Source organism: Pseudomonas sp. NGC7 (assembly GCF_047159675.1).
Classification (GTDB): Bacteria; Pseudomonadota; Gammaproteobacteria; order Pseudomonadales; family Pseudomonadaceae; genus Aquipseudomonas; species Aquipseudomonas kermanshahensis.
The window spans coordinates 2,831,774-3,754,519 of record NZ_BAAFZY010000001.1; the positions used below are offsets into that span (position 1 = coordinate 2,831,774).

General features: G+C 61.1%; 795 protein-coding genes, 19 pseudogenes and 2 riboswitches (2 of these 816 only partly in view). Of the genes and pseudogenes, 417 read left to right on the top strand and 397 right to left on the bottom strand.

Going from position 1 to position 922,746, the window contains the following annotated elements; translation table 11 throughout:
- Positions 1–765 carry the 3' portion of a histidine kinase gene (locus ACMCNM_RS12735; protein WP_412764491.1) on the top strand. The gene continues 510 nt to the left of window position 1, outside the view, so only the last 765 of its 1,275 coding nucleotides appear in the window; the start codon falls outside the window, past its left edge; the stop codon is at positions 763–765.
- Positions 765–1,403, top strand: a complete 639-nt coding sequence (locus tag ACMCNM_RS12740; RefSeq protein ID WP_099453851.1) for a response regulator transcription factor — start codon at positions 765–767, stop codon at positions 1,401–1,403. The genes ACMCNM_RS12735 and ACMCNM_RS12740 overlap by 1 nt, the downstream gene beginning before the upstream one ends.
- A gap of 177 nt (positions 1,404–1,580) precedes the next feature.
- Here the strand turns inward: ACMCNM_RS12740 and ACMCNM_RS12745 are convergent, their stop codons facing one another.
- Positions 1,581–2,237 (bottom strand): pentapeptide repeat-containing protein, encoded by a 657-nt coding sequence (locus ACMCNM_RS12745; RefSeq protein ID WP_412764492.1) that lies wholly within the window; start codon positions 2,235–2,237, stop codon positions 1,581–1,583.
- A 65-nt stretch (positions 2,238–2,302) separates the two neighbouring features.
- The gene (gene exaA / locus ACMCNM_RS12750; RefSeq protein ID WP_033694345.1) at positions 2,303–4,198 is read right to left on the bottom strand and encodes a quinoprotein ethanol dehydrogenase; all 1,896 of its coding nucleotides are present in this window, start codon (positions 4,196–4,198) and stop codon (positions 2,303–2,305) included.
- Between the two features lie 254 nt (positions 4,199–4,452).
- On the opposite strand from exaA, the gene pedF reads away from it, so the two are divergent.
- The 13 genes from pedF to ACMCNM_RS12815 all read left to right on the top strand — a co-directional run bounded on the left by pedF (position 4,453) and on the right by ACMCNM_RS12815 (position 17,692).
- A complete protein-coding gene (gene pedF / locus ACMCNM_RS12755; RefSeq protein WP_027596444.1) occupies positions 4,453–4,914 on the top strand; it encodes a cytochrome c-550 PedF in 462 nt (153 codons plus the stop codon).
- Positions 4,915–4,919: 5 nt separating this feature from the next.
- Positions 4,920–5,795 carry a substrate-binding periplasmic protein gene (locus tag ACMCNM_RS12760; RefSeq protein ID WP_027596445.1) on the top strand — a complete coding sequence of 292 codons (876 nt, stop codon included), beginning with the start codon at positions 4,920–4,922 and terminating at the stop codon, positions 5,793–5,795.
- Positions 5,792–6,553: a quinoprotein dehydrogenase-associated SoxYZ-like carrier gene (locus ACMCNM_RS12765; RefSeq protein WP_186676239.1), complete on the top strand. Its 762-nt coding sequence runs from the start codon at positions 5,792–5,794 to the stop codon at positions 6,551–6,553. Before ACMCNM_RS12760 ends, ACMCNM_RS12765 begins: the two co-directional genes overlap by 4 nt.
- A 41-nt stretch (positions 6,554–6,594) precedes the next feature.
- Complete coding sequence (locus ACMCNM_RS12770; protein WP_412764493.1) at positions 6,595–7,533, top strand: quinoprotein relay system zinc metallohydrolase 1; 939 nt, start codon at positions 6,595–6,597, stop codon at positions 7,531–7,533.
- A 282-nt stretch (positions 7,534–7,815) separates the two neighbouring features.
- Positions 7,816–9,630, top strand: a complete 1,815-nt coding sequence (gene pedH / locus ACMCNM_RS12775; protein WP_027596448.1) for a PQQ-dependent alcohol dehydrogenase PedH — start codon at positions 7,816–7,818, stop codon at positions 9,628–9,630.
- A gap of 135 nt (positions 9,631–9,765) precedes the next feature.
- The gene (locus ACMCNM_RS12780; protein ID WP_412764494.1) at positions 9,766–11,286 is read left to right on the top strand and encodes an aldehyde dehydrogenase family protein; all 1,521 of its coding nucleotides are present in this window, start codon (positions 9,766–9,768) and stop codon (positions 11,284–11,286) included.
- Between the two features lie 229 nt (positions 11,287–11,515).
- On the top strand, positions 11,516–11,587 hold the full coding sequence (pqqA, locus tag ACMCNM_RS12785) for a pyrroloquinoline quinone precursor peptide PqqA (protein ID WP_003253598.1): 72 nt from the start codon (positions 11,516–11,518) through the stop codon (positions 11,585–11,587).
- 53 nt (positions 11,588–11,640) lie between these two features.
- Positions 11,641–12,555: a pyrroloquinoline quinone biosynthesis protein PqqB gene (pqqB, locus tag ACMCNM_RS12790; RefSeq protein ID WP_412764495.1), complete on the top strand. Its 915-nt coding sequence runs from the start codon at positions 11,641–11,643 to the stop codon at positions 12,553–12,555.
- Positions 12,556–12,586: 31 nt separating this feature from the next.
- Complete coding sequence (gene pqqC / locus ACMCNM_RS12795) at positions 12,587–13,339, top strand: pyrroloquinoline-quinone synthase PqqC (RefSeq protein ID WP_099453859.1); 753 nt, start codon at positions 12,587–12,589, stop codon at positions 13,337–13,339.
- Positions 13,336–13,608: a pyrroloquinoline quinone biosynthesis peptide chaperone PqqD gene (pqqD, locus tag ACMCNM_RS12800; RefSeq protein WP_027596452.1), complete on the top strand. Its 273-nt coding sequence runs from the start codon at positions 13,336–13,338 to the stop codon at positions 13,606–13,608. The genes pqqC and pqqD overlap by 4 nt, the downstream gene beginning before the upstream one ends.
- Positions 13,559–14,728, top strand: a complete 1,170-nt coding sequence (gene pqqE / locus ACMCNM_RS12805) for a pyrroloquinoline quinone biosynthesis protein PqqE (RefSeq protein WP_412764496.1) — start codon at positions 13,559–13,561, stop codon at positions 14,726–14,728. Before pqqD ends, pqqE begins: the two co-directional genes overlap by 50 nt.
- A gap of 89 nt (positions 14,729–14,817) precedes the next feature.
- Positions 14,818–15,981 carry an alcohol dehydrogenase-like regulatory protein ErcA gene (gene ercA / locus ACMCNM_RS12810; protein ID WP_186676248.1) on the top strand — a complete coding sequence of 388 codons (1,164 nt, stop codon included), beginning with the start codon at positions 14,818–14,820 and terminating at the stop codon, positions 15,979–15,981.
- Entirely contained in the window at positions 15,965–17,692 is a 1,728-nt protein-coding gene (locus tag ACMCNM_RS12815; RefSeq protein WP_412764497.1) for a NahK/ErcS family hybrid sensor histidine kinase/response regulator, read from the top strand. The genes ercA and ACMCNM_RS12815 overlap by 17 nt, the downstream gene beginning before the upstream one ends.
- 61 nt (positions 17,693–17,753) lie before the next feature.
- On the opposite strand, the gene ACMCNM_RS12820 is transcribed toward ACMCNM_RS12815, so the two are convergent.
- The 6 genes from ACMCNM_RS12820 to ACMCNM_RS12845 form a co-directional block, all read right to left on the bottom strand.
- Positions 17,754–18,929 carry a M20 aminoacylase family protein gene (locus ACMCNM_RS12820; RefSeq protein WP_186676250.1) on the bottom strand — a complete coding sequence of 392 codons (1,176 nt, stop codon included), beginning with the start codon at positions 18,927–18,929 and terminating at the stop codon, positions 17,754–17,756.
- A gap of 4 nt (positions 18,930–18,933) precedes the next feature.
- Positions 18,934–20,220, bottom strand: a complete 1,287-nt coding sequence (locus ACMCNM_RS12825) for an MFS transporter (protein WP_412764498.1) — start codon at positions 20,218–20,220, stop codon at positions 18,934–18,936.
- Between the two features lie 320 nt (positions 20,221–20,540).
- Complete coding sequence (locus ACMCNM_RS12830; RefSeq protein WP_186676252.1) at positions 20,541–21,458, bottom strand: LysR family transcriptional regulator; 918 nt, start codon at positions 21,456–21,458, stop codon at positions 20,541–20,543.
- Between the two features lie 131 nt (positions 21,459–21,589).
- A complete protein-coding gene (locus ACMCNM_RS12835) occupies positions 21,590–22,732 on the bottom strand; it encodes a porin (protein ID WP_412764499.1) in 1,143 nt (380 codons plus the stop codon).
- 379 nt (positions 22,733–23,111) lie between these two features.
- Positions 23,112–23,777 carry an RraA family protein gene (locus ACMCNM_RS12840; protein ID WP_186676270.1) on the bottom strand — a complete coding sequence of 222 codons (666 nt, stop codon included), beginning with the start codon at positions 23,775–23,777 and terminating at the stop codon, positions 23,112–23,114.
- A gap of 99 nt (positions 23,778–23,876) precedes the next feature.
- The gene (locus tag ACMCNM_RS12845) at positions 23,877–24,776 is read right to left on the bottom strand and encodes a LysR family transcriptional regulator (RefSeq protein WP_099453863.1); all 900 of its coding nucleotides are present in this window, start codon (positions 24,774–24,776) and stop codon (positions 23,877–23,879) included.
- A gap of 176 nt (positions 24,777–24,952) precedes the next feature.
- Here ACMCNM_RS12845 and ACMCNM_RS12850 point away from each other — a divergent pair, with 176 nt between their 5' ends.
- The 4 genes from ACMCNM_RS12850 to ACMCNM_RS12865 all read left to right on the top strand — a co-directional run bounded on the left by ACMCNM_RS12850 (position 24,953) and on the right by ACMCNM_RS12865 (position 29,020).
- Positions 24,953–26,302: an MFS transporter gene (locus tag ACMCNM_RS12850; RefSeq protein WP_412764500.1), complete on the top strand. Its 1,350-nt coding sequence runs from the start codon at positions 24,953–24,955 to the stop codon at positions 26,300–26,302.
- Positions 26,303–26,361: 59 nt separating this feature from the next.
- Positions 26,362–27,024, top strand: a complete 663-nt coding sequence (locus ACMCNM_RS12855) for an RraA family protein (protein WP_186676274.1) — start codon at positions 26,362–26,364, stop codon at positions 27,022–27,024.
- 189 nt (positions 27,025–27,213) lie between these two features.
- The gene (locus tag ACMCNM_RS12860; RefSeq protein ID WP_186702734.1) at positions 27,214–28,389 is read left to right on the top strand and encodes an MFS transporter; all 1,176 of its coding nucleotides are present in this window, start codon (positions 27,214–27,216) and stop codon (positions 28,387–28,389) included.
- Positions 28,379–29,020, top strand: a complete 642-nt coding sequence (locus tag ACMCNM_RS12865; protein ID WP_412764501.1) for an alpha/beta hydrolase — start codon at positions 28,379–28,381, stop codon at positions 29,018–29,020. Before ACMCNM_RS12860 ends, ACMCNM_RS12865 begins: the two co-directional genes overlap by 11 nt.
- Before the next feature lie 36 nt (positions 29,021–29,056).
- Here the strand turns inward: ACMCNM_RS12865 and ACMCNM_RS12870 are convergent.
- Positions 29,057–29,305 (bottom strand): annotated as a pseudogene (locus ACMCNM_RS12870) (hypothetical protein); the annotation flags it as partial.
- Between the two features lie 158 nt (positions 29,306–29,463).
- On the opposite strand from ACMCNM_RS12870, the gene ACMCNM_RS12875 reads away from it, so the two are divergent.
- From ACMCNM_RS12875 to ACMCNM_RS12885, 3 genes are all read left to right on the top strand, one after another.
- The gene (locus ACMCNM_RS12875; RefSeq protein WP_412764502.1) at positions 29,464–31,977 is read left to right on the top strand and encodes a hypothetical protein; all 2,514 of its coding nucleotides are present in this window, start codon (positions 29,464–29,466) and stop codon (positions 31,975–31,977) included.
- A gap of 483 nt (positions 31,978–32,460) precedes the next feature.
- On the top strand, positions 32,461–40,668 hold the full coding sequence (locus ACMCNM_RS12880) for an RHS repeat-associated core domain-containing protein (RefSeq protein ID WP_412764503.1): 8,208 nt from the start codon (positions 32,461–32,463) through the stop codon (positions 40,666–40,668).
- A 140-nt stretch (positions 40,669–40,808) separates the two neighbouring features.
- Complete coding sequence (locus ACMCNM_RS12885) at positions 40,809–41,024, top strand: hypothetical protein (protein WP_412764504.1); 216 nt, start codon at positions 40,809–40,811, stop codon at positions 41,022–41,024.
- A gap of 237 nt (positions 41,025–41,261) precedes the next feature.
- On the opposite strand, the gene ACMCNM_RS12890 is transcribed toward ACMCNM_RS12885, so the two are convergent.
- The 10 genes from ACMCNM_RS12890 to ACMCNM_RS12935 all read right to left on the bottom strand — a co-directional run bounded on the left by ACMCNM_RS12890 (position 41,262) and on the right by ACMCNM_RS12935 (position 50,995).
- Positions 41,262–41,873: an HAD family hydrolase gene (locus ACMCNM_RS12890; protein ID WP_412764505.1), complete on the bottom strand. Its 612-nt coding sequence runs from the start codon at positions 41,871–41,873 to the stop codon at positions 41,262–41,264.
- A complete protein-coding gene (locus ACMCNM_RS12895; protein WP_085273773.1) occupies positions 41,870–42,658 on the bottom strand; it encodes a GntR family transcriptional regulator in 789 nt (262 codons plus the stop codon). Before ACMCNM_RS12895 ends, ACMCNM_RS12890 begins: the two co-directional genes overlap by 4 nt.
- The gene (pnuC, locus tag ACMCNM_RS12900) at positions 42,655–43,251 is read right to left on the bottom strand and encodes a nicotinamide riboside transporter PnuC (RefSeq protein WP_412764506.1); all 597 of its coding nucleotides are present in this window, start codon (positions 43,249–43,251) and stop codon (positions 42,655–42,657) included. The genes ACMCNM_RS12895 and pnuC (ACMCNM_RS12900) overlap by 4 nt, the downstream gene beginning before the upstream one ends.
- A gap of 19 nt (positions 43,252–43,270) precedes the next feature.
- Positions 43,271–44,104 carry a 5'-nucleotidase, lipoprotein e(P4) family gene (locus tag ACMCNM_RS12905; RefSeq protein ID WP_412764507.1) on the bottom strand — a complete coding sequence of 278 codons (834 nt, stop codon included), beginning with the start codon at positions 44,102–44,104 and terminating at the stop codon, positions 43,271–43,273.
- A gap of 9 nt (positions 44,105–44,113) precedes the next feature.
- Complete coding sequence (locus tag ACMCNM_RS12910; protein ID WP_412764508.1) at positions 44,114–46,279, bottom strand: TonB-dependent siderophore receptor; 2,166 nt, start codon at positions 46,277–46,279, stop codon at positions 44,114–44,116.
- A gap of 120 nt (positions 46,280–46,399) precedes the next feature.
- Positions 46,400–47,278: a sulfurtransferase gene (locus ACMCNM_RS12915; protein WP_412764509.1), complete on the bottom strand. Its 879-nt coding sequence runs from the start codon at positions 47,276–47,278 to the stop codon at positions 46,400–46,402.
- A gap of 11 nt (positions 47,279–47,289) precedes the next feature.
- A complete protein-coding gene (locus ACMCNM_RS12920; RefSeq protein WP_412764510.1) occupies positions 47,290–48,438 on the bottom strand; it encodes a phosphotransferase enzyme family protein in 1,149 nt (382 codons plus the stop codon).
- Complete coding sequence (locus ACMCNM_RS12925; protein ID WP_027596484.1) at positions 48,435–49,355, bottom strand: ABC transporter substrate-binding protein; 921 nt, start codon at positions 49,353–49,355, stop codon at positions 48,435–48,437. The genes ACMCNM_RS12920 and ACMCNM_RS12925 overlap by 4 nt, the downstream gene beginning before the upstream one ends.
- Positions 49,356–49,505: 150 nt before the next feature.
- The gene (locus tag ACMCNM_RS12930) at positions 49,506–49,970 is read right to left on the bottom strand and encodes a hemerythrin domain-containing protein (protein WP_186676313.1); all 465 of its coding nucleotides are present in this window, start codon (positions 49,968–49,970) and stop codon (positions 49,506–49,508) included.
- Positions 49,971–50,137: 167 nt separating this feature from the next.
- Positions 50,138–50,995, bottom strand: coding sequence for an SDR family oxidoreductase (locus ACMCNM_RS12935; protein ID WP_412764511.1), 858 nt, complete (start codon positions 50,993–50,995; stop codon positions 50,138–50,140).
- Between the two features lie 185 nt (positions 50,996–51,180).
- On the opposite strand from ACMCNM_RS12935, the gene ACMCNM_RS12940 reads away from it, so the two are divergent.
- On the top strand, positions 51,181–51,705 hold the full coding sequence (locus ACMCNM_RS12940; RefSeq protein WP_186676316.1) for a hypothetical protein: 525 nt from the start codon (positions 51,181–51,183) through the stop codon (positions 51,703–51,705).
- A gap of 38 nt (positions 51,706–51,743) precedes the next feature.
- On the opposite strand, the gene ACMCNM_RS12945 is transcribed toward ACMCNM_RS12940, so the two are convergent.
- Positions 51,744–53,072 carry an SDR family oxidoreductase gene (locus ACMCNM_RS12945; protein ID WP_412764512.1) on the bottom strand — a complete coding sequence of 443 codons (1,329 nt, stop codon included), beginning with the start codon at positions 53,070–53,072 and terminating at the stop codon, positions 51,744–51,746.
- A 201-nt stretch (positions 53,073–53,273) separates the two neighbouring features.
- Here ACMCNM_RS12945 and ACMCNM_RS12950 point away from each other — a divergent pair, with 201 nt between their 5' ends.
- From ACMCNM_RS12950 to ACMCNM_RS12970, 5 genes are read left to right on the top strand one after another with little or no spacing between them, the layout of a single operon-like run.
- The gene (locus ACMCNM_RS12950) at positions 53,274–53,810 is read left to right on the top strand and encodes a chalcone isomerase family protein (RefSeq protein ID WP_412765920.1); all 537 of its coding nucleotides are present in this window, start codon (positions 53,274–53,276) and stop codon (positions 53,808–53,810) included.
- 2 nt (positions 53,811–53,812) lie between these two features.
- Complete coding sequence (locus ACMCNM_RS12955; RefSeq protein ID WP_027596490.1) at positions 53,813–54,349, top strand: DUF3833 domain-containing protein; 537 nt, start codon at positions 53,813–53,815, stop codon at positions 54,347–54,349.
- On the top strand, positions 54,346–54,651 hold the full coding sequence (locus ACMCNM_RS12960; RefSeq protein ID WP_412764513.1) for a DUF6482 family protein: 306 nt from the start codon (positions 54,346–54,348) through the stop codon (positions 54,649–54,651). The genes ACMCNM_RS12955 and ACMCNM_RS12960 overlap by 4 nt, the downstream gene beginning before the upstream one ends.
- Entirely contained in the window at positions 54,645–56,186 is a 1,542-nt protein-coding gene (locus tag ACMCNM_RS12965; RefSeq protein ID WP_412764514.1) for a cryptochrome/photolyase family protein, read from the top strand. The genes ACMCNM_RS12960 and ACMCNM_RS12965 overlap by 7 nt, the downstream gene beginning before the upstream one ends.
- Positions 56,183–56,332 (top strand): DUF2256 domain-containing protein, encoded by a 150-nt coding sequence (locus tag ACMCNM_RS12970; RefSeq protein WP_099453884.1) that lies wholly within the window; start codon positions 56,183–56,185, stop codon positions 56,330–56,332. Before ACMCNM_RS12965 ends, ACMCNM_RS12970 begins: the two co-directional genes overlap by 4 nt.
- Here ACMCNM_RS12970 and ACMCNM_RS12975 read toward each other — a convergent pair.
- The gene (locus ACMCNM_RS12975) at positions 56,303–56,791 is read right to left on the bottom strand and encodes a DUF2878 domain-containing protein (protein WP_412765921.1); all 489 of its coding nucleotides are present in this window, start codon (positions 56,789–56,791) and stop codon (positions 56,303–56,305) included. The genes ACMCNM_RS12970 and ACMCNM_RS12975 overlap by 30 nt on opposite strands.
- 568 nt (positions 56,792–57,359) lie before the next feature.
- Here ACMCNM_RS12975 and ACMCNM_RS12980 point away from each other — a divergent pair.
- The 4 genes from ACMCNM_RS12980 to tcuB all read left to right on the top strand — a co-directional run bounded on the left by ACMCNM_RS12980 (position 57,360) and on the right by tcuB (position 61,960).
- A complete protein-coding gene (locus tag ACMCNM_RS12980) occupies positions 57,360–58,154 on the top strand; it encodes a substrate-binding domain-containing protein (protein WP_186676320.1) in 795 nt (264 codons plus the stop codon).
- A 120-nt stretch (positions 58,155–58,274) separates the two neighbouring features.
- Positions 58,275–59,195: a LysR family transcriptional regulator gene (locus ACMCNM_RS12985; protein WP_099453886.1), complete on the top strand. Its 921-nt coding sequence runs from the start codon at positions 58,275–58,277 to the stop codon at positions 59,193–59,195.
- Positions 59,196–59,343: 148 nt separating this feature from the next.
- Positions 59,344–60,798 carry an FAD-dependent tricarballylate dehydrogenase TcuA gene (tcuA, locus tag ACMCNM_RS12990; RefSeq protein ID WP_027596496.1) on the top strand — a complete coding sequence of 485 codons (1,455 nt, stop codon included), beginning with the start codon at positions 59,344–59,346 and terminating at the stop codon, positions 60,796–60,798.
- Entirely contained in the window at positions 60,779–61,960 is a 1,182-nt protein-coding gene (gene tcuB / locus ACMCNM_RS12995) for a tricarballylate utilization 4Fe-4S protein TcuB (RefSeq protein ID WP_412764515.1), read from the top strand. Before tcuA ends, tcuB begins: the two co-directional genes overlap by 20 nt.
- A 60-nt stretch (positions 61,961–62,020) precedes the next feature.
- Here tcuB and ACMCNM_RS13000 read toward each other — a convergent pair whose 3' ends face one another.
- Positions 62,021–62,914, bottom strand: coding sequence for a LysR family transcriptional regulator (locus ACMCNM_RS13000; protein ID WP_085273766.1), 894 nt, complete (start codon positions 62,912–62,914; stop codon positions 62,021–62,023).
- A 147-nt stretch (positions 62,915–63,061) separates the two neighbouring features.
- On the opposite strand from ACMCNM_RS13000, the gene ACMCNM_RS13005 reads away from it, so the two are divergent.
- The 4 genes from ACMCNM_RS13005 (at position 63,062) to ACMCNM_RS13020 (ending at position 68,256) form a co-directional block, all read left to right on the top strand.
- Positions 63,062–64,141, top strand: coding sequence for a 4-oxalomesaconate tautomerase (locus ACMCNM_RS13005; protein ID WP_186676329.1), 1,080 nt, complete (start codon positions 63,062–63,064; stop codon positions 64,139–64,141).
- Positions 64,142–64,203: 62 nt separating this feature from the next.
- Positions 64,204–65,517, top strand: a complete 1,314-nt coding sequence (gene dctA, locus ACMCNM_RS13010) for a C4-dicarboxylate transporter DctA (protein ID WP_099429565.1) — start codon at positions 64,204–64,206, stop codon at positions 65,515–65,517.
- A gap of 122 nt (positions 65,518–65,639) precedes the next feature.
- Positions 65,640–66,944 carry a CitMHS family transporter gene (locus tag ACMCNM_RS13015; protein WP_027596501.1) on the top strand — a complete coding sequence of 435 codons (1,305 nt, stop codon included), beginning with the start codon at positions 65,640–65,642 and terminating at the stop codon, positions 66,942–66,944.
- A 58-nt stretch (positions 66,945–67,002) separates the two neighbouring features.
- Positions 67,003–68,256, top strand: coding sequence for an OprD family porin (locus tag ACMCNM_RS13020; RefSeq protein WP_412764516.1), 1,254 nt, complete (start codon positions 67,003–67,005; stop codon positions 68,254–68,256).
- Between the two features lie 124 nt (positions 68,257–68,380).
- Here the strand turns inward: ACMCNM_RS13020 and ACMCNM_RS13025 are convergent, their stop codons facing one another.
- The 4 genes from ACMCNM_RS13025 to ACMCNM_RS13040 all read right to left on the bottom strand — a co-directional run bounded on the left by ACMCNM_RS13025 (position 68,381) and on the right by ACMCNM_RS13040 (position 73,987).
- Positions 68,381–70,579 carry a xanthine dehydrogenase family protein molybdopterin-binding subunit gene (locus ACMCNM_RS13025; protein WP_412764517.1) on the bottom strand — a complete coding sequence of 733 codons (2,199 nt, stop codon included), beginning with the start codon at positions 70,577–70,579 and terminating at the stop codon, positions 68,381–68,383.
- Positions 70,576–71,577 carry an FAD binding domain-containing protein gene (locus ACMCNM_RS13030; RefSeq protein ID WP_412764518.1) on the bottom strand — a complete coding sequence of 334 codons (1,002 nt, stop codon included), beginning with the start codon at positions 71,575–71,577 and terminating at the stop codon, positions 70,576–70,578. The genes ACMCNM_RS13025 and ACMCNM_RS13030 overlap by 4 nt, the downstream gene beginning before the upstream one ends.
- The gene (locus ACMCNM_RS13035) at positions 71,574–72,101 is read right to left on the bottom strand and encodes a (2Fe-2S)-binding protein (protein ID WP_412764519.1); all 528 of its coding nucleotides are present in this window, start codon (positions 72,099–72,101) and stop codon (positions 71,574–71,576) included. The genes ACMCNM_RS13030 and ACMCNM_RS13035 overlap by 4 nt, the downstream gene beginning before the upstream one ends.
- Positions 72,102–72,199: 98 nt before the next feature.
- Positions 72,200–73,987 carry a thiamine pyrophosphate-requiring protein gene (locus tag ACMCNM_RS13040; RefSeq protein ID WP_412764520.1) on the bottom strand — a complete coding sequence of 596 codons (1,788 nt, stop codon included), beginning with the start codon at positions 73,985–73,987 and terminating at the stop codon, positions 72,200–72,202.
- Between the two features lie 157 nt (positions 73,988–74,144).
- Between ACMCNM_RS13040 and ACMCNM_RS13045 the strand changes: the two genes are divergently transcribed.
- Positions 74,145–74,672, top strand: a complete 528-nt coding sequence (locus tag ACMCNM_RS13045; protein ID WP_412764521.1) for a cupin — start codon at positions 74,145–74,147, stop codon at positions 74,670–74,672.
- A 203-nt stretch (positions 74,673–74,875) separates the two neighbouring features.
- Here ACMCNM_RS13045 and ACMCNM_RS13050 read toward each other — a convergent pair whose 3' ends face one another.
- A complete protein-coding gene (locus ACMCNM_RS13050; RefSeq protein WP_412764522.1) occupies positions 74,876–75,010 on the bottom strand; it encodes a hypothetical protein in 135 nt (44 codons plus the stop codon).
- A 175-nt stretch (positions 75,011–75,185) separates the two neighbouring features.
- On the opposite strand from ACMCNM_RS13050, the gene ACMCNM_RS13055 reads away from it, so the two are divergent.
- The 11 genes from ACMCNM_RS13055 to ACMCNM_RS13105 all read left to right on the top strand — a co-directional run bounded on the left by ACMCNM_RS13055 (position 75,186) and on the right by ACMCNM_RS13105 (position 89,861).
- Entirely contained in the window at positions 75,186–75,755 is a 570-nt protein-coding gene (locus tag ACMCNM_RS13055) for an acyl carrier protein (protein ID WP_412764523.1), read from the top strand.
- Positions 75,756–75,766: 11 nt separating this feature from the next.
- Complete coding sequence (locus tag ACMCNM_RS13060) at positions 75,767–77,041, top strand: beta-ketoacyl-[acyl-carrier-protein] synthase family protein (protein ID WP_412764524.1); 1,275 nt, start codon at positions 75,767–75,769, stop codon at positions 77,039–77,041.
- Between the two features lie 157 nt (positions 77,042–77,198).
- On the top strand, positions 77,199–78,125 hold the full coding sequence (locus ACMCNM_RS13065; protein ID WP_412765922.1) for a beta-ketoacyl synthase: 927 nt from the start codon (positions 77,199–77,201) through the stop codon (positions 78,123–78,125).
- On the top strand, positions 78,122–79,420 hold the full coding sequence (locus ACMCNM_RS13070) for a beta-ketoacyl-[acyl-carrier-protein] synthase family protein (RefSeq protein WP_186702726.1): 1,299 nt from the start codon (positions 78,122–78,124) through the stop codon (positions 79,418–79,420). Before ACMCNM_RS13065 ends, ACMCNM_RS13070 begins: the two co-directional genes overlap by 4 nt.
- On the top strand, positions 79,417–80,622 hold the full coding sequence (locus tag ACMCNM_RS13075) for a beta-ketoacyl synthase N-terminal-like domain-containing protein (RefSeq protein ID WP_186676353.1): 1,206 nt from the start codon (positions 79,417–79,419) through the stop codon (positions 80,620–80,622). The genes ACMCNM_RS13070 and ACMCNM_RS13075 overlap by 4 nt, the downstream gene beginning before the upstream one ends.
- Positions 80,623–80,666: 44 nt before the next feature.
- The gene (locus ACMCNM_RS13080) at positions 80,667–83,537 is read left to right on the top strand and encodes an aminotransferase class III-fold pyridoxal phosphate-dependent enzyme (RefSeq protein ID WP_412764525.1); all 2,871 of its coding nucleotides are present in this window, start codon (positions 80,667–80,669) and stop codon (positions 83,535–83,537) included.
- Between the two features lie 9 nt (positions 83,538–83,546).
- Entirely contained in the window at positions 83,547–84,284 is a 738-nt protein-coding gene (locus ACMCNM_RS13085) for an SDR family NAD(P)-dependent oxidoreductase (RefSeq protein ID WP_412764526.1), read from the top strand.
- A complete protein-coding gene (locus tag ACMCNM_RS13090) occupies positions 84,281–85,045 on the top strand; it encodes an SDR family NAD(P)-dependent oxidoreductase (RefSeq protein ID WP_186676361.1) in 765 nt (254 codons plus the stop codon). Before ACMCNM_RS13085 ends, ACMCNM_RS13090 begins: the two co-directional genes overlap by 4 nt.
- A gap of 2 nt (positions 85,046–85,047) precedes the next feature.
- Positions 85,048–86,331 carry a hypothetical protein gene (locus tag ACMCNM_RS13095; protein ID WP_412764527.1) on the top strand — a complete coding sequence of 428 codons (1,284 nt, stop codon included), beginning with the start codon at positions 85,048–85,050 and terminating at the stop codon, positions 86,329–86,331.
- Positions 86,332–86,381: 50 nt separating this feature from the next.
- Entirely contained in the window at positions 86,382–87,218 is an 837-nt protein-coding gene (locus ACMCNM_RS13100) for an outer membrane lipoprotein-sorting protein (RefSeq protein WP_412764528.1), read from the top strand.
- Positions 87,219–87,251: 33 nt separating this feature from the next.
- On the top strand, positions 87,252–89,861 hold the full coding sequence (locus ACMCNM_RS13105) for an efflux RND transporter permease subunit (protein ID WP_412764529.1): 2,610 nt from the start codon (positions 87,252–87,254) through the stop codon (positions 89,859–89,861).
- 69 nt (positions 89,862–89,930) lie between these two features.
- Here ACMCNM_RS13105 and ACMCNM_RS13110 read toward each other — a convergent pair whose 3' ends face one another.
- From ACMCNM_RS13110 to leuS, 3 genes are all read right to left on the bottom strand, one after another.
- Complete coding sequence (locus ACMCNM_RS13110; RefSeq protein ID WP_186676940.1) at positions 89,931–90,314, bottom strand: MerR family transcriptional regulator; 384 nt, start codon at positions 90,312–90,314, stop codon at positions 89,931–89,933.
- A gap of 165 nt (positions 90,315–90,479) precedes the next feature.
- A complete protein-coding gene (locus tag ACMCNM_RS13115) occupies positions 90,480–91,058 on the bottom strand; it encodes an NAD(P)H-dependent oxidoreductase (RefSeq protein ID WP_186676384.1) in 579 nt (192 codons plus the stop codon).
- A 551-nt stretch (positions 91,059–91,609) separates the two neighbouring features.
- On the bottom strand, positions 91,610–94,204 hold the full coding sequence (leuS, locus tag ACMCNM_RS13120; protein WP_186676398.1) for a leucine--tRNA ligase: 2,595 nt from the start codon (positions 94,202–94,204) through the stop codon (positions 91,610–91,612).
- A gap of 2,214 nt (positions 94,205–96,418) precedes the next feature.
- Here leuS and ACMCNM_RS13125 point away from each other — a divergent pair.
- The 3 genes from ACMCNM_RS13125 to ACMCNM_RS13135 are packed head-to-tail and all read left to right on the top strand — an operon-like array spanning position 96,419 to position 102,114.
- Complete coding sequence (locus ACMCNM_RS13125; RefSeq protein WP_412764530.1) at positions 96,419–98,803, top strand: ABC-three component system protein; 2,385 nt, start codon at positions 96,419–96,421, stop codon at positions 98,801–98,803.
- On the top strand, positions 98,793–99,362 hold the full coding sequence (locus ACMCNM_RS13130) for a hypothetical protein (RefSeq protein ID WP_412764531.1): 570 nt from the start codon (positions 98,793–98,795) through the stop codon (positions 99,360–99,362). The genes ACMCNM_RS13125 and ACMCNM_RS13130 overlap by 11 nt, the downstream gene beginning before the upstream one ends.
- Positions 99,355–102,114: an AAA family ATPase gene (locus ACMCNM_RS13135; protein ID WP_412764532.1), complete on the top strand. Its 2,760-nt coding sequence runs from the start codon at positions 99,355–99,357 to the stop codon at positions 102,112–102,114. Before ACMCNM_RS13130 ends, ACMCNM_RS13135 begins: the two co-directional genes overlap by 8 nt.
- Positions 102,115–102,232: 118 nt before the next feature.
- On the opposite strand, the gene mobH is transcribed toward ACMCNM_RS13135, so the two are convergent.
- Positions 102,233–103,945 (bottom strand): MobH family relaxase, encoded by a 1,713-nt coding sequence (gene mobH / locus ACMCNM_RS13140; RefSeq protein WP_412764533.1) that lies wholly within the window; start codon positions 103,943–103,945, stop codon positions 102,233–102,235.
- A gap of 223 nt (positions 103,946–104,168) precedes the next feature.
- On the opposite strand from mobH, the gene ACMCNM_RS13145 reads away from it, so the two are divergent.
- Both ACMCNM_RS13145 and ACMCNM_RS13150 read left to right on the top strand, forming a co-directional pair.
- A complete protein-coding gene (locus ACMCNM_RS13145; RefSeq protein ID WP_412764534.1) occupies positions 104,169–104,363 on the top strand; it encodes a hypothetical protein in 195 nt (64 codons plus the stop codon).
- 123 nt (positions 104,364–104,486) lie between these two features.
- Positions 104,487–104,852 (top strand): histone-like nucleoid-structuring protein, MvaT/MvaU family, encoded by a 366-nt coding sequence (locus ACMCNM_RS13150; protein ID WP_412764535.1) that lies wholly within the window; start codon positions 104,487–104,489, stop codon positions 104,850–104,852.
- Positions 104,853–104,934: 82 nt separating this feature from the next.
- Here ACMCNM_RS13150 and ACMCNM_RS13155 read toward each other — a convergent pair whose 3' ends face one another.
- The 3 genes from ACMCNM_RS13155 to ACMCNM_RS13165 all read right to left on the bottom strand — a co-directional run bounded on the left by ACMCNM_RS13155 (position 104,935) and on the right by ACMCNM_RS13165 (position 106,947).
- The gene (locus ACMCNM_RS13155; protein WP_412764536.1) at positions 104,935–105,873 is read right to left on the bottom strand and encodes an ArdC family protein; all 939 of its coding nucleotides are present in this window, start codon (positions 105,871–105,873) and stop codon (positions 104,935–104,937) included.
- Between the two features lie 85 nt (positions 105,874–105,958).
- Positions 105,959–106,282: a hypothetical protein gene (locus ACMCNM_RS13160; protein WP_412764537.1), complete on the bottom strand. Its 324-nt coding sequence runs from the start codon at positions 106,280–106,282 to the stop codon at positions 105,959–105,961.
- Between the two features lie 299 nt (positions 106,283–106,581).
- The gene (locus ACMCNM_RS13165) at positions 106,582–106,947 is read right to left on the bottom strand and encodes a DUF3085 domain-containing protein (protein WP_400561688.1); all 366 of its coding nucleotides are present in this window, start codon (positions 106,945–106,947) and stop codon (positions 106,582–106,584) included.
- Positions 106,948–107,386: 439 nt separating this feature from the next.
- Here ACMCNM_RS13165 and ACMCNM_RS13170 point away from each other — a divergent pair, with 439 nt between their 5' ends.
- The gene (locus ACMCNM_RS13170; protein WP_412764538.1) at positions 107,387–107,749 is read left to right on the top strand and encodes a hypothetical protein; all 363 of its coding nucleotides are present in this window, start codon (positions 107,387–107,389) and stop codon (positions 107,747–107,749) included.
- Here the strand turns inward: ACMCNM_RS13170 and ACMCNM_RS13175 are convergent.
- The 30 genes from ACMCNM_RS13175 to ACMCNM_RS13320 all read right to left on the bottom strand — a co-directional run bounded on the left by ACMCNM_RS13175 (position 107,738) and on the right by ACMCNM_RS13320 (position 135,350).
- Positions 107,738–109,279, bottom strand: a complete 1,542-nt coding sequence (locus tag ACMCNM_RS13175) for a conjugal transfer protein TraG N-terminal domain-containing protein (protein WP_412764539.1) — start codon at positions 109,277–109,279, stop codon at positions 107,738–107,740. The two genes, ACMCNM_RS13170 and ACMCNM_RS13175, sit on opposite strands and share 12 nt — an antisense overlap.
- Positions 109,280–109,288: 9 nt before the next feature.
- On the bottom strand, positions 109,289–109,594 hold the full coding sequence (locus ACMCNM_RS13180) for a hypothetical protein (RefSeq protein WP_412764540.1): 306 nt from the start codon (positions 109,592–109,594) through the stop codon (positions 109,289–109,291).
- Positions 109,591–110,946 (bottom strand): integrating conjugative element protein, encoded by a 1,356-nt coding sequence (locus ACMCNM_RS13185; RefSeq protein ID WP_412764541.1) that lies wholly within the window; start codon positions 110,944–110,946, stop codon positions 109,591–109,593. Before ACMCNM_RS13185 ends, ACMCNM_RS13180 begins: the two co-directional genes overlap by 4 nt.
- Complete coding sequence (locus tag ACMCNM_RS13190; protein WP_412764542.1) at positions 110,946–111,923, bottom strand: TIGR03756 family integrating conjugative element protein; 978 nt, start codon at positions 111,921–111,923, stop codon at positions 110,946–110,948. The genes ACMCNM_RS13185 and ACMCNM_RS13190 overlap by 1 nt, the downstream gene beginning before the upstream one ends.
- A gap of 220 nt (positions 111,924–112,143) precedes the next feature.
- Positions 112,144–114,882, bottom strand: a complete 2,739-nt coding sequence (locus tag ACMCNM_RS13195) for a conjugative transfer ATPase (RefSeq protein WP_412764543.1) — start codon at positions 114,880–114,882, stop codon at positions 112,144–112,146.
- Positions 114,882–115,301 (bottom strand): TIGR03751 family conjugal transfer lipoprotein, encoded by a 420-nt coding sequence (locus ACMCNM_RS13200; protein WP_412764544.1) that lies wholly within the window; start codon positions 115,299–115,301, stop codon positions 114,882–114,884. Before ACMCNM_RS13200 ends, ACMCNM_RS13195 begins: the two co-directional genes overlap by 1 nt.
- The gene (locus tag ACMCNM_RS13205; protein ID WP_412764545.1) at positions 115,264–116,772 is read right to left on the bottom strand and encodes a TIGR03752 family integrating conjugative element protein; all 1,509 of its coding nucleotides are present in this window, start codon (positions 116,770–116,772) and stop codon (positions 115,264–115,266) included. The genes ACMCNM_RS13200 and ACMCNM_RS13205 overlap by 38 nt, the downstream gene beginning before the upstream one ends.
- Complete coding sequence (locus ACMCNM_RS13210; protein WP_412764546.1) at positions 116,762–117,568, bottom strand: TIGR03749 family integrating conjugative element protein; 807 nt, start codon at positions 117,566–117,568, stop codon at positions 116,762–116,764. Before ACMCNM_RS13210 ends, ACMCNM_RS13205 begins: the two co-directional genes overlap by 11 nt.
- On the bottom strand, positions 117,565–118,206 hold the full coding sequence (locus tag ACMCNM_RS13215) for a PFL_4703 family integrating conjugative element protein (protein WP_412764547.1): 642 nt from the start codon (positions 118,204–118,206) through the stop codon (positions 117,565–117,567). The genes ACMCNM_RS13210 and ACMCNM_RS13215 overlap by 4 nt, the downstream gene beginning before the upstream one ends.
- Positions 118,203–118,604, bottom strand: a complete 402-nt coding sequence (locus tag ACMCNM_RS13220; RefSeq protein ID WP_412764548.1) for a TIGR03750 family conjugal transfer protein — start codon at positions 118,602–118,604, stop codon at positions 118,203–118,205. Before ACMCNM_RS13220 ends, ACMCNM_RS13215 begins: the two co-directional genes overlap by 4 nt.
- A gap of 7 nt (positions 118,605–118,611) precedes the next feature.
- Positions 118,612–118,989, bottom strand: a complete 378-nt coding sequence (locus tag ACMCNM_RS13225) for a TIGR03745 family integrating conjugative element membrane protein (protein WP_412764549.1) — start codon at positions 118,987–118,989, stop codon at positions 118,612–118,614.
- Positions 118,990–119,004: 15 nt separating this feature from the next.
- Positions 119,005–119,244, bottom strand: a complete 240-nt coding sequence (locus tag ACMCNM_RS13230; protein WP_412764550.1) for a TIGR03758 family integrating conjugative element protein — start codon at positions 119,242–119,244, stop codon at positions 119,005–119,007.
- Positions 119,231–119,563, bottom strand: coding sequence for an RAQPRD family integrative conjugative element protein (locus ACMCNM_RS13235; protein ID WP_412764551.1), 333 nt, complete (start codon positions 119,561–119,563; stop codon positions 119,231–119,233). The genes ACMCNM_RS13230 and ACMCNM_RS13235 overlap by 14 nt, the downstream gene beginning before the upstream one ends.
- 209 nt (positions 119,564–119,772) lie before the next feature.
- Positions 119,773–121,092, bottom strand: a complete 1,320-nt coding sequence (locus ACMCNM_RS13240) for a hypothetical protein (protein WP_412764552.1) — start codon at positions 121,090–121,092, stop codon at positions 119,773–119,775.
- Between the two features lie 170 nt (positions 121,093–121,262).
- The gene (locus ACMCNM_RS13245; protein ID WP_412764553.1) at positions 121,263–122,393 is read right to left on the bottom strand and encodes a beta family protein; all 1,131 of its coding nucleotides are present in this window, start codon (positions 122,391–122,393) and stop codon (positions 121,263–121,265) included.
- Between the two features lie 10 nt (positions 122,394–122,403).
- The gene (locus ACMCNM_RS13250; protein ID WP_412764554.1) at positions 122,404–123,615 is read right to left on the bottom strand and encodes an ImmA/IrrE family metallo-endopeptidase; all 1,212 of its coding nucleotides are present in this window, start codon (positions 123,613–123,615) and stop codon (positions 122,404–122,406) included.
- A complete protein-coding gene (locus ACMCNM_RS13255; protein ID WP_102689195.1) occupies positions 123,612–123,875 on the bottom strand; it encodes a hypothetical protein in 264 nt (87 codons plus the stop codon). Before ACMCNM_RS13255 ends, ACMCNM_RS13250 begins: the two co-directional genes overlap by 4 nt.
- A 196-nt stretch (positions 123,876–124,071) precedes the next feature.
- The gene (locus tag ACMCNM_RS13260; RefSeq protein WP_412764555.1) at positions 124,072–124,800 is read right to left on the bottom strand and encodes a TIGR03747 family integrating conjugative element membrane protein; all 729 of its coding nucleotides are present in this window, start codon (positions 124,798–124,800) and stop codon (positions 124,072–124,074) included.
- A gap of 38 nt (positions 124,801–124,838) precedes the next feature.
- On the bottom strand, positions 124,839–126,962 hold the full coding sequence (gene traD / locus ACMCNM_RS13265) for a type IV conjugative transfer system coupling protein TraD (RefSeq protein ID WP_412764556.1): 2,124 nt from the start codon (positions 126,960–126,962) through the stop codon (positions 124,839–124,841).
- A gap of 9 nt (positions 126,963–126,971) precedes the next feature.
- Positions 126,972–127,391 (bottom strand): integrating conjugative element protein, encoded by a 420-nt coding sequence (locus tag ACMCNM_RS13270; RefSeq protein ID WP_412764557.1) that lies wholly within the window; start codon positions 127,389–127,391, stop codon positions 126,972–126,974.
- On the bottom strand, positions 127,388–127,942 hold the full coding sequence (locus ACMCNM_RS13275; protein ID WP_412764558.1) for a transglycosylase: 555 nt from the start codon (positions 127,940–127,942) through the stop codon (positions 127,388–127,390). Before ACMCNM_RS13275 ends, ACMCNM_RS13270 begins: the two co-directional genes overlap by 4 nt.
- Positions 127,924–128,643 (bottom strand): TIGR03759 family integrating conjugative element protein, encoded by a 720-nt coding sequence (locus tag ACMCNM_RS13280; protein WP_412764559.1) that lies wholly within the window; start codon positions 128,641–128,643, stop codon positions 127,924–127,926. Before ACMCNM_RS13280 ends, ACMCNM_RS13275 begins: the two co-directional genes overlap by 19 nt.
- Before the next feature lie 10 nt (positions 128,644–128,653).
- Complete coding sequence (locus ACMCNM_RS13285) at positions 128,654–129,325, bottom strand: hypothetical protein (RefSeq protein WP_412764560.1); 672 nt, start codon at positions 129,323–129,325, stop codon at positions 128,654–128,656.
- On the bottom strand, positions 129,322–129,831 hold the full coding sequence (locus tag ACMCNM_RS13290; RefSeq protein WP_412764561.1) for a PilL N-terminal domain-containing protein: 510 nt from the start codon (positions 129,829–129,831) through the stop codon (positions 129,322–129,324). The genes ACMCNM_RS13285 and ACMCNM_RS13290 overlap by 4 nt, the downstream gene beginning before the upstream one ends.
- Before the next feature lie 130 nt (positions 129,832–129,961).
- Positions 129,962–130,717 (bottom strand): hypothetical protein, encoded by a 756-nt coding sequence (locus ACMCNM_RS13295; protein WP_412764562.1) that lies wholly within the window; start codon positions 130,715–130,717, stop codon positions 129,962–129,964.
- A 64-nt stretch (positions 130,718–130,781) separates the two neighbouring features.
- A complete protein-coding gene (locus ACMCNM_RS13300; RefSeq protein ID WP_412764563.1) occupies positions 130,782–131,276 on the bottom strand; it encodes a JAB domain-containing protein in 495 nt (164 codons plus the stop codon).
- A 66-nt stretch (positions 131,277–131,342) separates the two neighbouring features.
- Complete coding sequence (locus ACMCNM_RS13305; RefSeq protein WP_014753670.1) at positions 131,343–131,600, bottom strand: hypothetical protein; 258 nt, start codon at positions 131,598–131,600, stop codon at positions 131,343–131,345.
- 67 nt (positions 131,601–131,667) lie between these two features.
- Positions 131,668–132,198 (bottom strand): STY4534 family ICE replication protein, encoded by a 531-nt coding sequence (locus ACMCNM_RS13310; RefSeq protein ID WP_412764564.1) that lies wholly within the window; start codon positions 132,196–132,198, stop codon positions 131,668–131,670.
- Between the two features lie 742 nt (positions 132,199–132,940).
- On the bottom strand, positions 132,941–134,908 hold the full coding sequence (locus ACMCNM_RS13315; RefSeq protein WP_412764565.1) for a DNA topoisomerase III: 1,968 nt from the start codon (positions 134,906–134,908) through the stop codon (positions 132,941–132,943).
- A 97-nt stretch (positions 134,909–135,005) separates the two neighbouring features.
- Positions 135,006–135,350: a helix-turn-helix domain-containing protein gene (locus ACMCNM_RS13320; protein ID WP_412764566.1), complete on the bottom strand. Its 345-nt coding sequence runs from the start codon at positions 135,348–135,350 to the stop codon at positions 135,006–135,008.
- 141 nt (positions 135,351–135,491) lie between these two features.
- On the opposite strand from ACMCNM_RS13320, the gene ACMCNM_RS13325 reads away from it, so the two are divergent.
- The gene (locus ACMCNM_RS13325) at positions 135,492–135,719 is read left to right on the top strand and encodes a hypothetical protein (protein WP_412765923.1); all 228 of its coding nucleotides are present in this window, start codon (positions 135,492–135,494) and stop codon (positions 135,717–135,719) included.
- Between the two features lie 93 nt (positions 135,720–135,812).
- Here the strand turns inward: ACMCNM_RS13325 and ACMCNM_RS13330 are convergent, their stop codons facing one another.
- The 23 genes from ACMCNM_RS13330 to ACMCNM_RS13440 form a co-directional block, all read right to left on the bottom strand.
- A complete protein-coding gene (locus tag ACMCNM_RS13330; protein ID WP_412764567.1) occupies positions 135,813–136,241 on the bottom strand; it encodes a single-stranded DNA-binding protein in 429 nt (142 codons plus the stop codon).
- Positions 136,242–136,246: 5 nt separating this feature from the next.
- Complete coding sequence (locus ACMCNM_RS13335) at positions 136,247–136,741, bottom strand: DUF3158 family protein (protein WP_412764568.1); 495 nt, start codon at positions 136,739–136,741, stop codon at positions 136,247–136,249.
- Complete coding sequence (locus tag ACMCNM_RS13340) at positions 136,738–137,493, bottom strand: PFL_4669 family integrating conjugative element protein (RefSeq protein ID WP_412764569.1); 756 nt, start codon at positions 137,491–137,493, stop codon at positions 136,738–136,740. The genes ACMCNM_RS13335 and ACMCNM_RS13340 overlap by 4 nt, the downstream gene beginning before the upstream one ends.
- A 151-nt stretch (positions 137,494–137,644) precedes the next feature.
- The gene (locus ACMCNM_RS13345) at positions 137,645–138,862 is read right to left on the bottom strand and encodes an STY4528 family pathogenicity island replication protein (RefSeq protein ID WP_412764570.1); all 1,218 of its coding nucleotides are present in this window, start codon (positions 138,860–138,862) and stop codon (positions 137,645–137,647) included.
- Entirely contained in the window at positions 138,856–139,407 is a 552-nt protein-coding gene (locus tag ACMCNM_RS13350) for a DUF2857 domain-containing protein (protein ID WP_412764571.1), read from the bottom strand. The genes ACMCNM_RS13345 and ACMCNM_RS13350 overlap by 7 nt, the downstream gene beginning before the upstream one ends.
- 16 nt (positions 139,408–139,423) lie before the next feature.
- Complete coding sequence (locus tag ACMCNM_RS13355; protein WP_412764572.1) at positions 139,424–140,962, bottom strand: ParB family protein; 1,539 nt, start codon at positions 140,960–140,962, stop codon at positions 139,424–139,426.
- Between the two features lie 3 nt (positions 140,963–140,965).
- Positions 140,966–141,820, bottom strand: coding sequence for a ParA family protein (locus ACMCNM_RS13360; RefSeq protein WP_412764573.1), 855 nt, complete (start codon positions 141,818–141,820; stop codon positions 140,966–140,968).
- Positions 141,821–141,822: 2 nt separating this feature from the next.
- Positions 141,823–142,038, bottom strand: coding sequence for an AlpA family transcriptional regulator (locus ACMCNM_RS13365; protein WP_412764574.1), 216 nt, complete (start codon positions 142,036–142,038; stop codon positions 141,823–141,825).
- Between the two features lie 113 nt (positions 142,039–142,151).
- Entirely contained in the window at positions 142,152–142,889 is a 738-nt protein-coding gene (locus ACMCNM_RS13370; protein ID WP_412764575.1) for a hypothetical protein, read from the bottom strand.
- A 197-nt stretch (positions 142,890–143,086) separates the two neighbouring features.
- Entirely contained in the window at positions 143,087–144,253 is a 1,167-nt protein-coding gene (locus ACMCNM_RS13375; RefSeq protein WP_412764576.1) for an OmpP1/FadL family transporter, read from the bottom strand.
- Positions 144,254–144,328: 75 nt separating this feature from the next.
- Entirely contained in the window at positions 144,329–145,735 is a 1,407-nt protein-coding gene (locus ACMCNM_RS13380; RefSeq protein ID WP_412764577.1) for an aldehyde dehydrogenase family protein, read from the bottom strand.
- A 116-nt stretch (positions 145,736–145,851) separates the two neighbouring features.
- Positions 145,852–147,288, bottom strand: coding sequence for a carotenoid oxygenase family protein (locus ACMCNM_RS13385; protein WP_412764578.1), 1,437 nt, complete (start codon positions 147,286–147,288; stop codon positions 145,852–145,854).
- 247 nt (positions 147,289–147,535) lie between these two features.
- The gene (locus ACMCNM_RS13390; RefSeq protein ID WP_412764579.1) at positions 147,536–148,561 is read right to left on the bottom strand and encodes an AraC family transcriptional regulator; all 1,026 of its coding nucleotides are present in this window, start codon (positions 148,559–148,561) and stop codon (positions 147,536–147,538) included.
- A gap of 51 nt (positions 148,562–148,612) precedes the next feature.
- Complete coding sequence (locus ACMCNM_RS13395) at positions 148,613–149,050, bottom strand: nuclear transport factor 2 family protein (RefSeq protein ID WP_412764580.1); 438 nt, start codon at positions 149,048–149,050, stop codon at positions 148,613–148,615.
- 18 nt (positions 149,051–149,068) lie between these two features.
- Entirely contained in the window at positions 149,069–149,974 is a 906-nt protein-coding gene (locus ACMCNM_RS13400; RefSeq protein ID WP_412764581.1) for a transporter, read from the bottom strand.
- Between the two features lie 65 nt (positions 149,975–150,039).
- Positions 150,040–150,759 (bottom strand): alpha/beta fold hydrolase, encoded by a 720-nt coding sequence (locus ACMCNM_RS13405; protein WP_412764582.1) that lies wholly within the window; start codon positions 150,757–150,759, stop codon positions 150,040–150,042.
- Between the two features lie 18 nt (positions 150,760–150,777).
- On the bottom strand, positions 150,778–152,160 hold the full coding sequence (locus ACMCNM_RS13410; protein WP_412764583.1) for an MFS transporter: 1,383 nt from the start codon (positions 152,158–152,160) through the stop codon (positions 150,778–150,780).
- 135 nt (positions 152,161–152,295) lie between these two features.
- Positions 152,296–153,279: a PDR/VanB family oxidoreductase gene (locus ACMCNM_RS13415; protein ID WP_412764584.1), complete on the bottom strand. Its 984-nt coding sequence runs from the start codon at positions 153,277–153,279 to the stop codon at positions 152,296–152,298.
- A 10-nt stretch (positions 153,280–153,289) separates the two neighbouring features.
- Complete coding sequence (locus ACMCNM_RS13420; protein WP_412764585.1) at positions 153,290–154,357, bottom strand: Rieske 2Fe-2S domain-containing protein; 1,068 nt, start codon at positions 154,355–154,357, stop codon at positions 153,290–153,292.
- 18 nt (positions 154,358–154,375) lie between these two features.
- Positions 154,376–154,735, bottom strand: a complete 360-nt coding sequence (locus ACMCNM_RS13425) for a protocatechuate 3,4-dioxygenase (protein WP_412764586.1) — start codon at positions 154,733–154,735, stop codon at positions 154,376–154,378.
- 9 nt (positions 154,736–154,744) lie between these two features.
- Positions 154,745–155,611, bottom strand: a complete 867-nt coding sequence (locus ACMCNM_RS13430) for a gallate dioxygenase (RefSeq protein ID WP_412764587.1) — start codon at positions 155,609–155,611, stop codon at positions 154,745–154,747.
- Position 155,612: 1 nt separating this feature from the next.
- Entirely contained in the window at positions 155,613–156,734 is a 1,122-nt protein-coding gene (locus ACMCNM_RS13435; protein ID WP_412764588.1) for a Rieske 2Fe-2S domain-containing protein, read from the bottom strand.
- An 18-nt stretch (positions 156,735–156,752) separates the two neighbouring features.
- The gene (locus tag ACMCNM_RS13440) at positions 156,753–157,736 is read right to left on the bottom strand and encodes a PDR/VanB family oxidoreductase (protein ID WP_412764589.1); all 984 of its coding nucleotides are present in this window, start codon (positions 157,734–157,736) and stop codon (positions 156,753–156,755) included.
- A 220-nt stretch (positions 157,737–157,956) separates the two neighbouring features.
- Here ACMCNM_RS13440 and ACMCNM_RS13445 point away from each other — a divergent pair, with 220 nt between their 5' ends.
- Positions 157,957–158,649, top strand: coding sequence for a GntR family transcriptional regulator (locus ACMCNM_RS13445; RefSeq protein ID WP_412764590.1), 693 nt, complete (start codon positions 157,957–157,959; stop codon positions 158,647–158,649).
- Between the two features lie 301 nt (positions 158,650–158,950).
- On the opposite strand, the pseudogene ACMCNM_RS13450 reads toward ACMCNM_RS13445, so the two are convergent.
- The 6 genes and pseudogenes from ACMCNM_RS13450 to galB form a co-directional block, all read right to left on the bottom strand.
- Positions 158,951–159,253, bottom strand: a pseudogene (locus ACMCNM_RS13450) (methyl-accepting chemotaxis protein); the annotation flags it as partial.
- Positions 159,242–160,243 (bottom strand): annotated as a pseudogene (locus tag ACMCNM_RS13455) (PAS domain-containing protein); the annotation flags it as partial. The pseudogenes ACMCNM_RS13455 and ACMCNM_RS13450, both read right to left, overlap by 12 nt.
- Positions 160,244–160,495: 252 nt before the next feature.
- A complete protein-coding gene (gene fdhA, locus ACMCNM_RS13460; protein WP_412764591.1) occupies positions 160,496–161,695 on the bottom strand; it encodes a formaldehyde dehydrogenase, glutathione-independent in 1,200 nt (399 codons plus the stop codon).
- A 61-nt stretch (positions 161,696–161,756) separates the two neighbouring features.
- Positions 161,757–162,830, bottom strand: coding sequence for a 4-oxalomesaconate tautomerase (locus tag ACMCNM_RS13465; protein WP_412764592.1), 1,074 nt, complete (start codon positions 162,828–162,830; stop codon positions 161,757–161,759).
- A gap of 1 nt (position 162,831) precedes the next feature.
- On the bottom strand, positions 162,832–163,545 hold the full coding sequence (locus tag ACMCNM_RS13470) for a 4-carboxy-4-hydroxy-2-oxoadipate aldolase/oxaloacetate decarboxylase (RefSeq protein ID WP_412764593.1): 714 nt from the start codon (positions 163,543–163,545) through the stop codon (positions 162,832–162,834).
- Positions 163,542–164,279, bottom strand: coding sequence for a 4-oxalmesaconate hydratase (galB, locus tag ACMCNM_RS13475; RefSeq protein WP_412764594.1), 738 nt, complete (start codon positions 164,277–164,279; stop codon positions 163,542–163,544). Before galB ends, ACMCNM_RS13470 begins: the two co-directional genes overlap by 4 nt.
- 126 nt (positions 164,280–164,405) lie before the next feature.
- On the opposite strand from galB, the gene ACMCNM_RS13480 reads away from it, so the two are divergent.
- Positions 164,406–165,632, top strand: a complete 1,227-nt coding sequence (locus ACMCNM_RS13480) for a LysR family transcriptional regulator (RefSeq protein ID WP_412764595.1) — start codon at positions 164,406–164,408, stop codon at positions 165,630–165,632.
- A gap of 6 nt (positions 165,633–165,638) precedes the next feature.
- On the opposite strand, the gene ACMCNM_RS13485 is transcribed toward ACMCNM_RS13480, so the two are convergent.
- Genes ACMCNM_RS13485 through ACMCNM_RS13510 form a run of 6 tightly spaced genes read right to left on the bottom strand, consistent with a single transcriptional unit; the run spans position 165,639 to position 172,812 of the window.
- Positions 165,639–166,025: a Zn-ribbon domain-containing OB-fold protein gene (locus tag ACMCNM_RS13485; RefSeq protein ID WP_412764596.1), complete on the bottom strand. Its 387-nt coding sequence runs from the start codon at positions 166,023–166,025 to the stop codon at positions 165,639–165,641.
- Between the two features lie 2 nt (positions 166,026–166,027).
- On the bottom strand, positions 166,028–167,215 hold the full coding sequence (locus tag ACMCNM_RS13490) for a thiolase domain-containing protein (RefSeq protein WP_412764597.1): 1,188 nt from the start codon (positions 167,213–167,215) through the stop codon (positions 166,028–166,030).
- Between the two features lie 11 nt (positions 167,216–167,226).
- Positions 167,227–168,987, bottom strand: coding sequence for an acyl-CoA dehydrogenase (locus tag ACMCNM_RS13495; RefSeq protein ID WP_412764598.1), 1,761 nt, complete (start codon positions 168,985–168,987; stop codon positions 167,227–167,229).
- A 9-nt stretch (positions 168,988–168,996) separates the two neighbouring features.
- Complete coding sequence (locus ACMCNM_RS13500) at positions 168,997–169,758, bottom strand: SDR family NAD(P)-dependent oxidoreductase (RefSeq protein WP_412764599.1); 762 nt, start codon at positions 169,756–169,758, stop codon at positions 168,997–168,999.
- A gap of 38 nt (positions 169,759–169,796) precedes the next feature.
- The gene (locus ACMCNM_RS13505) at positions 169,797–171,962 is read right to left on the bottom strand and encodes an acetate--CoA ligase family protein (protein WP_412764600.1); all 2,166 of its coding nucleotides are present in this window, start codon (positions 171,960–171,962) and stop codon (positions 169,797–169,799) included.
- 58 nt (positions 171,963–172,020) lie between these two features.
- Positions 172,021–172,812 carry a crotonase/enoyl-CoA hydratase family protein gene (locus tag ACMCNM_RS13510; RefSeq protein WP_412764601.1) on the bottom strand — a complete coding sequence of 264 codons (792 nt, stop codon included), beginning with the start codon at positions 172,810–172,812 and terminating at the stop codon, positions 172,021–172,023.
- Between the two features lie 186 nt (positions 172,813–172,998).
- Here ACMCNM_RS13510 and ACMCNM_RS13515 point away from each other — a divergent pair, with 186 nt between their 5' ends.
- Complete coding sequence (locus tag ACMCNM_RS13515; RefSeq protein ID WP_412764602.1) at positions 172,999–173,559, top strand: MarR family winged helix-turn-helix transcriptional regulator; 561 nt, start codon at positions 172,999–173,001, stop codon at positions 173,557–173,559.
- A 74-nt stretch (positions 173,560–173,633) separates the two neighbouring features.
- Here ACMCNM_RS13515 and ACMCNM_RS13520 read toward each other — a convergent pair whose 3' ends face one another.
- Together ACMCNM_RS13520 and ACMCNM_RS13525 are read right to left on the bottom strand one after the other, a co-directional pair.
- Complete coding sequence (locus tag ACMCNM_RS13520) at positions 173,634–174,983, bottom strand: MFS transporter (protein WP_412764603.1); 1,350 nt, start codon at positions 174,981–174,983, stop codon at positions 173,634–173,636.
- 12 nt (positions 174,984–174,995) lie between these two features.
- A complete protein-coding gene (locus ACMCNM_RS13525; RefSeq protein WP_412764604.1) occupies positions 174,996–175,901 on the bottom strand; it encodes a transporter in 906 nt (301 codons plus the stop codon).
- Between the two features lie 563 nt (positions 175,902–176,464).
- Between ACMCNM_RS13525 and ACMCNM_RS13530 the strand changes: the two are divergent.
- Together ACMCNM_RS13530 and ACMCNM_RS13535 are read left to right on the top strand one after the other, a co-directional pair.
- A pseudogene (locus ACMCNM_RS13530) lies at positions 176,465–177,545 on the top strand (IS3 family transposase).
- An 18-nt stretch (positions 177,546–177,563) separates the two neighbouring features.
- Positions 177,564–177,902 (top strand): annotated as a pseudogene (locus ACMCNM_RS13535) (aromatic ring-hydroxylating dioxygenase subunit alpha); the annotation flags it as partial.
- On the opposite strand, the gene ACMCNM_RS13540 reads toward ACMCNM_RS13535, so the two are convergent.
- Positions 177,825–178,811 (bottom strand): amidohydrolase, encoded by a 987-nt coding sequence (locus tag ACMCNM_RS13540; protein WP_412764605.1) that lies wholly within the window; start codon positions 178,809–178,811, stop codon positions 177,825–177,827. The pseudogene ACMCNM_RS13535 and the gene ACMCNM_RS13540 overlap by 78 nt on opposite strands.
- Before the next feature lie 28 nt (positions 178,812–178,839).
- Positions 178,840–180,138, bottom strand: a complete 1,299-nt coding sequence (locus ACMCNM_RS13545; protein ID WP_412764606.1) for an MFS transporter — start codon at positions 180,136–180,138, stop codon at positions 178,840–178,842.
- 514 nt (positions 180,139–180,652) lie between these two features.
- Here ACMCNM_RS13545 and ACMCNM_RS13550 point away from each other — a divergent pair.
- A complete protein-coding gene (locus ACMCNM_RS13550; protein ID WP_412764607.1) occupies positions 180,653–181,642 on the top strand; it encodes a porin in 990 nt (329 codons plus the stop codon).
- Here ACMCNM_RS13550 and ACMCNM_RS13555 read toward each other — a convergent pair.
- Entirely contained in the window at positions 181,639–182,535 is an 897-nt protein-coding gene (locus ACMCNM_RS13555) for a LysR substrate-binding domain-containing protein (RefSeq protein ID WP_412764608.1), read from the bottom strand. The genes ACMCNM_RS13550 and ACMCNM_RS13555 overlap by 4 nt on opposite strands.
- 578 nt (positions 182,536–183,113) lie before the next feature.
- On the opposite strand from ACMCNM_RS13555, the gene ACMCNM_RS13560 reads away from it, so the two are divergent.
- The 3 genes and pseudogenes from ACMCNM_RS13560 to ACMCNM_RS13570 all read left to right on the top strand — a co-directional run.
- Entirely contained in the window at positions 183,114–184,313 is a 1,200-nt protein-coding gene (locus ACMCNM_RS13560; protein WP_412764609.1) for a tyrosine-type recombinase/integrase, read from the top strand.
- Positions 184,310–184,543, top strand: a pseudogene (locus tag ACMCNM_RS13565) (DUF1016 N-terminal domain-containing protein); the annotation flags it as partial. The gene ACMCNM_RS13560 and the pseudogene ACMCNM_RS13565, both read left to right, overlap by 4 nt.
- Positions 184,531–185,739: pseudogene (locus tag ACMCNM_RS13570) on the top strand (DUF3363 domain-containing protein); the annotation flags it as partial. The pseudogenes ACMCNM_RS13565 and ACMCNM_RS13570, both read left to right, overlap by 13 nt.
- 10 nt (positions 185,740–185,749) lie before the next feature.
- Here the strand turns inward: ACMCNM_RS13570 and ACMCNM_RS13575 are convergent.
- Complete coding sequence (locus ACMCNM_RS13575; RefSeq protein ID WP_412764610.1) at positions 185,750–186,556, bottom strand: AraC family transcriptional regulator; 807 nt, start codon at positions 186,554–186,556, stop codon at positions 185,750–185,752.
- Positions 186,557–186,833: 277 nt separating this feature from the next.
- Here ACMCNM_RS13575 and ACMCNM_RS13580 point away from each other — a divergent pair, with 277 nt between their 5' ends.
- From ACMCNM_RS13580 to ACMCNM_RS13595, 4 genes are all read left to right on the top strand, one after another.
- On the top strand, positions 186,834–188,510 hold the full coding sequence (locus ACMCNM_RS13580; RefSeq protein WP_412764611.1) for a 2-isopropylmalate synthase: 1,677 nt from the start codon (positions 186,834–186,836) through the stop codon (positions 188,508–188,510).
- A gap of 90 nt (positions 188,511–188,600) precedes the next feature.
- Entirely contained in the window at positions 188,601–189,068 is a 468-nt protein-coding gene (locus ACMCNM_RS13585; protein WP_213605742.1) for a YbaK/EbsC family protein, read from the top strand.
- A gap of 140 nt (positions 189,069–189,208) precedes the next feature.
- Entirely contained in the window at positions 189,209–190,153 is a 945-nt protein-coding gene (locus ACMCNM_RS13590) for a LysR family transcriptional regulator (RefSeq protein WP_213605741.1), read from the top strand.
- 2 nt (positions 190,154–190,155) lie between these two features.
- Positions 190,156–190,422, top strand: a complete 267-nt coding sequence (locus ACMCNM_RS13595; RefSeq protein ID WP_213607535.1) for an EexN family lipoprotein — start codon at positions 190,156–190,158, stop codon at positions 190,420–190,422.
- On the opposite strand, the gene ACMCNM_RS13600 is transcribed toward ACMCNM_RS13595, so the two are convergent.
- A complete protein-coding gene (locus tag ACMCNM_RS13600) occupies positions 190,389–190,568 on the bottom strand; it encodes a hypothetical protein (RefSeq protein WP_412764612.1) in 180 nt (59 codons plus the stop codon). The genes ACMCNM_RS13595 and ACMCNM_RS13600 overlap by 34 nt on opposite strands.
- 88 nt (positions 190,569–190,656) lie before the next feature.
- On the opposite strand from ACMCNM_RS13600, the gene ACMCNM_RS13605 reads away from it, so the two are divergent.
- The 14 genes from ACMCNM_RS13605 (at position 190,657) to ACMCNM_RS13670 (ending at position 203,738) form a co-directional block, all read left to right on the top strand.
- Positions 190,657–192,663: a conjugal transfer protein TraG gene (locus tag ACMCNM_RS13605; RefSeq protein ID WP_412764613.1), complete on the top strand. Its 2,007-nt coding sequence runs from the start codon at positions 190,657–190,659 to the stop codon at positions 192,661–192,663.
- Positions 192,660–193,124, top strand: coding sequence for a ribbon-helix-helix protein, CopG family (locus ACMCNM_RS13610; RefSeq protein ID WP_213605739.1), 465 nt, complete (start codon positions 192,660–192,662; stop codon positions 193,122–193,124). The genes ACMCNM_RS13605 and ACMCNM_RS13610 overlap by 4 nt, the downstream gene beginning before the upstream one ends.
- Positions 193,121–194,185, top strand: coding sequence for a P-type conjugative transfer ATPase TrbB (trbB, locus tag ACMCNM_RS13615; protein WP_213605738.1), 1,065 nt, complete (start codon positions 193,121–193,123; stop codon positions 194,183–194,185). The genes ACMCNM_RS13610 and trbB overlap by 4 nt, the downstream gene beginning before the upstream one ends.
- Positions 194,182–194,565 (top strand): TrbC/VirB2 family protein, encoded by a 384-nt coding sequence (locus tag ACMCNM_RS13620; protein ID WP_213605737.1) that lies wholly within the window; start codon positions 194,182–194,184, stop codon positions 194,563–194,565. Before trbB ends, ACMCNM_RS13620 begins: the two co-directional genes overlap by 4 nt.
- Entirely contained in the window at positions 194,562–194,834 is a 273-nt protein-coding gene (locus tag ACMCNM_RS13625) for a VirB3 family type IV secretion system protein (RefSeq protein ID WP_412764614.1), read from the top strand. The genes ACMCNM_RS13620 and ACMCNM_RS13625 overlap by 4 nt, the downstream gene beginning before the upstream one ends.
- Before the next feature lie 15 nt (positions 194,835–194,849).
- Complete coding sequence (trbE, locus tag ACMCNM_RS13630) at positions 194,850–197,309, top strand: conjugal transfer protein TrbE (RefSeq protein WP_412764615.1); 2,460 nt, start codon at positions 194,850–194,852, stop codon at positions 197,307–197,309.
- Positions 197,306–198,061: a P-type conjugative transfer protein TrbJ gene (gene trbJ / locus ACMCNM_RS13635; RefSeq protein ID WP_412764616.1), complete on the top strand. Its 756-nt coding sequence runs from the start codon at positions 197,306–197,308 to the stop codon at positions 198,059–198,061. Before trbE ends, trbJ begins: the two co-directional genes overlap by 4 nt.
- A 12-nt stretch (positions 198,062–198,073) precedes the next feature.
- Positions 198,074–198,406, top strand: coding sequence for a hypothetical protein (locus tag ACMCNM_RS13640; protein ID WP_213605734.1), 333 nt, complete (start codon positions 198,074–198,076; stop codon positions 198,404–198,406).
- Positions 198,403–199,782, top strand: a complete 1,380-nt coding sequence (trbL, locus tag ACMCNM_RS13645) for a P-type conjugative transfer protein TrbL (RefSeq protein WP_213605733.1) — start codon at positions 198,403–198,405, stop codon at positions 199,780–199,782. Before ACMCNM_RS13640 ends, trbL begins: the two co-directional genes overlap by 4 nt.
- 24 nt (positions 199,783–199,806) lie before the next feature.
- The gene (trbF, locus tag ACMCNM_RS13650) at positions 199,807–200,511 is read left to right on the top strand and encodes a conjugal transfer protein TrbF (RefSeq protein ID WP_213605732.1); all 705 of its coding nucleotides are present in this window, start codon (positions 199,807–199,809) and stop codon (positions 200,509–200,511) included.
- Entirely contained in the window at positions 200,508–201,512 is a 1,005-nt protein-coding gene (gene trbG, locus ACMCNM_RS13655; RefSeq protein ID WP_213605731.1) for a P-type conjugative transfer protein TrbG, read from the top strand. The genes trbF and trbG overlap by 4 nt, the downstream gene beginning before the upstream one ends.
- A gap of 2 nt (positions 201,513–201,514) precedes the next feature.
- Positions 201,515–202,801, top strand: a complete 1,287-nt coding sequence (locus tag ACMCNM_RS13660) for a TrbI/VirB10 family protein (RefSeq protein WP_412764617.1) — start codon at positions 201,515–201,517, stop codon at positions 202,799–202,801.
- Positions 202,798–203,043 carry a DUF2274 domain-containing protein gene (locus ACMCNM_RS13665; protein ID WP_213605729.1) on the top strand — a complete coding sequence of 82 codons (246 nt, stop codon included), beginning with the start codon at positions 202,798–202,800 and terminating at the stop codon, positions 203,041–203,043. Before ACMCNM_RS13660 ends, ACMCNM_RS13665 begins: the two co-directional genes overlap by 4 nt.
- A 365-nt stretch (positions 203,044–203,408) precedes the next feature.
- Positions 203,409–203,738: a MarR family winged helix-turn-helix transcriptional regulator gene (locus ACMCNM_RS13670; RefSeq protein WP_412765924.1), complete on the top strand. Its 330-nt coding sequence runs from the start codon at positions 203,409–203,411 to the stop codon at positions 203,736–203,738.
- A gap of 311 nt (positions 203,739–204,049) precedes the next feature.
- Here ACMCNM_RS13670 and ACMCNM_RS13675 read toward each other — a convergent pair whose 3' ends face one another.
- Together ACMCNM_RS13675 and ACMCNM_RS13680 are read right to left on the bottom strand one after the other, a co-directional pair.
- The gene (locus ACMCNM_RS13675) at positions 204,050–205,321 is read right to left on the bottom strand and encodes a tyrosine-type recombinase/integrase (protein WP_412764618.1); all 1,272 of its coding nucleotides are present in this window, start codon (positions 205,319–205,321) and stop codon (positions 204,050–204,052) included.
- 151 nt (positions 205,322–205,472) lie between these two features.
- On the bottom strand, positions 205,473–206,387 hold the full coding sequence (locus tag ACMCNM_RS13680; RefSeq protein ID WP_412764619.1) for a LysR family transcriptional regulator: 915 nt from the start codon (positions 206,385–206,387) through the stop codon (positions 205,473–205,475).
- 204 nt (positions 206,388–206,591) lie between these two features.
- On the opposite strand from ACMCNM_RS13680, the gene ACMCNM_RS13685 reads away from it, so the two are divergent.
- The 3 genes from ACMCNM_RS13685 to ACMCNM_RS13695 all read left to right on the top strand — a co-directional run bounded on the left by ACMCNM_RS13685 (position 206,592) and on the right by ACMCNM_RS13695 (position 210,889).
- Entirely contained in the window at positions 206,592–207,617 is a 1,026-nt protein-coding gene (locus tag ACMCNM_RS13685; RefSeq protein ID WP_027594744.1) for a zinc-dependent alcohol dehydrogenase family protein, read from the top strand.
- Positions 207,618–208,133: 516 nt separating this feature from the next.
- The gene (locus tag ACMCNM_RS13690; RefSeq protein ID WP_412764620.1) at positions 208,134–209,516 is read left to right on the top strand and encodes a hypothetical protein; all 1,383 of its coding nucleotides are present in this window, start codon (positions 208,134–208,136) and stop codon (positions 209,514–209,516) included.
- A complete protein-coding gene (locus ACMCNM_RS13695) occupies positions 209,516–210,889 on the top strand; it encodes a GntR family transcriptional regulator (RefSeq protein ID WP_412764621.1) in 1,374 nt (457 codons plus the stop codon). The genes ACMCNM_RS13690 and ACMCNM_RS13695 overlap by 1 nt, the downstream gene beginning before the upstream one ends.
- Before the next feature lie 7 nt (positions 210,890–210,896).
- On the opposite strand, the gene ACMCNM_RS13700 is transcribed toward ACMCNM_RS13695, so the two are convergent.
- Both ACMCNM_RS13700 and ACMCNM_RS13705 read right to left on the bottom strand, forming a co-directional pair.
- Complete coding sequence (locus ACMCNM_RS13700) at positions 210,897–212,198, bottom strand: MFS transporter (RefSeq protein WP_186676413.1); 1,302 nt, start codon at positions 212,196–212,198, stop codon at positions 210,897–210,899.
- Positions 212,199–212,265: 67 nt separating this feature from the next.
- Positions 212,266–213,579, bottom strand: coding sequence for an L-fuconate dehydratase (locus ACMCNM_RS13705; RefSeq protein WP_186702717.1), 1,314 nt, complete (start codon positions 213,577–213,579; stop codon positions 212,266–212,268).
- Positions 213,580–213,680: 101 nt separating this feature from the next.
- On the opposite strand from ACMCNM_RS13705, the gene ACMCNM_RS13710 reads away from it, so the two are divergent.
- The 18 genes from ACMCNM_RS13710 to ureG all read left to right on the top strand — a co-directional run bounded on the left by ACMCNM_RS13710 (position 213,681) and on the right by ureG (position 233,793).
- Positions 213,681–214,628, top strand: a complete 948-nt coding sequence (locus tag ACMCNM_RS13710; RefSeq protein WP_099429552.1) for a LysR family transcriptional regulator — start codon at positions 213,681–213,683, stop codon at positions 214,626–214,628.
- A gap of 34 nt (positions 214,629–214,662) precedes the next feature.
- Entirely contained in the window at positions 214,663–215,628 is a 966-nt protein-coding gene (locus tag ACMCNM_RS13715; RefSeq protein ID WP_027594750.1) for a LysR family transcriptional regulator, read from the top strand.
- A 164-nt stretch (positions 215,629–215,792) separates the two neighbouring features.
- On the top strand, positions 215,793–217,334 hold the full coding sequence (locus ACMCNM_RS13720) for a UxaA family hydrolase (protein ID WP_099429550.1): 1,542 nt from the start codon (positions 215,793–215,795) through the stop codon (positions 217,332–217,334).
- A 35-nt stretch (positions 217,335–217,369) separates the two neighbouring features.
- On the top strand, positions 217,370–218,950 hold the full coding sequence (locus tag ACMCNM_RS13725; protein ID WP_412764622.1) for an aldehyde dehydrogenase (NADP(+)): 1,581 nt from the start codon (positions 217,370–217,372) through the stop codon (positions 218,948–218,950).
- A gap of 16 nt (positions 218,951–218,966) precedes the next feature.
- Positions 218,967–220,037 carry an Ldh family oxidoreductase gene (locus ACMCNM_RS13730; RefSeq protein WP_412764623.1) on the top strand — a complete coding sequence of 357 codons (1,071 nt, stop codon included), beginning with the start codon at positions 218,967–218,969 and terminating at the stop codon, positions 220,035–220,037.
- 26 nt (positions 220,038–220,063) lie between these two features.
- Positions 220,064–221,281 (top strand): fumarylacetoacetate hydrolase family protein, encoded by a 1,218-nt coding sequence (locus ACMCNM_RS13735; protein WP_027594754.1) that lies wholly within the window; start codon positions 220,064–220,066, stop codon positions 221,279–221,281.
- A gap of 97 nt (positions 221,282–221,378) precedes the next feature.
- Positions 221,379–222,686 (top strand): MFS transporter, encoded by a 1,308-nt coding sequence (locus ACMCNM_RS13740; RefSeq protein WP_225876729.1) that lies wholly within the window; start codon positions 221,379–221,381, stop codon positions 222,684–222,686.
- Positions 222,687–222,779: 93 nt separating this feature from the next.
- Positions 222,780–224,429: a VRR-NUC domain-containing protein gene (locus tag ACMCNM_RS13745; protein WP_412764624.1), complete on the top strand. Its 1,650-nt coding sequence runs from the start codon at positions 222,780–222,782 to the stop codon at positions 224,427–224,429.
- Positions 224,426–226,687 (top strand): ATP-dependent DNA helicase, encoded by a 2,262-nt coding sequence (locus ACMCNM_RS13750; RefSeq protein WP_412764625.1) that lies wholly within the window; start codon positions 224,426–224,428, stop codon positions 226,685–226,687. The genes ACMCNM_RS13745 and ACMCNM_RS13750 overlap by 4 nt, the downstream gene beginning before the upstream one ends.
- 261 nt (positions 226,688–226,948) lie before the next feature.
- On the top strand, positions 226,949–227,863 hold the full coding sequence (xerC, locus tag ACMCNM_RS13755) for a tyrosine recombinase XerC (RefSeq protein ID WP_027594757.1): 915 nt from the start codon (positions 226,949–226,951) through the stop codon (positions 227,861–227,863).
- Between the two features lie 365 nt (positions 227,864–228,228).
- Positions 228,229–229,062 carry an urease accessory protein UreD gene (locus tag ACMCNM_RS13760; protein WP_027594758.1) on the top strand — a complete coding sequence of 278 codons (834 nt, stop codon included), beginning with the start codon at positions 228,229–228,231 and terminating at the stop codon, positions 229,060–229,062.
- 10 nt (positions 229,063–229,072) lie between these two features.
- Positions 229,073–229,375, top strand: coding sequence for an urease subunit gamma (locus ACMCNM_RS13765; RefSeq protein ID WP_412764626.1), 303 nt, complete (start codon positions 229,073–229,075; stop codon positions 229,373–229,375).
- Positions 229,376–229,394: 19 nt separating this feature from the next.
- Positions 229,395–229,712, top strand: coding sequence for an urease subunit beta (locus ACMCNM_RS13770; protein ID WP_085273499.1), 318 nt, complete (start codon positions 229,395–229,397; stop codon positions 229,710–229,712).
- Entirely contained in the window at positions 229,709–231,412 is a 1,704-nt protein-coding gene (gene ureC, locus ACMCNM_RS13775) for an urease subunit alpha (protein ID WP_412764627.1), read from the top strand. The genes ACMCNM_RS13770 and ureC overlap by 4 nt, the downstream gene beginning before the upstream one ends.
- 10 nt (positions 231,413–231,422) lie before the next feature.
- A complete protein-coding gene (gene ureE, locus ACMCNM_RS13780; protein ID WP_186702711.1) occupies positions 231,423–231,920 on the top strand; it encodes an urease accessory protein UreE in 498 nt (165 codons plus the stop codon).
- An 18-nt stretch (positions 231,921–231,938) separates the two neighbouring features.
- Complete coding sequence (locus tag ACMCNM_RS13785) at positions 231,939–232,484, top strand: HupE/UreJ family protein (protein WP_099429542.1); 546 nt, start codon at positions 231,939–231,941, stop codon at positions 232,482–232,484.
- Positions 232,484–233,158 carry an urease accessory protein UreF gene (locus ACMCNM_RS13790; RefSeq protein ID WP_412764628.1) on the top strand — a complete coding sequence of 225 codons (675 nt, stop codon included), beginning with the start codon at positions 232,484–232,486 and terminating at the stop codon, positions 233,156–233,158. Before ACMCNM_RS13785 ends, ACMCNM_RS13790 begins: the two co-directional genes overlap by 1 nt.
- A gap of 11 nt (positions 233,159–233,169) precedes the next feature.
- Positions 233,170–233,793: an urease accessory protein UreG gene (gene ureG, locus ACMCNM_RS13795; protein WP_010953755.1), complete on the top strand. Its 624-nt coding sequence runs from the start codon at positions 233,170–233,172 to the stop codon at positions 233,791–233,793.
- A 137-nt stretch (positions 233,794–233,930) separates the two neighbouring features.
- Here the strand turns inward: ureG and ACMCNM_RS13800 are convergent, their stop codons facing one another.
- The 11 genes from ACMCNM_RS13800 to mcpP all read right to left on the bottom strand — a co-directional run bounded on the left by ACMCNM_RS13800 (position 233,931) and on the right by mcpP (position 245,677).
- Entirely contained in the window at positions 233,931–234,656 is a 726-nt protein-coding gene (locus ACMCNM_RS13800; protein WP_412764629.1) for a DUF899 domain-containing protein, read from the bottom strand.
- A gap of 96 nt (positions 234,657–234,752) precedes the next feature.
- Positions 234,753–236,954 (bottom strand): LTA synthase family protein, encoded by a 2,202-nt coding sequence (locus ACMCNM_RS13805; protein ID WP_412764630.1) that lies wholly within the window; start codon positions 236,952–236,954, stop codon positions 234,753–234,755.
- 138 nt (positions 236,955–237,092) lie between these two features.
- Positions 237,093–238,373: a hypothetical protein gene (locus ACMCNM_RS13810; RefSeq protein WP_027594767.1), complete on the bottom strand. Its 1,281-nt coding sequence runs from the start codon at positions 238,371–238,373 to the stop codon at positions 237,093–237,095.
- 46 nt (positions 238,374–238,419) lie between these two features.
- Positions 238,420–239,178, bottom strand: coding sequence for a hypothetical protein (locus ACMCNM_RS13815; protein WP_412764631.1), 759 nt, complete (start codon positions 239,176–239,178; stop codon positions 238,420–238,422).
- Between the two features lie 44 nt (positions 239,179–239,222).
- Complete coding sequence (locus tag ACMCNM_RS13820) at positions 239,223–239,903, bottom strand: C39 family peptidase (protein WP_027594769.1); 681 nt, start codon at positions 239,901–239,903, stop codon at positions 239,223–239,225.
- Positions 239,904–239,967: 64 nt separating this feature from the next.
- On the bottom strand, positions 239,968–241,467 hold the full coding sequence (locus ACMCNM_RS13825; RefSeq protein ID WP_099429537.1) for a heme utilization protein: 1,500 nt from the start codon (positions 241,465–241,467) through the stop codon (positions 239,968–239,970).
- Positions 241,468–241,518: 51 nt separating this feature from the next.
- On the bottom strand, positions 241,519–242,091 hold the full coding sequence (locus ACMCNM_RS13830; protein ID WP_412764632.1) for an adhesin: 573 nt from the start codon (positions 242,089–242,091) through the stop codon (positions 241,519–241,521).
- 1 nt (position 242,092) lies between these two features.
- Positions 242,093–242,530 carry a hypothetical protein gene (locus tag ACMCNM_RS13835; RefSeq protein ID WP_099453929.1) on the bottom strand — a complete coding sequence of 146 codons (438 nt, stop codon included), beginning with the start codon at positions 242,528–242,530 and terminating at the stop codon, positions 242,093–242,095.
- A gap of 298 nt (positions 242,531–242,828) precedes the next feature.
- Positions 242,829–243,380 (bottom strand): AAA family ATPase, encoded by a 552-nt coding sequence (locus ACMCNM_RS13840; protein WP_275751382.1) that lies wholly within the window; start codon positions 243,378–243,380, stop codon positions 242,829–242,831.
- Positions 243,377–243,943, bottom strand: a complete 567-nt coding sequence (pnuC, locus tag ACMCNM_RS13845) for a nicotinamide riboside transporter PnuC (RefSeq protein ID WP_412764633.1) — start codon at positions 243,941–243,943, stop codon at positions 243,377–243,379. The genes ACMCNM_RS13840 and pnuC (ACMCNM_RS13845) overlap by 4 nt, the downstream gene beginning before the upstream one ends.
- 99 nt (positions 243,944–244,042) lie before the next feature.
- Complete coding sequence (mcpP, locus tag ACMCNM_RS13850) at positions 244,043–245,677, bottom strand: methyl-accepting chemotaxis protein McpP (RefSeq protein ID WP_412764634.1); 1,635 nt, start codon at positions 245,675–245,677, stop codon at positions 244,043–244,045.
- A 296-nt stretch (positions 245,678–245,973) separates the two neighbouring features.
- On the opposite strand from mcpP, the gene ACMCNM_RS13855 reads away from it, so the two are divergent.
- On the top strand, positions 245,974–246,804 hold the full coding sequence (locus tag ACMCNM_RS13855) for an undecaprenyl-diphosphate phosphatase (protein ID WP_099455835.1): 831 nt from the start codon (positions 245,974–245,976) through the stop codon (positions 246,802–246,804).
- 1 nt (position 246,805) lies between these two features.
- Positions 246,806–247,210, top strand: coding sequence for a DUF1294 domain-containing protein (locus tag ACMCNM_RS13860; RefSeq protein WP_412764635.1), 405 nt, complete (start codon positions 246,806–246,808; stop codon positions 247,208–247,210).
- Between the two features lie 3 nt (positions 247,211–247,213).
- Here the strand turns inward: ACMCNM_RS13860 and ACMCNM_RS13865 are convergent, their stop codons facing one another.
- Positions 247,214–247,573, bottom strand: a complete 360-nt coding sequence (locus ACMCNM_RS13865) for an MmcQ/YjbR family DNA-binding protein (protein WP_027594778.1) — start codon at positions 247,571–247,573, stop codon at positions 247,214–247,216.
- The gene (locus ACMCNM_RS13870; protein WP_412764636.1) at positions 247,566–248,468 is read right to left on the bottom strand and encodes a LysR substrate-binding domain-containing protein; all 903 of its coding nucleotides are present in this window, start codon (positions 248,466–248,468) and stop codon (positions 247,566–247,568) included. Before ACMCNM_RS13870 ends, ACMCNM_RS13865 begins: the two co-directional genes overlap by 8 nt.
- A 132-nt stretch (positions 248,469–248,600) precedes the next feature.
- Here ACMCNM_RS13870 and ACMCNM_RS13875 point away from each other — a divergent pair, with 132 nt between their 5' ends.
- Complete coding sequence (locus tag ACMCNM_RS13875; RefSeq protein ID WP_412764637.1) at positions 248,601–249,212, top strand: FMN-dependent NADH-azoreductase; 612 nt, start codon at positions 248,601–248,603, stop codon at positions 249,210–249,212.
- Positions 249,213–249,332: 120 nt separating this feature from the next.
- Here the strand turns inward: ACMCNM_RS13875 and ACMCNM_RS13880 are convergent, their stop codons facing one another.
- The 4 genes from ACMCNM_RS13880 to ACMCNM_RS13895 all read right to left on the bottom strand — a co-directional run bounded on the left by ACMCNM_RS13880 (position 249,333) and on the right by ACMCNM_RS13895 (position 254,307).
- On the bottom strand, positions 249,333–250,538 hold the full coding sequence (locus ACMCNM_RS13880; RefSeq protein ID WP_412764638.1) for an NAD(P)/FAD-dependent oxidoreductase: 1,206 nt from the start codon (positions 250,536–250,538) through the stop codon (positions 249,333–249,335).
- Between the two features lie 81 nt (positions 250,539–250,619).
- Positions 250,620–251,675, bottom strand: coding sequence for a GlxA family transcriptional regulator (locus ACMCNM_RS13885; RefSeq protein WP_412764639.1), 1,056 nt, complete (start codon positions 251,673–251,675; stop codon positions 250,620–250,622).
- 38 nt (positions 251,676–251,713) lie between these two features.
- A complete protein-coding gene (locus tag ACMCNM_RS13890; RefSeq protein WP_412764640.1) occupies positions 251,714–252,316 on the bottom strand; it encodes a cupin domain-containing protein in 603 nt (200 codons plus the stop codon).
- A gap of 38 nt (positions 252,317–252,354) precedes the next feature.
- On the bottom strand, positions 252,355–254,307 hold the full coding sequence (locus tag ACMCNM_RS13895) for an FAD-dependent oxidoreductase (RefSeq protein ID WP_412764641.1): 1,953 nt from the start codon (positions 254,305–254,307) through the stop codon (positions 252,355–252,357).
- A 177-nt stretch (positions 254,308–254,484) separates the two neighbouring features.
- On the opposite strand from ACMCNM_RS13895, the gene ACMCNM_RS13900 reads away from it, so the two are divergent.
- The 6 genes from ACMCNM_RS13900 to ACMCNM_RS13925 all read left to right on the top strand — a co-directional run bounded on the left by ACMCNM_RS13900 (position 254,485) and on the right by ACMCNM_RS13925 (position 258,514).
- Complete coding sequence (locus ACMCNM_RS13900) at positions 254,485–255,528, top strand: ABC transporter substrate-binding protein (RefSeq protein WP_412764642.1); 1,044 nt, start codon at positions 254,485–254,487, stop codon at positions 255,526–255,528.
- A gap of 41 nt (positions 255,529–255,569) precedes the next feature.
- Positions 255,570–256,325, top strand: coding sequence for a class II aldolase/adducin family protein (locus ACMCNM_RS13905; RefSeq protein WP_186676467.1), 756 nt, complete (start codon positions 255,570–255,572; stop codon positions 256,323–256,325).
- A gap of 141 nt (positions 256,326–256,466) precedes the next feature.
- A complete protein-coding gene (locus ACMCNM_RS13910) occupies positions 256,467–257,354 on the top strand; it encodes an EamA family transporter (protein ID WP_099429526.1) in 888 nt (295 codons plus the stop codon).
- 61 nt (positions 257,355–257,415) lie between these two features.
- A complete protein-coding gene (locus tag ACMCNM_RS13915; RefSeq protein ID WP_027594788.1) occupies positions 257,416–257,736 on the top strand; it encodes a YbjQ family protein in 321 nt (106 codons plus the stop codon).
- Positions 257,737–257,875: 139 nt separating this feature from the next.
- Positions 257,876–258,064: a hypothetical protein gene (locus ACMCNM_RS13920; protein ID WP_027594789.1), complete on the top strand. Its 189-nt coding sequence runs from the start codon at positions 257,876–257,878 to the stop codon at positions 258,062–258,064.
- Positions 258,065–258,208: 144 nt separating this feature from the next.
- Positions 258,209–258,514 (top strand): hypothetical protein, encoded by a 306-nt coding sequence (locus ACMCNM_RS13925; protein ID WP_186676470.1) that lies wholly within the window; start codon positions 258,209–258,211, stop codon positions 258,512–258,514.
- 46 nt (positions 258,515–258,560) lie between these two features.
- Here the strand turns inward: ACMCNM_RS13925 and ACMCNM_RS13930 are convergent, their stop codons facing one another.
- Positions 258,561–258,893: a hypothetical protein gene (locus ACMCNM_RS13930; protein WP_027594791.1), complete on the bottom strand. Its 333-nt coding sequence runs from the start codon at positions 258,891–258,893 to the stop codon at positions 258,561–258,563.
- A 324-nt stretch (positions 258,894–259,217) separates the two neighbouring features.
- Complete coding sequence (gene ampC, locus ACMCNM_RS13935; RefSeq protein ID WP_412764643.1) at positions 259,218–260,360, bottom strand: class C beta-lactamase; 1,143 nt, start codon at positions 260,358–260,360, stop codon at positions 259,218–259,220.
- A 119-nt stretch (positions 260,361–260,479) separates the two neighbouring features.
- Between ampC and ACMCNM_RS13940 the strand changes: the two genes are divergently transcribed.
- Positions 260,480–261,472 (top strand): bile acid:sodium symporter family protein, encoded by a 993-nt coding sequence (locus tag ACMCNM_RS13940; RefSeq protein WP_099429524.1) that lies wholly within the window; start codon positions 260,480–260,482, stop codon positions 261,470–261,472.
- Between the two features lie 195 nt (positions 261,473–261,667).
- Here the strand turns inward: ACMCNM_RS13940 and ACMCNM_RS13945 are convergent, their stop codons facing one another.
- Together ACMCNM_RS13945 and ACMCNM_RS13950 are read right to left on the bottom strand one after the other, a co-directional pair.
- Positions 261,668–262,261, bottom strand: coding sequence for a DUF4157 domain-containing protein (locus ACMCNM_RS13945; RefSeq protein WP_027594794.1), 594 nt, complete (start codon positions 262,259–262,261; stop codon positions 261,668–261,670).
- A complete protein-coding gene (locus ACMCNM_RS13950; protein WP_412764644.1) occupies positions 262,248–262,811 on the bottom strand; it encodes a TetR/AcrR family transcriptional regulator in 564 nt (187 codons plus the stop codon). The genes ACMCNM_RS13945 and ACMCNM_RS13950 overlap by 14 nt, the downstream gene beginning before the upstream one ends.
- Before the next feature lie 89 nt (positions 262,812–262,900).
- Between ACMCNM_RS13950 and ACMCNM_RS13955 the strand changes: the two genes are divergently transcribed.
- Positions 262,901–263,632, top strand: a complete 732-nt coding sequence (locus ACMCNM_RS13955; RefSeq protein ID WP_412764645.1) for an SDR family oxidoreductase — start codon at positions 262,901–262,903, stop codon at positions 263,630–263,632.
- Between the two features lie 29 nt (positions 263,633–263,661).
- Positions 263,662–264,276: a 2-hydroxychromene-2-carboxylate isomerase gene (locus ACMCNM_RS13960; protein WP_339549111.1), complete on the top strand. Its 615-nt coding sequence runs from the start codon at positions 263,662–263,664 to the stop codon at positions 264,274–264,276.
- Here ACMCNM_RS13960 and ACMCNM_RS13965 read toward each other — a convergent pair.
- The 5 genes from ACMCNM_RS13965 to ACMCNM_RS13985 form a co-directional block, all read right to left on the bottom strand.
- Entirely contained in the window at positions 264,249–264,548 is a 300-nt protein-coding gene (locus ACMCNM_RS13965; protein WP_027594798.1) for a hypothetical protein, read from the bottom strand. The two genes, ACMCNM_RS13960 and ACMCNM_RS13965, sit on opposite strands and share 28 nt — an antisense overlap.
- Positions 264,549–264,550: 2 nt before the next feature.
- On the bottom strand, positions 264,551–265,096 hold the full coding sequence (locus ACMCNM_RS13970; protein ID WP_027594799.1) for a cupin domain-containing protein: 546 nt from the start codon (positions 265,094–265,096) through the stop codon (positions 264,551–264,553).
- 78 nt (positions 265,097–265,174) lie between these two features.
- The gene (locus ACMCNM_RS13975) at positions 265,175–266,380 is read right to left on the bottom strand and encodes an MFS transporter (RefSeq protein ID WP_412764646.1); all 1,206 of its coding nucleotides are present in this window, start codon (positions 266,378–266,380) and stop codon (positions 265,175–265,177) included.
- 85 nt (positions 266,381–266,465) lie between these two features.
- Entirely contained in the window at positions 266,466–266,999 is a 534-nt protein-coding gene (locus ACMCNM_RS13980) for a cytochrome b (protein ID WP_252824420.1), read from the bottom strand.
- Positions 266,996–268,048, bottom strand: coding sequence for a catalase family peroxidase (locus ACMCNM_RS13985; RefSeq protein WP_412764647.1), 1,053 nt, complete (start codon positions 268,046–268,048; stop codon positions 266,996–266,998). The genes ACMCNM_RS13980 and ACMCNM_RS13985 overlap by 4 nt, the downstream gene beginning before the upstream one ends.
- Positions 268,049–268,172: 124 nt before the next feature.
- Between ACMCNM_RS13985 and ACMCNM_RS13990 the strand changes: the two genes are divergently transcribed.
- Both ACMCNM_RS13990 and ACMCNM_RS13995 read left to right on the top strand, forming a co-directional pair.
- Positions 268,173–268,694 carry a sigma-70 family RNA polymerase sigma factor gene (locus ACMCNM_RS13990; protein ID WP_412764648.1) on the top strand — a complete coding sequence of 174 codons (522 nt, stop codon included), beginning with the start codon at positions 268,173–268,175 and terminating at the stop codon, positions 268,692–268,694.
- A complete protein-coding gene (locus ACMCNM_RS13995) occupies positions 268,691–269,443 on the top strand; it encodes an anti-sigma factor family protein (protein ID WP_186676506.1) in 753 nt (250 codons plus the stop codon). Before ACMCNM_RS13990 ends, ACMCNM_RS13995 begins: the two co-directional genes overlap by 4 nt.
- A 143-nt stretch (positions 269,444–269,586) precedes the next feature.
- Here ACMCNM_RS13995 and xthA read toward each other — a convergent pair whose 3' ends face one another.
- Positions 269,587–270,399 (bottom strand): exodeoxyribonuclease III, encoded by an 813-nt coding sequence (gene xthA / locus ACMCNM_RS14000; protein ID WP_027594805.1) that lies wholly within the window; start codon positions 270,397–270,399, stop codon positions 269,587–269,589.
- A gap of 163 nt (positions 270,400–270,562) precedes the next feature.
- Here xthA and ACMCNM_RS14005 point away from each other — a divergent pair, with 163 nt between their 5' ends.
- From ACMCNM_RS14005 to ACMCNM_RS14015, 3 genes are read left to right on the top strand one after another with little or no spacing between them, the layout of a single operon-like run.
- Positions 270,563–271,213, top strand: a complete 651-nt coding sequence (locus tag ACMCNM_RS14005; RefSeq protein WP_027594806.1) for a GNAT family N-acetyltransferase — start codon at positions 270,563–270,565, stop codon at positions 271,211–271,213.
- Between the two features lie 51 nt (positions 271,214–271,264).
- Positions 271,265–273,007 (top strand): autotransporter assembly complex protein TamA, encoded by a 1,743-nt coding sequence (locus ACMCNM_RS14010; protein ID WP_027594807.1) that lies wholly within the window; start codon positions 271,265–271,267, stop codon positions 273,005–273,007.
- Entirely contained in the window at positions 273,004–276,678 is a 3,675-nt protein-coding gene (locus ACMCNM_RS14015) for a translocation/assembly module TamB domain-containing protein (protein ID WP_412764649.1), read from the top strand. Before ACMCNM_RS14010 ends, ACMCNM_RS14015 begins: the two co-directional genes overlap by 4 nt.
- Before the next feature lie 9 nt (positions 276,679–276,687).
- On the opposite strand, the gene ACMCNM_RS14020 is transcribed toward ACMCNM_RS14015, so the two are convergent.
- The 4 genes from ACMCNM_RS14020 to ACMCNM_RS14035 form a co-directional block, all read right to left on the bottom strand.
- Positions 276,688–277,248 (bottom strand): DUF2589 domain-containing protein, encoded by a 561-nt coding sequence (locus tag ACMCNM_RS14020; protein WP_186676512.1) that lies wholly within the window; start codon positions 277,246–277,248, stop codon positions 276,688–276,690.
- 60 nt (positions 277,249–277,308) lie between these two features.
- Positions 277,309–278,007, bottom strand: a complete 699-nt coding sequence (locus tag ACMCNM_RS14025) for a DUF2589 domain-containing protein (protein WP_412764650.1) — start codon at positions 278,005–278,007, stop codon at positions 277,309–277,311.
- 40 nt (positions 278,008–278,047) lie between these two features.
- Positions 278,048–278,455 (bottom strand): Mor transcription activator family protein, encoded by a 408-nt coding sequence (locus tag ACMCNM_RS14030; protein ID WP_186676518.1) that lies wholly within the window; start codon positions 278,453–278,455, stop codon positions 278,048–278,050.
- Positions 278,456–278,705: 250 nt separating this feature from the next.
- Positions 278,706–279,164 (bottom strand): hypothetical protein, encoded by a 459-nt coding sequence (locus ACMCNM_RS14035; RefSeq protein ID WP_186676520.1) that lies wholly within the window; start codon positions 279,162–279,164, stop codon positions 278,706–278,708.
- 149 nt (positions 279,165–279,313) lie between these two features.
- On the opposite strand from ACMCNM_RS14035, the gene ACMCNM_RS14040 reads away from it, so the two are divergent.
- Positions 279,314–279,502, top strand: coding sequence for a hypothetical protein (locus tag ACMCNM_RS14040; RefSeq protein ID WP_027594812.1), 189 nt, complete (start codon positions 279,314–279,316; stop codon positions 279,500–279,502).
- A 36-nt stretch (positions 279,503–279,538) separates the two neighbouring features.
- Here the strand turns inward: ACMCNM_RS14040 and ACMCNM_RS14045 are convergent, their stop codons facing one another.
- Complete coding sequence (locus tag ACMCNM_RS14045; protein WP_186702693.1) at positions 279,539–279,913, bottom strand: fe2+ zn2+ uptake regulation protein; 375 nt, start codon at positions 279,911–279,913, stop codon at positions 279,539–279,541.
- A gap of 197 nt (positions 279,914–280,110) precedes the next feature.
- On the opposite strand from ACMCNM_RS14045, the gene ACMCNM_RS14050 reads away from it, so the two are divergent.
- Positions 280,111–282,429: an acylase gene (locus ACMCNM_RS14050; RefSeq protein ID WP_412764651.1), complete on the top strand. Its 2,319-nt coding sequence runs from the start codon at positions 280,111–280,113 to the stop codon at positions 282,427–282,429.
- Between the two features lie 127 nt (positions 282,430–282,556).
- On the opposite strand, the gene ACMCNM_RS14055 is transcribed toward ACMCNM_RS14050, so the two are convergent.
- Together ACMCNM_RS14055 and ACMCNM_RS14060 are read right to left on the bottom strand one after the other, a co-directional pair.
- The gene (locus tag ACMCNM_RS14055; protein ID WP_412764652.1) at positions 282,557–283,279 is read right to left on the bottom strand and encodes a UDP-2,3-diacylglucosamine diphosphatase; all 723 of its coding nucleotides are present in this window, start codon (positions 283,277–283,279) and stop codon (positions 282,557–282,559) included.
- Positions 283,276–283,779, bottom strand: coding sequence for a peptidylprolyl isomerase (locus tag ACMCNM_RS14060; protein ID WP_186676526.1), 504 nt, complete (start codon positions 283,777–283,779; stop codon positions 283,276–283,278). Before ACMCNM_RS14060 ends, ACMCNM_RS14055 begins: the two co-directional genes overlap by 4 nt.
- A 249-nt stretch (positions 283,780–284,028) precedes the next feature.
- Between ACMCNM_RS14060 and ACMCNM_RS14065 the strand changes: the two genes are divergently transcribed.
- Positions 284,029–285,732: a glutamine--tRNA ligase/YqeY domain fusion protein gene (locus ACMCNM_RS14065; protein WP_027594817.1), complete on the top strand. Its 1,704-nt coding sequence runs from the start codon at positions 284,029–284,031 to the stop codon at positions 285,730–285,732.
- A gap of 9 nt (positions 285,733–285,741) precedes the next feature.
- Entirely contained in the window at positions 285,742–287,124 is a 1,383-nt protein-coding gene (gene cysS / locus ACMCNM_RS14070; RefSeq protein WP_186702691.1) for a cysteine--tRNA ligase, read from the top strand.
- A 45-nt stretch (positions 287,125–287,169) separates the two neighbouring features.
- On the opposite strand, the gene ACMCNM_RS14075 is transcribed toward cysS, so the two are convergent.
- Positions 287,170–288,057, bottom strand: a complete 888-nt coding sequence (locus ACMCNM_RS14075; RefSeq protein WP_412764653.1) for an EamA family transporter — start codon at positions 288,055–288,057, stop codon at positions 287,170–287,172.
- A gap of 113 nt (positions 288,058–288,170) precedes the next feature.
- On the opposite strand from ACMCNM_RS14075, the gene ACMCNM_RS14080 reads away from it, so the two are divergent.
- Positions 288,171–289,016, top strand: a complete 846-nt coding sequence (locus tag ACMCNM_RS14080; protein WP_412764654.1) for an AraC family transcriptional regulator — start codon at positions 288,171–288,173, stop codon at positions 289,014–289,016.
- On the opposite strand, the gene ACMCNM_RS14085 is transcribed toward ACMCNM_RS14080, so the two are convergent.
- The 5 genes from ACMCNM_RS14085 to ACMCNM_RS14105 all read right to left on the bottom strand — a co-directional run bounded on the left by ACMCNM_RS14085 (position 288,929) and on the right by ACMCNM_RS14105 (position 293,132).
- Positions 288,929–290,320 (bottom strand): sensor histidine kinase, encoded by a 1,392-nt coding sequence (locus ACMCNM_RS14085; protein ID WP_412764655.1) that lies wholly within the window; start codon positions 290,318–290,320, stop codon positions 288,929–288,931. The two genes, ACMCNM_RS14080 and ACMCNM_RS14085, sit on opposite strands and share 88 nt — an antisense overlap.
- Entirely contained in the window at positions 290,298–290,978 is a 681-nt protein-coding gene (locus ACMCNM_RS14090; RefSeq protein WP_027594822.1) for a response regulator transcription factor, read from the bottom strand. Before ACMCNM_RS14090 ends, ACMCNM_RS14085 begins: the two co-directional genes overlap by 23 nt.
- A gap of 158 nt (positions 290,979–291,136) precedes the next feature.
- The gene (locus ACMCNM_RS14095) at positions 291,137–292,156 is read right to left on the bottom strand and encodes a branched-chain amino acid aminotransferase (RefSeq protein WP_186676535.1); all 1,020 of its coding nucleotides are present in this window, start codon (positions 292,154–292,156) and stop codon (positions 291,137–291,139) included.
- A 242-nt stretch (positions 292,157–292,398) separates the two neighbouring features.
- The gene (locus tag ACMCNM_RS14100) at positions 292,399–292,758 is read right to left on the bottom strand and encodes a hypothetical protein (RefSeq protein WP_085273476.1); all 360 of its coding nucleotides are present in this window, start codon (positions 292,756–292,758) and stop codon (positions 292,399–292,401) included.
- Positions 292,755–293,132, bottom strand: coding sequence for a glyoxalase superfamily protein (locus ACMCNM_RS14105; RefSeq protein ID WP_412764656.1), 378 nt, complete (start codon positions 293,130–293,132; stop codon positions 292,755–292,757). The genes ACMCNM_RS14100 and ACMCNM_RS14105 overlap by 4 nt, the downstream gene beginning before the upstream one ends.
- Before the next feature lie 111 nt (positions 293,133–293,243).
- Positions 293,244–293,457, top strand: a riboswitch (cobalamin riboswitch).
- Between the two features lie 99 nt (positions 293,458–293,556).
- Here ACMCNM_RS14105 and cobW point away from each other — a divergent pair.
- From cobW to ACMCNM_RS14125, 4 genes are read left to right on the top strand one after another with little or no spacing between them, the layout of a single operon-like run.
- On the top strand, positions 293,557–294,624 hold the full coding sequence (gene cobW / locus ACMCNM_RS14110; RefSeq protein ID WP_099429505.1) for a cobalamin biosynthesis protein CobW: 1,068 nt from the start codon (positions 293,557–293,559) through the stop codon (positions 294,622–294,624).
- A 3-nt stretch (positions 294,625–294,627) separates the two neighbouring features.
- Positions 294,628–298,389 (top strand): cobaltochelatase subunit CobN, encoded by a 3,762-nt coding sequence (cobN, locus tag ACMCNM_RS14115; RefSeq protein WP_412764657.1) that lies wholly within the window; start codon positions 294,628–294,630, stop codon positions 298,387–298,389.
- 1 nt (position 298,390) lies between these two features.
- Positions 298,391–299,401, top strand: coding sequence for an ATP-binding protein (locus ACMCNM_RS14120; protein ID WP_412764658.1), 1,011 nt, complete (start codon positions 298,391–298,393; stop codon positions 299,399–299,401).
- 53 nt (positions 299,402–299,454) lie between these two features.
- The gene (locus tag ACMCNM_RS14125; RefSeq protein WP_412764659.1) at positions 299,455–300,069 is read left to right on the top strand and encodes a vWA domain-containing protein; all 615 of its coding nucleotides are present in this window, start codon (positions 299,455–299,457) and stop codon (positions 300,067–300,069) included.
- 129 nt (positions 300,070–300,198) lie between these two features.
- On the opposite strand, the gene ACMCNM_RS14130 is transcribed toward ACMCNM_RS14125, so the two are convergent.
- A complete protein-coding gene (locus tag ACMCNM_RS14130) occupies positions 300,199–300,465 on the bottom strand; it encodes a hypothetical protein (RefSeq protein WP_013972506.1) in 267 nt (88 codons plus the stop codon).
- A 342-nt stretch (positions 300,466–300,807) separates the two neighbouring features.
- Here ACMCNM_RS14130 and ACMCNM_RS14135 point away from each other — a divergent pair, with 342 nt between their 5' ends.
- Positions 300,808–302,130, top strand: a complete 1,323-nt coding sequence (locus tag ACMCNM_RS14135; RefSeq protein WP_412764660.1) for a sigma 54-interacting transcriptional regulator — start codon at positions 300,808–300,810, stop codon at positions 302,128–302,130.
- 115 nt (positions 302,131–302,245) lie between these two features.
- On the opposite strand, the gene ACMCNM_RS14140 is transcribed toward ACMCNM_RS14135, so the two are convergent.
- From ACMCNM_RS14140 to yghU, 8 genes are all read right to left on the bottom strand, one after another.
- Positions 302,246–304,246 carry a peptidase U32 family protein gene (locus ACMCNM_RS14140; RefSeq protein WP_412764661.1) on the bottom strand — a complete coding sequence of 667 codons (2,001 nt, stop codon included), beginning with the start codon at positions 304,244–304,246 and terminating at the stop codon, positions 302,246–302,248.
- A gap of 239 nt (positions 304,247–304,485) precedes the next feature.
- On the bottom strand, positions 304,486–304,866 hold the full coding sequence (locus ACMCNM_RS14145) for a RidA family protein (protein ID WP_099429500.1): 381 nt from the start codon (positions 304,864–304,866) through the stop codon (positions 304,486–304,488).
- 144 nt (positions 304,867–305,010) lie between these two features.
- Positions 305,011–306,255, bottom strand: coding sequence for a saccharopine dehydrogenase family protein (locus ACMCNM_RS14150; RefSeq protein WP_027594833.1), 1,245 nt, complete (start codon positions 306,253–306,255; stop codon positions 305,011–305,013).
- Positions 306,256–306,286: 31 nt separating this feature from the next.
- Positions 306,287–307,384 carry a carboxynorspermidine decarboxylase gene (locus ACMCNM_RS14155; RefSeq protein WP_186676554.1) on the bottom strand — a complete coding sequence of 366 codons (1,098 nt, stop codon included), beginning with the start codon at positions 307,382–307,384 and terminating at the stop codon, positions 306,287–306,289.
- A gap of 282 nt (positions 307,385–307,666) precedes the next feature.
- Positions 307,667–308,584: a pyridoxal-phosphate dependent enzyme gene (locus ACMCNM_RS14160; RefSeq protein WP_412764662.1), complete on the bottom strand. Its 918-nt coding sequence runs from the start codon at positions 308,582–308,584 to the stop codon at positions 307,667–307,669.
- Positions 308,585–308,599: 15 nt separating this feature from the next.
- The gene (locus tag ACMCNM_RS14165; protein ID WP_412764663.1) at positions 308,600–309,292 is read right to left on the bottom strand and encodes a transcriptional regulator; all 693 of its coding nucleotides are present in this window, start codon (positions 309,290–309,292) and stop codon (positions 308,600–308,602) included.
- A 73-nt stretch (positions 309,293–309,365) separates the two neighbouring features.
- The gene (locus ACMCNM_RS14170; RefSeq protein WP_412764664.1) at positions 309,366–311,072 is read right to left on the bottom strand and encodes an amidase; all 1,707 of its coding nucleotides are present in this window, start codon (positions 311,070–311,072) and stop codon (positions 309,366–309,368) included.
- Positions 311,073–311,209: 137 nt separating this feature from the next.
- On the bottom strand, positions 311,210–312,049 hold the full coding sequence (gene yghU / locus ACMCNM_RS14175; protein ID WP_099429495.1) for a glutathione-dependent disulfide-bond oxidoreductase: 840 nt from the start codon (positions 312,047–312,049) through the stop codon (positions 311,210–311,212).
- Between the two features lie 197 nt (positions 312,050–312,246).
- On the opposite strand from yghU, the gene ACMCNM_RS14180 reads away from it, so the two are divergent.
- Positions 312,247–313,293, top strand: coding sequence for an alpha/beta hydrolase family protein (locus tag ACMCNM_RS14180; protein WP_412764665.1), 1,047 nt, complete (start codon positions 312,247–312,249; stop codon positions 313,291–313,293).
- On the opposite strand, the gene ACMCNM_RS14185 is transcribed toward ACMCNM_RS14180, so the two are convergent.
- From ACMCNM_RS14185 to ACMCNM_RS14200, 4 genes are all read right to left on the bottom strand, one after another.
- Entirely contained in the window at positions 313,255–314,448 is a 1,194-nt protein-coding gene (locus tag ACMCNM_RS14185) for an MFS transporter (RefSeq protein WP_412764666.1), read from the bottom strand. The two genes, ACMCNM_RS14180 and ACMCNM_RS14185, sit on opposite strands and share 39 nt — an antisense overlap.
- Positions 314,449–314,598: 150 nt before the next feature.
- On the bottom strand, positions 314,599–316,185 hold the full coding sequence (locus ACMCNM_RS14190) for an ABC-F family ATPase (RefSeq protein WP_027594842.1): 1,587 nt from the start codon (positions 316,183–316,185) through the stop codon (positions 314,599–314,601).
- 20 nt (positions 316,186–316,205) lie between these two features.
- Positions 316,206–317,399, bottom strand: a complete 1,194-nt coding sequence (locus ACMCNM_RS14195) for a tyrosine-type recombinase/integrase (protein WP_412764667.1) — start codon at positions 317,397–317,399, stop codon at positions 316,206–316,208.
- A 212-nt stretch (positions 317,400–317,611) separates the two neighbouring features.
- Entirely contained in the window at positions 317,612–318,109 is a 498-nt protein-coding gene (locus tag ACMCNM_RS14200; protein ID WP_275751517.1) for a hypothetical protein, read from the bottom strand.
- A gap of 68 nt (positions 318,110–318,177) precedes the next feature.
- Between ACMCNM_RS14200 and ACMCNM_RS14205 the strand changes: the two genes are divergently transcribed.
- A complete protein-coding gene (locus ACMCNM_RS14205; RefSeq protein ID WP_275751519.1) occupies positions 318,178–318,363 on the top strand; it encodes a hypothetical protein in 186 nt (61 codons plus the stop codon).
- Positions 318,364–318,645: 282 nt separating this feature from the next.
- Here ACMCNM_RS14205 and ACMCNM_RS14210 read toward each other — a convergent pair whose 3' ends face one another.
- Genes ACMCNM_RS14210 through ACMCNM_RS14225 form a run of 4 tightly spaced genes read right to left on the bottom strand, consistent with a single transcriptional unit; the run spans position 318,646 to position 320,256 of the window.
- Positions 318,646–319,056 carry a phage protein NinX family protein gene (locus tag ACMCNM_RS14210; RefSeq protein ID WP_186702674.1) on the bottom strand — a complete coding sequence of 137 codons (411 nt, stop codon included), beginning with the start codon at positions 319,054–319,056 and terminating at the stop codon, positions 318,646–318,648.
- Entirely contained in the window at positions 319,053–319,361 is a 309-nt protein-coding gene (locus ACMCNM_RS14215) for a hypothetical protein (protein ID WP_412764668.1), read from the bottom strand. The genes ACMCNM_RS14210 and ACMCNM_RS14215 overlap by 4 nt, the downstream gene beginning before the upstream one ends.
- A complete protein-coding gene (locus tag ACMCNM_RS14220) occupies positions 319,358–319,609 on the bottom strand; it encodes a hypothetical protein (protein WP_014591205.1) in 252 nt (83 codons plus the stop codon). Before ACMCNM_RS14220 ends, ACMCNM_RS14215 begins: the two co-directional genes overlap by 4 nt.
- Entirely contained in the window at positions 319,606–320,256 is a 651-nt protein-coding gene (locus tag ACMCNM_RS14225) for a hypothetical protein (RefSeq protein ID WP_412764669.1), read from the bottom strand. The genes ACMCNM_RS14220 and ACMCNM_RS14225 overlap by 4 nt, the downstream gene beginning before the upstream one ends.
- Positions 320,257–320,436: 180 nt before the next feature.
- Between ACMCNM_RS14225 and ACMCNM_RS14230 the strand changes: the two genes are divergently transcribed.
- On the top strand, positions 320,437–320,739 hold the full coding sequence (locus ACMCNM_RS14230) for a hypothetical protein (RefSeq protein ID WP_412764670.1): 303 nt from the start codon (positions 320,437–320,439) through the stop codon (positions 320,737–320,739).
- A 50-nt stretch (positions 320,740–320,789) separates the two neighbouring features.
- Here ACMCNM_RS14230 and ACMCNM_RS14235 read toward each other — a convergent pair whose 3' ends face one another.
- Both ACMCNM_RS14235 and ACMCNM_RS14240 read right to left on the bottom strand, forming a co-directional pair.
- On the bottom strand, positions 320,790–321,014 hold the full coding sequence (locus ACMCNM_RS14235) for a hypothetical protein (RefSeq protein WP_412764671.1): 225 nt from the start codon (positions 321,012–321,014) through the stop codon (positions 320,790–320,792).
- Between the two features lie 125 nt (positions 321,015–321,139).
- On the bottom strand, positions 321,140–321,655 hold the full coding sequence (locus tag ACMCNM_RS14240; protein WP_412764672.1) for a hypothetical protein: 516 nt from the start codon (positions 321,653–321,655) through the stop codon (positions 321,140–321,142).
- A 309-nt stretch (positions 321,656–321,964) separates the two neighbouring features.
- On the opposite strand from ACMCNM_RS14240, the gene ACMCNM_RS14245 reads away from it, so the two are divergent.
- Positions 321,965–323,041, top strand: coding sequence for a hypothetical protein (locus ACMCNM_RS14245; RefSeq protein ID WP_412764673.1), 1,077 nt, complete (start codon positions 321,965–321,967; stop codon positions 323,039–323,041).
- Positions 323,042–323,282: 241 nt separating this feature from the next.
- Here ACMCNM_RS14245 and ACMCNM_RS14250 read toward each other — a convergent pair.
- Together ACMCNM_RS14250 and ACMCNM_RS14255 are read right to left on the bottom strand one after the other, a co-directional pair.
- Positions 323,283–323,501: pseudogene (locus tag ACMCNM_RS14250) on the bottom strand (DNA cytosine methyltransferase); the annotation flags it as partial.
- A 361-nt stretch (positions 323,502–323,862) separates the two neighbouring features.
- On the bottom strand, positions 323,863–324,732 hold the full coding sequence (locus ACMCNM_RS14255) for a hypothetical protein (protein WP_412764674.1): 870 nt from the start codon (positions 324,730–324,732) through the stop codon (positions 323,863–323,865).
- Between the two features lie 111 nt (positions 324,733–324,843).
- Here ACMCNM_RS14255 and ACMCNM_RS14260 point away from each other — a divergent pair, with 111 nt between their 5' ends.
- Positions 324,844–325,587, top strand: coding sequence for a hypothetical protein (locus ACMCNM_RS14260; RefSeq protein WP_412764675.1), 744 nt, complete (start codon positions 324,844–324,846; stop codon positions 325,585–325,587).
- A gap of 56 nt (positions 325,588–325,643) precedes the next feature.
- On the opposite strand, the gene ACMCNM_RS14265 is transcribed toward ACMCNM_RS14260, so the two are convergent.
- Positions 325,644–326,567 carry a DNA cytosine methyltransferase gene (locus tag ACMCNM_RS14265; RefSeq protein ID WP_412764676.1) on the bottom strand — a complete coding sequence of 308 codons (924 nt, stop codon included), beginning with the start codon at positions 326,565–326,567 and terminating at the stop codon, positions 325,644–325,646.
- On the opposite strand from ACMCNM_RS14265, the gene ACMCNM_RS14270 reads away from it, so the two are divergent.
- On the top strand, positions 326,566–327,078 hold the full coding sequence (locus ACMCNM_RS14270; protein ID WP_275751530.1) for a hypothetical protein: 513 nt from the start codon (positions 326,566–326,568) through the stop codon (positions 327,076–327,078). The two genes, ACMCNM_RS14265 and ACMCNM_RS14270, sit on opposite strands and share 2 nt — an antisense overlap.
- 76 nt (positions 327,079–327,154) lie before the next feature.
- Here ACMCNM_RS14270 and ACMCNM_RS14275 read toward each other — a convergent pair whose 3' ends face one another.
- On the bottom strand, positions 327,155–327,700 hold the full coding sequence (locus tag ACMCNM_RS14275; RefSeq protein WP_412764677.1) for a hypothetical protein: 546 nt from the start codon (positions 327,698–327,700) through the stop codon (positions 327,155–327,157).
- 258 nt (positions 327,701–327,958) lie between these two features.
- Between ACMCNM_RS14275 and ACMCNM_RS14280 the strand changes: the two genes are divergently transcribed.
- A complete protein-coding gene (locus tag ACMCNM_RS14280) occupies positions 327,959–328,381 on the top strand; it encodes a hypothetical protein (RefSeq protein WP_412764678.1) in 423 nt (140 codons plus the stop codon).
- 105 nt (positions 328,382–328,486) lie between these two features.
- Here the strand turns inward: ACMCNM_RS14280 and ACMCNM_RS14285 are convergent, their stop codons facing one another.
- The 5 genes from ACMCNM_RS14285 to ACMCNM_RS14305 all read right to left on the bottom strand — a co-directional run bounded on the left by ACMCNM_RS14285 (position 328,487) and on the right by ACMCNM_RS14305 (position 330,979).
- Complete coding sequence (locus ACMCNM_RS14285; protein ID WP_412764679.1) at positions 328,487–329,302, bottom strand: DUF2303 family protein; 816 nt, start codon at positions 329,300–329,302, stop codon at positions 328,487–328,489.
- A gap of 26 nt (positions 329,303–329,328) precedes the next feature.
- Positions 329,329–329,676 (bottom strand): hypothetical protein, encoded by a 348-nt coding sequence (locus ACMCNM_RS14290; protein ID WP_014756073.1) that lies wholly within the window; start codon positions 329,674–329,676, stop codon positions 329,329–329,331.
- Between the two features lie 88 nt (positions 329,677–329,764).
- Positions 329,765–330,274 carry a hypothetical protein gene (locus ACMCNM_RS14295; protein ID WP_412764680.1) on the bottom strand — a complete coding sequence of 170 codons (510 nt, stop codon included), beginning with the start codon at positions 330,272–330,274 and terminating at the stop codon, positions 329,765–329,767.
- Between the two features lie 32 nt (positions 330,275–330,306).
- On the bottom strand, positions 330,307–330,576 hold the full coding sequence (locus ACMCNM_RS14300) for a hypothetical protein (RefSeq protein WP_085273453.1): 270 nt from the start codon (positions 330,574–330,576) through the stop codon (positions 330,307–330,309).
- 19 nt (positions 330,577–330,595) lie between these two features.
- Positions 330,596–330,979, bottom strand: coding sequence for a response regulator transcription factor (locus ACMCNM_RS14305; RefSeq protein ID WP_412764681.1), 384 nt, complete (start codon positions 330,977–330,979; stop codon positions 330,596–330,598).
- 248 nt (positions 330,980–331,227) lie between these two features.
- Between ACMCNM_RS14305 and ACMCNM_RS14310 the strand changes: the two genes are divergently transcribed.
- The gene (locus ACMCNM_RS14310) at positions 331,228–331,581 is read left to right on the top strand and encodes a hypothetical protein (protein WP_186702663.1); all 354 of its coding nucleotides are present in this window, start codon (positions 331,228–331,230) and stop codon (positions 331,579–331,581) included.
- A gap of 473 nt (positions 331,582–332,054) precedes the next feature.
- Positions 332,055–332,381 carry a DUF1654 domain-containing protein gene (locus ACMCNM_RS14315; protein ID WP_412764682.1) on the top strand — a complete coding sequence of 109 codons (327 nt, stop codon included), beginning with the start codon at positions 332,055–332,057 and terminating at the stop codon, positions 332,379–332,381.
- Between the two features lie 38 nt (positions 332,382–332,419).
- On the opposite strand, the gene ACMCNM_RS14320 is transcribed toward ACMCNM_RS14315, so the two are convergent.
- The 3 genes from ACMCNM_RS14320 to ACMCNM_RS14330 form a co-directional block, all read right to left on the bottom strand.
- Positions 332,420–332,962, bottom strand: a complete 543-nt coding sequence (locus ACMCNM_RS14320) for a hypothetical protein (RefSeq protein ID WP_412764683.1) — start codon at positions 332,960–332,962, stop codon at positions 332,420–332,422.
- A gap of 8 nt (positions 332,963–332,970) precedes the next feature.
- Positions 332,971–333,303 (bottom strand): hypothetical protein, encoded by a 333-nt coding sequence (locus ACMCNM_RS14325; RefSeq protein ID WP_412764684.1) that lies wholly within the window; start codon positions 333,301–333,303, stop codon positions 332,971–332,973.
- A 101-nt stretch (positions 333,304–333,404) separates the two neighbouring features.
- Complete coding sequence (locus ACMCNM_RS14330) at positions 333,405–334,211, bottom strand: XRE family transcriptional regulator (protein ID WP_412764685.1); 807 nt, start codon at positions 334,209–334,211, stop codon at positions 333,405–333,407.
- A gap of 104 nt (positions 334,212–334,315) precedes the next feature.
- Between ACMCNM_RS14330 and ACMCNM_RS14335 the strand changes: the two genes are divergently transcribed.
- Positions 334,316–334,540 (top strand): helix-turn-helix transcriptional regulator, encoded by a 225-nt coding sequence (locus ACMCNM_RS14335; RefSeq protein ID WP_412764686.1) that lies wholly within the window; start codon positions 334,316–334,318, stop codon positions 334,538–334,540.
- On the opposite strand, the gene ACMCNM_RS14340 is transcribed toward ACMCNM_RS14335, so the two are convergent.
- Positions 334,475–334,714, bottom strand: a complete 240-nt coding sequence (locus tag ACMCNM_RS14340) for a hypothetical protein (RefSeq protein ID WP_412765977.1) — start codon at positions 334,712–334,714, stop codon at positions 334,475–334,477. The genes ACMCNM_RS14335 and ACMCNM_RS14340 overlap by 66 nt on opposite strands.
- Positions 334,715–334,782: 68 nt before the next feature.
- Here ACMCNM_RS14340 and ACMCNM_RS14345 point away from each other — a divergent pair, with 68 nt between their 5' ends.
- The 38 genes from ACMCNM_RS14345 to ACMCNM_RS14530 all read left to right on the top strand — a co-directional run bounded on the left by ACMCNM_RS14345 (position 334,783) and on the right by ACMCNM_RS14530 (position 364,781).
- Positions 334,783–335,511: a DnaT-like ssDNA-binding domain-containing protein gene (locus tag ACMCNM_RS14345; protein WP_412764687.1), complete on the top strand. Its 729-nt coding sequence runs from the start codon at positions 334,783–334,785 to the stop codon at positions 335,509–335,511.
- Complete coding sequence (locus ACMCNM_RS14350; protein ID WP_412764688.1) at positions 335,508–336,191, top strand: replication protein P; 684 nt, start codon at positions 335,508–335,510, stop codon at positions 336,189–336,191. The genes ACMCNM_RS14345 and ACMCNM_RS14350 overlap by 4 nt, the downstream gene beginning before the upstream one ends.
- 26 nt (positions 336,192–336,217) lie before the next feature.
- Positions 336,218–336,514, top strand: a complete 297-nt coding sequence (locus ACMCNM_RS14355; protein WP_412764689.1) for a DUF1364 domain-containing protein — start codon at positions 336,218–336,220, stop codon at positions 336,512–336,514.
- Complete coding sequence (locus ACMCNM_RS14360) at positions 336,511–336,948, top strand: VRR-NUC domain-containing protein (RefSeq protein WP_412764690.1); 438 nt, start codon at positions 336,511–336,513, stop codon at positions 336,946–336,948. The genes ACMCNM_RS14355 and ACMCNM_RS14360 overlap by 4 nt, the downstream gene beginning before the upstream one ends.
- Positions 336,945–338,234: a tyrosine-type recombinase/integrase gene (locus tag ACMCNM_RS14365; protein WP_412764691.1), complete on the top strand. Its 1,290-nt coding sequence runs from the start codon at positions 336,945–336,947 to the stop codon at positions 338,232–338,234. The genes ACMCNM_RS14360 and ACMCNM_RS14365 overlap by 4 nt, the downstream gene beginning before the upstream one ends.
- Complete coding sequence (locus ACMCNM_RS14370) at positions 338,231–338,551, top strand: hypothetical protein (RefSeq protein WP_412764692.1); 321 nt, start codon at positions 338,231–338,233, stop codon at positions 338,549–338,551. Before ACMCNM_RS14365 ends, ACMCNM_RS14370 begins: the two co-directional genes overlap by 4 nt.
- Before the next feature lie 10 nt (positions 338,552–338,561).
- Positions 338,562–339,140, top strand: a complete 579-nt coding sequence (locus tag ACMCNM_RS14375; protein ID WP_412764693.1) for a hypothetical protein — start codon at positions 338,562–338,564, stop codon at positions 339,138–339,140.
- A 154-nt stretch (positions 339,141–339,294) separates the two neighbouring features.
- A complete protein-coding gene (locus tag ACMCNM_RS14380) occupies positions 339,295–339,495 on the top strand; it encodes a hypothetical protein (RefSeq protein ID WP_412764694.1) in 201 nt (66 codons plus the stop codon).
- Complete coding sequence (locus tag ACMCNM_RS14385; protein ID WP_412764695.1) at positions 339,492–340,010, top strand: hypothetical protein; 519 nt, start codon at positions 339,492–339,494, stop codon at positions 340,008–340,010. The genes ACMCNM_RS14380 and ACMCNM_RS14385 overlap by 4 nt, the downstream gene beginning before the upstream one ends.
- 76 nt (positions 340,011–340,086) lie before the next feature.
- On the top strand, positions 340,087–340,410 hold the full coding sequence (locus ACMCNM_RS14390; protein ID WP_412764696.1) for a phage holin, lambda family: 324 nt from the start codon (positions 340,087–340,089) through the stop codon (positions 340,408–340,410).
- 3 nt (positions 340,411–340,413) lie between these two features.
- Positions 340,414–340,734, top strand: coding sequence for an HNH endonuclease (locus ACMCNM_RS14395; RefSeq protein WP_412764697.1), 321 nt, complete (start codon positions 340,414–340,416; stop codon positions 340,732–340,734).
- 293 nt (positions 340,735–341,027) lie between these two features.
- Positions 341,028–341,336, top strand: a complete 309-nt coding sequence (locus ACMCNM_RS14400; RefSeq protein WP_275751573.1) for a phage terminase small subunit P27 family — start codon at positions 341,028–341,030, stop codon at positions 341,334–341,336.
- A complete protein-coding gene (locus ACMCNM_RS14405; protein ID WP_412764698.1) occupies positions 341,296–343,104 on the top strand; it encodes a terminase large subunit in 1,809 nt (602 codons plus the stop codon). Before ACMCNM_RS14400 ends, ACMCNM_RS14405 begins: the two co-directional genes overlap by 41 nt.
- Entirely contained in the window at positions 343,101–343,289 is a 189-nt protein-coding gene (locus tag ACMCNM_RS14410) for a hypothetical protein (protein ID WP_275751577.1), read from the top strand. Before ACMCNM_RS14405 ends, ACMCNM_RS14410 begins: the two co-directional genes overlap by 4 nt.
- Before the next feature lie 2 nt (positions 343,290–343,291).
- Positions 343,292–344,563 carry a phage portal protein gene (locus tag ACMCNM_RS14415; RefSeq protein ID WP_275751580.1) on the top strand — a complete coding sequence of 424 codons (1,272 nt, stop codon included), beginning with the start codon at positions 343,292–343,294 and terminating at the stop codon, positions 344,561–344,563.
- Positions 344,560–345,531: a S49 family peptidase gene (locus ACMCNM_RS14420; protein ID WP_412764699.1), complete on the top strand. Its 972-nt coding sequence runs from the start codon at positions 344,560–344,562 to the stop codon at positions 345,529–345,531. Before ACMCNM_RS14415 ends, ACMCNM_RS14420 begins: the two co-directional genes overlap by 4 nt.
- A gap of 61 nt (positions 345,532–345,592) precedes the next feature.
- Positions 345,593–346,906 (top strand): phage major capsid protein, encoded by a 1,314-nt coding sequence (locus tag ACMCNM_RS14425; protein ID WP_412764700.1) that lies wholly within the window; start codon positions 345,593–345,595, stop codon positions 346,904–346,906.
- A gap of 52 nt (positions 346,907–346,958) precedes the next feature.
- On the top strand, positions 346,959–347,207 hold the full coding sequence (locus ACMCNM_RS14430) for a hypothetical protein (RefSeq protein ID WP_189674502.1): 249 nt from the start codon (positions 346,959–346,961) through the stop codon (positions 347,205–347,207).
- 2 nt (positions 347,208–347,209) lie between these two features.
- A complete protein-coding gene (locus tag ACMCNM_RS14435) occupies positions 347,210–347,761 on the top strand; it encodes a hypothetical protein (RefSeq protein ID WP_186680402.1) in 552 nt (183 codons plus the stop codon).
- A gap of 208 nt (positions 347,762–347,969) precedes the next feature.
- Complete coding sequence (locus ACMCNM_RS14440; protein ID WP_412764701.1) at positions 347,970–348,137, top strand: hypothetical protein; 168 nt, start codon at positions 347,970–347,972, stop codon at positions 348,135–348,137.
- Complete coding sequence (locus tag ACMCNM_RS14445) at positions 348,130–348,633, top strand: hypothetical protein (RefSeq protein ID WP_412764702.1); 504 nt, start codon at positions 348,130–348,132, stop codon at positions 348,631–348,633. The genes ACMCNM_RS14440 and ACMCNM_RS14445 overlap by 8 nt, the downstream gene beginning before the upstream one ends.
- A gap of 29 nt (positions 348,634–348,662) precedes the next feature.
- Positions 348,663–349,256, top strand: coding sequence for a hypothetical protein (locus tag ACMCNM_RS14450; RefSeq protein WP_186680411.1), 594 nt, complete (start codon positions 348,663–348,665; stop codon positions 349,254–349,256).
- Between the two features lie 4 nt (positions 349,257–349,260).
- Positions 349,261–349,452: a DUF2635 domain-containing protein gene (locus tag ACMCNM_RS14455; RefSeq protein ID WP_412764703.1), complete on the top strand. Its 192-nt coding sequence runs from the start codon at positions 349,261–349,263 to the stop codon at positions 349,450–349,452.
- Positions 349,452–350,936 carry a phage tail sheath subtilisin-like domain-containing protein gene (locus ACMCNM_RS14460; protein ID WP_412764704.1) on the top strand — a complete coding sequence of 495 codons (1,485 nt, stop codon included), beginning with the start codon at positions 349,452–349,454 and terminating at the stop codon, positions 350,934–350,936. The genes ACMCNM_RS14455 and ACMCNM_RS14460 overlap by 1 nt, the downstream gene beginning before the upstream one ends.
- Before the next feature lie 56 nt (positions 350,937–350,992).
- Positions 350,993–351,340, top strand: coding sequence for a phage tail tube protein (locus tag ACMCNM_RS14465; RefSeq protein WP_186680421.1), 348 nt, complete (start codon positions 350,993–350,995; stop codon positions 351,338–351,340).
- Positions 351,337–351,633, top strand: coding sequence for a phage tail assembly protein (locus tag ACMCNM_RS14470; RefSeq protein ID WP_412764705.1), 297 nt, complete (start codon positions 351,337–351,339; stop codon positions 351,631–351,633). The genes ACMCNM_RS14465 and ACMCNM_RS14470 overlap by 4 nt, the downstream gene beginning before the upstream one ends.
- Before the next feature lie 129 nt (positions 351,634–351,762).
- Entirely contained in the window at positions 351,763–353,685 is a 1,923-nt protein-coding gene (locus tag ACMCNM_RS14475; RefSeq protein WP_412764706.1) for a phage tail tape measure protein, read from the top strand.
- Positions 353,682–354,941, top strand: a complete 1,260-nt coding sequence (locus ACMCNM_RS14480; protein WP_412764707.1) for a DNA circularization protein — start codon at positions 353,682–353,684, stop codon at positions 354,939–354,941. The genes ACMCNM_RS14475 and ACMCNM_RS14480 overlap by 4 nt, the downstream gene beginning before the upstream one ends.
- A 3-nt stretch (positions 354,942–354,944) precedes the next feature.
- The gene (locus ACMCNM_RS14485; RefSeq protein ID WP_412764708.1) at positions 354,945–356,054 is read left to right on the top strand and encodes a phage baseplate assembly protein; all 1,110 of its coding nucleotides are present in this window, start codon (positions 354,945–354,947) and stop codon (positions 356,052–356,054) included.
- Positions 356,051–356,563: a phage baseplate assembly protein V gene (locus ACMCNM_RS14490; protein ID WP_412764709.1), complete on the top strand. Its 513-nt coding sequence runs from the start codon at positions 356,051–356,053 to the stop codon at positions 356,561–356,563. The genes ACMCNM_RS14485 and ACMCNM_RS14490 overlap by 4 nt, the downstream gene beginning before the upstream one ends.
- Complete coding sequence (locus tag ACMCNM_RS14495) at positions 356,560–356,946, top strand: phage GP46 family protein (RefSeq protein ID WP_085273421.1); 387 nt, start codon at positions 356,560–356,562, stop codon at positions 356,944–356,946. The genes ACMCNM_RS14490 and ACMCNM_RS14495 overlap by 4 nt, the downstream gene beginning before the upstream one ends.
- Positions 356,936–358,045: a baseplate J/gp47 family protein gene (locus tag ACMCNM_RS14500; protein ID WP_085273420.1), complete on the top strand. Its 1,110-nt coding sequence runs from the start codon at positions 356,936–356,938 to the stop codon at positions 358,043–358,045. Before ACMCNM_RS14495 ends, ACMCNM_RS14500 begins: the two co-directional genes overlap by 11 nt.
- A gap of 2 nt (positions 358,046–358,047) precedes the next feature.
- The gene (locus ACMCNM_RS14505) at positions 358,048–360,945 is read left to right on the top strand and encodes a hypothetical protein (protein ID WP_412764710.1); all 2,898 of its coding nucleotides are present in this window, start codon (positions 358,048–358,050) and stop codon (positions 360,943–360,945) included.
- Positions 360,946–360,947: 2 nt separating this feature from the next.
- Positions 360,948–361,358, top strand: a complete 411-nt coding sequence (locus tag ACMCNM_RS14510; protein ID WP_412764711.1) for a hypothetical protein — start codon at positions 360,948–360,950, stop codon at positions 361,356–361,358.
- 5 nt (positions 361,359–361,363) lie between these two features.
- A complete protein-coding gene (locus tag ACMCNM_RS14515; RefSeq protein ID WP_412764712.1) occupies positions 361,364–362,011 on the top strand; it encodes a putative phage tail protein in 648 nt (215 codons plus the stop codon).
- Between the two features lies 1 nt (position 362,012).
- On the top strand, positions 362,013–362,921 hold the full coding sequence (locus ACMCNM_RS14520; protein ID WP_412764713.1) for a phage tail protein: 909 nt from the start codon (positions 362,013–362,015) through the stop codon (positions 362,919–362,921).
- Between the two features lie 55 nt (positions 362,922–362,976).
- On the top strand, positions 362,977–364,017 hold the full coding sequence (locus tag ACMCNM_RS14525) for a glycerophosphodiester phosphodiesterase (RefSeq protein ID WP_412764714.1): 1,041 nt from the start codon (positions 362,977–362,979) through the stop codon (positions 364,015–364,017).
- The gene (locus ACMCNM_RS14530) at positions 364,014–364,781 is read left to right on the top strand and encodes a hypothetical protein (protein WP_412764715.1); all 768 of its coding nucleotides are present in this window, start codon (positions 364,014–364,016) and stop codon (positions 364,779–364,781) included. The genes ACMCNM_RS14525 and ACMCNM_RS14530 overlap by 4 nt, the downstream gene beginning before the upstream one ends.
- Here ACMCNM_RS14530 and ACMCNM_RS14535 read toward each other — a convergent pair.
- The gene (locus tag ACMCNM_RS14535; RefSeq protein ID WP_186680453.1) at positions 364,765–365,457 is read right to left on the bottom strand and encodes an acyltransferase; all 693 of its coding nucleotides are present in this window, start codon (positions 365,455–365,457) and stop codon (positions 364,765–364,767) included. The genes ACMCNM_RS14530 and ACMCNM_RS14535 overlap by 17 nt on opposite strands.
- 123 nt (positions 365,458–365,580) lie before the next feature.
- On the opposite strand from ACMCNM_RS14535, the gene ACMCNM_RS14540 reads away from it, so the two are divergent.
- The 7 genes and pseudogenes from ACMCNM_RS14540 (at position 365,581) to ACMCNM_RS14570 (ending at position 368,834) form a co-directional block, all read left to right on the top strand.
- Positions 365,581–366,069 carry a glycoside hydrolase family protein gene (locus ACMCNM_RS14540; protein ID WP_085273413.1) on the top strand — a complete coding sequence of 163 codons (489 nt, stop codon included), beginning with the start codon at positions 365,581–365,583 and terminating at the stop codon, positions 366,067–366,069.
- Positions 366,066–366,599, top strand: a complete 534-nt coding sequence (locus ACMCNM_RS14545; RefSeq protein ID WP_412764716.1) for a DUF2514 family protein — start codon at positions 366,066–366,068, stop codon at positions 366,597–366,599. Before ACMCNM_RS14540 ends, ACMCNM_RS14545 begins: the two co-directional genes overlap by 4 nt.
- A 41-nt stretch (positions 366,600–366,640) precedes the next feature.
- Positions 366,641–366,865: a hypothetical protein gene (locus tag ACMCNM_RS14550; RefSeq protein ID WP_412764717.1), complete on the top strand. Its 225-nt coding sequence runs from the start codon at positions 366,641–366,643 to the stop codon at positions 366,863–366,865.
- Positions 366,866–366,903: 38 nt separating this feature from the next.
- A pseudogene (locus tag ACMCNM_RS14555) lies at positions 366,904–367,071 on the top strand (DUF2514 family protein); the annotation flags it as partial.
- Between the two features lie 530 nt (positions 367,072–367,601).
- A complete protein-coding gene (locus ACMCNM_RS14560; protein WP_412764718.1) occupies positions 367,602–367,826 on the top strand; it encodes a hypothetical protein in 225 nt (74 codons plus the stop codon).
- A 455-nt stretch (positions 367,827–368,281) separates the two neighbouring features.
- Complete coding sequence (locus tag ACMCNM_RS14565; protein WP_412764719.1) at positions 368,282–368,590, top strand: hypothetical protein; 309 nt, start codon at positions 368,282–368,284, stop codon at positions 368,588–368,590.
- Positions 368,580–368,834 carry a hypothetical protein gene (locus tag ACMCNM_RS14570; RefSeq protein WP_412764720.1) on the top strand — a complete coding sequence of 85 codons (255 nt, stop codon included), beginning with the start codon at positions 368,580–368,582 and terminating at the stop codon, positions 368,832–368,834. Before ACMCNM_RS14565 ends, ACMCNM_RS14570 begins: the two co-directional genes overlap by 11 nt.
- 185 nt (positions 368,835–369,019) lie before the next feature.
- On the opposite strand, the gene ACMCNM_RS14575 is transcribed toward ACMCNM_RS14570, so the two are convergent.
- The 4 genes and pseudogenes from ACMCNM_RS14575 to ACMCNM_RS14590 form a co-directional block, all read right to left on the bottom strand.
- A complete protein-coding gene (locus tag ACMCNM_RS14575) occupies positions 369,020–369,655 on the bottom strand; it encodes a hypothetical protein (protein WP_412764721.1) in 636 nt (211 codons plus the stop codon).
- A gap of 516 nt (positions 369,656–370,171) precedes the next feature.
- Positions 370,172–370,518 (bottom strand): annotated as a pseudogene (locus ACMCNM_RS14580) (hypothetical protein); the annotation flags it as partial.
- Between the two features lie 106 nt (positions 370,519–370,624).
- The gene (locus ACMCNM_RS14585) at positions 370,625–370,879 is read right to left on the bottom strand and encodes a hypothetical protein (RefSeq protein WP_027594844.1); all 255 of its coding nucleotides are present in this window, start codon (positions 370,877–370,879) and stop codon (positions 370,625–370,627) included.
- A 145-nt stretch (positions 370,880–371,024) separates the two neighbouring features.
- Positions 371,025–371,855, bottom strand: coding sequence for a hypothetical protein (locus ACMCNM_RS14590; protein ID WP_412764722.1), 831 nt, complete (start codon positions 371,853–371,855; stop codon positions 371,025–371,027).
- A 157-nt stretch (positions 371,856–372,012) separates the two neighbouring features.
- On the opposite strand from ACMCNM_RS14590, the gene ACMCNM_RS14595 reads away from it, so the two are divergent.
- The gene (locus tag ACMCNM_RS14595) at positions 372,013–372,312 is read left to right on the top strand and encodes a hypothetical protein (protein WP_027594846.1); all 300 of its coding nucleotides are present in this window, start codon (positions 372,013–372,015) and stop codon (positions 372,310–372,312) included.
- Between the two features lie 34 nt (positions 372,313–372,346).
- On the opposite strand, the gene ACMCNM_RS14600 is transcribed toward ACMCNM_RS14595, so the two are convergent.
- From ACMCNM_RS14600 to ACMCNM_RS14610, 3 genes are all read right to left on the bottom strand, one after another.
- Positions 372,347–372,556, bottom strand: a complete 210-nt coding sequence (locus tag ACMCNM_RS14600) for a hypothetical protein (protein WP_412764723.1) — start codon at positions 372,554–372,556, stop codon at positions 372,347–372,349.
- 50 nt (positions 372,557–372,606) lie between these two features.
- On the bottom strand, positions 372,607–373,068 hold the full coding sequence (locus ACMCNM_RS14605; protein ID WP_412764724.1) for a GNAT family N-acetyltransferase: 462 nt from the start codon (positions 373,066–373,068) through the stop codon (positions 372,607–372,609).
- A gap of 78 nt (positions 373,069–373,146) precedes the next feature.
- Entirely contained in the window at positions 373,147–373,368 is a 222-nt protein-coding gene (locus ACMCNM_RS14610; RefSeq protein ID WP_412764725.1) for a hypothetical protein, read from the bottom strand.
- A gap of 189 nt (positions 373,369–373,557) precedes the next feature.
- On the opposite strand from ACMCNM_RS14610, the gene ACMCNM_RS14615 reads away from it, so the two are divergent.
- Positions 373,558–373,917, top strand: coding sequence for a hypothetical protein (locus ACMCNM_RS14615; RefSeq protein ID WP_412764726.1), 360 nt, complete (start codon positions 373,558–373,560; stop codon positions 373,915–373,917).
- Between the two features lie 120 nt (positions 373,918–374,037).
- On the opposite strand, the gene ACMCNM_RS14620 is transcribed toward ACMCNM_RS14615, so the two are convergent.
- On the bottom strand, positions 374,038–374,244 hold the full coding sequence (locus ACMCNM_RS14620; RefSeq protein ID WP_412764727.1) for a hypothetical protein: 207 nt from the start codon (positions 374,242–374,244) through the stop codon (positions 374,038–374,040).
- Positions 374,245–374,597: 353 nt separating this feature from the next.
- Here ACMCNM_RS14620 and ACMCNM_RS14625 point away from each other — a divergent pair, with 353 nt between their 5' ends.
- Positions 374,598–375,398 (top strand): lipopolysaccharide biosynthesis protein, encoded by an 801-nt coding sequence (locus ACMCNM_RS14625; RefSeq protein WP_099429482.1) that lies wholly within the window; start codon positions 374,598–374,600, stop codon positions 375,396–375,398.
- Positions 375,399–375,473: 75 nt separating this feature from the next.
- On the top strand, positions 375,474–375,974 hold the full coding sequence (locus ACMCNM_RS14630) for a methylated-DNA--[protein]-cysteine S-methyltransferase (protein ID WP_412764728.1): 501 nt from the start codon (positions 375,474–375,476) through the stop codon (positions 375,972–375,974).
- Between the two features lie 11 nt (positions 375,975–375,985).
- On the opposite strand, the gene ACMCNM_RS14635 is transcribed toward ACMCNM_RS14630, so the two are convergent.
- The 3 genes from ACMCNM_RS14635 to ACMCNM_RS14645 form a co-directional block, all read right to left on the bottom strand.
- Entirely contained in the window at positions 375,986–376,228 is a 243-nt protein-coding gene (locus tag ACMCNM_RS14635) for a hypothetical protein (RefSeq protein ID WP_186676753.1), read from the bottom strand.
- Positions 376,225–376,968: a carbon-nitrogen hydrolase family protein gene (locus ACMCNM_RS14640; RefSeq protein WP_412764729.1), complete on the bottom strand. Its 744-nt coding sequence runs from the start codon at positions 376,966–376,968 to the stop codon at positions 376,225–376,227. Before ACMCNM_RS14640 ends, ACMCNM_RS14635 begins: the two co-directional genes overlap by 4 nt.
- Before the next feature lie 76 nt (positions 376,969–377,044).
- Complete coding sequence (locus ACMCNM_RS14645; RefSeq protein WP_412764730.1) at positions 377,045–377,560, bottom strand: DUF3016 domain-containing protein; 516 nt, start codon at positions 377,558–377,560, stop codon at positions 377,045–377,047.
- 75 nt (positions 377,561–377,635) lie between these two features.
- On the opposite strand from ACMCNM_RS14645, the gene ACMCNM_RS14650 reads away from it, so the two are divergent.
- A complete protein-coding gene (locus ACMCNM_RS14650; RefSeq protein ID WP_412764731.1) occupies positions 377,636–378,361 on the top strand; it encodes a metallophosphoesterase in 726 nt (241 codons plus the stop codon).
- On the opposite strand, the gene ACMCNM_RS14655 is transcribed toward ACMCNM_RS14650, so the two are convergent.
- Entirely contained in the window at positions 378,309–378,923 is a 615-nt protein-coding gene (locus ACMCNM_RS14655; protein ID WP_412764732.1) for a LysE family translocator, read from the bottom strand. The two genes, ACMCNM_RS14650 and ACMCNM_RS14655, sit on opposite strands and share 53 nt — an antisense overlap.
- Before the next feature lie 80 nt (positions 378,924–379,003).
- Positions 379,004–379,813 carry an AraC family transcriptional regulator gene (locus ACMCNM_RS14660; RefSeq protein ID WP_412764733.1) on the bottom strand — a complete coding sequence of 270 codons (810 nt, stop codon included), beginning with the start codon at positions 379,811–379,813 and terminating at the stop codon, positions 379,004–379,006.
- Between the two features lie 130 nt (positions 379,814–379,943).
- On the opposite strand from ACMCNM_RS14660, the gene ACMCNM_RS14665 reads away from it, so the two are divergent.
- Positions 379,944–380,567: a LysE family translocator gene (locus ACMCNM_RS14665; protein WP_027594859.1), complete on the top strand. Its 624-nt coding sequence runs from the start codon at positions 379,944–379,946 to the stop codon at positions 380,565–380,567.
- Here the strand turns inward: ACMCNM_RS14665 and ACMCNM_RS14670 are convergent.
- The 13 genes from ACMCNM_RS14670 to ACMCNM_RS14730 form a co-directional block, all read right to left on the bottom strand.
- Complete coding sequence (locus ACMCNM_RS14670; RefSeq protein ID WP_412764734.1) at positions 380,564–382,897, bottom strand: autotransporter outer membrane beta-barrel domain-containing protein; 2,334 nt, start codon at positions 382,895–382,897, stop codon at positions 380,564–380,566. The two genes, ACMCNM_RS14665 and ACMCNM_RS14670, sit on opposite strands and share 4 nt — an antisense overlap.
- 146 nt (positions 382,898–383,043) lie before the next feature.
- Positions 383,044–383,319 carry a peptidylprolyl isomerase gene (locus ACMCNM_RS14675; RefSeq protein WP_009686637.1) on the bottom strand — a complete coding sequence of 92 codons (276 nt, stop codon included), beginning with the start codon at positions 383,317–383,319 and terminating at the stop codon, positions 383,044–383,046.
- Positions 383,320–383,356: 37 nt separating this feature from the next.
- On the bottom strand, positions 383,357–385,315 hold the full coding sequence (locus ACMCNM_RS14680) for an acetoacetate--CoA ligase (RefSeq protein WP_412764735.1): 1,959 nt from the start codon (positions 385,313–385,315) through the stop codon (positions 383,357–383,359).
- A 145-nt stretch (positions 385,316–385,460) separates the two neighbouring features.
- Complete coding sequence (eco, locus tag ACMCNM_RS14685) at positions 385,461–385,940, bottom strand: serine protease inhibitor ecotin (RefSeq protein WP_412764736.1); 480 nt, start codon at positions 385,938–385,940, stop codon at positions 385,461–385,463.
- Positions 385,941–385,997: 57 nt separating this feature from the next.
- Positions 385,998–386,768 carry a 3-hydroxybutyrate dehydrogenase gene (gene hbdH / locus ACMCNM_RS14690; RefSeq protein ID WP_099429474.1) on the bottom strand — a complete coding sequence of 257 codons (771 nt, stop codon included), beginning with the start codon at positions 386,766–386,768 and terminating at the stop codon, positions 385,998–386,000.
- 140 nt (positions 386,769–386,908) lie between these two features.
- Positions 386,909–387,925 (bottom strand): ABC transporter permease, encoded by a 1,017-nt coding sequence (locus tag ACMCNM_RS14695; RefSeq protein WP_412764737.1) that lies wholly within the window; start codon positions 387,923–387,925, stop codon positions 386,909–386,911.
- A complete protein-coding gene (locus tag ACMCNM_RS14700) occupies positions 387,925–388,983 on the bottom strand; it encodes a microcin C ABC transporter permease YejB (RefSeq protein WP_027594865.1) in 1,059 nt (352 codons plus the stop codon). The genes ACMCNM_RS14695 and ACMCNM_RS14700 overlap by 1 nt, the downstream gene beginning before the upstream one ends.
- Complete coding sequence (locus ACMCNM_RS14705; protein WP_225935723.1) at positions 388,980–390,815, bottom strand: extracellular solute-binding protein; 1,836 nt, start codon at positions 390,813–390,815, stop codon at positions 388,980–388,982. Before ACMCNM_RS14705 ends, ACMCNM_RS14700 begins: the two co-directional genes overlap by 4 nt.
- A gap of 127 nt (positions 390,816–390,942) precedes the next feature.
- Positions 390,943–391,224: a peptidylprolyl isomerase gene (locus tag ACMCNM_RS14710; RefSeq protein WP_027594867.1), complete on the bottom strand. Its 282-nt coding sequence runs from the start codon at positions 391,222–391,224 to the stop codon at positions 390,943–390,945.
- Positions 391,225–391,303: 79 nt separating this feature from the next.
- Entirely contained in the window at positions 391,304–392,365 is a 1,062-nt protein-coding gene (locus ACMCNM_RS14715; protein WP_412764738.1) for a 3-deoxy-7-phosphoheptulonate synthase, read from the bottom strand.
- A gap of 563 nt (positions 392,366–392,928) precedes the next feature.
- Positions 392,929–393,480 carry a YbhB/YbcL family Raf kinase inhibitor-like protein gene (locus ACMCNM_RS14720; protein WP_339549150.1) on the bottom strand — a complete coding sequence of 184 codons (552 nt, stop codon included), beginning with the start codon at positions 393,478–393,480 and terminating at the stop codon, positions 392,929–392,931.
- Between the two features lie 48 nt (positions 393,481–393,528).
- Entirely contained in the window at positions 393,529–393,834 is a 306-nt protein-coding gene (locus ACMCNM_RS14725; RefSeq protein WP_412764739.1) for a hypothetical protein, read from the bottom strand.
- A 212-nt stretch (positions 393,835–394,046) separates the two neighbouring features.
- Complete coding sequence (locus ACMCNM_RS14730) at positions 394,047–395,342, bottom strand: MFS transporter (RefSeq protein WP_027596740.1); 1,296 nt, start codon at positions 395,340–395,342, stop codon at positions 394,047–394,049.
- Between the two features lie 755 nt (positions 395,343–396,097).
- Between ACMCNM_RS14730 and fdnG the strand changes: the two genes are divergently transcribed.
- The 5 genes from fdnG to ACMCNM_RS14755 are packed head-to-tail and all read left to right on the top strand — an operon-like array spanning position 396,098 to position 402,509.
- Positions 396,098–399,148 carry a formate dehydrogenase-N subunit alpha gene (gene fdnG, locus ACMCNM_RS14735; protein ID WP_412764740.1) on the top strand — a complete coding sequence of 1,017 codons (3,051 nt, stop codon included), beginning with the start codon at positions 396,098–396,100 and terminating at the stop codon, positions 399,146–399,148.
- Positions 399,149–399,161: 13 nt separating this feature from the next.
- Positions 399,162–400,046: a formate dehydrogenase subunit beta gene (gene fdxH / locus ACMCNM_RS14740; RefSeq protein ID WP_027596742.1), complete on the top strand. Its 885-nt coding sequence runs from the start codon at positions 399,162–399,164 to the stop codon at positions 400,044–400,046.
- On the top strand, positions 400,043–400,678 hold the full coding sequence (locus tag ACMCNM_RS14745) for a formate dehydrogenase subunit gamma (RefSeq protein ID WP_238211801.1): 636 nt from the start codon (positions 400,043–400,045) through the stop codon (positions 400,676–400,678). Before fdxH ends, ACMCNM_RS14745 begins: the two co-directional genes overlap by 4 nt.
- The gene (fdhE, locus tag ACMCNM_RS14750) at positions 400,675–401,577 is read left to right on the top strand and encodes a formate dehydrogenase accessory protein FdhE (RefSeq protein WP_412764741.1); all 903 of its coding nucleotides are present in this window, start codon (positions 400,675–400,677) and stop codon (positions 401,575–401,577) included. The genes ACMCNM_RS14745 and fdhE overlap by 4 nt, the downstream gene beginning before the upstream one ends.
- Positions 401,578–401,633: 56 nt before the next feature.
- Positions 401,634–402,509: an AEC family transporter gene (locus ACMCNM_RS14755; RefSeq protein ID WP_412764742.1), complete on the top strand. Its 876-nt coding sequence runs from the start codon at positions 401,634–401,636 to the stop codon at positions 402,507–402,509.
- A 146-nt stretch (positions 402,510–402,655) separates the two neighbouring features.
- Here the strand turns inward: ACMCNM_RS14755 and ACMCNM_RS14760 are convergent, their stop codons facing one another.
- The 5 genes from ACMCNM_RS14760 to ACMCNM_RS14780 form a co-directional block, all read right to left on the bottom strand.
- The gene (locus tag ACMCNM_RS14760) at positions 402,656–403,789 is read right to left on the bottom strand and encodes an HlyD family secretion protein (RefSeq protein ID WP_412764743.1); all 1,134 of its coding nucleotides are present in this window, start codon (positions 403,787–403,789) and stop codon (positions 402,656–402,658) included.
- Entirely contained in the window at positions 403,789–405,435 is a 1,647-nt protein-coding gene (locus tag ACMCNM_RS14765) for an MFS transporter (RefSeq protein WP_412764744.1), read from the bottom strand. Before ACMCNM_RS14765 ends, ACMCNM_RS14760 begins: the two co-directional genes overlap by 1 nt.
- Positions 405,436–405,503: 68 nt before the next feature.
- Entirely contained in the window at positions 405,504–406,079 is a 576-nt protein-coding gene (mobA, locus tag ACMCNM_RS14770) for a molybdenum cofactor guanylyltransferase MobA (RefSeq protein WP_412764745.1), read from the bottom strand.
- 61 nt (positions 406,080–406,140) lie between these two features.
- Complete coding sequence (locus ACMCNM_RS14775; protein WP_412764746.1) at positions 406,141–409,269, bottom strand: multidrug efflux RND transporter permease subunit; 3,129 nt, start codon at positions 409,267–409,269, stop codon at positions 406,141–406,143.
- An 11-nt stretch (positions 409,270–409,280) separates the two neighbouring features.
- On the bottom strand, positions 409,281–410,468 hold the full coding sequence (locus ACMCNM_RS14780) for an efflux RND transporter periplasmic adaptor subunit (RefSeq protein WP_099429461.1): 1,188 nt from the start codon (positions 410,466–410,468) through the stop codon (positions 409,281–409,283).
- Positions 410,469–410,625: 157 nt separating this feature from the next.
- Here ACMCNM_RS14780 and ACMCNM_RS14785 point away from each other — a divergent pair, with 157 nt between their 5' ends.
- Positions 410,626–411,327, top strand: coding sequence for a response regulator transcription factor (locus ACMCNM_RS14785; RefSeq protein ID WP_027596751.1), 702 nt, complete (start codon positions 410,626–410,628; stop codon positions 411,325–411,327).
- Positions 411,328–411,333: 6 nt separating this feature from the next.
- Positions 411,334–412,635 carry an ATP-binding protein gene (locus ACMCNM_RS14790; RefSeq protein WP_412764747.1) on the top strand — a complete coding sequence of 434 codons (1,302 nt, stop codon included), beginning with the start codon at positions 411,334–411,336 and terminating at the stop codon, positions 412,633–412,635.
- Positions 412,636–412,734: 99 nt separating this feature from the next.
- Here the strand turns inward: ACMCNM_RS14790 and ACMCNM_RS14795 are convergent, their stop codons facing one another.
- Entirely contained in the window at positions 412,735–414,450 is a 1,716-nt protein-coding gene (locus ACMCNM_RS14795; RefSeq protein WP_412764748.1) for a M12 family metallo-peptidase, read from the bottom strand.
- Positions 414,451–414,786: 336 nt separating this feature from the next.
- Between ACMCNM_RS14795 and ACMCNM_RS14800 the strand changes: the two genes are divergently transcribed.
- Both ACMCNM_RS14800 and ilvA read left to right on the top strand, forming a co-directional pair.
- Positions 414,787–415,218, top strand: a complete 432-nt coding sequence (locus ACMCNM_RS14800) for a PACE efflux transporter (protein ID WP_412764749.1) — start codon at positions 414,787–414,789, stop codon at positions 415,216–415,218.
- A 181-nt stretch (positions 415,219–415,399) separates the two neighbouring features.
- On the top strand, positions 415,400–416,962 hold the full coding sequence (gene ilvA / locus ACMCNM_RS14805) for a threonine ammonia-lyase, biosynthetic (protein WP_412764750.1): 1,563 nt from the start codon (positions 415,400–415,402) through the stop codon (positions 416,960–416,962).
- 121 nt (positions 416,963–417,083) lie between these two features.
- On the opposite strand, the gene ACMCNM_RS14810 is transcribed toward ilvA, so the two are convergent.
- From ACMCNM_RS14810 to ACMCNM_RS14825, 4 genes are all read right to left on the bottom strand, one after another.
- Positions 417,084–418,265 (bottom strand): hypothetical protein, encoded by a 1,182-nt coding sequence (locus ACMCNM_RS14810; protein ID WP_412764751.1) that lies wholly within the window; start codon positions 418,263–418,265, stop codon positions 417,084–417,086.
- Between the two features lie 652 nt (positions 418,266–418,917).
- A complete protein-coding gene (locus ACMCNM_RS14815; RefSeq protein WP_099429457.1) occupies positions 418,918–419,385 on the bottom strand; it encodes a VOC family protein in 468 nt (155 codons plus the stop codon).
- A gap of 109 nt (positions 419,386–419,494) precedes the next feature.
- On the bottom strand, positions 419,495–421,114 hold the full coding sequence (locus ACMCNM_RS14820) for an NADP-dependent glyceraldehyde-3-phosphate dehydrogenase (RefSeq protein ID WP_027596757.1): 1,620 nt from the start codon (positions 421,112–421,114) through the stop codon (positions 419,495–419,497).
- Positions 421,115–421,338: 224 nt separating this feature from the next.
- Complete coding sequence (locus tag ACMCNM_RS14825) at positions 421,339–424,995, bottom strand: dermonecrotic toxin domain-containing protein (RefSeq protein ID WP_412764752.1); 3,657 nt, start codon at positions 424,993–424,995, stop codon at positions 421,339–421,341.
- Between the two features lie 503 nt (positions 424,996–425,498).
- On the opposite strand from ACMCNM_RS14825, the gene ACMCNM_RS14830 reads away from it, so the two are divergent.
- The 7 genes from ACMCNM_RS14830 (at position 425,499) to ACMCNM_RS14860 (ending at position 432,843) form a co-directional block, all read left to right on the top strand.
- Positions 425,499–426,653: a hypothetical protein gene (locus tag ACMCNM_RS14830; RefSeq protein WP_339549159.1), complete on the top strand. Its 1,155-nt coding sequence runs from the start codon at positions 425,499–425,501 to the stop codon at positions 426,651–426,653.
- A 43-nt stretch (positions 426,654–426,696) separates the two neighbouring features.
- Entirely contained in the window at positions 426,697–427,815 is a 1,119-nt protein-coding gene (locus tag ACMCNM_RS14835; protein WP_186676817.1) for a glycosyltransferase 61 family protein, read from the top strand.
- Between the two features lie 409 nt (positions 427,816–428,224).
- Complete coding sequence (gene eppA / locus ACMCNM_RS14840; protein WP_077068395.1) at positions 428,225–428,401, top strand: EPS-associated small membrane protein EppA; 177 nt, start codon at positions 428,225–428,227, stop codon at positions 428,399–428,401.
- A gap of 347 nt (positions 428,402–428,748) precedes the next feature.
- A complete protein-coding gene (locus tag ACMCNM_RS14845; RefSeq protein ID WP_027596761.1) occupies positions 428,749–429,306 on the top strand; it encodes a polysaccharide biosynthesis/export family protein in 558 nt (185 codons plus the stop codon).
- 23 nt (positions 429,307–429,329) lie between these two features.
- Positions 429,330–430,445: a hypothetical protein gene (locus ACMCNM_RS14850; protein ID WP_085273383.1), complete on the top strand. Its 1,116-nt coding sequence runs from the start codon at positions 429,330–429,332 to the stop codon at positions 430,443–430,445.
- A 20-nt stretch (positions 430,446–430,465) separates the two neighbouring features.
- Entirely contained in the window at positions 430,466–432,025 is a 1,560-nt protein-coding gene (locus ACMCNM_RS14855) for a GumC family protein (protein ID WP_099454019.1), read from the top strand.
- An 11-nt stretch (positions 432,026–432,036) separates the two neighbouring features.
- On the top strand, positions 432,037–432,843 hold the full coding sequence (locus tag ACMCNM_RS14860) for a CpsD/CapB family tyrosine-protein kinase (RefSeq protein ID WP_186676819.1): 807 nt from the start codon (positions 432,037–432,039) through the stop codon (positions 432,841–432,843).
- Positions 432,844–432,978: 135 nt separating this feature from the next.
- Here ACMCNM_RS14860 and galE read toward each other — a convergent pair whose 3' ends face one another.
- The 3 genes from galE to ACMCNM_RS14875 all read right to left on the bottom strand — a co-directional run bounded on the left by galE (position 432,979) and on the right by ACMCNM_RS14875 (position 438,188).
- The gene (gene galE / locus ACMCNM_RS14865) at positions 432,979–433,947 is read right to left on the bottom strand and encodes a UDP-glucose 4-epimerase GalE (RefSeq protein ID WP_412764753.1); all 969 of its coding nucleotides are present in this window, start codon (positions 433,945–433,947) and stop codon (positions 432,979–432,981) included.
- A gap of 108 nt (positions 433,948–434,055) precedes the next feature.
- A complete protein-coding gene (locus ACMCNM_RS14870; protein ID WP_412764754.1) occupies positions 434,056–436,662 on the bottom strand; it encodes a cellulase family glycosylhydrolase in 2,607 nt (868 codons plus the stop codon).
- Entirely contained in the window at positions 436,662–438,188 is a 1,527-nt protein-coding gene (locus ACMCNM_RS14875) for an O-antigen ligase family protein (RefSeq protein WP_186676824.1), read from the bottom strand. The genes ACMCNM_RS14870 and ACMCNM_RS14875 overlap by 1 nt, the downstream gene beginning before the upstream one ends.
- Positions 438,189–438,282: 94 nt before the next feature.
- Here ACMCNM_RS14875 and ACMCNM_RS14880 point away from each other — a divergent pair, with 94 nt between their 5' ends.
- The 11 genes from ACMCNM_RS14880 (at position 438,283) to ACMCNM_RS14930 (ending at position 450,433) form a co-directional block, all read left to right on the top strand.
- On the top strand, positions 438,283–439,659 hold the full coding sequence (locus tag ACMCNM_RS14880) for an oligosaccharide flippase family protein (RefSeq protein ID WP_412764755.1): 1,377 nt from the start codon (positions 438,283–438,285) through the stop codon (positions 439,657–439,659).
- A gap of 275 nt (positions 439,660–439,934) precedes the next feature.
- Positions 439,935–441,401: an FAD-dependent oxidoreductase gene (locus tag ACMCNM_RS14885; RefSeq protein ID WP_186676828.1), complete on the top strand. Its 1,467-nt coding sequence runs from the start codon at positions 439,935–439,937 to the stop codon at positions 441,399–441,401.
- A gap of 106 nt (positions 441,402–441,507) precedes the next feature.
- Positions 441,508–442,125 (top strand): acyltransferase, encoded by a 618-nt coding sequence (locus ACMCNM_RS14890; RefSeq protein ID WP_027596770.1) that lies wholly within the window; start codon positions 441,508–441,510, stop codon positions 442,123–442,125.
- A complete protein-coding gene (locus ACMCNM_RS14895) occupies positions 442,118–443,074 on the top strand; it encodes a glycosyltransferase family 2 protein (RefSeq protein ID WP_186676831.1) in 957 nt (318 codons plus the stop codon). The genes ACMCNM_RS14890 and ACMCNM_RS14895 overlap by 8 nt, the downstream gene beginning before the upstream one ends.
- Before the next feature lie 8 nt (positions 443,075–443,082).
- Complete coding sequence (locus ACMCNM_RS14900; RefSeq protein WP_099454027.1) at positions 443,083–443,613, top strand: serine O-acetyltransferase; 531 nt, start codon at positions 443,083–443,085, stop codon at positions 443,611–443,613.
- A 5-nt stretch (positions 443,614–443,618) separates the two neighbouring features.
- A complete protein-coding gene (locus ACMCNM_RS14905; RefSeq protein WP_186676834.1) occupies positions 443,619–444,596 on the top strand; it encodes a glycosyltransferase family 2 protein in 978 nt (325 codons plus the stop codon).
- A gap of 7 nt (positions 444,597–444,603) precedes the next feature.
- Positions 444,604–445,605, top strand: coding sequence for a VirK/YbjX family protein (locus ACMCNM_RS14910; RefSeq protein ID WP_412764756.1), 1,002 nt, complete (start codon positions 444,604–444,606; stop codon positions 445,603–445,605).
- 49 nt (positions 445,606–445,654) lie between these two features.
- The gene (locus ACMCNM_RS14915) at positions 445,655–446,857 is read left to right on the top strand and encodes a glycosyltransferase (RefSeq protein ID WP_412764757.1); all 1,203 of its coding nucleotides are present in this window, start codon (positions 445,655–445,657) and stop codon (positions 446,855–446,857) included.
- Entirely contained in the window at positions 446,854–448,041 is a 1,188-nt protein-coding gene (locus ACMCNM_RS14920) for a glycosyltransferase family 2 protein (RefSeq protein ID WP_412764758.1), read from the top strand. Before ACMCNM_RS14915 ends, ACMCNM_RS14920 begins: the two co-directional genes overlap by 4 nt.
- Complete coding sequence (locus tag ACMCNM_RS14925; protein ID WP_412764759.1) at positions 448,041–448,805, top strand: WecB/TagA/CpsF family glycosyltransferase; 765 nt, start codon at positions 448,041–448,043, stop codon at positions 448,803–448,805. The genes ACMCNM_RS14920 and ACMCNM_RS14925 overlap by 1 nt, the downstream gene beginning before the upstream one ends.
- Positions 448,806–449,017: 212 nt before the next feature.
- The gene (locus tag ACMCNM_RS14930) at positions 449,018–450,433 is read left to right on the top strand and encodes an undecaprenyl-phosphate glucose phosphotransferase (protein ID WP_085273370.1); all 1,416 of its coding nucleotides are present in this window, start codon (positions 449,018–449,020) and stop codon (positions 450,431–450,433) included.
- Between the two features lie 32 nt (positions 450,434–450,465).
- On the opposite strand, the gene ACMCNM_RS14935 is transcribed toward ACMCNM_RS14930, so the two are convergent.
- Positions 450,466–451,401, bottom strand: coding sequence for a LysR substrate-binding domain-containing protein (locus tag ACMCNM_RS14935; protein ID WP_099454034.1), 936 nt, complete (start codon positions 451,399–451,401; stop codon positions 450,466–450,468).
- A gap of 146 nt (positions 451,402–451,547) precedes the next feature.
- Here ACMCNM_RS14935 and ACMCNM_RS14940 point away from each other — a divergent pair, with 146 nt between their 5' ends.
- Positions 451,548–452,924, top strand: a complete 1,377-nt coding sequence (locus ACMCNM_RS14940; RefSeq protein WP_412764760.1) for an L-serine ammonia-lyase — start codon at positions 451,548–451,550, stop codon at positions 452,922–452,924.
- Between the two features lie 141 nt (positions 452,925–453,065).
- Here the strand turns inward: ACMCNM_RS14940 and ACMCNM_RS14945 are convergent, their stop codons facing one another.
- The 4 genes from ACMCNM_RS14945 to ACMCNM_RS14960 all read right to left on the bottom strand — a co-directional run bounded on the left by ACMCNM_RS14945 (position 453,066) and on the right by ACMCNM_RS14960 (position 458,020).
- Positions 453,066–453,743, bottom strand: coding sequence for a DUF3313 domain-containing protein (locus ACMCNM_RS14945; protein WP_099454036.1), 678 nt, complete (start codon positions 453,741–453,743; stop codon positions 453,066–453,068).
- Between the two features lie 390 nt (positions 453,744–454,133).
- Complete coding sequence (locus ACMCNM_RS14950; RefSeq protein WP_186676875.1) at positions 454,134–455,429, bottom strand: NAD(P)/FAD-dependent oxidoreductase; 1,296 nt, start codon at positions 455,427–455,429, stop codon at positions 454,134–454,136.
- 14 nt (positions 455,430–455,443) lie between these two features.
- A complete protein-coding gene (locus ACMCNM_RS14955) occupies positions 455,444–456,532 on the bottom strand; it encodes a polyamine ABC transporter substrate-binding protein (RefSeq protein WP_412764761.1) in 1,089 nt (362 codons plus the stop codon).
- A 129-nt stretch (positions 456,533–456,661) separates the two neighbouring features.
- Positions 456,662–458,020 carry a glutamine synthetase family protein gene (locus ACMCNM_RS14960; protein WP_027596784.1) on the bottom strand — a complete coding sequence of 453 codons (1,359 nt, stop codon included), beginning with the start codon at positions 458,018–458,020 and terminating at the stop codon, positions 456,662–456,664.
- Positions 458,021–458,172: 152 nt separating this feature from the next.
- Here ACMCNM_RS14960 and ACMCNM_RS14965 point away from each other — a divergent pair, with 152 nt between their 5' ends.
- Positions 458,173–459,072, top strand: a complete 900-nt coding sequence (locus tag ACMCNM_RS14965; RefSeq protein WP_412764762.1) for a helix-turn-helix domain-containing protein — start codon at positions 458,173–458,175, stop codon at positions 459,070–459,072.
- Between the two features lie 81 nt (positions 459,073–459,153).
- Positions 459,154–461,067: a hypothetical protein gene (locus ACMCNM_RS14970; protein ID WP_412764763.1), complete on the top strand. Its 1,914-nt coding sequence runs from the start codon at positions 459,154–459,156 to the stop codon at positions 461,065–461,067.
- A 36-nt stretch (positions 461,068–461,103) separates the two neighbouring features.
- Here ACMCNM_RS14970 and ACMCNM_RS14975 read toward each other — a convergent pair whose 3' ends face one another.
- Positions 461,104–462,489, bottom strand: a complete 1,386-nt coding sequence (locus ACMCNM_RS14975; protein ID WP_412764764.1) for an aldehyde dehydrogenase family protein — start codon at positions 462,487–462,489, stop codon at positions 461,104–461,106.
- Positions 462,490–462,595: 106 nt separating this feature from the next.
- On the opposite strand from ACMCNM_RS14975, the gene ptrR reads away from it, so the two are divergent.
- Positions 462,596–463,486, top strand: a complete 891-nt coding sequence (gene ptrR / locus ACMCNM_RS14980) for a putrescine utilization regulator PtrR (RefSeq protein WP_099430907.1) — start codon at positions 462,596–462,598, stop codon at positions 463,484–463,486.
- An 874-nt stretch (positions 463,487–464,360) separates the two neighbouring features.
- On the opposite strand, the gene ACMCNM_RS14985 is transcribed toward ptrR, so the two are convergent.
- The 6 genes from ACMCNM_RS14985 to tssF form a co-directional block, all read right to left on the bottom strand.
- On the bottom strand, positions 464,361–464,555 hold the full coding sequence (locus ACMCNM_RS14985) for an RHS domain-containing protein (RefSeq protein WP_412765925.1): 195 nt from the start codon (positions 464,553–464,555) through the stop codon (positions 464,361–464,363).
- Positions 464,556–464,886: 331 nt separating this feature from the next.
- Positions 464,887–465,438 (bottom strand): DUF6756 family protein, encoded by a 552-nt coding sequence (locus tag ACMCNM_RS14990; RefSeq protein ID WP_412764765.1) that lies wholly within the window; start codon positions 465,436–465,438, stop codon positions 464,887–464,889.
- Positions 465,320–469,873, bottom strand: coding sequence for a polymorphic toxin type 47 domain-containing protein (locus tag ACMCNM_RS14995; RefSeq protein WP_412764766.1), 4,554 nt, complete (start codon positions 469,871–469,873; stop codon positions 465,320–465,322). Before ACMCNM_RS14995 ends, ACMCNM_RS14990 begins: the two co-directional genes overlap by 119 nt.
- Positions 469,870–472,611: a type VI secretion system Vgr family protein gene (locus ACMCNM_RS15000; protein WP_412764767.1), complete on the bottom strand. Its 2,742-nt coding sequence runs from the start codon at positions 472,609–472,611 to the stop codon at positions 469,870–469,872. The genes ACMCNM_RS14995 and ACMCNM_RS15000 overlap by 4 nt, the downstream gene beginning before the upstream one ends.
- A 243-nt stretch (positions 472,612–472,854) precedes the next feature.
- Entirely contained in the window at positions 472,855–473,658 is an 804-nt protein-coding gene (icmH, locus tag ACMCNM_RS15005; RefSeq protein ID WP_412764768.1) for a type IVB secretion system protein IcmH/DotU, read from the bottom strand.
- Positions 473,659–473,674: 16 nt separating this feature from the next.
- Complete coding sequence (gene tssF, locus ACMCNM_RS15010) at positions 473,675–475,438, bottom strand: type VI secretion system baseplate subunit TssF (RefSeq protein WP_412764769.1); 1,764 nt, start codon at positions 475,436–475,438, stop codon at positions 473,675–473,677.
- Between the two features lie 286 nt (positions 475,439–475,724).
- Between tssF and tssM the strand changes: the two genes are divergently transcribed.
- Positions 475,725–479,393 (top strand): type VI secretion system membrane subunit TssM, encoded by a 3,669-nt coding sequence (tssM, locus tag ACMCNM_RS15015; protein ID WP_412765926.1) that lies wholly within the window; start codon positions 475,725–475,727, stop codon positions 479,391–479,393.
- Between the two features lie 66 nt (positions 479,394–479,459).
- On the opposite strand, the gene tssK is transcribed toward tssM, so the two are convergent.
- From tssK to tssG, 4 genes are read right to left on the bottom strand one after another with little or no spacing between them, the layout of a single operon-like run.
- On the bottom strand, positions 479,460–480,794 hold the full coding sequence (tssK, locus tag ACMCNM_RS15020; protein ID WP_412764770.1) for a type VI secretion system baseplate subunit TssK: 1,335 nt from the start codon (positions 480,792–480,794) through the stop codon (positions 479,460–479,462).
- A 30-nt stretch (positions 480,795–480,824) separates the two neighbouring features.
- Positions 480,825–481,607 carry a type VI secretion system lipoprotein TssJ gene (tssJ, locus tag ACMCNM_RS15025; RefSeq protein ID WP_412764771.1) on the bottom strand — a complete coding sequence of 261 codons (783 nt, stop codon included), beginning with the start codon at positions 481,605–481,607 and terminating at the stop codon, positions 480,825–480,827.
- Entirely contained in the window at positions 481,604–482,173 is a 570-nt protein-coding gene (locus ACMCNM_RS15030; protein WP_412764772.1) for an FHA domain-containing protein, read from the bottom strand. Before ACMCNM_RS15030 ends, tssJ begins: the two co-directional genes overlap by 4 nt.
- A complete protein-coding gene (tssG, locus tag ACMCNM_RS15035) occupies positions 482,170–483,180 on the bottom strand; it encodes a type VI secretion system baseplate subunit TssG (RefSeq protein WP_412764773.1) in 1,011 nt (336 codons plus the stop codon). Before tssG ends, ACMCNM_RS15030 begins: the two co-directional genes overlap by 4 nt.
- 432 nt (positions 483,181–483,612) lie before the next feature.
- On the opposite strand from tssG, the gene ACMCNM_RS15040 reads away from it, so the two are divergent.
- The 3 genes from ACMCNM_RS15040 (at position 483,613) to ACMCNM_RS15050 (ending at position 485,583) form a co-directional block, all read left to right on the top strand.
- Positions 483,613–484,056 carry a hypothetical protein gene (locus ACMCNM_RS15040; RefSeq protein ID WP_099454046.1) on the top strand — a complete coding sequence of 148 codons (444 nt, stop codon included), beginning with the start codon at positions 483,613–483,615 and terminating at the stop codon, positions 484,054–484,056.
- Positions 484,057–484,113: 57 nt separating this feature from the next.
- Positions 484,114–484,860 carry a phytanoyl-CoA dioxygenase family protein gene (locus ACMCNM_RS15045; RefSeq protein ID WP_085273518.1) on the top strand — a complete coding sequence of 249 codons (747 nt, stop codon included), beginning with the start codon at positions 484,114–484,116 and terminating at the stop codon, positions 484,858–484,860.
- Positions 484,861–485,061: 201 nt separating this feature from the next.
- The gene (locus ACMCNM_RS15050; RefSeq protein WP_027596791.1) at positions 485,062–485,583 is read left to right on the top strand and encodes an acyloxyacyl hydrolase; all 522 of its coding nucleotides are present in this window, start codon (positions 485,062–485,064) and stop codon (positions 485,581–485,583) included.
- A gap of 114 nt (positions 485,584–485,697) precedes the next feature.
- Here ACMCNM_RS15050 and ACMCNM_RS15055 read toward each other — a convergent pair whose 3' ends face one another.
- The 4 genes from ACMCNM_RS15055 to ACMCNM_RS15070 all read right to left on the bottom strand — a co-directional run bounded on the left by ACMCNM_RS15055 (position 485,698) and on the right by ACMCNM_RS15070 (position 491,340).
- Positions 485,698–487,833: a TonB-dependent siderophore receptor gene (locus ACMCNM_RS15055; protein ID WP_412764774.1), complete on the bottom strand. Its 2,136-nt coding sequence runs from the start codon at positions 487,831–487,833 to the stop codon at positions 485,698–485,700.
- Positions 487,834–488,127: 294 nt separating this feature from the next.
- The gene (locus ACMCNM_RS15060; protein ID WP_412764775.1) at positions 488,128–489,018 is read right to left on the bottom strand and encodes a universal stress protein; all 891 of its coding nucleotides are present in this window, start codon (positions 489,016–489,018) and stop codon (positions 488,128–488,130) included.
- A gap of 55 nt (positions 489,019–489,073) precedes the next feature.
- Positions 489,074–490,540, bottom strand: a complete 1,467-nt coding sequence (locus ACMCNM_RS15065) for an efflux transporter outer membrane subunit (RefSeq protein WP_412764776.1) — start codon at positions 490,538–490,540, stop codon at positions 489,074–489,076.
- A gap of 17 nt (positions 490,541–490,557) precedes the next feature.
- Positions 490,558–491,340 carry a helix-turn-helix transcriptional regulator gene (locus ACMCNM_RS15070; RefSeq protein ID WP_186676902.1) on the bottom strand — a complete coding sequence of 261 codons (783 nt, stop codon included), beginning with the start codon at positions 491,338–491,340 and terminating at the stop codon, positions 490,558–490,560.
- Positions 491,341–491,755: 415 nt separating this feature from the next.
- On the opposite strand from ACMCNM_RS15070, the gene ACMCNM_RS15075 reads away from it, so the two are divergent.
- From ACMCNM_RS15075 to ACMCNM_RS15095, 5 genes are all read left to right on the top strand, one after another.
- On the top strand, positions 491,756–498,124 hold the full coding sequence (locus tag ACMCNM_RS15075; RefSeq protein WP_412764777.1) for an amino acid adenylation domain-containing protein: 6,369 nt from the start codon (positions 491,756–491,758) through the stop codon (positions 498,122–498,124).
- Positions 498,125–498,331: 207 nt separating this feature from the next.
- The gene (locus ACMCNM_RS15080; RefSeq protein WP_412764778.1) at positions 498,332–520,663 is read left to right on the top strand and encodes a non-ribosomal peptide synthase/polyketide synthase; all 22,332 of its coding nucleotides are present in this window, start codon (positions 498,332–498,334) and stop codon (positions 520,661–520,663) included.
- Positions 520,660–531,984, top strand: a complete 11,325-nt coding sequence (locus ACMCNM_RS15085; protein ID WP_412764779.1) for an amino acid adenylation domain-containing protein — start codon at positions 520,660–520,662, stop codon at positions 531,982–531,984. The genes ACMCNM_RS15080 and ACMCNM_RS15085 overlap by 4 nt, the downstream gene beginning before the upstream one ends.
- Positions 531,985–532,047: 63 nt before the next feature.
- Positions 532,048–533,205 (top strand): macrolide transporter subunit MacA, encoded by a 1,158-nt coding sequence (gene macA, locus ACMCNM_RS15090; protein ID WP_186702583.1) that lies wholly within the window; start codon positions 532,048–532,050, stop codon positions 533,203–533,205.
- A 2-nt stretch (positions 533,206–533,207) separates the two neighbouring features.
- On the top strand, positions 533,208–535,211 hold the full coding sequence (locus tag ACMCNM_RS15095; protein WP_412764780.1) for a MacB family efflux pump subunit: 2,004 nt from the start codon (positions 533,208–533,210) through the stop codon (positions 535,209–535,211).
- A 149-nt stretch (positions 535,212–535,360) separates the two neighbouring features.
- Here the strand turns inward: ACMCNM_RS15095 and ACMCNM_RS15100 are convergent, their stop codons facing one another.
- Positions 535,361–536,005 carry a helix-turn-helix transcriptional regulator gene (locus tag ACMCNM_RS15100; RefSeq protein ID WP_412764781.1) on the bottom strand — a complete coding sequence of 215 codons (645 nt, stop codon included), beginning with the start codon at positions 536,003–536,005 and terminating at the stop codon, positions 535,361–535,363.
- Between the two features lie 220 nt (positions 536,006–536,225).
- Here ACMCNM_RS15100 and hisN point away from each other — a divergent pair, with 220 nt between their 5' ends.
- Together hisN and ACMCNM_RS15110 are read left to right on the top strand one after the other, a co-directional pair.
- Positions 536,226–537,017 (top strand): histidinol-phosphatase, encoded by a 792-nt coding sequence (gene hisN / locus ACMCNM_RS15105; RefSeq protein ID WP_085273361.1) that lies wholly within the window; start codon positions 536,226–536,228, stop codon positions 537,015–537,017.
- Between the two features lie 87 nt (positions 537,018–537,104).
- Positions 537,105–537,836, top strand: coding sequence for a hypothetical protein (locus ACMCNM_RS15110; RefSeq protein ID WP_027596802.1), 732 nt, complete (start codon positions 537,105–537,107; stop codon positions 537,834–537,836).
- An 8-nt stretch (positions 537,837–537,844) separates the two neighbouring features.
- Here ACMCNM_RS15110 and ACMCNM_RS15115 read toward each other — a convergent pair whose 3' ends face one another.
- Positions 537,845–538,819, bottom strand: a complete 975-nt coding sequence (locus ACMCNM_RS15115; protein ID WP_186676930.1) for a LysR family transcriptional regulator — start codon at positions 538,817–538,819, stop codon at positions 537,845–537,847.
- A 397-nt stretch (positions 538,820–539,216) separates the two neighbouring features.
- Here ACMCNM_RS15115 and ACMCNM_RS15120 point away from each other — a divergent pair, with 397 nt between their 5' ends.
- The 15 genes from ACMCNM_RS15120 to ACMCNM_RS15190 all read left to right on the top strand — a co-directional run bounded on the left by ACMCNM_RS15120 (position 539,217) and on the right by ACMCNM_RS15190 (position 554,932).
- A complete protein-coding gene (locus ACMCNM_RS15120) occupies positions 539,217–540,095 on the top strand; it encodes a quaternary amine ABC transporter ATP-binding protein (protein ID WP_412764782.1) in 879 nt (292 codons plus the stop codon).
- Between the two features lie 19 nt (positions 540,096–540,114).
- Positions 540,115–541,068 (top strand): glycine betaine/L-proline ABC transporter permease ProW, encoded by a 954-nt coding sequence (gene proW, locus ACMCNM_RS15125; protein WP_099429412.1) that lies wholly within the window; start codon positions 540,115–540,117, stop codon positions 541,066–541,068.
- Between the two features lie 57 nt (positions 541,069–541,125).
- The gene (gene proX / locus ACMCNM_RS15130) at positions 541,126–542,154 is read left to right on the top strand and encodes a glycine betaine/L-proline ABC transporter substrate-binding protein ProX (RefSeq protein ID WP_412764783.1); all 1,029 of its coding nucleotides are present in this window, start codon (positions 541,126–541,128) and stop codon (positions 542,152–542,154) included.
- A 137-nt stretch (positions 542,155–542,291) separates the two neighbouring features.
- Positions 542,292–543,347 carry a GlxA family transcriptional regulator gene (locus ACMCNM_RS15135; RefSeq protein WP_412764784.1) on the top strand — a complete coding sequence of 352 codons (1,056 nt, stop codon included), beginning with the start codon at positions 542,292–542,294 and terminating at the stop codon, positions 543,345–543,347.
- 246 nt (positions 543,348–543,593) lie between these two features.
- A complete protein-coding gene (gene benR, locus ACMCNM_RS15140; protein WP_412764785.1) occupies positions 543,594–544,550 on the top strand; it encodes a benABC operon transcriptional activator BenR in 957 nt (318 codons plus the stop codon).
- A gap of 93 nt (positions 544,551–544,643) precedes the next feature.
- The gene (locus ACMCNM_RS15145) at positions 544,644–545,552 is read left to right on the top strand and encodes an RHS repeat-associated core domain-containing protein (protein WP_412764786.1); all 909 of its coding nucleotides are present in this window, start codon (positions 544,644–544,646) and stop codon (positions 545,550–545,552) included.
- Between the two features lie 83 nt (positions 545,553–545,635).
- Entirely contained in the window at positions 545,636–546,994 is a 1,359-nt protein-coding gene (benA, locus tag ACMCNM_RS15150) for a benzoate 1,2-dioxygenase large subunit (RefSeq protein WP_085274399.1), read from the top strand.
- Positions 546,991–547,476, top strand: a complete 486-nt coding sequence (gene benB, locus ACMCNM_RS15155) for a benzoate 1,2-dioxygenase small subunit (RefSeq protein ID WP_027595427.1) — start codon at positions 546,991–546,993, stop codon at positions 547,474–547,476. Before benA ends, benB begins: the two co-directional genes overlap by 4 nt.
- Before the next feature lie 70 nt (positions 547,477–547,546).
- Positions 547,547–548,557 carry a benzoate 1,2-dioxygenase electron transfer component BenC gene (benC, locus tag ACMCNM_RS15160; protein WP_412764787.1) on the top strand — a complete coding sequence of 337 codons (1,011 nt, stop codon included), beginning with the start codon at positions 547,547–547,549 and terminating at the stop codon, positions 548,555–548,557.
- Between the two features lie 133 nt (positions 548,558–548,690).
- Positions 548,691–549,452: a 1,6-dihydroxycyclohexa-2,4-diene-1-carboxylate dehydrogenase gene (locus tag ACMCNM_RS15165; RefSeq protein WP_412764788.1), complete on the top strand. Its 762-nt coding sequence runs from the start codon at positions 548,691–548,693 to the stop codon at positions 549,450–549,452.
- A 55-nt stretch (positions 549,453–549,507) separates the two neighbouring features.
- Positions 549,508–550,836, top strand: a complete 1,329-nt coding sequence (locus tag ACMCNM_RS15170) for an MFS transporter (RefSeq protein WP_412764789.1) — start codon at positions 549,508–549,510, stop codon at positions 550,834–550,836.
- Complete coding sequence (locus tag ACMCNM_RS15175) at positions 550,836–552,035, top strand: benzoate/H(+) symporter BenE family transporter (protein WP_186681652.1); 1,200 nt, start codon at positions 550,836–550,838, stop codon at positions 552,033–552,035. Before ACMCNM_RS15170 ends, ACMCNM_RS15175 begins: the two co-directional genes overlap by 1 nt.
- Positions 552,036–552,089: 54 nt before the next feature.
- Positions 552,090–553,340, top strand: coding sequence for an OprD family porin (locus ACMCNM_RS15180; RefSeq protein WP_099429408.1), 1,251 nt, complete (start codon positions 552,090–552,092; stop codon positions 553,338–553,340).
- A 95-nt stretch (positions 553,341–553,435) separates the two neighbouring features.
- Positions 553,436–554,515, top strand: coding sequence for a metal-dependent hydrolase (locus ACMCNM_RS15185; RefSeq protein ID WP_412764790.1), 1,080 nt, complete (start codon positions 553,436–553,438; stop codon positions 554,513–554,515).
- Positions 554,516–554,719: 204 nt separating this feature from the next.
- Positions 554,720–554,932 (top strand): cold-shock protein, encoded by a 213-nt coding sequence (locus ACMCNM_RS15190; RefSeq protein ID WP_027595420.1) that lies wholly within the window; start codon positions 554,720–554,722, stop codon positions 554,930–554,932.
- A 213-nt stretch (positions 554,933–555,145) separates the two neighbouring features.
- On the opposite strand, the gene ACMCNM_RS15195 is transcribed toward ACMCNM_RS15190, so the two are convergent.
- Positions 555,146–556,156 (bottom strand): aldo/keto reductase, encoded by a 1,011-nt coding sequence (locus ACMCNM_RS15195; protein ID WP_186681646.1) that lies wholly within the window; start codon positions 556,154–556,156, stop codon positions 555,146–555,148.
- Positions 556,157–556,432: 276 nt separating this feature from the next.
- Here ACMCNM_RS15195 and ACMCNM_RS15200 point away from each other — a divergent pair, with 276 nt between their 5' ends.
- On the top strand, positions 556,433–558,613 hold the full coding sequence (locus ACMCNM_RS15200; RefSeq protein ID WP_412764791.1) for a PQQ-dependent dehydrogenase, methanol/ethanol family: 2,181 nt from the start codon (positions 556,433–556,435) through the stop codon (positions 558,611–558,613).
- Between the two features lie 7 nt (positions 558,614–558,620).
- Complete coding sequence (gene aldA / locus ACMCNM_RS15205; protein ID WP_027595417.1) at positions 558,621–560,054, top strand: aldehyde dehydrogenase; 1,434 nt, start codon at positions 558,621–558,623, stop codon at positions 560,052–560,054.
- 115 nt (positions 560,055–560,169) lie between these two features.
- Here aldA and ACMCNM_RS15210 read toward each other — a convergent pair whose 3' ends face one another.
- The 3 genes from ACMCNM_RS15210 to ACMCNM_RS15220 form a co-directional block, all read right to left on the bottom strand.
- Positions 560,170–562,083, bottom strand: coding sequence for a sigma-54-dependent Fis family transcriptional regulator (locus ACMCNM_RS15210; protein ID WP_412764792.1), 1,914 nt, complete (start codon positions 562,081–562,083; stop codon positions 560,170–560,172).
- A gap of 65 nt (positions 562,084–562,148) precedes the next feature.
- Positions 562,149–563,669 carry an FAD-dependent oxidoreductase gene (locus ACMCNM_RS15215; protein WP_412764793.1) on the bottom strand — a complete coding sequence of 507 codons (1,521 nt, stop codon included), beginning with the start codon at positions 563,667–563,669 and terminating at the stop codon, positions 562,149–562,151.
- Between the two features lie 190 nt (positions 563,670–563,859).
- Positions 563,860–565,188: an MFS transporter gene (locus tag ACMCNM_RS15220; RefSeq protein ID WP_412764794.1), complete on the bottom strand. Its 1,329-nt coding sequence runs from the start codon at positions 565,186–565,188 to the stop codon at positions 563,860–563,862.
- Positions 565,189–565,350: 162 nt separating this feature from the next.
- On the opposite strand from ACMCNM_RS15220, the gene ACMCNM_RS15225 reads away from it, so the two are divergent.
- The 9 genes from ACMCNM_RS15225 to asnB all read left to right on the top strand — a co-directional run bounded on the left by ACMCNM_RS15225 (position 565,351) and on the right by asnB (position 575,955).
- Positions 565,351–566,448: a sugar diacid recognition domain-containing protein gene (locus ACMCNM_RS15225; protein WP_412764795.1), complete on the top strand. Its 1,098-nt coding sequence runs from the start codon at positions 565,351–565,353 to the stop codon at positions 566,446–566,448.
- 114 nt (positions 566,449–566,562) lie between these two features.
- The gene (locus tag ACMCNM_RS15230; protein ID WP_412764796.1) at positions 566,563–567,696 is read left to right on the top strand and encodes a glycerate kinase; all 1,134 of its coding nucleotides are present in this window, start codon (positions 566,563–566,565) and stop codon (positions 567,694–567,696) included.
- 352 nt (positions 567,697–568,048) lie between these two features.
- Positions 568,049–569,335 (top strand): phenylacetate--CoA ligase family protein, encoded by a 1,287-nt coding sequence (locus ACMCNM_RS15235; protein WP_412764797.1) that lies wholly within the window; start codon positions 568,049–568,051, stop codon positions 569,333–569,335.
- The gene (locus tag ACMCNM_RS15240; RefSeq protein ID WP_412764798.1) at positions 569,332–571,047 is read left to right on the top strand and encodes a prenyltransferase/squalene oxidase repeat-containing protein; all 1,716 of its coding nucleotides are present in this window, start codon (positions 569,332–569,334) and stop codon (positions 571,045–571,047) included. The genes ACMCNM_RS15235 and ACMCNM_RS15240 overlap by 4 nt, the downstream gene beginning before the upstream one ends.
- A 9-nt stretch (positions 571,048–571,056) precedes the next feature.
- Positions 571,057–571,464: a hypothetical protein gene (locus ACMCNM_RS15245; protein ID WP_412764799.1), complete on the top strand. Its 408-nt coding sequence runs from the start codon at positions 571,057–571,059 to the stop codon at positions 571,462–571,464.
- Positions 571,461–571,745, top strand: a complete 285-nt coding sequence (locus ACMCNM_RS15250) for an acyl carrier protein (protein ID WP_027595408.1) — start codon at positions 571,461–571,463, stop codon at positions 571,743–571,745. The genes ACMCNM_RS15245 and ACMCNM_RS15250 overlap by 4 nt, the downstream gene beginning before the upstream one ends.
- Positions 571,742–572,737 carry an AMP-binding protein gene (locus tag ACMCNM_RS15255; RefSeq protein ID WP_186681626.1) on the top strand — a complete coding sequence of 332 codons (996 nt, stop codon included), beginning with the start codon at positions 571,742–571,744 and terminating at the stop codon, positions 572,735–572,737. Before ACMCNM_RS15250 ends, ACMCNM_RS15255 begins: the two co-directional genes overlap by 4 nt.
- On the top strand, positions 572,724–574,109 hold the full coding sequence (locus ACMCNM_RS15260; protein ID WP_412764800.1) for an amidase: 1,386 nt from the start codon (positions 572,724–572,726) through the stop codon (positions 574,107–574,109). Before ACMCNM_RS15255 ends, ACMCNM_RS15260 begins: the two co-directional genes overlap by 14 nt.
- Before the next feature lie 10 nt (positions 574,110–574,119).
- Entirely contained in the window at positions 574,120–575,955 is a 1,836-nt protein-coding gene (asnB, locus tag ACMCNM_RS15265; RefSeq protein ID WP_412764801.1) for an asparagine synthase (glutamine-hydrolyzing), read from the top strand.
- Between the two features lie 2 nt (positions 575,956–575,957).
- Here the strand turns inward: asnB and ACMCNM_RS15270 are convergent, their stop codons facing one another.
- Entirely contained in the window at positions 575,958–576,899 is a 942-nt protein-coding gene (locus tag ACMCNM_RS15270) for a LysR family transcriptional regulator (protein WP_412764802.1), read from the bottom strand.
- 192 nt (positions 576,900–577,091) lie between these two features.
- Between ACMCNM_RS15270 and ACMCNM_RS15275 the strand changes: the two are divergent.
- Together ACMCNM_RS15275 and ACMCNM_RS15280 are read left to right on the top strand one after the other, a co-directional pair.
- Positions 577,092–577,736 (top strand): annotated as a pseudogene (locus ACMCNM_RS15275) (SDR family NAD(P)-dependent oxidoreductase); the annotation flags it as partial.
- 27 nt (positions 577,737–577,763) lie between these two features.
- A complete protein-coding gene (locus ACMCNM_RS15280; RefSeq protein WP_412765927.1) occupies positions 577,764–578,816 on the top strand; it encodes an SMP-30/gluconolactonase/LRE family protein in 1,053 nt (350 codons plus the stop codon).
- Here the strand turns inward: ACMCNM_RS15280 and ACMCNM_RS15285 are convergent.
- The 4 genes from ACMCNM_RS15285 to ACMCNM_RS15300 form a co-directional block, all read right to left on the bottom strand.
- On the bottom strand, positions 578,806–579,786 hold the full coding sequence (locus ACMCNM_RS15285) for a site-specific integrase (RefSeq protein ID WP_218186931.1): 981 nt from the start codon (positions 579,784–579,786) through the stop codon (positions 578,806–578,808). The two genes, ACMCNM_RS15280 and ACMCNM_RS15285, sit on opposite strands and share 11 nt — an antisense overlap.
- A gap of 42 nt (positions 579,787–579,828) precedes the next feature.
- Positions 579,829–582,156, bottom strand: coding sequence for a putative bifunctional diguanylate cyclase/phosphodiesterase (locus ACMCNM_RS15290; RefSeq protein ID WP_412764803.1), 2,328 nt, complete (start codon positions 582,154–582,156; stop codon positions 579,829–579,831).
- Positions 582,157–582,236: 80 nt separating this feature from the next.
- Complete coding sequence (locus ACMCNM_RS15295; RefSeq protein WP_186702897.1) at positions 582,237–583,223, bottom strand: SCO family protein; 987 nt, start codon at positions 583,221–583,223, stop codon at positions 582,237–582,239.
- A gap of 142 nt (positions 583,224–583,365) precedes the next feature.
- Entirely contained in the window at positions 583,366–586,758 is a 3,393-nt protein-coding gene (locus ACMCNM_RS15300; RefSeq protein ID WP_412764804.1) for an Ig-like domain-containing protein, read from the bottom strand.
- Positions 586,759–587,000: 242 nt separating this feature from the next.
- Positions 587,001–587,115: riboswitch (TPP riboswitch) on the top strand.
- A gap of 79 nt (positions 587,116–587,194) precedes the next feature.
- Here ACMCNM_RS15300 and ACMCNM_RS15305 point away from each other — a divergent pair.
- Both ACMCNM_RS15305 and tenA read left to right on the top strand, forming a co-directional pair.
- Positions 587,195–587,842, top strand: coding sequence for a TenA family protein (locus ACMCNM_RS15305; RefSeq protein WP_027595398.1), 648 nt, complete (start codon positions 587,195–587,197; stop codon positions 587,840–587,842).
- Positions 587,843–587,844: 2 nt separating this feature from the next.
- Positions 587,845–588,504 carry a thiaminase II gene (gene tenA, locus ACMCNM_RS15310; protein ID WP_186702895.1) on the top strand — a complete coding sequence of 220 codons (660 nt, stop codon included), beginning with the start codon at positions 587,845–587,847 and terminating at the stop codon, positions 588,502–588,504.
- A gap of 126 nt (positions 588,505–588,630) precedes the next feature.
- Here the strand turns inward: tenA and ACMCNM_RS15315 are convergent, their stop codons facing one another.
- The 8 genes from ACMCNM_RS15315 to ACMCNM_RS15350 form a co-directional block, all read right to left on the bottom strand.
- Positions 588,631–590,256, bottom strand: coding sequence for a dipeptide ABC transporter ATP-binding protein (locus ACMCNM_RS15315; protein ID WP_412764805.1), 1,626 nt, complete (start codon positions 590,254–590,256; stop codon positions 588,631–588,633).
- A complete protein-coding gene (locus ACMCNM_RS15320) occupies positions 590,256–591,095 on the bottom strand; it encodes an ABC transporter permease (protein ID WP_412764806.1) in 840 nt (279 codons plus the stop codon). The genes ACMCNM_RS15315 and ACMCNM_RS15320 overlap by 1 nt, the downstream gene beginning before the upstream one ends.
- Positions 591,092–592,051 carry an ABC transporter permease gene (locus ACMCNM_RS15325; RefSeq protein WP_412764807.1) on the bottom strand — a complete coding sequence of 320 codons (960 nt, stop codon included), beginning with the start codon at positions 592,049–592,051 and terminating at the stop codon, positions 591,092–591,094. The genes ACMCNM_RS15320 and ACMCNM_RS15325 overlap by 4 nt, the downstream gene beginning before the upstream one ends.
- A 3-nt stretch (positions 592,052–592,054) precedes the next feature.
- The gene (locus ACMCNM_RS15330; RefSeq protein WP_412764808.1) at positions 592,055–593,656 is read right to left on the bottom strand and encodes an ABC transporter substrate-binding protein; all 1,602 of its coding nucleotides are present in this window, start codon (positions 593,654–593,656) and stop codon (positions 592,055–592,057) included.
- A gap of 9 nt (positions 593,657–593,665) precedes the next feature.
- Positions 593,666–594,985 (bottom strand): LLM class flavin-dependent oxidoreductase, encoded by a 1,320-nt coding sequence (locus tag ACMCNM_RS15335; RefSeq protein ID WP_412764809.1) that lies wholly within the window; start codon positions 594,983–594,985, stop codon positions 593,666–593,668.
- A 50-nt stretch (positions 594,986–595,035) separates the two neighbouring features.
- A complete protein-coding gene (locus ACMCNM_RS15340; protein ID WP_412764810.1) occupies positions 595,036–597,474 on the bottom strand; it encodes a TonB-dependent receptor plug domain-containing protein in 2,439 nt (812 codons plus the stop codon).
- 177 nt (positions 597,475–597,651) lie between these two features.
- A complete protein-coding gene (locus ACMCNM_RS15345; RefSeq protein WP_412764811.1) occupies positions 597,652–598,620 on the bottom strand; it encodes an ABC transporter substrate-binding protein in 969 nt (322 codons plus the stop codon).
- Positions 598,621–598,630: 10 nt separating this feature from the next.
- Positions 598,631–599,455 (bottom strand): class II aldolase/adducin family protein, encoded by an 825-nt coding sequence (locus tag ACMCNM_RS15350; RefSeq protein WP_412764812.1) that lies wholly within the window; start codon positions 599,453–599,455, stop codon positions 598,631–598,633.
- A 501-nt stretch (positions 599,456–599,956) separates the two neighbouring features.
- Here ACMCNM_RS15350 and codB point away from each other — a divergent pair.
- The 5 genes from codB to ACMCNM_RS15375 all read left to right on the top strand — a co-directional run bounded on the left by codB (position 599,957) and on the right by ACMCNM_RS15375 (position 605,145).
- Complete coding sequence (gene codB / locus ACMCNM_RS15355) at positions 599,957–601,222, top strand: cytosine permease (protein WP_186681598.1); 1,266 nt, start codon at positions 599,957–599,959, stop codon at positions 601,220–601,222.
- On the top strand, positions 601,219–602,436 hold the full coding sequence (locus ACMCNM_RS15360; protein ID WP_275744335.1) for a PucR family transcriptional regulator: 1,218 nt from the start codon (positions 601,219–601,221) through the stop codon (positions 602,434–602,436). The genes codB and ACMCNM_RS15360 overlap by 4 nt, the downstream gene beginning before the upstream one ends.
- A gap of 4 nt (positions 602,437–602,440) precedes the next feature.
- A complete protein-coding gene (codA, locus tag ACMCNM_RS15365) occupies positions 602,441–603,682 on the top strand; it encodes a cytosine deaminase (protein WP_027593188.1) in 1,242 nt (413 codons plus the stop codon).
- A 232-nt stretch (positions 603,683–603,914) separates the two neighbouring features.
- A complete protein-coding gene (locus ACMCNM_RS15370; RefSeq protein ID WP_412764813.1) occupies positions 603,915–604,907 on the top strand; it encodes a DNA-binding protein in 993 nt (330 codons plus the stop codon).
- 67 nt (positions 604,908–604,974) lie between these two features.
- Positions 604,975–605,145 (top strand): DUF6021 family protein, encoded by a 171-nt coding sequence (locus ACMCNM_RS15375; RefSeq protein WP_172961362.1) that lies wholly within the window; start codon positions 604,975–604,977, stop codon positions 605,143–605,145.
- Between the two features lie 37 nt (positions 605,146–605,182).
- On the opposite strand, the gene ACMCNM_RS15380 is transcribed toward ACMCNM_RS15375, so the two are convergent.
- Complete coding sequence (locus tag ACMCNM_RS15380; protein WP_099454096.1) at positions 605,183–605,434, bottom strand: hypothetical protein; 252 nt, start codon at positions 605,432–605,434, stop codon at positions 605,183–605,185.
- Between the two features lie 8 nt (positions 605,435–605,442).
- Positions 605,443–605,943: a DUF4142 domain-containing protein gene (locus tag ACMCNM_RS15385; RefSeq protein ID WP_099454097.1), complete on the bottom strand. Its 501-nt coding sequence runs from the start codon at positions 605,941–605,943 to the stop codon at positions 605,443–605,445.
- Positions 605,944–606,110: 167 nt separating this feature from the next.
- On the opposite strand from ACMCNM_RS15385, the gene ACMCNM_RS15390 reads away from it, so the two are divergent.
- From ACMCNM_RS15390 to ACMCNM_RS15400, 3 genes are read left to right on the top strand one after another with little or no spacing between them, the layout of a single operon-like run.
- The gene (locus tag ACMCNM_RS15390) at positions 606,111–606,353 is read left to right on the top strand and encodes a hypothetical protein (RefSeq protein ID WP_099454098.1); all 243 of its coding nucleotides are present in this window, start codon (positions 606,111–606,113) and stop codon (positions 606,351–606,353) included.
- Entirely contained in the window at positions 606,350–607,144 is a 795-nt protein-coding gene (gene xth, locus ACMCNM_RS15395; protein WP_412764814.1) for an exodeoxyribonuclease III, read from the top strand. The genes ACMCNM_RS15390 and xth overlap by 4 nt, the downstream gene beginning before the upstream one ends.
- 43 nt (positions 607,145–607,187) lie before the next feature.
- Positions 607,188–608,756, top strand: coding sequence for a sensor domain-containing diguanylate cyclase (locus ACMCNM_RS15400; RefSeq protein WP_339548132.1), 1,569 nt, complete (start codon positions 607,188–607,190; stop codon positions 608,754–608,756).
- Positions 608,757–608,789: 33 nt separating this feature from the next.
- Here ACMCNM_RS15400 and ACMCNM_RS15405 read toward each other — a convergent pair whose 3' ends face one another.
- Both ACMCNM_RS15405 and ACMCNM_RS15410 read right to left on the bottom strand, forming a co-directional pair.
- Entirely contained in the window at positions 608,790–609,296 is a 507-nt protein-coding gene (locus tag ACMCNM_RS15405) for a GNAT family N-acetyltransferase (protein WP_412764815.1), read from the bottom strand.
- Between the two features lie 34 nt (positions 609,297–609,330).
- The gene (locus ACMCNM_RS15410; RefSeq protein ID WP_099429372.1) at positions 609,331–610,044 is read right to left on the bottom strand and encodes an MgtC/SapB family protein; all 714 of its coding nucleotides are present in this window, start codon (positions 610,042–610,044) and stop codon (positions 609,331–609,333) included.
- A 414-nt stretch (positions 610,045–610,458) separates the two neighbouring features.
- On the opposite strand from ACMCNM_RS15410, the gene ACMCNM_RS15415 reads away from it, so the two are divergent.
- Positions 610,459–610,926 (top strand): sterol desaturase family protein, encoded by a 468-nt coding sequence (locus tag ACMCNM_RS15415; RefSeq protein ID WP_186681583.1) that lies wholly within the window; start codon positions 610,459–610,461, stop codon positions 610,924–610,926.
- Between the two features lie 12 nt (positions 610,927–610,938).
- Here ACMCNM_RS15415 and ACMCNM_RS15420 read toward each other — a convergent pair whose 3' ends face one another.
- Positions 610,939–611,838: a bile acid:sodium symporter family protein gene (locus tag ACMCNM_RS15420; protein WP_027593198.1), complete on the bottom strand. Its 900-nt coding sequence runs from the start codon at positions 611,836–611,838 to the stop codon at positions 610,939–610,941.
- Positions 611,839–612,035: 197 nt separating this feature from the next.
- Here ACMCNM_RS15420 and ACMCNM_RS15425 point away from each other — a divergent pair, with 197 nt between their 5' ends.
- The 9 genes from ACMCNM_RS15425 (at position 612,036) to ACMCNM_RS15465 (ending at position 620,627) form a co-directional block, all read left to right on the top strand.
- Entirely contained in the window at positions 612,036–612,917 is an 882-nt protein-coding gene (locus tag ACMCNM_RS15425) for a Dyp-type peroxidase (protein WP_085272827.1), read from the top strand.
- 88 nt (positions 612,918–613,005) lie between these two features.
- Positions 613,006–613,914, top strand: a complete 909-nt coding sequence (locus tag ACMCNM_RS15430; protein WP_412764816.1) for an aldo/keto reductase — start codon at positions 613,006–613,008, stop codon at positions 613,912–613,914.
- Positions 613,915–613,918: 4 nt separating this feature from the next.
- A complete protein-coding gene (locus tag ACMCNM_RS15435; RefSeq protein WP_412764817.1) occupies positions 613,919–615,202 on the top strand; it encodes an NTP/NDP exchange transporter in 1,284 nt (427 codons plus the stop codon).
- 160 nt (positions 615,203–615,362) lie between these two features.
- Positions 615,363–615,545 (top strand): general stress protein, encoded by a 183-nt coding sequence (locus ACMCNM_RS15440; RefSeq protein ID WP_099454107.1) that lies wholly within the window; start codon positions 615,363–615,365, stop codon positions 615,543–615,545.
- Between the two features lie 54 nt (positions 615,546–615,599).
- Complete coding sequence (locus tag ACMCNM_RS15445) at positions 615,600–616,934, top strand: iron-containing redox enzyme family protein (RefSeq protein ID WP_412764818.1); 1,335 nt, start codon at positions 615,600–615,602, stop codon at positions 616,932–616,934.
- Positions 616,934–617,887: a methyltransferase gene (locus tag ACMCNM_RS15450; protein ID WP_412764819.1), complete on the top strand. Its 954-nt coding sequence runs from the start codon at positions 616,934–616,936 to the stop codon at positions 617,885–617,887. Before ACMCNM_RS15445 ends, ACMCNM_RS15450 begins: the two co-directional genes overlap by 1 nt.
- 6 nt (positions 617,888–617,893) lie before the next feature.
- Entirely contained in the window at positions 617,894–619,045 is a 1,152-nt protein-coding gene (locus ACMCNM_RS15455) for a carboxylate-amine ligase (protein ID WP_412764820.1), read from the top strand.
- A 46-nt stretch (positions 619,046–619,091) separates the two neighbouring features.
- On the top strand, positions 619,092–619,673 hold the full coding sequence (locus ACMCNM_RS15460) for a nucleosidase (RefSeq protein ID WP_027593205.1): 582 nt from the start codon (positions 619,092–619,094) through the stop codon (positions 619,671–619,673).
- Positions 619,674–619,784: 111 nt separating this feature from the next.
- Entirely contained in the window at positions 619,785–620,627 is an 843-nt protein-coding gene (locus ACMCNM_RS15465; RefSeq protein ID WP_099429364.1) for a Ku protein, read from the top strand.
- Between the two features lie 56 nt (positions 620,628–620,683).
- Here the strand turns inward: ACMCNM_RS15465 and ACMCNM_RS15470 are convergent, their stop codons facing one another.
- The 9 genes from ACMCNM_RS15470 to araD1 form a co-directional block, all read right to left on the bottom strand.
- Complete coding sequence (locus ACMCNM_RS15470) at positions 620,684–621,346, bottom strand: glycosyltransferase (protein WP_412764821.1); 663 nt, start codon at positions 621,344–621,346, stop codon at positions 620,684–620,686.
- Complete coding sequence (locus ACMCNM_RS15475) at positions 621,343–621,942, bottom strand: class I SAM-dependent methyltransferase (protein WP_085272833.1); 600 nt, start codon at positions 621,940–621,942, stop codon at positions 621,343–621,345. The genes ACMCNM_RS15470 and ACMCNM_RS15475 overlap by 4 nt, the downstream gene beginning before the upstream one ends.
- A gap of 11 nt (positions 621,943–621,953) precedes the next feature.
- On the bottom strand, positions 621,954–622,703 hold the full coding sequence (locus ACMCNM_RS15480; protein ID WP_412764822.1) for a PIG-L deacetylase family protein: 750 nt from the start codon (positions 622,701–622,703) through the stop codon (positions 621,954–621,956).
- Positions 622,700–623,743 (bottom strand): acyl-CoA dehydrogenase, encoded by a 1,044-nt coding sequence (locus tag ACMCNM_RS15485; protein WP_412764823.1) that lies wholly within the window; start codon positions 623,741–623,743, stop codon positions 622,700–622,702. Before ACMCNM_RS15485 ends, ACMCNM_RS15480 begins: the two co-directional genes overlap by 4 nt.
- A complete protein-coding gene (gene ligD / locus ACMCNM_RS15490; RefSeq protein WP_412764824.1) occupies positions 623,743–626,235 on the bottom strand; it encodes a DNA ligase D in 2,493 nt (830 codons plus the stop codon). The genes ACMCNM_RS15485 and ligD overlap by 1 nt, the downstream gene beginning before the upstream one ends.
- A gap of 113 nt (positions 626,236–626,348) precedes the next feature.
- Positions 626,349–627,929, bottom strand: coding sequence for an aldehyde dehydrogenase (NADP(+)) (locus ACMCNM_RS15495; protein WP_412764825.1), 1,581 nt, complete (start codon positions 627,927–627,929; stop codon positions 626,349–626,351).
- Positions 627,930–627,973: 44 nt separating this feature from the next.
- A complete protein-coding gene (locus ACMCNM_RS15500) occupies positions 627,974–629,527 on the bottom strand; it encodes a UxaA family hydrolase (protein WP_027593213.1) in 1,554 nt (517 codons plus the stop codon).
- Positions 629,528–629,554: 27 nt separating this feature from the next.
- A complete protein-coding gene (locus ACMCNM_RS15505) occupies positions 629,555–630,871 on the bottom strand; it encodes an MFS transporter (protein ID WP_172960359.1) in 1,317 nt (438 codons plus the stop codon).
- Positions 630,872–630,935: 64 nt separating this feature from the next.
- Positions 630,936–631,934: an AraD1 family protein gene (gene araD1 / locus ACMCNM_RS15510; protein ID WP_339548104.1), complete on the bottom strand. Its 999-nt coding sequence runs from the start codon at positions 631,932–631,934 to the stop codon at positions 630,936–630,938.
- Positions 631,935–632,041: 107 nt separating this feature from the next.
- Between araD1 and ACMCNM_RS15515 the strand changes: the two genes are divergently transcribed.
- Entirely contained in the window at positions 632,042–632,959 is a 918-nt protein-coding gene (locus tag ACMCNM_RS15515) for a LysR family transcriptional regulator (RefSeq protein ID WP_099429358.1), read from the top strand.
- A gap of 53 nt (positions 632,960–633,012) precedes the next feature.
- On the opposite strand, the gene ACMCNM_RS15520 is transcribed toward ACMCNM_RS15515, so the two are convergent.
- Complete coding sequence (locus ACMCNM_RS15520; RefSeq protein WP_412764826.1) at positions 633,013–633,843, bottom strand: NAD-dependent epimerase/dehydratase family protein; 831 nt, start codon at positions 633,841–633,843, stop codon at positions 633,013–633,015.
- A gap of 84 nt (positions 633,844–633,927) precedes the next feature.
- A complete protein-coding gene (locus ACMCNM_RS15525; RefSeq protein WP_027593218.1) occupies positions 633,928–634,653 on the bottom strand; it encodes an oligogalacturonate-specific porin KdgM family protein in 726 nt (241 codons plus the stop codon).
- A gap of 360 nt (positions 634,654–635,013) precedes the next feature.
- Between ACMCNM_RS15525 and ACMCNM_RS15530 the strand changes: the two genes are divergently transcribed.
- The 8 genes from ACMCNM_RS15530 (at position 635,014) to ACMCNM_RS15565 (ending at position 645,195) form a co-directional block, all read left to right on the top strand.
- Entirely contained in the window at positions 635,014–636,168 is a 1,155-nt protein-coding gene (locus ACMCNM_RS15530; protein ID WP_085272840.1) for a mandelate racemase family protein, read from the top strand.
- A gap of 69 nt (positions 636,169–636,237) precedes the next feature.
- Positions 636,238–637,848 carry an ABC transporter substrate-binding protein gene (locus ACMCNM_RS15535; RefSeq protein ID WP_027593220.1) on the top strand — a complete coding sequence of 537 codons (1,611 nt, stop codon included), beginning with the start codon at positions 636,238–636,240 and terminating at the stop codon, positions 637,846–637,848.
- A 66-nt stretch (positions 637,849–637,914) separates the two neighbouring features.
- Positions 637,915–638,952: an ABC transporter permease gene (locus ACMCNM_RS15540; protein WP_027593221.1), complete on the top strand. Its 1,038-nt coding sequence runs from the start codon at positions 637,915–637,917 to the stop codon at positions 638,950–638,952.
- 54 nt (positions 638,953–639,006) lie between these two features.
- Complete coding sequence (locus ACMCNM_RS15545; protein ID WP_412764827.1) at positions 639,007–640,617, top strand: ABC transporter substrate-binding protein; 1,611 nt, start codon at positions 639,007–639,009, stop codon at positions 640,615–640,617.
- Positions 640,618–640,679: 62 nt separating this feature from the next.
- Positions 640,680–641,597 carry an ABC transporter permease gene (locus ACMCNM_RS15550; RefSeq protein WP_033694009.1) on the top strand — a complete coding sequence of 306 codons (918 nt, stop codon included), beginning with the start codon at positions 640,680–640,682 and terminating at the stop codon, positions 641,595–641,597.
- An 11-nt stretch (positions 641,598–641,608) separates the two neighbouring features.
- On the top strand, positions 641,609–642,448 hold the full coding sequence (locus ACMCNM_RS15555; protein WP_099429354.1) for an ABC transporter ATP-binding protein: 840 nt from the start codon (positions 641,609–641,611) through the stop codon (positions 642,446–642,448).
- A 10-nt stretch (positions 642,449–642,458) separates the two neighbouring features.
- Complete coding sequence (locus tag ACMCNM_RS15560; RefSeq protein WP_099454125.1) at positions 642,459–643,235, top strand: ABC transporter ATP-binding protein; 777 nt, start codon at positions 642,459–642,461, stop codon at positions 643,233–643,235.
- Between the two features lie 148 nt (positions 643,236–643,383).
- Complete coding sequence (locus ACMCNM_RS15565; protein WP_412764828.1) at positions 643,384–645,195, top strand: glycosyl hydrolase family 28 protein; 1,812 nt, start codon at positions 643,384–643,386, stop codon at positions 645,193–645,195.
- On the opposite strand, the gene ACMCNM_RS15570 is transcribed toward ACMCNM_RS15565, so the two are convergent.
- Entirely contained in the window at positions 645,183–645,926 is a 744-nt protein-coding gene (locus tag ACMCNM_RS15570) for a FadR/GntR family transcriptional regulator (protein ID WP_027593227.1), read from the bottom strand. The two genes, ACMCNM_RS15565 and ACMCNM_RS15570, sit on opposite strands and share 13 nt — an antisense overlap.
- A 97-nt stretch (positions 645,927–646,023) precedes the next feature.
- On the opposite strand from ACMCNM_RS15570, the gene ACMCNM_RS15575 reads away from it, so the two are divergent.
- Positions 646,024–646,725, top strand: a complete 702-nt coding sequence (locus tag ACMCNM_RS15575; protein WP_412764829.1) for a FadR/GntR family transcriptional regulator — start codon at positions 646,024–646,026, stop codon at positions 646,723–646,725.
- A gap of 64 nt (positions 646,726–646,789) precedes the next feature.
- Positions 646,790–647,251, top strand: a complete 462-nt coding sequence (locus tag ACMCNM_RS15580; RefSeq protein WP_412764830.1) for a phosphotransferase system, HPr-related protein — start codon at positions 646,790–646,792, stop codon at positions 647,249–647,251.
- A 151-nt stretch (positions 647,252–647,402) separates the two neighbouring features.
- Here the strand turns inward: ACMCNM_RS15580 and ACMCNM_RS15585 are convergent, their stop codons facing one another.
- Genes ACMCNM_RS15585 through ACMCNM_RS15600 form a run of 4 tightly spaced genes read right to left on the bottom strand, consistent with a single transcriptional unit; the run spans position 647,403 to position 651,248 of the window.
- Positions 647,403–648,350, bottom strand: a complete 948-nt coding sequence (locus tag ACMCNM_RS15585) for a lysylphosphatidylglycerol synthase domain-containing protein (RefSeq protein WP_412764831.1) — start codon at positions 648,348–648,350, stop codon at positions 647,403–647,405.
- The gene (clsB, locus tag ACMCNM_RS15590) at positions 648,350–649,552 is read right to left on the bottom strand and encodes a cardiolipin synthase ClsB (protein ID WP_186681542.1); all 1,203 of its coding nucleotides are present in this window, start codon (positions 649,550–649,552) and stop codon (positions 648,350–648,352) included. Before clsB ends, ACMCNM_RS15585 begins: the two co-directional genes overlap by 1 nt.
- Positions 649,549–650,334, bottom strand: a complete 786-nt coding sequence (locus ACMCNM_RS15595) for an endonuclease/exonuclease/phosphatase family protein (RefSeq protein ID WP_186681540.1) — start codon at positions 650,332–650,334, stop codon at positions 649,549–649,551. The genes clsB and ACMCNM_RS15595 overlap by 4 nt, the downstream gene beginning before the upstream one ends.
- Positions 650,331–651,248 (bottom strand): DUF72 domain-containing protein, encoded by a 918-nt coding sequence (locus ACMCNM_RS15600; RefSeq protein ID WP_412764832.1) that lies wholly within the window; start codon positions 651,246–651,248, stop codon positions 650,331–650,333. Before ACMCNM_RS15600 ends, ACMCNM_RS15595 begins: the two co-directional genes overlap by 4 nt.
- A gap of 215 nt (positions 651,249–651,463) precedes the next feature.
- On the opposite strand from ACMCNM_RS15600, the gene ACMCNM_RS15605 reads away from it, so the two are divergent.
- The 3 genes and pseudogenes from ACMCNM_RS15605 to ACMCNM_RS15615 all read left to right on the top strand — a co-directional run bounded on the left by ACMCNM_RS15605 (position 651,464) and on the right by ACMCNM_RS15615 (position 652,725).
- Positions 651,464–652,015 (top strand): ATP-dependent Clp protease proteolytic subunit, encoded by a 552-nt coding sequence (locus tag ACMCNM_RS15605; protein ID WP_412764833.1) that lies wholly within the window; start codon positions 651,464–651,466, stop codon positions 652,013–652,015.
- A gap of 193 nt (positions 652,016–652,208) precedes the next feature.
- Positions 652,209–652,364, top strand: a pseudogene (locus tag ACMCNM_RS15610) (general stress protein); the annotation flags it as partial.
- A gap of 91 nt (positions 652,365–652,455) precedes the next feature.
- Complete coding sequence (locus ACMCNM_RS15615; RefSeq protein ID WP_027593236.1) at positions 652,456–652,725, top strand: DUF6555 family protein; 270 nt, start codon at positions 652,456–652,458, stop codon at positions 652,723–652,725.
- Between the two features lie 50 nt (positions 652,726–652,775).
- On the opposite strand, the gene paaZ is transcribed toward ACMCNM_RS15615, so the two are convergent.
- The 15 genes and pseudogenes from paaZ to paaF all read right to left on the bottom strand — a co-directional run bounded on the left by paaZ (position 652,776) and on the right by paaF (position 668,188).
- A complete protein-coding gene (gene paaZ / locus ACMCNM_RS15620) occupies positions 652,776–654,830 on the bottom strand; it encodes a phenylacetic acid degradation bifunctional protein PaaZ (protein WP_412764834.1) in 2,055 nt (684 codons plus the stop codon).
- Between the two features lie 38 nt (positions 654,831–654,868).
- Positions 654,869–656,101: an OprD family porin gene (locus tag ACMCNM_RS15625; protein ID WP_186681532.1), complete on the bottom strand. Its 1,233-nt coding sequence runs from the start codon at positions 656,099–656,101 to the stop codon at positions 654,869–654,871.
- Positions 656,102–656,133: 32 nt separating this feature from the next.
- A pseudogene (locus tag ACMCNM_RS15630) lies at positions 656,134–657,702 on the bottom strand (cation acetate symporter); the annotation flags it as partial.
- The gene (locus ACMCNM_RS15635) at positions 657,693–658,001 is read right to left on the bottom strand and encodes a DUF485 domain-containing protein (protein ID WP_412764835.1); all 309 of its coding nucleotides are present in this window, start codon (positions 657,999–658,001) and stop codon (positions 657,693–657,695) included. The gene ACMCNM_RS15635 and the pseudogene ACMCNM_RS15630, both read right to left, overlap by 10 nt.
- Positions 658,002–658,086: 85 nt before the next feature.
- Complete coding sequence (gene paaE, locus ACMCNM_RS15640) at positions 658,087–659,163, bottom strand: 1,2-phenylacetyl-CoA epoxidase subunit PaaE (RefSeq protein ID WP_027593241.1); 1,077 nt, start codon at positions 659,161–659,163, stop codon at positions 658,087–658,089.
- Positions 659,164–659,178: 15 nt separating this feature from the next.
- A complete protein-coding gene (gene paaD, locus ACMCNM_RS15645; protein WP_186681526.1) occupies positions 659,179–659,712 on the bottom strand; it encodes a 1,2-phenylacetyl-CoA epoxidase subunit PaaD in 534 nt (177 codons plus the stop codon).
- Positions 659,699–660,457 (bottom strand): 1,2-phenylacetyl-CoA epoxidase subunit PaaC, encoded by a 759-nt coding sequence (gene paaC, locus ACMCNM_RS15650; protein ID WP_412764836.1) that lies wholly within the window; start codon positions 660,455–660,457, stop codon positions 659,699–659,701. Before paaC ends, paaD begins: the two co-directional genes overlap by 14 nt.
- Positions 660,458–660,465: 8 nt before the next feature.
- Positions 660,466–660,747, bottom strand: a complete 282-nt coding sequence (paaB, locus tag ACMCNM_RS15655; RefSeq protein ID WP_004374528.1) for a 1,2-phenylacetyl-CoA epoxidase subunit PaaB — start codon at positions 660,745–660,747, stop codon at positions 660,466–660,468.
- A gap of 25 nt (positions 660,748–660,772) precedes the next feature.
- Positions 660,773–661,762 carry a 1,2-phenylacetyl-CoA epoxidase subunit PaaA gene (gene paaA / locus ACMCNM_RS15660; RefSeq protein WP_099429341.1) on the bottom strand — a complete coding sequence of 330 codons (990 nt, stop codon included), beginning with the start codon at positions 661,760–661,762 and terminating at the stop codon, positions 660,773–660,775.
- Positions 661,763–661,990: 228 nt separating this feature from the next.
- Positions 661,991–663,310 carry a phenylacetate--CoA ligase PaaK gene (gene paaK, locus ACMCNM_RS15665; protein WP_027593245.1) on the bottom strand — a complete coding sequence of 440 codons (1,320 nt, stop codon included), beginning with the start codon at positions 663,308–663,310 and terminating at the stop codon, positions 661,991–661,993.
- 111 nt (positions 663,311–663,421) lie between these two features.
- Positions 663,422–664,642, bottom strand: coding sequence for a 3-oxoadipyl-CoA thiolase (pcaF, locus tag ACMCNM_RS15670; RefSeq protein WP_412764837.1), 1,221 nt, complete (start codon positions 664,640–664,642; stop codon positions 663,422–663,424).
- Positions 664,635–665,075 (bottom strand): hydroxyphenylacetyl-CoA thioesterase PaaI, encoded by a 441-nt coding sequence (paaI, locus tag ACMCNM_RS15675; RefSeq protein ID WP_027593247.1) that lies wholly within the window; start codon positions 665,073–665,075, stop codon positions 664,635–664,637. Before paaI ends, pcaF begins: the two co-directional genes overlap by 8 nt.
- Positions 665,068–666,585 carry a 3-hydroxyacyl-CoA dehydrogenase PaaH gene (gene paaH / locus ACMCNM_RS15680; protein ID WP_412764838.1) on the bottom strand — a complete coding sequence of 506 codons (1,518 nt, stop codon included), beginning with the start codon at positions 666,583–666,585 and terminating at the stop codon, positions 665,068–665,070. The genes paaI and paaH overlap by 8 nt, the downstream gene beginning before the upstream one ends.
- Before the next feature lie 2 nt (positions 666,586–666,587).
- Positions 666,588–667,379 carry a 2-(1,2-epoxy-1,2-dihydrophenyl)acetyl-CoA isomerase PaaG gene (gene paaG / locus ACMCNM_RS15685; protein ID WP_412764839.1) on the bottom strand — a complete coding sequence of 264 codons (792 nt, stop codon included), beginning with the start codon at positions 667,377–667,379 and terminating at the stop codon, positions 666,588–666,590.
- Between the two features lie 35 nt (positions 667,380–667,414).
- Positions 667,415–668,188, bottom strand: coding sequence for a 2,3-dehydroadipyl-CoA hydratase PaaF (gene paaF, locus ACMCNM_RS15690; RefSeq protein WP_412764840.1), 774 nt, complete (start codon positions 668,186–668,188; stop codon positions 667,415–667,417).
- 354 nt (positions 668,189–668,542) lie between these two features.
- Between paaF and paaY the strand changes: the two genes are divergently transcribed.
- The 7 genes from paaY (at position 668,543) to ACMCNM_RS15725 (ending at position 675,798) form a co-directional block, all read left to right on the top strand.
- On the top strand, positions 668,543–669,142 hold the full coding sequence (paaY, locus tag ACMCNM_RS15695) for a phenylacetic acid degradation protein PaaY (protein ID WP_099429337.1): 600 nt from the start codon (positions 668,543–668,545) through the stop codon (positions 669,140–669,142).
- 77 nt (positions 669,143–669,219) lie between these two features.
- A complete protein-coding gene (gene paaX / locus ACMCNM_RS15700) occupies positions 669,220–670,143 on the top strand; it encodes a phenylacetic acid degradation operon negative regulatory protein PaaX (protein ID WP_186681513.1) in 924 nt (307 codons plus the stop codon).
- Between the two features lie 135 nt (positions 670,144–670,278).
- Entirely contained in the window at positions 670,279–670,623 is a 345-nt protein-coding gene (locus ACMCNM_RS15705; RefSeq protein WP_412764841.1) for a transcriptional regulator, read from the top strand.
- Positions 670,623–671,837 (top strand): type II toxin-antitoxin system HipA family toxin, encoded by a 1,215-nt coding sequence (locus ACMCNM_RS15710; RefSeq protein WP_412764842.1) that lies wholly within the window; start codon positions 670,623–670,625, stop codon positions 671,835–671,837. The genes ACMCNM_RS15705 and ACMCNM_RS15710 overlap by 1 nt, the downstream gene beginning before the upstream one ends.
- A gap of 88 nt (positions 671,838–671,925) precedes the next feature.
- Positions 671,926–672,447 carry an RNA polymerase sigma factor gene (locus ACMCNM_RS15715; protein WP_412764843.1) on the top strand — a complete coding sequence of 174 codons (522 nt, stop codon included), beginning with the start codon at positions 671,926–671,928 and terminating at the stop codon, positions 672,445–672,447.
- A complete protein-coding gene (locus tag ACMCNM_RS15720) occupies positions 672,444–673,292 on the top strand; it encodes a FecR family protein (RefSeq protein ID WP_412764844.1) in 849 nt (282 codons plus the stop codon). Before ACMCNM_RS15715 ends, ACMCNM_RS15720 begins: the two co-directional genes overlap by 4 nt.
- A gap of 115 nt (positions 673,293–673,407) precedes the next feature.
- Positions 673,408–675,798: a TonB-dependent siderophore receptor gene (locus ACMCNM_RS15725; protein ID WP_412765928.1), complete on the top strand. Its 2,391-nt coding sequence runs from the start codon at positions 673,408–673,410 to the stop codon at positions 675,796–675,798.
- Between the two features lie 82 nt (positions 675,799–675,880).
- Here ACMCNM_RS15725 and rfaD read toward each other — a convergent pair whose 3' ends face one another.
- On the bottom strand, positions 675,881–676,921 hold the full coding sequence (rfaD, locus tag ACMCNM_RS15730; RefSeq protein ID WP_412764845.1) for an ADP-glyceromanno-heptose 6-epimerase: 1,041 nt from the start codon (positions 676,919–676,921) through the stop codon (positions 675,881–675,883).
- Between the two features lie 805 nt (positions 676,922–677,726).
- Here rfaD and ACMCNM_RS15735 point away from each other — a divergent pair.
- The gene (locus tag ACMCNM_RS15735) at positions 677,727–679,217 is read left to right on the top strand and encodes a hypothetical protein (protein WP_412764846.1); all 1,491 of its coding nucleotides are present in this window, start codon (positions 677,727–677,729) and stop codon (positions 679,215–679,217) included.
- Between the two features lie 395 nt (positions 679,218–679,612).
- Here ACMCNM_RS15735 and ACMCNM_RS15740 read toward each other — a convergent pair whose 3' ends face one another.
- Positions 679,613–680,254, bottom strand: coding sequence for a hypothetical protein (locus tag ACMCNM_RS15740; RefSeq protein WP_412764847.1), 642 nt, complete (start codon positions 680,252–680,254; stop codon positions 679,613–679,615).
- 640 nt (positions 680,255–680,894) lie between these two features.
- Here ACMCNM_RS15740 and ACMCNM_RS15745 point away from each other — a divergent pair.
- On the top strand, positions 680,895–681,437 hold the full coding sequence (locus ACMCNM_RS15745) for a hypothetical protein (protein WP_412764848.1): 543 nt from the start codon (positions 680,895–680,897) through the stop codon (positions 681,435–681,437).
- Positions 681,438–681,782: 345 nt separating this feature from the next.
- Here the strand turns inward: ACMCNM_RS15745 and ACMCNM_RS15750 are convergent, their stop codons facing one another.
- The 6 genes from ACMCNM_RS15750 to ACMCNM_RS15775 form a co-directional block, all read right to left on the bottom strand.
- Positions 681,783–683,576: a UvrD-helicase domain-containing protein gene (locus ACMCNM_RS15750; RefSeq protein ID WP_412764849.1), complete on the bottom strand. Its 1,794-nt coding sequence runs from the start codon at positions 683,574–683,576 to the stop codon at positions 681,783–681,785.
- Entirely contained in the window at positions 683,576–685,477 is a 1,902-nt protein-coding gene (locus tag ACMCNM_RS15755; RefSeq protein ID WP_412765929.1) for an ATP-dependent nuclease, read from the bottom strand. Before ACMCNM_RS15755 ends, ACMCNM_RS15750 begins: the two co-directional genes overlap by 1 nt.
- A gap of 102 nt (positions 685,478–685,579) precedes the next feature.
- Positions 685,580–686,254, bottom strand: coding sequence for a hypothetical protein (locus ACMCNM_RS15760; RefSeq protein ID WP_412764850.1), 675 nt, complete (start codon positions 686,252–686,254; stop codon positions 685,580–685,582).
- Positions 686,241–687,200 (bottom strand): hypothetical protein, encoded by a 960-nt coding sequence (locus ACMCNM_RS15765; protein WP_412764851.1) that lies wholly within the window; start codon positions 687,198–687,200, stop codon positions 686,241–686,243. The genes ACMCNM_RS15760 and ACMCNM_RS15765 overlap by 14 nt, the downstream gene beginning before the upstream one ends.
- Positions 687,201–687,211: 11 nt before the next feature.
- The gene (locus ACMCNM_RS15770; RefSeq protein WP_412764852.1) at positions 687,212–687,679 is read right to left on the bottom strand and encodes a hypothetical protein; all 468 of its coding nucleotides are present in this window, start codon (positions 687,677–687,679) and stop codon (positions 687,212–687,214) included.
- 213 nt (positions 687,680–687,892) lie between these two features.
- Positions 687,893–688,714, bottom strand: a complete 822-nt coding sequence (locus tag ACMCNM_RS15775) for an NADPH-dependent oxidoreductase (RefSeq protein WP_412764853.1) — start codon at positions 688,712–688,714, stop codon at positions 687,893–687,895.
- Between the two features lie 137 nt (positions 688,715–688,851).
- Between ACMCNM_RS15775 and ACMCNM_RS15780 the strand changes: the two genes are divergently transcribed.
- Positions 688,852–689,166: a hypothetical protein gene (locus ACMCNM_RS15780; protein WP_412764854.1), complete on the top strand. Its 315-nt coding sequence runs from the start codon at positions 688,852–688,854 to the stop codon at positions 689,164–689,166.
- A gap of 132 nt (positions 689,167–689,298) precedes the next feature.
- On the opposite strand, the gene ACMCNM_RS15785 is transcribed toward ACMCNM_RS15780, so the two are convergent.
- The 4 genes from ACMCNM_RS15785 to ACMCNM_RS15800 form a co-directional block, all read right to left on the bottom strand.
- Positions 689,299–689,517 carry an antitoxin Xre/MbcA/ParS toxin-binding domain-containing protein gene (locus ACMCNM_RS15785; RefSeq protein ID WP_412764855.1) on the bottom strand — a complete coding sequence of 73 codons (219 nt, stop codon included), beginning with the start codon at positions 689,515–689,517 and terminating at the stop codon, positions 689,299–689,301.
- A gap of 1,010 nt (positions 689,518–690,527) precedes the next feature.
- Entirely contained in the window at positions 690,528–691,145 is a 618-nt protein-coding gene (locus tag ACMCNM_RS15790) for a hypothetical protein (RefSeq protein WP_412764856.1), read from the bottom strand.
- A 36-nt stretch (positions 691,146–691,181) separates the two neighbouring features.
- Complete coding sequence (locus ACMCNM_RS15795) at positions 691,182–691,547, bottom strand: hypothetical protein (protein ID WP_412764857.1); 366 nt, start codon at positions 691,545–691,547, stop codon at positions 691,182–691,184.
- A gap of 181 nt (positions 691,548–691,728) precedes the next feature.
- The gene (locus ACMCNM_RS15800) at positions 691,729–692,859 is read right to left on the bottom strand and encodes a hypothetical protein (protein ID WP_412764858.1); all 1,131 of its coding nucleotides are present in this window, start codon (positions 692,857–692,859) and stop codon (positions 691,729–691,731) included.
- A 260-nt stretch (positions 692,860–693,119) separates the two neighbouring features.
- On the opposite strand from ACMCNM_RS15800, the gene ACMCNM_RS15805 reads away from it, so the two are divergent.
- The 4 genes from ACMCNM_RS15805 (at position 693,120) to ACMCNM_RS15820 (ending at position 699,423) form a co-directional block, all read left to right on the top strand.
- Positions 693,120–694,718, top strand: coding sequence for an LA2681 family HEPN domain-containing protein (locus ACMCNM_RS15805; protein WP_412764859.1), 1,599 nt, complete (start codon positions 693,120–693,122; stop codon positions 694,716–694,718).
- A gap of 484 nt (positions 694,719–695,202) precedes the next feature.
- On the top strand, positions 695,203–695,571 hold the full coding sequence (locus ACMCNM_RS15810) for a histone-like nucleoid-structuring protein, MvaT/MvaU family (protein WP_412764860.1): 369 nt from the start codon (positions 695,203–695,205) through the stop codon (positions 695,569–695,571).
- Between the two features lie 256 nt (positions 695,572–695,827).
- Positions 695,828–697,759 carry an ATP-dependent nuclease gene (locus ACMCNM_RS15815; protein WP_412764861.1) on the top strand — a complete coding sequence of 644 codons (1,932 nt, stop codon included), beginning with the start codon at positions 695,828–695,830 and terminating at the stop codon, positions 697,757–697,759.
- Positions 697,756–699,423, top strand: a complete 1,668-nt coding sequence (locus tag ACMCNM_RS15820; RefSeq protein ID WP_412764862.1) for a UvrD-helicase domain-containing protein — start codon at positions 697,756–697,758, stop codon at positions 699,421–699,423. Before ACMCNM_RS15815 ends, ACMCNM_RS15820 begins: the two co-directional genes overlap by 4 nt.
- A gap of 242 nt (positions 699,424–699,665) precedes the next feature.
- Here ACMCNM_RS15820 and ACMCNM_RS15825 read toward each other — a convergent pair whose 3' ends face one another.
- Both ACMCNM_RS15825 and ACMCNM_RS15830 read right to left on the bottom strand, forming a co-directional pair.
- Complete coding sequence (locus tag ACMCNM_RS15825; protein ID WP_412764863.1) at positions 699,666–700,883, bottom strand: hypothetical protein; 1,218 nt, start codon at positions 700,881–700,883, stop codon at positions 699,666–699,668.
- Between the two features lie 39 nt (positions 700,884–700,922).
- A complete protein-coding gene (locus tag ACMCNM_RS15830) occupies positions 700,923–702,659 on the bottom strand; it encodes an RNA-directed DNA polymerase (RefSeq protein ID WP_412764864.1) in 1,737 nt (578 codons plus the stop codon).
- Positions 702,660–703,016: 357 nt separating this feature from the next.
- Here ACMCNM_RS15830 and ACMCNM_RS15835 point away from each other — a divergent pair, with 357 nt between their 5' ends.
- Genes ACMCNM_RS15835 through ACMCNM_RS15845 form a run of 3 tightly spaced genes read left to right on the top strand, consistent with a single transcriptional unit; the run spans position 703,017 to position 709,523 of the window.
- Positions 703,017–704,051, top strand: coding sequence for a hypothetical protein (locus ACMCNM_RS15835; protein ID WP_412764865.1), 1,035 nt, complete (start codon positions 703,017–703,019; stop codon positions 704,049–704,051).
- Positions 704,039–707,179: a hypothetical protein gene (locus ACMCNM_RS15840; RefSeq protein WP_412764866.1), complete on the top strand. Its 3,141-nt coding sequence runs from the start codon at positions 704,039–704,041 to the stop codon at positions 707,177–707,179. The genes ACMCNM_RS15835 and ACMCNM_RS15840 overlap by 13 nt, the downstream gene beginning before the upstream one ends.
- Positions 707,157–709,523, top strand: a complete 2,367-nt coding sequence (locus ACMCNM_RS15845) for an RNaseH domain-containing protein (RefSeq protein ID WP_412764867.1) — start codon at positions 707,157–707,159, stop codon at positions 709,521–709,523. The genes ACMCNM_RS15840 and ACMCNM_RS15845 overlap by 23 nt, the downstream gene beginning before the upstream one ends.
- Positions 709,524–709,646: 123 nt before the next feature.
- On the opposite strand, the gene ACMCNM_RS15850 is transcribed toward ACMCNM_RS15845, so the two are convergent.
- From ACMCNM_RS15850 to ACMCNM_RS15870, 5 genes are all read right to left on the bottom strand, one after another.
- The gene (locus tag ACMCNM_RS15850; RefSeq protein WP_412764868.1) at positions 709,647–710,927 is read right to left on the bottom strand and encodes a hypothetical protein; all 1,281 of its coding nucleotides are present in this window, start codon (positions 710,925–710,927) and stop codon (positions 709,647–709,649) included.
- Between the two features lie 478 nt (positions 710,928–711,405).
- Positions 711,406–712,785, bottom strand: a complete 1,380-nt coding sequence (locus ACMCNM_RS15855; RefSeq protein WP_412764869.1) for a DUF6035 family protein — start codon at positions 712,783–712,785, stop codon at positions 711,406–711,408.
- A 123-nt stretch (positions 712,786–712,908) separates the two neighbouring features.
- Positions 712,909–713,934: a hypothetical protein gene (locus tag ACMCNM_RS15860; protein WP_412764870.1), complete on the bottom strand. Its 1,026-nt coding sequence runs from the start codon at positions 713,932–713,934 to the stop codon at positions 712,909–712,911.
- Between the two features lie 103 nt (positions 713,935–714,037).
- Complete coding sequence (locus ACMCNM_RS15865; RefSeq protein ID WP_412764871.1) at positions 714,038–714,868, bottom strand: hypothetical protein; 831 nt, start codon at positions 714,866–714,868, stop codon at positions 714,038–714,040.
- 160 nt (positions 714,869–715,028) lie between these two features.
- The gene (locus ACMCNM_RS15870; protein ID WP_412764872.1) at positions 715,029–715,376 is read right to left on the bottom strand and encodes a hypothetical protein; all 348 of its coding nucleotides are present in this window, start codon (positions 715,374–715,376) and stop codon (positions 715,029–715,031) included.
- Between the two features lie 108 nt (positions 715,377–715,484).
- Between ACMCNM_RS15870 and ACMCNM_RS15875 the strand changes: the two genes are divergently transcribed.
- Together ACMCNM_RS15875 and ACMCNM_RS15880 are read left to right on the top strand one after the other, a co-directional pair.
- Complete coding sequence (locus tag ACMCNM_RS15875; protein WP_412764873.1) at positions 715,485–715,652, top strand: hypothetical protein; 168 nt, start codon at positions 715,485–715,487, stop codon at positions 715,650–715,652.
- A 104-nt stretch (positions 715,653–715,756) separates the two neighbouring features.
- The gene (locus tag ACMCNM_RS15880) at positions 715,757–717,160 is read left to right on the top strand and encodes a hypothetical protein (protein ID WP_412764874.1); all 1,404 of its coding nucleotides are present in this window, start codon (positions 715,757–715,759) and stop codon (positions 717,158–717,160) included.
- A 137-nt stretch (positions 717,161–717,297) separates the two neighbouring features.
- Here ACMCNM_RS15880 and ACMCNM_RS15885 read toward each other — a convergent pair whose 3' ends face one another.
- The 3 genes from ACMCNM_RS15885 to ACMCNM_RS15895 form a co-directional block, all read right to left on the bottom strand.
- Positions 717,298–717,654, bottom strand: coding sequence for a hypothetical protein (locus ACMCNM_RS15885; protein ID WP_412764875.1), 357 nt, complete (start codon positions 717,652–717,654; stop codon positions 717,298–717,300).
- Positions 717,655–718,255: 601 nt separating this feature from the next.
- The gene (locus ACMCNM_RS15890) at positions 718,256–718,735 is read right to left on the bottom strand and encodes a hypothetical protein (RefSeq protein ID WP_412764876.1); all 480 of its coding nucleotides are present in this window, start codon (positions 718,733–718,735) and stop codon (positions 718,256–718,258) included.
- 163 nt (positions 718,736–718,898) lie between these two features.
- Positions 718,899–719,918, bottom strand: coding sequence for a DNA-binding protein (locus ACMCNM_RS15895; protein ID WP_412764877.1), 1,020 nt, complete (start codon positions 719,916–719,918; stop codon positions 718,899–718,901).
- Between the two features lie 179 nt (positions 719,919–720,097).
- On the opposite strand from ACMCNM_RS15895, the gene ACMCNM_RS15900 reads away from it, so the two are divergent.
- Positions 720,098–721,045, top strand: a complete 948-nt coding sequence (locus ACMCNM_RS15900; protein WP_412764878.1) for a tyrosine-type recombinase/integrase — start codon at positions 720,098–720,100, stop codon at positions 721,043–721,045.
- Positions 721,046–721,392: 347 nt separating this feature from the next.
- Here ACMCNM_RS15900 and ACMCNM_RS15905 read toward each other — a convergent pair whose 3' ends face one another.
- The 4 genes and pseudogenes from ACMCNM_RS15905 to ACMCNM_RS15920 all read right to left on the bottom strand — a co-directional run bounded on the left by ACMCNM_RS15905 (position 721,393) and on the right by ACMCNM_RS15920 (position 723,574).
- Positions 721,393–721,641, bottom strand: coding sequence for a hypothetical protein (locus tag ACMCNM_RS15905; RefSeq protein ID WP_412765978.1), 249 nt, complete (start codon positions 721,639–721,641; stop codon positions 721,393–721,395).
- Positions 721,611–722,182, bottom strand: a pseudogene (locus tag ACMCNM_RS15910) (IS66 family transposase); the annotation flags it as partial. The gene ACMCNM_RS15905 and the pseudogene ACMCNM_RS15910, both read right to left, overlap by 31 nt.
- Positions 722,183–722,328: 146 nt before the next feature.
- Positions 722,329–722,475: a hypothetical protein gene (locus ACMCNM_RS15915; protein WP_412764879.1), complete on the bottom strand. Its 147-nt coding sequence runs from the start codon at positions 722,473–722,475 to the stop codon at positions 722,329–722,331.
- An 877-nt stretch (positions 722,476–723,352) separates the two neighbouring features.
- Positions 723,353–723,574: a hypothetical protein gene (locus tag ACMCNM_RS15920; protein WP_412764880.1), complete on the bottom strand. Its 222-nt coding sequence runs from the start codon at positions 723,572–723,574 to the stop codon at positions 723,353–723,355.
- A gap of 270 nt (positions 723,575–723,844) precedes the next feature.
- Between ACMCNM_RS15920 and ACMCNM_RS15925 the strand changes: the two genes are divergently transcribed.
- The 7 genes and pseudogenes from ACMCNM_RS15925 (at position 723,845) to ACMCNM_RS15955 (ending at position 732,765) form a co-directional block, all read left to right on the top strand.
- Complete coding sequence (locus ACMCNM_RS15925; RefSeq protein ID WP_412765930.1) at positions 723,845–724,153, top strand: helix-turn-helix domain-containing protein; 309 nt, start codon at positions 723,845–723,847, stop codon at positions 724,151–724,153.
- Positions 724,154–724,591: 438 nt separating this feature from the next.
- Positions 724,592–725,196, top strand: a pseudogene (locus ACMCNM_RS15930) (DUF1264 domain-containing protein); the annotation flags it as partial.
- A gap of 166 nt (positions 725,197–725,362) precedes the next feature.
- Entirely contained in the window at positions 725,363–726,214 is an 852-nt protein-coding gene (locus tag ACMCNM_RS15935) for an AraC family transcriptional regulator (protein WP_412764881.1), read from the top strand.
- Positions 726,215–726,666: 452 nt separating this feature from the next.
- On the top strand, positions 726,667–728,913 hold the full coding sequence (locus tag ACMCNM_RS15940) for a TonB-dependent siderophore receptor (RefSeq protein WP_412764882.1): 2,247 nt from the start codon (positions 726,667–726,669) through the stop codon (positions 728,911–728,913).
- Between the two features lie 168 nt (positions 728,914–729,081).
- Positions 729,082–729,618, top strand: coding sequence for a DUF2867 domain-containing protein (locus tag ACMCNM_RS15945; RefSeq protein WP_412765931.1), 537 nt, complete (start codon positions 729,082–729,084; stop codon positions 729,616–729,618).
- Between the two features lie 530 nt (positions 729,619–730,148).
- Positions 730,149–731,792, top strand: coding sequence for a CocE/NonD family hydrolase (locus ACMCNM_RS15950; protein WP_412764883.1), 1,644 nt, complete (start codon positions 730,149–730,151; stop codon positions 731,790–731,792).
- Between the two features lie 61 nt (positions 731,793–731,853).
- Entirely contained in the window at positions 731,854–732,765 is a 912-nt protein-coding gene (locus ACMCNM_RS15955) for a transporter (RefSeq protein WP_412764884.1), read from the top strand.
- A 192-nt stretch (positions 732,766–732,957) separates the two neighbouring features.
- On the opposite strand, the gene ACMCNM_RS15960 is transcribed toward ACMCNM_RS15955, so the two are convergent.
- Together ACMCNM_RS15960 and ACMCNM_RS15965 are read right to left on the bottom strand one after the other, a co-directional pair.
- On the bottom strand, positions 732,958–734,187 hold the full coding sequence (locus ACMCNM_RS15960; RefSeq protein WP_412764885.1) for a pyridoxal phosphate-dependent aminotransferase: 1,230 nt from the start codon (positions 734,185–734,187) through the stop codon (positions 732,958–732,960).
- A complete protein-coding gene (locus ACMCNM_RS15965) occupies positions 734,184–734,852 on the bottom strand; it encodes an RraA family protein (protein ID WP_099429268.1) in 669 nt (222 codons plus the stop codon). The genes ACMCNM_RS15960 and ACMCNM_RS15965 overlap by 4 nt, the downstream gene beginning before the upstream one ends.
- 104 nt (positions 734,853–734,956) lie before the next feature.
- Here ACMCNM_RS15965 and ACMCNM_RS15970 point away from each other — a divergent pair, with 104 nt between their 5' ends.
- The 3 genes from ACMCNM_RS15970 to ACMCNM_RS15980 all read left to right on the top strand — a co-directional run bounded on the left by ACMCNM_RS15970 (position 734,957) and on the right by ACMCNM_RS15980 (position 738,337).
- Positions 734,957–735,853, top strand: a complete 897-nt coding sequence (locus ACMCNM_RS15970; RefSeq protein ID WP_412764886.1) for a LysR family transcriptional regulator — start codon at positions 734,957–734,959, stop codon at positions 735,851–735,853.
- A gap of 93 nt (positions 735,854–735,946) precedes the next feature.
- A complete protein-coding gene (locus ACMCNM_RS15975; RefSeq protein ID WP_412764887.1) occupies positions 735,947–736,762 on the top strand; it encodes an alpha/beta fold hydrolase in 816 nt (271 codons plus the stop codon).
- Between the two features lie 132 nt (positions 736,763–736,894).
- Positions 736,895–738,337: an alanine/glycine:cation symporter family protein gene (locus ACMCNM_RS15980; RefSeq protein WP_412764888.1), complete on the top strand. Its 1,443-nt coding sequence runs from the start codon at positions 736,895–736,897 to the stop codon at positions 738,335–738,337.
- 278 nt (positions 738,338–738,615) lie between these two features.
- Here ACMCNM_RS15980 and ACMCNM_RS15985 read toward each other — a convergent pair whose 3' ends face one another.
- The 10 genes from ACMCNM_RS15985 to ACMCNM_RS16030 all read right to left on the bottom strand — a co-directional run bounded on the left by ACMCNM_RS15985 (position 738,616) and on the right by ACMCNM_RS16030 (position 748,126).
- Positions 738,616–739,611, bottom strand: a complete 996-nt coding sequence (locus ACMCNM_RS15985; protein ID WP_412764889.1) for an aldo/keto reductase — start codon at positions 739,609–739,611, stop codon at positions 738,616–738,618.
- Positions 739,612–739,727: 116 nt separating this feature from the next.
- Positions 739,728–740,579, bottom strand: a complete 852-nt coding sequence (locus ACMCNM_RS15990) for a LysR family transcriptional regulator (RefSeq protein ID WP_412764890.1) — start codon at positions 740,577–740,579, stop codon at positions 739,728–739,730.
- Positions 740,580–740,625: 46 nt separating this feature from the next.
- The gene (locus ACMCNM_RS15995; protein WP_412764891.1) at positions 740,626–741,237 is read right to left on the bottom strand and encodes a TetR/AcrR family transcriptional regulator; all 612 of its coding nucleotides are present in this window, start codon (positions 741,235–741,237) and stop codon (positions 740,626–740,628) included.
- Between the two features lie 2 nt (positions 741,238–741,239).
- Positions 741,240–742,064 (bottom strand): HpcH/HpaI aldolase/citrate lyase family protein, encoded by an 825-nt coding sequence (locus tag ACMCNM_RS16000; RefSeq protein ID WP_412764892.1) that lies wholly within the window; start codon positions 742,062–742,064, stop codon positions 741,240–741,242.
- Positions 742,061–742,903: a MaoC family dehydratase N-terminal domain-containing protein gene (locus ACMCNM_RS16005; protein WP_412764893.1), complete on the bottom strand. Its 843-nt coding sequence runs from the start codon at positions 742,901–742,903 to the stop codon at positions 742,061–742,063. Before ACMCNM_RS16005 ends, ACMCNM_RS16000 begins: the two co-directional genes overlap by 4 nt.
- A gap of 40 nt (positions 742,904–742,943) precedes the next feature.
- The gene (locus ACMCNM_RS16010; protein ID WP_412764894.1) at positions 742,944–744,146 is read right to left on the bottom strand and encodes a CaiB/BaiF CoA transferase family protein; all 1,203 of its coding nucleotides are present in this window, start codon (positions 744,144–744,146) and stop codon (positions 742,944–742,946) included.
- 63 nt (positions 744,147–744,209) lie between these two features.
- Complete coding sequence (locus ACMCNM_RS16015) at positions 744,210–745,373, bottom strand: acyl-CoA dehydrogenase family protein (protein ID WP_186702761.1); 1,164 nt, start codon at positions 745,371–745,373, stop codon at positions 744,210–744,212.
- A gap of 69 nt (positions 745,374–745,442) precedes the next feature.
- The gene (locus ACMCNM_RS16020; RefSeq protein ID WP_252824058.1) at positions 745,443–746,039 is read right to left on the bottom strand and encodes a thiamine pyrophosphate-dependent enzyme; all 597 of its coding nucleotides are present in this window, start codon (positions 746,037–746,039) and stop codon (positions 745,443–745,445) included.
- Positions 746,027–746,557, bottom strand: a complete 531-nt coding sequence (locus ACMCNM_RS16025; protein ID WP_412764895.1) for a thiamine pyrophosphate-binding protein — start codon at positions 746,555–746,557, stop codon at positions 746,027–746,029. The genes ACMCNM_RS16020 and ACMCNM_RS16025 overlap by 13 nt, the downstream gene beginning before the upstream one ends.
- 201 nt (positions 746,558–746,758) lie before the next feature.
- Positions 746,759–748,126, bottom strand: coding sequence for an MFS family transporter (locus ACMCNM_RS16030; RefSeq protein ID WP_099454219.1), 1,368 nt, complete (start codon positions 748,124–748,126; stop codon positions 746,759–746,761).
- Positions 748,127–748,316: 190 nt separating this feature from the next.
- Here ACMCNM_RS16030 and ACMCNM_RS16035 point away from each other — a divergent pair, with 190 nt between their 5' ends.
- A complete protein-coding gene (locus tag ACMCNM_RS16035) occupies positions 748,317–749,240 on the top strand; it encodes a LysR family transcriptional regulator (RefSeq protein WP_027593329.1) in 924 nt (307 codons plus the stop codon).
- On the opposite strand, the gene ACMCNM_RS16040 is transcribed toward ACMCNM_RS16035, so the two are convergent.
- Both ACMCNM_RS16040 and ACMCNM_RS16045 read right to left on the bottom strand, forming a co-directional pair.
- Positions 749,237–750,436 carry an MFS transporter gene (locus ACMCNM_RS16040; RefSeq protein ID WP_412764896.1) on the bottom strand — a complete coding sequence of 400 codons (1,200 nt, stop codon included), beginning with the start codon at positions 750,434–750,436 and terminating at the stop codon, positions 749,237–749,239. The two genes, ACMCNM_RS16035 and ACMCNM_RS16040, sit on opposite strands and share 4 nt — an antisense overlap.
- A gap of 92 nt (positions 750,437–750,528) precedes the next feature.
- A complete protein-coding gene (locus ACMCNM_RS16045; protein WP_412764897.1) occupies positions 750,529–751,464 on the bottom strand; it encodes a LysR family transcriptional regulator in 936 nt (311 codons plus the stop codon).
- 106 nt (positions 751,465–751,570) lie between these two features.
- Between ACMCNM_RS16045 and ACMCNM_RS16050 the strand changes: the two genes are divergently transcribed.
- Positions 751,571–751,843 (top strand): PepSY domain-containing protein, encoded by a 273-nt coding sequence (locus tag ACMCNM_RS16050; protein ID WP_027593326.1) that lies wholly within the window; start codon positions 751,571–751,573, stop codon positions 751,841–751,843.
- Between the two features lie 7 nt (positions 751,844–751,850).
- Here the strand turns inward: ACMCNM_RS16050 and ACMCNM_RS16055 are convergent, their stop codons facing one another.
- Positions 751,851–752,774: a LysR family transcriptional regulator gene (locus ACMCNM_RS16055; RefSeq protein ID WP_412764898.1), complete on the bottom strand. Its 924-nt coding sequence runs from the start codon at positions 752,772–752,774 to the stop codon at positions 751,851–751,853.
- Positions 752,775–752,876: 102 nt separating this feature from the next.
- On the opposite strand from ACMCNM_RS16055, the gene ACMCNM_RS16060 reads away from it, so the two are divergent.
- The gene (locus ACMCNM_RS16060) at positions 752,877–753,629 is read left to right on the top strand and encodes an SDR family NAD(P)-dependent oxidoreductase (RefSeq protein ID WP_412764899.1); all 753 of its coding nucleotides are present in this window, start codon (positions 752,877–752,879) and stop codon (positions 753,627–753,629) included.
- A 51-nt stretch (positions 753,630–753,680) separates the two neighbouring features.
- Here the strand turns inward: ACMCNM_RS16060 and ACMCNM_RS16065 are convergent, their stop codons facing one another.
- Together ACMCNM_RS16065 and ACMCNM_RS16070 are read right to left on the bottom strand one after the other, a co-directional pair.
- The gene (locus ACMCNM_RS16065) at positions 753,681–756,227 is read right to left on the bottom strand and encodes an HWE histidine kinase domain-containing protein (protein WP_412764900.1); all 2,547 of its coding nucleotides are present in this window, start codon (positions 756,225–756,227) and stop codon (positions 753,681–753,683) included.
- 186 nt (positions 756,228–756,413) lie between these two features.
- A complete protein-coding gene (locus tag ACMCNM_RS16070) occupies positions 756,414–757,421 on the bottom strand; it encodes a zinc-binding alcohol dehydrogenase family protein (protein WP_412764901.1) in 1,008 nt (335 codons plus the stop codon).
- Positions 757,422–757,655: 234 nt separating this feature from the next.
- Here ACMCNM_RS16070 and ACMCNM_RS16075 point away from each other — a divergent pair, with 234 nt between their 5' ends.
- Positions 757,656–758,600, top strand: coding sequence for a GlxA family transcriptional regulator (locus ACMCNM_RS16075; RefSeq protein ID WP_412764902.1), 945 nt, complete (start codon positions 757,656–757,658; stop codon positions 758,598–758,600).
- A gap of 39 nt (positions 758,601–758,639) precedes the next feature.
- Here the strand turns inward: ACMCNM_RS16075 and ACMCNM_RS16080 are convergent, their stop codons facing one another.
- The 4 genes from ACMCNM_RS16080 to ACMCNM_RS16095 all read right to left on the bottom strand — a co-directional run bounded on the left by ACMCNM_RS16080 (position 758,640) and on the right by ACMCNM_RS16095 (position 763,639).
- Positions 758,640–760,016, bottom strand: coding sequence for an amino acid permease (locus ACMCNM_RS16080; RefSeq protein ID WP_186678400.1), 1,377 nt, complete (start codon positions 760,014–760,016; stop codon positions 758,640–758,642).
- A 331-nt stretch (positions 760,017–760,347) separates the two neighbouring features.
- On the bottom strand, positions 760,348–761,736 hold the full coding sequence (locus tag ACMCNM_RS16085; protein ID WP_412764903.1) for a tripartite tricarboxylate transporter permease: 1,389 nt from the start codon (positions 761,734–761,736) through the stop codon (positions 760,348–760,350).
- Positions 761,733–762,209, bottom strand: coding sequence for a hypothetical protein (locus ACMCNM_RS16090; protein ID WP_412764904.1), 477 nt, complete (start codon positions 762,207–762,209; stop codon positions 761,733–761,735). Before ACMCNM_RS16090 ends, ACMCNM_RS16085 begins: the two co-directional genes overlap by 4 nt.
- Positions 762,210–762,352: 143 nt before the next feature.
- On the bottom strand, positions 762,353–763,639 hold the full coding sequence (locus tag ACMCNM_RS16095) for a hydroxymethylglutaryl-CoA reductase, degradative (RefSeq protein WP_412764905.1): 1,287 nt from the start codon (positions 763,637–763,639) through the stop codon (positions 762,353–762,355).
- A gap of 138 nt (positions 763,640–763,777) precedes the next feature.
- Between ACMCNM_RS16095 and ACMCNM_RS16100 the strand changes: the two genes are divergently transcribed.
- From ACMCNM_RS16100 to ACMCNM_RS16135, 8 genes are all read left to right on the top strand, one after another.
- On the top strand, positions 763,778–765,157 hold the full coding sequence (locus tag ACMCNM_RS16100) for a PLP-dependent aminotransferase family protein (protein ID WP_412764906.1): 1,380 nt from the start codon (positions 763,778–763,780) through the stop codon (positions 765,155–765,157).
- Positions 765,158–765,279: 122 nt separating this feature from the next.
- Entirely contained in the window at positions 765,280–766,980 is a 1,701-nt protein-coding gene (locus ACMCNM_RS16105; protein ID WP_412764907.1) for an FAD-dependent monooxygenase, read from the top strand.
- A 7-nt stretch (positions 766,981–766,987) separates the two neighbouring features.
- Positions 766,988–767,176 carry a DUF2783 domain-containing protein gene (locus ACMCNM_RS16110; RefSeq protein WP_339547778.1) on the top strand — a complete coding sequence of 63 codons (189 nt, stop codon included), beginning with the start codon at positions 766,988–766,990 and terminating at the stop codon, positions 767,174–767,176.
- Between the two features lie 86 nt (positions 767,177–767,262).
- Complete coding sequence (locus tag ACMCNM_RS16115) at positions 767,263–768,600, top strand: MFS transporter (RefSeq protein ID WP_412764908.1); 1,338 nt, start codon at positions 767,263–767,265, stop codon at positions 768,598–768,600.
- A 67-nt stretch (positions 768,601–768,667) separates the two neighbouring features.
- Positions 768,668–769,477, top strand: coding sequence for a response regulator transcription factor (locus tag ACMCNM_RS16120; RefSeq protein WP_412764909.1), 810 nt, complete (start codon positions 768,668–768,670; stop codon positions 769,475–769,477).
- 35 nt (positions 769,478–769,512) lie between these two features.
- The gene (locus ACMCNM_RS16125) at positions 769,513–769,935 is read left to right on the top strand and encodes a hypothetical protein (protein WP_099454204.1); all 423 of its coding nucleotides are present in this window, start codon (positions 769,513–769,515) and stop codon (positions 769,933–769,935) included.
- Positions 769,936–769,949: 14 nt separating this feature from the next.
- On the top strand, positions 769,950–770,567 hold the full coding sequence (locus tag ACMCNM_RS16130) for a dTMP kinase (RefSeq protein ID WP_085272881.1): 618 nt from the start codon (positions 769,950–769,952) through the stop codon (positions 770,565–770,567).
- A gap of 319 nt (positions 770,568–770,886) precedes the next feature.
- Positions 770,887–773,736 (top strand): HD domain-containing phosphohydrolase, encoded by a 2,850-nt coding sequence (locus ACMCNM_RS16135; RefSeq protein WP_412764910.1) that lies wholly within the window; start codon positions 770,887–770,889, stop codon positions 773,734–773,736.
- A 109-nt stretch (positions 773,737–773,845) separates the two neighbouring features.
- On the opposite strand, the gene ACMCNM_RS16140 is transcribed toward ACMCNM_RS16135, so the two are convergent.
- The 3 genes from ACMCNM_RS16140 to ACMCNM_RS16150 form a co-directional block, all read right to left on the bottom strand.
- Positions 773,846–774,487 (bottom strand): 3-oxoacid CoA-transferase subunit B, encoded by a 642-nt coding sequence (locus tag ACMCNM_RS16140; protein WP_099429294.1) that lies wholly within the window; start codon positions 774,485–774,487, stop codon positions 773,846–773,848.
- 8 nt (positions 774,488–774,495) lie between these two features.
- Complete coding sequence (locus ACMCNM_RS16145) at positions 774,496–775,191, bottom strand: 3-oxoacid CoA-transferase subunit A (RefSeq protein WP_027593311.1); 696 nt, start codon at positions 775,189–775,191, stop codon at positions 774,496–774,498.
- 245 nt (positions 775,192–775,436) lie between these two features.
- Positions 775,437–776,342 carry a LysR family transcriptional regulator gene (locus tag ACMCNM_RS16150; RefSeq protein ID WP_412764911.1) on the bottom strand — a complete coding sequence of 302 codons (906 nt, stop codon included), beginning with the start codon at positions 776,340–776,342 and terminating at the stop codon, positions 775,437–775,439.
- A gap of 114 nt (positions 776,343–776,456) precedes the next feature.
- Between ACMCNM_RS16150 and ACMCNM_RS16155 the strand changes: the two genes are divergently transcribed.
- The 6 genes from ACMCNM_RS16155 to ACMCNM_RS16180 all read left to right on the top strand — a co-directional run bounded on the left by ACMCNM_RS16155 (position 776,457) and on the right by ACMCNM_RS16180 (position 783,646).
- On the top strand, positions 776,457–777,647 hold the full coding sequence (locus ACMCNM_RS16155; protein ID WP_412764912.1) for a CaiB/BaiF CoA transferase family protein: 1,191 nt from the start codon (positions 776,457–776,459) through the stop codon (positions 777,645–777,647).
- A gap of 16 nt (positions 777,648–777,663) precedes the next feature.
- Entirely contained in the window at positions 777,664–778,629 is a 966-nt protein-coding gene (locus tag ACMCNM_RS16160; protein ID WP_186678437.1) for a hydroxymethylglutaryl-CoA lyase, read from the top strand.
- Positions 778,626–779,003 (top strand): VOC family protein, encoded by a 378-nt coding sequence (locus ACMCNM_RS16165; RefSeq protein WP_186678439.1) that lies wholly within the window; start codon positions 778,626–778,628, stop codon positions 779,001–779,003. The genes ACMCNM_RS16160 and ACMCNM_RS16165 overlap by 4 nt, the downstream gene beginning before the upstream one ends.
- 38 nt (positions 779,004–779,041) lie before the next feature.
- Entirely contained in the window at positions 779,042–779,983 is a 942-nt protein-coding gene (locus ACMCNM_RS16170) for a D-2-hydroxyacid dehydrogenase (RefSeq protein ID WP_412764913.1), read from the top strand.
- A 37-nt stretch (positions 779,984–780,020) separates the two neighbouring features.
- Complete coding sequence (dctA, locus tag ACMCNM_RS16175; RefSeq protein WP_412764914.1) at positions 780,021–781,319, top strand: C4-dicarboxylate transporter DctA; 1,299 nt, start codon at positions 780,021–780,023, stop codon at positions 781,317–781,319.
- Between the two features lie 257 nt (positions 781,320–781,576).
- On the top strand, positions 781,577–783,646 hold the full coding sequence (locus ACMCNM_RS16180; protein ID WP_412764915.1) for a PAS domain-containing protein: 2,070 nt from the start codon (positions 781,577–781,579) through the stop codon (positions 783,644–783,646).
- Positions 783,647–783,694: 48 nt separating this feature from the next.
- On the opposite strand, the gene ACMCNM_RS16185 is transcribed toward ACMCNM_RS16180, so the two are convergent.
- Positions 783,695–784,642, bottom strand: a complete 948-nt coding sequence (locus ACMCNM_RS16185) for an AraC family transcriptional regulator (protein WP_216642515.1) — start codon at positions 784,640–784,642, stop codon at positions 783,695–783,697.
- 192 nt (positions 784,643–784,834) lie between these two features.
- Between ACMCNM_RS16185 and ACMCNM_RS16190 the strand changes: the two genes are divergently transcribed.
- Complete coding sequence (locus ACMCNM_RS16190) at positions 784,835–786,028, top strand: MFS transporter (RefSeq protein WP_099454195.1); 1,194 nt, start codon at positions 784,835–784,837, stop codon at positions 786,026–786,028.
- A 27-nt stretch (positions 786,029–786,055) separates the two neighbouring features.
- A complete protein-coding gene (gene arfB / locus ACMCNM_RS16195) occupies positions 786,056–786,469 on the top strand; it encodes an alternative ribosome rescue aminoacyl-tRNA hydrolase ArfB (RefSeq protein ID WP_085272877.1) in 414 nt (137 codons plus the stop codon).
- 24 nt (positions 786,470–786,493) lie between these two features.
- Here the strand turns inward: arfB and ACMCNM_RS16200 are convergent, their stop codons facing one another.
- Genes ACMCNM_RS16200 through ACMCNM_RS16210 form a run of 3 tightly spaced genes read right to left on the bottom strand, consistent with a single transcriptional unit; the run spans position 786,494 to position 789,511 of the window.
- On the bottom strand, positions 786,494–787,804 hold the full coding sequence (locus tag ACMCNM_RS16200) for an MFS transporter (RefSeq protein ID WP_172961363.1): 1,311 nt from the start codon (positions 787,802–787,804) through the stop codon (positions 786,494–786,496).
- Between the two features lie 37 nt (positions 787,805–787,841).
- Positions 787,842–788,621 (bottom strand): SDR family NAD(P)-dependent oxidoreductase, encoded by a 780-nt coding sequence (locus ACMCNM_RS16205; protein ID WP_412764916.1) that lies wholly within the window; start codon positions 788,619–788,621, stop codon positions 787,842–787,844.
- The gene (locus ACMCNM_RS16210; protein WP_225874370.1) at positions 788,618–789,511 is read right to left on the bottom strand and encodes a sugar phosphate isomerase/epimerase family protein; all 894 of its coding nucleotides are present in this window, start codon (positions 789,509–789,511) and stop codon (positions 788,618–788,620) included. The genes ACMCNM_RS16205 and ACMCNM_RS16210 overlap by 4 nt, the downstream gene beginning before the upstream one ends.
- 125 nt (positions 789,512–789,636) lie before the next feature.
- Between ACMCNM_RS16210 and ACMCNM_RS16215 the strand changes: the two genes are divergently transcribed.
- On the top strand, positions 789,637–790,557 hold the full coding sequence (locus ACMCNM_RS16215) for a LysR substrate-binding domain-containing protein (RefSeq protein ID WP_186678466.1): 921 nt from the start codon (positions 789,637–789,639) through the stop codon (positions 790,555–790,557).
- 108 nt (positions 790,558–790,665) lie between these two features.
- Here ACMCNM_RS16215 and ACMCNM_RS16220 read toward each other — a convergent pair whose 3' ends face one another.
- Both ACMCNM_RS16220 and ACMCNM_RS16225 read right to left on the bottom strand, forming a co-directional pair.
- Positions 790,666–791,742 carry a Rieske 2Fe-2S domain-containing protein gene (locus ACMCNM_RS16220; RefSeq protein ID WP_412764917.1) on the bottom strand — a complete coding sequence of 359 codons (1,077 nt, stop codon included), beginning with the start codon at positions 791,740–791,742 and terminating at the stop codon, positions 790,666–790,668.
- Between the two features lie 36 nt (positions 791,743–791,778).
- Positions 791,779–792,732, bottom strand: a complete 954-nt coding sequence (locus ACMCNM_RS16225) for a PDR/VanB family oxidoreductase (RefSeq protein ID WP_412764918.1) — start codon at positions 792,730–792,732, stop codon at positions 791,779–791,781.
- Between the two features lie 285 nt (positions 792,733–793,017).
- On the opposite strand from ACMCNM_RS16225, the gene ACMCNM_RS16230 reads away from it, so the two are divergent.
- The 12 genes from ACMCNM_RS16230 to ACMCNM_RS16285 all read left to right on the top strand — a co-directional run bounded on the left by ACMCNM_RS16230 (position 793,018) and on the right by ACMCNM_RS16285 (position 807,888).
- Positions 793,018–793,488, top strand: coding sequence for a MarR family winged helix-turn-helix transcriptional regulator (locus ACMCNM_RS16230; RefSeq protein WP_099454190.1), 471 nt, complete (start codon positions 793,018–793,020; stop codon positions 793,486–793,488).
- Positions 793,489–793,857: 369 nt separating this feature from the next.
- On the top strand, positions 793,858–795,537 hold the full coding sequence (locus ACMCNM_RS16235; RefSeq protein WP_412764919.1) for a DUF1302 domain-containing protein: 1,680 nt from the start codon (positions 793,858–793,860) through the stop codon (positions 795,535–795,537).
- Between the two features lie 12 nt (positions 795,538–795,549).
- Positions 795,550–796,914, top strand: a complete 1,365-nt coding sequence (locus tag ACMCNM_RS16240) for a DUF1329 domain-containing protein (RefSeq protein ID WP_412764920.1) — start codon at positions 795,550–795,552, stop codon at positions 796,912–796,914.
- Between the two features lie 58 nt (positions 796,915–796,972).
- On the top strand, positions 796,973–798,061 hold the full coding sequence (locus ACMCNM_RS16245) for a WD40/YVTN/BNR-like repeat-containing protein (RefSeq protein WP_412764921.1): 1,089 nt from the start codon (positions 796,973–796,975) through the stop codon (positions 798,059–798,061).
- Positions 798,062–798,065: 4 nt separating this feature from the next.
- Positions 798,066–800,531, top strand: a complete 2,466-nt coding sequence (locus tag ACMCNM_RS16250) for an efflux RND transporter permease subunit (protein WP_412764922.1) — start codon at positions 798,066–798,068, stop codon at positions 800,529–800,531.
- 112 nt (positions 800,532–800,643) lie between these two features.
- Positions 800,644–801,849: an MFS transporter gene (locus ACMCNM_RS16255; RefSeq protein WP_412764923.1), complete on the top strand. Its 1,206-nt coding sequence runs from the start codon at positions 800,644–800,646 to the stop codon at positions 801,847–801,849.
- A 46-nt stretch (positions 801,850–801,895) separates the two neighbouring features.
- The gene (locus ACMCNM_RS16260; RefSeq protein WP_099454184.1) at positions 801,896–802,468 is read left to right on the top strand and encodes a cupin domain-containing protein; all 573 of its coding nucleotides are present in this window, start codon (positions 801,896–801,898) and stop codon (positions 802,466–802,468) included.
- Positions 802,465–803,457 carry a fumarylacetoacetate hydrolase family protein gene (locus tag ACMCNM_RS16265; RefSeq protein WP_412764924.1) on the top strand — a complete coding sequence of 331 codons (993 nt, stop codon included), beginning with the start codon at positions 802,465–802,467 and terminating at the stop codon, positions 803,455–803,457. Before ACMCNM_RS16260 ends, ACMCNM_RS16265 begins: the two co-directional genes overlap by 4 nt.
- On the top strand, positions 803,448–804,428 hold the full coding sequence (locus tag ACMCNM_RS16270; RefSeq protein WP_412764925.1) for an NAD-dependent epimerase/dehydratase family protein: 981 nt from the start codon (positions 803,448–803,450) through the stop codon (positions 804,426–804,428). The genes ACMCNM_RS16265 and ACMCNM_RS16270 overlap by 10 nt, the downstream gene beginning before the upstream one ends.
- A gap of 11 nt (positions 804,429–804,439) precedes the next feature.
- The gene (locus ACMCNM_RS16275) at positions 804,440–805,228 is read left to right on the top strand and encodes a cyclase family protein (RefSeq protein WP_099429316.1); all 789 of its coding nucleotides are present in this window, start codon (positions 804,440–804,442) and stop codon (positions 805,226–805,228) included.
- An 18-nt stretch (positions 805,229–805,246) separates the two neighbouring features.
- On the top strand, positions 805,247–806,884 hold the full coding sequence (locus tag ACMCNM_RS16280) for an arylsulfatase (RefSeq protein WP_412764926.1): 1,638 nt from the start codon (positions 805,247–805,249) through the stop codon (positions 806,882–806,884).
- Positions 806,881–807,888 carry a formylglycine-generating enzyme family protein gene (locus ACMCNM_RS16285; RefSeq protein WP_412764927.1) on the top strand — a complete coding sequence of 336 codons (1,008 nt, stop codon included), beginning with the start codon at positions 806,881–806,883 and terminating at the stop codon, positions 807,886–807,888. The genes ACMCNM_RS16280 and ACMCNM_RS16285 overlap by 4 nt, the downstream gene beginning before the upstream one ends.
- 124 nt (positions 807,889–808,012) lie before the next feature.
- On the opposite strand, the gene ACMCNM_RS16290 is transcribed toward ACMCNM_RS16285, so the two are convergent.
- The 3 genes from ACMCNM_RS16290 to ACMCNM_RS16300 form a co-directional block, all read right to left on the bottom strand.
- Positions 808,013–808,948, bottom strand: a complete 936-nt coding sequence (locus ACMCNM_RS16290) for a VOC family protein (protein WP_412764928.1) — start codon at positions 808,946–808,948, stop codon at positions 808,013–808,015.
- A gap of 22 nt (positions 808,949–808,970) precedes the next feature.
- On the bottom strand, positions 808,971–810,128 hold the full coding sequence (locus ACMCNM_RS16295) for an alpha/beta hydrolase family protein (protein WP_412764929.1): 1,158 nt from the start codon (positions 810,126–810,128) through the stop codon (positions 808,971–808,973).
- A gap of 353 nt (positions 810,129–810,481) precedes the next feature.
- Complete coding sequence (locus tag ACMCNM_RS16300) at positions 810,482–811,405, bottom strand: LysR family transcriptional regulator (protein ID WP_027593285.1); 924 nt, start codon at positions 811,403–811,405, stop codon at positions 810,482–810,484.
- 219 nt (positions 811,406–811,624) lie between these two features.
- On the opposite strand from ACMCNM_RS16300, the gene ACMCNM_RS16305 reads away from it, so the two are divergent.
- From ACMCNM_RS16305 to ACMCNM_RS16325, 5 genes are all read left to right on the top strand, one after another.
- Positions 811,625–812,752, top strand: coding sequence for an FAD-dependent oxidoreductase (locus tag ACMCNM_RS16305; RefSeq protein WP_412764930.1), 1,128 nt, complete (start codon positions 811,625–811,627; stop codon positions 812,750–812,752).
- A gap of 64 nt (positions 812,753–812,816) precedes the next feature.
- Complete coding sequence (locus ACMCNM_RS16310; protein ID WP_412764931.1) at positions 812,817–813,206, top strand: Rieske (2Fe-2S) protein; 390 nt, start codon at positions 812,817–812,819, stop codon at positions 813,204–813,206.
- Positions 813,188–814,111, top strand: coding sequence for a LysR family transcriptional regulator (locus tag ACMCNM_RS16315; RefSeq protein WP_412764932.1), 924 nt, complete (start codon positions 813,188–813,190; stop codon positions 814,109–814,111). The genes ACMCNM_RS16310 and ACMCNM_RS16315 overlap by 19 nt, the downstream gene beginning before the upstream one ends.
- A gap of 108 nt (positions 814,112–814,219) precedes the next feature.
- On the top strand, positions 814,220–815,602 hold the full coding sequence (locus ACMCNM_RS16320) for an amidohydrolase family protein (protein WP_412764933.1): 1,383 nt from the start codon (positions 814,220–814,222) through the stop codon (positions 815,600–815,602).
- The gene (locus ACMCNM_RS16325) at positions 815,595–816,032 is read left to right on the top strand and encodes a GlcG/HbpS family heme-binding protein (protein ID WP_412764934.1); all 438 of its coding nucleotides are present in this window, start codon (positions 815,595–815,597) and stop codon (positions 816,030–816,032) included. Before ACMCNM_RS16320 ends, ACMCNM_RS16325 begins: the two co-directional genes overlap by 8 nt.
- A 101-nt stretch (positions 816,033–816,133) precedes the next feature.
- Here ACMCNM_RS16325 and ACMCNM_RS16330 read toward each other — a convergent pair whose 3' ends face one another.
- The 3 genes from ACMCNM_RS16330 to ACMCNM_RS16340 all read right to left on the bottom strand — a co-directional run bounded on the left by ACMCNM_RS16330 (position 816,134) and on the right by ACMCNM_RS16340 (position 817,755).
- Complete coding sequence (locus tag ACMCNM_RS16330) at positions 816,134–816,514, bottom strand: substrate-binding domain-containing protein (protein WP_412764935.1); 381 nt, start codon at positions 816,512–816,514, stop codon at positions 816,134–816,136.
- Positions 816,511–816,756 (bottom strand): hypothetical protein, encoded by a 246-nt coding sequence (locus ACMCNM_RS16335; RefSeq protein WP_050580728.1) that lies wholly within the window; start codon positions 816,754–816,756, stop codon positions 816,511–816,513. Before ACMCNM_RS16335 ends, ACMCNM_RS16330 begins: the two co-directional genes overlap by 4 nt.
- A 444-nt stretch (positions 816,757–817,200) precedes the next feature.
- Entirely contained in the window at positions 817,201–817,755 is a 555-nt protein-coding gene (locus ACMCNM_RS16340) for a TetR/AcrR family transcriptional regulator (protein WP_027593280.1), read from the bottom strand.
- Between the two features lie 129 nt (positions 817,756–817,884).
- Here ACMCNM_RS16340 and ACMCNM_RS16345 point away from each other — a divergent pair, with 129 nt between their 5' ends.
- The 5 genes from ACMCNM_RS16345 (at position 817,885) to ACMCNM_RS16365 (ending at position 822,590) form a co-directional block, all read left to right on the top strand.
- Complete coding sequence (locus ACMCNM_RS16345) at positions 817,885–818,724, top strand: alpha/beta fold hydrolase (protein WP_099455847.1); 840 nt, start codon at positions 817,885–817,887, stop codon at positions 818,722–818,724.
- An 89-nt stretch (positions 818,725–818,813) separates the two neighbouring features.
- Positions 818,814–819,896, top strand: a complete 1,083-nt coding sequence (locus tag ACMCNM_RS16350; RefSeq protein WP_412764936.1) for an alkene reductase — start codon at positions 818,814–818,816, stop codon at positions 819,894–819,896.
- Between the two features lie 36 nt (positions 819,897–819,932).
- Positions 819,933–820,766, top strand: a complete 834-nt coding sequence (locus ACMCNM_RS16355; RefSeq protein ID WP_412764937.1) for an alpha/beta fold hydrolase — start codon at positions 819,933–819,935, stop codon at positions 820,764–820,766.
- A 26-nt stretch (positions 820,767–820,792) separates the two neighbouring features.
- Positions 820,793–821,536, top strand: coding sequence for an SDR family NAD(P)-dependent oxidoreductase (locus ACMCNM_RS16360; protein WP_412764938.1), 744 nt, complete (start codon positions 820,793–820,795; stop codon positions 821,534–821,536).
- Positions 821,537–821,588: 52 nt separating this feature from the next.
- On the top strand, positions 821,589–822,590 hold the full coding sequence (locus ACMCNM_RS16365; RefSeq protein ID WP_412764939.1) for an NADP-dependent oxidoreductase: 1,002 nt from the start codon (positions 821,589–821,591) through the stop codon (positions 822,588–822,590).
- A gap of 112 nt (positions 822,591–822,702) precedes the next feature.
- Here ACMCNM_RS16365 and ACMCNM_RS16370 read toward each other — a convergent pair whose 3' ends face one another.
- The 8 genes from ACMCNM_RS16370 to ACMCNM_RS16405 all read right to left on the bottom strand — a co-directional run bounded on the left by ACMCNM_RS16370 (position 822,703) and on the right by ACMCNM_RS16405 (position 830,377).
- Positions 822,703–823,122 (bottom strand): winged helix-turn-helix domain-containing protein, encoded by a 420-nt coding sequence (locus ACMCNM_RS16370; protein ID WP_412764940.1) that lies wholly within the window; start codon positions 823,120–823,122, stop codon positions 822,703–822,705.
- 11 nt (positions 823,123–823,133) lie between these two features.
- Positions 823,134–823,769, bottom strand: a complete 636-nt coding sequence (grxB, locus tag ACMCNM_RS16375; protein ID WP_412764941.1) for a glutaredoxin 2 — start codon at positions 823,767–823,769, stop codon at positions 823,134–823,136.
- A gap of 38 nt (positions 823,770–823,807) precedes the next feature.
- On the bottom strand, positions 823,808–824,560 hold the full coding sequence (locus ACMCNM_RS16380; protein WP_099454167.1) for an SDR family NAD(P)-dependent oxidoreductase: 753 nt from the start codon (positions 824,558–824,560) through the stop codon (positions 823,808–823,810).
- Between the two features lie 59 nt (positions 824,561–824,619).
- A complete protein-coding gene (locus ACMCNM_RS16385; RefSeq protein ID WP_238214223.1) occupies positions 824,620–826,650 on the bottom strand; it encodes a pyrroloquinoline quinone-dependent dehydrogenase in 2,031 nt (676 codons plus the stop codon).
- Positions 826,651–826,661: 11 nt separating this feature from the next.
- The gene (locus tag ACMCNM_RS16390; protein WP_027593271.1) at positions 826,662–827,060 is read right to left on the bottom strand and encodes a glucose dehydrogenase; all 399 of its coding nucleotides are present in this window, start codon (positions 827,058–827,060) and stop codon (positions 826,662–826,664) included.
- A gap of 31 nt (positions 827,061–827,091) precedes the next feature.
- On the bottom strand, positions 827,092–828,393 hold the full coding sequence (locus tag ACMCNM_RS16395) for an MFS transporter (protein WP_274885321.1): 1,302 nt from the start codon (positions 828,391–828,393) through the stop codon (positions 827,092–827,094).
- Positions 828,394–828,521: 128 nt separating this feature from the next.
- Positions 828,522–829,523, bottom strand: a complete 1,002-nt coding sequence (locus ACMCNM_RS16400) for a transketolase family protein (protein WP_027593269.1) — start codon at positions 829,521–829,523, stop codon at positions 828,522–828,524.
- Positions 829,520–830,377 carry a transketolase gene (locus ACMCNM_RS16405; protein WP_412764942.1) on the bottom strand — a complete coding sequence of 286 codons (858 nt, stop codon included), beginning with the start codon at positions 830,375–830,377 and terminating at the stop codon, positions 829,520–829,522. Before ACMCNM_RS16405 ends, ACMCNM_RS16400 begins: the two co-directional genes overlap by 4 nt.
- A gap of 150 nt (positions 830,378–830,527) precedes the next feature.
- On the opposite strand from ACMCNM_RS16405, the gene ACMCNM_RS16410 reads away from it, so the two are divergent.
- The 12 genes and pseudogenes from ACMCNM_RS16410 to ACMCNM_RS16465 all read left to right on the top strand — a co-directional run.
- Positions 830,528–831,418 carry a LysR substrate-binding domain-containing protein gene (locus ACMCNM_RS16410; RefSeq protein WP_412764943.1) on the top strand — a complete coding sequence of 297 codons (891 nt, stop codon included), beginning with the start codon at positions 830,528–830,530 and terminating at the stop codon, positions 831,416–831,418.
- Between the two features lie 164 nt (positions 831,419–831,582).
- Positions 831,583–832,494, top strand: coding sequence for a LysR family transcriptional regulator (locus ACMCNM_RS16415; RefSeq protein WP_085272853.1), 912 nt, complete (start codon positions 831,583–831,585; stop codon positions 832,492–832,494).
- Between the two features lie 98 nt (positions 832,495–832,592).
- On the top strand, positions 832,593–833,513 hold the full coding sequence (locus tag ACMCNM_RS16420) for a hydroxymethylglutaryl-CoA lyase (RefSeq protein WP_027593265.1): 921 nt from the start codon (positions 832,593–832,595) through the stop codon (positions 833,511–833,513).
- On the top strand, positions 833,513–834,715 hold the full coding sequence (locus ACMCNM_RS16425; protein WP_412764944.1) for a CaiB/BaiF CoA transferase family protein: 1,203 nt from the start codon (positions 833,513–833,515) through the stop codon (positions 834,713–834,715). The genes ACMCNM_RS16420 and ACMCNM_RS16425 overlap by 1 nt, the downstream gene beginning before the upstream one ends.
- Positions 834,716–835,240: a gamma carbonic anhydrase family protein gene (locus tag ACMCNM_RS16430; protein ID WP_238214229.1), complete on the top strand. Its 525-nt coding sequence runs from the start codon at positions 834,716–834,718 to the stop codon at positions 835,238–835,240. It begins immediately after the preceding gene.
- A 67-nt stretch (positions 835,241–835,307) separates the two neighbouring features.
- Positions 835,308–836,624, top strand: coding sequence for an MFS transporter (locus ACMCNM_RS16435; RefSeq protein WP_186678541.1), 1,317 nt, complete (start codon positions 835,308–835,310; stop codon positions 836,622–836,624).
- Between the two features lie 2 nt (positions 836,625–836,626).
- A pseudogene (locus ACMCNM_RS16440) lies at positions 836,627–836,944 on the top strand (OprD family outer membrane porin); the annotation flags it as partial.
- A 208-nt stretch (positions 836,945–837,152) separates the two neighbouring features.
- Positions 837,153–837,461: an amino acid permease gene (locus tag ACMCNM_RS16445; RefSeq protein WP_412764945.1), complete on the top strand. Its 309-nt coding sequence runs from the start codon at positions 837,153–837,155 to the stop codon at positions 837,459–837,461.
- Between the two features lie 197 nt (positions 837,462–837,658).
- Positions 837,659–838,165, top strand: a complete 507-nt coding sequence (locus ACMCNM_RS16450; protein ID WP_412764946.1) for a hypothetical protein — start codon at positions 837,659–837,661, stop codon at positions 838,163–838,165.
- Positions 838,166–838,167: 2 nt separating this feature from the next.
- On the top strand, positions 838,168–840,006 hold the full coding sequence (locus ACMCNM_RS16455; protein WP_412764947.1) for an integrase: 1,839 nt from the start codon (positions 838,168–838,170) through the stop codon (positions 840,004–840,006).
- Positions 840,003–840,662 carry a TniB family NTP-binding protein gene (locus tag ACMCNM_RS16460; RefSeq protein ID WP_412764948.1) on the top strand — a complete coding sequence of 220 codons (660 nt, stop codon included), beginning with the start codon at positions 840,003–840,005 and terminating at the stop codon, positions 840,660–840,662. The genes ACMCNM_RS16455 and ACMCNM_RS16460 overlap by 4 nt, the downstream gene beginning before the upstream one ends.
- A 60-nt stretch (positions 840,663–840,722) precedes the next feature.
- Positions 840,723–841,588: pseudogene (locus ACMCNM_RS16465) on the top strand (IS3 family transposase); the annotation flags it as partial.
- A gap of 246 nt (positions 841,589–841,834) precedes the next feature.
- Here ACMCNM_RS16465 and ACMCNM_RS16470 read toward each other — a convergent pair.
- The 9 genes from ACMCNM_RS16470 to ACMCNM_RS16510 form a co-directional block, all read right to left on the bottom strand.
- Complete coding sequence (locus ACMCNM_RS16470) at positions 841,835–842,080, bottom strand: hypothetical protein (RefSeq protein WP_027596371.1); 246 nt, start codon at positions 842,078–842,080, stop codon at positions 841,835–841,837.
- Positions 842,081–842,542: 462 nt separating this feature from the next.
- A complete protein-coding gene (locus tag ACMCNM_RS16475) occupies positions 842,543–844,291 on the bottom strand; it encodes an acyl-CoA dehydrogenase family protein (protein ID WP_412764949.1) in 1,749 nt (582 codons plus the stop codon).
- Positions 844,292–844,304: 13 nt separating this feature from the next.
- The gene (locus ACMCNM_RS16480) at positions 844,305–845,552 is read right to left on the bottom strand and encodes a thiolase family protein (protein WP_412764950.1); all 1,248 of its coding nucleotides are present in this window, start codon (positions 845,550–845,552) and stop codon (positions 844,305–844,307) included.
- A complete protein-coding gene (locus ACMCNM_RS16485; protein WP_412764951.1) occupies positions 845,549–847,408 on the bottom strand; it encodes a feruloyl-CoA synthase in 1,860 nt (619 codons plus the stop codon). The genes ACMCNM_RS16480 and ACMCNM_RS16485 overlap by 4 nt, the downstream gene beginning before the upstream one ends.
- Before the next feature lie 80 nt (positions 847,409–847,488).
- Positions 847,489–848,937, bottom strand: coding sequence for an aldehyde dehydrogenase (locus ACMCNM_RS16490; RefSeq protein WP_412764952.1), 1,449 nt, complete (start codon positions 848,935–848,937; stop codon positions 847,489–847,491).
- Between the two features lie 47 nt (positions 848,938–848,984).
- On the bottom strand, positions 848,985–849,815 hold the full coding sequence (locus tag ACMCNM_RS16495; protein ID WP_027596364.1) for a p-hydroxycinnamoyl CoA hydratase/lyase: 831 nt from the start codon (positions 849,813–849,815) through the stop codon (positions 848,985–848,987).
- A gap of 89 nt (positions 849,816–849,904) precedes the next feature.
- A complete protein-coding gene (locus ACMCNM_RS16500; protein WP_033694340.1) occupies positions 849,905–850,444 on the bottom strand; it encodes a DUF3237 domain-containing protein in 540 nt (179 codons plus the stop codon).
- Positions 850,441–851,673 carry a 3-(3-hydroxy-phenyl)propionate transporter MhpT gene (mhpT, locus tag ACMCNM_RS16505; RefSeq protein WP_186682418.1) on the bottom strand — a complete coding sequence of 411 codons (1,233 nt, stop codon included), beginning with the start codon at positions 851,671–851,673 and terminating at the stop codon, positions 850,441–850,443. The genes ACMCNM_RS16500 and mhpT overlap by 4 nt, the downstream gene beginning before the upstream one ends.
- Before the next feature lie 32 nt (positions 851,674–851,705).
- Positions 851,706–853,097 carry an alginate export family protein gene (locus ACMCNM_RS16510; RefSeq protein WP_412764953.1) on the bottom strand — a complete coding sequence of 464 codons (1,392 nt, stop codon included), beginning with the start codon at positions 853,095–853,097 and terminating at the stop codon, positions 851,706–851,708.
- A 283-nt stretch (positions 853,098–853,380) separates the two neighbouring features.
- Here ACMCNM_RS16510 and ACMCNM_RS16515 point away from each other — a divergent pair, with 283 nt between their 5' ends.
- Positions 853,381–855,045: an arylsulfatase gene (locus tag ACMCNM_RS16515; RefSeq protein ID WP_027596360.1), complete on the top strand. Its 1,665-nt coding sequence runs from the start codon at positions 853,381–853,383 to the stop codon at positions 855,043–855,045.
- Entirely contained in the window at positions 855,042–856,079 is a 1,038-nt protein-coding gene (locus ACMCNM_RS16520) for a formylglycine-generating enzyme family protein (RefSeq protein ID WP_412764954.1), read from the top strand. Before ACMCNM_RS16515 ends, ACMCNM_RS16520 begins: the two co-directional genes overlap by 4 nt.
- A 6-nt stretch (positions 856,080–856,085) precedes the next feature.
- On the opposite strand, the gene ACMCNM_RS16525 is transcribed toward ACMCNM_RS16520, so the two are convergent.
- Positions 856,086–857,567 carry a PLP-dependent aminotransferase family protein gene (locus ACMCNM_RS16525; protein WP_412764955.1) on the bottom strand — a complete coding sequence of 494 codons (1,482 nt, stop codon included), beginning with the start codon at positions 857,565–857,567 and terminating at the stop codon, positions 856,086–856,088.
- 91 nt (positions 857,568–857,658) lie between these two features.
- Between ACMCNM_RS16525 and ACMCNM_RS16530 the strand changes: the two genes are divergently transcribed.
- Positions 857,659–859,317: a M24 family metallopeptidase gene (locus tag ACMCNM_RS16530; protein ID WP_412764956.1), complete on the top strand. Its 1,659-nt coding sequence runs from the start codon at positions 857,659–857,661 to the stop codon at positions 859,315–859,317.
- Between the two features lie 68 nt (positions 859,318–859,385).
- Here the strand turns inward: ACMCNM_RS16530 and ACMCNM_RS16535 are convergent, their stop codons facing one another.
- Both ACMCNM_RS16535 and ACMCNM_RS16540 read right to left on the bottom strand, forming a co-directional pair.
- The gene (locus ACMCNM_RS16535; RefSeq protein ID WP_033694339.1) at positions 859,386–859,883 is read right to left on the bottom strand and encodes a RidA family protein; all 498 of its coding nucleotides are present in this window, start codon (positions 859,881–859,883) and stop codon (positions 859,386–859,388) included.
- A gap of 81 nt (positions 859,884–859,964) precedes the next feature.
- Positions 859,965–861,356, bottom strand: coding sequence for an NAD(P)/FAD-dependent oxidoreductase (locus ACMCNM_RS16540; RefSeq protein ID WP_202883856.1), 1,392 nt, complete (start codon positions 861,354–861,356; stop codon positions 859,965–859,967).
- A gap of 393 nt (positions 861,357–861,749) precedes the next feature.
- On the opposite strand from ACMCNM_RS16540, the gene ACMCNM_RS16545 reads away from it, so the two are divergent.
- Together ACMCNM_RS16545 and ACMCNM_RS16550 are read left to right on the top strand one after the other, a co-directional pair.
- Positions 861,750–861,998 (top strand): CsbD family protein, encoded by a 249-nt coding sequence (locus ACMCNM_RS16545; RefSeq protein ID WP_412764957.1) that lies wholly within the window; start codon positions 861,750–861,752, stop codon positions 861,996–861,998.
- Positions 861,999–862,252: 254 nt separating this feature from the next.
- Positions 862,253–862,537, top strand: a pseudogene (locus tag ACMCNM_RS16550) (c-type cytochrome); the annotation flags it as partial.
- Here ACMCNM_RS16550 and ACMCNM_RS16555 read toward each other — a convergent pair.
- Together ACMCNM_RS16555 and solA are read right to left on the bottom strand one after the other, a co-directional pair.
- Entirely contained in the window at positions 862,537–863,316 is a 780-nt protein-coding gene (locus ACMCNM_RS16555) for a MetQ/NlpA family ABC transporter substrate-binding protein (protein WP_186682440.1), read from the bottom strand. The pseudogene ACMCNM_RS16550 and the gene ACMCNM_RS16555 sit on opposite strands and share 1 nt — an antisense overlap.
- The gene (gene solA / locus ACMCNM_RS16560) at positions 863,313–864,488 is read right to left on the bottom strand and encodes an N-methyl-L-tryptophan oxidase (protein WP_412764958.1); all 1,176 of its coding nucleotides are present in this window, start codon (positions 864,486–864,488) and stop codon (positions 863,313–863,315) included. Before solA ends, ACMCNM_RS16555 begins: the two co-directional genes overlap by 4 nt.
- Positions 864,489–865,048: 560 nt before the next feature.
- Between solA and ACMCNM_RS16565 the strand changes: the two genes are divergently transcribed.
- The 5 genes from ACMCNM_RS16565 to ACMCNM_RS16585 all read left to right on the top strand — a co-directional run bounded on the left by ACMCNM_RS16565 (position 865,049) and on the right by ACMCNM_RS16585 (position 871,766).
- Positions 865,049–866,236: an MFS transporter gene (locus ACMCNM_RS16565; RefSeq protein WP_412764959.1), complete on the top strand. Its 1,188-nt coding sequence runs from the start codon at positions 865,049–865,051 to the stop codon at positions 866,234–866,236.
- A 320-nt stretch (positions 866,237–866,556) separates the two neighbouring features.
- Positions 866,557–867,750, top strand: coding sequence for an aromatic ring-hydroxylating oxygenase subunit alpha (locus tag ACMCNM_RS16570; RefSeq protein WP_412764960.1), 1,194 nt, complete (start codon positions 866,557–866,559; stop codon positions 867,748–867,750).
- A 5-nt stretch (positions 867,751–867,755) separates the two neighbouring features.
- Complete coding sequence (locus ACMCNM_RS16575) at positions 867,756–868,892, top strand: FAD-binding oxidoreductase (RefSeq protein WP_412764961.1); 1,137 nt, start codon at positions 867,756–867,758, stop codon at positions 868,890–868,892.
- A gap of 72 nt (positions 868,893–868,964) precedes the next feature.
- Positions 868,965–870,602 (top strand): BCCT family transporter, encoded by a 1,638-nt coding sequence (locus ACMCNM_RS16580; RefSeq protein WP_186702756.1) that lies wholly within the window; start codon positions 868,965–868,967, stop codon positions 870,600–870,602.
- 198 nt (positions 870,603–870,800) lie between these two features.
- Complete coding sequence (locus ACMCNM_RS16585) at positions 870,801–871,766, top strand: endonuclease (RefSeq protein ID WP_412764962.1); 966 nt, start codon at positions 870,801–870,803, stop codon at positions 871,764–871,766.
- 18 nt (positions 871,767–871,784) lie between these two features.
- Here ACMCNM_RS16585 and ACMCNM_RS16590 read toward each other — a convergent pair whose 3' ends face one another.
- The 8 genes and pseudogenes from ACMCNM_RS16590 to ACMCNM_RS16625 form a co-directional block, all read right to left on the bottom strand.
- Positions 871,785–872,759, bottom strand: coding sequence for a 2-hydroxyacid dehydrogenase (locus ACMCNM_RS16590; RefSeq protein ID WP_186678346.1), 975 nt, complete (start codon positions 872,757–872,759; stop codon positions 871,785–871,787).
- Positions 872,760–872,796: 37 nt separating this feature from the next.
- Positions 872,797–874,063, bottom strand: a pseudogene (locus ACMCNM_RS16595) (MFS transporter); the annotation flags it as partial.
- A 53-nt stretch (positions 874,064–874,116) separates the two neighbouring features.
- Complete coding sequence (locus tag ACMCNM_RS16600; protein ID WP_412764963.1) at positions 874,117–875,067, bottom strand: sugar kinase; 951 nt, start codon at positions 875,065–875,067, stop codon at positions 874,117–874,119.
- Entirely contained in the window at positions 875,060–875,839 is a 780-nt protein-coding gene (locus ACMCNM_RS16605; protein WP_412764964.1) for a sugar phosphate isomerase/epimerase family protein, read from the bottom strand. The genes ACMCNM_RS16600 and ACMCNM_RS16605 overlap by 8 nt, the downstream gene beginning before the upstream one ends.
- A 63-nt stretch (positions 875,840–875,902) precedes the next feature.
- A complete protein-coding gene (locus ACMCNM_RS16610; protein ID WP_412764965.1) occupies positions 875,903–876,925 on the bottom strand; it encodes a LacI family DNA-binding transcriptional regulator in 1,023 nt (340 codons plus the stop codon).
- 233 nt (positions 876,926–877,158) lie between these two features.
- Positions 877,159–878,451 carry a c-type cytochrome gene (locus ACMCNM_RS16615; RefSeq protein WP_412764966.1) on the bottom strand — a complete coding sequence of 431 codons (1,293 nt, stop codon included), beginning with the start codon at positions 878,449–878,451 and terminating at the stop codon, positions 877,159–877,161.
- A 12-nt stretch (positions 878,452–878,463) separates the two neighbouring features.
- Positions 878,464–880,248 (bottom strand): GMC family oxidoreductase, encoded by a 1,785-nt coding sequence (locus tag ACMCNM_RS16620; RefSeq protein ID WP_412764967.1) that lies wholly within the window; start codon positions 880,246–880,248, stop codon positions 878,464–878,466.
- Positions 880,249–880,251: 3 nt separating this feature from the next.
- Entirely contained in the window at positions 880,252–880,992 is a 741-nt protein-coding gene (locus ACMCNM_RS16625; RefSeq protein ID WP_412764968.1) for a gluconate 2-dehydrogenase subunit 3 family protein, read from the bottom strand.
- 303 nt (positions 880,993–881,295) lie between these two features.
- On the opposite strand from ACMCNM_RS16625, the gene ACMCNM_RS16630 reads away from it, so the two are divergent.
- The 15 genes from ACMCNM_RS16630 (at position 881,296) to ACMCNM_RS16700 (ending at position 900,463) form a co-directional block, all read left to right on the top strand.
- Complete coding sequence (locus ACMCNM_RS16630; protein WP_186678330.1) at positions 881,296–881,985, top strand: histidine phosphatase family protein; 690 nt, start codon at positions 881,296–881,298, stop codon at positions 881,983–881,985.
- 2 nt (positions 881,986–881,987) lie between these two features.
- A complete protein-coding gene (locus ACMCNM_RS16635) occupies positions 881,988–882,866 on the top strand; it encodes a phosphatase PAP2 family protein (protein ID WP_412764969.1) in 879 nt (292 codons plus the stop codon).
- Between the two features lie 470 nt (positions 882,867–883,336).
- Positions 883,337–885,517 (top strand): type VI secretion system Vgr family protein, encoded by a 2,181-nt coding sequence (locus tag ACMCNM_RS16640; RefSeq protein WP_412764970.1) that lies wholly within the window; start codon positions 883,337–883,339, stop codon positions 885,515–885,517.
- Complete coding sequence (locus ACMCNM_RS16645) at positions 885,517–886,395, top strand: DUF4123 domain-containing protein (RefSeq protein WP_412764971.1); 879 nt, start codon at positions 885,517–885,519, stop codon at positions 886,393–886,395. Before ACMCNM_RS16640 ends, ACMCNM_RS16645 begins: the two co-directional genes overlap by 1 nt.
- Before the next feature lie 11 nt (positions 886,396–886,406).
- A complete protein-coding gene (locus ACMCNM_RS16650) occupies positions 886,407–889,079 on the top strand; it encodes a T6SS effector BTH_I2691 family protein (RefSeq protein ID WP_412764972.1) in 2,673 nt (890 codons plus the stop codon).
- Positions 889,079–890,215 (top strand): DUF6708 domain-containing protein, encoded by a 1,137-nt coding sequence (locus tag ACMCNM_RS16655; RefSeq protein WP_412764973.1) that lies wholly within the window; start codon positions 889,079–889,081, stop codon positions 890,213–890,215. The genes ACMCNM_RS16650 and ACMCNM_RS16655 overlap by 1 nt, the downstream gene beginning before the upstream one ends.
- Before the next feature lie 124 nt (positions 890,216–890,339).
- Entirely contained in the window at positions 890,340–891,476 is a 1,137-nt protein-coding gene (locus ACMCNM_RS16660; protein WP_412764974.1) for a DUF6708 domain-containing protein, read from the top strand.
- 133 nt (positions 891,477–891,609) lie between these two features.
- The gene (locus ACMCNM_RS16665; protein ID WP_412764975.1) at positions 891,610–892,746 is read left to right on the top strand and encodes a DUF6708 domain-containing protein; all 1,137 of its coding nucleotides are present in this window, start codon (positions 891,610–891,612) and stop codon (positions 892,744–892,746) included.
- A 224-nt stretch (positions 892,747–892,970) separates the two neighbouring features.
- Positions 892,971–894,299, top strand: a complete 1,329-nt coding sequence (locus ACMCNM_RS16670) for a hypothetical protein (RefSeq protein ID WP_186704251.1) — start codon at positions 892,971–892,973, stop codon at positions 894,297–894,299.
- 32 nt (positions 894,300–894,331) lie between these two features.
- Positions 894,332–896,563, top strand: coding sequence for an Ig-like domain-containing protein (locus ACMCNM_RS16675; RefSeq protein WP_027593361.1), 2,232 nt, complete (start codon positions 894,332–894,334; stop codon positions 896,561–896,563).
- Positions 896,564–896,579: 16 nt separating this feature from the next.
- Positions 896,580–897,053: a curlin gene (locus ACMCNM_RS16680; protein WP_027593362.1), complete on the top strand. Its 474-nt coding sequence runs from the start codon at positions 896,580–896,582 to the stop codon at positions 897,051–897,053.
- Positions 897,054–897,069: 16 nt separating this feature from the next.
- Positions 897,070–898,515 carry a curlin gene (locus ACMCNM_RS16685; protein WP_027593363.1) on the top strand — a complete coding sequence of 482 codons (1,446 nt, stop codon included), beginning with the start codon at positions 897,070–897,072 and terminating at the stop codon, positions 898,513–898,515.
- 235 nt (positions 898,516–898,750) lie between these two features.
- A complete protein-coding gene (gene alkB / locus ACMCNM_RS16690) occupies positions 898,751–899,395 on the top strand; it encodes a DNA oxidative demethylase AlkB (RefSeq protein ID WP_238213876.1) in 645 nt (214 codons plus the stop codon).
- 80 nt (positions 899,396–899,475) lie between these two features.
- On the top strand, positions 899,476–899,763 hold the full coding sequence (locus tag ACMCNM_RS16695) for a hypothetical protein (protein WP_027593365.1): 288 nt from the start codon (positions 899,476–899,478) through the stop codon (positions 899,761–899,763).
- 85 nt (positions 899,764–899,848) lie between these two features.
- Complete coding sequence (locus ACMCNM_RS16700; protein ID WP_027593366.1) at positions 899,849–900,463, top strand: Yip1 family protein; 615 nt, start codon at positions 899,849–899,851, stop codon at positions 900,461–900,463.
- Positions 900,464–900,483: 20 nt separating this feature from the next.
- On the opposite strand, the gene ACMCNM_RS16705 is transcribed toward ACMCNM_RS16700, so the two are convergent.
- The 4 genes from ACMCNM_RS16705 to ACMCNM_RS16720 form a co-directional block, all read right to left on the bottom strand.
- Positions 900,484–900,744 carry a DUF1652 domain-containing protein gene (locus tag ACMCNM_RS16705; protein WP_027593367.1) on the bottom strand — a complete coding sequence of 87 codons (261 nt, stop codon included), beginning with the start codon at positions 900,742–900,744 and terminating at the stop codon, positions 900,484–900,486.
- Positions 900,745–900,946: 202 nt separating this feature from the next.
- Positions 900,947–901,822 carry a pirin family protein gene (locus ACMCNM_RS16710; protein WP_099429242.1) on the bottom strand — a complete coding sequence of 292 codons (876 nt, stop codon included), beginning with the start codon at positions 901,820–901,822 and terminating at the stop codon, positions 900,947–900,949.
- 101 nt (positions 901,823–901,923) lie between these two features.
- Entirely contained in the window at positions 901,924–902,796 is an 873-nt protein-coding gene (locus tag ACMCNM_RS16715; RefSeq protein WP_027593369.1) for an alpha/beta fold hydrolase, read from the bottom strand.
- A gap of 21 nt (positions 902,797–902,817) precedes the next feature.
- Complete coding sequence (locus ACMCNM_RS16720) at positions 902,818–903,447, bottom strand: LysE family translocator (protein WP_027593370.1); 630 nt, start codon at positions 903,445–903,447, stop codon at positions 902,818–902,820.
- 125 nt (positions 903,448–903,572) lie between these two features.
- On the opposite strand from ACMCNM_RS16720, the gene ACMCNM_RS16725 reads away from it, so the two are divergent.
- A complete protein-coding gene (locus ACMCNM_RS16725) occupies positions 903,573–904,052 on the top strand; it encodes an N-acetyltransferase family protein (protein WP_412764976.1) in 480 nt (159 codons plus the stop codon).
- 149 nt (positions 904,053–904,201) lie between these two features.
- Here the strand turns inward: ACMCNM_RS16725 and ACMCNM_RS16730 are convergent, their stop codons facing one another.
- From ACMCNM_RS16730 to ACMCNM_RS16745, 4 genes are all read right to left on the bottom strand, one after another.
- Positions 904,202–905,131 carry an aliphatic sulfonate ABC transporter substrate-binding protein gene (locus tag ACMCNM_RS16730; protein ID WP_412764977.1) on the bottom strand — a complete coding sequence of 310 codons (930 nt, stop codon included), beginning with the start codon at positions 905,129–905,131 and terminating at the stop codon, positions 904,202–904,204.
- A gap of 3 nt (positions 905,132–905,134) precedes the next feature.
- On the bottom strand, positions 905,135–906,178 hold the full coding sequence (mgrA, locus tag ACMCNM_RS16735) for an L-glyceraldehyde 3-phosphate reductase (protein WP_412764978.1): 1,044 nt from the start codon (positions 906,176–906,178) through the stop codon (positions 905,135–905,137).
- On the bottom strand, positions 906,175–907,509 hold the full coding sequence (locus ACMCNM_RS16740; RefSeq protein WP_412764979.1) for an LLM class flavin-dependent oxidoreductase: 1,335 nt from the start codon (positions 907,507–907,509) through the stop codon (positions 906,175–906,177). Before ACMCNM_RS16740 ends, mgrA begins: the two co-directional genes overlap by 4 nt.
- Before the next feature lie 187 nt (positions 907,510–907,696).
- The gene (locus tag ACMCNM_RS16745) at positions 907,697–909,904 is read right to left on the bottom strand and encodes a TonB-dependent receptor (RefSeq protein ID WP_412764980.1); all 2,208 of its coding nucleotides are present in this window, start codon (positions 909,902–909,904) and stop codon (positions 907,697–907,699) included.
- 260 nt (positions 909,905–910,164) lie between these two features.
- Here ACMCNM_RS16745 and ACMCNM_RS16750 point away from each other — a divergent pair, with 260 nt between their 5' ends.
- The 11 genes from ACMCNM_RS16750 to ACMCNM_RS16800 form a co-directional block, all read left to right on the top strand.
- Positions 910,165–911,211, top strand: a complete 1,047-nt coding sequence (locus tag ACMCNM_RS16750; protein WP_186703748.1) for a substrate-binding domain-containing protein — start codon at positions 910,165–910,167, stop codon at positions 911,209–911,211.
- 97 nt (positions 911,212–911,308) lie between these two features.
- Positions 911,309–912,223, top strand: a complete 915-nt coding sequence (locus tag ACMCNM_RS16755; RefSeq protein WP_027593377.1) for a LysR family transcriptional regulator — start codon at positions 911,309–911,311, stop codon at positions 912,221–912,223.
- Positions 912,224–912,357: 134 nt separating this feature from the next.
- A complete protein-coding gene (locus tag ACMCNM_RS16760) occupies positions 912,358–913,494 on the top strand; it encodes an acyl-CoA dehydrogenase family protein (RefSeq protein ID WP_085272920.1) in 1,137 nt (378 codons plus the stop codon).
- Complete coding sequence (locus ACMCNM_RS16765; RefSeq protein WP_412764981.1) at positions 913,491–914,435, top strand: D-isomer specific 2-hydroxyacid dehydrogenase family protein; 945 nt, start codon at positions 913,491–913,493, stop codon at positions 914,433–914,435. Before ACMCNM_RS16760 ends, ACMCNM_RS16765 begins: the two co-directional genes overlap by 4 nt.
- Positions 914,436–914,456: 21 nt before the next feature.
- Positions 914,457–915,251 (top strand): class II aldolase/adducin family protein, encoded by a 795-nt coding sequence (locus tag ACMCNM_RS16770; RefSeq protein ID WP_412764982.1) that lies wholly within the window; start codon positions 914,457–914,459, stop codon positions 915,249–915,251.
- 145 nt (positions 915,252–915,396) lie between these two features.
- Complete coding sequence (locus ACMCNM_RS16775; RefSeq protein ID WP_412764983.1) at positions 915,397–917,022, top strand: ABC transporter substrate-binding protein; 1,626 nt, start codon at positions 915,397–915,399, stop codon at positions 917,020–917,022.
- Entirely contained in the window at positions 917,019–917,969 is a 951-nt protein-coding gene (locus ACMCNM_RS16780) for an ABC transporter permease (protein WP_027593382.1), read from the top strand. Before ACMCNM_RS16775 ends, ACMCNM_RS16780 begins: the two co-directional genes overlap by 4 nt.
- Before the next feature lie 2 nt (positions 917,970–917,971).
- Positions 917,972–918,862 carry an ABC transporter permease gene (locus ACMCNM_RS16785; RefSeq protein ID WP_186678249.1) on the top strand — a complete coding sequence of 297 codons (891 nt, stop codon included), beginning with the start codon at positions 917,972–917,974 and terminating at the stop codon, positions 918,860–918,862.
- Positions 918,859–920,475 (top strand): dipeptide ABC transporter ATP-binding protein, encoded by a 1,617-nt coding sequence (locus tag ACMCNM_RS16790; protein WP_412764984.1) that lies wholly within the window; start codon positions 918,859–918,861, stop codon positions 920,473–920,475. The genes ACMCNM_RS16785 and ACMCNM_RS16790 overlap by 4 nt, the downstream gene beginning before the upstream one ends.
- Positions 920,476–920,756: 281 nt before the next feature.
- Positions 920,757–922,091 (top strand): LLM class flavin-dependent oxidoreductase, encoded by a 1,335-nt coding sequence (locus tag ACMCNM_RS16795; RefSeq protein WP_412764985.1) that lies wholly within the window; start codon positions 920,757–920,759, stop codon positions 922,089–922,091.
- A gap of 27 nt (positions 922,092–922,118) precedes the next feature.
- Positions 922,119–922,746 carry the 5' portion of an LLM class flavin-dependent oxidoreductase gene (locus ACMCNM_RS16800; RefSeq protein ID WP_412764986.1) on the top strand. It continues 473 nt past the right edge of the window, so the window shows 628 of its 1,101 coding nt (coding positions 1–628); the start codon lies at positions 922,119–922,121; its stop codon lies beyond the right edge, outside the window.

The window sequence follows — 922,746 nt, forward strand, 5'->3', positions numbered from 1 at the left end:
CTGCGTGCGTTGCGCCAGGTCTCGGGTGGGCAGTTGACCACTCGCCTGCGCGAATCCGGCCTGCCGGAGGCACGCCAGTTGGCGGCGCATTTCAACCGCATGACCGCGACCTTGGAGCAGACCCGGGCTGATAATGCCCAGCTGACCCAAACCCTGTTGGCGGTACAGGAACAGGAACGCACCCACCTGGCGCAGGCCCTGCACGATGACCTCGGGCAGTACCTGGCGGGTATCCGCGCCCAGGTCTGCCTGTTACGCATGGTGGCAGGCCAGCCGACGGTGGTGGAGCAGACCGCGCAAGCCTTGGAGCTTAACTGCGAACGCCTGCAGCAGGGCTTTCGTGCCTTGGTACACGACTTGTATCCGGTGGCGTTGCAACACGTGCCATTGGCCGAAGCCTTTGGTGTGCTGGTGAGCCAATGGCAGGCCAGCCAAGGCATCGATTGCCGTTTGCGGGTCGGTGAGCGCCTGCCGGTGCTGCCTGGGCCCAGTAGAACGCATTTGTATCGCCTGCTGCAGGAGGCGTTGACCAACGTTGCCCGGCATGCCGGCGCCAGCCAGGTGCGGGTGCGTCTGCAACGCAGTGCCAAGGGCTTGCGCCTGTTGGTGCGTGACAACGGCTGCGGCGCGAGCCAGCCCCAGCGGCCCGGCGTTGGCCTGCATTCGATGGCCGAGCGCGCGCGCAGCCTGGGCGGCGAATTACGCATCCTGAGTCGCCCGGGTGCCGGCTGGGCGTTGGCCCTGAACATTCCCATGGAGGCCTGATGAATATCGTATTGGTGGATGACCACGCCGTGGTGCGCCAGGGTTATGCCAGCCTGTTGCGGGCGGTGCTGCCGGCGATGGAAGTGCGCGAGGCCGCCAGTGGCGAAGAGGCGCTGGTGCGGGTTCAGGAGCAAGTGCCGAACCTGGTGATCATGGACTTCGGCCTGCCCGGCATCAGCGGCCTGGAGACCACCCGCCGGCTGCGTCAGCGCCTGCCGCAGCTGCGGGTGCTGTTTTTCAGCATGCATGATGAGCTGCCCCTGGTGCGCCAGGCCCTGGAGGCGGGGGCTTCGGGCTACCTGACCAAGAATTCGGCGCCCCAGGTGTTGATCGAGGCGGTGCAACGGGTGTTGGCCGGGCATGCCTATATCGAGCAGCCTTTAGCTACACAGCTGGCCTGCACACCGCAACAGAACGCCAGCGACCCGCGGTTGCAGCGCATGACCCAGCGCGAGTTGGAGATTTTCGTGATGCTGGCCAAGGGCACCCCGGTGCGGGTGATTGCCGAACAGCTGTGCATCAGTGCCAAGACCGTTTCCAATCACCTGACCTTGCTCAAGAGCAAGTTGCAGGTGAGTTCCCACGCTGAGCTGGTGCACCTGGGGATCGATCTGGGGGTGGTACGGGTGGCGGGGTGAGGTTTTGTGGTGGTTGTCCGGGCCTCAGACAAACACATGACTCATGGATTTAGCAGGGCCCCTGTGGGAGCGGGCTTGCCCGCGAACACCGGCGAAGCCGGTGCCAGGCACCGAGTCGCCTTCTTCGCGGGCAAGCCCGCTCCCACAGGTGACCGAGTCGCTGCAGACTGGCTGCGCTCACTTGTCCCAGGTTTCAGGGCATCCCGCACACCCTTCCATATTTGCCTCCTGAAAATTCCCATAATGCTGCCGCGCCCCACGCAGATCGGCTTGCGCCAAGTTGCTCTGGCCAAATTTGGCTTCCTGCAGGTTGGCATCGCCGAGGTTGGCCCCTTGCAGGTCGGTTTTACTCAGCCAGGCCATCTCCAGGTCCGCCGCCCGCAGGTTGGCCTGGTGCATGTTCGCCCCGGAAAGCCTGGCGAACTGCAGGTACGCCGCACTGAGGTCCGCCTTCTCGAACTGCGCCCCCTGTGCAAACAGCCCCCAGCCTTGAATGGCAATCAGCGTGCTATGGCTCAGGTCTGCCAACCGCAGGTTGCTCTGCTGCAGGCTGGCGCGGGTCAGGTTGGCGCCCTGCAAGCGGGCCTTTTCCAGGTTGGCCAGGTCCAGGCGGGCATGGCGCAGGTCGGCATCGCGCAGGTCAGCGCCGGCCAGGTTCATCTTGCGCAAGTCCTGGTTGGCCAGGTTGGCGCCACGCAAATTGGCGCCCGGGCACTGGCTGCCTTCGGCAATTACGCAGCCGTTGACGGTCAAGGGGGCATCGTTGTCGTCGTCGGCATTCACCGCCAGGGCAGGGGCAAGGAGCAACAGCAGGGCAAAGGGCAGGTAATTCATGTGCGAAGACTCTCGGTGAAAGGAGGGCAGGTGCGGGGAGCGCGCTGGGCGCTCCCCGCAGGCGATCACCGCTGCGCGGTCTTGTTGTCCCAGCTTGGGATCTTGAACACCCAGAACGAGCCGCCCTGGGCCACCGGCTTGGTCAGTTCGGCCATGTCGCCGCCCCACAGCGGCACCGCGCCGCCATAGCCCACGGTCACGCCGATGTACTGCTCGCCGTCCTGTTCCCAGGTGATGGGTGGCGAGACGATGCCGCTGCCGGTCTGGAACTTCCACAGCTCCTTGCCCGTCTTGGCGTCGAAGGCCTTGAAGAAGCCGTCGCCAGTGCCGGTGAACACCAGGTTGCCCTTGGTCGCCAGTACGCCGGCCCACAGTGGCAGGTGCTCTTTGTGCTCCCAGACCAGCTTGCCGGTGGCCGGGTCCATGGCGCGCAAGGTGCCGACGTGGTCGTCATACATACGCTTGATGCGAAAGCCCATGCCCAGATAGGCCGAGCCTTTCTTGTAGTTCACTTCTTCGGTCCAGTACTCCTCCTTCCACTGGTTGCCGGGGATGTAGAACAGGCCGGTGTCCTGGCTGTAGGCCATGGGGTTCCAGTTCTTGCCTCCCAAGAATGGCGGCGAAACTTCCACCGGCTTGCCCTTGGTTTCACCCGGCAGCGGCTTGGCTGGCCGCTGGCCGGGGTTTTCCACCGGGCGGCCGGTCTTGAGGTCGATATGGCTGGCCCAGGTGATGTTGTCGACGAAGGGGAAGGCGTTCTGCAATTTGCCGTTGTTGCGGTCCACCACGTAGAAGAAGCCGTTGCGGTCGGCGTGGCCGGTGGCCTTGACCACCTTGCCGTCCTTGTCTTTGTAATCGAACAGCACCAGCTCGTTGTTGCCGGAGAAGTCCCAGGCATCGTTCGGCGTGTGTTGGTAGAACCACTTCACCTCGCCGGTGCTTGGGTCGACGCCGACCTGGCCCGAGGTGTAGAGGCTGTCGTAGTCGTGGGGGTTGCCGTCCTTGGACGTGCGCGCCCAGGTGTTCCAAGGGCCAGGGTTGCCAGCACCGACGATGATGGTGTTGCTCTCGGGGTCGAAGCTGGCGCTCTGCCAGGGTGCGCCGCCGCCGTGGCTCCAGGCCTCGACCTTGCCGGTCTCGGTGGTCGGGTCGTCTGGCCAGGACGGCGCCTTGACGTCGCCGGTCGGGGTGCTGTCCTTGCCGTTCAGGCGGCCCATGTGGCCTTCGACGAAGGGCCGCATCCACACTTCTTCGCCGGTGTCCGGGTCGCGGGCGAACAACTGGCCGACCACACCGAACTCATCGCCAGAGCTGCCGTGGATCAGCAACACCTTGCCGCTGGTCTTGTCTTTGATCAGCACTGGGGCGCCGGTCATGGTGTAGCCGGCGCTGTGGTCGCCGAACTTCTTGTTCCACACCACCTTGCCGGTGCGCTTGTCGAGGGCGATGAGGCGGGCGTCGAGGGTGCCGAAGTAGATCTTGTCGCCGAAGATGGCCGCCCCGCGGTTGACCACGTCGCAGCACGGGCGAATGTTGTCTGGCAGGCGGTGGTTGTAGGTCCACAGTCGTTTGCCGGTCTTGGCATCGAGGGCGAATACCCGCGAGTAGGAGCCGGTGACGTAGACCACGCCGTCGCTGACGATGGCCTGGGATTCCTGGCCGCGCTGTTTTTCGTCGCCGAAGGAATAGGACCAGGCTGGGGTCAGCTTGAACACGTTCTGGTCGTTGACCTGGGCCAGCGGGCTCCAGCGCTGGGCATTGGTGCCCATGCCGTATTGCAGCACGTCCTGGGTGGTCAGGTGGTCGTTGGCGATGTCTTCCCAGGTCACGTTCTTGCTGGCAGGTGCCGCGGGGGCGGTGGCCGCGGTGGCCGCCGTGCAGAGGGCCAGGCTACCGGCCAGCAGCAGGGCCCGCACACTGAGGGCCAGAGGGGAAAGGGCGGGTAGCGATCTTATTGTCATGGTTGCAGTTCCCTGTGGAGGTTTTGGCCTGCACAGGGTGGCGGCGGGACGGCGGCTGGGGATACGGAAAAAGTCCCGCCCTTGCCGGGAATAGTTCCCGGGCGGCACCTCATTTGGCCCTTCGCCACAAGCCCTACTACCAAGGGAGTAAGGCCCGGCCACCAAAGCAGCATACGGCCGCGCGCGGGCTGTTTCTAAGATGGCGGCACGGCCTCTGTGGTTGAGGCCTTGCGTGCAATCTTGAGGGCATAACAATGACAAAAAAACGCAACGTCTTGCTCGCTACAGGCCTGCTGGCCGGTGCTTTGCTGACGGGCACGGTGTGGGCTCATGGCAATGTGGTGCCCCAGGCGGTGGAAACCCAGGGCCTGACCCCGATCAAAGACGCTGGGGTAAGCCTGGACGGCGACGGCTGGGCCGCGGTCAACCCTTACCGCACCTCCCCCGAGCACGACAAAGCCGTGGAAATCGGCGCCTCGGCCTACAACCAGAACTGCGCCGCCTGCCATGGCCTGGAAGCCAAGTCTGGCGGTATCGCCCCGGATTTGCGCCTGCTCGATGTGGGCGAGGCCGGGGATGAGTGGTTCGTCGAGCGGGTGCGCCACGGCGCGGTGCGTGACGGGCGGGTGTACATGCCGAAGATGGCCGATTACTTGAGCCAGGAAGCCCTGTGGGCGGTACGCACCTACCTGGACAGCGTGCACGTCGAGGAGTGATCGCCATGCGTCTGTCGGCCGTGCTGTTGAGTGGCCTGCTGCTGTGCTGTGCGGCAGTGCAGGCTCAGGTGCGCAACTACGACGCGATCATCGCTGCCGGTGAATTGAAGGTGGCGGTGTACAAGGATTTCGCGCCCTACAGCTTCGAGGACCACGGCCAGCCGCGTGGCGTCGATGTGGAGCTGGCGCAAGCGCTGGCCACGGCCTTGGGGGTGCACCTGCAATTGATCTGGGCGCCGCCAGGGGAAAAGCTCGACGACGACCTGCGCGACTACATCTGGCGCGGCAGCCCGCTGCGCCACCAGCAGTTGGCCGACCTGATGATGCGGGTGCCCTACGACCACGCCTACGCGCAGAAGCGCAACGAGCTGGGCGAGCTGGAAAACGCCCAGGTGGTGATGTTCGGCCCCTATCAGGAGGAGCGCTGGCAGGTGGCCTATGACCGCCGCCGCCTGCCCTCGGTGGCCAGTGTCGCGGTGTTCCAGCAGCACCCCATCGGGGTCGAGGTGGACAGTGTGCCGTCGTTCTACCTGACCTCGGTGTTCAACGGCATGCTCAGCGCCAACACCCATCATTACCCCAGCGTGCAACAGGCGTTCGGCGCGCTACAGGCCGGCCAGGTGGACGCGGTGATGGCGATGCGCGGCGAGGTTGACTGGCAGTTGCATCAGGCCGCCGACCCGCAACTCGCCCTGGCGGAAAACGCCTACCCGAACTTGGGCAAGCAGGCATGGGACATCGGCATGGCCGTGCATGAAAGCAACCGGCAGTTGGCCTATGCGGTGGAGGAAGCCCTCGAGGCGATGATCCGCGATGGCCGGCTGAAGGCGCTGTACGCCACCTACGGCCTGCGCTACGAGGTCCCGGAGATGTACCAATGAACTGGCGGGCGACCTTACTGCTGGCCTGCTGGATGCCTTGGGCAGCCCAGGCCGGTGAACCGAGCAGCAAGACCGACCCAGTGCCCTCGGTGATGTGGGATTTCTACCACAAGCAACTGCTGGGGCAGGCGCCGTTCGTTTTCGATGAGCGAGTGAAACTGCTGGCGCCGCCCTTTGCCGAGGACGCCCGGCAAGTGCCACTGGAGATCGACGCTCGCGCATTCGCGGGCGACGTGGTTCGGATTCTTGCCTGGGCCGAACTCAACCCTCTGCCGCGTATTGTCGACTTCGAGCCTGGCGAACGTGTGCTGCCGTGGCTGTCGATCCGCATCCGCATCGAACAGGCCACACCGCTGCGCGCTGCGGTGCTGACGCGTGACGGCCTGTGGCATGTCGGCTCGACCCTGATCGATGCAGCTGGCGGTGGTTGTACCGCGCCCAGCGTGGTGCGTACCCAACCTGGCTGGGAGGAGCATGTCGGTGAGGTGCTAGGCGGGCGCTACCCGCGCGGTGATGGCAGCCGCTTGCGCCTGCAGGTGTCTCACCCGATGGACAACGGCCTGGTCAGCGGCATCCCTGAGTTCTTCCTCGAACATGCCGAATTGCAAGGCGCGGATGGCCAGCGCCTGGCCAGCCTCGCGCTGTATCCGGCAGTCAGTGAGAACCCCAACCTGGGGTTCGATATCCAGGGCCCCGGGCTTACCCGGCTGCTGTTGCGGGACAACAGCGGTAACCAGTTCGAAGCGGCGGTGCCCTGAGCGCGTTGCTCGCCTTCACCCCCTGACCAGAGGCGCCTGTCATGCGTTGGATGCTGCTGTTGTTGCTGTGCCTGGGCCTGCCGGCCTGGGCGGACCTGGACTATCGACTCACGCCCCGGCAAATCGCGGAAGGCACTTGGCTGCTGGAGGGCAGCACCGACAATTTCGCCAAGGCCAACGGCGGCAATATCGTCAATACCGCGTTCATCGTCACCGACAGCGGCGTGGTGGTGATCGACAGCGGGCCGTCCAAGCGCTACGGCGAGGCCCTGCGCCAGGCTATTGCCGCCACCACCAACAAGCCGGTGGTCGAAGTGCTGCTGACCCACCATCACCCCGACCATGTGCTGGGCAACCAGGCCTTTACCGATGTGCCCATCGGTGCCCTGGCTGGCACAGGCGACCTGTTACGCCAGCAGGGCGAGGTGATGGCCGAGAACATGTACCGCCTGGTCGGTGACTGGATGCGCGGCACCGAGGTGGTGCTGCCGACCCGGGTGCTGGAACCGGGTGTGCATGAGGTGGGTGGGCACCGGTTGCGGCTGTTGGCGCTGGGCGGGCATACCGGCGCCGACCTGGCGATTCTCGATGAGAAGACTGGCGTGCTGTTTGCCGGCGATTTGGTGTTTTACGAGCGCGCCTTGACCACCCCCAACAGCCCAGGGCTGGACGTTTGGCTCAAGGACCTGGACACCTTGCAGGCCTTGCCCTGGAAGCAGCTCGTGCCGGGGCATGGGCCGGTGGCCAGCGATGCTAAGCCTTTTGCGCAGATGCGTGATTACCTGGGCTGGCTGGATGGCCTGATGCGCGAGGGGGCAGCGCGTGGGGATGACATGGTCGAGATGATCCGCAGCCCGATCCCTGAGCGGTTTGCCGGTATCAGCCTGACCCGTTATGAGTTGATTCGCAGCGTCAGTCACCTGTACCCGCGGTATGAGCGTTTGCGGTTGCAGCGTATCGACGGCAAGCCGCCTCTCTGATGAGTTAACTCGGCCTATTTGTAGGAGCGGCCTTGCGTCGCGAAAGGGCTGCGAAGCGGCCCCCGGGATTTCTGCATCACCGCTGAAATTGCTGGGGCTGCTTCGCAGCCCTTTCGCGACGCAAGGCCGCTCCTACACCGGGCCGCGTGAGGGCAGGCCCTGTACCAAGGAACTAGAAAACTCCACATTGCGGGCAATTGTTGGCAAGCAGGTCGGGCACAAGAATTCTCGGCACACCGGGAAAATTTCCCGGGCACAACAAAAAAACCAAAGGTAGCCGTCATGACCCGATCCCCACGTCGTCCCTTGTTCGCCGTGAGCCTGGTGCTCAGCGCCATGCTGCTGTCCGGCGCGGCACAGGCCGCAGTCAGCGATGAAGAAATCCTCCAGGACCCGAAAAACCCGCAGCAGATCGTGACCAATGGCCTGGGGGTCCAGGGCCAGCGCTACAGCCCGCTGGACCTGCTCAATGTCGGCAACGTCAAGGAACTGCGGCCAGTCTGGGCCTTTTCGTTCGGCGGTGAGAAGCAGCGCGGCCAGCAAGCCCAGCCGCTGATCAAGGACGGCGTGATGTACATGACCGGCTCCTACTCGCGGGTGTTCGCCGTCGACGCCCGTACCGGCAAAAAACTCTGGCAATACGATGCGCGCCTGCCAGATGACATCCGCCCTTGCTGTGACGTGATCAACCGCGGCGTGGCGCTGTACGGCGACCTGGTGTTCTTCGGCACCCTGGATGCCAAGCTGGTGGCCCTGAACAAAGACACCGGCAAGGTGGTTTGGAGCAAGAAGGTCGCCGACCACAAGGAAGGCTATTCCATCAGCGCCGCGCCGATGATCGTCAACGGCAAGCTGATCACCGGTGTGGCCGGGGGCGAGTTCGGAGTGGTGGGCAAGATCCAGGCGTACAACCCGGAAAACGGCGAGCTGCTGTGGATGCGCCCGACCGTGGAAGGGCACATGGGCTACGTCTACAAAGACGGCAAGGCCATCGAGAACGGTATCTCGGGCGGCGAGGCGGGCAAGACCTGGCCCGGCGACCTGTGGAAGACCGGTGGTGCAGCGCCGTGGCTGGGCGGTTACTACGACCCTGAAACCAATCTGTTGCTGTTCGGCACTGGCAACCCGGCGCCGTGGAACTCCCACCTGCGCCCAGGCGACAACCTGTATTCCTCGTCGCGCCTGGCCCTGAACCCGGATGATGGCACCATCAAATGGCACTTCCAGAGCACGCCCCATGACGGCTGGGATTTCGACGGCGTCAACGAGCTGATCTCGTTCAACTACAAGGACGGCGGCAAGGAGGTCAAGGCCGCCGCAACCGCTGACCGCAACGGCTTCTTCTACGTGCTGGACCGTACCAACGGCAAATTCATCCGCGGCTTCCCCTTCGTCGACAAGATCACCTGGGCGACCGGCCTGGACAAGAATGGCCGCCCGATCTACAACGAGGCCAGCCGGCCAGGGGCACCGGGCACTGAGGCCAAGGGCAGTTCCGTGTTCGTCGCACCGGCCTTCCTCGGCGCCAAGAACTGGATGCCCATGGCCTACAACAGGGACACCGGGCTGTTCTACGTGCCGTCCAACGAATGGGGCATGGACATCTGGAACGAAGGGATCGCCTACAAGAAGGGCGCGGCGTTCCTCGGGGCCGGTTTCACCATCAAACCGCTCAACGAAGACTACATCGGCGTGCTGCGCGCCATCGACCCCGTCAGCGGCAAGGAAGTGTGGCGCCACAAGAACTTCGCGCCCTTGTGGGGCGGGGTGCTGACCACCAAAGGCAACCTGGTGTTCACCGGCACGCCGGAAGGTTTCCTGCAGGCGTTCAATGCCAAGACCGGCGAGAAAGTCTGGGAGTTCCAGACGGGCTCCGGCGTACTTGGCTCGCCCGTGACCTGGGAAATGGACGGCGAGCAGTACGTCTCGGTGCTGTCTGGTTGGGGCGGCGCGGTGCCGCTGTGGGGCGGCGAAGTGGCCAAGCGGGTGAAGGACTTCAACCAGGGCGGCATGCTCTGGACCTTCAAGTTGCCTAAACAGCTGCAGCAAGCGGCCAGTGCCGAGGCGCCAGCACCCAGCGCCAAGCCGCAAAGCTGACACCGGGCCGCTTGCGGCCCTACTACCAAATGACGAGAGCTCCGCTGCCAACGATGCATACGTCTGGCACGCGGGGCTTTTTACCATCGGTCCATCGCCTGTCGTTGGACAGGCATCGACCCGCAGAGGCTCAGCATGATCTACGCACAACCCGGAACCCCAGGCGCCATCGTGTCGTTCAAACCCCGCTACGGCAATTTCATCGGCGGCGAGTTCGTGCCGCCGTCCGGTGGCCAGTACTTCACCAACAGCTCGCCGGTCAATGGCCAGCCGATTGCCGAATTCCCACGCTCCACCGCCGCAGACATCGACCACGCCCTGGACGCCGCGCATGCCGCTGCCGACGCCTGGGGCAAAACCTCGGTGCAAGACCGCGCCCTGGTGCTGCTTAAGATCGCCGACCGCATCGAGCAAAACCTGGAAGTGCTGGCCGTCAGCGAAAGCTGGGACAACGGCAAGGCCGTCCGCGAAACCCTCAATGCCGACGTGCCGCTGGCGGCGGACCACTTCCGTTACTTTGCCGGCTGCATCCGTGCCCAGGAAGGTGGGGCGGCAGAGATCAACGAGTTGACCACGGCCTACCATTTCCACGAACCCCTGGGTGTGGTCGGGCAGATCATCCCGTGGAACTTCCCGCTGCTGATGGCCGCCTGGAAGCTCGCCCCGGCCCTGGCCGCCGGTAACTGCGTGGTGCTAAAACCCGCTGAACAGACCCCGTTGTCGATCACTATTTTCGCCGAGCTGATCGCCGACCTGCTGCCAGCAGGTGTGTTGAACATTGTCCAGGGCTTTGGCCGTGAAGCCGGTGAGGCCCTGGCCACCAGCAAGCGCATTGCCAAGATCGCCTTTACTGGCTCCACCCCGGTGGGCTCGCACATCATGAAATGCGCGGCCGAGAACATCATCCCGTCTACCGTCGAGCTGGGCGGCAAATCGCCGAACATCTTCTTTGAAGACATCATGCAGGCCGAGCCTGCGTTCATCGAAAAGGCCGCCGAAGGCCTGGTGCTGGCGTTCTTCAACCAGGGCGAGGTGTGCACCTGCCCGTCGCGGGCGCTGATCCAGGAATCGATCTACGAGCCGTTCATGGCCGAGGTGATGAAGAAGATCGCCAAGATCACCCGTGGCAACCCGCTGGACACCGACACCATGGTGGGTGCACAGGCCTCCGAGCAGCAATACGACAAAATCCTCTCCTACCTGCAGATTGCCAAGGAGGAGGGCGCGCAGTTGCTCACCGGCGGCGCTGCCGAGCGGCTCGACGGTGACCTGGCCACCGGGTACTACATTCAGCCGACCCTGCTCAAGGGCCACAACAAGATGCGCGTGTTCCAGGAGGAGATCTTCGGCCCGGTGGTGGGCGTGACCACCTTCAAGGACGAAGCCGAAGCGCTGGCCATCGCCAACGACAGCGAGTTTGGCCTGGGCGCAGGCCTGTGGACCCGTGACATCAACCGCGCCTATCGCATGGGCCGGGCGATCAAAGCTGGCCGCGTGTGGACCAACTGCTACCACCTGTACCCGGCGCATGCTGCGTTTGGCGGTTACAAGAAATCCGGCGTGGGCCGCGAGACCCACAAGATGATGCTCGACCACTACCAGCAGACCAAGAACCTGCTGGTGAGCTATGACATCAATCCGCTGGGCTTCTTCTAAGGGCACACAGGCCCGGCGGTAGGGTGCCGCCAGGCCTGGATGCAACGACGCACGTGGGGAGGGCTCTGGGTGGGCGCCTCCCCGCGTGCGTCACCCGTGTGGGTAAAAGCCCGCGTCACCCCCTACCAACGCACGCGGCAAGTTCGTTCCAAAGTAGCATTCGGCCCCGCCGCCCCCCGTGCATTAATGCCTCTACCGGAATTGCCCGGCACAAGAAGAGGACTGCCCCATGTGGACTAAACCCGCCTTTACCGACCTGCGCATTGGCTTCGAAGTGACGATGTATTTCGCCAATCGTTGATGGCTCTGCGGCCATCGTAGCGATGGCCGTTCCTTCTCTGGGGATCGTTGTCCATGCACATTCGTGTTCTCGGCTCCGCCGCTGGCGGAGGTTTTCCGCAGTGGAACTGCAACTGTCGCCAATGCACCGGTGTGCGTAATGGCAGCCTGAGGGCGCAGCGGCGCACGCAGTCTTCGATCGCGGTGAGCGATGATGGCGAGCAGTGGATCCTGTGCAACGCTTCACCCGACATCCGCGTCCAGCTCGAAAGCTTCCCCGCTTTGCAACCGGCGCGCCGCCTGCGCGACACGGCAATTGGCGCGGTGGTGCTGCTGGACAGCCAGATCGACCATTGCACGGGCCTGCTCAGCCTGCGCGAAGGCTGCCCGCACACGGTGTGGTGCACCGAGCGGGTGCGTGAAGACCTGAGTAGCGGTTTCCCGCTGTTCACCCTGCTCAAGCACTGGAACGGTGGCCTGCAGTGGCAATGCATCGGCCTGGACCGCGAACCGTTTCGCATCGCTGCCTGCCCAAACCTGCAATTTCGCGCGATCCCGTTGGTGAGCAACGCGCCGCCGTATTCGCCCAACCGCGGCAACCCGCAGCCGGGCGACACCATTGGCCTGCTCATCGAGGACCGGCGCACCGGTGCCTCGGTGTTCTACGCACCGGGCCTGGGGCAGGTCGATGCCGAGGTGGCGAGCTGGATGCGCCATGCCGACTGCCTGCTTCTGGACGGCACGCTGTGGCGCGACGACGAGATGCGTGTGTGCGAAGTCGGCCAAAGCCTGGGCAGCGAAATGGGCCACCTGGCGCAGAGTGGCCCCGGTGGCATGCTCGAGGTGCTGGAGGGCTTCAGCCGCCAGCGCAAGATCCTCATCCACATCAACAACACCAACCCGATCCTCGATGAAGACTCGGCCGAACGGGCCTTGCTGGATCGCCGGGGGATTGAAGTGGCGTACGACGGCTTGTCTATCACGCTGTAAGGGCTGGCACCGCGTGCCCTGGAGAACCGCAATGACCGACACCCCCATGACACCCCCTGAATTCGAAGCGGCCTTGCGTGCCAAGGGCGCCTATTACCATATCCACCATCCCTTCCATCAGGCGATGTATGCCGGGCGTGCGACCCGTGAGCAGATTCAGGGCTGGGTTGCCAACCGCTTCTACTACCAGGTCAACATCCCGCTCAAGGACGCGGCAATCCTCGCCAACTGCCCGGACCGCGAAGTGCGCCGGCAATGGTTGCAACGGGTGCTCGACCACGATGGCGCGCCGGGCAGCGAAGGCGGTATCGAAGCCTGGTTGCGCCTGGGGGAGGCGGTCGGACTGACGCGTGAGCGCATCCTCTCCCAGGAGATGGTCCTGCCTGGGGTGCGTTTTGCCGTGGACGCCTACGTCAATTTCGCCCGCCGCGCAGGCTGGCAGGAGGCTGCCAGCAGCTCGCTGACCGAACTGTTCGCGCCGCAGATCCATCAGTCGCGCCTGGACAGCTGGCCCCAGCACTACCCGTGGATCGATGCCGCCGGCTACGACTACTTCCGCACACGCCTGGGCCAGGCGCGGCGCGATGTCGAACATGGCCTGCGTATCACCTTGGCGTATTACGTCACGCGTGCCGGCCAGCAGCGGATGCTGGAGATTCTGCAGTTCAAGCTCGACGTGCTCTGGAGCATGCTCGATGCCATGAGCATGGCGTATGAGCTGGAGCGGCCGCCTTATCACAGCGTGACCCAGCAAAACGTCTGGCATCGGGGGATCGCCCTGTGAAACTGATCGACGGCGAACAGGTGCTGGGTTTGCGCCGCGGCTACCGCCTGCAATGGGAGCCGCGCCAGGATTGCCATGTGCTGCTGTACCCCGAGGGCATGATCAAGCTCAATGCCAGCGCCGGTTGGGTGTTGGAGTTGCTGGACGGCCAACGGTGCGTAGCGGCGATCATCGACGGCTTGGCGCAGCGCTTCCCCGATGTACAGGGGCTGGACGAGGATGTGCTGGCGTTTCTGGAGGTGGCCCGTGGCAAGCACTGGATCGAATGACACCCGCCCGGGGCCGCCGCTGTGGTTGCTGGCGGAGCTGACGTACCGCTGCCCGTTGCAATGCCCGTATTGTTCCAACCCGTTGGACTTTGCCCAACATGGCCAGGAGCTGACCACTGAGGAGTGGATCCGCGTGTTCCGCGAAGCGCGGGCGATGGGCGCCGCGCAGTTGGGCTTTTCAGGCGGCGAACCGCTGGTGCGTCAGGACCTGGCGCAGCTGATCAAGGCCGCGCGGGACATGGGCTACTACACCAACCTGATTACCTCGGGTATTGGCCTGACCGAGCAGAAAGTCCGCGACTTCAAGGTCGCCGGGCTCGACCATATCCAGATCAGCTTCCAGGCCGCAGATGAGGCGGTCAACAACATGCTGGCCGGCTCGCGCAAAGCGTTCGCCCAGAAGCTGGCGATGGCCAAGGCAGTCAAGGCCCAGGGTTACCCGATGGTGCTGAACTTCGTGACCCATCGGCACAATATCGACCAGATTGCCGACATCATTGAGCTGTGCCTGGCGTTGCAGGCGGACTTCGTAGAACTGGCGACCTGCCAGTTCTACGGTTGGGCCGAGCTCAACCGTGCCGGCCTGCTGCCGACCCGCGAGCAATTGCAGCGGGCCGAAGCCATTACCCAAGGGTATCGCCAGCGGCTGGAGGCGGAGGGGCATCCGTGCAAGCTGATTTTCGTCACGCCGGACTACTACGAAGAACGCCCCAAGGCCTGCATGAACGGCTGGGCCAACCTGTTTCTCGATATCACCCCAGACGGCACTGCGCTGCCGTGCCACAGCGCCCGCCAGTTGCCGGTGGCCTTCCCCAACGTGCGCGAGCACAGCATCGAGCACATCTGGAACGATTCTTTTGGCTTCAACCGCTACCGTGGTAATGATTGGATGAAGGAGCCCTGTCGCTCGTGCGATGAAAAGCACCAGGACTTGGGTGGCTGCCGCTGCCAGGCGTACATGCTCACCGGCGATGCCGCCAATGCCGACCCGGTGTGCAGCAAGTCGCCGCACCACGGGGTGATCCTCAAGGCCCGGGAGCAAGCGCAAACAGCGGGGCAGGGCATAGCGCAGCTGACCCTGCGCAACGAGCAGGCGTCGCGGCTGATTTTTCGTGGCTAAGCCGGGCCCCCGCTTTGGTCTGGTTGCTTTCGCTGCGGGATGCTTTACGCTGGCGATTACCTTCCAGAACAATAAGAACAGGCTTTCCAATGAGCCAGAGTTTCAGCCCGCTTCGCAAGTTCGTTTCGCCTGAAATCATCTTTGGTGCCGGCTGCCGGCACAACGTCGCCAATTACGCCAAGACCTTCGGTGCGCGCAAGGTGTTGGTGGTCAGCGACCCCGGCGTAATTGCTGCGGGTTGGGTGGCAGATGTCGAGGCCAGCCTGCAGGCCCAAGGCATCGACTACTGCCTGTACACGGCCGTGTCGCCCAACCCGCGAGTCGAAGAGGTCATGCTCGGCGCCGAGATCTACCGGGAAAACCACTGTGACGTGATCGTCGCCGTCGGCGGCGGTAGCCCGATGGATTGCGGCAAGGCAATCGGCATCGTGGTCGCCCACGGGCGCAGTATTCTCGAGTTCGAAGGGGTGGACATGATCCGCGTGCCCAGCCCGCCGCTGATCCTCATCCCCACCACGGCCGGCACCTCGGCGGACGTGTCGCAGTTCGTGATCATTTCCAACCAGCAGGAGCGCATGAAGTTCTCCATCGTCAGCAAGGCGGTGGTGCCCGACGTCTCGCTGATCGACCCGCAAACCACCCTGAGCATGGACCCGTTCCTGTCTGCCTGCACCGGCATCGATGCGCTCGTGCATGCCATCGAGGCGTTTGTGTCCACCGGCCACGGGCCGTTGACCGACCCGCATGCGCTGGAAGCCATGCGCTTGATCAATGGCAATTTGGTGCAGATGATCGCCAACCCGACCGATATCGCCCTGCGCGAGAAGATCATGCTGGGCAGCATGCAGGCGGGGCTGGCGTTTTCCAATGCGATTCTGGGTGCGGTCCACGCCATGTCCCACAGCCTGGGCGGCTTCCTCGACTTGCCCCACGGCTTGTGCAACGCGGTGTTGGTGGAGCACGTGGTGGCGTTCAACTACAGCTCGGCACCCGAGCGTTTCAAGGTGATTGCCGAGGTGTTCGGCATCGACTGCCGCGGCCTTAACCACCGGCAGATCTGCGGGCGCCTGGTGGACCACCTGATCGCCCTGAAGCACGCGATCGGCTTCCACGAAACCCTGGGCCTGCATGGGGTGCGTACGTCCGACATCCCGTTCCTGTCGCAACATGCGATGGATGACCCGTGCATCCTCACCAACCCCCGCGCGTCGAGCCAGCGTGATGTCGAGGTCGTTTATGGCGAGGCCCTCTGACGAGCAGCAGCGGGCGCTCGCCGGGCTGTTGGGGCTGGGCGACCACTCGGCACGCAAGAGCCATTACCCGGAGCTGGCAGCCCGCCTGGACGAGCTGGAGGCCGAACGCAACCGCTACAAATGGCTGTTCGAAAATGCCGTCCACGGGATTTTCCAGGCCAGCCTGCAAGAAGGCATGCGCGCCGCCAACCCCGCGCTGGCGCGCATGCTTGGCTACGACAGCCCGCAGGCGGTGCTGTTTTCCCTGACGGACCTGGCCGCCAACCTGTTTGTTGGCGGCGCCGAAGAGCTGCATGCGATCACTGCGACGCTCGCGCGCGAACACAGCCTGCACGGCTACGAAACCCGCTTGCGGCGCCGCGACGGCAGCCACCTCGATGTGCTGATGAACCTGCTGCTAAAGCCTGGCCACGAAGGGCTGGTCGAAGGCTTTGTCGCCGACATTACCGAACGTAAGCAGGCCCAGCAGCACCTGCAGCAACTCAATGACGAACTCGAACAACGGGTCGCCGCGCGGACCGATGAACTGCTCGAGGCCAACCGCAACCTGCAGCAGCAAATCACCGAGCGTAAAGCGATTGCCCGCGCCCTGCGCGATGCCCGCGACGCCGCCGAAACCGCCAACCGCAGCAAGGACAAATACCTGGCTGCTGCCAGCCATGACCTGCTGCAACCGCTCAATGCCGCCCGCCTGTTGATTTCGACCTTGCGCGAACGGCAGTTGCCGGAGGCGGAGCAGGTGCTGGTGGAGCGCGCCCACCAGGCCCTGGAGGGCGCCGAAGACTTGCTGACCGACCTGTTGGACATCTCCCGGCTCGATCAGGCGGCGGTCAAGCCCGACGTGGCCTTGTACCGCCTCGACGAACTGTTTGGCCCGCTGGTCTCGGAGTTCAGTTCGGTGGCGGACGCTGAAGGGCTGAAGCTGCGGGCGCACATTGGCGACTATGCCATCAACACCGACCTGCGGCTGATGACACGGATTTTGCGCAACTTTCTCAGCAACGCCTGCCGCTACACCGACGACGGCAAGATCTTGCTTGGGGCCAGGCGTCGCGGCAGCCACTTGCGCCTGGAGGTCTGGGACACCGGGCGGGGCATCGCCGAAGATCGGTTGGAAGCTGTTTTCCTTGAGTTCAACCAACTGGACGTCGGCCGTGCTGCCGATCGCAAAGGCGTGGGCCTGGGGTTGGCTATCGTCGAGCGGATCGCCAAGATTCTCGGTTACCGCGTCCAGGTACGGTCGTGGCCGGGGCGTGGCTCGATGTTCAGCATCGAGGTACCGATCGGCACAGAAGTGCCGCTGCCTGCTCACCCGGCGATGCCGCAAGCCAGCGCCGGAAACCCGTTACCCGGCCGCCGGCTGCTGGTGTTGGACAACGAAGTGAGCATCCTCGAAAGCATGGGTGCGCTGCTTGGGCAGTGGGGCTGTGAGGTGGTGACTGCAACCGATCAGGCCGGTGCCCTGTTGGCCTTGCGGGGGCAGGCGCCGGAGCTGATCCTGGCGGATTATCACCTGGACCACGGCGTTGTGGGTTGCGAGGTGGTCAGGCACTTGCGCGAGCATTTTGCCGTCGCCATTCCAGCGGTGATCATTACCGCGGACCGCAGCGATCAGTGCCGGCGCGCCTTGCAGAAGCTTGGCGCGCCGCTGCTGAACAAGCCCGTCAAACCGGGGAAGTTGCGGGCGGTGTTGAGCCAGTTGTTGGGGTAGGGCGGTTAGGGCAAAAGGGTCCGCTGCGATGGGCTGCGCAGCAGCCCCAATAACAGCCCACTCAGTCGCCCAGGCAATCCTGCACGATCCTCACCCAACAATCCGAACCCAAGCCAATCAACTCATCATTGAAATCATAATGTGGGTTGTGCACCGAGCAACCATGGAACTCGCCTTCTCCATTCCCCAAGAAGAAGTAGCACCCCGGGACCTCTGTGAGCATCCAGGCGAAATCCTCAGTGGCCATCAGCTTTTTGCCCCGTGAGAGCAGTGCCTGCGGCGCGAACAAGGGCGCCAAGCTTTGCCGCACCTGGCGCGTTTGCTGCTCGCTGTTAACCAGCGCAGGCGCCAGTTGAACTGTTTCAAGGGTGATCGTCACGCCATACACCTGTTCATGCCCACGCACAATCTCTTCCAACCGACGGTTGATCTTCTGCTCGGTTGCTGGGGTATCGGTGCGCACGCTCAGCAGCATCGAGGCAGTGTCTGGAATGATGTTGTAGACCGTGCCGGCCTTGACCATGCCAATGCTGATCACGGCATGCTCATCGACCCCCAGGTTGCGCGACTTGATGGTCTGGATGGCATTGATCAGGCTGGCTATTACCGGGAACGGGTCGACGCTGCGTTCGGGCATGGCACCATGCCCGCCGCGCCCTTGAATCTGGATGCTGACTTGCTGCGAAGCGGCCATCGTCGGTCCGGCTTGCACGATTGCAGTGCCTACGGGCACGCCGGGGAGGTTGTGCAGTGCAAAAATGGCGTCGCACGGGAAACGGCTGAACAACCCGTCATCCATCATCGCTTTGGCGCCGCACAACCCTTCTTCATCCGGTTGGAAAATCAGGTTGAGCGTGCCATCGAATTCGACTGACTGCGCGATGCGCCAGGCCGCGGCAAGCAGAATCGCGGTATGCCCGTCATGGCCACAGGCATGCATGCGCCCGTCAATGCGGCTGGCGTGGGCAAAGGGGTTTGCTTCCTGCATGGGCAGTGCGTCCATGTCGGCACGTAAGCCGATGCTGCGGGTGCTGGTGCCTTTGCGCAGTACCCCGACTAGCCCATGGCCGCCGATACCGCAGTGCACCTCATAGCCCCAGGAGGCCAGTTTGTCTGCCACCAACTGCGCAGTGACAGGCGTGTCGCCACCCAGCTCGGGGAGGCTATGAATTTCGCGTCGCAGGCGGACGAAGGCTTCGAGTTCTGCCAGCGAAGCGGCAGCGGTGAGGGTATTCATAGGGTCATTCCCGTCCAGGGTTTTCAGGGTATAGCGCCAGGCAGATCAGGCTGATCACACCGCCGACGAACAGATAGAGGGCGGGCGCTAGGGGGCTTTCGAGTGAACCGGTCAGCCAGGTGGCAATCAAGGGCGAAAAGCCGCCGAACAGCGTCACGCCGAAGCTGTAGCTCACTGCCGTACCCAGCGCGCGCGAGCGTTTCGGGAAGGCTTCCATGATCAGCGCGAAGAACGCCCCGGAGCCTATGCAGCCAGGCAGTACCAAGACTGCGATAACCAGCATGGCCAGCATCAGGTTGTTGCTCAGACTCAGTACATACAGGGCAGGGCCTGCAAGTACGACCGGCAAGGCAATGGTCCAGACCAGCAGTTTTTTGCGCAGGACATGGCGATCGGCAAAGCGTCCGGCCAAGGGCGTGATGATGGCCAGGCAGGCGCTGGCGACACAGGCCACTGCAAGGGCGCTACGTTGCGGGTAGCCGAGCGAAGACGTGAGGTACGCAGGCATGTAGAAAATGAACAGATAGATACTGATGGTCGCACTGGCCATCAGGCCAATGGCAAGCAGCGTATGGCGCATGTCGAAATGGTCACGCCAGTGCCCCTGGTTTGTGGATTCTGCTTCATGGGTTTCCGGCAGGCAGCGGCGGATGTACCAACCCACCGGTCCTATCAGCAAACCCAGCATAAAGGGAATGCGCCAGCCCCAGTGCTCCAGCGCATCGGCCGTGAGGCAACTGCTCAACAACAGCCCGATGCCAGCACCAACCAACGCGGCATATCCTTGGCTGGCCGCTTGCCAACTCACGTTGTGGCAGCGGTTGGCTGTGGTGCTGGACTCCATGAGGAACACCGACGCGGTGCCGATCTCGCCACCTGCCGAGAACCCTTGGGTCAGGCGGCCTACGATCAAAATGACTGTCCCCAGCACGCCGATCTGGTGGTACGTGGGCGCGAACGCGATCATCGCCGTGCCCAAGGTCATCAAGCCGATGGTCAACCCCAGTGCTGCCTTGCGACCCTGCCGGTCGGCAAAACGGCCAATCACCACAGCGCCCACAGGCCGCATCAAAAAGCCCACGCCAAAGGTGGTCAGGGATAACAGCAACGAGGCCATTGCTGATTGGGCGGGGAAGAAGTTTTTAGCGATCACCACGGCAAAAAAGCTATAGATGGTGAAGTCGTACATCTCCAGGGCGTTGCCCAGCGCGCAAGCTACAGTGGCCTTTCTTGACGCAGGCCGTGTGCTGTTGGAGGCGCAGGTGAGGGAGGGCGCGTGTGCAGTGGACATCGAGGTGGTCCTGTCTTGTTATGGTGTCCACCGACTATCAGTTATTTTGTTGTCCCTGGCGCTTACGCTTTTGGGCGCCACTTAACCATTGGTTAATTCATTACGGATTGCTGGGTGGGTAGCGCACTCAAACCGAGCCGTTGCCGTCGTTTTATCGAGCGCCTGCACCTTCACTGCACAGCAAGGCACCTGAACATTGGGCCAAGGTTCGATCACAACAGGGGATACGCGCCTGATACTGCAGGGCAGGCGGGGTACTTAACCAAACGGCAAAGCGTTGCGTTAATTCGATATCAAATGGGCCCACATGCTGCCGCGGGTCATGCGCGCAGCGGCTCGCTGGTGCTCAGCGTCGCACGAATCTCGTAGTACAAGTCGCGTGCAGACGTCGTCATGCTGTGCCGGTCTGTGCAGACTTGATAGATGGGGTACTCAGGAATGCTCTCTTCGACCCGCACCTGGACCAGGTCCTCGCTCAAACCGTGGGTCAGCATGTTGTCCAGGGCGGCTTCGCTCAGTGTCATGATGGCGTCGGAGTGGTGCAGCAGGTGCAGGGCCAAGTGTACGGACGAGCATTCGGTGATCCGCGAAGGGAGTTGAATCTGATTGTCCTCGAACATCTGGTAGAACTGCGAGGAGTGATCATCCATCGCATCAAGGCTCACCCAACTGGCCTGCAACAAGTGGCGCAGTGAGCGCGCATTTCTGAGGGGATGGGTTTTGCGGCAAACGACAAGCCCGGGCATGCGGGTTAGCGCTTCCCAGTCGAGGTTGAGGCGTTGCGTGTGCTGCTGCGAGGTCACTGCAAAATCCAGTGTGCCGTCGCGTATCTGCTGGATGATCTGGTAGGGGCGCAGTTCGATCAACCGGATCCGCACACGCGGGCTACGCGCCTGAAAAGCGGTAATGCTGGTCCCCAGGCCTTTCAACACCGCGGTCAACGAGGTCACGCCGACGGTGACCTCGCCAATCTGCATGTCCTTGATGTTTTCGGCTTCTAGTTGCAGACGTCGCAGGCTTTCCATCGAAGACTGCGCGTGACGGATCAGGCGCCGCCCTTCTTCTGTAAGGGTCATGCCTTTGTGCGAGCGCTGCATGAGCGACAGGCCAAGTTCACTCTCCAGTTCCTTGATCGATCGGCTCAATGCAGGTTGAGTGACATGCAGCGCTTGAGAGGCCTCGCTGAGGCTACCGGTCTGATGTACTGCGACCAATGCTCTGATTTGGTGAAATTTCACGTGCAGTCAGGTCCTTGCTCTGGCGTGGGGAAGCGAGCCTGTACCGGGGTTTACAGGGGCTGACATGCTCAATGATTTGACTTCACCTATCAAGATGGGGCGTCAAGACTTCAGCGGCACAGGCGCTCAATCTAGAAGTGGTAATACATGCCGACAGCCAGGTTGCGGGGATCATCGCCCGTTTCTTCGAGCGGGATGCCCGCGTAACTCAGTGACGATTTGGCGCTGTTATGGATCATCGCTACCCGTCCATAAACCGCCCAGTTGGGCTTCAGAAAGTGGTCGTAGCCAATCATCACGCCTGTGGCGTCTTTGCCACCTGTTTCGACATTACGCTGCACCACCAGCAAACGCGCAACGTCGGTTTTACCGACCGGTGCCATGAGGCCGAGCGTCCAGGCCGTCATGCTAGGGGTGTTGTGCTGGTCCACCTCCTGGCGTTGCCACGTCAGGCTGGATGAGAAGGGGCCGAAATCGTAGAACGCAGAGGCGCTTGTAAAATGGTTGTGTGTTTGGCGCTGCTGGCCATTGTCCTGCCAAGGGTCGCTGAGGTAGTCGTTGAATGACCCCAGCAGCATCATCCTGGCGTTGGCGTACTGGAGCTTCACGCCTTTCCCCCGAACAGTTTTGCCCGCACTTGCGGTGTCATCAAAGCCGAACGTGACTGCCGTGCCTACGCTGAGCCCGCCTAGCGTTGGCGTGGTGTAAGCCAAGGTATGCTTGGGGCGCATGTCCAGATAGTAGGCACCTTTGCCTGATGGCGGCAGGGTTAGGAAGGTGTAGGGCGACCCATATACAGCGAGAAACGGATCGGCGTAGCTGGGTGTACTCATGTTGTACGTTTTACCAAACTCCAGCTTGCCATAGCGCTTTGAGCGCAGCGCGGCTACCGCCAGGCGTAGCGAGCCCACTTGCTTCCAGTGATGCTCAAGTGCTTCGCCATTGAGGTTGAAACCCTCTTCGATATCCAGTTCCAGTGCCGTGTCATCCGCGACCGCCTTACGCAGGTAAAGGCCCAGTTTATTAGTCCATGCGCCACCCCCCTCGACCCGCAGGCCTTCGTGGTGTTGCGCGTCATGGTAAGAGGCAAAGGCGTCGACGGTTCCGTACAGCTTGAGGGTGTCGTCATAGCCTTTATCCACGTTGTAGTACCCGAACCCTGGGGCGATCCTTGCCAATGCAGGAAATCCTTCGGCATTTGCCTGCTGCACACTGCCCAGGCTCACCACCATGATCGCCAGTAACGCGTGTTGCTGATGAAAAGAAATGCACATGCCCGAGACTCCTTGCGCCTCAATGAACCCTGTGCGCAGCCTCCATCAAGTTTGCTCAGACCAACATTAACTGTTTGGGCAGCCTATGTTTCTTGGCTAACGTGCGGCGCAAAGGGCCTGAATAGACAGGCAGACATGTACGCGTTGAATGGTAGGGGGCGTGCGGGTAGGCATGGGGCGTGTGCTGGAAACGCTGGAAACGGGTGCACACGGCCACTGCGAGGGCGATAGGCGCACCTGAATTAGGCATTTCAGTGAGCCTGTTTAGGCACGCTTTACCTAAATGGTTAAGCCCTTGCACAAAGGGCAAGGCTTGCATTGAGCCCTTGCCGACGCTGGATGGCGCGCCGGCTAGCCTCGAATGGCAATTCAGTTCACTTCAGTTCGACAAGCCTGCCTTATCCAGCACCTTGTCGAGCCACGACTGGTCCAGTTTACCCGTGGCAATCTCTGCCTTGACGGCCTCTTCGTGAGCCTCATGTTCGCGCGCTTTGCCTAGCACGAGTTCAGCCAGGTTCTGGGGGAACGCGACGATGCCGTCTTCGTCAGCGACGATGATGTCACCGGGTGAGACGAGCATGCCACCAATCGAAACCGGCACGTTGATTTCGCCCGGCCCGCTCTTGTAAGGGCCGCAGTGCACGACAGCCCGTGCATAGCAAGGGCTGGTCTTGAAGCTATCAACGTCGCGAATCGCCCCGTCGACGATGAAACCAACGCAGCCACGCTGCTCTGCGTAGAGCTTGATCAACTCGCCGATGACCGCATTGTTGGTGTCACCCTGGGCATCGATGACCAGTACGTGACCGGGTTCGAGCAGTGTCAGTGCCTTGTAGATGAACAGGTTGTCGCCGGGGCGTGTTTTGACGGTCAGCGCAGTGCCGACCAGCTTGCCCGAGGTGTTGTAGCGGTTAAGCCCTCGCGCGCCAATGTGTCGACCCAGGTTGTCGCTGATGTGCGGCGTGACGACCGATCGGAACGATTCGATCACATGCGCAGGGGCGAGTGTTGGCGACGGCAGGATACGAGACCCGGGTAACAGCATGACAATCTCCTGAATGGCTTGACCCAGTGGGGTATGGGTCGATGGTAGGAGAGAACTGCCGTTACTTTTAGCGATATTTTTTGATTAAAAAACATCGCCTCAGGTGATGATAAGCCGGGTGAAGTCGCAGGCCTGTTGCGCCAACCGCGCCACTTCATTGCTGAGCCCTTGGTAGCGGTCAGCCCGGTGCACGCAGACATAGCTGATCGGCGGCAGTGGCAAGTCGGTTTGTATGACCTTCAATCGGCCCTGCTCGATCATCGAGCTCATGCATTGCCTGGGCAGGTAGCTGAGCCCGACACCCGAAATAGCCAACCCGACTTGTGCGACCAGGTAGTTGCTGGTGAGTGTCTTGGTCAGCCGCACGTCATGTTCCGCCAGCCAGCGTTCGTAGGTTTTCCCGGTGCCTGAGCTGCCTCCCTGGGTGAGTACCGTAAACGACGACAGCGATTGCAAGTCCATGGGCGCGTCACTCGGGTACAGCGAGGGTGAGCACATCCACGCGTTTTCGACAGAGGCGAGCGGGGTACTGATGAAGCGGGCATCGCGGAAGATGTCAGGCACGATGATCAGGTCAAGCTCGTCAGCCTCGAGCCGGCGCAACAGGTCGGTGCTCAACTCGATCGAGGGTTCCAGATCGACCTTGGGGTAGGTCTGGTGAATTTGATCGACCAGGTTCGGCAACCACGTGAGCGCCGTGAGTTCCGTTACGCCGAGCCTGAAGCGTCGGACCAGCGTTTCTTTCGAGCTGATGCGCTCCAGCAGGTTATCCCGCTGGCGCAACATTTCAACGGCGCAGCCATGTAGCTCTAAGCCCTTTTGGGTCAGCCGGGCGCTGCGTTTCGAGCGGTCGAAGATGGCTACGCCAAAGGCATCCTCGAGCTCTTGCACGCGTTTGGAGATCGCCGATTGAGACATGTTGAGTTTGGCGGCAGCCGCTTCAAAGCTGCCCAGCTCGACAATCCAGTAGATGGCCTCGATTTGCTTCAGCGTGATCATCGCGTGCTCCAGGTATGAAAAGCCCGTTTCAGAGCGGCCCCGAAGTGATTTCAAGGCAGGTGAGTGAAAGCGATTGTCCACTAAAATTGATGATAAGTGGTGAGTATTTGTCGCTTTTTTTCTACCTTTGCGGCGCCTAGATTACCGCCGAATTACAAAAACAAAGGTATGTACCTATGTCGATCGCTGAAGTTGCCTATGCCAAAGGGCGCAGCAGTTACCGGTGGATCGTGGCTGGCATGATCTTCTCGATCTACACCATCGCTGCCGCCGACCGCGCCAATCTCGGCGTGGCGCTGCCTTTTATTCGCAAAGAGTTCGAGATGAGCAACGCCGAAGCGGGTGGGCTGATGAGCCTGTTCCTGCTGGCTTATGCCTTGGCGCAAATCCCGGCAGGCCTGGCCTTCAGCCGCCTGGGCGTGAGCCGGATCTTGCCGACCGCCATGGTCATGACGTCGGTGCTGACCGGGTTGGTGGGTACCGCAGGCTCACTGCTGGCGTTGAAAATCTATCGGTTCGGCCTGGGCCTTGCCGAAGGGCCGTTGCCGATCAGCATGACCACCACCATCAACAACTGGTTTCCGCCGAGAGAAAAGGGCATTGCTTCAGGCATTTTTCTGTCTGCGGTCAAGTTCGGCCCGGTCATCGTACCGCCGCTGTGTGCCGTGATCATCGCGGTGTGGGGCTGGCGCGAGGTGTTCTATTTCTTCGCCGTGCCGGGCATTTTGCTGTCGATCGCTTGGTACTTTCTGATTGCCGACCACCCTTCGAAAAGCCGCTTCGTCAATCAGGCGGAGCTTGATTACATCACTGACGAAACGCCGCGCGACAACGTCGCCAGCAATGAACCCGCCGTGCAGAAGGCCCCAGGGCGAGGCTTCGAACGCCTGGACTTCTTCATTCGTCGGCGCGAGGTATCGGCGCTGGAGACCAAGCGCCAGGTCTTCGGCTCGTGGTTGATCTGGGGGAGTGCGCTGGCGTACTGCTTCCAGCTGGGTGTTTCCAGCGTACTGTTGTCCTGGATCCCCACCTACCTGATCACTGTCAAAGGCTTCTCATTGATGAACATGGGGTTGGTCTCGGCTGCGCCTTGGGTTGGGGCCGTGCTGGGCAACTTGTTGGGCGGCTATTGCTCGGACCGTTGGTTGGGCGGTCGGCGCAAGCCTGGGATGCTGCTTTCAGCGCTGGGTACCTCGGTGATGATGTACCTGTTGATTCATTCACCTGCCGACCCGTTTTCGTACGGCCTGTTGCTGATGGCGACCGGCATCGTGTTGAGCTTCGGGTTCTCTTCTTACATGGTTTACCCCATGGCACTGGCGACCAAGCAGACGTTCCCCGTCGCCAACGCCATCGTCAACATGGTCGGGCAGCTAGGGGCCGCAGCGACGCCGTTTTTGACCGGCTTGTTGCTTGACAGTTATGGCTGGAACTACGTGTTCTCTTACCTTGCGATTGGTTCGTTCGCCAGCTTTGTGCTGTTGCTGACGATTCTGGAGCCGGTGCCGAAGACCCAAAAGGCGTGACCTCACGGCCTGTGGTGTCACCCGTTGTGATCAATCCGTCTGTTTGAAAGGAGCTAATGATGCACGCAGAAGATAAAGCGCTGGTCGCACTGTTCGAAGGCCTGGATACGCCCGGCGTCTCGGATGCCTTGGACAAGCTCGGCCTGCCTGGCCATTGCTTTGGTGTGATGCCGCTGGACAACTACAAGCAGGTGGTCGTGGGGCCGGCGTTCACGGTGAAGTACGTGTCGGCGAGCGTGCCACCGGGCACCGTTGGTGATTTCATCGAAGAGGTCGCTGAGGGCGATATCGTGGTGATCGACAATGATGGCCGCACGGACTGCACCGTGTGGGGCGATATCATGACCCAGTATGCTGGGGCCCGGAAGATTGCTGGCACGGTGATCGACGGTGTCTGTCGCGATGTGAACAAGGCCTTGGGCGATGGCTATCCGCTGTTTACCCAGGGGCGCTTCATGCGCACAGGCAAAGACCGTGTCCAGGTCGAATCGGTCAACCAGCCGGTTTCCATCGGCCAGGCCCGTGTCTGCTCCCGTGACATCATCGTTGCCGATGCCAACGGCGTTGTTGTAGTGCCGCGTGAGCGGGCGCAAGAGGTTGCCCAGGTTGCCCGTCAGATCGAAGCAGTCGAAGCGGATATCCGTGCGTTGATCAGCGAAGGGCGCACCCTCAAGCAAGCGCGCGATGCGCTGAATTACCACACCTTGCAACGCAAGTCCTAAGTGGCATTGTGCTGACCCTTGCAGGTGCAGGGGTCAATAGCTGTTATGCCCAGAGGGTTTAGCACCGCTCGCAGCATCGCCTTAAACTAGGCGCGTGCGTCCCGCGCACTGATTCGTTCGTCTTGTTGAAGGTTTACCGTGCACGCCGAAGCTCGTCTACCCGGGGCCCCTGGCATTTTATGCCTGGGCATGCTGCAAATTCTGGTCTGGGGCGGCTCGTTCTTCTTGCTGGCGGTCATGGGCGAGCCGATAACGCGCGAGACCGGTTGGGGCAGCCAATGGGTGTACGGTGCGTTGTCGCTGAGCTTGATGGTCTCGGCCCTGCTTGCGCCGCTGTCGAGCCGTCTGGTTGCCCGTTACGGTGGCCGGACACAACTGGCCAGCAGTGGCGTGATCGTTGCTCTCGGGTTGTTGATCATCGCGGCTAGCCAGACGTTGCCGACGTTTTTGCTCGCGTGGGTGATCATCGGTGTTGGCATGGCCGCCGGGCTCTACGAAGCGCTGTTCGCGACATTGGGTGCGCTGTATGCCGAGCGTGCGGGTAAAGCCATCACCGGCATCACCCTGATTACAGGGTTTGCCACAACGCTGTGCTGGCCGCTGGTGGCATTTGCCATCGAGCATGTGGGCTGGCGCTACGCATGTGTCGGCTATGCCGCAGTGCTTCTGGTGACCACGCCGTTTTACCTCAAAGTACTGCCGAGCGCTGTCCGGTCAGCGCCGCGCAAGCGCCTCATCGAGCAGAGCAGTGCGGGCGTTAACCGACGCGTGTACCTGCAACTGACGTGGATCTTCGCGCTGGGTGCGGTCATCATGACCGCCATTTCGGTGCAACTGGTCGCCGTTCTGCAAGGGCTGGGCTATTCGCTGGCTGCAGCCATCGCGCTTTCAGCGTTGTTGGGGCCGAGCCAGGTCGCCTCGCGGGTGTTGCAGATGCTTGCAGGCAAGCGTCACCCCATTTGGACTGCATTGGTGTCAGTCGTGCTGGTTGCGGTAGGCGTATTGCTAGTCGCGTTTGTGCCAGGCGCGACAGCGGCAGGCTTGTTACTCTACGGCCTGGGCAACGGGCTGCGAGCGATCGTGCGCGGCCTGCTACCGCTGGCGTTGATGCCACCGTCGCAGTACGTGGTGTTGATGGGCAAGATGTCGCGGCCTTCACTGATCGGCCAGGCACTGACACCGTTAGTTGGCGGCTACCTGCTGCAGCACTTCGGTGCCATGGGGGTGCTCATGGCGTTGGGCTGTCTGGCCGCGATCAATGTCGGGCTGGTAGTGATGGTGTTGCGCGCGTTGCCAGCAGCCAAGTCGGCACCGAATGAAACGGACGAAACGATAGCGGTCGATGGAGATAGCGATGCACGATGATGCACGAAGCGAACAGCTGATCACGGGCCCGGCCGGGCTGATCGAATTGATTGTCGATGAACCGGTGTTGCCCGTCAGGGGCATTGCGGTGGTCAGCCATCCGCAACCCTTGCTGGGCGGCAGCCCGCACCACGTGGTACCGCTGACCTTGGCCCGCAAGCTGTGCGCTGCAGGCTGGCGCGTAGTGCGCCCGAGCTTTCGCGGAGTGGGGCAAACCGCTGGCACACATGCCGAGGGAGTAGGTGAGGCCGAAGACAGCATTGTCGTCGTCAGGCACCTGCAGGAACGTTACCCCGAGCTGCCCATCGCACTCGTCGGCTTCTCGTTTGGTGCGCACGTGTTTGCCCGGGTCGCGGTCACGCTGGAAAGCTCGCTGCATGCTGTCGCGTTGTTGGGGCTGCCGGTGGGAGAGGTGCCTGGCGGGCGGTTCTATCCAGCGCTGCCGTTACCCTCCCGCTGCCTGTTGCTGCATGGTGAGCACGACGAGATGGCACCGCTGGCCAACCTGCTTGATTGGGCACGGCCAGAGCACCGCCCGGTCATTGTCTATAGCGCGGCCAATCACTTCTTCAAAGGCTGCCTGGCGCAGGTAGCGGACCAGGTGGTCAGGCATTTGAACGAGAGAAGCTGAAAGCCAGGCAGGATTGATGTATAGCTGCCTGGTATCTCAGGCATTCGCGGGAAACACAGCTTTCCCTAGGGATGCTCCGATCAACTGTTGTCGAGCCATCCACAGGTTCGACAGGGCGAACAGCGTGGTCAACTGAGCGGTGTTTTACATCAGCCCACGAAAGCGCACTTTCACGTAGCCAAACTGACGCCTGATCACCCGAAACCGATGCTCGACCTTGGCGCCGATATGCACCTTCATGCCGAAGAAGTATTGGTTACCTTTCTTCGTCTGATGCATCTCGGGGGTTGGTAATGTAGTGGTCATGCAGTGTCCGGCACTCTCAAAACTATCACTTTTACCAGGTGTTGAAGTGTTCCCGTGTGTGTAACGTTGCTGAACGCACCTGCGCGTTTGTTTTCCTTACCTTGGACGGCTCCAACTGCATCGAAGGATTGAAAAAAATGAGCTCAACAGTGATAGCCCCCCCCGTTAATCCGAATAGCATTGTGCCAGGTAGTTCTGCTGGCATTGACGATCTGCGCATCGAGTTTGATCTTCACTTGAAGAACCGCTATCCGAAAGAGGCGATTTCAGATTATCCAAGGCCTATGGTCATCGGTGCCACCTGGCCTGTCTCAATCGCGGATGTGGGTATCAACCACGAGGAAGTCTGGGACCCTGACGACGGCGTGGTGGTCGTCATCCCTGCCTTCAAGGGCATGGCCGTGGATGATTGGATCATCGCAGACTGGAGCGGCAAGAGAGTACCCGCGAAGGTCGTAGCGGACGACGTGAGCAACCAGTATCTGACAGTGATCGTGCCCAGTGCCTTCATCAAGGAAAAAGATGACGCGCAAGTAAAGTATTCCGTTACACGCAAAAACAGCGCTGGCGCCTATGGCACCGTGGGCACTTCACAGGTGTTGATTGTTAAGGTGCGATTCGGCCAACCGGGGCATGTGGGTAACGCAGCGCCTATGCCGTTGAATGCACCCACCCTGACAACGCCGGCCACGGGGCCGGTAGGCGAAAGCGACGCCAAGAGCGGCGTGCAAGTGACGATTGCGGCTTACACGGGCATGGCGCCCTTCGATACGGTCGTACTGTATTGGGGCCATGAAACCGTTGAGCATAGCGTGGAGGCGGCGCACGTGGGCAAGCCGATTGTCGTCACCGTGCCGGAGGCTACAGTACTGGCAGCGGGAGACAGCAAAGACCTTGAAGTGGATTACTACGTCGTTGATGAGGTTGGCAACGAGTCCGAATGGTCGGTAACCACCCGTGTACAGGTCGCCGTATCGAAGCTTAAGTTTACTGCACCCACCCTCAGCGATCTGGAAGACCTGAAACGCACTATTGTCCAACCTTTCAACTTGGACATTTATGGCAGCAGGGGGCTGGAAATTAAAGCTGACCCCGGCAATTTCCAGCCAGGCGATAGTGTAACCGTCAAATGGAAAGCCACTACCGAAGCAGGCCTTGCTCAAGCATCCGATCTGGGAACTGTGGATATAACAGCTGCTGGCGAAGTGCTTACCTTTACACTGCCCCACACGGAGTTATGGGGCCTCGCCAATGGTTCAGGCAGCGCTTATTACGAAGTAAAACGCAATAATACGGTCACGCTGTCACAGTCAGCCACCCTTGATTTCATCGGCACGCGTGCATCCAACGCATTGCCCGCAGTGTCGATAGACGGCGCCGCAAGTGTGGATAATGGCTGGTGGATCGACTCTGATCTGGCGGTGGCAGACCTGGTCATTCCTCAACTGGCCAATCTGATGACGGGTGATGTTGTTGACGTCGTGATGCGCGGGGTTGCTGCCGACGGTCGTAGCCTGGTATTCAAACCCAGAAAGCATCGTGTCACCGCAGTCCAGGTCGGCAGTGAATTGCGGTTACGCTTGGACGGGCCTAAGTTCCTGCTGCCCCTGGAGGGTGGCTATGTGGATATCTACTACACCGTGAAGCGGGGCAAGAACAAGGTCAAGTCGTTATACCAGCGATTCTACGTTGGTTATCTTGCCGAGACGCTGCCGGCGCCCACCACTGAAACCGATCTTTCCGGTTCCAATAATGTATTGGACCCCGGCCGGCAGGAGTTTGCACACGGTGTTTATATCGCGCTGCCGGATCTAAGCGCGGTGAAGGGGGATTATACGCTTCAAATGATCTGGGAAACCTCGGAAGGGGGGTACCATGAGCAGTCGCAAGACATAGACGCAGGCGATACCCCGACCTCGTTCCAGGTGCCTGCCGCTGAACTGACGCTCAATGGAAACCCGATTGATGTTGTTGTTTACTACATTGTGTCCCAGGCCAACACACCTGATCGTGCGTCTGCGGACCTGGAATTTACAATCGCAACGCCTGCGATGCTGGTTGCCCCGTTGGATGTCAGCCAAGCCCCGATGGTGCTGCGCGGAGGGGCCATCGAGATGTGTCAAATGGTGGCCAATGCCTGGGCCGTTATCCCGCCCAAAGTCAATGGCAATATCGCAAGGTCCCAACAGCGATTGCCCACCGGCGGCACCCCTCCGTATACCTATGCTTCAAGTACCCCAGCCATTGCTCGGGTAGATGCCGACGGTCGTGTCTGGCCATTACGCAATGGCGACGTAACCATCACGATCACCGATGTGGCGAACAAAACCATCAGCTATCCGGTGCAGGTGAGTTATTGCTTCAGGGTGCTGATCGGCCCAGGCAGCTACAATTTGGTCAGTGCCGAGAGTTTTGTCAGAGCGGAGTCGGCCCTGCCTGTGAACGACGACTTGATCCCGGATCTGCGTGTATTATACGGGGCACAGTTGCCATTAAATCGTCATACTTGGACAGGCCATAGGCTTTTTCATGAAGGGTTCAACAATGGCCCAGGCTCCGGGTCTTTCTATCACGTGGCAACAAAGACAATTCACTTTGCGAATTCTTATAACACGAATGTCACAGGCGCCATGGCAATGAAACCTGTCTAGGTTTTGTACGAAAAGTATGGTCATCCATCGTTGTGGGAGCGGGCTTGCCCCGCGATCTGCCGCAACGCGGCAGCAAAGCCTGAATTCACGGCGACTTTGACGCTAGTCGATATCGGGTATGGGAGCGCTTCGCACTCCATCGCAGGCAAGCCAGCTCCTACAGAAATAGCGTATTTCTTGTGATTTTCGCTCACCTGTAGGAGTTGGCTTGCCTGCGATGGGCTGCACAGCAGCCCCAATTACAGCCGATGACGCTTAACTGACTGGCATTAGGGTAAAGCCCTGGTTATCAGGTCTTACCGGCGCACCCTCCGCAGATTTCACCGCGCAAACTGCGTGATCATTTGCGGCGCTCTTTCAGCACGGGTCAAGCGGACTGCGCTGGCTATATGGGCGTTTACCTAGCATTTTTGTCAGTTGTGGGCACTCAGTGAACGGTTCAAGAATGGCGCCATGATCCTGATCGGCATGGAGCTCTGCGTAATGTCAAACAACATTTCCGAAAGCAGTATCGACGCCAAACAGACCTTCCAGGTGCCCTACCTGATCACCAACCAACCCGACGGCTACCTGCCCGACATGCAGGACTTCGGCCTAGAGCGGGCGGGTACTGCTGAAGGTGGCTGGTACAGCCTCTGTCCGCTCAAGGCCGAGCGCGCCTTAGTCGAGGACGAAGTTGTCAGTGCCTGCCTGGTGCACCGTCGCACCGGCGAGCTGACCCGTATCGACTACACCGCGCAGGCCGGCAAGTTGCGGGACACGCAGTGGCTTCAGGACTTTGCCCAGAAGGTCGCCGAGGCCGGCATGCCCATCGCGGTCAACGGCCTTGGCGGCAGCAACGATTTTCCCAGCAGCCACGCGCTGCCGCGCCTGTGGTGCCAAGCCGACTACCGGGCGTTCAGCACCGCGCCGTTCAGCAGCAACCTGGTCCAGGTGCTGGCCTGTAACCATAACTTCCTGCTGGCTCAAGGGCAGACCCTGAGCCTGCAGGTACGCGACCTCAAGACCCAGGCCCTGCACGAGCAGCACCTGTTCACCGCCGAGGCGGACAGCGGCTGGGTGCAGGCCCTGTGCGCGCAGGTCAACCGTGACAGCCGTCTGCTGCGAGCTGGGGTGCCGGGCGCCGACTGCTCGGTGACGCCGGGCGCGGTGAACAACGCGTTCTGGGGCCCGCAGCACGCCGAGCTGTGCGTGACCCTGGCCGAGGTCAACTGGTGGGCCAGTCGCACCCTCGATGACGCGGCGCTGCCTAGCGATAGCACGCTGCAGGCCTGGGTCTATGATGCGTTCTCTCAGCGCCTGCTCGGCCACTTTGCCTGGAGCCCGAGCGACGAGGCGCAACGTGCCAAGGACAAATGGCCGAAGGACTGGGCCGAAGCGCTGGCAAAATCGGATGTGGCGCCCTACTTGCGCGTCAACACGACCAGGTCGATGCTCGAACAGCGCGGCGACGGCCTGCGCATCGTCGTTACCCTGCCGGGTGACGATTATACGGTCGAAGGCCCGCTGCTGGCGTCGGCGTTCAAGGCGCCCGAAGATGCCGTGCTGGTGACCGTGCGCCACCCCGGCAACGGGGCCTTGCTGCACCACGCGCTGTTTAGGCCCCAGGATTGTGCTGACGATGAAATGCCCAGCAAGCAGGAAACCTGGATACAGGCGCTGGCCAGCTTCATCGAAGCGCAGCAGTGGCCAGAGTTGTGCGTCAAGGACGGCGAGCAGCTGTGGCTACCGCGGCACGCCGAACTGCGGGTCGCGCTGGATAACGTTGGCGACGGGAACGGCTGGAAAGCCGAGGACTATGGGCTGGAACTGCTGAACGCCGATGAATGGCCAAGCGAGGAGGCTGCCGAACCGGCGCAGGTCACCCTCGAGCCGGACGAGGGGCGGACGGGGGTGACCATCAGCTCGCAGGGCGCAGAGCTGGAGTTTCGCTTGGACAAGGCGGCACGCGATAAAGGCTACCGGGTGATGGCGTGTGTGCCGAGGCAGGCAGCGGCCAAGCAACTAAGAGAGGCGTACATCAGCTATGTGGAGGCTTGTGTCAAGGCTCGTATCCCTGTCGCCATCTCGTTTGCCGAAGTCGGTACGTTAACGGCCCTCGCCGCCGCTGCTGCCGTCGTCATCGCCATGGAGTCGACCCCCCATGATTGCCCCGGCGCCATGGGCTTGGCCATCATCGGCACCGCAGCCGTCCTTACCGGAGGCACCGACTTCGTAGACACCGTTGCCGCCCGTGTCGTCGCCATTCGCGCGGATTTCCTCCGCGCGAATGGCGACGTCGCGAATTCCCTCCGCAAGGGCGTCCTCCGCGCGGCCGCCGCCGCCGACGACGCCCGCGACCGGGCCGGCAAAGACGCCTGTGCCGGAAAAACCTACAACACCGACGCCCAGGGAGCCTACGCCACCGCCTACACCGCCGCCAACGCCGAAGCCGTCGCCGCTACTTACACCAGCGCCAAAGCCGAAACCAAAGCAGACGTTGCCGCTTACGCCACCGCCTACGCCGACGCCTACGCCGCTGCCTACGCCGTCGACGTCGCCGTCGTTAAGCTCGTATGCACCGCCGCCGACGCCTACACCGCTGCCTACGCCGACGCCAACGCCTACGCATACGCAGCCGCCGGTGCCGCCTACGTCGCCGCCGACGACCACGCCTACGACAACTACGCCGCCGCCGAAGACGACGCCGCCTACGCCGCCGCCGCCGTTAAGCTCGTCTACGCCATTGTCGTCGCCCACAAGGAACCCCCTGCAGTGTGGCCAGCCTCGGTCACCGGCGACACCATCACCTGGCAAGGCCCACTGACCGACCAGGCGTATGACCTCTACCTGGACGTCCCCGCGTCCGAGCGCGGCAAGCCCGCCCTGACCGTGGGCCATATCGGCGCCTTGCACGCCACCCGGTTCTGGCACGCCTCGCAGCCGGTCAGCTTCACCCCGCCGAAAGTCCTCAAGGCATGCGATGAAATCAGCTTCCTCTGCGAGGACTACGGCAACACCAGCCGCTCCGAACTGTTCGACACCACCGGCCACAGCGAATCCGGCGTGGACCCACGCACGGGGCTGTTCCATGCCCATTACCCGGTGGCCAGCCTGCAGGGCCTGCAAGGCCAGGGGCCGGCGGTTGACCTGACCTTGCACTACTCGGCGCTGCGCGCCAACGAGGCGGGGCTCGGCGATGGCTGGGCCTGGCGCTTTGCCAGCGTGCAGCTGCGCGACAAGCTGCTGACCCTGGCCGATGGTGCCCAGGTCCAGTTCACCGACGCGCAATGGACCCAGCTGGGCAAGGGCAAGTCGATCAAGCTGCCCTCATGCGTGGTGAGCAGCAACGCGGATTACAGTCAGTTCATCCTCGACCTGCCCAGCGGCCGTCAGGAGGTTCTGGAAAAACCTTCAGCCAAGGGCAGCGACGATGAGGAGCCGAACAAGAAGTTTCACGATCAGGTCGTGAAAGCGTTGGAAAAAATCAGGGACCAGTCCCACCCGGACCTTTCTTTACTACCAGAAGACGTGTTGGGAAAGGTGAAGGGAGTGCTAGTACTGATAACTCCGGGGGTCCAGACTTTCTATGGCCAGGCAGCGACATGGGATTTCAACGATGCGGTCAAGAAGTGGCGCTCCGACGAGTACATCATCAAACTGAAAAAGATTATTGCCGATTACCAGAAGCCCTTCGTATTGCTACTGCCATCGACTATCGAGTCGCCCTACGGTGAGCAGGTGACGTTGGAGTGGAAGCGTCAGAAAGGCCAGTTCCTGCTGTTGCAGATAAAGAGTGGCGATGAACCCTTGTTCAAGGCGGACTACGTCACGCCGCAGGAGAAGACCGCGCAGGTAAACATGCAGGTCTGGCCGCAGAGCAAGACCGAGCAGTACGAGGTCAAGCTGGAGCTCAAAGACTATCTGCTGCGCACGCTCAGGCGCGAGCAAAACGGCAGAGAGCTGCAGCAGGTCGACTGCGATTACGACGACGACCCGACCCTGGACCGGGTGCTGTGCAGCCTGCGCGAGCTGGACGGCTCGGTGGAGTGCGTGAAGTACCAGCCGTGGCAGGCAAAGTACGCCACACAGAAAGACCAGCGCCCGGGCCTGCCTCGGGTTGCGCTGCACACCCTGGTGCCAGGCGATGGGCAAGAGAACCAGGTGGCGACCTACCGTTACGACGGGGACTTCCTGGCGCCCGACCAGCGGGTCGTCAGCGTCGAGTACGAGAGCGGTGTGCATGCGGCCCGGGAGCATCACCTGCTGGTGCACGGCAATGTCATGCACAGCGATCGCCTTGTGCGTTTCGAACTGTTGCGCGGGGTTGCCTCGGGGCAAGACCACTGGCTGGCCTTCTCCACACAAGAGACCGAAGAGGAGAACGACCAACGCAGGGTGACCAAGGGCTACCGCTACACGGGGGTGGGCGATGAGTTCGCCGAACTGCTCCACGGCCTTGAGGCCGGCGCCAACAAAGGCACTGTCAAGCTGAAGCTCGAACGGCAGAAGGCGCTGCGCAAATGGTTCTTTAGACATTCCCAAAGAGCCCACCGACCGAAACTGGCTGCGTGCATCACCCGGATGGTGGCCCATATCCCCCCTGCAGAGCGCGACGCGCTGGGGCGTACGGTGGAGGTGGCGACGCATGGTGAGGACAAGGCTGGCAACGTGCTGTGGCTGCACAAGAGCGACGAGCACCGGCTGTACCGCTGCTATTACACCGAGGCCGGCGGCAACCTGTTCACGCCCAAGGATGTCACGGGGCTGAAGGGTGTGGAGGGCCTCGGCAACCTGCCGGCCCTGAACTGCCCGTTCATCCCGGCGCATGCCTCGTTGCCCGTCATGGCTGAATACCAGTGTGACCCCTTCGGCAATCCCCAGGGCCTGCGCTTGTTCGGTTATAACAAAGTGACGCGTGGCAGTCGGGAGCTGCTGGAGCTGAGCGAGGTGGTGACGGTCGAGGGGGTCAAGGGCACGCTCACTAACGACCGGCTTGACGCCACAGCCACCTGGGCGCTGGCCGACTCGCCTGCCAGGTTGCTGTGGCGCCAGCGCAGCATCGAGATCACCGTGGTCACGCCCAAGGCTACACCGAGCGGGGAAAGCAAGGTCAAGCAGTGGTCGGTCAAGGATACCCAGCGCAGCTACCTGGGCGCGCAGATGTTCAAACTGGAGAGCGTCCAGCATTTCGAAGACAACCCGACCAATGACGGCATCGTGGTACGCGTCACCAGCAGCACCGAGCACGGTAGCGAACTGGTCAGCAATGTGCAGCGCTCACGGCATGGCTGGCGCTGCCTGGGTCGGCTAGAGCCAGGGACGCAAGTGCACTGGCAGTACGATGCGCTGGGGCGGGTGACCCAAGAGAAGCGCTACCGGCTCAAGAAGGACGCCACCGGCCAGTACCTGAACAAGGACAAGGACCAGCAACCTGACGAGCAGATCGACACCGTGTATTCGCTTGATGGCAAGGTCGCGATGCACACCCATGCGAACCAGGACATAAGCCGCAGCTACCTGGACGGCTTGCAACGGGCCTGGGGGCACGAGTGGCGCAAGCACGGCACCCCGCACTATGTGCCGGTGGCTCAATACAGCCTGCAAGGGCTGGATACGTCGCAGCGAGTGGCCAGTTGCGAGTGGGACTACTTGCCGGGCGGGCAGGCCGTGGTGGCGATGGCCCCGCAGGTGTCGGCCGTGGGGCCGCAAACCTGGGTTAGGGAGCAAGGGGGCCTGGATGGGCCGGGTACACGAGCCCGGCTCGAAGAAGAAAAAGAAGAAGAAGAGGCTGCCAACGCGCAAGTCCCGGCGCCCGATGTGTTCTCGCTTGAACCCTTTGCGGATCAAGACATCTTGAGCAAACGCATCGTCGAAGAGGGCTTCGACGACCACTCCCTGTACCAGCGCACCCTCGATTACATCTACTGCAAGGACGGTACCTTCGAGCAGGTGGAACACGTGACCGACGGTGCTGGGCAAGCGCAGTTGCAGGTGCGCCAACGCTTCGACGACTCGGGGGCCGTCATCGCTTATGGCCGCACCGTGGGCGGGAAAACCCGCGTGTATAACCTGGAACGCGACGCCGTGGGCCGGGTAACCAAGGTCACGCGCCCCGACCGCTCTACCGTCGAGTACCGCTACCATGGCCTGAGCAACCATGCCACCGAGCTCAAGGTGGACGGCAGGGTGGTGGCGACACAGACGGTGAATAACCCCAGCACCTTGACCTCGCGCACGGTAGGCGGGCGCGCGTACAGCTTCATGGACGATAGCGTGACCTTGCCCGACAAGACCACCCTCACCACCCCGCGCAATGCCGAGGGCCTGCGTTTCAAGGTGGATGATCGCACCCTCTCCAGCCATACCGAGAACGACGACACACTGACCCTGGCCTCGGCCGCCAGTGACGCCGCGCTGAAGACCGACTGGGCACAGACCTACCGGAGCGCGAGCCTGCCCGGCCGGCAGTGGGTTGCGCAAACCTCGCCGCGCGCCAAGCGCCAGGGCTGCCGCTGGTTGAGCCTGCATGGCCGGCCGCTGGCCTCGCTGCGCGCCGACGGCCACTGGCAGCGCGTGTTCAGCGACGAGCAGGGCCGTGTGCTGCGCACCTGCCAGGACCACGAAGAGGTGGTGTACCGTTACGACGCCCAGGGCCGGCTGCAGTCACGCCAGGCCCAGGCGCTCAAGGCCGGTGGGCAGTGGCAGGTGCTCAGCGCGCATGACGGCTTTGGCCAGGAAGTCACCCGGCGGTTCCTGCACAACGGCAACGAATGCTTCAAGCAGTGCCTGACCTGGCGCGGCGACGGCCGTCTGACCAGCAAGGCGAGCTACGAAAGAGGCACGCTACTGCGCGCCGAGCGCTTCACCTACGATGTGCTCGACCGCCTGCAGCGTTATGAGTGCGAGGCGGACAAGGCCGAGCATTGCCCGCAGGACGCCCACGGCACGGCGGTCAAGGCCCAGGACTTCAGCTGGGACGCGCTGAGCAACCTGACCCGCTGCGTCACCACCGGCTTCGATGGCACGACGCAGACCGAGGAGCTGGCCTATGCGACCAGCGACCCGACCCGGCTGACGCGGATCACCCGCGGCCAGGACCAGCGCGCGCTGGCCTGGAACAGCAATGGCTACCTGACCGACGACGCTGACCACGGCAGGGAACACCGCTTTAGCTATAACGCCGCCGGCCAGCTCGACAAGGTCAGCGACAGCGCCGGCCAGTTGCTGGCCCGCTACGAGTACGACGGCAGCCAGCGCCTGGTGGCGCAGTACCTCAAGGGCGACGAAAGCACCCGTGAGCTGCGCTACAACGGCGATGAACTGATCGGCGAAATCCGCTATGACAAGGCCGGCAAGGTCAGCCAGACCACCAGCCTGTCCAGTGGGCTGGCCCAGTACGATGATAACGAGGTGCGTTGGCTGATCAACGACGCGAACGCGGGCGTCGCCGGGCAATTCAAGGACGGCGCGCTGGAGCTGGCACCGCTGCTGCCGTTCGGCGATGGCAAGGCGCTGGAAGGGCTGGTCGCCGGCTACAACGGCATGCGCCGCGACCCGCTTACCGGGCACTACCACGCCGGCAATGGCTACCGCAGTTATGACCCGACGCTGCGCCGTTATGCCCAGCCGGACTGGCTCAGCCCGTTCGGTGAAGGTGGGCTCAACGACTACGCCCACTGCCCGGACCCGATCAACCTACACGACCCCAGCGGGGCGATCATGCTCAGCCGCTGGGACCAGAATCACCAGCTGGCCACTTACGAACAGGCGCTGCAGGACACGCAGAAGATGAAGGTTGGCAGCCGCTGGCGGGACCTGGCGTTTTCGCTGACGTTGGCCGTGGCGGGCGGCGCGCTGACCGTTTTCAACGGGGGGCTGACGATGGCCATGCTGGCGTTCGTCACGGCGATGAGTGTGGCGTCGTTCGCTTTCGAAGTGGCGTCGGTATTGACGGAGGAATCCAACCCTGGATTGTCCAAGGCGCTGGGCATCGTCTCGGTTGTCACGGGGGCATTGAGTTGTCTGGGCTTCGCCGGGGTGATGAAGTCTGGCTTCAAAGGGCTACAGTTCGCGCACAAGGGGGCCAAGTTGATCGGAAACGGTGCCAAAGTGGGGAGCGCTGCATCGCGTGTTGGAAGTGCAGGCTCACGCGTGGGAAGTGCAGGCTCTCGCGTTGGAAGCGCAGGTTCACGCGCTGGACGTGCAGGGCAGATTGCCGATAACGCGCTGGGGAGTCTTTATGTCCCTCGCACGGTGAGTGGTTTTATTGGCCCTCAAAACGTGGGCGCCCTGAGCCGCTTTAAGTACAACTACTTGGACCCCGCGGCGCAGTGGTTGGCTCGGAACGGCCTGAATGGCGCTCGGAAGCGGGCTTGGAGCTACCTCACAGCCCCCGTTGAAATTGCTGAACAACCCACGTCCACCTCGGGTTGGCTAGGGGGAATTGGCAATTATTTTCGCTCGTCGCTCGCGACACCCGGCACGTCGCGGCTCGGCTCGCTCGCAATTTACGTTACCAGCACGACGATTGAGTCCTACATTCTGTATTCGACGATCGACTCCAGCATAAGCCTGGCGCAGAAAAAAGAGGCTACGGTCAGTGCGAGGGGCGGGGGCGGTCATGAACCTGTCAAAGTGCCCAAGCTTCCGTCTTTGAGCATCGTGCAACACGACTTGCCAGTGGCCACGCACGGCGTGCGGTTCTGGTAGTGAGTGTGCCGAGGCCTGGCCATGGGGTACCTGACAAAAGTGCCAGTATCCGGGCGGTGGCAGGCGCAGTAGGCTTTTCCCGTACCCGCGTTTGGGCGCGGGGATAGCATCCACAGACAATGACATTGAGGATCGAAATCATGAGCACAGAAAAAACGGGCAAGCAAGGTACAGTGTGTCAACTCCATGCCACCCAGAAGTTCGGTTTCATCGAAGTCGAGGGCGATGAAGAGGGTGATCAGGTGTACCTGCCGCCCGCGGAGGCTGGGGACCTGAAGCTAAAGTCCAAGGTCAGGTTCAATATCAAGTTGGTGAATGGAGAATATCACGCCACTGATGTGGAGGAGATCAAGTAGGCCGAAGCGTACGCGACCGCGCCCAGCGCCAAGCAGCGAGGGTGCGGTCATTTGGCGGAGTGGCGCAACGCTGGCTGGCTTCGAACAGTACCTGGCACCCTCAATGCTTGTATATGAAGAAATTCCCCTGCTCGAGGCGGCGCTACGCAATTTCACCGCCGATCAAAGCGTGGCGGGCGGACAGCCGAAGGGCAGACGCCGCTGGAGCCTTACAGCGAGTGGCGTTGACAGGCGCATCTAACGCGCGCTCAGCCGCCTTACGTCCACCACCGGCAGCCCACCGCGCTGCGCTGCCTCCAGGCCTTGCTCGCTGTCCTCGAACACCAGGCAGCGAGCAGGCGGCAGCCCCAGTCGCCGGGCGGCCTCTAGAGGGATAGCAGGATCAGGCTTGGCCTTGCCGACATCGTCGATGGTCACAATGGCGTCGAACAGCTCGGCCAAACCCAGGGCGGCCAGTGAGTTCAAGACAATCTCGCGCGATCCACTGGACGCCACCGCCATGGGCTTCACCCCGGCAAACCGCCTGGCGATGGCAGTTACCTGGGTGATCTCACGCACATGCCGGGAAAGGTTGGCCAGGTAGTGCTGGCGCATCGTCGCCACCACCCTCGGGCGATCCAGCGTGACTTGGTGGCTCTGTTCGAAATGCGTCATCAATTGCGTCTCGCAGAGCCCGCAGCGGGCGGTGTGCCATGCGCTGTCCATGCCCTTGCCAGACGCAGCGAAGCCCGCGCGCCAGGCGCTGGCGTAGGCGGGCAGGCTGTCGATCAGGGTGCCGTCGCAGTCGAAAATCAGGCCTTCGGCGGCCAGCAAGCGTGTTTCCAGTGGGGTGTCGAGTGGGTGTTTCATAGCGCTTCAACCTGGCCGGGGTAGCGGGTTTGCAGCACCACGGCGAGGGCATCCGGGCGCCAGAATTCCTGGTCGAACTCCACGGGCTGACCGCGCTCGCCGAAGCTCAGGCGTTCCAGGTAGAAACTGCTCGAGCCTGGGGAGACTTGCAGCAGATCGGCCTGAAAGTCGTTCATCGTCTCAGGGTGCATGCACAACTCGCTGCGCGACTGCACGCGGCCGAAACGTTCGCGCAGCAGGGCGGTCAGCGAGGTGTTGAGGTCGGCGTCGAGCAACGCAGGGCACCAGTCGGCGACCAGCACATTGCACTCGAGCAGCACCGGGCGCTGGTCCACGTAGCGACGGCGCTGCAGGTAGAACACCGGCTCCTCCGCATGCTCCAGGCCCATGCGCTTGGCCAGCCAGGCCCCGGCCGGGCGGCGCTCAGCGTGCAGGCACTCGGTGCGTGGCGTGCGGCCCTGGGTGGCGACGTACTCCATGAAGCCTGTGATGCCGGTTGGGTCGTAGCGGATGCGTGGGGGGCTGACGTACCAGCCGCGGCGGTCCTGGCGGTAGATGACGCCGTCGGTTTCCAGCAATTGCAGTGCCTGGCGCAGGGTCACCCGTGTGCAGCCGAAACGCTCGGCCAGGTCGCGCTCTGCGGGCAGCTTGCTGTCGGCGGGCAGGCAGCCCTTGGCCAGGTCACTGGCCAGTTGATCGCGGATACGCAGGTAATGGGGCTGGCTGGCGCGCCAAGTGGCCTGTGGCTGCGACTCGCTGACGAACGAGGTGCGAAACGGGTTCATGGCACTACCTCAGCGCCTGCAGGCAGGGGCTGTTGCTGGGCCAGCAGTTCGTTGCGCCAGGCCAGCAGGCCGTAGGCGGCCAGTACCACGAAGCCTGCGTACAGGGCCGCCGTGAGTTGCAGGTCTTTGAATAGAAACAGCCCGACGTAGGCGCTGTCGAGCACGATCCACAGCCCCCAGCTGGCGACGTATTTGCGTGCCGCCCAGAAGCTGGCCACCAGGCTGAGCGAACTCAGCAGCGCGTCGATCCACGGCGCCGAGGCATCGGTGTAGCGCTGCATGACGGCGCCAAGTAGTACTGCGCCAGCAAGCCCCGCCGCCAGGCTGACGATGGCCTCGCGGCGCGGCAGGCGTTGCACGCCGACCTTGCCGGCGACGCTGTAACCCTGGCTCCAGCGCCACCAGCCGTAACCTTGCAGCACGGCGAAGACCAGTTGCAGCAGCATGTCGCAATACAGCTTCACGTCGAAGAATATCCAGGCGTAGAGCAGCACGGCGACCACGCTTACCGGCCAGCACCAGCGAATACGTTGTGTGGTCAGCCACACGCCGAGGATATTGAACAGCACGGCGATGATTTCTAACGTTGACATGGGCGCCTCCTCGGCAGCGTCAGTACTGGGGCTTCAAGACCTTGTGCTTGAAGGCGCGCTTCTGTTGTTCCGACAACCCTTCGCGCCCCTGATACGGCGCGCTGTACCAGCCGCCATAGGTGGGGTTGGGCAGCAGGAACCAGCGTTCACCCAGCCAGGCGAAGTAGGAGCGGGCCGCGTCGAGCTGGGCCTGCTGGCTGCCGCGGGTGGCCATGAAATCACCGAAACTGTCGCCCAGCTGCATCAGCACCCGCGCCTGGGTCCCCACCCAATGACGGCGGCAGGTCTTGTCCGAACCGCTGGCCTGGCAACCGCCAATGGCGGTGCCGGCGGTGAGAATCTGGGCGCTGCTGTCGATGGGGAAACCGGCGCGGCGCAGGTTTTCCAGGGTTGCCTGCTCCTGGCCTGGCGCTCGGTTGGTCAGGTAGTACGGCGTGATACCACGGCGCGCGGCGGCCTGCAGAAAGTCCACCGCGCCCGGCAGGGCAAGGGCCTTGGCGCGATCGACCCACTGGTACCAAGCGTCGTAGTCATAGGGGCGGTCATTGATGATCGAACGGGCGTTGAGCGGGACGTTATCCAGCAGGGTTTCGTCGATGTCGATGATCAGCGCCGGTGGCAAGCCGTGTAGCGCGCGCGGTGCGTGTGCCAGCGCATCCCAGGTGGGGTCGGCCAAGGCCCTATCGAGGTGCTGGGTGGCACTGGCATACACCTGGCGGAACAGCAGGTCGTGTTCCACCGACGTCTGGGTCCAGAGCACTGCATCGAGCTGGTCGTTAGCGGGCGGGTGCTGCTGGCAACCGGTGAGCAGCGTTGCCAGCAGGGCGGCGATCAGCGAGACGGACAGGGTCATGGCGATTCCTCAGAAATTCACGGTGGCGGACAGGCGAGCGGTGCGCGGCGCACCCTGGAACAGGTAGCCATCCCCCATGTATTCGCCCACATCACGCCAGTAGCGTTTGTCGAAGAGGTTGTCCACGGTCAGGCGCACTACGGTTTCGTAGCCTTCCAGGTCCAGGGTGTAGCGCGCCCCGGCATCGAACACCGTGTACCCGTCGACCTTCACGTTGCCGGCCTGGCTTGCATACTTGCTGGCGCTGTAGCGCAGGCCGCCGAGCAGGGCCAGGCCCTTGATGCTGGCGACACTGTAGTCGGCGTGCAGGCTGGCGCGCACGTTTGGCACGTTGATCGCCTGGTGCCCTTCGTAGCTGTCAGTGCCGCTGTCCTCGACCCGGGCGCGGATGGCCGCGGCACTGGCCGACACCTGCAACTGCTCGGTCAGGTGCCCGCTGGCGGACAGTTCGAGGCCGATGTTTTCCTGGTCGCCTTGCTGCACGTAGGTGAAGCTGCCGTCGCCATTGGGGCGTGAATACTGGTAGGCCTTGCTGATGCGAAACAGCGCGGCGCCGAGGCTCAAGCCCTGCCAGTCACGCTTGGCACCTACCTCCAGTTGCCGTGAAACCGTGGGCGGCAGGATCTCGTCGGCATTGGTGGTGAACCACGCCGCTTCGCCGCCCAGTGACAGGCCTTTGCTGTAGCTGGTGTACAGCGAGATGTCCGGGCGCGGTTTGTAGATCAATGCCACGTTGGGCAGGAACTCCGAGCGTTGGGTATGGCGCGTGGTGTTGCCGTCGATATCGAAGGTTTTTTCGTCCAGGCGCACCTGGCGGCCACCCAGAATGGCCTGCCAGTGTTCGCCGTAGCTCAGCCGGTCGCTGAAGAACAGCCCGTACTGGCGGCTGTCCAGGCGCCGATAGGTGTGGCCCAGCGGTTCGCTGGTCGGCGCAAAGTCGGGTACCGGCTGGTAGATGTTGGCGGTGCCCACCCATTCGTTGACCGAGTCGCGGCGGTCGACGATACGGCGCAGGGCGCTGCTGCCGACGGTCAGCTCATGCTGCAAAGGGCCGCTGTCGAAGCGCCCGCTCAGTGCCGCCTGAAGCTCGTCGTTGCGGCGGGTATCGTCGGGGTTGCGGAAGTCGTAGACATCGTAGTCGCCCTCGGGGCTGAAGTAGTTGGGCACGGCGGAGCTGGCGCAGCTCGGGGCGCCATAGCAGCCCCAGGCGAAGGCGCTGTAGTCGTCGATCACCACCCGGCTGCGCGAAGCGCTCAAGTTGGCGCTCCAGTTGTCGTCGAAGCGGTACTCGAAGCGGCTGCCAAGGTTGAGCGAATCGATACCCACCGGTTTCGACCAGCGCTGGTCGGCCAGGCGGTCCTTGGGGTCGATGCCGCTGGGCACCACGCTACCGCCGAGTAGCTGATAGCCCGGCACCGAGCGCTGTTCGCGGGTCTGGTACTCGGCATCCAGCTGCAGCAGGGCGGCATCGCTGAGGTTCCAGTCCACGGCCAGGGAGGCGAAATCGCGTTTGCCGTCCGAGTTGTCCACGTAGGAGCGGATGTCTTCGTGGGCGAAGTTGGCGCGCACGCCCAGGCGCTGCTCGCTGTCCAGCCAGCCGCCAAGGTCGGTGGCCACATAGCGCTCGCCTGATTCGTTGCTCGCGACGGTGACTGAACGTACGTTCTGCGGGCGCTTGGTGACGTAGTTGACCAGCCCGCCCGGCTCGGAAACGCCACTTTGCAACCCGGAAAGGCCTTTGAGCAGCTCGACCTGCTGTTTGTTTTCCAGCGCGACGTTCTGCTCGCCGGTGATGGTGCTGCCGTTGATCTTGTAGCTGTTGGCGGCGCTGAGGGAAAACCCGCGAACCACGAAGTTTTCGTAGTAACCGATCGGCGCATAGCTTTCGCCGGTCGAGGCGTCGTTGCTGAGCACGTCGCTGAGCAGCCTTGCCTGGCGGTCCTTGAGCAGTTGCTCGGTGAACACCGCAACCGAGGCTGGCGTATCGAGCAGTGGCGCTTCGCCCAGCCCCCCCACCGAGGCTGAGGTGGCTTGGTAGCTGTTGGTCTGTGCGCCCGTCACGGTGATGGCCTCCAGCAGGGTGCTGTCTGCCCAGGCCAGGGCCGGGTTCAATGACAGGCTCAGCAGCCCCAGCGCAAGGCCGTGGCGGTGATGAAAAGACAAGGATGAAGCCATGAACGAACTCCTGGGTGACCAGCGGTGTGGCACCGAAAATCGGGTAAACCTGTGCTCGCGATGCCGCGCCTATGCAGCGGCGACAGCATCGTTGAGCGGGCGCTTGAAGGGGGTGTAACTTCAGGCCGGCGTTGCTCCGGTGGTCATTGGTAATGCAGGGTCAGCTGCCCATTCCTGCAGCGAGCCGTCATAGATCGAAACGCCCTGGCGCCCCAGGCGCGTCAGGGCCAGGGCAGTGGCGGCTGCGGAAATACCGCCGCCACAGTAGAGGACCAGTGGCTGCGTGCCTTCGACCAATGCTGGGCCGAGTGCGCGGGCCAATGCGTCGGGCGCCAGGTAGCGGCCCTGCTCGTCGAACAGTTGCCGCGCCGGTCGGTTGAGGCTGCCGGGGATATGGCCGCGTCGGGCATAGCGGGTCACCGCGCTGCCCTCGAACAGCCCCTTGGACAGCGCACACACCAGCGTGCCTGGCGCTTGTCCATCGAGTACGGCCAGCACGTCTTCGCGGTTTGCCCAATACCCTGGATGGACGGTGAACGACACTGGCGAACCCGGTACACCAGCCAGAGCTTGTTCACCGCGAGCCAAGGGCAGGTTGGCCTGGCGCCAGGCCTTCAGGCCGCCGTCGAGCACCGACGCGGCCACGCCCAGGCTACGCAGCATCCACCACAGGCGTGCAGCCCAAAAACCCTCATGCCGGTCGTAGACCACGATGTGCCGTGCCTCGGCGATGCCCAGGCGTGCCAGCGCTGCGGCTGCCTCCTTCGGCGAGGGCAGGGCGAAGCTGTAGCTCGCTGCGGTGTCGGCCAGCTCGCGCGTCAGGTCGGCATGCCGCGCCGTAGGGATATGTTCGGCCAGCCAGGCCGCATGGCCACTGGCGACGCGGTAGTCGCCATCGAACTGGGCGGCGGCCAGTTCCACACTGGCGTCGAGCACCACCAGGCCCGGCTGTTGCAGGGCGTGGTGCAAGGCGTTGGGTGAAATGAGGATGTCGGGCATAAGGGCTCCTGTCAGCGCGCGCGTGCGATGCGGTGCAGATGATCGAGCAGGCGGGTGCCTTCGCTGTCGCCAAACCATTGGCCATGGCCGATCAAGAAATTGTGGTAGGCGATGTCGGCGTTGCTCCGGGACCCGACGATGCCTTGGAAGTAGTCGATTTCGGCGAGGGCGAAATCCACATGGACCAATGGCAGCAGCGCTTTGAGCGTGAGCAGGTCGGCCTGTGTCAGGGGCCGCTGGCTGTGGTAACCGGCCAGCAGTGCATCGACGGCGTCGAGGTCGGCGGCGGCGCGCCCGCCTGCATCGAGTTCAAGCCAGGGAATGCAATTGCGTTCTACCGCAGTGGCCAGGTCGAACACGGCGAAAGTCCGGTCACTCAAGCCGAAATCAAGGACGCTGCGCACCTGCGTGGCGTCAGCCGATTCGTCCCACAGCAGGTTAGAGGCGTGCCAGTCGTTGTGGGTCCACAGCGCCGGCTGGTGCTGCAGCAGCGGCAGCAGGGCGCGGTGATGGGGCAGGTAGAGTTCGCTCAGGGCCTGCTGCCAGTGTTTGTCTGCGAGGTAGTGAGCCAGTGCGGGCTGCTGCGCCAAGGCCGTTTCGATGGACGACAGCGGCGCGTGGTGGCTGAAGAACCGCAGGTTGGCAATCAATACGGGCGTGCGTCGGGCGCCCGCAGTGAAGCCTTCGGCGGCCAGGTGCAGGCGAGCAAGGGCAACGCCCGCCGCATGGGCGTGCGGCAGGCTGAGGAAGGGGGTCCACGACAGCGCGTCACGGTACAGGTCGTGGCCCTGCGCGCAGGGCAGCACCTCGTAAGTCCATTCACCCAGGGCCACCACGCTGTCGCCGTTGCGGTCGAGCAACGGGGTGACAACGGGCGCGCCACGCTGTTCAAGGTGCTGAACGAAGCGGTGTTCCTCCAGCAGCCAGGCGGGCTGGCGGACACTGCGGTGGTGGCGTTTGACGAACAGCTCGCCCTGGTCTGTGCGCACCTGCGCGGCAGCCGAGAAGGGGCGGGGGCTGTGCCAGTGCAGCGGGCCCACGGTGCCAAGCCGCGGGAAATGGCTCAGTACCGCTTCCACATCCACCTGAGTCAGTGCGGGCCAGTCGGCTTCTACTGGCTGCACGCCCATGCCATGGGCCATGCGCAAGGGCTTGTTCATGCCTGTGGCTCCGGCAGGTAACGGTTACTGGTGGCACCACGCCAAGCGTCGGCGTCGGCCAGTACGCCGTGGTGGTGCAGCCACTGGGCGTAGGGCGCGATCAATTCTTCGCGTTGCTGGCCCCAGCGCTGCTCATGCAGCCAAGTGGGTGCGATGTGCTGTAGCGATTGGCTGAGCAGCGCCCTCGGAAAGTAAGGGGTGGCGGCCTCATAGGCGCCCAACGCGCTTTGCGGGTCAGCGGCCGCCGCGCGAAAGCCACGCTCGGTGGCGGCGAGAAAGGCGCGGGCGATCTCGGGGTTTTCCTCGAACCAGCGTTGCTGCCCGCCAAGCAGGTAGCTGTGATAACGCGGTGCGCCAATGTCATCGACTGGCCAGACCACACGTCGCTCGGCCGCAACCGGGCTGTCCATCAAGGCTTCCCAGGCCCAGTAGCCGCCAAAGCTGGCGTCGGCAATGCCTGCCGCCAGGTCTTCCGGGCGCAGTTCGCGCACTTTGCTGTCGACGATGATCACGGCATCCGGGTCGCCGCCATCGGCGGCCACCAGATGGCGCACCATGGCCAGGCCACGGGGCGTGGGGTTGAGCGCCAGGCGTTTGCCTGCGAGGTCCCTGGGGCGGCGAATGCCGAAGTCGGTGAGGGTCTGGATCGATTCAAGGCCCCGATGGTTGATGGCCGCGACACCCAGCAGCGGCTGGCCGAGGCTGCGCCTGACCAGCAAGCGATTGCTGGGAAACACACCGACATCCGCATCGCCGTTGAGCAGGTGCTCCAACGTGTCGCCATGGAAGGGGTCGGGCACTACCAGTTGCACCGACAAGCCGGCGTCCTGATACCACCCGCGCTCCCTTGCGACGTAGAACCCTGCCGAATTTGGCCATGGGTGGAAATATTCCAGCATTACCCGTACCGCGTTCATCCTTTCGTGCTCCTTGGTGCCCTCAGGGCTCAGGGAGCAGATTTAACGGGTAGACATCTGGTATATACCAATATCGTTCGGTGCTATTTTTATTCCTTCAGGTAATAAATTGGCCTGCTTTAATTTCTTTTTGGCTGTGGCGCATTCGGTTCATGCAGCCCTTCGTTCGCCCTTGAGCATTTTCCTGTGCGCCTCCATGGCAATGCCCATCTCTTCCAGCTGATCTTTGCCCAGCAGTTTTTTCGCCGTGGGGAACAGCTCGCCTTCCTCTTCTTCGATGTGATGTTCAAGCAGCTCTTTCATCACCTTCACCCGCCCGGCAAATTCCAGGGTGCCGGTTTCGGTATGAAGCAGATCAGGAAGCACCAGCGAATCGACAGTACGGTGTTCTTCCTTGGCTTCGTAATACATCTTCGCCTCTTCCTTGCCGCCGGCTTTCTTGATGGCCGGGTAGAGGATGTCCTCCTCCAGTGCAGTGTGGACTTGCAGCTCCTGCTCGATCCGGTGCAGCAGTTCGGCGCGCTTTTTCACCGCTCGCTCGGTGGTTGAAGACAATTCAGCCAGCAGCTTCTTCACCAATTTATGGTCTTGAATCAACAGGTCGATAGCGTTCATGCAGGCACCTCATGGCGGTCAGGGGAAACACGGATTGCTGGGTACAAACTCATCGCTACTGTTGCGGTGGACGTGATGGGCGTGCGAATGGTTCAAGTCTTTACCGCATGGCTCGCAGCACGCAGATGAAGCGTCGAGGCCTGCGACAGCAAGCCTTGTCATGGTCGTCAGAGGATCGGTTTGCCGCCCGTGACGCCGTAGCGTGAACCCGAGATATAACTGGCTTCATCAGAGCCCAGCAAAACGTAGATCGGCGCGACCTCGACCGGTTGCCCTGGCCGCCCCATGGGGTAGCCCGAGCCAAAGTTTCTGACGGCCTCATCCGGCATGGTGGCGGGGATCAACGGCGTCCAGATCGGGCCTGGCGCCACGCTGTTGACCCGGATGCCTTGCTTCGCCAGCAACTGCGCGAGGCCTGCGGTGAAGTTGGCAATGGCGCCTTTGGTGGCGGCGTAGGGCAACAGGCTGGGTGACGGGTCATCGGAATTGACCGAGCTGGTGTTGATGATCGATCCGCCCTTCGGCATTGACGGCAATGCCCGTTGGCAGATGCGGAAGATGGCGGTGATGTTGGTGTCGAACGTCTTCACCCATTCCTCATCGTCAATGTCGTCCAGGCTTTCATGGGCCATCTGGAATGCGGCGTTGTTGACCAGGATGTCGATGCGACCGAACTGTTCCACGGTCTTGTCGACAATGGCGTAACAGTGCTGTTTGTGCGCCAGGTCACCGGGTAGCAGGAGGCACTGGCGGCCCGCGGCTTCGACCCAACGCGCGGTTTCTTGCGCATCTTCGTGCTCATCCAGGTAGGCGATGGCAACGTCTGCACCTTCACGCGCATAGGCAATCGCAACGGCCCGACCGATGCCGCTGTCGGCGCCGGTGATCAAGGCGATTTTGCCTTCGAGCCGGTTGTGGCCTGTATAGGTCTGCTCACCACAGTCCGGGTACGGCTCCATCTTGCGCTGCGAACCGGGGACGCTTTGCGGTTGCGAGGGGAATGGCGGAGTAGGGTAGTCGCTCATGGTCGAAGCTCCTGCAGTTGAGAACGGTCATTACTGTTCGAGCGGTGCGAGCAGCCAGCGTTGAAGTGGATGCTGGATTTGAACGACGGACGGCCAGTAAGCCACTTGCAATGAATTTTCGTTGAAGGGATCGCTCTATCGCTGATCAGCAATGCGCTGTACTCACGATTTTCAGGAGCGTCCCAGTGCCTCGAATCATTACGCCCACCACCTCTGAGCATGAAATCGATCAGCAGAATGCGCGGATGTTCGGTACGCCCAAGGAACGCCTGGATTTCTATCGACGCGAAATCCAGTACGAGACCACTATTCTGGCCAACCGTACCGATGCGTATCTGGCCGCTCAGTCGTTCCTGGTCATTGCCTTCGTGTCTTCGATGAGCAACCTGAACCACAGCTGGGGGGAAATGTTCACGTTGATCGTGCCAGCGTTTCTTGCCCTGCTCGGCGTGTTGAGCTCGTTGAACGCCTGGCCGGGCATCCGCGCAGCGTTCCGGATCATCGAGCACTGGCAGCTGAAGCAGAGCCACTTGCTGCGCAGTGAACCGATGATGGGGCTGGCCTATGACGAATCGCCGTTGTTTTGCGAGGCTGAAACGTCCCGGGCCGGGCACCGGAAATCGCTGCTGTTCTCCCTTCGCACGCCTTGGATTTTTCTCGGGTTCTGGGTTTTGCTGGGCAGCTACTCGGTGTATATCCAGCTCGCGTGACGGGCACGCTGCTTTAAGCAAATGACTGCCAGCAAGCCCTAGCGGCGCCTGCGTTGCGAACGGGTGAAGACAAACCCGGCAATGACACCCAGCAGCGCCGCACCCACCCATAAAGAGGTTTTATCTTTCTGAGTTCTCCAGCCACCGTCCACACTTCGCCGGTCATCGGGTGGCTCGAACAGATTCCCGGAAGATATCGCCGCGCTGGGGCTGCGGTTCAAGCCCCAGCGCGTGAGCCACCCTGACAACTGAGGGAGCCCCGGTACCAGGTAGCTGGCCAGATGGGCGAGGCGAGCGGCAGCGCCGACAGTGGTGCGCGCGCTCGGGGAAATGGCGCAGGCTACCATGGCGTTTGCCACCCGTTCCGGGTCGTAGATCGGCCCTGGGGGTGTCAGCGCGTGGCCGGTGTAGTTGCCTGCGTCTCGCAAGCCTGGCGTGTCCATGACAGCCGGATAAAGATCACACACATGAATGCCGGGGAACGCCGTCAGCTCACCGCGCAGCGCTTCGGTCAGGCCTCGCAGGCCGAACTTGCTCGCCGAGTAGGCTGCCGCATAGGGTTGGGCGATCCAGCTGCCAAGCGACAAGGTGTTGATCAGTATGCCGCTGCGCTGTGCCTTGAAGTAGGGAAGCACCACGTAAGCGCCGCGCAGATAACCGACCAGGTCGGTTTGAATCACCTGCTCATGCGCCTCAAGCGGTGTTTCGTCGAAGTTGCCTAACGCGCCAACCCCGGCGTTGTTGATCCAGATATCGATACGTCCATGGCCAAACTCGGCAGCTTGGGTGGCCAGGGCTGCCACCTGATCGCTGTGGGTGACGTCGGTGGTGATGGCGACAGCGTCCGTGCCGCAGTCGGTGCATTCATCCAGCACGTCGAACAACGCTTCCTCATCGCGTGCCGCGAGCACCAGTCGGGCACCTTTGCAGGCAAACGCATGCGCAGCCGCCCGGCCTATGCCGCTGGAGGCGCCGGTGATGACCACGACCTTTCCGCGCAATGGGCCTTTGATCGGCGTCGGGCTCATTGGCATGGCGTGCTCTGGGGCTGGTCTGTCTTCACGGTCGATAGACCCGAGGGTCGCACTGGCCTCTATGGGGGTGAGATCAAGGGTGGTTCCGTCGGCCATTACCAGCTTCAAGCCCTCGATGGTGCCCGCTACCCGATCCGGGAAGACGGGTTCGCCTTCTGCATCCAGGCTGTCGTAGATGAACTGCGTGCCTTCGAGCCAGCCGACCGCAGTCAGCAGTTCGGGGCCGAGGTAATACTTGCCGTCTTGAAAGTACCCCGGGAACTGATGGGCGCGCTCGACGTTCTCCACGCAATAGCGCTCGCCTGGTTTCATACCTGTCGCTTGATCGATCATGGTGAAAACCCCTTTTCTGAAAGCCGGCTGTGCAGCAGATATTGCAGTGAGTAAGCAGGGGAATCCGTTGGGCAGGACAAAGTTCAGAGCAAGCGTTTCAGCGGTTTTTTTTTAGCGGCGGATGGCCAGTGCTTATCGTTTGTTGAAACCTATACAAAAAGCTATTCTTGTACAGGATTTTCCCAATTGTTCGAGGTAAGCATGGTGCCTCCTGCGCGTTGGGCCAGCCTGTGCTTGCTGATGGTTGCGCTGTCGACCGTAGCCGCGGACTGGCGAGCCGAATTGCCAACGGCGCAACCGTTGGGTGCTGGCGATTTCACGTGGTTCGGCGTGCGCCTTTACAGCGCCCGGCTGTGGACAGTGGGCCCGGTTCAGGACTGGAACCAGCCCTTTGCCCTGGAACTGCGCTACCACCGATCGCTGTCCAAGGAGACGCTGGTCGACGCGAGCCTTGCGGAGATACGCCGCCTTAACGCCAACATCACGCCGCAGCAACGCGCAGCGTGGAGCAAGGCGCTTGAAGCGGCATTCGTGGATGTGCGCCCGGGTATGCGTATCACGGGTGTGTACCTGCCAGGGCAAGGGGCTCGCTTCTATGTCGATGGCACACTCAGCCAGGTAATCGCCGACCCGGAATTTTCCCGAGCATTCTTCGCCATCTGGCTCGACCCACGGGCCAGGGACCCACAGCTGCGCCAGCGCCTGCTCGGGCGGGCGGGCAACGACCGAGGGACGTAAACATGTACAGAGCACTGTTACTGGTTGGCTGCCTGCTCCTCGGCAGTTGTGGCAACGTCGGTGTCGAGCACTATGCCAAGGAGCAACCAAAACTCGACCTGGCGGCATTCTTCTCACGACCGGTGCAAGCCTGGGGGATGTTCCAGAAGCGTTCCGGCGAGGTGGTGAAGCGCTTTCACGTGCGTATCGACAGCCGCCGCGACGGTGAGCGGCTGATCCTCGATGAGCATTTTCTGTACAGCGATGGCACGCGTCAGCAGCGAACCTGGACGCTGGTGCCGGAAGGTGCGGGCCGCTGGCGAGGAACAGCGGGTGACGTGATCGGTGAGGCCCGTGGCGAATCGGCCGGTAATGCGCTGCGCTGGCGCTATCGGCTGGACCTGCCGGTAGACGGGGAGCATTGGCAGGTGGACCTGGACGACTGGATGTACCTGATGGATGAAGACACCCTGATCAACCGCTCGAGCATGAGCAAACTGGGCGTGGAGATTGGGCAGATCACGCTGTTCTTCCGCCGCTTGCCGGAGGGCACACCATGAACCTGAATGCGCTTACTCAACGGGTTACGGCCGGTGAAGTCAAGGAGCTTGAACTGCTGTCGCTCGAAGGTGGCTTCTACATCCTCCGCGCACTGACCGGTGCCGGCCCGGTCACGTTGATTGATGATCATGGTCAGCCCGTTCGCCTGCGCTCCACCACCGAGCTGCGCCACTTGTTGGCCGAGCTGCCACCGGTGCCGTGCATGCTGGTGCAGCAGGTGGTGCATGATGAAATGTGTGGGCAGCGTGACGGGCCTATCGCGCCGCTGCGGGTGCCCGTGACGCTGACGACCCAATGGTAGCCCGGCCCCCGCGGCTGGGGTTGGTGCTCGGTGACCAACTGTCGTTCGACCTGGCAAGCCTGGCGGCCCTGGACCCTACCCGCGACGCTATTCTGATGGCGGAAGTGGAGGGTGAGGCCCGCTACGTGCCGCATCATCCGCTGAAGATCATCCTCATCTTCAGTGCCATGCGCCATTTCGCAAAGGCGCTGCGGGAGCGGGGTTGGCAGGTGCACTATGTCGAGCTTAACGCTGCCGGCAACAGCGGTAGCATTGCCGGCGAGCTGCGTCGCTGGCAGCAGGCACTGGGCGCCACGCACATTCACCTGACAGAGTGCGGTGAGTGGCGCCTGGAGCAGGCGCTGCGCGATGCGCAGCTACCGCTTGTGTGGCATCGCGATACGCGCTTTTTGTGCTCGCGTGAAGCCTTCGCGCGGTGGGCGCAGGGGCGTAAGCAACTGCGCATGGAGCATTTCTACCGCGGCATGCGCAAGCGTTGCGGGTTGCTGTTGGAGGCCGATGGCAGCCCGGCAGGCGGTGCCTGGAATTTTGATGGGGATAACCGCAAGCCGTTGCCGCGCCAGTTGCGAGGGCCGTTCGCTGCGCATTTTGAGCCAGACGCGATCACGACAGCGGTAGTGGCCCTGGTTCGCCAGCGTTTCAGTGACCATTACGGGGCCGTGGACGGGTTCAACTACCCCGTGACCCATGAGCAGGCCCATCAGCTCTGGCAGCATTTTCTCGATTTCGGCCTGGCGGCGTTCGGTGACTACCAGGACGCCATGGCGGAAGGCGAACCGTACCTGTTCCATGCGCGCATCAGCGCGGCACTCAACATTGGCCTTCTGGATGTGCGTTGCCTGTGCGACGACGTCGACAAGGCGTGGCGTGAGGGGCGGGTGCCGCTGAATGCCGCCGAAGGCTTCATCCGCCAGTTGATTGGCTGGCGCGAGTATGTGCACGGCATCTACTGGCTGCGCATGCCTGAGTATGCAGGGCTCAATCATCTGGGTAACCAGCGTGCCTTACCGGAATTCTACTGGACGGGCGCCACCCGCATGCGCTGCATGGCGCAAACCATCGGGCAGACGTTGCGCTTGGGTTACGCCCACCATATCCAGCGGCTGATGGTTACCGGTAATTTCGCCCTGTTGGCCGGCATCGTGCCAGACGCCATTTGCGAGTGGTACTTGGCCGTGTACATGGATGCCTTCGACTGGGTCGAACTGCCCAACACGCTGGGCATGGTCATGCATGCCGACGGTGGGTACCTGGGGTCGAAACCGTACTGTGCCAGTGGTCGTTACATTCAGCGGATGTCCGACCATTGCAAGGCGTGCAGCTACAAGGTCGACCATGTGATCGAGGAGGATGCCTGCCCATTCAATGCCTTGTACTGGCATTTTCTGATACGTCACCGCGCTCAGCTGTCGGCCAATCCACGCCTGGCCATGGTCTACCGTAACCTGGACGGCATGCCGCTTGGCCATCGCGAAGCGGTGTGGCAGCGTGGCCAGTCACTGCTGGCGCGGCTGGATGCTGGCGAGGTGGTATGAAAAAGAGCCTGCTGCCCAGCAAAACCTGCGTGGTATGTGGCCGACCCTTCAATTGGCGCAAGCGCTGGGCACGCTGCTGGGCCGAGGTGCGCTATTGCTCCGAACGCTGCCGCCGGTCAGCGCCGCGCCGCGATGTGCAGCAGTAATGGCAGGGCCAGGGCCCACACCGGCATAAGCAACAAGCCGGTTTCAATCACACCCAGCGGCAGGCCGACCCCCGCCAACCTGGCGCCACCGACGTAGGCCAGTGGGGCGCCAAGGGCGCCCAGCAACGCGCCGCGCCAGTAGGGCCGGCCCGCCCAGGCCAGGCTATGGCGAAGGCCGCTGGCCAGCACCCACCACAGCAACACCAGCCACAAGGGCAGGGGCCATGTATCGAAGCTGAACACGCCCAGTGCCCCCAGCACGCTATCCAGCATGCAGCCGGCCAATGCGACACGCAACAATGCCTTGATTTCTACCTTGTAGTCCGGGCACAGCCACAGGTGTATGGCCAGGCCGAGTGGTACCAGCAGCAATAAGCCAGGGTACTGAGCGCCCAGCACGCAAGCCCACCAACCAGCCTGCAACCAGAGTGCATTGGCGACCAGCCAGCTGCTGGGCATCATTGACCGGCCGGACAAAAATGGGCGTCGAGATTGCCCCTTGTAAGATTATGGAAGGGCCTGGCGAATGGCTGAAAAACGGACATGTTTGGCTCCAGATGCTCCTCAAGCAACAGTGAACTGTTGAAGGGATATAGTTGAAGCCTATGACTAAATTTGTACAAGTCAACGAAGTTGTACAGCTTTTATCCAGTCCTGGGCTCACTCAACGGGTACGTAAGTGAACGATTTCCGCTTACAGTTCGCGAACCCGCTGTTCGGTTTTCATTTTGATACTGAATGACCGGATGAGTGCTACGAAGGAACCTATTCCACTTTTCAGTCAAGCTGCTCAAGGCCGTCACACATGCGGGCCAGTGCTGACCTTGTAACGTCGCTAGCGCAGTGCGTCGGATCCACAGACGGTGTCGCGCATGGACTGGCACCGTTGGGTATAGGACTGTGCAAACAGCCTGTACCTCGATGGCTTCCTTTTGAAAGTGTGAAACATTCTTAAGGATTGATTAACCATGGACACGCCCTTCGCCTCGGTAACATGCCGTTCTTTTTTCCTGCGGAGAACGTTCCAATGCGTCGAATGCTGCCCTTTACTGCCCTGCTGATTACGTCAATCGCCTGCTCGGCTGCTGACGCCGCGCAAGCAGGGGCTCAAACGCTGACCGTACTGAGTTCAGGCGGCATCATGGGCGCTATCCGGGAAGTGGCCCCAATCTATCAGAAGAAGTTCGGTGTGAAGCTGGAAGTACTTGCCGCGCCCTCTATGGGGGAGACCCCACAGGCTGTCCCGAATAGGCTCGCCCGCGGTGAGCAGGCGGATGTTGTCCTGATGGTGGGCTCGGCGCTAGACAACCTGGTGGCCGACGGCCAAGCGGACAAAACCAGCCGCGTCGATCTTGGGAAATCGTTCATCGCCATGGCCGTACGCAAGGGCGAACCGAAGCCGGATATCAGCACCATGCAGGGATTGCGCACGGTGCTGCAAAACAGCAGCGCTGTCGCCTACTCTGACAGCGCGAGCGGGGTATACCTCTCCAAGACCCTGTTTCCTCGCATGCAACTCGGTGAACAGTTCGAGGCTAAGGCTCACATGATACCGGCTGAACCCGTCGGTGCAGTGGTCGCGCGCGGCCAGGCACAGATCGGCTTTCAACAGCTAAGCGAGCTCAAGCCGGTAAAGGGCATCGACATCGTTGGTTTGATCCCGGCCGAAGCGCAGAAAATGACAATGTACTCGGGCGCGGTCGTCAGTAAGAGCCAACATCATGCCGCAGCCCAGGCGCTACTCGACTACCTTGCCTCGCCACAAGCCGACGCCGCGATCGAAGACAGTGGTCTGACGCCACTGCCTCATACCGCCAGCTAACCATACATGCGGGCGCCGATACCGAGGCTGTAGCGTACTTACGACCAGCTGAACCGCCCAGGCTCTGCAAATACCTTTAACATGGCTCAGCACTTGGGCCGGTCGTTGAAAGAGACTTGTATGGAGCTGCGTCAACTTCGCTATTTTCTGGGTGTATTGGAGTACGGCAGCCTGGGCAGGGCTGCGGTCGAGCTTGGGGTTGGCGCCTCTGCATTGAGCCAGCAACTGTCGAAGCTGGAGGGTGAATTAAGTACCCGGCTTTTGACACGTTCGAGTACCGGCGTCTCCCCGACGGCAGCGGGCCTGGCCTTCGAATACCATGCTCGCCTGGCGCTGCGCCAGGCAGAACATGCCGTCCTGGCGGCACAAAGCGGGCGCATGAGCGGCTATGCCAGCGTGGGGCTGGCACCGACCACGGCGTCGATTCTAGGCCTGGCATTGATCGACAGGATGCGCGAACGCTATCCCAACATTCGTCTGCACCTGGTGGAAATGCTATCTGGCTATCTGACCAACCAACTCAATACCAGGCACCTTGACCTGGCGGTGTTGTTTCAGACGGAAACAGGGCCGCGATTAGAGGTGCGGGCGCTTTTGACAGAGCGACTGTTCGTGCTGGTTCCTGCGCCGCTGGTCAACGCTGAGTGGGGCGAGTCGTTAACACTGGAGCAGATCGCGACGCTACCCTTGGTGATGCCCAGTACACAGCATGGTTTGCGCACGACAATGCGCGCGATTTTCGAACGGGCGGGGCTTGAGACCCGCATCGTCATGGAAGTTGATGGCCTGTCGTTATTGATGGATTGCGTCTGTGCCGGTCATGCCGCCACCATTCAGCCCGGCGCGACGGTGGCCCGGGCGCATCAGGCTGGCTTGCGCGTGTTCGCTATCGATGAAGCACAGGCGCAGCGTCGCAATGTGATTGTCAGCCTGACCGATGACGAACTTTCGCCGGCCGCGTTGGCGACACGGATCGTATTGCAGGAGGTCGCCCGGGACTTGGTGGAACAGGGCCGATGGCCTGGGGCCCGGTTGCTTTGACCCAGGCTCGGGGGCCTCTCACCCAACCCCTTTAGTAAAACTGAATGCCTCCCCTCGGCGATCGCGTTTCGCACCCTCCGGGCACTGATTAAAGTCCGTGGCCACGAAGAGCCCCCGAACATTTGGCTCTTCGCGACCTGGAGGCGAAATGATCGATGTGTTAGTCATCGGAGGGGGCAATGCCGCCCTCTGTGCCGCGCTGATGGCGCGCGAGGCCGGAGCCAGCGTGCTGCTGCTCGAGGCTGCACCCCGCGCCTGGCGGGGTGGCAATTCGCAACATACGCGTAACTTGCGGTGCATGCATGATGCCCCGCAGGACGTGCTGGTGGAGGCGTACCCGGAAGAAGAGTTCTGGCAGGATCTGCTGAAGGTAACCGGTGGCCAGACTGACGAGAAGCTCGCGCGCCTGGTGATTCGCGCGTCCTCTAATTGCCGCGGGTGGATGCGCCGTCATGGCGTACATTTTCAGCCGTCGTTGTCTGGTGCGCTGCACACCGCACGGACCAATGCCTTTTTCATGGGCGGCGGCAAGGCGCTGGTCAATGCCTACTACCGTAGCGCCGAAAACCTCGGGGTACAGATTCGCTACGACTCACCGGTGGCCGACATCGAACTGCAGGGCGGTCGCTTCGTTGCGGCCCATGTGCCAGCGCGTGAGTCCCACGGGCGACAGCTGCCTGCCGAGCGCATCGAAGCGCGCAGTTGCGTCCTCGCCGCCGGCGGCTTCGAGTCCAATCGCCAATGGTTGCGTGAGGCCTGGGGGCAGAACGAGCGAGGGGAGTGGCCTTCGGACAATTTCCTGATTCGCGGTACGCGTTTCAATGACGGCGTGCTGTTGCGCCGCATGATCGAAAAGGGCGCTGACAAGATTGGCGACCCGACACAGGCGCACATGGTGGCGATCGATGCCCGTGCCCCCCTGTACGACGGGGGTATCTGCACCCGTATCGATTGCGTGTCGCTGGGCGTGGTGGTCAACCGCGACGGTGAACGCTTCTACGATGAGGGCGAGGATTTTTGGCCCAAGCGCTATGCCATCTGGGGGCGCTTGGTGGCACATCAGCCGGGGCAGGTTGGTTTTTCGATCATCGACCAGAAAGCGCTCGGTCGGTTCATGCCGCCGGTTTTCCCAGGCACTGCCGCCGACAGCCTGGAGGCGTTGGCCGGCTTGCTGGGTTTGCCTGTGCAGGCCTTCGTTGAAACCGTGCGTGCCTACAACCGTGCCTGCCAGGTGGGAACCTTCGATCACACGCGCCTTGACGACTGCCACACCGTGGGCCTCGAACCGGCTAAAAGCCACTGGGCGCGCCCGCTCGATACCCCGCCTTACTACGGGTACCCCCTGCGTCCTGGCGTGACCTTTACCTACTTGGGGCTGCGCACCGACGAAACCGCCGCAGTTCACTTCGATGGGCGCCCCAGCCCGAACCTTTTCGTCGCCGGCGAGATGATGGCGGGCAACGTGTTGGGCAAGGGTTACACCGCAGGTGTCGGCATGTCCATCGGCACCGCTTTCGGCCGCATCGCCGGGACCAGCGCCGCGGCAGCGGCAGGACACGTTTATCCAGAACAAGAGAATCGCCATGACCGCACAACTGCCTGAACCACGCCAACCGGATGCCGCCCAGCCGGGCCTCGCACTGATCCCGGTACTGAACCTGGAAGAGCAGGAGGTCGATCGGCAAATGCGGATCTGTAACGCCTGCCGATACTGCGAAGGTTTCTGCGCTGTGTTCCCGGCGATGACCCGCAGGCTGGAGTTCGGCAAGGCCGATATCCATTACCTGGCCAACCTTTGCCACAACTGTGGCGCCTGCCTGCACGCCTGCCAGTATGCTCAGCCCCACGAATTTGCCGTGAACGTGCCACAGGCGATGGCCAGAGTGCGCGGGCAGACATATGCCGAGTACGCCTGGCCGCCCCTCTTTGGTCGACTGTATCGGCACAACGGCACCTTTGTCGCCGGTGCTTTGGTAATCGCGTTGTCACTGTTCTTGCTGCTGACGTTGTACGTCAACGGCACGTTGCTGCCGGGGCGGTTGGCGGGGAACTTCTATGCTGTCTTCCCGCACAACACCTTGGCCTTGATGTTCGGCGGTGTCTTTGCCGCGGCAGCGGTGGCGCTGACGGTGGCGATACGGCGTTTCTGGCGCTCGGTCTCGCCTGCCGAGGCCCTGGCGCAACCGGCCAAGGGGGCAGTGTTCGAGGCCTCGAGCGCGGCGTTGACCCTGAAGTACCTGGACGGTGGGCATGGCCAAGGCTGCACTGATGTCGATGATCGATACACGCTCTGGCGCCGTCGTTTCCATCATTTCACCTTCTACGGCTTCCTGTTGTGCTTCGCTGCCACTGTGGTCGCTACCGGGTACCACTACCTATTGGGCCAGCAGGCGCCGTATCCATTGCTGAGTGCACCGGTGCTGCTGGGAACCTTGGGTGGTGTTGGCCTGATCATCGGGCCGGCCGGGCTTCTGATGCTCAACCTTCGCAGGGCTCCGGAGCAGGGCGATGTTGCCCAGCGCCCCATGGACCGGGCTTTCATCCTGCTTCTGCTGCTGGTCAGCGCTACTGGCCTTGCCTTGCTGGGCCTGCGTGATACTGCAGCGATGGCAATTGCGCTGGCGATTCACTTGGGTGCGGTGATGGCGCTATTCATCACGCTGCCATACGGCAAGTTCGCCCATGGCCTGTTCCGCAGCGCCGCACTGCTCAAATTTGCAATCGAAAAGCGCCGGCCCAACCCACTGGGTTTGGGGGAGGAATGAGCCATGAACGCAGCCCGTAATTACCCTGCGTCGCGTCAGGCCGCAAGACGCGCATTGCTTTCAACGGTTCGGCCATTTGTCCAACAAGATCGACACGAACTTCTCCGCTGCGGGCGACAGAGACGCCCCTCGGCGATAGACCAATCCCAGTGTACGGGTTACCTGCGGTTCGATCAGCGGCACGCTGACCAGCGTCGGGTGGTCGGCGCTTGGCATGGCCAGGCTAGGCATGGCCGACACGCCCAGCCCGGCCTCGACCATGCCCAGCGAGGTGGACAGGTGCTGAACCTCATAGAACCACTTCGGCCGCAGGTTGAGCCCGGACAGCGCATGGTCCAGCAGCATCCGGTTGCCGCTCAGGCGGCCTACGCCGATCAGCCGGTAGTCGGCCAGCTCTGTCCAGGTGACGGAGTCACGGTTCGCCAACGGGTGGTCTCTTCTGCAGGCCAGGACGAAATGCTCCTGCACCAGGGAGACGAACTCGATGTCAGGGTGCTGGCCGCTCATCATGTTGATGCCGAAGTCCGCTTCACCCCGCAGCACGGCTTCGAGCCCGTCATTGGCGCTGAGGTCCAGCAGGCGAATACGGATCTTCGGGTACTGCTCGTTGTAGTCGCGGATGACCGACGGCAGAAAATAGAACGCTGCCGTCGGGATACAGGCAAGGGTGACCTGGCCGCTCTGTCGTTCGGCGAGTTCGCGAATGCTCAGGATCGAATCTTCGAAGTCATCGAGCAAGCGCCTGGCCTTGGGCAAAAAGTCCCGCCCGACGCTTGTGAGGCTAACGCGCCGGGTGGTGCGTTCCAGCAATGAGGTGCCTAGTCCTTCCTCGAGCTTCTTTATCCGCCGGCTGAGTGCCGGTTGGGACAGGTGCAAGGCTTCTGCAGCTTCATGGAAACTGCCCAGTTCGGCGATTTTAACGAAAGATCGAATGTCTTGAAGCTCATATTCCATCTGAGTTGACTCCCCAACCTTGGCCGTAAATTGATGTGTGAATCGCAATAATGCCTACGATATTTGCATTGGAATGATTTATACAGAGCTGTCAGTCTTGTGCCCACAACATCAATGATGTCCATTGATCAACAAGAGTGCAAAATCATGCAACGAATTCCCTGCGTGCTCATGCGCGGTGGCACCTCTAAGGGGCCCTTTTTCCATGCATGGGATCTTCCTGCCAATGTGGTCGAACGCGACGAACTGCTGATCAACCTGATGGGTTCCGGGCATGAACTGGAAATCGACGGTATCGGCGGTGGTAGCCCTCAAACCAGCAAGGTCGCGATCGTCAGCCCTTCGCTGCATGCCGACGCCGACGTCGATTACCTCTTCGTCCAGGTCATGGTTGCCCAGCGCCGGGTCGATACTGCGCCCAACTGCGGCAACATGCTGTGCGCCGTTGGCCCGTTCGCCATTGAGCAAGGGCTGGTCAAGCCCCAGGATGGCAAGACCCTGGTACGCATCCGTAACTTGAACACCAACACCTTCGTCAACTCGCTGGTGGAAACACCTGGCGGGATCGTGCGTTATGAAGGCCGTACGGCGATCGACGGGGTACCCGGCACTGCCGCCCCGGTGCACCTGACCTTCCTCGATGCGGTAGGCAGCAAGACTGGTAAGCTGTTCCCGACTGGCCAGGCCCAGGATGTGATCGACGGTGTGCCAGTCACGTGCATCGACATGGCCATGCCGATGATGATCGTCGATGCCAGCCAGTTGGGTGTCACGGGCTCCGAGACCCCGGCGCAGTTGGATGCGGACACGCGCCTGCTACAGCGTCTGGAGGCGTTGCGCCTGAAAGCAGGCAAGGCGATGGGGCTGGGCGATGTCAGCGGCATGGTGATTCCAAAGCCAGTGTTGGTTTCTCCGGCGCGCTATGACGGCACGCTGCAGGTCCGCTACTTCATGCCCCATAACTGCCACCGCGCCCTGGCCATTACCGGTGCCATTGGCCTGGCGACTGCCTGCGTCAGCCCTGGCACGGTGATCTTGGACATGCTTGGGGATCAAGCCCAGCAATTGAAAGAGGTTCGTCTGGAGCACCCGAGCGGCGGTATCGACGTGGCGCTTTCACGCAGCGGTGCCGATGGCAAGACACTTCAGGCCTCCGTGGTGAGAACCGCACGCCGACTCTTTTCAGGCTTCGTCTACGCCCCGACCTTGCGCAGGATGGCAGGGTAGGAAGGGGCGGATCACGTTGGCAACCATCGCATCCGCACAATTTCAACAATGGGTGATGCCTCATGAAACTCGCGAAGTCACTGTATTTCCAGATCCTCTGCGCTGTCCTGCTGGGCGTGGTGGTTGGTCACTTCTGGGCGCAACAGGCCGTTGCGCTGAAGCCATTGGGTGATGCGTTCATCAAGCTGATCAAGATGATGATCGCCCCCGTGGTGTTCTGCACCATCGTCACCGGCATCGCCGGCATGACCGACAAGCGCTCCCTTGGGCGGTTGATGAGCAAGACCTTGCTGCTGTTCCTGGTACTGACGGTGGTCAGCCTGATCATTGGCCTGGGGGCGGTGTACCTGTTCCGTCCGGGTGTTGGCATGAACATCGATCCGGCTACGCTCAGCACTGTAGGCCTCAGCCAGTACACCGCCTCTGCGGCCAAGCTCAGTGTGGTCGATTTCTTCATGCACATCATTCCGGACACCTTCATGGGGGCGTTCAACAAGGGTGAAGTGCTGCCGGTGTTGTTCATCGCTGTACTGAGCGGGTTTGCTCTGTCGTCAATGGGCGAGAAGGGCAAACCGGTACTCGATGTACTGGAGTCGGCCTCTACCATGGTGTTTCGTATCTTCGGCTACCTGATGCGCTTCGCCCCAATCGGCGCCTTCGGTGCACTGGCCTTCACTGTCGGGCAGTACGGCGTGACGTCCCTGGGCGCATTGGCCAAGTTGGTAGGTACACTCTATATCGCCTGCGCATTCTTCGTGCTGGTCGTGCTGGGGGGTATCTGCCGGGCGCACGGCTTCAGCCTGTGGAAGCTGCTGCGGTATTTTCGCGAGGAGTTTCTGGTGGTGCTCGGCACATCGTCGACCGAGCCCGTTCTGCCGCGCATGTTGGAAAAACTCGAGAAGCTTGGCTGCAAGAAAGGTGTGGTGGGGCTGGTGCTGCCAACCGGCTATTCCTTCAACCTCGACGGTACCGCCATCTACCTGTCACTGGCGGCGGTGTTCATCGCCCAGGCTTGCAACATCGATCTGACGTTGGGCCAAACGTTGACAATGCTGGCGATCATGCTGTTGTCGTCCAAAGGCGCTGCGGGCGTCACCGGCAGTGGCTTCGTGGCGCTGGCCTCGACGTTGACGGTTATTCATGACATCCCGTTGGCAGGGCTTGCCTTGCTGATCGGCATTGATCGCTTCATGTCCGAAGCGCGTGCACTGACCAGCCTGGCCAGCAATGCCGTGGCCACGGTTGTCATTTCACTGTCGGAGAACGCCTGTGATCGGGAAACCTTGCTGCGTCGCCTGAACGGCACCCCGGCAGCACCGGACGAAGCGGATACGGCGCAGGCCAGCTGGTCAGCCGAACCTCGCCATCACGGCTAATAGCCGCTTCCACCTCCCATTGTTGACTTAAAATCCCACTCAACATCCCAGTGATGTCGAGTGGGGTAGGGGGCCGTCTGCCCTATAGACGGCCGCACACAATAAAAACAAGAGAAAAGACCATGCTCGCACTTCTGGGCCTGATTATGGTGGTGACCTTCACCTACCTGATCATGAGTAAACGCCTGTCTCCTATCGTTGCCCTGACCGTCGTTCCGATTGTTTTCGCTGTGATTGGCGGCTTTGCGCCTGACCTTGGCAAGATGATGCTCGATGGGCTGAAAATGGTCGCACCGTCTGCGGCGCTGCTATTGTTCGCCATCCTGTTTTTCGGCCTGATGATCGACGCCGGTCTGTTTGATCCGCTGATCCGCAAGATTCTCAAGCGGGTGAATGGCGACCCGATCAAGATCGCCATCGGCACCGCCTTGCTGTCGCTGCTGGTGGCGCTGGACGGTGATGGCACTACGACCTACATGATTACCTGTGCGGCCATGCTGCCGCTGTACAAGCGTATCGGCATGAACCCGATGATCCTGGCTACCGTATCGATGCTGTCGTTGAGCATCATGAGCGGCATGAGCCCATGGGGCGGGCCTGCCACCCGTGCCATTGCGGCGCTGGGCCTGGATGCGACGGAGTACTTCATCCCGATGCTGCCGACCGTCATCGGTGGGGCAGCGTGGGTAGTGTTCACAGCCTACTTGCTTGGCCGCGCCGAGCGCCGACGCATCGGCAACATCGCGCTGGAGTCCGGCGGTGGTAACTGCTACATCAAGGAAATCCTCGGCGATAACCCGCACAAGCGACCACGGCTGGCCTATGTGAACCTGTTGCTGGTCATCGCTGTCATGACTGCGCTGGTGCTGGGGGTTATGCACGCCGCCATCTTGTTCATGATCGGTTTTGTCGCCGCATTGATGATCAACTACCCGCAACTGGACTTGCAGAAAGAACGCATTCTCGCCCATTCAGGCAACGCCATGACCGTGGTGCTCCTGGTGTTCGCCGCAGGCATCTTCGCCGGTATTTTCTCGGGTACGAAGATGGTCGATGCGCTGGCGCAGACCCTCGTGGACTGGATTCCGGAAGCCTGGAGCCACTGGTTCCCGCTGGTGGTGGCGCTGACCAGCATGCCGCTGACCTTCGTACTTTCGAACGACGCCTACTACTTCGGCGTTGTGCCGATCCTGGCCAATGCGGCTGCCGCGTATGGTATCGACCCTGTAGAAATTGCCCGCGCCTCGGTGCTGGGCCAGCCTGTACACCTGATGAGCCCGCTGGTGGCTTCGACCCTGCTGCTGGTGGGCATGGTCGATCGAGATATCGGCGACTTCCAGAAGGCAACCGTGAAGTGGGCGGTTTTGACATCGCTGGTCATCACTGCGCTGGCTTTGCTCACGGGTGCCTTGTCCTTCTTCGTCTGATCTAAATAGGGCGCAGCGTGCGCCCGCCTCATCCAATAACAACAACAGAGTATCGAACATGTCCCGAGCTGTTTTCCGTGGGGCCACCTGTGGCCTGCTCTGCGGCTGGTTGCCTGTGGCCGGCGCTGCCGGATTCATCGACGACAGCAAGCTCAAACTGCAGCTGCGCAACGTCTATTTCAACGAAAACTTCCGCGACGAACAGGGCATGAGCGCCCGCGCTGCTGCGACCGCCAAGAGTGAGCGAGTGGAATGGGCGCAGGGCTTCTTGCTCGACTATCAATCAGGGTTTACCCAAGGCCCGCTGGGCCTGGGGGTCGACGCCCTAGGGCTTGTAGGCGTGCGCCTCGACTCGGGGCGCGGCCGCAGCGGTACCGGCCTGCTGCCGGTTCATGACGATGGCCGCGCCGCAAGCGAGTTTGCCAGTGCCGGCGTGACTGCCAAGGCGCGGGTGGGGCAGACCGTGGTCAAGCACGGTACCTTGCTGCCCAAGACACCGGTGCTTGTTTATAACGACGCCCGGCTTCTGCCGCAGACCTACCAGGGCACGCAGTTGACCAGTACGGATGTCGATGGCCTGACGCTGACCGCCGGCCACTTGGATCGGTTCAAGCAGCGCGACTCGTCCAACAGCACGGGCCTGTACCTGGATGGTTACGGCGGCGATGAGTCTGGCGACTTCAGCTTTGCGGGTGCTGACTTTGCCATCAGCAAGCAACTGCGTGTGAGCTACTTCCACGGCCAGCTCGAGCACTTCTACCGCCAGGACTATGCGGGGCTGGTGCACGATCTATCCTTGGCCGGCGGAGTGTTCACCACCGACCTGCGCTACTTCAAGAGCCGTGACAGCGGAGCTGCTTATGGCGGCAAGATCGACAACGACATGTTCAGCGGGCAGGTGTCGTATACCCACTCCGGGCACACCGTCGGTGCCGGTTACCAGATGCTAGACGGCGATGCCGGGCTGCCCTACATCAGCGGTGCGACGGTCTACTCGTTCAGCAACGTCGGCATCGGCAAGTTCATCGAGGAGGAAGAGAAAACCTGGATGGCAAGCTATGCCTACAATTTTGCAGCAGCCGGTGTCCCTGGGCTCACGTTCATGGCGCGATACCTGAGCGGGGACAACGGTCGTTCCGCTGAAGCTGAACTCAACGAATGGGAACGTGACATGGAACTGGCCTACGTTGTGCAGTCAGGGCCCGTCAAAGGGCTGGGTGTAAAACTACGCAACTATGTCTACCGTTCTGATTTTTCCCGCGGGCGCGACAGTAATCGCATCTACCTGACCTACGACATTGCGATTTGGTAATGCGGCACCCTTGCAAGTACAGGTGGTGGCCTTTGAGATAGCCAAGCACGGCCAATATGGGATCATTTGCTATCGTGGTGTCGACTCGTAGGAGGTTTGCGCCGTGTGATGTTGGCTGGCTCAATCACAGCACCTTGTCGAGCGTGATGGGAAAGTCCCTTACACGCTTGCCCGTGGCATGGTAGACCGCGTTGGCCACCGCGGCGGCTACCCCGACGATTCCGATTTCGCCGACACCCTTGGACCCCAGCTCGTTGACAATATCGTCGTGCTCTTCAACGAAGATCACGTCGATATTCCCGCTGTCTGCGTTGACCGGGATGTGGTACTCCGCCAGGTTGTGGTTGACGATGCGGCCCAACCGATGGTCAGTCAACGCTGCTTCGTGCAGGGCCATGCCCACCCCCCACACCACGCCTCCCAGAATCTGACTGCGCGCGGTTTTCGGATTGACCACCCGTCCTGCCGCGACCGCGCTCACCACTCGGGTTACTTTGATCATGCCAAGGTCCTCGTCGACGTGGACTTCCACGAAGACCGCCGAATGGGTGGCAGTAGAGAACGGTTGGCGCCTGGCGCCGGGTTCGGCGTCGATCTGCACGGCAAACTCCCCGCCGGGGGCGCTGGCAACGATGTCCGCCAAGGCCAGCCGATGGCTGCCCGCGTGCAGGTAGCCCTCGGCGAAAACGATCTGCTCCCGGGGCGTGCTGGCCACTTGGGGGTACATTTTGCGCGCATGTTCCAGCACTTTGGTGCGCAGTACCTGGCAGGCCTGGCGCACGGCCGAGCCCACCGACGACACCGTGAACGATCCGCCCTGAAGCGGGGCGGTGGGCAGTGAGGAGTCACCCAGCATGAAGGTGACATCCTGCACCCTGACGCCAGCGGCGTCGGCGGCAATCTGAGTCATGACGGTGTAGGTGCCGGTCCCGATGTCGGTGGTGGCACTGCTGACGGTGAGGTGGCCTTGGGCATCGATATGGGCCTTGGCGCTGGCCTTCATCTGCATGGCTTCCCAAACGCCACCGGCCATACCCCAGCCTACTAACTGGCTGCCATTGCGCATGCTGCGCGGTTGGGGGTTGCGGTTACGCCAGCCAAAACGTTCGGCGCCTTGCTGGTAACACGCCAGTAGCTCTTTGCTGGAGTAGGGTTTGCCTTCGTTGGCATTGTTGGCGGCAAAATTACGCTGGCGCAGGTCAACCGGGTCGATCTGCGCCGCACAGGCCAGCTCATCCATGGCGCATTCCAAGGCAATCATCCCGGACGCGGCCCCAGGCGCACGCATGTCCAGCGGGGTGTACACATCGAGCGATGCCAGGCGGTAGCTAAGCGCAATGTTGTCGCACTGGTAGAGCATGCCGCTCCACTCCACCAGGTGCTCGGTGAAGTCCTCAAAGCGGGAGGTCTGGCCAAGCGCATCGTGGGCGATCGCCAGCAAGCGCCCGTTTGCATCTGCACCCAGGCGCAGGCGCTGCTCGGTGCGGGGCCGGTAGCCAAAGGTGAACATCTGCTGGCGCGTTAGCGTGACGCGCACCGAGCGCTGCAGGTGCAACGCTGCCATCACTGCCAGCGGCAACTGGTACTGCGGGCGCAAGCCCGAGCCGAAGGCACCGCCGACGAACGCCGCGCGCACATGGATGTTTGCCTTGGGCAGGCCGAACACCTTGTGCAGGTAGTCCTGGCAGTTCTGGGTGCCTTGGGTCTTGTCGTGGATTTCCAGGGTGCCATCGGCTTTGTACAGTACGGTCGAGGCATGGGGCTCCATCGGGTTGTGGTGCTCGTTGGCCGTCAGGTAGGTGGCATCCACCTTCACCGCGGCCCCGGCAAACTGCCCGGCGAAGTCGCCACGCGGCGCCGGTGTTTGCGCAGGTGCCGCATGTGACTGTTGGCATGCGCCGAGGTCTGTCTGGTGGGCTTCCTCGGCATAGTCGATCCTGATCAGCGAACCTGCATAGCGGGCCAGTTCGAGGGTTTCGGCGACCACTAGCGCCAACGGTTGGCCGCTGTAGAGCACGCGATCATTGAACAAGGGCCGAAACGGCGCCCCCTGCGCAGCATCGGCGTCGCTGTAGTCGTCGTCGTAACTGGAGATGCGCGGACGATGGCCATGGTCGAGCACGGCGATGACCCCGGGCACTCGCATGGCCTGCGAACTGTCGATGTCGAGCACCCGACCGCAGGCGATGGTACTGGATACCACGCTGCCATGAAGCAACCCCGCCTCGGGGTATTCGCCTGCATAGCGTGCCTGCCCGGTGACCTTCGCCACGCCGTCCACGCGGTCCAGGGGCGTGCCAACTACCGGTATGGGTGTGATCATGGTCGTGTTCCCCAGTCCGCGGCGCCGCGCGCCGCATCATTCAATGCCCGCACGATTGCCCGCTGGGCGAGCGATACCTTGAAGCCGTTGTGGCTCAGGGGCTGTGCACCTTGCAGCAACGCTTGCGCGGCGCGGGTGAAGAGCGCTTCGCAAGGCACTTGGCCGGCCAGCATGCGCTCCACAATCGGGTCCCGCCACGGCTTGTGGGCAACGCCGCCCAGCGCTAGGCGAGCCTGCTGGATCAGCTTGCCATCGAAGCTCAAGGCGGCGGCGACCGACACTAGCGCGAACGCGTAAGAGGCGCGGTCGCGTATTTTCAGGTAACGGTAATGGTGGTCGAACGCCGGGGGCGGCAGCTCGATGGCAACCACCAATTCATTGCCTGCCAGGTGATTGTCGCGCTCCGGGGTGCCCTCGGGGAGCCGATGGAACGCCGCAAAGGGTATCTGCCGTTCACCGCCCGGCCCGTGTACATGCACCACGGCTTCGAGCGCTGCCAATGCCACGCACATGTCCGAGGGATGGGTCGCGACACAGGCATCACTGGCGCCGAGAATGGCATGGATGCGGTTCATACCTGTACGCGCAGGGCATCCGCTGCCTGGTTCGCGCTTGTTGCAGGGTGTGCCGGTGTCATAGAAGTAGTAGCAACGGGTACGTTGCAGCAGGTTGCCACCGGTGCTGGCCATGTTCCTCAACTGCGGTGATGCCCCCGCGAGGATGGCATGCGATAACAGCGGGTAGTGCTGTTCGATCGTCGGGTGCCAGGCCAAGTCGGCATTGCTCACCAATGCGCCGATCCGCACGCCGCCGTTTGAGGTGGGGTGGATGCCGTTCAGCCCAAGGCCGGAAATATCGATAAGGCGCTTGGGGCGAACCACGTTTTCCTTCATCAGATCGACAAGGTTGGTGCCCCCGGCAATGAAGTGCGAGCACGCGTCAGCCAGGCTGACGGCTTCACTGACCGATGCGGGCTTGTGGTAGCTGAAGGGCGTCATGGGTTCGGCCCTCGTTGTGGTTGGGCCTCGGCCCTCATCAACGGCAGGGCTTCTTCCACCGCAGCGACGATGTTGCTGTAGGCACCACAGCGGCAAAGGTTGCCGCTCATCTGTTCGCGGATCGCTTCGCGGGTGTCGGCATGCCCTTCATGGGCAAGCCCGACGGCGGAGCAGATCTGGCCTGGCGTGCAATACCCGCATTGAAAAGCATCGTGAGTGATGAATGCGCGCTGCATGGGGTGCAGAACGTCGCCGTTGGCCAGCCCTTCGATGGTTACCAACTCGGCCCCATCGCACATGATGGCCAACGTCAGGCAAGCATTGACACGCTTGCCATCGCGCAGCACGGTGCAGGCCCCGCACTGGCCATGGTCACAGCCCTTCTTGGTGCCGACCAGGTCCAACTGCTCACGCAGCAGGTCGAGCAAGGTGGTCCAGGGGTGCACCTGCAGTGTTCGGGGTTGACCATTGAGGGTCAGGCGGAGGGGGTGTTCTTCAGCCCCATTGGGAGAGATCGCGCTCATGGTAGGTCCTCACGGTCAGGGTTCGCGCAGTCCGCTGCGTCTTTGTTGTGCGACCTGGCCGGCTGAGCAAACGTTCAGCCGGTTAGCCGACGTGCCCATCACTTTTTGCCTGGTAGCACCGAGCCGAGCACCTGCTTGGCTGTCTGGACGATGATGCCCGCCTGGTCGGGGTCGCCCTTGAGCAAGGTACTGGCAAACTTCTTCGCTTGCTCCAGCTTGATGTGCGGTGGCAGGGGCGGCACGTTCGGGTCGGTCTTGAACTCGATCAGTACCGGCCGATCCGCAGCCAGCGCGCGCTCCCACGCAGCGGCAACGTCCTCTTCGCGGTCTACGTAGATACCTTGCAGGCCAATGGAAATAGCGAACAAATGGTAGGGCACGTCAGGGATCGACTGCGACGCTTCGAACTTGGGGTCGCCCTCCATGACCCGTTGCTCCCACGTCACCTGATTGAGGTCCTCATTGTTGAACACAGCACAAATCCATTGTGGGGTGTCCCACTGTTGCCAGTACTTGGCCACGGTGATCAGTTCGGCGAGGTTGTTCATCTGCATCGCCCCATCGCCCACCAGGGCAACCACAGCCCGTTGCGGGTGGGCGAACTTGGCAGCAATCGCATAAGGCACGGCTGCGCCCATGCAAGCCAGGCCGCCGGACAGCGAGCACTGCATACCCTGGCGAATCTGCAGGTCGCGGGCAAACCAGTTGGCACAGGAGCCGGAATCGCTGGTGATGATGGCGTGGTCGGGCAGGCGAGGGGACAGCTCATGCACTACACGTTGCGGGTTGATCGGGTCAGCCTTGACCAGGGCGCGCTTGGCCACGGTCTTGTCCCACTGCGCACGCCAGGTCTGCACCTTGTCGCGCCAGCGCCGTTCGGTCTTGTATTCAAGTAACGGCAACAGTGCGCGCAGTGTTTCGCTGGCATCGCCGACCAGGTTGACCTCCATCGGGTAGCGCAGGCTGAGCATGTCGGGTTGCAGGTCGATCTGCACGCCCCGTGCCTGGCCTTCCTTGGGCAGAAACTCGGAATAGGGGAAGCCGGAGCCGATCATTAGCAGGGTGTCGCATTCGCTCATCAGCTGATAACTGGGTTCGGTGCCGAGCAAGCCGATCGACCCGGTGACCCACGGCAGATCATCCGGTAGCACAGCCTTGCCCAGCAGCGCTTTGGCCACGCCAGCGCCGAGTTGTTCGGCGACCGCCATTACTTGCTCAGTCGCCTGCAGGGCGCCGGCACCCACCAGTATCGCCACTTTGCGCCCGGTGTTGAGTACAGCGGCGGCGCGCTGCAGGTCTTCGTCGAACGGCAATACCCTCGGCTTGCTGTAGCCGATGCCTGAATGCACCGTACCGTGAGCCCGCGGGGGCTCGTTGTAGGGCAGGTCCTGCAAGTCGTTGGGCAGAATAACAGCGGTGACCCGGCGTTCGCCGACGGCCGTACGCACTGCACAGTCGAGCAGGTGGCGCACCTGCTCTGGCGTAGAGGCCTGCTGGACGAAGGCACCGGCGACATCCTTGAACATCGACAGCAGGTCCAACTCCTGCTGGTAGTGCCCGCCCAGTGCTGCACGGGCCTGTTGACCGACGATGGCCAGCACTGGCTGATGGTCCATGCGTGCATCGTACAGCCCGGTCAGTAAGTGCGAGGCGCCCGGGCCGGAGGTCGCGATGCAAACACCGAGCTCGCCGGTGAACTTGGCATGGGCGCTGGCCATGAAGGCGGCCATTTCCTCATGCCGGGCCTGGATGAATTCAATCTTGCCGTTGGCCCGGCTCAGCGCGCCGAACACGCCATTGATGCCGTCGCCGGGGTACCCGAAGATGCGCCGCACGCCCCATTGATACAAACGCTCCACCAGAAAGTCGCCTACCGTGCCGGTCATTACCTGCTCCCGTTTAGTGATCGATAGGGGTCTGGACTTGGCAGGTGTCGGGAAAGTTTCAACGGTATGCGCACCCGTCTGCCGGCTGGAACTTGGCAACAGCGGGTGGGTTCGAACCTGAACCCATCAACCGATCAGGATGCGCATCGTGACGCTCATGAACACAGCAGATGCCGCCGTGCAGGCGTTGTATTTCGAGGACGACGGCGCTACGCCGAACAGCCGTTTTCCCGTGCTGTTCTATCGGCTGAAGCTTGATCCGTCGGTGGATAATGCCCGTGCCTTCGAAGCACTGTTTGCGGCTCACCAATGGACCCCGCTGTGGCGCGACGGGATCTTCGATTATCACCACTTTCACCCTAACGCTCATGAGGCGCTGGGCATTGCTTGCGGGCAGGCCCGATTGACGCTTGGCGGAGCCTCTGGGCAAAGCGTCAGCGTAGAGTGCGGCGATGTGCTGGTGCTGCCGGCAGGCACGGGTCATCGCTGCATCCAATGCAGCGATGACTTTCTGGTGGTCGGCGCCTATCCACACGGGCAGGAAGACTACGACATCCAGCAGCCCGACAGCGCCGCCCACCCGCGCGCGCTGGCGCGCATCGCCATGGTGCCGCGCCCTGAGCAAGACCCAGTCAGTGGCCTGCGCGGTGCATTGATGACGCATTGGCGTTACGTGCGCGGCTAACGGGGCTTGCGCTGAAACGCTCTCAGGGCCGCCAGATAGGCGATGAACGAGTCACCCATCGCCATCGGCTATTTCAGTTAACGGCCGGAACCTGAGCCTGATCCACTACCGGCCGAGCCGCTGCTTCCACTGCCCGAGCCTGTGCCGCTATCACCAGAGCCATTACCGCCGGTTTCCGAGCCACTGTTGGTACCGTCACCAATCTACGGCGTTTGGTCCAGTAACTTGGCATAGGCCACCAGGCGTAGGTAGCGGTCTTCGTCGATGGTCAGCGAGGTGTGCTCGAACCGCTCGATCTTGCTGTTTACGATCCCTCTCCAAGCACCATTGAGCTGCATGAATCAAAGGTTTCAGGGCGCGTCGGGATTTCTCACAAAAAGCAATGATGGCACGTTGACTCTCCCCTTAGGGGGAGACTTTAGACTCCCGGCCCTCGATAGATCTGGCCTGAAAACAGCTTTTTTGGCCCGATGACTTTATTCATTCAATGCGGCTTTTGTAGGGAAGCAATCAATGAACAATCCATTGGAATTGGACAGCGTTATCAGCAGTACACAGGAGATTCTTGCGCAGTTGCTGGTGTTGGATAAGGGCGACGTGGCAGAGCACAGCAGTCTCGTTGACGACCTCAGCGCCGACTCGCTGGACATCGTCGACCTGAGCTTCCAGCTGGGCCGTCAGTACGGTTGCACCTTGCCGAAAACCAGCGTGCTGGATCACGCGGTAGCGGTGTTCGGCGACGCCACCCGGTTTGTCGAAAAAGGCCGAATCACGCAGGACGGCGTGGCCTTGCTGGAGCAGAGCCTCAGCGCTTATGCGCCGGGCCAGTTGCACGCGGGCATGCAGCCGGGCGATGTCTTCTCGGCCACCACCGTGCGTAACTGGGCGCAGCAATGCCATAACGTTTTCAACTACCTCCCCGAGACCTGCCCTGAGTGTGGCGCGGTTCATGCCCAACTCAATGAACGCAAACACGTGGTGTGTGGCGGTTGCAGTGCTCGCCTGACCCCTCTGGACGGTGACTCGATCTCGCGTCTGTTGGTCGAGCAGTACGCGGCCACCCAGTTGAAGGCTTCGGCGTAGGGGTTGCCTTGATGCAGGTCCGAGAGGTTCTGGTCACCGGCTATGGCCTGGTGGCTCCCACGGCACTGGATGCTGCCTCGCTGTTCACGACGATCAGCGAAAACCGTTCCTGCATTCGCCAGCACCCGGCGTTTGTCGAACTGGGGTTTGCAAACCCGGCGGCCGGATTTATCGATGAGCAACAATGGCAGGTCATCGCGGCGGCCTTTCCGGGCGACCTGCAGACCACCTCCCGCCAGGAATGGCTGGCGCATTACGTGGCCCATCAGGCGCTGGCCCATGCCGAGTTGGCCGACGGCGCATTTGCCCGAGTCGCCAGCGGTATTTTCGTCGGGGCCAACAAACACTGCGTGAGCGGTGATTTGCGGGACGCCAGCCGTTACATGGACGATCAGGGGCGGGTCGATCTCGACCAGTACCTGGATAACCACACCCTCAGCGGTGGGGCGTTTGCCCGGCGGGTTGATCAGCAAACCCGCCATCTCGCCGAATGGCTGGGTATACGTGACCATATCTCCACACATTCCGATGCCTGTGCCGCCGGCACCATGGCCATCGGCAGCGCCTATCGAGCGATCGCCCGTGGCGAGATCGACCTGGCGTTGTGTGGCGCAGTGGAGTTGATGGCCCATGAGTTGTCCTACTACAGCTTTGATGGGCTGGGTGCACTCTGCCAGCGAACGGACTTTTCCCCACAAGAACAGAGCCGGCCGTTCATGCCGGACCGCTGCGGTTTTGTGCTGAGTGAAGGGGCGGCGCTGTTGGTGCTGGAATCCCGCGAGCATGCCGAGCGTCGTCAGGCCTGTTCGCTGGGCCGGGTGCTGGGTTACGCGAATCAGTGCGAGGCAGAGAAAATCACCTCCAGCAGCCGCGACGGCAGCAAGTATGCCGCCTGCATGACGGCGGCCCTGGCCGATGCCGAACTGACCAGCGCGGCGGTGGACCATGTGAATGTTCACGGTACGTCGACACAGGCCAATGACCGTTGTGAGGCCCTGGGCCTGGCGCAGGTCTTCGGCGAAACCCTGGAGCAGATGACGTTCACCGCTAACAAATCTGCCGTAGGGCATTCGTTGGCCAGCAGTGGTGCCATTGAGGCGGTGCTGTCGTTGATGAGTATCCAGTTGGGCGTGGCCTTGCCGACCCTCAATTTTCAGCCGGAAAAAACCGAATTTCCGGAGTTGAAATTCCTTTGCGAACCGTTGCAGCAACCGATCAATGTCGTGCTTTCCAACTCCTTCGGGTTTGGTGGCGTGAACAGTTCGTTGGTGCTGGGCAGGGCATGACATGACCAGATCCAATTCAACCGCTGTTTATATCACCGCTGCGTCGGTACTCAACGCCGCCGGTACTGAATGTGCGTCTCGTGACAGTCAACCTCAGGCCGCGCAACCGCTGGATTTCGACCCGGCACGCCTGGCCCATTGTGTCTCAGCGCCCGCCTTGCCGGCGGGTGTGTACGACCGCAAATTGTCCCGCAGCCTCGAGCCTCAGGGCGCGCGCCTGCTGTATTGCGCCGGCCGTCTCGCCGAAGCCTTGCGTGGGCTGGACTTGCCCGACGAGCGGATTGCATTGACCGCTGCCATTCCGGAAGTGGATGGGCCCAGCTCGTGCTGGGATGCAGTGCAGGCCATTGGCGCACAACCGGCAGATCTGTTGGCGCAATTCTTTGCCCACACACCGCCCCTGCATGCGCTGATGATGCTCAACAGCAGCGTCATGGCCCACGTGGCTGAGGCCTTGGGTTGCAAGGGGCCCATGGGCGGGTTTTGCTCCCAGGGCAATGCGGGGCTGGATGCCTTGATGGAGGCCGCCGCCCATCTGAGCGAAGGCCGCGCCGATGCTGCCGTCGTCGTCAGTAGCAGTCCGAACATCACCCCGGCGTTGTACCTGCGTGAAGCTACTCACCCACCTGTGAACCCCAGCCCGTGGGTTTTCGGCGAAGGTGCTGCGGCACTGTTGCTGACGACCCACTCGGGCAGCGGTGCTCAATCTGTGTTGCGTATTGCCGGGTTTGCCCGTGGTTACAGCGCGCAACCCGTGCGTGGACTGGCGGTTGGTCGCGACGTCATTGAGCGTGCTTTGAGGAACGAAAAACTGTGTCTCAGCGATGTCGGGCAAGTCGTCGCCGATGCACAGGATCCGCAGATTGCGGCGTTGTTTGCCCTATCGGGGCACACCCTCGAACACTCCAAGGCGTTGCTAGGTGACTTGGGCGCCAGCGCCTTGCTCAGCGAAATCGCTGTGACCTGGGCACTGGACTGCAGCCGTTACACGCTGTTGCTCGAACATAGCCGAGGCGGGCATTGGGGCGCGGTGCTGCTGGCCAGAACGTCGTCGGACACAGAGACAATGGAGCGTTACCCATGAGCCCCACACGGATCGTGATCACGGGCATGGGCGCCGTCACCGGCTTCGGTTTCGAGTGGCAGTCCATGTGGCAAAGAATGTTGGCCGGCGAACATTGCATTCGGCCATGGCAACCGGAAGGCGTAGAGGCGGGTGCGTTCCCTGTGCGTTACGCAGCGCCCGTGGATATGGGCTTGATGCCGGCACACTTGAAAGACCATCCGGCCTGGGGGTTGTCGCTGGAAAAACGCACCCGCTTTGGTTGGGTCGCGGCCACCCAAGCCATTGCTGACAGTGGCCTGAGCCCCGAACAGCTGCGTGGCGCGGCGGTATTGTCAGCGTCCGGCGCACCTGCTCATCGTTTGCAGGACATGCTGCTCAGCCTGGCGGATGACCCGGCGCAGGCGCCGTCCTGGGCTCAATTGATGGCGCGACAGGCGCAGGTCGATCCTGACAGTTCACTGTGTCAGAGCAACGACCGCCTTGCGCGGGTGATTGCCGATGGCATCGGCAGTGAAGGCCCGGTGATCAATATCAGCAGCGCCTGCGCGGGCGCTTCCCAGGCCATCGGCAATGCATTCCAGATGATCCGTCGCGGCGAGGTCGAGCTGGCCATTGCCGGGGGCGCCGATTCGGTGCTGAGCCTGGACACCATGACCGCGCTGTATCTGCTCGGCGCCGCCAGCAGCGAACAGCGTTGGGGCACCGAACTGTGTCGGCCGTTCGACCGCCATCGCAGTGGCTTGATTGCGGGTGAAGGCGGTGGTTTTGTCGTGCTCGAAACCCTCGAACGGGCGCTGGCCCGAGGGGCAACGCCGTACGCCGAAGTGCTGGGTTTCGGCAGCAGCTTGGATGCCTACAAAATCACCGCACCCGACCCGCAGGGCCGGGGAGCGGTGCTGGCGATGCAGGCGGCCCTGACAGATGCCGGGCTGGAGCCGCAACAGATCGATCTGATCAATGCCCACGGTACGTCGACACCCCTCAACGATGCCGCCGAAACCCTGGCGATCAAAACCCTGTTCGCCGAGCGCGAACATTATCGGCGGTTGCTGGTGACGGCCAACAAGTCCCAGTTCGGCCACTTGATTGCGGCCGCCGGAGCACCGGAGTTCATGCTCACGGCCCTGGCCTGCCGGGATGATCGGGTCACGCCGACCCTGAACCTGCATGATGCCGACGAACAGTGCGACCTCGACTACTGCGCCCATCAAGCGGTCAAGCGCAAGGTCGACGTTGCCTTGAGCAACTCCTTCGGTTTCGGCGGCCTCAACACTTCACTGGCGCTGGGCAAGTACCGGGAGGCGCCGCGATGAAACAGGCGGTCGCGATTGCCGGTGCGGGTTGCGTGTTGCCCAGCGGCTGGGGTGTCGAGTCTTTCTGGGCGGCCGCGAACGAAGGGCGCAGTGCAATTACGGCGCTGAACGCCCGACGGTTCAGCAGCGAACGGGTGGTGGCGTTCGGCCAAATTCAGGATCAGGACCACCAACGCAGCCGACAAGACCTTGCGCAAAACCTTCAGCGTTACTGCACGCCGGCAGTGATCTGGGGTGTCAGCGCGGTACGTCAGGCGTTGGAAGAAGCAGGCCTGGCCAATGAACAGCCGGATGTCCGTTTCGGTTTGTATTGCTGTCAGGGCGGCTACACCCATCCGTCTCTGGAATCCTATGCCGAGTTGTTGCTCGGCTGTCGGCAAGACGGCGTCGCTGACATGGCGGCGTTCGCCAAACGGATCCTGCAAGACCGTGCCCAGGACCCTTTTCTGGTGCTCAAAGGCTTGAGCAACTGCTTGCTGGGTGTTACCAGCCTGGCGCTGAAACTGGTGGGGGAGTGCAACGCCTATATGCAAGGTGTCGCCGGCAACCTGGCAGCCTTGCGTGAGGCTACGGCCGCTTTGCAGGATGGCCGAATTGACGCGGCAATCGTTGTCGGTGCGGGCAGCGAGCTGGATGCCCTGGCGCTGTCCGGGTTGGTCCAGGCGGGGGTGATCAGCGCCAACGGCTCGAACACTCTGCTGCCGTTTGACCTTCGGGGCACCGGCGGCATTGCCGGGGAGGGCGCTGCAGCATTGGTGCTGCGCCGGCGCGAAGACCTGCCAGCCGGTCCTCAGGCGTGCCTCGCCGACATGACGGCCCATGCCACCCTCGGTCGCTTGAGCCTGCCCGACAGCGCAACCGATGTGTTGGTGTGCAGCGGCACCGGCGATGCGCACAAAGACCGCGTGTTGTGCCAGACGCTGGCCCTTGCGCGCGCCTCCCACATCACCAGCGGGTTGGCGATCAACGGCATTCTCAGCGCGGCGCCGAGCCTGGTGGATCTGATACTTGCGCGTTGCGCATTGCAGGCCCAAAGCGTGCCGCCGATCGCCGGTTTGCAGCAGCCAGTGGCGAACCTGCCGTTTATTCGGGGTGCGCCCCATGCCGCGAGCCTTGCGCATTGCCTGGTGCTGAACCGTGACGACAACGGATTCAGCGCCGCCTATCAAGTGCTCTACAGCGCACAGGTCACTCAAGACTGACGCTGACTACCGCCTCTTTTTTATCGTCAAGGGATATGACTGTCATGGATTATCGCGATTTCGTTCGGCCCAAATTCGTCGGCCTGCTCCAGGCACTGGGCCTGGAGTGTGAGTTTCAGCGCGCCCTCGGTAGCCAGTTGTTCTACCGCAACCCCAAGGGCGACATGGTCACGGTCACCGACTTTCTCGGCGGTTACGGTGCGGCACTGTTTGGCCACAACGACCCACAATTCGTCGATCAGCTATGTGCGCTGCTGCGCAGCGACGTGCCATTCAACGCACAAATGTCGATCCGCGGTGCGGCCGGGCAATTGGGGCGAGAGCTCAGCGACGCCTTCAATCGCGAACTGAAGAACACCGAACGTTATATTTCGACTTTCTCCAACAGTGGCGCGGAGGCGGTGGAAATTGCCGTCAAGCACGCGGAGTTCCGTCGCCAGAAGAGCCTGCAAAAGCAGTTCGACGACATCGATTTCACCCTGGCCAGCCTGACCGCCAGCGAACGCGCTTACCGCGAGCTGGATGTGGCCGACCTCGACCTGCCTGCGGGTGTCCTGCCGGCCACCCTGAACAGCGTGACCTTGCGTCAGGTGGTTGAAGCCGTTCGCCAACACAACCTGGCGCAGTTGCACATCGAACCGGTATTCGTCGCCCTACGCGGCAGCTTCCACGGCAAATTGGTCAATACCGTGCAACTGACCTATGGCCGTCAGTACCGCGCGCCGTTTGCCCGTTTTGGTCTGAACGTCGAGTTCATCGACCCACAGCAGCCCCATCAGTTGCAGGAATTGCCGGCCCGGCACACGCACCATTGGTTGAGTCTGCAATGGGACGGCGAACACCTGAACGTGCTGCAACTGCCGTTCAGTGCGATTACCGCCGTGTTGATGGAACCGATTCAGGGCGAAGGCGGTATCAACGAGTTCGCGGCCGAGTTCTACCTGGGGCTGCGCAGGCTGTGTAACGAGCAACAATGCCCGCTGGTGGTCGATGAAGTGCAGTCGGGTTTTGGTCGCGCCGGGACGTTTCTTGCCAGCAGCCAGTTCAACCTGCAAGGCGACTATTACTGCCTGTCCAAGGCCCTTGGCGGCGGCTTGATGAAGATCGCCGCGACGGTGATCCGCAGCAGCCACTACGAAGGCGAGTTCAGCTACATCCACAGCTCGACCTTCGCCGAGGACGATCCGTCCTGCCATATCGCGCTGTCGGCATTGCGCCGGTTGTTCGCCAATGATGACGCGATGCTCAAAGACGTACGTACCAAGGGCGCCTACCTCAAAGCCTCGCTCAATGAACTGAAGATGGCCTATCCGGATGTGATCGCCGATGTGCGCGGGCGTGGCTTGCTGGTGGGTTTGGAATTGCACGACTTGAGTGTCAGCAGCTCGCTGGTACAGGCGTCGGCCCAGTACAACGATGCCTTGGGTTACTTGATCGCCGGTTACCTGTTGCAATTCGAAGCGTTGCGGGTAGCACCGTCAGGCAGCAATTCCAACGTGATTCGCCTGGAGCCGCCAGCCTGTATCACCTTGAGCGAAATCGACGGGCTGATCGGTGCCCTGCAACGGGTCTGCGACATGCTGCGCCGTGGCGATGCGTTGCCGTTGGCGGCGGGTATCTGCGCGGACTCGATTCACGCCGCGCCAGCCCGTCAGGACGATTTTCGGGTGGCCGAGCCCGTTGAAAACATCGATGCCAAGGTCGAAGTCGTCGCTCGGGTAGCGTTCATCAACCACCTGATCGATGCCGATATCCTCGGTGACGTCGATCCCTCGCTGGCAGCCCTGAGCCCGGAACAAAAACGCACGTTCATCAACCGCACCAAGCCTGAACGCCGCGCTGTGCCAGTCGGCCCGGTGATCATTCGGTCGCGCCTCGGCATGGCGGTGGAGTTCACCTTGTACCCGCTGTGCATGGATTCGGATGCCATGGCCGAGTACATCCTCAGCGGTGACCTGGACAGCATCCGCGAAGAAGTCGGCAGACGTGTCACCGATGCCCGCGCCGATGGCTGCAACATCGCCGGCCTCGGGATGTACACCTCGATCGTCACCCACAATTGTCAAGCGCTGAAGATTGCCGACATGGCGTTGACGTCCGGCAATGCCCTGACCATCGGCATGGGGCTCGAAGCCATCGAGCAAGGCTGTGTACAGCAAGGTCTGGCACTGCGCGAGCAAACTGCTGCCGTTGTCGGTGCCGCCGGTAACGTTGCGTCGACCTATGCTTCGGTGCTGTCCGCCACCGTCGATCACCTGATTCTAATTGGCAGCGGTCGTGACGGCTCGGTTCGGCGCCTGGAGAAAACTGCGCAACAGATTTACGCCGACGCGGCCCGTTCGATCCTCAAAGGCACGGCCGAACACGACCGGTTGGCGCAGCGACTGCTGACCCTTGAAGGTTTTCGTGGCTTGTTGCACTCACATGGACAAAAAGCCGACCTCGGTTTGCACATCGCCCGTCTGGTGGATGAGCGCCTTGGCGCGAACGCCTTCATCACAGTCACCAACGATCTCGACGCCCTCAAGGGCGCACGGATCGTCCTGTGCGCTGCCAATGCGCCTCAGCCGTTCCTCGGTGCCGAACATTTCGCCGAGCGCAGCGTGATTTGCGATATCGCCGTGCCGCTGAACGTCCATCAAGGCCTGCCGAGCCAACGCGAAGACGTGCTCTACATGCACGGCGGCATCGTCCAGACGCCGTTCGACGACGGCCTGGCGCCCAACGTGCGGGCCTACCTGAAAAAAGGCCAGCTGTATGCGTGCATGGCCGAGTCGGTGTTGATGGGCTTGTCTGGCATGAGCCAGCACGGTTCCTACGGCGATATCAGCCGTGAGCAAGTTCAGCAGGTCCGCGCACTCGCCGCGACCCACGGCTTCACCCTCGCGCAATTCAAAACTCAAAACTCACTTTAAGGAGCGGTCATGGTTCAGAAAATAGCTGTCGTGACCGGCGGCAGCCGCGGCATTGGCAAGTCCATCGTGCTGGCCCTGGCCGGCGCGGGTTATCAGGTTGCCTTCAGTTATGTCCGTGACGAGGCGTCGGCCGCTGCCTTGCAAGCGCAGGTCGAAGGGCTCGGCCGGGAGTGCCTGGCCGTGCAGTGTGATGTCAAGGATGCGCAGAGCATTCAGGCGTTTTTTGAACGGGTCGAGCAACGTTTCGAGCGTATCGACTTGTTGGTCAACAACGCCGGTGTCACCCGTGACGGTTTGCTCGCCACGCAATCGTTGAGCGACATCACCGAGGTCATCCAGACCAACCTGGTCGGCACGTTGTTGTGCTGTCAGCAGGTGCTGCCCTGCATGATGCGCCAACGCAGCGGGTGCATCGTCAACCTCAGTTCGGTGGCCGCGCAAAAGCCCGGTAAGGGCCAGAGCAACTACGCCGCCGCCAAAGGTGGTGTAGACGCATTGACACGCGCACTGGCGGTGGAGTTGGCGCCGCGCAACATCCGGGTCAACGCGGTGGCGCCCGGCATCGTCAGCACCGACATGAGCGAAGCCCTGGTCGGCGCCCATGAGCAGGAAATCCAGTCGCGGCTGTTGATCAAACGGTTCGCCCGGCCTGAAGAAATTGCCGACGCGGTGCTGTATCTGGCCGAGCGCGGCCTGTACGTCACGGGCGAAGTCTTGTCCGTCAACGGCGGATTGAAAATGCTATGAGCGAGGCACGCACGATTGTGATTACCGGCGCGGCCAATGGTATTGGCCGCGCCGTCGCGGAAAATTTTGCAGCCCAGGCCGAGCACCTTTTGATCTTGCTTGATCGGGATCTGGCAACCTTGCAGAGGTGGGTCACCGAGGGCGAATTTGCCGCTCGCATCGAAACCCATCAAGCGAACATCGCCGATCTCGCCAGCCTGCAACTGCTGTTCAAGGGCCTGGCCAACCGGGTCGGCTTTGTCGATGTGCTGGTCAACAGCGCCGGGGTCTGCGACGAGAACGAACCCGAAGACCTCGACAACTGGCACAAGGTAATTTCGATCAACCTCAACGGCACCTTTTACGTCACCTCGTTGTGCCTGCCACTGATGGCGGATGGTGGGCGGATCGTCAACATGTCGTCGATCCTCGGCCGAGCGGGCAAGGTCCGCAACACCGCTTACTGCGCCTCCAAGCACGGCATCATCGGCATGACCAAAGCCTTGGCGCTGGACCTGGCGCCACGGCGAATCACCGTCAATGCCATCCTGCCCGCCTGGATCGATACACCGATGCTGCAAGGCGAATTGGCGGCTCAAGCGCGCATCGCCGGGATCACCCCCGAGCAAATCCTGCGCAATGCCAAGAAGAAGTTGCCCCTGCGGCGCTTCATTCAGGGCGACGAAGTGGCGGCCATGGTCCGTTATCTGGCGAGCCCGCAAGCGAGTGGTGTCACGGCGCAAAGCCTGATGATCGACGGCGGTGCCGGGTTGGGAATGTAGCCATGGCTCGACTGGAATTGAACCGCGGCCTTTTGGCCGCGCTGGTCAGCCTCGGCTCGCCAGTGGCGATCGCCGAGTGGTTGCCGGAGCATCATGAAGCGGAGATCGGCGTTGCCACGGCCGTGCGTCTGCACGGTGACGACCAGGTCACGCAAAAGGCCGTGTACCTCAAGTTCAGCCTGGAGGATGCCTGGGACAGCGGCTACTACAAGGCCAAGGGCCGAGCCCGTTACGACTTCCGTTATGACGGCAACAACCCATACAGCGCGCAAGCCCGGGACGATTACCGGGCAACTGCCGATTGGCGGCACCTTTACTGGGGGCTCTACGTTGGTGACGGCGAGCTGACGGTGGGCTGGCAGCAAGTGGTGTGGGGGCGTGCAGATGAATTACGGGTGCTCGATCAGATCAACCCGCTGGATTATCGCGAGGGTGTGATCGGTCTGTTGGAAGACAGCCGCATCGCCGTGCCGATGATTCGCCTAGTGCAGCCGGTCGCCGAGTGGGAGCTGGAAGCGCTGGTGATCACTGATTTTGTGAAAAACCAGGCGCCGGCCGTCGGCAGCGAGTTCGATGCACCGATCTTTGCCACGCCCGATCCGCAGATGTTTGTGGTCGATTCGCGGCCCGGTTATGACGGTCACAGTGGCTTCGGTTACGGCGCCAGTGCCAACGGCCGGATCGGCACGGTGGATGTCAGCTTCGTTGCCCTCAACGCCCGCCAACAGGACCCGGTTTACGCCGTCGAAGGCCAGACCGAAGAGGGCCTGATTCGCCTCGAACGGCAATTCCCGCGCTATTCCATGGGCGGCGCCGGTGTGGCCATCGATGCCGGCCACAGCATCGTGGTACGCAGTGAAGTCGCCTACTTCGACAATTGGCGCGTCACCGATCCTTACCGCGCTTACGGCAGCGACCAGACGGCGATGACCAAGTCGCTGCTGGGCGTCGATTACCTATTGCGGGACTGGCTGATCTCGACGCAGTGGCAACATCAGCGGCTGCTCGACTGGCAGCCCGGTATGGTCCAGGACAAACGCGACGACCTGTTCACCGTGTCTGCCGAAGGCTCGCAGTTCCAGGATCGCCTCAAGACCCGTCTGGTTTTCGGCATGTCGCCGCCAGCGCAGGACGACAGTTTCGTTCAGGGGATCTTCACCTACAAACCGGTGGACTGGCTCAAGTTGGGGCTCGAAGTCGATGTGTTCTTCGGCAAGCCCGACCGCCAGTTCGGTGCGTACGCCAACCGCGACCAGGTGCGCTTGTCCGCCGGTTATCTGTTCTGACCACACCGGTGCGGTGTACGAACCACTCAAACAATGAAAAGGAAATCGCGATGTTGCCCATCTTCAAGACCCTGACGGTAAGCGCACTGCTGCTGAGCGCCGCTGCCACCCTGGCAGCTGAAACACGCACGGCCGACGACATCATTCGCCAGGCCCGGGACCGCGATGACGGCAAGAGCTTCATGTCCCAGGTGTCCCTGATCCTGATCGACAAGCAAGGTAACAGCCGCATCCGCGAGTTCAGCTACCTGCAAAAGGATTACCCGGAGAGCGACAAATTCACCATGTATTTCTCCGCGCCGAGTGATGTGCGTGACGTCGCCTTCCACATCGAAAACCCGCGCGAGGCCCTGGGCCTCGAAGACAGCCAATGGATGTATTTGCCGGTCAGCCGACAGACCCGAAGGATTTCCACCACCGACAAACGCGGGGCGTTCATGGGTAGCGACTACTCCTATGCCGACCTCGACAAGATTCGCGCCGAAGACTATCGCCAAACGCTGGTTGGCGAAGAGCAGTTGCAGGGCCGCGATTGCTACGTGATCGAGCGTGAGCCGGCGACGCCTGCCGTTCTGGCCAAGACCGGCTACAACAAGCTCAAGGTCTGGGTTGATAAGAAGAACTCACTGGTATTACGCCAGGACTTCTTCGATGTAAAAGGTGTGATGTTCAAGCAGATGCGCACCCTTAAGACTGAAACCATCGACCAGATCGACAGCATTACCCTCAGCGAAACCGAGGACTTCATCGCCGGTACGCGCTCTCAGCTGCGCTTCAACCAGTTGCAGTACAACGTCGCGTTGGACGACCGCCTGTTCACGCAGACCGCGATCAAGCGGGGGCTGAAAGCCGGCGACTTGCCGGAATACGCCGTGTCTGCCCGCTAAGCGCCGCTCTCGATTCATCTGGAACCTTCATTCATGGAAAGATACCTGAACTTCGTCGAGCGCTATGCGCGGGCAATTGTGTTCGTACTGGTGGCGATCACCGCCTACTTCACCTACACCCTCGGCGCGCTGATGTCGGACACCAATCCGTATCTGCTCAAGGACACTCACCCGGCGCGCAAGACGATCATTGATTTGCAGCGTGAGTTCACCGGCACGTATGACTCGGTCATGGTGGCGCTGAGCAACCCGGAGAGTGTCTTCAACACCACGTCGCTGAACGCCCAGTTCGAGCTGTCCCAGGCCATACGCCGGTTGATGCTGGCGAACGATGAGGACCGTGTCGAACTGCAGCGCATCGTCGGCCTCCACAGTGGCGACCCTGATGCCCAGGGTTTGCTGGTGCAGATCCTCGCCGAGGGTTTTTCGCAGAACGATTACGCTGCCGCCAAAGCGCTGCGCGACCATGGGATTGCCCGGCACTGGGACAGCCATGACCTGCAGTTCCTGAGCTTTCTTGCCGAGCGGCTCAACCCGATCCAGGAAATGGCCTCGATGGCTGACTTGGAAAACATCAGCTTGAGTGCCGATGGCGAGTTGTGGATCCACAAGACCCTGCACGCGCTGGATATGGACCCGATCAAGGTTGAAGCGCAGATCATGGGCAATGAGCAGATGGTCGGTGGCGTCGTCTCGGCGGACAAGAAAGTCGCCATGGTCGTCGCCGAACTGGGCACCAAACAGGACGACGCTCAGGCCCAGTTGCGTGCCTATCACCAGGTCCGTGAGATCATCGCGAAGTACCAGGCCGCTCACCCGGAGTTCACCGATGAGGTGTTTATCGCCGGCATGCCGATCTTCATCGCGGCCCAGCAGGAAATCATCGATCACGACCTGGCGATGCTGTTCCCGATCGTGTTCCTGTTGGTGACCTCTCTGCTGGTTTTCTTCTTTCGCAAACCACTTGGCGTGGTGCTGCCGCTGTTCAATATCCTGTTCTGCACCATCTGGACCCTTGGCCTGATGGCGTTGCTGCGTGTGCCGATGGACTTGCTCACCAGTGTCTTGCCGGTGTTCCTGTTCACCATCTGTTGTGCCGACGCGATCCACGTCATGGCCGAGTATTACGAACAGCTCAATTCGGGTAAGTCGTTCCGCGAAGCCAACCGTGAAACCCAGCGCCTGATGGTCACGCCCGTGGTTCTGACAACGGTCACGACTATTGCGACGTTCTTGATTTCCACCACCAACAACATTGTCAGCATCCGCAACTTTGGCGTGTTCATGTCCATCGGCCTGACCGCGGCGCTGATCATCTCGTTGCTACTGATTCCGGCGTGGATTTCGATCTGGGGCAAAGATGCCGTACCGCGCAAAGTGCAACTCAAAGAGTCGCTGATCTCCCACTATCTGGTGGTGTTCTGTGCCTGGCTGATTCGCTGGCGCAAGCCTGTATTGCTGGTGACCCTGCCGTTGTTGGCGATGATGACGGTGTTCACGTTCAAGGTAGATATCGAAGACTCGGGCATTGCCTACTTCAAGAAGGACAGCCCGGTGCGGATGTCCGACGAGTTCATCAACCGGGCCGGAGTCGCGGGTACATCCCCGGGCTGGATCGCTTTCGACACCAAGACTCCGCGTGGCGCGCTGACCACTGAAACCGTGCAGTTCCTCGAGCGTCTGGACCAGTTCATCAAGGCCCAGCCGAACGTGAGTTACACCTATTCGGTGGCGACCTACATCAAGCGCATGAACCTCGTGCTCAACGACATGAACCCTGCTTTCCTGCGGGTGCCGCAGGCAGTGGAGCAGGTGACGGTGGTCGATGATGACGGGAACCCGGAGACCTTCGATGTCGACGGCAACTCGCTCATCGAGCAACACATCATGATGTTCGAGAACGGTGGCGGCACCGACTTGCAGAACGTGCTCAATGCCGATTACTCGAAGGCGGTGACGCTGTTTACCATGACCTCCTCTGTGGCGGGCGATTACCAGGCGATGCTCGATAAACTGGACGCCTGGCTGGTCATCAACAAACCGGCCAACCTGCACGTCACCCATGCCGGTACGCCGTACATATGGACCGGGGTGTTGCAGGAAATCACCCAAGGTCAGGTGCTGAGCTTCTCGCTGGCGTTGCTGGCCGTGACCTTGATGATGATGTTCTGGCTCAAGTCAGTACGCCTGGGTATCCTCGGCATGCTGACGTTGCTCACCACGTCGGTGACGGTGTACGGCAGCATGTACCTGTTGGATATCGAGTTGAACATCGGTACCACACTGGTGACGTTCCTGGTGGTGGGCGTCGTGGATTACGCCGTTCACCTGCTGTCACGGATCAAGATGCTGGTGCACAAGGGCATCGAGATCGACGAGGCCATCCTGGCGGCCATGCAGGGCGTCGGGCGCTCGACGGTGGTCAACGTCGTGATCTTCTCGATGGGCTTTGTCGCGCTGCTGTTCTCCGCCTACAAACCCGTCATTGACTTGGGTGTATTGGTAATACTGGCGCTGTCATCCAGCGGCTTCATGACCATTTTGTTGGTCACGCTGATTTCGCCGTGGTTCTTTGCCTCGATTGTGCCGCAGCCAGCCGTGCAAGAGGGCGAGCAGCCGGGGGGTGAGACGGTGCCAGGGTAAATCGCCGGGGCGCCTGCGTGCTGAAAACGGCGCGGGGCGCCATGGCCGTTCAGGGGCGGCGGTGCGGATTCAGCGGGCTTTTGCCAAGTGTTCGAACTGGCATTGCATCTGAGCATCTTTGAGGCTCAGCTCAAACTCAACCAAGCCGTCATGCACTTGCTGCAAGGCCTGGATCTGCCCCATCAATTCCTGCTTTTTGTTATCGATGGCCTGCATGGCCAGATCCCAGGGCAGCTCCTGGCCGCGATGATCCTGCAGAATGGCCTGCATTTCCTTGAGCTTGAAACCGAGTTGCTGAGCGCATTTGATGAAGGTCAGCAGCTCTACGCTTTGCTGGCTGTAGATGCGGTACTTGCCTTCGCGTTGCGGAGGGGGCAACAGGCCGATTTCTTCGTAATGTCGAATGCTTTTGACGGTGGTGCCCGACAGCTGGGCGGCTTTGCCGATGTACATGAAAATCCCTTTTTTTGACGCATCAGAAGCGAAAAGATGTCGCGCGCTCGTGCAGGCGCGCGACATCTTTGCACAAGCGTCAAGGGGGGGGAAGCCAAGTTGAACAAGGTGTCACAGCAGGGAGGCTCGGTTGCGCAGCGCAGGGGCACGGCCCGACCGGGCCGATCAGCGGCTGGCGACTGCCTGGACTTGTTTGAGCCAGGCTTCACGCTGTTCCGGCTTGGAGCCCAATACCGGACCGAAGGTCAGGGTTTTCAGGGGTTTTATGCCGCAGAACTCTAGGGTGGTCTTGCGCATTTGGTGCAGGCCCGGCATGCGATACACCCACCGGTAGTACCACGGCGGCGTGTCCATGGTCACCAGAAGGTGAGCCGTGCGGCCCTTGAGCAGCTTATCCGGGAAGGGCGAGCCCTTGCGGTACTTGAAGGCAAAACCTGGCAGAAACACGCGGTCGAAAAACCCCTTGAGCAACGCCGGAATGCCGCCCCACCAGATCGGGTACACCAATGTCAGGTGTTCGGCCCAGGTAATGTCGTTCTGTGCGTCGATCAAATCGGGCTCAAGCAACTGGATCTGGTTATAGCCATCGTGCAAGACTGGATCGAAATCCAGGGTGTCCAGGCGCAGCAGGCGCACCTCATGGCCTGCTTGCGTGGCGGCCTCGACATATCGTTCGGACACAGCGCCGCAAAAGCTGTCGTTCGAAGGGTGGCCGAGGATTACGAGCATGCGTTTGCTCTTCATGACGAACTCCACATAATGAAGTGCCAAGGGTAAAGTCTGCCCCTAACGGTAGAGTCAAGCCTTGCCGGTTAGCGGTAGAGGCAAACAGTCCAGCAGCGCTCGGGTGTAACCCGGCAAACCGTCGAATCAGCGGGCGCAGATCACCACACTAACGGGTGGCGATCGCGCAGCGGGAAAGCCCAGAAGTCAGCCGTTGCCGGGTGCTGGGTGACTTGTTTGGAGTTTCCCTAAAGAATGTCAGGGTCGCCAAAAAAAATTTGGACATCCATATAAATCAAAAGGTTATGAATGGGGAGTTGGTTTTGTATCCCCAGATGTACGCTTTTTTACAGCAGCTACGAGTGGATTACAGTGGACGCACCGAGGGGGGGCGCTGTCAAACGTGCAATCCCTCACCCAGTCGCGCAGCCTATGCTTTGGGCTCATCCCAGTCGCTACGCGTCGCAGCAGTCAGTGGGTGGGATGCACACGTTTTCCACTGAGGCCTGAACCAGAAAGCCGACATTTCCTGAGAAAGCCGGCTTTCTGGTTTCAGGGGACAACCTGAATGGTCAGACGATGAAGTTCACCAATCGGTTAGGCACTACGATCATCCTTCCTGCGCTTTCCAGATATTTGCTCAACACAGGATCGGACAGCGCCTGGTCACGGATTGTGTCATGGTCGGCATCGGCCTGGACCAGAATCTCCCCCCGTAGCTTGCCATTGACCTGTACCATCAACTTCACTTCGTCCTGCCTTAAGGCGTCGCTGTCCGGGGTCGGCCAGGCACTGTCGTAGATCGCGCCGGGGAATCCTAATGCCTCCCAGAGAACCTGGGAGATATGTGGCGTCACAGGTTGCAGCACCTGCAAGAGAATGGCCATGGTTTCCCGGCAGACCTGGTGACCAACGCTGCGGGCACTCTCCAGTACCTTGAGCATCTTCATTGCACCCGATACGACGGTATTGTATTGCAGACGCTCATAATCGTTATTGATTTGCTTCAACAAGTCATGGGTCATGAAGCGCACACGGCTGGCTTCTGTGGCGTCTGCCGCCTGGCCGTCACTTTCGCTCCAGCGTGCCTGCTCATCAACGGCAAAGCTCCAGAGACGGCGCAGGAAGCGATAAGCCCCTTCGACACCGGTGTCGCTCCAGATCGTGCTTTGATCAGGGGGGCCGGCGAAGATGGTGAACAACCGGGCGGTGTCCGCACCAAACCGGTCGATGATGTCCTTGGGCTCGACCACGTTGTTCTTCGACTTGGACATCTTCTCCACGCCACCCAGGGTGACAGGCAAGCCATCTTCGATCGCTGTCGCGCTGACCGGACGGCCTTTTTCATCGTATTGAACCGATACTTCGCAGGGGTAGAACCATCGTCGGCTACCGTCCTGCGCCTTGCGGTAATAACTTTCCCGCAGCAGCATGCCCTGAGTGAACAGATTCTTGAATGGTTCACTGAAGTCCACCAATCCCTCGTCGCGCATCGCCCTTGTCCAGAACCTGGCGTAGAGTAAGTGCAGCACCGCATGCTCGATGCCGCCGATGTACTGGTCGATGGGCATCCAGTATCGGTTGCCAGGCCCTACCATCGAAGTGTGGCAGTCGGGATCGCAGTAGCGCATGAAATACCAGCTCGAGTCGACGAAGGTGTCCATTGTGTCCGTTTCCCGTTGCGCGGGTGCTGCACAACGAGGGCACGCGACGAGGCGGAACGATTCACGCCGCAGCAACGGATTGCCGCTTCCGTCGGGAATGCAATCGGTCGGCAATATTACCGGCAGGTCTGCGTAAGGTACTGGTACATCGCCACAGTATTCGCAATGAATGATCGGAATCGGAGTTCCCCAGTATCGTTGCCGGGAGATTCCCCAGTCACGCAGGCGCCACGTGGTGGCTTGCTCGCCACGCCCACGTTCGGCCAGGGCGTCGACGATTGCCAGGGCAGCTTGCTCCACCGTGAGACCATCATAGACGCCAGAGTTGATCAGGCGACCTTCCTGGCTGCCGTAGCGATCCGACCAGGCTGCAGGGTCATAAGGAGCCCCGTCGAGCGCGATGACGGGGTGTACGGGCAAGCCATACTGACGGGCAAAATCGAAATCGCGCTCATCATGGGCCGGCACCCCCATCAAGGCGCCTTCCCCATACTCACCAACCACATAATTGGTGATCCACACGGCGACCGGTTCGCCGGTCAATGGATGCTCGACGTGCAAGCCGCTCGGGATACCGAGCTTCGCCTGCGCGCCGGCGGCGGGGCTGGTCTGTGCCGCCTGTCGACACGCCTGCACCTGCGGCTCGAGCCCTGGATCGAGCGCCGTGGCACGCTTGGCCAGCGGATGATCAGGGGAAACGGCACAAAACGTCACACCCATCAGCGTATCGACGCGCGTCGTGAACACCCACAGCTTGCCTGCGTCGATCAACTGCCCGTTTGCGTCTTCGACAGTGTGGACAAAGGCCAGGCGGACTCCACTGGCCTTGCCAATCCAGTTGCGCTGCATGCTGCGGACCATGTCCGGCCAACCCTCCAGGGTATCGATGGCCGACAGCAGTTCCTCTCCATACTGCGTGATGCGCAGGTAGTAGCCGGGAATCTCGCGTTTCTCGACGAGCGCTCCGGATCGCCAACCCCGGCCATCCACCACTTGCTCGTTGGCCAGCACGGTTTGGTCGACGGGGTCCCAGTTGACGATCTGGGTCTTCTTGTAGGCCACGCCCTTTTCCAGCAACTTCAAGAAAAACCACTGGTTCCATTTGTAGTATTCGGGATCGCAGGTGGCGATTTCTCGTGACCAGTCGAAAGCCAGTCCTAGCGGCTGCATCTGCGACTTCATGTCGGCGATGTTCATCCGTGTCCACTGAGCGGGTGATACGCCCGACTGCATCGCGGCGTTTTCTGCCGGTAGGCCGAACGCATCCCATCCCATCGGCATCAGGACGTTGTAGCCCTTCATCCGCATGTGACGGGCCAACATGTCATTGATCGTGTAGTTGCGCACATGCCCCATGTGCAACTTTCCGGAAGGGTAGGGCAGCATGGAACAGGCATAGAACTTTGGCCGGCTTTCGTCCTGGACAGCCTTGAATACTTCATCGCGAAGCCATTTGGCCTGAGCCGTGCTTTCAACCCAGGCAGGATCATACTGCTGTCGCATAGGGGGTCCTCGATATTGTTGGAGCTGGACGACGATAAATCGCCCGGCTCATATGTTCTTGTAAGATATCGCTCGGCCTGTTGAACATCGCTTGCCGCAAGTGTAAGCGCTTACGGTAATCTGGCAGGGATTAGGTTTGAAAAGTTTTTTCCTTTTTGCGCCCTCCCGCCAACCAGCCACGGGGCCACACGCTGAAAGTCCGAGGCGGCTTGTATTTGGCTTTAAGCGACCGTAACAGATTGCCGTGAGTAATCAAGCAGAAATCGGGTTGGAAGTGCTGCATATACTGTGGGAGTGCTGGCGGCTTCAGCGCCTAAGCGTCTCGCCTCGAACCGAAATCCGATTCATAGTTTCGCTCATTGGAGGCGGTGATCGATCTGTTTAAAGGTGGCGACTGAGTTGTAGGAGAAATCGTCGGAGTGCATTGGGTTTCGTTACAAAATGTTCCTCGAGCATCCTTTTGCACCGCACCCTTGTATCGCACATCTTCAAGATGTCAAAAGTAGAGGACTCATTATTCCGAGTAGCCATGAAAACAACTTCCGTCAGCCTCTGCGTATAGCGCAGTAATAGGTGTCATTGGCGTGTACCATAGTCGGAGATGACAAGTCTTGCGGTTGCCGTTATTGACTTTCCAACTTCAATCTGGAGCGGCCACCTACGCCGCAATGTTGTCCGGGCATGTCGCTGGGCATGATTTGTACTGTGTCCCGTGACACCGTCAGGGCACTGGCTGACGATGTGGGGGGGGTGGCGAAAGCATGGGCAGAGATGGACATCAGTCCAACCAAGAAGGTCCCACTCCATGCGCTGTGGTAGGGCGTGGTGCTGTGTCACGGCCGTTCGCTGTGTTCGCTGTCTCGACTTATCGGGTCGGCGAGTGCCATGGCAGTTGTCCGGCCGGACTGTTGCCTTCATGGCGTTCTGATCAAAGACTGTCCGGGTCGCCGAAAAACATCTGGATTAGCTTCTAGGACGGTGTTTTCAGCTAAAAAAACTAGAAATATACCCGCGAAAATACCCTCGATACCCTCACATGGATCCGCGATCTAGAACGGCGATTTCTGACGGCTGCCGAGATGGAACCAGATGGAGCTAAGTGTACGTCCGTGGCGAGGGCGGCCGAACTGAGATGGATCCTGTTCCCATGCGATCGCTTGGCGGGGGCAAGCTACCATCGCTGGCAAAGTGTTCCGTGCGGGGGGACAGAAGCTGCCAACGGATGTGTGATGGTTTATGGGTTCGAATCCCTACGCTTCCGCCACTGATTTTCATTAAAGCCCTGATTTTTCAGGGCTTTTTTGTGCCTGGTCGGTTTCAGCCCATACCTTAGCCCATACTTTGGCCGCTGGCTTTCATTGGGCTTTCCCGGAATTTTCTGCCCAACGGTCAAGTACCTTTGTTGCGCCGTGCGTTCCTTCCCGAGGAAATGAGCCGACGAACATCAATGGTTAAGCTTTGGCATCGGGTGCAGGAGGGGAGTGTGCGATCACGCAGTCCTGTCAAAAATCGCAGAACCGATCACATAACGGTCGCTGGTTTTTTTGCGACGATTTAGTCCTCGGTACTCTTTATCCAGTGGATTAAGCCGCACGTTTCAGGCTACTGGGCTCATGAGATCAGTAGGTTGGGAGCAGCATTCCAATTCGCGCGTAGTACTGTTGCTCTCTGAGGCCCCCTTGCTTCTGCTCTTGATAGGCTCCCCATAGGTCTACTGTGCAGTTGTCCTGCTGAACTCATACAGCGGGGCGGCACAGTCTTCCTATGAGCCGAGTCGGTATAGGCCTATTTGAAGTCACGCCGCCTACTTGGCAGCCGTTGAACGCCCGCACGCAAATCGCGCTTGGTTGATCATTAGCTAGCCAGGGATGTTGAATGCGGTGGTACTCGCCATCCTCTTGCACATAACGCTGGCGAAGGCGTGGTGCTTGGCGGCTTTCCGCAGATCGCATGGACTTTAGTGGTTGGCAGTGGACAGGAGGTCCCTTTAATATGATGTTTTTTTGCTATCAGTGAGATGTGCCGGGTTGCGCTATCGCAGGAGGCCACGCTTTAAGCATACCTGCGCCGCAGGATTTCGTGGAGAAGCGATTAGCCAGCCCTAGCCCTATAGAAAACGGGCTTACCTTTCGCTAATGAGTTGCTTGCGAAAGCATTGCTACGTCTCTCCGGCATCTGCTTCCGTGTGGTCGAGTCATTCCTAGGAGCAAGAGTTTGACGACTATTGATGTCCAATTTCGTAGCGATGAAGAAGATCGCAAGCTGCGGGAAGAGAACCCAAATACCCCTGAACTCTTCGCGTTTGACTGCGGCCAGCTGCCTTTCGAGCGAATGGGGGACGCTCATTTTGAGCTTCTCCTGGCAGACCTCTACGCTGCTCGAGCAGTAGATGGTTCAGAGGACTGGTATGACACTGCCCGCCGACTAAATGACGGGGCCGATCAGGGGCGCGATGTCATCCTGCTTGAGGATGGCCGTCCGGTTGGCGTCATTCAGTGCAAGCGCTACAACGGCATCGTCTCTCTTCCCATGGTCATTCAGGAAATTTGCAAATTCTTCCTTTATGCGACCATCAAGCCTGGCATCGCCTCCGCTCCAGGTGAGCCATTTCGTTATTACGTTGCAGTATCTGATCGAGCGGCTGGTAAGCTTTTAGAATTCCTGCAAGGGAGCGGTAGGCAACGTTTCGTAAACCTCAGAGCAGAATTCGAAGAAAAGGCGCTAGCCGCTCGCAAAGGATCCGCTACCCTTAGAAAGCATCCTGACCTGAAAGATCTGACACAGGAGCAGCTGTGTGATTTGGTCTGGGCCAGGATCGACAACCTGCAAACCAACCTGCACAAAAAAGACGACCTCTCCCGGCTGGTGGGCGCCTATCCGCACATCAAGTCGACCTACTTCAAGTTTGAGTGCGATTCGGCACAGATTGTAGGTGAGCTGAAAGCGTTTCTCCAATCACGAAATCTGATGGTGAGTCAGGAGGACGAGGAGCTCATTTCCGGAATCCGGACTGAATACATCAAGTTAAAGCTGGGTCGCAATCAGCGTTTCAATCTAGGGCTGTTGCAAGGCGCAGAGCTTCTGCCGTTCATGCGAACCATGCTCCTGCCCAAGACAGGCACGCTGTTCAATAACTTTGGCTCGCTTCCCGTGATTTTTACCGGGGGCGCCGAGGCGGCAGATCCTGGCGATTGGGCAGAACTTCAGCAGCTTGTCGAAAGGTACGATAGCCAAGCAGTCGTGTTCGTAGGTTGCGGTGGCGTGACTGGGGTTCAGCTTGCTGCCTGGAAAAATTCAGATGACATGATTTGGATTGATCCAGAGTGGGATCCGGCTCCGCTCCAGAACTACAGGGCCGGTTGGTGTTGGGTCAAAGATCCTACACAGGGCATTTTCAACTGCTATGTGCTCGTGGAAAACGAGACAGGCCAGGCTGAGTACGGGCACGGTAAGGTGTCGCTCCGTCTAGCATTTGAAGATGTTGTCGTCTGGCCAACCTTGGGTAACGATTTTACGAACCCGATATCCAATGCCAGGTCTCAGTTGCGTCGGATAATGGCTAGCCAAAAAGAGGACAATTCGAAGCGGCCCAATCTTGTCCTTGCATCCGTTAGTGTCACCAGCCTCGAAAAAGTATTGACCTCGGCCTCAGATCACTATGGCCAGCGCATACACTCGACGATTGCCACGGCGATTGCCAACAGTAACCGTGTCGGAGCGTGTCCTACCGAGCTGTACAGTGCCACCGGTATCTTTCCAGCGATCGACGTCGAGTGCGCGACCCGACCAACTCCAGCTACCGTTAATCCCTCTGGACGTGTTATGCGTCGGAGCACCAGTGGTGCTCTTACGTTTACCCTCGACTGGAATGCAGATTTGACCCTGGCTGCTGTAAAGGCGCATCGCTTGGTTGCGGGGGCCGTTACAGACGATATGCATCCGATGTCGCTTGAATTTCATGAGCTCTTCAATCGGTATCCTCCATACCCAGGCTATCTGCCTGCAGTGAAAGCAGAGCTGGATCTGCTCGATACGTTGGTGCAAGGAACAGGCCTGCCTGACTACTCGGGCTTCACCTACAGAACGTGGTTTGGTGTCAAAGCGGGGGAGGATTTTCCACTGGAGACGCTCTGCACATCTGGAGAGTGCGTCATGAGAACTGTCCAGGCGCTGAGCTACCTCAATGTACCGCCCGCAAGCCAGTGGATCTGTTTGCCCGACCTGCAGGGGCATATCCGGCACGACGACCCTGTGCATGGCGAAGTCAACCTCATGGCCTGGGCAAACAGGAACTATCACGTCAGACAGATGGAAGGTGACCTGTTCGACTGGGCTCGACAGCCGATTGTGCATCCGAGCCTCATCGTCTTCGCGCAGGGGAGGGGGAACGTCACGGACAAAAAACCCAGCGATGGGCGATACGACTACACGAGCCCACCTGCCCCAAAGGGATCAATTACTGAACCCGCGATTGCAAGAAACGTTTATATCTTCAGTTTGGGCGATATTGAATCGGTGTATGACGACCCGTCAGCTCCTTCACCTAATCAGTTCATGCAAGATATTTTTGTTCGGAAGGGGAAGCTAGATGCTCAATGAATTGACTGAAATCATAGGGCGTCGAGCTGAGGATGCCGGCTTCTCCAGAACCTCCAGTCAGCAGTACTTATCGGGTACTAATCAGAATTGGCAGGATGGCGCGATAGGGAATGAGCTCGGGTATTGGGAGTCGTCCTTCGCCTCTATTTTACTGGTCAACATCACCACTGATTCTGGTGTCGACGCAATGCGCCAGGCCAAAATTGCAGAGACGTTCTTGGATGCCGCCATTGTCCAGCGCGAGCGCTCAGGCCTCGTCATTGACGGTTACCTGGTAATCGCCGCTACCCAGGTCAATGATCAGTTCAAGGCGTTTATCCTTGATATCGAGAGAGATATCAGATTTGTCAGAAAGCATGTTGTTACCCGGGGTGATAAAGGTTGGGAACGCTATGAACGAATCACTCCGTTAGGCCTGGAACGTATTGAAGATCAAGGGGATGCGGTAGTCTTTTCTTCCGAGAATACCGACTACCTCCAGCTTGTAGAGTTACTGGCGGAGGTGGACAGTCAAGAGCTAGCCCAAATTCATGGTAAAGAATGGAATCTCAATGAATAACCTGCCCATCAAATTCCTCGCCGTTACCATTCAGAATTTTCGGGGTATTCCAGATGAGTTGGTGGTTCCGTTGGATGCACCTTTAACAGTCATCCATGCGGCCAATGGCACAGGTAAAAGCACCATCTGTTATGCCTTGGAGTGGTTGATTACCGGCAAGGTCGATGATCTGAACGGGGCGGCACTGGAATGCCAATGGGGTAGGGGGGCTACTACAGTCTCGGCAAAGTGTTTGATTGACGGAAAGCTTCACGTACTTACCCGAACCAATACCTCGCTGTGGATAACCCCCGACGGCGAGAAAAAGAAAAAAATTAACGATGAGTTTCTTTTGGGGATGCTCACGCCGACGTCGGTTTCGGGAAAAAGTACCATCGCATTGCGAAAGGCCAAGCGGGGATGGTTGCGCAATAGCCGGTGGCTTTACTCCAACTCGCTAGCATTGTTGATTGATAATAATAAGGCCGACGAGCGTCAGCAAATTTTCGCTGACATACTTGGTTTTGGTCATCTCACCAGTACCTTGCGAAATTTGCGGGATTACAGGAAGGCACTTCCCAGTACGAAAGGGCTAGCGGACAAAGTTTCGGGCGTGAATGCTGAAATTGAAACGCTTAAAGCATCTCTGGCCATGAGCTCTCCGGCCAAGGAGGCCGCGCTAGGTAGCCTTGAAGCTATTTTTACGGTGTTTCCACCAGCAGTCGAGGGAACCATTCCTGAGCGGCTAGAGGCAGCTCAGCTGCGTGTTAACTCGTTCAGCCAGAAGCAGCAGCGAGAGATGGCAGTGCTGAACACCGTGTATCAGCAATGGACGCCGTACCACGCTTCTTTGCAGCAAACCGAAACTCTTCGTCAGTCAGTTGATGCCCTGACGCAGGAGCAGAAAAAGGCGAGCGAAGATCACAGTGTTCGAGCATCAGAGTTGTCCGACGCCCAACAGAAAGTGTCTGACGCTCAACGGTCGTTAAAATGGGCTGATGACACCCTGCTAACCTTCCAGAGGTGGCAAACAGCCACTAGCGCTCAGGGTGTGGCAGGGTATTTCGAGCAGGTTGACCGAAGCCAGGCGGAACTTGTGGCGGCGGGTTTTGTAGAGCTGGGGTGGAGTTCTGATCGGCAAACGAAGTGGAAAGAGGCAATTGCTCTTTTGTCCGCTAACTTCCAAAAAATCATGGAGCTTGAGCGTCAGAAAAATGACCTGATGGCGAATCCTGTAGCACCTGCAATCGACTACGACGAAAAGGCACGCCTGGCTGATGCGGCAAAGAATATACGAATCCGAGCAGAAGCAGACTTTGACGCGTACAATAACGTTTTGGGTAAGTTAAAAGTTATGGGTAGTGAATTCGCCCGTACTCATGATGACCCTCACTGTCCGCTCTGTAATTATAATTGGCCCACCACTGCTAGACTTCGGGAAGAAATATTCTCAAATATGGAAGTGCTTGCGCCGGCTCTTGAAGCTGCCTCAAATGCACTGGCGTTAGCTCGTAATGATGAGCAAGATGCCATTAAAGTCCTGGCGTTAGCTACGTCGCAGAAATCCGCCCATGAAACTTATTTGGCTCGATCTAATTCTGTGCACCAAGAACTGCAGTCGTTTGCAATCAGGAGTGCGTACTTCGAAACGATGGGCGTTCAAGATTTCTCCGGAATGCATATGGATGGCCTTGCGAATATGAATCGCAGAGTGACTTCTGCAATTCAAATCAGCGGGATTTTCGCAAAGCTTTCCGAAGTGGAGAAGTTTTTCGCCATTACTCCCGCGAGCGGTGCGGCAACAAGGGTATCGAGCGCCGTCGCAAGCTTGGGAAGCTACAAGAAACATTTTCAGGATCAATTCGACCAATACGAGCCGGTGAGGGCTCGCCTCGTTCTGGCTGTACAAGGGCTTTTACAAGCCGTTCAGTCCAAGGCGGGCGAGATCGCTGGTCTCAACGCGAACATCGCTGCAGCAGTAGAAATCACCAGCAGCTTCGATTCCCATTGGCGTGAGCTTTTTGGTGATCAACCCGTGTCAGTAGAGACTTATGACATCATGCGTCAACAGCTGGGTCAGCGAGGAATTGATGCAACGACATACACCAGCATGCTTGATCAATGCAAAGCTGTGGTGAGTGTTGATATCGACTCAGCTAAGCTAAAAAAACTTGAGCAGGAACTGGTTGAGTTGACCAGCAAGCTAAGAATCGGCACTGGCTACATCGCTGATGCTGACCTGGCGATTGAGCAGTATGCCTTGCATGTGAAGGACTTCACCGCCTCAAGCCTAAAGCCCCTGCTAAGTCCTGCTGCTGAGCTGTTTTCCAGAATGCATGCCAACGAAGTGTACAAAGGCTTGGGCGTTTCAGAAGGCGAAGATGCATTGAAATGGACAGTCTTCGCCGAGGGCCACGAGCCTGCATTGGACGCAGAAGGGAAGCTTAGCCAAGGCCAGCGCCAGGATCTGGCATTGTCGCTATACTTAGCCAGGGCTCGGAATACCGGGGGAAGCTTCTTCCTCGACGAGCCAATCGCGCATTTGGATGACCTGAATCGAGTGGCAATGTTGGACATTTTCCGGCTGGTGGCCACCTCGATGCCGGATATGAACTTGATATTGACCACTGCCAGTGATTCGCTGGCCCGGCACATGGCTCAGAAATTTTCAAGTATCACCGACAGGCACCTCTTGAACATGATTCATTTGGAGGGCAACCCCCGCACCGGAGTTAAAATGACAGTTCAGGGCAATGCGGCGGTGCCAAAATAACTCCGGTCAAACCGAGAGCTTGAGCGAGTAGCCTTAGCGTATCCAAGCCGATGAAGCCTGGTGATTTTTAGGTTTTCCTCATCATAGAGTAGGTCAGCCCTAGCCACGCTGGCAATCTTCAAGACTGTAACTTTAGGAAGGGGTTATCTGGAGGTGGCGTCACACCAATGAGATTGACGTTTCGCAGGATGTAGCCGTTAAGGGATGCGGTGTTCCGCGGGCCTCGTACAGTGCAAGTCCAAATGTTCTGGCTATTGGGCTTTCTCAGATGAGCATCCAGCTTTTCAAATTGACGTTGGATTCGTCGCCAGGCGTCGCTTTGAGGTTCTGCTTCTGCCAATTCGGGGTGTTCGGCGGCGTAGCGTTGGAAAATGCCTGGGGTGACCAGGAAAAAAGTGCCATCTACGGTATGGACCTTGGCCTTGCGGTCGTTGACCACCAAGCGATGATTGAGAACTCCTTTGCGCAGCCATTCGAGGAAGGCCAGCCCCTCGGCATCCTTGGGTGGCGTAATGGCAGACTGCAGGCTTTCCGCGCTCGGTCCATTGTCGACCTCGCTCGGTTCTTGCAACATGTCCATCAAATCGTCGAGATAGTCAAAATCCTGCCTCGGGTGCTCGGGTTCAGGCTGTTCTTCTTCCGACGTTGGTTGCGGTCGATCCGAAGCCGACTCGCAGGTATCACCGGCTGGCATAGGATGTTCCACCATCGGCTCAACCGTTCCTTTAAAGCAGTCTGGCCGGGGTTTATCGGCCCAAATCAGGCTCGGTTGCACGCGGAGAAAGGTAAAGCGATGTTGCCAGTCATTGTCTGTTACGTTGGCACTCCATACCGCTTTGCCCTCAGGTGTCGAGTCCACTAATCCGTGTGATTGCAGTTCATCGAACAATGCGATGTTGGAGGAGGGAATACCGTCCACCGATTGAGCCAGCAGGTAGGCACGCAGCCTGTCGGTCGCGGTTTTGCTGACCAACCACAGGTGGTCAGCAGTGAGCCAGCCGGCAGCGCCAGGCTGGTTGAGCTTGAACTCCCGTTTGACCAGGTGACTGAGGCCCGCAAGCAGGTGATGCTGCAGCGAGTGCTTGGGAGCTTGCAGTGCTTTTGTCGGGTTGGCGCCGATGTTTTGCGCCGTGGAAACCCGGTCTGCTTGCAGCACCAACTCTCCGAGGGTACCGGCGTGTTCGTAGTGGTCAGCCAGCAAGTACAGCAATTGCCCCCACAAGGCAGGGTAGCTGCTGAGCCAGTCGAGTAGGGCGGGGGGCAGAATCTGAGTATACAGCAGTCCTGTGGCTGCGCCGTGTAGCTGGTAATCCCTATCGGGGTGATAGCGGCAGCGGTAGGGTTGGTTCAGAGGGCCGTGCCAGGGGTGCCATCGTTCACCATTCTGATACTCCACCTGGAGATCAACGGCGATTTTACCAACGTCGTGGAGCAGGGCACCGTATGCAATGGCGGCGCTCCAGGCATCAGCCTGCGCGGCCTGGTCTTCCGGTGCGGCACCGCTGGGGAGCAGGTAGGACTGGCGTAACTTCAGGCTGCACGCCACCAGCTCCAAACCGTGGTCGAGCATGCCGCCTGGATAGGCATGGTGATGGCTCTCACTGGCCGGTAGTTGCTGTACATAGGTGGCGTAGCGACGAATAGGTTCGAGGTAGAGTTGTTCCAACTGTAGCGGGGAGAGGGCCGTGTATTGCCAGATGCGCTCGAGCAGCCTTTTTCGGTGGCTGGCAGAGAGCAGTGATTCTGCCGACAGTGGTTGATGAAAGCCCACGGCGGCGGGAGTACTCTCTTCGGAAAGGCCTTTTTGCGGTTTGAACCACCAGCGTTTCATCGCAGTACCTGCCTTGCGTTCAAAAGGTCCTTTTGCCTTTTCGGATAAGCCTCTTACCCTTGCGCCCCCTTCCATTGACGCCATTACCCTTTACCGCCTTGGCCTTTTTCGCGAGTGGGATAATCCGAAATCTGGCGCGTCGGGTTAGCTGGCCGATCGGCATAGCCGACCCTTTCGAGTGGGGGTAGACTGCCCGGCATCATGTTTATGACCTGGGGCGCTGATGACGCTGAGTGATGCTCTATTGATCGTGTTGCTGGCGGATCGAATTCACGGCACAGATGCTGCTATTCGGTCTGCCGCCAAGCGCTGTGCGAAAAAGATGCCGCGCAGCCAGCGCGACATCTTGTTCAAGATTGGCAACAGCGCGGCGCCTCGCGAAGTGGTGGCGCATCTGTGTCAGAACTTGGCTGACTGATCTGTCACAGAGTTCTGCAATTAATGAGCATGAAATGACTCTTAGATTGGAATTAAGACTCGGATATTGAGTTCGTCTCAGCTACTATGCCTTCACATGTCTCATAACTAGGAAAGATTTCTCATGTCCAAACTTGCCGAATTCAAAGCGCTGGAAGCGCAGCTGGCCGCACAACTTCAACAGCTGGATGCGATGAAAAACGATTCTGGCCTGAAGCAGGAAATCGAGTTTGAACAGAAGCTGAAGGCCTTGCTGGAAGAGTACGGCATGAGCCTGCGTCAGGTGATCACCATTCTGGATCCGTCCAAGGGCGTGAGCGTGAGTGCCGCTAGCGCGTCGAGCGGCGCTCAGCGCAAGCCGCGTGAAGTTAAGCGCTACAAGAACCCGCACAGTGGCGAGGTCGTTGAAACAAAAGGTGGCAATCATAAGATCCTCAAGCAGTGGAAGCAGGAACACGGCTCGGACGCCGTCGAGAGCTGGCTGGAGTAATCGACTCCGCATAAGCGGTCGATGCTGACCCTGCAGAAAAACAAAGGCCCCGAATTGGGGCCTTTTTGCTGGTTGAGGGAAATCACGCAGTGAGTCGCTCCGGCGCTTCTGTGGTGCGGTCGGCCTGCAGTGCCAGCAGGAACTCCGAGGCCTCACGGGCCTGGCCACTGGCGCGGAAAATCGCACGCTTGTCTTCCTTGAGGATCTTCAGCCAGGAGGCCAGGTACTCCTCGTGGCGCAATTCTCCCTGAGTGGCGGTCAGTGCGCAGAGAAACGCTGCCCCCATTTCCGCGACCAGTTCTTCGAAGGCATAGGCTGCGGAGCCGAATGCGTGTCCGCCGGTGATGCCCTCGCGATTCAGGCGCGATCGATGACCCGACCAGTGAGTCAGCTCATGCAGGGCCGTCGCGTAGTAGCTGCCGACGTCCTCGAATTGGGCCTTGGTGGGCAGCTGGATGCGATCGCGCAGCGGCTGATAGAACGCGCTGTCGCCGTAGCAATGCTCGATCTGCGCTCCGCTGGCTAGCAGCAACTGCTCGGCCGGGGCATGGTCGATAAAAGCGGGCGGCTCGGTGTGCTCAGCGGGTTCTGGCTCCTCGGCAGGCAAGCCTTCGGTCTGCTCGATGTTGAACAGGTAGTGCGTGCGCAGGAGGGCGAACTGCACCATCTTGATATTGCCCTGCTCATCGCGAACGACCTGGCCGTCCTCGTCGTGCGCCTCCTTGCTCATCGGTTTGTACAGCACCGCGAGGGTGGATTGCTCGCCCTTGCGTACATGGCCACCCGCTTTGCGTGCCTGGTTGAAGGTCAGCCAGCGATCCTGGGTGAAACCTCGCAGGCGCGCCTCGGCCCACAGCAGTGGAATGTTGATGCCGGCGTAGGGCCGCCGGGTGATGGCGTTGATGGGAAAAGGGGAGTCAGCATTTGAACCGGTGGTGGCCCAGGGTTTGATCCAGGGGATCACGCCTTGGCTCAAGGCGCTGACGATCTTGTTGGTGACATCCAGATAGACATCTGACATGGCGTTCTCCGTGCGTGTAGGGGGAACGCTGCCCAGCCGGGAAGGGTTCCCGGTGGGGTAGTCAGGCAGTAGCGGTGCTGCAGGGTTAGAGGGCGGCGATATCGACTACGATCTCGCCGGGTAGCCGGATGAGCAGAAAAGCCGGGCCCCTGTGTGGCGTGACGCGAGCCAGCTGAAGCTGCGGCAGGTGAGCAGAGACTGAAGTGCTGTTGTGCCGTAAGCGGTCGTGTTGCAGCTCGATGGGGCAGTGTGAAGCACGCGGTGCCGACGTCAGCACGCTGTTGAGCAGGTCTGCCAAGCGCAGGCCTGACTGTCCAATCGGTTCCTCGCCTGTGGCAGGTTCAATGAACTGCTGCCAAACGCCTGGGCTCAGCACCACCGCATCGGAAAAGCGCTTCATCCTGGACATTGGGACCTCCGCGTAGCTGATCCCGCGACACCCCATGTGAGGTTCGTGCGTGGACCTGCTCAATCTGAACAAGGCATTGAGCAGGATGCGTCCATGTATTAAACCGCGCTTGGATGTGAGGTCAATCTCCGACCTACACCTCATATGGAGGGTTCTATCCAGGGAGTTCCAGCGGGGATTTCCGCCGCTGGGTTCCTGACAAACGGCGATCTTCAACCGACTGAAGATGGATGCGAGAGGCGCCCAGAGAGGCCCGGTTAAGGTGCCGCTCTGGGTACGCGTGGAGCTCGCTTCTGCGTTCAAGATTTGCTTGCCGGATCAACCTCGGCGGCCAGGTACAGGTGGGTGGAGGTGGCCTCTACCACCAGCGATCCTGCAGTGCCGCGAAGGCTGGCGAGGACAGGATCATCGATGTCGAAGTACTCGGCAAAATCATCGCCGCCGAATTCATCGAGGGCGCGATTCCACCAGGTGTCGAAGTCGTCGACGTTGGGGTTGCAGCCAGTGGCATAGGCCACGCGTTTGCGGCCACCGCCATCCGGTTTGCTTTCGCCGATCTCGGACATGAGGTAAACACCGTGGTCCTTGACCAGTATCAGTCTGCAACCATTGATACCGGCTTCGGCCAACACGGCGTGAAGTTCAGTGCCTGTGAAACGCAGCATGATGAGATCCTCCAGAGGGTGCGGAGGAACGCCACCCCGTGTGGGAGAGTTCCCAGCACTGGAATGGATGTGAGCAGGGTGCAACGAAGACGCAGGTTCAGTGAACCCGGGGGAGTAGAAAGCGTTCATCACCAGGGAACGGTGACCATGCGAGCTGCCGAACGCGAATCGCATTTCGGGGTAACCATCACATGCGTGACGTAGCCTCTAAGGTTATGGCTACCTGGGGTGCTGGAAAACCAGCGATTGCACTTACTCAATACCAAGCAGGATGGCTGCGGTCAACGGCAGGAACCGTGCACAATCAGGCTGCGAGTCCACAACGTTCCAAGGCGATGTTTCAGCCTGCTGCTGAACGATGAGCGGTGCTGTTCGTAGTTCGGAAAGGAGTAGACTTTAATCTTGGATCCAACGGGCTGTTCGCCTGTGGAGGTGCAAGATGACAAGTCAAATCCGTCCTTCATTTTCGGGCCGCCTGGGTTCTAGCCTTGGAAGAGCTTGGCAAAATTTGGTCTCCAAACTATCTGGCTCTCGTCGTCTGACTCAAAGTCCGCGTAGACAACTGTTGGTGACAGCAGCTAGCAAATTGCTTTGCTTGTTTGGTCTTGTTGCTGTAGCTCTCGCTTTTGCTTTGCTGATCATCACCAATCTGATAGTTGCGCTGCTTCGTCGCTGGTGGGGGAACACTGGGTTCCCGGATAGCCGAGCAGAACCAGCCCCGGACTATTTGGGCGCTGATTTTTATATTGGCGATTACGATAGCAACGGCTACTACATAGGTGATTGCAAGTCACCTGATTGATTTCCTGCCAGCGCTCGTCAATTGGGCTGTGCCTTTGCTGGCGGCGTCCGCCCCAGTTTTGCCACCGTATGCCAACATGCTTTGGATCCCGTTGCCTACGGCATAGCCAGCCCAGCTCATAGTGCCCACGAACAGAGCTGGTAAGACAATGAACATTGCCCCCATGACGTACTCGATCACCTGAGCGGTGACCGTTCCATCCATGAACCCTGCTGTCGGCAACGACAACAGTGCCTGGTCAGAGGCAGAAACTTGGTTGTACAGCGTTTCCAGCATGCTCGAGTCGATCCAGCGCGCGAGCTCCCACCAGAACGTCAGCATGTGCAGCGTGAACAGCGCGAATGTGATCGTCATGAGCGCCTTGAGCTGGTACGTGCTGATCAGCAGCACCAGTGGCAGACTGATGATCGTGCCCATGATCAGAAAGGCCTGGACCATCGGCAAGGCCGCGCGCAGCGCATTCATCGCCGGGAGGTTGCTGAACGAGCCCAGGGCCAGGCCGGTATTGGTGGCCAGGTTGTTCAGCCCTTGCGTCAATGAGCCGCCCCGCGCGCTGCTGCCGTAGTCCTGAAACACCTGCCCAGGCGCCATGCTCAGTGACTGCTGCCGTGGGCTTACCAGCTCGCGCAAGGTGGCGTCTTCGACCTCCGTAGAGGTGCGCCCCGTCAGCCATCCCCGCAGCTGCGATAGCAGCGATGGATCAACCTCGGCCACCAAGCGATCGCGCAGTCCGATTGTGTCGTCGCTCCACCACTGTTTACAGGTGGGGTAGCCGGCGCCGCTGTCGAGCTTGGGCAGGGAGGTGTCTCGGGTCTCGTCGTACGGCCAATCGGCCCTGGGCATTCGCGAGCGATCGATATCGTAGTAGCCCGGTGTGGTGAGCAGGTAGGTCGAGCCTATCCAGGACGCATCGTAGCTTTGCGACTCGTCCAGCTCGGGCCGATTGGTGAACAGCCGCGAGCGCGAAAAACCGTAGCAGTCACGGGTGAAGTCGGCGACTTCCTGCAGCAGTACTTGGTCGTTGATCCGCGAACTGTCGATCTCCATGCGCATCGCACGGATGTCGGGTGCACAGGGAATCGACGCGGTGGCGGCGGCGGTGATGCCTTTGCTCATGGCATGCACGAGGAACCACCACACCGGCACGTTCGCTGACTTCTCGCCGATGGTGTTGAAAGTCGTGCCCCAGGCCGTGTCGGCGGGTCTGGCCATGGACACCCCACAGCGCTGGCTCGCGGCATCGTCGAAGGTCACGGATGAAAGGTTCAGCGGGAAGAACGGCATACAGCCGAACAGAATGACCACGTAGCTCATCCACAGCCGGTTCTCGACGCGAGGGATCGACAGCAGTCCCTTGTTGCCCTCATCGGCGCCCTCTTGGCGGGCCGACAGCCACTCCTGCAGGATGATCGCACCGAAGGGAGCGGCGAACAGCCCGGTGTCCGCCAGCGTATTCCAGATGCCGTTGTTGATGATCCAGGCCAACAGTGACAGGTAGTACTCGAGGTAGCTGTTGGTGCTCATGTTCATGGCTGCACCTCACACGCGAGACAGTTCGACCAGGATGATCGAGCTGAAGCCGATCAATCCCAGACGCTTCAGCCGTTGCTGGTCCACAGGCGCTTGCCGTATGCGCAACGCTGCGGCCCAACCGGTGAAGATCAGGGTGTACAGCAGGACGCGCCACCACGCGTAGTAGGTGGCAGTTGCCCGCGTTGGTGCGAGCCAATCCAAGTGGTTGGCGGGCAGTCGCAGCGCCATCCATGCAATCAGCAACATGGCCAGCATGGCGCCGAGGGTCAGCAGCATGCGGACGATCAGTGAATTCATAGATGACGTGATCATGGCGTGCTCCTCTCCTGTTCAGCCCGGCGCAGTCGATCCGGTACCGGGTCGCGCTGATCAATGCTGCGCGAGGCGTCGGCGCCGCCGGCGTGACGATCGAGGACCAGGCTGGCGGTATTGGTGGTCAGCGACTGGCGTACCTGCAGCTCGGTTTGCAGCAGGCGGATCTCCCGTTCCAGGGTTTCGACGTTACTGTTGAGGGCGGTGGTGGCGGGCTGCGCCGATGCCACGTTCGGTTCGTGGCTGCCGGCGAACAGCGTGCGCTGCAGAAGCATCGCCTTGTAGATCACGCTGGACAGCGCGGTCTCACTGGCCAGGCGCCGGGCCAGCAAGTTCTGGTCGGGGTCATCGCGCAGCCCCTCGATGACGCCGCGGGAGACCTGCAACAAGGGGCTGGAGACCTTGCTGAGGTTCTCTGGGGTAGGCTGGTCGGCGCTCGAGACCATGTGCTGCAGGCCTTCCAGGTGTTCCGTGTAGGTTTCCTGAATCAGCGGCGACAGGCCCGTACCGGCGGTTACACGCAGCGTCTCGCAGTCATCGCAGGTTTCCACCTCGGTTTCACCGAGCACCCGTGTCGCCCATTCCGAGGCTTCCTCGGGACTCGACCAAGCTTGGCAGATGGCGCCGTTCTGGCAAGCCGAACCGACGGCGGAGGTGTCCTCGACGGCCCGGTTGTGCAGCAGGTTATAGCCAGCCTTGACCACATCCGAAGTCACCCGGATAGGCTGCTGGCCGTTGCCACCGGCTTTCTGCCCACCGACCCAGCTGACGCCGTTGTTGCCGTTGTTCGATTCGGTGTCCTTCACCGCCATCACGGCATCACCGCCGGATTGCTCCAGGTTGTGCTGCATTTCCTGATTCTGGGCCAGCGCGCCCCAGCCGGCTTGGTCGACCTTGTCGGCCATTTTCGCGGCCATTGCCTGGCAGGTGAGCTTGGAACGATCGAAGTCGATGCGCCCCTGCAGCACGCCATTGCTTAGCAGCTCATACAGCCCGGGATTGGCGCGTTGGATGATCATCGCTGGCAGCGACATGACCGCCTGTGTGGCGTTCTGGATGACATTGCCCATGATCTGCTGGAAGCCCTGGGTGGCGCCATTGAGTTGGTTCTGCAGCGTATTCGAGAGGTTCATGTTTCCGCACATCATGTTGGCCCGCCACGACATGCCCACGCCGAGGCCATTGGGACGGTAGAGCGAGGAGGGCGCTCCCGCCGCCGAACCGCCGCCAATGGTGTACATCACGCGGTCATCCAGGACTGGGGCCTGGTCACCGAGGTGGTAGCCGTTCTCTGCGGCATGGCCTGCGGCACATATGAGTAAGCACACCAATCCGAGCGCGAGGTTGTTCATCACTGACCTCCATCAAAGTCGATGCTGAACAGGAAGGTCTGGCCCATACGCTGGCAGCAGCGGTAGGGCCGCCACAGCGACCAGGCATAGGCGCCGTCGGCGCTCTGGACGGCTGGACTGGGAAAGATGGCGCAGGTGTTCTGGATCACCGGGACCAGCAACTGCCAGCGGTGATTGTTGACGTTGTTTTCCATCACTGGCTGCGGCGGCCAATAGCCGGGAGCGGGCATCGGCTGCAGCGGTAGATAAACGTGCGGCTGGCCGACGCGGGTGATGAAGTCGCTGGCGCGCTGGGCCATCACGGCAGCGGCCTTGAAATCGTCGGGCTGCACCAGAAAACCGTGGCGCGGATACACATTGCCCCACATGTCCCCAAGAGCCTGGTTGCCGATTTCACGCATACCCGGGATCAGCGCCTGTGGATAGAAGGACTCGGGTACGGCCTGGCGCCAAGCCAGCGGGTCGAGGGTGCTGAAGTAGTAGGGCGAAAAGGGTACGGCTCCGCTTGGGCACGCATAACCGAATGTATGCGCGAGAGCTGTGAGGGCAGCCCCGCCGGGATGGCCAATGCCGTCGACATTCTTGAACCTGGGCAGGTTATCGCGCTGCGGCGAAGGCGTGATCAGGTTGCCACCCCCTTGCGACGCCGGCGTCGGCGCCGACAGCGCCGACATTTCGCTCCAGGGATTGGCCCCGGTATCGGCATAGCTCGATACCACCAACTCGGGAATGAAGTGACGGATCTTCGGTGAGGTCCGTACCGTGCAGCCGAACGGTGTGCAGAGCAGCCAGTAGCAGATGCCGACGACCCGATACTCCAGGCACTGCAGCGAAGAGACGGAGGCGATAAGGGTAGGCGTGGTCAATGCCAGGCACTGCTCGGCGGCGACCAGCAGAGCTGCTGCGGTGAAGTCTCGGCCACGGCGAGCCGTTCTGGGTTTCGGCGCTTTGCTTCGGGTGAAGGCAGTCACGTTCATGGGCAATGCTCGGCAAGTGGCAGCGGTGAGCATCCGTGCGCCAAGTTTCAGCATCCCGGATCTGGTACTGGAGGAGGGCGGACAAACCGAGTCCGGAGTGATCGATTTTGTCGGGCGCTCGATTTAGCGGCGCGAGATGAGTAAAATGCCAGATGAGTACAAATGTGCTCTTTCCGATTTTTACTAAGCAGAAGGGCTCAGATCGCCCTGGCGGTGTCGTTCACGAGATGCCGCGCAGGCGATCAATCTCCGCCGCGACCTGCAGGGCGGCCTCCAGCTCGGACTGCTGGTGCTCTTCCATCAATCGCCAGCGCTGAGCTTTTTCCTCGGGCTCGGTCATGGCCAACGCGAGGTACAGGCTCGGTGGTACCGCGCGGAACAGCGTCTCCAGGTTCTTCGACAGGACCACGCCCTCGGTGTACTTGCCCGAGGCCTTGCTCGCGGAAAGCAGCAGTGCCTTCTGCGCTGGCGTGAGTTTCTTGAAACGAGCAATTTCCTCGATCTCCGCTGGCGGCATGTTCAAGCAGATCCACCACTCGATCATGTTGAGCATGGTCTGCGCCGCGTCGGGCAAGTCGGCCATGTTCTGCGTGGCCAGCCAGAACCAGGCACCGAGCTTGCGCCACATCTTCGTGCCCTTGACCACAAAGGGGGCCAACAGCGGATTCTTGGTGATGATGTGGCCTTCATCGGTGACCATGATGATCGGTCGCCCTAGGTACTGATCGCGCTCGGCGATGTTGTTCACCGTGTTCATCAGGCTGATGTAGCTGATCGACATCTGCGCCTCGTAACCCTCACGGGCGTACGTGGCGAGGTCGACGATCGTCACGTCGCTCTCCGGCCACGGTGTGCCTGGCCGGTCGAACAGTGCGCCCTCAAAACCCTGACAGAACAGGTCGATGGACTCGGCCATTTCCTGTGCGCGCTCGCGGCGTTTGTCGGGCAGGTGGGTGTCGCTGGCGACCTTACGCAGGGCATCGCGGACGTGGCGGGTCAGAACCTGTTGTTCAGTCGTCGCGCAGTACCGGGCGGCATCGAGGATGCACTCGCGGATCAGGCTGCGGTCTGCCCTGGTCAGGCGCGCCTCTTCCTTGGCTTCGCCGCCGGTGATCATCAGCCGCGCGGTGATCTCTAACTCGCCCAACACATCGCGCTGCTCATCACTGTCCGGCGTGGACTCATCCAGGTCTTCGGTCGACAAGCTGGCGACCTGGTCCGGATGCTCGATCAGGCGCCGGGCATGGGCGAATGGCGCCAGGCTCACATCACTGCCCGGTTTGAGCTGAACCTTATTGACGGTTAGGCCGAGGGTGGCGAAATAGTCGCCCTGCAGGCCGAAGGAGTTGCCCGCTTCGACGATGAACAGCCGCGGCCGGTACACGGTCATGATCTGCATGAGGATCGAGACCAGGGTGGCCGACTTGCCGGCACCGGTTGGGCCAAACAACAGCAAATGGCCGTTCATTGAACGATCGAAGCGCGACAACGGGTCGAATGACAGCGGCGCACCACCGCGGTTGAAGAAGGTAATACCCGGGTTGCCGGTGCCGATGCTACGTCCCCAGAGGGGCAGCAGGTTGGCGACGTGCTGAGCAAACAGCAGCCGGGTGTACCAGTTGCGTGTGTCCCGCGCCGGGTTGTAGACCATCGGCAACCAGCGCAGATAGCTGTTGCACGCGGCCACTTCATCGCCCTCGCGCACCGGTTGCAGGCCAGCGCCGAGCAGCACATTGGCGGCCTGAATCGAACGCTGGCGCAGCTGCTGCTCATCGGCACCGCGCAGGTACAGCGCCAAGGTTCCGCGGTACAGCTTGTGCTGGCGGCCAATCAGCGCGCGGGCTTCTTCCACGTCCTGACGGGTCTGGGTCGAGGCGAGGTTCTCGCCGATGGCTTTTCGCGCCAGGCGATTGAGTTGCTCCTCGAGTACATCCTGAGGCGTGATCACCAAGGTCAGGCTCATGATCGCCTGCTCGGGCAACTGATCGAATAGGGCGTTCAAGGCTTCGCCCTTGCGTGTTTCGCCGGTCAGTTGGCCGATATGCGGTGGCCTGCGTAGCTTGTCGACCACCATCACGGCGTGGGGCTGTTGATCGAAGTACCACAGACCCTGCTCGCTATCGGAGCGCGGTTCCTGAAAGAACAGCCGCTCGGCGAAATCGTGGTCGAACGGCAGCGGTAGCTCTTCGCCGTCATCCCCTTCCGGATAAGGCACGCGCCGATAGAACGCGGCAGGGGATTCGCCGGTGATTGCAGGAGCGGGATTGAACCAGGGCAGCAACCAAGCGTAGAAATCGCGCCCGGTCAGCCGCCGAGGGCTGACCCCGCAGGCCTGCAGCGAGGCCACCAAGCGGTCGCAGGTGCGGTTCAGCTGAACCGGGCTCTGCCCATCCTCGTCGGCCTGCTCTCCGAGCCAGCGGTAAACCACCAGGCGAATCCGCCGGTTGCTGCCGCGCCACGGCAGGTGAGACACCACATGGTCGTCGAACAGCCCACCCGGTTTGCCGACGGCGTCGAGGTGACGTTGCATCGACGCGAGGAAGGCCTCGGTGAACGGCGTACCTCGCGCGCGCGGCGCGATATAGCGCTCCAGGCGTTCGAGGTATGGGGCAAAGTCGCTGTCGTCCTGGCAGAAGAACTGCACCACCCAGGGCGCCTGATCGAGCTCGTTGAAGCTGTCCTGCAGCGCATCTTCCAGGGCGTCGCGTGCGGCCATCAGCCATTCGGGCTCGCGACCCTCCGTGCCGATCGGTTGCAGCTCGAATACGGCACCCACGGAACGGTTGTCATCGAGCATAAAGCACTGCTCATCTTCGAGGTATTCGACCCAGGGCAGGTAGTCGGCGAAGCTGGGGTTGTGCGCATACTGGGCGGCTTCGTCGGCCAGGGTGGCGCGCCGGCGCTGTGCCGCGCGCCAGGGCTTCCAGCGGGACGGATCGCGACTGGCGTCATCAGCCATCACAGATCGTCCAGGCGCTCGCCGGGCAGCGCGTACTGGACCTTCTCGTACAACGGGAACACGGTCGAGTAGCCAGGCACCGGCGTTTGTTGGGTACCTGCCAGATGCGGGTAAACGTACATGACCAGGTCTGGATTGGGCAGGCGTGGGAACTGGGCACGGATCTCGTTGGCGGCGGTGCGCGTGTAGGCGCTCTGGGCGTTGATCAGGCGCTCGGGATCCAGCACCGGGCGACGCAGTTCGCCACGCGCCTCCTGTAGCTGTTGCTGGCTGACCACCGAGCCACTGCCGTTCCAAATGTCCAACATGGTGTGATCGCCGTGGGGCAGCATTTCCTCCTTGCTGGTGGAGCAGCCGGCCAGGTGCAGGCCGAGCAGCAAGCTAATCCAGATCCAGTACCGAGACGGATGGGCTTTCATGGTTCACTCTCCGGCCTTTGGGTTCGTAGTCGATGCTGATTTCGTGGTCCAGGTGCAGGGCCACTTTGGCCCCAGGCGGCACGTAGATGGCGGCGAAGGCTTCACCGTAGAGCTTGTTGATCCACTCACGGATGTCGCCAATGCCACCGCTGATCACCGAGTTCAGCGCGCTGTTACCGCTGTTCTGGGACATGCCCAGACTGCCGCTGGCCGAATTGATGAACGAGGTGTTGGTATGCTCGCTGCCCAAGGCCGCGGCGAAGCCGGCGCCGGCCGCAGTGATCAAGCTCTGGCTGCCCAGGTACTGTTGGGCGTTGGAGCGGCGTTCGCCGGAAATGCAGGGGATGCCGTAAGGGTCGGAGATGTAGCCCAGGCCGCCGCGGATCTTCTCGGTGTCCGAGGTCTGCGTACTGCTGCGATTACGGCTGACGACCTTCTGCGGCTGCGGCACCGTGCGGACAGTACCGTCGCTGAAGACTAAAGTGATCGACTCGACCTGGCCGCGCACGCAGGACAACGTCCAGTCACCGGCGGCGGTGCCGCTCATGACTGCGCCGACCACGTCCGGCAGGTCGATGCCGTTGGCAGTGAGGTTGTCTGGCCCCACCAGCACCTTGAACGGATAGGGATCGTTCACCGTGCCGTCCACCGGCACCCGGCCAATCAGCGCGGTCATCGCTATCGAGCCCATCAGCGTCGAATTCTCGGGGATGGTGTAGACGGGGCGGGCACCTTCGGTACGGTCCTGGGTGCTCTCCAGGTCACGCTCGCCTTTGGCGACGGCACGCAAGCGGTCCTGGCCACGATCGATGGCGTTGTTATCCAGGGCGTGCAGGTCCTTGAACTTAGAGGTCAACGACGACAGCGGACCATCAGCTTTGCCGGTATCCTCTTGCCCGGCGCGTGCATTCGACGGTTCGATCCACTGCACCGCATCTGCCGGCGCTTGAGCCCCTGCAAATTGCTGCTCGTCGCCCGGTTCAAGACCGAAGCCTGCGGGAACATCTGCCTTCGCGGCTGGCTTGCCGGTGAGCTGGTCCTTGAGCCTGGAGAGCAGCCCCTGGGTCTCGCGGTGCTGCTGCTCGGCTTTCTGCCGAGCATCGTTGGCCTGCTGGCGCTGTTCGGTGACCTGTTGGGTGACGCTGCTCAGCGTGCTCTGGATGCGCGTGTCGATGTTGCCTTCGCGCGTGCGCAGTCGGTTGTTCTCGGTCTGCAGCGCATCGTTGCCTTTCTTCAGCGTCTGCATCTCGCTGCGCATCGCCTTGACCTGTCCGATCAGCGTGGCCACGGTGTCGCGGGGGGTGTCGCCGGCGATGCCCAAGGCCTTGGCCTGTTCCGCGCTGAGTGAGGCGTTTTCCGGATCGTGAGTGGGCTGGCCATCTGGAGCGGCCATCCAGGACTTGATGATGATCAGCACGATGCCCAGTAGGACTACGGGCACCAACCATTTCAGCAGGCCGTTAGCTTTCATGATCTACAGCCTCCGGTTTTGGCGGAGGCAACAGCAGCGCATGCTTCAAGTCGCCGCCACGGGTGACGAGATACGCCACGGTAGTGTCTTCAGGCGTCCCGGCGAGACCGAGGTCGGCGTGCTGGAATGTCGCGGCGTACAGCGTGGCCTGCAGGTGTCGCGGGTCCAGCGCCACCTTGCCAGGACCGCGATTCACGATCTTCACCGCGGTCACCCAGTAGTCGCCCAGCCGCCAGGCCGCGAGGGCCTTGATCGAAACCCGTTCGGTGGGCAGCAAGGTGCTGAACGCGGTGGAGTCGCTCAGCGGCACCCGCCGCACACCGGGTAGCGGTGCCACGGTACGCAGGGGCGCATAAAGGTTCTGCGCCGCATAGCGGGTGAGCACCACCGGTACCGGGGTCTCTGCAAGTGACGTGTCCTTCGCAGCTTCCACGTCCGGTGCCTGAGCCTGGGCCACGATCTTGACCGGTTCCAGTGCCTCGCTGCCCTCGAGCGCCTCGATGTCGATCAGGATGATGTCGCCTGATTTCACCGACTGCAGTTGCAACCGGGTAGGGGGAAGGGTGTCAGCCGCGCGCAGATACACCGTACCGCCGACGGACTGCACACGCAGCTTACCGGCGATCGTGCCCGGCACCCCCACGCGAACATCCTCATCCAGCATCAGGACGCGCTCCTGGCCCACTGTAAGTGGAACGGCCAGCGGCAGGCGATCCCAGTATTTGACCTCGACCGCACCGACTGCAGAAGACCAGCCTGCGGCTATCGCCAGCATCATGATCAAGACTCGCATCATCCCGCACCTCCAGGCAGCGTCAGCTTCTGCGGTGTGCCTTCGTAGCAGTCCAGGGCCAGGCCCCACTTGTTGTGCTCGGGGTCGACGTCGAAGCGCACCACCCGTAGCGGATAGCGCACCACCACACGTTTCACTGGCTCTGCGGCGTAGTACTCGTCGGCGTTGAGGTCGAGCTTCACCAGCCAGCTGTGCTTGTCCAACTGTTTCACTCGAAGGTCGGGGTCGTCGCTGTAGCCGCGGCCCAGTACCTCGTATACGCCGCGCACCCGGCCGCGCAGTTCGCTGGCGGCCTTGCGGTACTCGAAGTCACCGTCGAAGAAGGTCTTGCACGCCGGGGTCAGGTAGGGTTGCAGGGCAAAGATGGCGCGGTGATAGTCGACTTCGCCGTCGGTGGGCCAGCGGTTGAGCTGGCCGAAGATATAAAGCGCGAAGGCATAGATGTTTTCCGGGGGTACATCCCACCATTTGCGTGTGCTGCCGGAGCGCAGGTCGGGCGGCACGTGAATGGTCAGCTCGGAGGGCGAGGACTGCCAGCCGTACCACAGCCCGCAGCACAGCAGTGCCAGGATCGAAACGGCCAGACGCAGGCTGAAGATATGCGCCTGCTGCGCGTCGACTTTGTTGCGGAAGCGGCTCATGCAACGGCCCTCATATGTCGACATGAACGGCGGACGGTCCAGGGCCCCGAATGCAGGATCAGTTGGTGGGTACCTATGCCCCAGTGCACCGCCAGGTGCCACTGTAGACGTCGGTACAACCAGGTTTCCGGGCGGGCGCGCTTGGCTCGGCGCATCAGCTTGCCGCCACCGAGCAGCACCAGCGCCATGCAGATGAACATGCAGGTGGGGAGGGTAGCGATGGAGGCAGTGGCCACCGCCAGCGGCGCGCCGAGAATCACACCTAACCCTGCGCCGAGGATCAGCGCGACCCACATCTCGTCGTTGGTGAGCCCGCGCAAAACAGCCGGGTCACGGTTGAGGCGCTCGGGGAGGAAGGTCAGAGTGCCGTCAGGCAAAGTGGCTGGGGCGTCGGACATGGTGACCTCACAGGATCGTCGCGGCTTTGGTGAGGAACCACAGGATCACCACCACCAACAGGGCGCCGACGCCGACCACGGCACCGAGGTCCTTCCAGGTCTTGCGCTGGTTTTGCACGTCGGCGTAGACGGTGAGCGAGTGCCAGGCCACGCCAAGGAAGGCGAGGGTGGCGATCAACAGACCGAGCAGGATGCCGCCGTCGTAGGCGTAGTTCTTGATGGTGTCGATCAGTCCAGAGCCTTCGCCGCGGGAAGGCGCCTCCATGGTTGGCAGGTCAGCCCAGGCCAGCGTCGAACTCAGCAGCACCAGGCCCCCGAACAGGACTTGAGAATAGGATTTCCGCAACAGAACGAGCGGGCGATGGCAACGACGGGAGAGGTTCATGGCAATGTCTCCTGATTAAGACAGCATGAAAAACATCAACACGATTAGGGCGAAGGCTAGGCGTAGGGTGCTGCCGCCGAGCGCACCGAAATTGAGGTTGCCGGCCGCCCAGCCGCGGTAGCCGGTCCATAGGACCCAGGTGCACCAGAGCAACGCCAGCACCAGCACTGCTGAGCGCCACAACACCGAGCTGAGCTGCGGGGTAAACCCGGCCACGGCAGTGAATGCGCTAAGTTGTGCATCAGTCATGCTCATCGGATGGCCTCAGGAGGGACGCTTCAGCGCGGTAATCACCGGTGAGCTCGACCATGTCGGCTGGCTGCGCGCGGGAAGGGAAAAGGTATTTGTGGATGCCTAGATGCATACGCTCGAGGTCCGCAGCGAACCTTGCATAATCAAAGCGGTAGCGAGCTCCTGCGGCGTCGATTGAGCTGCTACTTGCGCGGTGGGCCAACTGTTCGATGTAGAAAATCTGCCGCTCCACCAGTTTCAGGTCCGAGCGCTCGCGAATGTCAGCAGCAACGGAAAGCGATACTAGGTAGGCAAGCAGCAGCAGGTAGGAAAAAATAGTCATGGCGAAATCCAGCGAGGAGTCTTTCTTTCACCCTAATGGCACAATCTGGCTTTGGCATGAGTTAAAGGGATGTGCAGATAATCGCTTATGCACGAGAGACTCTGATCTGCATTTTTTATGGTATCGATCTCAAAATTTGTTAGAAAAGATCGATTCAAAGATCGGTCTAGCTCCTGATTTGTTTCAAGCGAGTGCGCAGCATCAATAATTCAATATTTGGCGAATTCAGGGTAGGAGAAAAGCTGGCCGCTTCTCGCTTTTTCAATCCAGTGTAGAGAGGTGTCAAGGGTGTGTTTTCTAATAATGGTCTCAGCGAGATCCTTGTGGCCTAGGGCAAATAGAGAAATAAGGATGTTGGAGGCTGCGTTTGTTTTGTTGTGTATGTGCATGAAGCTATCTCTAACTGCGGCAGGTCCACATTTGAATTCATGAGCTATTTCTTTGGATGCTAGCTCATATGCTGTGTCGTAGTACTCCGTGTATGTTTTGTCGCGTGCGAAATAATATAGCGCATGTAGTCCTGCCAGAAAGTCGGGGGTCATTAGTTTTTCAAATTTGCTCCAGGTGGCCTGTTGTGATTCGGCTTGTTTTTTTATGTCATCAATAATGGATTCTTTTCTTTCCCAGTTGTCGATGCCGAGGCTTGGTTTTGATTTTTCTTCAGTATCACTATTTTGACTTGTCCAGTTTTCAAAGAAACTTAAGATTTGGTCTTCGGAAATCCCTTTGATTGGTAGTGGTGCGCCGATCAGGTATGATAAGAAGTAGTGATTTTTAATTTTATCAATGGCTTTTGTAAGGTCTCGGCTTCCGAGGTTGTATGTCTTCATCAGTTCTTTTTTTGTAACGGTGAACTGAGGGTGAGACCACTCGGACTTTGGAGGTAGAGCACGAGCTAACTCATAGATTTTTGGGCGAGACAGTTTGCTTGTAAAGGTCCCTTGTTGGTACTCCTGTTTAAGCCAGAGGTTGAGAGAGTGAAGGGTGTCGAGGTTTTTTTCTAGCTCGCAAAATTTATTTTTTAGAAGGATGAAATTTATTAGCGCAATTTCAGTTAGGTGCTTTTGGCTTTCGTTGCTCACAGGGTAGCGGAATGTTTGGCCTGTGGCATCTACCGCTGCGATGTCAGATATTGTTGAGTTGATCGATTTGTTGACTTCGATATAGCGCTCGTCAAGAAGCTCCGATTGAGATTTAAAGAAGTTCCAAATGTTTCCAATGTCGTGAGATCCTGATAGGTCGAAAACGAAAGGCTGGCTTTGGATTTCAGCTATGTCAGCCAACTCTTGGATTGCACCCTTAAGTCTAAGTTCGACGGAGTGGCGCATGTTGAAACAAACTGGGTATACAAGGTCGTCCACTGGTAAAATTAACCCGCGGCCCGCCAGGACTTGCTCAATCAAAATATTAGCGGCAGCAGAGAAGCCTTTGGAATACTCTATATATCCAGGGTTGCCATTATTTCCGACGCAGGCATTTGCCCAAGAGGGGGCCGCGCCGCTAAAAGTAGCGTTATTAGATGTTGTCATTGTTAATGCTCTATCAGTTGATGGGGGCGAGTTGCGGGTGTGGCATGCTCATTTGTCTAACTAAGGTGGGTAGTGTGTAGTGGCGGAAATTTGTTGTCGATGACGTCTGCATACATTGTTTGTGTTCCGCCAGTTTGGTTGCATGAAAACTGGCGGGTACCAATGTTGCGTCATGCGCGCTCTGTAATCGCAGCGAGTTGTAAAGCAAATTCGTAAATTTCGCTGGTTACGGACTTCAAGTGGTGGTTGGTGTCGTAGGCTATCCAGTTTGTAGAACTGCCGACAATTTTCCCAAGGCTGCATTGCATGATCTTGTTGTCGCCCCAGCTGAATTCGGGTTGACGGTAGTGAATTGAGTTAACAATTATCTTTGAGAGTTTCTGGCTTTGGGCATAGCCATCCTCACCTTTTACGGAGTGGCCGCGAGCAACGAAGTAAGCATTGTTTACCGTGTATCTTATCTTGACGTTCATGTTTGGGGCGATGTTGTCTGAAGCCCTTGGGTTTCTTACGCCGTAATCGCCGAAGTAAAGTTTTGCAGTGGGGTTCGCAGAAAGAAAGCCTTTCCAAGCAATCATTTCTTTTCGTTGCACCAAGCCAGTCGAGTCGCGGTCTTTTACGGCTTTCTCAATAGAGTCAGGGATGGAGCTCCCGCTCATGATTATGTCCTGGAATCCCAAAGTCTTCATCTGGCCATACGCAGTCTCAAGGAGCTCCATGACTTCCTGAATAGAAAATTTGGTAACATCGCCCATGTCAATAAGGACGGGTGTGGTTGATTCGATCAGTCCAGTACTGGCAACCATGTCCTCAATAACTTCTGCTAAGTGGTCTGGGTCTCCAAGATCTTCAATGGCCAAGCTGTCCAAACGAATACAAAAGAATGAACGATCAGGCAAAGTCATGGAGGTAATCGTTTCTCGATATTCGACTACCTCCCATCGGTCATAGCCGATTATAGGACAAACCAATACACCCAATTCGTTCAGTCGATTGCAGATGAAGCTCAGTACCTGCTCCCCACCCTCCGTTGTGAAATCAAGAGGCCATTGAGAAACGTCAACAATTACGTGCTTGCCTCTGAATATCTGCGCAATTTTATGCGCACGTTCATCAAGGTATTTTTCGAAAGGGGTATCGCTCCTCTTTCTGGCCGTCTCGAGAGCTTTTCCGTCTAGCTTTGTTATCTCGAAAATTGGTGTGCAGCGAGCCAGCGATGCTTTATCCAGCTTGCTCAGAAATGTTAAGGCTTCCAGCTCACCGGATTTGGCTCGAATGATAGGAAAATACTGGGTGTTCATATTTAACGCCTCATAGATTTTCGAGTTGAGCTCTTACCATTCCTTGGCCGATGAGATCAGTGAATTGGTTGTAATTACCAGCTTCTTTTCTAAGTCGGCCAGCAACTATTGCTGGATGTATATTGAGTTCCTTTGCCAATGCGTTGATGGTCTCTTTGCTTGGCTTCAAGTACGCATCGGTTCGCTTCCATAATGACCTCGGAATGAATGCGTCACGTGCGATACGATTGGCCTCTGACTCTCTTTTGTCGGTACTTGCGTGTTCTAAGTCGTCCAGGATTGCTTCGTTTGTGTCGTCAATGTGCTTCCAGACGTGGACTAGTTCATGCACTAGGGTAAACCAGAAGTTGTCAATCCGGTCGTACCTGAGGGTAAGTGCGATTATCGGAGTTCCGTCGATCTCTTTAAGGGCCGCGCCGTCCAGCATAGTGCCCTTTAACTGTGGTTCAATAATCACAGCTATGCCATGATCCTTAAGTAGCGATACTGCCATTTTAGGGCCGTCCTCAAAACGACTGAGGTGCACGATTTGCTTGATTAAAGAATCGCCAATCTTAGCTCTGTCATATGGTGGCAGCTCGCTTTTTATTTCGCGCGTTTTTTGGATTACTCTAGCAAGCCAGGCGTATAAGGCATAAGTTGTGGTGGGCGTAGGCGAGTCTCCGGCAAGTGTGCGGCGAAAAGAGGCCCCGCTTTCTTGTAGTCCCATGTCGGAAATGAAACCTTGGACTATTTCCTCTACAGTCTTCTTAGCCTTGCTGGTTATGTTGTCAATCCAGCCCCTAGCGACCATTTCTTTGATCGGAAATTTTGACCAGTCTACATTTTGTTTTTTATTATTGCCTTCGACTTCGTCAAGACCAATCAATGTGTCAGCGGAGATGCCGAGACCGACAGCAAGAGCTCGTATCATAGGGACTGTAAGTGGGCGCTTCCTAGCCAAGACCTCTGAAACTCGGCTCCTAGTGCCGAAGTAGGGTACTAAATCGGCTTGCTTAAGCCCCTTCTCGGTCATGCGAAACAAAATTGCATCAATAGGGTCTGGAGCCTCGACCGGATATTTTTGCTTCTCGTAATCTTCGATCAGCATCGAAAGTAATTCGAGCCTATCACTCTCCTCAGAGCCTAGTTTTGGAGAGGAAATTATCAGCGAATGCACTTCATTGAAGTATTCGAGGTACTGTTCCTCTGTTTTGATAATTTTCGGGCTCAACGTAATCATATTTTTTTCACTATAGCAGTGATGATTGCAATTCCTTGGGCAAAAGCAACCTTCAACTCTAAAAACTTGCCCGAGTCGCAGACAGAGAACAGAAAAGTATCTTCGGTAGTAGCAAGAGCACTCGGGAACTGCTCCAGCAGTTCCGATGGGATTTTCCAGCTTGCATGGTCGATTTCGCTCACCCACACGCCAATCCACTTGCGGATGTGCTCGCTCTCTCCCAGCAGAATGGGTAATTTTTCTCTACCAAGCAATCTCATGATCGTAGCTTTGTTCCCAATTTGGGAACAAGGTATCTGAGCATTGGTTATACGTCAATGGGGTGTTCCCAAATCGTGAACACCTCGTTTGGTAGCAGGAAGGTGTCGATGCCGAGAACCCGTTCCTGACTCACAGAACTCGCGGTGTTCAGCCCCATTCGGCGGAGATGCCTAGATCTGTGCATCAGGTGCATCCTCAAAGGTATTTTTTGAATGTCGCTGAGGTGAGGGCGACCATACAGCCCAGAAGAGTGGCGCATGGCAGTAACACCCAGTTGGGATTCAGCGAGCATGGTAGGGATAGGTAGATCACCCAAGGGCTGACTATAAGCGGCAAGAGTGTCCGCTTCGCTCGGTGGTACACGAAGCTGCTTTCGCGGCCTGCTCCGAACTTGCGCAGGTCACGGCGCATCAATCCATCGACCGCACCGGTGATTACAGCCAGCAAAAACAGCGGGGTGGCCAGGGTCAAAACGGCTAGCCTCACCACGAAAGTAAATACCGTGAACAGAGCCGCCAACAGGTAGTCCTGCATCACAACGTAGACCTGCGCGAACTGCCCCTGCATTGACGCTTCTCGACTGAGCAGTTTCAGCTGTGCGTCGGAATGCGCCCATCCAGAGCGCACTACGACCCAGTTGTTGAGGTGTTCGAGGACCTTGGCGGTCGCTTGCGCCGGTTCTTGCACGAGCAGTGAATTCTTGAAGTGATTGCTTAGCCAGCCGAGCTCACTCAGCCACATGGCGTGGCTGTGATGCCAGCCCTGCTCGGGCCAGAACCAGAGCATGCCCACGAACTCCAGCACGATGGAGAAGATCAGCGAAGCGAAGAGCAGGCCGAGTAGCCGCAGACACAGCTCGAGCATGCCGAAGATGAGCCCCGGACTTCGCTGCGGGGGAGTTGGGTTGGCTGGGGTGGTCGACATATAGGCTCCAGAGTATCCGGTTGCACAAGGCGTGCTCATCAGGAGTGCCTGCGCCCTGGTGGAGGCATCTCGGGATCAAAATCGACTGTCGGCGCACCGCCAGCGCTGCTCCACCAACTCCCCGTATTGGCGTTGTAGGACTCGCGCATGCGCGCAGCCAGGGTCTGCAGGTTCGCTGGCATTTGGTCGTCACTGGCGGGTTTGGGCAGTGGCATACGCACTTTCCATAGCTGCCCGCCTTCCTGGAACGAGAACATCTGCCCCTTGGGCAAGGCGATGATGTGCGCCGGCTCGATCAGTGGTACGGCGGCGGTGGTAACCCGGTCCTGCGAGGACGAGGTGAAGTCAGTGTGGGCATCAGGATCGGCGGTGTCCGTCGCGCCGGAGACCAGGGTGCGGGTCTGCACGTTGACCTTGGGCAGTTGGTTGGTCAGCAGTTCTGCGGTGGCGGTCTCCCGTACCCGCAGCATCTGCAGGGTGTTGAAGTTGCCAATGACCTGGCCGGCCTTGGCCCGGTTGCCGATCCGAGCCTCGATGTCGCTCAAGGTCTGGGTGTAGGCAGTGACCTGGATACCGGCGCCACCACCCTTATTGATCAGCGGAATGAACTCGTCGCCCATCAGTTCGTTGAATTCGTCGGCGTGCAAGTTGATCGGCACCTTGTCCGTGGCACTGGAGGAGCCTGGCAGCCCGTGGTCAATACCGTGCTTGTAGATATGGCCGGCGACGGAGACCAGATCGGCAAACATCGAGTTGCCGACGGCACCGGCAACTTCAGCATCGGACAGCGCATCCAGACCGACGTAGACAATGCCGCGTTTGCGGATGACCTGCAGCCAATCGAAGATCGGCCTCGGATCGTCAAGGTCGGAGTAGTTGGGGGCGAGCAGCTGCGCTATCTTGCCGCTGGTGAGCTTTTCCAGCAGCGGCAACAGCGAGGCTACGATCTTGTCGAAGTAGGTGCGGTCGTAGCGCACCGCCGAGCGCAGGCCGTCCATCACCGGATCGAAGATGCGCTTGGCGGTCAGGTACTGCTCGATGGCGACCACGCGCTTTTCTCGGCCGATCATGTGCCGCGGGATATTCTTTTCGTTCAGGCGACCTTCGATCTGCACGATTGCTTCCCAGGCCTGCGGATCATGGCGGGCGAAGAAGTGCTGAGCGTACTCAATGAACAGCGCATCGATGTTCACCACGTGCCGCTGGATCTGCAGGTAGTCAGGGCGCCGGCCGAGCTCGATCAACGCTCGGGCGATGATGTTGACGAAGCGCCAGGCGAACTCGCGAAACGCAGCTGAGTTGCCTTCGCCGCTCAGCTGGCCGGCAATACGGGTGGCGACTTCGGAAATGCGGCCGAAGCGGCCGATGGCGTTGTAGCGGGCGGAGATCTCCGGCCAGCCCAGGTGAAACACGTAGAACTCGTGCTCACGGCCGGCGCGCCGCGCTTCCACGTACATGCGCTTGAGTAGGTCGGCATCGCCCTTGGGGTCGAAGACGATCACCACTTCCTGGCTGGGTCGGTGGATGTCCTGGGTGATGTACACCTCGGCCAGGCGCGTCTTGCCGACTCGCGTGGTCCCCAGCACTAGGGTGTGGCCGACGCGCTCGCCCAGCGGCAAACTGGCTTCCTGTTCCTTTGGCTCGACGCCGTGCAGCAGTGGCAAGCCGCCCACCGGCGGCAGTGGCCGCACCGGGTTGAATGGGCTGTCCCAGGCGGTCAATCGGGGCAGCATTGACAGGCCAGTTGGGGCCCTCTCCAGCAATTGTTCCATTCGTCGCGCCCACTGGTGAGCGGCCGATTGGTTGATATAGCGGGCCAGCGCCGGGTCCTGCGCCTCGAGCAGGCGCTGGGTGTGCAGGCGAGTCCAGCGAAAGCCACGGCCCATGAACAGGCGCTTGCCGCTTACCGGAATCTGCGGACTGGTCAGCGAGTAGCGCGGCAGGCGGCGGATATTGCGCCGATAGCGCAGGACGATCCGCGCCTCGTTGAGCCGCTTCAGGCCGAATGCGGTATAGGCCAGGGCCATGCCTGCCCCTACCTCGGGCGACAGGGCTACCGCCCAGGGCGAATGCAGGCACAGGGCGCCGGCGCCGGCGCAGATGCCCACGGTGTACAGCTCCACCGCAGGGCGCAGCAATGACTCCATCGCATGTTCGCCCATGAGCCACCCTCACTGTTCCAGGCCGGTGGGCGTGATCAGCACCGGGTAGTGCTGCAGTTCCAGGCGCTCGGCGATGTCGTCGCCACTCACCGGCCAGATGTCCACGCCCGGGGCTGCCGCTTGGATGCGGCGCAACGCCGGGGTGTTGGCTACTTCAACAGCCAGGCCGCTGGCGCCCAACTCCTGCAGCTTCTGTGCATGCTGGGCCAACCATTCCAGAGAGGCGGCGTCGTGCCCGACCAGGAACAGCGGCGTGAACCCTGGCAGCTTCAATGTCCTTGGCGACACGGCACCGGGTGACAGGCGTGTGCTGTGTACGGGCAGGGCCCACGTCAGCGCGCGGGGATCGGGCAACTGGCTGGGGGCCGCGAGCGCGCCAACCGTCCACCAGAGACAAATACACAGCGTTACCCAGCACCGACGGCTCATGGCTGCGGCCCTCTCGGAGACGCCACGACCGCTTGTACACGCTGCCAGTGCTGGCTGAACTGTCGGCGGTAGCGCGCTGCAGGTTTACCGCCGGCAGGGCGGTGATAGCGGCCCGCCGCCACGACCCAGTCATCGCTGTCGGCGTAGTGGGTGCGGAGCAGCTCTGCCGTCACGGCCAGGTTGGCGCGAGGATCGAGAGCCTCGCAGGCGCTGTGGTAGCGGTCCGGGTGGTAGCCGAGATTTGTCTGGCCCAGCCCGACATCGATGCGCTTGGGATCGTGACGGATCAGCGCCTGTTTGAGTGCGGCACACGCCTCATCACGGCGGGCGAAACGCTGCGGCGTACCAGCAACATTCAGGGTCCAAGGCCAAGGCATGAGGTGACCTCGCAGCGGCGTGCCGCTCTCTTGGAGGGCGATGGCGAACAGCACGGAGGCGGGGATGCCGGCGCGTGCGGCAGCCAGTTGATACGCCGGCGGCGGCAGCGCGTCGGCGTGAACGGCAGTGGCGCAGGTCAAGGCCAGCGCGAGGATCAGTCGATGCGCTGCCATTTCCCGTCCACCTGCTGGTAGCGTGCCGGTAAGGGGCGGCTGGCGCCCAGGGCGAACCAGCGGCCACGGTCATGCTTGAGAGTGACCTGGCCACTGCTGACCTGGGCGGGGGTAATGCCCGCGCCCCGAGCCCACCGGCGTAGACGCGTATCGTCACCTTGGCTGCCGACCAGGTACACATCGAGGTGCGCGCCGCCACGAAGCCATTGCTGAGTGTTGGCGACACAGGGCGGGCAGCGTTCCTCCACAAACAGGGCAAAGCGGCCAGCGGGGGTAGCCGCTGGATCGTCGGCCATGCCCTGCACGGGCAGCATGCCCGGGAACAGTCGTGCCCAGGCGGCGGTGTAGGCCTTCTGGTAGGCCAACTCGCGCTCGGCGCGCTTGGCCTCGAGACGGACCTGTAGCTCGGCGTAGCGTTGCCGTTCCTGGTCCGAGTCGGTTTCCACGCCGAGGGTGGTGAGCGGGTCGAGCTGCGGCGACCAGTAGTGGCGGGGCCCAGCCTGCAAGCGCTCGAACTCGGCCCACTCATCCTCCGTCAGCCCCCAGGCCTTGGCCCGAGCCGCGTCGGATGCCTGCCGACCCAGTGGCATCTGTTCGCTGAACTGCGAAGCCGAGTCGTTCAGTTTTGGCGCGGTCCACGCCAGTCCTGCGAATAGACAGGCGGGGAGCAGGATGAGCGAAAGGCGGGAGAACCTAGCCATAAGCACCTCGTCACGGCAGGGGCAGTGTGTGGTCGCCCTGTCCGGGAACATGGAACACCACCTGGTTCGTGCGGATCGCGCGCAGCTGCCAGCTGTTCAAGCTGTCGCCAGGCTGTAGCAAGTGCACGGTCGTCAGCGAATGCGCACCTTTGGGCAGGGCTGCCACGAACCTGACGTCACCTCGGGTCTCGATACCCAGCAGGGTGAAGGGCGGGGCCAGAGGCTTGGCCTTGGCTTTTGCACTGGTGAAGGACTTTACCTTCGCGTTGGTGGCCGCGGGCACAGAAGGGAGGGTCGACAGTTTCTCGAGCTTGGCTTCTGCCGTGGCCAGCCGATGTTCCAGTGCCGTCAGATCGCTGCTGCTCGGACCTGGCGGTGCTGCCTGGAGCGTCTTGAGCGAGGTGGCCAGTTCATCCTGCTGCTGACCGAGGGCGACCTGCGCCGCGGTGTGTCGACTTTGCGCCTCGCTCAGCGCGACTACCTGCGGCTGCAGCGTCCTGAGCTTGGAGGACAAAGCATCGATATCGCGGCGCAGGGCTGGCGCTGGATCCGCCGGGGCATTACGGGCCGTGGCTTGAAGTTCGGCCAACTGCTGGTGATGGTTGTACGTTTCGGCGGCGAGCACGGCGGCGCCCAGGCACAGGGCACCGACCACCAAGGCCTGAAAATGGAGGACCTTCATTGCGTGAGCTCCAGGGTCGAAAAGGGGGCAGCGGGCGATGGCACGCGCAGGGCGTAGCACACGGTCCGATCAACTGGATCGATGTCGAGTTGCCAGGCCGGGCCGCCGATGATGGTCAGGGCGTCCAGCAGCGAGATAGGTCCGAGCTGGTGCTGTACCGCGGGCAGAGGGCGACGGAACAAGCGATCCACCGCTGGGCTGTCGGCACACAGCGCGAAGCCCGAGCGGTGCAGCACGTGACGCAGGGCTTCACCGACGGTGGCATGCAGGGCTGGCGCGATCTGCACGTTGACCAGTTGATACAGCGGTTGGCGCTGCTCCAGCGTGGGCCGGGTGGTGACGAGTGTGTAGCGGTCCTGGCGGACCCAGGCCGGAAGCGGGGTTTTGGGCTGCGGCGATACCGCCGGCAAGGCGGGTGGTGCCGTGGGGGCCGGGGCCGGCGGCGGTGTGCTACAGCCGGCCAGGACGACCATCAGGCCGATAGTGGGAAGTAGGGATGTTTGCATGACTGGGTCTCGACGAATGTTGCCGATACCATGGCGAAGACACGAGGCGAGTCCCCACTGGAAAACCGAATCCGGCGAGCCAGCTTTTCTGTCGGGCATCATAAAAAAGGCGCCCGGGAGGGCGCCTTGGTCATTCTTCGGTGAATAGCGGTAGTTCCGAGAGAGGTGTCGCGTCAGGATCAAAGATCAACAGGCGGATGTCCGCCTGGCCTGCCAGTAGGAGCAGCTTGAGTAACACCGGAGGGACACGGTCAGCGAGCATCCGCGCACTGACCTCGTCGGCGCTGCTGCTGCTGCTGCTGCTGCTGCTGCTGCTGCTGCTGCCGCTGCCGCTGCCGCCGGCTTTAATGTCTGCGACCCAAGGCGTCGAATACAGCTTGCAGCCGACGGCATGGCTGACGTTGAGTTCGAAGCACTCGAAGAAGCTCGCCGGTGAATTGCACCAAGCGCGCACCTGCAGGTACTCGAGGTCGTCTGCGGGCAGGTGGGCGCTGCTGATTTCCCAGCTGCGGCTGTAGTGCCCGGTGGCAAAGGACAGTTGTTCTATCAGGTTTTGCGCAGCTTCCACGTTGCCGAGGTCGCCGATATGCATCGAGCGTCCGAGCTGACTACCCAGGATCTGGTAGAGCACGGTATTCACCAGGCCGTCGGCCGGGCAGCGCATGCGCAGAAACTCGGGTACGCATACACCGTCGGTGATCACCGCGAACTCGTCATCGAACAGGCACGGCTGCAGGTTGATGGCTTCATTGGGCAGCTCGTTCTGAGCCGGGTGCAGCGCGCGGTAGCATGGAGGGCAATCGTCGGCATAGTTGATCTGCAGGACACGCTCGTATCGCAAGTCATGGAAACCGCGAAGAAATGGATTGGTAAGGGAAGGATGCATGATGGTTCTCCGAAAGTGCCGAGGCCACCCCGAGCGGGCGGTGACCTCATGGGCAAAGTGGCTGTCACATCCAGCCGTACTCGGCCAACGAAAGCGGAGTGCCTTCGCCGACGATGATGTGGTCCAGGACGCGCACCTCGACCAAGGCCAAAGCCTCGGTCAGGCGGGTGGTGAGTACCCGATCGGCGCCGCTCGGTTCCGAGCAGCCGGAGGGGTGGTTGTGGCTGAAGATCACGGCGGCGGCATTGTGTTCGAGTGCCTTGATGACCACCTGGCGGGGATACACGGAGGCGCCGTCAATGCTGCCGGTGAAGAGGATGTCGAAGCTCAACATACGGTGGCGCGAGTCGAGGCAGAGCAAGGCAAACACCTCGTGATGGTAAGGGGCGAGTTGCAGTTTCAAGTAGGCTGCGGCATCGGCGGGGGTTATCAGCACCTCGCCGCGCTGGAAGTGACGTTGGTCCAGCAGCTGCAGGGCCTCGGTGATCAGCGCATCCTCACGGGCGCGTTGGGCCAGTACCGAATCGAGCGGGTCAACCAGGTTCAAGGCGGTGTTCATGGGCAATTCCTCGTGGCAGATGGAGCGCCCCGTGGGGGAGTGCCCCAGGCTGGTTTAAGTGCGTGATCAAAGGCGCGTGAAGCGATGTCGCGTGCCATGCAGCGGGCTTTGGCAGCCCTCGCACGGTTGCATCGAGAAGGCCTCGATACCGGCGCCGGTATGGGGATCGAAATCGGCGCTCAGCGGTAGCAGGGCTTGCAGTTGGGCGCGCATGTGAGCGATGCGGTGTTCGACTTCAGCCTCGCTGTAGTACAGCGACAGCGCGCTGAAGTCGTCGTAGGCGACCGCCTGCAGGCAGTCTTCGCAGAGCCAGAAGCTTTCCATGGCAACCTCCGACGTGAATGAACAACAGGCGCTCATAAGAGCGCCTGCTGCGTGCGGTCAACCTGCCTCAAGCAGACTGGCGTGCGGCGGTGGATTTGCGTGCAGCGGGTGGAGTTGGCTGGCCTTGGTCATCGTCACCGTCCACCTGTTCCGACTCTGCTGATTCAGCTGCCTCAGGGGCGGCGGCGTCGGTGCGCGCTGGCGCACGGTAGCTGAATTGGCCATCGACTTTGATCCACTCGATGAAGATCAGTCGGCCTTTGAGGCTGGCGCCGGGTTGCCCCTTGCGTTCGCCTTTCTCGTACATGAACGGATCGACCCAGATGTCGCCGATGCGAAACGCGATAAGGACCTTGCGTTCAGCGCGGACGTCTTCCAGGTGTTCACGGATCAGCCGGTCGGCTTCACCGCTGGCGACCTTGCAGTCGAAGCGGGTGTACTCGACGTCGTCCGAGGCACCGTGCAAGGCAGCGATGTCACAGGCCATGAACGCTTGGCCGCGGCGAACCGGGACTTCGCGAACACGGTTCAGGTAACCGATGCCTTGGGTGTGCAGGTTGAAGTAGGTGGTGGGGGCGTTATTGCTTGCAGTCGTCATGATGGAGCTCCTGTTCAGCAGAAACGCGGACATCCACCGGCCCTGGCGGCTGGTGAGTTCCGCAAGGGGAGGTGCAAACACATGATCGGTCGAGAAGACGCTCATCACCGATGGGACGGTGACCGTGCGAGCTGCCGAGCGCGAGTCGCACTTTGGGTAAGAACCACCCGATATGGGCGTAGCCTTGAAGGTCCTGGCTACCTGGGTGCTGCCAACGACAGCGAGGTGCAGCTCATCTATAAAACGCTGCAAAAGGCCCGTCAACCGTGGTCTGCAGGCGGTCTGGGCGGGCGGAATCGGGTGGCTTTCGGTGGATTCTCGGCGGCGAAAAAATAGCCCGACGGTCATCGGGCTAGGAAGAGTTGGACCACCCTTGACCCGGCGATGTGGCACCGGAGTTCGTCGCAGACCTCCACTGCCGATCCATCTGGATCAACCGACCCTTGTCGTGGCCTGGGTCGGAATCAACTGGCACGCATCCGCGCACAAAAGGTGCCCAGTGTTTCGCCGGCGGGCACCGGAGCTGAGCATCGTCGCCGAAGCGGATGACCCCTATGGCCTGGTACAAGCCGCACGGGTCATCCACCTGGGAGACTCGGAACGCTGAGAAGTCATCCGCGGATGCGCTGAAGTGTGGCTCCGAACTCTAGGAGTCTGACCGAGCTGCCCGGAGCGAATCGGTCTAGGTCGCCAAGCGGCGAGGGGCCAGATCACTACACCAGCGCTGTGGTGTGCCGTCAAGTCATGTGTTTTTCGCCCGCTTGGTCTTGGCCACCGGTTTGGTGCCCTTGCATTCGGGGTAGCGGATACACGACCAGAAGCTGCCGGTGCGACCTTTGCGCTGGTGCATGGCGCTGCGGCACACCGGGCAGAACGGCCCCTTGCTGGGGGGCGGGCGCAGGGTGAGTGTGGCGTTACTGCGCACCAGTCGGGTCAGCCACTCCGCCTGCTTGGCGAGAAAGGCCTCGACGCTCAGCTGGCCCGATTCGATGCGGTCCAGCGCCTGCTCCCACAGCGCGGTCATGACCGGATCGGCCACCTCCGGCGGCACCGCTTCGATCAAGGTATGCGCCGCAGCTGAGGCAGCTAGGCTGCGTTTCTTCTTGGTCAGGTAACCGTGATCGATCAGCCCCTGGATGATGGCCGCGCGAGTGGCCTCGGTACCGAGCCCGCAGCTGTCCTTGAGCTTCTGTTTGAGCCGCGGATCGGCCACCTGGTTGGCAATGGTTTTCATCGCTTTGACCAGCGTGCCCTCGGTGTAGGCCTTGGGCGGTTGCGTGCGCTGTGCGTTGAGCGTGGCGTCGATCAGCGCCACCGTCGCGGATTCACGCAACGTCGGCAAGCGCTGGGCCTGTTCGGCCGGCTCGGTGCCGTCGGCCTCGTTGATCACTACCTTCCAGCCGCGGACCAGGATCTGTTTGCCGCGCGCCACCAGCTGATCTGCCTGGCTGTGCAGCAGCGCCTGGGTTTTCAGGTACTCGTGCTCGGGCATGAACTGCGCGAGGTAGCGTGCGCGAATCAGCGTGTAAACCGCCCGCTCGCGCTCGGAGAGCTGCGCCAAATCCAGCGTGACGGCGGTGGGAATGATGCCGTGGTGCGCGGTGATCCTGCTGCTGTTCCAGGCACGGGAGCGGCGGCTGGGGTCGACTTCCTTGAGCACTGCCCCCAGCGAGGGTGCGGAGGCGGCCAGGGCGTGAAGCACGCGCGGCACCTCATCGAGCATGCTCTCCGGCAAGTAACCGCAATCCGTCCTCGGGTAGGTCGTTGCCTTGTGGGTCTCATACAGGGCCTGGGCGGTGGCCAAGGTCTCCTGTGCACCCAGTCCGAGCTTGGCCGAGCAGATCTCCTGCAACGTGCCCAGGTCGAACGGCAGCGGCGGGCCTTCGCGCACCCGCTCGACCTCGACGCTGTCGATCTGCGCGGTGCCAGCTTGAGTGAGGCGCCTGAGCGCCTGCTGCGCGGCGGTTTCGTCGATACAGCGTCCAGCCGCATCGCTGACTGCGGTCGGGGCCTGCCAGCGCGCGTGAAAACGGACCCTGTCCTGCTCCAGGTGTGCATCGACGGTCCAGAATGGCTGCGGCACAAAGCTGGCGATCGCCCGGTCGCGCTCGACGACTAGGCGCAAGGTGGGGGTTTGCACGCGCCCCACCGGCAGCAGGCCATCGAAACCGGCGCGGCGGCCGAGCAGGGTGAACAGCCGGCTCAGGTTGATGCCCACGAGCCAGTCGGCACGAGAGCGGGCCAGCGCACAGTGGTACAGCGGCAAGGTCTGCTCCCCCGGACGCAAGGCGCCCAGGGCTTGGCGGATCGACGCCTCATCCAGCGCGGATAGCCACAGGCGCAAAATCGGCCCTTGGTACCGACAACGCTCGATAATTTCCCGTGCGATCATCTCGCCTTCGCGGTCGGCGTCGGTGGCAATCACTACTTCGCTGCAGGCGCGCAGCAGCTGGCTGATCACCTTGAGCTGACTGGCGACATTGGGCTTGGCTACCAGTTGCCAGCGGCCGGGAATGATCGGCAGGTCGTCCAGCGACCAGCGTTTGTAATCGCCATAGGCTTCAGGCGGAGCGGTCTCCAGCAGATGGCCGACGCACCAGGTGACGGTGACGTTCCGACCCTTCAGGCAGCCATCACCGCGATTGCTGGCCTGCAGCACCCGGGCGATGTCCCGGGCTTGGGATGGTTTTTCGCAGATGAACAGGCGCATACACGGACCCTCTCGGTGGGTACCGACAGGGTGGAGGTGCGGTTGCGAAGCGCCAGGGTAAATCCGAAGGTGCCGCGCTCATATCGGCGGGTGGGTGTTACTTGCGTTGCGCAAGGTGGCTGGCCAGCGTTTTCAGAGAGTCCAGGGCGAACTGCTTATCCGCCTCATTGAGCTCCTTGATGATCGCGTTGATCTGCACGCCCAAGTCTTGCGGGCGAGGGCTGATTGCCAGGAGTAGCTCATCGGCGGGGCAGCCATACAAGTCGGCCAATTGCAGCAGTTTGGATACCGAGAGCTCAACGAAACCTCGCTCCAACCGCGATACCGCTTCGCCGGAGATCTGCAGGTGCTCGCCTACCTGCGCCTGGGTCAAATGCCGGGCACGACGATACTTCGCCAGCTGGCGACCAATGTGATGTGGACTAGGCTCTTTCACGGGCAATGGGGGCGCTCTCCAATTCGACTTATATGGTCGAACAGCACCCCAAAGATATGAACGACTCTAAAGGTTGACTAACAACTCATCGAGGCGTATCACCGATAAAAAATGGATGACTCGACCGTCACCACGGAGGCAACAAACTTGCACGAAACCCACCAGAGTGAGGCAGATGCGTTAGCGATCAAGGCCTACGAGCTGTTCATGGCCACCCATCTGGAACCGGACAAGGAGCAGGCTCGGGCCCGGCTAGTCGCCTGGGTTCAGGAGAGTCCGCTGCACTGGCGGGCATTCCTTGCCCTGGACCAGTACTTGGCGGAAGTGAAGCAAATGCTGGAACATAAGCGGCGCAAGAGCGTCCGGCGAGAGTGAACCAATGGCAGCACTGAGTGTTGCCCGCCGAACTGCCTGCATGGTTACAGTGATATCGCGCTGCGGGCGGTGACTCCACTGAGTACCACGCACTTATCCGGACTTGCGTGGCGCTTTCTTGCCTCCCCCCTTGCGCGAGGTGCTGACGTTGTCGCTGGCTTTCTCGCGCATGGTCACCGAGGCCAGGCGGTGCGGCAGAATACCAATGCGCCGCGCCTCTACCTTGAACGTCACGCGGGCGTTGTCCTCGCTGTCCTCCCATTCCTCCTTGACCGTGCGGCCCTCGACCAGGACGCGCATGCCTTTCTGGTACAACGTGGCCCAGTGTTCAGCGTCACGGTTCCAGAGCTCGACGGGCGCCCAATAGCCGCCGCGATCCTCGTAGCCGCCTTCGCGCGGTACCGGGTTGTCGAAATACACATTCAGCCGAAGCAGGCGCCGCGGCTCATCCGGGTTGGTATTGAACTCCTGGTACTCCGGCACGCTGCCGATGTTACCTTCACCAACAAACAAAGTACTCATGCGGGTTACTCCTCGGTGGGGGAACGGGTAAGAGCGAGCTCGGCGGCCTCGAGCTTGCTGGCACCAGTGATAGCCTGGCGATACAACGACTGCAGGCTGCTCATCTGCAGGTTCAGCACCACGCGGTTGGTCTCCAGCTGGTACAACGCCTGCCGCAGTTCCGGGTGTAGGTGCGGTTGAACCATCGCCTCCTGCCACACCTGCACGCCCATGCGCTGAAAATCCGGGCTGCGCCAGCGCAGGAAATCGGTGCCCGTCGCGCTGTGCTGGACGACCAGGCGCAGGTCCAGCAACGAGAAGGGTGGCTGGGCGATGATCGCCAGCATCACCGCCATCAACTCGGCGACCTGGGTGCGCAAGCGCAGGATCGTCTCGGCGAACTGCTGCAGCTCCCCCTTACCCTTAAAAGGCTTTAAAAGGCCTTTTAGGGAGGCACCGTGTGCGAACTGGCGATAGGCATCGGCTGACAGACGCCGGGCAATGGCTTCGGCCAAGGTCATGCCTCACCTCCTTCAACGGTGACGTCCGGGGTGGGTTGCTCCTCGGCCTCCGGCTGATTCGGGCCTTCGATCTCCGACGGCGCATTGCTGCGGGCGATCGGCGGAGCGAACTGGGAGCGGCGCGTCCCTTCGAGAACGTCTTGCGGCAGGATGCCGAACTTGTCGATGGCTTCGCGGGCGCGGGCGTTGTTGGCGGCCATGTCGTCGCGACTCACCCCGGCCAGACGGTAGCGCTGCGCCAAGCCAAACAGGCTGCGCAGCAGATGGGCGCCGCCATCGATCCAGGACTCCATGTCGCCCCGGCCGATCAGCGCCGTGTGGTGGGCGAGCAGCACCCGCCGGACCAGGGTGTCGTAGTCGGTGAGCAGGTAGATCGCGAGAAAGCCCAGCTGGCTGCCGATGAACAGCGGCAGGGTGACGGGGTGGATGTTGAGGTTGTCACCGACATCGACTTGCGTGGGCAGGGCCCGTTCCACGCGGCTCATTTGCTGCGTCAGCGTGGCCATGTCCAACCTGGCCTGCAGCAGCTTTTCCTCCAGTTGCAGCATGAACCAATCCGCGTACGGATCACCCTGGCTACTGGCGTGCTTGAGCAGGTTGGTGACGCTGATGTAACCGGGCATGCCCAGGATCGGGTGCACGCCGTCGCGGCCGCTGCGCCCCTGCCACAACCGCGCCGCATGATGGGTGTGCAGGGTCAGGGTGATGCTGCTGCGCAGGGAGCCCAGGTTGAGTTGGTAGTGATCGACCATCGCCAGTACCTCGCCGTGGGAGTGACGCCGACGATGGGCCTAACTCTGACCGGCGACGCGAATCATCGCGAAGGTGGTGCGGTCACATTTCCAGAAGGGTGGACGTTGTTGGATTCTATGGCATCGGCATTATGTCCACCGAGTTCCAGCTCTATGTCGCCGCAGTGATCCCTCGGCAACGTTGTTTCAGTTCCTCCAGGCAGGAGAGGGCAAGTGGCGAGACGGTGCGCTGACCGCCGCGTTTCGGTCGTTCGCGGAGAGGTTCCTCTGACGCAGGCTTGGTTGGGCGCGCAGGAGGGGTCGAGAATTTCTCTTCCTCGCTACGTGCAGCCCACAGGGTGAACTCGCCCTGGCAGGCGCGCTTGATCAAGCCCATCAGGTAGGCGACCGGTTTTCGGATCTCACCGCGGGCGCAGCGCACCGCCGCTTCATTGATCACCGCTTGTTGCTGTTCCGGCTCGAGCTGACGCATTGCCTGGGAGGCCATGCGCCGCTCGTTCGGGTTCAGCGGTAAATCCTCGGGCCAACACGCACGACCAAATTCTACCTGCGCCAGTACCGTACTTTTTTTGCTTTGATCTTTCTGTACTGTACGGCCAGCGTCGGCATTCCGAATGGCAGGCAAATCCGGTGCCTTGCCGCAGGGTTCGGGATTTATTGCCGGAACCTGCGAATTCCGAACGGGGTCGGCTGCGCCTGGTTCGGAATTCTTTGGGGCTGCTTCTGCGCTCATCAGCGGCAGCGTTTGCTGTTGAACCGGCGACAGCGAGCCGAGCCTGTCCTTGTCGAGTTGAGCGACTTGCGGGTCGGCCTGGATTTCCGCGATCACATGCTGCGCGACGTCTCGAACCCCTTTTGTGGCATGGGAGAGGTTCTGTTGCAGCAGCGCGGCATAGCCGCTGTCCAGTTCTAGCTGCTCGGCTGCGGTCAGCGGATCGCCGTGCAGTACGTAGACGCAACCACGCAGGCAGCCGTTGGCATCCCGTGCGCGCTCCACCAGACTGAGCCAGCGAGTAGTGCGTAAGACGTTGAGTGCGCGGGCGATGGTTTCGCGCGAGGCCTGGGTGCCGCAGGGACTGGTCGCCAGGTAAGGTTGCAGGTCCTGGTAGCGTGGTGTCTTGACCTTGCGTTCAGTGATCAGCCAGCGCAGCACCTGCCAGGTGTTACGCTCCAGGGGCGTCAGCCGGCGGTCCAGCAACAAGGTCTGCGGCAGCGGGTTGTTGTCGCCGTAGTAGATCGTCCGCACGTCCCGCTCCTCGGTGGCAACAGCCAGTTTGCCATGCGCCGCGTACCACTCGTTTCGCCGCCGAAGGGCGTCGTAGCACTGGCGCACCACGTCCTGCCAGTCGACCTCGTAAAAGCTCAGCATGGAGTGCCTCCGTACAGTTCGACCTGTTGCCAGACCAGGGTCAGACTGATCTGTTGTTCCTCGGCCAGCATCATCATCGTGTCCAACGGATCGTTGTCCGGATCCTTCGTGCGCAACTGGCTCCAGCGATTCCACACCGCATGCTCCTGCGCTTCACTGAGCTGGACCGGCCGACCGCGGTGCGTCTCGATCTTTAGCACACGGCGGCGCAGCGCGGTTTCCGAATGGTCCAGGCCGAAGCAGCGGTACATGATGTTGGAGCTCGCGCCCAATTTGAGTGCACGATTGATCAATCGCTCGTTCTGTTCGTCGCGTTCGGCCTGCACGATCAGCCGTCGTAACACGGTGATGTCGACCTTCACTTCGACCCAGGCGATCGACGAGTGCGCAAGGTGGGACAAGGTGGTCGGCGGCAGCGACTGCAGCACCTCGATGTCTTCATCGGCCAGGCCCAGGGCCTTACAACGCTGCAGACGGCCATGGCGCAGCTCATGCAGCACCTGATTCAACATGGCATGGTTCAACAGATTGAAAGTCGTGCTCATGAGGTGGCTCCTCACGTTATCGAGTGGACGACAGCGTTAGTTCGATCAACTGCCGGGCGTGACGGATCAGCGTGAACAGCTGTTCCAGCTGGGTATCAGGTAGTCGTTCAAGACCCACCGTCAGGGCTGGGCGGTCGGTGAAGGGCAGGTCGTAGACGCCGATCAGCAGCTGACCAAACAGCGCTGCGGGCAACTGCTTGCGTTCCTTCCAGGTCACGTCGTCCTGTAGGCGTAGCAGGGCCGAGAGCAGCAGCTGGATACCAGTGTGCCGGGGGCTTAGACGCTCGCCATGCCCCGGTGAAAGGGTGAAGCCCAAGTCGTCCTCGAGCGGACTGATCATATCGCCAGCGTCTGCATAGGCGGCAAGTTCGGCGGCAAGGGCGGCGCAGCTCGCGCGTAAGGTGCTGCTGGTATCCAGTGACGCTGGGGCTGATGGAGCCGCGCCGACCAGAACCGGAGCATCCTTGAGCTCTTCCAGAGGCTTGTTTGGCAACGGCTCGTCACCCAGCGCCTGGCGTATTCCAGGTAAGCGTGGAGCTTGCTGCGGCAGTTGAGTTTCACCAGCTTGCTCGGGCTCAGGCTTTGACCCTGCAGTCGACGTCTCCGGTGGATGTTCCAGTATCGACGGCGGTATTGGAGGCTCGCCAGCTCGATTATTTGGAGGGACATGGGGGCTGTCCGCTGGAGGCCGTGAAGGACGATGCTCTTGGTGCAGCTCCAGAGCCAGTAGCCGAGGTGTCTGCTCCAGGCTCACTGCCATCCTGGCAATCAATTCGTCCTGCAGCTCATTAGTATCCAGCTCGGGCTTCTCACCGTCGAACGCTGACAGCACTTCAAACCACAGCGGCGAGAACTGGTCGGGGCTGCCGAAGTACTGATTCCAGATCGACTCAGCCCGCCGCCTTAAGCTGATCAGGCGTCCGACGGCAGGTTTGCCCAGGCCCGCATACAGCACCTGCGGAATCACGGGGAGCAGGTGCTCGAGCGCGTCGAACATGCGGCTGATGTGTGACTGCGAAATGGGATAGCCACCCTCGCTCAGGCGCGTCGCGAGCTCGCGTTGGGTGAGGCGGGTGTCGCGGTGCTGAAACATCTCCTTGAGCTTCGCCACCGCGAGGGCCCGCTCGATAAACGTCAACTGGCCGTGCAGGTCACTCTCGGCCAAATGCCCGAGCAAGGCATGCGCTTCCGATTGCCAAGGGCGGAACAGACAATGGATACGGAAAAAACGCTCTTCGCGCGTTTCCTGCCACAGCTCGCCAAGAATGCTCAGACGGGTGTTACCGCCGTTGCGAATGATGAAGTGCGCTTCATTGGGACGGCGGGTAATGGAGGGTGGTTGATCGAGCCCGCGCTCGCGGATAGAGGCCTTGATGTCGTCATACAGCGGGTTGCGAACCACACGCGGGTTTAGCTCGTATGGCCGCAGTTGCTCAAGGCTGACCACCATCGGTGTGTCACCGGCGGGGGCCGCTGCGAGGTCACGGCTATAGGTCTGCGGAAAGTGCGCTTGCTGCAGTTGACGGGAAATGTCTTCGGAGGTCGGCGGCTTCATCACTCATCCTCCGATCCGCCGCGAGGGATCCTGCGCTCGGCAGTGGCCGATCTGCTCAGCCCATTGGGGAAACAACTCGCGGGCCAAGCCGCGCATCACCTCAGCGGCGCAGAGGCTACTGCTGCCGTGCGGAGCAGAGGCCTCCACGCGGTGCACAGGGAGACCGAGCGAGGCAGCATTGGGATAGGCCACCCGGTCGGGGATCACCGTGTTGCATACTGTGACATGAGGATCAGCCTGAAAGGAGCCTTGCAGGCTATGCATGATCAAGCGCGTATCGCGGCGATTGGCGTTGACCTGGTTGAGCAGCAACTTCACCATCGGCAGTGCGACGCCTAAGTAACGGTAGGGTTCCAACTCTACAAACAAGCCCAGCGTGCCACGACGCAGCTCGCGCGCGGCGAGCATTTCCGGTGGCACCGGACACAGCGCGCAGTCGGAGGCGAGGATGACCATCTCAACAACCACGCTGCGCGCGCCCTGGGTATCGATGATCAGCACATCGTAGTGATCCTCGAAGGCCGGCAGCAAGTTGCGCAGACGTAGACGGCCGTCGGCCGCGTGCAGCAGCAGAGTGCTGATGTGGCCGGCACGGTCGTTGGAGACGATAAGGTCCAGGTGCTGGATGACGGTGGTAGAGATCACCAGTTCGGGGGCCGTCACTCGCTGGGCAACCAGTTCGTAGCTGCCGGCATCCCGGGACTCGGCGAGGGCGTAGTAGCTGGACAGGGTAGGTTGGCTGTCCAGGTCCAGCAGCAAGACACGTAGGCCGGCATCGGCGAGCAGACCGCCCAAGTTGGCGGCGACAGTAGTCTTGCCCGCGCCGCCCTTGGTCGAGATCAGCGAGAGGACGTTCATGGTCAGTCCCTCTTGGACAGTCGGTCCCGGACCCACTGTTCGATTTCCAATGAGTCCCAGCCGACGGCACGTGTGCCGATGCGCCGGCATTGAGGGAACTGGCCGGCCTTCATCAGGTTGTAGATGTGCGAGCGTTTGAAGCCAGTTTTCTGCTCCACTTCATCGCGGCGCATGATGTGGCGGTTGGCTGGCAGAGGGGCAGGGCTGATCGTTTGCATGATGTCACTCCGTAGCGCCGAGTGGCGCGTGGTGGGAAGTGACAGTCAGTGAAGGTCGGGACAGGACGAAAAACATTGTCAGGCAATGCTGGACATTGCCTGACAATGTCGCGTCAGCCCCGTTTTACCTGGGCTATAAGACGGCGCGCGTCGGCAAATCGCCGATCAATGGTACTTTTGCTCAGACCATCCACACCGGGAAAACGCAGCAAAATAGCCTGGACCAACGCTGCCTGGCTAGAATAGATTGACTGCTGCTTGCCGTTTTGATTCTTCCCGAGCGTGGTTTCGAGCATGGCGCCGATCAGCCTGTTTTGCATGGCTTCGGAGGTTTCGGACGGGACGCCGAGCGACTCGAGTCGTGCTTTCAGCTTGTCATTAAGCGTGGAGAGGGCTGCCATTTCATCGGCGGTGGAGGCAAAGGTTTGTTGCAGCCGTTCAAGCGAGCGCAAGGCATAGTCGAGTTCGGCTTGCTTGGCTAAATGCGCATTCAGGCTGACGCATCCCGAGTGATCAGCGTTTTGAGCAAAGAGAAAGGCAGGCCTTTGATCAGGCAGGCTACGTACGAACCAGATCAGGAGGTCTGTGCGCCGAATGGAGTAGTACACTCGATGTAGGTGACTGTCCGACGTAATGGGCTGCCCTAGGTAGGTTGCCGGCAATTCGCCGCTAAGAATCGCGTCGTAGATGCATTCGACATAGTTGTGCAGATTAGGCCACTGCGGAAAATGTTTTCGCAGGCTGCCTGGTTGTAACAAGTCGACCTGGAGTATTTCGTCTTCGTGCTCTGAGAGATCACACCACAAGATCGCGACGTCGATGGGATGGTAGGAGCTTCTTATCGTGATCATGGCACACAGCCTCCTGCTGCGTTCGTCCTAGAATCGCTGGCAGGGGCTGTAGTTGGGCCCTCTGTCGAGCGAGCCGCTTTGCGAAAGATCTTTAAGGATCAAAAGTGTGTGACCGCGAATCGTGGGAATGCTTAGGTGGCGAAGCCTCCTCTCGTGACGCAGTCATTCCGACCGACAACTGCAAAGCTTCGAGCTTATTAGAAATGCAGGGTGTAACCTACACTATAAACTTGAAAGTTTGTATGTATGTTAGTTCCCGTACTTGCACCTTTTCCGTCGATGGTGCGCGGTATATTGTACTCAAAAGCAAAGTTTACGGAATTCCCGTTGTCCGTGAGATAGCTTGCCCCAGCGGTAAAAGCTTCGCTGTTGATTCCAGGGGCGTAGAAGTTCGCTAGCGTGTGCTCAGAATCCAAATGGGCGTTAGCGTACATATAGCCTCCGCGAACTGTCCAGCGTGACGAAGCTTGATACGAGACACCGAAGCGAACGACGTCCTGATCACGCCAGTTGAATGAGTTGGGTATGTTGAACCCATCAGCCTCCGACCAAAGTATGCGCTCGTAATCTAACGCAATCTTCCAATCCGGGTTGGGCTTGTAAGCGACACCAACAGCATATCGAGAGGGCGCGTTCAGGTGACCGTCACTTTCAGTCAGTAGATCGTTTTTGTAATTGTTGAGTTTTGAGAATTTAGTTTCAGTGAAGTAGGATGCTCCAGCCGAAAATTGCGAGTTGATCTGCCAAAGTGCGCCGAGGCCTAATCCCCAGCCAGTCGCGTAGGAATTGCCGTGATTCTCTAGCGGTACTACATCCCCAGTAGGCATAACAGCTGCAATGCCGCCAGCTCGAAACTGCTCGACACCAAAGATTATTGAAGCACCAAGAGCCAGATTTTCGGTGGGCTTATAAGTTATAGTTGGAGCTGTGTTGACAACAGTCAAGCTAGCTCGTGCATCACCGATTCCAGGAATAGGTGCTACTTTTTTCCCGTAGTCAGAAGAAATGCCAGCGCCATACACTGAGAGTCCTACACTCCATTGTGGAGCGAATTCGTAGTTTATACCAAATCCAGGGGCGGGTACGGTTGCGTCTGACTTGAACTTGTTGCTTTCTGAGCCAAACGTCGCTTTGGTCTCAGTGCGGATGACAATCCCATACAAATCCATGCGATTACCGAGAAACGCCATGCCCGCGGGGTTGTTGGCCGCGACTGTGGTATCCTGTGGCAAGGCAACCGATGCGCCTCCCATCCCTGAGGCGATTGGACCGTTGCCAGTGAGGAGGTTCCCATTAGTCGCATGCGCGTTAACGGCCACAGACATAAGTAAACAGGCTGGTACGACTGAATAGAGTGCACGCATTTTTTTGCCTCCATATTATTTTTGTTATGGCATTTGTATTTTGATTTACTGCGCATATCAAAGCTATGCGAGAAATTATGCTTGTAGTTTCATGTTGATGATTTTGAGCTGGGTGAACTCCTCCAGGCCTTTAATACCCTGCTGCACGCCCAGGCCAGATTGTTTTGCCCCACCCACTGGGATGTCGAACGGCATTGCCAAGTGTTGGTTCACCCAGACCGTCCCAGCTGTGAGCTGGCAGGCGACGTCGTATGCTTTATCGATATTAGTAGACCAGACTGTAGCGCCCAGACCGAATTCGCTGTTGTTCGCTCTTTCGATCACAGTTTCCAAGGCATCGTAGGAAAGCACTGGGATGATTGGTCCGAATTGTTCCTCATGTACTACTGCGGCATCATCTTCAATGTCACGTACCACAGTAGGCTGGATAAAGTAACCTGGACGATCTATCACATTTCCGCCAGCGATTACCACGCCGTAATCGTGAGCATTTCGCAAATAGGTTTTCAGTTTCTCAAATTGTTGTGCGTTCTGGATTGGACCGAAGTGAACGCCTTTTTCCAGCCCGTTACCGACTACTGCGTTCTCAGCGAGTTTGGCGAGAGCTGCGCAAACAGGTTCATAGATCGAAGCTGGAACGTATATGCGCTTGGCTGCTAGGCAAACCTGACCGTTGTTGATCATGGCCGCAGCAAATACTTTTGGTATGACTTCATCGATGTCGATATCTTCGAGCAAAATTGCAGGGTCGTTGCCCCCAAGCTCCAGCGTCACCCGCTTTATCGTTCCAGCAGCCGTCGCCATTACCTTTCTTCCGGTAGCTGTGGACCCTGTGAAAGATACCATCGCAATATCTGGGTGAGCCGATAAAGCGGAACCCAGGTCGTTGTCATCGACAATGGTGTTGAAAACACCAGCAGGGAGAATGTCTACCGCGATCTCGCCGAGAAGAAGCGTACTCAGTGGAGTAGTCGGGGCCGGTTTGGAAACCACAGTATTACCGGCCAGAAGGGCAGGGGCCAGTTTCATCACCAGAAGAATGAGCGGCACGTTCCACGGGGTAATGGTGGCAACGACGCCATGCGGGACTCGTTGTTCGACGATTCTCTCATTCTCGGAGGTCCGCAGAGTGCGCAGAGGGAGATCCAGTGTCGCAGTGTACCTGAGGCAAGCTACGGAGCCTGCAACCTCCCAGACGGCGTCACTCAGGGGTTTACCCTGCTCTAGTGTAATCAGGGTGGCCATTTCATCTTGGCGTGCCTCAAGTGCATCCGCGAGTTTCAGCAGAAACGAGGCTCTTTCATCAGTGGTTCTTCGGGACCATGTGGGAAACGCGAAATGAGCAGTGCTCACAGCATCTTCCAATTGCTGCATGTCAGCCCTTGCGCATTGCTCAAATACCTGACCTGTTGCTGGATTGATCACATCAAGCGATCTTGCTCCTCGTACAAGGTTTCCGCCGATAAGCAGCTTGAACTTCATGTAGTAATTCCTAATAAAAGATGCCGGCCTGACAGTGAGCGTATCGCTCCGCTATGAGTGCGAACCTATCGTCATCTACCTGGCCAGCAAGTGGCTTATTTAGCTATCGCGATTACTTACAGGGGGCGCCAACTGCCATGGAAGCCATATGGAACCCGAGTCGGGAGTTCAACCCTGGCAATTGGACCTTTCGTAATATCTACGGTATCGAACACCACGAAGTCGCTCAGATTACGCTTCGCGTTATAAGCTACTGTTACTAACCAACCGTCTCCTTCAGGCGCTGACTTCGAGCGGGGGACAAAGATTGGTTCGAGATAGTACTCACCTTCTCCAGGATAGTAATCGCGCCGCACGCCGGTTTCCAAGTCGAGATGGCAGACTGTGTCAAAGAATGCGCCTTCCACCAGCGGCCCTTGTTGGCCCAGGAAGAAGCCATGGCGATATTTATGGCCGACGTAACGATCGTCCACCACAGGGAAATCGCCGCGCATATCCGTGAGAACGGTTTCGCTGTAGGAGTCCTTGTCGTCGCTAAGGTCGAAGGTCCAGCGGACCAGAAGGCCATTGGTTTTCTCACCTTGAAGCCAAGGTGCTATCTCCCCAGAGAGGAATGGGAAAAGTGGCACGGCTTGTGTCTTCAGCATATCTAGGTGAACTAAGGTGCGCCCACCTACATGCTCCGTGAAGCTGTTCATGGTGTGATACGCGTAGGTGGCATCCCCCTTGAACCAGCGCATGGTATCGATGCTTGCATTCCTAGCCAGAATACCGAAATGGGTACCCAACTCAGGATTATAGGCGCAGAGGGGGCCCCCTTTTGCTGCTCGATCTACGCTAATGTCCGCGGAGAAAATTGGGAAAATCACATGCTCGTGAGTGATCCCGAAATCATGCATGATTGGGCAAAAGGGAGCTTTGAAGCGGTCGTGACGAATTAGCTGTCCGCTCGCGTCCACCACGCTGAAGGTAATGTCGTTAGAACCGAACCCTGTTGCCTGATAACCATAACCCAACATTTCGCCGGATTTTGGATCGACTTTAGGGTGGGCGGTAAATGCTCCTTGGTGTTTACCCTCAAACGTCCAGTCAGCATGGGTAGTTTCAAGAGTGTCACCGTCCAGAGCCGCAGGGCCGCACCATTCATCAAGCGCAAGCAGCTTTTCACCATGATAAAGAACGTGGGTTGCTGCGAAATGCGGTGCTACGACTGCATTTTCCTCAGGGGTAGGTTCGTTCATCGACGTTGAGATAAGGCGTCGACCAGCTTCGCGCTGTGCTTTGTATTGCTCGGTTTTGACCCAGCGATTTCGATAGGACGCTTGACCTTTTTCGATACGAATGGCGTGAATCATGCCTTCAGCCAAGTACCAGTGATGGTCATCACCCAAGGGTGGGAACATTGCCGAAGTACCGTTACGGTAGAGAGTACCGTTAAGACCTTCGGGGATTTCACCCTCACGCACGATCAGCGCCGGCGCATCGCACTCAGCAGTAATTGGGCGAAAGTTTCCTTTCAGAAATGGATGGTCTGGATATTTGTTATTAGACATGCTACCTCCAATTATTTTTTTTGTTGGAGAATCGGTATTTAAATCATCAGCGCTAGGCGGTCATAGCTCTACTAGCGTAGGTGTGTCTTTACTATGAGTAGAGTTAATACTGACCTTGGCTGATTAAACGGTAAGGCACAAACGTGTCGGACCGTTAGTCTAGGAGTGCATTGTGTTTTGGCTGACAGTGCGCTGTTTGGCCAGCTTTCCGGCAGCGTTGCGAGCCGACTCCACGAGCTGGAGAATGTCACCTGCGAACTGCTGAAGCGGTTTGGAGGTAGCGCTCCTTAAATCGCTTCGCGAAATGAGCCTGATCCAGGAAGCCGCATCGGGAGGCGATGTCACCGATGCTCAGCCTAGAGAAGCTGGTATCCACCAAAAGGCTATAAGCCTTTTCCAATCGTACTTCGAGCAGCTCTCGACCAAAACTGGTGCTCTGTTTTGCGAAGAGATGATGCAGATATCGCTTTGAAACGCCCAAGCTGAACGCAAGCTTTTCCGGAGAGAACTCAGGATCAAACGCCATGTTACGAAGCGAACGCATCACTCGCGAATATAAATCATTAGCATCAATAGGATCGATATGATGCTGCTCAGTCACGGCCAATGAAAGCAGTGCGGCGAAATGTTCAGCCATGACCGATCCCAAATTCTGTCGATCGCCAGGGGGAGTCGCAGCGATCTGCGCGAGTAGGGTAGTCAGCACTTTACCCCAACCGATGCTCCCGCGTATTGGCCTACCAACTACGGTCTTGGAGTCTGGAATCCACACGTCCAGCCAGTTACAGGGGATCGCCAGGTGGACGCCCCGCATTTCATCGTTAGCAATTTGAAATGGCTTACGGCGATCGAGAATAATACAATCCCCCTCATCCAGCCTGCCTTCATGGTAAATTTGCGCGAATGTGGCACTTCCTGATAAGGGTAGGAATAGATCGAAATACGCCACATTGGAATCAGCAGGTGAGCCGGGCGCCCATATCACTTTCTGTTCGCCAGTGGTCAAGCGACTGACAAGAGCAGGGCCAAGATAAGACTGCTCCAATTTGCCGTAGAAATGCTTGTCCTTGCTGGAAATATCCACGCCATACATCGCTTGGCCGACAGCTTGGCACCAATATTCAAGCGCATGATTGGGGCGGACTGCTTCAGTGCTCCAAACGCTCTTCGATTCATTAGTCACAATCATGTCGACACCTTCAGCAATGTGCACGATGTGCTCAGTACGCTGGTGATCGCCCCCCAAAGGGAGGCGATTACGTGAGTCAAGCATACCACGATCGAGGCCACAGCCGATCAGGAGCGTTCCTACACAACCCCTGAGCTAGCCAGGCATCTGCAACTGTAAAGATCCCCGTCGCTCGCTAAAGTGCCAGACCCCTTCTAGGAGTTTGAGGCGATCTTTGAACTGTCCGATCAGATGAGGGGCGACCGCTATGGCTGGCTCCTCCAGCCCAGGCGCCGCCACTAGCAGAATGTAACTCGTCGCAGTGGCTTCGCTTGCCGATTCCAATGTCACTTGGGTATTGCACACAAAATGACGACTCAGCCGGGGCGGCCGACTGCGGAAGGCGTCCAGAATCGCCGCTTTGCCTTTGAGTTCCACGTCCGGAGTACTAGGTCGGCAGAATACACCGTCTTCAGTGAAGAGTTCAGCGATCCTTTCATAATCACCAGCGTCGTTCAGCATTGCAAATTGCGTGATGAGGCGTTCGCATTCGCGCTCCGCCAGTAGTGCTTCAATTCTTTCAGAAGTGATCATGCTTAATTACCTGAATGATTAGAAAACTTGAGTGAGCCTGATAAAACCAGTTTGATCAAATTTATATCCACCCGTGACCTCAACGTCACGAGCGAACTCCCCATATAATTGAGTTGTAGGTCGAACCCAGTAACCGACACCCAAGCGAGCCCGCAGCGAATTGGTTCGCCGCCCAGTGTCAAGTCCGTTCAGTTCTGAGGCACCGCCCCAAGTCTTTGTCACACCAACTGAAGTGGTGAGTTTGTTAGGAAAGGTGTAGCTGAGCCAAGGCTGCAAGACGTAGGTTGGATCTTGCTTTAGTGTATGACGATTTACTGTAGACTTATCGTTGTCTGAGTAGATGGTCACATCGGCGTTGATATCTGCGCGCCACGATCCCCAGGTCTCTGAGTAGCCGACTTGAGCAGCCGTGGCGTAACGGTTGCTGCCCATATTAAGCGAATGATCGTTATCATAGGATCCTAGCGGCAAATACAAATATCCGGTGACACCCACATAGCGCTTCTTTTCGGGATCATTGATAGGCCAAGCGGTTACGGCAACGAATGGGTCAGCAAAGCCCGTAGCATCTCCAATTTTGCGGCCATTGAGCTTCAAGTCTTGCGAACCATATGGAATACCGACTTGCAGTTGTACTCGTGTCTCACTGACGTCCAGCATATAAAAAAGGCGAAGTAAGGATGATTCAGTTTTTAGGCGAGTGTCATGATCAATTTTAGAGCCGTGAGCAGGATCGTACTCTGATGCTTCTCCAGCCCCTAGATAAAACATGGCTATAGTTTTCCCTGCTGGTGCTGGGATGTAGGCTCCTGGAGAAACGTCGATTGCAAAACTTGGCAGCGAGCTAAAGGCTGCGACAGTGAAAGCCAAGGAGTTTAAAAGTGCACGATTAAGCGAGGTATTAGGTGTTGGCTTGAAATTCATTGTCGGTACTCGATTATTGTTTTTATTTGAGCGGCAGAGTATTGGCTCTGCCTTTACACGGTTGATTAGCTGCTATACGTATAGTTAGGATTAAAGAGCATCCACCTGCGAAGCGACTCTGTTACTACTATGGGCGCTTCAAACGGAGCCATGTGGCCGGCGCCTGGATAAACTTCAAAGGCTGCATGCTTGACGCTATCGGCAAGTTGCTCGTGCTGCGCCACAGTACTCCAGCGATCCTCTGCCCCGACTCCAATGAGGACTGGGCAACGAAGCTGCGCAAGGACTTCGCTCGCATCGGGGCGGTTCAGCAACGCATTGATTTGCCCCTTGAAGGTAGCAGGGCTCATTCTGCAAACCATTTCTCGCAATGGTTCCCAAAGCTCTGCACGTGCCGCGTTTGTAAGGCTCATCATTGGCGGCAGCCATTGATTTGCCAAGGCGGGCATTCCTTGCTCTTGCGCGAGGTCCAACAGTTGTTGACGAGATTGCGCTTCGCCACTTCTTACCGAATGAGTGCCAGTGTCTAGCAACGCGAGCCTTTCGACTCGGTCCGGGGCTATGCGCATGATCTCCAAGGCGACACGAGCCCCCATGGAGTGCCCTGCCAGAGCAAAACGCTCAGGGGCTCGGCCCAGAACGTGTTCAGCCATCAGGGGAATGCTGTCGAAGCCCTGGAAGTCGATCGCTTCCACGTCGCAGATATTCGCCAGGCCATCGAGTTGAGCCTGCCAAACCGTGCTGTCGCACAGTAGTCCAGACAAAAGATATAACTTGGTTTTCATTAGTTTCTCCGCACTATTTTATTTCACGGTTTCAGTGCCAGCAGTATTCAAATTCGACACTATGGAGTCGGTGTCTGAATGCGGACGCTCTACGCTTGGGCGCAGAAACGAAAGGCAAGCGGCTGCGAGAAGCATCGGAACGGCCAGGGCAAATATGTAGCTTGGACGTGACCATCCGGCGGACATGAGGACGCCCGCGATGTAAGGGCCAGTAACTGCACCTAACCGTCCTACAGTCATTGCGAGGCCGGTGCCGGTGCTACGAAGCGTGATCGGAAAAACCTGAGGTACTAGTACATAAAGGGTGTTGATTGACGTGTACAAGCAAAAGCCAACGGCAAGTGCAGCAAATAACAAGGCTGAGGCAGTCGCAGGCACGGCTGCAAAAATCACCGCTGTACCAAACAGTCCGATCATAAAGGCTGCGGCTAATTTTCGAGAGCCCATCCGTGATGCGAACACTCCGAAAAGCAGACAGCCGCAGACTCCCGCCAGGTTCATGAGTAATGATCCCGATATACCCACTGAGCCGCTTAAACCGGACTCGGTGAGCATTTTGGGCATCCAACTCAGCAGGAAATAAGCCGTGAGCATAACGCAGAAATAGACTGCACAAGCCGCAAGTGTGCCTGGAGCATATTGGTTTTTTATTAAAGCAGAGTAACCGTTAATATTACTTTCTTTGGTATGAGTATCATGTTCTGGAAGCTCATCCAGTGGAGGCAGTTGCAGTCGCCGTAGAATGGCGTTGCTCTTTGCGAGCGCATCGGCAGGGCGACGAGCCCACAGATAGTCTAAGGATTCAGGTATCAACCAGAGCACGGCAGGTAATAGGGTAGCAGCAGCGACTCCTCCGAAAACATATACCGACCGCCAGCCGTGGTGCTCGATCAGAAACACGGCGAGTAGCCCGCCCAAGGTCGCTCCGATCGGATAGCCCAAGGCCATCAGCGAAATGCAGAGTGGTCGCCGTTTATCAGATGAATATTCGCTGACTAGGATGTTGATATTAGCCAAAATACCGCCGATCCCTAGTCCTGTAATTACGCGCATCAACGCCAACTCGGCGGTGGATTGAGTCAGTGATGAAACCAGCATGCCAAGACAGAGTATGATCATGCAGATAATTACTGCTGGTCGCCGACCCAGTTTATCACCTAAAGGTGCCACAAAAAGCGAGCCCAAGCCCATGCCCGCCAATCCCGAACTGAGCAGCAGCCCGATTTCGGTCGGTCCCAAATTCCAGTCGGAGGAAATAGCGGGAGCAGTATAGGCAACAACTAATACGTCAAAACCATCAAGGCCAGCGATGAGCATGCATATGGCGACAATTCCCATCTGGAAACGCCGCATCGGACCATTTTTTAATTGTTGATAACTAGCAGTAGTAGTATTCGTCATTATTATCTACTCAAGCGCACGTAAGGTTTTAGCTGAATCAGGCCGAAGTAATACTCTCCTCAGAACTTTGGCCTGAAGGGCTAGTTACGGTGTAACCCGCAAATCTTTTACTTTTATGTGTGGTGCCAATTACCGTTAACGCAAAACTGGGTCGCCACGCCATGCAGGGTCAATGGTGACGCAGCCGCCGGCAACCCTAGACACGCAAGCGCACATCCTTTTGCTCTCAGCATGTTGTTCTTCGCTGAAGAACACATCTCGGTGGTCTATTTCGCCAGCTACTGCGTTGATGTCCAGGGCACACAGGCCACATTCTCCGCGACGGCAGTCGGAGAGCACCTCTACGCCGACTTCGTTCAATACATCAAGCATTGAGCGATCTTTGGGGACTACCACCTCAACGCCAAGGCGAGGTACGCGAACGGTGAATTCCTGTGCTGGATGGCGACCGCTTGAGCCGAAAGTCTCGTAATGAATGTTGGCCTGATTGCGACCGTGCTCGGTCCATGCTTTGCGTACCACATCCATCAAGCCTAATGGCCCACAGATATACAGTTCACCGTTCTGTTCGAGCTTGCCAATCTCTTCCGTGGCATTTAGGAATACACCCTCATCTGCTACGCAGATGATAAGCGCAGCCCCAAGCAGCTCCTTGAGTGGCTCCAGGTAGGCGAGTTCTTCACGGCTGCGAGTCGCATAGATCATACGAAGGCGGTGGCCTCGCGCTACCAGGACCTCAGCCATGCGTATGATAGGAGTGATGCCGATTCCACCGGCAACAAGCAAGTAGTCGGGAGCACCGAGGGACAGCTCGAAGTCACAAGCTGGAGGGGTGATCTTCACGCGAGCCCCGGCTTCCAGGCCCCACATGTACGCTGAACCGCCGCGACTGTCTGGTACGCGTTTGACTGCAATTACGACGCCACCGCTATCAAGCGGACGTACTACCGAATAGGAGCGGTGATCTGGTCGACCATTAATCAGCACCTGAATGTTCACATGCGCGCCAGGAGCACTGGCACCCAGGTCTGGTGCCGCAATTTGGATTTCCCGAACGGTGGGGGTCAGGTTCTTCACCGCCGTTATTTGGGCGTCTACCCAAGTCGTCAAATTTCTCATGGTCAGCCCCTCACGCGACGGATACGACGGGAATGCGAGTGTTGTTTTCGCTTTGGATCATGTCGTCGATTCGCCGACGAGCCCACAACGAACCAGCATCAATGTTGAGGTTATTGAAGTCGCGATCAGGGTTTTTATTCAGAGCCCGTTGCTGGGCTTCAATGATGTCTTCATCTTCGCGCAAGATCCCACCAGCGGCGTCCATGATGCGTCGAGTGAGACCTTGCTCATGGATTCGATAGTTGCGCAGATGGCACCAGAAGTAGTAACAGGTCTTCTCCGTAGACGGAGTTGGAATGTGCACAACCCACATGCTGACACCTTGGCTACGATCACCCTGTGGTGCGCCGGTACCGGCTGGGGCAACACCTACATCGAGTACTACTATGGCCGGCGCCAGGAAATGGATGTACTGCCAACGGTCAACAGGACCAGGCTTGCCCAGTTGAGCGGCCCAGAAGGGTGGTGCCTCTTCATTCAGAACCCAGCGGGTAATGCTTGCGGTTTTAGCGCCATGGCTGGGTTCGAAAGGCGCTTCGGCCAGTGCTTCGTTGCCAATGGACGACGCATGAACATACGTTTCGTGCGTCAAGTCCATCAGATTATCAATGACCAATCGGTAGTCAGCTTCAACCGCAGTCATACGTCCGTCCCCAGCCCAAGCTGGATCATCGAACCAACCCAGATCAGGGATCAGGTCTGGATCCGCAAGGGTAGGTTCGCCAGGCCAAATCCAAACGAAGCGGTGACGCTCTTGGATTGGGTACGAGCGTACGCATGCTGCGGGGTTCACAGTTTCCTGGGACGGCATGTGGGTGCAACGTCCAGTAGCATTGAAGCGAAGCCCATGGTAGCCGCAGACCACGTCGTCTCCGACCAGGTTGCCAACAGACAGTGGGACCAGTCGGTGCCAGCAGGCATCCGCCAAGGCCGCCGCAGTGCCATCCAGCTTCCGGTACAGGACGATGTCCTGACCGCAGATGGTTCGCGGGAGCAAATGCCGGCCAATTTCAGCGTCCCAGGCGGCGACGTACCAAGCGTTAAGCGGGAACGTCTGTGGAGTATTTTTATTGTTCATGATCAGGCCTCGTTCTTGTCAGCGCATTTCTGGAACACGGCGCGTTTTAAGGAAGTCTTCCAACGATTCCCCGCGCATGATGGCGTATACCTGCATGTTGGTGAGTTTTACAACGCGTGCGAATTTTTCGACCACGAAGAAGTTCGCCCCGTATTGAACAAGCCCAAGCCAGTCGCGAGCACGAACTAGAACCTTCTCTGCCTCTGTCAATTCGGCGTCGGTCATCAGTTGCTCCTCGTCTTCGAGGAAGCGCTCTCGCCATTGAGGTGTAATCATGTTCCAAAAGAAGCGATTGAGTTCTAGAGCCTTATTGCTGACTCGAAGATCAAAGACGTAGGTGCCGCCTAAGTCCTGCATGCCAATAACTTGCGGGTTCATTATGACTCCTTAGGCTATAGCCTGCGCGTCTGCGGTCTCAGTTACAGTTTCATAAAGTACGACCGTCATGGCAGTGGTCGTAGCTAGATAGTAATTTTGATGAATTTTATTCAGTGGGCCTTCTACAGCTCCACGCATAGCTAACCACATGATCTGCTCTACGCTCTCAGCGCCGCCCAGACGTACGTAATCGGCATGGGTCATCTGAGTCAGCTTTTCTGGCGCATGCTGAAGCAGTTCAAGGAACTCCATATCCCATTCGGTATTATTGAAACCGGTGCGCTCTCCGTGAATCTGATGCGATAGACCGCCAGTACCAACGACGACAACGTTCAGGTCTTCCGGGTAGCTTTCGACCGCTTTACGGATTGCTTGCCCTAGTCGATAGCAGCGCTGAGCGGTTGGGAGCGGGTATTGCAGGACGTTGATTGCGATAGGTACAACCACGCCTGGCCAGTCAGGCTCATGTGGCCAGAGCAACGGCAAAGGCGCTGCACAGCCGTGGTCGATTGGCTTGTTCTGGAAAATTGTGATGTCAAATTCATCGTTTGCCAGTGATTCAGCAATATGCGCTTGTAGGGCCACATCGCCTCGAATAGGCGGCAGCGGACGCAGGCCAGCTCCCTCATCAGCTACCTGGAAACGTTCGCCAACCCCCAGCGCAAACATGGGATACATGTCAAAAAAGAAAGTGGTGCAGTGATCATTGTAGAAAAATACGAGTACATCGACTTTTTTGTCTTTGAGCCAAGAGGCAACCGGTTTGTAGCCGTCGAACAAGGGGGCCCATGCCGGATCCTGTTGCTTACCCTTGTCATAAGCGACACCGATTGTTGGCACATGCGAGGTACCAATGGCTCCAACGATTTTCGCCATCTCACTGCTCTCCGGCTTTCTTGTTATGGGAATAAAGGTTTTGTGACTCTTTTACAGCCAGACGATGGAGCGTACGGCGCATCAAAAGCCCAGGTTTGTCTGGAGCGAAGTTAAGGTCGAACTGTGGCTCGGCGTCTTTTTGCACTACCTCGGAAATCCACTCCAATGCATCAACGTCTTCCAAATACGCTTGCTCTGATGCTTGGGTCATAAAAGCGTCAACTTCCGCATCATCATGCTTGAAGTCACGAGAGTTGAACCACCAGTAGTGAATCGTATTATTTGTTTCAGGTGTGATGATGTGGGTAATGTTAAACCTGTATTGACTAGGAGCCCCTTCGTCGGGTGCATGGTCGAGTATTCGTGCAAATGCCACATGCATTGCCGGTGAGACGAAACGAGCCTCTGAGAGTCGATCGACTGGCTTGTGCATGATTCCTGCTGGGACACCGTAGATACCCGGAGGCGGCGAGTTTCTGAGTGCCCGGTCAATGATTACTTGAAGACCCTCCTCCCTCACATCCAGCTTGGAGCGCGCATATGCAGGAGTACCTACGGTGCCGGGATGCAGAAATGGGAAATGGGTCTGATCCAGTAGATTCTCATGCATAGCGACGTAGTCAGACTTCATGTAGAAGCTTCCCGTGACGCTTTTGAACGAAGGGTCGCTCAGCCAATGAGTATCTGGGATCAGGTCCTCTTGGGCCAGATCCGGGTCGCCCATCCAAATCCATACAAGTGGAGCCTTCTCCACCATAGGATAGGAGCGGACGTTGGCGTTACTAGGTACCAGGGGCATTGATGGCATGTTCACGCAGCGGCCTGATGAATCGAACTGCATGCCGTGGTAGCCGCACACCAACACATCGCCTTCCAGCTTGCCTTTTGCGAGGGGGAAAGAGCGGTGCGGGCAACGGTTGCGTACGGCTACGGGCATGCCAGCCAGGGTGCGGTACATTGCGACATCGACGCCCAGAATGCGGCGGTGGATAAGGTCTCGGGAGACTTCCGAGCTTCGCGCTGCCACATACCAGCAGTTGTGGATCAAAGGTGTATTCTGATCTGCGTAACCAGAAGTGGCGATCAAATCGTCATTGCATTGAAGTGCATGAATGTTGCTCATTTGGCTCTCCCAAGGATGTCATGCATCGAGTACAAGCGTGCCGCCGCTGATGCGGGAGACACAGAGACACAAGGTCTTGCCTTCGTCTTTTTCTGCTTGCGAAAGGTACCGATCACGATGGCTGATCGTAGATTCCGAACTGATGACACTGAGTGGGCAAAGTCCACATTCACCGCGCCGGCAGTCAGATAAGAGATCAACGCCCGCAGCGGTGAGCGCGTCCAGAATTGACGTATCCCGACCCACGGTGACTGTTTTGCCTGAGCGATTGAGGACGACGTCAAATGCACAGTCGTCAGCGCTGCTGGCTACGCCGAATTGTTCGCTTCGGATCCTTTCTGGTGCCCAGCCCAATTGCTCTCCAGCACGGTATGCCGCATCCAGCATTGGCTTGGGACCACAGATGTAGATAACGGTGTCTTCAGGCTGCTCTCGGAGGAGGGCAACGAAGTCCAGGTGATCAGTGGCGGGCTCACCACTGAAGTGGAGGGTTCCGTTATTGCCCGCGATGGACATGACATCATCGCGATAGGCGAGGGCCGTCTCGGTGCGTCCACTGTAGAGGAAGCTATAACTGCGATTGCGCCGAGCGAGGCTTCGCAGCATGGCGTAGATCGGAGTAATGCCGATGCCACCGGCGATCAGCAGCACATGAGGGTCATTTCGACCGAGTACAAAATTATTTTTCGGCCAGGAAATGCGCAGTTCGGAGCCGCTGACCAGATTGTCGTGAATGAACGCAGATCCCCGCAGATGGGGTTCGCGCTGGACGGCGATCCGATACTGGCACGCGGGATCATTATTCATTCCTGTGCCGCCAATCAATGAGTAATGGCGCACAAAATCACCGTTTACAGGCGACTTCAGATGCAGCTCGATGTGAGCACCTGGCTCATAGCGTGGCAACGGGCTGCCATCAAGCGAGGTCAGCAGGTATTCGTTAATGCGATCAGTCAGGCGGCGAACGCCAGCGACCTTCACGTTGAGGATCGGACTCTGCACGGGACAGCTCCTGAGTATTTTGTTCTTGTTGGGATCCCCAGTCAGGGTATCCGTAGCGTAAATTTCAGGTTTTTGCCGCTATTGGGATCCCATGTTATGGTTGGCCCTATCCGAAGTCAATCGGGTAATCATGCTTTTTTGGCATTTGGGATCCCGTAGGGCAGAATCTTCCTAAACGGGGCTAAAAGTCCTGGCTATCACCGAACAAAGGCACCCGCTGATGAATCAACCCGCAGAAATCGGATCCGCATTACAAAAGCAGCACGCCCTCGCAGCCCATAAGATCCGTGAGCTGATTCTCAGGGGGACATTGGCACCAGGAGAGCGCTTGACCGAAGCAGGGTTGGCAGAGTTACTGGGGCTTTCCCGAACGCCGGTGCGGCAAGCTCTTCCTACGTTGGCGCAGGATGGCTTGCTGGTTCCGGTCGGCAAGCGTGGTTATGCGGTCAAAGTTTTCACTCATGACGAAAGCTTGGTGGCGTTAGAAGCACGTGCAGTCTTGGAGGGGATGGCCGCCAGGCTAGCGGCGGATAAAGGGCTAGCCCCGGAAATCGCACGCGCATTCGAGGAGTGCCTCGAAGAGGGAGACCGTATAGTTAACTCACCTTCGATTGGCGAGGAGGAAGAGACGGCTTACGGAGTGATGAACCAGCGCTTTCATGGACTGATCCTTACAGCAGCAGGAAAACCTTTGCTTGAAGAATTGGTTGCCCGGTGCCACACGGTGCCATTTGTATCCCCGCTGCTAATGGCATTCAGCGATCCGAATACCGCATTGATCAGGGAAGATATGATGTACGCGCATCGACAACATCACGCCATTTTTGAGGCGCTATCTCGTCGCGAAACGCTGCGATTGGAGATGCTGGTTCGGGAGCACGCTACTAGTCAGCGGCACAGTATGGCCCTGTAGCAAGGGGATTTTTTGCTATGGTAACTCTACGCGAGCTGGGCTAGCCAGCGGGGGGTCTACCTCGATTCCTACTGCTCATCAAAAGCGAGGAGAATCTGGAGTGGCCCCGTTGATGCCCCACCCAGCCCTGGAGTCCCAATCTTGCCGACGAACCAGACTACATGCTTCGTCAATTAGTGGTCGGGACCACGGCTAAGCGCTAATCTCTTAATACAATAGAACTGTTTGTAGAATTTGGCGACTTTCCGAGTAGTCTGCGCGGCAGTTGAATGGCAGGTCCTGGCCGCAGAGTTCACTATTTTTGACTAACCAAGGAAACTGCCCTCTGTGTTGCCTCGCTCGTTAGAGCTGAGAGCTTGCGCACCTCGTCAGCAACAACCGCGAACCCTCGCCCAGCTTCCCCAGCCCTAGCCGCCTCAATGGCTGCATTGAGGGCAAGCAAATTAGTCTGATTTGCAATATTTCGGATTGTGCTCACAATGGCTGCGAGTTCAGCAAGTTTGGCCTCAAGCTCTAGACGCTGAGCATTTTGTAGGGCTTGCTGTTGCTCCTGTTGATGCTGATCGTGAATATCTTCCAGAGAGCCGACAATTCGCAGAGGCATTCCTTGAGCGTTACGAAGGGTTTTTGCTCTTGCCCTGAACCAACGATATTCTCCGGTTTTCAGTCGAAGGCGGTAAATGCAATCGAGTGGTTTGTTTCCAGCTCGATCGTTGAGATGCTCGTTAAATTGCCTAAGAGTACCTTCAATTTCGTCCGGATGCATTTGTCCAACCAAGCTATCTAAACGCTCTGGAAACTCATCTGTTTCTTGAAAGCCAAGTAAGCTTCGAAACTGTTTTGACCACCACGAACGATTGTGCGGATGGGATGCATCACCTCCCACGATCTCTATGTCCCAAATACCATCACTGAGTAGTTCTCGTGATAGTTCGAAACGGATCAACGTTTTTTGAATCTCGTCATCCCTCGTGCGATCTACAGACGCATTCTGAAGTGCGCACAGTAAACGCCTATTTCCCGTTGAAGAATCGACAAAAGCCAGTAGTGAACATTTGTATAATGTCTTCTGATCAATGGGTGTTGAAACGAAAAGTTCAAGCTCGCTAGATCCTCGCTTGCTAAGGGCTAAATTCATAGATGTAAGTAAATTTTCGCGGCTTTCTATTTCAACACTGGCTAGAAATACCTTGAATTTATCAGTCTCGGGAAGACCAATTTCGCCCAGAAGCGATGATGAACACCAGAACTGATTTTTTTCATCTAAGATATTGGTGCTAAATAACGTAATATCCCATAAGTTTAATTTAAGAAAGTCGGCGATTCTGTTTGATCTTGCAAGCGCCGCCTGGAGTTGGCTATTTAGTTTTTCGACTGTATCTTTTGCTTCTTCAAGCTGAATATTTATTTTTAGCAGCGAATTATCGACTGCGCTCTGTTTTTCTCGAAGTTTCGAAATGGCTGTGATGGCCCTTGCGGCTAATGGGTATTGTGGATTGTTAAACTTTTCAATTGACAGGCTTTCTGATTCAAGTGTTGAAAGCACCTGTTCCAGTATGCTCGTTGCAAAAGTTGATGATTTCCAACGGAACATTCTAACCTCTTATTATCATTCACTAGCCGAGGGTCTACGCCGGCATTGGATAATCTTCCGGGTTTAGCATCCTGTCTTCACTCGAGAAAGTTCGAGTCAGGGCGAGTCCAAATAATACGCGTGTATTGGTAGTGACAAGCGCCCACAAGTTGCCGAGCTTTTTATAAGCAGAAAATATACGATGCAACTACATCTGCTGCGCCATCATCCTGATGGCAGGCTCGTTAGCGAGCTTGCCATCAGGATGTAGCGTTAAGAGGCGCTGAACGTCTTGTGCGGATCAATCACAAATTTCTTTGGTACCCCAGCGTCGAACTCACCGTAGCCTTCCGGTGCCTGGTCGAGGCTGATCACCTGGACACCTACAATTTCAGCGATGTTGATCCGATCCCACATGATCGCTTGCATCAGCTGGCGGTTGTATTTCATGGTCGGCGTCTGGCCGGTGTGGAAACTGTGCGACTTGGCCCAGCCCAGACCGAAGCGAATGCTCAAAGCACCGATCTTGGCGGCGGCATCCACTGCCCCTGGATCTTCAGTCACGTACAGCCCAGGGATCCCAATGTTGCCGGCCACGCGGGTCACTTGCATGAGCGAGTTCAGCACGGTAGCCGGTGCTTCGTGCTTGGCCCCTTCGTGACCATGGCCACGGGCCTCGAAGCCGACCGCGTCCACGGCGCAGTCCACCTCTGGCTCACCGAGGATATCGACGATCTGCTCGTGCAGCGGGGTATCCCTGGACAAGTCGACCACCTCGAACCCTTGCGCCTTTGCATGGGCCAGACGGGCCGGATTGAGGTCGCCAACGATGACACAGGCGGCGCCCAGGAGGCGCGCAGATGCAGCAGCTGCGAGGCCAACAGGGCCGGCACCGGCGACGTATACGGTGCTGCCCGGGCCTACGCCGGCAGTGACGGCGCCGTGGTAGCCGGTTGGCAGAATGTCGGACAAGCAGGTCAGGTCACGGATCTTCTCCATGGCCTTGTCACGCTCGGGTAGTTTCAGCAGGTTGAAGTCCGCATACGGAACTAGTACATATTCAGCCTGGCCGCCGGTCCAGTCACCCATGTCGACGTAGCCATAAGCACCACCGGCGCGGGCCGGGTTAACGGTCAGGCAGACGCCGGTGTGCATTTCCTTGCAGGATCGGCAGCGACCACAGGCGACATTGAAAGGCACTGAGACCAAATCACCGATTTGCATGCGCTCAACGTCGCGGCCTTTCTCTACGATCTCACCAGTGATCTCATGGCCGAGTACCAGGCCCACTTGAGCTGTAGTACGGCCACGTACCATGTGCTGGTCGGAGCCGCAGATGTTGGTGGAGACCACCTTGAGGATCACGCCATGTTCGATCTTATTGCCCCGAGGATCCTGCATCTTCGGATAGTCGATTTTTTGAACTTCGACCTTACCGGCGCCGAGATAGACAACTCCACGATTACCTGACATCTGATGTTCCCTTCTGGTTGTTAGAATGTAATGAGTGCTCTGATAATTATTTGATGGGCGGCTATTTCCACACGGCAGCAGGGATATAGACTTGCCCGCGACTGATCAGTCGTGCGGTTCGAAGCAGTCCAGAGCGTTGCAGCGCACCATTCTTGAAGTCAGCGGTTACGGTGAACTCGCCTGTAGGGTGCTCAACGGAAATTTGAGAGAACTCGTCGTTACTACTTTGGGCAACTTGATACGCAGTGCTACCTTCGAGCCTGCACGCAGTGGCTACGCTCACCGCGCCAAAAACGCCGATCGCGGTGTGGCACTTGTGCGGGATGAAACTTCTACTGGAAATGGTGCCTGACTGAGCTGGCGTTGCGACGATGCACATTTTAGGTATGGTGCGATTCGTCACGTCACCTAGATTCATTGATCTGCCTGCTTGGAGGCGGATCGATTCAAGACGCTGCTTGAGAGTGCCGTTGCTATCCAGCTCAGCAGGGGATTCGTAGCCGGTAACATCGAGATCAGAAGCCTTGATGATTACTACCGGCATGCCGTTGTCGATGCACGTCACCTCGACGCCATCAAATAGATCAATGACGTTGCCTGTCGGCAAAAGGGCCCCGCAGCTGGAGCCTGCAATGTCCGCAAATTCAATCAGGATCGGCGCGGCTGTGCCAGGTACACCGTCGATGCGTGCCGTTCCTTCGTAGATGACGGCTCCGGAAGGTGTCTGGATGGTGGCGTTCGCAATCTGACCAGTGTTCTCCATGAAAATACTGACTGAGGTCTCCGCACCTTTTGGAGAAACGAGACCCAGCTCAATAGCGGCAGGGCCTACGCCTGCGAGGATGTTCCCGCAGTTCTGACCGTAATCGACGCGCGCCTCAGACACCAAAACCTGCGCGAAGAGATAGTCGACGTCCACGCCTTCGCGAGAGGAGGGGGCAATAATCGCCACTTTGCTGGTGAGCGAATCTCCTCCGCCCAAGCCGTCGATTTGCCGGCTGTCTGGCGAGCCCATTACAGCCAACAGCACCTGGTCACGAAGAATGCTGTCCTGCGGAAGGTCCTCGCGAAGGAAGAACACTCCCTTCGAGGTGCCACCCCGGACGATTAGACATGGGATCGCCAGTTGGGACATGTCAGGCTCCTACGTCATCGGCTGATTTGTAGTACTTCAAGCCCTTTTCGAGCAGGCGGGGACGCATATTGTAGATGTCGAGGCCGAGTTCGCCGGCGGCGAGGCGTTGGCGTTTTTGTTCCTCGATTTCCGCCCGTTGACGGCTCGCAATCAACACCGTTTCAAGCTCTTCGCGACGTACGACCACCACACCGTCATCATCGGCCAGGACTATGTCACCCGGATTGACCAATTGGCCTGCACAGGACACGGGAATATTTACGGAACCAAGGGTTTCTTTGATGGTACCCTGAGCGTTGACCGACTTTGACCACACTGGGAAACCCATTTCCCGGAGAGTCTTGGTGTCCCGTACGCCAGCTTCGACGATCAAGCCTTTAACGCCGCAAGCTTGAAGAGAGGTAGCCAGTAAGTCCCCGAAATAGCCATCGTCGCAGCTTGAACTTGGCGCAACTACGAGAATGTCCCCCGGTTGGCACTGCTCAACCGCTACGTGGAACATCCAGTTATCACCTGGTGAGACGAGTACCGTAACGGCAGATCCCGCAATGGTCTTGTCCTGCTGAATGGGGCGCATGTAGGGGGCGAGCAGGCCCTTACGGCCCTGGGCTTCATGCACGGTTGCAACGCCATAAGCGACCAGCTCTTCAATCGCGGCTTTCGATGAGCGCTCGACATGCTCTATCACAATGCCGGTTCGGCCCAGCAAATTCATGACAGATTCTCCGTCACACGCGGGAAGATGCTCTGATAGCCTTCGGCATAGATGATATTTTTGCTGGAAGTGATACCGATGTTACGCTTGGCTTGCACGCCGCGCTGTAGAGCTACTCGGGTGTAGTATTCCCAAAGATGTTCTTGACCAGCCATGCATTGAATAGCGGCATATTTCTTGTCCCATACTTCCGTGATATCCAGAAGCACATCGGGGCGCCATTCACACTGCTCGGGTTGATGTGGTTCGAAACTGTAAACCGGCGGAGCGCCTACGATTTTTTCACCCGGCCGGTACCCTTCTGCTTGAGCAATAATCCGCGCCTCCTGAGCTAGGTTTACTGCCATCGGGTGGTCGTAGTTGTACGGATCTTTGAGAGAATGGCTCAGGACGAACTCCGGCTGAATCCGACGATAGACGTCAGCCAAGCGGAAAAGAGTTTCTTTGTCGGCGCGCATCGGATAGTCACCGATATCAAAGAATTCGACGGTGGCGCCCAAGATTTCAGCGGCTTTTTGAGCTTCTTCTTGGCGAGAAGCTTTGACGATCGATTCTGTCATCTCCCCTTTACGCCACAGCTTTGCGGACTCGCCTCGCTCACCGAACGACAAGCACACGATGTGCACGTTGTAGCCCTGGCTGGCATGGAGAGCAATTGCACCGCCCGCGCGCCATACGAAATCCGCAGAATGTGCGCTAACCACCAGTGCACTTTTTGCCTCAGCGATCGACATGACCTGAACCTCCTTTGTATTGTTGTTGATAAGATCCTGTCATGCCGATCGATCGCTCAGGAAATGCCGATGGCTAGCGATGGGCATACTTTTTACTTATGTCGATTTGATCGGCTGGAGCTTTTGATGGATACCCTGCCTCTACCTAACCTCGCTCAGCTTTGGAAATTTCTGCATGTGGTGGAGCAGGGCAGTATCACCAGAGCAGCAGCAGCGCTGCTGACGTCACAGCCGGCAGTAACCAGGGCCATCCACGATCTTGAAGATCAGCTGCAAGTGACCGTTTTCGAGAGGGGCCCCAATGGCATTCTGCTCACAGATGCCGGTCAGGTTGTGCACTCCCGCACTCGTAGGGTATTCGCGGAACTCATGGTGGCGGCGCAGGCTTCCGGTGCGGGTGGGCACTCTGGTCCAGATGTCCGTCACTTGCTGAATAACAGGCGGTTGCAGATTTTCGTCGCCTTGCGCAAGTCACACCAGATGCAGGTGGTAGGTAGGCAGTTCAACCTGACCCAACCGGCCATTAGCCTCGCGATCAAAAGTATCGAAGCGGGGAGCGGCGTTACCTTATTCGAGCGCACTTCCCGAGGAATGCAGCCCACACGCGCTGCGGTGGAGATGGGCTACCCATTACAGCGGGCACTCACGGAGCTTAGGCACATCAGAGCAGACATCGACTACATGAAGGGGATGTTGGGCGGCGTTGTGCATATTGGCGCACTTCCACTGGGGCGTACGCGGATTCTTCCAGAGGCTGTGGTTAGGGTTGTGACCAAGCATCCATCTATCCAAGTGGTCACGAGCGAAAGCGACTTTCCGACATTGGCCAACGGTATGCGAGCTGGAGAAATCGATATGATTTTTGGTGCGCTGCGAGAAGAGGCTGACGAACCGGAATGTCTTGGTGAGCCCTTACTTGTCGAAAAAATGGCGGTCTTGGCCAGACGTGATCATCCGTTGGTTGGGGCATCGCCGCGTTTGGAGCAGTTGCTTGACTACGAGTGGGTCCTTCCTCGGCGCGACTCACCCGCGCGGCACCTTTTAGATAGCCAGTTTGCAGCGGCCAACCTGTTCTCGCCGAGGCCCATCGTAGAAACGGGGGATCTGGCAATGATCAGGGGCTTGTTGTTGCGCTCAGACATGATTGCAGCAGTGTCAGAGCATCAGCTAGAACACGAGATTGTTTCCGGTGAGTTGGTGCCATTAGCGGTTGAGCTGGATGGCACCTACCGTACCTTAGGACTGACTTACCGGCGAAATTGGTTGCCCTCACCGGCAGCCCAAGCATTAGCTGAATCCATCCGCGCGGTCATTGCCGAGCGAGGCGGAGAGGGCGGCACCGGAAGCGGTTGATGGTCTTTAGTTGTCAGGTACGAACATCGGGATACGCTGGCCAGAAGTGCTTGCCACGAACTCGACATGAACCGGTAAGCCAATTCGTAGATTTTCGACCTGGTCAGTCAGTATGTTGGTCAGAATTGTAGGCCCTTCTGCCAGTGTGACGTAGGCAATGCAGTATGGGGGCTGGGCTCGCGGCAGGACGCTAAATGTGTAAATCGTTCCTTTACCGCAGGCCTCCATCCACTCGGTTTCCCCACCGGTAAAAGGACTATGTTCCCGTGGATAGAAAAACGCTTTCCCGGTTTCCGCACACTTTTTCAGGAGTAGGTGACCTTCATTGGCCGCGCTCCAGAAGGCTTCGGTTTCAGGCCAAGCTTGGGGCGCTGTAGGTGTACGCTGATCCATGATTACGCCTCTCTTTCCAGAATGATCGTGGCACTACCGTGTCGAGCGCCGAGTTGACCGCCGGTACCGTGAGCCAGCGCAAGCGAGCAGTTCGGCACCTGCACTTCCGGATGCGCTTCATTCCTAAGCTGGCGGATAGCCTCGATCATCTTGGTCATTCCGCCACGATTTCCGGGGTGGTTGTTGCAAAGACCACCGCCGTCCGTGTTGACGGCTAACTTCCCGACGCCCGAGATCAGTCCCCCATCCGCTACGAACCGTCCGCCTGCTCCAGGAGCGCAAAATCCGAGATTCTCCAGCTGGATCAAGACAGTGATCGTGAAGCTGTCGTATAGAGATGCGTATTGGATGTCACTGGGAGTGACCTGAGCCTGTGCGAAAGCTTCCGCCCCGGTCTGTACCCCGCCTGACGCCAAGATATCGAAGTAGCCACCATTGAGATGTTTTACGGTGAACCCAGAACCTATCGGTTTTATCAGAGGGCGCTTGAGTTCTTTGGCAACATCCGGATGAGCGATAACCAGAGCACCACCGCCATCGCTGATGACACAACAATCCAGACGGTGTAGTGGGGACGCCACAATTGGAGAGTTCAGTACATCCTCTACGGTCACTACTCTGGGTAGCATCGCGTTGGGGTTGTGCTGAGCATGATGAGAAGCGGCTACCTTGATCCAGGCTAGCTGGTCGGTTGTCGTGCCATGCTCGTACATATGGCGCATGGCGCACATGCCGTACACGTTTGTGACTACGGGTCCGTAAGGAAGCTCAAATTGCGACTCAGCCGTAGTCTGAGCTTGAAGCAGATGGCTGGCTTCAGGCGAGAATTTCTCTGCCCGAGGTCGACCAGCTTGGGTGATCAACGCAACTCGGCATTTGCCGGCGGCGATTGCCTGCACCGCATGTTCAACGTGGTTGATATAGGCTGACCCCCAGGTCTCACTGGTATCGAGATGCCGCAGCTTGAGACCTAGATACTCAACTACCGAGAGCGGTCCAATGCCAGGCGATTCCCATCCTGCAACATCGCCGGCACAAAAGTATCCGTCCACATCCTGGATAGTAAGACCAGCATCCGCCAATGCACCCAATGCGACTTCGGCGTGTAGCTGCCCCAAGGATTTTCCAACAGCGTTCCGCGTTGGATGTTCATAGGCGCCCACGATGTAGGCTTTAGCATTTTTTGGCATTCAACTCACCATCAGTTTTCAGTGGCCAGCGTTAATAGATCGCGCGCGTCAGCTGTTTCGGCCAAAATCGATTGCTCAAGGGCCAGCGTTTCAGGCATCAGCTGAGAGAAATAAAATCGTGCGGTTTCGAGCTTCAATGCGTACCAACCATCGGTAGGCGATGCACGTGTGAGCACGGTATGTGCGATTCTCGTCCAGGTGAAAGCGAGGGCCAGGTGCCCTATCAGGCGCAGGTAATTGGTGCATCCCCCCAAGACGCGCCGGTGTTGCATGGGCGCCTGTGAAATCAATTCGCAGGTTACGGCCTTGGTCCGTTCGAGCAGCGATCGCAGTGGCTGCGCGAACTGCTGTAGCTGCGGAAGATCTTGGGTCTTTTCAAGCCATCGAAGGATGTACCGCTCGAAAGTCTGAAAGCGTCCACCTTCGGATTTGATTATTTTACGAATGAGCAAATCCTGAGCCTGGATGCCGGTTGTGCCTTCGTAAATCGTCGTGATGCGGACATCGCGAACCAGCTGTTCGATTCCGGTCTCTCTGACGTATCCATGCCCCCCAAAAACCTGCAACGCAAGACTGGTTGAGAATTGTGCGTTCTCGGTTAAAAAGCCCTTGGCGATGGGCGTCAGCAACTCAAGCAGCTCAGATGCCTCACTGCGAACCGCGTGATCCGGATGACATTCAAGATCATCAATCAATGTGGCCGTCCAGTGCGTCAGGGCACGACCACCTTCAGTCCAAGCGCGCTGGGCTAGTAGCATTCGCTCTACATCGGGATGATCGACCAATCGACAGGGAGCTACACCTTCGGCTGAGCGTCCTTGGCGACGTTCCAACGCATAGTTGTGAGATTTCTGTAGTGCTTTTTCGCTGATCCCGATGGCCTGAAGCGCGGAGAGTAAGCGCGCCTCGTTCATCATAGGGAAGAGTGCGAGTAGCCCTTCGTGAGGAGCACCGACCAACCACCCTTGAGCTTGATCAAATCGTAGTGAGCAGGTAGGGCTGCCATGCAACCCCATCTTGTGCTCCAAGCCATCGCAGTGGACACCGTTCGGAGCGCCTTGATCAGTGAGCTTGGGTACAAGGAAAAGGCTTAGCCCTCGCGTACCACCTGGGCTGTCCGGAAGGCGAGCCAACACTAGATGGAGAATACTGGGCGTAAGGTCATGCTCAGCGCCGCTGGCAAAAATCTTACTGCCGTTGATCCTATACGTACCGTCTGTATCGAGCGTGGCGCGAGACTGAATCAGTCCGAGGTCTGATCCAGCCGCAGGTTCGGACATGCACATCGATGACAACACTTCACCAGAGGCCAATGCAGGTAGCCATCGATCTCTCAAGGGTTTAGACGCTGACTTTCTCAAGCATGCCGCAGCGCAATGGTTGACGGCAGCAATCATCACAAAGGCATGGCTGGCAAAGGCGGTGAACTCGCTCGTCATACTGAAAAGCAGGCGAGGAAGTTGGTGGCCACCTATTTCCATATCCGCACAGAGCAGCGGCCAGCCAAGCTCTTTGTAGGCTTGCCAGGCCGCTTTGAATCCGGGAGGAGTAGTTACTTCCCCGCCCGCCCAAGTACAACCAACCTGGTCCGCCAGCGCATCCAGTGGTGCTAGGGTCTCACCGGCGAATTGGCTGAACTCTGTAAGGGCTGCATCCAGAATCTGCGCATCTAACTGCTCGTAGCGCGGCAGTGCCTTCAACATGGCATCTGCCTGAAGCAACTCATGCAAGATGAAGCGCAGCTCGCGAAGCGGAGGAGATGGATAGGACATGGCATTCACTCACCGAGGTGCGAGTCGAACAGCCCCGTCCAGGCGAATTACCTCGCCGTTCAGGTAGCGGTTAATCGCGATATGTTGAACCAACTCTGCAAATTCAGAGGGGTGTCCGAGCCGGCGAGGAAAAGGAATCGAGTCCGCCAGAGCTTGCTGTGCTTCAGGACTGGCATTTTGCAGAAGAGGGGTTTCAAAGATACCCGGCGCGATGCCCATCGCCCTCACGCCAAATTGCGCGAACTCGCGTGCGAGCTGAATGACCAATGCCGACAACCCACCTTTGGCTGCTGCGTAGGCTGCTTGGCCGATCTGGCCTTCATAGGCGGCAACGGAAGTCGTGAACATGATCACGCCTCGTTCGCCTTGAGGATCAGGTTCCGTGGCAATCATCTCGGCAGCAACCAATCTGGTCATGTTGAAACTGCCAACCAGGTTAAGGTTGAGGACTTTGGAGAACTCCTCAAGTGGCATCGGTCCCTGTTTGCCTACGACGCGCTTAGCGCCGCCTCCGCCGGCGCAGTTAACCAGCAGCTGCGGCACACCGAGCACTTCCTTGACCTGGGCAATCGCGCTGGCCGCGCCCAGCGGGTCTGTTACATCGCAGTACACTGCAATGCCATCAATCTGTCGAGCCACGGCTTCGGCGCGCTCACGCTGGATGTCCAGAACCGCCACGCGCGCACCTTGTGCACCCAAGTGAAGTGCAGTTGCTTCGCCAAGTCCTGAAGCGCCACCAGTTACAATTACAGTCGAGCCTTCGATCTTCATAATCTAATCCTGATGAATTGAGCCAAATGGGCCCCATCTCACTGAGTCACGAATAGAGCGTCCAGAGCGACTACGCCTTGTCCTTCGCCGTATGCGACCAGTGGATTGATGTCAATTTCGAGAATTTCAGGACGGTCGAGCATCAACTGCCCTACAGTGGCGACCACCTCGGCTACGGCATCCATATCGATAGGGACACTGCCTCGGAAGCCTGTGAGCAGCTTGGCGGCATTAAGCCCCAAGAGTTCTGTCTTGATTGCGGAGTGCGGTAGATCAGGTGGAAGCAGCTTCACATCACCCAGCGCCTCAACCCATACGCCGCCCAAGCCCACCATGACGATCGGGCCCCACTGAGGGTCGCGGCTCGCGCCGACAACAAGTTCAAGACCACGATTGCCCATCGCCTCAACCAGAACACCGTCGAGCTGAATGGTCGGAGCGGCACGCTGAATGTTGCCGTGCAGCTTCTGCCAAGCTGCCTTGAGTTCATCGTCGTTGCCAATGTTGAGTAGTACACCACCTACTTCGCTTTTGTGGGCGAGCGTGGCGGCTTGAGCTTTGATGACCACGGGATATCCAACCTGGCCTGCGATATCCACGGCTTGCTCGTAGCTAGTAGCCAGAGTGCCGGCAGGGACTGGAATGCCCAAAGCTCGAAGCGCCTGCTTACCAACCCATTCCGCCTGCGTGCCACTGCCCAAAGTGATACTTGCAGAAACTGACTTTTGATGGCCTGCACTTTGAGCATGGGCCGCTGTCAGGTTACGGCCAAATCTGGTGATTTTTGCCAAGGCACGAAGTGCGCGTTCAGGTGAACGCATTACAATTGCTCGATGTCGTTTAGCGTGCGCCATGAATTCTGGCGACAGGGGCACATCTTCGTTGTGCATTACGTAAATAGCGGGTTTTCGGCTATCTGATACGCCGTCGAGGAAATGCTGAAGCCACAAAACAGAAGCTTCGGGGCCTGGCATTGCCATAGAAACCAGCACGCTGCCGATACCAGGATCGGCAAGAATCGCGGCTGTCCCGCGCGCAATCAGCTCTGGTTTGTAGGCTGACAAAGTACCCAGATCAAGTGGGTTGCGAGGCGGCAGAAATACTGGGAGATGTTCGCGCAGGAGATCTGCGTATTGAGGGGCGAGTGCTGGCAGATCTAGTCCCAACGGCTCAACGTAATCTTGAGTCAGGCCACAAATGGCACCGGATGCGGTGACCAAGCCCAGTCCACCCACAGGCGGCACCGGATAACGCAGCAGCAATTCACTGACATCGATAACTTCTTCCAGGGAATCTACAACCACAACACCCGCATGCCCAGCCATCAGTTGCATCGCGGCGTGATTACCTGCGAGGGCACCTGTATGGGATTTGGCAGCTTCCTGGGACTGAGCGCTTCGTCCCGGATGAAGCAGTATCACAGCCTTGTTGTTGGATCTCGCAAGGCTCACTGCCTCAATGAACTCGGACGCGCTGCGGATTTGTTCGGCGTAGACAGCGATTGCGCCAGTATGGGGATCGCTTGCAAAGAAACGGATCATCTCGGCGAGGCCGATTTGCGCTTCATTGCCAGTTGTCATCATGTAGGAGAGGGGAACACCTCGGGCCTGTAACGAGGCAGCGATATGAGCCCCGATCCCACCGCTTTGCGCAACCACGGCAACCGCTGGGCCATCGTCAGCTATGAGGCGTGGTGGCAGGGTCAACTCAACCATCATCAGATAGAACGCGTCGACATAGTTGAAGTAGCCGACAGTATTAGGGCCGAGCAGTGCCATACCTCCCGCTCTTGCGGTTTGAGCGATCCTCAACTGCTGTTCCCGACCTTGCTCGCCCATTTCTGCAAAGCCAGAAGCGAAACACACAGCACTTTTTACTTGGCGAGCGATGCATGCCTCGACGGTGTTCTCAACAGCTTCGGATGGGACCATCAAAATGGCCAAGTCCACAGCCTCCGGAAGCTCGGCAATATTGGTCAAAATTTGGCGGCCTTGGAATTCGCCACCGCTTCGTCCGACCAAGTGAATTTCTGCTTCATATCCACCAGCGAGGATGTTGTTCAGAACTACACTGCCGGCAGATCCTGGCTTTGTCGACATACCGATGATGGCAATCGAGCGCGGCCTCAAAATAGGATTAATATTTACATCGCTGTTATCCACGGACGCAGGGCTGGAGAAGTTTTTTGCATTAATGTCGCCCATAACTACCTCATTGTTTTTGTTTGAAGTTGAACGGCGTTGCAAGTCGTGAGTTTTTGAGTCAGGTCAACTCAATTTTCTTAGCTCTTTTTTGCAGGAACGCATTGACCCGCTCCTTAGCTTCAGATGAGCCCTGCGTAACTGCTGCCATCAACGATTCTGTAAGCAAACCGTGCGACATGGGTTGTTCTGCGATGAGGGGGAGGGCGTTGAGGATGGCGAAGTTAGACAGCGCCGTGTTGGATGCAATGCGCATTGCCAGCTCCAGAGCCTTCTGCATGCCCTCTCCGGGCGCAGTGACGTAGTGAGCCAACCCAATTTGATGGCCTTCAACTGCATTCACGACATGCCCTGTGAGCATCATTTCGGAGACCCGTGAGAATCCAATCAGCTTGGTGATACGGACTGAACCACCTCCGCCGAGGAAAATCCCGCGCTGTCCTTCAGGCAAGCCGAAGTAGGCGGTCTCTTCAGCTACACGGACATGAAACGCAGAGGCCAATTCGAGCCCGCCCCCTACGACAGCACCGTGCAGAACAGCGATCACCGGAACGCGCCCAAATTGAATCTTGGAAAACGCGTTGTACCATGCGAACGATTGTTGAATGCCTTCGGCAGAGCTTGATTCGGAGATTTCCGAGAGATCCAGCCCCGCGCTGAAGTGATCGCCTGAACCATTGACGATTGCTACCTTGACTGTGGACGGGAGCCCGTCGAAGGTCTCGCGTAGCTGGTTGATCAAGGCCATACTGAGCGCGTTTCGCTTCTCGGGACGGTTCAATGTGATCGTGGCGATCTCTCCATTAACCGTGAGTGTCACCAGAGATTCTGCAAGCGTATTGTGTTCGTTCATTTCTCTCTCCACAGGAGCGTGGCGTTCTCCTGATGCTTGGCGGAGCTGCTGGCCGCGATGCCGCGGATTTTGAGGCAAGCCCAGTAGAGCAAGAAGCCTTCTGGGTTAATTGTATGCCCGGCAAACAGTATTCCATGGCATCATACGGTTTTACAAGTGGATTCGAGGATTTAGATGACGTCAAAAATGTACAGCCCATCCCAAACTGGCGCTTCTGGCATAGGCGGTAACAGCGAGATGGCGAATGGAAGAGAAGATGCGGCGACCAGCTGTGGGCAGCGAGGCGGGCACGATCTAGATCTCACGGCTGATTCTCTCGGCTACTGCCTAAAACGTGCCCAAGTACGAGCCTATGAGGTTTTGGCGAGCTATGTAGACCAGGAATCGATCTCGCCGGCACGAATGACGGCGCTTTCGATGATCGCGGTGCATTCAGGAGTGAGTCAGTCAGCTTTGGGCAAGGCGCTAGGCATCAATCGAGCCAGTGTTGTTAAGGTCATCGATGCGCTTGAGTCGAAGAACCTAGTCGAGCGTCGGGCGACTGAAGGCGATCGTCGAAGTTATTCTCTCGCTCTCACCGCTAGCGGGCTTAGTGAACTGCGATCTCTGCAAGAAAAGGTGCGACAGTATGAACAGGCGATCGCGACAAATCTCAGCGCGGATGAGCGTCGTCAGCTGATGGATTTGCTGGAAAAGGTCGCTACCAATAGGGTTGAAAAAGGTGATGATGAGGCTGAACTCGATTGATCGGGAGGCCTTTCCATGAGGCCTAGAAGCAGCCTCGCTGATCGGATTGCAGACCGAAAAGCGAGGCGGAGCAATCATTCTGCGGGAGCAGCTACGGTGCTTGAAGCGGGAGTCGCTTGCACTCTTATCAGAGGCATCAGCAATATCGCCGCCAGAATCGGCAGGCTCAGCACCAAGCAATAGCTGGCGCGGCTCCAGTTATCATCAATCAAAACGCCAGCTAGATAGGGGCCCAGTACCCCTCCGATCCGGCCGAACGCCAAGCACGCTCCCATAGCGGTTAAGCGCACTTCTGTGGGGAATACATTCGGAACGAGTGCATACGAGACAGCCATGCTTGAAAAGAGGAAAAAGCCAACCGCTGCAACTGCAAGCATGAGTGATGCATTGGTGCTGGGGGCGAGGCCAAACCAGATCACAGATAGGCCCATGCCGGCGAATACGAAGCTTGCCATACGGCGCAGCCCGAGCTTGTTTGCATAAACGCCCATCAACAGACAGGCAGCTGCCCCGCTGCAATTCATAATTAGCGATGCTGAGATGCCTCCAGTATCGCTGAATCCAAGCGAGGTGAGAATTTTTGGTGTCCAATTTAGGGCGAAGTAAACGGTAAACATCACCCCTGTGTAGATCAGCCCCATCAAAATAGTCTTCATGGCATAGGGGCCTCTCAGAATGTTTACCAGCCCTGGCTTTGCGAGTGGTTCAGCAGTGCTTAGGGAGGGGGGGGCCGTTAGCACAGGCTGTTTCATTCTTTGAAGGAGGTGATTAATTTTTTTGAGCGAAGCAGATCGCTTTCCCAGCATCAAAAAAGACATTGACTCTGGGAGCAAGATGAGTGTGAGAGCCGCAGACAATAGCGATGCAGAGGCTCCGAGCCAGTATACTGAACGCCATCCCATGGACTGAATCAAATAAATAGATATCAACCCACCTACCGCTGCTCCAATTGGATAGCCAAGCGACATCATTCCGATACATAGCGTGCGGCGTTGATTAGATGAGTATTCAGCTACCATTATATTAATGCTTGCCAGTAGGCCCCCAATAGCGATGCCGGTGCAAACCCGAAGGTAAGCGAAATCCCATAGTCGATGGGTGTACGCCGTAGCGAACATGCTGGCACAAATTACAAATTGACATGCAATGATTAGTGGGCGCCGACCGTACTTATCGCCTAATGGCGCAATAAATACAGCGCCTAGCGCCATTCCTATTAAGCCGGAGCTGAACAAGATCCCCACGTCAGTTGCTGATAGACCCCATTCTCGACTGATGGGTGCGGCGGTAAATGCCACAACCATAACGTCAAAACCGTCCAAAGCATTAATAAAAACGCATAAGCTAACTGCAACGATCTGTAGCAAACTCATTGGCGAGTTTTGCAAGAGTTGAACAGGGCTTTGGGTATTGGTGGATGACATAAGATCACCTGATTAGAAAGCATAGCCAAGGCGGATGAAGCCAGAATAGTCAAAGGAATACCCCCCTTTAACTTCAATGTCGCGGGTAACTTCGGTGTAGACTTGAAATTTCGGTGAGAGCCAGGTGCTAATACCAAAACGGCCACGCAGTGAATCAGTACGTCGGCCTGTATCAACCCCATCCAGTTGGGATTCGCCATTGAAATACTTGGTTAGGCCTACAGAAATTTTCGTTCTGTTTTTATCCCCGAAGTTGTAGCCGATCCAAGGTTGCAACGTGTAGGAGGGGGACTGTTCAAGCCGGCTCTTATAATGCCCTGACTCATCATTATCGGTATAAACCGTGACGTCCCCTACAAGGTCATATTGCCAAGCTCCAACCGTCCGCGAATAACCGGCTTGGAGAATGCCTTGATATCGATTTCCTCCCATGTTTACCGATTTATCATGATCATATGAACCCAGGGGGAGTACAACTTGTCCAGTGATACCGAAATACTCTTTCTTCTCGGGGTTGTTCACTGGCCAAAAAGTGATGCCTACAAACGGGTCCGCTAAACCGCTGTCAGAACCAATCTTGCGATGGTTTACCTTAAGTTCCTGCCTGCCAAACGGCAGTCCGAGCTGCAACTGAACCGGTGCACCGGCCACGTCGAGCACATGGAATAGTCGAATCAGGCCTGTACGAAGCTTGAGCTGCGTTCCGGAGTCGATCTTCGATCCATGCTCAGGTACGTACTCTTTCGCTTCACCTCCACCTAGGTAGAGCAGAGCTAGATTAGCCCCCACTGGCATTGGAACATAGGTCCCAATGGATACGTCGGCAGCGAATGCTGAACCTGACCCAATAGGTAGGATCAGTAGCAAAATTGTGGACTGTATGGTGCGATGCGCAGGTCGTGTGAGCTTCTGGTTCATATGCGAGATGCCTATTGTTTTTGTGAGTGCATTACGGCGCAGCTTTAGGAGCATGACAGTGGACCAAATTCCACGACGGGTGCGGGACGCACCCTTAGCGAGTAGCCTTCTAGGTAGGCCTAGCCAGAAGAGGCAGGCACCAAAAATCAGAGGGACAATGTAGCTCTTGGTGAACTGTATGCCTGGCTAACAGTATTCCAATGTTTGATGGTTTTCAACTGATGGACACAAATTTTCTCCAAGCGAAAAGCTGGCCCGCTGCCGTACTCTCAGCCCTCAATCGCATTCGTTCCGCTGCGATTCGTGATGCAGAGATGGCAGGGTGAGCAGAGAGAGGGGCACGGGTCACAGGTCGTTTACTGGCAGGAAGCGATTACCAGCCGAAGATCTGCGTTTTCACGCAGCTATAAAATAGGGCTTGGCAGGGCGGTCACTCGCAGATCAGCGGCGCTGGACAGCTTTTTTTGGGATTTTGGGATGGTTAAATCCCCTTCTAACACTGAATCGCCCCTGGTTTCGTAGACACCTCCAAGCCTCATAATGAGGCCCAAATAGGAGGTGCCATGAGTCGTCAGCGTTACCCCGAAGAATTCAAGATCGAAGCGGTCAAGCAAGTGACCGAAAAAGGCAAACCTGTCGCCGAGGTCGCCCAACGGCTGGGGATGTCCGCGCACAGCCTTTACGCCTGGATGAAGGTCTACAGCAAGCCCCAAGAGCAGCGTCAGCAAGACAGTGATCAGCAGGCCGAACTGCGCAGGCTGCGCGCCGAGCTCAAACGCGTGACGGAAGAGCGAGACATCTTAAAGAAGACCGCCGCGTACTTTGCCAAGGCGTGCGGCTGAAGTACGCCTTCATCAAGACGCACTCGACGAATTACCCGGTGCGGCGCCTTTGCCAAACCCTCAAGGTGCATCCCAGCAGCTACTACGTTTGGTTGGCCAAGCCTCAATCTGTCCGAGCAAAAGAAGATCACCGTCTGCTTGGCTTGATCAAACATGCTTGGCTCGAAAGCGGAGGTGTGTACGGCTACCGCAAGATTCACGATGACCTGCGTGAGCTGGGAGAGACATGCGGGCGAAATCGAGTCGGTCGTTTGATGCAGGCAGAGGGGGTACGTTCGCAAACGGGCTATCGCCGTCGTCCTGGGTTTTATGGCGGAAAGCCAACAGTGGCATCCCAACCACCTTGCGCGGCAGTTCAAGGTCAGCGAGCCGAACAAGGTCTGGGTGACAGATATCACTTATATCCGCACCTATGAAGGATGGCTTTATCTAGCGGTAGTGCTGGATCTCTTCTCACGCCAAGTCATTGGTTGGTCAATGAAGTCAAGGATGTGCAGCGACCTTGCTATCGACGCGAGGCAGTAGCTCAGATTGGCAAAGCTTCCTGAAGGCCAACAATGTGATCAACAGCATGAGCCGACGGGGAAACTGCCACGAGAATGCCGTAGCCGAGAGCTTTTTCCAGCTTTTGAAGCGGGAGCGAATCCGACGAAAGATCTACGCAACGCGTGACGAAGCCCGAAGTGATATTTTCGATTACATCGAGATGTTCTATAACCCCAAGCGTCGACACAGCAGTGCTATGCAGCTGTCTCCAGTAGAGTATGAGAAACGCTATTTCCTGAGCTTAGAGAGTGTCTAGGAAACCAGGGGCGATTCAGAGGGGGGAATTCGGTGTGGCTACCATGGCCTTCTATTTGACGGCGCCGGTCGCTGCATCGATATTCCAGGTCAAACCAAAATTCCGGGCAAAGCCATAGTCCCGGCATACCATATCCGCGAGCAGGATCAGATTCTGTGGATCTGGTTTGGCAGCTCCAGCGATAGCGAGCCTAGCTTCGAACCTCCTCAATATGATGTGCACAGCAGCGGTCGCTACCTGTTCGATGGTGATGTATATCACTACGACGCTCCTTGGCAGCTAGTTCACGATAACTTGATGGACTTGAGCCATCTGGGTTATGTGCACCTGCGCACCATTGGTGGGAACGCCAAAGTTCTTCGTATTTTCCAGCACTGGTGCCAGCAGGGTGTATTCGATATCGGCGTCGATGTTGAATGCAGCAGCCTGGCCGTGGACAATCTCACGAATCCGTTTTTCAACCCGGTCACGAACGGTCGTATCAAGTGTTCGCACTCCAAGTTCGATAGTTGCCAGTTCTGGGATGATATTGTAGGACGACCCTGTATGTACTTGGCCGATGCTGATGACGGCGGGATTATCTGAGTCTAGGTTACGCGAAACGATAGTCTGGAGGGCTGTGATGATGCAGGCCATCGCTGGTATTGGGTCGATAGCTTGAGAGGGGAGAGCGCCATGACCTCCTTTGCCCCTCAGTTGAATTCTCACCCGCTCAGATGACGCCGCTGCACCACCTTCAATAACTACCGCTCGGCCTACATCAAGCCCTGGCATATTGTGGAAGGCGAATACAGCATCGCAGGGAAATCTGTGGAACAAATCATCTTCTATCATAGCGAGCGCTCCCCTCAACCCCTCTTCATCAGGTTGAAAAATCAGGTTCACCGTGCCGTTGAAGTCGCAGTGCAATGCCAGTTGCTCGGCTGCGGCGAGCAGGGTCGCGGTATGGCCATCGTTCCCGCAAGCATGCTTTCGACCTTCATGCTTGCTTGCCCAAGGAAGGCCATTGCGTTCAAAAATAGGTAAAGCGTCCATGTCAGCGCGCAGGCCAATGGATTTTTCGCCGGTTCCTTTGCGTAGAACGCCAACAACTCCGTATCCACCTACCTTTCGGTGAACAGCGTAACCCCAGCCCTCTAACAGGCGCGCGACGATTTCGGCAGTGTTGGGGGTTTCCATTCCCAGTTCAGGATGTTGATGAATTTGGCGCCGCAGGTCGGTAAAAAAGGGGGCGCGATCATACAGATTAGAATTCATTTTAAGCATGGAGGCATATCCTTGAGAGGGCTAGTGATCAGTCACGTCCTGGATGTTCTGGATACTTGCGCAGGGCACAAATGCTGAGTAGTAGGGCAGCAATAAGATACAAAGCAGGGGTTAGCGGGTTGGCAGTGGCACCAATAAGCCACGTAACGATCAATGGTGAAAAGCCGCCAAAGCACGTAACACCAATGCTGTAGACGAATGACAGACATGTTGCGCGCTCGCTCTTGTCGAAGGCTTCCATCAAGAGGGTAAAGCTAGGCCCCGCAGCGATGGCCATTGGGAGCACAAGCACGACAATCGAGACGACGCACAGGAGGGGACTCTGTTGTCCGAGAAGCCAAAAAGCCGGCCAGGCTGCGATAGCGGTTGCGCCCAGAGTCGCATAGAGAACAGGTTTGCGTCGCGGAAGCCTATCTGCCAAACGGGCTGCGAAAGGGGGAACCACCGCCAAGATTGCACAGGCAATTCCTACAAGGGCAAATGAGAATTGGCTAGGGTAGCCAAGCGTGCGGGTTAGATAAGTGGGCATGTAATAGATGACCAAGTACATGGTTACGGTTGATCCTCCCATGCTCAGAATGCCGAGCAGCAAGGGAGACCATCGCAACTTTAATACTGCGGCTAGCGGCAGAGACTTGGCCTGAGTGTCGTGGGTCTCATCAAGATGCTGACGGATGTACCAGCCAACTGGGCCGATGAGAAGACCGATGACAAAAGGCAAGCGCCATCCCCAGCTCTCCACCTGCTCTGTGCTCAGCGTCGACGTCAGCATCAGGCCTGTTAGTGCTCCTGCCAAGGCAGCAGCTCCTTGACTTGCGCACTGCCAGCTCACCATGTAGCAGCGATTCTTTTTGCTGCCTGACTCCATTAGGAATGTCGTGGCGGTACCGACTTCACCTCCAGCAGATATCCCCTGTAGTAGTCGCCCCAATACCAAGAGGATCGTCGCCCATATGCCGATGGTGGCGTAAACCGGGGTGAAGGCGATGAAGGCCGTACCTACTGTCATGCAGGCAATGGTTAGCGAGAGCGCATTCTTGCGTCCGTACCTATCTGCAACCCTACCAATCACCAAGGCACCCACAGGCCTAGCGAGGAAGCCGCCGGCGAAAGTTAGTAGCGACATAAGCAGCGATGCCTCGGGTGATGCTGCTGGAAAGAAAAGCTTCCCAATAATCGCTGCGAAGAAGCTGTAAACCGTAAAGTCAAAAATCTCCAGCCCGTTTCCGAGTGAAGAAGCAACGATCACGCGCCGGGTCTTTGGTGTTTGGAGTCCACTCCTTGCGCTGCTGCGGTGTGGAACAGAAGTTGAAAGTGGCTGATTCATGAGCTGATTAGATCCAGATGAAAAGGCGAGTTCAGTGTTCCACTATGCTGTGAATGCCGCACATGATGTTTTCGCATGGCCTTGCCGTAAGTTCTATGCAAGCGAAGTTGGGGCGATTTCTGCTGTGCTCCGAGAGAGCACACGTGATGACAGATTGCATTGTTATGGTGCTTTTCGTTCCTAAAAAACGAGCGCTAGAGTCGTGGAGGTCTCGTTTTAGAGCTGTCGCTAATCTGTAATCCTCAAGCCTTCGTTTAATGCTCGGATGCTCAAGGGGTTGAAAAAATCGGAATATCCTTGAAGGAGTGGGATGTGGATGCTTGGGGCCCCCACTAACGTTTGAGGTTCACTGTCGTGTACAAACAACGTCCCATCCTGTTTGTCGCCGTCGCAGCGTGTATCCCTGTTTTAACGCTGAAAGCCAATGCTGCTGGCTTTCCCGGAGTCCAAATGACGGCCCCAGGATGGGGGCCTTTATCTACAGATACGACCTATGAGTCGGCAGTAAAAGTTTATGGCATCGTTGGATGCCTATGTAGATAATTACGATTCGGGAGGTCGGTCTGGCACTCGGCTTGCCGGAGGTGGTGCGTGGACTAACAAGGTTGGAGTGTTTGCGAAAGTCCGGATCAGTGATGATCTCCTGGCTGTCGCAGACGTTGAGGAGGGATTTAATTTTGATGGTGATGCACTGTCGCGTAATAACTCTACCTGGCAAGACATTGGTCGCTTACGATTAGCAATGGTTGGCTTGCGATCTAAAGCATTTGGCAAATTAGATGTTGGTAAGACTTATGGTGTCACTGCGCCCACTATGCTGGATCCTTTCTATGCACCAGCTAAACTTTCACCATATTCTTCGTTGAGTGCACCTGTAGCTACGCCTGGCTCCTATTACGTCGATGTAAGGCCCAAACACACGTTAGTTTATACCACTCCTCGTTGGCAGGGATGGAGTCTGGCAAGCGCTCTAACCTTTAATTATGACTCTGCATCAAGCAGCGGTCGCGAAATACGTGGTAAAGGTGTTCGTCTAGACTATATGAGTCCAACAGTGGTCGCGTTAGCGGGGTTTAGTCGTTATTGGAGTAATCCATATTTCGACTCTGATAATCATGAAGTCCAGACTGCAAATGATTACATATTTGCTAGTGCCGCCTATGATTTAGGGCCGGCGAGTCTTAGCCTCGCATGGCAGCGGCAAACGGTTGATACCAATATTGCTCCAGATTTGAACGTCATAACAGCAGGGGTAATGATACCTCATGGTAATAACCTAATAAGAGGAGTGGTGGTTAGACGGATGGTGGATGGGAAAGACAAGAACGCCTGGGGGGCCATGGTTGGTTACGACTATTTCATTTCCAAGCGCTCTGCAGTGTACGTTCGAGCAGGTCTAGTGGTAAATGAGGCAGACGCCAATCAAACCATGGCTGCAATACCCCTTGAAAATGCCGATGATACGCCACAAATTTTTGCCTTAGGCGTTTATCATCACTTTTAGTTTCTGGTTTCCCGTAGCATATTAAAGAATACTGCTGAGTTTCGGGCTAGGTGGTTACTGCTCAGGCAAACTAGGTTGATAGGGAAATCAGGGATCGGCTCATTCACTTCGATCTCTCTGACATCCAAGTGTGGCATTGTCGTTTCCAAGCTATGGCCGTTAACTCGGCATGTTATCATGAGTGCGTCAGTTTGCGATACTTGTTGAAAAGCTAAATGGAGTGCTGTGCACTCCATTAAGTTTGCCGGAAGTTGCAGTCCATTGCCCTCAAAAAGCTGATTGATTTGCGACTGGCTATCTGAGATTGGGTCAACACTTATCCATCTGGAATTTTGGAGTAGCCGGAGTGAGCGAACATTTCGAAGTGGGTGGTTACGGCGGCCAATTAGGGCGCTGCGAACTTGGCTGAGGCCATACCACTCGAATCCGACGGTGCTTTGAGGCAGTTGAGATGTTAGTGCAAAGTCAAGTAAGCCATCCCTCAATCTTTGCAATAAATTGGCAGGTCGCATCTCCTGGACTTTTATCTTGGTATGCGGAAACTCAGCCTGGTACTTCACTAATATTTCGTGTAGAGCAGGGTAGAGGGCCGTGACAGGCGTTACTCCAATGCTAATTTCACCTGCAATCGATCCTTTGAAGTCCTCTATTTCTTGTTGGGCGCGTCGCAGAGTTTCTACTGCCTGTCTCGCATGTGTAAGTAGTCGCAAACCACCTTCAGTCAGCGTCGCGCCTTTGTTTGAACGTACTAAGAGAGTGATGCCTATTTCATTCTCGAACTCTTTAATGGTCTTGCTCAGGGCTGACTGGGATACGTGCATTCGAGTCGACGCGTCCTGCAGGCTGCCACTTTCATAAATTTCTACCAGGGCGCGCAGTTGGCGCAAATTCATGGTTATCCCCTCTGGCTATGGTTTTTCTGCTGCTCAAATCTTCACTGTTTTTGCTACCAGTGGTGCAGCCGCTTCTTCTCTCGGTACTATCAGTTCGAATCTATAAGGTTTCGTCGTCAGCCCCGCCGACTGTCTGATGCCCTTGGCGCAGCGATGGGAACCGGTGGCTCGGCCATCACAAGGGTTTCAATCGCCTGATCGGTTCCCGCTGGGCACCAGACGGGTCAGCACTCAAAACTAGATGACATCTCATCTATTTGTCCGCATACTAGGAAATTAGCTTGATATGTCAACTATAAAATGGCCCGAGTAGGTTGGCGAGGCGAGGTCAGGCTAGTGAGGCTCCCTTGAATGATCGATTTTACGAAACGGACGCCTGATCGGTTAGGCCCACTTTTTTTTGTTTCACGATGACTCCAGTACCGCAATTCGCTGGACTACGCCAAGGCTCGATACAGCAGGTTTATCAATCACTTAGGCGAGTTCAACATATGCCGGTGCTTTCCGAAACTTGACCCGGCTTCCCCTCGCGTGGCTCCCATGCGGCTCTTGGAAACCGGGCTGTCCGAGGAGTCATCATGTCGAAGATCAAGCTCACCAAGTCCGCAGTCGATGCGGCACACCCCCAAGACAAGGCCATCGAACTGCGGGATACCGTGGTGCCTGGCTTCCTGTGCAAGATCACCCCGGCGGGCCGCAAGGTGTTCATGCTCCAGTACCGCACGAACGCTGGCGAGCGCCGCAAACCCGCTTTGGGCCAGTACGGGGAACTGACGGTCGATCAGGCACGCACGATGGCGCAGGAGTGGCTGGCCGAGGTGCGCAAGGGGGGCGACCCCAGCGCGGCCAAGAATGCCGCCCGCAAGGCACCGACCATGAAGGAGTTTTGCCACACCTTCATGGAGGACTACTCCAAGCAGCGCAACAAGCCCAGCACGCAGCGTGGCTATCAGGGCGTCATTGACCGTTGCATCGTCCCGATCATGGGCCGGATGAAGGTGCAGGACGTGAAGCGCCCGGACGTGGCCGCGCTGATGAAGAAGCTGGCCTACAAGCAGGCCGAGGCGAACCGCACCTTCGGCGTGCTGCGCAAGATGTTCAACCTGGCTGAAGTGTGGGGGCTGCGCCCTGACGGCACGAATCCGTGCCGTCACGTCCCGATGTACCCGCCCGGCAAGGAAACCCGGCTCATCGTGGACGAGGAACTGGTGCGGATCTTCCGCCACCTGGAGCATCTGGAGTCCGAAGGACTGGAAAACTACGTCATCCCACTGGCGATCCGTCTGCAATTCGAGTTTGCCGCTCGCCGCTCCGAAATCTGCCCGCTCGAATGGGATTGGATTGATCTAGAAAACCGCCGCGTCGTCTGGCCAGACAGCAAGACTGGCGGCATCTCAAAGCCCATGAGTGAGGAAGCCTATCGGCTGCTGTCCACCGCGCCGCGCCGGGAAGGCTGCCCCTACGTCCTGCCGTCGCCGAACGACCCGACCCGGCACATGACCCACGGCGAGCACTACGGCGGTTGGACGCGCGTGCTTAAGGCCGCTGGCGTGCCGCACGTTGGCACACACGGTATCCGTCACCGGGCGACGACCGACATTGCCAACTCGGGCGTGCCGACCAAGGTCGGCATGAAGCTCACAGGCCACAAGACCGTGGCGATGTTTATGCACTATGTTCATACCGAGGACAAGCCGGTGCGGGATGCGGCCGAACTGGTGGCGAATCGGCGGCTGGCGATCACCGGGGCATCCCGCTCTATGGAGGCAACAGCATGACAAGGAAGACGCCTGCGGCAGTGGGAAAACCTGCTGCCTCACCGGCTGGCTATGCGGGCATCCACGGCGGCATCGTGGAACTGCTGGATGCGGCACGCCAGGCAGCAGCGCGCAGTGTCAATGCGCTGATGACGGCCAGCTATTGGGAGATTGGCCGCCGGATCGTCGAAGCCGAGCAGAAAGGCAGGCGGCGGGCCGGTTACGGCGAGCAGTTGATGGAACGCTTGGCCGGGTGCAGATCGAACGCTTCAACGAACCCCGGCTGCAACGCCAGCGGCTGCTGCTGATCGGGCGTCTGCAACGCTTGCAGCGCCTGGGCCTGGCCGACGAGGTGCAGCCCGGCACCTGGGCCGTCCATGCGGACGCGGAGAAGACCTTGCGCGCCCTGGGCGAGCGTGGCGACATCATCCGCACCATGCAGCGGGCCATGAGCGGCCAGCCGCGCGAGCTGGCGGTGTTCGAGCCGGGACAGGACGCCGATGAACGCGGCCGCACCATCGTAGGCCGCGTCGCGGCCAAGGGGCTGGCCGACGAACTGCACGACCGCGGCTATCTGGTCATCGACGGCACAGACGGCAAGGCTCACTACGTCGCGCTCAATGCCCGCGACGAACTGGCGAACTATCCCACTGGCGCGGTAGTGGAAGTGAAGGGTTCGGCCGACGTGCGCGCGGCCGACAAGAACATCGCCGCGCTGGCGAGCGGTGGCCTGTACCGCACGCATCATCACCTGGCGATCGAGCAAGGCCGAGCCAAGCCCGGCCGCGACCCGCAGGAAGTCGTCGCGGCCCACGTCCGCCGGCTGGAAGCCCTGCGCCGGGCCGGCATCGTGGTACGCGTGGCAGAGGGGGTATGGAAGGTGCCGGACGACCTGGCCGAGCGTGGCCGCCAGTACGACGCGCAACGGCTGGGCGGCGTGGCTGTGGAGCTGAAATCGCATCTACCGATTGAGCGGCAGGCCCGGGTCATCGGCGCGACCTGGCTGGATCAGCAGTTGATCGGCGGCGGCAAGGGGCTGGGCAACCTGGGCTTTGGTGCCGAGGTCAAAGAAGCCTTGCAGCAGCGTGCGGACTTTCTCGCCGAGCAAGGGCTGGCCGAGTGGCGCGGGCAGCGTGTGATCCTCGCCCGCAACCTGCTGGGCACGCTGCGCAATCGGGAACTGGCGCACGCGGCAAAGGGCATTGCCGCCGAAACTGGCCTAGAGCATCGGCCTGTGGGTGACGGACAGCGCGTGACTGGTATCTACCGACGCTCGATCATGCTTGCCAGTGGACGTTACGCGATGCTCGATGACCGCATGGAATTCAGCCTGGTGCCGTGGCGGCCGGTGATCGAAAAGCGGTTAGGCCAGCAGCTTGCCGCGACGTTGCGCGGCGGTGGTGTGTCGTGGGAGATTGGACGGCAGCGTGGGCGTGGGCTTGGATGAGCTTCGCCCGTTATGAATTTGCTGCAAATGTGGAGGGCGGTTGTCCGAACTGCTTACTGAACGCCGTGGTATAGGCGCTGTGACTATCGTAGCCGCTCGCCAGCGCCACCTGCGTAATTGGTATTCCCTGCATCAATGGTGTCAGCGACGACATGAGCCGAAGTTGCTGACGCCATTTGCCGAAGGTCATACCGGTCGATTGTAGAAAACGCCGATGGAAGGTCTTTTCTCCCATGGCCAACCTGTCGGCCCATTCGGAGGCGGTGGACCCATCGCCAGGGTCATCCAGCAGCGTTTGGCAGACGTGCTGCATCTGACTTTCAGCACCGCCCGTCGGCCAAGGCAGATGAAGCGGAAGAACCGGCTGGGCGAGCACCTCTTCGATCAAGAGTGCGCCGAGTAAACGCATGCGTTTGGTCGATTGAGTCTGGTTGCCAGCTCGGGCCAGCGCCATGATCAGCTCTCGCAATAGAGCAGAAACATGTACGACGCAATCGGCCGTTGGAAAGTGGGAGCAAATATCTTCGCGCACGAAGAGACCGTGCGCTTGCAGCCCCACAGGTGCAACCAGCCGGTGCGCTACACCAGACCGCAACCAGACTGCTGCCGTGGGCGGCACCAGCCACTGACCGCTTTCGGCTTCCACACGTAACAGACCGCGATCCGCATGGATCAGATGCCCATACGGATGCTTGTGTTGGGGCACCACATGGCCAGCAGGGTAGCGCACGGCCACACCAAATACCGGTAGATCGCAGGCTTCTCCTGCACACAGGTCAAGTGCATGACCGCCATCTTCGGGAGCGAGAAATCCCATGTAGGTGAAAATTGTCCAAATCAATAAAGAATTTGTCTATTTTTATGTAGATGGACGAACCATGCAAGTCTAACATCGAAACAAACGCAATTACTGAATCTATTCACTCATGTCCACACTTGGTCTTTCGCAACGGCTACTACCGCTGACTCCCGGTCGGGGTCTGCGCGCGACCATCCGTGCCATGACCCATTCTGATTCCCCCTGGCCCCGACCATAGTCAGCTTGTTCCAAGCTAGGGGGGTCGGATTTCAACGATTCTCCTGGAGTGTGCTTCATGCTGACTAATCCTTCCCAGAAATACCCCCCCGTCTCCTCGGTCGATCTCGACGATCGACAATGGCCGTCACGTACCCTGACGAAGGCCCCAATTTGGCTGTCCACCGACTTGCGTGATGGTAATCAGGCGTTATTCGAGCCGATGAACCGCGAGCGCAAGCTGCGCTTGTTTCATGAGTTGGTACGCATTGGTTTTAAGGAGATCGAAGTAGGCTTTCCCGCAGCGTCGCGTACTGATTTCGAGATCGTGCGCCACCTCATTGATGCGGGCCAGATTCCCGAAGACGTCACCCCTATGGTGATGACGCAATTGCGCGATGACCTGATCACAGAAACGGTGCGCAGCGTGGCAGGCGCGCGGCGCGTAATCGTGCATTTTTATAACGCCATTGCGCCTGCCTGGCGGGAGATCGTCTTCGGCATGAGCGTTCCGCAGATCATCGAAATGGTGGAACGCTACATTGCACTTTTCAGGCGGTTGACGGCTGCTCATCCGGAAACAGAATGGATATTGCAATACTCGCCCGAGACGTTTTGCATGGCCGAACTGGAGGTTTCACTGGCTGTTTGCAACGCCGCCATTCGCGCCTGGGATGCCGGGCCGCAACGACCAATGATCATCAATCTGCCAACCACAGTGGAGGTCTCCACCCCCAATGTGTTTGCTGACCAGATCGAATGGATGGATCGACGTTTGGAGCGGCGCGAGCACATCGTGCTGTCCGTGCATCCACACAATGACCGGGGCACGGGCGTGGCCTGCGCTGAACAAGCCATGCTGGCTGGTGCGCAGCGGGTCGAAGGTTGCTTGTTTGGCAACGGCGAGCGCAGTGGCAATGTCGATGTGGTGACGCTGGCGTTGAACCTCTATACGCAGGGCATTGCGCCGAAGCTGGACTTTTCCGACATTGCAGCGGTCGCCCGCGTGGCTGAGGAATGTACCGCACTGCCCATACACCCACGCCATCCGTATGTGGGCGATCTCGTGTTCACGGCGTTCTCTGGCTCGCACCAGGACGCCATCGCTAAGGGCTTTGCCGCGCAAAAGGCTGATGCGCCTTGGCGCGTGCCTTACCTGCCTATTGACCCGAAGGATCTGGGTCGTACTTATGACAGCATCGTGCGCGTCAACAGCCAGTCAGGCAAGGGAGGCATTGCTTTCCTGCTGCAACGAGACCACGGCATTATCATGCCGCGCCGCATGCAGGTTGAGTTCAGCGCTATCGTCCAGGCGCTGGCCGACTCCAGCGAAACGGAACTGAGCAGCGAAGAAATCTGGGCAGTGTTCGAGCGCACCTACCTTGCCCCGGTGCGGGAACAGCCAGGCCTCATCTATCGTAGCCACCGCCTTTTCGAGCACGCCGATGGGCAAGGGATCATGTTGGAATTAGCGGATTCGGACGGCAACGTCAGGATCTTAGAGGGCACAGGGAACGGCCCGATTGCTGCGACGATTGCGGCGCTGGACCAGCCGCTGCGCATCGACAGCTATGAAGAGCGCAGCCTGGGAACTGGTTCCGATGCGGCGGCACTGGCCATCGTTGAGGCCGCCATACCCGGTGTGCTCGGCTCGCGCTTTGGGGTAGGCCGACATGCAAACATCACTACAGCGTCGGTTCTGTCGGTGCTGAGTGCTGCGGCTCGATTCTCTATGGAGATTACGGCAGTTGGCTGATCACTAATGCAAGACGACCGCATATAGAAAACCACATATGCGGTCTTTAAGTTTTCTAAACATTCATGGTTGGGGAAAAGAGGAGTACTTATGAGTTTGCAGTCAGTCCGCGCTTTCTTGTCAGAACATGCGCCTGACCTCGAAATTCTTGAGAAAGATACGAGCACCGCAACCGTTGCCGAAGCAGCGGTTGCGCATGGCGTAGAGTCGGGGCAAATCGCAAAAACGCTCTCACTATGGCTGAAAGATGAAGTTGTCATCTTGGTAATGGGCGGCAATGCAAAAATCGACAACCAGAAATTCAAGGCCCAATTCAAGACCAAGGCCAAGATGCTCAGCGCTGACGAGGTTGTTATGTGGACGAGCCATCCTGTTGGCGGTGTGTGCCCGTTTGGCTTGCCGCATCCCTTGCGTGTCTTCGCAGATGTGACATTGAAAAAATTTGACGTTGTCTTGCCAGCGGCAGGCGCAAGCAATGCCGCGTTGCGCATTGCTCCCGAGAGGCTGGCTCAGTTAGTTCAGGCGACTTGGGTCGACATCGCGCAAGATCCTTCCTAGGGAATAGATTGGAATGGCATATGCACGATGGTCAAAAGCGGACTGCTCAGCTTTACAGCCCATGACAGGAATGTCGGAATTGCCTCTTTCTACTACTTGCGCAGTCCCCGACAACGCTTTGTAGTGATTCAGGAGGTGCGATGGAGTTGCGACACTTGCGTTGTTTCCTGGCCGTTGCCGAAGAGCTCCACTTCGCTCGTGCAGCCGAGCGGTTGCACATCGAGCAATCGCCGCTGTCGCGCACCATCAAGGAACTGGAAGAAGACCTGGGCGAGCAGTTGTTCATCCGCACCAGCCGAAGCACACGCCTGACGCGGGCGGGCAGGCTGTTCCTTGGGCATGTGCCACGCATCTTCACCGCCTTGCAGCAGGCGCGCGATAGCGTGAAAGCAGCGGCCAATGGCTTTCATGGCCAGTTGCGCATTGCGCTGTCTGACGGCATCACGCCGTCGCGCCTGCCGACCTTGTTGGCGCTGTGCCGCCAAGAGGAACCCGAAGTCGAGCTCCGATTGTTCGAGGTGCCGCTGTCGCAACAGATCAAGGGGTTGCAGGACGATCTGTACGACGTGGGCTTTGCGCAGTCCGACGAAGTGGGCGACGGCCTCGTAGCTAAGATGGTGTGGAGCGATGCGCTGATGGTGGCGGTTCCCGCGCGTCACCCGTTGCTCAGGCACAAGCGTATCCCATTGGAAGAGGTGCTTCGTCATCCTTTGGTGTTATGCGATCCCCAAATCTGCGAGGGCCATGCCCGCCAGGTGGATCGGGTGCTTCGCCGGATAGACATGGAGCCGTTGATTACTGAGCGAGTCGCGTCGTTCGACTTGATGATGGCGCTGGTTGCGGCGGGTTTCGCCTTGGGCCTTGCTGGAGCACCGCATATCGCGGGTAGTCGCGAGCCTGGTGTGGTCGCCCGTCCGCTGGCGGGCCGTTCCCCCATGCTGACCACCTATGTGCTGCACCGCGAAGGTGAATCATCGGACGTGCTGGCGCGCTTCATCGAGCGCGTGCAGACCATCGAATCTCCGGAAGGCCGCAGATCCCCACTACCTGTTGAGCCTGATCTTCAAGAGGAAATCGAACCATGAGCCTGAAGCTGATTGTTCTGTTTTTGTCGGTCGCTGTACTGTCCGCCTGCGGCCCATCAGAGCCATCGAAGCAGGCAGCCAATGTGCCGACCGTGGAAGAACTGGCGGCCAATCCTGAGCAGTTGAAGGAGCTGCGCCGCCGGTGCAAGACCGAGCGCCCCACAATGGGCGACGTGCTTTGCAACCGGGTGGCCGAAGCGACGAACAAGCGTTTCTTTGGCGACGGCAAGGTGGCTTATACGCCATCGGAAACGCCGCCGAAGTTCTGACCGTTGGCGGTTAGCCGCAAATCCTCGCTTTCTTTCTCGACACGCCGCAGCGCGCTCATGCCTGCGGCGTTTTTATTGGCTTTTTCCCTGCATGAAACCATGCTTTTTGCATCACCTTGCTGCCGATAACGGTCTTTGACCGGCACTGAGCCGGCACCGATCCTGACGCTTGCGGCACGCCTTTGTGCCGCGTCTGATTGAGGAATCAGCGCAGGATAAATCGGAGGCCAGGGTATGCAAGCTCAAGGTGTGTTGTTCGGGCAGATCGCCGCCGTGTTCGGCATCGTGATCGCCGGTGTGTGGGGTGCCACGCAATGGACAGCCGCCGCCTTGGGCTACCAGCTACGCCTGGGCTCGCCTTGGTTCGACTTCCACGGCACGCCGGTCTATTACCCGTGGAAGCTGTTCGAGTGGTGGTTCTTCTTCGACGCCTACGCGCCGCAGGTCTTCGACACCGGCGGCATGATCGCGGCAGGCAGCGGCCTGCTGGCCGTGGCGGTCGCCATCGCCATGTCGGTGTGGCGCTCGCGCCAGGCGCGCAAGGTGACGACCTACGGCTCGGCGCGTTGGGCCGATGCCGCCGACATCCGCAAAGCTGGGCTGACGCAGCCCGCCGGTGTCTTTGTCGGCCAACATGACGGCCACTACCTGCGCCACGAAGGGCCGGAACACGTTCTGACCTTTGCGCCTACCCGCTCGGGCAAGGGCGTGGGCCTGGTGGTGCCGACGCTGCTGTCCTGGCCGGCATCCGCCGTCATCCACGACATCAAGGGCGAGAACTGGCAGATCACCGCTGGCTGGCGCGGTCGATTCAGTCACTGCCTGCTGTTCAACCCGACCGATGCCAGTTCGGCGGCCTACAACCCGCTGCTGGAGGTTCGACGCGGCGCGCATGAAGTGCGCGACGTGCAGAACATCGCCGACATCCTGGTCGATCCCGAAGGCGCGCTGGAGAAGCGCAACCATTGGGAGAAGACCAGTCACGCGCTGCTGGTCGGAGCTATCCTGCATGTGCTCTATGCGGGCGAGGACAAGACGCTGCGTGGCGTCGCCAATTTCCTGTCCGACCCGGCCAGCCCGTTCGAGCTGACCTTGCACCGGATGATGACGACGAAGCACCTGGGCGATGCACCGCACCCGGTTGTCGCGTCCGCTGCGCGTGAAGTCCTGAACAAATCGGATAACGAACGCTCCGGCGTGTTGAGCACCGCCATGTCGTTCCTCGGCCTGTACCGCGACCCCACGGTGGCCGAAGTCACTTCGCGCTGCGACTGGCGCATCGCCGACCTGATCGCATCCGAGCATCCGGTGTCGCTGTATCTGGTGGTGCCGCCTTCGGACATTTCGCGCACGAAGCCGCTCATCCGCCTGATCCTCAACCAGATCGGGCGGCGGCTTACCGAATCGCTGGATGGCAGCGACGGCATCGTGCGCCGCCACAAGCTGTTGCTGATGCTCGATGAGTTCCCCGCGCTGGGCCGCCTGGACTTCTTCGAGACGACGCTGGCCTTCATGGCCGGCTACGGCATCCGCAGCTTCCTCATCGCGCAGTCGCTCAACCAGATCGACAAGGCGTATGGGCAAAACCACTCCATTCTCGACAACTGCCATGTGCGCGTGACGTTCGCTACGAACGACGAGCGCACCGCCAAACGGATCTCCGAGACGCTGGGCACAGCTACCGAGCTGCGCGCCCAGCGCAACTACGCTGGCCACCGGCTCGCGCCGTGGCTCGGGCACCTGATGGTGTCGCGCCAAGAAACCGCGCGCCCGTTGCTGACGCCGGGCGAAGTCATGCAGCTTCCGCCTGACGAGGCCGTGGTGATGGTGTCCAGCGTGGCACCGATCAAGGCGAAGAAGCTGCGCTACTACGCGGACGCCAATTTCAAGCGTCGCGTGCTGCCACCGCCCACGTTAGCGGACGGGCGGTACGCAGACGCGCCGCCGTCGCGGCCCGACGACTGGAGCGGGCTGGCGATTCCGCCCGTGCCCACCGCACTGGCCGCCGCGTCCGCCGATGCCTTGGAGAACTTGGGTTCGGCCGACGACGGCGGCCCGCGCCGTCAGCCCGAGCTTTCCGAAACCGTTGCCTACGACCCCGAGCTGGTCGCGCCTGCGGCCGACCTCGGGTTGCTCGATGACGACGACCTGCCGCTTCCCCTTCCTCGCCAGTTCGATCCGGCCATGCAGCGCACGGCCCGGCTGGCTTCCCTCGACCCCAACGACGGAATCGAGCTATGAGCCAATACCGCCTGAATCTCTTTATCCAGCCGGAGCACGCCAAGCGCCTGGACGAACTGGCCGCCAAGAAAGGCGTGTCCAAGTCGTCCATCGTCGCGGCGGCGCTCGCATCGTGGCTGTCGCCCGATGCCGCCGACCAGCGCGAGGCGGCCATTGCCAAGCGGCTGGATCGCCTTTCGCGCCAAGCCGAGCGCATGGGGCGCGACCAGAACATCGCCATCGAAACGCTGGCGCTGTTCATCCGCTACTACCTGACCGTGAGCACGCCGGTTCCAGAGGCTCACCAAGACGCGGCACGCGCGCAGGGCAAAGCGCGCTTCGAGCAGTTCACCGAGCAGCTTGGCCGCCACCTGCTGCGGGGCCGCAGCCTGGTGCGCGACGTGGTGGAGGAACTGCATCCCGACCCGATGCGGATGGAAGACGCGGCGGCAACCGCGCAAGCGCAGGAGCGTGCGTCATGAGCGCCCGCATTCCCATTGACGGGCAGTCCATGACCGCCACGTCGCTCCACCGCCGCATCCAGATGCTGCGCACGGCAATGGGGCCACTGATCGCCGCCGCGCTCGAAGACCCGGACGTGGTGGAAGTGATGCTGAATCCTGATCGCACCCTTTGGGTGGATCGGCTTTCCAGCGGGCGCGCGCCGATGGGCGTGGAAATGCCCGAAGCGGACGGCGAACGCATCATCCGGCTCGTCGCGGCCCATGTGGGCGCGGAAGTCCATCGCGGCCAGCCGCTGCTATCCGCCGAACTGCCCGAAACCGGCGAACGCTTCGAGGGCATCTTGCCACCCGCTGCGCCAGGGCCGGCCTTCGCGCTGCGCAAGCGCGCCATCGGCGTGATCCCGCTGGAGCGGTACGTCATCGACCAGATGATGACCGCCGCCCAGGCGGGCTTTCTCGTTCGCGCCGTGCGGGAGCGCCAGAACATCCTGATCGCCGGCGCCACCAGCAGCGGCAAGACGACCTTGGCCAATGCGCTGCTGGCCGAGATTGCCGCCACGGGGGACCGCGTGCTGGTGCTCGAAGACACGGTGGAGCTGCAATGCGCGGCCCACGACCACGTTCCGCTGCGCACCCGCGCAGGCGTGGTGTCGATGACCGAGCTGGTGCGCTCGTCCATGCGTCTGCGGCCTGATCGCGTCGTCGTTGGCGAGGTGCGCGGTGCCGAGGCGCTGGATCTCATCAAGGTGTGGGGCACGGGCCACCCCGGCGGCATCGCCACGATCCATGCCGGCTCCGCGCTCGGCGCACTGCTGCGCCTGGAGCAACTGATTCTCGAAGTGGCGGTGAATCCGCCCCGTGCGCTGATCGCCGAGGCGGTCAACGTGGTGATCCACATCGCCGGACGCGGGCGCAAGCGCCGCATCGAGAGCATCGCCCGCGTCGTCGGCTTCGACGGCGTGGGCTACCAACTGGCGGACGCGCTGGAAACGCCGTTTCCCGAGCTGCCGCCACTTCCCGATGCCGCTCCCGCTGCGGCGACTTCCCCATCCCCTGACTCACTTGGAGAACTGCCATGACGCAGATGATCGTTCCTGTTTTCCGTTTTTCTGCAAATCCGGCTTTGCGTCTTGCGCGGCTGCGCTGCCTGGCCCGCCCTGCGGGGCAAGGGCTGCTGCTGGCCGCGCTGCTGTTGTTCCTGGCCGGAACCGCGCAGGCCGCCGGTTCCTCGATGCCGTGGGAAGGCCCGCTGCAATCCATCCTCGAATCCATCCAGGGGCCGGTGGCGCGCATCGTCGCGGTCATCATCATCATCGCCACGGGCCTCGCGCTCGCGTTCGGCGACACGTCCGGCGGATTCCGCAAGCTGATCCAGATCGTCTTCGGGTTGAGCATCGCCTTTGCGGCGTCCTCGTTCTTCCTGTCGTTCTTCAGTTTCTCCGGCGGGGCCGTCGTATGAGTGCCCCGGACACCTTCGCGGCCGGCTTCGAGGTGCCGCTGCATCGCTCGCTGACCGAGCCGATTCTGCTGGGCGGTGCGCCGCGCACCGTGGCGATCGCCAACGGCACGCTGGCCGCCGCTGTCGGCCTGGGCCTGCAACTGTGGATTCCCGGTGTCGTGCTCTGGATCGTCGGCCATTCGCTGGCGGTGTGGGGTGCGCGCGTCGATCCGCAGTTCATGCTGGTCTTCGCCCGGCACATCAAGCACCGCCCGCTGCTGGACGTGTGAGGGGAGGACGCCGCGATGCTGAACCTCGCCGAATACCGCCAGCGCCCGGCCTTGCTTGCCGACTGGCTGCCCTGGGCCGGGCTGGTCGCACCGGGCGTCGTCTTGAACAAGGACGGCAGTTTCCAGCGCACGGCCCGGTTTCGCGGGCCTGACCTCGACAGCGCGACGCAAGGCGAATTGATCGCCACGTCGGCACGCCTGAACAACGCACTGCGCCGGCTCGGCTCGGGCTGGGCGCTGTTCATCGAGGCCGAGCGCCACGCCGCTGCCGACTATCCGCGTTCGGAGTTTTCCGAGCCGCTGTCGTGGCTGGTGGAAGAAGAACGTCGGGCCGCTTTCGAGGAGTCGCGCAATCACTTCGAGAGCGGCCATCACCTGACGCTGGTGTACCTGCCGCCGGAGGAGTCCCGTGCCCGTGCAGCCAAGATGCTCTACGAGAACACGCCGACGAACGGCGTGGACTGGCGAGAGCGGCTGCAAGCCTTCGTCGCGGAAACGGATCGCGTCTTTGACCTGCTCGACGGCGTGATGCCGGAGATCGCCTGGCTTGATGACAGCCAGACGCTGACCTACCTGCACGCGACCATCTCGACGCGGCGCTATCGCGTGGGCGTGCCCGAAGTGCCGTTCCACATCGACGCGCTGCTGACCGACTCCGCGCTGGTCGGCGGCCTGGCGCCCATGCTGGGCGATCAGCACCTGCGGGTAGTGTCGGTGCGGGGCTTCCCGACCTCGACCTGGCCGGGGATTCTGGACGACCTCAACCGCTTGGGCTTTGCGTACCGCTGGAGCACGCGCTTTCTCTGCCTCGACAAAACCGAGGCGGAAAAAGAACTTTCCCGCCTGCGCCGCCAGTGGTTCGCCAAGCGCAAGAACGTCATCGCGCTGCTGCGCGAAACGATCTTCCAGCAGGAAAGCCCGCTGGTCGATACCGACGCCAACAACAAGGCCGCCGACGCCGACGCCGCCTTGCAGGAACTGGGCAGCGATCAAGTCGCCTTCGGCTATCTGACGGTGACGGTCGCCGTCATGGACGAGGACGCCGCCGTGGCCGACGAGAAGCTGCGCATGGTGGAGCGCGTCATCCAGGGCCGGGGCTTCGTGACCATCCCCGAAACGCTCAACGCGGTGGATGCGTGGCTTTCGTCCATTCCGGGCAACGCCTACGCCAACGTGCGTCAGCCCATCGTCTCGACGCTGAACCTGGCGCACATGATGCCGTTGTCAGCGGTATGGGCCGGGCCGGAGAAGAACGACCACCTCGACGGCCCCCCGCTGATCGTCACGCGCACCGACGGCGCTACGCCGTTCCGGCTGGTAACGCACATCGGTGACGTAGGCCACACGCTGGTCGCGGGGCCGACCGGCATGGGCAAGTCGGTCTTGCTCGCCACGCTGGCGATGCAGTTCCGCCGCTATCGCGGCTCGCGCATCTTCGCCTTCGACATGGGCCGCTCCATGCGGGCCACGATCCTCGGGTTGGGCGGCGAGCACTACGACCTCGGGATGGATGGCGAAATCGCCTTTCAGCCATTGGCCCGCATCGACCGCGAGAGCTACCGCGCCTGGGCCGCCGAATGGATCGAAGGCCGCTTGCTGCACGAAGGCGTAGCAGTCGGACCCGACGAGAAGACGGCCATCTGGTCGGCGCTGGGCAGTCTCTCCGGTGCTCCGGTGGAGCAGCGCACGATGACGGGGCTTTCCGTGCTGCTGCAATCGAACACGCTGCGGCAGGCGCTGTCGCCTTATGTGCTGGGTGGCGCCCACGGCAAGCTGCTGGACTCCGACCATGACCGGCTGGGCATGGCCGACGTGCAGTGCTTCGAAATGGAGGAACTGATGCATAGCAAGGCCGCCGTCATGGCCGTGCTGCATTACCTCTTTGCGCGCTTCGATGAACGCTTCGACGGTGCGCCCACGCTGCTGATCCTCGATGAAGCGTGGCTGTTCCTCGATGACCCGGTGTTTGCCGCGCGTATCCGCCAGTGGCTCAAGACACTGCGCAAGAAGAACGTCAGCGTCATCTTCGCCACGCAGAGCCTTGCCGACATCAAGGATTCGAGCATCGCGCCCGCGATCATCGAGAGCTGCGCGAGTCGGATTTTCTTGCCCAACCCGCAGGCCACCGAGCCGCAGATTCGCACGATCTACGAGGGCTTCGGCCTCAACCGGCGGCAGATCGAAATCGTCGCCACCGCGCAGCCCAAGCGCGACTACTACTACCAATCCCGCCTCGGCAACCGCCTGTTCGACCTCGACCTGGGGCAGGCGGCGCTGGCGTTTGCGGGCGCGTCCACGCCGCAGGACCAGCGGGACATAGACCGCGTACTGCTGGACGCCGGCGTGCCCGGCTTCGCGGGCGCCTGGCTGCGTCATTGCGGCCTCGATTGGGCGGCCGACCTGCTGCCCTCGTTCCCCGGCCTTGGGCCGGGTTCCTTCCGTACTGCTGACTACTCACAGGAGAACAAGCTATGAAATCGCATAGTCCCAAGCTCGCCGCGCTGACCGCTGCATGTGTGCTCGCCTTCGGCATCGCACAGCCCGCTCACGCGCTGTTCGGCGTCGGTGACATCGTGCTCGACCCGACCAACCTGGTGCAGAACACGCTGACGGCCGTTCGTACCCTGGAGCAGATCAACAACCAGATCCAGCAGCTCCAAAACGAAGCCCAGATGCTCATCAACCAGGCACGCAACCTAGCCAGCCTGCCGTCCAACGTGGTGGGCCAGTTGCGAGCGAACCTAGCGACCACCCAGCGGCTGATCGCGCAGGCCAAGGGCTTGGCCTACGACGTGACAAGCATCGACCGAGAGTTCGCGCGTCTATATCCCGAGAAGTACGCCACCACGGTGAGCGGCAATCAGATGTACCTCGATGCGCAGGAGCATTGGAGGAACACGCTCAACGGCTTGCAGACCAGCATGCAGATGCAGGCCCAGGTGTCGCAGAACCTGGGCGAAGACGAAAGCGTGCTGGCCGATCTTGTGGGCAAGAGCCAGTCGGCCCAGGGCGCGTTACAGGCGATGCAGGCCATGAACCAGTTGCTGGCCTTGCAGGCCAAGCAGTCGATCCAGTCGCAGCGGCTCCAGATCACGCAAGACCGTGCGGCGTCACTGGAGCTGGCGCGGCAGGCCGCAGCCACGGAGCGCGCCCGCGAAGTTCGGCGGCGTTTCATGGGCGATGGCACGCCGTACACGCCGCAGCGCGTGGATTTCTACGGCAACTGACGGGAGGCCGCCATGCGATGCGTCCTCGTCCTGTGTGCCGCGCTGCTGGCCGCTTGCGGCGAGCAGCCGGCCGACAACCTTGCCGATGCCCTGGCCGCCGATCCCGTGCGGCTGAAGGCATTGCGCGCGCAATGCGCGGCCCATCCACAACAGGTCATGCAGGCCACGGGCGAGGAAGCTTGCCGCGCCGCCGCCGAAGCCTTCCGGCGGCGCTTCTTTTCCGGCGAGGCCGGGCCGGATGAATACCAGACGCTGGCCGACCTACCGCCGATCCCGCCCAGCTTCGAGGAACCGGCCGATGGCATCGCGCCGGCCTTGCCTGCCGCACCGGAGAACACGCCATGAATGACGTGACCATCATCGACCAGTTCCTCAACACCTTCGCCACCTACATCGACTCGGGTTTCGGGCTGCTGCGCGTCGAAGTGGCGTTCCTCACGGCCACGCTGATCGTCATCGACATGACGATCGCCGGGCTGTATTGGGCCATGAGCCACGCGACCGGCCAGGGCGAGGACGTGATCGCCAAGCTGCTGCGCAAGGTGCTCTACGTCGGCGCCTTCGCCTACATCCTCAACAACTTCAACTGGCTGGCCAGCATCGTGTTCCGCTCGTTCGCGGGGCTGGGCATCACCGCCACCGGCTCGGCCATCACGATGGAGAACTTCTTGCAGCCGGGCCGGCTGGCGAAAACCGGCATCGACGCCGGGGCGCCGATTCTGGAGCAGATCGGCGAGATGGCGGGCTTTCCCGAAGTGTTCGTGAACCTCGATCCCATCGTGGTGATGTTCCTCGCGTGGCTGGTCGTGGTCTTGTGCTTCTTCGTGCTGGCGATCCAACTGTTCATCACGCTGATCGAGTTCAAGCTGACCACGCTCGCCGGATTCGTGCTGGTGCCGTTCGCGCTCTGGAACAAGACCGCGTTCCTCGCCGAAAAGGTCTTGGGCAACGTGGTGGCCTCCGGCGTCAAGGTGCTGGTGCTGGCCGTGATCGTCGGTATCGGCTCGGGCTTGTTCGCTCAGTTCCAAGTCCATCCCGCCGAGCCGTCCATCGACCACGCGCTGGTCATCATGCTGGCCTCGCTCACTTTGCTGGCGCTCGGGATCTTCGGCCCCAGCATCGCCACGGGCCTCGTGTCCGGTGCGCCGCAGCTCGGAGCGGGCGCAATGGCTGGTGCTGCTGTCGGCGCTGCCGGCACGGCCGTCGCCGTCGGCGCTGCCGCGACGGGCGTGGGTGGCGCCGTGGCTGCTGGTGCGCGCATGGCCCCGGCTGCCGCCAAGCTGGCCGGTAGCGGTGCGCGCGCCGCCGCCTCGACGGCCAGCAGCGCACGGTCGGCGTTCCAGGCCGGGTCCTCTGCCGCAGGCGGTGGCGCAAAGGGCGCGATGGCGGGCCTGGGCAACGTCGCCAAGACCGGCGCGCAGTCCGCCGGACGCGCGGCTGCATCCCGTGCATCCGCTGCCGGGCAGCGGATGGCCGCTCCGTTCCGTGCTGGCTGGAATGGCTCGACGGCCGGCGCTGGCGCGTCAACCGGCCAAGCCTCCGCAGGAGAAGCCCCCGCAGGCGGCGCCGCTGCACAGAAGCCGGAACAACCCGCCTGGGCCAAGCGGCTGCATCGCCGCCAGCAGCTCACCCACGCCGCGACCACCACCGCGCACACGTTGCGCGGCGGTGACGGTGGCGGCTCGGGACAAGGCCCGAGTCTGCGCGGCTCCGACGACTAAAGCGATCCATAAGGAGAACTGACCATGCGATTCAGAAAACCGCAGGTGCGCTATGCCGACACGCCGCAGCCTGCCACGCCATACCACGCCGCTGGCCAGGTGTGGGACGACCGTATCGGCTCGCCGCGCGTGCAGGCGAAGAACTGGCGCCTGATGGCCTTCGGCTGCCTGACGCTCGCGCTGTTGATTGCCGGCGGCCTGGTGTGGCGCTCGGCGCAGTCCTTCGTGACGCCCTACGTTGTGGAGGTGGACAACGCAGGCCAGGTGCGCGCCGTGGGCGAGGCCGCCACGCCGTACCGGCCCAACGATGCACAGACGGCGCACCACATCGCGCGCTTCGTGACGCTGGTGCGCTCGCTGTCCATCGACCCCATCGTCGTTCGCCAGAACTGGCTCGACGCCTACGACTACACGACCGACAAGGGTGCGGCCGTGCTCAACGACTACGCACGGGTCAACGATCCGTTCGCGCGCATCGGTAAGGAGTCGGTGACGGTGCAGATCACCAGCGTCGTGCGCGCCAGCGACACGTCTTTCAACGTGCGCTGGACGGAGCGCCGCTACGTCAACGGCGCCGCGACGGGCCTGGAGAGGTGGACGGCCGTGGTGTCCATCGTGCTCCAGCCGCCACGCACCGAAGAACGCCTGCGCAAGAACCCCTTGGGCATCTACGTCAACGGCCTGTCGTGGAGCCGCGAACTGGATTCTTCCGAAGGAGCCAAGCCATGAGTGATCTTTTCCGTAAAGCCGCTTTGCCGGTGATCTTGCTTGCATCGACTGTTCTGTCCACGGGCTGCGCCACGCAGGGCAAACCACCGCCAACCATCTCGCTCGATGAGCCGGTGCAGGCCCAGCCGCTGCCAGAGCCGCCGGTGCCGGTGGAGGTGGTGGCCGTGCCCGAGGTGCTGCCGTTGCCGGCGCAGTTGAAGCCGTTGCCCGAAGCCGAGGACGCCAAGCCCACGCCGGAGCCAGCCGACGAGAAGGTGCGCGTCTCACGGGCCAATGCCGATGCGCGCGTCGCACCCACGCGCGAGGGCTACGTCAACGCAATTCAGGTGTGGCCCTTCACCGATGGCGCGCTGTATCAGGTCTATGCGGCCGTGGGCCGCGTGACCGTGGTTTCGCTCCAGCTGGGCGAGGAACTGGTGACGGTCGCCGCCGGCGATACCGTGCGCTGGATCGTGGGCGACACGTCCAGCGGCAGCGGTGCCGAGTTGCGCGTGAACGTGCTCGTTAAGCCGATCCGCTCGGGCCTCAAGACCAATCTTGTCATCACCACCAGCCGCAGGACGTACCTGTTGGAGCTGGCCTCGACGGAAAAGACGTGGATGGCGTCGGTGTCCTGGGAGTATCCGCGCGACCGGATGCTGGCCTTGCAGCGCCAGGCGCAGGCGGCCAGCGCAGCCGCGCCGGTGGATTCCGGCTTGTCGTTGGAAAACCTGCGTTTCCGCTACGCGATCAGCGGCAGCAATCCTTCGTGGAAGCCGCTGCGTGCATTCGACGACGGGCAGAAGGTCTATATCCAATTCCCCGCCGGCATCGCGCAAGGCGAGCTGCCGCCGCTGTTCGTGATCGGGCCGGAAGGCGGCGGGCAACTGGTCAATTACCGCTTCCGCTCGCCGTACTACATCGTGGATCGGCTGTTCGGCGCCGCCGAACTGCGCCTGGGCGGTGACAAGGGCGATGTAGTGCGGATCGAGCGCACGGATGGCTTGGCACGGAGGAACTGACCATGAGCCAGGACGACACCCTTGACCGTGCCACGCCTTCGACGGGCAAGGTCGCGCCCGAGGCGGTGGCACTGCGCGCCCAGCCGCGCCCGGTCACTCGCCTGAACCGGCGCACGCTGGCCATCCTCGTCGGCGGCTTGTCGGTCGCCATGCTCGGAGCCACGATCTGGTCGCTGCAACCGCAGCGGCGGGGGGCCAACGAGCAGACCGAGCTTTACAACGTCGATCGCGTCTCGAAGTCCGAAGGGCTGGATGGCCTGCCGGCCGACTACTCGAAACTGCCGCCGAAGGTGCCCGAGCTGGGGCCGCCACTACCGGGCGATCTTGGCCCGGCCATCGTGAACTCGCAGCAGCCGGTGACGCCGGCCTATACGCCGCCGGGTCACGATCCCGAGGATGCCTTGCGCAAGGAGGCTGATGCGGCGGCGGCTTCGTCGGTGTTCTTCCGCTCGGGCGGCCAGGGCCAGGCCGCCGCCACGGTGGCGCAGGCGGCGCCGGGGGCGCCTGGCGCTGCCAGCGCGCTCGCGGCCTTCGACCCACTCGCTGCCGGGCCGGCCTCGGTGGCTGCGCAGCCAGCCGACCCGACCGCCGTGCAGAACCGGCAAGACCAGAAAGAGGCATTCCTGAAAAGCGGCGCTACGGAAACCCGCAATTCCGGCAACCTGGCGCTGCCGGCATCGCCTTATCAGGTGATGGCGGGCACGGTGATCGCCGGCGCGCTGGTGACAGGTATCAAGTCGGACTTACCCGGCGACGTGATCGCCACGGTGACGGAGCCGGTCTTTGACACGGCCACGGGCAAGTTCCTGCTGATCCCGCAGGGATCGCGCATCCTCGGCCGTTACAACAGCCAGGTCAGCTACGGGCAGAGCCGCGTGCAGGTGGTATGGAACCGGGTCATCCTGCCCGACACGTCCTCGCTGACGCTCGACAACCTCGTGGGCACCGACCCGGCCGGCTACGCCGGCCTGGAAGACGACGTGGACTGGCATTGGGATCGCATCGTCGCGGGCGCTGTGCTGACGACGCTGCTGGGCGTGGGCGCCGAGCTGGCCGCGCCGGAGAACCGCCAGGACGGCAACCGCATCGTCATCGCCGGGCGTGACAGCGCCCAAGACAGCATCAATCAGGTCGGCCAGGAGATCACCCGACGCAACATGAACATCCAGCCGACGCTGACCGAGCGGCCGGGCCTGCCGGTGCGGATCATCGTCAACCGGGATCTGGTGCTGCGGCCGTACCAGCCCTTGTTCTTCAACCGGGGATTCAACCGGGGAGCTTCGCAATGAGCACGACCAAGAAGCTGCGGCTCGGGCCGCTTCCCAAGACCGAGAGCGTCAAGCTGACCTTCACGTGCCCGGCCAGCCTGAAAGCCGACCTCGACCGCTACGCCGCGCTGCACGCGCAGGCATATGGCGAGGCCGTAGATGCAACGACGTTGATCCCGCACATGCTGGAGGCGTTCATGGCGGGGGATCGGGGATTCAGGAAGGGCACGGCGACCCGGAGCGCGCCATCGAAGCCGACATGATCGCTTCGCAATCCAACGGCACCCATTGAACGCGCAGCCCCAGGCTGCGCGTTCTTCATTCTGGATGCCGCCAAGCCCCTTGGGCTATGATGATGCGACAGGCCCGCCGTTACTCGGCAATCCAGCACGACGCAGTGCGATGCGGCTTTCTCCCTCGACGCTCTTATGTGGCTCCTAGCCGACGAAGCCGTGGTTCTGCAACGCGGCCCCGAAAAGAGCTAACCTACTGTCCCATATACGGTTCAAGCCCTACGTGCTTTGCGCGCAAGGCTTGACACCGGCACTTTTTTGCCACCGGGCAGGCTTGGCGCCGCGTACTCGGCCAACGACTAACCGATGCTGGTCTGTCAGAGAGCGGTGCGTTGTTGATTTTAGACCTCATTAGGGCCGGGGATAAGCTATTGCGGCAACGGGAGCTAGCAAGGCGCTTGGGGGGCGAGACCTCGTCCGTAGTACGCGTTTTGGACATGTTGGAGGAAAGCGGGCATGTTGAGCGCCTGCCAGATCCAGCGGATCGTCGTGCCAAGCAACTCAGGCTAACGGTCGAAGGGCGACGGATTGGGCATACGGCGGAGCGCATCGTGACCTCACTTAGGTATCAATTATCTAGCGGAGTATCCCGAGGAGAGCTCGAATCCATGCATCGCGTTCTTTTGAAATTCCCTACCACACTGCATCGCTTGGTAAGACCATGAAATATACTCCCGCGGAGTTTTCGCTGCCGCTTGATGACGTCGTGTTCTCTTTGAAGACATTCGCAGCTGCGATGTTAGCATATTGGATTTGTCTGTATTTTGGGTTCAAAAATTCTTTTCTGGCGGTATAGGCTGTATATATAATTGCTCATTTATCCGGTGCCATAACATCTAAAGCAAGATATCGCTTGTTGGGAACTCTCTTGGGGCTGCGGCTATCATAGTCATAGTTCCAAATCTGTTCGCAACTCTTGAGCTTTTCATTAGTGTGCTAGATCGCTCGCCTCGTAGCTATGCTTGATGCTGGATGGCTATTCCGCTGTTGTATGTTTGGAATTTTTTCGAAGCCGATCGAGGTAGTCCGCCCAATGCTGCGCCGCTTCTCGTCGCTGCGGCAGCAACTGTGCGCGCGCATAAACTGCGCCCAGAGCACCTGGCATACGGTGAGAAAGCGACAACTCCAGCACAATTGGATCGATGCCCAAATGCTCGTGAGCGATAGTGCGGTAGGTGGCGCGGAAACCGTGCGCAGTGATGCGGTATTCCGGCCAGATCCGCTGGTAGGCCTTGGCCAGGGATGTGGCGTCAACTGGATAGCCTGGGTAGACCGGCGATACAAAGACCCAGCCATTGCCCGCTTCATCCACCACCCGCCGTTCATGTAGTTCACGCAACAGCACAAGGGCTTGCTCCGGCAGCGGCACGATGTGTTTGCTCTTGTCCAGATGGCGTGTTTTCCCTACTACATAGCGCCAGTCGGCGCTGACCAGATCGATGTCTTCCCAGCGCATTTTCACCAGCTCGCCGGGGCGAACCGGCAGCATGACCAGCAAGCGCATCGCAGTGCTCACGCTGCTCGGGCTGAGCTCATCCAGACGAAGCAGAAGGTGACCCAAATCGGCTGGTCGTTCGATCGCTGGATTACTGGTCACCACATGACGAACCTTGAGCTCTTCGGTGTTGCTAAGGGCCACGTTACGCTCCACCCAGCCACGACCCTCAGCGAAACCGAGCACGGCACGGATGATGGTACGCACGCGCTTGGCCATGGCCAGTGTGCGTGCTCGGCGCAGGGTAGCGATGATCTCGATGATGTGGTCCAGTTTGATCTCGCTGACGGGAATGTTGCCGATCGTGGGCAGGATGTGATTGTTCAAAGCGCCGCGAAAGCCCGCGAGGGATTTGCTTACGAGGTCGTGCGACTTGAAGGCCAGCCACTGTTCGGCGACGTAACTGAATGTGCGTTCCTCATTAAGTAGCTGATCGGCAATTTTCTTGCGTTTGGCCTTCAGCGGGGCGACGTGATGAGCTACGTTCTGGCGCGCGGCTCTAGCCAAGTCGCGGGCGTCTTTCAAGCCAATGTCGGGATAACGGCCGATCGCGTACACGTTCTCCTTGCCGTGCAGGCGATACCTCATCCGCCAGTATTTTGCGGCAGGCTTGGTCGACTTCTGCGAGGCCTGAACATGCAGGTAAAGACCGGGTACCTCGCCGTCGGCGTACTTGCCGGGTTCAGCAATGGCACGCAAGAAGGCATCGCTGAGTTTACGCCGCAATGCAGGCGTGGGAAGGGTGGTCGTCATGTGCGGGTACTTTTTTTCGAAACGGAAAAAGTACCCCAAAATATACCCGCAAGCGTTTTGGAAATGAGCGGAATGCGACGGACGGCCTTGGACGTAAAATCAGATTAAGAGCCTGATTTTATTGGTATTTGCGGATCTCGATGGAAGTCAGTCACAAGCTATCGGGATCCCCAAAGAACATCTGAATCCGCGACCGCAACCAGCGCTCCGCCGGATCGTTATCCTGCGCCCCCCGCCACGCCATGTGCAGTTCGAAACTGCGCACCTCGATCGGCAGGTCCTCAGCCCGCAACCCCCCGGCAGCCGTCAACGCGTCCGCCGTGTAATCCGGCACCGTGGCAACGATGTCGGTACCCGCCAGCAAACTCCCCAGCCCATTGAACTGCGGCACCGCGAGCACCACATGGCGCTTGCGGCCTATCTCGTCCAGGGCTTCGTCGATGAAACCGGACAGGTCACCGGCAAACGACACCAGGGCGTGCGGCCGGCCGCAGAAGTCGTCCAGGGTGATGCTGCCGGGCACACTGTCGGCGCGCAGCAGTTTCGGCTTGCTGCGGCGCAGCACCTTGCGCTTGGCATTGGCTGGCAGCTCGCTGGTGTAGCTCACGCCCACCGAGATTTCCCCCGAGGCCAGCAGCGTTGGCATCAGCAGGTAGTTGACCCGGCGTACCACCAGCACAATACCCGGTGCTTCGGCACGGATGCGTTTAAGCAGTTGCGGCAGCAAGGCGAATTCGGCGTCGTCCGACAGGCCGATGCGGAACACCGCGTTGCTGGTGGCGGGGTCGAACTCGGCCGCGCGGCTGACAGCGGTAGAGATCGAGTCCAGCGCCGGGGAGAGCAGGGCGAAGATTTCATGTGCCCGCGCCGAGGGCTCCATGCTGCGGCCGGTGCGCACGAACAGGGGGTCGTCGAACAGGTTGCGCAGGCGCGACAGGGCCGCGCTGATGGCCGGCTGGCCGAGGAACAGTTTCTCGGCAGCACGGGTCACGCTACGCTCGTGCATCAGCGTTTCGAACACGATCAGCAGGTTGAGGTCTACACGACGCAGGTCGTTTCGATTCATCGGTGCGCTTCGCCTAAAGTGGGGCAGGGGTGAATCTTAAGGCCAAAGGCTGTTACCCTGCACCGATTTCCGGGGGCCAATTCAGATGAATGTCAGGTGCCCAATCGATGACAAGCATGTCGACTATTAATGACCACTGATGGTCTAACGGCCAAAGCCCGGATAAAGTCCGTGGTAATAGAGGTTCACAAGGCGAGGTATGCGATGTCCCGCATGATCCGTTTCCACAAGTTCGGTGCAGCCGATGTGCTCCGTTGCGAAGAGCAGGCCGAACCGTCGCCCGCCGCCGACGAGGTGCAGGTCCGCGTCGAGGCGATCGGCGTCAGCTGGTATGACGTGCTCTGGCGTCAGAACCTGGCACCGTCCCAAGCCCGCCTGCCGGCGGGAATCGGCCATGAGATGGCGGGTGTGGTGACGGCTGTCGGTGAAGGGGTCGAGGATATTGCGGTCGGTGACCGGGTCGCCAGCTTTCCGGCCACCAGCGCCAATGATCACCCGGTCTATGGCGACGTGATCGTGTTGCCGCGTACAGCCATCACCCGCTACCCGGCTATCCTCACGCCGATCGAAGCCAGCGTGCATTACACGCCGCTGTTGATTGCCTACTTCGCGTATGTCGACCTGGCCCGCGCCAAGGCAGGGCAAACCGCGTTGGTGACCGATGCCAGCCACTGCGCCGGGCCTGCGTTCGTGCAGCTGGGCAAGGCGCTGGGGTTGAAGGTGTTTGCGGCCACCAAGGAGCCTGAACAGCGCGACTACCTGTTGGGCTTGGGGGCGGACAAGGTGATTGTCACCGAAGAGCAGGACCTGCTGCTGCAGGTTGGCAAATACACCGACGGGCGTGGCGTGGACATGGTCCTCGATGGCATGGGGGGGCCGCAGATGTCGCTGCTCGGCGATGTGCTCGCCCCCCGTGGCAGCCTGGTGCTGTACGGCCTGCAAGGCGGCAACCAGACACCGTTCCCGGCCTGTGCGGCGTTTCAGAAGAACATCCAGTTCTATGTGCACTGTATCGGCAACTTTACCGGCAAGCCGGAGCTGGGTATCAGCCAGGACCAGGTCGCGCTGCAGCGGGCGCTGCGGGATATCAACCAGTTCACCGCCGATCAGTTGCTGACCCCGCAGATCATCAAGGTGTATCCGTTCGATCAGGTGGTCGAGGCGCATCGGTACATGGATGAATGCCCGTGTGGCGGGCGGGTGGTACTGGACATGGCACAGCCTTCCTGAAGGGGGCGTTGAAGACCACAAGAACCCGGGCAACGTCCCGGGTTTTTTGTGCGTGGGCGGGTGCAATGCCCAAATGCTATATGCATAAAAAATCAGACGCATCCTACAATTAAAAAGTACGGAGACTACATATTTTAAGTGTTTGCTTTTAATTGTCGTAATATCTTGGAAGGAAATTCAAGTTGAATACTTGCGGCCCCCGGAGCATTGTGTATTCCCATGCTTGCTGAATGGTTTTTTTACGCTGATCTGTATCTTCTATTCGATATCCAACGCTCGATAATGGCCCAGTGATAGTTTGCGCAAGGAGCGTGGAATGAGCATGGCTATGCCCGAGTTAGGGCAGCGTATGGCAGCAGCCGGTCATCGGTGCGGCGCATTTTTTTCGATGGCTTGGCGACAGAGCAGTTCACGTCATTATTTCCCGTAGTTTGTAGGAAATTTCTTCAGGAAGGACGCATTGCACTGTTTGCAGTTGCCGGTGTGATGGATACATGAAGTTGATGAGGTGATTACGTGGGCGCTATACACGATCAGGCGATGCACTATATCTACCAGCAAGTGCTCGAGCGCTTGTTGAGCCATATGTCCCAGGCGCAACGTGCCTCCTTACAGTTGCTGATTCAGCGATTGCTGGTGGCTGCCGGTGGGCCCGAATACATTGGCACGTTCCGTTTGCTGGTGCTGCAAGGGGCTGATCGGCGCAGTGCCCACCTGTTGGCCACCTTGCGTGCCGCCCAGTTGAGTATCGCCTTGCGTGCACCTGTGACGTTTCAGTTGCGGGTACTGGTGGTCAACCTGCCTGCTGCCGGCAGTACCGTGCTGGAAAACCATGAACGCAGCTTCAATGCCTTGTTCATGCAGGATGACCCGCGGGTGCAACTGCAGATGACCGAAGGCTGCGAAGTCGTGCCTTTCAGCCGGCGGCTGTCGGCTACGCCGGAGCGCTGGGCACTGGCGCGCAATGCCATGCTGATGTTCGGCCACGGGGTCGATGCCAGGCCCGAAGCCCTGCTGGGCAGCCGGCTGCACCTGGAGCTGGCGGGCGCAGTGGGCCTTGCGCTGCAGGCGCAGCCGCGGGCCGATGTGCTGATTACTGCCGTACCTGCACGCCAGCGCCGCCGCTACCTGGCCTGGGCGCGGCGGAGCCTGCGCCTTGCAGGGGAGCGTGGCCCCCACGTCGTGCACCAGTGCCTGTCGGCATTGGCCAATGGGCTGGGCAGGTTACATGGGGTTGCCGGCTCACCCCTGGAGCGCGCAGACGCTTCAAGCAGCATGGCAACCGAGGAGGCGCCCTTGCGTGTAATCGCCATCGACGACCTGCTGCCACACCTGCTTGAGGACGAGCAGTTCGATCACATGTTGGGCTGCTGCTTCGATGCGGCCCAGGACGCTTGGCCCTTGGCGGCCTTTGTCGATTCGCGGGCCGTGGCGCAACTGCACGATTTGCGCGCGCGCAGCCTCGAGCCGCTGGTCCATCGGCCGGCATTGCGGTTGGCAAGCCCCAGCAGCGACGGCGGGCAGCGCGAGCCAACCTCCGCGCACCTGGGCAAACCCTATGGCATCAGCCAGACCCAACTGGTGTGCCTGCTGTTCAGCCCTTTCGCCCGGCAGGGAAAAGGCCTTGAGCGTTTTTTAAGATGCCGTCATCCCGACATGTTGGTGGCGTTGCCCTACCTGCACCGGGCCTTGCAGGGTAAGCCGTGCCCCGAGGCGGTGAAGGACTGGCTGGTGAACACCAGCGGCCTGGCGCTGGTACCGTTGCGGGCGATCTATGAGGGGGGCCTGCAACCGTCGTCGAGGCGCTTGATGGCCAACCTGGCTCGCCGCGATGTGCACCTGAAGTGGCTGCCGCGCCCGCCCGCTGCAGGAAGGCCCGCCTTTGAGGGCTTGCCCTGATGGGCCGATCGGTACCGGGCGACTACGCCTATCGGAAGGTGTATCACTACCTTGAAGCGCTGATCGATGAGGCACAAGGCCGTGAGCCATGGCGCTTGCCGTCGTTACGCACGCTTTCGCGGCGCTTGCGCGTATCGCTGGCCACTGTGCAGAGCGCCTACAGCTTGCTGGAGGATGAGGGCCGTGTGCATTGCGTGCCGCGGTCCGGTTACTTCGTGCGCGCCCACGCTGGCGGCTCGCCGGTGCAAGCGGTGGCTGGGCCATGGCATGTGCCGGCTCACTCGATGCTGGAGCGGTCGCTGTTTACCCATGAGCGGCGCCTGGCACGTCAGCGTGCGCGTGGCACCGCCCCGGTGGAAGAGGTCGGCGGTGCTCGTCTGCGCAATGCGTTGGCCGAGCGCTATACCCGTTCCTCCACCCATTACTGGCGTGCCGAAGAGGTGCACCTTGCCCCTGACGTGCAGGCATTGGTGGAAGTGCTGCTGGCGGCGTTGGCCTTGCGTGGCGCCACCGTGCTGGTGCAATCGCCGTGCTGCTGGCCGGTGCTGCGCGCCTTGCAGCGCTGCGGCATGCGTGTGCTGGAGGTACCGTTGAGCAACAGCGGCACGGCGGATTTGCAGGCGTTGGCACGGCTGCTCAGTGCCGAGCCGGTGGGCATGCTGATCATGCCATCGTGCCTCAGCCTGCCGCAGGGCAGGCTGATGTCGCAGCATGACCAGCAGCAGATTGGCCAACTGCTTGGCGACCACCCGGTGTGGTTGCTGGAAAGCGACCTGGACAGCGAGCTGTGTTACAGCGGGCCACCGAATGCGCGCCTGCGCGACTGGGTCGACCCGCGCTGGCTGTTGGTGATGGGGTCGTTCGAGGCCGCAGTGGGGGGCGAAGCGCCTTATGCCTATGTGATGGGGCGTCATGCCGGCTTGGCCGAGGCGTTCGCCCAGCGTGCGTTTCAGCTGGCGCCGTTGCGGCTGCAGGCACTTGCTCACCTGCTTGGCAAAGGTGAAATCGAGACCCAGCTGGCGCGGCTGCGGGCAGAACTGCAACGGCGCATGGCGTGCTTTAGCCGGCAACTCAAGATTGAGCTGGGCGAACACGTGACGTTCGACATGCCCGAGGGCGGCTGGACCCTGTGGTTGCGCTCCCGCTGGCCGCTGCGACTGGATGACGTGGTAGCGGCGTTGTCAGGTACCGACCTGCGCGCGGTCCCTGGCGGGCAGCACAGCGCGGAGGTACGTCATCAGCAATACCTGGCACTGACCTGGGTGGGCGAGGATCCTGATGCATTGCAGCATGCTCTGGAAAAGCTGGCTCAAGCGCTGGAGCTGCGCTGCGGCCGGCCAATAGGGCAGCGCGGCTCGCAGCACTTGAGATGAGGGCGAGCTACTGCTCCTGCCCCTGACGCAAACGGGTGCTGATCAGTGCCGCCACCACCAGCATCGAAGCAATGATCCACAAGCCGTTGCGGGTGCTGCCGGTGGCCTGTTCGATCAGGCCCATCACCGACGGCCCTACAAACCCACCAAACAGGCCGCAGGTGGTGACAAAGGCCAGGCCCGCCGCCAGTGCGTTACCGCTCAGGCGGCTGGACGGGAAGACGAAGATGATCGACTGCACCACGAACAGCATCAAGGCGGTCAACGAAAAGCCAATCAAGCCAATGAAGGAGTTGGACAGCGAAGCAAGCAGCAACCCGGCCGACATGGTCAGCAGGCCAAAGAACAGTAGGGTACGGCAACGGCTGGGCGAGGTCGCCAGGCGTGGGAATGTAGCGGCGCCGATGGCGGCGGCGATCCAGGGTACCGAGGTCAGCAACCCGACCTGGAAGGGCGACAGCGCGGCATAGGTGCCGATGATGCCTGGCAAGAAGAAGATCACGGTGTAGATGGTGATCTGGTGCACAAAATACACCGCAATCGCCAACCAGATCTGCTTGTCGCGAAACATTTGCCCCAGCTTGCTCTGTTGTGGCGCTGCAGCCCGTTCGGCACTCAGGCGACGCTCGATGTCCTGGGCATCGGCAGCGGACAGCCAAGGCGCCGACGCGGGGCCATCGGGCAGCTTCTTCCACACCACATAGGCCAGCGCCACTGCAGGCAGGCCTTCAAGCACGAACAGCCATTGCCAGCCGTGCCAGCCCAGCACGCCGTCCATTTCCAGCAGCGCGCCGCCCAGCGGCCCACTGAGGATGTTCGCCAGGCACACACCCAGCAGGAAGTAGCCGGTGGCGCGCGCACGCTGTTCGCGGTCGAACCAGTACGTCAGGTACAGCATGACGCCGGGGAACAGGCCGGCCTCGGCCACCCCGAGCAGCAGGCGCATGATGTAGAACGAGGTTTCCCCCTGGACGAACGCCATGCCCGCTGACAGCAGGCCCCAGGTGATCATGATGCGGGTGATCCAAAAGCGTGCGCCCACCCGGTGCATGATCAGGTTGCTCGGCACTTCGGCCAGGGCATAGGTGAGGAAAAACAGGCCGGCACCCAGGCCGTAGGCCGCCGCCGACAGGCCCAGGTCGATGCCCATGCTGGCCTTGGCCAAGGCGATGTTAGTGCGGTCGAGGAAGCTCATCACGTAGACGACGATGAGCAGTGGCATCAATTTGCGCAGCAACAGGCCGTTCAGGCGCTGTTCGGTAGCGACGGCAGGCGCGGTGGCCGCTGTCGTGCCGGTGAGGATTGTCATTGTTTTTTTCCCCGTGATAAGTGCTGGTGGTGTGCCGCGCTTGCGGCGGCACACCCAGGTCGGTAGGTCAGGAACGGTTGATGTCGAGCCACGCCGCGCCGTTGGGGTACTGGTAGCGTTCCAGGGTGTCAGCGTGCATTTCAATGCTGTAACCCGGGCGCTGTGGCGGCATGTAGCGGCCGCGACGGATCACCACCGGGTCGAGGAAGTGTTCGTGCAGGTGGTCGACGTATTCCAGCACCCGGTTGTGCAGCGATGCCGAAACGGCGATGTAGTCGAACAAGGCGATGTTCTGCACATATTCGCACAGCCCGACCCCGCCACCATGCGGGCAGACCGGCACATCGTACTTGGCCGCCATCAACAGCACGATCAGCACCTCGTTCAAGCCACCCAGGCGGGCCGCGTCCAGCTGGCAGAAGTCCAGTGCGCCGGCCTGGAACATCTGCTTGAACATCACCCGGTTGTGGCAGTGCTCGCCGGTGGCCACGCCGATGGGCGCGATGCGCTGGCGGATGGCTGCGTGGCCGAGGATGTCGTCGGGGCTGGTGGGTTCTTCGATCCACAAGGGTTCGAAGGCGGCCAGGCGGCGCATGTTGGCCACCGATTCATCGACGCTCCAGACTTGGTTGGCGTCCATCATCAGGGTGCGTTCCCAGCCGATTTCGTCCCGCAGGATGCTGGCGCGGCGAATGTCTTCTTCCAGGTCGGCGCCGATTTTCTGCTTGATGTGGGTCCAGCCGTCGGCGACCGCTTCGCGGGCCAAGTGGCGCATTTTTTCTTCGCTGTAGCCGAGCCAGCCGGGGGCGGTGGTGTAGCCGGGGTAGCCTTCGCGCAGCATTTGCGCTTCGCGCTGGGCCTTGCCTGGCACCTGACGGCGGAGCAGGGCGATGGCCTCCTCGGGGGTCAGCACGTCGGTGACGTAGCTGAAGTCCAGGCAGCGCACCAGTTGCTCTGGGGTCATGTCGGCCAGCAGCTTCCACACCGGCTTGCCTTCGTGCTTGGCCCACAGGTCCCACACGGCGTTGATGATGGCGGCGGTGGCCAGGTGGATCACGCCTTTCTCGGGGCCAAGCCAGCGCAACTGGCTGTCACCCACCGTGAAACGGTGCCAGAACGCGCCCATGTCGGCGGTGATTTCTTGCAGGGTCAGGCCGACGATCATCGGTGCCAGCGACTGCACCGCCGCCGCGCAGATCTCGTTGCCGCGGCCGATGGTGAAGGTCAGGCCATGGCCTTCGAGGGCGTCGGCGTCGGTGTGCAGCACGACGTAGGCGGCCGAGTAGTCAGGGGCGCTGTTCATGGCGTCGGAGCCGTCCAGCGACAGCGAAGTCGGGAAGCGGATGTCGCGGACGCTCAGGTGGGTAATGCGTATGCTCATGGCGGACTCTTGTTCTGGTCAGGCAGTGGGAGACTCGACTGTAGGTTGTCGAGCGATATAGGCATAATTGCCAATTCCTAAGTAGGGATATCGGAATTGATATGTCTCAAATGCCCGCAGACAGCCCAGCGCTGCCGCAAAACCTTGGCACATTGAAGATCTCCAGCCGCCAGATCACCTTGCTCAACGCCCTGGGCGAGTTCGGCAACCTGCGCCGTGCCGCCACGGCGATGCACACCACGCAACCGGCGGCCAGCCTGCTGCTGCAGCAACTGGAAGAACGCCTGGGCGTGCGCCTGTTCGAGCGCCTGCCGCGTGGCATGCAGCCGACGCTGTATGGCGAGGTAATGATCCGCTACGCGCAGAACGCGCTGCACGAGTTCGAACATGCCCAGGCACAGATCGCCGAACTGGCGCGCGGTGCCTTGGGCCTGGTGCGGGTGGGCAGTGTGATGGGGCCGGTGCCCGGTTTGCTGACCAAGGCGGTGCTGGCCTACAAGCGCGATCACCCCAAGGTGCGTATCTCGCTCGAAGTCGGCACCAGCGATACCTTGTTGCCGGCGCTGCTGCGCGGTGATTTCGACATGGTGGTCGGGCGCCTGCCCGACCAGAGCGACAGCCAGGACCTGAACATCGAACTGTTCGAGGGCGGTGAGCAAATGCGCGTCATCGCCCGCGCCGGCCACCCCTTGGCCGACGCCAAGGCGTTGCAACTGGCCGACCTGGTGGCCCTGACCTGGATCCTGCACCCCATCGGCAGCCCCATGCGCCGCCGGGTCGAAAGTGCCTTGCAGGCGGGCGGCATGGTGCAGTCGCTGGACATTGTCGAAACCGCCTCGATCCTGGCCACCACCGCGATGTTGGAGGCGTCCGAGATGATTGCGGTGGTGCCCAACGATGTGGCCGAGCATTATGCGCGCTACGGCATGGTCGCCATCCTGCCGGTAGAGCTGCCGATCTCGATGGCCAACCTGGGCTTGCTGACCCTGCGCTCGCGGCCCAACTCTGTGGCCTTGGACAGGTTGCTGCAGTACCTGCGCACGCAATAGCCCTGCCTTTACACCTTTTCGAGGTTGCCCTCTGATGCCGTCGGACATTACCCACTCCAGCTTTTGCAACTGGGTCCGCTACAAGCACCTGGTGCTGATCGACACCCTGGCACGCACCCGCAACATGCACGCCACCGCCACGCGGATGAACCTCAGCCAGCCGGCGCTGAGCAAAATGCTGCGTGACCTGGAGGAGCAGTTTGGCTTCGCCTTGTTCGAGCGCCTGCCACGCAGCATGCCGCCCACCGAGCTTGGCGAGTATGTGGTGCGCTACGCCCAAGGGGTGCTGGGCGACTCGCAGCAGTTTGTCGACCAGGTCAACCGGCTGCGCAAGGGCGGGCACGGGTTCATCCGGGTGGGTGGCATTTTTGCGGCCACCCCCGTGGTGCTGCCTCAAGCCATTGCCGCCATCAAGGCACGCAGCCCGTTGCTCTCGATCGAAGTGGTCGAGCACTCCAGTGACCACCTGTTGGCCATGCTGGAGCAGAACAAACTCGACATCATGATCGGCCGCTTCACGGAAGAACGCTTCAGTCAGCTGTTCGACTACCAGCCCCTGGAGCCCGAGCCCTTCAGCCTGGTGGTCAACAGCCGCCACCCCCTCAATGCGCTGGCCAGCACCCCGGTGGAGGCACTGGGTGAGTGGCCCTGGGTGCTTTACCCCGTGGGCACGCCAATTCGCAATCGCCTGGAGCAGGCCTTCAGGGTGGCCGGAATTGCCACACCGGCGGACAGCGTCGAGACCATCTCGATGCCGATGTTCCTGCAGTTGCTGCAATCGGGCCCGATGATCGCGATGCTGCCTAGGTCGATGGTCGCCGCACAGCTGAGCAGCGGCCAGTTCAAGGAACTGCAGAGCCCCTTGCACCTGCCCGCGCTGGAGTACGGCATCGTTACCCGCAAGGACGAGCCGCTGACCCCGTCGGCCCACGCGTTCGTCGAGATTCTGCTCGACTTCGCGCAGCAACGACGTACCGCGCAGGGCACAACAAGCGATTGATAAATCGCCACCGATAGATGGTATTGATAACCCTGGGTTATCGCGTGATCGGATCATCTCATTGGGAATGTTGCGCAAGGCTTCTTACAGTGGTTGCAGATTCGCCCGGTATCGAACGGGCGACGCCATAACAAGAAGTCAGCCGCACCGCCTTGAGAGGTCTCATGCAACTGATTGCCCGCTCTGGTGACCTTGCCGTCATCCGCCTCAACCCGCTGGACAACGTTCTCATCGCCCGCCAGGCCTTGCCTGAAGGTTTGCACCTCGACGCAGAAGGGATCATCGTCCGCCAGGCGATCCCCTCAGGCCATAAAGTCGCCACCCAGCGCGTGGAGCAGGGCCAGCCCCTGCGCCGCTACGGCCAGATCATCGGTTTTGCTTCACAGGCCATCGACGCCGGCGACCATGTTCACGTGCACAACGTGCAGATGGGTGATTTTGCCCGCGACTATGCCTTTGGCGTGGATGCCCGCAGCACGCCGGTCGCTGAGGCGGTGTTCCAGGGCATTGTGCGTGCCGATGGCCGGGTAGCCACCCGCAACTACATTGGCATTCTCACCTCGGTGAACTGTTCGGCGACCGTGGCCCGGGCCGTGGCCGACCATTTCCGCCGCGACATCCACCCCGAAGCGCTGGCCGACTACCCGAATATCGACGGTGTAGTGGCCTTGACCCACGGTGCCGGCTGCGCAGTAGACCCTTCCGGTGAAGCCTTGGGCCTGTTGCGTCGGACCTTGGCTGGCTATGCCGTACACCCCAATTTCGCGGCCGTGCTGATCATCGGCCTGGGTTGTGAAACCAACCAGATCGAAAGCCTGCTGGAGACCCAAGGGCTTACCACCAGCACGCAACTGCGCGCCTTCACCATCCAAGGCATTGGCGGCACCTCGAAGACCATCGCTGCTGGCATTGAGCAGGTCAAGGCGCTGTTGGCCCAGGCCAACCAGGTAGAACGCGAGCCGGTCAGCGCCCGCCACTTGATCGTTGGCCTGCAGTGCGGCGGCTCGGATGGCTACTCGGGGATCACCGCCAACCCCGCGTTGGGCAATGCCGTCGACCGCCTGGTGGCGGCCGGTGGCACCGCGATTCTGTCTGAAACACCGGAAATTTATGGCGCCGAGCACCTGCTGACCCGTCGCGCCGTAAGCCGCGAAGTCGGCGAGAAGCTGGTGGCACGCATCCACTGGTGGGAAGACTACTGCCAGCGCATGAACGCTGAACTGAACAACAACCCGTCGGCCGGCAACAAGGCGGGCGGCCTGACCACCATCCTCGAGAAGTCGCTGGGTGCGGTGGCCAAGGCCGGCTCCAGCAACCTGGTCGACGTCTACCAGTACGCCGAAGCGGTACGCGCCCATGGGCTGGTGTTCATGGACACGCCGGGCTACGACCCGGTCTCGGCCACCGGCCAAGTCGCAGGCGGCGCCAACCTGATTGCCTTCACCACCGGCCGCGGTTCGGCCTACGGCTGCGCCCCGGCGCCGTCGATCAAGCTGGCGACCAACAACCGGGTGTTCGAGCACCAGGAAGAGGACATGGACGTCAACTGCGGTGGCATCGCTGATGGCTCCACCAGCATCGAAGAGCGTGGCGCGTACATCTTCGAACAGATGCTGCGCATCGCCTCCGGCGCGCGCAGCAAAAGCGAACAGCACGGCTATGGGCAGAACGAGTTCGTGCCCTGGCAGATCGGCGCCGTGACCTGATCGACAGCCCACTCCCGAATTTGAGGCAACCTTTTATGCACGTTAGCGGACACAACTTCATTGCCGGCCAGCGCAGCGCGCTGGGCCAAACCCTGGTCTACAGCGTGGACGCCTACACCGGCGAGCGCCTGCCCGGCGGTTTCTATCAGGCCACCTTGGCCGAAGTCGACAACGCCGTGGGCGCGGCCTCGGCGGCTTTCCCGCTGTTTCGTAACCTGCCAGCGGTGCGCCGCGCCGAGTTCCTGGAGGCCATTGCCGACGAACTCGACGCCCTCGGCGAAGACTTCATTGCCTTGACCTGCCAGGAAACGGCCTTGCCTACTGCGCGAATCCTGGGCGAGCGGGGGCGTACCAGCGGGCAGATGCGCCTGTTCGCCCAGGTGCTGCGCCGTGGCGACTTCTATGGCGCCCGCATCGACCAGGCCCTGCCTGAGCGCACGCCGTTGCCACGCCCGGACTTGCGCCAGTACCGCATCGGTGTGGGCCCGGTGGCGGTGTTCGGCGCCAGCAATTTCCCGCTGGCGTTCTCCACAGCGGGTGGCGATACCGCAGCAGCCCTGGCGGCCGGTTGCCCGGTCGTCTTCAAGGCCCACAGCGGCCATATGGCCACTGCCGAACGCGTAGCTGAAGCGTTGATTCGTGCCGCTGAACGGACGGGCATGCCAGCCGGTGTGTTCAACATGATCTTCGGCGGCGGGGTTGGCGAGGCCTTGGTCAAGCACCCCGGCATCCAGGCAGTCGGGTTTACCGGGTCGCTCAAGGGCGGGCGTGCGCTGTGCGACATGGCGGCGGCACGGCCGCAGCCGATTCCGGTGTTCGCCGAAATGTCGAGCATCAACCCGGTGCTGGTGCTGCCCCAGGCCTTGGCCTCGCGCGGTGCGCAACTGGCCAAGGACCTCACCGCGTCGGTGGTGCAGGGCTGTGGTCAGTTCTGCACCAACCCGGGCTTGGTCCTGGGCATTCGCTCCCCAGCGTTCAGTGCCTTTGTCGAGCAGTTGGCCGGGCACATGGCAGAGCAAGCGCCGCAGACCATGCTCAACGCTGGCACCCTGGGCAGCTATGGCAAGGGCTTGCAGGCCTTGATTGCCCACCCTGGGGTCAAGCGGTTGAGTGGCCAGGCGCAACACGGTAACCAGGCTCAACCGCACCTGTTCGAGGCTGATGTCAGCCTGCTGCTGGAGCAGGACGAGCTGCTTCAGGAAGAAGTGTTCGGCCCGTGCACAGTGGTGGTTCAGGTTGCCGATGAAGCCGAGCTGACGCGCGCGGTGGCAGCCTTGCGCGGCCAACTGACCGCCACGTTGCTGGCGGACGATGCCGACCTGGCGGCCTACGGCTACTTGCTGGGTGCGTTGGAAGTGAAGGTGGGTCGCGTGCTGCTCAATGGCTACCCCACCGGGGTCGAGGTGTGCGATGCCATGGTCCACGGCGGCCCATACCCGGCCACTTCGGACGCCCGCGGCACCTCGGTCGGCACCCTGGCCATCGACCGCTTCCTGCGCCCGGTGTGCTACCAGAACGTGCCTGACGCCTTGCTGCCCGCCGCCCTGCAGAACGCCAACCCGTTGGGCATCCAGCGCCTGGTGGACGGCGAGCCCAGCACCGCAGCCCTGAACTGACCGTGGAGTGACAGGCATGACGCAAACCAAACGGTATGACGTGCAGGCGCTAACCCGGTTCGTCGAGCAACTGTTTGAAAAAGCCGGTGCCGATGCCGAGGTCGCCCAAGTGGTGACCCAGGTATTGCTCGAAGGCGAACTGCTAGGCCATCGCACCCACGGCCTCAACCTGGTCAGCCGCTATATCGGCGGCATGCTCAGCGGGCAGGTCAAGGCGCAGGCCCAGGCGCTGGAGCAGGTGTCGGACAGCGGCATTTCCAGTCTTTTCGACGGCCATTACGTACTTGGCCCGTACTGTGTCAGCCGGGCCCTCGACTGCGCGGCCAAAGGTGCCAGCGCACAGGGCATCGGCATTGCCGTGGTGCGCCGGGCCGCGCACATCGGCTGCCTGGCGGCTTACCTCAAGCCTTATACCGACCGTGGCCTGGTGGCCATGGTGTATTCCTCGGACCCGTCCGTGGGGCTGGTCTGTGCCCATGGCGGGGTCGACCCGGTGTTCACGCCCAACCCGATTGCCGCCGGTATACCGACCCAGGGTGAGCCGATCCTGCTGGACGTGAGCATGTCTACGGTAACCCTCGGCCTGGTCGGGCAGTGCCGTGATGCCGGCAGCCGGCTGCCGCACCCGGTGCTGATGAGCAACGATGGCCACCTGAGCGATGACCCGCGTGACTTCTTCACCACGCCTCAGGGCAGCATCCTGCCACTGGGTGGTCAGGCCTTTGGCCACAAGGGCTTTGCCCTGGCAATCCTGGTCGAGGCACTGACCTCGGCATTGGCCGGCCATGGCCGCAAAGACGCCCCGGACCAGTGGGGCGCGTCCGCCACCGCCGTGGTCATCGACCCGCGCTATTTCGGCGGCTTGCAAGCGTTTACCGACGAAACCAGCTTCCTCGGGCGGTTGATCATGGCCAGCCGACCGGTAGACCCCGAGCGCCCGGTGCGCCTGCCTGGGCAAGCCGGCCTGGCGTTGCGCCGGCAAGCCTTGGTGCAGGGCCTGAGCCTGTCGCAGCCAGTGCTCGACGACCTCGACCGGCTGGCCGAGCAGCTGCAGTTGGCGACCCGATCGCAGGCGCTTTCCCAATGAATGACAATGACAACAAGGGTGCACCCATGACAGACCAATCGAATGCCAACCAGCCACTGCCGCTAAGCCACGACCTTGCCGTGTTCGACACCGGCAGCTGGGTGGGGCGCGTCTGGCTGCCGGATCAAGGCCCCGCCGTGGTGCTTGTCAAGGCCGGCGCCGTGCACGATATCAGCGCCCATGTGGCGACGGTTTCGGCCCTGCTGGAAGTGGCCGACCCGGTGGCCTACCTACGTGCGTTGCCTTTGGCCGACGCGTTGATCGAGTTGCCGGCGCTGCTGGCCAACAGCGACCCTGGCCAGCGTGACGCGCGCTTGCCTTGGCTGTTGGCACCGATCGACCTGCAAGCGGTGAAGGCCGCCGGTGTCACCTTCGCCGCCAGCTTGCTGGAGCGAGTAGTGGAGGAGCAAGCCAAGGGCGACCCGGCCAAGGCCGATGCCATCCGCGATACGCTGGCCAGCCGCATCGGTGCAGACCTCTCCCAGATCATCCCGGGCTCTGCCCAGGCCGAAGCGCTGCGCAAGGTCCTGGTGGAGCAGGGCCTGTGGTCGCAATACCTGGAGGTGGGCATCGGCCCGGATGCCGAAGTCTTCACCAAGGCGCAGCCACTGTCGGCGGTCGGGCATGGTGCCGACATCGGCATCCACCCCAAGTCGAGCTGGAACAACCCGGAGCCGGAAGTGGTACTGGCGGTGTCGAGCGACGGCAGCATCAAGGGCGCCATGCTCGGCAACGATGTCAACCTGCGCGACTTCGAGGGGCGCAGTGCCTTGCTGCTGTCCAAGGCCAAGGACAACAACGCCTCCACCTCGCTGGGGCCATTGCTGCGCCTGTTCGACGAGAGCTTCAGCCTGGACGATGTGCGTAACGCCGAAGTGGACTTGCGTGTCGAGGGCCAGGACGGCTTCATCCTGTCCGGCCGCAGCTCCATGCGCCAGATCAGCCGCGACCCCCAGGACCTGGTGCAGCAGACCCTCAACGAAAACCACCAGTATCCCGACGGTCTGGTGCTGTTTCTCGGTACCCTGTTCGCGCCCAAGCAGGACCGCGACCAGCCAGGCAACGGTTTTACCCACAAGCCCGGCGACTTGGTCGCCATCAGCAACGCGCAACTGGGCACCCTGTGCAACCGCGTCACCACCAGCGACCTCGCGCCGCAGTGGGGCTTCGGCCTGCGTGCGCTGATCGACAGCCTGAGCCGGCGCGGCCTGCTCGAGGCGGCGGTAACTGCGCGTCAACCTTGAGGGTTGCCGCACCAAGGATGAACGCAACAGGACCGACGGATCGCCAAGGCGCTGAAGGCGCCGCAACAATAATAATAAAGGCCACCCAATGAACCCTATGAAGAAGTATCAGCGCCTCACCGTTGTCTTCCTGCTGTTGATTGGCATCGTCAACTATCTGGACCGTAGCGCGCTGTCGATCGCCAACACCTCGATCCAGAAAGACATGATGATCAGCCCCTCGCAGATGGGCATTCTGTTGTCGGCCTTCTCCATTGCTTATGCCTTTGCCCAGTTGCCGATGGGTATGATCATCGACCGCCTGGGCAGCAAGATCGCCCTCGGCGCCTCGTTGCTGGCCTGGTCGGTGGCCCAGGCCACCTTTGGCATGGTCAGCAGCTTTGCCGGTTTCATGGGCTTGCGCGTGTTGCTGGGGATTGGCGAGGCGCCGATGTTCCCTTCGGCGGCCAAGGCCTTGTCGGAATGGTTCGATGCCAACGAACGCGGCACCCCGACCGGTATCGTCTGGTCCTCGACCTGCCTTGGCCCATGCCTGGCGCCACCCTTGCTGACGCTGTTCATGGTCAATTTCGGCTGGCGCGGCATGTTCATCATCACCGGGTTGATCGGTGTGGTGCTGGCGGTGTGCTGGTTGAGCTTCTACAAGAGCAAGGCGCAGTACCTGGCCGAGCTCGCTGCGCAAGGTAAACCGTTGCCTACCGAGTCCAAGCAGCCGCTGCCTGCGGCCAATCCACAGGCGCCGAAGGTGTCGTACTTTGCGGGTTGGCTCGACTTGTTCAAGCACCGCAGCACCTGGGGGGCGGTACTGGGCTTCATGGGCGTGATCTACATGCTCTGGCTGCACCTGACCTGGCTGCCCGGCTACTTTGAACGTGAGCACGGCCTGGACCTGTACAAGACTGCTTGGGTGGTTTCGCTGGCCTATGGCTTCGGTGCGGCGGGCACGATCGTCGCGGGGCGCTTCTGTGACTTGCTGGTCAAACGCGGCATGAGCATCCTTGGCAGCCGCAAATTCAGCGTGATCACCGGCCTGGTGCTGGCGGCGCTGTTCACCTTGCCGCTGTCCTTCGTCAGTGGCCTGACCGGCTGTGTGGTACTGCTGTGCCTGGCGCTGTTCAGCATCAACATGGCCAGTGCCACCGCGTGGATGATCGTCAACACCATCGTCGACAGCCCGCGGGTGGCGTCGTTTGGCTCGATCCAGAACTTCGGCGGCTACATTGCGGGCTCCGTGGCACCGATCGTCACCGGCTTCAGCATCCAGTACTCGGGTTCGTTCAACACGGCATTCATGATCAGCGCGATCGTGGCACTGTGCTCGGCGGTGGCTTACTTCCTGCTGCTGAAGGCACCGATCGGCAGTGCCAAGGCCGAGGCGGGGCCGATGGTTGGGGTGACCGAGTAACAGCCCTACTGCGCCACTGGACCTACGGCACTTGTCAGGTGTGGGTATCTGTATGTATAACCAGTGCCCACATTCACTGCCCGACCTTGCCCCGTGATCGCCCATTCTGTCGACGACCCGTTCTATTACCTGCATAACTTCCGCCAGGTGCTGCTATGGGTCGAGCAGCGCTATGAAGACCTGCTCGATGACCAGGAGCTGGCGTTCATCCAGGCGTTTGCGCAATTGGAGGCGCCGGCGCAGGCCTTGATGGTGCGTATGGTCATGCGCAAGGGCGAGCTGTTTCGCAGTGACAAGCTGACCTATGCCGAGATCGGCGACACCGCGCTGGCCTTGCAGCCGTTGCAGGCGTTGGGTTGGGTTCGGGAGCCTGCGCATCTGGAGCTGGAGCAGCTGTTCAGCTTGCTGCGCAAGGACGAACTGGCTTCGTGCTTCGCCGCCCAATTGAGCCGGCCGCGCGCCGCCAAGCACGACTTGCTCGCACAGCTTCAACCCCTGGGGCTAACGGCCAGGCCATTGCAGGCGTGGTTCCCCGGCAGTGACGTGCGCATTTTCCAGTGGTGCCTGCAGCCGCTGTGTGACCGCATGCGCCTGTTGTTCTTCGGCAACCTTTACCAGGACTGGTCGGACTTCGTGCTCGCCGACCTGGGCTTGCTGCGCTACGAGCACGTGCCTTTCAGCACCGATTCGCGCGCCTTGCGCCATCGCGCCGAGGTCGATCTGGCCATGGCCTTGCACCAGTGCGCCGAGCGGCTGGAGCAGGGCGATGATCCGCTGTCGATTCTGGGGGCGATGGCAGGGCTGCACAGTGACAACCCTTGGTTGGCCCGGCGCCATGCGCGCCTGCTGTTTGCCCTGGGCCAGCAATGCGAGCGCCAGGGCGACTGGGACCAGGCCATGGCTGTCTACGGCCAGTGCAGCCATGCGCAAGCGCGAATCCGTCAGGTGCGTGTACTGGAACGTAGCGAACAATGGCCGCAGGCCCATGCGCTGGCACAGCAGCTGGCCGCGGCCCCGGCCAATGCGCTGGAGGTGCAGGCGCTCGAACGCATGCTGCCGCGCCTGGCCCGCAAACTTGGCGGCCCGCCACAACGTCGCCAGCGTGCTGCGCCGCTGCATTTGATCGAACTTGAGCTGCCGCGTGAACACGCAGCCCTGGGTGTGGAGGAGGCTGTGCGCCAGCACTTGGCCGAGGCCGGCGGGCAGGTTCATTACGTGGAAAACACACTGTTCAACAGCTTGTTCGGCCTGTTGTGCTGGGAGGCTATTTTCGCGCCGGTACCGGGTGCCTTTTTCAACCCGTTCCAGGCCGCGCCACAAGACCTGCACGACAGCGACTTCCAGCAACGGCGCAGTGCGTTGTTCGACCGCTGCCTGGGGCGGCTCGACGAGGGTAGCCACCGCCAGGCCATTCTCGATTGCTACGCCGCCAAGCACGGCCTGCAGTCGCCGTTCGTGTTCTGGCCGATGCTCAGCGAAGCCTTGCTCGAACAGGCACTGGCCTGCCTGCCGGCCGCGCACCTGAAGCAGTGCTTTCTGCGCCTGTTGCAGGACATCCGCAACAACCGCGCCGGGATGCCTGATCTGATCCAGTTCTGGCCCGAGCAAGGCGGCTACCGCATGGTCGAGGTCAAGGGGCCGGGCGACCGCCTGCAAGACAACCAATTACGTTGGCTAGAGTTCTGCCGTGCCCAAGGTTTGCCCGTTGCAGTGTGCCATGTGCGCTGGAGCGAGGCGGCGTGAGCTACAGCGTGGCGGTGCGTGCCCTGTGCGAGTTCAGTGCCAAGGTTGGCGACCTGGACCTGCGCTTCACCCCGTCGCCCACGGCCCAGGAAGGCATCGAGGGGCACCGTCGGGTAGTGGCGCGGCGTGCGGCCGATTACGAGTCGGAGGTGGCCCTTGAGGGGCAGTTTGAAAGCCTGCGGGTGCGAGGCCGAGCCGACGGTTACGACCCTAGTTGCAACCGCTTGGAAGAGATAAAGACCTACCGCGGCGACCTTGCGCGCCAGCCGGCCAACCATCGCCAACTGCACTGGGCCCAGGCCAAGGTCTACGCCTGGTTGATGTGCCAAGCGCGGCAATTGCCGGCCATCGAAGTGGCCCTGGTCTACCTGGACGTGGACAGCGACGGCCAGACGCTGATCAGCGAGCACCACACGGCTGCCGCGCTGCAAGCGTTCTTCGATACCCAGTGCCGCTGCTTTCTGGCTTGGGCGCAGCGTCAGCAAGGCCGACTGGCCGAGCGTGACCGCGATCTGCAGGCGCTGGGGTTCCCCTATGCGCAATTCCGCCAGGGCCAGCGGCAATTGGCCGAGACCCTGTACAAGGCCGTCAGCACCGGCCGCTGCCTGATGGCCCAGGCCAGTACCGGTATCGGCAAGACCCTGGGCACCTTGTTCCCGTTGCTCAAGGCGATGGTGCCGCAGCAGCTCGACAAAGTGTTCTTTCTGACGGCCAAGACGCCGGGCCGTGCGCTGGCCCTCGATGCCATGCGCCAGATCACCGATGCCACGCCGCAACCGGCCTTGCGCACCTTGGAGCTGATCGCCCGCGACAAGGCCTGCGAGTACCCCGACAAAGCCTGTCATGGCGAGTCCTGCCCGTTGGCGCAAGGCTTCTACGACCGCCTGCCCGCCGCGCGCGAGGCTGCAGCAGGGGTGCCGTTGCTGGACCGTGCCAGCCTGCGCGAGGTGGCCTTGGCGCATCAGGTTTGCCCTTATTACCTGGGCCAGGAAATGGCCCGCTGGGTCGACCTGGTGGTGGCCGACTACAACTATTACTTCGATGCCCATGCCTTGCTGTTCGGCTTGGCCCAGGCTAACCAATGGCGGGTGGCGGTGCTGGTGGACGAAGCGCACAACTTGGTCGAGCGCGGTCGCGGCATGTACAGCGCCAGCCTCGATCAAAGCCAGTTGCTCGCCTTGCGCCAGAGCAAACCGCAAGGGCTGACCCGTGCGCTGGACCGCCTCAACCGGAAGTGGAACGCGTTGTACAAAGAGCAGCGTGCACCGTATCAGGCCAGCGAGCAGTTGCCGGAGGCCTTCATACGCGCCCTGCAGCAGTGCATCGGGCTGATCCAGGAGCGCATGAATCAGGCACCAGCCGAGGTAGATGCGCAGGTGCTGCAGTTCTTCTACCAGGCGTTGCAGTTCAGCCGGGTGGCTGAATTGTTCGACGAGCATTTCATCTTCGACATCAGCCAGCGCGAAGGCCAGCGCAAGCGGCGCCTGGCCACCCTGTGCCTGCGCAATGTCACCCCGGCGCGGCTGCTGGCCCCACGCATGCAGGCGGCGCGCAGTGTGACGCTGTTTTCCGCCACGCTGAGCCCTAGGCATTTCTACAGCGACTTGCTCGGCATGCCGGCCGACACGGCCTGGTTGGAGGTGGCAGCGCCGTTTCGCGCCGAACAACTCGAAGTACGCATCGCCAGCCAGGTCTCGACCCGTTACCGAGAACGCCAGGCTTCGCTGGCGCCAATCGTCGCGCTGATCGCCGAGCAGTACCAGCGCATGCCCGGTAACTACCTGGCCTTTTTCAGCAGCTTCGAATACCTGCAGCAGGTGGCCGGCTTGCTGGCAGAGCGGCATGCCGACATTCCCCTGTGGGCGCAGGCGGCAGGCATGGATGAAGAGGCGCGTCAGGCATTTCTCGACCGCTTCGTAGCGGATGGCTGCGGGGTGGGTTTTGCGGTGCTGGGGGGCGCGTTCGGGGAAGGGGTCGATTTACCCGGCACGCGCTTGATCGGGGCGTTTGTCGCGACCCTCGGGCTGCCCCAGGTCAACCCTGTCAACGAGCAGTTCAAGCAGCGCCTGGGGCGCCAGTTTGGCGCAGGCTTTGATTACGCCTACCTCTACCCAGGCGTGCGCAAGGTCATTCAGGCGGCGGGCAGGGTCATTCGGGGGGACCAGGACCAAGGCGTGCTGGTGTTGATCGACGAACGCTTTGCCGAACCGCGGGTTCAGCAGATGTTTCCCAGTTGGTGGCGGTCGGGCGGTGCGTGACGCTTGCCGCTGCCCTTGGCGCCGTTCACCGCTGGTCAAGCTGTGGACGGGTAGGCGGGCTTGGGTTCGTTATGCGGGCGTCAGTTGGGGTAACATTACCCTCCGCGCCGTCTTCAAACCCCTTGAATATCAGGGTGATGGCACTGCTCCAAGCCCGAATGGCCATGCGTTGTCATTTGGGCTTGCTTTCATGTCGAATAGACTCGCTTCACGCTTTGGCTGCCCCCGTACCGGTCCAAGCGTCGCTACAGGATTCACGTTGTGACCGATCTCTCGAAAAACCCGCTGCTGCAGTACATGGCCCGCCTGGCGCCGTCGAGCCAGCAAACCATGCGCTACATCCTTCAGGACGCGGCCGACCGGCTGGGTTTCGTCGACTGCAACCTTGTCGATGTACCGTGGCACTTGCTCGAACCTGGGCATGTGATCGGCTTGGTAGCGGCATTGCGCGAGGATGGGTACGCCCCTAACAGTTCGTCGCTTTATGTGAATGCGGTGCGTGGGGTGATGAACGAGGCGTGGCGCCAGGGCCTGATCGACCATGAGCAGCTGTTGAGGATCCGCGAGGTCAAGCCGGCGACCGGTAGCCGCCTGCCACCGGGGCGCAACCTGCGGCGCAGCCTGATCCGTGAGTTGATGGACGTGTGCGCGGCCGACCCTCGGCCGCAAGGTGTGCGCGACGCAGCGATCATTGCCTTGCTGTACGGCACCGGCATGCGCAAGTCGGAGTCGGTCGACATCGACCTGGACCAGGTCGACTTCGATGCTCGCAGCCTGCAGGTACTGGGCAAGGGCAACCGGCAGTTGATCAAGTATGCGCCGCCTTGGGCGTTCGAAAAGCTGCAGGCGTGGCTCGACCTGCGTCGCAACGATTTGCCGGAGGGGGCAGCGGACGACCCGTTCCTGTTCAACCGTATTCGCCGGGGTAACCACATTACCCGCGCCCGCATCACCAAGCATGCGATCTACTACATTGCGCGCCAGCGCGGTGCCCAGGTGGGTGTGAAGATCATGCCCCATGATTTTCGCCGTGCATTCATCACCCGGGTTATTGAAGAGCACGACCTGTCGATTGCCCAGAAACTCGCGCACCATGCCAATATCCAGACCACGGCCAGTTACGATCGCCGGGATGACAACGAACGGCGGCGGGCGGTAGACCGCTTCGATTACTGAAGCCTCACTGCATAGCTGTCTGAGCAGCCTTGTGCTGCGAAGAGGCCGGTGTAAGCAGTGGAGATTGCAGGTGCTTACACCGGCCTCTTCGCAGCACAAGGCTGCTCCTACAAAAAACAAAGCTGATTACATTCCGGCACCGAAACAGGGCCTTCGTGCGCCCTCGCTTTGTGCGCGCCACCCCTGTGTGCCCGATGCCAGAGCGGTCGCGCTGACGATTTCATTTTTGTTCACCTGCGTAGTTGGCCCGCAACCTGCTATATCCAGCCTGAGAATTTGATCGAGTGGTCAGGCTGGCAGCCCTCAAGCGCCGCCTGCCGGGCCCTCTAAACGGCCACCAGGCCACGGATATCAGGGGCCGCAGGATGTCGCTCGCGGAGCAGATCGAACAACAACAAGACGACGCAGGCTGGAGCGCCTTCCTGCAGTTGCGCTTTACCCAACGCGACGGTGTGACCCGCCTTGGTGCGCGGCGGCATTTTGGACCTCTTTTGGTGCAGCGGCCTTTCTATCCCGAGGGCGCGCCGTGCCATGTCTATGTGCTGCATCCGCCCGGCGGCATCGTTGCCGGTGACCGGCTGGAACTCGACATCCACCTTGAACCTGGCAGCCACGCCTTGCTGACCATGCCCGGCGCGAGCAAGTTCTACCGCAGCATTGGCCCGACCGCACGGCTGGCCCAGCGTTTTCACCTGGCCGCCGACAGCACCCTGGAATGGCTGCCTCAAGACAGCATTTTCTTCGCCGGTGCCCGTGCCAGCCTCGACAGCCGCTTCACCCTGGCGCCAGGCGCCCGGTTGCTGGCCTGGGAAACCCTGTGCCTGGGCCGCCCGGTGATGAATGAACGCTTCGACCACGGCGCCCTCGACAGCCGCTTGCACATCGAAATGCCCGATGACCCAGGCCTGTACGAGCGCCTGCGCATCGAAGGCGGGCAATTAGGCAAGCTCGGTGGGCATCCCTTGGTCGCCACCTTTTGCGCCGCCCCGGCGGACCCTGCGCTGCTGGACCACGTCCGGGCCTTGCTCGATGAGCTGGACAACCCCGCTGGCGCCACCCTGATCGGCTCGCTGCTGGTCATCCGCCTGCTCGACCACGACAACCAACACCTGCAACACACCTTGCAACGCCTCTGGCATGCCTTGCGCCCGGCCGTCCTCGGCCTGCCAGCATGCCCGCCGCGTATCTGGGCTACCTGAGAGAAGCGCCATGGAGCTGACCCCAAGAGAGAAAGACAAACTGCTGCTGTTCACCGCCGCGTTGCTGGCGGAGCGGCGCCTGGACCGCGGCCTGAAACTCAACTACCCGGAAGCGGTGGCGCTGATCAGTGCCGCCGTGCTCGAGGGCGCCCGGGATGGCCGCACGGTGGCCGAGCTGATGAGCCTGGGCCGTGAAGTGTTGAGCCATGAGCAAGTTATGCCTGGCGTCGCTGAAATGATCCACGACGTACAGGTCGAGGCGACCTTCCCCGATGGCACCAAGCTGGTGACCGTGCATGACCCCATCGTCTGATACAGCCCAGGAGCCCAGCATGATCCCAGGTGAAATCCAGGTCGCCGCCGGCGACATCGAGCTTAATAGCGGCCGCGCGACGGTGAGCGTCAGCGTGGCCAACCACGGCGACCGGCCCGTGCAGGTCGGCTCGCACTACCACTTCTACGAGGTCAACGACGCACTGGTGTTCGAGCGTGCGCCTACCCTGGGCTTTCGCCTGGACATTCCAGCCGGCACCGCCGTGCGCTTCGAACCGGGCCAGGCCCGCACCGTGCAACTGGTTGCCTATGCTGGCAAGCGCGAGGTCTATGGCTTCCAGGGCAAGGTGATGGGCGCACTGGAGGGCAGGGCATGAGCCGTATTTCCCGCCAGGCCTATGCCGACATGTTCGGCCCCACCGTGGGCGACCGCGTGCGCCTGGCCGATACCGCGCTGTGGGTGGAGGTCGAGAAAGACTTCACCGTGTATGGAGAAGAGGTCAAGTTCGGCGGTGGCAAGGTCATCCGCGATGGCATGGGGCAAGGCCAGATGCTGGCGGCCGAAGCCATGGACCTGGTGCTGACCAACGCGTTGATCATCGATCACTGGGGTATCGTCAAGGCAGACATCGGCGTCAAGCACGGCCGCATCGCTGCCATTGGCAAGGCCGGCAACCCCGATGTGCAACCAGGGGTCACCGTGCCAGTCGGCCCAGGCACCGAGGTGATCGCTGCCGAAGGCAAGATCGTCACCGCTGGCGGCATCGACTCGCACATCCACTTCATCTGCCCGCAGCAGGTGGAGGAGGCCCTTACCAGCGGCGTCACCACCTTCATCGGTGGCGGCACGGGGCCGGCCACCGGTACCAACGCCACCACCTGCACCCCTGGCCCATGGTACCTGGCGCGCATGCTCCAGGCCGCCGACAGCCTGCCCATCAATATTGGCCTGCTGGGCAAAGGCAATGCGTCGCGCCCCGAGGCATTGCGCGAGCAGATCGCGGCGGGCGCCGTCGGCCTGAAACTGCACGAGGACTGGGGCTCGACCCCGGCAGCCATCGACTGTTGCCTGGGCGTGGCCGAGGAAATGGACATCCAGGTGGCGATCCACACCGACACCCTCAACGAGTCCGGTTGCATCGAAGACACCCTGGCGGCCATTGGTGACCGCACCATCCACACCTTCCATACCGAGGGCGCAGGCGGTGGCCATGCGCCAGACATCATCCGCGCTGCAGGGCAGGCCAACGTGCTGCCGTCCTCGACCAACCCGACCTTGCCGTACACCGTCAACACTGTCGACGAGCACCTGGACATGCTCATGGTCTGCCACCACCTGGACCCGAGCATCGCCGAGGACGTGGCGTTCGCCGAGTCACGCATCCGCCGCGAGACCATCGCTGCCGAGGACATCCTGCATGACATGGGTGCGTTCGCCATGACCTCGTCCGACTCCCAGGCCATGGGCCGCGTGGGGGAAGTGGTGCTGCGCACCTGGCAGGTGGCGCACCAGATGAAGCTGCGCCGTGGGCCTTTGGCGCCGGACAACAGCTACAGCGACAACTTCCGAGTCAAGCGCTACATCGCCAAGTACACCCTCAACCCAGCGTTGACCCACGGCATTGCCCATGAAGTGGGCTCAGTGGAGGTGGGCAAGCTGGCTGACCTGGTGCTGTGGGCCCCGGCCTTTTTTGCGGTCAAGCCCGCCTTGGTGATCAAGGGCGGGATGATCGTCACCGCGCCCATGGGTGATATCAATGGCTCGATCCCGACGCCGCAACCCGTGCACTACCGGCCGATGTTCGGCGCCTTGGGCGCGGCGCGGCACGCCACGCGGATGACCTTTCTGTCGCAGGCCGCCATGGACAGCGGCGTGGCCGAAGCACTCAACCTGCGCAGCCTGATCGGTGTGGCCCACGGCTGCCGACGGGTGCGCAAGGCCGACATGGTCCACAACACCTTGCAGCCGGTCATCGAAGTCGATGCGCAGACCTACCAGGTGCGTGCCGACGGCGAGTTGCTGGTGTGCGAACCGGCCAGCGAACTGCCGCTGGCCCAGCGTTACTTCCTGTTCTGAAGGAGCACAGATGATAGTCCTGACTCGCCGGGTCACCGAACCCGGCTCGCTTGCCGAAACCGGCACCGTCACCCTGGATGTGGACAGCCGCATCAAGAGCCGCCTGCGGGTAACCCTCGACGACGGCCGCGACGCCGGGCTGATGCTCGCACGCGGCCACCTGCTGCGCGGCGGTGAACTGCTGGCCGATGCCGATGGCAGCCAGGTCATTCGCGTGCTGGCCGCACCAGAAACGGTGTCGACGGTACGTTGCGCCGACCCGCACTTGCTGGCACGGGCCGCCTACCACTTAGGCAACCGTCATGTGCCGCTGCAGATCGAACCTGGCCTGCTGCGCTACCAGCACGACTATGTGCTGGACGACATGCTGCGTGGCCTGGGCCTGACGGTGGAAACCGAACTGGCACCGTTCGAACCCGAGGCGGGCGCCTACCAGAGCGCGCCGCACAGCCATAGCCACAGCCATGGCAACGACCACCCATTCGTGCGCCTGCCTGCCCATTCCTGAACTGCCCTGGAGCTACTGATGAAAAAGACGTTCGCCCTGTTTCTGCTGATGCTGGCGGTGCCGGCCTTCGCCCACCCCGGCCACGACAGTAACCCGTTGCAGGACGGCCTGCTGCACCCGCTGACCGGCCTGGACCACTTGCTGATGCTGCTGGGTACTGGCGTGCTCGCTGCGCTGACCCGACGCAACCTGACCTTGCCCTTGGCAACCCTGGCGGCGATGTTTGGTGGCGCGGTGTGCGGCCATCTGTTTGGGGATGTGTTGGGCATGGAAACGATGATCAGCGTGTCGTTGCTGGTCGCCGCCGGGGCCCTGTTGCTGCCTAGCCGCCAGCTGTTGCTGGCGCTGGCCATGCCGGTGTTCGCCCTGTTTCACGGCTGGGCGCATGGCGTTGAAGCCACGCCCAGCGCGTTCTGGCAGTTCAGTGCTGGCTTCGTGACCGTCAGCGGCCTGCTGCTGGTGGCCGGGTTCGCGGTGGGTTGCTTGCTGCGCCGCCACAGCGGCCTGCAAAAAGCCTTCGGTGGTGGCCTGCTGGCCGGCGCCGCACTGGTACTGGCCGGTTGATGGACAGCGACCTGGCGCTGTTGCGCTTGCTGCAACTGGCCAGCCCGGGTTTGCCAGTGGGTGGGTTCACCTACTCGCAAGGCCTGGAGTGGGCCGTCGAAGCGGGTTGGGTGCAGGATATCGCCAGCTTCAGTGCCTGGCAGCGCGAGCAGTTGCACGACACCCTGGGCTGCGTCGACTGGCCCGTGCTGACACGCCTGTATCAGGCCTGCCTGGCCACGGATGCCCAAGCATTCAGCCAATGGAGCCGCTTTCTGCTGGCCAACCGGGAAACCGCGGAGTTGCGCCTGGAAGAACAACAGCGTGGCTCGGCGCTGGCACGCCTGCTCGATGGCTGGCAATTGGGGCAGGACCCCGCCTGGCGGGCCAGCCTTGAACTCAGCCAACTGGGCGGTATGGCCTGGCTCGGCGCCTACTGGTCGATCCCGCTGCGTCAGTTGGCGCTGGGCATTGGCTTCGCCTGGCTCGAAGGCGCAGTGATGGCCGGGGTCAAGCTGGTGCCGTTCGGCCAGCAGGCGGCGCAAACCTTGCTGCGCGACCTGGGCCAGGACTTACCCGCCGTACTCGACCAGGCGCTGGCCCTGGGCGATGACCAGCTCGGTGGCGGCCTGCCATTGCTGGCGATTGCTTCATCGCGACATGAAACCCAATACACCCGTTTGTTCCGCTCCTGAGGACTGCCTTCATGCAAAGCTATCAACAACCCCTGCGCGTCGGTGTCGGCGGCCCGGTCGGTTCTGGCAAGACCGCGCTGCTCGAAGCCTTGTGCAAGGCCATGCGCGATCATTATCAGATCGCCGTGGTGACCAACGACATCTACACCAAAGAGGACCAACGCATCCTCACCGAGGCCGGTGCACTGGAGCCTGAGCGCATTGTCGGCGTGGAAACCGGCGGCTGCCCACACACGGCGATCCGCGAAGACGCCTCGATGAACCTGGCGGCGGTGGAGGCCTTGGCGCGCAAGTTCGGTAACCTTGAAGTGATCTTCGTGGAGAGCGGGGGCGACAACCTCAGCGCCACGTTCAGCCCGGAGCTGGCCGACCTGACCATCTACGTCATAGATGTTGCCGAGGGTGAGAAGATCCCGCGCAAGGGCGGACCGGGGATTACCAAGTCTGACTTCCTGGTGATCAACAAGACTGACCTTGCGCCTTACGTCGGTGCATCGCTGGAGGTGATGGAGCGCGACACCCAGCGCATGCGCCCGCAGCGGCCATGGACATTCAGTAACCTGAAAAAGGGCGAAGGGCTGCAGGCGGTGATCGATTTCATCGTTGAGCGCGGGATGCTTGGTGTGCGCGGCTAGCCGGCATGCAATACGCGTGTAGGCGCAGCGTTGTGCTGCGAAGAGGCCGGAAGCTACACAGTGAACGTCGCTGCTTTCACCGGCCTCTTCGCAGCACAAGGCTGCGCCTACAGGGCAACATTCAGGGCAGGCTTGCATCAGTCATGGCAACAATGCGCCTTGCCGGTCTGCCCTTCATAGCGGTCATGGTGCCGCACCCAGTCCATGGTTCCGGCCTCGTTACGCCCCAACGGCGCAATGTCGAGGAAGTTGTAGGTATTGACCAGAATGTCCAGCCCGCGGGCATAGGTTGAGTACGTGTGGTACACGCTGCCGTCCGCGTCAAGGTAGAACGCACTCAGCCCCGGCAACTCGCTTTCGCTGCCTTCATAAGGCTCATAGTTGTACTGCCGAGGCGCGTCGCTGCCCACGCTGACGCCAAAGTCTTCATTGAACCCGCTACCTGCGGACGAGTACCACGAAAACTGCCAGCCCATGCGCTGGCGAAATGCCTGGAACTCGGCGTAGGGCGCCCGGGAGACGGCCACCAGCGATACATCGTGGTGCGCCAGGTGCAGGTTCGCGCCGTCAAAATGGTCGGCCAGGAAAGAGCAGCCTGGGCAACCTTCACGCCAGCCCTCGGCGAACATGAAGTGATAGAGCAACAGCTGGCTGCGCCCGGCGAACATTTGGGCCAGGCTCAGTTCGCCCTCCGGCCCCTGGAATCGATAGGGTTGTTCGACCTTCACCCAGGGCAAAGCGCGACGTGCTGCAGCCAGCTCGTCGCGTTGATGCGTGAAGGCTTTTTCGTGCAGCCATAGCTGTCGGCGTGCTGCCAGCCACTGGCTGCGGGAGACCACCTCATGCCTGTTTTCACTGCTCATGGTGCTGACTCCAGGGTAGGGATTCAGCACTGGTCGAGCGGGGCAGGGCCAGATCGACAGGCATCGAAGGCGGTGCGATGAACGGTGGGCTTGGCGTCAGCCCGAATGGGCGATAGGGTCGTCGGTCAGTTCATCCGACGCGTCGCTTTCCCCAGGTAATGCGGTAATCACACTGAAGTCGCTGACTTCGACCGCACCGCCGCCATACCCCAGCAGGTGGAAGGAAAACGCCTTGCGCTCGGTCGGGTTGTCAAAGCTGAACTCCATTTCCAGTGGCTGATCCGCCGTCACGCGGATTTCTTCTGGCAGCCCCAATGGCACATCTTGCTCCAGTTGCTTGGCCTTGAGCTGAATGTAGGCCGCACGACGTGGGTCCAGCGAGCGCACCTTGACCCGTACACGGGTGTGCGAGCCGCCGGGCATCTCCAGGTACTGCGCACCGATCAGGTTGTCGGCCCAGTCATCGTGAATGCGCTTGCGCAACTTTATCGGTGATGGGCCGCCGAACTGGTAGCGCAGGTTGAGCGGCGTTTGCAGCAGCGACTGGTCGAGGGTGCCGGCCAGGGTAACGACCTGCTGGCCGAGCATGTCGTCACCGGTGCCGAGGTAGCGCGCCTGGTCGGCGATGAAACCTTCGCTGGCGTAGCGTCGGCAGCGCTGCTGGAAGTCGCATTCGGTGAACACGCCTTGGCCGTTGTGGTAACGCAGCATGCCGTTGGTGTAGGCGATCATCTCGCGGCCAGTGTCGTAATCGCGGTACAGCGAGCGGCCACCCAGTGCGACGGGGATCGGCAAGGCGAAGTAGTCGAGCAGCGACGTGGTCAGGTCGATATGGCCATAGGTGCCGCGCTTGATAGTGGGTAGCTCCGCCTGCTCCGGCGCCAGGGTGAGGTTGAAACCCCACGAGGATGCCAGGCGCACGCCGTCTATGCCGTGGGACTCGTCGGAAGTGACTACCACCAGGGTGTCCTTGAGCACACCCTGGCGTTCGAGGTTATCGAGAAACGCGCCGATTGCATCGTCCAGGTAGGCGACGGCAGCCTGCTTGGGCGTGTCGTAGCGCTCGAGGTAAGCCGCCGGTGCCGAATAAGGCTGGTGAGTGCCCACGGTCAGGAGGGTCAGCATCCAGGGTTTGTCTTGTTTCCTCAGCTGGCCGACATAGTCCAGGGCACCTTCGAAGAAAGCGCGGTCGTCCTTGCCCCAAGGGAATTCCAGGTAGTTCTTGTTGCGGAACCACTCCAGGCCATGCACCGAATCGAAACCGATGTGCGGCATGATGCGGTCCTTGGCCATGAAGCGCAGCCCAGCACCCTGTAGGTAGTGGGTGGTGAACCCGGCCTGGCGCAACTGTGCCGGTAGGCAGGCCTGATTACGGTCGTTCTGGGTCAGCAGTTCGACGCCCTTAGGCGTGCCGTTGGCCAGCTTGTCGTAATCACCGCACAGCATCGCGTACAGGCCACGGATGGTCTGGTGGGTGTGCAGCACATAATCCGGAGTGTTCATGCCGCGTTCGGCCCAACGGCTGAGCTTTGGCATCAGGTCTTCGTCGAAGCGGCTGTGCAGGGCCTGGCGGTTGGCGCGAATGTAGGCCCCGGGGATGCCTTCGACGGTGATGACCAACAGGTTGCGTGCACTGCCTGGTGCCTTGAGCAGCTTCTGGCCATGCAGGTCGGACTGGGTCAGGCCACTGCTTGGCAAGGGCGTGACCACCTGTTCCTGGCCGGCCCAGCCCAGGGCCTGGCGCTGCAGGCTACCGACGCCGGCCGACAGCACCTGATGCGAGAGGTTGTACTGCCGCCACTGCTCGGCATCGGAAGGCGCCAGGTGTTGGCTGCCCCAGTGCGCGCCAAACAGCAGCAGCGTAACTGCCCAGGCCTTGCGGGGCAGGGGGGCGACACGTTGGCCGCGGCTGCTCCAGACGCTGAGCAACCAGCCCAGCACGCCGGCCGCCAAGAGCCAGGGCAACCAGGCATGCGCGAGGCCGCCGCCGGTTGAGTTCTCCATGAATTGGGAGTCGGTCAGGTAGCCGAGGTCGGCGCTGGTGGGCAGCCTGCCCACCGCGCTCACCAGCTCGGCCGACGCCACCCAGAGCGCCGCCCAGGCCAGCAAAACCGGCAACGCCAGCCACCACGGCCGGCGGTGCAGCAGCAAGACCAGCAGGCTGCCGAGGGCCAGGTCGGACAGATAACCGAGCGGGTTGGACCAACCCAGCATGGCGCGCGTACCCAGTGGGATCACCAGCACCAGGCTCGCCAAAGCGACGAGCCGGGTGCGTGGGTGGTCGAACAGGTTCTTCACAGAAAACTTCCCTTTTGCCATTAAATCGTCATGCAACTGTGCTGAATGATAACAGGCTGGGCCAGGGAAAACGGCGGGCTACAAGGCTGGTAACCAAAAGCCGGGCTGGCTTGCGCAGGCCCGGCAGGTGGCTGGGGGTCAGAAGTAGTAGGGGAATTTGAGGCTGAAGGAGAAGTCTGGCGCATCGTCGGTCAGGCCAATCGAGAGGTTGGGCACGATGGTCAGGTTGTCGCTGGCCGCAAAGGTCATGCCGATGTTGAAGTTGGCTGAGTTGTAATCGCTGTTGCTGATCGATTGCCAGTCGCCGCCATCCGGCTTGATCTTGCTCTTGCGGGCAAACTGGTCGGAAACCGAGAACGACATGCTCATCTTCTCGTTCAAGGCAAAGGCGATACCGGCCCCGACTTGCCAGGAGTCGCCGAGTTTCACGTCACCCGGCACCTTGCTGTTGACCTGGGGGCTGATGTCGCTGAACGAGTCTTCCATGTTGTAGGTGTAGGACAGGCTGCCGAACAGCACGGCGGGGTCGAAGGTCTTGACCAGCGAGATGCCCGGTGTAATCGCCCATACGCCGTTGCCGGTCGGCAGGCTTTCCGGCACCGACAGGTTGTCGTTGCCTGGTACCTCGCGCAGCTTGATGCCGTACGGGTCCTTGCCGGTGGGCGCTTTGACCCGCAGTGTCGCCACCGCATCGGGCCAGTTTTCGGACTCGTCCATGAACTTGTAGGCAACGCCGACGTTGATATCGCCGATTTCCGGGTCGCGGGTGACGGTTTCATCACTGGTGACCGGGGCTGCACCACCGGCGCCGCCAGACGAGTAGGTCGATTCGCGGTAGACCACTGGAACGTTAATGTCGAACTGCCAGCGCTGCGCCAGGTTGTAGCGGGCGGTCATGTCCAGGGTCCAGTTGTCTGCCTTGATGCGGTCCAGGTTGATGTTGCCGAGGAAAATCGAGTCCAGCGCAAGGAAGCCGTTGAGCACCAGTGCGCGGGTGTCGTAATGGGTGTAGGTCACGCCGGTTTCGAAGCTGAACTTGCCGCCACCGAAGAAGCCGCTGGCCTCGTCGTACAGGTTGGACACACTTTGCGCAGGTTCGGAATCGTCCTTGAGCGATTGGCCATAGGAGCTGCCGGTGGTGCCTGGCGCCCCGGCGGCGACAGTCTGGCCGCCTTTGACCGTTTCGGCCGGGGATTTGGTCAACCGTTTAGGCTGCGGCGCCGCCGGGGTCTCCTCCACCTGGCGAACCCGTTGTTCAAGGACCATCAACGCTTGCTGCTGCGCTTCGTAGCGCTGTTTCAACGCCATCAGTTCTTGTTTCAGGGCCTCAACCTGTGGGTCGACTGCTGCATAAAGGGCGGTGGATGGGGCCAGGGTAGTCAAACAGACAAAAGCTCTGAACGTTAACGATCGGTGCATGGATATGCCGTCCCTTCCGACTACTTTTGATGAGACTGAGCGTAGATCAGTATCCGAGAGTGCGAAGACCTTTGAGCTGGTCGAGGCTACCGTTCAGCGAAGCGGCCGTGGGTACGTTCTCGCGCATGACGACGTTGAGGGAGGTGAGGTTGCTGACCTGGTTGCCGTTGCCAAGCAACGTCGTGTTCTGCGTCAGGCCCCCTTGGGCCAGGCGTTGCACAGTGCTGCCCTGGTTGTTGGCGGCATTGATATTGAGCTGCACGCCCACGCCGGTGGACGAAACGCTCAGCGCGCCTGCGCCGTTTTCGCCGACCAGGGTCGAGCCTGCGTTCAGTGCCTGGCCCTGCGGTTGGGCCACGGGCGCCTGGTTGGCCTTGGTGACGTTGATGTCGACATTGTTATAGGCGGTGTTGTTGTCGCCCGCCGCACGCACCACCTGGGTCACCCCTTCGGTGGTGGTCAGCCCGCTGCCGCCGCTGACCGCACCGGTGCCGGGCGCAGGGCTGGCACTTTGCGAATGGGCCGCACTGGTGCCTTTTTCGTCGATCATCGACACATAGAACTGCGGTTTGATGGTGTTTTGCTGCACTTGCAGCGTCGACGATGCCCCGATCACGTCGCCCTTAGCGTTCTGCCAGGTGCTGGTCATGACGATGCCGAAGCTGACGATCCGCCCCGGCATCACATAGCGCCCGCGCAGGTTCGCCAACTCCTGATCCTTCAGTTCGATGGGGGTGAGCGGCTGTGCGTGGGTCGGAAGGCTGGCGGCCAGGCATGCCACGGCTAGCCAGAATGGAATCTTCATTGGATGCTCCCGGAGCGTCGTGCTCCCAATCGTTAGAAGAACCGTTAGAAAAAGTCGCTTTTGATGAAACCGAAATCCAGCAGCTCTGCGTCCTGTACCGGGGTGAAGTTATTGACGCGGCCCTTGGCAGTAAGTGGCAGAGGCGGGTCGAGCAGGGCATTGCCCTTGTCATAACCCTGGCCGATCACGGCGAAGATGATGCCGTTCCAGCCTTTGAGGAAGTCCTCGACCTTGAAGCGTTTGTGGCCCAGCACAGGGTCACCGATGTACACCCAGCCGTTGTCGACCTTTTGCATGACCACAAAGTGCTTGTAGCCACGGATGTCCATCAGCACCACGACCGGGATACGCACGCTGGTCAGGGTTTCGGGTGCTACCCGGTACCCACGGGCGCGCATGCCCAGGCTTTCTACGTAGCGTTTCATGTCGAGCATGGAGAAGCCCTGCGTGCGCACCAGGTCTTGATCGGCGTGCGCCAGCATGCCTTCGATGATGTGTTGTTCGTCCACGTCGAGCCAGTAGGCCTGGCGCAGGATGGTGGCCAGCGCCGCGGCGCCGCAACTGAAGTCGGTTTTTTGTTGCACCAGGTCGGCGAACTTGCGCTCGCGCACACTCTGGATGGGTTTGAACACCACCGCGCCACCGGGCAGCACGGACAACGGCATTTGTGCAGCTTCGCTCACGCTGGCCAGGCACAGCAAAAACGCCAAGGCGAAAATACGCATGATCGGGTGCCTTCTTGTTCTGGTTGAAAAAGGCCCCCCGTAGGGGGCCTCGAGGCTACAGCTGTTAGAACGAGGTGTTGGAGATGGCCAGCGAGTTGCTTTGCTGGTTGCCCACACCGGCTGCCACGTTGACGCCCAGGTTGCCGCTGCCGCCATTCACCGAACCGCTCAGGGTTGCAGTGTTGGTCACAGGGTTGGCCCAGCCGGTTGGGGTCAGCACTTGGAAGGACACGGTGTTGCTCAGGTCATACGAGCTGCTTTCGCTGAAGCTTTTCGACACGTCGTTAGACGATTGATTGGCTTTTTCGCCCGATTTTTCGTACGCAGACTCCGAAGCGTTTGCGTAGGAAGAATCGTGGGCTTTCTCATACGAAGAGTCGCGGGACTTCTCGTACGAAGAGTCGCGAGACTTGTCGTACGAAGAGTTGCGGGTCTTGTCGTAGGAGGAGTCGAACGCTTTTTCGAACGACGAGTCATAGGCGCTTTCATGCGACTTGTCGATCGAAGCATCGAGCGACGCATTGAGCGAAGCATCGAAGCTGTCGGTACGGGTGCGTTCACGACGGCCATCGTCGGTGGTCACAGTGCGCGTCGCATCGGCGGCCGCTGCCAGGGTAGCGTTCAGGCTGGCACTGCTGGACGAGCTGGCGTTAGCGCTGGCAGAGCCGCTGGCGTTCCAGCTATTGGAGCCGCTGGCAGTGGCGCTGTTCGACCCGCTGGCGTTGGAGCTGTTGGAGCCGCTGGCGTTCGAACTGGCCGAGCCACTGGAGTTCCAGGAGCTGGAGCCATTGTTGCTGGCGCTTTGGGCGCCCGCCACGCTGAAGCTCGAGGACGAGCTGCGGTCATCGCTGGAGGTGAACGAGCCATCGCGAGAGCTCGAACCGCTGGCCGACGTGGTGAAGGTCAGCGTGTCCACACGGTAAGTGCGGTCGGCGTTGTTGTGCACGGTCAGGCCTGGGCCGTTCTGGTCGGCAGAGGCGGTTGCGGTGGCATTACCCAATGGCGCATTGGTGTTGGCGATCGCCATGGTGTTTTTCTGTTGGTTGAGGTCGCCGCCCGCAATGTTGACGCCCACGTTACCGGAGGAGCCGTCACCCGAACCGCTCATCACCGCAGACGATTGGGTAGACCAGTTGTCGACCCGGTTGTTGTTGCTGAACTGGCGAACGTCCGCAGTGGCTTCGGCGGTGCCGAACACGAAGCTATTGTCCAGGCTCGAGTCGGACGCTGCGTTGGCGATGGCGGCGGCGTTGTCTTGTTGGTTGCCGTTACCGGCCGCCACGTTGACCCCGACGTTGCCGCTGGCACCGGTGGCCGAGCTGCTCATCTCGGCTTCGTTGATGGTGCCTTGGTTGGTGACGGTATTGCCGGTGCTGCGCTGGCTATCTATGGCGTTGGCGGTGGCGTACACCGGGATCTTGGTGGGTGGAGGCGTGTGCTGACCATTGTTGTGGTGGCCATTGTGATGGTCATTACGCCGATCGTTTTGCCCAGCTTGTACAGCAACAGCCATGACCGCAGCAATTGCGAAAACCAGAGGCTTGATTGCCATCGAGGGTTTCATGGTGATTCTCCGTACTTTATTTAGGTTAAGTGTTGTTCTTAACTGTTTGGGTCAATCCGCGACCCGTATGCTCAAGGTGTTGGCCATTCGGTTTCCCACCCCGGCACTCTGATTCACCTGAATCACCCCACGGCTACCGGTGAATGCCTGGTCACTGGTCGTGACCTGGCGATGGCCGGGTGCGGTGTCAGCTGGATCGGAGTTGTTGAGCAGCGCCACGTTCTGTTGCATGAGGACGCTGTCGTCGATGCTTTGCGGTTGAGTACTGAGGCTGATGCGCAGTGCGTTGGCTTGCTGGGTGCTGGCACCGGCGCTCTGGTTGACGCCCAGGGCGCCGCTGCCTTGGCTGAAAGCATTGCCCTGGATGCTGGCGGTGGCATCCATGTTGCGGTCGACTGCGGTGCCGAGCCGCTGGCGTATCTGGGTGGTGGCGCTGGCCTCATGGCCCACGGCGATGGCGCGGGCGTTAGCCTGCTGCTGCAGGTCGCCGGCTGCCTGGTTGACCGTGAGGTTGCCTTGGTATTGGCTGCCCGAATCGTCGATGTTGGCGGTGTTGATCACGGGGGATTGGGCAAAGGCCGGCGCACTGCAGAGCGTGGCCAAAATCAGCAGCGTATGCCTCATCTCACTTGCCTCCCGTCAGGATTTGCAAGGGGGCCAGGCCGCGTTGCACGCTTGAGTTGACCATGTTGGAGATGCCGTTGCCTGATCCTGAGCCGCGCCCAGCGGCGAGGTTGGGCAGTTGCGTCTGGTTGGTGACGTTGCCGCCAATGTTGTTGGTCTGTTGCGTGACCAGGGCGCTGATGCCGGCACCGCTGCTGATGTTGGCAAAGTCGCCATCGCTCAGTTCATGGGTCTGCTTGAGAATCTGCGCCGACGGGTTAGCGTTGACTGTGGTCGGGCTGGGGTCGGGAATCAGCGGCGGGATGGTCGCGTTGCGCGTCTGCACATCGCGGGTAATGGTGATGATCCCATTCTCGGCCTGGGCAGGCAGGCTCAAACCCGATCCGACGATGCTACTGACCAGCAGGAGCCGATAAATGCCTTTATCAAGATTCCCCACGATGGCAATTCCTTCTTTTGAGCGCTGGCCCTATTCAGCGTTGCGAATAAGAGAGCAGAAGGTGTGCCGCTTTCAGTTAATGCTGTGCAATCAATATGTTGGGAAGAAAAGCTGAAGAAGAGCGGCTTTTTTTGTATCACCGCTGAAACAGAGCATTTGGCCAGCCACTGGCAAAGCCAGCACAGGCCTTGCCTGGAGGGGTTTTTGCAGGGGTGTATCACGGGGTTGACACTGCCCCCGGAACAGGGGCAACCCCCGCATTTGCGGGGACTATCACCCACGAGGGTGTGTCAGTGGCTTAACACTCGGTGGGGCAGGCTGGCGCATCGCTATCAAGCAGCGTAGCGACTGCTTGCAAGGCTCGCAACTGGCGTTGCGGCCAATTGCCATCAATCACCAACAGTGCTTGTTGATGGCGTTGCAGCCACTGCAGGCTATCGTCGAAAAAGCGCTGACGGTCGTTCAGGTCGGGGTGGCAACGCTGGCCATCGGCAACCCAGTCCACGCCTTGAGGGCTCAGTAACAGGTGCAGGTCGTAGTGCCGAGCAAGCAAGGCCTGTTCCAGCCAGGCCGGGCAGTCGTTGAACAGTGCCCGGCTCCAGAGCATGTTGCTGAGCAAGTGGGTGTCGAGGATTAACAGTTCGGGCGCTTGCACGCGGGCGCGGTCTTCCCACTCGAGCTGGCCCTGGGCGATGGTGGGGATGTCGGCGTAGCAGGTGTCGCGGCATTCCTGGTCGATGAAGTGGCGCACGTATTCAGCGACCACCACGCCACCGAAATGCGCCTGCAGCACGCCACTTAGCCAGCTCTTGCCGCTGGATTCCGGCCCGCACAGCACCAGCACCTTCATGCTTGCACCAGCGCGGGGTCACGGCGCCATTCCAGCCAGCCACGTACGGCGATCAGCGTGAGCACCGCGAAGAAGCCTGCGGTGAAATACAGTTGTTGGTGCAGGTACTGGCCGACATAGACAATGTCCACCACAAACCACAATGGCCAGCATTGCAGGCGTTTCTGTGCCATCCACAGTTGCGCGACCAGGCTGAAGCCGGTCAGCGTGGCGTCCAGCCAGGGCAGGGCGGCATCGGTCCAGTTGGCCATGGCCGCGCCGAGGGCTGTGCTGAGCAGTGCGCCGAGTGCGAGCCCGGTGCACAGCGCGCGCGTGTGCAGGCGCGTCACCTGGCGGGCATCGTGCGCACGGCCCGGGCGCTTCCATTGCCACCAGCCGTACAGCTGCAACAGGGCGTAGGCCACTTGCAGCAACATACCCGAGTACAGCTTCACCTCGAAGAACAGCCAGCCATAGATCAACACCATGACCAGCCCGATCGGCCAGCACCAGGCGTTCTGCTTGACGGTGAGCCAGACAGCGGTGACGCCGAGTACGGCGGCGATGAGTTCAAGGCCGGACATCGGCGATCCTTGGAGAGGCGATAAGAGGGGCGCGATTGTAGCTTGTCGATAATGGAAGGAGTAGTGCAGGAGCGCCCGGCAAGGCCGCTCCCACAGGGGCTATACGCGGAACTGACGCAGTAGCTGCTCCAGTTCCTCACTCAACCGCCCCAGCGCCACGCCTGCATCACTCGACTGGCGCGCCGCCTCGGCGGTCTGCTGGGACAAGCCGGCGGTATCCAGCACGTTGCGGTTGATCTCCTCGACCACATGCGATTGCTGCAAGGTGGCACTGGCGATGGACGCGTTGAGCGCGGTCAGGTTATGCAGCACCTGGCTGATGGCATCCAGGCTGGCACCGGCCTCGCGGGCCTGCTCGATGGTCTGGCGCGAAGCCTCGCTGCTGGTGTCGATAGCCCGTACTGCCGCGTCCGACTGGCCTTGCAGGTGCTCGATCATGGTATGGATTTCGGCCGTCGACTGAGCGGTGCGCTGGGCCAGCAGGCGAACCTCGTCGGCGACCACCGCAAAGCCACGGCCCTGTTCACCGGCGCGTGCCGCTTCGATGGCCGCGTTGAGGGCGAGCAGGTTGGTCTGCTCGGCGATGGAGCGGATCACGTCCAGTACACCCCCAATGCGCGTGCTGTGCCCGGCCAGGTCGCGAATCACCTGGACGGCCTGGTCAATGGTCGCCGACAGCCGATCGATTTGCTCCAGGCTGCCATGAATGGCCTGCTGGCCATGCTGCACTTGTTGCTGCGCCGCGCGCATTTCCCCGGCGGCCTGCTCGGCCGTCTTGGCCACATCCTGCACGGCGTAGGTGACTTCGTTGACGGCCGTGGCCACCTGCTCCATCTGTTGGGATTGCTGGGCACTGTGCTGTTGCGCTGCCCCGGCGTTGTCACCGACATGGCCGGCGGACCTGGCCAGGTCATGGGCGGCGCCCTGTAGCTGGCCGACCACGCCCTGAAGCTTGCCGTTGAAGCGGTTGAAGTGTTCACCCAGGTGCGTGATTTCATCACGGCCGTGAGTGTCCAGGCGTCGGGTCAGATCGCTTTCGCCACTGGCGATAGTGCCCATGGCCTGCACGGCCTCCTGTAAGGGGCGGGCGATACTGCGGGCGATCAGCATGACCACCAGCGCCATCAGCAGGGCAATGCCTAGGCCGACCAGCGAGGCGTCGCGCAATTGCCGGGCAAATTCGGCCTGCACGTCATCGATGTACACGCCTGAGCCGATGACCCAGCCCCACGGCTTGAACAGCTGTATATAGGAGGTTTTCGCCACCGGTTCACTGGCGCCGGGTTTGGGCCAGCGATAGTTGACCGGGCCGGCACCCTGGCTGCGGGCGAGGTTGACCATTTCGTTGAACACGGCAAAGCCGTCGGGGTCGCGAATGGCAGACAGGTCTTGGCCGTCGAGCTTGGGGTTGGCCGGATGCATGATCATCTTCGGCCCCAGGTCGTTGATCCAGAAGTAATCGTCGTGGTCATAACGCAGCGCGCGCACCACCTGCAACGCCTGTTGCTGGGCGGCTTCGCGGCTCAGCGTACCGGCCGCCTCCAGGCCTTGGTAATAGGCCAGCACACCGGCTGCAGTCTGCACCACGTGGCGGGTCTTTTCCGCCTTGGCGTGGTACAGGTCGCCATGGATCTGGCGCAGCATCAGCAGGCCGAGTACTACCAGCATCGCCACTGCCACCAGCAGAATCAGCCACAGACGACGGCTGATCGACATCGATCTCAGGGTTTTCATCCAGGCACTCCCGCCTTGTTCTTGTTATTCAGGTGCATCCAAGCATGCTTTGCGACAAGCCCCCACTCGACTAATGGCTAAGTGCTAGTCTGGTCGTAGTCTGCAGCAACGGAGCAAGCCATTGCAAAGCGGCTTTGATAGGATTTCGGCCGCGCAAGATGAAACCTTTAGGGGGCGTGAACTTTTCCACTGGCGTTACGCCCAACAGTCGCTGTAAAACAGCCGGGCCGTGTGCGGCAATTTCAAGTAAATCAAGAACAAGGGGCCTGCAGCAGCAGCGCTCCATCGGGGGAATGATGGATTTTTGGACTGCCTTTCAGGCAATCATCTTAGGCGTGGTCGAAGGGTTGACGGAGTTCTTGCCGATCTCCAGCACCGGGCACCAGATCATCGTCGCCGACCTCATCGGCTTTGGTGGCGAACGGGCCATGGCGTTCAACATCATCATTCAGCTTGCCGCCATCCTGGCGGTGGTGTGGGAATTCCGACGCAAGATACTCGACGTGGTCTTTGGGCTCACCACCCAGCCTACGGCGCGGCGCTTTACGGGTAACCTGTTGCTGGCGTTCATGCCAGCGGTGGTGTTGGGCGTGCTGTTCGCCGACCTGATTCACGAATACCTGTTCAACCCGATCACCGTGGCTGCGGCCCTGGTGGTGGGCGGCGTGATCATGCTCTGGGCCGAGCGCCGTGAGCACCGCGTGGAGGTCGACCACGTTGACGAGATGCGCTGGAGCCATGCCTTGAAAATTGGTTTCGTCCAGTGCCTGGCCATGATCCCGGGCACCTCGCGTTCCGGCTCGACCATCATTGGTGGCCTGCTGTTCGGGCTGTCGCGCAAGGCCGCGACCGAGTTCTCGTTCTTCCTGGCGATGCCGACCATGGTCGGTGCAGCGGTGTACTCCGGCTACAAGTACCGTGACTTGTTCCAGCCAAGCGACTTGCCGGTGTTCGCCATTGGCTTCGTGACCTCGTTCATCTTTGCCATGATCGCTGTGCGCGCCCTGCTCAAGTTCATCGCCAACCATAGCTACGCGGCCTTCGCCTGGTACCGTATCGCCTTTGGCCTGTTTATCCTGGCCACTTGGCAGTTCGGTTGGGTGGATTGGTCGACGGCGCACGGCTGATATGGGCAGAGAGCAACGCGAGGAGGGCGTACGTAATGTACGCCTGAAACTACTGGTTTTGGGCGCGCTGTGCCTGCTACCGGGCCTGGGCGCGGCGCAGATGGCCTGGCGCGATCAGTCCTGGTTGCCGTTGGCGCTCTACCCGGCGGTGAGCCTGGTCAGCCTGCTGCTGTACTGGCAAGACAAACACCAGGCACGCAGCCAGGCCTGGCGCACGCCAGAAAAAGTGCTGCATGCCAGCGAGCTGTTTGGCGGCTGGCCGGGGGCGCTGGTTGCCCAGCAGATGTTCCGGCACAAGACGCGCAAGCTGTCGTATCAGCTGGTGTTCTGGGGGATTGTGTTGCTGCATCAGGTGTTTTGGGTGGACTACCTGTTTTTGGGGCGCCACCTGCTCTGGGTGTCCTGACGCTCAGATCAACAAGCCCACCTGCAACCGCTTCGCCAGCTTTCGCACCACCAATTGGTGCGAACGCTGCAGCAAGTCACACAGCTCGTCGCGCCCCATGGGGTAAGGCGGCGCCATGCTGACCCACCGCGCCCGCGCAAGGTAGGGCGCGGGCCGCACGCCGGGGCGGTCGCAGTAGCCCAGAAACAGCTCATCGGCGACCTTGAACGATAACCCTGCGCCCGCCAGGTCGAGCACCGCGAACATCTTGTTGCCCGCGACCGAAAACACCCGGATACCGCCCCACTTATAGTCCTCCCGCGCACCGGGCAGGCTCAGGCAAAAGTCCGCCACTTGGGCTTCGGTCATTTTCTGCTTAGACATAACGCTCCCCACAGGCCTCGAACGACGCTGCCAGATGATCAATCCATACCCGTACGGCCGGCAACATACCGCGCCGGTGAGGGTACACCGCCTGCAGATACCCACCCGGCAATGACCAGTCCGGCAGCAGCCGCACCAGCTCGCCACGTTCCAGTTCCTCTTCGCAGAACATACTGGGCAGCGCAGTGAAGCCCAACCCGGCACGGACCGCCGCATTACGCACCACGAAATCATCGATGGCCAAGCGTGGCTCCAGGGCGATGTCCTGTTGGCGTCCATTCGGGCCGAGCAGGCGAAAGTGTACCAGCCGGTCAGCTTCGGCCGCGCCCAGCACCGGCAATGAGGCCAGCTCGGCGGGCTCTCGAATGTGGTCAGCAAAGCCTGGAGCGGCGACCAGTTGCATTTGCGCCTGGCGCAGCCGGCGGGTAACCAGGGCCGGGTCCTCGTCGCCCAGGTCACGCACGCGCAGGGCTACGTCGATGCCTTCGGAAATCAGGTCGACACGGCGGTTGAGCAGGACCATGTCCAGTTGCACCAGTGGGTACTGTGCGAGAAAACGGCTGATCACGTCCGGCAGAAACGCATGTGCCAGTGCTACTGGGCAGGACACCCGCAGCCGCCCGCGTGGTTCGCTGCTCATGCTGGCGACGGCCTCGTCGGCGGCTTCTGCCTCCAGCAGCATGGCCTGGCAGTGGTGCAAATAGCGCTCGCCCACGGCAGTCAGCTTGAGTTGCCGCGTGGTGCGCTGCAACAGGCGTGTGCCCAGGCGCTCTTCCAGCTCGGCGATGCGCCGTGACAGGCGTGATTTAGGGATGCCCAGCTGGCGTCCGGCAGCGGCGAAACCGCCGGCTTCGACCACGCGTGCGAAGTAGAAGAGGTCGTTGAGGTCTTGCATGGGAATGTCTCACTGTTCCATCTGTGGGACAAACTAACGCATTTTTGCCTGCTTATCAGCTATTCGTCATCCCGGTAGGATTCTCCCCATCGTGATCGCCCAATGCCGCGGTCTTCATTACAGGAGAGTCCCATGAAACTGTTGCACATCGATTCGAGCATCCTGGGCGACAATTCCGCCTCCCGCCAGCTGAGCCGCGAAGTGGTCGAAGCCTGGCAAGCCACCGACCCAAGCCTGGAAGTGGTCTACCGCGACCTGGCTGCCGACGCCATCGCCCACTTCTCCGCTGCTACCTTGGTGGCCGCCGGTACCGCTGAAGACATGCGCGACGCGGCCCAGGCCTTCGAAGCCAAGCTGAGCGCCGAAACCCTGGAAGAATTCCTCGCCGCCGACGCCGTTGTGATCGGTGCGCCGATGTACAACTTCACCGTGCCGACCCAGCTCAAGGCCTGGATTGACCGCGTAGCCGTTGCCGGCAAGACCTTCCGCTACACCGAAGCCGGCCCTGAAGGCCTGTGCGGTAACAAGAAGGTGATCCTGGTATCCACCGCCGGTGGCCTGCACGCTGGCCAGCCGACGGGTGCCGGCCATGAAGACTTCCTCAAGGTGTTCCTGGGCTTTATCGGTGTCACCGACCTGGAAATCGTACGCGCCCATGGTCTGGCCTACGGCCCAGAGCACCGCAGCCAGGCCATCGACGCCGCACAGGCCCAGATCGCCAACGAACTGTTCGCTGCTGCCTGATTGCAGTAAAAGGGGGCGCCTTGCGCCCCATCGCCGGCAAGCCGGCTCCCACAGAGGTAGCGCCAACCTCAGTTCTGGCGCTGTACCTGTGGGAGCCGGCTTGCCGGCGATTCGGCTGTGTCAGGCGACCGGTATCGTCGGGTCAGCCGCGGCCAGCGCCGCCGCACGATCGTTCGCGGCCGGTGGGTAGATCCAGACCGTGTTGATCTGCGATTTGAGCACCTTCGCCTCTGCCTTGTCTTCCGGTGGCGACACCTTGCGCTCCCAACCTTCGGTATACACTGCGCCCCAGGCGCCCAGGTCGAGGCAGGTGACGTACTTGGGCTGGCTGTAGGTCATCGGTGCCACGCCGATCAATTCGGCCACGGCATTGTTGCCGGCGTAGCGGCCCAGCGGGATCGCATGCTGGCAAGACATCACCGCATAGTTGCCAACCTCGTCGCAGGCGGCATATGCAACGTCACCTGCCGCGTAGACCGCATCGTTACCCTTGACCTTGAGGTTGCCGTCCACGTGCAGCCGGCCTTGGCGGTCCCGGTCACCGCTGATCTGCTCGGTCAATGGGTTGGCCTTGAACCCCACCGTCCAGATCACGGTATTGGCATCAATGCGCTGGCCGTTATCCAGCAGGACGCCGTCGGGGTCCACCGAGGCCACGGTTGCGCCGCAGATCCATTCCACCCCCAAAGCCTCGGATGCCTGCTCGATCGCGGGGCGGATGCCATCACCCAAGGCTGCGCCGATCCTGGCGCCACGGTCGATGACCACCACACGCAGTGTGGCCTGCTCACCGAGGATGTTGCGCAAGCGCGCTGGCAACTCGGTGGCAGTCTCGATGCCGGTGAAGCCCCCCCCGGCCACCACCACGGTGTTGCGGGCAGGTGTGTCCGGCAGGCTAGCCAGGGACTTGAGGTGCGCCTCCAGGCGCGCCGCGCTGTCGATCTTGTCGACATCGAAAACATGCTCGATGCCGACCATGTCCGGCCGGTTGAGCACACTGCCGCAGGCCATTATCAGGCGGTCATAACCCAGCTCGCACTCGGTACCGCTTTGCGTGCGATAGCGTACGCGCCTGGCAGCTTCATCGATGTGGAAGGCCGTGCCTTGCACAAAGCGCACGTTCACCGCCTCAAACAGCGCCTCCAGCGGCGCGGCCATGGTGTGTACATCGGGCTCGTAGAAGCGCGGGCGTACATGCAGTTCGGCCTGGGGCGCGAGCAGCGTCACCTCGACATCATTGCGACCGTTCAAGTCCAGCTGGCGAACAGCGCTCAGGGCGCTCCAGAGGCCGGCAAAGCCCGCGCCAATGATCAGGATATTCTTCATCGTTGTGCTCCTGGAATGTCCGGGTACTCAAGGTAGCCCGTGTTTGAGGAGACCGATGTTACGAGCGACGAGCGTCACACCCTAGGCCAAAGAACCCTGAATTTCGGCCAACGAAACAGGCCGTGCAAAGCGGGCGCGGTAGTCACGCGGCGTTACTGCCAGATGACGCTGGAATGCCAGGCGCATGCGTTCTTCGTTGCCGAAACCGCACTGGCGCGCGACCTGCTCGATAGGGCTTTCGACGCTTTCCAGCAGGCGCCGCGCGGCTTCCAGGCGGAACACTTCGATAGCTTTGGCCGGTGTGCGGCCGGTCTTGAGCTTGTACACCCGGGTGAAGTTACGCAGGCTCATGTGCGCCTGTTCGGCCAGGTGTTCGACGCTCAGCCGCGGGTCGCCAAGGTGTTCGTTGAGCCACAGGTGCAGGGCTTCGAACTCGCTGCAATCGCGCCCCTGCAGCTTGAGCAGTTCACTGAATTGCGCCTGGCCGCCGGGCCGCTTGAGAAAGACCACCAACTCGCGTGCCACCTGCATCGCCACTTCACGGCCGCAGTCCAGTTCGACCAGGGCGAGGGCCATGTCGATGCCGGCGCTGACCCCGGCCGAGGTCCACACCGCGCCTTGCTGAACGAAGATCGACTCGTGGTCTACCTGCACCGCTGGGAAGTCGCGGCGCAGTACCTCGCACATGGCCCAGTGGGTGGCGGCGCGGCGCCCATCGAGCAAACCGGCGCTGGCCAGCAGAAATGTGCCGCTGCACACCGAGGCTGTGCGCCTGGCCTGCACGGCGGCGCGGCGCAGCCAGGACACCAGCGGCGCGTGGTCGGGGAGGGTGCGGATGATGTCCGGGGCGCCGGGTACGATCAGCGTGTCGACAACCTGTGCCATCACGGTGTCCAAGGTTTCTGTCGCCACCACCAGGCCTTCAGCGGTTTGCTGCAGGCCGCCGTCAAGGCTGGCGGTGTGTACCCGATAGCCTGGTCGGCCGCGTTCGGCCATGGCCTTGGTGGCGGCCCAGAACACCGTCTGGGCGCCCGTGAGGTCGAGCAGGCCCATGTGCGGATAGGCGACGAAGACCACGACGCGAGGGTGGTCGACCGGTTGCAGCGCAGGCTCAAGCTGGTGGGCGTGTTCAGTCATTGGCGGATGGCCTGATCAAAAGTGACCGCTTGGCGGGCTCAAAAGGTCGGTGGCGTGATCACCCAGATCACCACGGCATCCACATCCCCAGGGTTGCCATAGCGATGCGGCTCCTGGCTGGAATAGCTGAAACTATCGCCTTCGCCCAGCTGAAAGTAGCGCTCGCCCACCCACAGTTCAAAACTGCCGCTGAGAATATACCCTGCCTCTTCGCCGTCATGGCTGTAGCTCTGCTGGCTGTAGGTGCCCGGTGGAAAGCGCGAGTGAAGCATTTCCAGCTGGCGGTTGGGCTGGGGTGTAAGCAGTTGGTCGACGATGCCGTCCTCATAATGCACGCTGAGGCGGCTTTTACGGCGTACCACGTAGCCCTGGTCCTCCGGTGCAGTGCTGGCCTCGCTGGCAAAGAACCACTGGATGGTCACACCCAGGCTGCGGGCAATGTTGAACAGTGCCGGGATCGACGGGTAAGAGAGGTTGCGCTCCAACTGGCTAATGTAGCCGGCCGTCAGCTCGCTCTGTGTGGCCAACTCCGCCAGGGTCATGCCGCGGCGCTTACGCAGGCCGCGGATGCGGGTTCCCAGAAACTGCGGCGCGGCGTTGCCGTCGTCGGTGGCGGAGGGGGGCTGCGGGAGTTGGCTCATGCACGTCGGTCCGTCGGAAAACGGCAGTATGTACAGCCTCAGAGTGCCCAGGCAACCGTCAGCCCATCGTGAATCGCCTCCTCGGCGGTACGCGGTGCCAGGCAGTCGCCGATGCGCCGAACTTCGACCAGGCCGGCCAGCTCCGTCGCCAAGGTGTCGTTTGGCTGGTGGCCCAGGCACAGCACCAAGGTGTCGATGCCTTCGAAGATCATCGGTTCGCCGCTGGCCGTGTGCTGCAAGTACACGCTGTTGTCATCGCAGCCATAGAGGCGGGCGTAGGGCGTGATGGGAATACGCAGGCGGTGCAGCTCGCCAGCCAGTTGATCGCGCACGTACAGCGGCAGGTTCTCGCCGCAATGGGTGCCGTTCACCGCCAATTGCACCTGATGCCCTTCGCGCGTCAGTCGCTCGGCGATACCCGGGCCGATCCAGTCGCAACGCCAGTCGATGACCAAGACCGAGCGCCCTGGGGTGACCTCGTTGCGCAGGATTTGCCAGGCATCCACTACCTGCAGTTCGCCGGCGCGTTCGAATGCCGGCCAGTAGGGCGTGGCGCCGGTGGCGGCAATCACCAGGTCGGGCCGCTCGCGCTCGACCAGTGCGCGGTCGACCCGCGTGTTGCGCACCACCTCTACGCCGGCCAAGGCCATTTCCCGTTGCAGGTTGGTGCTGGCGCCGCCGAATTCGCTGCGCCGGGGCAGCAGTTGTGCCAGCAGCACCTGGCCACCCAGTTGCGGGCCGGCCTCATACAGGGTGACGTGGTGGCCGCGCGCGGCGGCGACGGCGGCCGCCTTCATGCCTGCGGGGCCGCCGCCTGCAACCAGGATGCGCTTGGGGGCTGGGGTGGGGGTCATCTGGCCGTACTGCAGTTCGCGGCCGGTTTCTGGGCGCTGAATGCAGGAAATCGCCAGGCCGCGGTGAAAATGCCCGATGCATGCCTGGTTACAGGCAATGCAGGCGCGCACGTCCTCAACCCGGCCATGCTCGGTCTTGGTCGGCATCAGCGGGTCGCAGATCAGTGCGCGGGTCATGCCACACACGTCGGCCTGGCCACGCGCCAGGATCAGCTCGGCCTCTTGGGGTTGGTTGATGCGCCCAGTAACGAACAACGGAATGGCCAGGCGCTGCTTGAACGTGCCGGCTTCGCGCGCCAGGTAGGCTGGCTCGATGGCCATGGGCGGGACGATATGCACCGCGCCCCCTAGGGACGCCGAGGTGCCGGCGACGATGTGCAGGTAGTCGAGCTGGCCTTGCAACGCTTCGGCGGCCGCCAGCGACTCGTCTTCGCTCAGGCCTTCACTGTCACGCTCGTCGGCGCTGATGCGCAGGCCGACGATGAAGTGTTCGTCGGTGGCGGCGCGCACCGCCGCCAACACTTCGCGCAGAAACCTCAGGCGCTGCTCCAGGCCGCCGTTGTAACCATCGGTGCGCAGGTTGACCCGCGGATTGAGAAACTGCGCAGGCAGGTAGCCATGGCTGGCGACCACTTCGACGCCATCCAGCCCCGCCTGGTGCAGGCGGCGGGCGGCGCTGGCATAGCCCTGGATGATTTCATCGATCATCGGCTGGTCCAGCGCGCGCGGCATCACCCGGAAGCGCTCGTTGGGCACCGACGAGGCCGAATAGGCCACTGCCAGCAAGCCGTCGGCGGATTCCATGATCTCCCGCCCCGGGTGAAACAGCTGCGACAGCACCACGGTGCCGTGTTCATGGCAGGCTTCGGCCAGGCGCCGGTAACCGTCGATGCAAGCATCGTCGGTGGCCATCAGCACGTGGGAGGTGTAGCGGGCGCTGTCATGCACACCGGCCACCTGCAGCACAATCAGGCCGACCCCACCGGCGGCGCGGTCACGCTGGTAAGCGATGAGCTTGTCGTTGACCAGGTTGTTGGTGGGCAGGCACGTGTCGTGGCCCGTGGACATGATGCGGTTCTTCAACCGTTTGCCGCGAATCTGCAAGGCTTCGAACAGGTGGGGAAAGGCAGTTTGCATACGGGCGGCTCCGGTGCGGTGTTGTTCTTGTTTTGTTTATGAAAGTGTACCGCCAGTAAAAAATCAACTTGTTTTTTTACTGGTGCGCGGCTAGGTTTTCTTCACCCTCACTGGTGAGGGCGTGACCTCACAACAACAAGAAATCGGGCCCTTGGGCACCGGCAGGAGGAAACCTCGATGCATGCATTCCCTCGCAGAACCTACCTTTGCGCAGCGCTTCTGGCCCTTGGCTTGGGCAGTGCGCACGCTGCGCCGCAGATGGTCGTGGTCGGCTATGGCGGCGCTGGTCAGAAAGCCCAGGACGAGGCGATCTTCAAGCCTTTCAGTGCCCAGGACGGCAGCAGGTTGATCCAGAGCGAATACAACGGCGAAATGGCCCGCATCCAGGTCATGGCCGATACCGGCAACGTCGATTGGGACGTGGTGCAGATCGAGGGGCCAGACCTGATGCGCGGCTGTGAGGAGGGCATTTATGAACGGCTGGACTGGCAGCGCCTGGGCCATGCCGCCGAGCTGATTCCGGATGCCGCGCAGGATTGCGGTTCTGCCGCACTGGTGTGGAGCGTGGCGATTGCCTACGACCGCAACAAGCTGGCGCAGGCGCCTGCTTCATGGGCTGACTTCTGGGACGTCAGCAAGTACCCAGGCAAACGTGGCCTGCGCAAGCGTGCGGTGTACAACCTGGAGTTCGCCTTGCTGGCTGATGGGGTCAAGGTCGAGGACGTGTACACGGTACTGTCAACGCCCGCCGGGGTTGACCGCGCGTTTGCCAAACTCACTGAGCTCAAGCCCTACATCCAGTGGTGGGACGCGGGTGCCCAGCCGGCCCAGTGGCTGACCGCCGGCGATGTGGTGATGACGTCTACCTACAGTGGCCGCATCGCGGTGGCGGCGCAGCAGGGCAGCCCGCTGGCATTGGTCTGGCCGGGCAGCCTGTATGGCATGGACTATTGGGCGATCATCAAGGGCTCGCGGCATGTCGACCAGGCCAAGCGGCTGATCGCCTACGCCAACCAGCCTGATACCCAGGTGCGTTACGTCGAACAGATCCCCTATGGGCCGACCAACACCCAGGCAGCGACCAGGCTCGCGCCGGCGCTGGCCGGCTGGGTGCCGACCTCGCCACAGAACCTGCAGGGGGCGCTGGCGATGAACGTGGAGTTCTGGGTCGACCATGGCGAAGAGCTGGAGCAGCGATTCAATGCTTGGGCTACCAAATAGCCTAGTGTTCACAGCTGCCTTTCTAACAGGACGAACGTGAAATGACCCTTACCGAACAGACCCTGCGTCAGGAGCTGGCGGCCTGCTACCGCCTGGTCGCACACTTTCGCATGAGCGACCTGATCTTCACGCACATCTCGCTGCGCGTGCCTGGGCCGGAGCACCACTTTCTGATCAACCCCTACGGCTTGCTGTTCGACGAGATCACAGCCTCCAGCCTGGTGAAGATCGACTTGCATGGGCAGCCAGTCGAAGCGACCCCACACCCGGTCAACCCGGCCGGGTTCGTCATCCACAGTGCTATTCATGCGGCTCGCGAAGACGCCCACTGCGTGCTGCACACCCACACCCGGGCCGGGTGTGCGGTGGCGGCACTGGAATGTGGCCTGCTGCCGGTCAACCAGATGTCCATGGAGTTTCATGGCAAGGTTGCCTACCACGATTACGAAGGCATCGCCCTGGACCTGGATGAGCAACAGCGCTTGGTGGCCGACTTGGGTGACCGGCCGGTGATGATCCTGCGTAACCATGGGTTGCTGACCACCGGGCGTTCTGTGGCCGAAGCCTTCCTGCGCATGTACTACCTGGAAAAAGCCTGCGAGATCCAGTTGGCGGCGCAGAGTGCCGGGCAATTGATACTGCCGCCGGCCGCCGTGTGTGAGCGTACCGAGCAGCAGTTCAATGCGCCACTGAAGGGCTTGAAGCAGGGCGAACTGTCGGACCCGGATGCAGTGGGGCTGGCGTGGGGCGCGCTACTGCGGATGCTGGAGCGGGTGGCGCCGGGTTACCGCGACTGATGGTTGAATGCCACGGCGTATGAAGACTGCAACAGTGACACTGTTGCGCAACCCTGCGCCCTAACTGTGCTGGTCCCTGGAAAAGGAATAGCCTTATGCTGTAACGAAATATGTCTAGAAAGCCTGAAGAAGGATGTCGCAATGCCGCTCAAGGACCTGCTGATCGCCCTGGTGGTGATTGTTGCGTGGGGAGTCAACTTCGTGGTCATCAAGGTCGGCCTGGATGGCCTGCCGCCGATGCTGCTGGGGGCGTTGCGCTTCTTGTTGGTGGCCTTCCCGGCGGTGTTGCTGGTGAAGCGGCCCAAGCTGCCCTGGCGCTGGCTGATCGCTTATGGCGCGACGATCTCCTTGGGGCAGTTCGCCTTCTTGTTCCAGGCCATGTACAGCGGTATGCCGCCGGGGTTGGCGTCGTTGATTCTGCAATCCCAGGCATTCTTCACCTTGGGTTTCGCTGCGTTGTTCCTGGGTGAGCGGTTGCGCCTTGCCAGCCTGCTGGGGCTGCTGGTGGCGGCCAGCGGGTTGGCGTTGATCGGCAGTGAAGACGGCGGCCATGTGCCGATGTTTGCGCTGTTGCTGACCCTGTGTGCGGGCGCGATGTGGGGCGTGGGCAACATCATCACGCGGCGTTTCGGGTCGGTCGACCTGGTGGCGCTGGTGATTTGGGGCGGGCTGATTCCACCGTTGCCATTCTTGGCTTTGTCGTGGTGGCTGGAAGGGCCTGAGCGCATCGGCCACGCCTTGGCCAACATCGGTTGGAACTCGGTACTGGCGTTGGCGTACCTGGCATTCGTCGCCACCATGCTCGGCTACAGCCTGTGGAGCAAGCTGTTGTCGCGTCACCCGGCGGGCAAGGTCGCGCCATTCTCGCTGCTGGTACCCGTGATTGGCTTGAGCTCCTCGGCCTGGTTGCTGGGGGAACGCCTGACCGTGTTGCAGGGGTGGGGCGCGTTGCTGGTGATGGTCGGGCTGCTGGTGAATGTGTTTGGCGCGAAGATCGGCCAGCGGTTACGTGCGGCCAGCGTCTCCTGACGCCGGGCTGCCAGTGCTCTGTTAGAATTGGCGCTTTTCGCCAGGCCAACGGAGCACTTTCATGATCATCTCCACCACCAGCCAGCTCGAAGGCCGTCCGATTGCCGACTACCTGGGCGTCGTCAGTTCTGAGTCCGTGCAGGGCATCAACTTTGTGCGGGATTTCTTCGCGCGTTTCCGCGACTTCTTCGGTGGCCGTTCACAAACCCTGGAGAGCGCACTGCGCGAGGCCCGCGAACAGGCTACCGAAGAGTTGAAAGCGCGCGCACGGCAGTTGAATGCTGATGCCGTAGTCGGTGTGGATTTCGAAATCAGCATGCCATCGGTGCAGGGTGGCATGGTCGTGGTTTTCGCCACCGGCACGGCAGTCCGCCTGAAGTAAGGCCATGTGCCACTGGTCGGGCGTAAAGCGTTTGGCCAGGCAGTCTGCAAATGACCAGCTAGTCTCACTTTTACCGGCCGCGTTCACCTAGGCAATCCATCTGCTTGCCGGCGCGACCACCACTGGAGGGAGACTGGGCATGAGCGAATCCTTTTTTGAAGACCTGAACGACGCATTCCCGATCAACAGCCAGGTGCGTTGCGGCCAGTCGGCATTCCGTCTGGGCTTCGCCAACATGACGCTGGATGATTCGGAACAGCTTCAGCCTGCACATCTGCAGCGCACCAAGAAGGGCCGCTTCATGCCGCGGGTTCCGCTGAAAAAGTGATCCCGCTCCAGCAACCCCGCCAAACGGCGGGGTTTTTATTGCCATTCGTTGACGCTGCTCATGGCATCGCTGGGTTGCGCTCGCAGGGCTTGCGAAGATGTGGTTTTCTGGCGCGGCATTTCAGCAAACGGAGATTGAACGCTCATGCGAGTCAGGGAAGAGACCTATTGGCAGTGGGCCGACGCTCAACTGCACAGCCGCAGCCACGATGAAGCACTCAGTGACGGCACCACGCTGGACGTGCAGGTGCGGTTGTCGCGCCTCGGCGCCACCCAGTTGTTCCTCGGTGTGTACGCCGGCAATGGCCGGGCAGTGCTGGAAGAGTATTACCCCTCGCGCCCTGGCGAGACCATGACCCGCGCGCTGGTCTGGGGCGTCGAGCGGGCCCGGGCACTGGCTACCGGCGCCTTGCCGCTGCCAACCGTGGCGCAACCGCGCAAGCGCGCATGAAAAAGCCCGGCCTTTTGGGGCCGGGCTTGAGGGTGCGGGTAGCCACTCAGTTGAGCGGTTCGATCACCTTGACTGCCTGCCGCTCACGGGCGGCGGGCCATTCTTGTTGCAGGGTCTGCAGCACGCGGCCAACGAACTCGGTGTCGGCAGCGGCCTTCTTGCCGACGTAGCCTTGACCACGGCGGTAGACCTTGAAGCGTGCACGCATGCTGGGCAGGTGCTCTTCGAATTCAGCTTCGATGGTGTTCGGTGGCAGGCGGTCGAGACGCACCTCACCGGTCTGGCTGACCCACAGCAGATGGTCGTCGAGGCTGTCTTTGCGCACGGCGAACAGCTGGGCCAATTGGTCGATTGTGGGATTGTTGTTCAAGTTCATCATAAAGCCCCCATTACCCATTCGTAGGTGATTTTCACAGTTGGCGCTACCACGGTGTAGCGCACTACCAAGGCTGCTACAGCAGCATCGCAACAGGGGCTTTCACACGCTGCCTTTTGGACAGTTCCCTCTCCACGGACGGCCTGCGTTACCGCGCAGGCCGTCTGGAACACCCTTGCCACCGCTCCCGATCGGGGAGACGACTCAATCATGCCCAAGCGCGATGAACGGCGTCAACAGTTTTGTAGTGAATATTTTTACTCACTACATTTTTGTCATGTTGTTCGACAATCCAAGCGCTGGCCGGCGTAAAACCGGCCGCAGCCTTCAAAGCCCCTTAAGAATCTGGAAGGCCGCACGCACGCGGGCTTCGTTCGGATAATTACGGTTGGCCAGCAACACCACGGCCATGTTTTTGGCAGGAATAAAAGCGGCGTACGCGCCAAAACCGCTGGTTGCGCCGGTCTTGTTGTACCAGGCCTCACGCGGGGCAGGGCTGGCAGGGACGAGGCGGGTGGTGGCCTGAGGTTCACGGATCAGGCGAGGGCTGTTGCCATCGATCAGGGTGCCTAGCGCAACCGGATAAGGGTAATGCTCCCAGCCAAGGCCTTGGGTCATGGCGCCGACCTGGAAGTAGCCCTTATGGGTGATTGCGATGGCGTTTTGCAGTGCAGCGGGCAGGCCGTCTGGCTGCATCTGCAGGCGCACGTAGCGCAGCATGTCGCTGGCGCTGGTCTTGATGCCATAGGCTTCATCGGCATAAGGGCCTGGGCTGACGCGTACCGGGCGGTCTTGTGCGTCGTAGCCTTGGGCATAGAGCCCTTGGGCGCTGGCGGGCACTTGCAGGTAGGTGTGTTTCAGGCCCAGTTGCACCAGCAGGCCCTGGCTCATCAGCTCCGCGAAGGGGCGCTGTTGCGCGCGTGCCGCCAAATCGCCGAACAGGCCCAGGCTCGGGTTGGAATAGCAGCGCTGGGTGCCCGGCGCGGCGCGAGGCTTCCAGTGGCGGAAGAAGTCCACGACCTGTTGCGGCGTCTGCACTTCATCGGGGAACTGCAACGGTAGGCAATCGGCGCTGTAGGCCCCCAGTTCCAGCACGCTGGCGTCCCCCAGTGGCACCCCAGCCAGTGCGGGCTGATAGCGTTTTGCCGGGGCCTGAAGGTCCAGTTTGCCTTCGGCGCTGGCCAGGGCAGCGAGGGTAGCCGTGTAGGTTTTGCTCAACGAGCCGACCTCGAACAGGGTGTCTTGGGTAACCGGCGTGCCCTCGGCCTTGCTGGCCACGCCATAGTTGAAATAGTGCGCCTGGCCGTGGGCGTACACCGCCACGGCCATGCCGGCGATGCCTTGCTCCTGCATCAGTGTGCGAATGAGGGGGTCGACGCGTGCTTGCAGCGTGTCGTCAGCCTGAGCGGCTGCGTGGCCCATGGCGAATGTGATGACAGCAGCCAGTGCGGCCAGGCGAGGGAGCAACATGGGCAGGTCCTTTGTGGGGTTGTGTCCGTTCATCGACACCTGTGGGGGTTCCGGCGTTAGCGAAGAAAAGCCGCAGACCTTATCGTCTGCCCTTGCACAATGACAAGACGGAACCTGTGATGAAGTATTTGCGGATGTTATTCGACAATTTCACCCTGGCGCTGCTCGGGGTGGTGCTGATCGCCACCGTGCTGCCCTGCTCAGGTGACGGTGCAGTGTATTTTGGCTGGCTGACCAACCTGGCCATCGGCCTGCTGTTCTTCCTGCACGGCGCCAAGTTGTCGCGCGAAGCGATCATCGCCGGGGCCGGGCACTGGCGCCTGCACGCGTTGGTGTTCTCCTGCACCTTTGTACTGTTCCCCTTGCTGGGGTTGGCGTTCAAGCCCCTGTTCGTGCCATTGGTTGGCAATGAGCTGTACCTAGGCGTGCTGTACCTGTGTGCACTGCCGGCCACTGTGCAGTCAGCCATCGCGTTCACCTCCCTGGCCCGCGGTAACGTGCCGGCCGCCATTTGCAGCGCTGCCGCTTCGAGCCTGCTGGGCATCTTCCTCACGCCGCTGCTGGTGATGATGTTGCTCGGCGCCAGCGGTGACACCGGGTCGGGGTTGGATGCCGTACTGAAAATCACCCTGCAGCTGCTGGTGCCCTTCGTGGCCGGGCAGATCGCACGCCGCTGGATCGGTGCATGGGTCAAGCGCAACGCACGCTGGCTCAAGGTCGTGGACCAGGGGTCGATCCTGTTGGTGGTGTACACCGCGTTCAGTGAAGCGGTGGTGACGGGCCTGTGGCACACGGTTTCGCCACAGCACCTGGCGGGGCTGTTCGTGGTCTGCGGGATTTTGTTGGCGGTGGTGCTGTATGGCACCCGTTTCCTTGGCAAGGTGCTGGGCTTTGACCTTGAAGACCGCATCACCATTCTGTTCGCCGGTTCGAAGAAGAGCCTGGCGACCGGCGTGCCGATGGCTCAGGTGCTGTTTGTGGGCAGTGGCATTGGCGCGATGATTTTGCCGCTGATGCTGTTCCATCAGATCCAGTTGATGGTGTGCGCGGTGCTGGCGCAGCGCTATGCCAGCCGTGAGGATGTGGGTGAGAAGGCCCCTGTATCGTCTTGATAGACAAGGGGTATAGGTAATGCTGACTGTGTGAGAGCAACTGTCTTATGGTGCTTGTGCCGGCCTCTTCGCGGGCAAGTCGGACCGCCGCACCGCCGCTCCCACAGGTAATTGCGCAGGCTCAAACCTTGTGATCTCCAACAAATACCCACTGAGTCAAGTAGTTATGTGCTGTTATTGAAGTGCTTTATCACTTCACCGGGCCTGGCCGGAGCTGCGCGCTCTTAACGCCTTGGCAACCTCCGCCTCTATCTTGTAGGCCGGGCCTTCCAGCTCATTGAAGTCACGCGTGTAGCGCCGGGCGAACTCATCGACGCCTAATGCCTGGTACTGCTGCACGTGCTTGAGCTCGTGCGCCCACAGCGCCACATTGTCTTCAGCATCGCTGGCATGGCGGAAGATGATCGTGTCGATCAGTGTCACGGCATTCACATCGGGGTTTTGCAGCATCGCGTTGGCTGCGCTCATCTGCTGTTCATCGCCAACCCTGAAGCGCGCGGCATCGAGCACGGCAAAGTCATACCAGGGTTCGAGCTGGGCGCGGATGTGTAGCGGGATCGGCTCACTGCCGCTGGCGCTGGCTTCGTCACGGGCCTGGCGCAACGCGTAGGCCAGGCTGGTTGAGGCCATGGTTTCGACGTCCTTGAGGATCTGCCCGGCCTGGCCTGGGTCGACCGGCGCACAGAAACAGCCCATCAGGCAGACTTGGTACTGGCCCGGAGGGCAGGTCTGTTCAGCAAACACGGGCACGCTCAAAAACAAGCCAAGCAACAGGTTAACGGCTTTCATTCAAGGCCTTTTCGACGAAGCTGCGGCTGGCATCGAGTACTTCGGACTGCACGGCTTCGCTGGCGAGCATGCGCCCGATCAGCAACGCACCGACGCATTGGCTGATCAATACCCAGGCCAGTTGTTCATCCTCCAGTGTTGTGCTCCAGGCTTTGTGCAGCTCGACCAGCCAATGTTCGGCCACCTCACGCACCGGTTGATCTGCCCGGGCGATTTCCACCCCAAGCGGCGGCAAGGGGCAGCCCCCTTCGGCATTGTGCAGGTGGACCAGGCTCAGGTACTGCTGTAGGCAACGGCCAAGCCGCTCGCGGCTGGCACCTTGGCTGGCCAGGCGCGCCAGCGGGCTGTTGCAAAGTTCCTGGCGAACGACTTCGGTGAACAGGTCATCTTTGGAAGGGAAGTGATTGTAAAAGGCACCGCCGGTCAGCCCGATGGCTTTCATCAACCCGGCTACGCCAGTGCTGGTGAAACCGCCGCGTTTGGCCAGCGCACCGCTGGTGGCCAGCAGCTTTTCGCGGGTTTGTTGCTTGTGGTCGCTGGTATAGCGCATTCAATAGCCTCTGTGCGCTTGGCTTGACGATGGGGGCGATCATAACATAGCGTTCGTTTACTAAACGATCATTCACCAAAGGGGCGCACATGACTCAACCACAAAAAGTAGTGCTGGTGATCGGCGCGGGGGATGCCACGGGGGGCGAGATCGCCAAGCGCTTCGCGCGGGAAGGCTACGTGGCCTGCGTCACTCGCCGTCAGGCGGACAAGCTGCAACCGCTGCTGGACGAGATCCGCGCCGAAGGTGGCCAGGCCCATGGCTTTGGCTCCGATGCGCGTAAGGAGGAAGAGGTGGCCGCGCTGGTTGAGACCATCGAGCATGATATTGGCCCGATTGAGGCGTTTGTCTTCAATATCGGCGCCAATGTGCCTTGCAGCATTCTCGACGAAACGCCGCGCAAATACTTCAAGATTTGGGAGATGGCCTGTTTTGCCGGGTTTCTGACAGCGCAGGCGGTGGCACGGCGCATGGTGGTGCGTGAGCGCGGCACGATTATGTTCACAGGCGCTACTGCAGGTACCCGTGGCGCTGCTGGCTTTGCCGCATTCGCCGGTGCCAAGCATGGCCTGCGGGCATTGGCCCAGAGCATGGCGCGTGAGCTGGGGGCGCGCAATATCCATGTCGCCCATGTAGTGGTGGATGGGGCAATCGATACCGCGTTCATCCGCGACAGTTTCCCCGAGCGCTACGCCCTCAAGGACCAGGATGGCATCCTCGACCCGGCCCATATTGCCGACAGCTACTGGTTCCTCCACGCCCAACCGCGAGATGCCTGGACATTCGAACTGGACCTGCGCCCCTGGATGGAACGCTGGTAAGCCCCCCTCATCGACCAAGGACCGAACCCATGACCAAGACCGTCGAATTCTTCTTTGACCTCGGCAGCCCCGCCAGTTACCTGGCGTGGACCCAGCTGCCGGGTATCTGTGACCGCCATGGCGCGGCGCTGCATTATCGGCCCATGCTGTTGGGTGGGGTATTCCAGGCCACCGGCAATGCCTCGCCGGCAATGATCCCAGCCAAGGGCCGCTACATGTTTACCGACCTTGCACGCTTCGCAGCGCGCTATGGTGTGCCGTTTGGGCTTCCACCGGGCTTCCCGATGAATACCCTGATGCTGATGCGCGGTGTAATCGGCACACAGTTGCAAGCACCGGAGCGCTTCGAGGCACTGTTGCGGGCATTGTTCAACGGCCTGTGGGCCGAGCGACGCAACCTGGGGGACGCGGCTGTGTTGCAGCAGACGCTGGAACAGGCCGGCTTTGACCTTGCCGCGCTCACTGCCCTGGCGGGCGACGCGCAGGTGAAGGCGGCCCTGAAGCAGGCCACCGAGGAAGCCGTTGCGCGCGGTGTATTTGGTGCGCCGACCTGCTTTGTCGGTGATGAGATGTTCTTTGGGCAAGACCGCCTGGATTTTGTCGAGGACGCGGTGCGTCAACCGGCCAGGCGTGTTTCCAGCTGAGTGCGTTCCCACAGGCTGAGCAGGTCGGTGGGGTTGGTGCCGTAGCGGTGCCAGTCTTCAAGGCCGGCCTGATCACCGTTGGGGGCCACGCACTGGACGCATTGAGCAAGGCCTTCGGCATCCACGGCCAGGGTCAACTGCCAGCCTTCGATCAGCACATCGACCAGCCCTTCGGCCCGCTGGGCGGTGATGTGCAAGGGGTGGACGCCCAGGGCTGCGTCACGCAAGCGCTGATACGCGGCCCGTGTGTTCACGGTGCCTGGGCGGTTCACGGTCAGAAGTTCGCCGGGGTGTTGGCGCTGATGATTTCGGCCTCATCCTGGCCAATGTTCTTGAAGCTGTGCGGCAGGGTAGTGGGGATGTAGTAGCCGTCACCCGAATTGAGCACGCTGACCTGGCCATCGACCCACAGCTCGACGGTACCGCGAGTGACCAGGCCGCACTCTTCGCCTTCTGCATGCACGATCGGCTCGCCCGAATCGGCGCCGGGTGCGTACAGTTCACGCAGCATGCGCATCTGACGGGCCTCGACACTGGCACCTACCAATAGCATGCGCAGGCCGTTACGGCCCAAGTCTGGCTGCTCGCTGGCGCGGAACACGAAGCGCTCTTCCCGCACCGGCTCGTCGAAGCTGAAAAACTCCGCCAAGCTCATCGGGATCCCTTCGAGCAGTTTTTTCAGGGAGCTGACCGAAGGGCTGACGCGATTCTGTTCGATCTGCGAGATCGTCGAGTTGGTCAGCCCGCTGCGGCGGGCCAGTTCCCGTTGGGAGAGGTTGTTGCGTTCACGCACCAGTTTGAGTCGCGTCCCCGTGTCCATAGCCGCCTTTAATCAGAGGTGTCAAAAATAATGAGCGACGCATTAAAACACACTCTGCACGCTTGCGCGCTGTGCTTATCAGGCGCGCGGTTCGCGTGGCATCGGCCATAGCCCGACCAGCAGCAACAGCGCGGCTACCGCCATGAACGGCAAGCGCGGGTCAAGGGCATACACCAGGGTGCCGGCCAGTGGCCCGATCACCGCGCCCATGCCCTGGGCGGCGCCGATCGAGCCCGCTGTCGCGCCTTGTTCCGAGGCCTGCATGGCGTTGGCTGCCAGCGCCGAAAACGCCGGGAACACAAAGCCCATGCCGGCCGCAGCGACGAAAAAGCACGCCCACAGCCAGGGCGCGGTGGTCGCCAGCGCACCGCAGGCAAAGCCCACGGCCGACACGCTGGCGCCCACCCGGATCATCTTCAGCGGCGGCCATTCCAGCTGACGCAGCACAACTTGGGCCAGGATCAGCGCCACACCGACCGTGGTCAGGGCAATGCCGGCGACCTGAGCCGCGTCAGCCGGGCCCAACTGCAAGCGGTCCAGGGCGAAGAAACCGACGATGATCTGTGACACGGTGACGCTGAGCATGGCACTGAAGGCCACCAGCAAAGGCCGGCGCAGCCGCGGGTCGCTCAGTTGCACCGGGCTGGGCGCATGGGTGTGCGCCAGCGCTTGTGGCTTGAGTGTGAACAGCAACGCGAAGAACGCGGCGGCCGGCAGCAGCGACATGAGGTGGAACGGCAGGCTCAGGCTGTACCGCGCGAGCAGGGCGGCCAGCGCCGGGCCCAGCACGAGGCCGACCGCGTTTGCCGCGCCCAGTGAGGCCATGGCGCGGGCTCGGCGCTGCGGTTCGACATGGTCGGCGATCAGTGCATTGCAAGCCACTGGGATGGCGGCGTAGAAGGCGCCGATGCAGCCGCGTGCGAGCATGAGGCCGATAAAGGCCAGGGTTGCGCCCGGCATCCAGCGCAGCGCGCCTTCGACGAACACGCACAACAGCCAGTAGGCCACGGTAAAGCCTGCGCTGCCGAGCAGCAGCACGCGGCGGCGGCCGAGCCGGTCAGCCGCGCGGCCCCACGGGCGTGCCAGCAACACCCAGACCACCCCGGCGACGGTAACAGCGGCACCGGCCTGCCAGGTGGCCATGCCGAGTTGACGGGCAATTGGGCCTATCAGGGCAACGAAGGCCATCATCGACATGGTGCAAGCCATGTTGGCCAGCAGCAATGGGCGTAAGTCGAGCGTGCTGGCAGGCACGAGAGTGGCAGGATCCTTTGCGACGTTCATGGGCAGTCCAGAGAAGTTCAGCGATAAGTGCGCCGATGGTAATAAGCATTATTATCGATTGTCGACCGCCCTGAACCGCACCGGCTTATTCGCTGCGACGCAGAGGGCCAGGCCACATGCTACGCAAGACGCCGTCGCGGCGCACCAAAGCGTGCATCAGCGCTGCGCCTAGGTGCACCAGGATCGTCGCGAACAGCAGGTAGCCAGCCCAACCGTGGGCTTGTCGCAGCACGGCATACAGCTGCAGGTCGTGGGGGGCGATTGCCGGTAATTGCAGGGGCCGCGGGTAGCCACCGGCCGACAGCATGGCCCACCCCAGCAGCGGCATGGCCAGCATCAGGCCATAGAGCAGTACATGCGAGGCCCCGGCGGCGAACCGCTGCAGCGGTGGCAGGTCGCGTGGCAGCGGTGGGTGTGGCAAGGCCAGACGCAGGCCGATACGCAACACCACCAGTACCAGCAAAGCCAGGCCCGTGGCCTTGTGCAGGCTGATCAATACGGGGTGGCGCAGTGACAGGTCGCTGACCATGCTCACACCAATGAACAGCATGGCCACAATCAACACCGCCATCAGCCAGTGCAGCAGGCGGGCGAGGGGGTGGAAGGCTTCAGGTTTCATGGGCGGGCTCCAGTGCCGAGCGATTCACGGCTGCGGCGGTTGAACGATTCCGAATAGGCGGCGGATCGGGCGGCCAGAATCGGGTCGGCAGAGGCTTCGATGCCGTGGGGCAGGATCAGTGGGTCGAAATTAATGTCGCGACAAGCACCTTGCTCAGGCGCGTCGACCTGTTCGAGCACAAGCGTGCCGGCGTCTACACTGCGCCGTTGCGCAGGCCATGGGCTTGCCGGGTTGTCCACGGCGTCGCCAGGCTCGGCCAGGACCAGGCGCAGGGTCCAGCGCAGCGGCCCTTGAGCCAGGCGCTGTTGCAGGTCGTGCTGCAGGTATTGTTTGTCGTCCACCTGGCCTGGCAGGGCGGTAAACGGGGTTTGCGGCTCCAGTTGCCAACGTACCGGCTGTGCCGCCCCAGCGGCGTCGATGAGGCGGAAGGCATTGATGCTGTGATACTGGGTACTGGCGAAGCTGTTGCTTGGCTTGTAGCTCGCCGCCCATTGGCGGAACGCCGCGCTTTCGGGGTGGGCGGCAAAAAACGCTTGTTGCCTGGCCGGGTTTGGTTTGCCGGTGGCCGGGTCTGGCGTACTGGCCAGGACCTGTTCATAGAAAGCCTGCGGCGTACCCACCGCCAGCACCGGCGGGTTGTTCATGCCGGTACGCCAGACTTGCCCGTCGTCAGTGCTGAGCTGAAGCGCCAGGCTGCGCACCGGGATTGCGGTGTCCGGCGCGAACGGGTTGGCGCCGCCAATGGCAAAACGGCCGATAACCGGCACGCGTGCCTGGCTGAACACTCGGGCCGTGGACAGGCTGGCAGCCTGGCCGCTGGCCTGGAAGTAGCCTGAGATACAGAGGCCTTTTGCGTGGTTTTTGCGGTAGCCTGGGTAGTGCCCTGCCTGGGCCTCGAAGGTGTCGATGATGCGCTTTGGCGTCAGTTCAGGTGCGCCGATCCAGCCGGCGGCATAGGCAAAGCCTGCGCCGGCAGCCAGCATGACAGCGCCGATGGCCGCCAGGCGCAGGGCCTTGGCGGGGCCGTGCAAAGGTGAGTTCATGATCATCGTCCGGTTCTGTGAAGGTGCCGGTACGACGCTGCAGGGAAAAACTTATTCCCTCGGCGGGAATAGATTTTGTTACCGGGCGTCTGCCTCTTACACTGACAACCCCAGAGGCCGGGACATAGCCATGCACGATCTGGACGAACACCAGTGGCGCGAGCTGCTGGCACGTTTGCGTCGCTTTGCCTTGTGGTTGACGCGCGAACCGGGCAGCGCCGACGACCTGGTGCAGGCCACCGTCGAGCGAGCCTTGAGCCGCCAGGGCCAGCAACGTGAAGCTGAGGCGCTGCGCGCCTGGCTGTTCACCATCCTTTATCGGCTGTTTCTTGACGGCAAACGCCGCGACCGCCTGCATGCCCGTTGGCTGTCCTGGTTCGGCCGCGCCGAGGTAGAAAACGAGCCCGTTGGCGGCAATATCGAAGACATCGTGCTGGCCCAGGCCGACCTGCGTGCCTTTGCTCGGCTGACGGCGGAGCAGCGTGCTTTGCTGCTGCTGGTGAGCATCGAAGGTTTGAGTTACAAAGAGGCCGCCCAGGCCTTGGGCATCCCTATCGGTACCGTGATGTCGCGCTTGTCGCGCGCCCGCAATGCCTTGCGCGAACTGACCGAGGGCAACCCTCAACCCCCGGCCTTGCGGAGACTGAAATGACACGCCTGATCCCCACTGAAGATGAGTTGCATGCCTATATCGATGAGCGCTTGGCGCCTGCTCGCCGGGCAGAGGTAAAGGCCTGGCTGGCGGCCAACCCGCAGGAGGCGGCGCGGGTCGAGGGCTGGCGCAGCGATGCGCGGCGGCTGCGTGTGGCACTTGCCGGCCTGGGTGAACAGCCGGGGGCTGCGCAGCTGGATCTGGGCCAATTAAAACAGCGGCTGCGCCAGCGACGTCAACGGCGTTGGGCATCGGCGGCAGTGCTCGTGCTGGCGATTGGTGTGGGTGGTTTGGGCGGTTGGCAGGCACGGGATGCGATGTTGGCCCGGGTCGATCTGCCCATGGCCGATGCGGTCCAGGCTCATCGGCTGTTTGCCGGTAGCGAGGCGCTGGATATCCAAGCCAGCGACCCCACTCAATTGCGTGACTGGTTGGGGCGTCATTTCAGCCGGGTAGGCCAGCTGCCGGACCTGGCGGGTTACGGTTTCAGGCCGGTGGGCGCGCGGTTGCTCAGCAACGAACAAGGGCCTGCGGCGCTCCTGGTGTTTCAGGATGGCAAGGGGGAACGCATCAGCCTGTTTCTGCGCTCGCCGGGTGAGCGTTATGAACGCATGCCCGAGGGGCAGCGGGTTGATGGGCAACTGGAGGCACGGTACTGGTCGCATGGGGCGTATAACTTTGCGTTGGTCAGTGCGGCGGACGATACGCGTGGGGCGGGGGTAGGGGAGGCGTTGCGGTTGGGGTTGTAGAGTGATGGTGATGATTTGGTTGAGTGGGTGTGGGCAGCCAGGTGTAGGGCATTGGATTTTTATCGCCCGTGAGATCGAGCGCCGCGCGGGCGGCGCTCGATCTCACGGGCGCTGCAACTCAAATGCCTTACACCAGACCCGCGTCAGCTCAACTCCAGCCAGATCGGTGCATGGTCCGACGGCTTTTCCATCCCGCGCAACTCATAATCCACACCCGCCGCCTTGATCCGTGGCACCAGGTGCTGCGACGCCATGATCAGGTCGATGCGCAGGCCACGCTTGGGTTCGTCCTCGAAACCGCGGCTGCGGTAGTCGAACCAGCTGAAGCGGTCGGCCACGTCCGGGTGCAGGTGGCGGAAACTGTCGACCAGGCCCCAGCCTTTAAGGCGCTCCATCCATTCGCGCTCTTCCGGCAGGAAGCTGCATTTACCGGTCTTGAGCCAACGTTTGGCGTTGTCCGGGCCGATGCCGATGTCACAGTCCTGGGGCGAGATGTTCATATCGCCCATCACCAGCACCGGCTGGTCGTTGCGGAACTGGTTTTCGAGCAGGGCTTGCAGGTCGCTGTAGAAGCGCTGCTTGGCCGGGAATTTGGTGGGGTGGTCGCGGCTTTCACCCTGGGGGAAGTAGCCGTTCATGATGGTGATCGGGTTGCCGTCGGCATCGGCGAAGGTGCCCCAGATGAAGCGGCGCTGGGCGTCTTCCTCATCGGTGGCAAAACCCTTGTGCAGGCTCAGCGGTGCCTGGCGCGACAGCAAGGCGACGCCATAGTGGCCTTTCTGGCCGTGGTAATGCACGTGGTAGCCCAGTGCCTGGACATCGGCCAGAGGGAACTGATCGTCGCTGACCTTGGTTTCCTGCAGGCCGATCACGTCAGGCTGATGCTTGTCGATCAGCGCCGCCAGCTGATGCGGGCGCGCTCGCAGGCCGTTGATGTTGAAACAGACGATCTTCATGGAAAGACAATCCCGGTAAAAGCCGCGATGCTAGCCGACATCGCGCGGCATCACCAGCATGGCGGGTTCGGGGTGCTGCTGCTAACGTGCTGTAGGGGCTGAACGATGCGCGGTGGAGCACACTCCAAGGCATTGCAAGCCCATTCCAGGAGGACTGCCCGCAATGCCCGAAACCACTGCCACGCCGGCGCGTATCTGCCAGCTCGACGACGGCTACAGCCGTGAGGCGCGTTCGCTGCTGTACAACGCCTACCGCCATGAACCTACCTTTGCTTACATTTTCGAGGCGCAGCGCCCAGGCTATGAGCGCCGCCTGCGCGTGATGGTGCGTGAATGGGTGCGCCAGCACTTTTACCTGCAACTGCCGGCCATTGGCCTGTTGCTGGATGACCGCTTGATTGCCCTGGCCCTGATCGTGCCGCCGCTGCGCAGGCTGGGGGTGGCCGACAGCTGGGCCTGGCGTTTGCGCATGATGCTGGGTACCGGCCTGCGCTGCACGCGACGCTACATGGATTACCAGGCGGCATTGGCCAGTTGCTTGCCTACAGACCAGGTACACGTCCTGCCTCTACTGGGCGTGCACCCGCAATTTCAGGGGCGCCAGTACGGTGAGCAATTGTTACAAGCTGTGCATGACTGGTGCGCGGAAGACCCCAGCACTCAGGGCGTCGTGCTGGACACCGGCAATGAACACTACCTGGCGTTCTACCAGCGTCAGGGCTATGAGGAAATTGGCGAGGTTGCCGTAGGGCCGATCCGAGAAAGGGTGTTCTTCCATCCCAACCCCGTGTCTTCAACGTCCGCTTTTGCCTGACAAGCCGCCAGACGGCTCCCTTGAGCGCCCGGCTCTGGTAGCATGCCCCGCATGACGTATTCAGGAAGATTAACCTGGGGCCTGGTTTTCTGGGTCGCCAGTTTCGCAGCATGGGGCCAGAGCGAGTTGCTGGTGAAGGTAAAGCCAGCCAACAAAGCGCTCAAGGCCAATGTCGAAGGCTATATCGGCAACTTGGGTGACCGCGATGAAGAAGCGCTGCTGCGCTTCAGTCGCGGGGCTCAGGAGCAGGCGCGCAAAGCCGCGCAGGCACTTGGCTACTATCAAGCCCAGATCGATACCGAGGTCAAGCCTCCCGCCAAAGCCGACCAAGCCCCGCAATTGATAATCCAGATCGCCCCCGGTGAGCCTGTGCGCCTGCGCAACGTGACGGTGCGCATCGAAGGGCCTGCCAGTGAGATGAAGGCGTTTCGAGTGCCCGACAGCAAGGCACTGCGCGCTGGCGAGCAGCTTAACCATGGGCTTTACGAAGATGCCAAACGGCTGATCCAGAACCAGGCTTCACGCTATGGCTTTTTCGCCGGCCGCTTCAGCCGCCAACGTCTGGCAGTCGACCCCCAGGCCGGCGTGGCCGACATCGAACTGGTCTACCAAAGCGGCCCTCGCTACCGCCTGGGCGCGGTCAAGTTTGGCGGTGACACACCGCTGGATGAAGACCTGCTGCAACGCATGGTCTCGTTCAAGCCAGGCACGCCCTATGACTCCGAGCTGATTGCCGAACTCAACAACGACCTGCAATCGAGTGGCTACTTTGAAGGTGTGCGGGTAGATGCTGCGCCGACTGCCGCCGTGGGCGAGGACATCCCGGTGGAAGTCCGCCTGGAAACCCGCAAACCACGCACCATGGGCCTGGGCCTGGGCTTCTCGACTGACGTCGGCCCCCGTGGCAAGGCCAACTGGACGCGACACTGGGTCAACCCTCAGGGCCACAGCTACGGCTGGGAAACCGAACTGTCGGCACCTCGGCAGAACGTCGGCCTGTGGTATGACGTGCCGCTCGACCCGCCGCTGACCGACAAACTGCGCTTTGCCGGTGGTTACCAGAACGAGGAACTCGCCGGTACCGACACCCTCAGCAAGCTGCTCACCGTCGGGCCAGAATGGCACAGCAAGTTGCCCAGTGGCTGGCAGCGGGTCATCTCGCTCAAGTACCAGCGTGAAGAGTACCGCCTGGGCGATGACTCGGGGCTGAGCAACTTGCTGATGCCGGGCGTCAGCTTCTCGTACCTGCGCAGCGACAACCGCATTGACCCGCACAATGGCTACCGCCTGCAGTTCGATACCCAGGTGGCGAAGGAAGGCCTGGTCTCCGACACCAACCTGCTGCACGGCAACGTGCTGCTCAAGGGCCTGACCACGCTTGGCCATAACCATCGCTTCCTCGGCCGGGTGCAATTCGGCGGCAGCGCCACCAACGGCTACAAGAACAACATCCCGCCATCGCTGCGCTTCTTCGCCGGTGGCGACCAGAGCGTGCGTGGCTATGACTACCAGACCTTGTCGCCGAAAAACAGCGACGGCGACCGCATCGGTGGCCGCTACCTGGTGGCTGGCAGCGTCGAGTACCAGTACTCACTGACTGAAAAGTGGCGCGTGGCAACCTTTGTCGATCAGGGCAACTCGTTCAACACCTTCGAGCTGCCAAGCCTCAAGACCGGGGTGGGCATTGGTGTGCGTTGGGTTTCACCGGTTGGGCCATTGCGCCTGGACCTGGCCAAGGCCCTCGATGACGAGGGCGGTATTCGCCTGCACTTCTCCATGGGGCCTGAGCTGTGACACGTGTGTTCAAATTCGTACTGCTGGGCGTGCTCGGCGGGGTGGTGGCCGTGGGCCTGGCGCTGGGCGTGCTGGTGGGGACCGAAAGCGGCAGCCGCTGGGCACTGGCCAGGGTGCCGGGGTTGCAGGTCGCTGACTTCCAAGGGCGCCTGGCGGGCAGTTGGCAAGCCAGCCAGCTGAGCTGGGTCGAGGGCGGTAACCGGGTCGAGGTGCAGGCCCCGCTGTTGACGTGGTCGCCCGCGTGCCTGCTGCGTGCCACCTTGTGTATCGATCAACTGCAGGCGCAGCGCATCGACATGGCGTTTGCACCCAGCGATGCACCGGCTGAAAGCGGCCCGCTGCAACTCCCGGCCCTGCGTTTGCCGGTCGCCATCGAGCTGGGTGAGGTCAAGATCGGCCAACTGCGACTCGACGGCAGCGACCTGCTGGGTGATGTGCAACTGGCCGCCCACTGGACCCAAACGGGCATGCGCATCGACCGCCTGCATCTGCAGCGCGATGACCTGCGCCTGGACCTGCAAGGCGACCTGCAACCTGAGGGCGATTGGCCGCTGCAGTTGCAAGGGCAAGTTGAGCTGCCTTCGGTAGAGGGTGAAAGCTGGCAACTGGCGTTGACCGCGCACGGCGAGTTGCAGAAAACCCTCACACTCGAAGGCACCAGCTCGGGTTACCTCGATGCACGGCTGAACGGTGAGCTACAAGCGCTGGCTGAAAACCTGCCAGCAACGCTGCAGATCCGTTCCGACGCTTTCAAACCAACCGGGTCGCTGCCGGACACCTTGCAGTTCAATCAGCTTGAGCTCAATGCCAAAGGTGATTTGCTCAAAGGCTATAAATTATCGGGCTCAGCCAGTTTGCCGGCTGAGCAGTCGCCGATTGCCTTGGTCCTGTCTGGGCGGGTGGATAGCAAAGGGGCCAAGGTCGATGCCCTGGACCTCAACGCCAGCGATAACCAGCGGCTGAAGCTGCAGGCCAGTGCCGACTGGCAACAGGGCCTGACTGCCGATGCCCAGCTCGATTGGCTGGACTTCCCATGGTTGCGCCTGTACCCGCTGGAGACGCCGCCTGACGTCACGCTCAAGCAATTCAATGCCCAGGTGCACTACCGCGATGGCAATTATCAAGGCACCTTCAAGGGTGATCTTGACGGCCCGGCGGGGGCGTTTTCCCTGGCCAGCCCGTTCGAAGGTGATTTGAACCAGGTGAAACTGCCGCAGCTGGCGCTCAGCGCTGGGCAAGGCAAGGCCGAAGGCAGCGTCGCGGTGCGCTTCGCCGATACGCTGGCGTGGGATGTCGACCTGCAGCTCTCGGCGCTCGACCCCGCGTATTGGCTTGCCGAACTGCCCGGCACCCTGGCCGGGCCGCTGCGCAGCAAAGGTGAAATGAAGGGGGATGCACTCAAGCTCGATGCCCAGCTAGACCTTAAAGGCCGCCTCCGCGGGCAGCCGGCAGTGCTCAAGGTCGAAGCCCAAGGGGCAGGGGAAAGTTGGACACTCGGAGCCCTGGCTATCCAGCTGGGTGACAACCGCATCAATGGCAGTGGCAGCCTGCAACAGCGGCTGGCCGGGCGCGTGGATCTCGACTTGCCGCGTTTGGGGCAGCTATGGCCGAGGCTGCAAGGGCAGGTCAAGGGCCGGCTGGACGTCGCCGGGACCTTGAAGGCGCCCCAAGGTACGCTCACTTTGCAGGGCCAACAGCTGGCGCAGGCCGAAAACCGTATTCAGCGCCTGGACCTGGACGCACGCCTGGACAGCGCCCAGCGTGGTGTGATCGACCTCAAGGCCGGCGGCATTCACCTCGGTGACACGGCACTGGGCACCTTGCAGGCCAATGGCAAAGGCGACATTCGCCAGCAAGCCCTGGCCCTGGCGCTCGACGGCCCGCAGCTCAAGCTGGACCTGGGTCTGGACGGCCAGTTGAACAAAGGCGACTGGCGTGGTCGCCTGGCCAGTGGCCGAATCCAGGCCGGAGGCCAGGATTGGCAGTTGCAGGCGCCGGCACGCCTGCAGCGGGTAGCCAGTGGCCAGCTGGATTTTGGCGCCCATTGCTGGCGTTCCGGCCAGGCCAGCCTGTGTGGTGATGACCAGCGCCTGGCACCTGAGCCGCGCTTGCGCTACCACCTTAAACAGTTCCCGCTGGACAGCCTGGCCCAGTGGCTGCCGAAGGATTTTGCCTGGCAGGGCCTGCTGAATGCCGACGTCAACTTGGATATCCCGGCCAGCGGCCCCAAGGGCAGCATTGTTGTGGACGCCAGTGGCGGCACCTTGCGCGTGCGCGACAAGGGGCGTTGGATCGATTTCCCTTATCAAGCGCTGCGCCTGGACAGCACCCTGGCACCTCGGCGCATCGACACCCGCTTGAATTTCCGGGGTGAGCGCCTGGGCGAACTGAGCCTGAATGCCCGCCTCGACCCCTTGGGCAAGAACAAGCCATTGTCGGGCGATTTCCGCCTGGCGGGCCTGGACCTTTCCGTCGCCCGACCGTTCGTGCCCATGGTCGAACGCCTGGCCGGGCAGTTGAATGGCAGCGGAAATTTATCGGGTACGCTGCTTGCACCGCAGGTCAACGGCAACCTGGTACTGAGCCAGGGCGAGGTCAGTGGTGCCGAGCTGCCGGTGAGCCTGCAAGACCTGTCGTTGCAGGCTACGATCGCCGGTGAACAGGTCCAGCTCAACGGCGGTTGGCGCAGTGGCGAAGCGGGGCGCGGCCAACTGTCCGGTAACCTGACCTGGGGGCAGGCCTTAGGCATGGACCTGCGTTTGCAGGGGCAACAATTGCCGGTGACGGTCGAGCCCTATGCGACGCTGGAAGTCGCACCGGACCTGAACCTGCGCCTGGTCGACGACAAGCTGGCGATAACCGGCAAGGTGCAGGTGCCAAAAGGCAAGATCACGGTACGCGAGCTGCCGCCCTCCACGGTGAAGGTGTCTGATGATACCGTTATCGTTGGCCATCAGACCGAAGAGGGCAAGCCGCCCATGGCGATGGCCATGGACATCGATGTCGATGTCGGGCGCGAAAAGCTGTCGTTCAAAGGCTTTGGCCTCACGGCCAACCTGTTGGGCCACGTGCATATCGGTGACAACCTCGATACCCGCGGTGAGCTGAGCCTGGCCGATGGTCGTTACCGCGCCTACGGGCAGCGCCTGACCATACGCCGGGCGCGCTTGCTGTTCGCCGGCCCGCTCGACCAGCCGTACCTGGACATCGAAGCGATTCGCAAAGTCGATGACGTGATTGCCGGTATTCGCTTGAGCGGCAGTGCCGAGCAGCCCACCACGCAGGTGTTCTCCGAACCTGCCATGAGCCAGGAACAGGCGCTGTCGTACCTGGTGCTGGGTCGCCCTTTGGGGACGTCGGGTGAGGACAACAACATGCTCGCCGAGGCCGCGTTGGGCTTGGGCTTGGCAGGCAGTGCCGGCATTACCGGAAGCCTGGCATCGAGCTTGGGTATCGATGACTTCCAGTTGGATACCGAGGGTTCGGGTAACACCACGAGCGTGGTCGCCAGCGGCAACCTGACCGAGAAGCTGAGCTTGCGCTACGGGGTTGGAGTGTTCGAACCGGCCAACACCATCGCGTTGCGCTACAAGTTGAGCCGGATGGTGTACCTGGAGGCGGCCAGCGGGTTGGCGAGCTCGCTGGATATCTTCTACAAACGGGACTTCTGATCGCCGCGGTCAACGGACCGTGGCAGCCTCGACGAACTCATTGGTATCGGGTGTGGGCGGGGGTGTGGGTTTGGCTATGCGCACCGGTGTGATCAGGCTGGTGTACTCCTCGATCAGCCGGTTAAGCGCTTCAGGCGGCTCACTGGCCTGGAACTGCATGCGGATCTGCACCTCGTCAGGGTCACGACTGTCGCCCTGGCGGCCCTGGCCACCAATGGTCACCTTGAAACTGGCGGCGTTCGTCTCGCTGGCCGCCAGCAGTGCTTGCTGCGCCTCGGTGCCCTTCACGCGGACCGACAGGTCAACCTGCATGCGCTCAAGTGCCAGGCCCTTGGGCGACACTAGCGCAAACAAGGGCACGCGCATGATGTGCTGCTCATCCATGGCAATTTCGACCATCTTGGCCTTCATGGGCGCACCCAGTGCTTCGGTGTCGCAGTCGAAGAATTGATCGAACAGATTGATGTACTGCTGAGCTATCAGGCTGTTGGTGGCGCTGGCGGCTTCTTGCAGGCCGCGTGTGATCTCGCGCAGGTCGATGGATGTCATGGGGGCGGGGGACTTGTCCAAACGTTCGGCTCCTGGGTCCAGGGGGTGCCCCCTGTTGCGAGGGGGCGATCATTACCGACTTCAGTTGGCAGCAAGTGCCCCAGGCGTTGCTTTACTGCCCGGCGCATTCTGAGCAGCGGGCGCTGGTTTGCTGCCGTTCGCGAGGCCGTTGAGCGTGTCGGCTTGCGAGATCATGTCCGGGCTATTCAGCTTTGCGGACTTGACGACAGTGGGTTTGGTGGCGGCCTCGGTCAGGAAATCGATGACCCTCATCATCGCTTCAGGCGGGTCTTGGCGCTTCAGGGTCGTGCTGAAAGCGTAGCGGGCGCGGGTATCGGTCTTGCGGGTTTGCGTGGACTTGTGGCTGATGCTGCCCTTGACGTTGAGCTTGAACGGCCCCCAACCCAGCGACCCGGTTGCAGATGCGGCCAGGTTCTTGTCGGTCACGTCTTCCGACATCTGGTTGATGGTCAGTTCGAACTCGACATTACCTTCCTCGATGGCGATGTTCGGGTGGGTGATCGCCGCTACCAGCGGCACTTTCATGGTTTTGCTGACGACGCCTTGGTATTCACCCTGTTCATCGACGATGGTTTCGTCGTAGTCGAACTGGATGGCGACGGCCTTGCCTTCCTGAACGCACACTTGCATCAGAAAGTCGGCGTACGACTTGCTAGCGGTAACTTGTGCCTGAACCATGGCTTGCAGGGGGCCTGCGATCATGCGATCCATCGGCAAGGCATTGATGACGGACCCGATGAGGCTGTTGTCTAGGGACATAGCTGGATTCTCTTTTTAATGGGTGCAGCAAACGTGGCCGTCAGTGGCGACCATTAGGGTTATCGCCTAGCGAACATAGGGGGTCCTGTCGGCGGATATTGCCGATCTGCCGCAGGCTCAGGCCGTATTTGTCGGCCAGCAGGCTGCGTGACAAGCCCTCGGCGCTTTCCTGCTGGATCTGTAGGTTGCGCAACTGGCGCATGAAGTGGTCGGCTTTGGGGATTTCCAGGGCCACACCAGCGAAGCGCTTGATCAGCGCATCGAGCGCCTCGGCCGGGAGCACATTCGCGAGTTTGGTGCGCTCGCGGTGCTTGGGGATGTATTTGGGTCTGCCGCCATAGGCGCAGGTGAGCTGGAATGCATTGTCGATACCGATGCAGTCGATCAGCGCTTGCAGTGAGTGGGGTAACTGGCTGATGTCTATCCGGGTAAGGTCTGGTAACTCCATGCGACGCTCCATCGTTCGGTGTAGATGTGGTAAGCGATCACCTGCGGCGTTGTGTCGAAGGTGTGACCGAATTCTCAGGTAGAGCCAAGGTGCGTCGCTAGGCGCCATATAGGCTTGGGTTTGTAGCCTCGTTGAACAGTGTTTGCAGGCAGTGATTTCCCTTCTTGTAGGACATGCCTTCAACAATTCGCTGCAGCCGTTGAATTCCCGCTGTGACACGCCATGACTCACTTGCTGGGGCCAGTGACCTTCAATCGCACGGATAGATGCTCAACAGGCTTGCGCTTCTCAGGTATGCCTTGGGGGTCGTGCTCATGTCTTGGGGCAGGGCGCGCCAGTCGACCAGCAGGCACAGCGCGCGGAACGCATGCTCGGCGCGTTTTCCTATAATGCGATCGGGAAAATCTCGGCGATAAAGTGCCCGAGTCTGCTTCACTGCGTGCACTTGGTCGGCCTGTGCCAGTGTTTGTCGGGCCAACTCCGGTAACAGGGTTGCCGGCACGGTGAAGTGCACCTGGGTGGCATGAGCCTGCAGGTAACCCGCTTCGCGAACGCTGTACCAGAGTTGTTGCCATTGACTGGATCCGGCGCTGGCCCCCAGTTCATTGCCTAGCTTGAGCAACTGTTCGGTGGGCGCCTGGCGCGTGTCCAGTGCGTAAAGAGGGAGGGGCGTCACAGCAAGGGATGCGAACAGCAGGGATTTGTACATGGTGCCTCCGGCACGGGCGATGAGGGCCCATGCTTTCAGGCGAGTGGCACCACACTAAGCAGGAAATGCAGCGCCAGTGCGGGTGGGCGTTGTATCATTGCCGCGGCTCGTTGCGAGCCTTTTGCCCCTGATGTTGCAAGGAACTTTCAATGACACACGTGCAGCGCCTCAAATATTCACTTCTGATCATCCTGGTGGTACTGGGCCTCATGGTTGGCCTGTCCCACCTGCAAAAGCAGGGCACGATCAGTGAGCAGACCTTCCAGTTGCTGGCGATCGCCATTGCGGTGGTCGTGGTGGTCATCAACGGCATTCTGCGGCGCAAGGTCAAGCCCTGACCTGTGCGGGCCGGCCAGGTGTGGCCGGCCGTACGCTCAGCGTGGGGACGCTTGATCCAGCACGGCGCGGGCCTGGGGGTTGAGGCTGTAACATTTGTCGCTGCCCAGGTTGATGACGCCTTCGGCGCACAGCCGCTTGAGCACTTCGCGTACGCTCAGGAACGACAGCGGAATGTCCAGTTGTTCCAGTTGCGCGTGCACGCCACGCACGCCAATGCTGCGGCCATGGCGGTCGGCCGCATGCAGCGCATCGATCACCTTCAAGCGGATCAGGCTGGTGCGCAAGCCAAAGGTGCGTAAAAGTTCGCGAATCTGTTCGTTACCGACACGTTCTTCGGCGAAAACGTCCTGTCCCTTGGGCGCTTTGCCGGGTACACGTGCAGCCTGCATTGAGGGTTGCGGGTTGTACATGTGAATGCTCCTTTTCGTGGACTAACCCGAAATGTGGTTGCCTCACTTATTAGGACGAATGAGAACGGAAAATCTGCAGCCCGCTCGAAAAAAAATCTGCCTGTACCTGTTCAAGACGTTCTATCGCCTTGTAATACGTAAAATTTTCATTCAGCCATTCGTCTGATCGGGATGACCCCCCGATCCGAGGTGTGCCCGTGTTTTCGATTTCTCGTCCCATAAACAGCGCTGGCCTGGCGGCTGCGCTGGTCGCCTTCAGCACTGCTGCGCTGGCGCAGCCCGCCAGCACTGCTGCGCTGGCGCAGCCCGCCAGCACGGATGCCAGTGCGCAGATCCGGCGTACCAGCTACGGAGTACCGCACATCGTGGCCAAGGATGAGCGTGGCCTTGGGTATGGCATCGGCTATGCCTACGCACAGGACAACCTGTGCCTGCTGGCCAACGAAGTGCTGACGGTCAGCGGCGAGCGATCGCGGCACTTCGGTGCCAAGGCCAAGACCGTCGAGCAACGGGACAACCTTGCCAGCGACCTGTTCTTCACCTGGCTCAATACGCCGAGCGCCGTAGGGGCATTTCTGCAGGCACAACCGGCACCGGTGCGTGACCTGCTCGATGGCTATGCGCGCGGCTTCAACCGTGCCCTCGCCGAGCGTCGCAGCCAAGGCCTGCCGGCAGAGTGCGGGCAGGGTGACTGGGTGCGGCCGATCACCCGCGAAGACTTGGTCAAGTTGACCCGTCGCCTGTTAGCTGAAGGGGGCGTTGGGCAGTTCGCCGAGGCGCTGGCAGGGGCGCAGCCGCCCTCATTGACGAGCCAGCGCGAGGCCACAGGCTTTGCCACGGCGTTGGCTCGGCAGGAGCGTTTTGCCTCGGAGCGTGGCAGCAACGCTGTGGCCGTCGGTTCGCAGCGCTCGGCCAATGGCCGTGGCCTGCTGCTGGCCAATCCGCACTTTCCCTGGATGGGCGGCATGCGCTTCTACCAGATGCAACTGACCATACCGGGCCAGCTGAATGTGATGGGGGCGGCACTGCCGGGCTTACCTGTGGTGAATATCGGCTTCAATCGGCATCTGGCTTGGACACATACGGTCGACACGTCAAACCATTTCACCCTTTACCGCCTTCAGCTAGACCCGAAGGATCCGACCCGCTACCTGCTCGATGGCAAGTCTGTCCCGTTGATGCGGCAGGTCGTCAGTGTCACGGTCAAGGCCGAAGATGGCACCTTGAGCCAAGTATCACGCCAAGTTTACAGCTCGGAATTCGGGCCAGTGGTGCAATGGCCGGGGCGCCTGGATTGGGACGCGCGTGCGGCCTACAGCCTGCGCGACGCCAACCTGGACAATACGCGAGTGTTGCAGCAGTGGTACCGCATCAACCGCGCCGACAGCCTGGACGCGTTGAAGGGCTCGGTGCAGCAGTTGCAGGGCATTCCCTGGGTCAACACGCTTGCTGTCGATGAGGGGGGCGGGGCGCTGTACCTGAACCAGTCGGTGGTGCCGTACGTCGACCAGCAACTGCTGAGTGAGTGCGGCGACCCCAAGGCGCAAGGGCGCATGGTGGTGCTCGATGGTTCGCGCAGTGCCTGCCAGTGGAAGGTCGACGCGCAGGCCGCGCAGCCCGGCATCTTCCCCGCACGATTGCTGCCGAGCCTCGCGCGCAAGGACTTCGTGCAGAACTCCAACGACCCTGCCTGGATGGCCAACCCGGCTCAGCCGTTGACCGGGTTTTCGCCGCTAGTCAGCCGTGATGACCAGCCCCTCGGCATGCGTGGGCGTTTTGCCCTGCAGCGCCTGCAAGGCACGGCCAAGCTGGGTGTAGACGACCTGCAGCGCATGGTGATGGATGATGAAGTCTACCTCGCGAGCCTGCTGCTGCCGGACCTGCTGGCGTGGTGCAAGGGTGCCGAGGCAGATGTGCAGCCTGTGTGTGCCAGCCTGGTCGCCTGGAATGGCAAGGCAGACCTGGACAGCGGCGTTGGCCTGGTGCATTTCGAAAACATGCTCGAGGCCCTGGCGGCTCACGCTGAAAGCTGGCGGGTAGCGTTCAACCCGGCCGACCCGCAGCATACGCCGCGTGGCCTGGCGGTCGAGCAGGCGGCAGTGCGCAAACTGCTGCACGAGGCGGCGCTGGCGTCCCAGCAGCAAGTGGCAAAAAGCGGGGTCGGGGGCGACAGCCGTTGGGGGCAGGTGCAGCAGGCTATCGATGGTACGCCGGTGCCTGGCGGGCCGCAGGGGCTTGGGGTGTACAACGCGATCCACAGTGTGCCGCATGGGCCGGGCAAGCGCCTGGTGGTCAGTGGTACCAGCTACCTGCAACTGGTCAGCTTTACCGAACAAGGGCCGCAGGCGCGTGGGCTGCTGGCGTTTTCACAGTCAAGCGAGGTGGGCTCGGCGCATGCGCATGACCAGACCAAGGCGTTCTCGGCCAAGCAGCTGGCAGTGATGCCGTTTACCGAGGCGCAGATAAAGGCAGATCCGGCGTATCGCGAGACAGTAATCAGCGAAGGGGATAGATAAGTGAATCTGGGGCTGCTTTGCAGCTCATCGCAGGTACAGGTATGTGCGAATCCCTGGGAATACGCTGTACCTGTAGGAGCTGGCTTGCCTGCGATGGGCTGCGAAGCGGCCCCAGATTTCCGGGTAGTCAGGAAAACTCGAACGGCGTTAACTGAAAGCCCTGTTCATCGACCTGCAGGGTCCAGCCCCGGCGGTCCCAGTCCCCTAGCACAATGCGCCGTGCCGGTTGCCCGTCCACCACCAGCTTGTGAATCGCCGGCCGGTGGGTGTGACCGTGAACCAGCGTCCTGACACCGTGCGCCGCCATCACCTTGGGCACTTCCTCCGGCGTGACGTCGACGATTTCCGTGGCCTTCATGCGCGTTTGCGTGCGGCTTTCACTGCGTAGCTTGCGCGCCAGCTTGTGCCGCGTGGACAGCGGCAGGTGCCGCAGAATCCAAAGGCTCAACGGATTGCGCAGGTAACGACGCAGCTTCATGTAGGCCACGTCCCGCGTGCACAGCGTGTCACCATGCATCAGCAGCACCTGCTCACCGCCCAGTTCGACAACGCTTGGGTCGGCCAGCAAGGTGCAGCCCGCGGCATCGCAAAAGTCCTGACCAATCAGGAAATCACGGTTGCCGTGCATCAGGTAGACCGCCGTACCGCTGTCGCTCAACTGGCGCATGGCCTGGCAGATCGCCTGCTGGAACGGCGTCATGGCATCGTCGCCGATCCACGCTTCGAAGAAGTCGCCCAGGATGTAGAGCGCTTTGGCATGCCGCGCACGGCCATCGAGCAGATCAAGAAACGCCCGGGTGATATCCGGGCGTTCTTCTTGCAGGTGCAGATCGGAGATCAGCAGTATCACCCAATGATCTCGGCTTTCTCGATGATCACGTCTTCTTTCGGTACGTCTTGGTGGCCCGCTTTCGAACCGGTGGCGACTTTTTCGATGGCGTCGACGATTTCACGGCCTTCGATCACTTCGCCGAATACCGCGTAGCCCCAACCCTGCACGTTCTTGCCACTGTGGTTGAGGAAGTCGTTGTTGGAGGCGTTGATGAAGAACTGCGCCGAGGCCGAGTGCGGCTCCATGGTGCGGGCCATGGCGATGGTGTACTTGTCGTTCTTCAGGCCGTTGTCGGCTTCGTTCTGGATGCTGGCACGCTTGTCACGCTTTTCGTTCATGCCTGGCTCGAAACCGCCGCCCTGGATCATGAAGCCCTTGATCACCCGGTGGAACACGGTGTTCGAGTAGTGACCGGCTTCAACGTATGCCAGGAAGTTGGCAACGGTCAGCGGGGCTTTTTCGGCGTTCAGTTGCAGGACGATGTCGCCGTGGTTGGTGCTCAGTTTGACTTTGGACATGCTGAAATTCGCTCTTTCAAGGCATTAAGGAATTAGGGTGCGCAGTACGCGGGTTATCACCTGACGCAGTATCAGGCGATCGCGACACAATGGCGCGCACAGGCCATTTTGCCAGCCTGCGGCAAAAAGCCGTGATAAATCACGCCAGTTTGTCCGAGCCCGGCTGTCAGCAGCTTGACTGCTTCGGCTATGATAGGCCCTTTGATTCAATCGGCCTACCCAGGCCGGACACGTGCATTCAAGGATCCTATGAGCAAGCCCACTGCCGACAACGCGCCCAACGCCGCTGCCAAAGGCGCCCCCGCTGTCCCTGCGAACTTCCTGCGGCCGATCATCCAGGCCGACCTGGACTCGGGCAAGCACAGCAGCATCGTCACCCGCTTCCCGCCGGAGCCCAACGGTTATCTGCACATTGGTCACGCCAAGTCGATCTGCGTGAACTTTGGCCTGGCCAAGGAATTCGGTGGCGTCTGCCACCTGCGTTTCGACGATACCAACCCGGCCAAGGAAGACCAGGAATACATCGACGCCATCCAGAGCGACGTCAAGTGGCTGGGCTTCGACTGGGCCGGCGACGTGCGCTATGCCTCCAACTACTTCGACCAGTTGCACGATTGGGCGGTCGAGCTGATCAAGCGTGGCAAGGCCTATGTCTGCGACCTGACCCCTGATCAGGCCAAGGAATACCGCGGCAACCTCAAGGAGCCTGGCAAGAACAGCCCGTTCCGCGAGCGCAGCGTCGAAGAAAACCTCGACCTGTTCGCACGCATGAAGGCCGGCGAGTTCAAGGACGGCGAGCGCGTGCTGCGGGCCAAGATCGACATGGCGTCGCCGAACATGAACCTGCGCGACCCGATTCTTTACCGCATCCGTCATGCCCACCATCACCAGACCGGTGACAAGTGGTGCATCTACCCCAACTACGACTTCACCCACGGCCAGTCGGACGCCATCGAGGGCATTACCCACTCGATCTGCACCCTGGAGTTCGAAGGCCACCGTCCGCTGTACGACTGGTTCCTCGACAACCTGCCGGTGCCGGCGCACCCACGTCAGTACGAGTTCAGCCGCCTGAACCTGAACTACACCATCACCTCCAAGCGCAAGCTCAAGCAGTTGGTCGATGAGAAACACGTCGACGCCTGGGATGACCCGCGCATGTCGACCCTGTCCGGCTTCCGCCGCCGCGGTTACACGCCGGCGTCGATCCGCAATTTCTGCGAGATGATCGGTACCAACCGTTCCGACGGCGTGGTCGACATGTCGATGCTTGAGTTCAGCATCCGTGACGACCTCGACCGCACCGCGCCACGTGCCATGTGCGTACTGCGCCCGCTGAAAGTGGTCATCACCAACTACCCGGAAGGCCAGGTCGAGCAGCTCGAACTGCCGCGCCACCCGAAGGAAGACATGGGGGTACGTGTCCTACCGTTCGCCCGCGAGCTGTACATCGACCGCGACGACTTCATGGAAGAACCGCCGAAGGGCTACAAGCGCCTGGAACCGGCCGGTGAAGTGCGCCTGCGTGGCAGCTACGTGATCCGCGCTGATGAAGCCATCAAGGATGCCGACGGCAACATCGTCGAACTGCGTTGCTCGTACGATCCGGACACCCTGGGCAAAAACCCGGAAGGCCGCAAGGTCAAGGGTGTGATCCACTGGGTGCCGGCCGCAGGCAGCGTCGAGTGTGAAGTGCGCCTGTACGACCGCCTGTTCCGTTCGCCAAACCCGGAAAAGACCGAGGACGGCGGCAGCTTCCTGGACAACATCAACCCAGATTCGCTGCAAGTGCTGACCGGCTGCCGCGCCGAACCGTCGCTGGGCCAGGCGCAGCCTGAAGACCGCTTCCAGTTCGAGCGCGAAGGCTACTTCTGCGCCGACCTCAAGGACAGCCAGCCGGGTCGCCCGGTGTTCAACCGCACTGTCACCCTGCGTGACTCCTGGGGCAGCTAAGGAACCGTCGTGCTTAACATCTACAACACGCTGAGCAAAACCAAGGAAGCCTTCAAGCCGCTGGATGGCAACAAGGTGCGCATGTACGTGTGCGGCATGACCGTGTACGACTACTGCCACCTTGGCCACGGCCGCAGCATGGTGGCCTTCGACCTGGTCACCCGTTGGCTGCGCAAGAGCGGCTACGAGCTGACCTATGTGCGCAACATCACCGACATCGACGACAAGATCATCAACCGGGCCAACGAGAACGGCGAGACCTTCGACGCGCTGACCGCCCGCATGATCGACGCGATGCACGAAGACGAGCGCCGCCTCAACATCCTGCCGCCGGACCAGGAGCCACGTGCCACCGATCACATCGCGGGCATGCACGCCATGATCCAGACGCTGATCGACAAGGGCTACGCCTACGCGCCGGGTAACGGCGACGTGTACTACCGGGTAGGCAAGTTCGTCGGGTACGGCAAACTGTCGCGCAAGAAGATCGAAGACCTGCGCATCGGTGCCCGCATCGAGGTCGACGAGGCCAAGCAGGACCCGCTCGACTTCGTGCTGTGGAAGGGCGTCAAGCCGGGCGAGCCGAGCTGGGAATCGCCGTGGGGCCCGGGCCGTCCTGGCTGGCACATCGAGTGCTCGGTGATGTCCACCTGCTGCCTGGGCGAGAGCTTCGACATCCACGGTGGTGGCAGCGACCTGGAGTTCCCGCACCACGAGAATGAGATCGCCCAGAGCGAGGCGGCCACCGGCAAGCAGTACGCCAATGCCTGGATGCACTGCGGCATGATCCGTATCAACGGCGAGAAGATGTCCAAGTCGTTGAACAACTTCTTCACCATCCGTGACGTGCTCGAGAAGTATCACCCGGAGGTCGTGCGCTACCTGCTGGTGGCCAGCCACTACCGCAGTGCCATCAACTACTCCGAAGACAGCCTGCGCGATGCAAAAGGCGCGTTGGAGCGCTTCTACCACGCCCTGCGCGGCTTGCCACGAGTGCCGGCCAAGGGCGGCGAGGCGTTTGTCGAGCGCTTCAGCATGGCGATGAACGACGACTTCGGCACCCCGGAAGCCTGCGCCGTGCTGTTTGACCTGGTGCGCGAGATCAATCGCCTGCGCGACAGCGATCCGGACGCGGCAGCGGGCCTTGCCGGTCGCCTGCGTGAGCTGGGCGATGTGCTGGGTGTGCTGCAACTGGAGGCCGACGACTTCCTGCGTGCAGGCGCAGAAGGCAAGGTCGATGCGGCTGAAGTGGAAGCGTTGATCCAGGCGCGCCTGCAGGCGCGTGCAGACAAGAACTGGGCGGAATCCGACCGTGTCCGTGACCAGCTGACCGCCATGGGCGTGGTGCTGGAAGACGGCAAGGGCGGGACTACCTGGCGCTTGGCAGACTGATCAATGGCGCGAGGGGCTGCCACGCAGCCCTTTCGCGACACGCCACTAAACAGCAGGCAGCGGTTTTCTCCTCAGCACCACTCGCCCTTTCTTCATGCCGACCGCCAGCGCTGACAAAATCAGGGCAATACACAGCCACTCCCAGCCGCTAGGCACCTCATCCACGATCAAGGCTGAGCTGACGATGCCGAATACCGGAATCAGCAGCGACAGCGGCGCTACCGTGGACACCGGGTATTCGCGCAACAGGTAATTCCATCCCCAATAGCAGAAGTGCGTCGCGGCATACACCTGGAAGACCAGGGAAAAGACCACGACAGCATTCGTGTGCGCTGCCAGTGCCACGAACGGGGTTGCGCCATGCAGCCACCACGTGAGCGACAGCAAGGGTATTGGCGCAAATAGGCTGGCCCATACCACGAAGGCAAAGATTTCCTTCACCTTTGACAGCTTGATGATGACGTTGCCGATGCTCCAGGCCAGTGCGCTGATCAAGACCAGCAGCAACCCTGTTGTCGTGGTTTTGCCCGGGCTTGCTGCGAGGATGCCAACCAAGCCGGTCGCCGCCAGCCCGATGCCGACCAGTTGCGGGCCGGTCAGGGGCTCGCGAAACAGCAAGCAGCCCCACGCCAGGGTAAAGAATGCACTGAACTGAATCAGCAGCGAGGCGCTGCCCGGTGGCACACCCATGGCGATGCCGAGATTGATCAATGCCCACATGGCTACGCCGAAGATCAGGCCATAGGCACCTAACCAGCGGACGGCAACCTTGGGGCGCTTGACGAAAAACACCCACGGCAATGCGCACAGCGCGAAGCGTAAGCCGGTGAGCAGCAGGGGGTCGACGTGGGCCAAGCCCAGTTTGGTGATCGGGAAGTTGAGGCCCCATAGGGCTGTGACCAGGACGGCAAGGGTCAGGTGTTTTCTGTGCATGGTTTGGCAATCTTCTGAGGTCGCGGCAGTGCGCCTTGACGCTTCAGTCACTATGCCGCGGTAACGGTTTGGCCCGCTTTCAATTCAGGGTCGGATCTAATTAAAATCAGGCCATGACCTACGTTGAAGATACGCTGTACGACGACACGCCTTGTGATGTGGTGGTGACGAGAAAGGCCTTTGCGGACGGCGAACTGTTCCCGATGCATCGCCATGGTCGCGGCCAGTTTGCCTTTGCCGCTTGCGGCGTGATCACGGTTGCAACCGAATCAGGTAATTGGGCCGTGCCGCCGTTACGGGCCATCTGGGTGCCTGCACAAGTGGCCCATGCCATGCAGATGCGCGGCCCGGTGACCATGCTCAATGCCTATATTTGCCCGCAGGCCGCCGAGCGGGTTGGGTTGCCTGGGCATTGTCATGTGTTTGCGGTTTCCCCTTTGGTGCAGCAGTTGCTTGAAAAGGCGATCGAAGTGCCTGTGCAGTACCCCCTGCAGGGGCGTGATGCCTGCTTGATGGGCTTGCTGCTGCATGAGATTGCCGACATGCCGGCGCTGTCGCTGAATGCGCCGATCCCCAAGGAGCCGCGCCTTGCGCGGGCATGCAGAGCGTTTCTGGCGGCGCCTTCGCTGCAAACAGGCATCGATGGCATGGCGGACTGGGCCTGCATGAGCCGGCGTACGTTCACGCGCCAGTTTCGCGTGTACACCGGGATCAGCTTTATTGAATGGCGCCAGCAGGCATGCTTGCTGGACGCCGTGGTGCGGCTTGGCAATGGAGAGCCGGTCACCCGTGTCGCACTGGCGCTTGGCTACAGCAGCCCGAGCGCCTTTGCGACCGTGTTCAAGCGCTTGCTGGGCGATGCGCCCAGCCGCTATTTCGATGCCCCCATCAATGGGCAATGCAGTACCAGCCTGGCGCCGCCCAGTTCGCTGGCGCCTACCTCCAGCGCAAACCCATGAAGGTCGACGATCGCGGCAACGATCGACAGGCCCAGCCCGAAACCTGGGTGCCGGTGACCTTCCTCGCTGCGATAGAACCGCTTGAGTACCGCCGTACGTTCCTCTTCAGGAATTCCCGGGCCGCTGTCCTCAATGGCGATGTGCAGGCCTTGGTCGTCCTGCGTCGCCAGCACGCGCACGCGGCCACCCTCTGGGGTGAACTTGATAGCGTTGCCCACTAGATTGGCCAATGCCTCGAACAGCAGTTCGCGGTCACCGTGCAGCGCCGGTAGCTGCGCGGGCTGCGCAAGTTCCAGGCGGATACCGCCATCCTCCGCCAGCGGCAGGTAGAAGTCGTGCAGCTCTACCAGCAGATCATGCGGGTCGAGTTGTACAAAACCTGCACGCCGCTGACGGTCCTCCAGTTCACTGATGCGCAACAAGCCGCGAAAGCGCGCCATCAAGGTATCGGTTTCGCCAATCGCCTGGTCGAGTGCCTCGGCCTGCGCCGAGTCGGTAGCACTCTGCTGGCGGATTCGGTACAGCTGCGCGCGCAGGCGGGTCAGCGGCGTGCGCAGGTCGTGGGCAATGTTGTCGCACACCCCCTTGACCTCGTGCATCAACCGCTCGATGCGGTCGAGCATGGCATTGACGATGGCGGCAAGCATGTCCAGCTCGTCGCGACGGGCTGACAGCGGCAGCCGGTGGGTGAGGTCGCCGGCGACGATCAACTCGGCCTGGGCCTGAATCGCGCGAATGCGCTTGAGCGGCCTGCGCCGCAGCAGGTACCAGCCGGCAAACCCGGGGATCAAGGTCAGGGAAATACCCCAGAGCAGGGCATGCAAGATGATCCGCGTGACCACGAACAACGAGCCATTGTCCCGTACCAGCACCAGCCAACGGCCATCCTGCACTTTGATGGCCACGGCGTCGCAGCTGTCGCGTGGCATGTGCGGGTCATCGGCGTCCAGGCAGCGTTTGAGCTCATGCACCTTGCCGTCCAAACCTAGCTCCGAAGGCAGCGTGCGCAGGCGGCCGCCAAGCGGGTTGAGCTGGGCATCGAACAGGCCGTAGGCATCGAAGCTGCGCTCCTCGAAGGCCTGGCTGGCAATCAAGGCGTCGTCCAGTTGCTTGCCGCTCATGTGTGCGAACAGGTGCTGGCGCTGCAGCATGGAATGGCGAGTCAGTTTGTTCAGGTAGCTGGAGACCTCGAAGTACAGCACCCCCATCAGGATGCTGCTCCAAGCCACGAACAGAAAGCTGTACAGCGCCAGCAAGCGGCTGGTTGACGAGCTCCAGCCCTTAGACGGGTTCAGCAATGGCATAGCCGGAGCCCCGTACCGTACGGATCAGCGGCGATTGGCCGGGCGAGTCGATCTTCTTGCGCAAGCGGCCGATGTGGACGTCGATGAGGTTGGTGCCCGGGTCGAAGTGATAGCCCCAGACTTCTTCGAAGATCATCATCCGCGTGATCACCTGGCCGCTGTGGCGCATCAGGTATTCGAGCAGTTTGTACTCGGTCGGCAGCAGGTTGAGGGTGTGCTCGCCGCGGCGGGCTTCGTGGCTGATCAGGTCCAGCTGCAGGTCGGCGACTTGCAGGCGGGTCTGGGTCATCGGCACGCTGTTGCGGCGCAGCAGCACCTCGACACGGGCGGCCATTTCGTCCGAGGCGAACGGCTTGGTCAAGTAGTCATCCCCCCCGGCACGCAGGCCACGCACGCGTTCGTCAACGTCGGACAGGGCGCTGATCATCAGGATCGGCGTGGCGATTTTCAGGTTGCGCAAGGTCGTGACGATGGTCAGGCCATCGACTTCGGGCAGCATACGGTCCAGGGTAATCAGGTCGTAGCCACCGGCAATCGCCTTGGCGAGGCCTTCCCGGCCATTGTCGGCCCAATCCACGTCCAGGCCGTGGCTGGAGAGTTCGGCGACGATTTCCTGGCCGGTGACGGCGTCGTCTTCGATGGTCAGTACGCGTGGCATGCTGGTTCCTGGGCGGCGAATAGAGGCTTGATTGTGCCAAAGAATAGACAAACGGCGATTTAAGAAAAATTCATCTGGCGCTTCGGGCCCGACCCAGCAGCCAAAAAAAAGGGCATGCCATCATCTGGCATGCCCCTTTGTCAGGCTTGCAAAGCGCCTCAGGCGACCTTGACGATCCAGCCTGCCGGTGCTTCGACGTCACCGCTCTGGATGCCAGTCAGCTCGTTGTAGAGCTTTTGGGTTACCGGGCCGACTTTTTCCAGGTCATGGAAGACGTGCAGCTTGCCGTTGTACTCGATGCCACCGATCGGGGTGATTACCGCAGCGGTACCGCAAGCGCCTGCTTCGATGAAGCGGTCGAGGTTGTTGATCTCGACATCGCCTTCGATCACTTTCAGGCCCAGGCGCGAGGACGCCAGTTCCATCAGCGACAGGCGGGTGATGCCTGGCAGCACGGAGGCCGACTTCGGAGTCACGAACTCATTGTTGGCGGTGATGCCGAAGAAGTTGGCCGAACCGACTTCCTCGATCTTGGTGTGAGTCAGCGGATCGAGGTAGATGGCGTCGGCGAAGTTGGCTTTCTTGGCTTCAGCACCTGGCTGCAGGCTGGCAGCGTAGTTGCCACCGACTTTGGCCGCGCCGGTGCCTTGCGGGGCGGCACGGTCGAAGCTGGAGATCTGGAAGTTGTGCGGCTTCATGCCGCCTTTGAAGTACGAGCCAACCGGGATGGCGAAGACCGAGAAGATGAACTCGGGGGCGGTGCGCACGCCGATGTTGTCGCCGGTGCCGATCACGAACGGGCGCAGGTACAGGGCGCCTTTGCCATGGGGCGGCACGAAACGCTCGTTGGCCTTGACCACTTGCTTGCACGCTTCGATGAACACATCGGTCGGCACCTGTGGCATCAGCAGGCGGGCGCAGCTGCGCTGCATGCGTGCGGCGTTCTGGTCCGGGCGGAACAGGTTGATCGAGCCGTCCTTGCAACGGTAGGCCTTCAGGCCCTCGAAGCACTGTTGGCCGTAGTGCAGGGCAGTGGAGCCTTCACTGATGTGCAGTACGTTGTCTTCGGTCAGGGTGCCCTTGTCCCACTCGCCATTGCGCCATACGGACAGGTAGCGTTTATCGGTCTTGATGTAGTCGAAACCCAGCTTGTCCCAGTTAATGCTCTCGTTACTCATGACACCCTCGATTGTCTTGCAGATGCCCGATCGCTCGGGCTGCTGTTATATGCGCACCACGCCACGATAATACATCCGTCGCGGATCGGGAACGGCCAGTCACGAAACAGCGTGCGATTGGGTGGGGGGAGGGCGTATGTCTGGGGTTTTGCGCCGCCCTTGAGATCGAGCGCCGCCCGCGCGGCGCTCGATCTCATAGGCGGCGAAGATCTACCGTCATTCATATGAAGGCCCACACCCCCTCAGCGCCCCCGCAACCGCTTACCCCAATCCCCGCCGTGGCTCCGACTACAAGCCTCTTCACTGTCAAACCGCACATGCCAAGCCGGGTGATCCAGCCGTATCCCCACTTCATCAAGCGCCTGACAGGTCAACGCCAGCATCCGCGCTTTAGCCACCCCAGCCAGCGCTGCAGCCTTGTCTGCCTCGCGCTCGAATACCCAGGTAATGCGCAGGCTGGCAGGAAAACTGTCGGGGTCAAGGTGATGGGTAAGCCAGGTGAACCCGACAATCTCTGCCTTGGCCGTTTCGCAGGCCTCCGTCAGGCAAACCACCAGCTCACGCTCCACGCGGGCCATTTCGCGCTTGCCCATGGCCTTCATTGCGTGGCCTCATCATCGATTTGCTGGCAGAAGCGCAGGCGGTTGCCAAACGGGTCATGGACCTGCATCTGCAGGCCCCAGTCCAGGCGTTCGGCTTCGGGCCGGGCGTAGCCGTAGCGTTTGGCCTGCAGTTCGCGCTCGAGGGCGCGCAGGTCGTCGAGGCGGGCGAACACGGTCGAACCCGGGGTGGCATCGCCGTGGTGTTCGCTTAGGTGCAGGATCAACCCGTCGCGGTGGATTTGCGCGTACAGGGGCAGGTCCGGGCTGAAGCGGTGTTCCCAGTCCAGGCTGAAGCCGAGGAAGTCGAGGTAAAACTCTTTGGCTTTTTCGACCGAGAAAATACGCAGTACCGGGATGGCGGGGGCGAGCGGCATAGGGCGTCCTTGGCCGTTGATGAAGGTGCAACTGTAGCGCAGATGCGCCGATGCTTGTGCGTGTGTCGCGCAATGGCCGACGGCAATGGTTGACCACCTGCCAGCCACTGCGTAGCCTTGCCACTTCGAGGTTCTTCGCCAAGCCGAAGCTAAGACGGGAACGCGGTATAAGCCGCGGCTGCCCCCGCAACTGTAAGCACCGACAACGGGTCGACACAGCCACTGCGCAAGCGCGCGGGAAGGCGTCGCGCCCTCCAGCCCTGCTATTCAAAGCACGGCAGGTACGGTGCGAGCCAGGAGACCTGCCTCGAGGCGATTTCGACTTTCAACCGGGCGGGGTGATCCGGTGGCGAACAAGCCCGGCCGACCTGGCCCGTGGCTTTCGTCCTGCATGCCCGCGCCATCTTGCCAAGGGCATCGCGACATGAAAACACTGGCCAAACTCCCCGTCACCATCGTTACCGGCTTCCTCGGTTCGGGCAAGACCACCTTGCTTCGCCACATGCTCGACAACGCCCAAGGCCGCCGTATCGCGGTGATCGTCAATGAATTTGGCGAACTGGGCATCGATGGCGAGATTCTCAAACAGTGCAGCATCGGTTGCACCGAAGAAGAGGCCAGCGGCCGCGTGTACGAGCTGGCCAATGGCTGCCTGTGCTGCACCGTGCAGGAAGAGTTCTTCCCAGTCATGCGCGAGTTGGTCGCACGCCGTGGCGACCTTGACCACATCCTCATCGAAACCAGTGGCCTGGCGCTGCCAAAGCCGTTGGTACAGGCCTTCCAGTGGCCAGAAATCCGTAACGCCTGCACCGTCGATGCGGTCATTACCGTGGTCGACAGCCCGGCTGTGGCGGCCGGCACCTTTGCCGCCTACCCAGACCAGGTGGACGCACAGCGCAAGCTGGACCCGAACCTGGACCACGAGTCGCCGCTGCACGAACTGTTCGCTGACCAGTTGGCCAGTGCCGACCTGGTGGTGCTGAACAAGGCCGACCTGATCGACGCCGAAGGCCTGGCCAAGGTCCGCGCCGAGGTGGCCGAGGAGCTGCCGCCCGCCGTCAAGGTGATCGAGGCCAGCAGCGGCCGTCTGCCACTGGACGTACTGCTGGGCGTGGGCGCCGAGTCCGAGGTGCACATCGATGGCCGCCGTACCCACCACGATTCGCACCACGATGGCGATGATCACGACGATCATGACCACGACGCCTTCGATTCGATCTCCATCGACCTGCCAGAAGCCGACGAAAGCCTGTTGCTCGATGCCCTGACCCAGTTGGTGGTCGAGTTCGGCATCCTGCGCGCCAAAGGTTTCGCCGCCATCCCGGGCAAGCCGATGCGCCTGCTGGTGCAAGGCGTGGGTACCCGCTTCGACAAGCACTTCGACCGCGCCTGGCGTGCCGACGAGCCGCGTATCACGCGCCTGGTGCTGATCGGTCAGGACCTGGATGCCGTGCAGCTCGAAGCGCGTCTGCGCCAGGCCTTGGGCGCCTGACCCATGCACCTGCTGCGGACCCAGCCCGGCGGCTTCGTGCCGGATGACAGCATTGCCGACCTCGGCCAGACACCCGCCGAACTGGTGATCCTCTGCAGCGGCGATTCACACCTGGCATTGCTTGCCGATACCGCCGAGCAATTGCCCGAGGACTACCCCAGCCTGCGCCTGGCCAACCCGATGCAGGTACAGAACCACGCCTCGGTCGACCTGTATGTCGACGAGGTGCTGCGCCATGCCAAGGTCATTGTGGTGTCGCTGCACGGGGGCGTTGGCTACTGGCGCTATGGCGTCGAGCAACTGGTCGCCCTGGCGGCCCGCGGCGTGCAGCTGGTCCTGGTGCCGGGCGATGATCGGCCGGACCCTGAGCTGACCGGCCTAGGCACCGTGACCGGCGATCAGGCCGAACGCCTCTGGCACTACCTGCGCCAGGGCGGCAAGGCCAACGCCCTCAACCTGTTCAACTGCCTGGCCAACCAATGGCTGGGCCGTGACTATGCGTGGGACGAGCCGCAGCCATTACCACGCACCTCGGTGTATCACCCGGCCAAAGGCAGTGCGCTGCTTGAGGACTGGTACGCGCAGTGGCACCCGGAGCATCCGGTGGCACCGTTGCTGTTCTACCGGTCACACCTGCAAGCGGCCAACACCGCGTTCATCGACGTCTTTTGCGAGCGTTTGCTGGCGGCGGGGCTCAACCCCTTGCCGATTGCCGTGGCCAGCCTCAAGGAAAGCGCCTGCTTCGAACAGGTCGAAGCCTGGCTGGATGAAGTCGGCGCCGAGGTGTTGATCAACACCACGGGGTTTGCCTTGTCCAGCCCCGAACGCCCCAACCTGCGCCCGTTCCGCCGCGACATCCCGGTGTTGCAGGCCATTTGCGCGCAGGACAACCAACCGGCGTGGGAAGCCAGCGAGCAGGGCCTGGGCGCGCGTGACCTGGCCATGCACATCGTTTTGCCGGAGCTGGACGGGCGAATCATCACCCGCCCGGTCAGTTTCAAGGACATGGCCTGGCGCAGTGAGCGCAGCCAGTCCGACGTAGTCTGTTACCGCGCCCACCCCGAGCGCATGGATTTTGTCGCCGAGCTCGCTCGGCGCTGGGTAGAGCTGGCCCGGTTAGCCAATGGCCAGAAGCGCGTAGCCTTGGTGTTGGCCAACTACCCGACCCGTGACGGCCGGATTGGCAACGGGGTGGGGCTGGATACGCCGGCAGCGGCCTTGAATATCCTCAAGGCACTGCAGGCCGAAGGGTATCCGTTGGCGGGCCTGCCAGGCACTGGCACGCAGTTGATCCAGCAGTTGCTGGGCGGTGTGACCAATGACCTCGATCACCTGGACCAACGCCCGTGCGCGCAAAGCCTGAGCCTGGATGACTACCAGGCTGCGTTTTCCCGCCTGCCTGAAGCCAACCGCCAGGCAGTGCTGGAGCGCTGGGGGCCGCCGGAGCAAGACCCGATGTACCGCAGTGGCCGCTTGATGGTTGCGGGCTTGCGCTACGGCCTGACCTTCGTCGGCATCCAGCCGGCGCGGGGCTATCAGGTCGATCAGAGTGCGGTGTATCACGACCCTGACCTGGTGCCGCCACACGCGTACTTGGCGTTTCATTTCTGGCTGCGCCATGCCTTTGCCGCCGACGCGGTGATCCACGTCGGCAAGCACGGCAACCTGGAGTGGCTGCCTGGCAAGGGGGTAGGGTTGTCTGCGCAATGCTGGCCCGACGCGCTGCTGGGCCCGCTGCCGAACATCTACCCGTTCATCGTCAACGACCCAGGTGAAGGCGCCCAGGCCAAGCGCCGAACTCAGGCGGTGATCATCGACCACCTGATGCCGCCGCTGACCCGCGCCGAAACCTATGGCCCGCTGCGTCACCTGGAACAACTGGCGGACGAATTCTACGAGGCGCAGCTGCTCGACCCGCGGCGTGCTCGCGAGCTGCAGCGCGACATTCTTGAGCTGGTCAAGGCCAACCACATCGACCGGGAACTGCAACTGGAAGGGCAGCTGGACGATGCCGCTGTGTGGCTGCCGCGTCTGGACACCTACCTGTGTGACCTCAAGGAATCGCAGATTCGCGATGGCTTGCACGTGTTTGGCCAGTCGCCCGAGGGCCGGCTGCGTTTGGACACCCTGTTGGCCTTGCTGCGTGTGGAGCGCGGTGACGGCCGGGGTGGCAATGCCAGCCTGTTGCGTGCGCTGGCCAAGGCCCTGGTGCCGGGCTTCGCCCCGCTCGATTGCGACCTTGGGCAGCCGTGGCTGGGGCTGCGGCCCGGGCCTTTGCAGGCGATCAGCGACGCGCCATGGCGCACCTGTGGTGATACCCGCGAGCGCCTAGAGCTGCTGGCCTTGCAGGTGATAGAGCAGGCGCTTGGCGGCACGCTGGTGCTGCCCGCCTTGAGCGAATGGCAACCGGTACGTGATGTGGTGCAGGCATTGTGTGACGCGGTGGCGCCGAGCCTGGATGCTTGTGGTGCGGCCGAGATCAACGGCCTGCTGGCGGCCCTGGCCGGCCGTTTCGTGCCGGCCGGCCCGAGTGGCGCCCCAAGCCGCGGTCGCCTGGATGTACTGCCAACCGGGCGCAACTTCTATACCGTGGATGTACGCAACCTGCCCACCACCACGGCCTGGCGCCTGGGTTTTGCCTCGGCGAGCCTGATTCTCGAGCGCCATCTACAAGACCATGGCGACCACCTGCGCCAGTTGGGCCTATCGGTATGGGGCACCGCGACCATGCGCACCGGCGGCGACGATATCGCCCAGGCCATGGCCCTGATGGGGGTACGCCCGGTGTGGGCTACCGGTAGCCAGCGGGTCGACGATTTCGAAATCTTGCCGCTGAGCCTGCTAGACCGCCCGCGGGTGGACGTTACCTTGCGGGTGTCGGGGTTCTTCCGCGACGCGTTCGGCAACTTGATCCGCCTGTTCGATGCTGCAGTTCAAGCGGTGGCGGCGCTGGATGAGCCTGATGACCTCAACCCGCTGGCAGCGCGTGTGCGCAGCGAGCGTGAGGCTCTGCAGGCGCAGGGCGTGGAAGCCGAGCAAGCGGCGCGCCAGGCGGGCTGGCGGGTATTCGGGGCCAAACCCGGTGCCTACGGTGCCGGTGTGCAGAATGCAATCGATGGCCGCTTGTGGCACAGCCGTGACGACTTGGCTGAGGTCTACCTCAACCATGGCGGGTACGCCTATGGCGGCAGTGATGAAGGCACCCCGGCCCGTGAACAGTTCGCCCGCCGCCTGGGGCAGGTCCAGGCGGTACTGCAGAACCAGGATAACCACGAGCATGACCTGCTCGATTCCAACGACTACTACCAGTTCCAGGGTGGCATGCTGGCCGCCTCGGAAACCTTGTCTGGCGCGTCGGTGGCCAGCTACCACGGCGACCACAGCCAGGTCGATCGGCCGCGCATCCGCACCCTCAAGGAGGAGCTCAACCGGGTCATTCGTGCCCGTGCGCTCAACCCCAAGTGGATCGACGGGGTAAAGCGCCATGGCTACAAGGGTGCCTTCGAGATGGCGGCAACGGTCGACAACCTGTTCGCCTTCGATGCCACCACGCACCTGATCGACGACCATCATTATCAGTCGCTGGCCGATGCCTACGTGCTCGACCCTGCGACCCGCGATTTCATGCGTGAGCACAACCCCGAGGCGCTACGCGACCTCACCGAACGCCTGCTGGAGGCCCAGCAACGCGGCCTGTGGGAGGCGCCCGGCGATTACCGCGAAGCCCTTGAGGCGCAACTGCTCGACGGCGAGGAACAGGCTTGAAATGAGTGAACCCGTACAATTTCCGCTGGCCGCCGTGGTCGGTGCCGACGCGCTGAAACTGGCCCTGTGCCTGACCGCCATCGACCCGAAGATCGGGGGCGTGCTGATTGAAGGCCCGCGCGGCATGGCCAAGAGTACCTTGGCCCGTGGCCTCGCCGACCTGCTCGGCGAGGGGCCGTTCGTCACGCTGCCGTTGGGCGCCAGTGAAGAGCGCTTGGTCGGCACCCTCGACCTGGACGCTGCGTTGGGGCAGGGCAAGGCCCAGTTTTCACCCGGTGTGCTGGCCCAGGCCGATGGCGGCGTGCTGTACGTGGACGAGGTCAACCTGTTGCCCGATACCCTCGTCGACCTGTTGCTCGACGTGGCCGCCAGCGGCACCAACCGCATCGAACGTGATGGCATCTCGCACCGGCACAGCGCGCGTTTTGTGCTGATTGGCACCATGAACCCAGAAGAAGGCGAGTTGCGACCGCAGCTGCTTGACCGTTTTGGCTTGAATGTGGCCCTCGAAGGCTTGCCGGAGCCCCTGGCGCGCCAGCAGATCATCCGCCGCCGCCTTGCGTTCGACAGCGACCCCCAGGCCTTCTGCGCGCAATGGGCAACTGCCCAGGCGCAACTGCGCGAGCGCTGCCAGCAGGCGCGCCACGACCTCGCCCAGATTGCCCTGGACGACCAGGCCCTGGCCTGGATCACCGAGCGCTGCTACGCCGCCGGGGTCGATGGCCTGCGGGCGGACCTGGTCTGGCTGCGCGCAGCACGCGCGCACTGTGCCTGGCGCGGCGGCGAGGCCATTGATGAAGCCGATGTCGAGGCGGTGGCCGAGTTCGCTTTGCGCCATCGTCGCCGTGTATCGCCCCAGCAGCAGCCGCCTTCGACACCGCCCGAGACGGGCCAGCAGAGCGCAAGCAGCCAGGGCAGCCAAGGCGGGCAGGGCGACTGGGGCGCGCTGCCACCACAGCCAGTGACCAGTGGTGCGCGCCGTGAGGTGCCGAACTGGGCAAAAAAGCCCTGAGCATCCGCCAGCGAAAAGCCCAAGGGACGGATGCCAGGCCACGTGCAGGGCAGTTGAAAGGCGCCAGCCGTGGCCGTGTACACAGCACCACTTCGGGCCGAGTAGCCTGGCTGCCGACTTTGCTCAAGGGGCGGCCACGGCTGCGTGAAGACCTCTGCTGGCAACAGCGCAACGCTCAGCCTGGCGAACTGTGGCTGGTGATCGTCGACGCCTCGGCCTCAACCCGCCGCCACCAGGCGCTGGCGCAGACCAAAGGTTTGCTGGCGGCGTTGTTCGACCAGGCATACCGTCAGCGGGCCCGGTTGGCCCTGCTGACAGCGAGCGGGCAGACGCCGCAGTGGCAGCGACACGGCCTGAAGGCCTCGGCGGCCTTGCAGCCCTGGTTGCAAGCACTGGGGGCAGGGGGCGGCACACCGTTGATCGCCGCGTTGGAGCAAGCGCGGCAGTGGCTGCAGGCGCGGCAGCAGGCTCACCCTCATGAAGCTGTGCGCTGCCTGGTATTTACCGACGGTCGGCTGCAGCACTCGGATAAGGTGCAACCGATGGGCTGTGCCACGCTACTGGTCGACATGGAGCTGGCGCCCGTTCGTCTGGGCCGTGCGCAACAATTGGCTGCGCAACTGCAGGCCGATTATCAGCACCTGGAGCACTTCAAGGTCGTGGATTGAATAACAGTGCGGCGTGATACTGCGACACAATGTCGCAATAAGATGTCGCAATAAGAAAAGTTGCAGCGGCAGCAACTGAGAAGTTGCACAAGTGCGTGGCAGGGCACGCACTTGGAGGGGCAATCACAATTACTTCGGCATCGACCACGGTTGCAGGTCATAACCTTTTTCGCACAGCTCGGCGCGCACTTCCTCGATCAGGCTGGCCCATTGCGCAGGGTCGGAATAAATGCGCGAGGACACTTGCTTGCTGCCGATGCGGGTGCTGGTCCGGTCGATCACTGCCAGGCTCAATTCACCAGTACCATTGGGCGCATCCCAGGCTACGCACTGGAAAGGTTCGAAGGCGTGGTCGGCAATCAGCAGTGCTTCGTTGACACGGAGCGGGGCATTCATGGTTCGGTCTCTCTATGGTCCCAAACATCGAAGTGAAGTCCGCGTTGCTTTAAATTCGCCTCAATCATCGCGATATGCAGCGCGGGGTTATGTGTACTGATGCTCGTTGTCCGGGGGCGAGTCACACATTGGGTGTAAAAATTTGTGTCAGGGTTGAATCCGTTCTTGCCTGCGCCGCCATGGGATGTCGATAAAGTGCGAAAATTCCCGTCAGGGTTTGTAAAAAAATGATTCGGCAGACAGACGGTACTGGGCACCGTCAAGTTCGTTGCTACTGTTAATTGGGCGCCACAACTTGCTGTTTTACTTCACAAAACCAAACTCTGGCGCCAAGGAACGGTCATGCAGCAACCCGCTTCCCAACGCCGTTTGCTCATCGTCGACCCCTGCGACGACTGCCACCGTTTATTGCCAGGCCTGCGCAGTGCCGGCTGGGATGTGGACAGTTGTATGCTCGGCGCTGCCCTGGACCACGCCTGCGATGTTGGCCTGCTGCGGCTGCAGGCGTCGCACCTGCGCCATCCCGACGCGGTCAAGGACATGATCAAGCGCAGCAATACCGAGTGGATCGCCGTGCTCAGCGCCGAGCAGTTGCGCATGCAGAACGTCGGTGATTTTGTCTGCGAGTGGTTTTTCGACTTCCACACCTTGCCGTTCGACGTTTCCCGCGTTCAGGTTACCCTCGGGCGTGCCTTCGGCATGGCGCGGCTGCGTGGCAAGGGTGCGGTGCGGGTGGACGACTCGGTTCACGAGTTGCTGGGTGAGAGCCGGCCGATCCGCGAGTTGCGCAAGCTGTTGGGGAAACTGGCGCCCACCGAGTCGCCGGTTTTGATCCGTGGCGAGAGTGGCACAGGCAAGGAGCTGGTGGCGCGCACCCTGCATCGGCAGTCGCAGCGGCACGATCAGCCGTTCATCGCGATCAACTGCGGGGCGATACCCGAGCACCTGATCCAGTCCGAGCTGTTTGGGCACGAGAAGGGTGCCTTTACCGGTGCGCATCAACGCAAGGCCGGGCGAATAGAGGCGGCGCATGGCGGTACCTTGTTCCTGGACGAGGTGGGTGACTTGCCGTTGGAACTGCAAGCCAACCTGCTGCGCTTTCTGCAGGAAAAACACATTGAACGGGTCGGTGGCAGCCAGCCTATCCCCGTGGATGTGCGGGTGTTGGCGGCGACTCACGTGGACCTTGAAAAAGCCATCGAACAGGGCCGCTTTCGCGAGGACCTGTATTACCGGCTGAATGTGTTGCAGGTGGTGACGGCGCCACTGCGAGACAGGCATGGTGACCTGTCGATGCTGGCCAGCCATTTTGCCCATTTCTACAGCCTAGAGACCGGGCGCAGGCCGCGCTCGTTCAGTGATCATGCGTTAGCGGCCATGGGCCGGCATGACTGGCCGGGCAATGTGCGTGAGCTCGCCAACCGAGTGCGGCGCGGGCTGGTGTTGGCAGAAGGGCGGCAGATCGAGGCGCAGGACCTGGGCTTGCAGATCGAGCAAGAGCAGTCGCCGCTGGGTACCCTGGAGCAGTACAAGCACCGGGCAGAGCGCCAGGCTTTGTGTGATGTGCTTAACCGGCACAGCGACAACTTGAGCATCGCTGCGAAAGTACTCGGGATCTCGCGGCCGACATTCTATCGGCTGCTGCACAAGCACCAGATTCGTTGACGCCTGCCTGTGTAGGAGCAGCCTTGAGCTGCGAAGAGGCCGGTGGCAGCACTTAAGATCTCGGATGCTGCCGCCGGCCTCTTCGCAGCACAAGGCTGCTCCTACAAGGGGGCGATCAATGCGGTGCGCGCGGGATGGTCTTGAGCAGGTCTTCCGGGCTGATGTGCCCAACCACCTGGGCCACCGCGCTGCCTGGGGTCGGCAGGTCGATGATGTGGCTTTTCATCTTGCCGACCACATGCATTTCACACGGTTTGCAGTCGAATTTCAGGGTCAGCACTTCGTCGCCCTGAATCAGCTGCATCGGCGCCACCTTGGTGCGCACGCCGGTCACGCCCTTGGCCTGCTTGGGGCACAGGTTGAACGAGAAGCGCAGGCAGTGCTTGGTGATCATCACCGGCACTTCGCCGTGCTCTTCATGGGCCTCGTAGGCCGCGTCGATCAGCTGCACGCCGTGACGGTGGTAGAAATCGCGCGCTTTCTGGTTGTAAACGTTGGCCAGGAACGACAGGTGCGACTCCGGGTACACCGGAGGTGGCGTGGTTTCAGCTTTACGACCGCCGCGGGGATGCGCCTTGACCCGAGCAGCGGTCAGCGCCTCGATGGCTTCACGGCGCAGGGCCTTGAGCTGGGAGTTAGGGATGAAATACGCCTGTGGGGCATCCAGTTCGATGGCGTTGGCGTGGTACTGGGTGGTACCCAGTTGGCCCAACAGGTCGTGCAGTTGGTCCAGCGCCTGTTGCGGCTTGTTGGCCGCGCCGAACGGGCCGTCCAGGGCCACTTGCACGCTGACGCCTTCCTCGCTGCTGACGGTGAGCATCAGCCGCTGCTCGCGCAGCACCGCGTGCCATTCCACACCCACTCGGCGTTCGGCCGACGTGCGCTGCAAGGCCTGTTGCCAGTTGTGGTCGAGGTTGCGTGACAGCGGGTGATTTGGCCGCAGTTTGTACAGGCCGTCAGGCATTTCGTTGGGTTCGACGCGGTAGCGATAGCGCTTCTGGCCGTCTTCCTCGAACTCGCCACGGGGTTCGGCAATGTTGGCGCGGAACCCCACCACCTCGCGCTTGACCAGCACGTTCAGGCCGTCGCCGTTGGTCAGCGGCACGTCAGTGGTGACCAGCATGTCGCGTTTGTTGACCTTTTCCACTACGCCCACCGGCAAGCCGGTGAACGTTGGCGAGTCGAACGCGCCGATGTCGATCTTGCGGTCGCTGACGAAGTAGTCGGTGCTACCGCGGTGGAAGGTCTTGTCCGGGTCTGGGACGAAGAAGTGCTCGGTGCGGCCACTTGACGCGCGGGCCAGGTCCGGGCGGTCTTCGAGGATGGCGTCGAGCTCTTTGCGGTAGTGGGCCGTGATGTTCTTCACATAGCCCATGTCCTTGTAGCGGCCCTCGATCTTGAACGAGCGCACGCCAGCGTCGACCAGGTCGCGCAGGTTGGCGGTCTGGTTGTTGTCCTTCATCGACAACAGGTGCTTCTCGAAGGCCACCACGCGGCCCTGGTCATCCTTCAGGGTGTAGGGCAGGCGGCAGGCTTGTGAGCAGTCGCCACGGTTGGCGCTGCGCCCAGTCTGGGCGTGGGAGATGTTGCACTGGCCGGAAAAGGCCACGCACAGCGCACCGTGAATGAAGAACTCGATGGCGGCGTCGGTTTCGGCGGCAATGGCGCGGATCTGCTGCAGGTTCAGCTCACGGGCCAGTACCAGCTGCGAGAAGCCCGCCTGATCGAGGAACTGGGCGCGCTCCAGGGTACGGATGTCGGTCTGGGTGCTGGCGTGCAGCTCGATCGGTGGGATGTCCAGCTCCATCACCCCCAGGTCCTGCACGATCAAGGCGTCGACGCCCGCGTCGTAGAGCTGATGGATCAGCTTGCGCGCCGGCTCCAGCTCGTTGTCGTGGAGGATGGTGTTGATGGTGGTGAACACGCGTGCATGGTAGCGACGGGCGAACTCGACCAGTTCGGCGATTTCGCTGACTTCGTTGCAGGCGTTATGGCGCGCGCCGAAGCTCGGGCCGCCGATATAGATGGCATCAGCGCCGTGCAGGATCGCTTCGCGAGCGATGGCCACGTCACGGGCAGGGCTGAGCAGTTCCAGGTGATTCTTTGGAAGGGACATGTCGTTATAGTTTCGGGCGGTCACGGTTTAGGCGGGCATTGTAGCGGTGAAACGGGCTGGTGGCATCCCTACGCTGCCCAGAGGCGGCGCGACTTGGAGGTGTAGGAGCGGCCTTGCGTCGCGAAAGGGTCGCGGAGCGGCCCCAGCTGTCTTTGTGAGTGCACCGAATCTGGGGCCGCTTCGCAGCCCTTTCGCGACGCAAGGCCGCTCCTACATGAGGCATGCATGAGCTGGCGTAATCAGCGTTTGGCAGCCATCGCGGTGACTTCCACGCGCATGCCTTCGACCGCCAGCGAGGCCACGCCAACGGCGGCGCGCACGGGCCATGGCTTGCTGAAGAAGCGCTGGTACACCTCGTTGAACGCTGCACGTTCAGCCATGTCGGTGAGGTAGATGGTCAGGTGCAGCACGCGGTCCATGCCGCTGCCGGCTTTTTCCAGGGCTACTTTCAGCGCCTGCAGGGTGCATTCGCTCTGCGCAACGATGTCGCCCAGCTCGAGGCTGCCATCGGCGCGGGTGGGGATCTGGGTGGAGACCAGCACACCGTTGTATTCGGCGACGTCGGACGAAATGGAATCGGCGTCCGGATCGGGGGTGTAGATGATATCTGTGTTTGCCATGGGCGCGTTTGCCTTGCTACGGAAGGAAAGCGGCAAGCGTACGCGAGCAGGCGGCAGGGGTCGAGTCGTTAGGGCGCTGCCGCAGGTACCACTGGCACATGCCAAAAAAACAGGGCGCCTGATAGGCGCCCTGTTTTGTGTTGCTTAGGCTTCGGCGTCCCAAGGACGATCGCCTTTCTCATCTTTGACGCGGGTCGGCAGGCCCATCACGTCCAGCGCCTTGAGGAACGGCTCGGCTGGCAGTTCTTCGACGTTGACCATGCGCTTGGCATCCCACTCGCCACGGGCGACCAGCAGGGCGGCAGCCACTGGCGGTACACCGGCGGTGTAGGAAATACCTTGGCTGTCGGTCTCGGCGAAAGCTTCTTCGTGATCCGCCACGTTATAGATGAACACTTCGCGCGGCTGGCCGTCCTTGGTGCCCTTGACCAGGTCACCGATGCAGGTCTTGCCGGTGTAGCCCGGGGCCAGGGAGGCTGGGTCTGGCAGCACGGCCTTGACCACTTTCAACGGCACCACTTCCAGGCCTTCGGCGGTCTTGACCGGTTGCTCGGAGAGCAGGCCGAGGTTTTTCAGCACGGTGAACACATTGATGTAGTGCTCGCCGAAGCTCATCCAGAAGCGCACGTTCGGCACGTTGAGGTTCTTCGAAATCGAGTGAACTTCATCGTGGCCGGTCAGGTACAGGTTTTGCGAACCTACTACGGGCAGGTCGTCGGTACGCTTGACCTCGAACATGGTGTTGCTGGTCCACTGGCTGTTCTGCCAGCTCCATACTTGCCCGGTGAACTCGCGGAAGTTGATTTCCGGGTCGAAGTTGGTGGCGAAGTACTTGCCATGCGAACCGGCATTGACGTCGAGGATGTCGATCGAATCAATGCTGTCGAAGTATTGCTGCTGCGCAAGTTTTGCGTAGCTGTTCACCACACCCGGGTCGAAACCGACGCCGAGAATGGCGGTAATGTTCTTTTCTTGGCACTCTTCGAGGTGTTTCCACTCGTAGTTGCCGTACCAGGGCGGCGTCTCGCAGATTTTGCCCGGTTCTTCGTGAATCGCGGTGTCCAGATAGGCGACACCGGTATCGATGCAGGCACGCAGCACCGACATGTTGAGGAAGGCAGAGCCCACGTTGATCACGATCTGCGATTCGGTCTCGCGGATCAGTGCTTTGGTCGCCTCGACATCGAGGGCGTTGAGCGAGAAGGCCTGGATGTCGGCGGGTACCTTGAGGCTACCCTTGGCCTTGACGCTGTCGATGATGGCCTGGCATTTGGAGATGTTCCGCGACGCAATGGCAATACGACCGAGTTCGTCGTTATGCTGCGCGCACTTGTGGGCCACCACCTTGGCGACACCTCCTGCACCAATGATAAGAACGTTCTTCTTCAATTTATCCCTTGCTCCTTACTGAAAGCCGGTCTTACGACAGGCTGGAAACGTAGTCTTCGAAACCGAACTCGCGCACCACCTCGACACTGCCGTCGAGTTGCTTGACCACGATGGATGGCATTTTTAGACCGTTGAACCAGTTTTTCTTGACCATGGTGTAGCCGGCCGTGTCGATGAACGACAGGCGGTCGCCAATGGCCAACGGACGATCGAATTGGTACTCGCCGAAGATGTCACCGGCCAGGCACGATTTGCCGCAGACCATGTAGGTGTGCTCGCCATCGTTGGGGGCCATCTTGGCGTTGAGGCGGTAGATCAGCAGGTCGAGCAGGTGCGCTTCGATCGAGCTGTCGACCACGGCCAGGTGCTTGCCGTTGTACAGGGTGTCGAGCACGGTCACTTCCAGCGAGGCGCTGTTGGTGATGGCGGCTTCGCCCGGTTCCAGGTACACCTGCACGCCGTAGGTTTGCGAGAAGGCTTTAAGGCGCGCGCAAAACGCATCGACTGCATAGTCTTCACCGGTGAAGTGGATGCCGCCACCGAGGCTGACCCACTCGACCTTGTGCAGCAGGTGGCCGAAGCGCTCTTCGATGTGCGTGAGCATCTTGTCGAACAGGCTGAAGTCACCGTTCTCACAGTTGTTGTGGAACATGAAGCCGGAGATCTGCTCGATGACCTTCTCGATCTTCTCCGGGTCCCACTCACCGAGGCGGCTGAACGGGCGTGCCGGGTCGGCGAGCAGGTAGTCGGAGCTGCTGACTTGCGGGTTGACGCGCAGGCCGCGAACCTTGCCTTCGGACTGTTCGGCGAAGCGTTGCAGCTGGCCGATCGAGTTGAAGATGATCTTGTCGCAGTTCTCGAGCATTTCCTCGACTTCGTCGTCGGCCCAGGCAACGCTGTAGGCGTGGGTTTCGCCTGCGAATTTCTGGCGGCCGAGCTTGAGCTCGAACAGCGACGAAGAGGTGGTGCCGTCCATGTATTGCTGCATCAGGTCGAACACCGACCAGGTCGCGAAACACTTGAGGGCGAGCAGCGCCTTGGCACCGGACTTCTCGCGCACGTACGCGATCTTCTCCATGTTGCCCAGCAGCTTGGTTTTATCGATGAGGTAGTACGGCGTCTTGATCATTTAAAGGCCCCCGGCAAGGCCGGCCAAAAAAAGGACACGCATTGTGCCTTCACTCGCTACAGATCGAAAGGGCGAGATGCGCTTTTCGTCAGGCCCGCTGGAATTTTCCCAGGTGCGTGAGGCTCATTAGAACAGGCCTGTGTGACTATCCTGATCTCACGGGGTTTTTTCTATCCACCACAGGCCCCTTCGCGGGCAAGCCCGCACCTACACGCTAACCTTAAGAACAGTAGGGTACCGGTGGGAGCGGGCTTGCCCGCGAAAGGGCCGGAACAGGCAACCTCAATCGACCTGCTTCAACCAATCCTGAATCTGCGCCAGTGTCGCCGTGGCACCTCCGCAAACCACTATCAGCACATTGTTGTACTCGGCCAATTTCTTGGCTTCGTAAGCTACCGCCAATGCAGCCCCACACGCGGGCTCCACCAATACCCGATGATCGAGCAAGAATCGCTCGCAGGCTTCCAGCGCGGCACGGTCGCTGACCAGATGGTTGTGCAGCGGATGGTTACGCGCGCATTCCAATGCCTGATCAGCAACGCGCTTCGCACCCAGGGAGGTGGCCACCGAGGCGAGGCGCTCCAGTTCAACCGGGTGGCCTGCTTGCACCGCTGCGTGCAGCGAGGCGGCACCGGTGGTTTCCACCGCCAGCACGGGTACATCATCCCAGCCATTGCGTGTTAGCCCTTCGACTACGCCACTGAGCAATCCGCCTCCGCCGACCGACAGCACCACCGCATCGGGTTTATGCCCGGTGGCGGCAACTTCGTCGATCAGGCTGGCATGTCCGGCCCAGAGCAATGGGTCGTCGAAAGGGTGAATGAACGCATCGCCGCTGCCGAGTAGGGTCTGGGCCAGCTCGTTGGCCTCCTGCCAGGAGCTGCCATGCACCACCACCTTGGCGCCTTCAAGGCGCAACAGTTGCTTGGCGCGCTCGGTGGTAGTCTCGGGTACCACCACGGTCACCGGTACCCCTAGTTTGCGGCCGGCATACGCCACCGCCAGCCCGGCGTTACCCCCGGACGACGACACAAAATGGCGCGCGCCCCTGGCATGGTGGACTTCGCAGGCATGGCCCACGCCACGCAGCTTGAACGAGCCACAAGGCTGCACAGCCTCGAGCTTGAGCCAGACGGTACAGCCTGACGCCAGCGAAAGCGGGCGGGATTCGATCAGCGGCGTCTGTATATGCAAAGTCATCGTTAGCTCCAAGCTTCAGTCTTCACGAGCCGCTGCCGGCTGTTCGCCACGCAACTGCTCCAGGTAGTTGTAAACGGTGTAGCGGGTCACCCCAAGGGCGCTGGCAGCCTTTTCCACGCCGCCTTTGACGATGAACACGCCACGCTCCTGCATGACCCGCACCGCGTCGACCTTGGCCTGCTTGGTCATCCGGCCTTGGCCGCTGCGTTGCAGCGCGCCCTGGATGATTTCGCTCATCAATAGCGCCATGTCGGCGGGTTCGCTGACCGCTGGCGAGTCGCTCAGGGGCTGTAGCTGCTGCAGAAAATTCATCGCAGCGTCCAGCCCCGTAACGTCGGTATTGATGCAGAGGCTGGCGAACGGGTGGCCGGTGCTGTCGCGGAAAATGGCCGTGGCGCTGCGCAGGGTGCGGCCCTTGAGCGTGGTCGGGTAATCCGGCAAGACCACAGGCGCACAGCCGCGCTGTTCCACGGAGGCCCGCATCAGGGCCTTGAAGCCTAGGTCCTGTTCCGGCGCGGCGAGGATTGGGCTGCCGACCACACGGCCAGAAAGGTGGCCGTTGACGATTGCCACCACGGAGTGTTCCGGGTGGTCAAGGTCGTGCAGGAGGATTTCCATGTTGCGCGCGGCAACGCTGCCCAAAGCCTGGATAGCGGCCTTGAGAACGGTGAGGGTGAGCTGACGTTCTTCAGGGGGAGAGAGCGGCATGAATGCATCGCCAAATTCAACGGTTTGTGCATTTTTACACAATACGTTGAAAATGGCGATGTGAGGGGCGCGTTTACTTGCCCAGTGCTGGCGTACGCGGTGGAATCATGCGGCGCGAGCCAGTGGCCTCGAAGGCCGCGGCGAAGCTCAACAGGTGATTGTCGGTATAGGCGCGGCCGGCGAACGTCAGCCCCACCGGCATGCCGATGTCAGCCATTACGCCCATGGGCACGGTGACGGTCGGTACGCCCAGGTGGCGGATCGCAAGGTTGCCATTGGCCACCCAGATGCCGTTGCTCCAGGCAATGTCGGCCGAAGCTGGGTTGACGTCAGCATCCGCTGGCCCTACGTCGGCCACAGTCGGGAACAGCACCGCGTCCAGGCCCAGGCTGTCCATCCAGTCTTCCAGGTCCAGCTTGCGGGTTTTCTCCAGGCCGCGCAGGCCGTCGGGCAGGGTTTCGATCTGGTCCCAAGTCTTCAGGCCGCGCTTGGCCATGTTGACGTATTCGTCCATGCCTGCGGCCAGGTCGTCCTCACGGTTGGGTAGGGTGCCGGGGTCGTGCGGGAAGATCTTCGGCCCATCGACATCGGCCAGGCGGTTGAGCTTGGGGTCGTCGTTGGCCCGCAGGAAGTCGTCAAAGGCCCACCCCGACAGCTCCCACAGTTCGTCATGGAGGAATGCCTTGCTGACGATGCCGCGGTTGTACACGGTCGGGGCGCCAGGGCGGTCGCCTTCGCAGTTGGAGACCAGAGGGAAGTCCACTTCGAGCACTTCGGCACCTGCCGCTTCCAACGCCTGGCGCGCTTGTTGCCACAGGTCGATGACGCTGTCGCGGGTGTTGATGCGCTGGCCGGTTGGGCCACCGATACCCGGCTTCTCGGAGGTGCCAGCTTCTGGGTCGGCATTGATGTACATGCGTGGCACGCCAAAGCGTTTGCCCTTGAGCGCGCTGGCATCCACAGCCAGGTCCAGGTACGACGCCGGGCGCACCGAAGAGGCGGCCGGGATCGGTACCCAAGGTTGCAGGCGCCACAAGTCGCCGCGCTTGTCGGCGTCGTCGGCAACCACCACGTCGAGGATTTCCAGCAGGTCGGCCATGGTGCGGGCATAAGGCACCACCACGTCCATGGTCGGGGTCAGCGGCCAGTTGCCACGCACCGAGATCACCCCGCGCGAAGGGGTGTAGGCGCACAGGCCGTTGTTCGATGCAGGGCCACGGCCACTGGACCAGGTTTCCTCGGCCAGGCCAAAGGCACTGAAGCTGGCGGCCGTCGCGGTGCCGGCACCGTTGGACGAGCCAGAGGCGAAGGGCGCAGTCAGGTAGGCAGCGTTGTATGGGCTTTCGGCGCGGCCATAGACGCCCCGCTGCATGCCACCGTTGGCCATGGGCGGCATGTTGGTCTTGCCCAGGCACACGGCACCGGCGGCGCGCAGGCGCTCGATGGTGAAGGCGTCGCGCTGGGCGACCAAGTCTTTGAAGGCCGGGCTGCCGGAAGCCGCAGTCAGGCCTTTGACCAGGTAGCTGTCCTTGGCTGTGTAGGGGATGCCGTCCAGCGGGCTCAGGGGCTGGCCCTTGGCGCGGCGGGCGTCGGAGGCTTCAGCCTCCTTCAGTGCGTCTGGGTTGCGTACCACCACGGCGTTCAGTGCGGTAGCGGTGTCGGCGCCATCGTAGGCGTCGATGCGCGCCTGGTAGGCCTTGACCAGCTCGACCGCCGTCGTGCGGCCCGACTCGAGTGCGTCGCGCAGCTCGGCAATGGAAACCTCGGTTACCTCGATCATGCGTTCACCAAAAAGTTTTGCAGGTGGGGGCTAGTGCGAGGAGTGTACAAGAAGGCATTGCCGGACGCAGGTTTGCGCAGGGGCAAATGGTTTTATGCAGGCGAGCATTGTCGGGGCCGCGAGGCGGCCCCGAACGGTCAATCCAGGTCGGCCGCCGAGTGCCGTTCTGGTACTTGGCTGGCTTCATCGCCCCAGGTGCGATTGACCCGTGACCCACGTTGCACGGCGGGCCGCTGGGCGATCTCTTCGGCCCAACGCTGCACGTGGGTGTATTCGTGCACCGCCAGAAACGTTGCTGCGCCATAAAGATTGCCGCGCACCAGCTCGCCATACCAAGGCCACACGGCGATATCGGCGATGCTGTATTCATCGCCGCCCAAATAACGGCTTTCGGCCAGGCGGCGGTCGAGCACATCCAGTTGGCGCTTGGCTTCCATGGTGAAGCGGTTGATGGCGTATTCGAACTTTTCCGGGGCGTACACGTAGAAGTGGCCAAAGCCGCCGCCCAGGTAAGGCGCCGCGCCCATCTGCCAGAACAGCCAGTTCAGGCTTTCGGTACGTGCAGCGGCAGACGTGGGCAATAGCGCACCGAACTTTTCCGCCAGGTACAACAGGATCGAGCCCGACTCGAATACCCGTACCGGTGGCTCGACACTGCGGTCGAGCAGGGCAGGGATCTTCGAGTTGGGGTTGACCTGCACGAAGCCGCTGGAAAACTGGTCACCCTCGCCGATGCGGATCAACCAGGCGTCGTATTCAGCGCCGCTGTGGCCCAGGGCGAGCAGCTCTTCAAGGGCTATGTTCACCTTCACGCCATTGGGCGTGGCCAGCGAATACAACTGCAAGGGGTGCTTGCCCACTGGCAGCGCCTTGTCATGGGTCGGGCCGGCTACCGGGCGGTTGATGCTGGCGAACTGGCCACCGGAGGCTGCGTCATTGCGCCAGACCTTGGGTGGGGCGTAAGGGTGCTTGCTCATGCAGGGTGCTCCTTCAAGGTCGCGAAAGGGTCAGGTAAAGCGATTGACCTGCATCTATGCCATGGGTTCTCGGAAAAGCGCAATTGCATTGGGCGCGGGCGTTGCGTGCATGCAGGGTTTCATCCAGTTTTCATCTGCCCTTGGCGTCGGCGGCTCTATGCTGGCGCTACCTCTGACCCTGCACGGAACGGCTGGCGATGAACATCCCTCGCAGCGTGTTGGCGCTGGTCCTGCTCGGCGGCCTGTTGGCCCACGCCCAGGCCGCGCCTTGGGTCGCCGGCCTGCACCACATGACCCTGGCCGACCCTGTCGATGATCGCCCGATGCAAGCGCTGGCGTTTTACCCGGCGACGGGTGTGCCCCATAACATGCGCATCGACGGCTATCCGCTCGACGTCGCCGAAGAGGCCCCGGTGGCCTTGGGGCAGTTCCCTTTGCTGGTACTCTCCCACGGCAATACCGGCAGCCCGCTGGCCTTGCATTACCTGGCCACCGCGCTGGCACGGCAGGGTTTTGTGGTCGTGGCGGTGGTGCACCCGGGGGACAACGCCCGCGATCACAGTCGCCTGGGTACCTTGAGCAACCTGTATGGCCGGCCGCTGCAAGTCAGCGCCGCGATCACGGCTGCCCGTAACGACGCGCTGCTTGGGCCCTACCTGAATGATGGCAAGGTAGGTGTCATCGGCTATTCGGCCGGGGGCGAAACGGCGCTGATCGTCTCGGGTGCGCAACCCGACCTGGACCGCCTGCGCCAGTACTGCCTTGAGCGCCCCAGCGATGGCGACGCCTGCAAGACTCATGGCGTGCTGATTGCCGACCGCAGCGAGCTGGCACCGAAGGCCGATTCACGGGTGGGCGCGGCGATGCTGATGGCGCCGCTGAGCCTGCTGTTTGGCCGCCATGCGCTGGCCAGTGTGCGCATCCCGGTGCTGATCTACAGCGGCGACAGCGACCAACTGGTGGCCGTGGACCGCAATGCCGAAGCGTTGTCGCGCAAACTGCCCGTCACGCCGGATTACCGTCTGCTGGCCGGCGCAGGGCATTTTGTGTTCATGGCGCGTTGCGACGAAGAACAACACGCCCGCATGCCGGCGCTGTGCAAGGATGCCGAAGGCGTTGACCGCCGCCATATTCATCACTCGCTGCAACGCGACACCGCAGCGTTCTTCAGCCAGGCCCTCAGCGCACCGCTACTGGATGAGCGCTCAGCTGCGTCGGCTGCGCCGCGCCAGAAGCAGCGTTAAGCCAACGCCTGCCAAGGCGAGCAGGGCGGCAACGCAGAAGATAGAGGCATAGCCCAGGAGCACTGCCACCGCGCCCATCACCGGGCCGGCGATGGCCAAGGCCATGTCGAAAAACACTGCGTAAGCCCCCAGCCCAGCGCCGCGGCTGCTGCTAGGCACCTGCTTGATGGCTTCTACGCCCAGTGCCGGGTACACCAGCGACAAGCCAAACCCTGTGAGCCCGGCACCCGCCAAGGCCCAAGGCGGCGAGGGTGCCAGCCACAGCAGTCCCAGGCCGATCACTTCGGTGGCCATGCACACCACTGCCACGTTGTAGCCGCCAAACCGGTTGACCGCATTGACGAACAACAGCCGCGAAATGATAAAGCACACGCCGAAGGCGCTCAGGCACCAGGCTGCACCGGCCCAGCCACGTTCCAGGTAATAAAGGGTGACGAACGTGGTCAGCGTGCCATAGCCGATCGACGCCAGTGTCAGCCCCAGGCCACAGGGCGCAACGCGGCCGAACGCAGACCAGAAGGGCAGCCGCTCGCCCCGTACCACCACCACGTCCGGGCGTTTGCGCAGCACCAGCATGGCCAGCAGCGCCAGCACCAGCAAGGTTGGCCCCAGCACGCTGAAGTCCAGGCCATCCACGGCCAGCACGCCGACCGGTGCACCAATGGCGATGGCGCCGTAAGACGCGATGCCGTTCCACGAGATCACCCGGGCGGTGTGCTCCGGCCCAACCTGGCTGATGCCCCAGCTCAAGGTGGCCACGCCGATCAGCCCTTGGGCGATGCCCAGCAGCAGGCGCCCTCCCAGCAATAGCGCCAGGCTCAGTAACGGCACGCTCAGGGTCCAGGCCGACAACAGCGTCAGCACCCCGCAACTGGCAATGCCGAGCAAGCCGAAACGAATCGCCTGCTTGCCGCCCAGCGTGTCCGCCACCCGCCCGGCAAAGGGGCGGCTCAGCAGGGTGGCCAGGTACTGCAGGCCAATCGTTATCCCGGCGACAACCGCGCCGAAGCCCAACTGGTCATGCACATAGCTGGGCAACACCGCAATCGGCAGGCCGATGCAGAGGAAGGCAATGAACGTGTAGAAGACGATCGACAGGATCTGCAGGGTGACGTTGGAGGTATTGCTGGCGGGGGCGGGCTGTTGCGCGGTCATGGGCTCTTTCGCGGGCGGGCGGTTGGGCGTTGTTTCATCATGGCCGTTGCGCGAAGGAAATGAAAGCAGGCTAACGAATTATTCCGGGTGAATGACCCATCCATGGGATCCGCCTGGTCAACTCAACGCGACCAGGCGGAGCGCACTACATCAGACCACGACGCCCTGGCTACGCAGGTAGTCGTCATAGGTGCCGCTGAAGTCCACGACACCGTCCGGCGACAGCTCGATGATGCGGGTGGCCAGCGAGGACACGAACTCGCGGTCATGGCTGACGAACAGCAGCGTGCCTGGGTAGTTTTCCAGCGCCAGGTTCAGTGCTTCGATCGATTCCATGTCCAGGTGGTTGGTCGGTTCGTCCATCACCAGTACGTTCGGTTTTTGCAGGATCAGCTTGCCGAACAGCATGCGGCCTTGCTCACCACCGGAAATCACCTTCACCGACTTGAGGATCTCGTCGTTGGAGAACAGCATGCGCCCGAGGGTGCCGCGAATCACCTGCTCACCGGAGGTCCACTGGCCCATCCAGTCGAACAGGCTCAGGTCGTCCTCGAAGTCGTGGGCGTGGTCCTGGGCGTAGTAGCCTACTTCCGCGCTGTCGGTCCACTTCACCGAGCCCGCATCCGGTGTCATTTCGCCAACCAGGGTGCGCAGCAGGGTGGTCTTGCCGATACCGTTGGGGCCGATGATCGCAACGCGCTCGCCAGCTTCGACAGTGATGTCGAAGTTCTTGAACAGAACCTTGTCGTCGAAGGCTTTGGCCATTTTTTCGACCACGACGGCCTGGCGGTGCAGCTTCTTGGTCTGCTCGAAGCGGATGAACGGGCTGACCCGGCTCGAGGGTTTGACCTCGGCCAGCTGGATCTTGTCGATCTGCTTGGCGCGCGAGGTGGCCTGCTTGGCCTTGGAGGCGTTGGCCGAGAAGCGGCTGACGAAGGTCTGCAGCTCGGCGATCTGGGCTTTTTTCTTGGCGTTGTCCGACAGCAACTGCTCGCGCGACTGGGTCGCGGCGGTCATGTACTCATCGTAGTTGCCTGGGAACAGGCGCAGCTCACCGTAGTCCAGGTCGGCCATGTGAGTGCAGACGCTGTTCAGGAAGTGCCGGTCGTGGGAAATGATGATCATGGTGCTGTTGCGCGCCGTGAGGATCGTTTCCAGCCAGCGGATGGTGTTGATGTCCAGGTGGTTGGTCGGTTCGTCGAGCAGCAGCACGTCCGGGTCCGAGAACAGCGCCTGGGCCAGCAGCACACGCAGCTTCCAGCCCGGCGCCACTTCGCTCATCGGGCCGAAGTGCTGGTCCAGCGGAATCCCCAGGCCCAGCAGCAGTTCACCGGCGCGCGATTCGGCGGTGTAACCGTCCATCTCGGCGAATTCGGTTTCCAGCTCGGCGACGGCCATGCCGTCTTCCTCGGTCATTTCTGGCAGCGAGTAGATACGATCGCGCTCGGCTTTGACCTTCCACAGCTGGCCGTGGCCCATGATCACCGTATCGATCACGGTGAATTCCTCGTAGGCGAACTGGTCCTGGCGCAGCTTGCCGAGGCGGGTGTTCGGCTCGAGCATGACCTGGCCACCGGACGGCTCAAGGTCGCCGCCGAGGATCTTCATGAAGGTCGACTTACCGCAACCGTTGGCGCCGATGAGGCCGTAGCGGTTGCCGTTGTTGAATTTGACGGAAACGTTTTCAAACAGCGGCTTGGAGCCGAACTGCATGGTGATGTTGGCGGTGGAGATCAAAGGGCTTACCTATCAGTAACTTACGACGCTGGGCTTTCAGCTGATACCGATTTGATACCAATCTTGAGTTTTTCCAGCTCGCTCCAGTCAGAGCTTGAGTTAAGCCAACGGGCATACGTCGACAGCAGCATCTGCACGCTGTGACCCAGCTGTTGGGCGATAAATGCGGGGTTGAGGCCGGACATTAAGCATATTGTCGCATAGGTGTGACGGCAGTTGTATGGGGGACGACGCCTGATCCCCAATTCATTGAGCACAGGCACCCACTGCTTGTGGAGGTCGGACGTCTGTTTCACGTACTCGGCGTTCTTCGATGGCGGGAACAGGAACGGCGTTTCGGTCACCGCCCCCTTACCATCTCTGCGGCGATCCGCGTATTGCCTGGCGAACTGGATAGCCCGTAAGGCCCTATCGTTCAGCAGCACGAAACGGTCCCGACCGGTTTTCGTCCTTTCCTCCACCTCGCCCAGGGCGACAGTCCTCTTGACGTGCACCGTCTTTCTTCCCATATCGATCACATCCCACCGTACCGCCAATGCCTCCGACAGGCGGAGGCCGGTGAAGAACATGAACTCGAACAGAGCGGCATAGATCAGGCTAGGCCAGTGCTTGTGCTGATACAGCTTGTTGATGATGCTATTGGCTTCCGCCAGGCTGAATGGGTCGATCTCCTTCTTCGACCGCTTCGGCAGTTCGATCAGCTCGGCGGGGTTCTTGACTAGCAGGCCCTCCCGAGTCGCTGCCGCAAGGATCGTCGACAATCGGGTGATCGCATTGCGCTTCACATTTGCCGAGGTCCATTCGGTTTCAATGATGACGCGGCGGAGGAGATTGGTCGTGATCAGGTCGACACGGACCATGGCAAGTCGCGGTACCCAGTAGAGGTTCAGGGCGCTTTTGTAGTTGTTGTGCGTACCTTGGGTGATTTCGCGGCTGTCTAGCCAGAGCTGAGCATATTCGCCAAAAGTCGGCTTACCGCCGACCGCAGCTTGCGAGCTGGGGAACAGTTCGGCGTATTTGTCTGGATCAAGCAGGCCGAGCTTGTTGAGGCTGGTTACCTGATCGCGAAGGCTGGATGCAGCCTTGATCCCTTTTTGTGTCGGGGGATAGGGGAGCGTTTCGCATCGACGGATACCGTCCCATGTGAAACGAATGCGGAGGGAGTTGCGGAAGATTTCGACCCCACGGGGTAAACCCATTGGCTTTCCAGCCATTCGTCATACCTCTTTTTGCTGTAAATGATCCGGCCGCCGTGCTTCATCCAGACGCCCGCGGGAATCTTCCCATCCAGGCGTCGGTGTTCTAGGGAGCGTTTAGTGCAGCCGATGAGTTCGGCCATTCGCTGCTCGGTGACCTTGTCTACGTCACTGGTGCTCTCGATATCCATGGGATGGTCTCCACGCCGCCGGTGGCGGCAGGTTGGTGGTCAGGCGGGGATATTCGCTAGCGCCCCATCAGCGATGCTGATGGCTGCCTGGGCGCCGCTGACGTAGGCCGGGTCGAAGCCGCCGGCGTAGTGAATCACTCGCTGGCAAGAATCCAGCTCTTTGCGAACTAGGCGCAGCGCGTGCACCAGCTCTTCCTGCAGGGCGCCCTCGGCTCGGCCGATGTCCCAGAACTCCTGACCCCAATGCCCAGCAGGCGGAGGGTTGCTGTTCTGCTTGCCGAAAGCCATGGCTCCGAGGATTGCGTCACAGAGCAGGCGCTTGTAGATGTTCTCGCCATCGAGGCCGAGGCCACCGCGACGACGCAGAGTGCTCACGACCTCGTCGACGTTGAGGCCGCTGTCCTTGAGCACAATGTCGAGCTGTGGCTTGCCGGGGGTGTAGATCACCAGTGCCAACTTGGCATCAGGCCAGAGGTCGGCGGCCAAGCGCTCCAGGCAGTCGTTCGCGGTGTGGTGGAAGCGTTCTGTTGCGGACATAGGTCATCCTCGCCCGCGCATGTCGGCGGGCTCATGTGATTAAATTGGAGCTCTAAAGGAGAGGTGATATGGGCAAGGAAACCAGGAAGCCGTTCGGCTACGTAGCGGTCACACTGATACCCACTGGTATCGGGTTTGTAATGGGCGGTCTGCTGTCAAAACAGCCTGCATTCATATACAGCGGCCTTGGCTTGGCTATACCGGGGGTGTTGCTGGCTGCGACGCACTTCTTGGCGGTGCGTCGGCGGGCTTGAGTTTTAGGGGATGCGGCTTTGCTTTTGGCTGCAATAGCGCTTTTAATCCACCCCTCACCATAACTAGAGGGATCTTGAAGTGAATGATTGGGTGGACTTTTTCGAGGATTTTCCGGAATACGACGATTCCGATCCTAGTAGCAAAAAAAAGGGGCCGGCTTTGGATAGGGAGCAGGTCCAGCACAGGAAGAACGAGAGGGACGAAGTTCAAGCAATGCTTGATGCCGCTCTTCTTCAGAATCCTCTGAAGAAAGTAAGGTAGTTCGAGCTTGGGCGTCCGCATTAATGGGTTGCGGACGCGACCAGTTCCTTCGGCACCTGGACGGTATCGCCGAGCTTGGCTTTGACCAGGCTTCGACAGAAGGCAATTAGCGCAGTTGGGCCGTAGCACCAGAACCCGGTCCTGCCTGGCCCAGAGCTGTAGCGGAAGTTCGCGTCGGCGAGGTGGGCCTCGTAGTGCAGCCCGCCGTTGTGCTTGTCGATCAGCGGGCCGCCCTGGTCCCAGTTAGTGGATGGTCGAAACCCGAAGCCTTCGGAGGCGCCGCGAATGCTCACGCTGGTGAAGACGCCCCGGGGACTGATAATCGTCAGGTGGTTTTCGGTGTCCTGCTTGTAGCCTTCGGCCATGGCCACTGCCCAGTCCAGCGGCGCACCGATTAGGTTCGATACCCTCACTTCGATCAGGTCGGTCATGGCGCCACCTGCTTGGCCTTGGCCGCTTTGGCGCGCTCGATGTTGCCGAACTTGCTCTTGCGCTGGATATCCTTGAAGGTGCGGCAACCGGACATGAACAGGGTTGAGTTCAGGTCTTTACGGCTCCGACCAACTTCCATTATCCCTTTCACACCGTGGCGGCAGAGCACGTATGCACTCTTGTAATCGCCACTGCGCAGCATCGTTGTGTAGAACGCTAGGCGCATTGCCAGGCGCCAACTGTCGCTGTCGTCGGACGGGCGCATGCGACGGGTGTAAAGCTGACCTTTACGATACTTGCTCACAGCTGATACCTCTCATCAATCCAGCGCCCAGGCGCCAGAGCGGGTGTAGGTTCGGGTTGGGTTTCGTGCGGGGAGAGCTGGCGCTGGTTGCCGGCCTGCAGCTGGCTGTCGGGGATGCAGCTGATGCCGACCCCATTCAACAAGTAGCAGGTGACGCCGCGCTGGCTGTCGTGCTGCACGTCGATGACGTTCTCGGTTGCGCTGGCGCCGGTGGCCAGCAGCAGGAGGCAGAGGGCGAGGCGGGTCATGGCTCGATCCTCTTGAATTCGACGACCCAGACCCAGGGGTTGCCATTCCATGATTCGTCGCCGTTGATGCTGCTCCAGATACACTCGAATAACTGCGAAGCGGTGAGCGTCTCGTCTGCGTCTGGTACGTGCCGAAGGAAATTCACACCTTCTGCTTCGGCTTGCTCCTCGGTGATGTCCTGCAGCAGCTCGACGCGCACCGCGGTGATTTCCAGCAGGATGCGGCTAGCCCAGCGCGGCATGTGGATCGATGGGCGCCCTCGGCCCTGCGAAACCATTGCGCATCCCGTCTGCCGGACGCTGCCATCTGCCGGATACAAAATTGGCTCGCCCTGGCTCAGATCGCGCGGTGCGATCGTGTCGAGTTGAGCATCTGCCAGCCAGGCCTCGCGCACCCACAGGCGGTCACCTGGCTGGCCGTACGGGCAGACAATTGGATGCTCGGTGCCGTTGGCATCCATGCAGCTCTCGTCAAAAGTGTGCATGGGGCGCCAAGACTCGTCTTCCTGCAGGTGAAGCTCGAAGCTGCTATCAGCGCTCCGCATGCTGGGCTTGATCTCGCGCCGGGTGACAGTCTTCTGGCCGTTTAGGATGGCGCGGACCATATGCCCGCTGAACAGGATCGGACGTTCCTTTGCTTGAGACATAGCTTCGCCTTGGCCGCCATATCGCGGCAGTAAGTTGTACAAAAAAATGAATGAGTAGAGGTTTTTAGCCCGGTGGTCCGATTCAGCTCACAGTTCGGCCTTTACCGGTTGTGCACTGGTACCGCTTCGCTATGGTGGTCTTTGGCCCTAAACAAAAAGACATCAGTCCTAGGAGGCGGCATGCGCATGCGCGGCGACGTTTATTGGCAGTGGTCGGACCCAACCCTGCACCACCGGGACCATGACGAAACTCTCGATGACGGTGCGTTTATCGATGTGCAGGTCCGGCTGTCTCGCACGGGCAACACGCAGATGTTCATCGGCGTCTATGCGGCCTCTGGCGTTGCGCTTCACGAGGAAGCTTTCGACTCCAGGCCAGGCGAATCGATGACCAGGGCATTGGCCTGGGGTGTAGGGCGTGCCCGCCGGATTGCCACCGAAGGCCTGTCTGCAACGGACAAGATTGCGGCCTGCTCGAAATAGAGGGGAGAGGGGTTACAGCTGGGTGGAGTACAAATGTGCTCCGGGGCGGTCTAGCCTTGTGCGCGCATGAATGCTGCCATGTCGCCCATTTGCTCGACGATGAAGCGCTCTTCATCAGCTGCGGCAGCGATGATCCTTTCTCGGCGCTTCTTGCAGAGTCGGCAGTCGACCATGGCCCAGTCGCCTGACAGCTCGGAGGACTCCCCTAGCCAGGTGCCGCAGGGGGCTTGCTCAATGTCATCCAGGTCGGTGAATGGTGCGAAGTGCGTCTTCACGACTTCACCTGCGGCTCTGCGCTGGCGAATAGCGTGGCGTCTATGCTAGATCCCCAGTCGTGTAGCAACTGTTCAGTAGGCATGACGCACCCATTGCAATGGTCGGCTATTTCACGCAGCAACTCCTAATGCTTGGCCAGCTGGGCGCGCAGCTCAGCTATAACTGCGGCCTTCGTGTCGCGATCAGCCTCTGCGTCACGCCTCAAGCGCCACTGCTCGGCACGCTCGTTTTCGATACGCTCAACCTCGCCAGGATCGGCGTGCCGGAATACTGGGAAAGGCCCCTCATACAGATCAGGGTTCAGCCTCGCATCTCTTCGCGCAAGGCCGAGAGTGCCGGCAAGACTGCCCCTCAGGGTCTTGGCCATCCACGCCACCGGCTCGCCCTGGTGCTGCTCGTCAGGCTCGATGCCGGACATCGGCCTCAGGCCAATCATAGGCAACCCAGTCGCCGCCGAATCCCGCTCCGCCTCTTCTTTGGTCCACCAGATGGCAGTACCAACCATCCAGGCTATAGGCTCAGGGTGAGGCTGCGAGGCTGGTGCAGCGGCGACCATCGCACACCATGTCGGGAAGATCCCGTTCACCTCCCGTGCTGCAGCCAGCATTTTGCGCGTGGGCTCGCGCGGCACGCTGACCATCTCGGTGTTCCTGGATCGGTTTTTTGTGGGCATAGGGGGACCTCGAATGTATATTCCCTTACTTGGATTAGACGGAGTGTTGCAGCGTGCACTCGATTACTCGTTGAGTTTCAAGAATTACGCGTCGAAAACTGACAGCGATAGATGTTGTATGGCAGATGTGATGGAGCATTTTTTGGTTGCCAAGGTGCAGTGTGCATTAGGATAGATTTGCATGCTCGTGTATTGGCTAGATCTGTAGTTGATTGTGGGGGCGTTTTTAGTGGTTAGTTCAAGTCGAGGTGTGTGGTGACTGTTGCGGAAAATGAAATGGAGAAGCATTCCGTTAATGTTTTTTTTGCAGATGCATCAATTAATCGTTTGCTAGAGAACGCATACTTAAGGTTGAGCGATAAAGATATTGAAGGTGATACAGATGATCTGGAATTGTTTATTGGTTCATTTGCGGCAAAGTTTTTAAGGTATCTTTATACCAGGCCAGAAGATTTTGATGAGCACTGCACTTATAATATTCAGGTTCTTGGTGATCAGCTTATTCGTAGTGCCAAAAAAATCGCAGCTGGAGATATGAGTGAGCTCGGCTCGGTGTTTGCTATCGCTTATAGATTTTTCGTCGAGTTTCAGCTGCGGTTTACGGGGCATTTGAATGACGAGATAGCTAGCTACCTAAGTAGGGTCGATGATTTTAATTACCCAAAAAATATCGAAAGCCAAATAAGGTACGCTCAGCATCGCATGTTGATCGGAGTTGCAAAGAGTTTTATATCGCATCCTAGAATTGGGGATGTGCGAAGTCTGGAAGCTCTTCTAGAACGCGCTAAAGAAGAAAGAGAGGCTGGCCAGGAGAAGCTTGAAAAAAGTCAGAATAAGGTTTCAGAGCTTGCTGCAACTCTTGAGAAGTATACGACAGCATTTAATTTTGTCGGCCTATATGATGCGTTCAGAGGTTTGCGAGAGCAGAAGCGTATCGAGGCTCGTAATGGGAGAATTTGGCTAGCTATTCTGGGGGCTTTTATGGTGATGCCTTTTGGCTTAAAGTTTTATGCAGTCATTTACCCTGGCCTTGGTTGGGGGCTTGATACCGCAGCTTACGTATCTTTTGTTGGTTTTGAATTGATCTTGACATATTTCTTTCGTGTTGGTCTTCATGGGTATCGAACCGTCCAGGCTCAGCTTATTCAAATAGATCTGCGCATGGCGTTGTGCCAATTTGTGCAAGAGTATGCCAACTATGCGAAGGATATGCAAAAGACCAGCCCTGGCACACTTGATAAATTTGATCAGCTAATTTTCAGCGGGATAGTCAATGATGAGCGTGCGATACCCTCAACTTTTGATGGAGTAGATCATCTGGCTAATCTCATTAGTAAAGTTAAATCTAAGTAGAAAATGACGTGCTCGAGGCGTTGCATGTTTTTCATGGGGCAACTTTCTTTGTGTCGGTAGATGACTTGATGCTGATTTGCTGTTACTTGGTGTTGAATACTCGGACCGGTAAAAATTTGGGACACTTTTAAGCACTTCCGCCGCCGGCTGCTGGATCCGAGGATCCCATGTTTTCGGTTAGGCCTAAGTTCTCGGCCAGCGAATCCCCGGAATGCCTGATTTGCTGCCAAGCCTATCGCGTGCAGCAGGGTGAGGCGATAAGGGTGTTTTGTGCCGGCACTTGGTCCCAACGTGCCTGATGCAGGTTCTGGCAAACGTGCTGCGTGTCGGGGTGGTTGGAGCTCTGCCATTCAAGAGTCACAGGCCAGTCGTTTTCCGCCCAGAGAACTTGGACGCCTGCGGCGCATGCGCCGGTGCTTCATCCGCCGAGGCCGGCGAACAGGTCGATTGCTGTGGTCATGAGGTATTCTTCACAGGTTCGCAGTGCGACGACTCGTCGTGCGGTTACCTAGGCTTGATGGGAGGCAGCGAATGCTGCAAGTTTTGAAAGTGGCTGCACCGGGTATCTCTTGTCTTTTCGCGCTCGTTTCCTGCTTCTGCTGGATGAGGTCCGCTACAGTGAAGGTCCGTTACTCGCCTGAGTATTACGCAGACAGGCTCGATACTCAGACTAAAATCGACAATACCGGTAAATACAGGGTTGATCTCAGAAGAACTGCCGAGGTCCGCGGGAAGTGGAATTCGGTTGCGGCTGCGGCTGCGTCCTTAGCAGCATTTTTCCAGGCGATAACTCTGGGCGTGGGCGACTGACCCTTGGCCCCTCAGTCACCACAGAAGCAGTCGATGTCTGTGTCCAGGTAGTCAAACTCGAAGTCGCCTTGCCGGGCGCGCTGATCAGCTGACCAGGCAAGGGACTTGTAGTTAGGGCGGTCCTGACGGAACACCTGTCTGAACCGTTCCTCCGTGCCAGACCACCAGATCACCTTGGACGGGTCTTCCTGAATGATCCTGATCAGCTTGGCCTCGTTCTTCTTCCAACACAGGTCGCAGTTGCCGAAATCCGAATCCATGCCCAGGTCGAAAGGCTGTTCGGCCCAGAAAGCCGCCACATCCTCCTTGATGATGCCGGCAACGTAGGAAGGGCAGACGCTATCCCAGCGCGCGTTGCCGCGCTCATTGGCAGTCATCATGCGGCTGTAGCGTCGCGGCTCGTCGTAGCGAATGCCGACGATGCAATCCCACTCGTCGTAGCCCAAGGCGCGCATGCGCTTCTCGCCGATCCTGACCTTCAGGTAGGCGGTGCACATGTTGTTGCTGAAGTTCGGCAGCACCGCGGGCAGGTTCTTCTCCGCTTTCCGATATGCCTGGTAGTACTCGAGCATCATGGTGAAGGGCTCTCCGTTGCGGCTGGCCGTCTCGAAGTCGACGATCTTGTACCAGGGCGCGTCGTCCGGCTGCCCGTACACCCGACACCACTCCATCCAGACGATGTTGACGCCCCAGTGCTTGGCCATGGCGTCGATAAAGACCAGCGTTTCCTCGCGCTCCTTGCCGGTGTTCTGGAAGAATGCGTGCACGTCTGCCGGTAGCTTGCCGCCGTGGGTCTCCAGAATTTTCCAGAGCATGTGCCCGCTGGTGCGGCCACCACTGACGCCGATCTGCGCCGGCCCAGTGATCTGGTAGGGGTTCATGGCGATCTCCGGTTGTCGTCTATCTCGGTGTTGCTGGATCGGTTTTCTGTGGGCATGGGGATACCTCGCGGGGTACATTTCGACTCCGCATGGATTGGGTTAGGTGTGAAAATGGGTGAAAAAAATCGATTTGGTCTAGATCGCTACGTCCCACAGGAAGTTCGTCGAGAAATTCGCTCTCGCTGTGGATTCGGATGTGTAATTTGCGGTTTGGCTTATTATGATTATGAGCATTTCGATCCGGCTTTTGCAGACGCTAAAGAGCATAATCCTAATGGGATGACGCTACTTTGCATGCAGTGCAACCAGAAGCGTGCCCGGGGAACTCTTTCTGTGGATACAGTGGCACGGGCAAATGCCTCTCCTAGATGTAAGCAGCAAGGGTATGCGTCAGAGTCTTTTGATTTTGGGCCTGATCCTATTAAGGTTATTCTTGGTGGAATAAATTTCACGGGGTGCGAGACTCTTATTAGAGTCGCAGGTGCAGATCTTTTAGCAATCCGGCCGCCGCTTGAGAGCGGTTCACCATTTCGTATGTCAGGGACGTTTTCCAACGAAAAAGGTGAGATAACCCTGCGTATTGATGACAACGTCTTCAGTGTCCATGAAGAAAATTGGGATGTAGAAGTTTCTGGCACTAAAATAACATTCCGCCGAGCCCTGGGTGATGTTGCGCTTCGTATTAGGCTGATGCCACCTTCGGCAATAGCGATTGAAAGGATGGATATGAAAATGGGGGGGTACCATTTTAAAGCTACGGAGTATGACTTCAAGTATTCGGGTGATGGCGTTTTCTGGAGCGACTTGAGTTTGATGGATGTTGAGTTTTGCGAGGTCGGTATGGAGTTTGATTGAAGGTTCCAACCCTCATCAAAGTTGAATCAAATTCAATTATGGGCAGCACAGCAGGGTCAGGCTGCTTTCATCAGGGCCTCAATGACGCGCTGTCCCGCGAGGGGCGGTACCGCGTTTCCGGCCATGTGCATGGTCAGCCGGTGGTTGTCCGGCCGTAGGGTGTCAGTCGGGAAGGACATTGCCGCCAGGGCCTCGCTTGCGCTGAGCATCCGCATGCGGTTGCCGTCAACAAGGGCCCATCGGTCCAGGGTGGTGATGGTGCCAATCGGCCGGTTGATGTCGCGGCCGGTGGTGCCGGAGCCTTTGCCGTAATAGGGCATGATGAAGCGGTCGCCGAAGCGCTGGCGGCCGTTGCGCACCCGGTCGAGCGTGGCCTGGGCCCGGCCTGGCTTCTCGATGGGCGACCAGCGGCCAGCATCGAAGTCGAGGAAGCTGGCGGCCGGCACGTGCCGCTCGCGGGGCAGTTGCAACATCAGCGGGGCCTTGCTGCGCGTCAGCACGATGAACAGGCGCACTCTGTGTTGCGGTACGCCCAGGTCGGCGCAGTCGACGATGTGCGGCGCGGCCTGATAGCCCAGCGCCTGGACGGCCTGTAGCCAGGCGGGATAGAGAACCCAGTCGGTGAACTCTGGCACGTTCTCGATCACTGCCGCCTGCGGCCGGTGGAACTCAAGAGCCGATACCGGCGCCCAGGCCGTCGAGCGTGATGCGTCGTGTTCTGGGTTTCCTGACTTCTTGCCGCGGGCCTTGGCGTGGCCCTGGCAGCAAGGCGAAGCCAGCATGATGTCGTGTGCCGGCACCTGCTCCCAGCGGGCCTGGTGCAAGTCTTGGCAGACGTGCTGCGTGTCGGGGTGGTTGGCGCTATGCCATTCAACGGCTACCGGCCAGTGGTTTGCCGCCCAGAGAACCTGGACGCCTGCGGCGCGCGCGCCGGTGCTCCATCCGCCCAGGCCGGCGAACAGGTCGATTGCTGTGGTCATGGAATTCCTCTTCGAGGGGTTGTTTGATATCGTGCGGTCCATTTTTCAGCTGATGGACCTGCAAATGGGCGAAATGTCGTTTTTCGGAGACCCGGTGTGGTGGGTCTCGGTAGTGGTAGTTGGGATCCTGATTAACTTCTTTTCCGCGTATGCCAAAGGGTGGCTGGATAGCGGTATGAGCAAGGTTTCAGAAAAATGGCGGCGATCTTCCGATAAGAGGAAAAACGCACAGCTGAAGAAGGTCGAAGAATTGGCTGCAAGTGAATATGCGCGGCTTAAGGCGATGGGCGTTGTAACTCATTCGCTGATTAGAGCTGTCAGTTTTCAAGTTTTAGCGTTCATTGGAATGTATTTGACCGTTGTGACAGAAAAAACCTTCACGAATTTGATATCCATCGGGATTGGAGCTGGCGCTATATTCTGTCTTGCAATGTCAATGGCTACCCTAATGATGGCCACGGGTGTAAAGAAAAACGTCGATGCGGCTGACAAGCTGAATGCTTCAAAGTAGGCCAAGCGGAGTTTTAGCTGTTTCGCTTTAGCTGATTGTTGAGTAGGGGAAGGCGCTGGCGGGCAGCGCAGGAGGTTCAGGCGGTTTTGCGCTGGTTGAGTACACGTTGGCGAGCGGCCTCGTACTCGCTGCTGACGATCTCGACCAAGCCGTCAACCTCGGTTTCGGCACATCCAAGGTTCAGGTAGGTAGCTCCGTCATGTTCGAAACACACGCCGCCGGCGAGCCAGATACCGCCGGTGTTCACTCCGATCGCGGTCCACATCTCGTCCTGATCTATGCTCGGCGGGCAGTGCTCTTTCCAGAGGTCGAGTAATCGTTGGTGCTCAGCCTTCTCGCTGGCGCGCACTTCCTTGTCGGTGCCCTCGGCGTGCTTCGCAGAGGTTCGTAGCGCGCGGTAGCCATACTGATCTGGTCGGCACCAATGAACGTCCAGCGAGGTGCTGGCGCTGAGCTTGATGCCGCCAACGTAGCTGCGCGTGCTGCTGAACATCGGCGAGGCGGCGCCGCCGAAGATCTGGCCCAGCTTCTCGCGCTGAGTAGTCCAGTCGCCCTTCTTGGCGTCCCAGGCGCGTACGGCGGCCAGGACTTTCGGGGATTTGGTCTTGTAGAAGTAGCTCATGGCTTTCTCCATGCATGCGCCGCCCTCCGTGGCCGGATGCGGCATGGGTGAGTTGGAATAGGAATTGCTCGGAGTGGACAAAGCACATCGAACGGGTATCACGACATGCTCCCGGAAGACCACTGGTTCATGTTTTTCGTAATCGCAGTCGTGGCGGCAGTTGATCTGGTAGCTGCCATGCTCTACCTGCGGTTTAAACCATGACACCCAACAGCGGGTACACAGGCACCCTCATGCGGGCATTGTCATGGTGGCAATTTGATTGGGAATGATGTTTCATTCGCCTCAATTTCATTTGAGGCCTGTTCAATGCGCTACGCGATAGCTGCTGCATGGATTGCACTGACATTCGTCACTTCGGTGAGTGCAACTGAAAGCAACAAAGCGCAGCGAGAAAAGATTGATCGCTGCTCAAACGCGGCCTTTCTCGCAGTTTCTGTGATTGAAAGGAATGCTGATGCCAGCAAGCAGCCAGATCTCCTACTTGAGGCATTCAAGGCGCTAAAGGCAAACCCAGCTCTCGGAGAGACAATGCCCTACGAGGGGGAGGTACTAGGGGCTTACACGGTTGCACTAAAAGTCGCCGAGGGCATGCAGAGACCATTCGATGCCCGCAAGCATGATTGGCTGATTGCACAATCGGCGTCAGCCTGCACCTTGTGGGTTCCTTACCCGAAATAAGGTTAAATCAGCTGTCCCCTGGATCCTGCGGAATCATCAGCATGCTCCTTTGGCTGAACTCCAGCGCCACTGATCACATTTCGCGGTCTGCGGCGCTGAGCTTGTTCACTTCGCGTCGAAGGTGCCTAGGGACAGCTTCGCGGCGGTGCCTACCTTGGTGTCGAGAACGGCTTTGAACTCCTGCGCAATGGCCTCGCGCTGCGCTTCTTCGCCGATCCAGCGCAGCTTCAGCACCGGTTGCGAGCCGCCGGTGATGACCGACACGCGCAGGCGGATCACTTGCTCGCCCAGCCCTTCGAACGGGATGACCTTGAAGTCCAGCCAGGCCGGCAGGGTTTCTTTGCTGCTGGCCTCGATCTGGTCCATGGTGCTGCGGCTGGCGCGAGTTTCACCGACTGCGTGATCGCTCTCCGACGAGGCCTTCACGGTGATGGTTCGAACCGCGGCGATCGCTTTGGCGATGCTCATGCTCTGGCCATTCTCATCGGTAGCGGACAGGTGCTGGTTCCAGTCTTCGATCCAGTCGCTCATGGACTTTTGCACCAGGCTCTGGCCGCACACCGCCTGAACGGCGGCGAAAGCAGCGGAAGCTTTGAGGCGCAGCACGGCGCGATCATCGGCATGGCCTGGCTCGTCGGCAGTACCGATGTTGAACAGCACGATGCAGCTCATGTTGTCTTGATCGATGAAGCCGCGCGCCGCTGGCGCCGAGCGCTCGACAACGTAGGCGCTGTAGTCAGCCAGCGAATGGGTGGCGTAGGTGCCACGGAAGCGATTTCGGCCCGCCTGGAAGCGCTCCAGGTCAACCACGTTGAAGTTCTGCGGGACGACGGCAACCTCTCCGAGGGCTGGCAGCGTGATGCCAGCTGCAGCGACGGCGTTTTCTTGGATCAGTTCGAGAGCTTCTTTGCTGAGGGACATGCGCTTTTCCTTGTAGGTGCTGAGAGTTACGAGCGTGGGTGTACAGGTGCTTCGTCACGAGTGAAGAGCTGGTCGTGCTTTTCCGGGAACAGAGAGATGTTGCCGCCGGTACCGACGTACATCGGCGTATCGAGGCTGGTGTTTTCGCTGCGTGTGCCGCGCTTGGTCGGCACTTTGTAGTCGAGCTTGTGCTTGATCTTTACCTGGTGGGAGTCGCCGATTTGGCTGAAGTCCAAGGTGATGGTGATCTTGCCAGCCTTGCCATGGTCGACGACGCCCGCGGCTACTTCCGACAGGGCGTGGCCAATCTGGCTGGCGAAGGCGCCGCCGTTGAGCTCCTGCAGGAATTCGGTTGTGTCAGTGGGCTTGGACATTGCTGCGTCTCCTGATGGACGATGCCGCTGGGCGGCAGATTGATGTGCTGCTGGCGCCGGCCGTGCCGGACGCGCGCGTTGATGCGTTTCATGCTGTGTTGGCTTCTCGCTTTTCGGCGGTGGTCGGGAAGTTGATCTCGAACTCCCGCAGCAGACGCTTTAGCTGCTTGTCGGAGATCTTCATCAGCCGAACCACCTGATATCTGGTCATGCAGAGGTTGCGGTAGGCGATGATCTGATCCGCTTTGTCCCTGTCGGCCGCCGGGTCGCTGAGCTTCTTGCCCAGGTTGCCCTTGCCGCGCCTTGGATCTCGCTTGAATTTGAATTGGCCGTCCAAGGCGTAACGGCTCAGGCAGCTCAATGACAGGCCGGTGTATGCAGCGGCTTCGGCATAAGTCATGAGCTTCGCCAGCTCACGCACCTCTTCAATGCGCATCTGGCGTCTTTCAGTGCGGGCATTCAGCGGAGCGGCTTGCGCTCGTGCCGGCTCAAGATCACGGTGCGCGCGACGCGGCACATAGCCTTTGGTCGGCAGGCTTTGCACCTGGCCGCCGTCGAGAAAGAAGCTGTCGATGCTCGCATTGAGCTGGGCTAGCACGGCACTGCGCTGGTCTTGATTTGGGCTGTCGATCATTGAAGTCCGCCTCCCTTGCTCGCCGCACCTGCCTCCATCGCGTTAACAAAGCGCATGACGGCCCGATAGGTGAAGGCGTAGCCCTGAACGGCGCCAGTGGAGATCTCCACCACATCCCATTTTCCGTCCTTGCCCGATGCCTGGTACCGCGGTGCGGGCTGGTTGACCTTGGCGTGCGCCTCGGCCCTCACTGACTTACTGCGCTCGAGCAAGGCCGCGAGCACGGCAAGCTTCTGCTCGAAAGCAGGGTGCATTGCTGTCTGCATGGGGTGATCCTCGGTAGGGTCAGGCGTGGTACTCGAAGGCCTCGGCCTTGCGAACGATTCGAACTTGGGCGGTGCGGCGCTCCGGCGCGCGACGGTCGCGGCGCATGGGGTCGCTCTCGTCGATCACCGCGTGCATGGTGATGAGCGCGGCCAGGGCGATGCAGATCGGGCTGATGATCTGTTGGCGCATGGCCTTGGTGACTGCTTCGATGCGGCGGCCGGCCTCCAGCTTGAACAGCGCGGCCTCGATTCGGTTGGCCACGGTGCCTGGGCTGACCGCCATCTGGCGGGCGATTTCTTTGGTGGTGAGGCCTTGGGCCACCCACAGCAATGCTTCGAGCTCACGGGGAGCCAGCGCCTTGCCGAGCTGGCCAATCCATGACCCGCAAGTGATCGTTTCCATGAAGTGTCCTCGGTGGGCTGCATTGGTCGTGACGCTCGCTGCCGTGTACCTCCCGGACCAGGGGAGGGCGAACGTCACGACCGATGCAGCCTGATGATGGGGAACCAGGTGGATCGGGCAGTTATCGTCAGGCTGACGTGCTACTGGTTGTCTAGTGGCCGGCGGCCAGCTCACCACTGCCCAGGTGACGGGCTTTGCGCTAGGCTGAGCGCTCTCACACAACACAGCCAGCAAAGGAGGGCGCAACCTTGGCAGTTTCCGTGGTTGCAAAATTCGTCGCAGACGAGTGGTTCAAAATCATGGCGATTCTTTGTTTCGTGATTTTCGTGGTGTCACTGACAGTAGAGCTGAGGGTCGACAACGTTCTAGTAGGCTTTTTCTCTCTGTCTGGATTGCTGTGGGGTATCGGTGAAATGGCATGTCGGCCATACCGAGAAATCTTGGTAGAGGACTTCGCCGGCCCGGGGTGGGGGAAGCTGTCGGGCAGACCGCGACGCCTCAATGCCCCAGGTTTGATCCTGTTCGTCCTATCAGTCGCAGTTGCTGCACTCGGATGTTTGCGAGGTTGGCCGATGGTATCGGCAATGATCTCGGCTGTTTGATTGGTGATTTCCTGTCTGGCCCTGTCGCCAAGGCCAGCCAGTGAAATCTGTTCTCTCCACCACTCACCGCTACCGAGTCGTCTCTCACCGGCGCCGCACATTTCATGTTCGATGCATTGCCAGTTTGTGTGAGTGGTTTCGCGTGCTTGCATGTGGAAGCACGGCAGCTATCCAGAGGCTGCGTGGTCGACGACTTAGCTTGTCCCGACCCAGGTAATGGCCTGGGTGCGTCGAGGTGGTCACGTCTGGTTGTATAAAGAGCGGTGGCCGGTGAGAGCCTCGGCAGTCCCTGGTGAGTGACTGCGTGTTGGTGTAAATATCACGCATCGTGTTTTCTAAGTCAACACAATGTGTGATTTATTTTGCCTGATGGTGTGTTGAGGATTTTCCCTGCGAGGCGAGTTCACGTTTCACGAGGCGTGATGTATGCTCATTGCAATAGCTGGATGGATATACAGTAAAGGAGATGGCTTATGTCCAAGCAGAAGAAGACGGCACCACAAGGACGCCAAGAGATGACCGGGGTAGAGCGGCTCGGGCTGCGGGTTTCGTCGATGATCAATCACCCCATTGCACAGTCTCAGCGCTGGGTGACGATCCATCGCCTGGACACGGATGGAGACATGGAGTGGGAGGAGGTGATGGGGCTGCTGTCCGAAACGCAGGAATTGGACCTGACGTTCAACGACGACGAAAGCGTGACGGTGAGGTGGGAGGCGCCGAGCGCCGAGGATCGTGACGACCTGGTCGTGGAGAGTGATTGGGAGGAGGAAAAGCTGGAGGAGGAGGCGCCTTTCTGACGGGTAAGAAAAAGCCCGCACTAGCGGGCCTTTTAGGATCAGCGAAGATGCTTCAGTGCTTCGTTCGTAGCAGCTTGCCCTGCTCGCAGCTCTTGGAGAAGATCGCTCATTTTTTCCATGTCAACTTTGGTCTGTTGACGGTCAGCTTCACGGTCTTCTTTAGCTTGCCTTTGCATTGATCGAATCTCATCAATCAAGGCTTTGGTTTGCTTGGTGTTTTCGGTTAGCGCAGCAGTTGTGCTTTCCAGTGGGCCAACAGCATCATCAAGCCTAGTGTAGCTCGACCATGTGTAGGCAAAAGATGCGCCAACCACGGCGAGCACCGCTGCTCCCATCCCGAGGAGAGGGAGGGTTACCGTAACGAATAGGTCTTTGCGGAACGCGGCCATGAGACTTAATGCTTCCTCGCTTTGAGCATCAGTATACACCCCAATTTTGATGCGAATCGCTTCATCCGAAATGGGGGCATTCACAGACGTATCAAAATTTTCTGTCACAAAAAAGGCGCCGCAGCGTGTGGCAACCTGTCGTACCAGTTGCGGAGCCTCTTCCAGTACCTCATAAACGGAGCGCGAAGTCATCGCTACGTTCATTTTTTGCGCTTATCCATCAGATTTCGCAGGAAGTGGGCGTTAAAAAGCGCTGCATGCCCGCATGTCATGCACGTGGCCACGTAGAACCACACCCCGATTTTCTGCATGTTAGGCACCGAGGCTGCGACTACGCCGCAGAGATTGTCGTCACTTGGCGCTGGCACTATCGAGTACTCCCCCTGATGACAAAAGCTGCACTTGCTGTCGGGGGCGATTTCATTGAGCAGCTCCGAGAGCTCAAATCCATCCGTGGTCAGTACCCGGTGCCTCTCGCTGCCAGGCTCTGCGTCTTGTGGCAGGCTGCCAACATCTTCGTCGTTGTCGCTCAAAACAAAGTCCTTGATTCCGAGGGGAGGCAAACGCAGGCGCGATGATGCCATAGTGATGCCTCAGGCGCATCATGTAAGATAAAGACAGGGCGCAGCAATACTTAGACTAAATGGGCATTCCACACCAATAACACCCGCGCCTGGATGTAAGTCTCGTCAACCCGGATGTCTTCAGGCGGATGATTGGTGTTGTCCGAGATCATCTTGAAATGCTCTCGACCCTTCTTCTGCAGGCGCTTGATGTACTGATGACCCTGGTGGGAGAAGTAGTAGATCCCGTCGCCAACGAATTCACGGATGCTGATGTCAACGACCAACGGGTCGCGGCTCTTGATGGTCGGTGCCATGGACTGACCGACACCTGTTATGAGCTTCAGATGGAAATGCTCTTTGAACTCGACCCCCATCTCTCGCAGGTGAGTAGGGCTGACCCGGATGTCCTGCAGCATTTCAGGGAAGTCGTGCGCTACTTCACCATCGCCCATTGCTCCGCGCACGTCGTAGTGAGCAATCCACACCTCATCGCCCACGAGGCCTGGCCGAACGAAGCCAGCCGCGACGACACTGCTGGCGCTCGGCTCCTCAGCCGCAGCAAGGAGGCGCTGACGGGCCTCTTCCGGAATGCCTTTGCCGCTCTTTGCGAGCATCTGCCTGACAAGATCAGTCGTACTCCGGACTGGCGCCGAAACCTCGGTCACTGCCGCAGAGCTCAGGAGTAGCTCGGATTGGTCGACTCCAAGGGCCGCTGCCATAGCGGCAATATCCGCCAGCGTTGGCTCTCGCGTACCGGCTTCATAGTTTCCGACGCGTGACTGCGATTTCCAGCCGCAAGCATCTGCCAGCTGGGCCTGGGACATTCCCGTCGCTTTTCTCAAGCGCTTAATGCGCTGGCTCAGTGATTCATTCATGCGCGGGATTTCATCACGAAATGAAATACACGGCTTTCACTTATTGTGATTGATATTAACACGATGCGTGTTTATCCTGAGTGCTAGTCATTGAGGAACCCCGAATGAACAACGTTCGCAAGATCCGGGTAGCTGCGGGGATTAGCCAAGCCCGTCTATGCCGGGAGCTCCGCTGGAACCAGTCGCGCCTGGCCAACTACGAGGCCGGGCGCCGGTGTGTCGGCCTGGATGCGGCCCGGAGGATTGTCGCTGCGCTGAACGGGCTAGGCGCCGAGTGCAGCCTTGACGATGTCTTCCCGCCAACGGCTCGCGACCCAGAAGCAGCCTGACATTTGAATCATTACTGATCTGGCACTGAGCCAGTAGATGGCCGAAACACCTGCTGATCCATCCAGTACCTGAATCGCAGGCATAAAAAAACCGGGTGGCAGCCCGGCTTCTTCAACAGCAGTTAATCGAGGTCGATTATGCACCGCATGGCCGATGCAGGCAATACCACGCATTCCACGTCACTTTTTGGCATTTCGCCAAATCTGACGCGTCAGGCTGTCAGTCATGGAGGGCGTTCGTAATGGCACGTATCCGCACCATAAAGCCTGAGTTCTGGACCAGTGAGCAGGTCATGGAGTGCTCGGCGATGGCTCGACTCCTGTTCATCGGGATCTGGAACTTCTGCGACGACGCAGGCAACCATCCGATGTCCCCCAAGACTATCAAGGCGCTCGTTTTCCCGGGAGACGACATCACTGCGTTAGCGGTGGAAGGGCTGCTCGCTGAGCTGGTATCGAACCGACTAATCACCATCTACGAGGCGGCATCGAAGCAGTACCTGCACGTCAACGGATGGCACCACCAGAAGATCGATAGACCCACTGTAAAGCACCCTGAATTCGTTGAACCTTCGCCGAGTGCTCGCCGAGAAGTCGGTGAAGGCTCGTCTAGCGGTGATCGAGGCCTCACCCCCGGAAGGGAAGGGAAGGGAAGTAATACACACTCTCCGCGTGAGCCGTTCGCGATGTTCCTGGATTGGATCCCTGACCAGGCTCAGCTTGAGGCTTACGCCAAGCGCTCAGGGGTAGCCATCGAGGAATTCTCGGAAAAGGCCATTTCGGGCTTTGTCGTCCATCACGACGCGAAGGGGCTGGCCAAAACCGAGAGCCAGTGGATCGCCGACTTGGTCGGCTGGAGAAAGCGCGACCTTGCGAATGCGGCGAAGGTCGTCCCTCTGAGGGCGGGACCTGGCGGCCTGCAGCTCGACGACAGTGACACGTCGTGGATTGAGCAGGGAAGCGCCCAATGAACCCAGTCGCAGTTGTGACTCATGGCCTGTGGGCCAAGGTTCAGTCCGGCCAGCACGTCTCTGCTGGATACGAGCTGCCAGATGACGTGAAGGCAGAACTCAACCAGAAGACAGCGAAGGTGATCAACGATCTGTTCCGTGATCTGCGATCGATCTGCACCGCCTGGAAGCAGGCTTGGCCAGACCAGGCCACATACGACGCGTCCAAGCAGCAATGGCTGACCGCTTTTCTTGAGGCCGGCATCTGCAATCCCGAGCAGTTGCAGTTTGGGCTGATGCGCTGCCGCCAGTCGGGTGCAGCGTTTATTCCGCCGCCCGGCGAGTTCATTCAGTGGTGTCAGCCGTCTCCAGAAATGCTCGGCCTTCCAGCCTTGGCGGCCGCTTTCCGCGAAGCGACTCGCAATGCACATCCTGCGACGGCTGGCAGGGGGAAGTGGAGTCATGACGCGGTCTGGCACGCGGCCAAGGAGTGCGGCTTTGAGAACCTCAACAAGCTGCCATCCGATGTCAACTCGAAGCTGTTCGAGCGCAACTACGCCATCGCGGTTCGTCGGCTTATGGCTGGTGAGCCGTTGCAGAAGATGCCCCTGGCACTTCCCGCCGAGGTTGCCGCCCGCCGTACCCCGCAAGTCGGAAATTCTGCCCTGGCAGCCATGCGTGCCCGTTTGGCGGGGCGCTGATCAATCAACCTGCAAGGAGGCGTCCCGTGCGCCAAACAAAACTGACCAAGGCCGCTCGCGGCCGGGAATGCCAGGTGCGCATTCCGGGCGTGTGCAACGGCAACCCCGAGACCACCGTCCTTGCGCACTACCGCCTGGCCGGTACCTGCGGCGTCGGCAAGAAACCGCACGACCTGCAAGGCGCCTGGTCCTGCAGCGCCTGCCACGATGCCTGTGATGGGCGCAGCCGGTCCGTGGACCGCGACACCGCCCGCCAGTACCACGCTGAAGGTGTTATGCGCACCCAGGCACTGCTGCTCCACGAAGGGGTGCTGATCGCATGAATAGCCAAATTCCCCCATTCCGCCATCCGGCCCGACCCAAGTCCGTCCGCGCCAAGCCCGTCGACCGGGAAGGGCAGGAGCAGGCCGCCCTGCTCGAAGAGATCCAGCTGCGCTATCCCGAGGTGTTCGAGCTGATCTATCACGTCCCGAACGGCGGTCACCGGCACAAGGGCGTGGCGCTGAAGCTCAAGGCTCAGGGCGTGAAGGCCGGCATCCCCGACCTGGTGCTGACCATGGCCCGCGGCGGGTACTTCGGTTTGTACATCGAATTCAAGGCGACCGTTGACCCGGCGCCTGTCTCGTCCAGCCAGCAAGCGTGCATTCGCCGGCTGAACGACCAAGGCTACCTGGCCGTTGTGTGTCAGGGGCATTTCGACGCCATGGAGTGCCTGAGGGCGTACCTGGCCCTGCCTAAAACGGAGGTTGCAGCATGACCAACACCGCCGCTGTGAAAATCAGCGATGCAGAGATTCGCCGGCAGGCCGCCGGCCAGGTGCGCGACCTGCGTGCCCTGGGCAATCACGGCCTGTATTTTCGGTTCCACCGTTCCCGTGAGCGCGGGTCCTGGTACCTGATCCACAAGGGTAAGTGGAACCTGATCGGCTCGTACCCAGAACTGAGCGCCGCCAAGGTGGCCGCGGCGCTGCCGGATATCCGTCTGCGACTGGAGGCTGGTGAAGGGTCGAGCTTATCGAGCTGGGTGCTGACTGGTGAGCTGCTGTCCTGGTTCGCTGAGCGCATGTCCCGTGACCGCAACCTGTCGGGCAAGCGCAAGAGCACGGCGGCGTCGGCTATCAAGCAGCACCTGGTGCCTCGCTTGGGCGAAATCCCGCTGGCCCAAATCGACAAGGCGCTGCTCGATCGCGAACTGATGTGGCCACTGCAAGAGTCGCTGTCGATCGATTACGTGCGCCTGGTGTTCCAGCTGCTGGCACTGGCCTTCCGGCAGGCCACCAAGCTGGGCCTGCTCAGCTCCAATCCCATGGCCGGCATTCGCTTTGGCGACTTCTCGAAGGCCAAGGTCACGGTCAAGCCGTCGCGGCTGCGCGGTGTGCACCTGGAAGACCTGATGTCGCGCATGAAGAGCACCCTGGCGAACCTCCCGCAGCATGGCGTACTGGCCCTGATGATGCTGTGCCACGGTACCCGGCTGGGTGAAACCCGACTGGCCCGCTGGAACCACATCAGCCTGGCCGAGCGGGAGTGGTTCATTCCTGCCGAGCACACCAAGACCGGCGTGCAGCACCGACTGCCACTGACCGACCAGGTGCGCTTCCTGTTGATGGCTTACCGCGAGATCCAGCGCAACCAGGGCTATGACGGCCAGTTCCTGTTCCCGGGCCGGCAGGGCAAGCCTTTGAGTGAAGCGAAGGCCTCTGCTGTGTTCACGGTCATGGGGCAAGGCGAATGGACCAGCCACGACCTACGCAAGCTGGCCCGTACCGGTTGGGCTGACCTGGGTGTTGACCACCTGGTGGGCGAGCTGCTGATCAACCATGCCATGGGCCACAACGTGAAGGTGTACATCCAGTCCGACGTGATGGCCCGCAAGCGTGAGGCGCTGGAGAAGTGGCACGCACACCTTGATCAGAAGGGTTTTGAGTCGGTTCACGGCTTGACCGGTGATAGATCAATGGATTCATGGACTCTCTCGCGGGCCGCAAAGCGTGCGGGTTTCGACGGACTTCCGGTATCCACCATAAGCGAGGATTCGAAATGACAGGGAAGCGCCACGGGCCATCCTTCAAGAAGCACATGATCAAGCTTGCCGAGTGCCCAGATTGCCAAGGTCGCGGGGTAGTACAGGGCGTTTTCCATGAGCTTGGCTGTGACACCTGCAGCGCCACGGGCTGGATTGATCGATGGACGAACCGGCCTATGCCACTGGAGGAGTTGGCAATCCAGTTGGGTATGAACCTGCGGGCAGTGCTCCGGCAGGTCGAGCAGTTGAAGAACCCTCAGGCATCCGGGCCTGAGGCCACATATCAGGGAAGCAACCGGCGCGGCGCCGGTGGCACCAACTACTCCGGGGATTGAGGGGAAGGACATGATTTACAGCAGCGTACTCGCGGCGGTCGTCTCGGCCCTAGCTGCAGAAGCGATCGACAACACCAGCAAGCAGGCTTGGCAGAAGCTATATGATCCAGGCAGTGAAGATGGCCACGACATGGCCATCCTGAGCCGATCGGTAGAGCGCGGCAAAATCAGTCGCTTGGATGCGGACTGCTGGGTGTTCGCCCGGCTGCACAGCCAGTTGAAGCCGAGGCACTGGGATGTACTTGTGGCAAAGTACAGCACGCATAAAGGGCGCAAGGTCCAATCGCTAGGTAGGCTCTGGCCCATAGTCGCCTCTCACGCTCCCAAGCTTTTCATCATCAGTGCTGTGACGGCTTGGGCTATTCCCAAGATGAAGGGGGCCGATGGAAAGCGCTCGAGCGATATCATCGTTCTGCCAGCCCAGTTCTACGACATGAACCGGTGGGACCCGGATGCTAGTCCTGAGCGCACCCGTCGCCGGTGGAGGGCGGGAATCGAAGTTGTTCTTGATGGGATGGTCGTTGAGGCCTTGGCTGAGGCGGGCGCGATTCTCACCCATGAGGGGCTATCCCTAGAAAATGCCGCTTGACATCAAATGGCCCCATGGCCGATCATTTATCCATCATGCGGTATCTGCGCTTTTTTAGGATAGAGTTGATGCTAGCCTCTGCCTTGTCGACACTCCTATCCGCCCCTCATGCTCTTCCAGCTGCGCTGTAAGTTCTTGGACCACAAGGATGTAAATGGATAACAAAACCATTCGGTGGCTCACGAGTCTATTGATAGGCTTGGCTACAGGCTTCATGGTCACTGGTGTAGCAACGCTTTCACTACTTGACAATACGAAACCTATGGTAATTGTCGCTGCTGCTACAATGTCAGTATCAAGTGTTTTCCTCATTGCGATCTCCTATGTGATCGCAGTTCAGGAGGTGGAAAAATGACGATTTGGATCATCCTGTTCTGGATTATAGGAGTGGGACTGATTATCGGCGTTGCCATTTACCGGGGCATCAAAAATGGTCCTACCAAATTCCCTGTATCTCCTATCGAGGAAATGCAGCGCGCTCAGGCACAAGCGAGTGCGGAGTCTGCCTCCGCATCCATACGTGAGATGCGTGCCGATATTGAGCGGTTGAATCGCAAGATTGAGGCGCTTCACCGCGATCTGGGTGACGTAGCCTCAAAGAAGGCTGAAAGCACGGTTGGACAGTTAACTGCTGAACAGATTAGGGAGATCCAGGAGCGGTTTACCTATCCGCCTGAAGTGGACAGCGTTCTGCATACTCACAAGCCCTATGCTTCGTTTTCAGCGGCGGGACCATGGGCCGAAGTCGCTATGGCAGGCTTGATCAGCCATTCAGAGTTAGTCCATTCCACGTCCTTCCAGTACCATGAACGCAGTGACAGTGAAAGGAAGAGTGACGACGAGCCCATCGTTCGGATAGCCAGAGAATAGACGCCCAATCATACAGTCATAAAGCCCGCCATTGAGCGGGCTTTTTTGTTTCAGCTTCCCGAAAGGGAGAATTGAGATGCCAAAAATGCCCGAGAAGGATCCTGGCCTGTGGGCCGCCGTGCTCGCCTGGGTGCTGGCTCACCAGCCTCAGCTGTATGCCGCTGGCCTGTCAGTCGCGATCGCTGCCCTTCGGGTGGTGTATGGCGGAGGCACCCGTCGGCAGATGATCTTGGAGGGCGCGCTCTGCGGCCTCATCACCTTAGCCCTAGTGCCACTGCTTGAATGGATGGGGTTGCCGCAGGGCATGGCCACCTTCGCAGGCGGCGCTGTTGGCTTCATGGGTGTTGAGAAGCTGCGCGGATACTCAGATCTGTTTATTTCCCGCAAGGCGCAGGGGTGACACATGTCGCTACTCGAGGCAGGCAAAAAGCCGAGCCCATACGGCTATCGATGGCAGCAGGCCCGCGAGGGGTGGTTGCGCAAGAACCCCCTCTGCGTTCGGTGCGAAAAGACGAGCCTGAACAGGGCAGCCACAGTCGTCGACCACATCACGCCACACCGAGGTGACATGACCCTTTTCTGGGATAGGGCGAACTGGCAGTCGCTTTGCACTAACTGCCACAGCTCCTACAAGCAGCGCCTGGAGAAGTCAGGGCGCGAGGCAGGGTGCGACGTCAGCGGGAGGCCGCTGGACCCCAGGCATCACTGGAATCGGCCCTCCTGAGGGCTTCCGGGCGGCGCGGGGCTCCATCCCAGGGCAGGGGGGGTGAAAAAGTTTTTTCGGAGGCCTTTCCTGACCGTTCGCCCCCCTCCGCGTGCAAAGCCGCGAAATGAAATGATTTTTTTTGAGAGCAGAAAATGGCCGGGAGACGACCTACACCGACGGAGCTGAAGCTTGTCAGAGGGAATCCCGGTAAGCGCCCGATCAACAAAAATGAGCCTCAGCCAGCTAAGCGCATTCCCAGTGCCCCAGATCACCTGAGCTCGGATGGCCAGGTGGCGTGGGGGCGGCTCACTGTGTTGCTGGACCGCATGGGGGTGCTTACCGAAGCCGATGGCTTTGCGCTTGAGCGCCTCTGCGATTGCTACTCCGAAATCCTTGCCCTGCGTGATGTGATTGATGCGCAGGGGCGGACTTACGAAACCACCAGCACCCAGGGCGAACTGGTGCTCAAGGCGAACCCGGCGGTGGCCATGTTGGCCGACGTAGACCGCCGCTTCAAAAGCTACCTGGTCGAATTCGGCCTGACACCGGCTGCGCGATCCAAGGTGCAAGTAAAAGACGATGAGCCAAAAGAAGACCAGTTCGCGGAGTTCTTCGGTTGACGACCCGGCAACGCAGTACGCCAAGGAAGTTCATTCCGGTGAGCGTGTCGCGGGGCCAGACATTCGAAATGCGTGTGCGCGCCATCTGCATGACCTGGAGGAGGGGCCGAAGCGCGGGCTGACCTGGGATTTGGCTGCGGCCAACAAAGCTATTCGCTTCTATCGCACAGTCCTCAAGTTGAACGGTGGGGAGTTTGAAGGGCTGCCGTTCGAGCTGTTGCCCTGGCAAAAATTCATTGTGGGCAGCATCTTCGGATGGAAGTCCAGTGACGGGTATCGCCGCTTCCGGGTCGTTTACGTCGAGAGCGGTAAGGGTTCGGGAAAATCGCCCTTGGCCGCCGGGGTGGGGCTGACCGGACTGATCGCGGACAACGAAGCACGCGCCGAGATCTACGCTGCCGCGACCAAAAAAGATCAGGCCATGATCCTGTTCCGGGATGCTGTGGCGATGGTGCAGCAATCTCCGGAGTTGACCAAGCGCCTGGTTTGCAGCGGCACCGGCCAGAACATTTGGAACCTGGCCTACCTCAAGTCAGGATCGTTTTTCAGACCGATCAGTTCGGATGATGGTCAGTCTGGTCCGCGGCCACACATGGCGCTCATCGACGAAGTGCACGAGCACAAGACCAACATGGTCGTGGAGATGATGCGAGCCGGCACCAAGAGCCGTAAACAGGCGCTCATTTTCATGATCACCAACAGCGGCTCGAACAAGCGCGGCCCTTGCTGGGAGTACCACGAGTATGGCTCTCGGGTTGCATCTGGGGCACTCACTGATGACGGATTCTTTGCCTACATCTGTTCGCTGGACGAGGGCGATGATCCTATTCAGGACGAAAGCTGCTGGTTCAAGTCCAACCCTTCGCTTCAGGATGCTGATCTTCCGGGCATGAAGTACTTGCGCGAACAGGTGACCGAAGCCCGGGGGATGCCGAGCAAGGAAGCCATGGTGCGGCGCCTCAACTTCTGCGAATGGACCGGCGCAGAGTCGCCATGGATCTCTTGGGATGTCTGGAGCCAGGCTGAAGAGCGCGTACCCATGTCGCTGTTGCGCAATCGCCCCAGCGTTGGCGGACTGGACCTATCCAGCACGACGGACCTGACATCATTTGTCCTGCTGTTCTATCCGACCTACGAGGATCCGCACTGGCGGCTGTTGCCGTATTTTTGGATTCCCGATCACGAACTCGACAAGCGCGAAGCCCGCGACAAAGTGCCTTATGCGGCATGGATTAAATCGCGGGATCTAGAAACGACGCCAGGGCGTGCCATCAGCAAGCTGCATGTGTTGCGTCGGCTGCAGACCATCTGTGACTTCTTCCAGGTGGACAAGATCGCGTTTGACCGCTGGCGGATCGAGGATATGCGGCAGCTGATGAGCGAGTACGACATCACATTGCCTGAGCTCGTGGAGTTCGGGCAGGGCTTCAAGGATATGGGGCCGGCGGTGGATGAGTTTGAGCGGCGGCTGCTCGGCATGATCGAGCCGCAACCAGAGGAAGAGGGTGGCGCGGCAGAGTTCTTCGATGATGCGCTGCCGGCCGAGGCGGTGGAGTCTCTGCGGCACGATGGCAATCCAGTAATGACCTGGTGTGCCGGTAACGCCGTGATTGTTTCCGATCCGGCAAACAACCGAAAGGCCGACAAGGCTAAAGCAACGGGCCGAATTGACGGAATCATTGCCGCGATCATGGCGACAGGTATTAGCGGGGCAGTGTCTTCCGGCAGCAGCGGCAGTTCCATTTACGACGAAGGAGTTGGGGTTTGAACACCATTGCAATTGCTGCGTGGGTCGCTGGACTGCTTGGCTTCGGCCTACTGGTCGCCGGCATCGCCCTGATCCATGTGCCCGCTGCGCTCATTTCTGCTGGACTGGGCCTGATCGGTTGGGCCTGGCTGGCGGACAAAGCTGCAGCTCGAGTACCCCTCAAACCCAGTCCAGAAGGAGGCTGATCATGTTCTTCAGCAATCTTCTCGGCGGCAGTGAAGGGCTGGTTTCGGATAGCGGCGGGGGCTTTTGGCGAGGCTTGATCGGCTCTAGTCGTTCGGCCGCGGGGGTGACGGTTACGCCGGATACGGCGCTAGCCATTACCGTCTTGCAAACTTGCGTCACCTTGCTGGCGGAGAGCGTGGGTCAGTTGCCGCTTGAGTTGTATCGCCGACTGGGTGATGGCAAGCGTGAGTCGGCTACGTCCCATCCGCTCTATGATGTTCTCCGTTATCAGCCAAACCCTTGGCAAACTCCTTATGAGTACCGAGAATCCGGCCAGCTCGCCCTGGGGCTGCGAGGGAACTGCTACAGCTTCATCGAACGCAACGACGACGGTTCGGTGAAGGCCCTGTATCCGCTGCGAAACGACAAGGTGGTGGTGCTCAAGGGCGGCGACCTACGTCCTGTCTACCGTATTGGCGGGCACGATCCGTTGCCCATGCGACTGATTCATCATGTGCGCTGGCACACAAAAAATCATTACACCGGCCTGTCTCCCGTTGAGCTGCATGCCGATGCCGTCGGCCTGGCGCAGGCGGTAAGACAGTACGCGGGCAAGTCATTTGCCAACGGCACTGCGGTGAGTGGTGTCATTGAGCGCCCGAAAGAGGCGCCGCCGATCAAGGAACAGTCCAGTATTGACCGCATCCTTGATCAGTGGGGCAATAAGTTCTCAGGTATCGACAACGCGAAAAAGGTCGCGATGCTGCAGGAAGGCATGACCTTCAAGGCCGTGTCGATGAACAACGTTGACGCCGAGCTGCTCGGCATTCTCAAGGCCACCGGACTCGACATCGCTCGGATCTACAAGATTCCGCCGCACATGATCAACGAGCTGGAGAAGGCCAGTTACAACAGCCTTGAACAGCTGCTGATCCAGTACGTGATCTTCGCCCTGATGCCCTGGGTGAAGCGCCACGAGCAGGCCATGATGCGCGACTTCCTGTTGCCGTCGGAGAGGCGGGATTACTTCATCGAGTTCAACCTGTCCGGCCTGCTGCGTGGCGACCAGAAAAGCCGCTACGACGCCTATGCAATTGGCAGGCAGTGGGGGTGGCTGTCGATCAACGACATCCGGCGCCTGGAAAACATGCCGCCCGTTGCCAACGGCGACAGCTATCTGCAGCCGCTCAACATGACCGACGTGGCCAACGGCCTGCCCGATATGAATAACCCAAACGTCCGCGCCCAGCTGGAACAGCAGCGTGACGACATCCTGAGGATGCTTGCCGCATGAAACGACATTTGCGCGCTGCCAGCTTGCTGTTCAATCAGCCGCTACTGACGACACCCGACATGCTGGACCTGGCAGTGCGCTGGGCCAATCAGACGATGAGCCTGAACATCGTCAACCTTAACATGGGCGGGGCTGCAGCCAACCCATCGATGTTCTATGACGACGATGACTACCAGGCCGAGCAGGGCCGCCGTGAAGAGCAACGGCGCGCCGCCATTGCCCAGACAGGTATCGAAGTGATCCCCGTTCATGGCGTGCTTGTTAGCCGCGGTAGCCACTTGAACGCCTGCGAGACCATGACCAGCTACGAAGGTCTGCGAGCAGCCCTGAACAAGGCGATTGCTGACCCCATGGTCGAGCACATTGTGCTCGACATTGACAGCCCAGGCGGCAGCGCGGTCGGCGCCTTCGAACTGGCGGCCGACATTCGCGCGGCAACCAAGATCAAGCCAATCACCGGCCTGGTCAACTTCATGGCGTACTCCGGGGGCTACCTGATTGCGTCTGCTTGCACCGAGGTCGTGGTCAGCATGACCTCCGGCGTGGGCTCCATCGGAGTAGTGGCCAGCCACATGGACCGCTCGAAGATGATCGAAGGCATGGGGGTAAAGGTCACGACAGTCTTTGCCGGCGCGCACAAGAATGACCTGAGCCCGAACGAACCTATTACCGAGCAATCTTTGCAGGTGCTGAACGAAGTCGTGCAGGAGAGCTATCAGCTGTTCACGACCCACGTTGCCGAATACCGAGGCCGCGACGTCGGCGACATCATCGCCACTGAGGCTGCCTGCTATCGCGGTTCATCCGCCATCGCGATTGGCTTGGCAGATCGCCTGGAGTCGCCGCAGCTTGCGGTAGACAACCTCTCGCGTGCGGTCGCCCTTAGTCGCGCGCAGCGCCAAGGCGCACAGCCACAACAGCGCATCAGCGTGAGGGCTACGGCCTTCGCCATTCAGTCTCAACTCTGACCGCGTTCGCGGCAGTGACCACGACCGCCTAACGGCGGTTTTTTTATGCCCAGGAGGCAGTATGTCCCTCGTAACTCAACTGCGTAGCGAACGCGCCACCATCAATGGTCAGATCCAGGCCCTGGCCCAGCTGGAGGGGGCCGGTACCGCACTGAGCGCAGAACAGCTCTCCCAGTTCGAGCAGCTCAGCACCCAGTTCAATCAGCTGACGGAGAAGCTTGCGCGCGCTGAGGCGGCCGAGCGTATGGCGACCGCGAGTGCGGTCCCCGTGAACGAAGGCGCTCAAGGGCTGAACGGCCCGCCCGGCAGTATCAGCGGTCCATTTGCAGCGAAGCCGGTGCCGGGTGCCAACATGGCGCAGATGGTCCGCGTGCTGGCCGCTTCCCGCGGCGATCAACAGGCAGCCGCGAAGTTGGCCGCCGACTCGGGCTACAACCCTGAAATCGCCATGGCGCTTAGCACCGTGACGCCGGGCGCCGGCGGGGTGCTGGTGCCGCAGAGTTTCTCCAGCGAAGTCATCGAGCTGCTCCGGCCAAAGTCGGTGGTTCGCAAGCTCGGGTCGGTTTCGCTGCCACTAGAAAATGGCAACCTCACTGTTCCGCGCATCAAGGGCGGTGCGGTGGTGGGGTACATCGGTACTGAGGAGGATATGCCTGCCACCGATATGCAGTTCGATGACCTCAAGTTGTCGTCGAAGAAGCTGGCGGCTCTTGTTCCGATCAGCAATGACCTGCTGGGGTACTCGGGTACCAACCCGAACGTGGATCGCCTGGTAGTGAATGATCTCACCGCCTCGGTAGCCCTGGCAGAAGACCTGTCCTTCCTGCGCGGTGCTGGTACCGGCAACCTGCCCAAGGGCCTGCGTTTTTGGGCGCCGGCCTTCAACGTGTTCGCAGCGCCGGCAGCTGTAACCCTGGAAGCAGTTGAGTTGGCGCTGTCCGCCCTGATTCTGCGCTTGGAGAACGCCAACTCCAACATGACCTCACCGGGGTTTGTCATGGCGCCCCGGACTAAGCGCTGGCTGGCTGCGCTGCGTGATGGCAACGGGAACAAGGCTTACCCGGAGCTGGATCAGAACATGCTGAAGGGCTTCCCAGTCGGCTCGACTACTCAGATCCCCATCAACCTGGGGGCCGAGGGCGATGCTTCGGAGATCCACTTCGCGGACTTTGCCGACTGCTTCATCGGTGAAGACGATGCCATGGTCATCGATTTCAGCAAGGAAGCCACCTACAAAGACGGCAGCGGCAACGTGATCAGTGCATTCCAACGCGATCAGACCCTCGTCCGCGTAATCGCCAAGCACGACTTCGGGCCGCGCCACGTTGAATCGGTCGCAGTGATGACCGGTGTCAAATGGGGTAGCACCCTGTAACGCAGTACGCCCGGTCCGCCGGGCACTCCTTTCCAAATTCCAGGAGCACCTCATGACCAAAGTAATTGTTACTTTTGACAAAAACTGGCGCGGCTATGCCGCTGGTGAAACTGCTGGCTTCGAATCAAATGTGGCCGAAGGGCTCATTGAGGCGGGCTATGCCAGCGAAGCGGGCAAGCAGGCGAAGAAAGCCAAACCTAACACTGGCTCCGCTGCCGCGCCAGGCAAAGATAATGGTGGCGACGCTACCGGCGCTGCGGGTAAGTCTGATGACTCAGCGGACTCTGACGGCAAGCCTTAATCATGGCACGCCGCATCGCTTACACGGGGGCGCCCGTGCTGACATTGGAGCAGGTGGCCTTTCAGTGCCGCGCTGAGCCAGAAGATCTGCAGCCCGAGCTGATCAATCAGATCATCATCCCAGGCGTTACAGCACAGGGGGAGTCGAGGACGGGCGCGGCAATACGAGAGGCGCTCTACGAAGAAGAATGGCCGGCGCACTATCCGTCAGGTCACTTTCTGGATGTCGGCCAGGCGGTCGCTGTCGAATCCGTCTTGCTCCTCGGCGCTATCGGCGCACCGGTGGAGTTCACAGGTGCAGTTGAGCTCATTCACGGTGGCAAGGAAAGCTACCTGGCATTTCCCGGCGGCCGACCTGAGGGCCGTCTGCGCATCCGCTACCGTGCAGGCGTTGACCTGCAGGCGCATCCTGGGGTTGTGAGCTGGCTGCTGATGGCTGCCGAAACGGCATTCGCCCAACGCGGGCTGTTGATTGTTGGCCAAACGCTGACCGAGGTTCCTTCGGGGTTTGTCGACCACTTACTGGCGGATATCACTGTTCCGCCGAGGTTCTGAGCATGGCTAGCTCGATAGGCACACGCGAGCCGGAATCCGGCGAGTTGGACCGGCGCATCACTATTCGGCTGCGCGAAGACCTGCCTGTTGAGGACGCAGATCTGGATGCGGTATTCACTCAGCCTCGTCACCGCTGGGCCAAGATCCGCGCCGTCGGCACAGCGGTCTACACCGACAGTGTCCAAACGGACGACACATCACACATCGGATGTGGGTTCGACTGCTGGGCGGCGTCACGACCTCGCATGAGGTGGTGGCGGGCGGCGTGATCTACCGCGTCAAGCGCTGCGCCCCCTGGGGGGCAGGGAAGCGCTTCACCCTGATCGAAGTTGAAGAACTCGGCCAGCAGCAGGCAGGAGGAGGGATCTATGGCTAACTCGGCTTCCGTCGACGGCTACTTGCACATCGAGGGCTTCGACCAGTTCGGGCGTGAGATCTTTGACAAGAAACAGATCAGGAAAGGGATGCGCAAGGCTGGTCGCCTGGTCAGCCGCCGTGCCCAGCTGAACCTGGCCTTGGCCCGTGGACAAGACAACTACCCGGTCAGCCGAACCGGCAGGACCGTCGAGTCGATCACGTTCAAGGTCTCCCGGGCTGGTTTCCTGGTGAAGATTGCGCCGCGAAAGACCTCGTCCATGAAGGACTACTACCCGACCTACCTGCATTACGGCGTGAAGCAAGGGTCTCGCGTTCGTGGGCTCACATCCGGCAAGCGCCGCGGTAAGGGCGAACGTGCCGCAGCTCTCGCAGAGCGGGCTGCAAGCGGATGGCGCATCGCGCCACGGGCGAACTACATGGAAGACGCCCTGCAGGACGAAAAAGAGCAGGTCCAGTCGATCCTCAAAGCAGCCTTCGCCGCCGCGTTGCGCTGACCATCAGGCCTTTCGGGCCGGTAATCAGTATGAAAATCTCCCCCGTGATCGCGCATTTGCGCGAGTACTGCCCGAGCCTGGCTGACAGGATTTCGGGCGGCATCGACCTCGATGCCGTTAGCTCGTCCACGCTGCTGAAGAACCCCTCGGCCTATGTGATCGCCGCTGATGACAAAGCCGGCGAGAACAAGGCGCAGAACGCGGTCACTCAGGATATCGAGGATCGCTTTGAGGTGGTGTTCGCCATGGACACCAAGGACGAGCGCGGCCAGCAGGCCGCCGACTTGCTGCATGACTTTCGCAAAGAGCTGTGGCGGGCCTTGGTCGGCTGGCGACCTGGTGACGAGTACGACCCCATCGTCTACGACGGCGGCGGATTGGTGCTGATCAACCGTGCGCGGGTGGTCTACCGCTTCAGCTTCTCGGCTGGCTTCCAGCTGGGCCGCAACCGCGGCAGTGAGCCCGCTGAAACCTGGCACGAGTTCGAGCTTGATGGCCTCCCGCCGCTGAAGGGCATCGACTTCAGCCTGGACAGCCTGGATCCGAAAGACCCCAACCACACCTCGCCTGGGCCAGATGGTCGAGTCGACGTGCGCTTTTCCACCGAACTACCACAAGGGTAACCCCATGACTCTAATCACCGTGTATCCGGTAGACGGGCGCGTCACGCCCGACCCGGCCATGGGCGATGCGGTGCCGGCCGAAGGGCGCACCGTGGAACTCGATATCTACTGGCAGCGCCGCCTGAACGATGGCGACGTGACCGACGAAAAACCCGCCAAGGCGAAGGCCAAGGCCGCCATCGGGAGCGCTGAATAATGGCCGTCAGTTTCAACAGCATTCCCAGCGACCTCAAGGTGCCGCTGTTCTATGCCGAGGTCGACAACAGCCAGGCCAACACGGCCACCGGCGCAATGCCGCGGCTGATCGTCGGTCAGGTCAACGATGACGCCGTGGCCGCCGAAATCGGCAAGCTGACGCTGGTCCCCAGCCTGAGCTTGGCCAAGAGCATCGGCGGCGTCGGCTCGATGCTGGCCGAGATGTACGACACCTGGCGTGCCATCGACCCGGCCGGGGAGGTGTGGTGCCTGCCGGTGAAGGTCACCGGCACCAAGGCGACCGGCAAGGTGGCCGTCACGGGCACCGCCACTGCCGGCGGGCAGATCAACCTGTATGTAGCCGGGCAGCTTGTGCGAGCCACCATCGCCAATGGCGCCACGGCAGCGGCGACCGCCACGGCCATCGCTGCAGCGGTCAACGCGGCCGGCCTGTCGGTGTCGGCGGTGGCGGCGGCCGGTGAAGTCACCCTGACTTGCCGCTGGGCGGGCCTGAGCGGTAACGACATTCAGCTGCAGCTGAACCGGCAGGGACGCGCCAATGGCGAAATCACCCCGGCTGGGCTGACCGTTACCATCACGGCGCTGGCCGGCGGCGTGGGTACACCTGATCTGGCGGCCGCCATCGCGCTGCTGGGGGATGAGCCTTTCGAATTCCTGTGCGGGCCGTGGGCCGATGCCACCTCGCTGGATGCCTGGAAGTCGCTGATGAACGACAGCAGCGGCCGCTGGAGCTGGTCGCGGCAGCTGTATGGCCACGTCTACACGGGCGTGCGCGGCACGCTGGGCGAGCTGGTTGCCTTGGGCGACACCCGCAACGACGCGCACGTCACCGTGTACGGCTTTGAAAAGTCATGCCCGGACCCGGTATGGCGGCAGGTGGCCGCGTACGCGGCGCGGCAAGCCGTTTATATCTCGGCCGACCCGGCGCGGCCGACGCAAACCGGTGAGCTGAACGGCATCACCCCGGCGCCGGCGGGCGAGCGCTTCATGCTGACCGAACGCCAATCGCTGTTGAGCCACGGCATTGCCACGGCCTTCGCGCAAAGTGGTGCCCAGCGCATCGAGCGCGCCGTGACCACCTACCAGAAAAACGAGTACGGGCAGACCGACAACTCGTATCTGGACAGCGAAACGCTGCACCAGTCGGCCTACATCATCCGTTCCCTCAAGGGCCGGATTACCAGCAAGTACGGCCGGCACAAGCTGGCCAACGACGGTACGCGCTTCGGCGCCGGTCAGGCCATCGTCACCCCGGCGGTGATCCGCGCGGAACTGATCGCCGGCTACTTCATCCTTGAGCAGATGGGCATCGCGGAGAACTCCGACGCCTTCGCCAAGTACTTGGTGGTGGAGCGCTCCACCACCGATCCGACCCGCGTGAACGTGCTGTACCCGCCGGACCTGGTGAACCAGCTGCGGGTGTTCGCCCTGCAGTACCAGTTCCGCCTGCAGTATCAGGTGTAAGTCAAACCGATCCACCAAAGCCCGCCAATGTGCGGGCGTTTTTGTAGGAGACGCCCATGGGCAAGAAAGTCGCGGGCACCGTTTACATCAAGGTAGACGGAACCCAGTTCACCGTGACGGGTGGGGTCGAGGCCCCGCTGAGTGACAAAAAGCGCGAAACCGTCGCGCCGGGCTTCTTCAAGGAAGAAGACCTGCCGGGCTACGTGGTGGCCACTGTGGTCGCTGACCCTGACCTGCCAATCGCGCAGCTGATGGCGGCCACTGACGCCACCGTCACCGCCGAGCTTGGCAATGGCTGGGTCTACGTACTGTCCGGCGCGTACATCGTGGAAGAGCCGGCCGCCAAGGGCGATGACGGCACCATTGATTTCCGTTGGGAAGGCACCAAGGGGGTGTGGCAATGAAAGAAGTGATCAAGCTGTCCGCGCCTATTACGGCGCACGGTGTGGAAGTGACCCAGTTGGAGCTGCGCCGGCCCACCGTTGTAGAGGTGCGTCAGCTCAAAGTGTTGCCCTACAAGATTGACGGCGACGACTCGGTCTCCTTGGACATGGACGTGGCGGCCAAGTACATCGCTGTGTGCGGCCATATCCCGCCGTCGTCGGTCAACCAGCTGGATATTTCCGACCTGAACACCGCCGCCTGGGTGGTGGCTCGTTTTTTCTTGACGCCGGCGTCAGCGACGTTGACGGCCTGATTGCGGTTGCCTACGACCTCGCATGGGTCTGGAAATCAGACCCTGAGCAGGTGATGGGCCGGACGTTGGACGTGGTTCTGGAGGCCGTCATGCACAGCCAGCGCATAGCGGAAACGCTGAGGGGGGAGGATGGCTGACAAGTTCCAGCTCAAGGCGCTTATTACAGGCGTCGACAAGCTGTCACCGACCCTGGCGGGCGTGCGCAAAAACATTTCCGCGTTCCGCAAGAACCTGGAAAGCACCGGCCTCGGCAAGATCGGTTGGAGCGATATTGTTACCGGTGGGGCCATGGCGGCCCCGTTCATTGCCGGTGCGCGCGCGGCCATCGACTTTGAGTCGCAGATGGCCGATGTGCGCAAGGTGGTCGACTTCGATACGCCTGACCAGTTCAAGAAGATGGGCGACGACATCGGCCGGATGTCCGAGCGCTTACCCATGGCCGCGACAGATATTGCCAAGATCGTCGCGGCCGGCGGTCAATCGGGAATTGCCCGTGATGAGCTGCTGGGCTTTGCTGAAGCGGCGGTCAAGATGGGCATTGCCTTTGATCAGACCGCCGATGAAAGTGGCGACATGATGGCCAAGTGGCGGACCAGTTTCAAACTGACGCAAGGGGATGTTGAAACCCTGGCCGACAAGATCAACTACTTGGGTAACACCGGCCCGGCCAACACCAAACAGATTTCCGACATCGTCACCCGCATCGGTCCACTGGGCGAGATTGCCGGTCTGGCGTCGGGGCAGATTGCCGCGCTGGGCGCGACTATGGCTGGGGTGGGCGTTGAGCAGGACGTGGCCGCTACCGGTATCAAGAACTTCATGCTGGCCATGACCAAGGGATCGGCGGCCACCAAGGCCCAGGCCAACGCTTTCAAGGCGCTGCGGCTGGACTCGAAGATGGTATCCAAAGCCATGCAGGACGATGCCCAAGGCGCGGTGCTGGATATCCTCGATCGGATCAAAACCATCGACAAGGACAAGCAGGCGGGAATTCTATCCGAATTGTTCGGTACCGAGTCCATCACCGCGATTGCGCCGCTGCTGACCAACTTGGATCTGCTCAAGGGCAACTTGGCCAAGGTCGGGGACGCCTCTAAATACGCGGGCTCCATGGAGGGCGAATATTCCTCGCGGGCGGCTACCACGGCCAACAACATGCAACTGTTGCGTGGCAGTGTGATGAGTGTCGCCCGGGAGGTCGGCAATGCTTTGCTGCCGGGTATCAATGCGGTGGTTGACCAGCTACGCCCCTGGATATCGCAGGTAGCGGATTTGGTGCGCAATAACCCGCAACTGGTGCGTGGCATCGTCATTGCCGGGGCAGCGTTCACCGCACTGAGGGCAGCGGTGTTTGCTGCAATGGTGGTCACTCGCTTGTTAGGCGTGGCCTTTGCGGCAACGCCAATCGGCCTCATCGCCGTGGGCATCGCGGCAGCGGCCGGTCTGATCGTCGCCAACTGGGAGAAGGTCGGGCCGTTCTTCACTGCGCTGTGGGATTTGATCCGGGCGGCGGCGGTGCCAGTGATGGACATGATGAAGACCTTTTTCGAATGGACGCCATTAGGTCAGATCATCAAGTACTGGGGGCCAATCAGTGCCTGGTTCAAGAAGCTGTGGGTGGGCATAAAGCCTTACATTGAGCCGCTGCTGAAGTTCATGGGCATGGAGGATGGCGGGCCAGGCATCACCGCCAAGGTGACGCAAATGGCCGAAGCGCAGAGGCGCCGTAATGCGGGTGAAGGTGGTGGCACGGGTGATTTCCTGGTGGCTAATGCCGGCGTGAAGGTCAAGGCCGCCCAGGAGCAACGCGCCCAGCAATTCGGCATCACCCCCGGTGCGCTGCTGAAAGCGCCGGGTCAACTGCCCGATCCGGGCTCGCTGCTGCGGCAGTCTTCGGCGGCAGCCGGCAAGACCCAGTTGAACGGTGAGTTGCGTGTGCTGTTTGAGGGCGCACCGCCGGGCACGCGGCTGGAGGGGGCAAAGAGCAGTCAACCTGGCGTGACCGTAACGCCGCAGAACGTCGGCCGCCGAACCATGGGAGGTTCGCAATGAGTGAATGGCGTGATTTGCGCCGCGAGGCCTCGTTTCGCGGCGTGCCTTTTCTGGTCGACAGCGACAGTGTGCCGGTCGGCCGGCGTACCCAGTTGCATGAGTACCCGAAGCGCGATCAGCCCATGGTCGAGGACATGGGCCGGCAAACGCGGGAATACAAGTTTGAAGGCTTCGTGGCTGGCAGCGACTTCATCGCCCAGCGTGACCGCCTGCTGGACGCGCTGGACAAGCCCGGGCCGGGTGAGCTGATACACCCCTGGTTTGGGCGGCTGACCGTCACGGCCGGCAAGTGTGAAATCTCCCATGCGCGCAATGAGCTGGGCATGGTGCGGTTCAACTTGTCGTTCATCGACGGCATGTTGACCTTCCCGGTGCAGACGGTGAATACCCGCCGTCAGCTGATTGCCCATGTGCCGAGCTTGCTGGAGAGGATCAAGGCGCGCTTTGACGCGGTAATGGCCAAGGTCAATTGGGCGCGACAGCAAGTCAACAAGGTGCGCCGGGCCATTTCCAGCGCCTATGCCTTCGCTATCAACTTCCTCAAGCCGCTGACGTCCCTGGTGGCCGATGTGGGAGCGTTCGTGCAGTCGGTCATCAATGCCCCCGACGCCTTGGCAGCCAGCCTGCTGAGCGATCTGGCGAGCGTTGAACGCTGGTTCAGTGGGTACGGGTCAAGTGGTTCGCTGCATGCGTCCAAGAGCAAGGCGCAGGCCATCGTGGCGCTGTCTGCCGAGCGGCCCGCGACCGATGATCCTGACATTGCCCTGATCCAGTCCGCAGTCATTGGCCTGGTGCAGGACGCGGCCGTGGTCGACCTGCTGTTGAACATGGCCGAAGTTCCGGTGGCCAGCGTCCAGACCGTCGCGCAGCCGGCGGCGTTGAGCGTTCAGCTTGAGCAGCAAGGGGCGACAGTCGACGCCGCCGGCGCGATGGTCGCAGGGGTTCCGATAGCGGATGACATTATCGCGGCCAGGGACGCCATCAGTGAGGCGATGTGGGTTGTTGCGGGGGAAAGTACCCCGGAGCACTTCGGCGCGTTCAGTGACGCTCGTTTGGCCTTGGATCGGCATTTGACCCAAGTGGCCCGCAGCGGGGTTTGGCTGCGCCCGTATCAGCCGCGGCTAACGGTGTCGTCGCTGGTCCTGGCCCACCGCCTGTACGGCGATGCCCTGCGCAGCGCCGAAATCGTCTCGCGCAATGCGATTCGCCACCCGGGCTTTGTGCCTGCCGTAGAACTGCAAGTCGCCAAGAGTTAAGCCATGGAGCCAGATAACACCGTCACCCTGAGCGTTGGCGGGCACGACTACGCCGGTTGGAAAGACGTCAGCATCAGTGCCGGGCTGGAGCGCCAAGCGCGTGACTTCACGGTGTCGGTCACCTGGAAGTGGCCCGGCGGTAACGATGAGCCGGTGCGCATCCGCCAGGGTGAAGAGGTCGAGGTACGCATTGGCCAGGACCTGCTGCTGACAGGCTATGTGTTCAGCACGCCGATTAGCTATGACGCGGCCACCATCACCCTGAGCATTGCCGGGCGCTCGAAAACCGCCGACCTGGTGGACTGCGCGGCGATCAACTCGCCGGGCCAGTGGCGCGGGCAGAGCGTGCAGAAAATCGTGGAAGCCTTGGCCGGTGAATACGGCATCAAGGTTATCAACGAGGCCACGGTCACGCTGGGCCTGGATGATCACACCATCGAGCCCGGCGAAACCGCGTTCGAGAGTATCGACCGCTTGCTGACGCTCTCCCGACTGTTCAGCACGGACGATGGCCGGGGCCGGCTGGTAATTGCCTCCCCGGGCACCGCCGGCCTTGCGGTCGACGCGTTGGAACTGGGCAAGAACATTCTCACTGGTGACACCGCCCTGGACTTCTCCAACGTGTTTTCCGAGTACATCAGTCGCGGCCAGCGCAGCGGTACCGACGACTCGTTCGGGGTGGCGGCCTCTGAGGTCGAGGCGCGGTTAGACGATGACCGGGTGACCCGCCGGCGGGTGAAGGTGATCAGCCAGTCGGGGCAGCTGACCGACAAGATGGCTCGCGACCGCGTGCAGTGGGAGCGGGCCAACGCCCTGAGCAAGGCCATGACGCTCAACTACACCGTGCAGGGTTGGCGGCAGAGCACCGGCGAGCTGTGGCGGCACAACATGATTGTGCGGGTGATCGACCCGATGATTGGACTGGAGCGCGACATGCTCATCAGCGAAATCAGTTACGAGCTGGGCGAGTCGGGCACCCTCACGAAAATGACCGTGGCCCCGCCTGATGGCTTCCTGCCTGAGCCGAACGATGCCTACGAGAGCCGCAAGCTCAAGAAGGGCAAGAAAACCGACAACTTTGAATACCTCATTCCGGCGGACTACAAGCCATGAGAAACCCCTTAGCGAGCGTGCTGGCTCGCGGCGTGGTCGTGCTGGCCAACTCGGCGCGCAAGCTGCAGGCCCTGCAGCTGCGCATCACGGCCGGCGAGGTGAAAGACGACGTCGAGCACTTGGAACCCTACGGCCTAACTTCCTGCCCCTTGCCTGGAGCCGAAGCCCTGGTGGGCTTCATCAGTGATCGCAGTCACGGCGTGGTGATCATGGTGTCAGACCGGCGCTTTCGCCTGCAGGGCCTGCAACCCGGCGAAGTGGCGTTGTACACCGACCAAGGTGACAGCCTGGTGTTCAGGCGCGGCCGCGTGATCGAGGTCGACACCATGACGCTCAAGGTCAAGGCCGGCGAGTCGGTCGATTTTGACACGCCGGTCATCCGTACTACCGGCCGCATCGAGTCGGCCGGGGATCAGGTGGCCGGCGGCATCAGCCAGATTGAGCACGTCCATGACAACGTGCTCAACGGCCAAGGCAGCACCAATAAGCCGGTAGGGGGTGCGCCATGACGCGCGAAGACCTGCTGCGGCGCTCGGTGACCATCAGCCTATTCACCTGGCGTCGGGCCGCTGCAGACGACCCCGTGGATGACGCTGACCTGCAGGGCTGGTGGGGCGACTGCGCGCCTACGGTGGTGGGCGATCAGATCGGATCCCGGCTGTGGCTGTTGCGCCGCCGCACCATTACCCCGGACACCCTCAAGGACGCCCGCGACTACGCCGAAGAAGCGCTGCGCTGGATGACCGACGATGGAATCGTGACGGCCGTTACGGTCACGGTCGAGCGGCAAGGCATCGAGCGGGTCAACCTGCAGGTGGTGCTGACCGAGGCCAACGGCGAAACCTTGAAGCTGGCTTTTGAGGACACTTGGAGCTTGATCAATGCCGTATGAAATCCCCACGTTACCCGCGCTGATCGCCCGCACCGAAGCCGATTTTGAGCGTAACGCCCCGGATGCCCTGCGCCGGTCTGATGCCAAGGTGGCGGCCCGTGCGCTGAGTGGTACGGCGTTTGAGCTGTATGGGTACCTGCGCTGGATTGCCCTGCAGTCGAGCCCGGCCACCTGTGGCGATGAGATGCTGCGGCGCTGGGCGCAGTGGCGTCTGGAAGGCGGCCCCAACGATGCCACGGCCGCCAAAGGCAGCGCGGTGGTCACCGGCTCCAACGGCGCGCTGGTGGACGTCGGGGTGGTGTACCAGTCCAGCGATGGGCGCCGGTATGCGGTGACTGAAACCGCCGTGATCGTCGGCGGGTCCGCCACCCTCAAGCTGGCAGCAGAGGCTGTTGGGGCCTCGGGCAACATCGAGGCCGGCAGCCTCACGGCCACCCGGCCGGTGCTGGGGGTCAACTCGACGGCCGTTATCAGTAACGGCGGCATTGTCGGCGGTACCGATCAGGAAGAAACCGAGCCGCTGCGCGCGCGGGTCCAAGCGGCCTTCAAGAACCCCAGCAAGGTCGGCAACGGTGACGACTTTGTGGAATGGGCCTTGGAGATTCCAGGTGTTACCCGGGCCTGGGCGCTGCCCCGCTGGATGGGGCCGGGCACCTTTGGCCTGGCCTTCGTGCGTGACGGCGATCCCGACTTCATCCCCACGCAAGCCCAGGTGGATGAAATGCAGGCGCATCTTGAGAAGAAGCGCCCTGTCACGGCCGAGGTGTACGCACTGGCGCCGGCCCGTCGCCCGATCAACTTCAACATGCGTCTGGTGCCGGACAGCACCGCCCTGCGCGAATCGGTCAGCGCGGCGCTGGCTGACCTGATTCTGGAAGAGGGCGGCCCCGGGCAGGTGCTGCGGATTTCCCACATCCGCGCGGCCATCAGCAACACCCCCGCCGAAGAAGACTACGTGATGAGCCAGCCGGCCAGCGATGTGATGTTGGCGGCCAATGAAGTCGGGGTGCTGGGGACGATGAGCTGGCTTAACACCCTTCTGCTGGAAGACGGCAAACAACTTGCGACCGAAGACGGCTTCGCTCTGCTCACGGAGTAACCATGGAAAACTACAAGCCGATCTCCGCATTGGACCCTGCCAATGAAAGTTCGGAGGATGACCTGTATCCGACGGTACAGGGCGCAGGCACCAAGAAGCAGACCTTGCGAGGGATGCGCCAAGCGATCATTTCGGCCTGGAGCACACCTATCCGGTCGCTGCTCGGCGCTCAATCTGAAAGCCAGATCAAGGGCTCGCTGGGCCTTTCCAAGATCGACAACACCTCGGACGCGGAAAAGCCGGTCAGCACCGCGCAGCGGCAAGCCCTGGATGCCAAGGCCAGCGCGGAGGACATGACCAAGGCCCAACAGGCGGTGGATGTGCTGGGCCGCACCCGCGACGCGGTGTTTCGCAAATCGGTGTTCTTGGCGTTGCCGCAGCTGTTCCCCGACTACGTGTCGGCGTTCCAGTCGGTTGGCAGTCCCAGCCAGGGCAATATCTACCCTCAAGGCCATTGCTACGACGAACAAGGCCGGATCTACATCAAGTATGCCAACGGCAGCCGAGCGGTCATTGCCTGGTACGAGGCCAACGGCGCGTACGGTGGTTGGTTTCTGATCGCCCCAGGCGGTGAAAGCCTGGTGATCATTGCCGAAAACGGCGTTCGCCGGCTGTACAACAAGGCCGGCACGGATGGGCTGCATGCCTACGACATCAGCGTGCTGCCCACCAACGGCGCCACCGTGGCGGGGGTCAGCACCGGCCTTACCGGGGTTGGCCTGCAGTACGCCTATGACCGTGGCCGCTGGATCATCGAGCAGCTGCAGGTCGACATGGGCACGGAAGGTTCCCGCACCCGCTGGCTGGTGTACGACAAGAACTTTGTTCGTTGCAGTGAATTCTACGTTGCCAAGAACATTGTCGGCTGGCAGCTGCCGACCAACGCCCATTACAACTACGTGCCGAAATCTCAGGGCGTGGTGCTGCAGGGCGGCCGCGTGATATTCGGCCTGGGTGGCTCCTACATCCCTGAAACAGACGGGCCGGTGTCCATGCCGGTGGCTGCCGTGGGGGTGGCCGCCTGTGGGCTGGATGGCTCACTGCTGGAGTACGGCACGGTACGCGCTGATCAGCTGGTCGACCGACTGGCGGCCGAGGGTCATTACTGTGTGCGAATGGAATCGGAAGGCCTGAGCCTGCGGCCGGACGGCACTATCAGCCACCTTTTGCTGACGGCGCGCCCGAGCAGCCCCGGCGCGGACACTGGCGGCATTTTGCTGGTCACCGAGTACGACCCGCAGGGTGCCAGCTATGCCGACATTAGCGAACCCTACACGCCGTTCAGCATGGACCGGGCACTGACGGGCATCTTCCCGCGCGGCCCTGACGGGCGGATGTACGACCCGTTCACCGGGGCGGTGTTTTCCACCCTGCAGCAAATCCTGCGTTACATGGCCGACCTGCAGATGCCACGGTTCACCTGGTACTCGTCGGCGGTCAGCATCGCGCCGATGGGGGTGATTGAGTTCCCAACGTCAAGTCGGGTCGAGGTGTTCAACCAGAACAACGAAGCCTTTCTGGTGGTGGTGTGGACGTCGGCCAAAGAATTCGCGCCGTACTGGGTGAACCTTAAGGTCAACTCCACCGAGCTGCTGGGCACCCGCAGCGCTTACCTGCGCAATGGCTTTGTGGCGAATGGCGATGTGTTCGGCCGTATCCTGACGCCGCACCGCGACAGCAGCCAGGCCGATATCCTGGTGCTGCAGCAGACCAGCACACAGGAGGCCAACCTGGTAATCGTCGGCGGGGGTAGCACGGCGTTCACCGCCGCGACCCGCATCTGGTTCTACGCCGCGCTCAATGCCACGTCCAAAGTGGGCTTGAAGGTGGCCGAGATTTTCACCAACGGGCTCAACCCGGGCGAAGACAACGGCTTTGACCTGGGCGCCTTGCTCAAGCGCTGGCGAGAGGCGTTCATCACCAAGCTGACGCTGTTCGGCCCCATGCGTTTGGGCCAGTACACGGTGGACACACTGCCGGACCCCAGCCTGACCCCGAACTACATCCTTGATGCGGATGACGGGTATACCGGGATTCGCTCCTATCGTTCTACCGGCACGGCGTGGGAGCTGATCAACGCCCCCGACGCGCAGTTGCGCGACCGGGCCACGCACACCGGGTCTCAAGCGATCAGCACGGTAAGTGGCCTGCAGGGAGCTTTGGACGGCAAGCTGGCCAGCACCCAGCGCGGCGCGGCTAATGGCGTCGCCGCGCTGGATGCCATGGGCAAAGTGCCGGTAGCGCAGATGCCGCTGGATAACCTCACGCTTGGGGGCAGCCTGGGCGTCGGCGCCGCCCCGGTGGACCGCTTCTTGGTCAACCTGCGCGGCACCCCGACTGCGTTGCCCGCCGCAGGTAGTCAGTATGGCATGTTCTCGGCGGGTACTTACGGGGTCGTGTCGTTCTGTAGCGCCTATGGTGGAGTGGTGAACTTGGCCGCCCAGGCAGCGCCCGCCGTTGTCGCACTGACGGCGAACTTCACGTCAATCGCGCCCGGGCTGGGGGCCAATGTGACGGTAACGGAGCACGACGGGTTCCGCATGGACTCGGTGACCAGCACGGCCGTCACCATGGCCTGTGCTGCGCGCCTAAACCAAACCCTGCAGTCCGGCTATGAGCGTTGGAACGTGTACGCCGCCGGCAACGCGCCGAACTACATGAACGGCGATCTGCGGATCGGCACCACCACACAAAGCGGCTCGGACAAGCTGACCGTTTCGGGGCCTGCGCGCCTGAGCGGGGCTTTGCGCATCGGCCAGTACACCACCGCAACGATGCCTGATCCCGCGCTCTATCCTGGCTATCTGATCGAAGTGACAGACGCCCCCGGTGGCACCAAAACCTGCAAGTCGCACACGACGGCTTGGAAAATTCTCAACACCGATACAGTAGTGAGCTAACTATGGCTGAATTCAGCGAACAAACTTCCCTGTACGAAATCGTCGTGCGCGTCCAAGAGGACGGCAGCTATGGCGCCCATTACATGACTATTACCCGCTTCCGCCGTGACGGTGAAGTCTTCGGCGCCAAGGAAGGGTTACCAACGCCTTTGGTCGCCGGCAATGCCGAGGCGCTTGCACTGCTGGGCCAATACGTCGAATCGGCAGCCCTTGATACGTTGGCGGTCAATCAAGTGCTGCAGGCCCGCGTGATCGAGCTGGAGCAACAACAACAGGCCACCAGCGCCGAGCTGCAGCAAGCGCTGGAAGCCAACCAGGCACTGCAGGCCCGCGTGGCTGAGTTGGAACAGGCGCCGGTCGAAACGCCGCAGCCGGAGACTGACCCAGCGGAAGTGCTAGACGGCACGGTGTGACCGCCATGACGGTCGCACGCGAAGCGGACTACCTGCAGACGCTGCAGCAACTGCTGCCCCCCGGCCCGGCGTTCGACCTGGAGCAGCAGCCGGACTGGGCGCAGCTGCTGGCCGCGCTGGCCCCCGAGCTGGCCCGGGTCGACGCCGATGCCGAAGCCCTGCTGCTGGAATTCAACCCGGCCACCGCCACCGTGCTGCTGCCGGACTGGGAGGCCTACTTGGGCCTTCCCGATGCTTGCACGGTGTCGGGGTCGCAGACCCTGGAAGAGCGCCGGCAAACGGTCATCGACAAGCTGACCGCGAGCGGCGCGCCGCAGTTGAGCTATTACCGGCGCTTGGCCACCCGACTCGGCTTGACCATCGAAATCGAAGAGTATCGCCCGGCCCGGGTCGGGGTGGCGGCCACGGGCGATTTCCTCTACGGCGACGGCTGGCCGTGGTCGTGGGTCGCGTCGGCGCCGCTCGCGGCCTATGGCACCGCCAAGGCGGCTTCCCTGGACTGCCGGCTGCAGCTGGAGGCGCCCGAGTACACCGACGTGGTGATTGGCTACGGGCACGCCCAGGTCAAGGCGATTACCGCCCAGGTCGATGAGCTTTTCCACGCCATTCATTACGCGTTACCGGCCGCCGTGGCTGGGTTCGAGGGGATGTAGCATGCACAGGATTTCAAGTTGGACAGACCTGGTGTCGGCGGCCGGCGGGTTCCGTTACGGCAGCTTAGCCGCTGGGGCAGCACCCACGCCGCTCAAGGCGGAGTGGCTGAACATGGTGCAGGAGGAAATCGCCGGCGTGGTGCTCGGCGCCGGCATCGCCCTAGACAAGACCAAAACCGACCAGCTCAAGCAGGCAATCCAGAAGATGGTAGGCGACTACCTGCCGCTGTCGGGCGGCACCCTGGCGGGGTTGCTCAAGGCCACCAAAGGCGTGCGCACGGCCAAGGGATTGCCAGGCGATAATGCCAGCGAGGTCGGCTATGCCTTTGACGATGATGGCGATACCGGTCTGTTTGCCACGGGCGGCACCGCTGAGAACGGCTCAGATGTGGTGCTGCTGGTCGACCGCCGCGAGGTGGCCCGCTTCACCGGCAATGGCCGCATGACCTTTGACGGGGGCAACGAGCCGTACCACACCGGCAACAAGCCGACGATGCTGGACGTGGTGTATCCGGTGGGGTCGGTCTACCTGAACGCGAGCGTGGCCACCAGTCCCGCCATGCTGTTCGGCTTCGGTACTTGGTTGGCCTTGGCGCCCGGCCGCATGCTGATAGGTGCAGGCACCGGCACCGACGCCCGGGGCGATGTGCGGGCCTTCTCGGTTGGTGGTTCGGGCGGCGAGTACAGCCATGTACTGAGCAGCGCCGAAATGCCGGTCCACGCCCATGCCATGCCGCAGGGCTCGGACGTTCCGTCCGGCACCACCGGCCCGGTATACGCCTCGGGTGATGACGGCACGCGTGCGACCAAGCCGAACGACATACCCAACACCGGCGATGCCGGCGGCGGCCAGGCGCACAACAACTTGCCGCCTTACCTGACCGTGTACATGTGGAAACGAACCGCGTAGAGCCGGTTCGGCAAACAACCCGCTGAGGCGGGTTTTTTATTGCCTGGAGAAAAATATGACCGATGTTTCAGCGCTGGAAGCCTATGCCGGCCAGATGGCCGAAGCCGCTTCCCGCTCCAGGGCGGCGTCGCTCAAGCAACACACCTACGTGCACGGCAACGACCAGACCGACGTGGCCACCGAAAGCGGCCCGGTACCGAGTCTGGCCAAGCAGGCGCGGCTGTCGGCCGAGGGCACTGCCGCCTTGCGCGGAGACTTGAAGGCACCCACCGGCGCCGGTGAAGTCGGCAGCGAATCCGGCTTGGGCGTTCAGGGTGATATCAAGCTGCTGCAGACCCTCAACATGCATTCAATGCAGCAGAAGAATAGCCGGCCCATGGAGCTGGTCGCGCACCGTGGCTTCATGACTCAGGCCCCGCAGAATACCGCGTTGGCCTTCTCGTCAGCGCTGAGCAGCGGCGCCGACGCGCTGGAGTGTGACGTGGCGGTCAGCGCCGACGGTGAGTACTACCTGTTCCACGACACCACCGTGGACAACCTGACCACGGGCACCGGCACGTTTACCACACTGACGTCGGCCTACCTCGACAGCCTGGAAATGAAGGACGGGCAGGGCACCCGCTTCGCGCCCGTGCGGTTGTCGCGCTTCTCCGAGTACCTGGAGATTGCCCGCACGGCCGGCACGTTCATCTACCCGGAGTTCAAGCGTTACCGTAACACCGCCGACCTGGTGGGCATGGTGGCCATGATCGTGTACGCGCAGATGGACAGTGCCTGCTGCATGTCCTCGTTCAACATGAACATTCTGCGGCAGACCCGCGCACTCAACCCCAACATGGAGCTGGGCCTGCTCGGCGTGTCCACCAACGTCGACGAGGTGAAAGGCTACATCGACCAGATGGTTGACCTGGGCAAACTGGTGTTGATTTGGGACTACGACGCCACGCTGGCCATCCCCGAGGCCGTCGCTTACGCCTTTTCCAAGGGCGTGGACTGGGGCGTGTACACCGTCGACCGGCAGAGCCAGCTGCCCGCCATCCGCAAACTCGGCATCCGCCGCATCATTTCCAACGTCTCGCTCAAGGTCCCCCAATGAACATTCCAAGCGATCTGAATACCTTCATCCCGTCGATGGTCGGGGTGGGTGGCACCTACTCGATCACGGACGGTGTCGGCCGGATCTACTCGCCGGCGAGCGTGTCGACCAAGTACGAAAAGAGCGTGTTGGTCGGGCCGGGCGTTAAGGTTGAAATGAAGCTGTTTGCGCGGGCGATCAGCGGTGTCGGCGGCGCGGTGGCCATCGACTACCTGCCGCTGGGGCGCGGTGGCGGCAGCGTTGACATTACTTCGCCCGAGTGGCGTGAATACGTGGTGAGCTTCACCACGCCGCTGAGTTCGCCGGAAAACCTGCGCGTGACGTTTGCCATCGGCAACTTTGCCGCCATGGGCGCCGGCACCTTTGAGTTCCACACCCCCCGTATCCGTATTGGCGACACCGACCTGGGCGCGCCCCGCATCTTGGCGCGTGGCCTGATCCTGATCGATTCCGGGGTGCCCTCGCTTAATACCAACTATCAGGCCGACGGCATCAAGGGGTTGAGCTATGACGCCGCCACGGCCTCGCTGACCGTGAAGATGCGCGGCAACGACGGCGCCGGTATGCGCTTGCACCCACTGATGATCGCGCAGCTGACGGACGACAACACCACGCTCATTGGGCGCCGTCTGCATGCCTTGTGCGGCCGCTACAACCGCGACGACGGTACCGCCAAGGTGACCTTCGTGGACGGCGGCACCGGACAGCTCCAAGACATCAGCGGGCTTGGAAATATATACATGACATTTAGGGCTGAGATTTAGCCACTGTTGCGTTCCAGTACTGAGACTTTGTGATGCTGTCAGAGTTTGGCTTGTAGTAGGGCTCATTAAGAGTTAGATGTGGTCTTTCCCAAGCGACATCCTTTCGTACAACTCTTGCAGGTGTTCCAACTATAACGCAGTTATTAGGGAAGTCGCCTTTTACGATGCTGCCGAATCCAACCACTGAGCCTTCACCAATTTCTGTTCCGCCTAGGATCGCCGCCCGAGCGCCTAACCACACATGGTTTCCAATGATGATTGGTTCGGGAAGGTTTATCCGATCTCCAGTTTTAACGCAGAAGATAGGATGGGCGTCATCACAGCGCACCTGCACGGATGATGCGATCATGCAGTCATTTCCAATAATTACAGAAGAATGCTCTGCAGTAGAAATGTAGGTGTTGTCTGTGCAAGTTACACCTTGTCCAATTGAAATCGTGCAGCTTTCGCCGATTCTGATGAACCCCCTGAAAGTGCTCTTTCCTATGAAGCAAGTGGCGTTATTGCAGTCAAAAGTAATAGTGAGGCTAGCGGTTCTGAAGCCTTCTTCCACTACTAGTTTGTTGTTTTGGCCCCGAAACGTGATGCTTACATTGCTTTCGATTGTTCCGGGAAATTCGATTTTGTTTCCGTTGCTGTCTTCGTAATTGCTGAGCTTCTTAATGCTAACTGCCACTTAAACCGCTCCATGGATTTGATCGTAAATCGTAAATTGTAGCGATTTACCAAGAAAAATGAAATGCCTCGCTAGCTGCATCAGCTGATGCGGACATCTGAATATGGGTATAGGTATGAAACAATGGCTAAAATCTCTGCTTCCGATGTAGGCGGCTCCAGCGTCCTGCGCTTTCTGGATCTCATAGCCTTTTCTGAAGGCACCTCGACCATCAAAGGGAGCGATGACGGCTATAACGTGCTGTATGGCGGAGCCCTGTTTAGTGGATACACCGACCATCCGCGGCGCAAGCTGACCTTCCCAATCAACGGCAAGCAGGTAACCAGCACAGCCGCCGGCCGGTATCAGTTGCTTGAGCGCTACTGGGACGCGTACCGAGTCAGCCTTCGCCTGGCTGGCGGGTTCACGCCAGAGAATCAGGATCGCATAGCGCTGCAGCAGATCCGGGAGCGCCGGGCGCTGGACGACATAAAGGCTGGACGCATCCAGCAGGCGATCGCCAAGTGCTCGAACATCTGGGCCAGCTTCCCGGGCAATACCTACGGCCAGAACCCGCATCGCCTGGACAAGCTGATCAATCACTGGGTTGAACTAGGCGCGAAACTAGCGTGAGCTGGCTTGGCGCTGTGCCGGCCTGGTGCTGCTGGCTGATCGCCTTGATACTGGTCGCTGGCGGCCAGCAGTACCGGGTGGTGGTGGCCGATGGCGCGACTGCCAACGCCATGGTGGAGGTTGCCAAGTCGGCCCAGGCCTTGGCCGACTACCGCCTTCAAGTTGCCGACCGCGATCGGCGCGCCGCGGCCCAGGCTAGAACAGAAGAGCAGCGCCGCCAATCCCTGGCGGACGAGGAGGGTGAGAGTGCACGACAGAAACTGGAACTGGCCCAGGGCCGCGCCGCTGTTGCTGAGTCTGCTGCTGGTGGGCTGCGCGGTGAAATCGCCCGACTGCGCGCTGGCCGATCAGCAACCTGCGACACCATCGCTGCCCAGCAGCGCAAGGCAGGAGCCTCTGCCGTCGTGGTGCTTGGGGGATTGCTTGAAGAGGCTGACCGAATGGCGGGAGACCTCGCGGCAGCGCTTGAGCGAAGTCGAATAGCTGGGCAGGCCTGTGAAGCAGTTTCCGACGGGATGAAGCCGCCGTAACCAGTGCCTATACTTTGCTTTCACCGACATGGAGCGCGGCAGTGGACAAGAGAACCTTCATTGGGATGGTCGAGGCCGGCGAGCCACTGATCCAACAGGCTATGGATGCCCTGCGTGAGTATCATCAAGCCCAGGACCGGGGTGCACCGCCAGAAGAAGTGGAACGCCTACATCAGCTTGCTGAGTCTCTGTTCCAGGTGGTATCCGACTATCAGTTTCGGGTAATCGCCAAGGCGCGCGGCAAGGATTTGCCGCCGCTGCACTAGACCACCCGTTGCCGGGTAACTGTTGTAGGTAGTGTATGGCAGCCACCCGCGCCGCCATGGTGCTCTCCGACTTGCTCGCACGGGCTGACGAACGAGCGGGAGAGCTGGCGCAGGCTTATGACCGCGCCCAAATAGCAGGTCAAACTTGCGAGGCGTTTTACGACGCGTTGAAAGATGCTAAACGGGGTAAGGAAGAAGATCTCTAATCATCTTGGCGTACTGATGGAGACCGCGCTTCTCAAGCTCACGGATAAAAATAGGCCATGGTGGGATGTTGCTCATGTAGGGCTCAGCTCCCATAGACAAGCCGCCTCCTGATGCCATGCTCAGGCCGCCACCGGGACTCATCGATAGGCCACCTCCTGGCCCCATTGATAGCCCCCCGCGGGGCCCCATCGAAAGCCCTCCGCCAGGCCCCATTGAAAGTCCTCCACCAGGACCAATCGATAATCCTCCCCCTGGCCCCATTGACATGCCCCCACCAGGACCGGAGTACGCTCCACCTCCAGGGCCCGTATACATGCCCCCGCCAGGCCCGGTGTAACGTCCACCGCCAGGCGCCATCGACTGATTTCGATTCCACATATGCATTCCCTCGTTATGTGATAGACAGCACATATCGTTCCTACATTAATCGACTAGGTGTGTGGAGCGAAAGTCTCTGACTGATCGAGGATTTCTGACCAAGCCCACGAGCCGTCTTATACTGCGTACGTGAACTGACAGAGGTAGGGATGTGGACAAGCGCACCTTCATTGGCATGGTAGAGGCCGGCGAGCCACTGATCCAACAGGCTATGGATGCCCTGCGTGAGTATCATCAAGCCCAGGAGCGGGGTGCGCCGCCAGAAGAAGTGGAACGCCTACATCAGCTTGCTGAGTCTCTGTTCCAGGTGGTATCCGACTATCAGTTTCGGGTAATTGCCAAGGCGCGCGGCAAGGATTTGCCGCCCCTGCATTGAAGCCTGGATTTGTAGGCTGTCGAACCACATGAGTGGCTGTATTCAATGCTTGCAGGCAATGAGCATGTTGCGAGTCTGGGTAGTGCTGCCATACATCCCGTACTGCCCAGCCCCTACCATCGCCCCTTGATCGCCAGATCGCTCAAGCACGTCATACCCACGCGCGCCGCATAGGTCTCCTGCTTTCTCTAGGCACATACCCCAGTTCCGTGCTGTGCCAGAGCAATCGAGGCTATAGCCTTCCCGGCCGTCGGCCGTGTAGGTTTTTGACGACGAAGCACAGCCACCAAGGGCCACTACAGCACTTAGCAGCAGAACGCGAATTTCCATGGATATCTCATCCGGTGTTTAGGGCGGGCAAGGATAGCTGGAGCGAATGCCACCTATCCAGTACGGATTGCCCAGGTCTTTCCTGCAATATACGATACTGTATCTATATACAGTATTGGTGCGCTATGTACTTCCTCCTCGTTCGCCGCCGCGAGCACGGCGTGGCCATTGCTTCCGATCAGCTGCGAAAGGTACAGCCCCTGCGGGCCGACATCCACATCGGTGACTACCACAGTGAGCCGCTGGGCCGGGTTTCGACCCAGGCGTGGGTGTTCAACCCGTCGCCCGGGCCCGACATCATCCCCCGGCTGCACGATGCCTGCGTGAACGGCATGGCCCAGCTCGGGATGAACATTACCGGGCTGGAAGAGATCGATGGCGTGCTGTACGCGCAGTCCTGGTGGTGCCGGGCGGCAGGTGATTATGACAAGTGACTTGCCGCCGGCTTGGCTGGACGAGCTGAACGATCAGGTCGCACTGGTCGCGGATCCCGATGGGCACGCAGCGGTGCTCGATGAAATGGCCTATGCAGCGCATCGGCGGGGAGAGGTCGACGATTGCGACCTGGTGGATATGCTAGAGATGGCCGAGGCTGCCAGGCTGTGGGCGCTGATTGAGTATGAAGACGCCGCTCCTCCAGAGTCGAGAAATGGGTTAATGTGGAACTTTGCTATCTAACCGCTTGAAAGATCACCAGTTTACTAGAAGAAAGTCGCCGAAACTGCTTGGTCTGTATTAGCACGCTTAATGCCCAGACCGCAAAAAGCGCGGTCTGGGCATATTTATTACGTTAGTGTCATATTGTCATGGGTACGTTGAAACGCGTTAGTGAGTACTTCAGAAAAATGCGCTTAGCGCCTCGCTTAGTCTTGCTTTAGGTCCGTAGGCAAAAGCGTAGCATGTAAAGCAAGGATTTCTTGGTATATGTCGCCTACGATTTCTATGTGATGCTTAAGCATTGCGGCACTTTCATTTTCAGCGGATAAGCGCAACTCTCCCATGGCTTTAAGATAGGCATCGGCAAGAAGGCTTGCTAATTCCACTACCCCTTTCTGGGCCGGGTTGCCTTGCCAGTCTCGCCATTTTTCATGGAGACTTTTGAGACATTCTCGGCTGACCAATTCGACACCCGGGTCCGGGTCTGCATGGGGGAGGCGTATGTTCATATCCGTTTCCCCGATGAGATGGGTCTTAATCAGAGTGGCCTGCCGCCAAAGCTCCGCATAAATCACTCCAAAACAAATCTTACTTCCTATTCCTGGTTTGTGATCGGCTATGTTATTAAGCTCTTCTTTGATTATTGAGACAAGCCCCATTGTTAGTGCCTCGAGGTAATCACCCGGATTTCTGGCATCTGTGGGCGCACCCTTTACACAGGCTGGCTCAGAAGTGTATTTCTCAAGCTGGCGCCTCAGTTCCGATCTATGAGAATTAATTGCATCCCAGCTTATCGAGGAAACAGCATCTTTTCCACCACAGAGAGTCGCAGATCTGCCCATTGCACACCTCGTTTTATTAATCGACAAAAGGAATGCTTTTGCGCGGGATGACTGAAGACAACTATTAAACCTTCACTTCGCTTACCTCAGCTTAGCGCAGGCCATAACGTTCGCAAATCGTAGGGCTTCCAGGGTTTGTCTTGTCAAAAGCGATTCCAAAACCGAAGCGGTGGCCCTTGGGATTTGCGGTCTGTAGCAGTGCCGTTTCGTATTTTTTTGGAATTGATCCCGCCGCTGGCCTCGTATTGATTGGGAGATTGTCTTGAAATCCGTTGACAGGACGTCTGAGCGACCCTCCTGCAGATGCTTCAGTGATCAGAGGGTGATACCAATTTTGATACCACTCGCAGGGGTGAGGCGGGGGATGGAGGGGTGTTTAACCCAGCAAAATCAACCTCTTATCACCGGCGAACACCCCATAAAAACTGCATGGTGATGTTGGCGGTAGAAATCAAGTGCTTGTCCTGCGGGGGTTCCAGAGGTGTATTTAGGCCCTCGTGTCAGTTTTGGGCCAATTTTGGGCCAATTTTGGGCCAATTCGACGCGGGGCGGCAGCTTCTCCAGCTCCCTCCAGTCCGAGGAGGAGCTGATCCATTTCGCGTATGTAGAGAGCACCATCTCAACGCTATGGCCGAGCTGATTCGCGATGAACGCAGGGTTCATCCCAGGCATCAGGCACAGGGTTGCGTAGGTGTGGCGGGTGTCGTACTGACGGCGATCACGGATGTCCAGCGCTTGAGCGCTGATTTGAATGGGGGGATTGTAACACTTGCATCGCAGCTCCACAGCCCACCTTTGCTTGGTTGGACCACGAAGGGCCTCGGGCAGGCGATATCACCAAAGGACCGTGTGCGTTGTGCAATGCCTCTTGACGCACGCCGAAGCACGCTTCACCTCTAGGGTAAGTGGAACGTGCGTTGCCCTTAGTGCCCGAGGTGAAGCTGTTTGTACCGGATCATAAAAGCGGGCTTACCCTCGGATCACCTTAAGGCGCGCCCGCCCAGCGTCCGTGATGGCGTTTTCGCCTTCATCGCTGATGCGGTAGCGGCCGGACACTGACTGTGTAATGGTGAACCTCACCAGTCCGCTCTTGGACAAAGCCTCACCCACTTCAAAGCTCATTGCACGCTCTAGGTCGAAGATTTTTGTTTCTCCGATTTTATAGCGGGCAAACGCAATCAGCGCCGAATCTATCGCCGCTTGGTCTATCACCTCAACACGCATTTGACCTCCTGGTCTGAATCGCCCAGGTCCTTGCGGTTAACGGACCTGGAAGTTCGTAGAATGCACAACGCTACTACGGAGCCGGGCGTGTTAGTTACTGGCTTTGCGTCCATGCTGGATGGGTGGCCAGTCATGATCGTTAGTTTTAGTCTGCGTGCGGCGCTGCAGTGTCTGTTAACGACATCTCTTTTGGAAACACGTTGATAAACGCACTAATAGCAGGCTTATCGTCATCATCGATATTGATCTTCGGTGTTTGCGACGATCGACTGATGTCCGTTGCAAAATTAGCGGCCCTCAGCGCACGTTCGATTTGCTTGCTTCCCGGGCTGTCATACAGCACTGCCTGAACGCCCGTGGCCTCTTTGGTGAGCATCAACTGCTTTATTTGTACCCGCACGCCCGCTTTGGCCAGGGCAACGGCGATCTGCTTGGAGAACGCCAACGCTTCGTCGTCGTTTCTGACGATATTGAGCAGTACGGTTGGGGCTACTTTGTCTTTGGCGAGCGCTGCCGCCAATGCCTGGAACGCGGCCTGTGCCTGCGCTGTCAGCTTTCTGGGCCGCAGGCGATGCTCTATGGCCTGGCGCTCTTTTTTCGCGGCGTCCAGCTGTGCCGTCAACGCCGCATTCTGTTGCAGGAGTTCTTCGATTTTCAACTGGGACTGGGCGGCGGACTGGTTGGCTGTGGCGATCAGTTGGCTGGCCTCGGCCATGGACCTGTCGGACTCGCTGCTTTGCACCTCGGACGTCAGGTGCGCCAGGATGACCGCGCAGGCCGAGACTAAGGCGGCAATGATGGCGGTTGTTGTAGCAATGCTGTGAATAAGGCTGGCGTTATCTGCTGAAATTTCTGGCATTAGCGTGCTCTTGAAATTTAGTTTCCATGATTTTGCGTTTTTGATTTCGCGGCAGATTGCCATAAATTCACCGTGCAAGCGACCTCTGGCGTCGACTGTCGGTGCTTGATTTGGCATGACGTGATGGCCTGCGTGAGCAAACGAATAACGCTTTGTTTACAGGTGATTGCCAGTTGTCCGATTCAGCTCACATTTCGACTGAGTACAGTTGCGCGCCGTTTGCCTTTGGCTATGGTGGCTTTAGGTATACAACTAAAGTCGTAGGAGGGGCGACATGCGGATTCGCGGCGACGTTTTCTGGGGCTGGGCTGACCCAACGCTTCACCATCGGACTCACGACGAAACGTTAAGTGACGGCAGCTACATCGATGTCCAGGTGCGACTGTCGCGAACAGGCAATACGCAGATGTTCATCGGGGTTTATGCCCCCAGTGGCATGGCCATTCACGAAGAAGCATTCGATTCGCGTCCAGGCGAGTCGATGACCCGTGCCTTGGCGTGGGGCGTGGGCAGGGCGCGGCGGATAGCAAGCGATGCGATTCCCGTGACCGAACAGTTCGCCTGCGCTAAGTAGCGAGCTCTGAAGGTTGCCGCGGGTTGGGCGTGGGTCAGGTCTCATCCTTGATCTTTGCTGCGACGGACCTCAGCTCACTGGCAACCCCATCGATGGACTTGATATGAGCGCGTACATCGATCTCGCTGTCTGCGGTCGCCCGGGCTTCCATGAACTTGGCGTGCCCGGTCATGGCTTTACTGAGTTCATTCAGGTGGTCGGCGGTTTTGACGAGATCGGCTTTGATGGTATGAAGCGGTTCCATGAGCGTGAGTGCGTTCCTTGAAGTGTGCGTCTACAACCCTGTCCGGCCGTTCAGCGAAGCGTGCGTGACATCAGCCACTGCTTGTTGCCCCACGCCTCGAACTGCTCAATGACCGTCCAGCCACGCTTCTCATAGTAAGCCTGTTTATCATGGGTGTGCAGGTACAAAGTTTCGAGGCCGGCAGTGCGCGCATGGGTACATAGGCCCTCAATCAGGTGCTCGGCGATACCGGCTCCTCTGGCTGCCGGGTCAACGAACACGCAGGCAAGCCAAGGGCCGAGGTCCGGGCGGGAAGGCAAGTCTTGGGCTGCTAGAGCGGCACCGCCCAACAACTGGCCTTGCTCTAGGGCAATCAGGCATTGCCAGTCACCATTGCCCTGGCCTTCTGCGAACTCGTGCTGCCATCGCGAAAGGTCGATGCCGTCGAACTCATACGTGAATTGCTGATGAATCCACTGAGCGAAGGCGTTGCAATGGTTCATGTGATTCGCGAGCCAATCAAATTGAGGCATGGGCATCCTGCACGGTAGTACCTGTTCTCCGCATCATGACACAACCCTCAAGTGGAGACGCAAGTGAAGTTTTTCATGCTAAGGCTGGTCAGTGTCCGACTTACCTGATTCATTACCTTGTACCTGTAAAACTGAGCCTTTATCGTCCGTTGCCAACAAGCCACTTTGTGCGTTGGCGGCGTTCAGCTCTGCATGCGCGATGTTCGCTGCACCCCGAAAGATAGCGCGGCTTTCTTCACCTGTTTTCAGCGTGTGCAGGTGACCATTCTGATAGAAAAATTGCGTACGGTTGGATGGCATGGGGAGCGCTCCTTGTAATGCACCACGCTTATGAGTATCTGCACGGGCTACTCTGTGCCCGCTTCACGACTATGGCTACTAGCAGAATTAACAGGTGACCGCTCTAATGAAGCTCCGATAAAATCTTCACTCTAAGCAAAACGCACCACGACCTTGGTTGATTGGAACTAAGTTGCGACGCTGGGTAGAATGCCCTGTATCTCTATTGGTCAATTGCAAATGCCTACATTTCGTATCTTTGTTTGCACCTTGTTGACTGCCAGCCTTGCCGGTTGCGCAACACCGGGTAACCCCACAGCCAGTAAGCTGACCTCCAAAACCCCTGCACAATATGCCGCCTGTGTAATGCCCAAGTGGCAAGCACTGGCGCCCCTCGCCAACCAGAAATCGATTGCCCACGGCTATCGATTGACCGCGCCAAGCGCAGTGGCCTCCGATGATGTTCTCGAGGTGGTTGAGTCGCGCGAAGGCAGCCGCGCCACGTTCTATAAAGGCAGCTTCCTCTCGGGCGACAAACTGCGCCAGGCTGCAAGAGAGTGCCTGGAATGAGCTCAGTAACCTGAGCTGCCCTTGGCCGTAACCGACAGGCATTAATCGGGGCAGGGTCATGAGGTGAGGCCGCAAGTACTTCACACGTTATTTATGCGCATCCGCTTCGGCGACTTCCCCTCAGCGTGCTTCGAGTTTTGTGTTCATCCGATGGCATTGCACTTCTGCATCGGTCCTGTTCGGGTAACTGGGTTTGAGCCGCTCCTTCGCCAGGTTGTCATAAATGTCGAACCCACCGCATACGGTCGCTGCGTAGTACCGGCTACCGACGCGGAATGACTCCTTTTCGATAGGTACCGCCGGAACGATAACGAATCTTGGTTGCATGTTTCGTGCCTCCCCAGGCAGAGACCTAAGTATTAGTCGGGCAGTTGGTAACCATCAAGCTGGCTCATGAGCAAGCGACGAATAGCCCGGGGCATGACACCAGTACTTGCACGCCCGTTCGTCGGTACAGTGGGGGCAAAGCGCCTGCCAGGCCTGCAGGCGGGTGAACAACGACCGAGACTACGGGTCTCTAGAAACACCGCGCTTGTGTGGAGAAGGGCGCTGTCATTTCTTCCACTTTTGGACAGATTTAGACCCATCAGTCGCTTTGTGTAAGGTTTTTGTAAAAGCGTCCGTTGTGCATACAAGGACCGGTATCGTGTTTTGTACTGTCCAGTCCAAAGTAGCAAACGATGAACACACTTCCGTCGCAGCCCAGTGCTGAACGCGGGGCGTTCTCCAGTTTCGAGGCGTGTCGCAATACCCAGCAAGGCCCCGTGGTGATTCTGGCCTCGGGTGCTTCAGCCAGGCATTTCCCGCTGGCTGATTTTGCCCACCTGCCCATCATCGCCATGAACGGTTCAGTCGCCATGACAGCAGAGCATGGCGTGAAACCGTTTTTCTACGTGTGCACCGACAAGAGCTTCGGCCTGCAGCAACCTGATCTGTTTGCGACCGCCCTGCGTGACAGCCAACGGCTCGCGCTGTGGCCAGAGCAATTCGAGGGTGCCGACATACCAGCTGCCAGCGAATGCTATGCCTTGCACAAGGCGCACACCCCCGGCCTGCTCGACGGTGTGCGCGGGCATGGTGACAGTTGCGTCTGCAGCCGCGCACTGTGGAGCAAACGGGCACGGTCGATCGCCTTCAGCAAAGACTTGTCGCAGGGTTTTTTCGATGCCCGCACAGTCGCCTACGTGGCGCTGCAACTGGCTTATCACCTGGGGTTCGAAGAGGTGCTGCTGGTGGGGGTCGACCTTGACCAGACGGTGGGGCGCTTCTACGAGACCGAAGAAGGGCAACATTCACCGTGCGGCCTGGACCAGCATTGGGACAGCCGCATCCTGCCGTCACTGACATTGATGGCGCGGCAAGTGGTCAATGAGCATTTTCACGTCTACAACCTGTCGGCGGCGTCGCGCATCCCGGCCGAACTGATCCCCAAGGTCAACCTGTCAGAAGCCAGGCGGATTGCCGGCTGTGGGATTGGTTGAGCAAGAAAGCGGGTGCGTGTGGCCTTGCGCCTGCGTAGAGTGCGCTGACCATCTCGCACCCTGCAGGAGCCCCCAATGTCCAGCGCCTTCACCTTCATGCAATCCCCCGTTGGCACGCTGACGCTGGTCGCCCGTGGCGAACGGCTGGCAGCCGTGCTCTGGGAGGAGGAGCGGGAAAACCGCGTGCGGCTCGGTGAGCTCCATCGTGATGACCGGTGCCCGGTACTGCTGGACACCGCCCGCCAGCTAGGCGAGTACTTTGCCGGCACGCGGCGACACTTCGACCTGGCGTTGGATTTTGCCGGTACGCCGTTTCAGCGCGAGGTGTGGGCTGCATTGCTGACCATTCCTTTCGGTGAAACCCGCAGTTACGGCGACATTGCCCGGCAGATCGGCAACCCCAGCGCGGTCCGTGCGGTAGGCGCGGCCAATGGCCGTAACCCGATCTCCATCATTGCGCCGTGCCACCGGGTAATTGGTGCTTCAGGCAACCTCACCGGCTTTGCCGGAGGGCTTCAGGCGAAGCAATACCTGCTGGCGCTGGAAGGCAGAGAAAGCCTGGCCTTGGCACTCTGAGCCCGGCAAACCTAAAAGATCCAGTTGGCGACCAGGCAGGCCACCAGCGCCAGCGCTGATCCGGCCATCAAGGTGTACTGACGGTGGGCCCGCCGGGCATGGGGCCGGACCTCTCGCAAGTATTCGCCAGCGGTGGGCGCACCCGGTCGATGGCGCAGGCCTTCGGCGATTTCGGCCAATTGACCCTGGATCAACAGCCCAACCAAGTAATGCGTGGATGCGTAGCTCGCCAGCGTCAACAACAGATACTTCACGCAGTCAGCACCCTCAGTGGCACAGCGGTCGCGCTGGAGTGGGTGGTATCCAGCAGAATCAGCCCTTCGCAGGTGTCATCCAGGCTGGCCAGCAGCCGACCCTGGTTATCCCAGGCCGCAGACCCACCTGCGCCGATGAACGTATCGGCAGGCCCCACGCAGTTGGCCAGCAAGACGGTAAGGCCCAGCGTGCGGGCGACCTCCGGGTAATGCTCGTAGCCCTCACCAATGCCCTTGGCCGTTTTCGCAACACTGGCCAGGTACACCTGCGCGCCCTGTGCCCGGGCCTCTGCAGCATGTTCAATGAACATCGACTCGTAGCAGATGGCAGGCGCTACCCGGTGCTTGGCCACCTCGAGTACCAAGGGTTGATCGCCGGCGGCGAAGTAGGGCAGTTCATCGCCGTGCAGGCGCCGTTTGGCATACGCCTGGCGGGGCATGCCTGGGCTCAGGATCGGCATGCCGATGCGGATGCCGTGAGGCGTTGGCAAGGGCAGGCCCACGGCGACTGTGAGAGCATGCTGGTCGCACAGTGCCTGCAGTGGCTCCAGCCGTGGGGTGGATAACGGCAGGGCGAGCTGGCGGGCCAAGGTCGGCTCATAGCCGGTCAGTGACAGTTCAGGAAACACCACCAGCTCAGCACCCAGCGCGGCAGCCTGCTCGATGCAGTACAGGTGACGCGCAAGGTTGCCCTGAATATCGCCTTTGAGCGACGCCAGTTGCACGGCGCAGATCTTCATCAACAGCTCCTTCCCTGGTACGAGTCAAGGGCCGAGCATACGCCTGGCCGCAACACCTGTACCAGTGAAGGGTTTTTCAGGAAGCCGCGTGCGGTGCGAAGCGCTGGCGGAACCAGTCGTTCAGCATGGCCTTTTCGGCATACAGGCGGTCGCTGCTGCTGGTCACGCGCCCCGGGCGGCTGAGGTACATCTTGTCGCTGACCCGTTCCTGCGCTTGCTGGGCAGGTTTGCCGGGCTGGCTGAGGGTGTAGCTGAGGTCGATGGTCGGCCAGGTGATTTCGCGCATGAAGCGCACATCGTAGGCATTGCTGTGCCAAGGCTCGAAGCGCCCGGCCAGGTCGATGTCACGGATGTCGATAACCAGCTGCTGGTCTTCTTGCAAGTAACGCTGGCCGAGCTTCTGCAGGTACTCGGTCAGGGCCTTCATGACATAGGCATCGGCACCCCGTTCGTAGCCGGCACTGTCGAGGCTGGCATCGCGAAATTTTTCGGGATGGTCGAATCGCACCTCGACCTGCGCAGCCGGAGCACCTTGTGCCATGCTGTTCAATGACAGCGCCACGAGCACGGCACACACGAGGGCGGTACGCATGATGCACCTCCAAGGTGAAAGACGTGTCCCTTTATTCTACGCCTGCCATGACAGCACCCGCAGAGGAAGATTGTAATGAGTCGGTTTCGGCGGGTAGCCGCCAACCCCCTGGGTCGAGACCTGGCGGTGGGTGATATCCACGGGCACTTCGGGCGCCTTGTTCGGTGCCTGCAAGCGGTTGGGTTCAACCCCGCAGTGGACCGCCTGTTCAGCGTCGGTGACCTGGTCGACCGCGGCCCGCTCAGCCACGCGGCGCTGGCATGGCTGGACCTGCCCTGGTTTCATGCCGTGCAAGGAAACCATGAGGCGCTGGCGGTTACCTACCTGCGCGGTGGCCGGCTCGACCTGGAGATGTACCACGCCGCCGGTGGTGGCTGGTTTCTTGAGCTGCCCAGGGCCGAGCAGCGGCGTTTTGTCGAACGCTTCGAGCAATTGCCGATCGGTATGGAAGTTGAAAGTGCAGCGGGCCTGATCGGTCTGTTGCATGCCGACAGCCCCTTCGCCGAATGGCCCGTGTTACGTAGCTGGTTGGAACTGGATGACGACCCCGAGGTACGCGAAGTCTGCCAATGGTCGCGGCGCCGGCTGAAGGAGGGCGACACCCGGCCTGTGCACGGCATCCGTGCCTTGTTGGTCGGGCATACACCCGTGCTGCAGGTCAAACAGCTGGGCAATGTCTGGCACCTGGACACCGGCGGCTGGGCCAGCGGCCATTTCAGCCTGCTCGACCTGGCCACCCTTGAGCTGGTCAGCCCAGCGCAAGGTGCACAAGCAACCCCCCGGCCAACACCATCAGCATGACCCCCGAAGCTTGCTCCAGCCAGGGCAAGGCGCGGGCGAAGCGCTGCAACACGCGCTGGTTGCCGATGGCCACGGCGACCAGCAGGTCCCAGAGCAGCACGATGCAGAACATCCAGCCCGCATACACCACCTTCCAGCCGACACTGCTGCTGGCGACCATGCTGGCGAGGCTGGCGTAGAACAGCGCGTTCTTGGGGTTGAGAATGCCCGACAAAAAGCCCATCGCCAGGCTGCGCCACCCACTTGGTACAGCGCCATTGCCGGCCACTGCGGCCAGGTTGGAATGCCCGGCGTAGCGCAAGAATTGTGTGCCGATGTACAAAAGGTAAGCCGCACCGGCCAGTTGCAAAGCAATGAACAACGTGCTGCCTTCGCGCAAAATCGACAGGCCGGTAAAGGCCATGGCAATGAAGGCGCCATTGGCCAACGCGATACCCAGGCACGCGCCGCTGGCGGTGCGCCAACCGCCACTGATGGAGGTGCGGGCAACCAGGAAAAAGTCCGGGCCGGGTGACAGCAGGGCTAGGAAGTGGGCGAGGGCGACGATCAGGAACTGCTCCATGGGCGGGACGACTCCGGCAGGGGAAAACCGCAGTCTGGCGTCGAGCCTGGAGCCCGTATTGAAGATTATTGCGCGGGGCCTCAATGGCCTCGGTATTGCCCGGGCGTTACGCCCACGTGCGCCTTGAACACCCGCTGAAAGTGGCTTTGGTCGGCAAACCCAAGCTGGTAGGCGACCTCTGCCAGCGCCAGGCCCTGGTTCAACAGAAGCCGACCGCGATTGACCCTGGCGTTGAGCAGGTAGGCATGGGGCGTCAGGCCGGTGGCTGCGCGAAACGCCCGGATCAGCTGATAACGCCCCAATCCCGTCTCCTGGGCCAACAACGTCAGGCTCAGTTGCGCAGGGTCCTCAGCCTCGATCCGCTCGACCAGGCCACTGAGCAGGGAGGCGCCCAGCGCCGGTGTCGCCTCCAGCGTCGGGTGCGAGCAGAAGTCCTGGTCCCCCATGAAAGCAATCAGCGCCGCCTCTTTCGCGCCGTTGCTCGCACTGGAGAACAACAAGGCATTCAGCGCGCAGAACTGGCCGTACAAGGCGGGCACATGGCTGATACGTGCAGGCTCACCCGCCTGCGCACCGCGCAGCCCAGACTCCCGGCGCAGTTGCGACAGCCAGTCGGCATCCACGTGCAGCATCTGGTAGCTCCAGGCCTGGCCAGGCGCCGGATTGCACGCATGCACACGCTTTGCCGGGACCATCACCAAAGTGCCGGGTGTCAGGCGTTGCTGACCACCACTTGCGCCGGTAAACAGGCTGAAGCCGGCATCCACTGCGCCCATGGAAAAGGTCGGATGGCTATGCGCCTTGTAGCAGGCGCGGCTGTGGCAGGCGCGGCGGCTTTCGACGAAGGGCAGGGCAGTATCGCGCCAGACGCGGGCTTGTGAGCGGGGCATGAAAGGGTCCTCGACAGGAGCAAAAGCTTACCAGTAGCAGGGGACCCGTACAGTTTTTTCGGCTGGCTGTAACTTGACCCTGTGCGCGTCTGCGGTCGAAATAAGCGCTTGATGTCAGAGGACAATAAAAATGGATCTTGCCAGTTTGCTGCTGTTCATCCCCGCGTGCTTTGCCCTCAACATGGCGCCCGGGCCCAACAACCTGCTGTCGTTGCACAATGCCAGCCGCTACGGCCTGCGCACGGCCTGCGTGGCCGGTGGCGGGCGCATTGTCGCTTTCAGCGGCATGATTGCGCTGGCGGCCATGGGCCTGGCGGTGGTGCTGCATACCAGTGAATACCTGTTCCTCGCCATCAAGGTGATTGGTGCTGCCTACCTGTTCTACATTGCCTGGCAGCTGTGGCGGGCCCCTGTTGGTGAAGCCGTGGTGGCGGGTGATCACCCACGCGGCACCTGGCGCCTGGCGCGGCAAGAGTTCTGGGTGGCGGCGGGCAACCCGAAGGCGATCCTGATCTTCACGGCCTTCCTGCCCCAATTTGTCTCGGTCGGCGGTGCCACCCCGGTCAGTGAGCAGTTCCTGTGGCTTGGCGTGCTGTTCCTGCTGCTGGAGTGGGCCGCCATCGCCATCTATGCGGGCCTTGGCGCCTATATGCAGCGCTGGTTCAGCCAGCCTGGGCCGCGCCGGATGTTCAACCGGGTCAGCGCCTCCTTGCTGGGCTGCGCTGGCCTCGGTCTGCTGGCAGCGCGCCGTTAGAACTGCCAGCGCACACCCAGGTTCACGCCGCTGGCTTCCTGCTGGCGGCTGTCCAGGTTGGCGCTGTACTGCACGCCGCCGTGCAGGCTAAGCGCTTCACTCACTTGCGCGACCACACCGCTTTCAAGTTGCACCGAGGTGTAGCGGTAGTCGGTCTTGATCGTGTCGAGGTCATCGAACGTCAGCGTGTCGCGGCCACCGTCGCCGTGCCACAGGTTGACCTGCGCATAGGGTTGCAGCAGGCGTCCACGGGTGCCAGTGAAGGTGCCTTCAAGGCGCGCACCCAAGCGCGCCGTTAGTTCAACCTGGGCGTCATGGCTGACGCGCGAGACGCTGTCACGAGCGGTGTCCAGCGAGACCTTCTGGGCGATCAACTGGGCTTGCGGCTCCACGGCCCAGCGTTGCGACAGGGCGATGGGGTAGCCGGACTCCAGTGACGCTGTCCAGGCATGGCCCTTGATGTTCAGCTTGTCACCACGGTGCGAGCGCGCCCGGCCATCCAGGTCGGTGTACTGCAGCACGGCATCCAGGTACCCGCGCTGCGGCCCGACCAGCGTCCAGTAAGCGCCGACGCTGTCGCCATCGAGCTTCAGGTCACCGACGCTGCGGTCTTGTACGGCCAGGGCAAACCCTTTGACGTCGGCGTCCAGGCGACTGTGGCTGACATACACGCCGACCTGTTGGCGATAGCCGCTGTCATTGACCTTGGCATACACGTCCTGGCCGACCTTGAAGCCATACAGGTCACCGTCCAGGCTGGGGCTGACCGTGCCGGTCCATTGCTGGCGCAGCGTGCCGCCGTAGGCCTGCCCCCAGCTGGCGGGGAGCCCGCCTTGGCCGGCCAACAACTGCTGGTCGCCCTGGCGCTGGTGAAAGGTGCCCAACGCTTGGCGGGCGATGATCGCGGCGCCTCTAGGGGCAGCGGCGTACACCGGGACTTCGGGGCGGTACAGCGCCAAGGGCTTGCCCTGCACGGGCGCAGGCAGTTCAGCTTGCCCGGGCGCCGCCGCAACCACAGGCGGGGTCGCTGCTGGTTCAATCACGGGTGGCTCGCCGGGCTGCGGTGCCGGCGCCGGAGCGGGCGGGGCGACTAAGGTCGAGCGCAGGTACCAGCTGTTTTCACTGCCTGCTGTGATACCACCCTTGAACAGGCGATAGTCGTAGGCACCAACCGAAAGCGTCTGGGTCTGGACGAAAGCGTCGTTCCGGCTGACAGCGCCTTCGCGGGCTTCGACTACTTGGATACCGTTCTGTGTGGTCGCCGCGCCTGCGCCCCCCAAGTTATTGACCAGCAGGCCAGTACTGCCAGCGATAACCCCGCGGCTGACGACCAGGCGGTCGGAGGCCGCGCCATCCCCGGCCAGCACGCTGTTCACGCGCAGGGTGCCGTTGTTGCCGGTGTAATCGCCTTGAATGCTCAAGCGCCCCTGGGCATCGTTGCCCTGCGACAGGTCTATCGTGCCGGCGTTTTCGACCGACACCTTGTTGCCGTTTTGGATACTCACGATGCTGCCTTGGCGTGCGATCAGCGCGCTGCTCGCATCAATTTTGAAGCTGCCTGTACCGGTCGCGGGGAGGGTGTCGGTGCCTAGGTCGCCCAAGGTGAGGGTGTCGTCGAGGGTGAATCGGCTGGCGTTGATCAACGCCACGGATTCCCAGTTGGTGTACAACCCACCGCGCGTCACCTGGCTGCGGTTGAACACCAGGGTGTCATTGCCAGCGCCGCCGTCGATGCTGATGTTCAAGGCCTTGGCATCGAGGCTGTCGATTGTCGCGGAGTCATCGCCAATACCCATATCGACCCGGCCGCCGATGCTGCCGCCGGACCACGTGAAGGTGTCGTTGCCGGCGCTGGCGAGCACATTCCCCTTGAGCGAACCACCACTGATGGTAATGCGGTCCTGGCCGCCGCTGGTGCTGATATTGCCGCCAATCGAGCCCCCGCGCAGCAGGATCGTGTCGTTGCCAAAGCCGCTCACCAGGTTGCCGTCGATCTCGGTTGCAACGGCAGTGTCCTGGGACATTTCGAAGTAGTTGTCAGCGAGCTTCAAGTCGACTCGCCCTATCTGGCCGCCCGAAAAGATTGCGTGATCGCCATCCTCGAACGCACCGATAATGCGCCCGCCCGACATTGTGAAAGTATCGAACCCTTGGCCCTGGTTCAGCGACTGGACCGTGCCCCCGCTCATGGTGAAGGTGTCGACCTGTTGGGTTTGCGAGATCGCCCCCAGGCTGTCGCCCGGCATGACGGTCAGTGAATCAGGGTAGCCAAGCGTCGGCAGTGCGAGCAGTGGCAACGCGGCAGGGGCAAGCAGGCGGTGATAACGCATCGGCAGGTCTCCGTGTCCTCAGAAGGGGACCACTGCCTGACGCGGCGCTTAGGCGCACCGTATCGGTCCTGCCTGAGTTGTAGGGAAATGCCTGACGTTGAACAACTGGCAATAATGCTAGGTGGCCTGTTGCTACCTAGGTGCTGTCAGTCGCGGTAGAAGGTTTGCACCAAGTGGTAGCCGAACTTGCTCTTGATCGGCCCATGCACCACGCGCAGCGGCTTTTTGAAGATGACCTGGTCGATGGCGCCGACCATCTGGCCAGGCCGCACCTCACCCAGGTCACCGCCGCGCTTGCCCGACGGGCAGGTGGAAAACTTCTTCGCCAGCACGTCGAAAGCCTCGCCATTGGCGATGCGCTGCTTGAGCTTTTCGGCTTCGTCAGCGGTCTTGACCAGGATGTGGCGGGCTTGAGCTTTCATGGGACACCTGTGCTTCGGGGTAAAAAAAAGGGCGCCATTATGCCTCATTGTGCAGCGCGTTGTGGTCGCGAAACTGCTCCAGCGCCTCCGGGTTGGCCAGGGCGTCGGTGTTTTTCACCGGCAGGCCATGGACCACATCACGTACCGCCAGCTCCACCAGCTTGCCGCTGATGGTGCGCGGGATGTCGTTGACCTGGGCAATCACCGCAGGCACATGGCGCGGCGTGGTGTATTGGCGTATCACCTGGCGAATGCGTTGGCGCAAGGCTTCATCCAGCTGCAGGCCGTCGCGCAGGCGCACGAATAGCACCACCCGCACATCGCCTTGCCAGTCCTGGCCGATGGCGACGCTTTCCAGCACCTCTTCGACCTTCTCCACCTGGCGGTAGATCTCTGCCGTGCCAATGCGCACCCCGCCAGGGTTGAGCACGGCATCGGAGCGGCCGTGGATGATCAGGCCACCGCTGGCACGCTGCTCGGCATAGTCGCCCTGGGCCCAGACCCCCGGAAACTGGCTGAAGTAGGCCGCGTGGTAGCGGCTGCCATCGGGGTCGTGCCAAAAGCCCAGCGGCATGGACGGAAACGGCTGCAGGCACACCAGTTCACCTTTTTCGTCATACACGTTCTGGCGTTGCGCGTTCCAGACCTCCACCGCCATGCCCAGCCCCTTGCACTGGATTTCGCCGCGATGCACCGGCAGCGTCGGGTTGCCCAGCACGAAGCAGGCAACGATGTCGGTGCCACCGGACATGGAGGCCAGGCATACATCGGCCTTGATCTTGCGGTAAACGTAATCGTAACTGTGCGGCGACAGTGGCGAGCCGGTCGACAGCAGCAGGCGCAAGCTGGTCAGGCGGTGCGTGGCGGCAGGCTCAAGGCCTTGCTGTTCGAGTGCGGCCAGGTACTTGGCGCTGGTGCCGAAGGCATGGATGCCCTCGGCGTCGATCAAGTCCAGCAGCCGCGCTGGCCCGGGGTGGAAGGGCGAGCCGTCATACAGCACCAGTGTGGCACCTACAGCCAGGCCGCTGGCCAGCCAGTTCCACATCATCCAGCCGCAGGTGGTGTAGTAGAACAGCACATCATCGGCCTTGAGGTCATTGTGCAGGCCGTGTTCCTTGAGGTGCTGCAGCAGCACCCCACCGGCGCGGTGGACGATGCACTTGGGTACGCCGGTGGTGCCGCTGGAGTAGAGGATGCACAGCGGATGATCGAACGGCAGCGGGGTGAATCGAGGCATGCCCCCGGGCTGGAAAAAGCCCTCCCACAGGTCGACACGGGACGCGTGGAATTCGTCGGCGCGGGTCCCGCTGCGGGTATGGGGTACCACGATCAGTTGCTCAAGGCCTGGTAATTGGGCGCAGACCTGGTTGACCTTGTCGACCTGTTCGATGACCTTGCCGGCATAGTGGTAACCGGCGCAGACGATCAGCAATTTGGGGCTGATCTGGCCGAATCGGTCGATGATGCCGTGCACGCCGAACTCGGGTGAAGCGCTGGACCAGATTGCGCCGAGGCTGGTGCAGGCCAGCATGGCTACCAGGGTTTCCCAGGTGTTGGGCATGATGGCAGCGATGCGGTCGCCCGGCTTCACACCGCAGGCCTCGAGCGCCCGTTGCAGCCCCGCGACCTCGGCGGCCAACTGCGCATGGCTCAGCACTCGGCGCTGGCCGTCTTCGCGTACGGCGATCAATGCCGGGCGGTCGTCGCGCCGGCGCAGCAGGTGTTCGGCGTAGTTCAGGGTGGCGCCGCTGAACCACTGGGCATCGGGCATTTGCGGGCCTTCGCGCAGCACGTGGCTCGGTGGTTGGTGCCAGTTAACGTGAAAGTACTCGGCAAGGCTCTGCCAGAAGGCTGAGCGCTGCTCGATGCTCCAGCGGTGCAGTGCCTGGTAGTCGTTTAATTCGAGGTTGTAGCGCAGGTTGACCCAGCGGCGAAACGCAACCATCCGGCTGGCCTCGATCTGCGCTGTGGAGGGGCTCCAGAGTACGTCGTTCATGGCGAACCTCCAGTTGTTGCGGGAGGGGGGTAGGAGCAGCCTTGCGCTGCGAAGAGGCCAGTGAAAACACAGTAAATCTTCGCTGCTATTACTGGCCTCTTCGCAGCACAAGGCTGCTCCTACCTGTCAGCGTGATGCGAGCTTCTTATTCCACTTTAGCCTTCTGCACGTCTTGCGAGGCCGACCACACGCGGTAGCGCACTTCGACGTCCTTGGGCACATACACCACCACTGGCAACTTGCTGTTGTAGCGCAGCATGAAGCCTTCACCGACCACCGGCACGAACGCATCGGTCTTCTTGCCATCCGGGCAGGCCATCAGGGTGCTCGCAGGGCCGCCGACCTTGTCCAGGCGGTAGTAGCTGTAGCCCCAGCCTTCGAGCGTGCGTTCTTCGAGGCTACCCGCCAGGCGTTGGCGGTTGCAGTCGACCTTGAGCGTCTTGCCCGCGAGAATTTCCAGTTTATAGGCCGACTCGTCAGCCTGGGGCGGCAGGTGGATGACCTGCCGGGTGAAGCCTTTTTCCGCCTCGGGATAGGGCGCGACATCCTTCAAGCTGGCAGCCATCGCCGGGGCGGCGGCAGCCAGGGTCAAGGTCAGGATCGCGGACAGTGGGAGTGGGCGCATGTTGGCCTCCTTGCAGTTGAAAAGGGTGCAAGACCATTGCCAGGTCGTGGCCGGCCCTCACTGGGCCAGCCAGCCACCGTCGACATTCCAGGCGGCACCACGGACCTGGCTTGCGGCCTCGCTGCACAGAAATAGTACCAGCTCGCCCAGGTGCTCGGGGGTGACGAAGGCCAACGAAGGCTGCTTCTCGGCCAACAGGTCGTGTTGTGCCTGCTGCGGGTCTACACCCTTGGCGGCACGGTCGTCGATCTGCTTTTGCACCAGCGGGGTCAGCACCCAGCCCGGGCAGATGGCATTGCAAGTGACATTGCTGGCGGCCGTTTCCAGGCCCACGACTTTGGTCAGGCCCACCACGCCATGCTTGGCCGCCACGTAGGCGGCCTTGCCGGTCGAACCGACCAGCCCATGCACCGAAGCGATGTTGATGATCCGCCCCCAGTTGCGTGCACGCATGCCGGGCAGGGCCAGGCGGCTGCCATGGAACACCGCCGACAGGTTGAGGGCGATGATCTTGTCCCAGCTCTCCACGGGAAATTGTTCGACCGGCGCCACGTGCTGGATACCGGCGTTGTTGACCAGAATGTCGACACCGCCGAATTCATGCTCGGCCACAGCGAACAGGGTCTCTATTTGCGCTACATCCGACAGGTCGGCGGGGTGGTGGATAGCCTTCACGCCGTGGCTGGTAATACTGGCGATGGCCGGCGCCGGGTCGCCAAAACCGTTGAGCAGGATGTTGGCCCCGGCACGGGCCAGCACCTGGGCGATGCCAAGGCCGATACCGCTGGTGGAACCGGTGACGAGTGCAGTCTTGCCTTTGAGGGTCATGCGAATGCTCCCAGTGCAGGTTGTGGGTCTTTTTGTAGGAACAGCCTTGCGCTGCGAAGAGGCCGGTGAAAGCAGCTAAGATTTACAGGGTTTTCACTGGCCTCTTCGCAGCGCAAGGCTGCTCCTACAGGGGTCGTGCATTAACCACGTGGATCGAACGCTTCGCGCAGCGCATCGCCGATGAACACCAGCAGCGACAGAATCACCGCTAACGCGAAAAACGCAGTAAAGCCAAGCCAGGGCGCCTCCAGGTGCTGCTTGCCCTGGGTCACCAGCTCGCCCAGCGAGGCGCTGCCGGCCGGCATGCCGAAGCCCAGGAAGTCCAGCGCAGTCAGGGTGGTAATGGCCCCGGTCAACATGAACGGCACATAGGTCAGCGTGGCGTTCATGGCATTGGGCAGAATGTGCCGCAGCATCACCTGGCTGTCTGGCAGGCCCAGCGCCCGCGCGGCTTTGACATATTCCAGGTTGCGCCCGCGCAAGAACTCGGCGCGCACCACATCGACCAGGGCCAGCCACGAAAACAGCGCCATGATCCCCAGCAGCCACCAGAAATCAGGCTCGACGAAGCCGCTGAGGATGATCAACAGGTACAGCACCGGCAACCCCGACCAGACCTCCAGCAAGCGCTGCCCCAGCAGGTCGACCCAGCCGCCGTAGTAGCCCTGCAAGGCTCCGGCCGTTACGCCGATCAGCACGCTGACTAGGGTCAAGGCAAAGGCGAACAGCAGCGACACTCGGGTGCCGTACAGCACCCGGGCCAGCACATCGCGCCCCTGGTCGTCAGTGCCCAGCCAATTGCTGGTACTGGGTGGGCTGGGGGTGGGCACTTGCAGGTCGTAGTTAGGGGTGTCGGCACTGAAGGGGATAGGGGCGAACAGCATCCAGCCGCCCTGGGCCTCGATCAATTGGCGCACGTAGGCACTGCGGTAATCTGGCTGGAACGGCAATTGGCCGCCGAACTGCTGTTCGGTGTAACGCTTGAGCGCCGGGGTGTACAGCTCGCCCTTGTAACCCAGCAGCAAGGGCTTGTCGTTGGCCACCAGCTCTGCGCCCAGGCTCAGCAGCAATAGCGCTGCGAACAGCCACAGCGATACCCAGCCGAGGCGGTTGCGGCGAAAGCGTTGCAGGCGGCGGCGCGACACGGGCGAGAGCATCAGTTGGCCCTCGTGTCGAAGTCGATGCGCGGGTCAAGCAGGGTGTAGCACACATCGCCGATCAGACGTATCAACAAACCCGCCAGGGTAAAGATGAACAGCGTGCCGAAGACCACCGGGTAGTCACGCGACACGGCGGCTTCGTAACTCATCCGGCCAAGGCCATCGAGGGAGAAGATCACTTCGATGAGCAGCGAGCCTGCAAAAAACACCGTGATCAGTGCCTGGGGCAGCCCGGCCACCACCAGCAGCATGGCATTGCGCAACACGTGGCCGTACAGCACGCGCCGCTCGCTCAGCCCCTTGGCCCGGGCGGTGACCACGTACTGGCGGGAGATCTCGTCAAGGAATGCATTCTTGGTCAGCAGTGTCAGGGTGGCGAAGCCGCCGATCACCAGTGCGCCGACCGGCAGCACCAGGTGCCAGAAATAGTCGGCGACCTTGCCCAGCAGGCTGAGTTGGTCGAAGTTCTCCGACACCAGGCCGCGCACCGGGAACCAGTTCAGCGACGTGCCGCCGGCGAACAGCACGATCAGCAACAGGGCGAACAGGAACGAGGGCAGCGCGTAGCCGATCACGATCAGTGCGCTGCTCCAGGCATCGAAGCGGCTGCCATGGCGCACCGCCTTGCGGATGCCCAAGGGGATAGAAACCAGATAGGTGATGAGCGTGGCCCAGAAGCCGAGCGACAAGGTGACCGGCAGCTTGTCGAGGATCAGGTCGGTGACCTTGGCCCCACGAAAGAAGCTCTGGCCGAAGTCGAGGCGGGCGTACTGGCTCAGCATCAGCCAGAGGCGCTCGGGGGCTGATTTATCGAAACCGTACTGGTGTTTGATCGCCTCGATCAGCTTGGGGTCCAGGCCGCGGGTGGCCCGTGACTCGCCATGCGCCACCTCGGCCCGGGCGCCTGGTGCGCCGCCGCCGATTCCCTGCAGCCGCGCCACCGCTTGCTCCACCGGGCCACCAGGCGCAGCCTGGACGATCGCGAAATTGACCAGCAGGATCGCCAGCAGCGTCGGAATGATCAGCAACAGGCGCCGCAGAATATAGGCCGTCATGGTGAGGCCTTCAGGCGTTCGGCCATCTGCGCGTTGGTCAGCGGGGTAGGGCTGACTTCCCACCAGGTGTCGAGGCCTTCGTCATAGGTGGCCTGAACCTTGGGCAAGCCAAAGCGGTTCCACCAGGCCGTGGAGCTGCCGGGCGGGTAGTAGTTGGGGATCCAGTAGTAGTTCCACTGCAGCACGCGGTCCAGGGCATGGGCATGGCGCAGCATGTCGGCTTGCGTGCTGGCGCGTACCAGGCCGTCGATCAGGCTGTCCACTGCAGGGTCCTGCAGCACCATCAGGTTGTTCGAGCCGGGGTCGTGGGCCGCTGCCGAACCGAAGTAGTTGTACAGCTCGGCCCCCGGCGACAGCGTGACTGGGTAGCCGGTCACGATCATGTCGTAGTCACGCGCCATCAGGCGGTTGACGTATTGGGCCGAGTCGACATTGCGGATGTTCAGGGTGACGCCGATCTGCGCCAGGTTGCGCTTCCATGGCAGCAGCAGGCGTTCCAGGCCAGCCTGGCCGTTGAGGAAGGTGAATTCCAGCGGCTCGCCTTGGGCGTTCACCAGGCGGTCACCCTCGGGGTGCCAGCCGGCTTGCTGCAACAAGGCCAACGCTTGCAGCTGTTGCGTGCGGATGATGCCCGTGCCATCGGTGACCGGGGCGGTGAACACGCGGTCGAAGACCTCATCTGGCACCTTGCCGCGTAATGGCTCCAGCAGTTCGAGTTCGCTGACGTCGGGCAATACGCGGGCGGCCAGTGGGGTGTTGGAAAACACGCTCTGCTGGCGGATGTAGAGGTTGCGCATCATCTGCCGGTTGCTCCACTCGTAGTCCCAGAGCATGCCCAGCGCCTGGCGCACGCGGCGGTCGCGAAACGGCGGTTTGTCCAGGTTGAACACATAACCTTGGGCAACCTGCGGTTTGGCCGGGCCCAGGTGCGCGCGCTGCAGGCGGCCGTCGTCCAGCTGCGCGCCGTTGTAGCCGAGGGTGTAGGCCGTGGCAGAAAACTCGCGGTTGTAATCGTAGCCACCCCCTTTTAGCACCTGCCGCGCCACTTCGGTGTCGCCGAAGTATTCGATGCGCAGCGTGTCGAAATTGTAGCGGCCACGGCTGACGGGGAGGTCTTTGGCCCACCAGGTTGGGTCACGTTCAAAGCTGATGCTGCGGCCATTGTCGATCTGGCCGATGCGGTACGGGCCGCTGCCGACCGGTTTGTCGAAGCCGGCGCCGTTGGCGAAATCGCGTTGTTGCCAGTCATGCTCGGGCAGCACCGGCAGGCTGGCCAAGTCCAAGGGCAGGGTGCGGCCATGGGGTTGCCTGAAGTCGAAGCGCACGCGATGCGGGCCCTCGACGGTTACCCCAGCGACCTCGGCGAACTGGGTGCGGTACTTGAGGCTGCCTTTGCTCATCAGCAGCTCGAAGGTAAAGCGTACGTCTTCGGCGCGCACCGGCTTGCCGTCGGCGAAGGTGGCGCGGGGGTCGATCTCGAAGCGCAGCCAGGCATCGTCCGGGCCACGTTCCATGCGCCGGGCAATCAGGCCGTAGACGGTGTAGGGTTCATCGAATGAGCGCACGGCCAATGGCGCGTACAGCCAACCATCGACTTCGTTGACGCCGATGCCTTTGTCGATGTACGGCAGAACATGGTCGAACTGGCCAATCTCCATGGCCGAGCGGCGCAATATGCCGCCCTTGGGGGCGTTGGGGTTGGTGTAGTCGAAATGGTGGAAGTTTTGGTTGTAGCGGGGGGCTTCGCCGTAGACGGTCAACGCGTGGGTGGGTGCAGCGTGGGTGTTGACGGAAAAGCACAGAAACAAAACCAGCCAGCCCAGGCGATACAAGCCCTTGTAGTAGCAGCCTTGTGCTGCGAAGGCGTCAGCACGGTCAACGAAATTGCCCGGCCGGGCCACTTCACAGCGCAAGGCTGCTCCTACAGAGGCTGAGTCGTTCCTGAGGAACAACCTGGTATCAGTCCTGACGGCTGGTCACTTCCAGCAGGTGATAACCGAACTGGGTTTTCACCGGGCCCTGGACAACGTTCAGCGGCGCGCTGAAGACCACGGTATCGAACTCACGCACCATCTGGCCCGGGCCGAACGAGCCCAGGTCACCGCCTTGGCGGCTGGATGGGCAGGTGGAGTTGGCCTTGGCGACTTCGGCGAAATCGGCACCAGCTTCGATCTGGGCTTTCAGTTCGTTGCATTTGTCTTCGCTGCTGACCAGGATGTGGCGGGCGGTGGCACGTGCCATGGGTACTGCTCCTTAGGGTAAAAACGCAAGCCTAGCGCACTTGTTCGGGAAATGTCTCGCAAGGCTTGCTAGCGGCTTCCTACAGTTTTTGTGCCGCCTCGCGCAACAGGGTTTCAGTCGACGCCCAACCCAGGCAACCATCGGTGATCGACACGCCGTACTTCAGTGCGCCTTTGCCCAGGGACTGGCAGCCATCGAACAGGTGCCCTTCGATCATCACGCCGACAATCGAACGGTCACCGGCCACGCGCTGTGCCAGCACGTTCTCGAATACCGCGGGCTGCTGCGCTGGGTCCTTGCCGCTGTTGGCATGGCTGCAATCGACCATGATCCGCGCCTGCAACCCCACTTTGGCCAACCCTTGGCGGGCCTGGGCGATGCTCGTGGCATCGTAGTTCGGGCCTTTATGGCCGCCGCGCAACACCAGGTGGGTGTCGGGGTTGCCCAGGGTCTCGATGATGGCCGGGTAGCCCTGCGCATCCATGCCGAAATGGCGGTGCGGGTGCGCGGCGCTGCGCATGGCGTCGCAGGCGACGCCAATCCCGCCGTCGGTGCCATTCTTGAAGCCCACAGGCAGTTCCAGGCCGCTGACCATTTCACGGTGCACCTGCGACTCGGTGGTGCGTGCACCGATCGCGGCCCAGCCCAGCAGGTCGTCGAAGTAGCCCGCGGCCATCGGCTGCAGCAGCTCGGTGGCAATGGGCAGGCCGCGCTCGATCATGTTCAGCATCAGGCCGCGCGACAAGGCGATACCGGCGTGCATGTCATCGCTGCCATCGAGGTGCGGGTCGTAGGCCAGGCCTTTCCAGCCCACCGTGGTGCGGGGTTTTTCGACGTAGGCGCGCATCACCAGCAGCAGCTTGTCATCCACACCGCGGCTCAGCGCGGCCAGGCGGTCGGCGTATTCCAGCGCCGAGCGAGGGTCGTGAATCGAGCAGGGGCCTACCACTACCAACAGGCGTTGGTCGCGGCCTTCGAGAATGGCACGGATGGCCTGGCGGTGGGCATGGACTTGCTGGGTGAGCTCAGCGGACAGCGGCATTTGCTGCTTGAGCAGGTGGGGGCTGGGCAGGCGCTGGCTGACGGTAGTATTGGCAGCTTGCGGTTGGTTCAGGGGCAGGGCGAGGTTCGAGGCTTGCATGGCGTTTTTCCCTGGGCGGACGGCGGGTTCTGGCCCGCGTCGTCGGCCCTATCGAGGTGTTCGACAGATCGTTGTAGGTGTGTTGGCTGCAGCGTTGCCACCCTTGAAGGACCGATCGGAGGCGGCAGGCTGGCCCGAACGGGATTGGCTAAATCGCCAGGCATAGGTGTTTGCGCAGTAATAAGTGGCGTAGTTCATGAATCTGTCCTCAAGGTAAATCGGTAATGTTCAAAGGCCTGAAAAGCAAAACCCCCGGTCGGGGAGCCGACCGGGGGTTTGAGTATTCTCATGTTCGGCGGCCCCTCGAAAGTGGGCGCCGTGTGGGTATCAGCGGCGCCTAGTGGCTAAACCAATACCCAAAATAAAAGCTGGCAGGGGCCTTGCAACCGGCAACGGCCAGCACAGGGCGCAGGGTGCGACCGGTGTGGTTGGCATGATTGCAGGTGCGTTTCGGCATGTTGCTCTCCAGTGAATGAGCCCGAGCTTACTTCAGATCAGGCGCGGCGTTCAATGGGTAAATGCAATGACGTTGATCATTGCCGGTAATGGGGGCCATGGCCTGTTCAGTGGCCGTAACGCCCCACCAAGGTTTGCGCGCCCAAGGCATGGTCTTGCAGCAGCTGCAGCAGCCCGTTGCGGTCCAGGTCTGCTGGCAGGATGCCGGGTTCGATGTCGGTTGCAATCAACGTCAGCGCGTAGTGGTGCGGGTTGTCCCCGGCGGGCGGGCATGGGCCACGGTAGCTGGCGGTGCCGCGGGAGTTGCGTCCCACCGTCACGGCAGGGCTGGTCAGCCCGGCCACGCCTTCTTTCAAGCCATCCAGGCCCGGGTCGATGTTGTAGGCGACCCAGTGCACCACCCCCAGGCCTTTGCCGCCATCGGGGTCGAACATCACCAGCGCCAGCGAGCGCGTCCCGGCGGGCAGGTTGTCCCAGCTCAGTTGCGGGGTGCGTTCTTCACCTGCGCCGCAGGCCGGGTCTGGCCCGACCTGTTGCAGGGCAATCACGCCACCGTCGGTAAAGGAGGAAGAACTGATCGACAGTGCGCCAGAGCCCGGCCCGGCGGCCAGTACGCTGAAAGGCAGCAGGGCAGCGAGCAGCCAGGGTTTGGCGTTCATGGCAACTCCTTGGCAGGGCGATGGAGCGCAGTGTAGTCCAGCCGAGCCTCAACGGCTGTCCTGGTCCTCAGCGGTACCGCCATCGTAGCCGGCACCGGAACCTGTGGCTTCGCCGGTGCTGTTGGAGCCGCCACTGGCGCCGTCTGCGGCATCGGTGCCGGTGTTGCTGCTGTCGTTGTCCTGGCCGCTGCCGGGGCTGTTGACGCTGCTTCCGTCACCTGCGGTCTTGCCGCCGGACTGGTCGGTTTGTGGGCGGGTGTCGGTATTGGTGGGTTCGGTGGCAGCGAAGCTGGTGCCGGTGATGGCGCCCATGGCCAAGGCCAGGCACAGCGAAAGGGGGCGAATGCGGATCATGATGAATCTCCCGTGCGGATGATCTGTCATTCGTTTGGCTGGAGCAGGGCGGCGCGGTGCCCTCTGGGCGACGGGTGGTCACCAGAGGCCAGGAGCACGCGTTTTCTGTGTAGGAGCAACTTGTGCTGCGAAGAGGCCGGTGACCACACAACAGATCTTCGCTGTTATCACTGGCCTCTTCGCAGCACAAGGTTGCTCCTACCGAGGTGGGGTTATCGGGTTTCTGCTTGCGCTGCCCCTGTGCCTTGCACCGGCTCCAGCGGCGGATGCTCCTGCGCGGCATGCATCAGGTCTTCAGTCACTCGCAACTCGGCACCGGTGGGCGAGAAGGTGGTGGACGCCGCGAACGGCGCCGGGTGCTCGGCCGCCGGGCGCTTGCCTCGGCGCCACAGGAAGAAGCTGACCATGGCCAGGTTGACCACTGCAAAGGCCCAGAACAGCCCGGCCTCGCCAAACGACGTCATCATCGGCGAAATCGCCAGCGGCGCCAGTGCCGAACCCAGCGAGTTGATCAGCAGCAGGCCCTGGATCATCGGCACCAGCGCGTCGGACGGTGCACGGTCGGCAGCGTGGCTGACCGCTACCGGGTACAGGGCGAACACGCCGCCACCCAGCAGGAACAGCATTGCGGGCAGCAATGACGATTCAGACGGCAAGAACACCGTAATCAACGACAGCACCACGCACAGGCCGGCCAGGGCAATCAGCACATCCTGGCGGTCCTTGCGGTCGGACCAGCGCCCAACCGGGTACTGCAGCAGCATCGCACCCAGGATCACCCAGGCCATCATGCTGCCGACTTCGCCCACGTCCAGGCCAATACGTTGGAGGTACAGCGGCAGCAGCGCATAAATGCCGGCAATCGCCACCCCCGAACCGAAGCAGCCGACCAAACCCGACGGCGCCACCCCCAGCAGTTGGCGGGGCTTCAGCGGTTCGACCTGGTCCAGCAGTGGCGACACCCGCGGCAGGATCACGATCGGCAGCACCGACAGCGCCGCCAGCATGCCCGCGAGCATGAACGGCGCGGTGTCGCCCAGGCGGGTGATTTCGCCAAGGCCTGCCTGGGCAATAACGCCGGCGCCGTAGAAGGCAATCATGTACAGCGCCAGCAAGCGGCCACGGATTTTCGCGTCGCCGGCCAGCAGCAACCAGCTCTCGATCACCAGGAACACGCCCACCGCAGCCCAGCCGTTGATCAGGCGCAGGATCGACCACCACGTGGTGTCGTAGAACAGCCCTTGCAGCAGGATGGTCGCGGCGATCAGCGAGGCGAAGCTGGTGTAGGCGCGGATATGGCCGATGCGCAGGATCAGCCGGTCATTGAAGATCGCGCCAAGGGTCAAGCCAATGAAGTAACTGGACGACACAATACCGATGGTGGTGGCTGATTCACCGGCCGCGCCCAGGCGCAGGGTGGTCAGGGAAGACATGAAACCGTTGCCCAGGGCAATGATGAAAAGCCCGAGCAGGGGCGCCAGCGCCATGGCCAGCAAACGCGGAGACATACGTACCTCAAGTTGGATGAGCGGAATGAGCGCCTCTTCGGACGCGCACGCCAGCTGGGCCCGAAAGGGGGCCAAGAGGCTGCACGGATGTGCCTGGGCTGGATGCGACCTGGGCAAGACTCAACCGCTGGGCCGTAAGGGAGCTGGGCCGGGCGGGGTCGGTTGAGCCTATTTCACATGGGCGGTCATGTGTTCAGGCGCGGACTCTGTCATTGCTGCCGGTTGCCACCGTTCAAGGCGACGGGCGAAAAGGAACCGCGATTCTACGTGCTTGCAACCTTTTGCCCAAGGGGCATTGGCCTGCGACGAGACGCCGCAGGGCGTCGCGACGTACAGGCTTAATTCGCCCGCTTAATAATAATTTGTATAGAAAAATAACTTTAGTCGTATTGATTCATTGTTTTGGCGGCGGGCAGTGAGTATTTATTGATCTGGATCAATACAGGTACGTAATTAATTACCGTATCAGCCTGTTGATCGACAGAACTTATCAAGCAATCAAGCCGCTCAATTGGTCCCTGCGGCATCCTGCCACTACAATGGCGGGCGCGGCCCGCAAGGGGCGCCTTGATAAACGTGTGATGCCGCTGTCCATTTAGTAGTTGCAAAAGAAGTTGCGTTTTTATAACGCGCTGTAGATTTCTATTGCCCCTGGCTTGTGCCCGTCACCGAATTAGAACGACCAGCCGATAACACCCGTTGATAAGTAACGCCTGTGTGCCCGGTATTTAACCGGGCCGAGATGAGGAGATCCCATGGCACTTGGCAGACGACAATTTTTCAAACTGTGCACGGCCGGTGCGGCGGCAGCGACCACCGTGTCGCTGGGCTTTGCCCCGGCAGTGGCCAATGCCAGCCAGTCACGCCAATACAAGCTGTTGCGCGCCAAAGAGACCCGCAACAACTGCACCTACTGCTCGGTAGGCTGCGGCATCCTCATGTACAGCCTGGGCGACGGCGCGAAAAACGCCAAGGCACGCATCTTCCACATCGAAGGCGACCCGGACCACCCGGTCAGCCGGGGTTCGCTGTGCCCGAAAGGGGCGGGGTTGGTGGACTACATCCACAGCGAACAGCGCCTGCTGTACCCGGAGTACCGCGCGCCAGGCTCGGAAACGTGGCAGCGGATTACCTGGGACCATGCCATCGAGCGCATCGCCCGCTTGATGAAGGCTGACCGCGATGCCAACTTCATCGAGAAAAACGCCAAGGGCGTTACCGTCAATCGTTGGCTGTCCACCGGCATGCTGTGTTCTTCGGCGGCCAGCAGCGAAACCGGCTCGCTCGACCAGCGCTTTACCCGCGCCCTGGGCATCCTCGGCACCGACAGCCAGGCGCGGGTCTGCCACGCCCCGACCGTGTCGGCGCTGGCGCCCACCTTTGGCCGTGGCGCCATGACCAACAACTGGGTGGACATCAAGAATGCCAACGTCGTACTGATCATGGGCGGCAACCCCGCCGAAGCGCACCCGGTGGGCTTCAAATGGGTGATCGAGGCGAAGATCCGCAACGGCGCCAAGGTGATCGTCGTCGACCCGCGCTTCAACCGCAGCGCTGCAGTGGCCGACCTGTATTCGCCCATTCGCGCAGGCTCCGACATCACCTTCCTGATGGGGGTGGTCAACTACCTGATCAGCCATGACCGTATCCAGCACGAGTACGTGCGCGCCTACACCAATGCCAGCCTGATCGTGCGCAGCGACTACAGTTTCGACGACGGCCTGTTCAGCGGCTACGACGCCAACACCCGGCGCTACGATCGCAGCTCGTGGGCCTATGAACTCGACGAGCAGGGCTTTGCCAAACGTGACGTGACGCTCAGCCACCCGCGCTGCGTGTACAACCTGCTCAAGCAGCATGTCAGCCGCTACACGCCGGAGCGGGTCAGCGAGCTGTGCGGTACGCCAACGGACGACTTCCTGCAGATTTGCGAGATCCTTGCCAGTACCAGCGCACCGGACAAGACCGCCACCTTCCTCTATGCCCTGGGCTGGACCCACCACACCACGGGCGCCCAGATGATCCGCGGCTCGGGCATGATCCAACTGCTGCTGGGCAATATCGGCATGGCCGGTGGCGGCGTCAACGCCCTGCGCGGGCACTCCAACATCCAGGGCTACACCGACCTGGGGCTGCTGTCGCAACGCCTGCCGGGTTACATGAACCTGCCGTCCGACAACCAGACCACGGTCGAGACCTACCTGAAAGAAACCACGCCCAGCGCCCAGCTGCCCGGGCAGGTCAACTACTACCAGCACACGCCCAAATTTTTCATCAGCCTGATGAAGAGCCTGTGGGGCGACAAGGCCACCCCTGAGAACAACTGGGGCTTCGACTGGTTGCCCAAGTGGGACGACAGCTACGACGTACTCAACTATTCCAACCGCATGTATGAAGGCAAGGTCAACGGCTACATTGCCCAGGGCTTCAACCCGATCGCGGCCTTCCCGGACAAGAACAAGGCCGCCGAGGCCTTGGCCAAGCTCAAGTTCCTGGTAATCATCGACCCGCTGGCAACCGAGACGTCGAGCTTCTGGCAGAACCACGGAGAGTCCAACGACGTCGACCCCGCGGCGATCCAGACCGAGGTCTTCCGCCTGCCTTCCAGCTGCTTTGCCGAGGAAAACGGCTCGATCGTCAACTCCAGCCGCTGGCTGCAATGGCACTGGGCCGGGGCGGCCCCGCCCGGTGAGGCCTGGCACGATGGCAAGATCCTCGGCCACCTGTTCATGAAGCTGCGCGAGCTGTACCGCGACGAGGGCGGCGTATGCCCCGAGCCTGTGTTGAACATGGCCTGGGACTACAAGAACCCCTACGATCCAGAGCCAGAAGAAGTCGCCAAAGAGTCCAACGGCTACGCCCTGGCGGACCTGCATGATGACAAGGGCAACCTGGTGCTGCGCAAAGGCCAGTTGCTGGACAACTTCGCCCAATTGCGCGATGACGGCAGCACCGCGTGCTTCAACTGGGTGTTCGCCGGCTCCTGGACCGAGGCCGGCAACCAGATGGCCCGCCGCGACAACGCTGACAGCGGCCTGGGCTGCACCCCAGGTTGGGCGTGGGCCTGGCCGCAGAATCGGCGCATTCTTTACAACCGTGCCTCGGCCGACCCGCAGGGCAACGCCTGGGACCCGAAGCGCCAGATCATTGCCTGGGATGGCAGCCGCTGGAGCGGCAGCGATGTCCCGGACTATCCGGTAACTGCCGCGCCAGGCAGCAACGTCAACCCGTTCATCATGCTGCCCGAAGGGGTAGGCCGGTTGTTCTCGGTTGGCGCCATGAACGATGGGCCGTTCCCTGAGCATTACGAACCGATCGAAAGCCCACTGGCGTCCAACCCGCTGCACCCCAATGTCAGCAAGAGCCCGACCGCACGCCTGTACGAAAGCGACCGTGCGCGGATGGGCAGCCGTGAGGAGTTCCCTTACGTGGCCACCACCTATTCGATCACCGAGTTGTTCCGCCACTGGACCAAGCATTCGCGGCTCAACGCGATCATCCAGCCCGAGCAGTTCATCGAGATCGGCGAAGTGCTGGCCAAGGAAAAAGGCATCGTCCAGGGCGACCTGGTGCGGGTCAGCACCAAGCGCGGCTACATCAAGGCCAAGGCGGTAGTGACCAAGCGGGTCCAGCGGCTAGAGGTCGCCGGCCAGATGGTCGACACCATCGGCATCCCGTGCCACTGGGGCTTCGAGGGTGCCACCCGCAAAGGCTTCCTGGCCAACACGCTGACCCCAGGGGTGGGTGACTCCAACACCAACACCCCGGAATACAAGGCGTTCCTGGTGAACGTGGAAAAGGCCTGACGGAGCGACGCACATGTCCCTGCAATCCCAAGACATCATTCGCCGTTCGGCGACCAACGCCTTCACCCCCGCGCCGCGTGCCCGCGATCACCAGGCCGAGGTAGCCAAGCTGATCGACGTCAGCATCTGCATCGGCTGCAAGGCCTGCCAAGTGGCCTGCAACGAATGGAACGACCTACGTGACGAGGTAGGCCACAACGTCGGTGTGTACGACAACCCGGCCGACCTCACGCCAGACACCTGGACGCTGATGCGGTTTGACGAGCACCAGGACGAAAGCGGCAAGCTGGAGTGGCTGATCCGCAAGGATGGCTGCATGCATTGCGCCGACCCGGGCTGCCTCAAGGCGTGCCCGCAACCGGGGGCGATCATCCAGTACGCCAACGGTATCGTCGATTTCCAGTCCGAGCATTGCATCGGCTGCGGCTACTGCGTGGCCGGTTGCCCGTTCGATGTACCGCGCATCAGCAAGAAGGACAACAAGGCTTACAAGTGCACGTTGTGCGTTGATCGGGTGAGCGTCGGCCAGGAACCGGCCTGCGTGAAAACCTGCCCGACCGGCGCGATCAACTTCGGCAGCAAGGCTGACATGCTGGTGCAGGCCGAAGAACGCGTGAGTGAACTGCAAGGCCGCGGCTTCGCCGGTGCCGGCATTTACGACCCGCAGGCCGTCGGTGGCACCCATGTGTTCTACGTGCTGCAACACGCCGACAAGCCGCAGCTGTACCACAAGCTCAACCCAGACCCGCGCATCAGCAGTGCGATCGAGGGCTGGAAAGGCTGGCTCAAACCGGTAGCCGCCGCGGCATTCTTCGCCACCTTGGCGGGCACGGTGTTCCACTACATCGGCGTTGGCCCCAACGAAGTCGAGGAAGACGACAAGGAGACCCTGGTATGAACAAGGACCGATTGATTCTGCGCACGCGCTTCATCGACCGGGCCAGCCACTGGTTCATGGTCATCTGCTTCTTCCTGGTGGCGATGTCGGGGCTGTCGTGGTTTTTCCCGTCGTTGAACTGGCTGAATGGCGTGTTTGGCACGCCGCAGCTGGCGCGCATCCTTCACCCGTTTTTCGGGGTGGTGGTGTTCGTGGTGCTGATGTTCCTGTTCGTGCGCTTCGTCAGGTACAACCTGCCCGAGCGTGAAGACGGCATCTGGTTTCGCAACGTCAAGCGCGTGTTGGCAGGCGACCATAGCCAGCCGCTGCGCATCGGCAAATACAACGCCGGCCAGAAGGTCCTGTTCTGGGGGATCATGGGCCTGATCACCTTGCTGATGCTCAGTGGCGTGATCATCTGGCGGCCGTGGTTTGCCGACTACTTCAGCATCCCGCTGATTCGGATTGCCTTGTTTACCCACGCACTGGCAGGCATCTCGCTGATCCTGTTGATCATCGGCCATGCGTACCTGGCGTTCTGGGTGAAAGGTTCGATTCGCGGCATGATCACCGGCTATGTCTCACGCAGTTGGGCCAAGTCGCACCACGATCGCTGGTATCAGCAGATCAACAGCAAGAGCGAGAAGAAATGAGCAGCATCAAACTGACGGCGGTCGAGCAGCCCACCGGGGGCGTGGGCACCATCAGCGCCTTGTTGCTGCCGCAACTGGACCAGCACTTCGCCAAGCGCGCGGCGCGTTTGCGTCACTTGGCACAGGGGCATGAGCACGCCGACTATCTGGAGTTCGCCGCCACCATCGCGCAGGCCCAGCAGCGTTTGCTCGATCATTTTCCCGTGCCGGCCAACGTGCTTGAGGCACTGACTGAGCGGCTGGGCGCTGAGGCGTCATTATCGACGCAGTTGCACTCAGGTTACTGGCAGCAAATGCTCGAGCATCTGCTCGAGGACCTGCGCACTGAAGCCAGCGACCCGGTATGTGCGGCCCTGGACAGGCTCGCCGCGCTGAGCGCCGATCAGCGCGAAGCCTGCGCCCAAGACTTGCTGCAGGGCCAATATGGCAAGGTGAACAGCGGCGAGGCGGTGTTTTTGTGGGCCGCCCTAGGGCTGTACTTCGTGCAACTGGCTGCGGCCTTGCCGGCGCATGCGCATGCGGCAGTGGGCGAGCATCGCCAGTTCTGCCCAGTGTGCGCCAGCGCGCCGGTGGCCAGCGTCATCCTCACTGGCAAGCGTGCTGGGCTGCGCTACCTGCATTGCGGGTTGTGCGAGAGTCGCTGGCACATGGTGCGGGTAAAGTGCAGCAACTGCGAGCACACCGGTAAGCTGGACTATTGGTCGCTGGAGCGTCAGGACAGTGCGGTCAAGGCGGAAAGCTGCGGTGACTGCGAAAGCTACCTGAAGGCCTTTTATTACGAGCACGACCCGGCACTGGAGCCTGTCGCCGATGACCTGGCCTCCTTGCAGTTGGATGCCGAGCTTGAAGGGCAAGGCTTTGCCCGTAGCAGTATCAACCCATTTATGTTTCCGGGTTGAAGCAGCGTAGGACTGCGGCATACTGACGCCTTTCGCACACCAGGAAGGTAAGGCTCATGCTGGCATCGTTGTTCGCCGTTCTGGCACCTGTGTTCATCGTTGCCGGCATTGGTTTTGCCTGGGCCCGCAAAGGCTTGGACTACCCCACTGAGTTCATCGCCAGGCTGGTGATGACGGTCGGCACACCGTCGCTGGTACTGTCGACCTTGAGCCGCACGGAACTGGACCCGACGGCATTTACCAGCATGGCGCTGGCCTGCCTGTTGTGCACGTTGGGCATGGCCCTGGCAGGTCTGCTGGTCAGCCGTGCCTCGGGGCAACACTGGCGTGTGCTACTGCCGGCGTTCATGTTTCCCAACACCGGCAACATGGGCCTGCCGATCAGCCTGTATGCCTTCGGCGAGCACGGCCTGGCCCTGGCGGTGGCGTTTTTCCTGACCCTGTCGATCGTACAGTTCACGGTCGGCATGGCCATCTCCGGCACGGCAGCTTCGCTCAAGGCGTTGGTCCGCAACCCCATTGTGATCAGCATGGCGGGTGCGATGCCCATCATCTTTCTGGATTTCGAATTGCCGCGTTGGTTGGCCAACACGGTGAACCTGCTTGGCGGTATGACCATCCCGCTGATGCTACTGACCCTGGGCGTTTCGCTGGGCAGCATTCGCCTGCGCCATGTGGGCAGCGGGATGCTGCTGGGTGGTTTGCGCATCGGCCTGGGCGCGGGGGTGGGGTGGGCGGTTGGCGTGGCCTTGGGCATGGATACGCTGGAGCGTGCGGTATTGATGGTGCAATCGGCGATGCCGGTGGCGGTGTTCAATTACCTCATGGCCGTGCGCGCCAACCGCTCGCCGGAGCAGGTGGCGAACCTGGTGATGTGTTCAACGGTGCTGTCATTCGGCTGGCTGCCGATTGTGCTGGCGGGGTGGATGTAGGAGGCCGCTACGCGGCTCATCGCTGGCAAGCCAGCTCCCACCCGAACGATGTAGCCTCCCAGTCTAGCGCCGCACCTGTGGGAGCTGGCTTGCCGGCGATGGGCTGCACAGCAGCCCCACATATTGCAGCGCAGGCAAGTTGGACTTTACTGCGCATCCCGGGTGTCGATGCTGACCACCACCGACATCCCTGGCCGCAACCGCTTCGCCTCTGGCTGGTCGGCATCCACGGTGATGCGCACCGGGATCCGCTGGGCAATCTTGACGAAGTTGCCGGTGGCGTTGTCGGCCTGCAGCAGGGCGAATTCGGAGCCGGTGGCCGGCGAAATCTGCTGCACATGGCCGTACAGCTTCTGGTGGTTCAGCGCATCCACGGTGAAACTCACCGGCTGGCCGATACGCACCGCGGCCATCTGGGTTTCCTTCATGTTGGCGATTACCCATAGGGTATCAGGCACCAGCGCCATCAGTTGCGCACCGGAATTCACGTAGGCCCCCAGGCGCGTGCCAATCTGCCCCAGCTGGCCATCACGTGGGGCGGTCACGCGGGTGTTGTCGAGGTCGATACGGGCGAGCTCGACGGCGGCCCTGGCATTTTCCACCGAGGCCTGCAACGCGGCCCGGTTGACCACCACGGTTTCCCGGCCCTGCCGGGCGATTTCCAGGGCAGCCTTGGCCTGAGCCAGGCTGGCGACAGCAGCCGCCTGGCTGGCACGGGCAAGGTCCAGCTCGCGGCGCGACACCGAACCGTCGCTGACCAGCGCCTGGTTACGGCTGAGGTCGGCCTTGGCCTTGGCCGCCTGGGCCGTTGCATCGCCGATGGCCGCCTGGCGCTGGGCAATGGTGGCTTCGGCGCTGTTGCGTTGCTGCAGGTTATTGGCCAGTGCCGCCTGCTGCTGTTGCAACTGGGCGATGGCCTGGGCCAGGCGTTGCTTATAGATGCGGTCGTCCAGTTGCACCAGCAGGTCGCCTGCCTTGACGAACTGGAAGTCATGCACCGGCACATCGACGATGTAGCCACTCAGTTGCGGGCCGATGATCGTCACCTGGCCGCGCACCAGTGCGTTTTCGGTGCTCTCGATGGCACTGCCGAACGGGGGCAGGCGCCAGGCGTAGAGCACCAGCAGGATGCCGGCCAGGGCCACACAGGCAAAACTGATCGACGACAGGATGCGCATCCGGCGCGAGCGTACCGGGCTGGTCGGTTCACTGGGCGGCGGCGTGCCCTCTGGAGTTTCAGCAAGGGCAGTGGTGGTGGTCGTGCGGGTTTCGTCGGTCATCAGGTAGGCGCGCCGCGGCTAGAGTCAGGGAAGGTGGCCTTGCGGGCCGTGTACCAGAGCCAGGTGCCGCGGATGCAGATCCAGATCATGGTCAGGATAGCGATGCTGCCGATCAGCATGAACACATCGTTGTAGGCCATCACGTTGGCCTCGCGGGTGGCCGCACTGGCCAGCACGCGCATGCCGGCCTCGCTGCGCAGCGCGGGGTCGGCAAGCAGGCCGGCATACCCGCCACCGCCGCTTTGCACCCGGGCGTTGACCAGGGGTTCGAGGTAGCTGAGGCGGTCCATCAGGTGGCTGGAGTGGAATTTCTCGCGCCAGGTCTGGAAGGTGCCCAGCAGCGCCGCGCCAATCAGGCCTCCGAGGTTGTTGCAGATGCCGAACAGCACCGAAAAGCTCACCAGGTTGCGCGGGTTGGCGCGCACATGGCTAATGCCCAGGGCCATCGACGGGCCCAGGAAGAACGTGCTGCCGAAGGCCAGCAGGAACTGGCTCAGGTACATCTGCGCCGGGCGCGTGAGGTTGCTTGAGCTGCTGTCCATGAACGCCCCGGTGGCCATCGCCAGCAGCGACACCAGCAACGGAATCACCAGGTGCTTGGGGTCGATGGTCAGGGCGCTGGTTGCCAGGCCCGCCACTGCACCCAACAACATGATCGCGTACAGCGTGCGCATCTGCTCGCTGCCCATGTTCAACACTTGCAGAAAACCGACCGCGCCGGTGGACTGCTCCGAGGTGACCATGCGGATCAGAATTACGCACAGGGCCAGGCGGATGATCGTGCCGCTGCCCAGCCAGCGGGTCATCAGCAGCGGGTTCTGGCGATTGTGCTCGATGGCCAGCCCACTGAATATCAAGCCTATCGACGCGGCCAGTGCCATACCGATCCAGGGCGTTTCCAGCCACCAGTCAATGCGCCCCAGCGACAGCGCGGCGCAGAGCAGGGCGGTGCCGCTGGCCATCAGGGTGAAGGTGAGAAAATCCAGTGGCTCGAAGGTCTTGAAGCGGTCGCCCGGTGGCAACTTGAGCATCAGCACGCAGCCCAGTGCGGCCAACGCCAAGCCGAGTTCGAACAGGTATAGCCCGCGCCATTCGGCGATCTGCAGCAAGTCTTCAGAGAACAGCCGCGCCAGCGGCAAGGCCAATTGCGATGCGCCCAAGCCCAGCACCATGGCCTTGAGCCGCCACTGCGCGGGGAACGCCTGGATCATGTAGTACAGGCCCAGCGAACTCAGCGCGGCGCCAACCATGCCATGGGCGGCGCGCACGGCAATTGCCGAGTTGATGTCATTGACGAACAGGTGGCCAAAGGTGACCAGCGCATAAAGCACCAGGAACACTTCGGTGAAGGCACGCAGGCCGAACTGCTGGCGAAACTTGACCAGCAGCAGGTTGATGGAAACGTTGGTCATCACATAGGCGGCCGGCAGCCAGGCCATTTCGGCGCTGGTCGCCCCCAGCGCACCCTGCAGGAACACCAGGTTGGCTGTTACCAGCGCGTTACCCAACCCACCGGTGATCGCCACCAACAGGCCCACCAGGCCAAAGGCCAGGCGTTTGGCGGGCGAGTGCAAAGGCGTGGACGGCGATCCGGGCAGGCTGGGTTTTTCGTGGGGGAGCCACTGGCGGGGGGCGTATTTGTCCATGGGCAGACTTTACGTGAGGGGCTGGGGCATTAACACCGTCTGGGCTCAAGTTTGCCGTGCGGCGTGCGTCAGTTTTGCAGTGTTTCCGGGCTATTGAAGTTGCTCAAACGCGGATCATCCTCGGCACACACCAGCGCTTGCACAGCCCCTTTCAGCAGGGCCTTCTGCAAGCTTCGCTCATTGGCCGCCCACGCCTGCTCCAGCACCGGCAACACCTTGCGCGGCAGCACACTGAACATCGGCTGCCAGTAGCCTGCCTGTCGCACCATCGCCGCACTGTCGCCGGCCACCGCCAGCCGCAGCAGGTCCTCGATCAACGGCCGATCAATCAGCGGTGCATCGCAGGCCAGCACCACCACCCATGCGTGCCGCGCCGCCGCCAGGCCTGCGATCACCCCGGCCAACGGCCCAGGGAAATCGGGGGCTGCATCGCCCACCAACTGGTCAGCATAGGCTCGATAGGCGTCCTGGTTGCGGTTGCAGGAAATGATCAGGTCATCGCTCAGCGGGCGTACCACGCGTTGCACATGCGCCACCAATGGCTTGCCTTGCCAGGCCAGCAAGCCCTTGTCGCGGCCGCCCATGCGCTGGCCGCGGCCACCGGCGAGGATGAGAATGGAACAGGGGGGCAGGGCAGCAGGCATGAAAAAGGGTTCCGGGCAGTCAATGCCAGGAACCCTCCCATGTCATGCGGTGCTTGTCCAGTCAGCGTGCGTCAAGCGCTGGAGTCGCCTCGGCTTTAGCGCCGCGACCGCGCCCGGCCAGGCGCATCACCACGACGAAGAACACCGGCACGAACACCACCGCCAGGGTGGCGCTGAGCATGCCGCCGATCACACCCGTGCCAATCGCCTGCTGGCTGGCCGAGCTGGCGCCGGTGGCGATCGCCAGGGGCACCACGCCGAGGATGAACGCCAGCGAGGTCATCACAATCGGCCGCAGACGCAGGCGGGCGGCTTGTACCGCGGCATCGACGGCATCGACACCCTGGTCCACCAAACTCTTGGCGAACTCGATGATGAGGATCGCGTTCTTGGCCGACAGGCCGATCAGGGTGATCAGGCCGACCTTGAAGAACACGTCATTGGGCATGCCCCGCAGGGTGACTGCCAGCACCGCACCGAGTACCCCAAGCGGCACCACCAGCAGTACGGCGGTGGGGATCGACCAGCTCTCGTACAACGCAGCCAGGCACAGGAACACCACCAGCAGTGACAACGCCATCAGGATCGGCGCCTGGCTGCCGGACAGCCGCTCCTGCAGCGACAGGCCGGTCCATTCCAGGCCAGCGCCGGCAGGCAGTTGCGCCACCAGGCGCTCGACTTCGGCCATGGCTTCACCCGAGCTGTAGCCTGCCGCCGGTTCACCGGAGATCGACACCGCCGGGTAACCGTTGTAGCGGGTCAGCTGCACCGGGCCGCTGACCCACTTCGCCTGGACGAAGGCCGCCAGCGGCACCATCTTGCCACTGCTGTTGCGCACATGGATTTTCAGCAGGTCTTCGACCTGGCTACGCTGGTCGCCTTCGGCTTGCACCACCACCCGTTGCATACGGCCCTGGTTGGGGAAGTCGTTGACGTAGCTGGAGCCGACGGCGGTATCCAGCACCGCGCCGATGTCGGCGAACGACACCCCCAGGGCATTGGCCTGGCGACGGTCGATTTCCAGTTGCACCTGCGGGCTTTCGGCCAGCGACGCTTCGCGCACATTGGTCAGCACCTTGCTTTTGCCTGCACCCGCCAGCAACGCATCGCGGGCAGCCATCAGCGCGGTGTGGCCCATGCCGCCACGGTCCTGCAGACGGAACTCAAAACCGGTCGACTCGCCCAGGCCATCGATGGGCGGTGGCAGCACGGCGTAGGCCACGGCGTCCTTGAGCTGAGTGAAGGCCATAGAGGCGCGGTCGGCAATCGACTGGGCGCTGTCATCGGCACCGCGCTCGGACCAATCCTTGAGCGTGGTGAACGCCAGTGCCGCGTTCTGCCCACTGCCAGAGAAGCTGAAGCCGAGGATCAGCGTGGTGTTGCCGACACCGGGTTCCTCTGCGTTGTGCGCTTCGATCTGCGCCGCTACTTGCTCGGTGCGCATGCGGCTGGCGCCTGGCGGCAGCTGGATGTCGGTGATGGTGTAGCCCTGGTCTTCGGTGGGCAAGAACGCCGTGGGCAGTTGGCTGAAGCCATAGCCCAGCACGGCCAGCAGCACGCCGTACACCAGCAGGTAGCGACCGCTGCGCTTGAGCGCTTGCACCACCCAGCGCTGATAGCCGTTGCTCATGCTGTCGAAGCGTCGGTTGAACCAGCCGAAGAAGCCCTTGCGCTCGTGGTGCTCGCCTTTGCCCAACGGTTTGAGCAAAGTCGCGCACAGTGCTGGGGTCAGGCTGAGGGCGAGAAACGCCGAGAACAGGATCGACACCGCCATCGACACCGAGAACTGCTGGTAGATCACGCCCACCGACCCTTTCATGAAGGCCATCGGCAGGAACACGGCCACCAGCACCAGGGTAATGCCGACAATCGCCCCGCTGATCTGGCCCATGGCCTTGCGCGTGGCTTCCTTGGGCGGCAGGCCTTCTTCGGCCATGATCCGCTCGACGTTTTCCACCACCACGATGGCGTCGTCGACCAGGATGCCAATGGCCAGGACCATACCGAACAAGGTCAGCACATTGACCGAGAAGCCCATGGCCAGCATCACGGCGAAGGTGCCCATCAGCGCCACCGGCACTACCAGGGTCGGGATCAGCGTGTAGCGCAGGTTCTGCAGGAACAGGAACATCACCGCGAACACCAGCAGCATGGCTTCGAACAGCGTGTTGATCACCTGCTGGATCGACACTTTGACGAAGGGCGAGGTGTCATACGGGATGTCGTATTTGACGCCTTCCGGGAAGTAGCGCGACAACTCCTGCATCTTGGCCCGCACCAAGTCAGCGGTTTCCATGGCGTTGGCGCCGGGGGCCAGCTGTACGCTGAATGCGGTTGCGGGTTTGCCATTAAGGCGCGTGCCGTACTGGTACTCCTGGGCGCCGATCTCGACCCGGGCGACATCGCCGACGGTCACCGTGGAGCCGTCCGCGTTGGCGCGCAGGACAATGGCCGCGAACTCCTCTGGCGTGCTCAGCTGGCCCTTGACCAGCACGTTGGCGGTGATTTCCTGGGTGCCGCGGGCGGGCAGGTCACCAATACTGCCTGGGGCGACCTGGGCGTTTTGCGCGGCGATGGCATCAGCCACATCGTTAGGCGTTAGGTTGAAACCGATTAGCTTGCTCGGGTCGATCCAGATCCGCATGGCACGCTCAGAACCATACAGCTGAGCCTTGCCGACGCCCTTCAGGCGGCGGATCTCGTTCATCACGTTGCGCGCGAGAATATCCGACAGAGCGGTTTCGTCGAGCTTGCCGTCCTCCGAAGTCAGGGTGGCCAGCAGCAGGAAGCCGGTGGACACCTTCTCCACCTGCAGGCCTTGCTGGGTCACGGGGCGAGGCAGGCGTGACTCGACCACCTTGAGGCGGTTCTGCACATCGACCTGGGCCAGGTCCGGGTGCGTGCCAGGTTCGAAGGTGGCGGTGATGGTGGCGCTGCCCAGGCTGCTTTGCGACTCGAAATACAGCAGATTGTCGGCGCCGTTGAGTTCCTGCTCGATCAGGCTGACCACGCTCTCGTCCATGGTCGCCGCTGAGGCGCCTGGGTACACGGCGTAGATTTCCACTTGCGGCGGGGCCACGTTGGGGTACTGGGCCACCGGCAATTGCGGAATGGCCAAGGCGCCAGCGAGCAGGATGAACAGCGCGACCACCCAAGCGAACACGGGGCGGTCAATGAAAAAGTGCGGCATCAATCAGCCCCTCACTGGCGGTTGTGCTGTGCGATCGGCGGCGCGCCGGGCGCTGTGCCCTGGCTCGCTTCGACCTGCACCTGGTCGCCGGCCTTGACGTGTTGCAGGCCTTCGATAACCACTTGTTCACCGGGCGCCAGGCCTTCGCTGACCACCCAGCGGTCGCCCTGGGCGCTGCCCAGCACGACCTGGCGGTCGCTGACGCGGGCCTGCGGGTCGACCACCAGCACTTTCGGCACACCGGCGCTGTCGCGCAGGATTGCGCGCTGCGGCACGCTGAGGCCTTTTGGCTGCACCGCTTGCTCCAGGCGCACGCGCACATAGCTGCCCGGCAGCAGGTCGAGGTCCGGGTTGGGGAACTCGCTGCGCAGAGTGATCTGGTTGGTGCTCGGGTCGACGCTGATGTCAGAGAACAGCAGCTTGCCGGGCAGCGGGTAGGCGCTGCCGTCGTCCTGAATCAGCGTGGCGCGGGCTTGGCCGTCGCCGACCTGCTGCAGCTCGCCGGCTCGCAGGGCACGGCGCAGGGCGTTGAGCTCGCGGGTCGACTGGGTGACGTCGGCATGGATTGGGTCCAGTTGCTGGATGGTGGCCAGGGGCGTGGTCTCGTTCTGCCCGACCAGTGCACCTTCGGTCACCAGTGCGCGGCCAATGCGTCCGGAAATCGGCGCGGTCACCGTGGCATACCCCAGGTTAAGGCGCGCGCGCTCCAGGGCAGCCTTGGCCTCGGCGACCTCGGCATCAGCCTGCAGGAAGCTGGCCCGGGCATTGTCGTATTCCTGGCGGCTCACGGCCTTGTCGTCGACCAGCTCGCGGTAGCGTTGCTCTTGCAGGCGCGCTTGATACAGGTTGGCCTGGGCCTTGGCCAGGGTGGCGCGGGCGCTGTCGTGGTCGGCCTTGAACGGCGCCGGGTCGATGAGGAACAGCACGTCGCCTTGCTTGACGTCGCTGCCCTCGCGGTAGACCCGCTTGAGCACCACGCCAGCTACACGTGCGCGCACCTCCGCAGTCCGCGGTGCCAGGATACGGCCGCTGAGTTCGCTGCTGATGGCCAGCGGCTGCAGTTGCAGGGTTTCGACGCGCACCTGCGGGGTGGGCTCTTTTTCGTCCTGCTCGGCGCTGTCGCCACAGCCGGCCAGGGATATGCTCAGAAACGCCAGAAGCGCCACGGGGCGCAGGCGAGGGGGGAGGCTAGTAGGCATACGGATCTTCCGATGATGACGCGGTGTATGCTACGGCAGGCGTTCCCTTGGTGGCTGTTAATACCTGTAGGGCGAGTGTGAAAAAGTGTGAAGAAGCGTCCTGCCTCGGCGCAGGATTCTATATCCTGCCTGGACTTCCTCTTGTGTCAAAGCGCTTATGCCAAACCTTTTATTGGTCGAAGACGACAGTGCCTTGTCCGAACTGATCGCCAGCTACCTGCAACGCAATGATTTCCATGTCCAGGTGATCGCCCGCGGCGACCACGTGCTGGACGCGTTTCGCCGGCAAAAGCCTGACCTGGTGATCCTCGACCTGATGCTGCCTGGCATCGATGGCCTGCAACTGTGCCGCTTGCTGCGCCAGGAATCGCAGAGCTTGCCGATCCTTATGCTGACCGCCCGTGACGACAGCCACGATCAGGTGCTGGGCCTGGAAATGGGCGCTGACGATTACGTGACCAAGCCCTGCGAGCCCCGTGTGCTGCTGGCCCGTGTGCGCACGTTGTTGCGCCGCAGCAGCGTCAATGAGCCGCGCCTGGACAGCGATTTGATCCAGATCGGCGGCCTGCGCATCGACCTGGCCGAGCGCACCGTCAGCTGGCGCGGCGAAGAGGTGGAACTGTCCAGCGGCGAGTACAACTTGCTGGTGGTGCTGGCGCGCAACGCGGGCGAAGTGCTGAACCGCGACCGCATTCTGCAGCAACTGCGTGGCATCGAGTTCAACGGCACCGACCGTTCGGTAGACGTCGCCATCTCCAAGCTGCGCCGCAAGTTCGACGACAGTGCTGGCGAGGCGCGCAAGATCAAGACCGTGTGGGGCAAAGGCTACCTGTTCAGCCGTGTCGAGTGGGAGTGCTGACCGAGCATGCTGAAGATCCTGGTGCGCCTGTACCTGCTGATCATCGTCGCCTACGCCGGTGCGCTGCTGTTCATCCCTGACTCCATCGTCGGCCTGTTCCATGAACGCTTCATGGCGTACAACCTGGACCAGACCAAAGGCGTGCAGTCGCTGATCGTCCGACAGTTCCACCAGGCCCCGCATGAGCAGTGGCCAGCGGTGGAGCGAGACCTGGCCGATGCCTTCGCACCGCTGGAGGTCAAGCTGCTGCGCATGGACCAGGCCGACCTCAGCGCGGATGAACGGGCGCGGCTGGAACATGGCTTGTACGCCGTGCGCATCGCAGACTGGGGTTATTACGAGACGGTGCTGGCACCGCTCGACAAGGACTGGCTGGTGCGCCTGCATGCGCCGCCTGATCCACTGGATATCAACGTGCTGTCCTGGGGCGTGACGGTGTTGATCGGTGCAGCCATGCTTGGCTGCCTGCTGCTGTGGGTGTGGCCGCACTGGCGTGACCTGGAGCGGCTCAAGGAAACCGCCCGACGCCTGGGGCAGGGGCAGATGGCCGAGCGTACGCACATCTCGCCGCATTCCAACATCGGTGAACTGGCCGGGGTGTTCGACACCATGGCCAGCGACCTGGAACGCCATGTCAACCAGCAGCGCGAGCTGCTCAATGCCGTGTCCCACGAGCTGCGCACCCCGCTGACCCGCCTGGACTTCGGCCTGGTGCTGCTGTTCGACGAAGTGCCGGCTGCCAGCCGCAAGCGGCTATTGGAGCTGGTCGGCCATGTGCGTGAACTGGATGAGCTGGTGTTGGAGCTGTTGTCCTATAGCCGTTTGTACAACGCCGACCAGGCGCGTGAGCGGGTCGAGGTATCGCTGCTGGAACTGGTAGACAGCGTGCTGGGCAGTTTTGCCGAAGAGCTCGACAGCCGTGGTATCCAATGGGAAGTGCGGGCCGAGCGTGAGCTGCCACGCTTTGTGCTCGACCCCCGGTTGACCGCGCGGGCCGTGCAGAACCTGGTGCGCAACGCGATGCGTTATTGCGACGAAAGCCTGCTGCTGAGGTTGAGGCTCGAGGATGACGGTGCCTGCCTGCTGACGGTCGAGGATGACGGGATTGGTATCCCGGTCGAGGAGCGTGAGCGGATTTTCCAACCGTTCTACCGGTTGGACCGTAGCCGTGATCGCAATACCGGCGGGTTCGGCTTGGGGCTGGCGATAAGTCGACGGGCCATCGAAGGGCAGGGTGGCACATTGACGGTGGCGCAATCGGCGCTGGGCGGCGCGCAGTTCAGGATTCGTTTGCCTGCGGGTAGTTAGGCTAGCTGCGTCCGCCCTGTAGTGAAACCCACGATTACCTATGTGCATCCCAAAGGCTAATCTATTGCCTGTAGTACGGAATCTGCACGGGTTATGAAATCAGGGTATGGTCTCCCACTGCTGGTTCGTGTTGGAACGGCAGAAGTCCATTGTTGGCGTATTGTTACCCTCTTCGGCAGTCAGGCAAGCGGGCAGCAGTACGTCTGAATAAATAATTTGACCTGCAGTTCGGTACCACCCAGTTTTATCCTGACGTGCTTCTGCCGCGGTGGCAGGGCAATTGGCAAAGTCTGGGCGGCGGTTATTCATTTCAAATTTCAGGCACGGTTTCCAGCCTTCGCCTGTGGCGAAATAATTCCGAATGGTCGTGTAAATACCCACCGTTTGATACTCCCAATAGCGCTGCTGCGTTTGTGCTTCACCTGGGTCATCTTCACACTTCACAAATGCGATGCCGTCTCTTGTTTGGGCCAAGCACGCTGGAAGATTCGCATTCTGACGTTGCACACTCCTGATTTTCTTGAACGTCGGAGGCACTGGCAGGAGGGGGTAGATATTGGCTATTTGATCCCGCGTTTCGTTCAAGCGCCGTGTAGCGTGCCCAGCGGCTGGGTCTCCCAATGGAATTCCCATAAGAGACCTCATGGGGTCCGAGAATTCGGGGATTGGCGCGCACGGGCTGGTTCGAGCACATCCATAACCCATTATCGTATGGAAGCCTGGGTACATATCGTGCGTCCATCCGCGAGCGTAATTGGGGTTCACCGCGCCGGGATCCGAATACCGATCATGGTGGATACCCAGATTGTGCCCAAGTTCATGCGTCAGACTATAAAGTTGTGAAATGATGGCGGTGACAGCATTGCTTTTTCCTGGGAGGATAACCCCTATTCCGCTGGAGCCTGGCTCATACTTGGCAGAGTACACAACAACCAGATCTGCACGTAGCGCATTACGCTCCTTTAGTATGTCAGCAGAAGTGGGCGTACCTGTTGTCAGTTCGCTAAATTGCTGGCCTAGTGTTTTTCCGCCTTCATCGTAGTTAGCATCATAAAAGCCCACCAAGCGGAAAGTAATGGGCGTCTGGCTGGCCTGCATGGACTGATTAGCGTCATTCAATGCTTGCGTCAGTTCAGCGCGGTTATTCGGCTTCTTGGCCCTTAGCTGATTTGTCGTGACGAACATCACGTCGATTTCACTGTAGGGGGTTGTCGCTGCCTTGGCCTTGCTTGACGCTGTCGCCCCCGGCAGCAGCGGCTTTGCATCCGGTAGGTCGTTAGACTCATCAACCTTGATCAACACATGTTGTCCCGTGCTTACAGAGTCGATTCGATAAGGCTGGCCGTCGACCAATACCCTGCCCACCAGTTTCTCTCCAACACGAACGAGTGACAGGGCGTAGAGCGGATCGTAGTCGATCTCTCCTGGAACCGATGGGTGCGCCTGCTTCCAGGCCGAGGGCACGTAACCTATCCACCCATCAAAGCCAGGGGTGATTGTACTGAAACGGCGCAATTGGAATAGAGCTGTTTTACCACTCGGTAGCGTTACCGCAAGCGCGTGATGAGTATTGCTGACGACCTCCAGGTCGGCCTTGATCAAGGTGATTTCCTGATTTTCAGGATCCGCCAGTAACGATGCCAAGTACCCGGTCGCGTTTTTCTTCAATGTCGCGCGGTCTGGTGTTGGCTCAAGCGTAAAGAGCTGTGTTGCAGTACTTGTGTTTTCGCGCTTAGTTGGTGTAACCGACGAACAGGCTGCGAGCAATGCGCACCCTGCAATAACCAGCCATGCTTTGTTGATGATCGTTTTCACATGTCCTGCTCCTATGGAAGTCCTTAGCCCATAGCAGAGCAATTTGTGCATTGATCTGTCGCCTAGCAGTAGTGCTAGGTAAACGCAGTTGATAATGAGGCCGCTCTGTGCATAGCACAAACCGATCCTTGCCACTGCGCTTGGCCTTATACAGCGCTTGGTCGACCTTGACCGGCATCATGGTCAGGGTATCTGCGTCGTCCACCCGGCCAGGTTGCCCTTATTGAAATTGTCGGTGTCGATCTGCCCCAGTGCCGGTTTGCCCGCGCACGCGGCACTGGTACTCTTGTGGGCCAAATCGTGTCGTTTGGCAGATCGTTTTTCAGGGAGTTGAACATGCAAGGCAAGGCCCGCAAGATCGTCCAGGCCATTCTTTACGAAGCCATCGCTGTTGCCTGCGTGGCACCCGCGCTGGAACTGGCGTTTGGCGCCGGGATGGCTCAATCGGCGGTGTTGTCCGTCCTTATGTCAGGGATGGCCATGAGCTGGAACATGGCCTTCAACTGGGGCTTCGAGCGTTGGGAGGCGCGTCAGCCGCAACGCGAACGTACCTTCATGCGCCGGGTCTTGCATGCCTTGGGCTTTGAAGGCGGGCTGGTAGTGATTTTGTTGCCGCTGGTGGCGTGGTGGCTCGATGTCAGCCTGTGGGCGGCCTTCTTGACCAACCTGGCGCTGTTCGTGTTCTTCTTCGTGTATGCGTTCGTTTTCCAGTGGGGGTTCGACAAGGTGTTCGATGTACCGCTTTCGGCGCAGCAGGCAAAGTGTTGACTTGCTGCCCTGCGGCGGGATAAGTTCCTACCCCATGAACATCTTCTCGCACGTGAACGCCATTATTATTACCGCCATTATCAGTTTGGCGGGCTAGCGCGTACGTGCACCTAACCCGCCCTGGAGGCGGGTTTTTACTCTCTGACTCCTGGGCAACGTGAAAATAGCCAAGGAGTCATCGATGACCAGCTTCAGCGCCAACCTGCGTACCCCTGTCACGCCACAGCAACTGCTGTCGGAACAGGTACGGCGTATTCTCGCTGCACCCGTGTACGATCTGGCCATCGAAACGCCGCTGCAGGCAGCGCCAGCACTGTCCGCTAGCCTGGGCAATCAAGTGTTGCTCAAGCGTGAAGACCTGCAACCTACCTTCTCGTTCAAGATCCGCGGTGCCTACACCCGCCTGTCACGGCTGACCCCCGCCCAGCGCGAGCGCGGGGTGATCACCGCGTCGGCCGGCAACCATGCCCAAGGCGTGGCGCTGGCGGCTTCGCACCTGGGGCTGAAAGCCACCATCGTCATGCCAACCACCACGCCCTCGTTGAAAGTGGAAGGGGTGCGCTCGCGCGGTGGCCATGTGGTGCTGCACGGTGAGAGCTTCCCCCATGCACTGGCCCACGCCCTGCAATTGGCCGACAGCGAAGGTGCTACCTTCGTGCCGCCGTTCGATGACCCGGACGTGATCGCCGGCCAAGGCACCGTGGCCATGGAGATCCTGCGCCAGCGCCCAGGTGCACTGGATGCGATCTTCGTCCCGGTGGGCGGTGGTGGGTTGGTGGCGGGCATTGCGGCCTACGTAAAATACCTGCGGCCCGAGGTCAAGGTGATCGGCGTCGAGCCGGAAGACTCCAACTGCCTGCAGGCTGCCTTGGCCGCGGGCGAGCGAGTGATCCTGCCGCAAGTCGGCACCTTTGCCGATGGCGTGGCGGTTGCGCAGGTGGGGGCGCACTGCTTCGAGCTGTGCCGGCACTTCGTCGATGAAGTGATCACCGTCAACAGCGACGAACTGTGCGCAGCCATCAAGGACATCTACGACGACACCCGCTCGATCACTGAACCTTCCGGTGCCCTGGCCGTGGCCGGCATCAAGAAATACGTGGCCCGCGAAGGCGTGCAGGGCCAAACCCTGGTGGCTATCGACTCCGGGGCCAACGTCAATTTCGACCGCCTGCGCCATGTGGCGGAGCGGGCCGAGCTGGGTGAGCAGCGCGAGGCGATCATCGCCGTGACCATCCCTGAGCAGCCAGGTAGTTTCCGCGCATTTTGCCAGGCACTGGGTAAACGCCAGATCACCGAGTTCAACTACCGCTATTACCCGGGTAAGGAAGCGCGTTTGTTTGTCGGGGTGCAGACGCACCCGCTGCACGACCCTCGGGAGAACCTGCTGACTAGCCTTGCCGAGCAGGGTTACAGCGTGCTTGACCTGACCGACAACGAACTGGCCAAGCTGCATGTACGCCACACCGTTGGCGGGCATGCGGCGCCGGGAGCGGATGAGCGTGTGCTGCGCTTCGAGTTCCCGGAGCGGCCAGGGGCGCTGTTGGGGTTCCTGGAGCGGTTGGGCAAACGCTGGAACATCAGCCTGTTCCATTACCGTAACCATGGTGCAGCGGAGGCGCGGGTATTTGCTGCGCTGGAAGTGCCAGGGGATGAGCTGGCGACGTTGCCGCAGACGCTGGATGAGATGGGCTACCGTTATTGGGATGAGACCGAAAACCCAGCGTATAAGCTGTTTCTGGGTTGATCTGTAGGAGCAGCCTTGTGCTGCGAAGAGGCCGGCGACAGCACCCTTGATCTTGGTTATGTTCACTGGCCTCTTCGCAGCGTAAGGCTGCTCCTACAGGTTGCGCGTAGCGCTGGGGTGCTTAGCGCTCACGCATAAAGAAGCCCGCCACATACTTGCGGAAGGTTTCCAGGCTCTTGAAGTCGGCATAGCGCTTGAAGTTCTCGGCATCCGGCTCCGGGCCAATCGGCTGCTCCAGCAGCGACACCGAAAGCACCCGGTCCTGATCAGAGGTCAGCACCAGCTCATCCATCACCTGCCCGCCGATCACCGGTCGACGCATCTGGACCTTCACGCCTTTGCTGGCCATCCAGTCGATCAGCGACACCAACGCCTTGAGTGGCTCACGCTCTTCGTCGCGGTACACCGGGAACAGGTGGGCGCGTGACAGCACGGGCACGCTGGCGACATGGATCAGCTCGTAAAAGTGGCTGCCAGCACTAGCAGGCGAATACAGCGCCAACGCCAAGAGCGGCCCGGCTGCACGGCTGCCTCCCCAATACAGGTGGTGGCCCTGGAAGTCGAACCCGTCCTCGCTGCGGCTATTGAACAGCTTGCGCCCTTTGATCTGGTCGACGCAGTCCAGCATCAGGCCATGCCGACGATGATTGCCGAACACCGTCGCCTCGCGCAGGCGGGCCTTGAGCATCATCATGTGCTTCATGTCCAGCCGGGTTTCCAGGTAGTTGCTGGCCGGTACTCGCTCCAGCAACGGGTAGCGGCTGGCGACGCTGCGCAGCTCGGCAAACTGCCCGGTGAGGTCTTTTTTCAGGTGGGTGGCGTAGAGGTTCAAGCCACTGATCTCGATCCAGGTCAGCAGCAGCGACAACAGCCGTTGTTGTTCGCGCCGGTCAGTGCCCTCACTGCCACTGCTGTCCTGGGCCGGGCGAAAGTCACCGATAAGTCGCAAAGGCGTATCGGGTGGCAGCCAGGCCGCAGGGGGGGCGGGGTCGTCTTCGCGTTCTGCGGCTTCACGCTCGTCCTTGGTGAACGGGCAACCAGGCGCATGCTCGGCAGTGCCTGGGTTGTTTTTCAGGAACAGCGTGCCGGTGTTGCCGTTGAGGGTCACGTTCAGCACCGGCAGGGTGTCCTTGCGGCAGTCGCAGGCCAACCATTGGTTGGCGTTACGCACCTTCATCAGTAACTGGTTGGCCTGCAGCAGGCGAGGGCCAGCGAGCGTGCCTGTGTTGAAACCGACCAGGAGCTCTTCTTCAGCGGGGGTCAGGCTGCGGACCTGCGCGGCGGTCTTATCGATGATTCGCATTAAGGGGCAGCTCCAAGCTACGAGCCTCAAGCTTCAAGCAAAGTTGAGCCGCTTTCAACCAGTTGAGTCATGTTTGCTAGCCTGGCTGGCGTTGCGGTGGATCTTCCTTTGGCCGGAGTGCCTCGCAACAAGCCAGTAGCAGTTCAGTGCCGCTTAGCTTCAGATTTGGGTACTGTCAATTCTACGAGTTGAAGATGAGCGGGTGACGCTTCAGCATGCGGCCTAAGCAAAGGAGCTAATCGGAGACGTTTGCGATGTTCCGATTTGACGATAAACGAACGCTATGATGAGCGCATGGCCAAATGAAAAGAACAGCAATACTTGCTTGCGGGGGGCTTTGGCCATCTGTAAATCTTTTACAGGCTTACAACGGTGAACGCGTGCACTGCGTGACGGAACGTTATCCATTGGGCAACGGCTACCGAAACTACAGCCCTCGGATTATGCGGTTTACAAGCCTCGACGGGCTTAGCCCTTCCGTGAAGGACTCGGTTAACGATGTGGCTGGCCGATCAGAAGGGGTACTGTGAAGTAGAAGTGTTTAGCTGTTCGCCTGTATCCGGTGAGGGCAAAAGGCCCTCCGCCGGATGTTTTTCGCAGCGCATCACAAGGCAGAGCGGCGCCTGATCAGAGCGGGTACAAAACGCGCCGCTCAGTTACCACTGAACATCTGCGCGGCGCGGGCGCGAATCTCGTCAGGGCTGAGGTCTTCCTTGTGGGTCGAGACGAACCAGATATTGCCGAACGGGTCCTTGAGGGTGCCGCTGCGGTCGCCATAGAACTGGTCCGTCACTTCGCGCAGCTGGGTGGCGCCGCATGCCAGGGCCTGGGCATAGACCTTGTCGCAGTCTTCGACATACAAGTGCAGGCCTACAGCCGCGCCCGCGAGTTTCTGGCTGGCGGTCAGGCCACCTTCCATGTCGCAGGGGTCGCCGAGCATCAGCGACGAATCGCCGATTTTCAATTCAGCATGCCCCACGCGACCGCCCGGGGCGTCGAGGCGGAACATCTCGACCGCGCCAAAGGCTTTCTTGTAGAACTCGATGGCCTTGGCGGCGTCGTTGATGCCCAAGTAGGGGGTGATGCTGTGCTGGCCTTCGGGGATGGGTTTGGCTGCCATGTTCGCTCTCCTTTGAAACGGGCGCCGGTTGGCGCCCTTTTGCTTAGAGTCGTTTGCACGGATGGAAAATCGACAGTGGCGGTAGACCGATTTTCTATAACGGCGGCCGTCAGAAGATGTAATCGGTGGTCAGGAAACTCGATTGGCGATTGCGGATGATCTCGCTGATCAGCGTCTTGTTGGCCTCCTGGAACTTGGTCGCCACCAACGTACGGATCGAGAACACACGCAGGGCGTCATGCACCGACAAGGTACCTTCGGCACTGTTCTTGCGGCCGTTGAACGGGTAGGTATCTGGCCCGCGCTGGCACTGCGCGTTGATATTGATGCGGCCGACCTGGTTGGCGAAGGTGTCCACCAGGCTGCCGATGGTCGCTGGGTCGTTGCCGAACAGGCTCAGTTGCTGGCCGTAGTCGGAGTCGAGCACGTAGTCAATGACGGTTTCCAGGTCGCGATAGGGCACCACTGGCACCACTGGGCCGAACTGCTCCTCGTGGTACACGCGCATGTCATGGCTCACCGGGTAGAGCAGGGCGGGGTAGAAGAACGAACCGCGGCTTTGCCCACCGCCCTCGTTGATGACCCGAGCGCCCTTGGCCGTGGCATCGGCTACTAGGCCATCGAGGTAGTCGACCTTGCCCGGTTCCGGCAATGGCGTTAGCGCCACACCGGGTTCCCATGGCATGCCAGGTTTGAGCGCGGCCAGTTTGCGCTGGAACTTTTCCAGGAAGGCGTCGACCACGTCTTCGTGGACGAACAGTACCTTAAGCGCCGTGCAGCGCTGGCCGTTGAATGACAGCGCACCCGTCACGGCCTCTTCGACCGCGTTGTCCAGGTCGACCTGGGGTAGCACGATGCCGGGGTTCTTGGCGTCCAGGCCCAAGGCTGCGCGTAAGCGGTGCGGGCGCGGGTGCAGTTTTTTCAGGTCGCTGGCGGCCTTGTGGGTGCCGATGAAGGCGAACACATCGACCAGGCCGCTGGCCATCAGGGCGCTGACAGTTTCGCGGCCGCGGCCATAAATGACGTTGATCACCCCCGGTGGGAAGCTGTCGCGGAAGGCTTCGAGCAACGGGCGGATCAGTAATACGCCAAACTTGGCCGGCTTGAACACCACGGTGTTGCCCATGATCAGTGCCGGGATCAACGTGGTGAACGTTTCGTTCAGGGGGTAGTTGTAGGGGCCCATGCACAATGCAACGCCCAAGGGGGCACGGCGGATCTGGCCGAGGGTGCCCTGTTCAAGCTCGAAGCGGCTGGAGCGGCGATCGAGGTCCTTGAGCGCATTGATGGTGTCGACGATGTAATCGCAGGTGCGGTCGAACTCTTTTTCCGAATCCTTGAGGTTCTTGCCGATCTCCCACATCAGCAACTTGACCACGGCCTGGCGCTGCTCGCGCATGCGCGCCAGGAAGCGTTCGACGTGCTGTATGCGTTCGGCAACGCGCATCGTCGGCCAGGCGCCACGGCCCTTGTCGTAGGCCTGCACGGCAGCGTCGAGCGCGGTGAGGGCGGTGTCGGCGTCAAGCAGCGGGGCACTGCCGAGAATGACCTGGCGCTCGCCGTCGGCTTCCTTCAGCCAGACCGGGCTGCGCACCGTGGCCAGAGGGCCGTCCCAGCGCCTGAGCTGGCCGTTCACCAAGTAGTCGCGTTGTTCCAGGGGGGCTTCCAGGCGCCAGGTGTCGGGGATGTTCTCGGCGGTCGGGAAAAGTGAATCGAGCAGACGGTCCATGGGTACTGCACCTCACATATCTGAGCGGAGTTCGTGCCAGGTGAAACGCTTCAGCTTCGAGCATGCACCGGTCACAGGAAAAACACCAGTCTGGCTCAATATTGCCTGCACTGCGCCGATGCAAAACTGGGCGGCCGATGCCGGCCGCCGAGTTGCAAGGCTGGCTAGCGCATCCGCGTAGGCAGCGCCTGTCACCTGGGTAACAGGCGATTTTTCGCCGCTCGCTACAGGGGAAGGCGGAACAGATTATAGGGCGGGTGCGTCAACCACGCCTGGCGTAGCACCAGGTCAGCATCGATGGCTGCCAGGCGCCGCCAGAACTCCGTGCGGGCTTGTTGCGGGCGGGTTATGAAAAAATCGTTTTCAAGCAACGGCCTGAGGTCGCGGCGGTACTGAAGTGGCAAGCGCTGCCACAGCGCGGCCTGTTCCGGGCCCGTCCCCTCGAAGAACTCTGCATAGTCCCCCTCACACACCAGCAAATCGACTTCATGGGCGGCATTGTAAGCATCGACCTGGGCAAGCATGCCTTCGCTCAGCCACTCGCTTTCCAGGCACAGGGCTTCGGCGGACGGGCCGGGGAGGTTGAAGCCCGCTGGCAACCGCTGAAACTGGTTGCCAGACAGGTCCAGGACGAGAGGCTCGGCAACGACGTTCAGGCCTAGGGGCAGCTCGGACAGGCCACACTCGGACAGAAACAGGGTTTTCAAGTGGTCAAGCCCGTTCAGGTCTGGCGCCTCCAGCAGCGGGTTGCCCGACAGGTCCAGCACGATAAGCCCGGCACACCGGTTCAGCGCTACCTGGTTGCGGTTATCCCAAGTGATGCGGTTGTTGTCCAGATCAAGCCAGGTCAATCGATCGGGGTTGGTCACACGGGGCAGGGCGTCGAAACGGCAATTGGACAACAACAAGCGTTTCAGTTTGGGGAAGCGCTCCAAGAATTCGGCAGGGAGCTGGCTGAGTGCTGGGTTGCTGTGCAGCGATACATGCTCCACATGGGTGAAGTCATCCGGCAGGGCCAGGCTGGCCAGGTCCTGGTTTTCCAGTTCGAGGCCGGAAAGGTCGAGGCTGGCAATCCGCCCCCCGCCTGCAAGTGGCACGCTCGACAGGCGTCGCCAAGCGTTGATGATTGGGCGGATCGCCCGCTGGCGTTGGTGCAGGCGCTGGGGGTCGGGGCGGGCCCATTGCTGCAGGTTGCGGCGCAGCGTATCCAGGCGTTGTTGCAGGTCGCGCAGCCTTTGTGTCGGTGAGCGAAGGTCATTGTCTTCAGGGTCGTTGCCAAGTACATCCTCGATCTCCGAATCAGTGGCATCGGGGTACAGGCGGCGATAGGCGCCGGCCAGTGAACCTGTGTGGCGTGGGTGCGGGGGTTGCGGGTCGAGTGGTCGACCTCCACGCAGTTGGACTGGGCGGGCGCGACGCCTGGCGCGAGGCCCCCACAGCCGTTGTGCAAGGTCATCTCGGTTGTCGTTGACCCAAGCCAGGACGCGCTGGCGTAACGTACGCCCGTTGGCCTGGAGGATCGCTAGCGCGTCGCGCTGGACTTGCGGCAGTGCCTGCTCTACAGCGCGGCACAGGTCCATGTCGCGCGTGGCGGGGGCAGGGCGTTGCCCCAGGTCAGCTTCATAGCCTTCTGCACTTTTGATCACCCGGCAGACGCGGCCTGCTGAGTTGCTGCCGATATGTTCAAGCAGAGGGCCTTCGGGGCTACCCGCACGTAGCTCCAGGCGCACATCGCGCGGCCAGTCGGGCAAGCCATCGAGGGCACTGAACAGCAGGCGTTCGCTATCGGCATCGGCCCGAGCGGGAACGAGCACGCCTTCCACGGCACGTACCAGAGGCAGTTCGCTGTGCGTGTGTTCAACTTGCTGACGTAGCCAGGCAGGTAACACCGCGTCGTTTTCCCAGGCGAGGGATTGCGCGGCGCTCAGTGGCGCCAGTAGACGCCTGCCGAGTACAGCCGACAGGCGAGGGTAGGCTTCCAGCAACGTGCGTGTTGCCGGTTCGATGGGCGCATCGCCGTTATACAACCGTTCGAACAGGTTGCCCGGCGCGTCGCTGCCCAGCGCAACCACCTTCGCTTGCGCGGCCATACGTTGCAGGGTGTCGAGCAGCAAAGCCGGTGGCGGCTGCCCTTCGAGGTGCACGCGGCGCAGGTACGCGGCATCGGTCCCACAAATGCGGCCAGCCAGCTCAAGTTGTTCGGGTGTGAACGCGGCGTAGCTTTCCCCCAAACGGCGAGCCAGTATTACGAAGGACCACTGTGATGGCTGTTCATGGCTGGCGCGCCAGGCACCCTGTTGATTGTGTTCCAGAGGTGGCTGCCAAGCGTCCTGCGCGTGTGGGTGCACAAGCCGCCACTGCTGTGTCTGCGTGTCCAGGCGCTGCTCGTAGAGGTGGTCATCCATGCGAATGAAGTACCGGCCATCGTGCAGGTACTGGCCTTGAGCATTGGCGTGCAGGTTTTCCGGCAATGTCTGGCTACTGCGGTAGGGCCTGAGATCTGGCTGCCAGAGCCGGTAGCGCCCATCGGGCTTGCGAACTTCCTGCAGGCTTTCCAGCAGTGGGCTTTTGAACAACTTCGGCACCACGTGCCCAGCGACTACCAGGCCCCCGATCATGGCCAGGTTCAGGCCGACCGCCTCCAAGTGATGCAATGCCAGGTGGCGGTCACCCTGATGCCAGGCCTCATAGCCTTCGTACACTTCGCCAAGCAGTTGGCATGCCGTCACTGCCAGCATCAGCGTGCCCACGGCGGGGATGAAGAAGCCAGCCAGGTTGAGCGCGTCCATGCCGAGGTCTTCCCACGCTTGCAGGCGGTTTGCCCGGGCCGTAGCGTCGGCTTCGGCAGTCGGCACCGCCAGCTGGCGAGCTTCGCGTTTGAGGCGGTCAAGGTGCAGCGCCTGATAATAAGCAAAGGGTTCCTCGGTGATTGCCAGCCGAGTGGGGCGCAAATCCGCCTCAGGGGCCCGCTGCCATGCCTTGTCGTCGGCAGAAGCGCCTGAGGCGTCAAGGTTTTGGTGCAGCAAGTCGAGAAAGTGCTGCTGCTGACCCTGCTCCACGTACGCCATGAACGTCTGCCGGTCGGTGGGTTCCAGCAGCAGGGCCGCCAGTGCCTCGTGTACAGCCTCAAGGTCGGCGCATTGACGCAGGGCCTGGTCGTGGCCTGGCAAATAGAGCAGCAGCCCGGTGATGCCGGTGTCGATCAGCATCACCTCATGCAAGGTGATACCGAACAGTGCCAGTTGCCAGCAAGGCATCTCGTTGCCCTGCAGAAACAGGTCGACTTGGTCGCGCGCGGTGCCGGTGAGCACATGCCGTAGGTAAGCCAGGTCGGCCGCCAGGCGCAGCCTGTCCTTGTACACGGCCATGGCCTGCTCGCGTACAGGGGGCTTAGCGAAATGCTGCTCCAGATGGTCTTGGTACTGCTGCCCCAAGTCCAGCGAACGGCACAGCGTGGCAAAGGCAGCGGGTGTCAGCGGTAGTCGCTCCACTTCGTACCGTTCCGAGACCAGAGGAAAATGCGCCGGAGATGTTTGCGGGCCCAGTACCACAGTGCCTTGTAACTGGACGGTTGTGACTTGGATGTTGGCGCTCAGGGCAATGGCGCTTTGGGCGCTGAAGTGTTCGTCATCGGCGAAGTTCTGCAGCGCGGCCTGCAGCAGCGTGTCACGACGATGACTGTTCAGGTAACGCATGCCTGCCCAATGCCAGGTGCTTTCTACTCGAAGCAGTTCGGTAGCACGAAGTGGCGCGCTGCAGCCGAGTTCGGCAAGGCGTGCCGTCAGCCGGGGCTCAGCGAACGCAGTGATCTGCTCAAGCCCCTCAAGGGTGCGGGCCAAGGTGCTTTGCGAGCGCAGTAGGCGCGACTGGCTACGGTGCACGGCCTGACGAAGATCAGGCGCGGCATTTGCAAACCAGGCCTGCGTGTAATAGGCCGATAGTTGACTTTGCCTCAAGCTGTGCCATTGAGGCGGGGCTATTTGGTGTGCCCAGGTGGGCAGCTGTGTTTCCAGCAGTGTTCGATGCGGTTCAAGCGTTGAAAGGGATGGCATGTCGATGCTCCTTTATGAGGAGAGAGCATCAAACGGTATTGGTTAATAACCAGGTGGTAACCCGGTATTGCCTGCAACTCAACAGGCGTCATGTGTTAGCGTCACACGATCATCAAAATAAAAAGAGAATTTTGACGTCATAAAATAGATTGGCATGCTGTCAAAGTGCCGCTTGCCAAACCGTTGCCTGGCATCTTAAATTGTTACTGAATGTGAGAGTGAAGTTTCGATAGTAATCTTTTGTATATCAGTGCGTTGGGTGTGTTTATTACAGCTAATTATGATCTTGTTCTGATCTGCCCATAGACAACATCAAAGGACGTCGAAGAAGAATGAAACAGCACTTGGCAGCGGTGGCACGAAGACTCATCTCTCCTTCGACGCGCTACGAGATCAGGCTGCTTGCCAGCCAAGTCCGTGAAGTGCTTGGCCGAGCCTGTGTCTGGCGGTGGGAGGTCGCCAGGTTCAGGCTGCAGCAGGAAAGCCCCTACGAAATCCTCTACATCGGGCGCAAGCAGCAGCGCGAGATGGCCAAGCTGCTGATTGGTGGCAAGGCTCCGGGCAACGCTCCGGTTGCCGGCAGCAGTGCAGAGCCAGACGCGTCGAACCATGTGGTGGTGGTGAGTGAAATACCCACCACAGGGGCGTTGTCCGTGCCGCACTACCTGAGTGCCGTGGTACCACTGGGGCGAACGCTGGATGACATTACCGCCCGCTACGACAGCGAGTTGCGCCGTAGCATTCGTAAGAACCGGCCGCTTTATCAGATGAGGCAGACGCTGTCGGATGAAGAAATCGCAATGGCTGACAGCCAGTTGCTGCGCCCCTATGCCACGGCCAGGCAGGGTATTCATGCTGCGCAGTTTCCCACGGACGATGTGTTCCGCATTGCCAAGAGCGTCGGGCGCCTGGACCTCATCACCTTGGGCGACGAAGTGATCGGTTGCCACCTGGGTTGTGAAGTCACGCGCGGTGGCAAGCGCTACTGGAGCACCCTGCGTTTTGGTTATAGCGAAGCGGTGTTTTCAGATGCGAAAAAACTGCGTGAGGTGAACTCCATCACCACCTTCATGGCGCTGGAGTGGGCGTTGCAACATGGCTTCGATTATTACGACATTGGCCTGTGCCTGGCGCGGCCGGATGACGGTTTGCTGAAGTGGAAAAGACGGCGCGGTGGCGACATTGATTCGTTGGGCAACCACGCCTACCTGTTCGTGCGGCTGCCCAAGACCGGGACGGCGAAATTTCTTTGGGAAACGCCAATGTTCGCGGTTGAAGGCGACAAATTGACACTGCACCTGGGCTTACCGGACGGGCCGAGCGATGAAGAGGTCGCCAGCCGGTACCACGAGATGGTCTTTGGCGGCCTGCACAAGATTTATCTCTATGGTGACAAACGTTCGGGCGAGTCGTTTATCGAGACCTTACGCACGCGTTACGCCAATTTACAGTCGCCGCCGACGATGGAAAGGATCACATCCAACTGAGTCGTTCTAAGGCTTGTGACCACGCCACTCCGGGGAGCACTTCATGGGCAGCGATATCTCCAAATTCAGCGCACCGTCTGCCGGTAAACGGCATAAGTGGACCCTCGCCGCATACAAATACATGGCGCGAAAGCGGCTTGCACGTAATTCTTCCATCGACCTGAAAAGCATCGCGTCAAAAAGCTGGGATATCGCGCCTGGTGAAACAACGGTTTCCCCGCCCGCCTTCTATTTGCCCAATCAGCTGGAGCGGGTGACGGGGTGGGAGGCAAAGCGCTTCTACCCCTACGTGCATCCCGCCCGCACGATGGAAGGTGGGCTCAGCGTGGCGCAGGGCCCTACCCGTGGGTACCTGATCAAGGACGTGTGGTTGGTCGATGGCGCGCTCTACAAAGGCAAGGCCAGCCACTGGTTATCCTTGAAACCGAGCACCTTCCCGCGGGTTGTGGTGGAGCACGAGATCGAGCGCGCGGCCATCTACTGCACGCAAAATGGCAACTCCTGGTTTGGCACCTGGTTGATGGAAGACTGCGTCACCTATGCCCTGGCCTGCAACGAGGGCGTGCCGGTGACCACTGCGCCCTCTGCGCGCTACCCACTGTTTACCCAGGCGCCGGCTTATGAAGACTGGCTGGGCATGAAGCCCCTTCGTTTGCGCAGCGCGTTTTTCCGTGAGCTGGTGCTGTTCGACGACCAGAGCAACAACCAAAGCCGCCACTTGCGCTACCGGGCCATGGGCGAAAAGCTGCTGTCGCATGTGCCCCACGAACCACACCCCGGTGTATTCATATTGCGTGGTGGCGACGGCGACTTGCGCTTCCTGCGTAATGAAATGGCCGTAGCAGAGCACCTGCGCACGCACAGGGGCTTTCGCATTGTCGACCCGCTGAAAACCGACGTGCCGAGCATTATCGCGGCGTGCGCCGGCGCCAGGGTGGTGGCTGGGGTCGAAGGCAGCCAGCTGGTTCACGGCGTGAACGTGCTGCAGGCCGGCGGCTCAGTATTGACGTTGCAGCCACCGAACCGTTTTGTCAGTTACTACAAATACCTGACAGACCGCGACCAGCAGCACTTTGGCTTTGTGGTGGGCATGCCGGAAGGCGATGGGTTCAGGATTGACATCGATGAGGTTGAGCGCACCCTGGATTTGATGCCGGTGTAGCAACCTGTTAAGCCTCAGCTAAAAGCGCCAGATTTCGTTCGTAAGGCCAACCATTAGCTTTTGGTTTCTCAGCGATGAAACGCAAGGGCTTGCCTCCTTCACGTCTTCGATTGATCAGCTATCACAATAGCGCCAGCCGCCGGGGTCGCCTGTGCGGCTACTATCATTGAAATGTTTGCTATATCAGCGCCTTACACTTAATTGCCCATACTCTGGCAGTACCAAGAAACGCCTGCAGTTTATGTGTGACGGCATTTTGACGAAGCCACCCCTTGCTCATTGAATTTTATTATGGTGTCGGATCATTGACGTAGTGTCATTGTGCCCATAAGCTCAAATCAACAGCGAGGAAGTCTCCCGCTAAACCCACCAATAAATATTTTTATTATCCTCTTTATAGGAGGGGGTTATGCGCTCGACACTGTTCATTAAATCAATCTTCTTGTTGGTGCTTTTAAGTGGCGCTGCACGCGCTGCTGATTCGTATGTCAATCAAAACAGTGTCATTCCTGTCGCAACGGCAGGGTGGTTCTTCGCCTTTGCAGTGATCGGTTTTGTTGCCGTTGCCAACAGAAGAAAGATTTAAACGTTCTCGCCTGGCAAGGGTAATAGGGGGCTTTAACAGTTGATCAATTACGGGGCTTTTTTGAGCTGTCGGTAAATTGACGTCTGAGGTTTGTTGTTGATGGCTTCGCAGCCGCTGACAGCTTGTCAATTTTCCAACTGTTGCTATATTCCAGTGGCGACTCATCGCCATTAGCCGTAGGGTGTCGCAGCGGGCGGGTCAGGCAGGGTGTCGAGGTGTCAAGGTACGGGGCCTCCAGGAAGGATGAGGCCATCGCAGCAGGCAGTGCGGTTGCGAAGTGGAGCGAGAGTTGGTGTGCCGTTCTCATTCAGTGCTCTTTGTCAGGCCAGTAGGCCGGAGGGACCCTCATGGTACGTTCATTGTGTTCCGCTTTTTGCGTGCTGATGCTGTGGTCTGGTACCGGCAACGCGGTCGAAAATAGCGCAGCTTATCGGCTCAGCCCTGGCGATGTGGTGATGGTGTCCGTCTGGCAAGAGGAGAGCCTGCGTCAAGAAGCCACCGTGCTACCCGATGGCAGTATCACCTTCCCCTTGGCAGGGCGGATCGATGTCGCTGGCCTTGATGTCACGGCCGTTGAAAAACAGGTCGCTGCCAAACTCGAAAAATTCCTCCCCGACCCGAACGTCAGTGTTGTCGTCAAAAGCATCGCCGGCAACCTTGTGTACGTGCAGGGCAAAGTGATCAAGCCAGGGCCCGTACAAATGGCGGGGCCCACGGCCGTATTGCAGGCCTTGAGCATGTCGGGTGGTTTGGACAAATTCGCTGACGAAAGCGACATCAAGGTGGTTCGCGGCCAGGGGGCTTCCCAACGGATTCTGCCCGTGAGATATAGGGACCTGGTTTCCGGGCGTGACATGTCCACCAACATTCAACTTCAGGCTGGCGATACGCTGGTCGTTCCTTGATCTTGCCTTAATAAGAACACTTAATGCCTCTTCTTAGAACAACTAGCATTGCAACGGCAATCATGGTCTTGCCGTTTACGGACGCGGTCCAGGCAGCAAATTGGCAGTCATCGGTGGTGGTACCGACCTCGGTCGAATACGACAGCAACCCGTTGTTGCTGTCGTCTGAAGAAAAGGGAGTGACGCGCACCATCATTGCGCCCGACTACACCCTTGTCGGTACCTTCGACCGCGACGAATTACGGTTGGGTCTTGGCATGCACGTGTTGCGCTCTTCAGACACGGACATCGTCGACGACCGCGAAGACCCCAATGTAAGCCTGGGCTGGCAACGCGACACCGAGAAAGGGCGTTTTGGCCTGGTGGCCCAGTACAACGAAAGCTCTACGTTGTCTGGCATTGTCCAGGACACCGGCGTGGTGACCACCGACGGCACGCAGAAGCTGTATACGCTGGCGGGTAATTGGAGCAGCGCCATAACCGCGCGCAGCACATTGTCCAACGAAACCAAGTACAGCCGAGCGCGTTACGACATCAACACGCTGACTGGCTACAACGAGCTTGGCAACGTGACAACCTGGACCTACGCCTGGAACGAGCGGGCCGATGTGTATACCCGGTTTGGGGTGAGGCGCTATGAGCCCGAACAGGACCTTACTGCGACCGCCTCTAACAGCTATACCCCTGCAGTTGGGGTGAAGTATCAGTTCTCGGAGCGCCTGAGTGCCGATGCGCACGTTGGCGTCAACCAGGTGTCCGGCTCTGAAGGTGGTCGGCGCGGGGAGGGCGGGGCTTCGCTGCTGTATACCGGCGTGCGTTCCGACCTCAGCTTGAGTGCCGAACGCAGCACGGTCGCCAGCGCGGAGGGTGGTTTTGCCGAGCTCGACATGGTGCGCGGTATCTACAGTTACGCGGTCAACGAGCTGACCCGCGTCGGCGCCGATGCCACCTGGCAAGACAGCAAAGGGCAAACCCCCAACACACTGCAAATGTACAGTGTCTGGGCCAGCCGGGAATTTTCGCCTTTTTGGGATCTGCGCCTATCGTTGATGTACAAGGAGCGGCGGCAGGACGATGCACCCACTGCGGATGCAACAATTGTTGGTTTGACGTTGACGTATAGGTACCCCGACCTCTGAACTTCAGCCTGGTGGCCTTTATGAAGTCTGACTACGAGCTTTCCCTTAAAGATTACATCGCCATCATCAAGGATAGGGCCCTGTTATTAGGGATCAGTATCGTAGTCATTCTTGCCGCGACCGTGGTGGTCGCGGTCAGCGTGCCACCGATCTATCAGTCCACCGGGACCATTCTGGTGGAGTCGCAACAGATTTCCCCCGAGCTGGTATCGGCGAACAACAACAGCTTTGCCGATGAGCGCATCGAGGTTATTCGCCAGCGCGTCATGACCCGCGAGAACCTGCTGCGGATCATCGACAAGTACAGCCTGTTCGCTGACAAGCGGCTCAGCGAAAGCGACAAGATCGACCAGATGCGCAATGCCATCGTGGTCGCTACCCTCAGCACGTTCGTCAGAGGGCGGGGTGAGGCCACGGTCGCATTCAATGTGTCCTTCGAGCACAAGCAAGCCCAGGTGGCCAAGGATGTCGCCAACGAACTGGTGACGCTGTTCCTCAACGAAAACCTCAAGCAGCGCACCGAGCGCGCCAACGAAACCACCGAATTCCTAACCCAGGAAGCCAACAAGCTGGGTGCCGAGCTTGCCAGCCTGGAAAACCAGCTGGCGGACTTCAAGCAAGCCCACGCCAATGCCTTGCCTGAGCACCAGTCGCTGCGCATGAGCATGCTGTCGCGTTCGGAGCTCGAGTTCAGGGAGGTCGACCGCGATTACAAGACCGCGCAAGAAGAACTGCGTTACCTGGAGCTTGAACTGTCGGCGGCCAATGCCGGCTTGACCACCAAGGCTGACGGTACCCGGCCGTCCAGTGCCGACCAGCCACAAGATCTGCCCAGCCTCAAGGCCGAGTACGCCCGGCTGCTGACCAAATACAAGGACGCGCACCCGGACGTGGTTGCGGTCAAGCGCAAGATCGATGCCCTGCAAGCCAGCGGCGGCGGCAGCAAGGCTGCCTCGTCGGTCAGCCTCGATGTGGCGCGGGTGCGTGCGCGGATTGGCGCGGCTCAGGAGCGCATCACCTCACTGGCGGAGCAAAAGCGTGAGTTGGTGAAGAAGATGGAAGGCTACGAGGCGGAGATTCTTGAAGCCCCGCAAGTGGAGCGTGGCCTGGTCACCTTGATGCGCGACCACGACAACGCGCGCAAGAAGTACGAAGAAATCCGTGCCAAGGAAATGGGCGCGAAAATTACCGAAAGCCTGGAACAGGAAAACAAGGCAGAGCGTTTTGTGCTGCTGGAGCCACCGCTGCTGCCCGAAAAGCCGATCAAACCCAACCGCAAGAAAATCGCCGCCCTGGGCCTGGTGCTGGCACCGGCAGGCGGTGGCGCGTTGGTGATGCTGTTGGAAATGCTCAATCAACGGGTACGGGGTGTAGGGGCGCTAGAGAGCGTGTTGGGCAAGCGTGTGCTGGTGACGGTGCCCTTCATCACCACCCAGGCGGAACTGGCAAAGCGTAAACGCTGGCGCAACCTGCTGATCCTGGCGGTGCTTGTGCTGATTGCTATGATGGTAGTGCTGGTGCACGTGTTCTACATGCCGTTGGATGTGTTGCTGTTCAAGGCTATGGCGCGGTTTGAATAGGGAAAGCAGTGATGGACAGGATCAAGCCGGTAGTTGGCAATGGTATTCATCAAGTTTCTCCAGGTGCTGCCCAGGCACCGCAAACCGCCCAAGGGGCGGAGCCTCCAGAAGTGCCAGGGCAATTCGATTACGTGAAGACCAAGGTGGTGCCGTTGCGTGCGGAGCACCTTGAGCGCAATCGGATTGTCGCGTTCAACAAGAACTCGAACATGAGTGGGCCGATCGACCTGTTGCGCACGCAGGTGCTGCAGGCGATGGAGGAAAACGGCTGGCGCACCTTGGCCATCACCTCGCCAACACCCGAGGCGGGCAAGACGGTGCTGGCGATCAACCTGGCCATGAGTATCGCGCACCACACGACCAAGACAGCGCTGTTGGTGGACTTCGACCTGCGTCGCCCCAAGGTCGGCAGCAGCCTGGGCTTGCCGATGGAAAAGGCCCTCAACGAGTTGTTGTCTGACCAGGCCGGGCTCGAAGAGGTGTTGGTCAACCCCACGTTGCCGCGTTTTGTCGTGCTGCCAACGCGGGTGCCTATTCCGATGTCTACCGAAATGCTGTCGTCCCCGCGGGTGAACAACCTGATCAGCGACTTGCGCAGCCGCTATGAGTCGCGCATCTGCATCTTCGATTTGCCGCCGCTGTTGAGCTCAGACGATGCAATCACCGTGATGCCCAAGTTCGACTGTGTGTTGTTGGTCGTGGGCAACGGCATGAACAGCAAGCAAGAGATCGAGGAATGCCTGCACCACCTGGCGACGGTCAACCTGATTGGTACGGTGTTGAACAAGGCGGATGAGAAGCCGCGCACCTATTACTGATTATTCACTATCGGGATGCAGGAGCAGCCTTGTGCTGCGAAGAGGCCGGTGACAGCAGCGAAGGTTCGCTGTGTTTTCACCGGGCTCTTCGCAGCACAAGGCTGCTCCTACACCCAATAGTGAATAGCCGCATGATTACGGCCGAGGCCACGGGTACTGCAACTCCCATCCCCAGGCATGCGCCACGATCTGCTCCAGCGATGCATACGCTGGCCTCCAGCCCAACACATTCATCGCCTTGCCTGCATCCGCCACCAACCTGGGCGGGTCACCCGCGCGGCGGGGTGCATCGAGTGTGTGGATCTGCCGGCCCGTCACTGTGCGGGCGGTATCGATCACTTGTTGCACTGAAAAGCCCAGGCCATTGCCCAGGTTGAACGCCGTGCTGGGGCCGCCAGCGACCAGGTAGTCCACTGCCAGCGCATGTGCCGAAGCCAGGTCGGCGACATGCACGTAATCACGAATACAGGTGCCATCGGCGGTGTCGTAATCCCGGCCAAACACCGTGACCGCCTCACGCCTGCCAGCGGCCGCCTGGAGGATCAACGGTATCAGGTGAGTTTCCGGCTCATGGCGCTCGCCCAGCGCCCCGTCAGGGTCAGCCCCTGCGGCGTTGAAGTAGCGCAGGCACACCGACTTCAGCCCGTAAGCACGGTCGAAGTCCTCGAGAATTTGCTCGACCATCCACTTGCTGAGCCCATAGGGGTTGATCGGTGCCTTGCCATGCGCCTCGTCAATGGGCACATACAGCGGGTTGCCGTAAACGGCTGCGCTGGAGGAAAACACCAGCCGCTTGATGCCCGCATTCACCATCGCCTGCAGCAATGTCAGGGTGGCCGCTACGTTGTTCTGGTAGTACTTGCCAGGGGCGCAAACCGACTCGCCCACCTGAATGAACGATGCGAAGTGAAAGACTGCATCGAAGTGGCACTCGGCGAACAGCACATCCAGCGCCGGCTCGTCGGCAATGTCGAGCTTGGCCCATTGCACCCCAGGCCCTGGCGACACAAGGTCCGCCACCACCACATCATGACCCCCGGCCAGCAAGTGCTTGACCATGTGCGAGCCGATATAACCTGCGCCACCGACAACCAGAAACTTCATCCGTGCCTCCTGGACTCTGCTGTTGTACAGACGCCGCGGGTCGTCCCTGAATCGAACAGGTGGGAGTATCAGCTACAGGTCTCTTGAGACTGTAGATGGCCAAATGCCCTATTTCAAGAACAGCCAGTTGGACATGTACTGGCCATCGAACGTGATCACATAGCGCCCGTTCTGGTAGGCCACTGGCAATTCCTTGAGCTGCGCGTGTGCATCGCGCGCGAACAGTTTCAGACCGCCCGCCGCCTGGATGGCCAGGGTGCCTTCGAAGGGCTCGACATTGAACGGTGTCTTGTCGTCGACCTTGGGCACAGCCCGGGTGCCCAGTGAGATCAGCAGGCTGCGAGCCTGGCCCAGCGGTTTGGCATCCAGGCTCTGCACGACGACACTGGCATAAGGCGTCTTTGCCTGTACCTCGACCTGCCCAAGGTTGAGGGTTCGACCGCCCAGCCAGCCGGTCGCCGCCTGGGTCAGGGGGGTATCGATAGTGTAGAGGCCTTGTTGCCAGTTGCGCTTGAGCTCCCCGGTATCGGTTACCGACTCGCTGGCGTCAGGGGGCAGCAACGATTGGGCAGGGTCACGCAGCACTTGGGCATCGGCCGGGATGACGCTGGGTTTCAACCAGGGCAACTCCGGCGTCTGCGGCATGGCGATCTGCAGCCTGCCTTTTTCCATGGCGGTGCGCAGCAGCAGCGAGTTGCGCGGCGTGATGTCTTGGTTGAACAAGGTGGCGGGTGTTGGCGCGAAGACGTAACGGGTGGTGGCTTGCTGCACGTCCGCACGGCGGTAGAGCAGGGCAGCCGCGGGGAGCGTGGCCAGCATGGCCGGGTCGTTGTACGCGTGCCAGTTGTCTGCCGTGCGCCAACCGCTGTTGAAGGCCTGCTGACTATAGGCATATTGCATCATGGCGTCCCAGCCTTGGTGGCTGGCCGTGCCCGCCACATACAGGGGCAGCGAATGGCGGTCGGGCAGGGGGAAGGGTTCAGCGTTCCATTCGGTGACCGTCAGGGGCAGGCCGACGACCTGGGCCGCGGCAATCCAGTTGATCATCCCGTCGCTGGTCAGCGGGTTCTTCTCGAGCTGGCCGATGGCGCCGTAGCTGTGCGCATCGATCACATCGCCCGAGGTCAGCGCGGGCAGCGCGCTCAGGCCATTGCCGCCCCAGGTGCTGGTGGTGGCAATGGGTACCTTGACCCCCAGACTGCGCAGGTGCGTAATCATTTCGACATCGAAACGGCGTTCCAGATCATTCAAGAAGAGCTTCGACGGGCCATGTTCCCAGGCGCGCCAGGTGCGGTCTGCGGGCAGGTCATTGTGCTTGGCGAAGGCGTCTGCCTGCTCCTGGTAAAGCTTGGTATGTGCGGGGACTTTTTTGTCCGGCATCAGGGCGTTGCCGTAGTGCTGGGTGATGTCGTTTTCGTTGGTGATCAAAACCGCAGCAATGGCCGGGTCGTCTTTGTAGGCTAGGCCGGTGTAGGGGTTCACATGGGTCATGTACTGCTCAATAAAGCGTTTCATGGCCTGTTGAATGCTCTTGTTCACATAGGCGTAGCCTTTAAGGTCGACCCTGGGCTCGCCCTTGGCCAGCTCCTTGAAGTCATCGATGTTGTCATTGGCGGTGAGGGCGCGCTGTACGTGCATGTCGAGCCAGACGTAGATGCCCTCGTCCTTGAGGCTTTTGACCCACAGGTCGATCTTGCGCAGCGACTCGGCATTGAGCTGCTGGGTATCGCGAATCAAGGTGCCGTCGCCAAACACGTTCGGGCTGACCCATGGGGAGTCGTGGTGGTGCAGCCGGACGAGGTTGAAACCCAGTGCCGACAGGCGTTTGGCCTGTTTGATGATTTCCTCGTCTGGCGTCTTGAACAGCGAGTACGCAGACAGGTTAGTGCCCCAGAAACGCACGGGGGTGTTGTCCTCGAACGCCAGTTGCTCGCCGGAGGCCTTTACAAAGCCGCGCTTGCCTGCCGGTTTCTCGGGAGCGTTGAGAAAAGACAGGTCGACCGGCGAGGTTTGCCAGTCAAGCTGGTCGTCGGGCCACTGCGCGGGGTCTTGCAGGCCAAAGCGCTCGGTGGGGGTTGGGCCCAGCTCGATATCGCCCGTCACGTTTAATGTCGCCTTGATCTGCTGCTGGCCGGCGCTGATGGGGTCTTTGTAGAAGAATGCGCGGATCTCGGCATTGCTGCCCGGTTCGAAGTACACTTTCGCCAGTGCAGGTTCGAAGCGCATCTCGATGCGCCTGCCTTGCGCATCCTTGCCCCAGGACCAGCCCCGGTTGTCGGGCAACAGCACGGGGGCGCCCATCTCCCCGTTGAACAGGGCCGGGTCGAACTGGAAAACGATGCCGCCGCCCATCACGTTGGACTGCCTGCTGTGTGCGGTCAGGTCGAACGCCCAGGTCAAGGTTTGTGTTTGCGGCTTGCGGATATCCGCCGTCAGGTCGAAGTCCAACTGCTTGTTCTTGCCCTGCAGGGTGTAGCTGTAGGGCGCATTGACCTTCATGGCAGTGTAGAAGCCAGTCCAGCTCCAGTTAGCCGCCCAGAAGTCGAACTTGGCTTTCATCACCTGCCCGCCACCGCGTGTCACGCTGGGCAGGCCGTTTTGCTCTTCGACGCTGACGACCCACCCGGAGGCCCAGCCAGCCTGGGACATGACGGCCAGGCCAACGAACAGGGATACCCGCATGAAGGGGCGCAAAGGGAAACGGCTCATGGGCATCACCTGATTTGAAGGCCGGCAGCGGGAAGGTCGCTGGCCTGGCTGGAACGGAGCCTGCGCACCCGCTGTATGTAGGCCACCCCAAGCCCTGCGACCGACCAGTACACAGTGGGGATGATAGTGATGCTGCTGACGGTGAAGATGATCACCAGGATCCCCACCAGCGTCGCCAACAGCGCCCGGCCCAGTTGCCGTTGCTCGTCATCCTTGTCGGGGAACGCGCGCATGGCCTTGCGGATGCCCAGCAACACGGTGACGAAAAATGCCACGAACAGCGCGAGCCCAACCAACCCGACCCGCAGGGCCAGGCTGACGTAGGTGTTGACGATGTCGATAATGCCTTCCCCCTGAATCATCGACTGCATTTCAGGGGTGTTACGGAAGTCGAACGAACCGAACAAGGGGTTACGTTGGATCACGATCCAGGAGTTGTCGATCAAGCGTTCCCGGTAGGTGATGTTCTCTTTTTCGATATTGCCGATGAAAGGCAACAGGTCCAGCACCTTGTCGCCCCCAGGCAGCACGGTCAGCAGCGGCAGTGCCAGTACGCCGGCGAGGGCAAGCACGGTCAGGCGCTTAATGGCGCCTTTGCCCATGGCAATGAACACCACGACGATGACCACAGCGCCAATCCAGGGGCCGCGGGACAACGGCGCGAAAAGCCCGGCAGCCAGCAGCAGGGCGCCGAGCACCCGCTGCAGCTGGCTGCGCACATAGCCCTGGACGAACAGGTACAGGCCGATGGCCACACTCATCACGTAGCCCAGCGCAATTGCCTGCCCGGTGGTGGCGCTGGCCCGTAGCGAGCCACCACGGCTCAGGTAGCTGGACATGCTCCACTGCACGCCCATGGCATCGATCAGGGCGTTGTACAGCAGCCAGTGGCGGACGAACTCGGCAAAGCCGATCAGTGCCAGGACGAAGGATGCCAGTACGAATGCCAGCATGGCGTCCTTGAAATCACTGATCTCCTTGAGCCCTCGGCTGGCGACGTAGTAGGGCAAGAACACATCGACATACAGGTAGAGCGCCTGGCGCAAGGTGTCGGTCAGGGTGGTTTCACGCAGGTACAGCACACTCATCAGCACCAGGCTGGCCGCCAGCAGCTTGTCGGGCCAGGTGCGGCCGAAGCGCAGGGTATCGCTTTGCCTGCTCAGGGCCAGCGCCGCCGGCAGCAGCACGCACAGCGTCAGCAGGCGAACATGGTTGAGGTCGACCAGGTAGTTGACCACGCCAAACCCAGGTATTTGCACCGAGGCCGGCGGAATCAGGAACAGCAACATGAAAAACAGCGCCATGGCATTGCGTTCGCGCCGCCCGGCGATGTACATGATCAGCCCGGCAGCGGCCACGTACACCCAGAAGCTGTGGGAGGCGAAGGCCACCAGCGTCAGGACGAACCACAGGTTACGCCGGCGCTTGAAGTCGCTGTAGGGGATGAGGTCTGTCGCCGGGCGGCGCGCCATGACAAAAACGACGCCTGCCAGAAACAGAATGACGATCAACGCACGAAAATGTTCAGGCATTGGCTAAGGACACCTTTCCCTTGGTGGGCACGGCTAGCATCATGGCTAATTGAAACTATAGTGACTTTTAGCCAATCAGTCAGAGATTGAAGTCATGCCGTCGATTGATGTGTCAGCCTCCGCGAGCCTGCGCAAGCGCGCACTGAAGGCCGGGTCATGGAACCTGGTGTCGCTGGTGGCGTCACAGGTCATGCGCCTGGGCGGCAACCTGATCATGGCCCGTTTGTTGCTGCCGGAAATGTTCGGTGTGATGGTCATCGCCACCACGGTTTCGGTACTTTTGCACTTGCTGTCCGATGTTGGCCTGCGCCAGAACATCATCCAGAGCCACCGGGGCGACGACCCCGAGTTTCTCAATACCGCCTGGACCGTCCAGATCATCCGCGGCTTCGTGCTGTTTGCCCTGACCTTGCTGCTGGCCGCCGCCGCCTGGTTCGCGCAGTTGGCCAACCTGTGGCCGGCGGACTCCACTTACGCCGCCCCCGAGCTGCCGATGGTACTGGCGGTGACCGGCCTTTCGGCCATCATCTGGGGATTCCAATCGACCAAGATAGATGTCGCCGTACGAACTTTCCAACAGAAGCGCGTGGTATTGGTGGACCTGGCCTCGCAAGTGGTCGGTTTGATCGCGATGCTGGTGATCGGTTACTTCACCCGGTCGATCTGGTCGCTGGTGATCGCCGGCCTGGTCAGTGCCCTGGCGGGTACCTTGCTGGGGCACCTGGCGCTGGACGGGCCGAACAACCGCCTGCAGTGGGACCGAAGCGCGCTGACCGAGCTGATCGTGTTTGGCCGCTGGATCCTGCTGTCGTCGATGGTCGGCGTACTGGCCATGTACGGTGACCGAATCTGGTTTGGTGCGAGCATGACAGCGGGGCAGTTGGGGGTGTACTCGATTGCCGTGCTGATCCTCGGGTCCGTGCAGACCGGGTTGCTGAAACTGGTGGGCTCGGTAGCGCTGCCCGCGTTCAGCGAAGCCGCTCGGGAAGGTGACAAGGCACGCCTGAAGGCGCTGTACTACCGTTTCAGGTTGCTGGTCGACCTTGTGATGCTGTTTGCCTGCGGGGTGTTCCTGACCGCTAGCCCATTGTTGATCGGCTGGATGTACGACGCGCGCTACACCGAGGCGGGTACGATTCTTGCGATTCTTTCGCTGTCGTTCTTCACGCTGCGCTATACCTTGGCACATCAGATATGGATTGCCCTGGGTCTGACGAAATACCAGGCCATGGACAACATCATCCGGCTAGTCTCGTTATGGGGCTTGTTGCCACTGCTGCTGGCCATTGGCGGTGTCGACTACGCAATCTGGGGGGTGGCCCTGCATACCTTCCCGACGCTGCTGTTGGTGGTCTACGTTAACTGCAAGCTGGATATCTTCAGTGTCAAACGCGAGTTGGTGGTACTGCCGATGGTGGCCGTGGGGGCACTCTGTGGGCTGTTGGCGACCCGTTTCTTCGAATGGCTGTGATGAGGCCAGAGGCGGGCGATGGTGCAATGTGGGGGCGTTCGAGTGACTGATTGTTAACACTTCATCGAGATAGGTCTGGGGATCATGGGGAAGCTTACGTTGTGTACTCCGCAGTTGGGTCGTAGGGGTTTTCTCCAGAGCTGTGTCCTGCTGGGCGTTGGCGGCGCGGTGTTTGGGGTGGCCGCAGACGTTGCACGCAAACCCGTCGAAAAACCCGGGTTCGTGGTGATCAACGGCTGGGTGTTGCCTTCTCAGTACTTCCGGAACGAGCCAGCATGATCAAGGACTATCAGCAGCAGAAAACGCTGCGTGACGACTATGATTTTTGCATCATCGGGGCCGGCCCCGCTGGCATTACCCTGGGCCTGCGGCTGGCAGCTGCGGGTTGGAACGTGCTGCTGGCCGAGGGCGGTGGGCGTGAATATTCGCCGCACTCGCAAGGGCTGTATAAGTGCGCCTCGACGGGGCTCGAACTGTACGCCGAGGAAACACGCCTGCGTTACCTGGGCGGCACGTCCAACCACTGGGCAGGGCGCTGCCGGCCGTTCACCCCTTCAGACTTCGCCGTGGCGCCGCCCGGCGACTTGCCCGGCTGGCCGATCCCCTACTCGGAGATCGAGGGCTACCTGGCGGCGGCCATGGACATCGTCGATTTGCCGCCAGGCTCGGAGTTTCACGCGATGAACACCGGGCTTGCGGGTGATGACTTCGAACCCGACCGCTTCCTGCTGAGCCCTCCAACGCGCTTTGCGCAGAAGTACGCGACTGCACTGAACGAGACCCACGGGCTGGATGTGTTCATCAATTGCAACTGCGTCGACCTGGAGTTCGACAAAGCGTCGGGCCATGTGGTGGCTGCGGTGGTGTCCGATTACGACCGTCATCGTCAGCGCGTGGTGGCCAGAAACTTCATCCTGGCGACGGGCGCCATCGAGAATGCCCGGCAGTTACTGAACAGTGAATCCCTGTTGGCCGCGGGTATCGTCAACAAGGAAGGGTTGACCGGGTGTTGCTTCATGGAGCACCTGAACATCGACATGGGCACGTTCATCCTGAAGTCGGACCAGGACACCCAGATGCGTCAGTACTACACCACCGACGCCTTTGTTGAGGAATACCAGGCCGGTAAAGGCAATATCACCGCTTCACTGCTCTCGGACGTGCAGACGTATGGCCGCACGGCCGAGGTCAAACACTTTCTGGAAAACCTTGCCTGTGACATGGGCGTCGCCGACAAGATCGCCTTCTTTGCCAAGTTCAGCTGCCCGGGCGACGGTGTGATCGGCACCATGATCGAGCAGTTTCCCAACCGGCAAAGCCGCATTTCACTGCTGGACGAAAAAGACGAGTTGGGGGTGGCCAAGGTCAACGTGCATTGGGCACTGAGCGAAAGTGACAGGCACACCATCAAGTGCATCGGCACCGAACTGGCCAAGCAATTTGCCGACATGGACCTGGGCTTCGTCAAGCTCAACGATTTCGTCTACGACACATCGGTGCCGTTGAAGATGGCGCCGCATGCCCATCACATGGGCACCACGCGCATGGCTGCGTCACCTGAGTTCGGTGTGGTCGACGCCAATTGCAAAGTGTTCGGTACCCAGAATCTCTATGTGGCGGGAAGCAGTATCTTTGCCAAGGGCGGCGCGTCCAACCCGACCATGCCGTTGTTGCAGTTTGCCGTCAGGTTGGCGGACCACCTCAATGAAAAGTTGAAATCGGCCACGGGTGCCGCGGTGTAACGCACGTTGTAAACGGGTTGAGTGCGATGCGGTCAGCACCAAGAAGAATGAGACCGAAGTCGCCTCAGGGACAGTTCAGAATCGCATTGATTGTGAGGCTCGCAGAATGAATGGATGGATACGGAGTGCACTGACGCGTTATGTCAACTCGACCGGGCGGGGAAGCTCGACGTACAAGAAGTTGTGTAATCCAACGGGGCGAGAGTGGGGGATCTATCTGGCCCGTTGGGGTAAGTTTCATTCAGTAGGGGACAACTTTCATATCAATACTGGGTGCAACGTTACCGACCCTGCGCTGGTGCGTATTGGTAACAACGTTGGCCTGTCGGATTGCACACTGATCGGCCACGACGGCGTGGTGGCATTGATCGAGCTCTGCTACGGGAAGCACCTCGATTCGGTCGGCTATATCGACATCAAGGACAACTGCTTCATCGGCCATGGCGCGATTGTGATGCCCCGCGTGACCATCGGGCCCGATGCGATCGTCGCTGCCGGTGCGGTGGTTACCAAGGACGTGCTGCCGGGCACCGTGGTGGGTGGCAACCCGGCCAAATTCATCTGCACCACCGAAGCACTGATCAAGAGGGTGGAGGAGCGCTGCGAAAGCTACCCGTGGATAGAACTGGTCAAACAGCGCAAAGGGGCCTTTGACCCGACCGTGGAGCCTGCCCTTGCCGCGCAACGACGGCAGTACTTCTTCGGGGACGGTAGCAATGGATAGAAAACCCGTCGATGTGATGGTGGTCAATTTCAATACTGCGTCTTTGCTGCAGCCCATGTTCGATGCGCTGCGCCAGGCCGACAGCGAAAAGCTTGCCAGTTACCTGGTCGTCGACAATGCCTCGGTCGATGATTCTGTGGAACGCATGGCCCAGGTGTGCCCCGAGGCGCTGTTGCTGAGCAACAAGAAGAACGTCGGTTTCGGGCGCGCCAATAATCAACTGCTGGCGCACTTGAAGGGCAAGTACGCACTGCTGCTGAATACCGATGCCTTCGTGGCGGCCGATTCACTGGCCAAGACCATCGAGTACATGGACAACCACCCCGAGTGCGGCGTGCTGGGCGTGCGCCTGGAGGGCCGCGATGGCGACCTGCAACCCAGTTGCCGCTACTTCCCGACACCCCTGAACGTGTTTGTCGGCCGTACCGGGCTGGGCCGTTTCTTCCCAGGCTTGAAAATGGTCGATGAGATGACCTGGGACCATGGCTCGGTACGTGAATGCGATTGGCTGCCCGGTTGTTTCTACCTGGTGCGTCGCGAAGTGCTGGACCAGGTAGGCCTGTTCGATCCGCGCTACTTCCTCTATTACGAGGAGGTTGACCATTGCAAGCGGGTCAAGGAAGCGGGCTGGAAGGTCGTCTTCTATCCCCATACCACGGTGGTGCATATCGGCGGCGAAAGCTCCAAATCGGTCAGCGAACTGGAAGCGGCCAGCCGGCAGATTTCCAGCTACCAGATCGAAAGCGAACTGCTGTACTTCCGCAAGCACCACGGTGTTGCCGGGCTGGCGTTGCACATGCTGCTGGTGTGTGTGGGTGACCTGATACTGGCACTCAAGGCACTGTTGAAGGGGCGAGGCCGCGCGGCGATCCGGGCGTGCTGGCGGCACTGCCAGACTACCTGGTCGCTGTTGTTCAAGACACGGTTCGCAAGCCAACCCACACGGTAGGTGACGTCATGTTCGAGAATATCCGCGCCGACTTGCGTGCACACGGGGGTGATTGGGGCGCCCAGGGGTTTTGGGTATTGCTGGTGTATCGCTTCGGGCGCTGGCGCTATGGTGTGCGCCCGGCACTGCTGCGCAAACTGTTCTCCATTCTCTACAAGATCCTGTTCAAGTTCGTGCAGATCATCACGGGTGTTGAATTGCCCTGCGAGGTCGTGATCGGCCGCAACTTCGTCATCGACCATTTCGGCGGCATCGTGATCAGCGGTTATGCCCGCTTTGGCGATGACTGCCGAATTCGCAACGGTGTGGTGGTGGGGCTGAAGAATGTCAGCGAGCCGATTGCGCCGGTGTTCGGCAATAACGTCGATATTGGCACAGGGGCCAAGGTGCTGGGCAACATCCGCATCGGCAACAACGTGGTCATCGGCGCCAACGCCGTGGTGCTGGTGGACGTGCCAGACAACGCGTTGGCGGTCGGCGTGCCTGCGACCATCAAGCTGCGCAACCCCACCGAGGCGGCGCAGTGCACGGTCGAGTGAGGCCCATGGTGACAGGTATCGGCGTTGTAGTGATTGGACGCAACGAAGGCCTGCGCCTGGAGCGCTGCCTGCGCTCGTTGGCGCACGGTGCGGACCGGGTGGTGTACGTGGATTCAGGCTCCACCGACGGTTCCGTGCAGATGGCACAGGCCCAAGGGGTCGAAGTACTGGCGCTCGACATGAGCCGGCCGTTTACCGCAGCCCGGGCCCGCAATGAGGGCTTCACCCGCCTGCAACGCCTGTTGCCGTCGATGCACTACGTGCAGTTTGTCGACGGCGATTGCGAGGTGGATGCGGCCTGGCTGGGCGATGCCCAGGCCTTCCTTGATGCACGCCCAGACGTAGCGGTGGTGTGCGGGCGGCGTCGTGAACGGTTCCCGCAACGCTCGGTGTACAACCTGCTGTGTGACCTGGAGTGGGACACGCCCATCGGTGAGGCGAAGGCCTGTGGGGGGGATGCGTTGATGCGCGTCGATGCCTTCACGCAAGTGAGCGGCTTTCGCCCGGACCTGATCGCCGGCGAAGAACCGGAGCTGTGCGTCCGCTTGCGCGCCAAGGGGTGGAAAATCTGGCGCCTGGCCGCTGAGATGACCTTGCACGACGCTGCCATGACGCGTTTCAGCCAGTGGTGGCGACGCAGCTTGCGCGCCGGCCATGCCTATGCCGAGGGTGCCTTTTTGCACGGGCGAGCGCCAGAGCGCCATTGGTTGCGAGAGTCCCGCCGCGCGTGGCTCTGGGGCTTGGGCATCCCCCTGGCGATCGTGTTTGCCAGCGGCCTGCTGGGTGTGTGGGCGCTGCTGCTGTTGCTGATCTACCCGCTGCAAGCGGTGCGCCTGGCGCGTCGTGCCGGCAAGCCGACACGCGAGCGCTGGCTGCAGGCGGTGTTCCTGGTGCTCGGCAAATTCCCTGAAATGCTTGGGCAGGTAAAGTTCCTGATGAACAGGTTCTGTGCCGGCAAAGCCGTGCTGATCGAGTACAAATGAGATTCCTATGATTGCCAGATCGATAGTGAAAAGTGTGCTCACCCTGCAGCCCGGCTACTCGCTGCGGGCCTTGAACAACAAGGTCAAGCTAACGCGGCAGATCACCCGGGAGTGGCCCGCGCTGAAGGCCTTCATGCAGCGCATGTCGACGGCGCTGGGTGATGACCGGTTTGCAAGGCTTGGGGTCGATTGCATCGGTGTCGTGCAATGGCCCTACATCAGCAAGGGCTGGGAGGCGCAGGAGCGGCTCGGTGTGGTGGCGTCGCATTTTGAGGTGGTTGCCCGGCACTTTCCCACGTTGCTGCTGCTCGGTCGCGACGAGCGCCTGACCCTGTGCGACCTGTCGGCCTATTCGAAGGGCTGCGCGCTGGTGCTGGACCGGCCGATTTGGTTCAAGCGCGAAGGGGAGCTGGTGCTGAACCTGTTCCAAGGGGATTTGCGCGTGGCATCGCTGGCGTTCAGCCTGTGCCGCCAGCACGGTGAGCTGTGCGTGTTCATCGGCGCCGTGCAGGGCATTCACAAAGGCATCGACAGCGAAACTTCGCTGAACATCTACCGTGACCTGACCAAGGACTTCGAGGGCCTGCGCCCGCGCAGCTTCCTGCTGGAGGCCTTCAAGTGCATCGCCAGAGCGCTGGGGGTGGTGCGTATCTACGCAGTTGGCGATGCGCACCGGCATCATCGCCATCCTTACTTTGGCGCTGACAAGGCGCACGACCTGGCCGCCCATTACGACGCCATCTGGCTGGAAAACGGCGCCACGCCTTCGGAGCGCGACGACTTCTTCAGCCTGCCGCTGGCCGCTGCCAAACGCGCCGCAGACGACATCGCCCCCAAGAAACGTGCGATGTACCGCCGGCGTCATGCCTTGCTGGATGAGGTATTCGCGCGCGTTGAAGCGGCTTTATCAGGCAGCGAGCCCGTCCATGGGCTACAAGGGATGAAGGGGGATGTGCTTGAACGTGCATCGGCAGGGAGCCCACCGCCGGCGATCGACAGCCTGAAGTAAAGGGTTGCAGTTGGTAAGGCTCATTACGCAGGCATTGATCTGGATTTATATGCGCATTGCTTACTTCATCAATCAGTACCCGAAAGTCAGCCATAGCTTCATTCGACGCGAAATTCTGGCGTTGGAGCGCCAGGGCATAGAGATCCAGCGCATTGCCTTGCGGGGTTGGGATGCCGAACTGCAGGATGACGAGGACATTGCCGAGCGGGGCAAGACCCGCTACGTGTTGCAGCACGGCCTGAAGGGGTTGTTGGCGCCCACGCTACAGGTGCTGCGTGCCGAGCCACGACGCTTTTTCGCCACCCTGTGGTTGGCCCTGCGCCTGGGCCAGCGGGCGGATCGCGCCTGGCCCTATCACCTGGTGTACCTGGCCGAGGCCTGTCAGGTACTACTCTGGTTGCAGGCCTTTGGCGCGAAGCATGTTCATGCGCATTTTGGCACCAACTCGACCGAGGTTGTGATGCTGGCCCATGCCCTCGGCGGGCCTGCCTACAGCTTTACCGTGCACGGGCCGGAAGAATTCGACAAACCACAGTTTCTGCATGTGGGCGAAAAAGTCCGGCGCGCCGCGTTTGTGGCGGCGGTCAGTTCGTATGGGCGCAGCCAGTTGTTCCGTTGGGTGGCGCACGAGCACTGGGAGAAGGTGAAGGTCGTGCATTGCGGCCTGGAGCGCGACTTCCACGCGGTTGCCGCCGTTGCCGCACCCTCGGCGCCACGCCTGGTGTGCGTCGGGCGCCTGTGCGAGCAGAAGGGCCAGCTACTGCTGATCGAGGCGGCCCGCCTGCTGGCCATCCAAGCCATTGCATTCGAGCTGGTGCTGGCGGGTGATGGCGAAATGCGCGAGCAGATCGAAGCCCTGGTCGCCCAGCATGGTTTGCAGTCGCAGGTACGCATCACCGGCTGGATCAGCAGCGCCCAGGTGCGGGAAGAAATCCTCGCTGCCCGTGCGTTGGTGCTGCCGAGTTTCGCCGAAGGCCTGCCGGTGGTGATCATGGAGGCCATGGCATTGCGCCGGCCGGTGCTGACCACCTATGTGGCAGGCATCCCGGAGTTGGTGCGCCAGGGCGAAAACGGCTGGTTGTTCCCCGCCGGCACGGTAGAAGAGCTGGCTGCGGCAATGGCCGACTGTCTGTCGCAACCGGCCGACGTGTTGCAGCGCATGGGGGAGGCCGCTTACCAGCGGGTGCTGCAACGCCACGATATCGACACCGAGGCCGCCAAGCTGGCCCGCTACTTCAAGGCATCCGCATGATCAGCATCGTGACGTGGTTATTGAGCCTGGTGGCGTTTTGCATCTTCGTGCCCGCGCTGGTGTTGTTTGCGCAGGTACTGCTGGCGTGCCTGCCGGTGCGATCACGACCTGAGGAGGATGGTAGGCGCCCGCGCGTGGCGGTGCTGGTCCCCGCGCACAACGAGGCCTTGATCATTCGGTCGACCTTGGCAAGTGTCGCCCCGCAATTGCTGGCGCAAGACCGCTTGCTGGTGGTGGCGGACAACTGCACCGACGACACCGCGCAGTTGGCACGCCGCGCCGGCGCTGAGGTGGTGGAGCGCGACAACGACCTGTTGCGCGGCAAGGGGTATGCCCTGGACTTCGGCGTACGGCATCTGGCGCAGCGTCCACCCGAGGTGGTCATTATCGTTGACGCCGATTGCCAGGTGGGCGAGGGCGCCATTGACCTGCTGGCACGCCGTTGCCTCGAAGCTTCACGGCCGGTGCAGGCGCTGTACTTGATGCGCGCGCCCGCCGGCGCGGGCCTGAAGGTGCAAATCGCGGAATTTGCCTGGCGGGTCAAGAACCTCGTTCGCCCGCGTGGTTGGGCACGCCTGGGCTTGCCCTGCCAGCTGATGGGCGCGGGTATGGCCTTCAGTTGGCGCGACTTGGCTGCGGTCGACTTGGCCAATGGGCACCTCGTCGAAGACTTGAAGCTTGGCCTGGACTTTTGCCGAATCGGCAAACCGCCGCTGTTTTGCCCGGATGCGCAGGTCACCAGCCAGTTTCCGCTCAGCCAGGAAGGCTTGAGCAGCCAGCGCACCCGCTGGGAGCATGGCCACTTGGGGGTGATCCTGGCCGAGGTACCCAAGCTGCTGGTGAGCGCGGTCACTCGGCGTAACGCGCCCTTGCTGGCCATGACCCTGGACCTGCTGGTGCCGCCATTGGCGTTGCTGGTCATGGCTCTGGTAGGGGTTGCATGTGTTGCCTGGCTGGCTGCGCTGCTGTTCGGTATCACTGCACCTGCATGGGTCGCCACGGGTGCCCTGGTCATGCTGGGTGTTGCAGTTCTGCTGGCGTGGGGCCGGTTTTCTCGCGAACTGATCCCCTTTTCGGTCTTGCTTTACGCCCCGTTCTACGCCGCGAGGAAGATTCCCCTGTACCTGGGGTTCTTGATCAAGCGGCAGGTAGAGTGGGTGCGCTCGAAACGGGATGACAGCTAATGGGCGAATGGCAAAACAGCTGGAAAACGATTATCGGCAAACTTCAGACCGTGAGTGACCCTGCACACGAGCAGCGCTTGCTCGAGGCCCTGGGCCAACCTGAGGCGCCCACGGTGCTGGGTTTTGTCAACGCCCACGCCATGAACCTGGTCGCAGGCAACGCCGATTACTGCCAATCGCTGGCCTCGGCCGATGTGTTGCTGCGCGATGGTGCGGGCATGGCAATCCTGTATCGCCGCCTGGGCCTGGCCCCAGGGCTGAACATGAATGGCACGGATTTAATCCCCAAGCTGCTGGCGGCCTTCAAAGGGCGACGGGTGGCATTCTGGGGTACTCAGGAGCCATTCTTGAGCCGGGCGGTAGCGTGCAGCGAGGCGCGGTTTGGCGTGTTGCCGGTGTCGGTTCACGACGGATTTGCTGAAATGGCCACCTACCTGGAGCTTGCGCGGGTATCGCAGCCAGAGCTGATCGTGCTGGGCATGGGGATGCCTAAGCAAGAAGCCGTTGCCGCTCGCCTGGCTGCCAGTGGGCGGGCGTGCCTGATCGTGTGTGGCGGGGCGATTCTGGATTTTCTCGGCGGCAAGGTTAGCCGGGCGCCGCAATGGCTACGGCGATTGGGCGGGGAGTGGGTCTACCGCTTGCTGAGAGAGCCCAGGCGCTTGTTCATGCGCTACGTGGTGGGCAACCCGCTGTTCCTGTTACGCACCCTGCTGTGTACCAAGGCGATGACGCTTGGGGCCCGGAACACCCCAAGGCGTATCTGATGATTCTGCCTGCCGAGCCGTCCGAAACGGCCAAAATCCATGGCAGGAGTGATTCCGCCCGCCGGGTGTGCGGGCGACTGCTACAGTGATAGCAAGCGCCCAGGGGGGGCGGCGAAGACTATTCAGTGTGCAGGATTATAGTTTAAAGGCTGGTATTGATTGACTGAATAAGCTGCCAGGCATGTGCTGCGCGCTAATTAATGAGGTCTGAAATGGTTCTCGAACCCAGAAGCAGTCGTTCCTTACTTCAACGAAGAAGCAGCGTAAGTAACGCCATTCAGGCCGGCCTTGATGGGATTGCAGTCACCGGTGTCGCCTGGTACTTGATCTACGATCAGTTTGGTCACATTACCTCGGATTATGTGATCATGCTGCTCTTGTTGATTGGGGCGCTGGCCGTTATTTATGATCATTATGCGATCTATCGGACCAACGTGGGCTTGTCCATCAAGGCGTTCAGGTTATTCAAGGCGTGGTCAGCAACGTTTTGTTTTCTGGTGGTCATGGCGTTTTTGACCAAACAGAGCGAAACCTATTCGCGGTTGTTGGTGGTGCAGTTGTTTGTCATCGGTTATGTGGTGCAGTTGTTTTTGCATTTTGCAGTGCGTGAACTGCAAAAACGGTTTACCGCGCACGCTCGGCTGGACAACGCACTGATTATTGGCGCCGGCGACCTGGCCAACTTCCTGCACCAGAAGATCAGTAACAACCCGTGGTTCGGTGAGCGTGTGCTGGGGTGTGTGCTGATAGACGATGTGGCTGAACAGGGAGCGCCCGATGCAAAGCAACGCCTGCCTGTGCTGGGCCATGTCGCTGACCTTGACGAGATCGTTGCCAAACATGCCATTCGCACGGTGTACCTGGTGACGCCATTAGGCGGCTCGGCGGTCATTAACGAAGTGTATTTGAAGTTGCTCGACAAGTGCATTGCAGTGAACTGGGTGCCGGATATCTTCTCGCTGCGTTTAATCAACCACAGCGTCCGTGAAATTGCCGGTATCCCGGTATTGACGTTGTCAGAAACGCCGTTGACCGGCATGAGCCTGTTCCTTAAAAACCTCGAAGACCGCGTGTTGGCAGCACTGATATTGCTGTGTGCATCGCCGGTGCTGTTGGCAGTGGCGATAGCCATCAAACTAGACAGTCGCGGCCCGGTATTCTTCAGGCAAGAACGCATGGGCTGGACCGGTGAATCGTTCCGGATATGGAAGTTCCGCAGCATGCATGTTCATCAACCGGAAAACGGTGTGGTCAAACAGGCCCAGAAGAACGACCCGCGACTGACCCGCGTTGGGGCTTTTATTCGCAAGACCAGCCTGGATGAACTGCCGCAGTTGTTCAATGTATTGACCGGCGAAATGTCGTTAGTGGGGCCGCGCCCGCATGCACTTCAGCACGACACGCTGTATTCGCAGGATATTGTCGACTACTTCGCGCGACACAACATCAAGCCTGGCATGACCGGCCTGGCACAGGTCAGGGGCTTCCGGGGTGAAACCAAGGACATCGAGCAGATGATTCAACGGGTCGACTCGGACATCGAGTACATCAACAACTGGTCCTTGTGGCTCGATTTCGTCATTTTGGTGCGCACGCTCAATGCTTTTACCGGCAAGCAGGCCTATTAGCCGGGGTCGACGAGCTGCCCCGGGGCAGGCACTCAACCCAACGGGTGCAATTCCCTGAAGCCACGGGCCTCTTCCACCAGCCAGTCATGCACCGCGCGGGCACCCGGCTGGGTCAGCCCGCCCGGCGGGTAATGCACCACGTAACGCTTGTGGTTGGCGATCGCCACGCCGAACGGCACGATCAGCGCCCCCCGTTCCAGTTCATCGTTGAGCAAGGTACGCCGCGCGATTGCCACGCCAACCCCGGCAATCGCCGCTTCAATGGTCAAGTGGTTGCGGTTGAAGGTATGGCCCCTGCGCACGTCCAAGCCGCCTGCGCCGATGCCTTCCAGGTAGAACTCCCATTCAGCGTATTCCGAGGCCCCCCGCCAGGCGGTGATGTCGTGCAGCAGCGGGTAATGCGCCAGGTCAGCGGGCCCGTGCAGCGGCGGGCGACCGCGCAGCAGGGTGGGGGAGCACACGGGAAAGATCTGCTCGTCAAGCAATGGCGTCGACAACATGCCAGGGTAACTGCCGTCGTTCAGGTCGATGGCCAGGTCGAAGTCGCCCGGGTGCAAGGCTTGCGCACTGTCTTCGGCCACCAGCCGCAATTCGATGTCCGGATACCGCTGCTGAAAGCGCGGCAGGCGCGGCGTCAACCATTTGGCCAGGAAGGAGGGGATCGAGCGCAGGCGCAGGGTGCCGCGGATCTCGCCGGCGTCCAGGCGCAGCAGCTCGGCCTCAATGCTGCCATAGGCCTCTGAAACCGTTTGCGCCAGGCGTTGGCCTTCGGCGCTCAGCTCTACCCCACGGGCACGGCGCAGGAACAGTCGATAGCCCAGCCGTTCTTCCAACTGGCGCATTTGCTGGCTGACAGCGCCAGGGGTGATGTGCAGTTCTTCGGCGCAGCGGGTAAATGACAGATGCCGGGCCGCACAGGAGAACACATGCAACCAGACGAACATTTGGCCATTGAGTTGTCGTCGCATCGTTTAGTACCACTAAAGGCTTGCTTAGGAAGTTTCGTTGGTCATCCACGCGGGAGCAGGTCAGTATCGCTCAAGTTCGCAGTAGTGTTCAATTTCTCCAGAGAACCGCGTTTTGGCGATTCTGCCCAACGCGGTCAGGCATTAGTATGGCTATCAGTGTTTTCGACCTCTTCAAAATCGGCATCGGCCCTTCCAGCTCTCACACCGTAGGCCCGATGCGCGCAGCGGCAACCTTTGCCCAGGCCCTGCGTGAGCGGGGCTTGCTGGCCCAGGTCAGCCGTGTCGAGGTGCGTCTGTATGGCTCCCTTTCGGCCACGGGGGTCGGACACGCCACCGACCGTGCCTGCCTGCTTGGCCTGATGGGGCAGTGGCCCGACCGGATCGACCCGGCCACGATCGAGCCACGTATCGGTCAGGTGATGCAGGAGCAATGCCTGATGCTCGATGGCAGCCATCCCCTGGCGTTCAACTACACCCGCGACATGCTGCTGCTTGAGCAAAGCCTGCCGTACCACCCGAACGCCATGAGCCTGGAAGCACTGGACGAGCAGGGCAGCCTGTTCAGCCAAACCTACTATTCGGTGGGCGGTGGTTTCATCGTCGAGCAGCAAGAAATCGATGCCCCCCAAGGCGAGGCGAATGCGGTCGAACAGCCGTATCCGTTTGCCAGTGCGGCTGAGTTGTTGGCGCTGTGCAAGGCGCACGGAATGGGCGTGGCGCAGCTGATGATGGCCAACGAATGCGTCTGGCGCCCGGAAGCCGAGGTACGCGAAGGCTTAATGCGCATCTGGGCGGCGATGCGTGAATGCGTCGACAATGGCCTGCGCAATGAGGGCATCCTGCCGGGCGGGCTCAAGGTCAAGCGCCGGGCTGCGCGTTTGCACCGCAGCCTGCAGGAGTTGGGCAAGCCGAACGTGATTGGCTCCACCCTGAGCGCCATGGAATGGGTCAACCTGTTTGCCCTGGCGGTCAACGAAGAAAACGCTGCCGGCGGGCGCATGGTCACGGCGCCCACCAACGGTGCGGCAGGGATCATCCCGGCCGTGTTGCACTACTACATGAAGTTCAACCCGGATGCCTGCGACGACGATGTGGTGAGGTTCCTGCTGGCGGCGGCCGCAGTCGGCATCCTGTGCAAGACCAACGCGTCGATCTCCGGTGCCGAAGTGGGTTGCCAAGGCGAAGTGGGCTCGGCCTGCTCGATGGCAGCCGCAGGCCTGGCCGAAGTGCTCGGTGCCACGCCGCCGCAACTGGAAAATGCCGCGGAAATCGCCCTGGAGCACAACCTGGGGCTGACCTGCGACCCGGTGGGTGGCCTGGTGCAGGTGCCGTGCATCGAGCGTAATGCGATTGCCGCGGTCAAGGCGATCAACGCCGTGCAAATGGCCCTGCGCGGTGATGGCGAGCATTTCATCTCGCTCGATCAGGTTATCCGCACCCTGCGCGACACCGGTGCGGACATGCATTCCAACTACAAAGAAACCTCGCGCGGCGGCCTGGCCGTCGCCTTTGTCGAGTGCTGATTCGCAGCCCAAGGTTTATTCAGGGGCATTGACACGCTACCCGGTAGGAGCAGCCTTGTGCTGCGAAGAGGCCAGTGAACACATCATCAATCTTCGCTGCTGTCACTGGCCTCTTCGCAGCACAAGGCTGCTCCTGCACGGTCAACGGCTCTTCTGTTTCAGCGTCAGGAAGCTCGCACGCATGTCCTTGGCCCAGCCGTCGAGCACTGGTTTGACGTCATTGAGGGTGAGTTTCTGGGTGTCGTTCTCCAGCTCCTTGCCCGCGCCCTTGCGCACCACCTGAGCGAGCACTTTCTGACTGGCACCGTCCAGGAAGGCCGCCTCTACGCCAACATCTACTTCCTGGTCACGGCCGCCCATGGCGGTATTGACACCCGCCGAGATCAGCGCAATAGGGATAACCTCATAAGGCTTTAGGCCTTCGTTGCTGGTAGACACGGCGGTGATCGCCGGGCGTACCACGATGGTGCCTGGGCCGGGGGCTTTGGCCAGGGTCAGAACGCTGCCCAGTTCACGTCGCATGGCTTCGTTGAAGTAACGGGTAATCTCCTGCAGCGTCTGCGCCGAAATGACCGCTGTCGGTTGCGGCTTGGGGTAGAACTGGCTGGGCTCGATGAACACCTGGCTGTATTGATTGACGTTGACCTTGGGGTCGATCCAGCGCATCACCGGCGCGCCGGATGGGCTTTCAGCGGGCTGCAAGCGGCTGTAGTCCTTCAGGAAACCGGAGTAGTCACTGGGGTCCACGCGGTTGCTGGAGCAGGCGGTTACGGCAAGCAAGGCTGCGCACAACAAGGTGATGCGGGGCAATGATTTCATGATCGTGATGCATCCATGAGAGGTCGGCCAGAACAACGCTAGCAGGTGCAGGGCAGTTGGCCAGTGGGCAGTGTATTTCTTGGCGGTGTAGGCGGTAGGCTGTGATGGGTACGGCGGTGGATTTTTAGCGCTTTTGAGATCGAGCGCCGCCCGTGCAGCGCATCGCGAGCAACGCTCGCTCCTACGTTTGTTTTCGGCCAGTAACGCCTGTGACAGGCGCGCACGACCGCCTTGTTTGTTCGACGCGATATCGCGTCATGCGCCAAGGCGGTCGCGCGCATTTGCCCCAGGAATAACTGGCCCGAAACAAACGTAGGAGCGAGCGTTGCTCGCGATGCGCCGCGCGGGCGGCGCTCGATCTCAAAGGCGCAACAACCCTCAAGTCGAGCGCTACCCCAGCACCTCGCGCAACCGGTACCACAACATCCCCAACGCCAGCAGCGGTGAGCGCAATGCCTTGCCGCCCGGGAAGGTCAGGTGCGGCACCGCACTGAACACATCCAGCCCTTGGCTGTGGCCCACGGCAATGCCCTCGGCCAGCAGCTTGGCTGTCCAGTGGGTCACGTTCAGCCCGTGCCCTGAATAGCCTTGGGCGTAGTAAACGTTAGGGTGCTGGTGCAGCCGCCCGACCTGAGGGAAGCGGTTGGCCGTGATGCCGATCATGCCGCCCCATTGGTAGTCGATGCGTACTTCGGCCAACTGCGGGAACACCTTGAGCACTTTCGGCCGCATGTACGCGGCGATGTCCTTGGGGTCGCGCCCGGAATAGTGGCAGGCACCGCCGAACAGCAAACGCCGGTCGGCAGTGAGGCGGTAGTAGTCCAGGCCTACCTTCTGGTCGCAAAGAGCCATGTTTTGGGGGATCAGGCTATTGGCGAGCGCCTCGGGCAGTGGCTGGGTGGCCACCACGTAACTGCCGGCCGGCAGCACCTTGCCGCTCAGGCGCGGCTCCAGTTCATCGAGGTGCGCGTTGCAGCCAAGCACCAGGCTCTGTGCCCTGACCTTGCCGTGGGCGGTATGCAGGGTCACGCTGGGGCCATGCTCGATGCGCAGCACCGGGCTCTGCTCGAAAATGCGCACGCCAAGGGCTGCGGCCGCACGTGCTTCGCCCTGTACCAGGTCCAGTGGGTGCAGATGGCCCGAGCCCATGTCGACCAGGCCGCCGGCGTACTGGTCGCTGGCAACGATCTGGTGCATGTGCTCGGGGCTGACCAGGCGGGTTTCGTGGCGATAACCCAGCGCGGCCAGGTCCTCCTGTTCCGCCTTGAAGGCGGCAAACTGGGCGGGTGTGTTGGCCAGTTCGCAGAAGCCCCACTGCAGGTCGCAGGCAATGCCGTATTGCTCGATGCGCCTGGCCACCAACGCCACCGAATCGATGCCGGCCTGTTGCAGGTAGCGCACGCCGTCCTGGCCGACATAGCGGGCAAAACCACTGACGTCATGGCCGATACCGCGGATCAGTTGGCCGCCATTGCGCCCACTGGCACCCCAGCCGATGCGCCTGGCTTCCAGCACGATCACCGAAAGGCCGCGCTCGGCAAGCTCCAGTGCGGTATTGACCCCGGTCAGGCCACCGCCGACCACGCACACATCGGCGCTCAGTTCGCCGTCCAGGCTGGGGTAGGGCGCCGCGTCGCGAGCCGTGGCAGCGTAGTACGAAGCAGTGTGCAGGGTATCGAAAGGCATGGTGCGTTCTCGGCTCAACGGTTGGACTTGATCTTGCTCCAGGAGCGGGTCATCACGCGCATGATCTTGGGGCTTGGCGTGCTGGAGATGTACAGCTTGTCCAGCACTTGCTGGGGTGGATAGACCTCGGGGTTGTTCACCAGGGACGCATCCATGTAGGCCTGGGCGTCGGGGTTGGCGTTGGCATAGCCGACCGTGGCACTGACTTTGGCGATTACTTGAGGTTCAAGCAGGTAGTTGATGAACGCCAGTGCCTGGTCCGGGTTGCTGGCGTCCTTGGGGATGGCCAGCAGGTCGAACCACAGGTTGCTGCCTTCCTTGGGAATGCTGTAGGCAACCTTGACGCCGTTCTTGGCTTCCACTGCGCGGTTGGCAGCCTGGAACACGTCGCCGGAGTAGCCGAAGGCCACGCAGACATCGCCGTTGGCCAGGTCCGAGACATATTTGGAAGAATGGAAGTAGGTGATGTAGGGCCGCAGTTCGAGCAGGCGGGCTTCAGCCTTGGCATAGTCTTCGGGCTTTTCGCTGCGTGGGTCCATGCCCAGGTAGTTGAGAATGGCCGGGAACAGCTCGTCGGGCGAGTCCATGAAGGCCACGCCACACTGCTTGAGTTTTTTCAGGTTATCGGGCTCGAACAGCACCGCCCAGGAGTCGATGTGGTCCACGCCCAGCGCGGCCTTGACCTTGTCGACGTTGTAGCCGATGCCATTGGTGCCCCACAGGTAGGGCACCGCGTACTGGTTGCCGGGGTCGTTCTGCTCAAGCTGTTTGAGCAGTTTAGGGTCCAGGTGCTTCCAGTTGGGTAGCTTGCTGCGGTCCAGCGGCAAAAACGCACCGGCCTGGGCCTGGCGGGCGAGGAAGTGGTTCGAGGGCACGACCACATCGTAGCCAGTGCGGCCGGCCAGCAGCTTGCCCTCCAGGGTTTCGTTGGAATCGAACACGTCATAGACCACCTTGATCCCACTGCTGGCCTGGAAGTCGGCCAGTGTCGTGTCACCGATGTAGTCGGTCCAGTTGTACACGCTGACGGTCGGAGCGGCCTGGGCAGCTGCGCCGAACAGTAAGGTGAATGCAGCGGGAACCAGGGATTGCAGATGACGCATGTCGACACCTCGTTGGTCTTGTTCTTGGGTTCGGTGTATCGGGGGCTGCGTTGCAGCCTTTTCGCGACGCAAGGTCGCCTCCACAGGAAAGCGTGGCCTTGCGTCATCGCACGGGCAGTGCCCTTGGGTTTAAACGCTGAGCATCAGGAATTCACGTTCCCACGAACTGATCACCCGTTTGTAGTTCTCGTGCTCGGCACGCTTGACCGCTACATAGCCTTGGACGAACTGCTTGCCCAGGTACTGCTGCACGGTTTCGCAGTCTTCCATGTGCTGCAGGGCATCTTCGATTGTGATGGGCAGGCGCAGGTTGCGTCGCTCATAAGCCCGGCCCTGCACCGGCGCACTCGGGTTGATCTTCTCGACCATGCCCAGGTAGCCACACAGCAGGCTGGCAGCAATGGCCAGGTAAGGGTTGGCATCGGCGCCCGGCAGGCGGTTTTCCACGCGCATTGCATCGGGGCTGGAGGTCGGCACACGCAGGCCGGCAGTGCGGTTTTCTTCACCCCACTCGACGTTGACCGGTGCCGACGTGTCCGGCAAGAAGCGGCGGAACGAGTTGACGTTAGGTGCGAACATCGGCAGCAGCTTGGGGATGTACTTCTGCAGCCCGCCGATGTGGTGCAGGAACAGCTCGCTCATGCTGCCGTCTTCATTGGCGAACACCGGCTTACCGGTCGCGATGTCGACCACGCTCTGGTGCAGGTGCATGGCACTGCCGGGTTCGTCAGTGATCGGCTTGGCCATGAAGGTGGCCGCCACGTTGTGCTTGAGCGCGGCTTCACGCATGGTGCGCTTGAACACGGTGATCTGGTCGGCCAGGTCCAGGGCGTCGCCGTGGCGGAAGTTGATCTCCATTTGCGCCGGGCCGTCTTCATGGATCAGGGTGTCCAGGTCAAGGCCCTGCAGTTCGCACCAGTCATAGACGTCTTCGAACAGCGGGTCGAATTCGTTGGCGGCATCGATCGAGAACGACTGGCGACCGCTTTCTGCGCGGCCCGAGCGCCCCAGGGGTACCTGCAGCGGCAGGTCTGGGTCTTCGCAACGCTTGGTCAGGTAGAACTCCATCTCCGGTGCAACGATCGGCTGCCAGCCTTTGTCGGCGTACAGCTTCAGCACCTTCTTCAACACGTTGCGCGGCGACAATTCGATCGGGTTGCCTTGTTTGTCGAAAGTGTCGTGAATCACGATCGCGGTCGGCTCGATTGCCCAGGGGATCTGGTACACCGCAGTCGGGTCAGGGCGGCAGACCATGTCGATGTCGGCGGCATCGAGCAGGCTGTAGTAGATGTCGTCGTCAACGTAGTCGCCGGTGACCGTCTGCAACAGCACGCTCTCGGGCAGACGCATGCCACGTTCGTGCAGGAATTTGGCGGTCGGTGCGATCTTGCCGCGGGCGATGCCGGTCAGGTCGCTGATCACGCATTCGACTTCGGTGATCCGGTGTTCTTTCAGCCACGTGGACAGCTGATCGAAGGGGGCGTTCATACAGACCTCTTGGTTGGGTTTTTGTGTGCGCGGCGGGAGCGGGTGGCTTCCCAGGTGACGCGCTGGAGACTATCTTGGTCGCAGCCCCCTGGGGCGATCTATCCACTTTCTCCGATAATCAATGCACCAAAAGAGTGCATACAGGACAATGCGTGACAACGCTCAACGCCTTGCAGGTTCAGGCTTTCCACACCACCGACGTCACCGAGCAGGTGCGTGCCACCCCTGGCTGGCAACAGCAATACCGGCAAATGTCGCCCGGGCATTTCAGCGGCGAACTGCGTTGCCTGGAGCTCGATGGCGTGGAGGTTTATGAAGAGCGGCTCAATACCCGTGTCGAGCAGTTCTTTCGCCCCCCCAGTGGATCGCTGGCGTTCTGTTTCGACCGCAGCGAAAACAGCCTGTACCTGCTCAACGAGCAGAGCCGCAATATCTGGATCACCCCGGAGAACTACGAAGAAGTGGCCGTGGTGTTCGACCAGGCGTTTCTGGCCCGTCATGGCCTGGATACGCAGCGCCTGGAAGGCTTGTTCATGGTGCCATTGGGCAGCGGCCAGAACGCCTTGTTCGGCAGTTGGCTGAGCGCCACCCTGACCCGTTTGGGCAACGCCGATTGCCCACTGCAGGGGCAGGCGCTGGCGGAACAGTTGCTGGAAGACTGCCTGTTCATCCTCGACAGTGCCTGCCAGCGGCTGGACAGCGGTGCGCTGGGCAGGCGCAGTGAAGAGCGCTTGATCATGCGCCGGGTCAGTGAATGGGCGGCGGACTGCCCCGAAGAAACCCTCAACCTGGTGGCACTGGCTGATGTGGCCGGAGTATCGCTACGCCAGTTGCAGCAGGCATTCAAGGCCTTTACCGGTATGCCGCCGGGGACCTGGCTGCGGTTACGCCGGCTAAACGGCGCGCGACGGGACTTGTTGCGCGGTGGCGAAGTAACGGTAGCGGAAGTCGCCATGCGCTGGTCGTTCTGGCACCTAGGGCGGTTTTCCGAGAGTTACCGGCAGCTGTTCAAGGAGTTGCCGAGCGAGACCCTGAAACGGCGCAGGGGCTGAGGGCCGGCAGCCGGTGCATTGAACCCAGCACCCCCCACGGAAAGTTGCTATCGTGCCGACCTGTTTCCACCCGAGGTCCCGATGTTCTACCTGCCATTGCTCAGCGACCAAGCCGACCGCCTTGCCAGCGAACCCACCGCCAGCGATTTTTTCCCGACTGCCAGTTTGCTGGAGGCCGCGGCGGTGCTGTTCGTGCAAAACCTGCCACGCCAGCCCGCCACTGCAACGGCCGACGCTCAGGAGCGGCGCTTTGCCGAAATCGTGCGCATCGCCAACGAGGTCGAAACGGCCGCGCCGGGGCGCTTTCAAGGCCAGGTGGCGCAGCATTTCGACCGCGAGGCATTCGCCATGGGCCTTGGCATGCTGGGTGAGAATGGCATCGGTTTGCTGTCCGCCGAGGTCAAATACGACGTCGAGGACATGCACGATGACCAAGGCCAGTGGAGTTTCCAATTTGCCGATACCTACCGCCAACAGGTCACGCCGCTGCACCCGGTCTATTTGCCATCGCTGGCCAGCGACCTGCTGCTGAGCGATCAACAAAACCGCCTGCTGCGCGAGTTTCTGTCAGGTGTTGACGAGTCGGTGGCGGTGCAAGGCTTTGCCGGCACCGGCAAGACGTTCCTGATTCACCAGTTCGCCCGTTTGCTCGACCCCCAGCGCACGCTGCTGCTGGCCTTGACCGAGGGCCAGTTGCGCGCGTTGCAGGCACGCGTCAAGGACGCCCAAGCCTACACCGCACTCACCTTCGGCCAACTGGCAGACGAGCTTCTCAACCGAGACCTCACCAGCAACGGTTGGCGCTTGCGTGACCCGTACCGCACCAAATTGTCCTGGCGCCCGCAGGAGGCGCAGGTGGTGAAGTGGCTGAATATCCCCGATATCGGCCCGCTCGCGGCCCGCGACGTGGTTGCCTTGTGCATCAAGGCCGTGCGCAGTTTCTGCCGCAGCGGCGATGCAGAGGTCCAGCTGCACCATTTGCCCTGGGCCGGGCCGGGCACCTCGCCACTGGACCAGGAAGTGCTGCTGGAAAAGGCCCGGCTGTACTGGCAGGAGCTGATTCGCCCCTCAGCGCGGGAGATTCAACTGCCGGTGCGTGATTACCACCGGGTCAAACTGCTGTCGCTGACCGCTGACATGATCGACAGTCGGTACACCCACGTCATCGTTGACGAGGCCCACGAGCTGTCGGCACCGATGCTCGCCGTGCTGGACCGCAGCCCGCAGTCGATCATCACCCTGGGCGACGAGCTGCAGAACCTCAATGGCCTGAGCCCGCACCACGGTGGCTTCATCCGCCAGCGTTACATCGACCATTCGCTGCGCGCCGGGCCCGCCATGGATAACGTCCTCAACCCGCTGATCCAGGCGCATCCGGCCAAGATCCAGGCAGCATTCAGCGGCAGTGCCGAGCACTACACCCGGGTCAGTTTCTTCGACACGGTCACGGTGCCAGAGCAGCCCACGGCACTGATCGTCGATGACGAGTGGGGCCTGTTTGGCTGGTTCCAGCGCCTTACGCACCAAGGGGTGCCGTTCGTGTTGTTGAAGAGTGCGCGCAAGGATTTCGAGCTGTTCGTCGAAGATTGCATCGAGCTGTACCGCTACGGCACACGGCCGCGTCACCCCATGCTGTTCCGCTACGCCAGTTGGCAGGCGCTGGAGCAGGACAAGGGCGATGACAAAGCCTTCGTAGCGGTCGCCAACATGCTGCGCAAGGGCTATACACCAGAGCATTTCGCCAAGGCCAAGAGCCTTTATCGTTGGGACAAGGCGCCCAAGCTGTTCCTGGGGCGGGTGCGGGACGTGAAGAACATGGAATTCGCCCGGGTGATGGTGTCACCGGAGCTGATGGTCGCGCCCGTGGCGGCGGGCAATCGCAACGAACGGGCGCGGATGCTGGCGGGCCTGTATACCGCCTGTTCGCGGGCACGGCATGAACTGATCGTGCCGGGGGGGATGCTGGACTGGGTGAAGGACCAGGTCAGGGACTGAGGAAATCGGGGCCGCCAGGCGGCCCCGATTGTCCCGTCAGTTACGGTCCAGCCACACCGTTTGCGCGTTGGTGAATTCCCGCACACCAAAGTGCGACAATTCGCGGCCAAAACCACTCTTCTTCACACCGCCAAAGGCGACGCGGGGGTCGGATGCGCAGTAGCCGTTGATGAACACGCCACCGGTATCCAGTGCTGCGGTCATGCGTTCAGCCAGCGCATAGTCGGCGGTGTAAATGGTCGACGCCAGGCCGAATTCGCTGTCGTTGGCCAATGCCACGGCATGGTCGGCATCCCGCGCAGGGATAATCGCCGCCACTGGCCCGAACAGTTCCTGCTTGAACGCGGTCATTTCCGGGGTGACGTTGGCAAACACGGTCGGTGCGTAGAAGTTGCCCACGCCTTCGATCTTGTTGCCGCCCAGCAGCAAAGTAGCGCCTTCGGCGAGTGTCGCCTGAACCTGCCCATCGAGTTCATCGCGCAGGTCGTAGCGGGCCATCGGGCCGATGTAGGTGTCGTCTTCCAGCGGGTTGCCAACCTTCAGCTGGCGCGTTGCTTCAACAAATTTTTGGGTGAACGCTTCAACGATGCTTTCTTCGATGATCAGGCGTTTGGCCGCCGCGCAAACCTGGCCGGTGTTCTGGTAGCGACCGATGACGGCCGCCTTGACTGCGGCATCCAGGTCGGCATCGGCCAGTACGATGAACGGGTCCGAACCGCCCAGCTCCAGCACGCACTTCTTCAGCGCGGCGCCGGCTTGCGCACCGATCGCCATGCCAGCGCGCACGCTGCCGGTCAGGGTCACGGCGGCAATGCGAGGGTCGTTGATGGCGCGGGTGACACCGTCCGGCGTGACGTTCAGCACTTCAAAGACGCCTTCCGGCAGGCCGGCATCCTTGAACAGTTCGCCCAGCAAGTAGGCGCTGCCCATGACGTTCGGGGCGTGCTTGAGCACGTAGGTATTACCCGCCAGAATCGCCGGCACAGCACCGCGCAGCACTTGCCAGATCGGGAAGTTCCACGGCATCACGGCCAGGATCGGGCCCAGCGGGCGGTACTCGATGCGCGCTTTTTCGACCTGGGTTGGTTCCGCTGCCAGCATGGCAGGGCCGTGCTCGGCGTACCAACGGCACAACCCGACACACTTGCTCACTTCGCCCCGGGCCTGGGTGATCGGCTTGCCGATTTCACGGCTGATCATTTGCGCGAACGCTTCGGCCTTGGTTTCCAGCGTGTTGGCCAGGGCGAGCAACCACTCACTGCGCTGACCCAGCGACACCTGGCGCCATTGGCCATAGCCCACCTTGGCGCGTTGCAGCGCCGCTTCCAGTGCGGCGTCGGTATCGAACGGGTAGGCGCCAATCTGCTCGCCGCTGTGCGGGTCGAGGGAGATGGCGTGGGTCAGGCTGCTGATCGCGCTCATGGTGGAAACTCTCGCTGTTGTTGATCCGTGACGCCAGACTAGTGGTGTAGGGGTTTAATGAAAACTGAATAATAATGAGCGAAACATTCACGTTTGGAGAATGACTGTGGACCTGGTGCAACTGGAAATCTTCAAGGCAGTGGCCGAGCAAGGCAGCATCAGTGCCGCCGCGCAGCATATCCATCGGGTGCCCTCGAACCTGACCACACGTATCAAACAGCTGGAGGAAGACCTGGGCGTCGAGCTGTTCATCCGCGAGAAAAGCCGCCTGCGCCTGTCGCCAGCGGGCTGGAACTTTCTCGAATACACCCGGCGCATTCTCGACCTGGTGCACGAGGCGCGGCTAACGGTGGCCGGCGAAGACCCGCAGGGCACCTTTGCCCTGGGTTCGCTGGAAAGCACCGCAGCCGTGCGGATCCCGGCCTTGCTGGCGGCCTATAACCAGCGCTACCCCAAAGTCGACCTGGACCTTTCGACCGGGCCGTCGGGGACGATGCTAGAAGGGGTGCTGTCTGGGCGATTGGTCGCGGCCTTCGTCGATGGGCCGGTGTTGCACCCGACGCTGGAAGGCATGCCAGTGTTCGAGGAAGAGATGATGGTCATCTCGCCCCTCAACCATGCGCCGGTAACCCGCGCCCAAGACGTCAACGGCGAGAACATTTACGCATTTCGGGCCAACTGCTCGTACCGCCACCACTTCGAGAACTGGTTTGTGCAGGATCAGGCCGTGCCGGGCAAGATCCACGAGATGGAGTCGTATCACGGCATGCTGGCATGCGTAAGTGCCGGTGCCGGGTTGGCCATGATGCCGCGCAGCATGCTCGACAACATGCCGGGGTGTAGCACGGTGAGCGCCTGGCCGATGTCGGAGGATTTCCGGTATTTGAAGACCTGGCTGGTGTGGCGGCGGGGGGCGGTTTCGCGCAGTTTGAGTATGTTTGTGAAGTTGTTGGAAGAGCGGCAGGGGAGTTTAGGTATGGCTGTAGATACCGTATAGAGCAACCTTCGAGAGCAGGGTCGTAGCTACCGGCGCTTGCCACGACCCGAAGGCTCATATACTCATGTTTGTTATTAATTTCGTCGGGAGGAATTTGGGTGGAATCAATTGGCTCCAATATTTTTCATGGCTGCGGGTGGATATAATGTATTCGACGCATTCGGATATATCTGATTTGATTTTGGGTCCAAGCCCCTCAAGTATTAAGTGTATTAAATTAAATAGCTTTGACCTATATAATTTATCATTTGTTAGAAAATTGCTCAGCTCGTCATCTGTCATTGAGGTAAGTGGGTAGCATAAGTAGTGGATGTGGTTTGTATTAATGGTTTTCATTTTGGCTTTGGAGTCGATTAGGTAGGCTTAGATGCTTGTGCTTTTAATTTTGCACGACCATTAAAATCTTTAAGGTCCTGCCATGTTGTGATCGATTTAGGGTGTGATGCTGTTTCAGCTTGCAGTTTGGGTAGCGCGATTTTAAAGCGCCCAAGTCTCGCGCTTCATTAGGTTTAATGGTTTGCGATACTTGGTATTTTGGGGTTGTTGGAATTATTGCGTGTTGTTAAGATTTGCTTGTGTTTTTTAGTTTGGCTCTAGCTTTCTGGGATAATGATTAGGTCCGTAACAAGAGCCCAAAGACTATTTGGTGCTTCATTGTGGCAGCTGAGTCCAAGTTCAGGAATGCTTGTTGAGAACTCGACTAAAACTCGAGTGCCTAGCTTATGTTTGGGGAGGCCGGCTTCGCCTTCTTGAACGATCACAGTTCCAGTTTGCCCAATAAGCTTCCAGTAGTTTTCGGAGGGTCGTGTCGGTTTTTCCGAAGTGCTTGTGCCGGAGAAAGTGCATCGCTTTACTTTTTCCCCATTTTCTATCTTCATTTCTGTCCTTGCTTTTGTTCTGCTAGTCCCCAAACCCAATAAAAACCGCGCCATGTAACTTCTCCATCTACATCCGTAAGCTCCATGGGGGTGCCCAGCTGATCGCACTGGTACCACGCAAATGCATCACCGATCTTGGTAAGGCTTGTACTGCCACACGGGATCCCGATCAATGCTGTAAAGGTCCCCATAGCTGGGCTGTGGTGGAAGCTCAAGCGTTGTGTCCCTGACAGCTTGAACTACCTAAATGAACGTCCCAGGCTCGAATACGTAGTGGGTGGTACTGCCATCCCGTTCCTCATCGTGACGACATTCTCGGCGCCGCGTGTTTTAAAGTGCTGATCAGGGTCATCATAGGTGTGATGATTCGAGGTACCAACTGGCTGGGTCGAGCGCCTTGAGGACATGATTGTGGCTGCGGATGTCCGTTCGACTCTCGACCTGATGTAAATGTCGTAGTGGATTTTAAAAGAACAATGTGTTAACTTGCGTAATTTTTAGGTTTTCGCCGTCATTGGCTGGTTATTTATCAAGTTTTTCGCTAAATAGTAAGTCGCCATGGTCATTCTCGGCGAGAATCCATGTTAGCTCTTTGTTGACTATGTAGTATTCGAAGTATCTGCAGTCTTCAAGTATATTTGGCACCTTTTCTAGCGGTGCGCTATAAATTAATTTGCTCTCGTTGTCTTCGTCGACTATGAGCCAGATATCCTTCGTGTTGGTTGGGGCTAGTTCACTTAAGTGCAGGTGTCCAGAGTTATCATCAAAAACCTGAATTATTGGTGTTTTTGAAAATGATAACCACCAGGCTCTTGGGTTGCCTTTGACGAATGTTGATTTAATTTTCGATAATATTGTATCTTTATTTTCGGGCTCTTTGTATGGCAGATCTTGCTTGCTAAAGGCTAGAGATAGCTCGTCCACTAAAGATAAATTATTCGTATTCATTTCTTCCTCACTTTTTATCAGAGCGATGGGGGTGCTGAGGGCCAGTGTATGTAATATTCCCTCTATCACCACATCCACATTTATTTCGTTTTCCTGCCGTTTGCCAGCCAATATGGGGCTTGTCATGGCCGCTCTTTGGGTCCATGTCTTCATGGGGAGCGTCATATGCAATCTTACTCCCGCCTGCTCCTTTGAACTCTACTGCAGTGCCAGTGTTTTCATCAAATTTTGAGAACGATATTTTATCTGGGTCGTCCATGCCTGCATTACGAAACGCTTGGCGTCTTGCGATGTCGAAATCACCAGCATGGCTTAGCTTAGCAAGGCCTAATGGGTCAAGCCACTGCGTCGGGCTTGGTGCGTAAACATATATATTTAAGCCGCCTGCAAATCCGATCGGATCCTTGCTGATATATCGTCCAATGTGTGGGCTGTAGTACCGATTCCTGTTGTAATGCAGATCTGTCTCGATGTCGAAATACTGCCCCTGAAAGCGCAATGGATTACTAGTATTCGCCCATTTCGCCTTGTCGCTTTGTGCCTCTTTAGCTAATCCCCAAGCCCTGTGTTTCCCGCTCCAAGCAATCTCCCCATCTCCATCGGTAAGCTCCATCGGCGTCCCCAGCTGATCACACTGGTACCAAGCGAAGGCATCAATAGGTCTGCGTGTCGGCTTATGCAGCCATACCGGATCCCGATCAATATCGTAGTGGTCGCCATACGTCGGTTGCGGCAGCAGATCCAAGCTGGTGTTGATCACCGCCTGCGCCACTGGAATGAACGTCCCCGGCTCGAACACGTAGTGAGTGGTACTCCCACCCCGTTCCTCTCGATCACGACACTCCGTGGCAGGCGTATCGCCATCCCACGTGAACCACGTAAAGCCACACCCCAGCTCTTCGTCCCGCTGCCGACGCGCATTTTCGTTCCACACAGGCCCTGCTTGGGGGCGGTCCCGGTACTTGGAACGTGAGTGTTTGTAGAGGCGACGACCCAGTGCGTCGTAGGCGAAATCAACACTCAGCCGGTCGTCTTCATAGCGCCGTAGACGGTTATAGAGGTCCCATACAAACCGACCCTTTTTGCCATTCGCGATCCGCTCGGCCAGGTTGCCGCGCTCGTCGTAGCGGTACTGCGTGCCGCAGTAGCTGCGCAGCACGTTGTCGTTGATTCTGCGCGGTGAGTGCGGGTTCGGTCCCGGTGGCGCGTCGGGGTCCAGTAGGTTGCTCGCCGGATCGAAGGCAAAAGTCTCCTTGTTGTAGTTGTGAGTGGCTTCGAGCAGTCGGCCCACCGGGTCGTAACGGTAGTACGTGTCGCCCCGGTTCAGGTCTTTGACGTGGGTAAGCTCGCCGCTTTCGTCGTATCGATAGTTGCGAGCCGCAATGCGCTTGGTGGCGCTATGCGGTGCCACGGTTTGCTCAAGCAACTGACCATTGGGGCTCCAGGCTTGACGCTGAATCAGGCCATTGCCTTGTTCACGGCCAATCTCGCGGTGCAAGTCGTCACGCTGGTAGCTGATCAGTTCACGATCATCGAACTTGAGGCCGAGCAAGTGACCGCTGCCATAGGTGAGCCAGCTGACGCGATGGCCATCAGGCCGTGTGGTGGCAATCCGCAGGTTGAGTGCGTCGTACTCGTGGGTGAACACGGCGACCTTCGGCTGCTTCATGTACTTGAAGTGCTGATGCTCGCGGTTGTTGTTGCCCGCCAGGTCGTAGAACCACTGCAGCTTGCAGTCCTTGTTCTCGGCGAGCAGTAACCTGCCATTGCCGTCGTAAGCGAAGCTTTCGGTCTCCCATTCTTTGCCACCGCGTTGGCCCGCGTTGCTTTCGACCAGCCGACCCATGGGGTCGTACTCGAATTGAGTGATGCGGTCACCGTCGAGGCGGCGGGTGGGAAGGTCGCTGCTGTTGTCGTAGAGGTAGTCGGTGACCTGCTTGTCGAAGCCGGTCTCCTTGATCAGGCGGCCTACGGGGTCGTACTTGAAACTGGCCTCGCTGTTGTTCTCGTTGCGCAGGCGTACGAGTTGGCCGAGCTTGTCCCAGTGGTAGGTGAGGGTGGTGTCGTTGGCGTTGTGGCGTTGATGGAGTAGGCCGGCCTCGTTGTAGTCCCAGCGGGTACGCCGATTCAGCGGGTCAGTGAAGCTGAGCAGTCGGCCTTCGGCGTCATAGTCGAAGCGATCCTGAGTCTTGTCGGGATATACCACACGGCTCAGGTTGCCCGCTTCATAGTGATATTCGGTTACCTCGCCGGCAGCGTTGGTGAGCTTGACCAGTTGCCCGAACGTGTCGTACTTCCACTGTGTGGTCTTGCCCGAGCAGTCCGTGTAGCTGGCCAGCTGTCCGTCGCCGTTGTACGCCAGCTTCTTCTCGCCGCCGTTGGCATCGATAATGGCGATGGGCAGATTGTCGCTGTTGTAGGTGTACTGGGTCTTGTTCTCCAGCGGGTCGATGGCTTCGATGATGTTGCCGCGCTGATCGTAGTCATAGCGCCATAGCCCACCCTCTGGATCTCGTGTTTTGAAGCGCTGGTCGAGATCATCGTAGGCGTGATGGATCGATGTGCCGTCCGGTCGGGTGTGCTGCAGCAGGTTGCTGCGCTCATCGTAGGCATAGTGGTCGATACTGCCGTCGCGATGTACGTGTTGGACCACATTCATCGCATCGTCGCGGAAGAACCACTCCTCGTTGCCGTCGGGATGGACGATGCGGTAGGTGTAGCCTTGGAGGTTGTAGTAGTGCTTGGTTTCGTTGCCAAGCGCATCCGTCACGTAGGTGAGACGGATGTTCTTGTCCCACTCAAGTCGTACTTCGTGGCTGCCATCGTCTGCCCACTCGTGAATGGCTTTGGCGTCAGCCCCCTCGCCGAGCCATTCCAGGTTCATGGCCCGCCCAGTACGGTCGGTGTATCGAGTGATCAGGTGGTGTTGATAGGTGTAGCCCCACTGTCTGCCATGCTCATCCCGTGCGGATACGAGATCACCGTCTGCGCTGTAGTCATATTCGGCCAATTGCCGTAGCGATTCGCCGTCGCTCATCAGCCATAGGCTGGCAATGCGTCCGCTTGGATCAAGACGGGTATGGATGTGCTGATGGACCTGGTCGTTCTGATAGGTCAGTAGGTCCGACAGGACATGAGTACCATCATGAAAGTGCTCGTAATGCAGGGCGACTCTAGCGCCGCCACGGTGGCGTATTGCGATAAGACGGAAGACGTTGCCGATGCGCTCATATCGCTCTTCAACCCGATGCCCATAGGCCAGCGACAGTGTTCGCTCGCCGGTACGAACGAGTACAACTTCCTCAATGGGGTCATGGTGGAATTTGCCGACTTTGGGCAGCGGATAGTTATGCGAACGGCCGTCAGCAGCCTGATAGCAAAGGGTGTCATCGATGATTTCAAAGTGCACGGTGAAGGGGGATATCCACCGTGCACCCAGTGGGCCGCTATCGAGCGCAGACTGACTGGATCGGTAGTTGCGCACCCACGAAACTGGAAACGGCCCAGGGAGAGTAAAGTCGGTATGAATAAGCTGTTCCGAGCCCTTTGCAAACGTGATGCTTTTTCCCGTGCAAGGGCATGTGCCGTTCTTCGCGGGTTTTGGCTCATTCCTCGGACCAGGCTGTCTGTTGACCGCACCCAGCTCATGTTGGCGGCTAACACCTTTGGCTTGTCTGATTCCAGTTGGCGGAACGCTGCTGTTGAGGTGGGTGCGCTTGCGTTGAGCGGCCTTGGCCAGCATGGTCAACAGATAGGCAATGCTATGCTCGGTGTTTGCATTACCGAGGTTCTTGAGGCTTTGCTCAACCTCGGTAGCCAGTTGTCTGAGTAGTCCAACGTACTTGAAGCCAATGGCTTTAATGTAGTGAGGTATGAACTGGGATAACTGGTTGAGAGTGGCAACGGTAGCCACTTCAATGGGTAGCGTTGCATGCTTTGCAAGCTGCTCCAGTAAGGAAAGGTCCTCGCCTTTTGCGGCTGGCTTGTGCTTCAGCTGCCCCTTCAGGAAGTCGTCAACGCCGCTGGCAATCGTAAGCATGATTGCCTTGCCTCTTTTCCCGCATTCCGCAAGTAGCTCAGACAATGCGGCTTGAGCATGCATGACGAAATTTTCCAGTTCGCCGAGGATTGTCGCGTTGAGGTGCCCGGTTAGTACGGTAATCAGTGCTTCACCGAGTGCTGCTTTGGGGTTGGCCTTGACCTGCTGTTTGACCAGGTGCAGGGCAGGTCTGAGGCTTTTTCTCGCAAAGGCCATTGTGGGTGGAATTGGGATTATTCCAATCAGATTTATCCCGAGGCTGACCCAGTCGAGTACGTTTTTGTCCTTGCTTTCTGTGAGTACGATAATGTCGCCAACGGCGTCTACCGCCGCCATGATGTTGTTGGCGATAGGGATGAACTCTGCGACGGTTTTCAGATCAGCGAGGGTCAGTCTGTTTTCGCTGAGTTGCCTTAGCCAGAGGTCGACAGTATTTGCTCCCTCTTCTATGTCTTCCGGGGGAATCTCTCTGATAGGGGCGACGGCCGTTTCGTGCGGACGTGCAGCTGGTGCCGTAGTCATAGTCTTGTTTTCCCCAAGGTGGCGGTGGCCGAGGTTTTCAGCTCGTCAGTGACGGGGTTCTTCAGGGATTGACTGAGCAGTCCATCGGCGCCTGAGGAGTTGAGTGCGGCAGCGTTCGAGAGAATCGCTGTTGCAACCTGCTCAACTGCCTTGGTTGCAAGCTCAGCGGTTGTTGAGCTCGAGGCGGTTTCGCTGGCTTCTTTGATTTCACTCGCTGGCGACCAGGTGTCAGTCGGGTCCTTGCCCAGCGTCACCTTGGCCGGTCCGGAGGCGAGCCCTGCCACGCTGGCGAAGCCTTCGCTGTCCAGCTTTCCTGTAAACACCCTGCCGAGTGCATCTTCGACGCGGTAGTCCGCCATCTCGTAGGCGTGGCGGCTGGCATAGTGCTGAAACAGCTCCAGATTGCCCTTGCCTGCTTTGGGCTCTTCGGGAAACGCTGCTGCTTCGCTTTTCGAGCCTTTGTAGATGAAGTCGGTGGCATGAGCCGTGTACTCGCCGGCTGTGGCGTGCAGGATCCCGCCCGCGTTGTAGGTCGTACTGCTGCCGCCGGCTTGAATCACCAGTTCCTCCTTGGCACTGAGGGTGATCCGTTCGGCGGTGACGCTGACCTTGAGCTTGGCTAGGAGGTTGATGTTGTCCTTGAGCGCTTTCAGGTCGATGTCGCCGGAGGCCGCGACTAGTCGCCAGCCCATGCTCTGTACGAACTGCCGCACGCCCCGACTGGCACTGATCAACAGGCGCTTGCCGATGGCCAAGCTGGTGTGGCCGCCTGTGCTCAGACCCAGGTGCTCGCCGCTGGCGATATGGGTCGACTCAGGGGTTGTGGTGGCGATCCCCGCTGGGCTGGCGATCACCAGTTGCGGGTCAGCCAGCTCTGGGAAGCGGTTGGCTTCAGGGTTGCCACCGCTGCCGCGAATGGCATCGTGCTGGGCCTTGAGGGCATCACCCACTTCATCCTGATCGCCGCCTTCCTGGGCCAGGTGATCGCGGGCTTCACTGGCAAAGGTGGTGTGGTACTCCTGTGCGACCTTCAGGCGCTCGGCGGTTTCGGCGAGGTCCGTATGGTGTTCACTGGCGCGAGCACGCATCTCGGTGGTCAGCAGCAGGCCGCCACCCGCACGCACCACACCGTGGGTATCGGTGCGCAGCTCGAAGCCTTGCCCACGTGGCTTGCCGCCAACGTGGCGAGGATGGGTGAGGTAACCGAGGTTCAGCGCCGAGTGGTCGTGGTCACTCATCAACGCCGCGCTGATCTGCCCGGTGGTGTCGTCCAAGCGCAGTTCGTTGTGGCGTTTGCCGTGGTGCTCCTTGCTGCGGATCGGGCTGAGTGCCTTGAACTCGGGCAGGCGGTACGGCGGGCGGTTGACGATGTGATAACTGCGCCCGGTGATCATCGGCTGATCGGGGTCGCCGTTGAGGAAACTGACCACCACTTCCTGGCCGATACGGGGAATGGCCATGTGGCCCCAGGTGGCGCCGGCCCAGGCTTGAGTGACCCGCACCCAGCATGAGCTTTTATCATCGTCCTGGCCGAGACGGTCCCAGGGGAATTGCACGCGCACACGGCCGTGCTCGTCACAATAGATTTCCTCACCGGGTGGCCCGACTACCTTGGCCATCTGCGGGCCTTCGATTACCGGTTTGGGGCGGGCAGGGGCGTGCCATTCGACTTGCGCAGGTATGAGGGTGGCGGTGAGCGTGTAGGACGTGCCAACTTCGGCTTCGGCAGCATCCTCTTCCAGTGCCGCAAACTGGCGGCCCTTGTGCGTGATGCGCAGGGGGCGCCAGAGGATGTTCATGTCCTCGCGGGCGTGGCCGGCCAACTGGAACGCGACGCCCGGTTGCAGGCGAGCATCATCGCCTTCGACTTCGGCCACGCGAGCATCGCCAAACAGGGCATTGACTTTGGTCTGGGTGAACGGCTTGCCGGCGTTGTCGTGCTTGTAGCGGCCAGGGTAGTCGTAGCGTTCGTAGTCGTTGCTTTGATTGCCCATGTCCTGAGGGAACATGGTGTGCTCATGGTTGTAGCGTGGGTGGGTAAAGGTGTAGTCGCGCTGGACTTGGCTGCTGGTGCGTACCTGTTCGCGGTAGGCGAAGTGGCGCAGGCAGGGTTGCTGCTCCATGCCGCCTCGGTTGGCGACATACAACACCGGCTCGCCTTCCAGGCTACCGAAATTGCTGATGTGATCCGTCTGGATCACCACGTGGTTGGCTTCGCTGTGCTCGAAGGTGCAGATCAAGCCTTCTTCGGCCGACAGGCGCCAGAAGAAGTTCAGGTCCAGGTCACCGGCCTGGACGCAGTACTCGCGGCTCTGGTGTGGGTTGATCAAGTACTGCGTCAGCGTGCCCCATTGGCGTTCGCGGAACAGTTCCTCTAACAGCTGCGGGATCGGGCGGTGCTGGAAAATACGCCAATCGGACTGCAGGCTTGCGCGGGCGAGTTGCGGCTCGATCACGGCGCGGTAGCGGGTGCGGCGGTGACCGGTTTTGCCTTGTTCGAAACTGCTGATCAGGCCGTGGACATGGCGCACGGCTTCCTGCTGCTGCCAGATGGTCAGCACGGCGGGTTGGTCTAGAAGGGTGGCGAAGTCCGCGTCGTTGGCAAAGCTGACCAGTTCGATGTCCAGCCGATACAGCTCGCTCACGGCCTCAGTCAGTTCGAACGACACCACGTCGAAATTGATTGCCTCATCGGCGGGGGTGCAGAAAGTAAAACGCACATCATTCAAGTTACTCATACGGGCTCCTGCGGTTTATTCCATCGGGCAGGTTCACGAGGCCGGGCGCGTTATAGAATGCGCGGCGTAAGTGCACCCAAAGACCGTAACGGGGAATCCATTCCTCGTCGCCGTAATAGCTTCCTAAAAAGTTGTAGGAAGTTTCGCTAAATACGGCCTGTGTGTTATTTCGAGTCAAATCGGTATTCGCTTTGCTCGCAGGCACAGTGACTGTTGAGTCAAGTCAGCGCGGTATTGAAGAACTTATGGCTGAAGCATCGTCTGCAGTGATACCAGAACTTGTTGAGTGATGGCGTTGAGCTTTGTCGTGAAGTACAGATAGGTGCCCGTACAGAACACCCCCATCACTGCCCAGGGTGTCCACCACGGCAGCTGTCGATTTATCCGGTAGTGACGAGGTGCAACATTCTTCAGCGGCTCGGTAAGGGGTTCTGAATCGCGCTCGGTCCCGCGTAGCTCAACGAGCTTGTCATGGATGCGCTGGATCCAGGCTTCCAGTTCATCGTCACCATTGGTTTGGTTGGCGTACTTGCCCCGATAGCCCAGCGCCAGGCACCAGAACAGGAAGACAAACAGGTCGTAGCGCCCTTCGGGCGCTTCCAGCAGGCGGTCGAGCACGCTGAAAAACTTCTCGCCGCCCCAGGTTTCCTGGTGAATGGCGCTAAGCAGCGACTGTGCTTTCCAAGGGGAGTCTCGCCCCCAGGGAGTGGCCATCACGGCCTCATCGACCACGCAGCAAATGCAATAGGAAAAGACCACGCGATCGCCTTCGTCACAGTGTTCGAGATGACGCACTTCTTCGACCATCACGTGAATCTGGTTCTTCACGTAGGCGAACAGTTGCTCGACGTGATCATAGTGTTCGGTCCCTTCCAGGCGAATGACCAGACCAAGCAGTGGCGAGGCGATGTCGAGGATCGGGTTCTTGGTGTTCGAACGGGTTTCAAACCCTAGCGCATCGACCTGCGGGAATAGCTCGCTGAGGGGCGGCGATTTGCGCGCGGACTTCTGGCCATGGTCATAGGCTTGGGCGGGAGTAACGGCCATAAGGTGGACCTCCTGGTCACATCACCGGCTGCCGCCCGGTCTGGGCAGGCCAAAGCTGGTGGGTTGCATTCGCCGTATTGACGACCTGCAGTTGATGAAAGGAATTGCTGCTGGCGTACAACGCCATGAAGTGGGAAAGCACATTACCGAACAGCTGCAGTTCCCCCTCGCACGCAAAGCCGGCAGGATCGATGTGCAGCGTGGTGCGCCGGCCGCGCACGGGCTGGCCCTTGTTCAACCAGTCATACGGTTCGCTGTCCACCTGCTTGATGGCATCCAGCCGCTGCGTAGTTAGGCGTTGTTGTTGCAGGTCGTGCACGGCCACGAAGTCGTAGGCCCGCAGTACCGAGGCGAATGCTGACGGCGAGGAGAGCGACAGATTGTTCAAGGTGAGGTTGGAAATCAGCGCCCAGTGTCGCTCACCCTGACCACCGCTCTGCAGTAACGGCGGGTATGTGCGGCTGGGCCGTGACAGGTTGCAGTAGGTGACGAATGAGGGTGTATCTTGCGTCGTGACATCGATGTGGCCCACCTCCAACTGCTGCGCCAGGGCGCCGTTGGTACAGGTCAGCTCGATGCTCAGTGCCTCTTGCTGAGCCAGGTAAGGCGTAAGGTTGCGATGCACCAGGCGTAAGCGGTGCTCCACCTTTTCAGTGATCGGGTTCTGTTCGAGATCCAGCTTGTAGTAAGGCGTGGGCTGCGCCTCAGCTAGTGGAAAACTGGGGTCGAGGGAATCGTAGGGTTTGAACTCCCGCAGATGCTCCCGGGTTTTCTGGCGCTGGCTGCTGACACGATCAATGCAGAAGATCTCATCTTGCGCGCCGTCACGCCGCGCCGTTTGAATGGTCTCACGCAGCGCCTGCCCATTCAGCGGCATGGGTTGCGCCGAGCAGGAAAACAGGTTGATGGCGGGGATGCAGTTGAGCAGGATCGTCGTCTGGTCGATCAGCAGATCAGGCGGAAGAGGGGCATTGAAGCGAAATTCCAGTTGGATGTGCGCTGCGGCCTCGTCGGGCCAGTAGGCTGAAAGCCCTTCGATACAGAAGCCGTAGAAACGCTCGGGGAACCAGAGAAACTCTTGCAGAACGCGATAGCCGTCCAGGTGTTCGCCGGCGCTGGGCAACAGTGATTCCTCCTTCTCGAAGCCGACGAAGGCAACAGTGGGCGGCAGCGTGAAGCGGTACTGGTTGATGTGCAGGTACAGCTTGTCCAGATGCTGCGACAGCCACTGGTACAAGGTCAGTGCATTACGGCTCCCGCCCGCCAGGTGAAAGCGCAGGTGGTCGCACTTCATGCGCCCCAGCGGTTGTTCGGATAAGGCGCCCAGGTCGATGCGCACCACAGGCGCTTCGGCACTGCGCAATGTTGTGATGTTACGGATTTCTAACGGGGCGATGGCCAGGTCCGCACAGGTGCGGAATTCGCAACTCACGCCTTCGAGCGGGCGGGAAAACACCGGTGTGCCTTTGGGCAACACCTGGGTCTCGCTCAAGGCGTGGTCGATGAGCTGGAACTGCATCATCGTGACGCTGGGCAATGGCCGCAGGACGTTAGGACAGAGCAGCTGCAGCAGCGGATGGGTCAGCTCGGGCAGATGGTCTTCAATCTTCATCACCAGGCGTGCGGTGAGAAACGCGAAGTTCTCCATCACGCGTTCGACATCCTCCCCCGAGGCCGTGCGGCCGAGGAAAGGGGCCAGCCGTGGGTTGTCCTCGACAAAGTCGTCGCCCAATTGTTGGAGGTGCCGCTTTTCCTGTATGAACCAATCTTTAAACTTCATGTTTATCGTTTTTTGACTCTAATCGGGTGGCTCTCGTCGGTGCGAGAAAAGATTCCAGTCAATTCGTGGGAAATTTCCTACAAGTTGCGGGCTTAGAAAGTTCTGATGCAATGCGTACTACTTTTCATAGTTCAAGTTGTTGCCCGTCGTCTGCAAGAAAATTGTTAACGCGTATTTCTCCATAAATAACATTGAACAGTGTTTTGCAGTGCTGTTACTGTCTTTCGAAGTGTGCACCTCGCAAGTGCCTCCACCTTCGAAAATGCAGTCGGTAAGGTTTACCGCTATGAAACTGAAAAAGGATTATTTCCTACATGGTTTGTCGTTGTTGCAGCGCCAAGCAATGCCCGTCGTTGTTGTTGCCATAATCATTGGTGTTACAGCAGCACTGGTCTGGCTTTGGTGGTTGGGGCCTGAATGGCGTTGGCATGAGCGGCAGCCACTGGCTGATCTACCCGTTCGCATTGCGGCAACCGTGCTGCTGATGGCCCTGCCACTGCTGATCTGGAGTGCGCAGGTGCATCGGCGTAACTGTTTGATCGTGCGCGAACAGCAACGACAGGCGCGGCAGGTGGAAGACCCCTGCTTGGCGTATGTCCAGGCCCAGCAACGTTTGCTCGACACCAGCCTGGCCCGTTTGCGCGATAGCCAGGGTGGGCGAGGGCATCTCTACGATGTGCCGTGGTATCTCATCCTTGGCGAAGAGAATGCAGGAAAGTCCAGCTTTGTCAGCCGTTCGGATCAGCGCTTTGCACTGACGCGTACCGAGCGCAGCGCAAGCCAGCGGGCCACGACAGACCCGGACCTGGCTTTTGGCATCGATTGGTGGGTTGGCGACGATGCCGTGTTGATCGATCCGCCAGGCGAGTTCATCAGTCAGCCTGAACGGCCAGTGGTCGTGGCTGATCCCATCAAGCAGCCTGTGACCATTGGCGCCGAAGGCGAGGTCGAGACGGTTGAAGTGGATGAAACAGCAGGCCCGAATGTAGAACCCATCGGTCTGCCACCTGGCATCGAGCGACGCATGTGGCAGCACCTGATCGGCTGGCTCGCAGACAACCGCAGCCGACGTCCGCTCAACGGCGTGGTGTTGCTGGTGGACATGGTCAACCTATTCGCAAGGTCAGCAACTGAGCGCCGTGACTTGGCCTTCGTGTTGCGTGCTCGCTTGACTGAGCTGGGTGGGGAGCTGGGTACGCGGTTACCGCTCTACGTGGTGATGAGCAAGTTCGACTTGCTGGACGGCTTTGACGAGCTCTTTGCCAAGCTACCGGCACGCGAGCGCGAAGAGGTGCAGGGCTTCACCTTCACCTTGGCGTCGGTGAAGGACTTCGATGCCTGGCTTGAGGAGTTGGGTAGCGCCTATTTGGACTTCGTTGGGCGACTCGGCGATCGGATGATGAGTGCGACGATGGGAACGCCAAGTGCGGGCCGCAAGAGCGCTTACTCACTGCTCAGGGAATTGAGCGGCGCCCAAAACCTGTTGCTGAGTTTTCTGGGCGATGTCCTGGGCAGCGATCGCTACAGTACACCGGCCTTGGTGCGGGGCCTGTACTTTTCTTCGGTTTATCAGCGGGGCGAGGTGCGTAACCTCTTTGCCGATGCTTCAGCCCGCGCCTTCGCCTTTGCTTCGCCGGCATTGTCAACCAAACCGCAAGGCACCTCGGTGGTGTACTTCGCCCAGCAGCTCTTGCAACGGGTGGTCTATCCCGAGGCCGGCTTGGCGGGCGACAACCAGAAGGTCGTTCAGTACAAGACGCAGCTGTTGAAAGGTGGTGCAGTGGCGGCGGGGTTGTGCGGGCTGGCCATGGCCGGTGGCTGGTTGCATTTCTACAGCGTTAACCGCGACAAGGCGGAGCATGTACTGGAGAAAAGTAACGCGTTCACTCAAACGAGCATGGATGCAAAAGACGATTTGACCGGGCGTAGTCTGCTGATGCCCCTGAATGACATCCGCGAAGCTGTGAGCCTGTATGGCGATTACCGTTCAGGCTGGACCGTGTTCACCGACATGGGACTGTACCAAGGCAAAGCCATTGGCCCACAGGTGGACCAGGCTTACCTGAATGCCCTGGCCAGGCGCTTTCTACCGGCAATCGCAGGCGGTGTGGCGGCCACCATCAAACGGTCTATCCCCGGGAGTGATGAGCAACTGTCGGCATTGCGCATCTACCGTATGATCGAGGATCGCAATAACCGCCGACCGGAGCTGGTAGAGCAGTGGATGGCCCGTGAATGGCAGAAGGCATATCCGGGGCAGGGGCAATTGCAGGCCGCATTGATGCGGCACCTCAACTACGCACTGGCTTATGCCGACGTTGAGCTGCCCGAGTATCGGCAGATGGTGGCCGAAGCACAGCAGCAGTTGCGCAAGCTGCCATTAGCCCAACGGGTCTATATTGGCCTGCGGCAGCAGGCGCAGGAGCAACTGCACGGTGAGCTGGATTTGCGCAACGAAATCGGCCCGGCATTCGATATCGTGTATGTGCCACTGGCCGAGCGTGATCACCAGGCGGGGGTCGATGGCAACCTGTCTCTGGCACCCTTGTTGACTGCGAGCGGTTTTCGGGACTACTTCGATCAGCACAGCCAAAATGCGACCGACCTTGCCCTGATTGATCAATGGGTGCTGGGCGAGCGACGACAACTCGACTATTCAGAGGTGGACCGACAAGCACTGACGGAGCGGTTACGTGCCCTGTACAGCGCAGACTACATCGACAGTTGGCGGCGCGTGCTGAACCAGTTCTCGGTGACCGAGTTTAGCGACCTCACGCATGCGTTGAGTGTGCTGGAGCAGGTCACAGGGCCCGCCGCGCCGATACGTCGACTGCTGGAAACGGTGCGTGGCAACACGATGATCTATCCGCAGGGGGCGGACAGCGAAAAGCAATCGCAGCCCGCCCAGCAGGCGCACGCCCAGGCGATGGGTATCTACCGTTCCTTCGCCGGCCTGTCCGGCATGCTCGACGTTCAGGGCGATAAACCGTCTTATTACGACGAAACGTTGCAGGCCATCAGCGCCGTCTACGATTATGCAAAGGCGGTGCAGGACAACTCGAATCGGGGCAGGGCGGCGCTCGCGGTAGCGTTGAGCCGCTTCTCGGAAAAAGACCCTGACCCCATTCGTAATCTGCAACGCATTGCTACAGGGCTACCTGAGCCGCTGAACCGTCAGGTACGCCAACTGGCTGAGCAAACCTCGCAGGTGCTGATGGTCATGGCGTTGCAGGAACTGGAGCAGCGCTGGGGCGCCGAGGTATACAGCGTCTACCTGGAGCGTTTGGCATCGCGCTATCCCATCGACCCGGCCGGCCCGGATGTGTCGCTCAAGGATTTTGAGGCGTTCTTTGGCCCCCAAGGCCAACTGAAGCGCTTCGAGGATCAGTACCTCACCGTGTTCCTCAAAGACAACCTCGATGCGCTGCAATCGAGTGCCGGCGATGGCTTTCTGGTGCGCCCCGAGGTGATTGCGCAGCTTAAGCAGGCCGAAGTCATTCGCAACGCTTTTTTCGATAACCGCGGCGAACTGAACGTCAGTTTTGGCCTTGAACCTGTGGCGATCAGCAGCGGGCTGCGGGGCAGCGTATTCGGCCTTGATGGGCTGTTGCACGCCTTTGCGGACAGAGGTAAAGAGCCCATCGGCATGACTTGGCCAGGGCCCGCCGGGGAGAGCGGGCGTAGTCGCGTCACCTTGGTGCAGGCCACTGGTACCACGGTCAGCCAGAGTTACCACGGCCCCTGGTCGCTTTATCGTCTGCTCAGCCGAGGTGGGCTCAATGCGCGCACTCCAACCAGCGTGGATTTGAGCTTCAAGATTGCAGGCGATTTTGCCCGCTATAAGTTCCACGCTACCGGTGCGAACAACCCCTTCACCCGCCAGCTCTTTGCGGGCTTCGCGCTACCGCAGCGCTTGCTTCGAGATGACATTGCCAGTGAAGTAGCGCAGCAGTAGCGCTTCACGGCCCACAACAAAAATCCCGATGCCAGTGACCTGGATCGGGATTTTTTCCTACGGGGTCTACTCCGGCCTGATAGCCCAAAGTTGCATTTCCAGGTTCGGGAACTCGCCAGCAATGTGGAACCCAAAGCCACTTGCCTGCTTCATTTGCTGCCACGATTCATGCTGCCGGTCGAGTTCGAAGTAGACGAACCCGGAGTGGTGAGGCAGGAAGCGAGGCGTTACCAGCTGCGGAATCAGCGGCATGCCAGGCATCTGCAGTTGTACGAAGTGATGCAGTTGCTCGATCGAAGTAACCTTGCCCTGTTGCTGAAACTTCTTGCGCAGATCCTCACCCGGTAGGTCTGCCCGTACGGCCAGAATGAAGGTGGCGTCTTCCAGAAGTTTGCGCTCATGCAGCGTTGCCGTGAGCACGCCATATTGCTGCTCCTGGATCGGCAGCGACACGGCGCGGGGCTGGAGGATGGTGCTAAGGGAACGGCGCAGGGTCTCCTCCAGCATGTGGAAGGATTCGGCCAGGTCATCATGTTGGTAAGCCGGGTACTCCAGTGGCAGCCGACCGTCGTCGGTGAAGGTCACCAGCTCGCCACAGGCCTGCCCTAACGCGATGTGCAACTGCTCAGGGTGCACGTTGTGACGACGAGCCAGGTGATGGAAATAGGGGTGGAGCCGGTTCATCACTTGCAGCAGGGCAAAGTCGGTGATATCGGCGATACCGGACTGGCCGGGTGTGCAGATCCGCTGCGCGAGATTGCGTGCGCGCTCGCGCATCAGCCCCGTCGCCTCTTCAAGGAAGCCCAACAGGGCCGGTGCCGCCTTGAGCGAGATGCACGTGGGATAGAAACGCGGGTCCAGCATCACACTGCCATCGGGCCGTTTGTCTAGCACTTTGGCTAATGCCAGGCAGCTGTAGGTGCTGTTGTCGTCCTGCAGCCTGATCTGCACGTTCGGAATGGCGACATCGAGGATCATCGAGTCGCCGCTGCCGCCGTGGTTGTCCATGACCGGAACACCTTTGGCAATAAAGCGACCGCCCGAATGGTCACTGTCAGGCCAGCGCACTTCGGGGGCGCCGGGTGCATGTAGAGGTAGGGCGAGGAAGATGACCTTGTTGGCAGCATCCAGAGGGATTTCCAACGGAGGAGGCGGTGGCATGTCGCCAGGAATATCGAAGACCGTGCCATCAGGCATTACACCACGTGCACGGGTGATCGCGATTTTACCGAAGCTCAAGTACTCGGCGTTCAGTTCCAACTCGCTGAAACCGTAGAACGCATCGTTCAAACTGGTAATGCGTTGTTGCAATGCCGATTCGGCGGCGTAGGCCATTTGCTGAAAGTGCTGGGGTTTGACGAACAGCCCTTCTTTCCACAATACCGCGTTGCGTGAACTCATGAAGATGTTCCTCTTGGTTGGGTAGCGGAATCACTGGTCACGGCGATATTCGCTGTCGTGCCGAAGTTCAACGCCATTGTTTTCAAAGTGGACATGTACGGTATGGTTATAGCCGCGAGGTTGGATACGCACGGCATCCTTCCAGTTGCCCAGCGAGCTATCGCCCAGGCGCGCAATGACGGCGATGTAGCGAGTGCGTTCGTTGAGTTCTTCGTGCTCGATGAATTTGAAATGGCCCGGCATCAGACGGTAGTCGTCAGCGCTGATTAGCGTGCTGCCCAGTGCTTTGGCCAGGTCTTCCTCCACTTGCTCATAGCTAGCATCCAGCAGCAACGAATCGTCCCGCAGTTGCAGGACTTTGAACGCGATGGATGACGGTGTTTGGCGTTGGGGCGGGCTGCTGGGTTCTGAGGGCAGCGCGGGTCCTGTCGCTGCGTAACTGGCCAATGGCGCGGGCGATTTCGCATCGTTGATGGCCTGCTCATGGTCCGCGGAAGTGGGGTAGTTCTGGTGCAGCTGTTCGGCCAGTGAACTGAGCCTGTCCGTAAGCGCTACGGCGTCCTCGGCGCTGAGGCTAGCCGCTAATAGTTCGGGATGGCCATGCGCCGGTGCGGGTGCGCCTGACGTCTCATGCGCCGAAGTGGCAAGTGCTGGTAGATCAGCAGCATAGAGGCTCAGTGCCACGTGGCTGATATCGTTGTTGGGGCCGCCGATAGGCAAGTTTGGATTCACTGCCACTTGATAGATCCTGCTGATCGACGTGCAGCCAGTGAGTACCAGGCCAATGAGCAACCATCCAATGGTCGTTTTCATCGAGCCTCCTTGCCGAAGATGCGCGCGATGGCCGGATCAATCCGGGCTTCTGCAGCTCGGTCCAATAAGGCCAGCGGGTCAAGTTCGTCGACCGGTGCGGTCGTCACAGGCTGAAGAAACCTTAAAGTGTCGGTCACCGGTGTGCCTAGCGCTTGCAGCGGGCAAAGCTGTGTGGTCAGCAGCGCAGTAAGCGGGTTTTTGGCTGCACAGTGTTCTGGCCTCACAGCGTCTTCGTTAAACAGGCGTATGGCGATCTGATAGGTGCCGATGTGCAGTCTGTCGTTATGCCTTAAACGGATGAATGTTCCCGAGAGAAGCCCGGTATCACTGCCATTCATGAAGCTTTTGCCGCTGTGGTCGATGATGCAGAAGTGGCCTTCATGCCAAGCAATTTCGCAGTGCACCGGCAGGATGTGCGTCTGGCGATCATGTAGCTGCCACGTGCCCTGACTGCCAATGGTGCCGCCTGCGATGTCGAATCGGTGTTGCGGTTCACTGCCATGCAGCAGCTGTTCTGGGTTAAGAATAGAGAGGGTGAGACTAGGTTGGATAACAGGTGGGCTCATGCGCGTACCGTGATGCGAACAGGGGGTGGCGTAGGGTCATTGGGCTCTGCGATGAAGCTGGTCCATCCTAGGTGGGTGCCGTGCTCAGCCCGCAAGCTGAAGGGCGGCGCTTCCTCCGCCCGCATGCGCAGTTCCAGGTCATAGGCACCGACATCGCGGAGCAGGAAGTCCACCAGGTGGCTCAACTTCTGGAAGTTACCGCCGCTGGGCAAAAATTCGCGAAACTGCGGCTGATTCAGGCCAGCGATCACGATGGTGAACTTGCTGTTGCGTGATTCGGTGCTGTCACCGATCAAGAAGTTGTTATCAAGTTGGCAATTGCGGGTGCCTAGGCCATTGCGCTGGGGCAAGGGAATCGGCACCGTACGTTTTTCGTATTCACGGATGGCCACCTGCTGCAGGTCGAAGCAGTGCGCGATCATGCCGGCCACCATGCTCGGTGATCGGCTGCGGCTGGCGATCATCCCCACATAACTGAGCAACCGGCTCCAAGGTAGCGGTGTGGCGCCTCGCAACGCTGAGTCATCCAGCCCGATGAGGGCAAAGATGTAGCGAGAGAAGCCATCTTTTGCGCCCGGTTGAAAGCGCCGGTAGTAGCGGTACTTGCGCCAGCCCTGATGCAACAGGGTGTGCAGGCGATGGTTGAAGAAGTTGAAGTACGCCGGACGCAGCCCGATGCCATGAGCGTGTTCGTAGGCAATGTCGTCGAGATAGTAGGTGGGCAGCGGCGAATCTGTGCCATGCAGCCCCAGGAAGCTGGCCTGAATCCGATAGCGATCGTCCTCCAGGCGGTCAGCGCGCAGTACGTCGGCAACCGGGAACGATAAACTGGGAGAAACCTCCAGCCGCAAGCGGCGCCGAGCCTCCCGGGACAGGGGGCGTTGTTCGAGATCGTCCCCGTGCAGCTGGTGCATCAGTTCCAGTAATTGGAAGTAGGTGTACTGGTGCGCGCTACGTAGAACAATATCGGCTCGTTCACGACGTGTTTCTTTATCGAGGTTGTCCATAGCGTATTGCATATCCCAGTGTGTTTGATTATGCCTGTCGTGGCGCTATTTGATCTGTGTTGATGTAAGTCATGTTGTTGGATGATGGGGTATGTTCGGTCGGTGTATCTTTAAAAGTTTGTAGGAAAATTCGCTATCGCGTTCGTCGAAACTAAACAGCTCGAACACTAGAGTGCATTCTTCCGGAAATTCACGATGTACTGGGTGATGGTTTCCTGTCGAGTATTTGGGTGTAAGAAAATGTGTGTTCGCTGGTCGTTTGCCGATCCAGCCTTTTTTGAATAAAGAGTGCAATATGCCCATGAAATATAAATGCGCACGTTGAGGCGACGACTTGCTGCCCGTGCCCGGACGACCCTCTGTCAGTAAGAAAACGAGTGTCGTTAGAGGGCGTAATAATAGGTAAACCATCCTCAGAAGGAGGGTTCTACCATGCGTAATCATCACTATGCCCTTGGTGCTGCGCTACTGCTCACCCTGGCCATGCCTTGGACGTTGGCGGCGGCTGCCGACCTCAATGCGCCTATCGACATGCAGGCTGTCCAGCTGCAGCCGCAAGAGCAAAACGGCATCCGTTATCTGGAAGGCGGTATTGGCCAGGATGAAGCCAATGCCCTGCGCAAGACCAAAGGGTACGACTTGCATGTCGAACTCTCGGCAGGCCCAGGAAGCGAGTTCCAGAGTGGCGCCACAGTCGACATCCAGAGTGCACAGGGCCAGCCCGTGCTGAGCGTTACCAACGTAGGCCCGCTGCTCTATGTGCAGTTGCCACCGGGCCATTACAAAGTTACCGGCAACGCCCAAGGTGAGACGGTACAACAGCAGGTGGCCGTCGACGGCAAAGCGCCTGTCACGGTGAACCTGCACTGGCGTTGAATGGCACAGTCCGGGCAGGAGTACATCTGTACTCCTGCCGAATGGGAGCGCACCGCCATGAGCCTGGACCTTCAGCTGGAGATGTTGGACGAGCGGGGTTTTGTGTTGATCCCCGGTGTGCTCGAACCCCTGCGTATCGCTTTGCTGCGCTGCGCCATCGATGACTTGCAGCCCATTCACTGGGATTACCAAGGGCTGCTCGAACACTACAAGTGCGTGTTCAACCGCAACCCCCTGTGGTTGCCCTTTCTGGATCTGCCACCGCTTATCAACCTGGCCGAGGCCGCGCTCGGCGAGGACTGCCACGTGATCGGCCAGACCGCCTGGCGCAGCCACCCCGGCTACCCCGGCATGGCGCTGCACCTTGATCACCTGCCCATGCAACTGCCCGCGTGGATCAGCGAGCGAGGTGCCTTTACCCAGCCCATGCAGATCCTTACCGTGCAGCTGTACCTCAGTGATATCGATCACAGCATCGGGCCGACCTGGATCGTGCCTGGTAGCCATCGGGCAGCACGCCCACCCGAGGCCGGCGAGTCCGAGTGGCAAGGGCGTGAAGCGCATCCGGTGTTGTGCAAGGCGGGGGATGCATTGGTGTTTCGCAGTGATGTCTGGCACAGCGGCGGCGCCAATTGCACGCAGTCGCGTGAGCGCGACATGCTGCAGGTGCATTACGGTCGGCGCATGGTGGCGCAGAAGTTTTCGCCGTATTTGCACTGGCAATTCAACCCGCAGGTGCTGCAGGAGGCGACGCCGAGGCAGCGGCGGCTGTTGGGTGAGCATGAAGAGGCGGCCTACGACTGAATGGCGACAGGGCCCGTGATAAGGCGGTCGCCCTGGTATTAGCCAATGGTGGCAAACAGCTTTCAACTTTCTGATTATCTGGACAATAATCAGAGAAGTATTACTTGGTGTGACCGGTTTGGATGCACCGGCCACCGCATAAGCTCGAGGGGCTCAAGCCCCCACTTTGCCCGTGTTGTAGACCATCAGGAGATGTCATTGATGAAAACCCGTCTCGCTGCTTCGCTGGCCGCTGCAGTGCTGGCCTTCGCGGGGGCCAACCTGGCCCAGGCCGCGCAGGTATCGGCTGCAGTTGGCGCCACCAGCCAAGGCGACATGACCTACCGTATCGGCCTTTCGTTCGACTGGGACAAGAAATGGCTGGAAAGCAGTACCGGTTATGTGACCGGTTACTGGGATGCGGCCTACACCTATTGGGAAGGCGGCGACGCCAGCGGCGCGCACTCGTTGTCGTTCAGCCCGGTATTCACCTACGAGTTCAGCGGTTTCACCTATACCCCCTACATCGAGGCCGGTATTGGCCTGGCGGCATTTTCCAAGACTGAAGTGGGCGACCAGCGCCTGGGTTCGGCGGTCAACTTCGAAGACCGCATTGGTTTCGGCCTGAAGCTGCCAGGTGCGCAGAAGGTCGGCATCCGCGCGATGCATTACTCAAACGCGGGTATCAAACAGCCTAACGACGGGATCGAGTCTTACGCGTTGTTCTACAGCAAGGCGTTCTGAGTTTGATGCGCTTTTTGTAGGAGCAGCCTTGCGCTGCGAAGAGGCCGGTACCGGCAACAGATATGCAGTGCCAGTACCGACCTCTTCGCAGCCCAAGGCTGCTCCTACAGTCAGCTAGAAGGTGTACGAAACCCCGGCCTGCACCGTTCGCGGTGCGCCCGGGTACACGTAGTTGTTGAACGCCCCTTCGTCATACCCTTTGTTGAAGACGTTCTTCACATCGAGGTTCAGCCGCACGTGTTCATTGACCTTGTAGAAGCTGAGCAGGTCAACCACGCTGTAGCGCTCCATGGTGTAGGTCGTCACGGCTGTCTGGCCGGCGCGATCATCTACGTATTTCAGGCCAACACCCAATCCAAGGCCTTTGACCGCGCCGTCCTGGAATTCGTAAGTGTTCAGCAGGCTGAAACTGTTGCGCGGGATGTTGGCCAGGTGGGTGCCGGTAGGCAAGCTGGTGTCCTTGGTCACTTCGGCATCGACATAGGCGTAGCCACCGATCATGCGCCACTCAGGGGTGATGTTGCCCGCAATGTTGATGTCCAGCCCGCGGCTGCGCACCTCACCTGCTGCGATGCTGTAGACCCCGGTGGGGTCGTTGGGGTCGCGTGCCAGCACGTTTTCCTTGACGATGTGGTACACCGCCGCATCGATGCTCAGTTGGCGATCGAGCGCTTCCCACTTCACGCCCAGCTCGTAGGATTTACCCTTCTCCGGGTCGAAGCTGCCGCCCCCCGCAGGGGCGCCACTGTTGGGCTTGAATGACCGCGCCGTGTTGGCATAGACCGCCACCGTGTCGGTCAGGTCGTAGATCAGGCCAACGCGCGGGGTGACGCCGTTCTCGCCCTTGCTGAAGTCACGGGTGTCGACCAGCTTGTCGTCATAGTCGTGCTCGAAGCGCTCGAAGCGGATGCCGGCCAACGCTTTGAGGCGCTCGGTCAACGCCACCTGGTCCTGAATGAAGAAGGCCCAGGTCTGCAGGTTTTCCTTGTCCCAGGTGGTGGTGCGTGTCAACGCGGGCCTTGGCTGGCCGAGCACCGGGTCGTAGATATCGATGGGGTAGGTGCCGACGGCTGCCGAGGAACGCTGGATGATCGAGTTGTAATCGTAGTTTTCGTACTCGATGCCGGTCAGCAGGGTGTGGCTGAAACCACCGGTGTCGAAATGCCCGGTAAGGTTCAACTGCCAGTCACGGTCAGTCCATTCCAGTTTGCGGTAGTTGAAGTTGCGCTGCAGGGTACGCCCGTCAGCGGGTGCGCCGTTGGCTTCGACCGCGTTGCCCTTGAGCGAGCCATCGAGAAACTGGAACCCGCCCCCCAACGTCCAGTTGTCATTGAGCAGGTGCTCGAAGCGCACCTGGGCCATGTTGTTGTCGTTGTGCAGCACGTTGTCGCTGCCTTTCTCCCAGATATAGGTGTCGCGCGAGGCGCTGCCGGTCTGGGTGGCATAGCGGGTCAGGCCGCGGTCCAGTGGGTGGTTGTTGCGCATGAAGTCGCCTTCGAAGACGATTCTGGTGCTGTCGTTGACCTGCCAGCTGACCACGGGCGCCACGTCGTAGCGCTCGCTCTCGACATCATCGCGAAAGCTCTCGCCACCTTCGCCAAGCACGTTCAACCGGTAAGCGAGCGAGCCGTCCTCATTCAGCGGGCCGGTGGCATCGAGGGTGGCGCGGTGCATGCCTTGGTCGTCGATCTGGCTGCCCAGGGTGACCTTGCGTTCAGCCAGCGGTTGCTTGCTGACCACGTTGAAGGTGCCACCAGGGTCGCCACGCCCATACAGGCTGGTGGCTGGGCCGCGGATCACTTCAAGGCGTTCGACGGTGTTGGCGTCGGGGGCGTTGGGGTAGCCGCGGTTGATCGGGAAGCCATTGCGGTAGAACTCGCCCGTGGTAAAGCCACGCACCGTGAACGTGGTCAAGCCCTGGCCGCCAAAGTTGTTGGCGCGGCCAACGCCGCCGGCGTAATCCAGGCCATCTTGCAGCCGTGTGGCGCCGGTGTCTTCGAGCACGTCCTTGGGGACCACGCTGACCGATTGCGGGGTTTCGTGCAGGGCGGTGTCGGTGCGCGTGGCGCTTGCCGAACGGCTGGCCTTGTAGCCGACGACCGGGCCATCGGCGCGTTCACTGTCGGCAGTACCGGTGATACTCAAGGCCTGGAGTTCGATCCGGGCGGGGTCGCTGGGCGATTCGGGCTCAGCCCAGGCCAACGGGGAGACAGCATGAAGCACACAAAGCGAAACGAACGTGCGACGCATCGACGGTACGATCCTGGAGTAGGGCGCTAGGGGGAGGGGTAGAAAGCGTCGCGACACTACTACGAATCATTATCAAATGCATTCTTTTTAAATGGAGCGCGCGTGCCAAATGCCTACCTTCACCGCCGGCCCCTGTAGGAGCGGCCTTGCGTCGCGAAAGGGCCGCGCAGCGGCCCGAGCAATACTGTAGGTGACACTGAAATCGGGGACTGCTCCGCAGCCCTTTCGCGACGCGAGGCTGCTCCTACAGGGCTGCGGATTAATGACGAATCGGGCACATAGTTCGCCGAATACTCAATGCATCGCCTTGATCGCCAGCACATTGCACAGCGGATGCTCCAGCACATGCGCCGTGGTACCGCCCAAAAAGGTCTGCATGGCGTCGTGGCGATGGCTGCCCATGACGATCACATCGACCCGGCTATGGCTGACGAACTGGGCAATCGCACGAATCGCTGGCCCCTCGACGAAATGCCTGCGCTCCAAGGGCACCTGGTGATGGTCGCCCAGGCGGTTGAATGCTGAACGCTGTGCGGTACGCACACTGCCATCGAAGCCAGGCATGGTGACGGTGCCGGCACCGAAGTCGGCGATGTGGGTCTTGGCCGCGTCGCACACATGCAGCAGGTGCAGTTCGGCATTGCACTGCAGCGCCAGCGCATGGGCGCTGTGAATGACCTGCTCATCGAGGTGTTCACCGGCGCCATGGCTGTTCAGGTCCACTGCGGCGGCGATCTGCTTGGGCAAGGGCAGGCGGATGTCACTGATCAGGTGCACGGCAACCGGGCTGTCCTTGAGCAACTGCCAGTCCAGCGGTGTCACCAGCAAGCGTTTGAGCACCGGTTCGTGCTGCACGTCCTTGATCAGCAGGTCGCAGCCCAAGCGTTCGATACGCTCGAGCACGCTGGCCAACGGGTCGCGGGTCAGCAGCAGTTCGGTGGACACATTCAGGCCGGCGTCGGCCATCTGCTCGGCTTCATCGGCCAGCCACTGGCGATTGTCGCTGAGCAGCCGTTCACGCTCCCGGCCATCGCTCATCAAACCGAAAGTGTCGACATCGTCGACGAACACGTTGATATCGAGTAGCGCACCGCTTGACTCTGCCAATGCCGCTGCGCGTTGCAGCGCAGGCGTGTGGCGCATCTGCGGGCCGAGCATGACGAACAAACGCTTGAACTGGCTCATCTCACACCTCCGCGTGTGGAAGCCCCCCGGTTCATGCCTGGTGATCTGGCCCTGTTCAGTCTAGACCCACGTAGGCACCCTTGGGCGCCGCTTCGCTTGCGCTTGCCGCAGACGGAGCCTGGGTGTCAGCGGCCTCTTTCCACCCGCCACCCAACGCCGCGTACAGATTCACCTCTGCCACCAACTGCGCCAGGCGGTCATTGATCAGCCCCTGCTGGGCACTGAACAACGAGCGCTGCGCGTCGAGAAAGGTCAGGCTGCTGTCCACGCCGATCCGGTAGCGGTGTTCAGCAAGGTTGTAGTAACGCTGGTTGGAGGCCACCAAGTCGCGTTGCGCCTGCAGTTGCCGCTGGTAAGTCGCCCGCGCGGCCAAGCCATCCGCCACTTCCTGAAAGGCGCTTTGGATTGCTTTTTCGTACTGCGCTACCTGAATGTCCTTCTGCAACTGGGCATAGTCCAGGCTGGCACGCAGGCTGCCGGCGGTGAAGATCGGCAGGTTGATCTGTGGCTGGAACAGCCAGGTCCCTGACCCTGCATCGAACAGCCCACTGAGCGCCGGGCTGGTACTGCCGGCATTGGCGGTCAGGCTGATGCTCGGGAAAAACGCCGCACGCGCGGCGCCAATATCGGCGTTGGCCGCACGCAGCTGGTATTCGGCCTGGAGGATGTCGGGGCGGCGTTGCAGCAGGTCTGACGGCAGCCCGGCTTGCAAACCGGCGATCTGTTCGTCGGCCAGCGGCAAGGCGCCGAGGCCGTCGGCCACAGGGGCGCCCACCAGTACCGTCAGTTGGTTGAGGTCTTGGGCGACTTGGCGTTTGTAACGGGCGACGGCCGCCCGGGTACTGTCGACACTGGTCCGCGCCTGGATCTGGTCCAGGGCCGACACTGTGCCGGCGCGGCGCTGGTTGGCGGTCAGGCGCAGGCTGCGCTCGTCCGCGGCCAGGGTTTCGTTGGCCAGCGTCAGCAGTTCCTGGTCGGCACGCCAGGTCAGGTAAACGCTGGCGACACTGGCCACCAGGCTCAATTGAGTGCTGCGCCGGGCCTGGTCGCTGGCCAGGTAAGTCAACAGCGCTTGGTCACTGAGGCTGCGCAGGCGACCGAACAGGTCCAGCTCATAAGCACTCACGCCTAGCGTCGCAGCAGTGGTGGAACTGATCATGCCCTGGTCGGTACCGGTCATGCGCCGCGGCAGGTACTGGCGTTGCCCCTGGCCATTGGCCGAGACCTTTGGCAACAGCTCGGCGCGCTGAATGCGGTATTGGGCGCGGTAGGCTTCGACATTGAGCGCCGCGCTGCGCAGGTCGCGGTTATTGGCCAGGGCGCTGTCGATCAGTTGGCGCAGGCTCGGGTCGTGGAACACCTGGCGCCAGTCCTCGACGGCCGGGTGCTTCTGCACATCGCCGGCGTAGGCCGGCCCTTGCGGGTACTGGGTGGCGACGGGGGTGTCCGGGCGCTGGTAGTCAGGGGCCAACGAACAGCCGCACAACAGCGCCGCGCACAGGATAAGGCTGGATCGGGGCATCAGAGGGTCTCGCAGAGTCAGGCGCCTGCCATCCACTTGGTCAGCCCATGGCGGCCACTGACCCCCAGCTTGGCGGTGGCGCGCTTGAGGTAGGTTTCGATCGAGCTGTTCTTCACGTTAAGCCGCTGCGCCATTTCTGGCACCGTGCCGCCCGTCAGCAGGCCCAGGCAGACCTCCTGCTCACGCGTCGAAAGCCGCACGGCTTCCTGCACCAGCCGTTCACCAAAGGAGTGGCGTAACGCGCCCGCCTGCAGATCGCACAGCGGCGACCCGGTCTGCCGCGCGGCCCCTTGGTTGAGCAACTGGCCGTGGTGCTCGACCAGGGGCAGCAAGGTGTCGGACAGGCTTTTCAACTGCGACAACTCACTCAACGAAAAGCCCCGCTGGCTGGGCAGGCGGTGAAAGCAGATGACCCAGCGCCGGGCACCGCTGCAAGACACCAAGTTGCACTGGTGGGCGCTGTGGCGCGGGTGGTCGGTGTCCGGGGGGGCCTTGAATTCGATCAGCAGCGGGTCTTTCATCTGCATGATGCTCTGCAGCAGAGGGTGGCGCAGAGGATCGACGCCGGGCAGTTCAGGTGCTGGGCCGGCGCTGCCGAGTACCCTGATGCGGCTGATGCTGGCGCCGCGTGGCTCGAGGGTCCATTCGCTGAGGTCGAGCCTGTGGATCGGCACTTGGGCATCGACCAGTTGCAACATCTGTTCGGCAAAGCCCTCGGCGCCGGTACTGGCGATCAGTTCGCCAAGTTGCAGATACAGCTGGGGGTCGGGGCGGTGTTCGAGGCTGTCGGTCAGCTTCATAGCGTTGTCATCCTTGATCCAAAGCGTTACGGCGGGTGGTGTCGCAGGCGAGTCCTCCGGGTGGCGAGTGGTTTGTGGCGGTATTCAAGCCCGGCCTGGGGGCCGCGTCTGTAATGGAAAACAGGGACAGAAAGTGCCACCGATTAGGGATCAGTGGGGCAGGGCACTTACAGGCGAGACACTGCACATGAACGGATAAGCCAGCCAATTGACGTCAGAAGCGTGGCGATCAAGGCCTGATCCCGAGCGATGGCCCTTGGCGTAGGCCAAACCGGGCAGCCGCTGTGGCAAATCTCCTACATGTTTTTCAGCAGCCATCGACAGGCCCGGTGCGTGTCCGGGTTTCGGGGGCCATACAGCCTGAAGGTGGGGTGCTTGAATCCGCGGATGATCAACCAGAAGGACCTGCCGAACCATGTCTGCCGCCCAAACCTTTGCCCTGACCGTTGCCCAGCGCGACATCTGGCTGGACCAGATCAGCCACGGCGACTCGCCGCTGTACAACATCGGCGCGTACGTCGAACTGGCCGGCGGGGTGGATGCCGAGCGGCTAAACCGGGCACTGGCGCACCTGGTCGCCCAGCATGATGGCCTGCGCACTGTGCTGGTGACGCACGCGGGCCAGGGTGGGGTAGCCCGCCAGTACTTTGCCGAGGCCCTCGATGTGCAACTGGTGCAGCACGATGTCCGCAGCGCGGATGACCCGTTCGGCGCTGCCCAAGGCCTGTTGCAAACACAGATGCAGACACCCTACCGCCTGGAGGCCAGCCCACTGTGGGGGGCGACATTGATCCGCCTGGGCGAGCAGCGGTACCTGTTTGCCGTGCAGGCCCATCACCTGATTCTCGATGGCTGGGGCGTGGACCAGTGGTTCAAGCAGATCGCCGACCATTACCGCCTGCTTGAACAGGGGCTGGCATTGCCAGACAGCGCACCGTCCTACCGCGCGTTCATCGAGGACGATGCCCAGTACCAGGGTTCGCCACGCCATGACCGCGACCGCGATTACTGGCTGGCCAAGTACCAGCAGCTACCCGATGCCTTGCTGGCACCCCGCGAGCGCAATGCGCAGCACGTGTCGCCGCCCAGTGCGGTACTCGAACAGCCCTTCGATACCCGCTTGCTGGCACGTATGCGTGCCCTCGGTACCACGCTGCAGGCCTCGCCCTTCCATGTGCTGCTGGCGGCGTTGCATGTGTGCAGCGCACGTACCTGGCAGCGTGACGAGTGGGTGGTCGGCCTGCCGGTGCGCAACCGTGGCAACGCCCAGTTCAAGTCGACCCTGGGGCTGTTTACCCAAGTCAGCGCATTGCGCATGGACTTTGGCCGTGAACGCTCGTTCAGCGCCCTGGTGCAGGGGATCCGCGATGCGCTCAAGCAAGACTTTCGCCATCAGCGTTTCGCCCTTAGCGAACTCAATCGCAGCCTTGGTGCATTGCGTGAAGAGCGGCCGCACCTGTTCGAGCTGATGGTGTCATTCGAGGAGGATGGCAACGACCTACGCTTCGGTGACGTGCCCGGCCACACGGTGATGGTCTGCAATGGCCACGAGCCCACGCCCTTGAGCATCCACCTGCGTTGCAACAGCCAACGCGACAGCGCGTGCCTGCACCTGGTGCACAACCGCGCCTGGTTCAGCGATGAAGATGTGACAGCGTTGGCCGAGCGCCTGCTGCATGTGCTGGAGCAAGGCCTGGAACAGCCCGAACAAAGTATCGCGGCGTTCGATCTACTGACCGCCCGCGAGCACGCCCGCCTGCGGCAGTGGAATGCGACGGCGCAAGCAGCGCCTGAACAGGCTGAGGCGTTGATCCATCGTCGTATCCAAGCTCAGGCCAACGCCACGCCACACGCCGTGGCGGCGCAGCACGACGGCCAGCGCCTGAGCTATGGCGAACTCAACCGGCGTGCCGACGCGTTGGCCCGGCACCTGGCAGCCCTTGGCGCCAAACCTGACCAGCGGGTAGCGGTGGTCGCCCAGCGCGGCCTGGACACCTTGATCGGCCTGCTGGCCGTGCTCAAGGCCGGGGCCGCTTACGTGCCGATTGACCCTGCCCACCCGCAGGAGCGCCTGGCCTATCTGCTGCATGACAGCGCGCCAGCCGTGGTGCTGACCCAGTCGCGGCTGCTCGACCGCCTTCCACCCCATGGCCTGCCACAGGTCGTGTTGGACCGCTGGGACTGGAACACGGCAACCGCCGCAATGCCAGCCCCTGTGCAGCCGCAAGCGAGCGACCTGGCCTATGTCATCTACACCTCCGGCTCCACCGGCCAGCCAAAGGGCGTGATGGTCGAGCACCACATGCTGGCCAACCTGGTCGACTGGCACTGCAGTGCCTTCAACCTGGGCCCCGGGCGCCACCAGTCGAGCCTGGCCGGCTTCGGCTTTGACGCCATGGCTTGGGAGGTGTGGCCCGCGCTGTGCAGTGGCGCTACTTTGCACCTGGCACCGGTGCGTGACGGTGCTGAAGACATCGACGCCTTGCTCAGTTGGTGGCGCGCCCAGCCGCTGGATGTCAGCTTCCTGCCCACCCCGGTGGCTGAGCATGCCTTCGCCCAGGGCGAGCTGCACCCAACCTTGCAGACCCTGCTGATTGGCGGCGACCGCCTGCGGCGCCTGGCCCGCGAGCGGCGCTACCGGGTCATCAATAACTATGGCCCCACCGAAGCCACAGTGGTGGCGACGTCGGGCGAAGTAAACGCCGGCGGCCCGCTGCATATCGGCCGCCCGGTGGCCAACACGCAGGTGTACGTCCTCGATGAGCAGTGCCGTCTACTGCCGATCGGCGCCCCTGGCGAATTGTATGTGGGCGGCAAGGGGGTGGCCCGGGGTTACCTCAATCGGCCGCAGATGACCGCCGAGCGTTTTCTCGATGACCCGTTCAGCGCGCTGCCAGGGGCACGCATGTACCGCACGGGCGACCTGGTACGCTGGCTGCCCGACGGTACGCTGGAGTACCTCGGGCGCAATGACGACCAGGTGAAAATCCGCGGTGTGCGGGTTGAACTGGCCGAAATCGAGGCCGCCCTGGCCAGCCATGCGGCGGTGCGCGAGTGCGTGGTGATGCTGCGCGATGGCCAGTTGCAGGCTTGGTTCATTGGCGAGGCGGCGGTGCTGCCCAGAGTGCTGCATGACCACCTGCGCGAGCGGCTGCCAGTCGCTTTGTTGCCGGTGGCCTATGTCAACCTGGCCAGTTGGCCATTGACCGCCAATGGCAAACTCGACCGCCGTGCCTTGCCGACAGCGGACGAAGCCGCCAAGGTGCGCCGCGAGCACGAAGCGCCGATCGGCGACATTGAGCAACGCCTGGCCTTGCTGTGGGCCGAATTGCTGCAAGTCGAGCGGGTAGGGCGCCAGGACCACTTCTTCGAGCTGGGCGGCCACTCGCTGCTGGCCGTGCAATTGATCGAGCGCATGCGTCAGCAGGGCCTGCAAGCCGATGTACAGGTACTGTTCGGCCAATCGACCCTGGCCAGCCTTGCGGCCAGCGTAGTGGTCGGCGAAGCCGCGCACGTGCCGGCCAACCGGGTTCCGCCAGGGTGCCAGCACATCACGCCGGGCATGCTCACCCTCAGCGAACTCTCGCAGGTTGATATCGACCGCATCGTCGCCACGGTGCCGGGCGGCGCAGGCAACGTGCAGGAAATTTATCCGCTGGCGCCTCTGCAACAAGGCCTGCTTTACCACCACGTCACCGATGCTCGCGACCCGTACCAGCAGCAGGCTTTGTTCACCTTTGCCAGCCGCATGCAGTTACAGGCCTTCACCGAAGCATTGCAGCAGGTGATAGACCGTCACGACATCTTGCGCACCAGCCTGGCCTGGGAGGGGCTTGAACAGCCCCAGCAGGTGGTCTGGCGCCAAGCCCTTCTGACGGTCGACAACTGGGTGGGGGAGGCACACGCAGGCAACATTGCCGGGCAAATGCGCAGCCACTTCGCCCCCCAGCAACGGCCCTTGGACCTGCGCCAGGCACCGATGATGGCGCTGGCCTGCGCCGAGGATGCCCAGCACGGGCGTTGGTTGGGCTTGCTGCGCTTCCACCACTTGGTCAACGATGCCGTTTCGCTGCAGGTGCTGTTGGGCGAGCTGGACGCCTTCATGGGGGGGCGCGGCGAGCCGTTGCCGGCACCTGTGCCGTATCGTGACTACGTGGCGCTAAGCGCTGCCCCCGAGCGCCAGGCCCGGCACGAAGCCTTCTTCCGCGAGCAACTGGCTGGCATCGAACCACCAGCGCCGATTGCCGGGCTGGGTGGCGAGCCGGTCGACGAGGGTGACCTGCACAGCCACAGCCAGGTGATCGATGCGCCGCTGGCAGGGCTGTTGCGCGCTCAGGCCCGGCACCAGGGCGCGAGCCTGGCCAGCCTGCTGCACCTGGCCTGGGCCCAGGTGCTTGGCGCCCTCGGTGGGCGTGATGAGGTCACCCTGGGCACCGTGTTGCTGGGCCGCAGCATGGCTGGCAACGGGGCTGATCGTGCCCTGGGCATGTTCATCAACAGCGTGCCCTTGCGGGTAGGCCTGGCGAATCGCTCGGTCGACCAGGCGCTGAGCGAGACTCACGCGCGGCTGGCCGCCTTGCTTGGCCATGAAGATGCGCCGCTGATCCTCGCTCAGCAGTGCAGTGGTTTGTCCGCCGGCACGCCGCTGTTCAACAGCCTGATCAACTACCGCCAAGGGGCAGTAATGCTCGGTCCAGTATTGCCCGGCGTAGAGCTGGCCGAAGCCAGTGAAGTACACAGCCATGGCCTGGTCCTCACGGTGGACGACCATGCCGACGGGCTACAGCTCGCTCTGCGCGCGCCGCGTGCGATTGGCGCGCAGCGGGTGCTGAACTACTTGTTGACCACCTTGCGCCAACTGGGCAATGCCCTGGCCGAGCGCCGCAGCACGCGCCTGGATGCACTGTGCGCGGTGCCGGACGGCGAGCTGCACCGCTTGCTGCAGGGCTTCAACGCCACCGAAGACCCGCAAAGCCCGGTCAGGCAGACCTTGCCGGCGCTGTTCCAGGCCCAGGTGCGGCGTACACCCCATGCCATCGCCCTGCAGGCTGAGGACGGCTGCCTCGATTACCAAGCCCTCAACGCCCAGGCCAACCGCCTGGCCCACCACCTGATCGCCCTGGGTGTTAAGCCCGACGCGCGGGTGGCGGTTTGTGTCGAACGTGGCGTTGCACTGATGGTCGCCTTGCTGGGCGTGCTTAAGGCCGGCGGCGCCTACGTGCCACTCGACCCCGCTTACCCGGCCGAGCGGCTGCGCTTCATGCTGGAAGACAGCACGCCGTCGGTGGTGCTGGTGCACGGCGCTACCCTGGGCCTGTTCGAGCCAATGCCACGCCCTGTGCTTGACCTTGACCGGGGCGATTGGCACGCCTGCTCGGCAGCCGACCCGCAAGTGCCGGGCCTGGGCCCGAGGCAGTTGGCCTATGTGATGTACACCTCGGGCTCCACCGGCACCCCGAAGGGGGTGATGGTCGAGCACCGTGGCCTGTGCAACCTGATGCACTGGGGCTCGCGCATCTGCCCGCCACGCCCGGGCGATGCCTTGCTGCAACGGGCGCCGTTCACCTTCGACGGTTCGGTCTGGGAGCTGTTCTGGCCGCTGACCGCCGGTTTGCGCCTGATCCTGGCGCGCCCGGATGGGCACCGTGACCCGGCGTACCTGGTGCAGTTGGTGCAGGCCAGGCAGGTGACCACGATCAAATTCGTCCCGGCGCTGCTGCATCAGTTTTTGGAAGAGCCGGGTGTTGAGCGTTGCACGAGCCTGACGGACATCTTCTGCGGCGGCGGTGAACTGACATTGGCGCTGGTACAACGCCTGCGCGAATGTCTGCCCACGGTGCGCCTGCACAACGTCTATGGCCCGACCGAAGCGACGGTAGACAGCACCGCCTGGACCCTGCAGCCGCACGAACCGCTGCCGTTGATCGCGCCCCCGATCGGCCGGCCGATCGCCAATACCCGCCTGTATGTGCTCGATGCGCATGACCGCCCGGTGCCACTCGGCGCGGTGGGCCAGTTGCACATTGGCGGCGTCGGCGTGGCCCGCGGCTACCTCGGTTTGCCGGCATTGCAGGCTGAGCGCTTCATCGCCAGCCCGTTCGTCGAGGGCGACCGCCTGTATCGCACGGGGGACTTGGTGCGGTACCGCCTGGACGGTGAGCTGGACTTTGTCGGCCGCAACGATTTCCAGGTCAAGCTGCGTGGGTTGCGGGTCGAGCTGGGGGAAATCGAAGCGTCGCTGACGGCGCATCCGGCCATTGGGCAGGCCGTGGTGCTGATGCGCGAAGAGCGCCTGGTGGCCTACTTCACCTGCCGTGAGGGCAGTAGCGCACCCGCGCTTGAGGTGCTGCGCAGCCACGTGCTGGCGCGCATGCCCGATTACATGGTGCCGCAGGCGTTCGTGGCCCTGGCCGAGCTGCCGTTGAGCAACAACGGCAAGGTCGACCGCCAGGCCTTGCCAGCGCCGGGGGCCGAGGCAGTGATCAGCCGCCAGTACCAGGCCCCGCGTGGCGAGCTGGAAACCGCGCTGGCCGAGATCTGGACCGATGTGCTGAAGATCGAGCAGGTTGGGCGTGACGACAACTTCTTCGAGCTGGGCGGCCACTCACTGCTGGCGGTCAGCCTGGTGGCACGCATGCGCCAGGCCGGGTTGCATGTGGATGCCCGCACCTTGTTCAGCCAGCCGACCCTGGCTGCGCTGGCCGCCAGCACCCGCCTCGAGCAGGTCGAGGTGGTGATACCGGAGACCACCATTCCCAGCCTGGGCAAACGCAGGCGCATCTGAGATTGCCGGGGCCGCGTTGCGGCCCATCGCCGGCAAGCCAGCTCCTACAGGGTGCTCACAAGGTCTAAGCCTGCGCAGATACCTGTGGGAGCCGTCTTGCCGGCGATCGCTTTCCGAAATTGTCCCCGCTTCCCATGTCAGACCGACCGGTCACGATCCTTTAGCGTGTCCACGATTCCCATTCCAGGCAAAGCAGGATGCTTACCGATGCACTTCAGCGAACTGATGGCTGCTCTTTCCACCCGTGCGATCCGACTCCAGCGTGAAGACCAGGACCTGATCGTCCTCGGCGATGACGATACCCTGGACGACAGCTTGTGGGAGGCGTTGTCACGGCACAAGCCGGCGTTGCTGGAGATGCTCGCCGAACGCGATGACGACTGGCTCAGCCCGGCCTTCCGGATCACCCCCGACATGCTGCCCCTGGTCACGCTGGACCAGGAAGCGATCGACCGCATCGTCGCCAGCGTGCCGGGCGGCGCAGCCAACGTTCAGGACATCTACCCGTTGGCCCCGCTGCAGCAGGGCATGCTGTACCACCACCTGTCCGCCACCGAGGGCGACCCGTACCTGTCGCAGGTGCAACTGCGCTTCGCCAGCAAAACCCACCTGGAAGCCTTCGCCGAGGCGCTGCAGTGGGTGATCCAACGCCATGACATCCTGCGCACCGCGCTGCACTGGGAATACCTCGACCAACCGGTGCAGGTGGTCTGGCAAGAGGCGACGCTGGTCCGCGAAGCCGTGCCAGTCGCTGGCAGCACAGCCCTCGCTGAGTTGTGCGCGCGCTTCGACCCGCGCCAGTATCGTCTCGACCTGCGCCAGGCACCGCTGATGCAACTGATGCACGCGCAAGGCGAGGGCACTACGTGGGTGGCGCTGCTGATGTTCCACCACGTGGTGATGGACCATACCGCCTTGGATATCGTGCGCCGTGAAATCCAGGCGCACATCGCTGGCCAGTCCGACCGACTGGCGCCCCCCATGCCGTTTCGCAATGTGCTGGCCGCCGCTCGCCAGGCACTGGATGAGGACGCCCATGAGCGCTTCTTCCGCGAGATGCTGGGCGACATCGATGAGCCCACGCTTGCCTTCGGCCTGCAGGACAAAGGTGATGTGCAACTGGAACAAGCACGCCTGACCCTGCCGCCTGCGCTCAGCCAGCGCCTGCGTAGCCAGGCCCGGCAACTCGGCGTGAGCCCGGCAAGCGTGTTGCACCTGGGCTTTGGCCGGTTGATCGGGCAACTGTCGGGCCGCCAGCAGGTGGTGTTCGGCAGCGTGCTGCTGGGCCGCATGACCACCGGCGACGGCAGCGAGCAGGCGCTGGGGATGTTCATCAACAGCCTGCCGTTGCGCATCGACCTGGGCCCAACCAGCGTGCGTGACGCCCTGCTGGCCACGCACCGACGGCTCAGCGCCTTGCTCGGCCACGAACAAGCATCGCTGGCCCTGGCGCAGCGCTGCAGCGGTGTGGCCGCGCCGGCGCCGCTGTTCAATAGTCTGCTCAACTACCGGCACAGTGACGCCGGTGATGCCGCCGAGATCATCCCGGTGGCTGCTGGCATCGATATCGTCGGCGCCGAGGAGCGCACCGATTACCCGCTGACTGTCAGCGTCGACGACCTGGGCGACGCGCTGCGCCTGACCGTGCAGAGCCTGCCAGGGTGGAGTGCGTCACGCCTGTGCGCGCAGTTCGAACAGGTGTTGGCAAGCCTGGTCGACGCCCTGGAACACACCCCCACGGCAGCGCTGCAAGGGTTGCAGGTATTGCCGCCTGCCGAGCGTGATCAGGTGCTGCAACAGTTCAACCACACCGCTCAGCTTTACCCGCAGGGGCAGACCGTACACGCCATGGTCGAGGCCCGTGCCGCCACCGCGCCAGCAGCGGTTGCGCTGTTGCAGGATGGCCAGGCGCTGCGTTACGACGAACTCAACCGCCGTGCCAACCAACTGGCTCACCAGCTGATCGAACGCGGCGTTCAGGTGGGGGACCGCGTGGCCCTGTGCCTGCCGCGCAACAGTGGGCGCGTGGTTGCGTTGCTGGCAGTGCTTAAAGCGGGCGCGGCCTATGTGCCGGTGGACCCGGCGTACCCAGCAGAGCGCATTGCCTACCTGCTGGCTGACAGTGCCCCGGCACTGGTCGTGAGCGAGACTGCGGTAAATGGGCTGCCGGCCGAGGTGCCGCGCCTGGACCTGGACCCCATCAGCACCTGTACTGCGCACGACAGCAACCCACAGCGACCTGGGCTGGACGGGCAGCAACTGGCCTATGTGGTCTACACCTCCGGCTCCACCGGCCAGCCCAAGGGGGTGATGATCGAGCACCACACGCTCGCCAACCTGGTGCATTGGCACTGCCAGGCCTTTGCGCTGGACGCCGATGCGCACACGTCAAGCGTGGCCGGTTTCGGGTTTGACGCCATGGCCTGGGAGGTCTGGCCAGCCTTGTGCGCCGGGGCCACGTTGCACCTGCCACCCGCGCACATCGCCAACGAGCATGTCGATGAGTTGCTCGACTGGTGGCTGTTGCAGCCACTGAAGGTCAGCTTCCTGCCCACCCCGGTAGCGGAGCAGGCCCTGCGCCGCGAACACCAGCACCCGACCCTGCGCACCTTGCTGGTGGGCGGGGACCGCCTGCGCCAGTTCGAGCGAGCGCCAGGCTTTGCCCTGATCAACAACTATGGGCCGACCGAAACCACTGTTGTCGCCACCTCTGGGCAGGTCTTGCCCAACGGCGCACTGCACATCGGCCGGCCCATCGCCAATACCCGCGTCTATGTACTGGACGAAGGCTTGCAGCCAGTCCCGGTTGGCGTCGCGGGTGAGCTGTTCATCGGCGGCGCGCAAGTGGCGCGGGGCTACTTCAATCGCCCGGCGTTGACCGAGCAGGCTTTTCTTGTCGACCCGTTCAGCGAGCAGCCCAACGCACGCATGTACCGCAGCGGTGATCGGGTGCGCTGGAATGCCGACGGCACCCTCGACTACCTCGGCCGCAACGACGACCAGGTGAAGATCCGTGGTGTGCGGGTTGAGTTGGGTGAAATCGAGGCCACCCTCGCGGCGCAGCCGGGTATCGACGCCGCCGTGGTGCTGGTGCGGGGCGAGCGCTTGCTGGCCTGGTTCACCGAGACTGCCCCTGTCGCTCTCGACGCCTTGCGCCAGGCCCTGCAGGCCCGCTTGCCGGCGCACATGGTGCCGCTGGCGTTCGTGCGCCTCGATGAGCTGCCGCTGACCAGCCATGGCAAACTCGACCGCCGCGCGCTGCCTGACCCAGAGACCTCGCAGTTGTTCGGCCAGGCCTACGAAGCGCCCACGGGCGAAACCGAAGCGACGATGGCGGCGATCTGGGCCGATGTGCTGGGTGTGCAGCGGGTAGGGCGCCATGACAACTTCTTCGAACTGGGCGGCCACTCGCTGCTGGCGGTGACGTTGGTCGAGCGCTTGCGCAAGGCTGGCCTGCTGATCGATGTGCGGGTGCTGTTCGCCCAACCGACCCTGGCGGCCTTGGCCGGCGCGGCGGGCATCGGCCACGAAGTGAAGGTGCCGGCCAACCGGGTGCCCGCGCAGGCCCAACGCATCACGCCGAGCATGCTCAGCCTGATCGACCTGGACCAGGCAGCAATCGACGACATCGTCGCCACAGTGCCGGGTGGCGCCGCCAATGTGCAGGAAATCTACCCGCTGGCCCCGCTGCAGGAAGGCATTCTCTACCACCACCTGAGCGCCGAGCAGGGCGACCCCTACCTGCTGCAGACCCGTCTGGCCTTCGACAGTGTCGAGCGCTTGCTGGCCTGGGCCGGTGCGCTGCAACAGGTCATCGATCGCCACGATATCTTGCGCACCGCCGTACTTTGGCAAGGGCTGGCGCAGCCGCTGCAGGTGGTTTGGCGCAAGGCCGAGTTGGTGGTCAGCGAAATCGACGACCTGGCCGATGACGATGGCCTGGCGCGGGTTGAACAGTTGCATGCCCGGTTCGATGCGCGGCACCACCGGTTGGACCTGACCCAGGCGCCATTGACCCGCCTGTATTACAGCCTGGACCCTGCCAACCAGCAGGTGGTGGCGATTCTGCTGTTCCATCACCTGACCCTCGACCACACGGCCATGGATGTGGTCGCCCGCGAAATGCGCGCCTTGCTGTTCGGCCAGGGGCACACACTGCCGGCAGCGGTGCCATACCGCAATTATGTGGCCCAGGCTCGCCTGGGTGACCAGGCGGCCCACGAGGCGTTCTTCCGCGAGATGCTGGCGGATGTCGAAGAACCAACCTTGCCACTGGGCTATGCCGATGTGCAGGGCGATGGCCGCGGCATCGAAACGGCGTTCCAGGCACTGGACGGCGAAGTTGCCCACGGTTTGCGCACCCAGGCGCGGCAACTGGGCGTCAGTGCCGCCAGCCTCATGCACCTGGCCTGGGCGCGCGTACTGGGCGTGCTGGCCAACCGCGATGATGTGGTGTTTGGCACGGTGCTGATGGGCCGCCTGCAAGGCGGCGAGGGCGCCGACCGGGCGTTGGGGATGTTCATCAACACCCTGCCGCTGCGGGTGGACACCACGCTGGCCGTGCGTGCCGCCGTGCGCGCCACCCACCGCAACCTCTCGGCCTTGCTGGGCCATGAGCACGCGCCGCTGGCCTTGGCCCAGCGCTGCAGTGGCGTGGCCGCGTCCGCGCCGTTGTTCAGTGCCTTGCTCAACTATCGGCACAGCGCCGACGCGGCCACCGGCGAGGCAATCTGGGAGGGTGTGCGCCTGCTCGGTGGCGAGGAGCGCAGCAACTACCCGCTGACCCTCAGCGTCAATGACCTGGGTGAAGGTTTCACCTTCAGTGTGCTGGCTATCGCAGGGATGGGTGCGGCGCGGGTCGCCGCCTGGATGGTCAATGCCGTCACCCAGCTGCTGCAAGCATTGCAGCAAGGGCAGGAGGCGCGGGTCGACAGCTTGTCGATCCTGAGCGACGAAGCGCGCCAACAGCTGCTGGGCAGTTTCAACGCCACCGCACAGCACTACCCGCAAGGGCAGACGGTGCACGCGCTGGTGGAGGCCCGAGCAGCCGAGACCCCGGATGCCACGGCCGTGATCCAGGATGGCCAGGCACTCAGCTATGGTGACCTGAACCTGCGGGCCAACCGCCTGGCGCATCAGCTGATCGCACGCGGCGTGCGCGGCGGTGACCGCGTGGCATTGTGCGTGGGCCGCAGCGCCGAGCGAGTAATCGGCCTGCTGGCCGTGCTCAAGGCCGGCGCTGCCTATGTGCCGGTCGACCCGGGCTATCCTGCCGAACGCATTGCCTACCTGCTGGCCGACAGCGCACCCGCCCTGGTGCTGAGCGAAACGGGCATTGCCGGCCTGCCTGCTGACATACCCCGCCTGAACCTCGACCAGGCCGCCGCCGATGATGCCCTGTACAGCAACCCGCACGTACCTGGGCTGGATGCGCACCACTTGGCCTACTTGGTCTACACCTCCGGCTCCACCGGCCAGCCCAAGGGCGTGATGATCGAACACCACACCCTGGCCAACCTGGTGCACTGGCACTGCCAGGCCTTCGCGCTGGAGGCCGGTGTGCGTACCTCGAGCGTCGCAGGTTTTGGCTTCGACGCCATGGCCTGGGAAGTATGGCCGGCGCTGTGTGCCGGTGCCACGCTGCACCTGCCACCTGCGCACATCGGCAATGAACATGTGGATGAACTGCTCGACTGGTGGCTCGAGCAGCCGCTGGCGGTCAGTTTCTTGCCCACGCCGGTGGCCGAACAGGCGCTGCGCCGCGAACGGCAACACCCCACCTTGCGCACCTTGCTGATCGGTGGCGACCGCCTGCGTCAGTTCGACCGCGATCCAGGTTTCGCCCTGGTCAACAACTATGGGCCGACCGAGACCACGGTGGTCGCCACGTCTGGCCAGGTCTTGCCGGGTGCAGCTCTGCACATTGGCACGCCCATCGCCAATACTCGCGTCTATGTGCTCGATGCCCATCGCCAAGTGGTGCCCGTGGGCGTCGTGGGCGAGCTGTACATCGGCGGCGCGCAGGTAGCGCGGGGCTATTTCAATCGCCCTGAACTGACCGAAGAGCGCTTCCTCGCCGACCCGTTCAGCCGCAAGCCCAGCGCGCGCATGTACCGCAGTGGCGACCTGGTGCGCTGGAACGCCGATGGCACGCTGGACTACCTCGGCCGCAATGACGACCAGGTGAAGATCCGCGGCGTGCGCGTGGAGTTGGGTGAAATCGAGGCGGCGCTGACGGCCCAGGCCGGTATTGCCGATGCCGTGGTATTGGTGCGCGGTGAGCGCCTGGTGGCCTGGTTCACCGAACAGGTGCCGGTGGCGGTCGAGGCTCTGCGTCACGCGCTGCAGGCCAGCTTGCCGGGGCACATGGTGCCGCAGGCGTTCATCCGTCTGGACCAATGGCCGTTGACACGCCATGGCAAGCTGGACCGCCGGGCCCTGCCTGATCCTGACGCGGCCCAACTGATCAGCCAGGGCTATGAAGCCCCTGCCAGCGAGACCGAAGCGGCCATGGCCAGCGTCTGGGCCGATGTGCTGGGCGTGGAACGGGTAGGGCGGCACGACAACTTCTTCGAGCTGGGCGGCCACTCGCTGCTGGCTGTGACCCTGATCGAACGCTTGCGCCAACAGGGCCTGCAGACCGACGTGCGGGTGCTGTTCGGCCAGCCCACCGTGGCTGCACTGGCTGCCGCGCTGGGCAAAGGTCGCCAAATCAGCGTGCCCGAGAACCGTATTCCAGCGGGCTGCACCCACATTACCCCCGCCATGCTGCCTTTGCTGACGTTGGACGCCAGTACCCTCGAGCGCATCGTCGCCACGGTGCCAGGTGGTGCTGCCAACGTGCAGGACATCTACCCGTTGGCACCGCTGCAGGAGGGCATTCTCTACCATCACCTGAGTGCCGCAGACGCAGACCCGTACCTGCTGCAGTGGCGTGTGGCATTCGACAGCCAAGCCCGCCTGCTGGCCTTCGCCCAGGCCTTGGACAAGGTCATCGCGCGCCACGATATCCTGCGTACCGCCGTGCTCTGGGACGGACTGGTGCAGCCGGTGCAGGTGGTATGGCGCAGCGTGCCGGGCTCGGTGCTGGTCAATAGCAGCGAAGCCACCGGGCCTCTCGACCTGAGCCAAGCCCCACTGATCCGCCTGCTGCAGACCCCACAGCCAGGCACCGAAGGCCTCGAAGCCACTCTGCAGTTCCACCACATCGCCCTGGACCACACGGCCATGAAGGTGGTGCTGGAAGAAATCCGCGATCACCTGCGCGGCCAGCAGCCCAGCCAACCGGCCGTGCCGTACCGCAACTACGTGGCCCAGGCGCGCCTGGCCATCAGCGAGGCCGAGCACGAGGCGTTCTTCCGCGCCGAGCTGGCCGACATCGACGAACCGACCTTGCCCTATGGCCTGGCCGACCTGCAGGGCCAGGCCAGCACCTTCGAGTTGGCCACGGTGCAACTGGCCCCTGAGCAATACCGGCGCCTGCGCAGCCAGGCCCAGCAGTTGGGCGTGAGCGCCGCCAGCGTGCTGCACCTGGCCTGGGCGCGGCTGGTGGCCGCCACCAGTGGCAACGACCGCGTGGTGTTCGGCACCGTGCTGTTGGGCCGCCTGCAAGGGGGCGCCGGGGCTGATCGGGGCCTGGGCATGTTCATCAATACCTTGCCGCTGCGCCTGGACCTGCAAGGGCTAGGCGTGCGCGCAGGGGTGCGCCTGGCCCACCAGCGGCTGAGTGCATTGCTGGTGCACGAGCACGCTTCGCTGGCCTTGGCCCAGCGTTGCAGCGGCGTGGCTGCGCCGACGCCGTTGTTCAGTGCCATGCTCAACTACCGGCATGGCGCCAGCCAGCCCGAGCAGCAAGCGCAACGCGAAGCCCTGGAAGGCATCCAGGCACTGCCCAGCGGCGGCCACGGCAACTACCCGCTGAGTGTCAACGTGGACGCCCTGGGCGACGGCCTGCGGCTGACGTCCCAGGTCAGCGCCCAAGTGGGCGCGCAGCGTGTCTGCGACCAACTGCTGCAGGTGCTGCACGGGTTGCTGGATGCACTTGAGCACGCGCCTGACACGCCCGTGCAGCAGTTACCGGTACTGACGCCTGATGAGCGCCGGCGACTGCTGGCCAATGCCCCGCAAACGCCTCACGACATGGCGCAACCGCTGCACGGGCTGTTCGAGGCCCAGGTACGGCGCACCCCCAATGCCATCGCACTGGTCGCCGAGGAAGGCGAACTGAGCTATCGCCAGCTCGATGAGCAGGCCAATCGGCTTGCCCATCATTTGATCGGCTTGGGCGTCAAACCGGATGACCGTGTAGCGATCTGCGTCGAGCGCGGGCTGTCGATGGTGGTCGGCTTGCTGGCCATCCTCAAGGCAGGCGGCGCCTATGTACCAGTCGACCCGGGTTACCCGGCTGAACGTATCCGCCACATGCTGAGCGACAGTGCGCCGCTGGCCGTGCTGGTGCACGGCGCTACCCGTGAGGTCGTACACGGCACCCTGGTGCAGCTGGTCGACCTCGATCAGCCTTGCTGGGAAGCCCAGCCGATCAGCAACCCTCGCGTAGCTGCGCTGAACGCGAGCCACCTGGCGTATGTGATCTACACCTCCGGCTCCACAGGCCAGCCCAAGGGGGTGATGGTCGAACACCGCAACGTGGTCAACCTGGTGCGCTGGAGCCAGCGCCTTTGCCAGCTACCTGGCAAAGGCGCTGTGCTGCACAAGACCCCGGTCAGCTTCGATGCCTCGGTGTGGGAACTGTTCTGGCCGTTGTGCAGCGGCCTACGCCTGGTACTGGCGCGCCCGCACGGCCAACGTGACCCGCACTACCTCGCGCAATTGATCGAGGCGCAGCAGGTCAGCGTGGTGCAATTCGTGCCGGCGTTGCTGCAGCAGTTCCTTGAAGCACCTGCCAGCGCTCGCTGCGCCAGCCTTAGCGATATCGTCTGCGGTGGTGGTGAGTTGACCCAGGCGCTGGCCGCCCAGGTACGCGAGCGCCTGCCGGGTGTGCGCCTGCATAACGTGTATGGCCCGACCGAGACCACCGTCGATTGCAGCGCCTGGACGCTGGAACCGGGCGCGGACCTGCCGCACGGGGCGTTGCCGATTGGTACCGCCATCGACAATACCCGGCTGTATGTACTCGACCACTACGACCAACCTGTGCCGTGGGGCGTGGTCGGCCACCTGCACATCGGCGGCGCGGGTGTAGCGCGGGGTTACCTGGGCTTGCCCGACCAGCAGGCTGAACGCTTCATCGCCAGCCCCTTCGTTGAGGGCGATCGCCTGTACCGCAGCGGTGACCTGGTGCGCCAGCGCGAGGATGGCAACCTGGTCTTCCTCGGCCGTAACGACCACCAGGTCAAAATCCGCGGCCTGCGCATCGAGCCGGGCGAGATCGAAGCCTGCCTGGTGCGTGTGCCCGGTGTGCGCGAGGCCGTGGTACTGGCTTACGATGCCCCGGCCAGTGGGCCGCGCCTGGTCGCCTACCTCACCGGTGAGCCGCCCGTGGCGGACAGCCTGCGCCAGGCACTGCTGCAGGACCTGCCGGAATACATGCTGCCGGCACAGTACATCCACCTCGACCAGTTGCCGTTGACGCCCAATGGCAAGCTCGACCGTAAAGCGCTGCCCGCGCCGGATGCCGCCTTGCATGAACGCCCCTACCAGGCGCCGCAGGGGCAGACCGAAACCCTGCTGGCCCAACTGTGGGCGCAACTGCTGGGCGTCGAGCACGTGGGCCGGCACGACAACTTCTTCGAGCTGGGTGGCCATTCGCTGCTGGCGGTAAGCCTGACTGCGCGTCTGCGCCTGGAAGGGCTGCAAGTCGATGTACGGACCCTGTTCGGCCGGCCTACCATCGCGGCCCTGGCCGAGACCTTGGGTCGCAACCAGCAAGTGCGGGTACCTGAAAACCGCATCCCTGCCGGTTGTACTCATATCACCCCAGACCTGTTGAGCCTGATCGACCTCGACCAACCCGCGATCGACCGCATCGTCGCGCGCGTGCCGGGCGGTGCGGCCAATGTGCAGGACATCTACCCGCTGGCCCCGCTGCAGGAAGGTATCCTTTACCATCACCTGAGCGCCGAGCACGATCCCTATGTGCTGTATTCCCGGCTGCGTTTTGACAACGGCGAACGCCTGCAAGCCTTCGCCAGCGCGCTGGACCAGGTCATCGCCCGCCACGACGTGCTGCGCACAGCAGTGCTATGGGACGGCCTGCCGCAGGCTGTGCAGGTGGTCTGGCGTCACGCCCCGCTGCAGGTCCTGCGCGACGACGATGCGGCTACCGTTGGCCTGGACTTGAGCCAAGCGCCGCTGATTCGTCTGCTTCATCGCCAGGCACCGGGCAGCGAGTGCATCGAAGCCACCTTGCAGTTCCACCACATCGTCCTCGACCACACCGCCCTGGAGGTGGTCGGTGAGGAGTTGATGGGCTTCCTGCAGGGCACGCCGCCGGTCCAAACCCCCGTGCCGTATCGCAACTACGTGGCCCAGGCGCGCCTGGGTGTCAGCCAGGCCGAGCATGAGGCGTTCTTCCGCGAGCAGTTGGCGGATGTCGACGAGCCGACGTTGCCGTTCGGCCTTAGCGATGTGCAAGGCGATGGCCTTGGCATGCAAGAAGCCAAGCTGGCGCTGTCGGCCGAGCTGGCCGCAGGGCTGCGGCGCCAGGCACGGCACCTGGGCATCAGTGTCGCCAGCCTGTTCCACCTGGCTTGGGCGCGCCTGTTGGCCGCTGCCAGCGGCAAGGACCGCGTGGTGTTCGGCACGGTGTTGCTGGGGCGCCTGCAAGGCGGTGAGGGCGCCGAGCGGGCGCTCGGCATGTTCATCAATACCTTGCCGCTGCGGGTCGACCTGGGCGAGGTGAGCCTGCGCGAAGGGGCGCAGGCCGTGCATCAGCGCCTCAGTGCACTGCTGGCGCACGAACACGCGTCCTTGGCGTTGGCCCAGCGCTGCAGCGCTGTGGCTACACCGTTGCCGTTGTTCAGCGCCATGCTCAACTACCGCCATGGCGCAGAAGCCAGCGCCGAACAGCGGCAGGCGTGGCAAGGCATCGACGTGCTCGAAGGCCAGGAGCGCACCAACTACCCGTTGAGCCTGAACGTCGACGATTTGGGGGAGGGCTTCCGCCTGGTTGCCATGACCCCGGCCGACGTAGGCGCGGCGCGTATCTGTGGGCAGATGAACCAGGTGTTGGAGGCCATGGTCGAGGCGCTGGAGCAGACACCGGAACTGCCGGTGCAGCGCTTGCCGGTGCTGGAAGCGCAGGAGCGTGAGCGTGTGCTGCTGGGCTTCAACGACACGGCGGTGGATTATGACCTTGAGCAGACCCTGCACGGGATGATCGAGGCGCAGGTGTTGCGTAGGCCGGATGCGGTCGCGGTTAAAGCCGAAGAAGGCATGCTGAGCTATCGCCAGCTGAATGAGCAGGCCAACCGCCTTGCGCATCACCTGATTGAACTCGGTCTTAAACCTGATGATCGGGTGGCGATCTGCGTCGAACGTGGGCTGTCGATGGTGGTTGGCCTGCTGGCCATTCTTAAGGCGGGCGGCGCGTATGTACCGGTTGACCCCGATTACCCAGCGGAGCGCGTGCGGCATATGCTGAGCGATAGCGCGCCGGTGGCGGTGCTGGTGCACAGTGCTACGCGGCACGTACCGGATTCGTCCCAGGTTATCGACCTGGATCAGCCGACCTGGAACGCCAAGCCGTCCAGCAACCCAGTTGTCACCGGCTTGACCCCGCGTCACCTGGCCTACGTGATCTACACCTCAGGCTCCACCGGCTTGCCGAAAGGCGTGATGAACGAGCATGCCGGCGTGGTCAACCGCCTGCTGTGGATGCAGGAGGCCTACAACCTCGGCGCTGACGACGTGGTCTTGCAGAAGACCCCATTCAGCTTCGACGTATCGGTATGGGAATTCCTCTGGCCGCTGCAAACCGGCGCACGTCTGGTCATGGCGCGCCCCGGCGGCCATCGCGATCCGGAGTACCTGCGTCAGGTGATCCGCAGCGAAAACGTCACCACTTTGCACTTCGTGCCCTCGATGCTGGATGTGTTCCTGGCCCATGGTGACGTCTCGGCGGCTTCGTTGAAGCGCGTCCTGTGCAGCGGCGAAGCCTTGCCGGGCAGCCTGGTTCGACGCTTCCACGCGCAATTACCAACCGTTGAACTGCACAACCTGTACGGCCCGACTGAAGCAGCGGTGGACGTGAGCGCCTGGCATTGCGTGACGGCGCCGGACAACACCCCCATCGGCAAACCCATCGCCAACACCACGCTGTATGTACTCGATACGCTGGGGCAACCCGTACCGCAAGGCGTGGCTGGCGAGCTGTTCATCGGCGGCGTGCAAGTCGCCCGAGGCTACCTGAACCGCACCGAACTGACCGCCGAACGCTTCCTCGACGATCCGTTCAGCACCCGCCCTGGTGCACGCCTGTACCGCACCGGCGACCTGGCGCGGCACCTGGCCGATGGCAACATCGAATACCTGGGCCGCAACGATGACCAGGTGAAGCTGCGCGGCCTACGCATCGAGCTGGGTGAAATCCAGGCTGGCCTGACGGCCATCGAAGGCGTGAAAGAAGCCGTCGTGGTCGCCCGCGACCAGCGTCTGGTGGCGTATTACACCGGTGAGCAGCAGGCCACAGACGTTCTGCGCACGGCATTGCTGGCCCACCTGCCGGAGTTCATGGTGCCCGCGCTGTTCCTGCACCTGAACGCACTGCCCCTAAGCCCCAACGGCAAGCTCGACCGCAAGGCTTTGCCACTGCCGGATACCGAGGCCCTGCAGAACCGCGAGTACCAAGCCCCAGAAGGCGAAACCGAAACCCTGCTGGCAACGATATGGGCTGAGCTGCTGGGCGTGGAGCGGGTAGGGCGCCACGACAACTTCTTCGAACTGGGCGGCCATTCGCTGCTGGCGGTGACCCTGACCTCGCGCCTGCGCCAACAAGGCCTGCATGCCGATATCAGCGTATTGTTCGGCCAGCCGACCTTGGCAGCGCTCGCCGCTGCGGTGGGCGGTGAAACCCGCATTAGCGTGCCAGCCAACCGCATTCCGGCAGAGGGCACACGCATCACGCCGGACATGCTACCGCTCGCCGAGCTGTCCCAGGCGGCCATCGACACCCTGGTCGCGCAGATCCCCGGTGGCGTGGCCAATGTCCAGGATGTCTACGGCCTGGCCCCGCTGCAGCAAGGCATCCTCTACCATCACTTGGCCAGCGAAGGCGCAGACCCCTACGTGCTGCAGGCACGCTTTGCCTTCCCGACGCAAGCCGAGCTCGATGCCTTTGCCGCAGCGCTCGACCAGGTTATCGCCCGTCACGACATCCTGCGCACCAGCATCCATTGGCAGGGGTTGGAAGAGCCCGTGCAGGTCGTCTGGCGCACTGTGCCGGCAGTCGGCGCAGCCGTGCGCGGTGATGAAAGCAGCGCCACGCTCGACTTGAACAAGGCCCCCTTGATCCGCCTGCTCCCTAGCCACGGCGAGGGCCGCGTGGAAGCCACGCTGCTGATCCACCACATCATCCTCGACCACGCAGCCGTCGAACAGCTGGTGGCCGAGATCACCGCAGTGCTGCAAGGCCAGGCCCTGTCGCAGGCCAGCGTGCCCTACCGCAACTATGTGGCGCAGGCACGTCTGGGCGCCGATAGCCAGGCTGACGAAGCTCTGTTCCGCGAGCTGCTGGGCGACATCGACGAACCCACCATGGTATTCGGCCTACGCGATGCGCTCAGTGACGGCAGCCGTGTATTGGACAGCCGTCTGGCCCTGGACACGGCGCTGGCCGGCCGCTTGCGCGAGCAGGCCCGCCTGCTTGGCATCAGCGTCGCCAGCCTGGTGCACCAGGCCTGGGGGCAGGTGCTGGCGCAACTGTCAGGGCGCGAGGAAGTGGTGTTCGGCACGGTGTTGCTCGGTCGCCTGCAAGGCGGCGAGGGGGCTGAACGGGCCCTTGGCATGTTCATCAACACCTTGCCGCTGCGGGTGAGCGTGGGTGCCACGGCGGTGGCCGAGGGCGTACGCCTGACCCACCAACGGCTGGCCCGCTTGCTGGCCCATGAGCAAGCCTCGCTGGCGTTGGCTCAGCGTTGCAGCGCAGTGCCGGCGTCTCAGGCGCTGTTCACCAGCCTGCTCAACTTCCGCCACAGTGCACCGGCCAAGGCCGAGCTGCGCCAGGCTTGGCAGGGTATCGAGCAACTGGCCGCGCATGAGCGCAGCAACTACCCATTGGTGGTCAACGTCGACGATGTGGGCGACGCCTTTGTGCTGACCGTGCAAGCGGTGCCGGAGGTCGATGGCGCGCAGGTCTGCCGCCTGCTCAGCACCGCCCTTGAGCAACTGGCCCAGGCCCTTGCGCAGGCGCCGACCACGGCCCTGCACAAGGTGAGCCAGCTGGCAGTTGCCGAGCGCGAACTGGTGTTGCAAGGCTTCAATGCCACCCGCCGCGATTACCCACGGGAACATGCGCTGCACACCCTGTTTGGCACCTATGCCGCGCTCAGCCCGGCTGCACCGGCGGTGGTTCACGGTGGCCGGCAGTGGAGCTATGAGCAGCTCGAACAGCACGCCAACCGCCTGGCTCACCACCTGCTCGCCCTGGGCGTGCGCCCTGGCGATCGTGTGGCCCTGCTGCTGCCCCGCAGCATCGAGTTACTGGCTGCGCAACTGGCGGCGAGCAAATGCGCGGCGGTGTTCGTGCCGCTGGACAGCAACGCGCCTGCCGAGCGCCAGGCCTTCATGATCGAAGACAGCCAGGCGCGTGTCTTGCTCACCTTCAGCAGCGAACAGCGGGTAGGCAATGCCCTGCGCGTCGAGCTGGACCGCCTCGACTTCACCGGGTACGCGCAGCAGTCGCCGGGCCTGGCGGTAGCTGCCGAAAGCGCCGCCTACATCATGTACACCTCCGGCTCTACCGGCACCCCTAAGGGCGTGCAAGTGCCGCACCGGGCCATCGTGCGCCTGGTGATCAATAACGGCTTTGCCGAATTCACCTGCCAGGACCGTGTCGCGTTCGCCTCCAACCCTGCGTTCGACGCCAGTACCTTGGAAGTCTGGGCACCGCTGCTCAACGGCGGCACGGTGGTCGTCATCGACCAGGACCAGGTGCTGTCGCGTCAGGCATTGCGTGAGGTGTTGCTGGAACAGCGCGTCAGCGTGCTGTGGCTGACTGCCGGCCTGTTCCATCAGTTTGCCGATGACCTGCTGCCGGCATTCGCCAAGCTTCGCTACCTGATGCTGGGCGGCGATGTGCTGGACCCGGCCATCGTCGGCCGGGTGCTGCGCGAAGGCGCCCCACAACACCTGCTCAATGGCTATGGCCCGACTGAAGCTACCACCTTCAGCACCACCCACCTCATCGCCACGGTCGGCGAGGGCAGCATCCCGATTGGCAGGCCGATCGGCAATGCCCGTTGCTATGTGCTCGACGCCCGTCAGCAGCCGTTGCCGGTTGGCGCGGTCGGTGAGCTGTACATCGGCGGCGCTGGCGTCGCCTTGGGGTACCTCGGCCAGCCGGCTCTTACCGCTGAGCGCTTCCTTGACGACCCGTTTAGCCGTGAGCCGGGTGCGCGCATGTACCGCAGTGGCGACCTGGCCTGCTGGCAGGCTGATGGCACGTTGCGTTACCTGGGCCGTGCCGACCAGCAGATCAAGCTGCGAGGCTTCCGCATCGAGCTGGGTGAAATCGAAGCGTGCCTGGGCGCGTGTGCCGGTGTGCGTGACACGGCCGTGGTGGTGCGTGAGGACGTGCCCGGTGACAAGCGCCTGGTGGCCTATTTCACCGCCAACAACCCGGCCCCTGGCATTGCCGAACTGCACCAACAGCTGCAAGGCCAGTTGCCGGACTACATGCTGCCAGCGGCCTACGTGTGCCTGGATGAATTGCCGCTGACCGCCAACGGCAAGCTTGACCGCCGTGCCTTGCCGCAACCCGGCAACGAGGCGGTACTCAGCCGTGCCTTTGAGGCGCCACAGGGTGAGGTCGAAACCACCCTGGCGGCGATCTGGGCCGACCTGCTCAAGGTCGCGCAGGTCGGGCGCCACGACCACTTCTTCGAGCTGGGCGGCCATTCGCTGCTGGCCGTGACCCTGGTCGAGCGCATGCGCAAGGCCGGCCTCAGTGCCGATGTGCGTGTGCTGTTTGCCCAGCCCACCCTGGCGGCGCTGGCCGCCGCCGTGGGCAGCGGTCGCGAGGTGCAGGTGCCCGCCAACCGTGTGCCACGCACGGCCCGCCACATCACCCCGGACATGCTCAGCCTGATCGAGCTCGACCAGGCCAGTATCGACCGTATCGTCGCCACGGTGCCGGGTGGCGCCGCCAATGTGCAAGAGATCTACCCGCTGGCCCCGCTGCAGGAGGGCATCCTGTACCACCACTTGAGCGCCGCACAGGGCGACCCGTACCTGCTGCAGTCGCGCCTGGCCTTCGACAGCCTGGCGCACTTGCAGCGCTGGGCGGGCGCCTTGCAGCAGGTCATCGACCGGCACGACATTCTGCGCACCGCAGTGGTCAGCGAAGGGCTTGCGCACGCAGTACAAGTGGTTTGGCGGGAAGCGCGGATGCAGGTGAGCGCAATCGAAGGCCTGGCTACCGGGTCGGTGATCGATGCCTTGCAGGCCTGCTTCGACGCCCGTCACCAGCGCCTCGACCTGTCGCGGGCACCCTTGCTGCGCCTGCTGCATGCCGATGACCCGGCCAACCAGCGCGTGGTGGCGATTCTGCAATTCCATCACCTGGCCCTGGACCATACCGCCATGGAAGTCATCGCCAGCGAGATGCAGGTGTTGCTGGCGGGCCAGGGCGAACGCTTGCCGGCGCCAGTGCCTTATCGCACCTATGTTGCCCAAGCCCGCCTTGGGGCCGACGATGCCAGCCATGAAGCGTTCTTCCGCGAGATGCTGGGGGACCTTGATACCCCGACCTTGCCGTTTGGCCTGAGCGACGTACAGGGTGACGGCCACGCTATCGAGGAAGCCCACCTGGTCATCGACGCCAGCGTGGCGCGCGGCTTGCGCGAACAGGCTCGGCAGCTGGGCGTGAGTGCCGCGAGCCTGGCGCACCTGGCCTGGGCACGGGTGCTGGGTGTGCTCGCCAACCGCACCGATGTGGTGTTTGGCACCGTGCTGATGGGGCGCTTGCAGGGCGGTGAAGGGGCCGACCGGGCGTTGGGCGTGTTCATCAACACCTTGCCGCTGCGCATCGACTTGACTGCACCGGTGGCGCAGGCGGTGCGCGCCACCCATCAGCGGCTCTCGGCGCTGTTGGCGCACGAGCATGCCTCGCTAGCGTTGGCCCAGCGCTGCAGTGGCGTGGCCGCGTCCACACCGTTGTTCAGCGCCTTGTTCAACTACCGCCACAGCACGGCAGGGGTGCCTGCCGACGGCGATACCCACAGCCAGGGTGTTCGCCTGCTGGGCGGTGAGGAGCGCAGCAACTACCCGCTGACCCTGAGTGTCGACGACCTGGGCGAAGGCTTTGCCTTGAGTGTGCTGGCCCAGGCAGGCATTGGCGCCGAGCGGGTCGCTGGCTGGATGAACCAGGCCCTGGTCGAACTGCTGCAGGCGCTGACGCAGTCTGCGGCCAAGCCGGTCGAGGCATTGTCGATCCTGGACCCGGTGGCCCGGCAGCAGGTGCTGGAAGTGTTCAATGCCACCGCACGCGACTACCCGAAAGGGCAGGCCGTGCACGCCCTGGTCGAGGCCCAGGCGGCCCGCGCACCGCAAGCGGCAGCACTGGTGCAGGATGGCCAGGTACTGAGCTACGGCGAGCTTAATCGCTGCGCCAACCGCCTGGCGCATCACCTGATCAGCCGCGGGGTGAAGGTCGGCGACCGGGTGGCATTGTGCTTGCCGCGCACCCTGGAGCGCCTGGTCGGCCTGTTGGCCATTCTCAAGGCCGGTGCGGCCTATGTGCCGATCGACCCGGCCTACCCAGGCGAACGCATCGCCTACCTGCTTGAAGACAGCACGCCGGCATTGGTGCTGGTCGATGCGGCCACCCTGGCGCTGGTGGGGGACACCCCACGTGTCGAGCTGCACCGCGATGCCTGGCAGGGGGCAGCCGACAGCAACCCCTGCGTGGCAGGCCTGGATGATCGCCAACTGGCGTATGTGATCTACACCTCCGGCTCCACCGGCCAGCCGAAAGGGGTGATGGTCGAGCATGCGACCCTGGCCAACCTGGTGCACTGGCACTGTGAGGCCTTTGCCTTGAAAGCCGGCAGCCATACCAGCACGGTGGCCGGTTTTGGCTTCGATGCGGTGGCCTGGGAGGTGTGGCCTGCGTTGTGCACAGGGGCCGTGCTGCACGTGCCGCCCGCACGCATCGCCGGTGAGCACGTCGACGAATTGCTCGACTGGTGGCTGGAGCAGCCGCTGGCTGTCAGCTTCCTGCCCACACCCGTGGCCGAACAGGCGCTGCGCCGCGAGCGTCAGCACCCGACCTTGCGCACGCTGCTGGTCGGCGGCGATCGCCTGCGCCAGTTCGAGCGCGACTCAGGTTTTGCCCTGGTCAACAACTATGGCCCGACCGAAGCCACCGTAGTGGCCACGTCCGGGCAACTGCTACCCGAAGGGGCGCTGCATATCGGTAAGCCTATCGCCAACACCCAGGTGTATGTGCTCGACGAGCGCCGCCAGCCGGTGCCGGTGGGCGCCGTGGGTGAGTTGTACATTGGCGGCGCTGGGGTGGCCCGCGGTTACTTCAATCGCCCGGCACTGACCGAGGAGCGCTTCATTGCCGACCCGTTCACCGCCCAACCCCATGCGCGGCTGTACCGCACAGGTGACCTGGTGCGCTGGAGCGCTGACGGCACCCTGGATTACCTGGGCCGTAACGACGACCAGGTGAAGATCCGCGGCGTACGGGTGGAGCTTGGCGAAATCGAAAGCGTACTTGCCGCGCAGCCTGGTATCGGCGATGCGGTGGTGCTGGTGCGTGGCGAGCGGGTGCTGGCCTGGTTCACTGAAACCACACCGGTGGCGGTGGACACACTGCGCCAAGCTTTGCAGGCAAGCCTGCCCGCACACCTGGTGCCGTTGGCCTTCACCTGCCTGCCAGCACTGCCGTTGACCAGCCATGGCAAGCTCGACCGCAAGGCGTTGCCCGATCCGGATCCGGCGCTGCTTGCAGGCCAGGCCTATGTCGCCCCGCAGGGCGAAGTGGAAATGGCCCTGGCAGCGGTGTGGGCTGACATGCTAGGCGTTGAGCGAGTGGGCCGCCACGATAACTTCTTCGAGCTGGGTGGCCATTCGTTGCTGGCGGTGAACCTGACCGCGCGCTTACGCCGCGAGGGCGTGCAGGTGGATGTGCGTACGCTGTTTGGCCAGCCGACGGTGGCGGCACTGGCGACGACCCTGGGCCAGGTGCTACAAGTGCAGGTGCCGGACAACCTGATCCCGGCCGGCTGCCCGCACATCACCCCCGGCATGCTGCCGCTGGTGGCGCTGGACCAGGCGGCCATCGACCGTATCGTTGCCCAGGTACCCGGCGGTGCCCGCAATGTGCAGGACATCTACCCGTTGGCACCCTTGCAGGAGGGCATCCTGTACCACCACCTCAGCGCGCAGGGGCACGACCCTTATGTGCTGCAGTCGCGCTTCGGGTTCGCCAGCCGCGAACACTTGAACAACTTCGCGGCAGCATTGGACAAGGTCATCGCCCGCCACGACGTGCTGCGCACGGCGGTGCTCTGGGAAGGCCAACCGCAGCCGGTGCAGGTGGTCTGGCGGCAGGCGCCGTTGTCGGTTATGGCGCGTGGTCGCGACAGCGAGGCAATGCTTGACCTGAGCAAGGCACCGCTGATCCGTCTGCTGTACACGCAGCAGCCGGGCACGGCCCGCATCGAAGCCACCTTGCAGTTCCACCACATCGTGCTCGACCACACGGCCATGGAAGTGGTCGGCGAGGAGCTGATCGGTTATCTGCAGGGTGCGGCCGAGCCGGCCCAGGCACCGGTGCCGTACCGCAACTACGTGGCTCAGGCGCGGCTGGGTATCAGCCAGGCCGAGCATGAAGCGTTCTTCCGCGGGCAACTGGCGGATATCGACGCGCCAACGCTGCCGTTCGGCCTTAGCGATGTGCAGGGTGACGGCCGTGACATCGAGGAGGCCCAGCTGTGGCTGCGTGACGACCTGGCACAACGGCTCCGCCAACAAGGCCGGCAATTGGGTATCAGCGTCGCCAGCCTGTTCCACCTGGCCTGGGCGCGCCTGCTGGCGGCCGCCAGTGGCCAGGACAGCGTGGTGTTCGGCACCGTACTGCTGGGCCGCCTGCAAGGCGGTGAAGGCGCCGAGCGGGCGCTCGGCATGTTCATCAACACCTTGCCGCTGCGGGTCGACCTGGGCGGTATCAGCCTGCGTGAAGGGGCCCGTGCTACCCATCAGCGCCTCAGTGCCTTGCTGGCCCACGAGCATGCATCGCTGGCGTTGGCCCAGCGTTGCAGTGGCGTGGCTGCGCCCTTGCCGTTGTTCAGCGCCATGCTCAACTACCGGCACAGCACGCAGGTCACTGACAGCCAGCGGCAGGCGACGCAAGGTATCGACAACCTGGAAAGCCAGGAACGCAGTAACTACCCGCTGGGCTTGAACGTTGACGACCTGGGGGAGGGCTTCCGCCTGGTTGCCATGACCCCGGCCGACGTAGGCGCGGCGCGTATCTGTGGGCAGATGAACCAGGTGCTGGAGGCCATGGTCGAGGCGCTGGAGCAGACGCCAGAACTGCCAGTGCAGCGCTTGCCGGTGCTGGAAGCGCAGGAACGTGAACGTGTGCTGCTGGGCTTCAACGACACGGCGGTGGACTATGACCTTGAGCAGACCCTGCACGGGATGATCGAGGCGCAGGTGTTGCGTACGCCGGATGCGGTCGCGGTTAAAGCCGAAGAAGGGGCACTGAGCTATCGCCAGTTGAATGAGCAGGCCAACCAATTAGCGCATCACCTGATTGATCTGGGTGTTAAACCTGATGATCGGGTAGCGATCTGCGTCGAACGTGGGCTGTCGATGGTGGTTGGCCTGCTGGCCATCCTCAAGGCCGGCGGCGCGTATGTGCCGGTTGACCCTGATTACCCAGCTGAGCGCGTGCGGCATATGCTGAGCGACAGCGCGCCGGTGGCGGTGCTGGTGCACAGTGCTACGCGGCACGTACCGGATTCGGCCCAGGTTATCGACCTGGATCAGCCGACCTGGAACGCCCTGCCGTCCAGCAACCCAGTTGCAACCGGCTTGACCCCGCGTCACCTGGCTTACGTGATCTACACCTCAGGCTCCACCGGCTTGCCGAAGGGTGTGATGAACGAGCATGTCGGCGTGGTCAACCGTCTGTTGTGGATGCAAGACGCGTACAACCTCGGTGCAGACGACGTGGTCTTACAGAAGACCCCATTCAGCTTCGACGTATCGGTATGGGAGTTCCTCTGGCCGCTGCAAACCGGTGCACGTCTGGTCATGGCGCGCCCCGGCGGCCATCGCGAGCCAGAGTACCTGCGCCAGGTGATCCGCAGCGAAAACGTCACCACCCTGCACTTCGTGCCCTCGATGCTGGATGTGTTCCTGGCTCACGGCCAAATATCGGCAGATGGTCTCAAGCGCGTGCTGTGCAGCGGCGAAGCCTTGCCAGGCAGCCTTGTCCGACGCTTCCACGCGCAGTTACCAACTGTCGAATTGCACAACCTGTACGGCCCGACCGAAGCAGCGGTGGACGTGAGCGCCTGGCACTGCGTGACAGCGCCGGACAACACCCCCATCGGCAAACCCATCGCCAACACCACGCTGTACGTACTCGATACGCTGGGGCAACCCGTACCGCAAGGCGTGGCTGGCGAGCTGTTCATCGGCGGCGTGCAAGTCGCCCGAGGCTACCTGAACCGCACCGAACTGACCGCCGAACGCTTCCTCGACGATCCGTTCAGCACCCGCCCTGGTGCACGCCTGTACCGCACCGGCGACCTGGCGCGGCACCTGGCCGATGGCAACATCGAATACCTGGGCCGCAACGATGACCAGGTGAAGCTGCGCGGCCTACGCATCGAGCTGGGTGAAATCCAGGCTGGCCTGACGGCCATCGAAGGCGTGAAAGAAGCCGTCGTGGTCGCCCGCGACCAGCGTCTGGTGGCGTACTACACCGGTGAACAGCAGGCCGCAGACGTTCTGCGCACGGCATTGCTGGCCCACCTGCCGGAGTTCATGGTGCCCGCGCTGTTCCTGCACCTGGACGCATTGCCCCTGAGCCCCAACGGCAAACTCGACCGCAAGGCTTTGCCACTGCCGGACACCGAAGCCCTGCAAAACCGTGCGTACGAAGCCCCAGAAGGCGAAACCGAAACCCTGCTGGCAACGATCTGGGCCGAGCTGCTGGGCGTTGAGCGGGTAGGGCGGCATGACAACTTCTTCGAACTGGGCGGCCATTCGCTGCTGGCGGTGACCCTCACCTCCCGCCTGCGTGATCACGGCCTGGAAGCCGACGTGCGCGCCCTGTTCGACCAACCGACCTTGGCGGGCTACGCAGCCATCACAGACAGAATGGAGATCGTCCTGTGAGCATCAACCAACTACTGGCAACACTGACGGCCAAAAACGTGCAGCTGGCGTTGAAGGACGGCCAACTGGCCGTCCAGGGCAACCGCCAGGCCCTGACCGACCCCGCGTTGGTGGCGCAACTGCGTGAACACAAGCCAACGCTGGTGGCGATGATCGAGCGCGGCGAGTACGTGGCCGTGAAACAGGGCGCGGTACACGTGCCGTCCAACCTCATCGAGCCGCGCTGCACGCGCATTACGCCGCAGCACCTCAACCTAATCGACCTCGACCAGGGCACCCTTGACCGCATCGTCGCCTGCATCCCTGGCGGCGCGGCTAACGTGCAAGACATCTACCCACTGGCACCGCTGCAGCAGGGCATGCTGTTCCACCACGCCAGTGCCACCGACAGCGACCCGTACGTGATGCAGGCGCGTTTCGTGTTTGCCAGCGAGGCCCGCTTGCAGGCGTTTGCCGATGCGCTCCGTGGCGTGATTGCCCGCCACGACATCCTGCGCACCTCGGTGCAGTGGGAAGGGCTCGAAACGCCGGTGCAGGTGGTCTGGCGCCACGCTGACCTGCAGGTGGCGACGTTACCCGATAACGACCCCACGCGCGGCAGGCTCGACCTGACCCAGGCACCGCTAATCCGCCTGCTGCGTGAGGCCGAGCAGGCCGATGGCGCACTGACCGCCACCCTGCAGTTCCACCATATCGCCATGGACCACAGTGCCTTGGAGGTTGTGCGTCACGAACTGATCGCGTTTCTGGCTGGCGAGGGTGATCGGCTGGGCACCCCGGTGCCGTTTCGCAATTATGTGGCACAAGCCGTGCTGGGTATCAGCGAGGCCGAACACGAGGCGTTTTTCCGCGACATGCTGGGGGGGATCGACGCGTCGACCCTGGCCTACGGCATCCAGGATGTGCAAGGCGTGGGTGAGGCGCACAACGAGCACGCGCTCGACCTGCCACTAGCGCTGTGCCAGCAGCTACGCAGCCAGGCGCGTAGCCTGGGCGTGAGCGTCGCCAGCCTCTTCCACCTGGCCTGGGGCCGCGTGCTGGGCGGGCTGACGGGGCGCGAGCAGGTGGTGTTCGGCACAGTGCTGATGGGGCGCTTGCAGGGCGCCGAAGCCACCGACCGGGCGCTGGGGATTTTCATCAACACCCTGCCGGTACGCGTTGACTTGGACAGTGCTGACTTGCCGACGGCGATCCGCGCCACCCACCAGCGGCTGAGCGCATTGATGCGCCATGAACACGCGCCACTGGCCCTGGCCCAGCGGTGCAGCGGTGTGGCGGCGCCGGCGCCGCTGTTCAATGCCTTGCTCAACTACCGCCACAGCGCAGTGGACAGCACCCAGCCACGCCGTGCAGCCCTGGCCGGCATCGACATCGTCGAGTCTGCCGAGGCCACCAACTACCCCTTGACGCTCAGCGTCGACGACTTGGGCGAAGCATTTCGCCTGACCTTGCTGGCCAGCGCCGAAGTGCCGGCGCAGCGCGTCTGTGCTTACTTGCAGCAGACCCTCGAAAGCCTGGTGCAGGCACCGCAGTCGTCGGTCCTGGCGTTGGCCATGCTCCCCGACAGCGAGCGCGAGGAACTGCTGGAAGCGTTCAACCATTATCCGGCCCCCTATGAGCGGCAACTGACCCTGCACCAGCGCATTGCACACCGCGCCGAGTTGCACCCTGACGCCGTCGCCGCCACCTGTGACGGCGCGCGCTTGAGTTACGCCGAGCTCAACCGCCAGGCCAATGCCCTGGCGCAGCACCTGATCAACCTGGGCGTGCGGCCTGACGACCGCGTCGCCGTGGTGGCGCGGCGCAGCCTTCAGACGCTGGTGGGCTTGTTGGCGGTACTCAAGGCCGGAGCCGGTTACGTGCCGGTAGACCCCGCCCACCCGGATGAGCGCGTGCACTACCTGCTGAATGACAGCGGCCCGGTAGCGGTGCTGACGCAGCAGGCGCTGCGTGAGCGCCTGGGGGCTGTCGCGGTGCCGGTGGTGCTGCTCGATCAGCCGCACTGGCCTGTATGCGAGAGCGACCCGGTTGTGCCGGGGCTGAGCGCGTGCCACCTGGCCTATGTGATCTACACCTCCGGTTCCACCGGGCAGCCCAAGGGCGTGATGGTCGAGCACCAGACCGTCAACAACCTGGTCGACTGGCACTGCCGCGCCTTCGACCTGTGCCATGGCCGGCACACTTCGAGCCTGGCCGGTTTTGGTTTCGACGCCATGGCCTGGGAAGTCTGGCCGGCGTTGTGCGCCGGGGCCACGTTGCACCTGGCGCCGGCGTCGGAGGGCAACGACGACCTGGATGCCATGCTTGCCTGGTGGCAGGCGCAGCCCCTGGACGTGAGCTTCTTGCCGACGCCGGTGGCCGAGTATGCCTTCAACCATCAGCTCGAACACCCGACCCTGCGCACCCTGTTGATCGGCGGTGACCGCCTGCGCCAGTTCAACCGCACCCAGCGCTTTGCCGTGGTCAACAACTACGGCCCGACCGAAACCACGGTGGTGGCCAGCTCCGGCGCGGTGGAAGCGGGCGGTGCGCTGCACATCGGTCGGCCGGTCGATAACGCCCGTCTGTATGTACTCGACCCACACCTGCAGCCTGTTGCGCTGGGTGTGCCAGGTGAGCTGTACATTGGTGGCGCCGGGGTTGCCCGGGGCTACCTGAACCGCCCGGCGCTCACCGCCGAGCGCTTCCTGGACGACCCATTCGTCGCCCGTGGGCGCATGTACCGCACAGGCGACCTGGTGCGCTGGCTGGCGGACGGCACTCTGGACTACCTGGGGCGCAACGACGACCAGGTCAAGATACGCGGCGTGCGCATCGAACTGGGCGAGATCGAAAGCCGGCTGAACGCCCTGGCTGGCATCGATGAAGCCGTGGTGCTGGCCCGAGAGGACCAGCCCGGGCAGCCGCGCCTGGTGGCCTACTTCACTGCCCAGGCAGGCGTCGAACCGCTCACCCCAGAAGGCCTACGCAGCCAATTGCAGGCGCACCTGCCGGAATACATGGTGCCGGTGGCCTATGTCGAGCTGCCGGCGTTGCCGCTGACGGCCAACGGCAAACTCGACCGCCGCGCTTTGCCACGCCCGGAGCGCTCGGCGCTGTTCGAGCAGGGCTACGAGGCCCCCGAAGGGGCGTTGGAGCAGGCGCTGGCAACGCTATGGGCCGAGTTGCTGCACGTTGAGCGAGTCGGCCGTCGCGACCATTTTTTCAGCTTGGGCGGGCATTCACTGCTGGCGATGCGCATGGTCTCCCAGGTGCGCCTGCGCCTGGGTGTCGAACTGAGCCTGGCCGACCTGTTCGCCAACCCCGAGCTGGCCGCCGTGGCCGAGGTACTGGCCCACGCCGGGCGCAGTGAGCTGCCGGCGATACGCCCAGTGCCGCGCGATGCGCCGCTGCCGATGTCGTTCGCCCAACAGCGGCTGTGGTTCCTGGCGCAAATGGAAGGCGGTAACCAGGCTTACAATGTGCCGCTGGCCCTGGGCCTGCGCGGGGCACTGGATGCCGATGCGCTGGAAGCAGCCTTGCTGGGCATCATCGAGCGCCACGAGACCTTGCGCAGCCGCTTCGTACCACGCGATGACAGTGCCGAGGTGGTGCTGGCCGCCACCGCGGGTGCCGATTGGTTCCAGCGTGAAGACCTGAGCGTCGATGCGCTGCCCGCCCGCTTGCATGAAGCGGCCAGTGCGCCTTTCGACCTGGCCCACGGGCCGCTGTTGCGAGCGCGTTTGCTGCGTCTAGGCGCAGAACACCATGTGCTGGCCCTGACCGTGCACCACATCGTTGCCGACGGCTGGTCGCTGGGCGTGCTGACCCGCGAACTAAGCGCGCTGTATACGGCCTGCTGCCAGGGCCAGGATAATCCGCTGCCGGCCCTGGACATCCAGTACGGCGACTATGCCGTGTGGCAGCGCCGCTGGTTGGCCGGCGCCCAGTTGCAGCGCCAGGCCGATTACTGGCGCCAGGCCCTGGACGGTGCACCCAGCCTGCTCAAGCTGCCCAGTGATCGCCCACGCCCCGAACGCCAGGACTTTGCCGGCGCAAGCCTGCCACTGCAGTTGCAGCCCCGCCTGGCGGCTGGCCTGCGCAGCCTGGCCCAGCGCCACGGGGTAACCCTGTACATGGCCGTGCTCAGCGCCTGGGCCGCCGTGCTGACGCGGCTGTCCGGCCAGGGCGAAATCGTCATCGGTTGCCCTGTGGCGGGCCGCGGCCGTGCCGAGCTGGAGCCGCTGGTGGGCCTGTTCGTCAATACCCTGGCCGTGCGCATCGACACGGCTGCCGCACCAACGGCGCAAACCCTGCTGGAGCAGGTCCGTACGCGCGTGCTGGAGGCTCAGGCGCACCAAGACCTGCCATTCGAACAGGTGGTGGAAATCGTCCGCCCAGTGCGCAGCCTTGGCCACACCCCCTTGTTCCAGGCCACGCTCAACTGGCAGGCGATCGAAGGTGGCGCCTTGCAACTGCCGGGCCTGCGCCTGGAAGCCGTGGCCCAGGCCGGCCAGGTCGCCAAGTTCGACCTGACGCTCAACCTCGGCGAGTTCGGCGACACGCTGGCCGGCACCCTGGACTACGCCACCTCGCTGTTCGACGAAGCGACCGTGCGGCGCTATGTCGGCTACTTCGAGACCTTGCTCTGGGCCATGATCGGCGATGATCAACAGCCGCTGGCACAGGTGCCGTTGCTTGGCGACGCCGAGCGCCACACCCTGCTGCACAGTTTCAATGCCACGCAGCGCGATTACCCCCGTGACCTGGCCGTGCAGCAGCTGTTTGAGCAGCGCGTATCGCGCCATCCCCTGGCCGTGGCGGCAGTGCAGGGCGGCCAGGCGCTGTGCTACGGGGCACTTAACGAACGCGCCAACCGCCTGGCCCATTACCTGATGGGCGCAGGTGTGGCACCGGGTGCCTATGTGGCCGTGCTGCTGCCGCGCTCGTTGCACCTGCTGGTGGCGCAACTGGCTGTGCTCAAGTGTGGCGCGGTCTATGTACCGCTCGACATTCATGCCCCGACCGAGCGCCAGGCCTTCATGGTCGAGGATTGCCAGGCCACCGCGTTGCTGACGCTTGCTGGCACACCGGTTGAGTATGCGGTGCGGCGGGTCGACCTGGACCAACTGGTCCTCGATGACCAGCCTGGCCACAACCTTGGGGTGGCCCAGGACGCTGGCAGTGCGGCCTATGTGATGTACACCTCTGGCACCACAGGCAAACCCAAGGGCGTGTGCGTGCCGCACCGGGGTATTGCGCGGTTGGTGCTGAACGAGCGGTATGCCGGGTTGCTGGCCAGCGACCGCATCGCTTTCGCTTCCAACCCGGCGTTCGATGCCAGCACCCTGGAAGTGTGGGGCCCGTTGCTCAATGGCGGGCAGGTGCGAGTGATCGACCACCGCACGCTGGTCGACCCAGCGCTTTTCGCGAAGGCGCTGGCGGAGCAGGGCATCACCGTTCTGTTCTTGACCACGGCGTTGTTCAACCAGTACGTGCAGTTGATCCCCGAGGCCCTGGCCGCGCTGCGCGTGCTGATCAGCGGCGGTGAGCGTGCCGAACCTGCAGCCTTCCGCACGCTGCTGCACAAAACACCTGGGCTGCGCCTGCTCAATGGCTACGGGCCCACCGAAACCACCACGTTCGCAGTGACCTGCGAAGTGCGTGAATTGGCGCCCGACGCAGCCCAAGTGCCGATTGGCCGGCCGATCGGCAATACCCAGGTGTATGTGCTGGACGCCTGGCAACAGCCCGTGCCGCAAGGCGTGGTCGGTGAACTGTATATCGGCGGCGACGGCGTGGCGCTGGGTTACCTGAACCGCCCAGAACTGACGGCGCAGCGGTTTATCGATGACCCGTTCAGCCCGCAGCCGGGCGCTCGGCTGTACCGCACCGGCGACCTGGTGCGCTGGCAGGCCGACGGCCAACTGGAGTGCCTGGGGCGCAATGACGACCAGGTCAAGATTCGCGGTTACCGGATCGAGCTGGGCGAAATCGAGCAACAGTTGGCACTGGCACCGGGTGTCGGTGAAGTCGTGGTGATGGCTGTGCCGAACGAGCAGGGCCCACTGCGGCTGGTGGCCTGGTTTACCCGGCACGAGGCCCCAGTGGAGGCCGCTGACCTGCGTGCCTTCTTGCGTGGGCGCTTGCCGGATTACATGGTGCCTACCGCTTTTGTGGCATTGCCGCGGATGCCACTGAACAACAATGGCAAGGTTGATCGCCAGGCCTTGCCGGCGCCGGCACCTCAGGACCTGGCGGTGACAGCGTACGAAGCACCGGAAGGCGAGCGCGAGCAGGCGCTGGCCACGTTGTGGGGCGAACTGCTGCACCTGGAACGCGTCGGGCGACACGACCGCTTCTTCGAATTGGGCGGCCATTCACTGCTGGCGATGCGCATGCTGGCCCAAGTTCGCCAACGCCTGGGGCTGGAGCTGGCATTGGGCGACCTGTTTGCCGATGACAGCCTGGCAGCGGTGGCCGCCTGCCTTGCGCGTGACGGCGACACCTTGCCGGCTATCCAGCCGGGCCCGCGTGACGGTGCTTTACCGCTTTCGTTCGCCCAACAGCGGCTGTGGTTTCTGGCGCAGATGGAGGAAGCCAGCGCGGCCTATCACATTCCCCTGGCCCTGCGCCTGGAGGGCCGTATGGACTCTGGGGCGCTGGAGCGCGCGTTAAGGCGCCTGGTCGAGCGCCATGAAAGCCTGCGCAGCCATTTTGTCGAACAGGAAGGCGAGCCGCAGGTGGTGCTGGCAACCGGTAGCGAAGGCTTCCTGTTTGGCCGGGACCTTTGCCAGGGCCTGGATGAAGCCGCCATTGCGGCGCTGATCCGCCAGGAGGCGAGCCAACCCTTCGTGCTTAGCCGCGACCTGCCGGTGCGTGGGCGCCTGCTGCAGCTGGCCGAGGACCACCACCTGCTACTGCTGACCTTGCACCACCTGGTGGCCGACGGTTGGTCGCTGGGGGTGTTGGTGCGCGAGCTTGGCGAGTTGTACCAAGCCTTCAGTTGCGGTGGCGACGACCCCTTGCCGGCCTTGCCCGTGCAGTACATCGACTATGCCTTGTGGCAGCGGCGCTGGCTGAGCGGCGATGCGCTGCGCCAACAGGCGGATTACTGGGTTGGCCAGCTGGCCGGGGCACCGGCGCTGCTCAGCTTGCCTTGGGATCACCCACGGCCAGAGCGTCAGCAGTATGCCGGTGACAGCGTCGCGCTGAGCCTGGACCCGCGCCTGAGTGCCGAGCTCAAAGCCGTGTGCCGGCGCCATGGCGTCACGCCTTACATGCTGTTCATGGCGGCTTGGGCAGTGTTGTTGAGCCGGCTTGCCGGCCAGGATGAAGTGGTGATCGGCTCGCCGGTAGCCAACCGCAGGCAGGCTGAAGTGGATGGCCTGGTCGGCATGTTCGTCAATGCCATGGCGTTGCGCGTGGACACCTCGGGGGCACCGGATGTGGCCACGCTGCTGGCCCGGGTAAAGGCCGTGGTGCTGGGCGGGCAGGCGCATCAGGACTTGCCGTTCGAGCAGGTGGTCGAGTTGCTGCGCCCGCGCCGAAGCCTTGCGCATACGCCGCTGTACCAGGCCACCCTGGACTGGGACGCCAGCCCGGAGCGCCAGGCGCTGCAATTGGCCGACCTGTCGGTGAGCGCAGTGAGTGTGCCTGCGTGCATTGCCAAGTTCGACCTGAGCCTGAGCCTGGGTGAGCGCGCCGAAGGTTTTGCCGGCGGTATCGTGTTTGCCACAGCCCTGTTCGAACGCTCGACCATCGCGCGTTATGCGGGGTATTTCGAACAACTGCTGTGGGCCTTCGGGGAGAGCGATCGGGCCATTCCGGGCCATGTCGGGTTGCCGGATGCCGATGAGCGCAAGCGGTTGCTGCAGGGCTTTAACGACACGGCGGTGGATTATGACCTTGAGCAGACCCTGCACGGGATGATCGAGGCGCAGGTGTTGCGTACGCCGGATGCGATCGCGGTTAAAGCCGAAGAAGGGGTACTGAGCTATTGCCAGCTGAATGAGCAGGCCAACCGATTAGCGCACCAGCTGATTGAACTGGGTGTAAAACCTGATGATCGGGTAGCGATCTGCGTTGAACGTGGGCTGTCGATGGTGGTTGGCCTGCTGGCCATCCTCAAATCTGGTGGCGCATATGTGCCGGTTGACCCCGATTACCCAGCGGAGCGCGTACGGCATATGCTGAGTGACAGCGCGCCGGTGGCGGTGCTGGTGCATAGCGCTACGCGGCACGTACCGGGTTCGGCCCAGGTTATCGACCTCGATCAGCCGACCTGGAACGCCCAGCCGTGCAGCAACCCAGTTGTCACCAACTTGACCCCGCGTCACCTTGCTTACGTGATCTACACCTCAGGTTCCACCGGCTTGCCGAAGGGTGTGATGAACGAGCATGCCGGCGTGGTCAATCGACTGCTTTGGATGCAAGACGCCTATAACCTCGGCGCTGAAGACGTGGTCTTGCAGAAGACCCCATTCAGCTTCGACGTATCGGTATGGGAATTCCTCTGGCCGCTGCAAACTGGCGCACGTCTGGTCATGGCGCGCCCCGGCGGCCATCGCGATCCGGAGTACCTGCGTCAGGTGATCCGCAGCGAAAACGTCACCACCTTGCACTTCGTGCCCTCGATGCTGGATGTGTTCCTGGCCCACGGCCAAATATCGGCAGATGGTCTCAAGCGCGTCTTGTGCAGCGGCGAAGCCTTGCCAGGCAGCCTTGTCCGACGCTTCCACGCGCAGTTACCAACTGCCGAATTGCACAACCTGTACGGCCCGACCGAAGCAGCGGTGGACGTGAGCGCCTGGCACTGCGTGACGGCACCGGACAACACCCCCATCGGCAAACCGATCGCCAACACCACGCTGTACATACTCGACAGCCAAGGCCAGCCGGTCCCGCAAGGCGTGGCCGGCGAGCTGTTCATCGGCGGCGTGCAGGTCGCCCGAGGCTACCTGAACCGCGCCGAACTGACCGCCGAACGCTTCCTCGACGACCCGTTCAGCACCCCCCCTGGTGCACGCCTGTACCGCACCGGCGACCTGGCGCGGCACCTGGCCGATGGCAACATCGAGTACCTGGGCCGTAACGACGACCAGGTCAAAATCCACGGCTTGCGCATCGAACTGGGCGAAATCCAGGCCAGCCTGACGCGGATAGAGGGGGTCAAGGAGGCCGTGGTGATCGCTTATGAGCAGCAGTTACTCGCTTACTACACGGGCGAGTCGTTCCCTGTGGAGGCGCTGCGCTCGGCATTGCTCGGGCGCCTGCCGACCTTCATGGTGCCGGCGCTGTTCGTCCACCTGCAGGCACTGCCCCTGAGCCCCAACGGCAAGCTCGACCGCAAGGCTTTGCCATTACCGGATAGCGAGACCCTGAAGAACCGCGAGTACCAAGCGCCAGAAGGTGAAACCGAAACCCTGTTGGCAACGATCTGGTCCGAACTGTTGGGCGTGGAGCGGGTAGGGCGGCACGACAACTTCTTCGAGCTGGGCGGCCACTCCCTGGCGGCAATCCGGCTGGTCGACAAGATGACCAAGGCGGGCCTGAAGGTGGCCATCAACGATGTGTTCCAGCACCCCAGCGTAGCGTTGCTGGCGGCCAGGCTCGGCAGCCCTGACGCTGCGCACCGCGGGGTGATCCGGGTGCGTGCAGGGGGCAGCCAGACGCCGCTGTTCCTGGTTCACGAATTCACCGGCCTGGATTTCTACTTCCCGGTGCTGGGCCAGCACCTACCCGGTGATTTCGCGCTCTATGGACTGCCCGGCATCCCGGCCGATCAACCGCAGCCACAGACGCTCGAGTGCCTGGCCCGCTACCAGATCGAACAGATGCGCAGCGTGCAGCCACAGGGGCCGTATCGCCTGGCAGGCTGGTCGTTCGGTGGGGTAGTGGCCTTCGAAATGGCTAACCAATTGCTGGGTGTGGACGAGGAGGTCGAATTCCTCGGCTTGATCGACACCTATGTGCCGCGCCTGGCCGACCAGGGCAAGGCGCGCTGGGAGGGACCACGGGCACTCGAACGGCAGTTGCTGTTGAACTGCAGCACGTTCTGGCGCACGCAAGGCCCGGCAGGCGCCGACAAGCTGGCACGCCTGCAGCAATTGGAGGCCGGTCAGGCCGATTTTGCCACGCTGGTCGCCAGCTGCCGCGAGCACCAGTTGCTCTATGGGCTGTGGGCGAGCATGACCGACGCGCAACTGCTGCACTACTTCACCCGTGAACTGGCGCACGGCCATGCGCTGGCGCATTACCGCCCTTCACCGTTGAGCGTGCCGGTGCACCTGCTGCGCGCCGAACAGGGCAGTGACAGCCAGTCGACTCTGGGCTGGCGCGAGACCCTGCCGTCCCAGGCCCTGGTCCTTCTGGGCGTGCCGGGGGACCACCGCAGCATGATGCAGGCGCCCCAGGTGGCCGCGCTCGGTCAGGCGCTTGGCCAGCTACTGGGCAGTGTGCATAGCACGAACAGCACCAAGGCAGCGGCTTATCAGCCTTTGGTGGCGATCCAGACCGGTCAGCACGGGCATGCACCGTTGTTTTGCGTGCCGGGGGCTGGCGACAGCGTCACCAGTTTCATAGGCCTGGCCGAGGCCCTGGGCCCGGACTGGCCGCTGTACGGCCTTCAGGCGCGGGGGCTGGACGGCTGCTCGGTGCCGCACACTTCGGTGGAGGCTGCTGCCGATTGCCATGTGCAGGCCATCGAGGCGCTTTATCCGCAAGGGCCGCTGAACCTGGTCGGGCATTCGTTTGGCGGCTGGGTAGCACATGCCATGGCTACCCGGTTCGAGGCCAAGGGCCGGCAGGTGCGTTCATTGACACTGATCGACAGCGAAGCGCCGGGTGAGGGCGGCACCTGTGGACAGCCCTACACCCTGGGCGAAGCCTTGCAGCGGCTGATCGAGGCTTTGCAGCTGTCCACCGGCAAAACCCTGGGTATTGACCCACGCGCCTTTGCCGAGGCCAGCGACGACCAGCAGTTGAGCCAGTTGCACGCGGCCATGGTGCGGGTCGGATTACTGCCGGCGCGGTCGCAGCCAGGGGCGCTGGACGGCACCGTACGGACCTTCGCCACGGCGTTGCGCACGGCCTACCGGCCAACGTTGAGCTACCACGGGCCGGTCGGCCTGGTACTGGTGGATGACCCGGGCCTGGATGCCTTGGGCAATGCCCGCGAGCATGCCGCCATGCAGGCCGGTTGGCAGCAACTGATGCCCACGCTTGCGCTGTGGCAGGGGCCGGGTGACCACTTCAGCATCCTCAAGGTGCCGGATGTGTTCAGCCTGGCGGCCTGGTGGCACGACGGGCAGGCGCTGCACCACGGCAAGGTTACCCCTTAAAGATGGGCCTTCCCGGCCCCACTGGGGCCGGGTCATGCGAACCCGAAGAGATAGTGAGTGTTCATGGAAAAGTCCAGATTCCGCAAATTCAGCCTCGGCATCGCCGTGGCTTTGGTCGCCGGCATCACGCTGTATGCCGTTCAGGCCCCGGCCAAACCGCCGCAGTACATCACCGCCACGGTCGAACGTGGCGATATCGAGAACGCCGTGTTGGCCACCGGCACGCTGCAGGGCATCAAGCAAGTTGACGTCGGCGCCCAGGTGTCGGGCCAGTTGCGTTCGTTGAAGGTCAAGCTGGGTGACAAGGTCACCGAGGGCCAGTGGCTGGCCGAAATCGACCCGCTGGTGCTGCGCAATACCTTGCGCCAGGCTGAGGTCGACGAGGACAAATTGCAGGCCGAGCGCCGTTCTAGCCTGGCCCAGCTCAAGCAGGCCAGGCGGGTGTATGAGCGCTATCGCGAACTGCAGGCCGACGAATCGGTATCGCGCCAGGACTTCGAGAACGCCGAGTCCGAATACGAGGTGCAGCAGGCCGCCGTGCGCTCGCTCGATGCGCAAATCCAGAGTGCCCGGGTCGAGATCGACACGGCCAAGGTCAACCTGGGCTACACCCGTATCAATGCACCGATCAACGGCCATGTGGTGGGCATCGTCACGCAAGAAGGGCAGACCGTGATCGCCAACCAGTTGGCGCCCGTGCTGCTCAAGCTGGCCGACCTCGACACCATGACCGTCAAGGCGCAGGTGTCGGAAGCCGATGTGATCCACATCAGCCCAGGCCAACCGGTGTACTTCACCATCCTCGGTGAAGACAAACGCTACTACGCCAAGCTGCGCGGCACCGAACCGGCCCCGCAGAACTACGCGCAAAGCACCGACAACAGCGATGGCAGCGCCACGAAACCCAATGGCGCGGTGTTTTACAACGCCCTGTTCGAGGTGGCGAACCCCGAGCACCGCCTGCGCATCTCGATGACCGCGCAGGTGCACATCGTGCTCGACACGGCCGAAGGCGTGCTCACTGTGCCGGTGGCCGCCCTGGGCGCGCGCAATGGCGACGGCAGCTTCCCGGTACGGGTGCTCGATGCCAAGGGCTTCGCCCAGGTGCGCAACGTGCAGGCGGGGATCAACAACAACGTCAAAGTGCAGATCAAGGATGGCCTGGCCGAAGGTGACCGTGTGGTGATCGGCGAACCGGTGTCTGGCGAAGCAGGGGCGTGAGCATGAACATGAATGTCGAGCTGAGCGCACACAGCGCCGTTGCCTGCAGCAACGGCGAGCCGTTGTTGCGCCTGCAGGGGGTCAGCCGCAGTTTTCTGGCCGGCGACCGCGAGTTCCTGGCGCTGAAGGGTATCGATCTGCAGATCCACAGTGGCGAGTTGGTGGCGATCATCGGCGCCTCCGGGTCCGGCAAGTCCACATTGATGAACATCCTCGGCTGCCTGGACAACGCCAGCAGTGGCAGCTACCAGGTCGGCGGGCAAGAGACGCGCACGCTGGACGACGATGCCCTGGCGGCGTTGCGCCGCGACCATTTTGGCTTCATCTTCCAGCGCTACCACCTGCTGCCGCACCTGGATGCCCTGCACAACGTCGAGATTCCAGCAGTGTATGCCGGCACTGCGCACGGGCAACGCCACGACCGGGCACGTGAGCTGCTCACGCGCTTGGGGCTTGCCGGGCATCTGGAACACCGCCCCAGCCAGTTGTCCGGCGGGCAGCAGCAGCGGGTGAGTATCTGCCGGGCGCTCATGAACGGTGGCCAGGTTATCCTCGCCGACGAGCCGACCGGTGCGCTGGACACGGCCAGCGGCAAAGAGGTGATGAATATTCTGCTGGAGCTGCACGCAGCCGGGCACACGGTGATCCTGGTGACCCACGACCCCAAGGTCGCCGCGCATGCCGAACGGGTCATCGAGGTCAGCGACGGTCAGATCGTCAGCGACCGGCGCACGGGCACTGCAGCCATGCCCACCCCGGTGGCCGAGCCGGCACCGGCCGCCTCGCCGGCAAGGCGCCTGGTCGCCAGCCTGGGGATGTTCCGCGAGGCCTTCAAGATGGCCTGGATCGCTTTGATCTCGCACCGCATGCGCACCTTGTTGACCATGCTCGGGATTGTCATTGGCATCACCTCGGTGGTGTCCATCTCGGCCATCGGCGAAGGGGCCAAGGGCTACGTGCTCAAGGACATCCAGGCAATTGGCAGCAATACCATCGATATCTATTCGGGCAGCAACTTCGGAGACAGCCGGGCGAAGACCATCGAAACCCTGGTGCCCGCCGACGTCACGGCGCTCAACGCGCTGTACTACGTCGACAGCGCCACCCCGGTGATCGGCCAAAGCACCTTGGTGCGCTACCGCAACCTCGATGTCGATGTGCAGCTCAATGGCGTCAGCGAACACTACTTCCAGGTGCGCAACATTCCCGTGGCCGCCGGTATTGTGTTCAGTGCCGAGGACGCACGGCGCCAGGCCCAGGTGGTGGTGATCGACCACAACACCCGCAAGCGCCTGTTCGGCCCCAACGTAGATCCGCTGGGGCAGGTGATCCTGGTGGGGAACCTGCCGTGCACGGTGATCGGCGTCACCGCCGAGAACAAGAACCTGTTCGTCGCCAGCAACCAGCTGAATATCTGGGTGCCGTACGAGACTGCTGCTGGCCGCGTGCTTGGCCAACGCCACTTGGACAGCATCAGCGTGCGCATCAAGGACGGCGTGCCCAGCAAACGGGTCGAAGAGGAGGTGACCAAGCTGATGCTTCAACGCCATGGCACCAAGGACTTTTTCACCAACAACCTCGACAGCATCATGCAGACCGTGCAAAAGACCAGCCGCTCGCTGACCCTGCTGCTGTCGCTGATCGCGGTGATTTCGCTGGTGGTGGGCGGTATCGGGGTGATGAACATCATGCTGGTGTCGGTGACCGAGCGTACCCGCGAGATCGGCATTCGCATGGCGGTGGGGGCACGGCAGTCGGACATCCGTCAGCAGTTTCTGGTGGAGGCGGTGATGGTCTGCCTGTTTGGCGGGTTGGTCGGTATTGGCTTGTCGTACGGCATCGGCTACCTGTTCGAGTTGTTCGTCAAACAGTGGGAGATGGTGTTCTCACCGGCGTCGATCGTGATGGCGTTTGCCTGTTCGACGTTGATTGGGGTGGTGTTCGGCTTTGTGCCAGCGCGCAACGCGGCCCGGCTTGACCCGATCGAGGCGCTGGCGCGGGATTGAGGTGCTCTGTACCTCAACCCTTGTAGGGGCAGCCTTGTGCTGCGAAGAGGCCGGTAATAGCAACGAAGATTCACGGTGATATCACCGGCCTCTTCGCAGCACAAGGCTGCTCCTACACAGTGATTCGTGCCCAAGCGGGAATTACAAGATCAAACTGCCGTATACATCCAGCGCATCAACGAATGCCGCCCGCTGATACCCAGCTTGATCGCCGCCCGGCGTAAATAGCTTTCGACCGTATTCACCTTCAACTCCAGCCGCTCGGCCTGCTCCGGTGCGGTATGCCCGGCCAGCAGGCCAAGGCACACCTGACGCTCCCGTTCGGACAGCTTCAGCCCCGATTGCGCCAGGCGGTCGAGAAAACGCTGTTCGAGGCTCTCTTGCGTGGCGCGCTCGGCGGCGGGTTGCAGGGCATCGATGTGCTTTTCCAGCATCGGCAACAGCAGGGGCGAGATGTCGTCCAGGCGGTTGCGTTCGAAGGCGGAGAAGCCGTAGGTGGAGTCAGCGCGCAGCACCTGGATTTCGTAGCGGGCGTCGCCTTTGCGGCGAATCAGGTGCAAGCGCGTCGGGTCGCTGCAGTCCCTGCTTGGCTGCACGTCCGAGGAAAATACAGTCTCGTTGATCACGGGCGCGTTGGCGTCAAAGCCGGCCGGGGCCACGGGCAGCAGGCGTATGTGCGTGGCGTCGATGGTCAGGTGGGCCTGGATCAGGTCGTGCAGCATGCGCGGGAATTGGCGGCTGCCGGTGCTGGCAATGACTTTGCCGATTTGTGGGTAGAGCAGGTGCGAATTCATCGTGTCGTCCATGAGGTCCGGTGGTGCAATTTCCCGTCTGGCTGTTGGCCCGCATCCTGGGCCGCATTCGGGAGGTGATGGGTATCCTAGTACAACGATTGAGTGACGGTTAAATGAAGTGGCGATAGTGGCATAATAATGGCTTCTATGGCAGGCGACTGCTGTGGCGCGGGTTGTCGGGTATGATGCTGGCCTCCATCATCTTCAAGAGGCCTGCCCCATGTCCCTGAGTGCTGAACAGATTGGCGAATTCCGCGCCTTTGCCGAGCAGTTGGCCGATGCCGCCGCTGTGGCGATCACGCCGTATTTCCGTGCCAGCCTGGACGTCGAGGACAAGGGCGGGCGGTTGTACGACCCGGTGACGGTGGCCGACAAGGCGGCTGAAGATGCCATGCGCGCGCTGATCCAGGCGCGCTATCCCGAGCACGGTATTTTGGGTGAAGAGCAGGGCGTGGCAGTGGGCACCAGCCCCTTGACCTGGGTACTCGACCCGATCGACGGTACCCGCGCGTTCATCACCGGCTTGCCGCTGTGGGGCACCTTGATTGCCTTGAACGATGGCACGCGTCCGCGGGTAGGGGTAATGAACCAGCCTTTTACCGGCGAACGCTTCGTCGGCACCCCGGAAGGGGCCTGGCGCAGTGGCACGCCGCTGAAAACCCGTGCCTGCGCCGACCTGGCCTCGGCCACGCTGATGTGCACCACCCCGGACATGTTCGACACCGCAGCGCGCAAGGCAGCGTTCGAGACCGTGGCCGGCAAGGCTCGGCTGATGCGTTACGGCGGCGACTGCTATGCCTATTGCATGCTGGCGTCGGGCTTTGTCGATGTGATCGTGGAGGCGAGCCTGCAGCCGTATGACGTGCAGGCCTTGATGCCGATCATCGAAGGGGCGGGCGGTGTGATCACGGCCTGGGATGGCAGCTCGGCGCAGCATGGTGGGTGTGTGGTGGCCTGTGGTGACCCGGCGTTGCATGCGCAGGTAGTGGAGATGTTGCGTCACGCCATGTGACATCGCACTTTTTCGGTTTCTTGGGCTCTATGCTTGGCCAGGCTGCACTGATCCCCGGTGTGGCCGCCGAATATCGACCCGGTGCCGATGGTTGCAAGCCCTTCCAGAATAGTCCCCGGCCTGCTGTTGGCAGGCGCCCTGACGTGCCTGTGCGCCTGTACCCAAGAGCAGGGCCGTGACATCGTCAGCCAGTTCGGCAACGGCAAGCCCAGCGAGCTGTTCCAGACCAGCGTCGACCGCCTGGCGACACTGTCGATGCGCGACAACCTGCAGAGCTTGTACCTGCTGATGAACAAGCTGTACCTGCGCAACCCCAACCAGTGGAAGATGTCTGGCTACGTCGATGCCGCCACGGCCGAGCGGCAGATCCGGATAGCCATCGAACAGCGCCAACCGTTGGCACAGTTGGGCAATCGCCGCGACCTTGCCGCCTTGAGTTACGCACTGAGCCCCGAGTTTCGCGGGGACCGGGTCGGCGCGTTCATCTATGCCATCGGCAGCATGCTGATTACCGCCCATGGCGGGCGCACCGAGTTCTACATGACGGACACCATCGACCCGCTGTTCGTCAACAACGCGGCACGCAATATCGAGAAAGCCACCTGGATGCTTAGCCAGCGGCAGGATGCCAACGGCGTGCTGTTGCTGTTCTCCAACGAGATTTCGGAGGAGGGCAGCAACCTGAGTTTCGCCGTCGAGTTCGGCAAGATCGTGGCGCGGCTGGATTTGCTGGCAGAGCTGCTGGACGAGCGCTATCGGCGGATAGGGCTCAATTATGCGCAAAGCCTGTTGTTGATGAATTTCTTGCCGGTGCAGTGACCCGGGCCTTAACTGGTGGCCGTCAGCAACGGCTGAAACTCCGCCAACAACCAGTCGCGCAACCGTCGGCAACTGGCGTCATGTTCCTTGTCTTCGTTGAAGGCCAGGAAATGGAAGGTGTCCTTGAGCACCAACTGCTGTTCGACCGGCCGCACCAGCAAGCCTTGCTCCACCAGCGGGCCCACCAGGTGGTGCCAACCCAATGCCACGCCCTGGCTACTCAGGGCAAGCTGCACCAGCAGGTTGTAGTCATTGGCATTGAAGAAATGCGGCGCCGTGCTGGCACGGCTCTTCAGGTCGACGTCATGGAACGCCAACCAGACATTCCAGTCGACGTGCTCGGCCACCTGTGAGCGCCCATAGGGGCTGAGGTTGAGCAGCGAGCCGTCGCGAATCCCTTCCAAGGTAGCCAGCTGTGGGTGCTGTGCCAGGTATTGCGGGCTGCATACCGGGTAGACCACATCATGGTTGAGCGGGTGGCAGCTGTAGCCGGCCTGGATCTTGCCCAGCTTGGTGATGTAGATGTCCGGCCGTACGCCAGGCTCCATCGACAGGAAGTTCTGGGTGGTCACCAGGTTGATGTCGATGTCCGGGTTTTGCTCGAAGAACTTCGGCATCCGTGGCCCCAGCCACAGGGCGGCAAACGCTGGCGAGCAGCACAGGGTAACCACGTGCTTGGGGTTGATGTTGCTGCGGATTCGCTCGGCCGCCTGGGAGATGTTGACGAACGATAACTGCACCGCATCGAAGAAGATTGAACCCGCCACGGTCAGCTCTACCGCGCGGCCGACACGGGTAAACAGTTCGGCACCCAGGTAGGTTTCCAGCTCACGGATCTGCCGGCTCACGGCAGCCTGGGTGACGCACAGGGCCTCGGCGGCACGGGTGAAATTCTGGTATTTGGCGGCCGCGACGAAGACTTTGACCGCGCGCAGCGAAGGCATCTTGATCAAGGTCTGATCGGGTTCGGAGTGTCTGACCATGTCGGTAGGGTTCAGGTCCTGTGTAGGAGCAGCCTTGTGCTGCGAAAGGGCCCTTACCGGCATCCCATAACCAGTGTATGAGCGGGCCTCTTCGCAGCACAAGGCTGCTCCTACAAAGGGCGGGGCGGGTTAGGGCCTTGATTGATAACTTCAGGTAATGATTAGCGCCCTGCAAATGTCGTTGGACCCACCCTGGGCCAAGGCATAACGTAAATCCTACGGCGCGACATTGAAACATCGATGTCGAATAACTTTTTGAAGCAGGACTTTCTGCGTGCCGGTGTTGACTCACGTTCGCTCTTGAACGGACTGCCAAACGTACTCGCACTGATCTACCCGCCTTACCGAACAGTGCGATGTTGATAGATTGGTTAATAAGCATAATAACGAGGGTCGTATGAGCCATGCCGATGAGATTCTTTCGGTAAACAACATCTTCAAAGTGTTCGGCCCCAACCCGAACATGGCCATGGAGATGCTCCGCAAGGGCGCCGACAAGAACGAAATCTTCAGCAAGACCGGCCACGTCGTCGGCGTGTTCGATGCAAGCTTCTCCGTCAAACGTGGCGAGATCTTCGTCATCATGGGCCTGTCGGGCTCGGGCAAGTCGACCATGGTGCGGCTGTTCAACCGCCTGATCGAACCCACCGCCGGCAGCATTCACCTCAACGGCCGCGAAATCACCGGCCTGTCCGATAAAGCCCTGCTCGATGTGCGCCGCAAGGAAATGGGCATGGTGTTCCAGTCCTTCGCCCTGATGCCGCACATGAGCGTGCTGCAGAACACCGCCTTCGGCCTGGAAATTGCCGGCGTTGCCGAGGCCGAACGCCACCGCCGTGCCCGCGAGGCGCTGAGCCAGGTCGGCCTGGCCGGTCACGAGCACAGCTACCCGCACCAGCTGTCCGGCGGCATGCAGCAGCGCGTGGGCCTGGCCCGGGCGCTGGCCAACGACCCGACCATCCTGTTGATGGACGAAGCCTTCTCGGCCCTTGACCCGCTGATCCGCAACGAGATGCAGGGCGAGCTGATGCGCCTGCAGGCCGAGCAGCAGCGCACCATCCTCTTCATTTCCCACGACATCGAGGAAGCCATCCGCATCGGCCATCGCATCGCGATCATGGAGGGCGGCCGGGTGGTGCAAATCGGCACTCCACAGCAGCTGATCAACCAGCCGGCCAACGATTACGTGCGCGCGTTCTTCAAGACCTTCAACAGCCGCTGCCAGTGTTCCAGCTTGGCCAACAGCACGCCGTTGCAGTCCCTGAGCCGCCACTGACCCCCGCGAGGTTTGCCCCATGTCCGAATTCAGCCTGCTCGACCCGTTCCAGGCGGCCACCATCCCCCTGGGCGACTGGGTCACCGCTACCCTCAACTTCCTCGTGCACAACTTCCGTGAGGTGTTTCGCGCCATCCGCTGGCCGATCGACCAGGTGCTCAACGGCATCGAGTTCACCCTGCAGAGCATCCCGCCCACCATTGGCATCCTGCTGTCGTCCTTGCTCGGCTGGCAGCTGGCGGGCAAGCGCATGGCGCTGCTGTGCTTCGTCACCCTGACCCTGCTGGGGCTGATCGGCGTGTGGTCGGAGTCGATGACCACCTTGGCGCTGGTGCTCACTTCGGTGTTTTTCTGCGCGGTGATCGGCATCCCGCTGGGCATTGTCTGCGCCCGCAGCAACCGCCTGGAAAGCATTATCCGCCCCGTGCTCGATGCGATGCAGACGCTGCCGGCGTTCGTCTACCTGGTGCCGGTGGTGATGCTGTTCGGCATCGGCAACGTGCCGGGCGTGCTGGTGACCATCGTGTTTGCCCTGCCGCCGCTGGTGCGCCTGACCAACCTGGGCATCCGCCAGGTGCCGGAAGACAAGATCGAAGCGGCCCGCGCCTTTGGCTGCACGCCGCGCCAGATGCTGACCCGCGTGCAGCTGCCGCTGGCCACCTCGACCATCATGGCCGGGCTCAACCAAACCCTGATGCTGTCGCTGTCGATGGTGGTGATCGCCTCGATGATCTCGGTCGGCGGCCTGGGCCAGATGGTGCTGCGCGGCATCGGCCGGCTGGACATGGGCCTGGCTACCGTCGGTGGCATGGGGCTGGTGCTGTTGGCGATCTTCCTCGACCGACTGACCCAAGCCATGGGCGCGCGCACCAATGCCGACCCGAGCCTGCGCTGGTACCACACCGGGCCCGTGGGTGCGGTGCTGCGCCTATGCGGCTCAGGGCACGCTGCCGGGCGGCGCAAGACCGCCTGACGCGAACACATTCGTACTGCCGCACACGACATAAAAACCAGAAGAAGGTACGCGACGATGTTGGAATCCAAGTTCTCCCGCAGCATCCTGCAAGGCGCCAGCGCGCTGGCCCTGGTAATCGCCTCGCTGTGCGCCAACGCCTCGGCCGACAAGCCGGGCGAGGGCGTGAAGGTAACGCCGATCTTCCCCTCCATCGCCGAAGAGCGCTTCCGTGGCGAAGTCGCCATGGAAGGCCTGCGCGAGCTGGGCTACAAGGTCCAGGAGCCTAAGGAAACCGAGTACGGCGTGATGATGGTGGCCCTGGCCAACGGCGATGCCGACTTCACCGTGCACCTGTGGGACAAGCTGCATGACAAGTTCTACCAGCAGGCCGGCGGCGATGACGTGATGGTCAAGGCCGGCGACATCATGCCTGGCGTGCTGCAGGGCTACCTGATCGACAAGAAGACCGCCGAGCAGTACCACATCAAGTACATCACCGACCTGAAGAAGCCGGAGATCGCCAAGCTGTTCGACACTGACGGCAACGGCAAGGCCAACCTGACTGGCTGCAACCCTGGCTGGGGCTGCGAGCTGATCATCTCGCACCACATCAAAGCCTATGACCTGGACAGCAGCGTGCACGTCGACCAAGGCTCGTACTTCGCGCTGATGGCGGACACCATCACCCGCTACAAGGAAGGCAAGCCGATCCTGTACTTCACCTGGGTGCCACAGTGGATCTCCACCGTGCTGGTTGAGGACAAGGACGTGGTTTGGCTGGAAGTACCGAAGACCGACCTGCCGGATGGCAACAACGATGTCGACACGATGTACAAGGGCAAGAACCTGGGCTTTGCGGTCGACAAGGTAGAGGCGGTGCTGAACAAGGAATTCGCCCAGGAAAACCCGGCAGCCACCAAGTTCCTGTCGCTGATGCAGATCACCACGGCGGACGAGAGCGCGCAGAACCTCAAGATGCAGCAAGGTGAGAAAAAACCTGCTGACATCACCCGCCATGCCAAAGAATGGGTTGCGGCGCATCGCCAGCAGTTCGACGCGTGGCTGCAAGCGTCGCGCGCTGCGGCGACACAGGCCAGCAAGTAACCTGTTCCATCGGTGAGCGCTTCTTCGCGGGCAAGCCCGCTCCCACAGGGTTCGTGCCAGCGTTGGGTTTGCGCGCTGCCTGTAGGCGCGCTTGCTCGCGAAGAAGCCAACGCGATTTTTGCAGTTGAGTCAAAGCCATGAGCCATTTCGAAAGCACCCTCAAGAACGCCAACCTGGCCCACCTGGACACCGCAGGCCGTACCTCGCTGTCGATGCCGTGCCAACGCGTCGCCTTCGTGTTACGTGAGCATTTCTCCATGATGGCCTTTACTGCGGCCATGGACACCCTGGTCACCGCCAACCTGATGAGCGCCACGCCACTGTTCCAAATCCAGGTAGTGGGTGATGGAGCACAGGTCATGAGCGACCTGGGCATCGCTTTGCCGGTCAACACGCCACTGGCCGAACTCGATGTGCAGGTGCTAGATACCCTGTTGGTATGCGGTGGGTTTCGGGTGCGCCTCGAAAGCGCACCGCTGCTGCGCGCCAAGCTGCGCCAGGCCGACCAGCATGGCTGCCAGCTGGGTGGTCTATGGAACGGCACCTACTTTCTGGCTGAAGCGGGCCTGCTCAATGACCACGACTGCGCCTTCCACCCCGATGGCCGGGCGATGATGAGCGAGCTGTTCCCCAAGGTACGTGTCAGCCGCCAAGCCCATGTGTTGGATGGTCGGCGCCTGAGTTGCGCAGGGGCTAGCAGTGCCCTGGACATGATGCTGGCCTTGCTCGAACACAGGGGTGGCAACGGGTTGCGCCGGGCGGTGGAGCAGATGCTGGCCTGCGATCGCGCACGGGTGATGAGCGATGCCCCGGCCACTGCAGCGGACATCGACCCCAGCCTGCCCAAGGGCATACGCTTGGCCCTTGAGCTGATGCATGCGAATATCGAAGACCCGATCGGCATCGACGAAATCGCCGAACATGCAGGCTTGTCGCGTCGGCACCTGGAGCGGCTGTTCCGCCGCCATGTACAGGCGACACCGCCGCGCTACTACCTGGAATTGCGCCTGACCCATGCCCGGCAGTTGCTGCAACACACCAGCAAGTCTTTGACCGAAGTGGCCGTGGCCAGCGGCTTTGTCAGTTTTCCGCATTTCTACCGGCGTTTTCGTGAGCTGTTCGCCGTTGCGCCGCGCCAGTTTCGGGCGAGGAGCCAGGGGTGGGCAGGGCGGCAGGAGATAGCGATACCGTAAAAATGAAATAGTGTTCGATAATCGCACGGTTAGCCGTGCCCTATTGTCCGCTATCCGCCCACGATTCCAATGGTCGCATTGCCCAATCCCCGCCTTTTTGCTTAGTGTGTGCCTATTCACCGGCTGTCGCCTGCCTCTGTATCCAGCGACCAGCCCGATAGAATAACCGTGATCGACCGCAACCACCGGCCGCAAGGCCCGTAGGAAGCGGCGCCCAGAACAATAACGAAACCGAGTGCCTTGCCTATGGAAAGCCGCCTGCTGAGCGAGCGCAGTAGCGTGTTTCACCACGCCGACCCTTATGCTGTGTCCGATTATGTGAACCAGCACGTGGGCCAGCACTGCATCGGTTTGTCGCGCACCACCCACCCCCAGGCCAGCCTTAGCCACCGCAAGTTCGCCGAACTCGACCTGTGCCGTATCAGCTACGGCGGCAGCGTGCGCGTCACCTCGCCTGCGTTGGAAACCATCTACCACTTGCAAGTGTTGCTCAACGGCAACTGCCTGTGGCGCGGGCCCCAGCGTGAGCATCACTTGGTGCCGGGCGAGTTGTTGCTGATCAACCCAGACGACCCGGTTGACCTGACCTACTCGGAAGACTGCGAGAAATTTATCCTCAAGGTGCCGACCCGGCTGCTCGATTCGATCTGCGAAGAACAACGCTGGCATCGCCCGGATGGCGGCGTGCGGTTCCTGCGTAACCACTACCGGCTGGAAGAGTTGGACGGCTTCGTAAACCTGCTGGCGATGGTGTGCCATGAAGCCGAGGTGAATGAGTCGTTGCCGCGGGTGCAGGGGCATTACAGCCAGATTGTGGCCAGCAAACTGCTGACCTTGATGAGCACCAACATTCGACGCGAAAGCCTGAGTGCACCGGCGGCTAGCCTGGAGCGGATTCTGGATTACATCGAGCGCAACCTGAAGCTGGAGCTGTCGGCTGAGGTGCTGGCGGAGCAGGCCTGCATGAGCGTGCGGTCGCTGTATGCGCTGTTTGATCGGCACCTAGCTACCACGCCTAAGCATTATGTGCGGCAACGCAAGCTGGAGCGGGTGCAGGCGTGTTTGAGTGATGCCACGTGTGGGGTGCGGAGTGTGACGGAGCTTGCTCTGGATTACGGCTTCCTGCATTTGGGGCGGTTTTCCGAGGTGTACCGGCAGCAATTTGGTGAGCTGCCATCGCAGACCTTCAAGCGACGCAGTTAAGCGGAGCCGTGCTTCGTACCTGTTATTTCTGCCAGTTGCGGGCGGATTGGCGCGGATCCACCATTTGCCTTCATGGATAAAATGGTGGCACTTATGTCTACTTTGCAGCAGTTGTATTTTTACTCGCCGGAGGGTCTGGCGATGGTCAAATATCCTGGTACGCAGGCATCGACTATGTTGCGCGCCGCAGAGCAGGTGCTCGCCCAGAAAAAAGATGAACAAGTTGCGATGTGCTCAAGTGACCTGCAGGGTTCGATCATAGGGCTCACGGGTGATAAAACGTCTTATTCGATTCAGTACACGCCTTACGGCCATGACGCTGACATCGTGGATGCCCCTTTGCTGCGATTCAACAGTCAGCGGAAAGTATCCGTCACAGGGCACTACTTATTAGGGCAGGGATACCGTGGGTTTAACCCTGTTCTGATGAGGTTCAATAGCCCCGACAATCTGAGCCCATTCGGTGTGGGAGGGCTCAATTCTTACACATACTGTGGTGGGGACCCTGTTAACAATACTGATCCCAGTGGTCATAAGGGCGTTCGGAAGCAAAATAAAACTGGCATTAGGCCTGATACAGGAAACACTAAAAGTGGGGATACTATCAATCCAGATTATTCACGGGCGCGTTCTCATGTTGTGAGCGAGGATGTTGTAGCTACAGTTAACGAGCTGGGCCGCAATAATGGGAGCCAATTGCAGAGAATTGTTGATGCTCCGATATGGTCTAAAGGAGACTATTTAGTGGTGGAGGGGAGTATTTTAACACTGTCCAAGAATTACGGAGAAACACTCAGCACGAACGCCCAAGTATCGACTACAGCGAGCAACTTTCACAATCCCCTGGCGGAGCAACAGCGTAGAATATGGGAGGCGCTTAAGTTTCTTACTCCGCTTCACGTTAAAATGAAAGCAGCCGAGGACATCCCTCGTATTACCAGTTGGCTCCATGACCCCAAACGGCTGGTTCCAAAAGTGCGAGATCCCGACAAAGCTGGATAACACTCTGCACAATCCGGATAGTCCCCCACCCGTCGAATCCCTAACCTGACCCGGTCTGAACAATAACAATGGAGACCCTGGCCATGTCCCTGGGATTCGACTACCTCAATGCCATGCTCGAAGACGACCGTGAACAGGGCATCTACCGCTGCAAGCGCGAGATGTTCACCGACCCACGCCTGTTCGACCTGGAGATGAAGCACATCTTCGAGGGCAACTGGATCTACCTGGCGCACGAAAGCCAGATCCCCGAGAAAAACGACTTCCTCACCCTGACCATGGGGCGCCAGCCGATCTTTATCGCGCGCAACAAGGATGGGGTACTCAATGCCTTCCTCAATGCCTGCAGCCACCGCGGCGCCATGCTGTGCCGGCACAAGCGCGGTAACCGTGCCAGCTACACCTGCCCATTCCATGGCTGGACCTTCAACAACAGCGGCAAACTGCTCAAGGTCAAAGACCCGAGCAACGCCGGCTACCCCGACAGTTTCAACTGCGACGGCTCCCACGACCTGACCAAGGTCGCGCGCTTCGAGTCGTACCGGGGCTTTCTGTTCGGCAGCTTGAATGCCGATGTGAAACCGCTGGTAGAGCACCTGGGCGAGTCGGCCAAGATCATCGACATGATCGTCGACCAGTCGCCCGAAGGCCTGGAAGTGCTGCGTGGCGCCAGTTCGTATATCTACGAAGGCAACTGGAAGCTCACCGCCGAGAACGGCGCCGACGGCTACCACGTCAGCTCCGTGCACTGGAACTACGCCGCCACCCAGAACCAGCGCAAACAGCGCGAGTCGGGTGACGAGATCAAGACCATGAGCGCAGGCGCTTGGGCCAAGCAGGGCGGGGGCTTCTATTCCTTCGACCATGGCCATCTGCTGCTGTGGACCCGTTGGGCCAACCCAGAAGACCGCCCAGCCTACGAGCGCCGTGACCAACTGGCCGCCGATTACGGCCAGGCACGCGCCGACTGGATGATCGAGAACTCGCGCAACCTCTGCCTGTACCCCAACGTGTACCTGATGGACCAGTTCAGTTCGCAGATCCGTATTGCCCGGCCGATTTCGGTGAACAAGACCGAAATCACCATCTACTGCATCGCGCCCAAAGGCGAGAGCGCTGACGCCCGTGCCAAGCGCATCCGCCAGTACGAGGACTTCTTCAACGTCAGCGGCATGGCCACCCCGGACGACCTTGAAGAGTTCCGCTCGTGCCAGACCGGCTACGGCGGCGGCACCGGCTGGAACGACATGTCCCGCGGCGCTGCCCACTGGGTCGAGGGCGCTGACGAGGCGGCCCAGGAAATCGAGCTCAAGCCGCTGTTGTCAGGCGTGCGCACCGAGGACGAAGGCCTGTTCGTGCTGCAACACAAGTACTGGCAGGACACCATGATCCAGGCGCTCAAGGATGAACAGCAACTGATCCCCGTGGAGGCCGTGCAATGAGCCTCTACGAAACCGTGCGCGACTTCCTCTACCGCGAAGCGCGCTACCTGGACGACGCCGAATGGGACCAGTGGCTGGAGCTGTACGCAGCCGATGCCAGCTTCTGGATGCCGTCCTGGGACGATGACGACCGCCTCACCGAAGACCCACAAAGCGAAATCTCGCTGATCTGGTACGGCAACCGTGGTGGCCTCGAGGACCGGGTGTTCCGCATCAAGACCGAGCGCTCCAGCGCGACCGTGCCGGACACCCGTACCTCGCACAACATCAGCAACATCGAGATCGTTGAGCAGGGCGAGGGTTACTGCCAGGTGCGCTTCAACTGGCACACCCTGAGCTTTCGCTACAAGACCACCGACAGCTACTTCGGCAGCAGCTTCTACACCCTCGATTTGCGCGGCGAGCAGCCGTTGATCAAGGCCAAGAAGGTGGTCCTGAAGAACGACTACGTGCGTCAGGTCATCGACATCTACCACATCTGAACCGAGGTAACGCGAGCCGCCCGGTGTGCCGCATGGCGCGCCGCGGGCAGGCTCGCCCGCGAGGTGCAACATGAGCTTCCAGATCGCACTGAATTTCGAGGACGGGGTAACCCGCTTCATCGAGGCCACTGGCCATGAGACCGTGGCTGACGCCGCCTATCGCCAGGGCATCAACATCCCGCTGGACTGCCGCGACGGCGCCTGCGGTACCTGCAAGTGCAAGGCCGAGTCCGGGCGCTACGACCTGGGCGACAACTTCATCGAAGACGCCCTGAGCGAGGACGAAATCGCCGAAGGCTATGTGCTGACCTGTCAGATGCGGGCAGAATCCGACTGTGTGCTGCGCATCCCGGCCTCTTCGCACGTGTGCAAGACCGAACAGGCCAGTTTCGAAGCCGCCATCAGCGACGTGCGCCAGTTGTCGGCGAGCACCATTGCCCTGTCGATCAAGGGCGAGGCGCTGAGCCGGCTGGCGTTCCTGCCGGGGCAATACGTCAACCTCAAAGTGCCCGGCAGCGAGCAGAGCCGCGCTTACTCGTTTAGCTCGCTGCAAAAGGACGGCGAGGTCAGCTTCCTGATCCGCAACGTGCCGGGCGGCTTGATGAGCAGCTTCCTCACCAACCTGGCCAAGGCCGGCGACAGCATGAGCCTGGCAGGGCCGCTGGGCAGCTTCTACTTGCGGCCGATCCAGCGCCCACTGCTGTTGCTGGCAGGTGGCACCGGGCTGGCACCGTTCACCGCGATGCTGGAGAAGATCGCCGAGCAGGGCAGCGAATACCCGGTGCACCTGATCTACGGGGTCACCAACGACTTCGACCTGGTCGAACTGGACCGCCTGCAGGCCTTGGCGGCGCGCATTGCAAACTTCACCTTCAGCGCCTGCGTGGCCAACCCAGACAGCCAGTACCCGCAGAAAGGCTATGTCACCCAGCACATCGAACCGCGCCACCTCAATGACGGCGATGTGGACGTGTACCTGTGCGGGCCACCGCCGATGGTCGAGGCAGTCAGCCAGTACGTTCGCGAGCAGGGCATTACGCCGGCGAACTTCTACTACGAGAAGTTCGCCGCCGCGGCCTGAGTTTCCTTGGGGCCGCCCTTGTGGGCGCGGGCTTGCCCCGCGAACACGGGCGCAGCCCGTGCCATCCATCGTGGGGTCTGCTAGCGGGGCAAGCCCGCTCCCACAGCGTCCGCGTCAGCATGGAGAAATACTGATGAACACAAGATTTCAAGGCAAAGTCGCCCTGGTCACCGGCGCCGCGCAAGGCATTGGCCGCGGCGTGTGCTGGCGGCTCAAGGCCGAAGGCGCGCAGGTGGTGGCGGTGGACCGCTCCGAGTTGGTCCACGAATTGGCCGGGGAGGGCATGCTGACCCTCACCGCCGACCTCGAACTGCACAGCGATTGTGCCCGCGTCATGGCCGCTGCGGTCGAAGCGTTCGGCCGCCTCGACATCCTGGTCAACAATGTCGGCGGCACCATTTGGGCCAAGCCTTTCGAACACTACCAAGTGGCACAGATCGAGGCCGAAGTGCGCCGCTCGTTGTTCCCCACCTTGTGGTGTTGCCATGCCGCGTTGCCGTACATGCTCGAACGCGGGGCAGGGGCCATTGTCAACGTCTCGTCCATCGCCACCCGTGGCGTCAACCGCGTGCCCTACGGCGCGGCCAAAGGTGGCGTCAACGCGCTCACTGCCTGCCTGGCTTTCGAAACCGCCGGGCGCGGTATCCGTGTCAATGCCACTGCCCCTGGCGGCACCGAGGCACCGCCACGGCGCGTGCCGCGCAACGCCGCCGAGCAGAGCGCGCAGGAAAAGGCCTGGTACCAGCAAATCGTCGACCAGACCCTCGACAGCAGCTTGATGCACCGCTACGGCAGCATCGACGAGCAGGTCGGCGCCATCCTCTTCCTGGCCTCCGACGAAGCCTCCTACATCACCGGCGTAACGCTGCCGGTAGGGGGCGGCGACCTCGGCTGAGTCAGCCCCCCGGCAACCGTTTTACTCCACAACAAAAACAACAGAGACAGATGCCATGCGAACCCTTGACGTGCACCCGATCATCGATAATGCGCGCTTTACCGCGTTCCACTGGATGGTCATGGCCTGGTGCGGCCTGCTGCTGATCTTCGACGGCTATGACTTGTTCATTTACGGCGTGGTACTGCCGGTAATCATGAAAGAGTGGGGCCTGACGCCCTTGCAGGCCGGCGCCCTGGGCAGTTATGCGCTGTTCGGCATGATGTTTGGCGCCCTGGTATTCGGCAGCCTGGCCGACCGCATCGGGCGCAAGAAGGGGATCGCCATCTGCTTCGCGTTGTTCTCCACGGCAACCATCCTCAACGGCTTTGCCACCAGCCCCAGCGAGTTCGGCATCTACCGCTTCATCGCCGGCCTCGGCTGTGGCGGCTTGATGCCTAACGCCGTGGCATTGATGAACGAATACGCCCCCAAACGCCTGCGCAGCACGCTGGTGGCGATCATGTTCAGTGGTTATGCGCTGGGCGGCATGCTGTCGGCAGGCGTCGGTATTTTCATGCTGCCGCGTTTCGGCTGGGAGTCGATGTTCTTCGCTGCGGCGGTACCGCTGCTGCTGTTGCCGGTGATTCTCTATTACCTGCCAGAATCCATTGGCTTCCTGGTACGTAAAGGGCGTACCGAAGAAGCCCGCAAGCTGCTCAAACAGCTTGACCCCGAGTGCGACATCCAGCCTGGTGACGTGCTTCAGGCAACCGACCGCAAGGGGGCTGGCAGCTCGGTCGTCGAGCTGTTCCGCAACGGCCTGGCCGTGCGCACCCTGGCCCTGTGGCTGGCGTTCTTCTGCTGCCTGCTGATGGTCTACGCGCTCAGTTCGTGGTTGCCGAAGCTGATGGCCAACGCGGGTTACAGCTTGGGTTCGAGCCTGTCGTTCCTGTTGGCGCTGAACTTCGGTGGCATGGCCGGGGCGATTTTGGGGGGTTGGTTGGGCGACCGCTACAACCTGGTCAAGGTCAAGGTCGGTTTCTTCATTGCAGCCGCGCTGTCGATCAGCCTGTTGGGGGTGAACAGCCCGATGCCGGTGCTGTACCTGCTGATCTTCATCGCCGGCGCCACCACCATCGGCACGCAGATCCTGCTGTATGCCGGCGCGGCACAGATGTATGGCCTGGCGGTGCGCTCCACCGGCCTGGGCTGGGCGTCGGGCATTGGCCGCAATGGCGCCATTGTCGGCCCGCTGCTGGGGGGCGCGCTGATGGGCATCAACCTGCCGTTGCAACTGAATTTCATCGCGTTCGCCATCCCTGGCGCGATTGCCGCGCTGGCCATGGCCGTGCACCTGGTCAGTGGCAAGCGCCATGGCCTGTCCACGGCGGCGCAAGCGTAATGAAAACCTTGATCAAGGACAGCTCGCTGTCCGCCATCGTCGCCGGCTGCCTGGCGACGATGATCTCCTACGCTGGCCCATTGGTGATCATCTTTCACGCTGCCGAGGCCGCGCAGTTGTCCCATGGCCAGCTGTCTTCCTGGGTCTGGGCCGTTTCCATGGGCAGCGGAGTGCTCGGCGCTGTACTCAGCCTGCGCTACCGGGTGCCGGTTGTGATCGCCTGGTCGATCCCAGGCTCGGCGCTGTTGGTCACGGCCCTGCCTGAACTCGGCTTGGAGCAGGCCGTGGGGGCGTACCTGGTGGCCAACCTGGTCCTGCTGCTGATTGGCATCAGCGGGGCCTTCGACCGCATCATCGCGCGCCTGCCGGGCTCCATTGCCGCCGGCATGCAAGCCGGCATCTTGTTCAGTTTCGGCATCGAGGTGTTCCGCGCCTTGCCGGTACAGCCGCTGCTGGTGGTGGCGATGTTCATCACCTATGTGCTGATGCGCAGGCTTCAGCCGCGCTATGCGGTGGCCGCCGTACTGTGCGTGGGCACCGTGGTGACCGTGGCCAGCGGGGCGTTTCGCAGCGAGGCGTTGGTGCTGCAACTGGCCTCGCCGCAATGGATTGCCCCGCAATTCAGCTTGGCGGCGGTGTTCAGCCTGGCGTTGCCCATGGTGCTGGTGGCCCTCACCGGGCAATTCATGCCGGGGATGGCCGTGCTGCGCAACGCCGGCTACGCCACACCGGCCAGCCCGTTGATCAGTGCCAGCGCCATCGGTGGCGCCGTGCTCGCGCCTTTTGGTTGCCACGGCCTGAATCTCGCGGCCGTCACCGCAAGCCTGTGCACAGGCCATGAGGCCCATGAAAACCCGCGCCGGCGCTATGTCGCGGCCGTTGCCGGCAGTGTGCTGTACCTGCTGCTTGGGGTTGCTGGGGCCACGTTGATGTCGCTGTTCGCGGCATTTCCGGCGGCACTGATCGCGGCCCTTGCCGGGCTGGCCCTGTACGGGGCAATCAGCGAAGCCCTGGCACGCAGCCTCGCCGAGCCTGCTGAGCGAGATGCCGGGCTGTTCACTTTTTTGGTCACCGCTTCGGGGGTGTCCTTCCTTGGCCTGTCGGCGGCGTTCTGGGGGCTGCTGTTCGGCCTGCTGGCCCACGCGCTGCTCGTTCTGCGGCGGCCCCAAGCGCGGGAGGTAATGCGCCGCACCCCATGATGCCTGTGTTCCCAGCGCTTTATTCCATAAAAACAAGATCAAGAGAGCTTCGGAATGAACCACACCCCTTGCGTCGCTATTGGCCTGACATTGCTCAGCCCACCGCTGCTGGCTGCTGAAGGCGGCTTCTTCGAGGATTCGAAGGCCAGCCTCAGTGCCCGTAATTACTATTTCAGCCGCGACTTCTCCGACATTGTCGGCGCCAATCAACAGTCCAAGGCCGAGGAGTGGGCCCAGGGCTTCATACTTGACTTCAAATCGGGGTACACGCCTGGCACGGTGGGGTTCGGGGTGGATGCACTCGGCCTGCTGGGCATCAAACTCGACAGCAGCCCCGACCGGGTCAATACCGGCCTGTTGCCGGTGCATGGCGATGGCCGCGCCGCAGACGAATACAGCCGCCTGGCGCCGACGTTCAAGGCCAGGCTGTCGAAAACCGAGCTGCGGGTGGGCGAACTGCAGCCCAACCTGCCAGTGCTGACGTTCAGTGATATCCGCCTGCTGCCGCCGACTTACCAAGGTGCCAGCCTGTTGTCGACCGAGCTGCAGGGGCTGACCTTGCAAGCCGGGCACCTGACCTCAACCCACCTGCGCAACGAGGGCGGCGACGGCAAGATGAATGCCATGCTCGGCCACGTGCCAATGCGTCAGGCTGAAGGTGACGCGTTCAACTATGTGGGGGGCGACTACGCGTTCAATGCGAACCAAAGCAGTGTCAGCCTCTGGTACGGGCAGTTGGAAGATATCTACGAGCAAGGCTTTGTCGGCCTTAAACACAGCAAACCTGTCGGCGACTGGGTGCTGAGCGCCAACCTTGGCTATTTCACCGCCCGCGAGGACGGCGACGCTCTGCTGGGCAGTATCGATAACCAGGCATTCTTCTCGCTGTTCACCGCCCGCCATGGCGGGCACAGCTTCCATGCAGGGTATCAGGGCATTTATGGCGACAGCCCGTTCCCGCGGGTATTTGCCAACATCTCCCCCTTGGGCAACGAGGTGCCAACCTACGAGTTCGCCTACACCGACGAGCGTTCCTATCAGGTGCGCTATGACTACAATTTTGCCGCCATGGGCGTGCCGGGGCTGACGGCAACGGTGCGGTACATCACCGGCAACAATGTCGATACCGGGCAGGGCTACGAGGGCCGTGACCGGGAGCGCGACCTGGATATCGGCTATGCGGTGCAGAGTGGGGCGTTGAAAGGCCTGGGCATTCGCGTGAGAAATGCCATGGCACGGTCCAACTACCGCAGTGATATCGACGAGAATCGCTTGACCCTGGTGTACACCTGGCAGTTGTTGTGACTACCCAGCTGCCATCTTTTGTCACTGAGCCGCATTTGCACCCAGAGGCTAGAGGGGGTTAGCTTTCACGCGTCATCCTCTCAGGAAATCCCGCCTTGGACTCATTGACCCAAGCCGTACTCGGCGCCGCCCTACAGGGCACTGTGCTCGGTCGCATCCAGGGCCGCCGAGCGCTGCTGTACGGCGCAGCGCTGGCCACATTGCCCGACCTGGACGTAGTCATCCGCTACGCCGACCCGGTGTCGCAGATGACCTACCACCGGGGGTTCTCCCACTCCCTTTTCGTCCTGACCGGGCTGGCGCTGCTGCTGGCCTGGTGCGTCAACCGGTGCTGGCCAGGCAAAGGCTATACCGTGCCGCGCCTGTTTCTGGCGTTCTGGCTGGTGCTGGTCACGCACCCGGTGCTGGACGCTTTTACCGTGTATGGCACGCAACTGTTCTGGCCGTTGGCGCTGACCCCGCAAAGCTGGGCTGCGGTGTTCATCATCGACCCTGTCTACACCGTGCCGCTGCTGGCGGCAGTGATCTACACCCTCGCCAAGGGCGTGACGGGTACTGCCGTGCGGCTGCTGACCCTGGCACTGGTTTTCAGTACGGCCTACCTCGGCTTTGGCCTGGCTGGGCGCATGCAGGCGGAGCAACGCTTTCAGGCCGTGTTGGACCAGCAGGGCATCACGGTCAGCGACGTACGTGCCGTGCCGATTGCCTTCAACAGCCTGATCTGGCGCGTGCTGGCCAAGACGCCGGACGGCGACTACTACGAAGGTGTCAGCAGTGGGTTCGACCAGCAACCGCCAGAAATGCAGCGCCTGCCACGCAACCTTGAGCTGGCCGCTGCGCTTGCTGGTGCGCCTTTGCATCAGCGCCTGCGCTGGTTCACGGATGACTGGTTGCGTTATGACGAAATCGACGGGGCGCTGGTGGTGACCGACCTGCGCATGGGCATCCCCGGCAACTACACCTTCCGCTTCAACATGGCCCACCGTAATAGCCAGGGGCACTGGATTGCCGACACGCCCACGGCGTGGCGAGGGGCAGGGGTGGCATCAATGTTCAACGGGCATGACCTGGGCTTGATCTGGCGGCGTATCATCGATCAGCACCCCCCATTGCCACTGGCTGAGTGGACTTCGCGCTACCTGGGGCCGGCTGCAGTACCGCCCAGGGGCGATTAAACGAAGATTCTGTTTACCGCCGCAGCCCCCATTTTGCGGGGGAAATCGGGTACAGGGCACAGCTATTTTGCGGCTTGGTGGAATTCTTAGTAGCTTATCGTCGCCAAAGCGCTCAATATGCCACTGCAGGGGCTGGTTGTTTGATAAGGCCCTCGTTGTAATTTCACGTAAAACGCATCAAATAAGCCATCGAGGGCTCAGAGCATGTCCAACAGACAAACCGGTACAGTTAAATGGTTCAACGATGAAAAAGGGTTCGGCTTCATTACCCCAGCGGGTGGTGGCGACGACCTCTTCGTTCATTTCAAAGCCATTGAATCGGACGGCTTCAAGTCGCTGAAAGAAGGCCAGACTGTTAGCTTTGTTGCCGAAAAAGGGCAAAAAGGCATGCAGGCCGCCCAAGTGCGACCTGAGTAAGACACGCACCCGCCGGCTCGGCGTTCGAACAGGTGCTTGCAACCTTGCGGGTTGACCTGGGTGCTTGATCGAACGGCGTGAAGCCTGGCAATTGTGTGGCGTGTAAAGAAAAGCTCCGTATCGAAAGATAGGGAGCTTTTTTTGTATCTGCCGCAACGCGGTAGAACCGCCAAGCGGCTTTGCAGCCCCTTGGCTTCAATCAAACGGCTGCCATCAATTGCGCGCCAGTCGCCCACTCACGTAGTGCGCCACGTCATTGAACCCTGGCGTCGAGGCATGGCCCGGCGTTACCAGCGAATCGATGAACGCTTCATCCTCCGCCGTGATCTTCACGTCCAGTGCGCCGGCATAGGTGTCCCATTGTGCTTCGGTGCGCGGCCCGACAATGGCCGAACTCACCAGTTGGTTATTAAGTACCCAGGCAATCGCGAACTCAACGATGCCCACGCCCTTGGCTTCGACATACGCCTGGATCTGGCGGGCGATGGCCAATGATTCCTGGCGCCATTCCACTTCCATGATCCGCTTGTCCTGGCGCCCGGCACGGCTGCTGGCATCTGGCACCGAGCCGGGTGCGTACTTGCCGCTGAGCACACCGCGGGCCAAGGGGCTGAACGGCACCACGCCCAGGCCATGGTAGGCCGCAGCGGTCAGCTGTTCGGGCTCTGCCTGGCGGTTGACGATGTTGTACAGCGGTTGGCTCACCACCGGCTTGGCCACGCCGAGTCGCTCGGCCAGGTGGCACAGCTCGGCAATGCGCCAGCCGCGGAAGTTGGACACGCCCCAATAGCGGATCTTGCCTTGGCGCAGCAGGTCGCCGATGGCTTGCACGGTTTCCTCCAGCGGTACCTTGTGGTCTTCGCGGTGCAGGTAGTAAACGTCAAGGTAATCCAGGTCCATGCGCGTGAGCGTCGCGTCGATGGCATTGAAAATGTGCTTGCGCGAAAGCCCGCTGCGGTTGGGCAGGCCGTCGGCCGGGCCAAAGCCGACCTTGGACGCCACTATCCAGTCCTGGCGATGGCGCGCTACGGCTTCGCCGACGATTTCTTCCGAACGCCCGCTGTTGTAGACATCGGCGGTGTCGATGAAGTTGATGCCCTGGTCCCAGGCTTTTTCGATGATCCGCAGTGAGTCCTCGGTGCTGGTCTGCTCGCCGAACATCATGCTGCCCAGGGTAAGGGCGGAAACCTGCAGGCCACTCTGGCCAAGGGGACGGTAGATCATGCGGTTGAGTCCTTTGCAGTGGGCTTGTCTGCCTGTTTTACACACAACCGCACGCCATTGAAAGCCCGCCACAGTGGCTGACACACCTGTGTCATGCCTGCATCAGCTGTGCCATGGCTGCTGCATGTGCAGGCCTCAGCCATTGCCCGGCCGTTTGGCTAGCAACCGCTCTGTAATGCCTGTTTCGAGGATGCTGGGTGATGCTGGCACAGCCGTTGCTCTGTCTGTTATCGACGCCTGATGCGGTGTCGCCATAACAAGAACGGAGAACCGACCATGAACCGAACAGGCCCGCACCGCCGGCCCCTTCCGCACGCCTTGGGCTGCCTGGCCCTTGCCTTGGCGTGCTGCGCAACCGCTTTTGCTGCAGAAGTGGATGGCAAGCGGATCATCCAGGCCGACCAGGAACCTGGCAACTGGATGAGCCACGGCCGTACCTACGATGAACAACGCTTCAGCCCGCTCAAGGCCATCAACCAGGACAACGTCAATCAATTGGGCCTGGCTTGGAGCTATAAGCTCGACCTGGACCGGGGTGTAGAAGCCACGCCTATCGTGGTCGATGGGGTGATGTACACCACGGGGCCGTTTTCCGTGGTGTATGCCTTGGATGCCCGCAACGGCAAGCTGCTGTGGAAATACGACCCGCAGTCAGACCGCAATCGCGCCGGTGAGGCGTGCTGTGATGCGGTAAACCGCGGCGTGGCCGTGTGGCAGGGCAAGGTCTACGTCGGCGTGCTGGACGGGCGCCTGGAGGCGATCGATGCCAAGACCGGCCAGCGCGTGTGGTCGGTGGACACCCGCGACGACCATAAACGCAGCTACACCATCACCGGTGCGCCGCGGGTGGTCAACGGCAAGGTCATCATTGGCAACGGTGGGGCAGAATTTGGTGTGCGCGGCTATGTGACGGCCTATGACGCCGAGACCGGCAAGCAGGCCTGGCGCTTCTTCACCGTGCCGGGTGACCCCAAGCTGCCGCCTGAAGACAAGGCCATGGAGATTGCCAGCAAGACCTGGCACGGCGATGCCTTCGTCGAGTGGGGCGGCGGCGGCACGGCCTGGGATTCGTTCGCCTACGACCCTGAGCTGAACCTGTTGTACATCGGCGTTGGCAACGGCTCGATGTGGGACCCTAAATGGCGCAGCCAGGCCAAAGGCGACAACCTGTTCCTGTCGTCGATTGTCGCCGTCAATGCCGATACGGGCGAATACGCCTGGCACTACCAGACCACCCCCGGTGATGCCTGGGACTTCACCGCCACCCAGCACATGATCCTCGCCGAGCTGCCGATCAACGGCAAACAGCGCAAAGTGCTGATGCAGGCGCCCAAGAATGGCTTCTTCTATGTGCTCGACCGGGCCACCGGCGAGTTGCTGTCCGCGAAGAATATCGTGCCGGTGAACTGGGCCAAGGGCATCGACATGAAAACCGGTCGGCCGATTCTCGACGATGAGGCAGCGGCCTACTGGAAGGACGGCAAGCGCAAGCTGGTGACGCCGGCATTCTGGGGCGCGCATGACTGGCACCCAATGTCGTACAACCCCAACACCGGCCTGGTGTACATCCCGGCGCATATCATGTCGGCCTATTACGAGCACATCCCCGAAGCGCCCAAGCGCAACCCGTTCAAAAGCGTGTACCAGCTGGGCTTACGCACCGGCATGATGCCCGAAGGTGCCGATGGCCTGCTGGAGATGGCCAAGACCTGGTCCGGCAAGCTGATCGCCTGGGACCCAGTGAAACAGGCGCCGGCCTGGGAGGTGCCCTACATCACCATCTTCAACGGCGGCACCCTGAGCACCGCCGGCAACCTGGTGTTCGAGGGCAGCGCCGATGGCCGTGTGATCGCCTATGCCGCCGACACCGGCAAGAAGCTGTGGGAATCACCCGCCGCCAGTGGCGTGATGGCAGCGCCGATCACCTATTCGGTCGATGGCGAGCAGTACGTCACCTTCATGGCCGGCTGGGGCGGGGCCTTCTCGACGTTTGCCGGGGCGTTGTCGTTGCGTGCCGGGGTACAGCCGTTCTCGCAAGTGCTGACCTACAAGATTGGCGGTACCGCCAAATTGCGTGAGCCAGCGCCCCCCGCCAATGCGCCCGAACCCCCACCATTGACCGCCGACGCCCAGACTGTCGCCGCCGGTGCGGCCCTGTACGACGGCAACTGCTCACAGTGCCACGGCATCCATGCCGTCAGCGGCGGTGTACTGCCAGACCTGCGCAAACTCGGTGCTGACAAGCACCAGATGTTCCTTGGCATCCTCTATGGCGGCCGCGTGCCGGATGGCATGCCGTCGTTTGCCGACAACCTCAAGCCCGAGCAGGTCGAGCAGGTGCACCAGTACCTCATCAAGCGTGCCCATGACCTGAAAAGCGAAGGCAACGCCTGGCAGCAATTCAGCGCCAAGCCGGCTGCCCAGCCGTCACTGGCCGACAACCCGTCACAGGAGTGAGATGACCATGACTGAAGCGATCTACCAGAACTACATCGACAACGCCTTCGTACCCAGCGAGGGGCTGATCGAGGTGTACAACCCGGCCAACGCGCAGTTACTGGGGCGTGTGCCGGAGTCGCCGGTCGATCAGGTGGAGCGGGCCATTGCAGCGGCACGCAACGCGCAAAAAGGCTGGGCAGCGAAACCTGCCATCGAACGCGCCGGCTACCTGCGTCAGATCGCCGCCAAGGTGCGTGCCAATGCCGACCGCCTAGCGCGCATCATCACCCAGGAAGGCGGCAAAGTGCCGGGGCTGGCGCAGGTCGAGGTGAACTTCACCGCCGACTACCTCGACTACATGGCGGAATGGGCGCGGCGCCTTGAAGGCGAGGTGCTGACCAGCGACCGTGCCAACGAGCACATTTTCCTGATGCGCAAGCCGCTGGGTGTGGTGGCTGGGATACTGCCCTGGAACTTCCCGTTCTTCCTCATCGCCCGCAAAATGGCGCCGGCGCTGCTCACGGGCAATACCATCGTGATCAAGCCCAGTGAAGAAACACCCATCAACTGCTATGAATTCGCCAAGCTGGTGGCCGAGACTGACCTGCCAGCGGGGGTGTTCAACGTGGTCGGTGGTAAGGGGGCCAGCGTCGGCCATGGGCTGTCGAGCCATGCCGGTATCGACCTGGTCAGCTTTACCGGCAGCGTCGCTACGGGGGCACGGATCATGGCGGCGGCGGCGCCGAACATCACCAAGCTCAACCTTGAACTGGGCGGCAAGGCCCCGGCGATTGTGCTCGCGGACGCTGACCTGGACTTGGCGACGAAAGCCATTGTTGCCTCGCGCGTGATCAATACGGGCCAAGTGTGCAACTGCGCCGAGCGGGTGTATGTGGCGCGCAAGGTGGCCGACGCCTTCGTCGACAAGGTTGCCCAGGCCATGGCAGCGACCCGATACGGCGACCCGTCGCGCCAGGCCGACCTGGACATGGGGCCACTGATCAACCAGGCCGGGCTCGACAAGGTAGCGCAGATGGTGCGCACGGCGGTCGGGCAGGGCGCCCAGTTGGTGACCGGCGGGCAGGTAGCGGACCTGGGGGCCGGGTTCCATTACCAACCGACCGTGCTCGCGGGCTGCGCCGCCGACATGGAGATCATGCGCAAGGAAATTTTTGGGCCGGTGCTGCCGATCCAGGTGGTCGATGACCTGGACGAGGCGATTGCCTTGGCCAATGACAGCGAGTACGGGCTGACATCTTCGCTGTACACCCGCGACCTGAACGCGGCGTTGAAGGCTAGCCGCGAGATCGATTTTGGCGAGACCTACATCAACCGCGAGAACTTCGAGGCCATGCAGGGCTTCCATGCCGGGGCGCGCAAGTCCGGGATCGGCGGGGCGGATGGCAAGCACGGGTTGTATGAGTACACGCGCACGCAGGTGGTGTACATCCAGGGATAAGGGTTGGCTTTACTGGCCTCTTCGCGGGCAAGCCCGCTCCTACAGGTACACCACAGTTTTCAAGCCTGTGGGCTTTCCTGTGGGAGCGGGCTTGCCCGCGAAGAGGCCGGTACAGTCACCCCAACTGGTTCGGCTGAACGATCCCGTACCGCTTCATCTTCCGATACAACGTCGACCGCGAAATCCCCGCAGCCTCTGCCGCCAGGCTCATGTTCCAGCGCTCTCGCTTTAAAACCTCCAGCAAGTGCCGCGCCTCGGCATCTTCGACCTGCTGTTCCAGCACTTTTTGCCTGGCAGGCACTGCACGGTCCAGTAGCTCCTCCGGCAAATCTGCCAGCTCAATGACTCCACCTTCCGCCAGCGCTACCGCCTGGCGCAACGTATTGAGCAACTGCCGCACGTTCCCCGGCCAGGCATACCCCAGCAAGCAACGCTGGGCCTGATCGCTCAAGCGCAAAACAGCCCCTCCCGGCAACCCCGCCAACAACCGCTCGATCAATTCACGTCGGTCACTGCGCTCACGCAATGCCGGCAACGTCATGCGCATGCCGCATAGCCGGTAGTAAAGGTCTTCGCGAAAGCCTTTATCGCCAATCATGGCTGGCAGGTCCTGGTGCGTTGCCGAAATCACCTGAATATCCAGCGTCACCGGCGCCTCTGCGCCCAGTGGTACCAGTTCGCGTTCGGCAAGCACCCGCAGCAGGCGCGTTTGCAGGTGCGTTGGCATGTCGCCGATCTCATCCAGGAACAACGTGCCGCCATTGGCCTGCTCCAGCTTGCCTTTCATGCCCTTGCGATTGGCACCTGTAAAGCTGCCAGCGCGGTAGCCGAACAGTTCGCTCTCGATCAGCGACTCGGGTATCGCCGCACAGTTGAGCGCGACGAAGGGTTTGGCGTGGCGCTGGCTAGCCTGGTGCAAGGCACGGGCGAAGGCCTCCTTGCCAGTACCGGTTTCGCCGTTCAGCAAAATGGCGATGTCCTTGTCGAGCACCTTGCGCAGGCGTTTCACTCCCTGTTGCAACTGTGCATCCTCGCCTGCCAATTGCTCAAGCGTGGGGTACGCCGCCCGCGCGGGCAGGGGCCGCGACGGCGTGGATTGGCGGTAGCCGGCCGGTATACGCAGGCCGACGTCCAGCAGATGCGCCTGCACATGCCCGTGCAATTGAGTGCCACGGGCACCGCCGCGCGTAAGGTCGAGCAACTGGTCAATGTTGGCGGGCAGCAGTTGCTCGATTGCCACACCCAACAGCGTGCCGGCATGCGCCAGGAAGGCCGCCCGATTGGCGCCGATCACCCGGCCGCCTTCGTCCAGGGCCAGCAGTTGCTCGGCGGCAAGGTCGGAGAAATCGTCACGCGGCTTGATGGCCAAGGTCAGGCAGTCGCGGTAGCGCTGGCGGAAATGGCTGTTCTCAATAAGCCGGGCGTACAGGGTCACCAACTGCAAGGTCAGGTGCTGGGCCTGCTTGGGGCCGTCGTTATAGAGGCAGGTCGCGTTGAGGCAGCCGAGCAGTTGGTTATGGGCATCGAAGATCGGCGCCACCGAGCAACTGAGCCGGGCGTTGGTTGCCAGGAAGTGTTCCTGACGGTGGATGGTCAGCGCTTGCTGCGAGGCCAGTGCAGTGCCGATGCCGTTGGTACCGGCGATCGACTCGTCCCAGCGCGCGCCGACAATCAACCCGGAGCGGGTGTAACGCTGGTGGTCGGCTGGCAGGCGGGCATCAAGGGTAATGCCGTCGGCGTCGCTGAGCAGCACGGCAAAACCGGCGTCCACCACACGCCTTGCCAGGCCACTGACGCCTTGGCTGGCGATGGTCAGGTAGGCCTCGTGTTGGGCCTGGTGCTGGCGGATTTCGGCAGCGCTGAGGATGTTGTCGACGTGGCGCAGTTCAGGGTCCAGGCGGTGCTGGGTGAGGCTGCGGTACCAGGATTCGGCAATCACCGGTTCTGGCGTCAGGCCGCGCTCGGCGAAGTGGCAGTCGACGAAGGCGGCCAGTTCACTGGCGCGGGGTGAAGGGGTGTGCGCGGCCATGGGCGCTCCACGAAATACTTGTTATTAGAGGTGGGGAAACCATAGCTGATTTTTTCCCGGAAAAGTCAGCCAATCAGCTTCAGCGCCTCGTCCAGGCGCAACGGCCGCTTCATCCGCTGCGACAGCTGCGCCATGGCATCCGAGTAGCCCTTGGCGATGACGGCCTCGACTTGCTCATCCACGCATTGCAGCGCGACGAAATCGCCTTGCTCCGGCTGGCCAACGAACTCGATGCGGTTCCAGTCCCGTGCATGCCCCAGGACTTCATAGGTGCGCCCATGCTGGTAGGTCCAGAAGAACGGCACATCTTCGTAGCGGCGCTGCTCGCCGAGCATGTTGGCCGCAGCGATCACGCCGTGTTGCTGGGCCAGGCGCCAGTGTTCGATGCGCACGGGCCGGCCAGCCAGGGGGAAGGTGGCGATATCACCAGCGGCCCACAGCCCGGGTGCCGCACGCATTTCGGCATTGACCGGCAGCGATTTATCGTCGGCCAGCGCCACCCCTTGCACATAGGCTGTGGCAGGTTTGACCCCGGTGCCCAGCAATACCAATGGCGCCTGCAGCCGTTCACCGTTGGCCAGCAACACGGCCTCCACCTTAGCCTGACCTTCGAAACGTTCGACTTCGGTGGGGCCGTGAAAGACCACGCCTTTGCGTTCGTGCAGTTCGCGAATGCTGCGCCCGATACGTTCACCCAACTGTTTGGCCAACGGCACCTCATGGCGGGTGACCAGGTGCACCTGCAGGCCGTACTTGCGCAGTGCAGCGGCGGCCTCCAGGCCGATGAAACCGTCGCCGACGATCACCACCGGCTGCCCGGGTTCTGCAGCGTCGAGCAACAGCGCGGCGTCCTCACGTGAGCGCAGGGTGAATACACCCGGCAGATCTGCCCCCGGGAGCGCTGGACGTTGCGCTTTACTGCCCGTTGCCAGTAGGCAAGCGTCATAGTCGATGTGCTGCCCGTCGGCAAGGATGATCTGGCGTTTCTCGCTGTTGAGTGTGCGGACCTTGCCGTGCTGACGGATCAGGTGGCCTTTGCGCAAGTCATCCGCTTCGAGCAGGGCTGGGACCTCATCTGGTGGCATTTGCCCAGCAATGACGAATTTACTGAGCGCGGTCCGGTCGTAGGCTGGCTGGTGTTCCTGGTCGAGCCAGACCAGGCGGCCGGCGAAACCTTGCCGCAGCAAGGTAGCGACGGCGGCACTGCCGGCGGCGCCGGCACCGACTACCACGAAACAACGGGCATCGCTGTGCCGCGGGGGCTCGGCCTTGGCCAGGGGTTGGTCATCCACCCACACCTCATCACCTTTGACCCACGCACGGTAGCGGCGCAGGTCGGCCAGTGCCGGCGGTTCGCACACCGCACCTTCGTCCACGGCAAACGCCGCCTTGTGCCATGGGCAGACCAACAGCCCCGAGCAGATCACGCCTTCTTCAAGCGGGGCGCCAGCGTGCGGGCAGTTGGCCTGGTAGGCATGCACCAGGTCGCCCTGGCGGATCAGGATGAGTTCTTCACTGCCGGCCTGTACACGCAGGGGGCGGTTGGGGTCGAGCTGATCGAGGCGGGCCACGGCGTGCTGGGTCATGGGGGTTCTCCAAAAGGGCCTTTGGAACCATTTGACGCCTGTGGTGATGAGTTGCTGACCCGAGCCGACGATCGGGGGCATTGCCCTGTAGGAGCAGCCTTGTGCTGCGAAGAGGCCGGTGATCACACAGCAAATGTTCGCTGCTATCACCGGCCTCTTCGCAGCACAAGGCTGCTCCTACACAGGCGTTCTAGTTGGCCTTGGCTGTGGCCAACGCCCCTGCGCGCGTTACCCGCAGCGCCACCAGGCTACCGACCACGATCAATGCCGCCAACGAATACAGCGCAGCATCAGTCGAGCCGGTCTGGTCCTTGATGAAACCCACCAGGTACGGGCTGAGGAAGCCGGCCATCTGGCCCACCGAGTTGATCAGCGCAAGGCCGGCCACGGCCGCACCTGCGCTGAGCAGGGCGGTAGGCATTGGCCAGAACATCGGCAGGCCGGTGAGGGCGCCCATGGTGGCGATCGACAGGCCAAGAATGGCGATGGTCGGGTTGCCGGCGAAGTTGACCGCAATCAACAGGCCAATGGCGCCCATCAGCATCGGCACCACCAGGTGCCACCGACGTTCGTTGCGCCGGTCTGCCGAACGCCCGCAGACGATCATGAACACACCCGCCAGCAGGTACGGAATGGCGCTCAGCCAGCCAATCAACAAGGGGTTGTCGAAGCCCATGTTCTTGATGATCGACGGCAGCCAGAAGTTGATCGCGTACACACCGCTCTGGATGCAGAAGTAGACGAAGCCGAACGTCCAGATCAACGGGTTGGTCAACACCGCGAGCACGCCGTCACCGGTGGTGGCGGGTTTACTGGCGGCATCGGCCTTCAGGTCGGCTTCGATCAGTTGGCGTTCGGTCGTGCTCAGCCAGGCGGCTTTCTGGTAGCCGTCGCTGAGCAGGCGAATTGCCAGGCAACCCAGCACGACGGTGGGTAGGCCCTGAATCAGGAACAGCCATTGCCAGCCGGCAAGGCCATGCTGGCCGGCGGCGAAATGTTCGAGGATCCAGCCGGAAAACGGCCCGCCCAACAGCCCCGACACCGGGATCGCCGACATGAACAAGGCCATGATGCCGCCGCGACGGGCCGCCGGGAACCAGCGCGAGAGGTACAGCACCACGCCAGGGAAGAAGCCGGCTTCAGCCGCGCCGGTCAGCAGGCGCAGGGTGTAGAATTCGGTGGGGGTGGTGACGAACAGCAGGCAGGTCGAGAGGCTGCCCCAGGCGATCATCATCAGCGCGATCCAGCGCCGTGGGCCGAAGCGGTTGAGCGCCAGGTTGCTCGGCAGGCCGCAGAGGACGTAGCCGATGAAGAAGATACCGGCGCCAAGGCCGTATACCGTTTCGCTGAATTTAAGCGCGTCGAGCATCTGCAGCTTGGCAAAGCCGACGTTGACGCGGTCCAGGTAGTTGAACAGGTAGCAGATGAAAATGAACGGAATCAGCCGCAAGGTGATGCGCCGGTACAGCGCATTGCGGGTGGTGTCCGTGCCTTGGTCAGGGGCGGGGCTGTGTGCCATGATCGGGTTCTCTGTTGTTATGGTTGTCACCGCGTCGCCTGTTCCGGCGCTCGCCCTGACGAGTCTCGGGGACAGCGGCGTGCCTGTCTTTGTGCTTTTGCACAGCGATTGACCAGGGGCGCTGTGCCCGGGACCAAAGCCTACCACCCTAAGGACCCTTGAATGTTCGAACTCGACCATGACCTGGCGCAGGATATCGTTGATCGGGCGATGGCCATTTTGCCGTGCAACGTCAATGTCATGGACAGCCAGGGGTTGATCCTGGGCAGTGGCGAGCCGGAGCGCATCAACACCCGCCACGAGGGCGCGCAACTGGTGCTGGCCAACGGCCGGATCGTCGAGCTCGACGTGGACGCGGCCAAGTGCCTCAAGGGCGTGCAGCCCGGGGTGAACCTGCCATTGATGCTCGATGGCCGGCTGATGGGCGTGTTGGGCCTGACCGGCGACCCGCAGCAGCTGCGTACCTATGGCGAACTGGTGCGCATGACTGCTGAAATGCTCCTGGCCCAGCGCCACCTGCAGGTTGAACAGCAATGGCGGCGGCAACGCTGCGACGACCTGCTCGCCTTGCTGTTAGGCGGCAGCGGCGATTCGCCTCGGCTGCTCGATGAAGCCCGTCAGCTCGGCCTGAAGCCGCAACTGCCAAGGGTGCCTTGCCTGTTCGAGCTGGAATCAGGGCCGCCTGCCGAAGCCCTGTCGTGCTGGCTGATGAGCCGTTACCCGGACAGCTGGTGCGTCAGCCCCGCACGGCAATCGCTGCTGTGGTGTCGCCCGGCGGGCCTGGTGCTGGACGACGCGCGGTTGCTGGAGCGCCTCGAGCGTCACGGGTGGCAGGTTGAGCGCTTGGCCCTGGGGTGCGTGGCGCAAAGCCTGGAACAACTGCGCCGTGGTTATCGCCGGGTGCGCGACCTGCTGGCTTATGGCCAGGAGGTGCTGCCGGCCGAGCGCCTGCTCAGCCTTGAGCGGTACCGGCTACCGGCCTTGCTGTGGCGGCATCGCAATGACGATGCGCTGGATGAGCTGTTGCAACCGCTGCAACGCATCCGCGCCAAGGACGCCAGTGGTCAGCTGATTGCGACCTTGCGCGCCTGGTGTGCCCATGATGGCCAGAGCCAGGCCTGTGCCGACGCCTTGGGTATTCACCGCAACAGCCTGCGCTACCGGCTGGAGCGGATCGCCGAGCTGGGCGAGGTCGACCCCTTGCGGATGGAGGGGATGCTCAGCCTGTACCTGGGGTTGCAGTTGTTACGAGCTGAGTGAAGCGCGGGCCGAAGGCATTTGCCCAAACAACGCCTCCGCCGTCTTGTGCATTTGACCGAGGCCACCTTGCCAGGCAACTGTCAGCATGCCGCTCATCTGGACAGGAGAATCCCCATGAAGATCGTCATCGCCCCCGACTCGTTCAAGGACAGCCTCGACGCTGCCGGTGTTGCCCGCGCCATTGCCACTGGCCTGGCCGAGGTGTGGCCGGATGCCGAGCTCATCGAATGCCCCATGGCCGACGGCGGTGAAGGCACCATGGACGCCATCTTGGCCGCCAGCCAGGGCGAATTACGCCGCCTGGCTGTACGTGGGCCGTTGGGGCACAGCGTCGAGGCCGGCTGGGGTTGGCTGCCGCAGAGCCGCACGGCGATCATCGAAATGGCCCAGGCCAGTGGCCTGCAATTGGTGCCCACCCAGCAGCGTGATGCCTGCCGCAGCAGCACCTGGGGTACGGGCGAACTGATCGCCGCCGCCTTGGCTGCGGGTGCCCGCCGCATTGTCTTGGCCATTGGCGGCAGCGCGACCAATGACGGCGGCAGTGGCATGCTGCGCGCCCTGGGGCTGCGGCTGCTGGATGCCGAGGGGCAAGCACTGGACGAAGGGGGGCTGGCCCTGGCAAAGCTGGCACGTATCGATGCCAGCGACCTCGACCCTCGGCTGGCCGAGGTCCAGGTCGAGGTTGCGGCCGACGTCGACAACCCACTCTGCGGTGCCAATGGCGCTTCGGCAATATTCGGCCCGCAGAAAGGGGCAAACCCGCAGCAAGTAGAAGCACTGGACCAGGCACTGGGGCACTTTGCCGATCACTGTGCGCAATTGCTGGGCGAGGACGTGCGTGATTTCCCGGGCTGCGGCGCTGCAGGCGGCATGGGCTTTGCGGCCAAGGCGTTCATGGGCGCGCAGTTCCGACCTGGCGTCGAGGTGGTGGCTGAGTTGGCCGGCCTGGACGGGCTGGTACAAGGCGCCGACCTGGTGCTGACCGGCGAGGGGCGTTTCGATGCCCAGACCCTGCGTGGCAAGACGCCGATGGGTGTGGCTCGGGTCGCAAAGCGCCATGGTGTACCGGTGGTGGTGCTGGCAGGCACGTTGGGGGAGGGGTATCAGCAGTTGTATGGCCATGGCATCGACGCGGCTTTTGCGTTGGCCAGCGGGCCGATGAGCCTGGAGCAGGCGTGCGCCAACGCCCGCGAGCTGCTGCAGGCGCGCGCCGGTGATATCGCCCGGCTGTGGCGCTGCGCGGTGTAAGCGCGGTCAGAGATTTCCGTGTAAGTGCAACTAGTGTGGGGGCTGCTTTGCAGCCCTTTCGCGCCCTAAGGCCGCGCCTTCACGTCCATGCCGAAGTTATGAGACTTGGCAAATATGGAAATTATCTTTGTTTGATATCTCGCCATAAACAAAGGCCGAATCGCTGATTTCGATCAGAAAAGCACTACATACAACCCACGCAAAAGGCTCTATTTCGGCCCAGTAATACCGTCCGACTCTCACCGCTACTTACTATTAAGTATTTTACTTAACCCCCGTCGCTCGCCAATTCTCTGCACTGTTTATTCGAGAGGGCGAGTCGATGTTAGTTCATGGTGATAAGGATTTCGGCGTGTTGAAGGATGCCGAGGGCGAACTTCAACAGCAGGTCGGGCGTGTGCCCGATGCGGCATTCTATGAACGCAAGTTGCAAGCAGTCTGGACGCGTGCACAACACAGTAGCCATTACGCAGGGATTGGCCCCTACAGCTTCACAGCGTTCCAGCAATTGCCGCTGACCGCCAAGGCCGCGCTGAAAAGCCAACCCCTGGCGTTTTGCACCGTAGCCCTTGGCGATGCGGCCAAGTACTACGCCACCACCGGCACCACCGGCGAGCCAACCCCAACCCCGCGCCTGAAACACGACATCATCTGGAATGCCGTCAGCGTCGCCAGCCACTGGCGAGCGGTGCTGCAGCCCGGGGCGCGGGTGGCCAACCTGATGCCATCGGACATCGTGCCGGTCGGCGACCTGATCGCCAACGTCTGCGAATACCTCGACGTGTCGCATGTACGGCTCTATCCCTTTACCACCGGCATCACCGACTGGGAACGGGTGTGCACGACCTTCGACACCTACCGGCCCACGGTGCTGTTCATCGCGCCCGGCGTACTGGTGCAACTGACCCGCTACCTCAAGCAGCGGGAGCTGCTCGACACGTTTGCTCAGTCGGTGCGCACGATCATGCTGCTGGGCGAGGTCAACACCCAGCCGTTTCGTGACCGTTTGGCCCGCGGGTGGCACTGCGAGGTACACGACGCCAGTTATGGCAGTACCGAGACCGGCACGCTGGCAGCCGTAGGCGCGGACCAGCAGATGCGCCTGGCCACGGCCACCAATTATTTCGAGCTGCTGTTGCCGGACGGCAGGCTGGTAACGCCCGCCGAAGGCCTGACAGGCCGCCTCGTCGTCACCCCGCTGAACCTGTACGCGCGGCCGTTACTGCGGCTGGACACCGGCGACAGCGTCACCCTTACCGCGCCTTGGCAAGCCGGGCGGAGCAGCCCCAGCCTGTTGGTCAATGGCCGCGACAGCGACAGCATTGCGGTGGCCGGGGTGGACCTTGAGATTCGCGCCGTCGAAGAGGTGGTCTACGGCGCCTGCGACGCCACCGGTTATGTGATCGAAATCGATCGCCAGAACGACAGCGCCGCGTTAATCCTTGAACGTGACGTGCACTGGGACAACGCCCAGGAAGGCCCATTGCAAGCGCAGCTGCTGGCACGTTCCGAGCAACTGATGGGGCTGCGCTGGAGCCGTGTGCTGTTCGTCAACAACTTGTCGGCCATCAACAAGAGCGGTGGCTCGCAAAAAAGCTGGAAGAAGACCAACCTGCGCTTCGTGGGGGGCAAGCAATGACCACGTCACCCCTTGCCCAAGGGCACGGCCTGGGCAACGGCCAGCCTGACTTGTGGTGCACGTACGCCGCGATCCGCAGCCTGGCCTGGGTCGAGCGCCTCGACAGCGTCGATACGCCGGCCCTGCACAGCTATATCCAGTCCCGGCGTAACCGCGACGGGGGGTTCGCCTGGAGCAAGGGCATGCCATCCGACGCCTGGGCGACTTTTTATTGCACTGAAACGCTCAAGGACCTGGGTATCGCCATCGACCATGGCGCCCAAACCGCCGATTGGCTTCAGACCCTGTTCGACGGTGATGCCTACGCCATGTGCCCCGGGCAGACGGCGGATGTCTGGGCCACCCACTATGCCGTGCGCACGTTAATCGAGGTGTGCCAGGGGCAGGTGGCCGATGCCCCGGCGTTGTACGCCTGGCTGGAAGGGCTGCAGTGCAGCAATGGCGGCCTCAGTTGGTCCGCGGACTTTGCCCAGCGCAACTTGGCCGACACCCGTGCCTGCTTCTACGGCGTAATGGCCGCACGAGCCCTGGCCCAGCAAGGGCTGCCCGCACCGCGGTGGGACCTGCCGCGGTTGATTGCCTGGTTGCAGGCGCAGCAGGTGGAAAGCGGCGGCTTTCGTTTCAGCGAGGCTGCCGAGCAGCCGTGCCTGTGGGCGACCTACCGCGCCACGGCTAGCCTTGCGGCATTGCACGCGCAGCCGTTGGCGCGCCACGCGTGTATCGCCTGGATCGACGCACTGCGCCGGCCCAGTGGCGCCTTCGTGCGTTGGCAGGGCTATGACGGCGAGGACGTCTGGGCCGCTTTCTGCGCGGTGGGCTCGCTCAAGGCGCTGGGAGAGCCGGTGGCCCACCTGGCAGATGGCATTGCACGGTTCATCGCGACCTTGGCGCTGCCTCAGGGTGGCTACACCTATCGGCAGGTCGACAGCGCGGCGGATGTGCTGACCACGGCGGCTGCCGTGCTCGGCGAACAGCTGAGTGCTGCGCAGCGGGCGGCAGCCTTGCACTGGATCGAAGGCTGCCAGATGCCTAACGAGCCTGGGCTCATGTACATGCCAGGGCGGGGCGCCGAAGTCCGCTGCACCAATTGGGGCCTGGCGGCGGGCGCCTTCGCCAGCCAGCCAGCGGCGCGCAAGGCGGTCGGGCACTGGCTGGCCTCGTTGCAGAACCCCGATGGTGGCTTCGGGTTCTGGGAGGGGCGCGGGTCGGACTTGGTGTCCACGGCGTCTGCGGTGGCGATCCTCCAGCAACTGGGCAATAACGCTAGGGTCGACCTCGTGGCGCTGGAGGCCTTTGTGGCCAGTTGCGCTCAGCAAGGTGGGCACGCAGCCTACCCACGAGGGCAGGCGTCCTTGCGTGCCAGCCTGCAAGCCTTGATCTGCCTGAACCATGTGGGCTGGGATGTGCGCGAGCAGGCAAACGAACTGCTGGTTGCGCACAAGGTGCGCCAGGGCGGCTTCGCCAATCTGGGGCAGCGCATCCCTGATTTGCTCAGCACCTACCAGGCCGTGGCGTTCGGCGCCGCGCAGGGGCTGCCGGTCGACCGCGTGCACCTGCAGTTCTTCCTCGACAAGGTGCGCAGCGGCCAAGGCCATGCCTGGTCACCGCTGTACCTGGAGGGCCACGACGCACTGTCCGATTGCCTGGGGCGCTTGTTGCAGGCGTTTGCCGAAGGCAGGCGTCAGCACCTGCCCAACCTGCAGCTGTCGTGAGGAGCAGGCATGCCAACCATTACTGTTACCTGCGCACCACTGCAGCCCCTCGAGCGCAAGCGCCTGGCCCTGGCGTTCACCCGCCTGCTGAAAGCGCAGGGCGCCGATACCGCGCACTGCATGGTGTTTTTCAATCCGCTGGAACCGGGGTGCGTGTTCAGCGCCGGCATGCCGTTGCCGACCGTGGATGGCAACGGCGTGGCGTTGCAGTTCTACCTGCGCATCACCCTGTCGGTGGCGCGCGACGGGCTGGCCCATGCGGCCTTGGCCGAAGGCCTGCACCGTTGCCTGGTCAGTCACTACCCGAACGCTTTCATCTATTTGCAGTTTGATCCGATCCTGCCAGAACACGTGTTCTACAGCGCGGGAACGGCATTGATCAATGCCCACCATCAACAAGGAAAACCAGGCGCGTGAGCAACCTTTCTATTGAGCAGCAGATTCGTCAGGCACTGGCGCAACTACTCGGCGACGAGGTCAACGCCATCGATAAGCGCGACAGCTTCCGCGATTTTCTAGGCGAACGCTTCGACAGCCTGATGGCCGTCGAAGTCATCACCGCCATTGAAGCCTGTTTCGCCATCGAAGTGGATTACCTGAGTGACGACGTTCGCTACTGGTTTGAAACACTGGAAAAGATGGAGCAGTTCGTCGCCCAGAAACGCGAAGACCAATTGACCCTGCAGGCCACCCCGTGAGCGGCGATCATCTGTTCACCACGTCGGGCTCCACCGGCGCGCCACGCCACTGGCTACGCAGCCACGCGCAGATGGTCGACGAGGCCGCGCTGATTCTCGGCCGCTGGGCGGCTGACGCGACCGAGGTCCTGTCGTTCGCGCCGAGCTGCCACAGCTATGGGATGATCCTGGGCGAGGTCGGTGCGCAATGGCTGAGCGCGCGGTTACAGGCCTGCTCGCTGGAACAGCAGCAGTTACCGCAACTCGATGGCGACGGGCCCTGTGTGATCCTCGCCATTGCCAGCACCTGGCGGCTCTTGCCTGCACTGCTGGCGCGCCTGTCAGCACGGCGTTCAGTACTGGTGGTGCACAGCGCATCGCTGTTGCCACCGGACGCATTGGCCACCGTGCACCGCTTCGCAGGGCCGCAGGTGCGCTTCATCGAGCTGCTGGGTGCCACCGAAACCGGCGCCATGGCCTATCGCGCGCTGGATGCGCAGAGTACCGCAGAGCAACCGTGGACGCTGCTGAGCGATGTCGAGTTGCTGAGCCCGATCGGCGCAGCCGGCCCGCTGGACGTCAGCAGCCCACGCATCGCGCGGGAGCAGGGCGCTGCAACCCCGGCACACCATCATCGTTGCGATGACCTGGTACTGCCATTGGACGCGCGACGCTTTCAATGGCTGGGCCGGGCCAGCAGCCTGATCAAGGTCAACGGGGTTCGGCTCGACCTGGCGCGCCTGGCCAGCGAGTTCGGCCAACGCCTGCAGTGCCCGACCCTGGCCTGCGTGGCGGTGCGCGATGGGTTGCGCGCCGAAGCGTTCGAAGTGCTGTTCAGTTCGCCAACGTTAACCGAACAGGCCGTGCGCGAAGCGCTCAAGCACTGGCCTGCGCACCACCCGCGACCGGTCGCCGTGCGCCGGGTCGCACACCTGCCGCTGTCTGCCACTGGCAAGCCCCAACCGTGGGCCGCCTCATCCACTGTCAAGGACTACACCCATGAGCCACGCTGATACCCAGGGCACCATCGCCCATTACCTGAACCACTGCGGTGCGCCGCTTGCCAGTGGCCGCGAACAGCCCGAATACCTCGGCCTAAGCCTGCGCAAGCGCCTCGAACTGCTGGAACGCAGCCCTGCGCTGGCGGCTGATTGGGCTGCACAGTATGAGGCGTGGCGCGATCACGCCGACAGCCACTATCGCTGCCTGACCAGCACCCGCCCAGCCGAAGCGCCGTGGGTCCGGCTGGGGGTGAAGGACACCGTGGACGTCGCCGGCCTGCCGACCCGCCTGGGGCTGCGCAGCTACCGCCACTACCCGCAACGCAGCGCCGAGGCGCTGAGCCACCTCGACCCGCGAATCACGCTGACCAGCAAGGTGGCGACCACCGAGTTGAACATCGCGTTCGGCGCTGGCTGCCGCAACCCGCATTTCCCGACCATCGACCCGTCGGGTTCCAGTACCGGGTCTGCGGTTTCCGTGGCTGCAGGCCTGTGCGACATCTCGTTGGGTACCGATGTGCTGGGCTCGGTGCGTTGGCCGGCGTCCCACTGTGGCATGGTCGGCCTGCGCATGACCCACAAGGCCGCCAGCCTGGCCGGTGTATTCCCGCTGTCGCCACGCATGGACGCCTTGGGTTGGGTGACTCGCAGCGCCGGCGACCTTGCCCTGCTGCTGCCGATGCTGGGCTTGGGGCCGTTGCTGGGCGATCAGCAGCCGCTCAAGCAGCAGTACCGTGTCGGCGTGCTTGAACACGCGCTCGACCCTGCGCTGACCAGCGCACCAATGCTCGACATGTTGAGCCAGGCCCGTATTGCACTGGCCGACCTGGGCATGGCCCCGCGTGAAGTGGCCATGCCCGACCTGTGGGCCTGCCGTGGCGATGCCTGGCAGCTGTGCGCGCGCGACGCTTGGCTGGCATCTGCGGCCTGGGCGCGGCGCTTCGACTGCGAACTGCATTGGTCAACGCTCAGCGCGCTCAAGGTGGGTGAAGGGGTAAGCGACAGCGACTACTCGCGCATTCATGCCCGCATGGACGCCGTGCGGGCGGGTATCGATGCCTGGTTCGAGGCCGCCCAGGTGGATGTCGTTATTTTCCCGATGGACCCGAACCGGCCCTTCGACCGGCGCAGCCCACAACCAGGTGATTCGACCATTCCGTCTCCGGACGATCACGACTACGCCCAGAAAATCGGTTTCACCCCTCTGGCCAGTTTCAGCGGCCTGCCGGCGATTACCGTGCCGATCGCCCTCAGCGCTGACGGCAAGGCGCCCCTGGCGATACAGATCATGGGCCGACGCGACAGCGAGCAACAGTTGCTGGACATCGCCAAACGTGTGCAGGCGTTGATCGGCCTGCTGCCTACCCGTCGTCTTCAGGTGTAAGGGGCGAACCATGTGCGGAATTACAGGCTGGGTGGACTACACCCGCGACCTCGCGCAACAGCGCCAGGTGCTCGGCGCCATGACCGATACCCTGGCCTTGCGCGGGCCGGATGCCAGCGGCAGCTGGCAGCACCGCAACGCCTTGCTGGGGCATCGGCGCCTGGCCATCATCGACCTGAGCGGTGGCGTGCAGCCCATGACCTACCGCTTCGCCACGGGTGAGGAAGTCGTACTGGTGTACACCGGCGAGGTCTATAACCACCATGCTCTGCGCGAGCGGTTGCGCCAGGCCGGGCATGTGTTTAAAACACGCAGCGACACCGAGGTGGTGCTGCACGCCTACCTGGAGTGGGGCGAGCTGTGCTGCGACCATCTCAATGGCATGTTCGCCTTCGCCGTGTTCGATGGGCGCGATGGCCACTTTCTGCTGGTGCGTGACCGCTTGGGGGTCAAGCCGCTGTACTATGCCCGTCACCAGCAGGGGCTGCTGTTCGGCTCTGAGATCAAGGCGATTCTTGCTCACCCCGAGGTTGCCAGCACCCTGGACGCGGTCGGCTTGGTGGATGCCTTGAGCCTGTCCCGTGGCACCACCCGCACGGCCTTTCGCGGGGTCAGCGAATTGCCGCCGGGGCATCGTTTGTCCTGGCGGTCCCAGGGGCAGGTGAAGATCAGCCGCTACTGGCAGTTGCAACGCCGTGAGCATCAGGACGACCTGACGACCACGGTCGAACACACCCGCGAGCTGCTCGACAATGCCTTGGGCGAGCAGTTGCATGCCGATGTGCCGGTTTGCTCGCTGCTGTCCGGTGGCCTGGACTCGACCCTGCTGACCGCCATGGCACAACAACGGTTAGTGGCCGAGCAGGGCGGGGCGGTGAATTCGTTCTCGGTGGATTTCGTCGGCCAGGCCGAGCAGTTTCAGAGTGATGCGTTTCGCCCCGAACGTGACCAGCCTTATGCCCTGGCGGCGGCCCAGTATATTGGCAGCCGGCACCAGACCATCCTCATCGACAACCGGGAGTTGGTGTCGGACCCGGCCCGCCTGGCGGTGTACCGCGCCAACGACAGCGCGGCCACCTTCGGCGACGTAGACACCTCGTTGTACCTGTTGTTCAAGGCGATCCGAGCGCATTCCACGGTGGCCATCTCCGGTGAGGCGGCAGATGAAGTGTTTGGGGGCTACGCCTGGTTCCGCGACCCGCAGGCCGTGGCCGCAGCGCGCTTCCCTTGGTTGTCGCGCATGCAACTGCTGCAGCCCGAGCTGATCAACCCTGAGTTCAACCGGGCCTGCGATTTTGCCCAGTATCAGGACAGCTGTTATCACCAGGCCCTTGACAGCGTCGAGCATCTGCCAGGGGACACCCCGCAGGAACGGCGCATGCGCGAAATCTGCCACATGCACCTGCAGCGCTGGCTGCCGATTCTGCTCGATCGCAAGGACCGCCTGAGCATGGCCGCGAGCCTCGAGGTGCGGGTGCCGTTCACTGATCATTCACTGGTGGAGTACGTGTACAACGTGCCGTGGTCGATCAAGGGCAAGGATGGCGAGGAAAAATGGTTGCTCAAGCAGGCCGGCGCCGACCGGGTACCGCCTGCGGTGTTGCAACGGCGCAAAAGCCCGTACCCAACGTCGGCGAACCTGGCCTATGAGCGCTTTCTGCGCGAGCGCATTCGGCAGTTGCTGAAGGCGCCAGACAGGCCCGTGTTCCAGGTCATCGACCACGGCCGGCTGGCCGCCGAGTTGCGCCAGCCCGAGGGCTATTTCAACTCGCAACTGCGGCGTAACAACCTGGAGACGGCCCTGGCGCTGGACACCTGGCTACGTGAGTACCGGTTGACGGTGTAGGGCTACAGGATCAGAGGGTTCTGCAGGGTGTCGCTGAAGCGCTTCGGCGCGCCCTGGTCGAGCATGGCGATGAAACTGCCCAGGGCCGGCGAAGCGTTCTGGATGTTCCAGTTCATGTACAGGCCCATGGTTGGGGTGGGCTGGTCCTTGATCGGGCGGATCGGGCGGAATTGCACGCGTTCACGCAGCGTCGAGTAAGCGATCGACTCCGGCACCAGGGCCACGCCGAAGCCACAGGCGACCAGGCCGATCAGGGTGTGGATCTGCGCCGCCTCCTGCACCACCTTGGGGTAGAAACCGGCCGACTCGCACAGGGCGATCAACTGGCTGTGGTAGCCACTGCCCAGGGCTTGCGGGGTGAAGACGAAGTCCTCTTCGGCAAAGTCGCGCAGGTCGACCAGCGGCTGATGGGCCCTGGCGTGGTTGGCGGGCAGGGCCATGATGATCTGCTCGTTGAGCAACAGCCGCGACTCGATGGTATCGGGCGGCATCGGCAGCTTGCGCATGAAACCGATGTCGGCTTCGCCGGCTATCAAGGCCTTGGCCTGCGAGGCTGAGGGCATCTCGCGGATGGTCAGGCGTACATTGGGGTAGACCTCGCGGAACCTGCGCAAGGTCGTGAGCAGCGACTCGTAATACGCAATGGAGATGGCCGTGATGGTCAGCTTGCCGCAGATGCCTTCCGAGACATTGCGCGCGTACTCGATGCCTTGCTCCAGCTCTTTGAGCGTGCGGTAGGCGGTTTCCAGAAAGGCCATGCCAGCGGCAGTCAGCTTGACCCCGCGCTTGTTGCGCAGAAACAGGCTGAAGCCGAGCTTTTCTTCAAGGCGGTTGATCGCTTGGCTCAGGGGCGGCTGCGCCATGTGCAGGCGGATGGCGGCCTTGTGGAAGTGCAGTTCTTCGGCCACGGCGATGAACTGCCTGAGCAAACGTGTCTCGATCATTCTATGTTCCTTCATCGACTTGCCGGGGTGCCTGGCAGGCGCCACCCCTGCAAGGCGGCCATCATAGTGCGTGGCCACCGAGTGACAAAGCCTCGGTGATATCCCTGAGATATCAAAGTTGCATGCTTTTAATATTAAGTCATTGATTTTTTTATTGTTATCGTAAAAAAGGAGAATCGAAGGTGCCCTGCAATGCCAATCACAGACCCATTCAAGAACAAAGTCGCGATCATCACCGGTGCTGCTCAAGGGCTGGGCCTGGCTTACGCCATGGCACTGGCCGAGCGAGGCGCCCGCGTGGTCATCAGCGACCTGGGGACTGACCGGGCAGGCCAGGGCGAGGACCCGTCGGCGCTGGCCCAGGCACTCGCGGCCCTGCAGGCCAAGGGCTACAACGCGATCGCCCATGCCGGGCAACTGGAAGACGAAGGCGCCTGCCAACAATTGATCGAGCTGGCCATTGAGCAGTTTGGCGCACTGGATATCCTCATTCACAATGCAGGCTGGGTCGATTACCAGGGCATCGAAGCGCAGGAAGAAGCCTTTCTTCAGCGCGCGCTGGGCATCAGCGTGCACGCCCCGGTGTGGCTGGCCAAGCATGCCTGGAAGTACCTCAAGCATTCCGCCGCCCCGCGCGTGGTGCTGACCACCTCGGACCGCGCCATGTACCAGCGCTATTCGCAGCCGGGGCTGGTGGCCTATTCAGCCGGCAAGATGGCCCAGGTCGGCATCATGAACGCCTTGAGCATGGAAGGGATGGAGCACGGCATCCTGGTCAATGCCATCTCGCCCGTGGCCAAGACCCGCATGTGGGGCGTGACCCAGGCACCGGAAGAGCTCAAGCCCGAATGGGTCACCCCAGGGTTGTTGTACCTGGCCAGCTCGCTGTGCCGCGACACGGGCTACATCCTGCGTGCCAGCAACGGGCAGTTCACCGCCACCCGTTTCAACGAGAACAGCGGCGTCAGCTACCCACGCGACCTGGCGCGGGTACAGGCGGGCAACTTCAAGGAAGTGGCCGAACGCTGGAGCCGCATCAAGGAATGCCACTACGTACCGGTCAAGGTCGCCAACACCCGCGCCGACCTGGGCGAGAGCCCGGTTTGGGACGCGCGCAGCGGCGCGCTGTACTTCGTCGATATCACCGATGGGCGCATCAATCGGTTGAACCCGGACGGCGAGGTCGAGAGCCTGTATGAGTCGGCCGCACGGATTGGCGCCCTGGCCCTGACCGACCAGGGCAACCTAATCTTCACCGAGGATTCCAGTGTCGCCATTCTGGACGTGAACGCGCGCAAGGTGCGGCAATACTCCGTGCCGGTTCACCCGCGTTCCACCTACCGTTTCAACGATGGTGCCTGCGACCCCCAGGGCCGTTTCGTCAGCGGCCTGATGGACGAAGCCCCAAGTGGCAAGACCGGCGCCTTGTTCCGTTTCGACGCGGAACTGAGCGACCAGGTGATCCACGATGGCATGGCGCTGCCTAACGGGCTGGCCTGGTCGGAAGACGGGCACAGCGTTTACTTCGTCGACTCGGTCGCCCGCGCCATCTACCGCGCCGTGTACCTGCCCGAAGGCCGCTTGACCGAGGTTACGCTGTTTGCCGAAACACCTGCCGAGCTGGGGCGCCCAGATGGCATTGCGCTAGACCGCGAAGGCGGGCTGTGGGTGTGCCAGTTCAATGGCAGTTGCCTGCTGCGTTACGACCGTCACGGCCACCTGACCGACCAGGTGGTGATGCCGGTGACGCGCCCGACCAGTTGCTGCTTTGGCGGTGAAGGGATGACCACCTTGTATATCACCACCGCGCGGTTCGGCATGAACGCGGTAGAGCTGCGGCACTACCCGGATGCCGGCGACCTCTATGCAATTCGCCCGGAAATCGGCGGCATTGCGCGCCACGCCTTCAAGGAATGAGGTTGTGCACCTGGCTGGCCGGTAACACGGCCAGCTCACCAAAGCGTTGCGCCGAGTCGATGTAGCGCAGTGCTGACTTGGCGTCCTTCCAGCCCACGTAGCTCATCAACGACTTCAGTTCCCAACCATTGGCCGTGGCCCACGTGGCGAAACCACGGCGCAGCGAGTGGCCGGTGTATAACGCCGCCGGTACCCCGGCACGCTCCAGCATGCGCCGGAGCAGCCCAACCAGGCTGTTACTGTTGAGCGCCGCGTCGCTGAGGTTGCCCCAGCGGTCGAGCTTGCGAAACACCGGGCCATGGGCGATGCCAGCCACTTCGATCCACTGCAGGTAAGCGCTGACCGGGCACAATGCCTTGAGTGCTGGCGTGCGGTGCTGCACGCCAAGTGCTTCGCGGTCACCCTTGCTGCGAGGCAGGAACAAGGTGATACCGACACCGGCTTCAGCCTGGATATGCTCGACGCGCAGGCGCGCCAGCTCATCCCCCCGAAACCCTCGCCAAAACCCCAGCAACAGCAGCGCCGTGTCGCGACGCGCTCGGCGCAGGGTGGTCAAGTCATGGCATTCGCGTGCCTGGCGGGCTTCGTCCTCGAAGCATTGCACGGCGGTTTGCAGGTGTTGCAGCAACAGCGGTGCAGCCTGTTTTGGCGGTGTCGGGTGCAGGGTGCGAATACCGCGCAGTACCTGGCGCACCAGCGGCGCCTTGGTCGGGTCGGGGAAGCCCTGGCTGATGTGCCATTGGCTGAGGGCCGCGAGGCGTTGACGCAAAGTGCTCACCGCGTGCTGCTCGGCGTGGTCGGCCAGGTAACGGGCCACGCCCTCGGCGGTGGCCGGCAGGAAACCACCCCACTGGGTCTCGAAATGGTCGATGGCAGCCTGGTAACTGCGCCGCGTGTTGTCACGGGTGGCGGCGCGGACGTAGCGCTCGATGTCGGTCATGGTGCAGTAGCCGGTATTCAGTGGTGACACGATAAACCGAATCGGCTTGCCTGTCCTGGCATCCATCCCTCTTTAGTAGACACCTACCTTTTCATCGATGCCGTTGAAGGGTGGGTAATCGAGCAGTTGTGCCGGCGACAGTGGGCGGCTGAAATGATACCCCTGGGCAATGTCGCAACCGGCGAGCTTCAGGCACACCACTTGCTCACGGGTCTCCACACCTTCGGCCACCACCTCCAGGCCGAGGCGGTTGGCCAGGATGATGGTGGAGGAGACGATCGGGCTGTCGTCATGGCTGTTGGACAACGGGGCAATCAGCGAACGGTCGATTTTCAGCTTGCTCAACGGCAGCGAGTGCAGGTGCGCGAACCCTGCATAGCCGCGCCCGAAATCGTCCAGGCTGATGCCCAGGCCCGCTTGGCGCAAGCGCTGCAGGTGCTCGACCGCTGTGCCCTCGGGGTCAAGGATGGTGGTTTCGGTGATTTCCAGCTCCAGACGGTGTGGGGCGATGCCGTATCTTTGCAATTTGTTCAGCAGCCGCGTGCTGAAGCCTGCCTGGCGCAACTGCAGCGCCGAAACATTAACCGCCAGGCGCGCTTCGCGGCCCTGCGCGTGCCAACGGGCGAGCGCCTCACAAGCCAGGCGCAGCACTTCCCAGCCAAGCTCGATGATAAAGCCACTGCGCTCGGCCAGGTCGATGAAGCGGTCTGGGTAAAGCAGGCCGAATTCCGGGTGGTCCCAGCGCACCAGTGCCTCGTAGCCCAGCACCTGGTGGGTATCGAGGCGGATCTGCGGTTGGTAATGCAGGATAAACTGGCGCTCGGCCAACGCCGCGCCAAAGGCTTGCTCGAGGGTGAAGGCATGGATATCGACAAGGTTCAGCGACGGGTCGAAGAAGCGGTACTGGGCACGCCCGGCCTGCTTGGCCGAGTACATCGCGGCATCGGCGCAGCGGATCAGGCTGTCGATGTCCTGGCCATCGCGTGGGCAGATGCTGACGCCGACGCTGGGGCTGGTGTTGACCTCCTGGCCATCCAGCGCATAGGTGGTCGAGAGTTTCTGTACCAGCTCGCGTACCCAGGCGTTGATCTGTTCTTCGCTGCGCTGACCGGCCAGCAGTACCACGAACTCGTCACCACCAAAACGCGAGGCTTCGTCGCCCGGCTCCAACAACCGTTGGATTCGCCCGGCCACGGCTTGCAGCAGCAGGTCGCCGATCTTGTGGCCGAGTGAGTCGTTAATCGACTTGAAACGGTCCATGTCGATGAACAGGATGGCCATCAACCGGCGTTTGCCCCGCTGCCGGGTCAGCGCAAGCCCAGCGACTTCGACGAACTGGCGGCGGTTGTGCAGGCCGCTGAGGTGGTCAGTGGCCGCGGCGTGGCTGCTGCGCCGGTGTTCGTCCTCAAGCCGCTCTATCAGTTGCTGGTTGACCTGCTGTGCGTGCTCCAGGGCGCTGAACGCTTCCTGGCGCTTGCGCAGCAGGCGCAACGTCCACACCAGGCTGGCCAGAATCATCAGGGTCATGCTCAGGTTCAGCCAGAACTGCCGTGAGTAGGCCAAGGCCGTCGGCGCCAGGATTTCTTCGTAGCGTTGGCTGACCACCACGCTAAAGCCTCGCTCGGCCTCGCGCCGGTACAGGCTCTGGTAGGGGCCGCCGGGTGAATACTGCGTGAACGCGCCCGCGTCGGGCCCGGCCTGCGGTAAATCAGGCTCCAGGCTGTCGGCGGCCACGATCACCCCGCTGGAGTCGATGCGCAGGCGTTCGTGGCCATCGTCCTGCAGCAGGCGCATCAGGCCGGTGCTGCCCAGGTCGATGTGCTGGAACAGCACCGCCAGGTAACCGATGTCCAGCTGTACCACCAGGATGTTGTCGATTTCGCGGCCGGGCAAGTCGGTCAGCGGCAATATGAACGGCAGACGCCAGTTGGGCAGGGCGCTAAGCGGGCTTTGCACCTCGATACTGGGCATGAAGGGTTTGAAGCCGTAGCGGGCAACGTGCAATTGCAACTGCCGCAGCCAGTCTTCAGGCAGCGTTGCGGCGTCGTCGGCATGGCTGGCCGACACGAGCCGGCCGTGTCGGTCGTACAGGCTCATGCGTTTGAACAACGGGTCTTCGGCCAGCAACCGGGCCAGGTTGGCGTTGCCCTGGCGCGGGGCCTTCAGGTCGCCTTGGGTGACGCGGCCCACGGCCTGGGCACGGTCGACCAATTGGCGCAGGCTTTGCGCGACGATGCTGGCCAGGTTCAGGTGCTCGGCCGCCTTGGCCGACACTGCATCCTGGCGCGCAGCGGCTTTCTGGGAGAAGTGCAGCCCCCAGAGAAATGCCAGGGTGGCGGCACACAGCATCAGGATCAACAGGCGCAGAAGGCTGGCGGAAGAGAGCGAACGGCGAATCACGACTGATAATCCCGACCCTGGGTGATGCTGAAAACATACGACAGTATGATGACAGGCCGATGACTGATGGCTAAGTGCCTCTAAGGTTTTGCCGTGTCCGCCAAAGGCGTCTGCAAGCGTGTGGTTTCTTCTTCGATGTAGGTCATCAGTGCAGCGACCTCGGCATCGCCCAGCCGCATGTTGGGCATTGCCAGGCGGTTGTATTGCTCGTACAGCAGCATCGCCAGCGGGTCTTTTTGCGCAAGCATCTGATCTGGCTCTTTCAGCCAGCGGCTCAGCCAGCGGGCATCGCGTTGCCGGGTCACGCCTAACAGGTCGGGGCCGATGCCCCGTTGCACGCCTGGCTCGGCGTCGCCCAGGGTATGGCAGGAAGAGCAGCGGGTGCGGAAGATCTGCTCGCCGCTGCTGGGCGAGCGGACTTCCGGCGCATGGGCGTAGTCGTTGGCCATGGCGCTGGCTTGCTTCCAGTTGTGCAAGCTGTTGCCCAGGCGGTCGGCGAGGATGTAGGGGCTCTCGAAGGGCGAGGCTTTCATCCAGCGGCCGGTGGCCTGGTTGCCGATGATCAGGCTCAGGTTGTGGTCTTTGGAGCGACCGTTTTCCAGGCCCTCTATGTACAGGCCCAAGCTTCTGCGCAATTGCTCGATGTCGGCAGGCTCGCCGGTAAGCAAGGTCCAGCCAGGCCCAATGGCGAATTTTTCGGCGTAACGTTTGAGGGTGGCCGGCGTGTCGTTGTAGGGGTCGATGCTGATGGAGTAGAGGAATATGTCCTTGCCGACCCGGTCGCCGAGGATTTTCTGCACCTGGCGCAGGCGCGCGGTTTCCACCGGGCAGGAGTCGGAGCAGCCGGTGAAGATGAAGTTGATGGCGACGACCTTGTCTTTGATCAGGTCATCGAAGAAGTGCACTTTTTCACCGTCCTGGGTCAGCAGGGGGGTATTGGGGAAGTAGTCGGCGCCCCACGGGGTGGCGGTTTCTTGGGGTGGGGCTTGCCGGGGTTGCACGGGCCAGAACGGGATGCTGGCAGCGAACAGCGACAGCACGAGCAGAACACGCCATGAGCCAGTCATGAAGTCGTCCTCCGTAAAAGATCCTACACAAACCGTTGTAGGAGCAGCCTTGCGCTGCGAAAAGGCCAGTGAAAGCACCGAAATTGCATTGTGTTGTCACTGGCCTCTTCGCAGCACAAGGCTGCTCCTACAGCTGATTTGCCTACTTGATGCTGATTGGCGCTGTCACGCTTTGCCCCAGCGTCGACGTCACGGTCGCTGTCGCCGGTGTTGCTGGCCCGTTGCCGGTAGTGGTGGCCGACAACCTCCAACGGGCACCTGTGGTGGCCGCGGTCAGCGTGGCAGCACCCAGGTTCAACGGCCCGCTGGTGGTGGCCACCGTCACGTTGATGGCATTGCCGGTAGCCACCGAGGTGGTGCCCGCCAGCTCCCAGGTGTAGCGATTGCCGCTGCGCACTTGCACCGAGGCACTGCTGACCTGGATGTTGTCGACCGGTACTGCCGGGCTCACCGCGATGCTGACCGCCGCCGGGGCGACCGACTCGGCACCCTTGGCGTCGCGCGCCGAGTAGTTGAAGCTGGCGGTGAGCGGTGTGGCGACGGTGGCCGGTGGGGTGTAGGTCACCGTGGTGCCGTCGGTGCTGGTGGTACCCATGCCCGAATCCGGCTGGCTGAGGCCAATGACGGTCAAGGGCAGGTTGCGCTCGGGGTCGGTGTCATTGGCCAGCACATTGAGCGTGATCGCCTTGCCGGCCATGGTGGCAGCACTGTCGTTAACCGCAACCGGTGGCTTGTTGGTATCGTCGTTATCATTGTGGCCCGACGTGCGGAAGGTCGGCAGGCCTACAGAGGCGACGTATTCCACACCGTCCCAACCCGGCAACGGGGTTGGCATCACCTGGAACTGGCCAGGGTGCTCCAGGTCCCAGCGCAGCAGCATCGACGAGTCTTCGTGCTGGGTGTTGTGGCAGTGCTCCATGTAGGTGCCGGCAAACTCGCGGAAGCGGATGGCCATTTCCACTTCTTCCGACGAATCGGCATCCGGCCCGATGCGATAGACGTCCTTACGCGCCCACTTTTCCCACTCTGGCGGTGCCTTGCCGTCGCGGCTGAGCACGATGCCTTCCTCGAAGTGCACATGCACCGGGTGGCTCCAGCCGTTGCCGCCGTTCTTGATCTTCCACACTTCCAGGGTGCCGTCGCCGCTAAAGCCGCCTTGGGTGGCTTCGCTGGCCAGTTGCGGCGCTGCGTTGATGCGACGTGGGTCCATGCTGTAGCCGAAGCCGCCATCGGTCTTGATGGTCCAAGGGTTGGTGTCGGTGCCGTCTGAACGGCCGAAGATGAACTCGCGATGGCGGGCATCCTTGAGCTTGGCCTGGTCGGCCACAGCGTTGCGGTCGAGGGTCAGCGGGATCATTTTCAGGCCTGCGGCCTTGCCCGGCTTGGCCGGTTCATAAGCGACTGGGTCCATGCTCAGGTCCTGGCCGCTGTAGGGCTGCACCAACAGTTGCAGGAACTTGCCCACCACCGGGTCGCCTTTGTCCCACTGCGGGCCCTTGCTGGTCTGCTTGATGACCGCCTTGTATTTCTCCGACAGCACGTCCGCCAGCGAAATAGCCTGGTTCGGGCCCTTGCCTGACTGGTGTTCCATCAGGTTGACGAAGTACAGCTTGTCGCCTGCCTTGATGCCGTTCTTGGCGAAGTTGATGATGATGTCGTAACGCTCGGCGATGCCTTGCAGCGGCAGAATGCCGTTGTTGTCCTTGAGGTCACCGTCGCCGTTGAGGTCCAGGGTGCCGTCGAATGGCACGGCATGTTCCATGATGTTGCCGTCGTTGGCGATCATGTGGAACGGCACGCGGGCATACGACACGTTGGAGCCGGACGGGCCCTTGAATTCGCCGCTGCTGCCGGCGATTTCACGCACCACGGCAAATTTGAAGTAGCGCGACACCGACCCATTGAGGATGCGGAAACGGTAGCTACGCGCCCGTACTTTCAGCTTGGGCTGGTACTGCCAGTTGACCAGGATCTGGTCGCCAAGGAAGCCGTCGGTATTGAACGGGTTGAACCACAATTGGCCGTTGGCATCCCAGGCCTTGTCGGCGATCACCAGGTTGACGTCATAGTCGCGGTTGCCCCACGGCATGGCCGAACCACTGGGAAAGCGCAGGTTGACGCCATCCTGCAGAGCCTCGTTGCCGCGGTCCAGGGCGCTGTAGTAGTTCATCATCACGGCGTTGCCTTTGTAGACGTTCTGCGCCGTGAAATCCATCATGTGGTCGTGGAACCAGTGGGTACTCATGGTTTCGCGCCAGTCGCCACGAATCTTGATGCTGCCGTTTTCGCAGGTTTTAAGGCCCGGCGAGGCGTCGTTGACGTACAGCGTTTCGCCCGGTGAGCAGGGGAACGCCGCGCGCGGGTCCTGGGCGCGGGTGTTGATGGTGTCGTAACCGGCCAACTGCACCGGCCACCGGTAGTCGTAGTACTGGCCGGGGAAGAAGTAGGCGTTGGCAAAGCCATCGCTTTCGGCCGGGGAGTGGCCGTTGTGCTCGTGGGTCGAGATGGTGTGCAGGCCAAAGCCGCCGTTGGCCGACGGGTCGATCGGCAAGGCGTTGTAATGGCGCATCAAGATCGGCTGACCATAGCGGACCATCAGCAGCTTGGGCGGGAAGGTGCCGTCGAAGGTCCACAACGATTTGTGGTTTTGCAGAGGGAAGCTTGGGTGGAAGCGGGTGTCGATGCCCTTGGTGGTGCCCAACGTGGTGGGGATGTCCGAGGTCTGGTAGTACAGCCCGCCCGGCGCGAACTCGCCGACCGCATAGTTGTGCATTTGCTTGCGGTCACGCAACCCTAGGTTGATGCGTGCGCCAGCTTGGGCGGTCTTGAACGCAGCCTGAGGGTAGAACTCGTTCCAACGCTGATGGGACCAGCCTTTTCCTGGGGGGCGGCCTTCAGCCGGCGAGCCGACCGGGTGGCGGTTGAGAAACATCTCGATCTGCGCCTTCCACGGGTTGCGGTCGAGCACGTTGGAATACTGGGTGGGGAATGGGTATAAGCCTGGTTGTTTGAGGAACGCTTCCAGGGCGGTGCCACTGGGGCCGCTGCGGGCGACCACATTGGGATCTTGTGCGGGGGCCGCGCCCAGGGTCGGTACAGGAAAGGTCAGGTCCGGTGCCGGGATGCTGGGGTCGAGCTTTTCCGGGCCGAACTCTTCGAACAGCAGCAGTTGCTGGGTGAACGGCTGCGCACCGAACAGCGGGCTGGGCTTGCCGTTGGTGGGGTATTTATCAGAGGTTTGCAGGGCGGGCGGCAGTACGTTGTCCTGGCGCACGGTCGAACGGTCACCGTAGGCACCATCGGTGAGCTCCAACGAGCCTTCGTTGGCTTCCGGCATGGTGTACAGGTTGAGCAACGCCGGGTTTGGGTCGTCCGGCTGGTCGGTGTAGGCCGAGGGGTCGGTCGGCGGGGGCTGGCCGACGTCATCGAGGGAAGACGCGATTGCCGGGTTCAGCCCAAGGCTGAGCATCAGCACGGTGACGGCAGACAGTTTGAATGTGTGCCTGGTTGGGTGACTCACGGCAGGTGTTTTCATTGCCTGGTGCCTCGCTCGCGGCGTTATGGCTTGGGGCCATCAATGGCGTTTTGCCTAGTAACGGGGCCTGAGCAACGGCTGTGCCAACAGATGTTGCGGTAATGCTTTGTTAAACAAATCCTTTAAAAACCTGAGTCGCGCTAAATAATGGCGTGTCAGGCTGGGGACCTGTACCCACAAGCGGGTCACCCAAGGCCCAGAGTTTGGGGCGTGACAGCACCTTCCTACCTGCTGTATACCTGTGGGCCACCAAGGGGAGCCCGGCAACGGGCTGAGAAACCGCTGAGCGTTGCAGCGCGGTGACCCTTCGAACCTGATCCGGATCATGCCGGCGAAGGGATGGGACATGAAACCTGCCTTTTTGCCGGCCTCACTGCGAGGCCAGTCCATGCCAGCTTCAACGGTCTCGCTGTCACCCCCTGCAGAGGACAGCATCATGACCGAACGTTTCACGCAAACCCTGCGCCGTCAGAGCGAGCCGACCTGGTCGGCGGCCATCGGGCACCGCTTCGTTAGCCAACTGTGCGACGGCAGCCTGCCGGACCCGATCATGGTCCGCTACCTGGTGCAGGACCACCGCTTTCTCGACAGCTTCCTAACCCTGCTCGGCGCTGCGATCGCCACCGCGGACACCTTCGAGGCACGCCTGCGCTTCGGCCAGTTCGCCGGCATGATCTCCAGCGATGAAAACACCTATTTCCTGCGCGCCTTCGAGGCGCTGGACGTCAGCCCGGCGCAACGCGCAGAGGCCGCAGACACTGCGCCGACCGCAGGCTTCAAGGCGATCATGCGTGAAGCGGCCGCCACCCGCTCGTACGCCGCCGCGTTGGCAGTATTGAATGTCGCCGAAGGGTTGTACCTGGACTGGGCGCTCAAGGCGCCGAAACCCTTGCCTGAACACTTCGTGCATGCCGAATGGATCACCTTGCACGACAACCCGGCGTTCCAGGCGTTCGTCGCCTTCCTGCAGGCCGAACTGGACCGCGTTGGGCCGCAGGAAGCCGAGCTGAGCACCGATTTCTACCTGCGTACCGTGGCCTTGGAGCTGGCCTTCTTCGATGCGGTTTACGAGGGGGAGGCGTGAGCATGGATATTTTCGATCGCCTCAAGGCCGCCACCACGGGCGAGTGGCACCGCTATGTCGAGCATGATTTCGTGCAGCAAATGGGCGAAGGCACGCTGAGCGAGGCGGCGTTTCGGACGTACCTGGTGCAGGACTACCTGTTTCTGATCCAGTTCGCCCGCGCCTGGGCCCTGGCCGCTTACAAGAGCCGCCTGCCGGCCGACATCCGCGCCGCCCAGGCGGGCCTCGCGGCAATTCTCGACGAAACCGAACTGCACCTGCGCCTGTGCGCGCGTTGGGGGCTGACCCAGGCTGATATCCAGGCCGCACCCGAGCACCAGGCCACGGTGGCGTACACCCGCTATGTGCTCGACTGCGGCGCCGCCGGCGATTTGCTGGAGCTGCATGTGGCGTTGGCGCCCTGTGTGATCGGCTATGCGGAAATTGGCCGGACGTTGGCTGAGCGGATTGGTGACCTGAGCGATCACCCTTACCGTGAGTGGATCGCTGAGTATGCCGGGGAAGGGTATCAGCAGGTGGCGGCCAATGCCCGCAAGCACCTGGATGAACTGGCCGCGCGGAGCATGACCGAACAACGCTTCGAGGAGCTGGCAGGGATCTTTGGCCAGGCGTCGAGCCTGGAGGCCGATTTCTGGCAGATGGGGCTGGATGGCGCGAAGTAGGGATCAATGGTCCTCGTTGATCATTGGAAATTCCAGGTAGGAGCAGCCTTGCGCTGCGAAGAGGCCGGTGAAGACACCGTTAATCTTCGCTGCTGCCACTGGCCTCTTCGCAGCACAAGGCTGCTCCTACCCGGATCGCGCTTGACGGGAAGGCAAGGCTAGTGGGGTCGGCTGCAGGCCTCGCCACCCTGGCATATCCGCCAGCAAGCGGCGTGTGTACTCACTCGCTGGTTGCTCGAATACCTGCTCGGTAGGCCCTTGGTCCACAAGCCTGCCCTGGCTCATCACCAGCACCTGGTCGCTGATGCCGCGTACCGTGGCAAGGTCGTGGGACACGAACAGATAGGTCAGGCCCAGGTCGCGTTGCAAGGTCTGCAACAGCTCCAGCACTTGCGCCTGCACCGGTGCGTCCAGCGCGGACAGCGGCTCATCCAGTACCAACAGTTCCGGCTCGGCGGCCAGCGCACGGGCGATGGCGACCCGTTGCCGTTGCCCACCGGACAACTGGCCAGGGCGCCGCTGCAGCAAGTCGGCAGGTAGCCCGACACGCTCCAGCAGCTCGACCACCCGCTGGCGATCATCGCGCCGGTTGCCGATGGCGAAGGCGCGCAGCGGCTCACTGATGATGTCCAGCAGGTTGTGCCGCGGGTCGAGTGCAGCCCAAGGGTTCTGGTAGACCAACTGCACCCGGCGCCGATAGGCCTGCAACTGCTTGCGCCCTGCGCCAAGCACCTGCTCGCCATCAAACAACACGCTGCCTGCGTCGGCCTGCTCTAGGGCCAGGATGATGCGCGCCGTGGTGGACTTGCCAGAGCCCGACTCGCCAACCAGGCTGGTAGTGCTGCCACGAGGCAGGCTGAAACTGACATCCGCCACCGCCGCCGGCCCCTGGCGGTTGAAGCGCCGCTGCAGCCCAGTGACCTGCAGCAAGGGCGCCGCAGGGTGATCGGCCGGGGGGGTACGACGCTGCTGCAACCGTGCCAAGGGTGAGGCATTGAGCAACTGGCGGGTGTAGGGGTGGCTGGGGGTATGCCACAGGTGTTCGGGCGTGCCGCTTTCGAGCAGTTGGCCGTGGCGCATGACCAGAATACGGTCGGCCCGGTCCAGCGCCACCGCCAAGTCATGGGTGATCAGTAACAGGCTGCTGCCGCGCGCGCGCACCAAATGCTGCAAACGGTCGAGGATCTGCCGCTGGACACTCACGTCGAGGGCACTGGTGGGCTCGTCGGCGATCAGCAGCGGCGGGTCATTGGCCAGGGCGATGGCGATCAATACCCGCTGGCACATGCCGCCCGACAACTGATGGGGGTAGCACCGCAGCAGTTGCTCGGGCGCCTTGAGGCCAACCTGCTGTAGCAAGGCCAGCGCCCTGGCATGGGCTTCACTGTGCGCTACGCCATGCACGGTCATGGCCTCGATCACCTGCGCGCCGATAGTCTTGACTGGGTCCAGCGACGTGCCTGGGTCTTGTGGTACGAAGCCGACCAGCCGGCCACGACGGGTTTGCCAGTCGCGCTCATTGAAGGTGTCGAGTGCCTGGCCCTGCAGCCACAGTTGGCCGTTTTGCCGTGCTGTAGCCGGCAGCAGACCCGCCAGGGCGGCAGCGGTGGTGGACTTGCCTGAGCCGGACTCGCCGACCAGGCAGACGATCTCGCCTGCGCCAATTTCCAGGTCCAGCGCCTGTACGGCGGGTTGTTGGCTGCCGGGGTAGTCGACGCGGAACTGGCGGATACGAACCAGTGGTGAACTCATCACGCTGCGCCCTCAAGTTGTTGCAGGCTGCGCGCCAGTTGTTGAGTGGCCAGGACCACCGCAGCCACCACCAGGCCAGGCAAGGTGGTGTACCACCAGGCCACGACCATGTAGTTGCGCCCCTCGGCGATCAGCAAGCCCCATTCTGGCTGGGGCGGCGGCGCGCCGAAGCCCAGAAAGCTCAGTGCCGAGACGGCCAGCACGGCGCTGGCGAATTCCAGAGCGGCCAGGGCCAGCAAAGGCCCTGCGGCATGTGGCAGCACGTGGCGGCAAAGGTTGGTCCAACTGCCAACCCCGGCCACCTGCGCCGCTTCGACAAAGCTGCGGCGGCGCCAGCGCAAGACTTCGCCACGGGCGAGGCGGGCGAACATCGCCACCGAGGAAAGCCCCACGGCGAGGGCGATTTCCAGCGTGCCGAAACCCAGGGCGGTGACGATGGCCATCGCCAACAACAAGGCAGGAATCGCCATCAGGACTTCCACCCCCATCGCCAGCAGCCGGTCGGCGACGCCACCGAACCAGCCGGCAATGCCCCCCAGCAGGCTGCCGGCGACCAGGGCGATCAGTACCGCGATGCTGGTGGCCTGCAGCGACAGTGCCGCGCCATGCACACAACGCGCATACAGGTCGCGGCCCAGGTGGTCCGTGCCGAACCAGTGGTCGGCGGAGGGGGCTTGCAGGGCCTGGCGTGGGTCAGCCAGCAGCGGGTCGGCGCTGCTGAACAGGTTCGGCCAGAAGGCCCAGCCCAGCACCACCATGAACAAGGCCACGCTCAGCGTCAGTGGCAGGCTTGGCCAGCGCACGGGGCGTGCCAGGCGGTAGGCAGGTTGCAGGATCATGGGCGGCTTCCTTGGCGGATACGGGGGTCGAGCAACGGGTAGGCCAGGTCGGTCAGCAGGTTGGTCAGCACGTACAAGGCGGCGGCCAGCAGTACTACGCCCTGGACCACGGCGATGTCCTGGCTGGCAACAGCACCTTGGGCCAAGCGCCCGATGCCATCACGGGAGAACACGGTTTCAGTCACCACCGCGCCGGCCAGCAGGTTGCCCAGCAGGGTGCCGGCCAGGCTCAGCAAGGGGATCGCTGCGTTGTGCAGGATATGCACGCCAAGCAGCCGCCATGGCCCGACACCCTTGCTGCGCAGGGCCTGCACAAAGGGCTGTTGGCTGACCGTGACGATCGAGCGGCCAAGCACCTGGGCGATCATCGCCGCGCACGGCAGGGCCAAGGTCACGGCCGGCAGAACCAGGCTGGCCAGGCCTTGCCCACCCATGGCCGGCAACCAGTGCAGTTGAAAGGAAAACAGTTGCAGCAGCACCAGCCCGACCCAGAAGGTCGGCAGCGACACCACCACGGCAGGGGCATTGTGCAGCACGCTCTGCAACGGTCGCTGGCGTACGCGATGGGCCGCGAGCGCTAGGCAGATGCCCAGTGGCAGCGCCAGGCCAAGCGCCGTAAAGGCCAACGCCAGGGTGGCCGGCAATGCCGCTGCAAGTGCTGCGGTGACGGGCTTGCCGGTCTGCAGCGAAGTACCCAGGTCTAGCTGCAGCAACCGCCACAGCGCACCGGTGTACTGCTGCCAGAGGCTGCCGTCGAGGTGATAGCGAGCGCGCAGTTCAGCGACCTTGACCGGGTCTGCGGAGCCCGGTTCGCCGCTTTGCGCCAGCAGGATCGCTACCGGGTCACCGGGCAGCCCATAAAGGATGGCAAACGACAGGCTAAACGCTGCCCACAGCACCAGCAGTGACTGGGCCAGGCGCCACAGGTGCGCGGGGTGATGGTTCAGGGCGTTCATCGGTCAGTGACTCCCCGGTTGTACCAGCCAGGTGTCGTAGAACTGCAAGCGGGTCGAGGCCTCGTAATGCAGGCCGCGCACCGCATCGCGGAACGCCGTGACCGTAGCGGCCTCGACCAGCGGGATCACGTGGCCCTGCTCGAGCAGCTCGCGGCTGGCCTGGTGGATCAACGCTCCGCGCCTTTGCACATCGAGGCTGGCGGCCGAATCGATCAGGGTCTGGTCCAGTGCCAGCGGGCCTCGCACGTTGACGTTGCGCCCGCTGGCGAGGAACACCGTGCGCAGCACGTCCGGGTCGGCGCGGGTCAGGTTGAAGAACCACAGTTCGTAGTTCAGCGATGTCTGCAGCAGGCTGACCTGGCCAATGGTGGACTTGTTCAGGCGCAGCTCGATGCCGGCTTGACGCAGTTGCTGTTGTACCAACTCCAGCACCGGTGTACTGGCCTGCCAGTAGTCGAGGGCAAAGCTCAAGCGCTTGCCATCGCGCTGCCGCCAACCGTCGGCCCCCTTGTGCCAGCCGGCGCTGTCCAGCAGCTGGCCGGCACCTTGTGGGTCATAGGCGAGCACCGCGCTTAGGTCCTGGTAGTAGGGCGTGCTGCTGGCGAGCACGGAACTTGCTGGTTTCTGGTAGCGGGAGATCACGCCCTTGAACTGGCTGCGGTCGATCGCCTTGTTCAGTGCCTGACGCACCTTGGCATCGTCCAGCGGCGGGCGGGACTCGTTGGGCGTCAGGTTGAAGACGATGCCTGGGTTTGACCGCGCGATGGACGCAATGCCCTGGGCCTGCAGCACCGCTTCGTCCTGTACCGGCACGCTGGTGTTCACGTCGATTTGCCCGGACAGCAGGCTGCCCAGGCGCACGCCGGACTCGGGCAGGATGTGAAACTCGATAGCCTCCAGCCAGGCACGGCCCTTGTGCTCGGCCAGCGAAGACGGCCAGGCGTAATCGGCGCGGGCTTCGATGCGCACCAGGCGGTTGTGCTCGAAGCTTTTTACGTTGAATGGCCCGGAGCCCACCAAGGCGCCCTGGCAGCGTTGTTCGGCGCTACGTGCCAGGGTACTGGGTGCCAGCAGCCCCAGGCTCATGGTCGAGGTCGCCTGAAGGAACTGCGCGTTGGCCTGTTTGAAGCGGATGCGCACGCTCAGCGGCCCAATGACTTCGACGGTTTCAAGGCCAGCCAAGTAAGTGCTGGCCAGTTGTGCCTGGGCACCGAGGGCGACGATGGCCTCGAAATTGGCCTTGACCGCTGCGGCGTCCAGCACGCTGCCATCGCTGAAGGTCACCCCTTCACGCAGGTGAAAGGTGAACTGGCGCGAGTCGTCGCTGACTTCCCAGCGCTCGGCCAGCCAGGGCACGATCTCGGCGGTCTGCGGGTCTTGGTCGGTCAGCGAGTCCACCAGTTGCCGGCCAACGTTGAGGGCGGTGTTGTTGCCCGCCTGTTGCGGGTCGATGCAGTTGGGGTCGCCGTCGAACGCCACCCGCAGCACGCCGCCATGCTGCGGCTGCGCCGGGGCGCCCGTGGTGGCCTGCTGCACGCTTTTACCATCGCAGCCGGCCAGGCTCAGGGCGATGGCCAGGCTCAGTGTCGCCAGGGGTCGGAACATGGGCTCTCCTTAAAAGAAGCGGTTGGCGCGGTAAGGCAGGCCTAGGTTTTGCCGCAGGGTGGTGCCGGCGTATTCGCGCTGGAACAGGCCGCGGCGTTGCAGCTCTGGGATCACGCCATCTACGAAGTCATCGATGGCTGAGTGCAGGCCGCTGAACATGATGTTGAAGCCATCGGCGGCGCCGGCTTCGTACCAGGCCTGCAGGTCGTCGGCGATGCTCTGCGGGGTGCCGATCAGGATGCGATGGCCGCCGGAGGTGAGTTGGTTGAACAGTTGACGCACGGTCGGCCGCTCGCGGCGGATCAGGTCGAACACCAGCTTTTGCCGGCTCTGGTGGGTGTTGGTGGTGAAGGTCTCTGGGGGCAGGGGCACTGCTTCGTCGAAGGGCAACTCCGAGAGGTCGTAGCCGAGGCTGGCGAAACGCGAGATGGAACTGAGAAAGGCTTTGGGCTCCAGCAGTTCTTGCTGGCGGTCGTACTTGGCCTGGGCTTCAGCCTGTGTCTTGCCCACTACCGGCGAGACGCCCGGTAACACTTTCAGTGCATCGGCACGGCGCCCAAAACCGGCGGCGGCCTGCTTGGTCTCCTCGTAGAACGCCTGGCCTTGGGCGATGGTGTGCTGGGCGGTGAAGATCAATTCGCCAACCCGCGCTGCGAGCCGCTTGCCAGCTACAGAAGCGCCGGCCTGGGCGACCACCGGGTGACCTTGCGGCGATCGCGCCACGTTGAGCGGCCCGCGCACCTGGAAGTGCTCGCCCTGATGCTCGAGCACATGCAGTTTGTCGATGTCCAGCCAGGTGCCACTGGCCTTGTCCTGGACAAAGGCATCGTCGGCCCAGCTGTCCCATAGGCCACTGACCACGTCGTAGAACTCTTCGGCACGGGCGTAGCGGTCATCGTGTTCGACGTGCTCCTGGCGGTTGAAGTTTTCGCCGCCGCCCAGCGAGGTCACCAGGTTCCAGCCGGCCCGGCCTCCGCTAAGGTGGTCCAGTGCAGCGTATTTGCGGGCGATGTTGTAAGGCTCGTTATAGGTACTGCTGGCCGTGGCGATCAGCCCAATATGACGGGTGCTGGCGGCCAGCGCCGGGGCAAGGATCAAAGGGTCCCAACGCACGCTGTTGGGGCCACGCTGCAGGGCCAGGTCGAGTTTGACGTCGAGCGTGTCGTTGAAAAAAAGCGCGTGAAACCGCCCGGCTTCCAGCTTGCGGGCAATGTATTGGTAATGCTCCAGGCTCTTGAAGGTATCGAGCGGTGCCTCCGGCAGGCGCCAGGCGCTGCCGCTGAGGGTGCCGGGGATGAACGCGCCGAGTATGAACGGGCCGTGGCTCATGGTGCTTCTCCTGGCGCCCGCCACACACGGCGGGCGCTGTGTGAGTGGGGTCAGAAGTTGTAGGCGATGCGCGTGTACCAGAAGCCACCGTAAGGGTCGAACGGCGAAATGGCACCGAACTTGGGGAAGCCATTGGTATCGCCGGCGGGGTAGCCGTTGTTGTCGGCACGTACGTCGAACAGGTTGTTGGCACCCACGGCGACATCGAAGTGGTCGGTCAGGGCGTAGGCGACTTCCAGGTCAGTCAGCCACTTGGCGCCGTAGGTCACGTCATAATCAGGGTTGGCGTCGCGGGCGATGACTTTGTCGTAGCGGGTCAGGCCGGCGTTGATGGTGAAGCGCTCGATCTGCCAGTTGGCGCTGAGCATCAGCTTGGTCTTGGGGTTGGCCACGGTCAGGTAACCCTGGGCGACGCGGTCGAACAGTTCGAGGTTGTTGCCTGCGGCGCGCAGCGATGCCGGTGTCTGCTTGATGTCGTCGATGATGGTCTTGTTGTAGTTGACCCCCAGGCCGTACTTGACCCGGCCAAAGCGCCCATAGTCGACGCGGTAGTCGGCCACCAGGTCGACGCCACGGGTGGTGGTGTCAGCTGCGTTGGTGAAGTACTTGACGCGGTAGCCTGGCTTGTAGCCGTTGGCGACCAGTTGCTGGTCGACGCCATTGCCATAAAGGAAGCCCGTCAAGGCAATGCGGTCGCGGATTTCGATCTGGTAGGCATCCAGGGTCACGCTGGCCTGCGGCAAGGGTTGCCAGGTCAGGCCGAGGCTGATGTTGCGTGACTTTTCCGGGCTGAGGTCTTCGGCGCCCAGGGCTTTGGCCAACGGCGAATCCACCCGCACCGTCTTGGCTTCGACGAACTGCGCCACTCCGTCGACGGTGGTGTACTGGTTGGCGGTCTGGGCGTAGACCGACTGCGACAGCGACGGGGCGCGAAAGCCGTTGCTGAGGGTGCCGCGCAGGGCAAAGGTTGGCGTGAAGTCGTACCGTGCGGAAAACTTGCCGCTGCGGGTATTGCCGCTGCTGTCATCGTATTTTTCGAAGCGCGCGGCCACGCCGAGCCAGAGTTTTTCCGTCGGGTTCAGGCCCAGGTCAAGGTAGCTGGCGTAGCTGTTGCGGCTGAGTTGGCCTTCATCTTCCGGGGTCAGGGTAATGGCGCCTTGGGCGCCCACCGCTGCCGGTTGGCCGGCCAAGGGGCCGCTGGGGTAGAAGTAGCCGCCGTTGATGTACGAGAGCGGGTCGTCGGACTCGGTCTTGTACCGTTCGTGGCGGTGTTCCAGGCCCCAGGAAACCTGCAAGGGCTTGGCCAGGCCAACCTCGAAGGCGCGGGTAAGGTCAAGGTTGTTGGTCCACTGGTCGAAGGTATTGGTATAGGTGTCGAAGCGGGTCGGGCTGGTCGGGCCGAGCGAGGCGTTGAGGGTTTCGTCGGCACCGGCTTGGCCTTTGTCGCGGCCGAAGGTGGAGCTCAGGTCCCAGTGCCATTCGGCGAACTCACCCTTGCCACCGGCGGCTGCCTGGTAGTCGGTTTCTTCCAGGGTGTAGAAGGGGGCGGTGCCGTCCGGGTAGATCTCGGGGATGATGTTGGTGGAATTGGGCCGGCGGTAGTTTTGCCCGCCGCGGGCATCACGCTTGCTGAAGGTCGAGAAGGAATACAGGGTCAGCGCGTCGCTCACCGGCAGTTCGGCGTTATACGACAGGTTGATGGCCTTGATCTTGGGCAGGCCGTTTTTTTGCACTTCGCGGTCGGCGGTGTCGTTGCGGGGGTCGCCGGCGAAATACAGGTTGCCGGTGGCGGCGCGTGAGCGGGTGGCGGTCTGGACCGACTTGGCGTCCAACGCATAGTTGAAGAAGCCGCCGTTGTCGCCCAGGGCCAGGCCCTGGTTGAGGGTTTGGCGCAGGTTACCGCCGTCGCCGTCCTCATAGTATTGGCCGTACTGGGTGCTGGCCGATCCGCCGTTGTCGCGCTGCTTGAGGATGATGTTGATCACCCCGGCGATGGCGTCGGAGCCGTACTGCGCCGAGGCGCCGTCGCGCAGTACTTCGACGTGGTCGATGGCACTGATGGGGATCATGTCCAGGTCCACCGGGTTGGTCCCGTAGGCGGCGGTGGAGTCGAGGTTGATCACTGCGCTGTTGTGGCGGCGCTTGCCGTTGACCAGCACCAGTACGTTGGAGCCATTAAGCCCGCGCAAGCTATAGGGGCGGGCGATGCTGTCATTGGACGAACCGGAAGGGCGCTGGGAAAATGATGGCAGGGTTTTCTGCAGGGCACCGCGCAGGCTGGACTCGCCTGTTTGCTCCAGTTGCTTGCTGTCGATGACGTCGATCGGTGCCGGGCTGCTGGTGACGGTACGTACTTCGCTGCCCCGCGAGCCGGTGACGATCACCGTGTCGAGGGCGGCGTCAGCCTCCGCTGCCATGGCCAGGGGGGTGAGCAGGTAGCCAGCGAATACGGCGGGTGCCAGCGTTAAAGAGGTAAACACAGACTTCATGACTGTTCCTTGGGTTCGATTGGCAGATCAGGCCCTGGATGTGCGATCGAACGGGCTCTCATAAGGTGTTTCACGCAGTGCAGGCGCAGCCTGGCCCGCAGGAGGTCCGTTGCTCCCGTGGCTGAAGTGCCTGTGAATCGTCCGGCGCGCGCCGGTGCGGGGTGCCGCGGCGGGTCTCTAGCCGCTGAGCAAGGGGGTGAAGCGGTCGTCCCAGAAGCCCCGCACATCCAGTGCCTGGCGGATCAGCCCGCTGTCGTGGAACAGGTCGGCGATGTGCTGCTGGGCAACGATGTCTGCCTGGCTGACGGGCAATAGCCGACAGGGCTGCTGACGTAGCGCGAACTGTTGCAAATAGAGGTCGCTGGAAATCCCGGTAAGGGCTTGGTTACGTGCAGCCCATTCATGGGGGTTGTGCTCGACCCAGTCCCAAGTGGCTTTTTCGCGCTGCAAAAAGTCGCGGATGGCGGCCTGTTTGCCCGGCTGCTGCAACGCCTGGGGGGTGGTTGCAATCAGGTAGTTGCCGCAGTGATAGGGGCTGGCGTCGGCCAGCGCCATGCCATCCATGGCCGTCTGCGCTTGCAGGGCACCGATACCGCCGGCGACGATGGCGTCCAGGTGGCCGTTTTGAAATGCCACCAGCGCATCCCGGGCAGGCATGGGCCTGGCCTGGATATCGGCAAGGGTCAGGCCGTTGTCGCGCAGCAGGTTGAGCATCAGGTAGTGGGTGTCGGTGGCGCGGACGAAGCTCACGCGCTTGCCCTTGAGGTCAGCGATGGAGGCGATGCCGCTGCTGCGTTTGACGATCACACTGCTGCGGTTCTGCTCGCCTTGGTAGCTGGCGATCAACACCAGCGGGTTACCGGCCACGCTGGCGAACAGGGGTAGCACCGGGCTCATGAAGGCGTAGTCGAGGCTGTTGCTGGCAAAGGCCTCCAGCACCATGGCGCCCCCGGGCACGTCTACCCAGTGCAGCGGGTAGGGTGTTTGCGCTTGCCCCGCGTCGGCGAGAAAACTCGCGGCCTGGCCCTTGTAGCGCCAAACCCGCAAGGCTTCATTGGCGCGTGCCAGGGCGGGGGCCAAGCCTACGGCCAGCCCGGCAATGGCGCTGTTGCGTAGGAAGGTGCGGCGGCTGATGCTGATTGCCATAGGGTGCGCCTCAGTCCAACAGGTCGGGTTGTTGCTGGACGATGCGGTCCCACAGCGGCAGGAAGTTCAGCCAACCGAACAGCTCGCGCTGGGCAGGGTTGACGGGGGCTTCGTCCAGGTCCGGGATACGCGGTTGGCCGGCAGCGTAAGCCAGCAGGTGGGCGCGGGCGCTGTCGTCGGCGAGGATGAAGCGCCAGGCAGCGCTTTCCACAGTCTGGCCCGTGGTCCACAGGCCGTGGTTCTGCCAGACCAGCAGGTTGTTGTCGGCGAAGGTTTCGACGAAGGCTTGTGCCACTTGGTCGCGGTCTTGCAGCAGGCCGCCTTCGGGCGTGCGCAGGGCGTGGCGGTCGAACAGCACCTGCTCACCGGCGAAGGCAGACGACTCTGCAGTGATCGGCTGGAACAAACGCCCCAGCGCTGACCAGGCCCGCCCATGGAAGCCATGCAGGTGGGCGATACCCACCACGTCAGGCCGGGCGCGTTGCAACGCGTAATGCAGCTCAAGGGCGCTGGTATTAAGCAGGCCGTCACCTTCGACCACCTGGCCTTCGCCGTTTACCCGCAGCAGGTCACGGGTGCGGATGTGCGAGAACGGCACTCCCAAGGGGTTGATCCAGTAGTGGTCGGTCTCGATCGGGTCGCGTGCCGTGAAATGGCCGGCCAGGCCTACTTCAAAGCCCAGTTCGGCGAACAGCCGATAGGACGCTGCAAGGCGCTGCTTGCGGTGCAGGCGCTCGGCGAGCGGGTCGCTTAACGTGGGCGCAGCGGTGATTTGCAGGCGATGGTCGAGGTTGGGCAGGCGGGCGACACTGTGGCGCGCAGCAGGTTGGCTCATGGCAGTACCTCACGGAGGAAATGATCGTTTGCCGATCATCCGTTCTGCCATGTCCGCCGTTTCAAGGGCAGGGCTCGCAGGTGGATGAATCGGGGCCTCCACCATGCGAGGGGTCGGGTCTGAGGGGACTGTAGCAAGGGGGTAGGGGCGGGAAGAAATACTGTTTTGATCTATTTTTATTATTATTTTTACGAATAAAAATTAGCGATGATATTTGAATAATGCATGTAAGGCGTGTGCTTGCCCGTGACGCGGGGCCTTACGGGCGAAGCCCTGGCTGAAGCATGGGTGAAAACTACTCAGCGCTGTTCACCTTTGGTGCGTAAATGCCTCAAATCAAGGCAGCTGGCACACATCATCTCGACTCATTCGATGCTTAAATGTGCAGAGTGCACAGTATTGTCTGTGCTGTTCGCCCGTTGCGCTTCGGTTTCCATCCCTTGTAAAACCGGCCCGCATATTGCTCTTCCTGCTCCCGTCTACCACCCGGAGCCCCGTGCAATGAGCTCACCAACCGAATTCCCGCTTTGCGAAGCCCCGCAGTCGTCCCGCAAGGGCCTGCTACCGATAGCCATGGTGCTGTTCAGTTTCACGTTCTTCACTGGCACGATGTTCGCCGGTGGCAAATTGGGCATGGCCTTCAACTTCGTCGACATGCTGTGGGTTGCCACGGTCGGCAACACGCTGTTGGCGTTATACGCCGCAACCCTCGCGTTCATCGCGTCACGCAGTGGGCTGAACACCGTGTTGATGGGCCGCTTCTGCTTCGGTGAAGCGGGCAGCCGACTCTCCGACTTCTTGCTGGGGTTCGCTGAACTGGGCTGGTACGCCTGGGGCACCGCGACCGTGGCGATCGTGCTGGTCAAATTGTTGGGCCTGGCGAGCGGCTTCACTGTGCCGCTGATGGTGCTGTTCGGCCTGGGCTTCAGTATTACGGCCATTATCGGCTTCAAAGGGCTGGACCTGTTGTCGCGGGTATCAGTGCCCTTGATGTTCGTGCTGTTGCTGGTGTCGATGTACATCGCCACCCACGATGCCGGTGGCTTTGCTGGCCTTGCCGCGGTGGTGCCACACGAGACCATGACTTTTTCGGCGGCCGTGACCATGGTTTTCGGCACCTTCGCCAGTGGCGCCACCCAGGCCACCAACTGGACACGCCTGGCACGCAGCGGGCGGGTGGCGGTGGTTGCCAGCATCGTTGCGTTTCTGCTGGGCAACGGCCTGATGGTGGTTGCCGGTGCCTGGTGCGCGATGGTGTATCAGCAGGCCGACATCGTCGAGGTGATGATGCTGCAGGGCCTGTCGTTCGCGGCGGTGGTGATGCTCTGCCTGAACCTTTGGACCATCCAGGGCCCGACCATCTATAACGTGTCGGCAGCTGCCTGCCACCTGCTGCGCAGTGAGCGACGGCGAACCGCGACGCTGGTGGCGGCAGGGGTGGGCATTGTGCTGGCGATTGGCGGCATGTACGAATTGCTGATTCCGTTTCTGGTGCTGTTGGGTTCGGTCATCCCGCCAGTTGGTGGGGTGATCATGGCCGATTTCTGGTATCGCCACCGTGGCCAGTATCCCGCATTGGCCACAGCCACCCTGCCGCGTTACAACCTGAGGGGGCTTTGTGCCTATGCCGTCGGCGCGGTACTGGCGTATGCCTCGCCCTGGGTTGCGCCGTTGGTAGGTATTGCTGCCTCGGCGCTGTGCTACATCCTCTTGCTTGAACTGAGCGGCCGACGCCGGGTGGTGGGCGAGGCCGGTGTCGAGCCGTGAGCCTGGCACTGGCAGACATTCTGCACCTGCCTGGCTTGCAGGAGATGACCGTGCGCGCAGGCGCACGCAACCTGCAGCGTCGGGTGCGCTGGCCTTACGTCGCAGAGAACGAGGGCATCGCCGAGTGGGTGATGGGCGGCGAACTGGTGTTCGTCACCGGCATCAACCACCCGCGTGGCGAGGCCAACCTGCTGAGCCTGGTGGAAGACGGCGAGGCCGTGGGTATTGCCGGCTTGGTGATCCTCACTGGCGGCACTTTCATCCAGGCAATCCCGCCAGCGGTGGTTGCCCGCGCCGAGCAACTGGGCTTGCCGTTGATTGAGCAGCCCTATGCGCTGAAAATGGTCGTGGTCACCCACCTGATCGGCACGGCCCTGGTGCAGATGACCCAGGTGCGCCGCTCGCGCAACGACATCCTCGGGCAGCTGTTGACCGGCGACTACCCAAGCCTGGCCATCGCCCGGCAACGGGCAACGCACCTGGCCCTGGCGCTGGACGAGCCGCGACGCCTGCTGGCGCTGCGTTTGTCGGGCGTCGATGGCGTATTCGAGCGCCATGGGCTGGCCCAAGGCGAGCGCTTGTGGCAAGGCATTCGCCAAGCCCTTGAAGACCAGCTGGAGGCCTGGTGCCGCAGCCGGCCGGGCAGCGTGACGGCCCACTTGCCGGGTGACCTGTTCGTACTGTTGCTGCCCGATGCACCGGGCTTGCCTGCTACGCTGGCCGCGCTGCACCGGCAATTGGCGGGCGTGGCAGGGGAGTTGGGCCTCTATATGGGGCTGTCGAGCCTCGCGGAAGATTGCGCGCACTACCGCCGCGCGCTCAACGAGGCCCGCCAGGCCCTGGAAGTGGCGCAAAACCTGCGTCCCGCCAATGGCTATTGCGATTTCAGCGAGCTGGGCGTGCTGCGCCTGCTGCAAGGGATCGTCGATCGGTCGTTGATCGACGACTTCGTCGCCCAGACACTAGGGCCGCTGATCGCGCCCGGCCGCAAGCACCCGAATACACTGGTGCATACCCTTGATGCCCTGCTCAAGGAAAACGGCAACGGCCTGAAAGCCGCGCAACGCCTGGGGCTGCACCGCAATACCATCAATCAACGCATTCAACGCATCGAACACCTGAGTGGGCAGTCGCTGGACGACCCGCTTTTCCGTATGAATGCTTCGGTCGCCATGCTGGTGTGGCGCATGACCGAAGCCCAAGGCAAGGAGTAACGCCATGAACATCATCAACGCAAAACTGCGAGGCAAGGCTGGCCTGTTTCGCATCGAACTGAACGGTGACCGCATCGCCAGCATCACGCCACAGGCCGACCCGGTGGCACCAGGCGGCGCTGATGACCTGGATGCCAAACAGAACCTGGTGGTTGCTCCCTTTGTCGAGCCGCACATTCACCTGGATGCCACCCTGACGGCCGGCGAGCCGAAGTGGAACATGAGCGGCACGTTGTTCGAAGGCATCGAACGCTGGGCCGAGCGCAAGGAAATCACCACCCACGAAGACATCAAGGGCCGCGCCAAGAAAACCATCAACATGCTGGTGGACCACGGTATCCAGCATGTCCGCACCCATGTCGACGTCACCGACCCCAAGCTCACTGCCCTCAAGGCCATGGTCGAAGTGCGTGAGGAGGTGCGCCATTTGGTCGACCTGCAGATCGTCGCCTTCCCGCAGGAGGGCATCGAGTCGTATGCCAACGGGCGGGCGCTGATGACCGAAGCCGTGGCCATCGGCGCTGACGTAGTCGGCGGTATTCCGCATTTTGAAAACACCCGCGACCAGGGCGTGTCGTCGGTCAAGTTCCTGATGGACCTGGCCGAGCGAACCGGCTGCCTGGTGGACGTGCACTGCGACGAAACCGACGACCCGCAGTCGCGCTTTCTCGAAGTGCTGGCCGAAGAAGCGCGGGTGCGCGACATGGGCGCCCGGGTCACGGCCAGCCACACCGTGGCCATGGGCTCATACGACAACGCCTACTGCTACAAGCTGTTCCGTTTGCTCAAGTTGTCGGGCATCAACTTCGTCTCGTGCCCGACCGAGAGCATTCACCTGCAAGGGCGCTTCGACAGCTACCCCAAGCGCCGCGGCGTGACCCGCGTGGCGGAGATCGACCGGGCGGGCATGAACGTGTGCTTTGGCCAGGACTCGATCGTCGACCCGTGGTACCCGTTGGGCAATGGCAACATCTTGCGCATTCTTGAAGCCGGGCTGCACATCTGCCACATGCTCGGCTACGAAGACTTGCAACGCTGCCTGGACCTGATCACCGACAACAGCGCCCGCACGCTCAACCTGGGGGAGCGTTATGGCATCGAGGTGGGGCGGCCGGCGAACCTGCTGCTGCTGTCGGCGCCGGATGACTACGAGATGGTGCGCAGCCAGGGGCATGCGCTGGTGTCGGTGCGCAACGGCAAGGTGTTGATGCGGCGTACGCCGGCGCAGGTCGAACGCCTGGCCTGACACCGCTGCACGCTGCAAACGCAACGCCCCGCTGGCTTTTGCCAGGCGGGGCGTTTTGCTTTCTGCGCTTCGTGTACGCGTTTCCCAGTCAAAAACCGCTTATCTGGTCACTCACATGCGATAAGTCGTGATTATTCCATGTTAACTAGCACTTGAATTAGAGGTGCTGAACGGTCAAAATTAGTACGTAATTACATATTACGTATTCCAGTACAAAATCGTAGGAGCACGCATGGCCCGGGGCGGTATCAACAAGGTGGTAGTGCAGCAAGCGCGTCAGGCGCTGATCGCCCGCGGGGAGAACCCCAGCATCGATGCGGTACGTATCGAGCTGGGCAACACCGGCTCGAAAAGCACGATTCATCGCTACCTGAAGGAGCTCAATGGCCAGCAAACCGTGGCCACGGCGGGCGCCCCTGGGTTGAGCGACACGCTTGGGCGTTTTGTCGGGCAGTTGGCAACACAGCTGCAGGAAGAGGCGGATATACGCATCGAAGAGGCCGAAAGCGTTTTCACCCAGCAACGCGAACAGCTCGAAGCACAATTGCAGCTGGCCCAAGAAGCGCTGGCTGCGGCGCATCAACAGCAAAAGATCCAGGACGCGGCACTGGTTGCCGAATCGGAGAAACTGCTGTCCACGCAAAGCACCTTGCAGGCTGAGCAACTGCGCAGTGCCAGCCTCAACCAGTCATTGGGCGAGCTGCAATTGCGCCTGAACGACAAGGAAGAGCAGGTGCGGTCACTCGAAGACAAGCATCGCCACGCCCGCGATGCCCTGGAGCACTACCGCAGCGCCAGCCGCGAACAGCGCGAGCAGGACCAGCGCCGCCACGAGGCGCAACTGCAACAGTTGCAAGTTGAAGTACGGCAACTGCAGCAGGGCATGATGGTCAAGCAGGACGAACTGACCCGCCTGCACCGTGATAACGAGCGCTTGCTCGGCGAGCATCGCCAGGCCACCAGCGAACGCAAGGCACGTGACGAACTGCTTGAACAGCGGGACGCGCAGATTCAGGGCCTGCGAACGATTTTGGCTCAAGCCCAAGGGGCGACCGAGGAAATGCGGCGGCAGTTGGATGTGCAAACGCAAAACCTGGAAGACAAGCGCGAACTGTATGCCGAACAGGTGCGCCAAGTGCAGCGTCTGCAGGATGAGCTGCTAGAGCGCGATGAGGCGCTGAAGGCGGTTCGCTCGCAATTGAGCGAAGCCACTCAAGCAAAATGAGCTACTGATAAATCAAACTTCCTCGGGCTGATGCTTTCTTCCGTATACATTCACAGGAGAAAGTGCCATGCCAACGCCTGGAAAGCAGCACACACAGCAAGAGGGGCCTCATTCTTCCGATCACGGTGACAAACAGGAAGACCTGGGGTTCGACCCGGACTCACCAGACTTGGAAGACCCGCAGGTTGACCCGCAAGGCCCGGCTATCGCCCCGCGTGACGTCGAGAAAGATAAATGAGAGAAGGGGCCGCTGAGCGGCCCCGCATTCACGTTGGCTAGCGCGCCAATTGCTTCGCGGCTTCTACCCCCGAAGCGGACAGCTTTATCGGATACTGCAGGCTAATGCGGTGATCACCGTCTATGGCAACGGCGCCATCGTGAATCAATCCGTGGTCCTGGAGTGTCTTCAACATGCCGGCCACCGCTTTTTCACCGCGGTAGTTGTCCAGCACCTCCTTGCCCAACCCCTCGGGGTGGGCATGCAGCAGACGGGTCAACACTTCCGAGCGCAATGCATCATTACTCATATCTGGCCTCACTTACCGTGCTTGGCCTGAAGTGCCTTGGCATGCTCCAGATGCTGTTCGAGTTTAGGCAGCGTAGCGCTGGCGAATGCCTTCAGTTCAGCCTTATCGGACGATGCCGCTTCTTTCTTGAACAGTTCGACGGCCTTCTCATGGGCATCGACCTGGTTGTTGATATAAGACTTGTCGAAGGATTCATCACGCCATTCCAAGATCATCTTCTTGACCTTGTCGGTCAGCGCTGCTTCATCCGGGACAGAAATATCGAGTTTACGGGCAATGTCGCCAAGCTTCTGGTTGGCCTGGGTATGGTCAGTCACCATCTGCTGTGCGAATGATTTGATATCGGCGCTCTGGCTTTTCTCTTTGGCCAGGTTGCCTGTCACCACCTCCGCAATACCCGCTTCGGTGGCCGCGTCAACGAAATCATCGGAACTCGCTGCCATCGCATGCACAGAGGCCAGGCCCAATGCTATCGACAACCCAATGCGCTTGATCAATAAATTGCTCATGCTTCACTCCTTAACCGTTGGCGCGACTTCAGTGTCGCTTACAGTTGAGCGCTCGCAGGCGGCAAAGGTTTAAAGAGTTTGCCGGCCGGCTCCTTTTCTCAGTGAGGTTGAACGCTGGCGCAGGGCAAGGCTCACACATTCAAAGCGGGTAGCGAGGAGCCACGCACATGAGCATTGAACGCAGCATTCCTGAGTTGCAGGCTTGGTACGCCCAGTATGACGATGTCAGTTACCAGCGCGAGTCACCGGATGCCTATCATCATGAACTGGTGCGCACGGCCGAAGCACTGCGTGATGACGGCGCCATCGACTGGGATGACTGGTTGCAGCTCAAGGCCATGGCCGACCAGGCACACATCAACGCGCTCGAAGATGCAGTACAGGCGCATGTCGACGACCCTGACGCATGAAAGCGCTGAAGATCGCCACCTTCAATATCAACGGTATTCGCAGCCGATTGCCGGCATTGATCGCCTGGCTAGAGCGAGAGAAGCCTGACATCGCCTGCCTGCAAGAGCTGAAAGCGCCCGACCAGCAGTTCCCGCGTGAAGCGCTAGAAACGGTGGGTTACGGGTGTATGTACCAAGGGCAGCCTTCGTGGAACGGCGTTGCCATTCTCGCGCGTGGCAGTGAGCCACTCGAAGTGCGCCGCGGCCTACCCGGCATGGAGGATGACGGCCAGAGCCGCTACCTGGAGGCAGCCGTGCAGGGGCTGATCATCGGCTGCCTCTACCTGCCCAACGGCAACCCGCAACCCGGGCCTAAGTTCGACTATAAACTGCGCTGGTTCCAATGCCTGATCGACCATGCGGCCAGTTTGCAAAAGAGCGGGCACCCGGCAGTGTTAGCCGGCGATTTCAACGTCGTCCCCACCGATTTCGACATCTATAACCCGCGCTCCTGGCTCAAGGACGCGCTGCTGCAACCTGAGACCCGCGATTGCTACCAGCGTGTGCTCAACCAGGGCTGGAAAGATGCGCTGCGCCACCTGCACCCTGACGAGCGGGTTTATACCTTCTGGGACTATTTTCGCAATCACTGGCAGCGTAACGCCGGGCTGCGCATCGACCATGTGTTGCTCAACCCTGAACTTGCGCCTTACCTAAAGGCTGCAGGCGTGGACGCCTGGGTACGCAACGAACCCAAGGCCAGCGACCATGCACCGGTGTGGATCGAGCTGGCTTCGCGTAAGCAGCGCTGAACTATAGTCATAAGCGGCGAACGCGAGACAACAAGGGAATAGGATGTGCGCAGCCAGGAAACAGGATGACGATGGGCATCTCGCGGTAGCGGGCGAGGGCCGCGCTGTGGCGTTGTTCCGCCAGGTCCTGGCATTCATGGTGGTGGTGATGCTGGCCTTCGTGATGGTAGAAGGCTGGCGAATCTGGCGTGATTACCGTCACGCGTTCAGCAATGCCGAAAACATGGTGACCAACCTGGCTCGGGCGACGGCGCAACACGCCGAGGACGCCATTCGCCAAGTGGATGTCGTCAGCGCGTCCTTGGCCGAGCGCCTGGAGGGCGATGGTTTCGAGCATATGAACCGCCCGCGCCTGCAGGCATTGCTTGCGCGGCAAAAAGCGCTCATGCCGCAGTTGCACGGGCTGTTCGTGTATGGCGCGGATGGCCGCTGGCTGGTTACCGACCAGGCGACCCTACCGCCCAACCTCAACAATGCTGACCGCGACTATTTCGTTTACCACCGCAATCATCGCGACCGGCAGGTACGCATCGGTTCGGTGGTGCGAAGCCGCTCGACTGGCGACTTGATCATCCCCATTTCGCGGCGCCTGGAATACCCTGACGGGCATTTTGCCGGGGTGCTGTTGGGCACGATCAAAGTGGACTGGTTCGTGCGCTATTACGGCGATTTCAAGATCGACGAGCGTGGCGCGCTGGTGCTGGCCAAACGTGACGGCACGATTCTGGTCCGTCGCCCGTTCGTTTCGAGGGTCGTTGGGCGCACATTGGCCAACAGCGAAGTCTTTCGCAACCACTTGCCCTATGCCGATGAAGGGCTGGTCGAGGCAGTCGCGGTAGTCGATGGCACGCCTCGCCTATATGCCTACCGGGCGCTGTCGAGTTACCCGTTGGTGGTAGAGGCTGGCCTGTCGCGGGAATCCATAGTGGCGCCCTGGCGGCACGACGCGATCAAATCAGTGGCTGTGCTGTTGCTGTTGTTGGTGGGGTTGGCAGCGTTCGGCGGGGTAGTGTTGCGCCAACTGCGCGAACGCATTGTGATAGAGCGCGCCTTGCACCAGGCGCACCAGACGCTGAAATCCCTGGCCATGACCGACAGCCTGACTGGGCTTGGCAACCGCCGGCGGCTGGATGCAGTGTTCGAGCCCGAGGTGCGGCGGGCTCGACGGCAAGGTTACCCAGTAGCGCTGGTGATGCTCGACCTCGACCACTTCAAGGCTTACAACGACCGTTACGGGCACCTTGCCGGCGACCAGTGCCTGCGGCGTTTCGCCGAGCTGCTGCAACAGGCGTTGAAGCGCCCGGCAGACCTGGCGGTGCGCTTCGGTGGCGAGGAGTTCACGCTATTGATGCCCGACACCGATGGGCCGGGTGCCGAGCTTGTCGTGCAGGAAATACAGCAGGTGTTGCGCCGCCATGTGATCGAGCACGGTGGCAGCCCCTTGGGGCGGGTGACGTTCAGTGCCGGCATTGCGATCGGCGACCCGGCTCGGCAAGCCATAACGCCCGAGCGCCTGATGGCGGCGGCAGATAGCGCGTTGTACCAGGCCAAGGGGCAGGGGCGGGACGGTTACTGCGTGGCTAACAATGCCTCGGCAGGTGTAGACCCATGATCGCCCATCAAGGGCGAGCACGGCAGGCGCTGTTCAATCGATGCTCATGCGCATTGCACAACGCCCGACAAGCCCATGGGCATGCTCGTTGGCCAGAATGTCCCGCAGCCGCGTGCACAACAGGCCTTCATCAATAGCCTCGAACCCATAGCGTGCATAGAAAGGTGCATTCCAGGGCACGTCGACAAAGGTGGTCAAGGTCAGTTCTCGAACGCCGGCGGCTTGCGCCGCGTCGACCAGTTGATTCAGCAGCAGGCGCCCGATCCCTTGCCCTTGAGCTTCCCGGCGCACGGAAATCTCATGAATGTGCAATGCCTGTTGCTCCCGCCGTGCGCACACAAAGCCTAGGATCTGCCCGGCGTCACCCTCCGCCAGCCAGCTTGCGCCTGCATCGACGAATCCTTGATGCGCTGTGCTGTCCAGCACATCGCCTTGTGCCAGCCACGCCAGCGCCGGCAGTTGGGCGAAGGCCTGAGCGGCTGAACGCTCGACCTCGGCCAGCCAGGGGATATCGCGGGTGAGGGTAGGGCGTATATGCACAGTCGGGTCCTGCAAACCGTGGGCTGGGTGGGCGTCAGTCTGCCGCCACCTCTTGCGGCTGCAACTGCCAGCGCACCGAGCTTACACCTTTTTCCAGGCTCACCCGGCTGACCAGCCGTTCCAGCTGCGCCGGTGCCTGCGGGTTGCCCAGCAGTTCGGCGCGTACTTCGAGGCGCGCCGGGTTGGGCAGGTCCTCGCTGTGCAGCGATTGCAGGCGCAGCTCCGGGTCGCCCAGGCTGTGCAGCATCAGGCTGCGAACCTGGATTTCATCTTCGGCACGGCACACAACACGCACTTCGAAGCGTTGCTCCACTTCAGTGGCCGGGACGATGTCCTGGCGGTCCAGGCGCTGGGCGATGTCGCGCAGCAGGATGTTGGCGCACAACACGGCCAAGCTGCCCAGTGTCGCTTCCAGCAGCAGCCCAAGGCTGCACAATACGCCAACGGCGGCCGTGCACCACAGCGTGGCGGCAGTGTTCAGGCCGCGCACGTTGAAACCGTCGCGCATGATCACGCCGCCCCCGAGAAAGCCGATCCCCGACACCACATAAGCGGCCACGCGCGAGGCGTCGTTGGGGGCCATGCCCGGCACAGCCTGGGTCATCAGTACGAAAAGGCAAGCGCCGGTACTGACCAGCGCATTGGTACGCAAGCCAGTGAGGCGTTGACGCAGTTGACGCTCGGCGCCGATCAGGGCACCCAGCAGCAGGGCGATGCTGACACGCAGCAGAAAGACTTTCCAATCCATAGCAAACCTCTTCCACGGGCACACGCCCGCATGAACGCCATCTGGTGTTGGCGTGGTTGAATAACCAGAAAATGCGCAGGACCACAGAAGGGAAGAAAAGAGGAAGCTGCAGCCACGGGGGCTGAAGAACTCCACCATCAAGCCATGGCGGCTAGACAGTGGCAGGGCACTGCCGGACTAGCTCGCCAAGTGGGCCTGTCGCAAGCGACTGGGGCTACTGTCCAATGCAGGACTCCTGTTTGGGGATGCGAAATTGCGTCGCGGACCTTACGCCCCGAGATAGGCGAGGTCAAGGGTAAAAACATGACAAGGGCTTCATCAGGAAAGTGCCTACAGCCCGTCACGCCTGCATGGAAAAATAAGCGGGTAGTCGGTAACCTTGCGCCTTCCCTTGCGATCACCCGGACCCGTTACATGCTCTTCAATCTCGCCGTGCTGCTCGGCACACTGGTGGCCATGGAGGGTGTCGGCACACTGGCGCACAAGTACATCATGCATGGCTGGGGCTGGTGGCTGCACCGCTCGCACCATGAGCCACACCTGGGCATGCTCGAGACCAATGACGTTTACCTGCTTGCGCTGGGGCTGATCGCCGCCGGCCTGGTGGCGCTGGGTAAAGCCGGGTACGCCCCCTTGCAGTGGGTGGGTGGGGGCGTGGCGGGGTACGGCCTGTTGTATGTGCTGGCTCACGACGGCTTCTTTCATCGCCACTGGCCCAAAAAACCGCGGCCAGTCAGCCGCTACCTCAAGCGCCTGCATCGTGCCCATCGGCTTCACCATGCGGTCAAAGGCCGGCAAGGCAGCGTGTCGTTCGGCTTTTTCTACGCTCCGCCCCTTGCAGTGCTCAAGCGCCAGTTGCGCGACCGACGCGAGCGGCCCTGACCGTCACGGCGGTCAGTTGACCGCGTTGCCCTCAGCCTCAACGGTTTCTGCCACGTGCCCGCGGCTCACCCACCAGCCAAACCCTGCCGCCGTGAAGAACATGATCAGGCTGTACAGCGCCGCCGGCACCGCCATGGTGGCGTTGTTCAGCAACGAAGGGCTCAAGGCCAGCGCGATCGCCAGGGTACCGTTGTGGATGCCGATTTCCATGCCGATGGCGATGGCCTGGCGCTTGGGAATCTTCAACAGCCGGGGCACCCAGTAGCCTACGGCCAGGCTCAGTACGTTGAACAACAGGGCAGCCAGGCCTACCACGGGGGCGTACTCGACCACCGTCTGCCAGTCCTTGGCCAGCGCGAGGATGATGGTGAAGGCCAGAAACAGTGCCGCCACCAGCTTCATCGGTTTTTCCATGCGTGCGGCAAAGCGCGGGGCAAAGTGGCGGATCAACATGCCCAGCGCCACCGGCAGCAGGACAATCGCGAACACCTGCAACACCTTGGCAAACTGCAGCGGGATGGCCTGGTCCGAGGCCATGAACCAGCCTAGCGACAGGTTCACCAGCAGCGGCATGGTGAGGATCGCAATCAACGAGTTGACCGCCGTCAAGGTGATGTTCAATGCCACATCGCCGTGGGCCAGGTGGCTGAACAGATTGGCCGTGGTCCCCCCCGGCGAGGCCGCCAGCAGCATCAGCCCCACCGCCAGGGCGGACTCCAGGCCAAAGCCGTTGGCGATCAGGAAGCACACCAGCGGCAGCAACAGGATCTGGCAGACCAGGCCAATCACCACAGGCTTGGGGTATTTCACCACACGGGCGAAATCGGCCAGGGTCAGCGACAGCCCAAGGCCGAGCATGATGATGCCTAGGGCCAGGGGCAGAAATGCGGTGAGCAGGGGCGAGGCAGTCATGAAGGGGCTCTCGGATCAGGGAGTCGCACAAAGGATTCCGAGGAGTGTAGGTGGCACTGCATTGATAGCTAATTGCAAAGCGCCACCTCTTGGTAACCTTTTGTTACCGAGTGCACCGTGCGCAGCGTCTGCATGCCGCGTTGCGATGGGCGTTCCGGCGCAGTAGCATGCGCGCTTTTACCGAGGATTAGCCTGTCATGCCGTTTCAGCAAGGTCTGCTTGCCACGCCGGTGCCGGCCCATGCCCGCCACCTGTTCTTCACGCTGCACTCGCCCGAAGCGCTGCCCGCCGCACTCGACGCCTTGCTCCCGCAGGTCGACGGCCAACAGTTGATCCTGGGCGTCGGCGCGACCCTGGCCAAGGCCCTGGGCCGTGACGTGCCGGGTTTGCGTGCCTTCCCGCTGCTGGACGCCGCCGTGGAGAACCCCAGCACCCAGCACGCCTTGTGGCTGTGGCTGCGGGGTAACGAGCGTGGCGACCTGCTGCTGCGGGCCCAGGCCCTGGAACACGCGCTGGCACCGGCGTTGCGCCTGGCAGACAGCGTCGATGGCTTTTTGCACCGGGGTGGCCACGACCTGACCGGCTATGAAGACGGCACCGAGAACCCGGTGGACGAAGACGCCGTGCAAGCCGCCATCGTTGACGACGCGCCCCCTGGCCTCAACGGTTCCAGCTTTGCCGCGTTCCAACTGTGGAAGCATGACTTGGAGTACTTCAAGTCGCTGCCCCAGGCGGACCAGGACAACATCATCGGCCGCCGCCTCAGCGACAACGAAGAGCTTGACGACGCCCCGGCGTCCGCGCACGTCAAACGCACTGCCCAGGAAAGCTTCGAACCTGAGGCGTTCATGGTCCGTCGCTCGGTCGCCTGGGCTGACGCCCGTGGTGCTGGCCTTGCCTTCGTGGCGCTGGGCCACAGCTTCGATGCCTTCGAAGTGCAACTGCGGCGCATGAGCGGCCTGGAAGACGGCATCATCGACGGCCTCTACCGTTTCAGCCGGCCACTGACCGGTGGTTATTACTGGTGCCCGCCGATGGGTGAAACCGGCCTGGACCTGCGGCTGCTGTTGCAGGCCTGATCGCTAACATCCAGATACAGAATCACTCGCCGAGGCGGGGTAGAGCGGCTAGCCTTGAAAGTTTCCGGTTCATGACGGGGGCTTTTCCATGTATGCACGTCGTGATGTCCTACGCGCCGGTGCAGCCTTGGGGTTGCTGGCCGCAAGCCCTTGGCTGCACGCAGGGGCGGCGAGTGGCCTGCTGACGCGCACTATCCCTTCCACCGGCGAGGCCTTGCCGGTCATCGGTGCCGGTACCTCTGGCAGTTTCGAGGTCGAGGCCGGCTCGCCTCAGTACCAGCAGCTCGGCGCGGTGCTCAAGGCCTTCTTCGAAGGTGGCGGCAGGGTCATCGACACCTCGCCCAACTATGGGGGGGCCGACAGCATCCTGGGCCAGTTGCTGGAAGAGGGCGGCTGGCACAAGCAGTGCTTTCTAGCCACCAAGATCGCCGCCGACAGCCAGGCCGACGCACAAGCGCAGTGGCAAGGCAGCCTGCGCAGCTTGCGCACCGACAAGGTCGACCTGCTGCAGATCCACAACCTGCGCGATTGGCAGACCCAACTGCCCTACGCCCGTGAACTCAAGCAGCAGGGCAAGACCCGCTACGTCGGCATCACCCATTACCTGAACAGCGGCCAGGATGAAGTGGCCAGGATCGTACGTAGCGAACCGCTCGACTTCATTCAGATCAACTACTCGGTCAACGCCCCACAGGCCGCGCGTGAGCTGCTGCCATTGTGCCAAGACAAGGGCGTCGCGGTGCTGATCAACCGGGCGTTCGATGACGGCCGGCTGTTTGCCCGGGTCAAGGACCAACCGTTGCCTGGCTGGGCGTCAGAAGTGGGCATCGGCAGCTGGGCACAGTTGTTTCTGAAGTTCGCCATCAGCCACCCGGCAGTGACCACGGTCATTCCCGCCACCAGCCGGCCTGATCGCCAGCTCGATCAGCTCAAGGCCGGGCATACGCCATTGCTCAGCCAGGCGCAGCAACAGGCGCTGATCGAACAGTTCGGCTGACACCATGCAAGGCTGGCGGCGGCGTCTGGACCAAGGGCTGAACATACAACCGGGCGAAGGGCCGGCGGTGGTTGCCGGCCTGTTGTTGTTCTACTTGCTGTTCACCGGCTACTTCATGCTGCGCCCGGTGCGCGAGACCATGGGTGTGGCCGGTGGCGTGGATAACCTGCAGTGGCTGTTCACCGGCACCTTCGTCGCCACCCTGGCATGCCTGCCGCTGTTCGGCTGGCTGGCATCCAAGGTGAGGCGGCGGCAAATCCTGCCCTGGACCTACGGGTTCTTCACCAGCAACCTGTTGCTGTTCGCGGTGCTGTTTGCCCAGGCCCCGGACGATGTATGGACTGCGCGCGCGTTCTATATCTGGCTGTCGGTGTTCAACTTGCTGACCATTTCACTGGCCTGGAGCGTGCTTGCCGACCTGTTTGCCACCGAACAAGGCAAACGGTTGTTTGGCCTGCTGGCAGCGGGTGCCAGCCTGGGCGGCCTCTGCGGGCCGATCCTGGGTACCTTGCTGGTGGGCCCGCTGGGGCATGCAGGCCTACTGGTACTGGCCGGGCTATTTCTGCTAGGCAGCACCGGCGCTGCCCTGTTTTTGCAGCGCTGGCGAGACCGCCATCCGCTGCCGGCCCATCTGCAGCGCTCGACGTCCAAGCCGTTGGGTGGCAACCCGTTCGCGGGGGCTGTTGCCGTGCTGCGCTCTCCTTATTTGTTGGGCATCGCGCTATTCGTGGTGCTGCTGGCCAGTGTCAGCACGTTCCTGTACTTCGAACAGGCGCGTATTGTCAGCGAAACCTTCACCGACCGTACCCGGCAAACTCAAGTGTTCGGCCTGATCGACACCGTTGTCCAGGCCTTGGCGATACTCACGCAGGTGTTTCTGACCGGGCGCCTGGCGAAAAGGATGGGCGTGGGCGTATTGCTGGTGGCGGTGCCGTTGATCATGGCCGCAGGCTTTGTCTGGCTGGCAGTGGCCCCAGTGTTCGCCGCCTTCGTGGTGGTGATGGTGGTGCGTCGGGCCGGTGAATATGCGCTCGTCCGGCCGGGGCGGGAGATGCTCTTCACCGTGTTGTCGGCAGAAGACAAGTACAAAGCCAAGAACTTCATCGACACTGTGGTCTACCGCGGCGGTGACGCCCTCAGCGGTTGGCTCAAGCGGGCATTGGATGTGCTGGGGGAGCACCCGCAACTGGCGATGCTGATTGGCGCGGCCATTGCGTTGGGCTGGGCGGCAACAGGCGGCTGGCTGGGCCGTTGCCAAGTCAAGCTGGACCCGTCCGGCGCTGAGTAAAGCGCCGGAGCGCTTGGCGCGCCAAATAAGCAACCACTGCTTATTTAATGCCACCGGTCCGAACCTCTCGCAATAAAACGAATCCCTCGATATCGCCGAACTCCGAAGCTATGTACGGCAAAACGCCGTGCTTCCTGAAGTCATATGAGGTTTCACGACCATGGCTAACAAAGAGAACAGCCGCACCGGCACCCAGGGCAAGGAAGGCAGCCAAGGCGGCAGCAAGAACCCAGGCAACTTCGCCAACGACCGCGAGAAGGCTTCTGAAGCCGGACGCAAAGGCGGTCAGTCTTCGGGCGGCAACATGCCCAACGACACCAGCCGTAAAGGCGGCCGTTCGTAACTGAGGAATACGCAGTGCCGGGGCGACCTGGCACTGCATTCAGAGGAACACGGCATGACGGTGCTGACCCGCAAGACCGCTATACATGAAAGGTCTATGACCGCAAGCCATAGCCTGCAGCACAGGTACCAGAGCCTTTTGCAAGGTCACGACGGCACAAGCGCTGTGTGGCTTGATGAACAGATCACCCGCGTCGAGCAGCACCCCGACGACCTTCCGCCCAGCCCCTCACAGCTCCCTGCCTGGAGCGCGCAGCATGCCGCCGAGGTTGCCAAAGCCTATGCTGAATACTTACAGCAGCGACGCGAAGGGGGAGCACGCCGGTATTTCAGCAACCGCGCCCATGCGTTGTGGTTTCTGCAACAAATCGCGCCGACCAAAGCCGTGGATGGGGCGTGGCTGCACGGCACCCTCCAGCATTGGCAGGACCCGCGTTACCACGGGCTGATCCGCACTTACCTTGAAGAGCTGGGCAATGGCGATCCGCGTTGTAACCACGTGTTGATCTACCAACGGCTACTGAGCCGTCTTGGCTGCCTGGAACCCTCACATCTGGATGACAGTCGCTATCTGCAGGGCGCCGTGCAGCTCGCCCTTGGCGCGCACGGTGACGCTTTTTTACCCGAAGTACTGGGTTATAACCTGGGCTATGAGCAGCCGCCACTGCACCTGCTGATTACCACGTATGAATTGGCAGAGCTGGGTATCGATGGCCACTACTTCCAACTGCATGTGACCATTGATAACGCTGCCAGTGGCCATGCTCATCTGTCTATCCAGGCTTTACAACAGCTGTGCCCGGTAGAAGATCCGCAGACCTTCTATCAACGGGTGCGACGCGGTTACAGGCTTAACGAACTCGGTACGCCAGCGGCCACCCTGATCGGTGAATTCGATCTGCAGGCGCAGTTGTTCGCTGCCCTGGAGCGCAAGCGCCAGTATGGTCAATACATGCACTCCGACCACTGCCGCTTGCAAAAGCGCACCATCAATCAATGGTTGGCAGAACCGGGCGCCATGCCAGCTTTCGTCGATGCGCTGCAGGCCCAAGGCTGGATTCGGCGCGGAGAAAACCCAGTGCACAGCCGCTGGTGGGCACTGATCGATGGGCCTACTGCGCCCATGTTCGGGGTATTCACCGCGTACGAAAAGCAGTTGTGGCATGACTGGATCGCTGACAGCTGGCAAGCCAGCACGCGACGCGTGATGCCGGGCAGTTGGGACACGGGTTTGCCAGGTGAGAGCCTGCCCGATTTCAACCAGCAGACGGCCTCGCTGGATACCCTGGTAGAGCGCATGGCCGGCAATCGTCATGCATTGCCTGAGGGGTTGCTGGCCACTCAAGCTTTCGTGCGTGCAACCGGCCTGGCTCAAGAAGGATGCCATTGATGCTGCTTGAAACAGACCTGTCCCAGGCAGACCAGGCACTGCTGCAACTGGGCCAGCGCCTGCGTGCCGATGGCTACCGCTTTACCTGCGTCAGCCCGGCCACCCATGCCCGCAACAATGCCCGCGATGACGCCAGGCAGGCGACGAACGTGCGCGACGTGTTCGGCTGGAGCCGACCGTTTGCGCCTTCGCAGATGCCTGCCGACCAATTAGCCCCGTTGGAGCGCGCGCAAGTGCTGGAGCACCACGGCGGGCTGATGGCCAGCTCGGTGCGCTGGTCCACGCTGGATGACCTGCTGCTGGTCCATTCGGCTTACCCGACCCACGCCTGCGACGCAGTATTCTTCGGCCCCGACAGCTACCGCTTTGCCCAGGTCATCCACGATCACCTGCGGCACAGCCCGTGTCGGGTGGAGCATGCGGTCGACATCGGTTGCGGTACCGGCGTGGGCGCGTTGATCATCGCGCGCGCCGCTCAGCATGCGCAGGTCAGCGCGGTCGACATCAACCCGCTTGCGTTACGCTACACCACCATCAATGCCGCCTTGGCGGGTATCAACAACGTGTCGGTGGCGGCCAGTGACCTGCTCGACGGCCTAAGCGGCCGATTCGACTTGATCGTCGCCAATCCCCCTTACATGCTGGACCTCAGCGCGCGCACTTACCGCCACGGTGGTGGGGCGCTGGGCGAAGCGCTGTCGCTGCGTATCATCGAACAGGCCCTGGAGCGCCTGACTCCTCGGGGCACCTTGTTGCTGTATACCGGTGTGGCGATCGTCGAAGGCCGCGACCCGCTGCTTGAGGCTGTTCGTTTGCGCTTGGCGGGCCAGGCGTGGTCTTGGGTCTACCGGGAAATCGACCCTGATGTGTTCGGCGAGCAACTGGCCGAACCCGGCTATGAACACGTCGAGCGCATAGCCGCCGTAGCGCTTACTGTTACCCGCGACGGCTGAACCAGCATGCTCCGGCCTTGCACGTTTGGCCTCGAAGAGGAATACCTGTTGGTGGACCTTGCCACCGGCAAGGTCCCAACGTTGCCAGCGTCGAGCCTGGCCAGGCACTGCCGAGAGGTATTGGGGCCGTACTTTGCCCAAGAGATGTTCCGCTGCCAGATAGAAGTCGCCTCACCGGTGTTCGTTAACCTGTACCAGGCGCGGGAATTCTTCGTGCATGCGCGGCAGCGGCTGAGCGACGTACTGGCGGCGCAGGGTATGGGCCTGTATGGCGCAGCCAGCCACCCCAATGCACCTTGGTTACGGCATAAGCCGGCAGCCTCGGCACACTACCGCCAGCTGTTCGACGACTACCGGCATGTGGCACGGCGCAGCCTGCTCAACGGTTTGCATGTGCACGTAGGCGTACCGGCTGACTGCGATCGCATGCAACTGATCAATCGCCTGGTGCCCTGGTTGCCGTTGCTACTCGTGCTCAGCACATCGTCACCCTTATGGCTGGGCCAGGCGACCGGCTACATGAGCTACCGGCGGGTCATTTGTGGCGAGTGGCCCCACATGGGGTTGCCAGAGCCATTAGCGGATTGGCCCGCCTACGAGCGCTACCGAGCCTTGCTGCAAAGGACCGGCTCACTGGCAGAAAAGGGTGATTTCTGGTGGGCGATCAGGCCTTCGCAGCGCTTTCCGACAGTCGAGTTACGTATCTGCGATGGTTGCCCTTGCCTTGAGGACGCATTGAGCATTGCCGGCGTGTTTCGCCACTTGGTCGAGCACAGCCTGCAGCCAAGGCATGAACGTAGCCCCTTCAATCGCGAGCTGCGCTGGGTCGCACAGGAAAACTACTGGCGAGCCATGCGCTATGGGCGCCATGGTCAATTCATCGGTGCCGATGCGCAGCAGCCGGTCACGGCGCAAGGCTGGCTTGGGCAGTTGCAGGGCCAGTTTCCGGTCGACACTGTCGACGCCGAACGCGCCTTCCTGCATGCCCACGGCATTCTGCGCGAGGGCACCAGCGCGGACCGGCAATTGCACTGCCTGGAGCGCGCCCAAGCCGATGGGCAAAGCGCAGCACACGCTTTACAGGCCGTGGTCGAGCAAGTGGTGACGCAAGGACACGCCGGATTGCCAACGGCTGGGGTTGCAATTACACAGGGTTGACCGAAAATGGCCGCGCCCTTTGCAGCCACTCGGAACGTCCTGCGCCATGATGCTGATCAAGCAATTTCCCCAGATCACCCCGACCGACACGCTTTTTGTCTTCGCCCTCGAGGCAGAGGCGGGCACTGTGTTTGCCGATGTGAACACCGTGTTCACCGGCATCGGCAAGGTCAATGCCGCCATCGCACTGACCAAGGCCATTGCCCAGCGCAAGCCCAAGTTGATCGTCAACCTGGGCTCTGCCGGCAGCCAACGCTATGGCAAGGGCGAGGTGGTGTGCTGTACCCGTTTCGTGCAGCGCGACATGGACGTCACGCCATTGGGCTTCGCCCGGTACGAGACGCCGCTGTCTGACATCCCGGTGCTGCTGGAACACGGCGAGGAAATCCCCGGGCTTGCCCTGGGTACCTGCGGCAGTGGTGACAGCTTCGAAGTCAGTCACGGCGAGGCACCTTACGATATCGTCGACATGGAAGCCTATGTGCTGGCCCTGATCGCCCGTGACGAAGGCATTCCGTTCGTCTGCCTCAAGTACATTTCAGACGATGCCGGCAGCGACGCGGCAGACGACTGGTCGGTGCAGGTGCACCTGGCCGCCGAAGCCTTCAAGCGTGTGTTGTTCAGCTAAAAAAGCGGCGCTGCCCGCCGCAGGGCAGCCTGACTAAACCTTCCCCGCGCGCCGCAGTCACTTCCAGTAGAAGCCCCGATAGACGCGGGGCCTGGCGGGAGGTGATTAACGATGGCTAGGGCAATCTGGAAAGGCGCGATCAGCTTTGGGCTGGTGCACATCCCTGTCTCGCTCAATACCGCTGTGCGCACCGAGCGGGTGGATTTCGACTGGCTCGACAAACGCAGCATGGAGCCGGTCGGGTACAAGCGGGTCAACAAGGTCACAGGCAAGGAAATCGACAAGGAGCACATCGTCAAAGGTGTGGAGTATGAAAAGGGCCGCTATGTGGTGATCAGCGAGGAGGAGATCCGCACGGCCCGGCCTGAAGCCACCCAGACCATTGATATTTTCTCGTTCGTCGATGCCGGCGAAATCCCCCTTCAGCACTTCGATACCCCGTATTACCTGGCCCCCGACCGCCGTGGCGGCAAGGTTTACGCGCTGCTGCGCGAGACCCTGGCGAGTACCGGCAAGGTGGCCTTGGCCACGGTGGTGTTGCATACCCGTCAGCACCTGACGCTGCTGCGCCCGCTCGACGATGCACTGGTGATGATCACCTTGCGCTGGCCAGAGGAAGTGCGAGGGCTGGAGACGCTGGAGCTGGACAAGAGCGTGACCGACACCAAGGTAGACAAGCGTGAACTGGACATGGCCAAGCGGCTGGTGGAGGACATGAGCGGGCCGTGGCAGCCGGATGAATACCACGATGCGTTTCGCCAGACGATCATGGACCTGGTGGAAGAGAAGGCCAGTAAAGGCAAGATCAGCGTGGTCGAGAAGGGCGAGGGCGGCAGTGCAGAGAAAAGTGCCGATATCATCGACCTTACCGAGTTGCTCAAGCGCAGTTTGGGGGGCAAGGGTGGGGCTACTGGCAAGAAGAAGCCTGCCAAGCGGACCCGGAAGGCTTCTTGATCTTTCCATCTATGTATCGGCAGCCCACTCCTGTGGGAGCGCTATAAGCCTGCGATTCAGGAGGGGGAGGCTTCAAGGCCTGCCAGAAAATCCCCAAACCCTTCCCGGGCGCGGCTGTCGCGTCGGCTGCTGGTCGCCACGCTGTGCCGTGCCGTCCAGGAAATCTGCGCACCGTGCGCCTCCAGGTCGCGCACCAGTTGTACGTCTTCATGGGCCGGCAACGGCTGGAACCCCCCGATACGCAAATACGCCTGTGCACTGACCCCAAGGTTGGCGCCGTGGATATGCCGGTGCCCCTCTCGTGCCTGGTAATGGCTCAGGTACAACCGGCGCAACGCGGCTTTCTGCCAGGGCTGCCAGCGCTCCACATGCACGGTGCCACAGACCACGTCCGCACCACACGCCAGTTGCGACAGCAACCAATGCGGCGGCACCTGGCTGTCGGCATCGGTACAGGCCAGCCAGCTGGCGCCCTGTTCGATCATCTGTGCCGCGCCGGCACTGCGCGCCATGCCAACATTGCCTGCGTGCACTTCCAGTGTCTGCACCTGGTGCCGCCTGGCAACCGCCGCGCTACCATCGCTGCAGCGGTCCAGTACCACCAGTATTTCGACCTGATAGCCCGCCAACTCAGCCTGGTCTGCAGCCGCCCGCACGGACTTGAGGCAACGACCCAGGCGGCGCGCTTCGTTGTGCGCGGGTATGACCACGGCAATCATGGGCAGGTCTCGTCGAGGTCGACCACGCTGGGCTGGCAGGACCAGTATTCGAGCAGAAAGTCCGCTTCTTCATGGCGATAGACGGGGTACAGCGGCAGATGCTTGCCCAGCATGCGATGCACTTCACGCCCGTCCTGGGGGCAGCCCGCGATCGGGTGTTTCCAGTGGCAGGCCAGCAGGCCGCCGTCGTCGCTGAGGCTGGCGGCTGACTGTTCGATTACTTGCAACCAATCGGTGGGATCAAGGTAGTAACCCAGCTCACTCAGCACGATCAGGTCAAAGCGCCCACCGGGCCAATCACCCGGAAGCCTGCCGAGTTCGACCGAGGCGTGGCTGACCCCGGCCAAGCGTTCCCGCGCGAGGCCTACGGCAGTTGGGTTCAAGTCCTGGCACAACAAGTCTGCACACCGCTCGGCCAGCAAGGCACTCAGCTCGCCATTGGCGCACGCAGGCTCGAACACGCGCTCATAGCATTGGCGGGGCAGGCTGGCCATGACCAGCTCGCGTTTGCGCTTTTCGTACCAGCGGGTGCGAAAGGCCCAAGGGTCTTCGCTGCTGGCGTACAGGTCGGCGAAATACTGTGCGTCGAGGCTCATGACAACTCCCTTTACAAGAACACCAATTCGAAAGGCTGTAGCAGGCACTCCTGCAAGTTCGCTGGCAGCACGGGCGGTTGGCCTTCATCTGGCTCGAGTTGGCTGATGTGCGCGGCCAAGGCCTTGCGCTTGCGGGCCAGGCGGGTTTCATCCAGCTGCACGCGATGAGCCCGTGGCCAGGGCAGGCGAGGGTCGTCAGGTTGCGCCCAGTGCCAGGCCCAGACCGGCACCTCCACCAATTGCACCTTGCGCGCCATTGCCGCTTGCGCGGCGGCCCTGCCCACCGCCTCGTGGTCGCAGTGGCCGTCGTTGCGCCAGGTGGCCATCAGCACGTCGTCAGGCTTGAGCAACTGGCTCAGGTGGTTGACTAGAAACGCCTCGTCCCGCGGCAGCGCGCCGTCCTTCAGGTGCAGCTTGCGCCAGTCCAGCCGGTTGAGGTCAAGTTCGAGCTGTTGCAGGGCGTGGCGGCTCTCCAGCGGCCGCTGCCTGCGCAAGCGGTGCTCGGTCCAGTGGCTGGAGCCTGGGTGGCTGCCTTCGCCATCGGTAGCAGAGACCAACACCAGGTCGTCCTCGCGCCCATGAAAGCCTGCCAGCAAACCACCCGCCATAAGAATTTCGTCATCCGGGTGCGGGGCGATCAGTACAAGCCGGCGGCCAGGCGGGCACAGTTGCCCTGGGTCGATCCAGGTGGCCCTGGCCAGGTGCGCGGCGTGCTGCCAGGCCGACCAGGGGGTACCGCTACTCGACTCGATCAAATTCATAGTTGCCAGGCTCCTGCCGGCAGGGTAGCCAGCTGCTGTCCGAGGGCGGCCAGGTCACGCTCGGCGTGGCTCTGGCGCAGGAACACCGGCAAGTCGGCACTCAACCGGGCAAAGTGGCTGCTGCGGCAAAACGGCGAGGCGCCCAAGGCGCGCCCCACGTGATGGATCACGTGCTCGACGGCCTGTTCGACCTGTGCGCGGGTACGCCGTACTTCGAAACACGCGTCTGCGCCCGGCTGGCGGTCGATCCAGCCCGCACACTCGCGCAGCGCCGCCCTGGCACCGCACAAGGCGGCGTCCACAGCCCCCAAGTGCGCGTCGGCGTGCGGGTCTGGCCGCGGGTTGCGACAGTGTTCGCGCAGGTAGTCCGCCAGGGCCTCGGCGCCGCCGTACCAGCACGCCGCGATGCCACCACCCCCGTGCCAAAAGCCGGGTCTGGAGAGGTACTGCCCGGGCCGGCCGATGGCAATACCAGGGGTATGGTTGAACTCGACCTCGACGCTCGCGGTAATGGCCATGCCGACCGCCTGCCACTGTTCGATACGCAAGCCTTGGCTGGGGTGCGACAGCTCTATGGCCACCAGCTGCGGTTGGTCGTCTTCACCCCATGCCGTGATCAGGGCGCGGTCGATTTGCAAGGCGCCCGAGCACCACGCCTTGCGGCCCGAAAGCCGCACCTGCTCGCCCTGGCGCTCGACGATACGTGCGCGGGCATCTGGCGGTTCCGCCGCCCAGACACCCCAAATGCCGTCCTGCGCATGGTGCGCGGCACCACATTCGGCCAGGATCGCCAAGGCATCGGTGTGGCCTTCGTAGAGCTTGGCCAAGGCCATGTCACAACCGGCAATGCGGGCCAGGCTCTGCCAGCGGCGCAGCGTGTTGCCCTGGCCGGGCAGGGGCAGCAGGTCAAGGTGGTCGGCCTGCAGCGCCTGCATCAGCGCCGGCAGTTGGGTATCGAGGTTCAGTGCCTGCGGCCTTTCGGTGAAGCTGCGCAACAGGCGGTCGAGGGTATTCAAATCAAAGTCCTGAATGATGCTCATCAGCCCAGCCCTAGCTGTTTGCGCATGCGCGCAGTGATCGATTGACGGGCCTTGCCCATGTCGGCCCAGGGGTCGTCCACCTCGGCCAGGCGCTCGTGCAGGTTACCGATGTGCCATTGGTTGGCACCCTTGAGCTGGGCCAGCTCTTCACGCCAGATCGGCACGGACACCGGCAGGCCCTCCCGGGCGCGCAAGGAATAGGCACAGGCGGTGGTGGCGCCTTTGCCATTGCGCAGATAGTCGATGAAGATGCGCCCGACCCGGTTCTTCGGCCCCGACACGGCGCTGAGGCGATCAGGGAACAGGTTGGCCAGGTAATCGACGATCGCATGGCTGAAGCCCTTCACCTCGTCCCAGCCCGCTTTTCGGGTCAGCGGCACGACAATGTGAATGCCCTTGCCACCACTGGTCTTCAGAAACACCTTCAGGCCAAGTTCGTCGAGCAAGGTCAAGGTCAGCTGCGTGGCCTCCAGCATGGCTTTCCAGGGCAGCGCCGGGTCCGGGTCCAGGTCGAGCACGAAGCGGTCCGGTTTGTCGAAGTCCTTGTCGGTGGCGTTCCAGGTGTGCAGTTCGAGCATGTTCATCTGCACCGCGCCCAGCAGAGTATCGGCGCGGTTGATGACCATGGCGGCCTGGCCGGCCTGTTTCTTGTCGTAGCTGACCACGTTGGGGATGTGCAGCTGGCCAGCGTTTTTCTGGAAGAACAACTCGCCACCGAGGCCTTCGGGTGCGCGTACCAGCGCCACGGGGCGGTTTTTCAGCTGGGGCAGGATCCATTGGCTCACCTGCGCATAGTATTCGGCGACTTGGCGTTTGGTGGTGGCGCGGGTGGCGTCGATGACGCGGTCAGGGTGGGTCAGGCGCAATTCGCCCAACGCCTCGGGCTTGTGTTGAGCCTTGGTTTTGGCCACGGACTTGCCAGGCATGGCGTGCTCCAGGTCGATCGCGGTCGCGGGTTTGTCATCACGCAGGCCGTGGAACACCGCATGGCGCGCCACGCCGTCTCGGGTCATCTGTGCGTAGGCGACTTCGGCGAGCAGCGTCGGCTTGAGCCAGTGCACGCCCCGGGCTTCGGCGCCGGTCGGTGGCTTGCTCAGCATCGGCTTGGGGGTTTCCAACGGTTTGAGTCGCGCATGAATGGTTTCCAGGGTGGCAGCACTGAACCCTGTACCGACTTTGCCGGCATAGCGCAGCGCGCCGCTGTCGTCGTGCACGGCCAGCAGCAAGGCGCCAAAAGCGCTGCGGCTGCCCTTGGGGTCGGTGTAGCCGACAATCACGAACTCCTGGCGTTGCTGGCACTTGAGCTTGACCCAGTCGGCGCTGCGGCGCCCGGTGTAAGGGCTGTCGGCGCGTTTGCCGATCAAGCCTTCCAGGTTCATGCGGCAGGCGCTGTCGAGCAGGGAGTCGACCGGTTGATCGAAACCTTCGGAAAACCTCAGCCACTGCGCGTCGGCCTGTTCAAGCAACTGCTGCAGGGTTTTGCGCCGCGCTTGCAGCGGTAACTGGCGTAGGTCCTCGCCGCCCAGGAAGGGCAGGTCGAACAGGTAGTAGAGAATGTGCTGATCGTCCTCGACATCGAACGCGTTCTGCAGGGCCTGGAAGTCGGCCACACCGTGTTCGTCATTGACCACCATTTCGCCGTCCAACCAGGCCGAGTCGAGGCCCAGCGTGCGCAGTGCCTCTCGCTGATGGGGCAGCTTGGCGGTCCAGTCGTGGCCATTGCGGGTAAAAAGACGCACGTCATCGCCGTCGATGCGCGCGAGAATCCGGTAGCCATCGAACTTGACCTCGTACAACCAGTCGCCGGCGGGTGGCGAGTCGACCAGGGTCGCCAGTTGGGGTTGCAGCGTGTCGGGTAACGGGGCCTTCTGTGCGCCAGCCTTGCGTTTGCGGGTACGCGGCGCCGCTTTTTCGGCAGGCTTGCTACGCCTGGGGACCAGGGTGCGCTCGCTGAGCACGCTGTCGGGCTGGGCCTCGACGATGCTGTAATCGGCCTCGCTACGGGCTTCGCCATCGTGCGATTTGACTAGCATCCATTGCTCTTTCTTGCCCGCCAGGTGGGTGCGGAACAGGTTCCAGACGCCGTTGAGCTTCTCGCCTTGCAGGCGAAAGCGCAGCTTGCCCTTGGCGTAGGCCTGCTGCGCATCACCTTCAGGCTCCCAGATGCCTCGGTCCCAGACGATCACATCGCCCGCGCCGTAATGGCCTTCGGGGATATTGCCCTCGAAATCGGCGTAGTCCAGCGGGTGATCTTCGACGTGCACGGCCAAACGCCGCACCTTCGGGTCCAGCGACGGGCCCTTGGGGATGGCCCAGCTCTTGAGCGTGCCGTCGAGTTCCAGACGGAAGTCGTAGTGCAGATGGCTGGCGTCGTGCTTCTGGATGCAGAACTGCAGGGCATGGGGCTTCCGGCCCCGGCCACGTTTACCGCTCGGCTCGGGCGTGGCATTGAAGTCACGCTTGCGCTGGTATTCCTGCAGGGGCTTGGCCATGGCGGGGTCCTGAAGAATCACGGGGGCTCTTCAGGTGGGAGGGGGTGCGGTGAGGGGAGTTCAAAATTTCCCCCCGTCGAGCGCCTGGCGGCTCGACGGGGGTAGAAGGGCCTTTAGCAGCTTGAACGGCTGCCCTCACCATCGACCAGGCGCCAAATACCCAGCGGATTGGCGTTCTGCAACGCAGGGGGCAGCATCGCATCAGGGTAGTTCTGGAAGCACACGGGCCGCAGGAAGCGATCGATCGCCAGCGACCCCACCGAGGTGCCGCGGGCGTCCGAGGTGGCAGGGTATGGGCCGCCGTGGACCATCGCATCGCACACTTCGACGCCAGTGGGGTAGCCGTTGAACAACACGCGGCCGACCTTGTCCTGGAGCAATTCACTCAACCAGCTGAAGCCTGTCAGTTCTGCTGCTTCGCCAATGACCGTGGCGGTCAGTTGCCCGCGTAGGGCTTGCACGGCGGCGCTGAGTTGCGCCTGATCTTCAACTTCAATGACCAGAGTCGCGGGCCCGAACACTTCTTCCTGCAGCAGCGGGTCGCCGTTCAGCAGCAGGCTGACATCGGCCTTGAACAGTTGCGGCTGCGCCTGCCGCTCGCCTTGCTCGGCGCCGGCCAGGTGGGTGATGCCGGGGTGCGCGTGCAAGTGTTGTAGGCCCTGGCGGTAGCTGGCCAGGGTGCCGGCGTTGAGCATGGTCTGGGCGCCTTGCGCAGCCATTTGTGCTTGCAGGTGCTCGATAAAATGGCTGAATGCAGCAGAGCGCATCCCCAGCACTAAGCCTGGGTTGGTGCAGAACTGGCCACAGCCCAGGGTCACGGACGCGGCGAGCTCGCGGGCCAGTGCAGCGCCTCGCTGAGCCAGCGCTTCAGGCAGCAGGATCACCGGGTTGATGCTGGACATCTCGGCAAACACTGGGATCGGTTGCGCCCGCTCCGCAGCCATGCGCATCAGCGCGTTACCGCCCTTGAGCGAGCCGGTGAAACCGACGGCCTGGATGGCCGGGTGCTTGACCAGCCACTCGCCGACGCCCGCACCGTAGACCATGTTGAAGACGCCCGCCGGCATGCCACTGCGCGTCGCGGCGCGCAAGATGGCATCCGCTACACCTTCAGCGGTGGCCATGTGGCCGCTGTGCGCCTTGAACACCACCGGGCAGCCGGCGGCCAGGGCCGATGCGGTATCGCCGCCTGCGGTGGAGAACGCCAGCGGGAAGTTGCTGGCCCCGAACACGGCAACCGGGCCGACCCCGATTCGGTACTGGCGTATATCCGGGCGCGGCAGCGGCTGGCGCTGCGCCAGTGCGCGGTCGATGCGGGCGCCGTAAAAATCACCCCGGCGCAGCACCGTGGCGAACAGGCGCATCTGGCCGCTGGTGCGGGCACGTTCCCCCTGGATTCGGCCGGCTGGCAGGGCCGTTTCACGGCATACCGTGGCGATGAAGGCGTCACCCAGTGCATCGAGTTCGTCGGCAATCGCCTCCAGAAACACTGCGCGTTGCTCGGCCGGCAGGTTGCGGTAGGCCGGGAAGGCCGTGGCAGCAGCCTTTGCGGCCGCATCCACTTCGGCTTCGGTGGCTTGGCTGAATGCGCCGGGCAGCGCTTCGCCAGTGCTGGCATCCAGGCTCTTGAGCAGCGTATTGCCTTGCGCCGAGCGCTGGCCGCCGATGTAGTTGTGACCAAGGATCTGGGTCATGAGGGCTCCGATAATCGTTAAGGCATGTACATCAAGGCAAGCAGTCAGGTAATGGCGCCGATCTGCCACGGCACGAACTCGTTCTGCCCGTAGCCATGCTGTTCGCTCTTGCTGCGCTCCCCCGAGGCGATGCGCAGCATCATCTGGTAGATGTGCTCGCCGCGCTCTTCGATGGTCATGCTGCCGTCGGCAATGCCGCCGCAGTTGACGTCCATGTCGTCTTCCTGGGTTTCCCACAGCCGCGTGTTGGTCGCCAGCTTGATGGACGGCGAGGGCGCACAGCCGTAGGCGGAACCGCGGCCGGTGGTGAAAGCGATCAAGTTGGCACCCCCGGCGACTTGGCCAGTGGCTGAGATCGGGTCATAACCGGGGGTGTCCATGAACACCAGGCCATGGGCGCGCACCGGCTCTGCGTACTCGTACACATCCACCAGGTCACTGGAGCCGGCCTTGGCGACCGCACCCAGTGATTTTTCCAGGATGGTGGTCAAGCCACCGGCCTTGTTGCCGGCCGAAGGGTTGTTGTTCAGCTCGGCGCCCATGCGCTGGCAATAGGCTTCCCACCACTGGATGCGGGCGATCAGCTTTTCACCGACCTGCTGGCTTACGGCGCGGCGCGTCAGCAGGTGCTCGGCACCGTAGATTTCGGGGGTTTCCGACAGGATCGCAGTACCGCCTGCGGCTACCAGCCGGTCCACGGCATTGCCCAGCGCAGGGTTGGCGGTGATGCCCGAGTAGCCGTCCGACCCCCCGCATTGAAGGCCCACGGTGAGGTGGCGCACGCTGACTGGCTGGCGCTCGACCTGGTTGGCCTCGGCGAGCAACGCCTTGACCTGGGCAATGCCGCTGGCGATGGTCTTGCTGGTGCCACCAGTGCCCTGGATGGTGAAGGTGCGCAGGGTGTGGCTGCTTTGCAACCCTTGGGCGGCGAGCAGCTCAGGGATCTGGTTGGTTTCGCAACCCAGGCCAATCAGCAGCACCGAGGCGAAGTTGGCATGCACGGCATAGCCGCCCAAGGTCCGGCGCAGCATGGCCAAGGCCTCGCCAGAGGGGTCGACGGCGCAACCGACGCCATGGGTCAGGGCCACCACGCCGTCGACGTTCGGGTACGGCGCCAACGCTTCGGGGTGAATGTCACGGCGAAAATGGTCGGCGATTGCCCGGGCCACGGTGGCCGAGCAGTTCACCGAAGTGAGGATGCCGACATAGTTGCGCGTGGCGACCCGGCCATCGGCCCGGACGATACCCCTGAAGGTGTCGTCGTTGGGCGCCTGCGCGCCACGGGCATCGACGCCAAAGGCGTAGTCACGGGCAAAGTCACCCATTGCCAGGTTATGCACGTGCACATGCTCGCCTGCGGTGATGGCCTGGCTGGCGAAGCCGATGATCTGCCCGTAGCGGCGCAGCGGCTGGCCGGCCGCAATGTCGCGCGCCGCCACCTTGTGCCCGGCAGGGATTGGCTGGCGAACGGTGATGCCTTCGTCCAGCAGCAACCCTTCGGGCAGGGCCTGGCGGGCGATGAGCACGTCGTCGAGCGGGTTGAGACGGATCACGGCGTGGGCAGCGCGTTCACTGCCTGTTGTTGTAATGAGTTGCATGACAGTTACCTCAATAGGGCGCGTGGCTCAGGCCAGCCCGCGCTCGCGATAGTCGATCAGGCCAGAGAACAGCATCAGGCCGAAGGCCATGACCACGAAGAAGATCAGGGCCAAGAAGTACGAACCGGTGAACTGCACGATCAGGCCGATCAAGATCGGTACCAGCACGCCGACCATGTTGCCGCAGAAGTTCATGCTGCCGCCCAGAACGCCGGCTTTGGATTTACCGCCGAGAATGGCCGGCAGGCACCAGTACATGCCGCACCAGCGGATGAAGAACAGCGCCACGCACAGCAGGGCGATCACCCGTGCAGCATCGGGGGTGTAGGCCACCAGCAGGATGCACAGCGCGGCGACGGCAGCGGAGCCTGCGAACATGCTACGCATGACCGTGTTCGGCTGGCCGCCATTGGCTTTCCACTTGTCCGAGATCCAGCCGCCCACCAGCTCGCCGACAAAACCGCACATGAAGATCAGGAAGGTCGCGCCACCCATGGCCTTGATGTCCAGGTTGTGGGCTTGGTGCAGGTAGCTTGGCATCCAGGTCAGCAGGCCATAGAACACGCTGTTGTAGCAGGCGTAGCCGGCGAACATGCACAGCACCGAGCGGCTTTTCAGCAGCTCTTTGAGTACCGCCTTGCGGTTGCCGTTGGCCTGGGTCGCGGCGTCGTTGGCTTGGGTGATGTAGGCCAGCTCGGCGGCGTTGACCTGCGGGTGTTCGCTGGGGTGGTTGCGGATGTACCACCAGGCCCAGATGCCTGCCGCCACAGTGCCGACACCGGCGATGATGAAGGCGATGCGCCAGGAGTCGAACCAGGTGATCAGCCCGGCGATGATGATCGCGCCAAACGCTGTGCCCAGCGGCGCGCCGCCGTCGACCAGGGTGGCGCCGCGGCCACGTTCGTTGGGGGTCAACCAAGCACCGTTGAGTTTGGCGCCCGCCGGCATGATCGGCGACTCGGCCACGCCCAGGCCAATGCGGGTGACCAGCAGGGTAATCCAGTTGTGGGCAAAGCCGCCCAGCGCCTGGAAGGCGCCCCAGCCGATGGTGGCGACACCAATGATGTTGCGCACCTGGAAGCGGTCGAGCAGCACACCGGCCGGGATCTGCATCAGGGCATAGGACCAGAAGAACGCGCTGAGGATCAACCCTTCAAGTGCTGGGGTGAGTTCGAACTCGGCAGAAATCAAGGGCAGGGCCACCGACAGCGACGCCCGGTCGATGTAGTTGATCGCTGCCAGCAACAGCAGGATCAGGAAGATCCGCCAGCGCACGGTGGTCGGCTTGGCGGTGTCTGTGCTGGCCGTGGCGGCTGTGGCCGCCGGGTAAGGGGTGTGTTTCATGCTCATCTCACTGTTGTGATTGTTATGAAATGCCGCGGCGGCGCGGCCCTGCGCCGCCGTCGGTTCAGAGCGTCTTCACCTCGCCAGGTGAGATGGCCGAAGGCGTCCCGGCAATGCCATTGCACAGGGGGGCGCCGAAATCAGGCAGGCTGATCTCGAACACATCGCCCTCGGCGGGCTTGATCTGGTCGGCGAACGACAAGGTCGCCGTGCCGAAGAAGTGCACGTGCACATCGCCTGGGCGCAGGAACTGGGCGTACTTGAAGTGGTGATACTCCAGGTTGTCCAGCGAGTGGCACATGTTGTCCTCACCGCTGAGGAAGGCCTTTTCCCAGATCACCTGGTTGCCGCGACGAATCCGGCTGATGCCATCGAGGTGGCGGGGCAGCTCACCGACCCGCAATTCAGGGCCAAAGGCGCAACTGCGCAATTTGGAGTGAGCCAGGTACAGGTAGTTGCGCCGTTCCATCACATGGTCGGAAAACTCGTTGCCGATGGCAAAACCGAGGCGGTAGGGCTGGCCATCATCGCCGATCACATACAGGCCGGCCAGCTCGGGTTCTTCACCGGCATCTTCAGCAAAGGCCGGGCGCTGCAAGGCCTGGCCAGGGCGGACCACAATGGAGCCGTCGCCCTTGTAGAACCACTCCGGTTGTACGCCCGCGGTGCCCGGTGCAGGGCGGCCGCCTTCGATGCCCCACTGGAAGATCCGCGCGGTGTCGGTCAACGCCGCCGCATCGTCGATTTTTTGCTGGTGCATCTTGTCGCGGGTGGCAGCACTGCCCAGGTGGGTCAGGCCGGTGCCGCTGATCAGGCAATGGGCTGGGTCTTCGTGGTCCAGCGGGGGCAGTACGCGGCAGTCGCTCAGGGCCTGGCTGTAACTGTGTTGCGTGCTGTCCAGGCCGCGTTCGAGCACTTCTGCGGCCAGGCTGGTGTGGTTGCGGATCGCGGCCAAGGCCAGCTCACGCATGGAGTGGGTATCACGCACGACCTGGATCAGGTCGCCTTCGACCACGCCGACGTGGCGTTGGCCGGGTGCGGTTTCAAATTGGATCAGGCGCATGCGGGTTCCTGTGTTGTTCTTGTTGAAGATGCAGGTCACTTTAATTTTCCCCGCTGTTGCTGCCTAATGAGACCTGCTGACCCCGTGATAACTTTAAGTGATCCCCTATGCTGCCACCCCTGAGTTCCATGGCCTCGCGCCTTCGCCTGCGCCAGTTGCGGTTATTGATCAGCCTGGATGAGCTGGGCTCGATTCATAAAGCGGCCGAGGCCATGTCGATCACCCAACCGGGGGCGACAAAAGCCCTCAACGAGATTGAATCGACCCTGGGCGCGGTGCTGTTCGAGCGCACCAGCAAGGGCCTCGAGGCCAATGACCTGGGCCGTTGCGTGCTGCGCTACGCGCGCCTGATCAGTAACGACCTGGCACACCTGCGTGAAGAGATGCTGGGTATTCTGCAGGGCCATGGCGGGCGTTTGTCGGTCGGCACGATCATGGGGGCGGTGCCGATATTGGTGGAGGGGTTGGCGCGCTTGCGTGAAAGCCAGCCAGACCTGTCGGTGTCGGTAGTTGAGGACACCAGCGACCGCCTGCTCAACCTGCTCGACCAGGGCCGCCTGGACGTGGTGATCTGCCGGACCAGTGTCAGCCCGCGGCCCGCCGCCTACGACAGCGTGCCGAAACACCAGGAGCAATTGGTGCTGGTGGCCAACCCTGCACACGCCCTGGCCGGCAGCGAGACCTTGAACCTTGCGCAGTTGGCCAGTTCACGCTGGGTGGTATTCCCAGTCAACATGCCCATGCGCTTGACGTTGGAGCGCGAATTCCGCGAAGCGGGCCTGAGCTTTCCGCAATACCCGATTGAAACGTCCTCGACCTTCACCACGTTGTCGATGCTGCTGCAGGACCCGGGCTTGCTCGCTGTGATGCCGTGGGATGTGGCCAAGGTCGCACTGGACCATGGCATGCTGGTGCGCCTGCCGCTGCAGCTGAAGTCGCGCAGCGAGCCGTACGAAGTGGTCACGCGCAAGGGCGTGGAGTTGAGCCGGCCTGCGCAGATGCTGGTGAGCATTCTGATGGCATGAGCCCGCTGCACCGCTCGGGTGCAAGGGGCTTTAAAGGGTGGCAGAGCGCGGGGTCAGTCGCCGAATGGGCCGGCGACGGTGAAGGCGCCACCTTGCAGGTGCGCGCAGGCATCGTCAGTGGCAGGTTTTGGCTGTTGCTCGAGTTTTTCGCGAAAGCGCTCCGAGCTGTCCTGCGGATTGAAGCCCAGGTGCGCCGCGTAGCGGTTGTCCCACCACAGCTCGCGGTTGGCCGACACGCCATACACCACGGTGTGGCCAACGTTTTCAGCGAGCAAGGCCCGTTCTACCAGGTGCGAAAGGTCTGCATAGCTCAGCCAGGTCGAGAGCATGCGCATGTTGCGCGGTTCTGGGAATGACGAGCCGATGCGCAGGCTCACGGTCTCGATGCCGTAACGGTGGAAATAGAAGGTGGCGAGGTCTTCGCCATACGATTTCGACAACCCGTAATAGCAGTCTGGGCGACGCACAGACTGCGCATCCACCTGCTCGTCTTGCGGATAAAACCCGGTGACGTGGTTGGAACTGGCGAACACCACCCGTGGGATCCCGTGCTTACGTGCCGCTTCATAGATATGAAACGTGCCGCGGATATTGGCGTCGAGAATCTCTTCGAACGCACGCTCCGTGGAAATCCCACCCAAGTGGACGATGGCATCCACGCCTTGGGCAAGCGCCAGTACACCGGCCTTGTCCGCAAGGTTGCAACTGATCACTTCTTCATGTGCGCCCGCTGCGGGCGCCATCGCACTGATATCGGAAGCCCGTACGACGTTGGCGTGCGCCTGCAGGGCTTCGCGCAGGATCTGCCCGAGCCCGCCGGCGGCGCCGGTCAGCAGCAGGCGGTTGAACGGTTTGCCCTGGGTGGGCGAGGAGGGTGTGGTCATGGCGAGCGCCTTGGCGTGAGGGGTGGTTGGGGGGTAGTTGGGCGACAACGCCGGGCCACCTGGCAGGCACCCGGCAGCGCGGCATTACATGAAGTTGTACTGGATGCCCAGGCGCCAGCGGGCCTGGCGGTCGTCGGTGTAGGCGTTGACCTTGATGTCACCCACTTCCATGAACGGCGCCCACTGCTTGTTGAGCTTGTACTTGACGATCAGGTTTTGCTCGTAGTCGCTCTTCTTGTTGTCGTAGCGGATGTAGTCGGTGTCGAAATAAATGTACTGGTACTCGAAGGCCCACGGCCCTTTCGGGGTGTAGCCGAGCCAGCCTTCGAGCCGAGTGGTGTTCTGGTTGTCCTTGGCGCGGTCTGCCTTGGAGTGGTCGATCTGGTCGCGGTCGAGGTTGCGCGCGTCGTGCCGCACACGGGTGGCGACGTACCAGGTGTCGCTGATCTTGTAGTTGTACTTCAAGCCGAACTTGTAGGTGGTGGCGTCCTTGGAGCTGTCCATCTGGAACGCGGGGGTGAGGGTCGACTTGGGACTCAGCTTGTAGTTGTAGTCCACGGTGAACTCATGGCCGTTGTTGACCATGTTGTCGTACGCCACGTCCTCGCGGTCGCCGGCGGTCTTGTACTTGATCTCGGCGGCGAAGCCCAGGCCAGTGTCCATCCGGTAGTTCAGCTTGATCCGGTCGGAATGGATGCTGTCGTCTTCGGTGTAGCCGTGGCGGTAGTTGATGCTGGCCGAGTCTGCGCAGGCATAAAACGACAGGCCGAGTGTACTGACAGCAATGAGATTGCGGAGTGTGGTGTTCATTCGATCTTCTTTTCTTGTTTTTGTTGAGGTCGTTTTGAAGCGGGTGGTCACGATCGGATGCGGTAAGGGGCAGGGCGCCGCGATCAGATGCGGCAAAGTTATCGTACAACATTTCGGTTGTCTACGATTTCTTCAGTGGTTGTCGGATGACCTTTCGGCTCGCCTTTGAAATGCCTGATATAGAGGCTTTAGTGCAACCATAGGAATGCGATCGGTATCCCAAAAGAGGTAAAAAATCAGAAGGCAAAGCCATTTTTTAAAGTTTTTAAGGGGTGCTTTTCAAAAGTTGTATGATGACGTAGGATGACCTCCAGAGCGTGACTCACCCGCCACAAATCCAATAAGAAGGCTCAGACGTCCATGATCATCACTGCTGTAAACGTCCAGGTTTTTTCCTACCCCACGCGCCGCGCTGTCGACAGCGCCGGCCATGCCCACCCCGGTGACGTAACCCAGGCCAAGATGGCGCTGCTGCGCATCACCACCGAATGCGGTAACGAAGGCTATGCACTGGGTGCCCCTGAACTGATCCGCCCCTACGTGCTCGATGGTTTCGTGCGCAAAGTGCTGGTCGGCGCAAACGCCTTCGACCGCGAGAAGATCTGGCACGACCTCGCCCACTGGCAGCGCGGCAGTGCCAGCCAGTTGACCGATCGCGCCCTGGCGTTGGTCGAGCAGGCCTTGTGGGACTGGGCCGGGCGCAAGCTCAATGTGCCGGTGCACAAGTTGATTGGTGGCTACCGCGACAAAGTGCCTGCGTATGGCTCTACCATGTGTGGCGATGAGCTTGAAGGTGGCCTGTCGACCCCTGAGGAATACGGGCGCTTTGCCGAAACCCTGGTCAAGCGCGGCTATAAAGCGATCAAGCTGCACACCTGGATGCCGCCTGTGTCGTTCGCGCCCAGCGTGAGCATGGATATCAAGGCCTGCGCCGCGGTGCGCGAGGCAGTCGGCCCGGACATCGCCCTGATGATCGACGGCTACCACTGGTACAGCCGCACCGACGCCCTGACCATCGGCCGTGCCCTGGAAAAGCTCGACTTCGCCTGGTTCGAAGAGCCGATGATGGAAGACTCCGCCGAATCCTATGCCTGGCTGTCCAGCCAGTTGGACATCCCGGTACTGGGCCCGGAAAGCCTGGGTGGCAAGCACCTGAGCCGGGCCAGTTGGGTCAAGAACGATGTGTGTGACATCCTGCGTGCCGGGGTTGCCGGGGTCGGTGGCATCGCCCCATGCCTGAAGGTGGCGCACATGGCCGAGTCATTTGGCATGGATTGCGAGATCCACGGCAACGGCGCAGCCAACCTGGCCGTGGTCGGGGCGATTAAGAACTGCACCTGGTACGAGCGCGGCCTGCTGCACCCGTTCCTCGACTACGACGAAGTACCGGCCTACCTCAAGCGCCTGGTCGACCCGATGGACAAGGACGGCTTCGTGCACCTGTCGGACCTGCCGGGCCTGGGTGAAGAGATCGATTTCGACTACGTCGAGACCCACACGCTGCAACGCTTCTGATTCGTGCATGGCGGCACGCGCCCTCGCGTGCCGCCCGAGAGTCCAATAACTATAAAAAGGCAATCTCACATGAGCGTTCTCCCCACATTCTGGGCAGGGGTCCTTGCTGCATCGCTGGCAATGACCTCGGTACCTGCTGCTTTCGCCAAGACGCCGGCCGACCAGTTGATCGTCGGCATGAGCATGATCAACCTGTTGTCCCTCGACCCAGCCGGTGCCACCGGGCTGGACGTTTCCGAGGTCAACGCCAACCTGTACGACATGCTGCTGGTGCAGGATGCGCAGCAACCGGACCAGCTGGTGCCGGCGCTGGCGCAAAGCTGGCAGGTCAGCGATGACCGCAAGACCCTCACCTTCAAGTTGCGCGAAGGCGTGAAGTTCCAGTCCGGCAACGCGTTCAGTGCCGAGGACGTCGCCTGGTCGCTGCAGCGTATCCTCAAACTCAACTTGGCCCTGGCCTCGACATGGAAGGCCTACGGCTTCACGGCGGGCAACGTCGCCCAGTACATGCGCGCCAGCGATGAACACACCTTTGTCCTCGAGCTGCCGCGGCCGACCGACCCGCTGTTGGTGCTGAATACCCTGGCGACCTCGCCCAGCGCGTTCATCCTCGACCGCAAGGTCGTCCAGCAACACCAGAAGGGCGACGACATGGGCGCCGCCTGGCTGACCACCCATGCCGCTGGCAGCGGCCCGTTCATTCTTAATGACTGGCGTGCCAACGACGTGATCCTGATGAGCCGTTTCGACGGCTATTGGGGTGGCCCGGCCAAGCTCAAGCGCATCGTCATGCGCAACATGACCGAATCGCAGTCGCTGCGGCTGATGGTGGAGCGCGGCGACCTGGACCTGGCCAAGGGCATGTCCGCCCCGGACATCGAAGCGCTGGAGAAGTCCGACAAGGTGCGCACCGAGACCGTGCAGCGCGGCACGCTCTACTACGTGGCGCTGAGCGTCAAACAAAAACCCTACGACGACGCCCGCGTGCGCAAGGCCGTGCGTTCGCTGATCGACTACCAGGGTATCAACCAGACCGTCATGCCGCATTACGGCCAGCTCAATCAGCGCCCGCTGCCGCTGGGCCTGCCGGCACGCCTGGACGACCCCGGCTATAGCCTGAACGTGGCCGAAGCGAAAAAATTGCTGGCAGAGGCCGGTTACCCCAATGGTTTCAAGACCACCATCCGCGTGCTCACCGAACCCCCGTTCATCAACATTGCCTCCAGCCTGCAGGCCACCCTGGCCCAGGCCGGCATCCAGGCCACCATCGTCACCGGCACCGGCAACCAGATCTACGGCGCCATGCGCGAACGCAGTTTCGACATCCTGGTAGGCCGCGGCGGCGGCGGTGCCGAGCGGCACCCGCATTCCAGCTTGCGCACCCTGGTGTACAACCCGGACAACCGTGATGAAGCCAAGCTGAGCAACTTCCAGGGCTGGCGCACGTCGTTCTACAGCCCTGAGTTGAACACCCTCATCGAACAGGCCGAAGTCGAACCGGACAAGGCGCGCCAGTTGGCCCAGTACCAGCAGATCCAGACGTCCCTGGACGCCCAAGTGGGCGCGATTCTGCCGGTGTCGCAGATGACCGACACCGTGGTGCTGTACCACGACGTGCAGAACTATCAGGCCCACAGCGCGGCCACCACCCGTTACAAAGACGTCTACAAGTCGCGATGAGCGGGACGGGGGCGCCCGCGCCCCTTACGCCTCGGTGTTTGCTGAACGCTTTTTCAGGAGCCTGTTATGTTGCTTTCGACTGCCTCTGTGCTGGGCACGCGCGTGTCTGCCACTGCCCGACGGGCCAGCACGGTCCTGGTGACCTTGCTCGGCCTGTTGGCGCTGACATTCTTCATTGGTCGGGTGATGCCGCTGGACCCGGTGCTGGCCGTGGTCGGGCCGGACGCCGACAGCTCCACCTATGACCAGGTCTACCAGGCGATGGGCCTGGACAAGCCGATCTGGACCCAGTTCGGGCTGTACCTCAACGATTTGCTGCACGGTGATTTCGGCAATGCGCTGCTCACCGGCCACCCGGTGCTGGAGGACATCAAGCGGGTGTTCCCGGCGACCATCGAGCTGGCCACGCTGGCGATCCTGTTCGGCATCCTCATCGGCCTGCCGCTGGGTGTGGTTGCCGCCAGCAACCAGGGCAAGCTGGGCGACCATGTGGCCCGGGTGATCACGTTGTTCGGTTACTCCACGCCGATTTTCTGGGTGGGCATGATGGGCCTGCTGGTGTTCTACGCCTGGCTCGGCTGGGCGGGCGGGGCAGGGCGTATCGACCTCGCCTACGACGGCATGGTCCCGGACGTGACCGGCCTGCTGCTGATCGACACCGCCCTGGCGCGTGACTGGGAGGCGTTCAGCAGTGCCTTGCGCCACATCATCTTGCCGGGGCTGATCCTGGGCTTGAACTCGGTGGCCTATATCAGCCGCATGACGCGCAGCTTCATGCTCGAGCAGTTGTCGCAGGAATACATCATCACGGCGCGGGTCAAGGGCCTGTCGCGTCGCCAGGTGGTCTGGGGCCATGCGTTTCGCAACATCCTCGTGCAACTGCTGACCGTGGTGGCGCTGGCCTACGGCTCGCTGCTCGAAGGCGCGGTGCTGATCGAGACGGTGTTCGCCTGGCCGGGCTTTGGCCAATACCTCACCAGCAGCCTGATGCTCGGTGACATGAACGCGGTGATGGGCTGCGTGCTGGTGATCGGCCTGATCTTCGTCGCCCTCAACCTGATCAGCGATGCCCTGTACAAGGTGTTCGACCCAAGGACCCGCTAAGCCCCCAGGGGCTGCGTGAACACATTGCATAACTATAAAAAGAAGGACGCCCACATGAAGACTGCACTTCCCCCGCTGCACATGAGCCTGCTGGGTGCAATCCTGGCCCTGGCGCCGATGGCCGTCGTGCAGGCCAAGACCCCTGCCGACCAGTTGATCGTCGGCATGAGCATGGTCAACCTGTTTTCCATCGACCCGGCCAATGCGCCGGGCCTGGATGCCTCCGGGGTCAACGCCAACCTGTACGACACCTTGGTCAAGCGCGACCAGGGCAACCCGGAAAAACACCTGCCACAGCTGGCCGAGCGCTGGGACATCAGCGAAGACGGCAAGCAGATCACCTTCCATTTGCGCAACGACGTCAAATTCCATTCCGGCAACCCGCTGACCGCCGAGGACGTGGCCTGGTCGCTGTACCGGGTGATGAAGCTCAACTTCGGTCTGGCCACCACCTGGAAGGCCTACGGCTACAACGTCGACAACATCCAGGCACTGATTCGCGCCACCGATGCGCAGACCCTGGTGGTCGACTTGCCACAACCGACCGACCCGCTGCTGCTGATCGACTCGCTGGCGACCTCGCCCAGTGCGGTCATCGTCGACCGCCTAGAAGTGCTGAAGCACGAGAAAAACGGCGACCTCGGCGCCGCCTGGCTGGTCACCCATGAAGCGGGGAGCGGCCCGTTCACACTGGCCAAGTGGAGTGCCAACGATGCGTTGGTGATGAACCGTTTCGACGGCTACTGGGCTGGCCCGGCGAAAATGAAGCGGGTACTGGTGCGGCACATGACCGAGTCGCAATCGCTGCGCCTGATGCTCGAACGCGGCGACCTGGACCTCGCCTACGGCATGGCCGCACCGGATATCAAAGCCGTCGAGCGCTCTGACCAGTTGCAGGTGCAGCCCCTGCAGCGCGGCACCATGTACTACGTGGCGATGAGCATGAAGCAGCCCGAGTTCGCCAACCCGAAGGTGCGCGAAGCCGTACGTTACCTGATCGACTACAAAGGCATCGACGAACAGGTCATGCCGCATTACGGCATGCTCAACCAGCAGCCGATGCAACTGGGCCTGGACGCGCGCCTGCCAGACCCTGGCTACCGGCTCGACGTGGCCAAAGCCAAGGCGTTGCTGAGCGAAGCCGGCTACCCGCAAGGCTTCAGTACCACGCTGCGGACGCTGTCTGAACCGCCCTTCATCGACATTGCCGCGCGCATGCAATCGACCCTGGCCGAAGGCGGCATCAAGGCCAGCATCGTCACCGGCACCGGCAACCAGGTGTACGGCGCCATGCGTGCGCGCAACTTTGAAATGATCGTGGCCCGTGGGGCCGAGCGCTATCCGCACCCGTACTTCAGCCTACGCACCTTCGTCTACAACCCCGACAACAGCGATGCCGCCGGGCTGCCCAACTTCCAGGGCTGGCGCGCGTCGTTCTTCGACCAACAGCTGAATGCGCTGATCGACCAGGCTGGGGTCGAGCGTGACGCCGGCAAGCGCCTGAACCTGTACCACCAGGCACAGCAGCGTTACGACCAACAGGTCGGCCCGATCATGATGATCTCGCAGATGACCGACACCGCCGTCAGTGCAGTGGACGTCAAGGGCTTCACCGGCGATGACGCCGAGGCGACCCGTTACCTGGGCGTCTACAAGCAACGCTGAACACTGCCGAGGGCGTCTGCGGGCGCCCCAGGTGGCCATGATTTCACATCGAGAACATGCCGATGATTGCCAACCTGTCTTCTACCGTTTCAAGCGACAAGCCGCAGGCCGACAACACACCTGCGTCCAGTGTCGATGCGCTGTACAAAAGCAGCCTGCGGGTGCTGCGCCACCTGCTGCGCAACCCGATGACCCTGGCTGGCCTGCTGGTGGCCTTGCTGCTGGTGGTGGTCGCCGCCTTCGCGCCGTGGATCGCCACCCATGACCCGGTCGTGCAAAACCTCGCCAACGCCCTGCAGGCACCCGGTGCCGCGCACTGGTTCGGCACCGACGAGTACGGCCGCGACATCTTTAGCCGGCTGGTGTACGGCTCACGCATCACCCTGTACATCATTACCCTGGTGACCGTGATCGTCGGCCCGATCGGGTTGTTCATCGGCACGGTGTCGGGGTATTTCGGTGGCGTCGTCGACACCGTGTTCATGCGCATCACCGATATTTTCATCTCGTTCCCAAGCCTGGTGCTGGCGCTGGCGTTCATTGCTGCGCTCGGCCCTGGTCTGGAGCATGCCGTGGTCGCCATCGCGCTGACCTCATGGCCGCCGATCGCTCGCCTGGCGCGGGCCGAAACGCTGTCGCTGCGCAAGGCTGACTTTGTCGTTGCGGTCGAGCTGCAGGGCGCGTCGTCGACGCGGATCATCCTGCGCCACATCGTGCCGATGTGCCTGTCGTCGGTGATCATCCGCCTGACCATGAACATGGCCGGCATCATCCTCACCGCGGCTGCATTGGGCTTTCTTGGCCTGGGCGCGCAGGCGCCGTTGCCGGAGTGGGGCGCGATGATCTCCACCGGCCGACGCTACATGCTCGAATGCTGGTGGCTGGTGGCCGTACCGGGGGCTGCGATCATGCTGGTGAGCCTGGCGTTCAACCTGTTGGGCGATGGCCTGCGGGACATTCTCGACCCGCGTAGCGAGTAACTGGAGGCTTTATGTCGACGCTCAAACTCACTGTCGATTCGCTCAATGTGCGCTTCGTCAATGGCAAGAAAGAAATGCACGCGGTACGCGATGTGTCGTTCACCTTGGGCCGCGAGAAGCTCGCCATTGTCGGCGAGTCCGGTTCGGGCAAGTCCACCGTCGGGCGCAGCTTGCTCAAGCTGCACCCCAATAGCACGCAGATCACTGCCAAGGCCCTGCAGTTCGGCGATGTCGACTTGCTCAGTGCCAGCGAAAAGGCCATGCAGAAGATTCGCGGCCAGCGCATTTCGATGATCATGCAAGACCCCAAATACTCGCTCAACCCGGTGGTCAAGGTGGGCGATCAGATTGCCGAAGCCTACCTGGCGCACCACAAGGCCAGCCGCAGCGAGGCCCGCGAGCGGGTCTTGCTAATGCTGGAAAAGGTCCATATCCGTGACCCCAAGCGGGTCTACAACCTGTACCCGCATGAAGTCAGCGGCGGCATGGGCCAGCGCATCATGATCGCCATGATGGTCATCACCAACCCGGAGGTGATCATCGCGGATGAGCCGACCTCGGCGCTGGATGTGTCGGTACGCCAGCAGGTGCTCAATGTGCTCGAAGAGCTGGTGGTGGAACAGCAGATGGGGCTGATTTTCGTCAGCCACGACCTCAACCTGGTTCGCAATTACTGCGACCGAGTGCTGGTGATGTACGCCGGGCGGGTGGTCGAGTCGCTGGCCGCCTGCGACCTGCAATATGCCGAACACCCCTATACCCGTGGCCTGCTGGCGGCCCTGCCGAGCATGGACAACCGCCGCCCACGCCTGCCGGTCCTGCAACGCGACCCGCTGTGGCTCACCTGCTGAGGGAACTGACATGAGCATGATCCAAGCACAATCGCTGAACCTGAGTTTTGGTGTGGGCGCCGCCTGCAACCAGGTGCTGCACGATGTCGACCTGACGGTCGAAGACGGCGAGTCGTTCGGCCTGGTAGGCGAGTCGGGCTCGGGCAAGACCACGGTCTTGCGCTGCCTGGCAGGGCAGTACCGGCACTGGAGCGGGGCGCTGAGCATTGCCGGCGTCCCGCTGCAGCACAAACTGCCCAAGGAGCACTTTCGCAAGGTCCAGATGGTGTTCCAAGACCCTTACGGTTCGCTGCACCCGCGGCACACCATCGACACCGCGTTGCGCGAGCCATTGACCATTCATGGCCTGGGCGAGCGCGATGACCGCATCAACGACATCCTGGTCAAGGTCGGCTTGAACGACAGCTTCCGTTACCGCTACCCGCACCAGCTGTCAGGCGGGCAACGTCAGCGCGTGGCGATCGCCCGGGCGCTGATTCTCGAACCCCGGGTGTTGCTGCTGGACGAGCCGACGTCGGCGCTCGATGTGTCGGTGCAGGCAGAGATTCTCAACCTGCTGGCGGACCTGCGTCAGCGCGAGAAACTCACCTACCTGATGGTGACCCACGACCTGGGTGTGGTCAGCCATTTGTGCGACAAGGTCGCGGTGATGCAACAGGGGCGGATTGTCGAGCGCCTGGACAGCCAAGCCTTGAGCCAGGACCTGGCCAGCCACGACTACACCCGCATGCTGGTGCAGGCCAGCCGCGATTTCAGTGCTGAATCGCCGCGTATGGCGCTCGTCTGAAGCGACCCGGGGCTGCTGCGCAGCCCATCGCAGGCAAGCCAGCTCCCACAGGCCACCGCTGCCTGGTAGGAGCTGGCTTGCCTGCGATGGGCCGAAAAGCGGCCCCCAAGGCACAACTGTCACAGGCAAAAACAAGGAAGATAACCCCATGCCGCATGCAAACACCGCGACCACCCGATCACTGTTGACTGTCCTGGCACTCGGCTTCAGTTCACCCCTTTGGGCACTCGAAGCGCCGAGCAAAGTCCTGGTCCCGACGCTGGCCTACGACGACCAGCAGATAATCCTGGTCTGGGAGAAACCCGCCGACCTTGCCGACATCGCCGATTACCACGTCTACGCCAATGGCAAGCTGCTCGGTGGCAGCAACGCCAACAACGGGCTCGTGTCCCCGGCCAAACCCTATATCGACCGCTTCTACGAGCAGGACACGCGCAATTTCCACCACCGTATCGCCATCCACAGCTACACCGCAGTTGGCCTGGCCCCCGACACTGAATACCGCTTCACCGTGCGTTCGGTGGACCACGCCGGCAAGGAATCGGCCGACAGCCCGGTAATCGTCCAACGTACGACCGCCGTGCCGGCACTGTTCGACGTGCGCCACTATGGCGCCAAGGGCGACGGCCAGACCCTCGATACCGCCGCCATCCAGAAGGCCATCGACGCCTGTACCGTCGGCTGCAAAGTGCTGCTGCCAGCAGGTACCTACAAAAGCGGCGCGCTGTACCTCAAAAGCAACATGACCCTGGAAATCGCCGAGGGCGCGACCCTGCTCGGGTCCGAGCGCGCCGAAGACTACCCTCGCGATGGCTATATCCAGTACCCGTACTCCACCACCGTACGCCCGGCCTCGCTGATCAACGCCTTGCCGCGTGACCCGCGTGCGCACCAGGCATTCGAGAACATACGCATCGTCGGCAAGGGGGTCATTGATGGTAATGGCTGGAAGCGCAACGCCGACATCGTCGATGAACGTGGCCAACCGCTGCCGTTCTACCTGCCCAGCGACAACACTCGCTACCTGCAGGACGGCGTGCTGGCCAAGGCCCAGGTCGCTCGCGCCGTGGCCGAAGGCATGAACGTCAAGGACGCCTATGGCCAAATGCGCTCGTCGCTGGTCACCTTGCGCAACGTCAAGAACGTGTTCTACGGCGGCTTCACGGTCCTCAACCCGGCTTATCACGGCATCATGAACCTGGAGACCGAAAACGTGGTGCTGGCCAACACCACGCACAAGACCTACGACGCCAACAACGGCGATGGCATCGAGTTTGCCAACAGCCGCGGCGCATTGGTGTTCAACAACTTCTTCGACACCGGCGATGACTGCGTCAACTTCGCAGCCGGCACCGGCGCCGATGCGGTCAAGCAAAGGCCCCAGGAAGACGCGTGGATCTTCAACAACTACTTCCGCAAGGGCCACGGCATGGTCGTGGCTGGCAGCCACACGGGGGCGTGGATCCAGAACATCCTGGCCGAAGATAACGTGTCTGACGGCACCGATACCGGCTTACGCATGAAGAGCACCAATTTCATGGGCGGTGGCGCGCGTAATGTGGTGTTCCGTGATTCGGCGATGCGCAATACGGTCAAGCAGGCGTTCATCTTCACCCTCGACTACAACGACCCGAACGCCAAGCTGGACTACAAGAAGTCGACCATCGCCGGCCAGTTCCGCGATGTGCGGGTTAGCAATGTCACGGTCGAGAATGCCCAACTGGCGGCGATCGAGGTCAAGGGCGACAGCCTGCACGGCGCTTACCACCAAGGCCTGTCCTTCGAGCGCGTGCGTTTCAGCGGGCCGGCCAAGGCGAAGATCGATGGCTTGAAGGGCTCACGGTTCGACACGGTCCACTTCAGCGAAACCGACAGTGCCAACCCGTGGCAGGTCAGTGCCAGCGACGGGTTGGTCTTCGAGGATGTGCAACCGGCGCCTGAAGCGGCTCACTCGCTGTAGACAGCCTGGTGTTTCTGCGCCTCGCGCAGGCGCATGCGGCTATTGCTCAAATGCAGGAACATGGCCGCACGCGCCGCATCGACCTGCTTGCTGACGATGGCGTCGAAGATTTGCTGGTGTTCGGCGTTGATCCCCGCCAGGTAGGTGCTGCGGTTGCTCTGCCCGGTATAGGCGGAGTTCATCCGGGTGCGCGGGATCAGCTTGGTGCCCAGGTGTTTCATGATATCGATGAGGTACGGGTTGCCGGCCGCTTTGGCGATCTTCAGGTGGAACTGGAAGTCGGCATTGGTGGTACTGCCGGACTTTTCCGGGCCTTGCAGCAACGCCTGCAACGCTTGCTCCAGCTCGTCGATGGCCTGTGGCGTGGCCCGTTCGGCGGCCATGCCTGCAGCCTGGACTTCCAGGCTTAGGCGGAACTCCAGCAGGTCGAGGACGTCGGACAACAGCACAATGGTAGCGGGCCCGACGTTGAAGCCTTCGGGTGCCGGCATGTCGAGGACGAAGGTGCCGACGCCATGCTGGGTCTCGACCAGGCCTGCCGCCTGCATACGCGACAAGGCATCACGCACTACCGAGCGACTGACGCTTTCGGCGGCCATGATCTGCGTTTCGGTGGGCAGTTTGTCGCCGCGTTTGAGGGTGCCGTCACGCATGCGTTGGGCAAAGCGTTCGACCAACGATTCGGCCAGGCGGCGAGGTTTGATTCGGGCAATAGCCGTGAGGTCAGACATCATCGTGCTCTTGTGAGATCAGCGGGCATTATAGTGCGTTTTGACGTAAAACTGCGGTTACAATCGTTCATCGTCTGGTTTTTGAATGGATCCTCTGATGGAGCGTGTCAACCCTGAACGACGTGTCAGCCTGGCCCAGCAACTGGTGCTTGAACTGTCGCGTAGCATACTGGCCGGCGAGCTACCGGCGGGCACCAAGTTGCCGACCGAGCAAGCCTTTACCGAGGCGCGCAAGGTCAGCCGTACCGTGGTTCGCGAAGCGATGTCGCGGCTGCAGGCAGAGGGCCTGGTCGAGACCCGCCGAGGCATCGGCACGTTCGTGGTCGACACCACCCGGCTAGGCGACTTTCAGGACAGCCAGCACGAGAAGGGCAGCGCCCTCGATGCGGTGGCGCTCATCGAATTGCGCTTGAGCCTGGAGGTGGAGTGCGCTGCGCTTGCTGCGCAGCGTGCTACGTCAAGCCAGTTGCAGGCCATTGCCGACGCCCTGGGCGAAGCCAATGCTGTGGGGCCGTTGCACCAGGACAGCACGCGCATCGTATTCGAGTTTCACCTGCAAATTGCCCTGTGCACCGGCAACAGCTTCTTTATCGATGCCATGCGCCACCTGGCCGATACCCTGATGCGTGGCCCGCAGAGCAACGTTACCCAACAGCAACGCGCACAACAGGTGCGTGAGCGCGAGCAGATTCATGCTGCACTCGCGCACCAGGACGCCGATGCCGCCCGGGCAGCGATGCGGCTGCACCTGACCAACGAACTGCACCGTGCGCAACAAGCGGCCCAGCCCCCGGCGTAAAAACTCTGAATTTTCCCGTGGTGGGCGCAGTCGACCGTGTATAGCCCACTGACGGAGTACGCACATGTCTCGCCCCGATGAACCCAAGCCTTACACACCTACCGAAATCGACGACACCGAAGACCGCATGGGCAGTGTCCATGAGCTGGACTTCAGTGACCGTCACGACGAACGCGAAGGGCGGGTGGGCGACGAACGACCTGCCCGTGAAGTCGAGCATGAGTTTCCACCACAGCGCGTCGCCGAAAGCGGCATGACCGGCGGCGAAGCGTTGAGCGACAGCCTGCACGAAGACAACGTCACCTATGACGACATGAGCCCGGATACCTTGCTGGACGAGACCGGTGCTCGCGACCCGTTTGAAGAGGGTGACGGCGAAGGGCCGGCAGACCAGTCGTTGCGGCAGGTCAATGCTAATGAGATTGGCGGTGGTTTTGGGCTGGATGAGGCTGAACTGGCGCGTTCGGCTCCATTGGACGGTGAGTCGTGGACCGATGATGTGGTTGATGAGGAGGATAAGTCCTAATTGATCGGGGCCGCTGCGCGGCCCATCGCCGGCAAGCCAGCTCCTACAGGAGAACGAGATTCCGTGTAGGAGCTGGCTTGTCGGGGCGCCGAACCGCTGCGATGGGCTGCGCAGCAGCCCCAATTTCCCGGGCCGAGGCCCTTGTAGAGGCTTAGGCCGGATTATCACGCTGGCGCATGGCCTTGGCGCGTTTCTCCAGAATCAGGTACGTGATCACTGCCAACAGCAGCGGAAGCAGGTAATACAGCGTGCGATACCCCAGCAATGCTGCTACCAGCGTACCCTGTTGCATCTGGCCATGCAGCAACGCCAGAAACACCGTCTCAAGCACGCCAAGCCCGGCCGGGATGTGCGCAACGACGCCGGCCACGCAACTGATCAGCAGTATCCCGAGGATCGACGGGTAGAAGGCTTCGCCAGGCAGCAACCAGAAGATCAGCAAGGCCATCAACGCCCAGTTGCTGGCGCCAAGGGCAACCTGGGCCAGCGCCAGACGCCAGCCAGGCAAGGTGACTTCGTGATCACGCCATTGCCAGGTGCGCTTTTTCGCAAAGCCGCAGGCCAGCAAGTAGCCGATGGCGATTGCCAGCAAGCCAAACCCGATCAGTTGCAACCCCGTTGCCCCGACTGCCCAACTGTCCGGCAGGTCCACCAGGCGCAGGGCGAATACCGTACCCGCCAACAACATGTAGCCCATCCAGTTGGTGAGTAAGCCAAGGGTCAGGATGCGGGTGATCGTCGCGGTATCCAGACCTAGCCGGCCGTACAGCCGATAACGCAACGCGACGCCGCCCACCCAGGTGGTGAAGTTGAGGTTGAAGGCATAACAGACGAATGCCACAGGCAACACCTGCCTGGCAGGCAGGTTGTGGCCTGTATAGGCACGCGCCAGCAGGTCGTAGCTGGCAAACGTCAGGTAGCTGAACAGCGCAACCGCCAACCCGATCGCCAGAGTGCCAGGCTTGTAGGCCAGCAGCGACTGGCGCACCTCGTCCCAGTCCAGGTTGCGCGCCAGCATGAACAGCAAGGCTGGAATCAACAAAAGGAAGAGCAAGGTGAACAGGCGCTTGGCCCAGATTTGCCAACGTTTACCCGCCATCACGTCTGGCCCTCATGCATATCGCCGTGGGCTTCTACCTCCGGCTGCACCGAGCGCAGGCGCTGGCGGTGCGCCGGGAACCAGCCGGCAATGCGCGGAAAGTGACGTATGGCGTGGAAGCACAGGAAAATCAGCGGCGCACGCCACCAGTAACCGCGAACCATCCGCTCCAAGGTGACGGCCTTGCACTCTTCGCTGGCCAGCGACTGCAGGTGCTGATGCAATTGTTGGTTGAAGCCGTGATCGCGGATGAACAGGTTGGCTTCAAGGTTCAACGACAGGCTCAAGGGGTCGAGATTGCTCGAGCCGACAGTGGCCCACTGGTCATCGACCAGCGCGACCTTGCCATGCAAAGGCCGGCTGCAGTACTCGTGAATGTGCACGCCATCGCGCAGAAGATAGTTGTACAACAGCCGCGACAAGGCCCGCACCCAGCGCATGTCTGGCTGGCCTTGCAATATCAAGGTCACATCCACCCCACGCCGCGCCGCGTTGCGCAGCTCCCGCAGCAACCGGTAACCCGGAAAGAAATAGGCATTGGCCACCACGATACGCTGCCGGGCAGCGCGGAAGGCTTGCAGGTACTGGGCTTCGATAGCCGTTCTGCGCTGGCCATTGTCGCGCTCGACCAGCAGGGCAGTGATAGCTCCGGTGGGCTCGGTGACAGGCCGCACCTCACTGGGTGGCTGCAGCACGGGGGACATCAGGCGACGGCTGGTGGCATGCACCTGCGCGACCACCGGGCCGGTAACCTCCACGGCATAGTCCTGCTTGGCCATGGGGCCGTAGTCGCCCAGGTGATCGGCACTGTAGTTGATACCACCGATGAACGCGCGCTGCCCATCGATGACCACGATCTTGCGGTGCAGGCGGCGGAACAGGTTGGTGCGCATGCCCACCAGCCTGGGCTGTGGGTCGAAGGCATGAAAGTTGACGCCGGCTTCGGTCATGGCCGAGATGAACGTGTCGGGCAGGTCGGCAGTGCCGTAACCATCGACCGCCACTTCGACGCGCACGCCGCGCTGCGCGGCGTCTATCAACACCTGCTGCAACTGCTGGCCGACCTTGTCATCGAAGATAATGAACGTCTCCAGCAGGATTTCCTCCCGCGCCTGGGCCATCGCTTCAAACACGCGCGGGTAATACTCTTCGCCGTTGATCAACAGCTGCACGCTGTTGCCCTCTAGCCAAGGTCGGTTCATAGGCTGATCTCCGCAGTGAGGGGGGCATGGTCGGAAAGGTGCGACCATGGGTACTTCGACAGCACCTGCGCCTTGCTCGGCATGGCATTGCGCAGGTAGATGCGGTCAAGCCGCAGCAGCGGCAAGCGCGCTGGAAAACTGCGCGCCGGGGTGCCGAAACGCTCGCCAAAGGCTTCAACCAAGTGTTCGGACAGCGCCACATCCGCTTTTAGGCGCCAGTCATTGAAATCGCCGGCAATGATCACCGGCGCATCGGGCGGCAAGCTGTCGAGCAGCTCCAGCAACAGGCGCACCTGGCGCTGGCGGTGTGATTCCCGCAGGCCCAGGTGCACGCACACTGCATGCACCTCTTTGTGCCCAGGCACCTCCAGGCGGCAATGGAGCAGGCCACGCTGCTCATTGCCGTCGATGGATACATCCCGGTTGTCGAACTGGCTGATGGGGAATTTCGACAGCAAGGCATTGCCGTGGTCGCCATGGGGGTACACAGCGTTACGACCATAGGCGAACTGCGGCCACATGCTGTCGGCCAGAAACTCGTACTGCGGCGTTTCCGGCCAGGCTGCGTGGCGCTCGGCATGCTGCTGGTGGCTGCCGTGCACTTCCTGCAGAAACACCAGGTCGGCGCCCGTGGCGCGCACGGCCTCGCGCAGCTCAGGCAGGATGAAACGCCGGTTGAAAGGGGTGAAACCCTTGTGCACGTTGAGGGTCAGCACGGTCAGCGTTTGCACCGTGGTGACGTTGTCGATGATGCAACGCGGGGTGGGCAAGGTCTTGTTCATAGCTCAACCTCCGGCTCGACACCGGGTTCGGTGAGCAGGTCATAGTCCAGCTTCAACTTCTCCAAAAGGCGCCGGGCATCGTAGGGCGCGTGGACCTTCTGGTCGTTGTCGAAGTAGCAGTAGATATCACGCGTGGCCCGCTTGGGCGGTGCCCCCGGTAGCACGGTGTGTGCGTCGTCTGCCTGGCTGCCTTGGCTCCAGCGCAGGATGCGCTGCTTCCAACGGCGCAAGGCCTGCGCTGTGTAGCCACTGCTGTAGAGCTCCACATCACCGTGCAGGCGCATGTAGACGAAATCGGCCGTGACATCTTCGACATAGGGCCATTTCCCTGCACTGTCAGCCACGACCAATGCCACGCGGTGTTTGCGCAACAGCTTCACGAAGGCTTCGCACAGAAAGCTCTCGTGGCGGATTTCTACGGCGTGGCGCAAGCGTGCGTTGCCTTTGATGTCGGTGCCGCCATTGCCCTTGAGCCGCTCGTCACACCCTTGTGCGCATTCGCGCGCCGCTTTTCGGTTACGCGGCAGCAGCGCCAGAAACTGTGCAAAGCGTGCTTCGTCGAACTTCATGTTGGGTGGGAACTGCCACAGAAACGGACCCAGCTTGTCGCCCAGTAACAAAGGCCCGGAAGCAAAGAAATTGGCCACCGGCGCTTCGATGTCCTTGAGCCGCCGTACATGGGTGATGTAGCGCGGTGCCTTTACCGAGAATACAAAGCCGTCCGGCGTCTCCTCACGCCACCCCAGATACCGTTCAGGCGTCTGCAGGCTGTAGAACGAGCCATTGATCTCGATGCTGTTGACTGCCCGCGAGGCGAACGCGAGTTCACTGTCCTGGCGCAGCCCTTTGGGGTAGAAATCCTTGCGCCAAGGGCCATAGCGCCAACCTGATATACCAATACGGATCTCGCTCACGCTGCCTTCCTCATTGCCAGCTTTTTGAGAGGTCGCTCTGAAAGTGCGACTGATGCGCGGCTGTGAGGTTCAGCACGGTTGACCAACGGGGAATGCACGCAGAGTTGAACTTTGCCGCGGTTGGCGTCTCCACCGCATAGCGGGTGCAAAAGACGACTACACCCCATGACGGATTGGCCATTCACCGGCATGAACCGCCAACCCTGGAGGCAAACATGGCCAGACACATCATCCATTTCACCGGGCCGATCAACTCATCCACTTGCGGCAACCTGATCAACACCTGTTCGCGCGCCATGCAGCAGGGCGCACAGCTGCTGCAACTGAACATCGCGACCATGGGCGGGGAGTGCAGCTACGGGTTTACCTTGTACAACTTCCTGCGGGCGCTGCCGATTCCGCTGCATACCCACAACCTGGGGACGGTGGAATCGATGGGCAACATCCTGTTTCTGGCGGGCGAGCATCGCACCGCCTGCGCGTTCAGCAAGTTCCTGTTTCACCCCTTCCATTGGACGCTGCACGGGTCGGTCGACCACGCCAGGATGGCCGAATACGCCATGAGCCTGGATTACGACCTACGGCTGTACGCTCAAATCGTGGCAGAGCGAACCGAAGGCAGTGCCCAAGCGCTGGACGTGCCCCGTTACCTGATGGCCTACCCGCGGATACTGGGGCCGGAGGAAGCACTGGAGAGCGGGCTGATCCATGCCATCGACGAACTGCCGATCGAGTCCGATTCCACCCAGTGGAGCGTGCATGCCTAATGCCGCCACGCAAGCATTTGGCCTGGTGGCGTTTGGCGCCACCCGTCAGCCGTGTGCAATTCGATTGAGCATTGCCCGTGTTTGCTGGCTCGGAATCAAGGTAGGGCCCAGCAACCTTTCCATCGCAAGGAGATACCATATGGCGCGTGATCAGGAACGTACCAGCCAGCGCGGCGGCACCAAGGAAACCAACTCGGGCAATTTCGCCAACGACCGGGAAAAAGCCTCCCGCGCCGGGCACAAAGGCGGCAAGGTGTCGGGTGGCAACTTCGCCAATGACCGTGAACGCGCCGCTGAAGCCGGCCGCAAGGGCGGCCAGAACAGCCATGGCGGCGGACGGCGGCCCTAGCAATTGACTTAGGTTGGCAAATTTTTTGAATTTTCTGGCACTGCCCAGATCAATCAAAAGGTCATCCATGGAGAAGAGGAGGCCCCCTGCGATGCCTGGTCCACAGCTGTACATCATCGATTACCAACTGCATGGCCAACCGCGCAGTTTCATCATCCGCCTGGAACGGTTGGACAATGCCGAGGCCTGGCATTGGGCCAGCTGTGATGCGGGCATCGGCATCATTCCGAAATTCGGGCGGGAAAAGATCAAGAAAGTCAGCAGGCCAATGGCCGAACGGTATGGGATTACCGCCGTGAGCTGGCGTATTTCCGGGAGCAAGCCCAATCAATCGGTGGGAGACCCAGCCGTGGTGGGTTGATGAATGAATGAGCGATGGGCTGCGAGGCAGCCCATCGTTTGGCAGGTAGGCTACTCAACCTTCTTCAATACCAATGTCAGAATGTCATAGCTGGCCACCAGCTCACCCAGCTGGTTGGTAACCTCAACGTCCCACGCCACCACGCCTTGCGGCTGCCCCAACGGGCTGGCCTTGCCCTGGTCGATCTTGCGCTTGCAGGTCAGGCGCGCCTGGATCGTATCGCCAATGCCTACGGGGTTGATGAAGCGCAGGGTATCCAGGCCGTAGTTGGCCAGCACCGGGCCGGCGCCAGGGGATACAAACAGGCCTGCCGCCGCCGACAGCACGAAGTAGCCATGGGCGATACGCTTGCCAAATTGCGATTCCTTGGCGGCAATCTCGTCGAAGTGCATGTAGAAGTGGTCACCCGACAAGCAGCCGAAGTTGACCAGGTCTGCCTCGGTCACCGTACGGCGGTGGGTTAACAGTGACTCGCCGATACGCAAGTCCTGGAAGTAGCGACGGAACGGGTGCACTTCGCTCTCGATCACTTCTGCGCCGCGCACGTACTCGCCCGTTACCGCCGTGAGCATGCTCGGTGAGCCTTGTACGGCCGCACGCTGCAGGTAGTGCTTGACTGCGCGCAGGCCGCCCAGCTCTTCACCGCCACCCGCGCGGCCGGGGCCGCCGTGCTTGAGTTGCGGCAGCGGCGAGCCATGCCCAGTGGATTCCAGCGCGGCTTCGCGTTCCAGCACCAGCAGGCGGCCGTGCCAGGCAGCCGCCACGGGGATGGCTTTGGCGGCAACGGCGCGGTCGGCAGTGACCAGGGTCGCCACCAGGCTGCCCTTGCCGCGGGCAGCCAGGGCCAGGGCTTCGTCAAGGTCATCGTAGGCCATCAGCGTGCTGACCGGCCCGAACGCTTCGATATCGTGCGCACCGCCTTCAGCATGCGGGTCGCGGGCCTGGAGCAGGGTCGGCGCAAAGAACGCGCCCTCGGCAACACCCTCACCACGCGGCGCGAAACCGTCACTGGCGCCGAACAGCTGGTCGCAGCTCTGCAGCAGGCTGCGTACACGCTCGCCAACGTCGCGCTGCTGATCATGCGAGGCCAGGGCGCCCATGCGCACGCCTTCCACTGAAGGGTCGCCCACCACCACCTTGCTCAGGCGCTCGCGCAGGCGGGTAGCGACGGCATCGATATGCTTGGCTGGGACGATGGCGCGGCGGATGGCGGTGCATTTTTGCCCGGCTTTGGTGGTCATTTCGCGGACCACCTCCTTGATGTACAGGTCAAACTCTTCGCTGTCCGGGGTCACGTCCGGGCCGAGAATCGCGCAGTTCAGCGAATCCGCTTCGGCGGTGAACGGTACCGAGTTGCGGATCAGGTTCGGCGTCACGCGCAGTTTGGCGGCGGTATCGGCGGAGCCAGTAAAGGTCACTACATCTTGCCCCTGCAAGCGGTCGAGCAGGTCGCCGGTGCTGCCGATCACCAACTGCAAGCTGCCGTCGGGCAACAGGCCCGACGCGTTCATCAGGCGCACCACGGCTTCAGTCAGGTAACTGGTCGAGGTAGCGGGCTTGATGATGCACGGCATGCCGGCCAGGAAGGTCGGGGCAAACTTCTCGAGCATGCCCCAGATCGGGAAGTTGAACGCATTGATGTGCACGGCGACACCAGCACGCGGCACCAGGATATGGCTGCCGGCAAAGTGGCCTTGCTTGCCCAGCGGTATTGCAGGGCCTTCGTGCACCAGGTTGCCGGAGGGCAGTTCGCGGCTGCCGATGCCGGCATAGGCGAACAGTGTGGCGTTACCGCCTTCGATGTCGATCCAGCTGTCGGCGCGGGTGGCGCCACTGTGGTGGGACAAGGCGTAAAGCTGCTCTTTGCGCTCGGCCAGGTACAAGGCCAGGGCCTTGAGGCGGGCGGCGCGCTGTTGGAAGTCCATGGCCATGAGGGCGGCCAGGCCACGGGCGCGGGCAAAGTCCACGGCTTCGGCGAAATCCGGGCGCTCTTCATGGCTGTAGGCCAGAACGTGACCGTTCAAGGCGCTGCGCAGGGCCTGGGCGCCGTGCTGGCCGATCCAGCGACCGGCAATGAAGCTTTGCAGGGTTGGGGCGTCAGACATGCTGTTCTCCATGCTGTTCTAATGGGGAAAGGGCGCTGTTACCACAGCGCCAAGGTGTAGCCGATGATCAGGCGGTTCTCGTCCACGGCATTGGTCAGGCCATTGCCGGAACGGAAGGTGACGTTGCGCCAGCGCAGGCTGACGTCTTTGAACGGGCCGCTCTGGATGACGTAGGTGAGGTCGGTGTCGCGTTCGCGCTCACGGCCGTTGCTGACCGTGGCGGTCTCGGCGTGGCGGCCGTCGGTGTAGCGGGTCATGAAACTCAGGCCCGGGATGCCCATGGCGACGAAGTCGTAGTCGTAGCGCACCTGCCAGGAATCGAGCCCGGCGCGGGTGAAGGTGTTGTAGGTCACCAGGTTGACCGTGAAGGGGTCGCCGCCGTTGACGAAGGGGAAGGCGCTGTCGCCGGACATCTGTTGCCAGGTGGCGGTGAACTTGTGCGCCCTGACGCCGAGGGTGAACATGGCGTTGAAGTTTCGGTTGTCGATGTTGCCGGCGCGTTCGGCGCCGTCGTTACGGCTGTCGAAATAGCGCAGGTCGCTGCGCAGGCTCAGGCCTTCGCCCAGTGGGCGGGTATCGACCAGGCCGACGAACTGCTGGCGGTAGATGTCTTCGAGCTTGGCGTAGTAATAGCTGACACTGGTCTGCGGGGTGATGGCGTAGCTGCCGCCGCCGAAATCCAGGTGGTCGCTGCTGGCTGCGCCGTAGCCCATGTCGTCGCGGCCGGACGAATCGCGCAGGTTGGCCTTGGTGAGGCGCCCGGCGTTGACGGTGAGGCCATTGAGTTCCTGGCTGGTCAGCAGGCCGCCCTGGAACGTGGAAGACAACAGACGGGTGTCGTTGTACACCACCACCGGCAGGATCGGCTGCAGGGTGCCCAGGCGCAGGGTGCTCTTGGAAACCCGTGCTTTACCGGTCAAGCCCAGCTCGCTGTAGTCATCGACAGGCTCGTGGCTGTTCGGGCCAAAGGGCAGCAAGCCGGTGTTGCGGCGGTCGCGGCTGGAGTCAAGCTTGAGACCCAGCTGGCCCATGGCGTCCACGCCGAAGCCCACCGGGCCTTCGGTAAAACCGGACTCCACGCGGGCGGTAAAGCCTTGGCCCCATTCCTCGGCCTTGGCCTGCGGAGCATTGCTCTGGCGGAAATCGCGGTTGATGTAGTGGTTGCGCAGTTCCAGGCGTGCATGGCTGTCGCTGACGAAGTCGGCCATAGCCGGCAAGGGCAGGGCGAGCGTGGCAAGCCAAGCGGCAGAAGAGAAGCGAGTGCGGTTCATTGTTGTTGTACCCGACATGGTTGTTCTCGAAGTCAGTGCTTGCTGGCGCCGGCAGCGCCGATACCGGTCATGGAGCGAATGAACTGCGCCAGGTAGCGACCACGCTCCTCGCTGGCACGCGCGGAGGTGTCGGTGACCGAGAACACCCAGGCGCCGAAAAACGCCAGGCTCATCGAGAACAGCGCCGGGTTGCTGTAGGGGAACAGCGCCTGTTCGTTGTGCAGCACGTTGACCCACACTGCCGGGCCCAGTACCACCAGCACCACGGCCGAGAGCAAACCGGCCATGCTGCCGCACACTGCACCACGGGTGGTCAGGCCCTTCCAGAACATCGAGAGCAGCAGCACCGGGAAGTTGACCGATGCAGCCACGGCCAGTACCAGGCCTGAGAGGAAGGCGATGTTCTGCGACTCGAACACCAACCCCAGCACCACTGCCAGCAAGCCGATCACCAGGGTGGCGATACGTGAGACACGCATTTCTTCCTGTTCAGTGGCCTGGCCTTTGCGTACCACGCAGGCATAGAGGTCGTGGGAAACCGCCGAAGCGCCGGACAACGCAAGGCCTGCCACTACCGCAAGAATGGTGGCGAAGGCCACGGCAGAGATGAAACCCAGGAACAGGTTGCCACCCACCGCCTGGGCCAGGTGCACCGCGACCATGTTGCCGCCACCGATGATCGCCCCTGCCGCATCGCGGTAGGACGGCTCGGTGCCGACCATGACGATGGCGCCAAAGCCGATGACGATCAGCAGCAAGTAGAAGTAGCCGATGAAACCGGTGGCGTAGAACACACTCTTGCGCGCTTCCTTGGCATCGCTGACGGTGAAGAAACGCATCAGGATATGCGGCAGGCCGGCAGTGCCGAACATCATGCCCAGGCCCAGGGAAATCGCATCGATCGGGTTCGACAGCAAGCCACCCGGCGCCATGATCGCCTGGCCCTTGGCATGCACGGCCACGGCGCTGGCAAACATCGCTTCGGTGCTGAAGCCAAAGTGCTTGAGCACCATGAACGCCATGAAGCTGGTGCCGGACAGCAGCATCACGGCCTTGATGATCTGCACCCAAGTGGTTGCCAGCATGCCGCCGAAGGTCACGTAGGCGACCATCAACACCCCGACCAGCATCACCGCGTACAGGTAGCTGATGCCGAACAGCAGCTCGATCAGCTTGCCGGCCCCGACCATCTGGGCCACCAGGTACATCAGCGCGACGACCAAGGTGCCGAATGCCGAGGTCAAGCGGACTGGGGTTTGCGCCAGGCGGTAGGACACGACGTCGGCAAACGTGTACTTGCCCAGGTTGCGCAGGCGTTCGGCGATCAGGAACAGGATGATTGGCCAGCCGGCCAGTACGCCCAGGGCGTAGAGCAAGCCGTCGTAGCCGTTCATGAACATCATGGCCGAGATGCCCAGGAAGGACGCGGCGCTGATCATGTCGCCGGCGATCGCCAAGCCGTTCTGCATGCCGGTCAGGCCGCCGCCAGCGGTGTAGAAGTCACTCGCCGAGCGGGTCCGCAGTGCGGCCCAGCGGGTTACCAGCAGGGTGAAGCAGACGAACACCATGAACATCGAAATGGCAGTCCAGTTCATTGCGCGCACTCCTGCTTGACCTTGTCGTTCAGCGGGTCGAGCACGTTGTTGGCGCGGTACACGTAGATGCCGGTGAGGGCGAACGACAGCAGCACCATGAGCACGCCCACCAGCATGCCAACGGTGGTCACGCCACCGCTGAGCGATTGGCCGAGGGTGCTGGGGGAGAACGCCACCAACAGGACGAAGCCGTAATAGATCACCAGCATGGCCAGGGTCAGGGTGCCGTTGAGGCGACGTTTGCGCCGGACCAGGTGCTGGAAGTCGGGGTGGTTGGCGATGCTTTCTATGCGTTCGGGGGTCATGGCAAGCGATCTCTTGGTGTTGTAGTTGTTTTTGAGGTCACACAGGTGTTGCGGTGGTGCTTAGGGCCTCAACGCGGGCCAGGTATCAGAGCTGGTCGAAGTCGAGCACCACTTTGTCGCTCACCGGGTAGGTCTGGCACGACAGCACATACCCCGCCGCCACTTCGTAGTCTTCCAGCGCATGGTTGCTGTCCATCTCGACCTCGCCTTCGATCACCCGGCACTTGCAGGTCGAGCACACGCCGGCCTTGCACGAGTACGGCAGTTCGGCGCCGATGGCGTTGCCGGCGTCCAGCACGTTCTGGCTGTTGCGCGGCAGGTCGAAGCTCAGCGCCCGGCCATCGCTGATCACGGTGATATGGCTGAGCGCCGAATCCACCTGGCGCGCAGCTTCACGGGCTTCGCGGCGCGCTTCGCTGCCCGCGGCGGCGAACAGTTCGAAGTGGATCCTGTCCTTGGCCATGCCGTTGGCCTGCAGGCTGTCACGCACGGTTTCAGTCATGGCCTGGGGGCCGCAAATGAACGCAGCGTCCAGCGTGGCGACGTCCAGCCAACGGGAGAACAGCTGGCCGCATTTGTCGGCATCGATCCGGCCGTTGTACAGGTCGACGTCCTGCTGTTCGCGGCTGAACACGAAAATCAGGTTCAGGCGGTCCAGATAACGGTTTTTCAGGTCTTCGAGCTTGTCGCGGAACAGCGCACCGGAGCTTGAGCGGTTGCCGTAGAGCAGGGTGAAACGGCTGTGCGGTTCTGTTGCCAGGGTGGTGGCGATGATCGACAGGATCGGCGTAATGCCGCTGCCGGCGGCAACGCCCAGGTAGTGGCCTTCGCGGGCGGGGTCGAGCGGCACGAAGAAGCTGCCCGACGGCGGCATCACCTCCAGTTGCTGGCCAGCCTTGAGCACTTCATTGGCAAAGGCCGAAAAACGCCCGCCTGGCACGCGCTTGACAGCCACACGCAGCTCGCCGTCCTGCACGGCGCTGCAGATCGAATAGGAACGACGCACTTCTTCGTCATCCAGCTGGGTACGCATGACCAGGTACTGGCCCTGGGTGAAGCGGAATTGCGTCTGCAGGTGCTCGGGTACGTCAAAGACGATGGACACGGCGTCGCGGGTCTCGTTGCGTACTTGCTTGATGGTCAGGCTGTGAAACTGGCTCATGGTGTTCTCCACGGCTCAAATGCATTTGAAATAGTCGAATGGCTCCAGGCACTCGCGGCAGCGGTACAGCGCCTTGCAAGCCGTGGAGCCGAACTGGCTGAGCAGTTCGGTATGCGCGCTGCCACACTGCGGGCAGCACACTTGAGGCGCCTCACCGAGCAGGCTGCGCTTGCTGGTGCTGCCTTCGGGCGGCGCTATGCCATAGGCGCGCAAGCGTTGGCGGCCCAGGTCGCTGATCCAGTCGGTGCTCCAGGCCGGGGTCAAGCGCCGCTCTAGTGCGGGGGCAGCAAAACCGGCCTGTTGCAGCGCGTCACGGATATCGGCCTCGATCACCTCGGTCGCCGGGCAACCGGAATAGGTTGGTGTGACGACCAGGTGCAGGTGGCCGGCGCGCCAGCCCAGGTCGCGGACAATGCCCAGGTCAACCACGCTCACCACCGGCACTTCCGGGTCCATGACCTGCTCCAGCACCGCCCAGGCCCGGGCCAGGTCGTCGCCTCGGGCGGCACGGGCGCCGAGGTCGCTGGCGATCAGCTCACCAGGTCGCATCGGGGTAGGCCCGTGGCAGGAACTGCATTTCGGCCAGCAACAGCCCCAGGTGCTCGGTATGCAGGCCTCTGCGACCGTCCAGGTAGAAATAGCTGGCGGCTTTGGGCAGCGGCAGCTCGACCGAGTCGAAAGTCGCGCTTACCTGCTTGAGCCAGGCCGCGCCGACGGCGGCCGGGTCAGCAGCGATGCCGGCTTCGGCCAGCTGAACTTCGCTGTCGCTACCCGCGGTCAGTTCAACGGTGAAGCGCCACAGCGCTGGGATGGCGTCTAGCATGCGCCGACGGCTTTCGTCGGTGCCGCCGCCCAGGCGTTGCACCCACTCACCGGAGCGACGCAGGTGGTAGGTGACCTCCTTGAGTGCCTTGGCAGCAATGCCGGCGATACGCTCATCGCGGGACGCAGCCAGGCCCTGCAGCACCGCGAAGTGCCAGGCGTCGTATAAAAACTGCTTGGTCATGGTCACGGCGAAGTCGCCATTGGGTTGTTCGACCAGCAGCAGGTTGCGGTAGGCGCGTTCGTCACGGCGGTAGGCAAGGGCATCGGCGTCACGGCCGTCGTCGAGCAACTCGGCGGCGTAGTCCAGCCAGTTGCGGGCTTGGCCGACCAGGTCGAGGCCGACGTTCATCAAGGCCAGTTCTTCCTCGATGGCCGGTGCGTGGCCGCACCATTCACAGAGCCGCTGGCCCTGCACCAGGGCACTGTCGCCCAGGAGCAGCAAATAGGGGATAAGCGCTTCTTTATGCATGGCCAACCTCACATGTGTCCGACTTCGTCGGGCAGCTCGTAAAAGCTGGCATGGCGGTAGACCTTGTCGTCCGAGGGGGCGAACAGCGGGTCTTTCTCGTCAGGGGAGGAGGCGGTAATCAGCGCCGATGGCACCACCCACAGGCTCACGCCTTCGCTGCGGCGGGTGTACAGCTCACGGGCATTCTCGATGGCCATGGCGGCGTCGGCGGCATGCACGCTGCCGACATGCTTGTGGTTCAGGCCGTGCTTGCTGCGCACGAACACTTCGTAGAGGGTCCAGACAGACATTTTCGATCTCCGCATCAATCGCCGCTCAGGCGGCGTTCTTGTTCTGTTGCTTGCGCGCATAGGCCACGGCGGCCTCGCGTACCCAGGCGCCGTCCTCGATGGCCTTGCGCCGGGTGGCGACACGTTCCAGGTTGCAGGGGCCGTTGCCCTTGATGACTTCGTAGAACTCGTCCCACTGGATGTCGCCGAAATCGTAGTGGCCGCGGGCTTCGTTCCACTTCAGGTGCGGGTCGGGCGCGGTGCAGCCGAGCAGTTCGAGCTGTGGCACGGTCTGGTCGATGAAGCGCTGGCGCAGCTCATCGTTGGTCTGGCGCTTGATCTTCCAGGCCATCGACTGGGCGCTGTTGGGGGAGTGCTCGTCACTGGGGCCAAACATCATCAACGATGGCCACCACAGGCGGTTGATGGCGTCCTGGACCATGTCCTTCTGAGCCTGGGTGCCGTGGCGCATCATGGTCAGCAGCAGCTCGTAGCCCTGGCGCTGGTGGAAGCTCTCTTCCTTGCAGATGCGGATCATGGCGCGGGAGTAGGGGCCGTAGGAGGTGCGCTGCAGCACCACCTGGTTGACGATCGCAGCGCCATCGACCAGCCAGCCTACGGCGCCCATGTCGGCCCAGCTCAGGGTCGGGTAGTTGAAGATGCTCGAGTACTTGGCCTTGCCGCTGTGCAGCTTGGCGATCTCTTCGTCGCGGTCGGCGCCGAGGGTTTCCATGGCGCTGTACAGGTACAGGCCGTGGCCGGCTTCGTCCTGAATCTTGGCCATCAGTTGCAGCTTGCGTTTCAGGCTTGGGGCGCGGGTGACCCAGTTGCCTTCAGGCAGCATGCCGACGATTTCCGAGTGGGCGTGCTGGGAGATCTGCCGGATCAGCGTTTGGCGGTAGGCCTCGGGCATCCAGTTTTTGGCTTCGATCTTGATCTCGGCGTCGATCTTTTCCTGGAAGTCGCGCTCTTCGGGCGACATTTCGTCCAGGGACTTGACGCGTTTGACGCCGGTTTCGACTAGCTGTGCGTACATGTTCCGACTCCTGCTAAGGCATGAGTCATTTGTAAGCGATACAAAACATAACGTCAAACAGTTTTATATGTATCGAATAAGATTTGTGTATCGCTTTGCGGACCTTTCGCAGCACAAGGCTGCTCCTACAAGGGCGCTCACCACCTGTAGGAGCATCCTTGCGCTGCGAAAGGGCAGGCAAAAAAAAGCCCCGGACTGAGCCGGGGCCGTAAAAAGGCAGCTGATAAGTCAGCTGGCTAACCGTTTGTCGAACACGTGGCACGCCTTGCCTTCAGAACGCTTGAGCGTGCCGCAGGGCTGCAGTCGCACCTGGGTGCTGATACCGATGTAGGTCTTGATCTGCTTGGTCAGTTCACCGATCAGCAGCTTGCGCTGGCCCTCGTCCATCGCCTGGCATTCGCCACGCAGCTCCACGTGCACCTCGACACTGTCCAGGTTGCCATTACGATACAAATGAATCTCATACATCTCTGAAAGCTGTTTTATTTTTAGCACCTGCTCCTCAATCTGGGTCGGGAACACGTTGACCCCACGAATGATCAGCATGTCGTCACTGCGCCCGGTGATCTTGCCGATCCGCCGCATCGGCCGCGCGGTGCCTGGCAGCAGGCGGGTCAGGTCGCGGGTACGGTACCGCACCATCGGCAGCGCCTCCTTGCTTAGCGACGTAAATACCAGCTCGCCCAATTGCCCGTCCGGCAGCACCTCGCCGGTAACCGGGTCGATGATTTCGGGGTAGAAGTGGTCTTCCCAGATGGTCGGGCCGTCTTTGGTTTCGATGCACTCCATCGCCACCCCGGGCCCCATGATTTCCGACAGGCCATAGATGTCGAGGGCCTGGATACCCAGGCGCTGCTCGATGGAGCGCCGCAGTTCGTCGGTCCAGGGCTCGGCACCGAAGATGCCCAGGCGCAGCTTGAGGTCGTGCGGGTCGATGCCCTGGCGCTCGATCTCGTCGGCCAGGTTGAGCATGTAAGAGGGCGTGACCATGATGATGTCGGGCTGGAAGTCGCGGATCAGTTGCACCTGCTTCTCGGTCTGGCCACCCGACATGGGGATGACCGTGCACCCCAGCCGTTCGGCACCGTAATGCGCGCCGAGCCCGCCGGTAAACAGGCCATAACCGTACGAAACGTGCACTTTGTCGCCTTTGCGCCCCCCGCCGGCGCGGATCGAGCGGGCGACCACATTGGCCCAGGTGTCGATGTCGTTCTGGGTATAACCGACCACGGTCGGCTTGCCCGTTGTGCCGCTGGAGGCATGCAGGCGCACGACCTCTTCCTGGGGCACGGCAAACATGCCGTACGGGTAGTTGTCGCGCAGGTCGTTCTTGCCGGTGAAGGGGAATTTGGCCAGGTCGTCGAGCGACTTGAGGTCATCGGGGTGCGCGCCGCATTCGTCGAAGCGTTTGCGGTACAGCGGCACGTTGTCGTAGGCGTGTTTCAGGCTCCAGCGCAGGCGCTCCAGCTGGTGCTGGCGCAGGGCGTCGACGCTGGCGGTTTCCATAGGGTCAAGCAGGGCACGATCGGCATCATGGTACATGTTCATGGCTTCACTCGAATTGTTCTTGTACGCCGACCGGCGCGGGTTCGCAGCCGGGCGGTGAGTGTCATGGGCGCAGCATAACCGGCTGCGTTGTGTTCGGTCACAAGCCGTTGGTCAGAGGCGCTCGATGACCATGGCGATGCCTTGGCCAACGCCGATGCACATGGTGCACAGGGCGTAGCGTCCGGCAGTTTCTTCCAGTTCGTGCAGTGCGGTGGTGACCAGGCGCGCGCCACTCATGCCCAACGGATGCCCCAGGGCAATGGCGCCGCCGTTCGGGTTGACCCGCTTGTCGTCGTCGGCCAGGCCAAGCTCGCGCAATACCGCCAGCCCTTGGGCAGCGAAGGCCTCGTTTAGCTCGATGACATCCATGTCGGCCAGCGACAGCCCGGTGAGTTCGAGCACCTTGCGGATAGCCGGCACCGGGCCGATGCCCATGATGCGCGGCTCGACCCCGGCCACAGCCATGCCGACAATGCGCCCGCGGGCTTTAAGGCCATGGCGCCGGGCCGCTGCGGTGCTGGCCAGCAGCAGTGCACAGGCACCGTCGTTGACACCAGAGGCATTGCCAGCGGTGACACTGCCACCCTCACGAAACGGCGTGCCGAGCTTGGCCAACTGCTCCAGCGTGGTGTCGCCACGCGGGTGTTCGTCGTGCTCGACGCGCTTGGCCGGGCCTTTGCGCTGGGGGATCTCGACCGGCACGATTTCCTGTGCCAGGCGGCCTCGGGCCTGGGCGGCGGCAGCCTTGTGCTGGCTGCGCAGGGCGAAGGCGTCCTGGTCTTCACGGGAGATACCGAAACGGGCAGCGACGTTCTCAGCCGTCTCAGGCATCGAGTCGGTGCCATGTTCGGCCTTCATCAACGGGTTGACGAAGCGCCAGCCGATGGTGGTATCGAACAGTTCGGCGGCGCGCCCAAAGGCTTGCTCCGATTTGCCCATCACGAACGGCGCGCGCGACATCGACTCCACGCCGCCGGCCAGCATCAGCCCGGCTTCACCGCAGCGCAGGGCACGGGCCGCGTTGCCAATAGCATCCATGCCAGAGCCGCACAAGCGGTTGAGGGTGGTGCCCGGCACCTCAATCGGCAGGCCCGCCAGCAGGCTGGCCATGCGGGCAACGTTGCGGTTGTCCTCACCGGCCTGGTTGGCGCAACCGAGGATTACGTCGTCCACTGCCGCCCACTCCAACTCCGGGTGGCGGGCGATCAGGGCCTTGAGCGGGATGGCGGCCAGGTCGTCGGGGCGCACGCCGCTCAAGGCGCCGGCGTAGCGGCCGATCGGCGTGCGCACGGCGTCGATGATCAGCGCATCGGCCAGGGTGTGTTCAGTCATCTTGTGTCTCCTGCGCGAGCACCGTGCCGCGTACTTTGTAGGATTTGCCATGGAACATCGCCACCAGCTCACCGCGCTGGTTCTCGATGCGAACGTCATACAGGCCGGTACGGCCTTTGCGGCTGACTTCGCTGGCCGTGGCAGTCAGCACGTCGTCGCGCAGCGCCGGCGCCAGGTAGTCGATGCTGCAACCCAGGGCCACGGTGGCCTGGTCGTAACTGTTGCAGGCGAAGGCGAAGGCTGAATCCGCCAGGGCGAACAGGAAACCACCGTGGCAAGTGCCGTGGCCCTGGATCATGTCGGCGCGCACCGGCATGCGCAGGCGCGCCTGGCCAGGGCCGGCTTCGAGTAGGCTGATGCCGAGCCCTTGGGTGGCGTGATCGCGGGAAAACATGGCATCGGCACACGCTTGTGCCAGCTCGATTTCAGTCATGCAGATTGCCTCCTTGGGCTTCGCAGCGGCGCAATAGCAGGGAAGGGCGATAGCGGCTTTCGCCGTAGCTGCGCTGCAGGTTGTCGAGTACACGCAAGGTCTGGCTGATGCCGATGCGCGAGGCCCAGGCCAGGGGGCCGCAGGGGTAGTTCACGCCGGCGCGCATGGCCAGGTCGATATCGGCTGCCGAGCCAACACCTTGCAACACGGCATCGGCGGCTTCGTTGGCCAGCATCGCCACCGTACGCAGCACGACCAGGCCAGGCAGGTCGGCGACTGCGGTCACTTTCAAGCCGGCGCGGGTTAACAAGCCCACTGCCTGGTCGCGGGCCTCACGGGTGGTGTCGGCAGACCAACTGATCGCAATGCGGGAAGCCGTGCTGTAGTCCAGGGCCAGATCGACCAGCACCAGGTTGCGCAGGCCTTCTTCGCGGGCACGCTGGGTGGCCAGGCGGCCGTCGGAAAGCGCCAACGTGGCATCGCCGACCTGGATCACGCCACTGCCGGCGCGCTCGGTCACGGCGATGCCGCTGTCGCGCAAACGCTCGACCAACGGCTGCATGACGCCCAGATGCCCCTCGATAACGCAGGACGCAACCTGCGCCGTGCTTTGCAGCGCTGTAGGTTGCGGGCGCTCGGCGCCTTCGGCGTAGCTATAGAAACCTTGGCCAGTTTTGCGGCCAAGGCGTCCGGCATCCACCAACTCCTTTTGCACGAGCGAAGGCTGGAAGCGGAAATCGCCATAAAACGCCTCGAACACCGAACAGGTGACGGCATAGTTGACGTCATGGCCGATCAGGTCGGTGAGCTCGAAGGCCCCCATGCGAAAGCCGCCGGCATCACGCAACAGCGCATCCAGGCTGGCGCAATCGGCTGCGCCTTCCTGCAACAGGCGCAGGCTCTCGGCGTAGAACGGCCGGGCTACACGGTTGACAATAAAGCCCGGCGTTGAGCGGGCATGCACCGGCTGTTTGCCCCAGGCTTTGGCGGTGTCATAAAGGCAGGCGGCCACGGCAGGGTCGGTAGCCAACCCCGAAACGACCTCGACCAGGGCCATCAACGGTGCCGGGTTGAAGAAATGCATGCCCACCACTTGCTGTGGGCGCTTCAAGCCAGCGGCCAGGCTGGTGATCGAGAGTGACGAGGTGTTGCTGGCCAGGATGCAGTCGTCTGCGCACAGCGCTTCAAGCTCGTGCAACAAGGCCTGCTTCACTGACAGGTTTTCAACGATGGCTTCGATCACCAGGCGGGCATCGGCCAGGGTGTCGAGGGTGTCGACTGGACACAGACGGGCGACGATCGCTTCGCGCTCGCCCGCAGGCAGCTTGCCTTTTTCTACCAAGCGGGCGAGCTGACGATCGATGCCCGCCACTGCCTGAGCGGCGGCGCCGGGGCGGTTGTCGTAGAGTTTGACCGGGTGGCCGGCTTGCGCGGCCACTTGGGCGATACCCGCGCCCATGGCGCCTGCACCGATCACGGCCACTTGGGTGTTGCGGTCGAGTGCGCTCATGCTCAACGCCCCTTGAACGCAGGCGTGCGCTTGTTCATGAAAGCGCTTACGCCTTCGCGGTAGTCTTCGCTGCGGCCAGCCAAGCGCTGCAGGTCGCGCTCAAGCTCCAGTTGCTGGTCGAACCCGTTGTCGAAACTGGCATTCAGGCTGCGCTTGATCAGGGCCAGGCCGTAAGTGGGCTGCGTGGCGAGGTGGCGGGCGAGGGTGAGGGCCTCGTCGCGCAACGCGGCATCGTCGACCACGCGATGGATCAACCCCCATTGCTGGGCCTGCTCGGCCGTAAGGCGTTCGCCCAGCATCGCCAACGCCTTGGCCCGCGCCATGCCGACGAGCCGTGGCAGCAGCCAGGTGCCGCCAGAATCCGGCACCAGGCCGATCTTGCAGAAGGCCTGGATGAAGCTGGCCGAACGGGCGGCCAGTACCAGGTCACAGGCCAGCGGAATATTGGCCCCGGCGCCCGCAGCCACGCCGTTGACGGCGCAGATGACCGGCAGCGGCAAATCGCGCAGGGTGCGCACCAGTGGGTTGTAGAACCTATCGATGGACTCACCCAGGTCCGGCATGTCGGCCCCTGGCGCGACATTGCGATCAGACAGGTCCTGGCCTGCACAGAAGCCGCGGCCTTCGCCAGTCAACAGCAACACCCGTGCGTCGTTGCTCTGGCGTACTTGCTTCAAGGCTTCGCGCACTTCCAGGTGCATGGGCGTGTTGAAACTGTTCAGCTGCTCCGGGCGGTTCAGCGACAGGAGGGCAACGCCGTTCTCGATGGAAAACAGGATGTGTTCGAACGTCATGGCAGACTCGCTTGGTCAGTCGAATGGGGAGGTGCTCAGCAGCCTTTGAACCGGGCCTGGCGTTTTTCCTGGAAGGCGCGAATACCCTCATTGCGGTCGGCAGTGCCGGCGAGCAGGGTGAACGCGTGGCGCTCGAAGCGCAGGCCACTGGCAAGGTCGGTATCGCCGGCCTTGAGCAAGGCTTCCTTGGCCAGGCGCACTGCCAGCGGCGCCTTGGCCGCGATAATGCGGGCCACTTGCACGGCCCGCTCCACGGCCAGTTCCGGCTGGGTGACTTCGCTGATCAGGCCGGCTTGCAAGGCGTGCTGGGCGCTGATGGCTTCACCGGTCAACACCATGTGCATGGCCAGCGGCTTGCCGACCGCGCGCAGCAGGCGCTGGGTGCCGCCAGCGCCGGGGATGATGCCGAGGTTGATCTCCGGCTGGCCGAAACGGGCGTCGCTGCCCGCAATGACGATGTCGGCGCACATCATCAGCTCGCAACCGCCGCCCAGGGCGTAGCCGTTAACGGCGGCGATCAGCGGCTTGGAAAACGCGGCTATCCGTTGCCAACACGCAACGCGAGGGTCATTGAGGATGCCGACCAGGTCGCGTTCGGCCATCTCGCCAATGTCGGCGCCGGCGGCGAACGCCTTGCGGCTGCCGGTAATCACCACGGCATGGGTCTGATCATCACGCTCGGCGGCATCCAGCTCACTGGCCAGCTCGGCCAGCAACGCAGTGCACAGGGCATTCAGCGCTTCTGGCCGTTGCAGGGTGATGAGCCGGACGCCGTGCTCCGGCGCTTGCGCATCGAGATAACGAGGCATATCGGGTTCCTCTGGCTGCTCGCACGGCACATCGATTGGCCGGCATTTCTTGGAATTGTTTGCAGGGACGTGGGCTGCACCACGTTCAGGTGCGGACAGTATATGCATTATGCGATACACCAAAGCAACATCAAAAAGCGTTTAACGTATCTCTTTGTGGTGATTTCTGCGCGGGAGATGAGCTATTCAAAAAAGTGATTTAACGATTCATCGTCAGATAAATAGGGCTTTTTCTGTAAAAACAGGTTGCAAATAAGGCTGGCAACAAAGCGATACAGGCATCGCACAATTGACGCGCTACATTTTTGTGATACAAGGACTTGTCACATTTCAAATCATTTCAGGAGCTTTGCCATGCCTTGCTACCGGCTAGACGGCCTGACCCCCGTGGTTCATCCAACTGCCTATGTGCACCCGAGCGCAGTGCTGATTGGCGATGTCATCGTTGGCCCTCGTTGCTACGTCGGCCCACTGGCCTCACTCAGGGGCGACTTCGGCCGCATCGTGCTGGAGGAGGGCGCCAACCTGCAGGACACCTGCGTGATGCATGGCTTTCCGGGGGGCGACACGGTCATAGAACGCAACGGGCATGTCGGCCACGGCGCGGTGCTGCACGGGTGCCGCGTGGGCGAAGATGCCCTGGTAGGTATGAATGCCGTGGTAATGGATGGTGCCCATGTAGCCCCGCGCTGCATCGTTGCTGCCACGGCCTTCGTCAAGGCGGGGTTCGAATGCGCCGAACAAAGCCTGGTGGTGGGTAGCCCGGCACAGGTCAAGCGCCCGCTGACCGACCAGGAGCTGGCCTGGAAGCAGCGCGGCACGGCGGAGTATCAGCACCTGACGCAGCGCTGCATGACCGCGCTGGTCGAATGCCCACCGCTGACCGAAGCCGAGCAGGGTCGCCCGCGCATGGGTGACTCCGGCATCCGGCCCAAAGGCAAGGCGCCAGCATGAGTCTGTCCGTGTCACGCAATGGCCAGGCAACCCGCCGCGCAGGTATAGTCGGAGCTTTCCCCGCGCACAGTTCCTCCATGAGCACACTTGCCCCACTGAACAACCTGATCACTCGTTTTCAGGAACAGACGCCGATCCGCGCCAGCTCGCTGATCATCACCCTGTACGGCGACGCTATCGAACCGCATGGTGGCACGGTGTGGTTGGGCAGCCTGATCAACCTGCTGGAGCCGATCGGCATCAACGAACGGCTGATCCGCACCTCGATCTTCCGCTTGACCAAGGAAGGCTGGCTGACCGCCGAAAAAGTCGGCCGACGCAGCTATTACAGCCTGACGGGCACCGGCCGACGGCGCTTCGAAAAAGCCTTCAAACGCGTCTACAGCCCCAGCCAACCCGCATGGGATGGCGCCTGGACCCTGGTGTTGCTGTCACAACTGGAAGCCGGCAAGCGCAAAACCCTGCGTGAGGAGTTGGAATGGCAAGGCTTCGGGGTGATGGCGCCCAACGTGATGGGCTGCCCCCGTGCTGACCGCGCGGATTTGGCCGCGACCCTGCGCGAGCTGGAGGCCAGTGATGACAGCATCGTGTTTGAAACGCACACCCAGGAAGTGCTTGCTTCCAAGGCCATGCGCGCGCAAGTGCGCGAGAGTTGGCGTATCGACGAGCTGGGGCAGCAGTACAGTGAATTCATCCAGTTGTTCAGGCCGCTGTGGCAGGGCCTTAAAGAGCAACCGCAGCTCGATGCGCAGGATTGCTTCCTGGCACGCACGCTACTGATTCACGAGTACCGTCGGCTGCTGCTGCGCGACCCGCAACTGCCTGATGAGTTGCTGCCAGGTGATTGGGAGGGCAGGGCAGCACGGCAGCTGTGTCGCAACCTGTATCGGCTGGTGTTTGCCAAGGCCGAAGAGTGGTTGAACAGTGCCCTTGAAACGGCTGACGGCCCATTGCCTGACGTGAATGAAAGTTTTTACAAGCGCTTTGGTGGTCTTGCATAGAGATCATTAAGATTAACCTCGGTTAACCTTATCCTAGATAATGCTTACCACGATGAGTATTATGCGTTCCTTATAAAATCTTTAGGTGTGCTATGGTTAACCTTAACTCAGTTAACGTTAACCATGGCGAGCCTTATGACGACCTATTTTCCAGTCGCTTGCGCCGATACTCTCAGTAAAATCGGCCTTTTGGTCAAAGCACGGCGCCTGGCACTCGGCCTGCGCCAAGCCGACCTTACAGCTACTATCGGCGTCTCCGCGCATACCCTTCGCAAGATCGAAGGCGGCTCGGAGCTCGTCGACCTGCGTTCATTCATGCTGGTGTTGTGGCGCCTGGGCATCAGCGAAACCGTTTTCGCCTCGCTGGAAGGCATAGAGCAAACCTCCCAGATCACCCGGTTCAGTGATGACGATGATGCCCACCAGAGCCTGGCATCCCGCCGCGTGCGGCTGGCCAAACCCAAGCCTGAGGAGTTCTGATGTCCCGTGCCTACATCTATATGGAGCACCCCGAGACAGGTGAAGTCATCACCCTTGGCCGGCTGACCCTCAAAGGCAAGCTCGGGGAGTTTCTTTATGCACCTGACCACGTCGCGCGCGGCGGCTGGGTCCCCGACCCAATCAATTACCCGTTACGCGCCGAGGCCTACACCGGCATCGTCAAGAACCGCGGCATACCCGGCTTCATCAATGACGCCATGCCCGATGGCTGGGGCGAGCGGCTGCTGCATCGGGCGTACGGCCAAGAACTCGGCACCCTCGACTTCCTGCTCAAGTCACCCAACAACGACCGCGTTGGCAACCTGATGGCAGGCGGCGCAACAACCCCCGCACCCGGCTTAGGCGATGGCGCAGTACCAACCTTGAAAGGCCTGGCCAAGTTCGTCGCTGCGTGTGAAGCGGTGTACGACGGCCAGCTCGACGTCGAGTCGGTGGCCACACTCAACGTGCGCCAACAGCGTTCGGCTCTGGGTGGTGCACGGCCAAAACGTACGCTGCAGGATAACGGTATGCTGATTCTGGCCAAGCCGCGTGATCGCTTCGACCATTACGACCTGCCCTCGATCGAATATGCCTGCATGACATTCGCCGCAGGGAAGGGCTTGAACGTGGCCAAGACCGCGCTGCATGCTGAAACCCCTTCGACGTTGTTGATCGAACGCTTCGACCGCACGCCCATAGCACAAGGTGCCCGACGTATCCCGATGCTCAGCGCGCTGACCTTGCTGGATTCGGAGTGGAACGGGGCGCACCATCGGGATTGGCGCTATGCCGCCGTGGCCGATGAAATGCGCCGCCGGGGTGTGCCCGATACCGACCTGCAGGCGCTGTTCAAGCGCATGTGCTACAACGCCCTGGTGGGCAACTCCGACGACCATCCACGCAACCATGCGGTGATCTGGGTTGACGGCGGATGGCGCCTGTCGCCCATGTACGACGTACTGCCCATGCTTGAAGAAGGCCCCGCACAGACCTTGGCCATGGCAGTTGGCCGGGAAGGCAGCCAGATTAGCCGCGCGAATATGCTCAGCCATCACGCGCACTTTGCCCTGACGCGGGAGCATGCAGAGCATCTGCTGGTGGAGGTGGCGGGGTGGGAGGACGAACTGAAGGCGTATTACGCTCAGGTGCTTGCCGGCAGCGACCTGGACATGGCGGTTGATGCGGTGAGCTCGGTTCGCATGCTCAGTTAAGAAGAAGGCGGAGGCGGGTGACACTGCTTTCAAATGACATGCATTCCCATTTATACTTGCATCTCATTTCCTCTCTGTTATCGCTACCGTGCAGGCAGATCCTCCAAAGCCATCCTTGCTCTCCACCCTGGTCCGTCACTACGACGACCTGGTCGATCATGTGCGCCGACGCTTCGGCGAGCGGGTGTTCGCGCGTGAAGTCGTTCACGACCTGTGCGTTCAGTTGCTGGAGGATGACGAGAAAGAAGGGGTGCGCAAGCCCCTGGCGCTGTTACGCAAGATCGCCCACGACAACGCCATCTCGCATTACCGCCGCGAGCGTCGGCGCAGCAGCTTGATCGTCGCCGTGGCAGAACTGCCCGACGTCGCCTGCAACGCAGCGCCACAGGAGCGCCATGTCGACGCGGCGAAGACACTGGACAGGCTGATTGCGGCTATTTCCCGATTGCCGCCGCGTTGCCAGGCCGTGTTCATCATGCACAAGCTGCATGAGGTCCCCCAGGCTGAAGTCGCGCAGCGCCTGGGGATCTCGCTGAAAACCGTAGAAAAGCATTTGCGCGTCGGTATGATCGCTTGCCGTGAACATCTGCAATCCGAGGTGGCGCAGTGAGCCGTCCACGAAACAAAGACGATGCTGCAGTCGATGAGGCGCTGGCCGCGTGTCGCGAGACCTTGAAGCAGCACTTCCCTTTACCCAGCTCGCCACCTGCCCGCAAGCCCCGCAAAGGCAGCAAGGTACTCCCGCTAGTATTGCTGGCCCTGGCCGCAGGTGTGGCCTGGAAGGATCCTGCGTACCGCAATGAACACTTTGTCACGCAGGTGGGACAACGCCAGGCGATACAGCTGGCTGATGGCAGCCAGATCAAGCTGGATGGGGGCACTGAGGTACGCGTCAGCTGGCATTTGCGCACCCGGCAAGTTGCACTGGTGCGTGGCCAGGCCTTATTCGACATTTCGCCCATGCACTATCGGCCGTTCTTGGTCGATGCAGGCAACGCCGACATACGCGTGGTCGGCACCCGATTCAACGTCAACATGTACGCGGGTGACGTGCGGGTTACCGTTGCGCAAGGCAAGGTGGCAGTCACAGGGCGCGCGGCGGACCGTACCTCGCTGCTCATGCCTGGGCAGCAGGTGCTCGTGCAACAGGGCATCCCCGGTGAGGTGGTCAAAGGCAATGCCGAAGACGCTAGCGCCTGGCAAGAAAGCCGCTGGGTTTTCGCCGGTACGCCACTGGCTGAGGTGGTTGCTGCACTGCAACGGTATTACGCCCAGCCGATCGAACTGACGGACCCTGATGTCGGCAAATTGCCGCTTTCAGGTGTTTTCAGCAGCGACAGCGTCGAAACGCTGTTGGCGTTACTGCCGGAGATTCTCCCGGTGAAGCTGAGCAGGGAAGGCGGGGTCGTACGCATTCAGCCCCAAGCGGGAAAAAATAATTCTCCAACGAGGTAGGGTTGGGGCCGTCGCGAAGCGGCTAACTCTCTGCACCTCATCTCCTGGAGAATAACAAGTGAGTCAGCTCTTCCTGCGTACACCTTGGCACGTCTCGATTTTGACCAGCACCTTGATGGCCAGCCAGTGGTCGTTCGCGCAAACCATGGTGGTTGTCGATTTCAATATTCCTGCATCAACGCTGGAAAGCTCGCTGAATGCAGTGGCTCGCCAAACAGGTGCTCAAGTGCTGTTTTCCAGCGAGCTGACTGCGGGCAAGCAGGCGCCGGCGCTGCACGGACGTTACACAGTGGCGCAGGCGCTGGGCCAGGTGCTCGAGCAGAGTGGGCTGGTCGCCCAGGCGCGTGATGAGCGGACATTCATCGTTTTACCGTCAAACGAAGCAGCGTCAGGTAATACGCCGTCTACGACCGCCAGCCCCATTGAACTAGCAGGCACGGAGATCACGTCCTCTCGGCTTTCCAGCGGTGTAGTACCGCAGGCACGCCAGGTCAATGTGATCGAACGCGAGCAACTGAAGCAATTGCGCCAGGGCTCTGATGGGCTGGCGACGCTGCTGGCCAAGAGCATCCCTGGGATGGCCGACTCCAGCCGTACCATCACCGATTACGGGCAAACGCTGCGCGGTCGTACGATGTTGGTCCTGGTCGACGGCGTGCCGCTGAACACTAACCGCGACTCTTCGCGAAACTTGGCCAATATCGACCCTGCATTGATCGAGCGCATCGAGGTGATTCGCGGCAGTAGCGCTATCTACGGCGCTGGTGCAACGGGAGGGATCATCTCCATCACCACGCGGCCCGCAGGCGGCGAGCAAATGGCAGAGACCACGCTAACGGGCGTTTCGCCCTTGAGCCAAGTGGGCAGCGATGGCCTGGGAGGGCAGTTGCAGCATCATGTTGCCGGCGCCCAGGGTGCCCTGGATTACGCATTCGATTTCGGCGCACGCCATATCGGCGCCTCTTACGATGCCAAAGGGCACCGCATTGCGCCCGAGCCTAGCCAAGGTGACCTGTTCGATTCCAACAGCTACAACATTGGCGGAAAGGTTGGTTGGCGCATCGACGAGCTGCAACGTATTCAGCTGTCCCTCAGCCATTACAACGCCGAGCAAAACAGTGACTATACCGCCGACCCAGCGGTCAGCCGATTGCCGCCTGGTTCCGCACCCGCACAACCGTTGTCCGGGTTGTCCCTCGACGAACAGAACCAGATCAAGAACACCTTGGTGAACCTTGAATACGGTCACTCGGAAGTGCTCGGGGGAACATTCAATGCCCAGCTTTACTACCGCGACTATTTCACCCGCTTCACGCCCTTCGATGCCCGTGGCGTTGCCACACGTGGGCGCAATGTCGATCAAGTCATGCAGAACAGCGAAGTCGTTGGTAGTCGCATTACCTTGCGAACCCCGATCGGCGGGGCAGATACCGAACTGTTGTGGGGCGGCGACTTCAACCAGGAGCGCAGCGACATGCCGATCGATATCTTCGACCCGCAAGCGTTTGATGCGAGCGGCGGAACGGTATTCAATAAAATCGGCAAGTTGAGCTACATGCCTGACCTGACGTCGCGCAGCGTAGGTGCGTTTGCACAGTTACAGCATCGTTTCAACGAGCAGTGGTCCATGGAAGGCGGCATCCGTTATGAATATGCCACCGCCGAATACGGAGACTTCATTCCGCTGTCTGAATCAAGCACCGCCAACCCCGCCACGGTGGAAGGCGGCAAAGTCCATTACGATGCATTGCTGTCCAATATCAGCCTGACTTACTCGCCCGTCAGCGGCCAGGCGGTTTATGCCGCCTTCAGCCAAGGCTTCCAGTTACCTGACATTGGCGTGCAGCTGCGTAACGCACGCCGTGGTTTCGATATTGGCTCGTCCAACCTGGAGCCGGTCAAGACCAATAACTACGAACTCGGTTGGCGCGGCGAGCTGGGCGAGGAGACGTTGGCATCGCTGGCTGTTTTCTACACCACATCAAAACTGGGCGATGTTCAGAGCTTCAACAATGGCCTGATCCTCACCCGCACCCAGGAGCGCATCTATGGCGTGGAAGGCAGCGCTGACTGGTTGACCAGCGACGAGCATTGGGGGGCAGGGGGGAGCTTCACTTGGATGAAAGGACGCGAGCAACCAGACGGTGGCGATTGGCAAGACATGACAGGCTATCGCATTCCACCTGTGAAACTGACAGCGTATCTTCAATACAAGCCAGACGAAGATTGGAGCCATCGCGTGCAGGCGACTTACTTCGGTGCAGAGGATTACCGCCTCAAAGGTGTCGAAAGCTTTGGCAGACGCAGGGTAGATGGCTACACCACGGTGGATATCATCAGCCAATACCAGCTGAGTGAGCATGATCAGGTCAGCGTGGGCGTCCAGAACTTGTTCAATCGGTATTACTATCCGCTGTACAGTCAACTGATGCGTAACAGTAACAACACCAGCCATTTGCCTGCGCCAGGCACTGTGTTAACGGCGAGTTATACCCACCAATGGTGATCGGCAGGGCCCCTTTAGGCTGGTTTATACATAACTACACTAAATGAATATTTAGCGTAGTTATGTTAAGAAGTTGCGAATATCAAGCTGCCGTCGCTTGGCTGAAAGGAGCAGGCGGCGGGCTTTGCAGGCTTTGCAGGCCTTGCAACCAATCACAATACAGACTTACCCCTTGTTCCACCGTCAATGTTGCCGTCTTGTAACCTGCATCGCGTAAGCGCTGCAGGTCAGCACACGTGTAACACTGGTACTTGCCGCGCAAATGTTCAGGAAACTCACTGTACTCCAGAATGCCTTCAAGCAAGGCCATCTCCAAGGACAGTGGGGGTTGGCCTTGGTATTTGCGTAATCGGTTGATCACTGCCAGCGCAACATCATTGAACGACTGGGCGCGTCCGCTACCCACATTGAAAATGCCGCTTAGTTGCGGGTGATCAAGGAAGAATAAATTGACCCTGACCACGTCATCCACCGAGACGAAATCACGCAAATGGCTGCCGCTGGGGTAACCGCCGTAGCTGCCGAACAGGCTGACTTTGCCGCAGGCCTGGTACTGGTTGAAACAGTGCAGGGCCACCGACGCCATCGCGCCTTTATGCAGTTCATGGGGCCCGTAAACATTGAAATAGCGCAATCCAACGACCTGACTGCGCGTAGCTGACAACTGCCGGCGCACATGCTGATCGAACAGGAATTTGGAATAGCCGTAGACGTTCAATGGGCGCTCACAATCGCGCTGTTCATGAAAGTCCTGGCCAGCACCGTAGACTGCTGCCGATGAGGCGTACAGGAACGGAACCTGTTGCGCCTGGGCAATCTCCAGCAAGTCCCGGCTGTAGCGATAATTATTGTCCATCATGAAACGGCCGTCGGCTTCGACGGTACTGGAACATGCGCCTTGGTGCAGCACCGCACGTACGTTGCCAAATTGTCCGCGCCGAAACCGGTCCAGGAAGTCATCCTTGTCCAGGTAGTCAGCGATGTCACTGTCAGCCAGGTTGAGGAATTTGTCGCCTGCGGTGAGGTCGTCGACGGCGATGATCTCGGTTTGGTTGCGTTGGTTGAGCGCCTGTACGAGGTTGCTACCGATGAATCCCGCGGCGCCTGTTACGATGATGGTCATGCCAGATCCCCATAAGGGTGCGGAGATCGGATTTTAGTGGAGGGAATCTGCAGGGATGTTAACCAAGGTCAAAGGATGGGATGGTTGGGTGGGTTATCGCCCTGGTACTGGTTTCGAATCTGGGTATCCCACGGGCGTGTGGGTTTATACGAGAGTTCGCATAATGCATATTATGTTAAATCAAATATTATGAGGAGATGCTCATGTTGTCGGTTGCACCTAAAATCCGGAGATTCAGAACTGATGTGACCCCCACTGATTAATCGGAAACGTGGACGACTTGATCGGAAAGCATTCCAGGCCAACCAGTTAGGTTGCACAACTGACGTACTATCTCAACCCGGCTACGCCTTTTCTGTCAGTACTAAATTGGAAAAAACCGCTCTGTAGCCCCTGATTTCTGGTGTCAGCCGCCTGCCTCCAAATCACTCCCTGGTGTACCGCGTGGCGAAAGTAAATTGGAAAATAGAATTCAGCCATACCGGCCACGGCGCATACCCATTGTTTTCAATGAAATTATTTTCGCCCCGATATCCTAAGCTGCTCCTGTACTCTGGCCGATTGACGAGAGTTAATCGGACAAAAATTCGCCTGCATGGCTGATGTCGCCCAGATGTTTGCGTTCATAGCACCTACTGTATAGATTCAGATGCTGAGATCTCTAAGGCTCAAGGCTGTTAGCCTTCGCAATTGCCGGCTCGCATTTGGGATACATATTATGGTTCTGAGGTTTCATGGACTACTGACGCACCCTGACTCGCCGGCCGAGGGCGCCAGCGAACGGTCTTGTGCGGAAAAGGAGTTGGTGCGTATTTACCTCCAAAGTCTTCCGTCGGCTTTACGTGCTCAGGAAAGCTATGCGCTGATGACTGATTATGCGCTGGCCACCATGGCTAAGCCCGCTCAGGCCCGCTGGGATCAATCAGTTTTAGAAAAGTTTTTGCTTTGGAGCTTCATTGTTAAAACAAAGCCCCTGGCGGAACTAAATAATAGCGATGTGCAAGATTTTTTGAGCTTCTGCACCACCCCTCCTGAGTCATGGGTATCAAAGAGCAACGATAGATTTGTAAATGAATTCGGCCTTCTACAAGCCAACCCAGAATGGCGTCCATTTCACTCTCCCTTATGCGAGAATGGGGTCAGGTGGGTTATTAACCGATTTTTTAGTTTTAACTCTGAAGCCATCGGTCTTGTCCTTTGTCCTCCTAGTAGACCCGAAACTCCTCATGTGAATACATGCAGTTGCACTGATGCAGAGCCGTTGTGCTGCGATTACCTTGATGCGTTAAAAGAAATCACGAACGGAAAGAAAGGACTAGAGCTCGGATTGTTTATGTTCGCCACCTCGTTTTATCTTAAAATACCCTTGAGGGATTGCCTTAACTATTTAACTTTCGATTGTTTTGATTTTTCGGACAGAACCAATGGAAGATTCAAAGTCAACACAGGTAAAGGATCTATTTCCGGGAGAGTCCCTGAACATTATATGGAATATTTTTTTCGCTGGAGACAGATTTCTCAACTGCTGCCCTACCCTACATCTGACGAAATGCAACCATTGTTTCATCGGCGAGCAAAAAAATACCCGACAGCTTATCTTCCAAAAGTTGACGTAAATGGTTTGCTTCCCACAAAAATGTTAAGAGCTTTTAATGAGGGCTGCGCACGGTGTCGTAAGCCGGAAGGTCAACTCCTGAGCAGTTTTGATAGAAGCAAAAAATACAGAAATAAAGTCGCTAATAAACAGGAGGCCTTTTCTACTATTGAACGGCTCTACCAAGAGTCTAATAACATTAACCATGACACCTCTGCTACGGCAGTCCCTTTATATCTTGTAAAAGAAGGAGTTACGGCGCAACTCCCTGAGAAAGTAATAACTTACTTTTTGACCTCCTTTAATCCAGTTAGCAGTAAGGAAATTTGCTCGTCTGGAGCGTCACTGTTTTGTTTGTTTGTTCGGGGGGAGCCAAACTATCTGAATCTTCGCGCGTTTGAAAAGCTTACTCTTTGGTCGATCCTGGTAGCTGGTAAGAGCCCAGCAGATCTAGATGCGTCAGATGCTAAATCATTCTATCTATTCTGCTTGAATCCTCCAGCGCAGTGGATCAGCACCAGGATATACTCCCGATCAAGCATAATGTGGAGGCCGTTTCTTAAGCTTCGGCCGGGCAAAGCTAACAATGTTCCTCGCGCCGGCATGATCGTAAGATGGTGCAATGCTTGCTACATCCAACTGGTGCAGGCTGGTATTTTGCGTTCAAACCCTTTCCATCGTTTAAACAAATATATCAACTAAAAAACCAATGGGCAGTCCACACTGCGCGACTGTCGTGATCCGTCAGGTAAACGCCCATATTCGTGCCTCGAAACATCGAGACGCGCTGAAGGTAGATTCGCACTGGGCAGTGCAGGCTGAGGACATCCTTCAACCTCTGGGCGAGAGCAAGCCTGCTGTCAATCATTTAGAGATGAAGCACCCCGTTGAGGTCATATCCCTCAGCTCTATGTGAATTCGCTGGCTGAAGAATGTGAGCTGACACTGGTCAAACCCTGAAACAGGCAGGTGCTGATTATCACAAGTGGCCCGAACGATAGAAAGATTGCCCTAGCCTTCCATTAAGGGAGTGAACGGAGTAGCTAGAGATCTGGCAGCAGTGTTGGCTTAGGCATTTTTACTGCGTGCTGTTGGCACTACAAGCCAAGATCTCGCGCGAATAGCTTGCAGCGAAGGGAGTCTGCTACCAACTCATCTTTGACGAGTTTTTCCAATAGCGCGTAAGTAAAGTCGACCCATGATTCTACTGTGAACTTCCCATCCATGCTAGGAGCCCAGATGAAAGGCTGTTGATCACGCTGGACTTTTAGATGTACCAGCGTTCTTATTGCTACAGCGCCCTTCCCTTCAAGGGTCTCCGCTGGTTGATCAAAGTCTGATGAGGGCAGCATGAAAGCCCTTCGTAGGTAATCGTCAAAGGTTATTCTTGAGGTAAATTTTTTCAGGGCATCTTCGAACATCGAAGATATTTCTTTCACAGAGTACGCTAGGCTTGCCGCCCGCCAGATCGAATGCACCTGCTCAATGTCAAAGCCGTGCTCAAGCGAGGACTGTTGCACCTTAGAATAGAGGCTACGAACCTCAAGAGGGATGCCCGTGCCAGTCGGCTTGTAAGCACTTTTTGCCTGATTGATATCCGTCCTCATCCATTTTTTCTGGTTACTTACAGCAGTGGAGTTTGATGCAATTTGACGCATTTCGGCAACGGTGACTTTGCTGCTTTTATTCTGCCTCAACCCTGACTTCATCTCACACCCTAGCGTAAAGGTAGGTTTCACTGAGTGGCCTCTTGGAGTTGATATTTACTGCCATCTATGCGCTGATGATTTGCTAGGGACGGCGGGCCCGCCCTGCGCACTTACCCGCGCAGTTGAGCGGCATCATTCGAACTTGAGGGTAGAGCGTAAATCCGGGCTGTCAAGAGGGTGTTCGTGTGCGCAACCTGTTACGATCAGAGATTGTACGAAACGAAATAAGCATTTAATTAATTATTGCAAGCTCTGTTGCTCGCCGCTAGAGGTAGGATGCAAAAATCCACTAAGTGTAATATTCAAGGCCTGAGCAGAAAAACGTAATAATTTCATTGGGTTGCGGTCAATTTGATGCGGGCTATTTAATATACTAAGTGTACTGTTTTAGCGAAATTTTCCGCCTCCCCTGCCCCTCGTCAAGGGTGATCCTATTCAGTTGGATTCAGACCAGCGGCACGAATCCTCACGGCCATCCTAGTCACGGCAACAGACAATTTCCATTCGCAAGGCCGCCCCTGAAAACCACATTGCTCCATTTTCTCTAGCGAGTACCTTATTTATTTGATTGCGTGCCAGCTGGCTCCACAGGCATTCTAAAATAAGCATGCAAACCCCTGTCGACGGTTGACGTGTGTACAGTATAAATACAATAACCAGGAGGCTTAAAATGTCCGCCAGCGATAGACATGCTCCAGCTACTAAAACTAAAACGGGCACGAAGGCGTGGTTTAGCAGAAGTCGTCTGCCCCCCGCCCACAAACGAGTCGTAAGTCTCAGCCAATTCCAGGCGATAGGTTGGCTTTTCACGGTGGTAGACTCTATGGCGGAAGGTTCCTACCTAGACCAGTTAAATGCGATGTACGCGTTTGACAGAGAGGTCGAACAATTTCATTTGGGAAATTTTTCTGCGATACACCTACTGACCTCCGCGACTTGGAGCGATAGAGTAGTTGCAGCTTGGTGTTTGGTCGGCGCGGAACAACGAGCGATTGCCAAGCAGTTTGTGACCGACGATGCACACAATTTTTGGCCTGACACGCAATTCTGTAATCCTGGTTGGGACGAGTATGTTCAAGCGAGGATCACCGCTATCAACGCAGGCGAAACGGGGCCCGCTCAGTTTGATATCGTCAGTTTTGTTGGTCAGCCTGCCCGTGCCCGCCTTGTTTTTGCGCAGAAGCAAGTAATGCCGATCTTGCTGGCCCACTAAGAGCCTGCGAGCCCTATCAAATCCTGCGGGAGATCGCCTTGGTGCAGCTGGGAGAAAAACTAAGCTATAGCTTAGTTTCTCTAGCCAACCGTCACAAAAACCGCAAAAACTAAGGTAAACCTTAGTTTTTAGATCCCGATCTTAGGCAGTGGGTTGCCCAGCCGATTGCGTACGAGGATCTCCCAGAACTCAACATTTGCTTCGTGGTGGGGAGTCCGTCAAGACCGCAGCTGTAGTCCAGGGCCCAAACGACGCATTACCCACCTACCCTCGCTTGCGACGGATGAGCTTAGCCGTTAGGCCTCCACATCGCGATTACGCTTGGGTCACCCCTACCGTAATCATCTACGGGAGCTCGAATCCCAGGCTCTCAAGCACCAGCCGATCTTCAGCCTTCAATTTTTTCACTGCCCAAATCAGCACATGCTTCGGCCGCGAGCTCGCCACATAGGCAAATCTCGCAGCTTCGGAAGTCCGGTCACGCAGCCAGTCCTTCCAGTGCGACAGATGCACGCCTGGTTTCTGTGACGATACAACCACAGTCACGTCGTGTGTTTCACCCTTGACCCCGTGAATCGTCTCGAAACGCAGGCAGTCACGTTGGTCGGTTACATCGGGTACCCCGGCCAACCTTTCCGAGATCAGCATCTTCCCCTGCCCAGAACGGGCTCGCAAATTAAGGCCTCTCAGCCCTTCTAAATGCTTACGCACCTCTACAGATACGAATGTTTGATCTGGCAGCTTTCCAAGCGCAATTTTTGCTGCCCTGGCCCAGTCCGACCAAGTCTGATTACCATCTCCAACACCTTGTTCCACCAAGAACTGGAGACCGTCGTGAAGGAATACACGCCACGCCAGTTTTGACTCTATATCCATAGGGCAGTAAGGGCCTGCTTTCGTCACCTGCAGTTCTAGCCGGGCCGCCAGCCACTTACCGAATGTTTCCAGGCATTGCGCTATGTCCGTCAACCTGCCTGCTTTGAGGTTTAGGCAGGCCAGCGCCAGCAGCTCGATGCCTTCGAAAGCTCTACCATTACGTAAGCGCTGCAGTGTTGCATGTCCGCGTGCAACGACCACCACCTTGTCATGTATCAGGCTCATTTCTCGAATGGCCGGAAGCACCTCCGACGGGCAGTTCTGATACTCGACGACCTTCGGTTTTACTGAAGCGATACGGGGATTGCCCACCACACGGTCGGATTGAAGAATGTTGGAACAGACATCTACGATGGCTTGGCCGCTTCGCCAATTCTCGTTGAGGACGTACTCCTCAAAGCCAAGCTCCTCCATGCGCCGACGCACGCTTGCAGGATTCGATTTCCTGAAACCATAAATTGACTGGTTAAGGTCACCTACAAAATGGAATTTTACGCCTAATCGGCTCAGCCTTTTGACGATCAAAAGCTGCTCAGCCGACAAATCTTGGCACTCATCGACGATCACTAACGGGAAACGACGTGCGATACGCGAGAAGTACTCTTTGAATTTGTCTTCTCGTAGACCCACCAGTGCGAGCACGTCGACGTCGCCGTAGGTCGCAAAGCCACCAGCCCAAAGCCGCTTCTTGGTCGCTGATAGTTCCTCTTTGGTGTCCGCGTCGAACTGGGCCAGGTTGGCCTCTTTATCCCACTTACGATCGTTGGTCGAAAACACGAAGCGTCCGGATCCCAGATCGTAGTTGTACCGGCAGGCTGATACGGTGCGCCCACATATTTTGACCCGCGTACGGTAGATGTCAGCTGACTTGTCGATGATACGAATGCGGAAGTCGCCGTCGCGTCCTTGGAAGCCTGTTATCTCGCTGGCGATACTCGATAGCAGATGTGTGAGCACGAAGCTGTCGAAGGTGGAGATACAGTGCGGCGAGCCTAATGGCTCTCGAAGGTACTTATAAACCCTGCTCTGCAGCTCGTCGGTAGCGCTATTGAGAAAGGTGAGCAAAACAATTCCAGCAGGATGATGGTTCCACTCCTGGATAATCTTGCATACCTTGGCGGCCACTACCTCGGTTTTGCCGCTGCCTGGGCAAGCCCGCAGGTAAACATGTTGATCCAGCGGTGCATCAATGTATCTCTGCTGCTGGTCGGTGAACTCGATGCCGGCTGCTCCCAGTTGGGCTGGCTTCTCCTGTGCTGCCATCAGGCCGCACCTTGTTCCAGACCGCAAGCCCAGAGGACGGCCTGGCGGATATACGTCGGCACTATGAAGCCCGCCCCATTTGCCTCAAGCACGTCTGCGAAAGCTTGAGCGTAGATGCCTTTGCCAATGTCATCGGAGTCAATACGATCCAGCAAGGCGCCAGCGTAAGGCGCTCGTTGGGCGGAGGTCATGGCAGCGAAATCGAGTTCCGCGTCTGCTTTGAGGCTTTTTACCACCGGCCCATCTTGAACCTCCCAGAGACCAGCGGCAACGATCAGCATCGTTTTGAGGTTGTTACCCTCCATTGCGATGTCGTATTCGAAGGTTTTGTACTTGCCTGCAAAAAGCCGTGCGAACTCTGACAGGCCGATGTGCTTCTGCAATCCCAGCGCCGGGTTGTTGCCGACAATGCAGTTGTCTGCATGGGGCAGAAATGGAACGCTCTTTTGACCGCCCTCACCATCGTCCTCAATCACTGACTTTGGAGGATCGTTGTCGGTCAGCCCTGAGCACCTGACAGGAATGTTTTCACCTTGATGCTCGGCTTTGACGTCGCAGAACAGCTGCATGAAGTGGTTGAAATAGATTCCGCCCAGATTGATGACCGACACTCCGTAGTCGTCCAGGGAATTTCGCCCATCGCCGAAGGGCTGCAGTACGATCTTGGCGAGCGCCGGCAAGACCATCGCCTCCGCTATGCCCTCGACTAGGATTGTGCCTTTGGCGAACAGCAGGTTCGACTTCGTCGCATCAAGCCACCTGTCCACAAATTGTCGGCTCTGCGTGGGCAGGCCGCAGTTCCTGAGGGGGACTGCCTTGGGGCGATCGAGGTTAGAAAGATGGATAACGTGATCTACGGATACGGCAGCGGTGATCACAGTCGAGTGGGTGGTTATGATCACCTGCATTCCGCGAGCCTCAGCAGCCTTCTTGAGGTGCCGAAGGAGCCGGAGCTGAAGCTGGGGATGAAGGTGCGCCTCCGGCTCCTCGATTAACAGCAGGCGCAGGTACGTTTTCTCGCCCTGCGCTGCATCGGCTTCGAAGATGAGCTCTGCCAGAATGGAAGCGATGTATAGGAGGTTGTTGTAGCCCAGGCTGTTTTCTTCCAGCGCACGAAATTGTGCTGCGTCAGCTTTGCTCAAGTCTGGAAAGTACAGGAGCCTCAGCCCTTCCACGATTCGAGAGAAGCTCACTTCCGAAAACTGGATCATTGTGCCCTGAGAGAGATGAGCGCCCAGGGCAGCTTTTAGGCTGTCGCCAATTCGCTGGTTGGCGGCTTTGATCGCAAACTTGTCGCTCTCTGACAGCTCGCGATTGAAGTCTCCGACGTGCTGCTCCAGCGGATGCAGAACGCGGGCTTTTCTAGCGGCGTCTATGTCCTTGCGGCAGAGCGCTTTGAGCAGGCGCGCCAAGCGAGACTGGCGCCCTTCTCGCAGCTTGACTTCAGCATCACGTAACGGTGGGAGGTAAACGCAGTGGACGTAGTCCAGCTTCTCGGTTTCAAACGCTTTGGTGTACTCGTGGCCACCGTAAGTATGGTGTTTGAACCTACCACGAGACTCCTGGTTTAGGGCCGTGAACGTGAGTTTTGCCTCGGGTTGGTTGCCGCACCAGGTGTCAAACGCAATGACATCGTTCTTGTCGAGACCGGAGAAGGTCGCCTGAATTTTGATCTCCTCAGCCGCGACATCATCCTTGCTGAATCCCCTGTAGAAATCACGCTCACTGATAACCCGTTTGCCCGACTCGGAGTCATTGAAGAGCTGTCGTATCGCGCTGACGACGCCAGTCTTGCCGGCCCCGTTTTCGCCGACCAGAACGTTCAGGCCGTCATGGAGTTCGATCGAGAACGTCTCCCCAAAGCATTTGAAGCCCCGAACATCCAGCGTACGTAAATACATGAGTATCCCTTCTTCATGAACTGCTAAATAGCCGGGTTTGAGCCGTGCCATCTCTATTGTCAAAGTGACATAGAGCCAGGTCAGCTCGTTTGTGGTGCCTGGTCAGGAAAAGCACATCATCAGCGGTCGTGCCACCTCAGGTGCCATCAGCTTGGAAAGCTCTTCTATTAACCATGTCGCGCAAGGCCACAGTGCCTGTACAGCCAGCAGCACGGTGAAAACGAAAAACGCCCGCAGGAGGTAGTCATGCGCCAGCTTGATATGGCTCACCTTGGCGTTGTTGCCCGGGTAGTTTTCGATGACTTTAATGGCGATAGACTTGGCCAAGCTCGCGACGGGTTGTTGCGTGCTCCAGCAGCGTGAAATATCGCCGGCCCCTACCGTGTGGGCATTTCTCACGCGCAGTACGCAGAACGCGCTGTACCCCGCTCGAAGGACATACGCCACTGCAAGCGCAAACACCGCTAGCGACAGGGCGCCAAGGGCTTTACTGGTCTTGTCGCTCCAAAGGGTCGGCAATAACGACACCAACACTGGGATGAGTGCAGTTACTGCCGCAAGGTAGACCCCAGCTTTCGTGTCAGCACCTTTACGACGCTCCTGTTCAGCGTCGTACATCCGGCGCGCCTCTTCCAACGCTATTTCGCTTTGCAGATCCCAATTGCCGTCGTTGACAGATGCCTTCCACCCATCGCGCATTTGGTCATTTGCCGCAACCTGTTCAGGCGTAGGTGGAACCAGGGTCGGCCAAAACAACTGCCTATCAAACCGGGCCATTTCGGATCATCTCCAGCTCATCAACGATTGCCGCAGCTATTGGGTATCCGGTTTGATTTTCGATCCAGGCCCACTGACCGTTTGGATTGATCTCCAAAAACCACAGCTTTTCATCCCGGTCGCACACGAGATCAATAGCGCCATACCGTAGATTCAGACAGCGTACCAACTCCCGACATTGAGCAACTACTTCATCGGGCAAGCGGATGGCCTCGTGTCGCAAGTCAGGGCGACTACCCCGTCGCCAGTCAACCTCGGTTTCTTCGTTATCTTGAGACCAGATGGCCGTGGCGAACACCTGAGCGCCAACGACAGTGACTCGGACATCATATTTTTTCGGCACCTCAGCCTGGATAATCAACGGCGCAAGGCCAAGGGCAGGCGCATCTGCCTCGGTCAATGGCTGCAGCCGTGAGGTGAACATCACCTTTTCCAGTGCGCCCGGCAATACCGCTTGCCGCAGAGGCTTACCAATGGCCTTTCCCTCTGCCGTCAGTAACTCTGCGGCCTTCAGCTGGTTGGTGATGGCGGTATCCGGGATATTGAAACCGAGCCGGCGCGCAATCAGGAGCTGTCGTGGTTTATCTTCAGCCAGAAAGATCTGAGTAGGGTCACTGAACCAGCGACTCTCCAGACGAAAATACAGGCTCTTCAGAAAGCTGCTCCATTCGGCCTCAATGTAGGCACGTTCACCCGCATCCAGAACTGTCTCAGGAGCTTGTGGCGAGCCAGGCCTTCGAAAATAGGCAGCGGTCACGTCATGCCCCGTGATTCGCTTTCCTTCCAGCTTAATTGCCCAATCGTTCATGGCGCTGACGCCCAGCGTGCTTTGGGACAGAGGGAGCAGTTCAGTGTTCAGCCTGAAATAAGGCAAGCCTCGCCGTTGGAGCTCTGCGACGACGAAGTCCATAGTTATGTCGCGGCGATTAGTGACCAGCAGAAACATGGTGGAAAGCCTCAATCCAAGTAAAAGCGCTCATCGAGGCCGAATTGCATATCCCCTGGATCATCGTGCTCAAGCTCCGCCTCGGTTTTGGTCATTAGCTCCAGCATGGCGTAGCTGTCACCCGGGTCATCCTCTTCGATCACCGTATCGGTCTTGGTCATCAGTTGGAGCAGATGAGAGGCCTGCCCCCTGGAGGTGAGATCGTCGTCACTTTCAGGCTTGGAGTATGTTTTTGTGAGCGTTTCGAGCGTCACGAACGAGTCATCATCCTCTTCACTATTGACCTTCGTCTTGGTGAGAAGCTCGTCCAGCGCTCCACGAGCAATAACTGGCTTAATACCATTAGGTGTCTCAACAACCCACATATCGTGCTGAGTCGAGTAATAGCCTGGCAGATTTTCGCTACCTGTTCTCGGCACAGCGTTTCTAACGAGAAGGGGTGAAACTGCCTTGTATGCGGGGATGGAGGCTGTAGGCATTACGCTTAACTCCTGTATGGCGATGTGCCAACATATTACGGCGAACTGAGGGATTCGTCATTCTCGTACCTGCTGAGCACCTCTAGGTCAGTGTGTTGCGTTCCTTCGCAGCCCCAATACTCCATCAAACCCTCCACGCCCCGTGCTTTATGTCATTGCGGCACGGAGGATCTTGCACAGGTCTTTCCACGGCAGTTGTGCTTCAGTAGCGCATCAGCGAAGCCCAAAGCCCATTCGCGCCAGCTCACCCAGAAGCTCCTCACGCCCATGCAGACTCGACACATTCCGGAGTCTGCTGATCACTTGCTCCGACCAGCCGGAAGCATTCATTCCTTCTCGCTGATAAAACGCACCCAGGCGCGCATCGTATTCCGAGATGACGCCTTCCTCGCCAGCGATCGTATATGTTTCGTGATGCAGTACGGCTTGCTGCGGTAGCCGCGGTTTTACCTTTGCAGGTCGGTCAGGTGATGGATAACCGACGCATAGGCCGAAGACGGGATAGACCTGGGGAGGCAGACCCAGCTCATTTGCAACCCCTTCGATATCGTTACGGATGCCACCGATGTATACGCTGCCAAGCCCCAGTGACTCCAAAGCGACAACAGCGTTCTGAGCGGCCAACGCTGCGTCGATTGTGCCTAGCAGCAAGCTTTCCAGGTACGGTAGTGCTTCCAGCTCTACCCCCGCCTGCTCCGCTATGCGCGAAACCCGGGACAGGTCTGCGAGCCAGACCAGGAACAATGGGGCTTGATAAATATAGGCCTGATTGCCGGCCAGGCCGGACAGGCGCTTCTTGCGATCGACATCTTGAACGGCGACGACACTCCAGACCTGGAGATTGGAAGATGTCGATGCAGACTGGGCAGCTGCGACAAGGGTCTCGATCGTGCCATCAGGCAAGGGTTGATCAGTGAACGCCCGAACACTCCGGCGATCAAGGAGTTGCTCGATGACCTCATTCCATTGCGTGGGCGGCGAGATGTCAGTTGCGCCGTAGCGGGCACTGAGCTTGGACTGTGCGTTGACTGTCATCAATATGCTCCAAAAGGGCCGAAGGCTATCAAATTGATGCCCGCGTAACACTCCCACCATGCCAAGTTTCATTTACCATGCCGTCAGCCGAGTTCGGACACGGACAGTTCGACAACATCCAGATATAGGTACTTTTTTTGGAAGCAAAACCGCTCACGGCCCGCGAGGCTTATCAGATCCTGCGGGACATCGCCCTCGGGGTTCGTAGCATGCGCCGTCTAGGTGGGCAGTCTTGGGCTGAGATCTACTGCGGTTTGATGACGGTGGAGGCCGATGGCTGGGTGCTCACGTTCTACAACGACTGTGACACGCTCGACTATTGCGACAGCTGCTACAGCCCGGAGGGACGTGCCTACATTTTCGACTCGCTGCAGTCGTACAGTACAGACCCCGTAGAGCTGCTGAGCACTTGGGAGCATGCGCAGCTGGAAAAGCTGTTGGGTGTCGTGTAGCCGGCCACCGGGGAGCGGCTGGGGTTTTGTTTGGTAGACGGTCGGCTTACGTTTGGGGTTCGAAGCGGGCCCTTGTTGGAGCCGCCCGGCTCAATGTCCAAACTTCCATCTAAAGGGCATCGTCTAGGCAACTCACGCAACAAACCCATGCTCCAAGCGCCTGATAAACTCGATGACCGTGTCCGTTTCCAGCCTGGTTGTGATCATGGCGCCAGGAGCTTTGCCACCAAACGCTGTAACGGGACGCGTCATCCATTGCAGAGCTGCATCAAGATCGCGGCCAAATAGACTCTTTGCTGCTTCGAGTATTTCCAGGTAACGGTCGTGTTGCTCGAGGGACAAGGTACTCATCTGAAGGCTCGCTCCGCTTTGGCGATGTACAGGCCGGGCATGTTGCTGTGCGAAGGTTAAACGAGATCATTGGCCAGGGTACGATTAAAAGATAGGCTTCGTTGGTAAGCGATCCTCTTGCATCATCGTCCTCGCTGGGCTTGGCCAGAGAACCTAGCGTCGATCAGCGCCAGACCTCTCGCGAGCCAGGCCCGTCAGACGGCCCCACAGCCGGAGGCTGAGCAACCCTAGCCTGCTCACGATCTAGGTGATCATCTTTGCGATCGTTGTCCGAAAGATACTCAGTGCACGCCCAGTGGCATGGGATAGTTGAAATGGACACTCAAGGCTAATCGAGCAAGCTCAGATCATTGGCGGGCCTGGCTCCGGCTAGCCCCCCGGAGGAATACGGCCATGCTCGCCCAAAGGCGTTGCCGCAGACTTCGCTTCGCTGCTTGGCCCACTTTCTCCAGTCGTTCAACCCTTGCAATCATCCGTGCGATGGCAAGTCTTGCCCGGCGTCGGCGTCCATTCCCTCTCATCCACTGGTCTCCCAAAAATGACCTGGTTACGGCGTAGCGTGATCGAAAGAATGGTTACCGTACACGACGTAAAAAACCACGGCTACCTATCAAGTTGATGGCGAGTTCTCACTCAACCTCACCTCGCCGGCGGTCGAGTACGCTTCGTGGTGCAGCACTGCCTTCTGGGGTTAGCCGCCGCTTACCTTCGTAGGTCGGTCAGTGGATGGATAACCGATGCATCATCCTGTCGTTCCGAAGGGTTAATACTGGCCTGATTCGGGCACGCAGCGTTCTGAGCCGCACGATTCAGCGCTAACTGCTCTTGCATCCATTGCCCTGCCAATTTGAATTCTTGCATCATGTCCAAGAACTCTTTGTCAGTCAGAGCCCTGGGAGTATCTGCCCTCAAGGTGCGCCTCCAAGCAACGAACCGGCTGGGAGCAGAATACTTGATTTTCAGAGCGGCATCGCTTCCGTTGCCCGAACCTAAAAAGGCACTTTGGTGATCTAAATTCCTGCTCCGTCCTGGACATAATCAAACGTCCAGTCAGCAAGGCCCTCACAGCCATAAGCCAGATAGTCTGGTGGTGTTACTACTCTTGGATCAGTCCCTACTGACAATGCGGCAAGCCCTGCACTCTGGGCCGATGGGAGTAAGTCGTCCCACCAGGAGATTCGGATAGCATGATTCTCACAGGCCAGCGAAAGCCGCAGCAGCATATCCTCAAGCTTTGCACCCCTGATAAACCCTTCCTGCATGGACTCGCGCACCCACTGACAGGATTGGTCGCTCGACTCATGCCAAGCGAGCACATATGCCCAACCGTCCTGCGTGGGGGCGGTAAAGAATGTCAGTAAGTCGAGCGCCTCGGCCTCTAGCCCGAGATCCTGAAGCTTGCGACCAAGAAAGTCATAATCAGGGAAAAGCAGCCCTGAGGCCTGTATCGAACAAGGGGAGCTCGACCTAAAAGCGATGAATCGAAACTCCGCGAAATTGCCTTGTGAGATCGCCGCATCGTATATGAGCTTGTGTCGGTGGAGGTGTTGAAAACCAAATGCCTGCCCTTGAGCTGAATCCACAAGCAATTGGCGGTTTGCCTGAGGTACGTCAGGGTGGTCGATCATCTCTGCTAGAGAGCGTGCGGCGTTTTCTTTGACGAATTACTCACGACAAACACTGCGGTAGGCATAGAGAGCTATCTGTTCGTGATCGAATACCAGTGGTCTGTCATCGATCGGTGCGAACAACCTGTTGTCGTGGTGCTTGCACATACCACGGAAGGTGGACACCTTGTTGATGCCCACTTTCTTCAGTTGAGGCTTACCCCCGGTGGATTTCAACGTGGTGAGATCGGCGGACAGCTGGTAGACATGTCCCCGCTCTACGATCAGGTTGAGCTGGCCACCTTTCTGGATGGAGTGCGCGGAGATGATGGCGTCGCAACGGGCCCCTTTGTCGTAATGAAGGCATCGCCCCCTGTTGCGCTGCTGCGCCATTGATGTCTGATGCGCATGTGTGAAGGACATGTCGGTCTCTACTGGGGTGGGGACTGGAATAGCACTTGTTTCGGTATTGTTAGCGATGGCTAGGGTGCCATTCAACTACGTCGGAGAGTCGAGTTCGATCAGACCTGTTGGTGGATTTAAGGATTCATGAGCCTAACCCCAAACGCGATCATTGCTAGCGCTGTAGCCCTCATTCACAGGCCTAGCGTAATCGTTCTGCGAAGAGCGGCAGGAAAAGCTCGGATTCAGCTACCTGCCACCAGACCTTGTTTTCTTCTTCGTCGACGGCTGCCAGCAGGTCGTGGGCCAGAAAAACTTCAAATCCCGCGCGGGTGACCTTGTCCTCGGCGCTGAACTCGTAAAGCCCCGCTTGGACAAGCAGCTTCTTGACGATCAGGGGCAAAAACCAGGCGGAGAAAATGAGGTGGTTATGGCGAGGCCAGATGCTTCCCTTCTCACCATTTGCGGGGCCATGTGCTGCAGCGTTACGAGCGGCACAGAAATCATGAACCCAGGCGTCGAGCGGGCGATCTACGTGCTTGTCCCAGTGTTTGCGCCACCAAGACTCGTCCAGACTCCCTTTATGCCAGATGGGCGGATTCGGTAGCTCTTCGAAGTGTTCGTTGATGCCTCTGCGGAAGGCAGCTTTGTCATGCGGAACGTCGAGCAGCGTGTCTATGGCAACCCTCATCAAAATCAGCTCGGATCGCTCGTCCATGGATGGGGCATCGGTGTTGGCTCTGAGAAATGACACGATCGCCTCATCGATGCGTTCCTTCAGCTGCCCATCAGGTAGTTTGAGTAGTGCTTCGAGTAGTGGCGCGTCGAGCGAGATCCGCGCGCGATTGTCGATGTGGTACGGGCGAATGAACTTGAGACCTCCACTCCCCGCCAGCATGTTTTGTGTTACACCGTCACGCCGGCGCGTGGTCATACAGGAATGAGCCGGTGACGCAACATCAAACCGCTGTGCAACGACCTGAAGTGTGTCGGCGTTGCAGTAGTCGAAAGTTGAGCACAGCGATCGACCTACCAAGGCAGAGAAGGCGAGATACGAACACTGAACCAGTCGCTGCTGGATCTGGGCATCCGAAGCCTCAAGGCCTGGTGTGTCTTCATCCCAAATGATGACCACAGCTTGCTGGATTGGCTGTGAAGGCTGAGAGCCGAAACCTCTGTCGCCGTAGTTGCCTAGTACGCCGTCGAAAGCTTCTTGCGGTATGCCCAGGAACTCACCCGGGAGTCGACCTCGCTCGTAGGGGATCAAGCGGAGATCTGCGATTCGCAGCTCTTCAGCAGCAGATACCCAAGGTAGAAAGAACACCACTGCCATAGTAATTCCCTTCAGTTAGTCACAGGCTGAATGATCTTAGACCGCCGATCATTGCCCAACGGGGCTGGTGTCTGCCGAAGCGGTGAGCACCTCAGAATCTAGGGGGCTCTATGTTGCGGCGAGTTCAGCGCTATGAGGACGCTTGTGCATGAGCCGTCCGACTAACGCTGGCATCGCACCACCCTTGGATAGAGCGGTTGTAGCCGCTGATTGTTTTCAAGCCAGCTATGATAGTCAGCTTCTCATCGCGGTGATTACCCATGGACGATTTCGCTCGCCGTTTTGCTGAGCAGGGTTATGAGCCCCACGCAGACGACCGCTCTCACATTCTGAAGGCATTGAATGAACAGCTCCGCAGCTCAGGTGACTCTCCTCGTCTTAGACGCCTCTATGACTCCTTGATCGATGCTGCAGATGACGGCGCCGATGAAGGCATCTTGCGTCATGCGAAGGAGCTAGCGGACTTAGTGGCTTCGCGCATCGAGCCGGAGAACGGATGTCTCGTTTTCTACTCATGTTCCAATGCATGGGCCGCGCTGAGGAAGCTGGAGGTGCAGTCATGGGAGGACGATACCCTTGACCACCCTGCTCTACTCAAACAGCTTTATTTCCTGCGCGCCTCTATACAGCACCCAGGGTTTAAAGAGCTGGCACCAATGCTTCGCTCCAGAATTCACTGCAACCTAGGCAATGCGCTCAGGGCGTGTGGACGATGGATCGAGGCGCTTGGGGAATGGCGCAACGCGTTGAAGGATAATCCGATCCTGGGTATGGCCCTGGGCAACCTTGGCATTGGCTTGGCTCAATATGGCACTGCGCTTTACGACCCTGGTCATACCTATTGGCTCCTTGTGCATGCCCGGCGCAAGCTGGAGTCAGCCATCGCGGGTGGCGTGGGGCGTGATGGCGCTACCTATCCTGAAGCGATCGAGTTTTTCAAATCGCATCACGCCAGGCTAGCCGAGTCCGTTGACGACAATGATGACGCAGAGCTGTTAGAGCACAGCCTTGGTTCCTCGAAGGAGGAACGGCGTTACCGGCGATGGTGCCTTGAGGAAGAGTTATTCCTTAACCCCATGAACGACCTGGGAGCGTTCCCCGTCGCCGCGCAAGACGTACTGAGGTTACCCGGTCATGACGCCAAGTCTGGAATCACGTACCTCGGCTTTTACAACCAGCTGAAGCAGGAGTACGGGTTCGCCCGTCATTGTCTTTACCTGGGCGATCACGCCAAACCCGGTCATGTGGCTGACAGGGGTATGTCGCTCGCCTTCAATTGCGATTACGCGCTCTACGGCATGGGTCTAGAGCAGATCAAGACTGCCTATCGCAGCGCCTATTCGTTGCTGGATAAGCTTGCCTACTTCATCAATGCCTACTGGAAACTGGGCATACCCGAGAAGGCGGTAGCATTCCGGACTGTATGGTTCAAAATCGGAAAAAATGGCCGTCTACTCCACCCGCGGGTTGTGCGTGATGAATTCATATCCACCCGGAATCTCCCGCTTCGAGCGCTCTATTGGGTATCTCAAGACATCTACTCCAAGGAACTGAAGGATGTGGCTCGACCTGATGCTCAGGCTCTTGATGAATTGAGAAACCACCTTGAGCATAAGTACGCCAAAATCGTGGATTCTTGTCACTGGATTGGCGAGTCTTCAGGGCTCTGGACTGATCACTTGGCATTTGTGCTCGACAGGGATGACCTCGCCGCGAAGAGCCTGTTGATGCTGAAGCTGTCCAGGGCCGCGCTTATCTATCTGTGCCTGGCAATGCACTTTGAGGAATCGCAGCATAAGCCTGAAGGCCCGGTTGGGGAGTTGTCAGTAGAGGACTACCCGGACGACCTCAAAACCTGAGGCTGGCGGCGACTGCACCGTCATTTAATTTGGCTGAACCAGCCGACAGAGAGAAATTTTGAGATCGCAAGCCGCGGGCTTACCCCATCGATTCGGATGCTTATGAACAACAGGGCACCCGTTTCCACACCCACTTACACCCATTTCGGGATGCTTACACGGGATAGTCTCCCATCGGCTCACGGACTCGTGACGTGCAGGTAGGTGCAGTGTCGTTGAACGACTTGTGAGGAATGGGGATTTTTGAGGTCAAACTGTGCTTGAGTACATTTGTACTCCTCCATTGCCTCTCTGTTCCTACCTCTCTAATACCTTGGCTTCTCTAGCTCGCGTCAATGGCCATACTGTGATGATGTTCGACTCTTTCCGACGACTTTGCGCTTCGCGCAATGGCTCTTTCGGCCTCAGGCATCGGCTTGAACGTGCGCATTGATGGCCTGTAGCCCCACACCTATACTCGACGCACCATATACAGGAGTATCAAATGTCCAGACTTGCCGAATTCCGTGCGCTGGAGCAACAACTGGCTGCTCAGCTGGCCGAACTTGAGACCCTCAAAAACGATGATGGCCTGAAGCGCGAAATCGAATTTGAACAAAAACTCCGTAGCCTGCTCTCGGAGTACGGCTACAGTCTGCGCGATATCATAGCCATTCTTGACCCACAATCTGTCAGTCGACGTGCAACAGCTGCTGTGGCTGAAAAGTCCACCCGCAAGCCCCGTCAGCTTAAGGTCTATAAGAACCCACATACAGGCGAGCGCGTCGAGACCAAGGGTGGTAACCACAAGACCTTGAAAGAGTGGAAAAGCCAGCATGGTGCCGACGAAGTCGAGAGCTGGTTAGCTAAGTAACCCTTCAGAAGCAAAGATTAGGGGCCTCGTGAAGGCCCCTTTTTATTTACCCAGAACAGTGTGCCTCTCTGGCGATCCAACAACTCCCGCCGACTGCGCGCTCCAGGTACTGGCCCAGATTCCCTCAAGGCTGAGCCCTGCCTAGTCACCCAAGCATTGCATGTCGTATCTTGTAGCGGCACGGTGCCACCTCCTCACCCCAGTTTTTTCGTGAGTCACGAGCGAGCCATTAGGAGGAGCCGAAAGGAATCATTACATGAAGCTTTGCAGTCTGCGCGTGAGCGGTTTTCAGTCATTTGGCCAGGAAGTTACGGAGATCACCTTCGAGGGCGTCACATACCTCCTAGGGCCCAATGGAGCAGGGAAGACGGCGACACTGCAGGCATTGGCACGGATGTTTGGCTTCGAACCAGGCTTGCGTCGCCTCCGTCGAGCAGATTTCCATGTTCCGTTAGCCGAGCAGGAGGTACCTGCTCAGCGCTCGCTCTGGATCGAAGCGGACTTCATGTTCGACGAAACGCTGGATGATGAGGAAGACGACACTGTACCGCCGTTCTTTACGCAAATGACGCTGCAGACGGCTGATGGGGTTCCCCGTATTCGCTATCGCCTAGAAGGTGTTCTCCATACTGATGGCGAGGTAGAGGAGCGTTTACTCTATGTGACGCGGACGGACGAGCATGGGCAGCCCACGACCCTCAAGCCCGTGGCGAAGCGTGAACGAGACGAGATACACGTTCATTACCTACCTGCTCGCCGGGATCCCGCTGATCATATTGCCTTCGGTGCCAGTGCGCTTCTAGGCCGCCTCCTTCGAGCCGTCAACTGGAGCGATGACCGGGACTCAATCAAGCAGCTCACTGAGCAAATCACTGAGTGTTTGTCGGAAAACGAGTCGATCAAGACCTTGAGCTCAAGCCTCAGCGGTGCGTGGCAACGCCTTCACAAAGGCGACTTCTTCGCGAATCCATCCCTCACCTTCGCGAATTCTGAAATCGAGGCCATCCTGCGGCACCTTTCGATTTCCTTTACCCCTGGGCACGGTGAAAGCCATGTGGATTACGCAAGGCTGAGTGATGGCCAAAAGTCGATGCTATACCTCTCGCTGGTGCTTACGTCCCTCAGCATTGGTAGCGAGGTCAGATCAGGGCAGAACACCTCGTTCGATCCCCTCAAGCTGAAACCTGCCGCCTATACGATTCTGGCGGTCGAAGAACCTGAGAACAGCCTGTCTCCCCATTACCTGGGACGTATCGTGAGCGCCCTAAAATCATCCGTGGGCGTGGACGCTCAAGCATTGATCGCCACGCAGGCCCCGTCAATGCTCAGACGAGTTGAGCCTGACCAGATCAGATACCTGCGTCTGAATGCAAAGCGAGAAACGGATGTATCGACCATCCTGCTCCCAGATAAGCGCAGCGACGCATACAAGTTCGTCCGAGAAGCAGTCCAGGCATTTCCCGAACTCTATTTCGCACGCCTGGTGGTTCTTGGTGAAGGTGACAGTGAAGAAATCGTGCTGCCTCGCATCCTTCAAGCCAAGGGCGCTCCCGTTGACGAATACGCAGTGGCGATCGCTCCGCTAGGGGGGCGCCATGTCAATCACTTCTGGCGGCTGCTGAACGCGCTAGGTACGCCCCACATTACCCTGCTCGACCTCGACGTGGGTCGCTATCAAGGAGGCTGGGGACGTGTGAACTACGTACGTGACCAACTCAACAATTTTGATCCCGCTCGCAGTATTCCCGAGGAGTGGCCGCGCGTCGCTTGGAATCATCCTGAAATACTAGTAGGAACTCATCACTGGTATTCAATTGGCTCGGACAAACAGGCCGACTTGTTCGAGGAGCTGGAAAACCGAGACGTGTTTTTCTCGGAACCTCTGGATCTGGATTTTGCAATGCTTAAAGCGTTTCCCGATGCCTTTGACGCTGAGCTATCGCCCCCCACACCACACGACCATGTAACTGTTCTTGGCAAAAGCCACTTCAATCCGGATCAGTACGATGATGAGGAGCAGCAACTCTTCGCTGCCTACCACAAGCTATTCAAGCTGAGCAGTAAGCCCACAGCCCACTTGGATGCCTTGGGCAACCTCACTGACGCAGAGCTGTTAGCTTCTCTGCCGCCGTCCCTCAACCGGTTGGCAGACAGGGTCAAAGCCAAGCTTGAGGAATCGCCCGAGTGATTTCTCATGATCAATGGGTTCCGTCTCCTGGTGTGCGCCTGGAAAAAAATGCATGGAGCGTAGTTCGCGAGCTTGATCGGTCGATCCTGCTCACTGCGGGGCCTGGTGCTGGCAAGACCGAAGTGCTCGCGCAGCGTGCTGATTATCTTCTCCGAACCAATAGCTGCCGGTTCCCCAAGCGAATCCTGGCGGTGTCGTTCAAGACAGATGCCAGCCGTAACCTGCAAGAGAGGATTCAGCTTCGCTGTGGCTGGAGCTTCGCATCGCGATTCGACAGTGTGACATTCCATGGCTTCGCGAAACGGATCATCGATAAATTCCTCCCCGTCCTTGCGGAGGAAGGCTTGAGCCCGGATTACTCTATCGGTACCGAGGCCATCCCGGGCAAGCAGATCACTTTCAAGCAATTGCTGCCCCTCGCCATCAAGATCATTCACCGTAGCGAAGTCGCACGAAACGCAATTCGCAAAACCTATGCGCATGTGTTCCTGGACGAGTTCCAAGACTGCACTGCAGATCAATACGAACTCATCAAGCTGCTCTTTCTTGACACGGGGATCTACCTCACCGCGGTAGGGGATCGTAAGCAAATGATCATGGGGTGGGCCGGAGCGCTGGAGGGTATCTTCAAGACATACGCGACTGAGTTCAACGCCCTTCCCCTCCACCTCTACGCGAACTTTCGATCGAAGCCCAATCTGCTGCGTGTTCAGAATGAAATCATCCGAGAAATTGATCCAGCGGCAGTAACGCCGGCGGAGCTGATCTCGGGCGATGAGGGAGAGATCTTGGCTGCTCATTTCCAGCACTCCTTTCAAGAAGCGAAGGTATTGGCTGACAGCATTCGCCATTGGATTAAAGCGGGAGTGCCACCACGCGAAATCGCGGTGCTGATGCCGCGCCAGGTAGACGACTATGGCTCGGCGCTGATGGCAGAACTCGGTAACCATGGGATCGCATCCAGGAACGACAGCGAGTTACAGGACTTGCTGAAAGAGCCGGCAGCGCGGCTGGTAATCGACTATCTCACCTGCCTTTATGGAAAAGGCCAATCGGATGCATGGGGGCGTCTGATGGACTTGTTCACACCCTACGAAGAAGCTAGTCGTGATCACCTTCATAGGTTGTTTGAAACGACCTACCGCGGCCATGTGCGTCAGGTGAGGGCCGCTAGCAGGACATCCTCCCCGTATGAGGACTGGTGGACACTAACAAGCGGCTTCCTGAGGGACGTAGGATATCCAACTCTGACTGCACTCTCAGGAGACTACGAGTCGAAGCCACGGTTGCATGAAGTCGTTCGCGACATCAGAAATCGGGTCGATGCGTTGCTCGCTACCGAGAAGACTATTCCCAGTGCACTCGCTCGGCTTTCTGACGACCAGGCGGTGCGTTTCCTTACGATCCACAAGAGTAAAGGGCTTGAGTTTCACACGGTCATCATTCTCGGCGTGGAGACCCAGGCGTTCTGGGGCAAGCTCGCGGAGGAGCGTTGCGTCTATTTCGTGGGCGTCTCACGAGCTAAGGTACGACTACTGATCACAACGGCAGATTATCGACCCAAACCCAAGAGCGCAGGTCGCTGGACGGAGAACCGCAGCCCGCATGCTGAGTTCGTTTCCCATGTGACAAGGCATCTCACTGGTCGACTACCGCATTTGTAAAACGAGCAAGGATGTACGTCATGGCTATGATGCGCCGCCCTCAACTAAAAGGTGGACTCGGAATGGCGTACTCAGCGGTGTGGCTGACGCAAGGCAGGCGTATTGCTTGGCACTGATCTCCGCCTAGGGCGCGGAGGTAGATGGAAGCGCAGCTCGTCCAGCACCAGTCGACCGCAGCCATCCGCCTGTTCTTCGTCAAACTACGACTGCCCAGATATCGGCTTCAGAGGTCGAGCCCCTGCTCAGCGCTTGGACAAATGCTTAGCCTTCGGCCACATAGGCGCTGGAGATTTTCCGCTAGCCCAGCTTTTTGCCAGACTCCTCGGCGTGTAGAACCAGGTAGCTTGGTAGCTTTTGATGTCTGATAAACCTGTGAGAAAAGCCTTGTCCTCGGTAACTACGAGCGCTGGCATTTTTAAGAAACGATAGAGGTCGAAGTCGATGCCATCGTTACATTTTTTTTCATCGTCGGGGTCATACCCGTTTTTTGTCTGCTGCATTCGCGTGAACTGTCTCCAGCAGTACACGAGTTCGAGATGGCTGCGCATTTTATCGGTGAAATCACCCGAGTCGTTTACCTCGAAAGATTTCATAAATCCTTCGCTGATCTGAGGCCCAATTGCTTTCCAACTGAGTAATTGATCCATCCATGTCGCCCAGGCTATTTCTGGATCGCATTCGGACGTCGACACTTGGGTCTTTTGGAACACATATTCAGTGTAAAAAACCATCACACCGGGGATGTCTACCTGGTCAATCGATCGGAGTGCCTCGCCAATGCTCACAACCATAGCAGCAGGGATCGGGTCAAAGGCATCAATCAATTCCTCATCAAGATGTGCCGACAGAGCGCGAAGGGCTTGAAGTGTCTTCAACGCTTCCTCAGCCGGCATACCCATTAATCCTTGGAGTAATCCTGATTCATCCAGCGTGCGGAGAATTGCGAGTTGCGCTCGCTTGACCGCTCGGATTGAGTTGACCCCGTCCTGCCAATCTTTGAGCATTGATCGCCATTCATTGCGCGCTGCCTCCAGCACGGCTTCAGCAGAGTCTGGTTGATATCCAGCGCGAGTGCAGTGAAGCAACTCATCCCAAGCTTGTTTGGAGCGCGTACGGCATTCCTCTTCGTTCCATGAAGTTGGATGGCGCTGAATCATACCTTGCACGTCGCTTCGCCCCAGAATGATCGGAAAATCCAGATTCAAGAATCGGGACAGCCGCGAGCACATGCGATCGAACTCTCCGACTAGAATCGCTCCTTTACGGCGTTGGTTTATCAGCTCCGCAAAGGTGCCATCGGCAAGCGAAAATGAGTAACCCTGGTTGGACATTTCTTCGAACGTGCAAACCCAATCAGGGCAATCGCTCTCATGGGCAAGCTCACGTACAGGCGAGGTATCCAGGACGACCATGATCTGTTGGTCGTCGATAATAAGACGAGGTGGGAAGGCAGTGGTCATTAATGCTCCTAGTTGTCTGTCAGCTTTTCCAGTTATGCCCTACTCGTCCCTCAACCACATTGCGTCCAGATCGATGTCGTCAGCAGCGAAATGGCCAGGGACAGCGACTGACTGCGCTGCCGCTCCTGGCTCGCCGTCATCCTCGTCTTCGCCCTGGTCAGTGGAGTCAAAGTACTCTTCATCCATATCATCGAAGTCAAAGTCATTTTCAATTTCATCGTCGGAGTCGAAATCGATGTCCATAGGCGCTGATTGCTTAAGCTGGAAGATGGGGTGAAGCTGAGCCGCCTCACTGTAAAAGCCCACGCCTGCCTCCAGCAGCGCGGCGAAGCAAGCATCCTCCTGGATGAAATCAAGGTTTTCGTTGGCAAGCCAGCGACGACGCCCCCCTTCATAAGCCAACATCCAATTGTTGCCCACAAGCGCCTGACGGGTCGCCAATGGCCCAAGGTCGGTAAGGTTGAGATCACCGTTCACAAGACCTGAATGGTTCAGATCCAAAGCGATAAGCGAGCAAACTGAACTCTCCATGTGAAGCACTTGCTGTACCAACGCGGCGTCCAGGTGAATCTCAAGCTCCTTACACAGCCATAGCAGCCAGGCCGTTTCACTGTGATGGTTCGCGGCCGATGCTGAGCCGAGGAGGTTTCTGCAAAAGTCGCCCAACGCCTCCCTGTTCAACTGATACTGGTGGCGATGGTAGGTCACAAGGATCTGGGTAATCACCTGCAGCGTGTTGGGAAATCCATACCCGCATTTGAGAAGGTATGCTTCCGCGATGGGCCAATTGGATTTTTTGACGATGGTGGACGAAAGCTGCTTCAGGCCATATTTCACCAAGCTCTCATCCTTGAACCGCGCCTCCAGCGAGAACAGCACTTCAAAATAGTGGTGAATGTCATCTTTCTGCTGGCGCCGTTTGGCTGAGACTTTCAGCTTCTTGAGGGTGTATTTCCAAGACTCCTGAACGAGCTCGCGTACCTCAACAATCTTAGTTTTAGATGCATTGATCTGCAGCTCAAACGCGCTGACGCACTTGATGATGACTGCCAGCGCGCGTTCGGCCTCTTCTCTCGTGTTGAAGAAGAAAGTGAAGTCATCAACATAGCGGAACCCTTTGGGCCAACCATCCAAGGCAATTCGAATGGAGTCGTCAATCGCGACGCCGATCATCTCTGCAATGATGTGCGAGGTATCCGGGCCGATGGGCAACCCTATGGTCTGTCCATCCTGCGTGCCCATGCAGCGTTGGTCTAGGATGTTGCCAAAAAAATCGGGGACTCTGTCCCGTCTCGCCTTGGCTACAGCTTTGGAATGCAACGCCCACGGAATTGTATGGGTGTAGATGGTGGGAAAATAGCTCGAAATATCGGTAACCAGCGCGTAGCGCGCGCCTGCCGAGCGGCGCACGCGCTCCTCGTACAAGTCGGTGAATTTCGTCAGCTCAATCGCTCGCAGCGAGCCTCCTTCTCCAGGGATGCTACGAGATATCTCACTCTTGTTGAAATGCTCTTGGATTTGAGGCCAGTACAGGCATATGTCCTTGGCCAGGCCATAAAAATTGACGGGATTGGGTATGGAGGTAGTCCGCCTGCTGTAAGACGACCTCGCCACCGAAAATCGTTCGGACTGGGAGAGTATGCGCCTTCTCCCGTCCAAGGCTTCATCCCAGGTCGCTTGGACTGCCCTTATGTGTTCTGCCAATTGCTTGGTGCTGAACCCAACCGGGAGCTGGATGGGGAAATACCCTCTAGAAAGCAAGTCCTGAAGTTGCATGGCTATCCCTGGCGATCAGGTGATGAGTGAAAGCCGCAGTAGTGCTGTCACATCTTCGTTAATGTTTTGATAGCTATATGACATGAAAGTCTGGCCAAGGCTACTCACTGCAGTGCTTTACCTTCGTGCGTCCCTGCCATTTATCGGAACCAGGCTCGGCGTACATGAAGGCGAAACAACGCAGCAAGCCAGGTCATATGGGCGTTCCACGGAAGCGCCGGCACCAGCGAGCACGGCGCGATCCGACCGGTTGTCTTGCGATAATCGATTTATTGAACCAGCCTGCTTGATCCGGTGGTAAGACGTGCAGAGCACGATGCTCCGCAGAGACACATGCTTCCAAGTAAAGGGGGGCTTATGGACTCAGTGGATAGCGACGCCCAGCGCTTGCTCGGCCTGATCGTAAAGGCAGCTCAGCTTGATGCCCGCCAATTTGCCGAGCGGCATGACCTCATGCGCCAGGCCAGCGCCCTGCTCTGGTGGCTGGAGCCCGGTTCCCCTCCCCGCACGATCGCAAATCTGCTCTCCTGCCTCAGCCTGCCGCTTGAGCAATGGCTGGACAGTCGTCTCAGGCAAGGATACGAGGGCGCTCTGCAGTTCGCCGATGAACCCACCATGCTGTGCAGCGCGATCGCGCTGGAGACCAACCCTCGCTTGGGCTGGGATCGTGTCCAGCAAACCGTGAAGAAGGTTCGCGACCTGTGCCGGACGCGAACCCATGGCGATGATGAATACCGGCTGTTCCGGATGTTTTTGATCGAGCATGGGGTCGTAGACGCTGACAGTAGCCTGGACTTCTTGATTCCGCTTCAAGTCAGCTTCAATTCGCTGTACGAACTGATTCCTCAGCATCTGATCCACTCGGGTTATATCTACCTGTGTCCGAGTTGTGGGTGGCCGATGGAGATTCACCACCGGGCAGTGTCCTGCGGCGCACAGTGGTGTGAACAAACCGTCGGAATTTTCCAGTGGATGGGTGACGACCTGGTGAGTGTCAGAACCTCGTGGGTCATCCACCCCGTCACTGCCAAGAACAAGTACCGGCTAGTCCCCGCATTGTGGGCACTTACCTTGATTCCGGGGCTGCTGGAGATGCGCTTGCGCGATGGCATTGCTCGGCTAGGGATTTCTGCTGAGCTGTGGCCCGACGTCGACCAGGCTGACCTGCGCTTCACGGTCAATGATCGAACCTACTCGCTGGATGCCAAGGTTTGGAATTCGCCTCGAAATCTGGGCCTTCACCTGTTAGATACCCCACCCACTGGGGCTATCTACATCATTCCGGACTACCAACGGCAGCACTCCGATTCGTTAAATGAGCAGTGCAGCCCTAAGCAGATCAAGTCTGAATCCCAGTGCCTGCGGTGGGTGAAAGAGCTATGTCAACGTTAACTGAAAGTGCTACCGCCCTGGCGCTTGGGTTGGCTATCAAGCACATCAGCAAGGAGCCGACCCTCGCTGACGCTGAAGTCTTTCTGGTAGGACGCCCTCATCTGTGGATCGGGTGGGAAAGCGCTTCTGAGGTGGCACGCGAGCAGATAATCACGCTCATCAAGTACCGCCCTGTCGACCTGAATCAGACTGGGCGATTTCTGGACGAGGCGCGGCGGATTATCTTCGGTGCTGGTTCGCCGTTTCGGGCAGCGGGTGCTGATCTCCTAGCTAGCCAAGAAGTCCCGCCACCCCTGACCGAAACCGACGTTTACTGTTTCCAGGAAGGCTTCGACCTGGACGGCCTGATCGAAGAGAAACTCTGCGCTATAAAGGTGGAGCCAACTGCAGCTTCATGTACGAAATGGCCCGTGGACGGACAGATTATTCTTCGAGAAACACAGTCCGATGGGTATCGCACGTTTGTCATTCCCGAAGCCCAGCGCTCGCGACTGGTGCTAAATGACACCCCTCTTCCCCTCGTTGAAGCCCCGGACGTTCCGAAGTTTGCCTGGGAGAAGGCTTCGCTGCATGAGTTGGCCAGTGCGCTCGATCAAGCGGGACGCGACCCGATCAACCATCTGCACCAGAGCCATCGAAGCTCCTTGAACTCAATCGTGCGAAATGAAGGGCGCGTAGAGGCAAATGCGGGAAATTTCTACCGGGTCAATGCGCCGACAGGAACAGGGAAAACTGTCGTCATGGGGTTGATGGGCATCCATTCCGCCTTGCAAGGGCATCGGGTCGTTATTGCGGTTCCCAACCTGACTGACGTGCGCAACATGGTTGAGGCTCTGAAACGTTCGGTGCGTATCGTCGCCCCTCACCTGAAGATTGCCCCGCTGCACTCCCAGCGCCGGATTGCTAAAGCGGGAGATTTTTACCTGGCACGTGGCCGAGAGGATCACCCCTACGACTATCGGTGCCTCCTCGATGCCTGCGCAACAGACGAGAGCGTGAGTCCTCGGGATGAAGAGCCCTGCTTCAATCTGCAGATCCCGGGTGAGCGCCGAGGGCGTGAGACGTTTAAACGCATACGCAGCTGTCCGTTCTTAAACCAGTGTGGCAAGCGCACGATGCTCGAACAGGCATTGGCAGCGGACATCGTCGTCGTCAATCACCATGCTCTGATTTCCGGTACCACCCGTATCGCTGTCGAAGGTGGGGGTGGTGAATCAAGAAGTCTACTGGAGCTGCTGCTCAAAACGGCCTCACTGTTCATGGTCGATGAGATCGATGGCCTTCTACTGAGTGCCATCGACACCAGCGTGTTTGAGCTGCCGTTGAGCAACCACATCGAGCACAGCAGCCTGGCTGAACTGCACATGGAGATTTTTGGGCGGGACAGCATTCCAGATGTCGATGCCCCGACCCTGTATCGTGCCCAGCGGGGCTGCAATGCGGTAATCCTGCATACGACACGGCTGCTCCAGTTGGCCTTGAAGCACCTGAAATGGCCAGACCGCGAAACCGTGTGGGAGCGTGCGGAAGATCAGATGATCGCTGATTACCTGGGCGTCGACCCATCGGTGCTCGATGGTGTCTGCGGCTACGGCGATCAGAGCATTCCTCCCCATCTGGCGCCGCTGCAGGAACTCTTGCAAGCCTTCTCACACAATGACGCGCTGCCAAGCCCAATGGAGGTGGTCGTCAACATTGGTTATCTGCTTCGCACCTTGGCGGCACGTAAACAGCTAGGGAGGAAGCTGAACGACGATAAACTCGAAAAGCTCAAGTCGTCATTGGTCATCAAGACGGGTTTGCACTTCATTGAGACCAGCCTTCGTACCCTCTATTCAGATGTCCCCATGCTTGCTCGTGCGAAGGTAGCCGCGGCGTTGAGGGTGCAGCAGGATCTTTCGGGCTCGGCGCCCTTCAGTCCGACGCCACTTGGGCCGCTGCAACGTGTTGTCTACGGTTTCAAACGTAAGTTGGAGGGGCGGGACACCTGGTCGCTTCAGGTCGTGGCTATGTCCGGGGATCCGCATCGGACACTTCAGTATCTACCGAACCTGACATCCAAGATCCATGCTGGTGTGAATCGCACGTTCATTGGCTTCAGCGCCACGGCGTTCTTCCCTGGCGCCAGCTGCTTCGATTTGAACGCCAAGACGCTGATCGACGTTCCGGACGCCAAGGGGAATATTCGCTTTGAAAATGTGAATGTCTCCGTGCACGTGTCAGGCGCCCCTCTGGATTCTCGCCTGCTCAACGTAAGGGATCTGGCCTATGAGCTCTGGCCTTGGCTCACCAGCCGCTTGGCGGCGCTGGAACAGGACGCCAACACCTGCCATCGAGCACGGTTACTACTTGTCACAGGAAGTGACGCTGAGGCTGAACAGCTCGCATCAACCCTCCATGAAATTTCTGCAGGGCAGCGCAAGGTCGCATGGATCAGGGGCGGCAAGAAAACCGATCGACAAGAGCGCTTACCGCTGGCGAACCGGCTCACCTACGACGATCTCGTCGAATTCGCCGACGGCCCCAATGCGGATGTGCAACTGATGGTCAGCTCGATCTATCCGATGGCGCGGGGTCACAACATCGTGACCGCCGACGGCAAGTCGGCATTGGGGGGCGTGGTGGTGTGTGTGCGACCGTTGCCTTCTTCAGACCAGCCCGGCAACAACCTAGCGCACCTTTGCTACAGCGTTGGCGAGAGTGTGCTGGCGTCAGCGAATCCAGGCCTTGCGCTGCTGGCAGAGCGTGCCATGGCAAACCGCATACTCAACGGTATCCGACTGGCACCGCCCTACTTTTACAGCCAACCCAAAGCTATCCGGTTCTTCACCATCATGAACGTCCTGGTCACGCTTACCCAGCTGGTTGGGCGGGCCAGGCGTGGAGGCACTCCCGTCACCTGCTACCTGGCCGACGCGGCGTTCTTCGACAGTCGCTACACTTGGGCGATGCTGTTGGAGCGCACCATTTACAAGCTCAAGCAGGATGGCCACTGGAGCGAGTTTTCCACGCACCACGCGGGGCTGGTGGAAGCCATGACGCTGTACATCGAGACGTCGGGCCCGCAAACACCTGCAGGCTCACAAGAGACTGAGGGGCTACCTGATGACGATTTCCCTGAGGACTAACCTATTCCGATTTGATCCGGACGAGCTCCCTCCCGTCACGCAGTACCATGCTTCGAGCGAATTCTTGAATGCATGGGCGCTACTCACCGACCAATTCGGCAAGCCATATCTGCCCACTGAGTCACTGGAAGAGATCCTCAGCTACTTGTCAGGCGGCCCTGTCTGGGTCAACGCGCAACTGCTCAAAAGCAAAGACGTGCCAGCCATAGCGTCCCTGAAGGCGCTCGACTCCGGCAAACTGAACCGGGCAATCAACGTATGGGCTCAGCATATCCTGCGCAACGCACCGCCTGGCCAACAGGACTTCGTTCATGCGCTGATACCCGATCTCGCCATGCCGCTTCATGCGTCCGACGTCATGCGCGACCCACGACAGTCGACTTTGGCCTACAAAGTCGTCCCTTGGATGCTGGCCCATCAGTTATCGACCAAGCCGATGGACTCTTCTGTCCCGTTGAACCTCACGGTGTGCAGCGACGGTTCATTGGTCGCCTGGGACAGCCCGTTGCTCTACGCCCGAGGCGATCGCAAGGCCGTGGCCATGCACTCGATGTCGACGAACCTCTTGTTGTTGCACAAGGTGCCCAGTCAGTACGCATCCGTGACGGTTCATCTGAGCCACATTCTGCCTGAGTGGCGCCATACCACACACTCAACCTGGCTCAAGACTGACTACGGAATTTCCAAGTTTCAGATCCACACGATACGTATTGGCGAGGGCCAATATCAGACGGTCTACTCCAGCCCCGCCGCGGAGCTCATCCAGCACATGGGGGAAGGCAGCCTGCCGGCATTGGGTGGCAATGAAGTGTCTCTGTCGGGGCCCCTCAGGCCTATTCACACCCACACGCCGATTGGCTCACCTATTGGCAGTGGCGTCGGAACGGTCATCCTCGACCAAGCAAGCTTCCACGTCCAGAAAACCGTAGCCTCCGCCAAGCCCATGCTGACCCGGTATGTCGGTCGGCTCATCGCCCTGCGAGACAACGTCTCTTATGCGCCAGCGCGGCCTATCCGCCTCGCGGTGGTAACTGCGCATACAGACATCATGATGCGTATTAACACCGCGTACACCCATCTGGAATCAGTCTCCCACGTGTTTAGGGACAAGCCTAAGCCTCAAGTCCTGCTACAACAGATCCAGTGCAAGGATGCGCAGCGCATACTGACCACCAAAACGAGTTCGACCGACATCCAAAACTGGTTTATCCATGAATTGCTGCCGCGGCTGACCTCCTGGATGCCGGACGCTGCGATCATCGAGACCACGCCCGAGGTGGCCACGAAAGACGACAATGATCCGAAACATGTCTTGCGAGCGCTCTGCGCTAAGCATGGGGTCACCACGCAGTTCATCTTCCACCTTCCGCCGCAGGCTGAAGGGGCTGCCCCCTCCAAGGGTATTGCCGCTGGGCTTAAAAGCCGACTGCGTAAGGCCAAGGCGAACGCTGAGGAATCCGACAAGGCAGAGGATTACCCAGGCATCAACAGCCTGATCGATGCCATCCGCGGTACCGGCTATGTGCCGATCCCCCTAGAGCGCACAGCAGGCATCCCGGCTGATACGACCGTGGTTTCGATCTACGTCGATTACCTCAGCAAACTGAGTGTGTACCTGCCCGTCATCACGCGCGCTGTGGTCAACACAAGCGAGATGCAGGTCTACGTGGATGGGGCCGGAGGTCAACCGGGCCAGTGGAGAAGTTACAGCGAAGGCCTCTGCGCCATTCATGCGAACCCAAAACTTCTGGATGGGGAGGCTGCGAAGCTGCTGATCAGGCAGGCGCTCCTGGCGCCGACCCCAGTGGCTGACAGCCCGCTGATTGTCTATATCAACGCCGGCGCTAAGCGCCTGTACCCGGGCATGAATGACGGCGCCGGCCGTGGCTTACCACCGGTACCGAAAAACGCCTGGTTGATCCGCACGCGGTCTGATCATCAAACGGCTCAAATGACAGGCGTCCACTCTCTTTCGCCGCTGGCGCCCATGTTCATAGGCAATCGCATTGGCGTGCACCAGGCTGAACACCAAGAGCTGGTGTACTACTTCACGTCGTATTCCAAGACCTTCAACAAGGTGCGGTCTCACCGAAAGCACACCCGCTATGACGTCACACAGTCACAGCTCAAGGATTCGTGGCTGCAGCTGGGGGTGACCGAGTTTGTGATGATTCAGGAAGGGGACTTTGCAAACAAAGATCAGTTGGCGCTGCAAGCCGGATACTGGTGCAAGAATGCGCCGCTGTGGGATGGTTTCCTGCGGCTTCCCTCCCCGCTTCATGCCGCCCGCCAGATCGCAGAGGATCATCCGGTTGCCGAGAAGCTGAGGAAGGGGCGGTTTTAATTGACGGACAAACTGCCACAACAGCTTATAGCTGTGGATTAGAAGGCCATGAGCGTCCATCCGAGGTGGATAGCTCAGGCCTCGCCTTGCTCCCGGAGGCTATGGGTAGAGCGGTGGCCGCGTTCAGAGACCTTCACGGTCGAGTTTCTGGATGCTCAGCAGAGCTTCTGTTGCAGAGTTGTCTGCACTTTCATAGTTAGGTACCAGGCCATCGAAGGCATCGGCACCCTTAAGTACAAATCCGTCACCAAAGATGATCGGGGGGCGATTCGGCAGCCCACCCAACGTAAGGGTCAAGGACTTTTGCTCCATGAGCCACTGGTTGTTCTCAATCAGAGCAGGGACTGCATCATGAAAATATCCAGGCCCTTTGATTTGGCTGATTTGCGTCACGAAATTCGCATGGCTGCGCTCAAAAAATTCGTCCTGCCTTTTCCGCCAGAATGGTAGTAGATCGAAGATCAAGTCAGTGCTGTAGGGCAGTGCGCCAGCTTTTGAGCGGCGAGCCAGTTCGTTGACTGCGCTATGGATTATTGCAGCTTCCGGACAAACCCCTGCCATACGTCTCATCTGGTCTGCGGCTGAGACCAAGCCATGACCATAGCGCCTGCTACCCAGTCCATCTTCAATCCGTCGGCAGCTCTCCTTTAGCATCTGCGCGGGCATATTCAGTAGCAATGTACATAGGCCTGCGGCAAGCGCGATTCCATGGACTGCTTCTGGCTGGCGGGCTGCGTTCGATACAGCATGAGTGATGGCGTGATATTCCGGAGCTGTCGGGTCTTTAAGGAAGCCTAGGGCTTTCGCTTCCGCCTCACCACGAGCACCATGAGGTAGACCTTCTCGCAAAAATAAGGGCAGTACATCTCGCTGCTCTTGGTAAACAGCGCATGTCTCCAGCAGGCTTCCGAGGAAGACGGGGGACTTGAACAGAATGGTCGACCGTGTACGGTCTTGGCCCCCGTAAAAACACAGGGAGATGTGTTCGATTTGCTCATGGGCACGTGGCAAGCTGAGACTAAAATCGACCTGCCAAGGATAGCGAGCGGCTAAATCACGGTGCTCGTACCGTTCGATGAAATGATTCAGGGTGATGTCTTGCTTCAGCGTTTTAACCGGTGGCGTGCCCGCTACAGGATTTGCTTGCAGGTCGAAGATTGCCTTGAGCGTTCGAAGCCCTCTGATGGAGCAGTTCATGTCGAGCCAGTGACGGGTCTCATGCGCCAGCGGCGCGAGCACGTTATATGCGCCTTCGACCAATACTAGGCCTGCATCCCAACCTGGGGAGTAGACGGCCTCGGCGAGCCTAACCAGGTCAGGCTCTTCAGCTCGTTTCAAATGTATGGTCTGGGTCAAGTGGTCGTAGGTAGCAATACTGCTGGAATTCAAGTTGACGCCGAGCATCCGAAATATCCCTAGTCGATGCAGAGAAATGCAGCAGATTCTACTGTGACCGAGCTTTGTTTTTCGAGATGCGCGGGAGTGAAGCTTCAGGTCAAAGGCTTCGAGAAACTCAGAAAAAGCCATTTTGATAACGACTGTTCGGAAATGGCCTAGCGAAGCCGTTGGCTTGCTCTGACACTAAGGCGTCAAGGGCTGGTTGAGATCAGACCAGCCTAGGTGCATTGGTGCGGTGGGCGACCAATTCATCACGGTCAAATGGCCCATCTCCGACCCGGACGGCTGCACACATTTCATCCGCAGCCTCTTGCAATGATCCGCATAGACGCCATCTGGCTTGCAACGGAGCCCATGGGATGTGTGCCGGCACCTTGAGCGAGATTTTATGTTTGCCGGGCTGCTTGATCTACTGCTGAGTAAACTTGCTTCTAGTACTCGCCATAGCAGGCGCCACCGTCCTGGAGATGCTGCGCCGGATTGATCACCACTCGCGCATGTTGATCAGTCGTTCCTTGAGCTCAGGTACCAGGAATGCAAATAAATGGTTGTATTGTCGATCGGGTCGATAGGCGTCATCTCGATCTCTGAGCGCGGCGCGGATGATTGCACGTCGCTTCGCCCAGGTACCCTTCTTGTCTTGTTCGATCAACAGCTCATTTTGCTCAAAGAGTTCCAGTGTCCAACCGAACTGAAGCAGGAATGGTTTGTAGGAGTCGAAAGCCTGGTTGCAGACATTGAGCAGGCGCTCGAATCGGTATCCTATCGGCCGTCCGTATCGCGCACTTAGCACAATGGAAACGGCCCCTTGGAAAGGGTCTGACCAATGGAAGTTGGGAAGCTTGATAGCGGGAAATACAGTTGCCATGCGCTCGCGCAAATCGAGCCAGCGTTCCCGGGACTCTGGAGTGTCCTGCCTGCCGAACTCCATCCAGAACGCATGAAAATCGCGGCGTAGCACGTCACTGTTGACCGATGCCTCTAGTGCTTCTCTCTGTGCCTGGTAGTCGTTATAGAACACGATCTGTTTCCGGAAGCTAAACGTCAGCTCGTCCAGATAAACGTCAGCCCTCCTCCATTCGTTCACAATGGTGCGACCGACCAACTGAGGCACGGCGTACCAGCAATCAAACGCCATGCGGCCAGCAGACCTGGACAGCGCCAGCGTCCGATCATTGACGATGAAGACATTCAGATTGTTCAGGAAGAATATGTCCTCCTCCGCCGTTCTGGTTGCGCTAGGGTCGAAATTCTCGAATACCCAGATCATCGATCCGCCGTTGGCCCGGTAGAACTCGCGTCGGCCGACGATCTCCGTAAGGAACGTCGTGGATAACTGTACTTCGAAGGCGATACGGTCGTTGCCCCTCACCACTTGGACGTCTGGCTTGCGCCAGGTGGCACGTTCGGCGACCGCTTGCCCTTTCCAAACTTTCTCTACTTGAGGGTCGCCGCACGATCTGTCTGCAACCAAGCTGTCGCGAATGATCCCCTTTAGCCGCAGGTGCGCCGCGCTCTCCTTTTGTGCGTTGTACTTGATGGCTGTGATCTGGGCTGGGCTGAGCTCACCTTTGGTAGAGATGTCGCATTTAATGAGGCCTTCGATGGTCGGGTGATGGCGGAAATGGAAAAAGCGATGGTGCGTGCGCACCAGTAAAAGAGCGGCGCCGCAGAGCTGACAAACTAACCAGGGCTTGTCTCGATCCAGTACGAAACGTGACGCAAGCTCCGCCCTATCCTGTATGACCAAGGACAATTCGCGGCTCAGGAAGCTGGCGATCTCGATAGGTGCGGCGCTGTCCAGATCCATAACGTCCGTCAGCTTCATGTGTTCAGTAGGCTGAGCGTATTCCAAGGTGCGCACGGCTTTCCTCCATCAGCCTCGCAATTTTCGCTGCGATGCTGACCATTCGTAAATTCGGTTTCAACAGACACAGGACATCAATGCCAACAGGCTGCTGTCTAGCAGAGCATTTGACCAAGTCGCTCAGCTTGGCCCGTTAGCCTCTTGCGGTGGTTTTCGTGATTTGGGCTGGAAGGCGTAGTTACCTTTTGGCCAAAGCACCTTAGCGACGTAATGGGAAATCGCCAGGCGTTCCTTCATAAAGTCAGGAGCATCGCCCTCCAGCTTATGTCCGATCACCTCATTGTTGTAAACACGCAGCGTCCTTGAAAACGCGTAAAACATCGACCTGGGCTTGTTCGATTTAGGGTTTTCATAGAGAAGGGAAAAGGCGTTGGCAAACGTCCAATGCCCCTTCAGCTTGTCTTTGTCCGTGACCGATTTATGTCGATGGTACAGGTTGGTCAGGACGACCAGATCGACGTTGCCATAGCGCGCAGGGTCTACAAAAGAGTCCTCAGTGAACATGCCTTGCTGTCCGGTCAGGTAGCCTTCCCACTGCTGCATATCCCACGCATCATCGCAGCCGACGACGAGAACGTTGTACTGGCTGAGGTCTGCCTCATTCGGGAATTTTTCATGGGCATCACACAGGTAGTCCTTCAGCTTGTTGTCCATGTGAAGCCCTTTCGTCAAGCTGTTACCACCACTGGCGAAGGTCTCTTGTAGCTGAGCGACTGTGTCGTTGTAATCCGGCATCCGCCCTATGGCCCGGATGATGAATTGGCTGCCTGAATCGATTTCTTGCTTGGTCGTGTAGTCGGCACATTTCACCTCAACGTTGAATTTGTAGCCTTCGCTTCGGAAGGAGCAGTCCACATCACGAGGTGGTACCACCTTGTCTTCATAGATGAAGTCGCTGGGGAAATTCAGGGCGTAGTGCGTACATACAGTGAGTTCGACCGCCGCTTGGAGATACTGGGGCTCTGCCGGCGCTGAGTCCTCCAAGCGAAGCTTTTTGTACACCAGTGCCTCAAATTCGCGCTGGCTCAGGTGTTCTCCAATAGACTCTAATGCGAGAGCCATTTCCATGCGATATGCCGCAGGAGGGATGAACGGGTTGCTGACCGTCACCTCTAACTGTTTTCGAGCAGCAGCCGGGGTTTTCATCACGTTCTCCATCGTAATCAGCAGACGATTGTCTGGCCAGGCGCCAGCATTTTTGCCGAAGTAGTTGATTGCTGAGGCCGAGCAGCCTGTGTCAAGTGCAGAATCAACCGTCCTGGGGCTCGCTCTCTACCTTGTTGTCACGCCACCGGAAGCAAAGCCTGTCATCATCGTCCATCACCCAAAGACCAGACCAAATGGCTAGCCAGTATTGAGCCCTCACAAGGGTTGGCAGCGCCATTAACCGACCCAGCACCTGCAGTGCCGGGCGGGCGCTGAATTTCCGTTTTGAGTAAGCGAAGGGTGTGTAAAAGCGGTACTCGGGTAGGCCGAACCTGAATCGCCAGTAAAGCGCGATCTCGCTTTTGGCAAATTTGATGGCATTGCAATTCCAGCGTTTTCCCCAGCGGAATCTCCACTGATCACTCAAGAGCCAGCTCTGGGTCATGTAGGACTGTACGGAATCCAGGGCAGGTAACTCAGCGCCGGTTGATTGCTGGATCACACACTGCCGCAGCTGGATCTCCTCTACCGAGAATGCAATGCCATATTCCTCACCGCCCACAAATGCCTGTACGGGGATATTTGTGAGGTTCCAGACGATGGGGCGAGCGTCTACATCGCATACCGATACTTTTTCCTGATAGCGGATGCCTGCGCCGATCGCCTCAAAATACAAGTCAACCTTAGCGAGGCGCTCTCCGGTCGAGCGCAGCGCCAGGCGTGAGATCCGTGGCTTAGGGTCTGTAGGCAGTGCTAGGCGTACTGAGTACTCCAAGTGATTCCCTAGCGGATCCCATCGCGCTCCCAGCCGGTGGCGAACAGCCCATTTTTCATGTGACGCAGCGTAGGTTTTGTACAGCAAGGCTTTGGTGACCCTCTGCCAAATCCAGTCTGCAGCCTTGACGACGAGGTTGAACGGAACGGGGATATCCAAGCTTAACTCCTGGTTGCACTGCACAAGCTCAATGCCGTGAGCAGTGGATCTTCGAGCAGTAGTGCCGCAGTCTTCGCATGAGCATCACAGCTGTCACAGTACCCACGGATTTCAGCGCAATGGCCAGCAACGGTGGGTATCGGATGGTGCGCGCCCCAAGCTACAGCCCTAAGTCGATAGCAAAGTGTTGATCGCGCATTTCCTCTGAAGCTTGGCCATCATCGAGAAGGCGGCGACACAAGCTGTGAACCAGGTGTAATCTCAGGGAGTGTCGTATTTCAATACCAGGGTTGAGCACGTGAAAGCGGCCGACCCGGCTTCGAAGCAAGGCGCTGAACAGCGCCTCCAGCCCCGTGGTGCCAATGTCTTTTGCATACAGGCGCGATGGCGGCTCAAGCCCAGGAGCTCGCTTGTAGCTCGAAATTGCTGAATCCAGGATGCGTTCCAATTCAGAACCGTAGCGCTCAGAAGCCCGTGCCCACACAGCCGTTTCCAAGCTAGTGTCCAATCACTGTCCTTCCCTAAAAGTCGTGCGCAAGGTTTGGGCCTGGCATCAGGTCGCTGCGGACGCTCGTTTATACTGCCGACGGCTGAAGCGTAAACCTGGAGGGTTTAGATGTTTATTGAGTTTGACCTCAACCGCAATGATTTCGATGCCCTGATGCGGCATTGCCTGACGTTCCGCCCGGACTCAGGCGACCCCCGTGAGGATCAGCGGCTGCTAGATGGACTGCAGGCGCTCTTGGAGGCCATGCGAGAGTCAGACCCGTCGTCTGAAGGCTGATGATTGTCACTGTACTCCTCCCCAGACCTACCTTTTCCTTGGCGCCGCCAGGTGATCCTACTCATCTTGCAAACGGTTTCGCATCACGTAGCGTGGAGAAGCGTATGACGAGTGTGGTAATCAAGAAAATGGACTTGAAGCGCTTTTCGGCCCTCATCGGGCAGTCTCGTAGCCCGATGACTGAGCTTTTCACCAGGGAAATTGGGTGGTTCGCCAATGAGGATGAAACTGTCCTGGGCGTACTTCTGATTGATGTCTTCGACAAGGATTTCACGGCTATCTTGCTTGGGAGAGATGCCGTTGGCCGCTATCGCTGCTTCGACCAAAAGGTTTCGATGCAAACGCCTCAACAAGCTCAGGGCTGGCTTGTAGATGCCATTACGGCTGTGACACTGAGCGGTCAAACGGTTTTCGAACAAGCCGATGAAACCGGTGAAGTGATGGATCTCTTCACCCCGACCAAAGCAGAAGAAAAGCTTCACCCCTATTTTCTCTTGTCATCTCAACCTTCCCATACAGCAGCAAGGGGCATCATTCGGGAGATGATGCCTCACTATGTGGATATCGACGGCAATTTCATCGAACAATTCCAGACCACAGGCTTTGATGCCAGGGTGTGGGAGCTCTACCTGAACGCTTACCTCGTGGAAGAAGGGCTCTTCTTCGACCGCGCCCACTATGCACCGGATTTCATCGTTCAAAAATACGGACACACCGTCGCGATCGAGGCAACCATCGTTGGGCGCAAGGGCCAGATTTCGGAGCTCGACTTCGACAAGATCCCTGAGATGACACCAGAGCAAATTAAAGAAAAGACACGGGATGAAATGCCCATCAGGTTCGGCAGCCCGCTTTTCTCCAAGTTGCAGAAGAAGTATTGGGAGCTTGAGCACGTGGCTGGCAAGCCCCTGGTAATAGCCATCGCGGATTTCCACGAAAATCAGTCGATGCTTTGGACATCCACAGCCCTGATCAACTACCTCTACGGTGTGCATCATGACCATCATTATGACGAGTCAGGGAAACTCATCATCACCCCGCAGAAAATCGATAAGCACATCCTGGGCAGCAAGGAAATCCCGTCCGGACTCTTCTTCCAGGATGGCGCAGAAAACATCAGTGCAATCATATTCTCGGCAAGCGGCACCATATCCAAGTTCAACCGGATGGGAAAGCAAGCGGGCTTTGGAGACGACCACGTCATGCTGTTCCGCATGGGCACCTATCACGACCATGACCACAACGCGTCGATGCCTAAAATGTTCGTCTATGAGGTCAACGAAAACTGCGGGGAAACCTGGGCCGAAGGCATGAATATGTTCCATAACCCCAATGCCCTACACCCAGTGCCGGAGGGCCTCTTCCCGTCGATCGCACACCACTACTTTGAGGATGACCAGATTGTGAGCCACCCCCCTGAGTTTCACGTCTACTCCTCGATGACTACGATCGCCAACGTTGTGAGTGATGAGGAATGGGAGCGTCGAAAACAGGGTCGCAGCGACTGAGAGAGCAGCTTGGCGCTCGGCAAGTCGGGGGCATTTGAGATGCTGAAAGCTAGGCATTCCGGTTGGCGTGCTCTAGCTCAGCATGGCCAATCCAAACGGAGAGCCCTTCTGCCGCTCACAGGGCCCTCCTGCCTCGATCATGCCTTGGTAGTTTTCAGTTCAGGCTTGAGGGAGGTGAAGGATTTCTTCAGCTCCCTCCAGTTGGCATTGAGCCATTCCGTTACCTTGCCACGCCCCGGGGACGTCGACTTGAAATGCTCTTTGAGCATCCACTCGACGTACAGGCGGTTCTCCTTCGACAAGTCGGATCCTTCCCCATACTCGACTTTCATTTTGTCAGACGACAGGCCCAGGTTGTTCAGGAAGGTAAGCATCTCGTAGCCCTCCTTACGGCTCAGGTGCTTTGCATCCTCATGGATCAGATGCGGATTGTCACCTTCCGTGGCCTTCCAGCTGTAGTCGTACCGCAGATCGCTTTTCAAGAGCTTTGGCATGGTCGCAGAACTCATCATACCCGGTGGTGGGCAGTGTCAATATGGTGGCCACCTGGCAAGACTCAACCCCTTCTTGTGCAAAAATCGACATCAGATGCTTATCCCCACTTCATGGCCATCGCGCAGGTTAGAGAGAGATAGCTAGGTCTGTGTCCTACGGCGCCCGAGAGGTCAGAGCCCGTCTAACCCGGCCTAAAAACGTGACACACGTCACATTTATAAGATATGTGTACCCCCTCCCCCCTTGAAAAACTTCAAGCGAGACGGAGTTTTTATATTTGAGAGCAAAGAAAAAGCGGAGGTCTGGGCCTCCGCGTGAGTCAGTGCTGAAACGGTGTCTAAGGTGCTACCTGCTCCTGCTTTTGCCCTGCTCTTGTCTTGGATCCTGTAATGAAACACGTTGCATTGATACGGGTGCAGGAGAGGTTCGTCCTTCTTTGGCGGCTTTGCCGCCACTTTCTCTTTGCTGGCAAATAAAACCTTACACTCGGAAAAATTGAATGGAGGGCACCTGCGGTGGCGATTTGCAGGTACTCGTACGCCTGGAGTTATCGTGTCTGCTGAGCTTGGCTTTGGCCTAATGATTCATGGGTGCCAAGGCTCATGACTTACCGCTGATCCTCTCGAGCAGCCTGTGAATCTGCTTCATGACTCGTCCCAGCTTGCCAAGCTTGTGGTAGAAGACGAGGGGCTCAAGGAAGTGTCCTAGCCGGAGTCGAAGGAATTCTCGTTCTGATGCCACCTGGTGAAATTCTGGGGTGTCCGCCAAGCCTGCGACGATCATGCCCTGGTGGGTCGCCGTCAACTGGCGATGCCGCTCAATCTGATCGGCATGACGATTGCGGTACCAGCCCCCCAGTGTTTGATGTTTGCCCAGCAGGAAGATGTATACCCCGAGCCCCTGTAGGAAAAGCATCCACATGGTGAGGTGCAGTCCCAGCCCATTCAAATATTCAGCCAGTTGAGGCGTGCTCCAGCAGCACACAGCAAAAAGCATGGGACAGACTGCGGCAGCGATCAGCGCCTCGTTCGTAGAGGGGATTGCGGTAAGCCGAAGGCGGAGGCGTCGTAGCGGGGTCATTTACTGCTCCAGGTTTTTAGACCGGTCTCGATCCCGGTTGGAACGAGGTGATGAAGCTTCTCGCCATCAGGCGAGGCGGTCAAACCAAAACAGGCCTACGTTTTTCCCTGCTGCTCCATTACTCAAACGGACACTAGGCAGCGCTATGAAGAGCTGCGCATATCTACGAGCCTGTAGCTGGTGATGCATCATTCCTCGGCGCGTCACCACCAGGTGCGGCGCTCTTGGCAAGCGCCAAGGATTCCATGGCTTCTGCAAGCTGTTGGCTGAGCGTTTCGGAGGTCGATCTTAGCTGGGAGGCTTCTGCCTTGGCATCCTCTGCGTCTTTCTTGGCACTCGACAACTGCTCTTGAAGCATTTCTTTTGCGCCTTCGGCCCGGGCAGCAGTCATGCTCGCCAAGCCAAGGTCTGCCTCGAGGCGCTTCAACGCGTCTTGGTTCTGATAAGCCAGCTTGCTGTGCTGGCGCGCCTCCCCCAGCAAACGTTCGTTGTCACGGATGAGCCGCGTGAGGTCATCCTGGCGAACCATGAGGGTTTGCTGCAGTTGCAGCAGTTCGTGCTGCAGTTGCTGAAGCTGTGTCTCGTGACGACGCTCGTCTTGTTCGCGCTGTTCCTTGATCGCACTCCGGTAATGCTCCATGGCATCACGAGCATGCGCATGCTTCTGTTCCAGAGTTCGCACCAGGTCATCCTTCTCATGCACCCGCAGCTCAAAGTCTGTGCAGCTCTGACTGAGGCGCGCGTTGCGGGTGAGTTCCACCTGTAGCGATGACTGCGATGTGCGCAGTTCCTCGGCTTGGCCCGCTAAGGCGATGTCACGGATTTCGGTCTCCTGCTGAGATTTCTTTAAAGCATCCTCAAGGCTCTCAATCTGCTTGGTCAATGCAGCCACGCTCTGCTCGTGGGAGATACGTTCCTCAGCTAGGGCAGCGTTCCCCTCCTCAAGTAACCGTTTCAAGAGCTGATCCACGAACGCGCTGAGCTCATCGCTCAAGCGCTTCGGGTCGGACTGAGGGCGTATATCAGTCGCCTCAAGCTCCTGCAGGTAGCGGGAAATGGTCGTCTTAGAGCCGGTATTGCCCAGCTCCACGCGCACCGAATCAATGCTCGGGTGAACGCCTCGGGCGAGCAGCGCGGATCGCGCCTTTTGGACTAATGCCTTGTTAATGCCGCCGCGAGCCATGGTCTCTCCTACGATTTCGTACTGAATTACATGTCATGTACCTACATGACATCTTACTGCTTAGCCACACTTCTAGAAATTGATATCGAAAGAATAAATAATGGGGGTTTATGTGTTCTTAGTGCTAAAAATGCCTCAGAATCGTGTCCAAAGCACGTACGATTGGCAGGAAAAGGCAGATGGACAAGGCGCAGCGGTATCTCACGGCAGGTACACGTGAAAACACCCGCAAAAGCTATCGTGCAGCCATTGAGCATTTCGAGGTGACGTGGGGAGGCTTTCTGCCGGCGACGGCGGAAGGAATTGTTCGCTATCTCGCGGAGTATGCGGACTCGCTGGCGCTCAGCACCCTCCGCCAGCGCCTGGCTGCGCTCGCCGAATGGCATATCAGTCAGGGCTTTCCCGACCCGACCAAAGCTCCCCATGTACGGCAGATGCTCAAGGGCATACGCGTGGTGCACCCCGCCAAACAGAAGCAGGCAGCCCCTCTTCAGCTTCGCCACCTTGAGAAAGCGGTCAACTGGCTGAATAGCAAGGCGGGTGAAGCGATCGAATCGGGGGACTATCGATCATTGATGAGGTGCCGGCGCGATGCAGCTTTATTACTCATCGGGTTTTGGCGTGGCTTTCGAAGTGACGAACTTGCTCGCCTTCAGATCGAGGATACGCAGGCAGAGGCCGGCATTGGCATCACTTTTTACCTGCCGTACACCAAAGCGGATCGCACACACCAAGGCGCTACATTCCACACTCCTGCCCTCAAGAAGCTGTGCCCGGTCGAGGCATATATCAACTGGATCACCGTCGCTGGTGCTTCCAAGGGCCCTGTCTTCCGAAAGCTCGATCGATGGGGGAATCTCTCTGAAAGCGGACTCAAGGCGAGCAGCTTCATTCCTCTGCTCAGGCGCATCCTAGAAGACGCTGGGATACCTGCCCAGGCCTATAGCAGTCACTCAATGCGGCGCGGCTTTGCGACCTGGGCATCCGCGAATGGCTGGGGCATCAAGGGCCTCATGGGTTATGTCGGCTGGAAGGATATGAAGTCTGCTCTGAGGTATGTCGATGCGAGCAGCTCTTTCGGGGGCCTGGCTGCCTACAGCGCCGGCGAGATCGAGCGTGATCTTTAGATTTGAGGCTGGGATTTCATCTTGACCAACTCCGCTTCAGCCGCTCGCAACTCAGCGGTCAAGCGCGTCCACATAACGACAAGTGTCGATATTTATTCACGACTCGCCCTCAACTCGTCCCCCAGTTCAGCAAGCTCGCTTTCCAGCGTTTCACAGCGCTGCTCCAGGAGCCCCTCGCGACTGAAAAACGGTTCCATTACTTTGTCATCGATGTGGTCATGCATACGCCATGAGCCCTAAATGCGGATCGAGTACAAAGGTTCTCCGCACAGAGTAAATTCATCCACTGAATATTTCAACAGTATCAAGTAGCGCGAATAACCGTATGTCTGGCCACTGAATGACGGCTAAAAGCTTGCGCCTCCGCCTCGTTGATAGAGGCTAAGGTACGCCAAAATGCGGGTTTCAGGCGTCAGTCGGATGGCCAGGAATGATGTGTAACGATTGTCTCGAAGCGAGGAGAGTCTCATGGCACTGAAGTCTTCATTTGCCGTGGTGCTGCGTGCGCTGTGCACCAAACGTAAGCGATCCATGAACCCCACCTGCCGCAAGATGAGGCCATCGTTTACCGTGGCATTTCCGGTGAACAGTTCCATGGCAACAGCGCTTCATAATCTGCAACCGACTGCGCATGGGGCAGCCGCTCCAGTACGTGGCGCAGCCATGTATAGCTCTTGGCCGTTGATCTTGGCGGTCTCGACTAAACTGTAGAGCTGAGCACTGGCCGCGGCGCCCTTGGGCGTTTCGCTGAACAGCCAGGCTTTGCGGCCAATCACAAATGGCTTTATTGCGCTCTCTGCCGGGTTTTTGTCGATCGGCAAATACCCAGCCTCCACATAACGCTCCAGCCGACTCCAATTGCTCGCCAGGTAATTCACCGCCTTGCCGAGCACACTTTGCGACGTCACATGTGGCTGCGTTTTGTCCAGCCAACTTTTCAACTGCCCCAAGGATCGGCAGGCTCTTCTCCTGCCGGCCAGTCAATCGCTGCTCATCACTGGCGTCCTTCGGTTCACGCTCGATGCCATAGAGCTTATTGATCAATAACAGCGCCATACCCGCGCGTCCGGCTTTGCCCTTGGGCTGCACTTTCTGAGCTTCAAGAAGCTTGCGACGCGCATGCGCCATCCACGCCAAGGTTCGACAAGGACGCTTTATCCATGACGAGTTGGAATGCTTTCTACGAACGTACAGAAACCCGAGCCCCTTCTCCGCTTGTCAGTTATGCGATCGGTCACGTTGGAAATCTAGAACCTCGCCATGCAATAGATCAGGGATGTGGGTCAAGCAATGAAGTCTGGCAGCTCATCCAAGGCGGGTGGCTGGTATTGGCGATTGAAAAAGAACCAGAAGCCATCGCGCGAACAATCCGCAAGTGCTCCATAGACGAAGCTCGCCGACTCACCGCTGAGGTCGCGAACTTTGAGCATCTGGCCCACCTTCCACGGTCTGCTTTGATTCACGCAGGGCTAGCTCTTCCCTTCTGCAGGCCTTACAGATTCCCAACCTTTGGAGCCAGATTCCCAACGCCCTAGTCCCGGGCGGTGTATTCGTAGGTCATTTCTTTGGATTGAGGCACAGCTAGGCAAGCGAAGAGCAGTTGTCATTCCATTGCGTTGAAGACACTCGGAGGCTGAGCGAAAGCTTCGAAATTGTCCTGCTGCGTGAATCTAAATCATCGATGGTCATCGACTCGGGAACTGTGAATTGGCAAAGAATCAATGTGATTGTGCGCAAGCCCTATCATGCCGGGAGATAATTTGGGAGCTAATCCCGCCCTGCTTGATCGCAACTGCAGTCTACCTGGGCTCCCTCCTCCAACGCAGGCGACGTTGAGAGACACAGCTATGGCGTGGGGGAAGCATCGCAGACTTCCGTCGAATGCCATAATATGCGCGCTCCGTGTCTCAGCGTGATTACTCACAGCGAGACTGAATGCATAGCTCGGCAGGATTCCCCGACTGAACGATCATAGCCCCTCACCACTCAATGTAGTGCTTTCCCAAGGAACGAGGGCCCATCACGTGAAGTTTCCAAGGAGAAGGAATGATGAGCCTCACTCTGCGCTGCCTCAAATGTGATGAAACTCATCTGGTACAACCCACTAGGCTGCATCGTAAATCAGTGATCACCTGCAGGGGCTGTGGTGCTCTGAGCCACCATGGCGATCTCGTAGAAGCTGCAGGTAGGCGCCTCATGGCCAAGTTGAAGCAGCAGCTCAAAACCGGGTAACGATGGTTCGGCTAGGAGCGTTCTCAACCTCATACGCCGACTCCTGCCTCTAGGGCTAGAACCCCCATGTGTTCCTCAGTGAGTAGCGCTGCCTACCTGAAGCTGGTACCTCGCCTGAGTCAACTCTGTCTCCGCTTTCTGCAGCTCCGCTTTGACGCCCGTCCAGATCAAAACCAAGGTGGCGATCTTTTCGCGAGAGGCCGTCAATTCCTCACCCATCACGGCCAACTCGTTCTCAAGCAACAGGCACTGCTGCTCGAGCAGCTCCTCGCGCGAGAAAAAAAGCAAAGCTATCATCAGGGGTTTGGTCTGGCTTGTTCATGACGCTCATCACCGAGAGTAATACAAATGTTCTCCTCACGAGCTTAGCGAGAAATACTGGATGGATAAACAGCTTTCCGACGAAGCGGCAGCTCGTCCTGATCGCAAGGCCAGCCCAAGGGCTTCGAGGCTGCGCAGAAATCCCATATAGATTTTCACCGGGGACACGCTCAAGCGGAGGGATCGCATGTGTCACTGAAATCGTCTTTCGCCATCGTCCTTGGGGCGCTACGCAGTCAGCGATAAATCACGCAGCGGGACTTTTGTGACACGAGTAGGACGTTTCTTTCAAAGCTCGAAAGCGGCAAGGCCAGCCTGACGCTAGATAAGCTCGAGAAGGTGAGTCAGCGGCTGGAGGTGAGCTCACTGACGCTGCTGACACTGACCTTGAGCTTGGAAACTGGCAGATCCTCAGCGGAGCTTGTCGATGATCTTCGCTTGGGAATAGAGAACCTTGAGCGTGATGGTGGCTTAGCTTGGAAAAAGTCTCCTACCCTAGTGGCATGCGCTTGGCATCATGAATGCGACCCAGACGGGAGCCTCAGGCCTGTCTGAAACTGCTTGATGTAAGCATGACCTTGGGCGTGCCCGTAATCGGTGACGGCTGTCGTGAACCGATCCCTCGCGTCGCCAGGGGGCGGCCCCTACGGACTTCCATCCTCACGCCTCTCGCCCAGTAGGCCGGCGCGCTCCGCCTGCCCTTTTGACCACGTGCACCATCGCAAATTTCTGCCGCAGATCGCGCGCATAAGGCTGGCCCTGCCTTGAGAGCGTCCTGAGATGACATTGTCGGGAGTTTTCTTTCACCCAATTTTCACGACACCCAGGCAACACTCACCCTCTCCCTACGTGTGATAGAAGCTCCCGTTAGCCCGCCTAGCAGCGGGCTTTCTTTTGCCAGGAATTCCTCATCAACCCAGGCCGTTTGCCTTCCGAATTGTCCGTTCTGCTGACTCAGGCTGTCCCTTGAGGACACTAGCTAGAGCCGCTCTCATGCCACAACTCATCAGATTCATAACCCTTCCCCTGGGCTGTAGTCTGCTGTGGGCTTACGCTGCTCCTGAGACAAAGTCGCCAGTGGAGACACCTGGTCGGCCCGAATCAGCAAAGACTCGGATGCTGGAAGCCGGAGCCGCGACCTTGCAGGCCAAGCCGCCCATTGAGGCTAATCAACGCCTACCTGGGTGGCTTCCACCTTTAAAACGCACATCCTGATCTGCAGATGGAAGCGCATCACTACTGCTCCATCCTGAATCAGGATGTCATCCAGTGCGTCATCTTGGACGGTAACGCAAGTAAGCGAAGAGCATGGGCGTGAGTACATCATCGACGAGAAGCTGTTTGCTGGTCTGCCGGCTTAGGAGAAGGCGTTGTGGCAGAGCCATGGCTATGAGCTTTCATCCGGACAGTTGATCCCGCCGGGTATCCCTGCACCTGCGGAACATGCGCTGATGGAGCGCCTTGCCCATACCTACGGGAAGACATGGCACACGTGACACACCGACCAAGCCCAAGCCCTACCGGTGGGCGTTCCTCAGCTGATGATGGGATTCACAGTGGATGGACAGGCTGATTCAGCGATGGTCGAGCAGCGCAACCACTCCCATGAGTAGCTCGACTCTACTCGCACAACTTGCAGGTGACTATAAGGCAGGTTTGGTGGATCACCTGCGTGCTGCCTTGACTTTATTGCAATATTTTGTCATTGAATGATTCAATTAGGACAGATTGCGTGTTTTGCGGAACCGAGGTTCAATCTTTAATATGTCAATCAACGCCAAAACCGATCTGATCGTAACCAGCGACGTGGATGAAGTCTCTCGACCTGTTGTAGCCATGAGCGCCACGATGGTCACGAAGGACTGGGAGCATGCGCAGCATCAGCACCGCAAGGCCCAACTGCTTTACTCCGTTCGCGGTATCCTAAACTGCGAAATCGAAGAAGGTGTTTGGATTGTGCCGCCGCAGTGCGCAGTATGGATACCGGGCGACCTGCCACACTCAGCCCGGGGATCGGGTGAAACTGAATGTTATTGCCTGTTCGTCGAGCCCGATGCCGCACCTGATCTTCCAAAAACCTGCTGCACGATTTCGGTAACGCCGCTTCTGCGCGAATTGCTTCTCAAAGTTGCGGGTTTTCCTAAACTTTATTCGCTGGATGGGCGGGAAAACCGACTGATTGCCACTTTGCTGGACGAGTTAGCGGCTGCTCCGGTCGAAGACCTACACCTTCCAATGCCCCGTGCGCCGCGATTGCGCCGTCTAGCGGAGATGCTGTTGTCCAACCCCACAGACAAGACCTCAAAGAGCGATTGGGCTACCCGCATTGGCATGAGCGAGCGAAGTATGAGTCGGCTCCTTCTGCAGGAAATAGGAATGAGCTTCGGGCGCTGGCGTCGTCAATTGCATGTGATCCTTGCGCTGCAACGCTTGACCAAGGGTGAAAGCGTCCAAACCGTAGCATTAGAGCTTGGGTACGAAAATGCCAGCGGATTTATAACCATGTTCCGCAAGGCGGTTGGTAAGCCCCCGGCACGATACCTTTCTGATCGGACGACAGGCACGGAGCCTGCTTCCGTGCCTAGCATCTTGCTCCCCGATAAAACTTTAACCTGACAGGGTCGACATCAATCTTGTCTGGATTGAGCAATACGCTGATTCAGCAGCGCGATTGGCGATCTCTGTAAAGCCGTCATTTCCCCGCTCGATTGTCTGCGCCATGCTTCCCTGTATCAGATCCAAGAGAACGCTCGCGGAATACAAAGCAGATACTTCAATAGCACTAGGCGAATTGGCGCCAGATCTATACCTGCACGGTATTGCTGACACATCGAACCGGGCTAGAAAAGACCGATTGCAGATTATTGGCTGGAATGAAAAATAGAATGGCCTTTTCTCGATATCCGGCCAAAGGTGTTTGTCGGTAGATTACAGAAGGTAACGCTAATCATTCAATTTAACACTGATTAGTCTTTTTTCCCCTTGTCTGGTTCCGGTGAGACTGTCGGCATTCTCTGTATCCGTCTCCCGGTGGCCAGCCCGCTATTTGATTCTTAAAGGTGTCACAGATGAAGGGTTCGTTGGCTTACTGCAGTGAGAAGCGGCTTTGCGTGCCGGGACGTTTTGCGGCAAGCCCGGTTGCTGCAGCAATGCTAGTATTTCTAGGCAGTCCGAGTTGCGTAATGGCCCAAGATACTGCCAAAGTCGATGAAAGCACGCAGCCTTCCGGCGTGATAACCCTCCCCCAGGTGACGATAATCGGGAAAGAGGCATACGATCCCCTCACGACCGAAGGCACAGGTCTCTATACTATCGACCAGACCACGGCGGCGACTCGGTTACCACTGACACTACGTGAGACGCCGCAATCTGTTTCCGTGGTGACGCGTCAGCGCATGGACGATCAAAAGCTGGATACAGTTCAAGGCGTTCTTGAGAACACGACTGGCATTTCGGCTTACCAATCTGATAGCCAGCGCACCAGTTTTTACTCTCGAGGCTTTCTGATCGACAACATCCAATATGACGGCATACCGGCAGTCATCGGCGATGTCATCAACGGCAGCGGCGTTAGCGATCTGGAAACTGCATTTTATGACCGGGTAGAAATTGTGCGCGGTTCCAGCGGACTTCTCACCGGAACAGGTAATCCATCAGCGGCTATCAACCTAGTCCGTAAAAGACCGGCGCCAGAATTCTCGGCTTCCACGTCTTTAAGCGCTGGCTCGTGGGATAATTTTCGAGAGATGGCGGATATTTCTGGGCCGTTGACACCAGATGGTCGTGTCCGGGCACGTGTGGTCGGGGTCAATAATGACGGCCACTCCTACATCGATGGTTATCAAACACAAAAGCAAGCGTTTTACGGAATCATCGAGGCGGATATCACCGAAGACACTACCTTCGATATAGGGTACGACTACCAGAACAGCTCTCCTAAACGACCGACTTGGGGCGGTACTCCGCTATGGTTTAGCAACGGCTCAGAGGCAGAATGGTCGCGCTCCAAATCTGTGGCGGCGGACTGGAACCGCTGGGACAATACCCGGCAGAGTGTTTTTGCCGAACTTGAGCACCGTTTTGATAACGATTGGAAAGTTCACAGTGTTGTGAAGCAGTATCGTACTGAGTATGACACCCAGCTGATGGGCAGTGCTGGTACACCCGACCAAAATACCGGATTAGGCACGTTTCCGAATGGCGCTTATCCGGTTGCTCTGGCCGGCAAGGGAAAAAGCAGTCAAAGCACTTTAGATGTGACAGCGAGCGGCCCCTTTGATTTTATGGGCCGCCAGCATGAGTTAGTAGTGGGCGGCATGAGCTCTCGATACACTTCTAACAAAGACGACGTTAGCCCCTTTTTTTCAGGGTTCATCCCTATCAACATCTACGATTGGGACGGCCACTTCCCCAAGCCAAATTTTGACTCAATGACGTCAATATCAACCAATACTAAAGTTAAGCAGCGCGGTTTTTTTACTACCGCGAGATTATCCCTGGCTGACCCACTTAAATTGACCCTTGGTGGGCGATTCAATCGATACGAGGTCGACGAGACCGCTGGCGGAACGCCATTTAGCTATAAGAAAAGCAATGAATTTACTCCTTATGTCGGCCTGATATATGACATCGATAGCACATACTCGGCATATATTAGTTATACAGGCATATATAATCCACAGACATCATTTCGTGACAGCAGCGGCAACGTCCTCACGCCAACAGAAGGAAGGACAAAAGAGATCGGCATAAAGGCTGAATACTTAGAGGGACGGCTTAACGCTTCCGTCGCACTTTTTGACACTGAACTGGACAACGCAGCACAATTAGATGGCAATCGTCTTACGCCAAGCGGTGCCTTGGCTTATAAAGGTGTGGATGGCACCAAGTCCCGAGGGATCGAGTTCGATATGCAGGGAGAAGTCGCGACCAACTGGAATATCTATGCCGGCATTGCCGCGTTCACAGCCAAAGATGGCCAAGACGCTAGGCTAAATCCTCAGGTGCCACGTACTACCGCTCAAATTTTCACTACGTACAAATTATCTGGAATATTGGAAAAAGTAACGCTTGGCGGCGGCGTCAAATGGCAGAGCCGATTCTTAGGCAGCAGTACCAGCACAAGGGAGGCAGAACAAGATCCATACTCATTGACGTCATTGATGGCGCGTTATGAGCTGACAAAAAACATAGACCTGTCAATCAATATAAATAACGTTTTTGATAGAAAGTATGCTACGCAAAAAGGTGACTTTGACACCGTAAGTTACGGCACTCCCCGCAATATGCTGGCAACATTAAATTATAAGCTTTAGTTCTAGAGCGCTGCTTCAATCAGGCGACTGCTTTATCGGTAGTGGATACCGCAGCTGCCAGAGTTTATGGTTTTTTCAAAGGAATGCCAGCAATTGGAATAAGCGTTGAAATATATCGCTTTCGGCCTTTCCAAAATAGGTTCCTTACAGCCCAAGAGAAACCACTCCATGTCTAGAAATTTTGAAGTTGTTAAGTCCGTACCAGTCCCCGCAATATCTGGCATCACTCGCCTATACGAGGTGATGAACCTAGCGGATGCTTACGCGATTTTGCTCCCTGCGGGCACTTCCAGTGACCCTGAGCTATTGGTTCGATTTATCCTGTCCTGTCGCCCACGCTGGATCGAATGGCTCATAAAAATTCGAGACACCTTAGTTGGTTGCTTTGGCCTAAAAACAGCCAAAGATCTCGGCTCATCTACCAGCAAGATTGGAGTCTTCAATATCTACAGCAGTAATGAGATGGAGATTCTCTTGGGCGCGGACGACAAGCATCTTGATTTTAGAATATCCATCCTTTGTTCTGATGAGACAATGCCCGAAGAAAATCGACATCTTATTTTTTCAACCGTAGTCCACTGCCATAACCGCGTAGGCCGGGCCTATGTATTTATCATCGCTCCATTCCATCGTTTAGTTGTCAAGGCCAGCTTAATCCATGCAGCGCGCATCGGTTGGCCTAAGGCGGCTTCCTCCTGTCTTTAATTTACGTTGCGGCAAATAGATTTGGCCGAACATTGCCTGCCTCCGGCGACAGTGAAGCTGCTTATACGAGCTTGAACTCTGTCGGTGAGCGATATCTTCACTGCCTGCGTACGAGGGTAAATGTCTTGTGTGATGCAAATTCATTCACATGCGCCCCTTCAGCCCCGGTACTCGCCCCGTCCTGCGATCATCACTGACTGCAAGGACGCCTCATCACCAGATCCGCTCAATCACACGCAGCACTGTCGCAGCATTTGCTGCCTGGCCAGGTCATCTAACCTCATGGAGGCGAATGATCGTAACTGCCCATACGGCTGAAAAAGCGCGGGGGCAATGAACAGAAGTCATGCAGCTCAGCGGCAGTATCCCAGGAAAAACCAGTGATCACATCGATTAAACGGATCGAAAAAGGCCATTTCACATTCAATTGCTCTTATCGCAGACTAAATTTTAACCGATGTCGAGCAATCAGCTCGCATCGACCCAAAGGCATATAACGTCTTCGAAATAGAATAATAAGAGGTTCGATAATGAGTTTTCAAAGCCATAACCGATTTCGTGACGGCACGCCTCCCGCGTTAGGTGGATATCCTGGGCTCAACCAGCAGTCCCGGCTAATTACTGATGATATTTTGTTCGAGCAGGACGTCAAAATTGAGCTGAGGGACGGGACAGTCATCTACGCAGATATCTACAGACCTGCTGGCGTCTCGGACATCCCGTGCGTCATCGGATGGGCGCCGTACGGAAAACATCCGCATCTGAGTTTCGACTCTTGGCCAGGTGCTGAAGTCCCTACAGGATCGGTGTCTGAGCACACCCCCTTTGAAGCAGCAGACCCGCTCGTATGGTGTAGGGCCGGATATGCAATGCTCTTCCCGGATGTACGTGGCACTTGGGGCAGTGGTGGTGAGGCTTCGTTCTTCAGCAAGCAAGAAGCTGAAGATGAGTATGATGTGATCGAGTGGGTCGCACGGCAAGGGTGGTGCAGTTCTAAAGTTGGCCTGCTCGGCGTTTCATACTTGGCCATCAGTCAGTGGGGGGCAGCAGCTGAGCAGCCTCCTCACTTAGCCGCCATTATCCCCTGGGAAGGTGTCACCGACGTATATCGGGAGTTCTTCTTTCACGGCGGAATTCCTAACACTCAGTTCTCCGAGGGATGGCAGTCTCTGGTCAGCTTCTCGCAGACCCGGGTTGAGGACGTCGCTGCAGCGATGTCAGATCACCCTACACTTGATGACTACTGGAAGGCGAAGCTGCCCAACCTTGAAGCGATCAAGGTTCCTGCCTACATTGTTGCCAGTTGGACAGATCACGCGCTGCACACCCGAGGTACGCTTGAAGCTTTCAAACGCATAGCTTCAGCAGACAAATACCTCGAAGTGCATGGCCGGAAAAAGTGGCAGTATTTTTACAAGGACGAAAGTGTGCGCAAGCAGATGGCGTTCTTGGATCGCTATTTAAAAGGAGTGGATAACGAAGTAAAGGATTGGCCGCGCGTGCAGATCGAAGTTCGCGACAGCTTTTACGAAGGAAAGGTGCGTTCGGAAAACGAATGGCCGTTAGCGAGAACGAAATACCAGAAACTGTATCTGGATAGTACGGATCTCACCTTGTCCAACAGCCCAGTTGAACAGGAATCAACCCGTTCGTATGTCTCCACGAATGCGGATCGCCTATGCTTTGATCTCAAATTCGAGAAGCAGACAGAGCTGACCGGGTATTCAAAACTTCGCCTCTGGCTGGCGGCAAATACGGCTACAGATGCGGACGTATACGTCGGGCTACAGAAGCTCGACGCCAGCGGAGAGATTGTGAACTTTCCTTTCTTCGCCACGTTCGATGACGGGATAGTCGCGCTGGGATGGCTGCGAGCGTCTCATCGCGAATTGGACGAAACGCGCTCCACTGATCACCAGCCAGTCCACTCCCATCGCGTGATCGAACCCTTGGAGCCGGGAGTTCCTACTCAACTAGATATCGAGATTTGGCCTGCAAGTACGCGGTTTGAAGCCGGTGAATCACTCCGAGTGGTCATCCAGGGCACAGACATTCATCGATATCGGCCTGGCCTTTTCGCCGCTGGGCACTACCTTTCCAACAACGCTGGGAAGCACACAATCTTCTGCGGTGGCCGATACCAAAGCTACCTGACTGTCCCAGTTATCGAGTAATGAGCTCGAACCTCCGCCGCCCACGGCGGAGGCCCAACTATAAAAATAACGGTAGAACTTTATGCACAAAGCATTTAAAGGTTTAGCGATCTCTTGCGCGCTCATTTTTGGACTTTTTACTGCAAACTCTCACTCTACAGAAAATGGACTGACCAACTATCCTGTAGGTGTGAACACGGCGCTTAATGGCCTGCTACCAGCACCAGGACAGACCTACTTCTACAACTACTTTCAATACTACAAAGCCGAAAGCTTTCGTGGCCCTAATGGAGAGGAGGGTATTCCCAAGTTTTCTGCTGAAGTAGTTGTGGACGCTCCAAGGCTCGTACATACGTGGACTGAGTCACTCGGCCCGTTTAGCTTAGCTACTGGCGTAATCGTTCCCATTTTCCACGTATCTTCTACAGTGTATGGTCAGAAGGATATTAAGAACGCAATAGGTGATGTGATCGTCCACCCATTGATGTTCGGCTACGTAAACCCTGCACATAATTTCTTCACGTTCCTCGCCCCGTTCGATATGGCATTGCCAACGGGGTCGTACGATAAAGACCGCATTGCGAATACGGGGCAGAATCACCTGGCCTTTCTCCCTAACTGGCAGACCACGTGGTTTCCGACTGCAAAAACAGAAATTTCAACGACGTTGACTGCAGAGATCTACACCAAAAATCATGATACCAACTACCAGTCCGGTACGGTGTTAAGTGGTGAGTTCTTACTGGGATACTCTCTCACGGACAAATGGCAGGTAGGCGTCCAAGGCTTCTACTCGAAGCAGGTGTCCGATGACGAACTAGATGGTGAGAAATATCTAGATGGCTTCCGTGGCCGCAGCGCTGCCTTGGGGCCACAAGTCCGCTACACCATATCTCCGGGCGTTGCGGTTGTCGCGAAATACCAGCATGAATTTGCCGTTGAAAACCGCTCCAAGGGAGACCGATTCTGGATTCAGTTTGCGTTCCCATTCTAGATCGGAAATTTGACTGAGACTGCCCCCCCCCCCCCCAACCCACATAGATGCAACCGGGTTCCTAAGTTCAAAAGCAGCTAGACAGTGTGGGCGAGTCCATACATAGGAGCAGCCTTGTGCTGCGAAGAGGCCAGTGCAAGCAACGAAGACTGATGGTATTTTCACCGGCCTCTTCGCAGCACAAGGCTGCTCCTACCTGGCCGCGCGACAGAAGCGCCCGAGCGCATCACACGCCGCCATCAGCGACGCATCGTCCAGCGCGTAGGCAATGCGCAGGTAAGGCCCGAGCCCGAAGGCACTGCCATGCACCACGGCGACATCGGCTTCGTCGAGCATCGCCAGCGCGACATCCTCGTCAGTGGCCAGGTAACGACCACCCGCGGAGGTCTTGCCGATCAGCCCGGCGCAATTGGCAAAGGCATAGAATGCCCCGGCCGGTTGCTCGCAGTGCAGCCCTGGGATCCCATCAATCGCCTTCACCATCAGGTCACGGCGGCGCTGAAACACGTCCCGGCTTTGATGGATGAACGCTTTCGGGCCTACCAGCGCAGCAACCGCCGCCTGCTGAGAGACCGAACACGCACCCGAGGTCTGTTGCCCCTGCAGCTTTTCCATGGCCGCCAGCAGCCAGCGCGGGCCCGTGGCGAAACCGATGCGCCAGCCCGTCATGGCATAGGCCTTGGATACGCCGTTCATGGTCAGCGTGCGTTCGGCGAGCCGAGGTTCCACCTGGGCCAGGGTATGGAAGCGCTGATCGTCGAAAATCAGGTGCTCGTAAATGTCATCCGCCAGCACCAATACCTGTGGGTTTGCCAGCAGCACCGCAGCCAAGGCCTGCAGCTCGGCAACGCTGTAGACCGCGCCGGTCGGGTTGGACGGCGAGTTGAGGATCAGCCAGCGGGTGCGCGGCGTGATCGCGGCACCAAGCGCTTCAGGCGTCAGCTTGAAACCGCTGCTGGCCTCACACGTGACGATCACGCTGTGGGCGCCACACAGTTGGACCATCTCCGGGTAGCTGACCCAGTAGGGCGCTGGCACGATGACCTCGTCGCCGGCATTGAGGGTCGCTGCCAAGGCGTTGTAGATCACCTGTTTGCCGCCGCTGGCGACCAACGTGTCCTGCCACTCGACCTGCAAGCCATTCTCGTGGCGGAACTTGGCCGCCACCGCTTCGCGCAGGGCGCGGCTGCCAGCGACTTGGGTGTAGCGCGTATGGCCTTGGTCGATCGCCTGCTTGGCGGCGTCGCGGATGTGCGCTGGTGTGTCGAAGTCTGGCTCGCCCGCGCACAGCGAAATGATCGTGGCCCCCGCCGCGCGGCGTTGGGCAACGCGGTCCATGATGCCGTAGGTGGCCGAGGGGCGGGCGCTGGCCAGGTTAAGGTTCAGGCGCTGGATGCTGCCGTCGGTGTCCTGCTCGCTCATCGGTGGTGCTCCGTATTGATCGCATCAAATTGGCTGTCATGCATCACGTCGGCCACCGAGCGGCCTGCGCGCACGGCATCCACCATGCCGGCCTGGCGGCGGGCGATGCGCTCGGCCAGGTCCAGCACCTGGCCGATGTGGGCCTGGGTGACGAAGACTGTGCCGCAGTTGTCGGCAATCACGTAGTCGTTTTCATCTACTGCTACACCTGCCACCTGGACGGTGCAGGCCGCGTCGACCTGGACCACGCGATTGCGTGCGCTGACCATGGTCACGCCACGGCCATACACCGGATAACCGATGTCGGCGCTACCGTCGATGTCGCGGCTGCAACCGTCGATGATGCTGCCGCGCACGTGCCGGGCCACGGCGGCATTGGCCAGAATGTCGCCCCAGCAAGAGATCCCGTCGATGCCGCCGGCGATCACCAGTACGCGGTCATCACTGGCGATCGCTTCGATCACCGGGCTGATCAAGTGCACGGTCGGTGCACGGTCGGTCTTGGCGGCCAGTTGCACAGTGCTGGCGCGGCCGACCACCTTGGGGCAGTGCCATAACGGGCGCAGACCGAACGTGGCGCCGGGCAGGCCGAGGAAGTCGAGGGCGTCGGACACGGTGTTGGTGTCCAGCGCCGCCAGGCGTTGTAGCACGCTGTCTTGGCTCATGGGTGAACCTCTTTGGTGAAGGAGGCATGAGTGTCCGACAGGCTGTTTGATAGGTATATTCCTTATCAAGGATGTTAAACATATGCCTAACCTATGGAACCGCCATGATCAATTTCCGCCTTATCCGCCACCTTTGGCTGTTCCTGGCTGTTGCTGAGGAAAAGAACTTTGGGCGGGCCGCCAAACGCCTGGGCATGACCCAGCCGCCGCTCACCGAGCAGATCCAGATTCTTGAGCAGGCATTGAAGGTCAAGCTGTTCGACCGTTCCCGGCGCGGTGCGGCGTTGACCCCGGTGGGCGCCGCCATCCTGCCGGCGGTACGCAAGTTCGCCGACCAACTCGAACGCCTGGAACTGGCCGTGGAAGAAGCCGTGGCGGGCCATCAGGGCATGGTCACCATCGGTGCCATCTCGTCGGCCATGTTCGACGTGCTGCCGGAGGTGATCGAGCGCTTCAAGCAGGACCACCCTCAGGTCACGGTGTCGGTACGCGAAATCGACAGCGTCGAGGCGGTGCCTTCGCTGGAGGCGGGCGATATCGACCTGGCGTTCGCGAGGCTGGATGGCGACCTGGGCAAGGGCATCGAATGGCGCCCGCTCACCGAGGAGCAATTGATGGTGGCACTGCCGGTTGATCACCCACTGGCAAACCATAGCGAGATCGCGCTGGCGAGCCTGGCCAGCGAGCCGCTGGTGATGTTCGCGCGCAAGGTCAGCCCCTTGTACTTCGATAACCTGATTGCCACCTGCCGCGCCAACGGGTTTTCGCCTCGAGTGCTGCACGAAGTGCGTTCGGTGGCGTCCCAGATAGCCTTCGTCAGCTGCGGGCAGGGAATCGCCCTGGTACCGGCGGCCATGAACAAGCTGGCCCCGGCGAATGTGGTCATACGCCCGCTGGCGCAGCAGGTGAGTGTGGTGACCACCACCTACGCCTGGAATGCCGAGCGCGCCAACCCACTGGTGCAGGCATTGGTAAACCAGCTGAGCGAATGCATTTCATAGGTTTGACCTATGAAATTGATCGCTGATGAGGAATTTACAGATTGTTGGTGGGCGTCGAGAGTGTGCCTCTCAACTACAAGAGGAGTTTACGGCGTGCCCGAATCCCATTCGTTCCGCCAGTTCGTCCTGCCTTTGAACGTGGAGGGCGTCGAGCTTGAACTGTCCACTGTCCACCGCGAGGGCCGTGGGGCGCCGATCCTGTTTCTGCACGGGTTCGGCTCGACCAAGGAAGACTATGCAGGGCTGACACGCCAGCCGGCGTTTGCCGGCCGCCCATTCGTGGCCTACGACGCACCGGGGTGCGGGCAGAGCCACTGCAGCGACCTTTCACGTGTTTCGATTCCGCTGCTGCTGGCGACCGCGTTGCAGGTGCTGGAGCACTTCGGTATTCAGCGTTTTCACCTGGTGGGCCACTCGATGGGCGGCCTGACGGCGTTGCTGCTGGCGCATCAATGCCCCGAGCGGGTGATCAGCTTCATCGACATCGAAGGCAATATCGCCCCGGAAGACTGCTTCCTCAGCCGTCAGATCGATGACTACCCGGCCAACGACCCGCAGGTGTTCTTCGACGCGTTCATCGAGCGCACCCGGCACAGCAGTGACCCGGCCAGTGCCTTGTACGCTGCCAGCCTGCCTTACAAAGTGCGGGCAGAGGCCGTGCGGGGGATCTTCAGCTCGATGGTGGAACTGTCTGACCACGGCGACCTGATGAGCAAATTCCTCGGCCTGCCGTGCCCACGTATGTTCATGTATGGCGAGCAGAACAGTCACCTGTCTTACCTGGCGGACATCCAGGCGCAGGGTGTAGAGCTGGCCAGCATCCCCGCGTGCGGGCACTTCCCGATGTATTCCAACCCTATCGAAATGTGGCGCCGAATCGCCGGCTTCCACGCGCGTCACGCCGGCTAAGGCTGTCAGCCCCCCCCCGGTTTCGCGGGGGTGCCATTTCCACCCTAAAGAATCGATGTGCGGCCGCGGCGCTGCGCAGGGGCACCCGTGTGTCCGTTTCAAGCCGCGAATAAAAACAAAGAGGTATTGACCATGCTTGAAGCCATCAATGGTTTTCTATCCGGCAAGGTGCTGATTGTGCTGATCGTAGGGTTGGGCAGCTATTTCACCTGGCGCTCACGTTTTTTGCAGTTTCGCTATTTTTTCCACATGTTTGCGGTGTTCAAGGACAGCCTACGCAAGAGCGGCGGCCAGCTCAGCTCGTTTCAGGCACTGATGCTGAGCCTGGCCGGGCGCGTAGGTGCTGGTAACATTGCCGGGGTCGGCCTGGCAGTGACCCTGGGTGGGCCAGGTGCGGTGTTCTGGATGTGGGTGACCGCGCTGGTGGGCATGGCCAGCAGTTTCTTCGAATGTTCGCTCGGCCAGTTGTACAAGCGCTGCGACGACCATGGGCAGTATCGCGGCGGCCCTTCGTACTACATTCACCATGGCCTGCATCGACCGTGGCTGGCCAAGCTGATGGCGGTTCTGCTGCTGGTGACCTTCGGCTTTGCATTCAACGGGCTGCAATCGCACGCCGTTACTCATTCGTTGCAGAACGCCTTCGGCTTTTCGACGGGCCATAGCGGTATCGTGATCGCTGTCCTGCTTGGGTTGGTATTCATCGGCGGCATCAAGCGCATCGCCGCCGTGTCAGACCTGCTGGTGCCGGTCAAGACGCTGGCCTATATCGGGGTAACGCTCTATGTGATCGTGCTGCAGTTCGAGCACGTGCCCGACATGCTGGCCACCATCTTCAAAAGTGCCTTCGGCCTGGAGCCGGCGTTTGCGGGCCTGGTGGGCAGTGCAATCGTCATGGGCGTGAAGCGCGGCGTGTTCGCCAACGAGGCTGGGCTGGGCAGTGCACCTAACGTCGCGGCGGTGGCCAAGGTCGAACACCCTGCCGCCCAGGGGGTGGTACAGGCGTTCAGTGTGTTTTTCGACACGTTCGTCATCTGTACCTGCACGGCGTTGCTGATTTTGCTGTCGGGCTTCTACACACCTGGTTTCGAAGGGGATGGCCTGGTGCTGACCCAGGATGCCCTGGCGGCGGTGGTGGGCGACTGGGGGCGGGTATTTATCAGCGTTGCGCTGGCGCTGTTCGTGTTTACCTCGATTCTTTACAACTACTACCTGGGCGAAAACAATTTGCGTTACCTGGCGGGTAACCGACGGTGGCCGATCCTGGTGTATCGTGGCGTGGTGCTGTTGCTGATTCTGTGGGGTTCGGTGCAGAACCTGGGTACGGTGTTCGCGTTTGCCGACATCACCATGACCTTGCTGGCCCTGGTCAACCTGGTAGCACTGGCGTTGTTGGGCAAGGTGGTGCTGCGCCTGATTGACGATTATGACCAGCAGCGCAAGGCCGGGGTGCAGATACCGGTATTTGATGCTAGCCAGTTCCGCGATCTAGACCTGGACCCACGCGCCTGGCCGGAGGGCGATCAGGTTGCGGCTGAGGGGGGGAGCGAGACGCGCATGCCTCAAGCTCTTTAGCGCCTGCGAGATCGAGCGCCGCCCGCGCGGCGCTTCGCAGCACAAGGCTGCTCCCACATCTGTTTCGGGCCAGTGAGGCCTGTGATATTTGCGCGCGACCGCCTTGCGGGTTTGACGCAATATTGCGCCATGCACCAAGACGGTCGCGTGCGTTTGCCCCAGGAATAATTGGCCCGAAACAAACGTAGGAGCGAGCGTTGCTCGCGATGCGCCGCGCGGGCGGCGCTCGATGTCCGCAGCCCCACGAAACGCCAGCCTTGCACCACGGCCTACAACCCCTATTTAAACCCGGTAACCGCATGCGGCACATACGGTGCTTCCAACCGCGCAACCTCTTCATCAGACAACTGCACCCCCAATGCCGCAATGGCATCGTCAAGATGCCCAGGCTTCGATGCGCCAATAATCGGCGCCGACACGGCGCGGTGCCTGAGCACCCAGGCCAAGGCAACCTGAGCCATGGGTAAGCCACGCTCGCTGGCAATCTGCTCGACTACATCGATCACACGGCCATCCTCGACTTCTGTCCCTGCATAAAACGACTTGCCAGAAACATCGCTGAGCGTGCGCGCGGTTTCCTGGCCCTTGGGCCGGGTCAGCCGGCCACGGGCCAGCGGGCTCCAGGGCATCAGCCCGACGCCCTGGTCCAGGCACAAGGGGATCATTTCCCGCTCTTCCTCCCGGTACAGCAGGTTGAGGTAGTTCTGCATTGACACGAACCGGCTCCAGCCATTGGCCGCTGCGACGTGCTGAGCTTTGGCGAACTGCCAGGCATACATTGAAGACGCACCGATATAGCGTGCCTTGCCGGCCTTGACCACGTCGTGCAGGGCTTCCATGGTTTCTTCGATCGGCGTGTGATAATCCCAGCGGTGAACCTGGTAGAGGTCGACGTAATCCACGCCCAGGCGGGTCAGGCTGGCGTCGATGCTGCTGAGGATCGCCTTGCGTGACAGGCCTTGCTCGTTCGGCTTGCTTGCGCCTTGCCACATGTTCGCCGGGTAGAAGACCTTGGTCGCGATGACGGTGTCTTCACGGCGGGTGAATTCCTTCAGCAATTGGCCCAGGATCACTTCCGATGTACCCGCCGAGTAGCTATTGGCTGTGTCGAAGAAGTTGATGCCTTGCTCTACCGCGTGGCGAATGATCGGGCGGCTCTGTTGCACATCCAGGGTCCAGGGATGGGTACCGGCATCTGGGTCACCGAACGTCATGCACCCCAGGCACAGTCGGGAGATGTCCAGGCCGGTGTTGCCGAGTTTGACGTACTGCATCTGTGAATCCTCTTGGTCAGCATTGCCCAGCGTGTGTAGCCGAGCGATGGAACAAGGTTAGCGGCGCGACGTGAGCGTGCAAATTCCCAGGATGTGCAGGTGATATCTGCAAAAATTCACAAGCGCAGCAGGGGTTTGACCTGCTCGAGCAGAAAATCCGTTACGGCTTTGATGCGGGGGGTGTTGCGCACGTCCTCGTGCACGGCCAGCCAAATTTCGATGCTCATCGACCTGGCGTCCTCGCAGGCGTGCTTGAGCCCGTACTCCTCGGCCATGAAGGCGGGCAGGCAGGCTACCCCCACGCCACCGGCCGCAGCCTGGGCCTGGATGCGCAGGTCGTTGCTGTGCAGAGCGAAAGGGCGACCTGCGGCCTGCTCAAGCAGCCAGCGCTGCTGTGGGGATTTCGCCTGAGAGTCGTCGTAGCCGATGTACAGGTGCGGTTCGCGTCGGCGCACGTAGGCCGCCGATGCGTACAGCCTGTATTCGAGATGCCCGAGCAGGCTGGCCACCAGGGTTGGCTCGGTGGGCCTGGCCAAGGTGATTGCCACGTCCGCCTCGCGGCGGGCCAGCGACGCGCGCGACTTGCTGCCGACCAAGGTGAGTTGCAAGGCAGGGTAACGTTTGTACAGTTCGCCCAGCCTACGCGCCACCATGCTGCCCAACAGCGCGGGCGGGGCGGCAATCACGACTTCGCCTGCAACGGCCTGTTGGTCGGCACTGGCAAAGTGCTCCAGCGCAAACGAGGATGCCAGCATCTGCTCGGCAAACTCGCCAACGCGCACGCCCTGCTCGGTCAGGGCGTAAGCCCGTGGGCGGCGGTCCACCAGCTTCAACTGCAGCGAGGCTTCCAGCGAACTGATCCGCCGCGCCACGGTGGCGTGGTCAACCCCCAAGCGCTTGGCAGCGGCCGACAGCGAGCCGGCGCTGATAAATGCAGAAAAATGACGCAGGTCTTCCCAATCGAACATGACAGGCCTCTGGTGTGAGGCCCGATGATACGCGGTTTCAGGTGGCTCACGTCAGCCGGGCGGTGCGTGCCGGCCGTTTTGCAGGCGGGCATGCCGACAGCAGCGCATGGCTCATCTGTATCACCCAGGCCTCGATTTTCGCGTCATCCACCGGCATTGGCCGACGGCGCATACCTTCGGCGGTGTCTATCAGGGCCAGAATCGCCTCGGCTGCGCTGGCGATATCCCCTACCGTGAAACGCCCCTGTTGCTGGCCGTGTTCGATGATCTGGCACAAAGGCGCTCGTGAACGATTGAGCGCCTGCTCCAGCCACTCACGTTGGCCAGGCTCGACATGGCGTGATTCGTGGCGCAGCAACAACGCCTCAAAGGGATGCGATGCCTGGCGCGCGAGTTGAAACCGCAGGTAGCCGCGCAGGTCGCGGGTGTAGGGCCCTCGGCGCCAGGCTTCGAGGCGCTGCGCGAGAATGTCCAGCAATACATCGAGCAGCAGGTCCTGTTTGCTCGCAACGTGGTGGTAAAGGCTGCCCGGCTGCAGGCCAGCCCGGGCCGCGAGCTGGCGCATGCTCATGGCGCCATAGCCGACTTCTGCCATCAAGCCCTGTGCCACAGTGAGCAGAGGGCTGGGGCACTGTTGCACGTGACGGGCGTCGGGCATAGCTATTCACCCTTGCCTGCGGCGTGCACAAGGGCACGGGCGCGCAGGATCACCGGCGCATCCACCATCTGCCCATCCAGGGTGAACACGCCGGCACCGCCTTCGGCCGCAGCCAACACGCGGTGCGCCCATTCCAACTCATCGGGCGAAGGTTGCAGGGCGCGATGAATCACGCTGACGTGGCTGGGGTGAATGCACAAGGCCCCGCCAAAGCCCATGTCGCGAGCGAACTGTACGTGCCGCTGCAGGCCAGCGACGTCCTGAATGGCCGGGTGCACGCCATCGAGCGGCGGCGCAAGGCCGGCAGCGCGGCTGTGCAGCAAGACGGCATAGCGCGCATGCCCGAGCACCTGTTCGGCGGCTTCGCTGGCCGTGCGCAGGTTCAGGTCCAGGCCCAGATCAAGGCTGCCAAAGGACAAGCGTTCGACGCCCTCACAGGCCGCCAGCAAGGGCAGGGCGACCAACCCACGTGCGCTCTCGATAATTGGCCAGACCGGCTTGCCGGTAGCACGCGCACGCTGCACTTGCTCGACCGTTTCGGCCTTGGGCAGCAGGATGCCACTGACACCGGCATGACGCTGGCACAGCGCAAGGTCAGCCGCGTGCGCCCAATGCTGCGGGGCGTTAACCCGTACCAGCACGCAGGCCTCGGGCTGCTCGGCCAGAAATGCCTGCAGGTTGTCCCGCGCCTGCGCCTTCGCCGCTTCTTCAACGGCATCTTCCAAATCCACAATCACCCGATCAGCGCCGCTGGCCAGCGCCTTGGCGATACGTTCCGGGCGGCTGGCGGGGACGAACAGGGCAGAGCGCACGATGGCCTGGCTCATTGGCTGGCCTCCAGGCTGAATTCGACTTCTGCGGTTTGCGCCATGCCCGCTTCGGCGGTTGCCCAAAGCTGCGCCTTACCGCGCTCGAGCAGGCGCCCACCCACCTCGAAAGTGGTCGGCGAAATCAACGGGCGTAAGCCGCGGAAGCTGAATCGGCGTATCTGGGCGGCGGGGTTGGCACGGGCAAAGGCGCGCAGATTGAGCGTGGCAATCAAGGGCCCGTGCACCACCAGCCCCGGGTAGCCTTCGGTGTCAGTGACATAGGGCCAGTCATAGTGGATGCGATGGCCATTGAAGGTGACGGCCGAGTAGCGGAACAACAGGGTTGCGTCGAGCGTCACGGTCTCCTGCCAAGCGCCGGCGGGTGCCGGCTCGGTACCGCCAAGCTTGGGTGGGGTGGGCTCGCGGTAGACGATGTCCTGTTCTTCAATCAGCGCTTCATGGCCATCCTGGACATACACGTGCCTGACGGTGACAAACAGCAGCGACCCGGTGCGGCCGTGTTTTTCTTCGACGTTGAGAATCGTCGAGTGGCGTGCTACCTGCGCTTCCACCTGTAAAGGGCTGATGAAGGTCAGGCGGCTGCCGGCCCACATCCGGTTGCGGTTGTCTGCTGGCGGCAAGAAACCGCCGCGCGCGGGGTGGCCATCGGCGCCTAGCCCGGTGGCCTCGACGGGGTCCTGGAAGAACGCCCAGTGCCAGAGCAGGGGCAGCGGTTCTCCCGCCGAGGGTGCGGGCTCGCTGAGGGTCGCCGCGAGGCGCTTGACCAGGTTGTGGGTGATGCGATCGTCGCTGGTTTCGCTACGGCCAATCCAGCGGCTGAGGTCGTGTGTTGTCATTGTCGTGGTCCTCGATCATTCAACGCTGAGCCTGAAGGGGTCAGATGACCCCATCGCGGCGCAGTTCCTGTATACGTTCGGCAGACAGCCCAAGCTGGGCGAGGATGCATTCGCTGTGCTCCCCCAAGGCTGGCACTGGGTCCATGCGTGGGCGGTAGGCATTGCTGCTGGCCGGGGGCAGCAGGCTGGGTATGCTGCCGTTTGCCGTGGCTACCTGGCGCCAACGGTCGCGGGCTTGTAACTGCGGGTGCTGCCACACCCCCTGCATGTCGTTGACCCGTGCGTTGGCAATGCTGGCGCTATCAAGGCGCGCAACCACCGTGTCCAAGTCCAGGGCGGCGAACGCCTCGATGATCAGTGCACGCAAAGCCTCACGGTTGGCCACCCGCAGGTAGTTGGCAGAGAACCGCGCATCGTCGGCCAGCGCGGGTTGCAGCAGCACCTGCTCACAGAACAGGCGCCATTCGCGCTCGTTCTGCAAACCGAGCATCACGGTCTTGCCATCGCCGGTGGGGAAGGGGCCGTACGGGTAGATGGTCGCGTGCGCCGCGCCGGCGCGGGGCGGCGGGGTCGCGCCTTCGTAGGCGTAGTACAGCGGGTAGTTCATCCACTCCACCAGGCTTTCCAGCATCGACACTTCCACATGGCTGCCTTCGCCGGTGCGGCCACGCAGCAGCAGGGCCGACAACACGCCGGTGTAGGCGTACATGCCGGCCGCGATGTCGGCAATCGAGTTGCCCGCCTTGGCCATCTGCTCGTCACCCGGGCCGCCGGTCACCGATAAAAAGCCGCCTTCGCTCTGAATCAGCAAGTCGTAGGCCTTTTTCTGTTCAAAAGGGCCGCCCGCGCCGTAGCCCGAAATGTCGCAGACGATCAGCGTGGGGAACCGCGCATGCAGCGCCTCGAACGACAGCCCCAGGCGCGCAGCGGCGCCCGGCGCCAGGTTTTGCACCAACACGTCGGCCTGCTCCAGAAGCTGGTCGAGAATGTCGCCGGCGATGTCCTGCTTGAGGTCCAGAGCGAGGCTTTCTTTCGAGCGGTTGGTCCAGACGAAGTGCGAAGCCAGGCCGTTGACCCGTTGATCGTAGCCCCGCGCAAAGTCACCGACCCCCGGCCGTTCGACCTTGATCACGCGGGCGCCAAGGTCCGCCAGTTGACGGGTGCAGAAGGGCGCAGCAATGGCATGTTCGAGGCTGATGACGGTGATGCCGTCTAGCGGGCGGATTGCCGTAGGCTGGCTCATGATGGTTATCTCTCTTGTCATGGCAGGGCCCCTTGGCGCCTTGGCGACCAGGGGCGGCATCGGTCAGAACGAGCGTGGCAATTCCAGCAGGTGCTCGGCGACGTACGACAGGATCAGGTTGGTCGAGATCGGGGCCACCTGGTACAGGCGCGTCTCACGGAACTTGCGCTCGACGTCATATTCGTTGGCAAAGCCGAAACCGCCGTGGGTTTGCAGGCAGGCGTTGGCGGCTTCCCAACTGGCCTTCGCCGCCAGGTACTTGGCCATGTTGGCCGCGGCGCCGGCGTTCTTGCCGCTGTCGTATTCGGCACAGGCACGCCAGCGCATCAGGTCGGCTGCTTCGATCTCGATGTGCGCCTCGGCGATCGGGAACTGCACGCCCTGGTTCTGCCCGATTGGGCGGCCGAACACCACGCGGTCGCGGGCGTACTGGCTGGACTTTTCGATGAACCAGCGGCCATCGCCGATGCACTCGGCGGCGATCAGCGTGCGCTCGGCGTTGAGGCCGTCGAGGATGTAGCGGAAGCCTTTGCCTTCTTCGCCAATCAGGCTGCTGGCAGGGATTTCCAGGTTGTCGAAGAACAGCTCGTTGGTCTCATGGTTGACCATGTTGGCGATGGGCTGCACGGTCAGGCCGTTGCCGATGGCTTCGCGCAGGTCGACAAGGAAAATCGACATGCCTTCGGATTTTTTCTTCACCTCTGCCAGCGGTGTGGTACGGGCCAGCAGGATCATCAGGTCGGAGTGCTGAACGCGCGAAATCCAGACCTTCTGGCCGTTGATGACGTACTTGTCGCCCTTGCGCACGGCCGTGGTCTTGATCTTGGTGGTGTCGGTGCCGGTGGTGGGCTCGGTGACACCCATCGACTGCAGGCGCAGTTCGCCACTGGCGAGTTTTGGCAGGTAATAGCCTTTTTGTTCTTCGCTGCCGTTACGCAGCAGCGTGAACATGTTGTACATCTGGCCGTGAATGGTGCCGGAGTTACCGCCGCAACGGTTGACTTCCTCAAGAATCACCGAGGCCTCGGCCAGGCCCAGGCCGGAGCCACCGTACTCTTCCGGAATCATCGCCGAAAGCCAGCCCGCATCGGTCATGGCCTTGACGAAGGCCTCCGGAAAGCCCTTTTCTTCGTCGATCTTGCGCCAGTATTCGGCAGGGAAATCACCACACAGGGCGCGCACGCCCTCGCGGATGGCGTTGAGTTCTTCGTTGTCGTAGTCGCTCATTATTGTTCTCCAGGCGGCGCAGGCTGGCAGCCTTGTCGTGGCTCGGTTGCCAACCTGCGCCTGACACAGTCAGAGAGGCTGGAAGCCCAGGGCAGCACGGAAGCGGTTCTTGATGTAGTGGCCGTCACGCGGCGGCAGCACGCGCGGTGGGTTCTCGGCCTTGATCTTGACAGTAGCCAGCTTCACACCTTCGCGGCTGGCGAAGCGTTCGCGCAGGTCATGCACGCCTTCCATGTCGCGAATCTCGCGGGTCCAGCTGAAGCCGCAGGTTTGGGCAACCTGGTCGAGCTTGATGCCGAAACCGGCGTGGCTGACCTGCATGCCGGTCTCGCCGAAGTGGCCGTTGTCCAGCACCACTATGGTGAGGTTGGCAGGCTTCTGCAGGGAGACAGTAGCCAGCGCGCCGAAGCCCATCAGCAACTCGCCGTCACCGGTGATGACCACCACCGACTTGTCGGGTTGCGCGTTGGCCAGCCCTAGGCCTACGGTGATGGCGCTGCCCATGGCCGCCCAGAGGTAGTAGTTGCCATCGTGGTCACCGGCAGCCATGACGTCGTAAGACGCCGAGCCCAGGCCGGTCACGACCAGTACATCCTGGCGATCAGCGAGCAGGGTACGCACCACCTCACGGCGGCACAGCGTGTGGTTGGCGCTTACTTGACCCATTTCTTTTCTCCGATCAGGCGCTGGCCGAGCAGCAAGGCAGTGGCGGAATCACCATTGAAGGCCATGGAGGCGGCGCCATGCAGCAGTGGCGCGACGTCTTCGGGCACATCGGCACGCCAGGTCATGACCTTCATCAGTTGCAGCGAGGCCTCGGTGGCCTGGCCCATGGGGTTTTGCCAGGCGTTGAACTCGGCCCAGTCACCGCGCATGGTCACCACCATCAGCAGGGGGAAACCCGCGCAGTTCTGCAGGGCCAGCGTGTTGATGCAGTTACCGACGCCGCTGGACTGCATCAACAGTGCACCGCGTTCGCCGCCCAGCCAGGCGCCGGCCAGATAACCAATGCCTTCTTCTTCGGTGGTGAGAACGACGGCCTTGATATCAGGGTCCTGGTACGACATGCGGATAGCGGCCGAATGACCGGCATCCGGAACGAACGCGACATGCTTGACGTCGTGGGCTTTGAGGACGCGGAAAACGTCTTCTTGCCAGCTTTGTTCAGCTTCTTGCGATGACATGGTTGTCTCCAGTGCTGCTCTTGTTTTGCCTCATCATGCAGGCAACGCGGGGTACCGACGACTACCGTTTTTCTCTTTGAGATATGCCGTCATGGCATAGCTCGCGGAGTGGCCGGCCAGGCAAAACGAAGCGGCCCTGGTGGCTTCCTCGGGGAAGCCATCAGGGCCGCGCGGGTCAATAAAGGGTCAATGTTGGCGAGGTCAGGCCTTGGCGGTCTGCACCTTGCTGGCCGGCATGCCGGTATTCTCCTCGACCCTGCCATCGCCACTGATGTACCCATGCCGCGTCAGGTTGGGCATCAGCATCGATGCGATGAAGGTCACGCACAGGACGGCGGCCACGTAGAAAAAGAAGTAGTCCTCGACCCCTTCGGCCCTGAACGACAGCGCGACATATTCAGCGGTCCCGCCAAACGCCGCGTTACCGATGGCATACGGGAACCCGACCCCCAGCGCACGCACTGCAGGGGGGAACAATTCGGCTTTGACGATGCCCGCGATCGGGGTGTAGAGCGAGGCGATGACCAGCCCGCCGAAGACCAGCGCAAAGGCCATGAAGGGGTTGTGGGTATGCTTGATGGCGAACAGCAGCGGGATTACCAGCAGCACGCCCAGGCTCGAGAACATCAGCATGTGCGTCCTGATCCCGAGCCGGTCTGCCATCAGGCCGAACAGCGGCTGGCAAAGCATGAAGCCGATCAGCGCCGAGGTCATGATGAAACTCACCGTGGCCGCGTCGAAGCCTGCCGATATCACCAGAAACTTCTGCATGTAGGTGGTGAAGGTATAGAAGTACAGCGACCCACCGATGGTAAAGGCGATCACCAGCCCGACAGCACGCTTGTGCTTGAACATGCCGCGCAACGACCCGGCACCCTCGCGGTGCATGTCCTTTTTCGAGGCGGTTTCGTGCATGGAGCGGCGCAGGTACACGACAACCACGGCGCTGATGGCGCCAATGAAAAACGGAATCCGCCAGCCCCATTCACGCAACTGCTCATCGCTGAGGGTCTGCTGCAGGATGACTACGGTGAACAGGGCCAGCAATTGCCCGGCGATGATCGTGAAGTACTGGAACGAGCCATAGAAACAACGCCGGCCTGGTGTTGCTATTTCGCTGATGTAGGTTGCGCCGGTGCCGTATTCGGCACCCACCGAGAGCCCCTGGATCAGCCGTGCAACGACTAGCATGATCGGTGCGGCGATACCTACCGTTTCATAGGTCGGCATCACCGCGATCAGCAGTGACCCGGCGCACATCATGAACACCGAGATAATCATCGAGACTTTGCGCCCACGGGTGTCGGCCAGCCAGCCGAAAATCCACCCACCCAGGGGGCGCATGAAGAAACCGACGGCGAACACACCCGCGGTGGCCAGCAACTGCGTGGTGGTATCGCCTTTGGGGAAGAACGACGCCGCGAAGTAGATTGCCGTATAGGCGTAGATGAAAAAGTCATACCACTCGACCAGGTTGCCGGAGCAGGCCCCCATGATCGCTCTGACACGATTGGGTTGGCGGGCGGGGGCATCTTCAACGAGGGTGGTGCTGGAGCGGGGAGTTGGCATGGTAGTCAGCCTCTGGTCTTATTCTTGTAGCGGGCGTCCGATCGGTGATCGACCCTGTTTTCACGCTACTCCAGAGTGGGCCCGTCAATAAGGGGACTAGCTGACTAACTGATATGCTGAAATTCTATAGCTGCTGACAGGTGTGCTGTTTAGACTGCCAGTTACCTTCTGCCTCGACACGGGCCTGCCGATGGACGTTGTTCAACTCAAAACCCTGATCCATGTTGCCGAGCTTGGCAGCCTCAGCAAGGCGTCCGACCGGCTGCACATTGCACAGCCCGCCTTGAGCCGGCAGATACGGCAACTGGAGAAGGAGCTTGGGGTCTACCTGTTCGAGCGCCATGGCCGCGGCATGATCATCACCGACGCCGGCAGCGAAGTGCTGCAGCACGCTACGCGGATCATGGATGAACTGGAGGCCATTCGCAGTTCGGTGGTGGGTGGGCATGCATCGTTTCGCGGGGCCGTGGCGATCGGCACCACACCGACCATCGCAGAAATCGTCACCGTGCCCCTGGTGACCCGGATCCGCGAAGCCCACCCGGACTTGTCGATCCGTTTCTCGTCGGCCTTCAGCGGCTACCTGGTGGACTGGATTCAGCGTGGCGAACTGGAGCTGGCGATCTCTTATGACCTGGAGCCGCTGCACACCCTGCGCATCGTGCCGGTGATGATGGAGAACCTGGTATTGGTCGGGCCGCCCAGCGCAGGCTTGGCGTGGGACAACCCGGTCAACTTCGCAACCCTGGCCCAGCAGCAGTTGGTGCTGCCCAGCCCGCGCCATGGCTTGCGCAAGATCATGGACCACTGCGCCGCGGACGTCGGCTTCAAGATTGCCGCCAATGTCGAGGCCGATTCGTTCGGGGCGATGATCGACCTGGTGCGTCATGGCTTCGGCTTGACTGCGCTGCCCTTGGCCTCGATCTACACCCACCTGCAGAACGGCACCTTGTGTGCGGCGCCACTGATCGAGCCGACACCGATGCGCAAGCTGGTCATGGTGTCGCCTGCGGACAGGCATGTCAGCCCAGCCACGCGCTATGTGGGTGAAACCTTCGTCGAGCTTGCTTCAGAGCTGGTAGCGCAGGGCATCTGGGCGGGGCACATGCTTTAAGCGCTGGGTGCCTGACGCTGCAGCCGCGCCACGGCGGGCACACACAGCAACGCCAACAGCGCCACCCCTGCGGCCACATAGCCCAGCGTCGACACCCCGAATGTTGGGATGACCAGCCCACCCAACAGCGCACCCAAGCCAATACCGGCATTGGCGGCAGACACGTTGGTGGTGCCAGCCAGTGCCTGAGAGTGCGCCACCGAATGCATCACGCGCACCTGGCAGATGGGGTAGAGCGCCGTATTGGCGATGCCCCACAGTGCCAGTGCGCCCCAGAGCGTTACAGGCGCAGCGGCCAGCGGGCTGAAGGCCGCCATGCCCATCGCCAGCAGTACAAGAAACAGCGCAGTGGCCTTGATCGGCGAATGCCTTACAGCTCGCCCCCCCAGCCAGTTGCCCAGCAAACCAATGGCACCGAAGCCCATCAGCCACCAGCCGACATCCGCAGTTGCAACACCTGCGGTACGCTCGAGCATGTCGGCCAGGTAGGTGTAGGCAATGAACATCGCGGTGAACACCATGATCGACAGCGCCACATTGGCGAGGAAGTTCGGTTCACGGAAGATCCGCGCCTGTTGGCGCAAGTCGACCCTGGGCAGGCGCGCAACCGCTGGCATCCAGGTGAGCACGGCAAAGGCCATGGCCGCCGATGCAGCAGACAATATCCAGAAAGCCCCGCGCCAGCCTATGGCGTCAGCCGCCAACGTCCCCAATGGGATGCCCAGCAACAGCGCAGCTGAGATGCCGAGGTAGACCCGCGCGACGGCCTGCCCTTGGCGATCAGGGCTGACCATGCTGGCGGCCGTTTCGCTGGCTGTACCCCAAAAGACAGGCAGTGCCAGGGCGGGCAGGAAACGCGCCACTGCCAAGACCCCGATGTTTGGCGCAAGGGCCGCCAACGCATTGGACGCCGCGAACAAGGCGAGGATGGCTGCGAACAGCTTGCGCCTGTCCAGGTGAGCAAGTGCCGCCGTCAACGGCGGGCCCGCCAGCATGACAGTGAAGGCAAACAGCGTGATCAACTGCCCGGCAGTCGAAATCGAGACATCAAGGTCGCGTGCCAGCCCGGGCAGCAGGCCGACCATCAAGAACTCGGTAGTGACAATTAAAAAGGCAGAGGCGGCGAGGACCAAAGTCCCCAAGGTCGCGCGTCGGTCGGTCGCAAAGCCCACGGGTGGGCGTTCAACAGCAGTCATGCAGGCAGTTCCTCAATCAGGGGCTGCCATTGTATTAATTCTTAAAAAGCCTATTACGGGCAATATTTCAGATGGCACGCGAATTATATTCACTAATCGCAGGGCGGGAGGCGGTGGCCGTCTGTTCGCAGTGCGTACAGCAGCACATCCAGCAGCGCCCTGACGCGGGGGAGGGTCTCGCGTTTTTTGAGCCAAACCACGTTCATCGGCAGCCCATCTGTCGCCAAGTGCGGCAACACTTCAATCAACGCGCCACTTTCCAGCTGTTGATTGACCAGCCAGGTGGGCACCTGAGTGACCCCCAAACCCTGCACGACTGCCTGTACCACCCCTTCGCCATCGCCGATGGCAAGCCGCGCCGGCATGAAGCGCCGCTCCATTTCACCCGGTTGCATACCGGTCATGTGCCAGGGGCTGCCCACCCCGTCGGGCTGCCCATAAACCACACAGTCATGGGCTTGCAGGTCCGCCTCATCGACCGGTGTGCCACGGGCTTGCAAGTAGCCCGGTGAGGCACAGAAGATGAACCGTTGAGCACCGATGAACTGGTGCCCCAGGTCCTCCGGCCAAACGTCCGTGCCGCCGATACGTACCACGATATCGATACCCTGCTCGGCCGGGTTGACGAAGCTGTCGGTAAAGGACACGTGTGGCTGCAAGTGGGGGTGGCGTTTGAGGTAGTCGATAATGACCGGCAAGACATGCAGCCGCCCATACGCTGCGGGCAGGTCGATGCGCACCCGACCCCGTGGCTCGAAGTAGTCTTCATGCAGGGCCAATTCCGATGCTTCGAGGTCGGCCAGCACGCGTGAGCAGGTCTTGTAGAACGTTTGCCCCGCATCGGTCAGGGCAAGCCGACGGGTCGTGCGCTCGAACAGGCGTAAGCCCAGGCGAGCTTCCAGCCGCGCGACACCTTTGCTGACAGCCGAGCTGGTCAGGTTCAGGCGCTGCGCCGCCGCGGCAAAACTGCCGAGGTCTGCCACGCAGACAAAAACGTCAATGCCCTTCAAACGTTCGGAGGAGTGCACCGTCAACCCTTTGTGTAATGAACGTGGCTGCAAGCGTAACGATGATTGAACCGAAACGACAGCGCCCAGGTCGCATCCTTTAACTCAGGCAAAAAGGATGTTGACGATGAAAACCATGACGCGCGTATTGACGGGGTTGGCACTGGTTGGCGCACTGGGCGCTAGTGCCGCGTGGGCTGACCAACCAGGTGCAGACTGGAAGGTGAACAAAGACCAGGCAGAGACGGTGCTTAAAGGCGCCGGCTACACCCAGATCACCAAGATTGAAGCGGATGACGGCCACTGGGAAGGCGAGGGCATCAAGGCCGATGGCAAGCAGTACGAATTCCACGTTGACCCCCACTCCGGCAACATCACCAAGGATGAACTGGATAATTGAGCCACCGTCAGGTCACGTTTGGCGTCAGCCATTGTGACCCGGCCATCCGCTCGATGAAAAAATCAGCCAAGGCCTGGACCTTTCTCGGCCGGCTTCGGGCTGAGGGTGTGACGAAATACAAGCCGCCTTGGGTCATGCTCCACGTGGGTAGCAGGTGCTCAAGGCGGCCGTCCGCCAAGTATTCGGAGGCGATGAAATCCGGTAATTCGGCGATCGCCAAGCCCTCCAGCAAGGGCGCCACCAACGCATCAGAATTGGTCACACGCAGGGGCCCCCGCGGCACGACGTCTTGTTCGGTGCCGTCACTGTGGGTGAACCGCCAAACCTGGCTGCGGGCGCGGTAGACGTAGCTCATGCACGCATGGTCAACCAGGTCGCGTGGGTGCTCAGGCCGCCCATGACGCGCAAGGTATGACGGCGCGGCTACCAGGTATTGCGTGACCGCACAGATACGTCTCGCCACCAAGGACGAATCCGGCAGTGCTGCAATACGCAGTGCTGCATCGAACCCCTCGGCAACCAGATCGACTGTCGAATCTGACAAGTGAAGGTCGAGTTCCAACTGGGGGTACCTGGTCATCAACGCGGGCAGCAGCGGCGCTACCCAGCGCAAGCCGAATGACATAGGCACCGCCAGGCGCACCAAGCCCCTTGGCTGCACCGACATCTCCTGGGCGGCGCTTTCCATCTCTTCTGCCTGGCGGTACAACGCGCTGGCCTGTTCGACCATGCGCTGGCCGAACTCGGTGACGCAAAGCTGGCGTGACGTGCGATTGAACAGACGACCGCCCAAGCGTGCCTCTAGACGCGCCACCGCACGCGATACCGTCGGTACCGACACGCCCATGGCGCGCGCTGCCGCTGCGTAGGAACCTTCTTCCGCCACTTTGGCGAACATTGCCAGCCCTTCAAAATCGGGAATTCTTGCCATTTCATATCTGCAATGATGAGTTTCAAATGATTCTATTTTGAAAATATCGGTGCGTCGATAAGCTTCTCCCACACCCAATCACTACCCCTCGGGAGAAACACCATGAGCAACAAACTTGAAGGCAAGATCGCACTGGTAACCGGCGGCACCACCGGTATCGGCCTGGCCACCGCCAAACGTTTCGCAGAGGAGGGCGCCCATGTGTACATCACCGGCCGCCGCCAGAGCGAGCTGGACAAGGCCGTAGCGCTGGTCGGTAACGCCACCGGCATCGCCGTCGATTCGACCCGGCTTGACCAGTTGGACGCACTGTATGCCCAAATCGGCCAGCAACAGGGGCGTCTGGATGTGCTGTTCGCCAACGCGGGTGGCGGCTCGATGCTCCCCTTGGGAGACATCACCGAGGCCCACTACGACGATACGTTCGACCGCAACGTCAAAGGTGTGCTGTTCACGGTGCAGAAAGCGTTGCCGTTGTTGGCGCCGAACGCTTCCGTCATTCTTACGGGCTCTACCGCCGGTAGCTCCGGGACTGCGGCATTCAGCGTGTACTCGGCGTCCAAGGCCGCCGTTCGGGCATTCGCACGCAGCTGGATCCTCGACCTGAAGGACCGCGGGGTCAGGGTCAACACCCTCAGCCCAGGTGCCACGCGAACCCCAGGCCTGGTTGACCTGGCGGGCCCCGATGCAGAGCAACAGCAGGGGTTGCTGGACTACCTGGCCGCCCAGGTGCCACTGGGGCGTGTGGGTGAGCCTGTGGAAATTGCCAATGCCGCCGTCTTCCTGGCGAGCGATGACTCAAGTTTCGTCAATGGCGCCGAACTGTTTGTCGATGGTGGTCAGGCTCAGGTCTAGGGCGTGATTCTGGGCCAAGGTAGGCAGCGGGCGATCGTTTGCTCCCGCTGCCTACTGCCTGCTGTCGATCAGGCTTTCCAGATTCGTCAGAATCGACAGGGCATCGTAGGGCTTGCGCACAACAGGGACGTGCTTCAAATGCGCAGGAATGCTGATGCTGTCGCCATAGCCGGTGGCGAACAGGAACGGGATGTTTTTGCGCGTGAGTTCTTCGGCGACGGCAATCGACGTGCCCGTCCCCAGGTTGATATCCAGCACCGCGACATCCGGCCTGCGGCTGGCGAGCAGCTTCATCGTCTCGGCTTCGGAGCTTGCGGTAATCACGTCTTCGACCAGCGCATCGGCCAGAATCTGTTCGAGGCCTACTGCAATAACCAGCTGGTCCTCGAGAATCAGCACGCAGGATTTGACCAGGTCCGAGCCGCTGACATGAGGCGCAGCCGGTGGCACCGTTGGCGCAACGGCATCGACCGTTTCGACCTGGGTCAGGTGTTTGGCAGGGATCTTGAAATACCCCTGCAGCCCTTCTGGCCTGTATTCGAGCGTGCTGGTGCCGCCGAGGTCGAAGGGGATGCTGCGTTCGATCAGCACCGAACCGAAACCACTTCGGCTGGGTGGGCGAACCGTTGGCCCACCGCTTTCGCGCCACGTGATGTCGCACGCCCCACTCACATCGACCTGCCAACTCACGGCCAGCTTGCCACCTGCCCGAGACAGCGCGCCGTACTTGGCGGCGTTGGTCGCCAGTTCGTGGAGCACCAAGGCCAGCACCGAGTAGGCGCGGGCATCAAGCAGCAGGCTGGGGCCGTTCAGCTCGATGACATCGGCCGAGGTGCGGTAGGGCGACAGCTCGGCTTCCAGAAGCGTGGAGAAGCGCCCACCGCCATCCCCTCGCACGACCTGGTCATGCGCCAGGGAAAGCGCCTGAATGCGGCCTTTGAGCGTTGCCACGTAGCTGTTGAGGGTCTGGTTTTCGGCGGTGGGGTGGGCCACCAGCGCACCGATCAGCGAAAGAATGTTCTTCACCCGGTGGTTGAGCTCTTCGTTGAGCATCCGTTGGCGGACGTCCGCCTTGGAGCGCTCGTCGGCCATGAGCTCACTGTTATGCAGCACCACCTCGACTATCGCGGCGCGGATGGCCTCGCCAAACTGGCGGTCTTGCTCGGACCAAGGCTGTGAGTGGTGGTGAACGGTCTGTTTCCACACCGCGAAGCTCTTGCGTGGCGTCAGGCGTTCACCTAACGGGCCGCTGTCGTAGGTTTTGTTGGGGTCGCCGGCCCAATCCAGGGTCTCGATCACCTCTTTGCGAAACAGCATCAGGTAATCCCGGGGCTGCTGTGACATCGGAATGACCAACACGCCCGAAACGTCGACGGCGTAATCCTGGGCAGGTGGGTGCGCCATCGAGAGGCAGTTCGAAGCCCAGGTACGGCCCTCGGCGACACCTTCGGCGAATCTCAACAAGCTGGGTAACGCCACGTTTGGCGGTGTCAGTGCCTCAGCGGTCCAGCGGCCTTGCAGCGACATGCCGATGCCGTCGCAGGGGATGAGCGCCTTGAAGTCCGTCATGCGAGCACGCAGCAGTTCCTCGAAGTCGGCGGTGCGGTGTGCATCACGCAGCAGGTTGTCGAGCACTTCGCGTGCGTAGGCGGCGGCCTCCAGGCTTTGCTTGGCGCGCAGAGTCTGGATATGCAACGAGAAAAATTCGCCGAACATTTCTGCCGCGACGCGTTGGCCCATGGACAACGTGCGGGGTGCGTAATGGTGGCAGGCAATCAGCCCCCAGAGCGCGCCGTCGACGATGATCGAAATGGACATGGACGCGCCCACGCCCATATTGCTCAGGTACTCGCAGTGAATGGGTGAGACGCTGCGCAGGTGCGCGTAGGACAGGTCGAGCGGTTCACCATTCAGGTCCAGCACAGGGGTGATGGGCACGGTCTTGAACTGGGCATCGGAAATGATGCGGACCGGATTGCGCAGGTACAGGGCGCGCGCCTGCTGCGGAATGTCGGACGCGGGGAAGTACTGCCCCAAAAAGCTTTCCAGGCCGCTGCGCTTGGCCTCGGCAATCACCTTGCCAGCGCCGTCAACGCCAAGCTGGTAGATCATCACCCGGTCATAGCCCAGCAGTGCTCGCACACGTCGGGCAGTGTCGGCGAATAGCTTCTCGGAGCGGTCGATCTCGCGCAGTTGGGCGATGACGGTGCGGACCAGCTCAATCGGCTCGGCGATGCTTGCACCGCAGGGCTCGAACTCGAGGATGGCGGTGCCTTTGTAAATATGCGCGGCAATATCGAACGCCTGACCGGACGGCAGGCTCACGGCAAACGACAGTGCCGGGCGAGTGCCCTCTTTGACCCGTGCCAGTGCGTTGCGAAGGGTATGCGCAGCCTCGGTGCCGATAATTGCTTCGAGGCGTTGACCGTTGATGTCCCCGGCAACGCCCAGCATGCCTGGGGTATTGGCGGAGTGACGCAGCACCACGCTTGCTGCCGCATTGCAGGCCAACAGGCAACCGTGCGGCTGGATGCTGCCCGGAATCTGGATGGGTTCGCGATCGCAGTTGGTCAGATTGACGGGAGGTTGCAAAGTCATAGGCGGCCCCTGCCGGTTTACCAGACACCGGCTGCCTGCATGACCGCCGAACAGTTTCAGGCAAACGAAGTGTTTACGGTCACATTCAGCGTTTGATTCTAGCGGGCGCGTTACGCTTCGTCATCAGGGGCGCAAGAGGGCCAGCGCAAAGTTGGCCCTCTTGGAAGTTGCAACAGTGTGCCGGGATCAGAAACCTTCCAAAACAATCTTGCCCCGGGCCTGGCCACGCTCTATGAGGGCATGGGCACGCTTGAGGTTTTCCGCGTTGATGGTGCCGAAGTGCTCGCCGACGGTGGTCTTGAGTACACCTTCGTCGATAAGCGCTGATACCTTCTCGAGTAGCTGGTGTTGTTTGATCATGTCTTCGGTGTGGTAAAGCGAGCGCGTGAACATGAGTTCCCAGTGCAGCGACAGCGATTTGCGCTTGAGTGGCATGACGTCCAACTGCGCGGGGTCATCGATGAGTGCGAGTTTGCCTTGTGGGCGAAGCACCTCCACAAGCTGCGGCAGGTAGGTATCGGTATGCGTCAGGCTGATCACATAATCAACAGGATTGCCCCCAAGTGCTTCCAGTTGCAAGGCGATCGAAGCCGAATGGTCGATGACATGGTGGGCACCCAGTTCGCTGACCCATTGCTGGGTTTCGGGCCGGGAGGCGGTGCCGATGACCGTGAGTTGCGTGAGCTGCCGGGCCAGTTGCACCAGGATTGAGCCGACGCCGCCGCCAGCCCCGATCACCAACAGGCTTTGCCCCACGCCACCGCTCGGCGCGATACCCAGTCGATCAAACAACAGTTCCCAGGCAGTGATGGAGGTCAATGGCAACGCGGCGGCACTGGCATCGTCGAGGCTACGCGGTTTGTGCCCGACAATGCGTTCGTCGACCAGGTGATATTCGCTGTAGCTGCCCGGGCGATCGATGGCGCCGGCATAGAAGACCTCGTCGCCTGGCTGGAACAATGTGACCTCGGCGCCTACTTCGCGCACGATCCCCACCGCGTCCCACCCCAATACCTGTGGCTGGCCGGTCTGGCGTGAGGCGCGCACTTTGGTATCGACCGGGTTGACGGCAATGGCCTTGACCTCGACCAGCAGGTCTCGGGCGCCGGGTGTTGGCTTGGGCAGGTCTGTGTCGAACAGCGAATGTGGGTCTTGAATCGGCAAACCGGCTTGGGTGTATACGACGGCCTTCATTGGCATTACCTCAGTGGAATGGGAAGTTGGGCGCAGGCTATCCGCTTGGGTTTAGTCCAGAAACCCGCTGAATGAAGTAAGACTTTCACGCTGGGGGTGAAAATGGCGGAGCGAACGGTTTGGGTCATGGTGCAGCTCCGCGGGTAGGGACTGGCGCCATGATGCTCAAGTTTGCCTGCGGCTTAAATGACGCATAAAGTACTGATTCAGGACATGGCGTTAAGGAGCACAGCAATGCATCGAGTCGGCTATCTGATCACGGAGGGCTTCCAGGTCATGTCCCTGGCAACGCAGACCGTGTTCGAGTTCGCCAACCTTGTGGCGGGCGAAGAGGTCTACAGGATTCAGAACTACTCAATCGGCGGGGGGACTGTGCGTTCTTCTTTAGGGATGCACATCGATACGTTGCCCTTAGGGGCGCCGGGCCTTGCTGACAGCTGGATGGTCACCGGTACACTGACCCCGTTGACGCCGCCTTCCGACGACGTGCTGAAAAGCGTGCGGGGGTTTGTCGACGGTGCGCGTCGCACTGCTGGGTTGTGCACCGGTACATTTGTGCTCGCCCAAGCGGGTGTACTGAAGGGCCGTCGCGCCACCACGCACTGGGCCTACGCCAAAGCCTTGCAGCGCATGCACCCGCGAATCACGGTCGAGGACGACCGTATCTTCATCGTTGACGGCCCTGTGTGGACCTCGGCCGGGATGACCGCCGCGCTGGACATGGCGCTGGCGATGGTGGAAAAGGACTTGGGGGCTGAGCTTGCTCGTTCTATTGCGCACAAGCTGGTGATGCATCAACGCCGCTCTGGCGGCCAGTCGCAGCATTCGGAATTGTTGTCGCTGGCGCCCAAGTCAGACCGCATCCAGAGCGCGCTGGACTACGCGCGCAAGCACCTTAACCGCCCGCTCAGTGTTGAGGAACTGGCGGATGTGGTGCACCTGAGCCCCCGGCAATTCACCCGTGTGTTTACTGCGGAGACGGGGCAATCACCGGCCAAGGCGGTGGAAAGCCTGCGCCTGGAGGCCGCCCGGTTGATGATCGAGCAAAGCCGCCACAGCCTGGATACGGTGGCGAGGGAAACGGGGTTCAGGGATCGCCGCCATATGCGTGAGGTGTTCATGCGCGGCTTTGGCGTGCCGCCGCAGGCCGTGCGCAGGGATGCACGGCGGGTTATGTAGTGCCTGTCCCAGCCCTATGGGCTGGGATCAGGCTGACCATCAGCTACCTACGTAGCCAACTGTCTTCCCCGCCAGCCGATTACGCATCACCAGGTACGCTCCCAGCACAACCAGTGAGGTCACCGAGGTGAACCAGAACTGGAACCGCGAAGCCGGGTCGAATGCCTGGGTGATAATCACCGCCAGCAGTGCGAACAGCGCAACGATGTTGGCGTAAGGGAAGAACCACGCCCGGAACGCCGTAGGGTCGACCGCTTCATGCCGGGTTTTCCAGCGCATGGCGAAGTGGGCGACGATGATGAAGATCCACACGATCATCACGAACGTGCCGCTGCTCTTGGCCAGGGTCATGAACAGGTCGCCGCCGCTGACAAAGTGCACGGTCAGGATCAACAGGCAGATGCTCAGGCTCAGCAGCAGCGCATTGAGCGGTACCCCTTTGGACGTGGTGCGAGAGAACAGCTTCGGCGCATGCCCACGCTGGCTCAGCGAGAACAGCATGCGCGAGTTGGAGAACATGAAGGAGTTCATCACCGACATGAACGAGATGAACAACACGATCTTCATGGCCACTGCGGCGCCACTGAACCCAGCTAGGCTGAACAACGACACATACGGGGACGCCAGGTTCTCCGTGTCTGTCCACGGCAGGCAGAGGATCAGGATCGACACCGAGCCGACATAGAACAACATCACTCGCAGAATGACGCTCTTGATGGCCCGGATGACGTTCTTGCGTGGGTTCTCTGATTCACCGGCGGCAACGGCAGCGATCTCACTCCCGCCCAGCGAGAAGATCACCACCACCACACCCGCCATGACCGGCGACAGGCCATTGGGCATGAAGCCATCGTGCGCGGTCAGGTTGACCCAGCCAGGGGAAGGGATGTTGCTGTGCAGGCCGAGCAGAATCGAGAGCCCCAGCACCATGAAGATCAGAATGGTGGCGACCTTCATCGCGGCCAGCCAGTACTCCACTTCAGCGAAGGATTTAACCGAGTAGGCGTTGCTTGCCATCAATGTCACCAGCATGATGAACGCGCCGGCCCAGATGGGCAGCCAAGGCAGAAAATCGTTGAGGATGGCGCCCAGCAGTACCGCCTCCAAGGTGATGGTCAGCATCGACTTGAGCCAGTACAGCCAGCCGACGGTAAACCCTGCCCATTCGCCGAGATAGCTGTTGGCATAGGTTGAAAACGAGCCTGCATCCGGGTTGCGGCAGGCCATCTCGCCGAGCATGAACATCACCAGGGTGACCACAATGCCGCCGATAAAGTACGACAGGATGGCGGCAGGCCCTGCCGAGGCAATCAACTTGCCCGACCCCATGAACAGCCCCGCGCCGATCACCCCGCCCAGCGCGATCATGGTGATGTGCCGTTGTTTCAGGCTTTGCTTCAGACTGTTGGATTGCATTTCCTTGTCCTCTCTTATTATCTGGGAGGCGTCGGCAATGATGCTGCAGTGCAAGGTTTGCCACTGCAGACATTGTCGCCCCACCCACAGGCATCGTCGTGCGCCTGCGTCCACGCCCTGCAGCCTTTTATTCAGGCAATAGCTGTCAGGCTGGCCACCATGGGCAAAGCGGCCGTGCATCTCAAGCGAATTCTGCGCACAACATCCTGCGTTTTTTTCCTATGGGCGCAATGAAGGGCAGGATTGGCTGTGATTTGCTGGCTGGGGAATTGAGTGAAATGGGTTGGGGAAATGGTGCGTAGATCGAGCGCCGCGCGGGCGGCGCTCGATCTTATACCCCCAACAGGGCAATCATCGCCGGCACGGTCAACACCGCGGTGTAGTACCCCATGAACTGCACGCCGATGTTGAAACCGAGAAAGCGTGAGAGAAAACCACCCAGCAGGCCAATGGTGACAATCACCAGCAACCCCAACAGGCCGCCTTCCCAGATGCCAATCACCAGGATCAGGCCGACAAAGGTCGCGATCACCGCTTCATGGCTGATGTTGCGCGACACATAGGCAGCAGCTCGGTGCGCGTAATTCATGGTGAAGGGGTAGGCGATCAGGATCGCGACCACCACCGCCAACATGCCGTAGCCCAGAAACTCCCAGGTACTGAGCAACGAATGCAGGTTATTCACCTCACCGCTTGCGGCATCGACGTTGAAACGGGGCGGGGCGTTGAACAGCGGTGCGGCGGGGCCGGCAGCGACCGGGCTCAGCGGCAGGCCGAAGGCGATCAGCGGAATCAAGGCTTCGGCCAGGTAAGTCGATTCGGTGACGCCGTTGCGCGCGGTGATGACCGTGGTCAGGCGATGGTAGACGTGCTTGATCCGTGAACCGACGGCCTCGCCCATGATTACGGTCATCGCTACCGGGCTGAACACGAATGTGGCGCTGGAGACAACGGCAGTGATCGCCGTCCATAGGGTTTGCTTGCTGTCCAGTACGCGCAGCGGGTTGGGGAAGAACCCGCCCCAGCGCTTCACATCGGGCGACAATGAGAACGTGCGCACCTGCTGGCGGCGCATGCTGGCGCGTTCGGCGGGCGCGAGCAGGCAGAACAGCGCCGCAATCAACGGGCCGATAGCGATGCCAAGGAAGTAACTGACGCTGAGCTTGACGCCGTACTGCGCGGTCAGGCTTTGCAGGCCGACAATCACCATGACGAACGGGATCAAGGTCAGCACCGCTGCCAGGCGGCCCTTGGAGAACCAGGCGATGGCCACTGCCGCCAGCAGGAAGACCCAGGGCGCGGCCTGTTTGATCATGTCGCCGAACGGCGCCAGCATCACGGCGAACAGCACTGCCATCGGTACCGCGATCAACGCTGCGATGACCGCGCCCGAAATCATCTTGCGCAGGGCAATGTGCGGCACGCCCAGGTTGCGCAGGAAGTTGGCTTCGCGCATCAGTGGCGTTGCCATGGTGTCGCCGGGGATACCCAACAGCGCGGTCGGTACCGCGTGGGTCATGTGCTTGGCCACGGCACCGGCCAGGAAGAACGTCAGTACACCGGCCGCCGGCACGCCCAGCAGCACCACCAGCAGGGTCAAGGGGGCGAGGGTAGTGGTTTCGTCGCTGCCGGAAATCAGGCCGATGCCGGCAAAGATCACCGCACCGAGGATGCCCATGCCCAGGGCTATGAGGAACTGATCCATCACCAAGGCGATCATGGCCGGCCTCCGTGGGCAGGGGCGGCCTGTACAGGCGCGGTAGCGGGGGCGCTCGGGTCGTTCTGCAGCGCAGGCAGGCCTTTTTCGTACTCGGCGAAAAGGTCGTACAGGTCCATTTCTTTCAGCTCTGCAAGGGTCGCCGCAGGCAGGTCGGCGAGGCTGCCCAGCGGGCCGAACTCGTTCTGCAATTCGGCCAGGATCTTGGCCCGCCAGGCAGGGTCGGCCAGGTGCTCGACCACAGTGCGCTTGGGCTTGAACAGCGCGGCACTGATGCCGCCACCGACCAGGCAGCCGACAATGCCGACCAACATTGCGTAGGCCCGTGCCATTTGCGCCGACGCCACCCAACCCACCAGCAGCTGTTGCGCGGTAAAGAACGCGCCGAGGCTGACCACGGCGCCAATGGCGATGGCGTAGACCAGGTGGCGACCGTCTACGGTGTCGCCCCAGACTTCGTACAGTTCGGACTTCATGAAGAATCTCCCACTGCCCTTGCGGGCTTTTATTGTTATGAACGTGAAGAGAGGACGTTTAAGCCATTGTGCGCTGGGCGAGCAGGGCGCGCGCTACCCCAGGCCGTCCCGCGCACCCACCTCGACCAGCCGTACCGCCTCCATTACGGCGCCCGCTTGTGCTTGAGCAGTTCTGCCGCTTTGTCAGCACGCACGTCGCGGGCCTCAACCATCTGCTTGACCAGCCAGTTCAGCTCGTCGCCGCGTGCCCCCGCCGACAGCGCAATGTTGCGCGCGTGCAAGGCCATATGGCCGCGCTGGATGCCTTCGGTCGACAGTGCCCGTAGCGCGCCAAGGTTTTGTGCAAGGCCGACGGCAACTGCGATTTCGGCCAGCTCCTGTGCGGTTTTAACCCCCAGGATGCGCAGTGACAGCTGCGCCAGGGGGTGCGTCTTGGTGGCGCCGCCGACCAGGCCGACCGGCATGGGCATCTCCAGGGTGCCGACCAGATGGCCCTGGCTGTCCTTCTCCCAGGTGGTCAGTGAACCGTAGTGCCCATTGCGGCATGCATAGGCATGGGCACCGGCCTCGACCGCACGCCAGTCATTGCCGGTGGCGACGATCAACGGGTCGATGCCATTCATGATGCCCTTGTTGTGGGTGGCGGCGCGGTACGGGTCGACCACGGCAAAGTTGTAGGCATCGAGGATGCCTTCGATGACCTCTTCACCTGTGTAGGCGCCGGTACTTAGCAGCTCTGGAGCAATACGCACCTGCGCGCGGGCCAGGCGCAGGTCGGCCAGGTTGGAGAGGATACGCAGGCGGACTTTGCCGCCGGTAATTTCTTCCAGCAAGGGCGCCACGGCCTCGGCCATGGTGTTGACAGTGTTGGCGCCCATGGCATCGCGTACGTCGACGATCAGGTGGGCCACCAGCATAGGCCCGCGCGGGCTCTGGGCGAAGGTATGCACCTCAATGTCACGGCAACCGCCCCCTAAGCTGTTGAGCAGCTGGTCCTTGCGGTTGGCCAGTTCGATGATTTCGTCTTTGTGGCGCAACAGGCTCAAGCGTGCATGGAAGGGGTCGGCGACCTCGACGATCTGTACCTGGGCGCGCATCAATGGCAGCGAACTCGACGTCTTGAAGCCGCCGGCCTCGCGTGCCAGCTTGGCCATGAACGAGGCCGCGGCGACCACCGAGGGCTCTTCCACCACCAACGGCACGATCACGTCGCGGCCGTTGATCTGGAAGTTGCTGGCCACCGCGTAGGGCAGCTCGAAGGTGCCGATCACGTTCTCGATCATGCCGTCGGCGATGTCCAACGGCAACGCGCCGGCGTCACGCAGCAGGGCGACGTCTGCCTGGGGCAGTTCGAGTGCGTCCTGCAAGTGGCTGAGGCGCTCAGCGGGTGACATGGCGCGGAACATGGGCAGGCGGGAGTCGATGCTCATGGGGAGGGGTACCTTGCAGTTATTGTTGTGAGTTGGCGCCACCGTAGTCCGATCTGTCTGGTGAAAGAAGGTACAGTTTGGCCAGACAGTACCTAAGCTGTACCCTTTGTTCAGACAAGGTATTCGGGACACCTGGCGATGGCGCGGCAGACACTCGCAGAGCAACTGGCAGCATCCTTGGCAGTGCAGATCGGCAACGGCACGTACCGTATTGGCGAACGCCTGCCGTCCCTGCGCGAGTGCATGCGTTTGTTCGGCCATTCGAAAAACACCGTGATCAATGCCTATGAGTCGCTGGCTTCGCAAGGCTTGGTCGAGCCGCGCCACGGGCAAGGTTTTTTCGTCAAGCAGGGCGCGCCACGCAGCAACGAGCCAGAGGAGCCACTGCCCTACACCCGGGCGATGGACACCATTTGGCTGATGCGTCAGCAGTTCGTCCGCGAGCCTGGCCATTCGCCGTTGGGCGAGGGCTTTCCGCCGGTGGAGTGGTTGATGGACATGCGCCTGGACAAGTTCACCCGGCAAATCATGCGCACAGGCGTCACCACGCTGTTTCGTTATGGCAACCGCCTGGGCAACGCCAGCCTGCGTCAACACCTGGTGCAAAAGCTGGCCAGCTATGCAATCACCGCCAGCCCCAGGCAAATCGTCACCACCCACGGCGCCAACCATGCGCTGGACCTGATCATTCGCCGCTTCATCGCCCCAGGCGACAGCGTGTTGGTGGAAGACCCTGGCTACTACCCGCTGTTTGGCAAGTTGCAGTTGCAAGGCGCACGCATGCTCTCGGTACCTCGGCTGGCAGATGGGCCGGACATCGAGGTGCTGGAGCAGCACCTGCGCCTGCATAAACCGAAGCTGTTCTTCATCCAGTCTGTCGGCCACAACCCGACGGGGTCTGATATTTCCCCCAGCAAGGCGCATCGGTTGGTGCAACTGGCTGAAGAACACAACTTCCTGCTGGTGGACGATGATGCGATGGCCGATTTCAAACCGGCTGCGGCGATCAAGGTGTCGGCACTGGACCAATTGCAGCGCTCACTGTATGTCGGCAGCTTCTCCAAGTCGGTGTCAGCGGCCTTGAGAGTGGGCTTTATCGCGGGCAGCAAAGAGGTGATCGATGAACTGGGCGACCTGAAGATGCTGCTGCACACCAGCACCTCGGAGCTGTGCGAGCGCACGGTCGACGTCATCCTCACCGAAGGGCACTTCCTGCGCCACGTGATCCGCCTTCAAGAGCGCTTGAAAGCCGCTACCAGCGCGGGCTTGCAGATGCTCGACGGGATCGGCGCCGAGGTATTCGCGCGGCCCGAGCAAAGCCTGTACCTGTGGGCCAGGTTTGCCGATGTCGACGACGCCAGGGAGCTGACCCGGCAATTACTGCCCAAGGGCTTCATGATTGCCCCAGGGCATATCTTTGCGCCGGAGCAGGCGCGGGTTAACCCTTGGACGCGCTTGAACGTGGCCTATTTGAATGATGCGTTGCTCAAGGCGGTGTTGGGGCGTGAGGCAGAGTAAGGTCAGTCTTGCGTGAAGTTGTCTCCTCAAGGGGACATGCATTTGCCGCACACCGCTTAAAGTCCTCTGCAAATCCGAAATGGCTCAGGCCTACAAGCATAACAATCCGGAGATGCAGTGCGATGCACACCCCCCTAGCCGAGCCTCGTCGCTCACTTTATTTCGATTATCAGGTTTTTCCTGCCCACACCGTCAGCGTGAATACCACGCGGTCGCAGCGATACCCCGTGGTGATTGTCGGTGCTGGCCCCATTGGCCTGACCACCGCGCTGGACCTGGCTCGCTACGGTATACCGTCGGTCGTTCTGGAGTCTGAACAGCAGGTCAGCGAAGGCAGCAGAGCCATCGTCTTCACCCGTCGATCGCTGGAAATTCTGCAGCAAGTCGGCCTCTCTGAACGCGTCACTTCGGCGGGCCTGGCCTGGCGCTTTGGCAATTCCTACTACCGTAATCAACGGGTGTTTCGCATGGAGGCGCCGCACGGCACGGACGACCGCTTCGCGCCCATGACCAACCTGCAGCAGCCTTGCCTGGAGCAGTTTCTGGTCGACGCCTGCCAGGCCAATCCGATGATCGAGCTGCGCTGGGGCAACCAGGTCAAAGCGCTGACCCAGGCTGACGATCACGCGACACTCATGGTCGATACCCCGGCAGGCGAGTACAGCCTGCAAGCCAATTGGGTAATTGCGGCCGATGGCGCCCGCTCGGCGATTCGAAGCTTGCTGGGCTTGCAACTGGAAGGCGCTTCGTACGAAGGGCGCTTTGTGATTGCCGACATCAAGATTGAGCTCGACCTGCCGACCGAACGCCTGGCGTTTTTCGACCCGCATTGGAACCCGGGCAATACCGTGCTCATGCACCGCGAGCCGGGCAATATCTGGCGCATCGATTATCAGTTGGCGCGCGATGAAACGCCGGAACAGGCCTTGTCTGCCGACTCCCTGCGCACGCGCATCAATGCACAGTTGGGCATCCTAGGGGTAGAGAACCCGCAGTGGGAACTGGACTGGTGTTCCGTTTACTCGGCGCGCGCACTGACACTGCCGAATTACCTGCATGATCGGGTCATTTTCACCGGCGATGCTGCGCACCTGTTGCCCATTTTCGGTGTGCGTGGCGCCAACACCGGCTTCCAGGACTGCCACGACCTGGGCTGGAAGCTGGCGCTGACCATCAAGGGCGTCGCCGGCCCGGGCCTGCTTGCCTCATATAGCGCGGAGCGGGTGGGGGCCGCGCGCGAGATCATTGCCGAAGCAGGGAAGAGTACCCGCTTCATGACGCCACCCACTTCGGGCTATCGCCTGCTGCGCGATGCCGTGTTGTCGCTGTCGCTGACCCAGGCTTTCGTGCGCCCGCTGTATCATTGGCGTACCTCTCGACCGCATGATTATGTGGACTCCGCGCTCAACTACAGGCACGACGACAACTCACTTTTCACCTGCGGGCCACACCAGGGAGCGCCTCTGCTGAATATTCGCCTAGGCGATGATCAGTTCCTGTTCGACAGGCTGGGGGCAGCATTCTACTTGTTGTATTTCACCGATGCGGGTGAAGTGCCAGGCGAGATTCAGGCACAGATTCAATCCCTTCGCGAGAACGGCGTCCCCCTGCAGTTGCTGGCGATCGCCAGTAATCGACAACGCGAGGTAAGTGGCGCTGACGGCTTGATAGACGACCACAACGGCCATCTGCGCACCCGTTATGGCGCTGCGGCAGGCGGTGCCTACCTGGTGCGCCCAGATCAGCACGTATGCGCCCGCTGGCAGCACCTCACTGGGCCCGCCTTGCGTGATGCCGTCGAAACCGCCTTGGGCAAGGAGTGAGAACATCATGGAACACAAGCAACTGACCATTAGCGACATTGAACACCTGTACGACCAGCTCGCGGGGGCCCTCGATCAAATCTCAGCGGCAAAACGCGAACTGTTTCTGGTGAAACTGGCGCTGCTCAGTGCCCATGCCCTTGGCGACGCTGAGCAATTCCAGGCGCTGACGCACACAGCATTGCTGGACCTGTAACTAGCAGGCTCGCCCCTTGCAGTTGCCACCGGTTTGTCTGTTCAAACCGGTGAGCCTTCCTATAACAATAATCAGGAAGCCCCCCAATGACGCGTTGTCATATTGCAAACGCGGCCACCTCGACGGCCGCTGCTGAAGACCGCTACCAGCACGTGTGTAAAAAAATCTCGAAAAGGCTGATCGGCTTCTTGTTTGTCTGCTTCGTGCTGTCGTTTCTGGACCGCATCAACATCGGTTTCGCCGGCCTGACCATGATGGGCGATCTGGGCCTGACGGGTACTCAATTTGGCCTGGCCAGCACGTTTTTCTACATCGCTTACATTGCCTGTGGTATCCCCAGCAACATCGCTCTGGCGCGTATCGGCGCCCGTCGCTGGATTGGCAGCCTGATGATTGCCTGGGGGCTGGCGTCCACGTGCACGCTGTTTGCCACTGATGCCACCTCGCTTTACCTGTTGCGCATGCTCGTGGGGGTGACTGAGGCTGGGTTTCTGCCTGGCGTATTGCTTTACCTGACCTTTTGGTTCCCATCGGCCTATCGGGCCCGCGCCAATGCACTGTTCATGATCGCCATGCCGTTTACCGCCGGGTTCAGCTCTGCTTTGTCCGGGCTCATTCTGGGCTTGGACGGTATCTGGGGCCTGAAGGGCTGGCAGTGGCTGTTCTTGCTCGAAGGCCTGCCTTCAGTGGTGATGGGGTGCGTTGTGTTCAGTTATCTGGATGACCGCCCGCAGCAGGCGAAGTGGCTGGATAGCGAGGAACAGGCGTTGCTGCACCACGCCCTGTCTGCGGACCGGGCTTCTGGCTCAGCAGCCGCCACACAAGATGCTCGGAGTGTGTGGCGCGAACTGGCCTCTCCGCGGATCCTGCTGTTTTGTCTGGTTTATTTCTGCCTCGTCAATACATTGGCAATGATTGCCGTGTGGACGCCGTTGATCGTCAAAAGCTTCAACAGTGTCAGCAGTAATCAGTCGATTGGTTTACTGGCCGCTATCCCTCAAGTCTGCACCATCATCCTGATGATGGTCTGGGGTCTGCACTCGGACCGCACACGCGAGCGCCGCTGGCACCTGGTGCTGCCCATGCTAATGGCTGCGATAGGCTGGATCCTCACAGCAGTGTCGAGCTACCCCGCGATGCAATTGCTGGGGGTATGCATGGCGGCCAGCGGTTCCTACAGCGCCATGTCGATCTTCTGGACCACGCCTGACCAGGCGTTGAGTTTCAATGCCCGTGCGGTGGGGATTGCGGTGATCAACGCTGTGGGCAATATCGGCTCGGCCGTCAACCCGTTGGTCATCGGTTGGCTAAAAGACCTGACCTTGAGTTTCAGCTCAGGCTTTGCCTATGCCGCTACCTTGATGATACTGGGGGCACTGCTGGCCCTGCGCCTGCCGATCTCGACGCCAGAGCACCAGCCTTGAAGGGTGATAAAGTGTCAGGTACGTAGTTGGCATCAACCCTGCGCCTGACACGTTTAGAGAGTCCGCCATGCAATACTGGCCCTTGCGCCCCGGCAGTGGTGAGCACAGCCTCAACATTGCTAACACCGCCAACCTGTTTGCCAGGGTTGGCCAGAACCGCAGCCGTTTCCTCGCAGCAGATTTGCTGCAAGTGATCGGCACAGGCGTGCCATTGGCCCAATGCACGATCTTTGCTTATCCGAAGCGGCGCAATGCCGAGGTGTTCTCCTTTGCGGACCGGGCGCGAGAGGTCTCGCTGCCCGTGATTTCCAACAAGTATGTGCAGCGCTTCTTTGGCCTGGACGGCAATCAGCTCGCTATGAGCCAAAACAGCTGCCTCGCCAACACCCTTGTGCAGCGCCAGTCCATCGAGGACATCACGCACCCGGAGTACCGGCGCATTTGCTACGAGCAGCCACAGATTTCTGAACGCGTTGCCTTGCTGACGCTGTGCGAAAGCAACAGGTGGTTGTCAGTTAACTTCTACCGTGGCCGCGAGCATGGGCGGTTCTCTCAGCGGGAGATTCACTACTTGGAAGCCCTGGCGCCGCTGCTTATTCAGGCTGTACGCCTGCACTATCACGCCCACCTGCAAGCTAGCGAGATGCCGTTGTTGATGGCCGAGCGGGTGATGAAGCAGCAGCCTGTGGCGCTGACCTTGCGTGAGCAGGACCTGCTACGCCTGATGCTCAGCGGCCTTGCGGTGGAAGAGATTGCAGAGCAACTGGGCGTTCGGCCTGTCAGCGCGGCCACCTATGTGAAGCGACTTTACCGTAAACTGGGTATCAATGGGTTGCGCGAGCTGTTCGGGTTGGCCACGCAAGCTCAGTGGGTTTGAACTGTGCGGATCGATGATCCCATGAGGGCTCTATCATGCGCCGATTGATGATGTTGCTCGCCATCACAGCAATCGCAGGTTGCCAGGCGCCCATGCCGGCCGCCAACCCGCAGATGGCCTGGGTCGATTTCTCAGTGCCGTTCCCCAACGACAGGGTGCTGATGGCTGAACGTCTCGACAATCAGCGCCTGCGCGACGGTCGCTTTTTCCAGGTCAGCCCTGGCAGCCATGAGCTGATTGTCCGTTTCGACTTCGAGGCCAGCGGTGGCTCAGGCATGAGCATGATGGGGGGCAGCACCGTTCGCGAATGCTACCTGACCCTCAACTACCCGCACTTCAAGGCGGGCCAGCGCTACGTGCTGGAGGCGCGCTCGATGGCCTTGACGCCGGAGGCGCGGTTATACGATGCCCAAGGGCAGAAGGTTGCAGAGGTGAGCGAGTTCTATTGTCTTATGTGAGTGATACCGGCCGTATGAATCGTCCGCTGTTCGTTTCTCTGGATGGGCCCAAAGGCACCGGCAAGACCACCTTGCTGGAGGCCATTACGAAAGTACTGAGGGCAGGCAACAACAAGGTAATCCGGCTTTGCGAGCGCAATAACGACCCCAACAGGGGTGAAACCATGGCCTTGGTCAACCAACTTGCCAGAAACCCCTGCCGGGAACTGGAATTGGGGGTTTGTGAGCGCTTGGCCGATAGCCGAAGCTGGATCTCACAGCATGTGCTGCCCAAGCAGCCGCCTGGCAGCATCATCCTGATCGATCGCTGGTACCCCTCCGATGCCGCGTTTCGGCGGACAGTGCCGTTTGCGGAGATTCTGCGGTTGAACATCGAGCGAAACGTGCGCGTGCCAGACCTGCATGTAGGCGTGGTCACCGACCCTGAGGTTTCATGGGCGAGGGCTGCGGCGCGCTCGCGTGGGTTGGGGAGCACGGTGATGTTCAACCTGGGGGAACAGGTGGCCAGTACCGAGGCATTCGAGCGGGCGGTGGCGGAGCAGGGGTGGGTGTTGTGCCGGAATGAAGGGACGGTGGAAGAGGCGACAATGCAGGTGGTTTCGCAGATTTACAGGGTGTTGGGATGCCAGTAAACGCTGCTTGATCCACGTGGCGCGTGAAGAGATCCATGGTGGAGTACAAATGTACTCCCAGCTGCCGATTTCGAACCTAGATGACAGTATCAAGGGCCGGGGTGTTACCCGGCCGGGTACGGTCTATGCTCGAACCGTGAATCATGCATTGCCCTTCTACAGCCTGCCTGTTCGTCCTGGCTGATTACACTGTTCGCATCGCCACACATGGAGTACCCGGGATGGACTGCATGTTGATCGCTCGTGCTGCTCTGAAGCCAGGTGGCCTATGGCGTGTGCTTATTGCTACAGCGCCTTCAGGCGGCAGAGGGCCGCAGCCATGAGCAATCCAGGGCGCGGCTATTCCTTGCAATGGCTGGTGGCGTTGGCCATTGTGCTGGGCATGTCGCTGCTGGGCGCGGGGCTTGCCTGGCAGGGCTATCGTGGTGTCCAGCAGACGCTGGTGGCTGCCGCCGGCGACACTGCCCGGCAGTTCGGCAAGACCATCGATGAACGCGCCCGTCGCATGGTTGACCCCGTGCAAAGCAGCATCCGCCTGCTGGCCTTCAACCCGACGGCCAGCACCCTCGCGCAGCGCCTGGAACGGCTACCGCAGCTGGTCGAAAGCCTCAACGCCAACAAGATGCTGAGCGCCGCTTATATGGGCTACCCCAATGGCGAGTTCTTGCTGGTGCGCAGGCTCAAGGACCCGCAACTGCTCCAGCGTTACGCCGCACCTGAAGGAACCGCGTTTCTGGTGCAGAGCGTCAGCAAGGGCGACGACGGCACGCTGCTGGGGGAGTGGCGGTTCTACGACCCGGCGCTGGCGCTACTCAAGTCCGAGGCCAAGCCGAACTACCGCTATGATCCCCGCGTACGCCCCTGGTTCGTCGAAGCATCCGGGCAATCCACCACTGTCTTTACCCACCCCTACGTGTTCTTCACCACCCGCGAGATCGGCATGACCATGGCTCAGCGCAGTGTCGACGGCGGCTCGGTGGTCGGCATGGACGTCTCGGTCGACGACCTGGCCAGCGAAACCCGCGACATGCGCATGACCGCAGGCACCGAGATCGCCGTGGTAGACGGGAAGGGCAGTGTGGTGGCGTACCCGGACCTGGCGCGGGTCATCGTGCATGAAGGGGAGGCCGTGCGCCTGTCCCGTATCACCGAGCTGGGCATCCCGAGCCTGGCACAGCTCTACGCGCACTTGCCCCAGGGCAGCCAGCCTGAAGCGTTCCAGGTGGACGGTGAAACCTGGTACGGCATGCTCGAGCAACTGACGACCCTGGCCGGGCAAGACTTGCAGGTGTTGATTGCCGTGCCGGCCCACGAACTGCTGGCCGACGCACGCAAGGTGCTGGTCGAGCAGCTGCTCTGGGCCGCAGTGCTGATGGGCGTGTTGCTGCCGCTCGGCGGCTTGCTGGGCCGGCGAATCGGCCGCCCGCTGCGCCTTCTGGCCGATCAGGTGCGTGGCCTGGCCAGCTTCGATTTCAGCCGTGAGGTGGGGGTTGAGTCGCAGGTGACCGAGGTGCGTGAGTTGAGCCGGGTGCTTGGTCGCATGTCCGGGACTATCCGCAACTTCCAGGCGATCACCCTGACGCTCAGCCGTGAAAGCCAGTTGGAACACATGCTCGACGGGGTGCTCACCCCACTGGTGGATGCTGCTGGGGCCAGCGCTGGCGCGGTGTACCTGTTCGATGCTGAGCGCGGCGTGTTGCGCCTGGCCGCCGCCTGCCGAGGCGAGGGCTACCCAGAGGCGTTGCCGATTGGCGAGCACGCCCCTGATAAGCTGACGAACGCCGTGACACAGGCCCTGGCACTACAGGGCCGCGGTCACGCGGTGGTGCTCAATGATCGTGGTCATGCGTTGCTCGGCATCCTGGTGCTGCAGCTGGCGAGTGAGCAGGCGCTTGACGAAATGGGCGAACCGTTCCGACGCTTTGTCGAGGAACTGTCCGGCGCTGCTGCCGTGGCAATCGAGACCCGCCAGCTGGTCGAGGACCAGCAGCGCCTGCTCGATGCCATGATCCAGCTGCTGGCCGATGCTATCGATGCCAAGAGTGCCTACACCGGAGGCCACTGCGAACGCGTGCCGCAACTGGCGCAGATGCTGTTGGACAAGGCCGTGGCGGCCGACAGCGGACCCTACGCCGGTTTCACCATGAGCGAGGCCGAGCGTTATGAGTTTCGGGTAGCGGCCTGGCTGCATGATTGCGGCAAGGTCACCAGCCCCGAATATGTGGTGGACAAGGCCACCAAGCTGGAGACCCTGTACAACCGCATCCACGAGGTGCGCATGCGCTTCGAGGTGCTCTGGCGCGACGCCGAGCTGGTGTACTGGCAAGGCGTGGCCAGCGGCGCGGATCGGCAGGTGCTGCAACGTACGCTTGAACAGAACAAGGTTGAACTACAGGAGGCGTTCGCCTTCGTCGCCAAGGCCAATATTGGCGGCGAGTGCATGCAGGACGAAGACGTCGAGCGTTTGCGCCGCATCGGCGAGCGGCGCTGGCAGCGCCATTTCGACAACCGCCTGGGCATCTCCCGCGACGAAGCGGCGCGCTTTGCCGGTGCGCCGCCTGTGCAACTGCCGGTGGACGAACCGCTACTGGCCGACCGCAGCGAACACCGGGTGCCCTGGGGGCCGCGCAAACCACCGGTGGCCAAAGGCGACCCGCGCAATGTCTGGGGTTTCGACATGCGCCTGCCGGCCAATGCCAGCGACCATGGCGAGTTGTACAACCTGTCGATCCGCCGCGGCACGCTGAACGACGAGGAGCGCTTCAAGATCAACGAACACATCGTGCAGACCATCATCATGCTCAGTTCGCTGCCGTTTCCGCGTCAGATGCGGCGTGTGCCCGATATCGCCGGTAACCATCATGAAAAAATGGACGGCACTGGCTACCCGCGGCGGTTGGGCAAGGCAGACCTGGGTATCGCCGAACGGGTGATGGCGATCGCCGATATCTTCGAGGCACTGACGGCGGCGGATCGGCCCTACAAGGCGCCGAAGACTCTGTCCGAATCGGTGAAGATTCTGGTGTTCATGGCACGGGACAACCATGTGGATGGTGAACTGCTGCGCTTGTTCCTGAGCAGTGGCGTGTATCGGGAATATGGCGAGCGGTTCTTGCGGGCCGAGCAGATGGATGAGGTGGATGTGGGGTATTGGTTACAGCAGATCTAGGGGAGCTCTAGCTCGAAATTGCGAACGCGCACTGTAGAATCCGCCTTGGCGGCGATGCGACCGTTTCAGGTCCATTCGCCGGCAGGCGGATACCTACGCTTTGCGCGGATTACTTGATCAGCGGTACGCCACTGAGCTTCTGCAACGCGTCGAAGTCGATGTCGGCACAGATCTCGACCACTTTCAGCCCGTCGGACGTCACGTCCAGCACGGCCAGGTCGGTGTAGATGCGGCTGACGCACCCAATGCCAGTCAGCGGATAAGTGCACTCGGGCACGATCTTGCTTTCGCCGGACTTGGTCAGGTGGTCCATCATCACGAACACCTGGCGGGCGCCGGTGGCCAGGTCCATCGCGCCGCCTACGGCCGGGATCGAGCCTTCGGCGCCGGTGTGCCAGTTGGCCAGGTCACCTTTGGCCGACACTTGGAAGGCGCCCAGTACGGCGATGTCCAGGTGGCCGCCACGCATCATCGAGAAGGAGTCGGCGTGGTGGAAGAAGGCACCCCCGGTGAGCAGGGTCACGTGCTGCTTGCCGGCGTTGATCAGGTCATCGTCTTCTTCGCCCGGCGCGGGGCTTGGGCCCATGCCCAGCAGGCCGTTCTCGCTGTGCAGGAACACTTCCTTGTCGCCCAGGTAGTTGGCCACCATGGTCGGTGCGCCGATGCCCAGGTTGACGTAGGCGCCTTCTTGAATGTCTGCGGCCACGCGCTGGGCCATCTCGGTGCGGGAGAGCTTTTTGGTGATGGTCATGGCAGGCCTCAGACAGCGTTGGCGATCGAAGAAGCGGCAGCGCCGGTGACGGCGACCACGCGCTGGACGAAGATACCCGGGGTGATGATGTGTTCCGGGTCCAGTTCACCGAGTTCGACAATCTGGTCGACCTGGGCAATGGCGGTTTTGGCGGCCATGGCCATGATCGGGCCGAAGTTGCGAGCGGCCTTGCGGTAAACCAGGTTGCCCCAACGGTCACCCTTGTGCGCCTTGATCAGCGCGAAGTCAGCGTGCAGCGGCATTTCCAGGACGTACTGGCGGCCGTCGATCTCACGGGTTTCTTTGCCTTCGGCCAGTAGGGTGCCGTAGCCGGTCGGCGAGAAGAACGCACCGATGCCCGAGCCCGCGGCGCGGATACGCTCGGCCAGGTTACCTTGTGGTACCACTTCGAGTTCGATCTTGCCGGCCCGGAACAGTTCGTCGAAGACATAGGAGTCGGACTGGCGCGGGAACGAGCAGACCACCTTGCGCACGCTGCCCGCCTTGAGCAGCGCGGCCAGGCCGACCTCACCGTTGCCGGCGTTGTTGCTGATGATGGTCAGGTCGCGGGTACCGGTGGCGATCAGAGCATCAATCAGCTCAGACGGCATACCGGCAGTGCCGAAGCCACCGACCATGATGGTTGAACCGTCGGTGATGCCTTCCACCGCGCTGGCGATGGACTCAAACGTTTTATTGATCAAAGCGAGCTCCTGGTTTTTCCTGGAGTAGGGATTGTCGACCTGGCCGGCGCGCTTCGAAGCGACTGGGCCAGTCAGCGCCTAGGAAATGTTTGCTGACTGCCGATAGCGTGCCGCAAGATTGGGCACAAGTAGAGAGAGGGGAACGGATTTTGTGCGATTATCGAACTATTGTGCGGTGTGCGGGTATTGTTGATGGGCATCTCAGCCCAGGTTTTCTTTGAATCGTGCTGGCGTCATTGCGCAAATTACAGGTCGTTTTCTCTACCCGCGAGATACTCGAACAGCTTGGCCGCCTCAGGCGATAGCTGGGTCTCACCTGCAACCCCTACATACAGCGTTCGCATGGCCCAGTCATCGGTGAGCCTGATGGCTTGGATCTGCGTCCCTAGCAGCTCTTTCCTCACTGATGCCAGTGGCAGAACGCCCACGCCAAGGCCGGCCTCAATCATCCTGCAGATCCCATCGAAGCTGCTGACCTGAATGCGAACCTTCAGCATCTTTCCGTTCGCTACTGCTGCGTCAGTCAAGCGCCGCAGCAGGGAACTGCCTTGGTTGAGTGCCACGAAATCGTAGTCTAGCGCGTCCGCCAGCGCTATCTCGCTCGATGCAGTCAGTGGGTGATCAGTGGGCACCAGCAGCACCAGTTGATCACGCCGGTAGACCCTCTTCAACAGCCCCTCAGACGCGACGTTGTCAGCAAAAATCCCGATGTCAGCTCGGCCATTGAAAACAGCGTCCACAATGTCGTCGCTGAGCGCTTCGTCCATCCCTATGCGGACATGCGGGTTATCGGCAAGGTAGCACGCCAGATCCTGGGGTAGAAATTGCACGACAGCAGACGTGTTGGCGGTCAGTCGAACGTGACCCCGCACCCCCATGGCAAAGTCATTTGCATCGCAGGCCATACGGTTGACGCTCTCGAGTATATGCCGAGCGTGATCAGCGATGCCTCGACCCGCTGCAGTCAATTCCACCCCGCGTGGCAAGCGGACGAACAGTGCGCAGTCGGTAATTCGCTCTAGCTCAGACAGGCGCTTGCTCGCGGTAGAGAGCGTCATGTTTGCGCGATGGGCCGCTTGGGTCAGATTGAGCGTTTCTGCCGCGAAGACCAGGAGGCGTAGGGATACCAAATCAACATGTAGAAGGCTCATCAACGGCTCCTAGCCTTTCGATTTTGGAAAGGGTACTGGATAATTTCGCAATTTTCATCATGCACAATGAGAGGGATCATCCTGCCATAACAACCAACAAGAGCGGATGACGCCATGACCCTCCCATTACAAGGCATCAAGGTCATCGAAATGGGGCAGCTGATTGCTGGCCCGTTTGCTGCCAAGATGCTCGCCGAGTTCGGTGCCGACGTTATCAAGATCGAGCCACCTGTGACCGGCGACCCTTTGCGCAAATGGCGCATGCTCCACAACGGAACGTCCGTATGGTGGGCTTCTCAATCGCGTAACAAGCGCTCTATTACGCTGGATCTGCGTCAGGCTGAGGCCCATGATGTGGTCAAACGGCTGGTTGGAGACGCTGATATCCTCATCGAAAACTTCCGCCCCGGCACGCTTGAAAAGTGGGGCCTAGGGTGGGACGTCCTGCGCGAAATCAACCCACGCCTGGTCATGCTGCGTGTGTCTGGCTACGGGCAGAGCGGCCCTTACCGTGACTTACCGGGCTTTGGTGTCATTGGAGAGGCCATGGGGGGCTTACGCCATCTTTCCGGTGAGCCAGGGCGTACGCCTGTGCGGGTTGGGGTGTCGATCGGTGACTCTCTGTCTGCGCTTCATGGGGTGATTGGCGTTCTTCTGGCTTTGCGCCATAGAGAGCAGAACAACGGCGAGGGGCAGCAGGTTGATGTCGCGCTGTACGAGTCTGTGTTCAACATGATGGAAAGCCTGATCCCTGAGTACTCGGTATTCGAGTCCATTCGCCAACCGGCTGGCAGCAGCCTGCCTGGGATCGCACCCACAAACGCATACCGTTGCAAGGATGGAAAGTATGCGCTGATCGCGGGTAATGGGGACAGCATCTATCGCCGCCTGATGGAGAAGATTGATCGTCTCGATCTCGCCAATGATCCTGAGCTTGAGCAGAACGATGGCCGCGTTCGACACGTGGCCCGCATCGACGCTGCGATCTCAACCTGGACGGCCGAGCGCTCGCTTGAAGAAGTCCTGGATGCGCTGAACGATGCGCGCATTCCTGCCGGCAAGATCTACGACGCCGCCGATATCGCAGCCGACCCCCATTACCAGGCTCGTGACATGTTGCTGGCGAGCACGCTGGACGATGGAACACCGGTCACCCTGCCAGGCATCGTGCCCAAGCTCCTTTCCACGCCAGGGCAATTGCGATCAAGGGCACCGACCCTCGGCGAGCACACCGACCACGTCTTGAATGCGTACGGCATCGATGCGCAAACCCGTGAACAGTGGCGCGCACGCGGCATTATTTGAAGTACGGAGTAACCTGATGAAACGTCTATTTATGCAAGAAGTCGCAACCCGTGACGGCTTCCAGAACGAATCAACCTTCATCGAGACGGCTGACAAGATTTCGATGATCGACACGCTTAGCCAGTGCGGCTTCGCCAAAATTGAGGTGACCTCGTTTACCTCGCCCAAGGCGATTCCGGCGCTGCGTGACGCAGAAGCCGTGATGCATGGCATCAAACGCCAGCCCGGAGTCGAGTATACGGTGCTCGTTCCCAATGTCCGGGGTGCCGAGCGCGCATTGGGTTGCGGAATCGACGAGGCCAATCTGGTCATGTCGGTGAGCGAACCCCACAACAGGTCCAATCTGCGCATGACCCGTGAAGACTCCTTTGCTCAATTGAAGGAAGTCGTCTCGGTTATTGGCCAAGGCCCCGTTGCCGTGAACGTGTCGCTCTCTACGGTATTCGGTTGTCCGATGCAGGGCGATGTGGCGTTTTCAGAGGTAATGAGCTGGGTTGCCCGCTTCGCAAATTTGGGTGTGCGTGGGGTTACGCTGTGTGACACCACAGGCATGGCGTTCCCTTCTCAGGTGCAAGCCTTGTCAGCTGAAGTGCTTAAACGCTTCCCTGAACTGCAGGTGACGCTACATTTCCACAACACCCGCGGCATGGCCCTGGCGAACACGTTGGCCGCACTCGAGGCCGGGGTCGATCGGTTTGACGCTTCACTCGGTGGGCTGGGCGGCTGTCCCTACGCCCCGGGCGCGAGTGGCAATGTGTGTACTGAAGACCTCGTTCATATGCTCGACCTGATCGGATACGACACCGGCGTCGACTTGGACAAAATCCTCCTGGCCTCAGCACGCCTACCGGGGTTGATCGGGCACTCAACGCCCAGCCAGATCCTCAAGGCGGGTAAGCGCCTGAACCTGCATCCCATCCCTGATCACGTCCACAACATGACCAAGCAAGTCGTGTCGGCGATACCGGAGGGGGCGAAGTGATTGACCACCTGGACCATCTGGTACTTACCACCATTGATGTCGAGGCGTGCAAAGACTTCTATGTCCGCGTCATGGGCATGCGCATCGAGACCTTCGGGGCAGGGCGCCTGGCGTTCTGTTTTGGCAATCAGAAGATCAATGTCCACGTCCGCGGTCAGGAGTTCGAGCCGAAGGCCCATCTGCCCGTTCCTGGCGCATTGGACTTGTGCTTCATCGCCAGCGTCGGTCTAGAACAGGTGATTGCACATCTGCAGGCCCAGGCGTGGCCGATCGTTGAAGGGCCCATTCAGCGCACGGGCGCCACTGGGCCTATCCGTTCAGTCTACGTGCGCGACCCAGATCTCAACCTGATCGAGATTTCCGAGCTGCTGTGAACGCGCTCGCGTCCTGACAAAATAACAAGAGGTACTTCATGAATATCGTATTCCTGGACGGCGCCAGCCTGCCGTCTGCCATGCCGCGCCCCACATTTGCTAACACCTGGACTGTCCGCGAGCGCACTGGCTCTGACGAGGTGGTCGCTGCGCTTGCAGATGCCCAGGTCGCCATTACTAACAAGGTGAAATTGGGGCGGGTGCAGCTTGAACAACTCTCTGGGTTGAAGCTGATCTGCGTCGCAGCGACCGGTTATGATTGCATCGACATCGCAGCGTGCAGGGATTTGGGCGTTACCGTTTGCAATGCACCGGCTTACTCAGCGGTAAGCGTTGCTGAAGCAGTTGTCGCCTCGCTGTTCGCACTCCGCAGGCGCCTCTTCGAATACCGTGAGGCCGCGTCACGTCACTGGCCCACCTCCAATCACTTCTGCGTGCACGGTACGCCGATCCTCGACATCCGGGGCGCCACCCTGGGTATTGTGGGGCGCGGTGATATCGGAAGTAGGGTGGCCCGGTTGGCTTCAGCGCTCGAGATGAAGGTGATCTTCGCCGAGCATCGCGGCGCGGCCACTGTCCGTGACGGTTATGTCTCGTTCGAAGACATGCTGCAGCAGTCGGACGCCATTACGCTGCACTGCCCGCTGACCGCGCAAACCCAGCATCTGATCGGCGCACCGCAGCTTGCTCAGATGAAGCCCGGAGCCCTGTTGATCAACACCGCTCGTGGGCCGCTCATTGACGAACACGCACTCCTCGAAGCCTTGCACTCCGGTCACCTCGGTGGCGTTGCGCTTGATGTGCTGGATGGAGAGCCACCGCGCGCTGATCACCCATTACTGAACTGCCATCTGCCAAATCTCATCATCACGCCTCACGTCGGCTGGGCAAGCCAGAGCAGCGTATCCCGCCTCAAGGACATCTTGCTTTCGAACATCCAAGCCTTCGCCGCAGGGAAGCCGATCAACGTGGTCTGCTGACCGCACTAGCACTTACAACTTGAACAGGTAGAGCGCCATGACAAAAACAATCAGCTCTTCATCCGATATTCCTGACGCCCCGGTGATCAAACGCAAGCCATTTTATCACCATCTCTACGTGCAGGTTTTAGCGGCGATCTTGCTGGGTATCCTGCTGGGGCACATAAGCCCAGGTCTGGGTGAGCAGATGAAGCCGTTAGGCGATACGTTCATCAAGATGATCAAGATGCTGATCGCGCCGATCATCTTCTGCACCGTCGTGAGCGGCATCGCCAGCATGCAGAACCTCAAGAAGATCGGTCGTATTGGCTTCAAGTCTCTCGTGTATTTCGAAGTCTTGACTACCTTGGCACTGATTGTTGGCTTGATAGGTGTAAACCTGTTCAAGCCTGGGGTAGGGATGCACATTGATCCCGCTACGCTTGATGCATCCGCTATTGCTGGCTACACCAAGGCGGCACACGATCAAAGCGTTGTTGGCTTCCTGACACACATCATTCCCACCACAGTGTTTGGCGCCTTCGCTGACGGCGAGATCCTTCAGGTACTGTTTATCTCTGTGTTGTTCGCCTTTGGGCTCCAGCTGCTAGGGCCTATCGGCAATCCGCTGTTGGCGACGATTGATCTGGTTGCTCAAGCGTTCTTCCGGATGCTCAAAATCGTCATGTACGTGGCACCGCTGGGCGCTTTCGGTGGCATGGCATTCACGGTGGGCAAGTACGGTATCGGATCGCTCGCGGCCTATGGAAACCTGCTGATCTGCTACTACGTGACCGGCCTTGTGTTCGTGTTCGTGATCTTGAACCTTGCCGCTCGGCTGGCTGGTTTCAGCCTCTGGAAGTTTTTGAAGTACATCAGGGAAGAGCTGTTTCTGGTGCTCGGCACATCGTCCTCTGAGTCCGCGCTGCCGCGACTCATGACCAAGCTTGAGAAGCTTGGCTGCGAGAAGTCCACGGTGGGCCTGGTGGTGCCGTCAGGCTATTGCTTCAACCTGGACGGTAGCTGCATCAACATGACAGTGCTGGCCATCTTTATCGCCCAAGCCCTGGATATCGATGTATCGCTCTATCACCAGATAACGCTGCTGCTCATCCTGCTGCTGACTTCCAAGGGTGCAGCGAGCGTGACCGGGGGCGCGTTTATCACGCTGGCTGCGACGCTTGGCTCCATCGACGTCATTCCCGCTGCCGGCCTGGTGTTGGTGCTGGGCGTCTACCGGTTCATCTCTGAAGGCGGTGCACTGATCAATGTGATTGGTAACGGTGTCGCCGCACTGTTTGTGGCTCGCTGGGAAGGTGTTCTCGATCAAGAACAACTCAAACGCGAGCTGGGCTAGGTTTACGTGCTGGCCTTCCTAATGCCTGCCACGCACAGGTAGCAGGCGGGCTGGCGCGTAACTTTTCAGGTATGAGGCAAGCATGCCTCAGCCGTTCCGGTGTAAGCGCTATATGAGATATTCCGCGTGGAGTACAAATGTACTCCACGCGAGTGCGCTTCCAAAAGGCGAAGCGCTGTGCTCGCTATCGCTCGGCATCACGCTTTAGAATCGCCTCCAGTGACACGTCGCTCATAAGCGTAAGAAAGAGGCAATTTATGGATCGCGAAGGCGCCGGCTCTTCAGGAGACTTGGATGCTCCCGCATCACCCCATCAGGAGTCCGCGTTTCCGACGAGCGCTTTGGAGCGCCTGCAATTGGCGCTCGATGCTGGCGCGATCGTTGGAACGTGGGTGTGGAACATCCTTGACAACCAAGTGACTGCGGATGAGCGATTCTCGCGATCTTTTGGACTTCCAGCAGATAAATGCCTGGCGGGTATCCCGATTGAGGAAGCCTTCGCCTCTATTCACCCTGACGACCGTGAACGTGTCTCTGCCGATATCGAAGAGGCGATGAGCCGCGGGGGGGCCTACCGGTGTGAATACCGCGTCAGACAGCATGATGGCAACTACCGTTGGATTGAGGCTAATGGTAGAGCTGAGCTTGACGATGAAGGCCGCGCTGTTCGGTTCCCTGGCGTTCTCATGGACATTGAGTCACGCCGGTCAGCAGAAGCTGAGCGCGACAGGATGTCAGCGTTGCTTCGTACCTTCACTGCTGCCGTTCCGGGTGTTGTCTACGCAAAAGATCTAGCGGGGCGGCTGATCGTTGCCAACGATGGTGTCACCCAACTGGTTGGCAAGCCACCGGAGCTCTACCTGGGCAAAACCGATTTGGAGTTTTTGGAAGACAAAGCCCAAGCACGCCAGATAATGGAAACCGATCGGCACATTATGCAGGGCGGGCAGGCCGTTCAGATCGAAGAACGTGTCGACATGCCGGATGGCACAGCCACCTACTGGCTTTCGGTCAAAGCGCCACTGTGTGACGAAGCAGGCGAGGTCATGGGGCTGATCGGCTCATCCATCGATGTAACCGCGCGAAGAAATGCCGAGGCGGAGCTGCTTGAGCTCAACCGCACTTTGGAAGCGAGGGTTGAAGAAGCTGTGGCCGAGCGAGAAGCGGCGCAAGCAGCGCTGCGTCAATCGCAAAAAATGGAAGCGGTCGGCCAATTGACCGGAGGCATCGCACACGACTTCAACAATCTGCTGGCGGGCATCACGGGGAGCCTTGATTTGATCAAGCTCCGCTTGAAGCAGGGACGTATAGCTGATGTAGAGCGCTACCTGACGGTGGCCCACGGTGCGGCGAATAGGGCGGCCTCACTCACTCACCGGCTGCTAGCGTTCTCTCGCCGCCAGACACTGATGCCTGTTCATACCAATGTGAACACGCTCATCAGCGATATGGAGGAGCTAATAAGTCGGACAGTAGGGCCAGCCATTCAACTCAAGGTGGAGCTCCGCGCGACATCGAGTACCTGCCTGGTCGACCCGGCCCAAGTGGAGAACGCGCTGCTGAACTTGTGCATCAACGCGCGTGACGCGTTGAAAGGCGGAGGGTCAATCGCCATCAAGACCTACAACGAGGAACTGGTGCAAGGGGCCGAGCTGGATCCGGAATTGGAGCCTGGCACCTACTTCACAATCTGTGTCGCCGACGACGGTCTCGGCATGAGTACCGAAACGCTCACTCGAGTATTTGAGCCGTTCTTCACGACCAAACCCGTAGGGGCGGGCACCGGGCTTGGGCTGTCCATGATTTATGGCTTTGCCAAACAATCGGGCGGGCAAGTCAGGATCGAGTCGGAAGAGGGGCGAGGAACCCGGGTATTCCTTCAATTACCCAGCCTTGCAGCCAGCGTCGAAGCTGCACCTCGCGCAGAGTCCTTGCCTGAATCGCCAATGGCCTTGCCAGGCGAGACGGTACTGGTCGTCGATGATGAGCCCTCCGTCCGCATGTTTGTGAGTGAAGCGCTGGGTAACTGCGGCTATATCGTCATTGAGGCCGCCGACAGTCTAGCGGGCCTTCAATTACTGCGTTCGGATACCCGCATCGATTTGCTGGTGACCGACATTGGCCTCCCAGGAGGCATTGACGGCAGGCAGATGGCCGATGCCGGGCGCTGTACTCGGTCGGGGCTTCCGGTGTTGTTCATGACCGGGTATGCGCAGCCGCACGTCTTGGACAATGCCCAGCTTGAGCTCAACACGGCTGTGCTGACGAAACCGTTCACGCTTGAAGCGTTGACGTTGAACGTTAATGCTTTGCTCAAGCGTAGCTAATCGGTACTTGTAGTATCGCAGCTTGGGCGGCTTATCCCGCGTCGGGGTTCACGCCACGATAGGCGTGGAGATAGCTGTTCTCTCCGCGCTTAGGCGCAGCTCTGCGATATCACGTTTGGGCGGCATGCCGAACTGGCGCCCGTACTCGCGGCTGAACTGCGAGGGGCTCTCGTAGCCGACCTTGAAGGCAGCGGTGGCAGCATCCAGGTCTTCGTTGAGCATCAACCGTTTCGCCTCGTTCAACCTCAGCCATTTCTGGTACTGCAGCGGGCTCATGGCGGTGAGCTGACGGAAATGCTGATGGAAGGTGGAGAGCCCCATCTGCACCTGGGAGGCCAGCTCGTCCACTCGCAAAGGCGCGGCGTAGTTCAGCTTCATCCAGTCGATGGCTTTGGCAATTCGATGGCCCTTGCTGCCTACGGAAGCGATATAGCGCAGTAGAGGGGCCTGGTTACTCAACAGCAAACGATAGTGGATCTCTCGTTGAATCAGGGGCCAGAGCACCGGTATCGCATCCGGCTCCTCTAGCAGCTGAATCAGACGGGCGAAGCTCTCCAACAATTTCGGGCTCAGTTCACCCACGCCAGCGCTGGTATGGAAGGACTGACCGTTCACAGGAAGACGACCATCGTGCGCGATCAGCTCCGCCAGCGTGCGCAGGTCGAGCTTGAATACCAGGCCGAGACAGGGTGCTGCATCGCTGGCCATCGTCACCGCTGAGTTGGCGGGTATGTTCAGCGAGGTGACCAGGAAGCGAGTCGTATCGTAGGGGAAAACGTCGCTGCCGATGACCATTTCCTTGGCGCCCTGCACGACCAGCACGATGCTCGGCTCGACGATGCAGGTGATCGGTGGGGCTGGGGCGTTACGTCGGTACACGCTCAGGTCTGCAATGCTTGTCGCGAAATCGCCAGCAGTGGGCGCGTGGGCGCCGATGACCCTGCACAGCGTGGCCATTGGGTTCGTGCTTGAAGGCGTTAATGCGTGGGTGGCCATGGCGTGGGTTCCGATCATCGTATGGCAAAACATTACTTTCATGTCACTTCCCCTGTCCATGTCCGGTGACCAGGGGCTGGACATTTAGGCAAGAAAACTACCCGTTTGCTCTACTGGTGTGCTGGTTTATGCGAGGAATATTGGCGGCAGTTGAGGCCCGTGCACTTTGAGATTGATACAACGAGAACCGCTATGAACAGCCCAGCAATACCCCTTCAACACTCAAGCCGTCACGTCTGGGGCGCTGTCCTGGCGATGTCACTATGTGCTTTTGCCCTGGTGGCTTCAGAGTTCCTGCCGGTGAGCTTGCTCACGCCGATCGCGTCCGAGTTGTCACTGACTGAAGGCCAAGCCGGGCAGGCCATTTCCATCTCGGGTTTCTTTGCTGTCATCACCAGCCTGTTGCTGGCAGCCGTGACCCAGGGGATCGACCGCAAACCGGTGCTGTTGGCCACTACTGCGCTCATGCTGGTTTCCGGCGCGATGGTGGCGTTTGCCCCGAACTACCTGACATTGATGGTAGGGCGCGCCGTGCTTGGGATTGCCATTGGTGGTTACTGGTCGATGTCCACTGCAGTGATGATGCGCATCGCGCCAGAGGCACTTATTGCGCGGGCTATTGCCGTGATGCAGGGCGGTACGGCGTTGGCCACGGCAATCGCGGCGCCCGTTGGGAGCTACCTGGGCGGCTTGATTGGCTGGAGAGGGGCATTCTTTTGCGTCGTGCCGTTGGCTGCATTGGCGTTGATCTGGCAGGCCTTCACGCTGCCGGCTATGCCGAGCCAGCGCACTCAGGTATCGGCCTTCGGCCCCCTGCGCTTGCTGGGGCACTGGAAGATCGCACTTGGCATGAGTGCAGTAGCATTCCTCTTCATGGGACAGTTCACACTCTTCACGTATCTGCGGCCTTTCCTGGAGAAGGTCACGCTTGTCGACCTGCCCACGCTCTCGCTCCTGCTGTTGCTCATTGGTGCCGCAGGTCTGCTAGGCACCCTGTTGGTGGGCGCGCTTGTTAACCGAAACCTGAACAGGATTTTGGTGGGAATACCGCTGATCATGAGCGCTATCGCATTCGCCGTGATCGCAGTGGGTACCTGGGTGGTTCCAGTCGCGTTTTTGCTCGGCCTTTGGGGACTGATCGCAACGTGTGCACCCGTGGGGTGGTTCACCTGGTTGGCCAAGGCGCTGCCGCACAATGCAGAAGCCGGTGGTGGCTTGATGGTTGCGGTGATTCAGTTGGCGATCACAGCTGGTGCCACAGTGGGCGGCTTGCTGTACGACGGGGCCGGTTACCGGGCTACCTTTATGGCCAGTGGCGTATTCTTGCTCATCGCAGCCACGCTGAGTGTTATCACAAACGCTATGGGAGATCGGCGCAGGCGGTGATAATGGGGGCAACTACAAGGGCCAGTCATGCTAACCATCTCCAATAACGTGCATCTGCCGGATGCCGAAATCGAACTGACATACATCCGCGCGCAAGGCGCGGGTGGGCAGAATGTCAACAAGGTGTCCAGCGCCGTGCACCTGCGCTTCGACATCCGTGCCTCATCGTTGCCCGAGTTCTATAAGGAGCGGCTGCTGGCGCTGCGTGACAGCCGCATCACCGGTGACGGCGTGTTGATCATCAAGGGCCAGCAGTATCGCACCCAGGAGCAGAACCGTGCTGACGCACTGGCGCGTCTTGCCGAGTTGATCATCAGTGCCGGCAAGACCGAGAAGAAACGCCGCCCCACCAAGCCGACCCTCGGCTCGAAGACCCGCCGCCTCGAAGGAAAAGCCAGGCGGAGTACGGTCAAGGCGGGTCGGGGTAGGGTGGACTTCTAGTGCGGTTAGGCCAGCACCTCTGGGTCAATGCTGTGATTGCGCCTGCAGGTTGTGAGTTGGAGCCGAAGCGGCGAGGGCAGCAGGTCTGGATGACAGGGCTGCGATTGCTGCTATCAAGGCGAGGCCACCAATGAAGCACGCGACCGGGACCCAGTCGCTACCGTTGGACATCAGTGCGTAGCACAGGCTAGGTGAGAAACCGGCAACGATGAAACTCAGCTGGGTGGCTAAGCCGACACCGGTATAGCGCACACGGATGCTGAACATCTCTGCATAGAACGAAGGCCACAGGGCATTAGGGGCGCTGTAAAGCAAAGATTTGAGTACAACAGTGCTGAAGATGATCAGACCAATGCTTCCGGTGGTGATTGACCAGAGGAAGAAGAATACCCCTGCACTGCAAGCGAATGCGCCCACCGTGAAGATTGTCTTGCGCCCAATTCGGTCACCCAACAGCCCGAACAAGGGCTGACACACCAACGCTACCGCCTGACTGGCTGCAATCGCAGTAAGCATTGAGGGCCGATCGATCCCTTGGTTATTGGTGGCCCAGGAGAGGCCAAATATCATCACAAGGGAGGAAACCGAACAGATCAATGCGCAGCAAAATACAGTAAAGAATGCGCGACGTTCGTTGCGCATGAGGTCGACGACAGGCGGAAGGTCACTGGCAGGTTTGCTTGCTTTGAACTCGGGACTTTCTTCAACGCCGCGACGGATAATCCACGTGATCACGACCATTACTGCGCTGAGCAAGAACGGAATGCGCCATCCCCAGCTCAGAAGCTGCTCTTCACTCAACATGGAGAGCGGAATGAACACTGAGGTGGCGAGGATCGACCCCATGGAGGCGCCATTGATCAACCAGCTTGTGTAGAACCCTTTACTTTTACCCGGAGCATGCTCCATGGTCAGCAAGCTGGCCCCCACCTGTTCTCCACCTGCAGAAAACCCTTGAAGCAAACGGCATAAAACCAACAGCGCTGGTGCCCACGCACCCACTGTCGCGTAAGTTGGCAGAAGGCCGATGGTGAATGTTGCGAGACCCATCAGCAGCAGCGTCATCATCAGTACTTGCTTACGGCCCCACTTGTCGCCCAGGTGACCGCAAACCAATGCGCCGATTGGGCGCGCTATGTAGCCAACGCCGAAGGTGGCAAGCGCAGCAAGCGTACCCGCCATAGGGTCATTGGAGGGGAAGAAGAGGGTGCTGAAAACCAAGGCTGCGGCAGAGCCGTAAATGAAGAAGTCGTAGTACTCGACGACGCTACCCAGGAAGCTGCCGAATGCAGCTCTGCGGGCCATGCGCCGGTGGTTTGTGGCATCTGAATGCATGGTGACACCTTTCTTGTAATTGTTTTTTCAAGAGAACTCAGCGGCTGCCAAATGGTGCCAGCTGGCTTCCGCCACAGACATGAATGACTTCGGCGGTTACGAATCCGGCGTCCCCAGAAGCCAAATAAGAAGTAGTTCCAGCAATATCCTCTGGCGTGGCCAGACGCTTCAGTGGGGTATTGCTGATAGACCCCTGCGCCATTCGCTCAAAGCTCTCTGCATCACGTCCATCCAGTGTGAATGCGGAGGGTAAGAGGCCTGGCGCAATGGCATTTACGGTGACGTTGTAGTCGGCTAATTCTCGAGCCATCGATCGTGTCAGGCCCACCAAGCCAGCCTTGCACGCCACATAGGCAGGAGGGCCGCCCGCTACCCAGCATCGCGACACCATGTTGATTACTCGACCACTTGCTTGTCGCTGCCAGTAGGGGGCGACGTGCTGGCAAATCAACGCTGGAGCGCGGAGGTTTACAGCCATCATGTGATCCCATTTCGCGACGTCGAAGTCGTAGATAGAACCTCGGTGGTTAACGGCAGCGTTGTTGACCACAACGTCGATGCGACCAAACTGCTGACCCACCTGCTCGACCATTTCACGGATCGACGCGGGAATGCCAAGATCAGCCTGGACTGCAACGGCACATTGGTCGGGCGCCAGTTGAAGCTGTTTCAAGAAGCCCTGAGTCGCTTCCAAGTCGATATCAACGGCCGCAATGTGCATTCCATCTTTGGCTAAGCGAATGCAGATTGCCCGCCCCAGTTCTCCAGCGGCGCCGGTGACGAGTGCAACGCGGCGATTTTCATGTGTTGTATTCATGGGCACGGTACCTCAGGGCTTGTTTCGCAAGCGACGGTGGTCATATTCATGTAGCGACGCACAAGATCCCGGTTCCGGGACAGCTTCGATACGTCGATGTGGCTCGAATCAAAATCCTCAATTGAGATCCAGTCGTCGAAACCGTTTTTTCGGAGCGTTTTCAGCATGGATTGAAGCGGTAGCACCCCCTCATCCGGCGGGCACCATTCCCAGCGCCAGCCCTCGCCAGGGGCCTGCGGAACGTACGCCACATTTTTAACTTGCACGTGAGCGAGGTAATCGCCCATCAGATCCAGCGACAGCTGCACGTCCTCTCGCCCCTCGATTGCGAGGTTGCCTAGGTCGTAAATGATGCCCAGCTGCTGCGCCGGATAGTGCTCAGCGATTCGCATCGCAAGCGAAGGGCTAGAGCAGATGGTTCGTTGGTGGACTTCAAGCGCGAGCTGAATACCTGCTTTTTCGGCGAGCGGGACAATGTCATCGAGGAAGCGGCGCATAGTCGAATAGCCGGCGGCATAACGCTGATTCTCGTAGCCAGGGCCCCAGAGTCGAAGTCGGGCTTGACCTGCTTGAGCGGCCAGGTCAATGAGGAGACGCGCATTTTCAATGTCCCCGACAGCCAGGTAAGGGCTTAGCCCAAAAATCTCGAGGCCGTGCGACTGGCAGTGACGGTAAATGCGATCAATAGCCTGATGAGTCGGAGGCACGGTACAGCGGTTATTGCTTCGCGCGTCCCATGGGCGCCCAGCATCCAGGTTATCGACGTTTGCCACCCGCCATTCCACACCTTGGTAGCCTTCCCGCGCTAAGTGCTCGACAAGGTGTTCGGGGGAAAGCGTAGGCAGCGAAGCGCTGGAGACGCCTAAACGCGGCGTTTTTTGTTGTGTCATATACAGCACCTTAATCACACCCCTAGGTGGTGGGGTGGCTGGATGCTAAATCAAACAGCAGGTTCATGAAATTGATATAAAAGCCACCTTTGGTTAACCTGTGGGTTGATAAACAGAGGTGTTGAATGAAGCCATCACCCATCAGTCTTCGTCATTTCAGGGTGTTCCTCGCAGTCGTTAGCTCTGGCAGCCTTGTGACGGCTGCCAAGCTTCTTCACATCACGCTGTCGGCGGTATCCAAAAGCATCAAGGAGCTTGAGCAGGAACTGGACGCCCAGTTGCTGGTGCGTGGGCGAAAAGGGGTACAACTGACGCAAGCGGGCGAGGCGTTCAGCAAGCATGCCACTCAGACCATGGCCAACTTCCGGCTGGCCATGGAGGAAGTGAAAGATGTGCCCCAAGCACCTCAGGTTTTGAAAGTGGGTGCGTTACCGACTGCTGCTGGTTACATGCTTGCACCTGTCGTAGAGCAGATGCGGCAACGATATCCCCATATTCAGGTGCAGGTCGCTTCCGGTATTTACGATTACCTGGTGGGCAAGCTGAGAACGCGTGAACTCGACTTGATCGTGGGCCGCTTGATCGGACGGGACATGGTAGGTGTGGTGTTTGAAGCACTCTACGAAGAGGATCTGGTGCTTGTGGTACGCAGTGGCCACCCATTGACCCGGCAGCGTCATCTTGGTTTGGAAGATCTGCGCCCCTACACGCTCGTCGTTTCGCCGCACGGGACCTTGGTGCGGATCAGCGTCGACAATTTTCTATTATCCAAGGGCGGGGTTGAGGGATTTCAAATACAGGAATCTCTGAGCGAGACATTCTCGCGAGTGTATGTGCAAGATTTCGATGGGGTGTGGTTTGTTCAGCGGGGGGTGGTCGATCTGGATATACGCATGGGGTTAGTTCAGCAATTGCCGTTCAGCAGCACACTGCTTCGTGCGCCGATAGGATTGACGTCCCCGACAGACCGGCCATTATCAGAGGCGGCGACCGTTTTTGCCGAGCTGTTGAGGCAATGGTGTGCTCAAGTGCAGCCCAAAAACTGAGTGACTGGATGGGCCTCAATATCGACTGACCTGCAGCAGGTGGTGATGGGGGACGATCCCGCTCGCCCCCGTAGCCTGATAACCGCACGATATAAATGCACTGGGCATTCAGCGGGTGGCGTGACAAAGCCTTTCTATGATCCGGCGGGCCCTGTTGGCACCGACGTCAACATGAATATCAATCATCTGCCGTTCACCGAATCGACACAGGTTCTTGTATTGAGATTCGATAACAACTTTGTCCTCATCAAATGTCATCATGGTTTGCTCAACTACTTTCGCTTTAACTTCTTCGTGATTGCTTTCCGGGTTGGTGGCGATGGTCCAGAAGTAATGGCTAGTGGTTTCGGTTTCCGGGGTCACGCCGTGGAAGCCGCGCATGTGGAAGCCGCCCCGCTGCGGATTGTCCAGGGGCTCGGTTCCGGCATCTACAGCGCCGGTCCAAATACGCAAGTGGCTGATATGAAACTCAATTTCCTGCCAGCGATCGACAGTGCCCTTGAATGGGTAGGCGGCGATATAGGTCGGAGGTGGGACGGAGTCAGGCATGTGTCGAACAACGCGAACCGAATGGTCGTCACTTTCTACCGTCATCAGGGCATTCATGTGAACGCTGGCGTTGCCGCCAATGGTGCGTAGGTGGACATAGCCCAAATGGCTTAGATCCATCAAGTTGTCGTGTATGAGCTGATAGGGCGCGTCGTAGTGATACACGTCACCCTCAAAAAGATAATGCCCATTCGTGTGAACATCGTAGGCAGGAGGTTCATCGATAGGCTCTGGGTGTTCGGGGCTGCCAAACCAGATCCAAACGATCTGGTCTTTTTCAACCACGTGAAAGGCTGCCACTTTTGCTTTGCTAGGTATTTTTTCCTGGCCGGGGACCTCAATGCATTTACCGGCTTCATTGAACAAGAGACCGTGATAGCCGCAGCGAAGGCCGCTGGCTTCAAGTGTTCCATCAGACAGCGGTAGCGCCCTGTGACAGCATCGGTCTTCGAGTGCCGCCACCTTGCCATCCGCGGTGCGGAACATCACGACTGATGTGTTCAGCAAGGTTCGGCCCAAGGGACGATCCTTGAGTTCCCAGCCCAACGCAGCCACATACCATTGATTGAGCGGGAATGTGGAAGGCTTGGCGGGTGCAATATCCTGGGCGAGTGACTGAAGGGGAGAGGCAGTCATAGGAGTCTCCGTTGCAGTGAATGTGTTGGTTAGAGATCAGAGGTCAAGTACGAGTCGAGGTGACTTTGCCCGGGAGCAGCACGGCGTGAAGCAATCATTCCTGGCGTGTTCATCGGCGGTCATGAATTGATCCCTGTGATCCGGGATACCCTCCAGCACGCGTGTCACGCATGTCCCACACACGCCTTGTTCGCAGGATGTTTGAACTTCAATTCCAGCGTCGTCCAACACCTCGAATACGCTGCGGTCGACTGGAATTTCAAAGGTTCTACCGCTCCTGGCGAGCACTACCTCGAAGGGCGTGTTCGAACCCTGGTCACTGATCTGGCCCGCAAAGAACTCCCGATGCATGCGCGCTTGCGGCCAGCCGGCAGCCTCGCCGGTTTCCAGAATGTGGTTCATGAAGCCGGTGGGGCCGCACACATACAGATGGCAACCTTGATCGACCCTATCGAGAATGGCGGCGGCATTCAGTTTTTGCTGCTGCACGCCGCTGTCATCATGGAAAGTGATGCGGTCCGCGAACGGCGCATGAGCAAGTGCGTTAACGAATGCTGCACGGTCGCTGGAGCGGAAGCAGTAATGAAGCTCGAACTCCAGGCTGCGATGCGAAAGCTCATAAGCCATGGCCAGGATTGGGGTAATACCAATGCCCCCGGCAAACAGCAGGTGGCGCTTTGCGCGGTGGTCGAGCTGGAACAGATTGCGTGGCGCACTGATCGTCAGCGTTTGACCTTGCTCTACAGCTGAGTGCATTGCCTGCGAGCCACCGCGGGAGCTAGGCTCCCTCAGAACACTGATGAGATAGCGATTACGCTCTCGTGGATCATTGCACAGCGAGTACTGGCGAATGAACCCGCCTGGTACATGAACGTCGATGTGGGCACCGGCTTCAAATGGCGGAAGTGATCCGCCATCCAAGGGGCTCAATTCAAAGCTGCAAACACCTTCTGCTTCGATTGCCTTGCGGCTGACGTTGACTTCAAACATGACTCATCCCTCCACATTCAAGTGGCTATTGAAAAATCACAGGTAAAAGATCGACCGGGAGGAGGTCAGCCTGGCGCGAATGGCGGCAGCTCTGGCTTGCAGCCAGGGACGCGGGAAGTGACTCGGTGACGGGTGTTCATGGCACTACCTGATAATTATTTTTGTGAGGTGCTGTGACGGCATATCATGCTGGGCTGGCCCCAGCTATCGGTTGAGTAAATCCTCGGACCAATTGGTTGCGGTGTCAACTAATTTTCTTCAAGGCCAATTTAAGGTGTGCTCTCGATGTCCTCAGCCCCCCAGCTAGACCTCGCCCGCTATGTGCCCGCGCTGCTGAATTTTCTGTCGAACAAACTCTCCTCAGGGGCTTCGCAGTGCTATCGAAAACACTTCGGGATTGGCGTTGTGGAGTGGAGGATGCTGTCCATGCTGGCAGTGGAAAGCGGGATAACGGCGAATCGTATCTGCCAGGTGATCGGCCTCGACAAAAGTGCTGTTAGCCGCTCTCTACAGGCGCTGGAGGTGGCAGGGCGAGTTCGTACGGAAGTAGATCCTGCTGACGGAAGGCGCTACACCGTTTCGCTTACCGAGAGCGGTGTGCAGTTGTACAACCGGGTCTTGATGGTTGCGCTTGAACGAGAGCGTCGCTTGCTGAGTGGCCTCTCGTCAGCCGAAGTCGATACCTTGATTAACTTGCTTGGACGCTTGAACAGCCAGGTCTCTCACGTCAACGACTACGATCCAGAGAACCCCTGAGCGTGATGACCATGATCTTCATCCGTTCGACGACCAAGCTGCACCTGAGATAACACTACCGGCTACCGGCGCCCCTTCCGGTATCAACCTTCCAGGCTGCCTTCGCACCTTTGCGCGGGCATACCCCCCCTCGGACCATCGCAACCGCACTATTCAATGCTTGGCCACAAGTATCGCGATTGCCGATAGGTCACATCCCAACAAGCGATTAGTCAGAGCCCTGCACTGAGGTCAACCTGTCCCCGTCGTCTGGTCTATCCCGCCAGCTGACTTCACCTCGGCAGGTCGATCGCATCGATCCCGTTCGCCTCGTCCGGCCGTGGTGGAAAAGAAAATTGCCAACAAAAACAATAAAAGAGGGTTCGTTCGATGGCTATTCGCTCCATCGCCGCAGCGCGGCGTGCGCCTTTCACTCTGACGCTCGCCACTGCCTTGGTCTGCGGTCTTCCATGTGCCCAGGCGTTTGAAGTGCAGACCGACAACCCTGACCTCAGTCTGCGGTGGGACAACACGCTCAAGTACAGCTCTGCCTGGCGCCTGAAGGACCAAAGCAGCAAGCTCAGCAGCGGCTCGGTGGCGTTGAACCAGGACGATGGCGACCGCAACTTTGACAAGGGCCTGATCTCCAACCGCCTGGATGTACTCTCTGAACTGGACATTGGCTACCGCGAATACGGCGCGCGAATCAGTGGCGCGGGCTGGTTCGATACCGAATACCAGAAAGACAACGACAACAATGACCCGACGCGGGCCAACCAGCGTTCGGTTGCCTACGACGAATTCACCGACGATACCCGCCACTTGCACGGCGGCGACGGCGAGCTACTGGATGCCTTTGTCTACTGGAACGGTGATCTGGCCGACCGCGCGCTCTCGGTACGTCTGGGCCGCCACGGGCTGATCTGGGGTGAAAGCCTGTTCTTCGGCGCCAACGGTATCGCTGGCGGTATGGCACCGGTAGACGTGGTCAAGGCAGTGTCGGTACCCAACACCCAGTTCAAGGAAATCACCCGGCCGGTCAGCCAGCTGTCGACCACCTATCAACTGACCGATGCATTGTCAGTCGGCGCTTACTACCAGTTCGAATGGGAAGAAACCCGTTTGCCGGGGGCTGGCAGCTATTTTTCGGTGAGCGACACCATTGGCGAAGGTAACGAGCGACTGATTGTCGGCGCACCGTTCCCGCCATTTCTGGGCGGCAACCCCGGCAGCCCGGCAGCCTTTTTCCACGGCAACGACAAAGAAGCCAAGAGCTCGGGGCAGGGCGGCCTGCAGTTGCGCTACACCGCCGACACCGTTGAGTACGGCCTTTACGCCATCCAGTACCACGACAAATCCCCCAAGCTGTACTTGAAGCCAAGCGCTACCGGACCGAACTTCGCCACTGGCCAGATCGGCGAATACTACTGGGTCTATCCCGAAGAGATCCGTGCACTGGGCGCAAGCTTTGCCACCACGCTGAATGAGTACAGCTTCGCCGGTGAAGCCTCCATGCGCTGGAATATGCCGCTGGTTTCCAACGGCCAGACCGTTACGCCGGGCATGATTGCCGACAATGACGACCATCCGCTTTATGCCGTGGGCCGCACGGCGCACCTGAACCTCAACATGCTGGCGTCGCTGGGCCCCTCGTTCATCGCCAATGAGGCAAGCCTGGTCGGCGAAATCGCTTGGAACCGCTTGCTCAGTGTCACCAAGAACCGTGCTGCGCTTGACCCGAGCGCTACCGACGACGGCGTTGGCATCAAGCTGGTGTACAGCCCGACATATCGGCAGATTTTCCCTGGCATCGACCTCAGTGTGCCAGTGGGCGTCAGCTATTTCCCCATGGGCAAATCGGCGGTGATCAGCAGCTTCGGCCCGGACCGCGGTGGCGATTTCAACATCGGCCTGAGTGCCACCTACCTGGACCGAGTCACCTTCGGCCTGACCTACACCCACTACTACGGCCCAGAGGACACCAACCTCAACGCCGCCAGCCAGTTTACGTTCAAACAATCACTGAAAGACCGGGACTACCTGGCCTTCTCGGTCAAAACAACATTCTGAGGGGACGCGTGCATGAACATTCCTTTCTCACTCAAGCACTTTTGTGTGGTCCTGCTCGGCGCTGCCGCGCTCAGTTTGCAACCCGTGCAAGCCGCTGGCCCGGATGATCTGGGCAAGCAACTGACGCCGCTGGGCGCTGAGCGCGCCGGTAACGCCGACGGCAGCATTCCGGCCTGGGACGGCGGCTACACCAAGGTGGACCCCGCGTTCAAAGAGGGTGGCAAGCGCGGCGATCCGTTTGCCGCTGACAAACCGCTGTTCAGCATCACTAGCAAGAACATGGACCAGTACGCGGCCAAACTCAGCGATGGCACCAAAGCCATGTTCAAGCGTTACCCGGACACCTATCGCATCGACGTTTATCCAACCCGGCGCAGCGCTGCAGCTCCGCAATGGGTGTACGACAACACCCTGAACAATGCCAAGCACGCCAAGCTGGTGCAAAGCAGTGCAGGCCTTGTGCCCGAAGGTGCCTACGGCGGTATTCCGTTCCCGATCCCGAAAGACGGCACAGAGGCGATGTGGAACCACATCCTCAACTGGCGCGGCACGTCACTGGCGATGGATTTCCGGCATTACCTGATCACCGCCGATGGTGCTCAAGTGCTCACCACTGACGGCAAAGCGGTGCAGGAGATGCCGTATTACTACAAGGATGGTAACGCCGCCAGCTTCGACGGTGACTATTGGCTGTTCCGCCTGCTCAACGTTGGCCCGCCATTGCGGGCAGGCGAACAAATCATGGGACGTACCAACCTCAATGGCGACAAGTCTGAGGCCCACGTCTACCTGACCGGCCAACGACGAGTGCGCAAGCTGCCCAACGCCTGCTGCGACACCCCTACGCCGGCGACTGCAGGCGTGATGTCGTTCGATGAGCTGAGTGTGTTCCAAGGTCGGCTGGACCGCTTCAACTGGAAGTTGGTGGGCAAGCAAGAGATGTACATCCCCTACAACACCAACAAGGTCCAGGCTGCCGGCAAGCCTGAAGACCTGTTCGACAAACATCACCTGAACCCCGACCAAGTGCGCTGGGAGCTCCATCGTGTGTGGGTGGTAGACGCAGAACTTGCACCCGGCAAGCGTCACCAGTTGCCCAAAGGGCGGTACTACCTCGACGAGGACACATGGCAAGCCATGCTCGGTGATCGCTGGGACGCCAATGGCCAGTTGGCCAAGACCCTGTGGTCGCTGCCTGCGGTGATGCCAGACCTACCGGCGGTGGCCCAGTTGTCTTCGGGCTTCTACGACCTGGTGTCCGGTGCCTGGTTCATCCAGAACGTTTACACCGGCAAAGCTCAGCAGTACGCCTTGGTCGAACGTTACAAACCTGCTGAATTCTCACCTGCCGCAATGGCCGGGCGCGGCGTGCGCTGACGATGTTCAGGGGAGGGTGCATAGCGCCTTCCCCTCCTGCGACAGAATCGAGGTAGATATGAACACACTGCGTCAGTTGAGTGGCCTGTTGTTGGCCCTCCTTATGCCTTTTGCGCCTTATTGCCTGGCTCAAGGGCTGGTGGTCGGCGACGTACTACAGAGCCCGGCGGCCAAGGTTGCCAACCCTCAGCGCGGGGTTTTCACTGCCCTGGCCTTGGCGGGCCAGCGCCTGGTGGCGGTAGGTGAACGCGGTCTGATCCTGCTATCCGATGACAACGGCGAGCATTGGCGTCAAGCCAGCGTGCCGGTATCGGTGGGGCTCACCGCAGTGCAGTTTGCCGATGCCAATGTCGGCTGGGCCGTGGGCCATGGCGGTGTGGTACTGGGGACGGGCGACGGTGGCGAAAGCTGGCGACTTCAGCTCGATGGCCTGCGTGCAGCGCAGCTTGAATTGCAGGCAGCGCAAAGCGCGCTGTCGAACCAGGCGGATGACGAAGTGGCGCAAGTACGCGTACAAACCGCCGAACGCCTGCTTGCTGAAGGGCCCGACAAACCACTCCTGGCGCTATCAGCCCGTGACACCAAGCATGTGCTGGTGGTCGGTGCCTACGGCCTGGCTTTGCGCAGCGATGACGGCGGCGCTAGCTGGCATTCAGCGATGGGCCAGATCGATAACCCAATGGGCCTGCACCTGTATGCCGTGGCGTACCAAGGTAATGACTTGGTGCTGGCCGGCGAGCAGGGCTACTTAGCGCGGGCGCTGGACGGAGAACACTTCCAACAGATAAGCAGCCCCTATGCCGGCACGCTGTTCACCTTGGCAGCGCGCGGCGACGGTGCACTGCTCATTGGCGGGCTCAAAGGCCACGCGTTTGTCCTGGCGCCCGGGACCGAGCGCGCCGAAGCGTTGCCGACCCTGGCGCCGGTGTCCTTCAGTGATGCCAGTGTTTTAAACGATGGTCGCGTGCTGCTGGCCAATCAAGCGGGCGGATTGTTTGCAAGCGCTCCCTCGGGATTCACCCCGGTCTCCGAATCATTGCGCAAACCGGTCTCAGGCATCGTCCAGGCCGCCGATGGCAGCCTCGTTGCCGCGGGGTTCTCCGGGCTTTCGCGCCTGCCACAGCCCACCGTTTCCGCTTCGGAGTGAGTCAATGAATTCCGCTCGCCAAACCCTGTCATCCGCGTCCGATAGCTTCGATCCTCGCTCTGGATCGCTGATCGAACGCGCACTGTTCAATCACCGCCATTGGGTGCTGTTGCTGTGCCTGCTGACCACCGTGCTGCTCGGCTGGCAGTCGGGCCGCCTGGAGCTCAATGCCAGCTTCGAGAAGATGATCCCCACCGGGCACCCCTACATCGCCAACTACCTGGACAACCAGAAGGATTTGTCCGGAATCGGCAATGCGGTGCGTATCGCCGTCACCAACCGCCACGGTGATATCTACGACGCCGATTACCTGCGTACCCTGCAGGCGCTGAGCGACCAGATCTACCTGTTGCCGGGTGTTGACCGCGCCTACATGAAGTCGCTGTGGACGCCTGCCACCCGTTGGGTTTCGGTGACCGAAGAGGGCCTGGACGGCGGCCCGGTGATTCCTGATGAATACGATGGCAGCCCGTCATCGCTGGGCGAACTGCGGCGCAACGTGCAATTGTCCAACGAGATCGGTCAATTGGTAGCCTTCGACCAGCGCTCCAGCATCATCTACGTGCCGCTGATGGCGCGCACACCCGATGGCAAGCCGTTGGACTACCGGGTGTTGTCCGATCAGTTGGAGACCCTGCGGGCGAAGTACCAGAGCGACAGCGTCGATATCCACATCACCGGTTTCGCCAAGAAAGTCGGTGACCTGATCGAAGGCCTGGAGCAGATCCTGCTGTTCTTCGCTGTTGCCATTCTGATCACCACGGTGGTGCTCTACGGCTACACGCGTTGTGTGCGCAGTACCTTGCTGGTGGTGTTCTGCTCGCTGGTGGCGGTGGTCTGGCAGCTTGGCCTGCTGCCCCTACTGGGCTACGAACTGGACCCCTATTCGGTGCTGGTGCCGTTCCTGGTGTTCGCCATTGGCATGAGCCACGGCGCGCAGAAAATGAACGGCATCATGCAGGACATCGGTCGCGGTATGCACCGCGTGGTGGCTGCGCGTTTCACCTTCCGCCGACTGTTCCTCGCAGGCCTCACTGCGCTGCTGTGCGATGCCGTGGGCTTTGCCGTTTTGATGCTTATCCAGATCCAGGTGATCCAGGACCTGGCGATCATCGCCAGCATCGGTGTGGCCGTGCTGATCTTCACCAACCTGATCCTGCTACCGGTGCTGCTCTCCTATGTCGGCGTCAGTCCTCGCGCTGCTGCGTTGAGCCTTAGAAGCGAGCGGGCCGAGGAGGGGGGCCAGGTGCGTCATGCATTCTGGCGCTTCCTTGACCTGTTCACCCGCAAGCCCTGGGCCGCCGTCTGCGTGGTTGTCAGCCTGGTGATGGCAGTGCTCGGCTTTCTGGTCAGCCTGAACTTGGCCATCGGCGATCTTGACGCCGGGGCCCCAGAGTTGCGCGCCGACTCGCGCTACAACCTGGACGATGCCTTCATGACCCGCAGTTACGGGGCCAGCAGCGATCTTTTCGCGATCATGGTGCGTACACCAAACAGCGCCTGTGCACGCTACGACATCCTGCGCAAGGTCGATGAGCTGGACTGGCAACTGCGCAGCCTGCCGGGCGTGGACTCGACCAACTCGCTGGCGCTGCTCAACCGTCGGATGCTGGTAGGTCTCTCCGAAGGCAGCCCAAAGTGGTACGAACTGCAGAACAACCAGGCGATGCTCAACATGATCACCGCCAGCGCGCCGCGCGGCCTGTACAACGAGTCGTGCAACTTGCTCACGCTCTATGTCTACCTCTCCGACCACAAGGCGCAAACGCTGACCCGGCTGGTGGAGCACGTCGAAGCCTTCGCCGCTGCCAACGACACCGACGAAGTCAAATTCCAGTTGGCTGCCGGTAACGCCGGGATCGAGGCCGCTACCAACATCGTGGTCAAGGAAGCCAATCGCGAGATGCTGTTCTGGGTCTACGGCGCGGTGATCTTGCTGTGTCTGATCACCTTCCGCTCCTGGCGCGCCACCCTCTGTGCGGTGATCCCGCTGATGCTTACCTCCATTCTCTGCGAGGCGTTGATGGTCTGGCTGGGCATCGGCGTCAAGGTCGCCACCTTGCCGGTGATCGCCTTGGGCGTGGGCATTGGCGTCGACTACGCGCTGTATGTGATGAGCATCATGCTTGGCCACCTGCGCCAGGGCGCCAGCCTTTCCGAAGCCTATTACCGCGCGCTGGTCTCCACCGGCAAGGTGGTGATGCTCACTGGCGTGACCCTGGCCATCGGCGTCGGCACCTGGATCTTCTCGCCCATCAAGTTCCAGGCCGACATGGGCGTGCTATTGGCCTTCATGTTCGTCTGGAACATGGTCGGCGCACTGCTACTGTTGCCAGCGCTCGCCTATTTCCTGCTGCCAGCGACCCGCCGCAGCGATGCAGTCGTCGGCGCCGAGCCAGTCGCCGATATGCAGCCCGGCAAGGCAGCCGCCACGGGTCGCCCGTTGTTGCTGGATACCGCCACCCGCTGACCTTCGCCCCAACAACAAGAGCACATGGGTATGACACCACTGATCGAGACCTTGCAAATCCTCTGGCTCGCACTCCCACGCGGCCTACGGACGGCCATGGAGGCGCACTGCAATGAGCACTGAGCGCCAGGCGGGTTTGCCGCAATCCTTGTTGCTACTGTTTGGCAGCTGTTTGCCGGTGCTGGGCGCGGTGCTGCTGGCACCGGTACTGCCGCGCATGCAGGCGCATTTTGCCGATACACCCGGCGCCGAAGTGCTGGTGCCTATCAGCCTGACCATTCCGGCGTTAGTGATCGCGCTGCTGGCGCCGTTTGCTGGTGTCATCGCCGACCGTCTGGGGCGCAAGCCGCTGTTGCTGGCCTCGATGATGCTTTACAGCCTCTGCGGGCTGCTGCCGCTGTGGCTTGAGTCGCTGCTGGGTATCGTCATCAGCCGTGCAGGCCTGGGCCTGGCGGAGGCTGGCATCATGACCTGCTGCACGACGCTGATGGGTGACTACTACCAGGGCGGGCGGCGCGAGCGCCTGTTCGCCCTGCAGATGGTCGCCACTTCGCTTTCGGCGGCAGTGTTCATCGCCTTGGGCGGCGCACTTGGGCAAAACGACTGGCGTCTGCCTTTCGTGCTGTACGGCGCCGGCCTGTTGCTCCTGCCGCTGATGGCAATGCTGCTCTGGGAGCCGAAGGTCGCTGAAGCCGCGGCGTTGTCTGGCAAGGCTGAAGACTTCCCGTGGTGCAGGCTCTTGCCGTTGTACCTGCTCACCGTACTGGCGGGCATCAGCCTATTCATCGTGCCGGTGCAAGCTGGCTTCCTGCTCACCCTGCTGCACGTCGATTCGCCCCAGCAGATCGGCATGACCATGGGCGCCAACCAGCTCGGCGTGCTGGCCGGTGCACTGAGCTTCCGCCTGCTCAACGGCCAGCGCCGGCAACATCTGCTGCTGCTGGCTTTCGCCACAGCCGGGGGCGGTGGGCTGCTGATGGCCATCACCGCCAACCCAACGCTGGTGGCGGTTGCGGTGCTGATCAATGGCCTGGGCATCGGATTGATGCTGCCGACCCTCATCACCGGGGTGATGAGGCAGGTCGATTTCACCCAGCGCGGCCGCGCCACCGGAGGCTTCACCGCAGCCCTATTTGCCGGCGAGTTCATCAGCCCCCTGGTGGTGCTGGGGCTCAATGGCGGCGTGGTCGCCCAATTGCCTGGCGCCCTGACCGTGGTGGCTATCGCCCAGTTGCTGCTGGCGCTCGCCTGCGTGGTGCTGGCGAAGTGTTTCCGTTCGCGCGGCGCTGGCGCTACCACCACGCCTGATCACATCTAGAGGTAGCCATGCCCCTCGTGACGGCAATTGATTGAAAGGAGTTTTCATGCAAGCACTTCCCCCATTCCAGCGCGTGGTCACCGGCCACGACAACGAGGGCCGCGCCGTGGTCACCCTGGCAGGCCCCACGCTCAACAACTTCCCGCTCAAGGCGGTGCCCGGCACCCTGTTCTATGAGGTCTGGAACAGCAGCGTCAGCCCGGCGCTGCTGGACAATGGCGCCGACCCAACCGACAAGCCCCTGCAACTTTCCCCGGGTGCCCAGGGCAGCGTTATCCGTGTGGTGGATATCCCGCCGGACAGCGTGCAGAACCAAGTTAGCGCCGAGGATGCCGCTGCGGCCTTCGCCGAGATCGGCCAAGCCCATGCAGGCACTGGCAAGGCGGACTCCAGGCACAAGCTCATGCACCGCACCGAAACCCTCGACTACGGCCTCGTCACCGAGGGTGAGGTGTGGTTGGTGCTCGACGGCGAGGAAGTCCACCTCAAACGCGGCGACATCGTGGTCCAGCGCGGCACCAACCATGCCTGGAGCAACCGCACCGAGAACATGGCGCGGATGGTCTTCATCCTGCTTGACGGCCGCTACGCCCCCGAACTCAAGGAGATGCTGCAATGAAGCTTGCCACACTCGACGACGGCAGCCGCGACGGCCGCCTGCTACTGGTTTCCTGTGACTTGAGCCGTGCGGTGGACGCCGCCGATATCGCCCCCACGTTGCAAGCGGCCGTGGATGACTGGCCGAACGTGGAGGCCGACTTGCGCGGCCGCTACGATGCCCTTAACAAAGGTGAACTCGCCGGCGCCTTCGACTTCGACCCCAACCGCGTGATGGCGCCGCTGCCGCGTGCCTGGCAATGGCTGGACGGCTCTTGCTTCCTCAGCCACGGCGAGCTGATGCAGCGAGCGTTCAACCTTGCGCCCATCGAAGGCGTAGAGTCCACGCCGCTGATGTACCAGGGCGCTGGCGACGACTTCCTTGGCCCGCAGCAAGACATTGCACTGCCCAGCGAGGCCCACGGCATCGACTTCGAAGGCGAGTTCGCTGTGCTGGTGGACGAGGTGCCCATGGGCTGCACGGCCGAACAGGCACTGAAGCATATTCGCCTGGTACTGCAGGTCAACGACGTCAGCCTGCGGGCGTTGGCGCCACGGGAAATGAAGACCGGCTTCGGCTTCGTCCAGGCCAAATCCTCCTCCAGCTTCGCCCCGGTGGCCGTTACCCCAGACGAGTTGGGAGGTGCCTGGCGCGACGGTCGCGTGCACCTGCCGCTGAACGTGGAGTGGAACGGCCAGTGGTTTGGCCACCCTCATGGCGGCGCCATGCACTTCGGCTTCCACCAGTTGATAGCCCATGCCGCGCTGACCCGTCGCCTTGGCGCCGGCAGCGTGATTGGCTCTGGCACCGTTTCCAATGCCGACCGCAGCGTGGGATCGGCGTGTATTTCCGAGCGCCGCGCCATTGAAATGATCGAACACGGTGCGCCGCGCACCGGCTTCCTGCAATTCGGTCACCGCATTCGCATGGAGGCGCGCAAAACGGATGGTTCGCCGTTGTTCGGTGCCATCGACCAGCAGGTAGTCCAGGCAGCCCCGCCATGCGCGTGATGATTACCGGAGCTGCCGGTTTCCTTGGCCGCTTGCTGGTGCAACGCCTGCTCGACAAGGGCCAACTGCGAGGCCAGCCGTTGGAAGCGCTGGTGTTACTGGATCAGCAACTGGATGGTTTTCCTTCCGACCCGCGCCTGCGCTTGCTCGCCGGCAGTATCGCAGAACCGACCCTGTTACGCCGCGCCCTGGCCGATGGCGTGGATGTCGTGTTCCATCTGGTGAGCGTCCCCGGCGGCGCAGCCGAGGAGCACTATGCATTGGGCCGGCAGGTGAATCTGCTGGCGACCCTGGAGCTGCTCGACCAGTTGCGCAACGCTGCGCGGCCACCGGTGCTGGTCTACGCAAGCAGCGTGGCCGTGTACGGCGCGCAACTACCGGCACGCATGGACGAGCAGTGGATGCCGCGTCCGGCGCTGTCTTATGGCGCGCACAAGGTCATGGTGGAAACCCAGCTCAATGACCTCGCCCGCCGTGGCGAGGTAGATGGCCGCGCATTGCGGCTACCGGGCATCGTCGCAAGGCCCCACGAGCCGAACGGCTTGCGTTCGGCCTTCATGAGCGACCTGATGCACGCCCTTGCCGCTGGAGAAAACTATTGCTGCCCGGTGTCGCCGCAGGCCACCGCCTGGTGGATGTCGGCGCGTTGCTGCGTCGACAACCTGCTGCATGCCGCCGAACTGCAAAACCCCGGCCCTCAGCGGGTGTGGCAGTTGCCAGTGCTGCACCTGGCCATGGACCAAGTGGTCGAGGCTCTGGCCGAGGCCTTCGGCGACGACCGTCGGGCCTTGGTGAGCTACCAGCCGAACGTGGACCTGGAGGCCCTGTTCGGCCGCTATCCGCCTTTGCGTACCCCGCAATCGCGAGCCCTGGGATTTCATCACGATGGCTCTGCCCAAACGCTGGTGCGTAACGCCCTTAGCCTGAGCCAACGCCCGCGCCATGCGCGCGCGTCATTACAAACCCTTTGAGACCTGCTGCCATGACCCTTGCCCGTAAACGCCGCCTCGTCGATCTCTCGGTAACACTGGACAACAACCCCTACACCGACCCGCCGCCGCTGCTGCCCAAGATCGACTACATGGACCACCAGCAGGGTTGGCCTGAAATGGCCGCGATGTTCCCTGGCCTGTCCCTGGACCAGATGCCGGGGCACGAGTCGTGGGCAGCAGAGCGCCTGTCGATCACCACCCACAGCGGCACTCACATGGATGCGCCTTGGCACTACGCCTCTACCACCGACGGCGGCAAGCCGGCGTTCGGTATCGATGAGCTGCCGCTGGAGTGGTGCCTGCAAGCGGGAGTGAAGCTGGACTTTCGCCACCTGCCCGATGGCCATGTGGTGACTGGCGCCGAGGTGCACGCTGAGCTTTCGCGTATCGGCCATGAGCTGCAACCGCTGGACATCGTGCTGGTGAACACCCGTGCCGGCAGCCTGTTCGGCGAGCCGGGGTATCTGGAAGCAGGCGTCGGCATGGGCCGTGAAGCCACCCTCTACCTGCTGGAGCGCGGCGTGCGAGTCGTGGGTACCGACGCTTGGAGCTGGGACGCACCCTTCAAGTACACCCGCGAACGCTTCGCCGCGAGTGGCGATGCGTCGATCATCTGGGAAGGCCACAAGGCTGGGCGCGACATCGGCTACGGCCAGATGGAGAAACTGGCCAACCTTGATAGCCTGCCGGCCAGCGGCTTTTTGGTGTCTTGCTTCCCTTACAAGATCAAGCATGCCTCGGCCGGCTTCGTCCGCGCCGTGGCCATCTTCGAAGAATAAGAACAGGAGCAACTCCCTATGCGATTACGCATACTGTTGGCGGCCTTGGCGTGCTTTGCGCCAGTCTTCGCCGGCGCGGCCGAGCGCCCCAATATATTGCTGATCGTAGCCGATGACCTGGGCTACTCCGACCTCGGCGCCTTCGGTGGTGAAATTGCCACACCGAGCCTCGATCACCTGGCGGCCAGTGGCCTGCAACTGACCAGCATGTACGCTGCGCCGACCTGTTCGCCGACCCGATCCATGCTGATGTCCGGCACCGACAACCACCTGGCCGGGCTGGGTACCATGGCCGAAGGGATGCAGCCATTCCAGCGAGGCAAGCCAGGCTATGAGGGCTACCTCAACCAACAGGCGCACTCTATCGCCGGCCTGTTGCGCGATGGTGGTTACCGTACCGCCATGGTCGGCAAGTGGCACTTGGGCCTGGCCCCGGAGCAGGGCCCGGACCGTCGTGGCTTCGAGCAGTCTTTCACCCTGCTCGAAGGGGGTGGGGTGCACTTCAAGCCCGCCCCTGGCTCGACCGCGAAGATCGAACAACTCTCTTACCGCGAGAATGGCAAGCCCGTGGAGCTTCCGGATGACTTCTATTCCACGGACTTCTATACCGACAAGTTGCTGGCGTACCTGAAGGCGGGGCAGGGCAGTGGCAAACCCTTCTTCGCGTATGCGGCTTACACCTCGCCACACTGGCCGTTGCAAGCACCGCAGGCTTACCTGGATAAATACCGCGGTCGCTACGACGGCGGCTACGACGCGGTTCGCCAGGCGCGAATCGAGCGCATGAAAGAAAAAGGCCTGCTGCCTGCCGACTTCCAGAGCGCCGCGCCGCTCCCGGTCACCCCGCAGTTGCCTGGCTGGGACCAACTCGACCCCCAGCGCAAGCGCATCGAGGCGCGCAAGATGGAGATCTACGCCGCGATGGTGGACAACCTCGACCACAACGTCGGTCGCCTGCTGGAATACCTGCAGACCAGCGGCCAGATGGACAACACCTTGATCGTTTTCATGTCCGACAACGGCCCCGCTGGCGAACGCCACGAGCAGTACTACCCCGCGGCGCCGAATACCGACAACCGCCTGGAGAATCTCGGCCGACGCGGGTCGCAGATCGACTACGGGCTGCGCTGGGCAGAGGTGAGCGCGGCGCCACTGCGGCTGTTCAAGGGCAGCACCGCCGAAGGCGGTATCAGCGTGCCGGCCATCGTACAATTGCCGGCCAGCCTGCGTCGTCAGGGGCTGGAGCGTGGTGTGGCACGGGTGGATGACCTAGCGCCGACCTTCCTTGCCCTGGCGGGTCTGCCGGACCCGGGTGACCAGTACCAAGGCCAGCCCAAGCATCCCATCACCGGCCGCTCCATGCTGCCGATGCTCGAAGGCAAAGGCCGGGCTGAGCCGGTAATGGCCGGTGAGCTGTTTGGCAGCCGCTATTACCGCGAAGGTAACCTGAAACTCCTTGGCCTGGTGCCCTGGAGCATGCCGGGCCAGTCCCAGCCACCGTTGCGTTGGCAGTTGTTCGACTTGTCGCACGATCGCGGCGAGCAGCACGACCTCTCCGCCAGCCAGCCGGGAACCACGCAACGCTTGCAGCAGGCCTGGCAGGACTACGCCCGCCGTGTCGGAGTGGTCGCACCGCCGCTGGCCAAGGCCCCATGAGGCGCCAGCTCTTCGTCGTGGGTGGCTTGAGTGTGCTGGCCCTGGCGACGGTAGCTGCGCGCCCGCCCACCAGCCTGCCCTTGGGCAATGTCGCCGGCTGCGAGGCCTACGGTGGCTTGCCGGCGGGTTGGGGCAACGACCCGCTGGCCGGGATGGTCCGCGTCAGCGGCGGGCGCTTCACCCCCGGCACTGATGGGGGTTACCCGGATGAGCGACCGCTAGCCCCAGTGCACGTCGGCGACTTCTGGATCGATCGCACCGAGGTTACCCGCGCGCAGTTTGGCGCCTTTGTCGAGGCCACCCATTACATCACCGAGGCTGAGCGCTCCGGTGGCGCCGCGTTGTTCCACGTACCGCTGGACACGGCCAGCGGCGGGTCGGCGTTGCCTTGGTGGCGTTACGTAAGGGGTGCTGACTGGCGCCACCCATCGGGCCCGGACGGGCCGTTGGCCAACCTGGACCAATACCCAGTGACCTTGGTCACCCTGGCGGACGCCCAGGCCTACGCACAGTGGCGCGGCAACGACCTTCCCAGCGAGGCCGAGTGGGAATATGCAGCGCGCGGCGTTGACCCCTCGCAACGTCTCGGCGAGGAACCACGCGACAGCAACGGCCAGCCCGCCGCAAATTACTGGCAGGGCGTGTTCCCCGTGCATGACGCAGCCGAGGACGGTTTCGCTGGCGTTGCCCCAGTGGGCTGTTTTGCCGCCAACGCCGCTGGGCTGTTCGACATGATCGGCAACGTTTGGGAATGGACGGCAGATGCCCAATGGGGGCCGCTGATCAGTCACGCCAATGGCGATCCGAGCCAATTGCGTAGCGCGCTTGCACCGTCGCGTCCTCAGGTCATCAAGGGTGGCTCCTACCTTTGCGCCGCGTCCTATTGCGCCCGCTATCGCACGGCGGCACGTGAGCGCCAGGATGCGGACCTGGCGACCTCTCATGTGGGCTTTCGCACCATTCGCCGTATCCCGCCAACAACCTTGACCCACTCGGAGGGGTAGGGTAGTACAAGCAGTCTGAATGACCCCTCGCCAACCGGTTTGCCGGGAAACGAAGAGCGGGTCGCCCCAGGGTATAGGGGGCGACCCGCTCACGGCGTGTCAGCGTTCGTGGAGCCACCCACCCTCAATGTTTGGGTGGCGGGCCGCCAGGGGCCCATTTTTCCTGGTAATGGAAGAGGAAGTACTGCGAGTTATCGGCACCGGGCGCTGCAACCCGCGCGGTCCAGCGCTCGTCATGCAGGTCCATGTCGGCGTCGTATTCCACGTGGCAGCCCATGGGGCTGTTGAAGTACCAGAACCAGTTGGACCCCAGCTGGTGACGCCCTGGCCCCCAGAACGACTCATAGCCTTTCTCGACGAAGCGGGTACCGGCAATCATTACCTCGGTTGGGCCACCCATGTGGAAGGTAAAGTGTTCGATACCTTTCATGAACGGCGGCGTCTGGATCAGGAACAGGGTGTGGTGGTCCTGGGTGCCAGCCGGGCGCAGGAAGGGGCCGGTGTCGACGAAGCGGTCGGTGCAGACAAAGCCCAGGCGGGTGTAGAACGCTTCTGCCTTGGCCTGGTCAGGCACGAAATAGACCACATGCGACAGGCTGCGTGGCAAAGCCGGCATGTCGTCGCTGGCGCCCAGCGAGTTGATGGCGCGGCCCAGCTGTGCGCCGGGGGCGTTGCTTATTTCGCCGGGCATCACCAACGGGCGGCGCAGGGTGATGCGAAAACCTAGGGCGAAGCCCATGTCGTCCACCACGCGCAAAACGCCGTCCTCCCCACGCACAACGGTGCGGTCCTTGGAAAGTTCGGCCTCGATGGCCTGCAGGGTGGCTTCGTCGGCTACGCCGTAAACGGTTTCGCGCAGGGTGTTCGCGGTCTCCATGGCCTTGGGCAGGCGTGGGTCGTCGCGGTGGCGAATTTCGATGCCTGTGCCGTCCAGGGCCTCGAGGTAGCCGCCGGCTTCGTCCAGCGTGCCCGGCTTCAAACCGTAGTCGGTGAGGTATTGCACGCAGGCGTCGACGTTGTCGACGCCGAACACAAGGTAATCAGGTCCGATGATCTTCATGGTCGGTTTCTCTTCTTGTCTATCAGGCAGTACGACCACCGAGGTTTTCGGCGACCCAGTCGGCGATGTACTGGCCGGCGTTAATGGAGTTATCGAAGCTGGAGTGCTGCACACCGCCTTCGCGCGGGGTGAAGATCTTCAGTTCGCGCTTGGGGCTATTGACCAGTTGTTCGTAGGTGCGGTGGGCCCATGTGAGCGGGATCTGTGAGTCCTGCTCGCCATGGGTGACCAGGAACGGCACCTTGATCCGTTCCACCACGCCGTCTAGGTGGACGTTTTCGGCGATGGTCATGAATTCGTCGATGTTTTTGCCGCCCCACACCCAGCGCACGTGCTCCCAGTAATGCGGCACCGGGAAGCTGCCTTCGCGTTCCAGGCGGCGCTTTTGCACGTCGCGCCAGTCGTGGTTGGCGCCCCACACCACGCCACAGGCAAAGCGCGGCTCGAAAGCCACCACACGCGGGCAGTAGTAGCCGCCCAGCGACACGCCTTCGCAGCCGATGCGCTTGGGGTCCACATCCGCACGGGTTTCCAGCCAGTCGAACACGCGGCTGCCCCAATGCTCGGCGTCATAACGGGCTTTCAGGTCGTGCAGGCGCAGCGCTTCGCCGGTGCCCGGCTGGTCGATCACTAGCGATGACACGCCCCGCTTGGCGAGCCAGGTCGGCAGGCCAACCCGGTATTTCATTTCTTTCGTGGAATCCAGGCCGTTGAGTTGCAGCAGTAGAGGCGCCGGCCCCTGTACGCCTTCGGCACGGATGAATAGCCCGGAAATGACTTTGCCCTCATAGGGGATCTCGACCCGCTCGCAATTCTCGCCGGAGAGCGCGATGCCGCGGGCGAAGGTGTCGAGGAAGCGTTGGTAAAGCGCCATGCGACCTGGGGCGCCGTGAGCTTGCAGGCGTTCACCTGTGAGGTAGTAGGTTGCGGCACGGTTGTACTTTTCGCCGGCCGAAAGCAGTCGGCCTTTCTCTTCGTCCTCGCGGGCCAGGTCGCAGAGTTTGTCGGCCGTCTTCGACCAGGCTTCTCGAAAGGCGCGGGTTCCGTCGGCGTCAGGTTGCTTGGCGGCTTCCTGAAGCGGTTCGCACATTTCGACGATTTCACCGATGCGCGCGCCCATCTCGATAGCGAGGTTTACCGAGAGGTTCCAAACGTAGTTGGTGGGGAAATAGCGGAACATATTGTTGTTTTTCCTTCTTCTGGTCCTGGCCGCAATCGACCCTGCATAGCCAGGGCTATCGCCCGAGGCGCTGTTCGCAGATCGGCAGGGCTCAAGTCGGGCAACCCGGTGTGAACGCTCCCGCATCAGGCAGTGGCGCGGGCGTCGGCCGCCCCTTGGGGCAGCTTGCGCAAGCTCGCATGGGCCAAAGGATTGGACAAATCGCTTGTTTGGATGCCAGCTATCGGATTGCGAGATACCTGGCGTGCCGCCGTGATGGCAGGCATGGCGAACGCTGAGGGCACGCATCGCCAGTATCGTTTGGTTGGCGCATCCGGGACGGGTCTGTAGCGGAACCCCGGATGCCGACGGGCTCAAGCGGTAACGGCAGACTCTGGGCGGCTGACCATCTCCGTCAGCTTTTCGCGCAGCCAGCGCAGCATGGGGTCACGGTCCAGGCTGCGGTGCCAACTCATGTATTCCTGCATGGCCGGCAGCTCCACCGGCGGCGGCAAGATGCGCAGCGGCAGGTTGCGTGCATAAAGCCGTGCCAGGCGGCTGTGCATGGTGGCGATGCGTTGGGTGCCGATGACCAGTTGCGCCAAGGTATTGAAGTCGTGGGTGATGACTTCCACGCGGCGTTTGCAACCGTATTGGCTCATGAACCACTCCTCTATGCCGGGCGTACGGCTGCGCCCGAAGGCGACGCCGACATGGCCCAGCTCAAGGTAGCGTTCCAGTGTCAGGCGCTCGCCGATGCTGTGGTTCTCGGCGCACACCACGCAGACGTGCTGTTCGTCGAACAAGAGCTGTGAGGGGTGCTCCTTAACGATGAAGTGCTCTGGCGCGATCATCAGGTCCACTTCGCCGCGCATGAGCATTTCCATCGCGGTCTGGCCGGGACTGATGAGTTCGAAGGTGATGTTCGGGGCTTCGTGGTTGATCTCGCGAATCGCCTCGGCGAACAGCACGCTGATCAGGTAGTCCGAGGCCATGATGCGGAAGTGACGTTTACTCTCGGAGATGTCGTGCACTGGTTTGGCGGTGATGGAGGTCTGGATTTTCAGCAGTACGTCGCGAACCGGTAATGCCAGTTCCTTTGCCAGTGGGGTGGGCATCATCTTGCGGCCCACCTGCACTAGCAGGTCATCTTCGAAGTAGGTCCGCAGGCGTCCGAGCACACCGCTGGTGGCCGATTGGGTCATGTGCAGGCGGGCGGCGGCACGGGTGATGTTCTGCTCTTCGAGCAGTACATCCAGCGCCACCAGGAGGTTCAAATCCAGGTGTTTAAAGCGCATCACGGGCATCTCTTGTTGTATTTATTTTCGCGATACCCTGCATCCCGACTAACGATTAGTCAAATTGTTCCTGCCTTCCTAGCCTGTGCTCCTAAGGGCCTCTCTGTTGTTGTGCTATCCAGCCGCGCTGGCGTGGTCCCGGTCAAAACACTGTTAATGCTCGGGTTGTCACGCTCGCGATCGACCCTGCGCTCCCACAACAAGAACAAGGATTCATCCATGAGCAGCGATATCAGCAAGGTACTCGTAGTCGGCGGCGGGATTGGTGGCCTCTGCGCGGCCATCGCATTGCGCCGCCAGGGCATCGCGGTGGACCTGGTGGAAATCAAGTCCGAGTGGACCGTCTATGGCGTCGGCATCATTCAGCAGAGCAACGTGGTGCGAGAGATGGCCCGCCTCGGCGTGCTCGAAGGCTACCTCGAAGCGGCCTATGCCTTCGAGGACGTTGGCATCTACGATCTGCAGGGCAATGCCCTGGTACGCATCCCAGGCCAGCGCCTGGCCGGCCCGGAGTATCCCGCCAACGTCGGTATCTCGCGCCTGTCTCTGCACCAGGTGCTGAGCACCACTGCGATCGACCTTGGCACCCAGGTACGCCTTGGCTTGTCGGTAGATTCCTTCCAACAAGACGCGGCCGGCGTGGATGTGAGCTTCACCGATGGCAGCGCTGCTCGCTACGACTTGGTTGTGGGGGCCGACGGCGTTTATTCGAAGATTCGCGGCATGCTCTTTGGCGACACCTACAAGCCGCGTTTCACCGGGCAGGCCGTGTGGCGCTACAACTTTCCTCGACATCCTTCCATTGATCATCTGGCGAGCTATGTCGGTGCTGAGGGCAACGCCGGCCTGGTACCGCTGTCCGACGACCTGATGTACATGTTCTCCACCTCCCACGAACCGGGTAACCCCCGCTATGAGCCGGCACAGTTGGCCGAACTGATGCGTGACCGCATCAGTAAGATCGCAGGCCTAGTGGGCGAGTTGCGCGAGCAGATTACCGACAGCAGCCAGGTGGTCTACAAACCCATGGAAGTGGTGTTCGTCAACGAACCTTGGTTCAAAGGCCGTGTGCTGCTGATTGGCGACGCGGCTCATGCAACCACGCCGCATTTGGGGCAGGGCGCAGGGATGGCAATCGAAGACGCGCTGGTTCTGAGCCTGGAGCTGTGCGGCAGCGGTTCGGTGGAGGAGCGGCTTGAGCGTTTCATGACGCGCCGCTTTGAGCGCTGCAAGTACATCAGCGAGAACTCGATCATGGCCGGGGAGAGGGAAATGGCCCGTGACGCGACGTTCGATCGCATCGGACTGACCAAGGCGATGCTCAAGCTGACCGCCGAACCGATCTGAAACTGCTAGCCGTGGCGGCTATTCCGGTGTTTACGCGCTCACCCCCTGAGTTATCGAGGTCTCTGTGTCCCAGGATTTGACATTGCTCTGCCGCGACGACCAGTTGCAGGAAGGCTTTGCACGTGGGTTCGACCCCTGGGCCCAGGGGCGTGACACCGTGCTTGCGTTGCGCTGGCGTGGCCAGGTGCGTGTCTATCGAAACCTGTGTCCGCACCTGGACGTGGCCATGCAATACCGCAAGGACCGCTTCATGTCTGGCGATGGCCGGCACATCGTCTGCTTTGCGCATGGTGCGCTGTTTCAGCCCGACAACGGCTTCTGCGTGCTCGGCCCCTGTCAGGGCCAGTCGCTGCAAGCACTGATGGTAAAGGTCGACGTTTCGGGAAACGTATGGCTGGAGGAGGGTGGCCCTCGGGCAAACGATGAGGCTATTGCGTGCGCTTCCATGGACTAGACCTGAACCTGCTGGTGGTGCTGGACGCTTTGTTTGTCGAGCAGCACGTCACGCGTGCCGCGGTGCGCCTGCACCTGACCCAGTCAGCGGTCAGCGCGGCCCTGGGTCGCCTGCGGGAGCATTTTAACGATCCGCTGTTTGTCCTTGTGGGCGGCGCCATGCTGCCCACGGCGCTGATGCAGTCACTGCACCCACGTATCGACCAGGTACTGGAAAACGCGCGGGGCATTGCCTTCGCCAATGCAAGCTTCGACCCGGGAGCGGCGCGCCGCAAGTTCCGCATCATTGCGTCAGATTATGTGATCGCGGTGCTCATGCCGGCGCTGATGCGACGGTTGGCCAGCCTTGCGCCCCAGGTCGACTTGCAACTTCTAACGCTGGTGCCGCTGCGCGGTGCCGAGCCGGGCAGCCTGGTGGATGAGGCCCTGGAGCACCGGCACTGCGACCTGGTGATCCTGCCGCTTGCCCATGGCTCGGCGCGTCATCCGCAACAACCGTTGTTCGAAGACAGCTTCAGCGTCATTGCCTGCAGGGATAAGTGCGCCCTGATGGACGGCCTCACGCTGGAGCATTACTTGGCAGCGCCACATGTGGTCCGCGAGACCGGCGCAGGCGCCCAGGGCAGCATGGAAGCGGAATTTATCGCAAGCCAGGGGCTGGCGCGGCGGGTGGCTGTGGCTGTGGACCAGTTCGCGTTGATACCGGAATTCATCGTTGGCGGCCCCTGCCTATCGACCCTGCACAGTCGCCTGGCGCACCTCTACGCGCAGCGCTTTCCTCTGCGCCTGCTGCCACCACCACTCGCCATTCCCGCCACTCTGCAGGTGATGCAATGGCACGCCTACCAGGACAGTGACCCGGCGCTGGTCTGGCTGCGCCAGTTGTTGGCGGAGGTGGCGGGCTGACCACGACGGCTATCAATTTCTGTCATGGCCGGCCAGTAGGAAACTTCACTTCCTCAGGCATTGGCTGCCCAATACCGTGTCGGTACGACAACAACAGGACAGACCGCCATGCCCAGACGCCACGTTCACTGCCAAACCCTCTTTACTGGCCTTGAGGACCAGGCTCGCCACGACCAGGTGCTGATCATCGAAAAGGGTGTGTTCACCCATGTCGGCCCTCGTCAGACCGCTCCGCAGCCATTGCCTGGCGAGCGCGTGATTGACACTGGCGGCCACTTCGTCATGCCCGGCCTTGTGGATGTCCACACCCATCTGGTGTTCGGCAACGCCAAGAGCGAGGAAGACATCGACCTGCACGTCTCGCCGGAATTCCGCGCCTTGCGCGGTCTGTTTTTTACCCAGCATGTACTGGCCGCCGGCTATACCTCGGTGGTGGTGCCGGGTGACGCCGGGCATTGCAGCATTGCCGTACGCAACGCTATCAATGCCGGGATGTTCAGTGGCCCTCGCATCGCCGCCAGCAGCAATGTAATCGCCAACCGGCAGAGCCTGAACGATTGGTTCCCCAGTTGGGTCGGTACGCCTGAGTATTTCTCTGGCCGCCTGTGCGCTACCCGCGACGAGCAGATTGCGGAAATCCGTCGTCAGGCCAAGGACGGCGTGGACCTGATCAAGATCGCTATGGACGGCCCGCACATGCGTCCCAACGGGGAACATATCGCCGCGTTCACCCAGGACGAGACCCGCGCCATGGTCGAGGAGATCCACCGCCTTGGAAAAAAGGTCGCCGTGCATGCCTATGGCCGCGAAGCGGTGCTGTATGCGGCGAAGGCGGGGGTGGACGTGATCTTCCACGGGTTTTTCCTAGACGATGCCTGTATCGAGGCAATACTCGAATCGGGTAGTCACCTCGCTCCGACCTTCACCATGCTCGCCAACAACGTCGAATTTGCCGAAGATTACGAGCCTTCGACCCGCTGTGGTTACGCTGCGATGCAGCGCCGTGTGATCGAGGTGGGTTGTCGCAACTTGCGCCGCGCTCGGGAAGCCGGTGTGCCGTTCATGACCGGCAGTGACAGCGGTTTCGCCATCACTCCCTACGGTGAATGGCACGCCCGTGAAATCGAGATTTTTGTCGACTGGTTGGGTTTCAGCCCTGCCCAGGCATTGCGCGCGGCAACCTCGGTTGCCGCGCGGATGATGCCCGTGTCGCAGCAGGTGGGCGCCATCGAGGTGGGCCGTCGCGCCGACTTCATCTGTGTTGATGGCTCCCCCCTGCAGAACGTCTCGATTCTTCAGGAGCGCGAGCGCATACGTGACGTGTACCTCGGCGGGCATCGCGTGGAGGCCCAGGTACCGGGCTACGATCCCTACAAGGTCAGTGACTTCAACACAGTGAAATGGGCCGAACTTCACACCCGGCAACGGGCCGTGGATATGGGCAAGCGCAGCGCACCTGAACCTGAGCAAGAGGTAGGCCGGCATGAATAAGCTCACCCTGGAACTGGCGTCGCAGATGGTCGACACGGCGCTGGCAGAGGGCCGGCGGTTAGCCTTGCAGCCACTTTGTGTTGCGGTACTGGATGCCGGCGGTCACCTGCTGGCGCTCAAACGCGACGAGCGCGCCAGCCTGCTGCGACCGCAAATCGCGTCGGGCAAGGCCGCATCAGTGCTGGGCATGGGCTTTGGCGGCCGCGAACTTGCCCGTCGTGCTGCCGCGCTTCCTGCCTTCTTCAATGCATTGAGTGACCTGGCCGGTGGCAACATGGTTCCGGTGCCCGGCGGGGTGCTGGTGCGTAATGGGGCTGGGGAGGTGATCGGCGCTATCGGTATCAGCGGTGACAGCTCCGACAACGATGAACGTTGTGCGATCGCCGGTGTGCTGGGGGCAAACTTGATGCCCGACTGTGGGGCATGTTGATGGGAAAAAAGCCACTTTTGCCACTGCGGCTTGGGTGGCTTTTCTCATTTCATACGCTTATTTGGTGCGCTCAGCCTCGGATATCTGAAAAAGCTTCAGTCTCAAAAAATACGCTCAGGCTCCAGGGCCACGGTGGTGAGGGGAGGGTTGCAGTATGCGGAGCTCGCGACCCCGTCACTCCCGATCAAAGCGATGTCCTCACCCGCCTTAAGTCCTCGGTTGCCCAGCTCGCTGAGCGCGCCAGTGGCAATCAGGTCGTTGTAGCAAACCACTCCTGTCGGCCGACGATCCATGTCGAGCAGGCGACTCATGCCGTCTTTGCCGCCAGCCAGGCTGATGGCAGTTTCGATCATCCAGTCCGGATTTGGGGTAATCCCGTTTTTCTCCAAGCACCCCATGTGGCCGTGCAAACGCTCCATGCTTACCGAATAGGTGCTGTTGCGCCCGACGAAGGCAATGTCCCGATGCCCGAGGTCAATCAAGTGCTGGGTGGCGAGTTGTATGCCGACGTAGTTGTCTGCCCCGACGAAGTCGGTCTCAGGTTGTCGGTCGCAGCAGCGATGAATACCAGACCGCCTGCGGTAGTGATCGGGCCGCCGTTGCTTGGTACGCCGAAACGAACTGGCAGGCCGGTTGGCAAGCCGAACGGGCCGTTCGCACGAGCAGTACCCAGCGGGTTCTGCCACAGCACTTTACGGGTGTGCATATCGATGGCATTGATCATGCCGAATGGTGGTTCGTTGCGAACCGCCCCTGTTGGCGGTTTTTTCGCCTGGAATTCAAGTAAGTCGCATTCGGATCGAACGGTCTGGCCATGCCAGCCACCTCATCAGGAACGGCAGCTATCGCATTCAATGATTACGGTTGACATCAAAGGTTTGACTTTAATGATGATGATCATAATCATTGGGCTTATGGTTTCTGACTCTAAGGACGCTCGATGCAAAAGCCTGTACCTGGAACTACCGAATGTGTAGGTGCTCTCGATTCGACTGAACTGCCTGCTGATCAGTCATCTGTTGAGGGCGGGGAAAAGGTTGCGCCTAGGGAAGTGGCCGAAGACGCCGCAGATGCGGGCGGCCTGATCTCCATACCAGGGCATCCACCTTTCAAGTGGAAAGGACTCATGCTCGAGCAGTGACGCTCATGGGGAATGGATGGGCCTGTCTCAAGGCGTCAATTTGTCCATGATCTGCTCACGGCACACGCTGAGCACTTCATCAGCAAGTGGTGAGTCGTCCGGACAAGCGCGAGACAGAATCAAGGCGCCGAGGGCGTGTGCGAAGGTGTCGATGATTTCCGCACGACTTGCTTTCGGTTCGTCATCCTTGCCCTGTAAAACCTCCAGCAACTTTTCAATCCCAGCCTCGTAAGCTGCTTTGATGTCATTGGACTGTCGAGCGGCGTCTCCGCCCAGTGCCGCTAGGGTGCAACCTTTCCCTTTCTCATCGCGGTGCTTGCGGGACAGGTAGAAATTGACGAAGTCGGCGAGTTCGATGCCCTGCATCTGCTCGACCGTCTTGTTGATTCCGCACGTCGCGGATTCACCTATCAAATCCGCCTTGGATTTGAAGTGTTTGTAAAAACCGCCGTGGGTGAATCCGGCAGCTCCCATGAGGTCTGCAACACCCACGCCGTCGTAGCCGCGCTCACGGAATAGCGTGGAGGACGTTTCCACGATATGGGCCCGGTTAGCTTGTGCTTGGGCCTTGGTGACCTTCATTTCTCAGCTCTCTTCGCTATCAAGCCAACCAATATCATACATTGATGACGTTCATAATCAAAGTTGTTGACTGGATTGATGACGATCATCATCATTAGGCTATGTCTTCCACTGAGAGAGCAAAATGTCATGAGCTATACCCATCTCACCGTTCCGACCCGCACAGTAGAAGTAGGCGGCGACACCTTCACCTACCGTCGCTGGGGTAATACTTCAGGTGTTCCCCTGGTCTTCATTGCCCACTTCCGTGGTGGGCTCGATCACTGGGATCCGATCATCACTGATGGTCTGGCTGCGGGTCGTGAAGTCATCCTGCTGAACGGTAGGGGTGTAGCGTCGTCGTCGGGAACACCGGCCACGACCATTGAGCAAATGGCGGATGACATTGCAGCGGCCATCAAGGCACTGGGGCTGACCCAAGTCGACCTGCTTGGCTTCTCCATCGGTGGTCTGCAAGTTCAGGAGGTGGCGCTTCGTCACCCCGAGTTGGTACGCAAGCTTTTGCTGCTCGGCACCGGACTGCGCGGTGGTGATCCAACCATGGCGGAGGGGGTGAGAGAGGCCGCTTCGAACCCCGTTCCGACCATCGAAAACTTCCTGTTCCTCTTCTTCGGTCGTTCGGAAGCAGCCAAGAAGGCGGGCCTGGCGTTCTGGGAGCGCCGCAACCAGCGCGCCGATCAAGACACCCCAAGCTCGATTGATGTCGCCATGGCACAGGGCGCTGCTTTTGCAGCCTATGTCCAGTCGGCACAGGGCGAGAACCGCTTCTCTTACCTCAACGAGCTCAAGCAGCCCACCTTGGTAGTCAATGGCGTCGACGACGTCATGATCCCTTCGATCAATTCGTGGAGCCTGGTGCAGAACATCCCGAATGCCCAGCTGCTGATCTACCCGGACTCCGGTCACGCCGCTCACTTCCAGTACCCCGAGCGCTTCCTGAAACACGCTCTCCAATTCTTGGAAGAGTAAGGCCACCCCCACCTGGGCTGCTGGGGGCGCGTAAGCGTCTTCAATAGCGGTGTGTTTGAAACCTAATTCGTAGTATCGGAATGTTGAGAATGACTGAGAAATCCGTATTTGAGCCCTACACCCTTGGGGCAATCACCCTTTCCAACCGTGTCGTGATGGCGCCGCTGACGCGCAACCGAGCGGAGGAGGGCCTGCTGCCGAGCCAGTTCGCCGCTACCTACTACAGCCAGCGCGCTTCTGCAGGGTTGTTGATCACTGAAGCTACCCAAGTTTCAAAGCAAGCTCAGGGCTACCAGAATACGCCCGGCATCTTCACCCAAGAACAGGTGAACGCTTGGCGCGAAGTGACCGATGCCGTCCATGCTGAGGGTGGTCGTATCTTCCTTCAGATCTGGCACGTTGGCCGGGTATCGCACGTCGTTTACCAGGACGGTCAACCGCCTGTAGCACCTTCTGCAATCCGAGCTGCTGCCAAGGTCTCCGTGAATAACGAACTTGTGGATGTCTCCGAGCCTCGTGCGCTTCGTATCGAAGAACTCCCAGGCATTGTCGAAGACTTCCGACAGTCTGCAGCTAACGCCATCAAGGCCGGCTTCGATGGGGTCGAGATCCATGCAGCCAACGGCTACCTGCTGGATCAATTCCTGAAGGACAGCGCGAACAAACGTACCGACGCTTATGGTGGTTCGGTAGCCAACCGGGCACGGCTCGTTCTGGAAATTGCCCAGGCGGTGGCATCAGAAATTGGCGCCGAGCGCACGGGCATCCGCATTTCGCCTGTCTCCCCGTTCAATGATGTTTCCAGCACCAACGCTCAAGAGCAGTACGACTACTTGATCGACAAGCTCAATGAGCTTGGCCTGGTGTACCTCCACGTTATTGAAGGTGTGCCGGGTGGCCCACGTGATATTGCTCCGTTCGATTACGCCGGGCTGCGCAAGCGCTTCACCAACACCGTGATCGTCAACAACGGCTACGACGTGGAGCTCGCTTCCTCTCAATTGACGTCAGGTCAAGCAGATCTGTTTGCGATTGGTCGGCCCTTCATCGCAAACCCTGACTTGGTCGAGCGATTGAACTCCGGTGCTGCGCTGGCAAGCTTCGACCCCGCGACACTCTACGGCGGCGGTGCAGCGGGTTACATCGATTATCCCGCACTGGAAAACGCTTAAGCCCAGCGCGTCTATCTTCAATTCGAGATCATTGATATGACCCAGTACATCGCCGCACCCAACCAGACCCTCGAGATCGATGGTGTTGCCTTCGCTTACCGTGAGCTCGGGCGCAAAGGTGGCGTTCCCCTCATCCTCCTGAATCATTGGGGAGCCGTTCTCGACAACTTCGATCCACGCATCGTCGACGAGCTGGCTAAGCATCACCATGTAATCGCCACGGACTATCGCGGCATTGGTTTGTCTGGTGGTGTCGCGCCGCTTACCGTCGCAGAAATGGCCCGCGATTCCGTGGCGTTTATCAAGGCGCTGGGCTTCGACAAGGTCGACCTCTTCGGCTTCTCGTTGGGTGGCTTCGTTGCTCAGGAGATCGCGATCACCCAGCCTGGCCTGGTGCGTAAACTGATCCTGACCGGCACCGGCCCTGCCGGGGGCAAGGACATTGACCAAGTCGCCGTGGTTTCCATGCCGCTGATCCAGAAGGCGATGTCCGAAGGAATTGATCCGAAGACCTATCTCTTCTTCACGTCGAGCGAGGCGAGCCAGCAGGCTGCTAATGCTTTTCTGAATGCCATGCTTGAACGCCAGAGCGACCGCGATCTTCCTGTCACTCAGGAAGTCTTCGGTCGCCAGCTTCAAGCCATTCAGGCCTGGGGGCAGCAAGCTCCACAGGACTTGTCTAGCCTGGATATTCCGGTGCTTATCGCCAACGGTGACCAAGACATCATGGTTCCGTCCGCACTTAGCAGCGATATGGCAGAGCGCATTTCTGGCTCTACGCTGGTTATCTACGAGGATGCTGGTCACGGAGGAATTTTCCAGAACCATGCTGACTTCTCTTCGAAAGCTCTCGCATTTCTTCGTGACTAAGACAACCGCAGCCAGGAGTCGGACAAATGAGTCAGCCTACTGCAATCGTGTTCGGTGTTGGCACTACCCGAGGTGTCGGGGGAGCGGTCTGTAAGCGTTTTGCCCAAGAGGGGTATCACGTCATTGTCACAGGCCGAACTTTGGAAAAGATCGAGGAAGTCGTTGCAGACATTCGGAGTTCCGGCATAGGGAGCGCCGAAGCGTTGCAGACTGATGTCACCGTCGAAGAGCAAGTCATCGCAGCGTTTGATCTTGCGATGTCTCCAGGCGCGGGCCGAGCCCCTGCCGACGTCGTGGTGTTCAACGCGGGCAATAACGCCCTGATCGATTTCACTCAGCTCACAGCCAGCCAGTTCGAGGACTTTTGGCGAGTAGGCTGCTACTCGGGCTTCCTCGTTGGCAGAGAAGCAGCCAGGCGGCTGGTTCCTTTGGGTCGTGGCACCGTGATTTTTACCGGTGCTTCAGGAAGCTTGAGGGGCAAGCCTGGCTTTGCCCACTTTGCCGCCGCCAAGGCGGGATTGCGAATGATCTCCCAGAGCATGGCACGCGAGTATGGGCCTAAGGGCATTCATGTTGCTCACGTCGTGATCGATGGCGGGATCCTGGGTGACCGACTGCGAAATGCCGCCCCGGCCAGGGTGGAGAGCATCGGGTCAGAAGGGCTGTTGGGATACGAGGCGATTGCTGAGAACTACTGGACGTTGCATCGCCAGCCACGATCCGCCTGGACTCAAGAACTCGACCTTAGGCCGTTCAAAGAAAGTTGGTGATCGCCTGATCACCTGCACTTCCGGCACATCTACGTTTTGGAATTTTGAAGATATGAAAGCGTTTCTGATTGATCGCTACGGCAAAGACGTCGTTGGTGATATCACTGAAGTGCCAGAGCCAAAGGTGGGTGATTTCGATGTTCTGGTTGAGACTCACGCTGCAAGCGTGAACGTTCTTGATATCAAAATCCGCAAGGGCGAGTTCAAGCGGATTCTGCCTTTCCAGATGCCCCTGATCTTGGGTAACGATGTCGCTGGCATCGTGAAACGGATCGGTGGGAAAGTCAGCCGCTTCCAGGTGGGCGACGAGGTGTACGCACGTGTCGGCCAGGCGCGTATGGGCGGCTTTGCGGAATTCGCGGCCGTCAACGAAGCGGCAGTCTCGCCCAAGCCTACCAATCTGAGCATGGAGGAGGCGGCTTCGCTGCCATTGGTGGGCCTCACAGCCTGGCAGGCTTTGGCGGAAATGGCCAAGGTTCAACCAGGGCAAAGGGTTCTGATTCATGCCGGTTCCGGTGGCGTCGGTAGCATCGCCATCCAAGTCGCCAAGCACCTGGGAGCATTCGTCGCAACAACCACGAGTACCGTCAATGTGCCGTGGGTTAAGGCGCTGGGTGCCGATGTGGTGATCGATTACAAGACCCAGCAGTTCGAATCGCAGTTGAGTGATTACGATGTCGTGCTCAGTGGGCTGGGCGGTGATGTTCTCGAAAAATCCCTCCAGGTACTTAAGCCAGGTGGTCAGTTGATTTCCATCTCTGGCCCACCTACCCCTGAGTTTGCTGAGCAGCTTCGCCTTTCCTGGTTGTTCAAGCAGGTCGTGCGTTTGATCAGCCGTGGGATCAGGAAAAAATCTGAGCAGAAGGGCGTCAGCTACAAGTTTCTGTTCATGAGGGAGAGTGGTGCGCAACTGGCTGATCTGGCCAAGCTGGTTGAGGCTGGGGTTATCAAGCCTGTAGTGGATCGCACCTTCCCATTGGATTCGACGCGTGATGCTCTGGCATACGTCGCGGAAGGCAGAGCCAAAGGTAAGGTAGTGGTGAAGGTGAGGTGATCACCTGGGCACAAAGGGGAGCGAAAGCTCCCCTTTGTCGGCTAGTCGCTAGTCTCGTCATCCGAGGCTCGGCATGTCATTCTTCAGAGATTCACGTGCCCAGTAGATTGGCTCAGAAGCCCCTCTCAGTCCGTAGTGACGAAGATGACTCAACCCCCCGAATGGTTAACCCTCTACCGCGTAGTGTCCTGATTTCGAACGGCGCTTGTAGGGCCTTAAGCACTTTTCTCAGATAACAAATTTGTACTTCTATGATCTTGGTACCGGGATTGAACTGGTATCCCCAAATTTCCTCATAGATCGTCGTTCGGCTCACGACGTTTCCTTGATGGCGAAGAAGCAATGTCAAAAGGCGGCAAGACGTGGCCTTGAGCGGAAAGTGAAGATCTTCGAATCTGACAGTCCGCGTGCTTGCATCCACGATGATCTCACGTACGGGCGTCGTGAAAGCTTGCTGATCTTCAAGATGTCCTAGGTAGGAATTGCCTCCCACGCCTTTCTGGGAGCTTACGCTGGGCTCTAAAATAGCCATCTATCTGTTGGTCAAGCAGCTTGGTTGAAGAGCAGGGGAACGCCACATGCCTCACTCAATCGATGCATGTAATCGCGCACTTGATCTGGGAATTCAACGGTTCGAACGATGGAGAGCGATCGCAATACGGGCCAAAGCGTGACATCGTTGATGCCGATTGTTGTTCTGTCCTTTACCAGCGGAACAAGGTCGTTGATCAGAGGTTGCAGTTCCGCCACCAGCTTGGATGTGGCTCCACGCAAAGCCTCCAGATCCCCGAAGGCTTGTTCCTCCCGCAGCCGGTACGCCTCTCTTGCCATTGGCGTGTTGATTTCTGCGAAGTCTGCCTGGACGAAGCGTGGTATGAATAGCTTGAGTGCCGTGGGCCAGGCTTCTTTGATCCAAGCGTCCAAGGTTGGGTCTTGCGGCGCCACCAGTACTGTCGGGCCGATGCCATCGAGATATCGCACGATATCTAGGCTTTCCCCAATATGGCTGCTGTCTTCCTTCTGCAGGATCGGCACAGCCTTTTTTCCAATCAGGCGCAGGGGCGTTTCGGCATCGCTCTCCATGATGACCTGAAGCATCACCGGGAGACTCTTGAGTCCAACGATCATCCGAGCACGCGTGCAGAACGGGCAATGTTCGTAAAAATAGAGTTTCATCATTCAAATTTATCCGGATTACTACCGTTGGGCCTGGATGCTCAGAACTGTACTGAGCGTGTCAGTCCGCCATCCACGAGCAAGTTTGTGCCGGTGGTAAAGCTTGCAGCAGGGCTGGCCAGGAATACGACTGCTTTGGCTACTTCATCGGGTGTAGCCATGCGGCCCAACGGGTTTTCAGCTAGGCATTTCGCGAAGGTCTCGGGCTGGTCGCGCTCTATGTCACCCCATACGCCCTCAGGAAAATATACGTTTCCTGGGGAGACAGAGTTCACCCGAATACCTTCGCGCGCATGGCGTGCAGAAAGCGTTTTACCGTAGTGCAGCAAGGCTGCTTTCAATACGCCGTATGGCTCGGCGAACATATCGACTTCGCGGCCCGATACGCTGGAAATTAGGACAACCGATGCGGCTTGCGATTCACGCAGGGCGGGCAAGGCGGCTTTGACCATCGTCGCACTTCCCAGTAAATCGGTGTCGAAGGCTCGCCGCCATGTCTGCAAGTCATCTCCGCCAGCCAGAGCGCTCACGTTCGGCACGACGATATCGATTCCTCCAAGACGCTGCGCTGCATCCGTGACCCACGCCTGCACCTGGTCGGGCTGGGTGACATCAACGGCGGTACCGATGGCGTCATGACCGAGTGCTTGTTGCGTCGTTTGGACGCCTGCGGTACCCCGAGCACAGAATGCCACCTTGGCGCCCTCATCGAGAAACAACTTGGCAATTGCCCGCCCGATACCCCTGGAAGCTCCGCTAACCAGTACGCGTTTACCTTGCAAGCCCAAATCCATGATCAAACTCCTCTGTGAATCAGTGTCAAGACGGGGCCCAAGTGGGCCCCGTCAAGGCATTACTTACGCAGCTTGTATGCGATGATTTCGTCGCTGGTGCCGGTTTCCATGAAGGCGTGGCCAGACGCTGAGACGAGCACATACTGCTCGCCATCAACCTCGTACGAGATCGGGTTGGCTTGGGCGCCCGCCGTCAATGCGTCTTCCCACAGCACCTCACCGGTAGCCGTGTCGATGGCTCGGAACAAGTTGTCAGTCGCCGCGCCGACGAAGGTGAGTCCACCTGCGGTGACCACCGTTCCGCCATTGTTCGGCAAGCCGATATTCAGTGGCAGATGCGACGGGATGCCGAAAGGCCCGTTGCGACGCGCGGTACCCAGCGGCTCGTCCCACACGGTCTTGCCGGTATCCAGGCTGATTGCACGAATTCCGCCATACGGTGGTGCCGAGCACGGTACGCCGGTGCCCCAGTTACGCCATCCCGCATTCACACTGATCGCGTAAGGCGCGTTGACCTGCGGATAGGTCGATGCTCCACCTTCGCCCTTGCCCGATTTGCTGCCAGCCTTGTTCAGCGAGGTCTCATCAACCTTTGGCGCATAGATAGGTTTGAGCCCCATCTTGTCTGCCTGTTCACGCGGTATGAGCTGGTTGAGGTTAGGAATGTCGTTGTAATTGGCGATTAGCAGTCGTCGAACTGGGTCGATCGCGACCGAACCCCAATCGGAGCCACCGTTGTAGCCTGGGTATTGAATCCAGGGACGATCCACCGATGGCGGCGTCAGGTAGCCTTCGTAGTTGGCCTGGCGGAACTGGATGCGGCACATCAACTGATCGAGTGGTGAGAAGCCCCACATGTCCGCTTCGGTTTTCGGCGCCTTGCGTAGAGTGTGCCACTCGGAGGTAGGTTGAGTATTAGCCAGGAATTGGGGTTCAACGGAGCCGCCTTTTGGTGCCTTGACTTCACCAATCGGAACCAGAGGCTCGCCAGTTGCGCGATCCAGGATGTAGATGTCACCCTGCTTCGTCGGCAGCAGCACTGCAGCCACTGGTTTTCCGTCCTTATCAGGGAAATCAAGAAGGGTTGGCTGACTGCCCAGATCATAATCCCACACATCATGGCGGATGGTCTGGAAGTGCCATACGTCCTTGCCCGTCTTCACGTCGACGGCCACCAGTGAGGTCGAATACTTGTTTTCTTCCTCGCTACGGTTGGAGCCGAAGTAATCAATTGAGGAGTTGCTGATCGGCAGGTAGACGTAGCCAAGCTGCTCATCGCCCACTGCAGCCGTCCACATATTCGGGGTGCCACGGGTGTAGGTGCTGCCTTCGGCTGGGCCATGAACGTTTTCAGGGTTACCCAGATCCCAAGCCCAGGCCATTTTCCCGGTGATCGCGTCGTAGCCGCGAATCACCCCAGAAGGTGCATCCTCGTCCTGACCGTCGCGGATTTGTGCTCCCGTGACCACCACGCCATTGACGATGGTAGGTGGCGCTGTAACCGCATACCATCCGGGGACTTTTTTGCCCAGACCTTCCCAAAGATCTACGGTGCCGTTTTGCCCGAAGTCCTTGCAAGGCTCGCCCGTGCGCAGATCTACAGCTACCAGCCTCGCATCCAGTGTCGCTTCTACCACACGGCTGCGGCATTGTGCGGACTCAGGGATCTCTGGCGCGGTATACACCGCTACGCCGCGGCATGCTGCTGCGTGAGGAATGGCCTGATCAGGAACTCCAGGGTCGTGACGCCAGTTTTCCTTGCCGGTTGCAGCATTGATCGAAATAAGGATGTTTTTAGCAGAGCACATCAGCAGGTCGTTGCCGACCTTGACCGGGGTTGTTTCAGGCGAGTACCGACTGCCAGGATTCGGCAAGTCCCGTGTGTGATACACAAATGCGCGCTCCAGGCGCCCGACGTTTTCCGGGGTAATCTGCTTGAGTGGGCTGAAGCGCTGAGCGTTGTGATCGCCGCCATAGAATGGCCAATCGCTGCCTACCTGAGGCATCTGCTGAGCTTGAGCGAACTGCATCTGAAGCACGCAAGAAATGGCGAGCGCCAGCGCGCTTCTGCATTTGACTGTTAGGAACATTACAAACCTCTTTACGCAGCAGAGCGGGGGGCGCGACGCAATGACGGCGACACGGCAAGGATCAACAACAGGATGACGGTGATTGCCACGAGACGTGGTACAAGCCCCCACCAGTTGAGTCCGACTTCCCATAAAGCCCAGACCAGTGTCAGGCCCCAGATCACGGCGAACAGGTACACAGCTGCTAATCGTTGCCTGCACAGCAGAACAGCGGTTACTACGCATCCCGCCCCGGTGAGGGCGTAATACCAGCTACCGCCCAAAGCCATCAGCCATACGCCTCCGCCAAAAAGGGCCATGCCAAATGCCCCCAGCGCCAGGGCTAACACGACGGTCGCCAGCCGCCATTTCCCGCTGTGACCAGCCGAGGCCCGGCCGTTGCTGCGGGATTCACTACTACGTTGATTCATGACGCCACTACTTCCTTCATTTGCTATTGATTCAGGCCACGGCCTGTTTGCCGGAGGCTGTAAAGCCGATGGGCCGACGTGTGCAGAACATCGAGAGGACTGAGCCGATCACAAGTAATGCGCCGACGACGACGAAGGCCAAGGCGAAGCTGCCAGAGCCGGCCACCACGTAGCCAGTCACGATCGGAGCGAGGAGACCGAACAGATTGCCGACTGCAGTGATAAAGCCAGCTGCAGTGCCGACATCGTCTTCCGAGCGCACCAGATCGTTGACCAGCGAGAGGTTCAGGGAAATCGCTGAGGCACAAGTGGCTAGCGAAAGCGTGATTACGAAAAGAATTGCCCAGGTATTGTCGATTGCAGGAACCAGGAAGATGATCGAAGACGCCAGCAAGACGCTGGCAACGACCATGCGCCTCTGTCCCGATTCTGCGGCCCCTGGGCGCATCACTTTGTCACTCCAGCGACCAATGACGATGGCAAGAATTGCAGCGCCCAGATACGGAATCGCGGTGTAGATACCGCTCGACATCACCGTCAGACCTTTCTCGGCTTGCAGATAGCTTGGCAACCAGGTCAGGAAGAAGTAGGTGGCATAGACCGCACATCCATGGGACAAGGCGATGGCCCACATGCTGCTAGAGCGAGCGAGGCCTTTCAGACCAAGGGAAACAGTCCGGGCAGGGTCTGCACTGGAAGAGACGCTGCCAGCGGCAATTTCTGCGCGTTCGGCATCCCCCAGCCACGGCGCTTTAGCGGGATGGCTGTACCACTTCAACCAGGCAGCCAGCCAGACGAAGCCCAATGCACCGGCCACGACAAATGCGATGCGCCAGCCGAATGTACTGATCAGCCAGCCGAAACCAATGGCACCAATGGCCGGCCCAACCAGGCTGCCGCTGTGGAAGACCGCAGTGGCCATACCGCGCTCTTTAAGCGGCATCCATTCGCGAATGACCCGGGCACCGGCGGGGTAGGTGGTAGCTTCTCCCATGCCCATGATCAGCCTGCAACTGAGCAAAGAGATGAAACCAGTCGACAATGCAGTGCAGGCCGTTGCAACCGACCAAACACCGATCCCATAACCATTAACCTTCTTGGGGCCGAAGCGGCCCACCAGATAGCCCATGGGGATGAGAGCGAGGAAATAGAGCCACACGAACGATGAGAAGAGGTATCCCATCGCAACTGGCGAGATATCGAATTCTTCCTTGAGGACTTTGGATGCGACTGAGAGCGAGACCCGGTCGACGTAGTTGATCAAGGTCAGGGTGAAGAGAAACGCATAGATCCATACACGTTTTTTCTTCAGGAGACTGGTGCCTTTTTGCATCGCCATCACCTTTGTACTTATTGGGACGATCCAGAGGAGTATCGGGCTGTACGGCACGAGCCCGCTCAACGAGCCCAGGCAGAAGGGCGTTCAACGTGAGCGGGTACCACCGTATGGTCAGAGAATGGTCAGCCTAGCCAGCGCTGAATGTTGGCGACCATGACGTCTTTGGAGATGCCGTAGCGGTCGTGCAATGTCGGCAGTGCGCCTGCATCCAGGAACTGATCGGGCAGCGCAACGTGACGTACTTCAGGCTGTACGCGGGCCTGCAACAACGCCATGGCGATGGCCTCACCCAGGCCGCCGATTTGAGTGTGGTTTTCCGCAATGACCACCAGACGGCCTTCGCGCCGGCATTGCTCCAGGATGGTCTGGACATCGAGCGGCTTAATTGTCGGAACGTGCAAAACGGCGGTGTCCACTTTGTGCTTGGCCAGTTCGTCTGCGACTTCCAGAGCACGCATCGTCATAAGGCCGGAGGAAATGACCAGCACATCGTTGCCATCTCGTAGGAGCTGGGCTTTACCGAGTTCGAATCGGTAATCGTACTCGTCGAGAATCAGCGGTACCCGCCCACGAGGCAGGCGCATATAGACAGGGCCGTCGTGCTCGGCGATCGCGGCCACGCACTGCTCGGTTTCCAATGCATCGCAAGGATCGATAACCATCATCTGCGGAATCGCGCGCATCATCGCCAGATCTTCTGTAGCCTGATGGCTCGGGCCGTACCCAGTCGTCAAGCCCGGCAGCGCTGCGCAGATTTTGACGTTCAGGTTTTCCTCAGCGATCACTTGATGAATGAAGTCATAAGCGCGTCGGGTGGCGAATACCGCGTAGGTGGTGGCGAAAGGCACGAAGCCTTCCTTCGCCATGCCGCCGGCAGCAGCCATGAGCAACTGCTCAGCCATGCCCATCTGCAGGAAACGCTCTGGATAGCGCTGGGCGAAAATGTGCAAGTCAGTGTACTTGGCCAAATCTGCAGTCATGCCGACAATGCGTGGGTTCTTTTGGCCTGCCTTTATCAAGGCGTGGCCGAACGGTGCTGACGTGGTGCGCTGACCCTCGCTTGCGATAGAGGCGATCATGGACGAAGTGGTGAGTTTCGGCTTTGTAGAGGAGGCGGCGTTCATTGTGGGCTCCGGGTCGCATAGATCTCGTCGAGGTCTGTAAGTGCTTGCTGCCACTCCTCGGGCTCGACCCTGATGAAGTGGTTCTTGTCCCGCTGCTCCAGGAAAGGCACACCCTTACCCATTAGCGTGTCGAACAGGATCACGCGAGGTTTGTCCCCCGTAAAACCGCGAGCAATGTCGAACGCCTCGATCACGGTTTGCAGGTCGTTGCCGTCTACACGCTGTACATGCCAGCCAAACGCTGCCCATTTATCGACCAGGGGTTCGAACTGGAGGATGTCATGGGAGGGGCCATCAGCCTGCTGGCGGTTGATGTCTACCAAGTTGATCAGGTTGCCCAACTGATGATGCGATGCCGACATAGCTGCTTCCCACACCGCCCCCTCATCCAGTTCTCCGTCGGACATCGAGTTGTAGACGAAGGCATCGTTGCCCTTCATGCGCAGAGCAAGAGCTTGGCCTACCGCGATCGCTAAGCCTTGACCGAGTGAACCACCCGAGATCTCCATGCCGGGCGTATAGGTCGCCATCCCGGACATCGGCAGTCGGCTGTCGTCGGAGCCGTAGGTTTCTAGCTCTTCTTCTGGAAGAACCCCTGCTTCCAAGAGGGCGGCGTATAGAGCAATGGCGTAATGCCCGTGTGACAGTAGGAAGCGGTCACGACCTTCCCATTCCGGGTCATCAGCACGAATATTCATGGCGTGGCAGTAGGCGACAGCAAGCACGTCGGCCCAGCCCAGCGCCTGGCCCACATAGCCCTGGCCTTGAACCTCTCCCATGCGCAAGGCGAAACGCCGAATACGCCACGCGTGTTCCGACATCCTGGCCAAAAGCGGGTGGTGAATCTCGGTCATATTGTTCTCCATTGGTGACCAGCGATCCGGGTTTACTGACGCAATCTATTCATCAGTCAGCAACCGTATTGGGTAATGCCCTGATATTCATGTAAAAATAGTGGCTCGACAAAAGGTTTAAATTCGTCAACTAATGAACTGGATTCATCTATGAAGCTTTTGAAACGGGTGCCTCTCCCTGCCCTCAGAGTTTTTGAAGCAGCGGGTCGTACCTGCTCTTTTGTCGAGGCAGCAAAGGAGCTCGATCTTTCCCCGAGCGCGGTCAGCCATGCGATTCGCAAACTGGAAGCGGCCGCAGGACTTACCCTCTTCACGCGGAACACGCGCCACACATCCCTGACGCTAGAAGGCGCCATGCTGCTGGATCACGTTCAGCGCGGGTTTGAAGAAATGAGTCGAGGCCTTGCGATCGCGACCAACGAGCCTGCGGTACCTCTACGTCTGCACACGGCGCCCACCTTCGCCAGCCAGTGGTTGGTGCCGCGGTTAGCGAGTTTCCTAGAAGACCACCCAGGAATTGATCTGCGTATTTCAGCGAGCACAGACTATGCGCTGTTCGATAACGATGATTTCGACCTGGACATCGTCTACGGTGAGCCCAGACCGTCGCCTCATGAGAAGACGCCGCTGCGCATCGAGGAGTTAACACCGCTGTGCAGCCCGGAGGTAGCCAAGCATCTGCACACCCCTCAGGATTTATATTCTCAGTTCCTAATCCAAAGCGACGGTCAGTCCGTCCAGTGGAGAGGCTGGTTTGCAGCGAATGGAATGCAGCCACCGAGTAACTACGGCTTGGCGTTTGACCGGAGCTCTATGGGCATAGCTGCTGCTGCAGGAGGTCTGGGCGTAGTACTTGAATCTGATTTGTTAGCCGAGCAGGAATTGGCGAGCGGTCGCTTGGTCAGTCCGCTTCGCCATGTCAGCAATAGCGTTCGGTACGTTGGTCACTACCTAGTGCATCCACGCCGACCTAGGCAGCCCCATGCAGTTTCTCAGTTTAAGCAGTGGATGTTCAAAGCACTATCAGCTCAAGCAATTTGAGCTGCCGAAGCCCAAGGCGTTGACGCTGGAGAATCAGACGGTGTGCACTGGCTTCTTGGAAATCCCCGCCGGCGGAGTCAAGCTAAGGCGATGAAGGAAATGCAAGCACCCTGGCTCGGCTGCTGCGGCAGCTATGCTCGTCGTCTCTAGTAGTGGGAAATGTGATGCAGCACCTCGATCACTTATCGTTGCACCTGTTCGTAATCATTTGCGAAGAAGGCACTATCGCCCGAGCCAGCGAGCGTGCATATATGGCGCCCTCCGCTGTCAGCAAGAGAATCTCGGACATTGAGGCGCGCTTTGGCATTACTCTGCTCAAACGCAGTAAGCGTGGCGTCGAACCTACCCCGGCGGGTGTCGCACTTTTGCGCCATGCACGAGGACTGACCCGCGCCATCGAATCTCTGCAAAGCGAACTGAGTGAATACGCGGACGGCGCACGCGGGCATGTGCGTGTGCTAGCCAATGTCTCGTCGATCATGGAGTTCCTTCCCGAGGAATTATCGGACTTCATGCTCGACAATCCGTTGATTCAGGCGGATATCGAAGAACGCTTCAGTCCGGATGTGGTGCGCGGGGTAGCGGAGGGCAATGCAGACCTGGGCATCTGCCGCAAGTCGATGGCCGTTGGCGACCTGGAGTTCGTGCCGTACCGGCAGGATCATCTGGCCGTGGTAGTTGGCGCCGATCACCCGCTGGCCGGGCGGGGCAGTATCGCGTTCGAAGAGACGCTGGATTACGAGCATCTGGGTTTGTCTGCATTCGCCACGCTCAATACCTTCATGCGCAACAGCGCTGAGGCGGCGGGCAAGGAATTGCGTTTTCGCTCGTACGTGTCGTCCTTTGACGCGGCCTATCGTCTGGTGCAGTTCGGCCTGGGCCTCGCAGTGTTCCCGCAGGAGGCGGTGGCGCGCTATGCGCAGCTGTTCGACCTGAGAGTGATCCCGCTGACCGATGACTGGGCGCTTGGCGAGTTCGTCATTTGCATGCGCGACCGCCATGCCTTGAGCCTGTCTGCGCGTCGCTTGCTCGACCATTTGCTGCTGCGTGCGCCGGCTTGGCAGACACGGAGCTGATCCATCGCGGCTGACGATGGATCAACCCGTGAAACACGTCTTTTCTGCCTGTCGTCCTGCTCTTAGTCTGGCCCCACGCTTCAGACAGAGAGACCGCGATGACAACAATAACAATCAACGAAGTCGGCATGCGCGATGGCCTGCAAAGCCTGCACACGGTAATGCCGACTGCCGCCAAGCTGCGCTGGATCGATCGCGCCTATGCCGCTGGCGTGCGCCATATGGAAGTTGCCTCGTTCGTGCCGGCCCGGCTGCTGCCGCAGATGGCCGATGCCAGACAGGTGGTGGGCCATGCCCTGACGTACCCCGATCTGCTGGTAACGGTGCTAGCACCCAACCTGCGTGGTGCGCAGGATGCGCTGGAGTCAGGCGCCCAGCGTATCGTCGCGCCGGTATCCGTCAGCACCGCCCACAGCCTGGCCAACGTGCGCCGTACGCCGCAGGAAATGGTCGAGGAACTGGGGCGCATGTGCCAACTGCGCAACGAGCTGGGGCGTCACGATGTGCAGATGATCGCCGGCATGTCGGTGGCCTTTGGCTGCACCCGCCAGGGCGATGTGCCATTGGCCGACCTGTGCGAGCTGACCCGCCAGGTGATCGAGGCGGGCTGCGACCTGGTCTCGCTGGGCGACACCACCGGCTACGCCAACCCCGGCCAGGTGGCTACTGTGATCCAGGCCGTTCGCTCCATTGCCGGCGAGCGACTGCGTGCCGCGCACTTCCACGACACCCGTGGCCTGGCCCTGGCCAACAGCCTGGTGGCGGTGCAGCAGGGTATTCGCGAGCTGGATGCATCGCTTGCCGGCCTTGGCGGTTGTCCGTTCGCACCAGGTGCGTCGGGCAATACGGTGACCGAAGACCTTGTGTTCATGCTGCAGAGCATGGGTTTTGACACTGGTATCGACCTGCCAGCGCTGATCGCTTCCCGCCAGCTGCTGCGCGAGGTGCTGCCGGATGAACCGCTTTACGGCGCTATTGCCCGCGCCGGCCTGCCGCTCAACTACCGAAGGAACGCGTAATGTCCAGACTCCCCTTGGACGGCATTCGTGTCGTCGAGATTTCGCACATGGTCATGGGCCCCACCTGCGGCATGATCCTGGGTGACCTGGGTGCCGAAGTGATCAAGATCGAACCCACCCGCGGGGACGGCACTCGCCGCTTGCTCGGGGCGGGGGCGGGGTTCTTCCGCACCTTCAACCGCAACAAGCAGTGTATCGCCGTCGACCTCGACACCCACCAGGGCCGTGAGGCGGTGCTGACGCTGATCGACAGCGCCGACGTATTCATCGAGAACTTCAAACCCGGGCGCATGCACACACTGGGCTTCGACTACGCCACGCTGCGCCAGCGTAATCCACGGTTGATCTATGCCTCGCACAAGGGCTTCCTCAGTGGCCCGTACGACAACCGCCTAGCCTTGGACGAAGTGGTGCAGATGATGGCCGGCCTGGCCTACATGACCGGGCCGGTGGGCCGCCCCTTGCGCGCCGGCAGTTCGGTAAACGACATCATGGGCGGCATGTTCGGCGCCATTGGTGTACTGGCCGCGCTCAACGAGCGCAACACCACGGGTGTCGGCCGCGAAGTGCAGAGTGCACTATACGAAAACTGCGTGTTGCTCGCGGCCCAGCACATGCAGCAGTACGTGGTGACCGGCCAGGCAGCGGCGCCGATGCCCAACCGCATCAGTGCCTGGGCGGTCTACGACGTGTTCACCTTCGCGGGCGGCGAGCAGATGTTCGTCGCTGCCACGGGTGAAGGCCAGTGGCAGGCCCTGTGCCAGTTGCTGGGCCAGACCGCCTTGCTCGACGACCCGACCTTGGCGACCAACAATGACCGGGTATTGCAGCGGCCGCGGCTGCTGGCGGATCTGGCCGAGGTGTTCGCCAATCTCGATGCCCAGCAATTGGCTACGGAACTGGAGGCGAACAGTATTCCGTTCGCGCCGATCCGCCGCCCAGAAGAACTGTTCGACGACCCGCACCTGATCCAGAGCGGTGGCATGGCGAACCTGCTGCTGGAAGATGGCAGCAGCACGCCGATGCCCTTGCTGCCGCTGTCGCTGGATGGCCAGCGCCTGCAGCCGCGCCGGCCGATCCCGCGGATTGGCGAACACACGCACAAGGTCATGCGCGAGCTGGGCTATAGCGATGAACGCATCGCCGAGCTGTGTGCGGCGGGGGTGCTGAAAACCGACGACCCGGCCCAGGGAGTGCACTGAATGGCCATCTATCGATACGACAAACTGACCCCGACCCTTCACCCGGAAACCTTCATCGCCGAGGACGCCACGGTAATCGGCGATGTCACCCTGGAGCAGGGCGTGAGCGTGTGGCCGCAGGCAGTGTTGCGCGGTGACAACGAGCCGATCCGCATCGGCCAGCACAGCAATGTTCAGGAAGGGGCGGTGCTGCATGCCGACCCAGGGTTTGCCCTGACCGTGGGTCGCAACGTCACCATCGGCCATCAGGCCATGCTGCACGGCTGCAGCATCGGCGATGGCGCGCTGGTCGGGATCCAGGCGGTGGTGCTCAATGGCGCGGTGATCGGCCGCAACTGCCTGGTCGGAGCCGGCGCCATCGTCACCGAAGGCAAGGTGTTCCCCGACAACTCCCTGATTCTCGGCGCGCCGGCCAAGGTGGTGCGTGAGCTGAGCCCCGAAGCCGTCGCCGGCATGCACGCCAATGCCGCCGAGTACGTGCGCAAGGGCCAGGCCTTCAAGGAAAAGCTCGTGCGCATTGGCTGACACGTTGTACGCGGCGCCCTCAACGGGCGCCGTCGCTCTCCAATAATTACAAAAATGGAGATTCACCATGGTTGCCTTGACTGGCGAAGTGGCGCGCGAGCGCGCCGACAGCCACATCGACGAACTGCTGCTTTACCGCCGCGTGGCTTGGCGCATCATGCCGCTGGCCATCATCTGTTTCCTTTTTTCCTACTTCGACCGCATCAACATCAGTTTCGCCAAGACTCAGATGCAGGCTGAGCTGGGCCTGAGCGACGCCGCCTACGGACTGGCCGCGAGCATGTTCTTCATCGGCTACGTGCTGTTCGAAGTGCCGAGCAGTTTGGGCCTCAAGCGCTACGGGGCGCCGGCCTGGATCTGCCGGATCATGGTGTCGTGGGGCCTGGCCACGGCGGCCCTGGTATTCGCCTACACCCATTACACGCTGTATTTCCTGCGCTTTCTGATCGGAGTAATGGAAGCGGGTTTCGGCCCGGCGATCCTGTTCTACTTGGCCTGCTGGTTCCCTAAGAAACACTTGGCAAAAATGAACGGCCTGTGGTTCCTTGCCGTGCCCTTGGCCGGGGCGGTGGGCGGGCCGGCTGCGGGCTTCCTGCTGGGAACCATGGATGGTGTATTGGGCCTGGCGGGCTGGCACTGGCTGTTTCTGATGTCGGGTTTGCCATGCGTGTTTCTGGGGCTGCTGGTGCTAAGGAAGCTTGACCGCGACATCGAGTCGGCCAGATGGCTTAGCCGCCAGGAGAAAGACCTGCTGGCGGAGAACTTGGCTCAGGACAGGCGCGTGCAGAAACCAATTCTGGGGTCAATCTGGCAGGTGTTGCTGACCCGCGAAGTGGCGATCATGGCGTTCATTTACTACGTGGTGAAAACTGCTTCCTACGGCCTGAACTTTTGGATGCCACACCTGATCAAGTCGTCCGGCGTGCAGGACATGCTGTGGGTCGGCGTGCTGTCGGCATTGCCGTATGCAGTGGCCTGCATTGGCATGGTGTGGTTGACCCGCCGATCCGACCGTACGGGTGAGCGCAAGCGCTACTTGGTGTACTGCCTTCTGGCCGCCGCTTGCGGTTATCTGCTGGCTTGCCTGTACTCCGACTCGTCGGTGGCCATGATGGCTGCGCTGGTGCTGGCCACCGCAGGCACATTCATCGCCATCCCGATCTTCTGGACAATTCCCCAATCGACTTTCTCAGGGCTGGCCATCGCCACGGGCACTGCGGCGATAAACTCGGTTGGCCAACTGAGCGGCATCGTCGCGCCGGTGATGGTTGGTAAAATCAATGACCTTACCGGCAGCAGCTACATGGGCATGCTGTCGATTGCACCGCTGATCCTGATCGCTTGCCTGGTGGTGATGCGCTGCGTCAGAAATCCCAAGGCGTAACCATGAATGTATCCTCCTCCCGGCGGGCATCGCTGATGCTCGCGGCGCTTGGCTGCGCGTGCCAGGCGGCCCAGGCAGGCTTTGCCGACGACGGCAAGGGCAGCCTGGAGGTGCGCAACCTCTACTTCGACCGCGATTTCCATGGTGATACCGCCAGCCAGTCGCGACGCGCCGAGTGGGCCCAGGGCTTCATGCTCAAGTGGCAGTCCGGTTATTCCGATGGCGTTGTCGGCTTTGGCCTGGATGCAGTCGGTATATTGGGCATCAAGCTAGACTCTTCGCCCGACCGCAGCGGCACCGGCCTCTTGCCGCTGGCATCTCTACATCTCCGCATTGCTTCATAACAATCTATAACATTGCGGGCAAGCATAGCAAAGCGGAGCTAAGGTGCCTCTAAGTAGCCGCATTCGATATCATACATTTGTACAAATCCATGCTCGCAAACCTGAACATTTAACGATTTCCAGTACCGCAAAGGCGTTTTAGTCTCCTGTTCAAGCGTTGAACAATAATAAAAGGAGACACCCCATGCCCATTCAGTCAGAGCATGATCCGCGCCTAAAACGATCACTGAAAACACGCCATATCAGCATGCTTGCCCTTGGCGGCGTTATTGGTGCAGGTCTGTTCGTCGGTTCCAGCGCAGTCATTGCCTCAACCGGCCCGGGTGCGTTCCTCACCTATGCCATAACCGGCATCATCGTCGCTCTAGTAATGCGAATGCTCGGCGAGATGGCAGCGGCACATCCCACCAAAGGTTCTTTTGTTGACTACGCCCGAATGGCGTTTGGCCGGCCGGCTGGTGTCCAAATTCACATACCTCCGTTCACGACTTAGCTCCTTGAAACAGCACTAATTTCTCAAAAATCATCACTAATATCCGTTTTTTTGTCACAAAAAAACGGAGTTTAGCGAAGTGGACTTCATATAAATCAATGCCTTACGAACCTCCGTTTTTTTGGATCAGCGGTACGATCATGTCTCCGACGGCGACCTATCCTTAGGCATCAGGTGCACGATTGGAGCATGAATGAATGGTCTCTGTCGGCGATTTTTGCTCGGTGGGTAAGGCGTCCGATCTGCTGGTCGTAGAAGCTGTATGGAAGCAGCGCGGCGGGGTTGTACGTCTCTGCAAACTGTCCAATGGACTCCAGCTGGCTCTGCCCGAGGAGCGGCTGACCATGTCAACGGATCCGGTCGGGGCGTTCCGCAATCATATGGACAAAATCGTCCGAGCCTCTCGCAAAAAGTCCAAAGCCTCAGCTAAGCCCGTGTTCGAATCGAATCCTGCTTGCGAGTTTGCAGAGTACCTTGCCATTACCAAGGACGAAGAGGCCAAGTATCGGATCAAGTCAATCACTTACTTTCTCATCCTGCTGGAATCACAGTACCTGGCCCCTAACTATTCTCTGAAAGCGCTATGGCGAGACGTCTGCGCCAAATGTGACCTGCTGAACATTGATCCGCCAACACTTGGGTTTGTCAGAGACCGGTTGCATAGCCGGTATCGCTCATTGCGCCTCGAAATGATCGGGCGATAGCTATGGAATTTTCAATAGGTGAAGCAGTTTTTGTGGATGGTAAGGAAGGCATCTACCTAATAGACGGCGATTTTCCGGAGCGGGGCTGTTACCGGGTCAAACTCACCGGATTACCTGTGCCTTCAATTGAGGTACCTAAGAGCAAGGTTTACAAGATCAGTACCAAGGCCGTTGAGCAAATCCGCGCGGCAAGTGACGTTAGTGTCGAAAACGCCAAGCCGGACAATGAGGTCAGGCCTGTTGCCCCGTATACCCCTGAACAAATTATTGTGGGGACAGCCCGGGAGGAGGTTATTAAACCTCTGTATCTGGAGCAGATCACCAAAGAAGAAGCTGAGCAAAGGCTTGGCCTCGGGCGAACGGTTGTGAATGATCTACTTCGTCGCTATCGGGAATGGCAATCATGGGAAGCGCTGGTGCCTGGTGTTTCTGGACGGAGAAAGGGTGATACTCAGCTAGAGGATGAGGTTGAAAATATTCTGGTTATAGCGATCGATGAGGCCTACAAGGGGCCTGGTGCATCTGTAGTCGCTGTCCTTAACCGTGTCCGGTGGGAATGCAAAAACATCTCAAAAAATCCGCCTTCTGCCTCCACGGTTGAGAGACGATTCAAGCAGGCATCCATGCGCAAAGCAGTCGCTAATACCAAAGGCCCTGTCGCAGCGCGGGATAAATTGGACTCCTTCCCGTTTGGTGCAGTAACACAGCACGCCCTTGAACTTGGACAGGCTGATAACAGTCCACTCGACTGTCATGCGGTCGATCCAATCACTGGAAAAGTACTGGGGCGACCGAACCTTACCATCATCAGTGATGACCATACGGGATCCTATCTAGGATTTTGGTTATCGTACGGTGCGCCCTCAAGAAACACACTCGCGAATGCATTCTTCATGGCATTACAGCCTAAAGATGAACTGTTAGCGGAGTTCGGGCTTTCTGAAAAGTTTAAATGGATACAGTATGGGAAGCTATCCAGGCTCAGAACAGATGGTGGCGGTGATCTCAATGCCAAAACTGTGCTTGCAACGCTTGCCGCTAATGACATACGTCATGAGCGTAGAGAGCGCCCCCAGAGTGGTGGGAAGGTAGAGCGTAAGATTGGTGTGCTGAACCGCTATTTCATTCAAACGCTGAATGGAGCGATAGCGTCCAGTAGAAAAATCGCAAGAGGGGAAAATCCAGAAAAGCTCGCAGAATATTCCATTAAAGACCTATTTATCCTTATTATAACGCAAATATGTATTCTGCATGAATGTCCAGGTAAGGATGGTTTAACGCCCAATCAACGGTGGATTAGGGACTTCGGTGAAAAGGACGGTGTAGTACGAACGCCTCCAGTAGTCAAAGACGCAATCCAGTTCAAGATCGGCATGCTCCATCAGAGGAATATACGTGTAAGACGTGAGGGACTCCTGACTCTGGAGTTGTTGTATGAGCCCGGCCCTTACTGGAACAGAGTCGGAGAGCGCGTCATCATCAAACTCGATTACGGCAACTTGCACAGGGCGTGGGTAATGGACAAAGGATTATGGGTTCCTGTCAAACTTATCAATGCAGAGAATTTTCCGAAAACCATGATCGAGTGGAATATTCTGCGTAAGTCCGGACTTCCAGCAGGGCAGCATACCCCTGAAGGTTTGCAAGCCATGGAGGTGCAGCATCACCTCAAACAGTCTCTTCTGACTCAACAGCAGCAGCGTCGGCTGCAGGAGAGCCGGGATCTTGAGGACAAGATGTGCAAGATCAATCAGCCTGCATCCAGCCCCCTTCTGGATCCCAAAGCGTCTACTAAGCCTCACCAAGGCCCTATACCAGTCATGATGGGGGATGACCTGTGACCCACTTAAGTCCCCGAGCATTGGCGCTGTTAGAGCTTCCTCGTGAGGAGCGGGCTATTGCGTGCCTGCGTGACGTATTTCTTAATTATCCCTCGGCGATGGCCGTCGAGCAAAGTGCAAAACGGCTGATCGCATCGCCCAGAAATACGTCAAACGCCGGCATGTCGCTCATAGCTCTTCCCGGCTTAGGCAAGTCGTCTATTGGAGTACGTTGGGAAAAGCAAAGCTTTGAGGCTGCGTCAGGTTGGCCGGGCAAGATTATATATCTCGATTTGGTAAAAAATAGCGCAAATCTCAGCATTATGAAGTTGTTCCTCGCTGCAATCGGGGAACGATTTCATACGCGCCCATTGAATCTTAGCTACAGGGATGTAGCGTTGGCTAAGATTTTAGTTAGGGAACATAACGTGCGCGGGGTTTTTGTTGACGAGGCAGCGATGTTAAGACTCGCTTTAACAGGGGCGGCTATGCATCGAGAGCTAGGCTCAATAAAGGGGATGGCCGGGCACGAGTGGCAGCTCAATATCTTTTTGAGCGGTACGCCGGATGATATGTATGCATTGTTTGATAACGATGCAACACTGAAGTCAAGATTTAATATTCGTGTAGGTTCACTGAGTTCCTGGAAAAATGATGCGGAGGGGAGGTCTTTTTGAATCGCCCCTGGTTTCGTAGACACCTCCAAGCCTCATAATGAGGCCCAAATAGGAGGTGCCATGAGTCGTCAGCGTTACCCTGAAGAATTCAAGATCGAAGCGGTCAAGCAAGTGACCGAGAAAGGCAAGCCTGTCGCTGAGGTCGCCCAGCGCCTGGGCATGTCCGTGCACAGCCTTTACGCCTGGATCAAGGTCTACAGCAAGCCCCAAGAGCAGCGTCAGCAAGACAATGATCAGCAGGCTGAACTGCGCAAGCTGCGCGCTGAACTCAAGCGCGTGACGGAAGAGCGAGACATCTTAAAGAAGGCCGCCGCGTACTTTGCCAAGGAGTGCGGCTGAAGTACGCCTTCATCAAGAAGCACTCGACGGATTACCCGGTGCGGCGCCTTTGCCAAACCCTCAAGGTGCATCCCAGCGGCTACTACGCTTGGTTGGCGGAGCCTCAATCTGCCCGAGCAAAAGAAGATCATCGTCTGCTTGGTTTGATCAAACATGCTTGGCTCGAAAGCGGAGGTGTGTACGGCTATCGCAAAATTCATGGTGACCTGCGTGAGCTGGGAGAGACATGCGGGCGAAATCGAGTCGGTCGTTTGATGCAAGCAGAGGGGTTGCGTTCGCAAACGGGTTATCGCCGTCGTCCTGGGTTTTATGGCGGAAAACCAACCGTGGCCTCGCCCAACCACCTTGCCCGGCAGTTCAAGGTCAGCGAGCCGAACAAGGTCTGGGTGACCGATATCACTTACATCCGCACCTATGAAGGATGGCTTTATCTGGCGGTAGTGCTGGATCTCTTCTCACGCCAAGTAATTGGTTGGTCAATGAAGCCAAGGATGAGCAGCGACCTTGCTATCGACGCGATGCTGATGGCCGTTTGGCGACGCAAGCCACAGCAGCAAGTGATGATTCACTCAGACCAAGGCAGTCAGGGCGGATTCAATCGATCGTCGCAACACAAGATTGTTGAACAGATTTTAGATACTCATTCAGAGCTTCAGCGGGTGTTTTCCAGCCGAGTGTAGGCTGCAATCGCCTTGAGCTTGAACTGCTCGGTGTACTTGCCCATAGATCCCCCAAGGGTTGGATTGGTGTCCAACCTCTTGGGGGCAGTCCATACCTGTGGGAGCGGGCTTGCCCCGCGAAGAGGCCCGAACAGGCAACTCATTACCTGTGGCTCAATGCTGTGTCCGTGGCTGATGCGCCGGCATCTGCACCTGGATCAACGCCGATTCAAGCAGCACACGCAGTGCCTCCAGCTCATGCATCGTCGCCATCATCAAGATCGACACGGGTGATTTGGGCTGTAGGAGAATGGCCTGATTTGCCACGGACTGTGCGCACAAGGCGTAGTCCGCTGCCTGGATGAGGGTGTCTTCTAGGGAATGGTGGTTGTGGGGTGGATCGGGGACTATTTTTAGCATCACTTAATCCTTTCATGGTGCAGCCACCTGCCTGCTGTCAAACAGAAGGGTGGCAGCTGTACGTGGGTTGACAGACCGGCGGATTAAGCAAAGTTCCGGCGCACGCAAGCGTGCCCGCACGTACAGCCGCCATTGAAGCGAGCTATATGCTTAATACCGTCGCGGCCTGTCAAAGCCGATCGCTGTTTTCAGCGACACGCCGAGACTAGAGCGCTGCCTGAACAGCCGCAACGGAAAAAAGGCGGCAGGAGTATGTTTGGGAAATGCCCTACAAGGAAGGGGTTAAATCTGATTTCCTCTCTCCGAAGTTTCACAGCTGGGCCTCTTCGCAGCGGTCATGCGCGGTCTGGGTAGGAGCAGCCTTGTGCTGCGAAGAGGCCGGTAGCAGCCCTGAAGATTCCCGGTTTGGTCACGGGCCTCTTCGCAGCGCAAGGCTGCTCCTACACGGAATGCGTAAGCCTGTTACAGGTCATCCACGAACGGCAGCGGTAGTGCGGCCATTTGTAGGCACTGCAACCGGTACTCAAAACGCAACCACAGGTGGTCAAAGAAGTACGCCGCCGTTTGGCGTTTGCGCCGGTAGAACGGTTGCTCCACTTGCATCAACGCCAAGCGTGCCGCCCGGGCCCAGGCATGGCCGAGCAACACCATCGCTAACGCTTGCAGGAAGTCACCCGCTGCCCGGTAGGCATATTCCCTGTCATCATGCCGCACAAGCCCACGCACCCAAGCGCGTAATCCTTCACTGGCGACGTGCAACTGCTGCGCCCAACGCCTGCCTTCGGCGTCACTCGCCAAAACCGCATCTTCCAGCACGTGATCGAGCAGCGCTTCCAGCGCCTCGCCACGGTCGCCCAACACCTTGCGCACGAGCAGGTCGTTGGCCTGGATCTCGTTGGTGCCCTCGTAAATCATGGCCACGCGGCTGTCGCGTACGATCTGCTCGATGCCCGATTCGGTGACGTACCCGTAACCGCCAAACACCTGCAACGCGTCACTGGCCAGCTGGAACCCTTGCTCGGTGAAAAAGGCTTTGACCACGGGCGTGAGCAAGCCGATGCGGGCCTCCAGGGTGTGACGGGCCGCCCCTTGCGACTGCTCGGCAAGGTCGAGCAGGTGGGCACTCCAATAGCCGATGGCGCGCATGCCTTCGGTCAGTGCTCGAGACTGCCACAACACCTGACGCACGGCCGGTTGGAAGGCCACCGGGTCCGCTGCGGCAGCTTGAGCACCTTCAGGACGCACCACCGCACGCATTTGCACACGCGCCTGTGCATAGGCCATGGCACGCTGCCCGGCGCTTTCGGCATGGGCCAAGCCCTGCAGCCCCACGTAGGTGCGGGCACTGTTCATCATCACGAACAACGCAGCCAGGCCGCAATGGGGCTCGCCGATGAGCCAGCCTTGAGCCTGGTCGAAGCTGAGGCTGCAGGTAGCGCTGGCGTGAATGCCCATCTTGTGTTCGATGCCGGTGCAATGAACGCCGTTGGACTGGCTTTGCTCAGTTAACTTGGGAACCAGGAACAACGACAGACCACGGCTGCCAGCAGGCGCATCGGGCAGCCGCGCCAGCACTAGGTGGACGATATTGTCGGTGAGGTCGTGCTCGCCACCCGAAATGAATACTTTGTTGCCCGTCAGCCGATAAGCCCCTGCTTCATCCACCCGCGCCTGCGTGCGTATCAGCCCCACATCGCTGCCGGCCTGGGGTTCGGTCAGGCACATGGTGGGCAGGCATTCACCGCTGACGATCTTGCCCAGCCAGGCCCGGCGCAGCTCGGCAGAGCCAAACGTACGCAGGCACTCGTAGGCGCCATGGGCGATGCCGCTGTACATGGCCCAGCCATGGTTACAGGCGTAGATCACTTCGTGCAGCGCCGCGCCGAGCAGCAGCGGCAGGCCCTGGCCGCCGTGCTCCACTGCGCAGGTCAAACCGGGCCAGCCGCCTTCCACGTAACGCTGGTAGGCCTGGCGGAAACCTTTCGGGGTGGTCACTGTGCCGGCGTGGAAGCTACAGCCTTCGCGGTCGCCACTCATGTTTAAAGGCAGCAACTGGTGTTCTGCAAAGCGCGCGCCCTCCTCCAGCAGTTGGTGAGCCAGCGCGCTGTCGACGCCGGCGAACCGCTCGGATTCAGCCCAGGCCGCCGGCGCTTGCAGCCAGTGATCGATCACGAAACGGATGTCTTGCAGCGGAGCGCGATAGGTAGACACGTGAACCTCCTTTTCAGGTCTTGGCCAGTGGGTTTTCCAACAGCAGGGCCATGCCCTGGCCACCGCCGACGCAGGCCGATACCACGCCATAGCGCTGGCCACTGGCGCGCAATTGCCGCGCAACGCTGATCACCAGGCGCAGGCCGGTTGCGGCCAGCGGGTGGCCAAGGGCGATAGCGCCGCCACAGGCATTCAGCCGTTCCGGCGCGATGCCCAACGACTGCTGCACCGCTACAATCTGCGCGCCCTGGGCTTCGTTGATTTCGAAGCAGGCGATGGCGTCCAGCGGCAGGCCTGCACGCTTCAGCAGCAAACGGATGGCCGGCACCGGGCCCAGCCCCATCACCTCAGGCGCGACGCCCACCACACTGCTGGCCCGCAACCAGGCCATCGGCGTGCGCCCAGCCAGCTGGTCTGCCGAACACATCAGCACCGCCGCTGCGCCATCCACCACCGCACAGCTATTGCCCGCGGTTTGCACCCCCTGCGGGTAAATCGGGGGCAGTTGCTGCAAACGCTCGAACGCGGTCGCGCGCGGGTGGCTGTCTTCGGAGACGGCTTCAACGCCACGCGGCAGGCGAATGCCGCGTGGCAACAAACCCGGCGCTTCAAACACTTCATTGCCAACACTGATGCACTCGTCGGCAAACCACCCTCGCGCCCGCGCAGCCATGGCCCGCGCGAAGCTCTGGGCCGCCCAGGCGTCTACGGCAGCCCGGGGGATGTGACAGTGCCGGGCGATGTTCTCGGCGGTCTGGATCATGCTGATGCCAACAGCGGGGTCGAACAGGGCTTCCCAGAGAAAGTCTTTGAAGCCGACTTCGCCGCCCAAGCGAAAACCGCCACGGTGGGTGTAGGCCACGATCGGATTGCGCGACATCGACTCGGCCGCCACACACAACACCGTGCCCGCCTCCCCCGCCTGGATTTGCTCACCCGCCTGGCGCAGCAGTTCAAAACCGGTCGCGCAGATGCGTTGCACCATCAGCGCGGGTACTGCCTGGTCGACGCCACAGTACAGCCCGATATGCCGGGGCAGCATGTAGGCGTCGAAGTCGGCCTGGGCCATGGAGCCGGCCAGTACGCTGTCGACGTCGCGCCCCTCCAGCCCAGCGCGCTGCAACACTGCGCGGCCGGCCTTGATGCCCAGGTCGGTCGGCGAGACCAACCCGAATGCGCCATTGAGGTCGACCCACGGCGTGCGGATACCATCGAGCAACGCGGTCGCCGCAAACGCGCGGAATTGCCCCCGCGCCGTCATGGCGCGTCTACACGTAACGGCCCCGGCCCGGCGTACAGGTTGTCGATGAGGCCCTGGCGCAGTTGCAGGACCGCACGCTGGTTGATCGAGCCTTTGTCGGTGATCTCGCCGCGGTCGATGGACGGCGCTTCGTCGGCCAGGCCCGCGAACTGGATAAAGCTGGCGTTACCCGTGGCGCCTCGGTTTAGGCTGGCCAACAGGCTCGACAGCCAGTCCCGCACGGCAGGCGATGCCAGCACCTGGGCATCACTGGCGTGGTCGCCAAGCCCGGCCAACTGCCGGCACTCCGGCAACCGCGGGAAGATCAGCAAGCCCAGGCACTCGCGGTCCGGGCCCAGTACCACGACGTCCAGCACATACGGGGCACCCTGCAGGATCACCTGGGTGCGCATGGGCCCGACGCTGACGAACACCCCGGAGGACAACTTGAAGTCCTCGGCAATACGCCCGTCGAACATCAGCCCAAGCTGCGGGTTGTCGGGGTCGCACAGGCGCACGGCATCACCGCTGCGGTAGAACCCTTCTTCGTCGAACGCCGCTTCGGTTTGCTGGGATGAGCGCCAGTACCCCGGCATCACATGCGGCCCGCGAAACCTCGCTTCGAGTTTGCCGTCCACCGGCACCAGCTTGACCTCGCAGCCCGGGGCCGGCAGGCCGATGTAGCCGGCGACCGACAGCGGCCCCGTGGTGAACGTGCACGACGGCGAGGTCTCGGTCATGCCCAGCCCCGCCATCATGCGGATGCGTTCGCCACAATGGGCCACGGCCACCGCGTCAAGCCGGTCCCAGATGGCCTGTGACAACCCGGCGCCGGCAAAAAAGAACAGCTTCATGCGTTGGAAAAAGCGTTCGCACAGGCTGCTGTCCTGCTCCAGCGCCTTGACCAGTTCTTCCCAGCCCTTGGGCACGGTCAGGTACGCCGTGGGGGAAATGTCCTTGAGGTTGTGCAGCGTCTGGGCAAAGCCTTGCGGCGTCGGCTTGCCATCGTCGATATACAGCGTGCCGCCGTTGTACAGCACGATGCCGACATTGTGGCTGCCGCCAAAGGTGTGGTTCCACGGCAGCCAGTCGACCAGCACCGGTGGCACTTCGGCGAATTCCGGAAAGGTCTGCAACAGCATCTGCTGGTTGGCGCAGAGCATGCCCTGGGTGGTGACCACAGCCTTGGGCAGCTTGGTGGAGCCGGACGTGAACAGGAACTTGGCCAGGCTGTGTGGGCGCAACGCGGCAAAGGCTTGGTCGGCGCAAGGGTGTGCGGCGGTGGCCAACAGTTCGGCGAACGGCGTGCTGGCCCGGCCTGGCAGTTCGCCCTCGCCCAGCACCAGTGTCACCGAGGGCTCGAACACCGCATCGATGGCTCTGCCATAGGCGGCGTCGGCCGCGAACACCAGGCCCGGTTGCAGGGTCTGGACGATATGGCGCAGCTTGCCAAAATCCTGGGACAGCAGTGAATAGGCCGGCGATACCGGGCAATACGGGATGCCGGCATACAGTGCGGCCGAGGCCAGTTGCACATGCTCAAGGTCGTTGCCCGAGAGGATCACCAGCGGGCGTTCGGCGCTCAGGCCTTGATCCAGCAACCAGGTGGCGATGGATCGAACACGCTGCAACATGGTGGCGTAACTAATGTGCTGCCACTCGCCATCGGCACCACGGCGGGCAACGAACGTTTGCTCGCCGCGCTGTTCGGCCCAATGCAGCAAGCGCTCCATCAGCCGTGCCGGGTAAGCAGCAAGTGGTTCCACAGGGTCCAGGTAGAGGATGTCGCCTTGTTGGCGCACCTGTACCTGAGGCTGCCCGATCTTGACGGCGCGCAAGGGCGCACGCTGGGCAACGGAGAGGGTTTCGCAGACCATGAAGGCTACCTCTGCCTTAGTGCGCCCGAGGGCCGAGAGGCCCCCAGGTGCATTCGCTATTGTTGTTGTGAGTGCGTGGGTTAGATCGGGTAGTGCCGGGCGCCTTGCTGCACGGTGACCCAGCGCAGCTGGGTAAAGGCGTCGATCGCCGCCGTGCTGCCGAAGCTGCCGTAACCACTGGCCTTGACCCCGCCAAAAGGCATCTGCGCCTCGTCATGCACGGTCGGGCCATTGATGTGGCAGATGCCCGACTCCAGGCGCTGGGCAAGGGCCAGGGCGCGCTGGGTGTCACGGCTGAAAATCGCCGCGCTCAGGCCAAACTCGGAGTCGTTGGCCAGGGCCAGCAGCGCTTCGTCACCGCTGGCGCGCAGCACCACCGCGACGGGGCCGAACGACTCTTCGCGGTACAGTTTCATGTCGGCGTTGACCTGGTCGAGCAGCACCGGCTGCATAACGCTGCCCGTGCGCTCACCACCCGCCACCAGGGTCGCGCCCTTGCTGAGGGCATCATCAACCAGCGCCTGTATGCGCTCACCGGCCCCGGCATCGATCAATGAACCCAGCGGCGCATCGGTTTGCGCAGGGTCCGCTGCGCGCAAGCTGCGGACTTTTTCACCGAGCTTGGCGACGAAGGCATCGGCCACGGCCTGGTCGACGATCAGCCGCTCGGTGGACATGCAGATCTGGCCCTGGTTGAAGTAGGCGCCAAACGCTGCGGCATCCACCGCGGCATCCAGGTCGGCATCGGCCAGCACCAGGAACGGTGCCTTGCCGCCCAGTTCGAGCACCGCGGGCTTCAAGTGACGCGCCGCCAATTGCCCAACGATGCGCCCTACATGGGTAGACCCGGTGAAGTTCACCCGGCGCACCGCCGGGTGCGCGATCAGCCGCTCGACCACCGCCGGCGCATCGTGCGGGGCGTTGCTGATCACGTTGACCACGCCATCGCCCAAACCGGCCGCCTGCAATACCTGGCCGATCAGGCCATGCACCGCCGGGCTGGCTTCGGAGGCCTTGAGTACCACGGTGTTACCGCACGCCAGGGGCATGGCGATAGCGCGTGTGGCCAGAATCACAGGTGCATTCCACGGCGCGATGCCCAGCACCACGCCGCAAGGTTGGCGCAGGGCCATGGCAAAGCTGCCGGGCACGTCGGAGGGGATGACGCTGCCCTGGATCTGGGTAGTCATCGACGCCGCTTCACGCAGGATGTTGGCCGCCAGCATCACATTGAAACCGTACCAGTTGGCCTTGGCCCCCGTTTCCCCGGCCATGGCCAGGAATTCGTCACGCCGGGCGTCCAGCGCATCGGCCGCCTTCAGCAAGCGCGCGCGGCGCTCGCCTGGCCCCAGCGCAGCCCACGCGGGGAACGCCGCCTGGGCCGCTTCGACCGCCGCATCGGCGTCGGCCAGGGTGGCCGCAGCCACCACCGACACCACCTCGCCGCTGACCGGATGGCGACGCTCGAACGTGCCGCCGTCGCTGGCCGCACGGGCCTTACCGCCAATTAACAATGGCACCTCGAACATCGGGCATTCCTCTTTTCTGATTATTCGGGAATGAACGCCAAGATCACTCAGCGCTTGTAGGCTTGCAGGCCAGGCTTGATGCTCTTGTCGTCAAGGAACTGCTTCAAGCCCTGCGCACGCCCGTGCTCGGGGTCACGCAGTTGCGCCTGGTCGAGCTTGGCGTACAGGTAGTCTTCGTTCTGCTCCCAGGTCAACTCGCGGCAGCGCTTGAAGCCGTTTTTGGCGGCGCGCAGCACCACTGGGTTCTTGTCCAGCAGGTCTTGGGCAAGCAGTACCACTTCATCGCGCAGCTGCGCCAACGGCACGCTTTTGTTGACCAGGCCCATTTGCGCGGCTTTCTGCCCGTCGAAGGTCTTGCCGGTCATGATGTAGTACAGCGATTCACGGTGGCCCACGGTGTCGGCCATGGCTTTGCTGACCAGGTTGCCCGGTGGGATGCCCCAGTTGATTTCAGACAGGCCGAAGGTGGCCTCATCGGCGCAGATGGCCAAGTCGCAAGCGACCAGCGGGCTGAAACCGCCGCCGAAGCACCAGCCGTTGACCATGGCGATGGTTGGCTTGCTGTAGAAGCGCAGCAGCTTCCACTGCCATTCCGAGGCATCGCGGCGGATGCGCTCTTGAAGAATTTCCGGGCCGGCGTCCACCTCGCGGAAGTACTCCTTGAGGTCCATGCCCGCGGTCCAGGCGCTGCCTTCGCCGGTCAAGACCAGCACACGGGCGTCGGCGTCCTGCTCGATGGTTTCCAGCACATCGCGCATTTCACGGTTGAGCGTCGGGCTCATGGCATTGCGCTTTTCAGGACGGTTGAAGCTGACCCAGGCGATGCCTTGCTCGACGGTAACTTTCACGGTCTGCCAGCGGTTGTCGTATTGGCCCATCACACACCTCTTGTACTGATTGTTCGTTGTGGTTGGCCGAACATTAGCCCGGCCATTTAGTTAAGTCAATTAACCATTAATAAAATTATCTATTTGACTTCGAAGGCGTCGTAGACGACGGCATTGCCCAGGCGCATGGCACTGCCAACGCCCACCGTGCGGTTGAGCCAGGCGTACTGAGGGGCCGAGGTTTCAAAGTGCATCGTGATGCGGAACTGGTACAGGCTGGGGTCGACATCCTCGCCGGCGGCGACTTTTTTCATCACCTCGGGCGGGCCGAAGCGATAGCCCTCGGTACGCAGGTAGATCAACGCACCGTCGTCGGTCTGCAGCAGGTAACGGGTGTCGATGATGGCGACGCCCTCGGGGGTGACCACCTGCCAGTCCGCGCCATTGTTGAGGATGGTGCCCTTGAGCCGGGGGCCCTCGAAATGCCCACCCGTGATGGGGATGATTCGCCGTTTGCCTTGTCCGCTGGTGGCGCCCAATTCCCAGATCGGTGCCACCAGGTCAACGCTGAAGCGCGCCAGCGGCTCGAGCTTGAGCGGCGGCGGTTCATAGCTCGCGGCCTGGGCCAGTGCGGCGCAGCTGCTCAAGCACAGGGCGATAAGCCCTTTACGCAGGCTCATGGCGCCACCCCTTGCGAAGCCGCAGCCTCGGTGGGCGTTGCACGTCGCCCCAGCAGCGCCATCGCCGCCACAGCCGCTACCACCAAGCCCGGCGAGGCCGCCAGCAACAAGCCCCCTACCCCGGCGCCAGCGGCAAGGATCTGCCCTGCCGCCAAGGGCCCGGCCATCGACCCCAGTCGGCCCACGGCCACCGACGCGCCCACCCCCGTGGCACGCACGTGTGTCGGGTACAGCGTGGGGGCCAGCGCGTACAGCACCAACTGGCCGCCGATGGCGCAATAGCCGGCGGTAAAACCGGCCAGCAGGATCAAACCGAAGGTGGTGGACAGGCCCAGGCCCGCCAGGGAGGCGAGCATGCCAGCGTAGGCGATCAACACCGCACGCCCAGCGTGCCCACGGTCCATCATGCGCCCGGTCAGGAATGACCCCGCCGCGCCGCCCAGGTTGAACAGGATCTGCACCGCGCCGGCCTGCGGCCGCGAATAGCCCTGGCCGATCAGCAGCGAGGGCAGCCAGTTCAGCAGCATGTACAGCACGGTCAAGGTGAAGAAGCATGCCAGCCACAGCAGCAGCGTGCGGCTCGCCCGGCCGGGGCCAAACAGTTGCGCTGCCAGCCCGTTCTGCGTGCCGCTGGCGGCAGCCTGGGCGCGAAACGCTTGGGACTCCGGCAGCCAGACCATCAGCACGAAGGCAATCGCAATCGGCGCAAAGCCGCCCACGTAGAACACCGTGCGCCAGCCCTCGCCCAGGCCCGCCATGCCAATCACCGAAGCGATGGCGCCACCCAGCGGCACGCCGCAGTAAGTCAGGCTGACCGCCGTGCTGCGCAGGCGCTCGTGGGCGGCTTCACTGGCCATGGCGATAAGGATCGGCAGCGCCGCGCCCAGCCCCAGCCCGGTCATCAGCCGCGCCACCAGCAGCGATGGGTAGTCCCAGGCATGCGCGGTGGCCAACGAGAACCCCCCGAACAGCAACACGGCCAGGATCAGGATGCGTTTACGCCCCATGCGGTCCGCCAGCCAGCCGCCGACGAAGGCGCCCGGCAATAAGCCGAGCAAGCCGGCACTGAACACCCAACCCAGCATGGCGGGGGTCAAGGCGAATTCCTTGGCCATGTGGGGCGCGGCAATGCCGGTGGCTTGCAGGTCGAGCCCTTCAAGCAGCGCGACGAGAAAACACAGGCCGATCGTCAGTACCGGCCGGTGCGATGGTGCGATTGAACCACTCATGTGCAGCCCTCTTGTTGTTATGCGAATAGGAGTCAGAGCCTGAAGGTCGCACGTAACGACACCAGCGAGGCATCGTCGCCCCCGGCATCGCGGATGGCAGCGCCGATGTCGTAGTACTTCAGGTCCAGGTCGAGCGTCAGGTTAGGCGTCGCCAACCAGCGGGTATTGACGCGGTAGATGGTGCCCACGTGTCGGCCGGTGTCGCGGGTGTTGGCGAGGATGCTCATGCCGGGCATGTATACGCCGTCATGGGTGTTCTGCTTCCACACCTCGAAGATACCGGGTTCGAAACGCAGGGTGCGCCAGGGTGAAAAGCCAAAGGTCGGGCCAATGACGAGGATGTTGCTCAAGGTGCTCAGGCTGGCCTCGCCGTACACGCCGTTGCGCGGGTATAACGGGTCGAAGGTACCGACCTTGCCATCGCCCAGGTCGCCGTCACCGCTGGCCGCGTCCAAGCGCATGGCCAGGCGTGGGGCCCAGGGGTGGTTGAAGGTGTAGCCGGTGTCGCTGGACACCGCCCAGGCACGAATGGAGGCGTTGCCCAAATGCCCATTTTGGCCGGCCAAGTCCCAACTCCAGTCCAGGGCCTGGAAGCGGCCGAACAGGCGGGTGCCGAACGTGTAGCGTTGTTCATCACCGGTTTCCCCCGCCAGGGCGCGGTCGTCGGTTTCCAGGCCAAAGGCGAACAAGTCGATGTTCCAGGCCTGGGTCAACGGCAGGGTGCCGTACAGGCCATAAAACTTGACCCCATTATTGCTGCCGTCATCCCAGCTGTCCTCGCCGGTCTTCACCGGCCGTACCGCAAAGGCATCGAGCTTACGCCCGTCCTTGAGGTTGAGGCTGGCGCGCAGGCCGTCGAAGGTCTGGCGGATGTTGGGGGAGTCGCGGTAGGTGACGAACACCTGGTTGCCGAACGCCATCTCCTGGCGGCCGACACGGGCCGTGTAGCGCCCACCGTCAATGTCATGGTTCAGGTCGATAAAGGCCTGGCGCACTTCGTTGCGGCTTTCGTCGTTCGGTGAGTACAGGTCCTTGCCGAACGCGCGGGTGTTCTCGACTTGCACAAAGGCACGCAGCGCATCGTCGAACAGGTGCAGGTCGGCATGGGCTTGCAGGCGCTGCATCAGGTAGGAGTCGTCTTTGATCCCGCGCAGGCCAAAGAAGGGTTTGTCCAGTGAATCGGCGCGGTAGCGCGCTTCCGCGCCCAGTTGCAGCCATGCGCTTTCGGACGGGCGATGGTAACGCAGGCCATCGAAAGGATCGCGGGCTTTACCTGGGTCATCCAGAAAGCGGTAATCCTCGACCCAGCGCGGCGCGCCAGGCCGCCCTGGGCGGCTGTCTTCCAGGGGGCTCGCCGCTTGTGAAAGCTGGGCGATTGATAACAGCGCCAGGGACAGACATGCCCCCGTCAGCGGCTTCGTCATCAGAATATCCTTTCTTGTTGTTGTGAAAATGGATAACTCTGTTAACGATTATTTTGTTTAACGATGATGGCGTCAATAGCCGTCAGCGCTTATCGCATACAACGAGGCGCGATCACTGTTCGCTGATCGAACAGTTTTTAAACCCGCTATTTAGGCGGATTGCCTGGATGAACCCGGACAGAAGCGTTTCAGCCAGGGTCGCCGCCGGTCTTCATTCCTTGACAAGATAATTAAATAAAAAAATCATGTAGTGCACCCAACCCACAATAATAAAGAGACACCCATGATCCCCTCCAAGCCCTTGCTCGCTTTCAGCCTGCTGCTGCTCGGCGCCAGCCAAGCGTTCGCCGCCCCAACCGTTAAACAACCCAACATTTTGCTCGTGGTCGCGGATGACCTGGGGTTTTCCGACCTGTCTGCGCTGGGCAGCGAGATCGCGACCCCGCACCTGGACAAGCTGCTGGCCGACGGACGCCTGATGCTCGACTTCCATGCTTCACCCAGCTGCTCGCCCACCCGCGCCATGCTGATGTCCGGCAACGACCCGCACCTGTCCGGGGTCGGCATGATGGCCGAGTCGCGTGGGCGCCTGCCGGCGGGCAGCGAGGTGCAACCGGGGTATGAAGGGGTGCTGGGCGCCAATGTGGCCACGCTCGCCGAGTTGTTGCGCGATGCCGGTTATCGCACCTACATTGCCGGCAAGTGGCACCTGGGCATGACGCCCGCGCAGCAGCCGCAAAACCGCGGCTTCGACCAGGCGTACGTGTTGCTGGAAGGCGGCGCGGCGCATTTCAAGCAAACCAACATGGGCCTGCTGCCCAACTACAGCTGGAGCTTCCGCCACAACGGCGAGCCGGTGGAACTGCCCAACGACTTCTACTCGACCCGCTGGTTCACTGACCGCCTGATCGACGTCATCGACCAGGGCAAGGCGAGCCAAAAGCCCTTCTTCGCCTTCGCCGCCTACACCGCACCGCACTGGCCGCTGCAAGCGCCCGACGCGTACCTGGCGCAGTACCGTGGCCGCTATGACCAAGGCTACGAACAGATCGCGCGCGAGCGGCTGCAGCGCCAGCGCAAGGCCGGGCTGGTGCCTGCGGACTTCCCGATGGAGCCACAACTCGAAGGTGTGCCCAGCTGGGCCTCGCTGACCCCGGAGCAACGGCAACAGTCAGCACGCACCATGGAGGTGTATGCCGCGATGGTGGCGGCACTGGACGCCGAGGTGGGCCGCCTGGTGGACCACCTGCGTGAAACCGGCGAGCTGGACAACACCTTGGTGTTGTTCATGTCTGACAATGGCCCGGAAAACGCCAACCGCGTCGATCCGGAATGGATCAAACGCAATTTCGATAACCGCCTGGACAACTACGGCCGGCCTGATTCGTTCCTGATGATCGGCTCGGCATGGGCCCAAGTCAGCGCCCTGCCCAGCCGCCGCTACAAGATGACCACCTACCAGGGTGGCATCCGCGTACCGGCCTTCGTCCACTACCCTGCCACGATAAAACCCGGGCGCAGCGAAGAACTGGCCAGCGTGCGCGACATCATGCCGACCTTGCTGCAACTGGCCGGTGCTTCACTGCCTGGCATCAAGTACCGCGACCGTGACATCGTGCCACCGCAAGGCACCTCGGCCCTGGCTTACCTTGAAGGCCGGGACACGCAGATCCACCCCCGCGACGAGGCCATGGGCTGGGAAATCAACGGGAACGCCTCACTGCGCAAGGGCAACCTCAAACTGCTGTTCGACACCACCGACGCAGCACCGGCGTGGCGCTTGTTCGACTTGAGCAAGGACCCAGGCGAGCACCATGACCTGGGCGCACAACAGCCCCAGCAGGTGGCCGAACTGCTGCGCGACTGGAAAAGCTACGCCCAGCGCAACAACATCGTTATCACGACCGAGGGCCGGCCCGTTTCCCCCGCGCTGGTCAGCAAGCCATGACACCCCGGCTGCTCGGGGGCGCGGCACTCGCCCTCGGCGTGCTTGCCGCCGCCTATGCGGCATGGCCCGCAGCCCCTGCACCGGCGCTGCTGTGCAGCGGTTACAGCGGTGTGCCCGCGCCCCGCGAGGGGCCATGGCGCGACGGCATGGTGCGGCTGCCCGGTGGCACCTTCAACTTCGGCTCAAGCCGCTTTTACAGTGAAGAAGGCCCACCGCACCCGGCCAAGGTTTCGGCCTTCTGGATCGACGTGCACCCGGTCACCAATGCCCAGTTCGCCCGCTTCGTGCGGGCCACCGGTTACGTGACCCAGGCTGAACAGGGCATCGACGCGCAAGCGGCCCCTGACCTGCCCGGCACGCTGCGGGTGCCGGGGGCGATGGTGTTCAAACAGGGTGCCGAGGTATTACGGCCAGGCTGGCAGTTTGTTGCCGGGGCGAGCTGGCGCCACCCGCTGGGGCCCGATAGCCATTGGCGTGAGCGGGCAAACCACCCGGTCGTGCAAGTGACCCTGCGCGATGCCCAGGCTTACGCCCAATGGGCCGGCCGCACACTGCCCACCGAGGCTCAGCTGGAATACGCCATGCGCGGTGGCCTGCAGGATGCGGATTTCAGTTGGGGCGCTACCGAGCAGCCCACAGACAAACCCATGGCCAATACCTGGCAGGGCCAGTTCCCCTATCACAATCAAGCGCTCGATGGCTTCACGGGCACATCCCCGGTGGGCTGCTTCGTGGCCAATGGCTTTGGCGTGTTCGACGCGGGGGGCAATGTCTGGGAGTTGACCCGCAGCGGCTATCGCCCTGGGCATGATCAGGCCCGCGATGCCGCACTCGACCCACAAGGCCCGGCGCTGGACGACAGCTACGACCCTGCCCAACCCGGCACACCAGTGGCGGTGATCAAAGGCGGGTCACACCTGTGCTCGGCGGACGCGTGCATGCGCTATCGGCCTTCGGCACGGCAACCGCAGACGGTGTACCTGGCCACGTCCCATGTCGGGTTTCGGACGGTACGGCAAGCAGAGGGCGAGTGAAGCTACCTATAGCGCTGCCGCCTGCGCCAGCCGCTGGGTGGCAAGGCGGATTTCATCCACATCCAACGAGGCAAACCCCAGCCGCAAGGCATTCTCGCGGTGGCCAAACGGTGAAAACTGGCCGCCGCCACGCACCACCAGGTCCAGCTCCAGCGCGTTGGCCGCTAACTGGTCGACGTCGAGGGTGTCGGCAAACTTCACCCAAAGCGCCAACCCGCCTTCCGGCTCCTGCACCGTTATCTGCTCGCCAAAGGCATCGCGCAGGCCACTCAACAGGGCTTCCCGTCGCCGCCGATACTCCGTGGACACCCGGCGCAGGTGCTTTTTCAGTTCGCCGTCATTGATCAGGTCGGCCAACATCCGTTGCATCACCGCATCGCCCTGCCCCAGGGTCAGCACCGCTGTGCGCTCAAGCACCTCGATCATATTCGGTGGCGCCACGATAAAGCTGCAACGGAAGGTACTGCCCAACGACTTGGACAACGAGCCGATGTAGATCACGTGGCGTTGCGAACGGTCGCTGGCCAGCGGCAGATAAGGGCGCCCGGCAAAGTGGTACTCATGGTCGTAGTCTTCTTCGATCACGCAAAAATCATGCAGCCGCGCCAACTCCAGCAGTTGCTGCCGGCGTGCCGCATGCAGGCTGACCGTGGTAGGGAACTGGTGATGAGGGGTGAGGTACATCATGCGCACGTCGTGCACTCGGCACAGCGCGTCGATCTGATCGACCCGGCAGCCTTCCTCGTCCAGGTCAACGGTGACCAACCGCGCGCCCAGCTGGCGGAAAATCTCCCACGCCGGCGGGTAGCTCAGGCGCTCGACCAGCACCACGTCACCCGGCTTGAGCAAAGCGCTGGCCGTGAGGTACAGCGACATCTGCACGCCTTGGGTCAGGCAAATATGCTCGGCCCCCACATTAAGGCTGCGGTTGTGGCGCAGCATGTCGGCCAATGCACTGCGCAGGTACTGGCTGCTGCTTTCGCAACCATGGCGCACGGTGTTGGTGGTGAAACTGTTGCGCAAGGCCTTGCGGTAATAGCGGTGCAGTACAGCCTGGGGCAACAGGCGGTGGTCACAGGCGCCGTTATCGAAAAACAGCGCGCCAGGCCGATGTTGCAGCGCCGTCACCTGCTCGCTGTTGGTGAAGTAGGGAACGGCAGGCGCCTCGTGCAGCGCCAGGGCAAATGACGGCGGCGCGCTGTGGGCGGCCAGGGTGCCGGCAGCGAGCCGGGTGCTGACGAAGGTGCCCCGGCGTTGCACGCTCTCCAGCCAGCCTTTGGTAACCGCCTCTTCATAAGCGAGGATCACCGTCTTGCGGTTGACATCAAGCAGCTGCGCCATTTCTCGCGTGCCGGGCAGCAGTGTGCCGGGGCGCAGGCGGCCCTCGACGATCGCGGTCACCAGGCCCTCGACGATCTTTCTGTACGAAGCCTGCGGCTGAGCCCCGTCGAGCTTGAGCAACGGCCGCCATTTGCGAAGCTGGACCATGTGAATTATCCAGAACTGGAGGTTCTTATGGTCCTAGTCTAACGCAACAATCAGGCCTCTCTCGCCCCCAATTCAGCCCTGAGGTGTGTGTATGCAGCAACGCCATGTCATTGAACTGTCGCCCTCGGGCAAACGCTTCGAAGCCGCAGAAGGCTTGCTGCTCGACGCCATGCTCGCCAGCGGCCTGTCGGTGCCTTTCTCGTGCCGCCGCGGGGCCTGCGGGTCGTGCAAGGTCAAGGTGGTGTCGGGCCAGTACCGGGACAAGCAGCGCAGCGCAGACATGCCCGCGCCCTGCTACCCCCTGGCCGCCAACGAGATGCTGCTGTGCCAGAGCCATGCCTGCAGTGACATGCGCCTGGAAATCCCCGGCTGGTCGCTGGACACGCCAACGCTGGCCATCACTGCCCATGTGCTGAGCCAGCGCGCGCTGAGCGTCGACATCATCGAACTGGTGCTGCAGCCCACCCAGCCTCTCGAAGTGCGCGCCGGCCAATACGTCAGGTTCTGCCTCGACAATGGCGACAGCCGCTGTTTCTCCATCGCTAACCTGCCAGCGCAGGAGCAGGGGCGCTTGGTGTTTCATATGCGCAAGGTCAGCGGCGGGCTGTTTACCGAACGCGTGCTGCCCACGCTGCAGGTGGGCGATGCGCTGCAGTTGGAAGGGCCGGTGGGCGCCTGCACCTGGCAGCACGAAGAACAACGCCCGGTCGTGCTGTTCGCCACCGGCACGGGCTATGCCGGCATCAAGCCGTTGTTGCTGACGGCGCTTGCGGGCCATGCCCCGGTTACGCTGTATTGGGGCGGTTCATCGCTGGCCGACTTCTATGACGGCGCGTTCCTCGACCAGGCCAGCCTTGCCCACCCACACTTTCGCTGGCACCGCGTGCTATCGGCCCAAGCCCGCGTACAACAGGTCGCACTGACCCATGCCCACCGGTGGGCCGATACCCAGGTCTATGCCTGCGGCAACAGCGCGATGATCACCAAGGCCCGCGAACAGTGCCTGGCAGCGGGCGTGCAGGCTCACCGCTTTGTCGCCGAGGCTTTCGTTGCCAGCGGCGCATCGGCGCCGGCGGCTGCGTCGCTGAGCACGCTGGACCCGGTGCTGGAAAAAGTCGGCCCACGTTACTCGTTGGACGGCATGCTCGCAGCCCGCGAGCAATCGGTGCGGGCCCTGGCAGCCATTGTCAGCCAACTGAAAGTCGGCATGACCACTGCCGAGGCGTTGCAGATGGCGGCCGAGACGTTGCAGGCGATGGGCGCGTCGCACACCTGGCACCCGACCTATATCCGCTTTGGCGACGACACTGTGCGCACACCCCGCCAAGGCATCGACCCACAGCGCCAACTGCGCGCCAGCGACATCGCCGTGGTCGACCTCGGCCCGGTGTGGGATGGCTACGAAGGCGACTACGGCGACACCTTCGTGTTTGGCGAGCACCCGCTGTATCACGCCTGCGTCAAGGCCCTGCACGACGTGTTCGAAGAAACGCGCCAAGCCTGGTGCGCGGGGCTGACCGGCCGTGAGCTGTACGACTTCGCCGAACGCAGCGCCCACGCCAAAGGCTGGCAGCTGGAGCGCAATCTAGCCGGGCATCGCATTGCCGACTTCCCGCATGCCCTGTTCGGGCAGGACAAACTGGCCGAGTTGGACATCGTGCCGAGTGAGATGGTGTGGGTGCTGGAGATTCAGCTGTGCCACCCTACCGAGCCGGTTGGGGCGTTTTTCGAGGACATTCTGGTTGGCTGAAGCGACCCACCAACCGGGCAAGGTCAGCAGGCAGGCGTGGCTGGGCCGCGCCTGCCTTCAGTGACCTCTTAAGGACGAACTGCAGTCACTTCGATCTCAACACGCCAGGCTGGGTGAGCCAAGCCTGCGATCTGGAACGCGGAACGTGCAGGCAGGACTGGCTGCTTGGCGTCTGGGCCGAAGAACTGGGTGTAGCCGGCCATGAAGCCGTCGAAGTCCATCTTGCCGCCGTTCTCCGGGCCGCCTACCAGGAATACCTGCATCTTCACCACATCCTTCAGGCCCAGACCGAGGTCTTTGAGCTGCTTCTGGATGTTCTCGAGCACATTGATGGTTTGTGCTTTGGTATCACCGAAGGATTCCAGCGAATCCTTGGCTGCCTCTGGGTGAATAGCCGACGGAACGGAGCCGCTCAGGTAAACGACGGTCTTGCCTGCGGGGACTTCGACAGCTGCCGAAATGGGGAAACTGCCTGCGCTGTGGCGCACGACATCCTGTGCATGAACGCTCCCGGCACCAGCAATTGTCAGGGCCAATGCAGCAACGGTCTTGAAAGCGACCTTCATGTGTTTCTCCTAGTTGATTACCACGGGTGATGTGCACGCCTCGACGAGGCATGCACGGTCATTCCATTGTCGTAGCGGGGTTTAGAATCGATACAGGCTAAACGGTGTTGGGTCCAGCACGGGGGCTTTGCCCAGCAGCAGGTCGGCCGTCAACTCGGAAGACACCGGGCTTTCTGTCATGCCCCAACCGGTCGCGGTATTGATGACCAGGCCAGAGTATTCCTTGACGGTCGAAATGATCGGGTTTTCGTCCGGGGCGATCGCCATGGCGCCGCTCCACTGATCGATCAGTTTCGACTCGGCGAAGGCTGGGAATTCGACCTTGAGTTTTGCCAGCGAGGCATTGAGCTCTGGAAGATCAGGGGCCGCCGTCATCAGCCTGTTTTTCTCGAACGGCGACACTTCATCCAGCTTCCAGCTGGTTGGCTGCAGGAACGAATCGATCAATTGCTTGTTGAGCGAGACGTGAACCGGGAAGTCCGGGATGGCCAGCAGTGGCAGGTACTTGTAGCCATACATGAAGGACTCTTTGACCACCGGCGCAACCACGACGCGCGGCGAGGTGGCGTAGGTGCCGTCAGCTTGCTCGCGGAAGTAGATGTTCCCTGGCAACGCAACGTTACCGCCCGGTGCACGAGGTGCCGCGCTGATGATCTGCTGGGACTGGTAGGCAGGCAAGGTCGGTACATCGACCCCCAGGTTCTGCATGAACAGCCTGGACCAGGCACCGCCGGCCACGACGACGCGAGAGGTCTTGATGGCGCCCTTCTCGGTGACCACGTCGGAGATGGCACCTGCTTGGGTTTCCAGCCCACGCGCAGCGCAGTGGGTGTAGATGCGCACGCCCATTTTCTTGGCGTACTCGGCCATAACGTACGAGGCACGCTCGGCGTCCAGGCTGCCCGAGTCTTCCTCGAAGCCTGCGATCTTCCAGCTGGACGAGGCACCGCGCAGGCGCTGCTCAAGTTCAGTGCCTTGAATGATGCGGGTCTTGAAGGGGATGTCGGAGCCAACCTCACGGGTTTTGAGGTCGATCCACTTTCTGACGCCTTCCAGGTCTTCTTCATCGAAAGGCACTTCGACACGGCCTTGGGTGCGGTAGCTGGTGTCAGCACCCACCTTGGCATTCATCTCGCGCCAGCGTTGCTTGGCAAGGTGGTGCAACTGGAAGGTCGCATCCGGCATCTTGTAGGTCATGACCTGGCCATAGAACCGGCAGGACTGCTCGCCGGCAATATCACCTTTCTCAACGATGACGACCGACAGGCCACGCTCGACCAGGTTGATCGCGGTGGTAAGACCGAGAATGCCCGCGCCGATGACGACCACGTCTGCTTGCTTGGGCAGCACACCCTCGGTGCCTTCGACAAAACCGAACCGCGGTTTGCCGGGGATCAACCGACCCTCGCGCGTCAGCATAGGGGTAAGAATCCCCGCACCTGCCGCAGCTGCCACAACGCCGCCGCCAATCAAAAACTTACGCCTGGTCATTCCCATGACACTTTCCTTACCTAGCATTCAGTATCGGTTACATCAGCCCGAACAACGGGCGCATGCAAGGCCGACAGCCCACCTGGCCAACTATGCGGCCATTGTGTGAGGCTGACGGTTCAAATTGAGGGCGGCTATTCTGGTGATGCAGCACTGCGGGAGGAATCGCTGGGGGCAAATACTTAGTTCATGTATTTCGTAACTTTCACACAAAGGACATAAATAGTTGATATGGCGACGCGGCGACTGCGTAAGTGGCGCTGTCCATACGTTGGCAATTAGCCGGCCACACCTTCTTTGAACTAATTGGTTAACCCTACACCCTAAGCCTGAGCAGCAAGACCATTGCCACTCACTAGAAAGGTTCGATCATTTATGAAACGTGAACAGATTGAAGGTGTTGCAGAGCAGGTAACCGGTAAAGCACAAAGCGCGGTGGGTCGGCTGATTGACGACCCTGCCCTGGAAGCTGAGGGTGATGGGCGCCAGGTCGTTGGCCAACTCACCAAAAGCTACGGTGACGCATTGAACAACGTTTCTACTTTTGTGAAAGAGAAGCCCATCGCAGCGCTGGCCATTGGCGCAGCCATCACGTTAGTTCTGAGCCGCCTGTTGCGGCGTTGAGGTTCAAGCGCGTGATGTTCAGCTTCCTGGGTTGATGAAGTACCCACGGCAACTAAGCCCCTAACCAAAAGGCCCGCCATTTCAGCGATGCGCGGGCGCTCTATCGTGGTAACAGGCATTGCCGCAGAATGGGGGTACTGAAACATGACAGCGTCATCGGCTGTAATTGGGGCTGCTGTGCAGCCCATCGCAGCGGCCCCCTAGGCCCTAACTGACTGACCCCCAAGGAAGAAAGAATGTCGGACCACTGTGGGATGCTTGCTCAACAAAAATACCAGCTGACATCAAAAAAACTGTTCTTCGTTTTACTAGGGGTTTTATCGCTCATGCAAATACCCCACGCCTTCGCAGAAAACGCCAATGGCAAAAATCTCTATGTGCAACGATGTGCGGTATGCCACGGAGCAGATATCAAGGGAACCGTGGCGTTAGCCACTAAAAGCAACCCTCCCACACCTGACCTTACAACGGCTGCCTTCAAGAAACGCCTGAACGATTACCCAGGCGTTATTGTGGCGTCAGTGATACTTCGACCAAATTAAAACGCCGGCACCACATCACCGTGATAGCGATCGAGGATGAACGCCTTCACCTGCGGCGAGTTCAACAACGCCCCCAGCTTTTGCACCGCAGGGTCGTTGGCCTTGTCCCGGCGCACATACAGGTAATTGGCATACGGCGACTCAGCACTTTCGATAAACAGCGCATCCTTGTGCGGCACCAGCTTGGCCTCCAGCGCGTAGTTGGCGTTGATCAGCGCCATGTCTACCTGGCCCAGTACGCGCGGCAGCATGGCGGCTTCAAGCTCCTTGAACTTCAGGTGCTTGGGGTTGCTGGTGATGTCGGCGGCGGTTGCCATGATGTTGCTCGGGTCTTTGAGGGTGATCAGCCCCTGCTTGGCGATCAAAAGCAGTGCGCGCCCGGAATTGGTAGGGTCGTTGGGGATCGCGACGGTGGCGCCGTCCTGCAGCTCGGCGACCGATTTGATCTTGCTGGAATAGGCACCGAACGGTTCGATGTGCACGGCCACGACCGGTACCTGATCGCTGCTCGGGCGGTCTTTCTGGTACGCCTCGTAATAAGGCTTGCTCTGGAAGTAGTTGGCGTCCAGTCGGCCCTCGTCAACCTGGCGGTCTGGCTGGATGTAGTCAGTGAACACCTTTACCTCGAGCTCCACCCCCTGTTTGGCCAATTCTGGCTTGAGGAACTCGAGGATTTCGGCGTGAGGCACGGGCACCACGGCGATCTTGAGCGTTTCGGCCTGTGCAGTACCGAGGGTGGCCGCCAGCAGGGCAAGGGAAAGTGCAATGCGCTTCACGAGAGTGTTCCTTCGAATCGTTTGAGGGTGAAAGAGGACAGATCAAGGTCGGTGGAGCCGCGGGTGCACCACTGTGCAAAGGCTTCGCCCAAGGCAGCCGAGTGTTTGAAACCATGGCCAGAACAGGCCGACACCACCAGGGTGTGCTTGAGCGTGGGGTGTTGGTCGATGATGAAGTGCCTGTCCGGGGTAACGGTGTAAGCGCACACGGCCGACTTGAGGACTTTGTCGGTAACCCCGGCAATACGGCCTTGCACTTGCTGCTCGTACATTGCGCGAGCTTGTTCGGCAGACACACTGCGGTCCAGCAAGTCGGGCTGCGAAGCCGTGTGGTACTGGGCCGTGGCAATTTTCAAGCTGCCCTCGCCGGGCTGCGCAGGGAAGCCGTAGTTGATGTTGTTGTCGCCGCGCCCATGGGTGAGGATGAACGTGGGCGATGCGCCCTCCAGGCCTGCACCCGGCTCAAGCTCAAACCAGAACAGCATTTGCCGGTAGACACTCAGCAACCGGTCGAAGGGCTCACCCAACAACCCGCCCGCCCAGTTACCGGCGCTGAACACCAGCTTGCCGGCCTTGACCGTGCGCAGGTTGGTGGTAACCGTGACGCCGTGCTCATCCGAGCGGATGCCGGTCACCGTTTCGCCAGTGTGCAATGTGGCGCCGTGCTGCGCTGCCAGGCGCAACTGCACCTCGATGCAGCGCTCGGGGCGCACGAAACCGCCACCGGGCTCGAAGTAGCCGATCGCGTCATCGCGCACGTGTGCGAATTGTGGGAAGCGCTGGCGGATTTGCTTGGCATCGAGCACTTCGTGTTCGATGCCATAGGCCTTGGCCAACCCGATGGTGCGCAGGGTGAAGTCGCTTTTATCGTCGGGGTCGAAGTCTGGGCTGGACGTCAGTGCGAGCAGGCCAGACTGTTCGAACAACGACTCGCCGGACAGCGCTTCCAGTTCTCGCCAGAGCTGCTGGGCCCGTTTGACGATGGGCACATACTGCGCGCCCTCGCCTACAGAAAACCGGGTGATGCGTGTATCGCCGTGGCTTGAGCCAAGGGTATGCGGGGGGTGATAGCGGTCGATACCGACCACATCAACACCCGCCTTGGCCAACTGATACACGGTGGCGGCGCCCATGGCGCCCAGACCGATGACGATGACTTCACAGTGCTCCACGGGCAGTGCTCGCTCAAAAAGGCGCTAGTTGAAAGCAGGCAGGCTCGGGAGACAAAGAATTAAAGGGTATATCGTTATGCCTATGTGTTCTCTGGAAGGCCTGAGCCAGAGCGGGTCCAGACTTTCAGGAGCCGGCTTGCCCCACAGGTAACTGCGCAGGCTCAGACCTTGTGAGGACTCTGTGGGAGCGGGCTTGTCCCGCGAATGGGGCTACGCGGTGCATGGCACCGGCTTCGCCGGTGTTCGCGGGGCAAGCCCGCTCCCACGATGTGGACTGCCCCCAAGAGGTTGGACACCAATCCAACCCTTGGGGGATCTATGGGCAAGTACACCGAGCAGTTCAAGCTCAAGGCGATTGCAGCCTCTTCTTCATGGTCTCGCCCTCGCTGCCGTTGGCTTCTTTGAACGCCACCGTGGCACTGTGATGCCTCGGCGGGGGCGAGTCCATCGATTACACCTAAGGGTTGCGCCTGTGGGCGAGGCTGCGGCCTCGACGTTTTGGCCAGAGATTGTCTATGATCCCGCGTTGAACGTTTCAGCATGTTTCAAAAGGGATTCAAATGTCTGTCCATGAAGCACCACCGCTAGCCCTGCCGAAAAGCACTGTCGCCAAGATGGAAGCCGCCATGGCGCTGGGCAGTTTTGCCATCGGCACCGGCGAATTCGCCATCATGGGGTTGATGCCGGACATCGCCAGCAACCTGCAGCTGAGCGAGCCCCAGGTGGGCCACGCCATCAGTGCCTATGCGCTGGGCGTGATGGTCGGTGCCCCGACCCTGGCGATTTTGGGGGCCAAGCTGCTGCGCAAGCATATGTTGCTGCTGTTGATGGCGCTGTATGCCGTTGGCAACCTGGCCACGGCGTTCGCCCCCTCGTTCGGCGGCCTGGTCGCTTTCCGCTTCATCAGCGGCCTGCCCCACGGCGCCTACTTCGGCATCGCTGCGGTGGTGGCATCGAGCATGGTCGCCAACAACCAACGGGCAGGTGCCGTGGCGCGGGTGATGATGGGCCTGACGCTGGCCATGTTGCTGGGCAACCCTGTTGCCACTTTACTGGGCCAGTACTTCGGCTGGCGCTCTGCCTTTGTGTTGGTCGGGGCGATCGCCCTGTGCACCATCGCCCTGGTCTGGCGCTTCGTGCCGCAACCGCACGATGAAGTGCGCAGCGACCCGCGCAAAGAACTTAAAGCGTTCGCCCTGCCCCAGGTGTGGATGGCGCTGGCCATTGCATCGATCGGCTTTGCCGGCATGTTCTGTGTGTTCAGCTACCTGGCGCCCACCATGCTGCACGTGACCCAGGTATCGCCGCAGTGGATCCCCTTCGGCCTGGCGGCCTTTGGGGTCGGCGGCATCGTCGGCAACATCGCCGGTGGCAAGTTGTTCGACCGCTTGCAGTTCCGCGCCGTCGGGCTGGTGCTGATCTGGTCGATTGCAGTGCTGCTGTTCTTTACCTTCGCAGCGCATTCATTGTGGACCCTGCTGCTGGGCGTCGGCCTGGTGGGCACCATGATTGCACTGGCAGCCCCCTTGCAGATCCGCCTGATGGACATTGCCCATGAAGCCCCCAGCCTTGCAGCAGCCTCGAACCACGCCGCGTTCAACCTGGCCAATGCGCTTGGGCCGTGGTTGGGTGGCATGGCCATCACCGCAGGCATGGGCTGGACGAGTACGGGTTATATCGGCGCTGCAACCGCGTTGGTCGGCTTGGGCATTTACCTCGTTGCCCGGCGTATGAAGGGTGGGCATTAAAACCGGTTATTCGGGGGCGCTGTGCGCCTCCGATCCCGCTATGAAACAGAACAACTTGGACTAATTAACGCAGCAAACTTCTATTAATTGTCCCATCCGTAATATCGCTCAAAACCCCCGCCCCACAGCCTCCCGCTCGCATAACCTCAAGTAATACCAGACAGAAAATTAAGCGCATTGACGCCTTTTCAGGGCCACTTCAATAATCCGCGCCAGACGTCTTGGTCGATTAAAAATAAAAGTGCCTGAGGACAACAATGCGCCCTTCATCGAGCAAAACCCATCGCGAACTGATTGCATCCCGCCAACCTGGTTTTGGCATGAATGGCGCGTTGTACAGCCGCCAGGATGTTTTCGAAACCGACATGGAAATCTTCTTCAACCAGCATTGGATACAGGTCGCCGTTACCGCCGATGTCGATGAACCCGGTGATGTCTTTACCGTCGATATCGGCAAATCGTCGGTGCTGATCCTGCGCGACGATGATGAACAGATCCGCGCCTACCGCAATGTATGCCGCCACCGCGGCGCGCGCCTGAAAGAAGCAGGCAAATCCACTGTCGGCATGCTGGTATGCCCCTACCACCAGTGGACCTACGACCTGGACGGCAGCCTCAAGCATGCCAGCCACATGGGCAAGGGCTTCGACCCCAAGTGCCGCAGCCTGATCCCGGTGCACTGCAAGGTTGTCGGGGCCCATGTACTGGTGTGCCTGGGCGACAACCCGCCTGAAGATATCAAGGACCTCGAAGCGGTGATGGGGCCGCGCTTCGCGCCGTTCGACCTGGCCAATACCCGCATCGCCTACGAACTCGACTACATCGAGAACGGCAACTGGAAGCTGGTGATGGAGAACAACCGGGAGTGCTACCACTGCGCCGGCACCCACCCGGAACTGATCGTGTCCTACCAGTCCGAAGACCTTGGCGTCAGCCTGGAAGAGATGAGCGACGAGGCTCGCGCGTCCTACGATGCCTATCAAATTCGCAAGGCCGGCATCGAAGCTGACTGGGCCAATTCGGGCCTGCTCTACGAGACTGTGGAGCATTTGCAGGATGACGCCCCCACGCAGTTTCGCACCCAGCGCATGATCATCGCCGGTGCGGGTGAATCGCAGACACTCGATACCCAGGTTGCCTGCCGCAAACTGTTGGGCAACCTGACCCGTCGCGACCTGGGCGACACCCACCTGTGGGGCAATAACGCCTGGGCTCACGTGATGAGCGACCACGCCATGATCAGCTGGATCATCCCGCTCTCGCCGGACCGCACCCTGGTGCGCACCAAATGGCTGGTGCACCGCGATGCCGTCGAAGGGGTCGACTACGACCTGCAGCGCCTGACCGAGGTCTGGGTCGCCACTACCCAACAGGACGCCGCCCTGGTCGCCATCACCCACAGTGGCACCCAAGACCCCGCCTTCGTCCCAGGCCCCTACTCCACCTACACCGAGCCGTACGTCGACCAGTTCGCCCGCTGGTACACCTCGCGCCTCGCGGCACATGGGGTGTGAAGGAGATGACCGTGCTCGAGAACATTGCCCAGAACATTGCCGGCCTGCGTGCCGACCAGCGCTTCACAGACACCGACCACTGGGCCGCCCATGGTGCCCAGTGGGCCAGCGGTGAAAGCAAACGCATCGAATGCCTGAGCGTTGTGGACGAGACCCACGACGTGAAAACCTTCACCTTCCACAGCCCAGACTACCCGGCGCTTGCCTACGAACCAGGCCAGTTCCTCACCGTGTCGCCTGTGATTGCGGGGGCCAGCGTGTCGCGCTGCTACACCCTGTCCTCGACACCGACCCGGCCGTTCACTTTTTCCATCACGGTCAAGCGGGTGCCGGGCGGCACGGTGTCCAACTGGTTGCACGATAACCTGCGCCCTGGCCACGCCCTGGCCGCCTCTGGCCCCGCGGGCGTCTTTACCCCAGTAGCGGGCCCTGCGCGCAAATTGCTGTACCTGTCGGCCGGCTCCGGCGTCACCCCGCTGATGGCGATGACCCGCGCCGCCGCCGACCTGCACGCCGACCTGGACATCGTCTTCGTGCACAGTGCGCGTACGCCTAAAGACATCATCTTCCGCGATGAACTGGCGCGCCTCGAACGCTCCATGCCAGGGCTGCGGACGCTGTTCTTCTGCGAAGGCGCTGGCGACGAGCCCGACTGGGACGGCCCGATCGGGCGCCTGTCGCTGGACGCACTGCAGCGCCAGATCCCCGACTTCAAGGAGCGGGCGGTATTCACCTGCGGGCCAAAAGGCTACATGGAGGCGACCAAGGCGTTGTTGGCGGGTGCTGGTTTCGACTTGGCCCGCTACCACCAGGAAAGCTTCGACATCAACGCCGAAGCCGAGCCGGCAGCCGCCCCCGTTGCCCCCGGCCAGGCCCTGGACAGCTTCACCGTACGCCTTGCCCGCTCTGGCAAGGCATTCACCATGAGCGCCGACCAGACCGTACTGGCCGCTGCCAAAAAAGCCGGTGCCGTAGTCCCCTCCTCGTGCAGCCAAGGTGTGTGCGGTACCTGCAAGACCGCGGTATTGCAGGGCAGCGTCGAGATGAAGCACAACGGCGGCATTCGCCAGCGTGAAATCGACAAAGGCCTGCGGCTGCTGTGCTGCAGCCGCCCGACGTCGGACCTGGTGATCGACCTCTGACATTCGACAAGGACGCCCTGTTAGTGGGGCGTCCTTTTTTGCCGTCTTGCGAAAATAAAAAGGATATGGACGATGCGTGCAAAACAAGGCCTTTTCAAAGGCCTGAACCCTATTGTAACGGTAGGGTCGATCTCAATCGTGGTGGCGTTCGTGGTGCTCTGCGCCTCACACGGCGACCAAGCCGCGGGTGTATTCAAAGGCGCGTCGGACGCCATTCTCGACCACCTCAAGTGGTTTTACCTGGCGCTGGTCAGCGCCATCCTCGGCTTACTGGTGTACATCGCCTTCAGCCGCTATGGCACCCTCAAGCTCGGGCGCCCCGACGAAAAACCCGAGTTCAGTTTTGCCGCCTGGATCGCCATGCTGTTCAGTGCGGGCATGGGCGTTGGGCTGATCTTCTGGTCGGTTGCAGAGCCGGTGCTGCACTACGCCAGCAACCCGTTCACACCGGGGCTCACCGACCAGGCCGCGTCCATGGCCATGCGTATAACCCTGTTGCACTGGGGCCTACACCCTTGGGCGATCTTCACCGTGATCGGCCTGGGCCTGGCCTACTTCGCCTACCGTGAAGGGCTGCCGCTGGCGCTGCGCTCGATCCTCTACCCGATCATCGGCAACCGCATCTACGGGCCGATTGGCCATACGGTCGACATCATTGGTGGCGCGGTCACTGCATTCGGGGTGTCGCAATCGCTGGGGTTGGGCGTTGAGCAGATCAACATGGGCATGCATCAGGTGTTCGGCACGCCAGTCACCCTGTCGTTCAAGCTGAGCATCATCGCCGTCGTCACCGTGATCGCCTCGATCTCGCTAGTGGCCGGTGTATCGCGTGGCATGAAGCGCCTGTCGACGCTGAACATGTGGATTTCCCTGGGGCTGATGCTGGTGGTGCTGGCCCTGGGCCCAACCAACTACATCATGAACCTGCTGTTCGAGTCGGCGGGCGACTACGCGCAGAACATCATCGGTATGAGTTTCTGGACCGACGCCCAGGCCGACAGCAGTTGGCAGAAGAGCTGGACCGCCTTCTACTGGCCGTGGTGGATGACCTGGGGGCCGTTCGTTGGCCTGTTCATTGCCCGGATTTCCCGTGGCCGGACCATCCGCGAACTGGTGTTCGGCGCGTTGCTGGTACCGACCTTGGTGACTATTTTGTGGATGGCCGTGTTCGGCGGTGCCGCACTGAAGGATGAGCAGCAAGTGCGCCACGCCTATCAAGCACTGCCGGTCGCCGAGCAGGCAGCGGCCGGCGCGTTCCAGGGCGGCCCGATTCTGGAAGCCACGCGCAAGGAAACCACCACGGCCATGTTCACCTTGCTCGACCGCCTCGACGGCCCGACGCTGGGTGCAATCCTCAGCGTGATCATCTGCCTGCTGCTGGCCGTGCACTTCGTCACTGCGGCCGATGCCGGGACCCAGGTGCTGTGCATGCTCAACTCGCTGGGCAGCATCGACCCACCCAACTGGATACGCGTGCTGTGGTGTGTGCTGGAGGGCGCCATCGCGGCCAGCCTGGTGATTGCCGGCGGCTTGCTGGCGATTCAGATGGCCAGCATCGTGGTCGGCCTGCCGATTGCGTTCTACATGTTGCTGGCCGGGTACAGCCTGATGCGCAGCTTGTTTGCCAGTGATGCGGTGATTACTGGACCGGCGCCGGTGCATGCGGGCGCTGAAATTCCACGGCCTGCCAACGAACTGGCCGCTGGCTGACGTCATCGCATTGTAAGAGCAGCCTTGTGCTGCGAAGAGGCCAGTGCCAGAGACGAAATACTGTGGTCTGTACCGGCCTCTTCGCAGCACAAGGCTGCTCCTACCAGGACCGCGCTTGACCGGAGGGGGATTCAATCCAAATCAATAAGTTAGATTTCGATTAGAATGCAGTTCCTTAACTGAAACCTGCTGCCCCCCATGAAAAAACTGCTTTATGCCGTAGCGCTCCTGCTCGCCGTCAACCTCCCCGCCTTCGCCAACCCGCCTTCCACCTTCACCGAAGCCAAGGTCGTCGCCAAGCAAAAGGTCTACCTGGACCAGGCAAGCAGCGCCATGGGCGACCTGTATTGCGGCTGCAAATGGACCTGGGTCGGCAAGTCAGGTGGGCGCATCGATGCTGCCTCCTGCGGTTATGAAACCCGCAAACAGCAAAACCGCGCCGAGCGTACCGAGTGGGAACACATCGTGCCGGCCTATACCTTCGGCAACCAGCGCCAATGCTGGAAAAACGGCGGCCGCGAGCATTGTGTCGATGACGACCCGGTCTTCCGCGCGATGGAAGCCGACCTGTTCAACCTCTACCCGGCCGTGGGCGAGGTCAACGGTGACCGCAGCAACTTCAACTACGGCATGGTCGCTGGCAACGCTGGGCAATACGGCCAGTGCTCGACCAAGGTCGATTTCGTGCAGCGCGCCGCCGAGCCGCGTGACGAAGTGAAGGGCCTGGTTGCCCGTACCACCTTCTACATGTTCGACCGCTACAAGCTGAGCATGTCGCGTCAACAGCAGCAACTGCTGATGGCCTGGGACAAACAGCACCCCGTCTCGGCCTGGGAAAAAGAACGTAACCGGCGCATCGCCGCCATCATGGGGCACGCCAACCCGTTCGTGACGGGCGAGCGCAAATGGACAGCCGACTACAAGCCTGTTGGCAGTGGCGTCGTGCAAGCCATGCCGAGCAAACCGGTCAGCGAAGCGGCCAAGCCCAGCCTGGCCAGCACTGCAGCAACAGGCGCTGTGCTCGGCAACCGCAACAGCCATGTCTATCACCTGGCCAATGGCTGCCCGGGCTACACCCAGGTGGCCTCCAAGAACCAGGTGATGTTCGGCTCCGAGGGCGAGGCGCAAGCGGCCGGCTACCGCAAGGCGGGCAACTGCCGGTAACCGCTGCGCTTCGGTGCATCAACGCCCGGCTGTTGGGTTCACCAGGTTTGCCGGGCGCTCACCGGCCAACGCGCTGAGCAGGTTGTCTACCGCACAGCGCGCCATGGCCTCACGGGTATCGTGGGTGGCCGAACCGATATGCGGGGTCGCCACCACGTTGTCCAGTTGCAGCAGCGGTGAATCACTGGGCAACGGCTCCTGGACGAACACATCCAGGCCCGCGCCGCGGATGCGTTTCTCCCGCAAGGCCTCGATCAGCGCGGCTTCATCCACCACCCGTCCACGCGCAATGTTCACCAGCATTGCCTCGGGCTTCATCAAGGCAAGCTCACGCGCGCCGATCAGCCCCTCGGTGGCGGCACTCAGCGGCACGGTCAGGCAGACGAAATCAGCCTGCTGCAAAAGGTCGTCAAGGCTGCAGTGGCGGGCGTCGTAACGGGCCTCCACCGCAGGCTTGGCGCGTGGGCTGTGGTAAAGCACACGCATGCCAAAACCGGCCGCGCCGCGCCGGGCCAACGCTTCGCCAATCCGCCCCATGCCAATGATGCCCAAGGTCTTGCCGTGCACATCCGTGCCAAAGTGCGCAGGCCCAAGGTTGGCTTGCCACTGGCCGTCACGCACCCAGCCCGCCAGCTCCACGACCCGACGCGCACTGGCCAGGATCAAGGCAAAGCCGGTGTCGGCGGTGGTTTCGGTCAGTACGTCGGGCGTGTTGGTCAGCATCACGCCACGCCGGGTCAGGTCGGCGATGTCGTAGTTGTCCACGCCTACCGACACGCTGGCGACCACTTCCAGTTGCGGGGCCAGGTCCAGCAGGCCGCTGTCCAAGCGCAGGCTGGCACCCAACAGCCCTTGAGCGCCCGGCAACGCATCGCGCAGGCGGGCAAGGCCATCGGGCCCGGCCGTGTCCACCCAGGTCACGTCAACCTGTTGCTGCAGGCGCGCCATCAACGTGTCGGACAGGCGCTTGTAAAGGACGATTCGCTTCTTCATAGCAGGATTTCCTAGTGGCTCGTGGCCAGATGAGAGCCGCCGCGCTTGGCCCGGCCAGCGGTGTGTGAGGTTTTAAGCGCCGCCGTGAGCGCGACTGCCGTCAGCAGTGCGCCGCACATGAACAGGTACGAGGCGCCCGGCCCGCCGGTGGCGCCATTGAGGTAACCGACCAGCCACGAGCCGCCGAACGAACCCAGCGCGCCCATGCTGTTGATCAAGGCCATGGCGCCACCGGCGACGTTGCTGGGCAGGATCTCCGGCACGATGGCGAAAAACGGCCCATAGGGCGCATACATGCAGGCGCCAGCAACCACCAGCAATGCGTAGGACAACCAGAAGTGCTCACTGCCCAAGGCATAGGAGCCATAGAACGCCAGCGCCGCAATCAACAGGGGCGGCCAGACGAAGCGCTTGCGCTTCTGCAAGCGGTCCGATGCCCAGGACACCCCGACCATGGCCAGCACCGCCGCCAGATAGGGCACCGACGACAACCAGCCGGCCTGGACGATGTCGACGTTGGCCGCCTGTTTCAGAATCGACGGCAGCCAGAGCACGAAGCCGTACACGCCGATGCTCCAGCAGAAGTACTGCATTGACAGGATGATCACCTGAGGCGAGCGGAACGCTTCGCGGTAGTTCTTCACCGGTTTGATGCCCTGCTGTTCTGCTGCCAGGGCGTTTTCCAGATCGGTCTTTTCCTGCTCGCTAAGCCACTTGACCTGAGCCGGGCGGTCGTCCACCAGGCGCCACCAGAAGAACGCCCAGATCACCGCAGGCAGGCCTTCGATGATGAACATCCAGCGCCAGTCGTAGTGCTTGATGAGGTAGCCCGACACCACCGACATCCACAGGATGGTCACCGGGTTGCCGAGCATCAGGAAGGTGTTGGCCCGGGACCGTTCGGCGCGGGTGAACCAGTGGCAGAGGTACACCAGCATCGCCGGCATCACGGCGGCTTCGACCACGCCAAGCAGGAAGCGGATGCCGATCAGCATGTACACATTGCTGATCATGCCGGTCAGGGTGGCCAGGCCGCCCCAGAGGATCAGGCTGACGAAGATCAGCTTCTTGACGCTGCGTTTTTCGGCGTAGATGGCCCCAGGTACCTGGAAGAAAAAGTAACCAAGGAAAAACAGCGCCCCCAGCAACGACGACAGCACCGGGGTGATTTTAAGGTCGTCGGCCATGCCGGACGCTGCCGCGAACCCATAGTTGGCACGGTCCAGGTAGGCCAGGCTGTAGGTGATGAACACGATTGGGATGATGTACCACCAACGGCGACGCGCGAGACTTGTCGTTTGCATCATGTGTACTCCTGAGCTTTTTGTTTTTGTCGCAACAGGTAGGGGCCAGGCGTTCAGGCGCTTATGCGCAGGTCATGGGTTTCGAGTTCGTGACGCAGCGGCAAACCTTCCATGTCGCCGCGCGACTGCACGGCGCGGCTGCCACACCAGTTGCCACGCGCCACCGCCTCGGGCAGTTCACGGCCTTCGAGCAGCGCACTGAGCACGCCGACAGCAAAGGCGTCACCCGCACCGACGGTGTCCACCACCTTGGCCACCGGCACCGGGGCTACCTGGCCATCGCCTTTGGCGGTGCGAAAATACGCGCCTTCGTCCCCCAGCTTGATCACCACCAGTTCCACCCCTTTGTCGAGGTAGAACGCGGCAATGTCCGCTGGTGCGTGCTGGCCGGTCAGCAGGCGGCCTTCTTCAAGGCCCGGCAGTACCCAGTCAGCCTTGACTGCCAGGGCATTGATCTCGTGGATCATGTGCGTGCGGTCCGGCCACAGCGCTGGGCGCAGGTTAGGGTCAAAGGAAATGCTGCGCCCGGCAGCGCGCATGCCATCCACCAATGCATGCGACAAGGCCCTGCACTCGGCTGAAAGCGCCAGCGGAATGCCGGTGGCATGCAGGTGGCGGGCCTGCAACCAATGTGGGCGGATCAATGCCGGGGACAAACGGCGCGCCGCTGAATGGCTGCGAAAGTATTCCACTGCCGGGTCACTGCCATCATCGCAGCGGGCTTTGAGCTGAAAACCGGTGGGGTGTTGCGGATCGACTTCAACGTCGCTGCAGTCCAGGCCTTCTCGCCGCAAGCTGTCGAGGACAAAGCGCCCCAGGGAGTCGTCGCCCACCCTGCTCAGCCAGCGGACCTTGAAGCCCAGCCGCGACAGGCCGATGGCAACGTTGCTGTCGGCACCGGCGATGCGTTTGCCGAACTGCCCGACATGCGCCAGGTCCCCCACCTGCTCGGCGACGAACATGGCCATGGTTTCGCCGAAGCACAGCACGTCATGCTCATGCATGGCTGACCTCCTCGGCCAGGCCCAGCGCAGACAGCGTCACTACCTGGGCACGGGTCAGCGTGAGCAAGTCGTCGGCGGCCAACGGGTATTCCACGGCACGCACCACGCCGGGCGTGAACGCGGCCAGCAAGGCATCCCACGCTTGCAGATCGTCAGCCTGCGGCGGCACGGCGACCAGTCGCCCACCGGGCTGGCGCTCGACCGCCTTGCAGTGCACATAGCGCACCCAATGCCCCAGTTGGCGAGCCGCTTGCTGCACAGGCTCGCCCTGCCATTGCCAGTTACCGATGTCGAACGTCATGCCCAGCGCCAGCCCAAGGTCATCGGCGCGCTGGAAGAACGTGAGCAGCGGCGCGATGCGCCCGCCTTGCTCGGTCTGGTCGTTCTCGACCAACAGCTGGGGGCCATCGTCAGGTAACAGCGAGCGTAAGGCCGCCACATCGCAGGTGTCATCGAAATGCCCCAGCGATACCTTCAGGGCCACCGCGCCCATCGCGCGGGCCAGCGCCAGTTTCTGCGTCAGGCGTGGGTCTGGCAGGCCCTGCGCCGTCCACAGTTCAAGGGGCGAGGAATACAGGCATTCGAGCCGCAACGCGGTGACGGCGGCGGCCAGCGCGTGGGTGTCCGGCGCGCTTTCGAACAGTTCTTCACGAAATTCGACACGGGTTACGCCGGCAGCGGCCAGCATGTCCAGAAAATGTTGCTGGCCGCGCTGCCTTACCAAGCTGGCACCGTAGCTGGAGAGGCTGATGGAAACGGGGTTCGAGCGCATTGTTATTGTCCTTATGAAACCGGTTTCATTTTTATGCACGTCAAGCCGCAACGTGCCTTTCGTTCAGTCGCGTGAGTGGGTTGAACCTCGGATGATCAGGTCGGCCTTGAAGTCGATGCGCCGTGGCGCCCCGCGTTCGCCGCGCAGGCGGCCCAGCAGGCACTCGAATGCCGCCACACCGATACGCTCGGTGGGTTGGGCCAATGCCGTGATGCCGCTGCCGACCAAGGGGTACCAGTCCAGTTCGTCGAGGGCGATCAGGCCAACGTCGTCGAACAAGCCGCAGCCGGCGTCGTGCAGGGTTCGGGTGACGGCCAGCGTCGCCACACCGTTGAAGGTGAAGATGGCTTGAGGGCCATGACCGCTGGCCGAAAGAAATGAAGCCAGGCCGGCGTGAAGGTCGGGGCTGACTTCCAGCACCTGTTGACGCATGCCCGGGCGCCGGTTGATGGAAGCCCCGAACGCCTGCACCCGCTCCTGGCGCGAACTGGTGCCATCGAGCGGTTCGGTTACCGCCAGAATGTCGCGGTAGCCTTGCGCCTGCAGGTGATCCAGGGCTTGTTCGACGGCGTCGGCATTGTCCAGGCCGACCAGGTCGACATTGAGTTCAGGCAGTTGACGGTCCACCAGCACCATGGGCATGTCGCGCTGCAGGTTCAGCAGTTCGCCGGGATGATGGCCGAGGGTGTTCACGATCAGGCCCTCGACGTTGTAGGACTGCAGGGCCACCAGGTGATGGCGCTCTTGATCGTCGTCGCGGTTGGTGTTGCACACCACCAGGCTGTAGCCGTGTTGGCGGCAGGCGGTTTCGACGCCATGCATCACTGCCACCGAATAGGGGTTGAGGATGTCTGCCACCAGCATGCCGATCAGCCGAGTCTGGCCGCGTTTGAGGCCCCTGGCCATCTGGTTGGGGCGATAGCCGAGGCGCTCGATGACTTCTTCCAGGCGCTTGGCGGTCGCCTCGGCCAGCAACTGGCGATCGCCACCGATGTAGCGCGAGACGGTGGCCTTGGACACACCGGCCACACGGGCTACTTCGCTGATGGTCACCCGCTCGCGGGCATTGGCAGGCAAATCGGTCATGGGTGTCCCTGGTGATTATTGTCGGTGACAGGCTATGAAACCGGTTTCAATACACCAAAACCGGCGCATTTCGTCACCTACCGTTCGTCGGCAAGTTTACACGTTCCCGGTAGGAGCAGCCTTGTGCTGCGAAGAGGCCGGTATAAGCCATGAATTACTGCGGTCTGTACCGGCCTCTTCGCAGCACAAGGCTGCTCCTACAGGGGCATGCAAGCCCTGAATTTTGCGCAGTATTAGTGGCTCGTCACCTGCCCAAGGTCATCCCCAGAAGTGTGTTTCAGGTCATCCGTGCGCAGCTTGGCGACATCGTCGGCGTTCACCGCCCCGCCCTGGTTGCCCCAGCTGGTGCGAATAAAGCTCACCACATCAGCGACCTCCTGATCGCTCAGGCGCCAGCCAAACGCCGGCATGGTGAAGTTCGATGGGGCCGTGTGCGTCGCAGGCACCTTGCCACCGGCCAGCACCACATGGATCAGCGAGGTGGCATCAGCGGTCTGCACCACCGGGTTACCAGCCAGTGCCGGGAACACCCGGCTATAGCCATGGCCATCGGTGCGGTGGCACGCCGCGCAGTTGTCGATGTACACCGACGCCCCACGCTTGCTGTCATCGCCGTTCCACAGCGCCTCGGCGACCTGCTTGTCATACGCATGCGGCTGGTCATCGGGGTTGCTGGGCGGCAGCGTTTTCAGGTACCGGGCAATGGCCGTCAGGTCAGCCTCGCTCATGTACTGCATGCTGTGCTCGACCACATCACTCATGCCTCCGAACACCGCACTGCGGTCGCTTCGGCCGGTCTTGAGAAACTGCACCAGCTGCGCTTCGCTCCAACTGCCCAGGCCATCCTTGTGATCACCGCGCAGGCTCTTGGCAATCCAGCCTTCAAGCGGGGCGCTGCCTGCCAGAAACTGCTCGCCATCCTGCGGGCTCAGTGCCTTTTCCTGCATGGTCAGGGCGCGCGGGGTATGGCATGCACCACAGTGCCCCAGCCCTTCGACCAGATAAGCACCGCGGTTGACGACCGGGTCGGCAGCAGCCGAGGCCTGCCAGGCCTTCACCTGCGGCGCGAACAAACCCCGCCAGATCGCCAGCGGCCAGCGCATGCTCAACGGCCAGGGGATGTCCGTCGCCTTGTTCGGCTGCGCCACCGGCTCTACGCCCTGCATGAAGTAGGCATACAACGCGCGCATGTCGTCATCGCTGACGCGTGCATACGAGGGATACGGCATCGCCGGGTACAGCGTGCTGCCGTCCTTGCCGACGCCATGGCGCACGGCTTGGTCGAAGTCTTCGAAGCTGTAGTTGCCGATGCCGCTGGCATCAGGGGTGATATTGGTCGAGTACACCGTGCCGATGGGGGTTTCCATGGGCAGCCCGCCGGCGAATGGCTTGCCGCCCTTGGCCGTGTGGCAGGCCACGCAGTCGCCCGCGCGCGCCAGGTACTCGCCTTGCTTGACCAACGCGCTGTCAGCCTGGGCTGAAAGGCTTGCACCGCACAGGAACGTTGCGATCAACAGTGTCTTCATGCTCATCGCTCCTCAAGCCTGAACCAGTGGGCCAGGGTTTTTCAGGTACTGCTCACGGATCGCCCGTGCAGACCAGTACGTCAATGCCGCGACCAAACCGGTCGGGTTATAACCCAAGCCCTGCGGGAATGCCGACGCCCCCGGGACGAAAACGTTGTGGACGTCCCAGCTCTGCAGATAGCGGTTAAGCGCACTGGTCTTGGGGTCAGTGCCCATGATTGCGCCACCGTTGAGGTGGGTGGTCTGGTAGCTGGCAGTGTTGAAGTGTTCCTTGACCTTTTTGCCCAACACCGCAATGGACTTCGGGTTCATCGCCTGGGCGATCTTGCTGAGCTTGTCGACCATGAACTGGTTCATCTTGATGTCGTTTTCCTGCCAGTCGAAGGTCATGCGCAGCAACGGTTGGCCAAAGGCGTCCCGGTAGGTCGGGTCCAGGTCCAGGTAGTTGCCACGGTACGACTGGTGCGCGCCATGCGCGTCCATCGAAACCTGGTGGGTGTAGTAGTCGGCTGTGGCCTTCTTCCAGGCGCTGCCCCAGGTGGGCGTGCCGGGCGGGTTGGCGATACCGGCGATCGGGCGGCTGCCCGCCTGGTTGACCCACATGGGTGAACCACCGACAAAACAGTGCGGGCCGTGATCGAAGTTGTCAGCGTTGAAATCATCGATCGCAATGCCGTTACCGCCAGCACCGATGAAGTTGTTGGTGTAAGTGTCCTTGTCGAAGAACGCCTTGACCGTTCCCATGTTCTGGTACGCGAAGTTGCGCCCGACCACGCCTTCGTTCTTGACCGGGTCATAAGGCTTGCCGATGCCGGACAGCAGCATCAGGCGCACGTTGTTGAACTGGAAGGCCGCGAGAATCACCAAGTCCGCCGGTTGTTCCACCTCCCGGCCTTGGGCGTCGATGTAGGTCACGCCCGTGGCTTTGCGCTTGCTGTCATCCAGGTTCACGCGCAGCACATGGGCATTGGCGCGCAGCTCGAAGTTCGGCACCTGGCGCAGTGCGGGCAGGATGTTCACGTTGGGCGAGGCTTTGGAGTACATGTAGCACACGTAGCCGCTGCAGAAGCCGCAGAAGTTGCACGGCCCCATCTGCGCACCGTACGGGTTGGTGTAAGGGCCCGACGTGTTGGCCGATGGCAGGTTGTACGGCTTGTAGCCGAGGCTGGTGGCGGCCTTCTCGAACAGTTTTGCCGATACCACGTTTTTTTGTGCAGGCAGCGGGAACGGGTTGGAGCGATCAGGCGCATAGGGGTTGCCGCCCTTCCCTTCACCCACCACCGCGCCGTTCACGGTCCAGGCCTGGCCCGAGGTGCCGAACACCTTCTCGGCAAAATCGAAGTACGGCTCAAGCTCCTGGTAGGTGACGCCGAAGTCCTGGATGGTCATGCCTTCAGGGATGAACGCCTTGCCGTAGCGTTCTTCGTAATGGCTGCGCATGCGCAGCTCGATCGGGTCTACTCGAAAATGCACGCCGGACCAATGCAAGCCCGCGCCGCCCACGCCCTTGCCTGGCAAGAAGGCGCCCAACTGGCGGTTGGGCAACGCAACGTCGTTGACGCTGTGACGGATGGTGACGGTCTCTTTCGATACATCGACGAACAGCTTCTTGCGCACGCTGTAGGTCAGCTCATCGATCACCTGCGGGTAGCTGCCCTCAGGGTAGGTGTCCTGCATTGGCCCGCGCTCGAGAGCGACCACCTGCAGCCCCGCCTCGGTCAATTCCTTGGCCATGATCGCGCCGGCCCAGCCAAAGCCCACGATCACGGCGTCTACTTTCTTCAACACATTCGCCATGCTTCAGGCCCTCTCGCCACGGATCGACACTGCCGGGAACGGGTAAGGCTCGTTGCGCTCGACCCAGTCCATGAAGTCTGCCCGTGCACCGGGGAAGCCGATCTGGGTCCAGCCCACCATGCCTTTGTTGCCACCGTGAATCGGATCGCAGAAGAACCCCTCGCGGGTGTTCTGTACCAGCAAACTGAAAAACAGCGTGGCCGGCAGCGCGTCGAACACCAGCTCACCGGCTTCGACCTTGGCGAGAATGCGGTCTCGGGTAGCGCTATCTTGCGCAGCAAACACTTGGCCCGAGTTGGCTTTGCACCAGCCGTCCACGGCAGCGATGCCCAGCCGGTAGATCTGTTGCGGGCTGAGTTGCAGCTGGTAGCCCAGTTCTGGTGGGGCGTCGGCGTTAAACGGCCCCTGCATGTACCACTGGGCGCCAGTGGCATACGGGGTATTCATCTGGCGGTCGATGAACTCGGCGGCACCCGCTTCGAGCGCACCTGGGCCCAGTTCGTCCGCAGGGATGATGCGGGCTACGGCCGCTTGCACGAAGGCCCATTCTTCGGCGGTGAAAAAGGTTGGCTCATAATCGCCCGCAGGCGCAGCGACAGGCACCTTGGGCTCACGCACAGGTTCGGCCAACAGTTGGCTGGCACCCAGGCCCAGCCCGGTGCTGGCCACGGTGGCGACCGGTATCAAGGTCAAGGTCTTGCGCAGGAATTCCCGGCGCGGATTGTCTGGGGCATGCTCAGGCATTTCAAATCCTCATCAGCGGTAGGGGCGGCCTTGGTTTGCGCCATCTGATTTTTCCATGGGGTACTCGCGCAAGCGGGCGCGTGTAGAAGACAGCCGAATAATCTAGCGCGTTCAGAAATGTTTTGAAACCGGTTTCATTCTTGACATTGTTGGCCTTCAGCAATAATGCCCAACATCGCGGATAAGGTATTTTTCACATCAGCCTCACCCTCTGGCGACATCCTGCTACCTAAAGTGCGCGCACTCTCAATGGATCCGAGCCACCGGTTCCGGTCCGTTGTTCGCGCTCACTGGAGTGACAGCATGCTGCATGGCGTCATCGACACCCCGCCGGCCCTTAAGCTCGCCCGGCACTACCGATTGCCCCGCGCCAAAGCGCTGCTGGTGGCGATGTGTGTATCGGTTGCGCTGGTGGCTCTCGCTGCATGGGCTGCCGCACGCCCTGCCCTTGCAGACCTTGGCAACCCGCATACGTTGCACAGCAGTGGCTTGCACAGCGCCTGGTCCAAGGGTTCTGTCATTGTGGTGATTCGTCACGCCGAACGCTGCGACCGCTCACGGGGTGCCTGCCTGGACGACCCCACTGGTATTACCCTGGCGGGCAGCCGGGTATCCGCCGACGTCGGCCAGGGCCTGCAACGCCTTGGCCTGCGCAGCGCCGATGTGTGGGCCAGCCCGGAAATGCGCACCCGGCAAACCGCGCAGTTCATGTTCGGCAAGGCTATCGCCACCCAGGACTGGCTCAACCAGTGTGACCACACCTTCGCCAGCAATGCCTTCGCCCACAAGCAACCCGGCCGCAACCTGGTGTTGGTCAGCCACAGTAGCTGCCTGGAGCAGATGGAACGCCAGCTCAACGTCGACACTGATGCGGATTCCAACCGCTACGCCAGCGCGCTGTTCATCACCCAGGGCGAAGATGGCAAGGCCCGCGTGCTGGGCCAGCTGGATGCCAGCCAGTGGCGCAAACTCGCTGATGCCCGGGAAATCTGACCATGCCTGTACCTTCACGCGCCGCCTTCTACCGCAACAACCTGCTGCTACCGCTGCTGCTGGCGGGCATCGTCTTCGTCGCCTTCGACCTGACCGAACTCGACCGCTGGATCAGCAACCTGCTGATCGACCCGGCCACCGGCCAGTTTCCGCTGTTGCACAATCAATGGTTCGAAAAGATCACCCACAAGTGGCCACGGGTATTACCGAACTGGACCGGTGAACTGGCCGTGATCGGCTCGCTGCTGTCGTTCGCCTGGCCGCGCCTGGCCAATCACCCGCAATGGGGCCTTACGCGGTCGCTGGAAACCGCCCGAATCGCGCCGGTATTGCGCTTCACGACCCACCACCGTCGCGACTTGTTGTTCGTGGTGGTCGCCTTCGCGCTGTGCACCACCGTCATCCATTACCTGAAAAGCCATACCAGCGTGTACTGCCCGGTGGAAACGACGCTGTACGGCGGCCAGCAGGTGCGGGTCGAGTGGTTCGAGCACTTCGCCTGGCTGGACAAGGCTGGCGATGGCCGATGCTGGCCAGGCGGGCATGCGTCCAGTGGTTTCACCTTGCTGGCCCTGTACTTCGTGGCGCTACGCCACCGCTGGATGCATGCGCGCAAGCTGCTGGTGGCGATCCTGTTGCTGGGGTTCGTCTACGGCACCACCCGCGTGCTGCAAGGGTGGCACTACATGTCCCACACGTTTTGGGCAGGTCTGTTCGTCTGGTTCACCACCTGGGCCACTGCCTTGCTGTTCTATGGGCGCCTGGCCTTGCAGGCGCCAAATCACAGCCCTGCAAGGCATTGTTCCCCAGCCCATTCGATCAGCTCACTACCCTTGCAAGCCCAGCTTTGCGCCGAGCAAGAACCGCATCGAGATGCTTGAAAGCACTTTTCGCCTTCACTAGCTGCAACCAAGTGTTTCTTAGCAGAGTAGAAATCGAACTTTCCTACACGTTTATAGGACGCTCAATACTCACCCATGAATTGATTCCTCGTTAGTGTTCAGGCTTCAGCCAAATGCTTGCGTCTGGCCGCATGGTCGGCCCATGCCCAGTGCATACGCTGCCCGCCCAAACACGAGGACCAGGAATGTTCAGTGAGCCCGATGGCACTGGTAAAACAGTGCCCACCAACACGCCAATCCTGCTTGAAGTCGTGCGTGAGGATCAGCCATCGCCTACCCGTGCACGACGTGAAAGCACCGCCACTGCGCAAGCTGCCGGCATTACCCCGGAGCCCGCAGTTGCTCTCCGTCATCCCCGCCGAAGTTCTCGAGTCGCTCAACGTCATCTTGCAGCAGTAGCGGGCAAGTGCTCGTCATGACCGTACTCAGGCACTTTCGGGGGAATTCACATGCCTAGCCAATCCGATTTGCGCTTCACCTTCCAGCCGCTGGTCGGCCAGGTTGAGTTTGAAGTGGTTTCGTTCGAGCTCGACGAAGCGGTCAGTACACCTTTCCAATTAAGCCTGGAGCTGGTCAGTTACCAAGACGATGTCGATTTTGGCCAGCTGCTCGACAAACCGGTGCTATTCACCCTGTGGCGGGGAGACCGCCCGTTGCGCTACGTGCACGGCCTGGTCAGCACCTTCAGCCAAGGAGAGACAGGTTTTCACCGTACGCGTTACCGCGCCTTGGTCGAACCCACGCTGGCGCGGGCCGGGCTGCGCTCGAACTGGCGCATCTTCCAGGAAAAAACCGCCACGCAAATTCTTGAGCTCATGCTCAAGCGCCAAGGCATCCTTCATTTTGAACTGCATAGCCGCGGTGAACATGCGATACGGGAGTTCTGCGTGCAGGCCGGTGAAACCGACCTGAACTTCATCGCCCGCCTGGCCGCCGAAGAAGGCTTTGTCTACCGGTTCGAGCACACACCAAAACATCACATGCTGGTCATCACCGACCGATTACTTTCGATGGGTCAGATCAGCCGTGGTGTCATCAAGACCGATGATGACGATGAAGGGTTCGTCGATGACGATGACATCGACCCCAACGCAGTGCTGTACCACGCCAATAGCGGTGGCGTTCAGGCAACACCTTGTCTACGCAGACTGCGCTACAGCGAGCAGGTGCGCACTGCACGACAGGTGCAACGCGACTATACGTTCACCAACCCCGAATACCGCCTGGAACATCGCGCAGAAGCAAGTGGCCTGACACACCAGTCCACCGCGTACGAGCGTTTTGACTACCCCGGCCGCTACAAGTGTGAGGCGGTCGGCGTGCCCTTCACCGCGACCCGGATCACCGCGCTGCGCCATGATGCCTGTATTGCCGAAGTGCAAGGCGATGATGTGCGCCTGCAACCGGGGCTGAGCTTCACCCTGATTGAGCACCCGCGACAAGACTTGAACGTGCACTGGCGTGTGATCAAGGTGCACCACGAGGGTACCCAGTTCACCAGCCTGCAGGAGGAAGCCGCCGGGGCCAGGCAAGGCACGCGCTATAGCCAAGACGCCGTACTGGTGCCAGGCAGAACCGAATGGCGCCCAGCGCCGTTGGCCAAACCACGCATTGACGGCCCGCACATGGCCACCGTCGTCGGCCCAGTTGGCGAGGAGATCCATTGCGACCAGTGGGGCCGGGTCAAGGTCAGCTTCCCTTGGGACAGGGAAAGCAAAAACAATCAATTCAGCTCCTGCTGGGTGCGGGTGTCGCAAGGCTGGGCTGGTGGCAGCTGGGGCTCGATGGCCATCCCGCGTATTGGCCAGGACGTGATCATCCAGTACGTCAATGCCGACCCAGACCAGCCGATGATCACCGGCCGCACCTATTGCGGCAATCAGCTGCCACCGTACGACCTACCCCAGTTCAAGACGCGCATGACCATCAAGAGCCAGACCCATAAGGGCGCTGGCTTTAACGAACTGCGTTTCGAGGACGAGCTGGACTGCCAGGAGGTGTTCATCCATGCAGAAAAGGACCAGAACAACGTTGTAAAGCATAACAAAACGACGCGCGTCGGCAACGATCGCGACGAACGGGTCGAGCGTGACGAAAAGGTTAGAATTGGCCGGGACCGCCGGGAAGAGGTCGTCCAGGACGAGTCCGTCAGCATCGGCCAAGACCGGATGCACGAGATCGGCAATGACAACAGCCTGACGATTGGCCGGACGCACACGATCGTCACAGGCCAGGACCGCATCGAGACGGTTGGCAACCAGCGCCAGGACATTACCAAAGCCAACCACACGGTTGAAATTGGTGGCCACCTCGAACAGGTGGTGGGTGGTCATCACCTGTTGCAGACCGGAGAAGCCATCCGGCACACCACCAAGGTTTATGACATACAGGTCAGCGAGAGCCTCACCATCCGGAGCCCAGGCGGGCTGCTGCGAATCGATGGGGCCGGTGTCACGCTGGACGGCGTGGCACTGGCCTTCAAAGGGCCGGTCCACCAGCAGCCAAAGGGCAGCCATTTCACAACGTCGACCGCGGGCATTCCAGAGCCCGGCGAGCCCGTTTGCCTCAGTTGTTTGCTGAAAGCGATCACAAACGGCCACAACATGATCCGGATGGCAGGAGCGCACTGATGCCCAGTCCATTCGTCAGAGCACTGGTCAAAGTCCTGCGAACATCCGACCGGTACCGCCTGAGCGCGGTTGTGGAAATGGCAGATCTTCCACCCGAGGTTCGGGAAAACCTGACTCAGTACTACTCGCAGCGCTGCTGGCCACTGTTGCAGCAAACCCAATTCAGCAACTTGCAGGCAGTGGGCCCGTGGCTGTTCGGTTCGCGTCCTGGCTCCGATGTTTCAGCCCAGTACGACTTTCAATGGCAGCTCGAACAAGGTGCAGGCGGCGCCGTATGTGGCTGGATAATCAGCGCATTGCCACCTGCCGAACTCGCCCTGCACTTGAGCCAGGCCAACATCGTCACAGGCGCAGATGGCCATTCGTACCTTCTGCGCTACCACACCGCTGCTGCCCTGCAAGCGCTCGATAGCCACCGTCACTTGCCTGGGGTGAGCGAATGGTTGGCACCCATCCATCACTGGTGGGCACCTGTAGCACATCCGCACAAGGCGCTGTGGTTGCAAATAGCGGGCGGCGATCAACCTCACGCTGCGCATGTCACGCCGATCACACTGGACGAAGTTTGCTGGGCAGCATTGGCCGGCGACCCGCTGAGCTACCAACTTGCCGATGTACTGAAGGACGGTCAGCACTGCCCAGCCTTGGCGGGTGCCTGCCACGGCACGCGCGTCGGCCTGATCCAGCATTACCTCAACCAGGCACGCGAGCAAGGCCTGGCCCGTGAGGAGGATCTCATCACCTATGTACTGATGATGGCTCGCGACGGTGATCAGCTCAACACCTCACCGGCCTGGCAGGAGGCAATCGTCGCCACCCGCGAACAGCACACCGCCCTTATCGACAACGTGCAGCGACGCCTGCGCACAAAGGACTAAAACACACGCCCATGGATTCGCTCACCGACACGCTCGACCTGTGCAGACGTATCACAACCGGCTACCGCCCCGCGCTACGCAACAGCCCCGTCGCCGACTGCACCCGCCGCTTCGAACTGCTGCCCTTGCGCTATGCCGCCGTTGGCGGCAACCCGGCACAACGCGCCCGCTTGCCCAAGTTGCCGGGCTACCTCAGCCCCTTTCAGGAGGTGGCTGCACTGACCCACTCCAGCTACGCCATCCGCCCGCTGCGCGAAGGCTTTCTTTACCTGCTGATCAAACGCCACAGCGCACCGGCGCACGAATGGCACAGCCAGTACCGCGTGGCGCCGAATGGCTCACTGTTGTACATCAGCGCCGACGCCCCATGGGAGCCTGCCCCTAGCGCAGGCAACCTGGAGGACATCGTCCGCGCCTTCGGCTGGACCATCACGCTCTACGACCTGGACGACATCCAGGAGCTGCGCCCGTTGTTCAGCCCCTCCCCGCTCACGCCGCGCATGCTCGATAACTACCGCCTGCTCGAAGACGAGTACCGCAGCAGCCTGCCCGCGATCGATATCGCAGGGTTCATTCAACCCTCTGACGCGCCGCCACAGCCCCACGTGCTCAAGCACGACCAACTGAACTGGGTAGCCGACTTCAAGGCCCAGGACGACGCAGACCTGCAGGCCCTGCTCGACCAGCAGCCATTCAACAACGCTCAGATCGTGTCCCCGCACGCTTCACGGCAAGCCCTGGCACCGCCCATGAATCAAACCAAGCCGCGCGGCGCCGCTATCGTGATCGAGGATGCCCTCGGCATTACCCAAGAGCTCAATGCCTGGCGCAACGCAGCCGTCGACGAGGTGAAGACCCACTGGCTGCAGCGCGTTGTGGAGCCCGGTGTGGACAATGAGCGCAAACTACTTGTTGCGCAGTCGTTTCTGGAGATCGAGAAGCTCTACCCGCAGATGATGGCCGAGCGCATCGTCAAGCGCGAGGTCATGGCCGAGGCCGTGCGCAAGCAGCCGGTGACGCCTGTGGACTTCTATGGGTTTACCGACCACGCTCGCCAGCAGGCCGATGCACATGACGCACGGATGAAACCTCATCTGGCGCAGTACGAACGCGAAGTCCGGGCCAAGGTTCAGGCCCGCCAGGATGCTGGCGAATTCAGCAAGAAGTTCGACCAGAAATACGGCCATCTGGTCGACCGCCAAGCCATGCACGATCAGCTCGCAGGCTTCGAGCAAGCGATGCAACAAGCCCAGCAAGCTGCAGAAGACCGCGCCAAGGACCATACCCGATGGCTCCTCAGCGAACGCCTGCTGCAGGCCCTGGACCGTTACGACAATGCCGACCTGATCAATGGCTTGGCCTTTGCCGAGCAAACCGGCCAGTGCGTAATCGGCATGGAGCTCAGCGAGTGGGGCGCGACGGTACTGGACCACTGGTGGCGCAGCGATGTGGCGCATCGCGGCAATTTGGCAATGCGCGGCATCACCTACAACCAGGTTGACATCCGCGAAGCGCTTGCCGCGCTTCTGGAAGCGGCCAAGGCCGAGCCGGCCTCAGAGACATCCTTCACATTGCGTGAGTCGCTCGCCCGGCAAGCGCACATCGCGGCGAATGCCTTCGCGCGCATCAACACGCTGTACGAAGAGCTACAAAGCAGAAACAGCACCGCCAGCATCGGCTTGTATGCCTGGTACGTCGCGCTGGGGCGGCAAGTGCTGCGTACCGGGGCACCCAGCAGTGTGGACCGCGCGCTGCACCATGGCCTGCGCCTGACATTGTTCGCCTCGGTACATGAAACGGCTGTCGACATACGCCTGGGCGAAGCAGCTCGCAGCGGGCAGCCCTTGAACCCACAGCGCAGTGGTGCCCAGGTTGCACGCTATCTGGACCAGGCCTGGGCTGAAGGCCTGATGCAGGCCAACAACAGCGACTTCTACAAGGTGCGTGCAGCAGGCCTGGTGTGTTTGCTCGAAGGCATGCTGATGGCCTTCAAGGCACGCGAACTGCCAGACAGTGATGCACGGGTGAAGACCGAACTCTTTGCAGCGGCCATGACTACGGCTGCGGCGGGCTTCGAGATTGGCGCCAGTTATGTGGACCAGGTGGTGACGCGGTATGGCGCGAATAGTGTGACTGGGAGAGGGGCGGCGGTGACCTTGGGGAGGTTGAAGCTTTGGGGGGGAAGTTTGGCGGGTATGGGCGGCCTAGTACTGGCGTGGTGGGACTTCGCCGATGCGGCTGAGCATTTTAAATATCGTCAGGATGGCGCTAACCGAGACAATAAAAATAACTCCGACATTTTGGCGCCCGCATATGCAATGCGAGCTCTAGCGACTATAGCACTCTCATTGACGGAAATAGGAACAGCTATTGCAATCGCCAAGCCTTTTTTTGACTATCTATCCCACAGCGCCAAAACCAAATTTGTGAGAATGTTAGCAAAGTCCATGGGAGTTCTTTCAAAAAAACTAGGAACACAAGCCAGTCGCCTCATTCTTTCGCGCTTAATACTGGGATTCTTTTGGGTAGGCATCGTCCTCACGCTAATTATTTATCTTTTTGAAGACGATGCTTTAGAAAAATGGTGCAAACGCAGCTGCTTTCGAATGGGGAGATACTCCAGAGCATATGAAGAGCAGGAGGAGTTGGGCGCTCTACATTCAGCTTTCAGCGAGGTTTTATAATGTATTTGATCGAATGGGGCTTCTGGCAAATGGCAACAGAGTCAGAGGCCGCACGTAAGGCGTACGAGGCAGAGATTACGCCAAGAGAGAAACGCGCCAATCAGGATTTTTATGAGGGCGACGTGGAGAAGGATATACATTTCCGGCAGGTCAGCGAAGAGCCCAACGCACGCGGCCCTATTTTTGCCTTTAATGAAATATTTATGGACATGCGTTGCGGCGGCTCGGAAGAAAAGCGGGGATTAATTACACTTATCACATTAGGCGGGGTTCTCCCAGGCATTGCCTTAGGAATATATATAGCAGTCGGCTCCATCTGGCTCGACATCACAAGCAGTGCTTCAAGCTCTTTTTTAGCAATAGTGCTAACGATAACCCTGGCCTTGGCTTCAGGAGCCGCACTATACTTTTACTTGAAATATGGCATGAAGCTTAGTCGATTAGAAATGCTGACCACCCGTCATCTGCTTATCCGCTTCAATCGAAAAACTCAACAGGTTCATCTTCATCGACCTGCATACTGCGGGGGCATCGTAACGTTTCCATGGAAAACTACCGGAAGCACCGCAGTATATTCTGAGGACGACTCACTCAGCGTAGGCATGAGACTAGGCCTGGTATGGCACCCCAGCCGTACCGGCCTCCCCCACATGGAAATGGCCCTACTCGGCAAGCAAGGCCAAGGCGGCAGCGAGCTCCGCGACGAATGGGAGTTCATCCGCCGCTACATGGAAGAAGGCCCTCACGCCGTCCCCCGCCCCCGTCTGAGTACCCAGTTACCCTCGCTCATTCAGGCATTCAGCGCCCAATTCGAAGGCCTCGGCCGCTTCTTCCGCAAAAGCAGCTGGCTGTTCAAACTCGCCCTGCTCATGGTCTGGCCCGCTTTCGTCATCGTCGGCACCGCGCACTGGTTCAGCCTGCTGCTGTGCTGGCGACCACGCTGGCCGAAGGTGATCCGCGAAGCCGGTTTGCCAGGCAAGCCAGTGCCACCGCCCACCACCTTGAGTGACTACCCGCCCGACATACAGGAGCGCTTGCTTGCCAATGCCGACCGGTGGCAGCTCAAGCCCGGCAAGCGCCCCGAGAAGAAACCACGCAAACCGCGTACGCCCAAAAAGTCGAAGGAGTTCGATTGATGTCATCCATGATCGACCTGCGCAGGTGTATCACTTCCAGCTACGGCTCCGAGCAACAGCCAACTGCATCTGAGCGACAGGAGGAGTTAGGCGCTCCATATTCGGCTTTCAGCGAGGTATCAAATTGTATTTGATCGAATGGGGATTCTGGAATACATGCACTGAGTCAAAAGCTGCGCGCACTGCAGCTGATGCCGAGACAGTACCAACCCATAAGCATCTAGCTTGGGATCTGTACGAGGGTGACTTACGGGAGGGTGTTCATTTCAAATCGGTGAGTACTACTCCGCATTCGCGCGGCCCCGTATTTGCGTTCAATGACACTTACATGGATATGCGCTGTGGCGGCTCGGAAGAGAAACGTGGAGTAATCACAATGATGACTCTCGGAGGCCTAGGCCCAATGACCTACGCATGGCTGCATATAACCTTTGGCTCCATTTACATCAACGCCACCCAAGCTGAGTTCCTTTCAGTATTCTCTATTTTATTCAGCACATACATGCTGTCCATAGGCTGTGGGTTTTACTATGTTTATGCTAAATATGGATTCCGCTTTACACGTCTAGAAATACTCACCAGTCGACACCTGCTTATCCGCTTCAATCGAAAAACTCAACAGGTTCATCTTCATCGACCTGCATACTGCGGGGGTATCGTGACGTTTCCATGGAAAACCACCGGAAGCACAGCTGTATCTCCTGAGGATGACTCACTCAGTCTCGGCATGAGACTCGGCTTGGTCTGGCACCCGAGCCATACCGGCCTGCCCCACATGGAAATGGCCCTACTCGGCAAGCAAGGCCAAGGCGGCAGCGAACTCCGCGACGAATGGGAGTTCATCCGCCGCTACATGGAAGAAGGCCCTCACGCCGTCCCCCGCCCCCGTCTGAGCACCCAACTGCCTTCGCCCATTCAGGCATTCAGCGCCCAATTCGAAGGCCTCGGCCGCTTCTTCCGTAAAAGCAGCTGGCTGTTCAAACTCGCCCTGCTCATGGTCTGGCCCGCTTTCGTCATCATCGGCACCGCGCACTGGGTCAGCCTGCTGCTGTGCTGGAGACCGCGCTGGCCGAAGGTGATCCGCGAGGCCGGTTTGCCAGGTAAACCAGTGCCATCACCCACCACCTTGAGTGACTACCCGCCCGACATCCAGGAATGCCTACTCGCCAATGCCGACCGTTGGCAACTCAAGCCTGGTAAGCGTCCCGAGAAGAAACCACGCAAACCGCGTACGCCTAAAAAGTCGAAGGAGTTCGATTGATGTCATCCATGATCGACACGCTCGACCTGCGCAGGTGTATCACTTCCAGCTACAGCTCCGAGCAACAGCCAACTGCATGTGAGCGACAGGAGGAGTTAGGCGCTCCGTATTCGGCTTTCAGCGAGGTCTCAAATTGTATTTGATCGAATGGGGATTTTGGCAGATGGCAACCGAGTCAGAAGCCGCACGAAAAGCCTCCGAAGCACAGATGACAGCTTCAGAGAAGCGATCAGCTAAAGACTTATACGAGGGGGATCTGGAAGAAGATATTCATTTCCGGTCTGTCAGCGAAAAACCTAATACGCGCGGCCCCGTTTTCGCCTTCAACGATGATTACATGGAGATGCGCTGCGGTGGTTCAGAAGAAAAACGTGGACTACTTACGCTTGCGATGCTCGTCGGAGTTATGCCAATCATAGGCGTCACGACAATCACCGCACTAAGTTTCCTTTGGGTTGATATAACGGATCAAACCTCACGCTCATTTATATCTGTGATGCTCACTCTTATCATGATACTAGTCGCTGGAACCACACTATATCTATATTCAAAATATGGGATGAAAATCACACGTTTGGAGATGCTGACCAGCCGTCACTTACTCATTCGCTTCAATCGAAAAACCCAACAGGTCCACCTCCATCGACCAAGTTATTGCGGCGGCATCGTAACTTTCCCCTGGAGAACAACCGGAAGCACAGGCTTGTATCCAGAGGACGACTCGCTCAGCGTAGGCGTGAGACTAGGCCTGATATGGCACCCCAGCCATACCGGCCTCCCCCACATGGAAATGGCCTTCGTTGGCAAGCAAGGCCAAGGCGGCAGCGAGCTCCGTGACGAATGGGAGTTCATCCGCCGCTACATGGAAGAAGGCCCTCACGCCGTCCCCCGCCCCCGTCTGAGTACCCAGTTACCCTCGCCCATCCAAGCATTCAGCGCCCAATTCGAAGGCCTCGGCCGCTTCTTCCGCAAAAGCAGCTGGCTGTTCAAACTCGCCCTGCTCATGGTCTGGCCCGCTTTCGTCATTGTCGGCACCGCGCACTGGTTCAGCCTGCTGCTGTGCTGGCGACCACGCTGGCCGAAGGCGATCCGCGAGGCCGGTTTGCCCGGCAAGCCAGTGCCTCCACCCACCACCTTGAGTGACTACCCGCCCGACATACAGGAGCGCCTACTCGCCAATGCCGACCGTTGGCAGCTAAAACCCGGCAAGCGCCCTCAGAAAAAACCACGGAAACCGCGCACCTCCAAATCGCCAAAAACACCGACATAGAAGCGGGCTCCACAGGCAAACGAGTGGGTCGCAACCACCGACCCAATTCCCCAATGCTGGGGGCACCGGGCCCATTGACAAGCACCGTAAAAGAAACCCACGAAACGGCCGTATCCCGCGTTGTGTGCGGCCTGCGAGTCATTTATTTCGGTTTGGCACGCCTATTGCCGATCTCCTCTCAGACGCCCCAAGTCCATGGGCCCGTTTGCAGGAGGAATTGACTCATGCTCCGACCGATACCCCACCCGCTGGCAGTGGCGATTTTCGCCGGCATGCTCCAGATCCCGGCACAGGCTGCATTGAACGCTGTCGACCCCGGCCCCTACAACCTTGCCAATGGCAACTTTGCAGGCTGGTACCAGGACAGTCATGGTCGCACCCTCGACCTGTGCTTGACCAAGGCGGTGAGTTCAAGGGTCGCCGGTGCTCCCGGCGCGCCGGCGTACATGTGCACACTGCTACCCACCCCCGGCGTGTTCGACGACACCCAACCCATAGCCTTCCCCACCAACTTCCCTGACGAAGCCTTCTGGTTCACCGCCGACGCCGCCATCGTCGACGCTGCACGGGGCATCGACCTGAGCTACGGCACGGCCATCGAGGCAGCATTTGCCGCCGAAGAGCCGGTCGAAGGCGACCAGGTCAGCTTCGCCCGGGTGCGTATTCGCGTCGATGTGCCGACTGCAGGCACCTACGTGATCACCCACCCTTACGGGGTCGAAGTCTTTGACGTACCCGCCGGTGGACGCCGAGCGATCAACATGACCCGCGACATTGGCATCGCTGGCGCTGGCGACTTCAGCGGCGCACTCAAAGGCGATGTCGGGCCGTTCCTGCGCAGCGTCAATGGCCCCTACACCGAAGGCAGCGAGCGCTTCATCGGCGACCCGAACCTGGATGAGCGTGTGACCGGCAGCCCGTTCAACACCAACTTCGTGCGCATCGAAGGCCCGGGGGGCATCGACCTGCGGACCGAGCTGTTCTCGATCTCGGGCAAGCTTTCCGATGTTGCCCTGCCCACGCCGCTGATGCCGCAGCGCACCACCTACTCGCGGCGCACCGAGAATGGCGACCTGCACGCCCAGCAAGATGTCTTCGTCATGGCCCCGCCGCCACCGGCCGCCGTCACCCTGACCAGCCAGACACCAAACCTGAACCTGACCGAAGCCAACGGCACCGGTGCCTGGTACGCTCAGTCGGTACTCAACCCGAATGTGCCCACCACGCTGGTACTGACCGCCGACAACAGCGTGGCCATCCCGACCAGCAGCCTGACCACGGCCAACCTGCCACTGACCGACCTGGTGACCATCACTCAGGCTGAATATCACCTGTCCACCGGGCAACTGACGCTGGTCGCCAGCACCAGTGACGAAACCAGCCCGCCCGCCCTCACCGCCCACACCGGCAACGGCACGTTGCTGGGCAACCTCAGTGGCAACGGCGCGGTGAAGACATTGAGCACATCCCTTTCGCCCATCCCACCGGCCAAGGTGCAAGTCACCAGCGCCAATGGCGGTAGCGACAGCGAAGACGTGGTGCTGGTGCCATGAACAGACAAAGGCTCAGCCCTCAAGGAGGCAGCATGAACACTTGGCCACGCCGTGCGCTGTTCGCCGCCGGTTTCTCCCTCACTGTCACCAGCGCTGCCTTCGCCGCGCTGTCCGATGTCGACCCCGGGCCCTACACCTTCGCCACCGGCGGCTACCCGATGTGGTACAAGGACGGCAACGACCTGTCGCTTGAGCTATGCCAGTCACGCGCCACCAGTTCGCGGGTTGCCGGCGCGCCGGGTGCACCGTCCTACATGTGTACCTTGTTGCCGGAGCCGGGCATCTACGACGACGCCTTGCCCCTGGTGTTCCCCGACAACTGGCCACCCGAGATGTTCTGGTTCCTGGCCGAAGCCACCATCCCGGCAGTGGGCAACAGCGGTTATGAGCTGGACGCTTATGTCGCCGGCCTTGAGGCCGCCTTTGCCGCTGAAAACCCGGTGGATGGCGACCAGCAGAGCTTTGCCCGCATCCGCATCCGCGTCTCGGTGCCCCGGGCCGGTGTCTACACCATTACCCACCCCTACGGTGTCGAGACGGTCAACGTCACCACCCCTGGCCGGCGCGCGATCAACATCACCCGTGACATCGGCATCGGTGCCCCCGGTAACTTCACCGGTGCGCTCAACGGCGCGCTGGGCCCATGGCTAAGAGGCGCTGGCGGGCCGTACCTGGAAGTCAACCCAGACACCGGCGCCACCGACACCTTCATTGGTGACCCGAACAGGCCCGAGACCGTGGTCGGCAGCCCGTTCAACACCAACTTCATCCGTATCGACGGCCCGCCCGGGCGCATCGAAACGTCGCTGTTCACGGTGTCTGGCAAGGTGCTCGACCAACGTGCGCAAACGCCGGTGACCCTGGAGCGCGCCACCTACTCGCGCAACGGCTCCGGCACCCGTGTGGAGGTGTTCGCCAAGGCGCCGCATGACGCTAGTCTGTGCATGCGCAATGGCCTGGCACTGATCGGCACGCCGCCTTCGCCTTGCCAGTTCAACCTGCTGACAGACAACAACGGGCTGTTCTTCAGCCAGCAGTTTGGCCAGGCCGTGCCGCCCGCCGTGGTGGTGGTGACTGCCAGCAACAGCACTGCCGGCACCCAGCCGACCGCACTGTCGAGCAAGCTGACTGACGTGGTCAAGGTCAGCACCGCACGCTACGACTGGGCCAACAAGCGCCTGTTCATCGAGGCCCGCTCCAGCGACGAAGTGGCCATCCCCGACATGCTCGCCCAAGGCTATGGCCGGATGTCAAAATCGGGCACGTTGCAAAGCCTGACCGTGAATGACCTGGCACAGCCGCCGGCCACTGTCACCGTCAAGTCGGCCCATGGCGGCAGCGATGTGGAACCGGTGATCGTGGTCGGCAATGCGCCGGTCGAGGCCGCCAACCAACCGCCGCTGGCCCAGGCCGATGTCGGCAGCACCAGTGTCGGCATCCCGCTGACCCTCAACCTGCTGCTGAACGACAGCGACCCGGACGGCAACGTACCGCTGGCCATCAGCGACCTGACCCAACCCGGTACCGGCCTTGGCGGCGTCGTGCTCAACGGCACTACCTCGGTCACCTACACCCCACCCGCCGGTGCCACGCAACCGCTGGTGGCCACCTTCAACTACCGGGCGGTGGATGCCAAAGGCCTGAAGTCGGAACCGGCCACGGTGACCATCAACGTTGCCCCCAACCAAGCGCCGACGGCCAACCCGGAAACGGTCGCCACCCTGGGCGTGCCGCTGACCATCAACGTGCTGGCCAACGACACCGACCCGGAAGGCAACCTGCCGTTGACCGTTGCCGCCGTCACACAACCCGCTGCCGGCCGAGGCACCGTCAGCACCGATGGCACGACGGTGACCTACACCCCACCGGCCACGGTGACGGCGGCCTTTACCACCACCTTCACCTACCAGGTGCGTGACTCGCTGGGGGCGCTGTCCAACGCCGGTACTGTCACGGTCAACGTGTCGCCACGCCCAGCCGCCGAGACCTTCGCGGTCACCGCAGCCACGGTCACGGCACGCTCCAACAACCGGTACAACTGGGACATCAGCGGCACCTCGTCGGTGACCACCGGCAACGTTGTGACCGTACGTGTCACCACTACCACCGGCGTGCAAACCCTGGGCACCACTACCGTACCGGTCACCGGGCGCTGGCGCCTGGCGGTCAGCAACAGCACCACGGTGATCCCGACCGCCGCGCCGACGGCGACCATCACCACTAGCCCAGGGACCACACGCACCGTCAACGTCGTCGTGCAGTAGAAGGCGGGAGAACGCCATGAAATGCCTGTATCCACTGTTGCTCTGCCTGGCCCTGGCGGGCCAGGCCAGCTGGGCCGAGGACCTGATGGACAACGCCGACCTTGCGGCCGGCAATGACCTCGGCGACCCCGTGATCATCCGCCTGTTACCGGTCGGCGCCGGCCAGGCAGCGGTGATCGAGCAGCAAGGCACGGGCAACCGCGCCGCCCTCGACCAGAACGGCCAGGCCCTGCTGGGCCGCATCGTCCAGGCCGGGGGCGCGCAAGAGGCGTACATCCTGCAAGAAGGTAGTGACCTGATGGCCAGCATCAGCCAGCAGGGATATGGCAACAGCGCGTCGATCCGCCAGAGCGGCAGCAGCAACAGCGCTGCCATCGACCAGATCGGCAACAACAACAGCGCCAACATCGTGCAGTCCGGCACGGGCCTCAACAGCTCCGTGACCCAAGCCGGCAATGGCCAGCATGTTCAGATCACCCAATACCGATAGACCTGGAGGCACCACCATGTTCAAGCTCGCTCCCCTCAGTGCCGCTATCGTCCTCGCCCTTGCAGGCCAGGTCATGGCTGCCGACAGCACCTCGACCCAAACTCAAGACGGCAAGGAAAACATTGCCGAAGTGACCCAGACCCTCGCGCCGTTCGCCTCGGCCACCCAGTCGCAGACCGGCAAGGGCCACAATCACCTGGCGGTACAGGCCAACAGCACCAGCGATATCCAACAAAGCGCCAACGGCTCTTACAACGCAGGCTACGCCGAGCAGTTGTTCGAAAATGGCAGCCAGATCACCCAGCAGGCCGGCGGCAGCTATAACGATGCCTTCGCCAGCCAGTCGCTGGGCGAGAACAACCAGTCGCTGCAGACCCAGCAAGGCACTGAAAACCGCTCGACCGTGTGGCAGGACAGCCAGCTGGGCAGCCAGGCCACCACCCAGCAGTCCGGCCAACGCAACGAAGCCTTCGTCGAGCAGACCTTCGGCGGCAGCAATAACCAGAGCATGATCATCCAGGCAGGCGCCGACAACTACGCCGCCGCCGAGCACCTGACGCATAACGACGGCAACATCCAGATCTACCAGGACGGCAAGGAAAACTGGGCTTACGGCGACCAGCGCGACGGCGAGGGTGGCACCATCGGCCTCAGCCAGACCGGTACCGGCAACTCGGTGGAGGTCTGGCAAGACACACAAGTTGGCAGCCAGGCCAACGTCACCCAGACCGGCCAGCTCAACGAAGGCTACATCGACCAGAGCTTCGGCGACGCTAACAAGGCCACCCTCACGCAAAAAGGCAAGGCCAACGCCAGTTGGTCGGACCAGTTCGAGAGCAACAACTCGACCACCACCATTTCGCAGACCGGTAACAACAACCTGCACTACACCTACCAGAACGGCGAAAACCTGAACTTGACCGTGACCACTCAAGGCAACGGCAACAAGATCACCGCCAGCAACTGGAAAGGCGACAAGATGGGCGGCCAGTTCGGCGTCAACCAGACGGCCGTGATCAACCAGTACGGTAACGGTAACGGCGTAAACCTGACGCAGAACGGCGACAACCACCTGGCCACGCTGAACCAGACCGGCAACAACAACGCGATGCAGACCAAGCAGGCCGACAGCAACAACGAACTGTTCTTCGAGCAGAACGGCACCGACAACATCCTGGTCGCCGACCAGCGCGGTACCGACAACTATGCCTTCGGCAGCAGCGAGGGCACCGGCAACGTCATCAACCTGGACCAGTCCGGCTATAGCAACCAGAGCTACACCAACCAGCTCTACGGCAGTGGCAACGAGGCCACCATCAAGCAGACCGACAGCATCAACGTCGCCTACGTGACCCAAGGTGGCCAGGGCAACAAGGCGTTCGTCGACCAGAGCGGCATGGCGCAAACCGCCACCATCAGCCAGCTGGGCAGCGCGAACATGGCCACTGTGACCCAAAAATAACCTGCTCCCCCCTTGAACCGCGGTGCTCACTCTCCCTGGTGCCGCGGTTCCTTTTTATTGTTTCCCTGCAACCTCACCGCCCTGTGTAGGAGCAGCCTTGTGCTGCGAAGAGGCCGGTGACATCAGCGCAAATTTACTGTGTTTTCACCGGCCTCTTCGCAGCACAAGGCTGCTCCTACACGGGGAGCGCATGAGGCGGGGTAGAATGGAACACCGTAAGCCTGGTGCTGCTTCCATGATCCAGTCCGACCTCGACCTGTTCGGCCCCCAGCCGCAACGCCTGGCGAGCCATACCGTGCTGCTGCCCGGCTTCGCCCTGGCCGAGCTCGAGGCCTTGTTAGACGCTTTGCGCCCGGTGCTGCGCGCCGCGCCGTTCCGGCACATGCAGACGCCCGGTGGCCTGCACATGGCTGTCGCACTGACCAATTGCGGGGCACTGGGCTGGGTCAGTGACGAGCACGGCTACCGCTACACCCTGACCGACCCGCAGAGTGGCCAACCCTGGCCCGCGTTACCGCCGGTGCTGCTCGGCCTGGCAAACCGCGCTGCGGCCGTCGCCGGATTCGACGACTTCGTACCCGACGCCTGCCTGGTCAACCACTACTTGCCAGGCACCCGTTTGAGCTTGCACCAGGACCGTAACGAGCAGGACTTCAGCCAGCCGATCGTGTCGATTTCACTGGGCTTGCCGGCAGTGTTCCTGCTGGGCGGGCTGCAGCGCTCGGACAAGACCCAGCGTGTGCCGTTGAGCCATGGCGATGTGCTGGTGTGGGGCGGTGAGGATCGCTTGCGCTTTCATGGTGTGCTGCCCATCAAGCCCGGCGTGCATCCGCGCATGGGCGAGCGGCGGATCAACCTGACCCTGCGCAAAGCGGGCTGATCAGGTAAAAACTTGAACATCCGGGCCTGAAAGGCTTCTAAAGAGGAGCCGCGTCAGCGTTCACTAAGGAGCCCATGCCCATGAAAATGCCCGGCCGCGCACCCAATACCTTTGTGCAGCTGGATTACGTACGCGATACGTTGTTCGGCCCGGTCGCCCAGAGCGTGGAATGCCAATGCCAACTCGCCGCCCTCAACCTGCAGGGCCGCCCTGCCCTGCGCTTGCACATCTGCCCGCCGCTGCCCGACAAGGTCGATCGCGCCCACAGCGTGGCGTTCGTCTGGGATGGCCGCACCTACCGCGGGGTGGTGCGTGACCAGGGCAAATGTGGCGATGGCGGGCTGAACCTCTTGCTGGAGCTGCAATAAGGTGATCAACGGCGATCAAATGCGCTGAACCTGCCCGCAACTGCGCGTCTCCATAGAAAAGAGCCCACGCCTTCTGGAGACCGTCATGAACAGTCCACTGCTCAAGCTCTTCACCCGCCCGTCCGATGCCTGGATGGAGATACGCCGCGCCGAAGAGGACCATCCGCAGCAATACCTGCCTCGGCTGCTAGCCCTGGCGCTGATCCCTGCCATTTGCCTGTTCGTCGGCACCACCACGTTCGGCTGGAGCCTGGCCGCCGAAGAACGCGTGCGCCTGAGCATTGGCAGCGCGGCGCAGTTGGCAGGCCTGCTGTACGCAGCCACAGTAGTCGGGGTCATGATCATGGGCGTGATGATTCGCTGGATGTCACGCGGCTTCGATGCGCAACCCAGCCTGCAGCAATGCATCGGCTTTGCCGCTTACTGCGCCACGCCGTGGTTTTTCGCGGGGGTGGTTGGGTTGCTGCCGATTCGCTGGCTGGCGCTGACTGCGCTATTGGCTGCTTCGGCTTATGCCAGCGTGCTGCTGTTTGGCGGGCTGCAGACATTTCTGCGGTTACGCAAGGAGCAGGCCATGCTGTTCGCCGCCTGTGTGTGGGGGGTTGGGCTGTTGGTGCTGGTGACCATCCTGGTGTCGATGATCCTGTTCTGGTTCAACGGCCTGATGCCGGAATATGTGCGCCCGGCCAGCCTCGGCTGACCGGGACACAAGGTGCAGGCTCAGGCAATCGCCCTTATTGGCGTGGTCGGCTTGTCACGCAGCGCATGCAGCTGCGAAACCAGGTTCACCACGTCGCGGCAACTGTTGAGGTCCTGCAGCGCAACGCCTGTCAGGGTAACGCCCGCTTCGAGGCGCTGCCCCTGGCCCAGGCGGATGGTCAGGTGGGCGCCATCCGCGCAACTGACCTCGCAGCGATCAGGCAGGCAGGCTTGCTCGATCATCTGCCGCATCTCTAGCATTGAAACGCCTATCAACGACATTGTACGACCCTCTCTGTACTGGATGGCCTGTTGTTTAGGTACGCCTTTGCCAGGCATGGTGCCAATTGATATTGCGCATGCTCAGGCGGCCGTCCATGCGCCGGAGCAATGATGGTGCGCGGGATCATCTAGCACCTTAGTGGAAGATCGCAGGCCAGCCAGGACTGTTCGATCGGCTACACAGAATTGACGACGAGCGGTCTCAACTGCCCTCGGCCTGCATCTGCCCGAACCGGCCGGCATGGAAGTCGTCGAACGACTCAGCGATTTCTGCCTGGCTGTTCATCACGAATGGGCCATAGCCAACGATCGGCTCATCGATCGGCTCACCGCTGAGCAGCAGCACACTGGCGCCTTCCAGCGCCTCGAGCACAATGTCCTCACCACCACGCTCGAGCAATACCAGGCTGGCGGGCCCGGCTTCCCGTTCACCGTTGACCCGCACAGTCCCGCGCAGCACCACCAAGGCGGCGTTACGCCCCGCCGCTACGGGCAGTTGCAAGGTCGCTTGAGCATTCAGGCGCAAATCCCAGACATCCATCGCGGTGAAGGTCCGCGCAGGGCCTTGGTGGCCTTGGAATTCACCCGCGATCACCCGCAGGCTGCCACGCTGGTCATCCAGCGCCACCACCGGGATATCCGTGGCAAGCAACGTCTGGTAACCCGCCGCGGCGCGCTTGTCACGTGCGGGCAGGTTGACCCAAAGCTGGACCATTTCGAGTGTGCCACCCGTGCGGGCGAATGCCGGCGAATGGAATTCTTCATGGATAATGCCATTGGCCGCCGTCATCCATTGCACGTCGCCCGGGCCGATCAAGCCACCGGCCCCCGTGGAATCGCGGTGTTCGAGCTCGCCTTGGTAGACGATGGTCACCGTTTCGAAACCACGGTGCGGATGCTGGCCGACGCCGCGTCGGTCACGTGTAGGGGTGAAGTCGTGGGGGCCGGCGTAGTCCAGCAGCAAGAACGGGCTGATCTGGCGGGCCAGGTCGTCGTAGGTGAACAGGCTGCGCACCGGGAAGCCATCGCCTACCCAGTGGGCGTGGGGGCTGCGGTGAATACCCAGAATCTTTTTCATGAGAAGTCTCCTCTCTTGGCTGGGATCACCTTACCAATGATGCCAATAAGCCGGTAGGCAGCTTAAATGGCATGCATCGTCTCACCTATGGAACGACAATGTCACGGTTGCAGGAAGGCCAACACCTGCTCGGCGGCCATGGCCGGGTCCTCCTGCATGAAGCAGTGCCCACCGGCGACCTGCCGCGCGCTCACGTTGGGGTTCAGCGCCGCCAGGCGTTTGACCGAATGTGGCACGAAGGGATAAGTCTGTTCGCCATACAGCACCCGCGTCGGTGTGTGGATCGCGGCCAGATTTGCCCACATGCGCTTGGGGAACGAACTGAAAATTTCCACCTCGCGGCTGGGCCGGCACTTGAGCACTACCGCCTCGCCACAATCGCCAATGGCATGCTCCACATAGGCCAGCATTGCCGCATCGGTCCAGCCTTTGAAAATGCCGCGCCCCTGCAGCGAGGCCAGTGCCGCCTCACGATCAGGCCAATGGCTGCGGCGGTTGGCCGCCTTGCGCGCCAAGGCATGGCGCTGATGCAGGCCGACCAGCGCAGCCGCGCCCATCACCCCGATCATACGGCGGCTGAACAGCACCGGGTCAAGCAATACGGCCCGCTCGAACAGCGTGGGTGCGCTGGCCAGGATCAGTCCCGTGAGCACGCCACCAAAGCTGTGCCCGAGGGCAAAGCGCGGCACCTCGCCATACTCGCCACGCCCGCTTTCGAACGCCTCCACCGCCAGTTCAGCGGTGCGGTTCCACCCGCGAAACACCCCGCCATGGTCGCTGTCACCATGGCCTTGCACATCACACAGCCACAGGTCGAAATGCTCGCCCAGGCGCACCAGCAACGGCTGGTACGCCAGGCAGCAGAAGCCGTTGCCGTGCAGAAAATGCAGCAAAGGCTTGCCACTGGCGGGTGTGCGCCACCCGCGCAAGGTGAAGCCTTCGGGGCATAGGTGTGACCAGGGGATCAACTGCATCGGCTTGCTGTACTCATCGGTCTATGAAAACGCCGATTCTACAAACAGCAGCGGGTAGAGTGAAATCACCAGCAGTAAGGCCATCAGGACATTGAACAGCATCAGCCAGCGCGGGTTCTGCAACAGGTTGCGCAAAGCGCTGCCAAACATGACCCAGACCCCGACGCTGGGCAGGTTGACCAGGGCGAACAGCGCGGCGATGACGACCACGTTCATCACGTAGCCCTGGGCCGGTGTATAGGTAGTGATGGCCCCCACCGCCATCACCCAGGCCTTGGGGTTGACCCACTGAAATGCGGCGGCGCCCCAGAACCCCAGCGGCTTGCGGGCCTTGGTCGAATCCGTGCCGATTGGCCCCGAGGTCGCGATTTTCCACGCCAGGTACAGCAAGTAGGCCGCGCCGGTGTAACGCAGCACGGTGTACAACGGCGGCCACGCCTTGAACACCTCGCCCAGGCCCAAACCGACGGCCAGCACCATGACCATGAAGCCAATGCTGATGCCCATGGCGTGCGGGATCGAGCGACGCACGCCGAAGTTCACACCCGAGGCGAGCAGCATGGTGTTGTTCGGCCCCGGGGTGATGGAAGATACGAAGGCAAACAGCACGAACGCTGTAAGCAGGTCGGCAGAGGCAAGCATGGCAGGCATTCCACAATCATAATTGGTGCTGTCACACTAACGGAGTCGCCCTGCCTTGCGACCGGTACAGTTTTGCTAAATTAAATAGATACAAATACTGTACCGATCTCATCCCGTTCAAGGAAGCCCGCCCCATGAGCCTCACTATCCGCCCCGCGGTGCGTACCGACGCCGCGCAGATTCTTTCCTTCATCACTGAGCTTGCCGACTACGAACGTGCACGCCACGAGGTGATCGCCTCGGTTGCCGATATCGAACGCAGCCTGTTCGACGAGGGCAGTACAGTGCACAGCCTGATCTGCGAGCGGGATGGCCAGGCGATCGGTTTTGCTGTGTATTTCTACAGTTATTCGACGTGGCTGGGGCGTAACGGGATTTATCTGGAAGACCTGTACGTCACGCCCGAGCAGCGCGGCGATGGTGCCGGGCGCACATTGCTGCGGCACATTGCCCGCGAGGCCGTGGAGCACGGCTGCGGGCGCCTGGAATGGAGTGTGCTGGACTGGAACGAACCTGCGATCGGGTTCTACCAGTCGCTGGGGGCCGAAGCGCAGGCTGAGTGGGTTAAATATCGACTGGATGGCAAGAAGCTGTTGGCGTTTGCCCAGGGTTGACCCCAAATACCGCCGAAATCCCCCTGGAGGAGCAGCCTTGTGCTGCGAAGAGGCCGGCAAGGCTCATAGAAATAGTGTGGCAATACCGGCCTCTTCGCAGCACAAGGCTGCTCCTACCCGGGCAATGAAAGCCGAACGTTGTGTTTGGCTCAGTTCCGTCGCCACACCGCCCCGGCAATATCCACCCGCTTGGGCAGCACCTTGTTCTGGAAAAACAGCTCCGCCGTGCGCTGCTGCGCTGCCACGATCTCATCGCTCACCGGTATCACCGGCGACGCCGGCCGATGGCTGAAGCTGCGCCGCACCACCGCCTCCGGCAAGCCCATGAACTGTGCAAGCAACTGGATGCTCCCCGCTTCATCACTGCGCGTGAGCGCCTCGGCCTGGCTGATCGCATCCAGCAGTTGACCGACAAACGCCCCGTTGGCCTCGACGTACTCACGCGCCCCCAGCATGAAAGGCCCGATCAAGCCCAGCCCTTGGCCATCGGCCAACAGCCGTGCCTTGCCCTCCAGGTCAATGGCCGAATAGAACGGGTCCCAGATCGCCCAGGCGTCCACGCTGCCGCGCTCGAACGCCGCACGCGCATCGGCAGGCGCCAGGTACACCGGCTGCACATCGCGGATGCTCAACCCGGCCTTGGCCAGGCTGCGCAGCAACAGGTTGTGCGCACTCGAGCCTTTCTGCAGGGCAATCCGTTTGCCCTTGAGGTCGCCAACGCTGGCCACCGGGCTGTCTTTCGGTACCAGAATCACCTCAGCCTGCGGCTTGGGCGGTTCAGCACCGATGTACAGCAGGTCGGCACCGGCTGCTTGGGCGAAGATCGGCGGAATATCACCGGTCGAACCGATGTCGAGGCTGCCAATGTTCAAGGCTTCTAGCATTTGCGGGCCGGCCGGAAACTCGATCCACTCAACCTGGGTGTGGGTGAAGCGCTGCTCCAGAAGGCGATGCTGCTTGGCCAGGACCAGGCTGATCGAGCCCTTCTGATAGCCAATGCGCAACGTCGCAGGGTCTGCCGCCTGGGCAGCAGCGGCCAAGCTCAGCAGTAACAGGACGGCAAGGCGTAGCACACGCATGGGTCACTCCTTCCAGTCGGTCGAGGGTTTTTCCCAGAGGTTGATTCCGCCTTCCACGGCGTACTGGTCGATGGCCGCCAACTCCTCGGGGCTGAACGCCAGGTTATCGAGTGCGGCCACGTTTTCGATGATTTGCTCCGGCCGGCTTGCACCAATCAGTGCCGAACTCACGCGCGGGTCGCGCAAGGTCCAGGCCAGGGCCAGTTGCGCCAAGCTCTGGCCTCGCCCCCGGGCGATTTCATTGAGGGCGCGGGCGCGGGCAATGTTGTCTGGCGACAGGTGCTGGGGCAGCAACGAGCCACCGCCGGCGCGGTTGACGCGGGCATCGGCGGGAATGCCGTTCAGGTACTTGTCGCTGAGCAGGCCTTGGGCCAGCGCCGTGAACACGATCACCCCGGCCCCGAGCGTATCAGTGGTGGCCAGCAGGTCACGCTCGATCCAACGGTTGAACAGGTTGTACGAAGGCTGGTGGATCAGCAGCGGCACCTTCAGTTCGGTCAGCAGCGCCGCGATCTCGGCCGTTTTGCCCGCCGAATAGGATGAAATGCCGACATACAGCGCCTTGCCCTGACGCACGATGTCGGCCAGGGCAATGGCGGTTTCTTCCAGCGGCGTGTCGGCATCGAAACGGTGCGAATAGAAGATGTCGACGTAGTCCAGGCCCAGGCGCTGCAGGCTCTGGTCGAGGCTGCTGATCAGGTATTTGCGCGAACTGCCGCCCTGCCCGTATGGCCCTGGCCACATGTCCCAGCCCGCCTTGCTCGAGATGATCAGTTCGTCGCGGTAGCTGCGCAGGTCTTCACGCAGCAGCCGGCCGAAGTTGGTCTCGGCGCTGCCGTAGGGCGGGCCATAGTTGTTGGCCAGGTCGAAGTGGTTGATGCCCGCATCGAATGCGGTGCGCAGCAACGCGCGTTGGGTATCGATAGGCGTCGCATCACCAAAGTTGTGCCACAGGCCCAGGGACAGGGCCGGCAATACCAGGCCACTGCGGCCGACACGGCGATAAGGCATGCGCGCGTAGCGCTCGGGGTGGGCGGCGTAGCTCATGGTTGACCTCGTTCGGTAAAGAAGGGATTGGCAGGGCGCTGCAGCCCCAGGTGTTCACGCAGGGTGCGGCCTTGGTACTGACGACGGAACAGCCCGCGGCGCTGCAACTCGGGCACGACCAGGTTGGCGAAATCCTCCAGCCCCAGGGGCAGGTGCGGCACCAGCACATTGAAGCCATCGGCGGCACGGCCCTCGAACCAGGCCTGCAGTTCATCGGCGATGTGGGCCGGGGTGCCGATCAGGCTGTAGTGCCCTCGCCCGCCGGCGATGCGCCGGCCAAGCTGGGCGAGTGTCAGTTGCTCGTTGCCGGCAAGTTCGGTGAGCAGTTGCTGGCGGCTGCGCTGGCCATCTTCGGTGGGCGGCAGTTCGGGCAGCGGGCCGTCGAGCGGGTAACCGGAAAGGTCGAAATTGCCGAGCATGCGCCCGAGCAAACCAACTCCGACGCGCGGGTCGACCAGTTCCTGAAACTGCTGGTACTTCTCTTCGGCTTCAGCCTGGCTATGCCCGACCACCACAAACACGCCAGGCATGATCTTCAGCGAATCCTCGCCCCGCCCGTAAGCGGCCAGTCGGCCCTTGAGGTCGGCGTAGAACGCCTGGGCGCGGGCCAGGCTCGGTTGCGCGGTAAACACCACCTCGGCACTCTGCGCGGCCAACTCGCGGCCAGTTTCCGAGGAGCCCGCCTGAACCAGCACCGGCCGCCCCTGGGGCGAGCGGGCGACGTTCAGCGGGCCTTTCACGCGAAAGTGCTCGCCTGCGTGATCCAGGGCACGCACCCCATCAGGACGGTGGAACAGCCCACCGGCCTTGTCGTGCACGAAGGCGTCGTCAGCCCAGCTGTCCCACAGGCCCTGTACCACCTGCTGAAACTCCCGGGCTCGGGCGTAACGCTCGGCATGCGGGATATGCGCCTGGCGGCCGAAGTTGCCCGCTTCGGCGGCCGCGTCCGAGGTGACCAGGTTCCAGCCAGCGCGGCCGCTGGACAGGTGATCGAGCGAGGCGAACTTGCGTGCTACGTGGTACGGCTCGTTGTAGCTGGTGGTGGCGGTGGCGATCAGGCCGATGCGCTCGGTAACGGCACTTAACGCCGACAACAGGGTAAGCGGTTCGAAGTAGGTGGAGCGTGCGCTGTGGCTGGCCAGGGCGTCAGTAGGCGCGGCAACGCTGTCGGCCACGAACAACGCGTCGAAACAGGCCGCTTCGGCGACCTGCGCGGCGCGGCGGTAGCTGCTGAAGTCCATGGGGTCGGCCGGTACGTCCGGGTGGCGCCAGGCGGCCACGTGGTGCCCGGTGGCCATGAGGAAGGCGCCCAGGCTCAGTTGACGGCTCATGTCGATCTCCTTGATGGGGTTTGCATAGCCCTGTGGTAGGACATTGGAGACTGTGGGAGCGGGCTTGCCCCGCGAATGGTCCCCCGCGGTGCATGGCACCGGCTTTGCCGGTGTTCGCGGGGCAAGCCCGCTCCCACACGGCCCTGCGAAATCAATAAGTTTTGCTTTAGCTCTAGAGGGCGATTACTCAAAAATCCTTGCGCAACTGCACGCCGAAGTAGCGCCCGTCGTCGCGTGGTACGGAGCGGTAAATGTAATCGCCACCGCTGGCCAGCATCTGCGCATACGACTTGTCACCCAGGTTTTTGCCCAGCAGTGCCACACGCCAGCCGTCGTTGTAGTCGGCCAGGGCAATGCTGGCGTTCCAGATGCCGTAGGCGCCCTGCACGGTGTCTGGGTTCTGGTCCAGGCTGAACTGCACCGAATCCTGCCAGCTGTAGTCGCTGGAAAGCTCGACATCCAGGCCGTTGTCCAGCGGGATCACGTAGTCGGCACGTACGTAGGTCTTCCAGTCCGGGGTAAACGGCAGGTGGCCACCGTCGATGTTGCAGTTGGCCGCGGCCCCTGCCGGGCAGTTGAAGTGGTCGACACGGGCCTTGGTGTAGGCCACGGCAGTAGTCAACTTCAGCTGCGACGTCGCCTGGAAACTGGCATCCAGTTCCACGCCCTGGGTCTTGACCTTGCCGGCGTTGACCAAGCGCGTTACCACCTGATTGGCCACGGTGTCGAAGAAGTTGGCCTGGTAGTCGTCGTAGTCGGTGTGGAACACCGCCAGGTTGGCAGTCAGCCGGTTGTCCAGCGCCGTGCTCTTCAGGCCGACCTCATAAGCGTCGGAGGTTTCCGGCTTGAGGGCGCCGGTGTCGCGCGGCTGCATGTTGAAGAACACGTTGTAGGCCGGGCCTTTGTAGCCACGCGAATAGGTGACGTAGCCGGTGAGGTTGTCGTTGAAGTCGTATTGCAGGCCGGTGCGCCCGCTCCAACCGTCCTCGTCCACCGAGCCGGAACTGGCGGTCGAAGGCTGGATGCCGGTGACCGCGGTGGCCGAGCTGGAGACCCGGCGGTGGTCGTACTCCAGGTCGTCGTGGGTCCAGCGCAGGCCGAAGATGGCGCGCAAGTCGTCGGTGAAGTTGAAGGTGTTCTCACCGAACAGCGCGACGCTGTCGTTGGTCGTTGAGTAATCTGCCCGCCCCGTGTTGGCCACGCCGCCGTTGACCGACAGGCGCTGGTAGGTTTCGTTGGACGTGCCGTGCATGTAGAAGGCGCCGAGCACGTACTCGTTGAACTGCCCTTTGGGCGAGGTCAGGCGAAACTCCTGGCTGTATTGGTCGTAGTCCACCGTGCCCTTGTCATGGGACGCGGTCACGGGGAGCAACGCACGGCGGTCGCCGTCCTGGTACTGGGTGTTGTCCCAGCCACGCCAGGCGCTGATCGAGGTCAGGGTGTAGTCACCCAGCTGCCAATCAAGCTGGGCCGACAAGCCTTGGTTCTCGTCTTCGACGTGGGTCTTGAAGTCACTGTTGATATCGCGGTTGTGCGCGCTAGGGGTGACCGGGCGAAGCTGACTGGTAAACGCTGTGCTGGCGCTTGTGATCACACCGCTGGGGAGTGTGTCTTCACCTTTCATGTAGTCAGCGATCAAGGTCAGGCGCAGGTCTTCGTTGGGTTCGAATTCCAGCTTGCCGCGGGCACCTTTGCGCTGGTAACCATTGACGTCGTGGCCATTGGCAACGTTTTCGACATTGCCGTCGTAATCGCCCCACAAGGTGCTCAGCGAGCCCTTGAACTGTTCGCTGAGACGCCCGCCAATGCCGAAGCGCAGGCGGTTTTCATCGCCACCGCCAAAGTGCGAGTAATCCACGTAGCCGCGGGTTTGCTCGGGGATGGCCTTGCTGACCACGTTCAGCACGCCGGCCGACGCGTTCTTGCCGAACAGCGTGCCCTGCGGGCCACGCAGCACTTCGATGCGCTCCAGGTCGAGCAGGTCGAGGGTAGATTGGCCCGGCCGCCCGAATACCACGCCATCGACCACGGTGGCCACGGTGGGCTCGACGCCTGGGGAGGTCGAAATGGTGCCTACGCCTCGGATGAACAGCGAGGTGTCCTTGTTCGACGCGCCTGCCCGGTAGTTGAGTGTCGGCACCTGTTGGACGATGCTGGCCACGTTGTTGCGGTTGTCACGCTCGAGCTGCTCGCCATCGATCACCGAAACCGCCACCGGGACTTCCTGCAGGCTGGCTTCACGGCGAGTGGCCGTGACCGTCACCGCGCCGAGGGCCGTCGCTTGCGGCGCACTCTCGGCAGGTTCGGCGGCTTGGGCGCCCTGGCCGAAAGCGGCCAACAAAATGGCCGCTGCCAGCGGCCGGCGTTGTGTAGTAGGAAACGGAGTTGTCTGCATGCTGCTCACTGCCTTATGGGACCAGACCAGGCCCACGTTCACGGGCCGACACGGAGGGTGCTGTGGTTGTCTGGTCTCGCTCGTGCGAGTGGCAGGCGCTTGCCAACAGCAGCGCTTGTTAGCGCTAACATGAGCAAGTATCAGAGGGCGCTGCTTAGCACGTCAAATACTTAAAAGTCAGATTGATATGCAATAAAGCTATTTGCCAGGGGCCATTGCGTTAGCGCTACCATCGCGCCATTTCCCGATGAGGCGACCCTGTGAGCCAAGCCAAGGATTCCCCCCGAAAGCGCCGTGGTGCAGGCCGCGCCACCCTGGCCGACGTGGCGCGCGCGGCAGACGTATCGGCGATCAGCGTGTCGCGTTACTTCAACCAGCCTGAGCAGGTTTCACCGCCTCTGCGTGAGCGTATAGAGGCCGCTGTGCAGGCGCTGGGCTACGTTCCCAACCTGGTCGCCGGGGGCCTCGCCTCGGCGCGCGGGCGTATTGTCGGCATGGTGATCCCAAACATCTCGGGGCCGATCTTTGCCCAGACCATCCAGGCCTTCAGCGACACCCTCAGCCGCCATGGCTATCAGTTGCTGCTGGCGTCCAGCTACTTCAGCGAAGAACAGGAAGAGAGTGCGGTGCGTGCGTTCCTCGGCTGGTCGCCGGCGGCGTTGGTGGTCACCAGCCATTTCCACAGCCCGGCGACTGAAAAGATGCTGGCCGAAGCTGACGTGCCCGTGGTCGAGATCTGGGATTACCGCCCCGAGCGGGCGCCGTTGCAGGTCGGTTTTCTGCATCACCAGGTCGGCGTGCAGGCGTGCCGCTACTTGCTGGAAAAAGGGCATCGACGCATCGCCTTCGTGCAGAACAGCGCAGCCGGCGACTTGAGCGCGTTGGAGCGGCGTGACGGGTACATCGAGGCCTTGGCCGAGGCCGGCCTTGAACCCTGGGTGTTCGTGCCCTCCGCCGATTGCGCGCCGTTCGAGGCAGGCAAACAGGCAATGGAGGCGCTGATCCGCCGCACGCCACGCCCCGAGGCGATCATCTTTGCCAATGACAACCTGGCTGCCGGCGCCGTGTTGGCTGGCCAACGTGCGGGGCTGCGGCTACCGGATGACGTGGCGATCGTCGGCTTTGGCGACTACCCCTTCGCCGACATGCTGCTGCCCAGCCTGACCACGTTGCGGCCGCCCTCGCGGGAGATTGGCGAGGTGGCGGCCTTGCGCGTCCTGCAACACCTGGGCGCCATCGCGCATGAGGGTGAGGTGCAACGGCTGAACCTGCTCGCCTGCGAACTGGTCGCCCGCGAAAGCGCCTGACGGCAAGACACTGATGCATCGGGCGCTGTGACAATCCGCACAATGAGGATTATTCTTCCAAGGTATGTCCCACAGCCCCAATATGTGAGCGCCGAATATGAAAATCGATGACATGGACGCCTTCGTGGCGGTCATCCGTTGCCAGTCGACCAACCTCGCCGCCGAGGCCCTGCAACTGACCCAGCCGGCCATCACCCGTCGCGTGCAGAACTTCGAGGAAGACCTCGGCGCCACCTTGCTCGACCGCAACACCAAACCGCTGAAGCCAACGCCAATGGGCCTGCGCGTGTATGAGCAGTGCAAGGCAATCCTGCGGGAGATCGACTCACTGCGTGAATTGGTCGCCAATGACGGCGCCCCGTCAGGCACGTTGCGCCTGGGCGTGCCGCAAACCCTGGGGGACGTCGTGCTGCTCGACGCCCTGGCGCAGATTCGCGACACCTACCCGGTGTTGCGCACCCAAGTCACCAGTGGTTGGGGCAGCAGCCTGATCGCACGCATGGAAAACGGCGAACTCGACGCCGCTGCGGCGCTGTTCCCGCCTGGCAAAATCTTCCCTGAGGGCATCACCAGCCGCTCCATCGCGCGTATGCCACTGCGCGTGGTGGCCGCCAAGGGCAGCGCCAGCAAGCGCAGTTACAAGCTCAAGGATTGTTACACCCGCGGTTGGGTGCTCAACCCCGACGGCTGCGGTTTTCGTGCGGGGCTGCAGCGGGCCTTGAGCGAACAAGGCCTAAGCCTGTCGATCAACCTGGAAACCTTTGGCACCGACCTGCAACTGGGCCTGGTCGCCAACGGGCAAGGGCTGGGTTTGGTGCCCGAGCCGCTGCTGCAGAGCAGCCGCCATCGGGATGCACTGGATGTGGTCAACGTGACGGATTTCAAACCGCAGGTGGACTTGTGGCTGTTCCATCCACGGTATCTGGGCAACCTGCAGGAGCCGGTGGAGCTGTTTGGTGAGATTGCCGGGAACAGGCTGCAGGCCGCGCCCACAGCAGGAGACCACACATAATAAAAAATTTGCATAGTAGGTATTTTTTAAATTCTACAAACAAATAATTAGCATAGAACCAAAAAGACTTTTACAGCGCTCATCCAGACGAATACGGTCTTAGAAACCCACCGTGTTCCAGGGATGAATACTCCATGAGTCACCCCCCATCCACCGCTGCTCTTGCCGAGCTGACCCAGGCCCTTGCCGCCAACGCCGAGCGCTATGACCGCAGCGGTCAGTTCCCCGCCGACAACTTCAGCTTGCTTCACCGCCACGGCCTGCTCAGCCTGACCGTGCCCCGCGCCTTGGGTGGCGGCGGGGCCGACCTGGCCACTGCGCGTCAGGTAGTTGCCGCCGTTGGCAAGGGCGACCCCTCCACGGCGCTGATCCTGGTCATGCAGTACCTGCAGCACTTTCGCCTGCAGGACGAAGCCCGCTGGCCCGAGCAGTTGCGCTTGCAGGTTGCCCGTGACGCGGTGGCCAACGGTGCGCTGATTAATGCCTTTCGTGTCGAACCCGAACTGGGCACGCCGGCCCGTGGCGGCCTGCCGGCCACCGTGGCACGGCGCACCGCTGCAGGCTGGCGGCTGTCTGGGCGCAAAATCTACTCCACCGGCAGCTACGGCCTGACCTGGTACCTTGTGTGGGCGCGCAGCGACGATAAAGACCCGCTGGTCGGTGGTTTTCTGGTGCACAAGGACACGCCCGGCATCAGCATCGTCGAAGACTGGGACCACCTGGGCATGCGCGCCACCTGCAGCCACGAGGTGCGCTTTGACGACGTGCTGATCCCGCTGGACCACGCCGTCAGTGTCAGCCCTGCCAGCGCGCCGCGGCCCGAACTCGATGGCACCGGCCTGCTGTGGATGTCAGTGCTGCTGCCGGCCCTTTATGACGGCGTCGCCCAGGCTGCGCGTGATTGGCTGGTGCAGTTTCTCAACAACCGCGCCCCCTCCAACCTGGGTGCATCGCTGGCGAGCCTGCCGCGCTTCCAGGACGTGGTCGGGCGCATCGATACCCTGCTGTTCGCCAACCGCAGCCTGCTGGACTCAGCCGTCGCCGGGCACATTGACCCGCGCCATGCCGGGCAGATCAAACACCTGGTCAGCCGCAACGCCATCCAGGCGGTCGAGCTGGCCATCGAGGCTGCCGGCAACCCTGGCCTGTCCCGCCGCAACCCGCTGGAGCGGCACTACCGAGACGTGCTGTGCAGCCGCATCCACACGCCCCAGGACGATGTGGTGCTGGCCCAGGTCGGGCGCAGCGCACTGGCGGAGGTGGCAGCATGAGCCACTCGATCATTGCCAGCCAGCTTGACCCCCAGGCCAACCAATACCTGCGCGAGCACCTGCCCGACCACGAAGTCATCGACCTCGCCCCCGGCCAGTTGCACGTGGATGTGCCTGCCGATGTGTTCATCGTGCGCCCGATCAATATTCGCGGTAACCGCGTAGATACCCCGCCGCCAGGCTGGCCCTGGTCGCTGCGCTGGGTGCAGGTGGTGTCGTCGGGCATCGACTTCTACCCCGACTGGGTATTCCAGGGGCCGCCGGTGACCAGCGGCAAGGGCGCCAACGCCGAGCAGGTCGCAGAGTTTGCCCTGGCCTTGGTGTTTGCCGCCGCCAAGCAACTGCCGGGGCTGTGGGTGAAGGACGCCGACTGGCGCCTGACGCCCTTGGCGCCGTTGCGCGGCCGCACGTTGGGCATCTTCGGTTTCGGCAGCATTGGCCAGAGCCTGGCGCGCAAGGCCACCGCGCTCGGCATGCGCGTGCTGGCGCTGAACCGCCCTGGGCAGCCGATTGCCGAAGTGCCCGGTGTGAGGCGCGTCGAGCGCCTGCAGCACCTGTTCGCAGGCAGCGATCACCTGGTCATCGCCGCACCGCTGACCCCAGCCACACGTGGCCTGATCGACCGCCAGGTGCTGGCCCAGGCCAAGCCCGGCCTGCACCTGATCAACATCGCCCGCGGCGCCCTACTGGACCAGCAGGCCTTGCTCGAAGCACTGGACAGCGGGCTGATCGGCCGCGCCAGCCTCGATGTCACCGACCCGGAACCGTTGCCGGCGGGCCACCCGCTGTACCACCACCCCCGCGTATTCCTGTCGCCGCACACGTCGGCGATTTCCGAGGACGGCTACCCCGCGCTGCTCGACGCCTTCCTCGACAACTTCGCCCGCTATCGCGAGCAGGCGCCGCTGCGCAACCTGGTCGATATCCAGCGTGGCTACTGACCCTCTCTTCTGGAGCACACCATGAGTTCATTGTCTGTCTTATCCCCACAAACAAACACCGTTCGCCAGCGGGTCAGTGCCGAGGAATGGGAGGTGCGGGTAAAACTGGCGGCCGCCTATCGCCTGGCGGCATTGTTCCGCTGGACCGACCACATCTACACGCACTTTTCGGCGCGGGTGCCCGGGCCAGACGAGCACTTTCTGATCAACGCCTTTGGCTTGCTGTTCGATGAAATCACCGCCTCTAACCTGGTCAAGGTGGATGTCGACGGCACGATCATCGACGACCCACTGGGGCTAGGCATCAACCAGGCCGGTTACGTCATCCACAGCGCCATCCACCGCGCGCGGCACGACCTCAAGGCGGTGCTGCACACCCACACCCGCGACGGCGCCGCCGTGTCGGCCCAGCGGGATGGCCTGCTACCGATCTCCCAGCACGCGCTGGCCTACTACAGCCGGGTGGTTTACCACGACTACGAAGGCGTCGCCCTGGACCTGGACGAGCAACAGCGCCTGGTTGCCAACCTGGGTGACAGCAACATCCTGATCCTGCGCAACCACGGCCTGCTGACCGGCGGGGTCAGCGTCGAGCATGCGTTCCGCGAGCTGCATGGGCTGGAGCGGGCGTGCAACATCCAGGTGGCGGCGCAGGCCGGCGGCAATGACCAGCTGCTGCATGCGGCACCGGCGGCGATTGCCAAGGTGCACGAGCAGTCCAAACGGTTTTCCGACGGGCTTGGCGAAGGGATTCAGCGGCATTGGGATGCGCTGATCCGCCAATTGGACCGTGAGGGGCGTGACTACCAGGACTGACTGGCAGACCGCTGCTGCTTGGGCTGGCCTCTTCGCGGGCAAGCCCGCTCCCACATCCATCAGGTACACCGCGGTACCTGTAGGAGCGGGCTTGCCCGCGAAGAGGCCAGCCCCGGCAACCCAATTACATCAGAAGGAACGCCCCATGCCGCCACTCCCCCGTGCCCGCCACTTGCTTAGCGCCTGCGCCCTGGTGCTGGCCCTCGCCGGCTGCTCCCCCGCCACCGAGGACACCAGCAAAACCCTCAACATCGCTTTCTGGGGCGACAACACCACCCTGGTCAGCGTCGACCCCTTCCAGGTCTACTGGCTCGAACACCGTGTGCTGCTGCGCAATGTCGCCGAGTCCCTCACCGACCAGGACCCGGACAGCGGCCGCATCATCCCGTGGCTGGCGAAAAGCTGGGAAGTCAGCGATGACGCCCTCACCTACACCTTCCACCTGCGCCAGGACGTCAGCTTCAGCAACGGCGAGCGCTTCGACGCCCACGCCGTGAAGACGGCCTTCGACACCAACAAAGCCTTCGCCACGCAGTTGCCCGCCACCTTCGGCGCAACCTACCTCGCGGGCTACGACCACGCCGACGTAGTCGACGACTTCACCGTGCGCCTGGTGCTTGCCCGCCCCAATGCCGGTTTCCTGCAGGCCACCTCGACCACCAACCTGGCCATCCTGGCGCCCGCGTCCTACGCGCTCAGCGCCCAAGAGCGTTCGCTGGGCAAGATCATCGGCACTGGCCCGTTCGTGCTCGAGCATTACACCCCGGAAGTCGGCGCACGCCTGGTGAAACGCCCTGACTACGCCTGGGCCTCGGCCAACGTGAAAAATCCCGGCGCGGCCCACCTGGATGCCGTGGACATCAGCTACATCCCCGAAGAAAGCGTGCGCAACGGCCTGTTCCTGCAGGGCAAGGCCGACATCCTCTGGCCGCGCAACCCGTTCTCCGAAGTCGACCTGAAGCTGTTCCAGGCCAAGGGTGCGACCATCCAGAGCCGCTCGCTGCCAGGCCCGGCGCTGAACCTTTACCCCAACACCCGCAACGACCGGCTGCTGGGTGATCGCCAGGTACGCCTAGCCTTGCAGAAAGCCATCGACCGCACCAGCTACGCCCACACCGTCTACAACGCCGATTTCCCAGTGGTGACCGGGGTTTATGACATCACCACCCCGTATTTCAAGGCCCAGGCCGACAAGCTCGCCTACGACCCACAAGGCGCAGAGCGCTTGCTCGACGCCGCCGGCTGGAGCAAGGGCGATGATGGCTATCGGCACAAGAATGGCAAGCGCCTGACCTTGCGCTACAACCTAACGCCGGCCGAAAGCGCTGGCGACGTGCTGATCCAGGACCAACTGCGCAAGGTGGGCATCGACCTCAAGCTCAATGTACTGACCCGCGCCGAATGGGTCGCAGGCAATGCGTCGGGTAACTACGACCTCACCTCCACCTACATGACCCGCGCCGACCCGATCATCCTCCAGACCATCCTCGACCCGCGCGCCGCCAACAGTGCCACCCTCGCCACCAATACCTACGAGCCCCAGACCCTGACCCAGGCCCAGGCGCTGTTCGACGATGGCATTACCGCCACCCACGACGCTCAGCGTGCCCAGGCCTACGGCCAACTGCAGGACCTGCTCATCGACCAGGCCTCGGCGTTCCCGTTATACGAGCGTGTCTGGCAGGCCGCCACCGCGCCCAGGGTCAAGGACTTCCGCTGGACCGCCGAGGGCTTTGCGTTCCTCAGCGATATCCAGGTCGCCCAGCCATGAACCGCTACCTGATCGGGCGCATCGGCCAGGCGCTGCTGGTGCTGTGGGGGGCCTACACCATTACCTACTTCATCCTCTACCTGCTGCCAGGGGACACCTTGGCGATTATGCTCAGCGCCTCGGGCATGGAGGCCGACGGCCTGTCACCCGAAGACCTGGCCAAGGCGCGCGCCTACTACGGGCTGGACCAGGGGATTTTCGAGCAGTACTTCGACTTGCTGTGGCGCGCGCTGCAAGGCGACTTGGGGCGTTCGCTGTCGCTGAACAGGCCGGTGACCGAGCTACTGGCCGAGCGCCTGCCGCAGACCTTGTCACTGGCCGGCCTGGCCATCGTGCTGTCGTTGCTGGCGGGTATTGGCCTGGCCTACCTTACCGCGTACCTGCAATGGCGGCCGCTGAAGGTGGCGCTGTCGCGCGTGCCTTCACTGGGGTTCTCGGTGCCGGTGTTCTGGATGGGGCTGCTGCTGATCCAGGTCTTCGCCTTCGGCCTGGGCTGGTTCCCGGCCACCGGCAGCCAAGGCTTCGCCAGCCTGGTGCTGCCGGCCGTGACCCTGGCCATCCCCAGTGCCGCAGTCTATGCCCAGGTGCTGCAACGCGGTTTCCAAGGCGTGTGGCACGAGCCCTACATCGCCACGGCGTTCGCCAAGGGGCTGAGCCGTGCCCAGGTGCAGGCCCGGCACGCGCTGCGCAACGCGGCGCTGCCGATTCTTACCCTGGTGGGCCTGCAAGTGGGCAATACCGTGTCCGGCGCCGTGCTGGTCGAGACCATCTTCTCGCGCAACGGTGTCGGTCGGCTGGCCCAGGAAGCGGTGTTGCGCCAGGACATCCCGGTGGTGCTGGCGATCGTCGCGGTATCGGCAGCGGCCTTCGTGCTGGTCAACCTGATCGTCGACCTGCTCTACCCCTACCTTGACCCCCGCATCACGCATGCCACGAAGGTGACCTGACCATGACCACCGATACCCGCCCGTTCCGTGCCGCCGCACCCGCCACGCCCTGGAAGCGCCGCACCCGCGTGCAGCGCTTGGGCCAGGCAGTGGCGCCTTTGTTATCGCGCCCAGGTTTCGCCCTGGCGCTACTGGTGGTGCTGTTTGCGCTGGCCGCCGCCGTGGTGCCGCAGTGGCTGACCCATTTCGACCCCTATGCCACCTCGCCTGCGGCCAAGCTGACCGCGCCCGGTGCCGCGCACTGGTTCGGTACCGACGAACTGGGCCGCGACTTGTATACCCGCGTGGTATACGGCGCCAGCCTGTCGGTGCAAGCAGCACTGCTGGCGGTGGGCATCGCCCTGGCCGGTGGCCTTGGTTTGGGTGTGTTGGCGGGGTTTGCCGGAGGGCGAGTCGACGCGGCGCTGATGCGTGTGATCGATGTACTGCTGGCCCTGCCTGGCCTGCTGCTGGCTCTGGCGATTGTCACCGCCATCGGCTTCGGTACGGTGCCTGTGGCGATCGCCGTCGGCGTGGGCATCATCCCGGGCTTTGCCCGCACCACCCGCGCCGAGGTGCTGCGGGTCAAGACCTTGCCCTATGTCGAAGCCGCGCGCCTGGGGGGCGCCAGTTGGTGCCGCACCTTACTGCGGCACATCCTGCCCAACGCCTGGGGGCCGGTCGCAGTGCTTGCCACGTTGGACTTCGGCGCCGCGATCCTGGCCACCGCCGGCCTGAGCTTCCTCGGCTTTGGCGCGGCGCCCCCGGCAGCAGAATGGGGCACGCTGATCGCCAACGGCCGCCACTTTCTGATCACTGCCCCGTGGGTGTCGCTGCTACCGGGCCTGTTCGTGGTCGCCGTGGTGTTCAGCCTAAACCATCTCGCCCGTACCTTCGAGGAGCACCATCGATGAGCCAACACCCCCTGATCGCCGTGCACGACCTCAGCGTCAGCTACCACGCTGGCGGCCATACCACCCAGGCAGTCAAACACCTGTCGTTCTCCATTGCCCAGGGCGAGACCGTGGCCATCGTCGGTGAGTCCGGTTCGGGCAAGTCGACCTTGGCCAACGCGCTGCTTGGCTTGCTGCCGGGCACTGCCCGAGTCGATGGCGGCCAACTGTGGGTCGATGGCATCGACGTGGCGCACGCCAGCGACCGGCAGAAGCGCCACCTGCGCGGCCGTACCCTCGGCCTGGTACCCCAGGACCCGATGGTCAGCCTCAACCCGACACTGCGCGTTGGCCAGCAGATCGGCGAAGCACTGGCCCTGGCCCACGGCCGCCGCTACCGCAGCCTCGACGCCGGTGTGCTGGCGCTGCTGGGCCAGGTCGGCCTGGACCAGCCGGCCCTGCGCGCCCGCCAATACCCGCACGAACTGTCGGGCGGCATGCGCCAACGGGTACTGATCGCCATTGCCCTGGCCGGCAACCCACGCCTGATCATCGCCGACGAACCCACCAGCGCACTGGACGTGACGGTGCAACGCAAGATCCTCGATCACTTGCAACGGCTGGTGGCCGAACGGGGCATCTCGCTGCTAATCATCACCCATGACCTGGGCGTGGCCACCGACCGCGCCGACCGCTTGCTGGTGATGAAACAAGGTGAGCTGGTCGAGCAAGGCCCGCCTCGCCTGGTGGTCCAGGCACCGCAGCACCCCTATACGCGTGACTTGCTTGCTGCAGCGCCCGCCTTTAGCCATCGCCGCCGACCACGGCCGTTGACGCCAGGTACGCAACCGATCCTGAGCCTAGAGGGTATCGGCAAGACATTCGGGTTGCCGAAGACAAAGGGCCAGGACAACCGCTTCGTCGCCCTGCAGGGCCTCAGCCTGCAGGTGCACCCAGGCCAGACCCTGGCCATCGTCGGCGAGTCCGGCTCTGGCAAGAGCACCACCCTGCGCATCGCGCTTGGCCTGGAGGCGCCCAGCCAAGGCCGCATTCTGTTCGACCAGGTAGACGTTACCGGCCTTGGCTGGCGGGCGTTTCGGCCCTTGCGCCGGCGCATGCAGCTGGTCCAGCAAAACCCGTTCGCGGCCCTTGACCCCCGTTTCACGGTGTTCGACAGCATCGTCGAGCCCCTGGTGTCGTTCGGCCTGCTCAAAGGCCCCGCGCTGGAACAGGCGGCCCGTGAGCTGATCGAACGCGTGCACCTGCCCGTCAGCTACCTGGACCGCCTGCCCCGCGAGCTGTCCGGTGGCCAGCGCCAGCGCGTGGCCATTGCCCGGGCATTGGCCCTGCAACCCGAGTTGCTGTTGCTCGACGAGCCGGTCAGTGCACTGGATGTCTCGGTGCAGGCGCAGATCCTGGCGCTGCTGGATGAATTGCAACGCGAACTGGGGATCGCCTATGTGCTGGTGTCCCATGACCTGGCAGTGGTGGCGAGCATGGCGGACCACGTACTGGTGCTGCGCCAAGGGCAGGTGGTGGAGCAAGGTACGGTAGACGAGGTGTTCGATCGGCCAACGAGTGACTATACCCGTGAACTGATCGCGGCCATCCCTGGGCACAGAGCCGCCGCATAAGTCATGACTCAATATTATTTATTTGCATTTATGCAATATCAATAAATAAATAAAAAACATAATTAGCATAGAACCACAAAGCCTTTCACAACCTCACCCCATACCCGCTAAGGTCACTCCAGACCGACCCCATTCCTGGCGGAGGCCGTCCACCACGACCACGCCAGGAGCCTTGCACGCATGACCCTTCCCTATCTCCCACCCTGCTTCACCGGCGCCCCCGCGCGCGGTGACGCATGGCGGTATCGATTCCATTTGCAGCACAACCCACAGGTATTCCCATGAGCAAACGACAGATCCGCCTGGGCGCCATGATCCATGGCGTCGGCCACGGCTGGGGCGAATGGCGCCACCCTCAGGCGCTTGCCGATGCCAGCGTCAATTTTGGTTTCTACAAACAGCAGGCGAAGTTGGCCGAGGCAGCGAAGTTCGACTTCGCCTTCATCGCCGACAGCCTGCACATCCACGCCCGCTCCAGCCCTCACTACCTCAACCGTTTCGAGCCGCTGACCATCCTCTCGGCGTTGGCTGCAGTGACCGAGCACATCGGCCTGGTGGCCACGGTCACCGTCAGCTACACCGAGCCGTTCCAGGTAGCGCGCCAGTTCGCCTCGCTGGACCTGATCAGCGGCGGGCGCGCCGGCTGGAACGTGGTCACTTCGTGGCTTTCCGGTACAGCCGACAATTTCGGCAAGGCCGAACACCCGCCCCATGCTGTGCGCTACAGAATCGCTCGCGAGCACGTGGACGTGGTCAAGGGCTTGTGGGACTCGTGGGAAGACGACGCCTTCACCCGTGACAAACAAAGCGGGCAATTCTTCGACCCGGCCAAGCTGCACACCTTGGGCCACCAGGGCGAGTTCTTCAAGGTCAAGGGCCCGCTGAACATCCAACGTTCACCGCAGGGGCAACCGCTGATCTTCCAGGCGGGCGTGTCAGAAGAAGGTCGCAATTTCGCGGCACAGAACGCCGACGCCCTCTTCGTCAGCCCCGAGTCGTTCGACGACGCCCATGCCTATTACCAAGACCTCAAGCAACGCGCCTCACGCCATGGTCGCAACCCCGACGCGCTGTTCATCCTGCCCGGCATCCGCCCTATCGTTGGCCGTGACGCCGAGGAAGTCGAGCAGCGCTACCAGCAGGCCGTGGACCTGGTGAGCATCGAGGACGCACTGGTTGCCCTTGGCCGCCCGTTCAACGATTACGACTTCAGCCAGCATGACCTGGACGCACCCTTCCCCGACCTCGGCACTTTAGGCAACGACAGCCACAAGGGCACCTCGGACCAGCTCAAGCAACTGGCCCGCGACGAAGGCCTGACCCTGCGCGAATTGGCGCTGCGCTTCTCGCGCCCCCGCCGCGACTTCGTCGGCACCCCGGCACAGGTGGCCGATGCCCTGCAGCACTGGTTCGAACAGGGCGCCGCCGACGGTTTCATCATCAACGCGCTGCTCCCCGATGGCCTGCAGGCCTTCACTGAGCAGGTGGTGCCGCTGCTGCAGGCCCGTGGCCTGGTGCGCAGCGCGTACACCGGCACCACCCTGCGTGACAACTTCGGCCTCAGCGTGCCGGAAAACCGCAACACCCAGCGTCGCACCCAGCCGGCCGTTGCCTGAGCCCACCCCAACAAGGAGTTCTGTTCCATGAGCCTCGAATTCATTGGCCTCATCGGCCCCCAGGAAGGTAGCGAATCACAGGCACCACGTGGCCCGCTGGTCGACCTTGACTTCATCAAGGCATTTTCCCAGGCCCAGGAGTACGGCGGCTTCGACAAGGCGCTGCTGGCGGTCAACACCAGCGCACCCGACTCGCTGATCCTGGCCAGCTACGTCGCCGCATTGACCGAGCGCATCGGCCTGCTGGTCGCGCACCGCCCGGGCTTTCAGGCCCCTACCTTCGCCGCTCGCCAGTTCGCCACCCTTGACCAGTTGAGCCGTGGTCGCGCCTCGATCAACGTCATCACCGGCGGCGACAGCGGCGACCTGCAGCGCGACGGCGACTTCCTCGACAAGGACGCCCGCTATGCCCGTACCGACGAGTACCTGCAGGTGCTGCGCGACACCTGGACCCGCACCGAACCGTTCGACCATAACGGCACGCACTACCGGGTCGAAGACAACCTGACCCTGGTCAAGCCCGTGCAGCAGCTGCCCATCTACTTCTCCGGTGCTTCGGATGCAGCCGTCGAAGTGGCCGCCAAGCATGCCGATGTGTACATGATGTGGGGCGAACCGCTGGAACAGGTGCGCGAGCGTATTGCCAAGGTGCGCA

Bases quoted from the DNA above. Each gene is read 5' to 3' on its own strand.
- ACMCNM_RS12740 (WP_099453851.1), top strand. From the start codon at position 765: ATGAATATCGTATTGGTGGATGACCACGCCGTGGTGCGCCAGGGTTAT.
- ACMCNM_RS12745 (WP_412764492.1), bottom strand. From the start codon at position 2,237: ATGAATTACCTGCCCTTTGCCCTGCTGTTGCTCCTTGCCCCTGCCCTG.
- exaA (WP_033694345.1), bottom strand. From the start codon at position 4,198: ATGACAATAAGATCGCTACCCGCCCTTTCCCCTCTGGCCCTCAGTGTG.
- pedF (WP_027596444.1), top strand. From the start codon at position 4,453: ATGACAAAAAAACGCAACGTCTTGCTCGCTACAGGCCTGCTGGCCGGT.
- ACMCNM_RS12760 (WP_027596445.1), top strand. From the start codon at position 4,920: ATGCGTCTGTCGGCCGTGCTGTTGAGTGGCCTGCTGCTGTGCTGTGCG.
- ACMCNM_RS12765 (WP_186676239.1), top strand. From the start codon at position 5,792: ATGAACTGGCGGGCGACCTTACTGCTGGCCTGCTGGATGCCTTGGGCA.
- ACMCNM_RS12770 (WP_412764493.1), top strand. From the start codon at position 6,595: ATGCGTTGGATGCTGCTGTTGTTGCTGTGCCTGGGCCTGCCGGCCTGG.
- pedH (WP_027596448.1), top strand. From the start codon at position 7,816: ATGACCCGATCCCCACGTCGTCCCTTGTTCGCCGTGAGCCTGGTGCTC.
- ACMCNM_RS12780 (WP_412764494.1), top strand. From the start codon at position 9,766: ATGATCTACGCACAACCCGGAACCCCAGGCGCCATCGTGTCGTTCAAA.
- pqqB (WP_412764495.1), top strand. From the start codon at position 11,641: ATGCACATTCGTGTTCTCGGCTCCGCCGCTGGCGGAGGTTTTCCGCAG.
- pqqC (WP_099453859.1), top strand. From the start codon at position 12,587: ATGACCGACACCCCCATGACACCCCCTGAATTCGAAGCGGCCTTGCGT.
- pqqE (WP_412764496.1), top strand. From the start codon at position 13,559: ATGTGCTGGCGTTTCTGGAGGTGGCCCGTGGCAAGCACTGGATCGAAT.
- ercA (WP_186676248.1), top strand. From the start codon at position 14,818: ATGAGCCAGAGTTTCAGCCCGCTTCGCAAGTTCGTTTCGCCTGAAATC.
- ACMCNM_RS12815 (WP_412764497.1), top strand. From the start codon at position 15,965: ATGGCGAGGCCCTCTGACGAGCAGCAGCGGGCGCTCGCCGGGCTGTTG.
- ACMCNM_RS12820 (WP_186676250.1), bottom strand. From the start codon at position 18,929: ATGAATACCCTCACCGCTGCCGCTTCGCTGGCAGAACTCGAAGCCTTC.
- ACMCNM_RS12825 (WP_412764498.1), bottom strand. From the start codon at position 20,220: ATGTCCACTGCACACGCGCCCTCCCTCACCTGCGCCTCCAACAGCACA.
- ACMCNM_RS12835 (WP_412764499.1), bottom strand. From the start codon at position 22,732: ATGTGCATTTCTTTTCATCAGCAACACGCGTTACTGGCGATCATGGTG.
- ACMCNM_RS12840 (WP_186676270.1), bottom strand. From the start codon at position 23,777: ATGCTGTTACCCGGGTCTCGTATCCTGCCGTCGCCAACACTCGCCCCT.
- ACMCNM_RS12845 (WP_099453863.1), bottom strand. From the start codon at position 24,776: ATGATCACGCTGAAGCAAATCGAGGCCATCTACTGGATTGTCGAGCTG.
- ACMCNM_RS12850 (WP_412764500.1), top strand. From the start codon at position 24,953: ATGTCGATCGCTGAAGTTGCCTATGCCAAAGGGCGCAGCAGTTACCGG.
- ACMCNM_RS12855 (WP_186676274.1), top strand. From the start codon at position 26,362: ATGCACGCAGAAGATAAAGCGCTGGTCGCACTGTTCGAAGGCCTGGAT.
- ACMCNM_RS12860 (WP_186702734.1), top strand. From the start codon at position 27,214: ATGCTGCAAATTCTGGTCTGGGGCGGCTCGTTCTTCTTGCTGGCGGTC.
- ACMCNM_RS12865 (WP_412764501.1), top strand. From the start codon at position 28,379: ATGCACGATGATGCACGAAGCGAACAGCTGATCACGGGCCCGGCCGGG.
- ACMCNM_RS12875 (WP_412764502.1), top strand. From the start codon at position 29,464: ATGAGCTCAACAGTGATAGCCCCCCCCGTTAATCCGAATAGCATTGTG.
- ACMCNM_RS12880 (WP_412764503.1), top strand. From the start codon at position 32,461: ATGTCAAACAACATTTCCGAAAGCAGTATCGACGCCAAACAGACCTTC.
- ACMCNM_RS12885 (WP_412764504.1), top strand. From the start codon at position 40,809: ATGAGCACAGAAAAAACGGGCAAGCAAGGTACAGTGTGTCAACTCCAT.
- ACMCNM_RS12890 (WP_412764505.1), bottom strand. From the start codon at position 41,873: ATGAAACACCCACTCGACACCCCACTGGAAACACGCTTGCTGGCCGCC.
- ACMCNM_RS12895 (WP_085273773.1), bottom strand. From the start codon at position 42,658: ATGAACCCGTTTCGCACCTCGTTCGTCAGCGAGTCGCAGCCACAGGCC.
- pnuC (WP_412764506.1), bottom strand. From the start codon at position 43,251: ATGTCAACGTTAGAAATCATCGCCGTGCTGTTCAATATCCTCGGCGTG.
- ACMCNM_RS12905 (WP_412764507.1), bottom strand. From the start codon at position 44,104: ATGACCCTGTCCGTCTCGCTGATCGCCGCCCTGCTGGCAACGCTGCTC.
- ACMCNM_RS12910 (WP_412764508.1), bottom strand. From the start codon at position 46,279: ATGGCTTCATCCTTGTCTTTTCATCACCGCCACGGCCTTGCGCTGGGG.
- ACMCNM_RS12915 (WP_412764509.1), bottom strand. From the start codon at position 47,278: ATGCCCGACATCCTCATTTCACCCAACGCCTTGCACCACGCCCTGCAA.
- ACMCNM_RS12920 (WP_412764510.1), bottom strand. From the start codon at position 48,438: ATGAACAAGCCCTTGCGCATGGCCCATGGCATGGGCGTGCAGCCAGTA.
- ACMCNM_RS12925 (WP_027596484.1), bottom strand. From the start codon at position 49,355: ATGAACGCGGTACGGGTAATGCTGGAATATTTCCACCCATGGCCAAAT.
- ACMCNM_RS12930 (WP_186676313.1), bottom strand. From the start codon at position 49,970: ATGAACGCTATCGACCTGTTGATTCAAGACCATAAATTGGTGAAGAAG.
- ACMCNM_RS12935 (WP_412764511.1), bottom strand. From the start codon at position 50,995: ATGAGCGACTACCCTACTCCGCCATTCCCCTCGCAACCGCAAAGCGTC.
- ACMCNM_RS12945 (WP_412764512.1), bottom strand. From the start codon at position 53,072: ATGATCGATCAAGCGACAGGTATGAAACCAGGCGAGCGCTATTGCGTG.
- ACMCNM_RS12950 (WP_412765920.1), top strand. From the start codon at position 53,274: ATGGTGCCTCCTGCGCGTTGGGCCAGCCTGTGCTTGCTGATGGTTGCG.
- ACMCNM_RS12955 (WP_027596490.1), top strand. From the start codon at position 53,813: ATGTACAGAGCACTGTTACTGGTTGGCTGCCTGCTCCTCGGCAGTTGT.
- ACMCNM_RS12960 (WP_412764513.1), top strand. From the start codon at position 54,346: ATGAACCTGAATGCGCTTACTCAACGGGTTACGGCCGGTGAAGTCAAG.
- ACMCNM_RS12965 (WP_412764514.1), top strand. From the start codon at position 54,645: ATGGTAGCCCGGCCCCCGCGGCTGGGGTTGGTGCTCGGTGACCAACTG.
- ACMCNM_RS12970 (WP_099453884.1), top strand. From the start codon at position 56,183: ATGAAAAAGAGCCTGCTGCCCAGCAAAACCTGCGTGGTATGTGGCCGA.
- ACMCNM_RS12975 (WP_412765921.1), bottom strand. From the start codon at position 56,791: ATGCCCAGCAGCTGGCTGGTCGCCAATGCACTCTGGTTGCAGGCTGGT.
- ACMCNM_RS12980 (WP_186676320.1), top strand. From the start codon at position 57,360: ATGCGTCGAATGCTGCCCTTTACTGCCCTGCTGATTACGTCAATCGCC.
- ACMCNM_RS12985 (WP_099453886.1), top strand. From the start codon at position 58,275: ATGGAGCTGCGTCAACTTCGCTATTTTCTGGGTGTATTGGAGTACGGC.
- tcuA (WP_027596496.1), top strand. From the start codon at position 59,344: ATGATCGATGTGTTAGTCATCGGAGGGGGCAATGCCGCCCTCTGTGCC.
- tcuB (WP_412764515.1), top strand. From the start codon at position 60,779: ATGACCGCACAACTGCCTGAACCACGCCAACCGGATGCCGCCCAGCCG.
- ACMCNM_RS13000 (WP_085273766.1), bottom strand. From the start codon at position 62,914: ATGGAATATGAGCTTCAAGACATTCGATCTTTCGTTAAAATCGCCGAA.
- ACMCNM_RS13005 (WP_186676329.1), top strand. From the start codon at position 63,062: ATGCAACGAATTCCCTGCGTGCTCATGCGCGGTGGCACCTCTAAGGGG.
- dctA (WP_099429565.1), top strand. From the start codon at position 64,204: ATGAAACTCGCGAAGTCACTGTATTTCCAGATCCTCTGCGCTGTCCTG.
- ACMCNM_RS13015 (WP_027596501.1), top strand. From the start codon at position 65,640: ATGCTCGCACTTCTGGGCCTGATTATGGTGGTGACCTTCACCTACCTG.
- ACMCNM_RS13020 (WP_412764516.1), top strand. From the start codon at position 67,003: ATGTCCCGAGCTGTTTTCCGTGGGGCCACCTGTGGCCTGCTCTGCGGC.
- ACMCNM_RS13025 (WP_412764517.1), bottom strand. From the start codon at position 70,579: ATGATCACACCCATACCGGTAGTTGGCACGCCCCTGGACCGCGTGGAC.
- ACMCNM_RS13030 (WP_412764518.1), bottom strand. From the start codon at position 71,577: ATGACGCCCTTCAGCTACCACAAGCCCGCATCGGTCAGTGAAGCCGTC.
- ACMCNM_RS13035 (WP_412764519.1), bottom strand. From the start codon at position 72,101: ATGAGCGCGATCTCTCCCAATGGGGCTGAAGAACACCCCCTCCGCCTG.
- ACMCNM_RS13040 (WP_412764520.1), bottom strand. From the start codon at position 73,987: ATGACCGGCACGGTAGGCGACTTTCTGGTGGAGCGTTTGTATCAATGG.
- ACMCNM_RS13045 (WP_412764521.1), top strand. From the start codon at position 74,145: ATGAACACAGCAGATGCCGCCGTGCAGGCGTTGTATTTCGAGGACGAC.
- ACMCNM_RS13050 (WP_412764522.1), bottom strand. From the start codon at position 75,010: ATGCAGCTCAATGGTGCTTGGAGAGGGATCGTAAACAGCAAGATCGAG.
- ACMCNM_RS13055 (WP_412764523.1), top strand. From the start codon at position 75,186: ATGAACAATCCATTGGAATTGGACAGCGTTATCAGCAGTACACAGGAG.
- ACMCNM_RS13060 (WP_412764524.1), top strand. From the start codon at position 75,767: ATGCAGGTCCGAGAGGTTCTGGTCACCGGCTATGGCCTGGTGGCTCCC.
- ACMCNM_RS13070 (WP_186702726.1), top strand. From the start codon at position 78,122: ATGAGCCCCACACGGATCGTGATCACGGGCATGGGCGCCGTCACCGGC.
- ACMCNM_RS13075 (WP_186676353.1), top strand. From the start codon at position 79,417: ATGAAACAGGCGGTCGCGATTGCCGGTGCGGGTTGCGTGTTGCCCAGC.
- ACMCNM_RS13080 (WP_412764525.1), top strand. From the start codon at position 80,667: ATGGATTATCGCGATTTCGTTCGGCCCAAATTCGTCGGCCTGCTCCAG.
- ACMCNM_RS13085 (WP_412764526.1), top strand. From the start codon at position 83,547: ATGGTTCAGAAAATAGCTGTCGTGACCGGCGGCAGCCGCGGCATTGGC.
- ACMCNM_RS13090 (WP_186676361.1), top strand. From the start codon at position 84,281: ATGAGCGAGGCACGCACGATTGTGATTACCGGCGCGGCCAATGGTATT.
- ACMCNM_RS13095 (WP_412764527.1), top strand. From the start codon at position 85,048: ATGGCTCGACTGGAATTGAACCGCGGCCTTTTGGCCGCGCTGGTCAGC.
- ACMCNM_RS13100 (WP_412764528.1), top strand. From the start codon at position 86,382: ATGTTGCCCATCTTCAAGACCCTGACGGTAAGCGCACTGCTGCTGAGC.
- ACMCNM_RS13105 (WP_412764529.1), top strand. From the start codon at position 87,252: ATGGAAAGATACCTGAACTTCGTCGAGCGCTATGCGCGGGCAATTGTG.
- ACMCNM_RS13110 (WP_186676940.1), bottom strand. From the start codon at position 90,314: ATGTACATCGGCAAAGCCGCCCAGCTGTCGGGCACCACCGTCAAAAGC.
- ACMCNM_RS13115 (WP_186676384.1), bottom strand. From the start codon at position 91,058: ATGAAGAGCAAACGCATGCTCGTAATCCTCGGCCACCCTTCGAACGAC.
- leuS (WP_186676398.1), bottom strand. From the start codon at position 94,204: ATGCGACAGCAGTATGATCCTGCCTGGGTTGAAAGCACGGCTCAGGCC.
- ACMCNM_RS13130 (WP_412764531.1), top strand. From the start codon at position 98,793: ATGCTCAATGAATTGACTGAAATCATAGGGCGTCGAGCTGAGGATGCC.
- ACMCNM_RS13135 (WP_412764532.1), top strand. From the start codon at position 99,355: ATGAATAACCTGCCCATCAAATTCCTCGCCGTTACCATTCAGAATTTT.
- mobH (WP_412764533.1), bottom strand. From the start codon at position 103,945: ATGAAACGCTGGTGGTTCAAACCGCAAAAAGGCCTTTCCGAAGAGAGT.
- ACMCNM_RS13145 (WP_412764534.1), top strand. From the start codon at position 104,169: ATGACGCTGAGTGATGCTCTATTGATCGTGTTGCTGGCGGATCGAATT.
- ACMCNM_RS13150 (WP_412764535.1), top strand. From the start codon at position 104,487: ATGTCCAAACTTGCCGAATTCAAAGCGCTGGAAGCGCAGCTGGCCGCA.
- ACMCNM_RS13155 (WP_412764536.1), bottom strand. From the start codon at position 105,873: ATGTCAGATGTCTATCTGGATGTCACCAACAAGATCGTCAGCGCCTTG.
- ACMCNM_RS13160 (WP_412764537.1), bottom strand. From the start codon at position 106,282: ATGTCCAGGATGAAGCGCTTTTCCGATGCGGTGGTGCTGAGCCCAGGC.
- ACMCNM_RS13165 (WP_400561688.1), bottom strand. From the start codon at position 106,947: ATGCTGCGTTTCACAGGCACTGAACTTCACGCCGTGTTGGCCGAAGCC.
- ACMCNM_RS13170 (WP_412764538.1), top strand. From the start codon at position 107,387: ATGACAAGTCAAATCCGTCCTTCATTTTCGGGCCGCCTGGGTTCTAGC.
- ACMCNM_RS13175 (WP_412764539.1), bottom strand. From the start codon at position 109,279: ATGAACATGAGCACCAACAGCTACCTCGAGTACTACCTGTCACTGTTG.
- ACMCNM_RS13180 (WP_412764540.1), bottom strand. From the start codon at position 109,594: ATGATCACGTCATCTATGAATTCACTGATCGTCCGCATGCTGCTGACC.
- ACMCNM_RS13185 (WP_412764541.1), bottom strand. From the start codon at position 110,946: ATGAACAACCTCGCGCTCGGATTGGTGTGCTTACTCATATGTGCCGCA.
- ACMCNM_RS13190 (WP_412764542.1), bottom strand. From the start codon at position 111,923: ATGAACGTGACTGCCTTCACCCGAAGCAAAGCGCCGAAACCCAGAACG.
- ACMCNM_RS13195 (WP_412764543.1), bottom strand. From the start codon at position 114,882: ATGGCTGATGACGCCAGTCGCGATCCGTCCCGCTGGAAGCCCTGGCGC.
- ACMCNM_RS13200 (WP_412764544.1), bottom strand. From the start codon at position 115,301: ATGAAAGCCCATCCGTCTCGGTACTGGATCTGGATTAGCTTGCTGCTC.
- ACMCNM_RS13205 (WP_412764545.1), bottom strand. From the start codon at position 116,772: ATGAAAGCTAACGGCCTGCTGAAATGGTTGGTGCCCGTAGTCCTACTG.
- ACMCNM_RS13210 (WP_412764546.1), bottom strand. From the start codon at position 117,568: ATGATGCGAGTCTTGATCATGATGCTGGCGATAGCCGCAGGCTGGTCT.
- ACMCNM_RS13215 (WP_412764547.1), bottom strand. From the start codon at position 118,206: ATGAGCCGCTTCCGCAACAAAGTCGACGCGCAGCAGGCGCATATCTTC.
- ACMCNM_RS13220 (WP_412764548.1), bottom strand. From the start codon at position 118,604: ATGTCCGACGCCCCAGCCACTTTGCCTGACGGCACTCTGACCTTCCTC.
- ACMCNM_RS13225 (WP_412764549.1), bottom strand. From the start codon at position 118,989: ATGAACCTCTCCCGTCGTTGCCATCGCCCGCTCGTTCTGTTGCGGAAA.
- ACMCNM_RS13230 (WP_412764550.1), bottom strand. From the start codon at position 119,244: ATGAGCATGACTGATGCACAACTTAGCGCATTCACTGCCGTGGCCGGG.
- ACMCNM_RS13235 (WP_412764551.1), bottom strand. From the start codon at position 119,563: ATGACTATTTTTTCCTACCTGCTGCTGCTTGCCTACCTAGTATCGCTT.
- ACMCNM_RS13240 (WP_412764552.1), bottom strand. From the start codon at position 121,092: ATGACAACATCTAATAACGCTACTTTTAGCGGCGCGGCCCCCTCTTGG.
- ACMCNM_RS13245 (WP_412764553.1), bottom strand. From the start codon at position 122,393: ATGAACACCCAGTATTTTCCTATCATTCGAGCCAAATCCGGTGAGCTG.
- ACMCNM_RS13250 (WP_412764554.1), bottom strand. From the start codon at position 123,615: ATGATTACGTTGAGCCCGAAAATTATCAAAACAGAGGAACAGTACCTC.
- ACMCNM_RS13255 (WP_102689195.1), bottom strand. From the start codon at position 123,875: ATGAGATTGCTTGGTAGAGAAAAATTACCCATTCTGCTGGGAGAGAGC.
- ACMCNM_RS13260 (WP_412764555.1), bottom strand. From the start codon at position 124,800: ATGTCGACCACCCCAGCCAACCCAACTCCCCCGCAGCGAAGTCCGGGG.
- traD (WP_412764556.1), bottom strand. From the start codon at position 126,962: ATGGGCGAACATGCGATGGAGTCATTGCTGCGCCCTGCGGTGGAGCTG.
- ACMCNM_RS13270 (WP_412764557.1), bottom strand. From the start codon at position 127,391: ATGAGCCGTCGGTGCTGGGTAACGCTGTGTATTTGTCTCTGGTGGACG.
- ACMCNM_RS13275 (WP_412764558.1), bottom strand. From the start codon at position 127,942: ATGGCAGCGCATCGACTGATCCTCGCGCTGGCCTTGACCTGCGCCACT.
- ACMCNM_RS13280 (WP_412764559.1), bottom strand. From the start codon at position 128,643: ATGGCTAGGTTCTCCCGCCTTTCGCTCATCCTGCTCCCCGCCTGTCTA.
- ACMCNM_RS13285 (WP_412764560.1), bottom strand. From the start codon at position 129,325: ATGAAGGTCCTCCATTTTCAGGCCTTGGTGGTCGGTGCCCTGTGCCTG.
- ACMCNM_RS13290 (WP_412764561.1), bottom strand. From the start codon at position 129,831: ATGCAAACATCCCTACTTCCCACTATCGGCCTGATGGTCGTCCTGGCC.
- ACMCNM_RS13295 (WP_412764562.1), bottom strand. From the start codon at position 130,717: ATGCATCCTTCCCTTACCAATCCATTTCTTCGCGGTTTCCATGACTTG.
- ACMCNM_RS13300 (WP_412764563.1), bottom strand. From the start codon at position 131,276: ATGAACACCGCCTTGAACCTGGTTGACCCGCTCGATTCGGTACTGGCC.
- ACMCNM_RS13305 (WP_014753670.1), bottom strand. From the start codon at position 131,600: ATGGAAAGCTTCTGGCTCTGCGAAGACTGCCTGCAGGCGGTCGCCTAC.
- ACMCNM_RS13310 (WP_412764564.1), bottom strand. From the start codon at position 132,198: ATGACGACTGCAAGCAATAACGCCCCCACCACCTACTTCAACCTGCAC.
- ACMCNM_RS13315 (WP_412764565.1), bottom strand. From the start codon at position 134,908: ATGCGCCTGTTCATCTGCGAAAAACCATCCCAAGCCCGGGACATCGCC.
- ACMCNM_RS13330 (WP_412764567.1), bottom strand. From the start codon at position 136,241: ATGAGTACTTTGTTTGTTGGTGAAGGTAACATCGGCAGCGTGCCGGAG.
- ACMCNM_RS13335 (WP_412764568.1), bottom strand. From the start codon at position 136,741: ATGACCTTGGCCGAAGCCATTGCCCGGCGTCTGTCAGCCGATGCCTAT.
- ACMCNM_RS13340 (WP_412764569.1), bottom strand. From the start codon at position 137,493: ATGGTCGATCACTACCAACTCAACCTGGGCTCCCTGCGCAGCAGCATC.
- ACMCNM_RS13345 (WP_412764570.1), bottom strand. From the start codon at position 138,862: ATGCTGAGCTTTTACGAGGTCGACTGGCAGGACGTGGTGCGCCAGTGC.
- ACMCNM_RS13350 (WP_412764571.1), bottom strand. From the start codon at position 139,407: ATGAGCACGACTTTCAATCTGTTGAACCATGCCATGTTGAATCAGGTG.
- ACMCNM_RS13355 (WP_412764572.1), bottom strand. From the start codon at position 140,962: ATGAAGCCGCCGACCTCCGAAGACATTTCCCGTCAACTGCAGCAAGCG.
- ACMCNM_RS13360 (WP_412764573.1), bottom strand. From the start codon at position 141,820: ATGAACGTCCTCTCGCTGATCTCGACCAAGGGCGGCGCGGGCAAGACT.
- ACMCNM_RS13365 (WP_412764574.1), bottom strand. From the start codon at position 142,038: ATGCAAACGATCAGCCCTGCCCCTCTGCCAGCCAACCGCCACATCATG.
- ACMCNM_RS13370 (WP_412764575.1), bottom strand. From the start codon at position 142,889: ATGATCACGATAAGAAGCTCCTACCATCCCATCGACGTCGCGATCTTG.
- ACMCNM_RS13375 (WP_412764576.1), bottom strand. From the start codon at position 144,253: ATGCGTGCACTCTATTCAGTCGTACCAGCCTGTTTACTTATGTCTGTG.
- ACMCNM_RS13380 (WP_412764577.1), bottom strand. From the start codon at position 145,735: ATGAAGTTCAAGCTGCTTATCGGCGGAAACCTTGTACGAGGAGCAAGA.
- ACMCNM_RS13385 (WP_412764578.1), bottom strand. From the start codon at position 147,288: ATGTCTAATAACAAATATCCAGACCATCCATTTCTGAAAGGAAACTTT.
- ACMCNM_RS13390 (WP_412764579.1), bottom strand. From the start codon at position 148,561: ATGCTTGACTCACGTAATCGCCTCCCTTTGGGGGGCGATCACCAGCGT.
- ACMCNM_RS13395 (WP_412764580.1), bottom strand. From the start codon at position 149,050: ATGATCACTTCTGAAAGAATTGAAGCACTACTGGCGGAGCGCGAATGC.
- ACMCNM_RS13400 (WP_412764581.1), bottom strand. From the start codon at position 149,974: ATGAATTTCAAGCCAACACCTAATACCTCGCTTAATCGTGCACTTTTA.
- ACMCNM_RS13405 (WP_412764582.1), bottom strand. From the start codon at position 150,759: ATGAAAACCAAGTTATATCTTTTGTCTGGACTACTGTGCGACAGCACG.
- ACMCNM_RS13410 (WP_412764583.1), bottom strand. From the start codon at position 152,160: ATGACGAATACTACTACTGCTAGTTATCAACAATTAAAAAATGGTCCG.
- ACMCNM_RS13415 (WP_412764584.1), bottom strand. From the start codon at position 153,279: ATGAGAAATTTGACGACTTGGGTAGACGCCCAAATAACGGCGGTGAAG.
- ACMCNM_RS13420 (WP_412764585.1), bottom strand. From the start codon at position 154,357: ATGAACAATAAAAATACTCCACAGACGTTCCCGCTTAACGCTTGGTAC.
- ACMCNM_RS13425 (WP_412764586.1), bottom strand. From the start codon at position 154,735: ATGAACCCGCAAGTTATTGGCATGCAGGACTTAGGCGGCACCTACGTC.
- ACMCNM_RS13430 (WP_412764587.1), bottom strand. From the start codon at position 155,611: ATGGCGAAAATCGTTGGAGCCATTGGTACCTCGCATGTGCCAACAATC.
- ACMCNM_RS13435 (WP_412764588.1), bottom strand. From the start codon at position 156,734: ATGAGCAACATTCATGCACTTCAATGCAATGACGATTTGATCGCCACT.
- ACMCNM_RS13445 (WP_412764590.1), top strand. From the start codon at position 157,957: ATGAATCAACCCGCAGAAATCGGATCCGCATTACAAAAGCAGCACGCC.
- fdhA (WP_412764591.1), bottom strand. From the start codon at position 161,695: ATGTCAGGTAATCGTGGAGTTGTCTATCTCGGCGCCGGTAAGGTCGAA.
- ACMCNM_RS13465 (WP_412764592.1), bottom strand. From the start codon at position 162,830: ATGTCCCAACTGGCGATCCCATGTCTAATCGTCCGGGGTGGCACCTCG.
- ACMCNM_RS13470 (WP_412764593.1), bottom strand. From the start codon at position 163,545: ATGAATTTGCTGGGCCGAACCGGCATTGTGATAGAGCATGTCGAGCGC.
- galB (WP_412764594.1), bottom strand. From the start codon at position 164,279: ATGTCGATCGCTGAGGCAAAAAGTGCACTGGTGGTTAGCGCACATTCT.
- ACMCNM_RS13480 (WP_412764595.1), top strand. From the start codon at position 164,406: ATGGATACCCTGCCTCTACCTAACCTCGCTCAGCTTTGGAAATTTCTG.
- ACMCNM_RS13485 (WP_412764596.1), bottom strand. From the start codon at position 166,025: ATGGATCAGCGTACACCTACAGCGCCCCAAGCTTGGCCTGAAACCGAA.
- ACMCNM_RS13490 (WP_412764597.1), bottom strand. From the start codon at position 167,215: ATGCCAAAAAATGCTAAAGCCTACATCGTGGGCGCCTATGAACATCCA.
- ACMCNM_RS13495 (WP_412764598.1), bottom strand. From the start codon at position 168,987: ATGTCCTATCCATCTCCTCCGCTTCGCGAGCTGCGCTTCATCTTGCAT.
- ACMCNM_RS13500 (WP_412764599.1), bottom strand. From the start codon at position 169,758: ATGAAGATCGAAGGCTCGACTGTAATTGTAACTGGTGGCGCTTCAGGA.
- ACMCNM_RS13505 (WP_412764600.1), bottom strand. From the start codon at position 171,962: ATGGGCGACATTAATGCAAAAAACTTCTCCAGCCCTGCGTCCGTGGAT.
- ACMCNM_RS13510 (WP_412764601.1), bottom strand. From the start codon at position 172,812: ATGAACGAACACAATACGCTTGCAGAATCTCTGGTGACACTCACGGTT.
- ACMCNM_RS13515 (WP_412764602.1), top strand. From the start codon at position 172,999: ATGTACAGCCCATCCCAAACTGGCGCTTCTGGCATAGGCGGTAACAGC.
- ACMCNM_RS13520 (WP_412764603.1), bottom strand. From the start codon at position 174,983: ATGTCATCCACCAATACCCAAAGCCCTGTTCAACTCTTGCAAAACTCG.
- ACMCNM_RS13525 (WP_412764604.1), bottom strand. From the start codon at position 175,901: ATGAACCAGAAGCTCACACGACCTGCGCATCGCACCATACAGTCCACA.
- ACMCNM_RS13540 (WP_412764605.1), bottom strand. From the start codon at position 178,811: ATGCTTAAAATGAATTCTAATCTGTATGATCGCGCCCCCTTTTTTACC.
- ACMCNM_RS13545 (WP_412764606.1), bottom strand. From the start codon at position 180,138: ATGAATCAGCCACTTTCAACTTCTGTTCCACACCGCAGCAGCGCAAGG.
- ACMCNM_RS13550 (WP_412764607.1), top strand. From the start codon at position 180,653: ATGGCATCGTTGGATGCCTATGTAGATAATTACGATTCGGGAGGTCGG.
- ACMCNM_RS13555 (WP_412764608.1), bottom strand. From the start codon at position 182,535: ATGAATTTGCGCCAACTGCGCGCCCTGGTAGAAATTTATGAAAGTGGC.
- ACMCNM_RS13560 (WP_412764609.1), top strand. From the start codon at position 183,114: ATGTCGAAGATCAAGCTCACCAAGTCCGCAGTCGATGCGGCACACCCC.
- ACMCNM_RS13575 (WP_412764610.1), bottom strand. From the start codon at position 186,556: ATGGGATTTCTCGCTCCCGAAGATGGCGGTCATGCACTTGACCTGTGT.
- ACMCNM_RS13580 (WP_412764611.1), top strand. From the start codon at position 186,834: ATGCTGACTAATCCTTCCCAGAAATACCCCCCCGTCTCCTCGGTCGAT.
- ACMCNM_RS13585 (WP_213605742.1), top strand. From the start codon at position 188,601: ATGAGTTTGCAGTCAGTCCGCGCTTTCTTGTCAGAACATGCGCCTGAC.
- ACMCNM_RS13590 (WP_213605741.1), top strand. From the start codon at position 189,209: ATGGAGTTGCGACACTTGCGTTGTTTCCTGGCCGTTGCCGAAGAGCTC.
- ACMCNM_RS13605 (WP_412764613.1), top strand. From the start codon at position 190,657: ATGCAAGCTCAAGGTGTGTTGTTCGGGCAGATCGCCGCCGTGTTCGGC.
- ACMCNM_RS13610 (WP_213605739.1), top strand. From the start codon at position 192,660: ATGAGCCAATACCGCCTGAATCTCTTTATCCAGCCGGAGCACGCCAAG.
- trbB (WP_213605738.1), top strand. From the start codon at position 193,121: ATGAGCGCCCGCATTCCCATTGACGGGCAGTCCATGACCGCCACGTCG.
- ACMCNM_RS13620 (WP_213605737.1), top strand. From the start codon at position 194,182: ATGACGCAGATGATCGTTCCTGTTTTCCGTTTTTCTGCAAATCCGGCT.
- ACMCNM_RS13625 (WP_412764614.1), top strand. From the start codon at position 194,562: ATGAGTGCCCCGGACACCTTCGCGGCCGGCTTCGAGGTGCCGCTGCAT.
- trbE (WP_412764615.1), top strand. From the start codon at position 194,850: ATGCTGAACCTCGCCGAATACCGCCAGCGCCCGGCCTTGCTTGCCGAC.
- trbJ (WP_412764616.1), top strand. From the start codon at position 197,306: ATGAAATCGCATAGTCCCAAGCTCGCCGCGCTGACCGCTGCATGTGTG.
- ACMCNM_RS13640 (WP_213605734.1), top strand. From the start codon at position 198,074: ATGCGATGCGTCCTCGTCCTGTGTGCCGCGCTGCTGGCCGCTTGCGGC.
- trbL (WP_213605733.1), top strand. From the start codon at position 198,403: ATGAATGACGTGACCATCATCGACCAGTTCCTCAACACCTTCGCCACC.
- trbF (WP_213605732.1), top strand. From the start codon at position 199,807: ATGCGATTCAGAAAACCGCAGGTGCGCTATGCCGACACGCCGCAGCCT.
- trbG (WP_213605731.1), top strand. From the start codon at position 200,508: ATGAGTGATCTTTTCCGTAAAGCCGCTTTGCCGGTGATCTTGCTTGCA.
- ACMCNM_RS13660 (WP_412764617.1), top strand. From the start codon at position 201,515: ATGAGCCAGGACGACACCCTTGACCGTGCCACGCCTTCGACGGGCAAG.
- ACMCNM_RS13665 (WP_213605729.1), top strand. From the start codon at position 202,798: ATGAGCACGACCAAGAAGCTGCGGCTCGGGCCGCTTCCCAAGACCGAG.
- ACMCNM_RS13675 (WP_412764618.1), bottom strand. From the start codon at position 205,321: ATGACGACCACCCTTCCCACGCCTGCATTGCGGCGTAAACTCAGCGAT.
- ACMCNM_RS13680 (WP_412764619.1), bottom strand. From the start codon at position 206,387: ATGAATCGAAACGACCTGCGTCGTGTAGACCTCAACCTGCTGATCGTG.
- ACMCNM_RS13685 (WP_027594744.1), top strand. From the start codon at position 206,592: ATGTCCCGCATGATCCGTTTCCACAAGTTCGGTGCAGCCGATGTGCTC.
- ACMCNM_RS13695 (WP_412764621.1), top strand. From the start codon at position 209,516: ATGGGCCGATCGGTACCGGGCGACTACGCCTATCGGAAGGTGTATCAC.
- ACMCNM_RS13700 (WP_186676413.1), bottom strand. From the start codon at position 212,198: ATGACAATCCTCACCGGCACGACAGCGGCCACCGCGCCTGCCGTCGCT.
- ACMCNM_RS13705 (WP_186702717.1), bottom strand. From the start codon at position 213,579: ATGAGCATACGCATTACCCACCTGAGCGTCCGCGACATCCGCTTCCCG.
- ACMCNM_RS13710 (WP_099429552.1), top strand. From the start codon at position 213,681: ATGTCTCAAATGCCCGCAGACAGCCCAGCGCTGCCGCAAAACCTTGGC.
- ACMCNM_RS13715 (WP_027594750.1), top strand. From the start codon at position 214,663: ATGCCGTCGGACATTACCCACTCCAGCTTTTGCAACTGGGTCCGCTAC.
- ACMCNM_RS13720 (WP_099429550.1), top strand. From the start codon at position 215,793: ATGCAACTGATTGCCCGCTCTGGTGACCTTGCCGTCATCCGCCTCAAC.
- ACMCNM_RS13725 (WP_412764622.1), top strand. From the start codon at position 217,370: ATGCACGTTAGCGGACACAACTTCATTGCCGGCCAGCGCAGCGCGCTG.
- ACMCNM_RS13730 (WP_412764623.1), top strand. From the start codon at position 218,967: ATGACGCAAACCAAACGGTATGACGTGCAGGCGCTAACCCGGTTCGTC.
- ACMCNM_RS13735 (WP_027594754.1), top strand. From the start codon at position 220,064: ATGACAGACCAATCGAATGCCAACCAGCCACTGCCGCTAAGCCACGAC.
- ACMCNM_RS13740 (WP_225876729.1), top strand. From the start codon at position 221,379: ATGAAGAAGTATCAGCGCCTCACCGTTGTCTTCCTGCTGTTGATTGGC.
- ACMCNM_RS13760 (WP_027594758.1), top strand. From the start codon at position 228,229: ATGTCGCTCGCGGAGCAGATCGAACAACAACAAGACGACGCAGGCTGG.
- ACMCNM_RS13765 (WP_412764626.1), top strand. From the start codon at position 229,073: ATGGAGCTGACCCCAAGAGAGAAAGACAAACTGCTGCTGTTCACCGCC.
- ACMCNM_RS13770 (WP_085273499.1), top strand. From the start codon at position 229,395: ATGATCCCAGGTGAAATCCAGGTCGCCGCCGGCGACATCGAGCTTAAT.
- ureC (WP_412764627.1), top strand. From the start codon at position 229,709: ATGAGCCGTATTTCCCGCCAGGCCTATGCCGACATGTTCGGCCCCACC.
- ureE (WP_186702711.1), top strand. From the start codon at position 231,423: ATGATAGTCCTGACTCGCCGGGTCACCGAACCCGGCTCGCTTGCCGAA.
- ACMCNM_RS13785 (WP_099429542.1), top strand. From the start codon at position 231,939: ATGAAAAAGACGTTCGCCCTGTTTCTGCTGATGCTGGCGGTGCCGGCC.
- ACMCNM_RS13790 (WP_412764628.1), top strand. From the start codon at position 232,484: ATGGACAGCGACCTGGCGCTGTTGCGCTTGCTGCAACTGGCCAGCCCG.
- ureG (WP_010953755.1), top strand. From the start codon at position 233,170: ATGCAAAGCTATCAACAACCCCTGCGCGTCGGTGTCGGCGGCCCGGTC.
- ACMCNM_RS13800 (WP_412764629.1), bottom strand. From the start codon at position 234,656: ATGAGCAGTGAAAACAGGCATGAGGTGGTCTCCCGCAGCCAGTGGCTG.
- ACMCNM_RS13810 (WP_027594767.1), bottom strand. From the start codon at position 238,373: ATGCACCGATCGTTAACGTTCAGAGCTTTTGTCTGTTTGACTACCCTG.
- ACMCNM_RS13815 (WP_412764631.1), bottom strand. From the start codon at position 239,178: ATGAAGATTCCATTCTGGCTAGCCGTGGCATGCCTGGCCGCCAGCCTT.
- ACMCNM_RS13820 (WP_027594769.1), bottom strand. From the start codon at position 239,903: ATGCGTATTTTCGCCTTGGCGTTTTTGCTGTGCCTGGCCAGCGTGAGC.
- ACMCNM_RS13825 (WP_099429537.1), bottom strand. From the start codon at position 241,467: ATGAAACCCTCGATGGCAATCAAGCCTCTGGTTTTCGCAATTGCTGCG.
- ACMCNM_RS13830 (WP_412764632.1), bottom strand. From the start codon at position 242,091: ATGAGGCATACGCTGCTGATTTTGGCCACGCTCTGCAGTGCGCCGGCC.
- ACMCNM_RS13840 (WP_275751382.1), bottom strand. From the start codon at position 243,380: ATGAAGGTGCTGGTGCTGTGCGGGCCGGAATCCAGCGGCAAGAGCTGG.
- pnuC (WP_412764633.1), bottom strand. From the start codon at position 243,943: ATGTCCGGCCTTGAACTCATCGCCGCCGTACTCGGCGTCACCGCTGTC.
- mcpP (WP_412764634.1), bottom strand. From the start codon at position 245,677: ATGAAAACCCTGAGATCGATGTCGATCAGCCGTCGTCTGTGGCTGATT.
- ACMCNM_RS13855 (WP_099455835.1), top strand. From the start codon at position 245,974: ATGGATTTTTGGACTGCCTTTCAGGCAATCATCTTAGGCGTGGTCGAA.
- ACMCNM_RS13860 (WP_412764635.1), top strand. From the start codon at position 246,806: ATGGGCAGAGAGCAACGCGAGGAGGGCGTACGTAATGTACGCCTGAAA.
- ACMCNM_RS13865 (WP_027594778.1), bottom strand. From the start codon at position 247,573: ATGTCTAAGCAGAAAATGACCGAAGCCCAAGTGGCGGACTTTTGCCTG.
- ACMCNM_RS13870 (WP_412764636.1), bottom strand. From the start codon at position 248,468: ATGCAAGACCTCAACGACCTCTTCTACTTCGCACGCGTGGTCGAAGCC.
- ACMCNM_RS13875 (WP_412764637.1), top strand. From the start codon at position 248,601: ATGAAACTGTTGCACATCGATTCGAGCATCCTGGGCGACAATTCCGCC.
- ACMCNM_RS13880 (WP_412764638.1), bottom strand. From the start codon at position 250,538: ATGAAGAATATCCTGATCATTGGCGCGGGCTTTGCCGGCCTCTGGAGC.
- ACMCNM_RS13885 (WP_412764639.1), bottom strand. From the start codon at position 251,675: ATGACTGAACACGCCCACCAGCTTGAGCCTGCGCTGCAACCGGTCGAC.
- ACMCNM_RS13890 (WP_412764640.1), bottom strand. From the start codon at position 252,316: ATGAGCCAACTCCCGCAGCCCCCCTCCGCCACCGACGACGGCAACGCC.
- ACMCNM_RS13895 (WP_412764641.1), bottom strand. From the start codon at position 254,307: ATGCAAACTGCCTTTCCCCACCTGTTCGAAGCCTTGCAGATTCGCGGC.
- ACMCNM_RS13900 (WP_412764642.1), top strand. From the start codon at position 254,485: ATGCATGCATTCCCTCGCAGAACCTACCTTTGCGCAGCGCTTCTGGCC.
- ACMCNM_RS13905 (WP_186676467.1), top strand. From the start codon at position 255,570: ATGACCCTTACCGAACAGACCCTGCGTCAGGAGCTGGCGGCCTGCTAC.
- ACMCNM_RS13910 (WP_099429526.1), top strand. From the start codon at position 256,467: ATGCCGCTCAAGGACCTGCTGATCGCCCTGGTGGTGATTGTTGCGTGG.
- ACMCNM_RS13915 (WP_027594788.1), top strand. From the start codon at position 257,416: ATGATCATCTCCACCACCAGCCAGCTCGAAGGCCGTCCGATTGCCGAC.
- ACMCNM_RS13920 (WP_027594789.1), top strand. From the start codon at position 257,876: ATGAGCGAATCCTTTTTTGAAGACCTGAACGACGCATTCCCGATCAAC.
- ACMCNM_RS13925 (WP_186676470.1), top strand. From the start codon at position 258,209: ATGCGAGTCAGGGAAGAGACCTATTGGCAGTGGGCCGACGCTCAACTG.
- ACMCNM_RS13930 (WP_027594791.1), bottom strand. From the start codon at position 258,893: ATGATGAACTTGAACAACAATCCCACAATCGACCAATTGGCCCAGCTG.
- ampC (WP_412764643.1), bottom strand. From the start codon at position 260,360: ATGTTGCTCCCTCGCCTGGCCGCACTGGCTGCTGTCATCACATTCGCC.
- ACMCNM_RS13940 (WP_099429524.1), top strand. From the start codon at position 260,480: ATGAAGTATTTGCGGATGTTATTCGACAATTTCACCCTGGCGCTGCTC.
- ACMCNM_RS13945 (WP_027594794.1), bottom strand. From the start codon at position 262,261: ATGAAAGCCGTTAACCTGTTGCTTGGCTTGTTTTTGAGCGTGCCCGTG.
- ACMCNM_RS13950 (WP_412764644.1), bottom strand. From the start codon at position 262,811: ATGCGCTATACCAGCGACCACAAGCAACAAACCCGCGAAAAGCTGCTG.
- ACMCNM_RS13955 (WP_412764645.1), top strand. From the start codon at position 262,901: ATGACTCAACCACAAAAAGTAGTGCTGGTGATCGGCGCGGGGGATGCC.
- ACMCNM_RS13960 (WP_339549111.1), top strand. From the start codon at position 263,662: ATGACCAAGACCGTCGAATTCTTCTTTGACCTCGGCAGCCCCGCCAGT.
- ACMCNM_RS13970 (WP_027594799.1), bottom strand. From the start codon at position 265,096: ATGGACACGGGGACGCGACTCAAACTGGTGCGTGAACGCAACAACCTC.
- ACMCNM_RS13975 (WP_412764646.1), bottom strand. From the start codon at position 266,380: ATGAACGTCGCAAAGGATCCTGCCACTCTCGTGCCTGCCAGCACGCTC.
- ACMCNM_RS13980 (WP_252824420.1), bottom strand. From the start codon at position 266,999: ATGAAACCTGAAGCCTTCCACCCCCTCGCCCGCCTGCTGCACTGGCTG.
- ACMCNM_RS13985 (WP_412764647.1), bottom strand. From the start codon at position 268,048: ATGATCATGAACTCACCTTTGCACGGCCCCGCCAAGGCCCTGCGCCTG.
- ACMCNM_RS13990 (WP_412764648.1), top strand. From the start codon at position 268,173: ATGCACGATCTGGACGAACACCAGTGGCGCGAGCTGCTGGCACGTTTG.
- ACMCNM_RS13995 (WP_186676506.1), top strand. From the start codon at position 268,691: ATGACACGCCTGATCCCCACTGAAGATGAGTTGCATGCCTATATCGAT.
- xthA (WP_027594805.1), bottom strand. From the start codon at position 270,399: ATGAAGATCGTCTGTTTCAACATCAACGGCCTGCGAGCGCGCCCGCAT.
- ACMCNM_RS14005 (WP_027594806.1), top strand. From the start codon at position 270,563: ATGCCCGAAACCACTGCCACGCCGGCGCGTATCTGCCAGCTCGACGAC.
- ACMCNM_RS14010 (WP_027594807.1), top strand. From the start codon at position 271,265: ATGACGTATTCAGGAAGATTAACCTGGGGCCTGGTTTTCTGGGTCGCC.
- ACMCNM_RS14025 (WP_412764650.1), bottom strand. From the start codon at position 278,007: ATGTCCCTAGACAACAGCCTCATCGGGTCCGTCATCAATGCCTTGCCG.
- ACMCNM_RS14030 (WP_186676518.1), bottom strand. From the start codon at position 278,455: ATGGAGTTACCAGACCTTACCCGGATAGACATCAGCCAGTTACCCCAC.
- ACMCNM_RS14035 (WP_186676520.1), bottom strand. From the start codon at position 279,164: ATGTACAAATCCCTGCTGTTCGCATCCCTTGCTGTGACGCCCCTCCCT.
- ACMCNM_RS14040 (WP_027594812.1), top strand. From the start codon at position 279,314: ATGACACACGTGCAGCGCCTCAAATATTCACTTCTGATCATCCTGGTG.
- ACMCNM_RS14045 (WP_186702693.1), bottom strand. From the start codon at position 279,913: ATGTACAACCCGCAACCCTCAATGCAGGCTGCACGTGTACCCGGCAAA.
- ACMCNM_RS14060 (WP_186676526.1), bottom strand. From the start codon at position 283,779: ATGTCCAAAGTCAAACTGAGCACCAACCACGGCGACATCGTCCTGCAA.
- ACMCNM_RS14065 (WP_027594817.1), top strand. From the start codon at position 284,029: ATGAGCAAGCCCACTGCCGACAACGCGCCCAACGCCGCTGCCAAAGGC.
- ACMCNM_RS14075 (WP_412764653.1), bottom strand. From the start codon at position 288,057: ATGCACAGAAAACACCTGACCCTTGCCGTCCTGGTCACAGCCCTATGG.
- ACMCNM_RS14080 (WP_412764654.1), top strand. From the start codon at position 288,171: ATGACCTACGTTGAAGATACGCTGTACGACGACACGCCTTGTGATGTG.
- ACMCNM_RS14085 (WP_412764655.1), bottom strand. From the start codon at position 290,320: ATGCCATTGCTGAACCCGTCTAAGGGCTGGAGCTCGTCAACCAGCCGC.
- ACMCNM_RS14090 (WP_027594822.1), bottom strand. From the start codon at position 290,978: ATGCCACGCGTACTGACCATCGAAGACGACGCCGTCACCGGCCAGGAA.
- ACMCNM_RS14095 (WP_186676535.1), bottom strand. From the start codon at position 292,156: ATGAGTAACGAGAGCATTAACTGGGACAAGCTGGGTTTCGACTACATC.
- ACMCNM_RS14100 (WP_085273476.1), bottom strand. From the start codon at position 292,758: ATGAAGGCCATGGGCAAGCGCGAAATGGCCCGCGTGGAGCGTGAGCTG.
- ACMCNM_RS14105 (WP_412764656.1), bottom strand. From the start codon at position 293,132: ATGCCGCTCGCCCCCGCCATCCCGGTACTGCGTATTTTCTCGGTCGAA.
- cobW (WP_099429505.1), top strand. From the start codon at position 293,557: ATGAAAACACTGGCCAAACTCCCCGTCACCATCGTTACCGGCTTCCTC.
- cobN (WP_412764657.1), top strand. From the start codon at position 294,628: ATGCACCTGCTGCGGACCCAGCCCGGCGGCTTCGTGCCGGATGACAGC.
- ACMCNM_RS14120 (WP_412764658.1), top strand. From the start codon at position 298,391: ATGAGTGAACCCGTACAATTTCCGCTGGCCGCCGTGGTCGGTGCCGAC.
- ACMCNM_RS14130 (WP_013972506.1), bottom strand. From the start codon at position 300,465: ATGAATGCCCCGCTCCGTGTCAACGAAGCACTGCTGATTGCCGACCAC.
- ACMCNM_RS14135 (WP_412764660.1), top strand. From the start codon at position 300,808: ATGCAGCAACCCGCTTCCCAACGCCGTTTGCTCATCGTCGACCCCTGC.
- ACMCNM_RS14140 (WP_412764661.1), bottom strand. From the start codon at position 304,246: ATGTCCCTTCCAAAGAATCACCTGGAACTGCTCAGCCCTGCCCGTGAC.
- ACMCNM_RS14145 (WP_099429500.1), bottom strand. From the start codon at position 304,866: ATGGCAAACACAGATATCATCTACACCCCCGATCCGGACGCCGATTCC.
- ACMCNM_RS14155 (WP_186676554.1), bottom strand. From the start codon at position 307,384: ATGATCAAGACGCCGTACTACCTCATCGATAAAACCAAGCTGCTGGGC.
- ACMCNM_RS14160 (WP_412764662.1), bottom strand. From the start codon at position 308,584: ATGACTTTGCATATACAGACGCCGCTGATCGAATCCCGCCCGCTTTCG.
- ACMCNM_RS14165 (WP_412764663.1), bottom strand. From the start codon at position 309,292: ATGCCGCTCTCTCCCCCTGAAGAACGTCAGCTCACCCTCACCGTTCTC.
- ACMCNM_RS14170 (WP_412764664.1), bottom strand. From the start codon at position 311,072: ATGATCGAGGTAACCGAGGTTTCCATTGCCGAGCTGCGCGACGCACTC.
- yghU (WP_099429495.1), bottom strand. From the start codon at position 312,049: ATGAGCAAGCACCCTTACGCCCCACCCAAGGTCTGGCGCAATGACGCA.
- ACMCNM_RS14180 (WP_412764665.1), top strand. From the start codon at position 312,247: ATGAACATCCCTCGCAGCGTGTTGGCGCTGGTCCTGCTCGGCGGCCTG.
- ACMCNM_RS14185 (WP_412764666.1), bottom strand. From the start codon at position 314,448: ATGACCGCGCAACAGCCCGCCCCCGCCAGCAATACCTCCAACGTCACC.
- ACMCNM_RS14195 (WP_412764667.1), bottom strand. From the start codon at position 317,399: ATGGCTGGAAAGCCAATGGGTTTACCCCGTGGGGTCGAAATCTTCCGC.
- ACMCNM_RS14200 (WP_275751517.1), bottom strand. From the start codon at position 318,109: ATGTCCGCAACAGAACGCTTCCACCACACCGCGAACGACTGCCTGGAG.
- ACMCNM_RS14205 (WP_275751519.1), top strand. From the start codon at position 318,178: ATGGGCAAGGAAACCAGGAAGCCGTTCGGCTACGTAGCGGTCACACTG.
- ACMCNM_RS14210 (WP_186702674.1), bottom strand. From the start codon at position 319,056: ATGACCGACCTGATCGAAGTGAGGGTATCGAACCTAATCGGTGCGCCG.
- ACMCNM_RS14220 (WP_014591205.1), bottom strand. From the start codon at position 319,609: ATGACCCGCCTCGCCCTCTGCCTCCTGCTGCTGGCCACCGGCGCCAGC.
- ACMCNM_RS14225 (WP_412764669.1), bottom strand. From the start codon at position 320,256: ATGTCTCAAGCAAAGGAACGTCCGATCCTGTTCAGCGGGCATATGGTC.
- ACMCNM_RS14230 (WP_412764670.1), top strand. From the start codon at position 320,437: ATGCGCATGCGCGGCGACGTTTATTGGCAGTGGTCGGACCCAACCCTG.
- ACMCNM_RS14240 (WP_412764672.1), bottom strand. From the start codon at position 321,655: ATGGTCAGCGTGCCGCGCGAGCCCACGCGCAAAATGCTGGCTGCAGCA.
- ACMCNM_RS14245 (WP_412764673.1), top strand. From the start codon at position 321,965: ATGGAGAAGCATTCCGTTAATGTTTTTTTTGCAGATGCATCAATTAAT.
- ACMCNM_RS14255 (WP_412764674.1), bottom strand. From the start codon at position 324,732: ATGAACCCCTACCAGATCACTGGGCCGGCGCAGATCGGCGTCAGTGGT.
- ACMCNM_RS14260 (WP_412764675.1), top strand. From the start codon at position 324,844: ATGGGTGAAAAAAATCGATTTGGTCTAGATCGCTACGTCCCACAGGAA.
- ACMCNM_RS14270 (WP_275751530.1), top strand. From the start codon at position 326,566: ATGGAATTCCTCTTCGAGGGGTTGTTTGATATCGTGCGGTCCATTTTT.
- ACMCNM_RS14265 (WP_412764676.1), bottom strand. From the start codon at position 326,567: ATGACCACAGCAATCGACCTGTTCGCCGGCCTGGGCGGATGGAGCACC.
- ACMCNM_RS14275 (WP_412764677.1), bottom strand. From the start codon at position 327,700: ATGAGCTACTTCTACAAGACCAAATCCCCGAAAGTCCTGGCCGCCGTA.
- ACMCNM_RS14285 (WP_412764679.1), bottom strand. From the start codon at position 329,302: ATGTCCCTCAGCAAAGAAGCTCTCGAACTGATCCAAGAAAACGCCGTC.
- ACMCNM_RS14290 (WP_014756073.1), bottom strand. From the start codon at position 329,676: ATGTCCAAGCCCACTGACACAACCGAATTCCTGCAGGAGCTCAACGGC.
- ACMCNM_RS14300 (WP_085273453.1), bottom strand. From the start codon at position 330,576: ATGCAGACAGCAATGCACCCTGCTTTCGAGCAGAAGCTTGCCGTGCTC.
- ACMCNM_RS14305 (WP_412764681.1), bottom strand. From the start codon at position 330,979: ATGGAAACGATCACTTGCGGGTCATGGATTGGCCAGCTCGGCAAGGCG.
- ACMCNM_RS14315 (WP_412764682.1), top strand. From the start codon at position 332,055: ATGTCCAAGCAGAAGAAGACGGCACCACAAGGACGCCAAGAGATGACC.
- ACMCNM_RS14320 (WP_412764683.1), bottom strand. From the start codon at position 332,962: ATGACTTCGCGCTCCGTTTATGAGGTACTGGAAGAGGCTCCGCAACTG.
- ACMCNM_RS14330 (WP_412764685.1), bottom strand. From the start codon at position 334,211: ATGAATGAATCACTGAGCCAGCGCATTAAGCGCTTGAGAAAAGCGACG.
- ACMCNM_RS14335 (WP_412764686.1), top strand. From the start codon at position 334,316: ATGAACAACGTTCGCAAGATCCGGGTAGCTGCGGGGATTAGCCAAGCC.
- ACMCNM_RS14340 (WP_412765977.1), bottom strand. From the start codon at position 334,714: ATGCGTGGTATTGCCTGCATCGGCCATGCGGTGCATAATCGACCTCGA.
- ACMCNM_RS14345 (WP_412764687.1), top strand. From the start codon at position 334,783: ATGGCACGTATCCGCACCATAAAGCCTGAGTTCTGGACCAGTGAGCAG.
- ACMCNM_RS14350 (WP_412764688.1), top strand. From the start codon at position 335,508: ATGAACCCAGTCGCAGTTGTGACTCATGGCCTGTGGGCCAAGGTTCAG.
- ACMCNM_RS14360 (WP_412764690.1), top strand. From the start codon at position 336,511: ATGAATAGCCAAATTCCCCCATTCCGCCATCCGGCCCGACCCAAGTCC.
- ACMCNM_RS14365 (WP_412764691.1), top strand. From the start codon at position 336,945: ATGACCAACACCGCCGCTGTGAAAATCAGCGATGCAGAGATTCGCCGG.
- ACMCNM_RS14370 (WP_412764692.1), top strand. From the start codon at position 338,231: ATGACAGGGAAGCGCCACGGGCCATCCTTCAAGAAGCACATGATCAAG.
- ACMCNM_RS14375 (WP_412764693.1), top strand. From the start codon at position 338,562: ATGATTTACAGCAGCGTACTCGCGGCGGTCGTCTCGGCCCTAGCTGCA.
- ACMCNM_RS14380 (WP_412764694.1), top strand. From the start codon at position 339,295: ATGGATAACAAAACCATTCGGTGGCTCACGAGTCTATTGATAGGCTTG.
- ACMCNM_RS14385 (WP_412764695.1), top strand. From the start codon at position 339,492: ATGACGATTTGGATCATCCTGTTCTGGATTATAGGAGTGGGACTGATT.
- ACMCNM_RS14390 (WP_412764696.1), top strand. From the start codon at position 340,087: ATGCCAAAAATGCCCGAGAAGGATCCTGGCCTGTGGGCCGCCGTGCTC.
- ACMCNM_RS14395 (WP_412764697.1), top strand. From the start codon at position 340,414: ATGTCGCTACTCGAGGCAGGCAAAAAGCCGAGCCCATACGGCTATCGA.
- ACMCNM_RS14405 (WP_412764698.1), top strand. From the start codon at position 341,296: ATGAGCCAAAAGAAGACCAGTTCGCGGAGTTCTTCGGTTGACGACCCG.
- ACMCNM_RS14415 (WP_275751580.1), top strand. From the start codon at position 343,292: ATGTTCTTCAGCAATCTTCTCGGCGGCAGTGAAGGGCTGGTTTCGGAT.
- ACMCNM_RS14420 (WP_412764699.1), top strand. From the start codon at position 344,560: ATGAAACGACATTTGCGCGCTGCCAGCTTGCTGTTCAATCAGCCGCTA.
- ACMCNM_RS14425 (WP_412764700.1), top strand. From the start codon at position 345,593: ATGTCCCTCGTAACTCAACTGCGTAGCGAACGCGCCACCATCAATGGT.
- ACMCNM_RS14430 (WP_189674502.1), top strand. From the start codon at position 346,959: ATGACCAAAGTAATTGTTACTTTTGACAAAAACTGGCGCGGCTATGCC.
- ACMCNM_RS14435 (WP_186680402.1), top strand. From the start codon at position 347,210: ATGGCACGCCGCATCGCTTACACGGGGGCGCCCGTGCTGACATTGGAG.
- ACMCNM_RS14440 (WP_412764701.1), top strand. From the start codon at position 347,970: ATGTGGGTTCGACTGCTGGGCGGCGTCACGACCTCGCATGAGGTGGTG.
- ACMCNM_RS14445 (WP_412764702.1), top strand. From the start codon at position 348,130: ATGGCTAACTCGGCTTCCGTCGACGGCTACTTGCACATCGAGGGCTTC.
- ACMCNM_RS14450 (WP_186680411.1), top strand. From the start codon at position 348,663: ATGAAAATCTCCCCCGTGATCGCGCATTTGCGCGAGTACTGCCCGAGC.
- ACMCNM_RS14455 (WP_412764703.1), top strand. From the start codon at position 349,261: ATGACTCTAATCACCGTGTATCCGGTAGACGGGCGCGTCACGCCCGAC.
- ACMCNM_RS14460 (WP_412764704.1), top strand. From the start codon at position 349,452: ATGGCCGTCAGTTTCAACAGCATTCCCAGCGACCTCAAGGTGCCGCTG.
- ACMCNM_RS14465 (WP_186680421.1), top strand. From the start codon at position 350,993: ATGGGCAAGAAAGTCGCGGGCACCGTTTACATCAAGGTAGACGGAACC.
- ACMCNM_RS14470 (WP_412764705.1), top strand. From the start codon at position 351,337: ATGAAAGAAGTGATCAAGCTGTCCGCGCCTATTACGGCGCACGGTGTG.
- ACMCNM_RS14475 (WP_412764706.1), top strand. From the start codon at position 351,763: ATGGCTGACAAGTTCCAGCTCAAGGCGCTTATTACAGGCGTCGACAAG.
- ACMCNM_RS14480 (WP_412764707.1), top strand. From the start codon at position 353,682: ATGAGTGAATGGCGTGATTTGCGCCGCGAGGCCTCGTTTCGCGGCGTG.
- ACMCNM_RS14485 (WP_412764708.1), top strand. From the start codon at position 354,945: ATGGAGCCAGATAACACCGTCACCCTGAGCGTTGGCGGGCACGACTAC.
- ACMCNM_RS14490 (WP_412764709.1), top strand. From the start codon at position 356,051: ATGAGAAACCCCTTAGCGAGCGTGCTGGCTCGCGGCGTGGTCGTGCTG.
- ACMCNM_RS14495 (WP_085273421.1), top strand. From the start codon at position 356,560: ATGACGCGCGAAGACCTGCTGCGGCGCTCGGTGACCATCAGCCTATTC.
- ACMCNM_RS14500 (WP_085273420.1), top strand. From the start codon at position 356,936: ATGCCGTATGAAATCCCCACGTTACCCGCGCTGATCGCCCGCACCGAA.
- ACMCNM_RS14505 (WP_412764710.1), top strand. From the start codon at position 358,048: ATGGAAAACTACAAGCCGATCTCCGCATTGGACCCTGCCAATGAAAGT.
- ACMCNM_RS14510 (WP_412764711.1), top strand. From the start codon at position 360,948: ATGGCTGAATTCAGCGAACAAACTTCCCTGTACGAAATCGTCGTGCGC.
- ACMCNM_RS14515 (WP_412764712.1), top strand. From the start codon at position 361,364: ATGACGGTCGCACGCGAAGCGGACTACCTGCAGACGCTGCAGCAACTG.
- ACMCNM_RS14520 (WP_412764713.1), top strand. From the start codon at position 362,013: ATGCACAGGATTTCAAGTTGGACAGACCTGGTGTCGGCGGCCGGCGGG.
- ACMCNM_RS14525 (WP_412764714.1), top strand. From the start codon at position 362,977: ATGACCGATGTTTCAGCGCTGGAAGCCTATGCCGGCCAGATGGCCGAA.
- ACMCNM_RS14530 (WP_412764715.1), top strand. From the start codon at position 364,014: ATGAACATTCCAAGCGATCTGAATACCTTCATCCCGTCGATGGTCGGG.
- ACMCNM_RS14540 (WP_085273413.1), top strand. From the start codon at position 365,581: ATGGCTAAAATCTCTGCTTCCGATGTAGGCGGCTCCAGCGTCCTGCGC.
- ACMCNM_RS14565 (WP_412764719.1), top strand. From the start codon at position 368,282: ATGTACTTCCTCCTCGTTCGCCGCCGCGAGCACGGCGTGGCCATTGCT.
- ACMCNM_RS14570 (WP_412764720.1), top strand. From the start codon at position 368,580: ATGACAAGTGACTTGCCGCCGGCTTGGCTGGACGAGCTGAACGATCAG.
- ACMCNM_RS14575 (WP_412764721.1), bottom strand. From the start codon at position 369,655: ATGGGCAGATCTGCGACTCTCTGTGGTGGAAAAGATGCTGTTTCCTCG.
- ACMCNM_RS14585 (WP_027594844.1), bottom strand. From the start codon at position 370,879: ATGCGTGTTGAGGTGATAGACCAAGCGGCGATAGATTCGGCGCTGATT.
- ACMCNM_RS14590 (WP_412764722.1), bottom strand. From the start codon at position 371,855: ATGCCAAATCAAGCACCGACAGTCGACGCCAGAGGTCGCTTGCACGGT.
- ACMCNM_RS14595 (WP_027594846.1), top strand. From the start codon at position 372,013: ATGCGGATTCGCGGCGACGTTTTCTGGGGCTGGGCTGACCCAACGCTT.
- ACMCNM_RS14600 (WP_412764723.1), bottom strand. From the start codon at position 372,556: ATGGAACCGCTTCATACCATCAAAGCCGATCTCGTCAAAACCGCCGAC.
- ACMCNM_RS14605 (WP_412764724.1), bottom strand. From the start codon at position 373,068: ATGCCTCAATTTGATTGGCTCGCGAATCACATGAACCATTGCAACGCC.
- ACMCNM_RS14610 (WP_412764725.1), bottom strand. From the start codon at position 373,368: ATGCCATCCAACCGTACGCAATTTTTCTATCAGAATGGTCACCTGCAC.
- ACMCNM_RS14615 (WP_412764726.1), top strand. From the start codon at position 373,558: ATGCCCTGTATCTCTATTGGTCAATTGCAAATGCCTACATTTCGTATC.
- ACMCNM_RS14620 (WP_412764727.1), bottom strand. From the start codon at position 374,244: ATGCAACCAAGATTCGTTATCGTTCCGGCGGTACCTATCGAAAAGGAG.
- ACMCNM_RS14625 (WP_099429482.1), top strand. From the start codon at position 374,598: ATGAACACACTTCCGTCGCAGCCCAGTGCTGAACGCGGGGCGTTCTCC.
- ACMCNM_RS14630 (WP_412764728.1), top strand. From the start codon at position 375,474: ATGTCCAGCGCCTTCACCTTCATGCAATCCCCCGTTGGCACGCTGACG.
- ACMCNM_RS14640 (WP_412764729.1), bottom strand. From the start codon at position 376,968: ATGAAGATCTGCGCCGTGCAACTGGCGTCGCTCAAAGGCGATATTCAG.
- ACMCNM_RS14645 (WP_412764730.1), bottom strand. From the start codon at position 377,560: ATGCGTACCGCCCTCGTGTGTGCCGTGCTCGTGGCGCTGTCATTGAAC.
- ACMCNM_RS14650 (WP_412764731.1), top strand. From the start codon at position 377,636: ATGAGTCGGTTTCGGCGGGTAGCCGCCAACCCCCTGGGTCGAGACCTG.
- ACMCNM_RS14655 (WP_412764732.1), bottom strand. From the start codon at position 378,923: ATGGAGCAGTTCCTGATCGTCGCCCTCGCCCACTTCCTAGCCCTGCTG.
- ACMCNM_RS14660 (WP_412764733.1), bottom strand. From the start codon at position 379,813: ATGCCCCGCTCACAAGCCCGCGTCTGGCGCGATACTGCCCTGCCCTTC.
- ACMCNM_RS14665 (WP_027594859.1), top strand. From the start codon at position 379,944: ATGGATCTTGCCAGTTTGCTGCTGTTCATCCCCGCGTGCTTTGCCCTC.
- ACMCNM_RS14670 (WP_412764734.1), bottom strand. From the start codon at position 382,897: ATGCGTTATCACCGCCTGCTTGCCCCTGCCGCGTTGCCACTGCTCGCA.
- ACMCNM_RS14675 (WP_009686637.1), bottom strand. From the start codon at position 383,319: ATGAAAGCTCAAGCCCGCCACATCCTGGTCAAGACCGCTGACGAAGCC.
- ACMCNM_RS14680 (WP_412764735.1), bottom strand. From the start codon at position 385,315: ATGAACGACGTACTCTGGAGCCCCTCCACAGCGCAGATCGAGGCCAGC.
- eco (WP_412764736.1), bottom strand. From the start codon at position 385,940: ATGCGCCCACTCCCACTGTCCGCGATCCTGACCTTGACCCTGGCTGCC.
- hbdH (WP_099429474.1), bottom strand. From the start codon at position 386,768: ATGACCCTCAAAGGCAAGACTGCACTCGTCACCGGTTCCACCAGCGGT.
- ACMCNM_RS14695 (WP_412764737.1), bottom strand. From the start codon at position 387,925: ATGCTCTCGCCCGTGTCGCGCCGCCGCCTGCAACGCTTTCGCCGCAAC.
- ACMCNM_RS14700 (WP_027594865.1), bottom strand. From the start codon at position 388,983: ATGACGGCCTATATTCTGCGGCGCCTGTTGCTGATCATTCCGACGCTG.
- ACMCNM_RS14710 (WP_027594867.1), bottom strand. From the start codon at position 391,224: ATGGCACGTGCCACCGCCCGCCACATCCTGGTCAGCAGCGAAGACAAA.
- ACMCNM_RS14715 (WP_412764738.1), bottom strand. From the start codon at position 392,365: ATGCAAGCCTCGAACCTCGCCCTGCCCCTGAACCAACCGCAAGCTGCC.
- ACMCNM_RS14720 (WP_339549150.1), bottom strand. From the start codon at position 393,480: ATGAACGCCAAACCCTGGCTGCTCGCTGCCCTGCTGCCTTTCAGCGTA.
- ACMCNM_RS14725 (WP_412764739.1), bottom strand. From the start codon at position 393,834: ATGATCCGCATTCGCCCCCTTTCGCTGTGCCTGGCCTTGGCCATGGGC.
- ACMCNM_RS14730 (WP_027596740.1), bottom strand. From the start codon at position 395,342: ATGTCTCCGCGTTTGCTGGCCATGGCGCTGGCGCCCCTGCTCGGGCTT.
- fdnG (WP_412764740.1), top strand. From the start codon at position 396,098: ATGGCACTTGGCAGACGACAATTTTTCAAACTGTGCACGGCCGGTGCG.
- fdxH (WP_027596742.1), top strand. From the start codon at position 399,162: ATGTCCCTGCAATCCCAAGACATCATTCGCCGTTCGGCGACCAACGCC.
- ACMCNM_RS14745 (WP_238211801.1), top strand. From the start codon at position 400,043: ATGAACAAGGACCGATTGATTCTGCGCACGCGCTTCATCGACCGGGCC.
- fdhE (WP_412764741.1), top strand. From the start codon at position 400,675: ATGAGCAGCATCAAACTGACGGCGGTCGAGCAGCCCACCGGGGGCGTG.
- ACMCNM_RS14755 (WP_412764742.1), top strand. From the start codon at position 401,634: ATGCTGGCATCGTTGTTCGCCGTTCTGGCACCTGTGTTCATCGTTGCC.
- ACMCNM_RS14760 (WP_412764743.1), bottom strand. From the start codon at position 403,789: ATGACCGACGAAACCCGCACGACCACCACCACTGCCCTTGCTGAAACT.
- ACMCNM_RS14765 (WP_412764744.1), bottom strand. From the start codon at position 405,435: ATGGACAAATACGCCCCCCGCCAGTGGCTCCCCCACGAAAAACCCAGC.
- mobA (WP_412764745.1), bottom strand. From the start codon at position 406,079: ATGCCTGCTGCCCTGCCCCCCTGTTCCATTCTCATCCTCGCCGGTGGC.
- ACMCNM_RS14775 (WP_412764746.1), bottom strand. From the start codon at position 409,269: ATGCCGCACTTTTTCATTGACCGCCCCGTGTTCGCTTGGGTGGTCGCG.
- ACMCNM_RS14780 (WP_099429461.1), bottom strand. From the start codon at position 410,468: ATGCCTACTAGCCTCCCCCCTCGCCTGCGCCCCGTGGCGCTTCTGGCG.
- ACMCNM_RS14785 (WP_027596751.1), top strand. From the start codon at position 410,626: ATGCCAAACCTTTTATTGGTCGAAGACGACAGTGCCTTGTCCGAACTG.
- ACMCNM_RS14790 (WP_412764747.1), top strand. From the start codon at position 411,334: ATGCTGAAGATCCTGGTGCGCCTGTACCTGCTGATCATCGTCGCCTAC.
- ACMCNM_RS14800 (WP_412764749.1), top strand. From the start codon at position 414,787: ATGCAAGGCAAGGCCCGCAAGATCGTCCAGGCCATTCTTTACGAAGCC.
- ilvA (WP_412764750.1), top strand. From the start codon at position 415,400: ATGACCAGCTTCAGCGCCAACCTGCGTACCCCTGTCACGCCACAGCAA.
- ACMCNM_RS14810 (WP_412764751.1), bottom strand. From the start codon at position 418,265: ATGCGAATCATCGATAAGACCGCCGCGCAGGTCCGCAGCCTGACCCCC.
- ACMCNM_RS14815 (WP_099429457.1), bottom strand. From the start codon at position 419,385: ATGGCAGCCAAACCCATCCCCGAAGGCCAGCACAGCATCACCCCCTAC.
- ACMCNM_RS14820 (WP_027596757.1), bottom strand. From the start codon at position 421,114: ATGGACCGTCTGCTCGATTCACTTTTCCCGACCGCCGAGAACATCCCC.
- ACMCNM_RS14830 (WP_339549159.1), top strand. From the start codon at position 425,499: ATGAAACAGCACTTGGCAGCGGTGGCACGAAGACTCATCTCTCCTTCG.
- ACMCNM_RS14835 (WP_186676817.1), top strand. From the start codon at position 426,697: ATGGGCAGCGATATCTCCAAATTCAGCGCACCGTCTGCCGGTAAACGG.
- eppA (WP_077068395.1), top strand. From the start codon at position 428,225: ATGCGCTCGACACTGTTCATTAAATCAATCTTCTTGTTGGTGCTTTTA.
- ACMCNM_RS14845 (WP_027596761.1), top strand. From the start codon at position 428,749: ATGGTACGTTCATTGTGTTCCGCTTTTTGCGTGCTGATGCTGTGGTCT.
- ACMCNM_RS14850 (WP_085273383.1), top strand. From the start codon at position 429,330: ATGCCTCTTCTTAGAACAACTAGCATTGCAACGGCAATCATGGTCTTG.
- ACMCNM_RS14855 (WP_099454019.1), top strand. From the start codon at position 430,466: ATGAAGTCTGACTACGAGCTTTCCCTTAAAGATTACATCGCCATCATC.
- ACMCNM_RS14860 (WP_186676819.1), top strand. From the start codon at position 432,037: ATGGACAGGATCAAGCCGGTAGTTGGCAATGGTATTCATCAAGTTTCT.
- galE (WP_412764753.1), bottom strand. From the start codon at position 433,947: ATGAAGTTTCTGGTTGTCGGTGGCGCAGGTTATATCGGCTCGCACATG.
- ACMCNM_RS14870 (WP_412764754.1), bottom strand. From the start codon at position 436,662: ATGCCCATGAGCCGTTTCCCTTTGCGCCCCTTCATGCGGGTATCCCTG.
- ACMCNM_RS14875 (WP_186676824.1), bottom strand. From the start codon at position 438,188: ATGCCTGAACATTTTCGTGCGTTGATCGTCATTCTGTTTCTGGCAGGC.
- ACMCNM_RS14880 (WP_412764755.1), top strand. From the start codon at position 438,283: ATGCCGTCGATTGATGTGTCAGCCTCCGCGAGCCTGCGCAAGCGCGCA.
- ACMCNM_RS14885 (WP_186676828.1), top strand. From the start codon at position 439,935: ATGATCAAGGACTATCAGCAGCAGAAAACGCTGCGTGACGACTATGAT.
- ACMCNM_RS14890 (WP_027596770.1), top strand. From the start codon at position 441,508: ATGAATGGATGGATACGGAGTGCACTGACGCGTTATGTCAACTCGACC.
- ACMCNM_RS14895 (WP_186676831.1), top strand. From the start codon at position 442,118: ATGGATAGAAAACCCGTCGATGTGATGGTGGTCAATTTCAATACTGCG.
- ACMCNM_RS14900 (WP_099454027.1), top strand. From the start codon at position 443,083: ATGTTCGAGAATATCCGCGCCGACTTGCGTGCACACGGGGGTGATTGG.
- ACMCNM_RS14905 (WP_186676834.1), top strand. From the start codon at position 443,619: ATGGTGACAGGTATCGGCGTTGTAGTGATTGGACGCAACGAAGGCCTG.
- ACMCNM_RS14910 (WP_412764756.1), top strand. From the start codon at position 444,604: ATGATTGCCAGATCGATAGTGAAAAGTGTGCTCACCCTGCAGCCCGGC.
- ACMCNM_RS14915 (WP_412764757.1), top strand. From the start codon at position 445,655: ATGCGCATTGCTTACTTCATCAATCAGTACCCGAAAGTCAGCCATAGC.
- ACMCNM_RS14920 (WP_412764758.1), top strand. From the start codon at position 446,854: ATGATCAGCATCGTGACGTGGTTATTGAGCCTGGTGGCGTTTTGCATC.
- ACMCNM_RS14925 (WP_412764759.1), top strand. From the start codon at position 448,041: ATGGGCGAATGGCAAAACAGCTGGAAAACGATTATCGGCAAACTTCAG.
- ACMCNM_RS14930 (WP_085273370.1), top strand. From the start codon at position 449,018: ATGGTTCTCGAACCCAGAAGCAGTCGTTCCTTACTTCAACGAAGAAGC.
- ACMCNM_RS14935 (WP_099454034.1), bottom strand. From the start codon at position 451,401: ATGCGACGACAACTCAATGGCCAAATGTTCGTCTGGTTGCATGTGTTC.
- ACMCNM_RS14940 (WP_412764760.1), top strand. From the start codon at position 451,548: ATGGCTATCAGTGTTTTCGACCTCTTCAAAATCGGCATCGGCCCTTCC.
- ACMCNM_RS14945 (WP_099454036.1), bottom strand. From the start codon at position 453,743: ATGAAATCATTGCCCCGCATCACCTTGTTGTGCGCAGCCTTGCTTGCC.
- ACMCNM_RS14950 (WP_186676875.1), bottom strand. From the start codon at position 455,429: ATGCCTTTCGATACCCTGCACACTGCTTCGTACTACGCTGCCACGGCT.
- ACMCNM_RS14955 (WP_412764761.1), bottom strand. From the start codon at position 456,532: ATGCGTCATCTGCAATCCCTGGTTCCCGCTGCATTCACCTTACTGTTC.
- ACMCNM_RS14960 (WP_027596784.1), bottom strand. From the start codon at position 458,020: ATGAACGCCCCCTTCGATCAGCTGTCCACGTGGCTGAAAGAACACCGG.
- ACMCNM_RS14970 (WP_412764763.1), top strand. From the start codon at position 459,154: ATGTTCTACCTGCCATTGCTCAGCGACCAAGCCGACCGCCTTGCCAGC.
- ACMCNM_RS14975 (WP_412764764.1), bottom strand. From the start codon at position 462,489: ATGAGCGCGATCAGCAGCCTGACCCACGCCATCTCCCTCGACCCGCAC.
- ACMCNM_RS14985 (WP_412765925.1), bottom strand. From the start codon at position 464,555: ATGGGGACCTTTACAGCATTGATCGGGATCCCGTGTGGCAGTACAAGC.
- ACMCNM_RS14990 (WP_412764765.1), bottom strand. From the start codon at position 465,438: ATGACAAGCCCCATATTGGCTGGCAAACGGCAGGAAAACGAAATAAAT.
- ACMCNM_RS14995 (WP_412764766.1), bottom strand. From the start codon at position 469,873: ATGACTACGGCACCAGCTGCACGTCCGCACGAAACGGCCGTCGCCCCT.
- ACMCNM_RS15000 (WP_412764767.1), bottom strand. From the start codon at position 472,611: ATGAGTAACTTGAATGATGTGCGTTTTACTTTCTGCACCCCCGCCGAT.
- icmH (WP_412764768.1), bottom strand. From the start codon at position 473,658: ATGGCCGTTACTCCCGCCCAAGCCTATGACCATGGCCAGAAGTCCGCG.
- tssF (WP_412764769.1), bottom strand. From the start codon at position 475,438: ATGAAGTTTAAAGATTGGTTCATACAGGAAAAGCGGCACCTCCAACAA.
- tssM (WP_412765926.1), top strand. From the start codon at position 475,725: ATGAAACTGAAAAAGGATTATTTCCTACATGGTTTGTCGTTGTTGCAG.
- tssK (WP_412764770.1), bottom strand. From the start codon at position 480,794: ATGAGTTCACGCAACGCGGTATTGTGGAAAGAAGGGCTGTTCGTCAAA.
- tssJ (WP_412764771.1), bottom strand. From the start codon at position 481,607: ATGAAAACGACCATTGGATGGTTGCTCATTGGCCTGGTACTCACTGGC.
- ACMCNM_RS15030 (WP_412764772.1), bottom strand. From the start codon at position 482,173: ATGAGCCCACCTGTTATCCAACCTAGTCTCACCCTCTCTATTCTTAAC.
- tssG (WP_412764773.1), bottom strand. From the start codon at position 483,180: ATGGACAACCTCGATAAAGAAACACGTCGTGAACGAGCCGATATTGTT.
- ACMCNM_RS15040 (WP_099454046.1), top strand. From the start codon at position 483,613: ATGCGTAATCATCACTATGCCCTTGGTGCTGCGCTACTGCTCACCCTG.
- ACMCNM_RS15045 (WP_085273518.1), top strand. From the start codon at position 484,114: ATGAGCCTGGACCTTCAGCTGGAGATGTTGGACGAGCGGGGTTTTGTG.
- ACMCNM_RS15050 (WP_027596791.1), top strand. From the start codon at position 485,062: ATGAAAACCCGTCTCGCTGCTTCGCTGGCCGCTGCAGTGCTGGCCTTC.
- ACMCNM_RS15055 (WP_412764774.1), bottom strand. From the start codon at position 487,833: ATGCGTCGCACGTTCGTTTCGCTTTGTGTGCTTCATGCTGTCTCCCCG.
- ACMCNM_RS15060 (WP_412764775.1), bottom strand. From the start codon at position 489,018: ATGAGCCAGTTCAAGCGTTTGTTCGTCATGCTCGGCCCGCAGATGCGC.
- ACMCNM_RS15065 (WP_412764776.1), bottom strand. From the start codon at position 490,540: ATGCCCCGATCCAGCCTTATCCTGTGCGCGGCGCTGTTGTGCGGCTGT.
- ACMCNM_RS15070 (WP_186676902.1), bottom strand. From the start codon at position 491,340: ATGAAGCTGACCGACAGCCTCGAACACCGCCCCGACCCCCAGCTGTAT.
- ACMCNM_RS15075 (WP_412764777.1), top strand. From the start codon at position 491,756: ATGTCTGCCGCCCAAACCTTTGCCCTGACCGTTGCCCAGCGCGACATC.
- ACMCNM_RS15080 (WP_412764778.1), top strand. From the start codon at position 498,332: ATGCACTTCAGCGAACTGATGGCTGCTCTTTCCACCCGTGCGATCCGA.
- macA (WP_186702583.1), top strand. From the start codon at position 532,048: ATGGAAAAGTCCAGATTCCGCAAATTCAGCCTCGGCATCGCCGTGGCT.
- ACMCNM_RS15095 (WP_412764780.1), top strand. From the start codon at position 533,208: ATGAACATGAATGTCGAGCTGAGCGCACACAGCGCCGTTGCCTGCAGC.
- ACMCNM_RS15100 (WP_412764781.1), bottom strand. From the start codon at position 536,005: ATGAATTCGCACCTGCTCTACCCACAAATCGGCAAAGTCATTGCCAGC.
- hisN (WP_085273361.1), top strand. From the start codon at position 536,226: ATGTCCCTGAGTGCTGAACAGATTGGCGAATTCCGCGCCTTTGCCGAG.
- ACMCNM_RS15110 (WP_027596802.1), top strand. From the start codon at position 537,105: ATGGTTGCAAGCCCTTCCAGAATAGTCCCCGGCCTGCTGTTGGCAGGC.
- ACMCNM_RS15115 (WP_186676930.1), bottom strand. From the start codon at position 538,819: ATGGTCAGACACTCCGAACCCGATCAGACCTTGATCAAGATGCCTTCG.
- ACMCNM_RS15120 (WP_412764782.1), top strand. From the start codon at position 539,217: ATGAGCCATGCCGATGAGATTCTTTCGGTAAACAACATCTTCAAAGTG.
- proW (WP_099429412.1), top strand. From the start codon at position 540,115: ATGTCCGAATTCAGCCTGCTCGACCCGTTCCAGGCGGCCACCATCCCC.
- proX (WP_412764783.1), top strand. From the start codon at position 541,126: ATGTTGGAATCCAAGTTCTCCCGCAGCATCCTGCAAGGCGCCAGCGCG.
- ACMCNM_RS15135 (WP_412764784.1), top strand. From the start codon at position 542,292: ATGAGCCATTTCGAAAGCACCCTCAAGAACGCCAACCTGGCCCACCTG.
- benR (WP_412764785.1), top strand. From the start codon at position 543,594: ATGGAAAGCCGCCTGCTGAGCGAGCGCAGTAGCGTGTTTCACCACGCC.
- ACMCNM_RS15145 (WP_412764786.1), top strand. From the start codon at position 544,644: ATGTCTACTTTGCAGCAGTTGTATTTTTACTCGCCGGAGGGTCTGGCG.
- benA (WP_085274399.1), top strand. From the start codon at position 545,636: ATGTCCCTGGGATTCGACTACCTCAATGCCATGCTCGAAGACGACCGT.
- benB (WP_027595427.1), top strand. From the start codon at position 546,991: ATGAGCCTCTACGAAACCGTGCGCGACTTCCTCTACCGCGAAGCGCGC.
- benC (WP_412764787.1), top strand. From the start codon at position 547,547: ATGAGCTTCCAGATCGCACTGAATTTCGAGGACGGGGTAACCCGCTTC.
- ACMCNM_RS15165 (WP_412764788.1), top strand. From the start codon at position 548,691: ATGAACACAAGATTTCAAGGCAAAGTCGCCCTGGTCACCGGCGCCGCG.
- ACMCNM_RS15170 (WP_412764789.1), top strand. From the start codon at position 549,508: ATGCGAACCCTTGACGTGCACCCGATCATCGATAATGCGCGCTTTACC.
- ACMCNM_RS15175 (WP_186681652.1), top strand. From the start codon at position 550,836: ATGAAAACCTTGATCAAGGACAGCTCGCTGTCCGCCATCGTCGCCGGC.
- ACMCNM_RS15180 (WP_099429408.1), top strand. From the start codon at position 552,090: ATGAACCACACCCCTTGCGTCGCTATTGGCCTGACATTGCTCAGCCCA.
- ACMCNM_RS15190 (WP_027595420.1), top strand. From the start codon at position 554,720: ATGTCCAACAGACAAACCGGTACAGTTAAATGGTTCAACGATGAAAAA.
- ACMCNM_RS15195 (WP_186681646.1), bottom strand. From the start codon at position 556,156: ATGATCTACCGTCCCCTTGGCCAGAGTGGCCTGCAGGTTTCCGCCCTT.
- ACMCNM_RS15200 (WP_412764791.1), top strand. From the start codon at position 556,433: ATGAACCGAACAGGCCCGCACCGCCGGCCCCTTCCGCACGCCTTGGGC.
- aldA (WP_027595417.1), top strand. From the start codon at position 558,621: ATGACTGAAGCGATCTACCAGAACTACATCGACAACGCCTTCGTACCC.
- ACMCNM_RS15210 (WP_412764792.1), bottom strand. From the start codon at position 562,083: ATGGCCGCGCACACCCCTTCACCCCGCGCCAGTGAACTGGCCGCCTTC.
- ACMCNM_RS15215 (WP_412764793.1), bottom strand. From the start codon at position 563,669: ATGACCCAGCACGCCGTGGCCCGCCTCGATCAGCTCGACCCCAACCGC.
- ACMCNM_RS15220 (WP_412764794.1), bottom strand. From the start codon at position 565,188: ATGGCACACAGCCCCGCCCCTGACCAAGGCACGGACACCACCCGCAAT.
- ACMCNM_RS15225 (WP_412764795.1), top strand. From the start codon at position 565,351: ATGTTCGAACTCGACCATGACCTGGCGCAGGATATCGTTGATCGGGCG.
- ACMCNM_RS15230 (WP_412764796.1), top strand. From the start codon at position 566,563: ATGAAGATCGTCATCGCCCCCGACTCGTTCAAGGACAGCCTCGACGCT.
- ACMCNM_RS15240 (WP_412764798.1), top strand. From the start codon at position 569,332: ATGACCACGTCACCCCTTGCCCAAGGGCACGGCCTGGGCAACGGCCAG.
- ACMCNM_RS15245 (WP_412764799.1), top strand. From the start codon at position 571,057: ATGCCAACCATTACTGTTACCTGCGCACCACTGCAGCCCCTCGAGCGC.
- ACMCNM_RS15260 (WP_412764800.1), top strand. From the start codon at position 572,724: ATGAGCCACGCTGATACCCAGGGCACCATCGCCCATTACCTGAACCAC.
- asnB (WP_412764801.1), top strand. From the start codon at position 574,120: ATGTGCGGAATTACAGGCTGGGTGGACTACACCCGCGACCTCGCGCAA.
- ACMCNM_RS15270 (WP_412764802.1), bottom strand. From the start codon at position 576,899: ATGATCGAGACACGTTTGCTCAGGCAGTTCATCGCCGTGGCCGAAGAA.
- ACMCNM_RS15295 (WP_186702897.1), bottom strand. From the start codon at position 583,223: ATGACTGGCTCATGGCGTGTTCTGCTCGTGCTGTCGCTGTTCGCTGCC.
- ACMCNM_RS15300 (WP_412764804.1), bottom strand. From the start codon at position 586,758: ATGAAAACACCTGCCGTGAGTCACCCAACCAGGCACACATTCAAACTG.
- ACMCNM_RS15305 (WP_027595398.1), top strand. From the start codon at position 587,195: ATGACCGAACGTTTCACGCAAACCCTGCGCCGTCAGAGCGAGCCGACC.
- tenA (WP_186702895.1), top strand. From the start codon at position 587,845: ATGGATATTTTCGATCGCCTCAAGGCCGCCACCACGGGCGAGTGGCAC.
- ACMCNM_RS15315 (WP_412764805.1), bottom strand. From the start codon at position 590,256: ATGAGTTCACCACTGGTTCGTATCCGCCAGTTCCGCGTCGACTACCCC.
- ACMCNM_RS15320 (WP_412764806.1), bottom strand. From the start codon at position 591,095: ATGATCCTGCAACCTGCCTACCGCCTGGCACGCCCCGTGCGCTGGCCA.
- ACMCNM_RS15325 (WP_412764807.1), bottom strand. From the start codon at position 592,051: ATGAACGCCCTGAACCATCACCCCGCGCACCTGTGGCGCCTGGCCCAG.
- ACMCNM_RS15330 (WP_412764808.1), bottom strand. From the start codon at position 593,656: ATGTTCCGACCCCTGGCGACACTGAGCCTGGCCATCGCCCTGAGCCTG.
- ACMCNM_RS15335 (WP_412764809.1), bottom strand. From the start codon at position 594,985: ATGAGCCACGGCCCGTTCATACTCGGCGCGTTCATCCCCGGCACCCTC.
- ACMCNM_RS15340 (WP_412764810.1), bottom strand. From the start codon at position 597,474: ATGAAGTCTGTGTTTACCTCTTTAACGCTGGCACCCGCCGTATTCGCT.
- ACMCNM_RS15345 (WP_412764811.1), bottom strand. From the start codon at position 598,620: ATGGCAATCAGCATCAGCCGCCGCACCTTCCTACGCAACAGCGCCATT.
- ACMCNM_RS15350 (WP_412764812.1), bottom strand. From the start codon at position 599,455: ATGAGCCAACCTGCTGCGCGCCACAGTGTCGCCCGCCTGCCCAACCTC.
- codB (WP_186681598.1), top strand. From the start codon at position 599,957: ATGAGCTCACCAACCGAATTCCCGCTTTGCGAAGCCCCGCAGTCGTCC.
- codA (WP_027593188.1), top strand. From the start codon at position 602,441: ATGAACATCATCAACGCAAAACTGCGAGGCAAGGCTGGCCTGTTTCGC.
- ACMCNM_RS15370 (WP_412764813.1), top strand. From the start codon at position 603,915: ATGGCCCGGGGCGGTATCAACAAGGTGGTAGTGCAGCAAGCGCGTCAG.
- ACMCNM_RS15375 (WP_172961362.1), top strand. From the start codon at position 604,975: ATGCCAACGCCTGGAAAGCAGCACACACAGCAAGAGGGGCCTCATTCT.
- ACMCNM_RS15380 (WP_099454096.1), bottom strand. From the start codon at position 605,434: ATGAGTAATGATGCATTGCGCTCGGAAGTGTTGACCCGTCTGCTGCAT.
- ACMCNM_RS15385 (WP_099454097.1), bottom strand. From the start codon at position 605,943: ATGAGCAATTTATTGATCAAGCGCATTGGGTTGTCGATAGCATTGGGC.
- ACMCNM_RS15390 (WP_099454098.1), top strand. From the start codon at position 606,111: ATGAGCATTGAACGCAGCATTCCTGAGTTGCAGGCTTGGTACGCCCAG.
- xth (WP_412764814.1), top strand. From the start codon at position 606,350: ATGAAAGCGCTGAAGATCGCCACCTTCAATATCAACGGTATTCGCAGC.
- ACMCNM_RS15400 (WP_339548132.1), top strand. From the start codon at position 607,188: ATGTGCGCAGCCAGGAAACAGGATGACGATGGGCATCTCGCGGTAGCG.
- ACMCNM_RS15410 (WP_099429372.1), bottom strand. From the start codon at position 610,044: ATGGATTGGAAAGTCTTTCTGCTGCGTGTCAGCATCGCCCTGCTGCTG.
- ACMCNM_RS15415 (WP_186681583.1), top strand. From the start codon at position 610,459: ATGCTCTTCAATCTCGCCGTGCTGCTCGGCACACTGGTGGCCATGGAG.
- ACMCNM_RS15420 (WP_027593198.1), bottom strand. From the start codon at position 611,838: ATGACTGCCTCGCCCCTGCTCACCGCATTTCTGCCCCTGGCCCTAGGC.
- ACMCNM_RS15425 (WP_085272827.1), top strand. From the start codon at position 612,036: ATGCCGTTTCAGCAAGGTCTGCTTGCCACGCCGGTGCCGGCCCATGCC.
- ACMCNM_RS15430 (WP_412764816.1), top strand. From the start codon at position 613,006: ATGTATGCACGTCGTGATGTCCTACGCGCCGGTGCAGCCTTGGGGTTG.
- ACMCNM_RS15435 (WP_412764817.1), top strand. From the start codon at position 613,919: ATGCAAGGCTGGCGGCGGCGTCTGGACCAAGGGCTGAACATACAACCG.
- ACMCNM_RS15440 (WP_099454107.1), top strand. From the start codon at position 615,363: ATGGCTAACAAAGAGAACAGCCGCACCGGCACCCAGGGCAAGGAAGGC.
- ACMCNM_RS15445 (WP_412764818.1), top strand. From the start codon at position 615,600: ATGACGGTGCTGACCCGCAAGACCGCTATACATGAAAGGTCTATGACC.
- ACMCNM_RS15450 (WP_412764819.1), top strand. From the start codon at position 616,934: ATGCTGCTTGAAACAGACCTGTCCCAGGCAGACCAGGCACTGCTGCAA.
- ACMCNM_RS15455 (WP_412764820.1), top strand. From the start codon at position 617,894: ATGCTCCGGCCTTGCACGTTTGGCCTCGAAGAGGAATACCTGTTGGTG.
- ACMCNM_RS15460 (WP_027593205.1), top strand. From the start codon at position 619,092: ATGATGCTGATCAAGCAATTTCCCCAGATCACCCCGACCGACACGCTT.
- ACMCNM_RS15465 (WP_099429364.1), top strand. From the start codon at position 619,785: ATGGCTAGGGCAATCTGGAAAGGCGCGATCAGCTTTGGGCTGGTGCAC.
- ACMCNM_RS15470 (WP_412764821.1), bottom strand. From the start codon at position 621,346: ATGATTGCCGTGGTCATACCCGCGCACAACGAAGCGCGCCGCCTGGGT.
- ACMCNM_RS15475 (WP_085272833.1), bottom strand. From the start codon at position 621,942: ATGAGCCTCGACGCACAGTATTTCGCCGACCTGTACGCCAGCAGCGAA.
- ACMCNM_RS15480 (WP_412764822.1), bottom strand. From the start codon at position 622,703: ATGAATTTGATCGAGTCGAGTAGCGGTACCCCCTGGTCGGCCTGGCAG.
- ACMCNM_RS15485 (WP_412764823.1), bottom strand. From the start codon at position 623,743: ATGAGCATCATTCAGGACTTTGATTTGAATACCCTCGACCGCCTGTTG.
- ligD (WP_412764824.1), bottom strand. From the start codon at position 626,235: ATGGCCAAGCCCCTGCAGGAATACCAGCGCAAGCGTGACTTCAATGCC.
- ACMCNM_RS15495 (WP_412764825.1), bottom strand. From the start codon at position 627,929: ATGACCCAGATCCTTGGTCACAACTACATCGGCGGCCAGCGCTCGGCG.
- ACMCNM_RS15500 (WP_027593213.1), bottom strand. From the start codon at position 629,527: ATGCAACTCATTACAACAACAGGCAGTGAACGCGCTGCCCACGCCGTG.
- ACMCNM_RS15505 (WP_172960359.1), bottom strand. From the start codon at position 630,871: ATGAAACACACCCCTTACCCGGCGGCCACAGCCGCCACGGCCAGCACA.
- araD1 (WP_339548104.1), bottom strand. From the start codon at position 631,934: ATGCGCCTGATCCAATTTGAAACCGCACCCGGCCAACGCCACGTCGGC.
- ACMCNM_RS15515 (WP_099429358.1), top strand. From the start codon at position 632,042: ATGCTGCCACCCCTGAGTTCCATGGCCTCGCGCCTTCGCCTGCGCCAG.
- ACMCNM_RS15520 (WP_412764826.1), bottom strand. From the start codon at position 633,843: ATGACCACACCCTCCTCGCCCACCCAGGGCAAACCGTTCAACCGCCTG.
- ACMCNM_RS15525 (WP_027593218.1), bottom strand. From the start codon at position 634,653: ATGAACACCACACTCCGCAATCTCATTGCTGTCAGTACACTCGGCCTG.
- ACMCNM_RS15530 (WP_085272840.1), top strand. From the start codon at position 635,014: ATGATCATCACTGCTGTAAACGTCCAGGTTTTTTCCTACCCCACGCGC.
- ACMCNM_RS15535 (WP_027593220.1), top strand. From the start codon at position 636,238: ATGAGCGTTCTCCCCACATTCTGGGCAGGGGTCCTTGCTGCATCGCTG.
- ACMCNM_RS15540 (WP_027593221.1), top strand. From the start codon at position 637,915: ATGTTGCTTTCGACTGCCTCTGTGCTGGGCACGCGCGTGTCTGCCACT.
- ACMCNM_RS15545 (WP_412764827.1), top strand. From the start codon at position 639,007: ATGAAGACTGCACTTCCCCCGCTGCACATGAGCCTGCTGGGTGCAATC.
- ACMCNM_RS15550 (WP_033694009.1), top strand. From the start codon at position 640,680: ATGATTGCCAACCTGTCTTCTACCGTTTCAAGCGACAAGCCGCAGGCC.
- ACMCNM_RS15555 (WP_099429354.1), top strand. From the start codon at position 641,609: ATGTCGACGCTCAAACTCACTGTCGATTCGCTCAATGTGCGCTTCGTC.
- ACMCNM_RS15560 (WP_099454125.1), top strand. From the start codon at position 642,459: ATGAGCATGATCCAAGCACAATCGCTGAACCTGAGTTTTGGTGTGGGC.
- ACMCNM_RS15565 (WP_412764828.1), top strand. From the start codon at position 643,384: ATGCCGCATGCAAACACCGCGACCACCCGATCACTGTTGACTGTCCTG.
- ACMCNM_RS15570 (WP_027593227.1), bottom strand. From the start codon at position 645,926: ATGTCTGACCTCACGGCTATTGCCCGAATCAAACCTCGCCGCCTGGCC.
- ACMCNM_RS15575 (WP_412764829.1), top strand. From the start codon at position 646,024: ATGGAGCGTGTCAACCCTGAACGACGTGTCAGCCTGGCCCAGCAACTG.
- ACMCNM_RS15580 (WP_412764830.1), top strand. From the start codon at position 646,790: ATGTCTCGCCCCGATGAACCCAAGCCTTACACACCTACCGAAATCGAC.
- ACMCNM_RS15585 (WP_412764831.1), bottom strand. From the start codon at position 648,350: ATGGCGGGTAAACGTTGGCAAATCTGGGCCAAGCGCCTGTTCACCTTG.
- clsB (WP_186681542.1), bottom strand. From the start codon at position 649,552: ATGAACCGACCTTGGCTAGAGGGCAACAGCGTGCAGCTGTTGATCAAC.
- ACMCNM_RS15595 (WP_186681540.1), bottom strand. From the start codon at position 650,334: ATGAACAAGACCTTGCCCACCCCGCGTTGCATCATCGACAACGTCACC.
- ACMCNM_RS15605 (WP_412764833.1), top strand. From the start codon at position 651,464: ATGGCCAGACACATCATCCATTTCACCGGGCCGATCAACTCATCCACT.
- ACMCNM_RS15615 (WP_027593236.1), top strand. From the start codon at position 652,456: ATGCCTGGTCCACAGCTGTACATCATCGATTACCAACTGCATGGCCAA.
- paaZ (WP_412764834.1), bottom strand. From the start codon at position 654,830: ATGTCTGACGCCCCAACCCTGCAAAGCTTCATTGCCGGTCGCTGGATC.
- ACMCNM_RS15625 (WP_186681532.1), bottom strand. From the start codon at position 656,101: ATGAACCGCACTCGCTTCTCTTCTGCCGCTTGGCTTGCCACGCTCGCC.
- ACMCNM_RS15635 (WP_412764835.1), bottom strand. From the start codon at position 658,001: ATGACCCCCGAACGCATAGAAAGCATCGCCAACCACCCCGACTTCCAG.
- paaE (WP_027593241.1), bottom strand. From the start codon at position 659,163: ATGAGCCAGTTTCACAGCCTGACCATCAAGCAAGTACGCAACGAGACC.
- paaD (WP_186681526.1), bottom strand. From the start codon at position 659,712: ATGCGACCTGGTGAGCTGATCGCCAGCGACCTCGGCGCCCGTGCCGCC.
- paaC (WP_412764836.1), bottom strand. From the start codon at position 660,457: ATGCATAAAGAAGCGCTTATCCCCTATTTGCTGCTCCTGGGCGACAGT.
- paaB (WP_004374528.1), bottom strand. From the start codon at position 660,747: ATGTCTGTCTGGACCCTCTACGAAGTGTTCGTGCGCAGCAAGCACGGC.
- paaA (WP_099429341.1), bottom strand. From the start codon at position 661,762: ATGTACGCACAGCTAGTCGAAACCGGCGTCAAACGCGTCAAGTCCCTG.
- paaK (WP_027593245.1), bottom strand. From the start codon at position 663,310: ATGAACATGTACCATGATGCCGATCGTGCCCTGCTTGACCCTATGGAA.
- pcaF (WP_412764837.1), bottom strand. From the start codon at position 664,642: ATGACTGAACACACCCTGGCCGATGCGCTGATCATCGACGCCGTGCGC.
- paaI (WP_027593247.1), bottom strand. From the start codon at position 665,075: ATGACTGAAATCGAGCTGGCACAAGCGTGTGCCGATGCCATGTTTTCC.
- paaH (WP_412764838.1), bottom strand. From the start codon at position 666,585: ATGAGCGCACTCGACCGCAACACCCAAGTGGCCGTGATCGGTGCAGGC.
- paaG (WP_412764839.1), bottom strand. From the start codon at position 667,379: ATGACGTTCGAACACATCCTGTTTTCCATCGAGAACGGCGTTGCCCTC.
- paaF (WP_412764840.1), bottom strand. From the start codon at position 668,188: ATGCCTCGTTATCTCGATGCGCAAGCGCCGGAGCACGGCGTCCGGCTC.
- paaY (WP_099429337.1), top strand. From the start codon at position 668,543: ATGCCTTGCTACCGGCTAGACGGCCTGACCCCCGTGGTTCATCCAACT.
- paaX (WP_186681513.1), top strand. From the start codon at position 669,220: ATGAGCACACTTGCCCCACTGAACAACCTGATCACTCGTTTTCAGGAA.
- ACMCNM_RS15705 (WP_412764841.1), top strand. From the start codon at position 670,279: ATGACGACCTATTTTCCAGTCGCTTGCGCCGATACTCTCAGTAAAATC.
- ACMCNM_RS15710 (WP_412764842.1), top strand. From the start codon at position 670,623: ATGTCCCGTGCCTACATCTATATGGAGCACCCCGAGACAGGTGAAGTC.
- ACMCNM_RS15725 (WP_412765928.1), top strand. From the start codon at position 673,408: ATGGCCAGCCAGTGGTCGTTCGCGCAAACCATGGTGGTTGTCGATTTC.
- rfaD (WP_412764845.1), bottom strand. From the start codon at position 676,921: ATGACCATCATCGTAACAGGCGCCGCGGGATTCATCGGTAGCAACCTC.
- ACMCNM_RS15745 (WP_412764848.1), top strand. From the start codon at position 680,895: ATGTCCGCCAGCGATAGACATGCTCCAGCTACTAAAACTAAAACGGGC.
- ACMCNM_RS15750 (WP_412764849.1), bottom strand. From the start codon at position 683,576: ATGGCAGCACAGGAGAAGCCAGCCCAACTGGGAGCAGCCGGCATCGAG.
- ACMCNM_RS15755 (WP_412765929.1), bottom strand. From the start codon at position 685,477: ATGTATTTACGTACGCTGGATGTTCGGGGCTTCAAATGCTTTGGGGAG.
- ACMCNM_RS15760 (WP_412764850.1), bottom strand. From the start codon at position 686,254: ATGGCCCGGTTTGATAGGCAGTTGTTTTGGCCGACCCTGGTTCCACCT.
- ACMCNM_RS15765 (WP_412764851.1), bottom strand. From the start codon at position 687,200: ATGTTTCTGCTGGTCACTAATCGCCGCGACATAACTATGGACTTCGTC.
- ACMCNM_RS15770 (WP_412764852.1), bottom strand. From the start codon at position 687,679: ATGCCTACAGCCTCCATCCCCGCATACAAGGCAGTTTCACCCCTTCTC.
- ACMCNM_RS15775 (WP_412764853.1), bottom strand. From the start codon at position 688,714: ATGACAGTCAACGCACAGTCCAAGCTCAGTGCCCGCTACGGCGCAACT.
- ACMCNM_RS15785 (WP_412764855.1), bottom strand. From the start codon at position 689,517: ATGAGTACCTTGTCCCTCGAGCAACACGACCGTTACCTGGAAATACTC.
- ACMCNM_RS15790 (WP_412764856.1), bottom strand. From the start codon at position 691,145: ATGATCGACCACCCTGACGTACCTCAGGCAAACCGCCAATTGCTTGTG.
- ACMCNM_RS15795 (WP_412764857.1), bottom strand. From the start codon at position 691,547: ATGTCCTTCACACATGCGCATCAGACATCAATGGCGCAGCAGCGCAAC.
- ACMCNM_RS15800 (WP_412764858.1), bottom strand. From the start codon at position 692,859: ATGGCAGTGGTGTTCTTTCTACCTTGGGTATCTGCTGCTGAAGAGCTG.
- ACMCNM_RS15805 (WP_412764859.1), top strand. From the start codon at position 693,120: ATGGACGATTTCGCTCGCCGTTTTGCTGAGCAGGGTTATGAGCCCCAC.
- ACMCNM_RS15810 (WP_412764860.1), top strand. From the start codon at position 695,203: ATGTCCAGACTTGCCGAATTCCGTGCGCTGGAGCAACAACTGGCTGCT.
- ACMCNM_RS15815 (WP_412764861.1), top strand. From the start codon at position 695,828: ATGAAGCTTTGCAGTCTGCGCGTGAGCGGTTTTCAGTCATTTGGCCAG.
- ACMCNM_RS15825 (WP_412764863.1), bottom strand. From the start codon at position 700,883: ATGACCACTGCCTTCCCACCTCGTCTTATTATCGACGACCAACAGATC.
- ACMCNM_RS15830 (WP_412764864.1), bottom strand. From the start codon at position 702,659: ATGCAACTTCAGGACTTGCTTTCTAGAGGGTATTTCCCCATCCAGCTC.
- ACMCNM_RS15835 (WP_412764865.1), top strand. From the start codon at position 703,017: ATGGACTCAGTGGATAGCGACGCCCAGCGCTTGCTCGGCCTGATCGTA.
- ACMCNM_RS15840 (WP_412764866.1), top strand. From the start codon at position 704,039: ATGTCAACGTTAACTGAAAGTGCTACCGCCCTGGCGCTTGGGTTGGCT.
- ACMCNM_RS15845 (WP_412764867.1), top strand. From the start codon at position 707,157: ATGACGATTTCCCTGAGGACTAACCTATTCCGATTTGATCCGGACGAG.
- ACMCNM_RS15850 (WP_412764868.1), bottom strand. From the start codon at position 710,927: ATGCTCGGCGTCAACTTGAATTCCAGCAGTATTGCTACCTACGACCAC.
- ACMCNM_RS15860 (WP_412764870.1), bottom strand. From the start codon at position 713,934: ATGAAAACCCCGGCTGCTGCTCGAAAACAGTTAGAGGTGACGGTCAGC.
- ACMCNM_RS15875 (WP_412764873.1), top strand. From the start codon at position 715,485: ATGTTTATTGAGTTTGACCTCAACCGCAATGATTTCGATGCCCTGATG.
- ACMCNM_RS15880 (WP_412764874.1), top strand. From the start codon at position 715,757: ATGACGAGTGTGGTAATCAAGAAAATGGACTTGAAGCGCTTTTCGGCC.
- ACMCNM_RS15885 (WP_412764875.1), bottom strand. From the start codon at position 717,654: ATGCCAAAGCTCTTGAAAAGCGATCTGCGGTACGACTACAGCTGGAAG.
- ACMCNM_RS15890 (WP_412764876.1), bottom strand. From the start codon at position 718,735: ATGACCCCGCTACGACGCCTCCGCCTTCGGCTTACCGCAATCCCCTCT.
- ACMCNM_RS15895 (WP_412764877.1), bottom strand. From the start codon at position 719,918: ATGGCTCGCGGCGGCATTAACAAGGCATTAGTCCAAAAGGCGCGATCC.
- ACMCNM_RS15900 (WP_412764878.1), top strand. From the start codon at position 720,098: ATGGACAAGGCGCAGCGGTATCTCACGGCAGGTACACGTGAAAACACC.
- ACMCNM_RS15905 (WP_412765978.1), bottom strand. From the start codon at position 721,641: ATGGAACTGTTCACCGGAAATGCCACGGTAAACGATGGCCTCATCTTG.
- ACMCNM_RS15915 (WP_412764879.1), bottom strand. From the start codon at position 722,475: ATGCTCAAAGTTCGCGACCTCAGCGGTGAGTCGGCGAGCTTCGTCTAT.
- ACMCNM_RS15920 (WP_412764880.1), bottom strand. From the start codon at position 723,574: ATGATAGCTTTGCTTTTTTTCTCGCGCGAGGAGCTGCTCGAGCAGCAG.
- ACMCNM_RS15935 (WP_412764881.1), top strand. From the start codon at position 725,363: ATGTCAATCAACGCCAAAACCGATCTGATCGTAACCAGCGACGTGGAT.
- ACMCNM_RS15940 (WP_412764882.1), top strand. From the start codon at position 726,667: ATGAAGGGTTCGTTGGCTTACTGCAGTGAGAAGCGGCTTTGCGTGCCG.
- ACMCNM_RS15945 (WP_412765931.1), top strand. From the start codon at position 729,082: ATGTCTAGAAATTTTGAAGTTGTTAAGTCCGTACCAGTCCCCGCAATA.
- ACMCNM_RS15950 (WP_412764883.1), top strand. From the start codon at position 730,149: ATGAGTTTTCAAAGCCATAACCGATTTCGTGACGGCACGCCTCCCGCG.
- ACMCNM_RS15955 (WP_412764884.1), top strand. From the start codon at position 731,854: ATGCACAAAGCATTTAAAGGTTTAGCGATCTCTTGCGCGCTCATTTTT.
- ACMCNM_RS15960 (WP_412764885.1), bottom strand. From the start codon at position 734,187: ATGAGCGAGCAGGACACCGACGGCAGCATCCAGCGCCTGAACCTTAAC.
- ACMCNM_RS15965 (WP_099429268.1), bottom strand. From the start codon at position 734,852: ATGAGCCAAGACAGCGTGCTACAACGCCTGGCGGCGCTGGACACCAAC.
- ACMCNM_RS15970 (WP_412764886.1), top strand. From the start codon at position 734,957: ATGATCAATTTCCGCCTTATCCGCCACCTTTGGCTGTTCCTGGCTGTT.
- ACMCNM_RS15980 (WP_412764888.1), top strand. From the start codon at position 736,895: ATGCTTGAAGCCATCAATGGTTTTCTATCCGGCAAGGTGCTGATTGTG.
- ACMCNM_RS15985 (WP_412764889.1), bottom strand. From the start codon at position 739,611: ATGCAGTACGTCAAACTCGGCAACACCGGCCTGGACATCTCCCGACTG.
- ACMCNM_RS15990 (WP_412764890.1), bottom strand. From the start codon at position 740,579: ATGTTCGATTGGGAAGACCTGCGTCATTTTTCTGCATTTATCAGCGCC.
- ACMCNM_RS15995 (WP_412764891.1), bottom strand. From the start codon at position 741,237: ATGCCCGACGCCCGTCACGTGCAACAGTGCCCCAGCCCTCTGCTCACT.
- ACMCNM_RS16000 (WP_412764892.1), bottom strand. From the start codon at position 742,064: ATGAGCCAGGCCATCGTGCGCTCTGCCCTGTTCGTCCCCGCCAGCCGC.
- ACMCNM_RS16005 (WP_412764893.1), bottom strand. From the start codon at position 742,903: ATGACAACACACGACCTCAGCCGCTGGATTGGCCGTAGCGAAACCAGC.
- ACMCNM_RS16010 (WP_412764894.1), bottom strand. From the start codon at position 744,146: ATGAGCCAGCCTACGGCAATCCGCCCGCTAGACGGCATCACCGTCATC.
- ACMCNM_RS16015 (WP_186702761.1), bottom strand. From the start codon at position 745,373: ATGAGCGACTACGACAACGAAGAACTCAACGCCATCCGCGAGGGCGTG.
- ACMCNM_RS16020 (WP_252824058.1), bottom strand. From the start codon at position 746,039: ATGGGTCAAGTAAGCGCCAACCACACGCTGTGCCGCCGTGAGGTGGTG.
- ACMCNM_RS16025 (WP_412764895.1), bottom strand. From the start codon at position 746,557: ATGTCATCGCAAGAAGCTGAACAAAGCTGGCAAGAAGACGTTTTCCGC.
- ACMCNM_RS16030 (WP_099454219.1), bottom strand. From the start codon at position 748,126: ATGCCAACTCCCCGCTCCAGCACCACCCTCGTTGAAGATGCCCCCGCC.
- ACMCNM_RS16035 (WP_027593329.1), top strand. From the start codon at position 748,317: ATGGACGTTGTTCAACTCAAAACCCTGATCCATGTTGCCGAGCTTGGC.
- ACMCNM_RS16040 (WP_412764896.1), bottom strand. From the start codon at position 750,436: ATGACTGCTGTTGAACGCCCACCCGTGGGCTTTGCGACCGACCGACGC.
- ACMCNM_RS16050 (WP_027593326.1), top strand. From the start codon at position 751,571: ATGAAAACCATGACGCGCGTATTGACGGGGTTGGCACTGGTTGGCGCA.
- ACMCNM_RS16055 (WP_412764898.1), bottom strand. From the start codon at position 752,774: ATGGCAAGAATTCCCGATTTTGAAGGGCTGGCAATGTTCGCCAAAGTG.
- ACMCNM_RS16060 (WP_412764899.1), top strand. From the start codon at position 752,877: ATGAGCAACAAACTTGAAGGCAAGATCGCACTGGTAACCGGCGGCACC.
- ACMCNM_RS16065 (WP_412764900.1), bottom strand. From the start codon at position 756,227: ATGACTTTGCAACCTCCCGTCAATCTGACCAACTGCGATCGCGAACCC.
- ACMCNM_RS16070 (WP_412764901.1), bottom strand. From the start codon at position 757,421: ATGAAGGCCGTCGTATACACCCAAGCCGGTTTGCCGATTCAAGACCCA.
- ACMCNM_RS16075 (WP_412764902.1), top strand. From the start codon at position 757,656: ATGCATCGAGTCGGCTATCTGATCACGGAGGGCTTCCAGGTCATGTCC.
- ACMCNM_RS16080 (WP_186678400.1), bottom strand. From the start codon at position 760,016: ATGCAATCCAACAGTCTGAAGCAAAGCCTGAAACAACGGCACATCACC.
- ACMCNM_RS16085 (WP_412764903.1), bottom strand. From the start codon at position 761,736: ATGATCGCCTTGGTGATGGATCAGTTCCTCATAGCCCTGGGCATGGGC.
- ACMCNM_RS16090 (WP_412764904.1), bottom strand. From the start codon at position 762,209: ATGAAGTCCGAACTGTACGAAGTCTGGGGCGACACCGTAGACGGTCGC.
- ACMCNM_RS16095 (WP_412764905.1), bottom strand. From the start codon at position 763,639: ATGAGCATCGACTCCCGCCTGCCCATGTTCCGCGCCATGTCACCCGCT.
- ACMCNM_RS16100 (WP_412764906.1), top strand. From the start codon at position 763,778: ATGGCGCGGCAGACACTCGCAGAGCAACTGGCAGCATCCTTGGCAGTG.
- ACMCNM_RS16105 (WP_412764907.1), top strand. From the start codon at position 765,280: ATGCACACCCCCCTAGCCGAGCCTCGTCGCTCACTTTATTTCGATTAT.
- ACMCNM_RS16110 (WP_339547778.1), top strand. From the start codon at position 766,988: ATGGAACACAAGCAACTGACCATTAGCGACATTGAACACCTGTACGAC.
- ACMCNM_RS16115 (WP_412764908.1), top strand. From the start codon at position 767,263: ATGACGCGTTGTCATATTGCAAACGCGGCCACCTCGACGGCCGCTGCT.
- ACMCNM_RS16120 (WP_412764909.1), top strand. From the start codon at position 768,668: ATGCAATACTGGCCCTTGCGCCCCGGCAGTGGTGAGCACAGCCTCAAC.
- ACMCNM_RS16125 (WP_099454204.1), top strand. From the start codon at position 769,513: ATGCGCCGATTGATGATGTTGCTCGCCATCACAGCAATCGCAGGTTGC.
- ACMCNM_RS16130 (WP_085272881.1), top strand. From the start codon at position 769,950: ATGAATCGTCCGCTGTTCGTTTCTCTGGATGGGCCCAAAGGCACCGGC.
- ACMCNM_RS16135 (WP_412764910.1), top strand. From the start codon at position 770,887: ATGAGCAATCCAGGGCGCGGCTATTCCTTGCAATGGCTGGTGGCGTTG.
- ACMCNM_RS16140 (WP_099429294.1), bottom strand. From the start codon at position 774,487: ATGACCATCACCAAAAAGCTCTCCCGCACCGAGATGGCCCAGCGCGTG.
- ACMCNM_RS16150 (WP_412764911.1), bottom strand. From the start codon at position 776,342: ATGAGCCTTCTACATGTTGATTTGGTATCCCTACGCCTCCTGGTCTTC.
- ACMCNM_RS16155 (WP_412764912.1), top strand. From the start codon at position 776,457: ATGACCCTCCCATTACAAGGCATCAAGGTCATCGAAATGGGGCAGCTG.
- ACMCNM_RS16160 (WP_186678437.1), top strand. From the start codon at position 777,664: ATGAAACGTCTATTTATGCAAGAAGTCGCAACCCGTGACGGCTTCCAG.
- ACMCNM_RS16170 (WP_412764913.1), top strand. From the start codon at position 779,042: ATGAATATCGTATTCCTGGACGGCGCCAGCCTGCCGTCTGCCATGCCG.
- dctA (WP_412764914.1), top strand. From the start codon at position 780,021: ATGACAAAAACAATCAGCTCTTCATCCGATATTCCTGACGCCCCGGTG.
- ACMCNM_RS16180 (WP_412764915.1), top strand. From the start codon at position 781,577: ATGGATCGCGAAGGCGCCGGCTCTTCAGGAGACTTGGATGCTCCCGCA.
- ACMCNM_RS16185 (WP_216642515.1), bottom strand. From the start codon at position 784,642: ATGGCCACCCACGCATTAACGCCTTCAAGCACGAACCCAATGGCCACG.
- ACMCNM_RS16190 (WP_099454195.1), top strand. From the start codon at position 784,835: ATGAACAGCCCAGCAATACCCCTTCAACACTCAAGCCGTCACGTCTGG.
- arfB (WP_085272877.1), top strand. From the start codon at position 786,056: ATGCTAACCATCTCCAATAACGTGCATCTGCCGGATGCCGAAATCGAA.
- ACMCNM_RS16200 (WP_172961363.1), bottom strand. From the start codon at position 787,804: ATGCATTCAGATGCCACAAACCACCGGCGCATGGCCCGCAGAGCTGCA.
- ACMCNM_RS16205 (WP_412764916.1), bottom strand. From the start codon at position 788,621: ATGAATACAACACATGAAAATCGCCGCGTTGCACTCGTCACCGGCGCC.
- ACMCNM_RS16210 (WP_225874370.1), bottom strand. From the start codon at position 789,511: ATGACACAACAAAAAACGCCGCGTTTAGGCGTCTCCAGCGCTTCGCTG.
- ACMCNM_RS16215 (WP_186678466.1), top strand. From the start codon at position 789,637: ATGAAGCCATCACCCATCAGTCTTCGTCATTTCAGGGTGTTCCTCGCA.
- ACMCNM_RS16220 (WP_412764917.1), bottom strand. From the start codon at position 791,742: ATGACTGCCTCTCCCCTTCAGTCACTCGCCCAGGATATTGCACCCGCC.
- ACMCNM_RS16225 (WP_412764918.1), bottom strand. From the start codon at position 792,732: ATGTTTGAAGTCAACGTCAGCCGCAAGGCAATCGAAGCAGAAGGTGTT.
- ACMCNM_RS16230 (WP_099454190.1), top strand. From the start codon at position 793,018: ATGTCCTCAGCCCCCCAGCTAGACCTCGCCCGCTATGTGCCCGCGCTG.
- ACMCNM_RS16235 (WP_412764919.1), top strand. From the start codon at position 793,858: ATGGCTATTCGCTCCATCGCCGCAGCGCGGCGTGCGCCTTTCACTCTG.
- ACMCNM_RS16240 (WP_412764920.1), top strand. From the start codon at position 795,550: ATGAACATTCCTTTCTCACTCAAGCACTTTTGTGTGGTCCTGCTCGGC.
- ACMCNM_RS16245 (WP_412764921.1), top strand. From the start codon at position 796,973: ATGAACACACTGCGTCAGTTGAGTGGCCTGTTGTTGGCCCTCCTTATG.
- ACMCNM_RS16250 (WP_412764922.1), top strand. From the start codon at position 798,066: ATGAATTCCGCTCGCCAAACCCTGTCATCCGCGTCCGATAGCTTCGAT.
- ACMCNM_RS16255 (WP_412764923.1), top strand. From the start codon at position 800,644: ATGAGCACTGAGCGCCAGGCGGGTTTGCCGCAATCCTTGTTGCTACTG.
- ACMCNM_RS16260 (WP_099454184.1), top strand. From the start codon at position 801,896: ATGCAAGCACTTCCCCCATTCCAGCGCGTGGTCACCGGCCACGACAAC.
- ACMCNM_RS16265 (WP_412764924.1), top strand. From the start codon at position 802,465: ATGAAGCTTGCCACACTCGACGACGGCAGCCGCGACGGCCGCCTGCTA.
- ACMCNM_RS16270 (WP_412764925.1), top strand. From the start codon at position 803,448: ATGCGCGTGATGATTACCGGAGCTGCCGGTTTCCTTGGCCGCTTGCTG.
- ACMCNM_RS16275 (WP_099429316.1), top strand. From the start codon at position 804,440: ATGACCCTTGCCCGTAAACGCCGCCTCGTCGATCTCTCGGTAACACTG.
- ACMCNM_RS16280 (WP_412764926.1), top strand. From the start codon at position 805,247: ATGCGATTACGCATACTGTTGGCGGCCTTGGCGTGCTTTGCGCCAGTC.
- ACMCNM_RS16285 (WP_412764927.1), top strand. From the start codon at position 806,881: ATGAGGCGCCAGCTCTTCGTCGTGGGTGGCTTGAGTGTGCTGGCCCTG.
- ACMCNM_RS16290 (WP_412764928.1), bottom strand. From the start codon at position 808,948: ATGAAGATCATCGGACCTGATTACCTTGTGTTCGGCGTCGACAACGTC.
- ACMCNM_RS16295 (WP_412764929.1), bottom strand. From the start codon at position 810,128: ATGTTCCGCTATTTCCCCACCAACTACGTTTGGAACCTCTCGGTAAAC.
- ACMCNM_RS16300 (WP_027593285.1), bottom strand. From the start codon at position 811,405: ATGCGCTTTAAACACCTGGATTTGAACCTCCTGGTGGCGCTGGATGTA.
- ACMCNM_RS16305 (WP_412764930.1), top strand. From the start codon at position 811,625: ATGAGCAGCGATATCAGCAAGGTACTCGTAGTCGGCGGCGGGATTGGT.
- ACMCNM_RS16320 (WP_412764933.1), top strand. From the start codon at position 814,220: ATGCCCAGACGCCACGTTCACTGCCAAACCCTCTTTACTGGCCTTGAG.
- ACMCNM_RS16325 (WP_412764934.1), top strand. From the start codon at position 815,595: ATGAATAAGCTCACCCTGGAACTGGCGTCGCAGATGGTCGACACGGCG.
- ACMCNM_RS16335 (WP_050580728.1), bottom strand. From the start codon at position 816,756: ATGATCAATGCCATCGATATGCACACCCGTAAAGTGCTGTGGCAGAAC.
- ACMCNM_RS16340 (WP_027593280.1), bottom strand. From the start codon at position 817,755: ATGAAGGTCACCAAGGCCCAAGCACAAGCTAACCGGGCCCATATCGTG.
- ACMCNM_RS16345 (WP_099455847.1), top strand. From the start codon at position 817,885: ATGAGCTATACCCATCTCACCGTTCCGACCCGCACAGTAGAAGTAGGC.
- ACMCNM_RS16350 (WP_412764936.1), top strand. From the start codon at position 818,814: ATGACTGAGAAATCCGTATTTGAGCCCTACACCCTTGGGGCAATCACC.
- ACMCNM_RS16355 (WP_412764937.1), top strand. From the start codon at position 819,933: ATGACCCAGTACATCGCCGCACCCAACCAGACCCTCGAGATCGATGGT.
- ACMCNM_RS16360 (WP_412764938.1), top strand. From the start codon at position 820,793: ATGAGTCAGCCTACTGCAATCGTGTTCGGTGTTGGCACTACCCGAGGT.
- ACMCNM_RS16365 (WP_412764939.1), top strand. From the start codon at position 821,589: ATGAAAGCGTTTCTGATTGATCGCTACGGCAAAGACGTCGTTGGTGAT.
- ACMCNM_RS16370 (WP_412764940.1), bottom strand. From the start codon at position 823,122: ATGGCTATTTTAGAGCCCAGCGTAAGCTCCCAGAAAGGCGTGGGAGGC.
- grxB (WP_412764941.1), bottom strand. From the start codon at position 823,769: ATGATGAAACTCTATTTTTACGAACATTGCCCGTTCTGCACGCGTGCT.
- ACMCNM_RS16380 (WP_099454167.1), bottom strand. From the start codon at position 824,560: ATGGATTTGGGCTTGCAAGGTAAACGCGTACTGGTTAGCGGAGCTTCC.
- ACMCNM_RS16385 (WP_238214223.1), bottom strand. From the start codon at position 826,650: ATGTTCCTAACAGTCAAATGCAGAAGCGCGCTGGCGCTCGCCATTTCT.
- ACMCNM_RS16390 (WP_027593271.1), bottom strand. From the start codon at position 827,060: ATGAATCAACGTAGTAGTGAATCCCGCAGCAACGGCCGGGCCTCGGCT.
- ACMCNM_RS16395 (WP_274885321.1), bottom strand. From the start codon at position 828,393: ATGCAAAAAGGCACCAGTCTCCTGAAGAAAAAACGTGTATGGATCTAT.
- ACMCNM_RS16400 (WP_027593269.1), bottom strand. From the start codon at position 829,523: ATGAACGCCGCCTCCTCTACAAAGCCGAAACTCACCACTTCGTCCATG.
- ACMCNM_RS16405 (WP_412764942.1), bottom strand. From the start codon at position 830,377: ATGACCGAGATTCACCACCCGCTTTTGGCCAGGATGTCGGAACACGCG.
- ACMCNM_RS16410 (WP_412764943.1), top strand. From the start codon at position 830,528: ATGAAGCTTTTGAAACGGGTGCCTCTCCCTGCCCTCAGAGTTTTTGAA.
- ACMCNM_RS16415 (WP_085272853.1), top strand. From the start codon at position 831,583: ATGCAGCACCTCGATCACTTATCGTTGCACCTGTTCGTAATCATTTGC.
- ACMCNM_RS16420 (WP_027593265.1), top strand. From the start codon at position 832,593: ATGACAACAATAACAATCAACGAAGTCGGCATGCGCGATGGCCTGCAA.
- ACMCNM_RS16425 (WP_412764944.1), top strand. From the start codon at position 833,513: ATGTCCAGACTCCCCTTGGACGGCATTCGTGTCGTCGAGATTTCGCAC.
- ACMCNM_RS16430 (WP_238214229.1), top strand. From the start codon at position 834,716: ATGGCCATCTATCGATACGACAAACTGACCCCGACCCTTCACCCGGAA.
- ACMCNM_RS16435 (WP_186678541.1), top strand. From the start codon at position 835,308: ATGGTTGCCTTGACTGGCGAAGTGGCGCGCGAGCGCGCCGACAGCCAC.
- ACMCNM_RS16445 (WP_412764945.1), top strand. From the start codon at position 837,153: ATGCCCATTCAGTCAGAGCATGATCCGCGCCTAAAACGATCACTGAAA.
- ACMCNM_RS16450 (WP_412764946.1), top strand. From the start codon at position 837,659: ATGGTCTCTGTCGGCGATTTTTGCTCGGTGGGTAAGGCGTCCGATCTG.
- ACMCNM_RS16455 (WP_412764947.1), top strand. From the start codon at position 838,168: ATGGAATTTTCAATAGGTGAAGCAGTTTTTGTGGATGGTAAGGAAGGC.
- ACMCNM_RS16470 (WP_027596371.1), bottom strand. From the start codon at position 842,080: ATGCTAAAAATAGTCCCCGATCCACCCCACAACCACCATTCCCTAGAA.
- ACMCNM_RS16480 (WP_412764950.1), bottom strand. From the start codon at position 845,552: ATGACGGCGCGGGGGCAATTCCGCGCGTTTGCGGCGACCGCGTTGCTC.
- ACMCNM_RS16485 (WP_412764951.1), bottom strand. From the start codon at position 847,408: ATGGTCTGCGAAACCCTCTCCGTTGCCCAGCGTGCGCCCTTGCGCGCC.
- ACMCNM_RS16490 (WP_412764952.1), bottom strand. From the start codon at position 848,937: ATGTTCGAGGTGCCATTGTTAATTGGCGGTAAGGCCCGTGCGGCCAGC.
- ACMCNM_RS16495 (WP_027596364.1), bottom strand. From the start codon at position 849,815: ATGGGCCAATACGACAACCGCTGGCAGACCGTGAAAGTTACCGTCGAG.
- ACMCNM_RS16500 (WP_033694340.1), bottom strand. From the start codon at position 850,444: ATGAGCCTGCGTAAAGGGCTTATCGCCCTGTGCTTGAGCAGCTGCGCC.
- mhpT (WP_186682418.1), bottom strand. From the start codon at position 851,673: ATGAGTGGTTCAATCGCACCATCGCACCGGCCGGTACTGACGATCGGC.
- ACMCNM_RS16510 (WP_412764953.1), bottom strand. From the start codon at position 853,097: ATGACGAAGCCGCTGACGGGGGCATGTCTGTCCCTGGCGCTGTTATCA.
- ACMCNM_RS16515 (WP_027596360.1), top strand. From the start codon at position 853,381: ATGATCCCCTCCAAGCCCTTGCTCGCTTTCAGCCTGCTGCTGCTCGGC.
- ACMCNM_RS16520 (WP_412764954.1), top strand. From the start codon at position 855,042: ATGACACCCCGGCTGCTCGGGGGCGCGGCACTCGCCCTCGGCGTGCTT.
- ACMCNM_RS16525 (WP_412764955.1), bottom strand. From the start codon at position 857,567: ATGGTCCAGCTTCGCAAATGGCGGCCGTTGCTCAAGCTCGACGGGGCT.
- ACMCNM_RS16530 (WP_412764956.1), top strand. From the start codon at position 857,659: ATGCAGCAACGCCATGTCATTGAACTGTCGCCCTCGGGCAAACGCTTC.
- ACMCNM_RS16535 (WP_033694339.1), bottom strand. From the start codon at position 859,883: ATGAAGGTCGCTTTCAAGACCGTTGCTGCATTGGCCCTGACAATTGCT.
- ACMCNM_RS16545 (WP_412764957.1), top strand. From the start codon at position 861,750: ATGAAACGTGAACAGATTGAAGGTGTTGCAGAGCAGGTAACCGGTAAA.
- ACMCNM_RS16565 (WP_412764959.1), top strand. From the start codon at position 865,049: ATGTCTGTCCATGAAGCACCACCGCTAGCCCTGCCGAAAAGCACTGTC.
- ACMCNM_RS16570 (WP_412764960.1), top strand. From the start codon at position 866,557: ATGAATGGCGCGTTGTACAGCCGCCAGGATGTTTTCGAAACCGACATG.
- ACMCNM_RS16575 (WP_412764961.1), top strand. From the start codon at position 867,756: ATGACCGTGCTCGAGAACATTGCCCAGAACATTGCCGGCCTGCGTGCC.
- ACMCNM_RS16580 (WP_186702756.1), top strand. From the start codon at position 868,965: ATGCGTGCAAAACAAGGCCTTTTCAAAGGCCTGAACCCTATTGTAACG.
- ACMCNM_RS16585 (WP_412764962.1), top strand. From the start codon at position 870,801: ATGAAAAAACTGCTTTATGCCGTAGCGCTCCTGCTCGCCGTCAACCTC.
- ACMCNM_RS16590 (WP_186678346.1), bottom strand. From the start codon at position 872,759: ATGAAGAAGCGAATCGTCCTTTACAAGCGCCTGTCCGACACGTTGATG.
- ACMCNM_RS16600 (WP_412764963.1), bottom strand. From the start codon at position 875,067: ATGCATGAGCATGACGTGCTGTGCTTCGGCGAAACCATGGCCATGTTC.
- ACMCNM_RS16605 (WP_412764964.1), bottom strand. From the start codon at position 875,839: ATGCGCTCGAACCCCGTTTCCATCAGCCTCTCCAGCTACGGTGCCAGC.
- ACMCNM_RS16610 (WP_412764965.1), bottom strand. From the start codon at position 876,925: ATGACCGATTTGCCTGCCAATGCCCGCGAGCGGGTGACCATCAGCGAA.
- ACMCNM_RS16615 (WP_412764966.1), bottom strand. From the start codon at position 878,451: ATGAAGACACTGTTGATCGCAACGTTCCTGTGCGGTGCAAGCCTTTCA.
- ACMCNM_RS16620 (WP_412764967.1), bottom strand. From the start codon at position 880,248: ATGGCGAATGTGTTGAAGAAAGTAGACGCCGTGATCGTGGGCTTTGGC.
- ACMCNM_RS16625 (WP_412764968.1), bottom strand. From the start codon at position 880,992: ATGCCTGAGCATGCCCCAGACAATCCGCGCCGGGAATTCCTGCGCAAG.
- ACMCNM_RS16630 (WP_186678330.1), top strand. From the start codon at position 881,296: ATGCTGCATGGCGTCATCGACACCCCGCCGGCCCTTAAGCTCGCCCGG.
- ACMCNM_RS16635 (WP_412764969.1), top strand. From the start codon at position 881,988: ATGCCTGTACCTTCACGCGCCGCCTTCTACCGCAACAACCTGCTGCTA.
- ACMCNM_RS16640 (WP_412764970.1), top strand. From the start codon at position 883,337: ATGCCTAGCCAATCCGATTTGCGCTTCACCTTCCAGCCGCTGGTCGGC.
- ACMCNM_RS16645 (WP_412764971.1), top strand. From the start codon at position 885,517: ATGCCCAGTCCATTCGTCAGAGCACTGGTCAAAGTCCTGCGAACATCC.
- ACMCNM_RS16650 (WP_412764972.1), top strand. From the start codon at position 886,407: ATGGATTCGCTCACCGACACGCTCGACCTGTGCAGACGTATCACAACC.
- ACMCNM_RS16655 (WP_412764973.1), top strand. From the start codon at position 889,079: ATGTATTTGATCGAATGGGGCTTCTGGCAAATGGCAACAGAGTCAGAG.
- ACMCNM_RS16670 (WP_186704251.1), top strand. From the start codon at position 892,971: ATGCTCCGACCGATACCCCACCCGCTGGCAGTGGCGATTTTCGCCGGC.
- ACMCNM_RS16675 (WP_027593361.1), top strand. From the start codon at position 894,332: ATGAACACTTGGCCACGCCGTGCGCTGTTCGCCGCCGGTTTCTCCCTC.
- ACMCNM_RS16680 (WP_027593362.1), top strand. From the start codon at position 896,580: ATGAAATGCCTGTATCCACTGTTGCTCTGCCTGGCCCTGGCGGGCCAG.
- ACMCNM_RS16685 (WP_027593363.1), top strand. From the start codon at position 897,070: ATGTTCAAGCTCGCTCCCCTCAGTGCCGCTATCGTCCTCGCCCTTGCA.
- alkB (WP_238213876.1), top strand. From the start codon at position 898,751: ATGATCCAGTCCGACCTCGACCTGTTCGGCCCCCAGCCGCAACGCCTG.
- ACMCNM_RS16695 (WP_027593365.1), top strand. From the start codon at position 899,476: ATGAAAATGCCCGGCCGCGCACCCAATACCTTTGTGCAGCTGGATTAC.
- ACMCNM_RS16700 (WP_027593366.1), top strand. From the start codon at position 899,849: ATGAACAGTCCACTGCTCAAGCTCTTCACCCGCCCGTCCGATGCCTGG.
- ACMCNM_RS16705 (WP_027593367.1), bottom strand. From the start codon at position 900,744: ATGTCGTTGATAGGCGTTTCAATGCTAGAGATGCGGCAGATGATCGAG.
- ACMCNM_RS16710 (WP_099429242.1), bottom strand. From the start codon at position 901,822: ATGAAAAAGATTCTGGGTATTCACCGCAGCCCCCACGCCCACTGGGTA.
- ACMCNM_RS16715 (WP_027593369.1), bottom strand. From the start codon at position 902,796: ATGCAGTTGATCCCCTGGTCACACCTATGCCCCGAAGGCTTCACCTTG.
- ACMCNM_RS16720 (WP_027593370.1), bottom strand. From the start codon at position 903,447: ATGCCTGCCATGCTTGCCTCTGCCGACCTGCTTACAGCGTTCGTGCTG.
- ACMCNM_RS16725 (WP_412764976.1), top strand. From the start codon at position 903,573: ATGAGCCTCACTATCCGCCCCGCGGTGCGTACCGACGCCGCGCAGATT.
- ACMCNM_RS16730 (WP_412764977.1), bottom strand. From the start codon at position 905,131: ATGCGTGTGCTACGCCTTGCCGTCCTGTTACTGCTGAGCTTGGCCGCT.
- mgrA (WP_412764978.1), bottom strand. From the start codon at position 906,178: ATGAGCTACGCCGCCCACCCCGAGCGCTACGCGCGCATGCCTTATCGC.
- ACMCNM_RS16740 (WP_412764979.1), bottom strand. From the start codon at position 907,509: ATGAGCCGTCAACTGAGCCTGGGCGCCTTCCTCATGGCCACCGGGCAC.
- ACMCNM_RS16745 (WP_412764980.1), bottom strand. From the start codon at position 909,904: ATGCAGACAACTCCGTTTCCTACTACACAACGCCGGCCGCTGGCAGCG.
- ACMCNM_RS16755 (WP_027593377.1), top strand. From the start codon at position 911,309: ATGAAAATCGATGACATGGACGCCTTCGTGGCGGTCATCCGTTGCCAG.
- ACMCNM_RS16760 (WP_085272920.1), top strand. From the start codon at position 912,358: ATGAGTCACCCCCCATCCACCGCTGCTCTTGCCGAGCTGACCCAGGCC.
- ACMCNM_RS16765 (WP_412764981.1), top strand. From the start codon at position 913,491: ATGAGCCACTCGATCATTGCCAGCCAGCTTGACCCCCAGGCCAACCAA.
- ACMCNM_RS16770 (WP_412764982.1), top strand. From the start codon at position 914,457: ATGAGTTCATTGTCTGTCTTATCCCCACAAACAAACACCGTTCGCCAG.
- ACMCNM_RS16775 (WP_412764983.1), top strand. From the start codon at position 915,397: ATGCCGCCACTCCCCCGTGCCCGCCACTTGCTTAGCGCCTGCGCCCTG.
- ACMCNM_RS16780 (WP_027593382.1), top strand. From the start codon at position 917,019: ATGAACCGCTACCTGATCGGGCGCATCGGCCAGGCGCTGCTGGTGCTG.
- ACMCNM_RS16785 (WP_186678249.1), top strand. From the start codon at position 917,972: ATGACCACCGATACCCGCCCGTTCCGTGCCGCCGCACCCGCCACGCCC.
- ACMCNM_RS16790 (WP_412764984.1), top strand. From the start codon at position 918,859: ATGAGCCAACACCCCCTGATCGCCGTGCACGACCTCAGCGTCAGCTAC.
- ACMCNM_RS16795 (WP_412764985.1), top strand. From the start codon at position 920,757: ATGAGCAAACGACAGATCCGCCTGGGCGCCATGATCCATGGCGTCGGC.